We start from the raw sequence: 910,631 nt of genomic DNA on the forward strand, positions 1-910,631 counted from the left end.
GCTCATCCTCGGTGTGGACGGGAGCGTCGTGGATGGTGAAGCTGGTCATCGGTGGCCTTCCGGGAGATGGTGTGGAGGGGGTCAGATCGTGCCGCCACCGGCGACGTCGATGCTCGCGCCGCTGATGTAGCTCGCCCGGTCGCTTGCCAGGAAGGCGACGATGCCGGAGACCTCGTCCGGCTCGCCGAAGCGCCCGAGCGGGATCGCGGCGGACTGGTCGGCGAAGAACTGCTCCGCCGACTTCTCGGGCGAGCGCAGCGCATGGATGTTGGCCCACTGCGGCGTCCGGACGCTGCCGATGTTGACGATGTTGACCAGGATCGAATACTGCGCCAGCTCCTGGGCGAGGGTCCTTGTCAGGTTGAGACCGGCCGCGCGGTTCACGCTCGTCGACAGGAAGCGGTAGTCGGGCGAGCCTGCGAACACCGAGCCGATGTTGATCACGCGCGGCGCATCGGAGCGCTTCAGCCAGGGGAGAGCGTCCTTGACCGCGCGGAACCAGCTCAGCACCTTGATGTTGAAGTCGGCGAGAAGCGCGTCCTCGCTCAGCGTCTCGAAGGTGCCCGGGTGCGCGCCGCCGGCGTTGTTGACGAGGATGTCGATGCCGCCCATGTCCTCGCCCGCCCACTCGATGAACGAGGCGAGCTGGTCGGCCTCGCGCACGTCGACGGCGCGACCGCCCGCGAGCTCACCGAGCTCTGCGACGGCGGAGTCAACCTCCTCGGCGCTGCGGGCGCAGATCCGCACCTGCGCGCCCTCCCGCACCAGCTCGTGGGCGATGGCGAGCCCGAGGCCCTTGGAGGCTCCCGTGACAATGGCCCTGCGGCCCTGCAGTGTCAGTTCCATGTCTCTCCTCAGAGGAAGGCCTCGTCGACCGGGACCTGGAGCCCGATCGCGAGGCGGTTGGTCTTGTTGGCGGCCGCGACGACGGCGTGCAGCTCGGCCAGCTGCTCGTCGGTGGCACCCTTCGCCCGCGCCGCAGCGGTGTGCGAGCGCACGCAGTAGGTGCAGTTGTTGACGGTGGACACGGCGACGTAGATCAGCTCCTTGACCAGAGGGTCGAGGGAGGTGTCGGCTGCCATGACCTCCTTCAGTTCGGCCCAGGTGCGCTCGAGGTTCGCCGGATCGTTGGCGAGCACCCGCCAGAAGTTGTTCACGAAGTCGGTCCTGCGGGTCTGCCTGATGTCGGCGAACACCGCCGCGGCCCGCGGATCGAGCTCCTCGTCGGTGAGGGCGGGAAGGATCGGGCTCATCTGGTCCATCGGTCGTGGCTCCTTCGTTTCGGCCACCAGAAACTCTAGTGCCGCGCATCGACACTATCGCCGGGCGCTCGCGACCGTCGGCCGGTCCAGCCAACGGGTGCCTGCGCCGACGGCGGACAGGGACCGTCCGGGGCGTCTCACGGACGGACCCGGGTTTGGAGGCGGGGCGACGGCGCGTTAGGGTTGCCTCATCTTCAAATACTGCAAGGCGAGCGTTGTGTAAATCGTGGCGCTGGTCGGGACGGGGATACGACGGTGACGATGTCGTTCGAAGCGCCTCAGGTCGGGCTCTCGGCGCGGGCACACGCCCTCGCTCTTCGCATGCTCTCGGGCGCGGGCGCCGCGTCGGTGGACGCCTACCGACTCGGCGAGTGTCTCGAGTTCGTCGCGCACGGCATGACCTCGGCGGGTGAGTTGGTGCTGGCCGCCTCCCCGGTTGGCGAGCTCTCCCGCCTCGCGGATGCTCAGCCGGCCGAGGTGAGGCTCGACATCGTCAAGCACACGCCCGACCCGAGCGTCTCGCTCGTCGCCGCCTCGCTGCACGTGCTCGGCTCCATGACGTGGGTCGAGTCGGTCGAGGGTGAGTTGCCCGAACGCGTCGCCTCGCTGGCGGCGATCCCAGGCGTCCGGCTCGCGGTGTTCGAGGTCGAGCGCGCCGTGCTGCACGACATGGCCGGGGCGAGCGTCATCGACGCCGGAGCCCCACCTGCCGTCGTCCCCGCCCTGGACGAGCAGGATGCGTTCCGCGCCGTCGCACGCCAGGATCAGTCGGCGCTCAAGGACCTGTGCTGGGCGGTGCTGGTCGACGCGGTGCCCGGAGAGGTGGCGAGCAAGGCCGCCCTGCCGAACCTGTGCGCGCACACCGTCGACCGTGTCTACTGCGTCGACGTCGACGCGCTCGGGATCACCCTCATGCTGGTCGGGCGCCACGAGACGCTGATCGCGCACGCGGCCTTCGCCACCCCCGCGATCAGTCAGGCCGCCCTGGAGCGGCGCGTCGACGAACTCGTCCAGGGCGCGAGGATCTGAGCCTGACGCACGAGCGCGCGCGAGCCACCGGCTCGCGCGCGCTCGTGCATGGTCAGGTTCAGCGTGCCTCGTAGGTCAGGCAGGTCGCGGTGTCGGAGACCTCGATGCCCTCAGCACTGCACATCAGGTCCTTGTTGTGTACACACTCGAGGCGCTGGCAGGCGCCGACCTGGCTATCGGCCGTCGGAAGCCCGCCGCGAGCATCCAGGGTGATGAACGTGGTGCAGGAGGCCTGGGCCGAGCCGCCGATCGTGACGGCGAAGGCGGTGCAGCCGGAATCGTTGTATGCGCACGAGGTGGTGGCGCAGGACGTGACAGCGGTGACGGTGCTCATGGGGTACCTCCAGATGTTGTCTATTTAGGAAACATCGTAAGCTCCGCGCCGGGCATCCGCAAGGAAGGTAGACCTTCTTTCACAAGGTATTTCACGCTCAATCGCCTCGATTTCGAGTACCATCCCATTGGCCATTTCGGTGTTGCGTAAATCCCCCCGCTCAGCCGCGCGAGACGAACGCGAAGACGCGGGTGGGGAAACCGGTGCCACCGACGATGCGGGGGACGCCGACCGCGATCACCGAACCCGTTGCGGGCAGCTGGTCCACGTTGATCAGGTTCTCCAGGTGCCACAGCCCGGCTGGGTGTGAGACGTCGCGGTGGACGGGGAAGTCGGGCTTGTCGCCCGGATCGATGCCGAGCGTGTCGACGCCGAGGCCGACGACGCCGCGGGAGACGAGCAGTCGGGTCGCCTCGACCCCGAACCCCGGGAACCTGAGGTCCGTCGTCGACTCGGTGCCCGCGTAGCTGAGGGCGCTGTCCTTGCGGTGGGCCCAGCCGGAGTTCAGCAGGACGGCGCTGCCCGCCTCGATGGTGCCGTGCGCAGCCTCGAACGCCTCGATGTCCGACACCTCGACCACGGCGTTGGCATCGGCCGCCGCCTTCTCGGTGAGGTCGATGACGACGGCGGGGACGACAAGGTCGTCGATGCCGATGCTCGCGGTGTCCGCTCCGCCGGGGACGAAGTGCTCCGGAGCGTCGAAGTGGGTCCCCGCGTGCTCGAACGTGGTGAAGATGCGGGCGTGGTAGCCGCCGCTGTCGTGGGAGACGGCGTCGACGATCTCCAACGCGGGTGCGCCCGGCCACAGCACGGTGTCGGGCCCGAGGGCATCGGTGAGGTCGACGAGTCGGAAGCCGCCGGTGAAGGCGGCGAACGCGGCGTCCCGCGCGGCGATCGTCGTCGCGGTGGTGGAGGCGTCCCGCGGGTTGGCTTCGAGGCTCATGGGTGGATCCCTTCGTCGGTGGTCGTCGGGGTCAATCTAGAAAGCCGAACCCGGCAGACGGCGGCGGTTCCGCAACATTGCGGCCCGCCTACGCTCAGAGCGCAACCGGGAATAGTGAGGGCCCATGATCACGCGTTGGGCGGCCACGAGCGCCGGAGATAGACTGACATCGCGATCCATCCCTGAGTGAGAGGTGTCCAGTGCAAGACGAGCTGACCGGAGCCGGGGTGCCTGCCCCCTTTGCCACGCTTGGACTGACGTTCGACGACGTCCTGCTCCAGCCGAACCAGTCGGACATCATCCCCTCCCAGGTCGACACGGCGACGCAGCTCACCAAGCGGATCCGCCTGAACATCCCGCTCGCCTCGGCCGCGATGGACACCGTCACCGAGTCGCGGATGGCCATCTCGATGGCGCGCGAGGGTGGCATCGGCATCCTGCACCGCAACCTCAGCATCGAGGACCAGGCGCACATGGTCGACCAGGTGAAGCGCTCGGAGGCAGGCATGGTCACCGAGCCGATCACGGTCAGCCCTGACGCGACCCTCGGCGAGGTGGACGAGCTCTGCGCCACCTACCGCATCTCCGGCGCCCCGGTCGTGGACGACGAGGGGACCCTCGTCGGCATCATCACCAACCGCGACATGCGCTTCGAGGACAACGCGTTGCGCCCCGTCCACGAGGTGATGACGAAGTCGCCGCTGATCACCGCCCCGGTGGGCCTCTCCAACGAGGACGCGCTCGGCCTGATGGCGCAGCACAAGATCGAGAAGCTGCCCATCGTCGACGGCGAGGGCAAGCTGCGCGGTCTGATCACGCTGAAGGACTTCGTCAAGGCCGACAAGTACCCCAACGCCGCCAAGGACGACCAGGGTCGGCTCCGCGTCGGCGCCGCCGTCGGGTTCTTCGGCGACTCGTGGGAGCGCGCCATGGCGCTCGTGGAGGAGGGGGTCGACGCGATCATCGTCGACACCGCCCACGGACACAGCCGCGGCGTCGTCGACATGATCAAGCGACTCAAGGCCGACCCGGCCGCCGCAGCCGTCGACATCATCGGCGGCAACGTGGCGACCTACGCCGGCGCGAAGGCGCTGGTCGAGGCAGGCGCCGACGCGGTGAAGGTCGGCGTCGGCCCGGGCTCCATCTGCACCACCCGCATCGTCGCAGGAGTCGGTGTCCCGCAGGTCACCGCCATCTACGACGCCGCCCGCGCCGCCAAGCCCGCAGGCGTCCCGGTGATCGGGGACGGTGGTCTCCAGTACTCCGGCGACATCGCCAAGGCCATCGTCGCAGGCGCCTCCACCGTCATGCTGGGCTCCCTGCTCGCCGGCTGTGAGGAGAGCCCGGGCGAGCTCGTCTTCATCAACGGCAAGCAGTTCAAGAGCTACCGCGGCATGGGCTCGCTCGGCGCGATGGCGGCCCGCGGTCGCAAGGCGTCCTACTCGAAGGACCGCTACTTCCAGGGCGACGTCACCTCCGACGACAAGCTCGTCCCGGAGGGCATCGAGGGCCAGGTCGCCTACCGCGGGCCGCTCGCCGCCGTGGCCTACCAGCTCGTAGGTGGACTGCGCCAGTCCATGTTCTACTCGGGAGCCGGTACGATGGCCGAGCTTCAGGAACGGGGCCGTTTCGTGCGCATCACCAGCGCTGGGCTCCGCGAGTCGCACCCGCATGACATCCAGCTGACCGCAGAAGCGCCCAACTACTGGTCGCGGTAAGGAACCCACTTTCGATGTACGAGCTCGGACGCAGCAAGCGCGCTTCTCATGCCTACAGTTTCGACGATGTGGCGATCGCCCCCACCCGCCGCACGCGCGGCGAGGACGAGGTCGACCTCCGCTGGAAGATCGACGCGGTCACCTTCGACATCCCGATCGTCGCCGCCCCCATGGACTCGGTCATGTCGCCCGCGACGGCGGTGCGGATGGGAGAGCTCGGCGGCCTCGGCGTGCTCAACCTCGAGGGCCTGTGGACCCGCTACGAGGATCCGCAGCCCCAGTATGAGCTGCTCACGCAGGACTGTGACCAGGTCACCGCGACGAAGCGGCTCCAGGAGATCTACTCCGAGCCGGTCAAGGCGGAGCTGATCCGCGACCGGCTCGCCGAACTGCGCCAGGCCGACGTGCCTGTCGCAGGCTCGCTCTCGCCCGCTCGCACCCAGGAGTTCGCGCCCGTCCTCGAGAAGGCAGGCATGGACTTCTTCGTAGTGCGCGGCACGACCGTCTCCGCCGAGCACGTCGGCGGTGACGACACCTTGAACCTCAAGGAGTTCATCTACCGCTTCGACACCCCGGTGCTCGTCGGCGGCGTCGCCACCTACCGCGCGGCGCTGCACCTGATGCGCGCGGGGGCCGCGGGCGTGCTCGTCGGCTTCGGTGGGGGAGCCACCCACACCACGGCCGACGTGCGCGGCATCGAGGTGCCGATGGCCTCCGCCGTCGCGGACGTCGCTGAGGCCCGACGCGACTACCTCGAGGAGTCGGGCGGGCGTTACGTGCACATCATCGCCGACGGGGCCGTCGGCAGGTCGGGCGCCATCGCCAAGGCGATCGCCTGCGGCGCCGACGCGGTCATGGTCGGCTCGCCGCTCGCCCGCGCCACCGAGGCGCCGGGCCGCGGCTGGCACTGGGGCGCCGCCGCGTGGCACGCCCAGCTGCCCCGCGGTGAGCGTTCGTTCTTCCAGCAGGTCGGCACCCTCGAGGAGGTCGTGCTGGGCCCGTCGCGCGTCCCGGACGGCACGATGAACCTGGCGGGCGGCCTGCGCAAGGCGATGGCCCTGACCGGCTACACCGACGTCAAGTCGTTCCAGCGCATCGACCTGATCCTGCACTGATGTCGCTCACACCCGACGAGGCACGCCAGGAGCTGCGGCGCCTGCGCGGCAGCATCGACAACATGGACTCGGCGCTGGTGCACCTCCTCGCCGAGCGGTTCAAGGTGACGCAGCGGGTGGGGGAGCTGAAGGCGACCGCGGGTCTTCCCGCGGCCGACCCGGAGCGTGAGGCGGCGCAGATCGCGCGTCTGCGCGCCCTCGCCGTCGAGGCGGACCTCGATCCTGAGTTCGCGGAGAAGTTCCTGACGTTCATCGTCCGCGAGGTCGTCCGCCACCACGAGCAGATCGCCGCGAAGCAGGTCGACTAGCGGGTCAGAGGGTCTCGCGCAGCCGGGAAAGGGCCTCGAACTCGTCGTGCCTGGTCAGGGTGCCGATCTCGGTTCCCTCGGCGTTCAGGACCGTCATCGTGTCGCCTTCGATGCGCGCCGTCGCCAGCTTCGAGAGCCAGTCGTCGACGCCTTTGCACAGCATCATGGTGGTCGCGACCTCGTTGAACGACACGCCGCCCTCCCACTCGGACCAGCTGCCGAGGAGCCGGTTGCAGCCGTCGGTGCCGGTGAGCCTGCCGTCGTCAGTCAGCGTGAGGCTCGCGACGTTTCGTTCTCCCTCGCCGTTCCAGGTGCCAGCGGCGCTCATGTTCGACTCCCATCGACGGTGCTCCCGGCACCTCCTGTGGTGCCGGACCCAGCCTATCGGGGGTGCGGGGGGGAGCGTGCGTGCAGAGGGGAAGGGAACCTGTGTTCAGGCGCCTTCCGGGGCGTTGACCAGGAAGTCGGCCGCCCGGGTGAGGTATTCGCGCATCTCGGCGTCCTCGGCGGGCTCGAGGTCGAGGGTGTCGACGGCGTTGAGCATGTGGTGCAGCCAGCGGTCGCGCTGAGCCGGCGTGACCGCGTAGTGCATGTGCCGCATCCGGAGACGGGGGTGGCCTCGCTGCTCCTGGTAGGTCTTCGGGCCGCCCCAGTACTGCTCCATGAACATCCGCAGCCTTTCCTCGGCCGGGCCGAGGTCCTCCTCCGGATAGAGGTCGCGCAGTGGTGGATCGGTGGCGACGCCCTTGTAGAACTCGGAGATCAGCTTGCGGAAGGTGGGTTCGCCGCCGACGCGCTCGTAGTACGTCTTGTCGATCACGCGCCTCTCACCTCGTCGCGCCACGAGTGCTTCGGGGCGAACCCGAGCGCCCGCTTCGCAGCGGCGTTGCTCAGCAGCGTGCCGAACTCCGCGACGTCGTCGTCAACGGTGAGGTCCGGGTGGATCGCTGCGAGTGCCTCGCGGCTCGGCAGGTCGAGGATGGTGTCGTCTGCCGCGATGATGAAGGCGTGTGCACCGGTGAGGTGCGCCTCGATGGCGTCCTCGCACGCCTGCGCCACGTCGCGGGCGTCGATGTAGCCGAACAGGTTCCAGCGCCTCGCCTCGGGGTTCTTCGCGAACCCCGGCTGGGCGGCGTAGTCGTCGACGGTGAAGATGTTGGACAGCCGGAGGCCGATGAAGGGGATGTGGGCCCAGCGCGACACCTGATCGGCCATGGCCTCGGTCATCACCTTGCTCAGCGAGTAGGTGGAGTTGGGATAGGGGTAGTGGGCCTCGTCGACGGGGACGTAGTTCACCTCGTCGAACGGGAGCCCGAGCGTCGTCTCGCTCGATGCGTAGACCACCCGCTGCAGGCCGAGCTTCCAGGCCGCGAGGAACACGTTGTTGTTCATCAGCGTGTTGGCGTTGAGCGTGTGCGAGTCGGTGTGGATCCGGTCGGCCGGGATGTTGGCGAGGTGGATCACGGCATCGGCGCCGTGCAACACGTCGACGGCCTCGCCGTAGCGCGTCAGATCCGCCAGGTAGAACTCGCCGTCGAACCAGGCGGGGCGAGGGGCGACATCGGTGGCGACCACCTCGTGTGAGGTCTCCTCGACGAAGTGGCGGAGCGTCGCCTGCCCCGCCTTGCCGCTTGCCCCGGTGATGACGATACGCATGACCTGATCCTAGTCTCCCCTCGCGCTTATACGGTCGTATACTTCCTGATACGCTCGTATCATGGATGACGATCGGACGGCGAAGGCCAGGCTGAGGGACGCTGCGGTCGAACTCGTGGCCGAAGGGGGCACGAAGGCGCTGTCCGCCAGGGCGGTCGCCGACCGGGCGGGGCTTTCGCAGGGCCTGATCCGCCACCATTTCGGTTCCATGGCGGCGCTCCTGCGCGAGTGCGACGCCCACGTCGCCGAACAGATCCGGGAGGGCAAGGAACAGGTGATCAGCCCGGGGCCGGGCTTCGACCCCCTCTCGGCGCTCAACGTCGACGGACGCGAACGCGTCGTCGGCTACCTCGCCGCCCGGCTGACCGAGGACAGCGAACACCTCGACGGGCTCGTCGACACCCTGATCGATGACGCGACAGGGTACATCACCAAGGCTGTCGAGGCCGGCCTGATGCGGGGGGCCCGCGACGAACGCCAGCGCGCCGCGATCCTGACGGTCTTCTCGCTCGGCTCGATCGTCATGCACCGACACGTGGCCCGGCACCTCGGGGTCGACCTCAGTTCCGCCGACTTCGCAAGCCAGCCCGGTTATCTCACCTACGTGCGGCTGCAGTTGGAGGCGTTCGCCGCGCTGTTCCAGCCTGAGGTCGTCGAGCAGTCCCTTGGCTACATCGACTCCATGGAGGAGGACACATGAATCCCATCGAGACCGCGGGACTCACGAAGCACTACGGGGAATTTCCTGCGCTGCGTGACCTCGACCTCGAGGTCAGGCCGGGGGAGGTGTTCGGCTTCCTCGGCCCCAACGGCGCGGGCAAGTCGACCACGATCCGCCTGCTGCTCGGGGAACTGCGCCCCACCAACGGGTCGGCGTCGGTGCTCGGCGCGACCCCGCGCGACGTGGCGATCCGCGCCAGGCTCGGTTACGTGCCTGCCGACCTGTCGCTCTGGCCGGCCATGACGGGGCGGCAGACGCTCGCCTTCTTCGCGAAGCTGCGAGGGGGAGTCGAGGCGACGCGGATTTCGGGGCTCGCCGAGCGGCTCGGCGCCGACCTCGACAAGCGGGTCGGGGAACTGTCGACCGGCAACAGGCAGAAGATCGGCCTGATCGCCGCCTTCATGCACCGGCCGGACCTGCTCGTCCTCGATGAGCCGAACGCCGGGCTCGACCCGCTCGTCCAGCACGAGTTCTGGGCCATGATGCGGGAGGCCGCGGACGAGGGACGCACCGTCTTCCTCTCCAGCCACACGCTCTCCGAGGTCGAACGCGTCGCCGACCGGGTCGGCATCATCCGCTCCGGCGAGCTGATCGCTGTTGAACAGGTCTCCGAGCTGCGCAGGCGCCGGATGCGACACGTCGAGCTCGAGATCGACGGTGACCTCCCGGCCGCCGAGCTCGCCGCGGTCGACGGGGTGCACGACCCGACGGTCCTGCCCGGCCGCGTCGAGTTCACCTTCGACGGCGACATGGCGCAGCTCCTCGCACACGTCACGGCACGCGTGGCACTGCGCGACATCCACACGACCGAGGCCGATCTCGAGGACATCTTCCTCACCTACTACCAGGACGCGAGATGAGCGCCGCCGTCGTGGCCCGGGGCCTCTCCGAGCAGTGGAAGGGGTTGACGGTCACCGCCGTCTCGGTCGGCGCGATGCTGCTGCTCGGGCTGTGGGTGTACCAGGACCTCGACCTGTCGATCTACGACGCGCTGCCCGAGGCGGCGAGGGCGCTGATGGGCATTCCCGCCGGCGCCGACCCCTCGCTGATGGCCTACAACGAGATGCTCGCTGCGGTCGGTGCGCTCGCCTTCACCGGCGTCTCCGTCTCCCTCGGCTCCCGGGCCGTCGCGGCCGACGAGGCGGCGGGGCGGGCCTCCCTCGTGCTTGCCACGCCGACGTCAAGGGCCGCCTTCGCCCTCGGCAAGGCTGGCGCGACGGTCGTCGCGATCCTGGCCGGAGGGGCCTTGCTGTGGGGCATCGCGGAGGCGGCACCGAGGCTGCTCGGAGTCAGCCTCGGCGGCTCGCACGTCTCCGCCCTGATGGCCCACCTCGTCGCGAACGGCCTGTTCCACGCCGGCCTCGCGTTCGCGATCGCGACCGGCCTCGGCAGCCGCTCCCTCGGAGGCGGTGTCGCCGCGACGGTGATGGTCGGCGGCTGGCTTGCCTCCTCGCTGCTGCCGATGTGGCGCGAGGGGGCGGCCGACTGGATTCCCTGGACCTGGTTCAACGGCTCGAAGCCCCTCGTCAACGGCATCGACGGGGGACACCTCGCGCTGCTGCTCGGCGGGGCCGCCCTCCTGATCGCGGGTGGCGTGGTCGGCCTCTCGGTGCGCGAGCTGCGCACCGCTGCCGCGCGGCCCGGCCTCGTCCAGCGGCTCCGGGCGCTGCCCGGGGTGGGCAGGCTGCTGCAACCGACCGGCAGGGGCGCCTCGCTGTTGTCGATCCGGCTGGCCGGTCACCGGGTGCTCGTCGCTTACGTCTCGCTCCTGCTTGCCGGTGTGATGGGGCCCGCCATGCCAGCGATGTACATGGGGCTGCGCGACTCGCTCGATGGTTTCGCCGCCTCGTTCCCGCAGTCGATGGCCGACCTGTTCGGGGGAGGGGACCTGTCGACGGCTGCGGGCTTCCTCCATCTCGAGACGTTCGGGATGGTCGCCCCGCTGTGCGTCATCCTCGTCGTCACGGCGGTCGCGAACGCGGGTATCGCGGGCGAGGAGGCCGCCGGGCGGATGTCGGTGCTGCTCGCCCAGCCCCTCGGCCGAGGACGCGTCTACGTGGCGACGGCGGCGACGGTGGTCGTGTACAGCGTGCTGGTCTCGGGCCTGCTGTTCCTGGGCTGTTGGGCGGGGCTCGCCCTCGCCGATGTGGAGCTTCCCCTTGGCAACCTGGCTTGGGCCTGCCTGCTGCTGATGCTGCTCGGCTGGGCGTTCGGGGCGTTCGCGCTGCTGTTGTCGGCAGGCACCGGCCGGACCTCGGTGACGGTCTGGGGGACGACGGCGGTGGCGGTCGTCAGCTACTTCGGGTACACGCTGCTCAGCGCGGCAGGTCGTCGCGGCCTTGGGTGGTGGTCGCCGTTCTCGGCCTACCTGGAGGGCCCGCCGTTGGCGGAGGGTGCCGCGTGGTGGCAGCCGGTGTGGCTAGCGGTCGCCGCCCTCGTGTGCGGAGTTCTCGGCCTCGTCCTGTGGCTGCGCCGCGACGTCCGGGCCGGCCGCGCCTGACCTCCGCTCGAGTTCCTCGAGCACGTCGCCCACCGGGTCGGCCATCGCGTTGGCGAAGAAGTGTCGCGCCTTGCGGTCCTTGTGCCGGAGCACGACGATCTGCTGGCGCGCGATCATGTTCAGCTCGGCGGTGGTCCCCTCGAGGGGCCACGTCTCCTTCGGCGCGTCGAGGGACTGGGGGAAGTGCACCGACGTGTCGCTGATCGACAGCGGGTACTCGCCCTGCGGCGAGACCGTCGAGCCGGAGGCGGCCAGCGCCAGGCTGCGTCGGTGGGTGTCGGCCTTGCGGAACATCAGCACTGCGGCCCCGCCGAGCACGACGACGCCCGCGATCAGCTGCAGTTGCAGCGGCTGCATCCGCAGGATGACCACGAGGCTGATCACGCACAGCAACGCGAGCACCCCGGTCATCACGTAGCCCATGATCATCAGCCGACGCACTTCCTCGGCCGGCCGCACCGGCGTCTGCTTCACCCAGTCGCGGTACTCGAACACCCGTGTTCCCATGCCGCAAGGGTAGGCCGTCGTGGCGCCGGTGCGCACGCCGCCCCGGGCATGAACGACGGCGGCCCCGGAGGAGAGTTCCCCGGGGCCGCCGTCACCTGGCTCAGTTGTCGAGCAGGCCCTCGAACAGGACGGTCGACAGGTAGCGCTCGCCGAAGTCGGGGACGATGACCACGATCGTCTTGCCCACGTTCTCGGGGCGGTTGGCGACCTCGACGGCTGCCGAGATGGCCGCGCCCGCGGAGAGGCCGACGAGGAGGCCCTCGTCGGTAGCGGCCTTGCGGGCGTACTCGACGGCCTGGTCGATGTTGCGGGGGAGGACCTCGTCGATGACGGAGCGGTCGAGGATCTCGGGCACGAAGTTGGCGCCGATGCCCTGGATCTTGTGCGGGCCGGGCTGGCCGCCGCTCAGGATGGGCGATTCGGCGGGCTCGACGGCGACGATCTTGACCTCGGGCTTGCGCTCCTTGAGGATCTGGCCGACGCCGGAGACGGTGCCGCCGGTGCCGATGCCCGCCACGACGATGTCGACCTGGCCGTCGGTGTCGTTCCAGATCTCCTCGGCGGTGGTGCGGCGGTGGATCTCGACGTTGGCCGCGTTGGCGAACTGGCGGGCCAGGACGCCGCCGCGCTCGGCTGCGATCTCCTGGGCCTTCTCGACGGCGCCGCGCATGCCCGCCGGGCCGGGGGTGAGCACGAGCTCGGCACCGAAGGCGCGCAGCAGGGCGCGACGCTCGAGCGACATGGTCTCAGGCATGGTCAGCACAACCTTGTAGCCGCGTGCGGCGCCGACCATCGCCAGCGCGATGCCCGTGTTGCCGGAGGTGCCCTCCACGATGGTGCCGCCCGGCTTCAGCTCGCCGGAGGCCTCGGCGGCGTCGACGATGGCGACGCCCAGGCGGTCCTTGACGGAGTTGGCGGGGTTGTAGAACTCCAGCTTCGCGGCGACGGTCGCGTTGTCTCCTGCGATGCGGTTCAGCTTGACGAGGGGGGTGCGGCCGATGAGTGCCGTCACGTCGGGGTAAATGCTCATGTCACCGGAAACCGTGTTCGCCCAGAGGATATTCCCGACCGGGCCAAGAATTTTCCGTGTCGATCCGGGTGGTGCGGGGTCGCTGCGCGGACGGCACAGGCGGCGTTGTGGTCTTTGGAGGCTTCTTCAATAGAATCACCCGCATGACTGCCCATCAGACGGTTCTCGTCGTCGATTTCGGTGCCCAGTACGCGCAGCTGATCGCTCGCCGCGTCCGCGAGGCGTCGGTGTACTCGGAGATCGTCAGCTCCAAGATGCCCATCGAGGAGATGCTCGCGAAGAAGCCCGCCGCGATCATCCTCTCCGGCGGACCCTCGTCCGTCTACGCGGAAGGGGCCCCGCAGCTCAACCCGGCCCTCTTCGAGGCCGACATCCCCGTGCTCGGCATCTGCTACGGCTTCCAGGCCATGGCCCAGTCGCTGGGCGGCACCGTCGCCCGCACCGGCCAGCGCGAGTACGGCCGCACGTCGCTGTCCATCGGTGACGGCGGCACCCTGCTCGCCTCGATGCCTAACACGCTCAACGTGTGGATGAGCCACGGCGACGCCGTCTGCAAGGCGCCGAAGGGATTCAGCGTGCTCGGTCGCACCGCCGGCGCCCCCGTTGCGGCCTTCGAGGACGTCAACCGCCGGCTCGCGGGGGTCCAGTGGCACCCTGAGGTGCTGCACACCCAGTGGGGCCAGCAGGTGCTCGAGCAGTTCCTCTACGAGATCGCCGACCTCACGCCCAGCTGGACCCCCGAGAACATGGTCACCGAGGCCATCGAGGAGATCCGCGCGAAGGTGGGCGACCGTCGCGTCCTCTGCGCCCTCTCCGGCGGCGTCGACTCGGCCGTCGCGGCCGCGCTGGTGCAGCAGGCGATCGGCTCCCAGCTCACCTGCGTTTTCGTCGACCACGGCCTGCTGCGCAAGGGCGAGGCCGAGCAGGTCAAGAACGACTTCGTGAAGGTCACCGGCGTCGACCTGGTCGTCGCAGACGAGGCCGACCGGTTCATCGGCGCCCTCGCGGGCGTCACCGATCCGGAGCAGAAGCGCAAGATCATCGGGCGCGAGTTCATCCGCACCTTCGAGGCCACCGCCCGTGACCTCGACGGCGAGCGCGGCATCGACTTCCTCGTCCAGGGCACCCTCTACCCGGACGTCGTCGAATCGGGCGGCGGCGAGGGCGCGGCCAACATCAAGAGCCACCACAACGTCGGCGGCCTCCCGGACGATCTGCAGTTCACCCTGATCGAGCCGCTTCGCCACATGTTCAAGGACGAGGTCCGCGCGGTGGGCCAGCAGCTCGGCCTTCCCGAGGAGATGGTCTGGCGCCATCCCTTCCCCGGCCCCGGTCTCGCGATCCGCATCGTCGGCGAGGTGACGCCCGAGCGTCTCGAGACCCTGCGTCAGGCCGACGCCATCGCCCGCGAGGAGCTGACGGCCGCCCGCCTCGACCGCGACATCTGGCAGTTCCCCGTCGTGCTGCTCGCCGACGTCCGCTCGGTGGGCGTCCAGGGCGACGGCCGCACCTACGGCCACCCGATCGTGCTTCGCCCGGTCACCTCGGACGACGCCATGACCGCGGACTGGGCGCGCCTGCCCTATGAGGTGCTCGAGAAGATCTCCAGCCGGATCACCAACGAGTGCGCCGACATCAACCGGGTCACCGTCGACATCACGAGCAAGCCCCCGGGCACCATCGAGTGGGAGTGACGTGAAGCGGCCCCGTGTGGATCAGATCCACACGGGGCCGGTCAGTTCTCAGCGGGTCGCTCAGTACGAGCCGCCGCCGTTGTTGGTGTTCTTGCGGTTGTCGTACCAGTCGCGGGCCTTGTGCAGGCCGTCCTCGGCGAGCGTCTCGTTAGCGCCCTCCTTGGGGATGACCGCCCACAGGATCAGGTACAGGAGCACGCCACCGCCCGCGAACAGTGAGACGAGCACGAACGCGATCCGGATCAGCGTCGGGTCCACGTTGAGGGACTTGGCGATACCGGCGGCGACGCCGCCGATCATGCCGTTGCTGCTTCGAGTGAGCTTCATGACAGTTCCTTTCGATTCTTTCTCTGTCGACGGCCACGGCTGAGTAGTAGTCCGATCGTCCCTGCCGCGGCCAGGATCAGGGCCAGGATCGGCTGGATTGCGGGTTCCGAGATGAGGTTGGCGAGGAACACGACGACGGCGAAACCAATGGCGGCAAGGCCGAGCGAGATCGTCGCCACATCGAGGGGAGCTCTATTCACGTGTTGCCTCCACGATATTGACCTTGGAGGCCATCGCGTCGACATTGACCGATACGTCGGGCCAGTCGAGCGACGCGTCGCCGGTGATGACAACCTCGCTGAAGGCCTGGTCCACGTCGATTCCGTCGACGGGGGTGCCGGGGAGGATGACGTCGACCTCGGAGCCGACGGCGATGATCTCGACGTGCTCGATCCCGGTCAGGTCCACCTCGCGGAGGTCGACGGAGCCGGACTCGGCGAAGTACTTCACGACGTGGGTTGCCGGATCGCCGTCCACAGTCGTGGAGGCCGCGGTGGCCAGCCAGCCGCACGCGACGATCGGCACCAGCATGAGGCCGAGGAAGGAGCGCGGGAGCCGGCGGTCGCGGGCGACCAGTGCGAACAGGACGGCCGCGAGGCCGAGCACCCCCGAACCGATCGCTATGCCGATCACGGGGCTGAGCCCGAGCAGCAGCACGGAGAGGAGACCGGCTGCCCAAGCCGCGAGGGTGATGAATAGGCCGGAGAGCCAGGCCGATTTCGCCGGTGGGCGGACAGGCTCCGGCAGCGGGTCGGGGGAGTAGAGGTCGACCACGGGCAGGGGTGAGGGGAGCGGGGCGGACGTGTGCGTCGCGGCACCCATGACCCGTCGCCACTGCTCGATCAGCGCCTCGTCGTCCAGGTTCTCCGCGACCCCGACCTCGCCCTCCTGGGCGAGGGTGCCGCGGTTGCGCATCAACCACCAGCCGAGCAGGCCGACGGCGAGGATCGCCAGACCCCACGGGAGCGAGGTGAGCGCCCCGACGGTCGCGACGAACATCGCGGTCGAGATGCCAACCACCGCCATCTGCGTCCCGTTGGACCAGGACCGCATCGAGGGGAGGATCGAGTCGACCGGGCGCTGTCCCTGGGGGCCGGGCGTGAGCACGGTGCCCCACGCGTAGAGGGCGACCCCGAGCCCGGAGCAGAAGGCCATGACAACGAAGGCGACTCGCACGATGACGACGTCGACGTCGAGCCGGGAGGCGATCGCTCGGCTCAGGCCGGAACCGAAGCCGGAGGTGTCACGACGCCACAGCGAGTCGAGGCTCTGCGTGAGCCAGCTCTCGTCGAGGTCGTGTGCCATGCCATCCAGTGTGGCGCGCCGACCGGGCCCGGGGTATCGGGAGAGTCCCTGATGGTTCCCTGGTGTTGGCCCCCGCGGCTGGTCTCGGGGGTGTGCGCGTGTCAGGCTGGAGCCATGAGCGACCTGCCCGTCCCCCAGGAGAGGCCTGCGCGCACGCCCCTGCGCAGGAGCCAGGACGGGCGGATGATCGCGGGCGTGGCCTCTGCGCTCGCGCGCCACTTGAATCTCAGCGTCGGGCTCATCCGGATGGCCTTCGTGATCGCCGCCCTCTTCTCGGGGGTCGGCGTGCTGGCCTACGGCGCGCTGTGGGTGCTGGTCCCCCGCGACCGCGGTGCGGTCGCGGAGGCGCCGGGGCTGGAGACGGCGAGCAGGCGTGGCATGAGGCCGACCCGCGTGGCCTTCCCCAAGCCTGACGACGGCATCCTCGTCTCCGGCGGCCTGATCGTGATCGGCCTGCTCTGGTTGTTCGTCTCGGGCGGCACCGTTCCCGCGGGCATCTTCTGGCCGGCCGTGATCGGCGGCGCCGGTGTCATCGTGATCTGGCTCCAGGTCGACGAGCGCTCCGAGACGGCCACCCCGCGCGGGAGCATCTGGCAGCGGCTGACCCGTGGCGGCGGAGCGATGAGCATCGTGCGCCTCGTCGGCGGCCTCGTCCTCGTCGTCGCAGGCATCAGCATGATCCTCGCCACCCAGGTCGGCATCGCCCAGCTGCCAGGTGTGCTCGGCGCCTCGGCCGTGCTGATCGCTGGTCTGCTCGTGGTCGCCGCGCCCTGGCTGTATCAGCAGCGCGCGCGGGTCAGGCGGGCAGAGGCCGACCGGCTGCGCGCCGAGGCGCGGGCCGACATGGCGGCCCATCTGCACGACTCGGTGCTGCAGACCCTCGCGCTGATCCAGCGCCAGGCAGACGATCCGGGCACAGTCGCGACGTTGGCACGCAGGCAGGAACGCGAACTGCGCACCTGGCTCTACGGGGAGACGACCCGCGCGGCCTCGCTGCGCTCCGCGCTCAGTGAGCTCAGCCAGGACGTCGAAGGACGCTTCGAGATCGACGTCGAGGTCGTGTGCGTGGGCGACGCCCAGGTCGACGACCGGCTCCAGGCGCTCATCCAGGCGACGGGGGAGGCCATCACCAACGCCGCGAAACATTCCGGCGCGTCGCGCGTCGATGTCTACGCGGAGGTCGAGGGCGAGCGGGTCGAGGTGTTCGTGAGGGACCGCGGGAAGGGCTTCGACCCGGAGGAGGTTCCTGCGGGGCGCATGGGCGTGAGAGAATCGATCACGGCTCGCATGGAGCGGCACGGGGGCAAGGCCTCCGTCCGCTCGGAGCCTGGCAGTGGCACAGAGGTGAGGTTGGAGATCGGGCAATGAGTGAGCAGAGCCTCGAACTGGCGCAGTTGCGCGTCGTCATCGTCGACGATCACGCGATGTTCAGGGCGGGGGTGCGCCACGAGATCGGCCAGCATTGCGAGGTCGTCGGTGAGGGCGAGGACGTCGCAACCGCCGTCGCCGTGATCGTCGAGACCGAACCCGACGTCGTCCTCCTCGACGTGCACCTTCCCGGGGGCGGTGGCGCCGAGGTGATCAAGCAGGTGCTGCCCGTCAAGCCGGAGGTCAAGTTCCTCGCGCTGTCCGTCTCCGACGCCGCCCAGGACGTGATCGGCGTGATCCGGGCGGGCGCCCGTGGCTACGTGACCAAGTCGATCAGCTCTGAGGAACTCGTCGAAGGCATGGCCCGCGTCGCAGGCGGGGACGCCGTGTTCTCGCCGCGCCTCGCAGGCTTCGTGCTCGACGCGTTCTCCGGCTCGGTCGATGTGGCGTCGATCGACGAGGACCTCGACAAGCTCAGCGCCCGCGAGCGCGAGGTGCTGAAGCTGATCGCGCGTGGCTACTCCTACAAGGAGGTGGCCAAGGAGCTGTTCATCTCCATCAAGACGGTCGAGACGCACGTCTCCAGCGTGCTGCGCAAGCTGCAGCTGTCGAACCGTCACCAGTTGACGAAGTGGGCGACGGACCGCCACCTCGTGTGAGCCGGCCCCGCCACCGGCGGGCTGAGGAGTCAGCGAAGCGGCGCCGATCGGATGATCGGCGCCGCTTTACTTGGTTGTTGTGGAAGGTCAGGCCTTGCGCTTGGTGACCAGTCCGTAGATGAACAGGACGAGGAGGGCGCCGACGACAGAGAAGATCAGTCCCCTGAAGGAGAAGATCTCGTTGTAGCTGACACCCAGGAGCGCACCACCCAGGAAGCCGCCGAGGACTGCCCCGACGATGCCGAGGAGGATCGTGGCGACCCAGCCGCCACCCTGCTCACCGGGCATGATGGCCTTAGCGATGGCCCCGCCGAGGAGGCCGATGACGATGTATCCAATGATGGTTCCCATGTGTTCCACAATGCCGTGAAATAGATGAGTTGTAAACAACATCCGGCCCTGAACACCCCTGATTTCACTGGCGTGTCTGGTCAGGGCATACCCCTAATGGGTATCGTGGGGTCATGGATATCCTGTTCAACATCCTGCTCTTTCTGCATCTGGTAGGGTTCGCCGCCCTCTTCGGCGGAGCCTTCGTTCAGATGAAGGGTCCGAACCGCGTCATCAACCCGGCGATCTTCCACGGAGCCCTCACCCAGCTCGTGACCGGCATCCTGCTCGTCGGGGTCAAGGAGATGGGCGACATCGGTAATCCCGTCAACAACATCAAGATCGGCGCCAAGCTGCTGGTGCTGATCGCCATCTTCGTGATGGTGTTCATCAACCGGAAGAAGGACAACGTCCCCGCCGGTCAGTTCTGGGCGATCTTCGCCCTCACGCTGATCAACGCCGGGATCGCCGTCTTCTGGTGACCTGAAAAACGGCAAGAGGGGGCGGCGCCACGCGGCGCCGCCCCCTCTTTCTGGCTCAGCCGGTCAGAAGAAGGGCCGCCAGGGGGAGAGGAAGGCCTCGGTTGCCTTCGCGATCCAGGATCGTGCCCGCCAGCGCTCCTCGTTCAGCTCGATGCAGTTGGACAGGTCGGTGCGGTAGATCTGCTCCATCTGCGCGGCCAGGTCCTCGTCTATGACCTCCAGGTTGATCTCGTAGTTGCCCCTCAGCGAGAGCCGGTCGAGGTTGGCCGTGCCGATCGTCGTCCAGTGGCCGTCGATGGTGCCGGTCTTGGCGTGCACCATCGCGCCCTGGTAGAGGAACAGGCGGATCCCCGAACTTAGCAGCTGGTCGTAGAAGCCGCGCGACAGCCAGTCGGCCACGATGTGGTTCGAACGCTGCGGGATGATGATGCGCACGTCGACCCCACGGTGCGCCGCCTCGCGCAGGGCCGCCACGAAGTCGTCGTCGGGCAGCAGGTACGCATGCGTGAGCCAGATCCGCTCCTGCGCCCGGTCGATCGCCTCCAGGTACATGTTGCGGATCGGATAGACCTGGATCCTCGGCGTGTTGCGGTGCAGGAGCAGGTAGTAGGCCCAGGTACGGGCGGGATTGTCGGTGATGGCCTTGCGCTGCCGCCCGAGGTTCTGGTTCCAGAAGTCGATGAAGGCGTTGTCGAACTCCGCCGCCTCCGGACCGACGATGCGGGCGTGGGTGTCGCGCCAGCCGGTCGCGTAGAGGTCACCGATGTTGTAGCCGCCGATGAAGCCGATCTCGCCGTCCACGCACAGCAGCTTGCGGTGGTCGCGTCCCCACGTCTTCGGGCGCCATGGCACCGGGAAGACGGGGTAGGAGAGGGTGTGCACCTTCTTCGAGATCCCTCGGTAGAACTTCGGGGAGACGACCAGGTTGCCGAAGCCGTCCCACACCGCGTAGACGTCGACGCCTCTGTCCGCCGCGCGGTTGAGGGCGTCGACGAACTTCTGACCCATCTCGTCCGACTTCCAGATGTAGGACTCGAAGTAGACGTGGTGCTGAGCGCCCTCGATCGCCTCCAGCATCGCCTCGTAGAGGTACTCGCCGTAGGTGTAGACCGTCACCTCGTCACGCTGCACCGGCACCGGGTCGTTGCGGGTGACCGGGAACTTGCGCAGCTTGCGCTTCTTTCTGCGCAGCGACTCGACCAGCGTCATCGTGGCCATCGCCAGGAGTTGCAGGATCAGCACCGAGGCCATGATCCGATTGAGTACCCGGCCGACCTTCGCGAGGGAGGAGCGCATGCCCGCAGCTTACCGATGCAGCCCGCCGCATGTGGGGAGGGCCGGCGCGGGAAGGTAGTCTTGGGCCTCGACATGAGCGACTCCCTTTTCCCTGACCTCTTCTCAGCATTCCAGCCGGACGAGGCCGCCCCGCCGCGCCGCGATCCGGTCACGGCGGTGCCGGAGGGCTCCGCGAAGAAGGTCACCGAGGAGGAGCTGCTCGAAGGCCTCAACCCCCCGCAGCGGCAGGCCGTCCTGCACTCCGGCGGACCGGTGCTGGTCGTCGCTGGTGCAGGGTCGGGCAAGACGCGAGTGCTCACCCGGCGCATCGCCTACCTGGTCGCCGAGCGCTCCGTGCATCCTGGCTCGATCCTCGCGATCACCTTCACCAACAAGGCCGCGGCCGAGATGCGTCAGCGCGTGATCGACCTGGTCGGCAACCGGGCGAAGCTGATGTGGGTCTCCACCTTCCACTCGGCCTGCGTGCGGATCCTGCGCAGCGACATCGACCGGTTCGGGATCAGCAAGAACTTCTCCATTTACGACGACGCCGACTCCAAGCGCCTGATGTCGCTCGTGCTGCGCGACCAGGAGGTCGATCCCAAGCGCTTCCCGGTGCGCGCGGTGATGAACGCGGTCAGCAACTACAAGAACGAGTTGATCGACCACGAGACCGCCTCCAGCGAGGCGACCTCGCCGCAGCAGGAGGTGCACGCGCAGGCCTACGCCGAGTACCAGCGACGCCTCGCCGCGGCCAACGCGCTCGACTTCGACGACCTCATCATGACGACGGTGTTCCTGTTCCGCGCTTTCGCCGACGTCCGGGAGAAGTACCGCCGGCGCTTCCGCCAGGTGCTCGTCGACGAGTACCAGGACACCAACCACGCCCAGTACGCGCTGATCCGCGAGCTGTGCGCGGAGGAGACCACCGGCGTCGTCGAGGGATCCCCGACGGTTGAGCCGGCCGAGCTGATGGTGGTCGGCGACTCCGACCAGTCCATCTACGCCTTCCGCGGCGCCACCATCCGCAACATCCTCGACTTCGAGCAGGACTTCCCCGGCGCCGAGACCATCGTGCTCGACCAGAACTACCGCTCGACCCAGAACGTGCTGACCGCGGCGAACTCGGTCATCTCCCGCAACCAGGGACGCCGCGAGAAGCGGCTCTGGTCCGATCTGGGCGAGGGCGACCTGATCGTCGGCTGGGTGGCGGACACCGAGCACGACGAGGCCCAGTTCGTCGCCGAGACGATCGACAAGCTCTCCGACGAGGGGGTCAGCCAGTACGGCGACACCGCCGTCTTCTACCGCACCAACGCGCAGTCGCGCGCCTTCGAGGAGGTGTTCATCCGGGTCGGCATGCCCTACAAGGTCGTCGGCGGGGTGCGCTTCTACGAGCGCAGGGAGATCCGCGACGCCATCGCCTACCTGCGCGCGATCGTGAACCCGGCCGACGACGTGTCGGTGCGACGGATCCTCAACGTCCCCAAGCGGGGCATCGGTGACCGAGCCGAGGCGGCCATCTCTTCGCTGGCCGCCGCCGAGCGGATCACCTTCTTCGACGCCCTGCAGCGCGCCGTCGAAGCCCCAGGCCTTGCCACGAGATCCCTGAAGATGATCCAGGGCTTCGTCGACGTGATGAACCTGCACCGCGGCATGGTCGCCGTCGGAAAGCCGGCCGACGAGGTGCTGACGTCGATCCTGAAGGAGTCGGGCTACCTGCCGGAGCTCGAGGCGTCGACCGACCCGCAGGACCTGACCAGGATCGAGAACCTCGTCGAGCTCGTCTCGGTCGCCGCCGAGTTCGTGGCAAGCGCCAACACCATCGACCTCGACGAGGAGCAGGCGAGCGGGCTGGCCGCCGGGATGCCCGAGCCGGACGACTCGCTCGCGGCCTTCCTGGAGCGGATCGCGCTCGTCGCGGACTCCGACCAGGTGCCGGAACACGAGGAGGGCAAGGGCGTCGTCACGCTGATGACCCTGCACACGGCCAAGGGCCTCGAGTTCGACACCGTCTTCCTGACCGGCATGGAGGAGGGCATGTTCCCGCACATGCGGGCGCTGACCGATCCGTCGGAGCTGGAGGAGGAGCGCCGTCTCGCCTACGTCGGGATCACCCGGGCGAGGAAGCGGCTGCACCTGTCGCGTTCGCAGGTGCGCGTCACGTTCGGCCAGCCGACCTACAACCCAGCCTCGCGCTTCCTCGACGAGATCCCGCACCACGTCCTCGACTGGCGCCGCACCGCGGCCGCCACCACCAGCTGGGCGGCGTCGACCGCGACGAGGAACCGACAGACCAGCGCCTCGCTGCACTCGTTCGGCAAGGGCTCGGCCCCCGCGAAGACGGTCACCGCCGTCGAGATCGGCGACCGGGTGCTGCACGCCAGCTTCGGCATGGGAACTGTGCTCGCCGTCCACGGCGTCGGCGACGCGACTAAGGCCGACGTCGACTTCGGGTCGGCGGGGACGAAGCGGCTGAGCCTCAAGCACGCCCCCATGGAAAAGCTCTAGGCCCCCTTGCCGGGAACACGAAAGAGCGGCGACCAGACGGTCGCCGCTCTTCGCGTTGTTCAGGGGGCTCAGCCGACGCCGAGCGACCTCAGGAAGGCCATCGGATCGGAGGCCTTGTACACGTCGCCTGGGGTGACACCCGGCTTGTAGTACTCCATGTGCAGGTGCGCGCCGAAGCTGCGGCCCGAGACGCCGACGTAGCCGATCAGCTGGCCCGCCTTGACGGTGGTGCCGGGCGAGACGACCTTGCGGCTCATGTGGGCGTACAGGGTGGCGCCGCCGTTGGCGTGCCGGATCACGACGTTGGTGCCCGCCCAGCCACCGGCGGTGGGGGAGGAGACGACGCCGGAGGCGGCAGCGTAGATCGGGGTGCCGATGGGGGCGGGGAAGTCCTGGCCGGTGTGCCAGCGCGACCACGAGCCGCGCTTACCGAAGTAGGCGCCGATCCGGTAGTTGCTCTTCAGCGGCATCGAGCCGCCGGTGGAGGTGAGGTTCTGCAGGTCCTCTTCGCTGATCTGGACGTCGGTGGTCTCGCCTGCCTTGGCTGCTGCGGCGGCCTTCTTGGCCTCCTCCAGACGGCGGGCGGCCTCCTCGGCCTCCTTCTTCAGCTTGTCGCTCTGCGCCTTGACGAGCTTGAGATCCTCGTCCATGAGGCGATCGCGCTCTTCGGTGCTCATGTCGAGGTAGGCCTTGACCGCAGCGTCGTTGGAGGCGCCCATGACCGCTGCGCGGTCCTTGGAGTTGGCCTCGGCTGCTGCCTGGCTCAGGTTCGTGCGGACCTTGTTGCGGCTGACCTCCTCGCTGCGGTCGGCGAAGCCCTCCTGCACGGCGGCTGCCGCTGCGGCGGGAACGGCGACGTTGGCGTCGGATGCCTCGTCAGAGTTCAGATCGGACCCGCGGCTGGTGAAGGCGAACGCGAACAGCGCTGCGGCCGACATGGCTCCTGCGACGCTGAGTGCGACCAGCTTCTTGCTGAATCCAAAGGCAAGGGCTCCACGGCGTGCGCGGCTCGGGGCGGTGGCTGCTCCGATCTCGGCAACGTCGTCAAAGTCGACCTCGGCTGCGCGCTTGGCGCTGCGCGATGGGGTGTCGTTCACCAGACTCCTGACGTAACGGTTATATCCGTGTGGGATCTTCCGTTCGGAACCTTAACAGTTCTCAGGATTCTCTCAAAATCGGGTCCGGTCAACGGGAGAACCGCGTTCAGCAAGCCGTTCCGGTGCCCCTGAACGGCGGGTAGTGTTGCAGCCGATCGTCACCAACTTACGCAAAGGAACACTGTGGATCTCCTGGAGTACCAAGCGCGTGACCTGTTCGAGCAGTACGGCGTGCCCGTGCTGCCCGGCAAGACCGCAACAACGCCCGACGAAGCTGTCGAGGCCTACAAGGAGCTCGGAACCGACCTGGCCGTCATCAAGGCCCAGGTGCGCACCGGCGGCCGCGGCAAGGCAGGCGGAGTGAAGCTCGCCCGGGGTGAGGAGGCGGTCGCCAAGACCGCGGCCGAGATCCTCGATCTCGACATCAAGGGGCACCCGGTCGACATCGTGATGCTGAGCCCCGGGGCCGACATCGCGGAGGAGTTCTACTTCTCCATCCTGCTCGACCGTGCGGCGGGTGGCTTCCTGGCCATGTGCAGCATCGAGGGCGGCGTCGACATCGAGACCCTCGCCGTCGAGCGGCCCGAGGCCCTCGTCAAGATCCCGCTCGACGCGGTGGAGGGGATCACCCCGGCCGTCGCCCAGAGGATCGTGGCCGAGGCAGGCTTCCTTCCCGAGGACCACGAGGCCGTCGGCGCCGTCCTGCAGAAGCTCTGGACGGTTTTCAACGAGGGCGACGCGACGCTGGTCGAGGTCAACCCGCTCGTCAAGACCGGCGACGGGCAGATCATCGCCCTCGACGGGAAGGTGACCCTCGACGAGAACGCCGAGTTCCGTCACGAGGACTGGAGCGCCTACGACGAGACCACCGGGGCCGTCGACCTGGAGAAGCAGGCCCGCGAGCTCGACCTCAACTACGTCAAGCTCGACGGCACCGTCGGAGTGATCGGAAACGGGGCCGGGCTCGTGATGAGCACCCTCGACGTCGTCGCCGCGGCAGGCGAGGACGTGGCAGGCTCCCCGAAGCCTGCGAACTTCCTCGACATCGGAGGCGGCGCGTCGGCCCAGGTCATGGCGAACGGTCTACGGATCATCATGAGCGACCCGCAGGTGAAGTCGGTCTTCGTCAACGTGTTCGGCGGCATCACCGCGTGCAGCGACGTGGCCAACGGCATCGTCAACGCCCTCGAGATGCTGGGCGACGAGGCCCGGCTCCCGATCGTCGTGCGGCTCGACGGCAACTCCGTCGACGTCGGAAAGGCGATCCTCGCCGAGGCCAACCATCCGCTGATCACCGTCAAGAACACCATGGACGAGGCGGCCCGTGCCGCCGCCCGTCTCGCGGCCGAAGGGAACTGAGCCACCGATGTCGATCTTCATCAACGCTTCCTCGCGGGTGCTCGTCCAGGGCATGACGGGCAAGGAGGGGCGCAAGCACACCCAGCGCATGATCATGTCCGGCACCCGCATCGTCGGCGGCGTCACGCCAGGTAAGTCGGGCGAGTCGGTGCTGTTCGAGGAGGACCCGGTACCCGTGTTCGGGTCGATGGTCGAGGCCGTCGCCGCGACCAACGCCGACGTCTCCGTCGTGTTCGTGCCCCCGAAGTTCGCCAAGGCCGCGGTCCTCGAGGCCGTCGAGGCCGAGATCGAACTGTGCGTCGTGATCACCGAGGGCATCCCCGTGCACGACTCGATCGAGTTCCTCGCCGCGGCGCAGGAGTCGGGCACGAGGGTGATCGGCCCGAACTGCCCCGGCCTGATCTCGCCCGGGAAGTCGAACGTGGGCATCATCCCCGCCCACATCTCCGGCCCAGGCAGGATCGGCCTCGTGTCGAAGTCAGGCACGCTGACCTACCAGATGATGTACGAGCTGCGTGACCACGGCTTCTCCACCGCCGTCGGCATCGGCGGCGACCCGGTGGTCGGCACCCGTCACATCGACGTGCTGCAGGCCTTCGAGGAGGATCCCGAAACCGACATCATCGTGATGATCGGCGAGATCGGCGGCGACGCCGAGGAACGGGCAGCCGAGTACATCCAGGCCAACATCACCAAGCCGGTGGTCGGCTACGTGGCAGGCTTCACGGCGCCTCCCGGCAAGACGATGGGCCACGCCGGCGCCATCATCACCGGCTCGGCCGGGACGGCCCAGGCCAAGAAGGAGGCCCTCGAGGCCGCCGGTGTGCTGGTGGGGGAGACCCCGTCGCTCACCGCCCAGTTGGCGCGCGACGCGATCGCCCGCCTGCGCGGAAGCCGCTGAGCCTGCACGACGAGCGAGCGCCCCTGATTCCGAAGAATCAGGGGCGCTCGCCCGTTTGGTACGGGTTGGCCTCAGGCCTGGCTTGCGCGCACGGCGATCCGGTTGGCGAGCTCGGTGAGCTGTTCGTCGGTGAACCTGTAGTCGCCCTCCGTGGTGATCACGGTGTAGGAGACCTTCGTGTCGACGACGCTGAGCAGCACCTGGAAGCTCGACGACGCCTTGCCTCCCTGGGACTGGGTGACCAGGAAGCCGACGGAGGAGCCCTGCGCCTCGACCGCGGTCGGGGTGGTCACCGCGACTGTCTTTTCGACCTTCGCCGTGTTGACCCGCTTGGCGCAGTCGGTGAGGTTCTTGCCGAGCCGGCTGCTGAACTGCGCCGCCGCCTGAGGCGTGTCGAACGTGTACAGGACCTGGTCGATGCCGAAGATCGCCGGGACCTGGTCGTCCTGGGTGAGCGAGAACTTCGTCTCCTCGCCCTTCGTGGGGCCCGTGGGGCTGGCCAGCGTCAGGTCCTCGCAGCCGGTGCCCGTGATGCTGACGGCCTGGGCGGGACGCGCCTGCCAGCGGCCCTGCCCCGGTCGGATCCGGGGGAGGTCCGAGGTGATCAGCCAGCCCTTCGGCTCAGCGGGGGGAACCACCGTCTCCGCCGCGGTGGGGGCGAGGGCGTCCTCGACGCCCTGGGCCTCGTTGAGCGCCGTCTGGGGGCGGACCAGCGCCGTTGCCACCGCGTCGGCGGCCACCGGCTCGTTCAGCCGCTTGGCGTCCACGAGCTGCAGCGCCGAACCTTCCTGGGTCAGCAGCACGGTGTGGTAGGTGTTGACGTCCTTGCCCTCGTGGAAGCCCTGCTCGAGCACGGTGAGCTGGAAGGTGCGCTCGGCGAGGCCGGAGATCTCGGCCGCGCGGACGATCAGGACCGGAACGTCGGAGCAGGCGGACAGCGCGGCGATCCGCGCGTCCATCACGGTCGTGGCAGACTCGGGGTTGGCGTACACGTCGATCCGGTGCAGGGCGGCGAGCTTGTCGTCAGTGGTGGTGCCGAGGGAGCGCTGGAGGCTGTGGGTCGGGTTGACCTGCTCGCCGACCTCCCCGGTGATGCAGATCGGGAAGCCTTCGTGCTCCGAGACCGACTCGGTGGTCGAGACCTCGGCCCATTCGGAGGCGGGGGCGAGCGCTGCGAGGTCCTCACCGGTCAGTAGGTCCGCGACCTGGGCGGGTGCCGCCGAGGGGGAAGCGCTGGGGGACGCCGTCGCGCTCGGCGAACCCGAGGGGTCGGCCGGCTGCGGGTTGAGGCCGCGCGAGATGAAGTAGCCACCGAGGCCGAGCACGAGCGCGATCACGAGGCCCGCCGCGGCGAAGCCGAACAGGCGGCCCCGGTGTGCGTCGAACCAGTGTTGCTGAGCCTGCGGCTCAGGTACCTCGTCCGGGGAGGTCGTCGACAGGGCAGAGCGACGCGGGGCCGGGCCCTGGAAGGTGGAGCGGGGGAGCACGGGAGCCGGAATGGGGGTGACCGCCGGTTCCTCACCCGAGGGAGCGGCTCCGCTGGTGGGGGCCGGTGCCTGGGCCGCGTCGCTGCCCGGGCGGGCGAACGGATTCGCCGACGCGCCGGTGTCCGGCTCGACGACCGACGTCGGATCGTCGTCGACGGGACCTCCCGCGACGTCGTCGGCCGCCGCCGGCTCGTCCCCGAGCCCGGCGTCTGTCGGATCCTGATCCGGCTCCGGATCAGCCGAGCCGCGTCGCGCCCGGTAGACGTCCTGGACTGGGGTATCGTCAATTTCGGACTCGTCGGGTCCCCAGGCGCGCCGGGCGCGTCCAGACTCTCCATCAACCATGTCGACACCTCCAATCGACCGCTTCATTCACCGGTGTCGTTTGTCAACACTACCGGTGGACCAAAACAACATGCGAAAACCTCAAGGGAAGATTCCAGGTGGCACGGAGCTCAACTAAGCCTCGAACCGTCGCGATCGACGTCGACGCGGTCGGCGAACCGCAGCCGCGTCAATGGCCGTGGCCGTGGTACGTCGCGGCTGTTGTCGGACCGGTCGCGGTGCTGCTAGCGGGCTGGATCGTGCTCAGCGGGCTCGCCGCCGTCGGCTGGCTCACCTCGCCTGACACCCAGCTGTCGTCAGCCCTGTCGCTCTCGACGCGGCTGCTCCTCCTCGCGCACGGCACCCCGGTCGACATCGGCGGCCTTCCCGTCTCGATCATCCCCCTCGGCCTGACCCTGCTGCTGGTCTTCCTCGCCATCCCCGTCGCCTCACTCGCTGCCCGCCAGGCGGCGGGCGCGAACGCCGACGCCGACGACACCGGAAAGCTGTGGGTCGACGGTGAGACGATCGTCGTGCGGGTCGCCGGGATCTTCGCAGGCGTGTACGCCGTCTGCGTGGTGCTCCTCGCGGCGCTGATGGGCTCCCTCGGCCTCCAGGCGGTCGTCGGCGGCATCGCCGTCGGGGCCGTCGCGGGGCTGTGGGGCGCGGCGCGCGGCGTCGGATTCGACCCGACCGAGCGCTGGCCCCAGTGGCTGCGCAGCGTCCCGCGCGCCATCGGTGCCGCCCTGCTCGTGGTCGTTGCCGGTGGCTCGGCGCTGCTGACCATCGCGTTGATCGCCGGACGCGAGCGCGTGATCGCCATCGGCGACCAGCTAGACGGCGGCGCCGTCGGGGTCGTCCTGCTGACCGCGCTGCACCTCATCTATCTGCCCAACTTCTTGCTCGCCTGCGCCTCGTGGGTTCTGGGGGCAGGCGTCACGGTCGGCGACGGATCCCTGCTGACGATCGCCTCCTCCGACGTGGGGCTGCTCCCGGCGCTGCCCATCTTCGGGATCGTCCCCGAGAACGGGGCCGGATCCGGGGCGAACTACTGGTGGCTCGCCGTCGGTGCGCTTGCCGGGGCCGTCGCCGCGCTCGTCGTCACGCTCAGCAGGCCGCGCGCCCGGTTCGACGAGACGGCCCTGGTCGGCGCCCTCCCGGGAGTCGTCGCGGGCGGTTTCGTCGTGCTCGCCTGCGCGCTCGGGTCGGGTGGGCTCGGCGTCGAGCGGTTGACCCACCTCGGCGCCCGGATCCCCGAGCTCGCGATCTTCGCCCCCACGATCCTCGGACTCTCGGGGATGCTCGTCGGCCTCGTGCTCGGCCTGCTGCGCAGGCCGGAGGCGCACGACGAGGCGCAGGAGGACGCGAACGCGTAGGGTTGGCCCGGTGAGAACCCACGTCGTCGTCCTCCTCTCGGGTTCGGGCACCCTGTGCCAGGCCCTCCTCGACGCCATCGACGCCGGTGAGGTCGACGCCCGGGTCGTGGCCGTCGTCTCCGACCAGGCGGATGCCAAAGGCCTCGACCGGGCCCGCGCGCACGGCATCCCCGCGGTGGCGCACCCCTTCACCCGCGGCGGCGACCGCGCCGCCTGGGACGCCGAGCTCGCCGAGATCGTCGCCCGGTTCGAGCCCGACCTCGTCGCCTCCGCGGGCTTCATGAAGCTGCTCGGCCCGGCCTTCCTCGAGCGCTTCGGTGGTCGCACCATCAACACCCATCCCGCGCTGCTGCCGAGTTTCCCCGGCATGCACGGCCCACGCGACGCGCTGCGCGCCGGAGTCAAGGTCTCGGGTGCGACGGTCTTCGTCGTCGACGCCGGGATCGACACCGGTAGGATCCTGCTGCAGGGCGCGGTCGACGTGCTGCCGGATGACGACGTCGACGCGCTCCACGAACGCATCAAGGTGGTCGAACGCCGCCTCCTCATCCAGGCTGTCTCCGAATGGAAGAAGGAAACCCAGTGACCGATCAGATCCCGCTGCGCAGGGCGCTCGTCTCCGTCTACGACAAGACGGGGCTGCTCGACCTCGGCCGCGACCTCGCAGCTGCAGGGGTGGAGATCGTCTCCACCGGATCGACAGCGGCGAAGCTGGCCGATGCAGGCATCCCCGTCACCCCCGTCGAGTCGGTCACCGGTTTCCCCGAGTGCCTTGACGGCCGCGTGAAGACGCTGCACCCGATGGTGCACGCGGGCATCCTCGCCGACCGCAGGCTGGAGAGCCACCGGTCGCAGCTCGAGGTGCTCGGCGTCGCGCCCTTCGACCTGGTGATCACCAACCTGTACCCGTTCGAGGCGACCGTCGCCTCGGGCGCCTCCCAGGACGAGTGCGTCGAGCAGATCGACATCGGCGGCCCGACGATGGTGCGCGCCGCCGCGAAGAACCATCCGTCGGTCGCCGTGATCACCTCCGCCGAGCAGTACCCGGCGCTGCGGGCCGCGCTCGCCGAGGGCGGCTTCACGCTCGACCAGCGCAAGCGCCTCGCCGCGGCAGCCTTCGTGCACACCGCCAACTACGACGTCGCCGTCGCGAGCTGGATGGGCAACGTGCTGACCGACTCCTCCGAGGGCTCCGGCTTCCCTGCCTGGGTCGGGGGGACCTGGCGAAAGGTCGCCGACCTGCGCTACGGCGAGAACTCCCACCAGAAGGCGGCCCTCTACCGCAACGGTGACGGCCACTCCGGGCTCGCGGAAGCCACGCAGCTGCACGGCAAGGAGATGAGCTACAACAACTACGTCGACGCAGACGCAGCCCGACGCGCCGCCTACGATTTCGACGAGCCCGCCGTCGCCATCATCAAGCACGCCAACCCGTGCGGCATCGCTGTCGGCTCCGACATCGCAGAGGCCCACCGCAAGGCCCACGAGTGCGACCCCGTCTCCGCCTTCGGTGGCGTGATCGCCGCCAACCGCCCCGTCTCGGTTGAGATGGCCCGCCAGGTCGCCGAGATCTTCACCGAGGTGATCGTCGCCCCCGCCTACGAGGAGGGCGCCGTCGAGGTACTGCAGGGCAAGAAGAACATCCGCATCCTGATCGCCGAGGGGGCCACCAACGCGGGCACCTCGCTGCGCGAGATCGACGGCGGCATGCTGCTGCAGCAGAGCGACGCGATCGACGCCGCGGGAGACGATCCGGCCACCTGGACGCTCGCCGCGGGCGAGGCCGTCGACGAGGCCACCCTCGCCGACCTCGCGTTCGCGTGGCGGGCCGTGCGGGCCGTCAAGTCCAACGCCATCCTGCTCGCCCACGACGGCGGCTCGGTCGGCGTCGGCATGGGCCAGGTCAACCGCGTCGACTCCTGCCACCTCGCCGTCGATCGCGCGGGGGAGCGTGCCGCCGGTTCCGTTGCCGCCTCCGACGCCTTCTTCCCCTTCGCGGACGGGCCGCAGGTCCTGATCGACGCCGGCGTGCGCGCCATCGTCCAGCCGGGCGGTTCGGTGCGCGACCAGGAGGTCATCGACGCCGCGACCACCGCGGGGATCACGATGTACTTCACCGGCACCCGCCACTTCTTCCACTGAGGAGCCGACCGTGACCGCCCAGAAGCTTGACGGCAAGGCCACCGCCGCCGCGATCAAGGCCGAATTGACCACCCGCGTCGCGGCCCTGCGCGAGCACGGCGTCGTCCCGGGACTCGCCACCGTGCTCGTCGGCAGTGATCCCGCGAGCCAGAACTACGTCCGGATGAAGCATCGCGACTGTGAAGAGGTCGGCATCGCATCGATCCAGGTCGAGCTCCCCGAGGACACCACCGCCGACCAGCTCCGCGAAGCCATCGAGGGGCTGAACGCCGATCCGGCGTGCACCGGCTACATCGTGCAGCTGCCCATCCCGCGCCACCTCGACGAGAACTGGGCGCTCAGCCTGATCGACCCGGACAAGGATGCGGACGGCCTGCACCCGATCAACCTCGGGCGGCTCGTGCTGAACGAGCCCGCGACGCTCCCGTGCACCCCGCGCGGCATCGTCGAGCTGCTGCGGCGTCACGACGTCGAGCTCAACGGGGCCGAGGTCGTCGTGGTGGGCCGCGGGATCACCGTCGGTCGCCCGCTCGGGCTGATCCTGACCCGTCGCAGCGAGAACTCCACCGTGACGCTCTGTCACACCGGAACCCGCGACCTCGCCGAGCACACCCGGAAGGCCGACGTCGTCGTGGCTGCCGCGGGCGTGCCGCACATGATCACGGCCGACATGATCCGCGAGGGGGCGGCGCTCGTCGACGTCGGCGTGAGCCGGGTCGACGGGAAGACCACCGGTGACCTCGCCCCCGACGTGTGGGACAAGGCAGGCTGGGTCACGCCAAACCCGGGAGGCGTCGGCCCCATGACGCGCGCGATGCTGCTCAGCAACGTCGTCGACCGCGCGGAAGGCCTCAATGCCCGATAAGCCGGACAGGCCGGCGGACTCGTACCCGTCGAACCCGTGGCCACTGATCATCGTGGTGGCCGTGGTGCTCGCTGCGGTCGTGTTCGCCGCGCTCGGCTTCTGGCGCCGCTCCGCCCTGCTTTTCGCGGCCGCGCTCGGCCTCGGCGCTGTGCTGCGGCTCGTGCTTCCCCGCCGGATCGCGGGCCTGCTCGTCGTGCGTCGGCGCTGGATCGACGTCACGGTGATGGCCGTCATGGCGATCGCGACGGCGGCGATCGCCTTCATCGTCCCCGGAAGCTGAGCCTCCGACCATGGGCGACGAGGCGCTGGACGGGCTCCGCGAGCGGCATCGTCGACTTGACGCTGCCCTCACCGCTGCGGCCGAGCGCTTTGACGAGTTCTCCCAAGCGGCGCGGGGTAGCGGGCTGACGGTCGACGTGATCGCCGCAGAGTTCGGCCTCTCGCGCGGGTTCGTGGCGGCGCTGGTGTCCGGTGCCGGGTTCGAGGAGGCGCTGCGCGCCCTGGTCGCGGAGCCGGCTCACGAGCGGGTCGATCAGGTCGTCACCAGGGACGGGGTGGTCTCCTATCTGACCACCGACGCCGACCTCGTCCCCGACGGCGCGGACTGGGCCGTCGGCTGGATCGAGACCGACCGGGACTGAGCGGGCAGGGCCGGGCCCCGGCGCCGCTGCGCCGGGGCCCGGAATCAGGGTGTGGTCAGGCCGACTTCGGCATGAACAGCACCAGGTTGTTGAAGACCCACTGGTTCTCCTGGCTGAACGTGTACCCACCCCCAGCCTTCGGGGTCGCCTTGTACACCGTCGCATTGACGTAGGAGCGGCAGCCGTCACGGCCGGTCGCGGGGGTGTCGCACTCAGTGCGCCACTTCCTGCCGTCCGAGGCGGTCCACGAGCCGGTCACGCCGAGCGGGTTGCCCGCCCACTGTTCCCGCTTCATGTACGGGAGGTAGGTCAGGTTGTTGAACGCCCAGTCCTGTTTCACGACGAAGGAGTCGCCGCTGCGCTGGACCGTCGTGGCCCAGATGCTCGTGCGGCAGCGCTGCGTCTGCGAGTAGGCCTCACACTCGGTGAACCAACGCCGCCCGTTGAGGTCGTGGTAGCCGGGAAGGGTGTAGGGAGCCGATGGCTCGAACTTCCACGGCTTGGACGGCGTGGGCATCGGGGACGGCGTCGGCTTGGCGGTCGGCGTCGGCTTCGGCGTGGGGGTCGGCTTCGGGGTCGAGGTGTCCTTGACCACCGGATACTGCCAGGCCTGGACCTTCCCGTCCTTGTCCTGGAACGAGACGAGCAGGGTGCCCTCGTCGGCGAGCGCCGCGAACGCCTCCTTCCCGAGCTTCAGCCTCACCTTGCTCGAGCCGACCTTCACCTCGGCCGTCGTGCTAGCGAGCACCCGTCCACCCATGTCGTCGCCCCAGGGGGCGGCGGTGATGTCGTCGGGTGAACAGGTCGAGAAGCCGAGCTCGTCGCCCTCGCAGCTGGTGATCCACACGGGCACCATCCCGAGGTCGCCGTGCCACGCGAATGCCCGCAAGGTTCCCGCGGCCGTGCTGGTCACGTCGAACGTGGCCTGGGCCTGGTTGAGCGACACGGAGTCGATCTTCAGGGCATGCGATGCGTCCAGACCGGAGATCGTCACACCACGGGTGGCCGACTGGTGGATCGTCTGCGGAGACTCGACCCCCATCAAGGCCGTGTCCGGGATGATCGGGTCGGACGGCGTGGTCGGCCGGTCGGCGGGCGCCGTGTAGCCGTCGAGGTAGGCGTGACCCCAGCGGTACGGCTCGGACTGCTGGCTGCCGAAAGGCGACCAGGCGGTACGGGTCTTGCCGATGTAGGTCGTCACGTCGGAGTCGTAGGGGGTCACGTTGAGGCCCAGGTACTTCGGGTCAACCTCGTTGTCCGCCTGGGCCCCGGTCGGAGCCTTGCCCGTCACGACCGCCGCGGGCAGGTTCGCCAGCGGGATCTTGGTCTCGACGGTGTAGCTGCCACCCTCGTAGGTGCCGTCGGAGGTGCGCGTGACCTTGACGCCGACCGTCTGGCCGGGCGAGTTCGGGGCGTCCTCGATGGTGTCGGCGAGCGGACCTGACGAGAAGCCCTGGTGGTTGTCGGCGTCGCGGCTCCAGCACGGGCCGTCCGGACCGTTGCCCGCGGCGCCGGACGCGTCGTCGGTGTAGGGCAGGATGCCCGACTTGAACGTCGTCGACGTGTCGCGCGAGCCGCCCATCGGATCGAGCAGCACCTCGACGGAGTCGACGAGCCAGTGCCCGAAGCAGCGCTCCGGCGGGGCGGCGGCGCTCACCTTGTCGTCGACGACGGTGGCCACGACGTAGAGGTCGTCCCCGTTCCACGACATGCGAAGCGTGCTTCCCTTTCCGCAGTCGGTCCCGTCCGGCGCGCAGTCGGCACCCTCCCACTTGCGGCCGATGTCGAGCGCCGGCCCGTAGGAGTCGTCGGCGACGCCGTCGACGGTTGGCGCGGTTCCGGCCTCCGGGATGACGGTGGTGGGAACGACGTAGAGCTTCAGCACCTCGGAGCTCGTCGAGCCGGGTGCCGTCGTGGTGATGGTGATGTTGGCGTTCACTCCGGCGGCTGCGGTCGGGTCGGTGTGGGTGACGACGAAGTCGACGGTGGTCCCGGCCCCGGCGGCGAGGTTGCTGTAGGGCTTGCTCGTCGCGTCGGCGGTCATCCCGGCGGGAAGGCTCAGCGACACCTCGCCCGACTGGGCGGCGTTGGTGCGGTTGCTGACCACGACGGGAACGGTGATCGACTCCCCGGCGCCGATCTGACGCTCGGCGTTGGAGCGGCCGCCGACGTTGGTGAACTCTTCGGCCCACTGGTCGTACTCCGCGTAGTTGCCCCAGCGCTGGAAGCGGCCCTCGACGCCGGCGACCAGCTCGATCCGGGTGTCGGTGTAGGCGGTGACCGATCCGTTGCTGAACGTCGCCGAGATCGGGTAACGCTTCAGGGCGCTGTCCGCGGCAGGGGTGACGGTCAGGGTGACCGACGAGGAGTCGGCCTCCGTGATCGGGCCGAGCTTGACGTCGCCGGAGACCTGCCAGCCTTCCGGCAGTTTGAGGGTGACGTCGCCTGCGGCGATGGTGCCCTTGCCCGAGCGGGCGGTGACGGTGACCTCGAAGGGGACCCCTGGCGCCTGGAAGTAGTCGTCCGTGGTCAGGGAGTAGGTCGACCCGAGCGGCATGCCTCCGGGGTCGGGCAGGACGGAGCCGTAGAGAAGTGCGTCGTCCTTGGCGTTGCCTGCCGAGCCGTTGGGCTGGAAGGGCACGACGGACTGGGCGATGCCGTAGCGCAGGCACTGGGGATCGTAGACGCCGGTGAACTTGGGTCGCGCCTGGGTGGCGTGGACCATGAAGCCCTCGCGGCCCGTCTGCGCCCACGTCATGGCCGACCCTGCGGGCTTGCCCTGGACGTTGCCCTCGAACCAGGTGTAGGGGGAGTCGTAGCCGCTCCAGGTGCCCACCACCGTGAACGGGTTCTCCGCCGCGGGCGTGTAGCCGGCGTTGCAGTCGGGGGCCATGGTGCCACCGGTTCCGGTGGTCACGCCGCCGGAGGTGATCGTCTTGACCTGCCAGGTGTCGACGGCGTCGGGCCCGGTCAGCTGCTCCGGGAACCTGGTCGGATCGGCCGCCATGGCCGCCGCCTCCCAGATCACGCGACCGGCGTACTGGTGGTTGCCGTGGCCGACGGCCATCGACGGCGAGAAGCCGACCAGCACGTCCGGCTGGGTCTGGCGGATCACGTGCACGACCTGGCGCTGGATGCGCTCGGAGCCCCAGACCTCCTCGGTGAGGGCGGCGCTGGTGTTGTAGAAGAAGTCGACCGCGTCGATGTTGTAGATGTCGAGGGTGCCCGACCGGTAGTGGGAGGCGCGGTCCTCGTTCTCGCGACGCAGGCCGAGATCCGGACCGGCCTCGTCGCCGACGGAGTTGGAGCCGCCCTCGCCGCGGGTGAGCATGATGATGCCGCACTGGACGTCGTACTTGTCGTGCCAGACGCCGCATGGTGTGATGAACGACGCGTCGTCGTCGGGATGGGCCCACAGGCCCATGACGTCGATCTTGCTCGGGTTCACCTCGGTCGTGACCGACGGTTCACCGACCTTGAGTCTCTGGTCGTCCGCCGACGCCGGTGTCGCCATCGAGAATCCGATGACGAGAGCGCCGGCGAGGGCGATCAGCCGTCTGCCGAGTGATGGGGCCTTCATGGGTGGTCAACCTCCGAACGCGGACCACTGTGTCCGCTGCGTTGCTTCCTGAGACATGCGTCAGCTTAAGCAGATCTGACGGGGTCAGCAACGCTTTGATCGGATTTGACGCAAACCTATCGGAGCGCTGCGGTGCCAGCAGCGGACGCGGGTCGTCTGCAGAGCCTGTGGCCGGCCATGGAAATGAGCATTTTTCCGGGCTCGTTGCCGATGGCAGCGTTCACATCGCCGCCAGGGCGTGATGAACTCAAACAGACACTCACTCAGCGGAGGCGGGGGCGGTCAGTCCCTCCGTGCGTCCGGGGCGGTAGCCGAGGTGCGAGGCGAGCGCGAACGTGCCCTCGGCGCGGCGGACTCCGTGCACCTCGTGGGTCGGGATCAGGTCGCCGAGGAAGGCGTAGTCGCGGGCAACGTAGGCGGCGCGCAGGTCCCCTTCCGCGGCCTGGCGCGAGACGGTGCGCCACCAGTCGGCGATGTCGCCCCAGCCGGGCGCCGCAAGCGATCCGCCGAAGCGACGCACGGCCATCGAGGAGCTGAGCGAGGCGAAGCGCAACCGGGTCTCCAGCGGCCAGCCGGCAAGGGTGCCGAGCACGATCGAGGCCGCGAAGACGTCGCCGGCGCCGGTCGGGTCGATCGCCTCGACCGGGACGGCGGGGCAGTACGCCTCCTCGCCGGTGCTGCCGTCGATGGCGTAGCTTCCTCCGACGCCGTCGGTGACGACGGCGAGGGGCACCAGGTCGGCCAGCTTCCGCACCGCCTCGGTCGGACGGTCGGTGCGGGTGTAGCGCATCGCCTCGACGGCGTTGGGGGTGAACGCATGGCAGAACTCGAGCGGCGCGAGCGTCGCCTGGTCCCAGCGGCCCGTCTCGTCGAAGCCGATGTCGGCGAACAGGAGCGTCCCGCGCTCGCGCAGCGCGCGCCAGTACTGCCCGGCCGAGCCCAGATCGATGGCGGCCGCGCGGGCGGAGGGTGCCTCGAGCAGGGCCGCGTCGAGCGACTCGGGGAGCTCGTGGGCGTGGGTGACCATGCCCCGGTCGCCGCTGAAGGCCATCGACACGGTGATCGCCGAGTGGAAGTTCGGGAACCGGCGGGAGGCGGACAGGTCGATGCGCTCGTCGTTGGAGAGCACGTCCCACATCCAGTCGGCGTAGGCGTCGTCGCCGAAGCCGGTGACAAGACCGGTGCGCAGGCCCAGCCGTGCCGCCGCCGTCGCAAGGTTGGCGATGCCGCCCGGGCACGATCCCATCCCGCTGGAGTACAGCTCCTCACCCGGCTCGGGGAGGCGGGGGAGCCCGGCGAAGATCAGGTCGAAGAACAGCGGCCCGGTGGTGAGCACGTCCAGCGGCGGACCGTCGCCCGTGCGGGTGGCGGCCAGCGGGTCCCAGCTCCAGCACTGGTCGCACTTGGTCTCGTCGTGCACGTGATCGGTCATTCCTTCGCAGCCCCCTCGAGCATGCCGTTGATGAAGTAGCGCTGCAGGAACAGGAACGCCACGATGATGGGTGCCGCGATGATGACGCCCGCGGCGGAGAGCAGCGCGTGGTCTGCGGTGTACTGGCCCTTGAAGATCGACAGGCCGAGCGGGGCTGTGCGCCACACCCCGGACGGGCTCATCACGAGCGGGATCAGGAACTCGTTCCAGGTCCACATGAACATCAGGACGGCGACCGTCGCGATCGAGGGCAGTGCAGGCGGGATCATGATCCGCCGCAGCGTCGTCCAGCCGCTGGAGCCGTCGATGGCGGCGGCCTCGATCAGGTTCGGCGGCATCGCCCGGAACTGGCTGCGCATCCAGAAGGTGCCGAACGCGACCGACTGGGCGATCTGGGGCGCCGCGACGGCCCAGATCGTGTCGGTGAGCCCCAGCGTGCGCAGATCGAAGAACAGCGGGATCACGATGGCCTCGGCCGGCACCATCATGCCGAGCAGGAAGAGGTAGAACAGCAGCGTCGAACCGGGAAACCGCATGGTCCCGAAGGCGTAGCCGGCCAGGATCGACAGGACGAGCGCGACGCTGACCACCAGCAGCGCGACAAGCACCGAGTTGGTCAGGGCAGAGCCGAACTGGCCGAGCTGCCACGCCTCGACGAAGTTCTCGAAGTGGAGGCCTTCGACGGTGACCCCGATCTTCGGGCCGAGCGCGGTGATGGCGATGGTGATGATCGGGAAGATCGCGTACAGCGCGAAGATGGAAAGGATGACGTAGTTGAGTGTGCGCTCAGCGGCGGAGACCTTCATCGCTTCTCCTCCCCGATGCGCGAGACGACGACGTTGATCAGGAAGACGAGCACCGTCAGGACGACGGCGACCGCGGAGGCCGAGCCGACCTCCTTCAGGTTGAACGCCCGGTTGTAGACCTCATAGCTCGGCACGGTCGTCGCCGTCCCCGGTCCGCCTCCTGTGGTGACGTAGACGAGGTCGAAGGTCTTGAGCGCGGCGATGATGGTCAGCACGAGCGCGGTGGTGATCTCGGCCTTGACGCTCGGCAGCGTGATGGCGAAGAACTCCGAGACGGGCCCGGCCCCGTCCAGTCGCGCCGCCTCGTAGAGGTCGTTGGGGATCCGGCCCATGCCTGCCAGCAGCAGCAGCATGACGAGGCCGGTCTGCAGCCAGAACCCGACCATGCCGACGGCGGGGAGCGCGAAGTTCGGATCGCCGAGCCAGCCCCTTGTCAGTTCGTCGAGCCCGATCGCGGAGAGGGCCCTGTTCAGGAACCCGTTCGGCGCGTAGATCTGGTACCAGGCAACGGCCACAACAACCAGCGCGATGACCTGGGGCATGAAGATGACGACCCGGAAGAAAGCGAGGCCGCGGACCTTCCCCCTGCGCAGGATCGCCGCGAGGACGAGGCCGACGACAAGCGGCAGGATCGAGTAGAAGATGATCAGGATCAAGGCATGTGAGATCGCGGCGAGGAAGCGGCGGTCGCTCAACAGGTCGACGTAGTTGCCGAGCCCGACGAACGTCGACGGGCCGAAGCCCGGCCAGTCGTACAGCGAGAACTGCGCGGCCCGCATCAGCGGGTAGAGCAGAAACGCGGCGTAGACGAGGAAGGCCGGGAGCAGGTAGAGGTAGGGCGTGAAGCGCCCGCGGACCACTGCCGAGGGCGCTTCCCGCCGCTTCCGCGCCGTGAAACTCACTGTCCCGTGAACTCCTTGTAGTCGGCCTCGAAGTCGCCGAGGACGTCCTCAGGCGAGCGCTGGCCGCCGAGGACCTCCTGCAGCCCCTGGCCCGCGGTGTCGGAGAACGACGGGGTCGCGTAGTCGAGGTACGGCAGCAGGGTGCCCTCCTGGGAGACCTTGTCGAACGCCTCGAAGATCTCCTTCTGGACGCCCTTCTCGGGTGCGAGCGCGGCGGTGTCGAGGACGGGGAAGCCGCCGTTCTCGGCGATCAGCTTCATCGCGTCGGAGGTGGTGATGAAGTCGATGTAGGCGGCGGCCGCGTCGACGTTCTTGGCCTTTGCCGGGATGGAGAACGGGATGCCCGTTCCGCCGGTGGTGGCGAGCTTGCCGTCCACCGCGGGCGGGGGAGCGATGAAGTGGAGGTCCTCGCCCATCACGGCCTCCATGTCGGTGCCGAGCCAGGAGCCGCCGGGAAGGAACACGCCGGTGCCCTTCGTGAAGTCGTTCCAGGCCGCGTCGTAGTCGGTGCCGTTGGGGGAGGATCCGAAGTACTTCTTGGCTCCCCAGTCCGCGAACTGGGTCATCGCCTGCTTGTTCGCGTCGTCCGTCCACGAGGCGCCCGCGTTGCCCATGCCGAGCTTGACGATCTCCTCGGGGGTGACGTACTTGGCCTGCAGCGGCCCGAAGACGTGCAGGGCGGGCCACTTGTCGACGTTGCCGAGCACCATGGGCTGCTCACCCTTGGCGAGCGCGGCGTCGAGCTGCTCGAAGTACTCGTCCCACGTGGTGGGCACCTTCAGGCCGAGCGAGTCGAGCTTCTTCTGCGAGTAGAAGATGCCGACGATCTCGCCCGTCTGGGGGAGGCCGTAGAGGTTGCCTTCGCCGAACGTCGTGGCGTCGGCGCTGTAGCGCACCTTCGACAGAACCGAGGTGGGGAAGCGGTCCTCCCAGCCGTAGGTGGTCGCGTAGGGGCTGAGGTCGGTTAGCTGACCGGCCTTGACGAACTGGCCCATGTCCGCGCGGGCGTTGTTGACCTGCACGACGTCGGGCACGTCGTTGCCGCTCAGGGCGAGCGAGACCTGGGCCTTCAGGTCGTCGAACGACTGGCTCTTTCGCTCGATCTTGATGTTGGGGTACTTGTCCTGGAACGCCTTGTTAAGCGCCTCCAGGGCGTCGTTCTGGCTGCCGCGGACCTCCTGGTCCCAGACGACGAGCGTGATGTCACCGAGCTGGCTCGGGTCCTTGGATTCGACGGCGCTGGGGCTACCAGCGGGTGCGTCGGTCGGTGCTTCCTCTCCTGGAGCACAGGCCGACAACACGCCCAGCCCGGTGACGCCTGCGGCACCGAGAACGAAACTGCGGCGTGAAAAGGGTCGAAGCGACATGGGTCCTCCTTGACTTACTGCGTGAGGGAGATTCTGCCATGTTTTGCGCGCGAATGCTCACATTTTTTCTTTCATGCTCAGAAATCGCTGTAGTGTCTGACGCATGCTGACGGATGTGCGCCAGCGCCGGACTACCGAACTGATCCTCCGCCAGGGATCGGCCTCGGTGCCGGAACTGGCAAAGACGCTGGGTGTCTCGGAGGCCACGGTGCGCCGCGACCTCGACCTTCTTGCGGACAGCGGGCTCGTGGAACGGGTCCGCGGCGGCGCGTGCCGCCCACGCGGGGTGCGCGCCGAGGTGGACGCCTCCGCGTTCGACGTGGTCGCGAGCCAAGAGCCGAGCGAGAAGCGCTCCATCGCCCGCGCCGCCGCGAAGCTGGTCAAGGACGGAGACGTCGTGGCCATGGACATCGGCACCACCGTATTCTCCATGTGTTCCTACCTGCGCAACCGGGAGATCACGGTCGTGACCGCCTCCCTGGCCGTCGTCCGCGAACTGGCCGACGCGCCCGGGGTCGACCTGATCGTGATGGGAGGGGTGCTGCGCCCCAGCTACCACTCGATGGTCGGGGTGCTGACCGAATCGTGCCTGCGGCAGGTGCGCGTCGACGTCGCCTTCCTCGGCTCGGCCGGGGTGCGCGCCGACGGCGCCGTACTGGACTCCACCCCGAGCGAGGTCCCCGTCAAGCGCGCCATGATCGACATCGCCACCCGGTCGTGGCTGCTTGTCGACCACAACAAGTTCCCCGGGACGGGTTTCCTCGAGATCGCCCCCGTTTCCCGGTTCGCCGGCCTGATCACCGATCGGCCGTTGACAACCGGACAGCTGCAACTGCCCGACGACTCGCCTGTGGAGGTAGTGGTTTCATGAAGCTCGTGATTCTCGGAGGCGGTGGCTTCCGGGTCCCCCTCGTCTACGACGCGGTGGCGGGCAACGCGCTCGCCGTCGACGGCGCCCCCGCCGTCAACATCGACGAGGTCGTGCTCTACGACAACTCCGAGCACCGGCTCGGCGCGATCGAACGCGTCGTCGGTGAACACGCGGCCGGCTTCGACAATCCGCCCGCCGTCGGCTTCACCACGGACCTGCGCCAGGCCCTCGAGGGGGCCGACTTCATCTTCTCGGCCATCCGTGTCGGCGGCACCGCGGGGCGCATCGCCGACGAGCGGGTCGCGCTCGAACTCGGCCTGCTCGGCCAGGAGACCATCGGCCCCGGCGGCCTCGCCTACGCGCTGCGCACCATCCCCGTGATGCGCGAGATCGCCAGGACCATCGCGGAGGTCGCGCCCGGTGCCTGGACGATCAACTTCACCAACCCGGCAGGCATCGTCACCCAGGCCATGCGCGAGTTCCTCGGCAACCGCGTCGTGGGCATCTGCGACACCCCGATCGGCCTGGTGCGCCGCGTCTCCCGCGTGCTCGGCGTCTCGCTTGAACACGAGCAGGAGCGCGTCTCTTACGACTACATCGGGCTCAACCACCTCGGCTGGCTTCGCTCGGTCACCATCGACGGCGTCGACCGCCTCCCCGACGTGCTCGACGACGAGGCGCTGCTCGATCAGATCGAAGAGGCGCGCGTGATCGGGAAGGACTTCGTCCGCGCCATCGGCGCCCTTCCCAACGAGTACCTGTACTACTACTGGCGCACCGACGAGGCCGTCGAGCACATCCTCGAGGCCGACGAGACGCGCGGGCAGTACCTCGCGCGCCAGCAGGAGGAGTTCTACCGCCGGGTCGCCGAATCGGACGGGCCGGGGGAGACCTGGAGCACGGCACTGCACGAACGCGAGGCCACCTACATGGCAGAGGCCCGTGAGTCCGACGAGGAGCGCCGCGAGGAGGACGTCGCGGGCGGCGGGTACCAGGAGGTGGCGCTCAGGCTGATGAACGCGCTCGCCACCGGACGACCGGAGCGGATGATCCTCGACGTCGCCAACGGAGGAGCGCACGGCCGGATCGTGCCTGAACTGCCCGACGACGTGGTGATCGAGGTCGGCTGCGTGGTCGATGCGGAGGGCGTGCATCCGCTGCCGGTCGCGCCGCTCGAGCTGAGCCAGCTCGGCATCATGGCAAGGCTCCGTGGATCGGAGCAGGCCATCGCCACCGCGGCCGCGACAGGCGACGCGCGGCAGGCCTGGATCGGGTTCTCCATGCACCCGCTCGTCGACTCGCCCCGGCTGGGGCGCGCCCTGCTCGACGGGTACGTCGCCGCGCATCCCTCGATCGCGGAACTGTTCGGGGGTCAGCCCGGGTAGGGCATCGTTCCCCAGTTGTCGCCCGGACGGGGCGTCATCGGCTGCCAGGGCCCGCCCTGGCCGAGCAGCTGGGCGGCCTGCGTGCGTCGCACCACCACAAGGTCGACCAGCTGCTTATGGGTCTGCAGCAGTTCGCTCGGCGGGCGAGCTGACTGGTCGGCGTCGAGCCTCTCCCGCACGAGGGCCAGCTCGGTCGTGTTCTGGATGAACTCGCTGAGCGCCCTGCGCTCATCCCCGTTCGTGCGGGAGAGCACCGCCTTGCGGGAGGAGAGATCGGCCAGCCAGCCCGCCTCGCTCGCCGTGATCCAGCCGAAGTGCACCAGCACCGGCAGTTGCCGCTGGACGGCGGCCTGCTCGCCCTTCCTCGAGAGCACCCCGATCACGATCAGGCCGGTGACCACGAGGATCTCGATGCCCGCGGTGACGAGGGAACCGGTGTCGCCGAAGAGCTGGTACGAGCTGTTGTGCACCCAGTGCAGGAACACCGCCAGGCACCATCCGGCCACGGGCCAGACGAGGCGCATGACGCCCGGTGCGCGGAAGCCGAACCAGATGCCGATCGAGGCGATGATGGTGAGGATCGGGTGCAGGAAGGCCACAAGCAGCAACCGGACGACCAGGACCTGCAGGCTCTCGGAGGCGGTCTCCGGGCCGAGGGCGTAGCTGATGTTCTCGATCCACGAGAAGCCGAGCCCCACCATGCCGCCGTAGACGATGGCGTCGGTGAGCGAGTTGAACTCGGCCCGGGCCCGCTTGGAGCTCAGCAGCAGCACGACCAGGAACAGGGCCTTCGTCGACTCCTCGATCAGGGGCGCGGAGATGCGCGTGGTCGCCTCGAACGAACCGGTCGAGCCGAGCACGACGGTGTTGACGATGCCGCTGACGAAGGCCGAGACGCCTGCGCCCCAGAGGAAGGCCCCCATCAGGAACATCGGCGGCTCGGGCTCCCATCGGTCGAGCCAGCGCAGGAACCAGAAGCCCAACGCGGCGACAACGGAGAAGACGAGCACCGCGATCATGGAGATCAGGACGGGTCGGAACAGGACGATCACCATGCCGAGGAGGGTGCCGAGGCCGCCGAGGATCACCACGATCAGCGGAACGACGAAGGCCTGCTCCTTTCGCCGGTGCCACGGCTTCGGCGCGGGCGCCGGGAACTGCACGGGTGAGCGCCCGTACGGAGCCTGCCCGGACGGATTGGCCCCGCCCGGAGGTGGGAACTGCTGCTGCGGGTATGTCACCGGACAAGCCTAGGGCGCATCCGTTCCAGTCAGCCCACGTTGGGCGCTTGGGGGTGGGTGTTTAGGATTGCGCCATGCAGACTGAAGCGCCAGGTGAGACCGCCGAGGGCGACGCCGCGGCCGTCGACCCACGCCCCATGCCCTCGGACCGCACGAGGTACATCCTGTTCGGCGAGATGCTGCTGTTCGCGGTGATCAGCCTCGTGGCCTCCTTCGTGCTCAGCTATGACGCGATCAAGCTCGCGGAGAACCCGGACCAGTCGCTGGCCTGCGATGTCGCCGTGTGGCTGAGCTGCTCGAAGGTGGGACTCTCCTGGCAGGCGCAGGTCTTCGGGTTTCCCAACGCCTTCCTGGGGATGATCTCGGAGCCCGTGGTGATGACGATCGCCGTCGCCTCGCTGTGCAAGGTGCGCTTCCCGAAGTGGTTCATGTTCACGGCCAACGTGGTCTACCTGCTCGGAGTGATCTTCGCCTACTGGCTGCTGTTCCAGTCGACGTTCGTGATCGGAGCGCTGTGCCCCTGGTGCCTCACCGTGACCGTCTCCACCACCTTCGTCTTCTGGTCCATGACCCACTGGAACATCCTCGAGGGCAACCTTTACGTCTCCGAAGGGGTGCTGGAGAAGCTGCGCAAGTTCGTCCGCGACGGCTGGATGACGATCACGCTGATTGCCTGGCTGGCCGTCGTGGTCGCGATCGAGGTCATGAAGATGGTGCTCAAGGTCATCTGAGCCGCTGCTCAATCCGGGGTGAGCGGTGAGCGACCCTCGAAGTGCCGCGCCGGGTGACGGGGGGTAGAGTCAGCCTCACGGATCCCTATGAGAGGAAATCAAGTGAGCACTGAGGCTCCCGTCAAGATCGCCGTCACCGGCGCCGCTGGCCAGATCTGCTACAGCCTGCTGTTCCGCATCGCGAGCGGCTCGCTGCTTGGCGATCGCCCCATCGAACTGCGCCTGCTGGAGATCACGCCCGCGCTCAAGGCGCTCGAGGGCGTCGTCATGGAGCTCGACGACTGCGCGTTCGGCAACGTCGTCAACATCGAGATCGGCGACGACCCGAAGAAGGTCTTCGACGGGGTGAACCTGGCCATGCTGGTCGGCGCCATGCCGCGCAAGGCAGGCATGGAGCGCGGCGACCTGCTCTCTGCCAATGGCGCGATCTTCACTGCCCAGGGAAAGGCCCTCAACGAGGTGGCCGCCGATGACGTCAAGGTGCTCGTGACCGGCAACCCGGCCAACACGAACGCCCTGATCGCCTCGAAGAACGCGCCCGACATCCCGGTCGAGCAGTTCAACGCGCTGACCCGCCTCGACCACAACCGCGCGCTGACGCAGCTCGCGCAGAAGCTCGGCGTATCGGTCAACGCGATCTCGCACATGACCATCTGGGGCAACCACTCGGCCACCCAGTACCCCGACCTGTTCAACGCGCTGGTCGACGGCAAGAACGCCGCCGAGCTGGTCGACGACCAGGCCTGGATCGAGTCGACCTTCATCCCGACCGTCGCCAAGCGCGGAGCGGCCATCATCGAGGCCCGCGGCCTTTCGTCTGCGGCCTCCGCAGCCAACGCCACCGTCGAGCACATGCGCGACTGGGTGCTAGGCACTCCCGAGGGCGACTGGGTCTCGATGGCCGTGCCGTCCGACGGCTCCTACGGCGTCCCCGAGGGCCTCATCTCGTCGTTCCCCTGCACCGTCAAGGACGGGAAGTACGAGATCGTCCAGGGCCTCGAGCTCAACGATTTCTCCCGCTCGAAGATCGACGCCTCGGTCGCCGAGCTGGTCGACGAACGCAACGCCGTCACCGAGCTCGGACTCATCTGAGCCGACACGCACCGTGAAAAGCGGCCCGCCCTGATCCGGGGCGGGCCGCTTCCACGTCTGGCTCAGTGGTCGAGCGCGGCCTCCGCGCCTCCACCGGTCATCGAGCGGACCTCCATCTCGGGGGCCTGGTCGGCGAACTTGCCGCCATCGGGCTTGAGGACGGAGCCGAGCCAGCCGAGGAAGAACCCGACGGGCACTGACACGATGGCCGGGGTGTCGACCGGGAACAGGGCGAAGTCCACGTTCGGGAACATCGCGGTGGGCACGCCGGAGACGGCGGGGGAGAAGATGATCAGCACCACGGCGGTGATCAGGCCGCCGAAGATCGACCACACGGCGCCCGCGGTGGAGAACCGCTTCCAGTACAGCGAGTACAGGATCGACGGCAGGTTCGCCGTGGCGGCGACCCGGTGGAAGTCCTGTGAATCGATGCTTGGCCTGGGGTTTTCCACTAGTGGATCGGACATGCGGGTGGTGCTTTCTGAGTGCGCAACGCTGCGCACCCGGTGCACGATAGCGCCTCGCGACCGCAGAACCGGCCGATTCCGTCGAAGCTCACCCTCCTTCGGTGATGCAGGGTGCCCGTGGAGGGTGGCGCTAGCATTGCGCCCATGCCGCAGCTCGTAGTGACCCTCGACTGCCCCGACCGACCGGGGATCGTCCACGCCATCACCGGGGCGATCGTCGCCGTCGGCGGCAACATCACCGAACTGCAGCAGTTCTCCTCTCCCGATTCGGGCAGGTTCTTCACGCGCATCGCCGTCGAGGGCGCAGAGGCCGAGGGTCTTGAACGTGCCGTGCGCGAGGCGACAGACGGCTTCGGGGCGCGGCTGAGGGTCGATGACGCCGAGCGTCCCGTGCGGACGCTGCTGCTCGCCTCCAAGGCGGGCCACGCCCTCAACGACCTGCTGTTCCGCTGGCAGGGAGGCGAACTCCCGATCGACGTGGCCAGGATCATGGCCAACCACGACGTCCTCTCGCCGATGGCCGCGTTCTACGGGGTGCCGTTCGAGAGCCACGCCGTCACCCCGGAGACGAAGGCCGACTTCGAGGCGCAGGTGCGTCGCGTCGTCGAGGAGGAGGGCATCGAACTGGTCGTGCTCGCGCGTTACATGCAGATCCTCAGCCCCGGGCTGTGCGAGTTCCTCGCCTGGCGGGCGATCAACATCCACCACTCGTTCCTGCCGGGCTTCAAGGGCGCCAACCCCTACCGCCAGGCCCACACCCGCGGCGTGAAGCTGATCGGCGCAACGGCCCACTTCGTCACGAGCGACCTTGACGAGGGCCCGATCATCGAGCAGAACGTGGTCCGCGTCGACCACACGATGAGCGTTTCGAAGCTCATGCGCAAGGGCCAGGCCCAGGAGTCGCAGACCCTCGCCGAGGCCGTGCGCCTGTTCGCCGAACACCGGGTGCTTGCCGACGACGACCGCACCGTCATCTTCCGGTAAGGGGCACTGACACCCGTGTGGGGCGACATAGCTCTCATCTTCGTCTTCATCCTGATCGGCGGCACCTTCGCCGCCGCGGAGATGGCGATGGTGACGCTGCGCGAGAGCCAGGTCAAGCAGCTCGCAACCAAGGGCAAGCGCGGACGGGCCATCGAGCGGCTGACCAGCAACCCGAACCTCTTCCTGTCAGCCGTGCAGATCGGCGTGACCGTCTCTGGCATGCTCTCCGCTGCATTCGGCGGTGCCACGATCGCGGAGGCCATCGCGCCGGTGCTCATCGGGTGGGGAGTGCCGGAGTCCGTGGCAGCGCCCGGCGCCCTCGTGCTGGTCACGGTGATCATCTCCTACTTCTCGATCGTCATCGGTGAGCTGACCGCGAAGCGGCTCGCCATGCAGCGTGCTGAGGCCTTCGCGCTCGGACTCGCCCCGCTCGTCTCCGGCATCGCCACCCTCGCCCGGCCGCTGATCTGGTTCCTCGACATCTCGACCAACTTCCTCGTCCGGCTCCTCGGCGGCGACCCGTCGCAGGCTAAGGACCAGGTCAGCGACGAGGAGCTGCGTGCCATGGTCTCGAGCTCCTCAACGCTTGGCCTCGAGGAACGCTCGATCGTGGATGAGGTCTTCGACGCGGGGGAGCGGTCGCTGCGCGAGGTGATGGTCCCCCGCACCGAGGTGGACTTCCTGCCCGCCGACATGCCGATCGGCACGGCCTACCGCGAGGTACGAGGTGCCCCGCACTCGCGTTACCCGGTGACCGACGGGTCGAACGACCGGATCCTCGGTTTCATCCACGTGCGCGACCTGATGGACGTCGAGGGCGCTGCCCGCGACGGGGACGTGCGCTCGCTCGTGCGCGAGGTGCTCTTCCTCCCGGAGACGGTCAAGATTCTGCGTGCCCTCTCCTCGATGCGCAGCGCCCGTGCCCACATGGCGATCGTGCGCGACGAGTACGGCGGCACGGCGGGCATCGTCACCATCGAGGACCTCGTCGAGGAGCTCGTCGGCGACATCACAGATGAGTACGACAAGGACGACGACGCCGCCCGTCGTGAGGTCGACGAGGTCGACGGGCTGACCACCATCGAGGAGTTCGCCGAACTCACGGGCTACGTCATGCCCGAGGGACCCTACGACACGGTCGCCGGCTTCTTCATGGCCGAGTCCGGTCAGGTGCCTGCCCTCGGCTCGACGACGACCTTCAGCCTCCAGCCCGAGGAGAACCCCGAGGGGCCGCACGCGCGCTTCACCCTCGAGGTCAGCGCGGTCGACGGGCGCCGGGCCTCCTGGTTCGCGCTGCGCCGCGAGCCGATCCTGGAAGGCGAGGACGATGCCTGACGACGGCGCCCGGCTCCTGACCGGGCCGCGGGTCGAGCCGCTGCTGCGCGCCGCTGTCGACCACCAGGGCGGTCAGCTGCTCAGCTGGTCGCTCGACCACGTCGACGCCGCCCCCGAGCAGTCGACGACCGCCACCTATGTGGCGCAGATCCTGTGGCCGCACGGCGAGCGTACCGAACTGCTCGGGGTCAGCGCCCGGATCGGCGAGCTCGTGCCGAGCGATGAGCGGGCGGAGATCTTCGAGGACGGCCACCGCCGCGTCGCCGTGTGGCTGTACCCGAACGACCCCGACCTGCTCGGACTGCCCCGTGCCGCCTTCCCGGACCGGATGGCCGAGACGCTGAACGCCGGCTCGGTGCTGGCGCGCCCGGTCACCGCGGAGCAGCTCTCGCTGTCGATGATCGCGTATCGTCCCCGCCGCCGCGCGGTCGTCAAGGTGGTGGTCAACGACCCTCACGAGGTGTTCTACGTCAAGGTGCTGCGCGAGCGGCTGTTCGAGGACGTCCTGAACAAGCACACGCTGCTGCGCGACGCCGGGCTGCCCGCCCCGGAGGTCGCGCTGACCACCCCGGACCACCTGATGGTCACCCGTGAACTGCCGGGCATGGCGATGGCGCGCGCGCTCTTCGAGCCGGGCGACCCGTGCCGCCCGGAGGACCTGATCTCCCTGCTCGACGCCATGCCGCCCGCGGTGGCAGGCCTCGAGCGCCGACCGCCCTGGTCGGACGCGGTGGGCCACTACGCCCGGATGGTCTCGGCGACGCTGCCTGAGCTGGCGGATGAGCTCAACTGGCTCACCAACCAGATCACCAGCGGCCTGGCCCAGTATCCGCTGGGCAACGAGCCGACCCACGGGGACTTCCATGAGGGCCAGCTGCGCGTGGCGGGTGGGCGTGTCGTGGGCATGCTCGACGTCGACACCATCGGCCCCGGGCGCAGGGCCGACGACCTCGCCTGCCTGATCGGTCACCTGTCCACCATCCAGCGGATGAACCGGGAGCAGGAGACCAAGGTGCGCGACATCCTCGCCCGCTGGGTGCCCGTCTTCGACCAACGCGTGGACCCGGTCGAGCTGCGGCTGCGTGCGGCGGCCGTGGTGATCTCGCTCGCGACCGGGCCCTACCGGGGCCAGGAGATCGACTGGCGACAGCAGACGATGGGGATGATCCGCTCGGCGGGAGCCCTCGTGCGTCAGGTTGTCTGAGAAGGCCCTTCGCGGGTCGGAGGCTGCCGCCTCGGGGAGCGCATTGTTGCGGATCTGTAACGATCAAGGGGCCGAGTCCACGTTCCGGACAACTGGGCGGTATGGTCATCGTTGCCCAAAGCCATTTCCAAGGAGGATCCTTCGTGAAGAAGTCCCTGCTGAGCATGCTGGCGCTGACCAGCGCCTCTGCCCTCGCGCTGGCCGGCTGTGCCGAGCCGCCGAGCACCACCACCACGTCGCCCGACGCGACGGCCGAAACCTCGGCGGCGACCGATCCGTCTGCCGCTGCCAGCGAGACCGCGGGAACCGGCGGCGAAGCTTCCGACTTCCTCGCCTGCATGGTCTCCGACTTCGGCGGCTTCGACGACAACTCGTTCAACGAGACGGCCCACGCCGGCATGATCAAGGCCCAGGACGAGCTCGGTATCCAGACCAAGCAGATCGAGTCCAACGCCGAGGCCGAGTACGCCCAGAACGTCCGGTCGATGGTCGACGCCAAGTGCAACGCCATCATCACCGTCGGATTCGCCCTCGCGAGCGCCACCGAAGCCGCCGCGAAGCAGAACCCCGACGTCGACTTCATCATCGTCGACCACGACTCCTTCGAGGGCGTCGACAACGCGAAGGGCCTCATCTTCAACACCGCCCAGCCCGCCTTCATGGCCGGTTACGCGGCCGCGGCGATGAGCACCAGCGGCACCGTCGGAACCTTCGGTGGCGCCAAGTACCCCACAGTGACCATCTTCATGGACGGTTTCGCTGAGGGCGTGGCCTACTACAACGAGGCCAAGGGCAAGGACGTCAAGGTCATCGGTTGGGACACCGCAGCGCAGGACGGCCAGTTCGTCGGCGGCAACAACCCCTTCGGCGACATCCCCGGCGGCAAGAACACCGCCTCGACGCTGATCGCCCAGGGCGCCGACATCATCATGCCCGTCGCCGGCCCCGCCGGTGAGGGCGCGCTGCAGGCCGCCAAGGAGTCCGGTGGCAAGGTCAACGCCATCTGGGTCGACACCGACGGCTACGTCTCCCTCCCGCAGTACGGCCCGCAGATCGTCACCTCGGTCGTGAAGGCCATGGACGTCGCGGTGTTCGAGGCCATCAAGGCCGCCATGGACGGCGAGTTCAGCTCCGATCCCTACGTCGGCACGCTGGAGAACGGTGGAGCGCGGCTCGCCCCGTTCCACGACTTCGAGTCGAAGATGCCGGAGGGCCTCCAGGCCGAACTCGATCAGATCAAGGCCGACATCATCAGCGGCAAGATCACGATCAAGTCGCCGGCACAGCCCGCCTGATAACCGGTAACACCGAGCGGAGGAGGGGCGCTGAAATCAGCGCCCCTCCTCCCATCTATCTGCCCGGCGCGGGCCGTGCGAAACCGCTACGCTGACCCCACGCCGCCGAAGGAGGGCATTCCCTGTGACCACCACCACAGAACCTGAGGTGAAAACTGGCTCAGAGGTGCTGTCGCTCAACGGCATCACCAAGCGATTCGGCTCGCTCACCGCGAACGACTCCATCTCCCTCGACATCGTGCCGGGCCGCATCCACTGCCTCCTCGGCGAGAACGGGGCGGGCAAGTCGACCCTGATGAACATCCTGTTCGGACTGCTCGAGCCCGACGAGGGCGAGATCAAGTTGGGCGATCGCACGCTCACCCTGACCAACCCGAAGCAGGCCATGGCGGCGGGCATCGGCATGGTCCACCAGCACTTCATGCTGATCCCCGTGTTCACCGTCTTCGAGAACATGGTGCTCGGCCACGAGCCGAGCAGGGCAGGCGTGCTCGACCTCAATAGCGCACGAAGGAAGGTCCGCGAGCTGAGCGAACGCTACAAGCTCGACGTCGACCCCGACGCCCTCGTGGAGGACCTCCCCGTCGGCATCCAGCAGCGCGTCGAGATCCTCAAGGCCCTCGCCAACGACGCCACCTACCTGATCTTCGACGAGCCCACCGCAGTGCTCACCCCGCAGGAGATCGACGAGCTGATGCTCGTCATGAAGTCCCTGCGCGATGAGGGAAGGGCAATCGTCTTCATCACCCACAAGCTCCGCGAGGTCCGCGAGGTCGCAGACGACATCACGGTCATCCGCCGCGGAAAGGTCGTCGGTGAGGCCGAGCCCGGCACCTCGGAGGGCGAGCTCGCCGCCATGATGGTCGGCCGTTCGGTCTTACTCCAGGTGGACAAGGAGGAGGCGAAACCCGGGGCGGAGCGCCTCGTGATCGACGGGCTGACCGTCGCCAACGCGTCCGGCGCCGTCGCCGTCGACGACCTCAGCCTCACCGTGCGCGGCGGCGAGATCGTCTGCATCGCCGGCGTCCAGGGAAACGGCCAGACCGAGCTGTCCGAGGCCATCCTCGGCACGACGATGCCGGTCTCGGGCACGGTCACCCTCGACGGGGTCGACATCACGACGGCAAAGCCTGCGCGCACCATCAAGGCCGGTCTCGGCTACGTTCCCGAGGACCGTCACCGCGACGGGTTCGTTGGCGAGTTCTCGATCGCCGAGAACCTCGTGCTCGACAACCTCGACGCCTACTCCCGTTTCGGCTCGCTCGACCTCCGCGCGATTGCGGAGAACGCAAAGGCCAGGATCGAGGAGTTCGACATCCGTTCCAGCTCCTACACCCAGCCGGTGAAGTCACTGTCGGGCGGCAACCAGCAGAAGGTCGTCCTTGCGCGTGAGCTCTCCCGCCCCCTGACGCTGCTGCTGGCCTCCCAGCCGACCCGTGGCGTCGACGTCGGGGCGATCGAGTTCCTGCACAAGCGCATCGTCGCCGAGCGCGACCGGGGCACCGCCGTGCTGATCGTCTCGACCGAGCTCGAGGAGGTCGAGTCGTTGGCTGACCGGATCGCCGTGATGTACCGCGGCCGGATCGTCGGGATCGTCGACCCGGACACACCCCGCGACGTGCTCGGCCTCATGATGGCGGGCGTCAGCTACGACGACGCCGTCGCAACCGTCCAGGAAGGCAGCACCAATGAGTGACAAGCGCATCCAGCCGCGTCCGGCATGGGTGACCTCGACCATCATCACCATCGCCTCCCTGCTTCTGGCCTTCGTCGTCAGCGCGGTGATCATGGTGATCGCCGACGCCGAGGTGTCATCCAAGTGGGCCTACTTCTTCTCGCGCCCGGGCGATGCGCTCGCCGCGTCCTGGGACAAGATCGCGCGCACCTTCCACGCGATGTGGGTCGGGTCGGTGGGCTCGGTCTCCGCCATCACCAACACCACCCGTGAGGCCGCACCCCTGATCTGCGCCGGCCTCGCGGTTGCGGTCGCCTTCCGCGCCGGGCTGTTCAACATCGGTGCCCAGGGCCAGGCGATGATGGGCGCGCTCTGCGCAGCCTACGTCGGCTTCACGGTCAAGGGGCTTCCGCTGTTCCTGCACCTGCCGCTCGTGATCATCGTCGGCATGCTCGCGGGCGCCGTCTGGGGCGGCATCGTCGGCATCCTCAAGGCCCGCTCCGGTGCCCACGAGGTGATCCTGACCATCATGATGAACTACGTGGCGACCAGCCTGCTCGCCTACGCCATGCTGCAGCCGGCCTTCCAGGCTTCGGGCCGCAACGACCCGATCTCGCCCGTGCTCGAGTGGAGCGCCACCATGCCGCGGGTCGCCGGGACGAGCCTGCACCTCGGCTTCCTGATCTCGATCATCGCGGCCGCCGTCGTCTGGTGGATCCTCGAGCGCACCAAGTTCGGCATCAACCTCCAGGCCATCGGCCTCAACCCCAACGCGGCCGCGGTCGCCGGTGCGAGCGTGCCCAACATCACCGTGATCACGATGGCGATGGCAGGCTCCTTCGCCGGACTCGGCGGCGTCATGATGGTGACCGCGCCCGACGTGCTGACCGGTAGCCCGCCGCAGATGACGGGCGCGATCATCGGAACCCTCGGCTTCGACGCGATCACCGTCGCGCTGCTCGGCCGCTCGCACCCCGTCGGCGTGATCCTCGCCGGACTCCTGTTCGGCGCCCTCAAGGCCTCCCGCCGCACCATGGTGACGATGGCTGAGACGCCCGACAAACTCACCGACCTCATCCAGGCGCTCGTGGTGCTCTTCGTCGCCGCGCCCGCCTTCGTGGCTTCGGTGATGCCCTTCCTGAAGGAACGCAAGGTGAAGAACCAGTCAGTCCCCGTTGCGAAGGTGGCCGAGGCATGAGCAGCGAAACCGTCCTGATCACCCCCGAGATCGCGGCCCCCGAGGTCGTCGAGTCTCCCCAGGCCCGCTCGCAGCGCATCGCGACCGGCAGCCTCGTCACCATCGTCGGCCTCGTGCTGTTCTGGATGGCGTTCACGGTGCACAAGGAGGGCGTGATCGCCCTGTCCGACGCGTTCGCCGAGGTCAAGCTGCCCGAGATCCATCTCCCAGGCACCGCGACGGTGCTGGTGTGCGCGATCCTGGTCATCGCCTCCGGGGTCGCGATCCTCTCCGGCAAGCTGCCGAAGTGGGCCCGCACCCTCGCCGGTCTCGTGGCGGGCGTCGCCCTTCTCGTCGGCTTCCTCGCCTGGGTAGCGGCAAGCTCCGAGCTTCCGTTCACCCTGACCAGCCAGCTGAACCTCACCCTCGAGTACGCCACGCCGCTGTTCTTCGGCGTGCTCGGCGGCGTGCTCGCTGAGCGCGCGGGCGTGGTCAACATCGCGATCGAGGGCATGTTCCTCACGGCGGCCTTCGCCGCCTCGCTGACCTTCTCGATGACGCAGTCGTTCATCGCCGGGCTCGTGGCGGCGGCGCTCGCCGGGCTCCTGATGGCCGGTGTGCTCGCCGTGTTCACGCTTCGCTACCTCGTCGAACACGTCATCATCGGCGTGGTGATCAACGTGCTTGCGAGCGGCCTGACCGGGTTCGTCTACCAGCAGCTCGTCGCAAAGGACATGGCGGCCTACGCCAACGTCCAGCCGATGCTGCCTGTCGCGATCCCGCTGCTCGACCAGATCCCGTTCTTCGGCCCGATCCTGTTCAACCTGCGCCCCCTGACCTACATGGCGTTCCTGTCGATCCCGCTCGTGTGGTTCCTGCTCTACAAGACCAGGTGGGGCCTGCGGGTCCGCTCGGTCGGTGAGCACCCCATCGCGGCCGACACCGTCGGCATCAACGTGATCCGGACGAAGGCCTCCGCCGTGCTGCTCGGCGGTGTGTTCGCGGGCCTCGGCGGCGCCTACTTCACCATCGGTTCGGTCGGCCCGTTCCAGGACAACAACCCGACGGCGGGCAACGGCTTCATCGCGCTCGCGGCCGTCATCATGGGTCGCTGGAACCCGATCCTCGGCGCGCTGACCGCGCTGTTCTTCGGCTTCCTGCGCGCTCTGGCCCAGACCACCAAGCCGATGCAGCTGCCCATCCCGAGCGACTTCATCGAGATGCTTCCCTACATCGCAACCATCGTGGCCGTCGCGGGTCTCGTCGGACGCGTGCGCGCACCCGCTGCCGACGGCATGCACTTCGTGAAGACGCACTGATGAACATCGACTGGGACCGGCTCAAGGCGGAGGCCGACCGCGTCCAGGTGCTGGCGTACGCGCCCTACTCGGGCTACCGGGTGGGCGCGGCCGCTCTGGTCGACGACGGCCGGATCGTCACCGGCTGCAATGTGGAGAACGCCGGCTACGGCGTCACGCTGTGCGCCGAGTGCGGGCTGGTCTCCGACCTGGTCGCCACGGGCGGCGGGCGGCTCGTGGCGTTCACCTGTGTCAACGGTGACCGGGAGCTGATCACCCCGTGCGGGCGGTGCCGCCAACTGCTGTACGAGCACGGCGGCGACGAGCTCGTGGTGCAGACCCCCGAGGGTCTGCGTACGATGGCCGAGATGCTGCCGCAGGCCTTCGGCCCCTCGAACCTGAACCCCTGACCCTGGAAGTGACCCGCATGCTCAGTGCCGACGTGATCCGATCTCTGCCGAAGGTCGCGCTGCACGACCACCTCGACGGAGGACTGCGCCCTGCAACGGTACTCGAGCACTGCGCCGAGGCCGGTCACCCCCTCCCGGCGGAGACGCCCGAGGAGTTGGCGACGTGGTTCTACGAGGCCGCCGATTCCGGATCGCTCGTTCGTTACCTGGAGACGTTCGATCACACCATCGCCGCCATGCAGACGGCAGAGCACCTCCGGCGCGTCGCCCGCGAGTTCGTCGTCGACCAGGCCGCCGACGGCGTGGTATACGCCGAGGCGCGGTGGGCGCCCGAACAGCACCTGAGGAATGGACTCACGCTCGACGAGGCGGTCGAGGCCGTGCGCGACGGCCTCGCCGAGGGCATGCGGGAGGCCGCAGGCAGGGGCAACAAGATCGTCGCCCGGCAGATCGTCACCTCGATGCGGCACGCCGAGCCGACCCTCGAGATCGCCGAACTCGCCCTGCGCTACCGCGACGACTCGGTGTGCGGGTTCGACATCGCCGGCGCCGAGGACGGTTTCCCGCCCTCGCGGTTCGCACCCGCCTTCGACTTCCTCAAGCGCAACAACATGTTCTTCACCATCCACGCGGGGGAGGCGTTCGGCCTCCCTTCGATCTGGGAGGCGGTGCAGGTCTGCGGGGCCGACCGGCTCGGCCACGGCGTGCGGATCGTCGAGGACATCGAGATCGTGGACGGGTCGGCCCGGCTCGGCCGGTTGGCCGCCTATGTGCGCGACGCGCGGATCCCGCTGGAGGTGGCCCCCTCGTCGAACCTGCAGACGGGCATCGCGGACGAGCTGGCCGACCATCCGGTCGAACTGCTCAAGGATCTCGGCTTCAACGTCACCGTCAACTGCGACAACCGGCTGATGAGCGCCACCACCATGACCCGCGAGTACGAGCGGCTGGTGGAGACGTTCAACTGGGACCTGGACGATCTCGAGCTGACCACGATCAACGCGATGCGCGCCGCATTCCTGCCGCACGATCAGCGCGAGTCGATCGTGCGTGAGGTGATCCGGCCCGCCTACGCCGCCGCCCGCGCCTGAGATGGCCGAGCCCCGGTTCCTTCCCGCCCCCGATGCCGAGACGCAGCGGATCAGCCTCCGGCGTCGTCGCGACGGTGGCGCCCTGAGTGACGTGGTCGGACACCTGATCGCGGCAAACGACGAGTGGATGGTCGTGCTCCCCGAGGACCGTGCCGAGGTGTGGATCCCGCGCGGAGAGGTCGAGAGCGTCCGCAAGGTGCCGGAGCGGGTCGTGCTGCCTGCCTCGGATGCCGACGGCCTCGAGCGGGTCTTCGACCGGACCTGGCCGGGGCTGCGCCGTGCGCGGTTGGGCGGCTGGATCCTGCGGGCCGGGCGCGGAGTGACGGGTCGGGCGAACTCCGCGCTCGCCGTCGGCGATCCCGAGCTTCCGTTCGAGGAGGCGGCGGCGGCCGTCGAGCGCTGGTCGAAGGCCCCCGCGAAGCTGCAGGCGGTCGTCGGGGGTCGACCGTTCGAGGAGGCGCTCGCCGCCGGGTTCGTCGCGGCAAAGGAGACGGTCGTGATGATCCGCGACGCAACCCAGCCCGGGAGCGTGGGCTACGCGAGCGGCGAGGCGCCTGACGAGGCGTGGATCCGTCTGTCCGGCATGGGGGAGGACCAACTCGCCGAGGTGACCGCCGCGCCCGCGTCCTACCTGCGCATCTCGGACGTGGCGATCGGCCGCGTCTGCGTCGCCGACCGGTGGGCGGTGCTCAGCTGCATCGAGGTCGCGGAGTCGGCGCGCGGGCTCGGCCACGGCAGGGCGATGCTGCACGCGCTGATCGTCGAGGCGTCCCGGCTCGGCGCGCGGCACCTCGGCCTCCAGGTCGAGGCGTCCAACACGATCGCGCGAACTTTGTACGACGCCGAGGGGTTCACCGAGCACCACCGCTACGCCTACCTGAGCCGCCCGTGAGCGGCGCCGCCTACGACGGCAGGGCCGCCGGCTACGACGCGCTCATCGGGTCGCGCTGGTACAACGCCCTCGCCTGGGGAACCGACCCTGCCGACTACACGGCCTTCGCCCGTGAGGCCGTCGGTTAGGCGGAGGGCCACTGTTGAGCGCGCAGCGGGAACGGTCGTCGCCACGGCGGCCCTCTACCGCGACAGCCGCCGTCCGATCACGGTGACGGCTCACCCCTTGAGGTAGGCCGCCAGGTGCTCGCCTGTCATCGTGCCCGAGCCGGCCAGCTCGGCCGGGGTGCCCTCGAAGACGACGAGCCCGCCGTCGTGCCCGGCACCCGGCCCCATGTCGATGATCCAGTCGGCGTGGGTCATCACGGCGAGCGAGTGCTCGATCACGATCACCGAGTTGCCCTGCTCAACGAGCCGGTCGAGCATGGTGAGCATCGCGTCGATGTCGGCCATGTGCAGCCCGGTCGTCGGTTCGTCGAGGACATAGATCCCCGCCCCCTCGCCCATCCGGATCGCCAGCTTGATCCGCTGGCGTTCGCCTCCGGAGAGAGTGGAGAGCGGCTGGCCGAGCTTGAGGTAGCCGAGGCCGACGTCCATCAGCCTCCCAAGGATCTTGCCCACGTTGCCGGAGGTGAAGACCTTCGCCGCCTCGGCGATCGGCAGGTTCAGCACGTCGGCGATGTTCAGGCCGAGCAGCGTGTACCGGAGCACGTCGTCGGTGTAGCGGCGGCCCTCGCAGACCTCGCAGGTGTTGGCGACGCCTGCCATCATGCCGAGGTCGGTGTAGACCACGCCCAGGCCCTTGCAGTTGGGGCAGGCGCCCTCGGAGTTGGCGCTGAAGAGCGCAGGCTTGACCCCGTTGGCCTTTGCGAAGGCGGTGCGGAGCGGGTCGAGCACGCCGGTGTAGGTGGCGGGGTTGGAGCGGATCGAGCCGCGGATGGCCGTCTGGTCGACCACGCGCAGGTCGCCCGCGCGGGCCATCGAGCCGTCCGCGATGGACCCGTGGATGAGGCTCGACTTGCCAGAGCCCGCGACGCCGGTGATCACGGTGAGGACGCCGAGCGGGACGTCGACGTCCACGTCGCGCAGGTTGTGCGTCGAGGCGCCCCGGATCTCGAGGTGATCCTTCGGCTTGCGGGGGTTCTCCCTGAGGATGGGGGTGACCTCGAGGTGCTCCCCGGTCAGCGAACCCGAGGCCCGCAGGCCGTCGACGTCGCCGGTGTAGATGATCCGGCCTCCGTGCGTGCCCGCACCCGGGCCGATGTCGACGATGTGATCTGCCCGCTTGATCACCTGCGGCTTGTGCTCCACCACGAGCACGGTGTTGCCCTTGTCGCGGAGGCGCTGCAGCAGGCTGGTCATCCGGTCGATGTCGTGCGGGTGGAGGCCGACGGTCGGCTCGTCGAAGACGTAGGTGATGTCGGTGAGCGCCGAGCCGAGGTGGCGGACCATCTTGACGCGCTGCGCTTCGCCCCCGGAGAGGGTGCCCGACTCGCGGTCGAGCGACAGATAGCCGAGGCCGACCTCGACGAGCGAGCCGAGCAGGTCGGCCAACGCGACAAGCACCGGCCGTGCGCGCTCCGCCTGACCGGAGTCGCGCAGGCGCTCCACCCAGACGAGCAGGTCGGAGATCTGCCAGCCGAGCGCCTCGGGCAGTGTCGCTTCCTCAACGGTCGCCGTCCTGGCTGCCTCGTTGAGCCGGGTGCCTCCACAGTCTGGGCAGGGCTGAAAGGTGCCGATCCGCTCCGCGAACTCGCGGGCGTGCTTCTGGCCGGGTGCCTTCTCCGGGTTGAGGAACATCCGCTTGACCCGGGGGATCACCCCCTCGTAGGTCATGTTCATGCCCTGGGCCTTCACCTTCGTGGGCTCCTGGTACATGAGGTAGTTGAAGCTTTCCTCGGGGAGGTCCTGCAGCGGCACGGTGGGGTCCAGGTTGGGGTTCTCGGCGTAGCCCTTCCAGTACCAGGTGCCGACTCCCATGCCGGGAACGGTGATGGCTCCGTCGTTCAGGGAGAGGGTGCGCTCGACGATCAGCGACTCGTCGACGGCCGAGACCTTCCCGTTGCCCTCACAGGCGGGGCACATGCCCTGGGGCGTGTTGAAGGAGAAGAAGAAGCTCGGCCCGACCTCCGGGGTGCCGAGACGCGACCAGACCAGGCGCATCAGGTTGTTCACGTCGGTGGCGGTGCCGACGGTGGAGCGGGAGTTGGCTCCCATCCGCTCCTGGTCGACCACGATGGCGGCGGACAGGTTCTCGAGCGCGTCGACGTCGGGGCGCGACGGCGAGGCCATGAAGGACTGCACGAAGGCCGGGTAGGTCTCGTTGATCAGGCGCTGCGATTCGGCGGCGATGGTGCCGAAGACGAGCGAGGACTTGCCTGAACCGGACACTCCGGTGAAGACGGTGAGCTGACGCTTCGGGATGTCGACGTCCACGTCGCGGAGGTTGTTGACGCGCGCTCCGCGCACGCGGATCTGATCGCGGGAGGTCATGCGCAGAAGTATGACACCCGCCACCCACCGAAGCGTGCCTCAGGCATCTGGGTCAGGGGCGCTGAGGTGGGTGTGGATGCGCGCCCCGTCGTCGTTGAAGATGCTGATCACCTGCGCGGGTCGAGGCCCGTCCGCCGAGATGGCGTGCGGGGTTCCCGTGTCGAACTCGGCGGCCTCGCCATGGGCGCGGGAAACCTCGCAGGCGCTGCGGCGAACGGGGCTCTGGTGGAGGAGGACGTGGCCGCTGCCCGCGGGTGAACCGTCCCGGCACACTATTGTCTACCTGTGATCGTTGCCGCCGCTGATGGTTCCTCCCTCTCCAATCCCGGCCCCGCGGGCTGGGCGTGGTACATCTCCGACGACGCCTGGGCGGCAGGCGGCTGGGAGCACGGCACCAACAACATGGGCGAACTCATGGCCGTGCTCGACCTGCTGCGCTCCACCTCGCACGTCGACGAGCCCCTGAAGGTCCTGTGCGATTCCCAGTACGTGATCAACTCACTCACCAAGTGGCTGCCCGGCTGGAAGCGCAAGGGGTGGAGGAAGGGTGACGGGAAGCCGGTCCTCAACGTCGAACTGATGAAGGAGCTCGACGCCGAACTGGCCGGGCGCGACGTGAGCTTCGAGTGGGTGAAGGGACACGCAGGCCACGCCATGAACGAGGCGGCAGATCTGCGGGCCAGGGCGGCCGCCACCGCCTACCAGGCGGGCAGGAAGCCCGACGAGGGGCCTGGCTTCCCGGACGTCGCCCGCCCGACGGCGCGCACCGACTTCTCCGTCGGCCAGGTCGACGAGCAGCCCGACCTCTTCTCCGGCGACTTCTCCGCTCCGGCACCGCAGGCCGTGGCAGGCAGCGCGGCACCCCGCGCGAAGGCGGCCGTGGTGAGGGCGGTCAAGGCGCTCTCCGGTGGGCAGGACGCCGTGCGCAGCCACCCGGAACTGGTGGTGCTCGCCGGAGGCTCGGAGGGCCGCTCACTTCCGTGGGAACCCGGCACCGAGCTCGCGCTGGTCAGCGTTGACGCCGTCGGCGAGGAGGCCTGCCTCGCGCGGGTCGTGGTCGACGGGAGCCCGGCCGCGCTGCTCTGGCAGCAGGTGCCCGGCGCCTGGGCGTTGCGCTTCGCCGCCGTCGGCTGAGCGCCGCATCTTCCCTGCCGGGTGGTTGCCGCGCAGGGGGTGGCGCGCGGCGGTGGCGCGCTGGTGCAGGTGGTCAATGGAACGCAACGACGAAGGGATCGCCTACTTCTGCGAGCGGGTGGAAAGGTGCCGCGACGACGTCGACCTCCTCCTGCTCTACGGCTCCTACCTGACGGGGGACGCGGGGCCCCGCTCCGACGTCGACCTGTGCTTCGTCCCCGCCACTGAGCGGGGCTGGCAGGTCGCCGAGACCTTCATACCAGCGGGTCGGCTACGACCTGTTCGGCAGGCATGGACTGGTCGCGCGTCGAGCGGATCACCCAGCTCACCGAGTCGTTGACGCCCGACTCGCGCATCCTCTACGCCCGCACGCCCGGGGCGGAGGAGCGGCTGCTTGATCTGCGGGCCCGCCTCGTGGACCGCCTCGGGCACCCGGCTGTCTCACACGCCCGCGCCGTCGACCGGCTCAACCTGGCGGCGGTCGAGCGCGACCTCGCGGCTGGCTCGCTCACCATGGCGAGGGCGCGGGAACACGCGGCGTTCGCCCTCGTCGCGCTCAGCGAGGCGGTGGCGCTGTCCCAGGGCCGCTACTTCATGCGGGGACTGAAGCGTCTGCACGCCGACCTGGCCTCCCTGCCGTGGCTGCCTGCCGGGATGCTGCAACGCTTCGACGATGTCATCCGCGCCGAGGACCACGCACGGTTGGAGGGTGGCCTGTGCGCCATTCTCGAGGCGGTCGCGTCGTTCCTTTCGGTGCGTGCGCCGTGGCCGCACGCAGATGGGAGGAGGATCGACGCCTCCGCCCGCTGCTCGACGGGGTGCTCGCCCACTGGTACGAGGAGGTCTCTTCTACCTTCCTGAAGCTGCGCACCTGCGCCGAGAGCGGCGACTGGCGGCTGGCGTTCCTCACGGCTGCGAACCTCCAGCGCTCGCTGCGGGTCGATGCGGGCGTCCCGTTGGAGGTCGAACTGCCGGGCAGCTACGTCGCCGACGACCTCTGGTCGATGGTGGACGCGTCCGCCGACCTCGCGCTGGCGATCGAGGTCATGCTGGAGCGGGCGGGGAGGCCGCCGCGTCGCTTCGAGTCGGCCGACCAGTTGCGCGCCGCCGGTTGACGGTGCAGGCGGGCGTCTGCCCTTTCGAGACGGCCGACGCCGACCATCAGAGACGCTCAGCGCCGTCGGTAGAGCTGGCGTGCAGGCGTCGCATGGCGGAGGCCCGGCCCAGCGGCGGTAGTCTGACCATGCCCCACCCGTGAAGGAGAGCCGATGATCGAGATCCTCAGCCCGGCGAAGGTGGCCCGTGCCAGGGTCACCGGCGCGCTTGTCGCAGAGATCCTGCAGACCATGAAGAGCCGTGCCGTCGTCGGCACGAACCTGTTGGAGATCGACGGCTGGGTCCGGGAGATGATCGAGGCTGCGGGCGCCGAGTCCTGTTACGTCGACTACGCCCCGTCGTTCGGCAACGGCCCCTTCGGGCACTACATCTGCACGGGGGTCAACGACGCCGTCCTGCACGGTCTCCCGCACGACTACGCGCTCGCCGACGGGGACCTCCTCTCGCTCGACCTCGCCGTGCTCAAGGACGGCGTGGCCGCAGACGCCGCGATCAGCTTCATCGTGGGGGAGTCGCGCCCGGCCGAGAGCGTCGCGATGATCGAGGCGACCGAACGTGCCCTTGCCGCGGGCATCGCCGCCGCCGGTCCCGGGAAGGCGATCGGCGACATCTCGCACGCGATCGGCAGGTCGCTGCGCGACTCGGGCTACGAGATCAACACCGACTTCGGCGGCCACGGCATCGGCTCGACGATGCACCAGGACCCGCACATTCCCAACGCTGGCCGGGCAGGACGCGGCTACCGGATGCGCCCCGGCCTGATGCTTGCCATCGAGCCGTGGGTGATGCAGGACACGGACGAGCTGGTCATGGATCCCGACGGCTGGACGCTGCGCAGCGCCACCGGCGCCCGCACCGCGCACACGGAGCACACGATCGCGATCACTGGCAAGGGCGCGGAGATCCTGACCCTTCCGCCTCAGTAGGTGCCGTCGTAGTAGTACCAGCGACCGTCGTCGAAGAAGAAGCGGCTGACCTCGCGTAACTCGCCCCGTCCGTCGGGTGAGGTGAAGGATGCGGTGAAGGTGACCGTCCCCTCCGTGTCCCACGCCTTCCCGTCGCTTGTCGCGTCGATCCGCAGCCCGGTCCACTCCGTGTCGGGGTCCAGGTCGAGCGTTTCGGGCCGGGTGTCGGGATGCCAGGTGTCGAGGAGGTAGTCGCCGAACTCCAACGCGAATGCCGTGTAGCGCGAACGCATCAGGGCAAGCGCCGTCGGGGCGGGGCGCCCCGAGTGCCACCTGCCGCAGCAGTCGTCGTAGAGCTTGCCGGTGTTACAGAGGCAGGTCGTCGTCATGGTGAGAGCAGTCTAGGCCCGGTGGTAGGGGATCGGCTCGCTTCGGGGGTCACGCTGGAAGAGGCGCGCCTGGTTACGGCCTGGGCGGTCACTGCCAGCGGGTTGAACCGGCCCCGCGCATCGTGGTCAACCCGGCGACACCAAGACTGGCAAGTGCAAGCCACCAGTGCTGTGGCCGGACCTGCAAGGCCCTTCCCGTGATGTCGGCAAAGCCCAGGGCAGTCGCCAGAGTGTCGCCAGCCAGGAGCCAGAGCACCGAGATCAGCGACGCTGTCAGCACACCCGACGCCTGCCACAGTGAGACTGCAAGGACGGAGCAGGTGAGCAGCACGCCGACGATGAAGGCCTCATACAGGCCCTTGACCAGCGGCTGATCCGACAGGAACCACGCCATGGCCATCGGCGCTAGGACCCCGAAGGCCATCGCCATCCGCAACCCGAGGTACACGGGGCGAGCCCTCGGAAGCGTGGCTGTGATCTCCGGAGTGGGATCGATGAGCAGCACCCCACCCAGGACAGGCAACCACGCGACGACGAACTGGCGAGCGTAACGGCGACCATCCGCGCCCGGCAGATACATCGAGTCATTCCTGAAGGCGAGCAGGCACGCGACCGCCACCAACATGATCACGATGAAGACGGGCCACCGCCATAGTCGTGCCGATGCGGTGATGCTCATCCGAGTGGCTCATAGGTGTCCATGGCATCCGCCAGAACGAAAGGCAGGTAGATCGCAAAAGCCGCGCCGATTCCTGCGATGCACACGAGCAGTGCCCACCAGGGGCGATGCCTTCCACGATGAGTCACGAAGATCAGCCCGGACCAGATCGCCACCGCTGTGACGATGTTGAGCCAGGTGGTGGCGGCGAGGAATCTGGGGATCGGCCTACCGCCCGTGACCATCCACGTGGCCATCTCGGTGGTGAACAGTTCCGGCCAGCCATGCCAGAAGAAGATCCTGTGAGCCAGGAACAACGCGAACAAGGTTCCCGGGATGCTCCAGAAGGTCGGGAGGAGCAGGGCGACGGCTGATCCTACGGCGATCCCCGCGAGCAGAGCGAACGGTGCTGTCAACAGTTGCCACGGCAACGTGACGCCGCGTGGGTCGGCCTGACATAGCCAACACACCAGAGCGCAGATGCCAAGTGCGACCAGCTGAACTGCGAACCCTTGGACAGCCACCGCTGCCGAGATGTGCGCCACCGGCCTCCATCTCTGTACGTGGGCAGGTAGGCCCTGTTGGACCTCGCCGTTGACATTGATCAACACCAACGCCACGACACCCGCAGCGGCCACGGGCGACATCAGCAGTGTCGCGCCGCTCCAGACCGACAGCATCCACGACCAGTCGACCCGCCACCCGAACGGGACCCCGTCAACAGGCTGCACATTGTACAGCACCATCAACTGCGCAACTGCGAGAATCGGCAGGATCACCTTCCAGGACGCCTTGATCCACATGAAGACAGCGCTCATTCCTCGGGGTCTCCGATCAGGGAGAGCAGCCAGGATTCGTTGACCTCCGATGTGAGAGGCCCCTGATGCACGACCCGCCCTTCACGCAACACGACCACCGAGGTGGCAAGAGACAACACGTCTTCGATGATGTGGCTTGACAGCAGAACCGTGCCCTTTGCTCGCCCCCGGATGAGCTCTACCATCGTGGCCCGTTGTCTGGGGTCGAGGCCCGTGCTCGGTTCATCCAGCAGCAGCGTGCCGGCTTGCGCCGCCAACGCCTGCGCGAACCAGACCCTTCGCACCATGCCGCCAGAGAGCTTCTTCAGTTTGTCTTCGGCCCGGCCGGCCAGCCCGACAGCGTCAAGCGCCTGCATGGCCTGGGACCTGGCTTCACTTCGGCCCTTGCCGCGCATCCAGGTGAGATACGCAACGAAGTCCAGTGCGGTGAGGTCCCTCGGCACTGCCGCTGTCTGTGGCATGAAGGCGATCCTGTTGAGCGCGCTCTTGCGCTCTCTCCTGGCATAGGGATTCAGATCGTCGATCGTCACGCGACCTGATGTGGGGCTCAGCGCTCCCGACACGGCTCTCAGCAGTGTCGTCTTTCCGGCGCCGTTTGCCCCAAGCAGCGCGGTGACTCCCTCGGTCAACTGAAGGAAAACCTCAGAGACCGAGGGAGTCGCTGTCCTCGGATACCGGACGGTGAGGGCGTTGACCTTGATCAACTAGATCCGGCCCTGCGACTGGGATCCGCATGGATCGATCGCCCACGCGACGTCAACGCACACCAGTTGGCGCACCGTAGGACACCTTATTGGCGACGCTCTTGTAGGAGGTGCTCGTGGTGTTAAGGCTCCGCACCCCCACGACCTGGGAATAGTTCCAGGCAGAGGCTTGGACGTAGATACCCCTCCCGTTGTAGACACCCGCCTTCGCTGTGGCATTGTTTCGGACGTACAGGATGTCCATTGCGGGCTCTTCGTACTTGCGGTGGGGTCGGGGGCGACACGCCGGGTGAGCGGGGTGGGCTGAGGTAGGGGTCGGGGCCCTCAGGATCAGGAGTTACCAAGCTTCTTATCCACCGAGGACCCCGACTGTGTCTGAGCCTACGACGTGTGCTGCGCGCTGCCCCCATGACGACGCCTACTGCGACAACTGTGACCGTCTGGTCGGCTTGCCCGGCGTGCACGTCATCGGAGTGGACCGGCGACCTGCCGGGCTGGTGGTCGAGGTCGAGTCCCCACCAGCGATGATGGGCTGCCCGACCTGCGGGGTGGTAGCCCGCAGCCATGGCCGACGGACGGTCACCTTGGTCGACATCCCCTGCTTCGGAGCCCCGACACGCGTGCGTTGGCGCAAACGCACGTGGACGTGTCCCGAGCCGTCCTGTCCCGTAGGGGTGTTCACCGAGCAGGACGAACAGATCGCCAAGCCACGCGCGATGCTCACCACCCGGGCGTGTCGCTGGGCGACCGAGCAGGTCCGACGCGAGCACGCCAGCATCGCCGGGCTGGCTCGGCAGTTGGCCACCACGTGGCGGACTGTGTGGACCAGCATCGAGCCGATCCTGCAGCGTGCCGCCGCTGATGAGTCCCGGTTCGCCGGCGTGACCACGCTTGGGGTGGATGAGCACCTGTGGCACCACGTGAGCCCCCGCAAGCGTGGCCCCAAGGAGCTCACCGGCATGGTCGACCTCACTCGTGACAAGGACGGACGCGTCCATGCCCGGCTGCTCGATCTGGTGCCGGGACGTTCGGGCACCGTGTACAAGACGTGGCTCGACCAGCGCGGGAAGGGGTTCAAGGCCGGGGTCGAGGTCGCCACCCTGGACCCGTTCCGCGGCTACAAGAACGCCATCGACGACAAGCTCGCCGACGCCACCGCCGTCCTTGATGCGTTTCATGTGGTCGCTCTGGCCAGCCGGGCCGTAGATGAGGTCCGCCGCCGCGTGCAGCAGGAGATCCACGGCCACCGGGGTCGTTCCGGCGACCCGCTCTACGGGATCCGTAACATCCTGCGTTGCGCGGCCGAACGGCTCACAGACAAGCAACACGCCCGCCTCGCCGCGGCGATCGCCGCCGATGACCGCCACGACGCCGTCCACGTCGCCTGGCAGTGCGCCCAGAAGGTTCGAGCCGCCTACGCCCACCCCGACCCAGCCAAGGGCCGCCAGATTGCCGAGCAAGTCGTCGACGGGTTCCCCTCCTGCCCGATCCCCGAGATCGCCCGACTCGGCCGCACCCTCAGACAGTGGAAAGACGCCTTCCTGGCCTACTTCGACACCGGCCGCGCATCCAATGGCGGCACCGAGAGCATCAACGGGCTCATCGAGCTCCACCGACGCATCGCCAGAGGCTTCCGCAACCGCGAGAACTACCGACTACGCATGCTCCTCATCGGCGGCGGACTCAACCTCGACCCACCGCAGGTATGAAGAGCCCCATTGCGACATTCCCATATGCCGTGCCCGCCGTTTTACCCGACTGCACCACGGTCTTGCCTGAGTAGCTGTATGCAGCATCTGCGGTTGGAGCGAGTACGCCGTAGGCGAGACACCCGACGACTGCCGCTCCGATGAGGTTCTTCTTGAGGGACATTCTTAGTTCATTCCGTTGGGTGGTCAGAAACTACTGCATATGGAGCCGACTAGGGTCGAAATCGGCTGAAGTACTGACATTCGGCCTGGATTGGTCAATTAGCGCGCGTCAAGTGCTCGCATCGCTTCGGCCCTGGAAATACCCACGCCCTGCGGGGTGCAGGTCGCACGGATGTGGGTGGAGCCTTGGATACACGCCGGCCGAGGTCGGCCTTGATGGCGAGTGACCCAAGACCCGATCAGGAGCTCGACCCCCAGTCGAGGCTGAGGGGGTGGTCGCGCTCGGCCGCGTACTCACCGCCCAACAGGAGGCAGTCCTGGGTGAGGTCCAGCTCGGAGCCGGCGACGTCGATCAGGAGCCGCTCGACCCCGCGTTCGCAGCGACCGTTGTTCGCCCAGCTGATCAGCAGGCCCGCCCCGTCGCCGGGCTCGAGGGTGGGCGCCGTGCCGAGCGTGTCGTAGCTGAGGCCGTGGACCGTCGCGTCCGGGTCGACTCCTGTGAACACCGCGCCGCTCAGATCGACCGCGGCCTCGGAACAGTTGATGAACCACACGCTCATGAACTGGGTCCCCGTCGCCGCGTCCCTGCCAGTGACGACGGCGTCGAGGCCCTCGCGCCCGGTGCAGTCGGTCGGCGGTTCGGGAAACGGATCCTCCTCGACCGGATGCGCCGACGTGGTGGCGCTCAGAGTCGGGGTCGGCGTCGGTGCGGGCTCGTAGGGGACCGACGCCACCTGGGTCGTCGTGCAGCCGCCCGCGAACGCCGCCAGCAGGATGGCGGCCGCGATCTTCCTCATGGGCCGAACCTAGCGCTGGGCCTGCGTCGCCGCATCACCCCGCGGTGGGTCGCCGGAGGGCCTCTGGTCGCATGCCACCAAGAGCCACTTTTCCGGACTCGTTGAGGCCGAGTCGACGTTGTCTGCAGTCGATGCGTTTCTCTCATGAACGAACCCGGAAAAGTGGCTCTTGTTACCGATGTGTGGGTCGGGGGTGAGGGACACGCCGCTTCTGGCTAGGTTCTTGTTTGTCTAGGAACAGGACCTGAAAGCGAGAAGCGGCGTGCTTGGTTCCAGGGTATGTGCCCGGCTGGTTGGTGTCGAGAACACGGTCGTCGAAGCGATGGACTTCGATGAGGTATCGGGAGATCTGGTGGTGCGGGTCAGGCCGTTCAAGCGGTGCATGAACCGGTGCGGGATATGCGGGAGCCGGAGCCCTCGGTTCGACAGGGGCCGGGGACGTCGTCGGTGGCGCAGCCTGGACGCGGGAACTACTCGGGTGTTCCTTGAGGCCGACGCTCCGCGGGTGTCGTGTCCTGCCCACGGGGTGGTCGTCGCGCAGGTTCCGTGGGCTCGTCATGGAGCCGGTCACACCTGCGAGTTCGACGCGCAGGTCGCCTGGCTGGTCACGCAGTGCTCGAAACGTGGTGTCAGTGAGTTGATGCGGATTGCCTGGCACTCGGTTGGAGCGATCATTGAGAGGGTCTGGGAAGACACCGCGTCAACGTTTGACCGGTTCGCTGACCTGACCAGGATCGGTGTCGATGAGATCAGCTACAAACGCGGACACAAGTACCTCACCGTGGTGGTCAACCACGACACCGGGCGCCTGGTCTGGGCCGCTCCTGGACGTGACAAAGCGACGCTGAACCAGTTCTTCGACGAGCTCGCCGCGTCCGGAGACGCTGCTGGCCAGGACCGGGTCGCGATGATCAGCCACGTGAGCGCTGACGGGGCGAACTGGAGCAAATCAGTGATCCGGAACCGCTGCCCCAGGGCGGTGCTGTGTGCTGACCCGTTCCATGTCGTGAAATGGGTCACCGAGGCCCTCGACACGGTCCGCAGACAGGCCTGGAGCGCAGCGACCGGACGCCGCCGTCACGACCCTGAAACAGGGCAGCAGCCCCGCTCTGTCGGGCAGGCTCAACGCCTTCAGCATTCCCGGTTCTCGATCTGGAAGAACCCGGAGAACCTCACTGCTAACCAGCAGGTCCAACTCGACTGGATACGAACGTCTCACCCCACCCTGTTTCGGGCCTACCTGCTGAAAGAAGCCATGCGCACCTTGTTCAAACTCTCCCCCCAGGAAGCCCCGGCAGCGTTCGATCACTGGATCAGTTGGGCCCGCCGCTCACGCATCCCCGCGTTCGTCGACCTACAACGCCGGATCATGAAACACCGCGACGAGATCCTCGCCTCGATCACCCACGGTCTATCCAACGGACTGATCGAATCAGTCAACACCAAGATCCGACTGATCACCCGAATCGCGTTCGGGGCTCTTCACAGAAGTGAGTGGATCAGGGGTCTGAACCCGCCAGCGTCGAGTAGGCATCTGGCGACGTAGTTGACGATGCTGCGGAAGCCTCGGGCTGTGCCGCGGAGGTGTTCGAGCAATCCGTTGATCGCTTCGGTGGGGCCGTTCGAGGTGCCGGGGTGGTCGAAGAACGCGAGGATGTCATCGCGGCGCCGTTTCATCGTCTGCCCGAGCGAGCGGAGCTCGTCGAGGCCGGCGGGAACCCCGGCCTTGATGGCGTCGATCACCCGAGTCATGATCTTCTTCCCCTCGGCTGGGTCGGGGGCCTGGTAGGCGTCGATCACGTCCTGGTAGATGCTCCAGGTGACCTCGAACGCGACATGCCGCTCGTCGGCGAGGACCTTCGCGAGCCGGTGCTGCTGCTTCTCTGTGAGCAGCGAAGCGCGGGTGCGGGCGACGCGTCGGATGCCGTAGAGCGGGTCACCGGAGCGGCCCCGATGCCCCAGTGTCTCTTGCTGGATGCGTTGCCTGCAGCGGTCGAGTTTGTCACCGACCAGGGCCACGACATGATACGGATCCATTACGGTGGTGACGGTGTCGATGGCTTCGACGGCGGCGCTCTTGTAGCCGGTGAATCCGTCCATCGCGACGATCTCCACTCGGTTCCGAAACGAGTCGGTCTGGGCTTCGAGCCAGGTCTTGAACGCCTGCTTCGAGCGGCCCTCGACCACGGCCAGCAGGCGTGAGGGACCGGTTCTGGTCCTTGTCGGGGTCAGGTCGATGATGACGGTGACGTACTTGTCGCCGTGTCGTGTGTGTCGCCACGCGTGCTCATCGACGCCGACAATGGTGACCCCATCAAGCCGGTCTGGGGTGTCGATGAGCAGTTCGGTGCCGGCGGCCAGGATCGCGTCCGAGGCGGTGTTCCAGGCGACGCCGAGGTTGGCCGCGACCCGGGCGATCGACATCCGGTCGACCACGACCTGCTTGACCGCCAACATGATCGCGTCACGCGACAGCTTCCCCTTCGACGGCGCCGCCGCCGTGATGCTGTGACGCCAGATCCGTCGACACGGTACGCACCGGTAGCGAGGGACGACCACCTCCAGGATCGTGGGCTTCCACCCGAACGGCACATGCGCCAACCTGCGCAGCACCGCATCGTGCCGGACGCCCGGCCCGGCGCAGCCCGGACACGGCGATGGCGGTGTGGTGGGGCGGCAGCGCAGCACTGTGTGGTCGGGTTCGACGCGCTGGGCGGTCACGGACAGCCCGAGACGGTCCAGCCGGCAGAACGTATCGAGGCAGGGTGGGGTAGCGTTTCGCACAAGGGCCCTTGGGTTTTCAGATGTGGCTTAGACACCTTCATCCTGCCAACCCGAGGGCCCCCACTACCAGCCCGACCCTCCGGAGCGCCTCCGAGCCGGGTCGCTCAGATGCCGCCCTTGGCTCCACTGCCTTCTGTGAAGAGCCGCGTTCGGCTTCCACGGACCCGAACCCCTCATCGCCCTCGCGATGCTGAACCTCGCAGGCCCCAAACCCAGCCTCCCAGGCCGCCCACGACCCACACATCCATGAATAGAGCCGGAAAAGTGCTCAAGTTCGCCGCCCGCGGCCTGCCTGCTGATCGCCCTCGGGTGGATCGCCTTCCGCAGGCAGAGCGTGTGGAGGGTCGGCCGTCGGGTCAGGGACGACGGCGCAGCGGCGATAGGATGACGCCCATGAGTCGTATTCTTGCCGCGGTCGCCTGGCCGTACGCCAACGGTCCTCGTCACATCGGTCACGTTTCCGGTTTCGGGGTTCCTTCCGACGTGTTCGCGCGCTACATGCGCATGGCAGGCCACGACGTCCTCATGGTCTCCGGCTCCGACGAGCACGGCACCGCCATCCAGGTGAAGGCCGACTCCGAGGGACTCACCGCCCGCGAGACCGCGGACAAGTACCACGGCCAGATCGTCTCCGACCTCCAGGGACTCGGCCTCAGCTACGACCTCTACACGCGCACCACTACGCCCAACCACTGCCACGTGGTCCAGGAGATGTTCACGGCGCTCTACGAGAACGGCTACGTCTTCGCGAAGACGCAGATGGGCGCCATCTCCCCGTCGACAGGGCGCACGCTTCCCGACCGCTTCATCGAGGGCACCTGCCCGATCTGCGGCTACGACAACGCCCGCGGCGACCAGTGCGACAACTGCGGCAACCAGCTCGACCCCGCCGACCTGATCAACCCGAAGTCGAAGATCAACGGAGAGACGCCCGAGTTCGTCGAGACGGAACACTTCTTCCTCGACCTGCCGAAGGTCGCCCCCCAGCTCGCCGCGTGGCTCGACAGCCGCGAGGACTGGCGGCCGAACGTGCTGAAGTTCTCGCACAACCTGCTCAAGGAGATCCGCGAGCGCGCCATCACCCGCGACCTCGACTGGGGCGTTCCGATCCCGCTCGACGGGTGGCGCGACGCCCAGATGAAGCGGATCTACGTGTGGTTCGACGCCGTCATCGGCTACCTGTCTGCCGCCGTCGAATGGGCCAAGCGCAGCGGAGATCCCGACGCGTGGCGCGCGTTCTGGAACGACCCCGCCGCGAAGTCCTACTACTTCATGGGCAAGGACAACATCGTCTTCCACTCCGTCATCTGGCCGGGCATCCTGCTCGGAGCCAACGGCCAGGGCGAGGTCGGCGGCACCGTCCGCCCCGAGCTCGGCGAGCTCCAGCTCCCGACCGAGGTGGTCAGCTCCGAGTTCATGACGATGAAGGGCTCGAAGGTCTCGTCCTCGCGCGGCGCCTCGATCTTCGTCGGCGACTTCCTCGCGGAATTCGGCCCCGACGCCCTTCGCTACTACATCGCGGTTGCCGGCCCCGAGAACCAGGACACGGACTTCACCTGGGAGGAGTTCGTGCGCCGCACCAACTTCGAGCTCGCCAACGAGTGGGGCAACCTGGTCAACCGCTCCGTCTCGATGGCGCACAAGAACAACGGCGGCATCCCGCTTCCCGGCGAGTTCACCGACGAGGACAGGGCCCTGCTCGAGGCCTCCGCCGCGGCGTTCGACGTGGTGGGTGAGCACATCGCCGCGCGCCGCTTCAAGGCGGGCATCACCGAGGCGATGCGGATCGTCAGCCTGGCGAACAAGTACCTCTCCGACATGGAGCCCTGGAAGCTGAAGGACGATCCGGCCCGCCGCGACACCGTCCTGCACGTCGCGCTCCAGGTCGTCTCCGACGCCAACACGCTGCTCACCCCCTATCTGCCGCACTCCGCACAGAAGGTGTTCGAGCTGCTCGGCGGGGAGGGCGTCTGGGCGGCCCAGCCGCAGATCGTCGAGGTCACCGACGGCGACCTCACCTACCCGACGCTGCAGGGCGACTACGCGGCGCAGCAGGCCACCTGGGCCTCGCGGCCCATCGAGCCGGGCACCCCGCTGTACAAGCCGACCCCGCTGTTCGCGAAGCTGGACGAGAAGCTCGGACAGACCGGCCCTGACTGGGCGCCCATCGCCGAGAAGTGAGGTTGGACCCCCCGACCACCAGGGTTCCCGGGTGATTATCTGGCGTGGTTGGGGGATCGTCACGGTCGCGTTCATCGCGGCTGCGGGCATCCTCGGCATCGGAGTTCCCTTCAGCTTGTGGGGCGAGTCGGCCAAGTGGGTCCTGATCCCGGTCGCCCTCCTCGCTCGACGAGGCACGCGGGCAGGCGACGAGCTACCTCGCCTTCCTGGAGGCGGGCGCTAGGGTCCAGACGAACAGGCACACGCTGTTCTTCATCCCCGTCCAGTACTGGGGCATCCTGATCGCCGTGCTTGGCACGGCGCTGCCCTTCCTGCTGCGGTAGCGGCTCAGCCGGCAAGCGTCGCCAGCGCGGCGCGCATCGAGGTGGGGCGGAACCCCTGCCGCATCGCCTCGCGGCGCAGCGCCGGCTCTGCCCGGTACAGGGCCGCGCCGCGGCGCAGCAGCACCGGGGGAGTCTTGCGCTTCTCGCGCAGGTCTCGCGCGAGGCGGCGGGAGAAGTTGGCTGCGCGACGGCGGTCAAGCCACCAGCCCTCGGCCTCGATGCCCGCGTCGATCGCCGGCTGCAGCGCGTCGATCGCGAAGATTCCCTCGGCGACGACGATCCTCGCGTCACCGAGTTCGACGACCTTGGAGCCGACGCGCCGCGAGAGCGAGATGTCGTACTCCGGGACCTCGCAGCGTCCAGTGCTCAGCAGCGTCGAGATGGCAAGCAGTGCCGCCTCGAGGTCCCACGTCTCCACGCGGTCCCAGTCCGGGATGCCCATGGGGGTCATCGGGAGGTCGGGGTGGTCGGCGTCGTGGTAGAAGTCGTCGAGGCTCAGCGGGAGCGCGGAGGCGGCCTCGGCGGCGAGCCGGGTCAGCCGCGACTTGCCACTGCCTGAGGGACCGGCGATCAACAGCAGGCTCCGACTCATGCGGGACAGGATAGTACGAACCGGCCGAGCCTCTCGACGGGTTACCAGCTGCTGCCGCCGCTGCCGCCCATCCCCCCACCGCCGCTGCTGCCTGACCCTCCGGAGGAGCCGCTCGTGCCGCCGCCGACTCCGCTGCTGACGGCCGATCTGGTCACCGAACTCAAGGACGTCGACAGTGATGACATGGAGCCGGCGAAGCCGCTCGCCCGGGATATGTCGCTGCCGTGGTACCACGAGGTGTCTGCCCGGTAGACGCCCTCGCGGGCAAGGGACTCGAACAGTCCTGCCCACCGGTCGGCGACCCCGAAGACCATCGCGTAGGGAAGGTATCTGGAGAAGATCTCCACGCCCTCCTCGAAGCGCAGCGTGTCGCGCTCCGCGGTGGAGAGGTAGAGCTTGAACGCTTCGGCCTGGGCCCGGACGGCCGAGCCCTTTGCCTTGTAGGAGGCCCGCTTGAAGGAGAGGGCGAACAGCCCGACCCCGAGCAGCAGGATCGGCAGGCCGGCCAACGCGAAGCCGAAGGCCGCGACGAAGGCCGTGAACATGAGGCCCAGCCAGGTGATCATGACACCAGCGCCACGGAGGCCGACGCTGCCCGTGCGCCCGTGCCTGATCATCCAGCCCTTTGCCCGGACGGCCTCGTCGAGCAGCTTGACGAAGCGCTGGCCGGCCTTCCGGTTCTTGTTCAGCTCCGCCGAGGTGACGACGGTTCCCGAGCCGAACATGGTGGCAAGCAACGAGCTCTCGTAGTTCTTGAGCCGGGTGCCAGGAGGCTGCTGGAGCAGGGTGAACCGGAACCCGGACCCGGTCGACTCGATGGCGATCAGCCTGCGGGCGGCGAGATCGACGAGGGTGCTGGAGAGTTCGACGGCGTCGACGCGTCCATCCATGAGCACGCCGATCTCGGCCGGTGAGGCATCGGGAGGGGTGAAGGCGACCGCCACCACGGGTCGCTTCCTCGGCGCGGGTCCGATCCGTCCGGACGTTCCTCCCGCCGGGAGCATCCCCGGTGGCAGGTCCACGAAGACCTCGTCACGCTGCCCGCGGCGCACCGCGTAGAGCACGACAAGCGCCACCGCCGGCAACGCGCCGCCAAGGCCGAGCGAGGCCGGGGTGGGGCGGAACCACGTGCGCGGCCCTGGACGATCAACCAGATTCACATCCACGCCGGGGAAGGTGCCGCTGGGATAGCTCGCCGTCACCTGGAACGCCTCGTGGGGTGCGAGGTCGGGGGACGAGAAGGTCGCGCCCGTTCCGGAAGGCGTCGCTTCGCACGGGTCGTCGAGCGTGCGGCCGTGATGGCAGTAGGCGGCCTCGATCGGGGCGGGGCCGTGCACCTCGGCCGACACGTTCGAGATCGGCAGATCCCACCCGGTGCCGATCGCGTCCCAGTTGAACTCGTCGAGCCCACTCTCGGCGTTGTCCGTGTCGATCAGTCCCCTGACGGTGTAGGTGAGGGTGTAGTCCTCGGGCGTGTCATACCAGGTGTTCTCCTCGCCGACGCGCATCGCGATCGTCCTCGCTTCGTCCTCCCGGTGCACCGTGACGTCTGCACCTGTCGGGGAGGTCCAGAGGAAGCCGACATAGTCGAAGAGCAGGTCATTCGACCGTCGCATGGAACCGGGTGATGGGCGTCTTGTCGTCGGCCCGCGCCGCCACCGGCGTCAAGAGTCCCACCACCACGGCGAGCATCATGGCTAGAAGAAGGCGTATGGCTCTGGACATTGGTTCAGGCTAGCCGTCGGGGGGACCAGTCAACGCGGGTGCGGGCGGCGGGCAGAGACCGGCCCGGGTGCCGATGCGGGCACCCGGGCCGATGGGATCGTGACCTACCAGGAGCCGCCGCCACCGCCGCCGAAGCCGCCGCCGCCGCTGAAGCCCGAGCCGCCGGAGGAGCCGGCGGTCGAGGCCGCGACACCGGCCGCCTGCGCGGCCTGCATCGCGCTGGACATCGACTCGGTGAGGTTGTTCATGGCATTGGCGAAGGCGAAGCCGTGCATCAGGTCGGCACCGACGTACCAGGAGGTGTCGGCGCGGTAGACGCCCTCCGCGCCAAGCTGGGCGAACAGGTTGGACCAGCGGTCGGCGATCCCGAAGATCATCGCGTACGGCAGGTACTTCGAGAAGATGTCCTCGTTCTCCTCGAACCGCAGGGTGTCCTTCTCCGCCGTCGCGAGATACAACTCGAAGCCCTTCGCCTGGGCGAGATAGGCCGAACCCAGCGCCGTGCGCTTGCGGAACTTGCCGGAGATGACCATCAGGCCCGCGCCGAAGATGATCAGCGGGACGGCGATCAGGCTCCAGCCGCTCCGGGCGAGGAGGAAGGCGGTGCCGAGGCCGGCGAGGATCACGATGAAGCCGAGCACCATGGGTCCGGCCTGTGCGGAGATGGGGTTCGACTTGAACCAGCCCTTCTGCACGACGGCGTTGTACAGAGCGGAGCGGGCGTTCGCGAGCACCGACTGGCGCGAGACCCCCCGCAGCTCGGCCGCGGTCACCCGCGAGGAGCCCTGGAACAGATCCTGGAGCAGCTTCGACTCGTAGTCGGCCAGCTTCTCACCTTGCGGGGGAGGGGTGGCGTGCAGGGTGAACTGCTTACCGCCGTCGGACTCGATCTTGAGGAAGCCGCGCACCGCGAGGTCCACGATGGTGGCCGAGACGTCGACGTCGTCGGCCGTCGTGTCGAGCAGCGTTCCGATCTCGCCCGGCAGGGCGCCCTTCGGGGGATGGAACTGGACGGTGACGGGGGCCTTGCCCGAAGCCTGACCGATGTTGCCCTTCTCGCCTGGGGCGGGGGTGAGGCCGGGCGTCAGGCCGAGGTAGACGTCGTCGCGGCCGTGCCTGCGGCGGATCGCGACGAGGCCCGCGATCGCGGCGAGCGCGCCGCCGCCCGCGACGGCTCCGGTCGCGGGATTGATGTCGAACGCGTTGCCGAGCGTCAGGCGCTTCTGCTTGATCTGCTCGACGCCGCCGAAGGTTCCCGCCGGGAAGCCGGCGACGACCTGCATCGGCTCCCTGCGGCCCAGGCTGTCGAGCGTGTAGGCGGCCGTGTTACCGGAGATGCTCGCCTGGCACTTGTTCTGGTACTGGCGGCCATAGAAGCACGCGACATCGGAAACGGCGGTCGGGCCAGTCACCCTGACCGAGATGTTCTGGAAGGTGGACTCCCAGGCCGGGCCGATCACGTCCCAGTTGAACTCGTCCAGGCCGGACTCCGGGTGGTCGGAGACGATCAAGCCCTCGACATCGTAGGTGACGGTGTAGTCCTGGGGCGTGGAGTAGACGCGGTCCTCGTCGCCGATGCGCAGCAGGGTCACGTCGCCCTTCGACTCGCGGTGAACCCGGGTCGAGGCGCCGGTAGGGGAGTCGACGTCGATGTTGGAGTAGCGGAACACGTACTCCTCCTCGGGGTTCGCCCCGTCCTTCTGCGTGGTCGGCAGCACGAAGTAGGGCCCCCGCCCTCGCACCTGCGCGAAGTCCATGGTGAAGTCGATCTGCACCTCGGCCACGCCCTCGGGCGTGAGGTTGACCTTGACGTCATAGTTCGTGATCGGGGCGCTGTCGTCGGCCTGGGCGGGCAGCACGAGCAGCCACGTCGACAGGAGGGCGAGCAACAGTGCGGACAGTCCGGCGCGCAGCTTCGTCATGCACTCCAGAGTAACGCCGCAGGGGGCTACCAGGTGCTGCCTCTCCACGATGAGGAGTGCTGGAACCGGGGCGCGGACATCAGCGAGGAGGAGAGGGTCGAAGGGTGAAGATGATGCCGTGCCCGTCGTCGCTGGCGAAGTCGACTCTCAGGTCGATGGTGACCTCCGCCACCCCCTCGGGGGTGAGGGTGACCGCGACGTCGTAGTTGGTGATCGGGCCGCGTTGTCCGCGGCCGCGGGCAGCGTGACCAGCCAGGTCGTCACGAGCTCGGTGAGGGCCGACGCGAGGCGTGCCCATGTCATGCGGGAAAGAGCAGACGCCGGAGGGTCACGTGACCCTCCGGCGTCTGACAGGCAGGTTCAGGCGTCGACCCCCAGGGCGGCCGCCATCTCGGCGCGGAGCTGACCGAGCAGCTCCGCTCCCCGCCGCTGCGCGGCCTCGAGGTCCTGGGACTCCTCGACGGGAAGGCGCACCTCCAGGTAGCACTTGAGCTTCGGCTCCGTGCCCGAGGGACGCGCCACGACGTGCAGGCTCGGCCCGGTCAGCTCGACGGCGTCGGTCGGGGGCAACGCCTCCGAGCCGGCGGACAGGTCGGTCACCGTCACGGGCTCGCCGAGCAGCGTCGACGGCGGGTTGGCGCGCAGCCGGGCCATGGCGTCGGCGATCAGCGACAGGTCGGCCACGCGAACCGAGAGCTGCGACGTCGCGGTCAGCCCGTTGGCACGGAAGATGTCGCCCAACCGGTCGGCGAGGGCGCGGCCTTCGGCCTTCAGCTCGGCCGCGATCCGCAGCACGGTCACCGCGGCGGTGATCCCGTCCTTGTCGCGGACCGCGGAGGAGTCGACGCAGTAGCCGATCGCCTCCTCGTAGCCGAAGGCAAGATCGGGGACCCGGCCGATCCACTTGAAGCCGGTGAGGGTGGTCCTGTGCTCGCGCCCGGCGGCCTTGGCCATCCGTCCGAGCAGGGTCGACGACACGACGGAGTTGGCGAACACGCCGGGCACGCCGCGCCGGATCGCGTCGTCGCCGAGCAGCGAGCCCAGTTCGTCTCCGGTGAGCATCCGCCATGTGCCGTCGACGACGGCAGCGACGGCGCAGCGGTCCGCGTCAGGGTCGTTGGCGATCACGACGTCGGCACCCTTCTCCTCTGCGAGCGCGAGTGCCAGGTCGATCGCGCCCTTCTCCTCGGGGTTCGGGAAGGCGACGGTGGGGAAGTCCGGGTTCGGCTCCGCCTGCTCGGCCACCTCGTTGGCCGCGGGCAGGCCGATCGCTTCTGCGACCGCGCGGACGGTCTCGGCGCCGACTCCGTGCATCGCGGTGTGCACCCACACGAGATCGCGTGGGGCCTCGGCGGGGTAGAGCGAGGCGGCGCGCGCGATGTAGGCCCGGAGCAGGTCTGCGGTCACGTCGGTGCGGGCCTCGGAGCGGGGCAGGCCCGCCCAGTCGCCTTCCGCTACGCCCGCGATGTGGGCCGCGATCTGGGCGTCGGTCGGCGGCACGATCTGCGAACCGTCGCCCAGATAGACCTTGTACCCGTTGTCCTGCGGCGGGTTGTGCGAGGCCGTGACCACGACGCCAGCGACGCAGCCGAAGTGCCGGATGCCGAAGGCGACGACCGGGGTGGGGATCGGGACGTCGGTCCAGAGCACCTCGAAGCCGGCGCCTGCCATGATCTCTGCGGTGTCCTGGGCGAACTCGTCGGACTTGTAGCGGGCGTCGTGGCCGACGATCACCTTTCCGCCACCGAGTCCCTGTTCCTTCAGCCAGGCGGCGAAGCCGGCCGCGGCCTGAGTCACGACCACGCGGTTCATCCGGGACGGACCCGGACCGATCTTGCCGCGCAGCCCGGCGGTGCCGAACTCGAGGGGCCCGGCGAAGGCTGAGGTCAGTTCCGCAAGGGCCTCCGAGCGGAGATCGTCGTTGTTGGCCTGGGCCTGGACGATCAGGTGGTCGAGTTCCTCGCGCGTGTCCGGGTCGATGTCCGCGTCGCGCCAGGCGGTGGCGAGGGCGATCAGGTCGCGCATCACAGCTCCCCGACGATCCCGGCGAGCAGGGCCGCGAGCCGGGGCCCGGCGTCCTTGCCCGCCTGCAGGACCTCGGTGTGGTCGAGGTTGGTCTCGCTGAGCCCGGCGGCGGCGTTGGTCACGAGCGAGAGCCCCAGCACCTCGAGGTCCGCCTCGCGCGCGGCGATCGTCTCGAGGGTGGTCGACATGCCGACGAGGTCGCCGCCGAGCACCCCGGCCATGCGTACCTCGGCGGGCGTCTCGTACTGGGGGCCGCGGAACTGGACGTAGACGCCCTCCGGGAGCGAGGCGTCGACGCCGTGGGCGAGGTCGCGCAGCCGCTTGGAGTAGGCCTCGGAGAGGTCGATGAACGTCGCTCCGCGCAGCGGGGTGTCGCCCGTCAGGTTGATGTGGTCGCTGAGCAGCACGACCGTGCCCGGCGCCCAGGCGGGGTCGAGGCCGCCGCATCCGTTGGTCAGGACCAGCGTCTGCGCGCCCCAGGCGGCCGCGGTGCGCACGCCGTGCACGACCGGCTCGACGCCCCGGCCCTCGTAGTAGTGGGTGCGGCCCGTGAAGATGGCAGCGATCTTCCCACCCGCCGTGCGCACCAGCTTCAGGGCGCCGCCGTGGCCGCTGACGACCGGCTTGGAGAATCCCGGCACCTCGCCGAGCTCGATCTCGCCGAGCGGCTCACCCAGCTGATCTGCGCCGGAGGACCAGCCCGAACCCAGCACCAGCGCCAGGTCGATGCGGTCACATCCGAAGTGGGAACGGAGGAAATCTGCGGCCTCGGCCGCGAGGTCAAATGGTGTCTGGTTCACGACCTCAGCTTACTGAGCCCCGCCTGCCCGTGTGGGTCTGTGGGAGGATGGGGCCCGTGACCAAGGTTGTGATCATCGGTGGTGGACCAGGCGGATACGAGGCGGCCCTCGTCGGCAGTCAGTTGGGGGGAGACGTCACCCTGATCGAACGCGACGGCCTGGGCGGCGCGGCGGTGCTCAGCGACTGCGTCCCGTCGAAGACGCTGATCGCGACCGCGGAGGTCATGGTCCGCATCGAGAATGCCCGTCACCTCGGCCTGCACATCGAGGGCGAGGAACTCGCCGACGTCGTCCGCGTCGATCTGGGCGAGGTCAACGAGCGCGTGCTCGCCCTCGCGAAGGCGCAGTCTGGCGACATCCGGCAGCGGCTCCTCCAGGAGGGCGTGCACCTGGTCGACGGCCAGGCCCGCCTCGACGGGCCGCACCGCGTCATCGCCACCACCGAGACCGGCGAGCAGGCCTTCGACGCCGACATCGTGCTGATCGCCACCGGAACCACCCCGCGCGAGCTGCCCGACGCGCCGACCGATGGTGAGCGGATCCTCAACTGGAAGCAGGTCTACAACCTGACGGAGGTGCCGGAGCGGCTGATCGTCGTGGGGTCCGGCGTCACCGGAGCCGAGTTCGCCTCCGCCTACGACGCGCTCGGCTGCGACGTCGTCCTCGTCTCCTCGCGCGCGCAGGTGCTGCCCGGTGAGGACCAGGACGCCGCTGCGGTGCTGCAGAAGACCTTCGAGGGCCGCGGCATGCACATCATGAGCCAGTGCCGCGCCGTCGCCGCCCGCAGGGAGGGTGACGGCGTCGTCGTCACGCTGGAGGACGGGCGCACCATCGAGGGTTCGCACTGCCTGATGGCGGTCGGCGCGATCCCCAACTCCGCGGGGCTCGGCCTCGAGGACGCAGGCGTGACGCTCACCCCGTCCGGTCACGTTCAGGTCGACCGCGTCTCGCGCACCAGCGTGCGCAACATCTACGCCGCTGGCGACGTGACGGGCGTCTACCCGCTCGCCTCGGTCGCCGCCATGCAGGGCCGGGTTGCCATGTGGCACTCGCTCGGCGACGCCGTCACCCCGCTCGACCTGCGGCTCGTCTCCTCGAACGTGTTCACCACACCCGAGGTCGCGACCGTCGGCGTCTCCCAGAAGGACGTCGATGCCGGCGAGGTGCGGGTGACCTCGGTCCTGCTCCCGCTCGCGCCCAACGCGCGGGCGAAGATGCAGGGCTTCCGCGAGGGCTTCGTGAAGCTGTTCTGCCTGCCCACGACCGGCATCATCATCGGTGGTGTCGTGGTCGCCCCCCGCGCCTCCGAACTCATCCACGCGATCTCGGTCGCGGTCTCGCAGAAGGTGACGGTCGACGACTTCAGCCACGCCTTCACGGTGTACCCGTCCATGTCCGGCTCGCTCGCCGAGGCGGCCCGCCGCCTGCACAAGCGCGACGTGGACGTGCTGACCAACTAGCCCCGGCTAGCCGCGCAGCTCGGGGAAGCTCTCGTAGCGGAAGTCCTCGACCTCGACCGCGGGATCGTGTTCGCGCGCCCGCAGCACGACGCGGCGGACCTTCCCGCTGACCGTCTTCGGCAGCTCCGCGAACTCGATCCTGCGCACCCGCAGGTACGGGGCGAGGTTTGCCTTCGCGTGGCGCAGGATCGACAGCGCGGTCTCGGCCGTCGGCTCGAACCCGTCCGCGAGCGCGACGTAGGCCTTCGGCACAGCGAGCCGCAGCGGGTCGGGAGCTGGGACGATGGCCGCCTCCATGACGGCGGGATGCTCGATCAGCACCGACTCGAGTTCGAAAGGGGAGACCTTGTAGTCGGAGGCCTTGAACACGTCGTCCGTGCGGCCAACATAGGTGAGGTAGCCGTCCTCGCTGATGGTGACCAGGTCGCCGGAGTGGTAACGACCGTCGGCCTGGGCGGTGGGGGAGCCGCCGAGATAGCCGGGGGTGAGGTTGAACGGCCACGGGTCGAGCGGAAGGGTGATCTCGCCCTGGTTCGACAGTTCTCCGGTGTCCGGGTCGACGATCTCGATCCGCACGCCGGGCATGATCCGCCCCATCGACCCTGGTCGCACGTCCTCGCCGGGAGCGTTGCCGATCGTGCAGGTCGTCTCCGTCTGGCCGTAGCCGTCGCGGATGGTCAGGCCCCATGCGCGCTGCACCGACGAGATCACCTCCGGGTTCAGCGGTTCGCCGGCGCCGACCGCCTCGCGCAGCGCCGAGGGCTTCTCGCCGAGGTTGGCCTTGATCATCATCCGCCACACGGTGGGCGGGGCGCACAGCGTCGTCACCTTGCATTCCTCGAGCTCGCGCAGCAGCGTCGCTGCGTCGAAGCGCTCGTAGCGGTAGCTGAAGACAGTCGCGCCGACCAGCCACGGCGAGAAGAAGCTCGACCAGGCGTGCTTGCCCCAGCCGGGGGAGGAGATGTTCAGGTGCACATCGCCGGGTCGCACGCCGATGAAGTACATCGTGCTCAGATGCCCGACCGGGTAGCTGAGCTGGGTGTGGACGACGAGCTTCGGCTCCTTCGTGGTCCCGGAGGTGAAGTAGTACAGGCAGGGGTCGTCGGCGTCGGTGACCACCTCGCGCGGCGTCGCGGGGAGGTTCTCCGCCTCCCGCATCGAACGCCAGCGACCGTGTGGCTCACCCGTGGTGAGCGTCACGATCTGGTCGATGCCGTCGAACTTGGCCTCGTCCTCCGGGTTGGCGATGACGGCCTTCACCCCGGCCCGCGGCACGCGCAGCTCCAGGTCGAAGTCCTGCAGCGCCTGGGCCGTCGGCAGGACGACGGCGCCCAGCTTCATCACCGCGAGGACGGCGTCCCACAGCTCGACCTGGTTGCCGAGCATCAACATGACCGGATCGCCCTTAGAGACGCCCTCGGCCTCCATCCAGGCGGCGAGGCGGTCGGAGCGCTCGACCATGTCGTTGAAGGTGTAGCGCTCCTCGGAGCCGTCCTCGTCCCGCAGCCAGAGGGCCAGCTCGTCCGAGCCGCGACCTGTCTCGTCGAACCAGTCGATCGCCCAGTTGAAGGGCCCCGTGATCTCGGGCCAGGCGAAGCCGGCGCACGCCTCGTCGCCCTGACCACGCAGGGCGAGCAGGCCGTCTCGGGCGGATCGGATCGCGTCGGTCGCAGTGCTCATCAGTCTCCCAGGTCGAAACCTACGCAACCGTAGGTTCGTTTCCACGCTACTCCCGTCAGCAGTCAATGCCCTCGCGCGTGCGTGACAAGATCGGCCGTCGGGATTGTGGGAACCCCACATGCGCCGCAGCCGGAACGGAACTTCGCGGTGCCAGATCCGCGACCTGACAACAGGCGATGTCCGCCGGGCGACCGCAGGCGGCGCCCGCACCGGTGGCCGCGTCGTCGCGATCGTCCTGCTCAGCGTGGCCGCCGTGGTGCTCGTTGCCGCGCCCACCTGCGCCCTCGTGCTGCGGGCGATGCTGGCCCGGTCGACCCCTCTCCCGGCGAGGGGCGCGCAACGGATCATCCGATCCTGGCGCCCGGGGAGCGCTTCCCCCGGGGCCCGAACCCGCCCGCGAATCTTGGCGACTTCAAGCCGGTGCTCGCGACGATCCCGCCGACCTTCCTCGGCATGGAGGCGAGGTCCGGGACCTGGAACGCGGAGGAGGGATATCACGACCCCTCCGGACGCGGAGGCTGCGCGATCGCTCGCCGCGGAGTCGCTCCCGTCCGAGGTGGGCAGTGGACCAGTTCGGGTTCGAGCTCGGGGACGACGGAGAGCTCCGGGCCGACTACGAGTCGGCGGGCGATCGGGTCAGCGTCACGGTCTCACCGGAGATGTCGCGCTACCTCGGCAATCTCCTCGGCCAGTGGGAGGTGCGGCCCACACAGGTCGGGCGCGCCGGCTGCGGGGTCACCAACATGGAGACCGTCTGCGTGTCGATCGGCAGGGTCGAGATGATGCTCGTCGGCTCGGACAGCCTCGATCCGGCGGCACTCGGCGCGGTCGCAAACGAGATGTACGAGAGCGTCTGAGTCAGTCGTCGAGCAGGCCCATCAGCAGCGAGAAGCCGCCGATCATCAGCGCGCCGTGCGTGATCGAGCGCAGCGCGGGATCGGCTCCGTAGCGGCCGTAGTACCCCTGTGCCCATGCGGCGTGCTGCTGGTCCTCCCAGTAGGGGACCTGGCGCTGGCCCGCGTTGACCATGCGGATCGACGGGTCGTTTCCGGTTCGCACCCGCTGCGCGTCGGCCGCGCAGGCGGGAACCTCACGGGGCGCGCCGCCGGGCGGTGCCCAGGAGACGTTGGCGACGGAGACGCCGTGCGAGGGATCGAAGAAGCAGGGGGCGCGGTGCTCGGGCACCGGCTCGCCCTTGACCCGGGCCTTGACGCAGGCCACCGCATAGCGGCCCTCCTCCATGATCTGGGCGATGCGCTTGACGTCGGCGTTCGAGCTCGCCGTCGAGAGCTGCTGCTTCGCGCCGTCGTAGGAGTCGAGCGCCTTGGTGTAGTCGGCCTGGGCGGCGTCGTCGAGGGGCATGCCGACCACCTCGAGATCGAGGTCACGCAGCTCCTCACCGAAGCTCGTGATGTCACGGTCGATCGCCTGGCGCGAGCCCTGCGACATGGGCTGATGGGCCGAAGGGTCGAACGGCTGGGCGCCGAAGCTGGCCGGCTGTCCGTAGGGGGTCGGAGGCTGCGCGTAGCCTCCCCACTGGGTGATCTGGGGGCGCTGCTGGTACGGGTTGATCGGCGGCCTCGGGGGGATCCCACCGTCGCCGAGCCGTGGCCTGCCCGCGCGCGTGACGCTCAGCACCACCGAGATCATCACGAAGATGAACATCAGGGTGAACAATCCGCCGAACATCACATCACCTCACAGTTACCGCAGTACTCCAAGGATATTCGGCCGCACAAGCGTGCGGAACGTTACCACCGGCCATCGACGCGCAGGCGTGTCGTGGCACAGGGTCAGTCCGGATCGACGATCTCGCACAGCACCTGGCCTGCTGTCACGGCGTCCCCGGCCGCAACGGCGAGCGACGCGATGACGCCGCCGCGGTGGGCGTTGAGCGGCTGCTCCATCTTCATCGCCTCGATCACCGCGACGGGGGCTCCCTCCTCGATGCTCTGCCCCTCCTTGACGGTGACCTTGACGATGGTGCCCTGCATCGGGGTGGTGAGTGAGTTCCCGCTCGGCGCCGAGACCTTGCTGCCGCCGCGGTCGCGCCGGGTCGGGCGCTTCGCGGTCGTCTGGGACTTCGTCCTGGCTCCCAGTCCGCCCGGCAGCTTCACCTCGACCCGCTTGCCGTTGACCTCGACCGTGATGATCTCCGGATCGGGCAGGTCCTCGTCCTCCCCGAGCGCTCCGGAGTAGGGGGCGATGTCGCCTGAGAACTCGGTCTCGATCCAGCGGGTGTGGACGTCGAAGCTCCCGTTCTCGGCGGTGTAGGCCGGGTCGCGCAGCACGGCCACGTGGAAAGGCACGACCGTCGGCATCCCCTCGATGCGCAGCTCGTCGAGGGCGCGTCGCGAACGCTCGATGGCCTGCTCGCGCGTCGCGCCGGTGACGATCACCTTCGCGACGAGGGAGTCGAAGGCTCCTGGCACCGTCATGCCGGAGTGGTACCCCTCGTCGACACGGACGCCAGGACCGCTCGGGGCGTGCCACTTCGTCAGGGTGCCGGGGGCGGGCATGAAGTTGCGGCCGGGATCCTCGGCGTTCAACCGGAACTCGATCGAGTGGCCGCGGACCACCGGATCTTCGTACCCCAGCTCCTCACCCTGCGCGATGCGGAACATCTCGCGGACCAGGTCGAGGCCGGTGACCTCCTCAGAGACGGGATGCTCGACCTGGAGCCGGGTGTTGACCTCCAGAAAGGAGATGGTGCCGTCGAGCCCGACCAGGAACTCGCAGGTTCCCGCGCCCACGTAGCCTGCCTCCTTCAGGATCGCCTTGCTCGACTCGTAGAGCCGCTGCCGCTGGTCGTCGCTCAGGAACGGGGCTGGGGCCTCCTCGACCAGCTTCTGGTGTCGCCGCTGGAGGGAGCAGTCGCGGGTGGAGACCACCACGACGTTGCCGTGCTGGTCGGCGAGGCACTGCGTCTCCACGTGTCGCGGCTTGTCGAGGTAGCGCTCCACGAAGCACTCCCCGCGACCGAAGGCCGTCACGGCCTCACGGGTGGCCGACTCGAACATCTCGGCCACCTCGTCGATCGAGCGCGCGACCTTCAGCCCCCGGCCACCGCCGCCGAACGCGGCCTTGATCGCGATGGGCAGACCGTGCTCCTCAGCGAACTCGACGACCTCTGCCGCGTTGGCGACCGGGTCGGCGGTTCCCGGCACCAGCGGTGCCCCGACCTTCTGCGCGATGTGGCGGGCGCGGACCTTGTCCCCGAGCGCCTCGATGGCTGCGGGAGGGGGTCCGATCCAGATCAGCCCGGCGTCGATCACTGCGCGGGCGAAGTCGGCGTTCTCGGCGAGGAAGCCGTAGCCGGGATGGACGGCGTCCGCCCCTGCCCGCTCGGCGACGGCGAGCAGCTTGTCGATGTTGAGGTAGGTGTCTGCGGGCGTGGCGCCATTGAGGGCGAACGCCTCGTCGGCCAGCCTGACGAACAGCGACTCGGCATCGGAGTCGGCGTAGACGGCGACGGATCCGATGCCTGCGTCCCTCGCCGCGCGAATAACGCGCACCGCGATCTCTCCACGGTTGGCGATCAGAACCTTCGAGATGGCCTCGTTGCCCACTGTTCCTCCTGGCTTCGCACTGGTCGCGAGTCTATCGGCCACCCCGCCGGGTCACGCCGGTTGGTCCAAAAGGCTGTGCCACAGTTGGGTGCATGCCGACCCCTCCGTTCATCCTCCAGCTCCGGCGCCACGTCGGCAACGATCCCCTGTGGCTGATGGGAGCAAACGCCGTAGTGGTCCGCGACGACCATGTGCTGCTGGTGCGGCGCTCCGACACGGGGGAATGGGCGCCGATCAGCGGCATCGTCGACCCTGGTGAACACCCGGCCCAGACGGCCGTGCGCGAGGCGCTGGAGGAGGCAGGCGTCGAGATCGAGATCGAACGCCTGCTGTGGACCGCGGTGATGGACGAGATCGTCTACGACAACGGGGACCGTTGCCGCTTCCTCGACCACGGCTTCCGCGCCCGCTGGGTCTCAGGTGAGCCCTACGCCGCCGACGAGGAGTCGACCGAGGCCGCCTGGTTCCCCATCGACGACCTGCCGTCGCCGCGCCAGGCGAGGCTCGACGCGATGCTGCGGATCGTACGGGAGGATCCCCGCGACGTCGTCTTCGACCTGGCCTGAGGCTCAGTCCTCGATCTTTGGCAGCACCCGGGTCTCGGTCAGCCGCTCGGTCCTCCGCTGGCTCGACGCGCGCTCGTCCTCACGGGGCGGATCGTCTGCGTCGATCTTCGGCTGTTCGTCGGTGCGCAGCCGGCGTTCCGCCGACTTCTCGCGCTCAGCCATGTCCGCCGCACTGGGGCCCGACATCTGACGGTTGCGTTCCTCGGCCTCGGGCGAGCCGGAGAACAGGCGCGCCTCGGGGGAGGTCGACGAGAGCGTCGTCTCGGCGGGGGACTCCTCCTTCGGCAGCGCCGCGGGCTCGGGGGACTCCCCCTTCTTGCGCTGGACGAGCCACGACTGCAGCCACTTCGGCAGCGCCCCCTCGTCCTCGTCTGGGACGGTCGGCACGGGCTTGTCCATGAGCTGGGTCTCCTCGACCGCCTGCTCGTCCTCCCATTGACTGACCACGCGCTCGACGAAGTCCTGACGCTCCTCGACCGACGGGGCTGTCGTCGTCTCCGGCTCGAGCCTCGTGCGGGGAAGCGCGTAGACGGCGTTGCGTTGCAGCCAGTTGATCATCTCCTCGCGCACATAGCAGCGCAGGTCCCAGAGTTCGCCGGAGGTCGCGGCGGAAACGACGGCGCGCAGTCGCACCACCCCGCCGGTCGAATCGGTCACCTGGAGGTTCGCGGAGCGGCCGTCCCACAGTTCGCTCGCCCGCACGAGCCGGACCAACTCGACGCGCATCGCCTCGACGGGCGCCAGCCAGTCGAGGTCGAACTCGACGGTGCCGAGCAGCCGCGGCTCGCGGCGCGTCCAGTTCTCGAAGGCCTCCGAGGTGAAGTGGCTGCTCGGGACGATCCAGCGCCGGTCGTCCCAGGTGCGCACCACGACATAGGTCAGCGTGATCTCCTCGACCGAGCCCATCTGCTCGTTGAACACGACGAGGTCGCCGACCCGCAGCGCGTCGGAGAAGGCGATCTGCATGCCCGCGAAGATGTTCGACAGCGACGACTGCGCGGCGAGGCCCGCGACGATCGACAGCAGGCCTGCGGAGGCGATCAGTGAGGTGCCGACGGCGCGGAACGCAGGGAAGGTGAGCAGCGCCCCCGCGAGCGCACAGATCCACACCACGGCGATCAGCACGCGGGCGATGACCTGCATCTGGGTGCGGACCCGGCGGTAGTGGGGGGTCTCCTCCGCGTCCTCGGCGTCGGCCTCGGCGCGGTGCAGGATGTGGTCCTCGATGGCCCGGATCAGGCCGGTGAGCAGGAAGGCGCTCGCGAAGACCATCACGATGATGAAGACCTGGACGTAGATCTCGCGCCACGCGGGGGCAGGCCCGTAGACGCTCGGCGCGGACGCGATCAGGACCGCGAGCCCGGCGCCGAGCAGCAGCAGGAACACCCGCTGCGGGGTACGCATGCGGCGCGTCAGGAGTCGCATCCGGTCGCGCTTGCGCACGATCAGGCGCGCGGTCAGCGACACGAGGATGGACACCACAGTGCCGATCACGAGGCCGAGCGCGCCCCATGCGATGACGGTCAGGGTGTCGAGTGCGACGTCTTCCGGCATGGACCGAGCCTACTTGCAGGGTTCACCTGTCGGTGCGAAGCGTGACCGCCGAGAAGCCGCTGCTGACGGTGAAGGCGCCGTCGTAGCCGCCGCCCTCGAACAGGAGCGAGTTGCGCTCGTCCGCGGTGATCCGGAAGCCGAGCTCGGGCAGCACGCGCCGGTAGTACGCGGCGACGGTCAACCCGTCGGGGGAGGTCATCACGACCGTGATGTTGTTCGGCGAGTCGATCTGGTCGGTGATCGCGGCGTCGCGCGGGACGGAGAACCCGTCGGGCCCGTTGACGAAACCGAGGTCCCTCAGCGAACGGCCGTCCTCGGGCACCGCGCTCGACGTGAGCTGAGGGGCAGCGCTCGGCTCCGGAGCGGAGGCGGCGCCCGCGCAACCGGTGAGGGCGAGGACGGCGACGAGGCCGCTCAGGAGGCGATGCACGGGGCCAACTCTAGCCGTGGAACCCGCGGCCCCGATCCGGACATTCAGGGGTGAGGAGAGAGCAGGAGGACGAGGATGCACGCTCACGCCCAACCAGCCCCGCCGGACGAGATGATGGGGCGCATGGACGACGACGCGCTCTGGCAGGCGCTGCGGGCCGCTGACGAGCAGGCCTTCCGGATGCTATTCCAGCGACACAGCAGGGCGGTGTACAACCACGCCTTCCGGCACGCCTCATCCTGGGCGACGGCCGAAGAGGCGACGCAGGCCTGCTTCAGCGGCATCTGGCGCCGAGCGGCCGCGGGCACGCTGCCGGAGGTGGCGCACGGGGTGGTGCGGGCGTGGCTGTGCGCGGTGGGGCGCAACGAGGCGAGGAACCTCGTGCGCTCTGACGGACGGCGCCTCCGCCTCGTCGGCCGGGTCGCGCAGCAGCCCCGCGAGGACCGGCACGACAACGTCGAGGACTGGGTCGCGCACGAGGAGTCGATGCGCAGGATCAACCAGGTGCTCGCCCGGATCCCGGACGGCCAGCGCATCGTCGTGGAACTGGTCGCCTGGGGCGGCCTGACCATGGACGAGGTCGCGGCCGCGCTCGATCTGCCAACCGGCACCGTGAAGTCCCGGCTCTCGCGCGCCAGGAAAGCCCTCGCGACCTCTGAGGTCGCCCACCTGCTCGGCAAGGAGAACCCGACATGATGACGCTTCCCCCCGAACGCGACCTGCCGGGAGGCGACCGGATGGCAGACGAGATCCTCGCGGGCGTGGAGCCCGCTCGCCCGGCGCCCGGGAGGAACAGGGCACTGCTCGCGGTGCTCGTCGCGGCTGCCGCGGTGGTGGTCGTTGCCCTCGTGCTCGTCCAGCTGCTCTGGCTTGGACGCGAGACGGCGCCGGCCGAGCCGTCTCCCAGCCCCGTCGTGTCGGCCGAACCAGGAACCGTCGCAGACCTGGATGGAGGCAACGCCGCGACGGTGAGCTCTGCGATGGTGCTCGAGTCGTACCCGGTGCAGATCGCCTACGTGGGTGAGGTCTGTGGTCCGCAGGCCTCGGACGCGGTCTGGGAGCACCGGGTCGACGACGGGCAATGGACGTCGGAAGCCGCGACCACGCCCGCCCAGCCGCAGGAGGCAACGCTGAGGGGCTGTGAGCCGCTCGAGCTGACCCCGCTCGGCACCTTCACCGACGGCACCGTCGTCGAATTCCGGGTGAGCCTCGGCGAGGTTGAGGCGACCTGGGGTCCCGCGCCCACGCAGCTCGTCGACCCCGCCCCGACGCCCGCGCCCGATCCGAGCCCCGAGGCGTCTGAGCTGGCCTCGCCGGCCACGGCGCCGTCGCCGCCCGCGACGCCGCAGGTCGTGTCCCCGCCGCCGGCTACGCGCAGCGCGGAACCGACGTCCAGCGGTGCGCAACGGCCGAGCGGCCCCGTGGAGCTGACCGCAGAGGTCGGACAGACGGTCTCGACCCGCTACTTCGACGTCACGGTGACCGAGCTCGCCACCGACGACTCCGGACTCGCCTGGGGGGCGAAGGTGCAGGTCTGCTACGCGGCCCCGCATCCCGAGCAGAACGCTGACGCGACGACCCGCACGAGCCTCGACCCGTGGTCCTTCTCCGTCCAGGACGGCGAGGGGCCGGGTACCGGGCCCCAGTGGATCAAGGCCCGAGACCTGCCGCCGTCGACGCGCTGGTCGCCGGGGTACGCCACGAAGCTGCTGAAGCTGGGGGAGTGCAACCGGGGCTGGGTCCAGGTCGAGCCGGGGAACCCCGACCTCTTCCTGCCCACCCTTCGCTACGCGCCCGCCGACTTCGACGACGACGTGCGGTGGGAGTTCAACGGCTGACCGGGAAACGAGAGCGCCCACACCTTTCTGAGGTGCGGGCGCCGGGGTTTCTCGGACGGCCAGGCGTCGACCCGCTCGGGGGACACGGGGGTCGTGCGACGCGAGCCGATCAGCCGGTCGACGGACCAGGCGCCTGCGTCGGTCAGGGCGAGGGCGGCGCCGATCCCGGCGAGCACGAGCACGAACTCGTAGCCGTCTCCGACGAAGAAGCCGGCGGGGAGGTGGACGATGGCGGCGGCGCCGAGCATGACGAGCGTGTAGATCGCACCGACGATGCGGGTGCCTGCGCCGAGGATGATCAAGGCGCCGCCCACGAGTTCGATGATCGTGGTCGCGGGTCCGGCGACGGCGGGGCCGGGAACACCCATCGACTCGAAGGCGGCCTGGGTTCCCGCGAGCCCATCTGGGCCTTCTGGACGCCGTGCATCACCATCGTGACGCGAGCACGAGGCGCAGGATCAGCCGGGGGAGGTCGGTCTTGCTGGTCGTTTCGTCAGTGGCCATGTCGTCAGGCTACGAAGCATTACTTGTCGATTCACGTGATTAGACAACTAAAGTCGATGCTCACGCCTGTCCGTTCGCCCAGAGCGAATGCCAGGCCACCCCCAGGTCGATGGTCATCTGCCTGACGAGGGGGAGCGACAGGCCGATCACGTTGTACGGGTCTCCGGTGATGGAGGTCACGAAGGCGCCGCCGCGGCCGTCGATGCTGAAGCCGCCCGCGACCTGCTGCGGTTCGCCGGTGGCGGCGTAGGCGGCGATCTCCTCGTCCGAGATGTCGGCGAAACGCACCGTCGTCGACCCGATGGCCGTCTGGCTGCGCAGGTGCCCGCCCGTGCGGACGGCCACGAAGTGGCCGGAGTGGAGCAGCCCCTCGCGCCCGCGCATCCTCTGCCACCGCCGGATGGCGGCGGCCTCGGAACCCGGCTTGCCGTGCGCCCGCCCCTCGAACTCCAGCACCGAGTCGCAGGCGATCAGGAGGAAGTCGCCCTCAAGTTGGTCGATCACCGTCTCGCCCTTCTTCTCGGCGAGGCGCGCGGCGAGCGAGGTCGGGACCGGGTCCTGGACGAGGTGCTCGTCGAAGCCCGAGACGATGACCTCGGGGTCGAGGCCTGCCTGCCGCAGGACGGTCAGCCGGGCGGGTGACTTGGAGGCGAGGACGACGCGCACGTCAGAGCCGGTGGTAGGTGCGCCAGGCGTCCCGGCCGCCGATCAGCGGGGAGCGCAGCGTCCTGTAGTACGACTTCCACCCGCCTGCGAGCGGGCGGTCGTCGGCGGAGCGGAGCTTCTCCTCGCGCAGCGTGATGGCGAGCGCCGCGGTGACGGCGGCGATCTCCTCCTCGCTGAGGTCGGCGCGCGCGAAGGACAGGCGCGGTTCGTCGGCCGTCACAGCGGGATGTTCCCGTGCTTCTTGGGCGGGAGGGCGCCTCGTTTCGTGCGGAGCAGCCTCAGCGCCCGGATCACCTGGGCGCGGGTCTCGTGGGGGTAGATGACCTGATCCACGTAGCCGCGGTCCGCCGCGACGTAGGGGTTGGTCAGCTCGTCGTCGTACTCCTGGACCAGCCGTGCGCGCTCCGCCTCCGGATCCTCCGCCTCGCTCAGCTGCTTGCGGTACAGGATGTTGACCGCGCCCTGGGCGCCCATGACGGCGATCTGCGCGGTCGGCCAGGCGAGGTTGATGTCTGCTCCGAGCGACTTGGACCCCATCACGAGGTAGGCGCCCCCGTACGCCTTGCGGGTGACCACCGTCAGCAGCGGGACGGTCGCCTCCGAGTAGGCGTAGATCAGCTTCGCGCCACGCCGGATGATGCCGTTGTGCTCCTGCCCGACGCCGGGGAGGAAGCCTGGGACGTCGACGAAGGTGAGCACCGGGATGTTGAACGCGTCGCAGGTGCGCACGAAGCGGGCGGCCTTCTCGGCGGAGTCGATGTCGAGGCAGCCGGCCAGCACCGTCGGCTGGTTGGCGACGATGCCGATCGAGCGGCCCTCGATCCGGCCGAAGCCCACGATGATCGACCCGGCGAAGAGGGGCATCACCTCGAGGAACTCATCGTCGTCGAGCACGTTGCGGATGACGTCTCGCATGTCGTATGGCTGGTTGGCCGCGTCCGGGATCAACTCGTCGAGTCTGCGGTCGTGGTCGGTGATGGTGAGGTCGACCTCGGCGTCGTCGTAGACCGGGGGATCCTCGAGGTTGTTCTGTGGAAGGTAGCTGAGCAGTTCGCGCACGTACTCGATGGCGTCTGCCTCGTCGGCGGCGAGGTAGTGCGCGTTACCCGACTTGGTGTTGTGCGTGCGGCCACCGCCCAGTTCCTCCATGGAGACGTCCTCGCCGGTGACCGTCTTGATCACCTCGGGGCCGGTGATGAACATCTGGGAGGTCTTGTCGACCATCACCACGAAGTCGGTGAGCGCCGGTCCGTAGACGTGGCCGCCGGCGGCCGCGCCCATGATCAGCGAGATCTGGGGGATGACGCCCGAAGCGAGCGTGTTGCGGCGGAAGATCTCGCCGTAGAGGGCGAGCGAGACGACGCCCTCCTGGATCCGGGCGCCGCCGCCCTCGTTGATCCCGATCAGGGGCACGCCCGTCTTCAGCGCGAAGTCCTGGATCTTGACGATCTTCTCCCCGTAGACCTGGCCGAGGGCGCCGCCGAAGATGGTCACGTCCTGGCTGAAGATGCACACGGGACGGCCGTGGATCGAACCGGTGCCGGTGATCACGCCGTCGCCGAACGGACGCTTGGCCTCCATGCCGAAGGCGTGCGAGCGGTGCCGCGAGAACTGGTCGAACTCGGCGAAGCTCCCCTCGTCGAGCAGCGCCATCACGCGTTCGCGCGCCGTCATCTTGCCGTTGGCATGCTGTTTCTCGACAGCGGCGGCAGATCCGGCGTGGATGGCCTCGTCGATTCGCACCCCGAGATTGGCGATCCGACCGGCGGTGGTGTGGATGTCGATCTCCATGCGGCTCACCCTAGCGCCGCGAGGTCGCGCCCAACCCGATGCTTGTCAAATGGCCGTCACTAGACTGTCGCCCGTGAACCACCCCCTTCCAAGCGCCGGCGCCATCCACGGCCGGCTCGCCGCGGACACCATGTTCGGCCGGATCGTCGTGGACCGAAGCACCGGATCGACCAACGCGGACGTCGCGGCGATCGCCCGCGGCGGAGGCCGGGAGGGCCTTGTCCACATCGCCATGGAGCAGACGGCGGGCAGGGGACGGCTCGACCGCAGTTGGGTCAGCCCGCCCGGAGCCTCGATCTCCATGTCCCTGCTGCTCAGGCCGAGGCCCGAGTTCCCTCAATGGGGGTGGCTGTCGATCCTCGCGGGCATGGCGGTCTCGTCGGCGCTGATGGAGTTCGCGCCCGCGCCGGGGCTGGTCACCCTCAAGTGGCCCAACGACGTCCTGATCGACGGGAAGAAGGTGTGCGGCATCCTCTCGGAGCGGGTCGAGCAGCCCGACGGTGCCCGTGCGGTCGTCGGGATGGGCATCAACGTCGCGCTGACCCGTGAACAGCTGCCGGTGCCGAACGCGACGTCGCTTGCGCTCGAGGGTTTCCCGCTCGACGTCGAGGCCATCATCGCGGCGGTGCTGCGCCACTTCGAGCAGCATTACCGCAGCTGGTCGCTGCGCGGCAGCCTGCGCGAGGAGTACGAGGCCCGCTGCGCCTCGATCGGCGCACCCCTGACGATCACCCTCGACGGCTCGCACCGCGTCTCCGGTACGGGCCGCGGCGTCGACGCGTACGGCAGGCTCCAGGTCGAGACGGCGACCGGGCTGCAGACGTTCGCCGTCGGCGATGTCGTCCACGCCCGGCTCGGCCACCACGCATGACACACTGTCTCCATGGCGATCAGTAAGGACCAGCTCGGGTCGGACGAGACCATTGTCACCTCAGTGCGCACCCACGCGAAGGCGCTCATCGCGCCAGCGATCATCCTCATCGTGCTCGGTGGCGTCGTCGGCCTCGGGATCGCGTTCTTCCCGCTCGACTGGCAGCCTTGGGCCAACTACGTGCTGATCGCGCTCGCCCTGATCGTGTTCATCTGGCTCGTGCTGATCCCGTTCCTGCGCTGGATGACCTCGACCTACACGATCACCGACCGCAGGATCATCACGCGCAAGGGGATCATCAACAAGGTGGGCCACGACCTGCCGCTGCGCCGGATCAACAACGTCAACTACGAGCGCTCGCTCACCGACCGGATGCTCGGCTGCGGCACCCTCATCCTCGAGACCGCCGCGGGTCAGCCCCTCACCCTCCCGGACGTGCCGCGGGTGGAGCAGGTGCACGTCACCATCACCGAGCTGCTGTTCGCCGTCCACGAGGGCGACGAGGACTGAGCGCTCGCGCGGCCACCCGGCGTGCGCTTGGTACGCTGCACCGGTGACGCGCCGCTACTCAGTTGCCATTGCCGGAGGTGGGCAGCTCGCCCGCATGATGCAGCAGGCCGCGATCCCGCTGGGGATCGACGTGCGGCTGCTGGCCGAGGGCCCTGACGTCTCCGCGGCCCAGGTCGTTCCGGACACCACGGTCGGCGACTACCGCGACCTCGCCACCCTCACCGACTTCGTCGACGGTGCAGATGCGCTCACCTTCGACCACGAACACGTCCCCACCAGGCACCTCGACGCGGTCGGCGCCTCCGTGGCCGTCCGGCCCGGGCCTTCCGCGCTCGTCTACGCGCAGGACAAGGCCCTGATGCGCGAGAAGATGAACGAGCTCGGCATCGCCTGCCCCGACTACGCCATCTGCGACGGCGAGGACGAGCTCGTGGCCTTCGCAGAGGCGCAGGGCTGGCCGGTGATCGCCAAGACGTCTCGCGGCGGCTACGACGGAAAGGGCGTCTGGAAGCTCGACGGCCCCGACGAGGCGGGCCTCCCGTTCGAGAACCTCGCCGAGACCTCGGCGGGGGAGCGGGTGCGGATCGTCGCGGAGGAGTTCATCGACTTCTCGCGCGAACTGTCAGCGATCGTCGTGCGCTCGCCCTCCAACCAGGTCGTGGCCTATCCGATCAGCGAGACCCGCCAGGCCGACGGGATCTGCGTCGAGACCATCACGCCCGCCCCCGGACTGCCGGAGGCGGAGGCGACCGCGCTGCAGGAGATGGCGATCCGGATCGCCACGGAACTCGGCGTGGTCGGCGTGCTCGCCGTCGAGTTGATGCAGGCGCGCGACGGTCGCATCGTCGTCAACGAGCTGGCCATGCGCCCACACAACACGGGCCACTGGAGCATCGACGGGGCCCGCACCAGCCAGTTCGAAAACCACCTCCGCGCCGTGCTCGACCTCCCGCTCGGCTCCCCGGAGCTGCGCGACGATGTGGTGGTCATGGCCAACGTCCTCGGCGGCGCCGAGGAGGACCTCACCGGCGCCCTGCTGCACGTGTTCGCCCGCGACCGCGCGGCCCGCGTCCACCTGTACGGCAAGGGGGTCAAGCCGGGCAGGAAGGTCGGGCACGTGACCTGCGGCGGGACCGACCTCGAGGACGTCAGGCGCCGCGCCTGGCATGCAGCCAACTACCTGATGGGGGATCCAGATGCCTGAGCCACTCGTGTCGATCGTGATGGGGTCGGACTCCGACTGGTCCACCATGGAGGCGGCCGCCGACGCCCTCGCCGAGTTCGGCGTCGCATATGAGGCCGACGTGGTCTCTGCCCACCGCATGCCAGAAGACATGGTCCGCTTCGGCCGCGAGGCCCACGAGCGCGGCGTCAAGGTGATCATCGCAGGAGCCGGGGGAGCTGCCCACCTGCCCGGCATGCTGGCCGCGCTCACCCCGCTGCCCGTCATCGGCGTGCCCGTCGCGCTCAAGTACCTCGACGGCATGGACTCGCTGCTCTCGATCGTGCAGATGCCCGCGGGGGTTCCCGTCGCGACCGTCGCGATCGGCAACGCCCGCAACGCAGGCCTGCTCGCCGTGCGGATCCTGGCCGCCGCTGACGACTCGCTGCTTGAGCGGATGCTGGACTTCCAGGAGTCGCTGCGCGACGCGGCCCACGCGAAGGGCCAGATCGTGCGCGACGCAGCGGCGCGGTAGCCGTCCCGAAACGCAGAAGTGCCCGGTGGCCGAAGCCACCGGGCACTTCCTCAGTTCGAACTCAGTCGAACGTGACGTGGATGAACGCCTCGGTGTAGTGGTCGTCGACCGCGTTGGCGGTCATGCCGATCGCGTTGATCGGGTCGAGCACCTCGGAGACGGTCGTGTCACCGCTCTGGATCATGTCCTGGAAGAACGAGCGCTCCTTCAGTCCTGCGACGTTGACGAACAGGATGCTCTGCGCCTTGCCGTCGACGACCTGCTTGAAGCCGTCGAGGTCGCCGAGCTTCGATCCCGGGTTCAGCACATCGGAGGCGCTCTGCCCAAAGGCGACGATGCCGGTGTTGCCGTCCTGGGTGATCTCGAGGCCCTCCATGCCGGAGCCCTGGGCGAGCATCTCGTTGAACTTGTCGAGGATCTGCTTCTGCTTCTCGGCGTTCTCGGTCTCGAAGGTCGCGCCGATGACGGGCATCTGCGAGTCCTCGTCCCAGTCGAGGGACATGGTCATCTGCTTGCCGAGGAGGGCCTTCAGGTCGTCCGGGGTCTCGATGCCGAACTGCTTGAGCGACTCGACCATGTCGGGCTGCGACTCGAGCATGTCCCAGGCCTGGTTGATGTCGCCGCCGACGCCGCTGGAGAAGGCGACAAGCGAGTCACCGGAGATGTTCTTGGCGACGCCGGAGGTGTCGGCCGCGTCCTTCAGGTCGGGGGCGTTGGGGGTCTGGACCTGGATCTCGACCGAGAGCTTGTTGTCCTTGACCTTCACGCCGGCCGCGCCGTGCATGCCCTGCATGGTGGAGGTGTCCACGGTGCCGGTGTCGAAGCCCTGCTCCTCGATCTGCTGGAGGCTGGCGTCGATCATGCCCGAGCAGAACCAGACGGAGGCGAGGCTGTCATCGCCGAGCTTGGCCATGTCGGCCTTGTACTGCTCGGAGTCGGCGAGCGAGGCTTCCTTGATGCTGTCGGCCGAGAGCGAGGAGGCCTCGTCGGTGACGATCATCAGGTTGTCGATGAACTGCACCTTCGCGCCGTCCATCTCCTTCTTCGCGAACTCCTCGGCCTTGCCCTTGTCGGTGGTCTCGATGGCCATGATCATGTTGGTGTTGTCGGAGAGTTCCTCCTCGGTCGTGCCGGTCGAACCGACCGCGATCGAGTCACCGAGCCACGGCTTGATCTCCGTGTCGTAGTCGGGAGCGTCCTCGTCGTTCTGCGTGAGGGTGCTGTAGAGCGCCTTCTTGTAGTCGTTGCCGAAGTCCTCGTCGGCCTTCAGCGACGGGTACTTGTCGAGGATGTTCTTCAGCGCGAGCTTGTCCGCGTTTGCCGGCGCGAGGTTCAGCTCGGCGGCGAACGACACGTCAGCCGGGAGTCCCTTCGCGGCGGCCGGGGTGGCGCCGCGGAAGAAGAACATGGCGAGACCGATGCCCGCGGCGATGATGGCGACGCCGAGGACGGCTGCCACGATCACCTTCGTCTTCGACTTCGGCTTCGCAGGGGCGTCGCCTGCGAAGTTCTGCGGCCCGTTCGGTCCGTAGTTCTGGCCCTGGTTGAACTGGCCCTGCGGCCCGTTCTGGTTGTACTGGCCCTGCGGGCCGCTCTGGCCGAAGTTCTGGCTCTGCTGGCCGAAGTTCTGGCCCTGCTGGCCGAAGTTCTGACCCTGCTGGCCGAAGTTCTGGCCCTGCTGGCCTGGGCCGCCCTGGGGCTGCTGGCCGAAATTGTTGCCCTGGGGGCCGGAGTTCTGCGGACGGCCGAAGCCCTGGCCCGGCCCTCCCTGCGGCTGGTGACCCGGCTGGCCCTGGGGCTGGCCGGCGTTCCACTGCTGGCCGGGGCCCTGAGGGCCGCCCTGCCAACCTGAGTTCGGTGGGGTCTGGCTCACGTCGATGCCTCCTTAGAAACGCGATGTCTTTGCCCCACGAGCTTACGGGCTGCCCGGCTCACACCACTGCCGCTGAAGCCGTGATCAGGTCACACTTTGGTATCGGATCCGGGTCACTTCCGGTACTTCTCCAGTGCACCCGTGTCGCCCGCCGCGATCGCGGCGAAGACCTCACCCGAGGCCTCCTCGTCCCAGAGCATCGACGAGCCGACCTCGGTGCGCGCGTTCGGGTCGGAGACGGGGACGGTGATGCTGAGCCCCTTGCCCGTCATGACGCTGAGGAAGCCGGTGGCCACCTGGGTCAGCTGCCCGATCCCCGTCCCCTCGCCGCGGGCAAGGGACTTGGAGGCGGCCATGTTGAGCTGCCAGTAGCGCACCGGGTTGAGCACGCTCATGGGGCTGGCCACCCTGTCGACGATGGCCCCGATCACCTCGCGTTGGCGTTCCATGCGGCCGAGATCGCCGCGCGGGTCGGCCTTGCGCATCCGGACGTAGCCGAGTGCCGTGACGCCGTCGACCTCCTGGCAGCCCTTCGACAGCTTGAGGTGCGAGTCGCGGTCGTCGATGTCGAAGGTGGGACACACCTCGATGCCGCCGACCGCGTCGACGACGTCCACGACGCCGAGGAAGCCGATCTCCAGGTAGCCGTCGACGCGGATGCCTGTGTTGTGTTCGATCGTCTCGACCAGCAGCGGCGCCCCGCCGAAGGCGTAGGCAGCGTTGAGCTTGTTCTTACCCCGGCCGGGGATCTCGACATAGGAGTCGCGCGGGAGTGAGAGGAGGACGGGCTCACCGCTGGTTGGGGTGTGCAGCAGCATCATCGTGTCGGTGCGACGACCCTCGGTGCTTCCGGTGCCGAGCCTTGAGCGGTCCTCGGCGGAAAGGTCCTCGCGGGCGTCCGAGCCGACCAGCAGCACCGTCGTGCCGGGCTGCTCGGGTGGACGCTCACCGGAGGGGAAGGCGTCCACCTTCGTGCCGGTGAACCAGGCGTAGATCGGCGTGCCGATCAGGAACAGCACCCACGCAAGCACCAGGATGCCGATCGTGCGCAGGACCGGACGGCCCTTGCGGCGCCGCTTCGTCTTCGTGGCTGCCGGTGGTGGGGGAGGTGGCCCGGCAGGTGCGCCAGGCGCAGGTTCGGGCCCGCGCTGCGCGCGGCCGGACGGGGTCTCAGCTGCGTACGGGGCAACGGCCGGGTAGCCGGACTGCCCGGGCTGCTGCGCACGCCGCGAGTCGGTGTGCCGGATCCGCTCCACCTCGTCCGGGCGCAGCACCGCCGTCGGCTCTGCCTGCTCCGGCTCGTCGCGGTACAGCCAGTCCATGTCCTCTTCGCGTGGCGCCATGATCGCCTCCTTACGCGGCCAGATTACCCAGAGCGGTGCGGTCCGGCCGACCAGACGGCGCCAGTTCGGGGTGTGGGCGAGACCGGGGACCGACGACATCGCTACCTGGGACCCACCCGACAAGGGGTGGCCGGATGGCCCGACGATCCGCCCGCTTCGGCGTGGCGCTCCCCGTATCCGGTGCTGCCATCGGAAAAACTGAGGGGAGCCTTCCCCCAAGGAGCCGACACGTGTCAACCACACAGCCGACCGAGGCGCAGCGCGTCCACCTGCGACGCGCCGTGGGTTTCGTCCTGATGTCCGCGATCCTTCCGGGCTCGGTCCAGAGTTTCGCCGGGAACCGCCGCATCGGACGCCTGGCCATGCGCGTCTACGGCGCGGCGCTCGTGCTCATCCTGATCACCGGCTTCGGCCTGCTCGTCGCCCGCGGGTTCACCGCGGGAGTCCTGCTGGAACCGTGGGTGACCATGGTGCTGCGCGTGGTCCTGTGGATCCTGTTCATCGGGTGGGCACTGCTCCTGCTCGACTCCTGGCGGCTCACCCGGCCGCTCGGGCTGCGGCAAAAGGGGCGGCTGGGGCTCAGCATCACCGCGCTGCTGCTGATCGCGGGCATCGGGGGCGTCACCGGCCTCGCCGCCAGCGCGCTGACCGGCGTGTCCAACGTCGGCGAGGTGTTCCAGGGTGGCGGCGACACCGAGAGGAAGGCCGGTCGCTACAACATCCTGCTGCTCGGCGCGGACGCGGCCGCCTCGCGTGAGGGGCTGCGACCCGACTCCATCAACGTGGCCTCCATCGACGCTGAGACGGGTCGCACCGTGCTGTTCGGCCTTCCCCGCAACATGCAGCGCGTCCGGTTCCCCGAGTCCTCCCCGCTGCGGAACCTCTATCCCGACGGCTACGTCTGCGATGAGGGCGCCTGCATGCTCAACGGCCTGTGGACGCTCGGTGAGGAGCACGCGGACCTGTACCCCGAAGACAGCGAGCCCGGTCTCGAGGCGATGAAGGAGGGGGTCAGCGAGACCCTCGGCATCGAACTCAACTACTACGCCATGGTCGACATGGGCGGCTTCAAGAGCCTGATCGACGCGATGGGCGGGATCCGGCTCGACATCTCCAAGCCCATCCCGATCGGCGGCGGCAGCACGAAGATCTCCGGGTACATCGAACCGGGTGAGGGCGTGCTGCTCGACGGCTACCACGCACTGTGGTTCGCCCGCTCGCGCGCCGAGAGTAACGACTACGAGCGCATGGTTCGTCAGAAGTGCGTGATGTCGGCGATGGCGAAGCAGCTCGACCCGATGACCGCCGCGACCAAGTTCGTCGACCTCTCCCAGGCAAGCAAGGACATCCTGAGCACCGACGTGCCCCGCGCCGAGGTCGCCACCCTCGCCGAGCTGGCGCTCAAGGTGAAGGACCAGAAGATCGCCTCGGTGAACTTCACCCCGCCGATGGTCAAGTCCGCCGACCCGGACTTCGACCTGATCCGCACGACAGTCAGGGCAAACCTCGACGAGGCAGAGGGCCTCGACGAGGCCGCCCCCAGCCCGGCGCCCACCAGCGCCGCGCCGAGCAGTGCGGCACCCGAGCCCGAGGCGCCCGCGACGTCGGCAGCGGCCAAGCCGTCCGAGACGAAGCCGAGCGGAGAAGCCACCCCGGCGGCCCAGAAGCAGGCAACGCCCAAGCCCGAGCAGACGAAGGGGGCGGAGGACGACGCCCCGTACACCCAGACCGAGGACCTCGAGGCGGTCTGCTCCGTCAGCGCCTGAGCCGATACAGTTGCGGTCGCGACACGTACCGCCCCCGAGGAGGAACCGAGTGCATCCGAGCGTCAGCGTCGTCATGCCGATCCGCAACGAGGAACGCCACCTGAGGGCCGCCGTCGACCGGGTGCTCGACCAGGGCTATCCGGGCGAGTTGGAGATCCTGCTCGCGGTGGGCCCGAGCGAGGACCGCACCCGCGAGATCGCAGACGACATCGCCGCCGCCGAGCCGCGCGTGGTGGTGCTGGACAACCCGACGGGGTTCACCCCCGCAGGCCTCAACCTCGGCATCGAAGCCGCACGCCACGACATCATCGTCCGTGTCGACGGGCACGGCGAACTCAGCAGGGACTACATCGCAACGGCCGTGCGCCTGCTCGGCGAAACCGGAGCCGCCAACGTCGGCGGCCTGATGGACGCCCAGGGCACCAGCCCGCTGTCCGAGGCCGTGGCGGCCGCCTACAACTCGAAGCTCGGCCTCGGGGGAGGGGGCTTCCACCTCGCCGAGACACCGGCCGGCCCCGCGGACACGGTCTTCCTCGGCGTGTTCCGGCGCGAGTCGCTGCGCTCGATCGGGGGCTTCGACGAGTCGCTGCACCGCGCCCAGGACTGGGAGCTCAACTACCGGCTCCGCAAGGCCGGGCACCTGGTCTGGTTCACCCCCGAGCTGCGCGTCGTCTACCGCCCACGCGACAGCTTCCGGGCCCTCGCGCGCCAGTTCTACACCACGGGTCAGTGGCGTCGCCTCGTCATCGAGCGTCACCCCGACACCCTCTCGCTTCGCTACCTCGCGCCGCCGACTGCGGTGGCGGGCATGGCGGCGGGCCTCGTCGGGGGAGCCCTGGGTCTGCTGCTGCGCAGCCGTCTGCTCACCGCCATGTTCCTGCTCCCGATGCTCTACCTCGGCTTCCTCACGGCCGCCACGACCACCATCAAGGGGCTCAGCCCGGCGGCCCGGCTCCGGCTCCCGATCGTGCTCGCAGTGATGCACATCGCGTGGGGCGCCGGCTTCCTGAACGGCCTCCGCGCCGACCGCTGAGCACGTGAACGGTCACCCGTCAGGTGAGGCTTTCCCGACGGGGGACTGGCCGGTGCGCCTGTCCGGGGTTCGTGCCAAGATGGGGGCATGGAACCCCAACTGCCGCCGGTGAACGGAGCGACCGGTGGGGCTTCTGCGGCCACGGACATCCTCTTCCAGGCCCAGCGCCTCGCCGACCGCCTACGTGACGAGGCAGAGGCCGACGCGGCACGCATCCGCGAGACGGCCACGGCGGCAGAGCGCCAACGCGACGACGCCCTCGCCGAGTTGGAGTTCGCGCAGAACCGTCTCGACGAGGCGCGCGCCGACGTGTCGAGGATGCTGTCGGAGGCCGCGGACCACGCGGGCATGATCACCGAGTCCGCCGAACGCAACGCCGACGAGCTGGTCGCGGATGCGCGGCTCGAGGCGGAGGCGGCGATGCTGCGCGCCACAGCGGACGGCGACCGGATCCGGCAGGAGGCAGGCGAGGAGGCGGAGCGCCTGCTCGCGGAGGCCCGCGAGGCGGCCGCGCGTCAGTCGGCCGAGCTCACGGCCGAACGCGCCCTCCACGACGACGAGATCGCGCGCGAGACGAGCGCGCACGAGCAGAGGATCGAGGCGCAGCGGCGCGAGACGTCCACGGAGACCGAACGGCTCATGGCTGAGGCGGAGGAACACGCCGCGCGGACCCGGGCCGACTCCCATGCCGAGCGCCTGGCCGTCGAGGCCGAGCTCGCCGACCTCAGGGCAGCGGCCGCCGAGGAGGTGGCCCGCCTCGAGTCCGCGGCGAAGGCCGAGGCGGAGACCCGGCTAGCCGAGGCGGCCGAGCAGTTGGAGTGGGCCCAGGCGACGGTCAGCAGGCTGCTCGACGGGGCGAAGGCCGATGTCGCCCGCACCACCCGCGACGCCCACCTGGCCAGCGCCACACGGGCCAGCTCGCTGAGGGCAAAGCTCGGCGCCACCATCGAACGCTGCGTCGATCTCGCCCGCACCCGGTTGCGGGCGGCGGAGGTCGAGGCCGCCGATGTCCGCGCCCGTGCCGACGCGGAGCTCACCGCGGCCACCGAGCATGCGGCAAGGACCCGTGCGACGGCCGAGGAGCAGGCCGCAAGCGTCGTCACCCGGGCCGAGCGTGAGGCTGAGGCGATCACCCGCCGGGCGCAGGAGCGCATCCGCGATGCGGAGGCCAACGCCGCCCTCGTGCGGGAACGCCTCGCCACCGACCTTGAACGCTCGCAGCGGGCCTCCTTCGAACGCACGAAGGCGACCCGCGAGGAGGCGATGTCGCTGCTCGCCGAGGCGAGGACCGAGTCCGATCTCCTGCGCAGCCAGGCCCGGCAACTCCTGGACGAGGCGAGGGCAGAGGTTGCGGGCCTCGCCCAGCGCCGCGACGACATCACCTCGCAACTGAACAATCTCTCCGGCGTGATCGAAGCTCTCGCCGTGCCCGGAACAAACACACCGAATGAGGAAACATGATGGCCCCCACTTTCCGCACCGTCCTGCGTGGCTACGAACCCGCCCAGGTCGACGCCGAACTCGGCACCCTCCAGCAGGCGCTCTACGCAGCCCGCGCCGAACTGGGGGAGCTCACCGTCCAACTGAAGGAGTCCCGCCAGGGACAGCTCGAAGCTGAGGCCCGCCTCACCGAGGCCCAGGCGCGGGCCGAGGAGGCCGCGCGCGCCCGGACGATGGCGTCGCGCCCCACCTACGAGGACCTCGGGGAGCGCGTCGGTCAGATCCTCAGCCTCGCCGAGGAGGAGGCGACGGAGCTGGTGCGTACCGCCCAGGAGGATGCCGCCCGCCTGATCGACGAGGCGTCCCGCAAGGCCCAGTCGGCGGCCAGCGAGGCCGACCGCTACGCCGTCGACACCCGCGCGGCCGCAGACGCCGACGCCGAGGCAAAGCTGGTCGGAGCCCAGCGTCGTGCAGACGAGCTGATCGACCACGCCGACCGTGAGGCGGCGGCCCGCCGTGAGGAGGCCGAGGCCGTCTACGAGTCGCAGCAGGCCCGTGCCGCCCAGGCCGCGGCCGACTTCGAGCGCACCCTTGCCGAGCGGCGTGAGGCGGCCGCCGCCGACTTCGCCGTGGCGATGAGCCAGCGCGAGGACCAGCTCAACGCCGCAGAGGAGAACCTGCGCTTCGCGGAGAACGAGGCGCAGCGCGTCATCTCCGACGCGACCAGCCAGGCGGAGTCGCTCAAGGCGAAGGCCACCCGCGAGGCGGAGGAACTGGTGGGCGACGCCCGCACGAAGGCAGAGCGTCTCCGCCGCGACTCCGAGCGCGAGCTCGCCGCCGTCTCCCAGCGCCGCGACTCCATCACCGCGCAGCTGTCCAACGTCCGCCAGATGCTCGCCACCCTCGGCGGCGGGGCCGCCATGGTCGGCGCCGACCTCGATCCGGTCATGGCAGCCGAGCCCGCGGCGGAGCCGGTCTCCGAGCCGGACACCGCCACGGAGCTCGAGCAGGAGTCCGAGGAACTGCTCGTCGACGACGTGCCCGAGACGGGCGAAGAGGCCGAGGCCGAGCAGGCCGACGACGTGGACGCGAGGGCCTGAGCCTCGGCGCGATCCCGGTCAGCTGACCAGGATCGCGTGCTCCGCCGTCGCGACCGAGATCAGCTGGTCAGGGGTGCAGCCCACCGTCACGACGCTCGAGCCGGTGCCGAGCACCGGGGTGACGAGTATCTCGAGCAGCGGCTCGACGCCCCTGTGCGGATCCGGAAGCAGGATCCGCGTGTCGCGGCCCTGCACGTTCGGCAGCGGCTCACCGTCGAAGATGTCGTGCCCAGCGAAGACCGACGCGTCGTGGATGTCCGGCTGGGCGAAGACCTCGACGTAGTCGACGGCGTCGGTGGGAGGAGTTGCGAACCCGCGACCAAGCGGATGCAGCGAGCAGGCCACCGTCTGCTCCGCCCTTCGTTCGTCCTCTGGGCCCACCACGAGCAGATCGGCCCCGGTGACGCGGGAGTTGACCGGGCAGCCGCGCTGCCAGGCGGCGGCGATCCAGACGAGGGTGACCCAGTGGCCGGGATGGGTGGAGGCCAGCAGCACGTCGATCGGCTCGCCGTCCTCGTGCCCGAGGTCGGCGATCAGGTTGGCCGTCTTGTCCACCCAGTTGGAGAACGTCGCCCCGCTCAGCTCCGTCCGTGTGTCCGCGGCCCCGTCGTAGTAGGTGAGCAGCGGCTGCGCGCCGTTGGTGGCGGTCCTCGTTCTGAGAGCTGAGATGAACATCCCACGATGCTAGCCGCGCCGATCGTCGTGGGCGCCCCGAACGACCGACGCTGCGGCGGGGCCACCCGCACCTGGGCTCCGGCTCAGTCTGACAGGCGGTAGCGTGCTCCCATGCGCTACGTGGTGATCATGGCCGGCGGTTCCGGCACCCGACTCTGGCCCCTCTCACGACAGGGTCGCCCGAAGCAGCTGCTCGAGATCTTCGACGGGCATTCGCTGCTGCGGCTCGCCTACGAGCGACTCGACGGGGTGGTGCCTCCCGAGAACATCCTCGTGTGCACCGGCCGCGCCTACGCCGAGGATGTGGCACGGCAGCTTCCCGAGCTGCTGCCCGGCAACATCTTGGGCGAGCCCGAGGGCCGCGACTCGCTCAACGCCGTCGCCTGGTCCGCAGCGGTCGTGGCCGACCGCGACCCCGACGGCGTCGTCGCCATGGTGACCGCCGATCAGGTGATCACTCCCGTTGACGAGTTCCAGGCCTCCCTGTGGACGGCCTTCGAGGTGGCGGAGTCGGTGCCGAACGCGCTTGTCACCCTCGGCGTCGTCCCCACCTCGCCCCACGTCGGTTACGGCTACCTGCACCGGGCAGAGGAGCTCGACGGCTTCCCCGGGGTGCACAGGGTGGTCGAGTTCAAGGAGAAGCCGACGCGCGAGGTCGCGGAGGGGTACCTCGCCTCGGGCGAGTACTGGTGGAACGCAGGCATGTTCGTGTGGCGGGCCGCGACGCTGCTCGACCAGCTCGACCAACTGCTCCCCGAGACGGCGGCCGCCGTGCGCGAGATCGTCGCGCACCCCGAGCGGCTGGACGAACTCTTCCTGACCCTCGAGAAGATCTCGGTCGACTACGCCGTGATGGAGCCCGCCTCCGTCGGCAGGACAGACGGCCAGGTGGTCAGCGTCGGGCTGCACATCGACTGGAAGGACGTGGGCGGCTACCTCTCGCTCGCCGACCTGCTCAGCCGCGACGACGCGGGCAACGCGGTAGACGGCCGGACGGTGACCCTCGACTCGTCCGGCTGCGTCCTCGTCAACGGTCTCGGCCCCGACCACGTGATCGCCACCATCGGGATCACCGACTCGCTCGTCGTCGCGACCCCGTCGGCCACCCTCGTGGCGAGACTCGCCGACTCCGAGCGGGTCAAGGAACTCGTCGCGCTGGTGCGAACCCACGTTGGGGCAGAATTCGCCTGAACGACATCTGCCACCACCGAAAGGAGCTGCGGATGGGTGCGGCCCGAACACACGGTGCCCTCGTCACGATCCTCACCGGGATCCTGCTGCTGGGGGGCGCCCTCGAGACCACGGGCGCGATCCTCGACGTGTCCGCCAACGGCGTCGGAGCCGGCGCGGCACACAGCGGACCCGGCGCACTGCTGCCGTTCACCGCCGCCGCCCTGCTCGGTTCGGTCGGCGGCAGGAGCGCCAGGATCGTTGGCTTCTTCGGCGCGATCGTCGCGCTGGTGGCGCGGCTCGTGCTCGTCGCCCTGCTGCTCGTGCCGGGATGGACCCTTGTCACGCATCAGCTGTTCACCGCGGCCGCTGGCATCGTGACGGGGATCGCCGTCGCCGGCTTCGCGCTCTACCTCGTGCTGCGACACCGCGACCTCTCCAACGCGCCTGCCGCGGCTGAGGTTCCTTCCGCGCAGCAGACGACGCAGCGGCAGCAGGCGCAGCCGAGGCAGCAGCCCCGTCCGGCGCCGGTCCCTGCACAGGCCTCAAGCCCCGCAAGGAGGGGGCCGGAATCGCCCGCGACCCCGGTCGACGAGGGGCTGCGTGCCCGCACGGGCAACCCCGGGGCCTGGGCGACCGCCAGGACGCCATGGCCGCGGGCGAACGAAGAGGACCCGAACGGAACCCTCATCCGCCCGCCCCGCCGCTGACCTCCGCGAAATCGCTGCGAAACCGCCTGTTAGCACCCGCATGGTATGGGCAGGGCGATTTGGAGGACGGGTTTCCCGTTTCCACTTGACCGATCAAAATCACTCGTGTGTAATTCTGGCCAGGAAGGAGGGCGCATGGACGACAACATCTGGGATCTGCTCGACGACGACTCGTCATTCGCATGGCAGGCTGAAGCACTGTGTGCCCAGACCGATCCTGAGGCTTTCTTCCCTGAGAAGGGTGGGTCGACGCGGGAGGCCAAGCGCGTGTGTCAGAGTTGCACGGTGCGCACCGAGTGCCTCGAGTACGCCCTCGCCCATGACGAACGTTTCGGAATCTGGGGCGGACTGTCCGAGCGCGAGCGCCGGAAGCTGAAGCGCGCTGCCGGCTGATCCGCTGGTAGCGTCGGTGCCTCACCATCGGCAGCTGGAGGACTCGTGACCGACGGACCGCAGCACGGGCAGGAGATCAACGACCTCTGGGCCTGGATCGACCAGGACGACGAGTCTCCAAACGTCGATGAGATCCCCGCCTCGGACGTGGTGGCCGTCATGGTCGTCCACGACGCAGAGGAATGGCTTCCTCGGCAACTGCTCTCACTCGCCCGGCTTGACCCCCGCCCCGGCCGGATCATCGCCGTCGACACCGGTTCCGAGGACGGTTCCGCCCAACTGCTGGACAGCGCGCACGCCGAGGGCGTCGTCCACGAGGTGCTCAGGCTCGACCGCGAGACCTCCTTCGGCGCGGCGGTCGCCGCGGCCCTCGGCGACAGTGAGCCGGCCTGGATCTGGCTGCTGCACGATGACTCCGCCCCGCACCGCGACGCCCTCGGCCACCTGCTCGAGGGCGCAAGACACAGCGACGTCGTGGTCCCGAAGCTGCTCGAGCCGAAGCGCCGCAACTATCCCGAGACCCTCTCCGAGATCGGCCAGGCGATCACCCCGGGCGGACTGCGCGTGCCGTTGGTCGAGACGGGTGACATCGACCAGCACCAGAGCGAGTCGCGCGATGTGCTCGGCGCCTCGACGGCCGGCCTGCTGATCCGCGGTGAGACGTGGCGCGAGGTGGGAGGCATCGCCCCCGAGGTCGAACGGCACCGCGACGGGGTCGACTTCGGCTGGCGGGCCAACGCCATCGGTTACCGCGTGCTGACGTGGCCCGAGGCCGCCCTCAACCACCACCGGGCAGGCTCGACGGGGCTGCGGCCCTCGAGCGAGCACCCCCATGTCTCCGACCAGCTCGCCGCGCTGCGCGTCGCAGGCGCGCGGGGCGCCAGCGGTCTCGGCCTCGGCGCCGCCTCTCTGGCGAGGGCGCTCGGCTTCCTGCTCGCCAAGTCGCCTTCCACCGCCGCCGCGGAGTTGAAGGCGCTCGGCCGGTACCGCAGCTCGCGCGAGGCGACGCGCTCGCTCGCCACCCGCCTCCCCGACGAGGACATGACCCCGGACGACCTGCTGCCGAACCGGTTCTGGCCGGTGCGCCATGCCGTCGACCGGCTCGGTGCCGGGCTCAGCGAGCGCTACCGCTCGCTGACCGACACCTCCCCGGACACCTCCATCGACGAGCTGACCAGCGACGAGTTCTCCGGCCGGGAGAACCGCGGCCGGGTCTTCTCGCCCGTCACCCTGCTCGTCGTCCTTCTGATCCTCGCCTCCGCCGTCTCGGCGCGCTCCCTGCTGGGTGGCGACGTCTCCGGTGGGGGGCTGCTGGCCGCCCCGGCCTCGCTCGGATCGGCCTGGGAGGCCTATCTCAGCGGCAGGTCGCCGTGGCTGGGCTTCGCTGCGGTCACGTCCGTGGTCGGTTTCGCAAGCCCCAACGGCTTCGCCATCCTCGCGCTGGTCCTGACGCCGCTGCTTGCGGCACTGTCCGCGCTCGCCCTGCTGCGCAGGCTCGGCGTCGAGCTGCCGATCGCAGCGGCCGCCAGCGCCGCCTGGGCAGGCGGAACCATCCTGCTCGGGCTCGTCACAGCAGGCGACGTCACCGGCATGGTGCTCGCGGTCACGGCGCCGCTGCTCGCGCGGTCGATCCACTCGGTCGTGGTCAACGCCGCCACCGGTGCCGAACGGCTGAGGGCCCCCGCCGGCGCCGCCTTCTGGCTGGTCGTGGTCGCGTCCGTGTGGCCGGCCGCTCTCCTCGCGCTCACCCTCGCCGGTGTGGTGTGGGCGGCGCGCAACCGCGACCGCATCGTCGAGGTGGCCGTCGTCACCGTGCCCGCCTGGCTGTTCCTGATCCCTGCGCTGCCCACCCTCGCGCGGTACCCGGGACGGCTGCTGACCGGGGTCGACCCGCTCGCCTGGCCCGACTATCCTCCTGCCTCCTATGCGCTCGTCGTCGGACGCATCCTCCCCTCGGGGCTGCCGCTCTGGACGAACCTCGTGTTCTTCGGTGTGCTCGGCCTCGCGGCCGTGGTGTCCATCGCGAAGCTGCGTCGCCGCGCCTGGGTCTGGTCGGTGCTCGCGCTCGCGACGCCCCTGATCATCGGAACCCTGCTCTCCCGGCTCACGGTCGCCGTCGACGGGGGAGTGGCGCGCCCGCTCCTGTCGCCCTGGGCACTGCTCGTGCTCGCCGCGTTGCTCGCCCCGGTCGTGTGGCGCGAACGCGATAGCGAGACCCTGCGCCGCATCGCCGCCGTCGCAGTCGGAGCCGTTGCCCTGCTCGCCGTCGTGGTCTGGGCCGTCGTCGGGTTCGCGGGCCCCGTCCAGGCGAGGGAGAGCGTCCTTCCTGGCTTCGTCCGCGACGTGCTCGCCTCGCAGCGTGACCCGCGCGCGCTGGCCCTCTCGGTCTCGAGCGAGAGCCGCGTCACCTGGAACGTCATCGACCGACGGCAACCGCAGTGGGGAACGGGCGAGCGCAATCCGGTCGGCTCGTTCGACCGGCAGTTGACCGCGCTTGCCTACTCCGTGGCCGCGGGAGACCCTCCCGCAGACCTGGCGGAGCGGCTCCAGCAGATGGGTGTGTCGCACCTGTACCTCGGCGACTTCGAGGCCAACCAGCGCGCAGCCCTTGACAACCTCGAGGGCCTCGTCGGCAACCCCGCAAGCGAACGATCCGCAGTCTGGACGGTCAGCGGACTCGTCTCGCGCGCCTCGCTCGGTGACGAGTTCCTTCCGACCGACGAGCTTCCCGCAGGCGAGCAGGGTCGTCGGCTCACCGTCGCAGAGTCGGCCTCCGCGGACTGGACGGCCACCGTCGACGGCGAGCGCCTGCCGCGCGGAGCCGACAGCGAGCGGCCACTCATCGAGGACTCCGTGATCACCTTCGACCAGGTGCCCGCAGAGGGCGGCACGCTGGAGTTGGCACCGACGAGACACTGGTGGCAACTCTGGCTCCATCTGGTCGTGATGGCGGCGCTCGCGCTGCTCGCGGCCCCGACCCTCGGCGGATCCACCGTCGCACGAAGGGGGCAGTGATGCTCCGCAAGCTCGCCGCGACGCTGGCCGCCGTCGCCGTGACGGTCGGCCTTGCCGTAACGCTCTCCCTGATCAGCCCCCTGCGCACGCCTCCGGCCGAGACGGTGGAACTCGTGCGCGCCACGAAGCTCGCCTGCGCCACCGCGGGTCGCGTGCTCGGCCTCGGCGAGGGCGAGATCGTCTCCGCCCCGCTCGACGGTGGAGACGCGACAAGCGGCACCGGACAGGTCGACGCCGCCACCCAGGGGCCCAGCACCCTGAGCGCCGCGGCGCCGCTCGTCGGTGGGGTGCTTGCCGAACAGCCGACCAGGTCGTGGACGCGCTGCGAGACCCCGAGCCCGGAGGGGATGGTCCTTGTCTCCGATCCGGGCAGCACCGAACTGGTCGTCGTCAACTCCGACGCGAACGAGGCGGTCATCGACCTCGCCCTGCTCGGTGCCGACGGCGAGATCGCGGCCGTCGGGGCCCGCGGGATCGCGGTCGCGCCGGGTGTGAGCCGCACCGTCGCGCTCTCCGTGCTCGCCCCGGACGGACCGGTGGGCGTCGTCTACACCGCCAGCCAGGGAAGGGTCGCCGTCGTGGCCAGACCGGTCGAGGGACGAACCGGGGCGACCGTCGGGTCGGCCGCCGCGCAGACCAGCCAGACCGTCGCCGGGATCCCCGCCGGCGCCACCAGCACCACCCTGCTGCTGTCGAACCCCTCCGAGGACCGCGTCGAGGTCGGCGTCGAGGCCCTCGGCGCCTCGTCCGCCTACGAGCCCGCCCCCGCGGCAGGCATCTCGCTCGCGCCCAGGTCGACCCAACGGATCGACCTCGGCGCCTCGCTCGGAGGCGAGGCGAGCGCCCTGCGGGTCACCTCCAGCGTCGCCATCGGGGCGGCCGTCCAGGTGAGCGGGGCCGATGCGGTGGCCTCGAGCCTCGTGGCCGGTGTACCGGGCGAGCGCCTCGGCGCGTTGGTGCCACAGGCGGAGGCGGTGCAGGTCACCAACCCCGGCACCGCGCCAGCGAAGGTCGAGCTCACCGTCGCAGAGGCGCCCGTGGAGGTTGAGGTCGCCGCAGGCACCACCACCGCCGTCAACGTCACGGCGGCGGGGCTCACGGCGCTGCGCGTCGAGGCCGACGTGCCGGTGCTGGCCAGCGCCCTCTCCGGTGGCACGGTGATCCCGCTGGACATCGTCGTGGAGGACGAGTCCTCTGCGGGTGTCGTGGTGCTCGACCCGAGCCTCAGGTAGCCCGGCCGGCTAGTCGTCCCAGTCCTCGAGGCCGCCGAGTTCGTCGATGCTGCGACCCGTCAGTGCGCTCAACTGCTCGACGATGGTCTGGTGCACCAGCGCCCGCAGCTGGCTCCGCGAGACGGCGCGATGCTCGAGCGGGCGCTCGAAGATGACGATCTGTGCCTTCCGCCCCCGGGTCGGCTCGAGGGCCGCCGATAGCGGCACCCTGTCGCCGGACCACGCGACGTTGAGATGGGGCACGTCCTCGACCCCGACGATGACGTCCTGCAGAGCATCGGGCGCGACCGCTGCGATGTCCGACATGGCCGCGGTGACGCAGTCGTTGAAGAACGCGACGCGGGAGGGGCGGGCCAGCGGGACCGGACGCCCGGTGAGCGGGTTCGGGGACGCCAGGGGGCCGCGGATCCCGCGGCCGTGACGGTCTCGTCTGCGTGGCATGCGGCCAGGATAATGCCCCGTGAGCTAGTGTCGCGTGTCGGAGGTTGGTTGATGTCTGGCGGTGTAACCAGTGGAGTGCCCTCGAGGTCGGCGCGCGATGACGCACGCGGCTGCCCGATGACGGCGTCAGGCGCGAGCCTCGTCGGCCTGCGGCCATAGGCCCCCTCGTGCGCACCTGTTCCCGAACCGCCTGCACGGCCACGGCCGTGGCGACGATGACCTATGTCTACGCCGACTCCACGGCCGTGCTCGGCCCCCTCTCCATCCAGCCGGAGCCGGGTGCCTACGACCTCTGCACCCGCCACGTCGAGCGCACCAGCGCCCCGAAGGGCTGGGAGGTCATCCGGCTCCCGCTCGACGGCGTCACCCCCGAACCCGAGGCCCCGTCCGACGACCTGATGGCGCTCGCCGACGCGGTGCGGGCGATCGGGATGCGGGAGGACGATCCAGAGCCCGGACCCGTGCAGCGGCTCGTCGAACCCGAGCCGGCCGGCCGCGGCGGCCATCTACGCCTCGTTCCCACCGCCGAGTAGCCGACGGGGGCGATAGGGTTACCCCGTGCTCGACCCAGTGATCTTCAAGGCCAACGACATCCGCGGCGTGGTCAGCGGTGACCACCCCGAATGGGATCTCGACGGTGCCAGAAACCTCGGCGCCGCCTACGTCGACCTGCTCGGCGTCACGGAGTTCGTCCTCGGTCGCGACATGCGACAGTTGGGCCGCGAACTCTCCCTCGCCTTCGCCGAGGGCGCCCGCCGCGCCGGGGCCTCCGTCATCGACATCGGTCTGAGCTCCACCGACGAGCTGTGGTTCGCCTCAGGCTGGCTCCGGCTGCCTGGCGTGCAGTTCACCGCGAGCCACAACCCCTGGAACTACAACGGCATCAAGTTCTGCCTCGCCGACGCCAGGCCCGTGCCCGCCGACTTCATGACCCGGCTGCGTGACCGCGCGGCCGAGGTCGAACACGGCTCCGAGATCCTCGGCGGTTACCGCGAGGTCGACGCCCTCGACTCCTACGCCGACCGGCTCGACGAGCTCGTCCCGCAGCGCGGGCAACGGGGGCTCAAGGTCGTCGTCGACGCGGGCAACGGCATGGCCGGACACACCGCGATCCCCGTGCTCGGCGGACGGGGCCTCGACATCGTCGGTCTGTTCCTCGACCTCGACGGGACCTTCCCGAACCACCCGGCCAACCCCCTCGAACCGGAGAATCTCGTCGACGCCCAGCGCGCCGTCCGCGAACACGGGGCCGACCTGGCGCTGGTCTTCGACGGAGACGCCGACCGTTGCTTCATCATCGACGAGCGGGGGGAGGTCGTCGACCCCTCAGTCGTCACGGCCATGATCGCCGTCGCGGAGCTCGCCAAGCATCCGGGCTCCACCATCGTGACCAACACCATCACCTCGCGCTGCGTGGCCGAGGCGGTCGAGGCCAACGGCGGCACCATCGCGGTGTCGAAGGTCGGCCACACCTACGTCAAGGCGTTGATGGCGGCCACCGGAGCCGTCTTCGGAGGGGAGCACTCCGCGCACTACTACTTCCGCGACTTCTGGTCGGCCGACACGGGCATGCTCGCCGCGCTGCACGTCCTCGAGCTGCTGCGCGAGGGCGACCGGCCCCTCTCGGAGCTCGCAGCGGTCTACGACGGCTACTCCCGATCCGGCGAGATCAACTCGACGGTCGAGGACGCGCAGGCGTGCATCGACGCCGTCGCACAGGCCTTCTCAGGACGCGGGGAGATCGACCTCGGGGACGGGCTGAGCGTCACCAACGCCGACGAACGCTGGTGGGTCAACCTGCGCCCGAGCAACACGGAGCCGCTGCTGCGGCTCAACGTCGAGGCGGCTCACGACACGCAGATGGCTTCGCTGCGCGACGAGGTGCTCGCGCTGGTGCGCCGCTGATGGCTGCTAAGGTTTCGCGCCGGCCACTCTTTGGCCAGGCGATAGGCTCGACCCATCCGTACCTCAGGAGGACACATGGCTGAAGATCAGATGGCTCTCTCACCGGAATTCCTGGCGATCGCCGCCTGCCCGTCCTGCCACGCGAAGTTCGCCGTCGACTACGACGCGCAGGAGCTGGTGTGCACGAATCAGGCCTGTGGGCTCGCGTACCCGGTGCGCGACCAGATCCCCGTGCTGCTGATCGATCAGGCCCGAAGCACGCTGTGAACGGTCCCCAGTTCGACGACTCGCTGCTCGAAGACGCCAGCCTCGAGGGCAACGAGGAGTTGCGCTGGCTCGCGCTCGCCGGGTCGCGGATCCGCAAGGCGGCGCTGACCAAGCCGCAGGGCCACCTCGAACACGGCGAGCGGCCCCGAGGCATCCTCGCCCTCGGCTCCGAGGCGCGCCTCGTGCGGGCCGTCCTCGAGCCCGCCTGTCCCGTGCCGTTCATGGCCTGGCCGGGCCCAGGGCTTCCTGCCTGGGTCGGCCCGCTCGACCTGGCCGTCGTCCTCGGCGGCTACGACTCGCCCGAATGGGTGCTGCAGTGCGCCGCGGAGGCCGCCCGCAGGGGCGCCTCCCTGATCGTGGCCGCCCCCGCCGACTCCGAGCTCGCGGCCGCCTCGTCTGCGAACACGACCAGCCTGATCCCCACCTTCGAGGACGACCCGATGGCTGCCGCCGTCGCGGTGCTCGCGCACCTTGGCGAGCTTGGACTCGGCCCGCTCGTCCATCCCGAGCACGTCGCGGACGCGGCCGACCTCGTCGCCGAGGCCTGCTCGCCGCGGCTCGACCTGTCCAACAACCCGGGCAAGGAGCTGGCACTCGAGCTTGCCGACGGCCTCCCGCTGATCTGGGGAGGCACCGTGCTCGCCGCGCGTGCCTCGAGGCGTATCGCCGAGTCCCTGCGCAGGGCCTGCGGCCGTCCGGCACTCGCCGCCGACGCATCCGAGCTGGACACGCTGCTGTCGGCCGTACCTGCGCGCGACCCCTTCGCCGATCCGTTCGACGACGTCAACGACGTCCGCCCAGTGGTTGTCCTGCTCGACGACGACAAGCTCCATGACCGCCTCTCCGGCACCGCGATCGGACTCCAGGCGAAGGCGGAGGCCGTCGGCGTGCGCGTGTCACGGATCTCCTCAGGCGACGCCGAGCTGCGGGCAAGCGACGTCGAGCGCTACGTCACCCTGCTGCAGAAGGGGCTCTACGGCGCCGCGTACCTCGAGATCGGTCTGGGCGCGGGCGCCTGAGCGCTGGCACACTGATCACCATGAGCAAGGTCCTCGTCCTCAACGGAGCAAACCTCGGGCGTCTCGGCAGCCGCCAGCCGGAGGTCTATGGCGGCACGACCTACGCCGAACTCGCCGAGCACCTCGTCGAGACCGGCCGCAGGCTCGGGCTCGACGTCGAGGTCCGCCAGACGGAGTTCGAGGGCGAACTGATCCAGTGGCTGCACCAGGCGGCGGACGCCGGCGCGGACGTGGTGCTCAACGCAGGTGCCTGGACGCACTACTCCTACGCCATCGCCGACGCCGCCGCGCTCGTCGGGCGCTACGTCGAGGTGCACATCTCCAACGTGCACGCCCGCGAGGGCTTCCGCGCGCACAGCGTCCTTTCAGCGAAGGCCGCCGGCATCATCGTCGGCTGCGGCGTCGGCGGCTACGATCTGGCGCTTGCCCACCTCGCCTCCCTTCCCCACTGACCTGGCGAGGACCGATGCGGTCCGCAAGGGCTGGCGCGGGTAGCATGGCGCCGTGGATTTTCGCGTAGCTGACCTGTCCCTCGCCGACTTCGGGCGCAAGGAGATCACCCTCGCCGAGCACGAGATGCCCGGCCTCATGGCCATGCGGGAGCGCTACGGCGACTCCAAGCCGCTCAAGGGCGCCCGGATCGCCGGTTCGCTGCACATGACCGTGCAGACGGCCGTCCTGATCGAGACGCTCGTCGCGCTCGGCGCCGAGGTGCGCTGGGCCTCCTGCAACATCTTCTCCACCCAGGACCACGCAGCAGCTGCCATCGCGGTCGCCGGGATCCCGGTGTTCGCCTGGAAGGGCGAGACCCTCGAGGAGTACTGGTGGTGCACCCGCCAGATCCTCGAGTGGCCCGATGGTGGGCAGCCCAACATGATCCTCGACGACGGCGGAGACGCCACCCTGCTCGTCCACCAGGGCGTCGCGGCCCAGGCGGCCGGCGAGGTTCCCGCCGATGAGGACGGCGACTCGCACGAGTTCCGCGTGGTCAAGGCCACGCTGCGCGACGCGCACGGCACCGTCGACTGGAAGGCGCTCGCGGAGTCCGTCCGCGGCGTCACCGAGGAGACCACCACCGGTGTGCACCGCCTCTACGAGATGGCCCGCGACGGCTCCCTGCTGTTCCCGGCCATCAACGTCAACGACTCGGTCACCAAGTCCAAGTTCGACAACAAGTACGGCTGCCGCCACTCCCTGATCGACGGCATCAACCGGGCCACCGATGTGCTGATCGGCGGAAAGGTCGCCGTCGTGTGCGGCTACGGCGACGTGGGCAAGGGCTGCGCCGAGTCGCTTCGCGGCCAGGGTGCCCGGGTCATCGTGACCGAGATCGACCCCATCTGCGCGCTGCAGGCGGCCATGGACGGCTATCAGGTCGCCACCCTGGACAGCGTCGTGGAGACGGCAGACATCTTCGTCACCACCACCGGCTGCTGCGACGTCATCTCCAACGAGCAGATGGCGAGGATGAAGCACCAGGCGATTGTCGGCAACATCGGCCACTTCGACAACGAGATCGACATGGCCGGTCTCGAGGCCCGCGGCGACGTGACGAAGGTCGAGGTCAAGCCGCAGGTGCACGAGTGGCGCTTCGACGACGGTCACTCCATCATCGTGCTGTCGGAGGGTCGCCTCCTGAACCTCGGCAACGCGACCGGCCATCCGTCCTTCGTGATGAGCAACTCGTTCACCAACCAGGTGCTCGCCCAGATTGAGCTGTTCACCAAGCAGGACGAGTTCCCCGTCGGCGTGTACGTTCTGCCGAAGCACCTCGACGAGGAGGTCGCGCGGCTCCACCTCGCCGCGCTGGGAGTCGAGCTGTCGACGCTCTCGCAGAAGCAGGCCGACTACCTCGGGGTCGACGTCGCCGGTCCCTTCAAGGCAGACAGCTACCGCTACTGACCACAGCCGCGGCGCCCGGGTGTTCCCCGGGCGCCGTCGTCGTCTCCGGGTGTCGGTGGACGCCCGGTTCAGCCGGTCGGCCTCACTGGCCGGCGTTCATCGATTCCCAGATCTCCTTGCACTCCGGGCACACCGGGAACTTGTCCGGGTTCTTCGTCGGGACCCAGACCTTTCCGCACAGCGCCACGACGGGCGTGCCGTTGACCATGGCGGCCATCAGCTTGTCCTTCGGCACGTAGTGCGAGAAGCGGTCCTGGTCGCCGTCTTCGAACAGTTCGGTGCGTTCATCGATGACTGTCTGGGATCCGGGGGCCAATTCGCTCATGGGACGATTCTACGCGTGCGGACCGTCACCGGGTCGGGCACGATGGGTTGGTTGGGGTTGGAGGAGACATGGACGGGTCGCGGCGCGGGGCGCTGATCGTCGGCATCATGCTGTCGGTGTTCACCGTCGCCTTCCAGTCGATCGGCCTGGCGACGGCGTTGCCGACGATGATGAACCACTTCGATGCGGCGCACCTGTATCCATGGGCGTTCACGACGATGGTCTCCGGCATGCTGCTCGCCACCATCCTGACCGGCAGGATCGCCGACCTGCGTGGCCCGGCGCCGCCGATGTACCTCGGGTTCGCGCTGTTCGCAGTCGGCCTCGTGCTCGGCTGGCAGGCGCCGTCGGTGTGGGTCGTGCTCCTTGCACGGCTGGTCCAGGGGCTGGGAGCAGGGGCGCTGAACCTGACGCTCTCGGTGGTCGTCGCGCATGGCTTCCCGCCGCGGGACAGGCCGAGGGCGATGGCGCTGGTGTCGTTCTGCTGGCTGCTTCCCGCCTTCGTCGGCCCGCCCTTCGCGGCCTGGCTGACCCACTACTCGTGGCGGCTGGTGTTCGCGAGCATGATCCCGCTGGTGGTGGTGGCACTGCTGATCACCCTCCCCGGCGTCCGGCACGTTCAGACGCGGTTCGAGCAGGGCGAGGACGAGGTGCCTCCCGTCGCCGTGTGGCCGACGGCGGCGGTCACCCTCGCGCCCTCCCTGATCCTGCTTGCGGGGCAGGGCCTCGGGGTGTGGAGCGTCGTCTGCGCGGTCGCGGGCGTGCTCGTCCTCGGCTGGGGGCTTCTCCGGATCCTCGCGCCCGCCGCCCGTGGCTTCGGGCCCGGCGTGCCGAGCGTCGTGCTTTCGCGGGCCATCCAGGCAGGCTCGTTCTTCGCGGCCGAGACGATCCTGCTCGTCACCCTGCAGGACCTGCGCGGCTACACCACCTTCCAGGTCGGCTGGGCGCTCACCGTCGGCAGCATCGGCTGGACCATCGGGTCGTGGCTGCAGTCGCAGAGCTGGATGCGGATCGACCGGGACACCTACGTCACCCTCGGTGCGGCCTTCTCGACGACGGGCATAGCGGGGCTGGCCGCCTTCGCCTGGATCGACCAGTTGCCGATCTACTTCGCGCTCGGCGCCTGGATCTTCGCGGGCATCGGGATGGGGTTGACCATGCCGAGCAGTTCGGTCGCGGTGATGAGCCTGTCCTCTCGCTACGAACAGGGCCGCAACCAGTCGTCGATGCAGGTGGCGGAGTCGGTGGGCAACTCGGTGGTCACCGCCCTCGCGGGAGGCATCTACACCGCGCTGCTCGCCGTGCCCCCACAGCGGCTCAGCTACGCGGCTGCCCTCACTGCGACGCTTGTGGTGGCGGCGTGCGCGATCGTGATCTCGCGCCGGATCGGGCGCATCCCCAACGAGTTGCTCGAGCCGGCGCAGGGCTGATCGCCCTCACCGGCCGAGGGTGGACCGCTCAGTTGGTCAGGACGTAGATGGTCAGGAAGATCGTCGCGCAGAGCAGCAGGACGGCCGACGCCGTCACCCAGGCGTAGAACCAGGGGGAGTGCGACTCCTTGGCCTTCTTCGGCTGGTACCTGCCGCGGCCGATGTAGTTGTCCAGCATGGAGACGGGCGTCTCGCTGTGCGGGGTCAGGCTCGAGTTCTGCCTTCCGCCGCTGATCAGGGATCCCATCGGCGGGGGAGCAACGGGAAGCGAACTCAGCGACGTCGCCGTCGCCGAGGAGGAGATGGGGCGCGGCTGGTACGACTCTCCCCCGGGGAGGGTGTCCGCGAGCCGGTCGAGCACCTCCGCGAACTGGGCGGCGGTCTGGGGGCGGCGGTTCGGGTCGGGCGACAGCGCGGAGGCCATCACCTGGTCGAGGAGTTCCGGGGCCCCGATCTGGGCCGCGATCGCTGCCGGACCGATGGAGTGGTTGCGGCTCAGCAGCTCGGCAAGGGTCTTCACCGGGAACGGGGGGCGCCCGGTAAGCAGCGCGTAGGTCACGCACGCGAGCGAGTAGATGTCGGAGCGCTGGTCCAGTTGGGTCGAGTTCGCCTGCTCGAGGGCCATGTAGGCGGGGGTTCCCGCCGTCATGGTGTCGCGGTACTCGTCGAGCAGCGACTTGGCGACCCCCAGGTCGGCCAGCATGACCCGAACGCCGGTGGGGGTGTTGGTCAGCAGGATGTTGCCGGGGGTGACGTCGCGGTGCACGAGCTGGTTGCGGTGCAGCACCTCGAGCGCTCGGGCGGCCTCTGCGGCGAGCCTGAGCGCAAGGCCGGGAGGGGCCATGCGTTTGCGCAGCTGCTCCAGCGATCCGCCGTTGGCAAGGTCCATCACGAAGTAGGGCTGGCCACGGTCGGTGGTGCCGATGTCGTAGACGCGCACCACGCGCTCGTCGGAGAGGCGGCGCAGGAGACGGGCCTCGGCGAGGAACCTGGCGCGCACGTCGTCGTTGGTCGCCCAGTTGTCCGCGAGCACCTTGACTGCGACGGGCACGTCGAGGGTGTCGTCCTGCCCCTGGTACACCGTCGCGAAGGAACCCGAACCGATACGGCCGGTGATCCTGTAGCGCCCAATCATCTCCATTTGTGGCCAATTGTCGCCCAAAAGTGTCCGATCCGTGAATCCGGCCCATCTCTGGCATCCTTGACCCCATGACCAGTGCGCCCCAACAGCCCCCTGCAGGTTGGTATCCGGATCCCGCCGGATCCGGAGGTGAACGGTACTGGGACGGCATCGCGTGGTCGCAGGCCACCCGCGACTGGCCGACCCCCACCGCCACCGATCACAACCCCATCGGCGGGCCCCAGACCTACGGTTCGCCCCAGGGCGGCTACGCCCGACCCATCGGCGCTCAGGCGACGCAGGGCCAGCCAGCGGGATTCTGGTGGCGTCTCCTCGGCTACGTGATCGACACGATCCTTGTCTCCATCGTCGGCTCGATCCTCTCGTCGGCGACCGGCCTCAGCACGCAGGTCCAAGGGGAGCTGGACCGCTGGGCGCGCGAGCTTCTGCTGTGGTCGGAGGCCCCGACCGGCGACATGCCGATGCCGGCCGACGCCTTCTGGAGCGCGATGCTCTATTCGACGCTGATCAGCATCATCGTCTACGCCGCCTACCGCACCATCCTGCTCGGAACGCTCAGCGCGACGCTCGGCCAGCAGGCCGTCGGGCTGCGCACCGTCAAGGTGGGAGAGCCGGCCGACTCCAAGCTAGGCTGGGGCACCGCCGCCGTCCGCGGCATCGTCGGTGCCCTCCTCTACGAGTCCATCGGCTTCATCAACGGGATCTTCGCTGCGTTCACGCCGCGCAAGCAGACGCTCTCGGACATGATCTCCAAGACCCAAGTTCTCAAGATTCGCTGAGGTTCCCGTAGTGACTGACGTGTTCCCTGGACTCGCCCTCCTCGCCGACCGGTTCGGCATCGCCCAGGAGTTCTGGGACTGGAAGGGCAGGCACGTGGCCATCCCCGCCGAGACGATCATCGAGGTGTTGCGCGCCTTCGACATCGAGGCGGCGACCCCCGAGGCGGCCGATGCCGCCCTGACCAGGCTCGAGGACGACCGCTGGCAGCGCACCCTGCCCGCGTGCACGGTGGTGGAGGAGGGGCAGGGAGTCCACGTCGACGTCCACCTTCCCGCAGGCACGCAGGTGCGCGTCCACGTGTGCCTGGAGTCGGGCGAGACCCGGCCGGCCTGGCAGTCGCACAACGACACCCCGGACCGTCACGTCGACGGCCGCGCCATCGGCGAGGCAACCTTCTGGCTCGGCGCCGACCTTCCGACCGGCTACCACCGGATCGTGGCGCGCACCGTCGAAGGCGAGTCGACCGCCTCGCTGATCGTCACGCCAGGCTTCGTCGGTTTCCCGGCCTCCATGCGGGACCAGCGGATCTGGGGCTACGCCACCCAGCTCTACTCCGTGACCTCTGACGAATCGTGGGGGATCGGCGACCTCACCGACCTCGCCGACCTGATCACCTGGTCGGGCACCCGGCAGTTCGCGGGCTACGTGCTGATCAACCCGCTGCACGCCGCAGAGCCGGTGCCCCCGCTGGAGCCCTCGCCGTATCTGCCGGCCAGCCGCAGGTTCATCAACCCGATCTACATCCGCCCCGAGGCGATCGACGAGTACGCGACCCTCGGCAATTCCGAGCGCAACGACATCCACGCGCTGCGGGCGCGTGCCCTCGTCGCGGCCGAATCGGGAAGCGTCGACCGCGACGCGGTGTGGCCGCTCAAGCTCGAGGCGCTGCGGATCATCCACCGTGCGGGGATGCGCGCCGCCCGCCGGATCGCCTACGACGACTTCCGACGCCGCGAGGGCGTCGGGCTGCGCAACTTCGGTGTCTGGTCGGCCCTGTGCGTGATCCACGGCCAGCGCTGGTCCGAGTGGCCCGAGGAACTGCGACGGCCCAGCTCGCCCGCGGTGGCGGCCTTCGCCGAGGAGCACGCCGAGGACGTCGACTTCTTTGAGTGGCTGCAGTGGATCGCGCAGACGCAGGTCTCGGCGGCACAGTCCACCGCCGGGCAGGTCGGGATGCCGGTGGGCATCATCTCCGACCTGGCCGTCGGCGTGCACCGGCAGGGAGCCGAGACGTGGATGATGCCCGACGTGTTTGCCGCAGGCATGAGCGTCGGTGCGCCCCCGGACCAGTACAACCAGGCCGGACAGGACTGGGGACAGCCCCCGTGGCGTCCGGACAAGCTGGAGCAGCTGTCTTACGCACCCTTCCGGGCTATGGTCTCCGCGGCACTGCGTGGCGTCGGCGGCGTCCGGGTCGACCACATCATCGGGCTCTTCCGCCTGTGGTGGGTGCCTCAGGGCGGCGGCCCGACCGTCGGGACCTACGTGCGCAACAACCATGAGGCCATGGTCGGCATCCTCGCGCTCGAGGCGCAACGCGCCCAGGCCCTGGTCGTCGGCGAGGACCTCGGCACCGTCGAGCCCTGGGTGCGCGACTACCTGTCGCGCCGCGGAATCCTCGGCACCTCCGTGCTGTGGTTCGAGGCCGACGAACACGGGCAGCCGCTGCCCGCGCACCGGTGGCGCGAGTACTGCATGGCCTCGGTCACCACCCACGACCTGCCGCCGACCCTCGGCTATCTCGCGGGCGACCACGTCCGGCTGCGCGAGAGCCTCGGCCTGCTGACCGAGCCGCTCGAGGCCGAACTGGAGCACGCCAAGCGCGAACAGGCCGAATGGATCGCGACGCTCGTGCGCTACGGTCTCCTCGCCGAGGACCGCACCGGCGACCCGATCGAGGTCATGCTCGCCCTGCACCGCTACCTCCTGCACACGCCGTCGAAGGTGCTGCTCGCCAACCTCACCGACGCCGTCGGTGAGCGCCGAGCGCAGAACCAGCCGGGCACCGTCGACGAGTACCCCAACTGGCGCATCCCGCTCGCGGACCGCGACGGCGCCCGGATCCAGCTCGAGGACATCTTCGAGGCCGAACTGCCGAAGCGTCTCGCCGCGGTGATGAACGGATACGACGAGCAGCCCGTCTCCCGCTGGGACTGACCGTGGACTCAGCACAGGTCTACTCCGCGGAACTGGACACTCTTCTGCTGGAGGGTGAGCGTCTCGCCTCCGCGGTGATGGTCACCTACGTGTCGGGCCAGGAGCTCGGCACGCCGCTTCCCGGCATTTCCAGGTCGGCGTCCACGTCGTCGAGTCGCTCCGAGATCGACGAGAGCTTCGCCAACCGCTAGGAGATCAGGCCCTGCTGCACCAGCGACTCGCGGTACTTCGGGTCCTCGTCCTCGAAGATCTCGTCGCCCTCGAGCATGTAGGCGCTGAGCAGCGCGTCCGTCGCCTGCTTCGCATTGCCGAGTTCGAAGGCAGACTGGCCGAGCCGCAGCCACACGAACGGGTTGCCCGTTCCGCCGATCTTCAGCGCCTCCTGCTCTGAGGCATAGGCGGCCGAGTAGTCACCGAGCTGGAACTGGGCGTCACCGATGCTGGCGTGCAGCCAGAAGGCGAGGTCCTCGTCGGCGGGGTCGGCGGCGGCCAGTGCCTGCTGCCAGAGGGTCACCGCCTTCGCGAAGTTGCCCGCATCGCAGGCCTCCTCGCCCTGTTCGGCGAGTTCCTGGGCCGACGAGCCACCGGCTGCCGGTGAGGCGGCACCGTCGAAGAAGGCCTTGTACTTCGGGTCCTCCTCGTCGAAGGCCTTCGGACCGGTGACGGCCACCGCCTTGTCGAAGAAGGCGCGGGCCTCGGGCAGCCTTCCCTCTTCGAAGGCGATGGTGCCCGCCACGAAGTCGCACTGCGCCTGCCCGCCGGTGCTCCCGGCGTAGGCCTCGCGAGCGCGTTCGAGCCATCGGGTCGCGTCGCCGGTCGAGACGGGCACGGCGCGGCGCGCGATGATCAGCGACAGCTGGGCGGCGAGCCGCTCCCCGTCCGTCTGCGGTGGCTGCGGGACCCGGTCCCAGAACTCCTCGCCTGCGCTACGCGCGGCCTCCACATCGCCCTCCCGGTAGAGGGCCATCGCCTTCTCCGCCAGGGGGGTGAGCTGGTCGAGTGTTTCCATTCCAGTCAGCATCAACGTCAGCCCTTCTACGGCGTCGGGACTTGGTACTGGACGCCGAGTTTAGCGCCCTCTGAACGGTTGTACCAGGATGGTTGGAGCTCGTAGTTGTCCGGGTCGAGCATCCACTTGCGGACCGCCTCGGACTTGGGTCCGTGCTTGATCCCCTCGGTGTTCCAGTAGGTCACGGCGTCGACTGGGTAGTGCCCCATGTCGGTGTCCTTGAGGGGGTAGAACTCGGTCTCTCCGGTGCGCGGGTTCTTCCAGATCAACTGGTCCTCGCCGTCGATCCTGCGGATCTTGCCTTCCTTGCGCATCCGCTCGATCACCTCGCGCCCGGTGCGCGTCGTCTTGCCCGGCGTGCTGCCCAGATACTTGCGCCGCTTCGAGACGCGCTTGACCTTCTGCACGATCTCGTCGCTGGACTTCTTCAACTGGCTGGAGGCGCCCTTTGCGAAGTCTCCGGCGTTGAGCTTGTCACCGACCAGCTTTCCGATCCGGCCCGCGGCGGGGCCCATCAGGTGCTTCTTCTTGCCCATCAGCCCATCAGCTCCTGCACCGCGATCTCGAGCGCCGCGTTGATCGCCCGCCTGGCCGCCTCGCGTGCCGCGACGGCCGCGCCGGAGGCGAGGCCGAACGAGGCGACGGCCGCCGCGATGGCACCGGCGAGGATGACGAGCTGCCCGATCACGGCGATCTTGAAGGTCACCACCAGGCCCGACGCGATGTCGAAGCCGCCGGCGATGATGCCCGCCGCGTCCGTGAAGTCGTGCAGGGAGGAGAGGTTCGACTCGTCGCCACGCATGTAGCCGAGGAAGGCCTCGGAAGCCTCGCCTGCGTTGTTGGACTGGATGTGGCTGAGCGCCGCCTCGATGTCTGCGATGATGCTGTCTGCCTCGCGGCCTGCATCCCGGAACGCCTCGGCGTTCGCGTGGAGGATGTCCTCGTTGCTTGTCGGCCAGTTGTAGCCGAGGTACTGCAGGGCCTCGGTGAGCCAGCCTGGGAGCATCATCGCCATCAGATCTCGCCCTCCATGAAGCCGCCGAGCTCGGTGGCCGCCTCTTCGACGGCGGCGTACGCGTTGCCCGTCTCGATCAGGGCGTCACCCTCCAGGCCGAGCCCCGTCGACATGTCGGCCAGCGCGCCGTCGACCGCCTCCATCACGGCAGGCACGATTCCCGCGACCAGCTCGTCGAGCAGGGTCAGGCCTCCCTCGCCCGTCAGCTGCACCGAGCCGAGCCTGCTGCGGATCCGTGACGCGACGTCGCCCCCGGCGTCCTCGACCGCTCCGCCTGCCTTGCGCCAGGAGTCGGGCGTGAAGATCTTCGAGCTCACGGCCGCAGCCTCTCGATGTCGTTGCGGTAGGCGGCATGGATGTCGGCCTGGAGCCCCCCGAGCTGGCGCATCACCTGACCGAAGTCGGAGTTGACCTTCTCGAGCTGGGCGAGGTTTGCCCGCTCGAACTCACTCAGCGCGCCGTTGACGGCGTCCCGCAGATCCGTGATCATGTCGGCGCCGCGTGCGTCGCCGAGGGCCGGATCGATCGAGATGGACTGGACGCGTCCGTCGTCGACGGTGACGGTGATGCCGCCCGAGACGTGCTCGACGACGATCCCCCTCGGAGGTTCCGGGGTGTGCTCGGTGCGGTCGACGAGGTTCTGCACGCCGCCCATGGAGGCGACGATGCGGTCGAAGACCTGTGGCAGTGATTCTCCGGCTGGAGTCTGTGTCATCGGCTGACCTTTCCTGTGTCGGACGGTTTCAGCCTAGGAGCGCGGGTGGGTCATCTTGCCTGGTATCGGATGCTCAGATATTGGTCACGACCGGGGCGGCCTGGTACGGGTTGGTCGTCACGTCGCCGCCCTCGTCGAGGATGATCGTCTCAAGGGCGGGGTCGCCCTTCGAGATGCGTCGCGCCGACAGGGGGAGCTCGGCAAGCGAGTCGGCGTGCCGCGTCCGCGCGTCCTCGAGGCTCGCCTCGTACACGCGCCTGCCGTCGGTGATGATCGGCACCAGGAGATCGCGGTCGTTCCCGTCGTTGACGGGTGCCGCGCCGAGGCCGATCACCTCGGACTCGGCGCGGCCGTCCTCGCCGAGGCGACGCATGGCGAACTTGCGACCGCCGAGTGTGTTCTTACCCTTCGACTTCTTGCCCACAGAGATCCATTCGGCGTCCGGCTCGTCGGAGGCGGCGCGGGCGACGAGCTTGTAGACGAAGCCGCAGGTCGGGTGACCCGAGCCCGTGACCAGCGAGGTGCCGACGCCGTAGCCGTCCACCGGGGCGCCCTGGAGAAGGGCGATCTGCCACTCGTCCAGGTCGGAGGTGACCATGATCTTCGTGTCGGTGGCGCCGAGGTCGTCGAGCAGGTCACGGGCCTGGCGGGCCATGATCGCGAGGTCGCCGGAGTCGAGCCGGATGGAGCCGAGCCTTCCCTCCGTCAGCTCGACCCCCTTACGGATCGCGGCCTCCACGTCATAGGTGTCGACAAGCAGGGTGGTGTCCTCGCCGAGGGCGGCGAGCTGGGCCTTGAAGGCGTCCTCCTCGGTGTCGTGGAGGAGGGTGAACGAGTGGGCCGCGGTACCGATCGTCGGGATCGAGTAGGTGCGGCCGGCCTCCAGGTTGGAGGTGGAGGCGAAGCCCGCGATGTAGGCGGCCCGGGCGGCGGCGACGGCGGCCCATTCGCTGGTGCGGCGCGAGCCCATCTCAGCGCAGCGGCGCTCTCCTGCCATGGCGGTCATCCGCGAGCCTGCCGCCGCGATCGCGGAGTCGTGGTTGTAGATGGAGAGCAGCACCGTCTCGAGGATGCAGGCCTCGGCGAACGTACCCTCGACCGAGAGCACCGGGGAACCAGGGAAGTAGATCTCGCCCTCGGCGTAACCCCAGATGTCGCCGTTGAACCGGTAGTCGGCCAACCAAGCGGCGAGGTTCTCGCGGATCACGCCCCGCTCGAGCAGGAAGCACAGCTCTTCCTCGCCGAAGCGGAAGTTGTCGATGGCCTCAAGTGCCCGGCCCAGCCCGGCCACGACGCCGTAGCGCCGTCCCTCGGGCAGCCGCCTGGTGAACAGGTCGAACAGGCTGCGACGGTTCGCCGTTCCGGCGTCCATCGCCGCCTGGACCATGGTCAGCTCGTAGTGGTCGGTCAACAAGGCTGCTGTCATGCGACAGACTCTAGTGGCGCAGTGCCGCGCAGCGTCGGCATGGCCGCCACGCTGGCACAGTTTGGCCCGACGGGGCAGAGTAGGGCCCATGAGCACAGCACCGGCAGGAGGCGCCCAGACGATCGAGGCGCCAGTGGAGACCCCGGCTGCCGTTCAGCAGTGGGTCACCATCGTGTGGGACGACCCCGTCAACCTGATGAGCTACGTCACCTACGTCTTCCAGGAGTACTTCCGCTATCCCAAGGCCAAGGCGGAGGAACTGATGTTGCGGGTGCACAACGACGGCAAGGCCGTCGTGTCGACCGGCGGCCGCGAGGAGATGGAGCGCGACGTGCTTGCGATGCAGGGCTACAACCTGTGGTCGACGATGGAGCAGGCATGAGCCTCGAACCGGAAGACATCGTCTGGGCATTCGACGGGCGTGACGGCCGCGACGGCGGCCTGCGCGCCATGATCGGCTTCTACGTCAACCACCTGCGGACCCTGCTGCCTGCCGACGACGGCGCCGACGACCCGTTCGACCAGATCGTCGCGGAACTGCAGGACGACCCGACCAACCGGATGCTGTCAAACCCCCGGCTCGCCCGGCTCTTCCCGCCCGCCTTCGGCGAGGAGCAGGAGGCCGACGAATTCTGGCGCGACTCCATCCACAATCAGTCGCGGGAGCGGATCAGGGCAGCCGACGTCGTGGTCGCCGACCTCGACGGCTACCTGGGGTTCGTCCCCGTCCGCCTCGACGCGGTCGACGACTGGGCCAAGACGCTCGGCGCGTTGCGGCTCTTCTGGTACGCGGAGGTGGCGGGAACCGAGCGGCTGGCCGAGCCGGTACAGGCGATCATCGACTCCAACCCCGGCCTCGTCGACCTGATCGAGTGGCTCGGCTACCTGCTGGAGGACCTGATGGAGTCGCGGGCGGCCTGCCTCGGTGTCAGCGAGAGCCTCGATCCGGACCAGTTCACGCCGGTCAGGTAGCGCGTCGGCAGTAGAGTGGCCGGTTGTGACTGACCTGATCGACCGCCCCATCGGAGTGTTCGACTCCGGGTTCGGCGGACTGACCGTGCTGCGATCGCTCGTCGAGCAGCTTCCCAACGAGGACTTCGTCTATCTCGGTGACACCGCGAGGGCGCCCTACGGGCCGCGTTCCATCGCCGAGGTGCGCCGCTTCGCGTTGCAGGGGCTCGACCATCTCGTCGAACGCGGGGTGAAGGCGCTTGTGATCGCCTGCAACTCTGCCTCGTCCGCCGTGCTGCGCGACGCCCGCGAACGCTACGACGTGCCCATCACCGAGGTGATCCTTCCCGCGGCCAGCCGGGCCGTCTCGGCGACCCGCAACGGCCGGGTGGGGGTGGTGGCGACCGAGTCCACCGTCAACTCCCGCTCCTACGACGACGCCTTCGCGATCGCCCCGAGCATCACGCTGACCGCCCAGGCGTGTCCCCGCTTCGTCGAGTTCGTCGAGGCGGGCATCACCGGAGGCGAGGAGCTGCTCGAGGTCGCGGAGGAGTACCTCGCACCGATCAAGAAGGCCCAGTCCGACACCCTGATCCTCGGCTGCACCCACTACCCGCTGCTCGCAGGCGTGATCGGCTACGTGCTCGGCAACGGGGTGACGCTCGTCTCGTCTGCCGAGGCCTGCGCGCAGTCCACCTACTCGCAGCTGACCCAGGCCGGTCTGCTGCGCCACCACCCGCGCGAGGCGAGGCGCGAGTTCCTCACCACGGGAGACGCGAGGAACTTCCAGGGAATCGGACGTAGATTGTTGGGTGAGTTCGTCACCAACGCGACGACAGTGGAGATCGACCGAGAGGAGTCTGGCCATGTGCCGGAAAGTGACCTGTGACACGTGCGGTAAGCCGACCTGGGCCGGGTGTGGAGAACACATCGAGGAGGCGCTTGTCGACATCGCGCCCGCGGAGCGTTGCACCTGCCCGCGCTGACCGGGTGAGACGCGGTCGGTGGGCGCTGGTGGGGTAGGTTTGGCACCATGACTTCGCCCCGCATCGACGGCCGCCGACCGGACCAGCTTCGAGAGGTGCGGATCACCCGCAACTGGCTCGACCACGCCGAGGGATCGGTCCTCGTCGAGTTCGGTCGCACCCGCGTGCTCGTCGCCGCCTCCGTCACCACCGGGGTGCCGCGCTGGCGCACCGGATCGGGTCTCGGCTGGGTCACCGCCGAGTATTCGATGCTCCCGCGCGCCACCCACACCCGCTCCGACCGCGAGTCGATCAAGGGCCGGGTGGGTGGCCGCACCCACGAGATCTCCCGCCTGATCGGCCGGTCGCTGCGCGCCGTCGTCGACTACAGGGCGCTCGGCGAGAACACGATCGTGCTCGACTGCGACGTGCTCCAGGCCGACGGCGGCACCAGGACGGCGGCCATCACCGGCGCTTACGTCGCGCTCGCCGACGCGGTTGAGTACCTGCGCGGACTCGGTGCACTCGCAGGCGAGCCGCTCAAGGATTGCGTCGCGGCGGTGTCGGTCGGCTTCAACGCCGAGGGCACGGCCCTGCTCGACCTGCAATACGAGGAGGACTCGGCGGCCGAGACCGACATGAACGTCGTGATGACCGGATCCGGCACCTTCATCGAGGTGCAGGGGACTGCGGAGGGAACCCCCTTCAGCCGCGACGAGCTCGGTCAGCTGCTCGACCTCGGATCGCTCGGCTGCGCGGAGCTGACCCGTATCCAGCGGGAGGCGCTGGCGTGAACCTGCCGGAGCGCGTCGTGCTCGCCACGAACAACCCGAAGAAGCTCTCCGAGCTGCGCCGCATCGTCGAGGCGGCCGGGCTGAGCGTCGAGGTGCTCGGCCTTGGCGATTTCCCGCGCTACCCGGAGCCGGAGGAGACCGAGCGCACCTTCGAGGGCAACGCGTTCCTCAAGGCCGCGGCCGCGGCCCGCGAGACGGGTCAGGTCGCAGTCGCCGACGACTCAGGTCTCGAGGTGGACGAGCTCAACGGGATGCCAGGGGTGCGCTCAGCGCGCTGGTCGGGGCCCGCCTGCGACGACGACGAGAACAACGCGCTGCTGCTCGCCCAACTCGACGGCGTCCCGACCGAACGGCGGGGTGCCAGGTTCGTCTGCGCGCTGGCGATGGTCAGCCCCGACGGCGAGCGTCGCGTCTGGCACGGCTACATGCCCGGTCGGATCACGGAGTCCCCGGCCGGGGAGAACGGGTTCGGCTACGACCCGCTGTTCGTGCCTGCCGGGCTCGACGTGACGTCGTCCGAGCTCAGCCCCGACGAGAAGGACTCCATCTCGCACCGCGGCAACGCCGTGCGTGCCTTCGTCGACCATCTCCGGAGCCTCGCATGAGGCAGTACCACGATCTCCTGCGCCACATCATGGACAACGGCGTGGACAAGTCCGACCGCACAGGGACGGGCACCAGGTCCGTGTTCGGGCACCAGATGCGCTTCGACCTGCGCGAGGGCTTCCCGCTGATCACCACGAAGAAGGTGCACACCCGCTCGGTCTTCGGTGAGTTGCTGTGGTTCCTGCGCGGCGACACCAACATCGGATGGCTGCACGAGAACCGGATCACCATCTGGGACGAGTGGGCAGACGAGAACGGCGACCTCGGCCCCGTCTACGGCTACCAGTGGCGCACCTGGCCGACGCCGGACGGCCGCCACGTCGACCAGATCGCGAAGGTGATCGAGTCGCTGAAGGCCAACCCGGACTCCCGCCGCCACATCGTCTCGGCCTGGAACGTCGCCGACGTCGACGACATGGCGCTGCCGCCCTGCCACACAATGTTCCAGTTCTACGTGGCGCCTGCCGACGATGGTGGACCGGGCATCCTGAGCTGCCAGCTGTACCAGCGATCGGCAGACGTCTTCCTCGGCGTCCCGTTCAACATCGCGTCCTACGCGTTGCTTGTCCATCTGATCGCCCAGGTGACCGGGCTGCGGGTCGGGGAGTTCGTGCACACCTTCGGCGACGCACACGTCTACTCCAACCACTTCGACCAGGTCGCCGAACAGCTGTCCCGCGAGCCACGCCCGCTCCCGAAGCTCAGCCTCAACTCCGACGTCACCGGGATCGACGCGTTCGAGCTGGCCGACATCGAGGTCGTGGGCTACGACCCGTACCCCGCGATCAAGGCGCCGATCGCCGTCTAGGGCCGACCCGTCACTGCCTGATCGCCATGGGTGGTGACTTCCCTCGCAAGCCCCACACCAGGTCCGAACGTGACGAGTATCTGGACTGGCTCAAGGTCTCCTATGCCGATGGCCGCATCGACGACGCCGAGTTCCAGGCCCGCAGCAGGGGAGTGCTGGCCGCGGTGACGCACCGCGACGCGCTCGCCCAGTTCGAGGGGCTGCCGAGGCCCCACGTCTTGTCCCTGCCGCCGCCGACGCCAAGGCCGACGCCCAACGCCCTGACTCGGCAAGCAGAGCCGTCGCGGGCCGAGTCGGAGATCAACCGACGAAACGCCCTGATCGGCCTCGGCGTTCTCGCCGGGTTCGCCGCGGCCGTCATAGGAGTCGCGCAGTCGACGACGCCCAGCTGGGTGGAAGTCTCGGAGGCGCCGCTCCCGATGCTCGAAGGGGCCGACCTGGTGGTGGCGCGGGCGGAGCTGGAGGACCGTGGCCTTCGGAGAACTGCAGGTCCGCGACACCACGCAGAGCGCTGAGTCGAGCAGGTCGTGACGAGCGTCGAGATTGCCGCCGCCAACGCGGTCGGCCACGTCAGCGGAGACATCGAGCGCGCGAGGATGCTGTTCCTGCCGGACGGGAGGCTCGCCGTCGAGGTGATCGTCAACGAAAGAGCAAGGCGAAGGAGCTAGTCTTCCTCGAAGACGGGAACGCTCGAATCCATGGAGGACGCATGAGGGTGGTCGCGATCGCGGCCGTCGCCGACAACTCGGTGATCGGCTCAGGCGATGACATGCTCTGGCACATCCCCGAGGACTTCAAGCGGTTCAAGCGGGTCACCACAGGCAACACCGTCATCTTCGGCCGCCGCACCCAGGAACAGATCGGGCTCCTCCCGGACCGGCGCGTCATCGTCGTGACCCGCGACACCGACTGGAGCGCCGAAGGGGTCGAGGTGGCCCACTCGATCACCGAGGCGCTCGACCTCGCGGCCCAGACCCCTGAGAAGGTGTGCTTCGTCGGTGGCGGGGGAGAGATCTACCGAGAGGCCTGGCCCTACCTGACCGAGCTCGACATCACCATCGTGCACGAGTCACCCGAGGGCGCGGCCACCTTCCCGATGATCACGGCCGACGAGTGGACCGAGGTCTCCCGCGAACCCCACGGCCGGTTCGACTTCGTCCAGTACCGGCCCACCCCGACCGCCTGAGGCGGACACCCGGCTCGAGCCGGACTTCGGCCGCCTCGACGTGCTGATCAACAACTTCGGTTGACCAGCGCCGAACGCTTCGACGAGCGCGACGTCGCGACGATCAGGCTCGAACTCGAGGTCAACCTCATCTCGCCGCCTATCTGCGCCGGCTCGAAGCCGAGGGACACGTCCGTCGTGGACCCGACGGGTGGGAACTGGCCGAGGGCCGATGACGGCAGGGTCCCCGGCCTCGGCGGGCGGCTAGGCTCTACGCCGTGACCCGGCGAATCCTGCACCTAGACCTCGACGCGTTCTTCGCGGCGGTCGAGCAGCGCGACAAGCCGTCGCTGCGCGGGAAGGCCGTCGTCGTTGGCGGGTCTGGCCCGCGGGGAGTGGTCGCGACCGCCTCCTACGAGGCCCGGCGCTTCGGGGTCCGCTCCGCCATGTCCGGCACCGAGGCGAAGCGACACGCACCCAACGCGGCCTTTCTCGGGGGCCGGTTCGACGCCTACCGCGAGTCGTCGCGGATCGTGATGGGACTGCTCCGGGAGATCTCACCGGTCGTCGAGCCGCTCAGCCTCGACGAGGCCTTCGTCGACCTCGGTTCGAGCGGGTGGGCCGACGGCGACCTGGCCGAACGCGTCGGCTGGCTGCGGGACGAGCTCACCCGCAGGACCGAGGGGCTGACCGCCTCGGTCGGGGTCGGCTCCGCGAAGTTCCTGGCGAAGCTCGCGAGCGAGGCAGCCAAGCCGGACGGCGCCCGGATCCTTGACCCGGCGGAGGAGCTCGACTTCATCGCCCCGATGGCCGTCCGCTCGATCCCCGGGGTCGGGCCCGCCACCGAGCAGCGGCTGATCACCATCGGGCTCTACACCGTCGAGGACATCCGAGGGGCAGACAAGGCAGAACTGATCCGCGAGCTCGGGCCCTCCTCGGGCGAGTCCCTCGCGGCCCTCGCCTGGGCCCGCGACGAGCGCCCTGTCGAGGCGTCGCGCGAGGCGAAGTCGATCTCCACCGAGGACACCTTCGCGGTCGACCTGACCGACCGGACCCAGTTGCAGGCCATCCTGCGCAGAGACGCCGCCCAGGTCGTGGCCCGACTGAACAAGGCGGGCCTCTTCGCGCGGACGGTGACCCTGAAGGTCCGCTTCGCCGACTTCACCACCCGCACCATCGCCCGGAGCCTCGGTGGCGCCACCGGCAGCCGCGATGACGTCACGGCCGCAGGGCTCGCCCTCCTCGAAGAGGTCGACGTGCGCGAGGGGGTCCGGCTGCTCGGCATCGGCGTGTCCGGGTTCGCCACCTCCGCCCAGGAGAAGCTCTTCGGCGACGAGCAGCCCGAGACCCATACCCAGACCGACGAACCCGACGATGCCGTCGAGCTGAGTGGGGTGCGCGGCCGCGGCGGGTACTACCCGGGTGCAGACGTCCAGCACGACGAACTGGGGAGGGGCTGGGTGTGGGGGGCAGGTCTCGGCCGGGTCACCGTCCGTTTCGAGACGAGGAACTCCGGGCCGGGGCCGATCAGGACCTTCCCCGCCGACGACCCGCAGCTCAGGCAGGTCGGGATCGACCCGTTGCCGCTCGCGGTGCGCGACGAGGACGACTAGACCGAACCCCGCTCGACGAGCCGGGCCTGCAGGACAGTCAACGGCTCCGCCGTCCGGTCCTCGATCAGGCGGATCAGCTGGCGCGCCATCTCGGCACCGAGTTCGATCATCGGTTGGCTCATCGTGGTCAGGGGCGGCTCCGAGGTCTCGCTGAACGGCGAATCGTCGAATCCCATCACCGCGATGTCGTCAGGGATCCGCAGGCCTGCCTCCCGCAGCACAGGGTAGCCGCCGAGCGCCATCTGGTCGTTCGCGGCGAAGACCGCGTCGAACGCCTCGCCGGAGGCGAGCAGTTCCCGAGCGGCGCGCGCACCAGACAGCGTCGTGAAGTCGCCGTAGGCGACCGGGCCGGGCGTGAGGCCCGCCTCCTCGATCACGGCGCGCCACCCCTCGAGCCGGTCGATCCCAGGCCGCATGGTCTGCGGGCCCGCGATCGTCGCGATCCTGCTGCGCCCGTGGTCGATCAGGTAGCTCACGGCCGCCCGGGCCGCCGCGAGGTTGTCGACGTCCACGCAGGTCGCCCCAGTCGGGCCCTCGACCGGCCGACCACCGAAGACGAGCGGCACCTTCTCGCTGAGCTCGCCGTAGGAATGGTCGCCGGTGTGATGGGAAACGATCAGCGCGCCGTCGACGTTGCCGTCGGTGAGGTAGCGCCTCGTCTTGTCCGCAGTCGACTCTGACTCGATGATCATGGTCAGCGTGAAGTCGGTGTCCTCCATGACCGAGGCGATGCCCTGCACGACAGACCCGAAGAACGGGTCCGTGAAGACCTTGGACGCCGACTCGGGCACGACCAGCGCGATCGCCCCCGAACGGTTGGACGCGAGCGAACGGGCAGCCCGGTTGGGCACATAGTTCAGCTCGTCGATCGAGCGCTTCACGCGCGAGGCGATCGTCGGCTCGACCGTAGGGGTTCCGTTGACCACCCTCGACACCGTCGCCCGCGACACGCCCGCGTGCGCCGCGACCATCTCAAGCGTCGGCTTCTTCATCTCTCGTGGCCCCATTTCCCGGTTCCTGCCGATCCGCACCGTCGCGCAGTGCGGCGATCAGGGCAGCATAGTTCCTGGCGCTCATTTTAGGTGTCCTCGCTGGCTTGACGGAAACATAGGCCCCGGCCTCCGAGAGAGTCAAGAGAGCGCTCTCTCATCGTTACCCAAACGAGATCGATGCCGATATCTTCTGCAGATGACGCCTTCAGGGGGGTCGGAACAGCGGTCCCCCGGGCGTGCCGATACTCTCGCGGGCGCGAGGCCCGCGGCGCCTCGTCGCCCGGAGTTGACCTAGGCGCGCTTGGTGACGTTGATGCCCCAGGTGACGCCGAACCGGTCGGTCACGTCGCGGTATCAGTCGCCCCAGATCTGCTCGGCGAAGTCCATGTTGACCTGTGCCCCCTCCGCGAGCGCGGCGAACCAGGCGCGACCCGTGTCGACGTCGTCTCCCCAGAGACAGATCGTCACGTTGCCCGGGCCGCGAGGGCTCGTCCTTTCGGGATTGTCGGAGGCCATCAGGACAAAGCTCGAGGTGGTGGGCTGGCCGTGCATGATCTCCTGCTCGGACCCGGCGGGGCCGCCGAACTCGGAGAACGTGGTGGTGTGCAGGTCGCCGCCGAAGACGGACTGGTAGAAGGTGAGTGCCTCACGTGCCTCGCCGTTGAACACGATGTAGGGGCTCATGGACAGCATGGGTTGGCCTTTCGTCTGACTCCCTGGACGGGGAGCGGTTACCATGCTGGTTCGCAGGGAGGACAGTTCTGGGCGGATACGCTGGATCCATGGGTTCACGGATGTTCACCGCCGTCCTTCCGAGCGCCGCCCTCGTCGCCGATCTCGACGAGTTGCTCGAGTCGCGTCGAGACGTGGAACCCGCGCTTCGCTGGTCGCGGCCGGAGGCGTGGCATCTCACCACGTCGTTCATGGCCGACGTGCAGCGCGACAGCCTCGACGACCTGGTCGCCAACCTCGCCGACGTGGCTGGCAGGAGCGCGCCCTTCCCGCTGCGCGTCGAGGGCGGCCTGGCGTTTCCGAACCCCTCCCGCGCAAAGGTGCTCGCCCTCGGGGTCAGCGACGGAAATGCGGAACTGGGCGCGCTGTCCGCCGGGGCGCGGCGCGCGGCCTCGCGGGCAGGCGTCGAGGCGGACGGGACGCGGTTCGTCGGGCACCTCACCGTCGCCCGCAGCCGAGCAGGGGTCCAGGCGTCGAAGTGGATCGGTCTGCTCGACTCGTTCCCCGGCTGGTCCTGGCAGGCGGAGGAACTGTGCCTGGTCGAGTCGCACCGGCTAGGAAGGCACTACGAGGTGCTCGAGCGGTTCGCGCTGGGGGCTTCGGCCTAGGACGGTGCTGAATAACCCGCGCGTCGCGGGGTGCTGATCGGGGTGGGCTTGCGATCCTTGTTTCATGCAGGGTGAGGCTGATCGGCAGCGGGAGCTGTTGGACGTGGAGGCGTTGGCGGGACATCTGTTGGTGCCGGGGAGCGTGTTCGCGTTCCTGGCCGAGCACCGGTTGCGGTTGTTCCCGCCGGAGCTGTTCGCCGACCTGTTTCCCTCGGGGCGGGGTCGGCCCTCGATCCCGCCAGAGGTCATCGCCTCGGTGCTGGTGCTGCAGTCCTTGTACGGGCACTCTGACAGGGAAGCGGTCGAGGCGCTCACGTTCGACCTGCGCTGGAAGGCCGCGTGCGGGTACGCGGTCGACGGGGCCGGGTTCCACCCTTCGACGTTGACGTACTGGCGTAAGCGGCTGGCCGCCAGCGAACGTCCGGACCGGATCTTCGAGGCGGTCCGCGAGGTCGTCATGGCTACCGGTGTCCTGTCGGGCAAGACGCGGCGGGCGTTGGACTCCACGGTGCTCGACGACGCGGTCGCCCGGCAGGACACGGTCACCCAGCTGATCGCCTCGATCCGCCGGGTCGGCCGCGACGTGCCGGGCGCGCACGCACTGGTGGTCCAGGAGTGCACCCGGTTGGCCGAGGTCACCGGCGGTGACTACACGGTCGCTGGCAAGCCGCGGATCGCCTGGGAGGACGAGGCCGCCCGGACCGAGCTGGTGAGCGCACTGGTGGGCGACGCCCTGGCCCTGCTGGCAGCTCTCGACGCCGCCCACCACGACGAGCACGGCGACCCGGACGGCCTGGCGCTGCTGTCCGAGGCGGGTGGGAAACCGGCCGAGGCCCTCGCGCTGCTGGCGTTGGTCGCCGGGCAGGACGTCGAGCCGGCGGAGGGTTCCGACGGCACCGACGGGCGGTGGCGCATCGCCCGCAAGACCGCGCCGGACCGGATGATCTCCACCGTCGACCCCGATGCCCGGCACGCGCACAAGACCCGCGAACGGCGTCAGGACGGGTTCAAGGCCCATGTCGTCGTCGAGCCGGACACCGGGCTGATGACGATGGTGAAGCTGACGAAGACCAACGGGGCCGAGCACTCCGACGCCGCGGTGGGTGCCGACCTGGTCACCACCGACTCCACCCTCACCGCCACCCCTGACGCGCCGGTGCAGGTGCTCGGCGACTCCGCCTACGCCTCCGGTGACATGCTGGCCACGCTCGATGCCCGCAAGTGGGAACCGGTCCTCAAACCCTGGCCGCTGCGGCCGGCTGTCGAGGGCGGGTTCACCCTGGACGACTTCATCCACGACCCGGTCGCCGGGACGTTGACCTGCCCGGCCGGGCTCACCCGCGGCGTCAGTGCCAAGGGCAAGGTGACCTTCGGCGCCGCGTGCGCCGGCTGTCCGCTGCGGCAGCGGTGCACCACCGCCGAACGTGGCCGCAAGGTCACCCTGGGTGAGCACCACCAGCTCCAACGACAGCACCGCGAACGAGCCACCGACCCGGACTTCCAGGCCGTCTACCGACGGCACCGGCCGATGGTCGAACGCTCCATCGCCTGGCTCACGCGCGGAGCACGCCGCGTGCCCTACCGGGGCGTGGCCAAGAACGACGCCTGGCTGCACCACCGCGCCGCCGGTCTCAACCTGCGACGCCTCCTCAACCTCGGGCTCACCGTCCAGGACGGGACCTGGGCCATCGCCTGAGGGTGGGACCGGGGGCCGCTGGGCCCTTGCCACGCCGCCCCGATCGAGCGCAGGATGGCCTCAGGCGGGCGGAACGACCCCGACTGTCGCACCCCAGGGTGCTGACCTCACTGCCGCAAAGACGGCCTTGGCGGCGCTCCGCCCGCCCCCCTCACGCCATACCCGCCTCAGATCACACCTTGTTCAGCGCCCTCCTAGCCGGTGCCGCCCTGCAGGAAGCCGAGCTCCTCAAGTGCATCGAGGGTCGAACCGACGCCGTCCTCCGCCCTGCACTGCCTGCCGATCTCCGCCGCCCGGTCGTCGTAGACCCCGCTGGTCAGGTCGTCGAGCAGGCCCGCGAGCCGGCGCGCGGTCAGGCGGGACATGCGCACGGATGCAGGCCCGACGCCGAGGCTGTGGATCCTGGCTGCGTGGTAGGGCTGGTCGACGCCGAAGGGCGCGGCGACGGACGGGACTCCCGAGCGGAGCGCGGCGAACGTGGTCCCGGCGCCGCCGTGGTGCACGATGCCCGACATCCTGGGCAAAAGCGACGAGTGGGGGACCGGTCCGGTGGCGAAGGTCAGCTCGTCGATTCGGCCCGGCGCCCAGCCTCCGAGCGCGGGCGTGACGATTCTTGTCCCACTGCGCATGGCGGCCTCGCGGATCAGGTCGAGGTCTCGCGCCTCGAGGCCGTGGCCCATGCTGCCGAACCCGACGTAGACGGCGTCTCCGTCGGCCAAGAACTCCTCCAGGTCGTCGGGCAGGGGGGCGGTCTCGTCGTCGACGATGGTGCCGCTCTGTCTGGCGGAGGCCGGCCAGTCGGGTGCCGGGGGGACGAGGATCGGGCTGGCCGCGATGATCGCGGGCAGGTCGAGCGCGTTTCGCGGGCTGAGCCTGTGTCCTGCCTGGCCGGCGAGGGAAGGGCCGAGGATGGCGGTGACGGGCCGGCTGAGCCGTTCGATGGTCTCCCAGCTCAGGTCGATGCCCGGTCGGTTGAGCCAGTCCCACGGGCTGTAAAAGTGCCCGAAGTAGTGGCTCTCGCGGTGTGCGGTCGGGAGTTGGCCGGAGAACAGGAGGGTGCCGACGCGCCGTCCGGTCGCCTCGATGGCCGGGCCGAGGGATACGGTCAGCGACGACGTCAGCACTGAGTCGTGGTCCTCGAGCGCGCGCAGCGTGGCGTCTGCGATGGCGGGGGCGAGGCGCTTCATCCACCGCTGCAGCATCCACCCCTGGGTGACGAGCAGGTGGGCGAGCGGCCGGGTGAGGCGGTTCTTCGCCAGGCCGAGCGAGTCATCGATCCGCCCCTCGATGCCGATGAACCCTGCTCCGTGGCTCCGGACGAGGGGGCCGTACTCCTCGACGGCCAGCACGCTCGACGGGGTGCCTGCCCGGGTCGCGGCGCCGGCGAGGACGGCGGCGGGCTGGACGTCGCCGCGCGACCCGATGGCGATGATGAGCATGGGGGTGAGCCTACCGATCGCGAGTCGTGAGTGGAGTTGAGGGCGTTGTCATGACGCTAACTCAGAAGACGCTCGGCGACGTGCTCAAGATCGGCCTGACGGCTGAGGCTTTGGGGCTGGCCACGGAGCGACCTAGCGTGGGCAGGCCGAGACGTTGCAGCGCATCCTCGATCGCGTCTTCGTTTGACCTTGGGTTGACCGAGGAGCAGAAGGCACGCTTCCCGAGGGCGCTCACGGATGCGCTGACGGCAGAGGGTCTGATCGAGCGAGAAGGAAGCGGGGCCGCATCGCCCACCTGTTTGAGGTGGGGGCTTACCCCGCTTCCCTAGACACGTTACCCGGTAACGCACAGATAGAACAGGACGGTCTTGGGATGGATCCGCAGTAGGCGAGCGGCCTCGGCGGTGCTCATCTCGTTGGTGGTGTCGGACATCGTTCTTGGGCGCCTTCCCAACCGAGCTTGTCGCACGTGTGTTGCATGACTCGCAGACGGTTTCGCTGTCGGGAGGCGTTACGTTAAGTCAGATCATCTTTGACCCGGTGCCGAAGAAGGGACTTGAACCCTCACGCCCGAAGGCACAGGAACCTAAATCCTGCGTGTCTGCCAATTCCACCACTTCGGCCCGCCCCGATGGGGCCTCGCCATTCTAGGGCCACGACCGTGCGACCCGGCCAACCAGCCGACGCGCGTCCGCCGAAACTTAATCAACCAGATGGTTGACAAGAGCCCGTGGAGGGCGCAGGCTTGTATTCAACCAATCGGTTGAGAAGGAAGTCATGGCGGACGAACTGTCGAAGGTCTTCGCGGCGCTGGCAGACCCGACCCGGCGCGACATCGTCGCCCGGCTCGCAGCGGGCGACGCGACCGTCGGCGAGCTCGCCGAGCCTTACGACGTCACCGTCCAGGCCGTCTCGAAGCATCTCAAGGTGCTCGAGGGGGCAGGGCTCGTCACGCGGGGCAGGGACGCGCAACGCCGTCCCGTCCACCTCGAGGCCAACGTGTTCGACCTCATGACGAAGTGGATCGAGCGCTACCGACGCGAGGCCGAGGCCCGCTACAGCCGTCTCGCCGACGTCCTCGCCGAACTCAACGATGCCCCCGGTGAGGCCGGGGGACTCCAGGAAGGAGCGGTGTCATGAGCACCACCACGCGCTATCCCCAGGCATCGAATGGGACGCCCGCGACGGCGGAAGCTGGCGCTACATCCACAGGCGCGGCGACGAGGAGTACGGCTTCCGTGGCTGCTTCCACACCGTCCGCGAGGACCGCATCGTCCAGACCTTCACCTGGGAGGGCATGCCCGACGCCGTCTCGCTGGAGACGCTGCGCTTCGAGGACCTCGGTGACGGCACCACGCGGCTGATCGGCGAGTCGCTGTGCGACAGCTTCGAGGCCCGCGACGGCTGGCTCGCCTCCGGGATGGAGACCGGCGTGCAGGAGGGCTACGACAAGCTCGAGGCGCTGCTCGCCGAGGATCAGGGCTGAGCCGGGGTCAGCTGCGGACCAGCTTGTAGTGCAGGCGCACCACCGTGCGGCGCCAGAGCCTCAGCACGTGGTTGGTCCGCAGCACCCCCTCGCCGTCGAGATAGAGGTGGAACGACTCGTGCAGCGGCACCCGCGCCGCGAAGTGACGCCCGCCGAAACGCACGAGGACGTAGGCGCCGTCCTCACCGAAGCCGCCAGGGGGCGAGTCCAGCAAAGGAGACGCGAGACGAGTTCTCCTGCGGGCCAGAACAGCGGGCTCCATTCGGCCCACACATCCAGGTGCCACCGCGAGGTGTGCTCGTAGAAGTCCTGCACCGGCGCCAGCAACCGCGAGACGTCGAGGCCCGGCCCGTCGAGCGCCTCCATGGCCGGAATCAGGCCGGCGTCAGACCCACCGAGCACCGCCGTCCCGCCGATCCGCTCGGCCCATTCGGCGATCCATGCCTGGTCGTCGACGTGGCTGGTGCGGCTCGTGGGGCGTCGAGCCAGGCGTGTTCCCCGTCCAGGTCGACGGGTCGTCCGACGATCCGCCACCACCGGCGGGTCAGGGGATCCAGGGACAACCTCACGCGGAGACCCGTCCGACGTCGGTCCACCGCTGGTCGACCGGGACGGCGGAGAGGCTGCCCGCGGAGAGGCCGGCGAGCGCGGTGTCGAGTTCGCCGACCGAGTTGGAGGGGACGGCGACCCGGATGTGGGCGCGATCCGACCACTCCACACCGTCCACGACGAGGGCGGTCCCTGACAGGAGCACGAGGCCGCGCAGCTGGTCCTCGATCGCCCCGGCCGACGCGAAGTCGACGTCGATGCGCAGGATCGTGTTGAGCCGGACCTCGCGGAGGCCTGTGGCGTCCATCGCCTGGGCGACGGCGTCGGTGTAGGCGCGCACGAGGCCGCCCGCCCCGAGCTTGACGCCCCCGAAGTAGCGGGTGACGACGGCGACGACATCGGTGAGGCCGCCTCGTTGCAGCGCCGTCAGCATGGGGATCCCTGCGGTTCCGGCCGGCTCCCCGTCGTCGGAGCTTCGGGCTGTGCGGCCGTCGGGCCCGAGGATGAAGGCGGAACAGTGGTGGCGCGCGTCGAACAGGGTGGAGCGCCGCTCCTCGATGACGGCGCGGGCCTCGTCCTCGCTCCTGACGCGTCGGATGCGGGTCAGGAAGCGCGAGCGGCGGATCTCCAGCTCGACGTCCGCCCCGGCTCCAGGGGCGGCGTCAATGGTGAGGAACCGGTCAGACACCGAGCTCGCGGCGGAGCTTCGCCACGTGGCCGGTCGCCTTGACGTTGTACTGGGCCACGCGGACGGTTCCGACGCCCTCGGCGTCGACGTCGATCACGAAGGTGGAGCGGAGCACGCCCTCGATCTCCTTGCCGTAGAGCTTGCGGGGACCGTATGCGCCGTAGGCGTTCAGGACGTCCTTGTCAGGATCGGCGAGCAGGGTGAAGCCGATGCTGGAGTGCTCGGTGAACTTCGCCAGCTTCTCCACGGGGTCGGGGGAGCAGCCGAGCACCTGGAAGCCGGCCTCCTGGAACGCGGGCAGCGCCTCTGAGAAGTCGACGGCCTGGGTGGTGCAGCCCGGCGTCATCGCGGCCGGGTAGAAGTAGAGGATGACGGTGCGGCCTGCGAAGTCCGCGAGCGAGACATCCTTGCCGTCCTGATCGGGCAGCGTGAAGGCGGGCGCGGTGGAACCGGTCGTCAGTCGTGCAGTCATGGGGGCAAGTGTATCGGTGGTGGAACCGCTGGTAGTGCGGGGTTGCTGGCGTGAACTGGCGGGGGTGAATAGGCTGGGGGCACGAGAGTTCGAAGGAGATTGCCATGGGCAACCGATCCGTGGAGCAGATCCGCGCCGACCTTGCGGCCAACCGGGCGAAGCTGTCCGAAGCCACCGCAGACCTGGTCGAATCCATGAAGCCTGCCAACCTCGCCCGGGAGGGCGTCGAGCAGGTCAAGCAGTTCGTGAAGACCGAGTTCGAGTCTGTCACAGCGCCGCTGCGCGACGAGGACGGCGGGTGGGATCTCAACAAGCTCCTCATCGTCGGCGGAGCGGTGCTCGGCGTGATCGCCTTCGCAGTGACGCTCAACTCCGTCGCCAACCGGCGCGTACTGACGACGGCCCAGCGCCGGGCCCTCGAGAAGTGAGTGACGCTGGCCTGCCCATCCGGATGCTGCACGACCGCGTCCTGGTCGACGTGGACGCCGCCGCGGGCGAGCGCAGGTCCTCGAGCGGCATCCTGATCCCGGCGACCGTCCAGATGGGACGACGTCTCACCTGGGCGAAGGTGGTCGCGATCGGCCCGAATGTGCGGGCCGTCGAGGCCGACGACCGGGTCCTCTTCGACCCGGAGGAGCGCGCAGAGGTCGAGCTCCAGGCGAAGACCTACGTGCTGCTTCGGGAGCGCGACATCCATGCCGTGGCGTCTGACAACGTGGCAGACACCGGAACCGGCCTGTACCTGTAGGAGGAACCAGAAGTGGGCGACGTCGTCGTAGTCGGATCCCTGAACGTCGATCTGCACCTGTTGCTGCAGCGTCACATCCTTCCCGGAGAGACGCTGCTCGCCGGCGGCGGAACCTTCTCTCCGGGCGGCAAGGGCGCGAACCAGGCCTGCGCCGCCGCGCTCGCCGGTGCGGACACCGTCATGGCTGGAGCCATCGGTGACGACGCCGCCAGCTCGGTCGCGACGACCCGGCTCGAGGACGCCGGGGTCGACCTCTCGCACGTGCAGCAGGTGGCGGGCCCGACCGGCCTGGCCGTCGTGAGCGTGGATGCGGAGGGGGAGAACACCGTCGTCGTTGTCCCGGGCGCCAACGCTGAGGTGACGCCAACCATGGTGGAGGGCTGGGCCGACGTCATCGCAGCCGCGTCGGTGGTCGTGCTCCAGGGCGAGATCTCCGCCGAGAGCAACCTCGCAGCCGCACGCCTGGCCACGGGCCGGCTCGTGGTGAACCTCGCCCCGGTGATCGAGGTCGATCCGTCCGTGCTGCTGGGCGCTGACCCGCTCGTCGTCAACGAGCACGAGGGCGCGGCCGCGCTCGTCCAACTGGGCGGCGCCGAGCTGACCGAGCCGCGGGAGATCGTGGCCGGGCTGAGGGCCGCAGGTGTGGCGACGGTCGTCATGACGGTCGGCTCGGCCGGATCGCTTGTCGCCGAGGGGGAGTCGGTCACCGAGGTGCCGTCCCCGAAGGTCAGGGCGGTCGACACCGTCGGCGCAGGCGACGCGTTCTGCGGCGCCCTTTCCGCGCGTCTGGCGGCCGGGGACGCGCTTCTCGACGCCGCGGCCTACGCCAGCCGGTTCGCGGCCTACACGGTCCAGTACGAGGGCGCCCAGGCCTCCTACCCGGCGGTCGGTACCGAGCTGCCCCAGGTGTGACCGCGTGACCCGGCGATGCCGGGAATGGCACAGGCCCCGACGTGGTCGTCGGGGCCTTGCTTCGTACACCACCAGGGACTCGAACCCTGAACCCGCTGATTAAGAGTCAGCTGCTCTGCCAGTTGAGCTAGTGGTGCGCGCGAGAGATAACTTTAGAGTGCTCTCGTGCCGCTTGTCCAATCGTCGAGTTGACTCACGCTAGATGCCCGCGTAGGTCGATTCGTTGACTCATCTCAACATGCCCGCGTAGCGGCACGCTACGAGGATGGAGTTGACGATGGCCCAGCGCAAAGCGATCACCACGGCCCAGGCGAAGGCATGGACGAAGGCGACCAAGGCGGAGAAGGCCGCGATTCTGGACGCGGTGGTCCAGGTCACCGGCTGGCATCGCGATCATGCCCGCAAGATGCTGCGCCGCGCCGCGACCGGTCAGATGCCCGGGCCCCGCAAACCCCGAGAGGCGATCAGGCGCTACGACACACACGTCACCGAAGCATTGGTGCGGTGCTGGGCCATGCTCGACGGGATCGCCTCGAAACGTCTCGCAGCCGCCTTGCCACGGTTGCTGGCCGCGCTGGAACGCCTCGACCGACTCGACATGAGCGTCGAGGTCCGTGACCAGCTCCTGGCCATGTCACCGGCCACCATGGACCGGCACCTGCAGCCCTACCGCACCGGACTGATCGCTGCCAAAGGCATCGCCCACACCAAACCCGGCTCGTTGTTGAAGTCCTCGATTCCGCTCAAGACCTGGGCCGAGTGGAACGACACCGAACCCGGGTTCATCGAGATCGACCTGGTCGGCCACGAAGGCGGCGACAACAACGGCACCTTCCACTACAGCCTCAACGCCACCGACATCGCCACCGGCTGGACCGAAACCTGCACCGTGCGCTCCAAAGGCGAACGCATCGTCGCCGCTGGCCTCGACCAACTCATCGGCCGGTTCCCGTTCCTGATCCTGGGAATCCACTCCGACAACGGATCCGAGTTCATCAACCACCACCTCTCCCGCTACTGCAACCTGCGCCAGATCACCTTCACCCGCGGCCGGCCCTCCCACTCCAACGACCAAGCCCACATCGAGCAAAAGAACTGGTCGATCGTGCGCCGCGCCGTCGGCTACTGGCGCTACGACACCGCCCGCGAACTTGACCTCCTCAACCACCTCTGGCCCGCCTGGAACACCCGAAACAACCTGCTGATGCCCAGCCAGAAACTGATCTCGAAAACCCGCACCGGCGCGAAAGTCACCAAACGCCACGACACCGCCACCACACCAGCCGACCGGCTCCTTCGCGACCACCCCGACACGCTCACCCCAGCCGAGCACGCTGCCCTCCACGACCGCCTCGACACCGTCGACCCCATCGAACTCGGCGACCAGATCGCTGTGATCCAAGGCAACCTGCTCGACCTCGCCAAACGCCGCGGAGCCGTCCAGCGACGCGCGAAACGCAACCACGTCTACCTCTCCCGCACCAAAATCACGCGGGCATCTTCAGATGAGGCAACGACTCAAACCAAGCGGGCATCTTGACATGAGGCAACGGGATCGTCGACGACACTCATACATAGTCCCCGCGAACGAAGGGGCCGTACCTCACATACTTTTCCCCGGGAAACAGTGACCGGCCACGATGGGGTGTGGAGGTTGGAGAGAAGCTGTCGATGGCAGCCCGAGTCGAGATCACGAAGAAGTACGCCAAGGCCTATGCCGCGGCCCCGAAGAAGGGCAAGTCCCAGATCCTCGACCACGTGGTCGAGATCACCGGCTGGAACCGTGACCATGCCCGCCAGCAGTTGGTGGCCCGGTTGAAACAGGCCCCGGGACGGGCCACCGCGACGGTCGCGGTGATCGATCGGCGCAAGACCAAGGCGTGTAAGTACTCCTACGACGCCAGGCTGATCCTGCAGCGGGTATGGGCGGCCTCGGGGGGCAGCTGCGGGCAGTACCTCGCCGCATCCATGAGCGATCTGATCGATGCGATGGAAGCCGAAGGCGAACTGGTGCCTAGCCAGGACCGTTACAGCGCCGAGGTCAGGGCCGAGCTGGAATCGATGTCGGCGGCCACGATCGACCGGTACCTCGCACCGGCGCGGGCGAAGGACCCGATCCGAGGAAAGACCGCCACCAAGCCCGGCAGCCTGCTACGAAACTCGATCACCGTGCGTAAAGCCGGTGACGAGGTCGAAGCCGAACCCGGGTTCTTCGAAGTCGACACCGTGGCCCACTGCGGCCCCACGCTGAAGGGCGAGTTCGCCCGCAGCGTGAACTTCACCGACATGCACACCGGCTGGAGCTTCACCTACTCCATCCGCAACAACGCCCACCTCCACATCCGGACCGCGTTCGACCACTTCATCGCCCAGGTCCCGTTCGCGGTCACCGGGATCGATTGTGACAACGGCTCGGAGTTCATCAACCACGACCTGATCGGCTGGGCCGGCCAACGAGAGGTGTTCTTCACCCGGTCGCGGCCTTACAAGAAAAACGATCAAGCCACCATCGAATCGAAGAACAACCACCTCGTGCGCCGCTACGGCTTCTACCACCGCTACGACACCGCCACCGAACTCGCGTTACTCAACCAGCTATGGCCGCTGGTCAACGACCGGCTCAACTTCTTCACCCCCACGAAGAAACCCGAAGGCTGGGCCACCGACACCGTAGGGCGCCGCAAACGCCTCTACGACAAGCCACGCTCCCCCTACCAGAGGCTCCTGGCCGCCGGGGTCCTCAACCCCGCCCAGGAAACAGAACTAGCCGCCTACAAGGCCACCCTCAAACCCGTCGCAATGCAACGACGCATCACCGAGATCCAACAGGAGCTCACCCGACTCGCAGGCCGAAAGACAGCCCGTCTCGAACAACACATCGCATGGAAGGCACCCGACCCCGCCGGCCTCAAAACCCGGGCCAGCTAACCCTTGTTTTCACGGGGAAAAATATCTGAGGTAAGGCCTACCATTTCGCGGGGACTTGACAGTGAGGTACCACGATCGTCACTCTGTGGCCTTGCGGAGGCGCTCGATGATGAGGGCCTCCTCCGTCTCGGTGAGCTCGAGCAGGGCGTAGTGGGTGGGCCACATGTTGCCCTCGTCGAGCCTCGCGGCCTCCTCGAATCCGACCGTGGAGTAGCGGTAGTCGAACTTGGACGCGGGCTGCAGGAAGATCACGTTCTTCCCGTGGGCGTTGGCCCAGGCGGGCATCCCGTAGTAGGTCTTGCCGACCAGCTGCGGGGCGACCTGCTTGACCAGTTCATGCAGGCGAAGCGCGATCGCGCGGTCGTGCTCGGGCAGTTCGTCGATCTTGGCGAACATGGCCTTCTCCGAGGCGTCGGCCTTCTTCGACGCGCGCAGCTCGGCCGCGCGTTCCTTCATCGCCTTCTTCTCCTCCTCGGAGAAGCCGGGGTTTGTCTTTGCCATGGTGCTCCTCAGATCGTGGGAGGTCGATCATCCCACGAGGGGATCGTCCGGAGAAGGAGAACCGCCCCCGGATGGCCGGGGGCGGTTCGTCGGTCAGTCAGCTCAGCGTCCGGTGGACGGCAGTCCGGGCTTGACCGGGGGACGGCTCGGCGACGGGGTCGGCGAGGGGCTCGGCGACGGCGTGGGCACGTCGTTGATGGTGTTGGTCACGACGACGTCGGTGGTGTCGCCTGCGGCGACGGTGAAGTTGACGTTGTCGATGACGATGTCGCCCCAGACGGTGCCGGTAATGGCGACCGGGGTCTTCTCGCTGATCGACACGACAGCGCCCGCGGGAAGCTCGGGGCTGGTCGCCTTCTCGCCGGCCTTGACCTCGAGCGAGCCGGAGCCCGCCTCGAAGCCGTCACCGGCGGGGAAGGAGTAGTCGATCGTGAAGGTGGTGTCCGCGGGAACCTTTGACGCGGCGTCACCGGCGAGCAGCTTGCTGACCTCGAACTGGCCCGTCTTCAGGGCGAGCGGGTTGGTCAGGGTGATCTCGGAGAGGGTGCCGCCCTTGAGCGTGAACTCCGACTCGGAGAACACCGGGGTGCCCCACGAGGCGTTCGGCAGCGCCGACGGCGTGGCCTCAGACAGCTTGACGGTCGAGTTGCGGGGGAAGTCCTCGCTCGTCCAGGTCTGGCCGGCCTTGAAGGTGAACGTGTCGGTGACAGGCTCGCCTTCGCCCTCGGGCGGGGTGACGGTGTAGGTGACTGAGAAGTCGACGTCGTCGACGTTCACGTCCGGACCGTCGACGGTCTTGGTGACGGCGAAGCGGCCGACGTTCTCGCCGATGCCGGTGGCGGAGCCGCCGACGTTGCGCTGCTGGGCGGTGACCGTCTTCTCCTCCTCGGTGCCGACCGTCGCTTCGTTCTCGTAGGTCTCAAGCGTCAGGTCGGTGGGCTGGGTCACGAACTTGATCTCGTAGAAGTAGCCCTTTTCGGCGACGATCGTGACCTGGTCACGGGCGGCGTTGATGGTGTACTCCGACTCCGGCTTGACCTGCCAGTTGGTCGGGCGCCAGTAGCCTGCGCTGTTCGGGCGGACCTCGTTGGTCTCGAAGACGACGGCGGAGCGCGCGGGGATCAGGTCCTGCCCGGCTCCCGGGGTGTCCTTGACGATGATCGTCTCGCCGCCCTCTGCGCCGTTCGGGCCTGCCTCGACGGCAACCGTCCAGACGATGGCGTTGGTCTCGTAGTCCCAACCGCCCCACTTGCCGTTGCCCCGGCCCGTGAACTCGCAGTTCTCGGGGCAGGTGCCTCCGGTCTTGGGCGGAACGACGGTCAGCGTCGCCTCGACGTCGTCGAACGTGTAGGTCACCTGGGTGTCGGTCGTGGTCTCGGTGGTGACCTGGACCCAGAACTTGAACGTGCCCCGCAGGTTCAGCGGGTTCTCGGCGATGTAGTCGTCGTCGATGTCGCAGAACAGCCTGGTGTCCTCGACGTAGCACGTGCCCATCTGGACCGAGGGCGTGGTGCCCTTCGCGTCAGACATCATCGGGAACGACGTCTTCACGCCCCGCAGACCCTCCGGGAGTTCGACCTCCAGGCCGGCGGTGGGCGCCGGGTTGTCGGGGAGCGACCAGGTGCCGACGAGCTCTGCCCGTGACCACGTGGTGGCGCTCTCCTGTGTGAACTTCATCGAGGTGATCGTCGCCTCCGTGGTGTAGGGCGGCGCGCGTTGGCTGCGGACAGCCCGAGCAGCGCGAGCAGCCCCACCAGGGTGGTACCGATCACGGTGAGCACGCTGATCCGGCGCGTGCCCTTTCCTGAAAACATGTTTTCTCCCCCTATGTGGACGTCTCGGGGACGTCAGCGCCCCGAGGGGCTCAGCAGGCGCGTCAGAGCGACAGGCCCGTCTTGCCAGATGGATAGTTTACCCGAGGGGGGCATTTTCAGCAGTTCGGGAACATCTTCTACTACGAATGGTCGGAGGCCGGTCGGCTCCCCGCGTGGAAAGGTTGTTTCTAGCAGAAAACGGACAGTTACGCGTCTGTGGATAACGTCGCCGCTGGCAAGATCGCTTCCGTGTGACCGTCCGGCGACGGTGCTCGATCCGTGAAATCTGGACCCGAGGTGTCGGGGTCTACCTGTCCCGTGAAGCAGTTCCCTGGGAACCTCGTGCCAGCGCAGGCGCGGCGCTGTGGGTGAACCCGACACCAGGAGCCCGGAGCAGGCGCAGGCCAGTACAGAACTGGCAATCCTGCGCGGAACCCCGCCACGGCCTCCTGGGTGACGACGGCTGTCTCAATGGCTGTCACAGGTGTGGGCTGGGCAACCGTCAACCCGCTCCCGCAAGGCGCCCCAGGCAGGACTCGAACCTGCAACCGACGGATTAGAAGGCCGTTGCGCTATCCATTGCGCCACTGGGGCTGGGCCCCAACAGTGTAGCCCGCTGGCACGGGTGGCTCCGCGACGCCTAGATTGGTCGCCATGACAGAGAATCTGGTGTGGATCGACTGCGAGATGACCGGGCTTGACCTAGTCAACGACGCGCTCATCGAGGTTGCGGTGCTCGTCACCGACGGTGACCTCAACGTGCTGGGTGACGGAGTCGACGTCCTCATCAAGCCGAGCGACGAGCAGCTCGCCAACATGGGCGACTTCGTCCGCGAGATGCACACCAACTCCGGCCTCCTCGACGAGCTGTCCGAGGGGGTCACCATGGAGGAGGCCACAAGGGCCGCCCTCGACTACATCCGCGAGTTCGTCCCCGTCGCGCGCAAGGCGCCGCTGGCAGGCAACACGATTGGCACCGACCGTGCCTTCCTCGCGCGCGACATGCCCGAGCTGGAGGAGTGGGTCCACTACCGCAACGTCGACGTCTCCTCGCTGAAGGAGCTCGCGAAGCGCTGGTTCCCCAAGATCCAATACCAGGCGCCAGCCAAGACGGGCAACCACCGGGCGCTCGCCGACATCCAGGAGTCGATCGAGGAGCTGCGCTACTACCGCGAGGCGATGTTCGTGGCGCCCCCCGGCCCGACGACCCCGGAGTTGCGGGCCATCGCCGCCAAGCACCGCGGCGCCCTGACCGGCAACACGGGAGAGGCCCCGGCCCAGGCCTGAGCGCACCCCGCGGGGCCCGGAAACCTCGATTTTCCACCCCCGGCAACCGTGCGCTATTCTTCTCAGGTCATCGACTCAGGTCGACGACGATGGTGGGTATAGCTCAGCTGGTAGAGCACCTGGTTGTGGTCCAGGATGTCGCGGGTTCAAGTCCCGTTACTCACCCCAAACGGGTCAGGTGTGAACTTGCGACCAAGGGTCCTCCGCGGCCCAGCTCAGTGCGTCGGCATGGAGGCCAGACAGTTGAGGATCGCGACGGCCTCGGACGCGGCGCTGGGGTCGAGGGTCCACCTGAACAGCTCGGCCGGTGGACGACCGTCGAGCGCGGCGGCGTGCAGCAGGCTTTGGAGTGCGGTGCGGGTCTTGCCTTCCCAGAACCCGCCGGACTCGACTCCTCCGGCGCTGAGACCGGTGGCGGCGGCGAGTCCGTTGGCGCGGATCATCGCGGTCAACGGATCGTCGCAGCCGCGGATGGGTGACCAGCGCAGCCCTGCCGGGATGCCTTCGGCGAGGTGTTGGGGGTCGAACACGGCGACCGGCCCGCCTTTGCGGCGTCGGGCGCGAAGGGTCGCGGTGAGTGCCGAGTGCGGTCGCTCCGTTCTGCCGATCAGCGTGGGACACGCGCCTTGAGCCAGGCGGTCACTCCGTTCTGCCACCGGTCGGGGTCGGTGTTCCAACAGAGGGTGTGGGCGTCATCAACGCGATCCTCGACGCACCCGGCGCGGTCGTGACCACCAGCACCAGGCCCGACAACACCATATCGTCCGGCCACGCCCAGAGAGACCCGACTCAAGCCGTACGTCCGCCGGTATCATCGGGAGTGTTGGCCTGCCTGGGCCATAGAGCGAGGGAGGAGCATCGTGGCTGAGCCGTGGCTGTCCGCAGACGACATCGCCGCCCACCTCGGGGTCACCAAAGACACCGTCTACACCTGGATCGCCGAGAAGGCCATGCCCGCCCACAAGGTCGGACGCCTCTGGAAGTTCCAAGCCAGCGAGATCGACGACTGGGTGCGACGAGGTGGCGCTGCCGCCGACTCCGAACCCTCCCCGCCCGGGTGAGCGCATCGCTTGCTTCGCGCCGCCGTCGACACTTTGTCAGTGGCACCCCATATCCTGATTCACTGCCCAAAATCGGAAGGAGGCACCTCGTGACAGAAGCGACGACCGACGCAACGTTGACGCTCGCGACGCTTCGCGCGGGCCAGCGCCTCCGGGGCTTGGTGCCGGGGCAGACGGTCACCCTGATCGCCATCGACCCTATCGACGCCGAGCTGTTCGAGGTCTTCTACCGCGACGACTCCGGTCGCAGCGGAGCACGCGCGATCACCGATGCCGACGCGGCACGGTTCGAGGTCGCGGGCGACTTTGACTCCGCCCCCGCCTACGATGCCGATCCGGACGAGTTCCGGCTCGCAGCCGAGGCGCTCCGGATCAAGTACGCGGCGCTGTATGACCCGATGGTCGCGGTCAACAGCTCGGACGTGGACCCGCTGCCGCACCAGATTCGCGCGGTCTACGAGGAACTGCTGCCGCGCATCCCGCTGCGGTTCCTGCTGGCCGACGACCCCGGCGCGGGCAAGACGATCATGGCCGGGCTGTACCTGAAGGAGTTGATCCTGCGCTCGGACTGCGAGCGCGCGATCATCGTCGCCCCGGGTGGGCTCGTGGAGCAGTGGCGCGAGGAGCTCAGCCAGAAGTTCGACCTGCGCTTCGAAATCTTCAGCCGCCAGATGGTCGATGACGCCCAGGGCCGCAACGTCTTCGCTGAGCACCCGTTCCTGATCGCCCGCATGGACCAGCTCTCCCGTAGCGAAGACCTGACCGAGCAACTCGGCGAGGTCACCTGGGATGTCGCCGTCGTTGACGAGGCCCATCGCATGTCTGCCCACTACTCCTCGTGGGCGGGCGAGGTCGATGAAACCAAGCGCTTCAAACTCGGCCGCCTGCTGTCAGAGACGGCACACAACTTTCTGTTGATGACCGCGACCCCGCACGCGGGCAAGGAAGAGGACTTCCAACTGTTCATGTCGCTGCTGGACCGCGACCGCTTCGAGGGCCAGTACCGGCAAGGCGTGCACCGTACCGACACCCACGGCCTGATGCGCCGCATGGTGAAAGAAGACCTGCTCACCTTCGAGGGCAAGCCACTGTTCCCCGAACGCAAGGCCTACACCGTCGAGTACGAGCTGAGCCCCGCCGAGCGAGACCTCTACGAACAGGTCACCAACTACGTCCGCACCGAGATGGGGCGTGCTGAGCGGATCGCCCAGGCCGGGGACAAGAAGCGCGGCAACAACGTCGGGTTCGCGCTCACCGTGCTGCAACGCCGCCTCGCCTCCAGCCCCGAAGCGATCCTGCGATCCCTGGAACGACGCCAGCAGCGCCTCGACACGAAACTGCGCGACATGCAGCGCATCACCGACGATGCCCGCTTCCGCACCTCTATCGCCTCACACATCGACGAATGGACCACGGGCAAGACCACGCTCGATTTCGGAAGCGACGCACTACCCGCGTTTTCGGTCGACGACTTCGAGGACTTCGAAGAGGAAACGACCGACGAGGAACGCGCCCAGTTCGAGGAACAGGCAGACCAGGGCTCTTCACAGAAGTGAGTGGATCAGGGGTCTGAACCCGCCAGCGTCGAGTAGGCATCTGGCGACGTAGTTGACGATGCTGCGGAAGCCTCGGGCTGTGCCGCGGAGGTGTTCGAGCAATCCGTTGATCGCTTCGGTGGGGCCGTTCGAGGTGCCGGGGTGGTCGAAGAACGCGAGGATGTCATCGCGGCGCCGTTTCATCGTCTGCCCGAGCGAGCGGAGCTCGTCGAGGCCGGCGGGAACCCCGGCCTTGATGGCGTCGATCACCCGGGTCATGATCTTCTTCCCCTCGGCTGGGTCGGGGGCCTGGTAGGCGTCGATCACGTCCTGGTAGATGCTCCAGGTGACCTCGAACGCGACATGCCGCTCGTCGGCGAGGACCTTCGCGAGCCGGTGCTGCTGCTTCTCTGTGAGCAGCGAAGCGCGGGTGCGGGCGACGCGTCGGATGCCGTAGAGCGGGTCACCGGAGCGGCCCCGATGCCCCAGTGTCTCTTGCTGGATGCGTTGCCTGCAGCGGTCGAGCTTGTCACCGACCAGGGCCACGACATGATACGGATCCATTACGGTGGTGACGGTGTCGATGGCTTCGACGGCGGCGCTCTTGTAGCCGGTGAATCCGTCCATCGCGACGATCTCCACTCGGTTCCGAAACGAGTCGGTCTGGGCTTCGAGCCAGGTCTTGAACGCCTGCTTCGAGCGGCCCTCGACCACGGCCAGCAGGCGTGAGGGACCGGTTCTGGTCCTTGTCGGGGTCAGGTCGATGATGACGGTGACGTACTTGTCGCCGTGTCGTGTGTGTCGCCACGCGTGCTCATCGACGCCGACAATGGTGACCCCATCAAGCCGGTCTGGGGTGTCGATGAGCAGTTCGGTGCCGGCGGCCAGGATCGCGTCCGAGGCGGTGTTCCAGGCGACGCCGAGGTTGGCCGCGACCCGGGCGATCGACATCCGGTCGACCACGACCTGCTTGACCGCCAACATGATCGCGTCACGCGACAGCTTCCCCTTCGACGGCGCCGCCGCCGTGATGCTGTGACGCCAGATCCGTCGACACGGTACGCACCGGTAGCGAGGGACGACCACCTCCAGGATCGTGGGCTTCCACCCGAACGGCACATGCGCCAACCTGCGCAGCACCGCATCGTGCCGGACGCCCGGCCCGGCGCAGCCCGGACACGGCGATGGCGGTGTGGTGGGGCGGCAGCGCAGCACTGTGTGGTCGGGTTCGACGCGCTGGGCGGTCACGGACAGCCCGAGACGGTCCAGCCGGCAGAACGTATCGAGGCAGGGTGGGGTAGCGTTTCGCACAAGGGCCCTTGGGTTTTCAGATGTGGCTTAGACACCTTCATCCTGCCAACCCGAGGGCCCCCACTACCAGCCCGACCCTCCGGAGCGCCACCGAGCCGGGTCGCTCAGATGCCGCCCTTGGCTCCACTGCCTTCTGTGAAGAGCCAGTGATCTGAGCCGGTAGTTGACGAGGTTGCGGAAGCCGAGCGCGATGCCGCGGAGGTGTTCGAGCCGGCCGTTGATGGCTTCGGTGGGTCCGTTGCTGGAGCCGGGGTGGTCGAACCACGCCAGGATGTCGTCGCGTCGCTTTTCGAGTGTCCTGCCGAGTTGGGCGAGCTCTTCCAGCCCGGCCGGGACAGCGGTCTTGATCCGGTCGATCACCGAGGTGAGCAGCTTCTTCCCGACGTCGGCGTCGGGGTGTCGGTAGGCGTCGATGATGTCTTGGTAGGTCAGCCAGGTGACCTCGAGGGGGACTGCTTCATCGATGGCCCACAGTGCTGACAGGCGGGCCTTCTGCTTGTCGGTGAGTAGCGCCCGGCCGGTGCGCAGGGTACGTCGGGCCTTGTAGAGCGGATCATCGGCTCGGCCGCGGCCGCCGGTGAGTTCACGTTGGACGCGTTGTCGGGTGGCGTTCAGCTTGTCGCCCGCCAACGCGACCACGTGGAAGGGGTCCATCACGGCGGTGGCGTCGGGGACGGCTTCGGCGGCGGCGGTCTTGAAGCCGGTGATGCCGTCCATCGCCACGATGGCGACCCGGGCCCGGAACTGGTCGGTCTGAGCCTCCAGCCAGGTCTTGAACGCCTTCTTCGAGCGACCCTCGACCAGGTCCAGCAGCCGGGCGGGGCCGGTGTCGTCCCGGATCGGGGTGAGGTCGATGATCACGGTCACGTACTTGTCGCCCTTGCGGGTGTGTCGCCAAGCGTGCTCGTCGACGCCGACGACCTCGACGCCGTCGAGCCGTCCCGGGTGGTCGATGAGGAGCTGGGTCCCGACGTCGGTCACGGCCATGTGGGCGGTGTCCCAGCTGATGCCCAGCACGGCGGCGACACCGCTGATCGGGGTGTGATCGAGCACGACTTGGCACAGGGCCCACCAGTCCGCGGCCCTGGTCAGCTTCGACCGCGGTCGGGCCACCGTCTTCAGCGAATGCCGCCACACCCGCCCACACCCATCGCAGCGGAACCGGGGCACCCGGACCGACAGCCACGTCGGCCGTCGGCCCACGGGCAGGTGGGTGAACCGGCGTAGCACCTGGTCGTGCACCCGGCCCCCAGCGCCGCAGCGGGGACATCGGTCATCGACGGTGACGAGCGAGCAGAACAGGATCGCCTTGTCCGGCCAGATCTGCTGGGCGTCGACCCGCAGCCCGAGGGCGTCAACCCGAGCGAAGGTGGTCAGATCCGGGCTGGTGACCGGCGGGCAGGCGGGCGTCGTTGAGGTAGCGTCAGACATGGGCCTTGTTGTTGCTGGATGGGATTCGACACCCACATCCTCGCGGCGACAAGGCTCCTCAACGCTCAGCCCGCGCCGTCACCCACCCACCCTCGATTGGGAAGAGCCGTGTTACTCTTTGGGCATGGTGGTACGCCGTTTGGAAAGCCTTGGTCTGATTATCGGACCCTTGCTGTTCGCCCTGTCACCGCTCTTCTGGATCGACGGACACTATGGAGTGACCGGCGGGCTTCTCATTGCCATAGCCGCCGTGCCCTGGGTGTACGGACTCATTGGGGAATACAACGCCCTCCGCCCCCGGTTTCCCCTTCTGTCGGGGCTATGGATGCTTCTGGTGCTGATCGGCATGTTCGGCACCGTCGCGTTCGGGCTGCAAGGCGTGTTTGAGAGTGTGTTCGGTATCACCGAGTTTCGCTCGCTAGCTACTTTCGACATCTACCCACTCCCGGTGGCTATTGTGCTGATTCTGGCCGGACCGCTCTTTCCGGTCGCGCTTTTGTCCTTGGGCGCAATGCATTGGTGGACCGGGCTCACGCCCCGCTGGAGCGCTGTGTCGTTGGTATTTGCGGCGGCTGCGTTCCCGGTTGCGCGGATATCTCGATCTGTCCCAGTTGCGTTCATCGCTGACCTCGTCATGCTCGCAGCCTTCTGTGTGGTCGCCTGGTTTGCCTGGCATCGAAGGGACGAGGAATCCATATAACTTGCGGCTTGCGCTCAATGATGCAGAACTCTGACCCTGATTTCCAGAACATCGCAAGAAAGGTGCGCTCCCATGACCACCCACTTCTATACTGCTTCAAGCCTCGACTGGTTCATCGCCACCCCCGAGCATTCCCTTGAGTGGCTGTTCAAGCAGGACTTCGATTTCGAAGGCCCCATGGCATACCCAGAGTTCGTGAAAGGAATTGGCGCTCTCTTCATGGGTGCTTCCTAGTATGAGTGGCTACTGAGCAACCAAGATGAGTGGGGCTACGAGCAGCCGGTCTGGGTATTCACTCATCGCGACCTGCCCGTTCCAGAAGGCGCAGATATCCGCTTTGTTCAGGGTTCAGTGACGCAGGCTCACGCAGAGGCCGTCCTAGCTGCGCAGGGAAAAGATATTTGGGTGGTGGGCGGTGGCGACCTTGCTGGCCAGTTCGCAGATGCTGAGCTACTCGACGAAGTCTGGGTACAGTTCGCGCCGGTAACACTTGGTTCCGGCCAGCCTCTCCTTCCGCGAAATCTGCAACTCGAAATCATTGACCACGCTCGCAATCGCGATTTCATTTGCATTCGATACCGGGTACTCCGAGAGACGCCTCACCCGTAGATCTTGAAATCCGCCGCAGACTCGCGCGCAGGCAGGAAGTGATCCACAGAATCGATCACTTGACAGACTGGAAAGTGATAGCTTAATCGGCTCTTCACAGAAGTGAGTGGATCAGGGGTCTGAACCCGCCAGCGTCGAGTAGGCATCTGGCGACGGTATGTCGACCTCGGGGTTATGTTGACCGACGTCGTGGGGTGCCTGTTCCAGTGCGGGTTGGGGCCTGATCCGGTCAACATAACGATGAATGCTCGGGTCGGGGTTCGCTTGATCTGACCGGGCGATCGTTGGGATCGCCTGGCTTCGGGTCAGGAGGACCAAGATGGTGATTCATCGTGATCAGTGCCGCGCTGACGCGCGGGACGTGCTGGACGAGTTCGAAGCGTGGCTGCTGCGGGAACGGTCCACGCAAGAGGGCACCGCTGCTGCCTACGCCGACACGTTCCGGCTCCTGCTGACCTACGCCCAGCAGGCCACCGGGATCGCCCCGTCGGCGTTGACCCTGGCCGATCTGGACGCGGACCTGATCGGCGGATTCCTCCAGCATCTGGAAACCGAGCGCGGCAACTCCGCCGCGACCCGCAACGCCCGCCGGGCCGCGCTGCGGTCGTTCTTCAGCTACGCCAGCTACCGGGCACCCGACGCGATCGCAACGATCAGCCAAGTCCTCGCGATCCCCGCGAAACGCACCAAGACCACCCTCGTGTCGTTCCTGACCGCTGCCGAAGCCGAAGCCCTCATCGCAGCCCCGGACACCGGCACCTGGCTCGGGCGCCGAGACCGGCTCCTGCTGCACCTGGGCATCCAAACCGGACTCCGCGTCAGCGAGCTGACCAGCCTGCACATCGACAGCATCCAGATCGGCCCGCACAGCCAGCTCGAATGCATCGGCAAGGGCCGCAAGCAACGCGTGATCCCACTCCAGAAGAACACCGTCCAACTCCTCAACGCCTGGTTCGGCGAGCTTCCACCCGTACCGGACGGGCCACTGTTCCCGACCCACGCCGGGACGCCACTGACCAGGGCTGCGGTCGGCAAGCTCATCGCCCGTCATACCGCTGCCGCGGTCGGACGGTGTTCTTCCTTGGCCGAGAAGAACGTCACGCCCCACACGCTGCGGCACACTTGCGCAATGAGCCTGCTGCACGCCGGGATCGACACCGCGAGCATCGCGCTCTGGCTCGGGCACTCGAACATCCAGACCACGCAGATCTACCTCCACGCCGACCTCGAACTCAAACGACGAACCCTGGAACGCGTCCCCGCCGTCGATGAGCGGCCACCGGCCCGCTACCAAGCCTCGGACGCTCTCATCGCGTTCCTCAAGAACCGCTGAACCCCGCACGGTTATGTTGATCGGCTCAGGCCCCAACCCGCACTGGAACAGGCACCCCACGACGTCGGTCAACATAACCCCGAGGTCGACATACCATAGCTTATGCGGAATTCCGCATAAGCGACGTAGTTGACGATGCTGCGGAAGCCTCGGGCTGTGCCGCGGAGGTGTTCGAGCAATCCGTTGATCGCTTCGGTGGGGCCGTTCGAGGTGCCGGGGTGGTCGAAGAACGCGAGGATGTCATCGCGGCGCCGTTTCATCGTCTGCCCGAGCGAGCGGAGCTCGTCGAGGCCGGCGGGAACCCCGGCCTTGATGGCGTCGATCACCCGGGTCATGATCTTCTTCCCCTCGGCTGGGTCGGGGGCCTGGTAGGCGTCGATCACGTCCTGGTAGATGCTCCAGGTGACCTCGAACGCGACATGCCGCTCGTCGGCGAGGACCTTCGCGAGCCGGTGCTGCTGCTTCTCTGTGAGCAGCGAAGCGCGGGTGCGGGCGACGCGTCGGATGCCGTAGAGCGGGTCACCGGAGCGGCCCCGATGCCCCAGTGTCTCTTGCTGGATGCGTTGCCTGCAGCGGTCGAGCTTGTCACCGACCAGGGCCACGACATGATACGGATCCATTACGGGCTCTTCGTACTTGCGGTGGGTCGGGGGCGACACGCCGGGTGAGCGGGGTGGGCTGAGGTAGGGGTCGGGGCCCTCAGGATCAGGAGTTACCAAGCTTCTTATCCACCGAGGACCCCGACTGTGTCTGAGCCTACGACGTGTGCTGCGCGCTGCCCCCATGACGACGCCTACTGCGACAACTGTGACCGTCTGGTCGGCTTGCCCGGCGTGCACGTCATCGGAGTGGACCGGCGACCTGCCGGGCTGGTGGTCGAGGTCGAGTCCCCACCAGCGATGATGGGCTGCCCGACCTGCGGGGTGGTAGCCCGCAGCCATGGCCGACGGACGCTCACCTTGGTCGACATCCCCTGCTTCGGAGCCCCGACACGCGTGCGTTGGCGCAAACGCACGTGGACGTGTCCCGAGCCGTCCTGTCCCGTAGGGGTGTTCACCGAGCAGGACGAACAGATCGCCAAGCCACGCGCGATGCTCACCACCCGGGCGTGTCGCTGGGCGACCGAGCAGGTCCGACGCGAGCACGCCAGCATCGCCGGGCTGGCTCGGCAGTTGGCCACCACGTGGCGGACTGTGTGGACCAGCATCGAGCCGATCCTGCAGCGTGCCGCCGCTGATGAGTCCCGGTTCGCCGGCGTGACCACGCTTGGGGTGGATGAGCACCTGTGGCACCACGTGAGCCCCCGCAAGCGTGGCCCCAAGGAGCTCACCGGCATGGTCGACCTCACTCGTGACAAGGACGGACGCGTCCATGCCCGGCTGCTCGATCTGGTGCCGGGACGTTCGGGCACCGTGTACAAGACGTGGCTCGACCAGCGCGGGAAGGGGTTCAAGGCCGGGGTCGAGGTCGCCACCCTGGACCCGTTCCGCGGCTACAAGAACGCCATCGACGACAAGCCCGCCGACGCCACCGCCGTCCTTGATGCGTTTCATGTGGTCGCTCTGGCCAGCCGGGCCGTAGATGAGGTCCGCCGCCGCGTGCAGCAGGAGATCCACGGCCACCGGGGTCGTTCCGGCGACCCGCTCTACGGGATCCGTAACATCCTGCGTTGCGCGGCCGAACGGCTCACAGACAAGCAACACGCCCGCCTCGCCGCGGCGATCGCCGCCGATGACCGCCACGACGCCGTCCACGTCGCCTGGCAGTGCGCCCAGAAGGTTCGAGCCGCCTACGCCCACCCCGACCCAGCCAAGGGCCGCCAGATTGCCGAGCAAGTCGTCGACGGGTTCCCCTCCTGCCCGATCCCCGAGATCGCCCGACTCGGCCGCACCCTCAGACAGTGGAAAGACGCCTTCCTGGCCTACTTCGACACCGGCCGCGCATCCAATGGCGGCACCGAGAGCATCAACGGGCTCATCGAGCTCCACCGACGCATCGCCAGAGGCTTCCGCAACCGCGAGAACTACCGACTACGCATGCTCCTCATCGGCGGCGGACTCAACCTCGACCCACCGCAGGTATGAAGAGCCACATTACGGTGGTGACGGTGTCGATGGCTTCGACGGCGGCGCTCTTGTAGCCGGTGAATCCGTCCATCGCGACGATCTCCACTCGGTTCCGAAACGAGTCGGTCTGGGCTTCGAGCCAGGTCTTGAACGCCTGCTTCGAGCGGCCCTCGACCACGGCCAGCAGGCGTGAGGGACCGGTTCTGGTCCTTGTCGGGGTCAGGTCGATGATGACGGTGACGTACTTGTCGCCGTGTCGTGTGTGTCGCCACGCGTGCTCATCGACGCCGACAATGGTGACCCCATCAAGCCGGTCTGGGGTGTCGATGAGCAGTTCGGTGCCGGCGGCCAGGATCGCGTCCGAGGCGGTGTTCCAGGCGACGCCGAGGTTGGCCGCGACCCGGGCGATCGACATCCGGTCGACCACGACCTGCTTGACCGCCAACATGATCGCGTCACGCGACAGCTTCCCCTTCGACGGCGCCGCCGCCGTGATGCTGTGACGCCAGATCCGTCGACACGGTACGCACCGGTAGCGAGGGACGACGATCTCCAGGATGGTGGGCTTCCAGCCGAACGGCACGTGCGCGAGCCGGCGCAGCACCGCATCATGCCGGGCGCCGTCCCGGCCGCACCCGCGGCATGGCTCGGCGGTGGTGGTGGGGCGGCATCGCAGGACGGTGTGATCTGGTTCGACGCGTTGCGCGGTGACGGTCAGGCCGAGACGATCCAGTCGGCAGAACGTATCGAGGCAGGGTGGGGTAGCGTTTCGCACAAGGGCCCTTGGGTTTTCAGATGTGGCTTAGACACCTTCATCCTGCCAACCCGAGGGCCCCCACCTGCCCCCGACCCCGCCGAGTCCAGCGGGTCGGGCCGGTCACCCGCACCCCTTCACTCCACCGCCATCTGTGAAGAGCCGCATTATCGCGATCACCGGTATCTCGGGCCTCATCTCTGGCGCGATCTCAATGGCGCTTGGCGAATACACCTCCGTGCGGACGCAGAACGAGCAGCTTCAAGTTGAGATCGACACCGAGCGCGACGCCCTCACTCGCAATCCAGAAGGCGAGGAGGCCGAACTCTCGATCATGTTCGAGTCGCTCGGCATGCACCCTAGTAGTACAGCTCGCGATGCCGCTTCACAGGTGCACGCGAACACCGAACAGGCGCTCAGAGTGCACCTCGCGCACGAACTTGGCTTGAGCCCCGACGAAAAGCAATCGCCGAGGGTGGCGGCAATCGCATCTCTTGTCTCCTTTAGTAGCGTGGGTGCGATTATCCCGGTCCTTCCGTTCCTGATCGGCTTCGGAACCCTCGGGTGGGGGCTCCTCTTCGGCGGAGTGGGTCTTCTCGCTGCGGGCTTCGCTGCCGCAAAGTTCACTGACCGCAACCCCTTCGCGAGCGCGGGCCGCCAGCTGCTCTTCGGCGGCATCGCCGTCGCGGCCACCTATGGCATTGGTACGCTCCTCGGGGTCTCACAACTCGGTTAATCGGCGAAGATCGAGCCCACACTCTTCAGCAGCGCCCAATTGGCTTGGTGATCCTCAAAATCACGCGATCCTCGCAATTCGAATCTCTGCTGTGGCCGTAGGCTTAATAACGCATGCCAAGCCCGGAGTTCGTCGACGCAGTGCTCGACGTCATCAGGCGCATCCCGCCAGGGCGCGTCATGACATACGGTGACATTGCGCACGCACTTGGGTCCAACGCTCCGCGGGCAGTCGGTCGAGTGCTCGCCTACTACGGCCACGCCGTCACCTGGTGGCGAGTCGTGCCGGCGAGTGGACTGCCACCGCAGGGACACAGTCGTCTCGCCCTTCCCCGCTACCTTGAAGAGGGCACACCGCTCAGGTGCCAGGTATCGGAGGACGACTACCGCATCGCTCTGTCATCGGCCCGACTCAGCTACGATCATGAAATTTACTCGGAGGTTGCCCCTTGAACCGTAATGCCCCACGACGAGGCGCATCAAAAGGCAGCCCTCTGAGGTCGATCAAGCGACCGCAGTCAGCTGGCAAGAAGGCCGGGGCCGCCTCGAAAAAGCAGGCCGCTGCCAAGGCAACGCCCAAACCGGAACGGGTGGAGCTGCCGACGCTGCAGCTCGGCTTCGTGCGCGGCGTGGCCCCAAGCAAGTGGGCCGAGCGTTGGGCGCGAGCAGTGCGAGAACAACCGTTGGAACTCGTGCCTGTGGACCTGCACGAGGTTGAGAACGCCCGCACAGAGTTCGATGTATTGCTAGAACGAGTTGCACCCGGAGCTATTCCCGCGGGAAGCGAGGCGGCAGCGCGCACCCGGCACGCGATGCACCTCTACAACGAGACCATCGCTCTTGTGGTTCCGGCAGATCACGAGCTCGCGAAGCTGGGAGAGATTGATCTCGAGGATCTCTCCTTATTGACGCTCCTCGCACACCCGGATCACTTCGCCGAGTGGCCCGAACCCCAGGAGTGGAAAGACCCTTCTTGGACGCCACGAAACGCCAAGGCAACACTCGAGCTCGTAGCGACTGGGCTCGGCGGCGCGCTCATGGCGCAGCCCCTGGCCAGGCACCTCTCTAACAAGCGTGTGCACGCCGTGATTCCCTGAGTTCCGCAGCTGAGTGACTGCTTGGGGGCGCGGTTGTGGGGGTTGACCTGCGGAAACGCGTGTTTGGCCGGTGACACGGCGTGTCACTAGCCCTGTCCCGGCGGGAGGATCAGCCCGCGGTGGCGAGGTCCAGGATCCGGGGCGGGGCGGTGATGTCGAGCTGGGCGAGGATCTTGGCCTGCTCGCTGGTGAGGTCGGTGCTCTGCTGGTAGGTGCCGGCCGGGCCGGTGAAGGTGCCCACGTACAGCCGCTGGAGTTCGGCGCGCAGGTTGTTCCAGGTGTCGCCGGTGGTGGTCTCGATGATCCGGATCAGCAGCAGCGCGAGCCAGCACAAGACGACGTGGGCGCGGATGCGGTCCTCGAGTCGGTGGTGGACCGGGCGTAGGTCCAGGATCTGTTTCATGTCGCGCCAGCCGCGTTCGACCTCCAGCAGCTGCTTGTAGCCCAGCGCGATGTCTTGCGCGGAGAGGTGGGGGTCGCTGGAGCGCAGCAGGTACTTGCCGTCCAGCTTGGCCTCCTCGGCGATCGCGTCCGCGTCGATGCGGAGTAGCCCGCTGGGGGTGACGCGCAGGTAGCGGTTCAGCCCGGGCTTGGTGGAGATCACCCCACGCAGCTCGGCCCGCTTGGTCTTGGTGAGCTTGTCGGAGTTCTTGATCATCTCGGTGAGCCGTGCGAGCAGTGCCGTCCGCACCAGGGCGTCGCGGTCGGCGGCCTCGGGGTTGTGACAGATGACGAACCGTTCGCTCTCGCTGATCCGTACTTCCTTGACGCGCAGGTTGTCGGCGACGTCTTGGTAGCGGCCGGCCCGCCCCAACGCGGCAGTGGCTTCGGCCGAGCCGGAACGGAGCTTCTCGCCCAGGATGTAACCGCCGCCGGCGCGTTGGAGGTAGCGGCGGTTCTCCGCTGAGGTGAACCCGCGGTCGGCGACCCACACCACCCGGGCCAGGTTCCAGTCGCGCATGTCGTCCTTGACCTGGCGGATCAGCGCCGAGTCGGAGGTGTTGCCCGGCCAGCACCACACCCGTACCGGGATCCCCTCGCGGGTCACGGCCATCCCGACGACGACCTGCGGCAGGTCCTCGCGGTGGTCCTTGGACTTGCCGTAGGTGCGGAACCCGGCCTGCTTGACCGCACCGCTCGGCAGCTCGCCGCCGTCGTCGTCGCCGTCGCCGTCAGCGGTGGTGTCGATGGTGGTGGCCACGGGGTTGCCCTTGACGTCGCGCCAGAGGGGTTCGTCGCCGGTCTCGGTTTCGAAGTAGGTGGAGGTGGTCTCGAAGAACAGCAGGTCGACCTGCAGGTTGAGCAGGTCCGCGGTCGAGGCGTACACGTCCTTGGCCAGGGCTGGTTCGACGGCCAGGAGCCAGTCCATCGCCCGGTAGCAGGCGTCGTCGCTGACCTCGGACAGGCCAGGAACGTGCACGTCACGGTTGACCCAGCCCGCGGCGGCCAGCTTCGAGGACGGTGCCAGTGCACGGTTGGCGACCAACGCGAACAGCACCCGCTCAACGGTGGCGTCGCGGCGGGTCCCGCTCAGCAGGGTGCGCATCGTCTTGGCGATCCCGAGCCGGGTCCACAACGCGTCCAGCACCCAGGCCCCGCCCAGCGGCCGGGACTCGATGAAGCCCAACCCGGGCAGCCCACCGGCCTGATCCTCGACCTGGCTGCCTCTCGAGGTCTCGCCGAGCAGCCGGGACAGCGACCCGATCAACCGCTGCACCGCGGCCCGGTCCAGCTCCTCGGCCCGGCCGAAGTTGTACAGCACCTTCATCCGCGCGCTCTTCGCAGCCGGATCCCACTCGTTGTGCGCCAGCTGCAGCAGGGCCCAGTGCCCAGCGATGAGGTCCGGTGCCTGCCGAGTCGGCAGCATCTGGGCGAAGATCATCCGCGAGTACCCCGAGACCATCACCAGCACCGGCGGGTGACCGGTGTGACCGAAGCCGAGCGGGACCGATGCCGGCGGGAACCACAGATCGCACTGGACCCGCTGCCCGGGGTCATAGGCGGTGCGCGTGGCCGGGTCCGGCGGCAGGTAGTACGGGCGCAGCTCCCGCACCCGGTCCTTCAAGACCGTCAACGACCGCTCCCACCCGACCCGCTCGGCGATCACCGTCGCCGGCATCCGCGGATGCTCCCGCAGCAACTCCCGGATCGCTGGCTCCACCGCGTCCACGATCGAGCCCTTCGGCGCCCGGACATACTTCGGCGGAGCATCGCGCGCCAACGCCCGCCGCACCGCGTTTCTCGACACACCCAGCCTGCGAGCGATCGCCTTGATCGCCACCCCTTCGACCCGATGCAGTCTGCGGATCTCAGCCCAGTCCTCCACGGTCATCACCCTCCCCAGCGTGGCCGAGGGGGTCCGTTTTCGGCCGTCGATACAGGGTCATTTTTCAGGCGACGCTGACAAATGCTAGTCATCTGGCAGGGCGTCGGCGCCCGCGGGGAGCATGCAGACTCGTCCATCACTCCGGCGCCGGGGGCCTCAGGTCCGGGGCGCGACCGCCGAACTTGGTCAGATCGGCGTCGCGGATCGATCGGCACGATGGGCAATGCGCTGGACAACACCTCCTCCACTCCTCAATCGAGCAGCACCTGCACCCATTGAGTTCGACCTCGGTCAGTGGCAGGCTAGGACTGTGACCCCGCCTCGGGGGCCGCATAATCAACCAACTCTCCGAGAGATCCAGGACAGTTCAATGAGGCGCTCCCATCCGTCGCGCGCTACCGCCTGGGTAGCCGGCTACCTGGTGTTCGTCCTGGCGCCTCTCTTCGCTCTGCTCATAGGGACCGTCGGGCCGGCCCGGGACTTCTGGACCGAGTTCTCCGCCGCAATCGGCTATGCCGGGCTCGCGATGATGGGACTGCAGTTCGGTCTCACTGCCCGGTTCCGGCGAGTGACCGAGCCGTGGGGCGAAGACGTCCTCTATCACCTGCACCGCCAGCTCTCGTTGGTCGCCGTCGCCCTGGTTATCGCCCATCCGGTCATCCTGTTCATCGTCCGGCCAAACCTGATCGGACTCCTCACCTTCGTCGACGCGCCCTGGCGCGCGCGCTTCGCCGTGCTGTCCGTGGTGTCACTCCTAGTGCTCGTGATGACGTCGCTGTGGCGGGCGCGTCTGCGGATGCGCTACGAGACGTGGCACCATCTGCATGTCGTCCTGGCCGTCGCCGCGGTGGTCACCGGCCTGGCGCACATGGTGAGCTGGGGCTTCTACCTAGCCGATCCGTGGAAGAGGGCGCTGTGGATCTCTCTGACGGTGTTCTGGATCGGACTGCTCGCCTATGTGCGCATCGTCAGGCCGCTGTTCATGCTCCGCAGGCCCTACACGGTCACACAGGTGCGTGCTGAACGCGGCGACACCACGACGCTCGTGATGGAGCCCGACGGGCACGACGGCTTCCACTTCGAGCCCGGTCAGTTCGGCTGGCTCACCGTCTGGGGCGGTCCCTTCCGCATCACGGGTCACCCGTTCTCCTTCTCCGGCAGCGCTGAGGCCGGCGAGGGATCGGTCGAGATGTCGATCCGCAGGCTAGGGGACTTCACCGCTACGGTTGGGACGATTCCGGTCGGCAAGCGAGTCTACGTGGACGGACCCTATGGGGCGTTCACGATCGGAAACCCGGCCGACATGCACATCCTCATCGCTGGCGGTGTCGGCATCACACCGATGATGAGTATCATCCGGACCCTGGCCGACCGACACGACAACCGGCCTGTCATCCTGCTGTACGGGGCTACAGACTGGGAGTCGATCACGTTCCGCGAGGAACTCGACAAGATCGCCGGCCGGCTGGCGCTGACCACCGTCTACGTGCTCACCGATCCGCCCGCCGACTGGACCGGCGAGCGAGGCTTCATCACCGCTGACATCCTGCGGCGCCACGTCCCGCCGCCATACGACGAGCACGAGTACTTCATCTGCGGACCACCCCCGATGATGGACTCGATGGAGACCACCCTCAGCACACTGGGCGTACCGATGTCCAAGTACCACTCCGAGCGATACAACTTCGCCTGAAGGAGGCCTGAATGCGCCGTACACTCGCCGATCGGCTCGCTATCGCCACCGGCATCCTCATCGTTCTGATGTCCGCCATGTTCGCCCTCGCGCGCGTGGCAGCCTGACGCTCAACCAACGGAGGTAGTGGTTCGGTCCGGCACAGCGTCGTCTGGCGGGTGTTGCTGGACGTTGGTGATGTCCCGATCGGTAAGCCCTGGACCATGTCGCTGACCGCGACCCGGGACCGCTGCACGGATAAGTGACATCTGATCTGTGGCGCTGAGGGTGCCGCTGGAAGGATGTGCACTGTGCCGAAGCGGGGAGACCCTCGGAGTCGTGCGCGATGAGCTCGTGGTGACCGGCGCAGGGCGTGAGTCGCGGCTGCGTGACGCGCTGGCGACGGTGGCGGACCGGTATGACCTGGTGCTCATCGACTGCCCGCCCTCGCTGGACCAGCTGACGATCAACGCGTTGGTGGCCGCCGATGCCGTTCTCATCGTTACCCAGAGCAAGCAGGCCAGTATCAACGGACCACCTATGTAGACGCGTAGACGTCGAAGCTACCTTTGGTGACGCTCTGTACGTACGACGCTGCGCCAGCGATCAGCCTGAGCTGTTCGTCTGAGGATGCCTTGATGCTGAGGCCTGGTTGGGCGATGACGGTCGAAATGCGGGGGAACAGTTGGGGGGCTTGCTGCCGGATGCGGAACAGCGCTTCTCGATCGCCGATCTCAAAAGGGCTGAGACCAGTGCGCATGGTGTACGCCTTGGCGCGGCGGTCAAGATGCTCCAGCAACGGAAGGGCTCCGTTATCGCGCCATCGCGCACCTCGCATCGCTTGCCCACATACCTCGTACAGGTCGCTGAGGCGTGAGCCGGCTGTGGGCTTCGATGAGTACTTGCAGTGCACCAGCGTGACAAGAAGATCGCCCTTGTCGACGCGGATACCAACAAGGTCGGCGGCTTCGCCAGCGCGGTCGTCGTCGATGAGGATATCGAAAGTCTGGTCGAGGAATGATCAAATCCTGTGGATGGTCCCCGGGGGCTGGGGTGCGAGGGACGCACCTTCTCGGGGATGATCTTTCAGTAACAGAGATTCTGATCATGGGCCGACGTTGGAAGCGTTGGTCCGGGAAGGTGCGTCCATGTCCAATGTAGTTCCCGAGGGCTGGGAGGCCAACCAGGGGCAGCCGACCGAGGCTCGAGAGGGAGACGGGCCGGTGCTTGATGAGATCGTGACGGTGCTCAGCGAATTTCCCCAGAGTTGCTCGTCGAAGTTCCTCAGGTCGCGGGGTTAGGTTAGCGCAGGTTGGTGCCGGTTGTGGCGCGGCGTAGTTCGTCGGCTGCGGCGTGGTGGTTGCGGAGTCGGTAGGAGGGGCCGTCGAGGGTGATGACGACGGAGCGGTGGAGGAGCCGGTCGAGCATGGCGGCGGCGACGGTGGTGTCGCCGAGGATCTCGCCCCAGGCTCCGACCGGCCGGTTCGTGGTGATCACGATCGAGGTCTTCAGGTAGCGCTGGTTGATGACCTGGAACAAGGCTGAGGCGGCCTCGCCGGGCAGCGGGAGGTAGCCAAGCTCGTCGATGATGAGCAGGGTCGGACCGGCGAAGAAACGCATCATGGTGGACCACTTGCCTTCGATCGCGGCGCGGTGGCAGCGGGCGGCGAGGTCGGCGGCGGAGGTGAAGTAGACGCGGTAGCCGGCGGTGACGGCGGCGTGCCCGAGGCCGGTGGCGATGTGGGTCTTCCCGACGCCGGGTGAGCCGATGAGGAGGATGTTGGTGGCGGTGTCGAGGTAGCGGCAGGTGCCGAGTTCGGTGAGCAGGTTTCGGTCGATGCCGGAGGCGTGGTCGAGGTCGAAGTCGTCGAGGGTGGCGCCGGTGGGGAGGTTCGCGAAACGGAACCGGCCGGCGAGGCGTCGGGCTTCGGTGGCGGTGACCTCGATGCGCAGTAGGTGCTCGAGGGTGTGGGTGAGGCTCCAGCCCTCGGTTTGGGCTTGGTCGAGCACCTTCGGGAGGGCGTCGGCGGCGTCGGCGAGTTTCAGGTCGGTGAGGTGGTTGCGCAGCTGTTGGTAGACGCTGGCGGCGGTGTTCGTGGTGGTGGTCATGGGAGGGTGTTCCTGTTCTTCGCGGCCTGCTCGTAGGCGGCCAGGCTGATCACGGTCGAGAGCGGTTCCGCGGCGCCGGTGAGCACGGCGGCGGCGCGCAGGGCGGTGGCGCCGGGTGGGATGCGTTCCTTGCGGCGGTGGGAGCGTCCCGGCGGTGCCGAGGCGAGGGCGATCGTTTCGAGGGCGGTGACGTGTCCGGTGTCGCGGATCGTGACCCCCAGGCCCGGTTCGGCGACTCGGTGTCGGGCGAGGACCGCGCCGGAGAGGGTGGCGATGTCGATGGTGTCGCTGCCGTGGCGGTGATGGACGACGACCTTCCCGGCAGCGAGTTCGGGTGGGACGGAATACCGGTTGCCGCGCCAGTCGATCAGCGCCTGCCGGGTGGCGGTGCGTTCCTCGGTGAGGATCACCGGGAACACCGTCGGTGGCAACGCTCGGAGCCGTTCGGCGGCGAACATCGCCTTCGCGGTGCTCCACCCGGACACGTCTTCCCGGCGTCGCTGGTCTTGTCGGCGGGCGAACGCCTCGACACCGGCCTGGGCCTGCTCGAGGGTGAGTTCGTCGGGCAGAGTCCGCCACCAGCGTTGCGCGGCGGTGTGGTTATTCTTCTCGACCACGCCCTTGCGGTTGCCGGAGCGGGGCCGGCAGGCGACCACCTGGACGCCGTGGTGCTTCGCGAACCCGGCGAACATCGCCGTCAGATCCCCCGTGACCGGGTCCAGCACGGTGCGCATCCGATCGAAGCGCCACACGCGAGTGAGCCCACCCAGCAGACGCAGCAAGGTGCTCATCGCGGCCAACAGGTGCGGCAGATCCATCGACGGGGCGAGCACCGCCCGCCAAACCCCCGAGTGGGCCAGCGAGCCGACCAGCAGGAACGCCTTCTTCGTCGGGAACCCCCAGTGCGTGGGCGCATCGGGCAGCTCGAGCCAGTCGAACTGGGTCTCCTCACCCGGCGGATGCTCGATGACCGCGTTCGGACGCTTCGTGACGTGCGCGCAGGCGGCGCAGGCCGGCCGCAGCCCGCGGTCACGGATCTGTCGGGTCAACGTCGGATACGACCCCGCGTAGCCCAGCGGGCGCAGCTCGTCGAGCAACGTCGCCGCCCACAAATGCGGGTCCTCCGATAGGCGCGCGCTAACGTAGTCGACGAACGCCTCGAACGAGTCCGGCACGGCGCGTTGCCGCCGCCCCGGGACCCGGTCCCCGTTCAAGTACGCGCGGATCGTCTTGCGGTCATGGTTGGTGCGGCGGGCGATCTCGCTGATCGTCATCCCCTGCCGTTTCAGAGCGTGGATATCCACGCTGCTGCTTTCTGAGAGCATAAGAACAAGGGCCTTCCTCGAGGTGGTGTGTGGTCAGAGACCACCAGTCTCGGGGAGGGCCCGCCTCATGCGGCGGAGCGACCCAGGGTGAGGAATTTCGATGAGCAGAACTGGGGAATTTCAGTGAGCGCCGTCAATCGTGCGTGATGGTGCCCGGCGGATGCTGGCTGCGGCGTTGCAGGCCGAGGTCGACGCTTACATCGAGCAGTTCCAGGCGGAGGTGGACGAGCAGGGCCGCCGGCTGGTGGTGCGCAACGGCTACCACGCCCAGCGGCTGGTGACCACCGCCGCTGGCGCGGTCGAGGTCCGCCAGCCCAGGGTCAACGATAAGCGCGTCGATGAGGCCACCGGTAAGCGGGCAAGGTTCGCTTCGGCGATCCTGCCCAGGTGGGCGCGCAAATCGGCCCAGGTCGCCGAGGTGCTGCCGCTGTTGTATCTGCACGGCCTGTCGAGCAATGACTTCGCCCCCGCGTTGGAGCAGTTCCTGGGCACCGGCAAGGGCCTCTCGCCGGCGGTGATCACCCGGTTGACCAGGCAGTGGCAAGACGAGGCCCGGGCCTTCAACGAACGGTCCCTGGCGGGGTCGGACTACGTCTACATGTGGGTCGATGGGATCCACCTGAAGGTCCGTCTGGACCAGGACAAGGTCTGCCTGCTCGTCATGATCGGCGTCCGCTCTGATGGCCGCAAGGAGCTGATCGCCCTGGCCGACGGGTTCCGGGAATCCTCGGAGTCGTGGGCGGACCTGCTGCGGGACTGCAAACGCCGCGGCATGACCGCCCCCACCCTGGCCATCGGTGACGGGGCGCTCGGGTTCTGGAAGGCCGTCAGGGACGTGTTCCCGGCCACGAAGGAGCAACGGTGCTGGTGGCACAAGACCGGCAACGTGCTGGCCGCGCTGCCGAAGTCTGCCCAGCCGGGTGCGTTGGCCGCGATCCGGGAGATATGGCAGGCCGAAGACAAGCCCCACGCCAAGGCCGCTGTGAAGGCGTTCGCCGCCGCTTACGGCACCAAGTGGCCCAAGGCGGCTGCCAAGATCGTCGACGACACCGACGTGCTGCTGGCGTTCTTCGACTACCCCGCCGAGCACTGGGTCCATCTACGTACCACGAACCCGATCGAGTCGACATTCGCGACCGTCAGGCTCCGTCAGCGGGTCACGAAAGGCCCAGGCAGCCGGGCCGCTGGGATCGCGATGGCGTTCAAGCTGATGCAATCCGCGCAGAACAGGTGGCGAGCGATCCGGGCACCCCACCTCGTAGCCAAAGTCCGAGCAGGCGCCACCTTCAAAGACGGCAAACTCGTCGAACCAGACCCCTCCGACCAAGCCATCCAGCAGGCTGCCTGAGAAGGCTCATCCACAGGATTTGACAATACCTCAGCTCGGGAGCGATGCGTGAGTAGAGCTCATGAACTTCATCCGCCCTCGCCTTCGACCCCACCCGTGCCAGAAGCAGATGCTCGTGGCCGGCGACCAAGTCATCTCGAAGCCGCGAGACTGCGGCGAGTGCCAATGCCTCATCGTCATCATCCAGATCGAGTACCGCAGTGAAGTCGATGGTGCTGAAGTATCCCTCCTTCTGAGCTTCCCGTAGCGGGAAGCGGAAGATGACGCGGCCGGGCAGTGTCAATCCGTCGCGACGGAACGGTGTCGCCGTGAACAGAAGCGTTGGCCGGTTCGCGAATACACGGATGATCTCTGTCCATGTTCGAGCCGGCGCATGGTGCGCCTCGTCGACGAGCAGGTGTGTGAAGCTCTCGAAGAAGGCTGCGCGCACGTCAGGCTCGTTGGCGTGGATCGCGTTGGGTGTTGCAACGACGACGTTCGCTGCCTCGACGAAAGCCCTCGCTTCGGCACCATCGGTGAACCGGCCCTCTACCCGGCCGACTCTGGGGCGCAACGCGCGGTGGTCGACGATGCCTTCGACCTGAAGGATGCCCAGGGTCTCGAACTTGCTCGCTATCTGATCGCGAAGTGCAGTGGAGGGAACGACCACCAGCACACGTTCGGGCCGTTGTGCCACGAGCCACGCCAGCATCGTCTCTGTCTTGCCTGTGCCTGTCGGCATGACCACGATCCCGGGCTCAGACAGGCCGGACGACTGGTAACCGACGATGGAGTGAAGCGCTGCGATCTGCGGTCGTCTCAGGCTGCGGGGTAGGTCATGCGCAGTAAACCCAATGGCACCTTCGAAGGATTGGATGACCTCGCTCGCCTGAGCCGCCTCTCGACTACCGCCCCATTCGATCTGGGCGTTCGGGGAGTGATCTCCAGGGAGCCTCGCCGCGAGCAGCCCATCAGTCGGAAGATCAGCAGTGCACGTTGTAGGCCACTGTCCGAAGGGTGTCTTCACCACTTCGATGCCTGGCTCGGTCTCAAACACCTCAATGTCGTCGCACGTCGGGACCAGCAGTTGACGGACTACGTTCTTGCCCGCGACGTGCGGCGTCGCCCAGACATCCTCGGTGCGGTACTCCACGTCGAGCCTCTCTCTTCTTCGCCTATCCAAGGAACGCGACTGCCAACAAGTGCGCCGCGATCACCCCTTGGATGACCTCGGGCGTTCCCAGGTGCGATCGTGTCTTGCGCGCGGATCGTCCCCTTGAGCGAACGGACCTGCAACTCGCCCCCTCCGTCGTTGCCGAGGATCGTACGGGCGCGTTGAATGCCTTCGACCTGTGTGGAGGTTACGGCGCTGGCACGATCAGCTCTTGGCTTCCGTACGTCCCAGTCGCCGTCGCTTCGGCGCTGGACTACTCGCTTGTTGGGTTCTGTCATGATCTTTCCTCTTTCTCGGATGGGACTGCTGCCCACTACTTCCTGTTGTCTGGGTGGTCTTTCACCAGCGTCAGCTTGGGCTGGGGATCGTCGATGCCAGCTAGCCGTCGTATGTGACGAGGCGTCATCTGGAGGTCCTCCGCGACCTGAGTCAGTGGCACACCTGCCTGGTCAAGCAGCTCAAGCGCGGACTTCAGGAGTTCGGGTCGCTCGCCGGGATAGTCGTGAACCGGCATAGGTCGCCGAGCGATCCCATTCAGCGTGATGTACGCGCGACGGGCTGTGGACTCCGAGATAAGATCAAGCTCCCGGGACCGGAAGATCAGAGAGTTGATGGAGACCCCCCAAAGCTGGCTAAGTTCCTCGTACCGGTTGAAGTTGATGCGCCGAGGCAACTGGTCACGGATCGCATCGCGAGGAGTGAGGAACTCGGCCGCGAACATGTCTGCCTGCCGCTCAAGTTGGCTATCTGTTCCTTGCCGGCCGTGATGAAGGACGATGTGTCCAAGTTCGTGCGCGGCCGAGAACCGATGCCGCATAACATCGTTGGCCTTGTCTGGGGTCAGCACGATCATGGGACGTGGCAGTGCGGTGGTCGAGAAGGCGTCGATCCGGCTCTTCTCGTCAAGTGCGAGGTCTTCCTTCATGGAGAAGAAGACTGTCAGGATGCCATGCTGTTCAAGCTCGTACACGAGGTGATTGATTGGCACGGTCCCGAGCATCCAGTGTTGACGCATGGCTCGCGCTGCTGTCACGGGGTCGGGCACATCCGATGAGTCGACCTGCGCCCAGGTAGGGAGGTCTAGATCAGGGAACTCCACGCTCTCTTCGAGGTAGCAGCTGAGTTCCCAGGCTTGTTCGACATACGCAGTCGCTTGCTGCTGTTGCGTGACAGTCGTTGAACGGAGTCGACGGAACGACGCTTCAGCGATGTCCACCTGGACGCGTGGACGCCCGAGCGCGAAGAAGCCCGGCGGAACACCGAGCGCCGTGGCTAGGGCAGCGACCGTCTCTGCGCGGGGACGCACCTCTCCACGCTCGTACTGCCCGATCGCGGCGGCCGATACGCCAACCTTGCGATGAAGGTCAGCCTTGGACATCTTGCTGATCCGACGAGCCTGAGCTAGCCGCGCTGGGTCAAACATCCTGGCAACCGCCGCTAGGTCAGCGTCGCCTACGTACTCAGTCGGCATGGGTCAGTTGCCTTCCTGCTCGGACCGCCGCTGGCGCAGCTTCACCGAGGTACGCGGACGCTCGCTGCCGTTGAACCCGGCGACAGGCTTCAACATGGTGTGCGGAGCATCGACCGAAGAAGGCGTGCGCTCATAGGTGAGCCGCTCGGGGTCTGCAAACTCCAGGTACCGGCCGTTCAGTCGCGCAGGTGCGAAGTAGACCGTTCCCACACCCTGCGGCGTACTGCTGTAGTAGGGAACGAAGAGCGTAGTGCGAGGCACAGCCAGTTCGACGTGGCTGAGCGCATCCTCAAGCGATGCAGGCTGATCTCCTTCGAGAACGTCACTGATGTCGAAGAGCCCGGGGTCCGAGTACTTGACGTTGCTCGTCTTCGAGAGGAGTTCACGGCGCGAGTCAGGCAAGTAGCTGAGCCGAACACGGCGAACGTTGCGCGGCATCTGCTTGCCCACCCGTTGCGCGAAGATGAGTGTGTTGCCGACGAAGGTCAGCATCCGTCGGGTCGTCGGGACCTTTGCCTCCCGATAGGTAGGTAGGTCGGACAGAAGTGTGCGGAGCTCCTTCTGCACACCACGGGCCATGCCAGCCCCGTACACGTCCTGGTCCCCATCGGGATCGTCATATGCTGCCTGAGCGCGGGCCGAGCGATCCTGGCTGCGCTGGATCGCGGTCGGGATTCGTTCGCGGAGTGCCGCGAGCTCTGCTGGCTGGAACTCGCTGCGCCAGTCGTCGCTGTCGTGTTGCTGAGCCACCGGGGCCTCCTTCGTCGTCACGAAGGACTCTAGCACACAACTTTAGTATCACGCGGCAATCCGTCAGAGTTAGCACCAACAGGATGGCTGCCGAGGTCACTCTTCACTCGGCTCAACACCCTCAGTCTGTCAGATCGGACCCGGCGAGTCGGTCAAGACGCGAATCGTCGGTGTCATCCACGATGAGTCCAGCCTCGACCAGCGCTGCACGTACTGCCTTGCGGTCCACACCCATCCGTCGACCGATCGCTCGCATCGAGACGCCCGCTCGGGTGAGCCGCACGGCCTCCGCCTTCTCGTCGAGGCCCAGCCCCGGGCGGCGGCTCGGCACGTTGCGGCGACGCAGGTGGGAGAACACCGTTGCGCGGTGGATGCCGTACCTCTCAGCGAGCGCCTTGACGCTCATCCCGGCCAGGTAGTCGCCGACGAGGGCGTCCGCCTCGGAGGCGGTGAGAAAAGTTTGAGCCGTCTCGACAGTCCTCACAACAGGGCCACGATCGTCCTTCGGAGCGGCATCCTGGGGACGTCGAGAGACCTCGTAGACCCCACGATTCATGCGGTTGACTAGGGTCTTTGTCTTCGGGGAGGAGTTGCCGAACGTGCTACCCAGGCACCCCGAACCGAAGCGGTTCTGGCCCGTGGGATCTCCCGCAGACCAGGGCCGCTTCTCTCGTTTCAGGGCGATGGCTCAACCCAGTTCCTCGGCGAGGCCGATCAGGAGCGAACCGGGGCCGCGGAGGTAACAGAGGCGGTAGGCGTCCTCGAAGCGGACGACGTCGCCGACGAGGACCCCGCCGACCGCGGAGAGCCGGGCGAGCGTCGAGTCGAGGTCATCCACGGCGAACATCACCCGCAGGTAGCCCAGCGCATTGACCTGGGCCCCGCGATGGTCGGAGACGACGGCGGGGGAGAGGAAGCGCGACAACTCGAGCTTTCCGTGGCCGTCGGGTGTGCGCAGCATCGCGATCTCGACCTGCTGGTCGCCGAGTCCGGTCACGCGGCCGGCCCACTCGCCCTCGACCATCCCGCGGCCCTCGAGTTCCATCCCGAGGATCTCGAAGAACGCAACGGCCTCATCCAGGTCGTCGACGACGATGCCCATGTTGTCCATCCTGAGTGCCATGGGGCCAGCCTACGAGCCTGGCTGGACGCCTCCTGTGCTCAGTGGAAGGGCGCCAGAATGCCCGGCGCGTCGACAACTTTCGACCATTGCGCTCACCCGCAACGCGTGCAAGTGGAGCGAAACGATCGCTCCTTGTGATCGCTTTGCTGAGCACCCGATCCCTTGTCGCCGCTTCGACGGGGCGGGCCGCCGTGCGCATCGGGGAGGCGGTGCCGCGCCCGCGCGGGCGATCCTTGCCCGCTGCAACTGCAAACGCGGGCCCCCAGCCCGATCAAAGCCTGTGCGCGATCACAGCTGGTGTTCGTGAAGGGCGGTGAAAGGTCCTAGGAGGTGCCCGTCGAATCATGAAAGTTCGCGACACGTCGTCTAGAACCGATTACAGTGAGCTCAGGGATGGCTGAGTAGCGCTCATGCAGCCCTGGGGAGCGCCGGCAGAGTGGCTGTCGCACAGGGTGGGCGACTCCTGATCGATGTCATGGACAAGGTTCGACTCTGACCGCTCAACCCTGGCATCCTGACTCACATTGAGCCTCACGCCTGGGCCCGAAAGGACAACGATGCCGACACAGACAGGCCAGCCGGACCGCACGAAACGCTCGGACCGCCGCCCGACGATCGATGACGTCGCGCGTGCAGCCGGTGTCTCCCGCGGAACGGTATCGCGAGTCCTCAACGGTGGCCACTGGGTGAGCCCCGACTCCCTCGCCGCAGTCAACGCGGCCATCCGCAAGACCGGGTACCGGATCAACCCGCACGCCCGCAGCCTCGCCACGGCTCGCGCCGGGTCCGTCGCCTTCCTCCTGACTGAGTCCCAGGACCGGCTCTTCGAGGACCCCAACTTCGCGGTCCTGATGCGCGGGGCATCGAACGCGCTCGCAGAACAGGACATCTCGCTTGTCATGCTGCTCGCGGGCAACGACGCTGAGCGGCGCCGCGCAACCAACTTCATCACGGGCGGCCACGTGGACGGAGTGCTGATGATCTCCTCGCACGCCAGCCACAAGCGGCTGATCAGCGACCTGGTGCACGCGAAGGTGCCCGCCATCTCCATCGGCGTCCCGCTCGGGTTGGAGCGCAAGATCGGCCACATCGCCGTCGAGGACAGGGCAGGGGCCGCGGACGCCGTCGCCTACCTGCAGAGCATCGGCCGGACGAGGATCGCCACCATCGCGGGCTCCCAGGACACCGGCGGCGGCATGGCCCGCCTCGCGGGATATAAGGAGCAGGTCGGCAAGGTCGACCCGGCGCTGATCGCCGAGGGCGACTACACCAAGGAGAGCGGCGCAGCGGCCACCCGCATGCTGCTGCAACGCGCCCCCGATCTCGACGCCATCTTCGCGGCCAACGACCTGATGGCCGCCGGAGCGCTGCAGGTGCTTGCGGAGCAGGGCAGGTCGGTTCCCGGTGACGTCGCCGTCGTCGGGTTCGACGACTCGAGCGTCGCGATGACGACGACGCCGAAGCTGACCACCATGCGTCAGCCGTTCGACCGCGTCAGCCGCGAGGTCGTGCGCCTCCTGCTCGAGGTGATCGACGGCCAGGCACCCGCCTCGATGTCGCTCCCACTGGAGCTGGTGATCCGCGAGAGCGCCTGAGCGGCCGACAACGAAGACGCGGCCATCGGTCGCCGTCGGGCCGGAGGCTTCGCGCCTTGGCGCAGTGCCCGGCGAGTGCGGCTTCGGCTCAAGACGTGCGTCCTGCTGCTGCATGGGCGACGCCTGGGCGAGGCGCGACCGGCTCTAGCCGCGGAGCTCCCAGTTCGCCAGTTCGGTCCAGTCGAAGGTGCCGATCTCAGGCCGGACGGTGACCGAGACGAGGTGCACCTGACGGATCGGCACCTGCCCGACGGCGGGGGCGTCGGCAAGCCTCTCCCGGACCTCCCGGTCGTCGACCTCGCCGGTGGCGTAGGCGAGGGTCACGTGTGGACCGTACGGATCCGGATGCAGCGGGTCTCCTGCGAAGCTCGTCGCGGCCGAGCGCACCGCGCCGACCAGCGCGTCCCACGGCTGTGACGGCTCTGCGTCGCAGTTGACGGTGGTCTCGTGGGCCGTAGGCGCTCCCATGGTCAGCTCGAAGGGAGCAAGGCCCGAGAGCGCAAGGCCAAGCTCATCGCACAGCCGGGTCAGCTCGGCCTGCCCCAGGTCGTCGAACTGGGTCAGCTGCCGGACGGTGAGATGCAGCCACGTGCGCGGCATCCGCGGCAGTCCGGTGACACCGTCGAGTCGGGTGGACAACTCCTCGAGCCGGTCCGCGACGGCGTCGTCGGGCAGCGCATAGACGTGCAGGGCACCGTCGTTGCGTGGCCACGGCGTCATGGATTCGAAGAAGCTGCGCATGAGCGCAGCGTATCGTCCACCTGCCGAGCGGCGCTCGCCCAGACCGGTACGCTGGGGCGCATCATGACTGAAGCCCGCATCCTGAACCGTCAGCGCTGGCTCGACGGCGTCGCGATGACGCCTACGAACCGTGCGTGGTACGCCGACTGGCGCGTCTGGGCGTCGTTCGCGACGCCGCTCGTGATGGCCGTGTGGGCTCTGTTCTTCGCCCAGTGGAGGCACTGGATCCAGGCGACCCCGCTGGTGTGGGTGCCGATCGCGCTCGTGGCGCTCGGCGCGGGCTTCTTCCTCAACTTCACCCGCCCGGGCCGATGGCTCCGCAGGCAACCGGCGTTCTGGATGACCATCGTGCTCGTCCCCCTGTACTTCGCCGGCCTCTACAACCAGTACTGGATGCTGCACCCCGACCAGACGTTCGAGGACGGCAGCGTCGCGCTGGGCATCACGGATGAGGCGTTCCGCAAGGGCGCGTTCTACGCCATGTGGACGGCGCTGGCCTACTTCACGCTGTTCGTCTGGCTCGACCGGTTCCGCTCGGCGCGCCCCGTCATCTGGCTGCTCGTGTTCGGCTGGGGAGCCTGCGCCTCGACCTGGTTCTCGATCCACGTGAACACCTGGGTCGGCATGGCGATGTCCACCCGCGAGGCCAACGCCGACTCGGGCTCGCGGGCCGCCATCTTCGCGGCCCCCTTCGTCGAGGAGTTCGCCAAGGCGACCATCCTGATCTTCCTGGTCGTGATGTGGCGCAACAAGATCGTCTCGCGCCTCTCGATGGTGACCCTCGCCGGCCTGTCGGCCATCGGCTTCGCCTTCGTCGAGAACATCCTCTACTACTCGCGCGTGTGGATGCAGGCAACCAACGACATCACCATCGCCAACCCTGAGGAGACCATGCTGGAGCTGGTGAAGCTCCGCGGCATCTACACCTCGTTCGGGCACCCGCTGTTCACCATGATGACCGCGGGTGGACTGGTGATCGGCCTGGCCGCGCGGAGCAAGATCGTGCGCGTCATGGCTCCGGTGGGCGGCTTCATGCTCGCCTGCGCCGGCCACATGCTGTTCAACGGTCTGGCCTCCACCAACTCCACCGAAGACCTGATGGTGCCCTGGTACATGGCGCTCGGCCTCGTCGGCGTCATCATCGTCTCGCTGATCGTCAGCGTGATCGGCAACGGGCAGCTCCTGAAGGCCCGGCTGACCGACTACCACCGCGCCGGCTGGATCAGCAAGCGCGACGTCGAGGTCTTCGGTGGCCCGCTGCGTCGGATGTGGCTGCTGTTCGTCTCCATGTTCCGTGGCCCCCGTGTCTGGTGGCGCACCAGGAAGCTGATGCGTCACTTCACCGAGCTGGCCTATCTGCGTAACCAGATGGTGCGCGGCACGGTCGGCATGGCAGGTGATGAGCGGGCGAAGGACCTGATCCACGAGATCGAGGTGCTGCGGCAGGGGACGGCGCTCAGCGACTACGCGGGCCTTCCGCTGATCCCGCCGTCGAAGAAGAAGTCGCTGCCCAAGCCGCCCCCCGGCCAGGACCCGGGCACGACCACCCCCACCTACCCTCCGCCCACCTCACCCGGCCCGGCCGGTGTCGGCGGCAACTGGCCGACACCTCGATGAGCGGCGCACAGCGGCTGGTCGACGCCTTCCGCACCCTCGACTCGACCATCCAGGTCGCCCAGTTCCCCCTTCCCCTCGACGGCGCCGCGTCGCTGCGCTCGCTCTCCGAGTCGATCACGCACCAGGTGCGCGACTATCTGCTCCCTCGGGCCACACGGCTCGACGCCCCGCTGCTCGCCGTCGTCGGCGGCTCCACCGGTGCGGGCAAGTCGACGCTTGTCAACTCCCTGCTGCGGGCCCAGGTCACGCGCCCGGGCGTGCTGCGCCCGACGACGAAGTCGCCCGTGCTCGTGTGCCATCCCGACGACGAGGCGTGGTTCCGCTCCGAGAACGTGCTGCCCGATCTCGTGCGCACCGACTCGCAGCTGCACGACTCCCGCGCCCTGCAGATCGTGGCCTTCCCGGATCTGCCCCCGGGGCTCGCGCTGCTCGACGCACCCGACATCGACTCCATCGACGACGCCAACCGCTCGCTCGCGCAGCAGCTCCTGCTCGCGGCCGACCTCTGGATCTTCGTCACCTCGGCCGCCCGCTACGCCGACGCGGTGCCGTGGAACTACCTGTCGACGGCCGCCGAGCGCAATGTCGTGATCAGCGTCATCGTCAACCGCTGCCCGCCCGGGGCGATCACCGAGGTCGGCACCCACCTCGCCCAGATGCTCGCCGAGCGCGGCCTCGGCTCGGCGAAGCTGTTCGCCGTCCCGGAGCGCGCGCTCACCTCAGACGGGATGCTGCCGCGCGGTGACGTCTCCGGCGTGCGGCAGTGGCTCGGCCAGCTCGCAGCCGAGTCCGAGATGCGCGCCCAGGTCGCCGTGCAGACCCTCGCCGGGGCCGTGCGCTCCCTCGACCCGCAGTTGAAGGAACTGATCGACGGTGTCGCGCTGCAGGAGGAGGCGGTCGCCGACCTCCGCGTGCAGGCGGAGGTCAGCTACAAGGCCGCCTCGGACGAGGTCGCCGCGGCCGCGAGCGACGGGACGATGCTGCGCGGAGAGATCCTCGGCAGGTGGCAGGACCTCGTCGGCACCGGCGAGTTCATGCGCGGCATCGAGGAGCGCATCGGCATGATCCGTGACCGCATCAGCGGCTGGTTCAGGGGCGAACCGAAGGTCGAGGCGATGCAGGTGGCGATCTCCGACAGCCTTGCCGCTGTGCTGCAGGAGGCGGGGGACAGGGCCGCCGAGACGACGGCCGTCGCATGGTCGCGCACCCGCTGGGGGCGCGAGATCATCGCAGCTCAGCCCGACCTCGCCCGAGCCTCGGAAGGCTTCGGTGAGGCGGCGGCCGAGGCCATCCGCTCCTGGCAGTCCGACATCCTGCGGCTCGTGGAGGAGGAGGGACGGGGCAAGCGCATGAAGGCACGCTTCCTCGCCATCGGGACAAATGTCGCGGGAGCGGCCCTGATCATCGTCGTGTTCGCCGCGACGGGTGGCCTCACCACGGCCGAGGTCGGCATCGCAGGTGGCACCTCGCTGCTCGCGCAGCGCCTCCTCGAGGCCGTCTTCGGTGAGGAGGAGGTACGTCGGCTCGCGGTCGAGGCGCAGCGCCTCCTCCGCGAACGGGTCGACGGCGTCCTCAGCGACGAGAAGGCCCGCTTCGACGACATCCTCGACGCGCTCGCCGTCGACCCGGACGCGGCGGCGCGGCTCACCTCGGCGGCGGAGCAGCTGCGCGGTGCCGCCCGCTCGGCGTTCGACGACCTGACCGCACCGGAGCTGAGATGACGAGCGTCGTGGACAAACTTGGGGTCCTCGGCGAGGTCGTCGACCTCGTCGACGGGCGGGTGCCCGAGGAGATCGGACACGCGGCGCGCACCGTCCTCGCGCACGCCACGCGCCGACTCGCGGCCGGTCCGCAGACCACCGTCGCCTTCGCAGGAGCCACCGGCTCCGGCAAGTCAAGCCTCTTCAACGCCATCAGCGGTACCCGGCTCGCCGAGCAGGGGGCCAGGCGACCCACCACCTCCAAGACGCTGGCCGCCAGTTTCTCGGCGTCCAACCCGGCCCTGCTCGACCTGCTGGGGATCGAGCGGCGCTACGAGGCCGAGCCGCCGAGCCCGGATCTTGCCGACCTCGTCCTGCTCGACCTGCCCGATCACGACTCGACCGCGACCGCCCACCGCGACGAGGTGGACCGGATGGTCGCCCTCGTCGACCAGTTCATCTGGGTGCTCGACCCGCAGAAGTACGCAGACGAGGCCATCCACCGCCGCTATCTCCGGCCCCTCGCGAAACACCGCGACGTGATCACGGTCGTGCTGAACCAGGCCGACCTGCTCACCCCCGACCAACTGCGTCAGTGCCTCGACCACATCCGTCGGCTCCTCGAGCAGGACGGCCTCGGCGGTGTCGCGTTGATCGCCACCTCGGCCGTGACCGGCATGGGCATCCCCGAGATCCGCAGCAGGCTTGCGGAGCTCAGCACGAGCAAGCGGGCAGCGGCGCTGCGTCTCGCCGCGGACGTCGACGTCGCGGCCGGCCGGCTTGACGAGGCGATGGGACGCGGCACGACGACGGCGAAGGCGAGTCGGGAGACCGTCGCCCGGCTCAACGCCCAGCTCGGCGCCGCCGCGGGTATCGACATCGTGGCCGACGCCGTGCGCGACTCGGTGCGCCACCGCGGCCAGCTGGCCACCGGCTGGCCGATGGTCAAGTGGATCGGACGGCTGAAGCCCGACCCGCTGAAGCGGCTCCGCCTCGGCGGGGCGAAGAAGCAGGACAAGGAGGAGACGCCCGCGATCACACGCAGCTCGCTCCCCGCCCGCTCGGCCGCCTCTGGCGCGCACCTGGCAACCGGCCTGCGCGGTCTCACCCAGGAGCTGAGCGAGGGCATGCCGCCGCTGTGGCGCGATGCCGTCGGCGCCGCCGTGCACGAGTCGGAGCGCAGGCTTCCCGACGACCTGGACCGCGCGGTCGTCGGCGCCGACCTGAAGGTCGCGCGCAACCCGGTGTGGTGGAACCTGATCCGGGCGCTCCAGTGGCTGCTCATCGTCGCCGTCGTGGTCGGCGTCGGCTGGCTGACGCTCAACGTGGTGCTCGGTTATCTCGGGCTGCCCGCCGTCGGCACCGTACCGATCGGCCAGGAGAGTGGACTGCAGGTTCCGCTGCCGACCGTCCTGCTGATCGGCGGACTGCTCGCCGGCATCGTGGTCTCGGCCATCTCCCAGCTGATCATCAACGCGACCGCCCGCGGGGCGGCACGCCGGGCCCGCCGGTCGCTGGAGAAGGCGGTTGCCGAGGTGGCCCGCGATCGTGTGCTCGCCCCTGCCGAGGCTGAGGTCGAGCGTTACGTCACCGCGCGCAAGGCGCTCGACCGGCTCACCACCTGACCTGCAGGCACGGCGCCACCCCACGACTGAGGGGGATCCCGGGTTAACTGGCATACTGGCATGCGGTCAACGCGAAAGGGATCTGCTCACTGTGGCCGAGTTCATCTACACCATGTACAACGTCCGCAAGACGGTCGGAGACAAGGTCATCCTCGACAACGTCACGTTGTCGTTCTTCCCCGGCGCCAAGATCGGCGTCGTCGGGCCGAACGGCGCAGGCAAGTCGACGATGCTCAAGCTCATGGCCGGTCTCGACCGGCCGAACAACGGCGAGGCGAACCTCCAGAAGGGCGCGAGCGTCGGCATCCTCCTGCAGGAGCCTCCGCTCGACGAGGACAAGACCGTCATCGAGAACGTCGAGCTGGCCGTCGCCGAGACGAAGGCGATGCTCAAGCGCTACGACGAGATCGGCATGGCGATGGCCGAGCCCGACGCCGACTTCGACGCACTGATGGACGAGATGGGCAAGCTCCAGACCGAGCTCGAACACCGCAACGCGTGGGAGATCGACTCGATGCTCGAGCAGGCGATGGACGCCCTCCAGTGCCCGCCGCCGGACACGCCGGTCAACGTCCTCTCCGGTGGTGAGCGCCGCCGCGTCGCGCTGTGCAAGCTGCTGCTCGAGGCGCCCGACCTGCTGCTCCTCGATGAGCCGACCAACCACCTCGACGCTGAGTCCGTCGACTGGCTGGAGAAGCACCTCAAGAACTACCCGGGCGCCGTCCTCGCCGTCACGCACGACCGCTACTTCCTCGACAACGTCGCGGAGTGGATCTGCGAGATCGACCGCGGACGCCTGCACCCGTACGAGGGCAACTACTCCACCTACCTGGAGACCAAGCGCCAGCGCCTGCAGATCGAGGGCAAGAAGGACGCCAAGCGCGCCAAGATCCTTGAGAAGGAACTGGAGTGGGTGCGCTCCAACCCGAAGGCCCGCCAGGCCAAGAGCAAGGCCCGCCTCGCCCGCTATGAGGAGATGGCCGCCGAGGCCGAGCGCAACCGTGCCGTCGACCTGTCCGAGATCAACATCCCGCCGGGCCCGCGCCTCGGTTCGATCGTGCTCGAGGCCAGGAACCTCAAGAAGGGCTTCGGCGACCGCGTCCTGATCGACAACCTGACCTTCACGCTTCCCCGCGCAGGGATCGTCGGCATCATCGGCCCCAACGGCGTCGGCAAGACCACGCTGTTCAAGACGATCACCGGCATCGAGCAGCCCGACTCGGGCGAGCTCAAGGTGGGCGACACCGTCTCGTTCAGCTACGTCGACCAGAACCGTTCGGGCATCGACCCCAAGAAGAACGTGTGGGAGGTCGTCTCCGACGGGCTCGACTACATCAAGGTCGCCAACTTCGAGATGCCCTCGCGCGCCTACGTCGCCTCGTTCGGCTTCAAGGGCCCCGACCAGCAGAAGCTCGCCGGCGTCCTCTCGGGCGGTGAGCGCAACCGCCTGAACCTTGCGCTCACCCTCAAGCAGGGCGGCAACGTCCTTCTCCTCGATGAGCCGACCAACGACCTGGACGTCGAGACGCTGCAGTCGCTCGAGGACGCGCTGCTCGAGTTCCCCGGCTGTGCCGTCGTGATCTCCCACGACCGCTGGTTCCTCGACCGCGTCGCCACCCACATCCTCGCCTGGGAGGGCACCGATGAGGACCCGGCGAACTGGTTCTGGTTCGAGGGCAACTTCGCCGACTACGAGGAGAACAAGATCGCGCGCCTCGGCCCTGAGGCGTCGCGGCCCAAGTCGTCGTCGCACCGACGACTGACCCGCTGATCCCGGGCAGGCGGCCCCTCACCTTCGACGGTGAGGGGCCGTTGTCGTTGCCGGACGGGCGGTTGGGTAGGGTCGGGGCATGTCCACTAACTCCCCGGTGCCTCGCGATCGCCTGGGAGAGGTGGCCTACCAGGGGCTCTGGTGGGCGATCGTGGCACTGCCCGCGCTCGTGGTGGCGCTCCGCGTAGCCACGACCGAGCCCGCCGGGACGTTCTTCCTCTACGTCGTGATCGGACTGCCCGCGACGGTCGCCCTGCAGGTCATCGCAGGCCTGCTCGCCTGGACCTACCGACGCCGCCAGTGGCGGCACTTCCTCGGCCGGGTCGCCTCCGTCTTGTCGTTCGTCTACTACGGCCTCTGGGCGCTGCTCGCGCTCGCCGTGCCCGAGACGGCGCCCGGCAGGAAACTCGACTCCCTCGCCGGGCGCCTCTTCGGCGCCGGCTTCGCCGACGGCCTGAGCGCGACGCTCTTCGTCCTCGTCCCGCTCACCTATCTCGCCATGCTCGGGGCCATCTGGTTCGAGGGCAACCGGGCCGTCCGCTACTGGGACGCCACCGTCACCGGTTGAGGGCCTCTCCCATCTCGTCCATCCCGGCGATCACCCGGCAGGGGCCGGCGACGTCGTCGTTCACGTCGGTCGAGCAGTTGTAGTCCTGCCCGAGGAAGCTCTGGAAGACCATCAGGACGCGCTCGTCCTGCCGGATCAGCGTCGTCTCCACGAAGCGGCCGTCCACGCTCGTCTCGTCGGCCGGTGCGGCCATCCCCAGGATGTAGGCATGCCCGGCGTCGGTGACGTCCCCGGGAGGGGTGAAGGACACCTGGTCGGTGTAGTCGTAGAGCTTCGGGTCGGTGAAGCCGAGGTCGACGAGCGCGTCGTCGCAGTTCACGGCATCCTCGCGCAGCTGGTCGAACGCCGCTGCGGCCTGGTCAGAGTCGGCATAGCCGAACACCACCGCCGAGTACAGCGACGGGTCGCCCTCCTCGAAGCCCATCACGCGGGTCAGGATCCTGCTCGGAGCTCCCGGCAGGTCGGTCATGCAGAAGCTCTGCGGCGCCTGGCCCTTGCCCTCGTACTCGTCGCTGACGATCAGCGGGATGTCGCCCTCGAGGGCGAGCATCTCCGGGGTCGCGACGTTGTCCCACGTGGGTGGGATCGCGGCCGGGACCCCTGTGGGGCTCGGCTGGGTCGTCGGCGTGGGCGCAGGCGTGGACGGGGTGGGGGACGGCTGCGTCGGGGTCGGGGTGGGCGACGGAGCTGTCGTGGCCGACGGGGAGGGCGACGCCGTCGGCGTGGGCGACTGCTCCGCGACGTCAGGGGTGTCGGGGGCGAGGGCCTGGAAGGCGCCGAAGCCCGCCACGAGCAGGAGCGCGCAGGCACCCGTCCCCCCGACGACCCCACGGGTCGTGCGGCGGCGGTCGCCGCGGCGCCGGATCTCGGATGCGGTGGGCACGGGAACCTCCTTGGCAGCGGAAGCGAGACGGTCCAGTTCGGGGATGCGCTCAGGCATGACGGACCTCCAGATCGGGATTGAGCAGGGCGGCGAGAGAGGCGCGACCCCGGGAGAGACGGGCCTTGACGGTTCCGGTGGGGGAGCCCACCTCATCGGCCACCTCGGCGACGCTCATGTCGCACAGGTGGTAGAGCACGATGGCCCTGCGCTGATCCTCGGGCAGCTGCGCGAGGGCCGTGGCGATCGCCACCCGGTCGGGCGACGGCTCCAGGTCACGTTCGGGTTCGAGGGCGCGGTCCGGCTGTCGCCAGGCACGACGCGCCCTGCGCCAGCGGCTCACGGCCAGCCGGTACGCGGTCGTGCGCACCCAGGCCTCGGGATGGCCGGACAGGTCGAGCTTCCTGCGGTGGTCCCACGCGCGGATGAAGGCCTCCTGCACGCAGTCCTGAGCCTCGCTCAGATTTCCGCACATCGCATAGATCTGGCCGACGAGTTTCGAGTACGAGCCGGTGTAGAACCGGTCGAACTGTTCCTCGTCCATGGGGTCCTTCCTCTCGTGATCGGTTTTCACGGTGGATACGCCCGGGCTCCACACCAGGTTGCATTCCGGCGCGGACTTTGTCAGGAGACGGCGTCAGTGGGTCGCGAGAAGCTCGGCAAGCGACATGGAGGGCCGGTCGGCGAGCGAGGTCAGCTGGGTCTGACAGGAGAAGCCGTCGGCGAGCACGATCGCATCGGGGTGCGCCTCGATCGCGGGGCCGAGGTCGTGCTCGAAGACCTTCACACTGACCTCGTGGTGGCCCCGCTCGACCCCGAAGTTGCCCGCCAGGCCGCAGCAGCCGCCCACGACGACGAGCTCGGCCCCGGTCGACTCGAGGATCGCCCTGTCCCGCCCCCAGCCGAGCACCGACGCGTGATGGCAGTGCGGCTGGGCGACGATCGTGTGGCCGGAGAGGTCGGGGACGACGAAGTCGTCGTCGCGCTCGAGGAACTCGGCGAGCGTGAGCACCTTCCCGTTCAGCGCAGCCACGTTCGGATCATCGGGCAGCAGTTCGGGGGCGTCGCTTCGCCACACGGCGGTACACGACGGCTCAACGCCGACGATGGGCACCCCCTCGGCGACGTAGCCGGCGAGCACCGCGGCCGACGTGCGCAGCTGCCTGCGCGCGCCGTCGAGCTGGCCGGTGGAGATCCAGGTCAGGCCGCAGCACGCCGTCTTGTCGAGCACCTCGGGCTCGTAGCCGAGCCGGACGAGCAGCTGTGCCATGGCGGCGAAGGAGGTCGACTCGAAGCAGTCGGAGAAGGAGTCGACCCAGATCAGCACGCGGCCCTTCGTGCCCGCCGGGGACTTCTCCATGCGTGAGCGCGCGGTCCTTGAGGCGAACTGCGGGATGTCGCGGCGACGGTCGACGCCGGCGCCCCAGCGCAGCGCTCGACCGAGCCCGGGCGTGCGCCCCACCGCGTTGACCAGCCTGCCGAGGCCCGGGACGGTCGTGATCAGACGGCCCCAGCGCGGCAGCCAGCCGAGCGCGTAGTGGTTGCGTGGACGCAGTCGCCCCTTGTACGTCTCGTGCGTGACCCGGGCCTTGTAGGCCGCCATGTCGATGCCGGTGGGGCAGTCGCGGGCGCAGCCCTTGCACGACAGGCACAGGTCGAGGGCGGCGTGTACCTCGGGGGAGCGCCAGCCCCTGCTGATCAGCGATCCGTTGACCATCTCCTGCAACGCCCGCGCCCGGCCACGGGTCGAGTCCTTCTCGTCGCGGGTGGCCTGGAAGCTGGGACACATCACACCGCCGGCCGCGGTCGAGTTGGCAAGGCACTTCCCGACACCCGAGCACTGGTGGACCGCCTCGACGAACTCGGCGTCGGTCGACGCGAGCGGGGAGCGGCTCACCGCCACCATCCGCAGGTCCTGTTCGACGGGCACGGGGTCGACGAGGACACCCGGGTTCAGCAGCCCGCGCGGGTCGAAGAGCTGCTTCACCTCCCCGAACAGCTTGAGCGCGGCGGGGGAGTACATGTGAGGCAGGAGGGCCGAGCGGGCCCGGCCGTCGCCGTGCTCGCCCGACATCGAGCCGCCGAAGCGGGCAACGAGGCGAGCCGCCTCTTCGACGAATGCCTTGTAGCGCTCGGCGCCGTCGGGGGCGGTCAGCGGAAAGTCGATGCGGCAGTGGACACACCCGTCGCCGAAGTGGCCGTAGGGCAGGCCGTGCAGCCCGTGGCGTTCGAGCAGGGCGTCGAACTCGCGCAGGTAGGCGCCGAGGTTCTGCGGCGGGACGGCCGCGTCCTCCCACCCTCCGTAGGCGGGCTCGTCGAGGCTGACCCCGGCGAGGCCCGCGCCGTCTGAGCGGATCTTCCACAGCTGCGCCGCGCGGACCGGATCGTCGACGACCCAGCCCTCCTTCGCGGCTGAGGCGTCCACGATCGCCTCTGCCCGCGCGCGGACCTCCGCGGGGTCGTTGCCGACCACCTCGAGGAACATCCAGCCGTCGCCGGCCGGCAGGTCGCCGACGCTCGCCTGCCCGAACTTGTCGATCACGACGTCGACGATGCGTCGGTCGAGTCCCTCGCAGGCCGTCGGGTTGAACCGCAGCAGGTTCGAGATGTCGTCGCCTGCGTCGGGCATCGTCTCGTAGCCGAGCGCGACCATGAGCGAGACAGGGGCGTCGGCGACGAGCCGCACGGTGGCGCGCACGATGATGCCGAGGGTGCCCTCGGTCCCCGCGAAGAACTGGGCGACGTTGAACCGACGCTCGGGGAGGAGATGTTCGAGCGAGTAGCCGGACACCTGGCGGATGAAGGTGCCGAACTCGGTGCGGATCGTGCCGAGGTTGGCCGCGACGAGCGAACGCAGCTCGGGCAGGTCGTCGCTGCCGAGGGTCAGCAGCTCGCCCTCCCCGGTGATGATGTCGAGGCTGACCACGTTGTCGGCCATCCGGCCGTAGCCGAGCGCGCGCGGGCCGCAGGCGTTGTTGCCGATCATCCCGCCGACGGTGCAGCGGTTCGAGGTGGACGGGTCGGGCCCGAGCCGCAGCCCGTGCGGCCTGGCCGCCTTCTGCAGCTGGTCCTGCACCACGCCCGGATCGATCACGGCCGTGCGTGTCTCGGGGTCGATCGAGTGGATGGTGGTGAGGTGGCGTCCGACGTCGATGACGAGTCCCGGGCCGACCGCGTTGCCCGCGCAGGAGGTGCCCGCGCCGCGCGCCGTGATGGGGACTCCGGCGTCCAGGGCGGCGCGCACGAGCGTGATCAGCTCCTCGGGGGAGCGGGGGTGGGCCACGAGATCGGGCTGCACCCGGTACAGCGACGCGTCGCTCGAGTAGAGCGCCCGCGTCAGGGCTGAGGTGTCGATGATCTCCGCGAGGTCGCCGAGCCGGTCAAGCAGTTGGGCGTGGGGCGAGGTGGCGGCGATAGTCACCGTCCTAGTCTGCCACCGCCAACGTCGCCTGCAGCGCGCGCCCAAGCGCGGCGTAGTCGTCGGGGTCGATCGCATCGACGAAGACCCGGCGGACCGAGTCGACGTGGGCCGGAGAGGCCTGCTTCAACAGCTCGAAGCCCTTCTCGGTCATGTGGGCCTGGACGCCACGGCCGTCGGCCGCGCAGGAGGTGCGGGTCACGTACCCGGCCTGTTCCATGCGCTTGATCGTATGCGTCAGGCGGGAGCGGGAGTGCCCGACGGAGGCGGCGAGCTCGCCCATCCGGACGGTGTGGTCGGGCGATTCGCTGAGCCTGACCAGCAGTTCGTACTCGCTCAGGCTCAGGTTGAACTCGCGCAACTTCGTGTCGAGGTACTCATCGATGTGCGTCTTGGCCAGGAGCCAGCTCCGCCAGACGCGTTGCTGGCTCTCGGACAGCCAGCCGCCAACTGGTTCAGACATGTCTTTCAGTCTATCACAATGCTTTAGCATTCAAGCATCTGAGGTCTCCCCAGATGGGTGCCGAGCGCGTTAGTCTTGCGTGAACCTCGGGAAGGATGGGTCGCCGTGTCGATTCGCGAAGAGCTGCTTGCAGATGCACCCAGCAGTGTTGGAGACATGCTACGTCGTCGTGTGGAGGCCACTCCAGGCAGGGCGGCCTTCATGTACCCGGACGGCGCGGACGGCCCGAACACCTGGACGACGCTGACCTGGAAGGAGTCGGGCGACATCGTCGACCAGCTCGCAGGCGGACTCCTCGCCCGTGGCCTTGGGCACGAGGACCGAGTCGCGATCTGCTCCAACACCCGCGTCGAGTGGATCTTCCTCGACCTGGCCATTGCCGTCGCAGCCGGCGCGACGACCACCGTCTACCCCAACACGGGCGCCGATGACGTTCACTACATCCTCGCCGACTCCGGCTCGAAGATCCTCGTGGTGGAGGACTCCAAGCAGCTCGCAAAGGTCATCGACGACCCGCAGCTCACCGAGCAGATCCACACCATCGTCGTGCTCGACAGCACGGGCGTGACGCTCAGCGACCGGGTGCTGGCCTACCAGCAGTTGCTCGACCTCGGCGCGGAGTACAACGCCGAGCACCCCGAGGCGCTCACCGGGGCGATCGCCTCCACCGGCCCGGACACCCTCTCGACGCTGATCTACACCTCCGGCACCACTGGCCGCCCGAAGGGCGTGCGCCTCAACCACATCTCCTGGATCTACGAGGGCGTTGCCACCCGCTGGCTCGACCTGATCGAGGAGGACGCGCTGCAGTACCTGTGGCTGCCGCTGAGTCACGTGTTCGGCAAGGCGCTGATCGCCTGCCAGCTCTCCTACGGTTTTGCCTCGGCCGTCGACGGCCGGATCGACCACATCGTCCAGGGCCTCGGCGAGGTCCATCCGTCGTTCATGTGTGGCGCTCCCCGCATCTTCGAGAAGGTGCGCGGCGCAGTACTGACCGGCAACACGGGCCTGAAGGCGAAGATCGCCCGCTGGGCGTTCTCCGTCGGCTACGACACCATCGACGACCGGCTCGCCGGCCGCGAGGTCAAGGGGCTGTTGGCCGCGAAGTACAAGATCGCGGACAAGCTCGTCTTCTCCAAGCTCAAGGAGAAGCTGGGCGGCCAGATGCGTTTCATGATCTCGGGCTCCGCGAAGCTCAGCCCGCAGGTGCAGAAGTGGTTCTATGCCGCGGGCATCCTGATCGTCGAGGGCTACGGCTCCACCGAGACCAGCGCCATCGCGGGCGTCGACCTGCCCGCCGACCCGCACCTCGGCACGGTCGGCAAGCCGCTGCCAGGCGTCGAGGCCAGGATCGCCGACGACGGCGAGCTGCTGCTGCGCGGCCCGATCGTCTCTCCCGGCTACCACAACCTCCCCGAGCAGACCGCCGAGGCGTTCGTCGACGGCTGGTACCACACCGGTGACATCGCTGAGATCCTGCCGACCGGACAGATCCGCATCACCGACCGCAAGAGGGACCTCTTCAAGACCTCGGGCGGCAAGTACGTCGCTCCGCAGAAGGTCGAGGGCGCGATCCAGGCCAACATCCCTTACATCGCACAGTCGATCGCTGTCGGGGACGGCCGTAAGTACGTCTCCGCGCTGGTGGTACTCGACCCGGCCCTCCTGCAGAAGTGGGCGGACAAGCGTGGCATCGAGGGCTCCTACGCCGAGCTGTCCCAGCGGCCGGAGATCCGCGAGTCGATCCAGAAGTGGATGGACAGGGCCAACTCGAAGCTGGAGCGCTGGGAGACGGTGAAGAAGTTCACGATCCTCGACCACGAGCTCACCGTCGAGAACGCCGGCGTCACGGCCAACATGAAGATCCGCCGCAGCATCGTCGCCGAGAAGTACGACGACCTGGTCGAGGCGATGTACCCGCAGGAAGACTGAGTGTTCGTCTACGGCTGCCCCCTGCGTTGGTCGGATCTGGACGCGCAGGGGCACGTCAACAACGCCATCGTCGTCGACTATCTCCAGGAGGCCCGAGTCGCCTTCCTCAGGGAGGGTCCGGCATCGGCGCTCCTCGACAGCGGTGTCGTCGTGGTCGGACACCAGGTCGAGTACAAGCGCCCGATCGACTACTCCGACGAGCCGGTGACGGTCACGCTCGGGGTGAGCCGCGTGGGCGCGTCGCGGATCGAGATCGCCTACACCCTCACGCAGGACGGCGAGACCGCGGTCGTCGCGCGCACCGTCCTGTGCGCGTTCGACTTCACTCAGAACCGCCCCGTGCGGCTGCTTCCGGAGCACCGCCGGTTCTTCGAGGAGCATCTCCTCGACGTCGAGCCGCTGCGCCCGATCGACGCACCGCCACTTGAGGGACGTGGGACGGCCTCACCGCTTGTCGTGCGCTGGAGCGACCTCGACGCCTACGGCCACGTCAACAACGCCCTCGTCTACGACTACGTGCAGCAGGCGAGGATCACGGCGACCACGTCGTGGGATCCGACGATGGCGCGCGCAGGCACCGCAGGATCCGACCGGTTGTGGCTCGTGGTGCGTCAGGACGTCGACTACATCGCCCAGCTTCCGCACCGGATCGAGCCCTACGAGATGCGGGTCGCTCCCGTGAAGCTCGGCGGCAGCTCGATCACGCTGAGCACCGAGTTCGTCGACCCGGAGAGCGGGGTGCTCTTCGCGCGGGCGAGGACGGTCCTTGTGAGCGCCGACCTGTCAGGAAGGCCGGTCGACCTCGGCGAACGGACGAGGGCCCTCCTGCAGGAGCGGCTCGTCGACTGAGGCGTCAGTCGGCGATCAGCACCGCGTCGATGCTCGGCAGCGACTCCGGCGGCCACTCGCCGCGCGAGACGGAGCGCAGGTGTTCCACATCGACCTCGCCGACCTCCCATTCGGCCTTCAGCGCATGATCGCTGAACACGAGGATCCGGTCGCTCAGCAGCTTCAGCTCCGCCTCGTCCGAGGTTGCGAGCAGCACCGCAGCCCCGCGGGCCGTCACGTCGTCGAGCAGGGCAAGGAAGTGTTCCCGCGCTTCGAGGTCGAGCGCCTGGGTCGGCTCGATCAGGACGAGGAGGCGGGCATGCTCCGCTGCCACCTCGCGCAACTGCTGCCAGCGCCGCTGACCGACCGACTGTGGGGGCCGGTTGAACAGCCTGCTGGCCGCCGTCTCGGCCTCCCTCAGGGCGAACAGGATCTTCGTCGTCTCCTCGTATTCGGCGTCGAAGGCGTCTTCGGAGGCGTGCCCGTGGTTGAGCATCATGAGGTTGCGGGCGAAGTACGACTCGGCCGATTCGTCGATGCCCCCGGACACCACCGCGATCCGCAGCCGGCTGGCGTCGCGGTGCGATCGGATCTTGACCTCGGTGCCCTCAAGCCGCACCGATTCCACCTCGAGCGGCGCCTCGCCGGTCAGGGAGGCGAGCAGTTCGGTGATTCCCGCGCCCCTGGCCCCGCTCAGCCCCAGCACCTCGCCGCTGAGCACGTCGAACGACACCGGGTCCGAGCCCAGTTGCAGGCCGCGGACGCTGAGCGCCACGCGGCCGGTGCTGTGTGCGCGGTGCGGCTGGAGTTCGACCACCCGGTCGAAGACGGCCTCGCTGAGGCTCTCCTCCGTGGCGGTGAGCGTGCTGACCACCTGCGAGACCCGGCCGTCGCGCAGCACGGCGATCCGGTTGCACAGGTCGATCGCCTCACCGTGCCGGTGGGTGATGTAGACGATGGTGGTGCCTGCCTCGTTTGCGCGCCGGATCAGGTACCGCAAATCCTCGACCTCGCGCGCGTTGAACGTGGTGCTGACCTCGTCGATGAGCACGAAGTCGCGCGGGTCGGCGAGCAGACGGACCAGCTCGACCATCCGCTGCTCGGCGTCGGAGAGGTCGCTGAGCCTGTCATCCGGGTCGACGGCGATGCCCGCCTCGATCAGCACGCGCCGTGCCGCCTCACGGCGCTCCTCGACGGGGGAGTCGTCGGGGGCGTTGCGGAAGAGGGCGTCGACGACGCGCTGCTCCTGGTCGAGATCGAGCTGCTGTTCGATGATGCCGACGCGCGCCGGATCCCAGGGCCGGCCGAAGAGCAGCATCTCGCCGCCGTCGGCCTGCTGCCTGCCAGCGAGCACCGCCGCGAGCGTCGACTTGCCGACGCCGTTCTGGCCGATCAGCCCCAGCACCTCGCCGGGACGGATGCTCAGGTCGATGCCCTTGAGCACCCGGTTGTCGGCGAACGCCTTTTTCACGCCGTGCACCTCGACCGCTGCCGAGGGCTCCTGCCACACATCCTCGTGATTCATGATGCCCGCCCTTCATGCTCAGCAAGCCGCCTGTCGCGTTCCTGCAGCGCCCTGCGGAGCGCCTCCGCCTCGCCGAGCTGGCCGTCGAGCCGGTCGCTCATGGCGGCGAGCTCCCGCTGCAGCTGGGTGTTGTGATCGGCCAGCTCGTCGATCCTGTGCTCCAGGTTCGGCACGGTCGTGTCCCATGCCGTCACCGCGCCGGTCTCGAGCCTCGAGATCTCCATGTCCCGTGCGGCCAGATTGTGTTCCAGCTCCGCGACGCGGGCGTTCCTGCTGCGCAGCTCCTCACGCAGCGATGCCACGGCCGGATCCTCGGTGGCCTGTGCCTCCGTCGTGCGGCGAAGCGCCTCGAGCTCCTCCCTGCTGCTCGCCAGCTCCGCGTTGCGCTCGTCCAGCTGCTCCCGCAGCGTCTCCGCCCGCCGCTCCGCCGCCACCGCCTGGGCGGCTGCCGCGACGTGGTCGGACTCTGCGGCGACGCGGTCGGTGTCCGCCGCAAAGGTGTCGGCCTCCAGCCGTGCGTTGAGCCGGTCGATCTCCAGGTCCCGTTCGCGCAGGTCGGCCTCTTGCCGCGCCAGGTCGGTCTCGGTCATGGCGTCCTCGGCGCGGGGTGAGCGCTTCGCCGTCAGCCGGCTGATCAGGAATCCGAGCAGGACCCCTGCGATCACGGCCACGAGCAGGATCAGCAGCACCTGCATCCTGACCAGGCTCAGTGCATCCAGCATCAGTCGACCTCCTCAATGACGATCTCCACGCGGCGGTTTGCGGCCCGTCCGACAGCCGTCGAGTTGTCGCCGACCGGCCTCCGGTCGGCCTGCGACTCCACCCTGATCCGGTCCGCGGTGACGCCGCGCTGCTGCAGAGCAGCGGAGGCCGCCTCGGCGCGGGACAACCCGAGCGCGAGTCGTTGCGGCGGGGTCAGCCCGTTGTCCGTGTGCCCGCTGAGGCTCACCCTCAGCGTCGGGTGCGCAAGCAACAGCGCCGCCGCCCGGTCGAGCGAGCTCCCCGCGTCGGCGGGAAGGGCCGTGCTGGCTCCGTCGAAGAGGATCGGGGGCACCGACAGGTCCGCAGGGACGGGCGCCGGTGAGGAAGGCGGCGAGACGGTCGGGGAGCCAGGGGCGGTGGGGGTCAGGGTCGCGGAGGCGGCGCTCGGTGTGGGTGAGGGGCTTGCCAACGCTGAAGCGGGACTTGAGGGTTGGTTTACCGGTGTGGCCTGGGGCGTAGCCGATGTCTGCGGCTGAGCAGGGTCGGCCTTGACGGTGCGCGCGCCTGGCAGGTCGCCGAGCAGGGACAGGGCCTCCTCGACGGCCGCGGCGTCGTCGGCGCGCACCAGGAGGTCCCGCCCCGATGCCTCGACGGTCGCATCGATCGACCGGCTTGTCAGACGCGATTTCGCCTCGCGCTCGAGCCCGTCCTCGATCTGCCCGGACAGCCACAACGTGCCGGGTCCGAGGGTCGCCACGAGCGCCACCGCCGACGCGATCGCCAGGCCGATGGTCCCTCGTGTTGTCGAACTGCCCACAGGTGCCTCCCCAGCGCGACATGCTAGCCAAAGGAGCGCTCACTGTGGCTGCGCGGAGGAAGTCGTAGCGGGATTTTGTCTTCTGCTGACAACATCTGCTCGCGCTGGCCCCCCGCCGCTGGCATGATCAGGTCACAAACGGGGGGAGTCTGATCGTCCCGCCGTTCCTGGGAGAGAAACGAACGAAAGGCCGATCACCATGTCCATGGGCCAGCACCAGTCAAGCAAGTCCGCCGATCTTGCGCAGATCATCACCTCGATGCACCGCGCCATCCCCGAACTGCACGGCGTGATGATCGCGTCGGTCGACGGCCTCGCCGTCGCCCACGACTTCCCCGAGGCTGACGCCGAGCGCATGGCGGCCATGGCGGCCACCGCCCTCGGCCTCGGCACCCGAATCACCGAGCGCACCCGTCTGGGCACACTCGCCGAGGCGGTCATCCGCGGCGAACAGGGCTACCTGGTGGTCTACTCGGCAGGAACCGACGCCGTCCTCGTGCTGTCCGGGCCGATCGACTCGAACCTCGGCCTCATGCGCATCGAGGCCCGCGTCGCCGCCGTCGAGATCAAGCAGATCCTCGGGCAGGCCTGAGCATGGAGACGATGCATGAGATCGCGCGGGAGGCGATCAACCAGGTTCCCCCGGAGTGCCGGGTGCTTCCGGAACACACCGAGGTCATCGCCCGCAACGCGGACGCCCTGCTGAGCCTCACGCCCGAGGTGATCAACGGCTTCTACGAGACGGTCTACGGACACGCCCCGACGGCCGCGATCTTCCATGAGGGGGAGCGCCCGATGCGCGAGGAGTCGCTCACCAACTGGTGGGAGCGCACCGTCCGTGGACCGATCGACGAGAACTACTGGGCCTGGATGTCGATGGTCGGCCTGATCCACGTCATCCGGCGCGTGACCAATCCGATGATGCTGTCGATGACCGACTTCGTCGCCGGCTACGTCAGCAACAACGCCCACCGCCTGAATCTCGACCCCGACGAGCAGCGCCGCCTCGTCGACGCGCTGCGCCGCCTGGCGGGCATGACCGGCTCGGTCATCACCTGGGGATACGACCACGCCGTCAGCGCCGCGCTCTTCGAGGTCGCGGGCATGCCGGAGGCTCTGCTCGCGCGTCTCCGTGACGCCGAGATCAAGACCGCGCTCGTCGACGCGCGCGAAGAGGTCGGCAACGGCTGAGTCTCACCCACCGTCGGCCTGGCAGCGGGGGCACCACCAGATGATGCGCTCCTGCCCGGCCTGCGGGTCGGCGACGCTCGTCGCGCCGCCCAGCGCGGCCTTGACGATCCGCGTCCCGCAGCGCAGACATGGCCGGTTGGCCCGCCCGAACACGAAGGTGGTGTTCCCGCGGCGCTGATCGCCGGTGAAGGTGCGCACCGGACTCTCGAGGTTCGCGCGCATCAGCTTGGCCGACAGGTCGACCACCGCCTCGACGTCGACCTCCCTGACCGGCTTCGCAGGATGGATGCCGCGCAGGAAGCAGACCTCTGCCCGGTACTCGTTGCCGATGCCCGCGAGATTGCGCTGGTCGAGGAGGGCCTCACCGATGCTCCGGGTGTCAGCGCCGACCCGCCGCACCGCCTCGTCGCGGCCGGTCGGCTGCCACCGCCCGGCCGTGAGCCAGTCGTCCGCAAGGAGATCTGGACCCAGCCACGCCGTGCGGTTCTCGTACTCGGCCGCCGGCCAGAGTTCGATCAGCCCGAGGTCGTGCCCGACCAGTTCGACCCCGCCCGAGACCCGGATCACGATCCGGGCCGTGTGCGCGGGAAGCGACCACCTCGAGCCGACCGCGTGGATCCGCCACGTGCCTTCCATCCGCAGGTGCGTGTGCAGCACCAGGTCACCCACCTGCCAGAAGAGATGCTTGCCGTGCGGCCAGACGCGCCGGATCTGTCGGCCGCTCAGGTCGGCGGTCGCGAGTTGAGGGACCCTGAACTGGGAGTGCTCGACGGTGCGGCCCACGAGGGGCTGGAGGCGCTGCGAGAGCCGCCACACGGAGTCGCCCTCAGGCATGGGAACCCTCGATCGAGACGCCCTTCGGGGTGATCCGGGCTCCCGCCGCGAGGAGGGTCTGCTCGAGCCCGCTCGCCCCCACGCGTTGACCGTCGATCTCCTCGATCCGCACCCGCTGCATCCGGGACTCGGCCACGGCGCGACGCACCGCTGCGACCACGAGCGAGGCATTTGTCTCGCGGTCCTCCCCGAAGAGGGTCAGCACGCGGCCGCCGCGCGTGAGGTGGGCGATCAGCACGCCGTCGGCGATCACGACCATGGCCCCCGCGGCCCGCGACGGGCGCGCCGTCGGATGTTCGGGCCAGGGAAGGACGCTGCCGTAGGGGTTCGCGGGGTCGAGCGCGGCGAGCAGCACGGGCACCGGGTGTTCCGCGCCGGAGGGCCAGCGCCCCTGGTCCGGCGAGTCGGCGAACCTGCGCACCTCGCCGATCACCTCCTGGGTGCTGAACTGGGCGCCGCCGAGGCCCTCGACGAGGTAGCCGCGCAGCACCTTTCCTGCCGCCTCCAGTTCGGCGAGCAGCCGGTAGGCCGCCGCGAACCCGCCGGGGGTGCCGTCGGCCGTCACACCCCCCCTGGTGATGACGCCGAAGCGCGACAACCATGACGAGGCCAGCCCCAGCGCGCGTTCGGCCGCGGTGAGTTGCGGGTCGCGCACCCGGTACCAGCGGCCCGAGACAGAGGGTGAGCTCGACCCTCCCGCAAGGGGGCGACCGAGCCTCGGAATCCGCGCCCTCCTGCGGGGCGAGGGCCGCGCCACCTTGTGGGCCGCCCTGCTCGGACCGCCGATCCGCGCCCGGACCGGTGCCATGGCCACGGGCGCGATCAGCCCGGCCTCCGCGGCGGCCCACCAGTCCTCGACCGAGAGCTCGGGGAGCTGGCCTACGAGGGTGGCGAACATGCCGTCGCTGTCGGCAAGCGCCTCGGCCACGGCGACGGGCGACTCATCCGCAGGCGGTTCGGGTTCCTGGAGCAGGTCCACGTCGTCGGAAGGGACGAGCGCGACGAGGGGGTCGTTCGGGCCCGCCGACCCGCGCAGCCTGACCACCACCTCCCCCTCGGCGATCAGCGCGTCCAGATGCGCGGGGGAGTACCCGGCAAGGCGCGCGGGCAGCACGTGGGTCTCCCAGGAGGAGGCGGGGAGGGCGGCACCTGCGAGCCGTTGCAGCGCGAGCAGCACCTCGTCCGGACCCGACTGCGGACGGTCGGTCAACTGGTGCGTGGAGGCGAGGAACCGTGCGTAGCCGGTCTGTGAGACGGGCTGCAGCTCGGAGCGCGCCCGGGCGAGCGAGCGCGAGCGCATCCGCCGCAGCACCTCGGGGTCGACGTACTCGAGCTCGCCCGCGGTGAAGCGGCCGACCACGAGGCGCCTCGCCGCGGTCTCGCGTTCGAGGACGAGCGAGACGGTCGCGGGGCCGAGTCCGAAGGCGGCGGCCACCGCGCCCGGGGCGAAGGGCCCGTTGGTGCGCGCGTACCTGGCCACGAGCTGGGTGAGCGGGTCGCGGCCCTCCGGCTCGGCGGGGGCCGAGAAGCCCGCAGGCACGGGGACGCCGAGGGCGTCACGCAGGAGGCCAAGGTCGGAGGCCGCGACCAGGTGCGGCCTTCCCGCCAGCTGGACGACCGCGACCCGTGAGCCGATGGCTTCGATCGCCCCGTCCAGATCGAGCCCGGAGATGTGTGCAGGCAGTTCGTCCAGCGGAAGCGGCCCCAGCAGTTGCGGGAGGTCCGCGAGCTGCTCGGACGTCGTCGCCCTGCGCTCCGGTGCGGTGTGGCGCAGCTCGGCGACCACCTCGGCCACGATGTCTGGGTCGAGCACCTCGCGCAGGTCGAGTGTTCCCAGCGCCGCTGCCAGGAGGTCTGGATCCATCGAAAGGAGCGCGGCCCGGCGTTCGGCGATCGGGGCGTCGCCGTCGTAGATGAAGGCCCCCGGATAGCGGAAGAGCAGGCTCGCCGCGAAGGGGCTGGGGCGCTCGGTCACCACCTCGACGAGACGGACCGAACCCGACCTCAGCCCGCGAAGCAGATCGATCAGCGCGGGCACGTCGTACACGTCCTGGGTGACCTCCCGCATCGTCTCGAGGATGATCGGGAAGCGCGGGTGGTGCCGGGCGATCTCCAGCAGGTGGGCCGCGCGCTGGCGCTGCTGCCACAGCGGCGCCCTCCGCTGAGGGTTGGGTCTGGGAAGCAGCAGGGCGCGGGCCGCCGCCTCGCGGAACCGGCTGGCGAACAGCGCGGTTCCGCCGACCTGCGAGGTCACGATCTCGGCGACGTCTTCGGGGTCGACGAGCAGGACATCGGCGAGACGGTCGACGAGGTCCGAATCGGGAAGGCGCAGCACGATCCCGTCGTCGCCGGCCACGGGGGAGACGTCCAGGCCGGTCTCCTGGGAGAGGGCAGCCGCGATCGCCGTCCCCCACGCCCCCAGCACGCGCCTGCCGAGCGGCGAGTGGATCACGACGCGCCAGTCGCCCAGCTCGTCGCGGAAGCGTTCGAGCACGACCGTGCGCTCGTCTGGGACGGTGCCGGTGGCGGCCCGCTGTTCGGCCAGATAGTCGTTGAGGTTCGTCTGCGTGTTGGCGTCCAGGTAGGTGCGCGCCAACCGCTGCGGGTCGCGGGAGGCCTCCCGCACCAGCTGCCCGATGTGTCGGCCGAGTTCGGTCGGCCTTCCCTCGTCCTCGCCGCGCCAGAAGGGCAGCCGTCCGGTGTTGCCAGGGGCGGGGGAGACCCGCACCTGGTCGCGCGTGATCTCCTCGATCCGCCACGACGAGGCGCCGAGGGTGAACACGTCACCCACCCGCGACTCGTGCACCATCTCCTCGTCCAGCTCCCCGACGCGGCGCGCACCCTGCTCGTCTCCGACCAGGAAGACGCCGTAGAGACCACGGTCGGGGATCGTGCCACCGGAGGTCGCGGCCAGGCGGAGCGCTCCGGGGCGTGGGTACAGCCGGTTGTCGTCGCCCACCACGACGCGTGCCCGCAGGCTGGCGAAGTCGGCGGACGGGTAGGCGCCGCTGAGCAGTTCGATCACGGAGTCGAGCAGCGAGCGCTCCATCCCGGCATACGGCTGCGACCTGGTGACGGTGGCGAACCACTCGTCGAGCTCGAGCCCGTCCTCCCCGGCGGCCGCGGTCGCGGCGACGCTCTGCTGGGCGAGCACGTCGAGTGGGTGGCGGGGGATCTTCAGTTCCTCGATCTCGCCGCTCAGCATGCGTTCGGTCGTGACGACCGCAGCAGCGAGGTCGCCCTTGAAGAGCGGGTACACGTCGCCCGCCGACACCGCGCCGACAACGTGGCCTGCCCGCCCGACCCGCTGCAGCGCGCTGGCGACCGACGGTGGCGCCGAGACCTGGATCACCCGGTCCACGGCGCCCATGTCGATGCCGAGCTCGAGCGAGCTGGTGGCCACGACGCAGCGCAGTTCACCCGACTTCAGGGCGGACTCGATCTCTGCGCGCTGCTCCTTGCTCACCGAGCCGTGGTGGGCACGGGCGATCACGAGCGGCGCGCCACGGACCGTGTCGACGGGCGCCATCACCTGAGCGGGCGGCCGCGCGGGGACCGGGGGAAGCGTCTCGGGTGCGTGCTCGGCGGCCCACATCTCGTTGAGCCGGCCGGTCAGCCGCTCCGCCGTCCGCCTGCCGTTGGTGAACACCAGCGTCGAGCGCCCCCTGGTGACGGTGTCGTAGATCCGCTGCTCGACGTGGGGCCATAGCGATGCGCCACCGGGAGAGTCGACCGTGACGGTGTCGGTGCCCGGCCCGGCAAGCAGCGGGTCGCTGACCTGCTCACTGCCGGGGGCGGGTCCCGGATCGGACAGGTCGGGGACGGGAACCCGCACCTGCACGTCCCACAGCTTCTCGGCCGGGGGCGCGACGATGCTGACGGGACGGTCCCCGCCCAAGAAGGCCGCGACCCGGTCGATGGGGCGCACCGTTGCCGACAGCGCGACCCGTTGCACGTCGTGGCCGACGAGCGCGTCGAGGCGTTCGAGGCTCAGGGCGAGGTGACTGCCGCGCTTCGTCCCGGCGACGGCGTGGATCTCGTCGATGATCACCGTGCGCACGTTCTCCAGCGTGTGCCGGGCTGAGCTGGTCAGCATCAGATAGAGCGACTCGGGCGTGGTGATCAGGATCTCGGGCGGATGGCGAAGCAGCGCGGCCCGCTCGCGCTGCGGGGTGTCACCGCTGCGCACGCCGACGCTGATCTGCCGCATGGGTCGTCCGAGACGCTCCGAGGCGAGCCGGATTCCGGTCAGTGGTGCCCGCAGATTGCGCTCCACGTCAACCCCCAACGCCTTGAGCGGAGAGACGTACAGGATACGGGTGCCCGGCTGTGGCTCACTTTCGTCGGCGAGGGCGTCGATCGCCCACAGGAAGGCCGCCAGCGTCTTGCCCGAGCCGGTCGGCGCCACCACGAGGGAGTGCCTGCCCTCCGCGATGGATCGCCATGCCTCCTCCTGAACCGCCGTCGGAGCGGGGAAGACGCTGGAGAACCACTCCCGGGTGGGAGCGGTAAACGGCGCCAGTGGACCTGTCATGCGGCAATCCTGCCACCGGCCACTGACGCCGTCTCGCGCGGTTGGGAGGAACTCAGGCGGTCTGCTCCTCCGAGCCGTCCGTGCTCCAGTTGACGTGGAAGGAGCCGTCCCGGTCGACGCGGCGGTAGGTGTGCGCGCCGAAGTAGTCGCGCAGGCCCTGGGTCAGTGCGGCGTTCAGGCGTGGTGCCCGCACCTGGTCGTAGTGCGCGAGGGCCGCCGAGAACCCGGGGACCGGAACGCCCGACTTCACCGCGGCCGCGACGACCTCGCGCCAGCCGTCCTGGGCGGAGGCAAGGCCCTCGGCGATCGACGGCGCCTCGAGCAGGGTGACCAGGTTGTTGGCCGCGTACTCGGAGCGGATCCGCTCAAGCAGGCGGGCCCGGATGATGCACCCGTCGCGCCAGATCTTTGCGACATCGCCGACGTTGATGTCCCAGCCGTACTGCTCGCCGCCCATCCGGATTTCGTCGAGGCCCTGCGCGTAGGCGACGACCTTGCTCGCCCAGAGGGCCTCGCGGATCTGGTCGATGAAGGCGTCGCGGTCGGGCACGACGATGGTGCCGTCGGGCCCGGACAGCGCGCGCTGGCAGGCGGCGCGCAGGTCGGGGGAGGAGGAGATCGCACGGGCGAAGACGGCCTCCGCGATCGCGTTGACCGGCGTGCCGAGATTGAGCGCCGACTGCACGGTCCAGGTTCCGGTGCCCTTCATGCCAGCCGCGTCGACGATCACCTCGACGAGTGGCTTGCCGGTGTCGGCGTCGACCTTGCGCAGGACCTCGGAGGTGATCTCGATCAGGTACGAGTCGAGGTCGCCGGTGTTCCAGGCCGCGAAGACGTCGGCCATCTCCTCGTAGGTGAGGCCCAGGCCCTTGAGCAGTTCGAAGGCCTCGCCGATGAACTGCATGTCTGCGTACTCGATGCCGTTGTGGATCATCTTGACGAAGTGGCCGGAGCCGTCGGTGCCGATGTAGGTGCAGCAGGGCTCCCCGTCGACCTTCGCCGAGATCGACTCGAGGATGGGGCCGAGCGCCTCGTACGACTCCGGCGAACCGCCGGGCATGATCGAGGGACCCTCGAGCGCGCCCACCTCGCCGCCGGAGATGCCCGCCCCGACGAAGTGGAGGCCGAGTTCGCGGAGCTTCGCCTCGCGGCGGCGGGTGTCCTCGAAGAAGGCGTTGCCGCCGTCGACGACGATGTCGCCCTCCTCGAGCAGCGGGACGAGGGCGTCGATGGTGGCGTCGGTGCCTGCCCCGGCCTGGACCATGATGATCACGCGACGGGGACGCTCGAGGGATGCGACGAAGTCGGCCAGCTCGTGTGAAGGGCGGAAGTCGCCCTCGGAGCCATGCTCCTGCATCACCGCATCGGTTTTCGAGCCGGTGCGGTTGTAGATGGCCACGCGATGCCCGTTGCGGGCGAGGTTGCGCGCCAGGTTGGAGCCCATCACGGCCATCCCCACCACGCCTACGTTGGCCAGATCTGTCATTAGCGTCCTCCGATCAGGTTCTTTGCCTCGAGACTACCGGGGGGAACGGGCCGTCCTTGCCCCGCCCGGGACGTGGTCGAAACCCCGCGGAGGCACGTCTCGGCGGCGTTGGTCACGAAACGATGAAGAAACGCTCAAAACGAGCGAGCACTTAGGCAAAAATTACGAGCGGTTCCAGTCCTGGAGGAGTGTCAAAATGCAGGGGTGACTTCAGAGCACAAGGCCAGACAGCAGATCACGCGATAGGAACGCGCACTTTGATCAGCGGCGGTAGGTCTCCCGGCCGCGCAGATAGGTCGCCTCGACCGGGTCGGGGAGGGTGCGCCCGTGGTACGGGTTGTTTCTGCTGAGGGACGCCGAGGCCGCGCGGTCGACGGTCGCGGTGCGGGTGGGATCGACGAGCACGAGGTTCGCCGGCTCGCCAACGGCGAGCGGTCGGCCCTGACCTGCGAGCGAGGCGACGCGGGCCGGGGCGTGGCTCATCCGGTCGGCCACTCCCGACCAGTCGAGTCGACCGGGGTTCAGCATCGTCTCCATCACGACTGCCAGCGCCTGCTCGAGGCCGAGCATGCCGGGGCGCGCGTCGACGAAGGCGTGGTCCTTGTCCTGGGTGGCGTGCGGGGCGTGGTCGGTGCCGACGACGTCGATCGTCTTGTCCGCGAGGGCCTCACGCACGGCCTCGATGTGCTCGTCGGGACGCAGGGGCGGGTTGACCTTGAAGGTCGTGTCGTAGCCGACGAGTTCCTGGGTGCTGAGCAGCAGGTGGTGAGGGGTCACCTCGGCGGTGACGTTGATGCCGCGGGCCTTCGCCCAGCGGATGACGTCGACGCCCTCGGCGGTGGAGACGTGGCACACGTGGAGCCGCGAACCGGTCGCCTCGGCCAGCTGCACGTCGCGGGCGATGATGCTCGACTCGGCGACACTCGGCCACCCGCCCAGACCGAGCCGGCCGGAGAGTTCGCCCTCGTGGCAGCAGGCTCCGGGCCCGGCGAGCGACGAGTCCTGCGCGTGCTGCGCGATCACCCCTCCGAAAGGCTTGACCCATTCGAGTGCGCGGCGCATGAGCTGCGGGTCCATCAGGCAGTGGCCGTCGTCGGAGAACATCGTGACCCTCGCCTCGGAAGAGTTCATCAGCCCGAGCTCCGCGAGCTGCTCACCGGCGAGACCCTTGGAGATGGCCCCGATCACGACCACGTCGACCAGGCCCGCGCGCAGCCCGAGGTCGCGGATGTGTTCGGCCTTCTCGGCGGTGTCCGTGACGGGGGTGGTGTTGGCCATGGCACACACGGCCGTGAAACCGCCGCGGGCGGCGGCCTGCGAGCCGGTGAGCACCGTCTCGGTGTCCTCGCGCCCCGGCTCGCGCAGGTGGGTGTGCACGTCGACGAGGCCGGGCAGCGCGATCAGCCCGTCGCAGTCGACGACCTGCGCGTCGGCGCCGGCGTCGTCCACGAAGACGCCTTCAGAGATGGTGAGGTCGGTGCGGGTGCCGTCAGGCAGCGTCACGGAGCGCAGCACGGTGGCCATGGTCAGTCCCTTCGCTCGTCGCCGGCGTCGCCCGCCAGCAGGTGGTACAGCACACTCATCCTGACGGCGACCCCGGCCGAGACCTGGTCGAGGATGATCGACTGTGAGGCGTCGGCGGCCGCCGACGAGATCTCGAGGCCGCGGTTCATCGGGCCGGGGTGCGCGATGCAGGCGCCCGGCTTCAGCTTGGCGAGTCGCTGCGCGGTCAGGCCGTACCCGGCGATGTACTCGCGCTCAGACGGGAAGAACCCGCCGCTCATCCGTTCGCGCTGCACCCGCAGCATCATGGCGACGTCGACGTCCGGGAGGACGGAGTCGAAGTCGTGGCTGACCTCGGCGTCCCAGTTCTCCACCCCTGGGGGCAGCAGCGTCGGCGGTGCGACGAGAACGACGGAGGCGCCGACCAAGTTGAGCAGCAGCACATTGGAGCGCACCACGCGCGAGTGCAGGAGGTCACCGGTGATCGCAACCCGCTTGCCTTCCAGATCGCCGAGCTCGTTGGCGCGGAGGTGGCGACGGATGGCATGCGCGTCGAGCAGGGCCTGCGTCGGATGCTCGTGCATGCCGTCGCCTGCGTTGATCATGGAGGCGCGCACCCAGCCCGCCGCCTGTCGCACCGAACCCGAGCCGGCGTGACGCATGACGATGGCGTCGACGCCCATCGCGTCAAGGGTCATCAGGGTGTCGCGCATCGACTCGCCCTTGCTGACCGAGCTTCCCTTCGCCGACACGTTGATCGCGTCCGCAGACAGCCACTTGGCCGCCAACTCGAAGGACGAGCGGGTGCGGGTGGAGTCCTCGAAGAAGAGATTGACGACGGTGCGGCCGCGCAGGGCGGGCAGCTTCTTGATCGGACGCGACTGGACGTCGTGCATCTCCTCGGCCGTGGCCAGGAGCATCTCGATCTCGTCGCGGCTGAGCTCCTCGATGCCGAGCAGGTGCTTCACAGTGCGCTCCGTTCGATGGTGACGAGGTCCTCGCCGTCGGTCTCCTGCAGCCGGACGCGGACGCTCTCATCCGCCGCGGTGGGGATCGACTTGCCGACGATGTCGGCCTGGATCGGCAGCTCGCGGTGTCCGCGGTCGATCAGGGTGACGAGTTGGATCGCGTGGGGGCGGCCGAGGTCGGCGAGCGCGTGCAGTGCGGCCTGGACGGTGCGTCCGGAGAAGAGGACGTCGTCGACCAGCACTACGGTGCGCTCGTCGATCGGCGCGGGGAGGATGGTGCGGCCCACCCGGCGGGTCGGGTTGGAGCGCAGGTCGTCGCGGTACATCGTGATGTCGAGCTGGCCGACCGGGAGCGGTTGGTTCTCCCGCTCCGCGATCGCCGCGAGGCGTTTGGCCAGGGGCGCTCCGCGGGTGAGGATGCCGAGCAGGATGACTCCCTCCGAGCCGTGGTTACGCTCGAGGATCTCGTGGGTCATCCGGGTCATCGCCCAGGACATGTCGTCGGCGGAAAACATGGCTCGTGGCTCGTGGTGCATTCGCATACCTCCCGAAGTCGATGGCGAATCTATCACCGCCGCACCGCGCGCCGCTCTTCCGCTAGAGTGCCCCCATGAACCTGCTGCCCCTCGAAGCCCTGCCAGGCTGGCCGGAGCCGACTCACTACTCGGACCTGTACATGTGGCTGCTGATGGTGATCGGCCCGCTGGCCTTCGGCGCCATCGTCACCCTGCTGGCGTTCGCGCCGCAACTGGCCCGCGGCTCCCGCAGGGAGAGCGACGAGGAATCGAAGGAACTGACCACCCTGGGCCAGTGACCCACCGACACCTGTGAGACGGGGCGTGCCGAGGGCGGCGCGCCCCGTTCGTGCGCGTTACAGGATCGTCTCAATCGACAAGTAGATTGCGTCGTGCTCAGCGTCGAGCGTTGGAGATCGACCCTGGGGGACCTCGCATGACCGAACTGAGCCCGAAGCGGCGCCGCGCGGCGCTGCTGTCGCTCGCACTTGGTGGCTTCGGCATCGGAGCGACGGAGTTCGTCGCGATGGGCCTGCTGCCGCAGACCGTCTCCTCGCTGCTCCCAGAACTCTGGGCCACCGATCAGGATCAGGCCCTCGCCCGGGGCGGCCTGATCATCTCCGCCTACGCACTCGGAGTGGTCGTCGGCGCCTTCACCCTCGCCATCGCCACCGTCCGGCTACCACGCAAGGTCGCCGTCACGGGGTTCTGCGTCGCCTTCACCGTCGGCTCGCTGCTTGCCTTCGCCGCCCCCGGCTTCTGGTGGCTCGTCGCAGCCCGGTTCCTGGCCGCGCTCGCGCACGGGGCCTACTTCGGTTTCGCCTCGCTGATCGCCGCCGAGATCATGGGCCCGGGCAGCCGGGGCAAGGGGATCGCCTTCGTGTTGTCCGGACTGACGGTCGCCAACGTGATCGGCGTGCCGCTGATCACCGTGCTTGGCCAGCATGCGGGCTGGCGCGCCGCCTACCTCGCGGTCGCCGCGATCTTCGCGCTCGCCACGGTCGCGATCTGGCTGTTCGTGCCGAGGCAGCCCGGCAACCCGAACGCGAGCATGCGCGGCGAGCTGCGGGTGTTCAAGCGGCCCCAGGTGTGGCTGACGCTCGCCATCGGGTCGATCGGGTTCGGAGGCTTCTTCGCCGTCTACTCCTACGTCTCGCCGATGGTGACCGACCTTGCGGGCCTGCCGCAGTCCTGGGTTCCGGTCACGCTCGTCGTGATCGGCATCGGCATGACCGTCGGTACCCTCGTCGGCGGGCGGGCTGCCGACCGTGGCGCGCTGCAGACGCTGGTCAAGGTCTATCCGTGGTTCATCGGCGCGCTCGCGGTGCTCGGCATGTTCGCGGCGACGCCCGCCGTGCTGCTGATCTTCCTGCTGGCGATGGCAACGCTCTCGTCTGTGATGATGCCTGCCATCCAGACCCGCCTGCTCGACGTCTCTGGAGACGCACAGACCCTCGCCTCGGCCCTGAACCGCGCCTCGCTGAACATCGGCAACTCGATCGGCGCCGCGCTGGGCGGTCTCGTGATCTCGATGGGTCTCGGCCTCACCGCACCGGCCTGGCTCGGAGCGGCGCTTGCCACCATCGGGCTCGGGCTGGCGCTCCTCTCCGGCCTGCTGCAACGACGCGGAGTCCGCTGAGTGGCGGAGGTTCTCCCGGAAACGCGAAGGGACCCGGCCATCTCGGCCGGGTCCCATTGCGTGACCTGATCAGGCCTGGCGGCTGCGTTCCTGGGCGCGCAGCGCGCGGCGGGCCTCGTCCAGCCGTTCGGTGACGGAGCGACGCACCTGCTCGCTCGGCTCGTTGTCCTCGAGCCACGCCTGGTAGGTGCCGACAAGCGAGTCCGACACGAGCGGGGTCGGGAACAGCCACCGCAGGGCGGTGCCGATCGCCGCGTAGCCGCGGCTCTCCCACACGCCCTCGCGGCGCGAGATCCGGCCGAGCAGGTCGAGGTAGGCGGCCGGGTAGGGCTCGAGCACCTCGTCCTGGCCATAGCGCCAGAACCCCATGCAGATCGCGCGATGCGTCTCGTTGGGCACCTCCGCGTCCCCGGTGGCGAGCGTCCAGGCCTGGGCCTTTGACTCCTCGTCGGGAAGGGCGGCAGCCGCACCCGCGGCCGACTCGGCGCCTGCAGAGGTGTTGTCGCGGTCGAGCTCGGCGCTGATCTCGTCATGGCCGATCGCGCCCAGCTTCGCGAGGGCGGCCGTGATCGACCAGCGCATGCCGGTGTCGATGGCCAGGCCCTCGGGGACCTCCTCGCCGTCGAGCCAGCCCTTGAGCAGGTCGACGCCCTCGGCCGAACGCACCGAAGCGATCAGCGCCTTCGCCGCGAGCACCTGCTTGTCCGAACCGGGCTCGGACTCCTTGAGCAGGCGGGCGAGGCCGGCGACCAGCTTGACGTTGAGGTCGTCGCGAAGCTCCGGTGCGGTGAACGCGAGCGCCGCGTTGCCCGCCTGGGCAAGCAGCGTCGATACGGCGGCCATGTCGGTCTCGCTCGGCAGCCCGGCGAGCACGAGGGCGACGTAGTCCTGTGCGGGCAGCTCCGCATCGCGGGTCGCCTCCCAGAACGAGGTCCACGCGACGGCGCGGGCGAGCGGATCGGTCAGGTCGTCGAAGTGCTCGATCAGCGTGCGGGTGGAGTCGTCGTCGAGGCGGATCTTCGCGTAGGTGAGGTCGCCGTCGTTGAGCAGGACGAGGTCGCCGCGCTCCGTGCCGATCAGCTGCTCGACGGAGGTGCGTTCGCCGGTCACGTCCAGCTCGACGAACTCGCGGCGCTCAAGGGCACCCTCCCCGGTCAGGGCGTAGATGCCGATGCCGAGCCGGTGGGTGCGCAGCGTCGGCCACTGCTCCGGTGCGCTCTGCACCACCTCGAAGCGGGTGAAGCGGCCCTCGCCGTCGACGTCGAAGTCGGCCGTGAGGGTGTTGACCCCCGCCGTCTCCAGCCATTCGGAGCTGAACCAGGACAGGTCGCGTCCGGAGGTTGCCTCCAGCTCGACCAGGAGGTCGCTGAGCTCGGTGTTGCCGTAGGCGTGCTTCTCGAAGTAGGCCTTCACGCCCTGCAGGAAGGCGTCGCGGCCGACGATCGAGACGAGCAGCTTCAACACCGAGGCGCCCTTGGCGTAGGTGATGCCGTCGAAGTTCTGCTCGACCTTCTCGAGGTCGGACATGTCGGCGGCGATGGGGTGCGTCGTCGACAGCTGGTCCTGCAGGTAGGCCCAGGCCTTGCGCTCGTTGCTGAACGAGGCCCACGGGTTCGCCCCGGTGCCGTGGGTGCGGGCGATCTCGTCGTTGGCGAAGTGGGAGGCCCACTCGGCGAACGACTCGTTGAGCCACAGGTCGTCCCACCAGCGCATCGTGACGAGGTCGCCGAACCACATGTGGGCCAGCTCGTGGAGGATCGTGTTGTCGCGCGCGTCCATCTCGCGGGAGGTCACGCGGGAGCGGAAGAGGTACTCGTCGCGGAAGGTGACGCAGCCCGCGTTCTCCATCGCTCCGGCGTTGAACTCGGGCACGAAGATCTGGTCGTAGGTGCCGAACGCGTAGGGCACCCCGAAGGCGTCCTCGAAGACGTCGAAGCCGTACTGGGTCGTGGTGAGGATCCGGTCAGCGTCCAGGTACTGGGCCAGCGACTGGCGGCAGGCAACCGATGCAGGCACCTCACCGGCGGCGGAGTTGATCGTGCCGCGCACCACATGGAAGTTGCCGGCCACGAGCGCCGTGATGTAGGTCGACATGGTTTTGGTGGTCTCGTGCTCGAAACGGCCGAAGCCGTCACCGATGTCGACCGGGTCGACGCTCGGCGCGTTGGTGAACACGACCCAGTCGGACGGCGCGAGCACCGTCAGCTGGAAGGTGGCCTTCTGGTCGGGCTGCTCGGCGTTGGCGTACATGCGCCGTGCGTCTGCCGTCTCGAACTGCGTGTACAGGTAGGTGAGGCCGTCGACCGGGTCGACGAAGCGGTGCAGGCCCTCGCCCGAGTTCGAGTAACGGCACACCGCGACGACGCGGATCTCGTGCTCGCCCTCGGAGAGTGAGGGAAGGGGGAGGCGGTAGCCGTCGAAGGCCGTGACGTCGAAGGGTGCGCCGTCGAGGGTGGCTTCGCGAACCTCGTCGGCGATGAGATCGAGGTGGGTGTCGCCTCCGGTCGAGGTGAGGCGCAGCACCGTGGTGGACAGGAACTGGCGTTCCTTGTCCCCGACCTCGCGTCCGGTCAGGTCGACTGCGACCTCGTAGGCCTTGGTCGAGATGACCTGCGAGCGGGCGGCTGCCTCGTCACGTGTGATGTTGGCCGTGGCCATGGGCGTCCTTTACTACATGTTCAGCGCTCACACTTTTGTGCGGGCAATGACCCATTCTTCTACGGTTACCGGCCCCACAGTGGGATTTCGGGAGGCCTATCTGCGGGTGGATTGTGGAACGATGGCCACATGACCGAGCAGACCGATGCCGAGAAAGGCGTCACCTCACCTGAGCTCCGCCGACGCTGGACCGAGCTCAACACGCTGCTGACGGAGGCCCAGGAGGCCTACTACGGTGTCGATTCGCCGACGCTTTCCGATGCCGACTACGACTTGGCGATGCGCGAACTCGAGGCGCTCGAGGCAGACCACCCCTCGCTGGTCAACCCCGATTCCGTCACCCAGAAGGTCGGCGCGGCCCGGATCACGGAGTTCACTCCGGTCACCCACCGGCGACGGATGCTCAGCCTCGACAACGTCTTCAGCGAGGAGGAGCTCTCCGGCTGGCTGGCCAGGACCCCGACCAGCCGCTACCTGTGCGAGCTGAAGATCGACGGGCTCGCGGTCGATCTCGTGTACCTGAACGGACGACTGAGCGTCGCGGCAACCCGCGGTGACGGCCGGGTCGGCGAGGACGTCACGCCCAACGTGTCGACGATCAGGACCATCCCGCACCGGCTCACCGGGGACGTGCCCGAGGTGTTGGAGGTCCGCGGCGAGGTCTTCTTCCCGGTCGCCGAGTTCGAGGAACTCAACGCCTCGCTCGTGGAGGCGGGGAAGGCGCCATTCGCGAACCCGCGCAACGCGGCGGCCGGATCGCTGCGCCAGAAGAACCCCTCGGTGACGGCGTCGCGCCCGCTGCGGATGCTCGTGCACGGCATCGGCGAGATCGACGGGGTGAGCTTCGAGTCCCAGTCCGAGGCGTACGAGATGTTGAAGGGCTGGGGGCTTCCCACGCCCGACACGTTCCGGGTCGTGGAGACCCCGCAGGAGGTGCTCGCCTTCGTGGAACACCACGGCGAGCGCCGCCACGACCTGAGCCACGAGATCGACGGCATCGTGATCAAGGTCGACAACCTGGCCGAGCAGGACCGGCTCGGGTCCACCTCCCGTGCTCCGCGCTGGGCCATCGCCTACAAGTACCCGCCCGAGGAGGTCAACACCGTCCTGCGCGACATCCAGGTCAACGTCGGACGCACCGGGCGGGTCACCCCGTTCGGCGTGATGGAGCCCGTCTTCGTCAGCGGCTCCACCGTCGAGATGGCGACGCTGCACAACGGCTACGAGGTCAAGCGCAAGGGCGTGCTGATCGGCGACACCGTCGTGCTGCGGAAGGCCGGAGACGTGATCCCCGAGATCGTCGCCCCGGTGGTCGCCCTGCGTGACGGCACCGAACGCGAGTTCGTGATGCCGACCCACTGCCCCTCCTGCGGGACGGAGCTTCGACCGGAGAAGGAGGGGGACAAGGACATCCGCTGCCCCAACTCGCGGACCTGTCCCAGCCAGTTGCGCGAGCGGCTGTTCGGGCTCGCCTCCCGGGGAGCCCTCGACATCGAGGCCCTCGGCTGGGAGGGCGCGGCAGCCCTGCTTGAGTCGGGGCGCCTGGCGGACGAGGGCGACCTGTTCTCGCTTACCGCCGACGACCTGCTGCAGACCGACTTCTACACCCGCACCGCCAAGCCGGCCGAACTGGCCGGGGCCAGCGTCCCGATCCGGGACGGGCGCGTGCTGTCCACGGTCGGCCAGAAGCTGCTGTCGAACCTGGAGAGCGTCAAGAGCCAGCCCCTGTGGCGCGTGCTGGTCGCCCTGTCGATCCGCCATGTCGGCCCGACGGCTGCCCGCTCGCTCGCCACCCACTTCGGGTCGCTGGACGCCATCCGGGCCGCCTCGCCCGAGGAGCTTGCCGCCGTCGACGGCGTCGGCTCGGTGATCGCGGAGGCGGTGCTGAACTGGTTCACGGTCGACTGGCACCGCGACATCGTCGAGAAGTGGGCGGCATCAGGGGTGCGGATGGCCGACGAGATCGACACCTCGATCGAGCGCACCCTCGAGGGGTTGACCGTCGTGGTCACCGGCTCCCTCGACGGGTTCAGTCGCGACGGCGCGAAGGAGGCCATCATCTCGCGCGGGGGGAAGGCGTCCGGCTCGGTGTCGAAGAACACCGACTACGTGGTGATCGGCGCCAACGCCGGTTCCAAGGCGAAGAAGGCGGAGAGCCTGGGACTCACCGTCCTTGACGAGGCCGGATTCGTCACGCTCTTGTCCGAGGGGCCGGCAGGGCTGGAATAGTGGGGGCATGCGAGTCCACATTGCCACCGACCACGCCGCGTTCGAGCTCAAGGAATACCTCGTCAGCAGGCTGAAGGAGGACGGCTTCGAGGTCGTCGACCACGGAGCCCACGCCTACGACCCCGAGGACGACTACCCGCCGTTCATCATCGCCTGCGCCGAGGCTGTCGTCGCTGACGAGGGCGCGCTCGGCGTCGTGCTCGGCGGTTCCGGCAACGGCGAGCAGATCGCCGCGAACAAGGTGCGCGGCGTGCGCGCCGCGCTGGCCTGCAACGTCGACCTCGCCCGGCTGGCGCGTGAGCACAACAACGCAAACATCGTCGCTCTCGGGGGACGGATGCAGAGCCTCGAGGAGGGCTACGACATCGTGCGGACCTTCCTCGACACGGACTTTCCCGGCGAGGCGCGCCATCAGCGCCGCATCGACCTCATCTCGGAGTACGAGAACCGCTAGGTCAGGGCTGGACCCGCCTGTGCCGGGCGCTGGACGTCGATCAGCCGTGGCAGGACCAGGTTGGCGGCGCAACGCTCGTTCAGTCGCCGGCTGTACCGCCTCAGGTTGCTCATCGAAAACTGCGCCATGGGCCTGAGCCTAAACCCTGATCAGGACGCAAACGCGCATTTTCGCTGACCGCTTCACCCGACGCGGGGTCGTCGGCGCGGCACCGGGTGTAGGGGTCTGCTCAGCGAAACCGGGGGATTGTTCGCGGTCCGGGGGCCGCGCTCGGATAGTGTTTCCATCACACTCACAAGGAGGCGTCGATGTCGTCCTCGCTGCCGGTTCCCCAGCCGTCCGAGCCCGCGTGGGAGCGGTTCACAGCCGACCCAAGGACGCCACGCAACGCAGACGTCAGGGTCGGCCACAGCGACCGCGACCTCGTCGCGGACCTGCTGGGCGACGCCTACGCGCTCGGCAAGCTCGACAACGACGAGTACAACGAACGCCTCGACAAGGCCATGCAGATCAAGACGGTGGGGGAGATCTCCCCGCTCGTCGGTGACCTGGTGACGGGAAGCGCCCCTGCGCGGCGGGACGGGTCGCGCGGCCGGATCATCGCCTCCCGCATCCTGCTGCTGATCGCGGGCACCGTCGTGGGGATCAACGTGCTGATCTGGCTGCTCGCCAGCCTTTCGGCAGGCGCACTGCTCTACTTCTGGCCCATGTGGGTCGCCGTCGGCATGGTGATTCCGGTCGTGATCGCGTTCGCGTTGGGTCGCTCCGACGACTGATCCTCGCGGCGCCGAGGCAGGAGGCGCGCCCGGATCGCCCGGTCTTTGTCGACAAGGCCGGAGACTCCGTCACGACCGAACTGGTTTGGCTCCGACATGGGGCCAAGCCTAGTGTCCGGGCGACGCGCTAGATTGGCGGGATGCCCGAGGGACACGTCATCCACCGCCTGGCCTCCGCACTCACGGACAGCTTCGGCTCACGCCAGGTCAGCGTCACCTCCCCACAGGGACGCTTCGACGCCGGACGGCTCGACGGGGCCGTACTCGAGCGGGGGGAGGCCGTCGGCAAGCACCTCTTCATCGACTTCGCCACGGGTGACGTCGTGCACATCCACCTCGGCCTGATCGGCAAGTTCCAGTTCACCGACTTCGATGCGCCGTGGGGCCAGGTGCGGCTCAGGATCACCGACGGCGTCACAGCGGCCGACCTCCGCGGGCCCCAGTGGTGCCGGATTATCACGCAGGACGAGAAGGAGGCCGTGCTCGCCACCAGCGGGCCCGACCCGCTGCGCGCCGACGCCGATCCGCAGCGCGGATTCGAGCGGATCCGGCGCTCCGGCAAGCCTATCGCCGCCCTGCTCATGGACCAGCGGGTCGCCGCGGGCGTGGGCAACATCTTCCGGGCCGAGGTCCTCTTCCGACACCGGCTCAACCCGCTCACCCCTGGCCGCGACATCGACCGTCGCACCTGGCAGGTGATCTGGGACGACCTGGTCGAACTGATGGCCTACGCCGTCGAGCACGGCCGCATCGACACCGTTCGCGAGGAGCACTCGCCCGAGGCCCAGGGCAGGCCCGCCCGGGTCGACAGACACGGGGGCGAGGTCTACGTGTACCGCAGGGCCGACCTGCCGTGCCACGTGTGCGGCACCCCGGTGCGCACCACGACGTTGGAGGGCCGCAACCTGTACTGGTGTCCGCGCTGCCAGCGCCGTTCCAAGGCGGCTCGTGGCTGAGACGCGGCCAGTAGGCTCTTGTGCCATGAAGTGGAGCCGCTACGCAGCGATCCTGTTCGACCTCGACGGCGTGATCACGCCGACCGCCGAGGTCCACATGCGCGCATGGAGTGAGACGTTCAACTCGTTCCTCACCGGTCGTCCCGGGCAGCCGCCCTACACCGATGACGACTATTTCGCCCACGTCGACGGCAAGCCCCGCTTCGACGGGGTACGCGACTTCCTCGCCTCCCGCGGCATCCGGCTCCCCGAGGGCACGCACGACGACCCGCCCGAGCAGGACACGGTCGGTGGGCTGGGCAACCGGAAGAACCAGATGTTCAACCGGATCATCACCCGCGAAGGCATCGCCGCCTATCCGGGCTCGGTGCGCCTGCTGCGCAGGCTGGCCGAGGAGGGGATGAAGTTCGCAGTCGTGTCCTCCTCGCGCAACGCGAAGGCGGTCCTGCACGCCGCGGGCCTGGAGGACTGGTTTCCCGTCGTCGTCGACGGCGCGCTCGCGGCCAGGGAGCACATTGCGGGCAAGCCTGCCCCCGACACGTTCCAGCACGCAGCCGCGCTGCTCGGCGAGCCCGATGCCAGGTGCGTCGTGGTCGAGGACGCCATCTCAGGGGTCCAGGCGGGCGCGGCCGGAGGGTTCGGCCTTGTGATCGGGGTCGACCGTGGCGCCGGTGGCGCCGAACTGCGCGCCGCGGGCGCGGACATCGTCGTGAAGGACCTCGCAGAACTGGTGGACGCATGATCAGAGACATCGCAGGCGACCCGATGAACCGCTCCAGGTTCCCCGTGGACGAGTGGCGGCTGACCGAGGTCGAACCGGCCAACGGTGACGTCGGGGTGACCGAGACGCTTTTCGCGATCGGCAACGGCTACCTGGGCATGCGCGGCAACCCCGAGGAGGGGCGCGACAGCTACGCCCATGGCACCTTCATCAACGGCTTCCACGAGACCTGGCCGATCAAGCACGCCGAGGAGGCGTTCGGGTTCGCCCACACGGGCCAGACCATCGTCAACGCCCCCGATGCGAAGCTGCTGAAGATCTACATCGACGACGAGCCACTCACGCTCTCGGTCGCCGACCTTGACCGCTACGAGCGGAGCCTCGACTTCCGCACCGGGCAACTCCACCGCACCGTCATCTGGCGCACCCCGGCGGGCAAGCGGGTGCGGATCCGAAGCTCACGGATGGTCTCGTTCACCGACCGCCACCTCGCCCTGTTCGAGATCGAGGTCACGATGCTCGACGGCGACGCGCCGATCGTGATCAGCTCCCAGATCGTCAACCGCCAGGACGGCTACACCGACTACCGCAAGGCTGAGAAGGAGCAGGAGGGCTTCGACCCGCGTCGCGCGGCCAACCGGGGGGAGCGCGTGCTCCAGCCCGTGCTCGACTGGCACACCGACTCGCGGATGATGCTCGGCTTCCAGACGACGCGCTCCGGGATGACCATCGGTGTCGCCGCCGATCATGAGATCGAGACGGCCAACGCCGTCGAGGTCAGCACGTCGACCCAGCCAGACCTCGCCGAGCAGGTCTTCACGGTCGAGGCGAAGCAGGGCATCCCCGTCACCCTGCACAAGGCGGTCGCCTACCACACGTCCCGCGGGGTGCCCGTCGGTGAGCTGTCCGACCGGTGTCGCCGCACCCTCGACCGGGTCAAGGAGCACGGCTTCGACTACTACTACGCGAAGCAGCGCGAGTGGCTCGATGTGTTCTGGCGCAACGCCGACGTCGAGATCGAGGGCCAGCCCGCGATCCAGCAGGCGGTTCGCTGGTGCCTGTTCCAGCTTGCCCAGGCCACTGCCCGCAGCGACCAGCTCGGCATCGCGGCGAAGGGCGTCACCGGCTCGGGCTACGAGGGCCACTACTTCTGGGACACCGAGATCTATCTCGTCCCGTTCCTGATCTACACCTCGCCGCACATCGCCCGCAACGCCCTGCGCTACCGCGTGAACCTGCTCCCGCAGGCCCGTGAACGCGCAACGGTGTTGTCCCAGCGGGGCGCCCTCTTCCCCTGGCGCACCATCAACGGCGAAGAGGCCTCGGCCTACTACGCCGCGGGCACCGCGCAGTACCACATCGACGCTGACATCGCGTTCGCCTTCGACAAGTACCGCGACCTCACGGGCGACCAGGAGTTCATGTACCGCGACGGGGCCGCCGTGCTGATCGAGACGGCCCGGATGTGGGCCGACCTGGGGTTCTGGCGGGTCGCGGCGGACGGGGAGAAGAGCTTCCGCATCCACGGTGTCACCGGCCCGGACGAGTACACGGCCGTGGTGAACAACAACTTCTACACCAACGTGATGGCAAGGGCGAACCTGCGCACCGCCGCCGACCTGGTGCGCGAGATGCGCACCGTCGACGAGGCCGCCTACGAGCGTGTCGCCACGCTGCTCAACCTCGACCCGGCCGAGATCGAGGAGTGGGAGGAGTGCGCCGACAACATGCACATCCTCTTCGACGAGACCTTCGGCATCCATCCCCAGGACGAGGCGTTCCTCACCTCGGAGCTGTGGGACCTGGAGAACACTCCGGACAGCGCGCGCCCGCTCCTGCTGCACTTCCATCCCCTCGTGATCTACCGGTTCCAGGTGCTCAAGCAGGCCGACGTCGTGCTTGCGCTCTTCCTGCAGGGCCACGAGTTCACCGCACAGGAGAAGAAGGCCGACTTCGAGTACTACGACCCGATCACCACGGGCGACTCGACCCTGAGCGGCGTCGTCCAGTCGGTGATCGCCGCCGAGGTGGGCTACCAGGACATGGCGATGCAGTACTTCCTGAGCAGCCTCTACGTCGATCTGGCCGACCTGCACAGCAACGCCCGCGACGGCGTCCACATCGCGTCGACCGGAGGGGTGTGGAACTCGCTCGTCTACGGCTTCGCCGGCCTGCGCGACCACGACGGCCACATCACCTTCGACCCGCGGCTGCCCGCGAACTGGTCGGGGATGACCTTCCCGCTGCGCGTGCGCGGTTCGCGGCTGCGGGTCCATCTGCACAGGGACTCCATCGCGTTCGAGGTGGAGGAGGGCGAGCCAGTCGAGCTGAGCGTCCGGGGACAGCACGTCTCCGTCCACCACGGCGAGCCGGTCACCGTTGAACTCGACGGCCAGGGCCCCAGGCTCGAGTCGCTTCGCGGGTCGCACCCCATCGTCGGCGTGCATCGTGAGGACGGCTCGGTCGTGCGCGCGGTGCTTCCGGAGGCGCACAACCAGGAAGGCGTGGAGGGGGCCTGATGAGCCTGGAACTGGCAGGCCCGGTCGTCGAACACTTCGAGTCGAGGCTGTTGCCCGAGGGGATCGAGCTGACGGGCACCGGTCGGCTCCGTCGGCTCAGCATCGAGTTCCCCGGGTGGCTGACCCCGCGCCAGGTCGAGGACGCCGTCGGCATGGACATCGAGCACGAACTGGGCGTCACCGCCCGCGTGCGGCTGCGCTCGGGCCAACGGATCCGGATCGAGATCGCCCTCGAGTCGGACTCGTCCGACCTGGTCACCGTGCCGGGGCCCGTGCTGCGGGTCGAGGGCCCGCACCGGCCGGTCTCGTGGCTGGCGGGCGCGTCGGCGGAGATCGTGCTGCCCTCGAACGAGGGGCCTGGCCTGCTCACGCAGCGTCGCGGCCTCTCCACTCCCGGTGGGGAACCCGGCGTGTGCCATCCGCTCGAGGCTGAGGTGACCCTGCGGGCCCGCCACCTGACCAGCTCCGCCTGGACCTACGAGGCGCAGGAGGGTGACCTGCTCGACGTGCCGTCCGAGCCGACCTGGCTGCCATGGGTGCGCTACGTCGAGCGTGGCCGCGCGGTCGAGATCATCGTCCCCGACGGCGTCGTGACCGTGGACGAACGCACGAGCGTCGACGAGGTCGACGACGAGTTCGAGGTCTATCCACCTGAGGGCCTGAGCACGGTCGGGATCTGGGGTGCGGGCGGCCAGACGCTCGTCGAGGTGGGCGCGCACCGCGGGTTGCCCGGCCTGCGCAGCCTGGTGGCCCACGAGCAGCCGCACGACGACGCGTGGTGTTACGTGGCCCTGCGTCACCTGCTCGAGAGCCAGGCCGACGACGAACTGCTCGACCGGATCGACTGGGTCCTCGGCGACCTCGAGGACAGCCCAACGGCCTGGTCGGCCTGCGCGAGCAAGCTCGCGACGCAACTGGGCCTCCCGCTCGCGGAACAGGCCGACCGCGCCGCGACCACCGTCCTGGCCCGTGGCCGCGCCGACGACGTGCTCCTGCTGGCGATGCATCAGCTGGTGCCGGTGGACGTCGCCTCGGGAGGTTGGCCGGTCGGCGACTTCGACCGGGTCGGGGTCGAGGCGATCGCGGCGCTCAGCTACGGAAGGATCAACACCGACGACGTGCCCGAGCGCGGGCGCGATGTCGCCGTCGCGAAGCTGTACGCGGCGGGGCTGGGGGAGTCGGAGCGGGGGCTGCACGCCGCCGCCTGCGCCCAGGTCGCCGAGGGCCGGCTGCTGTCCAGCCTCTCGGTGCGGCCCAACCCGACCGACGTGGCCTGGCTGTCGATCCAGTAGCTCAGAAGACGAGTCGTTCGAAGGCGATCGAGCGGCGCTGCCAGGACCAGGTGAGCCACACCTCGTCACCGACCACGACCATCGCAGGGTAGGAGAACTCGCCGACGCCGTCGGTGACGACGCCGGTCGCGGCAGCCGTCACGGGAGTGCCGTCTCCCTCCGCGACGCCGTCCTCGAGCACCGTGACCCGCTGCCAGGTGAGCCCGTCATCGGAGGTGCTGGAGATCACCAGGCGCGAGCGTGAGGCCCAGTCGCCCGATGCCTCGTTGTGCGCGCACCAGATCCGCCCGTCGGGAAGCGCGACGGCCGCGATGCCCGAGTTGTTGTTGGGCAGCGTCGTCGGGGTCAGCGGGGGCCAGTCGGTCGGATCGTCGGTCGCGCCGCGGAAGACGCGACCCTCGGTGCTGCGGGTGAGCATGACCAGCCGGGCGCCGGTTCCGGGCACCAGGGCGGGCTGGATGCATCCGGCGCCGCGCAGCGTCGCATGGTCGAGGGGGACAGGGGTCCGCCGCCAGGTGACTCCACCGTCGGTGGAGGCATCGATGAAGCAGTCCCAGGTCGGCGGGTCCCACAGCTCGACAGATCCGGGCGCGAGCCAGGCGTCGTCGATTCGGAGCGGGGACTGACGGACGGGACCGCGGCCGCCCGAGGTGTCACCCGGGACCAGTTCGGCCAGCTCGCTCCAGGTGCGGCCGCAGTCCTCGGACCGGCCGACCCAGGTGGTCCAGGCGTCGATCGTGTGGCCCCGCTTGAAGAAGAGCCAGATTTCCGCCGTCGGGCGCGTGCGAGAGGACCGGGTTCCAGTGCGGCACCGGCTCATCGGGCGCCAATGACAGCTGCGGGCCGTCGTCGCGCTGGACGACGATGCCGGTGTGGGGCGATCGCCGCCCGCGCGGCGGCCGAAGTCCTGCTCGGGGGCGGGGCGTGAGCTGAGGCGGGCAAGGCCAAACCGCCACGCCGTGGTGTCTGCCGCCATAGGGTGAATCATGATCGATCACCTTGGCATCATCGTGACGGACCTGGAACGCTCCGCCCTCTTCTACGACGAGGTCCTTGCGGTGCTCGGTCACCGCAGGCTCATGGACTTCGGCGAGGCGATCGGCTACGGCACCGACGAACCCGACTTCTGGATCTCGGCGGGCGCGAAGGCCGAGCGTGAGGACCACATCGCGTTCTCAGCCCCTGACGCGGACGCCGTCCGGGCGTTGCACGCGACCGCCGTCTCGCTCGGCGCCGAGGAACTGCATGCGCCGCGGCTGTGGCTCGAGTACCACGAGGGCTACTACGCCGGTTTCGTCCGCGATCCCGACGGCAACAACGTCGAGGCGGTCTGCCACTCGGTCGCCCCTGACCAGGCGTGACGCGGGACGATACGGCGCCTGAGGCGCCAGCGGGCCGGTCCGCGTGCTCCGTTGACCGCGGGCGTGCCCAGCCGGTGGGACCGCCTGACAGGGCTGGGTGGGGGGCTCTGTGCCCAATGACTGAGTGTCTCCCACGCTTGGCGACCTGGGGACCTAGCCTTGGGGTGTGGGACGTGCGTCGAAGTAGATCGGGCATAGGCGGCATCGCCCTGCTCATCCTCGTCCTCGCGTCCGGATGCTCGACCCCGCACGACGAGGCCAGGCCCGAGGTGTCGGCGCGGCCGGTCGCGGGGTGTCCGGTCAGTGAAATCGAGGCTGTGCAGGCCGGGCGGGGCGACCTGGGGCAGACCGACCTCGGCGCTGGAGGCTCGGCGGTGCTGGAGTGGTGTCGCTACGAGTCGGACCAGGACGGCCGCGTCACGGTCGAGACCCGCAGGATCGACACCGACGCCCGGTTCTGGGAGGCCGCCGGGCGCATCAGGGACCAGGGGCTGGGGGCAGGAAAGGCCTGCGACCTCGTGGCGAGGCTGCCTGAACTGTTCCTCGTGGCGGAGTCGGAGGACGGGCCGCGGATGGCCGCGCGGGTGCCCGCCGACGGTTGCGGATCGCCTCGGGACGAGTGGATCCGCCTTCTGGAGGAGAGCGGATACGAGGTCACCGGCAGCCAACCGGTGGGGGAGTGATCTCCGAGGCAGCAGGAAAGCGTCCCGTCAAGGCTCGTGCCTCGGTCCCGCACCGAACTCACGGGACGTGAGCACCGACTCCGAGGCCGTCGTGCAGGCGATCGATGCGGTGTGCTGGTGATGCGTGGCGCAGACCAGCGGGATTGACGGGGGTGCCACCTGTGCCGCGTCACCCCGGGGCCGTCAGGTTATCCCCGCGAGTTCCAGGGGTCGGGTACTTCGCCGGGGTTCGAAGTCGATGCTCCCGGTGTCGAGTCTCCATCCACGGATCGGTTGCTCCGCGGGCGGAGGGTGGGTCGGCGGCGGGATCGTCTGCGGGACGTGCCTCCCGATGGGGCCGAACCGGTCGCGGAAGATGAGCCCGCCGGGGGTGCTCGGGTTTCCCGAGATCGTGAAGTGCCCCTGGTGGAGCTCGCGATGGTGCCGGGGGCATAGGGACGCGAGGTTTTCGACGTCGGTGGCGCCGCCCTCGGACCAGGGAAGCAGGTGGTGGTTCTCCAGGAAGCCTGTGGTGACGCAGCCGGGGAAGCGGCAGCCGCCGTCGCGGTCTTCGATCAGCTTGCGGGTGCGTGGTGGGACGATCCGCATCGATCGACCGACCGACACCGGGGAGGCGTTCTCGATCCAGATCGGGCGCACCGTCCCGTCGCAGGTGAGCTTCCGCAGCAGATGCGTCGGCAGAGTGCCGCGCCTGTTCATCCAGCCGTGGCCGTCGACATCCAGGTGGACGAGCACCTTGTAGTGCTCTCGACGGGAGATCGACTCGACCGTGGACAGCGAGCGCGACGCGACCGACAGCAGTCCCTCGGCGAGGGTCGCGTCTGCGTCACCGGCCGTGAAGAGCGCGTCCTTCGCCTCACGGATCGCCTGCTCCACCAGTGCGCCGTCGAGGGGGTCGGCCTCGAAATGCAGCCGGAACCTGCCGTCGTAGGTGCTCATGGTCAGGGTGGGCTCATCGTGGATCGGCGGGTCGACATGGACGACCTCGGGCAACGGTTCGTACCCGGCCGGATGCGGCACGGGTGCCTTGTCGGGGAACGGGTACTTCGGCAGCACCCTGCGCAACTGCGGCACGGTAGCCGCCTCGACGAATGACGACACGGTGGCGGCGTGGGTGCTGGGGACGTGGCGGGCGACCACGGCGAGCTGATCGAGGCTGACCGCCCCCTCGGCCATGCGCGCCTCCAGTTCGGGGAAGTCGCCGCGGCGCCTGGCCACGTCGACGATCTCCTTCGCACGCGCCGGAGACAGTGCGCAGCGCAGCATCAGCCAGTGCTCGGGTGAGGCGATCCCGCCGCCAGACCACGCGTTCGTCGCGAGCACCTGGGCCATCAGGTCGACTAGCTCCGAGTGGAGCTGCGCGAGCTGACCGGCGATGAGTTCGGCCGCCTTCGACGCGACCTCCCACCGCTCGATGCCCGGGTGCTCCAACAAGTCCATAATTAATCGTACACCTGTTCTAATCATGCCGCAAGGGTTTCCCGCCAGATTTCAGCGGCGGGTCTCGTCCGGTGTGGGTGATGCCGACTGGGCCTGAGCACGCATCGCGTGAGCGGCCGGGGGGGTGACCCGAGTCACTCCAGGTTTGCGCGATACCGAGGCGGCCGCGGACGGTCGTCGCGCAGGTGCCTGCCCCGCTGGTCGGTGTTGGCGACGGTGTCGGAGCGGGTCGGCGCTCGAGGTGGGGAAGCGTCGGAAGCTGGCGGCTGGGCCGCCGTCTGGAGAGAGCGGCAGTGCTGTGGATCACGGCGCGCGCGGATCGCTCGACGCGTGGACCCTCGCCGCGAGAAGCTCTCCGTCTCTGTGGGGGCGCGTGAGGCATCGCCTTGTCTCGCGGCCTCAGGGCGGGACGGCCGACCGCCGGCGATCGAGCAGCGGCCAGTGCGGCGCGTCCCGGCGAGCTGCGAGGGCATATGCTGCGGGCTCTCTCTACTGTGAGGTTGCCTTGCCAAGGCGGTGCCATCCACTCCTCAGGCATGCGGCGACGGCTGCTTGAGGCCTACTTCCAATCGAGGCTGTCGATGGCAGTGACGACCTCGGTTCGGGGATCCAGGCAGGTCAGTTCCCGTGGAATCCAGGCGTGTACTGCTTGTCCGCTCTCGTTGACCGCCAGTAGGTAGGGATGAGTCACAAACTGGGCGTTCCAGGAAGCGTCTGTCTTCGCGGGTACATCTGGAAGAGCCAAGGCCTCGACAAGCTGGTCGGCCGGACCTTGGGTTGAGCGCCTGGCAACTTCGCCCCGGCCGTCGGGAGTGCAGCGAACCCAATGTGAGACGGTGAACCCTGCTGGAAGCTGGGCTCCGGGCGGGTTCTGCGCGATGACCGCATCGCCAGGACATTCAGCGGCTTCAAGGACTACCGCCTCGCCAGGGGTAGGTGGTGAGACAACAGCGGTCGGCGTGGGCTCGGCCGACACGTCAGGACCGGGGGAGCAAGCGGCCAGCAAGACCGCTGCGGCCAGTAGGAACCCTCCGACGCCCCGGGGAGTCCACGTCCCGTTGTCGACCAGGCGCTCCTCGCGGCTCAGCCGGTGTGGTGAGGCTGGTAGCGCTAGCCGGGGAGCCGACTGGATGCCGCCGAATGCTCGCTTCGACATGGCTGAATCCTCTCACCCGGCGTGCGCTGAGCGTGCGTTTCGGGAGCGGCTCTGCGGGGTTCTCCCGCGGATCTCTGCGAGGTGGGCGTTCTTGGTGCCTTGCTCCGACTACGCATCCAGCCTTGTCCGGGCCAGGTTAACTGGTCGGGGCGACAGGACTCGAACCTGCGGTCTCCTGCTCCCAAAGCAGGCGCGCTAGCCACTACGCTACGCCCCGTGGTGCGTCGGCGGCCTTGTCGAATCGTGATCTGACAAGGCCGCCGGCACCTCGAGCGGATGACGGGAATCGAACCCGCGTAGCTAGTTTGGAAGACTAGGGCTCTACCATTGAGCTACATCCGCAGAACCGCGGATCAGTGTATCAGCGATCCGCCGTATGATCATTTTCGCCGACGCGACCCGCTCCTGACAAGCTGCTCGGCCCGGTCAGAGGCCGAGGAAGTCCCTGATCTGCGGCAGTTGGCGCCGGGTCTGGGATCTCGCCGCCTCGAACACCGCCCGCAACTTCGTCAGGTCGCGCTCCGAGTTACGGATCGGCATCCGGTCGGGGAAGATCAGGAACGCGCGACCCTCGCTCTCCAACTGCAGCAGCTCGTCGAGGGTGCGGTTGTAGTTGGCGGGTCGCTCGAGGATGCCGTCAGCGATGGCCGGGTATCTGCGAAACAGCGACCGGTAGGCCCGCGGCAGCTTCGGGGCGCTCTTGCGATAGCCGCGCTCACGCGTCATCACCACCAGGAAGCGGTCGTAACCGTCCGCCATCGCGGCGTCGACGGCGAAGCCGCCGGTGGGGCCGAGGGCACCGTCGCAGTAGTCGACCCCGTCGATGCGGGTCAGCGGCATCAGCAGCGGCATGGTCGACGAGGCCCGGACCCGTTTCATCAGCGCGGGCAGGTTGTCGACGTCGTCGCGGTCCCAGTAGACCATCTCGCCGTCGCTGCAGCGGTAACCGCCGATCCGCACCGTCGCGGGGTTGGCGCTGAACGCGTCGAAGTCGAACGGCATCACCTGGTGGGGGAGCGCGGTCTGCTCGTAGATCCACTCCGCGTTGAACACGCCCTTTCCCCTCAGCCAGGTGCGCCAGTCGCCGAACTCCGGCTCGGCCGCGAAGTCCACGAACGAGCGCTCGGCGCGCTCCGGGTCGCGCGAGACATAGTTGGCGAGGCAGCTGGTACCCGCGGAGATGCCGCCGACCCAGTCGGCATGAATGCCTGCCTCGAGCAGGGCCACCAGCGCCCCCGAGGAGAATGACCCGCGCATGCCGCCGCCTTCGAAGATGAGCGCGGTGTCGGTGACGTTGTTGGTGAGGGTCTCGGTCACGCCTGCCATCGTAGGACGGGCACGACGACGGCCGCGATTCACCGCCGCGAAGCGCGTCGCGGGGCCAAGTCCGGCCCAATTGGTGGCAGCGGGGCTGACCGTTAGACTGATGGGCGAACCTTTTTCAACTTCAGGAGTCCATTCGTGCCTAGCACCGTTGAGAAGCTGAGCCCGACGCGGGTCAAGCTCACCGTCGAGATCCCGTTCGCCGACCTTCAGCCCTACCTTGACAAGGCTTACAAGGAGATCGCCGAGCAGGTCAACATCCCCGGTTTCCGCAAGGGCAAGGTGCCCGCGACGGTCATCGACCAGCGCTTCGGCCGCGGCGTCGTGCTGCAGGAGGCCATCAACGAGGCCATCCCCAACGCCTACAACGTCGCGATCGACGAGGCAAAGGTGTGGCCGATGGCTCAGCCCGAGATCGACGTGACCAAGCTCGAGGACAAGGAACTCGTCGAGTTCACCGCCGAGGTTGACGTGCGCCCCGAGGTCAAGCTCCCCGACTTCTCCAAGATCAAGGTCACCGTCGACGCCCCCGAGTCGGCCGATTCGCTGACCGACGAGCGCCTCGAGCTGCTCCGCGAGCGCTTCGCGACCACCAACGAGGTCGACCGCGCCGCGCAGGACGGCGACGTCCTCACCATCGACCTCGTCGCCACCCAGGACGGCCAGGAGCTCCCCGACGCGACCGCCGAGGGCATCGCCTACAAGGTCGGCCAGGAGCGCAACATGCTCGAGGGTCTCGACGCCGCCGTCACCGGTCTGAAGGCCGGCGAGTCGAAGAAGTTCACCTCCACGCTGGTCGGCGGCCAGTTCCGCGGCCAGGAGGCCGACATCGAGGTCACCGTCAAGACGGTCTCGGAGCAGGAACTGCCCGCCATCGACGACGAGTTCGCCCAGATGATCTCCGAGTTCGACACCGTCGAGGAGATGAAGGAGGACCTGCAGAAGGCCGCCGAGCAGCAGGTCAAGGCCGAGCAGCTCGCCGACGCCCGCGACAAGGTTCTCGAGGCCGTCATCGAGAAGACCGACTTCGAGCTCCCCGAAGGCGTCCTCGCCCGCGAGAAGGAGGCGCGCCGCGCCGACATCCAGCGTCAGCTCGCCCAGGGCGGCCTGACCGTCGAGGCCTACCTCGAGCAGGCCGAGGACGAGGAGGCCGAGACGCCCGAGGAGTTCTGGGAGACCATCGACGAGCGCTCCACGCAGGCCCTCAAGGCCCAGGTCGTGCTCGACGTATACGCCGACGAGAACAAGCTCGACGTCTCGCAGCAGGAGCTCACCGAGCTGATCTTCCGCAAGGCCCAGCAGAACGGGACCTCGCCCCAGGACGAGATCAACCACATGATGGAGCACAACCACATGCCCGAGTGGATGCAGGAGATCCGCCGTGGCAAGTCGCTGGCCGCCATCTGCGCCGAGGCCACCGTCACCGATGCCGACGGCAACAAGATCGACACGGCACTGCCGGTCGAGGACGCCGCCGACGAGGTTGAGGCCGAGGAGGCCGCTGAGGAAGCGGTCGAAGAGAAGGCCTGAGCCAACCAACTGATCTGAAGGTCGCCGTCGGTCCACTCGGACCGGCGGCGATCTTCTTCGTTGTCACGGGGCTAGACTCGTCCCGCCATCGACTGCCGCGAGGAGATCACATGAGCAACCCCGAGGACAAGGTGCCCGATCCGGAGATCGACCAGCCGGAGGTGCCCGCACGGGCGGCGGCCCCTGACGCGACGACCACCGTCGAGGAGGCTGCGGCACCGCACCGGCACGACGAGACCCCGCCCCAGGACGTCGGAGCGACCGGGGTGACAAGACGCGGGCTCCCGAGGCTCGGGATGGTCGCGATCATCATCGGCGCGGTCGCGCTGTCGCTCGGGCTCATGCAGAACCTGTCGAGCACCATCGCCCCGCTGTTCCTCGGCCTGAACCTGATGATCGCCGCGTACCCCGTCTACACGGGGCTGAAGAAGATCAAGGCGCCGAGCCTGCTCGCGGCGGTCGTCACCATGCTGACCGTGTTCGTCGTGTTGATCCTCGGCATCGGCGCGGTCGCGTGGTCGGTCACCCAGGTCGTCGCGGTGCTGACCCAGTACAGCGACCAGTTCGTCAACCTCTACAACCAGGCCATCGGCCTGCTCGCCCAGCTCGGTTTCGACCAGGAGGAGATGCTCAAGTCGCTGAAGTCGATCTCGCCATCGAGCATCCTCGACTTCGCGGGCGGCATCCTGTCGAGTACCTCCGCAGCCAGCGGCCTGATCGCCGTCATGATCGTCGGAATCGTGTTCATGACGATGGACCTCCCGTCGGTACAGGAGCGGCTCGCGATCGTGCACCGCCAGCACCCCGGTCTCACCGACTCCATCTCCGCCGTGGCAAGTGGCATCCGTCGCTACTGGGTCGTGACCACCGTCTTCGGCTTCATCGTCGCCCTGATCAACGGCGGCGTGATCCTCGTGCTCGGCGTGTCGCTCCCGCTGGTGTGGGTGGTGCTCACGTTCATCACAAACTACATCCCCAACATCGGTTTCGTGATCGGCCTCGTGCCCCCGGCGCTGCTGGCGCTCGTGGAGAAGGGGCCGGTGACCGCGCTGATCGTGGTGATCGCCTTCTCGGTGATCAACTTCATCCTGCAGTCCCTGATCCAGCCCAAGTTCACCGGCGACGCCGTCGGCATCACCCCGGCCGTGTCGTTCGTCTCGCTGCTGCTGTGGGCATGGGTGTTCGGTGCGCTCGGCGCCCTGATCGCGCTGCCCGCGACGCTCACCGTCAAGGCGCTGCTGATCGACCCGGACCCGAAGCTTCGCTGGCTCAACGCCTTCATCTCCAACGACCCGAAGACCGCGGAGGCCTGACCTCAGGCGGTCGCCCCGGTCAGCACCGAGGCGATCGGCGCGCGCAGAAAGCATCGCCATGGTGTCCCTTTGTGACGGTGTCTCTCCCGGCCCCGTTCCGATCGGAACCGGCATCCGCACAGCCGGAGTCCAGAGTCCCATCCCGAGGTCGGGCGTGTCGGGTCCGGCTACTGGTCATTCACGCCTGCGGCGAACTTTGACCACGCCGCTTGGGTGTGCACGAAATCCCGGTAGTTTAGGGGAGTGACTCAGACTCCGATTGACGCAATCCGCATGGCTGGGCCGGGTGCCTCCGGCCTCGGCATGACCGACAACGTCTACGCGTCCCTGTTGGCCAACCGGATCATCTTCCTCGGCTCCGAGGTGAAGGACGAGAACGCCAACGCCATTTGCGCGCAGATGCTTCTGCTGAACGCAGAGGATCCAGACAAGGACATCTACCTCTACATCAACTCGCCCGGCGGCTCCGTCGACTCCGGCATGGCGATCTTCGACACCATGCAGTGGATCAGCAATGACGTGGCGACCGTCGCGATGGGCCTTGCCGCCTCGATGGGGCAGTTCCTGCTCTCGGCCGGAACGCCGGGCAAGCGTTTCGCGCTTCCGCACAGCCGGATCATGATGCACCAGCCCTCGGGCGGCCTCGGTGGCACGGCCTCCGACATCCGCATCCAGGCCGAGCAGTCCCTGCACATCAAGAAGACCATGGCCCAGCTCATCGCCAAGCACACGGGCCAGACGGTCGAGCAGATCGAGGCCGACTCCGACCGCGACCGGTGGTTCACCGCCGAGCAGGCGCTCGAGTACGGCTTCATCGACCACGTCTTCGAGCGCGCATCCCAGATCAAGTCGGAGGCTCCGAACCAGTGATGTTGAACACCAACCCCCTCCCGCAGGGCATCGCGCCCGCAGGCGTCGACATGAACTACTACATCCCCCAGTGGGAAGAGCGCACCAGCTACGGTGTGCGTCGCGTCGACCCCTACACGAAGCTGTTCGAGGACCGCATCATCTTCCTCGGCACCCCCATCAACGACGAGGTCGCCAACGCCGTCATGGCGCAGCTGCTGTGCCTCCAGTCGATGGACCCTGAGCGTCAGATCTCGATGTACATCAACTCGCCCGGTGGCTCCTTCACGGCGCTGACGGCGATCTACGACACGATGCGCTACATCAAGCCCGACATCCAGACCGTGTGCCTCGGCCAGGCCGCCTCGGCCGCGGCCGTGATCCTCGCGGCAGGCACGAAGGGCAAGCGGCTCGCCCTGCCCAACTCGCGGATCCTGATCCATCAGCCCGCGACCGAGGGCGGCTACGGCCAGTCGTCTGACCTGGAGATCCAGGCGAAGGAGATCCTGCGCATCCGCTCTCTCATGGAGGAGATGCTCGCCAACAACACCGGCCAGGAGGTCGCGAAGGTCAGCAAGGACATCGAGCGTGACAAGTTCCTCACGGCTCAGGAGGCCGTCGAGTACGGCATCGTCGACGACATCCTCCCCTCGCTGAAGGAAGTCGGCTGAGCTAGCCGCCGGAAGGCAACCTTCCGACGCATGACAGCAGGCGACGGCGCCGCCCCCGCACCGTTCGGGAGCGGCGCCTTCCCTGTCCGCGACACGTGATCCGGCCCGCCGGAACGCCCTCGGGAGTGTCGCATTCCGCCTGACCCGGCGACGGGTAGGGTTGGCGGGAAGACGCAAAGACAACCGTGGTTCTGAGGAGGTGGACGGCGTGGCGCACATCGGCGAATCCAGCGACCTGTTCAAATGCAACTTCTGCGGAAAGAGCCAGAAGCAGGTCAAGAAGCTCATCGCCGGCCCAGGCGTCTACATCTGTGACGAGTGCATCGGACTCTGCAACGAGATCATCGAGGAAGAGTTCCCCGTCCAGACCGAGTCCGCGGTCGCGGCAGAGCTGCCGAAGCCCCGCGACATCCGCGACTTCCTCGACACCTACGTCATCGGCCAGGACACCGCAAAGAAGGCGCTGTCCGTTGCCGTCTACAACCACTACAAGCGCATCCAGTCGCAGCAGAGCCCGCACGGCCGCCGCGCCGAGAGCGACGACGTGGAGGTCGGCAAGTCGAACATCCTGCTGATCGGCCCCACCGGCTGCGGCAAGACCTACCTCGCCCAGACCCTCGCACGGATGCTCAACGTCCCGTTCGCCATGGCAGACGCCACCGCGCTGACCGAGGCGGGCTACGTCGGCGAGGACGTCGAGAACATCCTGCTCAAGCTGATCCAGGCCGCCGACTTCGACATCGCAAAGGCCGAGACCGGCATCATCTACATCGACGAGATCGACAAGGTGGCCCGCAAGTCGGAGAACCCGTCGATCACGCGCGACGTCTCCGGAGAGGGCGTGCAGCAGGCACTGCTGAAGATCCTTGAGGGCACGGTCGCCAGCGTCCCGCCGCAGGGCGGCCGCAAGCATCCGCACCAGGATTTCCTGCAGATCGACACCACGAAGGTGCTGTTCATCGTCGGCGGCGCGTTCGCAGGCCTCGAAGACATCATCAACTCGCGCGTCGGCAAGCGTCCCCTCGGCTTCAACACCGGGGCCTCCGATGCCAAGGACGAGGTCAAGGCTGATCCGTACTCGCTCGTGCGTCCGGAGGATCTGCACAAGTTCGGCCTGATCCCCGAGTTCATCGGCCGCCTGCCCATGATGACGACGGTGACGCCGCTCGACCGCGAGGCGCTCGTGCGGATCCTCGTCGAGCCGAAGAATGCGCTCACCCGTCAGTTCCAGAAACTGTTCGATCTCGACGGCGTCGAGCTCGAGTTCACCGACGACGCTGTCGAGGCGATCGCCGACCTCGCCCTCGCGCGTGGGACGGGTGCGCGAGGACTTCGCGCCATCCTCGAGGAACTGCTGCTCGACGTCATGTTCGAGGTTCCCTCCGAGGAGGACGTCGCCCAGGTGCTGATCACGCGCGAGGCTGTCGACGGCACGGCCAAGCCGACCCTCGTGCCGCGGGCGAAGCTCGCCCGACGCCGCGATCTGTCCGCCTGACCTGACGCTCTGATCGGGATCGATGGCGAGCGAAAACGACAAGGTCGCGCCCGCGCACACCGAACCGTGCAGCCCACTGTGGCTCAAGATCGCGCTCGTGGTCGGCAGCAGGAAGAACCGGCGTCGCGTTCCGGGCGACCGCTAGCGCCCGGCCATCTGTCCACCGTGGCGGAGGGGGGCGCCGACGGCGGTAGGCTCGCTCCCATGGCCTATCTGCGGTACCCACATCTTCATGGCTCAAGCGTCGTCTTCGTCGCCGACGACGACCTCTGGCTCGGCTCGCTGGACGGTGGACGCGCCTCCCGGCTGACCCTCGGAGAGGTCTCAGCGAGGAGCCCCAGGTTGTCTCCCGACGGCTCCCGCGTCGCCTTCGTCTCGGCCTCCGGCGGCGGCAACGATGTGCATGTCGTCGATCTTGACGGCACGACCCGCAGGCTCACCTGGTTGAGCGCCCGCCGGTTGCAGGTTTCTGGCTGGCTCGATGACAGCCACGTGCTCGTCGCTTCCGATCATGAGGGCATCCACCGCATCGACGCCTCGATGTATTCCCTCTCGCTTGAGGGCGAGCTGAAGCGGCTCCCGTACGGCGTCGCCACCTCAGCGGCGGTCGACCGCAAGGGGAGGGTGGCCGTCGCGACGGCGAACTTCCGGGACCCGTCGGGCTGGAAGCGCTACCGCGGTGGCATGGCCGCCCGGCTCTACGTCTCGGACGCGAAGAACTCGTGGACGCGCATCCTGCCCTCGGAGACGGCGAGCCTCTTCGGCCCCACCTGGGTCGGCGACCGGATCGTGTTCACCTCCGACCTCGGTGACGGGTCGGCCGTCCAGGCGCAGGTTTGGTCGGTCAATGCCTCCGGCAAGGACCTCCGCCAGCACACCTCCCACACCGCCGCCGAGGGCTACGTCCGCGACGCCTCCAGCGACGGCAGGGGGGTCGTCTACCACGCCCGGGGCCAGCTCTACTACCTCGCGAGTCTCAAGGCCGAGCCCCAGCGCCTCGACATCCAGGTCCCGATCGGTGAGCCGCGCCCCGTGCGCGTGGCGCCGGGAGACCGGCTCGAGCAGGTGGCGCCCGACCACGGCGCCGACGGCTCGCTGCTCGAGTGGCGCGGAGCCGCCTACTTCCTCACCCACCGTGGCGGCCCCGCGCGGGCACTCGCCGACAAGCCGGGCGTGCGGATCCGCGAGCCCCGCTTCCTCGGTAGGACGGGCAAGGCCATCTGGGTCAGCGACGTCGAGGGCGATGACTGCCTCGAGATCCGTCAGCTCGACGGAGACAAGGCGCCGCGCAGGATCGCCGTCGGCAAGCTGGGGCGCGTGCTCGCCCTGGAACCGAACCAGGGGGGTACGAAGGTCGCCGTGGGAAGCCACGACGGGAACGTGCTCGTCGTCGACGTCGCGCGCGGCTCGGTCAAGAAGGTCGGCCGCTCCGAGGGCGGCGAGCCCTCCGGCTTCGCCTGGTCGCCGGACGGCAGGTACCTCGTCTGGCGGGCCGCCGTCGCCAACGAGGGGAGCGTCGGAAAGCTCGTCGGCTACGACCTCACCCAGGACAAGGCCTTCGCCCTGACCCGCGGCCAGTTCAACGACTTCTCGCCGACGTTCACACCCGACGGCAAGTACCTGTGTTTCCTGTCGAGCCGCACCATCGACCCCAGCTACGACGAGCTCGGCTTCGACCTGACCTTCACCAACACCGTCCGGCCGTGGCTGGTCCCGCTGAGCGCGACCGAGCCGGCCCCCTTCGGTCCCACCGCCGACGGGTGGCCGCTGAGCGATCCGGGCGACAAGGACGGGGCGAAGGACTCTGACGATGCTGACGACGGGTCGAAGGACGCCGAGCAGGCCAAGGAGGAGGACGCGTCGATCGAGTTCGACATCGACGGGTTCGAGGACCGCATGGTCTCCTTCCCCGTCCCGTCGGGCCGCTACGCCGCGCTCCAGGCGTCGAAGGACGGCCTCGTGTGGCAGTCGCTGAAGTCGGTCGGTGAGCTGGGTGCCCTGCGCGCCGGCGTCGAGGGCGAGGTCAAGGACCAGATCGAGCACTTCTCGTTCAAGAACCGCAAGGTCAACGTCGTCGTCGACGCCGTCGACTCGGCCGCCGTCTCCGGTGACGGGGAGCGGCTCGTGGTGCGTAACGGCGAGGACATCTGGGTGCAGGCGGCCGACCAGGCGCCGGGTGATGACGACGACTCGAAGATCCACGTCGACCTCTCGCGCCTGCGCCGCGAGCTCGCGCCGCGCGCCGAATGGCGGCAGATGTTCGAGGAGAACGCCCGGATCATGCGCGACCACTACTGGCGCGAGGACTTCGACGGCACCGACTGGGACGGCGCGCTCGCCCTCTACCGGCCGCTGCTGGAGCAGATCTCCACCTATGACGACCTGGTCGATGTGCTGTGGGAGACGGTCGGTGAACTGAACACCTCGCACGCCTACGTCATGGCCCCTGCCTCACACGACGATGCCCCCCGCGTCGGCTTCCTCGGAGCCGAGTACCGGCGCAACGCGAAGGGCGAGATCGTGATCACGCGCATCCTTCCCGGGGAGACCTCCGACCCCGGGGCACGTTCGCCGCTGCGCGCGGCGGGCGTCGCCGCAGAGGCGGGCGACGTGATCGTCTCGGTCGACGGCAAGCCGACAGCAGATGTGCCCGACCTCGGCGAGCTGCTGCTCGGCGCCGCGGACAAGGTCGTCGAGCTGACCCTTGCCCGTGGCAGGCAGAAGCGCCGCGTCGCCGTCGTGCCGACCTCGACCGAGACCCCGCTGCGGTACCACGAGTGGGTCGCCGGCCGGGTCGACTATGTCGAGAAGGCCTCCGACGGGCGCCTCGGCTACGTGCACGTACCGGACATGGTCGCCAGCGGCTGGGCGGAGTTCCAGCGCCTCGTGGATGCGGCCATGCGCCACGAGGGCGTGATCATCGACGTCCGCTTCAACGGCGGCGGGCACACCTCGGAGCTCATCCTCGAGCGGATCGCGCGCAAGGCGATTGGCTGGTCCGGGGCGCGCCACATGGGCGTGCTGGGCACTTACCCGTCGCAGGCGCGTCGCGGCCCCGTGGTCTTCGTCACCAACCCGTACGCGGGCTCCGACGGCGACATCGTCACCGCCGCGGCCCAGAACATGGGCCTCGGCACGGTCGTGGGGGAGCGCAGCTGGGGCGGCGTCGTCGGCATCGACGGCCGGTTCAGCCTCGTCGACGGCACCGAGGTGACGCAGCCGCGGTACTGGATCGCCTTCGACAAGCAGGGCTTCGGCGTCGAGAACCACGGCGTCGACCCGGACGTCGTCGTCGAGGTGGGCCCCGGCGACTGGGAGTCCGATAAGGACATCCAGCTGGACAAGGCGATCGAGATCGCCCTGGAAGGTCTCGCCGAGACCCCCGCGTCCGTCGCTCCGGGCTTCGACTCTCCGCGCTTCTGACCCATGCCAGAGGCCCCGGCATCCGGATCTCCGGGTGCCGGGGCCTCTGAGTCTCAGGTCAGGCCTGGACGGGTTCGGCCAGCTCGACGGCGACCGCGAGCGGAGCGTCCGACTCGGACCACGACACGTCGCCGGTGATCCGGCCGACCGCGCGCAGGTCGGGCTCGATCTCGCGTAGGCGCGCCACGACGGCGGCGGGGCCGGAGAAGTCGGCCTTCGTCACCTCGGTCTTCATCGAGACCTTCGCGTTCGACTTGGCGCCGCGGATCGCGATCAGCGCCTGGGCCACGTCGGCGAGCAGGGTCGGATCGCCCTCGACCTCGAGTTCCCCGACCGTCGGCCAGGCCGCGCGGTGGACGGAGGAGTCGTTGGTCCAGCGCCACACCTCCTCGGTGACGAACGGCAGGAACGGGGCGAAGAGGCGCAGCTGGACGCCGAGCGCGATCGCCAGCGCCGCCTGGGCCGATGCCTTCTCGGCGTCGGCTCCCGTGTAGGCGCGTTCCTTGACCAGCTCGAGGTAGTCGTCGCAGAAGGCCCAGAAGAACGTCTCGGCCTTCTCCAGCGCCGTCGTGTAGTCGAAATCGTCGAACGCCTGGGTCGCCTCGGTGACCACGCCCGCCAGCGCGGCGAGCATGGCGCGGTCGACCGGGTTGGTCACCTGGTCGAGCGACCCGGGCTGCTCGGCGAGCGACAGCACGAACTTGCCGGCGTTGAGGATCTTCATCGCGAGGCGGCGACCCACCTTCATCTGGGTCTCGTCGAACGGCGAGTCCATGCCGGGGCGTGCCATCGCGGCGCGCCAGCGGACCGCGTCGGAACCGAAGCGGTCGAGGATGTCGGTCGGGACGACCACGTTGCCCTTCGACTTGCTCATCTTCTTGCGGTCAGGATCCATCACGAAGCCCGAAATGGTCGCCCGCTTCCACGGCAGCGAGCCGTTCTCGAAGTGGGCCCGCACGATGCGGCTGAACAGCCAGGTGCGGATGATGTCGTGCGCCTGGGGGGCGATGTCCATCGGGAAGGTGAGGTTGAACAGCTCCTCGTCGCGCTCCCATCCCGTAGCGATCTGGGGGGTGAGTGACGACGTCGCCCACGTGTCCATCACATCGGGGTCGGGCATGAAGCCACCCGGCTGGTTGCGCTGCTCCTCGGAGTAACCGGGGGCCGGGTCCGTCATCGGGTCGACCGGCAGGCTCGCCTCGTCGGCGACGATCGGGTTGTCGTAGTCGGGCTCGCCGTCGGCGTCGAGCGCGTACCAGATCGGGAACGGCACGCCGAAGAAGCGCTGGCGCGAGACGAGCCAGTCACCGTTGAGGCCGCCGACCCAGTTCTCGTAGCGGTGGCGCATGTGCTCCGGCGTCCATGCGAGTTCCTTGCCCCGCTCCATGAGCTGGGCCTTGAGGGCCTCGTCGCGGCCGCCGTTGCGGATGTACCACTGGCGGGTGGCGACGATCTCGAGCGGCTTGTCGCCCTTCTCGTAGAAGTTGGCCATGCGGGTGGTGGCCTTCGGCTCGCCTTCCAGGTCTCCGCTGTCGCGCAGCGCCGCAACGGTGGCCTCACGAGCGGAGAACGCCGTCTTGCCCGCGAGCGGCTCGTAGGCCTCGGTGTTGACGACCCACTCGGGCGTCTCCGACTGGAACCGGCCGTCACGGCCGATCACCGTGCGGGTGGGCAGGTTCAGCTCGCGCCACCACGTGACGTCGGTGAGATCGCCGAAGGTACAGCACATGGCGATGCCTGCGCCCTTGTCCGGCTCGGCGGCAGGATGGGCGAGAACGGGGATCTCGACGCCGAACAGCGGCGAGGTGACGGTCGTCCCGAACAGGTCGGTGTATCGCTCATCATCGGGATGCGCGATCAGGGCGCACACCGACACCAGCAGCTCCGGACGCGTCGTCTCGATGTAGACCGGCTCGCCACCGTCGCGGTGGAACGCGACCCGGTGATAGGCGCCCGGGTACTCGCGGGCCTCGAGCTCGGCCTGGGCGACCGCAGTCTGGAAGGTCACATCCCAGAGGGTCGGCGCGTAGCTGAGATAGGCCTCGCTGCGTGCGAAGTTGCGCAGGAACGCCTTCTGGGCGATCGCCTGCGTCGACTCCGAGATCGTGCTGTACAGGTGGGACCAGTCGACCGACAGGCCGACCTGACGCCACAGGTCCTCGAACGCCTTCTCGTCGACCTGCGTCAGCTCGAGGCACAGCTCGATGAAGTTGCGCCGGCTGATCGGCACCTGACGCTTCGGGTCGGGCTTCGCCGGGGGCTGGAAGTCGGGGTCGTAGGGGATCGACGGGTCGCAGCGGACGCCGTAGTAGTTCTGGACCCGACGTTCGGTCGGCAGGCCGTTGTCGTCCCAGCCGAGCGGGTAGAACACCTGCTTGCCCAGCATCCGCTGGTAGCGGGCGAGGGTATCGGTGTGGGTGTAGCTGAACACGTGCCCGACGTGCAGCGATCCCGACACCGTCGGAGGGGGAGTGTCGATCGAGAAGACCTGCTCCCGGCTCTCCGGGCGGACGAACGCGTAGACGTCCTCGTCCTGCCATACCTGACCCCACTTGGCTTCGAGGCCTTCGAGGACGGGCTTGTCAGGGAGGGCGCGCTGATGCGCGTTGGTTGCAGTCATGCGCCCGATCTTAGTTGGGGGCCACCCGCGTGAGAAACCGGTGAGCCGACGCGCTCGCGCGGTGTCTCAGCCGTGCGACGAGGGGCACTCCCGGCTCACCCGTCGACCTGCTTGCCGCCAGTCTCCCAGGCGGCAAGCACGGCATCCAGGACCCCCTGCGGGTCCGGGGACATGGCGCCCGCGCCGTCGATGATCAGGTCCTGACCGCTGACCCGGTACGTCGGGACCTGTTGCACCTGTTCGAGCGCCTTCTCGGCCGCGACCGAGACGAAGCCGTCGACCTGGCCTGCGGCGTAGAGGATCTGGAACTTCGCAAGGTCGTCGGCTGTCATGCCGGCCGACTGTGCGGCCTGTTCGAGGAGGATCTCGTCTGTGTAGGCACCTGCGACGGGCATCGCTCCCAGCAGCGCCTCGTGGTAGTCGTCGAAGTAGCCGAGCATGTCGGCCGAGGCGGCCGCACGGGCCGCATTCGTCGACCAGTTGCCCGGGTGTTTGGGGTCGAGGAAGGTGGCCGCCCGCACCTCGGCCGTGATCTTGTCCTCGAGCACGAGGGTCTGGATCGCGGCGAGATACGTCTTCGACGAGGTCGCGCACGGTGGGCACATGTAGTCGACGTAGATCACCAGGTGCGGCGTGCCCTCCTTCGGCTGCTTGCCCTGGAGAGCGATGCCGAAGAACTCGGTGGCGTTCGGGGGCATCTTGACATCGGGATCGACCTCCTCCGAGGGCGACGCCTCTGTCGGCGCAGGCGAGGTCGACTCGGGCGCGCCGGACGGCGATGACTCGGCGGGCGAGGTTGCCGCTGTCGGGGTGGGATCGGCGTCGCGCTGGCCCGCTGTGACCGCCAGGTACGTACCGAAGGCGATGACGCCTAGGCCGACGATGATGGCCGCCACGATGAGCACGACCTTCAGCGGGCCACCGCTCTTGCCTGGGCCGGGGCCCGGCCCCTGCCGGGGCTGCCAGTTCGGCTGCCCCTGCCAACCCGGCTGCCCGCCGGGGCCGTAGTGCTGGCCCTGACCGCCCTGGTGGTTGTGCGCACCTGACCCCTGCTGCTGGGGCCCATGAGGCTGCTGTTGCCAGCCCGGCCCCTGCTGGGGATTGGGTCCCTGCTGGGGGTTCTGCCCGGGAAAGGGGCGACCCCCGGCAGGGCCGCCCTGAGGCGGAGGGCCCTGCCAGGGGCCGTTGCTGTTGGGTGGCTGGCTCATGCGTGGAGCCTAACCTCCGGTCGGATCAGCCGTCGATCTTCTTGCCGCCCTCTTCCCAGGCCTTGGTGGCTGCCTCGAGGAAGCTCTCGGCCGTCGGCATGATCAGGACGTTGTTGCTCTCATCGGCGAACTGCAGCTTCACGCCGCTGACCAGGTAGGTGGGGGTGCTGCCGATCTGCTCGGAGTTGAACTTGTCGCCTGCGGCCTTGGTGAAGTCGGCCGTGGCCCTCTCGTCGAACATCTTCTGGAACGTCGCGAGGTCGTCTCCCTCGATGCCCGCCTGCTTGGCGAAGTCGTCGCGCAGCTGGGTGTTCGGGTAGCCGACGCCCTCGGTGGGCTGGTTGGCGTAGACGACGTCGTGGTACTCGCGGTACTTTCCCACCTCGTCAGCCGCCGCGGCTGCGATCGCCGCCATGCGGGAGGGGCCGAAGTTGGCCGCGCCGTCGAGGAAGTAGGCGGTGCGGATCTCCGCAGTCAGCTTGCCCTCGTCGACGAGCTGCTCGACGACCGGACCGTAGCTCTCCTCGAACGCCTTACACGCGGGGCACTGGTAGTCCTCGTACAGCACCAGGTGCGGCTTCGACTCCTCGGGCTGCTTGCCGCCCAGGAGGATGCCGTACCCGCTCGTCGCGTTGGGTGGGGTCACCTGGTCTTCCGTGATGCCTCGGCCCTTCATGATGGCCTGACCGATCACGATCGCCAGCACGACGACCACGACAACGGCGACCACGCCGATGCCTGCGAAAAGAACGCGCTTGTTGCGCTTGCTGCGCTCGTCCATCTCCTGCTGCTGGCGCAGCGCCGCGCGCTTGCTCAACGACGAGTTGTTGGCCATGGGTCGGGTACTCCTTGTGATGCTGGCGTGGGGTGCCCAGACCGGCTGGACGTGCCCATCCTAACCGTCGGACCAAAGAGATCCCACATTCAACTATCTCGCCGGGCGGTGAAGGTGCGCGCCGCCGCCCTGTCAGGTCCAGTCCCGTCAGGCAGCGTCCCTGACCGCGGCCAGGAACTCCTCCGGCGTGGCGCCGATGGTGGCGAGGTCGAGCTTGGTCTCTCCGACCAGGTAGGTCGGAGTGCTGGAGACCCCCGCCGCCTCGAGCGACCCGTCTGCCTCGTCCGTGAAGTCGTTGAAGGCCACCTCGTCGAACAGCGCCTGGAACCGGGTCAGCTCCTCGCCCTCCATGCCGATCTGGGCAGGGAGCGTCTCGCGCAGGAACTCGTCGGTGAACCCCGTCTGTTGTGAAGCGAACAGGCCGGCGTGATACGCGTCGAAGCGGCCGACACTGTCGGCGGCGGCTGCCGCGACGGCGGCCTTCTTGGACGGACCCATGGTCGCGGCGCCGTCCTTGAAGTGGGCCTGTCGCACCTCAGCGGTCATGCTGCCGTCCGACACCAGGGTGAGGATGGTCGAGCCGAAGACCGACTCGGCATCTGCGCAGGCAGGGCAGAGGTAGTCGCCGTACATGACGAGGTGGGGCACGCCGTCGCTCGGCTGCTTCCCGCCGACCAGGATGCCGTGCCCGGCCGTCGCGTTGGGCGGCCGCTGCTGATCCTCGGAGATCTTCGCTCCGGAGAGTGCCTGGATAAGCACCACCGCAACGATCACGACCACGACGACCGCGACGGTGACCACCGAGGCGATCGTGATGCGCTTCGTGCGGCGCGCCCGCTCCTCGGCCTCCTGTAGCCTGCGTAGCGCCTCGCGTCGGCTGCCGCTCGATGCCATCGGGTCTCCTGTGACTGTCGGCCTTGGCTTGCCGTTCAGCGTAGTTGGGCGCCCGAGGCGCGGAGCAGGCACCCGCGGTTAAGCCGTCGCTTGTACGCTGAGGGCACCATGAGTCATTCCACACACGCCGAACTGACGGCAGCCCTGACGTCCCGGTGGCCCGAGCACCGGATCGCGCCGAGCTTGACGCGGATCGCCGCGCTGATGGATCTGCTCGGCGATCCGCAGAATGCGGTGCCGGTCATCCAGATCGCAGGCACCAACGGCAAGGGCAGCACCGCGATCATGATCGACACGGTTCTCCGGGCCGCGGGGCTGCGGGTCGGCAGGTTCGCCAGCCCGCACCTCAGCGACGTGCGCGAGCGCATCGTCATCGACGGGGAGCCGATCAGCGAGGAGCGCTTCGACGAGGTCTGGGCCGACATCGAGCCCTACGTCGCCATGGTCGACGAGCAGAAGCTCGACGGCGTCGACATGACCTTCTTCGAGGTGCTCACCGGCATGGCCTACGCCGCCTTCGCCGACGCGCCGGTCGACGTCATCGTGATGGAGGTCGGGCTCGGCGGACGGTGGGACGCGACAAGCGTCGCCGACGCGACGGTCGCCGTCGTGACACCCATCGGGCTGGACCACACCCACATCCTCGGCAAGACCGTCGCCGAGATCGCCGCGGAGAAGGCGGGGATCATCAAGCAGGGCTCGACCGCGGTGCTCGCAGGTCAGGATCCGGCCGCCGCCCGCATCCTGCTCGAGCGCGCGGTTGAGGTCGGTGCCCCGGTCAAGGCCGAGGGCCCCGACTTCGGCGTCATCGACCGCCAGCTGGCCGTAGGCGGCCAGCTGCTGCGCCTCGAGACGGCGGGCGGACCGGTCGGCGACGTGTTCCTGCCGTTGTTCGGTGAGCACATGGCCCGTAACGCCGCCCTCGCCGTGGCCGCCGTCGAGGCGTTCCTCGGCTCGCAGCCGCTCAACCCGGAGATCATCGTGGAGGGACTCGGTGCAGTCGAGGCCCCCGCACGGATGGAGCTGGTGCGCACCTCGCCGCCCATCGTGGTCGACACCGCCCACAACCCGCAGGCCGCACGGGCCACGATCGACACGCTCACCGAGAGCTACGACTTCGACCCCGTCATCGGCGTGGTCGCGATGATGCAGGACAAGGACGCCGAGCAGGTGCTCGAGATCTTCTCCGAGAAGATGGACCAGATCGTCATCACGAAGGTCTCCTCGACCCCGCGCGCCCGTCCCGTCGACGAGCTGGCGACGCTGGCCGAGACGATCTGGTCCTCACACCAGGTCCATCGCGCCGCCACGATGGCCGAGGCGCTCGACCTGGCCGTCATGCTCGCCGACACCTCCAGCACCCAGGCGGGCGTGCTCGTGGCCGGATCCGTCATCGCTGCGGGCGAGGCACGCGACCTGCTCAAGAAGGAGAACGACGAGTGAGCCTCGACCCGTCGAACCCGATGCGTTCGGCCGCCATGGCGACGCTCGTGATGCAGGTCATCGTGATCTGGCTCGGCTACATCGGCATGGTCCAGGTGGAGGCCTGGAACCTCCCGACGGCGGCGGCCGTGTGCGCAGTCGCGAGCGTGCTCTGCCTGGTCGGCGCCGCGGGTCTGCGCCACCGGTGGGGTTACTACGTGGGCTGGCTGGCGCAGGTCGCGACCATTGCGCTGGGGCTGTTCACGCCATGGATGTATGCCATGGGTATCATCTTCGCGTTGATCTGGGTGACCTGCGTCGTGCTAGGCCGGCGCATCGAAGCCCACCGCCGAGAGGGAAGCGCTCAATGACCGCGCGCACATTCGTCATCATCAAGCCGGACGCCGTCGCCGCCGGGCACGTGGGGGACATCCTCACCCGCTACGAGCAGGCCGGTCTGCGCATCGTCACCATGGACATGCGAACCATCACACCGGAGTTCGCCGAACGCCACTACGCAGAACACGTCGGGCGCGACTACTACCCGGCGCTCAGCGAGTTCATGACGTCTGGACCGCTGGTCGCCGTGGTGCTCGAGGGCGAGGACGTCATCGCGCGCGTCCGTGCGCTGCACGGGGCGACCGACCCGACGAAGGCCGACCCGGGCACCATCCGGGCCGACTACGCCGAGTCCACACGCCACAACGCCGTACACGCGTCCGACTCGCCCGAGTCGGCCGCCTCCGAGATCGCCCTCTGGTACCCGGACCTGTGACCGACGACTCAGACCCGGGCCGCTTGCTCCCCGGCCCGGACGTGGACGAGGTTGGCCCGCCCGTCGAGCCACGCCGCGCGACGCCCGAGCCACTGTCCGAGTGGGAGCGCGAGCGATCCGCCTGGCCACCTCCACCCGTGCCGCCGCATCAGTCACCGGCTCAGTGGGGGCCGCCGAGCCCCCCGCAGTGGACGCCTCCCACCCAGGCGAGCTGGGGGCCACCGCCGGGGCCGGGCGCCGCTCAGAGCTGGCCGGCGCCGGGACCCGGTCGCGTGCAGGAGCCTGTCCTGCCCGTCCAGCAGACCAGGTATCCGCAGTTCTGGCGGGCCCCTGGACTGCTGCCGTGGATGTCCATCGTCGCCACACTGCTGCTCGGGGGAGCGTTCATCGCGCTCTCCACCGTCACGGTGTTGGTCGCCCTGTCCCTCGACGGGTTCCCGACGATGGAGGAGCTCGAGGCGCTCACCCAGGGATCACTCACGCCCGAGGTCGTGTTCGCCAACAGCCTGGGAATCGCGCTCGTCCTGCCCTGCGCCTTCCTCATCGTGCGGCTGTGCCGCCAACGACCCGGGTTCCTGTCATCGGTGGTCGGCCGGTTCCGCTGGGGCTTCTTCTGGAAGGCGGTGGGGGTCACCGCCGCAGTGTTCGCCGTGCACACCACCGTCTCCATCCTGATCGACGGCCCAGAGTCGCTCGGCCTCGCGGTGCGTGACTACACGTGGTGGCTGCTAGTGGGCCTGATGCTGGTCACGCCGTTCCAGGCAGCGGCAGAGGAGTACATGCTACGCGGCCTCGTGTTCCGCACGGTCGGCTCATGGTTCGCCGCGCCGATGGTCGCGGCGCTGGTCGGCGGGCTGGTCAACACGCTCATCTTCATGGGTCTGCACGCGTCGACGGACGTGTGGCTCAACGTCGTCTACTTCTCCATGGGCGCCATCGCAAGTTGGCTCGTGTGGCGCACCGGCGGGCTCGAGGGCGCCGTCGCGATCCACGTGGTCAACAACATGATCGGCATGGCGCTGCTCCCGTTCCAGGACATGGAGGCCCAGTTCGACCGGTCATCGGGCGTCGGCGGCCCGGAGCTCCTGCTCCAGGTGCTCACGATGCTGCTGGCCGGCCTGCTGATCGCCTGGCTCGCGAAACGGTCCGGGCTTGCCGCGACGGGTCCCGTCGGCGCGGCGGAACGCGACGACGCGTCGCGAACCTAGGGATTCGGGGCGGCGACCGTTATTCTGGGCGGCGCTATGACTACCACGCCAGCGCTCCCAGCACACTCCGTCTTCGACCGGCTCGAGCCGCTGCTCGCCCAGGTGAGCAAGCCGATCCAGTACGTCGGCGGAGAGCACAACTCCGTCGTCAAGGACTGGGACTCGGTCCCGGTGCGCTGGTGCCTGTCCTACCCGGACGCCTACGAGGTCGGCCAGCCCAACCAGGGCGTCGCCATCCTCTACGAGGTGCTCAACGAGCGCGACTGGATCCTCGCCGAGCGCACCTACTCGGTGTGGCCCGACATGGAGGAGCAGATGCGCTCCCACCAGATCCCGCAGTTCACGCTCGACGCGCACCGCCCCGTCGGCCTGTTCGACGTGCTCGGGGTGTCCTTCTCCACCGAGCTCGGCTACACCAACCTGCTCAACCTGATCGACCTGTCGCAGCTCACGCTGCACGCCGCCGACCGTGGTGAGGACGAGCCGATCGTCGTCGCGGGAGGGCATGCCGCGTTCAACCCCGAGCCGATCGCCGACTTCATCGACGTCGCGGTGCTCGGCGACGGTGAGGAGGCCTCGCTGCTGATCTCGGACATCATCCGGGAGTGGAAGGAGGACGGCCGCGAGGGCGGACGCGACGGGCTGCTGATGCGCCTGGCGCTGACCGGCTCGTTCTACGTCCCCAGGTTCTACGACGTCGACTACCTCGATGACGGCCGCATCCAGCGCATCGCGCCGAACCGGCCGGGCGTCCCGCACCAGGTGCGCAAGCACACCCTGATGGACCTCGACCAGTGGCCCTACCCGAAGCAGCCCATCGTCCCGATGGCCGAGACGGTGCACGAGCGCTACTCCGTTGAGATCTTCCGCGGCTGCACCCGCGGCTGTCGCTTCTGCCAGGCGGGCATGATCACCCGTCCGGTGCGCGAGCGCAACATCGAGACGATCGGCGCGATGGTCCAGGGCGGGCTGAAGGCCACCGGCCTCGAGGAGATCGGCCTGCTCTCGCTGAGCTCGGCAGACCACTCCGAGATCGCGGAGGTCACCAAGCAGCTCGCCGACCGCTACGAGGGCACCAACGTCTCGCTCTCGCTGCCGTCGACCCGCGTCGATGCCTTCAACATCGACCTGGCGAACGAACTCAGCCGCAACGGACGCCGCTCCGGCCTCACCTTCGCCCCCGAGGGCGGATCCGAGCGGATGCGCAAGGTGATCAACAAGATGGTCTCCGAGGACGACCTGATCAACACGGTGGCCGCGGCGTTCTCGTCGGGCTGGCGGCAGGTCAAGCTGTATTTCATGTGCGGGCTCCCCACGGAGACCGACGAGGACGTGCTCGCGATCGCGAAGCTCGCCACCCGGGTGATCGAGACCGGACGCCGGGCCTCGGGCACCCGCGACATCCGGTGCACCGTGTCCATCGGTGGCTTCGTGCCGAAGCCGCACACCCCGTTCCAATGGGCCGGGCAGGCAAGCGCCGAGACCATCGACCACCGCCTGATGCTGCTCAAGGAGACCATCAAGCAGGACCGCAACTACGGCAAGGCCATCGGCATGCGGTACCACGACGGCAAGCCGGGCATCATCGAGGGTCTGCTCTCGCGCGGCGACCGCCGTGTCGGCCGCGTCATCGAGCGCGTGTGGCGCGAGGGCGGCAAGTTCGACGGTTGGAGCGAGCACTTCAGCTACGAGCGCTGGACCACCGCAGCCAACGAGGAGCTCGCCAACTTCGGCGTCGACCTCGACTGGTTCACCACCCGCGAGCGTGGCTACGAGGAGGTTCTTCCCTGGGACCACCTCGACGCAGGACTCGACCGTGACTGGCTCTGGGAGGACTGGCAGGACGCCATCGACGAGCGCGAGGTCGAGGACTGCCGCTGGACGCCGTGCTACGACTGTGGCGTGTGCCCCCAGATGGACACCGAGATCCAGATCGGCCCTACCGGCCGCACCCTCCTGCCGTTGACGGTGGTCAAGCCGGATCTCGTCTGACCCGGTCAGCGCGAGGCGAACCTGCCGTCGGCCTGCTCGAGCAGCATCAGCGGCATGATCGGCGGCACGCCGTCGGCGAGCGTCAGGGTGACGACGGCGACTCCGTCGCCGACCTCGGCCCCGTCGACGCTGGCGAACATGTCGATCGGCTGCCCGCTCGTGCTCAGCTGGCCCGTCTTCCAGATCGTCTCGAAGGCCGCCGCGTCCGCCTCGCTGTCGACGCGGTAGGCAACGAGCACCTTCTCGCCTGTCCAGGCGAGGGCCACCGCATCGAACGGGACCTCGGCCGTCGTGTCGGGGCTGTGGCCCGCCGAGGGGTTGAAGGCGACGGGTCCGCTGATCACCACTGAGACGGCTCCGCGCTCGTCGAGGGCGCCGGCCAGCGAGGCCAGGCCCGTGTCATCGGCGAGCGTGTCTCCGCTGTCGAGCCAGGCCTTGACCGCCTCAGTTGAGGCCGACAGCGCGATGGCGCCGTCCTTGGCCGCCAGCCTGGTCGGCGCGCCGGTCCAGTCCAGGGCGTCGGGGTTTCCTGGCTGACTGATCTGGCGGTCCTCGCCCTCGATGTCACTTCGGATGGGTCCGTCGACCTCCACGAGTGAGTCGGCGAGGCTGTCCTCGCCCAGGTCGCCGGTGACAACAGTGAAGGTGTCGGGCTTGCGGCCCACAGTGACGAAGCCGTCCGCCTGCCCGAGGTCGAACCCTGTGATCCGCCTTGTCGTCGCCTGGTCGACCGCGAGCAGTTCCGGGAACCCGACGTGGATGTGGGAGTCGCCGGGTGGGTTGCCGCTGAGCTGCCTGATCCACTCGGGGTTGGGGTCATCGGCGGAGCCGCGCTGCAACCCCGATGCCTCGAGGGCCGCGTCGAGGTCGGCGCCGCTCAGCCAGAGCGGATCGCCCCCCGCCGAGGCTGGTACCTGTCCGAGTGCCTGCTCGACGCTCCAACCGGCAGCGGCCTCGTCGCTCGTGGACGCAGACGGCGGCGACGTGGGATCGTCGCCGGCCGTGTCCGGGACGCACGAGGCAAACGCCAGGACGGCGATGCCTGTGACGCTGATGGTGCGCATGGGCTTCCTCTCGTTCATCTGCTGCTCATCAGTGGTTCTCCGCCCAGCCAGGGGGCAAGTTGTGGGGCCCTGATCCCCGAGTCGACGCTCAGACGCACGACGCCGATCTGACCCTCTGCCTTCACGTCCCCGAGCGTGTACCCCTCCAGCACCGGCTCGCGGCGGGCAGTGATCCCGTTCTTCCAGTTGGCGCGCAGCGCCTCGGCATCGGCCTCCCCGTTGAAGTGGTAGACGACCACCGCGGCGTCGGCCGCCCAGCCGACGGCGATGAGATCGAAGGGCGCGGCCGGGGCGGTGGCCTCGAAGTGAGCCTCCAGGAGGCTCGCCTCCTCCTCCGAGTCGTCCGAGCCGATGAACCGCGTCGGGTCGAATGGAGCAGGACTGGTGATGAACGTCGAGACGACGTCTCCGGAAAGGGAACGTACATCTTCGACGCGTCCTCGCCCACGCCCGTCACCGCGGGCAGCCAGTCGCGGGGATCGGTGTCTTCGCCTCGCTCGATGCCGGCCGCCTCAAGGCTCCCTTGTTCTCGGCAGTCTGCAGGATGAGCTGGTCTCCGACTGCCGAGGCTGGCAGCTCCGCGAGCGCGGACGTGACGGACCAGCCGCCTCCCACTCCCGTCGGTGAGCAGCCGCTCAGGGCGAAGCCGCCCAGGACAACGAGCGTGCGGCCGGTTCGTAGCGGGTGACGCATCTCTGCCTTCCGATCGGAGACGGCCATGCTAACAACGGGGCCGGTCAGGGCAGGATCACCGGAGGCTCAGCGGCCCTCGATCTTGTCGTCCGGGATCTCCGTCTCGGTGAGCACCTCGTCGGGCACGTCCCCGTCCGGGGTCCAGCCGTCGGCGTAGGTGCCGGTCGCGTAGTCGTAGTCGACCGGGGCGCCGTGTTCGTCGGTGCGCTGGTACCACTCGGTGACGGAGGCATCGTGCGAGTCGAAGTTGGCTCCGGCTCCCTGGCCCTCCGGGGCGCGCTGCACGGAGAGGCTGAAGTCGTCGCCGTACTTGTCGACGCCTCGCCGGACGGCGTTGCGCAGGGCAGAGGCGGCGTACTGGCGCCGGATGACGAGCGGGTCGGAGCGCAGGTCCTTTGCGAAGGAGATCATCATGGCGGCGATGATCGCCGCGAACGGGATCGCCGAGACGATGATCATGTTCTGCAGGCCGTCGAGCGCGTCCCCGCCGCCGACCAGGAGCATGACCACCGCGATGCCCATCATGGCGAGGCCCCAGAAGATGGTCACGCCCTTCGTCGGCTCGGAGTTCCCGCGCTGGGACAGCGTTCCCATCACGATGGAGGCCGAGTCGGCGGAGGTGATGAAGAAGATCGCGATGATCACCATGCCGAGGATGGGGGTGAACTGGGAGAGCGGAAGCGTGTCGAGCACGTGGAAGAACAACTGCTCGGGGGCGTCCCCGGAGGAGATCGAATCGCCCTGCTGGCGTAGCCAGATGCTGGTGCCGCCGAGGATGCCGAAGGTGAACACGCACACCATGGTGGGCATGGTGATCACGTAGAGCACGAACTCGCGCAGCGTGCGCCCGCGGGAGATCTTGGCGAGGAAGATGCCGACGAAGGGGGACCAGGAGATCCACCATGCCCAGTAGAAGACGGTCCAGGTTCCGGTGAACTCGGCCGCCTCCGGGCCGTAGGAGGGGCCGAGGCCCAGCATGTGGAAGAAGCTCTGGGCGTACTCCATGAGCGCCGCGGGCCACATGTTCAGGATGAACAGGGTCGGGCCCGCGATGAAGATGAACAGCGAGAGCGCAAGCGCCAGGGCCATGTTGATGTTCGACAGCCAGCGGATGCCGCGTCCGACGCCGGAGACCGCCGAGGCGATGAAACCGGCGGTCAGGACGGCGACGATCGCGATCAGGGCGGCGTTGGGCAGCGCTCCGATGCCGCTGACGATCTCCACGCCCTTGCCGATCTGCATCGCGCCGATGCCGAGCGAGGCTGCGGTGCCGAAGAGGGTCGCGACGATGGCGAATATGTCGACCATCCGTCCTGCCACCCCGTCGACCCGCTTCTGGCCGAGCAGCGCCACGAGGATGGAGCTCATGAGCGGGACCCGGCCGCGTCGGAAGGCCCCGTAGGCGACGGCGGCGCCGACCAGCCCGTAGATCGCCCAGGGACCGATTCCCCAGTGGAAGAAGGTCTGCGCAAGCGCCTTGACCGCGGCCTCCGGCGTCTCCGGCCCGGCCGCGCCGGGGGCGGGGGACTGGTAGTAGGTGAGTGGCTCGAGCGGACCGAAGAAGATGATGCCGATGCCGATGCCAGCGGAGAACATCATGGCGATCCAGGAGAACTTGCGGTACTCCGGCTTCTCGTCGTCCTTGCCGAGCGGGATGTTGCCGTAGCGGCTGAGCGCGATGAAGATCATGAAGAGCAGGATGACCGCGACAAGACCGGTGAACAGCCAGCCCACGTTCTCGAGCGTCCAGTTGAGGGCCGCCGCCGAGACCGCGGAAAGGCTCTCGGTCGAGATGATGCCCCAGGCGATGAACGCGACGATCAGGATCGCCGTCACCCCGAAGACCACCTTGTCCGTGCCGTAGCGGTTGCGCTGCTCCTCGACGCTGATGCCGGGCACGAGGGCTGGATGGATGCCGTGGGGGTAGGTCTCTTCGACCTTCTTCAGCAGGCGTCGGGCCTTCGGCCCGATTCCCTCCTTCGGCGACCGGTTCTGTTCGTCGGACTGCACGCAGATCTCCTCCGCTGGGGTAAGGGACGGTGCGTTACCCTACCCGCAACGCGGTCAGGAGGCGTGTTTTCAGCTGAGAACGCGGGTGAGGAAGGCGTCGACGGCGGCGAAGAACTCCTCTGGCCGGTCACGTCTGACGCAGTGACCCGCGCCCTCGACGTCGACCCGCTCCACCAGGGGATTGGCCGCCTTGCGCACGTCGGGGGCCATCTCGCCACCCGCAGGCACGACCACCAGGGTCGCGACGCTCAACTCGCTGAAGAGGCCCACCTCCCACGGCCCCTCGGCAAGGGCGAGGCCTTCGGCGAGGTAGGACCTGTCCACCCTCGCCTTGGAGTCGGCCCACGCCTCGATCTCGGCCCGGCTCCAGGGAGTCTCGAGCTCCATCCGCTGGATCTCGTCTTCGCGATGTGCGGTGACGAGGTCGACGAACGCCAGTTGTTCGGAGCGGAAGAGCGACTGGTCGAAGGTGGTCTCCTCACCGTCCTGCGGGGGCTTCGCGGGATCCTCGAGCACCGCCCCTCTGATCAGGTGGGGCGTCTCGAGCGCGATCCGGGCGGCCAGGTAGCCGCCGAGCGAGTGCCCGACAATCACCGGCGGGGAGGGGAGCGAGGCGAGAAGGGCCTCGAGGTCGTCCTGCATGACCCGCGATGTCGAGCCCATCTGGGAGGCCGTGAAGCGCGGTGAGGTGCCGTGGCCTCTCAGGTCGACGGTGAGCAGGTCGAACCGGTCACCCCAGTGCTCGACGGCGTCGGGCCAAGTGGTTGCGTCCTCGGTCAGGCCGTGCACGAGCACCAGAGTGGGGCCCCCCGGCTTGCCGTAGCGGTGCAGCGTCAGTTCCGTCATGTCGGGATCATAGATCCGGTGCGGATGGGGGATTCCAGGGGTGGCACGATACGATCGACACCCGTGACGCGCAACGTTGGATTTGACCGGGAACGCTACCTCGCACTGCAGTCGGAGCACATCAACGAGCGCCGCGAGCGCTTCGGGGGCAAGCTCTATCTCGAGTTCGGCGGGAAGCTGTTCGACGACCACCACGCCTCGCGCGTCCTTCCCGGGTTCACGCCCGACAACAAGATCCAGATGCTCGAGACCATCAAGGACGAGGTCGAGGTCGTCATCGCCGTCTCCGCGCATGACCTGGCGCGCAACAAGGTCCGGGCCGATCTGGGGATCCCCTACGAGTCCGACGTGCTGCGACTGATCGACGAGTTCCGCTCCTATGGGCTGTTCGTCGGCAGCGTCGTGATCACGCAGATGACAGACGAGCATCGTCAGGCCCGCGCCTTCAAGCGCAAGCTCGAACGGCTGGGCCTGAAGGTCTACCGGCACTACCCGATCAAGGGCTACCCCAACGACGTCTCGCTGATCGTCAGCGAGGCGGGCTACGGCCGCAACGAGTACATCGAGACCGAGCGCGATGTCGTGGTCGTGACGGCGCCGGGTCCCGGCAGCGGAAAGATGGCGACCTGCCTTTCGCAGCTCTACCACGATCATCAGCGCGGGATCTCGTCCGGCTACGCCAAGTACGAGACGTTCCCGATCTGGAACCTCCCGCTCGACCACCCGGTCAACCTGGCCTACGAGGCGGCGACGGCCGACCTCGACGACGTCAACATGATCGACCCGTACCATCTGGCCGCCTACGGGGAGCAGTGCGTCAACTACAACCGTGATGTGGAGATCTTCCCGGTGCTCAAGCTTCTGCTCGAGCGACTGACGGGGAGCTCGCCGTACGAGTCGCCCACCGACATGGGCGTCAACATGGCGGGAGTGTGCATCTCCGACGACGAGGTGTGCCGTGACGCCGCCAAGCAGGAGATCATCCGCCGCTACTTCAAGGCGCTCGTCGCCGAGCGTCGCGACGAGTTGGAGCCGACCATCTCGGACCGGATCGCGCTCACCATGAGCCAGGTCGGGATCGTGCGCGAGGACCGGCCCGTCGTCGGTCCCGCCCTCGAGGTGGAGCGCAGGTCGAAGGGGCCGTCAGCCGCCATCGAACTGCCCGACGGTCGCATCGTGACGGGCAAGACCTCCGCGCTGCTCGGCGCCTGCTCGGCCATGCTGCTCGACTCCCTCAAGGCGCTGGCTGGCATCGACGACTCGGTGCGTCTGCTCGCGCCCGAGACCATCGAGCCCATCCAGACGTTGAAGACCGAGCACCTCGGAAGCTCCAACCCTCGCCTGCACACCGACGAGGTGCTGATCGCGCTGTCGGTGAGCGCGACCTATGACCCCAACGCTGAGGCGGCCCTCGACCATCTCCGGGAGCTGCGCGGCTGCGACATGCACAGCAGCGTGATTCTCGGCTCCGTCGACGAGGGGATCCTGCGCAACCTCGGGGTCAACGTCACCAGCGAGCCCGTCTACCAGTCGAAGAAGCTGTACAAGAAGCGCTAGTCCTTGAGCTGGTCCTCCACCAGAAGGGGACGGCACGCGTACAGCCCGGCGATCAGCATCGGCACCACGAGGACGAGCTGCAGCACGATCGAAGGCGTCCAGCTGTCGGTGCGGGCATGGAGGATGCCAAACGAGAGCGGGCCAAGGGTGGCGATCACGTACCCGACCGACTGCGCGAACCCGCTCAGCGCCGCGGTGGCGACCGGCGTGCGCGCCCGCGTGCCGAACAGCGCCAACAGCAGCGGGAACGAGGCCGTGCCGAGCGCGAGGAACACCGCCCAGAGCCATGGGGCCGACGTCGGGGCGAGCATCAGGCCGAGATAGCCGGCCACGAGGAACACCATCAGGCTCACGAACAGCACGCTCGGGTTCTTGGTCCGGGCAACGTAGGCGGGGATCAGGAAGGCGGGGAGGATGCCGACCCCGGTGGCGATCCCGAGCATGAGGCCGGCCTGCACCTCGTCCAGCCCGGCGGAGCGGTAGACGCTCGGCAGCCAGCCGAAGATCGAGTAGGCCTGCGAGGACTGGATCCCGAAGAAGACGGCGAGCGCCCAGCCGAGCCGGGTGCGCGCGATCTGGCCGAGGGTGACCCGGGCGAGTTCGTGGGAGCGGATGGGTTCCCGCTGGCCGAGCAGCGGCAGCCAGCAGAGCAGCGCCGCGACCGCGGCGACCACCCACGCGACGAAGGCCGCACGCCAGCCGCCAAGCGCGTTGGCAAGCGGCACCGTCGTGGCGCTCGCGAGCGTCACCCCGATCGTCATCGTCAGCGAGTACAGGGCGGTGGCCATCCCGATCCTGCCCGGATAGTGGCGCCTGACAAGCGACGGCATCAACACGTTGGCGAGCGCCATGCCCGACAGCGCGACCATCGACAGCAGCAGGAACGAGGCTGAGCCGTCGACCATGAGCCTGCCGACCTGGCCGACGATCAGCAGCACGAGCGCGATGCCGATGGCCAGGTGGTCGCCGAATCGGCGCGCGACGGCGGGCGCGAGCGCACCGAACACGGCGAAGCAGATCGTCGGCAGCGACGTCAGTAGTCCGGCGAGGGAACCGCTCAACCCGATGTCGCCCGCGATCTCGGCGAGGACCGGCCCCACCGACACCGCAACCGGACGCAGGTTGAACGCGAGTGCGAGCAGAGCGACAAGCGGCCACCAGCGGCGCAGGGCATCGGTCACGTCAGGGCCTTTCTCGTCAGCCCGATCACGATACCCAAAGCGGGCGGCCAAGGGCGGTGATCATGCGGGGGCCCCCCTGCACGGCCACCGCGGCCCGCACCGGCTGCCCGCGCCGCTCACGGGCTGACCCGGCGGCGGGTGCCGTTACACTTCCAGCCGTGGGAAACCGTCAACCTCCAGTCCAGCAGGCACCTCCGGCGCAGAAGCTGCGCCTGCGCTACGCGAAGCGTGGCCCCGGCCGCTTCACCTCGCACCGCGACTTCGGCCGCGCGCTCGAGCGGGCGTTGCGGCGCGCGGAGATCCCGATGGCCTACTCGTCGGGCTTCAATCCCCACCCGCGCATCTCCTACGCGAACGCGGCGCCGACATCGGCGGCCAGCGAGGCCGAGTACGTCGAGCTGGGACTGAAGGAGGTCTGCGATCCGGCAAAGATCACCGAGGCGCTCAACGCGGTGATGCCCACCGGTTTCGTGGTCCTCGACGCGGCCGACGCTGTGAAGGAGTCGCTGGGCGACCTGCTCCAGGCCTCGGACTGGATCATGAAGACGGCAGGGGCGCAACCGGGCGTGCTTGCCCCTGCGGTCGAGGCGCTGATGGCCAACGACGAGTTCACCGTCGAGCGGATGACCAAGAACGGGATGCGCACCTTCGACGTGCGCTCGGCACTTGTCACCCTCACGGTGGTCGACGACGAGACGCTCGCCCTCCGCTCCATCCATCAGACGCCGCTCGTGCGTCCAGACGATGTGCTCACCGCTCTGCGGATGCTCGACGAGCGGGTACCCGCCCAGGCGTTGCTGACCAGGCTGGCCCAGGGCCCGCTGCGCGACGGCGAGATTGGCGACCCGCTCCGCTGACAGTGGAAATACGCCGGAATTTGGGAACCTGTGCGAGAATAACAATCAGGTCACGGCACCGCCGGTGCCACCCGGGAGCAGCGAGCTGCACCGCGGCAGTTCTGCCGCGACTGCTCGTAGCCTCGGCCGACCTTCTGTCTTGGTGCACAGCTTGCCTGTGCCTGTCCGCGCTATGCGCGTTAAGGAGCCGCCATGCTCGACATTGAAAACTCCAACGAGTCGACCGAGCCCCAGGAATCCTCCGCCCCCGCCCCGCGTCGCCGCCGCGCCGCGAGCCGCACCGCTGGCTCGCCGAAGGCCGACGTCGCCGCGGAGCCCACGCCGGAGTCCGAGGCACCCGCCTCCGCTGTGAAGAGCGATCTGACCCCCAAGCGCCGCAAGGCCAACACCAAGCCGGAGGGCGCCGCACCCACGCGCCGCCGCCGCGTCGCCACCGTCGAGCCGACCGAGCCGGAGGCCGCCGCACGGGCTGCTGCCGAGCCGGTCACCGACGAGACGAAGCCGACCCGCCGCCGCGCCACCCGCAAGACGGCCGCTCCCGCTGAGGCCGCGGTCGAGCAGGCCACGCCCGAGCAGCCCGACGCTGCCTCAGAGGCGCCCAGGACCCGCCGCCGCGCGACCCGCCCTGCCGCTGCGGCCCAGCACGTCGAGGCCCCCGCCCAGGTGGCCGAGACCAGCATCGCCACGCCCGCTGAGGCGCCGCCCGCGCAGGCTGAGGAGGCTCCGGTCGAGGAGCAGAAGCCCGCCCGTCGCCGTCGCGCGACCCGCCCTGCCGCTGCCGCTGAGCACGTCGAGGCCCCCGCCCATGTCGTCGAGACCAGCATCGCGACGCCTGCCGAGGCGGAGGCCGCGCAGGCTGAGGAGGCCCCGGTCGAGGAGCAGAAGCCCGCCCGTCGCCGTCGCGCCACCCGCGCCGCGGCAGCGCCTGTCCACGTGGAGGCGCCCGCCTCCGCTCCGGTCGAGGAGACCGAGGCCGTCGCCGTCGTGGAGGATGCCCCCGTCGAGGAGACCCCCGTCGTCGAGCCTCCTGCGCCGACGCGACGCCGTCGTGCGAGCCGCCCTGCGGCCGCTCCCGAGGTCGTCGAGGCCCCCGCTGCGGAGGCAGTCGAGGCAGCCTCCGATGAGCTGGAGGTCGAGTCGGTCGCTGCCGTCGAGGCAGAGGCGGAGCCAGACCGCGAGGAGGCCCCGGCCCGCAACCGCCGTCGTCGCGCGAGCCGCTCCGCCGCGGCACCCGAGACCAAGCAGGCCGACGAGGACGACGATCCGATCGGCGCCGCGCTGAAGGCCGCCGAGGACCTCGCAGAGGCCCGCCGCTCGGTGCTTGCCGACCCGTTCATGACCCCAGAGGCCCGTGCGGCCGAGCTCGCGGCGCTTGCCGGGGCCATCGCCGCCGACTCCGACGAGGACGACGACGAGGACGAGGAGTCCGAGCAGGACGAGTCGGCCACCGAGGAGACTTCGGACGAGGACGACGAGTCGACCGACGAGGATTCCTCCGACGACGATCGCCCGGCCCGCCGTCGTCGCCGCAGGGGAGGCCGTCGCCGTCGCCGCAACGGTTCCCGTGACGACGACGACACCAACGGATCCGATGACGACTCGTCCGACGACTCCGACGGGACCTCCGAGGGCGACGAGTCGAGCGAGGACAGCGACAACGGTGAGTCCTCCGACCAGTCCGAGGAAGGCGGCTCGACCACGCGCCGCCGCCGCCGTCGCCGCCGTCGTGGGGACTCCGACAAGGAAGGCTCCATCGACGACGAGGTGACCGGCATCGAGGGCTCTACCCGGATGGAGGCCAAGCGCCAGCGTCGCAAGGAGTCCCGCGCAGCGGGTCGCCGTCGCGCTCCGATCCTCAGCGAGGCCGAGTTCCTCGCCCGCAGGGAGTCGGTCGACCGTAAGCTCGTGATCCGCCAGTCCGAGAACTACACGCAGCTCGCCGTGATCGAGGACGACATCCTCGTCGAGCACTACGTCGACAAGGCTTCGGCGGCCTCGCTGATCGGCAACATCTACGTCGGCAGGGTGCAGAACGTGCTGCCGAGCATGGAGGCCGCCTTCATCGACATCGGCCGCGGCCGCAACGCCGTGCTGTACGCGGGCGAGGTCGACTGGGCTGCGTTCGGCGTGACCGGTGAGAACCGCAAGGTCGAAAACGTCCTCAAGTCCGGCCAGAGCGTGCTCGTCCAGGTGACGAAGGACCCGGTCGGCGCGAAGGGCGCCCGCCTGACCTCGCACATCTCGCTTCCCGGCCGCTACATCGTCTACTCGCCGGGTGGCCACCTCAGCGGCATCTCCCGCAAGCTGCCCGACAGCGAGCGCCAGCGTCTGCGCAAGGTGCTCGGCAACCTGATCTCCGACGAGGAGTCGGTGATCGTGCGCACCGCCGCAGAGGGCGTCAGCGAGGAGGAACTGGTCCGCGACGTCAACCGACTCAAGGCCCAGTGGGAGATCATCGAGAAGAAGTCGAAGACCGGCGGCGCACCGCAGGCCCTCTACGCGGAGCCCGACCTGACCCTGCGCATCGTCCGTGACCTCTTCACCGAGGACTTCGGACGCCTCATCGTCCAGGGCAACGGCGAGCAGGACGACTCCTACGACGCCATCTCCGCCTACGTCGGCCACGTCGCCCCGCACCTCCTCGAGCGGGTCGAGCGGTTCCAGCCCGGTGACGACGGCAGGGACGTGTTCGCGAAGTTCCGCATCGACGAGCAGATCGCCAAGGCGCTCGACCGCAAGGTCTACCTGCCCTCCGGTGGATCGCTCGTGATCGACCGGACCGAGGCCATGACCGTCATCGACGTCAACACCGGCCGGTTCACCGGCTCGGCTGGCAACCTCGAGGCCACCGTCACCAGCAACAACCTGGAGGCGGCCGAGGAGATCGTGCGCCAGCTGCGGCTCCGCGACCTCGGCGGCATCATCGTGATCGACTTCATCGACATGGTGCTTCCCTCGAACCGCGACCTGCTGCTGCGCCGTCTCGTCGAGTGCCTCGGCCGCGACCGGACCCGCCACCAGGTTGCCGAGGTCACCAGCCTCGGCCTCGTCCAGCTGACCCGCAAGCGGATCGGCACGGGGCTGCTGGAGGCCTTCACCGAGCAGTGCGACCACTGCCACGGTGCCGGTTACCTGCGATTCGACGAGCCCGTCGAATCGCAGGCCCCCGCAGACGGTGGGGAGCGCAAGTCGGGCTCCCGTCGTCGACGCAAGTGATCGGTTTGATCTCAGCGCCCCCGCGGGTTAACATTGTGCGGTTGCCTTCTCTTGAGGGCACCCCTCGAACAGAAACTCCAGGCCTCGGCCTGGGCTCGAACTACAAGGAGATTCCAGTGGCTGCGAAGTGTGATGTCTGCGCCAAGGTACCTGGGTTCGGTCACAACGTGCCGTGGTCGAAGAAGAAGACCAACCGTCGCTGGAACCCGAACATTCAGCGCGTCCGCGCCACCATCAACGGTGCTGCGCAGCGCGTCAACGTGTGCACGTCCTGCCTGAAGGCAGGGAAGGTCTCGCGCTGATCTAGGCGCCCGAAACCGGCGGTCCGCTTCTGCGGGCCGCCGGTTTCCTTTTGTCCCTGGTCCCTCTGCTGCGCAGGGTTGGCTGCCGGTTGCCCGGGCCGGGCGCCCGTGCGGCGTGGCGGCCCGCTGGGGAGGTCGGACCGGCCCTGGTGGGTGGTCGGGTCTGCACAACTGCACAGAGGGGCGACGGGGGGCTTCTGGGCGACTTTGTTGCGGCCGTCTGTTGCGCTGTTGGCGTGGCCGGGTTCTCTGCGGCGGTACCGATTTCATCGCCGGGGTGCCGTCGGCCCGGCCCGGTCGTCCGTCCCGGCCCTCCCTTGGTGTCGCGGTGAGGCGGTGTGGGGGTTGTGGGCGCGAGAGTGGGAGGTCCCGGCCCAGCGCCCACTGGTATCGCCCTGCTGGGGAGGGTTCGTCTCGGGCGGGCCGGCCCTGGTGGGTGTTGCGGCCGTCTGTTGCGCTGCCGGCCCTCCTGACGCGCGCCTGCCCCTACGTCGCGTGCGGCCGAGACGCTTCGTCCACAGGTCGCCGCCGGCCGCGAGCGACTGTCGGCTCCGATCGGTAAGGTTGCCCCCATGGCGACCTGGCGCACCCCCATCTACCGCGAGCTGTCGCGCCGACTGGCGGACGTCGTCGGTGGGAAGACCGCGGGAGAGTTCGCCAAGCTGGGGATCAACACCGTCGACGACCTCGTCCGGCACGTGCCGCGCCGCTACATCGCGGGCACCGAGATGACCTCCTTCGCGCAACTCCAGGTGGGCGAGGACGTCGCCGTCATCGCGCAGGTCGTGCGCTCAGAGATCAAGCACAGCCGAGGCACGGGGCGTGTCCAGGCGACTCTCACCGACGGGAGCGACTACCTCTCGCTGTCGTTCTTCTCCAAACGCAACCACGTGCTCGAATACTGGGCCAAGCAGCTCGCGCCGGGCTCCCGCGGCATCTTCGTGGGCAAGGTCGGCGTCTTCAACGGCCAGCTGCAGCTCACCCATCCCGACTATGTGATCCTCGACGGTGCCCGCGTGACCGGCGGGAAGAACGCGTCGGCGCGCGAGGCGATGGAGCGGCAGGTGCAGCGCGCCACCCTCGTCGGGCTCTACCCGGCCTCCTCGAAGCTGCCCACCTGGGTGATCGCCGAGTCCATCGAGATGGTGCTGCCGACCCTGCGCGGCGACACGCTGCCGGACTGGATCGTCGAGCGGGCGGGCGTGCTGCCCTTCGAGCCCGCGCTCACGGCCGTCCACGAGCCCACCTCGGTCGACCAGGCAAGGATCGGCGTCGACCGGCTCCGCTTCGACGAGGCCTTCGGCATCCAGCTCGCCATGGCCACCCGGCGCAGGGAACTTGCCAGCCAGAAGGCGACCCCCAGGCCGCGCCGATCCGGTGGCATCCTCGAGGCCTTCGACGAGCGGCTCCCGTTCACCCTGACCGCAGGACAGCAGGAGGTGGGGGAGACCATCTTCGCCGAACTCGCCGGCTCCTCGCCCATGAACCGGCTGCTGCAGGGAGAGGTGGGCTCCGGCAAGACCATCGTGGCGCTGCGCGCGATGCTCGATGTCGTCGACGCCGGTGGCCAGGCGGTGCTCCTCGCGCCCACCGAGGTGCTTGCCAAGCAGCACTACAACACCATCACCCGGATGCTCGGCGACCTCGGCGAGGGACGACAGCTCGGCGCCCACCCCGACGCGACCGGCGTCGTCCTGTTGACCGGGAGCCGCGCCACGGCCGCCAAGCGCGAAGCCCTCAACGACATCGTCACGGGTGACGCGGGGATCGTGATCGGCACCCACGCACTGCTCAGCGACCCCGTCACCTTCTTCGACCTCGGCCTGGTCGTGATCGACGAGCAGCATCGCTTCGGCGTCGAACAGCGTGCGGCGCTCTCCGCGAAGGCCGAGAACAAGCCCCACACGCTCGTAATGACGGCCACCCCCATCCCGCGCTCGATCGCCATGACCGTCTTCGGCGATCTTGAGGTCAGCGAGCTCAGGGAACGCCCGGCTGGTCGTCAGGCGGTGCAGACGGTCTTCGTCAACACCGTCGCGCACCCCACGTGGGTCGACCGGGCCTGGCAGCGCATCCGCGAGGAGGTCGCCGACGGGAGGCAGGCCTTCGTCGTGTGCCCCGCGATCTCAGCCTCCCAGGTCGAGGCAGGCATCGAGACCGACGGCGAACGCCAACTCGCTGCCGTCGAGGACCTCGCGCCGCAGCTGGCCTCCGGTGCGCTGAAGGGGCTGCGGATCGGCATCGTCCACGGCAAGCAGAACGTCGCCGAACGCGACGAGACCATGGCCGCCTTCGCGGCTGGGAAGCTGGACGTGCTGGTCGCGACGACCGTGATCGAGGTCGGCGTCGACGTGCCCAACGCCTCCGTCATGGTGGTGATGGACGCCGACCGCTTCGGCCTCAGCCAGCTGCACCAGCTGCGCGGACGCATCGGCCGCGGCGGCCACGCGGGGTTGTGCCTGCTGCTCGCCCCGGTGACCGAGAACCTCGACGCCGAGACCCGGCTGAGCGCCATGGCCTCCACCGACGACGGCTTCGAACTGGCAGAGCTCGACCTCACCATCCGCAGGGAGGGCGACGTGCTCGGTGCGAACCAGTCAGGGCGCGGCACCCTCAAGCTGCTGCGCGCCCTCACCGACGCAGACGTGATCAGGCAGGCGAAGGTGCTGGCCGACGAGGTGCTCGACGACGCCCGCGCCGCCGACGATCCGCTGCTCGCCGACCTGATGACGAAGGCCGAGGATCTCGCCGCGGGCGAATGGATGGAGAAGTCGTGAGCCGGATCATCGCCGGGCGTGCGAAGGGCCGCAGGTTAGGCACTCCGAAGGGGGCCAACACCCGGCCGACGACCGACCGCACGCGCGAGGCTCTGTTCTCGGCGCTGGTCAGCTGGTTCAACACCGTCGACGCCGAGGCCGCGGAGCAACTCGCGGGGGTCTCGGTGCTCGACCTCTACGCAGGGTCCGGAGCCGTGGGTCTCGAGGCCGCGAGCAGGGGAGCCGGGCCGGTCGTCCTCGTCGAGGCCGATCGGCCGACCGCACGGCTCATCGAGTCAAACGCCCGCGAACTCGGCCTCCAGGCAGACGTCAGGTCCGCGAAGGCCGAGACCTTCGCCGCCGCCCCGGGCCGACGCTTCGACCTGGTCTTCCTCGACCCGCCCTACGACGTGCCGACGGACACCGTCGAGTCCCTGCTCGCTGGCATCGCCGAGCACGCGGTGGCGGACCGGGGACTGGTCGTCGTGGAGCGTTCGGCGCGGTACCGGGCACCCGCGTGGCCGTCGTCCTTCACCGACACCTGGGAGAAGAACTACGGGGAGACGACGCTGTACTACGGCTCGGTCGACTGAGCTCACACCCGCGTGGGGGTCAGGTGACCAGACCCCGGTGCTCTGCCCAGAGTTGGGCGGCCCGGTCGGCCGAACGCGCCACCAGTTCACGCAGTTCGGGGCGCTCCGGCACAGGGAAGGACACGTAGCCTCCCCGGCCGCCTGCGACGGGACGGCCGTAGGCCTTCGCGGCCAGGGTGCCGTCCGGAAGCAGCCGGACGGTGATCGACTGCAGTTCGTACTCGACCTCGCGTCGGGTGTCCCTCCAGCGCAGGGCCTCCGGGACGGCCACGTTGATCGCGAGGGCACTCACCTCGGAACCGGACAGCTTCGTCATGTGCCCATGCTGCCATGCGGCCAACAGGCAGGGCAGTGCCGCTGCGGCGTGACGGCCGGGGACGGTACTGTCGCTCCAACACCCTCCAAGGAGCAACAGTGAAGGTCCTCTGCCCCGGATCGTTCGACCCGATCACCGTCGGACACCTCGATGTCGTGCGGCGTGCCCACGCCCTGTTCGGCGAGGTGGTGGTCGCGATCGGCAACAACTCCACCAAGAGCTACCTGTTCGACTTCGACGAGCGCGTCGAGCTGGTCAAGGGGGCCACGTCCGATCTGGACGGGATCACCGTCGAGGCGATGGACGGACTGCTCGTCGACTTCTGCAGGCAGCGCGGAATCCCCGCCGTGGTCAAGGGGCTGCGCTTCGGGGCCGACTTCGACTTCGAACTGCAGATGGCGCACATGAACCAGGAGATGGGCGACATCGAGACCGTCCTGCTCCCAGCGGCCCGCGAGCACGTGACGCTGTCCTCGACGATCATCCGGCAGGTCGTCCGGCTCGGCGGGGACGTGTCGCGCTACGTCCCGCCGAACGTGCAGGAGGCCCTCGCGGCCAGATTCCCGAGGGGGTGAGCGTGTCCTTCGTCCTGATTCTCGGGGTGTGCCTCCTGCTGGTGTGGCTGTCGCTCGCCGTCAGGCAGTCGAGACGCGAGATCGACCACTATCAGCACTTCGAGCAGGTGGACTTCCCGGAGGTCGACGGCGAACTGCCCGACGATCCGGGCTTCCCGCTCCATCAGCAGGTCACGCAGCGGCACACTGCGCAGAGATACCTGCCCCCACGACAGCCCGCCCCGCTGTACCCGTCGAAGCAGCGCTCCGCAGAGAGGGTGGAGGCGGTCAAGCAGCGGCTCGGCGACCTTCGAACCGACCTCGTCTGGGTGATCGAGCACCCGTCCCTCTTCGACGGGAACACCGCCGAGTCCGGGCTCTTCTTCGAGAAACTCGGCACCTGGGACGACGAGCACCGCTACCTCTCCGACCGCGAGGCACACGACCTCGCGGGCTCTGTGGAGGACGCCTTCACCCAGGCGCGCAGGGCGGCCGAACGGGTCGGTCTCGACTTCTACGACGAGCCCGGGCGTGAAGAGGCCGAGGTCGCGGTCAAGCTCGTGACGAAGGCCCGCTCCACCACCGGCGAGGAGGCGAGGCTGCTGATGGACAAGGTCGCCGAGATCCTCGCCCGGCTGCTGCCCTTCGACGTCCCCGAGGCGATCTCCGCGGCGACCGGCAGCACACAGCCTCCCTCTCAGGCCCCGTAGCCGCCAGGCACTCGGTGCTCGGCGTCGATCTCACGCGGGGCGCGACCGGGCAGCAGCGCGATCTTCTGCCAGATCTCGCGTCCCATGCCCGTGGTCAGGTCCTCGATGCTGTCGACCGTCTGCAGCACCGTGTTGTCCTGGGTGTGCTCCGCGAACAGCGCGGCGGTCTTGCTGACGAGCGACAACAGTTCGGAGCAGTAGTCGAGGTAGTTGCTCAGCTCGGCTGCGGTCATGCCGAGCTCGACCGTCTGGGGTGTCTTGCGGAAGTCCGCCCTCAGTCGGTCCGGGTCCTTTGTCAGCTGATGCATGTCGATGACGTGGGCGAGCGAGCGGAGCCGGTGCAGCGAGGCCAGGTCGTGCGACCGCTCCCATCGCAGGGGGAGCTGCCACAGGAAGAACACCGCGATGCTGACGAAGACGATGTCGTTGATCACCGACTCGACGATCTGCACCCACTCCCACACGCTCTCGGGCTGGCGGTCGTCGGCGGCCTGCCCGATCAGCACGGCGAGCGCGATGAAGAGCACCGCAATCAACAGGAACACCACGACCCGCGACGCGATCCGCGCCCAGCCGTACCAGCGCGCCTGGGGACGTAGCAGCAGCTCGTCGATAGCCCCGGAAAGCGAGGCGGAGACCTCGCCGAGGTTCCGCTCCGGAAAGCGCGCCCTGATCCGGCCGGTCAGTCGGTCGACGGTGGCCTTGACGGCCCGGGCATCCAGACGCTGGTAGTCGGACGGTTGCGAGGACATGGCGGCAACCCTATCCGCCGTCTCGCGCAACGGCTCGGAGGACGTGGTACCTCACTGTCAAGTCCCCGCGAAATGGTAGGCCTTACCTCAGATATTTTTCCCCGCGAAAACAAGGGTTAGCTGGCCCGGGTTTTGAGGCCGGCGGGGTCGGGTGCCTTCCATGCGATGTGTTGTTCGAGACGGGCTGTCTTTCGGCCTGCGAGTCGGGTGAGCTCCTGTTGGATCTCGGTGATGCGTCGTTGCATTGCGACGGGTTTGAGGGTGGCCTTGTAGGCGGCTAGTTCTGTTTCCTGGGCGGGGTTGAGGACCCCGGCGGCCAGGAGCCTCTGGTAGGGGGAGCGTGGCTTGTCGTAGAGGCGTTTGCGGCGCCCTACGGTGTCGGTGGCCCAGCCTTCGGGTTTCTTCGTGGGGGTGAAGAAGTTGAGCCGGTCGTTGACCAGCGGCCATAGCTGGTTGAGTAACGCGAGTTCGGTGGCGGTGTCGTAGCGGTGGTAGAAGCCGTAGCGGCGCACGAGGTGGTTGTTCTTCGATTCGATGGTGGCTTGATCGTTTTTCTTGTAAGGCCGCGACCGGGTGAAGAACACCTCTCGTTGGCCGGCCCAGCCGATCAGGTCGTGGTTGATGAACTCCGAGCCGTTGTCACAATCGATCCCGGTGACCGCGAACGGGACCTGGGCGATGAAGTGGTCGAACGCGGTCCGGATGTGGAGGTGGGCGTTGTTGCGGATGGAGTAGGTGAAGCTCCAGCCGGTGTGCATGTCGGTGAAGTTCACGCTGCGGGCGAACTCGCCCTTCAGCGTGGGGCCGCAGTGGGCCACGGTGTCGACTTCGAAGAACCCGGGTTCGGCTTCGACCTCGTCACCGGCTTTACGCACGGTGATCGAGTTTCGTAGCAGGCTGCCGGGCTTGGTGGCGGTCTTTCCTCGGATCGGGTCCTTCGCCCGCGCCGGTGCGAGGTACCGGTCGATCGTGGCCGCCGACATCGATTCCAGCTCGGCCCTGACCTCGGCGCTGTAACGGTCCTGGCTAGGCACCAGTTCGCCTTCGGCTTCCATCGCATCGATCAGATCGCTCATGGATGCGGCGAGGTACTGCCCGCAGCTGCCCCCCGAGGCCGCCCATACCCGCTGCAGGATCAGCCTGGCGTCGTAGGAGTACTTACACGCCTTGGTCTTGCGCCGATCGATCACCGCGACCGTCGCGGTGGCCCGTCCCGGGGCCTGTTTCAACCGGGCCACCAACTGCTGGCGGGCATGGTCACGGTTCCAGCCGGTGATCTCGACCACGTGGTCGAGGATCTGGGACTTGCCCTTCTTCGGGGCCGCGGCATAGGCCTTGGCGTACTTCTTCGTGATCTCGACTCGGGCTGCCATCGACAGCTTCTCTCCAACCTCCACACCCCATCGTGGCCGGTCACTGTTTCCCGGGGAAAAGTATGTGAGGTACGGCCCCTTCGTTCGCGGGGACTATGTATGAGTGTCGTCGAGGATTTGGACCGGCGCGTACAGCGCGGTAAAGTTGGCGGTCGGTCATGACGAGATTCATGGACGGTCTACGAAGGAGATCCGACGTGTCACCCGTGCATCCCCACCCAGATCGCCGCTCGCCCCTCGTTCTCGAGGTGCACGAGCTCGGTCGCAGGGCTGGTGCGATGAAGCGGATCGAGACGACGGTACCTGCACCGGCCGACCTTGGCATCGAAGTGATCGGAGTACCGCAGGATTCCGACGTGGAGTTTGATCTCACGCTCCAGTCAGTCTCCGAAGGTGTCCTGGTCTCGGGAACGGCAACCGTGGAACTGCACGGCCAGTGTGCCCGATGCCTGACAGACATCGAAGACGAACAGAGCTTCGATGTGCAGGAACTCTTCTTCTATCCCGGTAGGGAGATGGAGGAGGACGAGAGCCTCGTCGTCGACGAGACGATCGACCTCGAGGAGACTCTGCGCGACGCCGTGGTGCTCGAGTTGCCGTTCACGCCTCTGTGCAGGGAAGATTGTCTGGGTCTGTGCCCCGACTGTGGTTTCAACCGGAACCTCGACCCTGACCATGGGCACGGTGAGAAGATCGACCCTCGCTGGGAGAAGCTCACCGAACTGACCGGGGACAACCCCAACTGACTTTGAGTCGCAAGACATAAGGAGAAGATCGTGGCCGTTCCGAAGCGGAAGATGTCGCGCAGCAACACCCGTTCGCGTCGTTCGCAGTGGAAGACGTCCGTCGTCCCCACCGTGACCTGCGCCAACCCCGCCTGCCGTGAGCAGCACCTCTCGCACACCGCGTGCCCGAGCTGCGGCCAGTACGGCCCCCGCGGTGAGCGCCGTCAGGTCCTCGAGGCCTGAGCCTCAAGCCATTACCCCGCGGGAGACGCGGGTGAGCAGGCTCCAAGACCGGCTTCAGGAGCTGGGCGTCGTGGTCGACGCCCAGCTCTTTGAGTTGTCCTTCACCCACCGCAGCTACGCCTACGAGCACGGTGGTATCCAGTCGAACGAACGCCTGGAGTTCCTCGGTGACGCGGTCCTCCAGATCGTCGTCACCGAACACATCTACCGCAGCTACCCCCTCCTCAGCGAGGGGCAGTTGGCGAAGCTTCGCGCCAGCGTGGTCAGTGCGGTCGCCCTCGCCGAAGTCGCGCGCAGCCTCGATCTCGCCGAACATCTCCTGCTAGGCAAGGGCGAGATCTCGACCCGCGGAACCGAGAAGACCTCCATCCTGGCCGACACGATGGAGGCGGTCATCGGGGCGATCCACCTCTCCGCTGGGCCGGAGGCGTCCGCCCTCTTCGTGCACCGCACCTTCGACGAGCTGATCGCCGCCTCGGAGGCGACGGGCGACTACGCCGACCACAAGACCGTCCTGCAGGAGGTCTGCGCCCAACGAGGCTGGGGCCTCCCGCGCTACGAGGTGAGCGGAACCGGGCCCGACCACCAGCGGGTCTTCACCGCGACGGTCCTGGTCAACGGCGAGCCGATGGGGGAGGGAACCGCCCCGAGCAAGAAGCGGGCCGAACAGATCGCCGCCCGATTGGCGGTGCAGGAGCTGGCCCGTGCCTGAGCTCCCTGAGGTCGAAGTGGTCCGACGCGGGCTCGCCAGCCATGCCGCGGGCCGCAGCATCGACAAGGTCACCGTCCTGCACCCACGGCCCGTGCGCACCCATCCCATCGGGCCCGAGGCGTTCGCGGTCGAACTCACCGGTCGTCGCATAGATGACATCCGCCGGCGCGGCAAGTTCACGTGGCTCGCCCTGGGCGATGACGCCCTCGTGGTGCATCTTGGCATGAGCGGGCAGTTCCGGATCAACCGTCCGGGCGACGAGTTGCCGCGCAACACCCGCGTGCTCTTCGACCTCGACGACGGCTTCCAGCTCCGCTTCGTCGACCAACGCATGTTCGGCGGGCTCGATCTGCGCGCGGGAGCCGCCGACGACCCCGTCCCGCACATCGCGCTCGACCCCTTCGACCCCGCGTTCGACGTGCGTGCGGTCGCCGCGCGGCTCCGCACCCGACGCACAGGGGTCAAGCGCGCGCTGCTGGACCAGTCGCTGATCAGCGGCATCGGCAACATCTATGCCGACGAGGCGCTCTGGCGCGCCCGCATCCACTACGACCTTCCGGCCACCGACCTCGGCCCTCGCAAGGCCGTCGAACTCCTCGACGCCTCCCGGACGGTGATGGACGAGGCGCTCCGGCAGGGCGGAACGTCCTTCGACTCCCTGTATGTGAACGTCAACGGTGAGTCGGGCTACTTCTCAAGGGGTCTCGAGGCCTATGGTCGCGAGGGAGAACCCTGCAGAAGATGTGGAACTGCCATCGTCAGACGCAGTTTCATGAACCGCAGCTCATACTTGTGCCCGAGGTGTCAACGGGCCCCGAAGGGACGCCCGTGATCAAGGACCTCACCGCGAAGTACGCAAACAGCTTCCGACAGCTGATCAAGTTCGGCCTGGTCGGAGGCTCCGGCGTCCTGGTCAACATGGCCGTCGCGGTCGTGATGAACAAGCTCAACGGCGGCACCGTCAACAGCCGCGACGTGATCTTCCCCCTCCTCGGAGCCTGGAACTTCCGGTTCACCCACCTCGTGTGGATCGTCGGCTTCATCGTCGCGTGCGTGTGGAACTTCCAGCTGAACCGGTGGTGGACCTTCAAGTCCCACAAGCACGCCGGGTGGTTCAAGGAGTTCTGGCCGTTCCTGGCCGTCGGTTCCGTGGCGGCGCTCGTCGGCCTGGTGCTCAAGATGGCGATGACCAACCCCACCAGCCCGTTCTTCCTGCCGGAACCGTACTTCCACGAGGACCGGGGACTGCAGTCCCGGGAATACTGGTCGCAGCTGATCGCCATCATCATCACCATGCCGATCAACTTCATCGTGAACAAGCTCTGGACCTTCCGGGCGGTCCGGGCAGGCAATCTCGCGCACCACGATGCGCCAGAGGTCGAGGCCGCCGAATAGGCCATGTACCTCAAGAAGCTCACCCTGCGCGGGTTCAAGTCCTTCGCGTCAGCGACGACGCTGCTGTTTGAACCCGGGATCACGTGTGTGGTCGGCCCCAACGGGTCCGGCAAGTCCAACGTGGTCGACGCCCTGAGTTGGGTGATGGGTGAGCAGGGAGCGAAGACGCTGCGCGGCGGCAAGATGGAAGACGTCATCTTCGCCGGCACCACCAAGCGGGCCCCGCTCGGCCGGGCAGAGGTCGAGCTCACCATCGACAACTCCGACGGTGCGCTGCCCATCGAGTACTCCGAGGTGACGATCACCAGGACGATGTTCCGCAGCGGCGGCTCCGAGTACGCCATCAACGGCGCCTCTGCCCGCCTGCTCGACGTGCAGGAACTGCTCAGCGACTCCGGCATCGGCCGTGAGATGCACGTGATCGTCGGGCAGGGCCAGCTCGACGCCATCCTCCAGGCCACGCCCGAGTCGCGCCGCGGCTTCATCGAGGAGGCGGCCGGCGTCCTGAAGCACCGCAAGCGCAAGGAGAAGGCGCTGCGCAAGCTCGAGGCGACGAAGGCGAATCTCGAGCGCCTCCAGGATCTGGTCGGGGAGCTGCAGCGCCAACTCAAGCCCCTGGGAAGGCAGGCCCAGGCGGCGAGGAAGGCCGCCGTCATCCAGGCGGAGCTGCGCGACTCCAAGGCGAGGCTGCTCGCCGACGAGCTCTCAACCGAACAGGCGAAACTCGCGGCCGAACTCGCGGACGAGGCCGCAGCAGAGCAGGCCAAGGCGCGGGCCGAACAGGCGGTCACCGAGGCGCAGGAGGCCGAGGAGGCGGCCGAGCGGCGGCTGAAGTCGGCCGCTGCAGACTTCGACGCCGCCCAGGAACAGTGGTACCACCTCGCCAGCCTCAGGGAGCGGGTCACCACCACGGTCTCCATCTCCGCCGAGCGGATGCGCGCCGGGGAGAACCAGCCGAGCCTCGACGTCGGCGGCCGCGACCCAGAGGCGCTCGAGCGGGAGGCGGCGGACGTGCGTGCCCGCGAACAGGCCCTGCGAGCCGACGCCGACGAGGCGAGTGCCGCCCTCACCGACGCTACGCTGCGGCGCAACGCGGCCGAGCAGGAGCACGCCGCCGCCGAGCAGGCCTATGGCGCCGCCCTGCGCGCCATCGCCGACCGCCGGGAGGGGGTGGCGAGGCTCGGCGGGCGGGTCAACTCCATCCGGTCGCGCCTCGAGGCCTCCGACGAGGAGATCGCACGGCTCAACGCACGCAGGCAGGAGGCGCTCGCGCGGGCCGAGGAGGCCGCCGGGAGGTACCACGCCACCGAGTCCTCTCTTGCAGGACTCGGCGACTCCGAGTCCGACCTCGACGCCACCTACGAGCGTGCCGCACAGGCCGTCGCCGCCGCAGAGGAGAGGGCGGCCGACCTCGCGACGAGGGAGACGGAGACCGCGAGGTCGCGGGCCGCGCTGGAGGCCCGCGTCGAGGCGCTGCACCTGCTCACCCAGCGACGCGACGGCTCCGCCGATCTGCTCGAGGCAGGGCGCGACGATGTCGTCGGCCGCCTCAGCGAGCTGATCACCGCCCGGCCAGGTCACGAGGCCGCGGTGTCGGCGGCGCTGCGTGGGATGGCGGAGGCCGTCGTCGTCACCGGCCTCGACGGCGCCCTCGCGGCCTCCCGGTTCCTTGACGAGGAAGACCTGGGGCGCGCACCCCTGATCCTGACCGGCGCGGCCAGGACGGGCGAACGTCCAGGCGTCGGAACCCCGGTGCGCGACCTGGTCAGCGGGCCGGAGAGCCTCGACGGTGCACTCGACCGACTGCTCGCGGACGTGGTCCGGGTCGCCGACGCGGACGAGGCCGCCGCCCTCGTCGCCGCGCATCCGGACCTGGTCGCCGTCACCGCCGGAGGCGACCTCTACTCCAGTTGGCTGATCGAGTCCGGCTCCGCTGCGGGCCCCTCGCTGCTCGAGGTCCAGGCCCAACTCGCCGATGCGAGGGACGCGCTCACCCAGGTGCTCCACACGAGCGAACAGCTGCGCTTCGAGGCCCAGGGCGTCGCGGCCGAACTCGAGAAGGCGCGGCGCGACGAGGCGGAGGCACTCGCCCTCCTGCACGACTCCGACGCCCAACTCGCAGCAGTCGCCGACCAGCTCAACTCGTTCCGGCAGGGTCAGGCCAGCGCCTCCCGCGAGGCGGAGCGGCTCGCCGAGGCGGTCGACGCAGCGCAGGCCGCGCGCAGCCGCGACGAGGAGCAACTCGCCGAGCTCACCCAGCGACTCGAGGCCGCCTCCGCCGAGGACGACCTGGCCGAGCCCGACCCGCAGGAGCGCGATGCGCTCGCAGCGGAGGCACGCAGGGCGCGGCAGGCCGAGATGGATGCACGGCTGGCCCTGCGCAGCGTCGAGGAACAGCTCAAGGCCATCGGGGGACGCGCCGACTCGCTACAGCGGGCCGCCCAGCATGAGCGCCAGTCGCGCGAGAAGGCCAGGCAACGTGCCGAGCAGCTGCGTCGCGAGGCCGAGGTGGCCCGGGTCGTCCACGAGGCGGCCCTCCTGCTCGCCGACCGGGTCGAGACCACGAGGCAGCGCGCCGCCGCGCAGCGCGACGCGGCTGAACAGGCCAGGCGGCAGGCCGAGTCGGGCACCACGCAGGCCAGGCATGCGTCGAAGGCGGCAAGCTCACGGTTGGACGAGATCGTCCGAGGCGCCCACAAGGACGAGATGGTGCGGATCGAGCACCGGATGCGGATCGAACAGCTGGTCGACCGATCTCTCAGCGAGCTCGGCCTCGAACCCGACCGGTTGATCGCCGAGTACGGTCCAGACCAGCCAGTGCCTGTCATCACCCGACCGGACGGGACGGCGCTCACCGATGAGGACGAGCAGCCCGAGCCGGTCCCGTTCGACCGCGACAAGCAGACGGCCCGCCTGCGTGCCGCGGAACGCAATCTCGCGGTGCTTGGGCGGGTCAACCCGCTCGCGCTCGAGGAGTTCGACGCCATGACGGCGCGGCACCAGTTCCTGGCCGAACAGCTCGAGGACCTGCGCCAGACCCGCACCGATCTGCTCGGCATCGTCGATGAGATCGACAAGCGCGTGCAGGAGGTGTTCGAGGCGGCCTACCTGGACGTCGAGAAGAGCTTCGAATCCGTGTTCACCCGGCTGTTTCCAGGAGGTGAGGGCAAGCTGATCCTCACCGAACCGGGCAACTGGCTCACCACCGGCGTCGACGTCGAGGCCCGCCCCGCAGGCAAGCAGGTCAAGCGGCTCTCGCTGCTCTCCGGCGGGGAGCGTTCGCTGGTGGCTGTCGCGTTCCTCGTCTCGCTCTTCATCGCCCGCCCGAGCCCGTTCTACATCCTCGACGAGGTGGAGGCGGCCCTCGACGACGCCAACCTCGGCCGACTGCTCGGCATCTACGAGGAACTGCGCGCGAACTCGCAGCTGCTGATCATCACGCACCAGAAGCGGACGATGGAGATCGCCGACTCGCTCTACGGCGTCACCATGCGCGGAGACGGCATCTCGACGGTCGTGTCCCAACGCCTCGCCGAGGCCTGACGCGCCGGGCGACGCTCACCGGGGGAGCCAGTTGCCGGTGGCACACTGGAATCACTTACCCCGGAAAGGACCCGAGATGCCGCTCGCCGCAGCCACGCTGATCGCCCTGTTCGTCGTCCTGGCCCTCGCGGCCGGTGTCTTCCTCATCGTTGCCGTCTCCTCCGGTCACCTCTCCGTGCGTCACCGCAGGATCGAGCGGATCGCCCGGCAGGCCGATCTGCACCTCAACGCGAAGGGACAGGTGCCGCAGTTCCTGCGCCGCCTCGACGAGCGCTGAGCAGCCGCCCTGCGCCGGGCGGTGGCAGGGCCAGGGGCACTGTCAACGGCCCTCGCCGCTAGGATGTCGGCGTGTGGATTTTCTGGACAGTAATCGCGATCGTCGGCATCGCCATCGTCGTGGCCGGCGCCATCGTCTACCTCGACGGCCGCAAGCAGCGTGAGCTCGAGCAGGCCGAGAAGGCGGAACTCGAGTCGAAGGTCGGCGGCGACGAGGTCGTCGTGGCGCCGAGTCCGACCGAGACCGTCGAACCAGAGGTCGTCGAGGTCCTCGAACCGCAGGAGCCCGGCTCCACGGTCCTCGTCGAGCCGGTCGTCGAGCCGGAGCCTGCCGTCGTCGAGCCCGAGGTCGAGCGCCCCGAGGCGCCGCTCAGCCGTTGGGCCCGGCTGCGTCGCCGCCTGTCCACCAGCAACAACGCCCTCGCCCGCGCGCTGGCCGACCTGCTGTCGGTCGACAAGATCGACGCCGACGTCTGGGACGACTTCGAGACCACGCTGATCACCTCTGACCTCGGCGTCGGACCGGCCACCGAGCTGACCGAGGCGCTGCGCAAGCGGCTCGCCGTCGACGGCGTCGCCGACCCGGTCAAGGCCAAGGAGATCCTCACCGAGGAACTGCTCAGGCTCGTCGACCCGAGCCTCGACCGGTCGCTCAACCTGACTCCCGCGAACGACGGTGATCCTGCCGTGGTGCTGGTCGTCGGCGTCAACGGCACCGGAAAGACCACCACCGTCGGCAAGCTCGCCCGCGTGCTCGTGGCCGAGGACAAGTCGGTCGTGCTCGGCGCGGCCGACACCTTCCGTGCCGCCGCAGCAGAACAGCTCGCGACGTGGGGCGAACGGGTCGGGGTCGAGACCGTCCGCTCCGACGTCGACGGGGCAGACCCCGCCTCGGTCGCCTTCGACGCCGTCGCCAAGGGCGTCGAGGACGGCGTCGACGTGGTCATCGTCGACACCGCGGGTCGCCTCCACACCAAGACCGGGCTGATGGACGAGCTCGGAAAGGTCAAGCGCGTCATTGAGAAGAAGGCGCCCGTCAACGAGGTCCTCCTCGTGCTCGACGCGACCACCGGCCAGAACGGCATGACCCAGGCCCGCATCTTCGCAGAGGTCGTCGACGTGACCGGCATCGTCCTGACAAAGCTCGACGGCTCCGCGAAGGGTGGCATCGTCGTCCAGGTCCAGCGCGAGCTCGGCGTCCCCGTGAAGCTCGTCGGCCTCGGTGAGGGCGTCGACGACCTCGCCCCGTTCGACCCGGAGGGCTTCGTTCAGGGCATCCTCGGAGACTGACGCCCGACACAGAGTTCAGACGCAGAGTTCAGGGGAGGCAGAGACCGTGGGACTCGATGTCAGACCATCAATGGTGCACGCGGAGGCGGACCATGTCGCCGCCGCGGGCGTCGCGCTCGCCCGACTCGCGGGCGATCTCGGCGCGCTGACGGGCGAGGGCGAGTTCGAGACCGACGCCATGCTCGGGCGGGTCACCGCACATCTGGCCGAACAGTGGCGGACCCTCTCCAGCAACGCGTCGACGCTCGCTGAGGCGATGCACGACTCGGCGACCTCCGTCGAGAAGCCCGAGGCGACCAACACCGAACTGGCGCGTGAGTTCTTCCGCCGCGCGGGCGGTGAGTGACGCGTGGGCATCAGCGTCCCCGGGCTGCTCAACTTCAGGGGAGACCGTTGGCAGGTGGCCGCCGACCTGTTGCGCTCATCGGCGCGCGGATCGACGGCGCAGGCGGACTCCCTCCGTGCGGCCGCGGACGCGATGTCGAAGGCATGGAGCGACGAGATCGGTGCCATGATCGCCGAGCGCTGCCGTCAGCAGGCCGACGTCGTCGAGCAGCAGGCAACGACCCTCCCACCCCTGGCAGACGCCCTCGACGCCGGGGCCGCGCAGATGCAGGACCTCTCGACCGAGATGCTGAAACTGGTCGAGCGCGCGGCCGCCGCAGACGTCGTGGTGACCGACGACGGCGGAGCGCGGCCCGCCTTCGACCTCGGCCTGCTTGACCCGCGCGAGGCGGCCAGGCGGATCGCCATCGCCAACGCCGTGCGCGCCGTGGCCACCTCGATCCTGCACCGCGCCGACCTCGTCGACCGCCGCCTCGCCACCGTGCTTGCACTGGCCCTCGGCCTGATGGCGCCGCCGTTCGACATGGGCCCCCTCGACCTCTCCGACGAGGCCCTGGCCCGGGCCGCCGATCTGACCACCCAGGGCTCGACCGGCTACTGCGCCTGGGTCTCGCCCCTGATGTCGCTCGCCCGCTCGAACCCCGACTTCATCCGCAGGCGCATGGTGTGGGACGAGGACTCGCAGACCTACACCGTCACTCTCTATGACAGGGACACCGGAGCCCCGATCCAGGTGAGCGTCGATCCGAGGCAGCTGCCCGAGTTCCCGTCAAACGGCATGACGCAGGAGCCCGACTTCGTCAGCATCTACACCCAGGCGATGCGGCAGACCTACCCCGACATCGACAGCAGCAACTTCCAGCTGACAGGCAAGATCGTGCTCGGCAAGACCTACGACGAGCAGACCTCGCGCGAGGTGCCCTTCGACGAGATCCGCGACACCCTCGACACCGAGCCTCCGGGCTCCGCGATGGTCGCGACGACGGGGGCGCCCGAGCAGCAGCCCGACGACGTGCCCGCGCACAAGAAGCTGTACGGCGGCCACGCCTACTCCGTCGTCGGGTTCACCCCCGACGGGCAGATCATTCTGCGCAACCCCCATGGCCCCGGCTCCGACTCACACACCGTGACGTTGACCGAGGACGAGTACCGACGCTGGATCAACGGCGTCATGACCTGGCCGGCGCAGTGAGGGGGGTGTGTGAGATGAACGACGAACTGCTCCGGCGCCACTCCGCGCACTATGGCCCGATGCTCGACGCGATCCAGGAGATCCTCGAGACGGCCACCGGACCGCTCGTGTGGCGCGACCGGGACGACGCACGCCTCCTCGACGATCGCTCCCTGATGCAGGTGCTCGACCCCGTCGTGAGGGTCGGCCCCGTCTTCGGCTGCGGCGTCGCCACGGCGGCGATCGACCAGGTGGGGCTGGTCGAGGCCCTTGACCGGCTGGTCACCGGGCACGGCTTCCGCCCGCTCGGAGCCCTCGCGGCCGAGCCGTGGGGTCTGCTCCACTGCAACGCGAACGACGGCTACGAATCGACCCTGCACGTCGAACTGTTCGGCTACGCGAAGGCCTGGGTGGACGTCAAGGTCCGCTGAGGCTCAGGCAACGGAGGCGAGTGCGAGCGGAAGCACCGACGGCGCCCCTGCCAGGCGAAGCAGACGCCCGGCGACGGTCATCGTCCAGCGCGAGTCGATCAGGTCGTCGACCAGCAGCACCGGGCCGCCAAGCGAACGCAGCCTGCCCGCCATCTCCGGCGGCACGGAGAACCGACGCCACAGGTCACGCACCCTGAAGGCGCTGTTGGCCGCAGGAACCGACCGTTCGTCTTCGAGCCTCAGCGGTCCGAGCGCCACCAGGCCACCGGCGCGGGCGATCCCTGAGCCGAGTGACTCGACCAACCTCGGCCGACGAACGCTCGGCAGCCAGGCGACGGCCACCGGACGCTCCGACCAGTCCCACTCCTTCAGGACCCTGAGGCAGGCCGAGGCGAGGGCGGGCGGCAGCTCACGGTCCACAGGGGCACCCTCCCGGTCGGGTGCGAACAGCTCGCGAAGGCTCGTCCCGTAGCCCAGATCGGTGAGCCGGGCGATCACCCGTCCCTCCTCGACCTGCTGCTCGGCAGGCAGCTTTCCCTTGACGGGGGAGCCGTCGTCGGTGACCCCCAGCGTGTCGAGTCCCTGCGGCCACATCGCCCTCGGCGCGATCTCCACACCGACCTTCCCCAGGCTGGCGCGGGCCCCGCGCTCCGAGTCGATCGAGACCTCCGTCGGGAACCAGGCACCCGCGCACACGTCGCAGCGTCCGCAGGGGGCGCTTGCGGGATCGTCGAGCGAGCGGGTCAGGTACTCCATCCGGCATCCGGTCGTGGACTGGTACTCGAGCATCGAGTGCTGTTCCGCGACCCGCGCCTCCGCGATCCGGTCGTAGCGCCCCTTGTCGAACTCCCAGGCGCGGCCGGTGGCCGTCCAGCCGCCCTGGCCGTACTCGACCACCCCGTCGACCGCCAGCACCTTCAGCAGCAGCTCCAGCTGACCGCGGCGCAGGTCGACCCGAGACTCGAGCGCACCGACCGACAGCGGCCGCCCTTCCTGGCGCAACGCCTCAAGGACGCCGTCGGCGCGCCTCCTCGTCGGCATCGCGTTGGTGGCGAAGTAGTGCCAGATGTCGCGGTCCTCGAGGCCCGGCAGCAGCAGCACGTCGGCGTTGTCCGTGGCACGCCCGGCGCGTCCGACCTGCTGGTAGTACGCCACGGGGGAGCTGGGGGAGCCGAGGTGGACCACGAAGCCGAGGTCAGGTTTGTCGAAGCCCATGCCGAGCGCTGAGGTGGCGATCAGCGCCTTCACCCGGTTTGCCTTGAGCGCCTCCTCGGCGGCCAGCCGCTCCGCCTGATCGGTGCGGCCGGTGTAGGCGAGCACCTCGTGACCCGCCTTTCTGAGCATCGCAGCCGTCTCCTCCGCCGACGAGACGGTCAGGCAGTAGACGATGCCGCTGCCGGGAAGCTCCTCGAGATGCTGTGTGAGCCAGGCAAGCCTGCGCCAGGACGTGCCGAGTTCCAGCACCCCCAGCCGCAGCGACTGCCGCGCGAGCGGGCCGCGCAGCGTGAACACCTCGTGCCCGCCTGCCGCCATCTGCTCGGCCACGTCGTGCACCACGCGCTCGTTGGCGGTCGCGGTCGTGGCGAGCACCGGCACGTCCGAGGGGAGCTCGGCGATCAGGGTGCGGATGCGACGGTAGTCGGGCCGGAAGTCGTGGCCCCAGTCGCTGATGCAGTGCGCCTCGTCGATCACCAGCAGCCCCGCAGTGCCGATCAGGCGAGGCAACTGCTCGGCCCGGAAGCGGGGATTGACCAGCCGCTCGGGCGAGACGAGCAGCACGTCGAGCGCGCCCTCGTCCAGCAGGCGTTCGATCTCGTTCCACTCGGTGACGTTGGCCGAGTTGATGGCCGCGGCGCGGACCCCCGCCCGCTCGGCGGCCGCCACCTGGTCGCGCATCAGGGCGAGCAGCGGAGAGACGATCAGCGCGGGTCCGGCTCCCGCGCGCCGCTGGAGGAGGGCGGCGATGAAGTACACGGCCGACTTGCCCCAGCCGGTGCGCTGCACCACGAGGGCTCGCCGGTGGTGCGCCACGAGAGCCTCGATAGCCTCGAACTGACCCTCGTGGAACTGCGCATCCGGGCGTCCGGTGAGCGCGCGCAGGATGGTGAGCGCCTCCTCCCGGAGGCCCTCGGCGCCCCGGCGGACCTCGTCACGCTCCGGTACCGCTACCGGCTCCGGTCGTCGGGGTGGCGCGGCGACGGCGTCGGCGAGGTCGGCGGGCGGCTCGCTCCAGGGGTCGGGAGGCAGCTCATCGAACTCGGGCGGCGGTTCCTGGTCCCACTGGTCGCTCATGGGTATCAGCTTTCCACGTCGGGCTGACAACGTCGCGTGGGCCGCGGCTGCCCGCGTTGAGTATCCTTGTGACGATCACGCAATCTGCGAAGGGTAAAGCCAAAGTGTTCGACACGCTGCAGGACCGGCTCTCGACGGTTTTCAAGGGGCTGCGCTCCAAGGGACGCCTCTCCGAGGCCGACATCGACGCCACGATGCGCGAGATCCGCATCGCGCTGCTCGAGGCCGACGTCAACCTGGCCGTCGTCAAGGAGTTCGTCGCCGCCGTCAAGACGCGCGCGCTCGACGCCGAACTGTCGAAGGCGCTCAACCCATCGCAGCAGATCATCAAGATCGTCAACGAGGAGCTCATCTCCATCCTCGGTGGTGAGGACCGCACCATCCGCTTCGCGAAGCGGCCACCGACGGTGATCATGCTTGCCGGTCTCCAGGGCGCAGGAAAGACGACGCTCGCGGGCAAGCTCGCCAAGTGGCTCAAGGACTCCAAGCACGCGCCGCTGCTCGTCGCGGCCGACCTGCAGCGCCCCAACGCGGTCAACCAGCTCCAGATCGTCGGCGAGCGCGCCGGCGTGCACGTCTTCGCGCCCGAGCCTGGCAACGGCATCGGCGACCCGGTCGACGTGGCGCGCCGCGCCATCGAGCACGCCGAGGCGAAGCTCTACGACGTGGTCATCGTCGACACCGCAGGCCGGCTCGGCGTCGACCAGGAACTCATGCAGCAGGCCGCCGACATCAAGGCGGCGGTCGGCCCCGATGAGACGCTGTTCGTCGTAGACGCCATGATCGGCCAGGACGCCGTCAACACCGCGAAGGCATTCGACGAGGGCGTCGGGGTCGATGGTGTCGTGCTGACCAAGCTCGACGGCGACGCCCGCGGTGGCGCGGCGCTGTCGATCGCCCGTGTGCTCGGCAAGCCGATCATGTTCGCCTCCAACGGCGAGGGCCTCTCCGACTTCGACATGTTCCATCCCGACCGGATGGCCTCGCGCATCCTCGGCATGGGCGACATGCTCACCCTGATCGAGCAGGCCGAGAAGACCTTCGACGCGGAGCAGTCCCGCGCCGCGGCCGAGAAGCTGATGGGGAAGAACCAGTTCGGCCTGCAGGACTTCCTCTCGCAGATGCAGCAGTTGCGCCAGATGGGCCCCATGTCGAAGATCCTCGGCATGCTGCCGGGAGCAGGCCAGTTCAAGCAGGCGATCAACGAGATCGACGAGCGCGAGATCGACCGGATCGAGGCCATCATCTACTCGATGACCCCGGCCGAGCGCGACGACGTGGCCATCCTGAACGGCTCGCGCCGCGCCAGGATCGCCAAGGGCGCAGGCGTCCAGGTCTCCGAGGTCAACAAGCTCGTCAACCGCTTCGTCGACGCGCGCAAGATGATGGAGTCGATGGCGGGCGGCGGCTTCCCGGGCATGCCCGGCATGGGAGGCATGGGCGGAGGCCGGCGCGCCGGAAGCAAGAAGCAGCAGGGCAAGAAGGGGCGAAAGGGCGCAGCCCGCCCCGCGAACCGTCCCCAGGTTCCGCAGCAGCCCCAGGCCCCGCAGATCCCACAGTCGATGGACGACTTCCAGCTCCCGCCCGAGCTGGCGAAGATGTTCGATCAGAACAAGCCGAAGTTCTAGGAGTCGAGATGGGTGGACCCTGGCATCTTCCCGACGCGCGGATCCTCCCGGACGGTGACGTCCGGGACCTGTGGATCGCCGACGGCATCGTGGTCGACGGCCCGGTTGCCGGGGCACAGAGGCTCGCCTCGGGCGCCTGGGTGCTGCCGGGACTGGTCGACGCGCACTGCCACATCGGGCTCGGACCCGATGGCGCGGTCAGTGCGGAGATGGCACGCGCGCAGGCGCTGACCGACCTTGGCGCAGGCGTGATGCTGATCCGCGACGCGGGCTCACCGTCCGACACGCGCTGGATCCATGACGAGGCCACCCTTCCGCGCCTCGTCCGCGCGGGCAGGCACGTGGCGAGGCCGAAGCGCTACCTGCGTGGCCTTGGCGCCGAGGTCGAGCCCGAGCAGCTCGTCGAGCAGGTCCGTCACGAGGCACGCTCCGGCGACGGCTGGGTCAAGCTCGTGGGTGACTGGATCGACCGCTCGGTCGGCGACCTCGCGCCGTTGTGGCCGGCGGAGGCCGCGTCGGCCGCGATCGAGGCGGCCCACGAGGAGGGCGCTCGAGTGACGGCGCACTGCTTCGGTGAACAGTCGGTCGCCGAACTCGTGGCGGCGGGCATCGACTGCATCGAGCACGGCACAGGCCTGACTGACGAGGTGATCGCCCAGATGGTCTCCCGCGGAACCGCGCTCGTGCCGACGATGATCAACCTCGCCCGCTTCCCGATGTACGCGGCCCCTGCAAAGGACAAGTACCCCACCTACTTCGCCCACATGACCGATCTCTACGCCCGCCGCAAGGAAACCATCGGCAAGGCCATCGACGCCGGCGTCGCGGTCTACACGGGCACGGACGCAGGCACCGTCGTCCCGCACGGCGGCATCGGCGAGGAGATCGAGGAACTCGCGGCCATCGCCGGAGCGGAGTACGCGCTCGGCGCGGCCAGCTGGCGCGCCCGGCCGTGGCTCGGCGCCCCGAACGTCGAGGTGGGAGAGAGTGCCGACCTGATCGTGCTCCCAGCCGACCCGCGCGAGGAACTCGGCGTCATCTTCGAGCCGACGGCGAAGCTGCTGCGCGGCGCGCTTGTGGTCGCCTGAGCAGCGAGACGACAGAGCCCTCGACCACCGTTAGAATCCGCCAAGTGGCCGGCGGCCCTGTGCTTGACGGAATCCAGGGGAACATCACGATGTTGTTGAACGGGAAGATGCGCTGCTCCCGGAACCCGCCTCCCGTCGGCGAACCAGTTGAAGCTCTGCGCCGGAGCCCCCTTGAGTTCGGCGAGCTTTGCGTCGAGGAACTTCTGCCAACGGGGCAGGTAGAAGCTCTTCACTAGGCCCTGGATCTCCCGACCCGCGTAGTCGCCGAGGGCCGCGTTGTAGCCGGCCGGGGTGCCCCAGATGGTCAGGATCGTGCGCTGCGACTTCTCGAACGCGGCCTTCTCGGCGGCTGTAGTTCCCGCCGACTCGGCCTCGTCGAGCAGGCGGCCGAGCAGCGAGATGGACTCCGTGCCCGCGAGGTCGTCGATCAGGGGAGCGGGTTTCTCATCAGATCCTGCGTTGGTATCTGTCGTTCCAAGGCAGCAAAGCACCTTGAGCCGAAGCTGAAAACGCTCCCAGCCGATTCGCTCATAGTCGTTGTCCGGGCCCCGCGAGGCATTGGCGGCGTCACGACCAACTTTCGGGCACACATCTCATCCGCAGGGATGAGTCGAACCACCCGATCCCAGACCTTCGGGGCAGGCGTCAGAGGGTTGTGGAAACCTAGGCTCGAAGTACGACAGGAGGAGATCAGAGATGACTCACGGAACCCCCGAAGTTCCAGAACCAGCAAAGACAGACACCGACTTCCCACCCCCGCAGACCGCCGAGCGGTCGCCGGATCCGCAGCCGTCCCCGGCCCGGCCGGCGACGGCCGTCGAACCGCGACCCCGCGAGGGAGGGTTCAAACGCGGCTTCGGCCTCGGCGCCGGCCTCGCGCTCGGCCTCGGGGCGGTGAGCGTCGTCGCGTCGATCGTGACGGGGGTGATGCTGCTGATCAGCGCGCTGGTGTTCTCGATGGGCTCTGAGGACGCAACCAGCACCACGACGGAGACCATCTGGGGCTCCGGGGAGCAGCGGTTGCGCGCCATCCGCCTCGAGGGCGCCATCATGGCCGACAGCAGCGACGGCGGCCTGCTCAGCGCGGGCACCTATGGCTACGAGATCGCCGAACAACTCGACGAATTGAAGAAGGAGGATGCCGGCGGCGTCGTCCTGCTCGTCAACACCCCGGGTGGGAGCATCAGCGGATCGAAGGCCATCTCGGACGCGGTTCAGCGGTACCAGGAGCGCACCGGCCAGAAGGTCCTCGTGCACGTGAGCAGCATGTCGGCCTCAGGCGGCGTCTACTCGACGGCGACCGCGGACGAGATCCTCGCCGACTACGGAACCCTCGTCGGATCCATCGGGGTCGTGATGGGCCCATTCACCCACTACAACGGCGTCACCGCGACCGGGAGCACGCTCCTCGAGGCCGGAGTGACGACCACGGGAGGGGTGACGAGCGAGTACATCACAGCAGGAAAGGGCAAGGACTTCGGTAACCCGTTCCGCGAGATGACCGACGAGGAGCGCAAGCATTACCAGGCGGTCATCGACGCTGAGTACGAGGCGTTCGTCGACCACGTCTCCCAGAACCGTGACATCCCCCGCGAGACGATCATCAACGAGTTCGGGGCGTTCATCTTCGACGCGCAGGCCGCGAAGGCCAACGGTCTGGTCGACGAGGTGATGGGCCGCGACGAGTTCTTCCGCCACGCGGCAGAGGCCGCCGGCCTGGATCCGGAGCAGACCCGCGTCGAGGCATCCGTCGCAGACAGCGGGTTCCTCGGCTCGCTGATCGGGATGGAGCTCAAGCGCCCGCTGGGGTTCGCCCCCGCCGTCGAGCAGGGCGCCGGCGTCACCCCGTCGCTCAGCAGCGCCATCTGCTCGGGCACCCAGCCGCTGGTCTACGCGGGCGACTTCAGGGGCGTGTGCGCCTGACATTCGTGCAAGGGGTCGGGTCCTCCGGGGCCCGGCCATTCGCCATGTTCGGCTCAGCCCCAGCCGAGTTCGTGGAGAGCCTCCTCCTCGATGCCGTGGTAGTGGCCGAGCTCGTGCACGAGCGTGATCCAGATCTCGTCGTAGAGTTCGTCCTCGTCCTCACACATCCGGGTGAGCGGCCCCTGGAACAGGACCACCCGGTCGGGGAGTTGGCCGTAGCCGTACCCGTCGCGCTCGGTCAGCGCCGTCCCCTCGTAGACACCGAGGGTGTCGGAGCCGTCCTCGGGTTCGTCCTCGATCACGAAGATGAGGTTGTCAAGGCCTTCGAGGAGTTGCTCGGGCAGCGCCTCGAGGGCTTCCTCGACAAGGGCCTCGAAGGCGTCGGCTGTCACGTCCACGCCACAACCCTAACCGGCGGAGGAAGTGGAGTTTTTGGGCGGGGAGGGGCCCTTCTGGCACAATGGCACCTGCACCTTCTTCGTCTGTGCCCTCTCACGCGGGCGAAGGGGATCCTAGGTTTGCGCCGAGCGTGCCCCACACGCGAGGTCGCGTCCATCCAACTCGTCTGCCGGGCAGACACCTTGAAACAGGAGTACCCACCCAAGTGGCAACCAAGATCCGCCTGAAGCGTCTCGGCAAGATTCGCTCGCCCCACTACCGCATCATCGTCATCGACTCGCGCGCCAAGCGCGACGGTCAGGCCATCGAGGAGATCGGCCTGTACCACCCGAAGAACGATCCCAGCGTGATCCGCGTCGACTCCGAGCGCGCGCAGTACTGGCTGTCCGTCGGCGCCCAGCCGACCGAGGCCGTCGTCGCCATCCTCAAGCGCTCCGGCGACTGGCAGAAGTTCACCGGCGACAAGACGCCTGCAGGCATCGATCCGCAGCCCGAGCGTCGCGACCGCGAGGCCGCCTTCGCCGCTGCCCTTGCCGAGGACTCGAACGCCACCTCGCCCGCCATCTCCAAGGCCAAGAAGAAGGCCGACGAGGATGCCGCGAAGAAGGCTGCTGAGGCCACCGCCGAAGCTGAGGCTCCGGCTGAAGAGGCCGAGGCTCCTGCCGAAGAGGCCTGACGGTGCTCGCCGACGCCCTTGAGCACCTCGTCGCGGGTATTGTCTCGAACCCCGACGACGTGACCGTCAAGGACAAGGATCTGCGTCGTGGCCGGCTGCTCGAGGTGCGCGTGCACCCCGACGACGTCGGCAAGGTGATCGGTCGCCAGGGCCGCACCGCGCAGGCCCTCCGCACCGTCATCGGCGCCCTCGCGGGCAACGAGAGCGTCCGCGTGGACTTCGTCGACGTGGACCGTCCCCGCCGCCGCTGAAGCGACACTGATCGCCGGTTGAGAGCTTCCCAGCCCTCAACCGGCGATTTTCATTCACGCACGAACTGCAGCACATCCATGAGGAGTCGAGGACATGACCGGACTGATCGAGGTGAGGGTCGGCAAGGTGGGGAGGGCCCACGGCATCAAAGGCGATGTCGCGATCGACCTGCGCACCGATGAGCCCGCGCGCAGGTTCACACCCGGTGCCAGGCTGCGGCTGGGCGACACCGGCCGCTCGGTGGAGATCGGCACGGTCCGCTGGCACAAGGGCCGCGTGGTCGTCTCCTTCGTCGGATACCCGGACCGCAGCGCGGTGGAGGCCCTCACGGGTGAGTGGTTGAGCGTCGACGTCCCCGCAGACGAGCGCCCGAGCGAGCCCGAGGAGTACTTCGATCGCCAGCTCGTCGGGCTGCGGGTCCTCGACCATGCGGGCGACGCGGCAGGAACCGTGGCCGAGGTGCTGCACATGCCCGCACAGGACCTGCTGCGGATCGACGTCGACGGTGAGGACCGGCTCGTCCCGTTCGTCATCGCTCTCGTCCCCGTCGTCGACCTCGAGGCCGGGCACGTGCAGCTCGCCGACGTCGGAGGGCTCTTGGAGGGCGACGAATGAGACTCGACGTCGTCAGCATCTTCCCCGACTACTTCGCCCCGCTCGGGCTGAGCCTCGTCGGAAAGGCCATCGCGGCCGGGACGGTCGACCTCGCCGTCCACGATCTGCGGACCTGGACCCACGACCGGCACCACACCACCGACGACACCCCCTACGGAGGGGGAGCAGGCATGGTGATGAAGCCCGAGCCGTGGGGCGAGGCGCTCGACGCCCTCGAAGCGGCCTCACCGCTGCCGATGACGATCGTCGTGCCGACCCCTGCCGGGCGTCCGTTCACGCAGGCCATGGCCTACGAGTTGGCGGCCCGCGAGCGGCTCGTCTTCGCCTGCGGCAGGTACGAGGGCATCGACCAGCGCGTGATCGACCACTGCCGCGAGCGCTACGACGTCGTGGAGGTCAGCCTCGGCGACTACGTGCTCAACGGCGGAGAGGTGGCCTCGCTCGCCGTCATCGAGGCGGTCGTGCGGCTGCTCCCCGGAGTGATCGGCAACCCCGACTCGCTGCTCGAGGAATCACACTCGACGGGTAATGAGCAGTTGCTGGAATACCCCAACTACACCAAGCCCCCCGTGTGGCGCGACCGCGCGGTCCCCGAGGTGCTGCTCAGCGGCAACCATGCGCTGATCGCCAAGTGGCGCCGCGAAAGGGCCATGGAGCGCACCCGTGAGCGGCGTCCCGACCTCCTCGGAGAAGACTTTTCGTAACGTCTGCGGCGCGAAAATTGCCTAGCAGACTCGCGTTTCGGCTAATCTCCCCCCTCGGCAAAATGGGGGCGACCTCCGGCTAGAGTGTGGCCGTGGCAACAACTCTCACCATTCATCAGCGAGCGGTGCGGTCGACTGTCGTCAAGAAGGTCATCATGGCGGTGTCCGGCTTGATCATGATCGCATTCCTGCTCATGCACATGTACGGCAACCTCAAGATGTTCATGGGTGCCGAGGCATTCGACCATTACGCGCACTGGCTCAAGGGGCAGACCGACGACGGTGGCATCCTGTACCCGATCCTGCCCGCGGGCTGGTTCATCTGGATCTTCCGCTTCGCCCTCGTGCTGGCCGTCATCCTGCACATCTGGTCGGCGTACACGCTTTCGCGTGCGACGCTTGCCAACCGCGGCGACAGGTACGTGAACAAGAAGACGCGCGTGCAGACCTACTCGGCCCGCACCATGCGTTGGGGTGGCGTCATCATCCTGGCGTTCCTGATCTTCCACCTGATCCAGTTCACGATCGTGCCCGGATCCATGGGTGGCACCGCCGACGAGCCGCACACCATGGTGCTCGCAGGCTTCAAGCTCTGGTGGATGGTGGCGATCTACGCCGTCTGCATGGTGCTGGTCTGCATGCACGTCCGGCACGGGTTCTGGAGCGCCTTCGCCACGCTGGGCGCCAACACGTCCGCCAACGCGCGCAAGTGGCTCAACATCCTCGCGATCATCGTGGCGGTCGCACTGTTCGTGGGCTTCATGAGCATGCCCGTGGCCGTCCTGTTTGGAGCAATCTCGTGACCGACACCATCACCACCAACCAGTTCTGGGCCGTCGGCGAGGAGATCGAAGACACCAAGGCACCCAAGGGCGTCGACATCGACAAGGTGTGGAAGACCCGGCAGTTCCAGGCGCGTCTCGTCAACCCCGCCAACCGCCGCAAGCTCAGCGTCATCATCGTCGGCACCGGCCTCGCCGGTGGCGCTGCCGCCGCGACGCTCGGTGAGGCCGGCTACAACGTCCTCAACTTCTGTTACCAGGACAGCCCGCGTCGCGCCCACTCGATCGCCGCCCAGGGCGGCATCAACGCCGCCAAGAACTACAGAAACGACAACGACTCGACGTTCCGGCTGTTCTACGACACCGTCAAGGGCGGTGACTACCGTGCCCGCGAGACGAACGTCTACCGCCTCGCGGAGGTTTCGGCCAAAATCATCGACCACTGCGTCGCGCAGGGTGTCCCCTTCGCGCGCGAGTACGGCGGCCTGCTCGACACCCGTTCCTTCGGTGGCGTGCAGGTGCAGCGCACCTTCTACGCGCGCGGCCAGACGGGTCAGCAGTTGCTGATCGGCGCGTACCAGCAGCTGGAGCGCCAGGTCGCGGCGGGCACCGTCAAGATGTACACCCGCCACGAGATGGTCGAGCTGATCGTCGTCGACGGCAAGGCCCGCGGCATCGTGACCCGCAACATGATCAACGGCAAGGTCGAGACCTGGACGGCTGACGCCGTCGTGCTCGCCACCGGCGGCTACGGCAACGTCTTCTTCCTGTCGACCAACGCCATGGGCTGCAACGTCACCGCGACGTGGCGCGCCCACCGCAAGGGTGCCTACTTCGGCAACCCCTGCTTCACGCAGATCCACCCCACCTGCATCCCGGTGCACGGCGAGACCCAGTCGAAGCTGACCCTGATGTCGGAGTCGCTGCGTAACGACGGTCGCATCTGGGTGCCGAAGAAGGCCGAGGACTGCGGAAAGGATCCGCGCCAGATCCCCGAGGAGGATCGCGACTACTACCTGGAGCGCATCTACCCGGCGTTCGGCAACCTGGTCCCGCATGACATCGCGTCGCGTCAGGCGAAGAAAGTGTGCGACGAGGGCCGCGGTGTCGGCCCGGCCGTCGTGGAGGTCGATGAGGACGGCACCGAGCGCCTCGTGCGTCGTGGCGTCTACCTCGACTTCTCCGACGCGATCAACCGGCTCGGGCAGAAGGCCGTCGAGAACAAGTACGGCAACCTGTTCGACATGTACGCGCAGATCACCGGTGAGAACCCGTACGAGGTGCCGATGCGCATCTACCCTGCGGTCCACTACACGATGGGTGGCCTCTGGGTCGACTACGACCTGCAGTCCTCCATCCCCGGCCTGTACGTGACCGGTGAGGCGAACTTCTCGGATCACGGCGCGAACCGCCTCGGTGCCTCGGCGCTGATGCAGGGCCTCGCGGACGGCTACTTCGTGCTGTCGAACACCATCAACGACTACCTCGCTGATGCGCCGTTCGACAAGCTGCCGGAGGACCACCCGGCCGTCGCGGAGGCCCGCGACTCGGCACAGGCCCGTATCGACAAACTGCTGTCCATCCAGGGCACCCGCTCGGTCGACTCCTACCACAAGGAACTCGGCCACATCATGTGGGAGTACTGCGGCATGGAGCGCACCGAGGAGGGCCTGAAGAAGGCCATCGGTCTGATCCAGAACCTCCGCGAGGACTACTGGAGCAACGTGCGCGTCACCGGCAAGAACGAGGACTTCAACCAGGCCCTCGAGCGCGCAGGCCGCGTCGCCGACTTTATGGAGCTCGGCGAGCTCATGTGCGTCGACGCCCTGCACCGTCGCGAGAGCTGTGGCGGTCACTTCCGCGCCGAGTCGCAGACCCCTGAGGGTGAGGCCCTTCGCCACGACGACGAGTTTCTCTACGTCGCGGCATGGGAATGGAACGGCGAGGGTAACGTGCCGGTCCTGCATCGCGAACCCCTCAACTACAAGGCAATCGAACTCAAGCAACGGAGTTACAAGTGAAGCTCAAGCTACGTATCTGGCGTCAGGCCGGCCCTGAAGCAGCCGGCCGGATGGTCGAGTACGACCTGGACGGCGTGTCGGAGGACATGTCCTTCCTCGAGATGCTTGACCTCCTCAACGAGAACCTCACCGAGCGCAACGAGGAACCGGTCGCGTTCGATCACGACTGCCGCGAGGGCATCTGCGGCATGTGCGGCGTCGTCATCAACGGCATCGCGCACGGTGGTTCGGCCACGACCACCTGCCAGCTGCACATGCGCTCGTTCTCGGACGGCGCGACGATCGACATCGAGCCATGGCGCGCGGGTGCATTCCCGGTGATCAAGGACCTCGCGGTCGACCGCAACGCCTTCGACCGGATCATCGCCGCAGGCGGTTTCATCTCGTCGAACACCGGCTCCGCCCCGGAGGCCCACTCGACCCCCGTGCCCAAGCGCGAGGCAGACAGGGCGTTCGACAACGCCACCTGCATCGGCTGTGGCGCCTGCGTCGCGGCCTGCCCGAACAGCTCCGCCATGCTGTTCACGGCGGCGAAGATCACGCACCTGGCCATGCTCCCGCAGGGCCAGCCGGAGCGCTACCGTCGCGTGAAGTCGATGGTCGCCCAGCACGACGAGGAAGGCTTCGGCAACTGCACCAACATCGGTGAGTGCGCCGCGGTCTGCCCCAAGGGCATCCCGCTCGAGTCCATCGCCCAGCTGAACCGTGACCTGATCGCGTCGCTGTTCAAGGCCGACGGCAAGCAGTAGGACCTGCACCGACGAGGGGCGACGCTTCAGCGTCGCCCCTCTCGTCACGTCTGGGGGAGGGCTCGAGCTTGAGCACTTTTCCGGGTTCGTCCGCCGTCTGAAGCGATGGCAACGCTGCCAGTGGCAACGAGTCCGGGAAAGTGCTCATGGGCACGGCCCGGACCGGAGGGCCACCCTGACGTGGTACCTCACTGTCAAGTCCCCGCGAAATGGTAGGCCTTACCTCAGATATTTTTCCCCGCGAAAACAAGGGTTAGCTGGCCCGGGTTTTGAGGCCGGCGGGGTCGGGTGCCTTCCATGCGATGTGTTGTTCGAGACGGGCTGTCTTTCGGCCTGCGAGTCGGGTGAGCTCCTGTTGGATCTCGGTGATGCGTCGTTGCATTGCGACGGGTTTGAGGGTGGCCTTGTAGGCGGCTAGTTCTGTTTCCTGGGCGGGGTTGAGGACCCCGGCGGCCAGGAGCCTCTGGTAGGGGGAGCGTGGCTTGTCGTAGAGGCGTTTGCGGCGCCCTACGGTGTCGGTGGCCCAGCCTTCGGGTTTCTTCGTGGGGGTGAAGAAGTTGAGCCGGTCGTTGACCAGCGGCCATAGCTGGTTGAGTAACGCGAGTTCGGTGGCGGTGTCGTAGCGGTGGTAGAAGCCGTAGCGGCGCACGAGGTGGTTGTTCTTCGATTCGATGGTGGCTTGATCGTTTTTCTTGTAAGGCCGCGACCGGGTGAAGAACACCTCTCGTTGGCCGGCCCAGCCGATCAGGTCGTGGTTGATGAACTCCGAGCCGTTGTCACAATCGATCCCGGTGACCGCGAACGGGACCTGGGCGATGAAGTGGTCGAACGCGGTCCGGATGTGGAGGTGGGCGTTGTTGCGGATGGAGTAGGTGAAGCTCCAGCCGGTGTGCATGTCGGTGAAGTTCACGCTGCGGGCGAACTCGCCCTTCAGCGTGGGGCCGCAGTGGGCCACGGTGTCGACTTCGAAGAACCCGGGTTCGGCTTCGACCTCGTCACCGGCTTTACGCACGGTGATCGAGTTTCGTAGCAGGCTGCCGGGCTTGGTGGCGGTCTTTCCTCGGATCGGGTCCTTCGCCCGCGCCGGTGCGAGGTACCGGTCGATCGTGGCCGCCGACATCGATTCCAGCTCGGCCCTGACCTCGGCGCTGTAACGGTCCTGGCTAGGCACCAGTTCGCCTTCGGCTTCCATCGCATCGATCAGATCGCTCATGGATGCGGCGAGGTACTGCCCGCAGCTGCCCCCCGAGGCCGCCCATACCCGCTGCAGGATCAGCCTGGCGTCGTAGGAGTACTTACACGCCTTGGTCTTGCGCCGATCGATCACCGCGACCGTCGCGGTGGCCCGTCCCGGGGCCTGTTTCAACCGGGCCACCAACTGCTGGCGGGCATGGTCACGGTTCCAGCTGAGTATTCGAGCCTGACGGGACCACTGGATATTGCCTCTGGGAGCCATCGATATTGACGTTGGGGGCCACCGGTGGCGCTGGTGGGGGCCGGGGGCCGTCCACCAGCGCCGGGCTGGTCACTTCGTGGCGGTGTGTTCTCTCATGTTGTGGGTGCCGGTGTCGATCCAGATGGTGTTGTGGACGATGCGGTCCATGATGGCGTCGGCGTGGACTCCTCCGCCGAGGCGCTGGTGCCAGTCCTTCTTCGCGTATTGGGTGCAGAAGACGGTGGAGGTGGTGTCGTAGCGGCGCTCGAGGAGCTCCAGGAGCATGCTGCGCATGCTTTCGTCGGGTGGGTCGAGGAGCCATTCATCGATCACGAGCAGGGTGAAGGCCGCGTACTTGCGGAGGAACTTCATCTGCCCCTGTGGCTTGTCCTTGGCGAGATGCCAGGCTTCGGCGAGGTCGGGCATTCGGATGTAGTGGGCCCGGATCCGGTGGAGGCAGGCTTGTTTCGCCAGGGCGCAGCCGAGGTAGGATTTCCCGGAGCCGGTGAAGCCTTGGAACACGACGTTGTGGGAGCGTTCGATGAACGAACAGGTCGCCAGCTGCGAGATCACGCCCCTGTCCAGACCGCGTTCCTCGACGAGGTCGATCCTGCGCAGGTCCGCTGTGGGATAGCGCAGCCCAGCGCGGCGGATGAGGCCGTCGACTTTGGAGTGGGTGAAGGCTGAGTGTGCCTCGTCCACGATGATCCGGATCCGTTCCTCGAACCCGAGACCGAGCACCAAGGCCTCGTCCTGGGTCTGGATGGCCTCCAGCAGCGGGGTGGCGCCCATCTCGCGGAGTTTGCGTTTGGTCTCGACGTCCAAGCTGCTCATCGGCTGCTCCGCTCTGCGTAGTAGTCGGCGCCGCGGACGTAGCCACCGGCATCAACGGGCTCTGGGATGGGCTGCTTGTCTTGCCCGGTGTCCAGGATCGGTCTGAGGTGGACGTAGCGAGGCGACCTGACCCCTGCGGCCAGAGCCAGCTGGCAGGCGTCCTCCACCCGGTCGGCGGAGAACCGACGCGACAGCCGCAACACCGCCAACGCCGGGTCCAGGCCCTGCTCATCAATCGCCACGGATTCGAAGATCCGGTCGATGACCGTCTGCGCTGCCGGCCCGACCCTGGCCGCCCATTCCCGGACCCGGGCGGCGTCCCAGGGCTGATACTTCTCACCGGTGGGAAGGTCGGCCTCGGCTGTGCGCCAGCCCCCGGCGGATCCCTCCGGCAGCAGCAGGTGGCTGCTCAACCGCTGAGACCCGGCGAAGACTTCCAAGACCCGGTCAGTGATCCGCAGGTCGACCTTAGATCCAATGTGGAGATAAGGCACCGAGTAGTGGTTCTTCTCCCAGACCACGTGCCCGCTGCGTCCGACGCGGCGCCCATAGGCCCAGCGGCTGATCTCGTAGGCGACCTGGGGCAACGGTCGCAGCAGCGGCTGCTCCTCAATCGTGAACACACTCGCCCGTGAGCCGGGACGCTTCTGGAACGGCTCAGCGTTGTAAGCCTCGACCCGGCCCTCGATCGCGGCGGCCAGTTCGGGCAGCGACGTGAACACCTCGTCCCTGAGGGCAGCGATCACCCAGGTCGCAACATGAGCCACGGTGTTCTCGACCGAGGCCTTGTCCTTGGGTTTCCTCACCCGTCCGGGCAGCACCGCCGCCGAGTAGTGCGCAGCCATCTCCCGATACGAGTCGTTCAACACGACCTCACCCTCCCGGGGATGCTTCACCACCCCGGTCTTCAAGTTGTCCGGCACGATCCTGGGCACCGACCCGCTGAAGGCGGTGAACATGGCCACGTGTGCCCGCAGCCACGTGTCCTGCTTCATGTCCAAGGCGGGATAGACGAACGCGAACCGGCTGAACGGCAAACACGCCACGAACAGATAGACCTTCGAAACCTCCCCGGTGGCCGGGTTCGTCAGTTCCATCGTCGGCCCGGACCAGTCGACCTCGACGCTCTGCCCGGCCTTGTGACCCACCCTCGAAGCCGCACCGGTGACCAGGACGTGGCGCTGGTAGGTCTTGCAGAACCGGTCATAGCCCATCGCCGGCACCCGCTCCGCGGCGCACGAGTCGGCGTATTCGCCGTGGAGCAGTTTCAGCGTGACCCCGACCCTGGCCATCTCCCTGTGGACCTGGTCCCAGTCCGGGGAAGCGAACACCGTCTCATGCTCACCCCGCCCCGGGAACAACAGGCGATAGACCTCGTCGTTGCTGCGCTGGGAGACGTCGTCCCACGACACCCCCGCGGTGTCGGCGGCCTCGAACACCGCCATCACGGACTTGCGCGACATCTGCTGCGACGCGGCAATCGCCCGCCCCGACAAGCCCTCGGCGCGAAGCCGCAACACCAGCTTCGCCCTGATCTTTCGTACCATCGAAGAATCTCCTTCCGCCGCGTGCCCTATACACACGGCGGAAGGAGCCTAGAATCCAGCGGCCCCCAACCACACCACTGCCGGCCCCCAACGAGACGATCACCACCGCCAGCCAGTGGCCCCCAAACACACGATCAACGGCCCCCAGCAGCGCTGATATTCATCCAGCCGGTGATCTCGACCACGTGGTCGAGGATCTGGGACTTGCCCTTCTTCGGGGCCGCGGCATAGGCCTTGGCGTACTTCTTCGTGATCTCGACTCGGGCTGCCATCGACAGCTTCTCTCCAACCTCCACACCCCATCGTGGCCGGTCACTGTTTCCCGGGGAAAAGTATGTGAGGTACGGCCCCTTCGTTCGCGGGGACTATGTATGAGTGTCGTCGCCTGATTTCCCCGGCCCGCGCGGAGATGCAATAATTGTCAGTCGTTGCCCACTCCGGGCGACCCCATCACGCACGGCTCCTGCCACGGGGGGAAAGTCTGTGTGTGTCCGGGCCAGAACAACCCGCGGTGACCTGTGGCACTGACGGAAGGCACATCATGACCAACAAGCTGATCCTGGACATCGACCAGGCGTCGCTGCGCGACGACATCCCCGAGTTCCGCGCCGGCGACAACGTTCGCGTGCACGTGCGCGTCATCGAGGGCAACCGCTCCCGTGTCCAGGTGTTCGCAGGCGTCGTCATCGCCCGCAACGCCGGTGGCATCCAGGAGGCGTTCACCGTCCGCAAGGTGAGCTTCGGCGTCGGCGTCGAGCGCACCTTCCCGCTGCACTCTCCGATCATCGAGAAGATCGAGGTCGAGCGCCGCGGTGACGTCCGTCGCGCCAAGCTGTACTACCTCCGCGGCCTCCGCGGCAAGGCAGCCAGGATCAAGGAGAAGCGCGTCTGATCCGCGTCAGCTTCGCAGAACCGCCGGTCGACTTCGGTCGACCGGCGGTTCTGCATTTCAGCGGCGCTGGGAGCCGCCGCTATATCCTCAAGGCGCAGGATCCCCACCAGAGGGAGCGAGCTGGTGGCTCACAGCGGGCACGACGCTCACGCTCCAGCCGACGCGCCGAGGCCGGGAGCCGGACACCGCGCGCTGCGGTGGCTGATCGAGGCAGCGGTGATCCTTGTCGGGGCGGTCGTGATCGCGACTCTGCTGCGTACCTTCGTCGCGCAGAATGTTCGTCATCCCCTCGACGTCCATGGAGAACACGCTGCAGGTACACGACCGGATCCTCGTGGCGAAGTTCGGGGGCTTCCAGCGCGGTGACGTCGTCGTCTTCGAGGACCCGGGCACTGGCTGGGTGCAGCCGAACCCAACACCGACGGCCTCGCGAGGGCGCTCGAGTTCGTCGGCGTGCTTCCCGACTCGGGCACAGGACACCTCGTCAAGCGCGCAGTCGGCATGCCAGGCGACCACGTCCGGCTCAACGAGCAGGCACTGATCGAGGTCAACGGGGCCGCGCTGGACGAGGCCGACTACCTCTACGCGCGCGACGGCGTCCAGGTGGCACCCGCGACGGTGCCGTTCGACATCGTCGTGCCACAGGGCCACATCTTCGTGATGGGGACCACCGCAACAACTCCGAGGACTCGCTGCCGTCTCGCCAACGGGGACGGCAGCATCGCCCTCGTCCCCGTCGACAAGGTGGTCGGCGCCGCGGTCGCCATCGTCTCCCCGCTGGAGAGGCTCTCCACGTTCAGCGTGCCCGACTCGTTCGACGACGTGCCCGACGCCGACGCGCCGCCGCCGGAGAGGGCGGAACTGATCCACGTCGAGCCGGGCTGCTGACCCCTGCGGCGCGGGCTCCGACGGCGACCGCCTGCCGCACGGCGGTTCGGCGAGGCTGACCCGAACGCGGCGGCGGTATGCTCGCTATGCACCCAGCCACTCGCGAAGGACATTCTGTGGAAGCCACTACTCACGACGAAGCGGACGCCCCCACCGAGGAGCCGAAGCCGAGCGCAGGCCGTCGCGCCCTCGGATGGCTCACAGAGGGGGTCCTCATCCTCGTCGGGGCGATCATCATCGCGACGCTGCTTCGCACCTTCGTCGGCCAGATGTTCGTCATCCCCTCGACGTCCATGGAGAACACCCTCCAGGTCAACGACCGCGTGCTGGTGGCGAAGTTCGGTGGCTTCCAGCGCGGCGACGTGGTGGTGTTCGAGGACCCGGGCAACTGGCTGGCTCCGAGCCCGCCGGTGACCAACAAGTTCCAGATCGCGCTCGAGTTCATCGGCGTGCTGCCGAACTCCGGGACGGAGCACCTGATCAAGCGCGTCATCGGCATGCCGGGCGACCACGTCCGGCTCGATGACGAGGGGCGGATCGAGGTCAACGGTGTTCAGCTCGAGGAGAGCGCCTACCTCTTCGCCGAGGACGGCATCCAGGTCGCTCCCGCGACCGTGCCGTTCGACATCGTCGTCCCGAAGGACCGGATCTTCGTGATGGGAGATCACCGCAACGCCTCGAACGACTCGCGCTGCCGGCTCGGCAACGTGGGCCGCAACCCGGGCGAGGACGCCTTCGTCCCGGTCGACAAGGTGGTAGGTGCCGCAGTGGCGATCGTCTCGCCGCTCGACCGACTCTCCACCTTCACCGTCCCCCCGACGTTCAAGGACGTCCCGGAGCCGACCGAGCCCGCCCCCGACAAGCCCGACCTGATCCATGTGGAGTCCGGCTGCTGATGATCCGTCTTGGCCGCGGCGCCTACAGTTACGAACGGGCGCTCTTCCGAGCCGGTCTCGGCCCCGTAGCGGGGGCCGATGAGGCCGGTCGCGGGGCCTGCGCAGGCCCGCTCGTCGCCGCGGCCGCGATCCTCGACCCGAACCGACCCATCCCCGGTCTCGACGACTCGAAGGCCCTCACGCCTGCGGCGCGGGAACGCATGTACGAGGTGATCCAGAAGCGGGCCGTCGCCGTCGCCGTGGCGATCGTCGACCCTGAGGAGTGCGACGAACTTGGCATGCACCAGGCCGACCTGCACGGGCTGCGCAGGGCGGTGGGTCGGCTCGACGTGCCTGCCAACTTCGTGATCACAGACGGTTTCCCCGTCGACGGGCTCGGCGTGCCCGGGGTGGCGATGTGGAAGGGCGACAAGGTCAGCGCCTGCGTGAGCGCGGCGTCGATCGTGGCGAAGGTGACAAGGGACCAGATCATGACCGGGTATCACGACACCTACCCCGACTACCGCTTCGACATTCACAAGGGGTACTGCACGTCGGTGCACCAGGCCGCGCTCGACGCCGTCGGCCCGTCACCGATCCACCGCTGGTGCTTCGACAATGTCGCCCGCCTCGCCCCGGCAGGCCGTTCGTCACTGGGATAGAGTTGGCTCACCATGAGCGCCGATGACCTTGAACAGTACGAGAGCAAGCTCGAACTCGACCTGTACCGCGAGTACAAGGACGTGGTCGGGATCTTCACCTACGCGGTGGAGACGGAGCGACGCTTCTACCTCTGCAACGCGGTGGACCTCAAGGTGCGCACCGAGGGAGGCGACGTCTACTACGAGGTCTCGATGGGCGACGCCTGGGTGTGGGACATGTACCGACCGGCCCGCTTCGTGAAGTCGGCGAAGGTGCTGACCTTCCGTGACGTCTCCATCGAGGAGATCGTGCACTCCGACCTCGAGGTCCCCGAGGGCGACGCCCGCGCCTGATGCTCTCCAGCATCGGCCGGAAACTCGGCCTGTGGATAGTGCAAAACCGGTGACGCTCCGCCTGATCGTGAGGGTGGAGGTGGTCACCCATGACCGATCGACGCCACGATTTCGGGCGAAGGGGAGAACAGCGCGCGGAGGAATATCTCCGCTCGCTCGGCTGGCAGATACTCGAGCGCAACTGGCGCTGCCGGGAGGGCGAGGTCGACATCGTCGCCCGCGATCCCCAGGCAGACGCCCTCGTCGTGGTGGAGGTCAAGTCGCGCTCCGGCACCGGGTACGGCACCCCGCTCGAGGCCATCACCTACCGGAAGGTGATGCGGCTGCGCCAACTCGCGGCCATCTATGCCCGCGGCAGCCGGGTGCGCACCAGGCGGCTCCGGGTCGACGCGATAGGCCTCGTGTGGCCCCGTGGCGGTGACTGCGAACTGATCCACGCCCGCGGGATCGAGGAACTGTGAGAGGCTCGGCCTGGTCGGTCGCGCTCACCGGCATCGAGGGGGCGGTGATCGAGGTGGAGGCCGCCAAGGGCGGTGGCCTTCCGCGCACCCAGCTGGTCGGCCTGCCCGACACCGCGCTCCGGGAGGCGAAGGAGCGGGTCAAGGCGGCCGTGACCGCCTTCGAACTGCCGTGGCCGCCGCAGCTGATCACCATCAATCTCTCTCCGGCGAGCCTGCCGAAGACCGGTTCGCACTTCGACGTGGCGATCGCCGTCGCGGCGATCCTCGCCGAGAGCCGATGGTCGATGCCGCTGGTGGCCAGCACCATCTTGTTCGGTGAGCTGAGCCTCGATGGCCGGATCAGGAACGTGCGCGGCGTGCTCCCCGCCATGCTGGCCGCGGCGAAGGCGGGCTTCGAGCACGCGATCGTGCCGAGTGCGCAGGTCGAGGAGGCAGCCCTCGTGCCCGGCTTGACGGTATGGGGAGCCGGGCGGCTGACGGAGGTGGTCCAGATCCTGCGGGGCCGGCCTGTCGACTCGCCGAGCGAGTCGGCCCCCAGCGCGTCGCTCCCGCCGGTCGAGGCGTCGGCCATCCCACCCGACCTCGCCGATGTCGTCGGCCACGAGGACGGCAAGTTCGCGCTCGAGGTTGCCGCGGCCGGGCGGCATCATCTGTACCTGCACGGAGCGCCGGGGGTTGGAAAGACGATGCTGGCCTCGCGCCTCACCTCGCTGCTGCCCGATCTCACCCAGGACGAGTCGCTGGAGGTCTCCGCCATCCACTCCCTTGCCGGGCATCAGCTCACCGGGCTGCTGTCGCGGCCGCCGTACGCCGATCCGCACCACTCGGTGACACCGGCCGCGCTGCTCGGCGGTGGGTCAGGCGAACTCAAACCAGGCGCCATCTCCATCGCGCACAGGGGCGTGCTCTTCCTCGACGAGTGCCCCGACTTCGGCCCGAAGCTCGACGCGCTGCGCACCCCGCTGGAGAACGGCAGCATCATCATCTCAAGGGCCCGCGCGACGGCCCTGTTCCCGGCCAGGTTCCAGCTCATCCTCGCAGCCAACCCGTGTCCCTGCGGCAACCATGGAGTGGCCGGGCTGGAGTGCACCTGCGACAGCGTGAAGGTGCGCAGGTACCAGGAACGGATCAGCGGGCCGATCCTCGATCGGATCGACATCCGGCACCAGATGGTCAGCACGAAGCGGGTCCTGCTCGATGTGGCTGCCTCGCCTCCTGAACCCAGCTCCGTCGTTGCGGAGAGGGTGGCCGAGGCGCGTCAGCGGCAGGCGCGGAGGTTGGCGGACACGCCCTGGTCGACCAACGGCGAAGTGGCAGGCCCTTACCTGCGCAAGGAACTACCTCTGCCCGAGGATCTCGGCTCGCTGAACTCGGCGCTCGATCGTGGGGCGCTCAGCCTGCGTGGCGTCGACAAGGTACTCAGGGTGTCGTGGACGCTGGCAGACCTGGCCGGTCATGACCGGATCGGTCCGCGCGAACTGCGCGCAGCCCTGCGCCTGCGTCAGGGCGAGCAGTTGAGGGCCGTCTCGTGATCGACGAGCGGAGAGCACGGATGGCGCTCTGTGCCCTCGAACCGTTGGGTACCCCCGCGTTCGCCCGGGCGTTGGCCAGGTTCGGCGCGGCGGAGTTGTGGGAGGGGTTCCGTGCCAGGGCTGATGAGTCAGCGTGGGGGAGGAGGGCGCAGGCGATCGACGTGGCCGAACTCGAGCGATCCACCGAGGCCTGCGGTGCCAGGTTCATCATTCCGGGCGACGACGAGTGGCCGCTCCAGCTCGAGGACCTGGGCCAGGTGAGCGTTGCAGGGCAGGCGGGCGAGCCGGTCGGCCTCTGGGTCCGGGGGTTGCCGCTCAGCGGGCTGGCTGGTGGCGTCGCCATCGTCGGTGCGCGGGCCGCCAGCGCCTACGGGGAGAACGTGACGCTCGAGGTGGCGGCCGACCTCGCATCCGGTGGCCGGGTGGTGATCAGTGGGCTGGCCTTCGGCGTCGACGCCGCTGCGCACAGGGGAGCGCTGGGGGTGCGTGGCCTCACCGTCGGGGTCGTGGCCAGCGGCGTCGACGACCCGTATCCGGCCGCCAACCGGATCCTGGCCGAGTCGATGACCCGCTCAGGCGCCGTGGTCTCCGAACTGCCACCTGGGGCGCGTCCCACGCGCTACGCGTTCCTTGCCCGCAACCGGATCATCGCGGCGCTGTCAGAGGCCGTCGTGGTCACTGAGGCGGCCGCGAGATCCGGGGCCAAGAACACGGCCTCCTGGGCGAGCGCGCTCGGGCGTGCGCTGCTCGCCGTGCCAGGCCCGGTGACATCGTCGATCTCAGTCACGCCGCACAGGCTCATCCGCGACGGGGCGGCGATCCTGTGCACGTGTGCCGCGGATGTGGAGGAGGTGCTCGGGCCGCTCGGGTCGGCTGACCAGGGGGATGGTCGGGGAGCGGAGCGACCCCTGGACAGGCTGGCCCCAGATCTGCTGGCCATCCGTGAGGCGGTCCAGCCGAGAGAGGAGGTGACGGCGGCCCAGCTCGTGGCGCGCACCGGTCAGCGGATGTTCGACGTGCTGGCCAACGCGGGCGAGCTGGTGGAGCAGGGGTGGCTCGACGAGGTCGACGGAGGGTTCACCCTGCCAGGAAGGAGGTGAGGATGAGGGCGGGCTCGCGGTCCGAGGCCGGTCAGCTGACGCGATCTCCGGTCGCCAGGTCGAAGGCGAGAGGTTCGCCGTCGACGACGCACTGAAGGAGCAGTTGGCCGGTCTCCGGCGAGCACCGCCGTGAGCGCCTCCGCAGTCACCGCGCCAGGGGAGAACGGAGCACGGGACTCGTAGTCCACGAGGGGAGGAACGCACTGCACAAGGCTGCGCGACTGGCCCGGGACCAGTGCTTGCAGCACGGCCCCGTCGCAGGGCTCATCGCCCAAGAAGGCCTTCGCGTCTCCCGCGATCTGGACGTTGCGGGCGTCGTCCCCCGCCGCAACCATGACCGAGTACTAGGCGCCGCCGATGGCGGCCTCAGCCGTCTGAAGCCACGCATTCCAGGACGCCTCGTCTGCGAGCGCCGCGTCCCCGGACACGGGGGCGGGCGCCTGCTGAACGTCGCCGAGGTAGACGGCAAGGTCGGGGGCGGTGGTGTCGAGGGAGCAACGGTAGGTAACCAGGGGCTGCCCGGTCGGGGTCGCCTGCACGGTGATCCCGACCCGCTCGCGCTCGCACGCCCCGGCGTCCGGAGTCCGCGCCAGGATCCCCTCGGCGTCCAGCCGATCGAGCGGCAGGGGAACGGAACCTTCGTCGGCGCCGCGTCCGGGTCGGTGGTGTCGCGAAGCTCGTCGCCCCAGAGATCATGCTGGTACTCGAGAGTGCGGGTCTCGCTGTCGGTGACGACGGTGACGTTGAGGATTCCGGGCGCGTGATAGAAGATGGCGATCTCGCCGCCGTCCACCTGCGCGGTCGCGCGCTCAAGCAGCTTCGGGAGGTCGTCTGGTCGGTCGGCGGACTGCCACCAGAGCACGACCCCGCCCACGGCGAGCAGCGCGAGGACGAGCACAGCGACGATGTGGGCCGGGCGGCGCCTGATGGCGCCGGCCGGCCCGGATGTTTCAGCTGTCATGGCCCCTCCGACCGGTCTGCTCAGGTGAGGGTAACCGGCGGAAGGGCCAGGCTCGCTCAGCCGGTGAAGCGCACGATGTTGTTGAACACCATGCCCTTCGTCCACGCGTACCTGGCGGGCTGACCCGGCTTCGCGACGTTGCTGATGTAGCTGGTCTCGGTGTAGCTGCGGCAGCCGTTGCGTCCGGTCTTGGCGTTGTCGCACTCGGTGAACCACTTACGGCCGTTGACCACGTGCGTGCCGGGCGTGGCGAGCGGGTTGCCCTTCCAGATCGCGCGGGCTGAGGGCTGGTAGGTCAGGTTGTTGAACGTCCACCCGTTGCTCGCGTAGAAGGATCCGTTGGCCGCCTGCTTGATGACGGTCGCCTGGATGTCGGTGCGGCAGCGGGTCGTCGCCGAGTACTTCTCGCAGCTGGTGCGCCACTGGCGACCGTTGAGCGTGTGCTGCCCCGGCGTGGAATAGACGTCGAAGCCGCCGCGCTTGAGCCGGTAGAAGTCGACGGGTGCGTAGGAGAAGAGGCCCTGGGTCGTGGCACGCACCCACGTGCCGCGGTTCAGGTTGGTGATGCCCTTCGCCTTGTCGGCGGCGCTGTAGGCGATGGCGCCGGAGTCGGCGCCGCTGGTGATGGTCATCGACCCCATCCAGGTCCTCGTCCTCGCGACCGTTCCCGAGTCGAGATCGGACAGCGCGGCTGCGACGAGGCCCGTCGTGTTGGCGTTCTCGACCTCCGTGTAGACGGGGGCACCCCAGTACGAGCCGTTGCCGCGCTGCAGCTTCTTCAGGTAGCCGACGGCCTTCGTCAGCGGCGCGTCGGCGGCCTTGATGCCCTTCGCCTTCGCGGCACGCAGGCCCATCACGAGGAGCGCGGTGCCGTCCGGGTCGGACTGGGCGGTGCAGCCCTTGCCCGCGGTGAAGTTCATCGGGAATCCGCCGTCGGCGCACTGCTTGCCCGCGACGAAGGAGACGGTGGAGGCGGGGAGGGTGCCGGTGCGGGCGAGGCCGATCATGGCGTAGCCCTGGCCGAAGGCGTTGGTGCCCTTCGACCATCCGGCCTCACCCGAGCCGTTGAACGAGGCAGCGGTGAGGGCGCGCGGGTTGATCCCGTCGTAGGAGGTAGTGCTGCGTCCCGAGGCCGACAGCGCGACCAGCGCCTTGGCGATCATGCCGTTGTCCTGCTGGGTCCCGTAGTTGGCGTTTGCCATGACCCGCTCCTTGAACGGGCCCTCGGCGGCCTTGAGCCAGCCGTCGGTCGTGGCCTGGGGCGCGCCCGCGGCGAGGCCGGCGAGGACGGCGTCGAGGGTGAGGCCGGGGTCCGCGGTTCCGGCGACCGATTCGAGCATCTTGTGTTTGGCCGAGGTCTGCTTGGCCATCCAGGCGACCGCCGCGACGGCCCTGTCGGCGTCGTGGCTCTCGGCGTTGGCGGGCAGGGAGGGGGCGATCGCAACTCCGGCGACCAGTGCGGCTGTCAGCAGCCGTGCGCGTGCACGCATGTGGATCCTTTCGCGTCATTCCGCTGGCCATCTGCCGCGGACGATCCGTGTGTGCCGAGCCCAGGTCCGACTTGCCCCGACGAGGGGGTCACGGTTGCGCGTCAGTCCCGGATTCGCACCGGATTCCACGCTCGGCCTGCTGAGCGTAACACGCTGTCACCCGGGACTGTGCGGGCGGCTTCGAGGAAGCGTCCTTCGGCTCAGCCGGTCTTGGCGGGGGCGGCGATCCGGGCCATCCCGGACGCGCGCCGCAGCACCGTCAGGACGGGTCGTCCGAGGATCAGGATGGCGAGGCTCGTGGTGATCGCCCTGCCGGTGTCCCAGCCGCCGGTCGAGGTGATCAGCGTGAACCAGCCGAACCGGGTGAGGTTCTCTCCGATCGGTGCCCCGGGGATGTAGTCCAGGCTCCCCGGGACGCCGTTGGCGTCGATGTCGGAGATGAAGGGCCAGAACCAGAGGTTCATCAGCGCGCCGTAGACGTAGGCCGAGACGATGCCGAAGACGATCAGCATGACGATCTCCCAGCGGCCCTTTACCCGTCTTGGCAGCAGCCCGGCGGCCAGCCCCACCCAGCCAGCGCACAGCATCTGGAACGGAAGCCACGGGCCGATGCCCGCGGTGAGCAGGGCCGAGGCGAACAGCGACGTGAACCCCAGCAGATAGCCGAACCCTGGCCCGAAGGCGCGCCCCGCGAGCACGAGCAGGAAGAAGACCGACTCGATGCCCGCCGTTCCCGCCCCGAGTGCCGGTCGGATCGCGGCGTTGATGGCGGAAAGGACGCCCAGCACCGCGAGCGCCTTCGAGTCGAGTCCGCCCTCGGCGACCTGGGCGATCACCAGGAGCAGGATGATCGGCAGCAGCGCCGCGAAGACGAACGGCGCGTCCTCGGCGTGCTGAGGGGAGACGTCGACGGCCGGGATGATCAGCGGCCACCCCAACGCGAACAGCCCGAGCAGCGTCGACAGCGCGATGACCAGCCAGGTCCGCCAGCCGAGGGCGACGCCGATCACCGGGTCCGGGATCTCCAGGGACTCAGCGCGAGGCATCGACGAACTCCCTGACGGTGAGCACAGGGGTGGGGTTTGCCACCTTCGCGACCTGCGTGGCGAGGAGCGCCGACCCGGCGAGCACCGGGCGGGTCGGCCCGTCGGAGACGATCTCGCCCTCGGCCATCACGACGACCCGCTCGCACGTCTCGGCGACCATCTCGACGTCGTGGGTGGCGATCAGCACCGACCGGCCCGCCGCGGCGAGGTCGGCGATGATGCGGCTCAGTTCGGCCTTCGCGGCGTAGTCGAGGCCGCGGGTGGGCTCGTCGAGCAGCACGACGGGCGGGTCCCCGGCGAGCTCGACGGCGAGCACCACGGCGAGCTTCTGCCCCTCCGACAGGTCGCGCGGATGGGCCGACGGGTCGATGGTCGGGACGAGCCGCCGCAGCAGGGCCAGCGTCGTGCCGGCCTCGAGTTCGGCGTTGCGGTCGCTCATCGAGCACTCCGCCTCGACGGAGGTGAGGTAGAGCAGGTCGGCGGGGGTCTGCGGGACCAGCGCGATCCGGTCTGCGAGCTCGACGGTGCCGCCGTCGCGTCGACCCGCACCCTGGATGGCCCACATCAGGCTCGACTTGCCGCAGCCGTTGCGCCCCATCAGCGCCGTCACCTCGCCCTTGTGCAGGGTCAGGTCGACGCCGGACACGGCGAGTTTCTCGGGGTAACGCACGATGATGCCCTGCGCGCGCAGCGCGATGTCCGTGTGCGGCAGGGGAGCAGGCAGTGCCGGCGGCTGGTCGCGCCAGCGCTGGCGTTCGGCCGACGCGGCCCTGCGCCCCTCCCGGATCGTCAGCGGCAGCGGCGACCAGCCGAGCTCCACCCCCAACTCCACCAGCGGTGGCTTGATCGGAGAGGTGCGCAGCATGGCGCGGGTCTCTCCGACGCTGACCTCGTCACCGACGAGCAGCACGCTGTCCGCGAACTCGATCACGCGCTCCATCCGGTGCTCGGCGATGACGACGGTGGTGCCGAGGTCGCGGACGAGTCGGCTGATCGTGGCGAGCACCTCCTCGGCGGCGATCGGGTCGAGCGCGGAGGTGGGCTCGTCGAGGACGAGCACCTGCGGCGAACTGGCGATCACCGAACCGATCGCGACGCGCTGCTGTTGCCCGCCCGACAGAGTGCGCAGCGGCCGCGCGCGCAGGTCGGCAATGCCGAGCAGGTCGAGCGTCTCCTCGACGCGGCGGCGCATCTCCGCGGGCGGGAACCCCAGTTGCTCCATCGAGTAGGCCAGTTCCTCTTCGACGACATCGGTCACGAAGCCGGCGAGCGGATCCTGGCCCACGTAGCCGACGGTGGTCGCGAGTTCCCGGGGCTGCAGCATCGTGGTGTCCCTGCCGTCGATGACGATGCGGCCGGTGCGCACGCCCCCCGTGAAGCGGGGGACCAGGTTGTTGATGCAGCCGAGCAGGGTCGACTTTCCGCTGCCGGTCGGCCCGACGACGAGGCACAACTCGCCCTCCTCCAGCTCGAAGCTGGCGTGGCTGAGCCGGAGCACCTCGTTGTTGGCGTAGCGGAGGCTGACGTCGTCGAAGGTGATCATGCAGACCTCCGGATCTCGGGAGCGGGCGTGATGAAGGCGGGAAGGGCGGCGACGATCAGGACCAGCAGGAGCGGCAGGTCGAGGGCGGGCCACTGGAATGGTGAGACCGAGGGGAACAGGATCCAGGCGTCTGCGTAGTTCGCCCTGAGGTAGATGGTGACGGCCGGGATGACGCCGCAGGCGACGGCGAGCGTCTCCGCGAGCCCCCAACGGATCGGGCGGTACTGGGTGCGCTGTACGTCGCGCCCGGAGATGCGCAGGGCGGCCACCGCCGCGCCGACCCCGACCGCGAGCAGGACGGTGGAGATCACCGGGATGTCAAGCAGGCGGAGATCGGGCACGCCGCCCAGGAACCGGAACGCCCAGACAGCGAGCCCGCCCATGGAGACCAGAGCGAGGCCGAGGGACAGCGCCCGGTCCCGAGGGGTCTGCGTACCGGTGCGGCCGTAGCCGCGCACATCCATCGATGCCGCAAGCGAGAGTGAGCGCTCCAGCGCGTCCGACAGCACGGGAACGATGATCGTCTCGACGACCCGTAGCCGCTCCCGGCGCGTGCGCGTCGCCGGGGCCCGCCGCAGCTTCCGCGCCCGGGCCACCCGCTGCAGGGACTCTCCGAGCTGGGGGAGGGCCGAGACGGCCACGATCATCACGGTGCCCAGCTCGTAGAGGGCCCCGGGAAGGCTGGCCAGCAGCTTCTTCGGGTTGGCGAGCGAGTTGGCCGCGCCGAAGCAGACCACGATCATGGCGAGCCGGGCGCCGTCGTAGAAGCCGCTCAGCACCGACTCGAGCGAGACGGGGCCGAGCAGCCTGATCCCGCGCACCCAGCTCGGCAGGGGGATCTCGGGGAGGGTGAACAGGATCGTCGGCCCGTCCGCCCCGCCGAACAGCACCCGGAATCCGATCCGCACGACGATGATGAACGCGGCCAGGTACAGGTACATGCGAAAGGATCGCGCCCAGGGGTTCGAGCCGCGCCGCGACACCGTCACCAGGCAGATCACGGCGATGAACCCGAGCAGCAGCAGGGGGTTCGTCGTGGTCGACCCGGCGACGGCGATGGCGAGGGCGTAGCCCCACCAGGCGAACGGGTGCAGTTGGCGGGGCAGCAGGTAGCGCTGAATCACAGTCCGCGTCGTCGCCACCAGACGATGCCGCCTCCGGCTCCGATCGCCGCGACGACCCCGACCCCGACGAAGGTGCCGAGCGGAACCCCTGCTGGCTCGGCAGGCACGGTTGGCGCCGCTGTCGAGGACGGGCTCGGCGTGGGCGTCGGTGTCGGCGAAGGGCTCGGGGTGGGGGTCGGCGTCGGCGACTGGATCGGGGAACGGGACGGGCTCGGCGTGGGGGTCGGGCTGGGCGTCGGCGTCGGCGCGGCCGAGCGCGACGGTGTGGGCCTCGCTGACGGTGTCGCCGACGCAGTGGTGGGGCGTTTCGTCGGCTCGGCGCTCGGCACCTCCGCGCTGGAGGCGGGAGCCTCCGGCGTCGGCTCGGGCGCCTGTCCGGTCTCCGCGGCCGTAGGCTCGGCCGGCTCGGGCGCCGCCGTCGTCGGCTCGGCGACGGGGTGTGTGGGCTTCACCCTGGGGGCCGGGTTGGTGTCCTTCGCCTTGTTCAGCGAGAACGACCACCCTTCGTAGCCACCGAGGATCGCCTCGTGCGCCGCTCCTCCTGTCTGGGAAAAGGTCCACCTGCCGCCGTTGTCTGCGTGCCAGTACGACCAGAAGGCCCCGTCCGGCGGGGTCTGCCCGCAGCGCTCCCGGTAGGTCGGGTCCCCCGTGAGTGGAAGGGTCTCGTTGACGCCGGGCCTGCCGCCGATCCGACACACGAAGCTCGGCCCGTCGTGCAGGGTGCCCTCGGGATTCAGCCCGGCCAACTGCAGGATCTGCAGCCCCGAGGTGCCCGGCTCGACCCCGGAGATGCAGGTGACGATCGTCTCGCCTCCGAGGTCCTGGTAGTCGACCACGAGCGTGACGCCTGCGTCATCGGTGCACGCGCCGGCGGTGACGTCCGCCGCCGCGGGGGTGCTGTCGATCCAGGCCGAGCCGAGGACGAGCAGACCCGCCGCGGTGGCGGCGGTGGTGCGTCGCATCAGGGATCAGACTCCCGAGTCGGGCAGGCCCGGCTTGACGGTGGGAGCGACGGTCGGCTTCGCGGGCGTCGGCGTGGCTGCGCTCGGGGTGGCAGCGGGGGTCGACGGCACGAGACTCGGCGTGGCTGCGGGGGTGGACGGCTCCGGAGTGGGCGTGGCGTCGAGGGTGACGCCCTCGACCGGGTCGGCGGTCGGGGCGACGGCATCGACCTCCCAGTCAGGCTGCAGCACGAGCGCGAGGACGTCGCTCGCGGACAGTTCGAGCTGCCCGAGGCCGACCTGCGCGAACTCCCACTCCGCCGGGTAGGCGCCATCTGCGGGGCTCTTCGAGTAGACCGACCACCACTCCCTGTCCTTGGCGGTGCGGCCGTCGATCTCGGTGACGTAGGCGTCGGTCTGCGTGGTCAGGCCTGTGTCGAGCAGGGCCTCCTGGGCGGTGCGGAACTTCTCGGCGCACGCGCCGGTGGTCGTCTCGTCGTACTGCACGTGCACCCAGACAAGGCCTGCCTGGACGCATTCGGCGGCGGTGGCCGGCGCGGCATTCGCGGTGACCGCCGGGACGGCGAGGCCTGCGGTGAGGATGGCTGCCGCGGTCAGCGCGGCGGGCTTTGAGTGGCGGAACATGTGGCCCTCGAATCGTTTGGTCCGTCGGCCACGGGGCTTGTCCGCTTGTGCGACGGAGGATCAACCTGACGCCAGACGGCGGTCCGACTCCCCGCGAGGCTCGCGGGATCACGGTTGCGCGACAGCTCCGGGATCTCACCGGATTCATCCGCCTGACGGGCGTCACCTTACCCCAGCGCTAGGGTGGAGACCGTACCGGCCCAGGAAGGACCCCCATGCCCGACGCGATCATCTTCGACCTCGACGGAACGCTCGCCGACACCGAGACCGTCTGGGACGGCGTGCGCCAAGGGATGGCCGCCGACGCGGGCATCGAATGGCCCGAGGGTGCGACCCAGGCGATGATGGGGATGAGCACCGGTGAATGGAGCCGGTTCCTGGCCGAGGAGGTCGGCCTTCCCTACCCGCCAGAAGAGGTCGCGCGGCTGACCATCGAGCAGATGGCCGAGCACTACCGTGAGGGCATCACGCTGCTGCCGGGCGCCATCGAGTCGGTCAGGAGGATGGCCGCCCGCTACCCGCTCGCCATCGCCAGCTCGTCGCCGCGCGTGCTGATCGACACCTTCATCGAGGTGTTCGGCATCGACGACGTGATCGAGGTCTGCGTCTCCACGGAGGAGGTCGACCGCGGAAAGCCCGCCCCGGACGGCTTCATCAAGGCCTGTGCGCTGCTCGGGGTCGATCCCCGCAGAACCATCGCAATCGAGGACTCGACCAACGGCATCGCCTCGGCGCTCGCCGCCGGGATGACGGTGGTCGCCGTGCCGCCGCACTTCCACCCGCCGTCGGCCGAGCTGCTCGAGAAGACGACCGTCCTGCAGACCCTCGACGAGCTGACCGTCGATCTCGTGGAGGAACTGATTCCATCGCCTCCCGCGCCCGTCGGCGACACCGGAGGCAAGGGCTCGCCCGGGGACATCGCGGAACTCTGAGGGGACCGAGGCCCGAACGTCGTGGAAACCGGCCCGCGGCCGCGGGCGGCGTGACAGGATCGGAAGGATCGACCCGCCTGACCTGTCAGGCGCGGTCCACGCCACCGGAGGCGGTGCCCGCGGTGGTGCGGCGACGCTTCCGAGGAGACGCCGTGCCGACGATCTGCAACGACCAAGCAGAGTGCACCGACGAGGCCATCGAGGGGTTCGTGGACCTCTACCCGCGCTACGTGCGGCGCGTGATGGGAGGCGTGGTCCGCGCCCATCGCCCTGCGCGGCCGAAGGTGGCCGTCCTGGAAGGGCTCATCGAGATGTGCACGAGCTGGTGAGCCGTGGCACATGACGGTGCCGAGGGGAGCTTTCCCGTTTCAGGCTCCCGGGTAGGAGTCGAGGTTCCACCAGTGGCCATCGAAGTCAGCGACACATGCGTTGCGCCCTCCGTGGGGGGCGTCGTTGGGTTCGGTGACGGTGGTTGCGCCGTGTGCCAGGGCCGTGGTGAAGAGGCTGTCGACGTCCCCATCGCTGGCGACCACCAGGTTGCAGATCCCCGGTCCGTAATGCGGGTCATCGTCCCGAGCGGAGCCGAGCATGATGCCACCGTTGTCGCGCCAGGCAAGTTGCGCATGGGCCACCAAGGTCGAGTCATCAGGATCCCGCACGATCATGGCAGTGGTGAAGCCGATGGCTTGGAGGAAGTCGATGCCTCGATCGGCATCGGTGTAGCGCAGGCAGTGGAAGAGCTGTGGTGTAGTCATGGCTCCAGCCTCACCCTGGAAGCGTGTCGGTGTCTTGAAGCAATGGGAAATCGGCCTTCGACTGGCGCAGCGTCCACCCGGTCATCGACTTCCATTCGCGCGACAGGTGCGCTTGGTCGCTGTAGCCGGCCATGGCAGCGACGTCGGAGAGCTGGGCACCACTCTGGACGAGGTCTTTGGCGTGGTTGAAGCGAGCGATGCGCGCCACCTGTTTGGGCGAAAGACCTGTCTCCAGAGCGAACGGGCTAGAGAGACGCCGTCTGGACAGGCCAACATACTGAGCCAGGTCGGAGATGGGGATCACACCCCCGGCTCGATGAATCCGCGAGAGTGCCTCGACCATGTCTGCCCGCGGTGTGTGGGAATGCTGGTCGAGCCTCTTGGCGAGGAATGCCGCCAAGAGGTGGAACCGTCGCGGCCACGTTGACTGCCGCAGCTGGTCGAGCAGGTGCCTGGGCCACGGGAGATCCTTCACATCAACCATCGAGCCGGCCAGCTCTCCGGCCGGCGTCCAAGAAGCCGACGGGCCGAGAGCGGGTGGATCGACAACTCGAGGCCCTGCTGGCGCCCCCTCGACTGGATCAGGGCCGCAGTGGTGTGGAGGCCGGAGACCAGTACGTCCAGGCGATGCCGCTCGCCGCCATGCAGCCAGCCACAGTTGATCGGCTCCGCGAACGAGAGCACCACCGTGACACCCAACGAGGGAACCCCGTGGTGGTCAGTGTCGCTACTGGTGAAGTCATACCCTGCCCAGGAAAGGAGATGAGGGCGCAACCCCTGCGGGATCGCTGGCTGCCAGACGGGCATGCACCCACCCTAGGCAAACCCTGGCCCAGAAGCAGAGACTTGACTGACGACCATTGTGGTGTCGCTACACGCCCGCCAGTCACGACCGCCACGCCCGTAGCGACTCGATCAACGTGTCCGGTCAGTACAGCTAGACCAACTCCCACCGCGACGGCGGAAGCCCGGTGGATACGCTCACGCGCTGGAGTGCTTCATACTGGCCATCGAGATCATCGGCACCCTCGCCACGGCCGCGGCGGCGATCTTTGCCGGCTGGGCGGCTGTCACCGCCAAAGGGATGGTCGACCTGGAACGATAGCGCGATCGGACCTCAGCCAAGGAACAGCAACTACGGCAAGCCCGCCTCGTCGTCGTCGACGTCGTGACCTCGCCGCTCCGCTCCATCACAGACGAAACGATCGAGGCTATGAGGACCGACACTTCGGCAGTGCCTCTGGAAGAGGACACCCCCATCGCGGGAGTCGATGTGATGGCGACCGTGCTCAACGCCGGCCGAGAACCCATCCGAGACCTGATGGTCAAGGTGGTGATGGGACCTTCTACCTTCGGACCAATAGGGCTCGGCCCGATGCATCCCGATGCAAAGTTCTGGGTTGCCGCACGGATGTTCTCGGGCAGTGACACCGCCCGAGTGGACCTCTACTGCCGGTTCAGGGACGCGCAAGGCCAGGTGTGGCAAGTCCACAACCACGGCGACGGCCCCGAACTCCTTGAGCCTGTCGATCTCGAGCAATGGCGACGAGCTGCCGGCACGTTTGATGCTGAGGCGATGAGCCGCGCCGAGCGAGGCCTGGTATCCGACGGTCGCAGTTTCGACGGGATCGACCGCCTCAGACAGGGAAATGCCCTGCCTGTTGAGGGATGGGTTCATTCAGCCCTGGTCCCCAAGCCGGGAGAGCACATACCCGTCGACGACAGCCGGTGGCCCTGGTGGATGGATCAGGCCGGTTGGGCTGATCAGGCCACGTAATCTGCCGTGCTACTACTCGGCGTGTGAGGCGGGTTGCCGTAGCGCGCGGGAGACCGAGCTGGCGCCGACGTCGAGGACCTTGGCGATGTAGCTGATACTCGCCCCTTCCTTGCGCATCCGTCTGGCCTGCTCGACGCGCTCCGGCGTCATCACAGTGGGGCGACCACCGACCCTTCCCTGGGCCCTGGCGTACTCCAGTCCTCGCTTCGTGTTCGCGCGGATCTGGTCGACCCGGAACTGAGCGAACACGGCCATGATCCCCACGAACGCCTGCCCGGCCGGCGTCGACGTGTCCACATCCAAGGCCGGTTCCGTCAAGCTCTTCACACTGACCCCGCGACGGCCCAGGTCGTGCAGGATCTCGATCGCCATCACTTCAGTGCCGGCGATCCGGTCCAACGCCCGGATCACTAACTGATCCCCCGCGCGGAGGTAGTCCAGGCACGCCAGCCATTGCGGCCGATCTGAGCGTCTGCTCGACTCGCCGTGGTCGACGAACACCCGCTCAGCCCCGGCAGCGCGGAGCTCGGCCTCCTGCGCTTGCGGGTTCTGCTCCCGGGTACTGACCCGGGCGTAGCCGATCTTCGTCACAACTCCCGCCCCAACTCTTCGCGGGAGCGGGCCTCCGGCTCGGGTGCTCGGTGGCGCTCGTGCCTGCCGGCTTCCTCAGCGGCGGCGACCCGCTGCAGGGTTGCCCTGATCTGCCCAATCGAAGCCCTCGGTGCATCGCTGGGGACCTGCGGTGCGGGCAGGACGGCCTTGTCCAGGACCGCGGCCAGTCGATCATTTCGTCCGGTGTCCTGGCCGTGGAACCGCGCCTGGACGAACTCGTCTCGCAACGCAGCGCCAGGCGCGAACTGATCGGTTGCCAGTTCGTAGCCGGCCTGGCGGGACAGCTGCGAGTAGAACACGAACTGCGCTCGCGTGTTGCCCTCCCGGAAGCTGTGCACCACGTTGACCTCCCGCCAGCTCTCCGCAAGCTCGGAGACGAAGACGGACTTCTCAAGCCCACGCAGCAGGCTCTTCCGAGCCAACTTCGCGTACTCCGCCTCCGCGGCCGCCGTCAACGACGGCCCCGCCCCGTAGTAGGCGTGACCGTCCTTGGTCATGAACTGCCCCACCGGCGCGACCCGCTCCTGACCTGCCCACTCGTACACGTCCTGGAAGACATGCGCGTGGATCGCCTTCATGTGGTCGTAGTCGAACGCCCCGGTGATCTGATTGCCTAGCTCGATGATCCGCACGGCCGTCGCGATCTCCTCGAGGACCTTCAGCTTTGCCGGATCGGGTTCGCCGTACGGGTGCCCGGGACTCGTGAACTTGTTCCGCAACACAGACGTACCTGGGATGAAGTAGTCATCCCAGGTACGGAAAGAGCCTGAGCGCGCCATCACCCTTGGACGTGACGGCGCGCGTCGGCAACAGCCTGCTCCGCAGTGATCTCTTCCCGAGCAACCCGTTCGAGCAGGTCCTTCAGCACGGGATCGGTGACCTCATGACCGGCGACGCCCAAGGCTGCGCGAGCAAAGCTCAGCCTCGTGTCGGCCTCGGCCTGGCTGGGGGCGGTGCGGGTGGTGGCAGCCATGGTCTGCTCCGTTCTATGGGCACTTCTATTCTACCAGCCCAGCCGAAAACGTTCCATAGGCGGTTTCGGTTGGTTTGGGTTTCGGTGGGGGTTTTCGGCACGCCATCTGCCGCTCAACTCCATGTCGCAGATCTCGTCGTCGTCGATGAGCCGAAAACGACCGTTACTGGTTCACCATCGTTCACGTCCCAGCAACGTCGAGCCGGGCCTCGTTGTCCCCCTGCAGCGGTACAACGCGGAAGAGCCAGAGGCTACAGCGTTCGTGGAGTCTGTCTCGAAGTTGGACCAGGGCTCTATTGAAATCAAACTGGACGCAGTCGACTACACCACGCAGGACCTTGAAGAGACCACCATTCAACTCTTCGAAGACCATGCCCTCGCGGAAGAAGTCTTCGGCTCCGTGCCGCAGGAAATCGGCTATACCGATCAGGGACTAGATGTGACCTTGGCCGAAGGTGCACCTCTGCCACGAAGGTCCTCTGAATCCCTTTTGGGAGTGCCGACCACGGTGCGGGTGGCAACTGAAGAGCCGCCCACCTCAGATGGATGGCAGACTAGCGGCGCAGATCAATCACCCTGGACAGGCGGATCTGCCATCAACAGCGGGACGGGTCTCTGTACTTCCGGGTTTACCTGGGACAAGTGGACGACGCGAGAGAAGATGGGGTCCACAGCGGAACATTGCTATCAGCTCGCCAGCCCACAGCCAGCCACTCAGACATGGAAGACCCCTCCCGGAACAACCGTGGGTAACCGATACTTCTTCAACATCGCGGCCGATACACAACTCATACGCGCCGCATCCGGAACGAGCTTCCGCCCAAGAGTTTGGGTCGGGTACAACGATCCTCGGACGGTGAAGGAATATAAGTCGAGTGTCCCGGCGACCCAGGTGGTTGCTCTATACGGGCGCACGAGCGGATACCATTCCACCACCGTTCTTGGGCATTTCCCTCGGACAATGCTTGATGGATCAACGACTGTCCTCGCTCGGACCAACTCTAACGTCTGCCAGCCTGGGGATTCTGGCGGGCCATGGTTCTACGCTCGCGGCGACGGAAACATCGTGGCCGTGGGGCAGCACGTCGGCGAATGGAGCAGGTGTGAGTTCGTCCAGATCGGGACAATCAGCGCATCCCTTAGCGCTTCTGTCTATCTTGGCTAATAGAACGGTTGCGTTTATCTGCGTGGTGGGGCTCTCCCTCGTGGCGAGCCCCACCACCTTGTCTATGACGTGTAGTCGGTGAACATCGCCTTGACGATCACGTTGACGTCACCGGCAGCGGATTCGATCTGAGACCGGAGTTCAGGGTCGAGGCGCACAACCTCCACGAGCAGGGCCGGGTCGTGGAAGTCGCCGGCGTCTGCTGAGCCTGATAGGTACTGGTCCCCCGGCAGCGCCGCCGCGACCCGTTCCAGCGCAGTCTCCCGCTCGCTCAGCGTGGACTTGTCAGAGTCACCCACACACAGGGGGCCTCCCCACACTGAGCGCAATGCCTTGTAGGCGCTGTCGCTGTCGCCTCGGACCAGCACGTTCACCAGGCTCCCACCGTCGGAAGTCCAGAGCGACACCACGGGCAGGGTCGCTGCGACTTCTGTGAGCTCGTTCCAGTTCTGCGCTGACCCCGTCGCGGGGTCCGCATTTCGCGTCGGATCCGAACAGATCGCAGCCATGTCGCGCTCGTCGCTGGGTGCAGGCGCTGCAGCCTCGGGCGGTTCTACGATGGTCAGTGTGCCTTCGGCGCTAACGGGATCTAGTCGCCCAATAAGGCGGTACGCCTTGTCGGTGTACCGAATCCCGTTTGCCTCCTGATGGTCGACCATGTCCCAGGAGAACTCTCCTTTGACAGTCACGCCTTTGCAGGATGGGGGAAGCATTTGATAGACCAGCCCAACGCAGAAGGTGACGTCTCCGTTGGGCTGCTCGATCAATTGGGACTCGCCGACGACGAGGTCATCTGCAGGTGATGAGTTGCTGGGAACGGACGTTGGGGCTGGGCTTGCGACGAGTTGTTGTGGCGCTGGGTTGATCTGGCTGATGACTCCGACCCCGGCCGAAATCGCGACGAGGGCGATCGCTATGCCCGCGAGCCTGGACCGCCTGGCGCGGCGCTGGGCACCGCTGGCCCACTGGTCGGGTGTCGGGGGTTCGGGCACGCCCCTCTCGAGCAGCGCGCGGACCCTGTCTTCCTCGTTCATACTTCCTCCTCGATGAGATACCTCGACGCTCGCAGCGCTAGCAGCGCTTTGTGGGAGTAGGCCTTGACTGTTCCTTCGGCCAGGCCAAGGGTTTCGGAGACTTCATGGATGGTCCGGTCCTCGTAGTAGCGGAGCACGAGCACTGCCCGGTGGTTTCTGGGCAGTTCGGCCAGAGCGCGCGCGAGGTCAAGGGACACCTCAACCGATTCGTCGACGCTCGCGATCTCGTGGTGTTCCGACGAGGGAATCTCGCCACGCCACTTCCGTTGCCACCAACTACAGAAAGTTCGATACATCGTGGTTCGGACGTAAGACTCGAACGTCTTCTCGTTGCCCTTGTAGTGCCGGTAGGACTTGGCGAGAGCCGTTTGGAGCAGATCCTCTGCCTTGTGAACATCGCCAGTCAGCAACCATGCAGCTCGCCACAGGTCGCGCCCTCGAGCGCGAACGAAGTCTTCGAACCCGGCAGATGTCATCTGAGCCTCCTTGCCAGTTAAGACTCATTGGGAAGCCCGGAAGGTTACCTATGCGACAGGAGGGCATCCCGTAGGTGTTCCAGCCGGTCGATCAGATCGGAGGGGTCTGTCGGAATTTCTGTGTAAGTGGTCATGGCTAGTTGATGCCTAGGCGGTCGCCGTAGGTCATGGCCAGGATGTTGAGGATGTTCTTCCATCCGGCGATCTGGCCGGTTGGGTTGGGCCGGTTGGGTTCCCGGTGCCGGATGGTCAGGTATAGAACCTTCAACGCGGCCGCTTCGTCGGGGAAGTGTCCACGACGTCTGGTCGCGGCCCGGAACCGAGCGTTCAGGGATTCGATCGCGTTGGTGGTGTAGACCAGTTTGCGGATCTCCGGCGGGAACGCCAGGAACGGCACGAACTCGGCCCACGAGTTGCGCCACAGCGCGATCATCGCCGGATACTTCGCCTGCCAGGCCTCGGCGAACTCCTCGAACCGGTACTCGGCATCGTCGATCGTCGCCGCGGTGTAGATCCCGCGCAGCTGGGCGGTGATCTTCTGCCAATGCTGCCTCGACGAGTAGTGAAGCGAGTTCCGCACCAGATGCACCACACAGGTTTGCACCACCGCCAAGGGCCAGATCGCTGAGATCGCCTCGGGCAGCCCTTTCAGCCCGTCGCAGCACACAATGCATGCGTCCATGATGCCGCGGTTCCTGAGGTCTGTCAGCATCGTCATCCACTGTTTCGCGCCCTCCCCTCCCGAGGGCCCGACCCAGATCCCCAGCACGTCACGCAACCCTTCCAGGTTCAGACCCATCGCTACATAGACGGGCCTGTTAGCTACGTTTCCCTCGCGGATCTTCAGAATGATCGCGTCGATGATGATCACCGGATACACGCGATCCAGCGGGCGGGACTGCCACACCTTCAGCTCCTCTGCGACCTTCCCGGTCACGGTCGAGACGGTGTCGCGGGAGATGTCGGTGTCGTAGATCTCGGCCAGGTGCGCAGCGATGTCGCCGGTGGTCATGCCCTTCGCGTACAGGCTGATCACCTGCTCATCGAAACCTGACAAGCGGCGCTGATGCTTCGCCACGATCTGGGGTTCGAAGGTTCCCTCCCTGTCGCGGGGGACCTGAACGGTGACCTTGCCCACCTCGGTGGTCACGGTCTTGGGTGTCGACCCGTTACGCGAGTTGCCACGGTTCCTGCCGATCGGGTCGTGTCTGTCGTAGCCCAGATGCACGCTCATCTCGGCCTCGAGCGCGGACTGCAGGACCTGCTTCGTCAGCGCCGTCAGCAGCCCGCCCTCGCCCGTGAGCGCGATCCCGCGTTCGCCGGCGGTCGCGACCAGATGCTCAGCCAGCTCTGCCATGTCAGGACCCCGAACCGCCGGCACCGCCGGCTCGAGCTCAGGGTGCTCATTCTGCTCGTTCATGAAGTGATGCTCCGTTCCCCACGAGCCCTGCCCGGGGAGCCACGCCACCACCACTTACACATAGTTCCCGACAGACCCGGCCCAGGTGGGAACGAACGTCAGATCGGTGACCCAGAGCCGGTTCGGAGCCGTTGCGGTGAACTCCCGCTTCACCAGATCCGGATGCCGTCCCGCGGCGAGATCCGGGCGGGTGGTCCTGACTCGCTTCGAGCGCGTCGCGCCCTCAATCCCGGCAGCGCGCTCAGCCGGCCCGTCTGGTCGCGACCGATATCCATCCCGGCGCGGCGGGCAGCCCTCCAGAGCTTGCGGACCCCGACGCCATCTCGGCTCCTGACGACGACGCCCCGGCCCGACCGGGCCGGGGCGTCGACTGGGCGTCAGATCGTCCAGGTCACCTGGCGTCCGATCGTCCCGCGCAGGTGATCGACGGCCTCGGGGCCGGAGGCCGCGTCCAGCCGGGCTTGCATCGTGTCGATCCGCGCCCGGATGCCGAGCCGCTCGGCCGCGTCGGCGTTGGTCGGCTCGTCGATGAAGCGCGACATCGCCACCAGTGCCTGCCTGGCGTGGGCCGCGTCCACGGCAGCCTGCGCCTCCAGGCGCTCGCGGTACCAGTCGGAGGCGAGGATCTCCTGTCGCTCGAACATCGCCCGGAACGCCTCGTCGTGCAGGCCGAGCCCCTCGGACGACGAGCCGGTCGCCATGATCTCCAGCAGCGCCCTGATCGGCGGGACCGCAAGCGCGATGGTGCCGTCGTCGAGGTAGGACTGCGCGACCCGCTGGTGCGTGGTCACGATCGTGCGGACCGACTCGGCGTAGGCCTCGGTGTCCTGCAGTTCGGGCTTGAGCATGTTCTCGGAGAACACGACGTGGGGATGCATGAAGATGCGGCCGAAGTACTTCGACTGGAACTTCGCGGTGATCCGGTAGCCGAGGCGGCTCGCCTCGATCGTCTCACCGTCGAGCTCGAAGTCCTCGACGCGCTCGAGGGCGCCCTCGGTGACCAGATGCGAGGCAGTCCGCTCCTCGGGGGCCATCCGCGAGAAGAGCTCCGGGACGAGCAGCGAGATGTCGTGGTCGACGCGGACGTTGGGGCCGATCACGCCCGCGCTGGAGAGCCAGCCATCGTAGCCGGTGAGCGCGAAGTCGAGGAAGACCGCGTTCAGGTCGATCACCGACGGCAGGGCGTTGAACGGCCCCTTCGTCATGGCGCCCTCTGAACCGGCACCAGTCGTGGAGGGGCTCTTGCCCGTCATCGACGAGATGAACTCCATGAACAGCTCGGGCAGTTCCATGTAGTGCAGCGGCGAGTAGCAGCACAGCGGCGGCACACCCTGCTCGGCCGCGTTGTTGCGCCGCCCTGCCGCCACCACGTCGACGGGAAGTCGCAGCGGGGCCTGCATCGGGAGCCGACGGTGCAGCCGCGAGACGAGCTCTGCCGTCGCGGTCTCCTCGGGGCGCGAGATGTCGGGCCGCACCTGGAGGTAGCGCGGGTTCTTCGAGCGCTCCCCGTTGATCAGGCGTGGGTTCGCCGAGCACACGAAGTACCCGGCGCCGGCGTCGTCGCCATCGGCCATGCCACGGATCAGGTCCTGCATCGGCTTGGTGAAGCGTGAGAAGTTCACCGCGTCGTCGACCATGGCCTGGGCGTCCTGGCGCGTCAACGGCTCGAAGTTGCTGAGGAAGGCGCCCTTCGAGACGTCCGCCTCGGTCTGCTTGTCGTAGCCGCGGTGGATCGCGTCGTCGGGACGCTGGAAGAGCAGCTGCTCACAGTTGGTGACGTACTTGCGCGACAGGCCGTCTGTGCGCCCCGCGACCGCGCCCGGGACGACGATGCTCGCCGTGATGTCGTCCTCGGTCTGCACCTTCGTCGCCGGGTGGAAGTCGTGGCGAAGGCCGAACAGTCGCCACGACCCGTCGACGGCGAAGCCCACCCGCAGCATGTTGACGGTGATCTTGTCGCCGTCGAGGCGAAGCGCGTGCCCGGCCCGGCCGTTGATCCGGCCCACCGAGAAATGCGCGGGCCAGTCGTCGCCCCACTCGGGTCGGTAGAAGCGCTTGACGACGAAGACCAGTTCCTTGATGTGGTGGGGGATGTCGTCGACCCACGCGTTGTACTCGTCGGTGAAGTCGTGGCTCGGGGTGAGCAGCTTGATCACGGAGCCGACGCTGCGGTCGTCGTCGAGCAGTGGCCGGTCGTCGACCTGGACCGAGTCGCGGAACCGGGTGGAGTAGTCGCGGTCGATGATCGCGGCCACCTGTTCCATGTCGTCGACGAAGTCGTTGACGTAGGCGTTGCCGATCACGAAGGCGTCGGTGATCGACTTGGAGATCTCCGACTTGCCCCCGCCGGAGACGGTCGCGGGCTTGTGCGCGGAGGTGGCCTCGGGCGAGGTGCCCAGCAGCGTCCACTGGTCGCCGTCAGCCTCGAGGTGGGTCAGCTCGACGATGTAGCCATCTGGACCGACGTAGCGGGTCCGCGCCCGAAGGGGGATGCTCTGCGTCACGCCGTCGCGGGTCCAGGTGACCGTGCAGTCACGCAGCGAGAAGGACGACTCCTCCGGCACCAGGATGAGGTGGGGCTGTTCGAGGTCGAGCGCGTGCCCCTCGGGTTGGCGCTGGAAACGCTCCGGGTTGCGCGCGATCACGTCGTCGATGGTGTAGCCGGGGTCGGCGTAGGTGCTGGTGAAGGCCTGGCCGAGGTTGTAGCGCGGGAACGCGATGGCGCCGCCCGCGTGCTCCTCCTCGACCATGCCGAGCAGGTTCGCGGCGTAGCTGATCTGCGCCTTGACCTCCTTCTTGCAGTAGCCGAAGTAGTTGTCCGCGATCACGGTGACGATGACGCCGCGCTCGTCGCGGGCGCAGGCCTTGAAGGCGGACCCGCCGTTGTAGCGCTCGTCCTCGTCCCGCCAGCACATGCCGTCGCGGCGCTGGCGTTCGGTGGCGTCGTCCCAGTGGGGGAGGCCGAGTTCCTTCTTGGTGAGCTTTGTCAGGTGCGGCGCGAGCACCACCATGCCGGTGTGTCCGGTCCAGAACTGGGGGTCGAGGGAGGCGTCGTTCTCGGGAAGGTACGGATCGCCGCCGTTGCCGAAGATGCCCTCAACGAAGTCCAGGTTCGCGATCAGGGTGCCGGGGGCGAAGAACCGCGTCTCCATCCGGCGCTCGGCGGTGTATCCGGGCACCTCCGGCACGACGATCGGCCTCAGCAGCAGCGAGACCCAGCACTGCGGCGGATCGTCCTGGCCGGAGGTGTAGGGCAGGACCTTCGCCGCGGCGGGCGGATCGAAGGCGTGTTCGAGGAGGCGGCCGAAGACGGCGCGTGGAACCTCGAGCTTGTCGTCCTGCACCGGGAGGCCGCCGTCTGCGATGTGGAAGACACCCTTTGTCGTGCGCCGGTCGTTTGCGGGGTTATGCAGGATGCCGTTGACCAGCCGGTAGCTGGTCAGCTGCTCGGAGACGAAGGTGTCGGCGCCGACCGGCAGCGACATCTCCCGGGCGAGGCCCGCCTGGTCGAGCGCGAGCGTCTGGCGCGGAAGCCTCGGCTCCGCGCCGGTGCCCTCGAGGTAGGCGTCGAGGAAGTTCTGGATCCGGGTGTCGACGGCCGGGAGCCGGTGCTGGAGTCGTCGGTTGAGTTCACGCTGTCGGGCGAGGACCGGCCGCACAAGGTCGCCGGCGCTGCCCTCTGGGAGTGGGATCCCGAGAAGGCCCAGCCGGAGGTTGATAGCTGCAGTTTCCGCGAAAGTCGCCATGCTCCACTATCGACCCACCCTCCACACCTGTAAATGAGGGGTGCCGGTAGTGCGCATCGACCGTGCCACTACGATGCGAGCACCTCACTGGGCCCGGATCGCCGCGAGCGGCGACAGCCGCGACGCACGGAACGCCGGGGCGAGACCTGCGAGGGTGCCGATCAACGTCGCAAAGGCAACAGCGCTGACCATCAGCCACACCGGGATCACGGAGATGCTGGTGGGCCCACCCGTCATGTCGCCCATCATGGAACCGGCAAGCGAGTTGAGGATCGACGATCCGAGCAGGCTGAGCAGGAGACCGATCACCCCGCCGAAGAAGCCGATCGAGGCCGACTCGAAGAGGAACATCCTGCGGATGTCGCCCAGGCCTGCGCCGAGCACCTTCATCACCCCGATCTCACGGGTGCGCTCGTACACGCTCATCATCATCGTGTTGGCGATGCCGATCGCGGCGACCAGGAGGGAGACGAAGCCGATCCCGCCGAACACGGCCTGGACCACGACCGCCTGCGACTGCGCCTCCCGGATCCACTCGATGGACGCATCTGCGCTGTACCCCTCGTTGCGCAGGGCGGTCAGCACGGCCTCGGCCGCTTCGGGATCGGCCGTCTGCAACTGGACCATGGAGTAGACGAACCCTGGTTTCGGCTTGCCGTCCGAGGTCGCCGGCTGGTTGGGCAACGCCTTGCCAGGCATCGCCTTCTTGAGCACCTCGAGCATCGAGTCGAGCTCGGAGTAGACCACCATCGAGTTGAGGCTCCACTCGACGTTCGGGTCGCCCTGCACCACGCCGGTGACGGGCATGATCACCCGCTTGGGCCTCGTCTGCGGCTGGGCTCCGTCACCCTCGTCGCCGCCCTGGTCCTGCAACGGCATCGGGCCGCCCATGGATGACGTGTCGAAGTCGAGGAAGAGGGTCTGCCTCTGGAAGTCGACCGGCAGCAATTCACCTGTGGCCTCGTTGAAGAACTGGGCGGGGATCATGTCGCCGAGCACCACGCCGGGCGCCGAACCGTCAGGCATCGAGCCCCAGGCGAGCGGCAGGTCGAGCTGGTCGATCATCGACTGGGGGACAGCCTGGATCTGGAACCACTGCGACGCGCCGTCGACCTGCCCGATCGCGTCCACGTTGTAGATCGGCCAGGCGTTGTCCACCCCCGGATACTGGGCCAGCTGCGCGACCAGCTGCTCGTTGAGCTCGGTCGGGAGCCCGCGCTCGGCGGCGTCTGGGGGCACACCGTAGACCGACACCTGTCTGAGGGTCGCGTTGGAGGCCATCGAGTCCATCGTCGACTGCGTGACGCCGATGCCGAGCGAGACCATGACCACGACCGAGGTGGTGCCGATGACGACGCCCAGCACCGTCATCAGGGTCCGGAACGGCCGCTGTCTGAGGCTCGCCGTGCTGGTGGCGAGGAGGTCGGTGAACCGCATGGGTCACTGCCAGTCGTCGCCGATGAGCGGGTCGCCCGCCATCGCCGCGAGCGACGCCTCGTCCTCGCGCCTGGCCCTCCTGCGCTTCGCGGCACGCACGATCAGGATCAACGTGATCAGGGCGATGAGGGCGACCGCGCCGATGACCACCGGGACGACGGGGAACGACGCCGGCTCCGGCTCGACCTCCATCCCCGGATCCTCCATCCCCATGTCGACCGGCGCAGCGGCCTCTGCCACCTCGACCGGCACCTCCTTGTCGAGGGTGAAACTCTTGCCCGTCACGTCCTCGTAGCTGATTGTCACCTTGACGGGCGCGGAGGCGGCCTCGACAGCGGTGACCGTCATGTCGACCGAGCCGCTCGTCCCGGCGTCGATGGTTCCGACGAAGGCCTCGGTGGGGGCGATCGCCTGCCCCTCCGCGATGCTCGCCTTCGCGTTGAACAGCTTCGCCTTGCCCTGATTCTGGATGGTGAAGGTCATCGAGCCCTGCTGTCCGATGGTGAGGGCGGCGGGGGTGAGCTGGGGCACGGACGCGTCAGCGCGCAACTCCTGGTTGACCTCGATCGCGAGCGTCTCGCTCGACTGGTAGGCGTTCGCCTTCGTGTCCTCGTACTCGATCGCGATCGTCAGCGGATACGGCTTCGCCTCGAGGGAGGGCAGCGCCCGGAAGGTCATCGTCTGGCCGGAGACCCGTTCGGCCCGGATCCGGGAGATGTAGAGCGAGGACGAGCCTCCCTGCGGCAGGAACGCCGAGTCCGGTGACGACACGGTCACCTTGATGTTCTGCACCTGGGTCAGCTTCGAGGTGTTACGCAGCGAGAAGTTCACCGTGAACTCCTGGCCGGCGAAGATCGTCTGCGGCTCGATCACGAACCCCTCGACCATGACGCGGGGCACCGACACGCCGGGAGGCCCCTGGGTGGTTCCTCCGTCAGAGCCGTTGCCGCCTGTGTCGCCCGATCCGGTGTCTCCGCTCCCCGTGTCCCCGGTGCCGTCGCCGTTGCCGCTCCCGGTGTCGCTCGTCGAGGTGTCACCTGTGTCTGCCGGATCGCCTGCGGCACCCGAGACGGGAACCAGGCACAGCCCGAACACGAGCAGGAGGAGGGAGATCACGCGCGCAGTGTGCTTCATGGCTGGTCCGATTCGTCGTGGGTGTTGTGGCTGATGCCGGTGATCCGCCCGTCGCCGATGGACACGACCGTGTCGGCGAACGAGGCGATGTGCTGATCGTGGGTGACCATGATCCAGGTCTGGTTGAACCGTGCGATCACCGTGCGGAAGAGGCGAAGAGTGCGCTCGGCGGTCCTCGAGTCGAGGTTGCCCGTCGGCTCGTCCGCGAAGACGATCGCCGGTTGGACGGCCAGCGCCCGGGCGATGCCGACGCGTTGCTGCTGGCCGCCCGAGAGCTGGGACGGCCGGTGGTGGAGGTGCTGCGCGAGCCCGAGCTGGGTGAGCACCGCCCTTGCCCGCGCCTGGCGCCTCGCCTTCGCCATGCCCTGGAAGGTGAGGGGGAGCGCGACGTTGTCGAGGGCCGTCAGCGAAGGCATCAGGTTGAACGACTGGAAGATGAAGCCGACCTGTTCACGCCGGTAGGCGACGAGCTGGGCCTCGCTGAAGCGGTGCAGCGGCTGGCCCGCGACGTGGATCTCGCCCGCGGTCGGCCGCTCGAGCCCGGCGAGCATGTTGAGCAGGGTCGACTTGCCTGATCCCGAGGTGCCGACGATCGCCGTGAACGATCCGCGGGGGACTGTGAGGTTGACGTGGTTGAGCGCTGCGATGCGGGAGGACCCCACGCGGAACAGCTTGCTCAGATCGCGCGTGACGAGCAGCGGCTCACCCACGTCGGGGAGCGTCGTCGACTGGCGCGTGATGGTCACCTGCTGGCCTCTCGGTCACGTCGGCCAACACTGGCCGACTGGCTGTGACCCTAGTGCAGCGCCGCTGGTCGTCCGGGGATCATCGAGCGAATCGCACCCAAAGGTCCACCCTTAGTTGGCCGCCAGGTGTACAGCCTCGATCTCGGCTACGACCACGGTATTGAGGGAGGCCAGATGAGCGAAGTCCTTGGGGGGTTGTCCGCGGTACAGCGGACGCACCGTCGTGAGCACCTCGAAGAGCTCGTCCTTGCTGAACTCGGCCCTGCGGGTCAGCAGGCGCAGATCGCCCCTCGCGTTGCGCAGATCCTTGAGCCTTCCGCGCCACCCGGGGTTGGACATGCGTGCGGCGTCGTCGTCCATGGCGTCGGCGAGTTGGCCGAGCGCGTCGATCAACGCGTTCAGATGCGGGCGAACCGCCTCGCGGTCGAACTCGACGACAGTCATGACCGTCTCCTCGCGGGAGAACAGTCTTGCGAAGATCCCCATCTATGCCTCCTCGTGGTGTCTGCCCAACGCTACCGCTGCCCCGGGTGAGGCGCTGGAACCGGGCTCGCCAGAATGGTGCGGTCGGCTGGCGAGCGCGGTTGAAACGTTACCGGCTGTTGCTGGCCCCTGGCCCCGTCGCGTCTGCGAGGCCGGCCCGGAGCCCGCGCTCTCGCGTGATCAGACTGTTACCCAAGCCCGATTGACACGTTTCAATTCGGTTGCGTAAGGTCTCTCACATCACGGCTCACCGCTGAGCCTGAGGACCCGACGAGGAGGTTGGGAATGGCCGATGCGCCGAGGTTGAAGCTCACAGGCGTCAGCAAGAGATTCGGTTCCGTCGTCGCGCTGCGCGACGGCAACCTGGAGTTGTATCCCGGATCCATCCACGCCCTGGTGGGAGAGAACGGCGCAGGCAAGTCGACCCTGGTCAAGATCATCGCCGGCCTCTACTCCCGCGACACCGGCGCGTTCGAACTCGAGGGCGAAGAGGTCGCCTTCCGCACGACCGCCGAGTCCAAGGCCGCAGGCATCGCCGTGATCTACCGTTCGTCGTGCTCGGCCAGGCGGTGGTGATCATCACGCGCAGCGTCGATCTGTCGGTCGGCTCGATCCTGGGCCTCACGGCCTATCTGATCGGAACCGTCTTCGTCGCGGCCCCGAACCTGCCCATCCCGCTGATCTTCCTGATCGGCTGCGTCTTCGGCGGCCTGCTCGGCTTCATCAACGGCGCCCTCGTCGCCTTCGGCAAGGTCCCGGCGATGGTGATCACCCTCGGCACGCTCTACGCCTTCCGCGGTATCAACGTGTGGTGGACGGGCTCGAACCGGATCAACGCCTCTGACCTGCCGAGCGGGTTCCTCCGGCTCGGCACCCAGCAGATCCTCGGGATCCCGGTGCTGACGATCATCGCGCTCGTCGCGCTGATCTGCGTCGCCTGGTATCTGCACAACACCCGAGGAGGCCGCGAGTTCTACGCGATCGGCTCCGACCGGAGGCGGCCGAACTCTACGGCCTGAACAAGACCACCCGTCGGCTGATCACACCCACCACCAACAAGGGAAAGTCCAATGAAGCTCACGTCCCTCACCGGCAAACTCATCGCGGCAGCAGCCGCCGTCAGCCTGGGCCTCACCGCCTGTGGTGGAAGCGGCGACGCGGACCCGACCGACGCCCCGACCACCGACGGCGGAGGCGCCGCGGCAAGTGGTGACCTGTCGATCACGTTCCTGCCGAAGAACCTCGGCAATCCGTACTTCGACACCTCGAGCAAGGGCGGAAAGGTGGCCGTCGAGTCGTTCTCCGCCACCTTCGCTGAGGTTGGCCCGTCCGCCGCGACGCCCGACGCCCAGGTCACCTACATCAACACGCTGACCCAGCAGCAGGTCGGCGCCATCGTGGTGTCCGCCAACGACCCCGCAGCGATCTGCGACGCCCTGAACGAGGCGCGCGACGGCGGCGTAAAGGTCGTCACGTTCGACTCGGACACCAACCCCGAGTGTCGTGACCTGTTCATCAACCAGGCCGACGCCGCGGGCATCGCAAAGGTGCAGGTCGAGATGGCTGCCGACCAGATCGGTGACGCAGGGCAGATCGCCATCCTTTCTGCTTCCGCCAACGCCACCAACCAGAACGCCTGGATCGACATGATGAAGCAGGAGCTCTAGGCCGGCGGCCGGACGAACCCGCTGCGGTAGGCCAAAGCCACGGCGGCGGCCCGATCGCGGGACCCGGTCTTCATCAGCACCCGGGCCACGTGGGTCTTCACCGTCGCCTCGCTCAGGAACAGCCGGTCGCAGAGCTCGGCGTTCGACAAGCCCTCGGCCACCAACGTGAGCACTTCCCTTTCGCGAGGCGTCAGCACCGCGGCCACCGCCGCCCCGTCGGGCCCGGGCGGCAGCCGCAGCGCCCGGATCACCCGGCCCACCACCGCCGGGTCGAGCCACGACTCGCCCTCGGCCACCCGCCGGATCGCCGTCGCCAGCACGTCCGCCGAGGCGTGTTTCAGCAGGAACCCACTCGCCCCCGCCCGAAGCGCCGCGTAGACGTCGGCGTCCTCGTTGAAGGTGGTCAGCACCAGCACACGCGTGAGGGCGTCCGGGGTGTGTTCCTGCTCGGCGACGATGCGCCGGGTGGCCTCGGCTCCGTCCGTGCCTGGCATCCGCAGGTCCATGACGATGACGTCGGGACGCAGTCGCTCGACGGCCGCGATCGCCTCGTGCCCGTCGGACGCCTCGCCGACCACCTGAATCGCCGGGTCGACGCTCAACAACATGCGGACGCCGGCGCGCACCATGGGCTGGTCGTCGGCCAGGACGACGGTGACGGTCATCGGGTGCCTCCTGCGGGGTCGAGGGGGAGCCGGGCGCGGGTGCGGAACCCGTCGGCGGTGGGTCCGGCAGCGAGAGTGCCACCGACGGTGCTGACGCGCTCGGCCAGGCCGCTCAGCCCGTGTCCGCCGGGCAGTGCGTGCGGGCGGACGGGGCCGGTGCGGGTGCTCACCTCGATGGTCAGGGCCGGCGCCGACCACGCGACGTCGACCGCGGCGCTTCCGCCGTGCCCGGCGTGCTTCATCGCGTTCGTCAGGCACTCCTGGACGACGCGGAATGCGGTGTGCTCGACGCTGGGATCGAGCGTGCGTCGGGCTCCCGTTTCGACGAAGGTGACGCGGACGCCGGCGTCCTGGGCCAGCGCGACCAACGCGGGTACCTCGGTCCAGCGACGCAGTCCGGGATCGGCGTCGTCGCCCGGTCCCGTGATGAGTCCCAGCAGGCGGTGCAGTTCGCGCATGCCCTGGGAGGCTGCGTCCTCGATGCTGGTCAGGGTGCCGGCGAGGGGGTCGGTGGGTCGTTGCGCGGCGAGCACGGTGCGAGCGCCGGCGGCCTGCAGGGCGATGCCCGACAGGGAGTGCGCGACGGTGTCGTGCAGTTCCCGTGCGATGCGGGTCCGCTCGCGGGCGCGCGCCTGCTCCTCGGATGCCGCGAGCTCGGCTGACAGCCGGTCGACCTGATCGGCGCCCCGGCGCAGCCGCAGCGCCAGGGCGACGACCAACGCGTAGACGACCACCCACACGCCGAAGATGAAAGCGACGGCCCCCGGGTCGCCGCCGGGGCGGCCTGTGACGAACGCGGCGGTGCTGACCGACGAGACCGTGACGGGGACGAGAGCGGCAGCAGCCGCGACGGCGGTGGCGGCGCGGCTCTGGTTACGCGCCACCCGGAACAGCCCCAGCAGCAGGCCGGCGTTGGGATCGTAGGTCGGTACGAGCAGGCACCAGCACCCCACCACCCACACCCCGAGGAAGCCGATGCGGGGGCGTTCCGGAAGGGCGGCCAAGGGGAGGAACCCGACGACCGTCACGGCCACGACCGCCTCCCACGGCAGGGTGTCACCCCAGCGGGTCAGCGGCGCGCCTCCCCACGCCGCCAGTTGCGCCGCGCAGGCGAGGGTGGCCACGACGGTGGGCGTCACCCGACGGGGCCGGCCGGTCGTCGGGGGTGCGGTCGCCAAGCCGGCAGTCACGGCGTCAGCAGTAGGGGAGCCGGGGCAGCAGGAAGCACCACAGAGGCTTGTGGGCCGGTCCCGGCCGGACGACGTCGCCCTCGTCGGCGTCCCAGAAGGGTCCCGGGTCGGGGTCCGGTACGTCCGCGCTGCCCGGGGGCAGCAGGAGCGCCGTGATCAGGGGCGGGTGCACCGAGTGCTGGACGTCGATCACGTCGAACCGGCAGCCGTCCTCGAACCGCACCGTGAGGGGCGCGGTGAGGCGCTCCGTCCCGGTGTGGATGATGGTGTCCGGCAGCTCGAGGCGTCCGGTGGCGACGACCATGTCGTCCTGCTCGATGGTGACCACGGGCCGTTGGGTCATGGCGGGTCCTCTCGTGGGGGTGGTGCAGATACCCCTCACCCTGCCCGGGCCGGGCCCCGGGGGCATCCTCCCCCGAGGGTAGCGCCGTGACCCCTCGTCGGGTAGGGCTGCGTACCGCACCGGGATGATGCCGCAGGGGCCCCCGGCAGGCCGAGCGGATACCGGGGTGCTCCGACGCGGCCGGTGCCCCCGGCGCGACAGGATCGGAGCACGTGTCGCACCGGCACGCCTGACACCCTCAGGAGGACTCATGCCCACCCCCACCCGAAGCCAGGCCGTGGCCCTGTTGGTCGCCGCCCTCGTCGTCCCGACGTTGGGAACCTCGGCCGCCATGGCCACCGAGATCGGCCGCCGGCCCCCACCCATCTTCGGCTGCATCCCCCAGCGGATGATCGACGACTCGTGCCCGCCCGAACCGCCGCCGCCGCCCGATCCGGATCCGACACCGACGCCCGTCCCCCCACCTCCTCCGCCGGCCCCTCCTCCGCCGCCCCCGCCTCCGCCGGCCCCGTTGCCGCCCGACCCGACCCAGGCCGCGCCCGCGGGTGCCACCGCCAAGCTCGAGCGCTGGGCGCTGCTCAGCAAGCAGCCCAAGCCCGACAAGCGGACGCTGAACGGAACGCCTCCGCACCACAACGGCCAGCTCAGCTGGCGCATGGAGAAGGACCTCGGAAGGGCCTACCCGACCCAGGTGCCCGGCAGCGCCCCGCTCTACCGATGCTTCCTCTACGGCTGGAACGAGATGAGCTCCCGGGACCCCGGCTGTGAAGGTGCCGGCGTCAACCTCGGCGTCCTGGGCCACGTCCTGACCGGCCCGACCACCGATTCCGTGCCGCTGTACCGTTGCCGGCTGGCGTCACGCCCGGACGGCTTCGAGGCGGGCGACCACTTCGACAGCCTGCAGGCCGACTGCGAGGGGAACCCGTCCGACGGCATCGTGGGGTGGATTCTTCCCGCCCCGGCCACGACGCCCCCGCCTCCTCCGCCTCCGCCTCCGGCGCCGACGCCGGCGTACAAGTCAGCCGTCCTTGGGCACACGTGCGACGCGTGGCGTGGGCTGCTGCTGCAGATCAAGGCGCCGAACGGGCCGGTGCCCGCTGGAACGACGTGGAAGGTGAGCAAGTCCGACATCCAGCCGATCGCGCTCACGACGATCCCGGACCATCCCGATATCAGCGTCGAGGTGATCGACTACCGCAACCTGAAGGTGATCGCGAAGCGGGACCTGCCACGGAACACCATCGTGAACCTGCACACCTACAACTTCTCGATCCCCAACACCTTCTACGGCCCACGGACGGCCGTATCCATCGAGGGAACCAGCCTCTACGGCGGCTCCCGGCACGTCACCTGGTGGTCCACCGACAGCAGTCCGTGCTGACAGGAGACTGAACCCATCCCCCAACAGCAGCGGTTCCCGTCCAACGCTCTGGACGGGAACCGCTCGCTGATCAGCCCAGCAGTTGGGCGGCGAGCTCTTTCGCGTCGGCGGCCGGGGCGGTGGCCGACATCTCTGACGGGGCGACCATCGCCGTCGGCGGCTTCGGGCTCACGGGCATCCCGTGGTTCCTGATCGACGCGCTGCTGGAGCACGGGGCGTCCGACCTGGAGGTCGTCAGTAACAACCTCGGCGTGGACGGCCAGGGCCTGGGCAAACTGCTCGAGGCGCACCGGATCCGCCGGGCGGTCTCCAGCTACATAGGCGAGAACAAGGAGTTCATGCGCCAGTACCTCGCCGGTGAGCTCGAGGTCGAGCTGACCCCGCAGGGGACCCTCGCCGACCGGCACGGCAACCTGCGCTTCCACGCCGCGGCCCAGAACTTCAACCCGCCCGCCGCGATGTCGGGCCGACTGACCATCGTCGAGGCCGAGAAGGTCGGCGAGCCCGGCGAGCTGGACCCCGCCGACGTGCACGTCGCCGGTGTCTTCGTCGACCGGGTTGTGGCGCTCACGCCCGAGGGGCCGAGTTCAAGATGATCGAGAAGCGGACGACGACCCCTCGCCCTTCGACAGGCTCAGGGGTCCGGAACGGACAGGAGGCCTGACATGGCATGGACGCGTGAGGAGATGGCCGCCCGGGCCGCCCAGGAGCTGTCGGACGGCCACCAGAACAAGCACGGCGAGTCGAAGGTCCTGTCGTCCTGCTCGTTGCCGCTGACCGGCGAGGCGGTGGTGAAGCGCGCCATCACCAACCTCGGCGTCCTCGACCGCGCGGGAACTCACTACGTGCTGCGCGAGCTCGCCCCGGGGTCACGCTCCAGCAGATCCTGGACGCCACCGACGCGTTGGTCGACACCAGCGAGCTCGCGGCGTCCAGGACGCCGGATCAGTAGGCGCCGCTCGACCCGAGGACGGCCTTGGCGGTGCGCGCGAGGATCATGAGGTCCTGCATCACGCTTCAGTTGTCCACGTAGTACAGGTCGAGTCGCACCGTGTCGTCCCACGACAGGTTCGACCGCCCCGACACCTGCCACAGGCCGGTGAGCCCGGGCCGCACCTGGAGGCGGCGCGCCGCGTCGGGGTCGTACTGGGCCACTTCCCGCGGCAGGGCGGGTCGGGGGCCGACCAGGCTCATGTCGCCGCGCAGCACGTTCCAGAACTGCGGGATCTCATCGATCGAGAAGCGCCGGATCAACTGGCCGACCCGCGTGATGCGGGGGTCGCGCGTCATCTTTGAACAGGACGCCTGCGCCCTCGTTGCGTGAGGCAAGCTCCGCGAGCCGCTCCTCGGCGTTCACGCACATCGAGCGGATCTTGAGGCAGGTGAACTCGTTCCCGAACCGCCCGACCCGCACCTGGCGGAAGAAGACCGGGCCGCGGTCCTCGATCTTCACGGCCAGGGCGGTGATCGCCACGATGGGCGCGGCGAGCAGGAGCAGGATCGACGAGCCGACGATGTCGAACAGGCGCTTGACCCAGCGGCCGGCCTGTTGGGCCTGGGGGCGCTCCACGAACACGAGGGGAAGGCCCGCCACGGGCCGCGGGGTGATCCGCTCGGCGCTGATGTCGGTCAGCGCGGGCACGACGATCATCTCGATGCTGTGCTGCTCGAGTTCCCACGCCATCCGGCGGAAGTCCGCGCTGCTGGGGAAGGCGCCCTCGGTGAAGACCACGGCGTAGAGGTCCAGGTCCTGGACGAGGTCGGCGGTGTCGCGCACCCGGCCGAGGACCGGGATGCCCCGGGGTGTCTCCACGATGTCCTCAGGGGTGAGGGCACCGATGACCGAGTACCCGAGCCACCGCTCCCTCCGCAGGACGGCTGCGATGTCGTCGACGTGGCGCGTGGAGCCGGCCAGGATCACCTGGCTCGGCATGATGCCCCGGGCGCGCAACCGGTTCAGCACCTGACGCCGGATGAAACGCCCGACCAGCAACGCCGGGAGGCCGAAGCTGAAGACCAGGACGAAGTAGGTCCGCGACAACTCGATGTCGGCGAGGTAGCAGGTGATGCTCAGCGCGCCGGCTGTCAATGCGGTGGCAGCGCTCACCCGCTGGTACTGGCTGGCCCCTGTCTGGAGGTGTGCCAAGGAGTAGCTCCCGCACGCGGCGAGGAGGATGATCCAGAGCGCGATGACGGCGCTCCACGCCTGTGGCTCGAGGGTGCTCGGATCGAGCGGGGGTACAGCATCGAGCAGGTGGAACGTCAGGAACAGGGCGAGGATCAGGATCAGGTCGATCACTGCGACGAGCAGCTGACGGAGCAGGTGTGTGTGCCAGAGCCGCTGGGCCCCGACGCGCATCCGACCCCGGACGGCGGTGGTGGGCGACAAGGGGAGCATCGATTGGGGTCCTTCGTGCCGAGCAGGGTCGTTGAACCCCACTGCGACGGTTGGTGCGTTCGAGTTGAACTCCGGGGGCTGCGAGTGTGAAGTTCCCGAGGTCTGGGCAGGACTATAACGCTGTTCGCCCACTGTGAAATGGCCCTCCGTCACCCTGACCGGTTCGGCGGAGTGCTCTCGGTCGAGGGCTCACCTGCGTCGAGGAGCCAGGTCGTTGTGAAGTACTTGCCGTGGGCCTGGATCTCCGGATCGGTGTTGTTGGCCTCGGTGAAGGCCTCGGCCCACTCGGCCGGGGCGCGAGTGGCAGTGGGCGCCGTCGTCATGGGGACTGTTCCTCTCTCTGAGTGCTGTGAGCCAGTGGTGAGCTCCTGCATCGCCGACCGGTGTGGTGGGCGTCACCAGAGAAACCCTGGTGGGGAACGTGTGTCCAATGCCTAGGACGGTGCTGAATAACCCGCGCGTCGCGGGGTGCTGATCGGGGTGGGCTTGCGATCCTTGTTTCATGCAGGGTGAGGCTGATCGGCAGCGGGAGCTGTTGGACGTGGAGGCGTTGGCGGGACATCTGTTGGTGCCGGGGAGCGTGTTCGCGTTCCTGGCCGAGCACCGGTTGCGGTTGTTCCCGCCGGAGCTGTTCGCCGACCTGTTTCCCTCGGGGCGGGGTCGGCCCTCGATCCCGCCAGAGGTCATCGCCTCGGTGCTGGTGCTGCAGTCCTTGTACGGGCACTCTGACAGGGAAGCGGTCGAGGCGCTCACGTTCGACCTGCGCTGGAAGGCCGCGTGCGGGTACGCGGTCGACGGGGCCGGGTTCCACCCTTCGACGTTGACGTACTGGCGTAAGCGGCTGGCCGCCAGCGAACGTCCGGACCGGATCTTCGAGGCGGTCCGCGAGGTCGTCATGGCTACCGGTGTCCTGTCGGGCAAGACGCGGCGGGCGTTGGACTCCACGGTGCTCGACGACGCGGTCGCCCGGCAGGACACGGTCACCCAGCTGATCGCCTCGATCCGCCGGGTCGGCCGCGACGTGCCGGGCGCGCACGCACTGGTGGTCCAGGAGTGCACCCGGTTGGCCGAGGTCACCGGCGGTGACTACACGGTCGCTGGCAAGCCGCGGATCGCCTGGGAGGACGAGGCCGCCCGGACCGAGCTGGTGAGCGCACTGGTGGGCGACGCCCTGGCCCTGCTGGCCGCTCTGGACGCCGCCCACCACGACGAGCACGGCGACCCGGACGGCCTGGCGCTGCTGTCCGAGGCGGGTGGGAAACCGGCCGAGGCCCTCGCGCTGCTGGCGTTGGTCGCCGGGCAGGACGTCGAGCCGGCGGAGGGTTCCGACGGCACCGACGGGCGGTGGCGCATCGCCCGCAAGACCGCGCCGGACCGGATGATCTCCACCGTCGACCCCGATGCCCGGCACGCGCACAAGACCCGCGAACGGCGTCAGGACGGGTTCAAGGCCCATGTCGTCGTCGAGCCGGACACCGGGCTGATGACGATGGTGAAGCTGACGAAGACCAACGGGGCCGAGCACTCCGACGCCGCGGTGGGTGCCGACCTGGTCACCACCGACTCCACCCTCACCGCCACCCCTGACGCGCCGGTGCAGGTGCTCGGCGACTCCGCCTACGCCTCCGGTGACATGCTGGCCACGCTCGATGCCCGCAAGTGGGAACCGGTCCTCAAACCCTGGCCGCTGCGGCCGGCTGTCGAGGGCGGGTTCACCCTGGACGACTTCATCCACGACCCGGTCGCCGGGACGTTGACCTGCCCGGCCGGGCTCACCCGGGGCGTCAGTGCCAAGGGCAAGGTGACCTTCGGCGCCGCGTGCGCCGGCTGTCCGCTGCGGCAGCGGTGCACCACCGCCGAACGTGGCCGCAAGGTCACCCTGGGTGAGCACCACCAGCTCCAACGACAGCACCGCGAACGAGCCACCGACCCGGACTTCCAGGCCGTCTACCGACGGCACCGGCCGATGGTCGAACGCTCCATCGCCTGGCTCACGCGCGGAGCACGCCGCGTGCCCTACCGGGGCGTGGCCAAGAACGACGCCTGGCTGCACCACCGCGCCGCCGGTCTCAACCTGCGACGCCTCCTCAACCTCGGGCTCACCGTCCAGGACGGGACCTGGGCCATCGCCTGAGGGTGGGACCGGGGGCCGCTGGGCCCTTGCCACGCCGCCCCGATCGAGCGCAGGATGGCCTCAGGCGGGCGGAACGACCCCGACTGTCGCACCCCAGGGTGCTGACCTCACTGCCGCAAAGACGGCCTTGGCGGCGCTCCGCCCGCCCCCCTCACGCCATACCCGCCTCAGATCACACCTTGTTCAGCGCCCTCCTAGGGCCGGACGCTTGCCGATGTTACGAATCGAGAGGTCGAACAGCCGTCTACTCGCAGCAGAGGGTTCAGCAGTGACGAGGACGTAAGGACGGTTGGCCTCGGCCTGCGCCTTGCGCGCGTCCTTCACAGCATCGCGGCTCGCCCTCCACTGGCCCCAGGCGATTCCCGCTGCCACCCAGGCGGTGAGGAGAAGCAGGGCGGTGAGGACGGTGTAGAGGGCTGTCCAGGCGGTGCCTGACAGGCCCCAGAACGTGTCCATGTCGCTCCTCAGTCCGGAAAGTTCGGTTCGTCACCCCACGTGGCGGAGCCAACGCGGTTCGCTGTGGCGATTCCTGCCCTGTTGCCTGACGTGGTGGCACTGCCCATCGAGGCGCTGTCGGTGCTTCTGTAGACCACCCGATCACCGTCGATGGTTCCCGCATAGCGGCCCCTTGGGTCATAGACCTTGCCGTTCGAGATGGCGCCGAGGTAGGTGCCCGAGCGCGAGTACAGAGAGTCACCGCTGACCTGAAGCGGGCGTCCATTCTTGGTATAAAGGTTCATGCCTCCAGTCTGCACCCCGGCTCGGACAACCTTGCGAGGGCAGCCGTGTCACAAACCCCTCGGGGAGCCGCTCCACCGTCCGCGAAGCCGGGGAACGTCCGGATGTCCCGCTTGGGCTCGGGAAGGCCGTCACGTCGGCGCTGAGCCTCGGCACGGCGGTCTTCTCGGTCCTCGGCCTCGAAGACCTCAGCCAGCGCCTCCAGGTCGGCCTGGAGGGTGTCCTTGGGGTTGTGCTGGGTCATGACGGTCCCTCCTGAGGTGGACTTGGACGACTGGGTGCTACTGAGCGTAGACGCACAGGTGTTCGAGAGCCTGGGCCTCCCCTTCTGGCTTAGTCGCACTCTTCGTGCACCGTCATCCCCTTGGACGCCTCAGTCGTGGGAAGTACCAAGAAGCATCTGCGGCAATAGACCGCCTTGCTGGCAGTGCACTGACAGCCTCGACAATCGCTACACTTCCAGTCTCCACAGGTCGTGCACTGGCCGCTGGAAGCGCTGGCCGCGAACTCGGCACCGCATGCTTCACACACCTCGTGCCAGCCAGTGGAGGCGCTACCGCGCAGAGAGGGGCGCGTTGATGTTGCGACGGCAATGACCAATCCGTCGTGCAGCAGAACGTCCAAACAGACATCCGTGTCCGCCCAACCTTTGGAGTACCGGATGCCTTCGCCGCCCATCAAGCGGTACTTCCCAGACTCACGCGCCCGCTCGATAGCGGAAATGAGGGCGGGTTGAGCCACCCGCCTACCGGGGTTGTAGGGGGTGCCGTTGGAGTCTGCGTACCAGATTTTGCCGTCCTCGGATGCGAGGATCACGAGCCTTTGGCCCGGCTGGTTGAGAGCGCGGATGCAGCAAGTGGTGGCCGATGCCTGGGTGCCTTGGATGAGCGCTTGGATGCCTTCCGGGCTCACTCCTTCACCAAGATGAAGCGCCACCGCATCCTCAGGCACCAAGATGCTTGCGGCGAAGTCATTGACGATCTTCTCTTCAATCAGCCGCGCCTTGTCACCGAGTTCCGGGAGAACCTGGAACTGCCACGCCTCGTCGTTCCAGAAGATGTGATGACCGACCTCATGAAGGGCGGTGAAAAGGTTGCGCTTGTAGTTGCGGGACTCCCGGATGGTGATTCGTGCCGGTTCGACATCGCCGTCGTACACACCGCCTAGTTCGCAACTTCCTCTGGGCGGTGTGCTGGCCCACTCCACAACAACGTCAGGGATCAAGGCCAATGCCTGAATGGCGTCGGCGCTCGCTATTTCAGCAGCATCGGGATACAGACGCGCGAACTCTTCACGGAGGTGGCGACTGGCCAGAGCCACCAGTCCTTGCCCAGTCCACTCCGCGACGCTGCGTCCCACCGGGAGTGTCATATCCCTCCCATGAGTTCTTCGAGTGCGTAGTCCACCCTCGCGCGAGCGGCCTCCATCGGTGCTGTATGGGCAACTTGACGGGCTGCACGGGAACACGCCTGCTCCCACACCATGGTCCGGGCGCGGCGCTCCGGGACGCTACGCTCGGCGGACAACAGTCGCACTCTTGACTTGTATTCGGGCAGGCTGAGGACGACGGCATCTGCACCGTCAACCGGCTCCAGAATGTCTTCGGCAACGGTCCCTGCGGGGAACAACGACAGGATCGTCGCAATCTCCTCCGGCGTAGGGACCTTGACTCCTCGGGCTAGTGCGGAGGCGCGCCCCGGTTTCACGCCGAGCGCTTGCGCCAACTGCGCGATTTCCACCCCGGCATCGGAGAGCGCGTCCTGTGACAGCGCTGCTTCGCCAATCGTGTTGTCGGGCCAAGCCCAGTCCCCCAGTGCCCATGCCTGTGAGCAGACGACCTCAAAAGCGGCTACCGCCTCAGGGGTATCGACAGCGGGGCAGGTGGACACGCTGTCCACCGGCTCGTCCTCGGCGACGGCCCAGCGGATCGTGCGGATCGTCCTGTCATCGAGTACGTGGGCCAACCTGCGATCCAATGCGGCCAAGGTCAAACCGAACTCCGCATCCGGCCACGCAACGAAGTCGCCCATGTCAGGCACCGTGATGAGGAAAGAGGGGGCGGCGGCGGCGCTGGTGGGCTGAGTCACCGGCCATGCCAGCACATGAAGGTCGTGCACCGCGCTAATCATCACCACACCGCGATCCTGCGCGTCAGCGCTGACGACCCAAAGGTCGCCAACGGCTGGCTGCCCCACCTCCCCCTCAGTTTGCAGCGTCAGGGGTGCACCGAGCGCATCTCGTAGCATCACAGATTCGTCCGTCCTAGCATCTTGGACATCTGCCAGAACTCCGCCAACTTGGTCGACTCTGGCTCGGGCAGCCTTCCAAGATACTCGACCCGATCAGGGTCTGCCAACCAGGAGCGGGCCAGAGGCCGTTGGTTGACGTCTGTCCACCAAGCAGCCTTAGTGAGCCCCATCTGCTTGTTCTCCGCAGACTCCAGTTTCCTCGCATGTTTCTCAGGATGTGTCGTCCGCGTGAGCGTGAGCACAGACCTGCGGGTGAGTTCGACAACGCCACAGATTCTCTTGTTGTCCCCATGCACATCGCCGGACACAGATGTGTCCGGGCTGGTGCGATAAACATCGCCTTTAACGGGGTCGGTGTTCGTCTTCGGGGGCATGGTCCTCATTACATCAGTGAGAAGTGACAATCCTGGTTGAGTCCGCGTCTGCGCCTCAATAGTTCTCGCGGATGTAGGCGTAGGCTCGGCCGAACAGGTCGCCCGTGAGGGGCAGACGGTACTTCTTCAGCACCTGCCGCAGTTCCTTGCGAACTGTGCGGTCGCCGCCTTGATCCTGGGTCCAGCCGGAGTAAGAGACCTGCTTGACGATGGTGTCGATGTCGCGCACCACGTCATCCACGATGACCGGGGTGTCTGCGGGCTTGTACTCGTCGTTCTTCGCCCCCAACGTGTTGTGTGCCGCCACGGACGGCAAGGAGTTCCACTACGGCACCGCCCATTATTCGGGCGATCCCGAGGTGGTCGACCCCACCGTCCTGGTGGTCCTTGATCGACTCGATCCCCTAGCGCTCGCGTTCTTCGTAGACGCGGTGAACACCCGCCTGATCATCAACATGCCCACGGAGTTCTTCGAGCGCTGGACGGGATCGGCTGACCCCTACCTGCCCGACCCCGAGGACCCAGCCTGGACCGATCCCGACCACGAGCCGCCTGCGACGCCGGCGGGCCCTGAGGGTCGCGCCGTCACCACTTCGCCAGCCACGCTGGAGTCGATCATCTCGTAGCACCTCGCTCTACGAGCCCCTGCCCGGAAACAGGTCCGGACGGGGGCTTTTCGCTGTCGCGGCGCTGCCGAGCGCCGGTTCGCCACGCTTTACGTGCTCGATGTGGCACCCAAGGGCGTGACTAGGGCCCTCCAATGCAGAACTCCCGGCCCTGGTGACCCGGGACCGGGAGTTCTACTGAACATAATCGGCTTACTACTGAATAGCCGTGGTGTCCGAGAGAGGACTTGAACCTCCATGCCCTATGCGGGCACTAGCACCTCAAGCTAGCGCGTCTACCTATTCCGCCACCCGGACGAGTGGGCTCCCTTGCGGGGGCTGCGACACGCAACTTTAGCAGGCACATGGGTGGGTAGCGCAAATCGGCGGTTCCGGTAGTGGAGCCCGGTGGACCCGCACCTGGATGCGCCCATTTCCTCATCGCTGCGGCAAGGGGCGACATAGGCTGGTGGCAACCCCACCAAGGAGACCCCATGAGCATCCGCGGCACGTTCGAGATCGAGATCACCCCGGGAGACGCGCTGCTTTCCGGCACAGGGCGCTTCGACTTCACCAAGGTGTGGGAGGGCGACATCTTGGGCGCGAGCAAGGGGGTCATGATCTCGGCGGGGGACCCCGCCTCGGGCACCGCAGGCTACGTCTGCATGGAGGCGTTCGAGGGCGAGATCGGCGGGAAGAAGGGGACGCTGGCCTTCCAGCAGCTCGGCACCATGGACCACGGCAACCAGGGCCTTCGCTACATCGTGGTGCCCGGCTCCGGAACGGGAGACCTCGAGGGCACGATCGGCGTGCTCAACCTGACTGTCGACGAGGACGCGGGGACCCACAGCGTCGTGCTGGAGCTCTCCTCGAACCGGTGACCTCAGGCGCCGACGAGTTCGTCCTGCGCCCAGGCCGCGAACGTCGTTTCCGTCGTGCTCGCGACGGTGCGTGGCCGCTCAGGCGTGAAACCCTCCCTCAGCCCGGTCGACATGGCTAGCACCGCCTCGGCGAGGCCACGTGGCATGCCAGCCTGCAGGTAGCCGGCCAGCAGTTCGTCGTCGCCGATCCGCTCGGCCCGGATCTCGCGTCGCAGCACCGAGCTCAGGATCTCGGCGACCCTCGACCATGAGAGGTCGACCGGTCCGTGGACGGCCCTGACCGTGCGCCCCGACCAGTCGCGGTTGAGCAGCAGCCCGGCCGCCACTTCGGCGATGTCGCGTGGCGCGACCCATGGCATCTCGGCGTTCCACCCCGACGCTGCTCTGCCGCACGACCCGCCCGATGCCGTTGTCTGTGACCGCTGAGGTGAGCGCGATCCGGACAAGCCCCTGGAGCTCTCTTGGCACCTTCTCCGGGTCTCGCACGAGGAGGAGGGGCTCGACCCCTGCCCGGATCAGCGTCCTCACCAGGTGGGATCCGACGTTGCAGTTGGGCGTCGTGACTGCGATGTTCATGGCTGCTCCCTTCGGTGGGACCCCCGTTACGCAGCGGGACAGACAGATGTGTCCGGCGCCGACACCCGTCCGGTCGGCGGGTCAGGCCGGGGTGCGCAGCGCGTTCGGCCCGCCCGAGATGTCATCGAGCGCCGAGACGATGGGAGCGACCAGCTCCTTGCCCTCGGTGTCGATCAGCTCCACGAGCTGCTCGACGGTGCGGGGCCCGACGAGCGCCGAGGCCACCTGGGGCGCGTCTCGCACCCACAGGAGGGCGACCTGTGACGGCGTGAGCCCGAGCCCCTGGGCGGCGTGTGCGACGGCGTCGACGATGGCGGCGGAGCGGGGCTGAAGGTAGGGCTCGAGGAACCAGCTGAAGTGGTCGGACGCGGCGCGCGAGTCGCGCGGCAGCCTGCCGCCGCGGTACTTGCCGGTCAGGGCGCCTCGGCCAAGGCTCGACCAGGCGAGCAGGCCGAGCCGGTGGTACGCCGCGGCGCCGACGACCTCGACCTCGGCGCGCCGGGCCAGCAGCGAGTACTCCACCTGGATGCTGGACAGGGGTGTGCGTGCCCGGTCGGCCTCCTGCCACGTGGCCGCGGTGGCCGTCTGCCAGCCCACGAAGTTGGACACCCCGACGTAGCGGGCCATGCCGCGCGCCACTGCCGTGTCGAGCGCGGAGAGGGTCTCCTCGATCGGCGCAGACCCCCAGGCGTGCACCTGCCAGAGGTCCACGTGGTCGGTCTTCAGCCGCCTGAGCGACTGCTCCAGATCGTCAAGCAGTGCGCCGCGGGAGGTGTCGATGACGCGACGGGAGTCGCGCACCACGAAGCCGGCCTTCGTCGCGATTACGAGCGACTCGCGAGGCAGCCCGGCGGCCAGCGCCTTGCCGACCATCTTCTCGGCCACCCCAGCCCCGTAGGCGGGGGAGACGTCGACCAGGTTGCCCCCTGCGCCGACGAACTCGTGTAGCAGGTCCCGCGCGGCGGGCCACTCGACGTCGCGGCCCCAGGAGATGGTGCCGAGGCCGAGGCGCGAGACCTGCAGCCCGGAGGCGCCGAGTGGTCGAAGAAGCATGGAGGGGGGTCCTAGGTCTCGTGTGCGGCTCAGGCGGCAAGCACGCCGGTCAGGATCAGGGCGGTCACAACGGCGGCGATCACCAGACGGTAGATCACGAAGATCCGGAAGTTGTGCGTCGAGATGTAGCGCAGCAGCCAGGCGATGACGGCGTAGCCGATGATGAAGGCGAGCACCGTCGCGACGATGGTCGGTCCCCACGAGACCGAGGCGTCGGTTCCGATGTCCTTGAGCTTGTAGAGACCCGAGCCGAAGACGGCGGGCACCGCGAGCAGGAAGGCGTAGCGGGTGGCCGCCTCACGGGTGTAGCCGAGGAAGAGGCCGCCGGAGATCGTCGCACCGGAGCGGGAGACGCCCGGGATCAGGGCGGCCGCCTGGAACAGGCCGAAGAGGATGCCGTCGCGCCAGGAGAGGTCCTTCAGCTCCCGGGTGTTGTTCTCGCCCACCTTGTCTGCAACGGCGAGCACGATGGCGACGCCGGCCAGCATCGCGACGGTGATCCACAGGTTGCGCAGCGTCGAGTCGATGGCGTCCTGGAACAGCAGGCCGAGCAGCACGATCGGGATCGAACCGATGATCACGAGCCAGCCCATGCGGGCGTCGGGATCACCCTTCTCCACCTTCCCGGTGAAGCTGCCGAACCAGTGCGTGATGATGCGCCAGATGTCCTTGCGGAAGTAGACGAGCACTGCCGTCTCGGTACCGAGCTGCGTCACCGCGGTGAACGCCGCGCCCGGATCCTTCCCTCCGAAGAACAGCTGCCCGACGATTGAGACGTGGGCGCTGGACGAGATGGGCAGGAACTCCGTCAGCCCCTGCACGATGCCCAGCACGATCGCCTGCAACCAGTCCACTGAATCTCCCTCTCGTCCGGCAAATCAGCGCAACTCTACTCCGAGCCGTGCCGGGGGCCGATTAGGCTTGCCGACATGACGAAGGTGGTCCTCATCCGGCACGGACGCTCGACGGCGAACGCTCAGGGCATCCTCGCCGGGCGCGCACCCGGCATCTCCCTCGACGACGTCGGGAGGCGGCAGGCCGGCCGGCTCGGCGAGCTCTTCGCCGAGGTCCAGATCGCCGCCGCCTACACCTCCCCGATCCAGCGCTGCCGCGAGACCGCCGAGCTGGCAGGCTTCCCCGATGCCGAGCCCGTCGACGACATCACCGAGTGCGACTACGGGACGTGGACGGGCGCGAAGCTCGAGTCGCTGCACACCGAGGAGGTCTGGGGCGACATCCAGGCCGCCCCGTCGCGGGTCTCCTTCCCGGAGGGCGAGTCGATGATGGAGATGTTCCAGCGCACAACGGCGATGGTGCGCGAGCTGGCCGCGAGGCACGCCGAGACGGAGACGGTGCTGGTCTTCTCCCACGGCGACCCGATCAAGGCGGTCCTGGCAGACGCCTTCGGCATGCGCCTGGATGACTTCCAGCGGATCCACGTCAGCCCCGCCGGGATCAGCATCATCGACTACCGGGGCGACCGGCCGTTCGTGATGTGCGTCAACGCGGGCGACGACCCGACCTCGATGCTCGCCAGCTTGACGGGTCCGGCGGTCGGCGGCGGCGACGTCTCGAAACCCGCGTAGGCTTCAGACATGATGCTGGAGTTTGACCGCCCCGACCGCTGCGTCGTCGGAACCGTCGGCCAGCCGGGCAACCGCCTCTTCCTGATCCAGGTCGCACAGGGCGGTCAGCTGGCCGCCGTCGCGCTGGAGAAGCAGCAGGCGCAGCTCCTCGGGGTGCGCGTCGCGGAGGTGCTCGATCAGCTCGCCGACCTCGGCCACGACGTGCCGCCGGAGCAGGCGCCCGCCGACATGGGCCCCCTCGACGCCCCGGTCAACGTGGACTTCCGGGCCGCTGCGATCGGCCTGGCCTGGGACTCGGACTCCCAGCGCCTCGTGCTCGAACTGTTCTCCGTCGAGGCCGACGAGTACTCGGGCGAGAACTCCCTCCTCCAGGTGCGGCTGACCCCGGCCATGGCCAGGGAGTTCTCCGGCCGCGCCGCCGTCATCGTCGCCTCCGGCCGCCCCGCCTGCCCCGCGTGCGGCCAGCCGCTCGACCCGGGCGGCCACATCTGTCCGCGCGCCAACGGCTACCGGGGCGACCTGTTCTCATGACGTCGCCCACCGGCGAGCTGACCCTCATCGGGCGCCTGGTCGACGCCTCCAACGGCACATTTCTCGCCGCGGACGAGGCGCAGCGTTCCTGGGTCTACAAGCCGGTCGCGGGGGAGGCGCCCCTCTGGGACTTCCCGGCGGGCACCCTCAGCAGGAGAGAGGTGGCCGCCTACGAGCTCTCGAAGACGCTCGGCCTCGACGTCGTGCCGCCGACCGTGTGGATCGACGGGCCCCTCGGCGAGGGCTCGGCTCAGGCGTGGATCGAGGGCGAACCGACGGAGCTGATCGACCTGCTCCAGCCTGAGGAACTCACCGAAGGCTGGCTGCCGATACTTGCCGCGAGGACCGAGGACGACAAGCCGGTGATCCTCGCACACAGGGACGACCCGAGGCTGCGGCGGGTCGCCCTGTTCGACGCTCTCCTGAACAACTCCGACCGCAAGGCCAGCCACCTGATCGCTGATGGCGAACGCATCGCCGGGGTCGACCATGGCGTGAGCCTGCACATCGACGACAAGCTCCGCACCGTCCTGTGGGGCTGGGCCGGGGACCCCATCACGCCTGACGAGCAGTCACTCGTCGCGCTGGTGGCCTCCCTCGGCGGCCCCCTCGCGCCCGGCCTCGGTGACGAGGAATGGGAGGCGCTGACGGCGCGGGCGGAGGCGATTCTCGCCGAGGGAGAGCTGCCACGGCCGTCTGGCAGGTGGCCTGGCATCCCGTGGCCCCCGTTGTAGGCGCTAAATTGGGCGGCATGTATGCGTGGGCCCCTGTCGCCGTTCCCGACCTGTCGACCTCGACCCCGGAGGTGGCGCAGCGACTGCGCGTCCACGACACCGCATCGGAGGAGCTCGTCGAGGTGCACCCGGCCGAAGGCGATGCGGCGCGGATGTACGTGTGCGGCATCACCCCCTACGACGCGACCCACCTCGGACACGCCAACACCTACCTCACCTTCGACCTGGTCAACCGGGTCTTGCGCGACCTCGGGCTCCAGGTCAACTACACCCAGAACGTGACCGACGTCGACGACCCGCTGCTCGAGCGGGCGGCGCAGACGGGTCAGGAGTGGGAGGAGCTCGCCGAGGACCAGATCGAGCTGTTCCGCAGCGACATGCAGGGCCTGCGCGTCATCCCGCCCGCCCACTACGTCGGCGCCGTCGAGTCGATCGCCATGGTCGTCGAACTGATCGAGGAGCTGCTGCCGACCGGACTCATCTACCAGCTCGACGATCCCGAACACCCCGACTGGTACTTCAACACCGTCGCCGCGCCGGGCTTCGGCAGCATCAGCCACCTCGACGAGGCGCAGATGATCGAACGCTTCCGCGACAACGGCGGCGATCCCGAGCGGGCGGGCAAGCGGCATCCGCTCGACTGCCTGGTGTGGCGCTTCCAGCGCCCGGACGAGCCGAGCTGGACCTCGTCGCTCGGGGCGGGACGACCGGGCTGGCACATCGAGTGCACCGCGATCGCGCTGCGCTTCCTCGGCCGCGACTTCGACATCCAGGGCGGCGGATCGGATCTGATCTTCCCGCACCACGAGATGTGTGCGGCCGAGGCCATCGCCGCCACCGGCGTGCCCTTGGCGAAGGCGTACGTGCACTCGGGAATGGTCGCGCTCGACGGCGAGAAGATGAGCAAGTCAAAGGGCAACCTGGAACTGGTCAGCCGGCTGAGGCACGGGGGAGCGGACCCCATGGCGATCCGGCTCGCGCTGATCAACCACCACTACCGCGAGAACTGGGAGTGGACGCCCGACCAGCTCGAGGCGGCGACCGAACGTCTGCGCACCTGGCGCTCCGTGCTCAACAACGGTGGCGCCGTGCCCGCGGCCGAGACGATCGCCGCGATCCGCACGGCGCTGCGCGACGACCTCGACACCCCTGCCGCGCTCGCCGCCGTCGACACCTGGGTCGCCGCGTCTCTTGCCATGGACGCCGACGATCACGCGGCCGTCGGCGAGATGACCACGGCCATCGACGCGCTGCTGGGCATCGCGCTGTAGGCGGTAGGGTGGCGCCGTGAAAACGTTCGAGCAGCTCTTCGAGGAACTCACCGAGACCAAGCGCACCCGCCCCGAGGGATCCGGCACCGTGGCCCGCCTGGATGCCGGCGTCCATTCCATCGGCAAGAAGGTCGTCGAGGAGGCCGCCGAGGTGTGGATGGCCGCCGAGTACGAGTCGAAGGAGCAGGCCGCCGAGGAGATCAGCCAACTGCTCTACCATGCCCAGGTCATGATGCTCGCGCTCGACCTCGAGCTCAAAGACGTTTACCGCTACCTCTGACCCAGAAGAAGGCCATCACCCATGACCTCTGAACGCCTCCTCCGGATCGCCGTGCCCAACAAGGGCGCCCTCGCCGAGCCGGCCGCGGCCATGCTGCGCGCCGCAGGCTACCGGCAGCGCACCGACTCAAAGGACCTGACGCTGATCGACACCGATCACGACGTCGAGTTCTACTACCTGCGTCCCCGCGACATCGCCGTCTACATCGGTCGCGGCGACCTTGACCTCGGCATCACCGGGCTAGACATGCTCCTGGACTCCGGCGCGGATGCGAGCGAGATCATGCAACTCGGCTTCGCGGAGTCGAGGTTCAGGTTCGCCGCCCGCGGTGGCGAGTCGATGAGCGTCGCCGACCTGAACGGCAAGCGCATCGCCACCTCGTACCCCGGACTGCTGCAGGCCTACCTCGACCGTGAGTCCGTCACCGCAGAGCTGGTCAAGCTCGACGGGGCCGTCGAGTCGGCCATCCGGCTCGGGGTCGCCGACGTGATCGCCGACGTCGTCGACACCGGGACCACGCTGCGTCGTGCTGGGCTCGAACTGTTCGGCGAGCCGATCTGCACCTCCGAGGCGGTGCTCATCCAGCGTAACGGCGGAGGCGAACTGCCCCCGCAGGCGGACGCGCTGCGCACCCGGCTCACGTCGGTGCTCGTCGCGCAGAACTACCTGATGATGGACTACAACGTCGAACTGTCGAAGCTCGAGGCCACCAAGCAGCTCGCTCCGGGCGTCGAGGGCCCGACCGTGTCGAACCTCGCGAAGGAGGGATGGTGCGCCGTTCGCGTGCTCGTCCCGCGCAAGGGGGCCCATCTGCTGATGGACAAGCTCTACCAGGCAGGCGCACGGGGCATCCTGATGACCGAGTTGGCGGCGTGCAGGCTGTGAGCGGGGAGTCAGGCGTGCAGCACGACGACCGGGAGCCGCAGGAGGTTCCCGAGCGGCTGTCCTACACGAGCCCTCCCGCGTTGATGACGGCCGTCGTGCTTTCCATCGTCCTGCTGTCGTTCTCCATGTTCGGCTGGTACGCCCTCGGCAAGGAGATCCGTGAGCAGGTGACCTGGATCCAGGCCGGAACGCTGCTCTTCTTCATCTTCGTGATGATCGGCGTGATGCTCTCGGTCGGGTACTCCCGGCTCTGGGCCAACGAGGAGGGCATCACCGTGCGCAACGGGCCGATCCTGCGCCGCTACCCGATCGACCAGATCGCAGGCGTGCGGCTCCGCAAGGGCGACGCATGGTCGTCCCTGCTCCTGAAGGGCGAGGAGGAGCTCAAGCGCAAGCCTGTGCTCGCGATCCAGTCGCTCGAGGGTGAGGGCGCCCAGCGCAAGCTGATCGAGCTGCGCCGCTGGCTCGTGGCGCACGGGGCCACGTCGCGCGACGTCGACGTGCGGCCCGAGGATCAGCCGCCCGCGGACGAGGACTGAGTCCCCGACCTCACATGATCCCGCGCTTCTTCAGCAGGGCCTCGATCTCGGCATCCTCCGGGTCGAGGCCCTTCTGCTGCGCGGGCTTGGCCTGAGGCTGGGCGGCGGGCCTGCCTGCGGCCGGGGTCGTCTGCTGCTCTGCTTGCTTCCCGGCGAGCGAGGGCTGGGCCTTCTTCTGGGCGAGGCGATCCGAGCCGGCGGTCGGGGCGACCTGCTCCTGGGGCGCGGCGGCGCGGCCCTTCCCCTTCGGCAGGAGGATGCCGATCACGAACAGCACGATGCCGCCGATGGCGAGGCCAAGGCCCCAGGCGACCGCGGTGGTGAAGGCGGTGCGCTGGAACCAGTCCACGAGGCTACGAATGCCGTTGACCGTCAGGTCCGTCACACCCGTCAGGTACAGGCCGACGGGAATCGCCGCGAGCCCGAGACCGATCACCAACGCCCGGATGCTCCGGTTGCGGGCCATCAGACCCGCGGCGATCGCGAGGATGACAATGGCGAGGCCGACGGTGATGATCAGTGACACTGGCATGGCTCCAGTCTGTCACACGCGTCCGCCGACGGACCGCCGACCGTGGTCGCTCCCGCAACCGGATCCGGTCAGGGTCTGGGCCCGTCGGGCGCTAGTTGTACTGACCACGGAGATTGAGTACGCGCGGCGGGTCTGCTGGACATAGGGGAAGACCTCTGAGTGAAGTGTGGGACTTACGACAGAACCCATTTCACGAAACAGAGGTCTTCCATGCCCCACCGTAACGCCATACTCACCGAAACCGGACGTCTGCACCTGGCCCAGCTCGTCGTTGACCAGGGCTGGACCCTGCGGCGAGCCGCGGAACGTTTCGGTGTCGCGGTCAACACCGCCCGCCGCTGGGCGCAGCGTTACCGCGAACAGGGCCTGGCCGGGATGGTCGACAAGTCCTCTCGCCCGAAGCATTGCCCGCATCAACTCTCGCAGCGCACCGAGCGTCGCATCGTCGGGTTGCGTGTAACCAAGCGCTGGGGCCCGGCCCGGATCGCCTACCACCTTCACCTGAACCCCTCGACGGTCCACAAGGTCATCAGGCGCTACGGCTGCCCACCCCTGCGATGGACCGATCCTGCTACCGGAGCCAGGATCAAAACCTCACGCGCCGAGAAACGCCGCTACGAGCACGCCGCCCCCGGCGACCTGGTCCACGTCGACATCAAGAAACTCGGCCGGATCCCCGACGGCGGCGGCCACAAAGTGCTGGGCCGTGCCGCGGGTACCCGGAACAAGACCAGAACCGCCACGAACCGCCGGCCCGGGTATGCCTACATCCACAACGCCGTCGACGACCACTCCCGCTTGGCCTACAGCGAAATCCTGACCGACGAGAAGAAGGAAACCGCCGCCGCGTTCTGGCAACGCGCCAACGCCTTCTTCAACGCCGCCGGGATCACCGTGACACGAGTCTTGACTGACAACGGCGCCTGCTACCGCTCCAACGCCTTCAAAAAGGCTCTCGGCGACGACATCACACACAAACGCACCCGCCCCTACCGACCCCAAACCAACGGCAAAGTCGAACGGTTCAACCGCATCATGCTCGAGGAATGGGCCTATGCCCAGCCCTACACCTCCGAAACCCAGCGAGTCGCCGCCTTCGACCAATGGCTGCACCATTACAATCACCACCGAGGCCACACCGCGCTCAAGGGACATCCCCCAGCCGCGCGCGTACCCAACCTATCCGGGGTGAACAGCTAGTCTCGGCACCATGGCAGACCTGCGATCCCTCGCCCAGCCCAACGCCCGATTCGCCGGAGACGACGGCGCCCCCGACCCGTTGACCAGAGCCGCCATCGCGCGGGTCCGCGACCACACGAGCTACATCCGGGCCATCGTCGCGCTCTGCACCAGCAGGCTGCTGATGCCCATCGTCGCGACCGGTGACGACTCGATGGACGGCCCCGACCCGGACCGGCACGCCGAGATGGCAGCAGTCACGCTGCAGGACGAGACCGGCTCCTACCTGCTCGCCTTCACCGGCGTCGACTCGATGAAGGAGTGGGACGGCTCCGCGCGCCCCGTGCCCTGCCTGCTCGACGAGCTGTGTGCGACGGTGAAGGCCGCTGGCGCGGAACAGCTGCTGATCGACGTCGCGGGCCCCGTGGCGTTCGTCATCGCGGGCGAGGCGCTCGATCTGCTCGCCGACGGCAACGCGCTCGTCGAGTTCGAGGGGGAGGACTTCGCCTGGGTCAAGTACGCCGACTCCACCGACGCCGAGCAGCCCGGGTCCGACGCCCGGGACGCCTCCCCGTCCGAGAGCGACGGCCAGGCACCCGAACGACGATGAGCACTTTCGGGGGTTCGTTGCGCGACACGCCGACGGTTCCCGGCGTGTCGCTCAACGAGTCCGGAAAAGGAAAAGTGCTCAGGGCGACGCACGACCCCGGTGTCCCGCCCGGTTTGGAGTTCGCGGGGCGGGCACCTAGACTTGTCCCAGTTCAACGGCAGCTTCGGCTGCCCTCGTAAGTGGAGTCTCTCCCACCCGAGCAGCCCCTGGCAGCCGGGTCACCGACATGACGGTCGCCGAGCGCGCCGTCCATGGTGTCTGAGGCCTCTGCATGCGCGGGGGCCTTTCTGCTGCATACCGGAATTTATCTCTCACTGGAGGACCCATCAGCACTGAACCGCGGATCAATGATCGCATCAAGGTTTCCGAAGTCCGGCTCGTCGGCCCCAACGGCGAGCAGGTCGGCATCGTGCGCGTCGAGGACGCCCTGCGTCTGGCGGCGGAGAACGATCTGGATCTTGTCGAAGTAGCGCCGATGGCCCGTCCGCCGGTCGCGAAGCTGATGGACTACGGCAAGTTCAAGTTTGAGGCGGCGCAGAAGGAGCGCGACGCCCGACGCAACCAGTCGAACGTCAGCACCAAGGAGATGAAGCTCCGTCTCAAGATCGACAAGCACGACTACGAGACGAAGAAGGGCCACGTCGTGCGCTTCCTCAGCGCGGGCGACAAGGTGAAGATCACCATCATGTTCCGCGGTCGCGAGCAGTCCCGCCCCGAACTGGGCATGGACCTGCTGCGCCGCCTGGCCGACGACATCAAGGAGTACGGCTTCGTGGAGTCGGCGCCCAAGCAGGACGGCCGAAACATGATCATGGTGCTCGGTCCCACCAAGAAGAAGACCGAGGCACGTGCCGACCAGGCCGCCGACCGCGACCGCCGCATGGCGGAGCGCAAGTCGAACGCCGATCTCGACAGGGCCGCAGAGGCCGAGATGCGGGCCGCGGCACAGACCTCCACACCCAAGAAGAAGCGCGGTCCTGCAGACAACATGGACCCAGACGTCGATCTCTGACGAGATCGGTTGATACACAAGAAAGCGAGCCAACCATGCCGAAGATGAAGTCGCACTCCGGCGCGAAGAAGCGGTTCAAGACCACCGGAACGGGCAAGCTCCTGCGCCGCAAGGCGAACCTGGGCCACCTCAACGAGCACAAGTCGTCGCGTCGCATCCGCAGCCTGCAGGGTGACGCGCCTGTCGCCAAGGCCGACGCCAAGAAGATCTTCAAGCTTCTCGGCAAGCACAAGGGCCGCTGAGCCTCACCCCCTGTTCCACCCGATCACCGTCGGAGATCCGACAATCCCCCTAGGAGTACCCCATGGCACGCGTGAAGCGTTCTGTGAATGCGAAGAAGAAGCGTCGCGAAGTTCTCGAGCTGGCCTCCGGCTACCGCGGCCAGCGCTCCCGCCTGTACCGCAAGGCGAAGGAGCAGATGCTCCACTCCGCCACGTACAGCTACCGCGACCGTCGCGCCAAGAAGGGCGACTTCCGCGCCCTCTGGATCCAGCGCATCAACGCCGCGGCCCGCGCCGAAGGCATGACCTACAACCGTTTCATCAACGGTCTGAAGAACGCCGGCGTCGAGGTTGACCGCAAGATCCTGGCCGAGCTGGCCGTCTCCGACACCGCCGCGTTCAACGCTCTCGTCGCTGTCGCCAAGGACAACCAGCCTGCCGCTGCCGCCTGAGGGGCGAGTCAGTGACATCCGAACCGAACGCCGCCCCTGGCCTCCCGGCCTCGGTGCTGCGTTCGGTTCGTCGTCTCACGCAGCGCCGGGGTAGGGACCTCACCCGCAAGTTCCTCGCCGAGGGTCGACAGGCCGTGCGCGAAGCGCTCGCGGCCGACGACCTTGTCGAGGAGGTCATCGTCCACGACGCGGACAAGCACGCCGACCTCCTCGAGGGCATCGACGTGCCCGTCTGGCAGGCCAGCGAGCACCAGATGCGACAACTCAGCGACACGGTCACCCCGCAGGGGATCATCGCGATCTGCCGTCAGCTGAGCTTCGACTGGAACGACCTCGACGATGCCCGGCTGGTCGTGATCTGCGCGCAGGTCCGCGACCCAGGCAACGCGGGAACCGTCATCCGCTGCGCCGACGCGTTTGGCGCCGATGCTGTGGTGCTCACCTCGGGCAGCGTGGAGATCTACAACCCCAAGACGGTGCGCTCCACCGTCGGCAGCCTGTTCCACATGCCCATCCTCACCGGGGTCCCGCTCACCGAGGCGGTCGACCGGGTGAAGTCCATGGGCATGACGGTGCTCGCAGCCGACGGCGTCGGCGCCCCGCTCGACCTGCTTGCCGCCGACGGCGGGCTCAGCGGCCCCGTCGCCTGGATCACGGGCAACGAGGCCTGGGGGCTTCCCGAAGAGGACGCCAGGCTGGCAGACAAGATCGTGGCCGTGCCCATGTGGGGCAAGGCCGAGAGCCTCAACCTTTCGAGCGCCGCCGCGGTGTGCCTCTACGCCACCGCCTCGGCGCAACGACGACACCGGTGAAGAAGGAGGGTCCCATGTCAGGACCTAACGACAACTTCGACCCTAAGCAGGTCGCCGCACTCGACCCGGCAGCAGTCGACGGTTTCGTCGCTGACGCGCTCGCCGCCATCGAGGGCGCAACGACAACCGCGGAACTGAAGCAGGCCCGACACGACCACGCGGGCGACGTCTCGCCGCTCGCTCTGGCCAACCGCGAGATCGGCGCGCTGCCCCCGCAGGCGCGCAAGGAGGCAGGCCAGCGCGTCGGACAGGCCCGCGGCCGCGTCAACCAGGCCGTCGCCGCGCGCCAGGCGGCGCTCGCCGAGGGCGAACTCAACGCGGCGCTCGCCGCTGAGCGGGTCGACATGACGCTTCCCGTCTACGTGGGTCCCCAGGGCGCCCTGCACCCGGTGACCACCTTGATCGACGAGATGATCGACGTGTTCGTCGCCATGGGTTGGGAGGTCGCGGACGGGCCGCAGCTCGAGTCCGAGTGGTACAACTTCGACGCCCTCAACCTCGCCCCCGACCACCCGGCCCGCGCCATGCAGGACACGCTGTGGATCGACCCGCCGACCGCAGGAAAGCTGCTGCGCACCCAGACCTCCCCGGTGCAGGTGCGTGCCATGCTCGAGCGAGGCGTCCCGCTCTACATCGTCAGCCCAGGCAAGGTGTTCCGGGCAGACGAGTACGACGCCACCCACCTGCCGGTTTTCCACCAGTTGGAGGGCCTCGTCGTGGACAAGGGCATCTCGATGGCCGACCTGCGCGGCACGCTCGACCACCTGGCAAAGACCATGTTCGGCGATGTGCGCACCCGCATGCGTCCCCACTACTTCCCGTTCACCGAACCCTCTGCAGAGGTCGACCTCGAGTGCTTCGTCTGCCACGGCGAGTCGGTCGGCAACCCGGACCGGCCCTGTCGCACCTGCCGCTCCGAGGGTTGGATCGAGTGGGGCGGCTGCGGCATCGTCAATCCGCGCGTCCTCACCGCCTGCGGCATCGACCCAGAGGTGTACTCCGGCTTCGCCTTCGGCATGGGGGTCGACCGCACCGTCATGTTCCGCACCGGGGCGCCCGACCTTCGCGACTTCGTCGAGGGTGACATCCGCTTCAGCCGTTCGATCCTTGGAGGTGCCCGATGAAGGCTCCCGTCTCGTGGCTGCGTGACCTGGTCGCGCTGCCTGCCGACGCCGACACGGCGAAGCTCGCCGACCAGTTCACGAAGGTGGGCCTGACGGTCGAGCACATCGAGCAGACCGGCTCGCCCGTGACCGGTCCCCTCGTCGTCGGACGCGTGCTCAGCCTCCTCGAGGAGCCGCAGAAGAACGGCAAGGTGATCCGCTACTGCCGCGTCGACGTGGGCGAACTCAACGACGAGGCCACCGAGGAGTTCCCGGCCAGTCGTGGCATCGTCTGCGGCGCGGACAACTTCGTCGAGGGCGACCTTGTCGTCGTCGCGCTCCCCGGCGCGGTCCTGCCCGGCGACTTCGCCATCTCGGCCCGCAAGACCTACGGCCACATCTCCGACGGCATGATCTGCGCCGAGGACGAGATCGGCCTCGGCGACGACCACGCGGGCATCATGGTGCTCGAGCCCGGCTCCGCCGAGCCCGGTCAGGACGCCGTCGAACTGCTGTGGAGCGCCGATGAGGTGCTCGACATCGACGTCACCCCGGACCTCAGCTACTGCCTGTCGCTGCGCGGCCTCGCCCGCGAGGCGGCCATCGCCAACGGCGTCTCCTACGAGGACCGCTACCGGGCAAAGCTCCCAGAGCCGGTCGAAGGCGGCCATCCGGTCGTGCTCGAGTCCGACCGCTGCCCGGCGTTCGTGGCGCTCACGATCGAGGGCATCGATCCGACCGCGGCGTCCCCGGCCTGGATGGTCGACCGGCTGCGCGCCTCGGGCGTGCGTTCCATCTCGCTTCCGGTGGACGTGACGAACTATGTCATGCTCGAGTCGGGCCAGCCGCTGCACGCCTACGACGCGGCAAAGCTCCGGGGCCCGATCCGGGTCCGGCTCGCCAACGAGGGTGAGACGCTGCGCACGCTCGACGGGCAGGACCGCGTCCTCGACGTCGACGACCTGCTGATCACCGACGACTCGGGGCCCATCGGGCTGGCAGGCGTCATGGGCGGTGAGAGCACGCAGGTCTCCGACACCACGACGTCGATCGTGCTCGAGGCCGCGGCCTTCGTGCCGGCCTCCGTGTCGCGCACCTTCCGCAGGCACGGCCTCCCGTCGGAGGCGTCCAAGCGCTTCGAGCGCGGCGTCGACCCCCAGCTCGGTTACGCGGCTGCCAAGCGGGCGGCCAAGCTGCTCACCGCGAGCGGCGGGGGAGAGGTGACTGCGGAGACGGTCGTCGGCTCTGTTCCCGCAGGGGCGCGCATCACGCTGCGCGCCGGGCTCGTCTCGTCCGTGCTCGGCATGAAGGTCGAGCAGGAGGAGATCACCCGGCTGCTCAGCGCCGCCGCCATCCCGGTGACCATGCTCGGCGACTCGTTGACTGTCGATGCTCCCAGCTGGCGCGGGGACCTGGTCGATCCCTACGACGTGGTCGAGGAGATCGGCCGCCACGTCGGTTACGACCGGATCGGGCTGTCGCTCCCTGTGCCTGCTGAGACGCACGGGCTCGACCCGAGGATCCGCGACCGGCGCGCCGCGCTGCGGGCCGTCGCGGCGCTCGGGTTCACCGAGGTACTCACCCTCCCGTTCTCCTCCCCGGCCGAGCTCGACCAGCTCGGGATCCAGGAGGGCGATCCGCGGCGGGCCCAGGTGTCGCTCGCGAACCCGCTGTCCGAGACCCAGGGCAAGCTGCGCACCACGCTGCTGCCCGGCCTCTTCGCCGCCGTCTCGCGCAACACCTCGCGCAGCCTCGGCGACCTCGCCATCTTCGAGCAGGGACGCGTCTTCTTCGATGAGGGCCCGAGCGTCGCGCCTCGTCCGAGCGTCACGCAGCGGCCGAGCGACGAGGAACTGGCCCAGATCGACGCCGCGCTGCCTGCCCAGCCCGAAAACATCGCGGCCGTGGTCACCGGCAACTGGCGGCCGGCCGGCTGGTGGGGTCCCGCCGTTCCGGCCGACTGGACCCACGTCGTCGCGTTCGCCGAACGGGCCGCGGCAGCGGTCGGGGTGCGCTTCGAGCGACGCAATGCCGAGCAGGCGCCCTGGCATCCCGGCCGCTGCGCCGAACTGTCGGTCGATGGGATCGTGCTCGGCCACGCGGGCGAGCTGCACCCGAACGTCGTCAAGGCCTTCCGGCTGCCGGGGCGCTCGTGCGCCGTCGAGCTCAACCTCGACCTGCTGTTGGCCAAGGCACGCCAGGGCGGCGAGATCGGTCCGCTGTCTGCCTTCCCGCTCGTGAAGGAGGACGTGGCCCTGATCGTCGACGACGCCGTGGCCGTCTCCGATGTGCAGCAGGCCCTCGCCGACGGCGCAGGCGACGTGCTGGAGTCGATCGCGCTGTTCGACGTGTACACCGGCGACCAGGTCGGCCAGGGCCGCAAGTCGCTCGCCTTCGCCTTGCGCTTCCGCTCCGACAAGACCATGACCGATGCCGAGGCCGCGGAGGCGAGGCAGAACGCCGTCGAGGTGGCCGTCGAACGCTTCGGTGCGGTCCAGCGCGCCTGAGCCTCATCACGAACGCTCCACCCGATCATGGGTGGGGCGTTCGTCATGGATGCTGGGTCAGCGGCGGCGCTGACGCAGCTTCTCCAGCTCCGCGCGCTCCGAGCGGGTCAGGGAGTGGATCCCTTCGGCGTTGATCTTGTCCAGGAGCTGGTCGATCCGTTCCTCGTCGGTGGCCTTGCGCTGGGCCTGTCGCTGTTGCCCGCGGCTCGGCTGCTTCGCCCGCGTGGAGGACGACTGTTTCCTCGCCTTGGACTTCCTACGGCCGGGGATCCACCCGTAGTCGGAGAGCAGGCCGGCGCCCCTGGCCGCCATCGCCACGAACACGAGGGAGAACACGAAGCCGAGCAGCTGGCCCCAGGCGCCCGTGGCGAGCATCGGCAGAATCTGCAGCGCGAGGAAGACGATGCCGATCACCCAGGCCGGGATGTTGAAGAAGAAGCGGCGGGTCGGCCATTCGGCGATCCACAGCAGGAGCAGGCAGAACTCGATCATCCGCATGCCTGCGATACCGCCGCCGACGAACAGGCCGACGACGGTGGTGGTCAACGTGAGGGAGGCCCAGATGGCGACGAACAGCAGGGCCATCTGTCGCTTGCCGATCTGCGACTCGAGGTCGCGGCCGAACAGCCACAGCAGCGCCAGGTTGATGATGGTCCACAGCGAGAAGCCGTCGACCAGTGGCCAGGTGACGAGGCGCCACACCTCCCCGGAGAACATGTGCGCGGGAATCAGCGCGAGCGTCTCGTACAGACCCGATACGAACAGCGTCGCCAGCATGCCGACGGCACCGATAAGCACGACGAGCACGGTCGTCGTGACCTGGAGCCGGCCGATCTTGAACCAGGGGTCTTCGGTTCCATGGAAGAAAGCACTCACACAACAAGGGTGCCAGATCGGCGCAGAGTGTGATCGCACTGAGGAGTGGGTGCCGTGCCGGACGCACTAGGCTTCGGCCATGTCACGCGTGATCCACACCGGCCAGGCCCTGGTCGACGCGACGGCCCAGGTCCGCGCACTCCCGGCGAGGGGACAAAACTCCATGGCGGACGGCTGGAGCCAGGAGGCCGGCGGAGCGGTCAACATCCTGGTCGCGGCGGCGCGCTCGGGCGCCGAGTGCGTCCACGCGGGCACCATCGGTACCGGGCCGAACGGCGACATCGTGCGCGAGGCGCTCCAGGCCGAGGGGGTCGCCTGGTCGGCTACCGCCGTGGAGGATGAGGACACCGCGCTGTGCGTCGTGCTGGTGGAGCCGAGCGCCGAGCGGACCTTCGTCACCATGCAGGGCGCGGAGCGCAGGCTCACCGTCGAGGCCCTCGCGAGCTCCCGGCCCCGGCCCCGTGACCTCGTCTGCGTCACCGGCTACACCCTCGCCGTCGACTCGACGAGGGTCCCGCTCGAGGCCTGGCTCGAGACCCTTCCGGAGGGGGTCGAGGTCGTGCTTGACCCGGGCGCCGCCTTCGCCGACCTGCCTGAGGACGTGCGTTCGAGGATGCTGGCCCGGACGAGCGTGTGGACCTCGAACCAGGAGGAGGCGGAGGCTATGACGGGGGAGGCCCACATGGCTCGCTCGGCCGCGGCGGTGGCGTCTCTCCTTCCCGAAGGCACCGTCTCCATCGTGCGCGACGGCCCCGAGGGCTGTGCCGTGCACGTCGCTGGCACCACGACGGTGGTGCCCGGCTTCCCGCAGAAGCCGGTGGACACCAACGGTGCAGGCGACGCCCACACGGGGGTGCTCGTGGCGGAGCTCGCCCTGGGCACCGACTGGGTCGAGGCCTGCCGCCGCGCCAACATCGCAGGCGCCATCAAGGTCACCCGCCGCGGACCGGCGACCGCCCCCACCCGCTCGGAGATCGACGCGTTCGCGGCGCGGCTCTGAGCGACCTGCCACACTGAGCCCCATGAGTGACGTTGAACCCTGGCTGATCGTCATCGACGCGCAGCGCATCTTCGCCGATCCGCAGAGCGACTGGGGCTCCCCGATGTGGAACGCAGCCGAGGCGAACATCGGCCGTCTGCTCGAACGTTTCGAGGGCCGCACCATCCTGACCAGGTGGATCCCGCCGACGGCCGATGGGCGTGCCGGATCGTGGGCCGACTACATGGCGGCATGGCCCTTCGCCGACCGGCCACAGGACGACCCGTACTTCGAACTCGTTCCTGCGCTGGCAGGGGTGCCGGCACCTGTGGTCGATGCGCCGACCTTCGGGAAGTGGGACGCGGTGCGCGCGCTCGTGGGGGAGACCCCATCGCTGGTGGTAACGGGAGTCTCGACTGACTGCTGCGTGATCTCCACGGTGCTGCCCGCGGCCGATGCCGGGGCGAGAATCACGGTGGCCACCGACGCCTGCGCCGGATCGACGCAGGAGAACCAGGCGGCGGCTCTGACGGTGATGGGACTCTACCCGCCCCAGGTCCGACTGCTCAGCACCGACGAGGTGCTCGACAGTTAGGAGAGGTTGGAGGCCGGACCGCAGAACGCCTCTCGGCGCGAGGCCGCTCGGAGCGGCAAATAGTGGAGCCCGGGGTTACCGCGGCCCGACCAATGACGAGTCTATCGGGTCCGCCCAACAATCAAAGACCGCAGGCGACGGCTCGTCAGTGCAGTTCCCCCGAGCGCCACAGCGCCGCAGCGGTGGTCAGCTCGGCCGAGACGGAGTCATAGCCCTCGAGGCGGCGCCACTCGTCTGCGACCCGCTGCGGGTCCCCGTTGCCGGAGATCAATTCGCGCGATCCGCCTGCCATGACCCGTGCGAAGGCCGCCGCGCGCTCGAGGGCGACGGCGAAGTCGCCGGTGAACGCGCCACGCAGGATCTCCGTGGCGAGGTCGACCACCTCCTCTGGCGAGGGGGCGCTACCGGAGCCGGCGATCGCCTGCCCGACCGTGTCGACCTCGACCCCCCGCTTGAACCGGTAGCCGGCCGCGGACGGGGCCTCGCGCACCGCGTGCCGCAGCAGGTAGAGCCGCCACATCGCGCCCGGAAGAGAGGATGCGGGGGAGTCGGCCCACAGCTCCGCGAGGTCCTCGAGCCCCTCACCGTCGGCGAACGCGATGACGCGGTCGACGACCTGCTGGTCGGGCGCCTTGCGGACCCGGTTCAGGAGCGCGGCGGCCGTGTCGTGGGCGAGGCCGCTGAGTTCGGCCGGATCGCCCGAGCTCGCCATCATCTCGATGACATCGCCCGGACGCTTGACTGGCTTGTGGAAGTCGCTCACCAGTCGATCCTACGTGCCGCTCCGGCTGCGACGGCCCCGGCAGCGTGACGCCGTCGGGTGGTGCGACCCCGTTAGGCTGAGTCCGTGGAGATCACACGCGAGGCACCCGCCGCGGCTCCGGGTGCGCCCGGATACGACCTGTACGAACTCGATGCCGAGTTGTGGGACGGCGTCCTGCTCGACCTCTTCGGCAACGACGACCTCGGACAGTCGCCGCTTCGGCGGTGGGCGGAGAGCACCGCGCCGCGGGTCACGCGACATCAACTGGTGGTCGCCCGCGAGAACGGGGTCGTCCTCGGCGTGGCGCTGCTCGAGCTGCCGCAGTTGGACAACCGACACATCGCGTTCCTCTCCGTTGCCGTGCGCCCCGAGCACCGACGACGCGGCGTAGGGGGAGCGCTCTTCGATGAGGCGGCCGCCCTCGCCGCCGAAGAAGGACGCCACGACCTCCAGGCCTGGACCTGGGACAGGCTCGTGGAGCCGGGGGCTGGCACCATCTCGGCCGCCCAGGGCGACGGGGCGATCGACCCCACCTCCGACGGAGCCGCCTTCCTGCTCTCCCGCGGCTTCACCCTCGCCCAGGTCGACCTGATGTCCGGGCTGACGCTCCAGGCCCAGGCCGAGCTGGAGCAGCTCGCGGCCGAGACGCGCTCGGCGGTAACCGCCAGATACTCCCTGGTGCAGTGGCGCGGCGACACCCCGGAGCGGTGGATCGAGGACGCGGCCGCGCTCCAGGTGGCCATGAGCACCGACATCCCCACCGGGACGGCCGATCTTCGGCCCGAGCTGGTCGACCCCGACCGGGTGCGCTCCGAGGACCGCCGCCGACGCGAAGGAGGGCTCGATGAACTGGTCACCGCCGTCGAGCACGACGGCCGACTTGTCGCCTTCACCCGCGTCATCCACGACCCGTCCCGCCCCGAGATCGCCGACCAGTGGGACACCCTCGTCCTCGGCGCACACCGCGGCAACGGGCTCGGCCTGCTGATCAAGACGGCGAGCCACGCCACGCTGCGCGCCACGTGGCCGCGGATCCGGCGGCTGATCACCGGGAACGCGTCGGAGAACTCCTGGATGCTGGCGATCAACCGACGGCTCGGCTACCGGCCGGTCGCAGCGTCGGGCTGGTTCACCCGCAAGGATCCGGGCCATGGCACTGAGTAGGCAGGCCATCGTCGACGCAGGGCTCGGCATCCTCGACGCCTACGGGCTCGGCGACCTCAGCATGCGCAGGGTCGCCGACGTCCTCGGCGTCCAGGCGGGCGCGTTGTACTATCACGTCCCCAACAAGCAGTCGCTGCTGGCCGCGCTCAGCGAAGAGGTCCTCGGCACCGTCCTCGATCCACTCGACGACACCGATCCCTCCACTTGGTTGACCGGCTGGGCGATGTCGCTGAGGCGGTCCCTGCTCGCGCGCCGCGACGCGGCCGAACTCGTGGCGTCCTCCCTCGCGCTCGGGCTGGTCGGGCCCGACCCGACGGAGGCAGGAAGGGCTCTCCTCGAGCGTGAAGGGTTCCACAAGCCCGAGGCGACCATGGCAACCCTCCTGCACTTCGTCCTCGGCCACGTCGTCGAGGAACAGACCCGCGCCCAGATGCACGCGCTCGGGGTCGTCGCGGAGTTCGACGTCGCCGCCTCGGGCGCCCGCTTCGAGTGGGGAGTGCGTCTGATCGTCGCCGGAGCCGGACGGCTCATACACGACGAGGCGCAACGGCGTTAGGCTTACCGCATGCATCGGCAAGGACGTCGGTTGGTGGCCATGGTCATGGCAGGGTTGAGCCTCGCCCTCCTGGGGTGCGGGACGACGCGGGTCTCACCGTCGACCTACGCGGGTTCGCCGGAGTCTCCCGACATCGTCCTGATGGTCGAGGCCGGAGCCGCCGACGAGATCGCCGAGGCGAAGGTGACCGGGCAGGACGATGAGCAGGTCGTCGTGGAGGTGCGGCTCACGCGGGGAGAACCCGCCGAGAACGCTGCGGGCCACACGCTCGAGGCCACTGTCCGGCTCGACGGGCCGCTCGGCGGAAGGCAGGTCGTCGATCAGGAGGGAAGGGCGATCCCGCAGGCGTGAGGTGAGGAGAGCGGTGGCACAGCATCGGGCGAACGGCGAGGCCGGCGCAAGGCAGGTCCTCCGCTCGCTGATCGGCCCCGTCTACGCGCCGACCCTCTTCCAGGCCGTCGGCATGACGGCGATCCTCCCGGTGATCCCGCTGATCGCGCTCTCGCTCGGCTTTCCCGTACCCGCGGCCGCAGCGATCACCATGATCACCGGCATCGTCGGCGTCCTCGGGCCGATTCCGCTCGCCTCGGTGATGACGGTGGTGGGCGAGCGGAGAGCGATGATCGCCACCGGAATCCTCGTCGCCCTCACCCAGATCGGCTCGCTGCTGCTGATCAACCATGCGCTCACCACGACGCCGACATCGTGGCATCGGGTCGGGTTCATCGCAGCGCTCGTGGTGTCTTCTCTGTGCCGCGAGGTGTGGGTGATCGGCAGGCAGGCCTACCTTGGCACGGCCCTGCCACCGCAGTTCCGGGCGCGGGGGATGACCACCTTCGGCGGCATGATGCGGATCGGCCAGGTGATCGGCCCCCTGCTCGGCGCAGGCGTGATCGCGCTCGGCAACGAGGCGTGGGTGATCGGGCTCGACGCACTGGCGATGCTCGTCGCCACGCTGCTCGTCGCGGTCTGCATGCTGCCGTCCGACTCGTCGCCCCGCGGACGGGTCACCGTCCGGCAGGCGTCCGGGAGGCTGCCGGTCGAGCCGACCCCGCACGACCCGCGGCGCACTGCGGGGATCACCATGCTCCAGGCGGGCATCGGCATCGTTCCGCTCACCATGGCGAGGATCGCCCGTCCGCTCGTCGTGCCACTGCTCGGGGCGTTGCTCGGGCTCAGCGCCCAGGAGATCTCCCTGATCTTCGCCATCTCGGCACTGGTGGAGATCGCGATGTTCATCCCGGCCGGCTCCCTGATGGACTCATTCGGTCGCACCGCCGTGGTGGTGCCGTGCCTCTTCTTCTCCGGCGCCGGCTATCTGCTCCTGGTCGCGCTGGCAGGCACCGTCGGTCACTCTTCGCGCGCCGTCGCGTTCTGGGCGCTCGTCGCCTCGGCCGCGCTCATCGCCTTCGGCAACGGCTTCGGGTCGGGGTCCGTGCAGACCCTCGGGCTCGACCTGTCTCCAGAGCACAACCGGACGAGGCACCTGGCCCGCTGGTCGACCATCACCGGCTCCGGGCGGTTGCTCGCGCCCGGGCTCGTCGCCGCCGTGACGCTTGTGTGGCCGATCACCGCAGCCGGAGCGGTGATCGGCGGGCTGTGCTGGTTCGGGGCGCTGTGGTCGCTGCGGCTGTTGCCCCAGGTGACGCCGCGGCCACCGCGCGGCCGATGGGCCGACCGGTCGGTACACCTAGACCCGCCGCTCGCGCGTGTCCGTCATGGCTGCCACGGCCAGGCCGACGACTCCGAGCGCTGCGGCACCCGCGAAGAGCCACGGCAGCAGCGCCGTCCACTCGAGCAGTGAGGCTGCGAGGCCCTCCGCCACCGACCCGGTGACCGCCGTGCGGATCGATGACGACGATGCCACGTCCACCATGCCGAGACCGACCCTCGCTGCCACCACGGCGACGAGGCCGAACATGGACGCCAGGATCCAGGCGATCCACCTGCCCTTCCTCGATCCGACGACAAGGCCGAGCAGGGCGAGCACGCCCGCGGCCACATAGAACCAGACCCAGACGCGCGCCAACCCGAGAGCCTCGGAGGCGAGCTGCGCCTGCCCTGCGCTTGGCGTGCCGAGCGGGACGCGCGTGTCCGCGGCCCACTCAAGGTTCTCGAGGTAGGGGCGCAGGCGTGGTCCCGCCTCCTCCGTGAGCTTCGCCTTCCCGAGGTCGACGAACGGCTCGAGGTCGAGCCATACGGTGGGGGTGACGCTCTTGTCCTCGCGGTAGCGGTCGAGGTCGGCGACAAGGGTGGTGCGGGTCGTGTCGAAGGAGTCACGCCACGCCTGATCGACGCCGGGGTCCGCAAGGGCGCGGCTCGCGGCGGTACCGAGCAGCTTCTCGATCTGGGGCCGCAACTCGGGAAGGGAGTCCACCGAACTCGGCAGCTGCTGTCGGGCGAGGTTGACCATCTCATCGGCGACGGCCTCGATCACGACCGGATCCTTCGCCACCGGCTCGACGATGGCCTGTGCCGGTTCAGGGGTGCGAGCGAGGCGGTCGAGCCACTGCGCCGTCACGCCGAGCAGGACGGTGATCGCCGCGAGTGTGAGCAGCACGAGCGAGATCAGCGAACGGACAGCGCTCATCCGGGCCTCCTAAGGTCGTGGCCAAGAGTAACCCCACGGGAGAGGGCCCCGTCGCCCTCCGCCCGCGAGCCTCGCCCGGCGCGAGGCGGGGGGCCGACATCGGGTGCCGACCCGGCGACGACTCAGTGCCCTGTCACCTGGATCACGGTCGGCCGCGGGCCGGAGAAGTCGCCCCGCCTTCCGCGTTCACCCGGCATCACGTAGTCGGGGAAGTACGAAAGTGGCTCTGCCCAGGCGCCGTTCTCCCCTGGGGGCTGGACCGTTACGAAGACGGAGCCGTCCTTGTCGTGGATGACCGGGCCGCAGGTCGCGGCGCCGACGGGCACCGAGAGGAACTTCTCGACCTTTCCGCGCTCGCGCCCGGAGAGGGTGACCCGGTGCAGGGCGTCGTTGTAGCCGATCGATCCGGCTTGGCTGTCCGTGGAGACCCACAGCGTGCCGGTCGAGTCGAAGACCCCGTTGTCGGGGCAGGCGATGGGGGAGACGGGTCCCGTGTACCCGCCGAAGTAGGTGCTCGCCGTCGCGGGATCACCGCAGATGAGCAGCAGGTTCCAGTCGAAGCTGCGCGCCGTGTGGTCGCCGCGCGACAGTCGTAGCCGAACTGACCCGCCTGGGCGGACCCCGTCTGCGCCGATCCGTCGAACTCGGGCGCCGCGCAGGACCGGGTCGCCCCAGCGGATGATCGGCTGCCACGCGTAGCCGCGGGTCACCGTCACGTCGTCGAGCGTCCCTGTGACGGGGGTGATCGGCTCGAACCGCAGCCCGGCACCCCTGCCCCTGTCGGCGGAGGCGAGCGGGTCGGCACCGAGAACCGACGGGAGGCCGGCGGCCAGGCCGACGGCGGACGCGCCTCCGAAGAGCGCCCGCCGGGAAGGCGCCTTGGAGGCGATGTCGCGGAAGTGTCGGTTTTCTGAGGTGTCGGGTACGGGCTTTGCGCACGCGTCGCCGCAGCATAGGCGGCAGGTGACGGGGCTGCGGTTGCCGTGCGTGAGCCCGAGCATCGGAGGCTCTCGATCTCTGGTGCTTGTCATGGGTCACTCCTTCTCGGGGATCCTCATCCACCCTGGGGCCTGGTCGCGTGGTTGGCATCCGGAAGACCGGTGGGCAAGGGGTGTCGCAGCCGGTGAGCCTCGCCCCGCGCTGCCGCCGTGGAAGGCAGAGCGGGCATCGACCGCGCACGGATTGAATATCTATTGCGTCTGTGGAATAATTTCGACCATGACGTACAAGGTGGCTGTTGCCGGATGCACGGGCTACGCGGGTGGGGAGCTGCTGCGGATCCTGCTGCAGCATCCCGAGGTCGAGATCGGTGTCCTGACCGGGAACTCCAGCGTGGGGGAGCGACTGGGTGACCACCAGCCCCACCTCGCCCCGCTCGCCGACCGGATCGTCGCGCCGACGACGGCGGAGGAACTCGCCGGACACGACGTCGTCTTCCTCGCGCTCCCGCACGGGACCTCGGCGGCCATCGCCGAGCAGCTCGGCGACGACGTGCTGATCGTCGACGCCGGAGCTGATTTCCGGCTCAACGATGCCGCCGCCTGGGAACAGTTCTACGGTTCCCCTTACGCCGGCACCTGGCCCTACGGCCTCCCCGAACTGCCCGGAGCGAGGGACGCGCTCGAAGGGTCGAAACGGATCGCCGTTCCCGGCTGCTACCCCACCGCGTCCACGCTTGCACTGCTCCCGGCCGTCGCCGGAGGACTCGTGGACCCGACCCAGATCTCCATCGTCGCGGCAAGCGGCACCTCCGGTGCAGGGAAGGCGGCCAAGCCGCACCTGATCGGCTCTGAGGTGATGGGCAGCATGAGCCCCTACGGCGTCGGTGGCGGCCATCGGCACACCCCGGAGATCACGCAGAACCTGTTGAGCGTGACCGAATCGGAGGTCAGCGTCAGCTTCACCCCGCTGCTCGCGCCGATGCCGCGCGGCATCCTCGCCACCTGCTCAGCGCCCATCGTCGGAGACGTGAGCACGGCCATCGCGCGCGCCACCTACGAGGCGTTCTACGCCGACGAACCCTTCGTCGACCTGCTCCCGGAGGGCAGCTGGCCCCAGACGGCCGCCGTCGTCGGGTCCAACCGCGCGACGGTGCAGGTCGTGGCCGACCTCGCCGCCCGCCGCCTGATCGCCATCTCCGCGATCGACAACCTGACAAAGGGCACCGCCGGAGGTGCCGTCCAGTCCATGAACATCGCGCTCGGCCTCGACGAGTCGACCGGGCTCAGCACCACAGGAGTTGCACCGTGAGCGTCACCACACCGAAGGGCTTCGTCGCCTCGGGCGTCACCGCAGGGCTCAAGCCGAGCGGAAAGCCGGACGTCGCAGTCGTCGTCAACCAGGGGCCGAGCAGCGCCTCGGCCGCAGTGTTCACCACCAACCGGGTCTTCGCCGCGCCGGTGAAGTGGTCGCGGGAGGCGGTCGCGGACGGCCAGCTGCAGGCGGTCGTGCTCAACTCCGGAGGCGCCAACGCCTGCACGGGGGCTGACGGCTACGCCGACTCGGCGGCAACCGCCTCGCGGGTTGCGCAGAGGCTCGGGCTGATCATCGACAACGTCGCCGTGTGCTCCACCGGCCTGATCGGCATCCGGCTCCCCATGGACAAGCTGCTCCCCGGAGTCGACGCCGCCTGCGCCGAGCTGTCCGCAGACGGAGGGTCGGCGGCCGCGACGGCGATCATGACAACAGACACCGTCTCGAAGCAGGCCCACGTCACCGTCGACGGCTGGAGCATCGGCGGTATGGCGAAGGGTGCGGGCATGCTCGCGCCCGGCCTGGCCACGATGCTCGTGGTGCTGACCACCGATGCGGAGGTCGCCTCGCATGATCTCGACGTCGCGCTGCGCGAGGCGTCGCGGGTCAGCTTCGACCGCGCCGACTCCGACGGCTGCATGTCGACCAACGACACCGTCGTCCTGATGGCCTCTGGAGCGAGCGGGGTCATGCCCGACGCGGCGACCTTCCAGGAGGCGCTCACCGGCATCTGCGTCGATCTCGCGGCCCAGTTGATCGCCGACGCGGAGGGCGCCGCCCACGACATCGCCGTCGAGGTCGTCGGTGCCGCCTCCGAGGCCGACGCCGTCACAGTGGGCCGCGAGATCGCGCGCTCCAACCTGTTCAAGTGCGCCGTCTTCGGCAACGACCCCAACTGGGGTCGGGTGCTCTCGGCGATCGGCGTCACCGACGCCGAGTTCCGGCCAGACGAGATCGACGTGTCGTTCAACGGCGTCATGGTGTGCCGCGGCGGCCAGATCGGCGAGGACCGCACGCTCGTGGACCTCTCGCCGCGCAAGGTCCGCGTCACGGTCGACCTCCATGCAGGGGCGCACAGCGCGACCATCCTCACCAACGACCTCACGTACGACTACGTGAAGGAGAACGCGGAGTACTCCACATGAGTCCGAGGACCATCACGCAGCGCCACCCAGAGCTGCTGGCGAAGGCCAACACCCTGATCGAGGCGCTGCCCTGGCTTGCCGAGTACGCCGGCGAGACCGTCGTGATCAAGTACGGCGGCAACGCCATGACCGACGACTCGCTGAAGCGGGCGTTCGCGGAGGACGTCGTGTTCCTGCGGCGCGTTGGGCTGAAGCCCGTCGTCGTCCACGGCGGCGGCCCGCAGATCTCGTCGATGCTCGACAAGCTGCAGATCGCCTCGGAGTTCCGTGGCGGGCTGAGGGTCACCACGCCCGAGGCGATGGACGTGGTCCGCATGGTGCTCGTCGGCCAGGTCGGCCGTGAACTGGTCAACCTGATCAACCAGCACGGTCCGTTCGCGGTCGGCATGTCGGGGGAGGACGGCGGGCTCTTCACAGCGCGGAAGCGGGGCCTCGTCGTCGACGACGAGGAGGTCGACCTGGGGCTGGTCGGCGATGTGAAGTCGGTCGACCCGAGCTCCCTGAACGACCTGATCGATGCGGGACGGATCCCCGTCGTGGCCACCGTTGCGCCCGACACGTCGGGCCAGGTGCACAACGTCAACGGCGACACGGCCGCCGCGGCGCTCGCCGTGGCGCTCAAGGCGAGACGCCTCGTGATGCTGACCAATGTCGCGGGCGTCTACGCCAATTATCCCGACGAGGACTCGATCATCACGCAGATCAACACGACCGAGGTGCGCGAGCTTCTGCCCTCGCTCGACTCGGGGATGATTCCCAAGATGGAGGCCTGTCTGAGCGCCGTCGAGGGCGGTGTGGCGTCGGCCACCGTGATCGACGGGCGGGTGCCGCACTGTCTCCTGCTTGAGATCTTCACCGATGAGGGCGTCGGAACCATGGTCACCAACGAGGAGTTCGCATGACCCAGCAGGAACTGCAGGCCCGCTACGAGGCGGTCATGATGAACGCGTTCGGCGCGCCGAAGCGGGTCTTCGAGCGCGGCGAGGGCATCCACCTCTGGGACGCCGACGGCAGGCGCTACCTCGACCTGCTCTCGGGCCTGGCGGTGACGGGACTCGGGCATGCGCATCCCGGCGTGACCGCCGCGATCACCGCCCAGCTCGGGTCGCTCGGGCACGTGTCCAACTTCTTCGCAAGTCAACCGCAGGTGCGGCTGGCCGAGCGGCTCGCCGCACTGACCGGGCATCCCGACGCGAGGGTGTTCTTCACCAACTCGGGCACCGAGGCGAACGAGGCCGCGTTCAAGCTGACCCGGCTGACCGGCCGCACGAAGGTGATCGCCATGGAGGGCGCCTTCCACGGCCGCACCATGGGAGCCCTCGCGCTCACCGCGAACCCGAAGTACCGCGAGCCGTTCGAGCCGCTGCCCGGCGAGGTCGTGTTCGTCCCGTTCGGGGACGAAGCGGCGCTGCGGGCCGCCGCTGACGAGCGGACGGCCGCCATCCTGATCGAGACCGTGCAGGGGGAAAACGGCGTCGTCCCTGTCCCTGATGGGTTCCTCGCGGCCTCGAGGAGGATCGCCGACGAGGTCGGCGCCCTGCTCTGGATCGACGAGGTCCAGACCGGGCTCGGCCGCTGCGGTGAGTACCTCGCCCACCAGGCCGACGGCGTCTCGGCCGACCTGATCACGCTCGCGAAGGGGCTCGGCAACGGTTTCCCCGTCGGCGCCTGCATCGCGACCGGCCGTGCGGCCTCCCTGCTCCAGCCCGGACAGCACGGCACCACCTTCGGAGGCAACCCGGTCGCGGCCGCGGCAGGCAACGCGGTCCTCGACGCCCTCGAGGGTGGGGTGCTCGAGAACGCCCGCGCTACGGGGGCATGGCTCGCCTGGGCGATCGAGGCGCTCGGGCATCCGCGGATCGAGGGCGTCCGGGGACGCGGCATGCTGCTCGGCGTCGTCCTCACCCGCGACGTGGCCGCCCAGGTCGCAGACGCCGCGCTCAAGGCAGGCTACGTGATCAACGCCCCGCGCCCCGGGGTGCTGCGGCTGGCTCCGCCACTGATCGCGACCCCGGAGGACCTCGCCGGTTTCGTCGAGGCGCTGCCCGGCCTCCTGGACGCCCATGGCTAGCCCGACCCGTGCCGGCCGGCTCGCCACCCTGCGTCAACTGCTCGCCGAGGCCCGCTACACCTCGCAGGGCGAGCTGATCGACGCCCTGGCGGAGGAGGGCATCGTGGTCAGCCAGCCGACCCTCTCGAAGGATCTCCTCGAACTGGGCGCCGTACGCCAGCGGGCCGTCGGGGGAGCGCTCGTCTATGCGGAGGCCCTCGAGGCGGGGGAATCGGCGGCGCTGGAGAAGCTGGCCCGGCTGTGCGCGGAACTGCTCCAGTCGATCCGCCACGCGGGCACCCAGATCCTGGTCAGGACGCCGCCCGGGGCGGCACAGTACTTCGCGTCCTACCTCGACCTCGCCGGGCTCCCCGGCGTTCTCGGTACGATCGCGGGCGACGACACCGTCCTGGTGATCGCCACAGACAATGAGGCAGCCAACCGCACCGTCGGCTGCATCTCAGAAATGACGAAGAGCGGCAGGCCGGCAGTGAGGGAAGACTCGTGAGCACAGGACGACTCTGGGGCGGACGCTTCGAAGGTGGGCCGAGCGACGCGATGTTCGCTCTGTCGAAGTCGACGCAGTTCGACTGGCGGCTCGCCCTGCACGACATCGCGGGTTCGAGGGCGCACGCCAAGGCGCTGACCGCAGCCGGGCTCCTCGACGCCGATCAGGCCGCGGCGATGGACCAAGGGCTGGCCGAGCTGGCCCGCCGGGTCGAGTCGGGCGAGTTCGTGGCCGCCGAGAGCGACGAGGACGTGCACGGTGCCCTCGAGCGCGGGCTGAAGGAGATCGTGGGCGACGACCTCGGCGGGCGCATCCGCGCCGGACGCTCCCGCAACGACCAGATCGCCACCCTCATCCGCAGCTACCTGCGCGAGGAGATCCGGCTGATCGCGCAGGACGTCGACGCCGTCATCGAGGCGCTCGCCGGGCAGGCCGAGGCAAACCTCGGTGCGGTGATGCCCGGACGCACGCACCTCCAGTCGGCGCAGCCGATCCTGCTCAGCCACCACCTGCTCGCGCATGCCTGGCCGTTGGTACGCGACATCGAGCGACTGCGCGACCTCGACCGGCGGCTCTCGGTCAGCCCGTACGGCTCCGCGGCACTCGCGGGCACGTCGCTCGGCCTCAGCCCCGAGCTCGTCGCGGGCGAACTCGGATTCGCGTCGTCGGTACCGAACTCGCTGGACGGCACAGCGGCGCGCGACCTGATCGCGGAGGCCGCCTATGTGCTTGCCCAGATCGGCGTCGACCTGTCACGACTCAGCGAGGATGTCATTCTCTGGTGCACCGCCGAGTTCGGCTTCGCGACGCTTTCCGACGCCTGGTCGACGGGCAGTTCGATCATGCCGCAGAAGAAGAACCCGGATGTGGCGGAGCTCGCCCGTGGAAAGGCGGGCCGCCTGATCGGCAACCTGACCGGTCTCCTCGCGACCCTGAAGGGTCTGCCGCTCGCGTACAACCGCGACCTGCAGGAGGACAAGGAGCCCATCTTCGACGGGATCGACCAGCTGCACGTCCTGCTGCCTGCCGTCGCCGGCATGGTCGCGACGCTCACGTTCCACCACGACCGGATGGCCGAGGTGGCACCCCGTGGCTTCTCGCTTGCCACCGACATCGCCGACCACCTCGTCCGCGAGGGGGTCCCCTTCGCCGTGGCACACGAGGTGGCGGGGGAGTCGGTCCGCTACTGCGAGGAGAGGGACATCACCCTGCAGGACCTCACGGCCGAGGATCTGCCGCGGATCTCCGAGCACCTCGACCCTGGCGTGCTCGACGTGCTCACGGTGGACGGATCGGTCGCCTCGCGCGACGGGCGTGGCGGAACGGCCCCGGTCCGGGTCGCGGAACAGGCCGTCGAGCTGCGCGCCGTCCAGGCCCGGCTCCGGGAGTGGGCCGCGCTCGGGTGAGTCCTTCGCCCGCACACCTGCCGGCGTCGGAATGGCGAAGCGCTCCGGCCTCAGTATGCTGAGGCGCGTGAATGCACTGCTTGAGGACCTGAAATGGCGTGGGCTGATCGCCCACTCGACCGACCTGGACGCGCTCGGCGCGCACCTGGACGAGGGGTCCGTCAAGTTCTATGTGGGCTTCGACCCCACTGCCAAGAGTGTGCACACCGGCAATCTCGTCCAGATCCTCCTTGCGAAGCGCCTGCAGGAGGCAGGCCACCAGCCGTTCATGCTTGTCGGTGGTGCCACCGGGCTGATCGGCGATCCGAAGGAGTCGGGCGAGCGCGTCATGAACTCCAAGGAACTCGTCCACGAGTGGGTGGAACAGATCCGTGGCCAGGTGAGCCGGTTCCTCTCGTTCGAGGGCTCGAACGCCGCGACGATGGTGAACAACTACGACTGGACCGCGCAGATGTCGGTGCTCGACTTCCTGCGCGACGTGGGCAAGCACTTCCCGGTGAACCGGATGCTCGCCCGTGACGTGGTCGCGCGTCGCCTCGAGGCCGGGATCTCGTACACGGAGTTCTCCTACGTGCTGCTTCAGTCGATGGACTACCGCGAGCTGAACCGCCGTCACGGGATCACCCTCCAGACCGGCGGCTCGGACCAGTGGGGCAACATCGCCGCAGGCGTAGAACTGATCCGGCGCAGTGACCAGAAGCGCGTGCACGCCATGGCGACACCCCTCCTGACGAAGGCCGACGGCACCAAGTTCGGCAAGACGGAGTCGGGGACCGTGTGGCTCGACCCGGAGCTCACCTCGCCGTACGCGATGTACCAGTTCTTCCTGAACGCGGAGGACGCAAAGGTGATCGACTACCTGAAGGTCTTCTCCTTCCGGGGACGCGAGGAGATCGAGGCACTCCAGCAGGCGACCATCGAGGCGCCGTTCAGGCGTGAGGCACAGCGGGCCCTCGCAGACGATGTGACCGACCTGGTGCACGGAAAGGGGGAGCGCGAGGCCGTCGTGGCCGCCTCGGCCGCCCTGTTCGGGCGAGGTGAGCTGCAGTCCCTGAGCGACCAGACGCTCTCGTCGGTGGCCCGAGAGGTCGGCGGGGGCACGTTCGAGGGTGACGCGACCGTCGTCGACGCGCTGGTCGCTGCCGGCGTCGTCGACTCGAAGGGGGCGGCCCGTCGCGCGATCGGCGAGGGTGGGGCGTACCTGAACAACGAGCGCATCGAGGACCCGGAGCTGGTGCTCACCCCGGAACAGCTGCTCCACGGACGGTTCGCGGTGCTGCGCCGCGGACGCAAGACCGTCGGCATCGCCGAGCGCGTCTGAGCCAGAACAACCTGGCGGCGGCCCCTGCACCTGCGGGGCCGCCGCTTTCGTGTCCTCCCCGCGGATCCAGGGGACGTTGGGCCGGCGTTTCGCCCTCAGCGATCCGGGTCGTGGTACCTCACTGTCAAGTCCCCGCGAAATGGTAGGCCTTACCTCAGATATTTTTCCCCGCGAAAACAAGGGTTAGCTGGCCCGGGTTTTGAGGCCGGCGGGGTCGGGTGCCTTCCATGCGATGTGTTGTTCGAGACGGGCTGTCTTTCGGCCTGCGAGTCGGGTGAGCTCCTGTTGGATCTCGGTGATGCGTCGTTGCATTGCGACGGGTTTGAGGGTGGCCTTGTAGGCGGCTAGTTCTGTTTCCTGGGCGGGGTTGAGGACCCCGGCGGCCAGGAGCCTCTGGTAGGGGGAGCGTGGCTTGTCGTAGAGGCGTTTGCGGCGCCCTACGGTGTCGGTGGCCCAGCCTTCGGGTTTCTTCGTGGGGGTGAAGAAGTTGAGCCGGTCGTTGACCAGCGGCCATAGCTGGTTGAGTAACGCGAGTTCGGTGGCGGTGTCGTAGCGGTGGTAGAAGCCGTAGCGGCGCACGAGGTGGTTGTTCTTCGATTCGATGGTGGCTTGATCGTTTTTCTTGTAAGGCCGCGACCGGGTGAAGAACACCTCTCGTTGGCCGGCCCAGCCGATCAGGTCGTGGTTGATGAACTCCGAGCCGTTGTCACAATCGATCCCGGTGACCGCGAACGGGACCTGGGCGATGAAGTGGTCGAACGCGGTCCGGATGTGGAGGTGGGCGTTGTTGCGGATGGAGTAGGTGAAGCTCCAGCCGGTGTGCATGTCGGTGAAGTTCACGCTGCGGGCGAACTCGCCCTTCAGCGTGGGGCCGCAGTGGGCCACGGTGTCGACTTCGAAGAACCCGGGTTCGGCTTCGACCTCGTCACCGGCTTTACGCACGGTGATCGAGTTTCGTAGCAGGCTGCCGGGCTTGGTGGCGGTCTTTCCTCGGATCGGGTCCTTCGCCCGCGCCGGTGCGAGGTACCGGTCGATCGTGGCCGCCGACATCGATTCCAGCTCGGCCCTGACCTCGGCGCTGTAACGGTCCTGGCTAGGCACCAGTTCGCCTTCGGCTTCCATCGCATCGATCAGATCGCTCATGGATGCGGCGAGGTACTGCCCGCAGCTGCCCCCCGAGGCCGCCCATACCCGCTGCAGGATCAGCCTGGCGTCGTAGGAGTACTTACACGCCTTGGTCTTGCGCCGATCGATCACCGCGACCGTCGCGGTGGCCCGTCCCGGGGCCTGTTTCAACCGGGCCACCAACTGCTGGCGGGCATGGTCACGGTTCCAGCCGGTGATCTCGACCACGTGGTCGAGGATCTGGGACTTGCCCTTCTTCGGGGCCGCGGCATAGGCCTTGGCGTACTTCTTCGTGATCTCGACTCGGGCTGCCATCGACAGCTTCTCTCCAACCTCCACACCCCATCGTGGCCGGTCACTGTTTCCCGGGGAAAAGTATGTGAGGTACGGCCCCTTCGTTCGCGGGGACTATGTATGAGTGTCGTCGCGGGCCCGTTGCCTCATGTCAAGATGCCCGCTTGGTTTGAGTCGTTGCCTCATCTGAAGATGCCCGCGTGATTTTGGTGCGGGAGAGGTAGACGTGGTTGCGTTTCGCGCGTCGCTGGACGGCTCCGCGGCGTTTGGCGAGGTCGAGCAGGTTGCCTTGGATCACAGCGATCTGGTCGCCGAGTTCGATGGGGTCGACGGTGTCGAGGCGGTCGTGGAGGGCAGCGTGCTCGGCTGGGGTGAGCGTGTCGGGGTGGTCGCGAAGGAGCCGGTCGGCTGGTGTGGTGGCGGTGTCGTGGCGTTTGGTGACTTTCGCGCCGGTGCGGGTTTTCGAGATCAGTTTCTGGCTGGGCATCAGCAGGTTGTTTCGGGTGTTCCAGGCGGGCCAGAGGTGGTTGAGGAGGTCAAGTTCGCGGGCGGTGTCGTAGCGCCAGTAGCCGACGGCGCGGCGCACGATCGACCAGTTCTTTTGCTCGATGTGGGCTTGGTCGTTGGAGTGGGAGGGCCGGCCGCGGGTGAAGGTGATCTGGCGCAGGTTGCAGTAGCGGGAGAGGTGGTGGTTGATGAACTCGGATCCGTTGTCGGAGTGGATTCCCAGGATCAGGAACGGGAACCGGCCGATGAGTTGGTCGAGGCCAGCGGCGACGATGCGTTCGCCTTTGGAGCGCACGGTGCAGGTTTCGGTCCAGCCGGTGGCGATGTCGGTGGCGTTGAGGCTGTAGTGGAAGGTGCCGTTGTTGTCGCCGCCTTCGTGGCCGACCAGGTCGATCTCGATGAACCCGGGTTCGGTGTCGTTCCACTCGGCCCAGGTCTTGAGCGGAATCGAGGACTTCAACAACGAGCCGGGTTTGGTGTGGGCGATGCCTTTGGCAGCGATCAGTCCGGTGCGGTAGGGCTGCAGGTGCCGGTCCATGGTGGCCGGTGACATGGCCAGGAGCTGGTCACGGACCTCGACGCTCATGTCGAGTCGGTCGAGGCGTTCCAGCGCGGCCAGCAACCGTGGCAAGGCGGCTGCGAGACGTTTCGAGGCGATCCCGTCGAGCATGGCCCAGCACCGCACCAATGCTTCGGTGACGTGTGTGTCGTAGCGCCTGATCGCCTCTCGGGGTTTGCGGGGCCCGGGCATCTGACCGGTCGCGGCGCGGCGCAGCATCTTGCGGGCATGATCGCGATGCCAGCCGGTGACCTGGACCACCGCGTCCAGAATCGCGGCCTTCTCCGCCTTGGTCGCCTTCGTCCATGCCTTCGCCTGGGCCGTGGTGATCGCTTTGCGCTGGGCCATCGTCAACTCCATCCTCGTAGCGTGCCGCTACGCGGGCATGTTGAGATGAGTCAACGAATCGACCTACGCGGGCATCTAGCGTGAGTCAACTCGGCGGGTTTGCGCGACGTCGTGGGGCCGTGTATAGTTCATCAAGCTCCCAAGGAGACCCGCACGGAAACGGGCGGTCCTGAGGAGCCACACCCCATCTCAGCGTCGCGGGCGAGCGTGCGTTCAACATGAACCAGCTCAAGGTCCGGGCAACGAGCATGAGCCCTGAAGGCCGATTTGATCGGGCGGACGGAAGCAGGTAGTGTAGGTCGGGCTGCTTCGGCAGTCAACAACAACTCAACAGCTGGTTGGCCCCAAACCTCCGGGTTTGACAGGCCGAGACGGACCAAGTAAAGTTGGACGAGCCGCCAAAGCGGCAAGCCAACAGAGAAACGCCTAGTCAGCTAGGGTTTCGGGCCGGCTCAGCCAAGTCGAAGAAATTTGACAGGCCGAACGCCAGCTAGTAGAGTTGGTCGAGTTGCCCCAAACGGAACTTGAGCCTGGATGGCTTGGGGGATGTGCGGGACGCACCCGAAACTTGAGAACTCAACAGCGTGCTTAAAGTCAATGCCAAATATAATGCACAGTGCAATTGACAGATCTTTGTGGTTTGTTGGTTGCGTGCGAACCCGTCTCCAGGGCTTCGGTTCTGGGATGGATTCCTTTGAAAATATTGATTGAAGTCCAGTTTTGGACTTTGTCAGTATCAAACTAGTTGACAGTTATTGGCTGCCCTTCTTTTTGGGGTGGTTTTGCTGATATTTTTTCAACGGAGAGTTTGATCCTGGCTCAGGACGAACGCTGGCGGCGTGCTTAACACATGCAAGTCGAACGGTAAGGCCCCTTCGGGGGTACACGAGTGGCGAACGGGTGAGTAACACGTGAGTAACCTGCCCTTGACTCTGGGATAACATCTGGAAACAGGTGCTAATACCGGATATTCAGCTTCCTCTGCATGGGGGTTGTTGGAAAGCTCCGGCGGTCAAGGATGGACTCGCGGCCTATCAGCTTGTTGGTGAGGTAATGGCTCACCAAGGCTCCGACGGGTAGCCGGCCTGAGAGGGCGACCGGCCACATTGGGACTGAGATACGGCCCAAACTCCTACGGGAGGCAGCAGTGGGGAATATTGCACAATGGGCGCAAGCCTGATGCAGCAACGCCGCGTGCGGGATGACGGCCTTCGGGTTGTAAACCGCTTTCATCCATGACGAAGCGAGAGTGACGGTAGTGGAAGAAGAAGCACCGGCTAACTACGTGCCAGCAGCCGCGGTGATACGTAGGGTGCGAGCGTTGTCCGGATTTATTGGGCGTAAAGAGCTTGTAGGCGGTTTGTCGCGTCGGGAGTGAAAACTCAGGGCTTAACCCTGAGCCTGCTTCCGATACGGGCAGACTTGAGGAAGGTAGGGGAGATTGGAATTCCTGGTGAAGCGGTGGAATGCGTAGATATCAGGAGGAACACCAGTGGCGAAGGCGGATCTCTGGACCTTTCCTGACGCTGAGAAGCGAAAGCGTGGGGAGCAAACAGGATTAGATACCCTGGTAGTCCACGCCGTAAACGGTGGGTACTAGGTGTGGGGGACATTCCACGTTCTCCGTGCCGCAGCTAACGCATTAAGTACCCCGCCTGGGGAGTACGGCCGCAAGGCTAAAACTCAAAGGAATTGACGGGGCCCCGCACAAGCGGCGGAGCATGCGGATTAATTCGATGCAACGCGAAGAACCTTACCTGGGTTTGACATATGCCGGAAACATCTAGAGATAGGTGCCCCTTTATGGTCGGTATACAGGTGGTGCATGGCTGTCGTCAGCTCGTGTCGTGAGATGTTGGGTTAAGTCCCGCAACGAGCGCAACCCTCGTCCTATGTTGCCAGCGGGTAATGCCGGGGACTCATAGGAGACCGCCGGGGTCAACTCGGAGGAAGGTGGGGATGACGTCAAGTCATCATGCCCCTTATGTCCAGGGCTTCACGCATGCTACAATGGCCGGTACAAAGAGCTGCGAGCCTGTAAGGGTGAGCGAATCTCAGAAAGCCGGTCTCAGTTCGGATTGGGGTCTGCAACTCGACCCCATGAAGTCGGAGTCGCTAGTAATCGCAGATCAGCAACGCTGCGGTGAATACGTTCCCGGGGCTTGTACACACCGCCCGTCAAGTCATGAAAGTCGGTAACACCCGAAGCCGGTGGCCTAACCCTTGTGGGGGGGAGCCGTCGAAGGTGGGACCGGTAATTAGGACTAAGTCGTAACAAGGTAGCCGTACCGGAAGGTGCGGCTGGATCACCTCCTTTCTAAGGAGCTTTTGGCAGTCCCGCTTTTTTGTGGGGTTGTCCATTGCCTGGTTCCGAAGCGAACGTTTTCGGTCAGGCGAGCTACCGGAATGTGGAACATTGACCTGCGGCCATTGTGATGCTTGTTCAGTGAGTACAGCCTGCCTTTTTGGGTGGGAGTGGAAAGTTGGTGGGTGGATCGTGGTCTGAGCACGCTGTTGGGTCCTGAGGGGTCGGTTGTTTTTGCAACGCTCTCTTGCGGACCAGTGACTGATGATGCCCGGTTGGGTGTTGGATGTTCTGGGCTCGCCCGTATCTTGAGAACTTCACAGTGGACGCGAGCATCTTTGTAGATTTAACAAGCTACTAAGTGCGATCGGTGGATGCCTTGGCACCAAGAGCCGATGAAGGACGTTGTAACCTGCGATAAGCCATGGGGAGCTGGTAAACGAGCTTTGATCCGTGGATTTCCGAATAGGGAAACCTTGAAATACCGGAGTCATGTCCGGCAACCTCTGCCTGAATATATAGGGCAGTTGGAGGGAACGTGGGGAAGTGAAACATCTCAGTACCCACAGGAAGAGAAAACAATAGTGATTCCGTGAGTAGTGGCGAGCGAAAGCGGAAGAGGCCAAACCTCATTTGTGTGATAGCTGACAGGCGTTGCAGATGGGGTGTTGTGGGGCCGTTCGGACTGCGCTGTCGAGCAGTCAGAGAGTAAGAAATGATCAGTGAAGTCGAAGTTTCTGTGAAAGTTACAGCATAGAAGGTAATACTCCTGTAGATGTAACCTGGTCACTCTCGAGCGTTACCCCAAGTAACACGGAACCCCTGAAATTCCGTGTGAATCTGGCGGGACCATCCGCTAAGCCTAAATACTCCTTGGTGACCGATAGCGGACAAGTACCGTGAGGGAAAGGTGAAAAGTACCCCGGGAGGGGAGTGAAATAGTACCTGAAACCGATCGCATACAATCCGTCGGAGCCTGCCTTTGGGTGGGTGACGGCGTGCCTTTTGAAGAATGAGCCTGCGAGTTAGTGGTACGTGGCGAGGTTAACCCGTGTGGGGAAGCCGTAGCGAAAGCAAGTCCTAATAGGGCGTTTTAGTCGCGTGCTCTAGACCCGAAGCGGAGTGATCTATCCATGGCCAGGTTGAAGCGACGGTAAGACGTCGTGGAGGACCGAACTCACTTGGGTTGAAAACCGAGGAGATGAGCTGTGGATAGGGGTGAAAGGCCAATCAAACTCCGTGATAGCTGGTTCTCCCCGAAATGCATTTAGGTGCAGCGTCGCGTGTTTCTTACCGGAGGTAGAGCACTGGATGGTCTAGGGGGCCCACAAGCTTACCGAAATCAGCCAAACTCCGAATGCCGGTAAGTGAGAGCGCGGCAGTGAGACAGTGGGGGATAAGCTTCATTGTCGAGAGGGAAACAGCCCAGATCATCAGCTAAGGCCCCTAAGCGTTAACTAAGTGGAAAAGGATGTGGAGTTGCGGAGACAACCAGGAGGTTGGCTTGGAAGCAGCCACCCTTGAAAGAGTGCGTAATAGCTCACTGGTCAAGTGATTCTGCGCCGACAATTTAGCGGGGCTCAAGTTAACCGCCGAAGCTATGGCATTCACACATGTGACGGTAACGTCGTGTGGATGGGTAGGGGAGCGTCGTGTGCGCGTTGAAGCGGCGGGGTGACCCAGTCGTGGAGAGCACACGAGTGAGAATGCAGGCATGAGTAGCGAAAGACGGGTGAGAAACCCGTCCGCCGAATATCCAAGGGTTCCAGGGTCAAGCTAATCTGCCCTGGGTAAGTCGGGACCTAAGGCGAGGCCGACAGGCGTAGTCGATGGACAACGGGTTGATATTCCCGTACCGGCGAAGTATCGCCCCTGCTGAGGCGAGTGATGCTAAGCATGCAAGGTCTGGTGATGTCTTCGGACGGATCCAGGCTGAGTCTGTGACCCGAACTCGTATTAGGCAAGCTGCGGAGGGACGCAGGAAGGTAGCTCTTCCCGGTCATGGTTGTACCGGGTCAAGTGTGTAGGGCGAAACGTAGGCAAATCCGCGTTTCATTGAGCCTGAGACATGATGTGTCATCAGATTTTCCTGATGTGAGAGTGATCCTATGCTGCCTAGAAAAGCTTCGTGAGCGAGATACTAGCCGCCCGTACCCCAAACCGACACAGGTGGATAGGTAGAGAATACCAAGGCGATCGAGAGAATCGTGGTGAAGGAACTCGGCAAAATACCCCCGTAACTTCGGAATAAGGGGGACCTGATACGTATAGCATTTACTGTGAAAGCGTTGAGGGTCGCAGAGACCAGGCCCAAGCGACTGTTTACTAAAAACACAGGTCCGTGCCAAGTCGAAAGACGATGTATACGGACTGACTCCTGCCCGGTGCTGGAAGGTTAAGGGGAAGGGTTAGCCTTTGGGCGAAGCCTTGAACTTAAGCCCCAGTAAACGGCGGTGGTAACTATAACCATCCTAAGGTAGCGAAATTCCTTGTCGGGTAAGTTCCGACCTGCACGAATGGAGTAACGATTTGGGCGCTGTCTCCACCACGAACTCGGCGAAATTGCACTACGAGTAAAGATGCTCGTTACGCGCAGCAGGACGGAAAGACCCCGGGACCTTTACTATAGTTTGGTATTGGTGATCGGTGTGACTTGTGTAGGATAGGTGGGAGACTTTGAAGCTTGGACGCCAGTTCAGGTGGAGTCGCCGTTGAAATACCACTCTGGTCACTCTGGTTATCTAACCTAGGTCCATTATCTGGATCAGGGACAGTGCCTGATGGGTAGTTTGACTGGGGCGGTCGCCTCCTAAAAGGTAACGGAGGCGCCCAAAGGTTCCCTCAGCCTGGTTGGCAATCAGGTTTTGAGTGTAAGTGCACAAGGGAGCTTGACTGCGAGAGAGACATCTCGAGCAGGGACGAAAGTCGGGACTAGTGATCTTCTGGTGGCACATGGAAGCGCCAGGACTCAACGGATAAAAGGTACCCCGGGGATAACAGGCTGATCTTGCCCGAGCGTCCATAGCGACGGCATGGTTTGGCACCTCGATGTCGGCTCGTCGCATCCTGGGGCTGGAGTCGGTCCCAAGGGTTGGGCTGTTCGCCCATTAAAGCGGCACGCGAGCTGGGTTTAGAACGTCGTGAGACAGTTCGGTCCCTATCCGCTGCGCGCGTAGGAGTCTTGAGAAGAGCTGTCCTTAGTACGAGAGGACCGGGACGGACTAACCTCTGGTGTGCCAGTTGTTTACCAAAAGCACGGCTGGTTGGCTACGTTGGGAAGTGATAACCGCTGAAAGCATCTAAGCGGGAAGCACGCTTCAAGATGAGGGCTCCCACAGATTAATCTGGTAAGGCCCCCTGTAGACCACAGGGTTGATAGGTCGGATGTGGAAGTGCAGTAATGCATGGAGCTGACCGATACTAATAGGCCGAGGGCTTGTTTCTACAAAGATGCTACGCGTCCACTGTGAGGTTCCCGAGATACGGTCGGGAACACGCAAATTCGAAGAACTCAATACTGTTCATCGTTCGTGTTATCGACACTATTTCCATAGTGTTTCGGTGGCCATAGCGAGAGGGAAACACCCGGTCCCATCCCGAACCCGGAAGTTAAGCCTCTCAGCGCCGATGGTACTGCGGCGGGGACGCTGTGGGAGACTAGGACGCCGCCGGACTTCTTTTAAAGGACCCCCAACCCAAGTGGTTGGGGGTCCTTTGCATTTCCCCACCGTTTCGTGGACCACGAGCGCACGTGCTGGGTCGTGGTCGACCGACGGCCACCGTCACCGGCGCCGGCCACCGATCTGTGTCAGAGCCAACTCGTGGCGGCGGGCTCGGGATCGGGTTTCCAGGCGAACCTGCCGTGGTTGGGTGCGTTGGATTGGTTGTGTGTCTCGCCCGTTGATATGCGGCGGGCCAGGTCAGCTCTCCAGGCGGGGATGGACTCCCTCACCGGGTTAGGTGAATGTGGGACCAGCCTGGGAGAATGGTGGGTATGGCTAATGAAGATCGGTCGTCAGGCTCCCACGAGGGCGAGCAGCGCCGAAGGCGCGATGGAGGCGGCTACGGTCGCCGCGACGACCGGCAGGGAAGCGGAGGTCGCTCAGGAGGCCGTCGCGACGATGACCGTCGTGGCGGGGACCGTCGCGGTGGGTACCAGGGTGGAGACCGTAAGCCCTACCGTCGCGACGACGAGCGTGGCGGCGACCGCCGTTCATTCTCCCGTGACGATGATCGCCGTGGTGGTTACCAGGGCGGGGACCGTAAGCCGTACCGTCGCGACGACGAGCGTGGCGGCGACCGCCGTTCGTTCTCCCGTGATGATGACCGCCGTGGTGGTTACCAGGGCGGGGACCGTATGCCGTACCGTCGCGACGACGAGCGTGGCGGCGACCGCCGTTCGTTCTCCCGTGATGATGACCGCCGTGGTGGTTACCAGGGCGGGGACCGCAAGCCCTACCGCCGCGACGACGAGCGCGGCGGCGACCGCCGTTCGTTCTCCCGTGATGATGACCGCCGTGGTGGGTACCAGGGCGGGGACCGTAAGCCGTACCGCCGTGATGACGAGCGCGGCGGTGGGTACCAGGGTGGAAACCGTAGGCCCTACCGTCGCGACGACGAGCGTGGCGGCGAGCGCCGTTCGTTCTCCCGTGACGATGACCGTCGCGGTGGTTACCAGGGCGGGGACCGTAAGCCGTACCGTCGCGATGACGAGCGTGGCGGCGAGCGCCGTTCGTTCTCCCGTGACGATGACCGTCGCGGTGGTTACCAGGGCGGGGACCGCAAGCCCTACCGCCGCGATGACGAGCGTGGCGGCGAGCGCCGTTCGTTCTCCCGTGATGATGACCGCCGTGGTGGTTACCAGGGCGGGGACCGTAAGCCCTACCGTCGCGATGACGAGCGTGGCGGCGAGCGCCGTTCGTTCTCCCGTGATGATGATCGCCGTGGTGGTTACCAGGGCGGGGACCGTAAGCCCTACCGTCGCGATGACGAGCGTGGCGGAGACCGCCGTTCGTTCTCCCGTGACGATGACCGCCGTGGTGGCTACCAGGGCGGGGATCGTCGCTCGTTCTCCCGCGGTGATGACCGCCGCGGCCCGCGTCGTGACGATGACCGTCGCGGGTTCGACCGTGACCAGGGCGAGGAACGCGAGCGTCACCTGCACCCCGGCACGCTTCCCCGTGCAGACGAGCCCGACACCCCTCGCGACTTCGTGGAGAGCGAACTGCCCATGGGAGTGCGGGCCGAACTGAAGGGGCTGCCCAAGGATCTCGCCGACACGGTCGGCGCCCACATCTGGGCCGCCGGCCAGCTCGTCGACGAGGATCCCGAGCTCGCCTTCCGGCACGCCGAGGCGGCCCGGCGAAGGGCCGGACGCCTTCCGATCGTGCGCGAAGCCGCGGCCGAGACCGCCTACGCGGCGGGGGAGTACGCCATCGCGCTGCGGGAGTTCCGCGCCATTCGCCGGATGAACGGCGGGGACGATCTCCTGCCCGTGATCGCGGACTGTGAGCGAGCCCTCGGGCGTCACCGTGAGGCCCTCGCGGTGCTGGCCGAGCTCGACCCGAACACCCGCAACGTCGACCTGCGCATCGAGTGCCTCCTCGTCGAGGCAGGCATCCGTGACGATCTCGGCCAGCGCGCCGAGGCGCTGCGCCTGCTGACCGCCGCGATCGGCCGCAAGATCGGTTCACACTCGGCGCAGGCGAGGCTCCGCTACGCCTACGCCGACCTCCTCGAGCAGGAGGGCAACGTCGACGCGGCCCGCGAATGGTTCACCTCGGCGGCCTCGTACGACCGCGACAGCGCCCTCGACATCTCGGACCGGCTCGCCGCCATCGACGGCGTCGTGCTCCCCGACTTCACACCAGAAGATGAGGAAGACGACGACGAGTTCGGCGACGAGGACGACTCAGAAGACGAGGGGGACTTCGATGACGAGGAGGACTCCGACGACGAGGACGACTCAGAAGACGAGGGCGACTTCGACGACGAGGACGACGAGGAAGAGCTCGAGGACGAGGAGGGCGAAACCGACCCGATCGGCGACCCCGAGCCCGCCCGCGACGCAGACCAGGTCGACGGGTCGGCGGAGGCCACCCCGGTCGACAACGCGGAGGCGGCCGACGATAGCCTGAAGTCCGAAGACGACACTGAGGAGGACTCCGACCGATGAAGGCCCTGGGAGAGCACTACGACGCCGCACTGTTCGATCTGGACGGCGTGATCTACCTCGGGCCTTACGCCATCGACGGAGTTCCCGACGCGCTCGCCGAGCTCCGCTCCCGTGGCGTGCATCTGGGCTACGTGACCAACAACGCCGCGCGGACGCCGGCAACCGTTGCGGAGCACCTCGTCGAGCTCGGCATCGACGCGGCCGAGGCCGATGTCGTCAACTCCACCATGGCGACGCTGCGCATGCTGGGCGACGACCTGCCGACCGGCACCCGGATCCTGGCGGTCGGTACCGACGCGCTGCGTGAGCAGCTCACCGGGGCGGGATTCACGCTCGTCGACTCGCTCGATGCGGAGCCCGCGGCGGTCGTCCAGGGATACCACCCCGACATCGCCTGGCCGAAGCTCGAGGAGGCGGCGCTCGCCGTTCAGCGGGGTGCGGCCTGGTACGCGACCAACCCGGACCTGACCCGCCCGTCCGACCGGGGGATCGTGCCCGGCCTCGGAACCCAGATCGCCGTCGTGCGCGCCTGCGTCTCAGTGGACCCGCAGATCGCGGGCAAGCCCTTCAGGCCGCTGCTCGACGAGACCGTGCTGCGGATCGGCGCGGAGCACCCCATCTTCGTGGGCGACCGCACCGACACCGACATCCTCGGCGCCAACAACGTGGGCATGGACTCGCTGTTCGTCTTCACAGGCGCGCACGGCAAGCACGACCTCGCCGCAGCGGCCCCCGAGTACCGCCCGACCTACATCGGCTACGACGCCGCCGCTCTCCTCGAGCCGCCACGCGAGGCCGAGTTCCATGGCCAGCGCTACGTGTGCGGGTACCAGGAGGTCGACCTGGCGGAGGGCGCCGCCTACCTGTCGACCCGTCCCGACACCCGCGACGAGCAGCTCGACGCGCTCTGGGCCGCGCTGCAGGCCGCGTGGCGATTCGAGATCGACATCAGCGCCGTGCTCAATTCCCTGGACACGCTTCGGTGAACATCCCCACCCCTCGCAGCGCCTTCGCCGCCGACGAGAACCGCAGGGCGCTCGTCGGCGAGACGATGGACGCCCTCGAGGGACTGGACGAGTTGCCGCTCGAGGAGCAGACGCGACGGTTGACCCGGGCGCAGGCGATCCTCGCGGGTGTGCTCAGCAACGACCCCGATGTGACCCGTCCGGGGCTTCCCGGCGTCGAAGGGTGAGGCTCGACCTCGCGCTCGTCGAGCGGGGCATCGCCCGCTCACGCAACCATGCCGCCCAGCTGATCGCCGACGGACGGGTCACCATCAACACCAGGCCTGCAGCCAAGCCGTCCCAGCCCGTCGCGCCAACCGACGAGATCTCTGCCGAGGTCGAGCGCTGGGTCTCGCGTGCCGCGCACAAACTGCTCGGCGCGCTCGACGACACCGGCCTCCAGATCCCCGCCCGCGTGCTCGACGCAGGTGCCTCGACGGGGGGCTTCACCCAGGTGCTCCTCGAGCGAGGGGCGCGATGCGTCCATGCCGTCGACGTGGGACACGACCAGCTCGTCGCCGAGCTTCGCCGGGACCCGCGGGTGGTGGTCCATGAGGGGCTCAACTTGCGCGACCTCACGCTCGACCATCTGGGGGGTGAGCCCGTCGACCTTGTCGTCGGCGACGTGTCATTCATCTCGCTTCGCCTGCTGCTGCCACGACTGCTCGGCGTGCTGAACCAGGACGGCGAGGCGCTGCTGCTGGTCAAGCCGCAGTTCGAGGTCGGGCGCGAGAGGCTCGGCTCCGGGGGCGTTGTCCGGGATGCCGCGCTGCGCCGCGAGGCGGTCGACGCCGTCTGCGCTGACGCCGCCGAGCTCGGCTGGCTCGAGCGTTGGCGAGGGGAGTCGCGTCTTCCCGGATCGGCGGGCAACGTGGAGTTCTTTGTCCGGCTCACTCGGTAGGCTGGGCTCGTGAAGCAGCGAACCGTGGCCGTGCTCGTCCACCCCGAGCGGGAGGAGGCGACCGACAAGGCCGTCCAGTTCATGGAGTCGCTCGATGCCATGGGGTTCGAGTTCCTCGTCTTCGACGGCGACCTCGAGCGACTCAGCGCGCTCGTCCCCGACGCGGAGCTGCGCGCCCTCGACCACCATCCAGCCGAAATCGCCGTCGTCTTCGGCGGCGACGGCACCATCCTGCGCGCGGCGGAATGGGCGCTCCCGCTCGGCGTCCCGCTGCTCGGAGTCAACCTCGGCCACGTCGGATTCCTCGCCGAGATGGAACCCTCTGACCTCGAGGAGTTGCCATCGGTCGTCGCCGAGCGGCGCTACGACGTCGAGGAGCGCACCACCCTCAAGGTCGAGGTCCGCAATCCCGAGGGCGAGCTCACCTGGAGCTCGCCGGCCGTCAACGAGGTGTCCCTGGAGAAGCTCGCCCGTGAACGGATGCTGACCGTCCTGGTCAGCGTCGACGGGCGCCCACTCTCACGGTGGGGCTGCGACGGCGTGCTCGTGTCCACCCCGACCGGCTCGACGGCCTACGGCTTTTCTGCCGGGGGCCCGGTCGTGTGGCCGGACGTCCAGGCCATCCTGATGGTGCCGCTCGCCGCGCACGCGCTGTTCAACCGCCCGATGGTGCTCAGCCCCTCGTCGGCGGTGACGCTCGACATTCCCGAGGATGCGGGAACCGGCGGCATCCTCTGGTGCGACGGCCGGCGCAGCCACGAGCTCGAGTTCGGGGAACGCGTCACCATCACCTCGAACTCGCAGCGCGTCCGGATCGCCCGGCTCGGGGAACAGCCGTTCACCACCCGCCTGGTCAAGAAGTTCGCCCTCCCCGTCGAGGGCTGGCGGAAGCGCAGCGAGGCCTGATGCTCACCTCGCTGCGGCTCGACGCCTTCGGCGTGGTCGATGCGTCCGAACTCGAGCTCGGCCCCGGCCTCACCGCCCTGACTGGTGAGACCGGCGCAGGCAAGACCATGATCGTCTCCGGCCTCGGGCACCTGCTCGGCGCCCGGGCCGACGCGGGCATCGTCCGCCGCGGTGCCGACAGGGCGGTCGTTGAGGGACGCTGGGAGGTTCCGGAGGGGTTCGCGGACCGGGTCGCGGAAGCGGGGGGTGACGTCGAGGACGGTGAGCTGATCACCCTGCGTCAGGTCAACGCCAACGGCCGCTCCCGCGCCGTCGTCGGAGGAGCGGCCGTGCCTGTCTCGACGCTCGGCGAGCTGCTGAGCGAGATCGCCACCATCCACGGCCAGTCTGGCCAGATGCGGCTCTCCACACCCGAGCGCCAGCGTGAACTTCTCGACGCCCGGGCCCGACCCGAGGAACTGCCCCGCTACCAGGCGAACTTCGCCGAGCGCCGCTCGGCGGCCGCGGAGCTCGAGCGCCTCGAGGCGGAGGCGATGGCGCGCGCACGGGAGGCCGACATGCTGCGCTTCGGGCTCGACGAGATCGACACCGTCACGCCCCAGCCCGGCGAGGACGATGCGCTCGCCTCCGAGCAGGCGAAGCTGATGGACCTGGACGAGCTGCGCCGCCTCGCGGGCGAGAGCCATGAGGCCCTCTCCGGAAGCGAGACGGACTACGACGCACCGAGCGTCGTGTCGCTGACGGGGACGGCCCGCAAGCAACTCGCTGATCTCGCCGATCGCGATCCCGCCGCCGCCCAGCTCTCCGCCCGCGCCACCGAGCTCGGCATGCTCGCCACCGACCTGGCCGCGGAGGTCGCCGGCTATCTCGACGACCTCGTCGCCGATCCCGCCCGGCTCGAAGCGGTGGGAGAGCGCAGACAGCAGCTCGCAGGGCTCACCCGCAAGTACGGTGCGACCATCGACGAGGTCATTGCCTGGGCCGCATCGTCGGCTGCGCGGCTGGCAGACCTCGACGGCAGCGACGACCGGATCGTCGCTCTCCGCGCCCGCATCGCGGAACTCGACGCCCTGCTCGCCTCGGACGCCGCCGCCATCTCCAAGGCACGACATGCGGCCGCAGGCGAACTTGCCGACGCCGTGAAGCTGGAGCTGGCCGCCCTCGCCATGCCGCACGCGGAGCTGCGCTTCGACATCAGCGACGCGCAGCTCGGCCCGCACGGGGCAGACCGGATCGAGCTGCTCTTCTCGGCCAACCCGGGCTCCGCGCCTGCGCCGCTCGGAAAGGTTGCCTCCGGGGGCGAGCTGTCGCGCGTGCGCCTCGCGCTGGAGGTCGTGCTCGCCGAGGCCGAACAGGGCCACACCTTCGTGTTCGACGAGGTCGACGCGGGCGTCGGCGGCGCGGTCGGGCTCGAGATCGGCCGAAGGCTGCAAAGGCTCGCCTCGACCAGCCAGGTCATCGTCGTGACCCACCTCGCGCAGGTCGCCGCCTTCGCCGACGCGCACTTCGTCGTGGCAAAGGCCTCCGACGGTCAGGTCACGACCTCGGGTGTGCGGCGCCTCGGCGATGAGGAGCGCAGGCTCGAGCTCGCCCGGATGATGGGCGGCAGCACCGACTCCCAGGCAGGTATCGAGCATGCCGCCGAGCTCCTGGACTCCGCCCGGCGCGCCTGAGCGCCGCCCGGCACGGTCCGCGTGCGTGGGCTGATCCCTCCTGAGCGCCGTCCTGCACGCTCCACCTGACGCGCTCATGCTGAGATGGCGCACCATCGAGGACACTAATCCGGTTTAGAAACAGCGTCGCCTTCCTGCGCGACCCGTCCCGCCTCGGGGCGGCGGCCGCGCAACTGCTGGTCGACGATCCGAGCGAACCGGAGACCCGCACCATCGCCCTTCCGAGCCCGCAACTCGCGGTCCGGGCCTCATCTGCACAATCGGTGCACGTGTCGTAACACAACGGAAATTTCCGGCACGTAGGCTGGAGGTCCGTGGATAACTCGAAGGTCACCAAGCACATCTTCGTCACGGGGGGCGTCGTCTCCTCGCTCGGCAAGGGCCTCACGGCATCTTCGCTGGGGAGCCTGCTCGTCGCACGCGGACTCCGCGTCACGATGCAGAAGCTCGACCCCTATCTCAACGTCGATCCCGGCACCATGAACCCGTTCCAGCACGGTGAGGTGTTCGTCACGGAGGACGGCGCAGAGACCGACCTGGACATCGGTCACTACGAACGCTTCCTCGACGTCGACCTGGGCCGCGACGCCAACGTCACGACGGGGCAGGTCTACTCGAGGGTCATCGCAAAGGAACGCCGCGGCGACTTCCTCGGCGACACCGTCCAGGTGATCCCGCACATCACCGGCGAGATCCGCGACCGGATGCTCGCCATGGCCTCCGACGACGTCGACATCGTGATCCACGAGATCGGCGGCACCGTCGGCGACATCGAGTCGCTTCCCTTCCTCGAGGCCGCGCGCCAGGTGCGCCACGAGATCGGCCGCGGCAACGTGTTCTTCCTGCACGTCTCCCTCGTGCCCTACATCAAGCCGTCCGGGGAGATGAAGACCAAGCCGACCCAGCACTCGGTCGCCGCGCTGCGCCAGGTCGGCATCCAGCCCGACGCCATCGTCTGCCGCGCCGAACGCGAGGTCAGCGCCTCGCTGAAGCGCAAGATCGCGCTCATGTGCGACGTGGACACGGAGGCGGTGGTCTCGTGCGCCGACGCGCCGAGCATCTACGCCATCCCGAAGGTGCTGCACGCAGAAGGCCTCGACGCCTACGTCGTGCGCCGCCTCCAGGTCCCGTTCCGCGACGTCAACTGGACCAGCTGGGACGACCTTCTCGAGCGGGTCGACTACCCCCGCAACCAGGTCAGCGTCGCGCTGGTCGGCAAGTACGTCGATCTGCCTGACGCGTACCTCTCCGTCTCCGAGGCGCTGCGCGCGGGCGGATTCGCGAACCATGCCCGGGTCAACCTGAAGTGGGTGCGCTCCGACGACTGCGACACCCCCGAGGGAGCCGAGCGTGAGCTGGGCGACGTCGACGCCGTCTGCGTGCCGGGAGGATTCGGCATCCGAGGCGTCGAGGGGAAGCTCGGTGCCCTCCGCTACGCCCGCGAGCACCGGATCCCGACGCTCGGCCTGTGCCTCGGCCTGCAGTGCATGGTGATCGAGGCGGCGAGGAACCTGGCGGGCATCGACGCCGCGGCCTCCAGCGAGTTCGACCCCGACAGCCCCGACCCGGTGATCGCGACCATGGCGGAGCAGGTCGACATCGTCGACGGCGGGGGAGACCTCGGCGGCTCCATGCGGCTGGGTTCCTACCCGGCGGTGCTGCGGGAGGGCTCGATCGCCGCCTCCGCCTACGGCACCACCGAGGTCACGGAACGGCACCGCCACCGCTACGAGGTCAACAACGCCTACCGTGACCGGCTCGAGGAGGCGGGGCTCGTCGTCTCCGGCACCTCGCCCGACGGTGGACTCGTGGAGTTCGTCGAACTTCCGGCCGACGTGCACCCCTACTACGTGGCGACCCAGGCCCATCCCGAGCTGAAGTCGCGGCCCACCCGCCCGCACCCTCTATTCTCGAAGCTGATCGAGGCCGCCCTCGCGAGGGCAGGGAGAGAGAGCTGAACAGATGCGCGGTGACCAGCCGATGAACTGGAGCGTCCGCTCCAGGGAGGTGCTCGGAGAGGGGCACGTGTCCTCCTTCGTCAACGAGGAGATCGAGACCCCGTCCGGCGAGGTGATCCGGCGTCAGTTCCTGACCCACCCCGGGGCCGTCGCCGTGGTCGCCTGGCGCGAGGACACCGACGACATCGCGGTGCTGCGCCAGTACCGGCACCCGGTCAGGAGTGAGCTCGTCGAGATCCCCGCCGGGCTGCTGGACCTGGACGGGGAGCCCTATGTCGTCGCCGCCCAGCGCGAGCTGGCGGAGGAGGTCGCGCTAGCGGCCGAGCGATGGGACGTCCTGGTCGACATCTGCTCGACGCCAGGGGCGTGCGAGGAGACGCTGCGCATCTTCCTCGCCCGCGACCTCTCGCCGACCGAGCGCCCCGACGGCTTCGTCCTGGAGGGCGAGGAGGCGCACATGACCTGGGACTGGCAGCCCCGCGAGGAGCTCGTGGCTGCTGTGCTGACCGGGGCAGTCGAGTCGCCCTCCCTGGTCAGCGGCATCCTCGCGCTCGAGACTGCGCGCCTGCGCGGAACGCTCGACGACCTCCGCCCGGGCGATGCCCCGTGGCCGATCCGGGAGCGATGAGCCTCGCCCTGACCGAGGCCCTCGCGGACTACCTCAACCACGTCCGGGCCGAACGGGGGCTCTCGGCCAACACCGTCGCGGCCTACCGGCGCGACCTGAACCGTTACGTCGGGTTCCTGGCCGGGCGCGGCGTGACGCAGGTCGGGGAGGTCACCACCGTCGACATCACCGAGTTCGTCAGGCACCTGTCTGAGGCCCAGGCGCCCGCCTCGGTCGCCCGCCACGTGGTCAGCGTCCGCGGCCTGCACGCCTTTCTCGTCGACGAGTCGCTGACCCGCGACGACCCGGCCGCCGAGGTCTCCCCGCCGAAGCTGACCCAACGGCTGCCGAAGGCGCTCAGCGTCGACGACGTCACCCGCATCCTCGACGCGCCCGACCGCACGAGCGTCGTCGGGCTCCGCGACGCCGCCCTGCTCGAACTCCTCTACGGGACGGGGGCCCGCGTCTCCGAGATCTGCAGCCTCGACGTCGACGAGGTCAGCGCGGCGCTCGCCGATCCCGATGCGGGGCTGCGGCTGCTCGGAAAGGGAGGCAAGGAGCGGGTCGTCCCGATCGGCAGCTATGCGGCAGGCGCCGTCAGCGACTACCTGGTGCGCGCCCGGCCGAGCCTCGCGCAGGCCTCAGCGCGACACGATCCGGCGCTGCTGCTCAACCAGCGCGGGCGCAGGCTGAGCAGGCAGTCGGCCTGGGCGGTGATGCAGCGGGCCGCTGAGGGGGCAGCCATCCGGGCCGAGGTGTCCCCACACTCGTTGCGCCACTCGTTCGCCACCCACCTGCTCGACGGGGGAGCCGACCTGCGGGTCGTGCAAGAACTGCTCGGCCATTCATCCGTCGCGACGACGCAGATCTACACGCTGGTCACGATCGAACACCTGCGCGAGGTGCACGCGGCCGCCCACCCACGCGCCCGCTGAATCGGGGTCAGAAGGCGGCCAGGTTCTCCGTCGACTCGTCCCAGCGCAGCAGCCGTCCGAGCCTGCGCACCGCCTCCGGGCTGCCTTCGACGAGCCCTGCCGCCGCGGCCTGCGAGGCCGTGCGGTCGCCGTGCCACAGCGTCGCGAGCACATCGGCCGCGAGGGTGACCTCGGCCTCCTCGTCGCTGCGCTCGACACGTCCGACACCGTCCTCGGCGCTGAGCCGCCACACCCCGTCGAGGTAGCCCATCGCGTCGGTGACGCGCAGCACAACCTCGCCGTCGGCGTCGAACGCCCTCCCCTCGACTGCGGCAGGCAGGTCGAGCAGGCGCAGCCACACGCCGTCGCCCACCTCGGCCACCTTCGCGGCGCGGGAGTCGGCAAGAGACAAGATGAGGTGGTCCGGCAGCGTCGACGGCGTCGCGAGCAGCGTCTCGATCAGATCCATCTCCGCGAGCGCCTTCCAGAGGGCCCGCGCCACGTCCGGATCGGCGGCGCACACCTTGAACACCTCGGCCTTGGACGACTCCTCCCATCCCTTGAACCGGAACAGCGCGAACCCGTCCGGCGTGCCTTCCTCGTCGAAGTGGACGGCGGCGCGCAGCGACTTCGACGGGCCTGCGGCCTCGGAGTCCCACGCGCCGGTGTCGAGCAGGAGGTGCACGTGCTGGTGCCCGACCGCTCCGCGGTGGGCGGCCTGGTGGGCGGAGGTGAGGTCCTTCCAGTGGTCGTTCAGGAACGACGGGTCGACGAACTCGACGCTTCCGCCGGCCACCGTGACGCCGTCGCGGTATCCGAAGCGTCGGGTGTCGATCTTCAGCTCGCAGCCCCGGCCGACGGGGCCGAAACCGAAACGACCGTAGATGGTCGCCTCGCTGGCGGTGAGCACCGCGAACGGCACCCCGTCGTCGCGTGCGGCGTCGAGCTGTCGGCGCATCATCTCCTTCAGCAGGCCGCGACGACGATGGCTCGGCAGCACCCCGATCGTGTTGACGATCAGGACCGGCTGCAGGCCGCGCCCGTGATTGATCGTGTTCCTCGCCACGTTGAACGCGGCCACCGGCTGGCGACCACCGAGGCCCGGCCCCTCGGTGGTGACCATGCCGAGCACCGCGCCGTCCTCGCGGCGGTGGGCGCGAAACGTCGCGACGCCCTCGTCGGCAGCGCGCGAGTCGAGGAAGACGGTGCGGAAGATGTTGACGTAGGACGCCCAGATCGGATCGTCGTCGGGAGTGTCGAGGGGCAGCACGGCATAGCTGTACGGGGCACGCATGGGGGCAAAGCTACCGGCAGCGCCCACCCCCGCACGGGTCGAGGCCGTGCCCCGGCGGGTCGATCATCGGTCGGGGGCTCATGGCCTGCCGCCGTCCCGGCATACTAGGGTGGTTGCACACCGCAGAAGGAAGGAAGCGACGTGGCTGAAGAAGGGCTGTTCGAGGGTCCTCAGTTCGCTGTTCCCGACGCGCCGGGTTCGTCGACGCTCGTCGACACCGGAGCCGTCGGGCCTACGGGGCGACCCCTTCCCGACTTCCCGGAGCCACGCAAACCTGCCGACGGCCCGAAGCACGCGACCATCATCTCGATGTGCAACCAGAAGGGTGGAGTCGGCAAGACGACCACCACCATCAACCTCGGCGCCGCACTCGCCGAGATCGGCTTCAAGGTGCTGCTCGTCGATTTCGATCCGCAGGGTTCGCTCTCGGTCGGCCTCGGCGTCAACCCGCACACGCTTGACACGTCGATCTACAACCTGCTCCTCTCGCGCGACCACACCGCAGACGAGGTGATCCGCGAGTCGAGCGTCGACGGCCTCGACATCCTCCCGAGCAACATCGACCTCTCGGCCGCCGAGGTGCAGCTCGTCAGCGAGGTCGCCCGAGAGCAGACCCTGACCCGCGTGCTGCGGCCGCTGCGCAAGGACTACGACTTCATCCTGATCGACTGCGCGCCGAGCCTCGGCCTGCTCACGATCAACGCGCTCACCGCCAGCGACTATGTGATCATGCCCCTGGAGTGCGAGTTCTTCGCCCTGCGCGGCATCGCGCTGCTCACCGACACAATCTCGAAGGTCCAGGACCGGCTCAACCCCGACCTCGGAGTGCTCGGCATCCTCGGCACCATGTACGACGCCCGCACCCTGCACAGCCGCGAGGTGCTCGAACGCGTCGTCCAGGCGTTCGGCGACGACGTGTTCCACACCGTCATCCGGCGCACCATCAAGTTCCCGGAGACGACGGTCGCCGGAGAGCCGATCACCACCTACGCCTCCGCCTCGCCGGGCGCCGACGCCTACCGCCAGCTGGCGCGCGAGGTACTCCAGAGGTGCGAAGAAGAGTGAGCAGGCGAGCATCGCTGCCCGGCGCCTCCGAGCTCTTCAGGCCGACGCGGTCGGTCCCTGAGCCCGAGCCGACACCCGCGCCGGAGCCGACACCGGAGAAGAAGCAGAAGGCCTCCAAGGAGACCGAGCCGCAGGAGGGCAAGCCCGCGGCGAGCGGCCGCGTGCGCCACGACCACAAGATCACCGTCTACTTCAGCGAGGAGGAGCTCCTCGCCCTCGAGGACGCCAACCTCGACCTGCGGCGCAGCCACGGCATCCGCGTCGACCGCGGACGCATCGTCCGGGTCGCGGTGGCACGGGCGCTCGCCGACCTCGCCGAACAGGGCGCGGACTCCTACCTGGTCGACGAACTGGGATCGTGAGCCGGGCAAAGGCGGCCGGGGGCCAGCCTCGCGACTCCGTCGCCGGGTTCGAGGTGCACCTCACCAACTTCGAGGGCCCCTTCGACCTGCTGCTCAACCTGATCTCGCGGCGCGAACTCGACGTCACCGAGGTGGCGCTCAGCCAGGTGACCGACGAGTTCATCGCCTATGTGCGCGTCGGCGGGGAGGTGTGGGATCTGGACAAGACCTCATCGTTCCTGCTGGTCGCCTCCACCCTGCTCGACCTCAAGGCCGCCCGCCTGCTTCCCGGGGGCGAGGTCACCGATCCCGAGGACATCGCCGCGCTCGAGGCGCGCGACCTGCTGTTCGCCCGGCTCCTGCAGTACCGCGCGTTCAAGAAGCTCGCCGAGTGGATCGCCGCCACGATGACCGCGGCCGAGACGACCTACTGGCGCCCGGGCGGGCTGGAGGAACAGTTCCGCGACGTGCTTCCCGAGGTCGAGCTGAAGCTCACCGCTGACGACGTGGCCAGGCTGGCCGCCCAGGCGATGACACCGCGACCCGAGCCCATCGTCGAACTTTCACATCTGCACGCAAGCACCGTGAGCCTCTCCGAGCAGGTGGCAAAGGTCGCTCAGATGCTGCGCGACGGGGGAGCGGCGACCTTCCGTTCGCTCATCGCCGGCTGCGACAGGCTCACCACCGTCGTGCGCTTCCTCGCCGTGCTTGAGCTGTTCCGCGCCAGCCAGGTCGCGCTCGAGCAGCTCTCGCCACTTGGCGAGCTGACCATCCGCTGGACGGGGGGCGACGAGGAAGCGGTCGAGGTCACAGACGAATACGGTCCCACCGAACAAGAGGAGCAGACATGAGCCTCGCATCGGCCCTCGAGGCCATGCTGCTGATGGCAACCGAGCCGACCACTGTCGACGAGTTGGCCGCGGCGCTCGATGCACCGGCCGACGCCGTCGAGGCCGAGCTGCGCGCCGTCGCCGACTTCTACGACCGGCACGAGCGCGGGATCCGGCTGCGGGCGGTGGCGGGCGGCTGGCGGTTCGCGACCGATCCACAGGTCGCCGGGGAGATCGAGGCCTGGCTCGTCTCCGAACAGCGGTCGCGGCTCAGCCAGGCCGCCTTGGAGACGCTGTCGGTGATCGCCTACCTGCAGCCCGTCTCCCGCGGACGGGTCGCCTCGGTGCGCGGCGTCAACGTCGACGGGGTGGTCAAGACGCTGCTCGTGCGCGGCCTGATCCGGGAGGACGGAGGCGACGCCGTCACCGGGGCCATGACGTTCGTCACGACCCCGCTCTTCCTGCAGAAGCTGGGCCTCAACTCGCTCGCCGAACTGCCCGACTTGGCGCCGTTGCTGCCTGACGCCGTAGCCTTGGAGGCTGAACTGGGGCAACTGGCCGGCGCGGAGCCCGGCCCGGACCCGGCGGAGGAGGACACCGATGAGTGAAGACACCGAGGGCATCCGGTTGCAGAAGGTGCTGGCGGCTGCCGGGATCGCCTCGCGCCGGGCAAGCGAGATCCTGATCGACGAGGGCCGCGTGGAGGTCAACGGCAAGGTCGTGACCGAGCAGGGGATGCGGGTCAACCCGGAGACCGATCACATCCGCGTCGACGGCTCGCGGATCCCGCCGCCGCGGCGCCACATGTACCTGGTGCTGAACAAGCCGCGCGGCGTCGTGTCGACCATGGACGACCCCGAGGGGCGCCCGACGCTCAGCGACTACCTGCCGAGGACGAAGGAGCGGCTGTTCCACGTCGGACGGCTCGACACCGAGACCGAGGGCCTGATCATCCTCACCAACGACGGGGAGTTCGCCCACCGGCTCGCGCACCCCAGCTACGAGGTGCCGAAGACCTACCACGTCCAGGCGGCGGGGGTGATGGACAACCGCACCCTCAAGCGGCTCGAGAAGGGGGTCACCCTCGAGGACGGGCCAGTCAAGCCCGACAAGGTCAAGCTGATCTCGCGCAGCCAGTCGAAGACGCTGCTCGAGATCACGCTGCACGAGGGGCGCAACCGCGTCGTTCGCCGCATGATGGACACGGTCGGACACCCCGTCGACCGCCTCGGACGCACCCGGATCGGTCCCGTCCGGCTCGGCACCCTTCCGGTCGGGGAGACGCGGGAACTCTCCCGCGAGGAGCTCGGGGCCCTGCTCGATCTGATCAAGATGTGAGTGTGTTGGCACCCTCAGCTACCATTTCCGGCGTGACTTCAACCTCGAAAAACCTCCGACGCGTCCTCCTCGGGACCGCCGCGGCGGCGCTGATCACGCTCAGCGCCTGCGGTGGCGAGGACCCCGGCGCCACCGAGACGTCGATCGCACCGACCCCGAGCGCGGCCCAGTCTGTGAGCCCCGCCGCGACGCCGACCCCGACGGCCTCGGTCTCGCCTGCGGCCGACCTGAGCGCGGTGAAGGTCAGTGACGAGGACACCCCGGTCGTGACCGTCGAGACGCCTTGGGCGATCGCCAAGACGCAGTCGAAGGTGCTCAAGCCGGGCACCAGCGCGCAGAAGGTCGGTGAGACGGCGACCGTCTCGATCAACTACGTCGGCGTCAACGGCCGCACGGGCGAGATCTTCGACAGCTCCTACGAGCGCGGCGCCCCGGCGTCGTTCCCGCTGGATGGTCTCCGCCCCGGCTTCAAGCTCGGCCTCCAGGGCCAGCAGGTCGGTTCCCGCGTCGTGATCGGCGTGACCCCGGAGGACGGGTACCCGCAGGGCACCCAGGACGGCCGCATCGCGCCCGGCGACTCCCTGATCTTCGTCGTCGACATCCTCTCGGCCAGCTTCGACGAGGCGACGGGTGAGCCGGTCGCCCCTGCAGCAGGGCTCCCCGCCGTCACGCTGAAGGACGGCAAGCCGGAGATCGCCATCCCCGCGGGAGCGAAGGCTCCGACCGAGCTGCAGATCCAGCCGCTGATCAAGGGCACGGGCGCTCCCGTCGCCGCCGACTCCACCGTCTCCGTGAAGTACCGCAGCTGGAACTTCGCTGACGGAGCCCTGCTCGAGGACGCCTGGCAGGCCCAGGCCGGCCCGCTTCCCAAGCTGATCCAGGGCTGGCAGAAGGGACTCGTCGGCCAGCCCGCCGGGTCGCGCGTGCTGCTTGTCGTCCCGCCCGCGCAGGCCTACCCCGACGGTCGGCCGAGCGCCACGCCGTCGCTCGCGCCGGACCAGACGCTTGTCTACGTGATCGACATCCTCGACGTTCAGGCCGCGGCTTCCTGAGCCAACGCCCCGTCGACCCAGGTCGCACCCTGAAAGAAGCGCTGATCGCCAGGCATGGCGGCCAGCGCTTCTTCGGTCGTGCGGCACTCGCCGAGACCGAGCGAGGAGCTGAGCAGCGCCAGCACCTCCGACGGGTCGGCGGCGAGGTCCCGCAGCGAGACGGCGCCGTCGCGCTTGGCGAGTCGCTGGCCTTCGGCGTTGAGCACCAGCCCGATGTGGGCGTAGGTCGCGGGTGAGCCGCCGAGCTGGGCAGTCAGCCACGCCTGTCGTGGCGCCGAGCTCAGCAGGTCGACCCCGCGCGTGATGTGGTTGACGCCCATCGCGACGTCGTCGACCACGACCGCGAGGTTGTAGGCGTACTGGCCATCCCCGCGGACGAGGACGAAGTCGTCCACCTCGCCCGTGACCGGACCGGCGTGCACGTCGTCGACGGTGAAGCTGGCGCCGCGCGCGTCCACCCGGATCGCGGGGGAGCGGACTGCCCGCAGTTGCGCACGGCGCGCCGCGGTGAGCTCGCGGCAGGTGCCCGGGTAGGCGCGGTACCCGTCGTGCGGCGCCGAGGCCGCCTCGGCGATCTCGCGCCTCGTGCAGAAGCACTCGTAGGTGGGAAGCGAGGCGACCGCGTCCCGGTACAGCTCGAGGCGCTCCGACTGGCGCACCACGTCGCCGTCCCAGCCAAGTCCGAGGGAGGCGAGATCGGCGAGCTGGCGGGCCTCGACGCCGGCGGCCGCCCGCACCCGGGCGGTATCGAGGTCCTCGACCCGCATCAGCCACCTTCCGCCTGCGCTGCGCGCGAGCAGCCATCCGGCCAGCGCGGTGCGCAGGTTGCCCAGGTGGAGGTCCGAGGTCGGACTCGGCGCGTAGCGGTCGACGATCATGGGTCAATCTTGCCCGGTCATGCTGGGTGCCGCCTTGAGCACTTTCCCGGACTCGTCGAGTCTGCGAGCGAACACATCGCGCCCGAAGCGCAACGAACCCGGAAAAGTGCTCATCTGAGACCCTTGCATCGAGCGTGGTGGCGCCGTGGTCACGCGCGGAGCATCGAGTAGCCTGACTGGCATGTCAGCCAGGAAGTCCGAGCGGTTGGTCAACCTGCTCATCGCCCTGCTCAGCACGCGTCGCTTCCTCACCAAGCGGGAGCTGCGCGAGATCGTGGAGGCGTACCGAGGCTCGAGCGACTCGGCGTTCGAGCGCCAGTTCGAGCGCGACAAGGAGGAACTCCGGGCGATCGGCGTCAGCATCGAGACGGGAAGCAACGACGTCCTCTTCGAAGACGAGGAGGGCTACCGGATCAACCGGGCCGACTTCGAACTGCCGGAGATCGCCTTCACCGCGGCGGAGCTGTCCGCCCTGGCCCTGGCCGGCCAGGTGTGGCAGGACAGCGTCGCGGCGGATCACACGGCCCAGGCCTTCGAGGCGCTCAGCGCCGGAGGGGCTGCGCCCGACCCGTCGCTCGTCCCGACGGTGCGCCCGCAGGTCAGCATCGCCGAGCCCGACTTCGACATCGTCTACGACGCCGTCGTGCGGCGGGTCGAGGTCTCCTTCGGCTACGCGGGACGACCCCGCCGGCTCCAGCCCTGGCGGATGCTGCAGCGCCGCGGACGCTGGTACGCCTTCGGCTACGATCCCGAGCGAGGGGCCGACCGGTTCTTCAAACTCTCCCGCTTCACCGCCCCCGCGGCCCAGGTCGGAAGACCCGGCGCGTTCGAGGTCCCAGCCGAGGCGCTCGAGTGGTCGAACCGGCTCGAGCCGAGCAACGACGCCACCGCCGTCGTTGCCCTGCGCGACGGCATCTCCCACAACTTCGGCGACGTGGAGCCCGTCGACTGGCCCGCACCGGTCCCCGACGGATACACCGCCGTACGGGTCGCACTGGTCACCCGTGACGCGATCGTCGGCGAGGTCGCGGCCGCCGGCCCCGACGCCGTCCTGCTCGACCCGCCGGAGCTGCGTGCCCAGCTGATCCAACATCTGAGGGAGGTCTCGGCATGAGATCCGGGGAACAGCTCACGCGACTTCTGCGTCTCGTGCCCTACCTGAGCTCACGGCCCGGCGTCCAGGTCTCGGCCGTCGCCGAGGCCTTCGGCGTCCCCCCGAGGCAGATCATCCGCGACCTCGAGGTGCTGCAGTTCTGCGGGCTCCCGGGAGGCTACATCGACGACCTCTTCGACGTGGACATCGAGGCCGTCCGGGACGAGGGACGCATCGACTTCCGCAACGCGGAGGTCCTCAACCGACCGCTGCGCCTGCGCCCCGCGGAGGCGGCGAGCCTGCTCGCTGCGCTCAGGCTCGTCGTCGACGTCGCGGGGGAGTCGGACGCGGCCGCCACCGCCCTGCGCAAGCTCGAGGCGGCCGTCGGCAGCGAGGACGACCGGGTGAGCGTCGCCGTCACCCCGACCGATCCCGGCCGACGCGCCGCGCTCAGCACCGCCATCGCCGAACGCCGCGTCGTGACGCTCACCTACCGGCGCCCCGGAACGCCGGACGGGTCCGTCGCCGAGGTCGAGCCCGCCCGGCTGAGGCTCGTGGACGGCTACTCGTACCTCGACGCCTGGAGCCGCCCACGCGGGGCCTGGCGCAGCTACCGGCTCGACCGGATCCAGGCGGTCCAACTCTCGGACGAGCGCTTCGAGCCGCGCGGCGAGCCGCCGACGGGATGGTTCGACGACGTCCCGGAGCGGCTGAGCCTGACGGTGCGCGACGACGCGCGGTGGATCGCCGAGTACTTTCCGACCACCTCCGTCGTCGAGACGGGTGACGGCCTGTGCGTCACCTTCCCCGTCGCCTCACGCGACTGGGCCATCGGGCTCATTCTCAGGCTGGGTGTCTCGGTGGTCGACGTCTCCGATGCCGACCTTCACGCCGAGGCGAAGTCCCGTGCCAGGGAGGCGCTCGCGCATTATCCGCACGACGTGGAGTAGCATTCCCGCGTGACCTGGATCGTGATCATCGGCATCCTGGCGGCGGCGGGACTCATCGCGCTCGTCGTCTACGCGGTGCTGCTCGTCCAGAAGGTGGGCGACGTCCGCCACGAGATCGCGGTCGTCGAAGACCGGGTCACCCAGGTCACCGCCCTGCTGGGACAGCTTGAGCTTCCCCCGGGCAGGCGCGACTAGACTGTCTGGTGAACGCAGCGGCGCGTAGTCGCTGCCAAGGAAGGGAAAAACCATGCCACCTGGTGGATGGGAACTGGCCATCGTGCTCGTCGTGGCCCTGCTGCTGTTCGGCGGCTCGCGCCTCGCCGGAGTCGGCAAGGGCATGGGTCGCTCGATCCGTGAGTTCAAGGACGAGGTCAAGGGCGTCGAGGAGAAGCCCCAGAACCCCGAGGTCGTGGACGCCGAGATCGTCCAGCCCGAGATCGACCGCAACCGGGTCGAGAACAACCACAAGACCGAGAACTGATCCATGACGGCCGCATCTGCTGCATCGACGGAGGAGAAGCCCCGTCGGTTCGGTTGGCTGCGGCCCCCGCAGGGCGGTCCCGGTGGGACGATGTCGCTGTACGACCATTTGCGGGAGCTGCGCTACCGCGTCACGGTCGCCGCCGCAGGCATCATCGTCGGGGCCCTGATCTGCATCTTCTTCTACACCTGGCTGATCGACTTCTTCCTCGCCCCCTGGGAGCGCGCGAAGCGGACCCTCGAGGCGTCCGGGGCAAGTCTGGAGATCGTCAACACCGGCGTCACCCAGCCGTTCACGCTCGCGGTGATCGTCTGCGTCCTCGGCGGTGTCGCGATCGCAGCGCCGATCTGGCTGTGGCAGGTCTGGGCCTTCGTTGCGCCGGGCCTCGTGGCCAAGGAGAAGCGCTACGCGCTGACCTTCGTGGGCGTCTCGCTCCCGCTGTTCTTCGCCGGCTGTGCGCTCGGTTACATCGTCTGGCCGAAGGGCATCGAGATGCTCCTCGGCTTCACCCCCGACAACAAGGGGATCACCAACCTGCTTGACCTCCAGAACTTCCTGGGCATGGAGATCAAGGTGATGATCGTCTTCGGGCTGAGCTTCCTGCTCCCCGTCGTCGTGGTCGGGCTGAACATGGCAGGCGTCGTGCGCGGCTACCAGCTGAAGAAGGCCCGTAAGGGCGTCATCTTCGGCAGCGTCGTGCTCGCCGCGGTCGCCACTCCGACGACCGACCCCTTCTCCATGCTCGCCCTCGCGGTCCCCGTCACCGGCATGTTCTTCATCGCAGAGGTCATCTGCCGGGCATGGGACAAGAAGCGCGGCATCTCGGAGGAACAGGCGGAGGAGTTCGCCATCGATCTGGCCGACGGCAAGTGAGCGTCGAACTCGCGAAGCGACGCCTCGTCAGCGTCGTGTGCAACGCCCGCTCCGGCGGTGGAAAGGCGGGCCGCGCGCTGCCGAAGGTCGCAGCGCGACTCCGCGAGGGGTTGCCCGACGCCGAACTCCACGTCGTCACCTCCACCTCCTTCGAACAGGCCCGCGACCTGACCCGATCGGTCGCGCTCACCGCGCAGCCGGGAGACATCGTCGCCGTCATGGGAGGCGACGGCATGGCCCATCTCGGCCTCAACGCGTGCGCAGGCACCGACGCGACCCTCGCCGTCATCCCCGCCGGGACCGGCAACGACCTCGCCCGAGGGGCCGGCGTGCCGGGCAGCGTCAAGGAGGCGGTCGAGGCGCTGATCAGGGGCAAGGCCAGCCGGTTCGACCTCTCGCTGCTGACGAACGCGAGCGGCTCGCGCTACGTCGGGGCGGTCGTCTCCAGCGGCTACGACGCGCGCGTCAACCGGGCGACCAACGACATCAGGCTCCGCTTCGGCGCGCTCAGCTACGGCTACATCGCCCTGCGGGAGCTGGCCTCCTTCGATCCGCTGCGCTACCGGCTCACCATCGACGGCGTGCAGCACGAGGTGAGCGCCATGATGGTCGCCATCGCCAACACCGGCATCTTCGGCGGCGGCATGCGGATCGCCCCCGACGCCGACCCGACCGACGGCCTGCTCGACGTCACGATCATCCACGAGGCCTCGCGCACGAAGCTGCTCCGACTGCTCCCGTCGGTCTACAGCGGCAAGTTCGTCACGAACCCCGTCGTCGAGCGACTCCGCGCAAAGGTCGTCGAGTTCGACGGGGACGACCTCTTCGTGACGGGCGACGGCGAGGAGATGGGCGAGGTGCCCGCGCGGGTCGAGGCCGTGCCCGGGATCCTGAACCTCATCGTCGGCTGACCTGCGCCGCTGCGGACGGCGGGAACAGCCACCGAGTAGGTTGGGTGGGTGAACCAGAGCCCTGAGGTGAGCGACTTCGCCAAGCTGTACCCGTACCAACTCGACGACTACCAGTTGAGCGCCTGCGAGGAACTCGCTGCCGGAGCAGGCGTCCTCGTGGCCGCCCCGACGGGTGCAGGCAAGACCGTCGTCGGTGAGTTCGCCGTGCACATGGCCATCGCGACCTCGCGCAAGTGCTTCTACACCACGCCCATCAAGGCCCTGTCGAACCAGAAGTACCACGACCTGGTCGAGCGCTACGGCCCGGAACGGGTCGGCCTGCTCACCGGCGACTCGTCGATCAACTCCGAGGCGCAGATCGTGGTGATGACCACCGAGGTGCTGCGCAACATGATCTACGCCTCGTCCCCGACGCTGAAGAACCTGGGCTTCGTCGTGATGGACGAGGTGCACTACCTCGCTGACAAGTTCCGCGGCGCCGTCTGGGAGGAGGTCATCCTCGCCCTTCCCGAGTCCGTGCAGATCGTCGCCCTGTCGGCGACCGTGAGCAACGTCGAGGACTTCGGAGAGTGGCTGCGCACCGTCCGCGGCCATTTCGCGGTCGTCGTCTCCGAGCGTCGCCCCGTCCCGCTCTTCCAGCACGTGCTCGTCGGGCGGCGGCTGCTCGACCTGTTCGAGGGAACCGCGCCCACCGCGCGCGAGCTCCCCTCCGAGCGCGCGGTGAAGGTCAACCGCGAACTGCTCGCCGTCAGCAAGGGCGAGGGCGGCCGGGTGCGCGACGACTCGCGGCGCCCGCGCGGCCGCTCCGGGCGCGGGAAGAACGACCGGTCGCGAGGGTCGGGCCAGTACGGCGGCTCCACCCACCCCCGCTTCGCGGGAAGGCCGACCAGCCGCGCCGAGGTGGCGATCGTGCTCGACCGGGCGAACCTGCTGCCCGCCATCTACTTCATCTTCAGCCGGATCGGCTGCGACTCCGCGGTGCGTCAGGTGGCCGACGCGGGGATCACGCTCACCAACCGGGCGGAGGCCAGCCTGCTCGGCGAGATCGCCGACCGGCACGTGGCAAACCTCAGCCGGGCCGATCTGGACGCCCTCGACTACGAGCGCTTCCGCGACGCCCTGATGGCGGGCGTCGCCGCACACCATGCTGGCCAGTTGCCTGCATTCAAGGCCATCGTGGAGGAGGGCTTCGCGTCCGGAGCGCTCAAGCTCGTCTTCGCGACCGAGACCCTCGCGCTCGGCATCAACATGCCAGCGCGCACCGTCGTGATCGAGAAGCTCGTCAAGTACAACGGCGAGGCACACGTCGACATCACGCCGGGGGAGTACACCCAGCTCACCGGCCGCGCGGGGCGCCGTGGGATCGACGTCGAGGGCCACGCCGTCGTGCTCTGGCAGGCGGGGATGGACCCTAGGGCCGTAGCGGGCCTCGCATCCCGGCGCACCTATCCGCTGCGCTCCAGCTTCGCGCCGACCTACAACATGGCGGTCAACCTCATCTCGACCATGGGGCCGGAGCGCTCGCGCGAGCTGCTGGAGCAGTCCTTCGCCCAGTTCCAGACGGACAAGACGGTCGTGAAGGCTGCACGGGTCGAGCGCTCGCTGCAGGCCGATCTCGAGGCCGCACGCGAGGCCGTGTACTGCGAGCAGGGCGACGCCATGGAGTACGCGAGGCTGCGCGACGAGATCAGCGCACTCGAGGCGTCGTCGTCCAAGGCGCGCCGCGCAGAGGCGGCCGACCAGGTCTCGGAGTCGATGACCCAGTTGATGCCCGGCGACATCGTGCACGTGCCGCGCCAGGGCTGGTCGGTCGTGTTGCGGGTGGGTCAGAAGGTCAAGCGCGACGGTGAGCCGTGGGTGCAGACCATCTCGGGCGACCACACCGTCCTCAAGCTTCAGCCGCACGACCTGCGCGGCCCGCTGGTGCCGGTCGGGCGCGCCAGGGTGCCGCGCGACTTCTCGCTGCGGGACCGGCGCTCGCGCCGTGCCCTGTTGAGCGCCATGTCGGCGAAGATCGAGGAGCTCGACCCGGAGATCCCCGACACGGCGATCCCGACCGATGACGCGGTCGCCGCGCAGATCGCCACGCTGCGCGCCGAGCTCCGTGCCCATCCGGTGCACGCGTGCCCGGACCGCGAACTGCACGCCGTCGAGGCGGCGCGGGTGATCCGGATCGAGCGCGAGGCGAGGAGGGTCGAGGAGCAGACCACCGGGAGGGCGAACTCGCTGGCCGTCCAGTTCGACAGGGTGTGCGCCGTCCTCGACGAGCTCGGCTACCTCGACGACGACCGGCTCACCGACGCGGGCCGGATGTTGCGCCGCATCTACAACGAGCTCGATCTCGTCGCTGCCGAATGCATCAGGCGCGACGTCTTCGAAGGCCTCGACCCCGCCCAACTCGCCGCCGTCCTCTCCACGCTCGTCTTCGAGTCGAGGCCGAGCCGCGACGCCGCCCATCCGCGGATGCCCGACGCCGCCTCCGAACGCGCGCAGTCGCAGCTCAGGATGGTGTGGCGCGAGGTCGGCCAGCTCGAACGCAAACACAAGCGCGACCGGGGCCGTGAGCCAGACATCGGCTTCGCGGAGGCGGCGTGGCGCTGGTCCAGCGGACAGGACCTGTCCAAGGTGCTCGCCAACACCGGCATGGCAGCGGGCGACTTCGTGCGTTGGGTGCGCCAGGTGATCGACCTGGCAGGCCAGTTGGCGGCGGCCGTCGGCCCGGGCGACCTGCGCCGGACCTGCCACGCCGTCGCCGACTCGATGCGCAGGGGCGTGGTGGCGGCCGACATGAACGAGGACTGAGCAGGCAGGCACGGGGGAGCGGACACGGCTGAGGGCATGTAGCCTGACGCCTGTGTCTGTAGCGCTGCGTGTGATCCCCTGTCTCGACGTCCACGACGGGCGTGTCGTGAAGGGGGTGAACTTCACGAAGCTCCGCGACGCGGGCGACCCCGTGGAACTCGCCGCCCGGTACTCGGCCGAGGGGGCCGACGAGCTGACCTTCCTCGACATCTCCGCCTCCTCCGACGGCAGGGAGACCACCCGTGGCATGGTCGCGCGCTGCGCGGAGACCGTCTTCATCCCGCTCACCGTCGGGGGAGGGGTGCGAAGCGTCACCGACGTCGACCTGCTGCTGCGCTCCGGGGCGGACAAGGTGGGGATCAACACCGGGGCGCTCGCCCGCCCCGACGCCATCGGCGAGATCGCCGCGACCTTCGGCAACCAGGTGCTGGTGCTGTCGCTCGACGCGCGCCGCGAGGCGGGCATGGAGTCTGGCTACGGAGTCACCACCCACGGTGGCCGACGCTCGGCGGGCGTGGACGCCATCGCGTGGGCGAAGGAGGCCTGCGACCGTGGCGTCGGCGAGATCCTGCTCAACTCGATGGACGCCGACGGCACCACGGACGGCTTCGATCTCGAGATGATCCGCGCCGTCCGCGAGGTGGTCGACGTGCCCCTGATCGCCTCAGGCGGGGCGGGCACCGTCGAGCACTTCGTCGAGGCGGCCCGGGCGGGGGCCGATGCCGTCCTCGCCGCGAGCGTCTTCCACTACGGCACCCTCACAGTCAACCAGGTGAAGGACGGCCTGCGCGAGGCGGGCTTCGAGGTCCGCTGAACACCCCAACCCGAAGGAGACCGACATGACCGACTGCCTGTTCTGCCGCATCGTCGCGGGCGAGATCCCGGCGAAGAAGATCTACGAGGACGACGACGCCCTCGCCTTCCTCGACATCGCCCCCTGGCAGGTGGGCCACACCCTCGTCATTCCGAAGCGTCACGTCGAGAACGTGATCGCGGACGACCAGGTGCTCGCCGAACTCGGCCCGGTGGTCGCGATGGTCGCCCGCACCCTGCAGGACCGGCTCGGCGCCGACGCCTGCAACATCGTCTCAAACGCCGGCGCGGTGGCGGGCCAGGAGGTGTTCCACGCCCACGTCCACGTCCTGCCGAGGTACGCGTCCTCTCCCGGCATCGCGAACCTCAAGACCCCCGTCACGGAGGAGGCAGAGACCACCTGGAATCGGGTAAACTACAAGGCGTAGCAGAGGGGTTCCGGGGGCTTAAGTAGGCCCCCTTGGTTAGGCCCTCAATACGTTTAGGGACATCACAAGGCGTGGACGCGCCCTACAAATGAGAAGGGACCTCAATGAAGGCCACCAAGATCGTCGGCATCGTGTCGATCATTGCCGGGATTGTCATGATCGTCGCGGGTGCACTCACCTGGGGCATGGTCACCTCGCAGCTTCGGGCCGAGAAGATCACCGTTCCCGGTGACTCGGCCCTCATGGGCGGCGCCTTCGCGGGCAAGCCCGTCGGCGGTCCCCTCACCGCTTACGCCCAGGCCGACGCCATCAACATGCACGCCGTGAAGGCCTCCGATGGCCTGACCTACGCCGAGCTCGGCGCAAAGGCCACCGAGGCCAAGGAAGCCGGTGACGAGGCCCTCGCCGAGGAGTACCAGACCAAGCGCAACACGGTCATGAACGGCTCCTTCCTCCGCGCCTCGCTGTTCAGCTCGGTCATCGCCTACGGCGTCGCAGCCCTCGTGGTGGGCCTCGGCCTGATCATCGGGTTCATCGGCTGGGCGCTGACCAGCCTGAAGCCGGCCGGAGGCACCACGGTCGTCGAGGATCGCCAGCTCGGCGACGCCTGAGCGACACGCTGACACCACGCTGACCGGACGGGTCGGGACCTCGGGTCCCGGCCCGTCCGTCTTATATTCCGGAACGACGTGGTCGAAGGGTTGACAGCGACCGCGGCAGCGACAAAGGTGTACCCATGCCCACCAGCTGGCTCGTACTTATCAAATAGCGCTTCGCGGCGAATCCGCTCCGAAGCGCTCCCTCGTGTGCCCACCCGGGCCCGGGGGTTTTTTCTTGGGTACACCCCGCCGGCCGACAAGAAGGGAGAGGCTATGGCGATCACCGACGGTCAGACCTTGACGGGGGCGCAGGCCCTCGTCGAGTCCCTCGAACGAATGGGTGTCGATGTAGCCTTCGGCATTCCAGGCGGTGCCATCCTCCCGGCCTACGATCCTCTCTACGACTCGAAGATCCGTCACATCCTCGTGCGGCACGAGCAGGGCGCGGGGCACGCAGCCGAGGGATACGCCATGAGCTCGGGCAGGGTCGGCGTCTGCATCGCCACCTCGGGACCCGGCGCAACCAACCTGGTCACGGCGATCGCCAACGCCTACATGGACTCGACCCCGATGGTGGCCATCACCGGCCAGGTCAACAGCACCGCGATCGGCACCGACGCCTTCCAGGAGGCCGACATCCGCGGCATCACGATGCCGATCACCAAGCACTCGTTCCTGATAAAGGACGTCGCGGACATCCCCCTCGCGATCAAGGAGGCCTTCCACATCGCCTCCACCGGTCGCCCGGGGCCGGTGCTCGTCGACATCGCAAAGGACGCGCTCGTCGCGAAGGCCCCCTTCGAGTGGCCCGAGGAACTCGACCTGCCCGGCTACAAGCCGACGATCAAGCCGCACGCCCGTCAGATCCGTGCGGCGGCGAAGATGATCTCGGAGTCAAAGCGACCCGTCCTCTACGTCGGCGGCGGAGTGACGCTGGCCCGCGCCCATGAGGAACTGGCAGCCTTCGTCGAGAAGACCCACATCCCCGTGGTCACGACCCTGATGGCGCGGGGCGTGTTCCCGGACACCCACGAGCTGAACATGGGCATGCCCGGCATGCACGGCACCGTCGCGGCCGTCGGCGCGCTGCAGAAGGCCGACCTGCTGATCGCGCTCGGCACCCGCTTCGACGACCGGGTCACCGGGAAGCTGGACAGCTTCGCGCCCGAGGCCAAGATCATCCATGCCGACATCGATCCCGCCGAGATCGGCAAGAACAAGGCGGTCGACATCCCGATCGTCGGCGACGTCAAGCAGACGTTGACCCAGCTCAACGAGGCGATCGAGGCCTACGAGAAGCCCGAGGCGGACGCATGGCGTCGCCTGCTCGCCTCCATGAAGGCCCGTTACCAGCCCCGCTGGGAGGAGGCGCCCGACGGTCGGCTCTCCCCGCAGGAGGTCATCCAGCGGATCGGTCAGCTCAGCCCGCCCGACTCCATCTACGTCGCGGGAGTCGGGCAGCACCAGATGTGGTCCGCGCACTTCCTGCCTCACGAGAAGCCGGCGCACTGGATCAACTCCGGCGGTGCAGGCACCATGGGCTTCTGCGTGCCAGCCGCCATGGGTGCCAAGGTCGCGAATCCGGACGCCACGGTCTGGGGCATCGACGGCGACGGCTGCTTCCAGATGACCAACCAGGAGCTCGTCACCTGCGCGGTCAACAACATCCCGATCAAGATCGCCGTGATCAACAACAACGTGCTCGGCATGGTGCGGCAGTGGCAGTCGCTATTCTACGACGGCCGCTACTCGAACACCGACCTGAACACCGAGTCGGTGCCGAACTTCCCCATGCTCGCCGAGGCGATGGGCTGCGTCGGCCTGCGCGCCACGAACGAGGTCGAGATGGAGGCCGCGATCCAGCAGGCCCTCGAGATCAACGACCGTCCGGTCGTGGTGGAGTTCGTCGTCAACAAGGACGCCATGGTCTGGCCGATGGTCCCCGCCGGAACCAGCAATGATGAGATCAAGGTCGCCCGCGACATGGCCCCCGATTGGGAAGAGGAAGTGCTGTGAAGAACCACACCCTGTCGATCCTGGTCTCCAACCGGCCGGGCGTCCTCGCCCGCATCGCCTCGCTGTTCTCGAGGCGGGGCTTCAACATCCAGTCCCTCGCCGTCGGCCCGACCGAGCGCGAGGAGGTCTCGCGCATGACGGTGGTCGCCCAGGTCCACGACGACGCGACGCTCGAGCAGATCGTCAAGCAGCTCAACAAGCTCGTCGAGGTGCGTAAGGTGCTCGAACTGGGGGAGAACTCGGTGCGCCGCGAGATGGTGCTGGTCAAGGTGCGCGCCGACGTGCACACCCGCAGCCAGGTCATCGACGTCGTGTCGCTCTTCCGCGGCAAGGCCGTCGACGTGTCGTCCGAGACCATCACCGTCGAGGCGACAGGAAGCGACGAGAAGCTCGCCGCCCTGCTGGAGATGCTCCAGCCGCACGGCATCATCGAGATCGTCCAGTCGGGTCAGGTCGCGCTCGGGCGCGGCACGAAGATCCTCGCCGAAAAAGCTAAGTAGAAACCAAACAAGGAGAACCCACCCATGGCAGACATGTTCTACGACACCGACGCCGACCTGTCGCTCATCCAGGGCCGTCATGTCGCCGTCATCGGTTACGGCTCGCAGGGCCACGCCCACGCGCTGAACCTGCGTGACTCCGGCGTCGACGTCCGGATCGGTCTTCGCCCCGGCTCGAAGTCGGCCGCCAAGGCCGAGGCCGAGGGGCTGCGCGTGCTTCCCGTCCAGGAGGCAGTCGAGGAGGCCGACCTGATCATGGTGCTGGCGCCCGACCAGGTGCAGCGCAAGCTGTACAAGGAGGAGATCGAGCCCTACCTCACCGAGGGCGACGCGCTCTTCTTCGCGCACGGCTTCAACATCCGCTACGGCTACATCCAGGCCCCCGAGGGCGTCGACGTGTGCATGGTCGCCCCCAAGGGCCCGGGCCACCTGGTGCGCCGCGAGTACGTCGACGGCCGTGGCGTTCCCGCCATCATCGCCGTCGAGGTCGACGCGACCGGCAACGCCTGGCCGCTCGCCCTCTCCTACGCGCGCGCCATCGGCGCCCTGCGTGCGGGTGGCATCAAGACCACCTTCACCGAGGAGACCGAGACCGATCTCTTCGGCGAGCAGGCCGTGCTCTGCGGCGGTGCCTCCGCGCTGATCCAGGCCGGATTCGAGACTCTCGTCGAGGCCGGCTACCAGCCTGAGGTCGCCTACTTCGAGTGCCTCCACGAGCTGAAGCTCATCGTCGACCTGATGTACGAGGGCGGCATCGCCAAGCAGCGCTGGTCGATCTCCGACACGGCCGAGTTCGGCGACTACGTCTCCGGCCCGCGCGTCATCGACGCCCGCGTCAAGGAGAACATGAAGGCCATCCTCGCCGATATCCAGGACGGCACCTTCGCCAAGCGCTTCATCGACGACCAGGACGCGGGAGCCCCCGAGTTCAAGGAACTGCGCGCCAAGGGTGAGGCCCACCCGATCGAGGCGACCGGTCGCGAGCTGCGCGGCCTGATGAGCTGGGTCAAGAGCAACGACGACTACACCGAGGGCACCGCCGCTCGCTGATCGTCACAGCACCGCGTCGAGGGCCGGCACCCACCCGGGTGCCGGCCCTCGCGTCGTCGGCGAAGGTCGCGGCATGGGAGAGAAGCCGGAACGGGAGCCTCGATCCGACAAAACCACATAACCAGACATGGGAATTGTTGGGTTTGCCTTGACATGGCCTGTGTTTCCGATCAACAAGAATCTCGAATGCTCCGGCGTCCGGGCCAGGATCCAGCGATTCGGCGGCAAGCTCGCCGCCATGATCATGCCGAACATCGGCGCGTTCATCGCGTGGGGCCTGATCACAGCGCTGTTCATCGAGAAGGGCGGGCTCCCGAATGCGACCCTCGCCGGTCTCGTCGGCCCGATGCTGTACTTCCTGCTCCCGATCCTGATCGGCTACACGGGTGGCCGCATGGTCCACCAGCAGCGAGGTGCCGTGATCGGTGCGATCGCGACGGCCGGCGTGATCATGGGCGGTATCGAGGACTTCTCGACCCTGACCGGCACGCCGATGTTCCTCGGCGCCATGATCATGGGCCCGCTCGCCGCCTGGATCCTGAAGCAGTTCGACAAGCTGATCGACGGTCGGTCCGCCCAGGCTTCGAGATGGTCGTAGACAAGTTCTCGCTCGGCATCATCGGCATGCTGCTCGCCATCCTCGGCACGCTCGGGGTCGGCCCGATCTTCTCGGTGCTGATCGGCGTCCTCGCCGGTGGCGTCCAGTGGCTCGTCGCCGCGAACCTGCTGCCGCTCGCCTCGATCTTCGTCGAGCCTGCGAAGGTGCTGTTCCTCAATAACGCCATCAACCCACGGCTTCTTCACGCCGCTGGCGGCGATGGACGTCCAGGAGACCGGCCGCTCGATTCTCTACATGGTCGAGTCCAACCCCGGTGCGGGCTTCGGTCTGCTCCTTGCCTTCATGTTCTTCGGCCCCAAGTCGCTGCGCGGCTCCACCTCCGGCGCCATCGTGATCCACCTTTTCGGCGGCATCCACGAGATCTACTTCCCCTACGTGCTGATGCGCCCCGTCATGCTGCTCGCCACCATCGGCGGCTCGATGTCCGGCCTGCTGGTCGCGTCCCTGACCGGCGCAGGGCTCTCCGCCCCGCCGTCGCCCGGTTCTATCCTCGCCTACTTCGCGGTGACCCCTCCCGGCGGGCACGTCTCGATGCTGCTCACCGTCGCCACGGCGACCGCGGTCTCGTTCATCATCGCCGCAGCCCTGCTGAAGTTCGGCAAGGGCTCCGACGACAGCGCAGAGGTGGCGGCCGCAGCCGCCGCGACCGGCACCGCCGCCCCGGGCGGTGACGTCTCCGCCGTCGCCGGTGGCGACATCCGCAAGGTCGTCGTCGCGTGCGACGCGGGCATGGGTTCCTCCGTCATGGTCGCAGGGCAGCTGAAGAAGAAGCTCAGCCCCTACGGCGTCGAGGTGATCCACACGCCCGTCGACGAGATCCCGATCGACACCACGGTCGTCCTGACCCAGGAGGGCCTCGCCGCCCGAGCGGCCAAGCGCGTTCCCGGCAGCCTCATCGTCGCGTTCAAGACCTACATGGGCGACCCCGCCTTCGACCGGGTCGAGCAGGCGATCCGCGAGGGCCGCGACCTGACCGCCAACGGACTCGGTGAGGCAAGCGGCGCTGCGCCGGCCGAGGCGGCCGCCCCGGCATCCGTGGCCGCCCCCGCCAGGAAGGCCAAGTCCAACTCCGAGCGACTGCGTACCGCGACAAGCGTCGACGAGGTCCTCGAGCTTCTGACCCCCCAGGAAGAGGAGATCCATTCATGAAGGCACTTCGCTACCACGCCCCAGGAGACGTGAGGATCGAGGACGTCCCGGAGCCGGTGTGCGGCCCGGACCAGATCAAGATCCGCGTACGCAACTGCTCGACCTGCGGCACGGACGTCAAGATCCGCGCCAACGGCCACGTCAACATCACCCGGGTCACCATCATGGGACACGAGATCGCGGGCGAGGTGGTCGAGGTCGGGGCGGAGGCCCCACGCGACTTCACGGTGGGCGAGCGCGTACAGGTCATCGCCGCCGTCCCGTGTGGCGACTGCTACGAGTGTGACAAGGGCTGGATGGAGGTCTGCCAGAACCAGACCTCGATGGGCTACCAGTACGACGGCGGGTTCGCCGAGTACATGATCGTCCCGAAGGCCGTGCTCGCGGTCGACGGTGTCAACCGCATCCCCGACGGCGTCGGCTTCGACGAGGCCTCCGCGGCGGAGCCCCTCGCCTGTGCCATCAACGCCCAGGAGCAGCTCGGCATCGAGAAGGGCGACTTCACGGTCGTCTTCGGCGCCGGCCCGATCGGCTGCATGCACATCCGCGTCGCCCGCGGCCTGTACGAGGTCGGCACCGTCGTCCTCGTCGACATCAACGCGGAGCGACTCGCGCTGTCGGCCGCCGCGGTGCAGCCCGACATCGTGATCGACTCCTCGAAGGTGGATGTGGTCCAGGAGATCATGCGGCTCACCGAGGGCCGCGGGGCGGACGTCATCATCACGGCCACCCCGGCCAACGTCACGCAGGAGCAGGCGGTCGCCATGGCTGCCCGCAACGGCCGGATCTCGTTCTTCGGTGGCCTGCCGAAGACGAACCCGACCATCACGCTCGACAGCAACCTGGTGCACTACCGCCAGCTGCACATCCACGGCGCAAACGGCTCCTCGCCGGCGCAGCACCGTCAGGCGCTGAGCTACATCGCGGACGGCCGGATCCCGGTCGCCGACCTGATCACCGAGCACCTGCCGCTCGAGAAGGCCGCAGAGGCCCTCGACATCGTCGCGGCTGGCAAGGCGATCAAGGTGACGATCGAACCGTGAGCCTCCCCAGGGCGTGTCGGCCGGGCTCCTTCGGGAGCCCGGCCGTTTCGTCGTCGGGGCGGGCGGCCGAATCTCAGGTGAGGCGTCTCCCAGGGTCGTTGTCGGCTCCCGCGTGTCCGCCTGGGCGCCGTCGCAAGGCCCCGGGGGAGCGGCCCTCGTCACTCAACGCCGCGGCCTCCGCCCTCGGATCGGCGGCGCCTGGCGCTGTTGAGGGATGCGGCCTCGGGCCGGCGGCCGGGCACGACAGACGACCGGGCCCCGTCAGGGACCCGGCCGTCGACTTTCAGGAGGTCTGCGTCACAGCAGCATCGAGACGGCCAACTCCTTGGCGTCGCGCGAGTTGCGGGCGTCGACCACGGCGGTCGCCAGCTCGCGGCAGCGCTCCATCGTGACCTTCCCGAGCTGCACGCCGACGCTCGGGATCGCCGTCATGGCCATGGAGAGCGACGAGACGCCCAACCCGATCAGCACGCAGGCAAGCAGCGGATCCGCCGCGGCCTCGCCGCAGACCCCGACCGGCTTGCCCGCGCGCTCGCCCGCCTGGCAGGCCAGCTGCACGAGACGAAGCACCGCAGGCTGCCAGGGGTCGGTCAGCGTCGCGAGGTGTGACGACATCCGGTCGGCCGCCATCGTGTACTGCGTGAGGTCGTTGGTGCCGATCGAGAAGAAGTCCACCTCGGCGAGGAAGGCGTCGGCAAGCAGGGCGGCGGCCGGAACCTCGACCATGATCCCCGGCTTCAGGTCACGGGCCCTGCACTTCTGTGCGAACTCGTACGCCTCGTCGACGGTGGCCACCATCGGCGCCATCACCCACGGGGCGCTGACGTTGTTGTCCTCAGCCGCCTGCGCGATGGCGTCAAGCTGCCGGTCGACGAGGCCCTGGTTGGTCCAGCCGAGCCTGATGCCGCGCACGCCAAGCGCCGGGTTCTCCTCATGCTCGTGGTTGGCGAACGGGACGGGCTTGTCCGACCCTGCGTCGAGGGTGCGCACGACGACCTTCTGGTCGGGGAAGGCCGCGAACACCTCGCCGTAGATGCGCGCCTGTTCGGCGACGGACGGCTCCGTCTGCGCTGTGAGGAAGCTCAGCTCGGTGCGGTACAGGCCGATTCCCTCCGCGTGGGTCCCAGCAGCCTTGCGCGCGGCCGCCCCGTCCTGCACGTTGGCAAGGAGCTGGACGGCGACGCCGTCTGCGGTCTGCGCCGGCCCCTCCCAGGTGCGGATCTCCGCCTGCAGGGCCGCGCTCTGCCCGACGAGACGCTTCGCCTCGCTCGGATCGGACGAGCGGGTCAGCACGCCGCTCGTGCCGTCGACGAGCAGCAGTTCGCCCTCCTCGACGTCGGCGAGTCCACCGGCGGCAACGACGCACGGGATGCCGAGCTGGCGGGCGATGATGGCGGTGTGGCTGGTCGGGCCGCCGAGTCGCGTCACGAGCGCCTTGATCAGGGTCGCGTCGAGTCCTGCGGTGTCCGCGGGTGCCAGGTCGTCGGCGCAGAGGATCACCTCACGGGTCGGCTTCGGCACGCCGGGCTCCGGGAGCCCCATCAGTTCAGCGATCACGCGGTTGCGGATGTCGCGCAGATCGGTGGTGCGCTCGGCCATGATCCCGCCGAGCTTCTCGAACTGGATGACGAACTGCTCGATCGCCTGGGCAGTGGCGGTCTCAGCGGTCGCCCCGGAACTTATCAGCTTGGTCGCGGCGCGGAGCCAACCCCGGTCGCGGGCGAGGGCGGCCGTCGCGCCGAGCACCTCTGTCGCGACACCGGTCGCCGCGCTGGCGCGCTCGGTGAAGCGCTGGGCGATAGTCTCGGCCGCCGCCTTGAAGCGGGCGACCTCGTCGGGGCGGGCCTCCTCGGCGACCGTTCCCGAGACCTGCGGGGGAACGGGCGCCTGCCTGGTCCAGGCGGCAGGGGCGTAGGCGATCCCGGCGACGACGCCGGTCCCACGCAAGGTGCGTGAATCCATGGAAACCTCCACAATGAGTAGTCTCCCTATCGTTGCCAGGGGGCGGCCACGAAGTCAACATGTAGAGGGTTGGTTTTTGTGGGATCATGTCCGTAACGGCAGGATTCCCGGGATCCGTGCAGATTGGAGCCAGTGATGTACGCGGAAGAGCGTCAGCACGAGATCGTCACCCTCGCGCGAAATCTCGGTCGCGTGTCTGTGACGGAGTTGGCCGCGCGCTACGACGTCACCCCCGAGACCATCCGGCGTGACCTCGACGCGCTCTCCGGTCGAGGCCTCCTCAGCCGCGTCCACGGGGGAGCCGTTCCTGCAGACAAGCTGCGGCTCACCGAGGCCTCCGTGCGCGATCGCGACGTCACCTCGCCCGCCCAGAAGCTGGCCATCGCGGAGCACGCCATCAGCCTGCTCCCGGAGCGCGACCAGCTCACCGTCCTGCTCGACGCGGGCACCACGACAGCGCGCCTGTGCGCGGGAATGCCCGGCTGGGTCTCGATGGTGGTGACCAACTCGGTGCCGATCGCAGGCGAACTGGCCGAGCGCGGCGACCTGAACGTGCTGCTGCTCGGGGGCCAGGTGCGAGGCGTCACGCAGGCCACCGTTGGCACCGAGGCCTACTCGACCCTTGAGCGACTCCAGGTCGACGTCGCCTTCATCGGGGCGAACGGTTTCTCCGTCGGGCACGGCTTCTCGACCCCCGACCCTACGGAGGCGGCGATCAAGCAGGCCATGGTCCGCGCCGCCCGCCACGTCTACGTCCTGGCGGACGCCTCGAAGTTCGGGGCCGACTACCTCGTCCGGTTCGCAGGTGCAGAGGACATCGACGCACTGATCACCGACAGGCGGCTCGAGAAGGAGTCGCTCGAGGCGCTGCGTGCCTCGGGGTTGCGCGTCGACGCGGTCTGAATGTGGCTTTGTGTTGGGTTATTCGTGATTCCCTTGAGTTTTGGGGTGAATCTCAGGTATAAACAGTCGTAACACGTCCCCGGGAGGCAGACATGGCTGACGAAGTGGTCACCCTCACAGCGAACCCGAGCCTCGATCGCACGCTCGGGCTCGACGGCCCGCTCACGGTCGGACAGATGCAGCGCACCTCCGGAGTCACCGAGCAGGCCGGCGGAAAGGGCCTCAACGTGGCCCGGGTCGTGATCTCGGCCGGGCACAGCGGGGGCAATGCGGGCGCCCAGGCCGCGACGGCCTCGGTGCGTGCGCTGGCGGTGGGTGAGCTGCGCTTCTCAGACCTGCCGCGGGTCCTGTGGCGGGAGTTGCGGGTCGGGTTCCTGCTCGGCCTGACGCTCGCCGTGCTCGGGCCTGATCGTCGGCTCCCTGTTCGTGGGCTGGTCGATCGCCTCGGTCTTGGCCTGCAGCCTGATCCTGGTCTGCGCCTGGGCGGCGACCATCGGCGGGGCGATGCCGCTGATCGCCAGGAAGATCGGGATCGACCCGGCCGTCGTGTCCGCGCCGCTCGTGACGACGCTCGTGGACGCCACCGGGCTCGTCATCTACTTCATGATGGCGAAGGCCATCCTCGGCGTCTGAGCTCAGCGCCGCTGCGCCGTCTCCACCGGGGGGAAGGTGCACACGTCGTGGTTCGACGTCGGCACCCCCTCCAGATAGGCGGGGCGCTCGTCGACGATGTGGAGCAGGACGAGCAGGTCCCGGGTGCCGCCGTAGAGGACGTGTGCCGGGCGCCCTGCCAACGACACACCGTCGGGACCGGAGAGCTCGACCGACGGGCAGGTCCCGCATGGGCAGGGGCGCGTCACGAGGGCGTCGTCCAACCGGTCGAGCCAGGCGAAGCGTTCGGTCACTCCGGGGGCCTGTTCAAGGGTGTCCCCGTGACTGATCAGGAAGCGTGCCCAGCCTACTTCTTCTGGGGTGAGAGGCCGTGCCATTCAGGCAGGCTACCGCCCGCGCAGGGTGCCGATGAGCGTGGGGTCGGGTAGGCCGCTCGCGGCCCTCTGCGCCTGGAGGAGCACCCGCCGCGGGTGACACCATCAGGCCATAGGGTGCCTGTATGACGCTGCGACCCGACCTTCCCGCCGCCGCGAGACTGATGGAGGCGGCCCGTTCGCTCCGCCTCGAGGCGAGGGGGCTCCGCATGCTCTCCCCGTCCCGCACGGCGATGAGCCAGTCGGCCGAGGTCACGGCAGGCCCAGACGGACGGCTGCTGTCGATGGTCCTGCTCGATCCGCCGATGCTTCCCGCGTCCCAGTGGGGCGCCCACCTCGCGGCCCTCTACCGCGCCGCGACCGGGGCTGAGGTCGACGGCGTGATCGTGGCCGACATCGACGAGTCGTCGCTTCCCCCGATGGCCAAGGGCCTCGGCCCCGGACGGTTCAGTTTTCCTCCTGGCATCGACGGCGATGCCCCGCCCGAGGTCGTGCTCGCCCAGGTCAACCAGAGGTTGCGCTCCAGATTCGCCGCTGCCGAGTCGGCTTCGGCGAGGATCGCCGAACTGCAGGCGTCCGGCACGGGCGGAGACGAGCGCGAGGTGAGTCTTCGCATCGGATCCCTCGGCAACCTGATCGACCTCCAGGTGAGCAGCCGACTGGCGACGGTGCCGGTCGAGGCCGCCAACGCGGCGCTCGCATCGGCCATCGAGGCCGCCGCGGCAGACCTCCGTGGACAGATCGACGAACTCCTCGACAAGGAAGGGCTCTGACATGGCAGATCCGACCGGCTGGAATCCGACGCAGATCAGCTCGATGGCCTCTGCGGTCAGCACCGAGGCGGACACCGTCAACGGGCTCGCCGGCTCCGCACCTCCGCCGCACCAGGAGTCCTTCGGAAAGCTGCTCGCCCCACCGGCGTCCAACGCCTTTCCCTACACCACCGACGGGATCGACTCGTTCCTGACGGGGGCGGGCGCCGCGGTCGGGCGGATGGGAGACGGCCTCGACCATTCGGCCACGAGCTACCAGAGCGCCGAGGACCAGGCCGTCGCGTTCGCAAGCCAGATCGCGGGGGGCGGGGGAGCGGGTGCGCCTGCACCGGCCACCGGCTCGGTCACCATCACTCCGCGCACGCACTGGGTCAGGGCGAAGGGAGTGCTCGGCGGAGGGGCCGCGACGGGCGGTGACGGGTTCTCCGGGGGCAACATCGGATCGGTCCTGATGCCGACGGCGCTCGACTGGCTCAACGCCCCTGTCGCCGTCTACGAGATGGTGGCCAACGGTCTCGGCTTCCTCGCGGGCACCCTGCTCAGCTACTTCCCGCCCTTCGACGACGCCATCGAGAAGCTCACCGGCGACCCCGACGCCATCCGCCAGTTCAAGTCCAGCCTCGAGAACCTCGCCCGCGCCCTCGACACGCACGTCGGCAGCATGGACGCCTCGACGCGGATGGCCCCGGAATGGTTCGGTGAGGCGGCGGACAACTACCAGGAGTACGCCGTCATCCAGCAGGGCTGCATGCAGGCGGCCAAGGCCCTCGTCGATGTGATCGGTCCGAGCGTGGAGGGCGTCGCGGCCAACACGGCACACACCCGCAAGGCCGTGGTGGCGATCCTGGTCAACATGATCGAGGAGATCGTCCGGCAGGCCGTTCCCAACCTGTTCTGGCTGAAGGTCTCGCTCGGCTTCGCCGTCGTCCCCGGCGGGATCATCGTCAGCGGCGCCATGATCGCAGGAATCCTCAGCCGCTTCGTGGCCTGGGTGGTGGAGTTCCTCGCCACCGAGATGCAGGTCATCGCCCAGCTGCTGCGCGACGTCGCACAGCAGGGCAACGGCTACCTCGGACAGATCCGTCAGCTGGGCAACACCATGGAGCGTGCGGGGGAGACGCTGCGCACCGGGGTCGACCCGGGGCCGGGTAACACCGTCTCGGACGGCTCGCTCGCCGACTCCATGATGGGCACCGAACCCGACCCGCGCGACGGCGTCCTGATCGACATGCTGGCTGGCCAGGTGCCCGACAACATGCAGCAGGCGACGCCGGAGCAGCTCGAGGAACTGGGGCTCACGCCAGACATGCTTGTCGACGATGCGAACGGCTTCAAGGCGCACGTCTACGTAGGCGACGACGGAAGCGTCGTGATCCTCTTCGAGGGAACCGACTTCGGTGACTCGCAGCAGCGTGACCTGCTCCAGGAGAACGTCCCCGGAGGCACCGGGATGGGTCCGCAGTCCGAGATGGCGATCGCGATCGCCCAGGCGGTCGGTCAGAGCCCGCAGCACGACAACGTGCTCTACGCGGGGCACTCGCTCGGGGGCAGGCTTGCCGCGACCGCGTCGCTCGTCTCAGGCAACCCGGCCGTCACGGCCAACGCGGCAGGCGTCAGCCCGGCCCAGTTGGAATACATCGCCCAGTCGAACGGCACGACGGTCGAGCAGTTGCAGAGCCAGCTCGACTCCGGTCAGGTTCGCGTCTACCAGACCGACGACGACATCCTCACCGGCCTGCAGGAGGACTACCCGATCACACCGGGACTCATGCCCGACGCCGTCGGCGTCCCGATCGACCTGCCCGGCCACCTCAACCCCGTCGACGGGCACGGCAGCGGCAACGTCCGCGACAACTACAACGACGTCTACGGCACGGACCGTCCGGAGGACCTCACCCCGGTGCCGTGACCGGGCCGGTGGCGCCTGCGCCCACCGACCCTCGTCGGTCAGGCCAGGCGCGCCGCGATGCGGTCGCCGGTCTCCGAGGTGGAGGTCTTCGAGGTCCCGCGCTCGGCGATGTCGGCGGAGACGGCCTCGTCGATCCTGGCCGCCAGCTCGGGCCTGCCGAGGTGGTCGAGCAGCAGACCCATCGATGAGATGGCCGCGGTGGGGTCGGCGATGCCCTTGCCTGCGATGTCGGGTGCGGAGCCGTGCACCGGCTCGAACATCGACGGGTACTCGCCGGTCGGGTTGATGTTGGCCGAAGCCGCGAGCCCGATGCCTCCGGTCACGGCGGCCGCCAGGTCGGTCACGATGTCGCCGAACAGGTTGTCGGTGACGATGACGTCGAACTGGCTGGGGTCCACCACCAGGGCGATCATGGCCGCGTCGATGTGCAGGTACTTCCGCTCGACGTCGGGGAACTCCTCGCCGACCTCGGTGAAGATGCGGTTCCACAGCGAGCCGGCGTTGACCAGCACGTTGTGCTTGTGCAGCAGCGTGAGGTGGCCGCGGCGCGACTGTGCGCGCCGGTAGGCGTCGCGCACGACGCGTTCCACGCCGTAGGCCGTGTTGACGGAGACCTCGGTGGCCAACTCCTGCGGGGTGCCGACGCGCACCGCGCCACCGTTGCCGCAGTAGAGGCCCTCGGTGCCCTCGCGCACCACGACGAAGTCGACGTTCTTGCCGTCGACAACGGAGGGGGCCAGCGGGGTGGGAACGCCTGGGTACAGCTTGGACGGGCGCAGGTTGATGGCGTGGTCGAAGGCGAAGCGCAGCTTCAGCAGCAGGCCGCGCTCGAGGAGCCCGCTCGGGATCGCCTTCGAGCCGGGGGCGGCGCCGACCGCGCCGAGCACGATGGCGTCGACGGCCTTGAGCTCGTCGAGGACGGAGTCGGGCAGCACCTCGCCGGTGCGCTGCCAGCGCTCGGCGCCGAGGTCGTAGTGCACGAAGTCGAACGCGTCGGCTCCCGCGACGGCGGTGAGCGCCTTGAGCGCCTCCGCGGTCACCTCGGGGCCGATTCCGTCGCCGCCGATGACGGCAATCTTGGCTGAAGTCATGGCGGAAACCCTACGGGAGCGCCGCGTGGAGGCGCCTCCCGTCTCAGGTGTCCGTCCACTGAATGAGACGTCGCAGCCCCTGCTCGGCAGCGTATTGTGCCCAGAGTTTCCCGTATCGATCTGGAGTGACAATGCCGACGCTGCCCGTGCAACCAGCCGAGTTCCATGTGTTCGACACCTCCCTGCGCGACGGCGCGCAGCAGGAGGGCCTTCACCTGTCCGTGCCGGACAAGCTCAAGATCGCCGGCTACCTCGACGAGCTCGGGGTCACGTTCATCGAGGGCGGCTGGCCGGGCGCGAACCCGGCCGACACCGAGTTCTTCCAGCTCGCCAAGGACCTGGGGCTGAAGCGCTCGAAGCTCGTCGCGTTCGGCGCGACCCGCAAGGCAGGGGCGAAGGCCTCCGAGGACGCCCTGACGAAGGCCCTCGTCGACGCGGACACCGAGTACATCTGCATCGTGGCGAAGTCGCACGAGGACCACGTCCGCCGCGCGCTGCGCACCACGCTCGAGGAGAACCTCGAGATGATCACCGACACGGTCACGTTCCTGCGGTCGCAGGGCAAGCGGGTCTTCGTCGACTGCGAGCACTTCTTCGACGGCTACCGCGCCTACCCCGAGTACGCGATCAAGGTGGTGCAGACGGCCCACGACGCAGGCGCCGAGGTCGTCGTGCTGTGCGACACCAACGGCGGCATGCTGCCGAGCTGGATCGGCGACATCGTGCGCGCCGCGGCCGAGACCGGAGCCAACCTCGGCGTGCACGTGCACAACGACACCGCCTGCGCGGTCGCCAACACCGTCGCCGCCGTCGAGGCCGGAGTCATGCACGTCCAGGGCACCTTCAACGGCTACGGGGAGCGCACCGGCAACGCCGACCTGTCGGCCGTGATCCCCAACCTGCAGCTCAAGTTCGGTTGGGAGATCCTCCCGGCCGACCAGCTCGCCGACCTCACCCGCGTCGCGCACGCGATCGCGCTCGTCGCGCACCAGCCGCTGCTCGGTAGGCAGCCCTACGTCGGCCAGTCGAGCTTCGCGCACAAGGCGGGCCTGCACGCCTCGGCGATCAAGGTGGACGAGAACCTCTACCAGCACATCGATCCGGCGCTGGTCGGCAACGACATGCGGATGCTGATCTCCGACATGGCGGGTCGCGCCAACATCCAGATCAAGGGCGAGCAGCTCGGCTTCGACCTGGATGACCGCGAGCTCGCCGCGAAGATCACCGAGGTGGTCAAGGAGCGCGAGGCGGAGGGCTATTCGTACGAGTCGGCCGACGCCAGCTTCGAGATGCTGCTGCGTGACCAGCTCGGTGTCCTCGACCTGCCCATCGAGGTGCACTCGTGGCGCGTGTTCACGGAGGAGCGCGACGGGATCAACATCTCGGAGGCCACCGTCAAGCTGACGGCGAAGGGTGCAAGGCAGATGGTCGTCGGCGAGGGCAACGGCCCCGTCAACGCCCTCGACGACGCGCTGCGCGCCGCGCTGATCCCCGCCTACCCGCAGGTCGCGGACTTCGAGCTGACGGACTACCGGGTCCGCATCCTCGACGAGGGGTACGGCACGGACGCGACGGTGCGCACCCTGATCGACACCTCCTACGGGGGCGAGACCTGGACGACCGTCGGCGTCGGCACCAACGTGATCGAGGCCTCGTGGGAGGCGCTGCTCGATGCGCTCTCCTACGGGATCATGACGCACCTGGAGGCGTGAGCCCGACCTTCCGGGTAAGTGTGGCGGACCGGTTCCGCAGGGCGGTCGTGGCTCCACGCCGCTGGTTGCGGCGCGAGTCACTGAACTAGGCTGTCTGGCATGCGTATCGCCCGTTTCGCCCTTGCAGGCAAGGATCCCCAGTACGGGATCATCGAACTCGCCGTCGACGGCGGGGACCACCCCGACTCCATCGCGACCCTGACCTCCGACCCGCTCGCCGGAGTCGCGGTCAACTACACGGGGGAGCGCCACGACCTCGACGAGGTCCGCCTGCTCTCGCCTGTGATCCCCCGCTCGAAGGTGGTGGCCGTCGGGAAGAACTACGCCGATCACGCACGGGAGATGGGCGGTGAGGTGCCCGAGGCGCCGCTGCTGTTCTTCAAGCCCAACACCTCGGTCATCGGCCCCGGAGAGACGATCATCCGGCCAGCAGGGGTCGAGGACCTGCAGTACGAGGGCGAGCTCGCGGTGATCATCGGCCGCATCTGCAAGCAGGTGCCCGTCGAGCGCGCCCAGGAGGTCATCTTCGGCTACACCATCGCCAACGACGTCACGGCCCGCGACTGGCAGCGCAGCGACGGCCAGTGGGCGCGCGCGAAGGGCTCCGACACCTTCCTGCCGCTCGGTCCCTGGATCAACACCCACCTGACCCTCGAGGAGGTCGGAAAGCTCGACATCGAGACCCGACTCAACGACGAGGTGCGCCAGGACGGCTCGACCTCGCAGATGGTGCGTGGCGTCGCCGAACTGATCTCCTACATCACCGCCTCGATGACCCTTCTGCCCGGGGACGTCATCCTCACCGGCACGCCCGCGGGTGTCGGAGCCATGCAGCCGGGCGACGAGGTGAAGGTCTCCATCACCGGGCTCGGCACCCTCGCCAACCCCGTCGCGGACGAGTGAGCGAAACCCCCCGGCTGGTCGCCTTCGGCGATCCGGTCGATCCGCCGTCGGGCGTGAGCTACCCGCTCGCGCTGCGGCACCCGGGAGCGAGCCCCTTCCAGGCGGTCTTCGGCATCCTCGTGGGGTTCAGTGCCTTCGCACTGCTCGTTCCGCTGTTCGCGCGGCTGGTGCTGATCGTCTCGCACCTCTTCCGGGGTGGCGACTGGGCGCAGTACCAGCAGGCCGCTTCGGCCTACGAGCTTCCGGAGGGTCCGGCTTCGGGTCAGTTGGCGCTTGCGCTGCTGATCCCGGTGTCGATCCTGATCGTGCGTTTCGTGCACGGCGTGCGGCCGCGTTGGCTGGCGTCGGTCCAACCCGGTGTGCGGTGGCGCTACCTGCTGATCGCGCTCGTGGTGGCCCTCGTGGTGCTCAACGGCGTGCTGTGGCTGTCGTTCGCCGCGAAGGGCGTCCCGCAGTTCCATTCGGGGCAGGACGGGTGGGTCAGCTTCGCGCTTGTGCTGCTGCTGACCTCGCCGCTGCAGGCTGCCGCCGAGGAGGTCTTCTTCCGGGGGTACCTGCTGCAGGCCATCGGCTCCGCGACGGGAAACCGCTGGGTAGGCGTCGTCGGATCCGCAGTCATCTTCGCCCTGCTGCACGGGGTGCAGAACCCCGCGCTGTTCTCCCACCGGCTGGCCTTCGGGCTCGTGGCGGGCGCCCTTGTCGTCGTGACCGGGGGCCTCGAGGCGGGGATCGCCGCGCACATCGTCAACAACCTCGCCGCCTACGGGTATGCGATGTTCTCGTCGTCGATCGCGGAACTGAAGACGGTCACGGCCATCACGTGGGGTGACGCGGCCTGGGACATCGCAGGTTTCGCGGCCTTCGCTGCGGTCGCCTGGTGGGTCGGAAAGCGCATGGGACTTGCCACCCGATCGCCCTGATCGCGCCCGGAACCCTCAGTTTGCGGGGTGCGAAACCCATGGTGTAGTGTTCTTCTTCGTGCCCGGTTCAACGGCCGGGGCACAGGGGTATGGGGTAATTGGCAGCCCGACGGTTTCTGGTTCCGTTAGTTCAGGTTCGAGTCCTGGTACCCCTGCGGAAAGTGCTAAGCTTTCCAGGCGCTAGGGCCCCGTTGTGTAGCGGCCTAGCACGCCGCCCTCTCAAGGCGGTAGCGCGGGTTCGAATCCCGTCGGGGCTACGAAGACCCGGTCAGAAATGGCCGGGTCTTTTTCGTGTCCGTCGACGCCGGCGCGGCCTCCGTGGGCCGGTCCCGCGGCCGCCGCCCAGGCCGATCCGGCAGCAGCAGTGCATGATGTCCCCTGCCGGGACAGTCCCCGCGGCCGGGGATTAAGTGATGACAACCTTGCCTAATCTACAGTGTTCCCGTCGTCAAACGGGGAGGACCCAGCATGGCTTTCAGCGATGCCCGCCAGGAGCGCGGCCTCTACCTGGCCGAGGTGTTGCGGAACGAGCGGGTCAGCCTGCACATGGTGCGCCTCACGCTCGGTGGCGAGGATCTGGCCCGGCTCCCGCAGCATGGTTTCGACCACTGGGTCCGCCTCTTCTTTCCGCATCCTGAGCACGGGACTCCCGACTTCTCCCACCTTCCCGAGACGTCGGCCTGACCCCGACGCACAGGAGGTCGTCGGCCCTGATGGGGTCGAGGTGCGGTGGATCGTGCGCGAGGATCGGCATGCGCGTCCGGGGGAGGCCGCGCTCGCCGAACTTCGCGGTTTCACGCCCGTGCGTCCCGAGACGATCTTGGCGTTCCTGGTCGGGGAGCAACGGCTCGCGGCCGAGGGGCGCCGACATCTGGTCGCCTGTGGCGTGGCGAAGGCGCGGATCGAGTTCAGCGGCTTCTGGAGGGTGGGCCGCGCCGCCGACTGATCCTCGGCCGACAGACGTTGCGGCTGATTCCTTCTCGTAGCCGCGACCGCAGGAAAAATCAGTGGCCCGGTCCTGGACAGACCGGGCCACTGGTACGTTCGGCTGCGGCGCTGTGCCGCGTCGGTGACTACTCCGGGGCGCCGCTGCGACGGAGCACCTCGCTCAGCCTTTCGGCGGCCGCGAGTACCGCAGGCGCGTGCAGGCGGCCGGGGGAGCGGGTGAGTCGCTCGATCGGTCCGGAGACGGACACGGCGGCGATGAGCTTGCCGGACGGGGCGAGCACGGGCGCGGAGACCGATGCGACGCCTGCCTCGCGTTCGGCGACGGACTGGGCCCAGCCGCGACGACGCACCGACTGCAGCGTCGAGAGGGTGAATGAGGCGGTGTCGAGCAGCTTCTCGAGCTTCTCCGGTTCCTCCCAGGCCAGCAGTACCTGCGCCGCGGAGCCCGCGGACATCGAGAGCTGCGCTCCGACGGGGACGGTGTCGCGCAGGCCGTGCGGGCGTTCCACTGAGGCGACGCAGATGCGGATGTCGCCCTGGCGGCGGAACAATTGCACCGACTCGCCCGTGATGTCGCGCAGGCGCGTGAGGATCGGGCCGGCGGTGGCGAGCAGGGGATCCTCGCCCGCCGATTCCGCCAGTTCGATCAGGCGGGGGCCGAGCACGAAGCGGCCCTGCAGGTCGCGGCCGACGAAGCGGTGGTGCTCGAGTGCGACGGCGAGCCGGTGTGCGGTGGGACGGGCCAGTCCGGTGGCCGTCACCAGACCCGCGAGGGTCAGCGGATTGCGCTCCAGTGCGGCCAGGACCGCGGCCGCCTTGTCGAGCACTCCAACGCCAGAAGATTCGTCCATATTGTGAGATTATCAATCCGAATAGTGGACACGCAAGGGGCGGACGCGCTCAGCTTGTTCATACTGAACCGCAGTTCACATCGGTATGAAGCGAGGAGCCATGGGTAAGACCCTGAGCGAAAAGGTATGGGACGCGCACGTCGTCCGGTCGGCAGAAGGCGAGCCTGACCTGCTCTACATCGACCTGCACCTGGTCCATGAGGTGACCAGCCCGCAGGCGTTCGAGGGGCTCCGACTCGCCGGCCGTCCCGTGCGTCGCCCCGACCTGACGCTGGCGACCGAGGACCACAACACCCCGACGCTGAACATCCTCGCGCCGATCGCCGACCCCGTCTCGAAGAAGCAGGTCGACACGCTCCGCCAGAACGCCAAGGACTTCGGCGTGCGCATCCATTCGCTGGGTGACAAGGACCAGGGCGTCGTCCACATCATCGGCCCCCAGCTGGGCGTGACCCAGCCAGGCATGACGATCGTGTGCGGCGACTCGCACACCTCGACCCACGGCGCGTTCGGCGCGCTGGCCTACGGCATCGGCACCTCCGAGGTCGAGCACGTGCTCGCCACGCAGACGCTGCCGCAGGCCAGGCCGAAGACCATGGCCGTCAACATCAACGGCGAACTGCCCGACGGCGTAACGGCCAAGGACATCGTGCTGACGCTGATCGCGAAGGTCGGCACCGGCGGCGGCCAGGGCTACATCGTCGAGTATCGCGGCGACACCATCGAGAACCTGTCGATGGAGGGTCGCATGACGATCTGCAACATGTCGATCGAGTGGGGCGCGAAGGCAGGCATGATGGCACCCGACGAGACCACCTTCGCCTACCTGAAGGGCCGCCCGCACGCACCCGAGGGTGAGGACTGGGACGCGGCCGTCGAGTACTGGAAGACCCTGCGCTCCGACGACGACGCCACCTTCGACGTCGAGGTCGACATCGACGCCACCAAGCTGACCCCGTTCGTGACGTGGGGAACCAACCCCGGCCACGGCGTCCCGCTGGGCGGCTCCGTGCCCGCCCCCGAGGACTTCGACTCCGAGGTCGAGCAGGCGACCGCCAAGCGCGCCCTCGAGTACATGGACCTGACCCCCGGCACGCCGATGCGCGACATCGCGGTCGACACCGTCTTCCTCGGCTCCTGCACCAACGGCCGGATCGAGGACCTGCGCCTCGCCGCGTCTGTGCTCCAGGGCCGCAAGAAGGCCGACTCGGTGCGCATGCTCGTCGTGCCCGGCTCGGCTCGCGTGCGACTTCAGGCCGAATCGGAGGGCCTCGACAAGGTCTTCCTCGACTTCGGCGCCGAGTGGCGCGCCGCCGGCTGCTCCATGTGCCTCGGCATGAACCCCGACCAGCTGGCCCCCGGCGAGCGCTCCGCGTCGACCTCGAACCGCAACTTCGAGGGTCGCCAGGGCAAGGGCGGCCGCACGCACCTCGTCTCGCCCGCCGTCGCAGCAGCCACCGCGATCACCGGTCGCCTGTCCGCCCCGGCAGATCTCTGAGTTAGGACCGATCAACGATGGAACCCTTCGTCAACCACACCGGCATCGCCGTCCCGCTGCAGCGCAGCAACGTCGACACCGACCAGATCATCCCTGCCGTCTACCTGAAGCGGATCACCCGCACCGGCTTCGAGGACGGGCTCTTCGCCGCATGGCGCAACGATCCCGAGTTCGTGCTCAACCGTGAGCCGTTCAGCACCGGGACGATCCTGATCCCCGGGCCCGACTTCGGCACCGGGTCGTCGCGTGAGCACGCCGTCTGGGCGCTGCAGAACTACGGCTTCAAGGTCATCATCGGCACCCGCTTCGGCGACATCTTCCGCTCCAACTCCGGAAAGGCAGGCCTCGTGGTCGCGCTCGTCTCCGAGGCCGACCGCGACGCGCTCTGGGCGGCCATCGAGGCCGACCCGAACGTCGACACAACGGTCGACCTGCCGAGCCAGACGATCACCCGCGGCGACCTGACGGTGACCTTCGAGATCGACGAGTACACGAAGCACCGCCTGCTCAACGGCCTCGACGACATCTCGATGACGCTGCAGCACGCCGACGACATCTCGGCCTACGAGGCGACCCGCCCGTCGTTCAAGCCGAAGACGCTTCCGGCGAAGACCGCCGGCTGATCCCGTCGCCCGCAACGGCCCGTCTCCGATGGAGGCGGGCCGTTCGTCGTGCCTGCTGATCCCGCCCGACCGTAGGGTTGTCGACCATGCATCCGGGTGATCAAGTCCGCCCTCGACGTCCGCGTCTACGAGAGCGGCTACAACCTCGTGGTGCGCTGCTTCGACGACGGCGAGCTGGTGTTCAAGGACCAGTTCGGGGGCTTCGTTCCCGTCACGCCGGGGCGCCATACGATTCGCTGCGAGACCCCAGGGCCGGGGCGGCTACGGAGAGGCGTCGCTGGTCGTCGACGTCGCGCCGGGGATGACGCTGCCCGTGTTCTACGCACCGCCGCTCGGCTATGTGTCGAAGGGTGCGCTGGCGCTCATGCCAGCTAGTCGGAGGTTGACCCGCGGTTCTCGATGATGCCCGCGACCACCGACACCGCAGTGGTGGAGCCACCGATCTGCGTGTCGTACGAGTAGGAACCGAGCACCGTGACGTACATCGTGACGATGTCGTCGGTCACCACATCAGCCACCAGGGCCGGGTCGGCATGACCACCGTGTTGATGTCGTAGTCGTTTCAGTCGCCCTCGGCACCTCCCGTGTTGGCCCGGAAGCCCTCGGTGCCGGTCGCAGCGTCGGCCTGGGTGACGTAGCCGTGGATGACGTACTTCTCACCGATGTGGCTGTCGGGATCCTTCTCGATCAGTTGCCAGTCGCGCCTGCTGATCTCCGAGTAGGCCGAAGGGTCGGTGAGTGCCGCCTTCGCCGCGGCCGATGCCTCAGCTTCTGCCTTTGCGGATGCCTCGGCCTCGGCCTTTGCGGACGCTTCCGCTTCCGCCTTCTCTGATGCCTCAGCTTCGGCCTTTGCCGAAGCCTCATCCTTTGCCGAAGCCTCAGCCTTTGCCGATGCCTCGGCGGCGTCCGCCTCTGACCCGGCATCGTCCGAAGGCGAGCCGGATGCCGTGGGGGTGACCGCGGTGGGCGACGGGTCTTTGGGGGCGTTCACGAGGGAGTTGATTCCGCCAAGCAGCACGAGGGCGGCGATCACCCAGACCCACCAACGCCGGTACCAGGCCTTCTTGGTGGGCGCGGGCGGCGGCGGGGCAGGGGGCTGGAACCCTGCTGGGCAGGGGGAGCAGTGAAACCCGGACCGTGGTCGGGGTGGTGAGCGGGGAAGCTCTGATTGGTTGCCATACATGGAAGGTAGGGATCGGCTCTGACAGTTCTGCAACGCCTCGGCTCGTCCCCTCTCGCGCGGTCCCAGTTCTGATTCTCCTGGGTCGTCCGGGAAGTGTGATCGGAGCGTGGCGGTGCTTGTCAGGGGACGATCGAGGGCCGACCCGTCCTGATGACTTTGTTATCAGATCGTTATTCGAGGTCTGGGATGCGGAGCTCAAGGCGGCGGCGTGCAGTCGCTCTAGCCTGCTCCGGGCGACGCTGGGAAGGCACAGACGGGCACGCTCGTCGCCTCCACGCCTCGCCGACGATGAGTCAGTCGGTGGGCGAGGCTGCCGCTCGCGTCGGCTCCGCTGTCGACTGCCCCACAGGCACACACGTCCAGCGAACTGGGCATGCACGCTCAGGTGAGTCTCCTCCAGGTTGCTCCAGACGGCTAGCGTTGGCCCAGACACACCATCAGGAGGATCCGTGAACGACCCCCATCTCTGGCTCGAAGCCGTCGAGGACGAGGCGGCGCTCGCATGGGTGAGGCAGCGTAACGCCGAGGCCGAGGCCGAACTGGCCGCCGGTGACGGATTCGCGGACCTCGAGGCCGGGCTGCTCGCCATCCACGACTCAGACCAGCAGATCCCGATGCCCACCAGGCACGGCGCCTGGTACTACAACTTCTGGCGCGACGCCGAGCATCCGCGCGGCATCTGGCGCCGGACCCGGCCCGACGAGTACCGCAGGGAGGAGCCCGTATGGCACACCGTCGTCGATCTCGATGCGCTCAACGAGGAAGAGGACGAGAACTGGGTCTGGCACGGCGTCGAGTTCCTCCGGCCCGACCATCCCCGCGTCCTGATCGCGCTGTCACGCGGCGGTGCTGACGCCGACGTCACCCGCGAGTTCGATCTCGAGACCGGCTCCTTCGTCACGGACGGATTCCTGCGGCCCGAGTCGAAGGGACGGCTCACCTGGCGCGACGAGAACTCCGTCTATCTCGTCGCCGACCTCGGCCCGGGCACCGTCAACCGCGCCGGCTACGCCCGCACCGCCCGGATCTGGCACCGCGGGACCACGATGAGCGAGGCCGAGACGGTGTTCGAGGGACCGGAGGACAACGCGGGCTACGGCATCTACGCCGGACGCGACCGCACCCCGGGCCACGAGCGTGACCACCTGCTCCAGTACCTCGACAGCCGCGACGCGCGCCTGCATCTCGCGGACGGGCAGGGCCGGTTCGTCCCGCTCGACGCGCCCGACTCGGCGATCAAACACCTCCACCGTGAATGGCTCCTGCTCGAACTGCGGGACGACTGGACGGTGGGGGAGACGACACACCCGGCCGGTTCGCTTCTCGTGACGCGGCTCGACGACTTCCAGGCCGGAGACCGCCACCTGACCACGCTCTTCACGCCCACCGACACGGCTGCGCTGTCCGACGTCACATTCACCCGCAACCACATCCTGCTCACCGTGCTAACGGATGTGGCCAGCGCCCTGACGATCGCGACGCCCGTCGATGGGGGCTGGCGGCTGCGGCCCCACGACGGCGTGCCAGCGCTCGGCACCATCCACGCTGCCGCCGTCGACGACGAGACCTCGGACGAGGTCTGGCTGGTGGTCACCGACTTCGTGACCCCCACCTCGCTGCTGCTCGCCGACCTGGGCTCCGACGCAGCGCCCGAACCACTGAAGGCCGAGCCGTCCTTCTTCGAGCACGAGGGGCTGAGCGTCAGCCAGCGCTTCGCCACCTCCGCCGACGGCACCCGCGTGCCCTATTTCCTCGTCGGTCAGCGTGACCTGGAACTCGACGGCTCGAATCCGACCCTGCTCTACGGCTACGGCGGCTTCGAGATCTCGCTCACCCCTGCCTACGCGCCGTCGGTCGGAAAGGGGTGGCTCGAGCGGGGTGGCGTCTATGTGGTCGCCAACATCCGCGGCGGCGGCGAGTACGGCCCGCGGTGGCACCAGGCCGCCCTCCGCGAGAACAGGCACCGCGCCTACGAGGACTTCGCAGCTGTCGCACGTGACCTCATCTCCACCGGCGTCACCACCGCGGCCAGGCTCGGCGTGCGGGGTGGAAGCAACGGCGGGCTGCTCACCGGGAACATGCTGACGCAGTACCCCGAGCTCTTCGGTGCCGTCGTGATCCAGGTGCCGCTGCTCGACATGCGCCGCTACAGCCAACTGCTCGCGGGCGCGTCCTGGATGGGAGAGTACGGAGATCCGGAGGTCGAGGACGACTGGGCCTTCATCCAGACGTTCTCGCCCTACCATCTCGTCGACGACCAGCGCGCCTATCCGCCCGCGCTGCTGCTCACGTCGACGCGCGACGACCGCGTACATCCCGGGCACGCCCGCAAGATGATGGCCCGGCTGCAGGAAGCAGGAAAGGACGTCTTGTACTTCGAGAACATCGAGGGCGGCCACGGCGGTGCGGCCGACAACAGGCAGCGCGCCCACATGGAGGCGCTCTACCTGCAGTTCCTCTGGGACCGCCTCGGGTGAGCTCAGCGCGTCGGCGCGGCGCAACGGCGAACCGTCCGTGGAGTAGCGGCGATCCCTGCGGCAGACCTACAGCGTCGCGCCGTCCGGTGGGAAGCACACGCCGCTGATCGCGCCGCCGTGATACTCATGGCGCGCTCGAACTGGACCGCAATGCCCCTGCGACCAGGGCGAGACGGCCACCGGGTTCGTCGACACGATGGAGGGCACCGCCTCGCTCGCCCCCGATCTGCTCAGAGCAGAGCGCGCCGACCGCGCGCGCCGCCGCGATCTAGCATGGATCCATGGCAGAGCCCCAGCAGCCCACCCGGCAGGTCGAACCCCTCTGGAGGGAGGTCGTCGGCGACGTGCTGCGACGCGAGCGCCGGGAGTCCGAGCTCCGGCTGGTCGACGTCGCCAGGCGCGCCGGGGTCTCGCCGCAGTACCTCTCCGAGGTGGAGCGGGGGCGCAAGGACGCGTCCTCCGAACTGCTGTCGGCCATCGCGGGGGCCCTCGACCTGACCGTTGTCGAGGTGGCCTCGCGAGCCGCCTCCGGCGCCCGCATCCCCGTCAGTGGCGGACGCGACGCCTTCTGCCTCGCCGCCTGAACCTCACGCCGCCCGTGCGGCGAGCACCGAGTCGACGATGCCGTACTCGACAGCGCGTTCGGGGGTGAGCACCAGGTCGCGCTCCGTGTCCTCGCGTACCTGCTCCGCGGAGCGTCCGGTGTGCGCGGCCAACAACTCCTCCAGCAGGCTCCGCGTGCGCTCCACCTCCTCGGCCTCCAGGATCAGGTCCGGGATCGCGCCTCGCCCCTCCGCGGCCGGCTGGTGCAGCACGACGCGCCCGTGGGGGAGGATCTGTCGGTGCCCGGGTGCGCCCCCTGCCAGCAGCACGGCGGCGGTGGCGACCGCTTGGCCGACGCAGGTCGTCTCCACGCGCGGACGGACGAACTGCATCGCGTCGTAGATGGCGAGCATCGAGGTGATGGAACCGCCAGGAGAGTTGAGGTAGACACCGATCGGGGCGTCCGGGTTGTCCGACTCGAGATGGATCAGCTGGGCGATCACGGCGTTGGCGACGCCGTCGTCGATCGGGGTGCCCAGGTAGAGGATCCGGTCGGCGAGCAGCCGTGAGTAGATGTCGGTGGTCTTCTCGCCCCGGTCGGTGCGGGTGGAGACGTAGGGGATCGTGTAGCCGCTCATGCCGCAGCCCCCAGCCCGATCGCCTGCCGGGGTCGCGGCCGGACCTCGTCGAGGGAGGTGACGACGTGGTCGACGAACCCGTAGGCGAGCGCCTCCTCGGCGTCGAACCACCGGTCGCGACGCGAGTCGCGCTCGACCTGCGCGACGTCCTGGCCGGTGTCCTCGGCGATGAGCCCGAGCACGGTGTCGCGGGTGCTGCGCAGCCCGTCCGCCTGGATCGCGATGTCCCCGGCGCTGCCGCCGAAGCCGGCGGAGCCCTGGTGGAGCAGCACCCGGGAGTGCCGCAGCGCGAAGCGGGCGCCCCGCGAGCCGGAGCTGAGCAGGAACTGTCCCGCGCTGTAGGCCATCCCGAGGTTGACGGTCCGGACGGTGTTGGGGATCAGCCGCATCGTGTCACGGATGGCGAGCATGCTCGGCACGGAGCCGCCTGGGGAGTTGATCCAGAGATAGATGTCTGCGGTCGGGTCCTCGGTGGCGAGCAGGATCAGCGCGGCACACAGCCGGTTGCCTACCGTCTCGTCGAGCGGGGTGCCCAGCAGGAGCGTGCGTTGCTCGAGCAGTCGCGAGGCGAGGTGGTCGTCGAGTGCGGTGAGTGGGTTCTCTTCCATGACTTCACCCTCGTCGCATGGGTGGGGGAAGCGAAGGGGACGCTGCCGTGAGCGGATCCGCCGTCGGCAGCGCGGTGCCGTGAACACCCACCCGCCTCGCCTGGTGCCTGCCCGTTGGGCTGCGGGGCGGTTGAGCGGTGGGCGGAAGGCGGCCGCTACCCTTGCCGTCATGAAACACAAGTGGCTCGCTCTCGCGCTGATCGTCCTCGCCGCGCTGGGCGCCTTCGGGGTCGCGTTCACCAGCGGCCACGACCCGCTCGTCTACGCGACGGGAGCCGTGATCGCCGCCACCTTGATCTTCGTGAAGCGGGACTGGTGGGCATGGGCCGCTATCGCGGCGGCGGCCCTCACCCTCGTCGTCGCCGTCGCCACCTCCGGCGGCAGCGGCTGGTATCTCGTGCCCTCGGCCTTCCTCACCGCCGTCGCCGGGATGCTCGACCTCGCCGCGCCCAGGAAGGTGGCCGCCTGATGGCATGGCGCAGGCCCCACTTCGACCTGACCAACACTGAGCCCGCCTCCCGGGTCTACCGCGCGATCGCGCACCTGGCGCGCAACCTCGTGCCCGTCTTGGCGAAGACGACGTGGACCGGTGGGGACAACGTTCCGCAGAGCGGGCCGGTCATCGTCATCGCCAACCACATCGGCAACTTCGACCCCATCGTGCTCGGCCAGTTCCTGATCTGGAACGGCCGCTGGCCCCGCTTCCTCGGCAAGTCCGACATCTGGAAGGTGCCGGTGCTCGGTTGGGTAGCGCGGCAGTGCGAACAGATCCCCGTCTACCGCAACACGGACCGGGCGGGCGAGTCGCTGGCCAACGCGGAGCGGGCCCTCGCCGAGGGAAAGATGGTGGCGATCTACCCCGAGGGGACGATCACGGCCGACCCGGACGGGTGGCCGATGAGCGGAAGGCGAGGCGCAGCCAGCCTCGCCCTGAAGACCGGGGCGCCCGTGCTCCCCGTCGCCCAGACCGGCGCAGAGAAGGTGCTCGGCGGCCGCCGCATCTCGCTGAAGTCACTGTTCGGGCGCCGCAAGGACGTCCAGGTGATGGCGGGTCCGCTGCTGGACCTCAGCCGGTGGGAGGGCAGGGAGCCGACCAAGGAGGTTCTCGACGAGGTCACCACCTATTTCCTCGACACGCTGCGCGACATGCGCGCCGAGCTGACCGGCCTCGAGCCGCCGAAGGGGCGCTTCGACCTGCGGCAGGGGCGCCGCGTGGAGATCGAGGCCGATCGCGGCGAGTAGAGTGACGCTCGCCATCCATCTGAGGAGGAATCCCTGTGAGTGACCGCAAGCGCGTCGCGCTGATCTTCGGCGGCCAGTCGTCCGAGCACGGCATCTCGTGCCTGACCGCGTCATCGGTGCTGAAGGCGATCGACAAGGACCGGTTCGAGGTCGTCGGCGTCGGCATCACGAAGAACGGCACCTGGGAGCAGGTCCCGCTTGAGGTCATCGAGAACTACGCCATCGTCGACGGGGTCGCGCCCGAGGTCGAGGAGGCCCCACACGAGGCCGTATGGATGGTCGGCGAGAACGGCTGCGAGGTGGCGACCCGCGAGGGGGAGACGCTGGTCGACATCCACGGCGTCGACGTCGCCTTCGCGCTGCTGCACGGGCCCTACGGTGAGGACGGCACCATCCAGGGACTCTTCGAGATGATGGGCATCCGCTACGTCGGCAGTGGAGTCACCGCGTCCGCGATCGGCATGGACAAGCACTTCATGAAGGTCGCCTTCGAGGCCGCCGGGCTTCCCGTCTACCCGTACGTCGCCGCGAGCGCGCTGCGCCTCGAACAGGACCGCGACGCCGTCCTCGCCGAAATCAACAAGCTCACCTACCCGCTGTTCGTGAAGCCGGCCCGCGGCGGCTCGTCGATCGGCATCTCGCGGGTCAGCGACCCCTCCGAACTGGAGGCGGCCATCGCGGAGGCCCAGAAGTTCGACCCCAAGATCGTCGTCGAGCAGGGCCTCGTCGGCGCCCGCGAACTCGAGTGCGCCGTCCTCGGCAACCCCGAGTCCCCGCTGGGCTGCGACGCCTCGGTGATCGGTGAGATCCGCGTCCTCGCGGCCGACGGCTTCTACGACTACGAGTCCAAGTACTTCGACGAGGACGGCGCGGCCCTCGACGCCCCGGCAGACATCTCGCCAGAACTCTCCGAGCGGCTCCGTGAACTCGCGAAGCGCTCCTTCGTCGCGGTCGACGCCGAGGGACTCGTCCGCTCCGACTTCTTCGTCTCCGGCGACGAGATCTACATCAACGAGGTCAACACCATGCCGGGCTTCACCCAGATCTCCATGTTCCCGACCCTCTGGCAGGAGGGTGGAATGAGCTACGCCGACCTCGTCGGACGGCTCATCGACCTCGCCCTCGAGCGCCCGGTGGGGCTGCGCTGACGTGGCGGGCGAGTTCGAACTGATCGAGTCCATCACCAGCGACCTCACCGTCGGTGACGACGTGATGCTCTCGGTGGGAGACGACGCCGCGGTGCTGCGCTTCAGCGGAGACACGGTCGTCACCACCGACATGCTGATCGAGAACGTCCACTTCAAGCGGCAGTGGTCCTCGGCCAGCGCCGTCGGACGCAAGGCCGTCGCGGTCAACGTCTCCGATGTCGAGGCGATGGGGGCGCGGCCGAGCGCCGTCGTGGTCGCCCTTGCCTTCCCGAAGGACCTCGACCAGGCGTGGGTCGCGGAGTTCGAGGACGGCGTCAAGGAGGAGTGCGCGACCGCCGGGGTGAGCCTCGTCGGCGGCGACCTGAGCTCGGCGTCGGTGATCTCCATCTGCGTCACAGCCATCGGCGACCTCGAGGGACGCCCTCCCGTGACGCGCTTCGGTGCGAAGGTCGGCGAGGTCGTCGCGGTCACCGGCCGGCTCGGGTGGTCGGCCGCCGGCCTGACCGTCCTGCAGCGCGGCTTCGGCTCGCCGAAGGACATGGTCGCCGAACATCTCACCCCGAGCGTCCCGTACGGCCAGGGCATCGTCGCGAACGACGGGGGTGCGACGGCGATGCTCGACGTCTCCGACGGACTGCTCGCCGATCTCGGCCACCTTGCCGAACGCTCCCGGGTCGGGATCGACGTCGACCCGTCGTCCGTCGAGATCCCCGACGGCGTCGCCCGCGTGTCCGCCGCCACCGGCCGTGATCCGCTCGGCTTCGTGCTCGCCGGCGGTGAGGACCACGCGCTCGTGGCGACGTTCCGCAACGAGGCCGTCGTGCCCAAGGGATGGCGCGTGATCGGCAGGGTCACCGACTCCGGCTCGGTCACCGTCGACGGCGAACCCTGGGAGGGCTCGGCAGGCTGGGACCACTTCGCCTGATCAGAAGCCGGGGTAGGTCTGCTCCGGCAGGCCGAGCACCAGCTTGAGCGGGGCAGGCAGCCCCGCGTCGACGTCCGTCAGGTCGAGCTCGAGCCGGATCACGCCGTCCTCGACGCTGCGCCCCGTGATCTCGACGCCTTCGGCGTTGGGCTGCACGGCGTCGGCGTCCGCCTGGGTCGCCCCCTCCTTGACCAGGCAGGCCCAGCCTCGCCCCTCGCCGTCATCGACGGACGCTCCGATTCCGATGCCCTGGAACGAGAGGCTGGCGTACTCGGCCCCTGCCAGGCACGGCATGAGGGCGGAGATCGCGGGATGCTCCGAGACGGGGGCGTCATCGCTCAGCAGCGGCGCGCCCCGCTCGTGGTCGACGCTGAGGATCGTGTCGTCGACGATGGCGACATCGGGCGGTCCGAGCGGACTCCCGGAGGCGGGTGCGACGTAGCGGTCTCCCTTGCGGGCGTAACCGGCCTCGTCGAGCCTCTGGCGCGAGGACTCGAGCAGGGACCCGCCCGCCCCGCCGACGATGGTGAAGGAACGTACCCCTGCCGCCGTCGCCTGGACGCTCCAGTCGAAGTCGAGATCCGTCACCAGCACCGGAGAGTCGGGGACAGGAGGATTCGCGAAGCTCCCGGTCTGCAGCACCCAGTCGCGACCCTCGCCCTCGTAGGGCCTCGTGGTCGTCGTGCGGTCCAGATCCCAGTCACGGGCCACGGCCTCCGCGTCCATGAAGAGCAGCGTGCCGACCTCCGCGGAGTTGATCCCCGAACTGACCCGAGAGCTTCAGCCTAACTGCCCGAGTCAGCGCGCGGGACGTCGAGTGGATCGACGCCACCATCGTCGCTCTGACAGGCGGTGAGGGAGAGGATGAGCAGTGCTGCTGGGACACTCGCTCGGCGCATACCCCGACCATGGGCGCGACCAGGTTCACCCCACGCCCACCGGCATTTCGGATGCAGCGACGGCGTGGGGGATAGGTCTGCGGGGGCCGCGTGAGTTAGCGTTACGCCCATGGCGTCCCGCGGAACTTCCTCCTCAGCGCGGAACACCAGCACTACGACGCGCTCAAAGAGCTCGTCAGGCGCTGCACGTTCCACCACCAAGAAACCGGCCCCGAAGCCGGCGACCAAGTCGTCGGCGGCCGCGTCGCGCTCGCGCGCGTCCACCACACGCACGACGAGGGTCCAGCCCAAGCAGGGACCGGGTGTTGGCATGGCGATCCTGAAGGGGATCGGGGCCATCTTCTCCGGCCTTGCCGGCGGTGTCGGCTGGGTGGCCCGCAGTTTCGGTGGCGCCGCGAAGGACGTCGACCCGAAGCTGCGTCGCGACGGGTGGGGGCTCCTGCTGCTCTCGCTCGGCATCGTCGTCGCCGCCCGGTTCTGGTTCGCGCTCCCCGGCCCGGTCGGTGAGGCGCTCGGGACGGGCATCTCGACGGTGTTCGGGAGCCTCTCGCCGGTCGTGCCCGCCGTCCTGCTGTACGGCGCATGGCGGGTGCTGCGGCACCCGCGCGAGGTGGACGTCGCACCACGGACCGGCCTTGGTTGGATGCTGATCACGCTCGGCGGGCTCGGCCTCGTGCACATCGCCCGTGGTCTCCCCAAGCCGACCGACATGGACGCCGTCCGCGAGGCAGGCGGCGTGCTGGGCTACGTCAGCTCGAGCATCCTGACCGACCTGCTCACCGTCTATGTGAGCGTCCCGATCCTCGCGATCGTCACCCTCTTCGGCGTGCTGATCGTGATCGGCCGCCCCCTCAACGAGATCGTCCGCGGCATCGGGGTGGCCTTCGGCTCGCTCGTGGAGCGCGACGATGACGCCTCCCCGAACGAGAAGCTCAAGCTCGGCGTCGACGTGCCCTACGACACCCCGCTCGTCGAGGACGAGGTCGACTACGACTACGCCGACGAGGTCTACGACCTCGCCAACGAGCCGAGCGACGATTTCGTGCTTCCCGCTGCCGCCGCCGCCGAGCCCGAACCGGAGCCCGAGCCCGCTCCGCGTCAGCGCTCGAAGGCCGGGCTGCCGAAGGACGAGCCGCGCGACCTGGAGCCTCCGGAGCACACCAGCCCGCCCCCGCGTGCGGAGCAGCTCCAGCTCAGCGGCGACATCGCCTACCTGCTCCCGGAAGAACAGCTGCTCAAGCCAGGGTCGAAGCCGAAGAGCCGCACCGACGCCTCAGACAAGGTGGTGCGCCAGCTCGCCGCGGTGCTGAGCGAGTTCGAGATCGACGCCCGGGTCACCGGTTACACGCGCGGCCCGACGGTCACCCGTTACGAGGTCGAGCTCGGCTCGGCGATCAAGGTCAGCAAGGTCACCGGCCTCGCCGACAACATCGCCTACGCCGTCGGATCGAACGAGATCCGGATCCTGACCCCCATCCCGGGCAAGTCCGCCATCGGCATCGAGATCCCGAACCTGGACAAGGAGGTCGTCTCGCTCGGCGACGTGCTGCGCTCGCAGAAGGCCCGCAACGACCACCACCCGATGACGGTCGGCCTAGGCAAGGACGTCGAGGGTGGGTTCGTGCTGGCCAACATGGCCAAGATGCCCCACCTGCTGGTGGCAGGCGCCACCGGCTCCGGCAAGTCGAGCTTCATCAACTCGCTGATCACCTCGATCATGATGCGCGCGACCCCGGACGAGGTCCGCCTGCTGCTCGTCGACCCGAAGCGTGTCGAACTCAACCAGTACGAAGGCATCCCGCACCTCGTCACGCCCATCATCACGAACCCGAAGAAGGCGGCAGAGGCCCTCGCGTGGGTGGTGCGCGAGATGGACATGCGCTACGACGATCTCGCCGCCTTCGGCTTCCGTCACGTCGACGACTTCAACAAGGCCGTCAAGGCCGGCCAGGTGAAGGTCCCCGAAGGGTCAGAGCGGGTGCTGCACCCGTACCCCTACCTGCTCGTGGTCGTCGACGAGCTCGCCGACCTGATGATGGTCGCCCCGCGCGACGTCGAGGAGTCTGTGGTGCGCATCACGCAGCTCGCCCGAGCCGCGGGCATCCACCTCGTCCTCGCCACGCAGCGACCCTCCACCGACGTCGTGACGGGCCTGATCAAGGCGAACGTCCCCTCACGGCTCGCCTTCGCCACCTCATCGATGACCGACTCCCGCGTCATCCTCGACCAGCCGGGCGCCGAGAAGCTCGTCGGAAAGGGCGACGGCCTGTTCCTGCCGATGGGTGCAGGCAAGCCGATCCGCGTCCAGGGCGCCTGGGTCAACGAGTCCGAGATCCGCGACATCGTCGCGTTCGTCTCCGAACAGCTCCAGCCCAACTACCGCGAGGACGTCACCGCGGCGGCCGGGGCGGAGAAGAAGGTCGTCGACGACATCGGCGACGACCTCGAACTGGTGCTTGATGCGTGCCGTCTCATCGTCGAGCTCCAGCTCGGCTCGACCTCGATGCTCCAGCGCAAGCTGCGGGTCGGGTTCGCCAAGGCAGGCCGCCTGATGGACATCCTGGAGAGCAGGGGAGTGGTCGGTCCGTCCGAAGGGTCGAAGGCCCGTGAGGTGCTCGTGAAGCCGGACGACCTGGATGAAGTGTTGGCCAATCTCGCCAACGGATGACGATAATGGGTCAGATGACTACCTCCCAGCGCTCGGTGCACATCGCCTCCCTCGGCTGCGCACGCAATGACGTCGACTCAGAGGAGCTGGCGGCGAGGCTCGAGGTCGGCGGGTTCACCCTCGTCGACAATCCCGAGGACGCCGAGACCGTGGTGGTCAACACGTGCGGCTTCGTCGACCAGGCGAAGAAGGACTCCATCGACACCCTGCTCGCGGCCGCGGATCTCAAGGGTGACGGCACGGTGAAGTCGGTGGTGGCCGTCGGCTGCATGGCTGAGCGCTACGGCGTCGAGCTGGCCTCCGAACTGCCTGAGGCCGACGCCGTGCTCGGCTTCGACGACTACGCCGACATCTCCGACCGGCTCCGCTCGATCCTCGACGGCGAGAAGCTCATCTCGCATGTTCCGCGGGACCGGCGCAAGCTGCTCCCGCTGAGCCCGTCGGCCAGGCGCGAGGCCGCGGCGGGTCTCGCCGTCCCCGGCCACGCACCGCTTCCCGAGGGCCTCGCCCCGGCAAGCGGCCCGAAGGCCTTCCGTCGCCGCCTCGGCGACGGGCCAGCTGCCTCTCTGAAGATCGCCTCCGGCTGCGACCGGCGCTGCGCCTTCTGCGCCATCCCAGCCTTCCGTGGCAGCTATCTGTCGCGCCCCATGGACGAGCTCGAGGACGAGGCGCGCTGGCTCGTCGACAGCGGCGTGAAGGAGCTGTTCCTCGTCTCAGAGAACACCTCCTCCTACGGCAAGGACCTCGGCTCGGAGCACCGCCTTGAGAGGTTGTTGCAGCGGCTCTCCGGCATCGACGGCCTCGAGTGGATCCGTGTGTCGTACCTGCAACCGGCGGAGATCCGGCCAGGGCTGATCGACGCCATGCTCGGCACGGAAAAGGTCGTCCCCTACTTCGATCTCAGCTTCCAGCACGCCTCGCGTGACGTGCTGCGCTCCATGCGCCGCTTCGGCGAGGCGGAGGCCTTTCTGTCGCTGATCGGGCGCATCCGGGCCTCGGCCCCCGAGGCGGGCATCCGCAGCAACGTGATCGCCGGTTTCCCGGGCGAGACGCAGGCCGATGTCGAGATCCTGCGGCAGTTCATCATTGACGCGAACCTCGACGTGCTCGGCGTCTTCGGCTACTCCGACGAGGAGGGCACCGAGGGGGTCGGACTGCCTGGCCACCTCTCCGACGAGGAGATCGAGGAGCGTCGCGCCATGCTTGCCGATGTGGCCATCGAGGTCTGCGAGGCGCGCGCCGCCGACCGGATCGGGGAGGACGTCATCGTCCTCGTCGAGGACGCGGAAGGCACGGGCCGGGCCATGCACCAGGCGCCGGAGACCGACGGCATCGTCACCCTGGACGGCCCCGCCGTCGTGGGTGACCTGATCACAGCCCGGGTGACCGACTCGGACGGCATCGACCTGATCGCGGAGGCGAAGTGAGCGAGAATCCGGCGGAAGCCAAACCGAGCAACTGGAATGTGCCAAACATCCTGACGGTCGTGCGCATCATCCTGGTCCCCATCTACGTCGTCCTGATGTTCCTCGGGCCCGAGGCGTTCTCGTGGCGGCTCGCCGCGACCATTGTCTTCACGGCCGCGATGCTCACCGACCTGGCCGACGGTCACATCGCCCGCAAGTACAACCTGATCACGGACTTCGGCAAGCTCTGGGACCCGATCGCGGACAAGGCGCTCACGGGTGCGGCGTTCATCACGCTCAGTATCCTGGGCGACCTGCCCTGGGTGTTCACAGTGATCATCCTGGTGCGCGAATGGGGCATCACCTGGGTGCGCGAAGTGCTCAAGAAGTACGGGACGGTCATGGCCGCCAACAAGGGTGGCAAGGCCAAGACCGTCACCCAGACGCTCGCCCTCATCCTGTTCAACCTCAATCTCGACTTCCTGCCCGGCCCGCTCCAGGTCCTCGCCTGGGTGCTGATGTGGGCAGCGCTGATCCTCACCGTCATCACCGGGATCGACTACCTGCGGCACGCCTGGAGGATCCGCCGCGACGCGCTCGCGAAGCGGGATGGGTCGGTAGCCTGAAAGTCCCCCCACGATTGTCTGTAGGAGGAACCATGTCGCTGGCTGAGGACGTCATCAAGAAGATGGCCGGACGCACCGTCACCCTTTCCACCTGCGAGTCGCTCACCGGCGGCGGGATCGGCGCGGCCCTGACGTCGGTCCCCGGCGCCTCCGCGGTCTTCCGTGGCGCCCTCGTCACCTATGCCCGTGAATTGAAGGCCTCGCTCGCAGGCGTGGACGAGGAACTGATCGCCAACGAGGGAGTGGTCAACGAGTTGACCGCCCTCCAGATGGCGCTGGGGGCCCAGGCCGCCTGCGGTTCCGACTGGGCCGTCTCCACCACGGGCGTCGCCGGCCCGACCGAGACCGACGGCGCGAAGGTGGGCACGGTCTGGTTCGCCGTAGTCGGCCCGCGGGTGGGCATGTCGGACTGGCCCGAGTACACCGAACTCAAGCAGTTCGAGGGAGACCGTGAGCAGATCCGCTCGGCCGCCATCGAGCACGCGCTTTCAATGCTGTTGCGCGTTTTGTAACCGGTTCGCGGTCAGGGAACAAATCACATCCTCTGGTGGTTGTACCCCATGTAGGCGGGCATCCGGTCCGCCAGCAAGGTAGGTAAGCCGTGAAGACGATTCTGATTCGTAAGGTGATGGGTGAGACGCTCCGGGAGCTCCGGATGGCCGCCGGCATGACCCTGCGAGAGGTCTCCATGGCCAGCATGGTCTCACTTGGATATCTGTCCGAGATCGAGCGGGGTCACAAGGAGGCATCGAGCGAGGTGCTGTTCTCCATTGCGTCCGCCCTTGACGTGTCCCTTTCCGAACTGATGATCTCCATCAGCGGGAAGCTAGCTGCCCTCGAAGCCGAGCGCCTGCCGCGCGTCGCGGCGGCCGCGTAGGGCGGTAGTCTCGCCGGGGCGACCCGCCTCGACGACATGAACTTCGATGCCGGCGTCACGGAACGCGTCCAGCTCATCCTCGGGAGCCTCCGAGTCGGTGACGAGGACATGGAAGTCCGTGACGTCGGCCATTTTTGCGAGCGTGCGGTTTCCCAGCTTGCTCGAGTCCACCGCCACGATCACCCGCTGTGCGCGTTCGATCATCGCGTAGTTGGTCCTCGCCTCTATCTCGTCGTGCGTCGTGAGCCCACCGGTGGCGCTCACGCCGTCCGCGCCGATCACAGCAGTGCCCACGTTGACCAGCTTCATGGTCGACTCCGCGAGCGAACCAACCAGTTCGAGCGAGCTGGAGCGCAGGACGCCGCCGGCGATGAGCACCCGCGCCTGCCCCATCTCCGCCGCCTCGAGCCCGATGCTCAGCGAGTTGGTGATGATCGTCAGGTCGTCGCGGTTGCGCAGCGCACGCAGCACCTCGGCCGTGGTCGTGCCGCCGGTCAGCCCTATGGCGTGCTTGCCGTGCGGAATCAGGCCCGCAACGGTGCGCGCGATGCGCCGCTTGGACTCCTGGTTGCGGCCGTCGCGCAGGCGCACGGGGAGCTCCCGGTTGCCCTTGACCGGCCGGGCGCCTCCGTGGGTGCGCTCGAGCAGACCCTGAGCGGCGAGCAGCGCCACATCACGGCGGATCGTCGCCGCTGAGGCGTCGAGCGTCTCCGCCAGGTAGGAGAGCGGCAGTTGGCCCTGTTCTGTCAGGAGCGCCAGGAGAGCGACCATCCGATCGGATCGCTTGTGTGACGGCGTACCGGGCGCGTTCATGCAGGGGACTCCTTCGCACCAACATCTCTGTTGCCAAGTGAGCGATTAGCTCACAATTACTGAGCGCGAGTTTAATCACAACAACAGACCTTATCGCGCAGAGTTGCCCGTTCACGCGCGCAGAAAAAATGCCCACTTCGGCTGTGGCGCCCCCGACTGTACGGTTGGCAGGTGCGCGAGGTTGAGTTGTGGCAGCGGATGGACGCCGTCCTGCCCGGGGGGTATGCGGCGTCGTGGGCCGACCAGGTCGTCCTTGAGGACCTCGGAAGCCGCACGGTGCGCGAGGCGCTGAGCGCAGGGCTCCCGTGCAAGCGGATCTGGCGCGCCGTCTGGGCGCAGCTCGAGCTTCCCGACACGCTGCGCTGAGGCGCCACCCGAGCGCCCCGATCACCGACGGGGCGGTGCTTTTTCAGCCGCGTGTCGCTGGCGCATTCGAACGGGTGTTCGGTAGAGTGCGGAGCGTTGTTCTCCACAGGGGACATGCGGATGAAAAACTGTCGCACCGTCTTCCTACAGTGACTATCGACGACACATCTGGTTCACCCCGAGCCAGTTCCAGGAAGGAAAACCGATGGCCGTTGCGGACCGTAAAAAGGCGCTCGAGGCAGCGCTCGCCCAGATCGAGAAGGCCCATGGCAAGGGATCGGTGATGCGGCTCGGCGAGGATTCCCGCCAACCCATCGACATCATCCCCACCGGCTCCGTCGCGCTCGATGTCGCGCTCGGTATCGGAGGTCTCCCGCGCGGCCGCGTGGTCGAGATCTACGGCCCCGAGTCCAGCGGTAAGACCACCGTCGCGCTCCATGCGATCGCCAATGCCCAGCGTGGCGGCGGCATCTGTGCCTTCATCGACGCGGAGCACGCCCTCGATCCCGACTACGCGCAGAAGCTCGGCGTCAACACCGATGAACTGCTCGTCTCCCAGCCAGACAACGGTGAGCAGGCCCTCGAGATCGCCGACACGCTCGTGCGCTCCGGCGCGCTCTCGCTCATCGTCATCGACTCGGTGGCCGCCCTGACGCCCCGCGCCGAGATCGAGGGCGAGATGGGCGACTCCCACGTCGGCCTGCAGGCCCGCCTGATGAGCCAGGCGCTGCGCAAGATGACCGGCGCCCTGAAGTCGTCCAACACCACCGCGATCTTCATCAACCAGCTTCGCGAGAAGATCGGCGTGATGTTCGGCAGCCCCGAGACCACCACCGGTGGGCGTGCACTGAAGTTCTACTCTTCGGTCCGCCTCGACGTGCGCCGCATCGAGACGCTGAAGGACGGCACCGACATGGTCGGCAACCGCACCCGCGTGAAGGTGGTCAAGAACAAGGTGGCGCCGCCCTTCAAGCAGGCCGAGTTCGACATCATCTACGGCGAGGGCATCTCCCGCGAGGGCAGCCTCATCGACATGGGTGTCGACGCAGGCATCATCCGCAAGGCCGGAGCCTGGTTCACCTACGAGTCCGACCAGCTCGGCCAGGGCAAGGAGAACGCGCGTAACTTCCTGAAGAACAACGCCGACGTGGCAGATGAAATCGAACGCCGCATCCGTCTCCACCTCGGAGTGGACAAGAACCAGGACGAGGTGCCCGAGGGCATCAACCCCGAGACGGGCGAAGTTGACTTCTGATCAGGCCGATGAGCGGGCCACCCAACTCGAGGTGGCCCGCAAGATTGCGCTCGATCAACTCGCTGTGCGGCAACGATCCGAGCAGGAGTTGCGGAGCGTGTTCAAGCGGCGCAACGTCCCTGCCGACGTGGCTGACGAGGTCATCGAGCGGTTCACCGACGTCGGCCTGATCGACGACGCGTCCTTCGCCCAGGCGTTGGCCGAGTCGCGGTCTAAACACAGCCTCCGGGGGCGCACCCGGATCAGGCAGGAGTTGCAGGCGAAGGGGGTCGAACGCGAGATCGCCGATGAGGTGCTCGCCGAGCTCGACCCCGAGCAGGAACGCGAGGCCGCGCTCCAGTTGGCGCAGCGCAGGTTGCGCAGCATGGCCCGGCTCGAGACGCAGGTCGCCCGCCGTCGGCTGGCCGGGGTGCTGGCGCGTCGGGGCTTCTCAGGCAGCATCGTCTCCTCGGTCCTCGCCGAGGTTTTCAGTGCTGACCCGGTTGAGTTTTCCACAGGCGACCAATAGGCTCTTGCGCAAGGTCACAGGACCCCGCATGAACCATGGGCCGTCTTCGACGGCCACCTTGAAACGACATCCCCGCGGCGCGACAGGCGCCGATTGACTGACGACGCGATGCTTTGCGTCCATGAAGTGGCAGCCGGAGACCGGCTGCGTTGCCGTCTCCTCCTGCGGTGCCCTGTGCCGCTACGAAGGGAGACGCCATGGGTGAGCTTGGATGGTTGCTGGCCGGTATCTCGCTCGTCGTCATCGTGGTCCTCGCGCTCCTCCTGTGGCGCGTGATCGTCCAGACTCGACGCGAACGGGAGCGGGGCGAAGAGCGCCTTTCCCGAGAGGCGGCCGCGCTCAAGGAGACGGCGAAGGCCAGCGCTGACGCCATGCGCGTCGACGCCGAGCGTGCGGTCGCGCAGGCCACCGAACGCGCCGAGCAGATCCTCTCCGACGCCGACCGGCGCAGGCAGGACATTGACGAGACCCTCACCACCCAGCGTTCCGAGCTGCGCGAGGAACGCGCCGCCCAGGAGCGCCGCGAGGCCCGGCTGCACGAACGCGAGGACCGCATCGTCAGCGACACGCAGGCGCTCGCCTCCCGATCCGAACACCTGGAGGATCTCAGGTCACAGCTGCGCAGCGCCCGCACCGAGGTGGAGGCCCAGCGCGAGGGCATCGCCACGGAACTCGAGCGCGTCGCCGGGCTGAGCGTCGAGGAGGCACGCAACGAGGTGCTCGCCGAGGCGGAACGACAGGCCAAACTCTCCGCCACGTCCATCGCCCGCGACATCGAGACCACCGCGCGCCGCGAGGCAGACAAGATGGCCCGCTCCATCATCGTCACTGCCATCCAGCGCGTCGCCTCCGAGCAGACGAATGAGTCGGTGGTCAGCACGGTCGACCTTCCGAGCGATGAGATGAAGGGCCGGATCATCGGGCGTGAGGGTCGCAACATCCGTGCCTTCGAGCAGATCACCGGCGTGAACCTGCTGATCGACGACACCCCGGAGTCGGTGCTGCTCAGCAGCTTCGACCCCGTCCGACGCGAGACGGCGCGCCTCACGCTGGTTGATCTCGTCGCCGACGGGCGCATCCATCCGGCGCGCATCGAAGAGGTGTACGAGCGCAGCCAGCGCCGAATGGGGGAGCGGGTCGAGCGTGCCGCGGAGGACGCTTTGGCCGAGGTCGGCATCGTCGACCTGCATCCCGACCTGATCCCGATCCTCGGAGCGCTGGCCTTCCGCACGTCGTACGGGCAGAACGTGCTGCGCCACCTCACCGAGAGCGCCCATCTCGCCGGAGTGATGGCGGCCGAGCTGGGGCTCAACGTCGCGACGGTGAAGCGCGCCGCCTTCCTGCACGACATCGGCAAGGCGCTGACCCACGAGGTCGAGGGGCCACACGCCATCATCGGGGCGGAACTGCTGCGCAGGTACGGCGAGGACGAGGACGTCGTGCACGCCGTCGAGGCGCATCACAATGAGGTCGAGCCCCGCACGGTGGAGGCCGTCCTCACCCAGGCGGCAGATGCGATCTCCGGCTCCCGTCCCGGCGCCCGCCGCGAGTCGCTCGAGGCGTACGTGGAGCGCATGGAGAACCTCGAGCACCTGGCCACCGCCCACGAGGGCGTCATGCGTGCCTACGCCATGCAGGCCGGTCGCGAGATGCGGGTCATGGTCGCCCCCGAGGTCGTCGACGATGCTGGCGCCCACGCGCTGGCCCGCGACATCGCCAACGAGGTGGAGAAGAACCTGAGCTACCCCGGCCAGATCCGGATCACCGTCGTGCGTGAGTCCCGCGCGACCGAGACTGCCCACTGAGATCGCGCTGAAAGCAGTGACGCCCGGGGAGCCGACAGCTCCCCGGGCGTCAACGCGTGATCAGGAGACCCGGATGCCCCACACGGAGCGCGTGCTGTCCCCGGGCTCCAGCACGGTCATCGAGTCGTGCGTCGGCCCCTCGTTGAACGCGTCCGGGCCGCAGGTCATCGGCTCGATGGCCATGGCGTCGCGCGTGGGTGTCGTGTAGACCTGCGCCCACGCCTGGGTGTGGTCGGCCCAGAACACGACGCGCCGCTCTGGCGTCTCGAGGGTGATCTCCCAGTCGCCGATCGGCTCGACGAAGGCCGAATCGAAGAAGGTGTCCCCGACGAGGCGGGGTGAGACGAAGTCATGCTCGGGGGAGAGCGGGCCGATCTCGATCGGGAGCAGGCGTTCGGGATCGACCGCGAGCTCTTTGGCGAATGGAAGCGTCAGGCGCGAGTTCGCGAGGTCTGCGGCGACGTAGGGGTGCGCACCGTAGCCGTAGGGGGCGCTGGTCGAGCCGATGTTGCGCGCCTCGACCGTGACCCGCAGGCCGTCCTCATCGACGCTGTGGGTGATCTCGACGTCGAGCACGGCGTCCCACCCGGCCTGCGGGTAGATCGTGGCGGCCATCGCGACCGAGTCGTCGGTGTGGGAGACGAGCCGCCAGGCCATCCCGTCACCGAGCCCGTGCAGCGCGGTGTTGCGCGGCACCTCGGTGATCGGCAACTGCCGTTCGACTCCGTTGAACGTGTAGCGGCCGTCACGGATCCGGTTCGGCCACGGAACGAGCTGGCGGCCCATTGAGCCGCGCGGAGCCTCGTCCTCGGCGAAGGTCCACAGCACCTCGGACCCGTCGAAGGTCAGGCTGCGGAGGGTGGCGCCGACCTCCGTGACGACCGCTGCGTGGCGGCCGGACGAGATCGTGAACTGTCGCCCAGTGGGGAGTGTCGTCATGGTGCAGAGCCTAGTGCGCTGTGGATGGCGCAGGAGGGGCGCCCCAGGCTCTGGACCAAGGTGGTACCGCTCACCGAAGGGCAGTGGTGAGGGCCGCGTCCCAGAGCGGCTCATTGGCGCGGACGTAGCTGCGCACTGCGTCCCAATGGGCACCGTGGCCGTTGGTGAACATGGCGGCCCAGGGCTGACGACCGATCCGGTGAGCGTCGCTCAGGAGCGCGTACATCGCCTCGGCCCGCCTGACCACCGCCTCTGCCAGCGTGCGGCGGATCGACGGCTCGGGCGCGTAGCCCTCGACCAGCGCGGAGAGATCGCCTGCCGCGTCCACTGCGGCCCGCGAGGGCTCGGAGAGGGCGAAGGTCATGGCCGCATAGGCCAGATCCCACAGCCGTGTGCTCGGGCCCGCGGCATCCCAGTCGATGAAGACGGGGTGGCCGCCCTCTTCCGCCGGCAGCAGGAGGTTCCAGGGCGCCAGGTCGTTGTGGCAGATCAGCTCCGAGCCCGGCGCAGGGATCGCCGACTCCCACACATCCTCACCGGTCGGCGTGAAGCCAAGGCTCGCGTCATGGATGTCGCGTATCACCGCTCCGATGCTGCGCAGTTGTTCCCTCGACAGCGGCGCGAGCTTAGATGCGAGCCTGCCTGGAATCCACTGCAGAACTTGTCGTCCGTGCTCGTCACGGCCGAGCGGTGCGGGCGCCTCCACCCCTGCGGCGCGAACGGCCGTGATGAACCGCGTGACGCTCGGCGTGGCCGGCGTCCACCGTTTGCGCACGGTCTCCCCGACGCGCACGACGGTGCCACTCGCGTTGCCGCCTCCGAGTCTCTCCTCTGTGGGCATTGGCCAAGCCTAAGCCGCCTGAGCCTGTCCGAGCGGGACGCAGGGACTGCCCTTTGGGCGCAAACCCGTCGGTGACGATTACCATGGTCGGGCTATGACTACTGAGCGCACCTACCACGTCATCACCTACGGGTGCCAGATGAACGTCCACGACTCCGAGCGGATCAGTGGCCTCCTGGAAGAGGCGGGCCTGTCCAGGGCCGACGCCGTGGCCGATCCGACGCTCGGCGCCGGGGCCGACGTCGTGGTGTTCAACACGTGTGCGGTGCGCGAGAACGCAGACAACCGCCTCTACGGCAACCTCGGACACATGGCCAGCGTCAAAGCTGCCCATCCGGGTCTGCAGATCGCGGTCGGTGGCTGCATGGCGCAGAAGGACCGCGAGGTCATCCTCAAGAAGGCCCCATGGGTGGACGTGGTCTTCGGCACCCACAATGTCGGCGCCCTGCCGCGGCTCCTCGAGCGGGCCCGCGTCGAGCGGGAGGCGCAGATCGAGATCAAGGAGGCACTCGAGACGTTCCCGAGCAACCTCCCCAGCCGCAGGGAGTCTCCCTACTCGGCATGGGTGTCGGTCAGCGTCGGCTGCAACAACACCTGCACCTTCTGCATCGTGCCTGCGCTGCGAGGAAAGGAGTCGGACCGGCGACCCGGCGACATTCTCGCCGAGATCGAGATGCTTGTCGCCCAGGGCGTGCAGGAGATCACGCTGCTCGGCCAGAACGTCAACGCCTACGGCGTCGAGTTCGGGGACCGCCAGGCCTTCGCCAAGCTGCTGCGCGCCTGCGGCTCCATCGAGGGTCTCGAGCGGGTCCGGTTCACCTCCCCGCACCCGAAGGACTTCACCGACGACGTCATCGAGGCGATGGCCGAGACCCACAACGTGATGCCGCAGCTGCACATGCCGCTGCAGTCCGGCTCCGATCAGATCCTCAAGACGATGCGGCGCTCGTACCGCTCCAAGAAGTTCCTCGGCATCCTCGAGCGCGTGCGCGAGGCGATGCCGCTGGCCGCCATCACCACCGACATCATCGTCGGCTTCCCCGGGGAGACCGAGGAGGACTTCCAGGCGACGATGGACGTCGTCCGCGAGGCCCGCTTCTCGGCAGCATTCACCTTCCAGTACTCCATCCGCCCGGGCACCCCCGCGGCGACGATGGACGCCCAGGTGCCGAAGGCGGTCGTCCAGGAGCGCTACGACCGGCTCATCGAACTCGTCAACGAGTTGGCCTGGGAGGAGAACAAGCGCTTCGTGGGTCAGGACGTCGAGGTGATGTTCGCCACAGGTGAGGGGCGCAAGGACGCCGAGACCCAGCGGCTCAGCGGCCGCGCCCGGGACAACCGCCTCGTCCACGTCGCCGCGCCTGCCGACCCGGCCGACCGACCCCGACCCGGCGACATCGCAACCGTCCGGATCACGCACGCCGCCCCGCATCACCTCAACTCCGACGTGCCCTTCACCGGACTGCGTCGCACGCGTGGAGGCGACGCCTGGGAGGCCGCGACGACGACACCCCAGCCGGTCGGAGTGGGCCTCGGCATGCCCGCCGTCGGCAAGCCCGCGGAGGTGTCGTCCGCGCAATGAGGCTGAGCCGTTAAAGATCAGACCTCTGATCTCCGGGGGTGTCCGGCCGATACTCCTGCTGTGAACACACTCCTGCAAAAGTCCGCGACAACGATAGTCGCGCTCGCCCTGATCCTGGGGGCATGGGTGGCAACGGCGCAGAGCAGCGCCGAGGCCGCCGTCCGTCAGACCCTCGGCTGGGGGTACGCCGCCGGCGCTGCCACCGCCGAGTTCGACGGCACCAGGCACCACGGGCTCTACAACTCCACGCACGCCGACGTCACGGGCTCGGCGGCGCTCAGCGAGGGGACCATCCAGGTCTCCTTCACCCCGAAGCGCTCGACCGGCGTGCAGACCCTCGCGCACTTCTTCAACTCGGCCGCGCCCGACGCCGGGGCAGTCCTCGCGACCGACGGCCGCTCCCTGGTGTGGAAGGTCGGTGCGAGCCAGGTGACGGTGCCGGTCGAGCTGGCCCTCAACCAACCACACCAGGTCCACGTCACCGTCACCGAGGGCAGGCTGCGCATCTTCCTCGACGCCAGCCCCGTCCACTTCGGCGACTCCATCGGCTTCCTCTCCTCGGTCACGGGGATGAACTCCTTCGACATCGGTGGGCGCAACACGTCCGGCCAGAACGGCTACGCCGACTTCTACACCGGAACCCTGCAGCGCCTCTCGGTCCTGACCGGCCCCCTGACGACGACCCAGATGCGCACCGTCGACCAGGCACTCAACCGGTTCCCGGTCGGGCTGGGCGACTTCACCACCCTCGGTGCCGAGCTGGCGCCCGCACGTACCGGGAACCGCACATGGGTCTTCACGGGCGACTCGATCACCCACGGGAACGTGCACACCTACGGCGTGCGGACGTGGAGCGAGCAGTTCGCCCAGCGGCTCGTCGAGCTCGGCCACGCCTCCGACACCGTCGTCAACACCGGCATCTCGGGCGACACCTCCGTGGGCACATCGAGCACGCTCGGCGTCAACACGCGCTTCGCCGACGCGTCGGTGCCTACGAGCCGGATGTCGTCGTCGTCATGCTCGGGATGAACGACGCCGCCTCGCAGATGGGGATCTCCCAGGAGACCTATGTCGCCAACATGGCAGAGATCGTCGACAAGATCCGTGCTGCTGGGGCCACCCCGATCCTGGCGGCCTCGAACCCGATCCGTTCCGCGGGGGAGGTCGGCACGCGAGGCCAGTACACGTCCTACGTGCAGGGCCTGCGCGCGATGGCCGCCTCCGAGCAGGTGGTCTTCGTCGACCATTTCGCCGACTGGATGACCCAGCCGGGGGCAGCGATGCCGACGGCGTGGTTCGGCGACGCCATCCATCCCAACGGGCTCGGCCACTGGCACTTCGCCCGCACCCTGCTCCAGACGCTCGGCGCCTGGGACCCGTCCACCGGATCGGTGCCGAGTCGGACACCCCGGCGAACGGGCTCATCTCCAACTCGTCGCTCGAACTCAGCCGGGGCTCCGGCCTGACCCAGAGCTACGGGTACGCGTTCACCGGGACCTTCGACGGCACCCGCATGGAGGAGCGCAGCGCCGACCTCGCGGGGTTGCCGCTGCACCGCCAGGTCGAGGGAACCTACGCCGTGCGCTTCGCCACGACCAGCGCGGCTGGCGGCGTCCTGCTCTCCATGAGCGCCTCGAGCGACCCGGGCAGCGCGCTGACCCTGCGCAGCGTCGGAGGCGGCGTGCGGGCTCTCGTCACCCGCAACGGCGCCACACTGCTGGACCTCGCGTCGGGGGACCTCGGTCTCGGCGACGGACGGGAGCACACGGTCGCGCTCGCCGCGGGCAACACCACCACGAGGCTGACCGTCGACGGCGTGGCCGTCGGGTTCGTGCCGCGTCAGGTCTTCGGGGCGGACGTGGTCGGCGCCGACACACTCACCGTCGGTGCAACCAAGACGCAGACCGGGCAGGCAGATGGCTTCGTCGGCAGCATCGGCCGTGTGTTCGCGCTCCATGAGCCGACCGAGCCGGTCCAGCAGATCACGCTTGCGGGCAACAACACGGTCACCCGCTCCGCCGAGCTGACCAGGATGCTCACCACGTTCAGCCAGTCCGGGGCGTGGCAGTCGATGGAGTCACGCCCGATCGCTATCCTGGGCGAGGGGCTCTCAGCACCCGAGGACGGGTGGCGTCGGTGGAGCGACACGCTGCAGGAGCGGCACCGTGGGGAACGCAACTACCGACTACGTCACCACTCTGAGCCCGGGGGCGGACGACCTCCCGGCGAGGGTCGCCTGGCTGCTCGCGCAGGAGCGGCTCGCGGGGTCGCGAACCGTCATCATGACCGCGGTTGAGGGTGACCTCCAGGCCGCCGGCGGATCGGCTGCCTATCAGGCACAGGCCGAGGCGGCCGTCGCTGCGCTGCGCACCTCGACCCGGATCCCGCTGCTGATGACCTCGGCCACGGCCGGCAGGGGGACGAACGACGCCCTGCGCTCGGTCGCGACCGCCAGCGGCGCGATCCTGATCGACGCCGAGGCGCAGGCCCTCCAGGTCGGCTCAGTAGCCGTGCCTCCGTCCTGGCGCTCGAGTGCGGGACTGAGTGGTCTCGGGCATGAGCGCACCGCGTTCCGGGTGCTGAAGGACCTCGCCGTGTGGGGGTCGGGCAACGTCGCGAACTCGCATCCGGTGGCGCCGACCCGCGGCACGCTCGCCGTCGGTCCGGCCATGCAGGCGACCCCTGGCGAGAGCGTCGAGATCCCCCTGAGCCTCGCGGTCGAAGGGACGGCGCACGACGTCGCCTTCCAGGCGCAGACCGCGGGCGACGTGGCTCCCGTCGTGGTGCAGGCGGGCGCATCCTCGACGGGGGCGACCGGATCGGTGCTGCTCGAGGGCGTCCACACGGGGACGGTGACTGGGACCGCCGAGTTGACGGTGCCCACCACGGCCCGGGCGGGCGAGGTGATCCGCCCACATCGTCACCGTCACGGTCACCGACGCGGCGGGCAACGCGGGGAAGGCGAGCTTCACCCTCGAGGTGAAGCCCTCGCCGTCGCCGTCTCCGACACCCTCGCCGTCGCCGACACCGACGCCGACGCCGACGCCGACGCAGACACCGACACCGTCACCGTCGCCGACTCCGTCTCCGTCGCAGGCACCGTCTCCGACGCCCACTCCCACGCCGAGCCGCACTCCCTCGGCAAGTGCGACGCCCAGCGTTCCGGCTCCTTCGCCGACCCTGAGCCCCCACGGCGAAGCCGAGCGGTTCCGCGAGGCCAAGCCCCACCCCGACGCCCGGCCCGACGCCGAGCGCGAGCTGGAAGCCAAGCGCTCCCTACACGCTGCCCGGTCTGCACAACGTCAACGGGCGCATGTGGAACACGACGTGCGAGGCCTACTCCCAGACCACGAGGTGCCGCACCGAGATCTGGGCGAGTGTCGTCGTGCGCGAGCAGGGGCGGTTCGTCGTCCGGCAGGGGTGGGCCTTCAACAACCTCACCCACCTGCCACACATGACGAGGGCTCAGTGGAAGGGGAACCCCTTGGGAGAGAACGGAACGTGGATCGCGGACGACGGGCGTCGGTGGCGCACGGAGTGTGACACGGCGGCGACAGGGCGTGGCGTGCCGCTCCTACGCCTGGGCCACTGTCGATGTTGCGACCGGGAGCGGGTTCGCCCAGCGCAGCGACTGGATGTTCAACAACATCGTGATGTTCGCCAGCCGCTGACCACCCATTAACACGGAAAAGGGCCGCCCGGTACTGTACCGGGCGGCCCTCCTGTTCAGGGGCATCGGGCGCCAGTCAGACGATCCAGGTTGATGCGTCGGACAGGCGCCTAGCGCTCACTGCTGCTGCGGAGGCTGCTGATCGGCTCCGGTCAGCTTGTCGAGCTGCTCGTTGGCGAAGTTCTGCGCCTGATCGACCTGACCCGCGTACTTGCCGCCGGTCTTGTCGTCGATCGTGTTGCCGACCTGCTCGATGCCCTGTTCGATCCTGTCTTCGTGCTGCTTGGCCAGATCGCCAAGATTGTCCATGATGCCCATAGGGTGTCTCCTTCCGTGGAGGTGTAGGTGCGAGGCATATCCTGCCGCCAAAGGGTGCCCGCTGGGAAGCACCGGTTACGGGGTGGCACACTGATCCGCGTGTCATCTCCACTGATCGTTCTCGTCGGCCCGACAGCCACCGGCAAGTCGGGCCTCGCCGTCGAGTTGGCGCTGCTGCTCGGAGGCAACGGTCGAGGAGCCGAGATCGTCAACGCGGACTCGATGCTCGTGTACCGCGGGATGGACATCGGGACCGCGAAACCGACGCTCGAGGAGCGCGGCGGCGTCGCACACCATCTGATCGACATCGCCGACGTCACCCAGAAGGCGTCCGTGGCGCACTTCCAGACCTTGGCACGTGCCGCGATCGCCGACATCAGGGCGAGGGGAGCCGTGCCGATCCTCGTCGGTGGATCGGCGCTCTACACGCGTGCCATCACCGATGTGTTCGAGTTTCCCGCCTCGGACGAGGTGGTGCGGGCCCGTTGGGAGGCGGAACTCGAGGCGGTAGGCCCCTTCGAACTGCATCGAAGGCTCGCCGAGCTGGCGCCGGCATCGGCCGCACAGATCGAACCGGGAAATGGGCGGCGCACCGTGCGTGCCCTTGAGGTGCTCGAGCTGACCGGCGGCCACCGCCCCGTGATCCCGGAATGGACCTACGAACTCGAGGATGTGCACCAGTTCGGCCTCAACCTCGACCGGGCGGAGCTTGACCGCCGCATCGACAATCGGGTCGATCAGATGTGGGAACAGGGGTTGGTCGACGAGGTACGTGGCCTGCTCGACGCCGGGCTCCGCGACGGCGTGACCGCCTGGCGCGCCATCGGCTACCGGCAGGTGATCGAGTTCCTCGACGGAGCGGCGACGCAGGACGAGGCGAGGGCGGCGGTCAAGAAGGCCACCCGTCGGTTCTTCCGCAAACAGCTCGGGTGGTACCGCCGCGACCCGCGCATCACCTGGCTAGAGGCGAACCGCGCCGACAACGCCTCCCGGATCGCGGCGCGGCTAGACTTGCTGGACTCAGGGAGGTCATGATGCGCAGGTACAGCTTTCACAAGGGCCATGGCACCCGCAACGACTTCATCATTCTCGATGACTCGTACGGCATGCACGACATGCAGCCAGACTTCATCAAGGTGCTCAGCGACCGGCACGCCGGCATCGGCGCCGACGGGGTGATCCGCGTGGTCAGGGCCGGGTCGGTGGGCGAGTGGGACGGAGATCCCCAGCTCTGGTTCATGGACTACCACAACGCCGACGGCAGCGTCGCGGAGATGTGCGGCAACGGGCTGCGGGTCTTCGCCCGCCATCTCGTCAACGAGCAGCTCGTCACCACCGGCTCCTTCGACGTCGCGACGAGAGCGGGGGTCAAACACGTCGAGATCACCAGCCACGGGCTGATCAGCACCGACATCGGCCGGGCAGAGGTCTCGGACGAAGCGGTGAGCGTCACGCTCGACGGACGCGAGTGGAGCGCCACGAAGGTCGACGTCGGCAATCCCCACGCGGTGGCCTTCGTCGACGAAGGGGTGCTTGCCGAGCTCGACCTGCACCGTGCACCGACCTGGGAGCCTGCCACAGCCTTCCCCGAAGGCGTCAACGTCGAGTTCGTCCACGTCGACGGGCCGGGGAAGCTCTCCATGCGCGTCTTCGAGCGGGGAGTGGGCGAGACCATGAGTTGCGGCACGGGGGTCGTCGCCTCCGCCGCCGCCTACCGGGAGGCCTCCGGGCATGAATGCGCCGTCGAGGTCACGGTGCCTGGAGGAGAGCTCTCGGTCGACTTCGTGGGCGGGCAGGCCCGGCTCACCGGCCCGGCCGTGATCATCGGCCGCGGCGAGTTCTGGATCTGACCCGCCGGGCATCAACGTTTTCCACAAGCGGAGCGTGGCCGCTTGGTCTGGTCAGTGCCGACTGGGACAATGGATCCCAAGATGACTCATTTGCCCCATGAAGACACCGACCGCGCGCTCGACATCGACATCGACACCGATGCCGGAATCGACGACGCCGAGGTCGAGATCGATTACGACGGAGACCAGGCCGACCTCGAGGCCCGTCATTCGCTGCGCCGCGTAGCGGGCATGCGCACCGAGCTCGAGGACGTCACGGAGGTCGAGTACCGGCAGCTGCGCCTCGAGCGCGTCGTGCTGGTCAGCGTGTGGACCACCGGCTCCCAGACCGACATCGACAACGCGCTCGCCGAGCTGAAGCTGCTCGCGGAGACGGCAGGGTCCGAGGTGCTCGACGCCCTCGTCCAGAAGCGCTCGCACCCCGACCCCGCCACCTACATCGGTAGCGGAAAGGTCGCCGAGGTGGCAGAGGTCGTGCACGCCACAGGGGCAGACACCGTGATCTGCGACGGCGAACTCGAACCGGCACAGCTGCGCAACCTCGAGGACCGGCTCAAGGTCAAGGTCGTCGACCGCACCGCACTGATCCTCGACATCTTCGCCCAGCACGCCAAGAGCGCCGAGGGCAAGGCCCAGGTCGAGCTGGCCCAGCTGCAGTACCTGAAGCAGCGGCTCCGCGGCTGGGGCGGCAACCTGTCGCGTCAGGCCGGTGGCCGCGCCGCGGGAGGCGCGGGCATCGGTGGCCGCGGGCCGGGCGAGACCAAGATCGAGACCGACCGACGCAGGATCAACACCCGCGTGGCACAGCTGCGTCGCAAGCTGCGCGAGATGGACGCCACGCGCGAAGGCAAGCGCGCCGAACGTCGCCGCAATCAGGTGCCATCGGTCGCCATCGTCGGCTACACCAACGCAGGCAAGTCGTCGCTGCTGAACCGGCTCACCGGGGCAGGCGTGCTCGTCGAGGACGCGTTGTTCGCGACCCTCGACCCGACCACCCGCCGCACGGAGACGAGCGACTCGCGGGTCTACACCCTCACCGACACCGTCGGTTTCGTCCGGCACCTTCCGCACGATCTGGTCGAGGCGTTCCGCTCCACGCTCGAGGAGTCGGCGCTGGCAGACCTCCTGCTGCATGTGGTCGACGCCTCCGACGCCGATCCCGAGGGTCAGATCCAGGCCGTCCGCACCGTCCTCAACGAGATCGGCGCCTCACAGGTGCCGGAACTGCTGGTGCTGAACAAGGCGGATCTCGCGGAGGAGGCGACGATCCTCGCGCTCCGCGCGAACCACCCCGACGCCGTGGTCGTCTCGGCCCGGACCGGCAAGGGCATCGACGAGTTGCGTGAGGTGCTGGAGGACAGGCTGCCGCGGCCCGAGGTGGAGGTGACAGCGCTCGTCCCGTACACGCGCGGCGATCTGGTCGACCGGATCCACAAGACGGGCGTCATCGACACCCTCGAACACACCGGGGACGGGACGCTCGTCACGGCGAGGGTGCGGCCCGATCTCGCGGACGAGTTGGCCGAGTTCGTCCGTGGCTGACCATGCGAAGATCCTCGCCGCGGCCGTCGGAGAGATCCACGGCCAGGCGCGCCCGGGGCAGCAGGCCATGGCCGAGGCCGTCTCGGACGCGTTCGACGGGGGCGTACACCTGCTCGTCCAGGCGGGCACCGGAACCGGCAAGTCGCTCGGCTACCTCACGCCTGCGCTGGCGCGCTGCGTCGAGACCGACGAGCGGGTCGTCGTCGCGACGGCGACGCTCGCCTTGCAGGCACAGCTCGCCACCAAGGACATCCCCACCGCGCTCGACGCGGTCGAGGAGGTCACGGGTCAGCGGCCGAAGGCGGCCATCCTCAAGGGGCGCACGAACTACGCCTGCCTCTACCGCGCCAGGCAGGGGGGCCCGCTCGACCAGGACTCGCTGATCGGAAGCGACGCCCTCGCCGACGCCGCCGCCACCTCGAAGGGCGACGACACAAGCAAGCTCGGAGCCGAGGTCCTCGCGCTGCGCGAATGGGTCGAGGAGGAGGCCGAACGTGGTGGCCTCGCCGACCGCGACGACGCGCCATCCCATACCGCGAAGGGATGGGCCCAGGTCTCCATCCCGACCCGCGAATGCCTCGGCGTCGCCAACTGCCCCTTCGGGGCCGAGTGCTTCGTGGAGGCCTCCCGCGAAGAGGCCCGAGACGCCCAGCTCGTCGTCACCAACCATGCGCTGCTGGCGATCAACGCGATGCACGGTGGCACCGCGCTGCCGGAGCACTCCGCCCTCATCGTCGACGAGGCACACGAGCTGGTCAGCCGGATCACCACGGCCGCCACAGATGAGTTGAGCCCTTCGCTGGTCGACCGGGTGGCGCGGCGGGCCCTCACGTGGCTCGACGACGACCTCGCCACCGATTTTCTCGAACAGTCCGATGCGCTGCGCGAGGCCCTCGACGAGTCGGAGCTGACCCGCATCACGGAGGCCTCCGCGCCGCTGCCCTACGCAGCAGCGGCCCTGCGCGACATCAGCCGCAAGGTGGTCAGCGTGCTAGGCAAGGTCACCGATGACCCCGAGCGGCAGCAGGCGACCTCGGCGGTCAAGGAGATCTTCGAGGTCGCAGGCCGGATCGCCTCCCTCGCCGACGCCGACGTCGTCTGGGTCACCCATTCCGAGATCATGGGGCGGGCCGCCTACGTGGCGCCGCTCAACGTCGCAGGCCTTCTGCGCAACCAGGTCTTCGGCGAGACCACCACCGTGCTGACCTCCGCCACGCTGTCGCTTGGCGGCTCCTTCGAGCCGGCGGCGGCCTCCGTCGGCCTGCGTGCCGTGGACAGGATCGAGCCCGAGGGAGAGCCCTCGGACGAGTTCGCCTGGCGGGGCATCGACGTCGGGTCGCCGTTCAACTACGCAAAGCAGGGCATCCTCTACGTCGCGAAGCGACTGCCTCCGCCCGGCCGGGACGGCATGAACGAGGAGACCCTCGCGGAGATCGCCCAGTTGATCTGGGCCGCCGGTGGGCGAACGCTCGGGCTCTTCGCATCACGCCGGGCGGCGGAGCAGGCCGCGGAGTACTGTCGCCGCGAGCTGCCCAAGCAGACGATCCTCGCCCAGGGGGATGCGCAACTCTCCGAGCTGACCCGCCGGTTCACGGCCGAGCCGGAGACCTCACTGTTCGGGACCATGTCGCTGTGGCAGGGGGTCGACGTCCCCGGCGAGACGTGCCAACTGGTGATCATCGACAAGATCCCGTTCCCGCGTCCGGACGATCCGCTTATGCAGGCGAGGAAGAAGTCGGTCGACGACGCCGGAGGCAACGGCTTCATGTCGGTGGCCGCGACCCATGCCGCGCTGCTGCTCGCGCAGGGTGCAGGACGGCTGATCCGCAGGTCGGAGGACAGGGGAGTGGTCGCCATGCTCGATCCGCGCCTGGTCACGGCGCGCTACGGATCGTTCCTGAAGGCGTCGCTTCCCGACTTCTGGATGACCACCGACGGCGACATCGCCGTGCGCGCGTTGCGCCGGCTACGGGGCGAGGAGTAGCGCTCAGAGCTTGCGCATCACCGCGACGACTTTGCCCATGATCTGGGCGTGGGTGCCGTCGATGGGGGAGTACAGCTCGTTGTGTGGGAGCAGCCACACCTGGCCGTCCTTCCGGCGGAACGTCTTGACCGTCGCCTCGTCATCGAGCAGAGCCGCGACGATGTCGCCGTTGACGGCGTCGTTCTGCCGCTTGACGACGACCCAGTCGCCGTCGCAGATGGCCGCCTCGATCATGGAGTCGCCCTTGACCTCCAGCATGAAGACCTCACCCTCACCCACGAGCTGCTTCGGCAGGGCGAAGACGTCGTCGATCTGCTGCTCGGCGAGGATCGGCCCTCCCGCCGCGATGCGGCCGAGGAGGGGAGCACTGACCGACCTGGGCGTCGAGTCGAAGTGCTGCGCCGGGTCCAGTTGCTCCTCGCCGGGGAACTGCACCACCACGGCGCGCGGACGGTTGGGGTCGCGCCGCAGGAAGCCCTTCTCCTCCAGCACCTTGAGTTGGTAGGCGACCGAGGAGGTGGAGGCGAGGCCTGCCCGGGTGGCGACCTCGCGGATGCTGGGCGGGTAGCCGTTCTCGTCGATGGACTCGCGGATCACCTGCAGGATCGCGATCTGCCTGGCGGTGAGCCCGTGCAGGTCCTCCGGCCCGTCGGGCAACGAGGTGACGTTGCCGAGTTCGGCTTCGAGCGAGGCATTGCTTGGGCGTCCGCGGCGTGGGGTCTTCTCGGCCATGCACACATGCTAGCGCCGATGGCGAACGTGTGTTCGAAATCCGGCCCGGCGTGTTCCCCGGTCAGAAATTGTCAGACCCGTCGTGTGGAGTGTGGTCAACAGCGCACGACACGCCGATCGAACGGGTGTTCCAATTTGGGCTGAGAGGCGCTAGAGTCATATTCGAACAGTTGTTCTAGGACGAGAGGAGTGGTCCCCATGACCGCCGCAGTTCGCTTCCAGGTTGTCGACGCCGGTGCGCGTCGTGTCGTCGCCGCGTCCCCGGCGGCTCGTCCAGAGCTCCGCCTTCCCCAGGCCCACCCCGTCCGCCCGCTGGCTGCGGGTCGGGTGGCGAAGGTCGCGTCGTGCGCCGCCGCACGGCGCGCGGTCAAGCCCTCGCCGCTGCTGGTGCTCAAGGTCGCGGTGGTCGGCCTGCTCGCCCTGGGTGGCGCGGTGGTCTCGGTGGGTCAGCTCGCGGCCGATTCCACTCCTGATCCGGCCCGCGAGTACGTCGCGGGTGACCCTGCCTGGGCGCACGTGCAGCCGTAGGCGGCCGCGGTTTCCGCTGCTGAAATTACCGGGCGTGTCGGTGTTGTCTCCCGACACGGGTCGACCTAGGATTCCTATATCTAGTGGTTGTGCCACTGTCGCCACACAATAACTTGTGGTTTTGATGGCGACGTGGCACCTTAGTAGCTCCACTGGGAATCACGAAGGTTGGTCGAGGAACAATGCACTGCCCGTTCTGCCGGCACGGCGACACCAAGGTGTCGGATTCGCGTGCCACCGAGGATGGCTCAGCCATCCGGCGCAGGCGTGCGTGCCCGATGTGTGAGCGCAAGTTCACCACCGTCGAACAGATCGTCCTGACCGTCGTGAAGCGCTCGGGCGTCGTCGAGGCGTTCAGCCGCGACAAGGTCATCCGTGGTGTCTCGAAGGCATGCAAGGGTCGTCCCGTGACGCCCGCGCAGCTCGCCTCCCTGGCGCAGCGGGTGGAGGAGTCGCTCCGGGCATCCGGTTTCGCCGAGATTCCGTCAGAGAAGATCGGTGTGGCCATCCTCGGCCCGCTCGAGGAACTGGACGCCGTCGCGTATCTCAGATTCGCGAGCGTCTACAAGAACTACGACTCGGTCGACGACTTCCAGCGGGAGATCGATGCGCTGCGGCTCGGCGCGACCGAGGCTGTGGCACCTAAGGGGCGAGAGGTCCTCGTAGGTGCCGCCAACCAGGAGCCACTGATCAGTTGACGGGTACGCCCGCCACCGGATTCACATCACCACACCGCAGAGGGGAAAGCATGACCGCCACAGCAGCGCGCAGCACGCGCCAGAAGAAGACAGAGGCAGGCAAGGGCCTCAAGATCGAGCGCGTCTTCACCACGAAGGGGGTGCACCCCTACGACGAGGTGGAGTGGGACCGCCGCGACGTGGTGCAGACCAACTGGAAGACGGGCGAGACCGTCTTCGAGCAGAAGGGCGTCGAGTTCCCCACGTCCTGGAGCGTAAACGCCTCCACGATCGTCACCACCAAGTACTTCCGTGGCGCCCTCGGCTCGGAGCAGCGCGAGGCGAGCCTCAAGACGCTGATCGACCGCGTGGTCAAGACCTACTCGAAGGCCGGTCGTGAGTTCGGATACTTCTCCACCGATGAGGACGCGGAGATCTTCGAGCACGAGATCACCTGGATGCTGCTCAATCAGTACTTCTCCTTCAACTCGCCTGTCTGGTTCAACGTCGGCACCCCCTCGCCGCAGCAGGTCAGCGCGTGTTTCATCCTCTCCGTCGACGACTCGATGGACTCGATCCTCAACTGGTACAAGGAGGAGGGGTTCATCTTCAAGGGCGGTTCCGGTGCCGGCCTGAACCTTTCGCGGATCCGTTCGTCGAAGGAACTGCTGTCCTCTGGCGGAACCGCCTCCGGCCCGGTTTCCTTCATGCGTGGTGCCGACGCCTCCGCGGGAACCATCAAGTCGGGTGGCGCGACGCGTCGCGCGGCCAAGATGGTCGTGCTCGACGTCGACCACCCCGACATCGAGGAGTTCGTCGAGACGAAGGCGCGCGAGGAGGACAAGATCCGCGCCCTGCGTGACGCAGGCTTCGACATGGACCTCGGCGGCAAGGACATCACTTCGGTCCAGTACCAGAACGCCAACAACTCGGTGCGGGTCAGCGATGAGTTCATGGAGGCGGTCGAGGGCGGAACGCAGTTCGGTCTGCGCGCCCGCGGTGACGGGCACGTCATCGAGGAGATCGACGCCAAGAACCTCTTCCACAAGATCGCGAAGGCCGCGTGGGAGTGCGCCGATCCCGGCATCCAGTACCACGACACCATCAACGCCTGGCACACCAACCCGGAGACCGGCCCGATCACGGCGTCGAACCCCTGCTCCGAGTACATGAGCCTGGACAACTCGTCGTGCAACCTCGCCTCGCTGAACCTGCTCAAGTTCCTGGGCCAGGACGGCGCCTTCGACGCCGAGCTGTTCGTCAAGGCCGTCGAGCTGATCATCACCGCGATGGACATCTCGATCTGCTTCGCCGACTTCCCGACCGAGTCCATCGGTGAGACCACCCGCAACTTCCGTCAGCTCGGCATCGGCTACGCCAACCTCGGCGCCCTGCTCATGGCCATGGGCAAGGGCTACGACACCGAGGGTGGCCGCTCCACCGCCGCCGCGATCACGTCGATCATGACCGGCGCCTCGTACCGTCGCAGCGCCGAGCTCGCGGCCGTCGTCGGCCCGTACAACGGCTACGCCGTCAACGCCGATGCTCACCAGCGCGTCATGCGCAAGCACCAGGCCGCCAACGACGACCTGCGCGTTCTGCCCGACGACCGTGCGCTGCACGCCGTCGCGACCCGCGAGTGGGACGGCGTCGTGACCACGGGTGCCCGCAACGGCTTCCGCAACGCGCAGGCGTCGGTGCTCGCCCCCACCGGCACCATCGGCTTCATGATGGACTGCGACACCACCGGCGTGGAGCCCGACTTCTCGCTGGTCAAGTTCAAGAAGCTGGTCGGCGGCGGCTCGATGCAGATCGTCAACCAGACCATCCCGCGTGCGCTGAGGCGTCTCGGCTACAACGCCGAGGAGATCGAGGCGATCCTCGAGTTCATCAGCAGCAACGGCCACGTCGTCGGTGCGCCCGGCCTCGCGGCCGAGCACTACGAGGTGTTCGACACCGCCATGGGCACCCGCGCCATCAAGCCGATGGGTCACGTGCGCATGATGGCCGCCGTCCAGCCGTTCCTGTCCGGCGCCATCTCCAAGACGGTGAACCTGCCCGAGACGGCGACCATCGAGGAGATCGAGGACGTCTACCTGCAGGGCTGGAAGCTCGGCCTGAAGGCGCTGGCGGTCTACCGCGACAACTGCAAGGTCGGTCAGCCCCTCTCCGACGCCAAGAAGGAGACCAAGGAGGAGAAGAAGGCCGAGCCAGAGGTCCGGATCGAGTACCGCCCCAAGCGTCAGCGTCTGCCGAAGTCGCGCGCCTCCCGCACGACCAGCTTCTCGGTCAGCGGCGCTGAGGGCTACATGACCTCCGGTGCCTACGAGGACGGCCGCCTCGGCGAGGTGTTCCTCAAGCTCGGCAAGCAGGGCTCGACCCTCGCCGGCGTGATGGACGCCTTCTCGATCGCCGTGTCGATCGGCCTGCAGTACGGCGTGCCGCTGGAGAGCTTCGTGCAGAAGTTCACCAACCTGAAGTTCGAGCCTGCCGGCATGACCGACGACCCGGACATCCGGATCGCCCAGTCCTTCATGGACTACATCTTCCGTCGCCTCGCGCTGGACTACCTCACCTTCGACGACCGTTCGGACCTGGGCATCTACACGGCTTCGGAGCGTGCGCGCTACGTCGAGACCGGGTCCTACCTCTCCGAGGAGGACGAGGCCGAGATGATCGAGTCCGAGACCCTGCGCAACGACGCGGGCGACGACTTCAACGTCGACGGCGCCCGGCAGCCCTCGCTGCTCGACGCCCACACGACGGCCGAGCTGATGGAGGCTCTCGGTGTGGCCGAGGTCGACGCCCCGCTCTGCATGACCTGCGGCACCAAGATGCGTCCGTCCGGTTCCTGCTACGTCTGCGAGGGCTGCGGCTCGACCAGCGGCTGCAGCTGATATCGAATCTCAGCATTTCGTCACCGCAGTCGCAGCATTTTGTCACCGCGTTCGCAGGAAAGTGTCACCAGTGAATCGCAGCAAAATGTCACCGCTCTGGCACTGCTGAGAGGCACCTGAAAGGGCCGGTCACCCCAGACGGGGTGACCGGCCCTTTCATCTTGCTGTGTCAGAGGTCGGGGAGCGACAGACGCAGTGCTTCGGTCGGTTCGTAGATGGCGTTGTCGTTGAGGGCGATGCAGCCCATGTTCTTGAGCGCCCCCACAGAGGGGGTCTGTCGGGAACTTTGTGGGCTCTTCACAGAAGGCAGTGGAGCCAAGGGCGGCATCTGAGCGACCCGGCTCGGTGGCGCTCCGGAGGGTCGGGCTGGTAGTGGGGGCCCTCGGGTTGGCAGGATGAAGGTGTCTAAGCCACATCTGAAAACCCAAGGGCCCTTGTGCGAAACGCTACCCCACCCTGCCTCGATACGTTCTGCCGGCTGGACCGTCTCGGGCTGTCCGTGACCGCCCAGCGCGTCGAACCCGACCACACAGTGCTGCGCTGCCGCCCCACCACACCGCCATCGCCGTGTCCGGGCTGCGCCGGGCCGGGCGTCCGGCACGATGCGGTGCTGCGCAGGTTGGCGCATGTGCCGTTCGGGTGGAAGCCCACGATCCTGGAGGTGGTCGTCCCTCGCTACCGGTGCGTACCGTGTCGACGGATCTGGCGTCACAGCATCACGGCGGCGGCGCCGTCGAAGGGGAAGCTGTCGCGTGACGCGATCATGTTGGCGGTCAAGTCGATCGTGGTCGACCGGATGTCGATCGCCCGGGTCGCGGCCAACCTCGGCGTCGCCTGGAACACCGCCTCGGACGCGATCCTGGCCGCCGGCACCGAACTGCTCATCGACACCCCAGACCGGCTTGATGGGGTCACCATTGTCGGCGTCGATGAGCACGCGTGGCGACACACACGACACGGCGACAAGTACGTCACCGTCATCATCGACCTGACCCCGACAAGGACCAGAACCGGTCCCTCACGCCTGCTGGCCGTGGTCGAGGGCCGCTCGAAGCAGGCGTTCAAGACCTGGCTCGAAGCCCAGACCGACTCGTTTCGGAACCGAGTGGAGATCGTCGCGATGGACGGATTCACCGGCTACAAGAGCGCCGCCGTCGAAGCCATCGACACCGTCACCACCGTAATGGATCCGTATCATGTCGTGGCCCTGGTCGGTGACAAGCTCGACCGCTGCAGGCAACGCATCCAGCAAGAGACACTGGGGCATCGGGGCCGCTCCGGTGACCCGCTCTACGGCATCCGACGCGTCGCCCGCACCCGCGCTTCGCTGCTCACAGAGAAGCAGCAGCACCGGCTCGCGAAGGTCCTCGCCGACGAGCGGCATGTCGCGTTCGAGGTCACCTGGAGCATCTACCAGGACGTGATCGACGCCTACCAGGCCCCCGACCCAGCCGAGGGGAAGAAGATCATGACTCGGGTGATCGACGCCATCAAGGCCGGGGTTCCCGCCGGCCTCGACGAGCTCCGCTTGCTCGGGCAGACGATGAAACGGCGCCGCGATGACATCCTCGCGTTCTTCGACCACCCCGGCACCTCGAACGGCCCCACCGAAGCGATCAACGGATTGCTCGAACACCTCCGCGGCACAGCCCGAGGCTTCCGCAGCATCGTCAACTACGTCGCTTATGCGGAATTCCGCATAAGCGGTGGTATGTCGACCTCGGGGTTATGTTGACCGACGTCGTGGGGTGCCTGTTCCAGTGCGGGTTGGGGCCTGATCCGGTCAACATAACGATGAATGCTCGGGTCGGGGTTCGCTTGATCTGACCGGGCGATCGTTGGGATCGCCTGGCTTCGGGTCAGGAGGACCAAGATGGTGATTCATCGTGATCAGTGCCGCGCTGACGCGCGGGACGTGCTGGACGAGTTCGAAGCGTGGCTGCTGCGGGAACGGTCCACGCAAGAGGGCACCGCTGCTGCCTACACCGCCCGCGTCGCGGGGTTCGTGGAGTGGCTTCCCGCGCCGGTCGATCAGTCGCTGAAGACGCTGACTGCGGCGATGCTGACGCAGTGGGTGAACCTGGAAGCGGCACGCGGGCTGAAGGCATCGACCCTGAGCAAGCAGCTGGTGATGCTGCGCTCGTTCCTGCAGTTCTGCCACCGGTCAGGGCGGACCGGGCAGGACTTCTCCGGGGTCGTGCCTCACGCGGCGGCATGGCGGCTCTCGTCGATCCCTGACCCGGTCCCGTCCGGGACGATCGAGGCGTTGTTCGGCACTCTCGATCTGCGGTCGGCGAAGGGGATGCGCGACCGGGCGATCCTGATGTTGTTGACCGGTCTGGGCCTGCGGGCCTGCGAGATCGCCGGCCTGCGGCTGGGCGACATCGGTTGGCGCACCGGAACCCTGCGCATCCGTGGGAAGGGCGACAGGGTTGACGAGTTGCCGCTGCCCGAGGATGTCGGGCAGGCGTTGGAGGACTACGTGCTCCACGGCCGCGGAGGCCGGACTGCTGGCGAGGAAGTGTTCTGGACTGTGATCGACCCGGTCCAGCCGCTGACCGCGAACGGTGTCTGCGGGACAGTCCGGCAGATCTGCGTCAAGGCCGGGGTGGAGAAGTTCGGCCCGCACCGGCTGCGGCACACGTTCGCGACCGGGATGCTCGCCTCCGGGGCGACCCTGCAAGAGGTTCAAGGGCTGCTACGCCACGCTCACCTGCGCACGACCGCGATCTACACCAAGGTCGACAAGAACCGGCTGAGCGCACTGGTCACCGAGTGGCCGGCAACGGCATCGGGCAGGTGGTCACGATGAACGGCCTACGCGACCTCCTGGACGACTACCTGGCGACCCGGCGGGCACTCGGGTTCAAGCTGACCGCGCCGGGCAAGGCGCTGGACGGGTTCGTGGGCTGGATGGAAGAGGCTGGCGAGCCCACGATCCGTCGCGACCTGGTGATCGCCTGGGCGGCGCAGTTCTCTCGCGGCACGGTGCTGGAGCGGTTGAACTACGTCCGCCAGTTCGCCGAGCACGTCGCCTGGTTCGACCCCGCGACCGAGGTCCCGATCCTCGACGGGCGCCCCTATGGCGCTCATCGCCCTCGCCCGCTGATCTTCACCAGCGACCAGATCGACACGCTGCTCGCCGCGGCGGGGAGGCTGACCCCGCAGGTCCGGGCCGCGTCCTGGCAAACACTGCTCGGGCTGCTGACGGTGACCGGGATGCGGATCAGCGAGGCCCGGAACCTCAACGACGACGACATCACCACCGACGAGGACGCCGGTGATGGCAGCGGCTGGGCCAAGGTGACCGACACGAAGTTCGGCAAGTCCAGGCTCGTCCCGCTACACAAGTCCACGATGGACGCGATCCGCCGATACCAGCGGCTCCGGGATCGGACGTTCCCTACCCGGGCCACGACAGCGGTGTTCGTCGCCAGGCGGGGCACCCGGATCGCCCGCTCGACCGCGGGGAACACGTTCCGTGAGATCCGCGAGGCAGCCGGGCTGGCCGGCGGTCCGACCGGACCGGCGGCGAGGTTGCACGACTTCCGGCACACGTTCGCCACGACCACTCTGATCGAGCACATCCGTGTTGGTGGTGATGTCGATCAGATGATGCCGGTCCTGTCGGCGTTCCTCGGACACGTCGGCCCGGAAGCGACCTACTGGTATCTGTCGAACACCCCGGAACTGGCAGCGGCCCTCGTCGAGCGCATCCAAGCGAACGGGGCCGGCGATGAGTGACCTCGCGCCGCTGCTGCAACGGTTCTTCACCGACAAGCTCGACCGGCACCTGAACGCCAGCCCGCACACGAAAGCCGCCTACGCCGACACGTTCCGGCTCCTGCTGACCTACGCCCAGCAGGCCACCGGGATCGCCCCGTCGGCGTTGACCCTGGCCGATCTGGACGCGGACCTGATCGGCGGATTCCTCCAGCATCTGGAAACCGAGCGCGGGAACTCCGCCGCGACCCGCAACGCCCGCCGGGCCGCGCTGCGGTCGTTCTTCAGCTACGCCAGCTACCGGGCACCCGACGCGATCGCGACGATCAGCCAAGTCCTCGCGATCCCCGCGAAACGCACCAAGACCACGCTCGTGTCGTTCCTGACCGCTGCCGAGGCCGAAGCCCTCATCGCAGCCCCGGACACCGGCACCTGGTTGGGGCGCCGTGACCGGCTCCTGCTGCACCTGGGCATCCAAACCGGACTCCGCGTCAGCGAGCTGACCAGCCTGCGCGTCGACAGCATCCAGATCGGCCCGCACAGCCAGCTCGAATGCATCGGCAAGGGCCGCAAGCAACGCGTGATCCCACTCCAGAAGAACACCGTCCAACTCCTCAACGCCTGGTTCGGCGAGCTTCCACCCGTACCGGACGGGCCACTGTTCCCGACCCACGCCGGGACACCCCTGACCAGGGCCGCCGTTGGGAAGCTCGTTACCCGCCACGCCGCGACCGCGGCCGAGAGGTGTCCTTCGTTGACAGACAAGAACGTCACGCCGCACACGCTGCGGCACACTTGCGCAATGAGCCTGCTGCACGCCGGGATCGACACCGCGAGCATCGCGCTCTGGCTCGGGCACGCGAACATCCAGACCACGCAGATCTACCTCCACGCCGACCTCGAACTCAAACGACGAACCCTCGAACGCGTCCCCGCGCTCGACGAGCGGCCACCAGCCCGATACAAGGCATCCGACGCTCTCATCGCGTTCCTCAAGAACCGCTGACACTGCGATGGTTATGTTGACCGGCTCAGCCGTTCACGCCCGCCTGGCCACGGCGCTCACCGAGCCGGTCAACATAACCCACAGGCCGACATACCGTCGCCAGATGCCTACTCGACGCTGGCGGGTTCAGACCCCTGATCCACTCACTTCTGTGAAGAGCCACTTTGTGTAAGTGGTGGTGGCGTGGCTCCGCGGGCAGGGCTCGTGGGGAACGGAGCATCACTTCATGAACGAGCAGAATGAGCACCCTGAGCTCGAGCCGGCGGTGCCGGCGGTTCGGGGTCCTGACATGGCAGAGCTGGCTGAGCATCTGGTCGCGACCGCCGGCGAGCGAGGGATCGCGCTCACGGGCGAGGGCGGGCTGCTGGCGGCGTTGACGAAGCAGGTCCTGCAGTCCGCGCTCGAGGCCGAGATGAGCGTGCATCTGGGCTACGACAGACACGACCCGGTGGGCCGGAACCGGGGCAACTCCCGTAACGGATCGACACCCAAGACGGTCACCACCGAGGTCGGGAAGGTGACCGTCCAGGTCCCCCGAGACAGGGAGGGATCGTTCGAGCCGCGGATCATCGCGAAACGCCAACGCCGCCTGTTGGGCTTCGATGAGCAGGTGATCAGCCTCTATGCGAAGGGCATGACCACCGGCGATATCGCCGCGCATCTGGCCGAGGTCTACGACACCGACATCTCCCGCGACACCGTCTCGACCGTGACCGCGAAAGTCGCCGAGGACCTGAAGGCGTGGCAGGCCCGTCCGCTGGACCGGATCTACCCAGTGATCATCATCGACGCGATCATCTTGAAGATCCGGGAAGGAAACGTCGCTAATAGGCCCGTTTACGTGGCGATGGGGCTCAATCTCGACGGGATCCGTGACGTGCTCGGGATCTGGGTCGGTCCCTCCGGTGGGGAGGGCGCGAAACAGTGGATGACGATGCTGACAGACCTCAGGAATCGCGGCATCATGGACGCATACATCGTGTGCTGCGACGGCCTCAAAGGGTTGCCCGAGGCGATCGGGTCGATCTGGCCGTTGGCTGTGGTGCAGACCTGCGTGGTGCATCTGGTGCGCAACTCGCTGCGCTACTCGTCGCGGCAGCATTGGCAGAAGATCACCAGCCAGCTGCGCACGATCTACACCGCCTCGACGATCGACGAAGCCGAGTACCTGTTCGAGGAGTTCACCGAGGTCTGGCAGGCGAAGTATCCCGCGATGATCAACCTGTGGCGCAGCTCGTGGGCCGAGTTCGTCCCGTTCCTGGCGTTCCCTGCCGAGATCCGCAAACTGGTCTACACGACCAACGCGATCGAGTCACTCAACGCCAGGTTCCGGGCCGCGACCAGACGGCGGGGGCACTTCCCCGACGAGGCAGCCGCCTTGAAAGTGCTCTACCTGAGCATCCGGCACCGGGAACCGAACCGGCCCAACCCGACCGGCCAGATCGCCGGCTGGAAGAACATCCTCAACGTCTTGGCCATGACCTACGGCGACCGCCTAGGCATCAACTAGCCATGACCACTTACACAAAGAAACTGACAGACCCCTGTCCGACGGTGAAGCACTGTGCGGGGCCGAGCCGCCTGCAACAACGGCTCGGGCCACGTGGTCGACCCGGCTCGCCTTCGACAATGCTCCGGGCCATTCTGGTTGGGCCGAAGAGCCTGTCAATTCCCCTCGCGTCCATCCGCCGGTGTCCCGGTCCGCCCGTTGACCGCGCATCGGGAGCACCCGCTGGTCGACAGTATTGATCGCCGAGCCGGTCGAGCGGAAGAGCAACAACGCCGCACCTGCCTTCCTCGACGCATACTGAAGGCATGGGTAACCGCGAGCGCCGCAGCGACTGGGAGGCGATGAACGCCGCCGAGGCGGTGCGCGCCTTCCGAGACCAGGACCAGGCGCTCGCCCAAGCGAAGTGGGCTCGGGTGGCCGCCCAAATGGGGGAACCGGCCATGCTCAGCAGCCTGTTCATCCCCGAGCCCGAGCAATGGGGCCTGCGCGGCGACCCTCACGCCTGGGCCGCACTCAAGGAGCATCTCTCCACCACCGCAATCCCCTCGGACGCGGCCGAGACCAACCGCCTCCTCAGGGCCGCATTCAAGGCCGTAGTCGGCGCAGACCTCGACGACCCAGAGACCCCGGAGACCGTCTTCCGCGACGAGTTCGCCCACGGCGGCACGACCAGCGGGCACGTCCACCTGCCCACCTGGCGCACCCGCCTCATCCCACTCCTGCTCACGCGCGCACGAGACCACGCCCGCGACCAAGCCCGCACCAAGATGGCGGACCTGGCTGCGCTGCAGAACGAACTGGGGCTCACCGAATAGCAGCCTGAGTGTCGTGACGCCAAGCCGTCAGCCGAGCAGCCGCATGAGCCGCACGCGCAGCCGCCCGTAGGCGGCGCGACCATCCCGGTCGGGCGCGGGCACCCGGATGACCGGAGGGTGACCCATCGCGGGAACAACGAGGTCTCGCAGCGCGTCGTGGTAGGCACGCTGCCGCTGGCGACCGCCCTCACCGAACCCGACCGCCGCCTTGCTTGCGCGGTACCTGTCCGACTGCAGCGACCAGGCGGCGCATAAGGCCCGATACTCCCCGATGTCGAACCCCAGCGGCCAGCCGCTCGGATAGAAGTCCAACGTCACCAGCCGATGAGTGGTGAAATGCTGGGACTCGTCCACTTCGATGAACGTGCCCGTCGGCTCATGAACGAAATCCCCGGGCAGCGCCGTCAACCGCTTCGCCGCCTGAGTCTCGGGTTCCCCGCGCAGCGCGCTGAAGATGTCGGCCAGGACCCGACGCGCCGAGTCGGCCTGCTCGGGCAGCCCGAGGTGGCCGCGCTGGTTCAGCCACGGCACCCGAGCACGCCCAAGTGCAATCCCGTCGGCTTCCGCAGCCGCCGCGAACTCCCTCTCGCAATCTCCGACCGGCATGCACGCAGCAAACCACACACGGCAGTCAGTAGGTTGCGACTCGGGAACACTGCAATCCCGGTCTCCGCGCCCGGACCCTCGGGCATCAAGCGACTGTCGGTGATGACCGATAGAACCCACGCAGGAGGTGGAGTCGAGATGCCACTGTCAGGACTGGTCGACGGGGACCGCGTGGTCAGCAGCCTTCTCACCGAGGAGGAGTGGGCTGCCCTCAAGGAAGACGTACGGGCCAAGCGCCGCGCCATCACGATGCCGTGCGGCTGGCCGGGCCTGGCGAAGACAAGCAAACTCGGCACCGCCTACTTCGCGCATAAGCCCGGCGGCGACGGATGCAGCGCGGGGGAGACCGCCCAGCACCTCCTCGCCAAGGCGATCATTGTCAACGCCATCATCGCTGCCGGGTGGGAAGCCGAACCCGAAGCACGCGGCGACGGATGGATCGCGGACGTCATGGCCACCCGCGATGGGGTCCCCGTCGCCTTCGAAGTTCAGTGGAGCAACCAGACCCTCGACAAGTACCGCCACCGCCAACAGCGCTACCGCGACGCAGGCATCGCCTCCATCGCCTGGTTCGCCCGCCACGCGGACCACCTACCGGTCACTGACAAGAACCTCCCGGTCTTCCCGCTCACCATCAGCGACGAAGGCGAAGCCACCCTCCGCATCAGCGGAACCGAACTCCCCTTGTCCGAGGCCGTGGAGCGGCTCCTGACCCGCCGCCGGCAGCACCGCGACTACTACGCCACCGGACAGCCTGCCGAGGCACTCGTCGAAGGTGCTGCGATGGACTGCTACCGGTGCAAGAAGGACTTCGGTGTCTGGTACGTCAACGAGATCAGAGTTCGCGGTCGCTGTGGTGGCGAAGCCTCTCGGGGTCGAGGCGTCGGCACGTTCCCAGAGAAACGGCCCGAGACGGAGCCGGACGTACGTGCGGCGGGGGAGCGGCTCGCCAAGTCGATGGGCGTGACCCCAGCCCGCCTCGGCCGCCGGTACACCAAGACCAGCGAGACCCACTACATGGCCTTCATCTGCCCCCACTGCAACGCCACCTGCGGCGAGATGTTCGTCGCCAACGAGTTCCGCTACGGCTCCGACCACGAGACCAAGGCGACGCTGCCTCCCACGGCAGTGCGCCAGCCACACTGGTGCCTCGCCGGAGACGAGGGGCTCTGCCCGGTCCCACCCGCTTCGGTCATCGACGAACTCACACGAGCAGACGCCGTGGCTACGGGCTGGGCAGGGGCCACGGCCACGGTCACCCCGGTCGGCGTCCCCGGCGGCATCAGCGTCCACCAGGCGGTCAGCCGCATGTTCGGCGGCTTCTGAACTTGCCAGCACGTATACGGCGTGTCGCGCAGGCTGAGCGCAGGGGAGCGGCCACCATTGAAGGTGGCGACGCGTCCGCGCCGTCTAACGTCCGGCGCTTCTTCCCCACGCCAACGGCCTTGGGGAGCCTGTATGCCCGGAACACCCGGAGACCGCCTCACCGGCGGTGCACTGCACGTTAGCGACGGCTCTCGCCGGTCATGTGGAGACACGCCGTACGACCACGCGGTGAGCCTGCCGATGACGACTGGCAAGAGCAACCGGATTGTCGGCGGCTCCCCTTACCTTCCCCCAGTTGAGTTCGACAGGAGCAGGCAATGAGCAACGACAACCGCCGCCACGTGACCCAGAACGACGACGGGTCCTGGAGGGTCGCCAAGCCCGACGCCCAGCGCGCCAGCGGCAACTTCGACACGCAGAAGGACGCCATCGCGGCCTCCGACCGCATCGTCCGCAACGCCGGAGGTGGAGAGACGGTCATCCACGGACGCGACGGCAAAATCCGCGACTCCAAGACCATCGCCCCCGGCAACGACCCGTTCCCGCCTCGCGACAAGAAGTGAGCCAGCCGTGACCTTCAAGATGAACCCCGGAGCCGAGAAGGCCATCGCCGACATGGCGGTCAAGGCCATGTCCGCTCGATTCCAGCCCATCCTCGACGGCATCCACGCCGAGTACGCAGGCCAGCCGGTCGACATCATCAAGCCCGTACTCACACAGCGATGGGCAGCGGGCAACGCCGGAGCCAGCATCACCGACCCCGACCTCACCAACGTCGCGCAGGCCATCAGCGAGGGCAAGCGGGTCGTGATGGTCGACGGCCGACTCACCACCGACTGACCCAACAACCACGCCAAACAGGGGGACACTACCCATGAGGATCGAGTCCGCGCGAGTGCGCAACTACCGCTCTGTCATCGACAGCGGCACCTTCGAGGTCGAGCCAGACAAGACGATCCTCGTCGGCATCAACGAAGCCGGAAAGACCGCCATCCTGCGCGGCATCCAGCAGGCCAGCCGCGCCAAGGACGCCACCAAGATTGACTGGCTCTACGACGCACCCGCAGGACTGGTCGACGACATCCGACGTGGCAACCTCAAGCAGGCAGACCTGCCGGTCGCCATCGTCACCATGCGCCCCGAAGATAAGGATCTCGCCGGACTTGCCCTCCCCGATGGTGCTGACAACATCCGACTGGAGATGACCTCCTACCTCGACAGCCGGCGCACCTACCGCACCATCGGGCTCCCCAAGGCCCCCACCGTCGGCGACACAGAGAAGACCATCCTGCGACTGGCTGCCGCCATGAGGAAGCAGACCGACGACGACGCCAAGAAGGTCGGAGCCAAGTTCGAGGACTGGCGGGACAACTACAGCGACTCGGTACCGCTGGAAGGAGAAGCAGCCTCGGGGCTCAAGGCGCTGCTCGACGAAGCGTTCCCACTCTTCGCTGAGGGGTCGGCTGCCGAGGGCCACTGGGACACCCTCAACGCCCTGTACAAGCAGGGCGCGGCACTGGAGAAGGTGGGCCAGCACCTCCTCAACAAGATGCCGCCCTTCGTCTACTTCTCCTCCTACTTCGCAGTCCGCCCTCGCATCCACCTCGACCGGCTCGCAGAACGAGAAGCGTCCGGCGAACTCGACCTGGCCTACGACTTCGGCAACCTCCAGTTGCTCAAGTTCCTCGGATTCACGGCCCGAGAACTGTCCGACATGGCCTCCGAAGCCCCGGAGAAGGGCCACAACTACGACAACGACGTGAACGCCCAGCAGAAGTACAAGACCGAACTCGAAGCCCACGAGCGTCGCGTCGCAGAGCGCAAGAAGGCGCTGTACGCCGCCGGAGCCCGACTGACCCAGGAAATCCGGCGAGTCTGGAACGACGAGACCATCACCCTGCGCCTCGAAGTCGACGGCCAGTACCTCCAGACCCTCGTCGAAGACGAACTCGGGCACCCCGTAGAACTCGACCAGCGCAGCGAAGGATTCCGCTGGCTGGTGTCCTTCTTCGTCGTCTTCCACGCACAGGCCGGAGACAGCCTCAAGGACGCCGTCCTGCTCCTCGACGAACCCGGACTCAGCCTCCACGCCCTCAAGCAGCAGGAGTTCCGCAAGACGGTCTCGCGCCTCGCCGAGGGCAACCAGATCATCTACACGACGCACTCACCGTTCATGGTCGGAGCAGACGAACTCGACCTCGTCCGCATCGTCGAGATGAAGGAACGTCACGACGGCACCAAGGTCCACACCCGACTCGCCGTGGACGACCCGAAGTCCATCTACCCGCTTCAGGCCGCGCTCGGGTACGACCTCGCCCAAAGCATGTTCACCCACCAGCGCAACCTCGTCGTCGAAGGCGTTACCGACCTGCTCTACATCGAAGCCCTCGACGCAGCGTTCGGCGCAAACGGCGAGGCAGCGCTCACCGAAGGGACCGCTATCGTGCCCGCCGGAAGCGCGAGCAAGGTCGTCTACTACAGCACCATCCTGACCAGCCAAGACCTCAAGGTCGCAGCACTCCTCGACTCCGACGCCGCCGGAGACCGAGCCGCCGAGCAGGAAGCCCTCTGGCAACTCCTGTCCGACAAGCGCATCCTGCGCACGGGCGACCACGTCGACGGCGTCCAGCGCTCCGAGATCGAAGACCTGCTGCGCACAAGCCTCGCCACGGTGGCGCGCGACGAACTCGGCTGGGACAGCGTTCAGACCATCGCCGACCAGCCCACCCGCCCCATCATGGAGATCCTGACCGCCGAACACACCGGTGTCTCCAAGTGGAAGTTGGCCCGCAAGTTCACCCGCTGGCTCGCCGACAACGGCACCGAAGCACTGACCGACGACGAGCGCGCCGCTTGGGCCTCCCTCGTTGCCGCAGCCAACAAGGCCCTCGACTAAGGAGTCCTCATGCGCACCGAGAACGGCAAGATTGAAAACCGCACCACGCTGACCGAATACCTTCAACTCCACGGCATGTGGGTAGGGGACTGCACGGTCACCCACGGAGCGCACCTGCAACTCCACGGCACCATCACCGGCGACCTCACAGTCGGCAAGGGCTCGACCGCGACCGTCCATGGCATGGTCTCTGGCCACCTGACAGCCATCGGACGAGTCGAAGTGGCAGGGATGGTGGTGGGACGTGCGACCGGCGGCGGCCTGACGGTCGCCCGGGGTGCCCACGTGGGCCGGTAGCGCGTCATCGTGAGATTCGGAGTGACATTCGGATGAGATTCGACAGCTGATCGCCTGACGCCAGACTGCCCGCCCCGATCGGGACGGGCCGTTTCGCGTTCTCCCGTTTCGATGGGGAGCCGGCTCCGGGGGCGGCACCGCTCGGCAGAACGGGGCCGGAGACAAACCAAGGGCCCGCTGGGAGGCGGGCCCTTGGCCTTGGAGTTCCACGATTCGTGTTCGGCGAGTCGTTGGGACTTTGATCGACTCGATTTCCCACCGGGTCGTGGACCCGATGTGGTGAGGGACACCAGTGGTCAGGCTATCCCCTCAGGGGGTCAGTCCCGAAGGATGAAACCATAAATTCGGGTGAATTTCCTTGTGTGGTGCCGACAGCGTCCGGGAACGTGCCGGCTCCGGCGTCCATCGAGGCCAGTCTTCTTCGCTCCGGGACCGACGCCGAGCGCTTCACGGGACTCATCGCGCGACGCGCCCGACACGTGGAGAACAGGGCTCCTGCGCGTGGGGGTTCGCCTGTGGTGAGCTGGGGGGCGTGGCCTAGGCTTGCGTCATGATCCCTCCAGTTGTCGACCAGGCCTGGCTCGAGGCGCATCCCGAGGCGGTGATCGCGGACGTGCGGCACTACCTCGACGAGAGGCGCGGCGTCGACGCCTACCGGACGGGGCATCTCCCGGGGGCGCGGTTCATCGCCATGGACGTTGTGCTCGCCGATCCTGCCAGCCCCGAACTCGGACGCCATCCGCTGCCCGACCCGACCCGCTTCGCCGCAGGAATGGCGGCCAGCGGAATCGGCGACGACTCCGTGGTCGTCGCCTACGACGATGCCGGGGGAGCGATGGCGGGACGCCTCGTCTGGCTCCTGCGCCTGCTCGGCCACGACGCCGCGCTGCTCGACGGCGGCCTCAAGACATGGGAGGGAGACCTCGTCGAGGAATTGGATGTGCCGGAGATCGCCCAATTCACCCCTCGCCCCTGGCCCGCCGACGCGCTGGCCACCATGGACGAGACCGCTCACGGGCGGATCGTCATTGACGCAAGGGCCTCGGAGCGGTTCCGAGGGGAATCGGAGCCGATCGACCCCAAGGCCGGACACATCCCGGGGGCCAGGAGCCTGCCGCTCGGTGGCAACCTGGCCGAGGACGGCCGGTTCCGCACGCCTGAGGAACTCAGGGACCGGTTCTCCGGCATCGAGGCAGCCGAGGACGTCATCTCCTACTGCGGATCGGGTGTCACCGCATGTCACAACCTGATCGCCATGGAGTATGCCGGGTTGGGCCGCGGTCGGCTGTTTCCCGGGTCGTGGTCGGCGTGGAGCGCGAGCGGGCGTCCCGTCGCCACGGGTGACGAATCAGTCTGAGCGATTGAGCAGTCTTTTCGGGCATTGTGCGAAACTCGGTGGTTCATTGGGAGCGGTCACGGGTAGGCTCGTGACGAATTCCTCGACACGCGCGACTTTCTCCTAAGGAGTACTCAATGGCGACCACAGGCCGCGTCACCTTGCCCATCGAACAGGGCATGGGCGACCAGCTTCCAGGCCTCCTCTCCCGGCTCGGCGCCGACGCCGTGCGGAACTCGGACGGAACCTGGCTTCCTGAGATCACCCCGCAGCTCGGGGTGAAGGTCTACGAGACCTACTTCCCGGCACGTGGCAACCAGGAGTTCGCCCTCGCGCACCTCGACGCCCGTCCCCGCTTCTACCTGATGTCGGAGCGGGTCACTGCCCCGTCAGCCGAGCCGCTGGCGATCGACATCATGAAGGGCTACTACACCCTCCAGGTCGAGCCCGACCAGGGCGACTACCAGCGCTGGTGGGAGGTCATCGACCGCACGACCGGCGAGGTCGTCCCCGTCGAGGGATGGAGCGTGACGGGGGAGGGAAGTGACGTCACCGTCACCATCGCCGAGCCTGTCGCGTTCCACGTCTACACCGTCAGCTTCCTGTCGTGGCAGGTCTGGGACTCGACCCAGATGTACAACTACACGACCAACAACTGGGAAAACGATCCGACGCGCGTGCGTGAGATCGGCTACGACGTGCGCCACCCCGAGGCGTGGGAGTTCATGATGAGCTCGCTGCGCACCTGGTGCGAGGAGCGCCCCGAGGTCAACGTCGTGCGGTTCACGACGTTCTTCTACCACTTCACCCTCGTGTTCAACGACCTCGGCAAGGAGAAGTACGTCGACTGGTTCGGCTACTCGGCCTCCGTCTCGCCGCTGGCGATGGACGCCTTCGAGGCCGAGTACGGGTACAAGCTTCGCGCCGAGGACTTCATCGACGAGGGCTACTACAACAACTCGTTCCGGGTCCCGACGAAGGTCTTCCGCGACTGGATCGACTTCCAGAGCCGCTTCGTGTGCGCCCGGGTCAAGGAACTCGTCGACATCGTCCACGAGTTCGACAAGGAAGCCCTGATGTTCCTCGGTGACACCTGGATGGGCACCGAACCCTACGGGAAGTACTTCGCCGAGACCGGCATGGACGGCGTCGTCGGGTCGGTCGGATCGGCCGCCACCTGCCGCATGATCTCCGACATCCCCGGCGTGAAGTACACCGAGGGCCGCTTCCTCCCGTACTTCTTCCCCGACGTGTTCAAGCCCGGCGGCGATCCGCTCGGTGAGGCGAACGAGTCCTGGCTGCAGGCCCGCCGCGCGATCTCCCGCAAGCCGCTCGACCGGATCGGCTACGGCGGCTACCTCTCGCTCGCCGTCCAGTTCCCGGACTTCATGGCCCGCATCGAGCAGATCGCCAACGAGTTCCGCTCGATCCACGAGGTGGGCCACGGCCACCTGGCCGAGCGCTCCACGATCCGCGTCGGCGTGCTCAACGCCTGGGGTGAGCTGCGCAAGTGGCAGACGCACATGGTCGCCCACGCCCTCTGGTACAAGCAGATCTACTCCTACCTCGGCGTCCTCGAGTCCCTCGCCGGCCTCCCGTTCGACCTTCAGTTCGTCTCCTTCGAGGATGCGATCAACGGTCGCCTCGACGACCTCGACGTCGTGCTCAACGTCGGCGCCGCAGGCACCGCGTTCTCCGGCGGCGACACCTGGCTGGACCCCGAGCTCCAGGGCGTCCTGCGCCGCTTCGTCGGCAACGGGGGCGGCCTGATCGGCATCGGCGAGCCCACCGCCGTGCTCAAGGGCGGCGCCTACTTCCAGCTGTCCGACGTCCTCGGCGTAGACAAGGAGCTCGGCTTCTCCCAGTCGAGCGACCGCTACCCGGTCGAAACCCCCGAGCACTTCATCACCGCAGACCTCAAGGGCGCCCTCGACGTGGGCGAGGGAGCAGGCGACATCTTCGCCACCACCCGTGACACGGCGATCCTGCGCCTGCAGAACCGTTCGGTCGAGCTGGCAGCAAACCAGGCGGGCGAGGGCCGCGGCGTCTACATCGCCGGCCTTCCCTACAGCCACGACAACGCACGCCTGCTGCACCGCGCGATCTACTGGGCCGCGGACCGCGAGGCCGACTTCGACCACCAGTGGATCCCGTCCAACCCGGGCGTGGAGGTGGCCGTCTTCGAGCAGGCGGGCAAGGCGCTCGTGATGAACAACCTGACCGGGGCCGCGAGCACGACCCTCACCGGGCGCACCAGCGGGCTGGAGGGCGACGGCGAGCTCCGCGAGCTCCAGCTCGACCTCGAGCCGATGGAATCGCGCTGGATCGACCTGGCCTGAGTCCAGACAGCAACGCCCCCGACCGATCGGTCGGGGGCGTTCGTCGTCGATGGCGGCGCGGCTAATCGGCCCCGTCGTCGACGCGAAGGCTCAGCGACGAGCCCATCGGGATGGCCTGCACCATCCGCAACTTCGCGAGGGCGGGGTGGTCCTCCAGGATCTTCGCCCCGTTGGCGAGGGTGCGCAGTGCTGCCGTCTCGGCTCGCGCCGCCTCCAGTTGCGCCTGCCCCTGCGCCTTCGCCGTGATCAGCGCCATGGTCGCCGCCCGGAGCTCGGCCGGGATCAGTACGTCCTTGACCGCCACCGAGGCGACCTCGTAGCCGACCCTCGCTCCTGCCGCGACGGCTGCGTCGAGCACCCGCTGGGTCAGCGCCGGATCGTGACGCGCGGCCTTCGCCACCTCCGCGACCTCCAGGTCGGCGAACGCGTCACGCATGGCCAGCTGCACGGCAAGGTAGATCACCTGCTCGGGCTGCTCGAAACTCAGCGCGAGCACCGGGTCGACGACGGTGACCTCCGCCACCGCGGTGGCCTTCACCTGGGCGCCGTCGGCCGTCGGGATCTCCTGCGGGGCCAGCTGGATCAGCCGCCGGGCCGTCGAGACGGGTACGTAGCTGCCCCGGCGGTCGCGACGGTGCCTCCCTCGCGGAAGGACCTGCACCCGCCCACCGTCGTCGCTGGCCACGACGACCTCGAACGGATCGACCGTGACGTGGAACATGCTGAGCCGCATGTGGTCCTCCTCGAAGAGTTACGGGGGCTCCGTGGACCGGTCGGCGGGGCGCGGACCCTCGGTCGGGTGCATGGCGCCTCCGCGTGGTGCCGGGCCACGGAGCCCGGAGTGAGAACTGTCCTGTGCAGGGACGTCCCCGCGCCAATGTGGGAACGGGTCACGCCACAGCGCCTCCGCCCAGACACGGGCACGGGGTTCAGGTTACCGATCGGGTGCGTCACGCGGGGCCCAGACCCGCCGGGCTGCGTCCCGAGGGCCGAGGCAGGAGCCGTCCGCGCAGCGTGAACGCGGATCGGGTTTTCCTCACACGCGGGTAACCTTGTGCAGACAAGCCAACCTCTGGAGGTTTCACCATGCCGGCGCTTCGGTCCCGCACCACAACCCATGGCCGCAACATGGCGGGCGCGCGCGCCCTCTGGCGCGCCACGGGCGTCACGGACTCGGACTGGGGCAAGCCGATCGTGGCCGTCGCCAACTCGTTCACCCAGTTCGTGCCGGGTCACGTGCACCTGCGCGACATGGGAAAGCTCGTCTCCGAGTCGATTGCAGAGGCCGGCGGCATCGGCCGTGAGTTCAACACGATCGCCGTCGATGACGGCATCGCGATGGGCCACGGAGGCATGCTCTACTCGCTGCCGAGCCGCGAGCTGATCGCCGACTCGGTCGAGTACATGGTCAACGCGCACTGCGCCGACGCCCTCGTGTGTATCTCCAACTGCGACAAGATCACCCCCGGCATGTTCCTCGCCGCGCTGCGGCTCAACATCCCGACGGTGTTCGTCTCCGGCGGCCCGATGGAGGCGGGAAAGGCAGTGGTCAAGGAGGGCGGAACGGTCGAGAGCTCCCTCGACCTCGTCGACGCCATGGTCTCCGCCGTCGACCCCAACGTCAGCGACGCCGAGCTCGGCCGGATCGAGGCCAACGCCTGCCCGACCTGCGGGTCCTGTTCGGGCATGTTCACGGCCAACTCGATGAACTGTCTGCTCGAGGCGATCGGCCTCGCGCTGCCTGGCAACGGCTCGACCCTCGCCACCGCCGCCGCCCGCAAGGGCCTCTTCCAGGAGGCCGGGCGCCTCATCGTGGAGCTCTGCAAGGCGTACTACGACCAGGACGACGAGTCGGTGCTTCCCCTCTCCATCGCGACGAAGGCCGCTTTCGAGAACGCCATGAAGCTCGACGTCGCCATGGGCGGATCGACCAACACGGTGCTCCACCTGCTCGCCGCCGCCCAGGAGGCCGGCGTCGACTTCGACCTCGACGACATCGACGCCATCTCCCGCGTCACGCCCTGCCTGGCGAAGGTCGCGCCCAACTCCCCGAAGTACTACATGGAGGACGTCCACCGCGCCGGCGGCATCCCCGCGCTGCTCGGTGAGCTGAAGCGCGGCGGGAAACTCGACGAGTCCGTCCGCGCCGTCCACTCGCCGAGCCTCAGCGCCTGGCTGGGGGAGTGGGACATCCGCGGCGGGTCCGCGAGCGAGGCGGCCATCGAACTGTTCCACGCGGCCCCGGGCGGCGTGCGCACGACCGAGGCCTTTTCCTCGACCAACCGGTGGGAGAGCCTCGACACCGACTCGGAGGGCGGCTGCATCCGCTCCACCGAGCACCCGTACACCGCAGACGGTGGACTCGCCGTCCTCAAGGGCAACCTCGCGGTCGACGGGGCCATCGTCAAGACGGCGGGCGTCCCCGAGGATCAGTGGACCTTCACCGGCAAGGCCATCGTCACCGAGTCCCAGGACGAGGCCGTCGAGGCGATCCTCGGTAAGCGGGTCCAGCCGGGCGACGTGGTCATCGTCCGCTACGAGGGCCCCAAGGGCGGCCCGGGGATGCAGGAGATGCTGTACCCGACGTCCTACCTGAAGGGGCTCGGCCTCGGGCCCAAGTGTGCGCTGGTCACCGACGGACGCTTCTCGGGCGGCTCGTCCGGGCTGTCCATCGGACACGTCTCCCCGGAGGCGGCCTCCGGAGGCACGATCGGCCTGGTGGAGGACGGTGACCAGATCACGATCTCCATCCCCGATCGGCTGATCCGGCTCGACGTGGACGACGACACCCTCGCCGCCCGCCGCGCCCGACGTGACGCCGAGGGGTGGGCGCCGAAGGACCGCGAGCGTGAAGTGTCGACCGCGCTGAAGATCTTCGGCATGCTCGCCCAGTCGGCAGACAAGGGCGCGGCCCGCAAGCTCGACTGACCGCTGACGAGCCCGGCGATCCACGGATCGCCGGGCTCTCTGCATGCGTGGCGCCGTGCTCCTCCCGGGTGCCCGATACGATCGGGCGGAGCGGACCAGGAGGGCACATGACGCTTCCACAGTGGCTCACCACGATCTTCGTGATCGTCGAGTACGTGATGAAGATCATCGCCATCGGGGTGGTTCCCGAGAACCGCCGCCCGTCATCGTCATCGGCCTGGCTGCTGCTGATCCTCTTCCTGCCCGTCATCGGCTTCCCGCTCTACTGGCTCATCGGGAGCCCCTGGGTGCGGGGACGCCGTCAGAAGATCCAGGAACAGAGCGACGAGGTCATCAAGCGCCACACCGAGGGACTTCCGCTCGTCCCCGAGGGGGCCCACGCGAGCCCAGCGCTCGAACGCATCCTGCACATGAACCGGGCTCTGACCAGCATGCCCTGCATGACCGGCGAGGTGCTCGGCATGCACGGCGAGGCGGCCGAGACCTGATGTGAGGCACGGGAAGTGCCGCAGCGGGCCCTCGAGCCAGGCACCGAGACGGTGACACGCTTCCCCCAGTTGGCTCTTCCGCTCCGGGGTGAGGCGATCAGAGCCAGTTGCGCCACTTGAAGACGAAGTACATCGCGACTCCCGTGACCAGCATGAGGCCGAGCGCCCAGGCGTAGCCGAAGGGCCATTCCAGCTCTGGCATGTTGGTGAAGTTCATGCCGTAGGTCCCTGCGACGAGGCTCGGCACGAACAGCACGCCTGCCCAGGCCGCGATCCGGCGCGAGTCCTCGGCCTGGCGCAGGCTCGCCGCGGTCATGTTGGTGACCTCCTCGTTCTGGCGCTGGGTCTGCAGCGAGAGGTTGAGGTCGAGGGTTCCCTTGAGGGCCTCGCGCAGGGTCTCCACCCGCTCGTCGGCGATGATGGCGTGGTCCTCGATGTCGCGGAGCTCCTGCAGCACCCGTTCCGGTGCGTCGGACAGGAGCTGGTCGGCGCGCAGGTCGGCCATGATGTCGCGCAGCGGCCGGACGGCGCGCTGGAAGTCGATCACCTCACGCGAGAGCTGGTAGATCCGCTTCGAGACGTTCGTGCTGCCACCGAAGACCTCGGTCTCGATCTCGTCGACGTCGTTCTCGATGCCGAGCACGACGGGGCGGTACTCGTCTACGACGAGGTCGACCAGATGCAGCAGCACGGTGCGTGGACCCATGGCGAGCAGGTGCGGGTGCGCCTCCAGTTGGTCGCGGAGCTGGGAGAGGTCTGGTGTCGCCGCGTGTCGCAGCGTGATCACCAGCCGGTCACCGACGATCGTGTGGAGCTCGCCGAAGGCGACCGACTCGCTCCGGTCGATGTAGTCGGCCGCGCGCAGCACGAGGAAGGCGGTGTCGCCGTAGCGCTCGAACTTGGGTCGCTGATGGGCGGTGACTGCGTCCTCCACCAACAGCGGGCTGAGGGAGAACTGCTTCGACAGCAGCGACATCTCCTCATGCGTCGGGCGTAGCAGGCCCGCCCAGGCGAAGCCGTCGGGATGGGCGTCGAGCCCTTCGAACAGTTCGGCGAAGGTGGTGGGACTCGCCACCCGGTGACCGTCGACGTAGATGCCGGCGTCGACGATCGACGAGCCGGCCGCTGCCTCAGCGTGTTCGTACATCCCGCCTCCTGCCTGGAACGGGCTCAGACTACCGCCGGGCGACCTACTCGGCCGCGACCTTCGGGGTCGCGTCGCGTCGGGCCATGGCCCAGACGATGCCGCCGACAGCGACCACCAGCACGGCAACCAGCGCGGCGGGGGAGTACTGCCACAGCTTGACCACGGCCGCCCATCCGATGAAGCCCACCGTCGCGTAGAGAAACGCCCAGGCGACGCAGCCGACCGTGACGGCGGGAAGGTAGCGCCGAAGCGGCATCCGCGCGACCCCGGCGGCGAGGTTGATCACGGTCTGGATGCCGATCGTGAGGAAGCTCAGCGAGATCGCCGGTGCTCCCCACCGGTTCAGCCAGCGGGTCGCGTTGGCATAGTGCCGGGTGGTGATCATTCGCGCCAGCCGGGTGCGCTCCGCGCCCGCCGCCATGCCGCGGCCGAGCCAGTAGGTTCCGTTGGCCCGGAGCATCACAATGACGAAGAGAGCTACCACCACCACGAGGTAGGGGGCATCCCACGTCATCGGATTGAACACGGCTCTCCTCGCGTGACGAGACAGGTGGTGGGCAGAGTCTCCAGTCTATCCGGGATTCTGGGAGACTCCGTGTCGCGAAATCGCTCCATGTCGTCGGCCATCGCATTCGGGCTCTGGGCCCCGCCCGGCGTGAGTGGCGCTGACAGCGTCGTGCGCATGTGGCTGGTGTTTCCCCGATGACGGGCCTGTTGATCGCCGGCTACGTCATCAACAAGTTCCGCGGCGACCGTTCGATCCTCGAGCCCGGCCTCGACGACCTGAGCAGAAGGACCGGGCTGCGCAACTTCGGCGTCCTGCCCTACCTGCACGGGATGTGGATCGACGGCGAGGACGCGCTGGAGGTTGCCCGGTGGCACCGGGACGCCACCCCGACGTGAGGGGCGGTGGCGGGGCGAGGCCGTCTCGGGCTACGAGATCCACCACGGACGCGCCGCGTGCGGGCCCGGAGACGAGGAGTTCCTCGACGGCGTACGGGTCGGGTCGGTGTGGGCAACGATGTGGCACGGCTCGCTCGAGTCCGACGGGTTCCGGCGCGCCTGGCTCCGCGAAGTGGCGAGGCAGGCAGGCCGCGTCTGGTCTCCGTCGGACGACGGGGTCGGGTTCGCCGCGGCGCGCGAGGCCATGATCGAGACCATCGCCGACGCCATCGAGCGTCACGTCGAGGTGGACGAGCTCCTGTCGCTTGCCAGGTGACGGATCAGGGCACGCGGTGCCCGGCCGCGCGGAACAGTTCGTACCACTCGGGCCGGGTCAGTGGGACGTCCGACCCGAGCGCCGCGCCCGCGACGCGTTCGGGCGTCGTGGTGCCGAGCACGACCTGCATCCCCGCAGGGTGCCGCGTGATCCAGGCGGTGGCGATCGCGATCGCGGGAACGTCGTACCTGGCGGCGAGCCGGTCGATCACGGCGTTGAGCTCCGGGTACTCGTCCGAGCCGAGGAAGACGCCGGTGAAGAAGCCTCCCTGGAAGGGCGACCAGGCCTGGATCGTGATCCCGTTGATCCGGCAGTACTCGACGAGGCCGCCACCGTCGAGCACGACGGACTGGTCAAGGTCGGACATGTTCGCGGCGATCCCCTGCGCGATCAGCGGGGAGTGCGTGATCGAGAGCTGGAGCTGGTTCGCGACGAGCGGCTGGCGCACCGCCGTCCGCAGCAGATCGATCTGACGCGGCGTGTGGTTCGAGACGCCGAAGGCGCGGACCTTCCCGGCGGCCTCCAGTTCGTCGAACGCGCGGGCCACCTCGTCGGGCTCGACGAGTGCGTCCGGGCGGTGCAGCAGCAGGACGTCGATGTAGTCGGTGCGCAGAGCGCGCAGCGACCCCTCGACCTGCCGCATGATGTGCTCATACGAGAAGTCGAAGTAGGGCCCGTCCGTGACGATCCCGCACTTCGTCTGGATCGTGATCTCGGAGCGCTCGGCAGGAGAGAGGCGCATGGCCTCGGCGAACCGCTCCTCGCAGGCATGGTCCCGCCCGCCGTAGATGTCGGCGTGGTCGAAGAAGTCGATCCCCGAGTCCCGGGCCGTGCTGACAAGGGTGCGGATCTCCTCGTCGCTCTTGTCGACGATCCGCATCAGCCCCAGCACGACATTTGGCACCTGAGGTCCGTCGTGACCGAGGGGAACTGTCCTCATGCTGCTCATTTGTTGTGCCCTTCTCGAGACGCTCGTTCTTCGCTGAGACGATATCCCGCCTGGGGGGTACCTAGTGGAGAAGGGTGCTCGCCGCGAGGATCACCGGCACACACAAGAGCGTCGACCACAGCGTCGTGGCCTGCACGAGCGAGGTCGAGGTCCGGTAGCGCATGGCGTGGACGAACACGATCTGGGCGGTGGGCAGCGCCGCAAGCACGACGGCGGCCTTCAACGGGGCACCGGAGAGCCCGAGGAGAAGACCGACGCCCAGGGCGACGGCAGGTACGACGAGCACCTTGACCAGGATCGCCGCGACGGTCATCGGGGTGAGCCTGCGCAGAGACGGCAACGGGCTCCAGTGGAACGACATCCCGAACGCGAGCAGCATGGTCGGGATGCCGAGGTCGGCGAGCAGGCCCATCGGACTCCAGATCAGCGACGGCGGCTCCCATCCGCTGAGGTTGACCGCGAGCCCGATCGCGCCACCCAGCACGAGAGGATGGGTCAGGAAGCTGCGCAGCACGGAGTGGCCCCGCCCGGTGGGCGTCGTCTCGAGCATGGCGACCGCCGTCGGTTGGAGGACGAGCACCTGCAGCAGCATCGCGGGCGCGGCCCAGGCCGCGTCGCCGAGCACGTAGGCGGCGATCGGAATGCCGAGATTGCCTGCGTTGACGTAGCTGGTGGTCAGGTAGCCGATCGTGGCCTCCGCGCGGGTCGCGCCGAGGAACCTCCTGGCCGCGAGGGCGAAGGCGAGGCCGGTGCCGACGCACGCGATGCCGAAGGCGATCACGTGTGCGCCGAGCAGTCGGTCGAGGTCGGCCTCGGCGACCGCCACCAGCACCAGCGCGGGCTGGCCGACGAAGTACGCGACGTCACCGAGGGTGCGCCCCGCTGTGCGGCCGACGGCGCGCGTCCGGGCGAGCAGGTAGCCGACGCCCACGACGATGGCGATCGTGCTGAACCCCTCGAGCGCCGACCACATGGGCTCAGCCTAGTGCCGCCGGGCGCGGCGATCCGTGGCCGGCCGCCGTGCGTCAGATGGCCAGGCGGGCGTCCAGCCAGCGGCCGATGGCCTCGCGGATGAGGGGCGCATCCGCCTTCAGGGAATGGTCACCCTTCACGACGACGATCTCGCCCGAGGCCGGCGGCTCAGGCATGCCGAAGGGATCCGACTCGCCCTGGACGACCAACACCGGCACGGTGACCGCGCTCAACTCGTCCTGGCGTGACGGCCTGCCCTTCGGCGGCTGGAGCGGGAAGGCGAGGCAGACGACACCGTCGCTCCCGGTCACCTCGGAGGTCCGGCAGGCGACCCGCCCGCCATAGGAGCGGCCGCCTGTGATCAGCGGGCCGTCCGGAAGGCGCGACCTCAGGCCGGCCGTCACGGCGGTGAACGCCTCGTCGGTCTGCGTTCCGCGCGGAGGCACCCGCCGTCCGGCCACCGCGTAGGGAGGCTGCACGAGGGCGGCAGCCATACCGCGCCCGAGTGCCACGCGGCAGGCGAGTTCCAGGTCGCCCGACCCGATGAAACCGCTTGCTCCCGGCCCCAGAACGAGCAGTCCACGCGCCGTCGTCTCGGGGTCGCTGAGCAGGACCTTCGCCGGGCCGTTGGCGGTTTCGACGGTGAGCTCTTCCATGCCGCTGATCCTAGGCGTCGAGGGCCAGCCGCACGGGCAGAGCGTCGTCGTCGTCCCGAGCCGCCGGGGGAACGGGTACCCGGCGACCGGCGTCCGGCCTCAGTCGGCCTGGGCTGTCTGCATCGCCACCCAGGCCTCCGGCTGGTGCGCGCAGGTCGGGTCGCTCGCGAGCGGGTCGCCGAGCATGGCGTGGGCGCGGGCGCGGGAACCGCCGCAGATCCAGTTGAACTCGCACACGCCGCACTTGCCCGAGTAGCTCGACGGGTCGCGAAGGGCCTGCATCATCGGCGCCTCGGCGTAGATCTCGCGGAAGCTCTGCTCCTTGACCGAACCACAGCGGTAGGGGAGGAAGCCGGAGGGGTAGACGTCGCCGATGTGATCCACGAAGGCGAACCCGCGCCCGGAGTTGACGCCGATCGGCGGCCTTGGCGGGCGGCGATCGGTGACGGGCCCGAGCAGTCGCTCGGTCTCTTCGGTCAACCAGGCGTGCAGGGCCCCCGTCTCCGGCATGGGGAGACCCGCGCTCCGTGCGTCGTCGCGCTGCAGGGCGACGCGGCGGTAGTTCGGCGCCTCGGTCACCTTCACGGCGATCCGGTCGGAGACGTCGTGCAGCCAGTGCAGCACGTCTTCCATCTCCTGCGGATCCAGCGCCTCGAGGTTCGAGCCGCGGCCCATAGGCACCAGGAACAGCAGGTACCACATGCCGGCCCCCATGGACTTCACCGTCTGCAGGATCTGCGGAAGTTCGCGCAGGTTGTTGCGGCAGATCGTGGTGTTGACCTGGAACCGGAAACCGTGGCGCACCACGAGCTCGGCCGCGGCGAGCGAGTCGTCGAAGGTTCCGTCGATCCCGCGGAACGAGTCGTGGGTGGCCGCGGTCGCGCCGTCGAGCGAGATCGAGAAGGCCTTGACGCCTGCCTCACGCACCGAGGCGAGCCGCTCGTCGGTGAGTAGCGGGGTGACCGACGGGGAGAGCGCGATCGGCAGGCCGATCGAGGTGCCGTAGCTGATCAGCTCCTCCAGGTCGTCGCGTTCAAAGGCGTCGCCACCGGAGAGGATCACGATCGGGCGGGGCGTGCCGTATGCCGCGAAGTCGTCCAGCAGGGCCTTGCCCTGTTCGGTGGTCAGCTGCCGCGGATCGGCCCGCGTGAAGGCGTCGGCACGACAGTGGCGACAGGCGAGCTGACAGGCGCGGGTGACCTCCCACACGAGCACATGGGGACGCTCCTCGGCGGCGTGGTGCAGGGTCCGCACCACTCCCTTGCGCGCGCTGTGTGGGTGGACGTGGGAAGGGTGTTCGTTCACCCCAGCGATACTACGAAACGTCGTATTGACTGCTGTCTTCAGGGTCGATTTGTGACGGCACCACGGTCGTACTCGCGACCGCTCGTCGTGTACTAGGTTGGGATTCGGAGGTACATGCGTGAGCGACTACAAGGACTTCGATTTCGACAGCACCCAGAAGGAGGCGTGGGAGGAGTTCTCCCGACGCCTCGACGAGGTGCTGTCGGTGATGGATGCCACCGCCGACCTGACGATCTCGGTCGCGTCGGCCTCTGATGACGCCCCGCGCCCGGGCATCCGCTTCTCGATCACCGCGCCGCAGCAGATCTCCGCCTACGTGACAGGTTCGGCGGCCGGCCGGGCGACCGATCGCGAGGGTGAGCTGCTCGCAGGCCTCGGCTGGAACGAGCCGACCGACGCCGAGCCGTTGTTCCACACCGCCGTCGACCAGGAGTCCTCGGCCGAGCTCGCGCTGCTTTCCACCGACACTCTCGCCGACGTCTTCGGCGTGCTGCACCCGATCTTCCTCGAACCGGACCAGCTCGCCGAGATCCTGCAGGTGCAGGGGGAGTGGACGCCGCTCGCACCGAGGCCGCTCAGCCGGGAGGAGATGTCGCTCCGCACGGGCAGCCGGATCGAGCTCGACCACCTGGTCGACGCCGTGCTGCGTCGCGAGTTCGGCCATCCTCCGCTGCGCAACGAGCAGGGCGACGTGGCGATCCGGGTCGGCTCGACCATGGTGTTCCTCCGCTCGACGCCCGACGCGGCCGAGCTCGTGCTCTTCTCTCCGCTGGTGCACGACGTCAGTGGGCGCTCCCGGGCATGCGAGGTGCTCAACGACCTCAACGTCGAATCCCGGTTCGGGCGCTTCTCGCTGCATCGCGATCGCGTCTTCGTGCAGCTCTCCGTCGCGGCTCAGCCCTTCGTCCCCGCCCATCTGCATCAGGCGCTGCGCGCCCTCAGCCAGATCGCCGACGGGATCGACGACGAGCTGGCCAGTCGGCTCGGTGGCAGGACGACCTTCCAATCATCCTGACCCGGTCAGGCCGGCGGGGGAGCCTGCCCCGCCGGCCCTCAGCCGGTTCCGCGGTCAGCGGTTGGCCCTGCCCGCAGGAGTCGGCAGGGCGAAGCTGCACGGCCGCAGCTCCGGTTTCTTGTCACACGCCTTCGGCAGGCGCGGCGTGACGGCGTCCTCGAGGGTGTCGACCATCGCGTGGAAGGCCGGCTTGAGCTGGCCGTCGGCGGTCATCAGCGTCGCCCAGCCCTCGCGCGCGAAGGTCTGCGGCACCCAAGAGTAGGCGTCGTTGAAGCCCCACACGGTGAAGCTGGTGCACGCCTCGTTGTCGAGGCAGGCCTTGAGCAGCTTCACGTGGCGATTCGTGTGCTCGGCGACCTCTTCATCGGTCGGCTCGCGGCCCTCCACCTCGGGGATCCGGACGTCGGCCTCGGTGATGGCCACCTTCAGGCCCAGGTCGGCGAAGCGCTCGAGGTTGGCCTCGAGGCCGTTGTCGTAGTCGTACTGCAGGCTGAGGTGGGCCTGGGCGCCGAAGCCGTGCAGTGGCACGCCGTCGGCGAGCAGGCGCTTGGCGAGGCCGTAGTAGGCGTCGGTCTTCTCGTTGATTCCCTCCGCGTTGTAGTCGTTGAGGAACAGCCGGGCCTTCGGGTCGGCCTTGTGTGCCCACCGGAACGCGTCACCGATCAGGGCCTCGGGGTCGTCCGCGCACGCCTTCAGGAACGGATTGGAGTTGGTGCGCAGCCTGACGCCGCCGACGTCCCAGGTGTCCTGGTAGATCTCGTTGGCCACGTCCCACTCGTAGATCTTGTTCTTGTAGCGGCCCACGACGGTGGTGATGTGGTCCTTGAGGACGGCGCGCGCCTCGTCGCAGGTCCAGGTGGCGCTCGCCTCGGTGACCCATGCCGGGTTCTGGCTGTGCCACAGCAGCGTGTGGCCGCGAACCTGCTGACCGTTGCGCTTGGCGAACTCCATCACGGCATCGGCGCCGCTGAAGTCGTAGACCCCCTCTTCCGGGTGGATCTCGGCCCACTTCATGTCGTTCTCGGGCGTGATCGAGTCGAACTGGGCGCCGATCAGCTGCTGGTAGGTCGTCGGGTTCTTGCGGTCGTAGTCGATCAGGTCGCGCTGGCCCCACGCGGCGGTGCCGATGAGGGGGCGGTCCGGGCCTGCGTCTCGCAGCGTCGCCTGATCCGCCCCTGCTGTCGGGGCGGAGAGGAGCAGCGTCGCGGAGGCGGCGAGCGTGAGGCCGCCGAGCAGTGGACCTCTGATGGTTCGCATCTGGGGAACTCCTTTGTCTCGATGCGCCCTGTCTTTTGGTGTGTGACAGAACTAAACGGAGAATAGGCCGGGCGCGGGTCGTCCTGCATGCGTTTCGGAAATGTTTCGGAATCAAATTTCCTGCCGGGTTCAGCGCCTACCCGGAACGGGTCATGACCCTTGACGTGCTGACGCGGAGAAAGGCCCGGGCGCGATAGGGTTGGCGCATGACGAGTGAACCCGGCCAGGGCGTGACCTACTTCTCGAGGCTCGATGCCGACGAGTGTTGGGCCCTGCTGGCCGAAGCGGAGGTCGGACGGGTCGCATGGGCGCATGCCGGCGGCATCCTCGTGATCCCGGCCAACTACCGCATCCACGACCGGACCATCGAGTTCCAGACGACCGAAGGGGGAGCTCTCTCCCGCCTCGTCGAGCCGACCGTCGTCGCCTTCGAGGTGGACGAGATCGACGCGGAGACCGCGATGGGTTGGTCGGTCCTCATCCAGGGGCAGTCCGGTCCCGCCGCCGTCGACTCCGACGAGCGGGTCAGCTGGCTCGACGGTGAGCGGCCGGTGTGGGTCGCCATCACGCCCGGCCAGATCAGCGGCAGGGTCGTTTCCGGAACCAAGCGCGGAGGTAAGTGATGACCGAGAACAACATCCCGATGGATGAGCAGACGCCTGCGCCGCAGGAGATCCACGACGACGCGTACACAGCGCCCCAGGCAGACGGACAGGCCGCCGAGGCGAAGGCCCCGGACGCGGCGCAGGAACAGCGGCACGTGCCGCTGGTGGTCGTCGGCGTCGACGGCAGCGACGACGGCTTGCGCGCCGTGCGGTTCGGTGCCAACACCGTCATCCGCCATGGCGGCGAGCTCATGCTGATCAACGCGGTCGACGACACCCTGATGGCCGGTGCCTGGGGCGTCGTCTACGACCCGGAGGTCCTTCAGGCCGCCGGCGTGACCGCGAACGAGCAGGCCAAGGCCCTCGCGCTCGAACTCGGACTGGCGCCCGACCGGCTCAAGACCGAGGTCGTGATGGGCTCGCCCGGTGGGGTGATGGCCCGCCTGAGTGAGGTCGCAGACCTCGTCGTAGTCGGTCGCCGGGCCGCCTCGGGCCTCGAGCGCATGTTCGTCGGCTCCACCTCGGTCGCCGTCGTGGCCAACGCCTCCTGCCCGGTGGTCGTCATCTCCGCCGCAGCCCACCCGACCCCGGTCGGCACGAAGGGTGTCGTCGGCGTCGGCCTGCAGACCTCGCCGGGTGGCGAGGCGACGCTCAAGGCGGCCTTCGAACAGGCGAAGCGGCTCGGGGCACACCTCGAGATCGTGCACGCCGTCCAGCCGCCGGTCGGTATCTTCTCGCGCAAGCTCAGCCCTGCCCAGCTCGACGAACAGCTCCGCTTCGCGCAGGGCGGCATCGAGGCCCTCGCCGAAGGGCTCGCGAAGAGCTTCCCCGAGGTCGAGTACGAGGTGCTCGTGGCCGCAGACAGCCCGATCAACGAGCTGGTCAGCCGAAGCGCCTCCTACGATCTGCTCGTGCTGGGCGTCGGCGAATCGTCGATCCCCGGGTTCGGGCTCGGCGGGCTCCTGCGTGGCCTCATGGCCCACGCCGAGTGCCCGCTGTACATCACGCGCGGATGACCTCCAGCTCCCGACCGACAGTAGAGATCGAGCCGTCGCTTCCCATAGCGGCGGAGGCTGAACGCATCGCCGAACTCATCCGCGACAACCAGGTGGTCATCGTCGCGGGTGAGACCGGCTCCGGCAAGACGACCCAGCTGCCGAAGATCTGCCTCCTGGCAGGGCGGGAGCGCATCGCACACACGCAGCCGCGCCGGATCGCCGCGCGGACGGTAGCGCAGCGGATCGCTGTCGAGTGCGGGGTGGAGATCGGCGACTTCGTCGGCTACCAGGTCCGCTTCACCAGGAAGGTGTCGGCGCAGACCCGGATCAAGGTGATGACCGACGGCATCCTCCTCTCGGAGCTCACCCACGACCGGATGCTGAGCCGCTACGACACGATCATCATCGACGAGGCCCACGAGCGAAGCCTCAACATCGACTTCCTGCTCGGCTACCTCAAGCAGCTCCTGCCGAAGCGCCCCGAGCTGCGGGTCATCGTCACCTCGGCCACGATCGACACCCAACGGTTCTCCGAGCACTTCGGCGGGGCCCCCATCGTGGAGGTCTCGGGCCGCACCTATCCGGTCGAGCTGCGCTACCGCGACCCCGTCGAAGGCGAGGACGAGATCGACGCCATCGTCGGTGCGGTCGAGGAGATCGTCACGGAGTCGAGCACGGGTGACATCCTGGTGTTCCTCAGCGGTGAGCGCGAGATTCGCGACACGGCGGACGCGATCGAGGCCCTCGGCACCGGACTCGAGGTGCTGCCGCTCTTCGCACGACTGTCCTCAGCCGACCAGCAGCGGGTCTTCGCGCCGAAGGCGCGGCGAAGGATAGTGCTCGCCACCAACGTCGCGGAGACCTCGATCACGGTGCCGCGGATCCGCTACGTCGTCGACACCGGCACCGCGCGCATCTCGCGCTACTCGTCGCGGACAAAGGTGCAGCGCCTGCCGATCGAGCCCATCTCCCAGGCATCGGCCAATCAGCGCGCCGGACGGTGTGGGCGCGTCGGTCCCGGCGTGGCCATCCGCCTGTTCTCGGAGGAGGACTTCGACTCCCGACCTGAGTTCTCCGACCCTGAGATCCTGCGCACCAACCTCGCCACCGTCATCCTGCTGATGGCGCAGGCCGGCCTCGGCGACGTGGAGTCCTTCCCCTTCGTCGAGGCCCCTGTCGTCTCGCACATCAACGACGGCATCCGGGTGCTCAGCGAGCTCGGCGCGATTCATCCTCGCAAGCGCCACGACCGGCTCCGACTGACCAGGACCGGCCGGATGCTGGCCAGGATGCCGGTCGACCCGAAGCTCGGGCGGATGCTGATCGAGGGCGCGCGTCGCAACAGCCTCGCGACGGTGCTCGTCCTCGTGGCCGGCCTCACCGTCCCGGATGTGCGGGAACGCCCCGCAGAGTTCCAGGCCCAGGCTGACCAGCTGCACCGCAGATTCTGGGGCGGGGTGCCGGGGGATGAGCCGGAGCTTGCCGACGCGTCGGGCGAGCCGAAGCGACACACAGCCCACACCGGAACGCGGCACCAGAGCGAGCAGAAGGTCTCCCTCCAGGGCGGCGACTTCGAGGTGCTGCTCAACATCTGGACCTACCTGCGGACGAAGCGTCGCGAACTCAGCGGAAGCGCGTTCCGCCGCATGTGCCGGGCCGAGTACCTCAACTTCGTGCGCTTCCGCGAATGGGAGGATCTGGTCTCCCAGCTGAAGGAGGCCACGCGCGAGCTGGACCTCGACACCTCCGGCCGCGGCACGATGCCCGAGATCCTCACCTGCCTGCTGACCGGCCTGCTCTCCAACGTCGGCCTCGCCGAGCAGGAGCGGGCGCAGCGGCAGCCCGGAAAACGGCGCCCGCTGACCGAGTACCAAGGGGCGCGGGGCGCCAGGTTCGCGATTCAGCCCGGGTCATCGATGGCGAAGTCGACCCCGCCGTTGGTGATGGCCTTCGAGCTCGTGGAGACCTCCCGGCTCTGGGCGCGCACCGTCGCCCCGATCACGGCGGAGATGGTGGAGCAGGTCGGCGGACACGTCATCACGCGGACGGTCTCCGAGCCCCACTGGTCGTCGCGTTCCGCCTCGGTCCAGGCGAACGAGCGGATCACGCTGTTCGGCGTGCCGATCGTCGCGGGACGCCGCACGAACTACGCCGCCGACCACCCCGTGGAGGCGCGCGAGATCTTCATCCGCAGCGCACTCGTCGAGGGGGAGTGGGAGACCCGCAACAAGCTCGTCACCGCGAACCGGGCCGTCATCGCGGATGCGGTCAAACTCACCGACCGGATGCGCAGGCCGGACCTGTTGGCCTCCGACGACGCGCTCTACGCCTGGTACGACGCGCGGATACCTGCCGAGGTCGTCTCCGGTTCGACGTTCGACAAGTGGCTGCGCCGCACCCCCGCCGACCAGTGGCCGCGGCTGACCCGCGACGACGTGCTGGTCGATCCGACCGCGCTGCGGCCCTCCGACTTCCCGGACCGGTGGAAGGTGGGGGAGCACAGGCTGCCCGTCAGCTACGTCTACGACCCTGGCGCGGGCTCCGACGGCGTCACCGTCACGGTCCGCCTCGAGCTGCTGAACCAGCTCGACGACGCCGCCTTCAGCTGGCAGGTACCCGGGCTGCGCCGCGAACTAGCCACCGAACTGATCCGTTCGCTGCCGAAACAGTTGCGGACCAACTTCGTGCCCGCCCCCGACTACTCGGCGCGGGCCCTCGGCTGGCTGAGCGAGAACCCGCAGGCCGGCTCGTTCACCGACGCGCTCGCCCGTGCGCTCACCGCGCTGACCGGGACCGTCGTGCAAGGCTCCGACTTCCAGCCTGAGCAGCTCGGTTCCCACCTCAGGCCGACCTTCGTGGTCATCGACAACGGGCGCGAGATCGCGCGGTGCACAAGCCTCGATCACCTGTCGGAGAAACTGTCGCCGAAGGTCGCGGAGAAGCTGACCCGCTCCGCTGGCGGCCTCGCGGCCACCGGGCAGAAGGCGTGGACGTTCGGCGACATCCCCGCCGAGATCTCCGTCGCGAAGGGTGTCGTGGGATTCCCCGCGCTCGTCGACGAGGGCGCGAGCGTCGGGCTGTCGGTGCTCGACGAACGCGCCAAGGCCGACCGGTCCCACGTGCACGGGCTGCGGCGGCTCCTGACGCTGACCAATCCGGACCCGGTCAAGTGGGTGGTCTCGCGCCTGGGGCGGATGGAGAAGCTCTCGCTCGCCGACTCCGCCTACCCGACGGTGCCGGACCTGCTCGCCGACGCGTGGCTGAAGGCCTCCGAGCAGCTCGCCTCCGAGGCGGGGCCGATCGTCTCGGTCCGCAGCGCGGCGGCGTACGAGGCGACCGCGCTCGCGGTCCGGCAGGCGTGCCCTGGCCGGACCCTCCAGGTCGTCAACACCGCCGCCCATGCGCTGGCCGCCGTCACGGAGGCCCGGGTGCTGATCGGCTCGGCCACCACGCCGACGGCGAAGGACGTGAAGGGACAGCTCGACAACCTGTTCTTCAACCGCTTCATCTCCGCGACGCAGGACCCCTGGTTCTCCCACCTGCCCCGCTACGCGAAGGGGGCCGTGGCGCGACTGAGCGCCGCGCTGACCAATCCTGAGCGCGACCAGCGGCTGCAGGCCGAGGTCGACGAGATGGAGGACCTCTACGGCGAGCTGATCGACCGTCAGCCGCAGGGGCCGCTGAGCCCGAGGGTCGAGGAGATCGCGTTCCTGATCGAGGAGTTCCGGGTCAGCCTCTTCGCGCAGCAGTTGCGCACGGCCGTGCCCGTCTCGGCGAAACGGATCAGGCAGGCGATCCGCCAGGCTGGCTAGGGGCCCTTCCCGAGTGGTTGGATGGGCCCGTGCCGAAAGACGTGACCGAGCTGCTCTCCCTGTTCGACCTCGAGCAGACGGGCGAGCTGACCTTCCGCGGACCGCAGCCGCAGACCCGCATGCAGCGGCTCTTCGGCGGGCAGGTGCTCGCGCAGACGCTGATCGCGGCGGCGCGCACCGTCGACCCCCTGCGGATCCCGCACTCGCTCAACGCGTACTTCCTGCGGCCAGGGGCCCCCGATCAGCCGCTCGACTTCGACATCGAGGTTATGCGCGACGGGAAGACCTTCAGCAACCGCCGGGTCATCGCGCGGCAGGGGGAGCGGGTCATCTTCGAGATGACGACGTCGTTCCAGTTCCCCGAGCCTGGGCTCGACCACTCGGCGAGCACCCCGACGGAGGTCTCGCCTCCCGATGCGTCGCCCGAACTCGCCGACGTCCTGGGGCGTAGGTTCGGCGCGGGCGTCGCGCTGATCTCGGAGTGGGACGCGTTGGAGGTGAGGCTCGCCGCGCGGCCTGCGCCCACCTCCAACGGTGGACGGATGCTCGCGTGGGTGCGGACCAAGGAGGAGATGCCCGACGATGCGCTGCTCAACACGGCGGTGCTCGCCTATCTGAGCGACATGACCCTGCTCAGCGTGACGACGGTCCCGCACGAGGTGGAGTTCCTGTCTCCGAAGCTGCAGGCCGCCTCGATCGACCACGCCATGTGGTTCCACCGCCCGGTCCACGTCGACCGCTGGCTGCTCTACGACATGATCTCGCCGTCTGCCTCGAACGCGCGCGGCTTCGCGATGGGACGCCTCTTCCAGGACGACGCCGCCGTCGCCTCGTGCGCCCAGGAGGGCCTGATCCGCGTTCTCGACTGAGCCGCAACGCCGAGCGGCCCGTGTCTCCGGTGAGGAGACACGGGCCGCTCGGGTGTTTTCAGGTACGGCCCGCCACCCAGGGGGAGAGTTCGGGCGAACCGTACCCGGCTTGGTTCAGGCCGCCACGCCCTGAGCTGCGCGCAGCTGGGCGAGGGCCTGACGTTCGATCTGGCGCACCCGCTCGGCGGTGATGCCCCAGTGGGTGCCGATGTCGGCCAGCTTGGCCTGGCGGCCGTCGAGGAGGCCGTAGCGGCGACGCACGACGTCCTGGGAACGCTCGTCCAGGTCGGAGAGCATCTCCTCGAGGCGGGCGCGCTCCTCGGCGTCGAGCACCATCTCGTCGGGACCCGGTGCCGTCTCGCGGGCGATCAGGTCGCCGAGCGCGGTGTCACCGTCGGCCTCGACCGGAGCGTCGAGCGAGACATGGTCGCGGGAGTAGCGCAGCAGGTCGACGACCTTCGACTCCTCGAGGCCCAGTTCCTCGGCGATCTCGGCCAGTTCCGGCTCGCGGCCGAGCTGGCGCTCCAGGTTGCGGCGCACGGCGGAGACCTGGTTGACCTGTTCCGCGACGTGCACGGGGAGCCGCACGATGCGACCCTGCTGGGCGATGCCGCGCGAGATGGCCTGGCGGACCCACCAGGTCGCGTAGGTGGAGAACTTGAAGCCCTTGGCGTAGTCGAACTTCTCGACCGCGCGGATCAGGCCGGTGTTGCCCTCCTGGACCAGGTCGAGCAGAGGCATCTGGGAACGGCCGTACTTCCGTGCGACGGAGACCACGAGCCGCAGGTTCGCCTGGACGAACTGCTGCATGGCGCGCTCGCCCTCGGCCGCGATCTCCGCGAGCTCGTCGTCGGTGGCTTGGATGGACGAGGTAACCTCGCCATCGAGGATCTTCTGCGCAAAGAGCCCGGCTTCGATGGCACGAGCCAGTTCGACCTCGCCCACAGCTGTGAGCAGGGGCGTCTTGGCGATCGCGTCGAGGTAGAGCCCCACCGCGTCCTTGCCGTCGATTCCGTCGGTGCTTCGCATGCGAGCAGGAGTAAACATGTTCAAATCAGACCTTTCGCCCGTTCGTCATCTAGTACAACGCGCGAAGGTCCCCACAGGTTCCATGTTTTTCTCGCTCAAAGCGAAATGGGCCCAGGGTCTGACCCGTCAGGGCGGCCGCCCTGACCGTGGTCGGGGGATACCCTGACGGCTGCGTTTGAGTGACGGCAGTACGCGTGCCAGAATGGACGCCGTGTCACCCTTGACGAAGACGGGGCGGCGCACGCGCAAAAGTCAGTCGTCTGGCTTGAGAGGACAACCGTGACCCAGAACGCTGAAGACACCGGCAAGACAACCCGTACCCGCCGGAGCGCTGCGACCCCTGTTGAGGACGCACCAAAGCGAACCACGCGCACGAAGGCGGCCGCTGACGGCGCCACCAAGACTGCGCCGCGCACGCGGGCGAAGAAGACCGACGAGGCGGCTCCCGCCAAGAAGGCCCCCGCCTCGCGTTCACGCAAGGCCGCTGAGCCGACCATCGCCCAGGCATCCACCGGCGAGGTCGAAGTGAAGTTCGAGCGGGACGGTGACGATGTGGTGCTGACCGTCGGTGGGAAGAAGCGCTCGCTCGACGAGGTCGACGACTCGCAGTTCGTGGAGGCGAAGGAGGCTCCGCTCGAGAAGGAGCTCACCTCCGAGGAGGAGGGCTTCGCGCTCTCCGATTCCGATGACGCGGACGAGCCGGAGCAGCAGGTCGTCTCAGCCGGCGCGACGGCAGACCCGGTCAAGGACTACCTGAAGCAGATCGGAAAGGTCGCGCTGCTCAACGCGGTGCAGGAGGTCGAGCTCGCCAAGCGCATCGAGGCGGGCCTGTTCGCTGAGGAGCGGCTCGGGGCCGACGACGCAGTCAACGACGCCGATCTGGAGGACTTCCAGTGGATCGCCGAGGACGGACATCGCGCCAAGAACCACCTCCTCGAGGCCAACCTGCGACTCGTCGTGTCGCTCGCGAAGCGCTACACCGGCCGCGGCATGCTCTTCCTCGACCTGATCCAGGAGGGCAACCTCGGCCTGATCCGTGCGGTTGAGAAGTTCGACTACACCAAGGGCTACAAGTTCTCCACCTACGCGACGTGGTGGATCAAGCAGGCGATCACGCGCGCCATGGCCGACCAGGCCCGCACCATCCGCATCCCGGTGCACATGGTCGAGGTCATCAACAAGCTGGCCCGCGTGCAGCGTCAGATGCTGCAGGATCTCGGCCGCGAGCCAACGCCGGAGGAACTGGCTGTCGAGCTGGACATGACCCCTGAGAAGGTCGTCGAGGTCCAGAAGTACGGCCGTGAGCCCATCTCGCTGCACACCCCGCTCGGCGAGGACGGCGACTCCGAGTTCGGCGACCTGATCGAGGACTCCGAGGCGGTCGTCCCGGCCGACGCCGTGAACTTCACGCTGCTGCAGGAGCAGCTCAACGATGTGCTCGACACGCTCTCCGAGCGCGAGGCAGGCGTCGTGAGCATGCGCTTCGGCCTGACCGACGGCCAGCCGAAGACCCTTGACGAAATCGGAAAGGTCTACGGCGTGACGCGCGAACGCATCCGCCAGATCGAGTCCAAGACCATGTCGAAGCTGAGGCACCCGTCGCGTTCGCAGGTCCTGCGCGACTACCTCGACTGAGTCCGGCAGCAAGTCAGAAAGAGGCGCCCCCACCGAATCGGTGGGGGCGCCTTTCTGTGTGCCGACGTGGTCAGGCGAAGCGGACCATGTTGTTGAGGATCTCCTTGGTGACCCACTGGTACGTGCCGCCGCGGTACTCGATCACCTTTGCGGTGGCGTAGCTGCGGCAGCCGTTGCGGCCGGTGACGGCGGAGTCGCAGTCGGTGCGCCACTTGCGACCGTCAGCCGCGGTCCAGGTGCCCTTGTTGGCGAGCGGGTTCTTGCCCCAGGTGGAGCGGGGGATCGGGGCGTAGGTCAGGTTGTTGAACACCCAGCCGGTCGACTGGACGAAGCGGCCTGACTTATAGGAAACGGTGGTCGCCTGGATCTCGGTGCGGCAGCGCCTGGTCGTCGAGTACGGCTCGCACAACGTGCGCCAGGTTCGCCCGTTGACGTGATGGGTGCCGGGAGTCAGGTAGATGTCGACGGTGGTGCCGCCGCCGGTGCCCGTGAAGCCACGGCACTGGTCTTCGGCGCTGCCGCGCACGACGTTGCGGCTGCCGGTCGGGGCGGGCCGGTTCTCCTTGCACTGGAGATTGCCGTTGACGGTGTTCGAGTTCACCGACTTGGCCCCGGCTGGGTTCTTGAAGAGCTGGATGTCGCCGTCGACGGTGTTGCTGCTCAGCGCGATGGCTGCGCGGCCCTCCTCGAGCTGGATGTTGCCGCCGACGCGGGTGCCGCTGACGGAGACCGAGGTGGAGGTGTACTTGGCCTGGAGGTCGCCGTCGATGCGCGAGTTGGTGACGGCGACAGCGCGGGCCGACTCGGCCTGGACGTTGCCCTCGACGGAGGCCCCCCGGAGCGTGACGCTCGCGCCGCTCGAGACCTTGACATCGCCGTCGACGGTTGTGGTGATGGTGCAGGTCGCGCCGGAGGGGACGACGACGGTGTCACCGACGGGAGAGGAGAGGGTGCCTCGGCAGGTGACATCTGCTGCTGCCGTCGGGGCCGTGATGACTGCGCCGCTGAGCACGATGGCCGTCGCTGCGGCGACGGTGAGGCTTCGCAACATGGTGATCCTTTCGGGAGGGTGTCAGCGGCACTCGTTGCCGCTGACACGCTCATTCAAGGGATCACTGATGAGTCTTCCAGGGGAGTTTCGATGAGAGACCTCTCACGAAGGCGTGCGATGCTCACGAAGTTGGTCAGCAGCCGGTGTACCTCCGGCGCGAGGACCGCGCCCCGCGCGAAGACCACGAGCTCCTCGGTCGCCTCGGGCGGGAAGTAGCCTGCGGTGCTGTAGATCCGGATCCGCGTCGCCATGCCCTCCTGGTCGAGCTCCGGGTGGAACTGGGTCGCGTACACGTTGCGTCCGACCCTGAAGGCCTGGACAGGGCAGAGGTCGCCCGAGGCGAGCAGCACCGCGTCTGGGGCCAAGTCCCGCGACGCCTCCTTGTGCCCGACGAACGCCGTGAGCTGGTCGGGAACCCCGTCGAAGAGGGGGTCGGCGCGACCCTCGTCGGTGAGTCGCACCACGGCGACCCTGACCTCCTCCCCGTAGGTGCGGTCCACGCGGCCGCCCAACCTGCTGGAGAGGGCGCCGATGCCGTAGCAGAGTCCGAGGAACGGCAGGTCGCGTTCGACCACCTCGTCGATGACGGTGCCGAGGTCGCGCTCCACGCGCAGTTGCAGGTCCGTCTTCGGGTCGTCACTCGCGTTGAACGGGCCCCCGCCCAGGAAGACGCCGGCGAACTTGTCCAGGTCGACGCGTGGCAGCGGTGCCTCCTCGACGCGCATCTGGACCACGTCCTCGTCCGTCAGACCCGACAGCCTGACGACGGCCTCGCGCTCGCCCTCCGCCGCGGCATCCTCGGGTCGCGTGCTCAGCAACAGGAAGGGCTTCACCTGTTCTCCTTGAACGTCGGCGTACCCGCTCGCAGTTCGTCGACAAGCAGGCGGGTGGCGGCGACGGCGCCGCCGTCACCCGCGGCCCGTCGCTGTCGAAGATAGCTCGGTCCGCCGCGCACCAGGCGCCGGACGTCCTCCAGGTTCTCGGAGCAGCCGAGCTGTTCGGCGATCGGGGTGAGCTCGTCGACCCAGCGGATGATGCCGTCGCGCACATGGATGAGGTACTCCTCCTTGCGCGGGGTGATCACATCGGCGGCCAGCCCGTATCGTGCCGCCCGCCACTTGTTCTCCCGCATGAACCAGTAGGGGAGCCGCTCGATCGGCTCGCCGACGGCGATCGCGCGCGACATCCGCTCGACGAGGCACTGGCTGAATGCGGTGAGTGCTCCGATCTCCATCAGCGTCGGCACCGAGTCCATGATCCGGTTCTCGACGGTGCCCCACCCGGACGGCCTGACGTCCCACCGGATCTCGGAGGGGTTCTGGATCAGGCCGACCCCCTCGAGTTGGGAGGCGAACTTCTCCAGTTCGGCCCAGTTCTCCATGTGGTACGGAAGGCCGTTCGTGGGCAACTGCTGGAACATCATCGTGCGCTGCGAGGCGAACTGCGTGTCCTCACCCATCCAGAAGGGCGATGCCGCGGACATCGCGATGAAGTACGGCGTGAAGCGCGCAATGCCGTCGACGATGGGAAGGGCCTTGTCACGGTGGTCGATGCCGGTGTGGATGTGCAGGCCGTTGATCGCCATCCGCCGACCCCACCATGCGTTGCGCTCGCTGACGCGCCGGTACTGCGGCTTGTCTCCGGGCTTCTGCAGGGTCGGGTCTCCGAACGGATGGGCACCCGCGCCCATCAGCGTGAGCCCCCTCGGCTCCAGCACGGAAAGCGACCGCTCCAGCAGCGCGCGCATCTCGTCCATCGCGGTGGGCACCGACTGGTGAACGCCCGTGACGAGTTCGATCATCGAGGTGAGGTACTCGCGCCGGATCGGCCCGTCGGTCGCGTCCTCGACGGTCTCCAGGAGGACCTCTGCCCCCGGGACCTGCTCGAGCGTGGCCGCGTCGACGACCGCCAGTTCCCACTCGATGCCGATGCTCGACTGGCGTGACTCACCGAAAGCGATCTTCACATGACCTCCCCTGCGGTAGGAGCAAACCCTAACAAGGGCCTTCGTCCAGCAGGGGCCTGCCCAGCAAACGGCGTCGTGAACGGCACGAAGCGTTCGGGGCCTCGAGCACTAAGCTTTGCCACGAAAGAGAGGACACTCACCCATGTCGCTGTTCGATCGCGCCGAACTCGCCCCCGCAGACCCCATCCTCGGACTCACCGAGGCCTACAACGCCGACACCCGCCCGGAAAAGGTCAACCTCGGTGTCGGGGTCTACCTCGGCGAGGACGGCAAGCTGCCTCTGATGGAGGCCGTCCGCGCGGCCGAGGAGCGGATCACGCAGCAGCGAAGGGCGAAGGCCTACCTCGGGATCGACGGCATGCCCGCCTACCGCGACGCCGTGCGCGAACTGATCTTCGGCGCCGACTCCTCGGCCCTTGCCGACGCACGTGTGGCGACGGTGCAGAGCCTCGGCGGCACCGGAGCCCTGAAGATCGGCGCCGACCTGCTGCGCCAGCTCAGCCCGGAGGCCACCGTGCTGATCTCGAACCCCAGCTGGGAGAACCACCGGGCGCTGTTCACCCGCGCGGGCTTCGACGTCGAGACCTACCGCTACTACGACGCCGGGATCAAGGGCATCGACTTCGACGGCATGCTCGAGGATCTCCGTGCGGCCGAGCCGGGCACCGTCGTGGTGCTGCACGCCTGCTGCCACAACCCCACCGGTTACGACCTCGGCTCCGAGCAGTGGGACGCGGTGATCGAGGTGCTCGCCGAGCGTCAGCTGATCCCCTTCCTCGACATGGCCTACCAGGGCTTCGGCTTCGGGATCGAGGAGGACGGCGCCGTCGTGGCCAAGTTCGTCGACTCCGGGCTCAACTTCCTGCTCTCCACCTCGTATTCCAAGTCGTTCAGCCTGTACGGCGAGCGGATCGGATCGCTTTCGGTCGTGCTCGACTCGGCCGAGTCGGCCAAGAAGGTGCTCTCGCAACTGAAGATCGTGATCCGCACCAACTACTCCAACCCGCCCACCGAGGGCGCGGCCCTTGTCACCACCGTGCTCACCGACCCCGACCTGCGGCAGAGCTGGGAGGACGAGCTCGGCGCCATGCGCGAACGGATCAAGGACCTGCGCAAGGGCCTCGTCGACGGCCTGGCCTCCCGCGGCATCACCGACATGGGCTTCATCGCCGAACAGCTCGGCATGTTCAGCTACTCGGGTCTGACGAAGGAGCAGATGGTCGCGCTGCGCACCGAGCACGGCGTCTACGGCCTCGACTCCGGGCGCATGTGCGTGGCCGCTCTGAACACCGGAAACCTGGACTACGTGGCTGACGCCATCGCTGCGGTGCGCGCCTCCGCCTGAGGATCAACTGAGGTGCGGGTGAGGATGCCAGATTCGCATCGTCACCCGCATTTTGTTGGGTAGCCGTCGACGGCACCACACCACGCGGGTCGGGGGAGAGTAGGCACCGGTCAGCCCGGTTCAGGGCCGGCGAGGCCGCTTGCCCGGCGGGCAGGCGTGCCGACCGCCTCGGCCAGCGCCTCCCAGGTGCCGTAGAGGCGGACGCCCTCACGCGCCCTCGTCACCGCCGTGTACAGCAGTTCGCGGGTCAGTAGCGGGGAACCCTGCGGCGGAAGCACGACGGAGACGCGGTCGAACTGGCTGCCCTGGCTCTTGTGGATCGTCATGGCGTGCAGATCCGTCGCGTCGTCGAGCAGCGAGGGCGCGACCCACAAGGCGCCCTCCGGGCGGTCGACGACAGCGACGAGCTCGTCGTCTGCCCTCCGCACCACGACTGCGGTGTCGCCGTTGCTGAACAGGTCGCTGTTGCGCTGGATGAGAAGAGGCTGGCCCGCGTAGTGCCGGGCGTCGAAGCCGTAGTCGTCGAGTTCGGTGCTCAGCCAGGCCCGCAGCGACCGCGCCCAGTGCGTGACGCCGAAGGGGCCCTCGCGGTGCCCACACAGGACACGGTGCCTGTTGAGCGCTTTGTTGGCCGCGTCGCCCTCGCCATCGATGGCGTGCCCCCGCACCGACGTGGCCGTGGCGAGAGAGTCGTGGCGAAGCGTCGGGAGGGTGGAGGGGTCCACCTCTGCGCTGAACACGACCAGTTCGATGGTCTCGGCCGACTCGACCGCAGCGCGGGCGGCCTCGGCGTCGCCCTCGAGGATGGCGTCGGCGAGGTAGTTGATCTCGGGGTTCGACCGGTAGTTGTTCTGCAGCCTGGCAAGGCTTCCTCCCGGCTCCATCACGAGGTCGTCGGCGCTCTCGATGTCGGCGAGCACCGCACCGGCCTCGACCGAGCGGAGCTGGTGCGGGTCGCCGAGCAGGATCAGGCGGGAGCGTTCGGAGAGGGCGGAGACAAGGGCGGTCATCAGTTCGAGCGAGACCATCGACGTCTCGTCGACGACGACCACGTCGTAGGGGAGCGGATTGTCGGGACCGAACTCGCTCCCGCTGGAGCGGGGACGCAGGCCGAGCAGCTTGTGCAGGGTGCCTCCCCAGGTGTGGCCCGTCGCCCCACCCACCTCCTGCAGCAGCCGGGCGGCGGCCTTGCCCGTCGGCGCGCAGAGAGCCACCCTCGGAGCGGTCGGTGCGAGAGCCTCGAGGATGCGCGCGACAATCGTCGTCTTGCCCGTGCCTGGGCCGCCGGTGATCACCGTCGTCAGGTGGGAAAGGGCGGCGGTGACGGCCGCGCGCTGGTGCTCATCGAGGCGTTCATCTGTGGCGAATTCCACCTGGACCGGGTCGCTCCCGATGCCGCTGCGGGCCCGCAGCAGCTCCGCGAGGGCCCGCTCCTGCCGCCAGTACCGGTCGAGGTAGAGCAGCGACCCGTCCAGACGGAAGGGGGCCTCCACCTCTGGCGTGGTGGCGACGGTCGCGGACTCTGCGACCCGGCGCAGCCACGACTGCGCATCTGGCCACGGCAGTTCGAGCCAGGCGGCCTCGGTCGTACCGTCGTCCAGATCGGCCTCAGGCTGGAGCCGCTCGGCCGCGCTCGCGAGGTCGACGCAGACGGACCCGAGCCGGAGCTCCCGCACGGCCAACGCGCAGGCGAGGATCACTTCAGGGTCGGCCTCGCCGGTCAACTGGGCCAGCCTCCGAGCGAGGTGGAAGTCGATCAGGCGCAGCATGCCCGCCTCGCAGAACGTTCGCAGCGTCCCGGTGGCGGCGATGGGCAGTTCAGCCACGATGACCTCCCAGCAGTTCGGAGGCGGCAAGCACGAAGGCCGCAGGCGGGTACCAGCCGAACACCCCGCAGGTGGTGCCGTCTATGACGGGGGTGTCCGGCCCGGCCATGCCCCTGACGAAGAGGTACCCGACCCCGCCCAGGTGGGTCTCCGGGTCGTATCCGGGAAGGCGGAGGCTGAGGTGGCGGTGCAGCGCGACGCAGTAGAGGCTGGCCTGCAGCGGATAGTGGGCCTGCATCATCGCCTCGGCCATCGAGGGTGCGGTGTAGTGAGCCAAGGTGAGTGGATCGGAAGGTGAGGGACTGAGCCGGTTCGTCTTGTAGTCGACCACGACGAAGCGACCGTCTGCCAGGCGCAGCACGGCGTCGATCGACCCCGTCAGGAAACCGTTGAGCACGGCTGGCGCGGCCTCGGAGGAGGCGAGGCGTCGCGGATAGTCGGCGAGCGGGTCCTCCGGGGTCAGATGCTCGTCCATGAGCGCGGCAAGGTCGGCGAGGCTGGCCGGTGCGCCGGAGTCGGCCAGCGGGAGATCGAAGTCGAGCTCCGGCAGACGCGAGGAGGTGGGTAGATCGGACAGCGACTCGGTGGTCAGGGGGAGCAGTGGCGTCAGGCACACCTGTTCGAGGGCCGAGGCGAGCTGAGCCGACTGTGCGGCGTCCAGCCCGTTGGCAGGGCCGAGCTCCGAGAGGAGCCTGGTGGCGCTCGCGGACAGGCGGGTCGGTGCCCAGTCAAGCTTCTCGAGCGCTTCGTGCACGAGGGTGCCGAAGCCGGCCCCAGCGGGTAGATCGGCCATCGGCGAGAGAGCCTGTAGCTCGGGTGGCACGTCGGTCACAGGGGTGAGGTCCAGATCTGCCGCCTCGTCGACGACGACCCGGAGGGCCGTCTCGTGGAGGCCCTGGGTGAGGCTGGAGTACGAGGTGCGGCGCCACGAGTGGTCGATGATCCTCGGCAATGTGGCGAGGGTGAGCGGGGCACCAGCATCCGGTACGACTGCGTCGACCTGGCCGGGGGGCGAGTCGTCGAGCAGCGAGTCGAAGACCGAGGCCAGCCGGATCAACCGGGTCTCGCCGTCCTTGCGGTGGCGCCATCCGTGCCGGGAGAGCAGTTGGCTGAGCGGGCCGTCGGAGCTGGCTCGTCGTGCGTCGCTGACGTGCCAGGCGACGGTGAGGTGGCAGGCGCGGGTCATCGCGACGTAGAGCAGGCGCAGCTCCTCCTCGATGTTCTGCCGGCTCACGTCCTTGGCCAGCTCGTCGCGCCAGTCGGGCCGCTCGCCGACGTAGAGGTGGCGGCGGTTGCCCTCGATGACTGAGAACGGCTGGTGGGTGCGGACCTGGCTGCCTCCCGTCTCGGGCAGCAGGACGACCGGGAACTCGAGCCCCTTCGCGGCATGCATGGTCATCACCCGGATGGCCTCGTCGTCGGACTCGATGCGGATGGAATCTGACTCGTCCTCGTCGGACCCGCGCTCGGCGAGGACGGCGAGAAGGCCGGGCACCGTGTGGGCATCGCTCGCGTCGAGCAGTTCTGCGACGTGGAGCAGATCGGTGAGCCGGCGGGCGCCGTCGGCCTCGGCGAGGACGCGCGCGTCGAGGCCCGCGCCGCAACGCAGCACCGTGACGACGGCACCGATGCCGCCGGAGTCGAAGGCAAGGCTGAGCTCACGCACGAGCGTGCTCACCCGGGCCGGCTCCGGGCTGGAGTCGCCCAGAAGCTCTGCGAGCTGCGAGCCGATCAACGGGGTGAGCGCCGCGAGCCGGATGTGTGACTGGGTGGGGTCGGCCATCGCGCGCAGCAGCCGCTGCCAGTCGTCTGCGGCCTCCTGCTGCCAGACGGACTGGCTTCCGGTCAGCACCGCGGGCAGACCGGCGGCGGTGAGCACCGAGCGGATCTCCCTGGCCCGCGCGGTGGTGCGGGTCAGGACCGCGATGTCGCCGGGGCGAAGCGGAGCTCCGCCGTCGACGAAACGGGCGTGGCGCAGCAGCAGCCTGGCCTGGCGGACGAGATCGTGCTCGATCGCGGAGTCGGCGTCGACGCCGTCGCCCAGCTCATCGACCCCGCACCGGCGCAGCCACAGGCGCGATTCTCCAGGTACCGCCAGCCGCGTTGCGTGACTCGCGTCGACAGGGGTGACCTTCACCTCCGATGAGCCGAGCTCGGCATCGCCGAACAGCTCGATCACGCCCTGCACCAGCGGCCGGTCGGTGCGGTAGTTGGTGGCCAGCGTCTGCACGTCGGCGCGTTCCCTTGCCCTCAGGTAGCTGCCCAGGTCGGCGCCCCGGAATCCGTAGATCGACTGCTTGGGATCGCCGATCAGGATCGTCGGACGCTCGGCGGCGACGAATGCGCGCTCGATGATGTCCCACTGCTGCGGATCGGTGTCCTGGAACTCGTCGACGAGCACGACCGGGAACCGGGTGGCCAGCCTCTCGCGCACCAGGTCGCCGGTGCGGGGGTCGGTGAGGGCCGCCCGCAGCCGCTCGATCACATCGTCGAAGGTGCAGATGCCCTCGGTGACCTTCCTGGCGGCGTAGAGCTCGCGGACGGCCGCCGCGAAGTCGTGCCGGGGGCCGTCCTCCGGCAGCAGCGGCAGCGGCGTCTCGCAGGCCGCGATGCCGATGGTCATGGCGTCCTTCGCCGTGAAAGGCGGATCGGGCTCGTCGCGGTGGAAGCGGAGGTAGGTGTCGCTGGCGCACTGGCGGGCGAGCTCGCGGTCGTCTGGCCCGACGACCTCCGCCGGGTCCCAGTCGCCGAGCACGCCCAGCTCGCGCAGCATCGACTCGCAGAACGCGTGGGTGGTCAGGATCGTCGCCTCGTTGTAGCGCTCGAGGGCGGCCGCGATCCGGTCGCGATGCGTCTTCGCGTCTTTCGACATGAGAAGCCTGTCGACCGCATCCGCCTCCGTGGGGGTCGTTCCCGCGAGGTGCTGTTCCAGCTGCTGCAGCGTGTGGTGCAGCCGCTTGAAAACACGGCTGCGCAGCTCACCCGCGGCGTGGTTGCCGAAGGTGATCATCAGCAGCTGCGTGACATCGAGATCGGGCCGTTCGGCGAGGAACCTGGTGGCGAGGGCGGCGATCGCATAGGTCTTGCCCGTGCCCGCGCTGGCCTCAAGCAGCGTCGTGGTCGTGGGGAGCGGGCCGGTGAGATCGAAGGCGTGCATCATGACCTACCTCCGAGGATTCCGGTGTAGAGGGCGACGGACCAGGCGCCGAACGCGCTGGACTGGCCGTTGGACGGGTCGCCGGCCGCAGGCGGGTCGACGAAGAGTTCGGACACCTCATCGTCGTAGAACATGGCCCACGCAGGACCAACCGAACTCCACTTGTCGTGCCGGAAACCGGGCCGGCCCCGCCACTGACGTGGATCGAACCGGCCGCGAGCCACATCCTCGGCGTACGCGATGCCTGCCGTGGCAGGCACCGGCACCAGGCGATGCTGGCCGAGGGCGTAGGCGCGCAGCACCGTCGCGAGCCTCTCCCGAGCGGCCACCTGCTCGGGAACACCGAGGGAGCGGTCGTCGACCATCAACGACTTCCAGTCGCCCGGCACCTGGACCAGCCGGAAGAACCGGGCCAGCGTCGGCGACCCGGCGGCAGTCAGGGCCAGCGACTCGAGCCATGGCGCGATCAGCTTGTCCGCCCCCTTGCTCGCGGTGACCGACACGGGTGAACCACCGCGGAGTCGGATCTCGTCCACGAGCCGGATCGAGCCGACCCCCGGGAGATCGAAGTCGAGGTCCACCGGCACGTCGGTGACGTCCTGCTGGTAGAGCGGACCGGCCTGACTCCAGAGCAACTCGGCCTGCGACTTGGCGCGCGAGAACTCGACGCGGCCGATCTCGTCGGGAGGGAGTTCCTCGTTGCTGCGCAGCGTGCGGATAACCGTCTCGAGTGGCGTGCCGCTCTTGAGCGCGTCGAGCAGGGTCGTGGTCACCTGCCAGTGGGCGAGCCCGTTCAGCTCAAGGGGCATCTCGTCGCTCAGCGCCGGTTCCGAGTAGAGGGGAAGGCTTGCGGCGGAGCGCAGGAACGCCTTGGCCGGGTCGGCGAGGAATCGTGCCAACTGGTCGAGCGAGACCTGCTGCGGCAGCTGGCCGACGGGGCGTGTGCGCGCCTGTTCCCGCCGCCGTGCCCGTGGCGTGCCCTCCGGCGCGGCGCTGCGCCGGGCGAGCGCTCCAGCATGGGCGGCGGCATCGAAGCTCGCTGGATCGTGGAAGTTGGCCTCCGACGTCGCCGTCGGCGGATGCCGGACGGGTTCGGGGGTCGCGCCAAGTTCCTCGAGCAGCCAACTGACTGCCGCGGGCGGTGCCATCTCGTCGTTGGTGCGCTGGGAGTAGGCCTGGCGCACGATCAGCAGACGCTCGGCGGAGCGGGCGTGGCCAAGGAGATGGGCGAGCCGGCGCCTGCGGAGATCGGGCGCCAGATCGCCGAGGTCGAGGGCGTCGGGGGCCTGCCCGGAGGGGCCAGGGACGACGTCGTCGGTGACACCGAGCAGGGCGACGAGACGAAACTCCACATGGCGCAGTTCCCCGAGCGGCGCCACGAGCAGCGACCCGTTGCCCGCGGCGACCCGTGCGCGGGGCGCGCGCTCGGTCGAGGCAAGCAGATGCGCGAACTCGCCCCTGGTGAGCAGAGTGGTCCCGCCGACATGGTCGGCCTCGAGCCGGGCGAGGACCGAGTGCGCGTGCAGCAGTTGCCATTCATCGTCGCGCGGCAGTCCGAGAAGTTCGGTGATGATGCTGCGGGTGCGGACGACCCACTGCGTGATCGGCGCCGGGGTGGAGGTCTCGGCGATGAGCCGGCGCAGCCGCGAGACGATCTCACAGAGGGCGCCCACTGTCTCAAGATCGGACGACTCGACGGCCTCGGTGCCCGCGAGCTGGACTCCGCCTTCATGCCCGTCGGCCACGGCGAGGCCGACCAGTAGCCGGTCCAGCCCGCGCATCCAGGTGTTCTGGGCGAGGCCCTCCAGGTGGAAGGCCGACCGGTGCTGGGCGTCCATGCCCCAGCGGACGCCCGCACCGCCGACGAGTTCGACGATGGCCTGCCGGTCGGACAGGCGCCACCGGTGGGCGATGGGCGAGCTGAGCAGCAGCTCGACCAACTGGGTGGCCGACGCCCGGAGCTCCCCGAGCCGCAGCAGCGTGGTGAGGACGCCGAGAACGGGGTTGTGCGCCTGGCCCGCCACCGCCTGGACACGCAGACCGCGGCCAGGGTGTCCACCGTCGACGGCCACCGTGAAGGCGGCGTCGAGCAGCGTGGCATAGCGCTCGGGCCTCGGACAGATGATGGCCACGTCTCGCGGTTCGAGAGTCGGGTCGGCCGCGAAGGCGCGGGTGAGTTCGTCGCGCAGCACCTCCACCTGTCGGGCCGGGCCGTGGGAGTCGTGCAACTGCACCGCGGGAACCGCGGCGGGCGGATCCGGCAGGTCGACGATCTCATCGGCCGCCTCCCAGGCGGCGCCGGGTGACTCGGCGGCCGCGAGCACGGTGAGTGACCCGAGCGCCTCGAGCACCGCCCGTTGTGGAACCGTCAGCTCGTCAACCGCGAACAGCACCGTCGGCGTGGTGTCCAGGCGCGCCGACTCGACGAGGGACTCGAGGATCTCGACCGGATCCACCTCGAGCGAGGTGACCGCCGCACGCAGCAACGCAGGCTGCCAGGCCCACTGCGGTGGCAGTTCGGCGCCGTCGGGGCCGAGGTCGTCGCCCTCGAGCCACGACGCGAGGAGGTCAGGGGTCACGTCGACATACCAGCGCAGCAGGCGCGCGAGCCTTGCAGAGGTCGCCCGCCTGCCTCCGACGCGTCGCGGGTCGACGGCGCGGGCCAGCACGGGGTACTCGCCGCTCAACTCGTCGATCGCCTCCCACACGGCAAGTTCGAGCGGCGTCCCGAGCCATCGGGAACGGTCGCGCGCAACGCCTGCCCGCTCGGCCAGCTGGCTCATGAGCTGAGCCGGGGTCACGTAGTCGATCCCGGCCGAGATGCCGAGCCGTGCCGCCACCTCCTGCCCGACGATCCGGCCGGTGGCCGCCGACGACACCACGACGCGGGAGAACGCGAACGGATCGGTGTTGGAGGTGCGCAACTGGTCGGCGAGCCGGTCGAGCAGCCCCGCCCACCGGTGGCCGCGCACGAGGCTCACACCCATCGTCGACCCTGCCCTTCCTCGGCCCACCGGGCCACTCGAGAATCCTGAATCATCACCCTACTGGGAGGCTCGGACGGTTTCCGGTTGGCATTGTGTCAGTGGGCGCAACGACAATGAAACGTGTGAGCGACCAGATACTCGATGCCCTCGACCCGGAACAGCGACGCGTGGCCACGATGCTTGAGCACCCGGTCGTGGTCCTTGCCGGGGCAGGGACGGGCAAGACGCGGGCGATCACGCACCGGATCGCCTACGCGGTGCGTGAGGGTCGCTACGACGCGGCAGGCACGCTCGCCGTCACCTTCACCACGCGCGCCGCTGGCGAAATGCGCTCCCGGCTCGCCTCGCTCGGCGTGCGCGCCGCGCAGGCCCGCACCATCCACTCGGCCGCGCTCAGGCAGTGCCAGTTCTTCTGGCCGCAGGCCTACGGGGTCGACTTCCCGCGCGTCGCGGAGAACACCTTCGGTCTCGTTGCCCGGGCCGCGCACCAGGTCCTCGGGTCGTCCGATACGGCGTTGGTGCGCGACCTCGACTCCGAGATCTCCTGGGCGAAGACGAGCAACGTCAGCGCCGCCCGGTACCCAGACGTGGCGGGGGTGCGGTCGGTCAACGGGGCGACCCCGGCGCAGGTCTCCGCGGTGATGGCCCATTACGAGAAGCAGAAGCTGACCGAGGGATCAGTCGACTTCAACGACATCCTGATGTGCAATGCCGTCCTGCTCAGCGAGCATCCGGAGATCGGCGAGCGGATCCGCGGCACCTACCGGCACTTCGTCGTCGACGAGTACCAGGACGTCTCAGCGCTGCAGCACCGGCTGATCTCACTGTGGGTCGACGGCCGCGACGACGTGTGCGTCGTCGGTGACCCCAACCAGGCCATCCACTCGTTCGCCGGGGCGGACGCCGCCTACCTGCTCGGCTTCGCCTCGGACCATCCGGGGGCGCAGACCGTGCGGCTCGTCCGCAACTACCGGTCCTCCCCGGAGGTGATCTCCTCGGCGAACAAGGTGATGCGGATCCGTGAGGGTGGCCCCTCCGCGCTGCGCGCGACCAGGCACTCCGGGCCGCGGCCGAGCTTCCACGGGGAGCCTGATGAGCGCACCGAGGCCGCAGGCATCGCGGCCTGGATGAAGGCCGCCCACGCCGAGGGCACGCCATGGTCCGAACTGGCGGTGCTCTACCGGATCAACGCGCAGTCGCCGGCCCTTGAGGCGGCGCTGACCGAGGCTGGCGTTCCCTACACCGTCCGCGGCACGGAGCGCTTCTACGACCGGGCCGAGGTGCGCCAGGCGGTGCTCGAGTTCGGTCGGGTGGCGTCGCGACAGCCGCAGTTGAGCCCAGGCGAGGTCATGGGCCAGGTGCTGGGCGGGCTCGGTTGGAGGCCGGACGCGCCGTCGGGGCAGGGGCGCCAGCGGGAACGCTGGGAGTCGCTCGACGCGGTGCGCACCATGGTGGGCGAGGAGGACGAAGCCCGCGACGGGTGGACAGGTGAGCAGGCCGCGGCCTGGCTCCAGGAGAGGGCAAGCTGGCAGGCGAGCCCGGTGGCATCTGCGGTCACCCTCTCGACGCTGCACGCCGCGAAAGGCCTCGAGTGGGACGCCGTCGCGATCATCGGAGTGCGCGAGGGGCTGATCCCCTTCGTGCTCAGCCAGGAGGAGCCTGCGCTGTCCGAGGAGCGCCGACTGCTCTACGTCGGCTTCACCCGTGCCCGCAGAGAACTCAGGGTCAGTTGGGCCGCGTCGCGCGGCAACGCCACGCGTTCACGCTTCATCGCCGACCAGGTCACCGGCCCCGCCACCGTCAGCAGACAGACGAAGCGCGGATCATCCTCGTCGAAGTCTCGCGCGTGTCGTGTCTGCGGCAACCTCCTGCACACCGCGGCCGAGCGCAAGCTGAGCAGGCACGAGGACTGCGAGGTCACCTACGATGAGGCCCTCTTCGAGGCGTTGCGCGCCTGGCGGAAAGCCGAGGCCGACGGTGCGAGCGTTCCAGCGTTCGTCGTGTTCACCGACGCGACGCTGCTCGCGATCGCTGAGGCGGTGCCCACGTCCGAGCAGGATCTGCTGCGGCTCCCGGGGATCGGGCAGTCGAAGGTGAAGAAGTACGGCGGAGGGGTCCTCGGCGTCATCGAGGGGCATCGAGCCTGAGCCCACCGCCGGTGATGGGCTCGGTGCGGGGCGTGGTGCAGCCGGAGACCGGGCAGTCGCCCTGCCGCGGCCAGAGTGCCAGTTCGAGCCCTGGGTGGGACAGATGCCAGCGCCAGCTCACGCCAATAAGTTCGCTGTGCATGGAGGCCCCCATCGACAGGCACTGCAGCGCGGTCCACGCCCCCACCCAGGCGCCGAGCAGCGGCGCATCGCCACCCGTGGCCTGCGTCGTCGATCCGGCCAGGCAGCGGGGGCACGGACCCGATCCGGCGCCGAGGACGGGACCGATCTCGCCTCGTCGCGAGTCCCACCTGGCATAGAGCCCGGCCCCGGCGAAGGCCTCGGCCTCGAGGACCGGCTGGGTTCCCGGCTCGAAGGCGAGCACCGTGACGTCAGCGCCGATGCCGGCGCCGGGGGAGCGGAGCGCCTGCGCGGGAGTCAGGTGCCGCACGATCAGCGGCGAGCGTAACGCCCGGACGAGCACCCGGGCTGGCGAGGGTTCTGCGACGAGGTGGACACGGATGCCTGGCATGACGCAAAGCTCACCCCGGCTCCCGGTCGGGTAGGCGACCGGTCAGGCCTCGGACAACACCGTCCCCCGAGACGACAACGACGGGTGTGGCGGATCGTTCCGCCACCCCCGTCGGAGTGCAGGGTCGGGCTGGCTCAGGCCTTGCCGAGAATGCGGTTCAGGTTGGTGCCGCACACGGGGCACTTGCCCTTGGCCATCTTGGTGCCCTTGTCGTTGACGACAACCTCTCCCTTGGCGTCGCGCTTCTCCTTGCACTTGACGCAGTAGAAAGAACCTTCCCAGGTCTCCGTAGCCATATTTCCTCCTTGTGGGTGGCCGCCGAGGTTCAGCGGCCTTGTCAACTGTAACTGGGTGCCGAGCCACGCGTGCGTGACACTCCCAGACACGGCGGAGTCCCGGGTGCTCGATCCGCCTTCCCCTGCGAATTGAGCCTCCGGGACTCACGGGTACAAAGTCTTGCGTGCCGATGCGGGCACGTCAAGCGACTTTGCGGTAATCAGCCCGATTTCTCACTCTCCGAGCAGCTTGCGCAGCTCGGTGTCCAACTCGTCCTCGGCCGTGTCGGGGGCATCCTGGCCCGTCGCGAAGGACAGCGGGTCGGCGAGATGCGACTTCGTCGGTAGCAGGTCGGGGTGCCCCCAGACGGCGTCGCGGCCGGCCTGGCCTCGCTCATGCTCGACGGCGGCCCACAGGTTCCTCGCATCGCGCACGAGCCGCGGACGCAGATCGAGGCCGACCAGCTCCGAGAACACGCTGGTCACCGGGGTGGCGGAGGCGCGGCGCCGGTTCAGTACCTCACCGAGCTGGGCCGCGTGAGGCATCCACGGGGCCGTCGCCTTCGCCACGACATGGTCGACCCAGCCCTCGACGAGGGCGAGCAGAACCTCGAGTCGCTCGAGAATCTCCAGCTGGGTGGGGGTGCTTGCCGGCTGGAAGAAGGAGCCGCGCACCGACTCACCGACGGCCACGACGTCCTCGAGCGAGAGACCCTCGAAGTTCTCAGGCTGGAACTGGCCTGCGATGGACTCGAAGTCGATGGTGATTTCGCGGGCGAAGTGCGCAAGCAGCGCACTGAGCTGAGGGGACAGCCAGCCGACGGAGTGGAAGAGGCGCTGCCGGGCGGCCTCACGCAGCAACAGGTACAGCACGAGGTCGGAGTCGTTCGCGTCGAGATCGCGGGTGAACTGGGCGACGTTGGTCGGCAGGAGCACGACATCGCTCGGGCCGAGCAGGTTGAACCCCAGCTCGGTCCCGGTCAGGATGTCTCCGGCCACATTGGCCAGTTCGCGCTTGAGCCGGTCACGGTAGATCAGCGAGGCGGAGCTCTTCATCATGGGAGCGAGCATCTGCTGCATTCCCTGCATGGCCTCGTCCTCGACGGCGCCTCCGCGCTGGAGCGCATCGGCGAGCCCGTCGATGATCGGCTCGATCACCGCGCGCCAGCCGTCACTTGTGGCGTCGAGCCACTCGCCCCGCGTCATGGCGCGGGCGGCACGGCCGGTCTCGGCGAACTCGGTCACGGGGGTCAGCCAGGACTGGGCGAGCCGCTCGGCGTCACGCACGGCGGAGATCTCGTCCTCCCGCAGCGACGGATCGCCGCCTGACTCGGCCGCCAACTGCTTCGCGGCGGTCAGGGTCGTGCGCCACGCCGCGTCTGGGTCGCGGTCGGCGTTGGTCATGCCGAACATGAACGGGCTGCCGGGCGCCTGCAGCTTGTTCACCTGCGCGATCAGTTCCTCAAGATCGAGATCCTCTGCGTCACCGAATCCGAGCTGCTCAAGCATCCTGCGCAGCTGTTCGAAGTCGAAGGGGTTGTTGCTGGACATCGGCTTACCTCCTCGCACCCATTCTTCCGCATCAGGCAAGGGCCGCGCGAGGCGCCATCTTGGCGGCGCTTGCTAGGGTGAGCGCATCATGTGCGCAGGAGGTGGCGGCTGTGTCGCGTAACGCGATGGCTATCGTTTCTTCGCTGCTGTTCGCCATCCTCGCGGCGCTGCTCGTCCTGATCCCAGTGCCCTATGTGGCGCGCAGGCCAGGCCAGACGATCGATGTGCTTGGCAGCAGCGACAAGGGCCCGGTGATCGACGTCAGCGAGGTGCCGACGTTCGACACGTCCGGACGTCTGCTGATGACCACCGTCTCGACCACCCGCGTCGACTCCACCCTCAGCCTTCCAGAGGCGATCTTCGTGTACCTGGGCTCCGATTCCGAGGCCATGCCGCGCGACGTGATCTACCCGCCGGGCAAGACAAATGAGCAGGTGGAGACGGAGTCTGCGCGCTCGATGGTCGATTCGAGGACACGCGCCACCGTCGCCGCGCTCCGAGCGGCCACCATCCAGGTCGAGGACAAGCCGATGGTGACCGCCGTGTCCATCTCGGGGCCCAGCGCCGACGTCCTGCAACCCGGTGACCTGATCCTCCAGGTCAACGGCCAACCTGTCAGCGACCGCGAGGAGGTCCGCCAGGTGATCGGCCAGAGTGACGTGGGACAGGTCGTCACGCTGCAGATCTCCCGCGGCGGTGAGGAGTTGACGGTCGAGATCACACTCGCGGCCAGCACGACCGAGGCCGACCGCCCCGTGATGGGCGTCGACATCGGTCCCGGGTACCGGTACACGCCGCGGGTCACCTTCGGGGTCGATCCGTCGGTGACCGGGCCGAGTGCCGGGCTGGTGTTCGCGCTCGGCATCTACGACCGGATCACCGAGGGGGACCTGATCCAGGATGAGGTCGTCGCGGGGACGGGCACGATCGACGCCGAGGGGAGCGTCGGCAACATCGGCGGGGCCCGCGAGAAGATCAAGGGAGCAGAGCGCGACGGGGCGAGCATCTTCCTCCTTCCCGAAGGCAACTGCCCCGACGTCGAGGGCATCAAGACATCGCTGACCTTGGTAAAGGTCGCGACGCTCAGGGACGCCATCTCGGCCCTGCAGCTCATCAACGAAGGAAACACCGCGGAGGTGCCTACCTGTGGCTGACACGTCACGCCTGATCGCCTGCCTGATGGACGTGGAACGTCACGTCTCGTCCGCAGGCTGGGACCAGCCGACCCGACTGTTCGCGCTCGTCACGACGAGCACGCTGCTGGAGGTCGAACCCCAGCTGCGGGGGCGGGTCCCAGAGACCGCCCCGGACGCGCTGACCGCGATCGAGCAGGACGAGTTCACCGCGACCGACAACCTGTTCGAGCGCCTGAACTCGATCTTCTGGCCCGAGACGGTCGAGGGCTGCGCCATCGCGCTGGAGCGCGCCTTCCTTCCGCCGCAGTTCGAGGCGGATCTCCCCGAGGACCCGGACGAGGCGGCAGACTTCGTCGCGAAGCACCCGAACAAGACCGACGTGCGGGTCGTCGTCGGCGTCCTGCGCGACGGCACGAAGCACGGCCTCGCCCGCCTCGTGAGTGATCCAGACGACCTGCTCGGGGCCGAGGACCTCGTCCCCGGGCTCGCCGAAGGACTGTTCGACACCTTCCGGAGCGACGAATCATGAGCGCTGAGACCGCCGACCTCGACGAGCCGACCCGCAGGAGCCCGTTGCTCTGGACCGTGCTGATCATCGGTGTGCTGGTGATCGGCACCGTGATCGCCTCCCGTGTTGGCACCGACTACCTGTGGTTCCGCAGCGTCGACTTCCAGGGCGTGTTCACCACCCGGCTCGCCGCCCAGGTGGGGCTGCTTGTCGGGTTCGGCCTGCTGATGTTCCTGGTCGTGTTCTTCTCGATGGTGATCGCCTACCGGCTGCGCCCCAAGGTGCGCAGGGCCAACCTCGACTCCGAGTTCCTGGTGCAGATGCGCGACGTGCTCGACCAGCGTTCACGACTGTTGATGGCCGTGCCCGCCGGAGTGATCGCCCTGCTCGCCGGGCTGACGGCGTTGGGTCAGGCCGACACGTTCCTGGCCTGGTGGCACTCGACTGAGTTCGGTGAGAAGGACGCCTACTTCGGCGTCGACGCCAGCTTCTACGTGTTCGCGCTTCCGTGGCTGCAGTTCGTGGTCGGTTTCGTGTTGTTCGCCGTCACCGCGGGCGGCATAGCCGCGCTCTGCGTGCACTTCCTCACCGGGTCGCTGAACGCTTCCGCGCTTCGCGGCCGCGGCAACACCTCGGCGAGCGTTCCCGCGCAGCGCCAGCTGTCGATCACGCTGGGGATCGGCATCCTGCTCTTCGGCGTCAACATCGTCCTCGACCGGTTCGCGCTGAACGTCACCCAGTCGACCCTGTTCACGGGCATGGGCTACACCGACTTCACCACCCGCGTTCCGGTCACCACGATCATCGCCGCCATCTGCGCCATCTGCGCGATCGCCTGCTTCGTCAACGCGTGGAAGGTGCGCTGGTCGGTGCCCGGCGCATCGATCGCGCTGCTGATCGTTTCGATGCTGCTCCTGTCGAGCCTGTACCCGTGGCTGATCCAGAACTTCCGGGTCACCCCGCAGGAACAGGACATGGAGGTGCCCTACATCGCCAACAACATCGCGGCGACCAGGTACGCCTACGACATCGACGACGTCGAGATCGAGGATTACGAGGCGACCACCACGGCCTCGGCCGGCCAGCTGCGCGCCGACGCCGACGCGCTGCCCGCGATCCGCCTGATCGACCCCGCGGTCGTTCCCCGCACGTTCGAGCAGCTCCAGCAGGTGCGCGGCTACTACACGTTCCCCGAGACGCTGGACGTCGACCGGTACGTGATCGACGGAAAGGCCACTGACGCGGTGGTCGCCGTCCGCGAGCTCGACCTCGCGTCGGTGGACTCCGGGGACAATTGGAACAACCGACGAACCGTCTACACGCACGGCTACGGACTGGTCGCCGCCTACGGGAACCAGCGCGAGGCCAACGGCGAGCCGGTGTTCTTCTCCGGCGGGATCCCTACCACCGGCAGCCTCGAGGAGCACGAGCCGCGCATCTACTTCGGTGAGAAGAGCGACTACTACGTCGTCGTCGGCGCGCCAGAGGGGTCTGAGCCGGTCGAGCTCGACACGCCGTCCGGCGGTGAGGGGCGCTCCGAGTCGCTGTACACCTACACCGGCAAGGGCGGGGTCCCGGTCGGCAACTTCCTGGCGAAGGCGGCGTTCGCGATCCGCTTCGGCGACATCAACCTGATGCTCTCGGACCGCGTGAACTCCGAGTCGCGCCTGATGCACGACCGTGTCCCGACGCAGCGCGTGCAGGAGGTCGCCCCCTGGCTGACGGTCGACTCCGATCCGTATCCGAGCGTCGTGGACGGCCGGATCGTGTGGATCGTCGACGCGTACACCACGTCCGACTCCTTCCCGAATGCGAACCGTGTCGACTGGACCCAGTCGATCTCCGACTCTCGCACCTCTGCCGACCGCACCCTGCTCGGGCAGCAGGTCAACTACGTGCGCAACTCCGTCAAGGCCGTCGTCGACGCCTATGACGGGTCGGTGAAACTGTACGAGTGGGACGAAAACGATCCGATCCTCAAGACCTGGTCGAAGGTCTTCCCCGGCGCCGTCACCCCGAAGAGCGAGATTTCCGATGAGTTGCGCGAACACCTGCGCTATCCGCAGGACCTGTTCAAGGTGCAGCGCGAGGTGCTCGGCCGCTACCACACCGAGAACGCCAACACGTGGTTCCACCAGACCGACATCTGGCAGGTCCCGAACGACCCGGTCAGCGGGGAGAACAAGAAGGAGCCACCGTACTTCCTGACGATCCGGTGGCCGAAGGACGAGACTCCGCACTTCGCCAACACGACCGTCTTCGTGCCGAAGGACCGCGAGAACCTCAGCGCGTACATGGCGATCAACTCCGACGCCACGAGTCCGGACTACGGCAAGAAACGGGTGTTGAAGCTCTCTGACGCCAAACAGATCGCGGGCCCGGGGCAGACGTACAACTTCATCTCGACCAACCCGCTCGTCGCGGAGAAGCTCCTGCCGTTCAACCGTGACGGCTCCAGCGCTTCGGCCATCTACGGCAACCTGCTGACCCTCCCGCTCGGAGGCGGCCTGCTGTACGTGCAGCCCATCTACACGCAGACCAAGACCACGGGTTCCTACCCGGCGCTGCGCTTCATTGTGGTGCGCTTCGGCGAGCAGATCGGCATCGGCGACACGCTGCAGTCGGCGCTCGACCAGGTGTTCCAGGGCGACGCTGGTGCGCAGACAGGCGAGGGCGACAACCCCAGCACGATCCCCGATCTGAACACGGAGGAGCCGGGCACTCCGTCGGACCAGACGGGAGTCGAGCGCGCCAGGGGACTGCTGGACGAGGCCGAGGCGCTGTTCAAGGGCGCGGACGAGGCGCTGAAGACCGGCGATCTCGCCGACTACCAGGCGAAGATGAAGTCCGCCGAGGACAAGATCGCCGAGGCCGCGAAGGCGCTCGACGAGGGCTGACGCAGACGGCGCCGGCCCCGTGTGGTCGGCGCCTCAGGCCCTCAGATCGATCCGTTCCGGAGCCAGGCCGATGGCCTCCAACTGGGGGACGAGCACCTCGGCGTCTCCGGTGACGGAGACGCTGCACAGCTCGGGGCTGATGGCGGAGCGGTAGGCGGTGGTGGCCGCGTCCGCGCCCACCGTCGCCAGCGCCTCGAAGTGCCTTCCCATGTCCCCCGGGTCGAGCCCGGCGGCGGCGAGGGAGGACGACTGCGCGACGATGTCGGCCGAGGTCTCGTTGGCGAGCGGGGCGACCCCGATCAGGTACCGGCGCGCGTCGTCGACCTCGGCGTCGGTCAGCGGTTCGGCGAGTGCGAGCCCCTCGATGAGGCGGGCGACGGCATCGCCTGCCACCTCGTTGCGGACGCTACCGCCCACCGCGAACTGCCCCTCGGTGACGCCGGGGGAGAAGCCCCCGTTGATGCCGTAGGTGTAGCCGAGCCGCTCGCGCAGTTCCAGATTGAGCCGGCTGGCGAAGGCCCCGGCGAGGGCGTGCCCGGCGATCCGGAGCGCCGCCCAGCGCGGATCGTCGCGCGTGACGGTTCGGCTGCCGATGGTGAGCGTCGCCTGGACAGCCCCCGGCTGGTCGACCACCACGACGCGGGGAGGCAGGGCCGGGGCGCTGGAGGCCGGTGCAGGCGTCGGGGCTCCAGGTCGCCAGTCGGCGAAGTGGGCGATGACGTCGTCCGCGTCGACCGCGCCGGCGATCAGCAGCGTCGTGTGGTCGGGAACGAAGTGCGCGGCGTGCCAGGCGCGGACGCGGTCGGCGTCGATCGGGCTGAGCGTGGCAGGCGTTCCGGCCGCCGGACGGCCGTCGCGGTGCTGTTCGCCGAAGAGGGCACGGCGGAAGGCGAGGCCGTTGCTGCCCCCGGGTGAGGCGAGCGTCGAGTCGAAGCCCGCGATCTGGGCCTCGATGTGGTGCACGATGTCGCGTTCCGCATAGGCGGGCTCGGTGAGCACCTCCGTGAAGAGGTCGAGGACCGCTCCGAGGCGTCGCGACGGGGCCTGCCCGCCGAAGGTCGTGTGCCGGTACCGGGCGATGCCGTGCAGGGTGGCCCCGTTGCCCTCGAGGAGTTCGCCGATCCGTCCGTCCGGGTGGGTCAGCGTTCCTTCATCGATGGCGTGCAGCGCCACGGTCGCCACGCCCTCGACGTCGCGTGGCTCGCTGCTCAGCGCAGCGGGGAACACGGCCTCGAAGGTGGCGATGTGCTGGCCGGGCAGATGGAAGTGCCACACCGTCAGGCCGTTGGGCAGCCTGGTGATCGTCGGCGTCGGAAAGTGCCAGGGGGTGGCTAGCGTGACGTCAGGTCGGGTCATCGGGCATTCTCCGCGAGGTAGTGGAGCTGGTGTGCGGCCGTGGGGGACAGCCAGGTTCGGGCAGCGCCTCGCACATCGTCTGGGGTCACGGACAGCACCTCCGCGAGGTGGGTGTTGATCCTGGCCGGGTCGCCGTGGACGAGCCAGGCGTCGTTGATCGCGTCGGCGCGACCGCTCGTCGTGGCGAGGTCCCAGAGCCAGTCGCGTTCGTACTGGGCGGCCGCGCGGGCGACCTCCTCCTCGGTTGGGCCCTCGTCGATGAAGCGGGCCAGCTCGTCGAGGATTCGTCCGCTCAGCGCATCGGTCCCCACGCCGTCCGACGGACGTCCGAGGATGGTGGCCACCGAGGTGGAGGAGCGGTGGGGCAGCAGCGCGCTGTGCACCTCGTTGGCGATGTCGCCGTTGCGCACGAGCGCGCGGTGCAGCCGGGAGGAGTTGCCGTCGGCGAGGACCGACAGCGCCAGGTGGAGAGCTGGCTGGACGGGGTCTGCCGCGTCGGGCACCCCCCACGACAGGTAGGTCAGCGAGTGCGGGACGGCCCGGGTGACGGTCTCGATCAGCTCCGGCCTGGCCAGCGGTGCCTCGAAGCTTGCCCGCTGAGGCTTGGGGACGGCGGGAAGCGAGCCGAAGTAGGTCTCGGTGAGCGAGATGCCCTCGTCGGCGGTGACCGGCCCGCAGAGCACGAGGCGCAGGTTGCTCGCCGGGTACCAGGCCTCGAAGAACGAGGCCACGTCCTCCAGCGACGCGTCGTCCAGGTCCCTCATGGACCCGATGGTCAGGTGACCGTACGGATGCTCGGGCTGGAAGTGCTGCGCGATCAGCAGTTCGAGCAGGTCGCCGTAGGGCTGGTTGTCGTAGCGCTGACGCTTCTCCTCCTTCACGACCTGACGCTGGGTCTCGAAGTTCTCCCCGGTGATGGCGAGGCTCGCGAAGCGGTCCGCCTCGAGCCACATCGCCAGGTCGAGGGCGCCCCGGGGCACCGTCTCGAAGTAGTTGGTGCGGTCGCTGGAGGTGGTGGCGTTGACGGTTCCGCCGAGGGTCTCGACGGTCGCCATGTGCTCGCCGGAGGCCACCTGCCCGGAGCCCTGGAACATGAGGTGCTCGAACAGGTGGGCGAAGCCGGTCTTGCCCGGACGCTCATCCGCGGAGCCGACCTCGACCCAGAGGTTCACTGCGACGCCGGGAGCATCCGGATCGGGGGCCACGACCACCTCGAGTCCGTTGTCCAGGCGGTGCTTGGCCAGCTCGTAGTGCAGGTGGGCCTCGGTCATGTGCAGAGACACTAGCGCCTGCCCGGTGCGTCGCGTCAGTGCAGCGACGAGTCGGACGCGGTGAGGAACCACTCGTGGAATGTGACCACGAGGCCTGCCCTCGTGGGCGCCGCGGCGAGCGGGCCCGCGGCGGCCTCGGCCTCAGCCGGGAACGGGGCCACGCGCACGAGGGCCAGTTCGTCGCCGTCGAGGCCGGCGCGGACCGTCAGCGCGTCGCCCGACCGGGAGACCCGCACCCGGACCCTCCGTCCCGCCCACGCATCCATCCTGGCCACGGACCAGTCGGAGTTCGGGTTGGTCACGACCGCGCCCAGCTGCGGGTGCCCGTCTGCGAACTCGACGCCCGCCTTCATCCAGCAGGTCTGGTCGGCGACCACGAAGATGCCTGCCTGGTCGAACTGCTGGTCGTAGTCGGTGGTGAAGGTGACCTCCATCGCGCAGTCCTGCGGCAGCGGCCGCACGAGCCCGTGCTCGGACTCGTGGACGAAACCATACGAGGTGGTGCGCCACGCATCCGAGCCTTCGGCGCAGGTGACGATCAGGTCGCCGTCGCGCTCGACGGCGTCGACGGGCGGGTGGGTCCAGATCCCTTCTGACCAGGCGATGCGGGTGGTCTCCATGGCGTAACGCTAGCCGAGTAATGTCGTGCCCATGCAGTACCGCTATCTCGGAAATTCCGGACTCAAGATCACCGAAATCACCTACGGCAACTGGCTGACCCACGGGTCGCAGGTCGAAAACGACGCCGCAAAGGCCTGCGTCCGCGCGGCCCTCGATGCGGGCATCACCACCTTCGACACCGCAGACGTCTACGCCAACACCGTCGCAGAGGAGGTGCTCGCGGATGCGCTGAAGGGGGAGCGTCGCGAGTCGCTCGAGATCTTCACGAAGGTCTACTTCCCAGTCGGCCCGAAGGGCGCCAACGATGTCGGCCTGTCCCGCAAGCACATCATGGAGGGCATCAACGGGTCGCTGCGCCGCCTGCAGACCGACTACGTCGACCTCTATCAGGCGCACCGCTTCGACGTGGAGACCCCGCTCGAGGAGACCATGATCGCCTTCGCCGACGTGGTGCGGCAGGGCAAGGCGCTCTACATCGGCGTGTCCGAGTGGACCGCCGACCAGATCCGCGAGGGCGCGAAGCTGGCCAAGGAACTCAACATCCAGCTGATCTCCAACCAGCCGCAGTACTCGATGCTGTGGCGCGTGATCGAGGACCAGGTCGTGCCAGCCTCGGAGGAGGCAGGCATCTCGCAGATCGTGTGGTCTCCCGTCGCCCAGGGTGTCCTGACCGGCAAGTACCAGCCGGGTCAGGCCGCGCCCGAGGGTTCGCGGGCCACCGACACCAAGGGCGGCCAGAACATGATCAGCCGCTTCATGAACGACGACGTGCTGACCCGCGTGCAGAAGCTGCGCCCGATCGCAGACGAGCTCGGCCTGACCATGGCTCAGCTCGCCGTCGCCTGGGTGCTGCAGAACCAGAACGTCGCAGCGGCCATCATCGGCGCCTCGCGCCCAGAGCAGATCAGCGAGAACGTCAAGGCCAGTGGGGTGGAGATTCCGGCCGAGCTGATGGCGAAGATCGACGAGGCGCTCGGCGACATCGTCGAGCGCGACCCGTCCCACACCCGAGCACCTGAGTCGCGCCCGTAACGAGAGGGCGACGGCTTCGATTTGTGCGTTCCAAAGAACCCCGCTAAAGTTGGTTTCACCGACGCGGGGTGGAGCAGCTCGGTAGCTCGCTGGGCTCATAACCCAGAGGTCACAGGTTCAAATCCTGTCCCCGCTACGAGAAACAGCCCCTGATCAGGTGAAAACCAGGTCAGGGGCTGTTGGCTTCTCGGTGAAAAGTCCCGAACTACGCTCAAGCGATTCTGTCGGGAGCCCAGAGGCGATCTCCGTGGCCGTGAGGCAGTCGTGGATGGAGGCGGCCTCGGCCTCGGCCTCGGTGGCCGTGACCGCCCCAGTCGTCACCGTCACAGCGGCGGCGATGAGCGATGCGGCGAGCCTTCTGGCGCGCTTGCGTGTTGCGTGTGTGTTCATCAACTCTCCCCGTGATGAGCGTCAACATTGGCGATGTCTTTCACCCTAAGCAGGATCTGATCGCTGTGGTTAGTGATGAGAAAGCTTCGCCATTGGCGAGATGGGAGAGCGTGATCCCGGCGGGTTGGGCCGCCGTGTCGGTGCCCCTGGAGCCGCGACCCTGGTGGCGATGGCGTTGGTCAGCGGCCCTCGACCCAGGCGGAGAACTCGTCGGCCGTGGCGTAAGAGCTCTGGGTCCCGCGGCCGGTCACGGAGTGAGCCGCGTAGGCATTGGCCCGTACGAGCGCGTCGCGCAGGGGCGTTGCGTGCGTGATCTCGTGCGCGAAGCAGCCGATGAAGGCGTCGCCGGCCCCGGTCGTGTCGACCGCCTCGACCGCGGTCGTCTGGGCGATCAGCTCCTCACCCTCGGCATCGACGAGGAGGACGCCCTTCGACCCGAGGGTGACGATGCCGTTGCGGCAGCCGCGCTCGACGAGGCTGCGGGCCGCGATGCTGACCTCCTCGAGCGTCGAGGTAGGCAGGCCGGTGAGGATGGCAAGCTCGGTCTCGTTCGGCACGAAGTACTCACACAAGGCGACGCGCTCGTAGTCGAGTCCCTCGGTGGCCGGGGCGGGGTTGAGCAGCACCGGCACGCCCGCCCTGCTGCCCAGCTCGATCGCCGCGTTGACCGTCGCAAGCGGGATCTCCAGTTGGAGCACGATCAGGCTGCAGCGGGCGATCTCGGCGGCAGCCGCCTCGACATCGTCGGGGGAGAGCGCCCCGTTGGCGCCCTTGACGATGATGATCGAGTTGCGCGACTGCTCGTCGACGAAGATGGGGGCGACTCCGGACGTGCCGGGGGTCGGCAGCACGAAGGTGGTGTCGATCCCGTTGAGCTCGAAGTTGCGCACCGTGTTGGCCGCGAAGAGGTCGTCGCCGACGCGCGTGACCATCAGCACCTCGGAGCCGAGTCGGGACGCGGCGACGGCCTGGTTCGCGCCCTTGCCCCCGCAGCCGAGCGCGAAGTCAGGCGCCTCGATCGTCTCGCCCTCCTCGGGCATCCGGGTGATGTAGCTGATCAGGTCGACCATGTTCGAGCCGATGACCGCGATGTCCATCCGTGCCTCCTCGCCGCGCTGCCGGTGGTGGTACCGATCCTAGGGGGCTGGATCGGTGATCCTGGTCTCATCGAAACAAACCGCAGCGCGCTACGAACGCGGCCGACCCGGCGAACTTGTCCACATGGACGTGAAGAAACTTGGCAAGATCCCGCCGGGAGGCGGCTGGCGCGCCTTCGGCCGTGGCGCCGGTAACCGGGACCGCAAAACCAAGATCGGCTACGACTATGTCCACTCGTTGGTCGATGACCACACCAGAATGGCCTACAGCGAGATCCCGCCCGATGAAAAGGGTCCGACCTGCGCCGCCTTCTTGGAGCGCGCAGCCGCGTACTTCGCCGGCAAAGGCATCAGCCGCATCGAGAGGGTCCTGACCGACAACGCGTTTGCGTACCGCTACTCCACCGACCTGAAGAATGTCTGCGCATCGCCGGGCGCTGTTCGGAAGTTCATTCGTCCTCACTGCCCGTGGCAAAACGGAAAGGTCGAACGACTCAACCGCACCCTCGCCACCGAATGGGCCTACCGTCAGGTCTTCACCAGCAACGAGCAGCGCGCAGCTGCACTTGCACCGTGGATCGAGTACTACAACACTGAACGTCACCACAGCGCTTCATCACCATCATGCTGCGCTACCACGACTCCCTCCAAACAGTCGGCAGCCACCTCGTCCTGACCGGCCTGAGCGAACGCGTCCACGCGCAACTGCACAGGACCGGTGCCTTGGAACGCCTAGGACGCGGCAACATCTTCGCCGCCACACCCAGAATCGGCGAATCCCTCAAGGCCGGGCCACAGCGAGCACAGACCCTCCTCGGCCAGTGACATCGCGGCCCTGGGCATTCTCCGCGACGGCACTGCAGGACACGCGCAGGTCCACCACCACTTCGCGCTGGCCCGGGCCTGCCCAAGAGAGTCCCGCGACCTCACCGAGAGTCGCCTGTCGTTCTCCCGCCGCTTGGAGCGCTCGCGTTCAGGCTGCCGGCAGTACGACGTAGGGAAGGATTCAGAGCTGGGGGCACTCGGGCACTTCAATGAGGGAGGCAGGGCGGGGCAGCCGCGCCCGGTCGACCGGTCGCCTGACCAGCGCCACGAACTCGCCCAGGCTGACCCCCGCTTCGAGCGTGTGCCGCAGGTGAGCGTGGTGGGCGATTGGTAGCGGTTGCGCCGGCCTTCCTTGTCCTTGGTGACGTAGCCTTGGTTGACGAGTTCTCGGACGATCTGCTGCACCGCCCGCTCCGTGATTCCGACCATGTCAGCGATGTCGCGCATGCGCGCGTCCGGGTTCATGGGCAGTGCGACGAGCACGTGTCCTTAGTTGGACAGAAAGGTCTAGCCGCCGTCGTTCATACGAAGTAGGATACGCGAGTTACCCTTCTAATTCAGGAGGGTGACCGCCTCCACAGCCGCTGCAAGGGCAGAACTGGTCACAAGCATAACCAGTCGGCCGACTCCCGCAAGGCGGTTCTGCCCGTCGGCAACCCCTGATCGCCGCGCGGGCGCAGGTCGGTAGATTCTCCAGCGACCTCGGCCTTCTCGACCAGCTGGCGAGACTCCCGCCGGAGAGTCAGTTCCCGAAAATCTTCCCCCAGCCCGGGATCTCCAGCTGGGCGAGCTGCTCTCCCACGCTACTGACGTCTTGGCTCAATCCGGCAATCTGGTCCGCTGCTCCGGCGGCGGCCTCAGTCGCCCCGCCAGCCAGGTCTGCGGCCCCCGTGGTCAGATCCTCGACACCGCTGGTGAAGCCTGCCAGATCGATTGAGCCCGCCAAGGCATCGAAATCGACGCCGGCGGCGAGGGCTTCACCGAGGAGCGGGGCGGCAACCGCTCTGAGTGCCGCGCCGCCGGCCACGGCGATCAGCAGCCCGCCGCCTGCACCCGCGGCGGCCGCTCCGAGCCCCTGCCCGGTCATGGCCGCGCCGGGGAGAGGGGTGCGCGCAAGAATCCCAGCTAGGATACCGGGCCGGGCGGCCTCGGCGCGGGTGGCGGTGCGGGCAAGATCCGCCGGCTGCGACGTGCGTGGGTGCTCTTCGGGGGGTAGTTCGGTGCGGAGTCGCGTGTGGAGCTGGTCGCGCTGTTCCGGGGTGAGCCGGGCGAACGCTTCCGCATGGATCCGCTCCAGCTGGGCGGGCTCCGCTGTCCGCAGCAGGTAGTCGTAGCGGGCCACTGCCGCACTGGCGGCCGGGTCGTCCTCCGACGCGGGGGTCGGTCCCACCGGTCGCGAGGCTGCTGCCGGGGGCGCGGCGGACGGGCGTGGGAGCCCCTCGACCGTGCCCCGCAGGGCGCTCGTCCAATCCGGAGTCTGGCCGCCAGCGGTCTTCGCCGGGGCGGCGGTCTTGTTGTTGAGGGCCTTGTAGGCCAGGCCGCTGAGGCGGTCGAACAGGTTCATGAGCGTTCCCTTCGGGGTGTGCGGTGGTACTGATCAGAGCGTGCCGGGTCCGCCGGGTGTGCGCTCCAGGCTCAGTCCGGAGGGCGGCGGACGGTCGTCGAAAGGCCTTCCGACCCGTTCTCGCCCCGGCGGACCACAGCGTCGGAACGGCCGACGGACGGGTTGTCCGTCGCCGTTGGGGTGGCTCCTCTATCGCGGTCGGCAGGTGTACCTGTCAGCCGCCGGAGCGACCGTTCCCCGTCCCCGCGGGCACAGGTGAGCGACGGCCGAAGACGGGCTCGACCGCAGCGAGCTCCTCGTCGGTGGCGATCCGGAAGGCCCCTGCCGACTCGGCCTGTACTTCGCGTCGACCTTGACCGCGGGTGGCGCGGAGACTGGCGACGATGGACACGGTGATGATGCTGGCGACGACGGCGAGGCTGATCGTGGTCGGGATGTAGAGCACGTCCAGCAGCAGCATCTTGATGCCCACCCAGATCAGGACGAACGAGAGCCCGACCTTGAGGTAGACGAACCGGTGGATCAGGTCAGCGAGGAGGAAGTACATGGCTCGCAGGCCGAGGATCGCGAACGCGTTGGCGGTGAAGACGAGGAACGGTTCGCTCGTCACGGCGAAGATCGCCGGGATCGAGTCGACGGCGAAGATGATGTCAGTGATCTCCACCAGCACCAGCACCGCTAGTAGCGGCGTCGCCACCACAAGCCCCGCCTTGCGGACCAGGAACTTCTGCCCGTGGTACGCGTCTGTCATCGGCACGAACCTGCGGAACACCTTGAGGATGCGGGACTTCTCAGGATGGACGTGCTCGTTGCGTGAGCGGAACATCCGCCAGCCGGTGTAGATCAGGAACGCCGCGAAGACATAAAGGACCCACGAGAAGTTCTCGATCAGCGCGGCGCCGGCGGCGATGAAGATCCCGCGGAAGACCAGCGCACCGAGGACGCCGAGGAACAGCACCCGGTGTTGAAGCTCGCGGGGGACCGCGAAGGCGGCGAAGATGATCGCCCAGATGAACACGTTGTCGACGGCGAGGGATTTCTCGATCAGATAACCGGCGAAGTACTGCTGCCCGAATTCCGCGCCCCACAGCGTCCACACCAGCACACCGAACGCGACACCGATCGTCACCCACACGATCGACCAGGCGGCGGCTTCCCGAACCCCGATCACGTGGGCCGTGCGGTGGGCGATGAGGTCGACGACGAGCATCACCAGGATCACACCCAGGACGGCGAACCAGGCCCAGAGAGGAACAGTCATGACAAAAACCTCCACGAATATCGTGAAGGTCTCATCGGCCCTCAGGGCCCTGCGCACCGGGTCCCGCAGCGGGACCGTATTGACGATGCGTAGCGAGGATTACTCCCCTTCGGATCCAATGAGACAGGAATAGTGCCTCCACGTCAAGTCAGCCAGGTCGGGGCCGCTGAGAAGACCTGTCACAGGACACCCGCAGCGTCGACGCCCTCGTCGGCCAGTGCGTTGCCGGTTTGCCCCGGACGTTCGGGAAGCCTCAGCCGGTGTTCTGCAGGCCGGCTGCAGCCCCCTTCACCGTGAGTAGCAGAACCTTCGCCCACTGCTGCCGGGTTTGGGGGTCCGAGGTGTCGTCGGTCTCGGTGCCTTTGTTGCGCAGCAGTCGTTGGCTCCAGTCCCGCACCCATTCGGGAAGACGGACCCTTTCGGGGACAGGCCCGGTGAGCTGCTGCAACTCCTCGACGGTGACGCTGCCGCCGGAGCGCTTGAGGAAGCGCGCCCGGACGACAGCATGGGCGTGGATGCGGCCTCCCGCACGGAAGGTCTGCTCGACGTAGGCGGCCTTGTCGTCGAAGCCGAGGACGCGGGTGACCAGGTCGAACCTCTGGAGCGGGTTCAGCGAGCGACGGTAGGTGATCGTCTGCGCGACCACCACGGGGAACCAGCCCCTCCTGTTGAGTTCGGCCCACAGGCCCGCCCTGACCATCAGGTCGACGCGACCCTGGTCCATGAGCGAGAGGTACCTGCCGTTGTTCATGTGCCACAGCAGGTCGAGGTCGTTGGGCAGCACCCGCATCGGTGTCACCGCCTGGTCCCAGATCGAGATCGGCCCCCGTCGGCGGTGGCTCAGCAGCAGCCACACCAGTCGCACCAGCAGATTCACGCGGGCCTCCTCGCCTTGTCCCAGCGCCCGAGCCTAGCCGAATCCGGACGCGCGCCCGCCTCCCGCTGCGCACTGCTAGCCGTCTCGTGAGATGAACGAAGTCCCGACCGAGCCGGCGCCTGACAAGCGCATGAAGTTGCGCTACGCGGGGTCCTGTCGGCTGTGCGGCACAGAGCTTCCGGCACGGATCGAAGCCGTGTATGAGCGCGCCACCAAGACGGTGCGTTGCGTGGAGTGCCCGGCCGGCGACGCGGCTCCCGTCGAGGCAGTCAATGACACGGAGCCACGCAACTCTCCCGTGCCGACATCGAATCCCGATGGCGATGGCACCCTCAAGAGCGTCGCGGGCGCCTCAGCGCGTCGGGAGTACGAGAGGCGCCGGCTGAAGGATGAGCAGGGCGTCCGCGAGAGGTGGGGGCGCCTCGCCCCCGTCGCACTCTTTCTCCGGGACGAGAAGCAGACCACAGCTGCCTGGGATCGGGGTGCAGTCGGTGAGGAGGCGCTCGGCGCATCGCTCGACAAGTTGGAAAGCGAGTCGTGGCGCACACTTCACGACCGACTGATGCCGCAGAGCAGAGCGAACATCGACCATCTGGTCATCACACCCTCCGGGGTCTGGGTGATTGACGCCAAGCGCTACAAGGGCAGACCCGAACTCAAGATCGAGGGCGGAATCCTGCGGCCCGTCACGAAACGACTCGTGATCGCGCGACGAGATGGAACCCGTCTGGTGGACGGCGTGAAGCGTCAGGTCGCTGCCGTCCGTGGCGTGGTGGGCGAGAGCGTTCCCGTTGTCGGAGTGCTGTGCTTCATCGACGCGGACTGGCCCCTGATCGGCGGCGCGATTCAGATTGACGGTGTCCACGCCCTGTGGCCGAAGGCGACGAGGGCGATGATGCTCAAGGCGTCGTCGTGCGATGTGGATGTCGCAGAGGTCCACCGACTTCTCGCGCACGCGTTCCCGCGGGCCTGACACGAGACACGCGACGAGCAACGTGTCGGATCGATAACAATCGACCAGGAAACGCGGCGCGGTCGTTGACACCGGGGAAGTGGCCGGATTAGGTGGGCGCAGCGCTTTGACCGATCAATGGGGGTGCGATGAACCAGCCGACACTGGCCAGTCTGGCAGCTGAACTCCAGGTGTCGAGACAGACCGTGTCCAACGTTCTGAACTTCCCCGACCGCGTCCGCCCCGAGACCCGTGCCCGCGTGATGGAGGCCATCGAGCGCTCCGGTTACCGACCTTCCGCCGCAGCACGGGCGCTGCGCAACCAGAAGTCGATGGCGCTCGGTCTGAGGCTGAGCCAGCACCGCAACGGCATCTCCGGGACCATCGTCGACGGCTTCATGCATGCGCTGGTCAAGCGGGCCGACCAGCGTGGGTACCGGATCGTCCTCTTCCCCGCCTCCACCAATGACGAGGAGGTCGACAAGCTCGTCGGGCTGCGCCGCAGCCTCGCCATCGACGCCTGCATCCTCACCGACACCTGGTACGGCGATTCACGCCCGGCCGACCTGCAGAGGGAGGGAGTCGCCTTCGCGTCCTTCGGACGGCCCTGGGACGGCGACGACCACGGCCGTTGGGTCGACGTCGACGGTCGTTTCGGCGCGATGGAGGCCGCGGGATACCTGCGTGGCCTCGGCCACGACCGGATCGGGTTCATCGGCTGGGACGACGGATCGCCCGTCGGCAGGGACCGTCGCGAGGGCTGGGCGGAGGCTCTGGACCTGAGCGATGCCGATGCGGACCTCCTCACGGTGGAGGGCGAGGACTCGGTCCTCGGGGGTGCAGAGGCGATGGCGGCGCTGCTCGAGCGCGGGGCAGACGCGGCGGTCTGCGCGAGCGACTCGTTGTCGCTCGGCGCGTTCACCGAGGCGCGCAGACACAATCGCAGGGGAGTCAGCCTGGTCGGCTTCGACGACACCCCGATCTCGCGCACCCTCGGCCTGACCTCGGTGCGGCAGCCGGTCGACGAGGCGGCGCGCGTCGTGCTCGACATGGTGCTGGCCCAACTCGCCGAACCCGAGACGCAGTTCTCGGGCGTGCTGGTCCAGCCGGACCTCGTCACCCACGAGCCGCCCGACTTCCTGACCGACTGAGCCGGAGGAGTCTGCTCCGCGGCCGGCTCAGTCCATGTCGGGGACGCTGTCGCGGGCGTCGGTGTACTCCTCACCGCACAGCTCCATCAGGTCGACCAGCATCGAACGCACCTGAGCGAGCAGCACCATCGACGACAGGCTGGCCTCCATGCCGACGCTCGAGGTCCGCGCGGCCAGTTCATGCAGCCGCGGCAGTTGCGAGTCGGGCCGGCGGCGGGCGAACAGCTCGCTCGAGCAGTCGTCGATGGCCTGGGCCAGTTCGCCCAGCAGTCCGAGCAACGGCTCGGGGACCGTTTCGTGCCGGTAGGTCGCGATCGTGGCCCGGCGGGCCAGCACCCGCAGGTTGCGGATGAAGCGGTCGAGCGGAACCACGAAGTCGGAGACCTCCAGGACCGACTCGCGGTGGCGGCGCAGGAAGGGGGACGTGCGCACGACGGCCATTCCCTCGTTCGATGCCGTGAGCAGCCGCGACAGCTCGGACTCGGTGGCGCGGGCCCGCTCGAGGATCTGCTCGGTCTCGTCGAGGTCCTGTGCCCTGACCGCCGCGACGATCGCCCTGACGGTGCCCGCAGCCTCCTGCAGGACCTTGGCAGCGAGCATCCTCGGCCGGTTGATCGGCGAGGTCGGCGCGACGGTCGCGAAGAGCAGGGCGACGGTGCACCCGACAAGGGCGTCCTGCCAGCGGGAGATGCCCTGGTCGACACCGGGGAAGACCGTGAGCACTGTCGCGGCCTGGACGGCGGACTGCGTGACCATGAGGGTCCTCGCGCCGAGCCAGGTGGTCACCGACATGGCGATGCCGATCACCAGCATGATCTGCCACACCCCGGTGCCGAAGAAGTGCACGAAGACATCGCCGATGAACACGCCGACCGTGACCCCGACGGCGACCTCGACCACCCGCCACAGGCGTTGCCCGAACGAGAAGCCAAGGCAGATGATGGCGGCCACCGTCGCGAGGAAGGGTGAAGGGTGCTTCAGCACGTAGTGGGCGAAGCCCCAGGAAACGCCTGCGGCGATGGAGATCTGGACGATCATGAACAGGCGGGAACGCCACCTGCTGACCCGCAGCCGCTGGGAACGCCAGCCCGCCCGTGCGGTGCGTTCCGACAGGTCGAAGGCACGGAGCGAGGCCCGGTGCAGCGAACGCCTCGTGGCCGACCACGAGATGCGACGGTTCCCATCAGTCATGATGCCATCCTGCCGCCCGATTGCGCCGTGCGCGAAGTGTGCCGGTTCGCCGGTCGCGCCCCCGGACCGGCGAGGGGCAATCCGGTTACACTGTCCACGCTGTCGTCTCCCCGAAGGGACTAACCGAATATGCGCCGAACCCGATCCTGGGTGGGCATCGTCCTGGCCCTCGTGACCACTCTGACGCTTGCCGCCTGCACCCGGCCGACGCCACCCGACGTGGACGCCGGGCGAGAGCTCAACGTCGGCGCCACGGCGGAGCCCGACGGCCTGGATCCGATCACCGTCTCGGGAGCCGGCACGTCGTTCGTGCTGCTGTACAACGTGTACGAGACGCTCGTGAAGATCGACAGCGAAGGCGCCATCCGCCCACTGCTCGCGACTGACTGGACCATCTCGGACGACCGCCTGACCTACACCTTCACGCTTGAGTCGCGCGCCCGCTTCGCCTCCGGAGCCCCGGTCAACGCCGACGCCGTGGTCAAGAGCTTCGACCGGGCCCGCGGCGAGGGCGCCACCGATCAGATCAGGGCCCAGTGGGCCGCGGTCGAGAGCGTCGAGGCGACGGGGGACCACACCGTCGAGGTGAAGCTGAGCACCCCGTCGAACATGTGGCTCTACAACATCACCGGGCCCGCGGGGCTGATCAGCGATCCCACCGCTACCGGCGATCTCAACGCGACCCCGGCCGGGTCCGGGCCGTACAAGTTCAAGCGGTGGGACCAGGGCTCGCTGGTGCAGCTCGAGGCGAACTCCGGGTACTGGGGCACCCCCGCCAGGTTCAGCCCTGTGAACTTCCGCTTCTACACGGACCCCAACACGATGACCACGGCGATGCTCTCGGGGCAGCTCGACATCATCTCGAACCTGACCACCCCGCAGGCCATCGACCAGTTCAGCGACACCTCTAAGTACACCATCCACGAGGGAACCACACAGGGCGAGGTCGTGCTCGGCTTCAACCACGCGACCCCGGCGCTGGCCGACCTGTTGGTGCGCCAGGCCATCAACCACGCCATCGACCGCGAGGCCCTCGTGAAGTCGGCCTGGGGTGGAAAGGGCCAACTGATCGGCTCCATGGTCCCGCCTACCGATCCCTGGTACGAGGACCTGTCCCAGGCGTATCCGTTCGACCAGGCGAAGGCCAAGCAGCTGCTGTCCGAGGCGGGCAAGGCGAGCGGGCTGAACCTACGGCTGCGCGTCCCCAACCTTCCCTACGCGACGGCGTCCGCCCGGGTCATCGCGGCCCAGCTCGCGGAGGTCGGGATCACCGCGAAGGTCGAGGAACTGGAGTTCCCCACCTGGCTCGACCAGGTCTACGCGAAGCACGACTATGACATGACGATCGTCGCCCACGTGGAGCCGCGCGACATCGTCGCGTTCGGCGTGGAGGGCAACTACTGGGGCTTCAACAACCCTGAGTTCAACGCGCTGCTCGCCTCTGCGGACGAGGGCACACAAGAGGAGCAGGTGAGCGACCTGAAGGCCGCGGCGAGGCTGCTGTCCGACCAGGCAGCCGCCGACTGGCTCTTCCTGCTGCCCAACATCATCGTGACCACCCCGGAGATCTCCGGGGTGCAGGAGAACGCGACCAGCCTGTCGTTCGATCTGACCACCCTGGCCGCCAGGAGCTGACCCGGCCATGACCGTCCTGCGTCGGGTCGGCGTGCGCGTGGCATGGCTGCTCTGCAGCCTGCTGCTCGCGTCCTTCCTGATCTTCCTGATCACGAACCGGTTGCCCGGCGACATCGCGCAGTACCTGCTCGGCACCAACGCCCGCCCCGGCGAGGTCGACGCGCTTCGCGAACAGCTCGGGCTGAACCGCCGGTTCCTGGTGCGCTACGGCGAGTGGCTCGGGGGAGTTGTCCGCCTCGACTTCGGCAACTCCTACATCACGCAGCAGCCGATCGCGCCGCTGATCGCCCACCGGTTCGAGGTCACCGCGTCGCTCGTCCTGATGGGCATGGCGCTCGCGGTGCTGATCGCGATCCCGGTCGGCTCCTACGCCGCGGTCAGGCGGCGGCACGCCGACGGGGTCGTCGTCTCGGCGCTGTCGCAGGTCGCGCTCGCCGTCCCCTCCTTCTGGGCGGGTATCTGGCTCGTGATCATCTTCGCGGTCAAGCTCCGCTGGCTGCCCGCCGGGGGATACGTGTCCTACTGGGACTCCTTCGGCGGCTGGCTACTGCACCTGATCCTGCCCGTCCTCTCGCTCGCGGTGGTCCAGGCCTCAGTGATCTCGCGGTACGTGCGCAGCGCCGTCATCGACGTGCTCAGCGAGGACTACTTCCGCACGGCCCGCGCCGTCGGCTGGTCCCGGATCGGGGCGCTGTGGCGCCACGGCCTGCGCAACATCGGCATCTCGCTGCTCACCGTCATCGGTCTCCAGCTCGCGACCCTGCTCGTCGGCGCCATCATCATCGAGCAGGTCTTCACGCTCAACGGTCTCGGCTCCACGCTGCTGTGGGCCGTCTCCCGGCGTGACCTCGGCACCGTCCAGGCCATCGTGCTCGTGCTCGTCTGGTCGGTGCTGCTGATCAACTTCCTCGTCGACGTCGCCTACCAGATCGTCGACCCGAGGCTGCGGCGACGGGCGGAGTCGGCATGAAGCGCGGCACCCTGGTGCTCAGCCTCCTCATGATCGGCCTCGTCGTCTCGATGGCGCTCATCGGGCTGGTCTGGACGCCCTTCGACCCCGGTCGGATCTCGGGAGTCCCACTGGAGGGCCCCGGGTGGCCTCATCTGCTTGGCACCGACTCCGCGGGCATGGACGTGCTCAGCCGCCTCATGGTCGGGGCGCGCGTCTGCCTGCTCGTGGGCATCGTCTCGGTGGCGGGCGCCGCCCTGATCGGCGTGCCCGTCGGCATCTTCTCCGGCATGACGCGGGGTTGGGTGAGCGACCTGCCTGCCCGGCTCTCCGACATCCTGTACGGCTTCCCTGCGCTGCTGCTCGCCATCCTGATCGCCGCCGCCCGCGGCGGATCGGTCTGGACGGCGATGACGGCGATCGCTATCGCCTCCATCCCGGCCTTCGTCCGGATCGCGCGGGCCGCCACCTACCAGGTGATGAGTCTCGGCTACATCGAGGCGGCGCGGGTCTCGGGCACATCGACCTTCGAGATCGCCCGCCGCCACGTGCTGCCGAACATCGCCCCGGCTATCGGGGTGCAGGCCTCGGTGAGCTTCGGCATCGCGATCCTCGCGGAGGCCGGCCTGAGCTACCTCGGCCTTGGTGCCGACCAGTCGATGCCCACCTGGGGACGCATGCTGCGCGAGGCACAGAGCGAGATCTTCAGCGAACCGATCCTCGCGCTGTGGCCGGGACTCGCGATCGCGATCGCGACCATGGGGTTCAACCTGCTTGGCGACGGCCTGCGCGACCTGCTCGACCCTAGACTGAGGGAGGTCACATGAGCCTGCTCGAGGTGAGTGACCTCACCGTCCGGTTCGGCCGAAGCGGCACCCTCGCCGTCGACTCGATCAGTTTCAGCGTCGATTCCGAGGAGCGTCTCGGCATCATCGGCCAGTCGGGCTCCGGCAAGTCCGTCACGGCGCTTGCCATCATGGGCCTGCTGCCCGAGCATGCGCAGGTCACCGGGTCGATCCGGTTCAACGGTCGCGAACTGGTCGGCCTGCCGGAGCGCGACTACCGCAGGCTCCGCGGGGACGAGATCTCCATGATCTTCCAGGAACCGATGACCGCCCTCGACCCCACCATGCGCGTCGGCAGGCAGCTGGGCGAGGTCGTCGCCCTGCACCACGAGGAGCACCGCGGATCCATCCGTGGCGAGGTGCTCGACTGGCTCGGAAAGGTCGGCATCGCAGAGCCCGAGCGGATCGCGGACTCCTATCCGCACGAGCTCTCCGGCGGGCAGCGCCAGCGCGCGTTGATCGCCATGGCGTTGGCCAACCACCCCGAGCTCGTCCTGTGCGACGAGCCGACGACGGCCCTCGACGTGCTCGTACAGCGCCAGATCCTAAACCTCCTCGCCGACCAGTTGCGCGACAGGGCGACGGTGTTCGTCTCACACGACCTCGCCGTCGTGCGCGAGGTGTGCCCCAGGGTCGCCGTCATGCTGGACGGGCGGATCGTGGAGGAGGGCGACATCGAGCAGATCATCGCCGACCCCAGGCATCCCTACACCCAGGGACTGATCGCCTCCGCCCGGATCGACCGGGTCGCACCGGGCGAACCGCTGCCAAGCGTCGCGGACTACTACCGGGAGGACGGATGAGCCTGGTCTCCATGAGCGGAGCCACCGCCTCCTACCGCAGGTCGGGGCAGGAGTTCGTCGCGCTGCGCGACGTGGACCTCGAGATCGAGCCGGGGGAGCGGATCGGCATCGTCGGCGGCTCGGGTTCCGGGAAGACGACCCTCGCCCGGCTGATGCTCGGCCTGTTGCGACCCTCCGCGGGCACCGTGAGGTTCCAGGACCGCTCCATCGTCGGCCTCCCCGAGCGGAGGCTCGGCTGGCTGCGCGCGTCCGCGTCGATGGTCTTCCAGGACCCGAACTCCAGCCTCAACCCCCGGATGACGCTGCGCGAGATCATCGCGGAACCGCTCCGGGCGCGGGTGCTGCGCAACCGGGAGGGCATCCCGGCGCCGACGCCGGAGGTCCTTGCGGACGCGATGCGGGGCGTCGGCCTCGACCCCGACCTGCTGGACAGATACCCGCACCAACTCTCGGGAGGCCAGCGGCAGCGAACGGCCATCGCCCGCGCCCTGATCAACGACCCGGCCCTTCTCGTGGCCGACGAGCCCGTCTCGGCCCTCGACGTCTCCGTCCGGGCCCAGGTGCTCAACCTGCTCACCGCCGAGGCGCGGGAGCGCAACCTCGCCCTCGTACTCGTCTCGCACGACCTCGCGGTCGTCCGGCACCTGTGCCAGCGGGTCGTGGTGATCGAGAAGGGTGTGATCGTCGAGCGCGGCCCGGTCGACGAGGTGCTCAACGCCCCGCAGCACCCCTACACCCGGGCCCTCGTCGACGCGACCCTCAGCCTCTGATCCTGCGCGGGCGGTCCCTGGCGGCGCTGAGGGTGTGCATCCGTAGGGGAGTAGCAAGTGGTTGCATCCTGCTCGGCTGTCTTCTGAGGTTCCCCGTCTACTCCCATCCGTGGACGACGACCTTGCCGACCGTGCGCCCGCTCTCGACCAACCCGTGGGCCTCGCGCAGTGTGGCCGAGGAGATCGGCGCAAGCGTCGTCGTGACCGTCGCAGTGATGCGGCCCTCATCCACCAGATCGGCGACGACGTTGAGGAGCCGGTGCTGCTCGATCATGTCGGGGGTCTTGTGGAGTGGGCGGGTGAACATGAATTCCCAGTGCCAGGCGATGCTCTTGCCCTTGAGCGGGGACACGTCGCGGGGGCCGTCGTCGATGGCGACGATGTGTCCGAAAGGGCGCACGATCCGCGCATAGGTCTCGACCTGCCCCTCTGAATGCGCCGTGAACAGCCAGTCCAAGCCGTCCGGGGCGATGGCGGGCACCTGTGCGGTCAGGTCCTCGTGATGATTCACGACGTACTCCGCTCCGAGGCTCCGCACCCAGGCGGTGCGTTCATCGTCGGAGGCTGTGGCGATCACGGTGACGTTCGGCAGCAGTGCTTCGGCCAGTTGCACCATGATCGACCCGACGCCGCCGGTCGCGCCGACCACCAACAGCGTTCCGGTGGAGTCCTCGGTGAGGGCGAGTCGGTCGAACAGGGTTTCCCAGGCGGTGATCGCGGTCAGCGGCAGCGCGGCGGCGTCTGCGAACGACAGCGCCTGCGGCTTGCGCCCGGTGATCCGTTCGTCCACGACATGCAGGCGTTGATTCGTGCCTGGGCGGTCGATGCTCCCGGCGTAGAACACCTCGTCACCTGGAGCGAACAGTGTCACCGCCGAGCCGACCTCGCGCACCGTGCCTGCGGCGTCGAAGCCGAGCACCCTGAATCCGTCAGCAGGAGCGCTTGCCCGCAGCTTCACATCGACGGGGTTGACCGATACCGCTTCGACCTCGACCAACAGGTCATGCGGCGCGAGTTCGGGTAGCTCGACCTCGCGGGCGGTCAACGCCCCGGTGTCGGTGGCGGGGAGGTTCTTCTCGTATCCGATGGCAGTCGTAGTCGTCATGTCACCATGGTTGCCCAACCGTACTGGTTACCGTCAAGGCCCCCTGGACCTATCGGATACCGTGACGGCGTGAGTGAAGTCAGTGACGAGTGCGGCCGCAACGACGTGTACGCAGCCATGTGCCCGTGCCGCGACATGCTCGACCTGCCCGCGAACAAGTGGAGCGCCCTGGCCATCGGCGCACTGGAAGCCGGGTCGCAACGCGACGGGCAGCTCAAACGACGCCTGGACGGGATCAGCCCCAAGGTGTTATCCACAGACGCTCATACGTCTCGAAGCCCACGGGCTGATCACCCGCAGCGTCTATCCAGAGTTTCCTGCCCGCGTGGAGTACGAAACTCACCGATCTCGGGCAGAGCGCCGCCGCACCGTTGAAACAGCTGCGTGACTGGGTCGAGCACAACGTCGGAGCCGACGGGTCACGAGGCGCCTTCCTCGCGGCCAGCGGCGCGTCCTTCCGGCACGGCATGACGACGCCCCTGGCCCTCAGGCCAGGGGGCGTCGACGACTCATCAGAGGACGCGGACCCGGATCGTCTCGTCGAGATCCTGCAGCTGGGCGAGCAGGCCCTCGTACCCGTCGCCGCTCACATCGGTGATCGCATATCCCTGATGCCCCTTCGTGGCGAGCGTCTGGGAGCCGATGTTCATGTTGTGCTCGGCGAGCACCGAGTTCAGCCGTGCCATCACGCCGGGGACGTTCTGGTGCAGGTGGACGATGCGCGCGTCTGCGACCTTCGGACCGGCCGCGACCTCAGGCAGGTTCACCGCCATGGAGGTCGAGCCGAGATCCTCGTAGTCGGCCAGCTTGCCTGCCACGTAGCGGCCGATGTCGACCTGGGCCTCGAGGGTCGACCCACCGACGTGCGGGGTCAGGATGACGTTTGGCACGTTCTGCAGCTTGGAGACGAAGGGCTCGTCCTTCGACTTCGGCTCAGTGGGGTAGACGTCGATCGCTGCTCCGGCGATGTGACCGCTGACGAGGTTCTCATACAGGGCGTCGAGGTCGACGACCGGGCCTCGGCACAGATTCAGGAACAGCGCGCGGGGGCGCATCTTGGCGAACTCGGCCGCACCGAACAGGTTCTTGTTCTCTGCGCGTCCGTCGACGTGCAGGGAGATCGTCTCGGCCTGCTCGAGGAGCTCATCGAGGCTGTCCACGCGTCGGGCGTTGCCGAGCGCGAGCCGGTCGACCACGTCGTAGAAGATGACCCGCATGCCGAGCGACTCGGCGACGACGGAGAGCTGCGAACCAATGTTGCCGTAGCCGACGATGCCGAGCGTGCGGCCGCGCACCTCGTGCGAGCCGATGGCCGACTTGTCCCAGCGACCCTCGTGCATGTCGCGGTTGCGGTCGGTGAGGCGTCGGGCCATCGAGATGATCTCGGCGATCGCGAGCTCGACGACCGAGCGGGTGTTGGAGTACGGGGCGTTGAACACGGCCACGCCTGCCTCGGTGGCGGCGTCGAGATCGATCTGGTTCGTTCCGATGCAAAAGGCCCCGATAGCCTGCAGGTGCGGCGCGGACTCGACGACCTTGCGGGTGACGAAGGTGCGCGATCGGATGCCGAGATAGTCGACCCCTTCGAGGGCCGCGATCAGGTCGTCCTCATTGAGGGCGCCGGGGCGGGTCTCGACCTCGAAGCCGCGGTTACGCAGGGCCTTCTCGGCGTCGGCGTGGATGTTCTCGAGTAGCAGTGCCTTCACGGGGGCCGAGTCTACTTCGATCCAGACCGTCGTCCGCGCACGTTCCATCCCGCTGTGAGCGAACCGCCCGCAGGCGATCAGTTGAGGTAGCCGAGCACCGCGTCGTGGAGCCTGCCGTTGGTCGCGAGGGCGCCGGGGCCCTTCACGCCGTCCTCGCCGGAGAGGTTGGTGAAGCGCCCACCTGCCTCGCGGACGATGACGTCGAGGGCTGCCATGTCGTAGAGCTCGAGTTCTGGCTCGCAGGCGATGTCGACCGATCCCTCGGCGACGAGCATGTAGCTCCAGAAGTCGCCGTAGGCGCGGCTGCGCCACGACTCCCGCATCAGGTCGATGAATCCCTGGCCCCGGCCCGACTCGACCCATTCGGCGATCTCCGAGTAGGACAGGGACGCGTCCTCGATCTGTTCGACGTTGCTGACCCGCAGTTCGGTGGCGTTGAGGATGGAGCGGCCTGTGTAGGCGCCGCCACCCTCGCTGGCCCACCAGCGCCGGCCGAGCGCGGGCGCGGAGACGACGGAGGCCACGATCCGGCCCTCGACCTCGAGCGCGATCAGGGTCGCCCAGACGGGAACCCCGCGGAGATAGTTCTTGGTGCCGTCGATCGGGTCGATGATCCAGCGCCGAGGGGACTCACCGGTGTCGCTGAATTCCTCGCCGTGGACGGCGTCGCGCGGCCGCGTCCGGGCAAGGGTCCTGCGGATCGACTCCTCGACGGCGGTGTCGGCCTCGGTGACCGGCGTGTTGTCAGGCTTGGACGTGAACTGCAGATCCATGGCCTTGAACCGGTTCATCGAGAGCGAGTCGGCATCGTCTGCCATCAGGTGCGCGAGGCGCACGTCGTCGGTGAGGTCCTTGGATCGAGACATGGCTTCAATCTAGCGAAGTGTGCCCGGCGACGCCCGCGTGACCCGCTGGACGAAAGTGAGTGCGGCGCGCTGCGGTCGGGACGGACGGGGGAATTATGATGCAGGCGTGCTGACCCGCCCGCCGCGTTCGCTACTCGGCGCCTACCTCGGATTCCTCACCGCCAAGCTCGGTTTTCTGCTGCTGCTCGTGGTCGAGACCGGTCCGCGTTGGTTGTGGCACCTCGGCCGGTTCGACGCCGGCTGGTATCTGACGATCATCCAGGACGGGTATCAGGCCACCGAACCGGGCACCCGCTCCAATCTGGCCTTCTTCCCGCTGTTGCCGACGCTGGCCGGGATGGTCAGCTCCGTCGGGATCCCGCCGCCGGTCGCTCTGCTTGTCGTGGCCTGGTGCGGTTCCCTCGCCGCGGTCGCGGGGATCTGGGCGCTCGGACGGGAGGTCGCCGACGGCAGGGTCGGCATGTGGATGGTGCTCCTGTGGGCGGTGGCGCCAAGGGCCCACGTGCAGGTGATGGGGTACTCGGAGGGACCGTTCACCGCGCTCGTGGCGTTCTGCCTGCTCGGGGTGATCCAGCGGCGGTGGGTGCTTGCCGGGGTCACCGGCGTGCTCGCCGCGTTGACGCGTCCGTCCGTCGCTCCGCTGATCCTGACCATGGGCGTCGTGTGGCTCGTGGGCGTCGTGCGTGCCCGAAGGCGGGGCGAGGGATGGAGGGAGAGCCTCGTCACCCCGCCACTTGTGGTCACCCTGCTCTCGGGATTCGCCATGGTCTCGGTGATGGCCTTCGTCGCCATCCACACCGGCTCACCTGCCGGGTACTTCGCCGTCCAGGCAGAGTGGAACCAGCACCTGGGTACACCCCTGCAGACGCTGAGCTTCTTCCTCACGGAGGTTGTGCCAAACCCCCGCGCCTGGCCCTACTTCGGGATCGTCGGGCTCTTCACGGCCGGCTACCTGGTGCTGTTCTGGTGGATGGTGATCCGCAGGGAGCGGTGGGAACTGCTCGTGTTCACCGGGCTCAGCCTGCTGCTGGTGCTCTGCCAGCAGAACTACTACGCCAGTTACGCGCGGTTCCTGCTGCCGCTCTTCCCGCTCTGGCTGCCTGTGGCGAGGATCGTCGCACGGCGGCCCCTGCTCCCGATGCTCCTGGTGTGGTCCGTCATCATGGTCGCGGGCGCCCTCGCCGGAACGTGGGGGATCCAGCTGCGCCACTCGCCCTGAGCGCGGTCAGGAGAAGGCGCGCTCCATTCGGCGGAACGACGCCAGGCGTTCCTCGCTCAGGCGTCCGTCGGCGACGGCCTCGTCGAGCGCACAGTCCACGGCGCCCGTCTGGTGTCTGCAGCCGCGCGGGCAGTCCTCGGCGTACTCGGCGAGGTCGGGGAACGCACCGAGGATCGACTCCGGGCGCACGTGGCTGATCCCGAAGGACCGCACACCCGGGGTGTCGATGATCCAGCCGCCGTCGGGTAGCTCCATGGCGAGCGCGGAGGTGGACGTGTGCCGTCCCTTGCCCGTCAGCTCGCTCACCTCGGCCGTCGCGCGGTTCGCGTCCGGTACGAGCCGGTTGACCAGCGTCGACTTGCCGACCCCGGAGTGGCCGACGAAGACCGTGACGTGGTCGGTGAGGATGTCGACGACGTCGGCCAGGTCGGACCCGGGCTCGGTGACGAGGATCGGCACGCCGAGCGGCTCGTAGGCCGCGCGCAGTTCGTCCGGGCTCGCGAGGTCGGCCTTCGTCAGGCAGAGCATCGGCTCGATGCCCGCGTCATAGGCGGCAACCAGGATGCGGTCGATCATGCCGACGCGTGGGGGAGGGTCGGCGAGCGCGGTCACGATGAACAACTGGTCTGCGTTGGCGACGATGGGTCGCTCGAAGGTGTCGGCATCGTCCGCGCTGCGGCGCAGCATGGTGGAGCGGTCGAGGACCTCGACCACGCGGGCGAGCGTCCCCTCCTCGGCGCTGGTGTCACCGTCGAGCCGCACGCGGTCGCCGACGATGATCCCCTTGCGGGCGATCAGCCGTCCGCGGACCGCCGTGACGATTCTGCCGTCGAGCAGGCAGCGGTAGCGCCCCCTGTCGATAGAGACGACGCGCGCCTCAGGCTTGCTCGAGTAGTCGGGGCGGTCCTTCGTCCGAGGACGGCTGCGCTTCCGCGGACGGTCGAACCCTGTGTGGTCGTCCTCGTGGATGCTCATCCGATGAGACCGGCCCAGTCCTGCGGGAACCGCGGCATGGTCTTGGACGTGCAGGCGATGTCGTCGATCCCGACCCCACGCACGCGCAGGGCAAGCAGTGCGGCGAAGTGCGCCATCCTGTGATCGGCATAAGCGTGCAGGATCGCTGGGCGGAGGTCGGCCGATCCGGTGATGCGCAGGCCGTCGTCGGTCTCCTCGGCCGCACAGCCGACGCGGTGCAGTTCGGTGCGCAACGCGGCGAGCCGGTCGGTCTCATGCCCCCGGATGTGGGCGACGCCCGAGATGGTGGTCGTCCCCTCGGCGAGCGCGCCGAGAGCCGCGACGACCGGCGTCAGTTCGGACGCCTTCGTGAGGTCGACGTCGACTCCGCGCAGGGAACCGTCCCCGCTGACCTTCACCGATCCGCGTCCATGTGTCACGGTCGCGCCCATCCGCTCGACCACGTCGAGGAACATCGCCCCCGGCTGGAGGCTGCGTGCCGGCCACCCCGGGACGGTGACCGACCCGCCGGTGATCGCCGCGGCCGCGAGGAACACCGACGCGTTGGTCAGGTCGGGCTCGATCCTGGTGTCCGCGGCGCCGATCGGCCCGTGCGAGACGCGCCAGGTGCGATCGTCCGGCTCGGCGACCTGCACGCCGCGTTCGCGCAGCATAGAGGTCGTCATCTCGATGTGTGGGCGGGAGGGGAGCCGCTTACCCGTGTGGCGCAGGGTCAGGCCCTCGGGGAGGCGGGCGCCGATCAGCAGAAGGCCCGAGATGAACTGGCTCGAGCCCGAGGCGTCGATCGAAACGCTCGCCCGGTAGTCGGCCGGGGGAGAGATCCGGAACGGGAGCCGGTCGCCCGTGACGACGGCGCCGAGCTGACGCAACCCGTCGAGCAGCGGGCCCATCGGGCGCTCGCTCGCATGGGGGTCACCGACGAAACCGGTCGCGCCGTCGGCCAGCATGGCGATCGGCGGAACGAACCGCATCACGGTGCCCGCGAGGCCGCAGTCGATGGAGTGGGCCCCGGTGTAGCGCACCGGGGGATTGACGCGCACCGATGCCCCGTTGCGCTCGATCGAGACGCCAAGGGCGTGCAGCGCGTCCATCATCAAGGTGGTGTCGCGCGACTCGAGGGTCCCCTCGAGGACGCTCGGCCCGTCCGCGAGTGCGGCGAGCACGAGTGCCCGGTTCGTCTCGGACTTGGAGCCCGGGACGTTGACCTCCCCGACGACCGGGGCCTTTGCGTAGGGAAGCGGCGTCGGCGTCACGACGTGGCGGAATCGATCTTCTTGCCGATGGTCTTGGCCTGCTTGCGAGCCTTCTTCGCGAGCTTCTTCGCCTTCTTCTGGGTGCGCTTCGCTGCGGAACGAGCCGACTTCGACACGTCCTCGCCGAGGGCGGCCGCCTTCTTCTCGGTCGCCTTCGCCGCGTGGTCTGCGCGCCAGGCAAGGCTCGGCTTGCCCTGGGTGTCCTGGACGGCGAGCAGGGAGGCGCCGAGCAGCGCGACCCCACGCAGGACGTCCGGACGTGCGGCCTCCTTGGCCGCCTTCGGGGCGTCCTTGCCCGGCAGCGCGATCGCGATGTTCAGGATGGAGGCCTTCGTCAGCAGGAGCGCACCGAGCCGGCGGCCGATGCCGGTGGCGAACATGGCTCCGCCGGCGATCTGGGCGACGCCGACGACCCGGACCCACGTCTCTGCCTTCTCCGGCACATAGGACGAGAGGTCGGCAGGAACCGCGCGCTGGATGAGCGGCGTCACCTTGCTGGTGAAGGCCTCGGCATCCGGGGCGATGTCGGCGGGCTTCGTGACCGCCTTGACACCCTCCCCGACGAAGTAGCTGGCGAAAAGGCTGCGGGCTAGAAATCGCATGAGACTCATGCAGTCACCCTACTAGTCTTGCGGCATGTGCGGACGCTACGCGGCAACGGCGAATCCCGACGAGCTGGTCGAGGAGTTCGAGATCTCCTTCGTCGACGAGGAGATGGCCGAGGTATGCCGCCCCCGGTTCAACATCGCGCCCACCGACACCGTGGCCGCCGTCGTCGAACGGCTCAAGGACGACGAGACGACCCGCAAGCTCGTCCCTCTGCGCTGGGGGCTCGTGCCCAGTTGGGCCAAGGCGCCGACCGCGACCATGATCAACGCCCGCGTCGAGACCGTCACGCAGAAGCCTGCCTTCCGCAAGGCGGCCTCCGCCCGTCGCTGCCTGCTTCCCGCGATCGGCTACTACGAGTGGCGCAAGGAAGAGGTGGAGGGATCGGCGAAGCCGATCAAGCAGCCGTACTTCCTGAGCCCGGAGGGTGGGCCGCTCGTGATGGCCGGCCTCTACGAGTTCTGGAAGGGCCCCGGCGGGTGGGTCTCGTCGACCACCATCATCACCACAGAGGCGAGCGACGAACTCGGCTGGGTGCACGACCGGATGCCGATGACGGTGCCGCCCGACTCGTGGGACGACTGGCTCGATCCGCGGCTCACGGACGCCAAGGTCGCCGTCTCCATGCTGCAGGCGCCGGTGGCCATGGCGCCGCGCAAGGTCTCGCGCGCCGTCAGCCACGTGGGCACCGACGGCCCGGAACTGATCGAGCCGCTCGGGGAATAACGCCACGCCCGGGCGCGTTTACCTGGCATGACGCTCACCCAGGACACTGCAGTCGTGACCCGTGCAGAGTCCATCGTGCGGACGGCGCTATTGTCGTACCTGATGGAAGAACAGGATCTGGCAGAAGCGGCGGCCGACGCCACTCTCGACGACGCGGAAGCCGCGGCGTTCGAGGAGGAGGCGCTGAGCCATCTTGACCGGCTCTACGCGGCTGCGCTGCGAATGACGCGCAACCCGGCAGACGCCGAGGACGTGGTGCAGGACACCTACGCGAAGGCGTTCGCGTCGCGCCACACCTTCACGCCTGGGACCAACCTCAGGGCGTGGCTGTACCGCATCCTCACCAACACCTACATCAACTCGTACCGGAAGGCCCAGCGCACGCCGCAGACCAGCGGAGACGAGAACGTCACCGACTGGCAGCTCGCGAAGGCCGCCTCGCACGATTCGGCCGGGCTGCGCAGCGCCGAGATGGAGGCGCTCGACCAGACGCCGGACGCCGCCGTCGCCCATGCCATCGCCCAGCTGCCCGAGAACTTCCGCACCGCCGTCCTGCTGAGTGACGTCGACGGGTTCTCCTACAAGGAGATCGCCGAGATCATGGGCACACCGATCGGCACCGTGATGAGTCGGCTCAACCGAGGTCGGGCCCAGCTACGAGAACTCCTGGCCGACTACGCGGAGGAACAGGGAATCGGACGCAGGGACCGCACGGAGGGAGGACGCTGATGAGCGCCATGTCGCACGAACACGATGAGATGGACGAGTGCGTCCAGGCACTTGCGAGGGTGCACGCCTTCCTGCACAACGAGCTGGTCGAGGCCGACGCGGACGTCATCCGCATCCACCTGCACGCCTGCGAGCGATGTATGGAGAACTTCGAGATCGAGTCGACGATCACGGAGATGATCACCCGCAGCCAGCCTGTCCACCACGCACCCACCACGTTGGCTGCCCGGATCCAGACGATGCGCATCGCGCGCCGCTGATCCACGGCAACGACAAAGCCCCCGCAGAAATTGCGGGGGCTCATCTGTGTCCAGCCTCGGCTCAGGCGTTGGGACGCTTGCCGTGGTTGGCCTTGTTCTTGCGACGTGCGCGGCGCTTGCGGCCGGTCTTACCCATGGGGTACTCCTCGAGAGTGGAACTGTGGACACCACATTGTGCCAGATGCCCGTGCGGCATGAGAAAGCCTGACATGGCAGTCTTGTCCCGTGGCACGTGTTGTGGATCAGATGACCGACGACGAATGGCTCGACGCCTTCGTCTCCCAATGGCACCTTCTCGCGGACCTGAGCTTCTCGGATCTAGTCCTCTGGAAGGCGCTCGGCGAGGAGGGCGACGTCTTCGAGTGCACCGCTCAGATCCGCCCCGTCACCGGCCCGACGGCCCTCGAGGACGACATCGTGGGGGAGCGGATCGAGTACGACCCTGAGCACCAGGTCACCGTCGCCTACATGACTCATGAGATCGCGGAGACGAGCAACAACGCGCTCAGCGCGGGCATCCCCGTCGACGTGTGGGCCATCCCTGTGCTGCGTAACGACCGGCCGATCGCCGTGATCGAACGGCACACGAACCAGATGGGGATGCGCGCCACCGGCGCCCTCGAGGAGAACTTTCTCGAGGCCGCGGAGATCCTGACCCAGATGCTGATGCGCGGTGAGTTCCCGCTCGTGCCCCCGTCGGACAAGGCGCTTGCGCCCCGCCCAGCCGACGGTGTGCTGCGGATCCAGCCTGACGGGGTGATCTCCTACGCGAGTCCGAACGCGATCACCGGGTACCGCAGGCTCGGTGCCTCCGGCGACATCGAGGGCGAACACTTCCGGGAACTCACCCGACAGTTGCGCGAGGGTGTCGAGGCCGTCGGCCAGACCGTCAACGCCGACATCGACGGCCGCCTGACGCTCGAGTTCGACGTTGAGACGCGCGGCGCGTCGATGCGCTTCGTGGTGCTTCCGCTGTGGTTCGAGACCACCTCGGCAGGGATGCTGGTGCTCTGCCGCGACACCACGGATCTGCGTCGCCGCGACCGGATGCTGGTCACCAAGGACGCCACCATCCGCGAGATCCACCACAGGGTCAAGAACAACCTGCAGACGGTCGCCGCCCTGTTGCGCATGCAGTCGCGCCGGCTCGAGTCCCCGGAGGGCAAGGAGGCGCTGCGCGACGCGATGCGCCGCGTCTCCTCGATCGCGATGGTGCACGAGACGCTGTCCTACAGCCTCGTCGAGGCGGTCGCCTTCGACGAGGTGTGCGACAAGATCCTCGACATGGTGGGGGATCTCGCCGCCTCGCACGGCACAGTGCGCGCGGTGCGCCGGGGCAGTTTCGGGGTGATCCCCGCCGACATGGCGACCTCGCTGTCGATGGTCGTCACCGAGCTGTGTCAGAACGCCATCGAGCACGGGCTGGACAGTTCGTCGGGGGAGGTGGAGGTTGTCCCGACCCGGACTCCCGACCAGTTGATGATCGAGATCCTCGACGCGGGCCGTGGCCTGCCGGAGGACTTCAAGCTCGCCAACCAGAAGTCGCTCGGGCTCTCCATCATCTCGACGCTGATCCACGACCTGCACGGCTCACTGTCGATCGAGAACCGTCAGGACGGACCGGGGACTGTCGCCACCATCGTGATCCCCGTCCCCAAGGTCTGACCGACCCTAGGGGGTCGCGCGGCGCGTCGCTGTGTCCTTCGGGGCACGAGGGCGCTGCCCGGAGTGTTACACCGTAACAAACGCGTTCACGGCGCCGGACGCACGGAGTCGACCCGCTCAGGCAGCAGCCCCGCGGCGCACAGGTCGCAGCGGGGCTGCTTGCGCACACGGGGTGCGCTGTAGATCAGGAGTTGCGCAGCCGGGAACGGGCGGCGCGGCGCTTGATCGCGCGGCGCTCATCCTCGCTCAGCCCGCCCCAGACGCCGTGGTCCTGGCCTGCCTCGAGGGCCCAGGCGAGGCACTGCTCGCGGACGACACAGCGCGCGCAGATCTTCTTGGCTTCTTCGATCTGTTGTAGGGCAGGGCCAGTGTTGCCAACTGGAAAGAACAACTCCGGATCCTCAGTGAGGCAGGCAGCCTTGTGGCGCCAATCCATAGTTGAACTCCTTCTGTTACAGCAATACGGGCCGCGGAACATCCGCAAGCCTATGCAGGTTACCCCTGAGTTCAACGATAGGCAATAGCTGCCCGCCTCGGGAGATAACGCGTGAGAAAAAGTGTCAGCTCCGCGGTGTCGCCGCACGCAATGAGCGCCAGTGTGTCTCACGGGGACGAGGTCGACTTGATGAACGTCGCCAGCCTTGGCAGGCTCTACGCGTGACGTCCCGAGTGCTCCGCCGACCTCTGCTCGCCGTGTGCGTGATCCTCACCGCCCTCACGGGGCTGGTCATGATCGGCATCGGCGTCGGCGCCGTGGCCGCCAACTCGCAGCGCTTCGGCTGGGGGGTCGCCACCTGGCTGTTCATCTACGGCGCGGCGCAGCTGGCCATCGCCTGGTTCGTCACCCGGGGCAGCTCACTCGCGCTCGGGCTGATCGTCGCGTCCTCGCTGCTGCATGCGTGCGCCGTCGGCAGCTTCCTGACCACTCCCGACAGGTCGCAGTTCGTGGGCATGCTGATCGTCGCGCCCTTCGTGCTGGCGACGGTCGTCACCTCGGTGCTCGCCGTCGGACGGCGCGAGCTCGACAAGGTCAAGCAGCCCTCCGACGCCTCGGCCTAGGCGAGGCGGCCCGCTCCGGCGGCGGGGAGCACGCTGAACCACTCTGGGGCCCCGTGGCCCGCCTCGGCGAAGGCCGCGGCGATCTCCTGACCGATCCGGTCACCTTCCCCAGCGGGGATGAGCGCGATGATGCAGCCACCGAAGCCGCCGCCGGTCATCCTCGCGCCAAGTGCACCCGAGCGTCGTGCCTGCGCGACGGCGAGGTCGACCGTTGGCACGGTGATCTCGTAGTCGTCGCGCATCGACTCGTGGGACGCGTCGAGCAGCGGTGCGAGGGAGCGCAGTTCGCCCGCCTTCGCGACCTCGAGCGCCTCGAGCACCCGCTCGTTCTCTGTGACGACGTGCCGAACCCTCCGGCGCATCGTCTCGTCCGGGAGCTGGGCCAGGGCCGCGTCGAGGTCGGTGACGTCACGCAGCGCGGGGACGCCGAGGATGGCCGCAGCCTCCTCGCAGCTCCTGCGGCGGTCGCCGTACTCGCCGTCGACGTGGCTGTGCGGGGTCTTCGTGTCCAGCACGAGAATCTCCAGCCCCTGCTCCGCGAGGGGCAGCGGCACCTGCCGGGTCTCGAGGCTGCGGCAGTCGAGGAACAGCCCCGCCTCCGCCTCACAGAGCGTGCTCGCCGCCTGGTCGAGCAGGCCGGTCGGGGCGCCGACGTAGGCGTTCTCGGCCACCTGCGCCAGCTTCGCGCGGTCCATGGGTGGGATCTCAAGATCGTAGAGCCCCATCAGGGCCGAAACCGTCGCGCACTCGATGGCCGCCGAGCTGGAGAGCCCGGCCCCGAGCGGAACGTCAGAGCTCATCACGAGGTTCGCGCCTCCGATCTGGTGGCCCGCCTCGCGCAGCGCCCATGCGACACCCGCGAGGTATGCAGACCAGCCCTCCTGGCCGGGGGCCAGGGCGTCGAGCGACAGGCGAACCTCGTCGTCCAGTTCGAGCGAGACGAGAACGAGATCGTCGTCGTCGCGACGACCTGCGGCGATGCCCGCCTTGCGCTCGAGCGCGAACGGCAGCACGAAGCCGTCGTTGTAGTCGGTGTGCTCGCCGATCAGGTTGACCCGCCCGGGCGCGAACCAGAGGCCCTCCGGCTCACTTCCCGTCACCTGCAGGTAACGCTGCCGAAGGGCGTCGAGATCGAGCATTCAGTCCTCCTCGTCGTCGAGGCGTGCGAGCCAGGAGGCCAGCCGCTCGATCGGGGTTTCAAACTCCGGGTTGAGATCCACGAAAGTACGCAGCTGATCGGCGAGCCACTCGAAGGAGACCTCCTCGTGGCCGCGCCGATCGACGAGCTCTTCGAGCCCGCGGTCGGTGAAGTACATCGCCTTACCCTAGCGCCGCGGTGAGGAGCTCTTGCTCCTGGGTCTTGTGGACCTTGAGCGAGCCGACCGACGGCGCAGAGGACCACTCACGCGAGATGAGCTGCATCTTCAGGTCGTAGTCGGGCAGATACCGCTTGACCTCGCCCGGGAGCGCGGCCGACAGGAACGGCCACGCGCCCTGGTTCTCGGGCTCGTCCTGGACGAACCGGATGTCGGTGACATGGCCGTAGCGCTGCAGCACCTTTGCGAGCTCCTCGCCCGGCAGCGGGTAGAGCCGCTCCAGCGCGACGATCGCGATGCTTCCGTCGTGGCCGTTCTTCTCGCGCTGCGCCACGAGGTCCCAGCGGACCTTCCCGGAGCAGAGCAGCACGCGGGTGACCTTGCTGGGATCCTCGATGGTCGGGTCGTCGAGCGCCGGACGCCATTGGCCGGAGGTGAAGTCGGAAGGCATCGACGTGGCCAGCTTGTTGCGCAGCATGGACTTCGGCGTGGCGATGACCACCGGACGGTGGTAGTTCACGTAGGCGTGCTGGCGCAGCAGGTGGAAGTAGCTGGCCGGGGTCGACGGCTGGCACACGGCGAGAGCGTTCTCGGCGCACAGCTGCAGCCACCGCTCCAGGCGGGCCGAGCTGTGGTCCGGGCCCTGACCCTCGTAGCCGTGTGGCAACAGCAGGACGACACCGGACTTCTGGCCCCACTTGGCGTTGCCGGAGGAGACGAACTCGTCGATGATCGTCTGGGCACCGTTGACAAAGTCGCCGAACTGCGCCTCCCACAGGACGAGCGCGTCGGGCCGTGCGACGGAGTAGCCGTACTCGAAGCCGACGGCGGCGTACTCGCTGAGCAGCGAGTCGAACACGTCGAAGGAGGCCTGGTCCTCGGTGAGGTGCTTCAGCGGCACCCACGCCTCATTGGAGACGCGGTCGACGATGGCGGCGAAGCGCTGCGAGAACGTGCCGCGCCTCGAGTCCTGGCCCGCGAGGCGCACGGGGCGGCGCTCCATCAGCAGCGAGCCGAAGGCGATAATCTCGGCGGTGGCCCAGTCGATGGGACCCTCGAGGATCGCGTGGGCGCGGCGTTCGAGCTGCGGCTTGACCTTCGGATGCACGGTGAAGCCCTCAGGGAACTGCGTGTGCACCGCGGCGATGGCCTGCATCATCTCGGGCGTGATCTCGGTGAGCCGCTCGTCGGGCTTCGTGGGGTAGTAGGGCACACGGCGGTAGTCGTCGTCCTTACCGGAGCTCGTGTCGCGCACCTCGCGGAACACGTTCTCGAGCCGGCTGCGGAACCGGTTCATGACGTCCTCGGCGTCGGCCATCGAGATGTCGCCACGGCCGATCAGCGACTCGGTGTAGAGGCGCCTCGTGGAGCGCTTCTGCTCGATCAGGTCGTACATGTTCGGCTGGGTGAAGCTCGGGTCGTCGCCCTCGTTGTGGCCGCGGCGGCGGTAGCAGACGAGGTCGATCACGACGTCGCGGTGGAACTGCTGCCTGTAGTCGAAGGCGATTCTTGCCGCCCGGATGCACGAGTCGGGGTCGTCCCCGTTGACGTGCAGCACCGGGGCGGAAATTGCCTTCGCCACGTCGGTGGAGTAGGTCGAGCTGCGCGACTCGGTGGGAGCGGTGGTGAAGCCGACCTGGTTGTTGACGACCACGTGGATCGTGCCGCCGGTCTTGTACGCGCGCAGCTGGCTCATCTGGAGAGTCTCGAACACGACGCCCTGGCCCGCGAACGAGGCATCGCCGTGCAGCGTGATGGCCATCACCGGGTAGTCGTCGGACTTGAGCGTGTCCTGCTTGGCCCGCGTAATGCCCTGGAGCACAGGGTTGACGGCCTCGAGGTGTGAGGGGTTCGCGGCGACCGACGCCTTGATCGTCGCGCCGTTGGCCGCCACGAAGGTGCCCTCGGCGCCCAGGTGGTACTTCACGTCGCCGGTGCCCGCGGTGTCGAGCACGCCGTCGAACTCCTGGAAGATCTGTCCGTACTGCTTGCCGACGATGTTGGCGAGCACGTTCAGGCGGCCGCGGTGCGGCATGCCGATGCAGACCTCGTCGAGCGAATCGTTGGCCGCGAGGCCGACGACCTCGTCGAGCAGCACGATCAGCGACTCGCCGCCTTCGAGCGAGAAGCGCTTCTGGCCGACGAACTTGGTCTGCAGGAAGGTCTCGAAGACCTCTGCCTCGTTCAGCTTGTCGAGCGCGTGCATGTGCTCTTGATGCGTCAGCGGCGTGTGCGGGCGCTCCATGCGCTGCTGGAACCACTCGCGCTGGCGCGGGTCGGCGATGTGCATGTACTCGACGCCGACGGTGCGGGTGTAGGAGTCCTGCAGGATCGAGATGATCTCGCGCAGCGGCAGATACATCCGCTCTTTCGCGCGGAGCGTCCCGACGGCGAACTCGCGGTCGAGGTCCCAGATGCTGAGGCCGTGGCTATCGAGGCGGAGATCCTCCTGCGAGCGCTGTCGGTACTCGAGCGGGTCGGTGTCGGCGACCAGGTGGCCGAACGTGCGGTACGCGTTGACCAGTTCGAGCACACGGGCCGTCTTCGACACCTGCTGATCGCGGTGGGCCGAGATGTCGGGGGACCAGCGCAGCGGCTCGTAGGGGATGCGCAGCGCCTCGAAGATCTGGTCGTAGAAGCCGTCCTCCCCCAGCAGCAGGCCGTGCAGCTTCTTCAGAAACTCACCCGAGGTCGCGCCCTGGATGACGCGGTGGTCGTAGGTGCTGGTCAGCGTGGTGACCTTCGACACCGCGAGGTCGGTCAGGCGCGAGGGGGACATGCCGTGGAACTCGGCGGGGTAGTCGATGTTGCCGACGCCGAGGATCATGCCCTGGCCGGTCATCAGCCTCGGCACCGAATGGTTCGTGCCGATGCCGCCCGGGTTCGTGAGGGACGCCGTCGTGCCTGCGAAGTCGCTGACCTGGAGCTCTCCGTTTCGAGCCTTCGCCACGACCTGCTCGTAGGCGGACCAGAACTGGAAGAAGTTGAGGTTCTCACAGCCCTTGATGTTGGGCACGAGAAGCTGACGGGTGTCGCCCTTCTTCAGGTCGATGGCGATGCCGAGGTTGATGGCCGGATTCTCGACCAGGTTGGGCTTGCCGTCGACGACCGTGTAGGCGTTGTTCATGTCCGGCAGGGCCTTCAGAGCCTGCACCATCGCGTAGCCGATGATGTGGGTGAACGAGACCTTGCCGCCCTTGGAGGTGCGCAGGAAGTTGTTGATCACGGTGCGCTGGTCGATGACCAGCTTCATGGGCACCGAACGCACCGAGGTCGCGGTCGGCACAGTCAGGGAGGCGTCCATGTTCTTGGCGGTGCGCATCGGCGCGCCGCGCATGACCGTGTACTTCGGTTCGGCCGCGGACGGCTCGGGACGCAGCGCCGGGTTCGGAGCGTTCGCCGAGAGACCAGCTCCGCTGCCGGGGTTGGCGGGCGCCCCCGCCCCCTTGCGGACGGGCTCGACCTGCGGCTTGTTCGCGGCCGGGCGGGCCGACTCCTCTGTCGGAGAGCTCGCCTTAGGGGCGGCCTTGGCCTCCTCCTTCGGGGCTTCCTGCTTCGGCTGTGGCTTTGCTGCCTCGGCCTTCGGCTCAGGCTTGGGGGCCTCGGCCTGCTTCGGCTCGGCGGGCTTTGGCTCTGCCGCTGCGGCGGCCTCTGCCGGATGCTCTGCCGGCTCGGCCTGGAAGAACTCCCGCCAACTCGGATCCACGGACTGCGGATCGGCCTCGTAGGCCTCCCGCATCTCGTCGATCAGCCATGAGTTGGCACCGAATGCGTCGATGGAGTCAGATGCTGACATACCTAGTGGCGGTGGCCACGATCCCCTCTGTGTGGACGTCCGGCCGCAGACTACTGCGGCTGCTGCTAGTGAAGCTTACCCAATCAGGAAGACACCATGTCGCGCTGACGACGGCTGGACCTGAGGGTGAGCCAGAGTGAGTATCCGGTGAGGAGCACGAGCGCGAGATTGCGCAGGATCAGCACCGACGTCTCGGGTCCGGCACCCAACGGGATCGCCATGATCCCGAAGGCACCCCACGGGTAGGTGAACTGGGTCATGCCGCCGACCAGGATCAGCACGACAGACAACACGTTGAGGTGTCTGCGCAGCCACTCGCTCCTGCGCAGCAGAAGCAGCGCGGCGACAGGGCCGCCGAGCCACAGGACGTACTGCGGGGAGAGGGTCTTGTTCGCGATGATCGTGGCGAGCACGACGGTGAGCACCGCGAGCACGATCGACTCGGCAAGGCGCGGGTCGCCGACCTTGAGGTTCCGGATCAGCCGGTAGCTCAGGAAGACGGTGAGCAGGATGCTCAATGCGGTCAGCACCGTCGAGACCTTGAGCATCAGGGCGACACCCGGCTGGCCGGCGAGGATCTCCAGCGCGTTGTACTGGCTGAGGTCGATCTGCCAGGAGTCGTTGTCTGTGAAGGTGCGCAGGAACATCAGCGGGGTCGCCGGGATCGACTCGATCTGGAGCCCCCGGTCGCGCTGCCAGGTGATGGGGGAGGCGGATCTGGTCCAGCCGGTGGTGATCAGCGAGGCGGCCGCGAGTCCGAAGCCGACCACGACGAAGCCGAGCAGCCGGTTGCGGGCCAGCTTGTCGCGGATCGGGTTCGGGGCGAGCATGGGGCCGATCAGCAGCGCGGGCCACAGCTTGATCGCGGCGCCGAGGCCGATCATCCCTCCCGCGATCTTCGGGTGCGTCATCAGGAGCATGCAGGCCCAGGCAACGAGTGCGGCGGGGATCAGGTCGAAGCGGGACCAGACGACCGCACCCTGGACCCCGGTGAAGAGGATCCAGAACAGCGAGCCCCACGGGTTGCCGCGTCGATAGAGGGAGATCGCCACCGCGGCGTCGAGCAGGATGAAAGCGACCATGTAGTAGGGCGTCCAGGTCTCCCAGCCGCCGCCGATCTTGTACAAGGCCTGCAGGATCCACACCGCCGGGACGGGGTACTCGCCCATGACGTCGCGGTTGCCCTGCTCCACGAGTTGGAACAGGTAGGCGCCGTAATAGGAGATGTCATTGAGCACGAAGCTCACGGACTCGAGCTTCAGCGTGACGACGGTGAAAAGGCGCGTGATCAGGAAGACCAGAATCAGGCCGGCGATGGTCGTGGCCTGCTGGAGGCCGGCGCCCCGTGGCTGCGTCGCGTGCGACAAACCCCGGCCTCCTCATCAGTGGTCGTACTGGCCTGGCACTGCTGGGGCGCCCCCGCGAGGATTCGAACCTCGGCTCCCGCCTCCGGAGGGCGGTGCTCTATCCCCTGAGCTACGGGGGCCGACGCGTCGAAACGCGACCTCCGAAAGGGTAGCATCACCCGGCCCCCGCTGTCGCACCGCGGCGCCGCGTGTCCGGCCAGCTCCTCGGGCCACCCTCCACGAAGTCGCGACGATCCTCGCTCAGCGCCCGGTCGAGGGTCTGACCCGACCCGAGCGGTGACTGAGGGGTGGACAGCGGTGAGCGAGGATGGCGTCGGGTCCGCACGCTCTGGCAGGCTTGCCCGCATGACGCACATGCACATCGCAGGGTCGATCCACGCGGACGCGGCGCAGGGAGGCCCCACCTGGCTGCAGGTGCCCGAGGACCTCAACGAGCTCGACCTCAAGCTCTGGCCGCGTGGCGCCCGCCGCGACGAGCAGGGGCGCATCGTCGTGGCGGGCGCCACGCTGCCCGAGGTCGCCGAGGAGCACGGCACGCCCGTCTACGTCATCGACGAGGGCGACTTCCGCTCGCGTGCGCGCGAGTTCAAGGAGTCTTTCCCGGGCTGGGAGATCTACTACGCCGGCAAGGCCCTGCTCACCCGCACCGTCGCCCGCTGGGCCGCGGAGGAGGGGCTCAACCTCGACGTCACCACGATGGGGGAGATGCGGATCGCGCTCGCGGGTGGCATGCCAGCCGCTCGGCTCGGCTTCCACGGCAACAACAAGTCGGAGGAGGAGATCGCCTTCGCGCTCGAGCAGGGCGTCGGGCGCATCATCGTCGACTCCTTCGACGAGATCGCCCGCCTCGAACGGGCGTGCGCGGACGGCGGTCACCGGGCCAACGTGCTTGTCCGCGTGACCACCGGGGTCGAGGCCCACACACACGAGTACATCGCCACCGCGCACGAGGACCAGAAGTTCGGCCTCAGCATCATGGGCGGCCAGGCGCTGACGGCGCTCGTGCGCTGCCACTCGTCGCAGTACCTCGACCTGCGCGGCATCCACAGCCACATCGGCTCGCAGATCTTCGAGACCCTTGGCTTCGAGGTGGCGATCCGTCGCACCATGAAGCTCGCCAGCCAGTTCCGCACGGCAACCGGCGTCGAGCTGCCGGAGCTGGATCTGGGCGGTGGCTTCGGCATCGCCTACACCGGCGTCGACACGCCGCAGCCGACCTCCACCCTCGCCGCGGCCTTCGAGGAGATGGTCGACCACGAGTGCCGCGCCTTCGGGCTGGCCCGGCCACACCTGAGCATCGAGCCCGGCCGCGCCATCTGCGGCCCGTCGGGCGTCGCTGTCTACCGCGTCGGCACAGTCAAGACCGTTGAGCTGGAGGGCGGCAGGTCCCGCGTCTACATCTCCGTCGACGGCGGGATGAGCGACAACATCCGGCCCGCGCTGTACGCCGCGGAGTACTCGGCGGCCCTCGCCAACCGCACCTCGGACGCCGAGCCGGTGCTCAGCCGCGTCGTCGGAAAGCACTGCGAGGGCGGCGACATCCTCATCCGCGACGTCTTCCTGCCTGCCGACGTGACGATCGGGGATCTGATCGCCGTCCCGGGTTCTGGCGCCTACGCCAGAAGCATGGCCAGTAACTACAATCAGATCCCGAAGCCTCCGGTCGTCAGCGCACGCGACGGCGTCACCTCGGTGATGCTGCGCCGCGAGACCCTCGACGACCTGATGAGATTGGACGTGGGACAGTGACAAAGCCCCTGAAGGTTGCCCTGCTCGGAGCCGGCGTGGTCGGTTCGCAGGTGGCCCGGATCATCGTGGACCAGGGAGGCACCCTCGAGTCGCGGATCGGTCGACGCCTCGAACTCGTCGGCGTCGGCGTGCGCAACCTCGACGTGCCGCGGCCCGGGATCGACCCCGAACTGCTGACCGACGACCTCGACGGCCTGGTCAGCCGAGGCGACCTCGACGTGGTGATCGAGCTGATCGGCGGCATCGAGCCCGCGCGCGGCCTCGTGCTCAAGGCGATCGGGCACGGCGCCTCGATCGTGACGGCCAACAAGGCGATGCTCGCCGACGACCTCGGCGCCCTGTCTGCCGCTGCGAGGGACAACGGGGTCGACCTCTACTACGAGGCGGCGGTCGCCGGCGCCATCCCGATCATCCGCCCCCTGCGCGAGTCCCTCGTCGGGGACGAGATCACCGAGGTGATGGGCATCGTCAACGGCACCACGAACTTCATCCTCGACAAGATGGTCACCGACGGCGTCAGCTTCGCCGACGCGTTGGCCGAGGCGCAGGAGCTCGGCTACGCGGAGGCCGATCCCACCGCCGACGTCGAGGGCCACGACGCGGCGGCGAAGGCCGCCATCCTCGCCGGGCTCGCGTTCCACACCGAGGTCCGCGGCTCCGAGGTCTTCTCCGAGGGCATCACCGAGGTGACGCCTGGCGACATCGCCGCCGCGGAGCAGATGGGCTGCACCATCAAGCTGGTCGCGATCGCGAAGCTCACCGACGACGACCGGATCATCGTGAAGGTGCACCCGGCCATGGTCGCCAACAAGCACCCGCTGGCAAGCGTCTCCGGGGCCTACAACGCCATCTTCGTCAACTCCCGCGAGGCAGGGGAGCTGATGTTCCTCGGCGCAGGCGCCGGCGGCAACCCGACCGCCTCCGCCGTGATGGGCGATGTGGTGACCGTCGCACGCAACCGTGCGCGCGGAACGGCCGGCCACTTCAGCCCCGCCTACACGCGGCGCCAGGTCGCGCCCATCGGGGAGTCGTCTGCACAGTTCTACGTGTCCTTCGACGTCGTCGATCGTCCCGGCATCCTCGCCAAGTGCGCGGCCGTGTTCGGCAAGCACAACGTCTCGCTCCGGGTCGTCCAGCAGAGCTACCTCGACGACACGCGCGCAGACGGCTTCCCGGCCCGGCTCGGGATCATGACGCACCAGACGCTCGAGTCCCAGCTCGCCCAGGTGATCGACGAGCTCGAGGACGCCGACTTCGTCGGCTCCGGTGTGCGTGTGATGCGCGTCGAGGGCTTCTGAGGTGGGGCGACGGCTGAGCGTCCGCGTCCCGGCGACGACGGCGAACGTCGGCTCGGGGTTCGACTGCCTCGGCATCGCCTTCGCCCTCCACGACGAACTCGAACTCGAGCTCACAGAGGATCCCACCGAGCTCTCGATCACGGTCGACGGTGAGGGGGAGGGCAACGTGCCCCTCGACGAGCGGCACCTCGTGATCCAGTCGCTGCTCACCGGACTCGAGGCCTGGGGCGGCAGGCGCCCCGGCCTGCGGCTCACCTGTCACAACCGCATCCCCCATTCGCGCGGGCTCGGCTCCTCCGCCGCGGCGATCGTGGCCGGGCTGGCCTTCGCGTGGGGCATCTCCCGGGGCGAGGAACCGCTCGACCTCCCCGAGCTCACCCGGATCTCGAGCCGGATCGAGGGCCACCCGGACAACGCGGGCGCGGCCGTCTGGGGCGGTGCCATCCTCGCCTGGTTCGCCGACGACGACGTGCGGTTGGTCAACCTCGATCTGCACGATTCGCTCGGTGTGCGCGTGTGGGTGCCCGACTTCGAGGTCGGCACCGCCGGTGCCCGCTCCGTGCTCCCGGCGTCGGTGCCGCGAGCCGACGCCGTCACCCAGGCCATCGCCGCGGCGGCGCTTCCACTCGCGCTCGAGCGTCGCCCCGACCTGATCTTCGCGGCAACCGAGGACAGGCTCCACCAGCAGTACCGCGCCGAACTGATGCCGCAGTCGTGGGACCTGCTCCGCTCGCTGCGCGCGGTCGGGGTGCCCGCCGCGATCTCGGGCGCCGGGCCGGCGATCTTCGCCGTCGGCTCGGTGGAGGAACTGGCAGCGGCCGACGCATGCCGGGCGGATGGATTCCGACGCCTTGAACCGGCCGTCGGGACCGGCGTGGAGCTGCGCGTCGAGGGGTGAGGAAGTGCCTTGTCAGGGCCCCTCGGAACCCCAGGGCGGGCGATGAGCTTGGGAACGGCCGCGCGCAGTGCTAGCCTGATACACGTTCACTGATCGATGGCGCCCAGCTGCGACCGACATCCACGCCTGTGCAGCGCCGAAGTGAATCTCATTTCTGTCAGCCGAGAGGCCCTGTGTCCTTTGCCTTTCGGTGTTTTGTGGAAGGAAATCCGTGACTGAAAACGGAACCCACCTGGCTGGCCTGAAGCTGGCCGAACTGAAAACGGTCGCATCAGGCCTGGGGATCAAAGGGATCTCGGCCATGCGCAAGGGCGACCTCATCTCGGCCATCGAGTCGGCAGGCAACAGCTCTGGCGGACAGCGGCGCCGCGCCACCCGTCCGGCGGGGGAGCCTGCGCCCGAGGCTGCTCAGCAGGAGGCGCGCACCGAGAAGACCCAGCCTGCGCTGGTGCAGAACGATGCCCGCCAGCAGGAGCGCGGCGATCGCCAGGAGCGGGCCAAGGTTGAGCGCGAGGAGCGCAACGACAGGCAGGACCGCGACAAGGGCGGCGACCGCCAGCGCGACGACAGCAAGGACCGCAACCAGGGCGAGGACCGCGGCGACAACGCACAGTCGAACCAGTCCAACCGGGGCGAGCAGGCCAACGAAGGCGACTCGGGCTCGCGCAACAGCCGCCGGCGTCGCTCGCGTGAGCGGGACCGTGAGCGCACCCCAGGTCAGGCAGACACCAACACCATCGCCGAGGTCGGCGAGCTGCTCGACGCCGCCATGGGCGGAGGTTCGGCCTCGGCTCCCCAGCAGCAGCAGTCGAAGTCGGTCGTCATAGATCCGGGTGGCTATGACGACGATTCCGGCAACTCCCGCCGCAGCCGCCGTCGCCGCAACCGCGAGCGCACCAGCAACAACCGGCGTCAGGGCGGCCGTGGCCAGGGCATGGACCGGATGGAGGCCGAGCCCACCGTCAGTGAGGACGACGTCCTCGCCAACATCTCCGGCATCGTCGACATCCTCGACAACTACGCCTTCGTCCGCACCACCGGGTATCTGCCCGGCCCCGCAGACGCGTACCTCTCCATGTCGACGGTGCGCCGCTACGGCCTGCGCCGTGGCGACGTGATCACCGGCGCCATCCGCACCCCGCGCGAGGGGGAGCGCAAGGAGAAGTTCAACCCCCTCGTGCGCCTCGACACGATCAACGGTGACGACCCGGAGAAGGCAAAGGGCCGTCCCGAGTTCGCGAAGCTGACCCCGCTCTACCCGCAGGAGCGGCTGCGCCTCGAGACCGTGCAGACCAACCTCACGGGCCGCATCATCGACCTCGTCTCGCCGATCGGCAAGGGCCAGCGTGGCCTGATCGTCTCCCCGCCGAAGGCAGGAAAGACGATGATCATGCAGGGCATCGCCAACTCGATCGCCGCGAACCACCCCGAGGTCCACCTCATGGTGGTGCTCGTCGACGAGCGTCCCGAGGAGGTCACCGACTTCCAGCGCACCGTCTCCGGTGAGGTCATCGCCTCGACGTTCGACCGCCCGGCCGAGGACCACACGATGGTCTCCGAGCTGGCCATCGAGCGCGCGAAGCGCCTCGTCGAACTCGGTCACGACGTCGTCGTGCTGCTCGACGGCATCACGCGCCTGGGTCGCGCCTACAACCTCGCGGCACCCGCCTCCGGCCGCATTCTCTCCGGTGGCGTCGACTCCGCGGCGCTGTACCCGCCGAAGAAGTTCTTCGGCGCCGCCCGCAACATCGAAAACGGCGGCTCGCTCACCATCCTGGCGACGGCGCTGATCGAGACCGGATCCAAGATGGACGAGGTCATCTTCGAGGAGTTCAAGGGCACCGGAAACATGGAGCTGCGGCTCCGCCGCGAGCTCGCGGACAAGCGCATCTACCCGGCCATCGACGTCGACGCGTCGAGCACCCGCCGCGAGGACCTGCTGCTCGGCCGCGACGAGCTCAACATCATCTGGAAGCTTCGCCGCGCCCTCTCCGGGCTCGACGACCAGGCAGCGCTCGAGACGCTCAAGTCGCGCATGACGAAGACAGCGAACAACCACGACTTCCTGCTGAGCATGCTCAAGACCACGCCCGCGGCCGAGGGCTGATCCGCCGACTTGGAAATCCGGCCTCGCCGAGGCAGAATTGTCCGTTGAGCCGGTTCACGCACCTGTCTGACCCCGACTCGGGGCAGAGCGACCCGGCCACTCTGAGAAGGAGAACCCCATGAAGCAGGGCATCCACCCTGACTACGTTGAGACCACGGTGACCTGCACCTGTGGAAACACGTTCACCACGCACAGCACCATCGCCAAGGGCACCATGAACGCTGACGTGTGCGCCGAGTGCCACCCGTTCTACACCGGCAAGCAGAAGATTCTCGACACCGGCGGCCGCGTCGCCCGCTTCGAGAAGCGCTACGCCAAGAAGTAGCAACCCTGGACGAACGCCTCGTCGGATCGAAGGATCCGGCAGGCGTTCGTTTCTTTTTGCCCGATCGCCAGCAGGGAAGCACCATGTTCGACAACGCGCAGCCGCTCATCGACGAGTACCACGACCTCGAGAACCAGCTCTCCGACCCGGCACTCCACGCCGACGTCAGCCGGTCCCGCAAGGTCGGTCGACGCTACGCCTCGCTGCGGCCCATCGTCGAGGGGATCGAGGCGTTCCGACGGCTGTCCGACGACCGTGAGGCCGCGGCCGAGCTCGCCGCAGACGACTCCTCCTTCGCCGACGAGGTGGCCGACCTCGACGCCCAGCTCGAAGCGGCCACGGAGAAGCTCACCCGGCTGCTCGCGCCGCGCGACCCCAACGACGACGCCGACGCGCTGCTTGAGATCAAGTCCGGCGAGGGCGGAGACGAGTCGGCGCTCTTCGCGGGCGACCTGCTGAAGATGTACACCCGCTACGCAGAGCAGGTCGGCTGGAAGGTCGAGGTGATCGACTCACAGGAGACCGACCTCGGCGGCTACAAGTCCGTCACCATCGCGGTCAAGGCGACCAGCCACCAGGAGTTCGGTCCCTACGGGCGGCTCAAGTTCGAGGGTGGCGTGCATCGCGTGCAGAGGGTTCCCGTCACCGAGTCGCAGGGCCGCATCCACACGTCGGCCGCCGGCGTGCTGGTGATGCCGGATGTCGAGGCCGACGAGGTCGAGATCAACGACGACGACCTGCGCATAGACGTCTACCGTTCGTCCGGCCCGGGCGGCCAGGGCGTCAACACCACCGACTCCGCCGTGCGAATCACCCATCTGCCGACCGGCGTCGTGGTCAGCTGCCAGAACGAACGCTCCCAGCTGCAGAACCGCGAGTCTGCCATGCGCATGCTCCGTGCCCGGCTGACCCAGCTCGCCGAGGCACAGGCCGCGGCCGCGGCATCGGATGCACGCAAGTCCCAGGTGCGCACCGTCGACCGCTCGGAGCGCATCCGCACCTACAACTTCCCCGAGAACCGGATCACGGACCATCGGATCGGCTACAAGGCGCACAACCTCGACCAGGTTCTCGAGGGTGCCATCAACCCGGTGCTCGACGCGCTCGCCGAGCAGGACCTCGCCGAGCGCCTCGCCGAGGTCGGCGGGTGAGCGAGGCGGCTTTCGAACTCGCCGGTCGACTGACCAGGTCGGGTTCGCCGAGCCCTGGCCCGGAGGCGCGCATCATCGTCGCCCATGTGCTCGGCGTCGAGGTGCCGCGCCTGATCGCCGTCGACGACGTCACCGCCGAGCAGCAGCGGTTCATCGACGAGCTCGCCGAGCGGCGGATGGCGGGTGAGCCACTGCAGCACCTGACCGGGGTGGCCTACTTCCGGCATGAGGAGCTCGTGGTCGGCCCCGGGGTGTTCATCCCGCGGCCGGAAACCGAGGTCATGGTCGGGTGGGCCCTGCAACGCCTCGCCGAGCGTGACACCCGGCGCGTCGTCGAGCTGTGTGCCGGATCCGGTGCCATCAGCGCCGCCCTTGCGACCGAGCTGGGTGGCCTTGAGCTGCACGCCGTCGAAGTGGATCCGGAGGCCTTCGCCTACCTGGAACGCAACCTCGAAGGCCGCGGCGTCGACCTTGTCCGCGGGGACATGGCAACCGCCCTTCCTGAACTCGACGGCACCGTCGACCTCGTCATCGTGAACCCGCCCTACGTGCCCGAGGGGCTACGCCCCTTCCTGCCGAGCGATGTCGTCGAGCACGATCCTGCGCTCGCGCTGTTCTCCGGCGAGGACGGGCTCGACGCGATCAAGGTCGTCGCCGCCGTCGCCATGCGCCTGCTCGCCCCAGGTGGAATCCTGGCGACCGAACACGACGACTCCCATCAGCCCGGCGTGGTCGAGACCCTGCGCGCCGCCGGCCTCGACCAGGTGGAGCCGCACGCCGACCTGACCGGGCGGCCGCGCTTCGTGACAGCGGTGCGCCCGTGACGCGACGAGCCGCGGCCATCGACCTGGCACCACTCCACGACACTAGGATGGCAACGTGACTGACACCGCCCGAGTCCTCAACCTGAGCCTCGACGAGGAGGCCGCCCTGAGCGAGGCCGCCGAGGCGGTCCGCGACGGCAGGTGCATCGTGCTGCCGACCGACACCGTATACGGGATCGGAGCCAACGCCTTCGACGCCGCCGCCGTGCAGGGACTCCTCGACGCCAAGGAACGCGGACGTGACATGCCGCCGCCCGTCCTGATCGCGGAACCGTCCATGCTGCGCGCCATCGCCGACGAGGTGCCCGAGGCCGCGACCGCGATGGCGAAGGCGCTGTGGCCGGGAGCCCTGACGCTCGTGCTCAAGGCCCAGCCGCGAGGCGGGATGGACCTCGGCGAGACGAACGGAACGGTCGCCGTCCGCGTCCCGGACCACGAGGGCGCCCGCGCTCTGCTCCGGCGCACCGGGCCGCTCGCCGTCAGCTCGGCCAATGTCTCCGGCCAGCCCGCCGGGCTGACCTGCGAGGAGACCGTTGAACAGCTGGGCGAGCGCGTGGCCGTCTATCTCGACGGTGGACCCGTCAGCGGGGGAGTGGCCTCCACGATCGTCGACTTCGCCGCTACCGACCAGGGTCGGGTGCTGCGTCAAGGCGCCATCGCGCTCGAGACGCTGCGCGAATACGCGCCCGACGTCGTCGCCTTCGAGGAGCCGTCCGCGTCCGAGCCCGAGGCCCAGGAGCAGGCGGCGCCGACCGACCAGGTCGCAGGCGATGCCGCACTGACGCCTTCTGACGAGGCTGGAGCCGCTGTCGAGGCGACTGCCGGGGACGGGGCCGAACCCGGGAGCGACGCAGGCGAGCCGGCCGAGGCCGCCGAACCGGCAGCGGCCGACGAGACCCGCAAGGCCGAAGGGGAGTAGTGCGCGAATACCTGCTGGTGCTGCTCGTCGCGGCGGGCACGACCTACCTCCTCTCGGGGTTGTGTCGCAGCCTCGCCGTGCGCACCGGCGTGCTCGCGAAGGTCCGCAACCGCGACGTACACACCCACCCGATCCCGTACTTCGGCGGCATCGCCATGCTGGGCGGGCTGGCGTTCGCGTTCCTGTTGGCCCTGCAGATGCCCTTCCTCGGCCGCTACGCGACGGTCGCCCACGACGCCTCCGCGGTGCTGTGGTCGAGTCTCATCATCACCGTGGTCGGCGTGCTCGACGACAAGTACGACCTGAATCCGCTGGTCAAGCTCAGCGGCCAGATCCTCGCCGCGGGCGTCGCTGTGCTCAACGGCGTGCGCCTCTTCTGGATCCCGCTGCCCGACCGGATCATCCTGCTCGACGACGCGACCAGCATTCTGCTGACCGTGATCGTGATCGCGGTGTGCGTCAACGCGGTCAACTTCGTCGACGGGCTCGACGGCCTCGCCTCGGGCGTCGTGGCCATCGGATCGGGCGCGTTCTTCAGCTACACCTACGTGCTCGCCTACCAGCAGGGCCTGGAGCGCGCCACCACCGCGAGCCTGATCACCGTCGCCACCTGCGGCATCGCGATCGGCTTCCTGTTCCACAACTGGCACCCGGCCAAGATGTTCATGGGTGACTCCGGCGCGATGCTGCTCGGCCTCCTGATGGCGATGAGCGCGATCTCCTACACCGGGCAACTCGACTCGAGCACGCTGGTCCAGGGCAGCGACGTCGTGCCGGCTCTGCTCCCGATCCTGCTGCCCGTCGCCGCGCTGGCGCTGCCGCTCGTCGACCTGATCATGGCCTGGATCCGGCGCTCCTGGAACGGCCAGCACCCCTTCGCGGCAGACAAACAACACCTCCACCACCGCCTGCTCGCCAGGGGTCATTCACACTGGGGCGCCGTCCTGCTGATGTACGGCTGGGCGGCCGTGGTGTCCGTCGGCCTCGTCGCGATCGCGCTCACCCCGGCCGTCAACGCCATCTGGATGGTCGTGGCGGCGCTCGCATTCCTGGTCATCCTCACCGTGTGGCCGGTCCGCACCGCCCCGGCGAAGCTGGGCGGAGCAGAGGCAGATGTCGTAGACAAGGTCGGCCCAGATGAGTGAACGCAAGGTGACAGCGGCCACGCGCCGCGCGAAACAGATGATGATGGGCGGCCTCGTCTTCGGCCAGGTCGTCGGGATCACCGTGATCGGCCTCGGCCTTGCCATCGGCGGGGGAGACGCGGCCCTCACCGCCGCGCTCGGCTTCGCCTCGGTGCTGATCTTCTACAGCATCGGACAGGCGCTCGAGGTGGTCGCCTCGGAGCTCGAGCCCATGCAGGGGCTCGGCCTGGTCCTCGTCAGCTACGCAGTCCGCGTGATCGGCATCGCGGCTGGCCTGTGGGCGATCCTCAGCCATCCGTCGGTCGCGCCGCACATCCGTGACGGGTGGCTCGTGCTGAGCGTCGCGGGAACGGTCATCGCCTGGGTCACGGGCGTCGTGTTCGTGGCCTCGCGACAGCGGGTTCCCGTCTACGACACCGAATACGAGCCCCCCGCCGACAGCTAGGAAGCGCCCGTGGTATGGACGGCGCAGGCCCAAGATGAAACGAGGGCCAGTTTCCGCTAGGCTCAACTCCGACATGGGCACCACACCTACGCCACCCGAGGACAACGAGCAAAAGGGTCCTTCGGGCACCGAAGACGGCATGGTTGTGCTCAGCTACATCCTCGCGGGACTGATCTTCTACGGGGGCCTGGGCTGGGTTGGTGACTATTTCTTCAAGACCTCATGGCTGTTGCCGGTAGGCCTGATCCTCGGCCTCGTTTTCAGCCTTTACCTGATCATCAAGCGATACGGGAGCGGTACGTGACACTAGGGCTACTTCCGATGGAGACCGGCGGCGGATACCAGCCGCCGGGCGTCAAGGACTTCTACTGGTACTCCGTCTGGCCGGGCGTACTGCCCGACTGGATGAACAAGCCGTTCTTCCAGGCGGTCATCGGTGCGGCCCTTGTCATCGTGCTCTGGTGGATCGCCTCGCGGAAGCTGAAGATCCAGCCGTCGAAGGGCCAGTTCGCTGCGGAGTACATCTACGAGTTCGTGCGCAACGGCATCGCGCGCGACATCCTCCACGCAGACTTCCGCAAGTACCTGCCGTACCTGCTCGGACTCTTCTCCTTCCTCCTGATCAACAACTGGTTCGGCGAGTTCTTCTTCTTCATGTACCCCACGTTCTCCAACGTGGGCTACGCCTACGGCCTCGCGATCCTCTCGTGGCTGATCTACATCGGCGCCGGCTTCCAGAAGTGGGGCTTCGGCGGCTTCCTGAAGAAGGCACTCATCCCCGAGGGAGTCCCCGGCTACCTGCTGCCGGTCGTCATCCCGCTCGAGTTCCTCGCCACCTTCATCACGCGCCCCATCACGCTGGCGCTGCGACTCTTCGCCAACCTGTTCGCCGGCCACCTCGTGGTCATGGTGTTCGTGGTCGGCGGTGGCTACCTGCTGACCGTTGAGAACAACACGTTCTACAACATCTCCGGCGGCGTCTCGATCGCGTTCAGCCTGATCATCCTGCTGCTGGAGCTGTTCATCGGCGCCCTGCAGGCCTACATCTTCACGGTTCTCACCGCCCAGTACGTGTCGACCTCCATCGCAGAGGCGCACTAAACCCCACCCCGACTTCTCGACTGCACAAGAGTCGAGCAAGCCATCCGAAAGGAAAACAATGTCCCTCCTCGAAATCACCGGCAGCATCAACATGATCGGCTACGCCATCGCGACGATCGCGCCGGCGCTGGGCGTTGCCTGGATCTTCGCCTCCGTCATCAACGGCACCGCCCGTCAGCCCGAGGCTCGTGGCGCCATGATGAGCACCGCCTTCATCGGCTTCGCCGTGGTTGAGGCCCTCGCCATCATCGCCATCGCCCTCGCCTTCGTTCTCTGAGCCGCGGCATGATCCCCAGCTTCGGGGTTCTGCTCGAGACCGAGCCCGGACCCCTCGGGCCGCTGGCCCCCCACTACTGGTCGGAGATCATCGTCGGCATCATCTTGATGCTGATCATCTTCGTCATCATGTGGAAGGTCGTCGTCCCGGCATTCGAGAAGATGTACGCGGAGCGTTCGGACAAGATCGAAGGCGGCATGCAGCGCGCTGCCGCGGCCGAGGCGAAGGCCCAAGCCGCCCTTGCGTACTACAACGATCAGCTCGACGCTGCGCGTGAGGAGGCCGCCAGGATCCGTGAGGACGCGAAGAACCAGTCCGCGACGATCCTGGCCGAGGCACGCGACAAGGCGCAGAAGGACGCAGCCCGGATCCTCGAATCCGGTCGTGTCCAGCTGGAGGCCGAGCGCACCAAACTCGTCCACGAACTGCGTGGGCAGGTCGGCGGCATGGCCATCGAACTGGCTGGCAAGATCGTCGGCGAATCGCTGAGAGACGACGCCCGCGCCAAGCGCACCGTTGACCGGTTCCTGGCAGACCTCGAGTCGGCAGGTCAGGCACGATGACGGCCCGCGACGCTGCAACCGCTGCGCTCGACCTCACCGTCGGCGGCATCACGACCGATGCCACCACGGCAGCCGAGCTGTTCGCCGTCGTCGATCTGCTCGACGGTCAGCCGATGCTGCGTCGATCGCTTTCCGATCCGTCCTCGACGGATGCTGCCCGCGCCGGGCTGGCCGAGCGTCTGCTCGCAGGTAAGGTCTCGCCCACCACGGTCTCCGTCGTGGCGGCCGTCGTCAAGGCCCCGTGGTCCAGCGGTAACGCGCTGGTCGCAGGGCTGGAGCGACAGGGTGTCCGGATCGCGCTGGAGGCCTCGCGCGCCAGCGGCCGGCTCGACACGGTCGAGCGGGAGCTGTTCGCTGTCGCCCGCACCGTCGACGAGAACCCGGACCTGTCGGCGGCCCTGCGCAGCCTCGCCTACCCGCTCGACGGGAAGCGCGCCCTCGTGGCACGCCTCATCGCAGGAAAGGTCGACCAGGTCACCGAGCAGCTCGCCTCGCGCGCTGTCCGGGCACGGCGTCGCACCTTCTCCCTGACGGTGGAGTCGTACCTCGAGATGGCAGCCGACCTCGGAGGTCAGAAGATCGCCCGGGGCACCGTCGCCCAGCCCCTTGACGAAGACCAGGCGACCCGACTCAAGGCAGCGCTGCAGGCCCAGGTGGGTGGCGCCGTCACCCTTCTGGTCCACGTCGACCCGAAGGTGATCGGTGGCATCAGGGTGTCCATCGATGACGACGTGTACGAATCAACCGTTGCTGCCCGGCTCGAAGACGCCCGCAGGCAACTCATCAACTTGTGAGAATCAGAAAGTAGGACGCAATGGTTGAACTCACCATCAGTCCAGACGAGATCCGCAGCGCCCTGGACGAATTCGTCCGGGCCTACGAGCCCCAGGGCGCCGAGCGCACCGAGGTCGGCACCGTCGTCAGCTCCGGCGACGGCATCGCCCGTGTCGAGGGACTTCCCTCGGCCATGGCCAACGAGCTGCTGCGCTTTGAGAACGGCACCCAGGGCATCGCCCTCAACCTGGACGAGCGTGAGATCGGTGTCGTCGTCCTCGGTGGGTCCGAAGGCATCAACGAGGGCTCCACCGTGCACGGCACAGGCGACGTCCTCTCCGTCCCGGTCGGCGAGGGCTACCTCGGCCGCGTGGTCGACGCCATGGGCAACCCGATCGACGGCCTCGGCGAGATCAGCGGCATCGAGGGACGCCGTGCGCTCGAGCTGCAGGCCGCAGGCGTCATGGACCGCCAGGAGGTCCGCGAGCCGCTGCAGACCGGACTCAAGGCAATCGACGCCATGATCCCGATCGGTCGCGGCCAGCGCCAGCTCATCATCGGCGACCGCAAGACGGGTAAGACCGCCATCGCGATCGACACGATCATCAACCAGAAGGCCAACTGGGCCTCGGGCGACCCCAAGAAGCAGGTCCGCTGCATCTACGTCGCCGTCGGCCAGAAGGGCTCGACCATCGCCGAGGTGCGAAGCACCCTCGAGGACGCAGGCGCGCTGGAGTACACGACCATCGTGCACGCCCCCGCCTCCGATCCCGCGGGCTTCAAGTACATCGCCCCCTACTCGGGCTCGGCGATCGGTCAGCACTGGATGTACCAGGGCAAGCACGTCCTGATCGTGTTCGACGACCTGACCAAGCAGGCCGAGGCGTACCGCGCCATGTCGCTGCTGCTGCGCCGTCCCCCGGGCCGTGAGGCCTACCCCGGCGACGTCTTCTACCTCCACTCCCGTCTCCTGGAGCGCTGCGCGAAGCTCTCCGATGAGCTCGGCGGTGGCTCGATGACCGGCCTGCCGATCATCGAGACGAAGGCCAACGACGTGTCGGCCTACATCCCGACCAACGTGATCTCCATCACCGACGGCCAGATCTTCCTGCGGTCCGACCTCTTCAACGCCAACCAGCGTCCCGCTGTGGACGTCGGCGTGTCGGTGTCGCGAGTCGGCGGCGCCGCCCAGGTCAAGGCCATGAAGGAGGTCTCGGGGTCGCTGAAGCTGAGCCTCGCCCAGTACCGCGACATGCAGGCCTTCGCCATGTTCGCCTCCGACCTCGACGCCGCAAGTCGGCGTCAGCTCGAGCGCGGCGCGCGTCTGACCGAACTCCTGCGCCAGGGCCAGTACGCGCCCTACCCGATCGAGGATCAGATCGTCAGCGTGTGGTCCGGCATCGAGGGCCACTTCGACGACGTCCCCGTCGACGACGTGCTCCGCTTCGAGCAGGAGTTCCTCGACTACCTGCGTCACAACTCCGACGTGCTCCAGGGCATCGCCGGTGACTTCCTCTTCGGTGACGACCGCAAGTCCGCCACCGTGTCCGCTATGGGCGAGTTCAAGAAGATCTTCCGCACCTCTGAGGGCAAGCTCCTCGTCGGCCGCGAAGAGCACGAGCCGCTTGAGGACGAGGAGATCGGCCAGGAGACGATCGTGCGCCAGAAGCGGGGTTAAGCCACATGGCAAGCAGTCTGCGCGAGCTTCGGCAGCGTCGTAACTCCGTTTCGACGACCAAGAAGACCACCCGCGCCATGGAGCTGGTGGCGGCGTCGCGGATCCTGAAGGCCCAGCAGGCCGTCCGGGCCGCGACCCCGTACACCCGTGAGCTGACCAAGGCCGTCTCGGCCCTGGCCAGCGTGCACGACCTCGAGCACCCGCTGCTCACGGACGTGGAGAACCCGAAGCGTTCGGCGATCCTCCTGATCACGTCCGACCGTGGCCTCGCGGGCGCCTACTCGACCAACGTCATCAAGGCGGGGGAGCAGCTCCACGCGAAGCTCGCCGCCGAAGGTCAGGAGGTCGTCCAGTACGTGACCGGCCAGAAGGGCGTCGCCTACTTCGACTTCCGCAAGCGCCCGATCCAGGAGTCCTGGACCGGGTTCTCGGACCGCCCCCAGTACGGCCATGCGCGCGAGATCGCCGATGTGCTGCTGGAGAAGTTCCTCCTCCCGACGGAGGAGGGCGGCGTCGATCAGCTGCACATCGTCAGCACCCGCTTCGTGTCCATGCTGACCCAGACGGCCACCGCTGTGCGCCTGCTCCCGCTGGTCGTGGAGGACGCGCCGTCGAACGGCCGAAACGGCAACGGGCACGGCAACGGCACCGAGCCCCTTCCGTACTACGACTTCGAACCGGACGCGGCGACGGTGCTCGACGAGCTCCTGCCGATGTTCGTCGCGAACCGCATCCACACCGCGCTGCTCCAGTCCTCGGCCTCCGAGCTGGCCAGCCGTCAGCGAGCGATGAAGTCCGCGACCGACAATGCAGAGTCCCTGATCGAGGACCTGACCCGCGAGGCCAACCAGGCCCGCCAAGCCGAGATCACCCAAGAAATCACTGAAATCGTCGGTGGCGCCTCGGCGCTGGCCGAATCTGCCGGAAACGAATGAGGTAACAAATGACTGCCACTCTGAGCGAGACGCAGCCGGCCACCACCGGTGGTGTCGGTCGCGTTGCCCGCGTCATCGGCTCCGTCGTGGACGTCGAGTTCGCGGCCGACCAGCTGCCCGAGATCGGTAACGCCCTGACCGTCGAGACCGAGATCATGGGCGAGAAGAAGACCATGACCCTCGAGGTCGCGCTGCAGGTCGGCGACAACATCGTGCGTTCCATCGCGCTGAAGCCGACCGACGGCATGCGCCGCGGCTCCGAGGTGCGCGACACCGGCGCCCCGATCACGGTGCCGGTCGGCAACGTGACGAAGGGCCACGTGTGGAACGTGACCGGCGACGTGCTCAACGTCGACCCGTCGACGATCGAGATCACGGAGCGCTGGCCGATCCACCGTCCCGCCCCGAAGTTCGACGCCCTCGAGCCCCGCACAGAGATGCTGGAGACCGGCATCAAGGTGCTCGACCTGCTGACCCCGTACGTGAAGGGCGGCAAGATCGGCCTCTTCGGTGGTGCAGGCGTCGGCAAGACGGTGCTCATCCAGGAGATGATCTACCGCATCGCCCACAACTTCGGTGGCACCTCGGTGTTCGCCGGCGTTGGTGAGCGCACCCGTGAGGGCAACGACCTGATCAACGAGATGGAGGAGGCGGGCGTCCTCAAGGACACCGCGCTCGTCTTCGGCCAGATGGACGAGCCCCCGGGCACCCGTCTGCGCGTCGCCCTCTCGGCCCTGACGATGGCGGAGTACTTCCGTGACGTCGAGAACCAGGACGTGCTGCTGTTCATCGACAACATCTTCCGGTTCACCCAGGCCGGCTCCGAGGTCTCGACCCTGCTGGGTCGCATGCCCTCCGCCGTGGGCTACCAGCCCAACCTGGCTGAGGAGATGGGCCAGCTGCAGGAGCGGATCACCTCGACGAAGGGTCACGCGATCACCTCGCTGCAGGCGATCTACGTGCCCGCCGACGATTACACCGACCCGGCTCCCGCGACCACCTTCGCGCACCTCGACGCGACCACCGAACTGTCGCGTGAGATCGCCTCGCGTGGCCTCTACCCGGCGGTGGATCCGCTGACGTCGTCCAGCCGCATCCTCGACCCGCAGTACGTCGGTCAGGACCACTACGATGTCGCGGTGCGCGTCAAGCAGATCCTGCAGCGCTACAAGGAACTCCAGGACATCATCGCCATCCTCGGCATCGACGAGCTTCCCGAAGAGGACAAGATCATCGTCAACCGGGCCCGTCGCATCCAGCAGTTCCTGTCGCAGAACACCTACACCGCGGAGAAGTTCACCAACGTCCCCGGCTCGACGGTGCCGCTTGCCGACACCATCGAGGGCTTCAAGATGATCACCCGTGGCGATGTCGACCACATCGCGGAGCAGGCGTTCTTCAACGTCGGCGGCATGGAAGACGTCATGAAGGCCTGGGACAAGATCCAGAAGGAAAACTGACCCATGGATCGTGCTCCGCTCGAAGTTGAGGTCGTCTCAGCTGACCGGGTCGTCTGGTCCGGCGACGCCATCAACGTCATCGCGCGCACCGTCGAGGGCGACATCGGCATCCTGCCGGGCCACGAGCCGCTGCTCGCGCTGCTGGTGCCAGGCGTGGTCGAGGTCGTCACGGCCGACGGTCGCAGCGAGTCGATCGCGATCGACGGTGGCTTCATCTCGGTGGCTCACGGACACGTCTCCGTGCTCAGCCAGATGGCCCAGCCGGGCCAGGAGGTGAGCCTAGACCAGGCCCGCAAGGAGGCCTCGACCCTCGAGGACAAGGCCCTCAAGGGTCAGGCCGACGACGACGAGCTGCACCATCTGCGCATCGTTCAGGCGCAGATCCGGGCCGGCGAAAAGGCATCCGCCAACTAAAACTGACAACGCTCAGGGCGGTCCCTTCGGGGGGCTGCCCTGAGCGCATCATATGTAAGGGAGGCGGAACAGGTGCCCTGGGACATCGTCATCGTGACGGTCATCGTCATCGCAGTCGCGATGCTGCCCTTCGTGCTGCTCTACCTCCGCCGCCGCTGGCTCACTGGCCAGGGCGGTCTTTTTGATTGTGCCTATCAGGTCGACAGCGACCAGGGCGCCGCCTGGGTGCTGGGGGTCGCGCGGTACCGGCGCGAGCAGCTCGAGTGGTTCCGTGCCTTCTCGCTCAGCCTCCGCCCGAAGGTGGTGTTCCAGCGGGTCACCACGATGTACGTGCACCAGCGGGTCCCGCAGGGGCTCGAGGCCATCGCCCTGTTCGAGGGCTCCGTCATCGTGACACTCCGCGACCGGGTGACGGGCACGACGTGCGCGCTCTCGATGGCGAGCGACGAGGCGCTCGCCCTGATGAGCTGGCTCGAGTCGGCCCCTCCGGGAAGCCACTACCTCCCGAGCTCCGCCGACTCCCCGTAGGCTCGGCCCTCACACTTGAGCACTTTCCGGGGTTCGTTCGTCTCCAGGTGCCTTGTGACCGGTCTCCTCGGCAACGAGTCCGGAAGAGTGCTCAAGTTCCTGCCGCCACGATCTCGCGCTCGGCGGGAAGCCACGGGTCGGCCTCGGGCCGTCGAAAGGCGATCGGGAGGCCCCTGCACGTCGTCCAGTCCACCGAATCGGTGGCCTGGACGTGGACGTGCGGCTCGGTGCTGTTGCCCGAGTTGCCGCATTCGCCGACGTGATCGCCTGAGCGCAGCGTCTGGTCCACCTCGACGGCGACGGAGCCCCGCCTCAGGTGGGCAAGCAGCACGTAGGCAGCGCCGGAGCGGATCACGACGTGGTTGCCTGCGATGGCCGGGACGCCGCCGTCGCGCAGCCTTCTCGCCTGGGTCATCGCGTAGGCCGCCCGGGCGCGGAGGGAGCGGTGCGCGTCGTGGTCGGGTTCACCGTCGTGCACCGCGACCACCTCGCCGGTCAGCGGCGCGAGGATCGGTGTCCCGAAGCCGATGAAGCGCTCGGGCGGTTCCGTCGCGAGGAGTGCGCGCAGGCTCAACGGGGCAGAGCGGCCGCGCTCGTCGACGGGGACGAAGTCGATCGCGTAGGTGGTGCCGAACAGATCGCTGCCGTGGCTGGGCACCCGGCGCGCGGGGCTGTTTTCGACCCGCCACGAGCCGGTGAACGGGAGGTCGAGGACGAGCGGGTCAGCCATGGAATCCATGGTCCACCATCGCGACCATGCGTGCAGCGGTGCAGCGCGAACGGCGGGGCGGTCCGGGCGGTGCGCCCTGTGGGTGTTTGGATGAGGACGTGGAAAGCAACCCGATCGTCGTGGCAAGCGCCATCAAGCTGACCGAGCCGATGCGGGCGCGGATCAGTGAGGTGCTTGGCGAGGGATTCGTCGTGCTCGACATCCGCAAGGCCCCGTCTACGGCGAACGTGGTGATCGCGCCACGGGTCAGCGACATGGGGCTGTGGGGTCTGCGGCGTGAGTTCCCTGACGCACGGATTCTCGTCTCGGAGATCTTCGACCCAGCCTGGGGACTCGACCACCGCGGCCCGATCCACGAGGCGCTCGGTGCCGATGTCGACGGCTACCTGCTCGCGAACTCGCTCGAGGCGCTCGGGGGAGAGGTGGCGAACCAGGCGAACCTCCAACTCACGGGCTAGAGGTCGAGGACGCCGCTGCAGCTTCCCGGCGCCGAGGCCACCGATCCTCCCGAGCCCTCACCCAGGGAGGAGGCCGAGGCGTCGCGTCCCCGCACGATCTGGTGGATCAACGGGCCGTTCGGGGTGGGCAAGACGACCCTCGTGGAACGGCTGCTCGAGCGCGACCGTTCGCTCTGGAGCTTCGACCCCGAGCGGGTCGGAGACTTCCTGCGCGGCGTGATCCACGAGCGGGTGCGTGACTACCAGTCCTGGCGCGCGTGGCGGGCGCTGACGGTCGAGACGGTCATCCAGCTGATGGAGTTGCACGACGGCGACCTCGTCTGCCCCATGAGCCTGCTGCACGAGGCGTGGACGCGCGAGATCCTGGTCGGCGTCTCGCTCGCCGACCTGCGCCAGCGTCACCTGGTGCTGCACGCCGACCGTCCGGAGCTTGAGCGCAGGATCCGCGCTGACGTCGTCGAGACCGATGCGGCGCGATGGCGGCTCGCGTCGGTCGAGAGGTACGAGGCGGCGCGGTCGTGGCTGGAGACGATCGCCGAGGTGCTCGACACCACCGCCTTGAGCCCGGACGAGGTGGCAGACAGGGTCTCGACCCACATGCGGGCCGACCGCGAACGGGGCGCGCGGTAGCTGCGGCCCCTCTGCTCAGCGGGGGCGGCGCACATCGACGCCGGCGAGATGGGACGGCGTGAGAGCAGGCAGTGAACAGCTGGACCGCAGGTGGGTGCGCTCAGGCCCCGCGACCAGAACCGGGCGGCACAGGGCGATTTCTCGGTGCGGCCACCTGAGCCGACGGGTCGTTGATCAGTGGGGGATCAGGCCCCGGCCGGCTTCTCCCGGTCGGTGCCGGGCACCCACAGCGTCTCGCCTTCGGTGCCGTTGGCGACGCGGCTCATGATGAACAGCAGGTCGGAGAGGCGGTTGAGGTACTTCACGGCGAGCGGGTTGATCCCGCCCTCGACGTCCGAGCCGAACTCCTCGCTGCACCGCCACGCGGCCCGCTCGGCGCGCCTGGTGATGGTCCGTGCGACATGCAGCTGGGCGCCGGAGGGGGTGCCTCCGGAGAGGATGAAGCTGCGCAGGACCGGCAGACCCTCCTGCAGCTCGTCGCAGTAGGCCTCGAGCCGGTCGATCGAATGCTTCTCGATGCGCAGCGGCGGCCACTTGGGATCGGGATTGAGCGGGTTGGACAGGTCGGCACCGACGTCGAACAGCTCGTTGCGGATGAGGGCGAGCATCTCACCGACGCGATCGGGCAGTCCGCCGAAGGCCACCGCGAGACCGATCGCGGCGTTCGCCTCGTCGACGTGGCCGTATGCCTCGACGCGGAGGTCGGTCTTCGCGACCTCGGAGTTGTCGGAGAGGCGGGTGCTTCCACCATCGCCGGTGCGGGTGTAGATCTTGGAGAGCGTGACCATGTGCCCCAATCTACGCGAATCAGATCCACTGCCGCCCGGCGGGCTGCGTAGGTGCGCAGATCATGTTGTGTCAAAGTTGGGGCGTGCAGAAACGAGTGCTTCCCCTGTTGCTGGCCGCCACCGTCGCCGCCGCGCTGAGCGCGTGCGGAGACGCGAACCAGTCGGCAGGCCCGGACGTCCAGCAGGTCAACGGCGTCGAGTGCGCCTACCCGCCGGAGGGTGAGCCCGCCCGTACCGTCGACCCGCCGGACTCGGAGAACGTCGCGGACAAGGGAACCGTGACGGCGACGCTCAACATGACCGCGGGCGACGTGACGATCACGATGGACCGCGCGAAGGCTCCCTGCACCGTCAACTCGTTCGTCTCGCTCGTCGAGCAGGGCTACTTCGACGACACCGACTGCCACCGCCTCACCGACTACGGGATCTTCGTGCTCCAGTGTGGCGACCCGACGGCAACCGGTACCGGTGGCCCCGGCTACACGATCCCCGACGAGGTCGACAAGTCCCTCACCTATCCCGCGGGCACCGTGGCGATGGCCAACCGTGGCACGAAGGACACCGGCGGATCCCAGTTCTTCCTGGTGTGGGCCGACACGGAGCTGCCGCCCACCTACACGGTGTTCGGCACGATCGACCAGGCGGGGCTCGACGTCGTGGGCGGGATCGCCGCCCAGGGTGTCGACGCCGGCGACCAGACGTCTCCGATCGCGGAGGCGAAGATCACCGGCGTGACGCTGGGCTGAGTCAGCCCTGCCTCCGTAGCGCCCAACGCGCCCCGAGGACCGAAGCGAGCACCCAGACGACGAGCACGATCAGCGCCGTGAGGACCAGGGGTATGCCGTCGTGACGGCGGGAGGAGATCCCGCACCCTACAACCGGATCCTTGCGAGGCTGCTGGGCTGAGCTCAGGCCTCCAGTTGGAGAAAGCGTCGGCACACGACGAGGAACGACTCCGGGTCGTCCGCGTGCACCCAGTGTCCGGCCCGCTTCAGGCTCACCTGCAGCATTCGCGGGAAGAGCCGACGCATGATGTCGACGTGGTCCGGCTGCACGTACTGGGAGCGGCCGCCCGTCACCCAGAAGACGGGACCGTCATAGACGGCGTCGATCTCGCTCCATCCACCCACGAAGTGGAGGGAGTCGGCCAGGAGATCGAGGTTGGCCATCCAGGACCAGTGCTGCCCGTGGTGGCTCAGGTTCTGCAGCAGGAAGCGACGCACCACCACGTCGGGGATCTCCGCGGTGAGCTCCTGATCGGCCTGCGTGCGGCTCGTGATGTGGTCGATGTCGAGTCGACGAAGCGCCGCAACGAGAGCGTCGAATGACAATGCCGCCTCGTTGCGGGCGGGGGAGATGTCGACGACCATGAGCCGCTCGATCAGCTCCGGCCGACGAAGGGCGATCCGCATCGCGATCTTGCCGCCGAGCGAGTGCCCGATCAGGGCGATGGGCGCCTGGAAGGTCTCGGCGATCCAGTCGGCGACGTGGTCGGCCTGCCCGTCGAGGTCGAAGTTCTCGGTCCAGGGGGAGCGGCCGTGGTTGGGCAGGTCGACGAGATGGCTCGTGGCGAGATCCGACAGCGCCGAGGCGATGGAGCTGAAGTTCTTGCCCTGCCCGAACAGGCCGTGCAGGAACACGACCTGGCTGGGGCCGGAGCCGATGGTCAGATCGGCAAGTTTCATGACGCCACGCTCCAACAGTGGGTGTGCCAGTGTCGACGCACCTCGAGACCGGATTCGTTGCCGAGCGGCGGTGTCGCCGGCCACACCACGACGTGCGCCGTCCCAGGGGCCACCCGCTGGGAGCACCCGGGGCAGCGGTACTCCTTCTCGGAGCGCTGGGCAGGCACGTTGCGCACGATGTAGTCGACGCCGCGCCTCTGCACCCTGCTCTGCGACCCGCCCGCGAGCAGCGGCCGGGGAGCGCGGAGATGCTTGGACTGTCGACGCCGGTTCACCATCAGCGCTCGCCTAGAAGAGCCGCTCGTCGGCGTTGTCCATGCCGCGCAGCGCGTCGTAGTCGATGAGGCGCCACTCGATGCCGCGGTCCGAGGCGAGGGTGCGGGCCTGCGGCTTGATCTGCTGCCCCGCGAAGATGCCGCGCACCGGCGAAAGGGCCGGATCGCGGTTCATCAGGTCGAGATAGCGGGTCAACTGCTCGACGCCGTCGATCTCACCGCGACGCTTCACCTCGACGGCGACGTAGTCGCCTGCGGCGTCGCGCAGGAGGAGGTCGACCGGTCCGATCGGCGTCAGGTACTCGCGCTGCACAAGGGCAAGCCCGTCACCAAGGGTCGCGGGATGCTCCGCCAGCAGCGCCTGCAGGTGTGCCTCGACGCCGTCCTTCTGGAGGCCGGGATCGATGCCGAGCTCGTGGGCCGTGTCGTGCAGCACCTCGGCGAGCGAGATCTGCAGCGTGTCTCCGTCCTTCGAGCGCACCTGCCACACCTCGGTCACGCCGAGTGCTTCGGCGGCCTCGACGTCGGGTTCGCTGACGCTCATGGTGCAGGGAGGGCTCATCCAGTTGAGCGGCTTGTACGCCCTGTCGTCGGCATGGACGGAAACCGATCCGTCGGCCTTGACCAGAATCAGACGGGTCGCCATCGGAAGATGGGCCGTCAGCCTGCCGACATAGTCGACCTGGCACCGAGCAATCACCAAACGCACCCCAACAACCTACCTTCGCCGCTACGAAGCGTCCAAAGCGGGACGCACCATCTCCCGGTACAACAGGAGCACCGCCGCGGTGGTGGGGATGGCGATCACGGCGCCGATGACGCCGAACAGCATGCCGCCGATGATCGCCGACAGCACCACGAGGGCCCCCGGCACCTTCACGGTGCGCTTCATGACGTTGGGGTACAGCACATAGGCGTCGAACTGCTGGTAGATCAGGAAGTAGATGATGGTGGCGATGCCGATCGTCGGCTCGACGGCGAAGCCGACAAGGGCGACCGACACCATCGCCAACGACGAGCCGACCAGCGGGATGAAGCAGAAGAGGGCGACGACGAAGGCGAGGGCCAAGGAGTAGGAGCCGAGGCCCGCGAAGTTCATGAAGATGAAGGCACACACCGAGGCGACCGAGACGATCACGAACATGCCGGTGATGTAGCCGGAGACCCCGCGGAAGATCTCGTCTGCCAGATACCTGGCCCGGGGGCGCCTGCTCGCGGGCGCCAGCGCGTAGATGGTGTCCTTGATCGCCGGAAGCGAGGCGAGGAAGTAGATCGTGAGCACGAGCGTCACGATCAGGGAGAAGACCATGTTCGCCACGATCTTCCCCGCACCGAGGAGCCCGCCGAACAGGTTGTTGATCAGGTCACCCGAGCCGAGGAAGCCCTCGATCTTCTCGACAATCTTGTAGCGCTCCTCGAACTCGCGGAGCTGGGGGTGTTGGGCCAGGTTCTGCAGCAGACCAGGCAGGTTTCTCGAGAGGCGCGTGGCCTGCTCCGTCATCACGGGCACCAGGGCGGTCAGCCCGAGGGCGATCACCGCGAGCGCGAGCAGGGTCACGATCGTGACGGCGAAGCCGCGCGGGACCCGACGTCTCGTGAAGAACTCGACGGCGGGGTTCAGGCCCAGTGCCAGGAACATGGCGAGGACGACGAGGATCAGGACGCTCTGCACGGTCAGGATGGCCTGCGCCAGCGCGAGAGCCACCAGCACGCCTGCCGCGCCGAGGAAACCGACGACGAAGGGGGAGCGCTGCTTCTGCTCGGCAGGAAGCGGCTCGGCGGGGGGGACGGGTATGAGCACCTCGCGGGGTGTCGGCTGCAGGAAGGCGCCAGCCCGCTTCGCTGCGGACCCGAGTGCGCTGGCGGCCCCACGGATGCGGGGCCGCTGCTTCGGCTTCCTGGTGGGAGTTTCCTCCTCGGGGAGGGAGGGTTCTTCTGAGTCGGTCACTGCCCCTCGTTGCGGGTGATCACGGTGGTGGGTTCGTCTGCGAACTGCTGGTCGGACTCCTCTGCAAGCGCACGCAGGTTGTTGAGCTGGCCGATGGCGTTGACCCGGCGGACCTCGAGCGAGGCGATCTCGCGTTCGAGCTGCTCCTTGCGCCAGGCGATGCGCTCCTCGAGGTCGGCCTCCTGCTGGCTCGCCCGCTTGCGCATGATCGAAAGGGTGTCCTCGCTCTCGCGGGTGGCGGCGAGCCGGGTCTCCTCGGCCTGCCTGACCGCCTCTGCCCTGATCGTGTCGGCCTCCTTGCGTGCCTCGAGTGCGCGCTGTGCCGCCTCCTCGGCGTCCTTGTCGGCCTGGGCGAGGCGTGCGGTGATCGAGTCCTCCGCGGCCTTCGCGGTAGCGACGCTCTTGGCGAGGGAGTCTTCGGCCGTCTTCTGGGCAGTGGCTAGCACCTCCGACGCCTTGCGCTCGGCCTCCTGGACCCTCCGCTGTGCCTCGACGCGGGCCGTCTCGAGCAGGGCGTCGGCCTTGGTGTTTGCCGCCTCCACGATCGAGTTGGCACGCTGCTTCGCGTCTGCCACCGTCATCTCGGCGTCACGGCGGGCCTTCTCGAGCGCCGAGGCTCCCGCATCGGCCTGCTCCTGACGAAGCTGGCGCAGGCCTGCGAGCCCGGTCAGCCTGACGTCGTCGGCCTCCTGCCGCGCCGATTCACGAAGCGTTGCCGCGGAGCGCCTGGCCTCTGTCTTGATCCGCTCGGCCTCGTGCTCCGCGCGGTCGACGATGTCGCCGGCCTGCGCCTCAGCCGCCTTGAGCAGGCCCGTGGCATGGGCGCCGAGACGGGTGAAGTCGGTCGTCCCCACTTCCGAGCGGACGTACTGGATCTCGCGGCTGGAGTCGCGTAGCTGCAGCTTCAGCTGGCTGACCTTTGCCTCGACCTCGCGGACGTAGCTGTCCACCGAGTGCTTGTCGTAGCCCAGCATGGCGTGGGGAAAGCTCCCGGCTGCGGAGGCGCTGTCGTCGAAGAGATTGAGTCCGGTCTCTTCCGTTTCCAGGTCGCGTGTCGAGTCAGTCACCATGCGGTCCTTTCGGGTGTCCTTGGCCCCGAGCCTAGTCGCTTCCGGCGCCAGTGCGGGGGTGGAAACACGGCAGAGGGTGGGACGGCGCAAGCCATCCCACCCTCATGCGTGGTCGTGCGGGCCGATCAGTGCTCGGCCGCGTCCTTCGGCAGCTCCACTAGCTCGAGGAGCACGCCGCGGGCGTCCTTGGGATGCACGAAGTTGATCCGCGAACCAGCCGTGCCGCGCTTGGCCTCGGGGTACAGCAGACGCAGGCCGCGCTCGCGCAGCACCTCGGAGACGTGGTCAAGGTCGGCCACCCGGTAGGCCAGCTGCTGGATGCCGGGGCCGTTCTTGTCGATGAACTTCGCGATCGTCGAGTTCTCGTTCAGCGGGGCCAGCAGCTGGATCTTCGCGTTCTCCACTCCCTGCTCGCCGGTGCCGATCATGGCCTCTGCGACGCCCTGCTCTTCGTTGACCTCGCGGTGGAGCTCGCGCCACCCGAAGACCTCGCTGTGGAACTTGACGGCCTCGTCCAGGTCAGGGACGGCGAGACCGACGTGATCGATGCAGATGAACAGATCAGAATTCTCCATGGCTCCAGCTTCCCACACGGGTTTCTGCCGCACAGGGCGGGGGTCGGATCAGGTGCGTGCAGGATCGGCCGTGCGGTTTCCGGCGCGTCGCGCGCGGGAGGGGGCCACGGGTCGTGCAGACTTGGGGTCGAACTACGCGAGGAGGACAGTCGTGGGTAATTGGATCAAGAAGATCCTGCTGGTGCTCGTCGTCGCGTTCGTGTTGTTCTATCTGTTCACACGACCGGAGGCGGCGGCTGAGGCCGTGCGCACCTTCCTCGGTGCCTTCGAGTCGATCGGACGCTTCTTCACCTCGCTCGCGGGGTAACCCGTCGTGAGCCTCCTGGGCCGATTCCTCGAGCCCGATGTCGAGGCGCACCTGCTGGCCGTCGAGGGCGAGGTCGTCATCGACGAGGTCCGCAAGCACTGGGCCGCGACCATCTGGTGGTACTGCCTGATCGCGCTGTGCATTCCGCTCTTCCTCGCCATGATCTGGGCGAAGGGGCTCTTCTGGGTTCCGATGCTCCTCGGCCTGGCCGCTCTGTTCATCGGGGTGTGGAAGGTGCACCTTGCCTACATGGACCGGTTCGTGATCACCAACATGCGGGTGTTCCGCGTGCACGGGGTCTTCACCACGCACCTGGCGACCATGCCCATGACCCGGATCCTCGACATCTCCATGACGCGACCCTTCCTCGGCATGGTCTTCGGGTACGGCCACTTCGTGTTCGAGTCGGCCGCCCAGGACCAGGGGCTCCGCGACATCCGCTTCGTCGGAGACCCCGAGCGTCGCGACCTGACCATCCAGCGGGTCATCCAGCTGTCCGGCCTGCGTCAGACCATGAAGGTCGAGCGCTGGTCGAACGACGACGACGACGAGGACGGCACCTGAGGGGGTCCTTGCGCGCGTAGGCTAGAGAATGTCGAGCTCCGGCTGATCTGGCGAGGTAGTGGGCGTTCTCCACGCTGCCTTGTTGCCATGCTTTTCGGGAACGCGTTCGAGCTTCCTCAAGTTCCGAAGGTGGTAGAACACCTCTTTCATTGTGTTCTCTGACTGGATTCCCGTGAGCCCGCGGGCGATCGCATTGGTGATCTCATCATGCGTTTCCAGGTATTCGAGGACGATTTCCTCCGGACGTGCTAAGCGCTCGTGAGGAAGAGTGGCTGTGAAGTAGTTGCCCGACACGTCAAATCGGGGCTCTTTCAGTTTGGCCTCCAGCATCTTGGCTCGTGCAGTCTTTAGGCCCTCGCCGACATCCTGGTTGAGTGGGTCAGGGTATCTATTCAAGAGTCGAAGGATCTTCGGGTTGCGCGAAGCGCGCTCAGAGAAGAGCAAGTCGAGAGTCATGTGACCTGGCAGGCCCCCCGGGCTCCTGACTTCAACTCGATTGTCGAATATGAAGATATGGACGTCATCAGACATGTTGTAGTCCCTGTGAATAACGGCGTTGACGACGATTTCCTTAAGGGCCTCGGGCGGGTAATGGATAGCGCGGGGTGAGCCGTCGGGCCCGAGGTAGTGGACAGACTCGATAATCCTGGTTGTCTCCTCTAGGGACCGTTCTATGGCAAGCCTGGCAGGGCCTTCGATCGTGAGCGGGGGGAAGGCGAGATGATCGCGGTGCGCCTCGCGTGATGTGTTATAGCGCGCAACCTTGATTGCACAGCGGCGCGGTGAGACGGCAGACGGAGAGTCCGCAAACAGAATGGCGGCGGCGACACGGCAGCAGCCAGAATCCCGGGCTACGAGGCGTTCTCGGCGGGCGAACTCAGTGGGGTTCATTTGCGGTGAGTACGAGTCCAGAAAATGCTGAAGTTCGGGCTCGCGCGCAAGGTCCTCGACCGAGTATTCTGAAAGGAGTTGATCTTCGAAACTCTTTGCTCCTTTTGAAAGTTGCAAGTCTGCGATCTGTTGGCCGAGGATTAGGTTGGAGCTGGCGCCTCGGCGGACGAAAGCCTGACTCGTTGCGGTAAAGTGAACGTCCGACGACTTCTCGATCTTGACCAAGACCGCGATCCCGCGCGATTCCTCGCCAGCAATCTCGAGGTGTTCCACTTCGTAAGGAAGGGGAGGGGATGCGTCACGTGCGAGGGCTTGGTGGACGACGTTTGCGGCCTCGATGCAGGAGAATCCTTGCCATCGATCGAGCCCGTGGCCGCGACGGACGTCTTCAATTCCTACAATGAACTCGCCACCATCTGTGTTGGCAAGTGCCACGCCAATCTTCTGAATGGCCGCGCCGCGATCGGAAGCCGATTTCTGTTCCCAGAGTTGGGACTCTTGGCGGTCAATGAGTTGGAGGGCATCCTGTGGTTCTATCGTTCTGTCAGGCATGCGTTATCACGCTCGGTTACCAGGGGTGAGCGCCGCGTCGACCAGCGTCTTGGCCGCCGACTGCACCTGAGCGAGGTGTTCCGCGCTCTTGAGTGACTCGGCGTAGATCTTGTACTTGTCCTCGGTCCCGGACGGACGGGCCGCGAACCACGCGTTCTCTGTGGTCACCTTGATGCCGCCGATGGCGGCCCCGTTGCCGGGGGCGTGGGACAGGACGGCGGTGATCGGCTCGCCTGCCAGCTCGTCGACCGTGACGTCGTCGGAGCTCAGCTGGGCGAGGCGGGCCTTCTGCTCGCGGTCGGCATCTGCATCCACGCGGGCGTAGTACGACTTCCCGAACTCGGCCTCGAGCTCCGCGTAGTGCTGGCTCGGGGTCTTGCCGGTGACCGCGAGAATCTCGGAGGCGAGCAGGGCGAGCAGGATGCCGTCCTTGTCCGTCGTCCAGGTGGTGCCCGCCATGGTCAGGAAGGAGGCGCCGGCGGACTCCTCGCCGCCGAAGCCGATGGAGCCGTCGGTCAGGCCGGGGACGAACCACTTGAAGCCGACCGGCACCTCGACGAGGCGGCGGCCGAGCTTCGCGGCGACCTTGTCGATCAGCGACGACGACACGAGCGTCTTGCCGACGCCGGCCTCGGGGGCCCAGCCTGGCCGGTTGGCGAACAGGTAGTTGATCGCCACCGCAAGGTAGGCGTTCGGATTCATCAGCCCGGCGTCGGGGGTCACGATCCCGTGCCGGTCGGAGTCGGCGTCGTTGCCGGTGGCGAGGGAGTAGGCCCCGCGCTGCTGGACGAGGGAGGCCATGGCGTTGGGCGAGGAGCAGTCCATCCGGATCTTGCCGTCGGTGTCGAGCGTCATGAACCGCCAGGTGGGGTCGACGACGGGGTTGACGACCTCGATCGGGAGGCCCTGTTCGGCGAGGAACTGCCAGTACTGGACCGACGCGCCGCCCATCGGGTCGGCGCCGTGGCGCAGCCCCGAGTTGCGGATGGCATCGAGGTTGAGCACCTGGGTGAGCTCGTTGCAGTAGGGGGTCTTGTAGTCGTAGCGGGTGATCTCGCCTGCGATCTGCTCGTACGGGGAGCGCCTGATCGAGTGGTAGTCGCCGAGCAGTTCATTTGCGCGTGCGGCGATCACCCGGGTGGCGTCGGTGTCGGCGGGTCCGCCGTTCGGTGGGTTGTACTTGAACCCTCCGTCGCGCGGCGGGTTGTGAGAGGGAGTGACGACGATGCCGTCCGCCGGGACGTCGTGGTCGCGGTTGTAGCGGATGATCGCGCGGGAGACGGCCGGGGTGGGCGTGTACTCGTCCTCACGCTCGGCGAGCACCTCGACGCCGTTGGCGTGCAGGACCTCGATCGCCGTCTTCCAGGCGGGGGAGGACAGGGCGTGGGTGTCCTTGCCGATGAACAGCGGGCCGTTGGTGCCCTGGGCTGCGCGGTACTCCACGATCGCCTGCGTGGTCGCGGCGATGTGGGCCTGGTTGAACGCGGTGTCGAGGCTGGAGCCGCGGTGGCCCGAGGTGCCGAACACGACCTTCTGGTCCGGGTTGGTCGGGTCTGGAACGAGGTCGTAGTAGGCCGAGATGACCTTGTCGACGTTGATCAGATCGGATTCTTGTGCCGGCTGGCCGGCGCGCTCGTGTGCCATGGGGTCCATCCTATTGCCGTTGGTTGAAGGGGCGGCCCGGGGCGGCCAAGATAGATCCCATGACCGATGCCAACTTCAGCCGTCCCGGCGCAGTAGACCTCTCCGCGCTCGCCAATGCCAGCGCCCCCACCGCGAGTGGGGGGTTCGTCACGAGCGTCAGCGAGGCCGACTTCGAGTCGGTGGCCAACCTCTCGCTGCAGCACCCAGTGATCCTGGAATTCCACTCGCCGCGCGACCCCGCGGGCCAGAACGTCTCCGCGGCGCTCGCCGATCTCGTCAACGCCGCAGGTGGCCGCTACCTCCTGGCCCGGGTCGACGTCGACGCCGAGCCCCGGCTCGCCCAGGCGCTCGGTGTCCAGGCCGTTCCCACCGTCGTCGCCCTCATCGGCGGCCAGATGGCGCCGCTGTTCCAGGGGACCAGGTCGGAAGAGGAGATCGGGGCACTGCTCGACCAGGTCGCCCAGCTCGCCATCGCCAACGGGATGACGGGGCGCGCCCAGCCCGTCTCGGGCGCCGCGCTCTCCGACGATCCCGCGGCGGCCCCCGTCAACCCGCGCTTCGAGAAGGCCGACGCTGCTCTCGAAGCCGGTGACTTCGCGAAAGCGGTCGAGGAGTTCGACGTCCTGCTCAAGGAGACCCCGAGCGATCCGGAGGTGATCGCGGGTCGTGCCCAGGCCGCCCTCCTGCAGCGCAGCATGAGCTTCGACCCCGAGGCCATCGTCGCGGCCGCCGCCGAGAGGCCCGACGACGTCCAGGCCCAGTTCGACGCGGCCGACCTCGAGGTGATCAACGGCCGCTACGAGGAGGCCTTCGACCGCCTCCTCGGACTGGTCGCGGAGGTCGCGCCCGAGGACCGGGACCCCATCCGGCTGCGCCTCCTCGAGCTGTTCGAGATCGCCGGTCGCACCGAGCCCGTCGTGCTCAAGGCGCGTCGCCGCCTGGCCAGCGTCCTGTTCTGATCCGACGGCGCGTCCTTCCGCCCGGCCGCCCCGGGTGGGTCGCGTCGTCAGTGGCAGATGAGCACTTTCCGGGGTTCGTTGTGTCAGGGAACGGATGTGATCGTTGCCATCGCGAACGAACCCGGGAAAGTACTCAAGTAATCAGCCGGTCGGCAGCAGGAGCACCGCGGCACCGGCGCCGGGAAGCGTCAGCACGCCGTCCTCCAGCTGAACCGGATCCCAGGCGGCGACGACCTCCGTGCCATGGCCCACCCGCACCCTCGAGCCGGCGCGCGTCGCCGCGACCAGGTACGGCCCACGACGCATCGTGACGGTGTCGGGATCGACGATCTCCACCTCGACGTCGCCGAGGCGCGGATCGCGCAGCTCGCGATGGGCTCGGCGCAGCCCGATCAGCGTGCTGTACCAGGCGAGCATCCTCGCGTGCTCGCCCTCGCCGCGCTCCTGCCAGAGCAGCTTCGCCGAGTCGAATGTCTCCCGGGCCTGCGGATCGGGGGGCGCCTCGACCCAGCCCATCGCCGCGAACTCGCGGGCGCGGCCCGTCGTCACGTGGGGGCCGAGCTCCGGCCCGAGCTCGCTGAAGAACGGGAAGGGCGAACTCGCCGCCCATTCCTCACCCATGAACAGCATCGGGGTGTTTGCCGCCAGCAGATAGAGCGCGGCCGCCGCGGCCTGGTCGCCCGGGCCGGCGTGCTGGGCGAACCGGTCGCCAACCGCCCGGTTGCCGACCTGGTCGTGGTCCTGCAGGAAAGCCACGAAGGAGTGTCCGTCGTAGTAGGGGCTGTCCGGGTCGACCGGGGCGCCCCAGTCGGTGCCGCGGAAACTGGAGAATCCGCCGTCGTGCACGAACACCCTTGTCAGGGCCTTCGCCAACTCCCGCGCGTCGCCGAAGTCCGAGTAGTAGCCGGTCGTCTCGCGCCCGAAGAAGGCGTGCAGCGCGTGGTGGATGTCGTCAGCCCACTGGGCATCCATCCCACAGGCCTCCGGCTCCGTGCCGACGGGCATCACCATCGCGGGCTGGTTGAGATCGGACTCGGCGATGAGCGTCAGCGGGCGGCCGGCCTCGACCGACCAGGCGCGGGTCGCCGTCGAGAGTTCCCGCAGGAAGTGGGTCTCGGAGGCGTCGACGAGGGCGTGCACGGCGTCGAGCCGCAGGCCGTCAAGGCCGACGTCGACCAGGAAGTGGCGGGCCGAGCCGATCAGGTAGTCGCGGACCTCCGCGGAGCCTGTGTCGTCGAGGTTGATCCCGTCTCCCCACGGCGTCTGGTGCCTTGCCGTGAAGTACGGGCCGAACTTCGACACGTACGCGCCCTCCGGACCGAGGTGGTTGTGCACCACGTCCAGGACAACCGCCAGCCCCCGGGCGTGGGCGGCGTCGACGAACCGGACGAGTGCCTCCGGGCCGCCGTAGACCTGGTGCACCGACCAGGGCGCGACACCGTCGTATCCCCCATCCGCGCATGCCTGCGAAGGCGCTGACGGGCATCAGCTCCACCGTGTCGATGCCGAGCGCGACGAGGTCGTCGAGCCGGTCGACCGCCGCGTCGAGGGTCCCCTCGTGCGTGAACGTGCCGACGTGCAGCTCGTAGATGACCGTGCCCCGCACCGGGCGGCCGCCCCAGTCGACCTCGCGGGTGAACACGGCAGGGTCGACGACCCGGCTCAACCCGTGCACCCCGTCGGGGAGGCTGAGCGAGCGTGGATCCGGGAACGGGCCCTCGCCGTCGACGATGAAGCCGTAGCGCTCACCCGGCTCCAGGTCCCGCTCGGGGCTCCACCTGCCGTCGTCGCCCCTGCGCATGGCGAGCCGCGACCCGTCGCCGAGCCGGATCGCCAGCTCGGCGGCATCGGGCGCCCAGACCTCGCCCGGCCTCACGACGCGGCCCGCAGGAGGGCGACGGGCAGGTCGGCAAGCATCTCGGCAAGTTCGACGGCGCCGCCTCGGAACTCGCGTCCGGACAACACGTCGACCCAGGTCCCTTCCGGGAGGATGATCTGGTGCTCGCCCCAGCCGCCTCGCTCGGCCAACTGCGAGCCGAGGCGGGTCGCGACGGTGATCGCGACCGGGGAGTCGGCCTCAGCGGTGCCGCGCGCGAACGCGACCGCCTGACCGGTTGTGGTCGCGACGGGGGAGTAGGTCGCGGCCTCGCCACGGAACGCGTAGGGATGCTCCGCGCGCAGACGCAGCGCCCGGGAGACCACGAGCAGCTTCTGCGCGTCCAGCGAGGCGGGGGCTGCGTCCGCGCTTCTGAGCAGGTCGGCGCGATGCGCGTAGTCGACCGGCCGCCGGTTGTCGGGATCGACGAGCGACAGGTCGATCAGCTCGGTGCCCTGGTAGACGTCGGGCACGCCCGGCATGGTGAGCTGGATCAGCTTCGAGCCGAGCACCCCGGCCCGGAGCGACTCGTAGGTGAGCTCGACGAACGAGTCGAGCGCGGCGGCGACCCGCTCGTCGGCAAGTGCCGCGTCCGCCAGCGCGATCACCGCCTCCTCGTAGGCGGCGTCGGGTGCGGTCCACGTGGTGTGGTTCTTGGCCTCCCGCATCGCCTTTGTCAGATAGCCCGCGAGCCGCTCGTGCGAGATGGGCTCGGCCCCGGCGAGGGTTCCGGGCAGCCGCCACGTCGCCAGCAGGGTCTGCCAGAGCAGCAGCTCGGTGGCGCCGTCGACCAGCGGGGAGCGGGCCTCCTCGGTTGCGGCACGCAGTTCGCCCAGGCACGACTCCCAGTCGCGGGCGTGTTCGAGCATCGCAGACAGGCGGGCCCGCACGTCCTCCGAACGCTTGGTGTCGTGCGTCGAGAGGGTGGTCATGGTGGAGGGCCAGGTCGCCGAGATCTGCCTGCAGAAGTCGTGGAACGCGTCCTGGGAGATGCCGACGATGGTCGGCTCGCTCCCGACCTCGTTGACGGCGACGAACCGGTTCCACCGGTAGAACGCGGTGTCCTCCTTCGACTTGGCCATCACGGGGCCGCAGGTCTGGGCGAACCGGATCATGAACTCGGCGCGCAGCGCCGCCTCGTCCATGACGGTGTCGGGAAGCTCGGTCGTCACCGGGTGCCTCGTCACGCTGGGGAGGGTCTCGGCGCCGCCGCCGCCTCCCGTGGGCGAATCGCCGAGGGCGAGCCGGACGATCAGCGCGAGGGTCGAGGACTCGTCCTCGTCCAGCTCTGGGCGCACCCGGTCCGCCGCGTCGAGGATCACCTGACGCTCGGCGTCCGGGGTGGCGATGCCCGGCTCGACGTAGGCGCGGTAGCGGTCCATCTGGACGAGCAACGCGGCGATGGTGCGGCCAAGCTCGCGGCGCGTGTGGTCGAAGAGCCGGATGTCGGCGGCGCAGATCGCCACCGCGATCGAGGTGAGCCGGTTCACCTCGGTGAACAGCATGGAGCGCACCACCTCTTCCTTCGCGGCGTGCAGCACCTGTCCGAACCAGCCCTCGTCGGCGATCCGGTCCCAGATCTCGTTGAGGGTGGGGAGCTGGTTCGGGTCGTGGAAGAGGCCCTCGACCCGGAGCAGGGCATCGTAGCCGGTCGTTCCGGCGCACCGAGAGCCGTCGGGCAGCTGCTCGTGGGGTTCGAGGATCTTCTCGACGACGACCCAGGCGCCGCCGGTGGCGCGCTGGAGGCGCTGCAGATACCCGCGAGGGGTGGCAAGGCCGTCGGGGTGGTCGATCCTGAAGCCGTCGATCAGCCCCTCGTCGAAGAGCTGGATCAGCAGCTTGTGGGTGGCGTCGAAGACCTCGTCGTCCTCGACCCGGACCGCTGCGAGGGTGTCGACGTCGAAGAAGCGGCGGTAGTTGAGTTCCTCGTTGGCGACCTTCCAGTAGGCCAGCCGGTACCACTGGCGCTCGAGCAGTTGGTCGAGCGGGAGATCCTCGGTGCCGGGGCGGATCGGGAACACGTGGTCGAAGTAGGTGACGACACGCTCCGTGCGCCCGTCGATGTCACGCTCCTCGACCCGGATGTTTCCAGCTGCCAGTTCGTCGCCGATCCGGCTGCCGAGCACCGGCATCAGGACGGCACGGGTCGAGGTGAGGTCCATGTCGAACCAGTTCGCGTAACGCGACTCCGCGCCGTCGCGCAGCGCCTCCCACAGCGCGTGGTTGCGCCACAGGGGAGTGGGGACGGCCATGTGGTTCGGCACGACGTCGACGATGATCCCCAGCCCGTGGGCGTGAGCGACCTCGGCCAGCCTCCGAAAGCCCTCCTCGCCGCCGCACTCCTCGGAGATGCGGGTGTGGTCGACGACGTCGTAGCCGTGCATCGAGCCCGGTGCGGCCTGCAGGATCGGCGAGCAGAAGATGTGGCTGACGCCGAGCTCTGCGAGGTAGGGCACCTGGGCAACGGCGTCGTCGAAGGTGAAACCCTCGTTCAGCTGCAGTCGGTAGGTGGAGGCGGGCAGGGCGAGATCGGATCGTTGCTGCACGCCGTCCACTCTAGTGAAACTGGTGGCCGGTGCCGATTCCCGCGTCCGGGCGGTGCCGCGATGGCCCTCCCTGGTGCCCGATCCCCTTGGACGATGAGACGCTACTTGCGCCGAGACGGTCAGCCTAGGTGGCCGGCCTCGGTGTGGCCTCGGCCGCCGTCGAGCATCAGGGCGATCCGGCGGGCGGAGAGTTCGGTGACGTGCTGCTCGACCGCGGACGGCTCGACCCAGTGCACCGCCGCAATCTCCTTGTCGGTCGGCGCGAGCGTGGCGGCCGTGACCGCGTCGAGGACGCCGCCGTCGAAGATGAACTCGATCGCGTCGGACCAGCCGAGGTAGGGAGGCATCCAGTCGGTGATCAGCGGCTGGCCCAGCTCCACGCCGAGGCCGACCTCCTCACGCACCTCGCGCTCGGCGGCCGCCCGCGGGGCCTCGCCCTCCTCGGCGACGCCACCTGGCAGCTCCCAGTCGGGCTTGTAGGTGGTCTCCAACAGGAGCACCCGTCCGGTCTCGTCTCGGAACAGCACGTGGGCGATCACACGCTTGGAGGGGAGGATCGAGTTCAGCACGCCCGACATCGCGTGGGTGCCGTAGACCGTGTCCGTCGCCAGCCGGGAGTAGACGAGGACGTCGTGGTATTCGCCGGGGTTGGGCTCGATGGCCGAACGAAGCCGACCCTCGAGCCTGAAGCCCGCCCGGTGCAGCGCCGTGCGGGCGGCGCTGTCCCAGTCGGGCAGTTCGACCTGAAGGCGCCGGAGGCCACGGGCGATCAGGACGTCGTCTGCAGCGAGCGAGACGGCGCGCTGCAGCGTCTCGATGTCGACCCGCTGTTCAGCCCAACGGAGCGTCCCGACGCTGCCCTTGACGTCGACGTGTACCTGGAAGTCAGTCACGAGCCAAGGTTACGTCGCAGCCAGATCGAGCCGAGCGGCGGTACGGCCACGCGGGCGCGTGCCGGGAAATGGCCCCACGGCTCGGCGACGGCGTTGACCTCGCCGAGGTTGCCGAACTCGCCGGACCCGTCGTAGATGGGGGCGTCGGTGTTCAGGATCTCCTCCCACGCACCCGCCTCGGGAAGGCCGATCTCGTAGTCCACGAGCGGCTCCGGAGAGAAGTTCGTGACGCAGGCGATGTGGTTGCCGTGCGTGTCGTGACGCACCCAGCTGAGGGTGTCGTGGGCGGCGTCGTCGGCGTTGATCCAGGTGAACCCCGACGGGTCGTTGTCCAGCTCGTACAGCGGGGCGTTGTCGCGGTAGATGTGGTTCAGGTCGCGGAACAGCCGCTGCAGGCCGCCGTGGCCCCACAGCTCGGAGACCCACCACTCGAGGCTCGCGGCCTCGTTGAACTCCGGCCGCTGACCGAACTCGCAGCCCATGAAGACCAGCTGCTTGCCGGGGAAGCTCCACATGTAGGAGTAGAAGGCGCGCAGCGTGGCGAACTTGCGCCAGTCGTCCTGCGGCACCTTGTTGATCATCGAGCCCTTGCCGTGCACGACCTCGTCGTGGCTGATCGGGAGCACGAAGTTCTCGGAGTACTGGTAGACCATCGCGAAGGTGAGCAGGTTGTGCTCGTACTGCCGGTAGATCGGATCGAGCTGCAGGTAGCGCAGCGAGTCGTTCATCCACCCCATGTTCCACTTGAAGCCGAAGCCGAGGCCGCCCTCGTGGACGGGCTTGGTGACGCCCGGGAAGCTGGTGGACTCCTCGGCGATCATCACGACGCCGGGCTCACGCTCGTACAGGTGACGGTTGACGTAGCGCAGGAAGTCGATCGCCTCAAGGTTCTCGCGGCCGCCGAACTCGTTGGGCACCCACTGCCCCTCCTCGCGCGAGTAGTCGAGGTACAGCATCGAGGCGACGGCGTCGACGCGCAGGCCGTCGATGTGGAACTCCTGGATCCAGTACAGCGCGTTGCTGACCAGGAAGCTCTTCACCTCGTTGCGGCCGTAGTTGAAGATGTAGGTTCCCCAGTCCATGTGCTCGCCCTGGCGTGGGTCGGCGTGCTCGTAGAGCGCCGTCCCGTCGAACCGGCCGAGGGCCCACTCGTCCTTCGGGAAATGGCCGGGGACCCAGTCCATGATCACGCCGATGCCCGCCTGGTGCAGCCGGTCGATCAGGTAGCGCAGGTCGTCGGGCTTGCCGAAACGCGACGTGGGGGAGAAGTAGCCGGTGACCTGGTAGCCCCAGCTCGGGGCGAACGGGTGCTCGGCCAGCGGCATGAACTCGACGTGCGTGTAGCCCTGCCACTTGACGTAGCTGACCAGCTCCTCCGCGAGGTCGAGGTAGCTCTTGCCCTGGCGCCAGCCGCCCAGGTGGACCTCGTAGACGCTCATCGGCTCGGCGTGCGCGCGGCCGTTGCGGCGGTGCTCCATCCAGTCGTCATCCGACCAGATGTACTTCGACTCGTAGACGATCGACGCGTTGGCCGGGGCCTGCTCGCTGAAGCGGGCCATCGGGTCGACCTTCTCGATCCAGTGCCCCTCCTGGGTCTCGATCCGGTACTTGTAGAGCGTCCCCTCGCCGAGGCCGGGGATGAAGCCCGCCCACACGCCGCTGCCGGGCACCAGCTGCAGTTGATCGCCCGTCCACCAGTTGAAGTCGCCGATCACCTGGACCGACTTGGCGTTGGGGGCCCAGACGGCGAAGCGGACGCCCGCGACCTTCCCCTCGTCACCGGGCTCATCGCCCTGTTCGGTGATGACGTGGGAGCCGAGTCGTTTCCAGAGCTCGGTGTCACCTCCGTTGTGGAACCCTTCCAGGTCCCAGCCGGTGAGTTCGCCGAACTGGTCGTGCGCCATGGGTCATGCTCCTTCAGGAAGTGTTGAGAGAAAATCTAGCGGTACGCGGATGAGGTGGGGGCGGTAGCGCGCCTCGTAGGCGACCTCGTAGCCGGCCTTGTCCGTCTCGTACCCCGCAAGGAGGGGTTCGGTCCGGTCGGGGTCGAGACCGTACCCGGTCAGGAACGCCCGACGGCAGGCAGTCAGCCAGTCGTCGTCGGCATCGCCCGCGGCCCGCGCGTACCCGAACGAGCGCAGCATGCCCGCCACGTCACGCAGCGGCGAATCCGGGCGCCTGCGCTCCTCGAGCGACTTCAGCGGCTCCCCTTCGAAATCGACGTAGATCCAGTGCCCGCCGGTGAGCAGCACCTGCCCGAGATGGCAGTCACCGTGGACGCGCTGGACCTCCACCTGAGCGTCGGCCACCTCGTCGAAGACGCGCTCGGCCGCAGGGACGAAGGGGCGAAGCTCCGCGAACTCCGAAGCGACCGTCTCGAGGCGCGACCGGAACCCCGCGGCGATGTCGGCGCCGGGGACGCTGCCGGTGCCAAGCTTCTCGGCGAGGATCCGGTGCACCGTGCCCAGCGCCGACCCCAGTGCGGTCGCGTGCTCGCTGAAGTCGCGGCCCTCGGAGGCGAAGCGGCAGGCGAGGTCGTAGCCGTCGGTGGGCTCGTGCAGAGCCTCGAGGAACACGGCGAGGTCGGTGCCGTCGACGTTCCAGGACCCGTACAGCTCGGCGACCACTGCGCTGCCGCGCAGCTCGCGGTGCAGTTCGACGTCGATGTTGCTCCCGGGCTCGATCCGCCGGAACACCTTGGCGAGCAGGGCTTCGCCGTAGAAGATCGACGTGTTGGACTGCTCACCGGTGAAGCGGCGCGCGGGAAGGTCGTCGGGAATCTCGGCGAGCCGTTCGAAGCCCGGGGCGTCGGCGCGCAACAGGTCGAGCAGGATCCCCGCGTCGTCGGTGGCGTCGGAGGGGTCACCGTCCAGCGGCCACAGCAGCGGGATCAGATAGGTCTCCTCGTGCCCGTCGTCGAAGCCGACCACCAGGAAGCCCGGCCTCAGGCCGGGGGTGGACGGCGTCGGCTCGGCGGCCCAGTCACCCAGGTCGACGCGCAGCGGACGACCCGAGCGGCCCGAGAACCAGCGCTGCGAGATGGCGAGATCCCACAGCGTCTGCGTGAGGTCGCCGCCACTCATGAGACCGTCACATGCATGATGTGGGCCGGCTTGCCCGGGTAGAGCCGGACGAAGGCCTCGCGACCCCACAGGTACTCCTCGCCGGTCAGCTCGTCGTGCACCGACACCTTGTCCGCGGCCGGGAAACCGAGGGCGTCGAAGTCGAGGTTGAGCTGGCTCTCGACGGTTCCTTCCGGGTCGAGCGAGCACACGACGAGGACGGTGTCGTCCCCGTCGCGCTTCGAGAAGACGATGACCGAGTCGTGCGGGGCGTGGTGGAAGTGGATGTCGCGCAGCTGCTGCAGCGACTGGTGCCCCGCACGGATCTCGTTGAGCCGTCCGAGCAGCACGTTCAGGTTCGGCTGGGCGTTGTAGTCGCGCGGCCGGTACTCGAACTTCTCGGAGTTGAGGTACTCCTCCTTGCCCGGGGCGAGCGGCTCGTGCTCGAACAGCTCGTAGCCGGAGTAGACACCCCACGACGGCGACATCGTCGCGGCGAGGATCGCGCGGATCGCGAAGGCCGCCGGGTTGCCCGACTGCAGGAAGAACGGGTTGATGTCGGGGGTGTTGACGAAGAAGTTGGGCCGGTAGTAGTTGGCCATGTCCGTCGACAGCTCGGTGAGGTACTCGGTCAGCTCCCACTTCACGTTGCGCCACGTGAAGTAGGTGTAGGACTGCTGGAATCCGATCTTGCCGAGCGCGGCCATCATCTGCGGCTTCGTGAAGGCCTCCGCGAGGAAGATCACCTCGGGGTGCCGCTCGTTGACGCGGCCGATCAGCCAGTCCCAGAACTCCACCGGCTTGGTGTGCGGGTTGTCGACGCGGAAGATCGTGACGCCGTGCGAAATCCAGTACTCCACGATCCGCAGCACCTCGTGGTAGATGCCGACCGGGTCGTTGTCGAAGTTGATCGGGTAGATGTCCTGGTACTTCTTCGGCGGGTTCTCCGCGTAGGCGATCGTCCCGTCGAGGCGGGTGGTGAACCATTCGGGGTGTTCGGTGACCCACGGGTGATCGGGCGAGGCCTGCAGCGCGAGGTCCATGGCGATCTCGACGTCGAGCGAGCGGGCCTTCGCGACGAACGCGTCGAAGTCGTCGATGGTGCCGAGATCCGGGTGGATGGCGTCGTGTCCGCCGTCGGCCGATCCGATCGCCCATGGCGAGCCCGGATCCTCAGGCCCCGGGGTGAGCGTGTTGTTCGGGCCCTTGCGGAAGGACTGTCCGATCGGGTGGATCGGCGGAAGGTAGACGACGTTGAAGCCCATGCCTGCCGCGGCCTCGAGGCGCTCCACGGAGGAGGCGAAGGTCCCGGAGTGCCAGTGACCCTGATCGTCCTTCCATGCGCCCTGGGAGCGGGGGAAGAACTCGTACCAGGACGAGTACAGAGCGCGCCTGCGCTCGACGCGCACGGGGTAGTCGGGGGTGGGGGAGACGAGCTCGCGCGGACCGAAGCGGGCCATGGCGCGGGCGATCGGGGCCGAGGTCACGGTCTCGAGGATCTCGTCGACCTCGGTGTCGCCGACGAGCAGTTCTGCCGCCCCGCGGAGCATGCTCGCCGCACCTGGTGCGCGCATCGCCTCGGCCTGGCGGGCAGCCCTGCTGAGCAGCTCGCGGCCCTCCATGTGGACGAGTTCGACGTCGACGCCGACCGGCAGCTTCTTCTCGGCGTGGTGGATCCAGGTGCCCCACGGGTCGGACCAGCCCTCGACGCGGAAGGTCCAGTCGCCAGGCTCGGCCATGCGGATGTGGGCCTGCCAGATGTCGAGCCCGACCGGCTCGACCTGGGTCATGTCGATGCGGCGCTGGGTGCCGCTCGGTGAGGTCAGGATCACGGACGCGTTGACGGCGTCGTGGCCCTCGCGGAAGACGTTGGCCTGGACGAGGAGGCGTTCATGCGTCACCGCCTTGACGGGGTAGGCGCCGCCTTCCAGCACCGGCTGGACGCCGGTGACAGGGATACGGCCGAGGCCACCCTCGGTTCGGACGATGCGCTTGCTGGCTCGGGCTGGGAACTGCTCGGTCACATGGTCAGCCTAGCCGGGACCGACCGCATCCGCGCAGGCCGAGCGCCAGTGCTCGGGAGGATGTGCGCCGCGATCAGTCGCCGCTGGGCACCGGCGCAGCCGCGGCCTCCTCCTGGACGCGCAGCAGTTCCTCGGAGCTCTGCGGCACCGGCGCAGCCGCGGCCTCACCCTGGAGGCGCAGCAGTTCCTCGGAGCTCTGCGGCACCAGCACGCGCATCACCACGACGCTGCGGCCCGGGATGGTCAACGGCGCCCTCGCCGGGAGCGTCTTCTGTATGGGCAGTTCGTCGTCGTCTGCGCTGTGCCACACGATCTCGAAGCCGTGGCCCCATGGCAGCCCCGGTAGGGTCGCCGGGGCAGGCTCGGAGGCCGAGTTGAACCAGGTGAGGAAGGCCTCCTTCTCATCGGAGACGTACATGCCGAGCAGTCGGCGCGACCCGTCGTGCCAGGCATCCTCGCCCATCTGCCCCGAGGCGCCGTCCATCCAGGTGAGGTCGACCCGCTGCAGGTTCTCCCCACCCTCGCCGAGCACCTCGGTGTGGTGGGCGAACTCGTCGAGGCGCAGCACCTCATGGTCGCGGCGCAGCGCGATCAACGCGGCCACCCGGTCACGGACGTCGCGCCACTGGTCGGGGATCGTCCAGTCGACCCACGAGAGGGGCGAATCCTGGCAGTAGGCGTTGTTGTTGCCCTTCTGCGTCCGGCCGAACTCGTCGCCCGCCGTCAGCATGGGCGTGCCCGCCGCGAGGATCTGGGTCGCCATCAGGTTGAGCACCTGCCTGCGGCGGATCGCGGTGATCAGCGGGTCAGACGTGTCGCCCTCCCAGCCGTGGTTCCACGAGTGGTTGTTGTCTGTGCCGTCGCGGTTCGCCTCGCCGTTGGCCAGGTTGTGCTTGACGTCGTAGCTGACCAGGTCGCGCATGGTGAAACCGTCGTGCGCGGTCACGAAGTTGACGCTGGCCTGCGGGGTGCGACCGGGGCGGTCGAAGAGGTCGGGCGAGCCGGCCAGGCGCGTGGCGAGCTCCTGCACGCCGTGCACCGAACCGCGCCAGTAGTCACGCACGTGATCGCGGAAGCGGTCGTTCCATTCGCTCCAGCCCGGACCCCAGGCGCCGACCTGGTAGCCGTAGGGGCCGATGTCCCAGGGCTCGGCGATGATCTTGACGTCCCTGAACACCGGATCGTCTGCGATGGCCTGCTTGAACGGATGGTTCTGGTCGACGTGGTGGTGCCAGTCCCGGATCAGGGTCGTGGCCAGATCGAAGCGGAACCCGTCGACGCCCATCTCGGTGACCCAGTAGCGCAGCGAGTCGAGCACCAGTTGCAGCACCATCGGGTGGGCGGTGTTGACCGAGTTGCCGCACCCCGTCACGTCGTAGTCGTCGCGCCGGTCGTTGGTCAGCCGGTAGTAGGCGTCGTGGTCGATGCCGCGCATCGACAGCGTCGGACCCTCATGGCCGCCCTCGCCGGTGTGGTTGTAGACGACGTCGAGGAGCACCTCGATGCCCGCCTCGTGCAGCGCGGAGACCATCGTCTTGAAGTCGGCGACCTGATTGCCGACGGTGCCGCGCGGGGCGTAGGCGGCGTGCGGTGCGAAGAAGCCGAGCGTGTTGTAGCCCCAGTAGTTCCGAAGGCCCTTGTTCGCGATGAACGGCTCGCTGACGAAGTGCTGCAGCGGGAGGAACTCGACGGCGGTGACGCCGAGATCGACGAGATAGGCGATCACGGCCGGATCGGCCATGCCGAGGTAGGAACCCCGCAGATGCTCTGGGACCTCGGGGTGCAGCTTGGTGAACCCCCGCAGATGGGTCTCGTAGATCACCGTCTCCGACATCGGCCTGCGCTTGGCGACCGGCGTCGGTGGGGCAGTGTCGGCCACGACGACCGAGACGGGCACCGCGCCGAAGGAGTCCTCGGTGGAGATCGTGAACGGGTCGCCCGTCACGTGGTCGAGGATCGGGCCCCGGAAGTCGATGCCTCCGACGATCGCCCTTGCGTAGGGGTCGAGCAGCAGCCGTGCCGGGTTGAAGCGCGAGCCGTCGGACGGGTCCCAGGGGCCGTGCACGCGGAAGCCGTACTGCTGACCCGCGCCGATGCCGTCGACCTCGACACTCCAGATGCCGTCGTCGCCGCGCTGCATGTCGTGGTTGTGCTGCTCGTTGCGGGCGCCGATGAGGGCCAGTTCCACCTTGGTCGCGCGGGGTGCCCAGAGGCCGAACGCGACTCCGCGGTCGGTGACGTGGGCGCCGAGGGTACTGGTGTCTGGGATCTGCATGACGGCTTTCTGGGGTCGGACGGGCGCCGCAATTGTGCCATTGATCGGCAAATCGCCGCGACGGCTCGCTGTGCGTGTGTTGGAGACGTTTCCGGAGCCACCCTTGTCTGTCCCGCAAGCAGCGCCCCCCACGGGCCCGACTCGACGGTGTCGGACGCCCGTTCGCCGGCCGCCTCTAGATCGTGACGGCACGGGGAGCCCCTGCCCGGAGCCCGCAATAGAGTTGGGGGCATGTCCGTCTACCTCGACCACGCAGCCACGACCCCGATGCGTTCGGAGGCTGTCGAAGCCTTCGTCGAGCAGGCGACGATCGTCGGCAACCCGGCCTCGCTGCACCGGCCGGGGCAGCGGGCGCGCTCCGCCCTCGAGGAGGCGCGAGAGGAACTCGCCGCCGCGGTCGGCGCACACCCGAGCGAGGTGATCTTCACCTCGGGCGGTTCTGAGGCCGATTCCATCGCCATCCTCGGCGGCTGGTCGGCCCGCCGCGCAGATCGGGGCCGGGTCGTGATCTCAGCCGTCGAGCATCCTGCGGTCGCGGGCGCCGTCGAGCGTGGGGCCGAGGTCATCCCCGTCACGGCGACCGGAGTGGTCGACGTCGAGGCGGCCGCGGAACTCATCGACGAGCGGGTCGGCGTCGTCTCGGTGATGGCGGTCAACAATGAGACGGGCGTCGTCCAGCCGGTCGAGGCGGTCCGCAAGCTCGCCGTCAGGGCCGGAGCCTGGATGCACAGCGACGCCGTCCAGGCGCTCGGCCACCTCCCGGTCGATTTCCGGCAGAGCGGGCTGGATCTGATGAGCCTCTCTGCGCACAAGGTCGGTGGTCCGGTCGGCATCGGGGCGCTGCTCGCCCGACGGTCGGTGGCTCCTGCCGCGATCGGTCTCGGCGGGGGACAGGAGCGCGGCGTGCGTTCGGGCACCAACGCCGTCGCGCTCGCCGCCTCCTTCGCCCGGGCCGCCAGGCTGGCCGTCGAGGAGTTGGAGGCCGAAGCCGCGCGTCTGCGCGCCCTGAAGCCACGGGTCGAGGCAGCTTCGACGGCCGCCGGTGGTCGACTCAACTCGGCGGTGGACGGCGCGCCGCACATCGTCAACGCCACCTTCGACGGGATCAAGGCGGACGCCCTGCTCTTCCTGCTCGACCAGCGCGGCGTGCACGCCTCGGTCGGGTCGGCCTGCCGGGCGGGGGTACACCAGCCGAGCGAGGTGCTGCTCGCCATGGGTCGTACGGCCGACGAGGCGGCGCAGTCGCTGCGGTTCTCGCTCGGCCGCACGACGACAGCCGCCGACATCGAGCGGTTTGAAGAAGTCCTTTCGCTCGCGGTGGAGCAGGCGCGCAACGTCTAGTCGGTGAGTCCGCGAACCGGGGGTTGACCCTCCACCTGCTGGAGCCCTCACCGTTGAGGTCAAGGACGACCCGCGTCCCACTTCGAGAGGATGATTTCCATGATGAGCATCAGCGTGTTCGCCGGCTCGACCGGCCTCAGCGTCAAGGCCCTGCGCTTCTACGACGAACGTGGCCTGCTCCGACCCGCAGCGGTGGATCCGGTCACCGGGTACCGCAGCTACAGCGCGTCCCAGCTGCGCGATGCGCGCACCATCCGCGTGTTGAGGGCCGCCGGAATGCCGCTCGAGGCGATCGGGAGGGCGCTCGCCGAGCCGGACACGATCGGTGAGTTGCTGCGCTCCCATCGCGCCCGGCTCGATGAGGAGCGTCGACTGCAGGACCGTGCGTTGGCGCTCGCCCTTTCGGCGGAGCAGCCGCCGCGCGAACCCGAGATCCTGACCCGGAAGGTCGGTGCGACGCACTTCGCGGCCGTCGTGCATGAGGTGGAGACCGAGCTGGCCGACGAGGACGTCGAGGCGTCCAACGACGAGGCCAGCGCGCTGCTCGGTCGCCTCTACCGGGCGCTCGAGGAGTCGGGCAACCTTCCCGTCGGTGGCTTCTGGACGGGCATGCCGCTCACCGGGTCCGCTGGCCCCTTCCGACTCCGACTCGCCTGGCCCGTCGCGACCCCCGCGAGCGTGAGCGTCGACGGGCTGGAGGTGGTCTGCGGAACGCTGCCGGCCCGCACCGAGGCGTTCCTCCAGGGGGCGCCGGACGGGACTGACCAGCTCGAGGGACTGAGCGGTGGCCCGCTGCCCGACCCGAGGTGGATCGCGCTCGCCGAGCTCTGCGAGGCCTCAGGCGTCGAACCGGACGAGCTGCGTCAGTCCTCCACCGGCACGGACGAGAACGACTGGCGTGTCGAGTACGCGGTGACGATCGGGTGACCTTCTGCGGTGCGGGGGCGGGGTAGCGGGGCTGCGAGGTAGCGGCGACGCGACATAGACTGGCACGGCCAAAAGCCGAGGAGGAAGCAGTGCGGGTACTTGTCGCGATGTCGGGCGGGGTTGACTCCGCCGTCGCAGCGGCGCGCCTCGTCGCCGAGGGGCACGACGTGACCGGGGTGCATCTCGCCCTGTCGAAGAATCCCGCCTCCTACCGCTCCGGGGCCCGCGGCTGCTGCTCGCTCGAGGACTCCCACGACGCCCGGCGCGTGGCGGACAAGCTCGACATCCCGTTCTACGTCTGGGACTTCGCCGAGGAGTTCCACGAGGCCGTCGTCGAGGACTTCATCTCGGAGTACCGGGCCGGCCGCACGCCGAACCCCTGCCTGCGCTGCAACGAGAAGATCAAGTTCGCAGCCGTGCTCGACCGGGGCATCGCTCTCGGCTTCGACGCCGTCGCCACCGGCCACTACGCCGACCTCCGCCGCCACGGAGACGGGACCGTCTCCCTGCACCGCGCGGCCGACGACGCGAAGGACCAGTCCTACGTGCTCGGCATGCTGAACCAGGCGCAGCTGTCGCGCTGTCTCTTCCCCCTGTTCGACGTCGAGAAGCCGGTCGTGCGCGAGGAGGCACGCGCGCTCGGGTTCGGTGTGGCGAAGAAGCCCGACTCGCACGACATCTGTTTCATCGCGGACGGAGACACCCAGGGCTTCCTCGCCCGCCACCTCGACGACGCCCCGGGCGAGATCGTCGACTCGGTCGGTGCTGTGCTCGGCACGCACCGCGGGACCCACCGCTACACCGTCGGACAGCGCAAGGGACTCGACCTGCGCGTCCCGGCCCCCACTGGAGAGCCGCGCTACGTGCTGAGCATCGAGCCGGTCTCGCGCACCGTTGTCGTCGGTTCGCGAGAGGACCTCGCCGTGCGCAGCTTCAGTGGCATCCGCACCACCTGGACCCAGGAGCCGGTCGAGGGCCCGTGGCGTGGCAAGGCGCAGTACCGGGCGCACGGGCTCGCGCAGGACGCGACGATCGAGGTCACCGACGGCGGCCTCACCGTCTCGCTCGACGAGCCCGCCTCCGGCGTCGCGCCTGGCCAGACGGTCGTGGTCTACGACGGCGACCGCGTCGTCGGCAGCGCCGTGATCGCCGAGGCCGCCTGATGCGCGTCACCGCGGCAGGCTCCCTGCCGGGAGACGACTTCCGCGGCGCCCTGTCGGCCATGGCAGAGGCGCTCCCCGAGCTCCTGCCCCTTCCGGAGCTGCCCGCGCGGGGACTCGCCTCACAGATGACGGGCCGAGCGCTCGGCCTCATCTCCGGCCTCGGCTTCGACGTGCAGCCGGCGGGGTGGCGGCTCACCTCCCACTCGACGGCGGAACACCGTAAGGCCCAGGCCCAGTGGCGCAGTGACCTCGACGACACCGAGGAACTGCTGCAGGGCTTCGACCAGACCCTCAAGATCGGCGTCTGTGGCCCGTGGACGCTCGCCGCGACGGTCGAGCGGCCGACCGGTGACCGGCTCCTGGCCGACCACGGCGCGCGTCGCGAGCTGGCGCAGGCCCTCGACGAGGGCGTCCGGGAACTGCGCGCCGATCTCACGAAGCGACTCCCCGAGGCCACCATCGCGATCCAGGTCGACGAACCGGCCCTGCTCGCCGTCGCGGACGGCACCATCCCCACCGCGTCGGGATTCTCCAGGCATCGTCGCGTCGACCGGCCCGAACTGGTCGCGGCGCTGACCCCCTTCGCGGCGGCCTCCTGGCTGCACTGCTGCGCCCCGGGGCGCTGGCTGGACGTCGCGCGAAAGGCCGGTTTCGAGGGCGTCTCCGTCGACTCACGGCTGATCGACCTCGACGACCTCGCCCAGTGGTGCGACGAGGCCCGCACCGTCGACCTGGGGGTCGTGCGCACCGACGACGCCGCGCCGCAGGGCGTGGACGAGGTGATCCGCGAGTCGCTGCGGGTGCTGCGCTCCATCCAGGTCGACCTCTACCCAGGCATCGTGCTCGGCACCGCCTGCGGCATGGCGGGTTGGCGGCAGCGCGACGTGATGGCCCAGTTGGAGACGCTCACCCGGGCCGCCTCGCTCGTCGAGGAGTCGATGGCCCGCGGCTGAGCGCCCGGTGCCTGTGGAGCGTTGAGCACCTTCCCGGGCTCGTTCGTCCGAGGGCCTGGTTTCGCCGGCGTGTCGCGCAACGAGTCCCGGAAAGTGCTCATCTCACCCGCTGCGGAAGGGGCGCAGGGTCCGGTCATGGTGCCCCTCGCGGGGAGGCTGATGTTCGGGGCGTGACCTACACTTGCCGCCATGCGCGTGTTCTCCGATCTGAACCTCAACGGCCAGGCACCCACCCGCGCGCAGGCCGGGCGGGGGAGCTGGGGGCCGAAGGGTGTGCCGAGCACGCGGTGGAAGAAGATCCAGCGGATCATCGTGCCGATCATCGTCGTGGCCATCGCCGTCGGCCTGTTCTTCCTCGGGCGCATGTTCTACCTGATGCTCACCGGGGCCTGACGCGACCGCGCCTCACAGCCTCCCCGGCGACGAACCGCCGGGTCAGTCGTGCGGGAACCGAGCCGTCGGACAGGCGGCGGCGACGGGACGGGAACAGCCGACCAGGCACAGGGCCCTAAGATGGTCGTCGCCGCCACCGCGGCGCGAACCAACCAAGGAGCACGAAGTGGGTCTCACCGCCGACGACGTGGCTCGCCTGGCCGCTCTGGCCCGCATCCAGCTCACCGAGCAGGAGTGCACGGAGCTTGCCCCCGAGCTGGACGTCATCCTCGAATCCGTCGCAAGCGTCTCTGAGGTCGCCGGGCCCGATGTGCCCCTCGCGACCCATGCGATGCCGGTGGTCAACGTGTTCCGGGCCGACGTCGTCACCCCCTCGCTCACCCAGGAGCAGGCCCTCTCGGGTGCTCCAGCGAAAGAGGAGGGCCGCTTCCGCGTCCCCCGGATCCTGAGCGAGGACTGATGAGCATCCTGAAGCGTTCCGCGGCCGACCTCGGCCGTGCCATGGCCGCAGGCGAACTCACCTCGGAGGAGATCACCCGCGCCTTCCTCGAGCAGATCGAGGCCCTCAACCCGACGCTCAACGTCTTCCTCGCGGTCGACGCGGAGTCCGCGCTGGCCCAGGCCCGCGCCATCGACGCCCGACGCGCAGCGGGCGAGGATCTCGGCCCCCTCGCCGGGGTGCCGATCGGCGTCAAGGACAACTTCTGCACCACAGACTTCCCGACCACCTGCGGGTCGAAGATGCTCGACGGCTGGATCCCGCCCTATGACTCCACCGTCGTCACGCGGCTGCGTGAGGCAGGCCTGATCATCGTCGGCAAGACCAACATGGACGAGTTCGCCATGGGCTCCTCCACGGAGACCTCCTACTTCGGTGCCACCCGCAACCCCTGGGACACCGACCGGATCCCCGGCGGCTCCGGCGGGGGCTCGTCGGCCGCGGTGTCGTCCTACATGGTGCCCATCGCCGTCGGCTCCGACACGGGCGGCTCGATCCGCCAGCCCGGGTCGGTCACCGGCACCATCGGCGTCAAGCCCACCTACGGCGGAGTCTCGCGCTACGGGCTGGTCGCCATGGCCTCCAGCCTCGACCAGCCCGGGCCCGTTGCCCGCACCACCGAGGACGCGGCCCTCCTGCAGCAGATCATCGGCGGCTACGACCCGCACGACTCCGCCTCGATCAACCAGCCGGTGCCCGATCTGCTCACCGCCTCGCAGGCCGATGACCTCGCAGGCGTGCGGATCGGCATTGTCACCGAGTTCCAGGGCGAGGGCTACGAGCCGGGCGTCCTCGAGCGGTTCCGCGAGGCCGTCGAGGTACTCCGCGCGGCAGGCGCCGAGATCGTCGAGGTCTCCTGCCCGGCCTTCGCCTACGCGCTGCCCGCCTATTACCTGATCCAGCCGGCGGAGCTCAGCTCGAACCTCGCCCGCTTCGACGGTATGCGCTACGGCCTGCGCGCCGGGGACGACGGTTCCACCTCGGCCGAGCAGGTGATGAACCTGAGCCGCGAGGAGGGCTTCGGGCGCGAGGCGAAGCGCCGCATCATCATCGGCACCTACGCGCTGTCAGCCGGTTACTACGACGCCTACTACGGCTCGGCGCAGAAGGTGCGCAGCCTGATCCAGCAGGACTTCGACAACGCCTTCGGCCAGGTCGACGTGCTGATCTCGCCGACCACCCCCACCGTCGCGTTCAAGATCGGCGAGCGCACGGCCGACCCGATGAGCATGTACCTGGCCGACCTCTGCACCATCCCGAGCAACATGGCGGGCAACGCCTCGGCCTCCTTCCCGGCCGGTCTTTCCGAGGGGCTCCCAGTCGGGCTCCAGGTGATGGCACCACCGATGGAGGACGCGCGGCTCTACCGCGTCGGCGGGGTGCTCGAACGCGCCCTCGAGGCGCAGTGGGGCGGCCCGCTGCTTGACCAGATGAACCAGATCGATGGATCGAAGGCGGTGTCCGCATGAGCGCGACGGTCGACTACGACGAGCTGCTGACTCGCTACGAGCCCGCCCTGGGCCTTGAGGTGCACGTCGAGCTCAACACGAACACCAAGATGTTCTGCGGCTGCGCGAACGAGTTCGGCGGCGAGCCCAACACGCACGTGTGCCCCGTCTGCCTCGGCCTGCCCGGCTCGCTTCCGGTGATCAACGGCAAGGCCGTCGAGTCCGCGATCCGGATCGGCCTCGCGCTGAACTGTGAGATCGCGCAGTGGTGCCGGATGGCCAGGAAGAACTACTTCTACCCGGACATGACGAAGAACTTCCAGACCTCGCAGTACGACGAGCCGATCGCGTTCGAGGGCTGGGTCGATCTGGAGGTCGAGGGAAAGACCTACCGGGTCGAGATCGAGCGCGCCCACATGGAGGAGGACGCGGGCAAGGCGACCCACGTCGGCGGCTCCGGCCGCATCCAGGGCGCCGACTACTCGCTGATCGACTACAACCGGGCGGGCGTGCCCCTGATCGAGATCGTCACCAAGCCGATCCGCGGGGCAGGCGAGAAGGCGCCGGAGGTCGCGAAGGCCTATGTCGCTCACCTGCGCGAACTGATGAAGGCGCTCGGCGTCTCGGACGTGCGGATGGAGCAGGGCTCGCTGCGCTGCGACGCGAACGTCTCGCTCGCGCCGATCGGCTCGGAGACCCTCGGCACCCGCACCGAGACGAAGAACGTCAACTCGCTGCGCTCCGTCGAGCGGGCCATCCGCTACGAGATGACCCGCCAGGCGGCGATCCTCGACGACGGCGGGAAGGTCAGGCAGGAGACCCGACACTTCCACGAGAGCGACGGGACCACCTCGTCGGGCCGCTCGAAGGAGGAGGCGGAGGACTACCGCTACTTCGCCGAGCCGGACCTGATGCCGATCGCCCCGAGCCGCGACTGGGTCGAGGAACTGCGCGCCACCCTCCCCGAGCCGCCTGCCGAGCGCCGGGCCCGGCTGCAGGGCGAGTGGGGCTTCAGCGACATCGACTTCGCGGCCGTCGTCAACTCCGGTGCCCTCGGCATGGTCGAGGACACCGTCGCCGCGGGAGCGAGCCCGGCCTCCGCGCGGAAGTGGTGGGTCACCGAGCTCGCGCGCCGCGCGAACGAGGCGGGCGTCGAGCTCGACGAGTTGGCCATCACCCCTGCCCAGGTCGCAGGCGTGCAGGCGCTGGTCGACGAGGGAAAGGTCAACGACAAGCTGGCCCGCCAGGTCATCGACGGGGTGCTGGCGGGGGAGGGCGAGCCCTCCGAGGTGGTCGAGAAGCGCGGCCTGGTCGTGGTTTCCGACGAGGGCGCCCTGAGCGCTGCCGTCGACGAGGTGATCGCGGCCAACCCCGACGTCGCGGACAAGATCCGTTCCGGAAAGGTCCAGGCGGCAGGTGCCCTGATCGGTCAGGTCATGAAGGCCATGAGGGGTCAGGCCGACGCTGGGAAGGTCCGCGAACTCGTCTTGTCGAAGCTGTCCTGAGTCGCAGACGGAAGGGGGCGCGGTCCGAGGACCGCGCCCCCTTCCGTATCTCCGAGCCAGCCCGTCAGGACCCCCGGCGCGTGGAGCTTCCGGACGGGCACATCGGGCGCTGATCTCGGGGCCGGAGGCGGGCTCGGCATCGTCTGCTGGTGGAACCGGCCTACGGTGTCACAAGGCAGTTACAGTGGCCAGATGGGTCGCATAACGACGAGATGGCCGGTCACGAGGCTCACCATCGCAGGCACGCCGGACAGGCGGGCCGACACCCTCGTGATCGAGGAGCCCCTCGAGTTGCGCCTCGCCGGCGCGCCCCTGACCGTGACGATGCGAACGCCGGGCCACGACGTCGAGCTGGCGGCCGGCTTCCTCGTGTCGGAGGGAGTGATCTCGAAGGGCGAGCAGTTCCGCTCCGCGATCCACTGCGGAGGACCGGGCACCGGCGGCGAGGAGAACACCTACAACATCCTCGACATCGCGCTCGCCGACGGTGTGCGGCCGCCCGTCACCGACATCACGCGGTCGTTCTACACGACCAGTTCCTGCGGGCTGTGCGGGAAGGCGAGCATCGAGGCGGTCGAGACCAGTTCCAGCTTCGACGTGGCCTCCGACCGGTGCGCGGTCACCGGGAGACGCTCGTCTCGCTTCCGGACAAGCTGCGCTCCGAGCAGGCCGGCTTCAACAAGACAGGGGGCCTCCACGCTGCCGCCCTGTTCGACTCGGCGACGGGGGAGCTCCTCGTGGCGCGGGAGGACGTCGGGCGGCACAACGCCGTGGACAAGGTGGGCACCGCGGCGGGAACCGGCAGGCCAACGCCGCGCTGTATCGCGTGGTCATCGTGCGCATGTGCTGGCATCAGCCGACGATCGACTACGTGGCCCGTCGCACCGCCGAGGGCATGTCGAAGCGGGAGATCATCATGTGCCTGAAGCGGTACCTCGCTCGCGAGCTCTTCCGCCTGCTGCCGGCCCCGGACGCCATCGCCAAGCCCGTTAATGGAGAGCTCGAAATCGCGGCCTGATCGACTTGACGATCTGTAGGAGCATCAACGCCCTCGCTGAGACCGTGAACGGCTACTACAAGACCGAACTCGTCCGCGGCCCCGCCCGTCCCGGACCGTGGCGGACGGTCGAGGACCTCGAGCTCGCGACCCTCGGATGGGTGCACTGGCACGACACCCAGCGCCTACACGGCTACCCCAGACTCAGGGCGCTTCACTTCACGCCTTTTCAGTCTCGGGGGTTGGCGGTCTGGTCCGCGAGGAGACGAGCGGCCTCCGCAGCGTATGGTGCTTCCACTTGGACCTCGTAGTGGCCCGCCTCAAGGGTCTTCAGTGAGTCGAAGTCCCGTTGGCCGCCCGTAGCCAGGTATCCAAGGAAGTAAAGCAAAGCGCCCCAAACTGCGCCAGAGGCGACCGAGATGATCATGATGGCCAGCCAACCGAATCCGGGGGCGAACAGCCCGAACAGCAGGCCTAGCAGAACACCGAACCATGCTCCAGCGGCTGCGCCCTTTAGCGCAGCTTTTCCTCCTGTCAAGCGACCGAGTACGTGCTCGACAACACGAACGTCGAGCCCCACGATCGTCACTCTTTCCACGGGAAAGCCGGCGTCGGAAAGACGGTCAACCGCTGCCTGCGCGCTGGTGTAGTCAGGGAACTGCGCGATCGTTTGCTTCCAGCGGGGGTCATTGGTGTGCGAGGACTCATTAGCCTCCTGCTCCGGAGGGTTGTTGCGAGGGGTCTCGGGGCTGGTCATGGGCGTACTCCTTCGGTGAAAACTGGATGAACCACCGTGCTAAGACCAGAAGGCTGGGTGCATGCCCGTCTTCCGGTCTTGCATGGACAGGTGTTGCGCCGTTCGGCATCAGGGAAAGGTCGCCCCTTGTTTGCTTTCGGCGCGTGCCGCGAACGAGAAGCATGGAGTTGGGTTGTTCCGTGCCCTTCATCCGTGGCATGTTCTATGTCGGTGTGGGGCTTGTCGTCTTGCTGACTTTGGCTCGTCGATGGGTCTCCGGCCGGGCGTTGCTCCTGAGTCGAGTGCTGACTCAGGACATGAATCTTGCGGGGTTTTGCCTTTTCGCTGACTGGGATGACCAGGCTGAGCACGCCGTTGTCGTGGGAGGCGGAGACGTTGGCTGAGTCGACACCCTCACCGATGCTGAACTGGCGGAGGTAGGTGCCCGCGGGTCGCTCCTGAACGAGCCACTTGGCTCCCTCGGTGCGGGGTGCAGTGCGCTGGGCGCGGATGGTCAGCAACTGACCGCCGACGTCGATGTCTACCGACTCCGGTTCGACCCCGGGCAGGTCGGCGGTGAGAATGTAACGGTCAGCTTCCCGGTACAAGTCGACCAGCATCAGCCGCTGTCCTGGACGAGCCTGCAGAAGGCTCGATGCGAGGCGGTCAAGTTCGCCGAAAGGATCGGAGGACGTTGTCATCGTCAATCGATTCCTTCCCGATAGGGTGGCGTCGGACGTATCAGACTATGTCCATGTTAGTGTGGTCACTCCGTGGGGGCAACTACTACCTCTTTGTTTTTCGGGCTCTTCACAGATGAGGGTGTAGCTGTGGTGCGACCTGGGGCGGCGCGTCGGTGTAAGGGTGAGGGTCGAGGTCTTCCGATGATGGGAGTTCTCACACAACCCGTCCGGAAGGCCTCGACGTGCCTGACGCTACCTTTCACGCGCCCTGACCTGACTACCTTCACCCGCCTCGACGGCCTCGGTCTGGAGGTCACCGGCCAACTGCTCGAGCCTGACCGGTCCGTGCTGGCGGGCCGGGTCGTGGAGCCGGACGACCGGTGCAGGCGGTGCGGCTGCCAGGGCGTGCCCCGTGACACGGTGAGCAGGGAGTTGGCGCACGAGCCGTTCGGGTGGCGCCCTACCACGCTGGTGCTCACCGTGCGCCGCTACCGCTGCAAGGAGTGCTCGCACGTGTGGCGTCAGAACACCACCGCTGCGGCGCCGCCGCGGGCCAAGATCTCCCGCGCCGGCCTGCGGTGGGGTCTGGTCGGGATCGTCGTCGGCCACCTGTCGATGGCCCGAGTTGCCGAAGGACTGGGCGTGGCGTGGAACACCGCCAACGACGCGGTCCTGGCTGAGGGCCGGCGTCTGCTCATCGAGGACCCGACCCGCCTGGACGGTGTCAAGGTCGTCGGGGTCGATGAGCACGTGGTGCGCCACGAGGCGCTGTTGTATCGGATGGAGGTGGGAGACCTGCATTGGTTGGCCGTCGTAGCGGCCAGGTGAAGCTGACGGCAGCCTGTCCTGGGGGAACGCCTGGGGTGGGTGGGAGCAGCCGTGACAAAGTCAGGACGGTCCAGTACTACCGGATGGGCCGTGTCTGGTGAGCAAGACGGGAAGGTGTACGAGAGGAACCGGTGTCGTAAAGCCTCTTGATCGTCGCCCAGCTCTAACCCGGTGGATCGGGGCTGGTTTGCGGTGCGTAACCGCTTGTCGGGGCCGTCGTTGATGGTCGTGGCGGGTGGGGAACTGTCGGAACGGTGGTATGTGTCGGGTCCGGCAGGTCGTGGTGAAGGTCTACGGCGTAGCCACGACGATGCCGCAGGGGTAAAGCCGGACGCCTCGCCCGTCAACCGAACAGCAGTGAACGTGGGAACCATCCGCATTCCGCTCCCCGCATTGGTGGGGGATAGGTGCGTTGCCTGCCGAAGGGTGTGGGTGGGGCGGAGCCGTCGTAGTACTCCGAGGCCGGGAAAGCCGGTCACATGGGGAAGGGCGGCAGTGAGAGAAAGCAGAAGAAGGTGAATGTAATGTCCGAAGACGCGCCGGTGAATGTCGGCGCCTCCGGGTGGCCCGGCGATGCTCGGGCCTATCTGGGGGTACGGAGGATGCAGACCAAGCTGCATGGTTGGGCGGCCACCGATGGTGGTCGCCGGTTCGATGACCTGTGGAACCTTGTGTGTGATCCGGCGTTCTTGACGATGGCGTGGGAACGCGTCGCTGGGAACAAGGGGTCCAAGACTCCCGGGGTGGACCGTGTCTCCGTGGCACGGATCAGTTCCGGGGTCGGGGTGGAGGAGTTCCTGCGGAACCTCCGCGCTCAGTTGAGGGCTGGAGAGTTCAGGCCGGTGCCGGTGCGGCAGGTGATGATCCCCAAGGCCAGCGGCAAGCTGCGCAAGTTGGGCATCCCGACCGTGACCGACCGGGTGGTGCAGGCAGCTTTGAAGCTGGTGCTGGAACCCATCTTCGAGGCCGACTTCAAGTCGTGCTCCTATGGGTTCAGACCTAACCGGCGCGCGCAGGACGCGGTCGCCGAGATCCACCACTTCGCGAGCAAATCGTATGAGTGGGTGCTGGAGGCCGACATTGAGGCGTGTTTCGACATGATCGACCACACCGCCTTGATGGACCGGCTCCGGTGCAGGATCGGTGACAAGCGGGTGCTCGCGCTGGTCAAGGCGTTCCTGAAAGCGGGAGTGCTCACCACGGTGGGCACGACCGAGGGGATGATCACCGGCACCCCACAGGGCGGGATCTTGTCCCCGCTGCTGGCCAACATTGCCCTATCAGTCCTCGATGACGAGTTCGCTCGCCGCTGGGACCATGAGATGGGCACGGCCGGAAAGCGGGCCTGGCGCCGTGACCACGGCAAGGCGTCCTACCGGCTGATCCGTTACGCCGATGACTTCGTCATCGTGGTGAAGGGCAGCCAAGAACACGCCGAGCAGTTGCGTCACGAGGTGGCAGAAGTACTCGCCCCGATGGGGTTACGGCTGTCACCGGAGAAGACCCGCGTGGTCCACATCGACCACGGGTTCGACTTCCTCGGTTTCCACATCCGACGGATGCGGAAACGAGGCAGCAACAAGTGGTACGTCTACACCCTGCCCGCGAAGAAGGCGATCGCCTCGATCAGACAGCGGGTGAAGACCATGACCTACAGGAACACCCTGCACCAGGACCCGGGATACCTCATGGACTATCTCGGGCGGGTGCTGCGGGGATGGGCGAACTACTTCCGGTATGCGGTGGCCAAAGCAACCTTCGCCGCGATCGACTCCTACACGTGGGAGCGGATCACGGCATGGCTACGCAAGAAGCACCGCCGACTCGGATGGCCGGAACTCCGCCGCAGGTACTGCCTGCCCGGAACCTGGCGCCTCGCTCACAACGGGAAACGGTTCACCGGCGCCGCGAGCGTCCCGGTGACCAGGTACCGCTACCGCGGCTACCACATTCCTACCCCCTGGGACCGGCCAGCTGTCACCACCAGCTGAACCAGCCCTCTCTCATGGAGAGCCGGATGCGGTGAAAGTCGCACGTCCGGTTCGGCGGGCGGCCTGGGGAAACGGACCGGGAGCAATCCCGACACCGCGCCCCAGGCCGACCCAACTGGCGACATACCCGCCTCGGTGACAAGTACGTCACCGTGATCATCGACCTCACCCCGGTCCGGGACGGCACCGGGCCCTCACGCCTGCTGGACGTGGTCGAAGGTCGGTCGAAGAAGGCGTTCAAGGACTGGCTGGCCGAGCGGGACCAGGCTTGGCGCGATGGGATCGAGGTCGTGGCCATGGATGGGTTCGCGGGCTTCAAGACCGCCACCACCGAGGAGCTGCCGGACGCCGTCACGGTTATGGATCCCTTCCACGTCATCCGGTTGGCCGGGGACGCTCTCGATGAGTGCCGCCGCCGAGTCCAACAGGAACTGCACGGACACCGCGGACGCAAGGGCGAGCCGCTCTACACCGCGCGGCGGACCCTGCACACCGGGGCTGACCTGCTCACCGACCGCCAGCACGAGCGCCTTGACAAGCTCTTCGCTGGGGACCGGCACGTGCAAGTCGAGTGCACCTGGGGGATCTACCAGCGCATGATCTCCGCCTACCGTCACCCCGACCGGGCAGCCGGCCGCGTCGAGATGAGCTCCGTGATCGACGCCCTCGCCGACAGTGTGCCTGAGGCGTTGGTAGAACTACGCAAGCTCGGGCCGCACCCTGACCAGACGCGCCTGCGACGTCCTGGCCTACTTCGACCGGCCGCGCACGGGCAACGGACCTACCGAAGCCGTGAACGGTCGCCTCGAGCACCTGCGTGGCCTGGCCCTCGGCTTCCGCAACCTCACCAACTACATAGCTTATGCGGAATTCCGCATAAGCTATGGTATGTCGACCTCGGGGTTATGTTGACCGACGTCGTGGGGTGCCTGTTCCAGTGCGGGTTGGGGCCTGATCCGGTCAACATAACGATGAATGCTCGGGTCGGGGTTCGCTTGATCTGACCGGGCGATCGTTGGGATCGCCTGGCTTCGGGTCAGGAGGACCAAGATGGTGATTCATCGTGATCAGTGCCGCGCTGACGCGCGGGACGTGCTGGACGAGTTCGAAGCGTGGCTGCTGCGGGAACGGTCCACGCAAGAGGGCACCGCTGCTGCCTACGCCGACACGTTCCGGCTCCTGCTGACCTACGCCCAGCAGGCCACCGGGATCGCCCCGTCGGCGTTGACCCTGGCCGATCTGGACGCGGACCTGATCGGCGGATTCCTCCAGCATCTGGAAACCGAGCGCGGCAACTCCGCCGCGACCCGCAACGCCCGCCGGGCCGCGCTGCGGTCGTTCTTCAGCTACGCCAGCTACCGGGCACCCGACGCGATCGCAACGATCAGCCAAGTCCTCGCGATCCCCGCGAAACGCACCAAGACCACCCTCGTGTCGTTCCTGACCGCTGCCGAAGCCGAAGCCCTCATCGCAGCCCCGGACACCGGCACCTGGCTCGGGCGCCGAGACCGGCTCCTGCTGCACCTGGGCATCCAAACCGGACTCCGCGTCAGCGAGCTGACCAGCCTGCACATCGACAGCATCCAGATCGGCCCGCACAGCCAGCTCGAATGCATCGGCAAGGGCCGCAAGCAACGCGTGATCCCACTCCAGAAGAACACCGTCCAACTCCTCAACGCCTGGTTCGGCGAGCTTCCACCCGTACCGGACGGGCCACTGTTCCCGACCCACGCCGGGACGCCACTGACCAGGGCTGCGGTCGGCAAGCTCATCGCCCGTCATACCGCTGCCGCGGTCGGACGGTGTTCTTCCTTGGCCGAGAAGAACGTCACGCCCCACACGCTGCGGCACACTTGCGCAATGAGCCTGCTGCACGCCGGGATCGACACCGCGAGCATCGCGCTCTGGCTCGGGCACTCGAACATCCAGACCACGCAGATCTACCTCCACGCCGACCTCGAACTCAAACGACGAACCCTGGAACGCGTCCCCGCCGTCGATGAGCGGCCACCGGCCCGCTACCAAGCCTCGGACGCTCTCATCGCGTTCCTCAAGAACCGCTGAACCCCGCACGGTTATGTTGATCGGCTCAGGCCCCAACCCGCACTGGAACAGGCACCCCACGACGTCGGTCAACATAACCCCGAGGTCGACATACCATCGCCCGCGCACTCCTCGAAGCCGGCGGATTCAGACCACACCTACACCCCGAATTGTGAAGAGCCGGAAAAGGCTTCCAGCGGCTGATCTCGCGGTGGCCCGAGCGTGCGAACGGGGTGTCGGACACCGTCTGACACCCCGCTCGCCGCGAGCCAGCTCACCCCATGCCGAGGCGTTCGGCCACGAAGTCGATGTCCTTGTCGCCGCGGCCCGACAGGTTCACGATGATCACGTCGTCCGCCGTGAGGGTCGGCGCGAGCTTCATGGCGTAGGCCAGCGCGTGGCTCGACTCGATGGCGGGGATGATGCCCTCGGCACGGCAGAGCACCTGGAAGGCCTCGAGGGTCTCGTCGTCGGTGGCGGTGACGTAGTTGACGCGGCCCAGGTCGCGCAGGTGGGCGTGCTGCGGCCCGACGCCGGGGTAGTCGAGTCCCGATGCGATCGAGTGCACCGGCCACGGCTCGCCCGCCTCGTCCTGCAGCACGAGGGTCTTCATGCCGTGGAGCACCCCCGGCGTGCCGAGCGCCATGGTCGCGGCGTGCTCACCAGGGGCGTCGAGGCTCCTGCCCGCGGGCTCGACACCGTAGATGGCGACGTCCGCGTCCTCGAGGAAGGCGCTGAACAGGCCCATCGCGTTGGAGCCGCCGCCAACGGCTGCCACGAGCGCGGTGGGGAGGCGTCCCTCCTTCTCCTGGACCTGGCGGCGTGCCTCGCGCCCGACGATCGACTGGAAGTCGCGCACCATCGAGGGGAAGGGGTCGGGGCCCACCACCGAGCCGATGGCGAACATCGTCTCGCCGAAGTCGGCCGCCCACACGCCGAAGGCGGAGTCGACGGCGTCCTTGAGGCAGCGTCCTCCGCTCTCGACGGAGACGACCTTCGCGCCGAGGAGGCGCATCCGCACCACATTGGGGTGCTGCTTCTCGATGTCGATCGCGCCCATGTGGATCTCGCACTCGAGCCCGAGCAGCGCGGCGGCGGTGGCGAGGGCGACGCCGTGCTGGCCTGCGCCGGTTTCGGCGATGACCTTCTTCTTGCCCATCCGCTTGGCAAGCAGGACCTCGCCGAGGGTGTGGTTGATCTTGTGCGCGCCGGTGTGGTTCAGGTCCTCGCGCTTCAGGTAGATCTTGGCCCCGCCCAGTTCGGCGCTCAGCCGTGCCGCGAGGAAGAGGGGTGAAGGCCGGCCGACGTAGTCGGCGAGCAGGGCCTCGTACTCGGCCTGGAAGGCGGGGTCATCCTTTGCCTCGGCATAGGCAGCCGCCACCTCGGCGATCGGCGCCTCGAGATGCGGGGGGAGGAAGCGGCCGCCATGGGCGCCGAAGAAGCCGGCCTCGTCGGCCTGGGTGAGCGAAGTCATGCGCGGATGCTACTGGCTCGACCCTGCGGATCGGAAGCGGTTCGCAGACTGGATCGTCATCCCCGCTCACTTGACCAGGAGTGCGCCGCTTCCGTAGGGGATTGCCCGATCGAGGAGGATGGCGAGCCGACCCCCGAGTTCCTCCACGGGCCAGCCGAGCGTCACAGGGACAGCAGCGACCTCAGCCAGTTGTCAAGGACGGGCGGGTCGGCGACCAGCTCGACATCGGAGTCGCGCCCGGTGAGGTGCAGCAGCAGCTCAGAGGGCAGCCCGCTGAGGTGGATGGTCCGCTCGCCGGTACCGATCTGCTTCTCCTCGCCCTTGTCGGTGCGCGTGAGCCGCAGCTGGTCGCCCGCCTTCGCCTGGACCCGACGTGCCATCACCTGCACCAGTGGCCACAGCTCCTGCTGCTCCTTGGCGGTGAGCGTCTGCGAGCGGCCGTTGGCGCGCAGCACGTCCTCGTGGTGGATGAAGAACTCGCTCGTGTTGACCAGCCCGTCGAGCGGGCGCATGATCCAGCCGGGCGTGCGGATCTCCTCGACCAGGGTCGGATAGTCCATGGAATGGAGGGCGCGGTTCTGGATCTGTTGGGTCTTCTCCGCGAAACGTTCGAGCCCGATCCCGGGCAGCGCCCCGAGCTTGTGCTCGCGCACGTACAGGTGCGCGGCGAGATCCTGCGTCTGCCAACCCTCGCACTGCGTCGGGGCGAACGGGCCCAGCTCGTCGAGCAGGTCAGTCAGGGCGGCGCGCTGGCGCTTGGCGAAACTCATGACCCCAGCGTAGACGGACGGCGCCCTCCGGGGGCGGGTGGCTAGGGTGGCGGTGTGCAACAGATTCTCGGGCAGGTCGCAGGAGTCCGCGTCGGGCGGGTCGTCACCCAGCCGTGGGGCGGCACCGGCGTGCCGAGCGCAGCGATCAAACAGGAGGTCGCGGGTCGGGTCCCGCTCGGGCCGCTCGGCCTCCCGGGCGATGAGCACGGCGACACCGTCAACCATGGCGGCCCCGAGAAGGCCGTGCTCGTCTTCCCGCGGCACCGCTACGACGACTGGCGCTCCATCGGGTTGGACCTCCCCGAGGGCGGCTTCTTCGAGAACCTCACCCTCGACATCCCGGGCACCGACGAGACGGTCGTTGTGCTCGGCGAGACCTGGCGCATCGGCGCCGCGGTCGTCCAGGTGAGCCAGCCGCGCAACCCCTGCTTCAAGCTGGCGCGACGCTGGGGGATCGACGACCTCGTGGTCCGCGTCCAGGACACCGGATGGGCCGGCTGGTACCTGCGCGTCCTGGAACCGGGGGAGATCGGCGTCGGCGACACCGTCGGGCTGCTCGAGCGTCCGGAAGGAGCCCCGACTGTCGGCGAGGTGGCCAGGGTCCTGAACCGGGACAAGCGCGACCTCGAGGGGGCGCGTCGGCTGGTGGACGCGCCGGGGATGCCCGAGCGATGGGTGGCAAAGCTTCGGCGGCGGCTCGGCGGTACCGTCGACGACGAGTCGGCGAGGACGCAAGGGCCGACGGACGCCTGAGCGACGGATGTGGCCTTGTTGGCACAATGGGGCCATGCGCAACGTCAGGTACAACTCAGACGGCCTCGTGCCCGCCATCTCCCAGGACGAGGACACCCGTGAGGTGCTGATGCTCGCCTGGATGGACGAGGAGGCGCTGCGCCGGACCCTGACCACCGGGAAGGCGACCTACTGGTCGCGCTCAAGGCAGGAGTACTGGGTCAAGGGTGAGACGTCGGGCAACCATCAGGCAGTCGTCGACGTCGCCCTCGACTGCGACGGCGACACCATCCTGGTGACCGTCCGTCAGACCGGGGCCGCCTGTCACACCGGCAACCGCACCTGCTTCTTCAGCCCGCTCACCGCTGAGGACGCGCAGTGATCGTCCAGCCGAGCCTCGAGGAGTTCTCCGAACTCGCCAAGCAGCGGCGGGTGATCAGCGTCTACGCGAAGCTGCTCGCCGACGACGTCACCCCCGTGAGCGTGTACCAGAGCCTCTGCGGCGCCCGCGAGCAGACCTTTCTGCTCGAGTCGGCCGATGCGGGGGTCTGGTCGCGCTGGTCGTTCATCGGCGTGCGAACCGCCTCGACGCTGACCGAGACCGGCGGACGCGCGCAGTGGCTCGGCCGCGAACTGGTGGGCATCCCCGATGACGGGGACCCGTTGCAGGTGCTCGGCAAGACCCTGCAGGAACTGGCCACCCAGCCGATCGACGGCCTGCCCCCCTTCCATTCCGGCATGGTGGGCTACCTCGGCTACGACGTGGTGCGTCGCCTCGAGCGGCTGCCCGACAGCACCGTCGACGACCTGGAGCTGCCCGAGCTGGTGATGATGCTGACCAGCGAGCTCGCCGTGGTCGACCACCACAAGGGTGAGCTGTGGCTGATCGCCAACGCGATCAACTTCGACGGAACCGACGAGGGCGTCGAACGCGCCTACTACGGGGCGGTCGCCGCAGTCGAGGCCATGGCGGAGCAGCTGCGCCAGCCGCGGGTCAGCCTGGCCTGCCAGGAGGGTCCCAGGCACCTGCCCACCATCCAGCGCCAACGTACCTCCGAGGAGTACCGGGCGCTCGTCGAGGAGGCGAAGGAGGAGATCCGCGCGGGGGAGGCGTTCCAGATCGTTCTCTCCCAGCGCTTCGACATCCCCACCGACGCCGACGCGCTCGAGGTGTACCGGGCGCTGCGGCTGACCAACCCCAGCCCCTATCTCTATCTGCTGCGGCTGCCCGGCTTCGACGTCGTCGGGTCGAGCCCCGAGGCGCTGGTGACCGTCGACGACGGGGTCGCGACGACGCGTCCGATCGCGGGGTCCCGGCCACGGGGCGCCACCCCGGAGGAGGACCGCAGGCTCGCGGAGGAACTGGTCAGCGACCCGAAGGAGAAGGCCGAGCACCTCATGCTGGTCGATCTCGGACGCAACGACCTCGGCAGGATCAGCGAGCCGGGCAGCGTCACGGTCCACGAGTTCGCGAAGGTGCACCGCTACTCGCACATCATGCACCTGGAGGCGGAGGTGTCCGGGCGCATCGACCCCGGACACTCCGCGCTCGACGCTGTGCTTTCCTGCTTCCCCGCCGGGACGCTTTCCGGGGCTCCGAAGGTCAGCGCCATGGAGATCATCGATCGCCTGGAGGTCAGCAGGCGCGGCCTCTACGGCGGCGTCGTCGGCTACTTTGACTTCGCAGGCAAGGCCGACGTCGCGATCGCCATCCGCACGGCCCTGATCAAGGACGGTGTCGCCCATGTGCAGGCGGGCGCCGGCATCGTCGCCGACTCGGATCCCGCGCTGGAGGACGCCGAGTGTCAGCACAAGGCGCGCGCGGTGGTCACCGCCATCGGCCGCGCGGAAGCGATGGCCCGCACATGACCGGTCGCTGGGCGGTCACCCTGCTCACCGCGGCCGGGGCCCTGGTCGCGGGGCTCGCCGCGCAGAGCGCTGGGGCGCCGCTCGCCTCGCTCGCCTGGGCCCTGCTCGCGGGCATCGGGCTCAGCCTCATGCTGCGCGGCTTCGGGTTGCGCATCGTCGGGATGCTGCTCGTCGCCCTCGCCGTCGGGGGAGTGGTGTGGGGGGTGCAGAGTGCCCAGTGGGTGCCTGTGGCGGGCTTCGCGGTCGCAGGGGTGGCGGCGCTCGGCTTCATCGCATGGGGACCGGGGTGGAGGCTGCGCCAGCGCAGGGAGCGTGAGGTACAGGTCGACTACTGGAAGGCCATGGACGAGGGCGACGATCCGACCGATGAACAGGGTTCACACCCCGGTGACAAGTCAGGGTAGGCTCATCCGCACATCCGATCGCTCCTGGAAGGCTGGTCTCATGGCGCAAACCCCGAAGTACTACCACCACGGGAGAAGCCCTGCCGCCTGGACGGGCTCGGTCATCGCGGCCATCGGCTTCGTCGTGGCCGCAATCGGCTCGCTCACCGGCCCCAACTGGGTCATCACGATCGTCGGCGGCGCGATCATTCTGCTCGCGCTGCTCGCCACCATGGTCATGAAGGCCATGGGCTACGGCCAGCCGTGAGCGTCCTCGACGACATCATCGACGGAGTTCGCCTCGATCTCGAGCGGCGGCAGGCTGAGATCACCCTCGATCAGCTGATCGAGGCGGCCCAGACCGCACCGCCTGCGCTGGACCCCATGCCGCGGTTCCGGGCACCGGAACTGGCAGTGATCTCCGAGGTGAAGCGCAGTTCACCCTCCAAGGGCCATCTCGCAGACATCGCCGACCCGGCAGAGCTCGCCTCGTCCTACGCAGACGGCGGCGCCGCTGCCATCTCCGTCCTCACGGAGCAGCGCCGCTTCAACGGCAGCCTCGCCGACCTCGACGCGGTGCGCGCTGCGGTCGACGTGCCGGTGCTCCGCAAGGACTTCATGGTCGACGCCTACCAGTTCTACGAGGCGCGCGCCCACGGCGCCGACCTTGTGCTGCTGATCGTCGCGGCGCTCGACGACGACGACCTCAGCCGGTTCCTCGCGCTCACCCGCCAACTCAGCATGACGGCGCTCGTCGAGACGCACACCGAGGACGAGGTCGACCGCGCCCTCGACGTCGGAGCGGAACTGATCGGCGTCAACAACCGCAATCTCAAGACCCTGGACGTCGACCTCGCCACCTTCTCCGGCCTCGCCGAGCGCATCGGCGACCGCGCCGTGAAGGTTGCCGAGTCCGGCATCGGGGGCACCGAAGACGTGGCCAGGCTGGCCGCGGAAGGGGCCGACGTGATCCTGGTCGGGGAGGCGCTCGTCAAGCATGGCGACCCGCGCTCCGCCATCGGGGACTTCATGGCGGCCGGAAAGGGCTGAGGCATGAGCCAGCCAGACAGTGTCGGCCACTTCGGACGTTTCGGGGGCCGCTTCGTCCCCGAGGCGCTGCAGGCGGCCCTCGACGAACTGACCGTCGCCTTCGACGAGGCGATGGCCGATCCCACGTTCCATGCGGACCTGGAGAAGCTGCAGAAGGACTACGCGGGTCGACCCACCCCGATCACCGAGGCGGCGAACTTCTCCCGACAGTGCGGCAACGCGCGGATCCTGCTCAAGCGTGAGGACCTGAACCACACCGGCGCGCACAAGATCAACAACGTGCTCGGCCAGGCCCTGCTCACCAAGCGGATGGGCAAGACCCGCGTCATCGCCGAGACCGGAGCCGGCCAGCACGGCGTCGCCACGGCGACGGCCGCCGCCCTGCTCGGCCTCGAGTGCCGGGTCTACATGGGCGAGGTCGACACGAAGCGGCAGGCCCTGAACGTGGCCCGCATGCAGCTGCTCGGCGCCGAGGTTTACGCGGTCGCCGCGGGCTCGCGCACGCTCAAGGACGCCATGAACGAGGCGATGCGCGACTGGGTGACCACCGTCGACTCGACCCACTACCTGATCGGCACCGTCGGCGGTCCGCACCCGTTCCCGTACCTCGTGCGCGAACTGCAGCGCGTGATCTCGACCGAGGCCCGCCAGCAGATGCTGGACGCCTACGGCGCGCTGCCCGACTACGTCGCGGCCTGCGTCGGCGGAGGGTCGAACGCGATCGGCATGTTCGCCGACTTCATCCCGGACGAGGACGTCAAGCTCTACGGTTTCGAGGCCGAGGGCGACGGCATCTCCACGGGGCGCCACGCGGCGACGATCACCGCGGGCACTCCCGGCGTGCTGCACGGCGCAAGGACCTACGTGCTCCAGGATGAGGACGGCCAGACCATCGAGTCGCACTCGATCTCTGCCGGGCTCGACTACCCGGGGGTAGGCCCCGAGCACGCGTGGCTCGCCGACACCGGCCGCGCCGTCTATGAGCCGGTCACCGATGCCGACGCCATGGACGCGTTCCAGCAGCTCACCCGCACCGAGGGCATCATCCCGGCCATCGAGTCGGCCCACGCCGTCGCGGGGGCCAAGCGGCTCGGGCTGCGGCTCGCCGAGTCCGACCCGCAGGCCAGGCCGACGATCCTCGTGTGCCTCTCCGGTCGCGGCGACAAGGACGTGGCCACCGCCTTCGAGTGGTTCGGCCTCGCAGGAGAGCCGGACAAGACCGTCGGAGGCATGGAATGAGCCAGTTCACCGATGCGCAGCGGCTGGGCGTCTCCGGGCAGGTCGTCGCCCGCTGCCTGGACGAGGGCCGCCCGGCGCTCGTCGGCTACCTTCCCGTCGGCTACCCGAGCGTCGCCTCGTCCATCGAGGCCGTGCGCGCCATCACCGAGGGGACCGAGGGGCGCGGCGTCGACCTCGTCGAGATCGGCATTCCGTACTCCGACCCGCTGATGGACGGCCTCGTCATCCAGCACGCCACCACAAAGGCGCGGGCGAGGGGAGTGCGTACCCGTGACGCCTTCGCCGCCGTCGAGGCGGTCGCGGCGACCAACGCGACCCCGATGGTGATGACCTACTGGAACCTGATCGAGGCCTACGGCGTCGACCGGTTCGCCCGCGACCTGGCGTCTGCGGGCGGTGCGGGCGCGATCACCCCCGACCTGCCGCCGGACGACTGCCCCGAGTGGTTCGAGGCGAGCGACGCCAATGGGCTCGACCGCGTGTTCCTGATCGCTCCGTCCTCGACCGAGGAGCGGATCCGACTCACAATGGGGTCGTGCCGCGGCTGGGTCTACGCCTCGAGCGTGATGGGCGTGACGGGCACCCGCTCTGCCACCTCCGACGCGGCCCCGGTCATCGTCGAGCGCGCCCGCGCCGTCGACCCAGGCCTGCCGGTCGGCATCGGGCTCGGCGTCAGCAACGCCGACCAGGCGGCCGAGATCGGCGCCTTCGCCGACCTCGTCATCGTCGGCTCCGCGCTGCTGAAGTGCCTCGACTCCGACGGCGTCGACCTCGACGGCGACCTCAACCGGCTCCGCACCCTCGCAGGCGAACTCGCCCGTGGAGTGGAGCGCTCGCGCCGCTGACGGCGAGCGCTCGGAGAGGTGACACCCGCGCCGCGCCAGGTTCACGCCGTCGCGTCGACCAGCGCACGCCGGTCGACGATCCGGTTCACCACCTCGGACATGACGAGCATGAGCAGCACGAGCGCGCCGACGTAGGCGGGCAGGAGCCACAGGCCGAGCCAGCCGGAGAGCGCGCCGAAGAGCATCGGCATCAGCGTCACGCCGAGGTAGGCGCTCGCCATCTGGATGCCGATCACCGACTGCGAGTTCTCGCGACCGAAGTTCGTCGGGGTTGAATGGATGATGGCCGGGTACACGGGGGCGCTGCCGAAGCCGGCGATCACCAGCCCGGCCAGCGCGACGGCGTTCGTCGGGAGGGGGAGCACGATCAGGACGACGCCGAGCGCGACGAGCAGGCCGCCGTAGCGGATCATGCCGCGATCCCCGATCCGGTCCGCGATGAAGCCGCTGAGGAACCGTCCGGCCGTGATGCCGAGCAGGTAGAACGACGCGAACGCCGCTGCCGTCGCGGGAGCGACGCCACGGTCCACGACGAGATAGGTGGCCGACCAGAGGATCAGCGTCGACTCGAGCGCGCAGTAGGCGAAGAAGGCGATCAGGATCTGCGGCGCCCCAGGCAGCCTCAGCGTCGCGGCGAGGCTGAGGGGTTTCGACATCGGCGGGGCGTCTTCGTGGTGCTCCAGCAGCGGGGGATGGACCTTCCTCCACACCGGAAGCGACACGATCAGCAGGACAGTCAGGACCACCTGGATGATGCCGACGATCCGGTACCCACCCGTCCAGTGACCGCCCCCGGAGAGGGCGTAGCTCATGATGAACGGGCTGATCGACGCGCCGACCCCCCAGAAGGAGTGCAGCCAGTTCATGTGCCGTGACGAGTAGTGCAGCGCGACGTAGTTGTTGAGCGCGGCGTCCACGGCCCCTGCCCCCAGGCCGTAGGGCACCGCCCACAGGCACAGCGCCCAGAACGTCGATGAGTTGGAGAAGCCGAGCAGGGCGGTGGCCGTCAGCGCGACGCTGACCGTGGTCACCATCGCGGCTCCGAAGCGGCGGGTCAGGCGGTCAGACAGCAGGCTTGAGACGATGGTGCCGACCGCGATCACCGTGGTCAGGATGCCCGCGAAGGAGACCGGGACGCCGAGGTCGCCGTGCATCACGGGCCAGCCGGCCCCTGCGAGCGAGTCGGGGAGGCCGAGGCTGATGAACGCGACGTAGATGATCGCAAGGAGCAGTGCGTACACGCGGGATGCGCCCTCTCTCGGTAGGCAGAACCGTCAGCCTAGCCTCTGGCGCAGGACGGCCTGTCATCGCCCGTCCCCGGGCCGAGCCCAAGGATCGCCGACGAGCTGACGCGCACCACGTCGTCGAGCCAGTCCGGCACCACCCGCGAGCTACCGAGGTGGCGGCGCACCAGCGCGTAGGGGCTCTCCTGGCAGGCGATCGCCAGGAGCTCGACAGAGCGCGGGTCCGAGCCCCCGGAGAGAAGGCCGCGGGATGATCGCGGCGCTCGCCCGGAGCACCTGATCCGGTCCGGGCTAGCCTTCCCCGCTGAGCCAGCCTCCCAAGGACCGACCGGAGTTCCTTCCGCCGGGGCCGTCACCCCACCCGCAGCGGGCCCGCGGGAGAGGCCGGCCGATGGGTGGCAGCCAGCGGCCCAGGGGCCGGTTGAAGGCGGCGCGACGCCACCGCCGGACGCGTGGAGGCAGCCGGTGCCGCCGCGGCATCCGCCCTTCACGTGGCAGGTGCTCGTCATCGTGGGCGTCCTTCTCGCCGGTCTGGTGGCCTTCCTGCTGTGGCCGAGGACCGGGCCGCAGGGCCAGACACCCGTGCCGACCACCCGGGAACCGCGAGCCCGGCCGCGCAATGGAGCGACCTGACCGGCATCAACCCGGGCTACCGGCCGGACGACCCGCAGAACAGCAACCCCTTCGCCACCGAGCCGAGAGAGTCGCGGCCTCCGGTGGCGCGACCCGACGCGACGCCCGAACAGGCGTGGCCGAGCGCCGAGCCGACCCCGAGCGAGCTCGACGGCTGGGTCGAGGTCGACGGGCTCTCGCGTGGGCGCTACCGGATCCCGGCTGGGTGGACCTACAAGGACGGCCTCATCATGGGCTACGAGACGATGCACCAACTCGTGGTCGGCGGCGAGGTCTCGTTCGACCGCGACGGCCAGTGCCAGGGCGACTACTGGAGCGCCGTCCTGCTGCAGAAGGTCGCCGACACCCCTGCGGATCCGGCGGACGTCACGCTCCAGGCGGCCCGCAACTGGGCCCAACTGCGCAACACCGAGTGGGAGGGTGACTACTACGAGGTGCCCGAACCGACTCTGGAGCCCTTCACCTTCGACGACGGCGTGGAGGGGAGCCTCGCGACGGTCTCCTTCGTGCCCATGTATTCGGACGAATACTCCTGCAACACCCCCGCCATCCGGTGCAGCGTCGCCTCCCGGGTAGACGGAGCCGGCTTCTACTCCATGGTGGCGATCTCGCACATCGGCGATCCCGAGTCGCTCCCGCAGGCCTCCGAGCGACAGATCCTCGCCACCCTCGCGACGCCGAGGTGAGCGGCGGTCTTTACGTGACGTCGAGCGCATCGAAACGCCTCGTCGCCGGCCCATGTTTCGACCGCGTAACAATTATGCGAAGAGAATTCGCACGGACCTGAACTGGGTTGGTCGCGCCAAAACCGGGGCCTTACTGTTTCCCCGCTGGCGCTCGGGCGTCAGCGTGCCCGCCCGATCAGAGGAGGTCCCGACGATGACCAAGAGCGTCTTTCCGCATCGCGAGAAGGTGGGTCTCTACGACCCCGCCTACGAGCACGACGCCTGCGGTGTCGCATTCGTCGCCCAGCTCGACGGGGTGGCCCGCCACGACATCGTCGCGAAGGGCCTCGAGGCACTGCGCAACCTCGACCACCGCGGTGCCACCGGCGCCGACGAGGCGGCAGGTGACGGCGCAGGCATCCTGATCCAGGTCCCCGACGCGTTCCTGCGCGCCGTCGTCGACGCGAAGCTGCCGGATGCGGGCGAGTACGCCGTCGGGATGGCCTTCCTCCCCACCGACGACGCCGAGCGCGCACGCGTGAAGGAGCAGATCGCCGAGCTGGCGGAGGAGGCCGAACTCGACGTCCTCGCCTGGCGCGAGGTTCCGGTCGAGACCGGCACCCTCTCACCCATCTCGCTCGGCGCGATGCCCCGCTTCGAGCACCTCATCGTCGCCGGCCGAAACGGCCAGTCGGGCATCGACCTCGACCGCTTCGCCTTCGTGCTACGCCGCCGCGCCCAACACGAGGCAGGCGTGTACTTCTCGTCGCTGTCGTCGCGCACCCTCGTCTACAAGGGCATGCTGACCACCGATCAGCTCGAGGAGGTATTCCCCGAACTGCACGACGAGCGGGTCGCCTCCGCGCTCGCGCTGGTGCACTCCCGCTTCTCGACCAACACCTTCCCGGCGTGGGAGCTGGCCCACCCGTACCGGATGATCGCGCACAACGGCGAGATCAACACAGTCCGCGGAAACCGGAACTGGATGCGGGCCCGCGAGGCGCTGCTGACCTCGGACAAGTTCCCCGGCTCGCTGGAGAAGCTGTTCCCGATCTGCAGCCCGGACGGCTCCGACTCGGCCTCCTTCGACGAGGTGCTCGAACTGCTCCACCTCGGCGGCCGTTCCCTCCCGCACGCCGTGCTGATGATGATCCCCGAGGCGTGGGAGGGCCACGCCGAGATGGATCCGCGGCGCCGCGCCTTCTACGAGTTCCACTCCATGATCATGGAGCCGTGGGACGGCCCCGCCTGCATGACCTTCACAGACGGCTCGATCATCGGCGCCTGCCTCGACCGCAACGGGCTGCGCCCCGGCCGCTACTGGGAGACCCGCGACGGGCTCGTCGTGTTCGCCTCCGAGGCGGGCGTGCTGCCCATCCCCGCCGACCAGATCGTGCGCAAGGGACGCCTCCAGCCCGGGCGCATGCTGCTGCTCGACCTCGAACAGCACCGCATCCTCTCCGACGAGGACGTCAAGGGCGCGCTCGCCGCTGAGCGCCCGTACGAACAGTGGGTCTCCGAGCACAAGATCGAGCTCGACGAGCTGCCGAGCCGGGCGCACATCGTCCACTCCCACAGCTCGGTCACCCGTCGCCAGCAGACCTTCGGCTACACCCACGAGGAGCTGCGCCTGCTCGTGGCGCCCATGGCCAACAGCGGGGCTGAGGCGATCGGCTCGATGGGCACCGACACCCCGATCGCGATCCTCTCGTCCCGGCCGCGGATGATCTTCGACTACTTCAAGCAGCTCTTCGCCCAGGTGACCAACCCGCCGCTCGACGCGATCCGCGAGCAGCTCGTCACCAGCCTCACCGCGAAGATCGGCCCCGAGCGCAACCTGTTCGAGCCGAGCCCCGAGGCCGCCCGCATGATCACCATGAGCGGCCCCATCCTCGACTCCGAGCAGCTGGCCAAGATCGTGCGGCTCAGCGAGGGAAACGTCCCCGGCTTCAGCACCCACGTGGTCAAGGGCCTCTACAAGGTCGCAGGCGGTGGCCGCGCCCTCGCCGCGAAGATCGAGGAACTCTGCCAGGAGGTCTCCGCGGCCATCCGTGGGGGAGCCCGCGCGATCGTGCTGTCGGACCGGCACTCGACCGCGGTGCTCGCGCCCATCCCGTCGCTGCTGCTGACCGCCGCCATCCACCACCATCTGGTGCGCGAGAAGACCCGCACCCAGGTCGGCCTCGTGGTGGAGGCGGGAGATGTGCGCGAGGTGCACCACGTCGCGCTGCTGCTCGGCTACGGCGCGGCCGCGGTCAACCCGTACCTCGTCTTCGAGTCGGCCGAGGATCTCGCCCGCCGTGAGATGTACGTCGACGTCACCGCGGAGAAGGCCATCGCCAACGTCGCGAAGGCGTTCAACAAGGGCGTGCTGAAGGTCATGAGCAAGATGGGTGTCTCGACCGTCGCCTCCTACACCGGCGCCCAGATCTTCGAATGCGTCGGCCTCAGCCAGGACGTCGTCGATGCCTACTTCACCGGCACCTCGAGCCGGCTCGGCGGGCTCAGCCTCGACCAGCTCGCCGACGAGATCAAGGCGCGCCACTTCAACGCCTACCCGGCCGACGGCATCCCCCTCGCCCACCGCGACCTCCTCGTCGGCGGCGAGTACCAGTGGCGCCGCGAGGGCGAACCCCACCTGTTCGACCCGGAGACGGTGTTCCGCCTCCAGCACTCGACCCAGACCGGCGACTACGCGGCGTTCAAGAAGTACACGGCCCTCGTCGATGACAACTCGCGCCGGATCATGACGCTGCGCTCGCTGATGAAGTTCACCGACCGCGAGCCGATCAGCATCGATGAGGTGGAGCCAGCGAGCGAGATCGTCAAGCGCTTCTCCACGGGCGCCATGAGCTACGGCTCCATCTCGATGGAGGCGCACCAGACGCTCGCCGTCGCCATGAACCGGATCGGCGGCAAGTCGAACACCGGTGAGGGCGGCGAGGACCCTGAGCGCCTGCACGATCCCGAACGGCGCTCCGCGATCAAGCAGGTCGCCTCCGGCCGCTTCGGTGTCACTTCGGAGTACCTCACCTACGCCGACGACATCCAGATCAAGATGGCCCAGGGCGCCAAGCCCGGCGAGGGCGGCCAGCTGCCCGGCCCAAAGGTCTACCCGTGGGTGGCGCGGACCCGACACTCGACGCCCGGCGTCGGGCTGATCTCTCCGCCCCCGCACCACGACATCTACTCGATCGAGGATCTCAAGCAGCTGATCCACGACCTGAAGTGCGCCAACACCTCTGCGCGGGTGCACGTCAAGCTGGTCTCCGAGATCGGCGTCGGCACCGTCGCGGCTGGCGTCAGCAAGGCGAAGGCGGACGTCGTCCTGATCTCCGGGCATGACGGCGGAACGGGCGCAGCGCCGCTGACCTCCGTCAAGCACGCGGGGGCGCCGTGGGAGCTCGGGCTGGCCGAGACCCAGCAGACGCTGCTGCTCAACGGCCTGCGCGACCGCATCGTCGTCCAGTGCGACGGCCAGCTCAAGACCGGACGCGACGTCATGATCGCGGCGCTGCTGGGGGCCGAGGAGTTCGGTTTCGCCACGGCACCGTTGGTGGTGTCGGGCTGCGTCATGATGCGCGTGTGTCACAAGGACACCTGCCCGGTCGGCGTCGCCACCCAGAACCCGGAGCTCCGCGGGAAGTTCCACGGCGACCCGGACCACGTCGTGAACTTCTTCATGTTCATCGCCGAGGAGGTGCGCGAGTGGCTGGCGAAGCTCGGCTTCCGCACCCTCGAGGAGGCGATCGGTCACGTCGAGCTGCTTGACGTGAGCGAGGCGGTCGGCCACTGGAAGACCCAGGGCCTCGACCTGGAGCCTGTGCTCACCCGGATCGACGTGCCTGAGGGCACTGCGCTGTTCCACACCACGAGCCAGGACCACGGCCTCGACAAGAAGCTCGACGTCGAACTCCTGCGCCTCGCCGAGCCCGCCCTCGCCCGTGGGGAACAGGTGCGACACACGCTCGGCGTGCGCAACGTCGACCGCACCGTCGGGACGATGCTCGGCCACGAGGTCACGAAGGCGACCGACGGCAAGGGGCTGGAGCCCGGAACGATCGAGTTCACGCTCACCGGCACCGGAGGGCAGAGCTTCGGCGCGTTCCTGCCGCGCGGCGTCACGCTGCGTCTGGTCGGCGACTCGAACGACTACGTCGGAAAGGGCCTCTCGGGTGGACGGATCGTCGTCACGCCGAGCAACGACGCCGAGTTCGACCCGGCCACCCAGATCGTGGCGGGCAACGTGATCGGCTACGGAGCCACCTCCGGCCAATTGTTCCTGCGCGGGCAGGTCGGCGAGCGTTTCTGCGTGCGCAACTCGGGTGCGACCGCCGTCGTCGAGGGGGTCGGCGACCACGGCTGCGAGTACATGACCGGCGGTGAGGTGCTCGTCCTCGGCCCGACGGGCCGCAACTTCGCCGCCGGCATGTCCGGGGGCGTCGCCTGGGTCCTCGACCTGAACCCGCTGCGCCTCAACAACGAGCTCGCCGACCCGGTCGAGCTGCAGGCCGGCGACTACTCGCGGATCCGTGAGCTGCTGACCGAACACCGCGACGAGACCGGCTCGCTGATCGCCGAGACTCTTCTGCAGTTGGGCGACGAGGAGCTCGGCCGCCGCTTCACGAAGGTCCTGCCACGCGACTACGCCCGCGTGATGGCCGTCAAGGAGATGTCCATCGCCGACGGCCTGGACGAGAACGAAACCACCAAGCTGATGATGGAGGCCGCTCATGGCTGATCCGAAGGGATTCATGACGACGCCGCGCGAGGTCGCGGCCCGCCGCCCGGTCGAGGAGCGCGTCCACGACTGGCAGGAGGTCTACCCGGGTACCCCCGGGCGTGCCCTGCTGCCGATCATCTCGAAGCAGGCGGGCCGCTGCATGGACTGTGGCATCCCGTTCTGTCACAACGGCTGCCCCCTCGGCAACCTGATCCCGGAGTGGAACGACCTCGTCTGGCGGGGGGAGTGGCAGCCGGCGTTGGAGCGCCTCCACGCGACCAACAACTTCCCCGAGTTCACCGGCCGCCTGTGCCCGGCCCCGTGCGAGACGGCCTGCGTGGTCGGCATCAACGGCGACGCCGTCACCATCAAGAACGTCGAGGTCGCCATCATCGACAAGGCATGGGACGACTCTCGCGTCACGCCGCAGCAGCCGGCCTGGCACACGGCGAAGACCGTCGCCGTCGTCGGGTCCGGTCCCGCAGGTCTCGCCGTCGCCCAGCAGCTCACCCGGGCGGGGCACACGGTCGTGGTCTACGAACGCGCCGACGCCATCGGCGGCCTGATGCGCTACGGCATCCCCGAGTTCAAGATGGAAAAGGCCGTCCTCAACCGGCGACTGAAGCAGATGGTGCTCGAGGGGACGCAGTTCAAGACCGGCGTCAGCATCGGCGAGGACATCACCGGCGAGGAGTTGCGCGAACAGTACGAGGCCGTCGTGCTCGCCATCGGTGCGACCCTCCCGCGCGACCTGCCCGTTCCCGGACGGGAGCTCGGCGGCATCCATCAGGCGATGGAGTTCCTGCCGCAGGCCAACCGGGTCGCGGTCGGCCAGAGCGTCGAGGACCAGATCACCGCAGAGGGCAAGGACGTCGTGATCATCGGCGGCGGCGACACCGGCGCCGACTGCCTCGGCACCTCGATCCGCCAGGGCGCCCGCTCGATCACCCAGCTCGAGATCATGCCCATGCCCCCCGAGGTCCGCCCGGGCAATCAGCCCTGGCCGACCTACCCGATGACGTTCAAGGTCTCCTCCGCGCACGAGGAGGGTGGAGACCGCGTCTACGCCGTGTCGACGAACCGGTTCGTCGGCGACGACGAGGGCAACGTCGCTGGGCTCGACATCGTGGAGGTGAAGTTCGACGCCGGCCGCTTCGTCCCGGTCGAAGGCAGCGAGCGCCACATCCCCGCGCAGCTCGTGCTGCTCGCCATGGGCTTCACCGGCCCGCAGCAGAAGGGCGTCGTCGAGGAGCTCGGACTCGAGCTCGATCCTCGCGGCAACATCGTGCGCGATGACGACTACGCGACCAACGTGCCTGGCGTGTTCGCCTGCGGCGACGCGGGCCGCGGACAGTCGCTGATCGTGTGGGCGATCGCGGAGGGACGCTCCTGCGCCCAGGGCGTCGACGCGTTCCTCAGCGGCACCTCCAAGCTGCCGCGACCGATCGGGCCAGAGGTGCGCCAGCTTCTCGCCTGAGGTCCGGCCGTGCCGCCCGCCCGTCCGCGTGACGGGCGGGCGGTTTCGTCCCGTACGGGGCGGCGTCACGACGGCGACCGGCACCGGTATCGTTGCCGCCGCCAGTCATCCGACGAAGGGACCAAACCGTGCGCATCGCCATTGCCTCCGACCACGCAGCCATCGAGTTCCGCCGCGAGCTCGCAGAGGCCGTCCGCGGACTCGGGCACGAGGTGATCGACTTCGGCACCGACGATCCGACGAAGGCCGACTACCCCTACTTCGGGAAGCTGGTCGCCGAGCGCGTCGCGGCGGGGGAGTTCGACCGCGGCATCGCGCTGTGCGGCTCCGGCATCGGGATCTCCATCGCCGCGAACAAGGTCGAGGGGATCCGCTGCGTCGTGTGCTCGGAGCCTTACTCGGCCGTCCTGTCACGCCAACACAATGACTCCAACGTGCTCGCCATGGGGGCGCGGGTGATCGGGGTCGAAATGGGAAAGATGATCGCCCGCATGTGGCTCGAGGCCGAGTTTGAGGGCGGAAGGCACCAGCGCCGCGTCAACCAGCTCGACGCCATCGCCCGCGGCATCGAGATCGAGGACCAGGTCGACCCGGGCAGCACCTGCTGAGTCAGGCCGCGCCGAGGCGAAGCCGCCGCTGCAGGTCCCTGATCCGCCCGGTCAGCGACGGTTCGTGGCGGTCCAGGTGATCGCGGCGGTGATGTGAGCAGCTCTGGCCGAGGTCTCAGCCTCGTCGGCTGGCGGCGTGTCACGCCGGTATGCGGCCGGGCCGCCGGAGTGCCATCCTTGGAACGTCGGTCCGGCTGGGTAAGCTAGGCCGGCGTCGCCGGTCGTAGGAGGAACAAGTTGTCCGCATCGTTCGTGCACCTGCACACCCACACCGAGTTCTCGATGTTGGACGGTGCCGCGCGAATCAAGGACCTGTTCCAGGGCGCCGAGAAGATGGGGATGCCCGCGCTGGCCGTCACCGACCACGGCAACCTCTACGGCGCCTACGAGTTCTACAAGGCGAGCAAGAGCTTCGACGTCAAGCCCATCATCGGGCTCGAGGCGTACCTCACACCGCGCACCCACCGCTCGGAGCGCAAGCGCGTCCAGTTCGGCGACGGCACCGGCGACGACGTCGCGTCCAAGGGCGCCTACACCCACATGACGATGTGGGCTGCGAACCCGGCGGGCATGCACAATCTCTTCCGGCTGAGCACCAGGTCCTCGCTCGAGGGCTTCTTCTACAAGCCGCGAGCCGACAGGGAACTGCTCAACGAGTACGGCAAGGGCATCATCGCCACCACCGGCTGTCCCTCCGGCGAGGTGCAGACCTTCCTGCGGCTCGGGCAGTACGACAACGCCATCGCCGCCGCAGCCGAGTTCCGCGACATCTTCGGCGAGGGCAACTTCTTCGTCGAGCTGATGGACCACGGCCTCGACATCGAGACGCGCGTGCGCAAGGACCTGCTGAAGCTGGCGAATGACCTGAGCCTGCCGCTCGTGGCGACCAACGACCTGCACTACGTGCACGCAGACGACGCCGACGCGCATGACACGCTGCTGTGCGTCTCGTCCGGGTCCCGCAAGGCGCAGACCGACCGGTTCAAGTTCGACGGCAACGGCTACTACCTGAAGTCGCCCGAGGAGATGCGTTCCCTCTTCCGGGAGCTGCCCGAGGCCTGCGACAACACGCTGGCCATCGCGGAGCGGATCGAGACGGTCTTCGACGAGGGCATCGGCACCTACATGCCACGCTTCGACGTCCCGGACGGCGAGACGGAGGACTCCTGGTTCCGCAAGGAGGTCGAGCGCGGGCTCGACTTCCGCTACCCCGACGGGTACGGCCAGGAGGTGCGTGACCGCGCCGAGTTCGAGATGGGCATCATCATCCAGATGGGCTTCTCGGGCTACTTCCTCGTCGTGTCCGACTTCATCAACTGGGCGAAGCAGAACGGCGTGAAGGTCGGGCCGGGTCGAGGCTCCGGCGCGGGCTCGATGTGCGCCTACGCGATGCGCATCACCGACCTCGATCCGATCGAACACGGCCTGATCTTCGAGCGCTTCCTCAACCCCGAGCGCGTCTCCATGCCCGACTTCGACATCGACTTCGACGACCGCCGCCGCGGCGAGGTGATCCAGTACGTCACCGAGAAGTACGGCTCCGAGTACGTGGCCCAGATCATCACCTACGGCTCCATCAAGGCGAAGGCAGCCGTCAAGGACTCCGCCCGCGTGCTCGACATGCCGTTCGCGATCGGCGAGCAGATCTCCAAGGCCATGCCGCCAGACGTGATGGGCAAGGGCGTGCCCCTCGGTGACCTGTTCAACGAGGAACACAAGCGCTATGCGGAGGGTGCGGAGTTCCGCGAGCTCTACCAGTCATCGCCCGATGTGCGCACCGTCGTCGACACCGCGCGCGGTATCGAAGGCCTCAAGCGACAGTGGGGCGTCCACGCGGCAGGCGTGATCATGAGCCGCGCCCCCCTGATCGACATCGTGCCGCTGATGAAGCGCGAGGCGGACGGCGCCATCATCACCCAGTTCGACTACCCGGGCTGCGAGAGCCTCGGGCTGATCAAGATGGACTTCCTCGGCCTCCGAAACCTGACGGTCATCGCCGATGCGCTGAACAACATCTCGCTCAACCAGAACGTCGACGTCGACCTCGAGACCCTCACCCTGGACGACCCGAAGACCTTCGACCTGCTGCAGCGTGGAGACACCCTCGGCGTGTTCCAGCTCGACGGCGGGCCCATGCGTTCGCTGCTTCGCTCCATGCAGCCAGACTGCTTCGACGACATCTCGGCCGTCGGCGCGCTCTACCGGCCTGGCCCGATGGGCGCCGACTCGCACAACAAGTACGCCCGCCGCAAGACGGGCCGCGAGCCGGTCGAGCCGATCCATCCCGAGCTCGCGGAGGCACTGGAGCCCATCCTCGGCGAGACCTACGGCCTGATCGTGTACCAGGAGCAGGTCATGGCCATCGCCCAGCACCTGGCCGGCTACACGCTCGGTGGCGCCGACATGCTGCGCCGCGCCATGGGCAAGAAGAAGAAGGCCGAGCTGGACGCCCAGTACGAGATCTTCTCCGGCGGCATGATCGAGCGCGGCTATTCCAAGGCCGCGATCAAGACGCTCTGGGACATCCTGCTCCCGTTCTCCGACTACGCGTTCAACAAGGCCCACTCGGCCGCCTACGGTGTCATCTCCTACTGGACGGCGTGGCTCAAGGCCAACTATCCGGTCGAGTACATGGCGGCCCTCCTGCAGTCGGTGCGCGACGACAAGGACAAGTCCGCGCTCTACCTCGCCGAGTGCCGCCACATGGGCATCGAGGTGCTGCCCCCGGACGTGAACTCCTCGGAGGTCATGTTCACCCCGGTCGGCGACCACATCCGCTTCGGCCTCGGTGCGGTGCGCAACGTGGGCGACAAGGTCGTCACGGCCTGGATCGAGGAGCGCAACAAGGTCGGCCCCGCGACCGACTTCTACGACTTCCTCGACAAGGCGCCGCTGCTGATGTGCAACAAGCGCGTCGTCGAGTCGCTGATCAAGTCGGGCGCCTTCGACGAGCTGAACCACACCCGCCGCTCCCTGATGGGGATCTTCGAGAACGCCGTCGACTCCATCATCGACCTCAAGCGCAACGCGGAGAACGGCCAGGACGGCTTCGACTTCGGCTTCGACATGGGAGACGAGGAGGAGTCGGCCTCGTCCATGCACGGCACCGTCCCCGAGGTGGACGAGTGGGACAGGCGCACGAAGCTCGCCTTCGAGCGCGAGATGCTCGGCCTCTACGTCTCCGACCATCCGCTCAACGGTCTCGAGCACGTGCTCCAGTCCAACGGAGACCGGTCCATCGCCTCGGCGGTGGCCGAGGACGGCTACCGCGGCCCCGCCAAGCTGTGCGGCCTGATCACCGCCGTGAACCGTCGTGTGAACAAGGCCGGAAACATCTGGGCGCAGGTCGTGCTCGAGGACCTGACCAACTCCATCGAGGTGACGGTGTTCCCGCGGGTCTACGACCAGGTCGCCCAGCACCTCGCGCCGGACACGATCGTCTCGGTCGACGGCATCGTCGAGTCCGGTGAGGACCGCGGCCGGGTCAGGGCACAGGGGATCACGGTCCCGCACACCAGCGCGGAGGGCAGCATCGGCCCGCTGGCCCTCACGCTGCCTGCGGTGCGCTGCACGCCGGGTGTGGTCGGGGAGCTCAAGCGGATCCTTGCGCAGTATCCCGGGGCAGCCGAGGTGCACCTGAACCTCCGAACGGGCGACCAGGTCAAGACCTTCCGGCTCGGTGACGGCTTCCGGGTCGAACTCACCTCTGCCCTCTTCGCCGACCTCAAGGCCGTGCTCGGCCCCTCGTCGGTCGGCCTGGAACGGGAACCGGCATGAGTGGGCCGGCGCTCGCTCCGGCGCCGCACGGCCAGCTCGCCGAGCTGTGGGGCCGCACCCTGTGGCGCGTGGTCGTCTTCACCGCCGCGTGCATCCTCACCGGAGCGATCGGCGCGCTGATCTGGGCCGAGGTCACCCCGCTTTCGGAGTACACCGTCGAGAAGGACCTCTCGGCCTCGATGACGGAACGGGCGCTCGCAGGCATCGTCGCTCCCGACGCCACCTTCGCGCTGATCACCGGCGTGATCGGACTGCTGGTCGGGATAGCCGGCTGGTTCGTGCTGTACAGGCGAGGCTGGGTCGTCACGGTCGTGCCCATCATCGCGGCACTCTTCGCCTCCCTGATGGCCTGGCGGCTCGGCACCATCGTGGGCGTCACAGGCTTCGCGGACCGGATCGCAGCAGCCTCGCCCGGTGACGTGGTCCAGGTGGACCTCGAGCTGCGCTCCCTCTCGGCGCTGCTGATCGGTCCCTTCGCCGCGATCACCCCGATCATGCTGCTGGCGGCCTTCTGGCCCGAGCCGCGCGAGGAGGGCATCGAGTTGGAGAGCATTGCGGCCGTCTAGCACCACCATCTGGGACGGCGGATGACCGACGGGCCTTCGCAGGCCCGTCCACACTAGAATCTGGTCCGTGCTCCGATCTCTCGACTTCACCGATGCCAACGGCTCGTACCGCTTCCGCCTTCCGCGGGGCCAGTTCGACGTGGATGCGGCCCTTGACGTGGTCCGCCCCATCGTCGCCGACGTCGCCCATCGCGGTGAGGTCGCGATCAAGGAGTACTCCGAGCGCTTCGACGGCGTGATCCCCGAGGCGGTCCGGGTGCCGGCCACCGAACTGAAGAAGGCAGCCGACGAGCTGGCCCCGGAACTGGCGGAGGCGTTCGCCGAGTCGATCCGCCGCCGCCGCGAGGTCGCGACCGAACTCGAGGTGGACACCAATCCCGCGCCTGCCCTGCTGGCCGACGGCGCCCGCGTCGGCCTGCGCAACGTCCCGGTCGCCCGCGTCGGGCTGTACGTCCCCGGCGGTCTCGCCCCTCTGGCCTCCAGCGTGATCATGAACGTGGTCCCCGCCCAGGTCGCCGGGGTGCCTTCGATCGCCATCGCCTCGCCTCCCCAGCGTGAGTTCGGCGGGTTGCCGCACCCAAGCATCCTGGCGCTGTGCCACCTGCTCGGCGTGGACGAGGTCTACGCCGTCGGCGGCGCCCAGGCGATCGCCATGTTCGCCTACGGTGTCGAGGGGCTCTGCGAGACTGTCTCGCTGATCACCGGCCCGGGCAACATCTACGTCGTCGCGGCGAAGCGCCTTGTACGCGGCGTGGTCGGCATCGACTCGGAGGCGGGCCCGACGGAGATCGCCATCGTCGCCGATGACACCGCGAACCCGGCGTTCGTCGCAGCCGACCTGATCTCCCAGGCGGAGCACGACCCGATGGCCGCCTCCGTGCTGATCACAGCGTCGTCCGCCCTCGCCGATGCCGTGCGCGCCGAGCTCGAACGACAGGTCGCCGACGCACCGCACGCTGAGCGGATCCGCACGGCGCTCGGCGGCGAGCAGTCGGCCGTCGTGCTGGTGCGCGACCTCGACCAGGCCATCGACGTCGCCGACGCCTACGCCGCCGAGCACCTGGAGATCCAGACCGCCGACGCCGAGCAGGTGGCCGCGCGCATCCGCAACGCCGGAGCGATCTTCGTCGGCGCCTACTCGCCCGTCTCGCTCGGCGACTACTCCGCCGGCTCAACCCACGTGCTCCCCACCGCGGGTGCCGGGGCCCACTCGTCCGGCCTGACGGTGCGCTCCTTCGTGCGCACCGTGCACGTGATCAACTACGACGAGGCGGCCCTGATGCAGATCGCCGACGGCGTGGAGCGCTTCGCCCTCGCCGAGGACCTGCCGGGCCACGCCGCCGCCGTCACGGTGCGGAGGCGCTCGTGATCAGCCTCAGCGACCTGCCGCTGCGGGCGGACCTCGTCGGGCAGGAGCCCTACGGCGCGCCGCAGCTCGAGGTGCCGGTGGTGCTCAACGTCAACGAGAACCCGTACCCACCGTCGCCCGCGATCCGGCACGAGATGGCCGCCGCCATCGTCTCGGCCGCCGGTAGCCTCAACCGTTACCCGGACCGCGAGGCGCTCGGCCTGCGGGGAGATCTCGCCGCCTACCTCGGTCACGGTCTCGCGGCCGAGAACATCTGGGCGGCCAACGGCTCCAACGAGGTGATGGCGCACCTGCTGACCGCCTTCGGGGGCCCAGGGCGCACCGTGCTCACCTTCACACCCACCTACTCGATGTACCCGGAGTACGCCCGCAACACGTGCACCGGTTACGTCACGGTGCCGCGCAACGACGACTACACGCTCGACGCGAAGCTCGTGCTCGACGCGATCACCAAGCACCAACCGACGGTCGTGCTGATCACCACGCCGAACAACCCGACGGGAACCACGGTCGACCTCGACACCATCGAGGCGATTCTGGAGGGAAGTGACGTTCTGCTCGTCGTCGACGAGGCGTACCAGGAGTTCTCCAGCGGACCGAGCGCGCTGGAACTGCTCGAACGGCACCCGCGGCTGATCGTCTCGCGCACCATGTCGAAGGCGTTCGCGCTGGCCGGCGGGCGCGTGGGCTACTTCGCGGCGGCACCCGCCATCGTCGACGCCTGCCGGATCGTGCGGTTGCCCTACCATCTCAGCGCCCAGACCCAGGTCATCGCCCGCGTGGCGCTCGCGCACTCCGACGAGATGCTCGCCCAGGTGCGTTCGCTCGCCGCCGAGGCGCGCTCCTTCGAGGACTGGGCCCGTGGCCGCGGCTACGAGGTGATCGACTCCCAGGCGAACTTCTCGCTGATCGGCAGGTTCCCTGACCGGCACCGCGTCTGGCAGGATCTGTTGGACCGCGGCATCCTCATCCGCGAGACCGGCCCCGCCGGATTCCTCCGCGTCTCCGCCGGGACCCCCGAGGAGATGGCGCTCCTACGCTCCGCGCTGGACGAGATCGACCCCACCCTGGAAGGACGCGCGTCATGAGCCGCACCGCCACCATCAGCCGCTCGACGAGCGAGTCCACCATCACGGTGACCCTTGACCTCGACGGCACCGGCGCCTCCGACATCTCCACCGGCGTCGGCTTCTACGACCACATGCTGACCGCCCTTTCCAAGCACTCCCTGATCGACCTCACCGTCAAGGCGGAGGGTGATCTGCACATCGACGGCCACCACACCGTCGAGGATGTGGCCATCTGCATCGGGCAGGCGCTGAAGGAGGCGCTCGGCGACAAGGCGGGGATCCGTCGCTACGGTCACGCCGTGATCCCGCTCGACGAGGCCGTCGCGGACGTGGTGGTGGACGTCGCGGGCCGCCCGTACGTGACCTGCCAGGGTGAGCCGGACGGTCAGCCCTATGCACTGATCGGCGGCAGCGGCGTGCCGTACGCCGGTTCCATGACCTACCACGTCTTCGAGGCGCTCGCGCTCAACGCCGGCCTCTGCCTGCACCTGCGCCTCCTCTCCGGCCGCGATCCGCACCACATCGTGGAGGCCGAGTTCAAGGCGCTCGCGCGTGCACTGCGCGAGGCCGTCGAGACCGACCCCCGTCAGCCGGGGATCCCGAGCACAAAGGGCGCGCTCTGAGCCGCCGGATCGGGCTGTTCGACTACGGGTCGGGCAACCTCCACTCCGCCCAGCGGGCCTTCGCAGGGGCGGGTGCGGACGTGGTCGTCACCTCCGACCTCGACGAGCTGCGCAGGCAGGACGCGCTCGTTGTCCCGGGGGTGGGCGCCTACGCCACGTGCATGGCGGGGCTGAGCGCAGCCGGGGGAGTCGAACTGATCCGCGACTGGGTCGCCGCCGACCGACCGTTGATCGGCATCTGTGTCGGGCATCAGATCCTCTTCGACGGCGGCACCGAACACGGCGTCTCGACGCCGGGGCTCGGCCTGCTCGACGGGGAGGTGGTGTCCCTCGAGGCGCGCCGCCTCCCACACATGGGCTGGAACACCGTCGACGCACCGGAGGGGTCGCGACTCTTCGACTCCCTCGCGGGGGAGAGGTTCTACTTCGTGCACAGCTACGCCGCCATGCGCCCGCCGACCGGCGCGCTCGTGGCGACCTCGGAGCATGAGGGGAGCCAGTTCGTCGCAGCCGTCGAGCGCGGCAACCTGGCCTCCACCCAGTTCCACCCCGAGAAGTCGGGGGCCGCCGGTGCGCGACTCATCGCGAACTGGCTTCGCATTCTCGGTTGAGCCAGTTCAGATAGGGTTGGGCGTCGTGGAGAAATTGCAGTTGTTGCCTGCCGTCGATGTGCAGGGCGGCCAGGCCGTCCAGCTCGTCCAGGGCGTCGCGGACACCCAGAAGGAATTCGGCGATCCCCTGAAGGCAGCGCTGCGCTGGCAGGACGGCGGCGCCGAGTGGCTCCACCTCGTCGACCTCGATGCCGCCTTCGGGCGCGGCTCCAACGCAGACCTGCTGCGCGAGATCGTCGGAAAGCTCGACCTGTCCGTCGAGCTCTCGGGTGGCATCCGCGACGACGCCTCGCTCGAGCGGGCGCTGGGCACGGGCGCCCGCAGGGTCAACATCGGCACGGCCGCGCTCGAGAACCCCGAGTGGTGTGACCGCATCGTCGCCGAGCATGGCGACCGGGTGGCCATCGGCCTCGATGTGCGCGGCGAGAACCTGGCCGCCCGCGGCTGGACCACCGAGGGCGGCCCCTGGATGGAGACGCTGGATCGGCTCGTGGCCGCAGGTTGCGAACGCTTCGTCGTCACCGACGTCAACTCCGACGGCATGCTCACCGGCCCCAACACGGAGCTGCTGAAGCAGGTCGCCGAGCGCAGCGGACGCAAGGTCATCGCCTCCGGCGGCATCGCGACGCTCGAGAACCTGCGCGACCTGCGTGAACTCGTGCCGCTCGGCATCGAGGGCGCCATCATCGGCACGGCCCTCTACGTCGGACGCTTCACCATCGAGGAGGCCCTCGAGGTCGCTGAGGGACAGCTGTGATGGCGCGGCCACCTGCCAGTGCCTTCGGGGTCAGCAACCCCGACACCATGCACGTGCCGCCCCTGCTCGACGGGCGGATCTCCGAGCTGCTCGCGGGCAAGAAGATCGCCATGACCGGCGTCACCGGGTTCATCGGCGAACAGCTGCTGTGGAAGGTGCTCACCGAGTGCCCCGACACCACAACCGCGGTGCTGGTCCGGCGGAAGGGCTCTGTCACCGCGGAACAGCGCGTCGAGAGCCTGCTGAAGAAGAAGATCTTCGCCGAAATCGTCGCCGCCTCCGGAGGGGTGGAGAAGCTGATGGCCGAGCGCGTCCAGGTGATCGAGGGCGACCTGCCCGCGGTGCCGGACCTCCCGCGCGACCTCGACGTCCTGCTGCACTGCGCAGGTGACGTGTCCTTCGACCCGCCCATCGACCAGGCGTTCATGACCAACGTCGTCGGCACGAAGGCGCTCCTCACCAAGCTGCGCGAGGCCTGCTCCGACGAGGAAGGCAACCTGGTGCGGATCCCGCACTACGTGCACGTCTCCACCGCCTACACAGCGGGTCGACGCCGAGGTGCCATCCCGGAGGCCGCCCACGTCCACGACATCGACTACGAGGAGGAGACGCGCGCCGCCCTCGCGATGAAGGAGCACGTGGAGGCCCGCTCGCGCAGCTCCGAGCAGCTCACCAAGCTGCGCGAGGAGGCGGAGGCCCTCCACCGCCAGGCCGGATACCTCACCACCTCCGAGGACACGGAGCGCCGTCGCCTCGAATGGGTGAAGAAGGAACTGGTCGCCGCCGGAACCGAGCGGGCCCGTTCGCTCGGCTGGACCGATGTCTACACCTTCGCGAAGGCCCTCGCCGAGCGCGTCGTGGCCGACCTCGCCCCCGACTTCCGCGTCTCGATCGCCCGTCCGGCCATCGTCGAGTCCTCCCTGAACTTCCCGCACGCCGGGTGGATCGAAGGCTTCAAGATGGCCGACCCGATCATCCTGGCCTACGGTCGCGGACAACTGCCTGAGTTCCCGGCCTCGCCCGACGCCGTGATCGACATCATCCCGTGCGACCTCGTCGTCAACGCGATCATCGCGGTCACCGCGACCGAGCCGAATCTCGGCGAGGTGGAGTACTACCACCTGAGCTCCGGGGCGCGGAACCCGCTGACGTTCCGCGGCGTCTACGAGCACGTGCGCAACTACTTCAGCCAGCATCCCTACACCTCAGGGCAGGGCTCGACCCCGCTCGCCACCTGGAACTTCCCCGGCGCCGAGCCCATCGAGCTTGTGCTCAAGCTCGCGGACAAGGGCGTCAAGATCGGCAACAAGCTGCTCAGCTTCGCCCCGCGCGGCAAGCAGACCCGCAAGCTGGCCACCTCCCTGGACAAGACGCGCAAGCAGTTGGACTTCCTCGGCAAGTACCTGACGCTGTACGGCGAGTACCTGCAGTCCGAGCTCCACTTCGTCGACGACTGCACCCTCGCGCTGCACAACTCGCTCCACCCCGACGACGCCGTCACGTTCGGTTTCGACTCGGCCAGCTACGACTGGAAGCACTACATGGAGGAGGTGCACATCCCGGCGATCACCAACCCGGTGCGGCGCCTCGAGGCCGCGCGCAAGCGCCGCAACGCCCGCTCCAGCACCTTCCGCGAGCTGCGTCCCGCCGAGCCGGGCACAGTGCTCGCGGCCTTCGACCTGGACGGAACGGTCATGGCGACCAACGTCGTCGAGACCTACATGTGGGCCCGGCTTCCCGAGCTGTCGCCGCTGCGTCGCGTCGGCGAGGTGGCGAGCCTTGCGCTGCAGCTGCCGATGTATCTCGGCGCCGAGCGGCGCGACCGCGGCGTCTTCCTCCGCTCGATCTACCGCCGCTACGCAGGCGCCGATCTCGCAAAGCTCGAGGACTACGTCGACGAGAAGCTGGCCCCGATGATCCTGGACCGGATGTCGCCCGACGCGATCCGCAGGATCCGTGAGCACCGCGACGCCGGGCACACCACCATCTTGATCACCGGCGTGATCCGGCCGCTGACCCGTCCGTTCGAGGGCCTGTTCGACACCATCGTCGCGGCCGACCTCGCAACCGATGCCGACGGCGTGTGCACCGGCTTCCTGAGCGGTCCGCCGATGGTGGGGGAGTCGCGGTCGGCCTGGCTGCGTCACTACGCACAGCTGCACGGCATCGATCTCAACAACTCGTTCGCCTACGCGGACAGCCATGTCGACCTGCCGATGCTCGGCGCCGTAGGCAACCCGGTGGCGGTCAGCCCCGACATCGGGTTGATGCGCGCGGCGAAGTCAAAGGGCTGGTCAATCGTCGAGTGGCCGGAGATGTCTCCGCTGCCGCGTTGGAAGATGTCGTGAACGGAAAGGACCGCTGATGTCTCGTCCCGGGTTCGTGCTTGAGGTCGATGAGAAGACCCCGCACCTCATGACGATGTCGGGCGCCCAGCTGCGGCTGGAGCGCTTCGGGATCGGCACCCAGGTGGTCTACACCGCCGACGCCGAGGAGTCGAGCGACCCCGTGGGTCTCATCGACTCGGCCGTCAGCGCACCCTCGGGCAGCGCTCCGCTTGCCGACCTGCTGCGCCAGGACACCACCTTGACGCTCGTCATCGTGGACGCCGACGCCCCGCTCCCGCGCCCTCACTTCGACCCCCGCCGCACGCTCGCCGAGCGGGTGCTGGAGACGGCGGCCAGGGCAGGGGTCGACGACGTCGAGATCGTCGTGGCCAACGGCCTGAAGCAGCGGTGGTCCAGCCCGCAGATCACCCGGGTGCTCGGCGACCGCGTCGCCACCTCGTTCCTCCCCGACGGTCTGATCACCAGTCACGACGTCACAAGCGACGATCTGGTCCGGATCGGCGATGTCGACGGCACGCCCGTGCGGCTCAACCGTCGCGTCGCCGAGTCCGATCTCGTCGTGGTGATCGGCCTGCGCGGCGACGCCTCGCGCACCAACCCGCTCACCGTCGGGTTGACCGATCTCGCCACGATCAACCGGATCGTGGGCGTCGAGCCCGATCAGGGGTTCGCCGATGGGGTGCAGGCGCTCCTCCAGGCGAAGATCCCCACCTTCGGCCTGTCCGCCGTCCTCGGCCAGCCGCTGCTCACCCGCGGCCTTCGCTTCCTCTCCAAGTGCGAGTGGGAATGGAACCTCGCCGATCAGCTCGCCTTCGCCGGATCGCGCCAGATCATCGCGGCGCTGCCCCGCCAGGGGGCCCAGCTGGTCAACGGGAACCCGCGCGCCGACTATGCCGTGATCGACGTCGTCGGCGGGGACTACCTCTCCGTGCTCGACGAGTCGCGCCTCGTGTGGCAGGCGGCCAACGCCGTCGAACTGACCGGCTCGGCAGACGTGCTCGTCACCTCGGTGTGGGGCCCGTCGATCGACCCGGTCGACTCCATCGGCTCCCCGCTGAACGCAGCGCACCACGCCCTCGTCACGCGCGCGGGCAGCCATCTTGAGGCCCCGCTGGCGAAGGAGGGCGGCGTCCTGATCGCCTTCCATCCGCTGCGCAACCGGTTCTCCAACCGTCGCCAGTCCTCGGCCGCCGACTTCTTCGCCAAGGTGCTGCCCGCCACGACCGACCCGGCCGAGATCGCCGCCGAGTTCGAGCCGAAGGCCGTGCAGGACGAGTGGTACCTGGACCTGTACCGGAAGAACTTCGCGAGCCATCCGCTGCGCTCGTTCCAGCAGTGGTACGAACTGTCGCGGGCAAACCGTCACTTCGCCGAGGTGATCTGGGTGGGAGGCGACCGCAAGTGCGCGGCCCTGCTCGGCCATCGGGCAGCGACGACCTATGCCGATGCGCTCGAGATCGCCTCGGGCACCGTCGGGCTCCACCCGACGATCACGATGCTGCGCGGACCCGGGCTCGCGCTGGGCGACGTGCGATGAGCCGCGACCTTCCGTCCTGGGCGCAGGGACGCAAGCAGAGCAGGCGGCCGAAGCTGACCCTTCCCCGTGACCTCCTCGCGGCCGCGAAGGCGGTGTTCCGGCGCCAACGCCCCGCAGGTGCGCCGCCGAAGCCGATCGCCACGCACGAGCCCGGACTGCGCGCCGAGCGACCGGGCCGACACCTCACGCTCCGGCTGCTGAGCCTTCGCTTCGACATCGAACTGGTCGGTGACGACTCGCTCACCGGTCTTCGCCAGCCGTTCGTGATGGCCGCCAACGAGCAGGGCGCGCTCGACTACCAGCTGCTGCGGCTGTCGCTTCCCTCGCGACTCCGCCCGACCATGATCGCCCCCTCGCGGGCGCTGGCGCGGGGCAACAACGTGGTGATCTTCACCGACGACCCCTCCGCCGGACGCCAGGTCGGCGAGTTCTCCGACGCTGCGGCAGGCATCGCGGGCCAGCACAACGTGGCCGTCGTCCCGGTCGGGCTCGTCGGCACCTTCAAGCTCAAGGACATCCTCAAGCTGCCGCTGACCACCAAGCCGAAGGTCTCGATCCGGTTCGGCGCCCCGCTGTACCCGCGTGGGCGCGGGCTGGAGGAGTCGACCTCCGAGCTGCAGCACCGCGTCGAGCAGTTGGTGCACGAGGGCGACCTGAGCTGGTGGACGGTCGAACGACGCCGCGTGGAGGGGCCGTCTGCGCCCTCGCCTGACCAGACGCCCCGCTGGCGTCGCCTGTGGGACCAGGCCGCCCCGGCAAAGGATCCCCGGCCCCGCATCTGGCGGTAAGCTGAGCGGCATGGAAGCCTACGTGGAGCCCCATCTCCGGTGGAGGCTCTTGGGCCAGGAGGACGTGGCGGAGGTGGAGAACTTCCGCAGCCAGTTGGAGGCACTGGACAACTCGGTCCTGTCCGGCATGGCGTCAGCCATCATGGACACCGATCTCCTCCCTGCCGATGGCATGGCGGTCGGTGGCTGGGACGCCTATGACTCCCTCTCGGCCTTCGGTGTGTCCTTCATCGCGAGCACCGATCCGCTGCGGATCTACGTGATGGGGGGCGTGCATCCGGTGCACCGGCACATGCTGGTCGGCACCTCCCTGCTGCGCTGGCAGGTCGAGCGGGCCAGGCACTGGCGCGATGCGAACCATCCCGACCAGCCGATGTGGCTCGGCTGTTACGCGGAGATCGGACGCCCCGGCCTCGAGCGGGTCGCTCTGAAGCTCGGCTTCACGGCGGAGCGCTACTACTACGACCTGCACCGCGATCTCAGCCGGCCCCTCGCCGTGCCGCGCTCGCCGGGCATCGACGTCGCAGGCTTTCGCGCCGAGGACAGCGAGGCGGTGCGGGTGCTGCACAACCTCTGCTTCCAGGCCATCGGCGGCTCGGAGGTCCTGCGCGAGGTCTGGGACGCACGCCTCGCAGACCCCGCCTTCCGGCCCGACTGGTCCTTCATCGCGCGTGACGGAGACCGCATCATCGGGTACGCGATGAGCGCGGTGGACGGCGAGGAGAACGGCGGCTGGACCGAGCGGTTCGGCGTGCACCCCGACTACCGTCGCCGCGGCATCTTGCTCGCGCTGCTCGGTCACTGCCTGCACGCGATGCGGGCCTCCGGCTGCACCGAGGCGGGCATCGGCATAGACACCCCGGACGGCCTGGGCCTCTCCCGCCTTGCCGGTGAACTCGACTACACCACCCGCGACGCCGTGGCGCTCCTCAGCCGCGTGGTCTGATCCCGGAGCCGGGTCCGGCCGCGCCCACGGCGTCGGTATGCGGTCGGCTGGGCGGAGCACGATAAGCTTCGCCAGAGACCAGATGAATACTGAGCGACGAGAAGGTGGGACCGGATGAGCGGGCATTCCAAGTGGGCGACGACGAAGCACAAGAAGGCGGTCATCGACGCCAAGCGCGGCAAGCTGTTCGCGAAGCTGATCAAGAACGTCGAGGTCGCGGCGCGACTCGGCGGCGGCGACCCCTCGGGCAACCCGACGCTGTACGACGCGATCCAGAAGGCGAAGAAGTCGTCGGTCCCCAACGACAACATCGACCGCGCCGTCAAGCGCGGCTCCGGCGCGGAGTCCGGCGGCGCCGACTACGAGACCATCATGTACGAGGCCTACGGCCCCGCGGGCGTCGCGATCCTGATCGAGTGCCTGACCGACAACCGGAACCGCTCCGCCTCCGACGTCCGCGTCGCCGTCACCCGCAACGGCGGCACCATGGCCGACGTCGGCTCCGTGCAGCGCCTGTTCTCCCGCAAGGGAGTCGTCGTGGTGCCCAAGAAGCAGAACTCCGGCGAGCTTTCCGAGGACGCCCTGCTGGAGGCCGCGCTCGAGGCGGGCCTCGAGGAGGTCTCCGACGACGGTGACGAGTTCGAGGCCTACACCGACCCGAACGACCTGGTCGAGGTGCGCAAGGCGATCGAGGCCGCCGGCCTCGACTACGACTCCTCCGAGGTCCAGTTCGTGGCCTCCTTCGACCAGGCCGTCGACTCGGTCGACGTGGCGCAGAAGGTGTTCAGGATCATCGACGCGCTCGACGACTCCGACGACGTGCAGAACGTCTACACCAACGTCGACCTCACGCCAGAGGTCGCCGAGGCGCTCGAAGATGAGGACTGATCCGGACAGGGGACTGAGGCTGTGCGAGTCATCGGGATCGATCCCGGCCTGACCCGCTGCGGGATCGGGATCGTCGAGGGAACGGTCGGCCGACCACCGCGGCTGGTCGCGGTCGGCGTCGTGCGCACCACCGTCGGAGACGATCTCGCCTCGCGTCTGCTCGCGCTCGAGGCCGGGCTCACCGAGTGGTTCGACGAGTACCGACCAGAGGCCGCAGGGATCGAGCGGGTCTTCGCGCAGCACAACCTCAGCTCCGTGATGGACACGTCGCAGGCCTCGGGCGTCGCGGCGCTCACCGCGGCGCGCAGGGGCCTTCCCGTCACCTTCCACACACCCAGCGAGGTCAAGGCGGCGGTCACCGGGTCCGGCAATGCAGACAAGGCGCAGGTCGCCGCGATGGTCGTCCGGATCCTGAAGCTCACGGCAGCGCCGAAGCCGGCCGACGCCGCCGACGCCCTCGCCATCGCCGTCACCCAGGTGTGGCGTGGGGCGGTCACCAACAGATACGCCGCGGCAGTCGCGGCAGCCAAGGGGAAGCGATGATCGCACAACTGACAGGCACCGTGCTCAAGGCCGGGGCCACCTCCTGCGTGCTCGACGTCGGCGGGGTCGGCTTCCTCGCCCACGTGACCCCGTCAACGGCGGCCGCGCTGCGTCCGGGGGAGGCCGCGACGCTGCACACGTCGATGGTGGTGCGCGAGGACTCCCTGACGCTTTTCGGGTTCGCCGAGGAGGGGGAGCGCGAGGCGTTCGAACTCGCCCAGACGGCGACCGGGGTCGGGCCGAAACTGGCGCTGGCGATCGTCTCGGTGCTCACCCCTTCCGACCTGCGCCGCGCGGTGCAGGCCGAAGACCTCGCCCGCCTCTGCTCGGTCCCGGGAATCGGCCGCAAGGGTGCACAGAAGCTCGTGATCGAGCTCAAGGACAAGGTGCTGGCCCTCGCCGCGGAAGGCGAGGACACGGTGACCACCGCGTCTCCCGAGCGGCCGGAGGTGTGGCGCGCACAGGTCTCCGAGGGTCTGCAGGGACTCGGCTGGTCGGCCCGCGACGCGGAGACCGCCTGTGACAACGTGGCACACCTCGTCGAGGAGAATCCCGACCTCGGCATGGGCCAGCTGCTGCGCGCAGCGCTCAACTCGCTTGCGAGGAAGTAGTGGAACACTCAGAGGTCGACCCCAACGCGTTCGTGGAGGAACGCGACTACGAGGCGGCGCTGCGCCCGAAGACCCTCTCCGAGTTCGACGGACAGCCCCGCGTGCGTGAGCAGCTCGGACTCGTGCTCGAGGCGGCCATGCACCGGGGGACCGCCCCCGACCACGTGCTCCTGTCCGGACCACCCGGGCTGGGCAAGACGACGCTCGCCATGATCATCGCCGCCGAGCTCGGGTCGGGGCTGCGGATCTCGTCCGGGCCGGCCATCCAGCACGCGGGCGACCTCGCCGCGATCCTCTCGGGCCTCGACGAGGGCGACGTGCTGTTCCTCGACGAGATCCATCGGCTCTCGCGGCCGGCGGAGGAGATGCTCTACCTCGCCATGGAGGACTTCCGGGTCGACGTGATCGTCGGTAAGGGCCCCGGCGCGACCGCGATCCCGATCAATCTGCCTCCGTTCACCCTCGTCGGCGCGACGACCCGGGCTGGGATGCTGCCAGGGCCGCTGCGCGACCGGTTCGGGTTCACCGGCCAGCTCGACTTCTACGACCCGGCCGACCTCGCGGGCATCGTCGAGGCCTCCGCGGCAAAGCTCGGCATCAGCATCGACGAGCAGGCCCGCGGTGAGATCGCGCGCCGCTCGCGCGGCACCCCCCGCATCGCCAACCGGCTGCTGCGCCGCGTGCGCGACTTCGCCCAGGTGAAGGGCCACGCCACCGCCCACCGAGACGTCGCCCGCTCCGCGCTGGAGCTCTACGAGGTCGACGAACGCGGCCTCGACCGGCTCGACCGCGGCGTGCTCGACGCCCTGTGCAGGCTCTTCGACGGCGGCCCGGTGGGGCTGTCCACCCTCGCGCTCAGCGTCGGTGAGGAGATCGAGACGGTCTCCGAGGTCGCCGAACCCTTCCTGATCCGGGAGGGCCTGCTCGTGCGCACCCCGAGGGGCCGGCTGGCCACGAGAGCGGCCTACCGCCACCTCGGCATCCGACCCCCCGCCGCCATGCCCGCGCTGTTCGACGACGACGAATGACTGTCGTGCGGCTTATTGACACGCCTCCGCTATTCTGAGCGGTGGCCCAGCCTCAACCGGAGTAATAACCATGGAAATGATCCTGCTACTGGTCGCAATGTTCGCGATCATGTACTTCCTGATGATCCGTCCGCAGCAGAAGAAGATGCGCGAAGACCAGGAGATGCGCAACCAGCTCGCCGAGGGCGACCGCGTGCTCCTGACCTCCGGCATCTTCGCCACGATCGCCCACGTCGGTGAGCGTCAGATGATCGTCGAGCTGGCCCCCGGCCTCGAGGTCACCATCCTCAAGGGCAACGTCGCTCGCAAGGTGACGCCCGAGGACGAGGAGTTCGAGTTCACCGACGAGGTGGCCCCCGCGGTCGCCGACGAGTACGACGGCGTGGCCGACGCGCTCCAGCCCTCCGACTTCCTCACCGAGGAGAGCCGCACCACCGAGGCCACCGACCCGGTGACGGGGGAGCAGGTCGTCGAGGAGAGCGTCGTCGAGGACGACACGTCGACCTACAAGCCCTGGGACCGCACCGCCGGCCCGTCGTTCGAGGCCCCCGATGAGACGCCGCGCACGGAGGACAACAAGTAACCGTGGCGACAACCGCTAAGCGGCGCCGACCAGGCGTCGTCCTGACAGTCTTCCTGCTCATCATCATCGGCATGTACGTGATAATGGCTGCCACGAAGACCTGGACCCCCAAGCTCGGCCTCGACCTCCGGGGCGGCCAGACGATCACCCTGACGGCGACCAACAGGTCGGTCCCGATGGAATCGCTCGAACTGGCCCGCGACATCATCCAGCAGCGCGTCGACGGCCTCGGCGTCGGTGAGGCGTCAGTCGCCGTCCAGGGTGACCGCAACATCGTCGTCTCGGCCCCGAACGTCGAGCGCGACGACCTGGCCGAGCTCGTCGGCACCACCGCTCAGCTCGCCTTCCGCCCCGTCCTCCAGGTGGGCGCGGGAACCGGTCCCTCGGGTGGCGAGAGCCCCGACCCGTCGGCCGACCCTTCCGCGACGCCGAGCGAGACCCCGCTTCCCGGTCTCCCCACCGCTCCTGCGAGCCCCACCCCGACGCCGACGGCCACGCCGAGCGGCGAGACCGGTGACGGCGCCGACTCGGAGGCACTCCTCCCGATGAGCGAGGTGCTGGCCTACCAGCCGACCGAGGCCGATCTGGCCGACTTCGAGTCCTTCACCTGCGGCGACGACACCCACGACGATCCGTCGCGCGCGCTGGTGGCCTGCGACGAGAGTGGGACGAGCAAGTACCTGCTCGGCCCGATCGCGATCCGTGGTCAGGACCTCAACACTGCCTCGTTCGGCGTGCCCCAGGGCGAGCTGGCCTACGCAGTGACGCTCGACTTCAACAGCGAGGGGACCACGCGGCTCGGCGAGCTCACCGGCGCCCTCGTCGCGCAGGCCGAGCCGCGCAACATGTTCGCCATCGTGCTCGACGGTAACGTCGAGTCGGCTGCCACCGCCCAGGACAGGATCGCCAACGGCGAGGCCATCATCCGTGGCGGATTCACCGCCGAGAGCTCCGCTGCGCTTGCCAACGTGCTGAAGTTCGGCTCCCTTCCGCTCAGCTTCGAGGCGAGCCAGGTGGAGACCGTTTCTCCGACGCTCGGTGGTGAGCAGTTGCGCGTCGGCATCATCGCGGGCCTGCTCGGCCTCGCCGTCGTCGCGCTGTACTCGTTCCTGTACTATCGCGCGATGGGCATCGTGGTCGTCCTCTCGCTTGCCGTGGCCGCAGCGGCGACCTATTCGATGATGGTGCTGCTCGGATCGGTGTTCGGGTTTGCGCTCAACCTGCCTGGCATTGCGGGCGCGATCGTCGGTATCGCCGTGACGGCGGACTCGTTCATCATCTACTTCGAACGGATCCGAGACGAGATCCGCGAGGGGCGCTCCCTGAAGTCCGCCCTTGTGTCCGGCTGGGAGAAGGCTCGCGGCACGATCCTCATCTCCGACGCGGTGTCGCTGCTTTCGGCCGTTGTCCTGTTCATCCTCGCCGTCGGTTCGGTGAAGGGGTTCGCGTTCACGCTCGGCCTGACCACCCTGCTCGACCTCGCCGTGGTGTTCTTCTTCACCAGGCCGCTGGTCGAACTGCTCGGCCGCACGAAGTTCTTCGGTGAGGGTCGCAAGGGCTCCGGGCTGGATGCAGCAAAGATGGGCGTGACCCAGGACTCCCTGCTCGGCCGGCGCCTGCGCCGCAGGACGACCCCCTCGACGACCACCCCGCAGGAGGCCTGAGATGGCTGAGCAGACCCAGAAGAAGCTCGGCATCGCCGAGCGGCTCTACACGGGCCAGTTGTCCTACGACTTCATGAAGGCCAGGAAGTTCTGGTTCACGTTCTCCGCGGTGCTCGTGGCGCTCACGCTGCTCGTGCTGCTGGTGCGCCCCCTCAACCTCGGCATCGAGTTCAAGGGCGGCACCGACTTCCAGGCCCCGATGAAGATCGGGGCGACCACCGTCGACGATGTGCGTTCACATCTCAACGACCTCTCGGTGGCAGACCTCGAGGCGCAGGTGTTCTCGCTCGGCGACAGCCAGATCCGGATCCAGACCAGGTCGCTCTCACCGGAGGAGACCGCCACCACCCGCGCCGAGATCGCGGCGCTGGCCGGCGTCGAACCAGGAGACGTGACCTACAACGCGATCGGCGCCTCGTGGGGTCAGCAGATCACGAAACAGGGCATCATCGCGCTGCTGGTCTTCATGGGACTTGTGATGCTGCTGATCGCCGCCTACTTCCGCGACTGGAAGATGTCGGTGGCCGCCATCGTGGCCGTGCTGCACGACCTGGTGGTCACGGTAGGCGTCTACGCCGCGGTCGGGTTCACCGTGACCCCGTCCACGGTGATCGGCGTGCTGACCATCCTCGGATACTCGCTCTACGACACCGTCGTGGTCTTCGACAAGATCCGCGAGAACACCAAGGACCTCGAGCAGACCAACCACACCTACTCGTACCAGGCCAACCTGGCGATCAACCAGGTGCTGGTGCGTTCGCTGAACACCACGATCATCGGCGTGTTGCCCGTGCTGGCGCTGTTCGTGGCCGGTGCGACGCTGCAGAGCGGACCGCTCGCAGACCTCGGCCTCGCCCTGCTCGTCGGCATGATCGCCGGCGCCTACTCGTCGCTGTTCATCGCGGCCCCGCTCCTTGCGTGGCTGCGGGAGCGCGAGCCGGGCATGGTCGCGCACCGCGAGCAGATCGAGCGGCGCAAGAAGCGTCACGAGGCGAAGGCCGAGGTCAAGGCCTCGCACCACCGCGAAGCGGTCGCCGCGACGGCGACGACGAGCCCGACGGGCACGACGCCGTCCGATGCCCAGGCGAGACAACAGAGGCGCACGGCGAGCAGCCGTGCGGACCGGAAGAAGCACAAGTGAGCACAGATCCGAGGGGTGAACTGATCGGCGGCCTGATCGTCGACGTTCCCGACTTCCCCAAGCCGGGAGTGGTGTTCAAGGACATCACCCCGCTCCTGGCCTCGCCCGAGGGGTTCCAGGCCACCGTCGACGCCCTCGTCGAGTCCGCCCCGGAAGGGGTGGACGTCGTGGTGGGGATGGAGGCCCGCGGGTTCATCTTCGCCGCGCCCGTCGCGCTGGCGCTCGGGGCGGGCTTCGTGCCCGTCCGCAAGCCGGGAAAGCTGCCTGGGGAGACGCTCAGCCACTCGTTCGAGCTCGAGTACGGCTCGGAGACGCTCACCATCCACCGCAACGCCATCACCCCCGGCGCGCGCGTGCTGGTGGTCGACGACGTGCTCGCCACCGGCGGCACGATCGGTGCGACGGCCGAGCTGCTCAAGGCCATGGGCGCCGAACTGGTGCACGTCAGCGTCGTCATGGAACTCAGCTTCCTGCACGGCCGTGAGCGTCTGGCAGGCCTCGGCATCGACAAGTGCACCGCTCTGGTGACAGTCTGAGCCCATGGAGAAGATCCAGGCGGGAGCCTCCAAGGGGGGGCATCCTCTCGATGGTCAGCCTCCCGCGGATCGCGAGCAGCCCCTTCAAGGAGCTGGCGCGCCGCGGGTTGCTGGCCCTCGGCCTGCTGTTTCTGACCACGATGCTGGTGTGGCTCGACCGCGGCGCCTACATCGACAACACCGGCCAGGACGGCGTCTCCTTCATCGACGCCCTCTACTACGCGACGGTCACCGTCACCACGACGGGCTACGGCGACATCACGCCCATCGCCCCGCACGCGAGGCTGATCAACGCCCTCGTGATCACGCCCCTGCGCATCTCGTTCCTCGTCGTGCTGGTCGGCACGACCATCGAGGTGCTGGCGAACCAGGGCAGTCGCGCCATCAAGGACTCGATCTGGAGGAAGAAGATGCGCAACCACATCGTCGTGATCGGGTACGGCACCAAGGGACGCAGCGCGGTCAACACCCTGCGGCGCCAAGGCGAGAAGCCGGACAAGATCGTCGTGATCGACGCCTCCACCGCCGCCGTGAACGAGGCCAACTTCGACGGCTACGCCGCCTTCCAGGGTGACGCGACCCGCCGGTCGCTGCTGCGCCGCGCCGAGGTGAGCAAGGCCAGGCAGGTGATCATCTCGCTCGACCGGGACGACGCCGCCATCCTCACCACGCTGACGGTGCGCCAGCTCAACCCGACCGCGGGCGTGATCGTCTCGGTCCGGGAGCACGAGAACGTTCCGCTGGTCAGACAGTCCGGCGCCTCAGCCGTCGTGACCAGCTCCGAGACGGTCGGCCGGCTGCTCGGCCTCTCGGCGATCGGCCCGGAGATGGGCACGATCATGCAGGACATGCTCACCGGCGCCGAGGGCCTCGAGGTGCATCAGCGCCTCGCCACCGCCGACGAGGTCGGCCAGCCGCCCTCCGCCGTCCTGGGGGAGCGCGTGATCGGCATCATCCGCAACGGAACGCTTCGCCGGTTCTACGACAAGTCGGCAACCAGGATCGAGGTCGGTGACGAGCTGATCGTCGTGCGGAGGGCCCAACCACCCTCCCCGAAGGACAAGGACATCCTGCGCTCCTTCGACGACTAGCCCAGGCAGGCACATCGGCGCAGACCCGTCGAGGTGAACACCCCTGGTGAGACCCCGCACCCGGTTGCGCGTCGGCACTAGACTCTGCCCATGGCAGATGAGGCGTTGACGGGGGCTTCCCGGCTGGTGACCGGTCCCGAACAGCCGCGCCTGCGGATGCGGCACAGGCTGGCGCGTCTCGGCGCGGTGCAGTCGAAGTCTGCCGTCCTCGACCCACTGTTCCGGATCATCCGCGCGAGCCATCCGAAGGCCGACCTCGCGGTGATCGAGCGGGCCTACCGCACCGCGGAGCACCACCACCAGGGCCAGACCCGCAAGTCGGGCGATCCGTACATCACGCATCCGCTCGCCGTCGCCACCATCCTCGCCGAGCTCGGCATGACCGAGCCCGTCCTCGTCGCGGCCCTGCTGCACGACACCGTCGAGGACACCCCGTACAGCCTGGACCAGCTGCGCAGCGACTTCGGCGAAGAGGTCGCGCGGATGGTCGACGGCGTGACAAAGCTGGACAAGCTGGAGTACGGCGAGACGGCAAAGGCCGAGACCATCCGCAAGATGATCATGGCCACCAGCGAAGAGGTCCGCGTGCTGGTGATCAAGCTCGCCGACCGCCTGCACAACATGCGCACCCTCGGCTACCTCCGCCCGGACAAGCGGGTCAGGATCGCGACCGAGACGCTCAACATCTTCGCGCCGCTCGCGCACCGCCTCGGCATGAACACGATCAAGTGGGAGCTCGAGGACCTGTCGTTCGCCACGATCGAACCGAAGGTCTACGCCGAGATCGTCGACATGGTCGCCCAGTCGGCCCCCGGCCGCGAACGCTACCTGCGCGAGCTGATCGCCGAGTTCCAGGCGAAGCTGGCCGAGTCGAAGATCCAGGCCACCGTATACGGCCGCCCGAAGCACTACTACTCGATCTACCAGAAGATGATGGTCCGCGGCCGCGACTTCCGCGACATCTACGACCTGATCGGGCTGCGCGTGCTGGTCAACGACATCAAGGACTGTTACGCGGTCCTCGGCGTGGCTCACGCGGGCTGGAAGCCCATTCCCGGTCGCTTCAAGGACTACATCGCGGGTCCGAAGTTCAACATGTACCAGTCGCTTCACACGACGGTGCTGGGCGCGAACAACGAGCCGATCGAGTTCCAGATCCGCACCCACGAGATGCACCGCCGCGCCGAGTACGGCGTGGCGGCCCACTGGAAGTACAAGCAGGACCTGCGCGAAGGTGTGACGCCAGAGGAGGCGGGCCTCAGGGCCATGCACCAGCTCGGCGTCATGAGCAAGGAGACCGAGGACCCGAGCGAGTTCCTCGACTCGGTGCTGTTCGAGATCAACTCCGACGAGATCTACGTCTTCACCCCGAAGGGCGAGGTGATGGCGCTCCCCGTCGGCGCGACCCCGGTGGACTTCGCCTTCGCCGTCCACACGGAGGTCGGCTACCGCACGATCGGGGCCCGGGTCAACGGGCGGCTCGTCGCGCTCAGCACCCCTCTGCAGCAGGGCGACAAGGTCGAGGTGCTCACCTCGAAGGCTGAGGGCGCGGGCCCAAGCCGTGACTGGCTCGGCTTCGTCGTGTCCTCGCGGGCGAGGCAGAAGATCCGCCAGCACTTCTCCCGCGAACGCCGCGACGAGGCGATGGAGCAGGGCAAGGAGACCCTTGCCCGCGACCTGCGCCGGGCGGGTGTGCCGATGCAGCGCCTCCTCACGCTGGAGAACCTGACGGCCGTCGCCAACGAGCTCGGCTACAAGGACGTGCCCAACCTGTACGTCGCGATCGGCGAGGCCCACCTGGGCGCGCAGAGCGTCGTGGAGAAGCTGGTCCAGCTGCACGGGGGCGAGGAGGAGACGGTCGACACCGTCACCGAGGACGTCGTCGTCAGGCAGCGCCGCCGGCCGGTCAGTGACGGCGCGCAGATCCTCGTCGACGGCGACGACTCGGTCGTGGCCAAGTTCGCCAAGTGCTGCTACCCGCTGCCCGGCGACGAGATCATCGGGTTCGTCACCAAGACCGACGGCGTCTCCGTGCATCGCGCCGACTGCTCCAACGTGCCCGCCCTGAAGAAGGAGCCCGAGCGGATCGTCCCGGTCAGCTGGGCCGACGGCGAGGCCAGCGCCACGTTCGTGGTCACCATCCAGATCGAGGGCCTCGATCGGGCGCGCCTGCTCTCCGACGTCTCCTCGGCGCTGTCGGAACAGCACCTCGACATCCTCTCGGTCAACATCTCCACGAACAAGCACCGCCAGTTCACGGGCAAGTTCACCTTCGAGTCGGCCGACCCGACGCACCTGCAGCACGTGATGAACCAGGTGCGAAGGGTTCCTGGCGTCTACGACGTCTTCCGCATCTCCGGCTGAGCCCCGGAGACGCACAGAGGCGGCGGCCCCCTTCGGGGAGCCGCCGCCTCAGCGTCTCATCTGGTTACCGGGTGAACTCGCTCAGCGTCTCGCGCGCCTGGTCGAGCCAGCTCGTGTAGGTCTCGATCGACTTCGTCGCGTCCTTGACGCCCCGGGAGTCGCCCTTCGCCTCGGCCTTGTCGAGGTCGGCCTGCAGCTTCGCGATCTGGTCCTCGAACATCTTGACCGTGTCCTCGGCACGCTTGCGGGCCTCGGGATCGGTCCTGCGCCACTCCTCGGCCTCCAGCGCTGCGACCTTGTCGCCGATGGAGCGCACCTTCGAGTCGATCTCGCGCATCGCGCCGCGCGGGACGTAGCCGAGCCCGTTGAACTTCTCGAGGAACTCGCGGTGGATGCCCTTAGCCTGGTCGACGTCGGTGACGCCCTCCAGATCGGCGGTCACCTGCTGCACGAGGGCCTGCTTCGCGGCGAGGTTCTTGGCCTGCTCCCCGTCGACCGCGCTCTGGGCCGCGGTGCGGGCATCGAAGAACTGGTCCTGGATCGCGCGGAACCGGCCCCACAGGGCGTCGTCATCGGCGCGGCGCGCACTGCCCGCGGCCTTCCAGCGCTGCATGAGATCGCGGAATGCGGCCGACGTCGGGCCCCATTCGGTGGACGAGGCCAGCGGCTCAGCCTCCGCGATGATGGCCTCCTTCTCCGCCTTCGCGGAGTCGCGAAGCGTGTTCAGATCGCTGAAGTGCGCCTTACGGCGCCGCGTGTACTGCGTGCGGGCCGACGAGAAGCGGTGCCACAGTTCGTTGTCCGTTGTGCGGTCGACGCGGGGGAGTGCCTTCCACTCCTCGAGCAGGACGCGGAAGCGGTCGACGCCGCCCCGCCAGTCGTCGCCCTGCGAGAGCGTCTCGGCCTCTTCGACCATCGCCTCCTTCGAGGCGATGGTGGCGGCGTTCTGCTCCGCGCGCTGGGCCTTGCGGGCCTCGACCTGGGCGGGCAGCAGTTCGGTGAGGGCGTCGAGGCGCTTGGCGAGGGAGTCAAGGTCGCCGACGGCGTTGGCGTCGGTCACGTTGGTCTTCGCCGATGCGATCGCGTGCTTGGCCTCCTCAGGCGACATCGCCTGGGCCGCGACGCGGGACTCGAGAAGAGTCACCTCGGCAGCGAGGTTCTCGAAGCGGCGGACGTAGAACGCCATGGCCTCTTCAGGGGTGGAGTCGGGGATCTGCCCGACACTTCGTTCAGTGCCACCCGAAATGACGTAGACCGTTCCGTCGGGATCGACTCGGCCGAAATCAGCGGGCGCTTGCGGTTCGCTCATGGTCCCAATCTAGCCGGATAGGGTGGCCTTGTGCTTGTTCAGCCCATCACCGTATCGCCATGGCAATCGAATTGTTATCTCGTCCGCGTCTCCGAGGAGGCGAGCGAGGTACTGATCGTCGATCCGGGGATCACCGCCGCCGGGCCCGTGGCGGCCGCGATCGAGGAGCTGGGGCTTGAACCCGTCGCCCTGCTCGGCACCCATGGTCACGTCGACCATGTCGGCGATGCACACCTGCTCGCCGCCCGTTTCGGCATCCCGCTCTACCTGGCCGATGCCGACCAGGCCTGGCTCACCCGACCCGGCGAGGGGCTCGGGCCGCGCGGCAACGAGATGATGGCCCAGATGACGGGAAGCGATCAGCTGCCGGCCGTCGAGGACGTGCGCGACCTCGGTGAGCCGTTCGAGGCGGCGGGGCTCACCGTCACGGCTTTCGCGGCGCCCGGACACACCCCCGGCTCCACCCTGTTGACCGTCTCGGAGCCGGGCGTCGAGGTGGTGTTCACCGGTGACGTGCTGTTCAACGGGACGATCGGGCGCACCGATCTGCCCGGCGGTAGCATGGAGCAGATGCGCGAGAGCCTCGCCCGGATCGCGGCGTCGTTCCCAACGGAGGTGCCCCTGCTTCCCGGCCACGGTGAACCGACGACCCTTGCCGCGGAGCTCTCCGCGAACCCCTATCTGCAGAACCTGTGAGGACCACCACGTGTCACGCCCCAAGCCACTGAGTGGCTTCCCCGAGTTCCTGCCGAGCGGTCGCATCGCGGAGCTCGCCGTCCTCGACATCGTCCGCTCGACCTTCGAGCTGCACGGCTTCGCACCCATCGAGACCCGCGCCGTCGAGCCCCTCGACCAGCTCTCCCGCAAGGGCGAGATCGACAAGGAGATCTACGTCGCCCGGCGCCTGCACGCCGACGCGGGTGATGCGGACGAGCTCGGCCTGCACTTCGACCTGACGGTCCCGTTCGCGCGCTACGTGCTGGAGAACGCGGGGCATCTCGCCTTCCCGTTGCGCCGCTACCAGATCCAGAAGGTGTGGCGCGGGGAGCGGCCTCAGGAGGGCCGCTACCGCGAGTTCACCCAGGCCGACATCGACATCGTCGGCCAGGCAGCCCTCGCCGCCCACCACGACGTGGAGATCCCGCTGGTGGCCATCGACGTGTTCGAGAAGCTGCACCGCGACCTCGGCCTGCCGCCCGTCACGCTGCACGTGAACAACCGCAAGCTCTCCGAGGGGTTCTACCGCGGGCTCGGCATCGAGGACACCGCCGCGGTGCTGCAGCGCGTCGACAAGCTCGACAAGATCGGCGCGGACGCGGTGCGCGCCCTGCTGACCGACGAGGTGGGCCTGAGCGCCGCCCAGGCGGCGGCCTGCGTCGACCTCGCGGGCATCTCCGCGGCAGACGAGTCCTTCGTCGAACGGGTCCGCGCGCTCGGCGTGCAGCACGAACTCCTCGACACCGGCCTCGAGGAGCTGGCCGCGCTGATCCGCGTCGCGAGGCGTTCGGTTCCCGACCGCGTCGTCGTCGACCTCAAGATCGCGCGCGGCCTGGACTACTACACCGGCACCGTCTACGAGACGTTCCTGCAGGGCTCCGAGAAGCTCGGCTCCGTCGCCTCTGGCGGCCGCTACGACTCGCTGGCAAGCGACGGGAAGACGACGTTCCCCGGCGTCGGCTACTCGTTCGGCATCACCCGGATCCTCGCCCCGCTGATCGGCAAGGGAAAGCTGACCGCCTCGCGCAGCGTGCCGAGCGCGGTCCTGGTCGCCGTCGACAACGAGGAAGCCCGCGAGCAGGCCATCGCGGTCGCCTCTCAGCTGCGTGGCCGCGGCATCCCCGTCGAGGTGGCGCCGAAGGCAGACAAGTTCGGCAAGCAGATCCGCTACGCCGAGCGACGTGGTATCCCGTACGTCTGGTTCGGCGCGGGCTATGACGACTCCGTCAAGGACATCCGCACCGGCGAGCAGCAGCCCGCCTCGCCCGCCGACTGGGCACCTCCGGCGCAGGACCTGAAGCCGACCGTGGCGGGCGCGTGAGCCAGCGGCTCGGCATCATCGGCGCCGGAAAGCTCGGCACCGCCATCGGGCGGCTCGCGCTGGACGCCGGTTACGAGGTGCGGATCTCCGGCTCCGACCGGCAGCCCATGCTGCGGCTGGTCATTGACACCGTCCTGCCCGGGGCGAGGCTGCTCCCGGAGGCCGACGTCGTCGCCGACTCCGACCTCGTGGTGATTGCGATCCCGTTCGGGAAGGCCGACACGATCGACTACTCCGCGCTCGAGGGCAAGGTGGTCGTCGACGCCATGAACGCGTGGGACGCGGCCGGTGGCCACCCCGATCCCGACTGGGACGGCACCACGAGCTCCTTCGTCGCTTCCCGCAACCCGGCCATGCGCCTGGTCAAGTCGCTCAACCATCTCGGCTACTCCGATCTGGTCGCCGACGCGCACGAGGCTGGCCATCCGCTGCGCCGCGCGATCGCCGTCATCTCTGACGACGAGGGTGCGCGCGAACGTGTGGCCGACCTCGTGGACCGGCTTGGTTTCGACCCGGTCGAGGCGCCCCGCTCCGCGTCGCGCTGCGTCGAACCGGATTCGCCGATCTTCGGTCACCCGATGGGCGCCGCCGAACTTCGGGCCGCGCTGCAGGGCGCGGTAGACTGAGCCGCTGCTGAGCTGCACCGTCTATGCAGCCAGAACTGAAAGGAATACCGTGATCCGCTCCCACGAAGCCGGCACGCTGCGCGCGTCCGACGTCGGCCAGGAAGTCACTCTCGCCGGATGGGTCGCCAAGCGCCGCGACCACGGCGGCGTCGCCTTCATCGACCTGCGCGATGCGTCCGGCATCTGCCAGATCGTCGTGCGCGACGAGTACCTCGAGTCCGCAGGCATCCACGATCTGCGCAACGAGTTCTGCATCAAGGTGACCGGCGTCGTCGATGCCCGCACCTCCGAAAACGTGAACCCCAACATCCCCACGGGTGAGGTGGAGGTCGCGATCCACGAGCTGGAGGTCCTGAACACGGCCGCGCCGCTGCCGTTCCAGATCGACGAGCGCACCACCGTCGGCGAAGAGGCCCGCCTGAAGTACCGCTACCTCGACCTGCGCCGCCCGCGCCAGCACGAGGCACTCGTGCTGCGCTCGAAGGTCACGAAGGTGATCCGCGACGTGCTCGACGGGCACGACTTCTACGACATCGAGACCCCGACGCTGACCCGCTCGACGCCGGAGGGTGCCCGCGACTTCATCGTCCCCGCCCGCCTGCACCCCGGTAAGTGGTACGCCCTCCCGCAGAGCCCGCAGCTGTTCAAGCAGCTGCTCATGGTCGGCGGCATGGAGCGCTACTACCAGATCGCGCGCTGCTACCGCGACGAGGACTTCCGCGCCGACCGCCAGCCCGAGTTCACCCAGCTCGACATCGAGATGAGCTTCGTGGACCAGGACGACGTGATCGCGCTCGCCGAAGAGGTCATGGCCGCCTGCTGGAAGCTGATCGGCGTCGAGATCGACCGCCCGATCCCGCGGATGACCTGGCAGGATGCCATGGACAACTACGGCTCCGACAAGCCCGATCTGCGCTTCGACCTCAAGATCCGTGAGCTCACCGACTACTTCAAGGACACGCCCTTCCGAGTGTTCCAGTCGCCCTACGTCGGAGGCGTCGTCATGCCTGGCGGCGCATCGCTGCCGCGTCGCCAGTTCGACGCGTGGCAGGAGTGGGCGAAGCAGCGCGGCGCGAAGGGTCTCGCCTACATCACCGTCCAGGACGACGGCACCCTCGGCGGCCCGGTCGCCAAGAACCTCACGGAGACCGAGCGCGACTCGATCGCGGCCGCCATGGACGCCAAGCCCGGCGACGCGATCTTCTTCGCCGCGGGAGCCCGCGAGTCGTCCCAGGAACTGCTCGGCGCCGCCCGCCTCGAGATCGGTCGGCGTACCGGCCTGATCGACGAGAGCGCGTGGAGCTTCCTGTGGGTCGTCGATGCGCCGATGTTCAAGTCGACCGCCGAGGCCGAGGCCTCCGGCGATGTCGCCCTCGGACACAGCACGTGGACCGCCGTGCACCACGCGTTCACCTCGCCCAAGCCCGAGTCGATGGACACCTTCGACACGGACCCAGGCTCGGCGCTCAGCTACGGCTACGACTTCGTCTGCAACGGCAACGAGGTCGGCGGCGGCTCGATCCGTATCCACCGCCGCGACGTGCAGGAGCGCGTGCTGAAGGTGATGGGAATCTCCGAGGAGGAGGCGCAGGAGCAGTTCGGCTTCCTGATCGACGCCTTGCAGTTCGGCGCCCCGCCGCACGGCGGCATCGCGTTCGGTCTCGACCGCCTCGTGATGCTGCTCGGCGGCTTCGACACCATCCGCGACGTGATCGCCTTTCCGAAGAGCGGCGGCGGTTTCGATCCACTGACCCAGGCTCCTACCGAGATCTCCGCGCAGCAGCGCAAGGAGGCCGGTGTGGACTTCAAGCCGGAGCCGAAGAAGGATGAGGCTGCCGCGGAGGCGGCCCAGAAGGCCTGATCAGCCAGCGGTAGGGGCGGGGCGGACGCGGTTGCGTCCGACCCGCCCCCTTTGCATCCGCCTTTGGTCGTCTCATCTGCGACGGGGGAGGCAGGTCGGCACATCGCGTCGTAGAGTGGCCGGATCGGTCGGAAAGCCGCAGTCACAGGGGTGTAGGCGCCCGGCCTCGTCCCGGCCGGCGTGGGTCGGGGCACGTCGCGAAGGGCAACGCCATGACGACCACCACAACCGCAGAGGTCGAGAAGGAGAAGCGCGGCCTGCACGTGCCGGGATCCGCCCAACTGCAGCGGCTTGGCAAGTCGCTGATGCTGCCGATCGCGCTGCTCCCCGCCGCCGGGATCCTGCTGCGGGCTCGGCCAGGACGACCTGCTCGCGAAGATCGACGCGCCGGTGATCGGCCCGTTCTTCGACGCCAAGACCGAGGCGGGAGCCGAGGTACTCGCCCGCATCGGCCTCGACACCGTCAAGCTGAAGGGGGAGGGCTTCACCCAGCTCCTGAACCAGGGCGACCCCGTCGAGGCGGGGGACCCGGTGATCCGGGTGGACCTTGCGACGGTGGCGCCGCTCGTCCCGTCGACGGCCACCCCGGTGCTGGTCACCGACGGCCGCAAGTTCGACGTGTCAGCGCTCGACGCCTCGGCAACCGGAGGCGAGCCGGTGGTCACCGTCACCAGGAAGCCGAAGCCATAGCTCGGGCGCGCAGGCTAGACGAGTCGGCCGCGGGGCAGTGAGCGCGGGCGCAGCACGACCCACAGCGCCACGGTGGCGAGGCTCGCGCAGATCAGCATCGCGGTGCCCATCGGCACGGCGCTGGTCATCGGCACCAGCCCGATGAGAGGACCGACCAGCGAGCCTACGACCTGTGTCGTCGCCCCCATCAGGGAGGAGGCGGTGCCGGAGCGCTCGCGATGATTCTGCAGCACCAGCAGCTGGGTGCAGGGCGCAGACGACCCGAAGCCGAAGGTGAACAGGAACAGCGCCGGAACCAGCGGAACGTAGCCGACGTCCGCGGCGTTGACGACGAGCACGGCGAGCGACGCCGTCACCATGAGCGCGGTCGAGACGACAAGCACCCACTGCGGACCGAAGCGCTGCGCCATCCGGCTCCCCAGTTGCACGCCGATGAAGACGCCGCACGAACAGATCGCGAACACGGTGCCGAAGCCCCGCGGGCTCAGGCCGTAGACGCTCTGCAGCAGGACAGACGAGCTCGACACGTAGGAGAACAGGCCGCCGAAGGAGAACGCAGCGATCAGCATGCCGCCGAGCGAGATCCTGTCACGCAGGACGACGGAGAACCCCTTCGCCAGGGTGCCGAGCCCTCCCCGGGTCCGCTGCGCGGGCGGTCGGGTCTCCACCGTCATCACGATCACCAGCGCGACCACGAGCGCCCCGTAGCAGGCCAGGCCCCAGAAGATGCCGCGCCACGGCATGAAGCTGACCATCCAGGAGCCGACGATCGGGGCGATGATGGGGGCGAGGCCGGAGATCAGGGCCAGCCGCGACAGCATCACCACGAGCGGGCGCCCGCTGAAGAGGTCGCGTGCCATGGCCATCGCGACCACCGACCCGCCCGAGGCGCCTATGCCTTGGAACACGCGCATCAGGGTGAGGAACTCCACGCTCGGCGCGATCGCCACCAGCACGGACGAGATCACGTGCAGGGAGGAACACACCACCAGCGGCCAGCGCCGGCCGAGCCGATCGCTGAGCGGACCCACGATCAGCTGCCCGAGCGCGAAGCCGAGCGTGGTGGCAGAGAGGGTGATCTGCACCTGCGCGTCGGTGAGCGACCATTCGTGCTTGATGGTGGGAAACGCAGGAAGGTACAGGTCAATGGTGAAGGGGCCGAGCCCGGTCAGCAAGCCGAGCGTGACGATGATGGCGAGGCGACGGCGGCGCGAGAACCGGCGGCCCAGGTCGGATTCCATGCGGCAGGATCCTTGGAGCTAGTGCGGGGGAGTGGCGATGGCCCGCCGTGGCCCACCCGGTGTCTGCTCCGGTGGTGTTGCGCGGGAACCCAAATGCTCATGATAGGTGCGCGGAACAACCGCAGCCAAAACTGGAAGGGCCCACCGCCTGTCGGTGCGAGGGGCGGTCACGGGTTCGTGAGCCGGTCCTCGTCGAGAATGGATCGCGCGCGCAGACCCACCCTCGCCCTGCTTTCCGCCCTCACCCTCGCCGCCTGCGCGGCCGAGCCGGCCGAACAGATCGAGCTTCCGGAGCCCGCACGCTTCACCGCGGACCATCTGCGCTGGCTCGAGGCGAAGGCCGAGAACACCCCGATCGGCTGCGTCACCGAACTTGGCCACAGCTCGCCGAACTGGCGCTACCTGCCGCTCGAGTGCGACGGCGTCGAACAGAAGGGCGACGGTGAGGGTCAGAAGATCCCCGCACTCCGCTTCGACGACCTCTCGGCGCTCGCCTACGAGGAGACGCGGCCGGGCGTCGAACTCGCCTTCGACGAGGGCGACACCTACGTCTGCACGAACGAGTGCGACAACTACACCTCCCGGATCGCCGCCTTCCGGGTCAGCGGCGACGACTTCGACGGGTACCTCGCGGCAGACGTCGACGCACGGCGCGTCGACGAGGAGGCGTGGCGGTCCTGGATCGAGGGCACCAGCTTCGACCTCGGCGAGTGAGCCTGGCCACCGCGGGTAGAGTGGCCGGGTGTCTGTCGACCTGTTCGGAAACCTCGATCCCGAGCCCTCACAGCGGGGCGGCTCGCTGAGTGACGCCAGCAACCCGCAGGCCCCACTTGCGGTGCGGCTGAGGCCCCGCAACCTCGACGAGATCGTCGGGCAGCAACACCTGCTCGCTCCGGGCTCGCCGTTGCGCCGACTCGCGGACGGGCAACCCATGTCGGTGTTCCTCTGGGGGCCGCCAGGGGTGGGAAAGACGACCATCGCCTCGGTCGTCTCGCAGGCCACCCAGCGTCGTTTCGTCGAGCTGTCCGCCGTCACCGCCGGGGTCAAGGAGGTCCGCGCCGAGATCGAGGAGGCCCGCCGCCAGCTCGCCCGGGGTCGGGCGACCGTCCTCTTCGTCGACGAGGTGCACCGCTTCTCCAAGGCGCAGCAGGACGTGCTGCTCCCCGCGGTCGAGAACCGGCTCGTCACGCTGATCGCGGCCACAACCGAGAACCCGTCGTTCTCGGTGATCTCGCCGCTGCTGTCGCGCTCGCTCCTACTGCGGCTCCAACCACTGACCACCGACGACCTCATCGCGCTCCTCGAGCGCGCCCTGAGCGACGAGCGTGGCCTGAGCACCACCGCGGGCGAGCGACTCACCCTCGCCGCCGACGCCCGCGACATGATCATCCGACTGGCCGGCGGCGACGCCCGCCGCGCGCTGACCTACCTCGAGGAGTCGGCCGCTGCCACCGATGCGCTCGGCCGCACCGAGATCGACCAGGCCGCCGTCGAGTCGTCGGCCGACCGCGCGGCCGTGCGCTACGACAAGGACGGCGACCAGCACTATGACGTGATCTCCGCCTTCATCAAGTCGATCAGGGGATCCGACGTCGACGCAGCCCTGCACTATCTCGCTCGGATGCTCGAGGCGGGCGAGGACGCGCGCTTCATCGCCCGCCGGCTCATGATCTCCGCGTCGGAGGACATCGGCATGGCGGCCAGCGGTGTGCTGCAGACCTGCGTCGCGGCGGCCCAGGCGGTGCAACTGCTCGGCATGCCCGAGGCGCGGATCACCCTCGCCCACGCCACTGTCGCGGCGGCAACCGCCCCGAAGTCGAACGCGTCCTACATGGCGCTCAACAAGGCGATCGCCGATGTGCGGGAGGGCAGGGGGACCGGTGTTCCCGCGCACCTGCGCGACGCGCACTACTCGGGAGCCAAGAAGCTCGGCCACGGGGAGGGCTACCGGTATCCGCACGACTTCGAGCACGGGGTCGTTGCCCAGACCTACCTGCCCGAGGACCTCGAGTCGGCCCGCTACTACGAGCCAACCGGCAACGGTCAGGAGGCCATGATCGCCGATCGCGTCGAACTGCTCCGCGGCCTGCTCGGCCGTTGAGGTGGTTGGGCCAACGCCGTCCGCTCAACCCGTGAGGGTCGGCTAAAGTAACGGGCATGTCTGTTGGTGAAATTGCGGGTCTGATCGCTGCCGTCGCGCTCTGCGTGTTCGTGGCGCTGGCCGCCGTGCCCCTGCTCAAGCTCGGCCGCACCCTCGACGAGGTGCGGCTCGCCGTGCGTGACGTCGGGAACAACTCGGTGCCCATCCTGCAGGAGCTCAAGGGCACCGTCGTGGCTACCAACGACGAGCTGGCGAAGCTGAGCGTCGTGACCGAGGACGCAAGCCGCGTCGCGGGCCACGCCACTGTCGTGACGGAGAACGCCGCCCAGCTGTCGACGCTGTTCGCCGCGACCCTCGGCGGGCCCCTCGTCAAGACCGCCGCCTTCACCTACGGCGTGCGTCAGGCCTTCCAGGGCAGGAAGCGGGTCAAGAAGTGAGGCGTCTCTTCTGGATCCTGATCGGCGCAGTCATCGCCGTGTTCATCGTCCTGCGCGGGCGTGAACTGCTGGAGAGGCTGACCCCACGCGGGGTCTCCAGGCAGGTGGAGAAGAAGGGCCACGAGGCCGCAGCGAGCTTCGGCGACTTCATGGGCACCTTCCGCGCCGCGATGGCCCAGCGGGAGGCCGAGCTCCGTCATGAGCTGAACATCCCCGCCAAGAACGACTGATCGTCTTAGGAAATAGCCCTGATATGTTGACCTCCGAGATCCGGAGCCGGTTCATCGACTTCTTCGCCAAGCGCGAGCATGTCGACGTGCCGAGCGCCTCGCTGCTCTACAACGACCCCACCCTGCTGTTCGTCAACGCAGGTATGGTCCCGTTCAAGCCCTACTTCATCGGCGACGAGCCGGCCCCGTACGCGCGCGCCGTCTCCGCCCAGAAGTGCGTGCGCACCCTCGACATCGACGAGGTCGGCAAGACCACCCGCCACGGCACCTTCTTCCAGATGCTCGGCAACTTCTCCTTCGGCGACTACTTCAAGGAAGGCGCCATCCGGTTCGCGTGGGACCTCGTCACCTCAAGCGAGGAGGACGGCGGCCTCGGCTTCGACCCGGAGAAGGTGTGGGTCACCGCACTCTTCGGCGACCAGGAGACCATCGACCTGTGGCTGAAGGTCGGCATCCCGCGCGAACGGATCCAGGAGCGCGGCCTCAAGGACAACTACTGGCACATGGGCGTACCCGGTCCGGGCGGACCCTGCTCCGAGATCTACATCGACCGCGGCCCGGAGTTCGGAGCCGACGGTGGCCCGGAGGCCGACGAGGACCGCTTCCTCGAGATCTGGAACCTGGTCTTCCAGCAGGAGGAGCTCTCCGCCGTCCGCGCGAAGGACGACTTCGACGTGCTGCGCCCCCTCCCGCACAAGAACATCGACACCGGTGCCGGTCTCGAGCGCATCGCGTTGCTCAAGCAGGGCGTCGCGAACATGTACGAGATCGACGAGGTGTACCCCGTCATCGCGAAGGCCGCCGAGCTCTCCGGTAAGACCTACGGCGACAACGCCGAAGACGACGTCCGCTTCCGCGTCGTGGCCGATCACGTCCGCTCCAGCCTGATGCTGATGACCGACGGCGTCACCCCCGGCAACGAGGCGCGCGGCTACGTGCTGCGTCGACTGCTGCGCCGCGTCATCCGCGCGATGCGCCTGCTCGGGGTCAACGAGCCGGTGCTGCTCGAACTGCTGCCCGTCTCGCGCGATCTGATGCGGGTCTCCTACCCGGACATCGACGCGAACTGGCCCCGCGTGGCCGAGGCCGCCGAGGCCGAGGAGAAGGCGTTCCGCCGCACCCTGCAGGCGGGCACCGTGATGTTCGACTCCGCCGTCGAGGAGGCCGGAGCCGCGAAGTCGACGGCGCTGCCCGGCGAGAAGGCCTTCCAGCTGCACGACACCTACGGCTTCCCGATCGACCTGACCATGGAGATGGCGGCCGAGCAGGGGCTCAGCGTCGACCGCGCCAAGTTCGACGAGCTGATGCGCGAGCAGAAGGAACGCGCGCGTGCCGATGCCAAGGCGAAGAAGGGCGGCGCGGCGAGCCTCGAGGCCTACCGCGAGCTGCGCGAGGGCGGCGAGGTGCCGTTCCTCGGCTACACCGACCTCGACGTCTCGACGAAGGTGCGCGGCATCATCTCCGACGGACGCTCGGTCGATCGCGCCCTCGACGGCACCACCGTCGAGATCGTGCTGCAGGAGACCCCGTTCTACGCCGAGTCCGGCGGTCAGGACGCCGACCGCGGCGTCATCGTCGGCGACGGGTTCAACCTGAACGTGATCGACGTGCAGCGCCCCGTCCCCGGGCTGGTGGTGCACCGCGTCGAGGTGCTCGGCGAGCTGGCGCTGGGTGCCGACGTCGACGCGAAGGTCGACGCCGTCGCGCGGCACGGCTCCTGCCAGGCGCACACCGCCACCCACATCGTGCACGCCGCGCTGCGGGAACTGGTCGGCGAGACCGCGACCCAGGCCGGCTCCTACAACAAGCCCGGCTACATGCGCTTCGACTTCTCCTCGACGCATGGGCTCAGCGAGCAGCTCAAGGCCGAGCTCGAGGGCCGCGCCAACGAGGCCATCGCCGACAACTTCGCCGTCACGGCCAACGAGATGCCGCTCGAGGAGGCAAAGGCGCTCGGCGCGATGGCCATGTTCGGTGAGAAGTACCCGCCGATCGTCCGGATGGTCGAGCTTGCCGGGCCGTGGTCGCGCGAGCTGTGCGGCGGCACCCACGTGGCAACGACGTCCGAGATCGGCATGCTCAACCTGCTGTCCGAGTCGTCGATCGGCTCGGGCGTGCGGCGGGTCGAGGCCCTCGTGGCCGCCGACGCCTTCAACAAGTTCGCGGCCGAGCGCGCGCTCGTGTCCGCGTTGACCGACACGCTGCGGGTCCAGCCCGACCAGCTCGTCGGCCGCGTCGAGAAGCTGATCAGCCAGCTCAAGGACGCCGAGAAGCAGATCGCGAAGCTCAACTCCGAGAAGCTGCTCGCCTCCTCGGCACAGCTGGTCGACCGTGCGGTCGACGTCAACGGGGTCCGCTACCTGGGCGTGCACACGCCAGGCGTGGTCGGGGGAGAGTTGCGCACGCTCGTGCTGGACCTCCGCGAGCGCCTTGGCTCGGGCCCGGCGGTCGTCGCGATCGTAGGCGGCGCCGAAAAGCCGACCGCCGTCGTCGCGACCAACGAGGCGGCCCGGGGTCTCGGGCTCCGCGCCGGCCAGTTGATCTCAGTCGCGAGCGCCGCCCTCGGCGGCAAGGGTGGCGGAAAGGACGACCTGGCGCAGGGCGGCGGGACCGACGCGTCCGCCGCTCCGGCGGCGCTGGCCGCCGTCAGCGCCGCGCTGGAGACGCGTGGCTGACGCCGTCCGCCTCGGCATCGACTGGGGTAAGGCGAGGATCGGGGTGTCCGCGGCCAACGCGGGCACCTCCTTCGCCTATCCGGTAGAGACCGTCAAGGCCGGCGCCGATGAACTGCGCCGACTGGTGGCACTCGTCACCGAGTACGAGCCGGGCGTCATCTACGTCGGGCTGCCCCTCACGCTGGCGGGTGAGCGCAGCTTCGCCGCCCAGTTCGTGCAGGAGAAGGCGGAGGCGTTGGCCTCGGCGGTGTCCCCGATCGAGGTGAGGCTGGTCGACGAGAGGATGAGTACCGCCTCGGCATCGCGTAGCCTAGGCAGTGCGGGCCGACGCTCGAAGCAGCAGCGCACGGTCATCGACCAGGCCGCTGCGGTGGAGATTCTGCAGCGGGCGTTGGACGGCGAGGAGCGCGAGGGCGCACCCGTAGGTCAGCCCGTGGTGAAGGAGGAGCGGTGAGCCCAGCGTTCATTGACAACGACGGACGCCTGAACTGGCGCAAGATCGGCTACCACGCGCGCAGCGCCTTCGCGGTGCTGCTCGCCGCGGCCGTGCTCGGCGGTGGCGGCTGGTACGTCTATGCCAAGGCCAACGAGGCCTACGTCGAGTGGCGCACCGAAGAGGACTACATCGGCGAGGGCAAGGAGAAGGTCGAGGTCCTGATCCCGCGCGGAGCAGGTTCCACCCAGATCGGTGACCTGCTCACCGAGGCAGGCGTGATCAAGTCGACGAAGGCCTTCCGCTCGGCCGTCGAGGACGCAGGCGCCCGCGACAAGCTCCAGTACGGCAGGTTCGCGCTGAAGAAGGAACTGCCCGCCGCCACGGCACTCGAGATGCTGCTCGATCCGAAGAACGTGGTCAACGAGAAGGTGACCTTCCCCGAAGGCACGACGTTCGCGGAGCAGCAGGCGATCATGGCTGAGAAGTTCGGCGTCTCCGCGGAGGAGCTGAAGACCGCCGCCTCGATCTCCTACGACGCGCTTCCCGCCTACGCGGGAGGCAGACTCGAGGGCTACACCTTCCCGTCCACCTACCAGGTGGTCGAACCCGTCGTCCCGTCATCGGTGGTCGGCACCCAGTTGCGCCAGTTCGGCAGGATCGCGGAGAAGCTGGAGCTGGAGTCGAAGGCCCAGGCGTTGGGCACCACCCCCCATGCGGTCGTGACCACGGCCTCGATCATCGCGAGCGAGGTCACCAATCCCGACGACCAGCCGATGGTCGCGGCGGTGATCTACAACCGGCTCAACAAGGGCATGATGCTCCAGATGGACTCGACAGTCCACTACGCGGTCGGCAAGGCAGGCAAGGTCACCACGACGGCCGAGGACCGCAAGGATCCCTCCCCCTACAACACCTACATGCACAAGGGCCTGCCACCCGGCCCGATCAGCAACCCGGGCGAGACCGCGCTGTCCGCCGCGCTCAACCCGGCGGCCACCGACGCGCTCTTCTTCGTCACGGTCAACCTCGACACTGGCGAGACCCGGTTCGCCGCGACGGCAGAGGAACACGAGGCGAACGTCAAGCTCTTCCAGCAGTGGTGCAGCGCGAACAAGGACCGCGGGCTCTGCTGATGCGCTGCGGCGTGATCGGTGACCCGGCGGGTCACTCGCTCTCGCCCGCCATCCACCGGGCGGGCTACGCGCTCAACCGGCTCGACTGGAGCTACGACGCGTACACGGTCCACCCGGAGGACCTCGCGGAGTTCGTCACGCAACGGGCGGCAGATCCCCAGTGGGCAGGGCTCAGCGTCACCGCCCCCCACAAGGAGGCGATCCTCGCCTTCGGCGAGCCCGACGAGCCGACCCTGCTGGTCGGAGGTGGCAACACGATCGTCTTCGGCGAGCAGGCGCGGATCCACAACACCGACGTCCCGGGCTTCGTCGGCGCCTGGCGCGCCCACTCGCTCGCGACGCCGCGCAGCGCTGCGGTCCTCGGCAACGGCGCGACGGCCCGCTCGATCGTGTTGGCCCTCGCCGGGCTCGGTGCGCGCGAGCTGACGGTGCTCGCCCGACGGCCCGAGCGCGCGGCCCCGCTGCTCGACCTGGCGGGAATGCTCGGACTGGCCGCCGAGGTGCGGCTCCTGGGTGACTCCCTGGAGCGGGTCGACCTCGTCGCGAGCACCATCCCGGCCGACGCCGCCGCCCCGCACGCGGAGGCCCTCTCCGCCGCGGCAGGCACCGTCTTCGACGTCGTCTACGATCCCTGGCCGACCCCCTTGACCGCGGCCGCGCAACGCGAAGGCCTCGCTGTCCTGAACGGGCTCGACCTGCTCGCAGGTCAGGCGGTCGACCAGTTCTTCCTGCTGACCGGACATCGGGTCACCTTCGAACAGTGCCGTTCGGCAGCCGGTCGCGAACTCAAGGCACGCGCCGCACTCTGACACAATGGCGCCTATGCTGCGCTACCTGACCGCCGGTGAATCTCACGGCCAAGCCCTGATCGCGACCATGGAGGGCATTCCTGCCCACGTCCGCGTCGGGGTCGAGGAGATCGCCGAGAACCTGCGGCGTCGCCGGCTCGGCGTCGGGCGCGGTGCCCGGATGAAGTTCGAGGCCGACGAGGTCACCCTCCTGGGCGGGTTCCGTCACGGCGAGACCCTCGGCTCTCCGATCGCGATCCAGGTCGGCAACACCGAGTGGCCGAAGTGGCAGCAGGTCATGGCGCCTGGAGAGGTGGATGAGGAGACCCTCGCCCAGCTCGCCCGTAACGCCCCGCTCACCAGGCCCCGACCCGGCCACGCCGACCTCGCGGGCATGCAGAAGTACGACTGGGACGAGGCCCGGCCCATCCTGGAGCGCGCCTCGGCCCGCGAGACGGCGGCGAGGGTCGCGCTCGGCACCATCGCCCAGGCGTTCCTGCGCCAGGCGTTCGGGATCACCCTGCTCAGCCACGTCGTCGAGTTCGGCAGCATCAAGGCGTCCCGCGCCGACCTGCCGACCATCGACGATCTCGAGGCGATCGACGCCGACCCCGCGCGCTGCTTCGACCCGGAGGCGTCGCTCAAGATGCAGGCGGAGGTCGAGGCGTGTCACCGCGACGGCGACACCCTCGGCGGTGTCGTCGAGGTGGTCGCGTGGGGCCTGCCGCCGGGCCTCGGCTCGCATTCGCAGGGTGACCGTCGCCTCGACGCGCGCCTCGCGGGCGCACTGATGGGCATCCAGGCGATCAAGGGGGTCGAGGTCGGAGACGGATTCGAGCTCGCCCGCACCCGCGGTTCCCTCGCGCATGACGAGATCGTCCCTGCCGAGGGTGGGGGAGTCTCGCGCGCCTCGCACCGCTCCGGTGGGACGGAGGGGGGCATGTCGACAGGTGAGGTGCTGCGCGTGCGAGCCGCCATGAAGCCGATCGCCACCGTCCCACGCGCCCTCCGGACGATCGACACCATCACCGGTGAGGAGGCGAAGGCCCACCACCAGCGCTCCGATGTCACCGCCGTCCCGGCCGCAGGCGTCGTCGCGGAGGCCATGGTCGCCCTCGTCATCGCGGAGGCTGCGCTCGAGAAGTTCGGCGGCGACTCCGTCGGCGAGGCCAGGCGCAACTACGAGTCGTACCTTGCCGACGTGAAGGCCCGCGGGTTGGAGATCGGCCGATGAGTATCGTCCTGATCGGAGCCCCGGGGGCAGGCAAGTCCACCGTCGGAAAGCGCCTCGCAAAGCGGCTGGGGAAGAGCTTCGTCGACGTCGACCACCGGATCGAGCAGGTCGTCGGCAAGCCGATCGCCGAGATCTTCGCCGACGAAGGCGAGGCGCACTTCCGCGCCCTCGAACAGGAGGCGACCCTCGAACTGCTGGAGAGCCACGATGTGCTCGCCCTCGGTGGCGGCGCCGTGATGAACGAGGCCATCCGCGAGGCGCTGGAGGGCCACGAGGTGATCTGGCTCAAGGTCTCCGTCGGCCAGGCGAGCCGACGGGTCGGGCTCAACACCGTCCGGCCGCTGCTGCTCGGCAACGTCCGCGGTCGGCTGATCGAGCTGCTGCGCGAACGGACCCCGGTCTACGAGGCGGTCGCGAGCCAGGTCGTCGAGACAGACGGCCGAGGCTCCTCCGAGGTGGCAGACCAGCTGGCCCGCGAGCGGGGCTGGGAGCAGTGAGCGGCACCGTCCGGGTCGAGTCGCAGCTCGGGCCCTACGACGTCGTCGTCGAGCGCGGCGCCCTCGACCGGCTCCCCGAGCTGGTCGGAGACGCGAGTCGGGTCGCGGTGATCCATCCGGCTCCGCTGTCCGCGCTGGCCGAGCGGGTCGCCGCTCTGGTCGGGGTGCCGACCACCCTTGTCCCCGTGCCCGATGCCGAGGCCGCGAAGACGCCGCAGGTGCTCGCCGACTGCTGGGACGCCCTCGCCGAGGCCGGCCTGACCCGCAACGACCTGGTGATCGGCGTCGGCGGAGGAACGACGACGGACCTCGCGGGCTTCGTGGCCGCGTCCTGGCTGCGTGGGGTCGCCTACATCAGCGTCCCCACCTCGGTGCTGGCGATGGTCGACGCCGCCGTGGGCGGCAAGACGGGGATCAACCTCCCCGCGGGAAAGAACCTCGTCGGTGCCTTCTACGAGCCCCGCGCCGTCCTGTGCGATCTCTCCCTGCTGAGCTCGCTCGAGGCCGCGGAGGTCGCCTCCGGGCTGGCCGAGGTGATCAAGTGCGGCTTCATCGCCGACCCCGAGATCCTCGCCCTCGCCACCGCCGATCTGACCGACAGCCGCGACGTCACCTCCGACCGGTTCGCCGAGCTGGTGCTGCGCGCGATCTCGGTCAAGGCGGACGTCGTCGCCGCGGACTTCACCGAGGCAACCTCGGTCGGCGACCGGGTGGGGCGTGAGGCACTCAACTACGGCCACACCCTCGGCCACGCCATCGAGAAGCATGCCGGCTTCACCTGGCGGCACGGTCAGGCGATCAGCGTCGGCATGGCCTGGATGGCGCGCGTCTCCCGGGACCTGCTCGGCCTCGACGGCGACACCGTCGACCTGCACGACGAACTGCTCGGCGGCCTCGGCCTTCCCCTCAGCTATCCCGCGCCCTTCGCGGACCTGAGGCCCGCGATGAGCCTCGACAAGAAGGCGCGAGGCGCCGAGCTGCGGCTGATCGGGCTGCGCTCCGTCGGACAGGTCACCGTGCTCGCCGGGCCGGATGAGTCGGTCCTCGCAGGCGCGTACGACTCGCTTCCGCGATGAGCGGCGCCCCCGCGAGGCGCCCCGGCTGGAGCCTGCAGAAGCAGGCCGGACGCACCTTCCTCATCACCGGGGCCACGAGCGGCATCGGCCGTGAGGCAGCGTTCGCGCTGGCCTCGGCCGGGGCGAGGGTCGTGCTCGCTGGCCGCTCACCGGAGAAGTTGGCGGCCACTGCCGCGGCCATCGGCCAGTCCCATCCGGGGGCGGAGCTGGAGCGGCTCGTGATCGACCTCGCCTCGCTCGACTCCGTGCGCGCGGCAGGGGCCGATGCTCAGCGACTCGGTCAGATCGACGTGCTGGTGAACAACGCCGGGCTCATGGGCGGCACGGGACGAAGCGTCGACGGGCTGGATCTGATGGCTCAGACGAACCACTTCGCCCCGTTCCTGTTCACGGGCCTGCTGCTGCCGCAGCTGCTGCAGGGCGAGCGGCCCCGTGTGGTCAATGTCGCCTCGCTCGCGCACCTGCTCGTGCGCCGCGCGCACGTCGGCGATCCGTATCGGCGCAGGCGTGAGCCGCAGTTGCGCTCCTACGGCCGGACGAAGCTGGCGAACCTGCTCACGACCCTCGAACTGCAGCGCCGCTCGGACCGTGCCGGCCTCGGCGTCCTCGCCACGGCCGCCCATCCAGGGGTGGCGGCCACCAACCTCCTCCACAACGGGCGCGAGATCGCAGACGGCTCACGGGCGGCGCGGCTTCTCGACGCGGCGCTGGCGGGCACGACCCAGAGCGCGGCCGCGGGAGCCGCTCCGACGCTGGTGGCCGCCACGGCGGACCTGCCCGGGGGAAGCTATGTCGGCCCCGACGGCTTCCTCGCCCTGCGTGGGCGCCCGGTCGTCCAGCGGCCGTCCAGGGCGGCGCGGAACGAGGCGTCGGCTGCTGCGTTGTGGGACTTGAGCGAGCGGGTCGTGGGGCTCAGCTGGCCGTGAGCTGCGCGACTAGGCTGAGCCTGTGACGTTCGAACCAACCGCCGTGATCCGCGCCGAGTCGAAGCGGATCGCCGACGTCCTGATCGACCTCGACCGCGGCACCCCGGTGCCGACCTGTCCCGGCTGGAGCGCCTCGCACCTGCTGTGGCACGTCACGGCGACGCAGCTGTTCTGGGGTTCGGTGATCGCCTCAGGGTCCACCACCGAGGAACAGGTGCAGGAGATCGAGTCCCACCTGCCCGTCCAGCCGACCGCCCGGGCCGAGATCCTGCTGCGCAGGGAACGGGCGACCGAGGACCTGCTCGCGGCCCTGCTCACCGGCCCGCTGGACGCGCCGTCGTGGACCTGGTTCGGTCCCGACCAGAGCGTCGGGTTCAGCCAGCGGATGCAGACCCACGAGACCACCATCCACCGGGTCGACGCCGAGCTGACGGCCGGTCTTCCCGTCTCTCAGATCCAGCCCGACGTGGCGGCCGCCGGGATCGACCACGTGATCGACGTGATGTGGAACTGGATCCCCGACGAGGCAGACCGGACGCCGCTCGGCATCGTGGAGCTGCGCCCGAGCGATGCCGCGCCGCGCCTCATCGAGCTGGTCCGCTGGACGGGCCGGCGTTGGGGGAGGGGGTTCACCGATCAGATCGGCGCTGTGCGCGCCCCGGCGGACGCCCAACCGACCGCCGTGGTCGAGGCCTCGGCGCACGAGCTCGACCTGCTGGTCTGGTCGCGCCCGGCCCGCGTGGCGAAGTCGGGCGAGATCCAGCTCCTCGCCGCCTTCGACGAGTTGATCGAGTTCGGCATCCAGTAGGTGGGTCTGCGGTCCGGGATCCCGTCCGCACAGACGCCCCGCCGACTCGCGTCGACGGGGCGCCAGGGGAGTCGAGGCTCAGTCCCACCGCCGCAGCAGACCAGGCACCCATCCGGGCGCGCTGTCGTCTCCAAGGAGAATCCAGACGTGTTTCGCCGGCCCGCCCTCGCGAGCCGAGGAGGGTGAGGGTGACGCACTCATCCGCGCGACCCGTTCCCACAGCGGGCGGGCGGTTGGCGTCCCACTTTCCCCATGCCCCAATCGAACCCGAGTTCCACACCTGCCCCGGAATTCGAGGCCCGCTGGCCGTCGAAGCCCTTGTCAACTCCCTATTGATGGCTGCGATCGGGGCACTAACGAGAGGTTCAAAATCGTCAGCAGCGTCGGCCAAGTTCGCCTCGAAAGGAACGATGAGATCTGGCCGGCGGCACTGGCGAGCGTCGCTTTGCGGACGGTGCACCGGCGCGGGATGGCCCGAACGACGTCGGGATAGCCCGAGCGACGTTGTGGCGACCGAAGATCGGCCATGCGACCTCGCCCTGGACGCAGTTGGCCTGCGGACCGTCAGCATCGGGCCACACATTCCGCTGGGATCCGGATGCAGCCGCCATTCTGACGCGAATCCGGGAGGCTGCGCTGGGCACTAACGGTGTGGAACTCAGGTCGAACTCCCGTCCGTTAGCAACGGTCAAGGCGGTGCGATAGGGACCGGCGGAACGGGGATGTCAACTGGCCGCCCACTGAGCTGAGCTCAGACCCCGACCTCTTGAGGGAGGCCAGGTGGTCGGACAGCCAGTCGGTGCACTCGGGCAGTGAAGGATGTGGTCGATGTCGCCGTTCCAGGTCGCAGCCGCCACGTGGTCCCCCGTGCTGATGGCGAACACCTTGGGGCGGGAGGGTAGTTCGTCCGAACTGAGCAGTTCACCCACCTGCTGTACGGCTTCGCCGGCTACGAGGACCAGGGCTGCCCGCTGCCAGTCCGTCGCGCTGACCTCCGCTATCTCGCCCCACTTCACATCAAGCGGCGCCGGTTCCACTCGTGCGCGATCGCGAGGATCTCGCGGCGGCGGGTGCGACGCCAAGACTACGGAGCATCGGAGTGGCCGGGCATCCTCACTGCAGCCGCCAACGCCGTCTGGGCCAGCAGCGTCTGCGGCACGGAGGTCTCCCAGGCGTGCGAGCCGCGACATGCCTGGATGGCGGCGTGGCAGGCCTTCAACACCTCCGCCGGCACCAAGGGTCCCTCCACAGCGCTGAACACGTACGGGTCGACGTCGTGGAGTGCCCCGGTCTGCGGCCGGTTCTGCTCGATGATGAGGGAACCGTCGAGCGACGCCAAGGCACCGGGCATCGACAACGCAACCGCAGCTCGCGGCACCGTGGTGTGCTGTTGGTCTTGGTCGTGCGTGCATCGTCTCGCGTGGACCGACTACTTCGGGGACTCCCTCGCCGGTGCCATGGCCGCTCGATTCTGGTGGGCGGTTCGGAAGGCGACGGTCATCCACCCGAAGGTGAGGCCCAGCAGGGTGTAGGTGACCTGGGTTGTGGCGATGGCTGCGAAGGTGGCCCCTGGGACATACAGCATGCAGGCGAAGAAGGTGCCCGCCCCGACGAAGACCGCCGGCACCAGAGTGACCAAGTCCGGTCCTAGCTCGAGGTACATGACGAGGGGAATGAGCAGCAAAATCGCCATTGGGGAGGCCAGGAACCCGAACGCCCCCAGCCAGTCGCCCAGAACGAGCACCCCGATGGAGTATAGGATTCCGATCACGACGCCGATGAGGGCTTTCGCTCCACCGCGCACCGTGGAGCCCGCCAAGAAGTATGTAGCCCACGCGAGGAAGGCGACCCAGGTGAAGCCGAGGTTGTCCGCTGGGGGGACGGCGTGGCGCAGTATCTGGTCAATGCCCTGAAGGACGGAGCTCTGGAGGGCGACGAAGATCGCGATGGGCACAAACCGACGGGGGGTCATCCTTGTGCGTCTCCCCCGGGAAGCTGGTCGATGCTGGTCGGGTACGAGGGCTGGGCCCCCTGGCCTGTACACGCGTATGCCCCCACCCTTACCGCGAGTTTCGCGGCGTCAACGAGGGTGTCGCCGTTGGCGAGCGCGCTGGCGAGGGCGCCCACGAAGGCATCACCGGCCCCCGTGGTGTCGACCACGTCCACCGTCGGAGATGCCACGGGTGTGATCCCGGACGCGTCGGCCACGAGCGCGCCGCGGGATCCGCGCGTCATTACGAGGGAGCGGATGCCATGATCGACCAAGGCAGCCACGACAGCCTCGTCCTCCATGCCCGATGCGGCGCCCTGACTCAAGCGGGCCAGCACGATGCGGCCCTCGGTCTCGTTCACGACCAACGTATCCACCGCCAGCAGGCGGTGGAGAGCCAGTTCGATGGCAGGTGCCAGGTTGAGCAGGACCGGACTGCGGGCCAGCTCGATCGCCTTCTCGATTGCGGCGGGCGGGATTTCACCTTGGAGGACCACCAAGTCGGCCTGCTCCAGGGTAGAGCGGAGTGTCTCGATCCGGGCTGCTGTCACGTGGGCATTGGCCCCCGGGGTGACGACAATCACGTTCTCACCGTGGTCGTCGACCGTGATGAAGGCCATGCCACAGGGCCCGTCCGTGACCAGCAGGTGAGTGAGGTCGACTCCGGCGGCCCTGAGTTCCCGGGTGGCGACCTCGGCGTAAGCGTCGCGGCCCACCGCGCCGACCATGGCCACGGTGGCGCCAAGCCTCGCTGCGGCGACGGCTTGGTTGGCTCCCTTGCCGCCGGGGTTGATCTCCGGCCCTGACCCGGTCACGGTCTCGCCGGGGGCGGGTATCCGCTGGGTGCGGACGGTCTGATCGACGTTGATGGACCCTACAACAAGCACCCGCGACCCGGGCCGAGGATAGGCATTCATGGTGACGACTCCCTTGTGTCGATCGGTGCGGTTGAGAAGGGTCGGGTGCGGCCGGCTTGACGGCCGCACCCGACCTTACGGGTGCGTCAGCGTGATTCCACTGAGGCAATGGCGTTGACGACCAGGTCCCAGAACCGCTGGTGGTCCAGCTGGACCGCGACCTGGGTGGTGCAGCCTTCGGGCGCCGGGGCGCGGAAGTCGGCCACGGTCATCCCGACGGTGAACTCGCCGCGGAGTTCAACGTCCAGGGGAGCCTTGCGGGTGCTGACCACGGACGGGTCGATCAGGTAGGCAACAGCGCAGGGGTCGTGGACCGGCGGGTTCTCGAACCCCTGCTGCTCCTGGTAGGCTTTCCGGAAGAAGCCGAACAGGCCCAGGACGAACTCGCTGCACTCCGAGCCGATCGCCCCGATCTGGTCCTCCACCGCGGGGGTGGCCAGTGCCTGGTGTGTCAGGTCGAGTCCCACCATCGTCAGCGGCCACGGCTCGTTGAAGACGATGTTGGCGGCCTCCGGGTCGACGATGATGTTGAACTCGGCGACGGCGCTCCAGTTGCCCGTGTGGTAACCCCCACCCATCAGGACGACTTCCTGGACCCGCTCAGCGATGGCGGGCTCCTTGCGGACGGCCATGCCGATGTTCGTCAGCGGGCCGGTGGGCACCAGGGTGATCGTGTTGGGCGCGTTGTTCATGATCGTGTCGATGATGAAGTCAACGGCGTGCCGGGAGCCGACCTCGGTCACCGGCTCGGGGAGGTCGACCCCATCCAGTCCGCTGTCCCCGTGGATGGCCTCGGCGACCTCCACCTTCCGGACCAAGGGCCTCGCGCAGCCGGCGTAGACGGGGACTTCGGTGAGGCGGGCGACACGGAGAACGCTCAACGCGTTCCGTGTCACCTTGGGCAGGGTCTGGTTGCCCCCCACCGTGGTGATGCCGACCAGGTCGATAGCCGGATCACCTCCGGCGAGGATGATCGCGACCGCGTCGTCGTGCCCGGGATCGCAGTCCAGGATGATCTTGCGTGCCATGTCAGTTGCCTCCCTTGTCGGATGCATGGACCTCGGCGGGCTTGGGGATCAGGAGCGACGCCAGGAGCGCGAGGACCACGATGACCGCGCCGGTGGCGATCCCGCCCATATAGCCGGCCCGGGGGCCCGCCTTGTCGGTCACGATGGTCGACGCGGCGAACAGGACCGCGAAGCTCAGCCCGGCGCCGAGGTTGAACGCCCCGGAGTTCATACCGGGCAGGTAGCCGGGGTTGTCCTGCGGGCTGAGGACAATGCCCAAGCCGTTCAGCATGATGTTCGTCATGCCCGCGTAGGTGATGCCCACGAAGATCGAGATGAACAGCAGTAGGAACAGGTTGGGGGTGGCGGCCGTGAGGATCGCGACACCGAGACCGATCACGGTTCCGATGAGGCCGATCTGCAGCACACGGTTGTAGCCGAGGCGTCCGGCCAGCTTCCCGGATACAGGACCCATCAGCAGGCCAGCGAAGGCGTACGGGGTGAGGGTCACCCACGACACGGTGTCGGCTGGCAGTCCGGCTCCGATGTTCGTGTCTTGGCCGAGGTTGGGGATGAGGCCGTTCATGACCGCGAATACGCCTGTCATGGTGAGGGTCGTCGTGAGCAGGAGGGCCCACGTGCGCCGCTGCTTCATGTAGGTGGTGGAGACCAGCGGGTGCGCCACCTTCTTCTCGATGTTCCAGAAGACCACGAATCCGACGGCACCGACGACGAGCAGGATGGCGACCATGGTCCAGTTCGCGGCACCGAGCTTGCCCGCCTCGTTGAGCGCGATCAGCGTAGCGCCCAGGGCGAACACGAGGGGCACGACGCCCTTCCAGTCCATGGGTGGGGTCTCGACCGCCTTCGACTCACGGATGAAGAACGCGACGGCCGCGACCGCAATCAGGCACACCGCGGACATCACCCAGAAGATCGAGCGGAACCCGAAGTTGGCGGCCAACCAGCCGCCGGCCAGCGCATCGATGCCGGCGATGCCGCCGTTGATGGAGGCCAGCACGGCCATCAGCAGGGCGTACTGCTTCCCGTTCGGGACCTCCACCCGGAGCATGATGAGGCTCATCGGGACGATGGGACCGGCCACGCCCTGGATCACGCGACCGATGAAGAGCACCAGCACAGACGGCGCCAGGGCGGAGATCGCGCATCCAATCGCGGTGACGGCGAGCATGCCGATCATGACCTTGCGGCGTCCGATCAGGTCACCCCATCGGGGCATGAACAGGGAGAACAGGGCGGCAGCGGTGAAGAAGGCCGTCTGGGTGAGCCCGATCTCGGCGGTGGTCGCCTGCAGTTCCCGTTCCATGGTGGCCAAGGCCGGCGACAGCATCGAGGCGTTGAGCTGGAAGGCGAAGATGGCCGCCAGCAGGGACAGGACGACGGGGAGTACTTGTCCGGTCGACAGCCGGTCTTTCTCGCTCTGGATGCTCGTCATGCCATGACCTCCTTGCCTGTCTCGGGAGAAGCGGATGGAGTGAGCGGGGGTTCGGTGGCGCCCGGGCAGCGCAGAACGCGCGCCGACAGGGCGTGGGCAGCCAGACAGCTGGCCACTGGGTCTCCCCCGTTGGTGAGATAGGCCGAGAGGAAGCCCGCGTTGAACGCGTCGCCGGCGCCGGTCAAGTCCCGTACGTCGTCGACCGGCTTGACGGGCACGCTGGCGAGGAGCTTTCCGGCCTGGAAGACGTTCGTCGAATCCTTGCCCTGCCGCGCCAGCAGGATCGCGTCACCAAACCGGTTGAGATTGGGACCTGGGGTGTCGCCATCGGCCAGACTGAGGTAAGCGCTCTCATCCTTGTTGGCAGAGATGAAGTCCGGCCCGAGCTCGGCCATCAGGCCGAGGAACGCCGGGATGCCGAAGTGGTCGATCATGCCGGTCGAGGAGACGTCCATCGACACCTTCCCGCCCCGCCGCTTAACCTCCTGGACAGCCTCACGGACCGCTTCGGCGGTGGACCCTCCCTCGAACGAGTAGGCCGTGATGTGCAGGATCTCGATGTCGTCCAGCCATGACGGGTCGAGCGACTCGAGCCGGTTGCTCGCACCACGGCTGGGGAACATGAGGCGTTCACCGTCCTGGTCGATCAGGACCACGATCATCCCCGTTGAATCACGGACCTGCATGCGCACATCCACACCGCGCTGCTGAAGTTCGGTGGTGAGGACCATCCCGCCGAGGTCGTCCCCCACACAGCCAATGAAGCGCGTGGGATACCGCGGGGCGGCGAAGGCCGCGACGTTGGCGGCGGACCCGCCGCGCTGCATGCGCACCTCAGACTTCGTGTCGGTGGCATGGCGCACGTCCTCGAGCTGCCACACGACGACGTCTTGGACGACGTCACCAATCACGCCGATCATCGGTCACCGACCACCATCGCTGTGGCGATCGCGAGCGCGACGCGGACGTTGTTGTAGTACAGGGCCACGTTGGCGTCGAGGCTGCGACCCTCGGTGGCCTGACGGATGAAGTCAAGCAGGAACGGGGTCGAAGCCTGGCCATGAACGCCCTGCTCCTCGGCGGCAGCCCAAGCCCGCTTCAGCACGGCCTCCAGCTCGGCGGGGTCGAGCTGCTCGTCGGCCGGGACGGGGTTGGCGACCAGCACCGCACTGTCGATACCCAGACTCCGCTGGACCTCGACCATCGTGGCCACCTGCGACGGCTCATCCACGCGAGCGGTCAGGTCGTAGCCGGAGTCCACCACGTAGAAACCGGGGTACCGGTTCGTGCGGTAGCCCACCACCGGGATGCTCAGGGACTCGAACCGCTCAAGCGTGGCGGCGATGTCCAGGATGGCCTTGGCGCCCGAACTCACCATGACGATGGGCGTCTGCGCCAGCGAGTAGATGTCCGCGGACTCGTCAAACGTCTGCGCCGCACCGTGGTGGACCCCACCCAGGCCTCCAGTCGCGAACACATCGATGCCCGCGGCGCGGGCCAGGTGGGAAGTCGAAGCGATCGTCGTGCCAGCGTTCTTCTTGGAGACGGCGGTGTACGCGAGGTCGCGCACGGACGCCTTGGTCACGTCGTCGTCGTACGCCAACTCGTTGATCTCCTCCGGCGACAGGCCGACGACGGGCTGGCCGTGAACCACGCCGATCGTGGCGGGCACCCCGCCACCCTGACGCACGATCTCCTCCCCACGCATCGCAACCTCAACGTTGCGGGGCCGGGGCAGACCGTGGGTGAAGATGGTGGACTCGAGCGCCACGACCGGCTGGCGGCTGGCGATGGCGTCACGGACCTCGTCGGAAACGCGGAGGGCGTCGATCTTCATTGAACTGTTCCTTCTCTGTTGGAGTCGCCCCTTCTTGGGACACCTCCAAGCTACGAGATGAGTTCATGTCCGTGAAGAATCATTAAGGCATAGCATGATAGCTTTCATCTATGAAGGTCACGCTGGTGCAACTATCCGCATTCGCCACGCTCTGCGACACACTTCACTTCACTCGCGCGGCCGAACGGCTAGGCCTCAGCCAGCCGACAGTGAGCAAAGAGATGCGCACGCTGGAGCGTGTGCTAGGGCTACAACTGCTGGCTCGCTCTGCCGGCGGGACGCGGCTAACACCCGCCGGTCAGGCGCTCGAATCTCACGCGCGATCAGTCCTGGAACAGATCGACGGGCTCATGGCCGCAGCAGCCCTTGAGCGGCGACGCACGCAGCGCCAGGTCACGATTGCAGCATCGCCCAGCATCGTGAACCACCTCCTGCCCGAGACTCTTCGCCGAATCGATGACGTCCAACTGGGGATCCGCGCGTCAGCTCTTGAAGTTGAGACCGGCGGTGTCATCGAGGCCGTCGAGAGCGGTCATGCTGACATCGGCATCGGCCACTATCTCGCGAAGACGCCCAAGGTGATAAGGCGACGACTTGGCGCCGACGAACTCCTGGTCTTGATCCACAGCTCGCTCCTTCAGCCGACGAGAACGAGTGTCGCCCTGAGCGAACTGCCACAATTGCCCCTGCTCATGTGGCCCCGCGAACGAAGCCCCGACTACTACGACGCCATGGTTGACGCCTGTCGCGCACGCAGTCTTGAGCCGCTCATTTTGACCGGCACCACACGCCTCTCCGGCTCATGGTCGTACTTCCTGTCCGACGCTCGCGCCTTCGCCCTCGCCACCCGCGACTACGCAGAGAAGGCGGCCCACGGAGACCTAATAGCACTCCCTCTTGAGCCGCCAGCCTTCGTACCCCTCGATGCGGTCTGGAAGGCCAAGCCGACCGGGGAAACCAAGCAGGTCCTGGAGATCCTGTTCGAGGTCACAGAAAGCCGCCGCCGCATTTGAATCGCGCGGGTGATCCGCCGACGGACATCCGGGCTGTCCAGTCTGGTGGCACGAGAGCGGGACCGCCGGGGTTGAAGGAGCAGATCTGATCGACATCATCGCCCAAGCGCCAGTTATCCCGATCGAGCACACCTACGACGTCTTCAACCTGTGCTCAGTAGGGCTAAACTAAACGGGGAGCCAGGGTTTGATGAGATGCGGGCCGGGCTGGACGCCGTCATGTCGGCTCGGGAGGGCGACAGTGCAGTCGCAGCTCGATGCCGTGACCGGGGCATGCTGCTCTACAAACAGGACCGATACGTGGAGGCGCTGACCGAGTTCCACGACGCCAAGCGGCGGTGGCTGAACGGCGACAGCATCGAGGGAGCGATCCTCGCGATGCAGATGATCGCCCGCTGCTACGGGCTGCTCGGCCTACACCTTGCCGCCAAGCAGTACTGGATGGCGGCGGCCAGCCTGTCCGACATGGATGGCGCGCAGGCTCGCTACGTCGCCCGCGCCTTCGAGCAAGTCGCCATAGGCGCCTACCAGATGGGAATGTGGCTCGACTCTGCGGCCTTCACCCACGCTGCGCTCCTCGCGAACCGCGCACTTGTAGCCAACGCCAACGGTGGCGGCCCGGAGGCCCTGCCGAGCCTCGATGCGCACGCGATCTACACGACACTCGCCGCCAACCGTTACTGGCCCCAGGTCACCGACACGCTCAAAGCCGCGTTCGGGGGCACCGCCTGGGCCACTGACCTACCCGAGGTCGCGCAGTCCGCGGGCGAAGAAGTCGACTGGTCGGAGGCGGAGTTCTCCCAGCTCGTCGCTGATCAGCTCCACGCGCAGCCGTTCGCTGACGCGGGCCCCATCCGCACCTATCAGTTCGGGATCCTCGGCGGAACATGGCGGATCAAGTGCAGCAACGCCAAGGCGGACGTGCTGGCCGCTGAGCGCCTCGGCGCCGCCCTCCAGGTTGTGCTCTGCGACCTCGCAGGCACACTCCCATACGTCCTGTGCGGCGACACGACAGTCACCGTCAGTACGGAACCACCCGACGACCCATACCGGCCCATAATCCAGGACGTCGGCGGCCGATCGCTTGAGGTCACCGCCCATGTAGACGCGTTTCAGGGCAGGGACAGCTACGACGAGACGATGCTCCTCACGATGGTCACCGAACTCGTGTTTCTCATCTCCGCCGAGGACCAGAGAACAACGCTGGCGCACATCACGGGTCGAGGCGACGCTCTACTCCGCAAGGTCTTCGTCGCCGGCCCCTACGATGAGATCGTGTCGCTGCTGCGTGACCAGCACTACGAAGCGTGTGCAGCGCTCGAATCCGTCTGCCCGTCCGCGACCGCGATGCCTGAGTCACACCCCCAGCTCGGACCGCTCTCCAGTCCCGCGCCTGACTACAACCCAGATGAGGCCATCGAACGCATCACCAACTCCTACAAGAACCTCACCGACCACCTGCAAGCCACCCTCCCCGTGCTCAAGGAAGATCCGGCGTATCAAGACCTTGTACGGCGGCTCCACGAGGAGGGGTGGCTCGACTGGCAGATCCTGCAGGGCACCGCAAACGCCGCCTTCACCCATCGCGCCACACTGACGACAGGCATGGGCCAGATGACCGCAAACGCCCGTGAACGAGCGGCGCTTCGCGCGGAAAAGGAAGGCGCGCCGGCGCTCCCCGCTGCTGTCTTCACCGAAGGTGCAGTGCGGTCCGGTCTCGACACCGCCGTCCTGATCGTGGCCATCAAATCAGTCGCCCTTCACGTTGACCAGCTGGTGCAGCGTGTGGCGGATCTCCACGAGATCGGCCGCGTCCTCCATCACCTGGTCGATCGGCTTGTAGGCCGCGGGAATCTCGTCGATGAACGCGTCGGTGTCGCGGTACTCGATCCCGACCATCGCCTCGCGCAGCTGCTCCCGCGAGAACGTCTGCCTCGCCTTGGAGCGCGAGAACGCGCGTCCAGCGCCGTGCGGGGCGGAGTTCAGCGACACCGGCTGCCCCTTCCCCTCGACGACGTAGCTGGCGGTGCCCATCGATCCGGGGATCAGGCCGGGCAGCCCTTTGTCGGCCTTGATGGCTCCCTTGCGGGACACCCAGACGTCCTTGCCGAAGTGGGACTCGCGTTCGGTGAAGTTGTGGTGGCAGTTGACGCGCTCGAGTTCGACCACGTCCTCACCCATCGCCTTCGCGAGTTCGGCGACGGTGCGCTCCATCATCTCCTCACGGTTCAGCAGGGCGAAGTGCTGCGCCCACTTCAGTTCCGAGATGTAGCGGCCGAACTCGCGCGTGCCCTCGACGAGGTAGGCGAGGTCGGGGTCGGGCAGGTCGATCCACCACTGCTTCGCCAGCCGCTGCGCGACCTTGATGTGGTGCCCGGCGATCCTGTTGCCGACGCCACGCGAACCCGAGTGGAGGAAGAGCCAGACTGCGCCCGTCTCGTCGGCCGTGACCTCGATGAAGTGGTTCCCCGAGCCGAGCGAGCCGAGCTGCAGCCTCCAGTTGCCCGCGTAGTCGGCAGGGTCGAACTCGGCCTTCGCCGCGCGTTCCTCGAGGTCCGCGATCCGGGGTTCGGCCGTCTCGGTGATCCGGGAGTTGTAGTGACCTGCCGACAGGGGGATCGCGCGCTCGATGCCGACCCTGAGTGCAGACAGGTCACGCGCCGCGACCTGGTCCTTGGTGAACTGGGTGCGCAGCGCGATCATGCCGCAGCCGATGTCGACGCCGACGGCCGCCGGGATGATCGCACCGAGCGTTGGGATGACCGAACCGACGGTCGCGCCCTTGCCGAGGTGGGCGTCGGGCATCAGCGCCAGATGCGGGTAGACGAAGGGCAGCGACGCGGTGGCGCGGGCCTGGTCGAGGGCCTTCTCGTCCAGGATGCTCGCCCACGAGATGAGCCGCTTGCTGAGGTGTTCCATGATTCCTTCCAGAGTGGTGTCAAAGAGTCTTCAGACCCGGAACACCCATGTGCGGATCGGCCGCGGATACACATGAGGCCCCGAACCTGAACGGTTACGGGGCCGAAAAAGATCAGTCGTTGATCAGCCGCGTTCCGCAGGGGACGACGAGGTACGGAAGTTGCCACGCGGGCAATCCGTCACAAAACGCTGGCTTTGCAGCATCGTCACTCCTGGGACTCACACGCGCCGGTCGACGCGTGGGACGAAACGGTAGCCTGCGAAACGGTGCAGGGTCAAGGGGGAGCGGTGCCCTAAGGTTGATCACATGGGCGAGGTCTGGCGGACCCTTGCGGCCGCCCTCAGGCTTGATCCCGCGTTGTTCACGCGGGTCGACCACGCCGCGCTCACCCTCCTGTGGCCCGGGCTCGGCGTCGCCCTGCTCGCCGCCGCCTCCACGATGCTGGGGCACATCGCGATCCTGCTGCTGAACAAGATCCGAGGCTGGCGGCTGCTCACGAGCCTCCTGCTCAGCGCGCTCGCGCTTGCCGTGCTGCACGTCGTGCAGGCCGCCATCACCTGGGCTGTCGCCTCGCTCGTGCTCGGCCCGATGCCGCTGATGCCGCTGATCATCGTCGGGCTGATCTCCACGGCGCCGTTGACGCTGAACTTCGCGACGGCCCTTCCCCACCTCGGACTCCTGCTCGGCCGCGTGCTCGAGGGGTGGAGCTTCCTCATTCTCGTCTTCGGTGTGGCGAGTGCCTTCGAGACCCGGTTCCTCTGGGCGCTCGGGTTCACGCTGGCTGGCTGGCTCGTCATGCAGCTGCTCTCCCGACTGGCGCAGCGGCCCCTGACCTGGATGGCGTCGCGGCTGTGGAGCCTCGCGACCGGACGCCCGACGATGGTCACCGCCCGCGACATCCTGGCGGGCACGCCGATCACGCCCGTCTCGCGGCCGGAGGAGGTCGCGCCATGATCGTCTGGGCCCTCGGCGTCGCCGTCGTGATCCTCTTCGCCTTCGTGCTGCTCTCGCCGCTCGAATCGTTGCGATGGTGGGCAGACAAGGGCGAGGTCGAGGTGCGGCGCAGCTTCGAACTGCTGCCGAGCGAACACCGTCAGGAGACGACATCGCACCGCTTCGTCGTGTACCTCTCCGGGGTGGGCGTCCTGGGCGGTGACGGGTTGTCGCGCCGTGAGGAGGCCTGGCTCGAGTCGCTGCGGGAGGCGCTGCCCGACGCGGTGATCGTCGACGACGTCTTCCCCTACGCCGTCGACAACCGGGGCCTGCTGCAGCGGGCGACGGAGTGGCTGTGGAGGCGGCTCGACTCGATGCGGCGCCAGTGGCGAAGCAACCCGCTCGCCATGCTGATCAACGTGCGCAACATCGCCAAGGTCCTCGTCTCCGCCGACCCCAGATACGGCCCGACGCAGAGCATCGGACTCGCCCAGGAAATCTGGCGCTCGCTGCAGCGGCACGGCTACCGCCCGGGAAGCGGCGACCGGGTGACGCTGATCGGCTTCTCCGGCGGGGCGCAGATGGCGCTGGGCGCCGGCTGGTTCCTCGCGGGCCTCGGCGTCCCGACGTCGCTGATCACCATCGGCGGCATCTTCGGCGACGATCCCGGCCTCGACCGGATGGGCCACATCTGGAACCTGACCGGCACCTCCGACCGTCTGCGCCACCTCGGCACGGTCGCCTTCCCTGGGCGCTGGGTCACGGCCCCGCTGTCGGCCTGGGGTCGAGCCAAGCGCGAGGGTCGCGTCTCGTTCGAGAGCATCGGCCCCATGCGCCACGACGGCGGAGGCGCCTACTTCGGCCGCAGCCGCACCCTGCCCGACGGCCGCAGCTACGCCGACGCCACCCGCGACGCGGTCGTCGACATCCTGACCGACCCGCTCCGGGCCTGACGCGGTGGACGGCTCACCGGGCTCATGACGTGCACAGATCTACGGTGAGCGCGTTTGGTGCCATTGGTGGCGCGAGTCGCGCTCCTTGTAGATCTGTGCACACCACGTCAGCGAAGTCGAGCCGTGCTCGCCCCCGTCAGCGAAGTCGATCTGGGCTCGCTCCGCCATCCCGGAACTGCGAGCCCGCCCGGCGGCTTCGGCGCTCAGGCAGGGTTGAGGTCCTTGCTTCACCGAGCGACGGAATCGACAGTCAGCCACGGCACCCCGACCCCGGCTGCCGAAGCGCCCATCGCTGTTCACGATCCGGACGGTCGGGCCCCTCGGCTTGGGCATTTTTCGGGTCGGTGGGGTAGAGTGCAACGCTGGCCGCTGTGTGCCGCAAGTCTGCGACGAGGAGTCCCCAAGATGGCGTCAACCAATGATCTGAAGAACGGCATGGTTCTTGATCTCGAAGGACAGCTCTGGCAGGTCCAGTGGTTCCAGCACCACAAGCCGGGCAAGGGCAACACCGTCGTGCGCACCAAGCTCAAGCACGTGCTGAGCGGCAAGATCATTGACAAGACCTTCAACTCCGACACCAAGGTCGACACCGCCACCGTCGACCGTCGCGAGATGCAGTACCTCTACATGGACGGCGACGACTACGTCTTCATGGACAACACCACCTTCGACCAGTTCATGATCTCCGCCGACACCGTCGGTGACGCCAAGGACTTCATGCTGGAGAACCAGAACGCGATCGTCGCCACGCACGAGGGCAACCCGCTGTTCATCGAGCTCCCGGCCTCGGTCGAGCTCGAGGTCACCTACACCGAGCCGGGCCTGCAGGGCGACCGCTCCACGGGCGGCACCAAGCCCGCCACGCTGGAGACCGGCAAGGAGATCCAGGTGCCCCTCTTCATCACCACCGGCGAGCGGATCAAGGTCGACACCCGCGACGGCGGCTCCTACCTGGGACGCGTCAGCAGCTAAATGGCCGAGCAGGGACCCCACTACAGCTCGCAGACCAAGGCCCGCAAGGCCGCCCTTGACATCTTGTTCATGGCGGAGCAGCGCGAGGCCTCGGTCAGCGAAACCTTCGCCGAGCAGCGCACGCTGGCCGGCACGACGGTGCGCCCACTGACCACCGACATCGTGCTCGGCGTCGCCGAGCACCAGCAGGAGATCGACCAGCGCATCGCCGAGTCGACCTCCATGAACTGGCCGCTCGAGCGCATGCCCTCGGTCGACCGCAACCTCGCCCGGCTCGCCATCTACGAGCTGGACTACACAGACACGCCACCGGCCGCCGTCATCTCGGAGGCGGTCCGACTGGCAGGTGACCTTTCCACCGACGACTCCCCGGCATTCCTGAACGGACTGCTGTCAAAGGCCTTGGCGGCCAAGCCGACGACGAACTAGACCTAGAGAGGTACGCATGAGTTCCCTTCCTGCATTGTTGGTTTTGGAGGATGGGCGCGTATTTCGTGGCCGATCCTTCGGGGCAGAGGGAGAGACTTTCGGCGAGTTGGTGTTCTCCACCGGCATGTCCGGTTACCAGGAGACCCTGACCGACCCCAGCTACCACCGACAGATCGTGCTGGCCACGGCGCCGCACATCGGCAACACCGGCTGGAACGACGAGGACAACGAGTCCTCGAAGATCTGGGTCGGCGGCTACATCGTGCGCGACCCGTCGCCGCGACCGTCGAACTGGCGCAGCAGGCGCAGCCTCGACGCCGAGCTCGACCGCCAGGGGATCGTCGGGATCAGCGACATCGACACGAGGGCCCTCACCCGGCACATCCGCGACACCGGAGCCATGCGCGTCGGGATCTCCACCACGGAGACCAACCCGGAGGCGCTGCTCGAACGGGTCCGCAAGTCGCCCCAGATGAAGGGCTCCGACCTCTCCGCCGACGTGACCACCGCCGAGACATACGTCGTCCCGGCCGTGGGGGAGAAGCGCTTCACCGTGGCCGCCATCGACCTCGGCATCAAGGCCATGACGCCTACCCAACTCGCCTCCCGCGGCATCGAGACCCACGTCCTGCCCGCGACGGCGACCCTCGACGACATCCGCGCGGCCGGCGCCGACGGCGTCTTCTTCTCCAACGGCCCCGGCGACCCCGCCACGGCAGACCAGCCCGTCGCGCTGCTGCAGCAGGTCCTCGACGCGGGACTGCCGTACTTCGGCATCTGCTTCGGCAACCAGCTCTTCGGTCGCGCCCTCGGGTTCGGCACGTACAAGCTGAAGTTCGGCCACCGCGGCATCAACCAGCCGGTCATCGACCGCACCACCGGCAAGGTCGAGATCACCGCGCACAACCACGGCTTCGCCGTCGATGCGCCCCTCGACCGTGCGACCCAGACCCCCTACGGTGAGGCCACCGTCAGCCACGTCTGCCTCAACGACGATGTCGTCGAGGGCCTCGAACTCAAGCGCGACGGAAGGCTCGTCGGCTTCTCCGTCCAGTACCACCCGGAGGCCGCGGCAGGCCCCCACGACGCCAACTACCTCTTCGACCGCTTCGTCGACGTCATGTCGGCCGGGAAGGACGCCTGATGCCCCGTCGCACAGACATCTCGTCGATCCTCGTCATCGGGTCCGGCCCGATCGTCATCGGCCAGGCGTGCGAGTTCGACTACTCCGGCACGCAGGCCTGCCGCGTGCTGCGCGAGGAGGGGTTCCGGGTCATCCTGGTCAACTCCAACCCGGCCACCATCATGACCGACCCCGACTTCGCCGACGCCACCTACGTCGAGCCGATCACCCCGGAGTTCGTCGAGGCCGTCATCGCCAAGGAACGCCCCGACGCGGTGCTAGCCACCCTCGGCGGCCAGACGGCGCTGAACACGGCCGTGTCGCTGCACGAGAACGGCGTGCTCGAGAAGTACGGCGTCGAGTTGATCGGCGCCTCGATCGACGCGATCCAGCGCGGCGAGGACCGCGAGCAGTTCAAGGAGATCGTGCTCGGCCTCACCGACATCCCCGGCGGCGCCCCCGAGGTCGCCCGCTCCGAGATCTGCAACACCATGGACGAGGTGCTCGCCGCTGCCGGGAAGCTCGGCTACCCGGTCGTCGTGCGGCCTTCGTTCACCATGGGCGGCGTCGGCTCCGGCTTCGCCCACGACGAGGCCGAGTTGCGCAACATCGCGGGCGCCGGCCTCGCCGCCTCGCCCGTCACGGAGGTCCTGATCGAGGAGTCGATCCTCGGCTGGAAGGAGTACGAGCTGGAGGTGATGCGCGACAAGGCCGACAACGTCGTGATCGTGTGCTCCATCGAGAACTTCGACCCCATGGGCGTCCACACCGGCGACTCGATCACCGTGGCGCCCGCGATGACGCTGACCGACCGCGAATACCAGTACATGCGCGACGTCGGTATCGGCGTGATCCGCGCCGTCGGCGTCGACACCGGCGGCTGCAACATCCAGTTCGCGATCAACCCGGTCGACGGCCGCATGATCGTGATCGAGATGAACCCGCGCGTCTCCAGGTCGTCGGCACTCGCCTCGAAGGCGACGGGCTTCCCGATCGCCAAGATCGCCGCCAAGGTGGCCGTCGGTTACACCCTCGACGAGATCCCCAACGACATCACCCGCGAGACCCCGGCCAGCTTCGAGCCGAGCCTCGACTACGTGATCGTCAAGATCCCGCGCTTCGCGTTCGAGAAGTTCCCGGCCGCCGATCCGTTCCTGACGACCCACATGAAGTCGGTCGGCGAGGCGATGGGCATCGGCCGCAACTTCACCGAGGCGCTGGGCAAGGCGCTGCGCTCCCTGGAGAACCCGGCGGCGCCGTTCGAGTTCGGCACCGAGCTCGAACCCCTCGACGAGATCCTCGAGTCGGCCTCCCGGCCGCACGACGGCCGCATCCAGGACGTCATGAAGGCGCTGCGGGCAGGCGCGAGCGTCGAGCAGGTCTTCGAAGCCACCCGGATCGACCCCTGGTTCCTCGACCAGCTCGTGATCATCCTCGACGTCGCGAAGGAGGTCGAGGAGGCCGACGAGCTCACCCCCGACCTGCTGCGCCGCGCCAAGCGCCACGGCCTGTCCGACGAGCAGATTGCCCGCCTGCGCAACCTCTCCACCGACGTCGTGCGCGGCGTGCGCTGGGCGCTCGGCATCCGCCCCGTCTACAAGTCGGTCGACACCTGCGCAGGTGAGTTCGCGGCCAGCACGCCGTACCTCTACTCGTCCTACGACGAGGAGAACGAGGTGCCCTCCCGCACCAAGGAGGCCGTGCTGATCCTCGGCTCCGGCCCCAACCGCATCGGCCAGGGCATCGAGTTCGACTACTCGTGCGTCCACGCCACCATGGCGCTGCGCGAGGCCGGCTACGAGACCGTCATGATCAACTGCAACCCCGAGACCGTCTCCACCGACTACGACACCTCGGACCGGCTCTACTTCGAGCCGCTCACCGCCGAGGACGTGCTGGAGATCTACCACGCCGAACTCAAGGCCGGCCCCGTCGCGGGCGTCATCTGCCAGCTCGGCGGTCAGACCCCGCTGAAGCTCGCCCAGACGCTCAAGGACGCGGGCGTGCCCATCGTCGGCACCTCTCCCGAGGCGATCAACCTCGCCGAGGAGCGCGGCGCCTTCGGGCGGGTGCTCGCCAACGCGGGCCTGACCGCCCCGAAGCACGGCATGGCGGCCTCCGCCGACGAGGCCAAGGCCATCGCGAAGGAGATCGGCTACCCGGTCCTCGTGCGGCCGAGCTACGTGCTCGGTGGACGCGGCATGCAGATCGTCTACAACGACGACGCCCTCGAGACCTACGTCGCGAAGGCGACGGAGGTCAGCCAGGACCAGCCCGTCCTGGTCGACCGGTTCCTCGACGACGCGGTGGAGATCGACGTCGACGCGCTCTTCGACGGCACCGACCTCTACATCGGCGGCGTGATGGAGCACATCGAGGAGGCGGGCATCCACTCCGGTGACTCGGCCTGCTCGCTTCCGCCGATCACGCTCGGGGACGCCGTGATCGAGCAGATCCGCAACGACACCCTCGCCATCGCGGAGGGAGTCGGGGTGAGGGGGCTGCTGAACATCCAGTACGCGCTGCACGCCGACACCCTGTACGTGCTCGAGGCCAACCCGCGCGCCTCCCGCACCGTCCCCTTCGTCTCGAAGGCCACCAACACCTCACTTGCGAAGGCGGCGGCCCTCGTCATGCTCGGCAGCACCATCGCCGAGCTGCGCGCCTCCGGTGTGCTGAGGGCCGACGGCGACGGGTCGACCCCGCTGCCCGGTGCCCCGGTCGCGGTGAAGGAGGCCGTGATGCCGTTCAACCGGTTCCGCACCTCCACCGGTGCCTTCGTCGACACGCTGCTCGGCCCCGAGATGCGCTCCACGGGAGAGGTGATGGGCCTCAGCGACAACTTCGGCACCGCCTACGCCAAGTCCCAGGCCGCAGGCGGCGGTCCGCTGCCGACGGGTGGGACGATCTTCGTCTCGATCGCCGACCGCGACAAGCGCCACGCCATCTGGCCGATCAAGCGGCTCGTTGACCTCGGCTTCACGGTGCTCGCCACCCGCGGCACCGCCTCCGTGCTGCGCCGCAACGGGATCGACGCAAGGGAGGTCCTGAAGCTCTCCGAGATGAATGACGGCGAGCAGGGGCCCAGCATCGTGGAGCTGATCAACTCCGGTCAGATCGATCTGATCTTCAACACCCCGGAGGGCTCCTCGTCGGGTGAGAGCACCCGCGAGGACGGCTACCTGATCCGCACCGCAGCCGTGCTGGCCGACGTGCCGCTCGTGACGACCGTCCCCGGCCTCGGCGCGGCGACCCAGGGCATCGAGTCGCTGCAACGCGGCGAGATCGAGGTCCGCTCGCTCCAGGACTGGGCGAAGCAGTGAGCGCCCTCGGCACCCGCTCGCTGCGCTCGGGGTACCACCTCCTGCGCGCCGGCCTCTTCCGCTACGGCGGGGGAGACGCCGAGCGGGTGCACGAGGCGATGCTGCACTGGCTTGAGCGGGTGCCCGGGGGCGCCCGCGCCAAGCTGGTCGACCCCGTCACCGTCGCGGGCATCGAGTTCCCGAACCGGGTAGGCCTCGCCGCGGGCCTGGACAAGGACGGGGTCGCCGCGCAGGCATGGGCCAGGTTCGGGTTCGGGTTCGCCGAGCTCGGCACCGTCACCGCCCACGCCCAGCCGGGCAACCCCAAGCCCCGCGTCTTCCGGGCCATCGCCAGCGAGGGCATCGTCAACCGGATGGGCTTCAACAACCACGGCGCGGCGGAGCTGGCGGCTACCCTGCGGGCCAAGGGCGTCGCCCGCGGCAACCGGGCGGTCGGCATCCCGCTCGGCATCTCCATCGGCAAGACGAAGTCGACCCCGCTCGGCGACGCCACCGACGACTACCTGACGTCGCTGCGGCTGCTGGCCCCGCTCGCCGACTACATCGCAGTCAACGTCTCCAGCCCCAACACTCCGGGCCTGCGCAGCCTGCAGGCCGCAGGCGAGCTGGCCCGCCTGATCGGCGCCCTGACCGACGAGGCCAGCGAGCTGTCGAAGGATCGCGTCCCGGTCATGGTCAAGCTCGCCCCCGACCTGACGGGCAGCGACCTCACCGAGACCCTCGCCGTCCTGAACGACTCGGCGGCGAGCGGAGTCATCGCCACCAACACGACGCTCGGCCGCGAGCACCTCGTCGGTCCGGACGCGCGGCTCGAGAAGGAGGCGGGCGGGCTCAGCGGACGGCCGCTCACCGCCAAGGCCCTCGCCTTCGTCGGGCGGCTCGCCGACGCGACGCGGCTGCCGGTGATCGGGGTCGGCGGCATCATGAGCCCGGCCGACGGTGCCCGCATGTTTGACGCCGGAGCCGAGCTCGTCCAGCTCTACACCGGCTTCATCTTCGAAGGGCCGGCCCTCGTGGCCGGGATCAACGACCTCAGGAGGAACACGTGAGCTACGCATCACGACTCGCCGCCGCCGTCGCAGACAGGGGACGCCTGTGCGTCGGCATCGACCCCATGCCGAGCGTCCTCGACGCCTGGCGGCTCCCACACGACGTGCAGGGCCTCGAGCGGTGCTCCCGCGCCATCGTCGAGCTGCTCGGTGACCGGATCGCGGTCTTCAAACCACAGTCGGCGTTCTTCGAGGCCTACGGCTCGCGCGGCATCGCGGTCCTCGAACAGGTGCTCACCGACATCCGTGAGGCGGGCGCCCTCTCCCTGCTCGACGTCAAGCGCGGCGACATCGGGTCCTCGATGGCCGGGTATGCCGACGCGTACCTCGGTGAGGACGCCCCGGTGCGCGCCGACGCCATCACGCTGAGCCCCTACCTGGGCGTCGGCTCTCTCCGGCCGGCCATCGACGCTGCGGTGGCCGGGGGACAGGGCGTCTACGTGCTCGCCCGCACCTCCAACCCCGACGGCGCAGGGATCCAGCTCGCCGCGACCGACCGGGGGAGCGTCGCCCAGCTCGTCGTCGAGGAGGCCCGTGAGCTGAACGTTCGCTCAGAAAACGCCATCGGACTCGTCGTCGGTGCGACGCACGCCGAGGCCGGCTGCAGGCTCGACGACTTCAACGGATCCATCCTCGTCCCGGGCATCGGCGCGCAGGGCGGGACCGTTGAGGGCCTGACAAGCATCTTCGGCGCGGCGATCGGTCGGGTTCTGCCTACGGCCAGCCGCGAGGTGATCGGTCACGGGCCCCTCGAGGTCCGGAACCGGGCGCAGATTCTAACTGCTGAGGTGCACAAACTTCCATTAAGTGACCCCAACTACTGACTTTCGTTGTCTTCACCCTGTAGATTCTTCTCGACACGACCCCGTGTCGAGAACGAATAGTCATTTGGTGAAGGGACTTTCCATGACGATTCCTCAATTGAGCAGCGAACAGTTGGGAGCGGCCAGGGAAGCCGCCACCCAGGCGCGCCGCGCTCGCGCAGAGCTCAAGGATCAGGTCAAGAACGGCGACCTGACGTTCAACCAGGCGCTTGACAAGGCGGTCGACGACGACACGTTGTCGCGCATCAAGGTCATCGACCTGCTGCGCGCGATGCCGCGGGTGGGGGTGACACGGGCGACGGAGATCATGGAGAACCTTCAGATTGCTCCGAACCGCCGCATCCGTGGACTCGGCCGCCATCAGGTGATGCGACTCAACGAGTTGTTCAACTGACAGCTGTTTGACCTAAGCTCGGCCCGGTGACCACCTCGCATGTGTGGGTGATCTCCGGGCCGAGTGCTGTCGGTAAGGGAACCGTCTGCGCCCGGCTCAAGGAGCTCCACCCCGAACTCTTCTACTCCGTGTCCATGACCACGCGCGAACCCCGGCCGGGGGAGATCGACGGCGTCAGCTACCGGTTCGTCGGCGTCGAGGAGTTCAAGTCGCTCATCGAGGAGGGCGAGTTCCTCGAGTGGGCCGTCGTCCACGGCACCGACTTCTACGGCACGCCCCGCCGCCCCGTGCTCGAGGCGCTGGAGGCGGGCAAGCAGGTCATCCTGGAGATCGACCTCCAGGGGGCGCGTCAGGTCAAGCAGAACCTGCCAGAGGCGAAGCTGGTGTTCCTGACCCCGCCATCGTGGGACGAGCTCGTGCACCGCCTGCAGGGCCGCGGAACCGAGGACCCGGCAGCCCAGGAGCGCCGCCTCGCCACCGCAAAGGTCGAGCTCGACGCGATCGCCGAGGCCGACCACATCATCGAGAATCGCGACCTCGAGGTTACCGTGGCAACTCTGGTAAGCTTGCTGGGCTTGTGATCGAAAATCCCTGTGAACGAAGGATCACCTTGAACACTCAGCCTGAAGGCATCACCAACCCGCCGATCGACAACCTGCTTCAGGACATCGACTCGAAGTACCGACTCGTGCTGATCGCTGCCAAGCGTGCGCGCCAGATCAACGCCTACTACTCGCAGCTCGGCGAAGGGCTGCTTGAGAACGTCGGTCCGATGGTGCCCGCGGCCCCCGAGGAGAAGCCCCTTTCGATCGCTCTGCGTGAGATGAACGAGGGCCTCCTGCAGTTCACCGAGATCGACCCCGCCGCAGAGGAGGCCGCGCGCGCCTCCGAGGCCGCCGATCCTGCGTTCTCCTTCGTCGACCCGTTCGCGGAGACCGACCCCGCGTCCTGATCGACGCCTCACGGGCAGGGGTCTGCACCATGGAGTGCGACCGCACCGCCGCGAACGCGGGCGGGCGGTCCACCAGGGGTGCATCCGATGGTGCTACGGCTACCATCGACGAAACCTCTGACCGGGTGCACCACCAGCGGGGGGCGGCGTGTTGCCGCCACAACAACCCCTCACCGACGCGGCTTGTCGCCGCACTAAGGAGCTCAGCATGAGCCGTCTGTTCACGTCGGAATCCGTGACCGAAGGTCACCCGGACAAGATCGCCGACTCCATCTCCGACGCCGTCCTCGACGCACTGCTCGCGCAGGACCCGTTCGCCCGCGTGGCCGTCGAGACCCTGATCACCACCGGCCTGGTCGTGGTGGCAGGTGAGGTCTCCACCACGGGCTACGTCGACGTCGCGAGCACCGCCCGCGAGCGCATCCTCGAGATCGGCTACGACTCGTCGCGCAAGGGCTTCGACGGCGCATCGTGCGGCGTCTCCGTCGCCATCGGCAACCAGTCGCCCGACATCGCGCAGGGCGTCAGCGACGCCTACGAGCACCGCGTTGACGCCGAGACCGACGCCGTCTCCGCCCAGGGGGCAGGCGACCAGGGACTCATGTTCGGCTACGCCTGCAACGAGACCCCGACCCTCATGCCGCTCCCGATCGATCTTGCCCACCGCCTCGCGGAACGGCTGACCGAGGTCCGCAAGAACGCAACCCTCGATTACCTGCGCCCCGACGGCAAGACCCAGGTCACCGTCGAGTACGGCGACGACGGTCGACCGGTCGGGATCGACACGGTGGTGGTGTCGTCCCAGCACGCCGAGGAGATCGGCCAGGACCAGATCGCCACCGACCTGCGCAGCGAGGTGATCGCACCCGTGCTCGACCGCTACGGCTTCGCGGTGCCCGAGCGCGTCCTCGTCAACCCGACAGGCAAGTTCGTCATCGGCGGCCCCATGGGCGACGCCGGCCTCACCGGGCGCAAGATCATCGTCGACACCTACGGCGGCATGGCCCGCCACGGCGGAGGCGCCTTCTCCGGCAAGGACCCGTCGAAGGTCGACCGCTCCGCCTCCTACGCGATGCGCTGGGTCGCCAAGAACGTGGTCGCCGCGGGTCTCGCGGACCGCTGCGAGGTCCAGGTCGCCTACGCGATCGGCAAGGCTCATCCCGTCGGCTTCTACCTCGACACCTTCGGCACGGCGGCGGTCCCCGAGGACCAGATCCGTGACGCCGTCCTCGCCACGTTCGACCTGCGGCCGGGCGCGATCATCCGCGACCTCGACCTGCTGCGTCCGATCTACAGCGATGTCACCGTCTACGGCCACTTCGGCCGCGAGATCGACTCCGCCACCTGGGAGCGCACCGACCGGGCCCAGGCGCTGGCGGCTGCCGTCAAGGGCTGATCGTGCCCACCCCACGGGTGGCGCGGGTCGCCGTGGACGTGCCGCTGGCCCACCTGGACCGGCTGTTCGACTACGAGATCCCTGACGCCCTCGTGGAGGACGCCGTCGTCGGCGCCCGCGTGAAGGTGCCCTTCTCCGGGCAGATCCGCGACGGCTGGCTGCTGGAGCTGGCCGAGTCGAGCGAGGTGGCCAACCTCGCCCGACTGCGCAAGGTGGTCTCGCCAGAACCGCTCGCCACCCCACGCGTGGCAGGGCTGATCCGTGCCGTCGCCGATCACTATGCAGGCAGTTGGTCGGACGTGGCCCGGCTTGCCATCCCGCCGCGCCACGCCGCCACCGAGAAGGCCCCGCAGCGCGAGTGGCCCGAGCCGAAGCCCCTCGACGCGGCGAGCGTGCTGCCCGCCTATCCGGAGGGCAGCTCGCTGCTCGAGGCGCTGGCCGAGGGTCGTTCCCCGAAGGTCCTGTGGCAGGCGGCCGCCGTCCACGGGGGACCAGGCGACCTGATCGGGGGAGTGATCGAGGCGGTCGACGCGACCCTTCGCTCCGGCCGGTCTGCGGTCGTGATCCTGCCGACCGCACGCGACCTCACCGCGGCCCTCGCCCGGTTCCGTGCGGTGTTCGGGCACGGCGCCGTCGGTTCGCTCGCCTCGGAGAACGGACGCTCCGCCCGCTACCGCGCCTATCTCGCCGCGTCGAGGGGCGAGGCGCGGATCATCCTCGGCACCCGCAGCGCCGTCTTCGCTCCCGTGCCCGACCTCGGGCTGATCGTGATCGTCGATGACGGCAACGACCAGCACGAGGAGCTGCGCGCGCCGCACCCGCACGCCAGGTCGGTGGCCATCCTGCGCGCCTCCCGGGAGGACGCAGGCTTGCTGATCGCCGGGCACGGGCGCAGCACCGACGCGCAGGCGCTCGTCGAACGCGGCTGGCTCCGCGAACTGGCGCTCAGCCCTGGCGACGCCCGACGCGTCTCGACCCCTGTGCGCGCGGTGGTCGAGCAGGACAGGCAACGTGATCCCACCGCAGCCCGGCTGCGCATCCCGTCGGTGGCCTTCCGTTTCCTGCGTGACCATCTCGCCCGCGGGCCCGTGCTGGTCCACGTCCCGATGGTCGGCTACTCCGGGTCGCTGTCGTGCGCCCGGTGTGGCAACCAGGCCCGCTGCTCCCGGTGTGCCGGTCCGATGCGTGAGCGGACCAAGGGCGCACCGGAGTGTGCGCTGTGCGGGCACCGTCCGGCACGGTGGAGCTGCGCCCATTGCCACACCTCTCAGCTGCGGACCCCGCTCCCCGGCGCCGCCCGCACCGCGGAGGAGCTGGCCCGGGCCTTTCCCGGGGTGCTCGCCGTCAACTCCTCCGCCGACCGGATCCGTGACGAGGTGCCGGACGAGTCGGCCATCGTCGTGGCGACTCCGGGCGCCGAGCCCGAGGCGGCGGGAGGCTATGCAGGGGTGCTGATCCTCGACGCGGAGGTGGCGCTCGGCCGCGCCGACCTGCGGGCCGCGGAGGAGGCGGTTCGACGCTGGTCGAACGCGGCAGCGCTCGCGCGGAACCCGCACGACGGCGGGTCGGTGCTGATCGTCGGGCCGTCGGCTCATCCCGCCGTTCAGGCGATGGTCCGTGCCGACCTCGCAGGCTTCGCCGCGCGCGAGCTGGCCGACCGAGCCGACGCGGGGCTCGCCCCGGCCGTCAAGCTCGCCCGCATCGTCGGTGAGGGGGACGCGGTGCGCGACTTCCTCGACAACGACGACTGGGAGGGCATCGAGATCCTCGGTCCCACGGAGGTCGGATCCGACCGCTGGGCGGCGCTGCTGCGCACCCCGGTCGACCGCGCGAAAGACCTGACCCGGCGCGTGAAGAGTGCCGCCGCCATCCGGTCGGCCCGCAAGGAACGCGGGCTGCTCAGCATCACCGTCGACCCCGAATCACTGGAGGACAGATGAGGCTCGTGTTCGCAGGCACCCCCGAGGCCGCGGTCCCCGCGCTGGACGCCCTCGTGGCGTCGAGCCACGAGGTGCTCGCCGTCATCACCCGGCCAGACGCCCCTGCGGGGCGCGGTCGCCGACTCACGCCGTCACCGGTCGCCCAGCGGGCCGAGGAGCTCGGGCTCGAGGTCCTGAAACCCGAGCACCCCAGGGATCCCGACTTCCAGGCGAGACTGCGAGCCCTTGAGCCCGACCTGTGCCCGGTGGTCGCCTACGGAGCCCTGCTGCCCCAGTCGGCACTCGACATTCCGACCAACGGCTGGATCAACCTGCACTTCTCCCTGCTGCCGCGGTGGCGAGGGGCGGCCCCGGTGCAGCGGGCGATCATCGCGGGCGACGAGGAGATCGGCACCGCGTGTTTCCAGATCGTCAAGGCGCTCGACGCCGGCGACGTCTACCGCATGGAGTCGATGCCGATGCCCGACGCCACTGCGGGTGAACTGCTTGCCGCGCTGGCCGAATCGGGTGCCGCCCAGCTGGTCGAGGCCGTCGACGCGGTCGCGGCAGGCGAGCGGCCGACGCCGCAGCCGGACGAGGGTGTCACCGTCGCCCCGAAGATCACCGTCGAGGAGGCGCGGCTCGACTTCTCCGCCGCCGCGACGACGCTGCGCAACCTGGTCATGGGCTGCTCGCCCGATCCGGGGGCCTGGTGCGAGCTGGACGAGCAGCGGTTCAAGATCTACCGAGCCGCCGTCGCCGAGCCTCGTGACCTCGCCCCAGGCGCCCTCGAGGCGACCAAGCGGCAGGTCTTCGTCGGCACAGGGGAGGGGACGCTCGAACTGCTCGAGGTGCAGGCGCCGGGCAAGCGGCGGATGCCCGCGATCGACTGGGCCCGCTCCGGGGTCGCAGGAAGGGTGCTGTCGTGAGCGCGCCTCGCGGCGGCGGTCGTCGCGGGCAACGCCCCCAGAGGCCTCGCGGCCCTCGCCCCGAGGAGGGCCAGGGCAGTGGGGCGCGCAGGGTCGCCTTCGACGTGCTGCGTCAGGTGACGGGCGAGGACGCCTACGCGAACCTCGCCCTCGCCAAGCGACTCGCCACCGCCGGCCTCTCGACCCGGGACGCGGGTCTCGTCACCGAACTCGTCGCCGGGACGTGTCGACTGATGGGCACCTATGACCTGATCATCGAGGCGGCCGCCGGACGCAGGCTCTCCACTCTCCAGCCCGCCGTGGTCGACCTGCTGCGGCTCGGGGCCCATCAGGGGCTGGGGATGGGGCTGAAGCGCTACGCCGCCGTCGGGACGACGGTCGACCTCGCACGGGCGAGCGTCGGGCAGCGGGTCACCGGCCTGGTCAACGCGGTGATGCGCAAGATCACCGCCCAGGATCTTGAGGCGTGGCTCGACGAGCTGGCCTCCGGCACCGACGAGCTGAGCGCCGTCGCCCTGCGCGGCCACCATCCACGCTGGATCGTCGAGGCCTACGCCGACCTGCTGCCCCGCGAGGAGCTGCCCGCGGCGCTTGAGGCCAACAATGCCGCCCCGCAGCCGACGCTCGTCGTCCGCCCCGGTCTCGCCACCGTCGAGGACCTCACGGACGCCGCGCCCACGCGCTTCTCGCCCTTCGGGGCGACCGCCGACGGCGTACCCGCCGACCAGGCAGCGGTGCGCGACGGGCGCGCGGGCGTCCAGGACGAGGGCTCCCAACTCGTCGCCTGGGCGTTGTCGCGGGTCGAGGCGCCGTCTGGGCCCTGGCTCGACATGTGCGCCGGCCCGGGAGGAAAGGCCGCGCTGCTTGCAGGCCTCGCCCGTGACGAGGGCACCTGGCTGCTGGCCAGCGAGGCGCAGGAGCACCGGGCCCGCCTGGTCGCCGAGGCGCTGTCGGCCTACCCGGACGGTCACGCCGTGATCACGGCTGACGCCACGATGCCCGCCTGGGGGAGGAGCTTCGCGAAGGTGATGGTCGACGTGCCGTGTTCCGGGCTAGGGGCGCTTCGTCGCCGCCCGGACTCGCGCTGGCGGCGCGACCCGTCGGATGTGACGGCGCTCGGCGACCTGCAGCGTGCCCTGCTGCGCTCCGCGATCGCCTCGACGGTGCCCGGCGGCGTCGTCGCCTACGTCACCTGCTCCCCTCACCGGTCGGAGACGACCGACGTCGTCGACGCCGTGCTCGCCGAGACTGACGGTGTCGAGCGTCTCGTCGCGGCCAGCTACCTTCCGGGCGTGCCCGACTCCGCCCTCGGCGACGACGTCCAGCTGTGGCCGCAGCGTCACGGAACCGACGCCATGTACCTGGCCCTCCTGCGCGTCGGCTGAGCTCAACCTTGAGCACTATTGCGGGTTCGTTCGCTCTCCGGGCGATAGAGAGCGCTCTCCGCGCAGCGAACCCGGATAAGTGCTCAAGGCGACACGCGATCCCGGGCCAAGCGCAGCGCGGGAAACTGGTGAAATCCGCTTGTTTTAATACCCCTAGGGGGTATAGAGTCCGAGTCAGAGGGATACCCTGAGGGGGTATCTGGACGGGAGGAGACGCGGATGGCCACGAACGAGTACCAGGTGAGCGGGATGAGCTGCGGGCACTGCGAGGCTTCGATGCGCGAGGAACTGTCAAAGGTCGGCCTGACCGACGTCCGGATCGACCTCCAGAGTGGACGGGTCGCCGTCACGTCTCCCACGCCCATCGACGACGCGGCGGTCATCGACGCGGTCGAGGAGGCCGGCTACACGGCGGTGCGCGCATGAACGCACTCACCCGCCTCGCGCTCTACGCGGTCGGACTGGTCGTCGCCTTCGGCGCGGCGTTCGGCATCGCGGGCGCGGCAGTGCCCCAGAGCGTGGTCGACAACTGGAACAAGGAGTCAGACATGCAGAACCACGAGAACCACACCCCCGAAACCAGCGGTTCACAGGCCGCGAGCCTCAAGGGCCTCTCGCTTGCCATCGACGGCTACGTCCTCGCCGGGCTCGACGCGCCGGAGACGACCGGCGCCGAGGGCGAGCTCACCTTCCAGATCCAGGGGCCGGACGGCGCCCCGGTCACCGACTTCGACGTCGAGCACGAGCGCGACCTGCACCTGATCGTGGTGCGCTCCGACGGCGCCAACTTCTTCCACGGCCACCCGAGCCTCGACGCCACGACCGGCACCTGGTCGATCCCGTGGTCCTGGGACGAGGCGGGCACGTACCGCGTCTACGCCGACTTCAACCCTGCGGGAGAGACCGGCGCCATCACGCTCGCCAGTTCCCTGCAGGTCGGCGGCCAGTTCGACCCCGTGCACCTCGAGCCGACCCGCACCGTCGAGGTCGACGGCTTCACCGTCACCCTCGACGGCGACCTGACGGCCGGCGATTCGAGCGAGCTGACCGTCGAGGTCACCCGCGACGGGGAGGCCGTCACGACGCTCGAGCCCTACCTCGGAGCCTTCGGACACCTCGTCGCCCTGCGCCAGGGCGACCTCGCCTACCTGCACGTGCACGCAGAGGGCGATGAGCCGAGGGACGGCGACACCGCAGGGCCCGACGTGAGGTTCGCTGCGCAGGCCCCCACGGCCGGCAGGTACCTGTTGTACCTCGACTTCCAGGTCGACGGCGTGGTCCACACCGCCGAGTTCGTGCTCGACGCCGGACACGGTTCGGCGCACGACGGATCGGCAACCCAGACGCCGGAGGGCGGGCATGACGAACACTGACCTCGGCACGCCGCTCACCCCGCTCAAGGGCATCGAACTCGAGATCGGGGGCATGACGTGCGCGTCGTGCGCGAACCGGATCGAGAAGAAGCTCAACAAACTCGACGGCGTCACCGCGACCGTCAACTACGCCACCGAGAAGGCAAAGGTCACCGTCCCCGAGGACTACGACCCGAGCCTGCTCGTGCAGGAGGTCGAGAAGACCGGTTACACCGCGCAACTGCCGAAACCGAAGACGACCGCGCCCGCCGGCGACACCGGTGAAGCGGAGGAGCCGAGGGAGGATCACGAGCTCCGCACGCTCAGGCAGCGACTGATCGGCTCGGTCGTGCTGAGCGTCCCGGTGATCGCGATGGCGATGATCCCCGCCCTGCAGTTCACCTACTGGCAGTGGGCCTCGCTTGCTCTGGCCGCCCCGGTGGTCGTCTGGGGCGCGTGGCCGTTCCACAAGGCGGCGTGGACGAACCTGCGCCACGGCACCGCGACCATGGACACCCTGATCTCGATGGGAACCGGCGCCGCCTTCCTGTGGTCGCTGTACGCGCTGTTCCTCGGGACGGCGGGCACACCTGGGATGACGCATCCCTTCGAGTTCACGCTCGCCCCCTCCGACGGAGCGTCGAACATCTACCTCGAGGTCGCGGCGGGCGTGACGATGTTCATCCTCGCGGGCCGCTACTTCGAGAAGCGCTCGAAGCGGCAGGCGGGGGCCGCGCTGCGCGCGCTGCTTGAACTGGGCGCAAAGGAGGTCGCCGTCCTGCGTGACGGCGTCGAGACAAGGATCCCGGTCGACGACCTGAGCGTCGGCGACGAGTTCATCGTCCGTCCCGGCGAGAAGATCGCCACCGACGGGATCGTCGCGTCCGGCACGTCCGCCGTCGACGCCTCGATGCTGACCGGCGAGTCCGTCCCCGTCGAGGTGGGGGAGGGCGACGCCGTCACCGGCGCCACCGTCAACGCCGGGGGCAGGCTGGTCGTGCGGGCGACCCGGATCGGCAGCGACACCCAGCTCGCCCAGATGGCCCGGCTCGTCGAGGAGGCGCAGACCGGCAAGGCCGAGGTGCAGCGCCTCGCCGACCGGATCTCCGGGGTCTTCGTGCCCATCGTCATCGTGATCGCCGTGATCGCGCTCGGCGCCTGGCTCGGGGCGGGGTTCCCCGCGGCCGCCGCCTTCACCGCCGCAGTGGCCGTGCTGGTGATCGCCTGCCCCTGCGCGCTCGGCCTCGCCACCCCGACGGCGCTGCTGGTCGGCACGGGACGCGGCGCCCAGATGGGGATCCTGATCAAGGGCCCCGAGGTGCTCGAATCGACCCGGAAGGTCGACACCGTCGTGCTCGACAAGACCGGCACCGTGACCACCGGCCGGATGACGCTGGTCGACGTCGTCACCGCCCCCGGCGTCGAGCGCGCCGACCTGCTCAGGCTCGCTGGCGCCGTCGAGGACGCGTCCGAACATCCGATCGCCCAGGCGATCGCCAAGGGGGCCACCGAGGAGGTCGGCACCCTCGCCACGCCCGAGGGGTTCACCAACCTCGAGGGCCGCGGGGTCAGCGGCACCGTCGACGGGCATGCCGTGCTCGTCGGGCGCGACTCGCTGCTCGGCGAGCGCAGCCTCGACGACACCCTCCGCGAGGCAAAGGCATCTGCCGAGGCCGAGGGCCGGACCGTCGTCGTGGCGGCCTGGGACGGTGAGCCGCGCGGCCTGCTCATCGTGGCCGACACGGTCAAGCCGACCAGCGCCGAGGCGGTCGAGGGACTGAAGCGGCTCGGCCTCACCCCGGTGCTGCTGACCGGAGACAACGAGGCGGTCGCCCGCCAGATCGCCGCCGAGGTGGGCATCGACGAGGTGATCGCAGAGGTGCTGCCTGCGGAGAAGGTCGACGTGGTGAAGCGTCTCCAGGGCGAGGGGCGAGTCGTGGCGATGGTCGGCGACGGCGTCAACGACGCCCCGGCCCTGGCGCAGGCCGACCTCGGCCTCGCGATGGGCACCGGCACCGATGTCGCGATCGAGGCCTCAGACATCACCCTGGTGCGCGGCGACCTGCGCAGCGCCGTCGACGCCATCCGCCTGTCGCGCAAGACGCTCGGCACGATCAAGACGAACCTCTTCTGGGCGTTCGCTTACAACGTGGCGGCCATCCCCGTCGCCGCGCTCGGGATGCTCAACCCGATGCTCGCCGGGGCCGCGATGGCCTTCTCAAGCGTGTTCGTCGTCGGCAACAGCCTGCGGCTTCGCGGGTTCCGTTCGGTCGCGCCGAGCTGATTCAGCGGCGCAGATAGCGGGCGAGGACCGCCGCGTTGTTCTCCACGTCATGGGCGGCGTAGAGCAGCGTCAGCACGTCCTCGCCCGCTGCCTTCTCCATGAGGGCCTGCGCCGCCCCGGACGCATCGAGCTCGGCCTCGTAGCGGGTGACGAACTGGTCGTAGGTGTCCGGGTCGTGGTTCCACCACTCGCGAAGCCCGGTCGACGGCGCGACCTCCTTGTCCCACAGATCCAGCGCAGCGCGCTCCTTGCTGACACCTCGCGGCCAGAGCCGGTCGACGAGCACCCGGAACCCGTCCTGGCCCGATGCCGGGTCGTAGATGCGTTTGGTCCTGATCTCCATCTGACTCACCCCGACCTCAGGGTACCCCCGCTCTGACCTGGTCGTGTTCCGAGGCGGGCCGCTCCCGCGGGACCCGTTCGGGCGCCGACTCGCCCACCCCGGACGACCGGGAAAGGGCGCCTTGGGTAGGGTTCGGTCCATGCGTATCACCCCGAGCATCCTCAACGCCGACTTCGCTCACCTCGCCGACGAGGTGGGCCGGATCAACGACGCCGACGCCGTGCACGTCGACGTGATGGACAACCACTTCGTCCCGAACCTGTCGATCGGCCTTCCCGTCGTGGAGTCGCTGCGCAAGGCGACGGACAAGATGCTCGACATCCACCTGATGATCCAGGATCCCGACCGCTGGGCTCCCGCCTATGCCGAGGCGGGCGCGGAGTCGGTGACCTTCCACGTCGAGGCGGCCGCCGCCCCGATCCGCCTTGCCCGCGAGCTGCGCGCCAAGGGAGCGCGCGCGTCGATGGCGCTCAAGCCCGCCACCCCGATCGACCCGTATGCGGACATGCTGGACGAGCTGGACATGGTGCTGCTGATGACCGTCGAGCCGGGCTTCGGGGGGCAGAAGTTCCTCGACCTGGTGCTGCCCAAGATCCGTCGCACCCGCGAACTCCTCGGCGATCGCCCGATCTGGCTGCAGGTCGACGGCGGTATCAGCGCCGAGACGATCGGGCGCTGCGCTGAGGCCGGTGCCGACACCTTCGTCGCAGGCTCGGCGGTCTACAGTGCCGAGGATCCCGACGCCATGGTCACCCGCCTGCGCGAGATCGCCGTCGCGGCCTGCAGACACTGAGCCGACGCCGTCAGCCTGCGGTGGGGGAGTCTCCGTCGTCGCCCTGACGGCGCAGGAACTTCTCCAGCTCCGCCGCGATCGTGTCGCCGGTGGCCCCCTCGACCTCCTCGGCGTCGCGGGCCTCCTCCAACTGGCCGATGTACTCGGCGATGTCTGGGTCCTGCTGGCTGAGCTGGTCGACGGCCATGCTCCACTTCTCGGCCTCGTCTGGGATCTCCGCGTGGTCGAGCGAGACCCGCAGCACCGACTCGAGCTCGGTGAGCAGCGCCTCCTGTGCCTTCGGGTTCGGGGGAGTGGAGACGTAGTGCGGCACCGATACCCACAGCGACGCGCTGGGTATCCGCTCATGGAGCAGCAACTGGCTGGCCACGCCGATCATGCCCGTCGGCCCCGTGTAGTCGTTTGCCTCCATGGAGAACTTGCGGCCGACCTCGGGATCGGTCGAGTAGACGCCGACCGGAAGCGGGCGCGAGTGTGGGGCGTCGCTGAGCATCGCGCCGAGGAACAGCACGATCTCGGGGTCGATCTGGTGGATGGCCTTGACCAGTTCCTGCGAGAACGTGCGCCACAGCAGGTTCGGCTCGGGGCCGAGCACCGCGACGATGTCGCGCTCGGGATGGTGCACCACGCGCACCCGGATGACCGGCCACTCTATCCAGGGGCCGTCCGCCGCGCGGTGCAGCATGGGACGCGTCTGCTGGAAGTCCCAGTAGCGCTCGTCGTCGATCACCCCGAGATCCGTGCCGGGGTAAGACTCGATCAGATGGCGCAGTAGGTCACTCGCGGCGTTGCCCGCGTCATTCCATCCGGAAAACGCGATGGCGACGGCCGGGTTGCGGAGGTCTTCCATGGTCGCGAACTGCATTAGTCCAGCCTACCTCCTGCAGGTAACCTAGCCTCGGTGCCCTTCTGCCTGACAAGACGGCAGACTCCCGCTCGAGCGGGGCACGCGCGGTCGGCGTCACGCCGCCCCATCCCAACTGTCCACTGGCGCCCGACAGCGCCATGCCATACGGAGGCGACGAGACTCACATGCAGGCTAAGCCGAAGGCGATCCTGTGGGACTTCGACGGAACCCTTGTCGACACTGAGCCCATCTGGGCCGAACTCGAGGCCGAGATGCTCGCGGAGCACGGCGTCGTCTGGGATGACGAGATGATGCGCTCGGTCATCGGTCAGAACGCGGAGATGACCACCCGCCAGATGGCGCTGTCCATCGGCCAGCCCGACCGCCACCAGGACATCCACCGCGAACTGCACGACCGCATCGTCGGACGCCTGCTGCGCGACGGGCTGCCCTTCCTGCCCGGCACCCTCGACCTGATCGAGGCGGCGGAGGCCGACGGCGTGTCAGCCGCGGTCGTCACCGCCTCGAACGGGTTCATCATGAACGCCACCCGCGAATTGCTGCCTCCGTCGATCCAGTTCGTGATCTCCGCAGACGACGTGGTCAACACCAAGCCCCACCCGGAGGCCTACCTGACGGCGATGGCCCGGCTCGGGGTCGCACCCGAGGAGACCATCGTGCTCGAGGACTCGGTGCCAGGCGCGACCTCCGCGCTGGCCGCGGGTGCCTTCGTCTACGCTGTTCCTGCGCTCGCGCAGCTCGACCCGCATCCGCGGATGGTGGTCTCGGAGACGGCTCTTCGCGAAACGACCTGGCCAGAGCTGCTCCAGATCTGGCACGACAACTCCAAGGTGGGAATCTGATGGATCTCTCGGGCGTCAGCACCGGTCCGCTGCAGGCAGGCGAGCGCGTCACGCTCACCGACAGCAAGGGCCGACGCAAGTCGGTCGTGCTGAAGGACGGCGCCATCTGGCACACCACGAAGGGCGCGGTGGCACACGACGATCTGATCGGCGGCCCCGAGGGCGTCACCGTGAAGTCCGTCGGCGGCATGGAGTACCTGGCCTTCCGCCCGCTGCTCAGCGAGTACATGGTCTCGATGCCCCGCGACGCCGCGGTCATCTACCCCAAGGACGCCGCACAGATCCTGATGTGGACCGACATCTTCCCGGGCGCCCGGGTGCTTGAGGCCGGCGTGGGCTCCGGCGCGCTGAGCCTCGCCCTGCTGCGCGCCATCGGGCCCGAGGGAAGGCTGCACTCCTACGAGCGACGTCAGCAGTTCGCCGACGTGGCTTCGAAGAACGTGGAGAACTTCCTTGGCGGCCCCCACCCGGCGTGGACGCTGACTGTCGGCGACCTCGTCGAGGCCATCGAGGACGAGCCGATCGACCGCGCGATCCTCGACATGCTCGCCCCCTGGGAGTGCATCGACGCGGTGGGTGATCGCCTTGTCCCCGGCGGGGTTCTGACCTGTTACGTGGCCACCGCGACCCAGCTCGGACGGGTGATGGACACCCTGCGTGCCCATGGGGGATTCACCGAGCCGAGCGCCACCGAGACGACGGTGCGCGACTGGCACGCCGAGGGGCTCGCCATCCGGCCCGGCCACGGCACCTCCGCGCACACAGGCTTCCTGGTGATCTCGCGCCGCCTCGCGCCGGGTGTCAGCGCCCCCATGCGCAAGCGCCGCCCAGCGCCCGGCGCCTACGGGCCCGACTACCGCGGACCCCGCCCGGCCAACATCCCCGCCGAGCTCGGAGGCGCCGTCCAGGAGCCGGACGCGGCGTCGGAGGCCGCCGTCGCGGGTGAGGCCACGCCCACGGACTAGACTCGTGTGCCGCGGGAGCACCGCTGCTCCCGCGCACCGGAAGGCGGACCGCATGAAAGACACGAGCCCAGCGCGCCCAGGGGCCCCGGGGGCCCAGCGCGCACGGCACTTCGCGATCGCCGAGCTCGTCCTCCAGCACGGTTCGGTGAGCATCGACGAGCTCGTGGAGCAGACCGGCGTGTCCCTCATGACGGTCTACCGTGACATCGCCACCCTCGAGGAGGCGGGCCTGCTGCAGCGGCACAGGGGAAAGGTCACCGCGCTGGCGACCGGCCTGCACGAGGCGAGCGCCATGTTCCGCATGGAACAGCAGCAGGGCACCAAGCGTGCGATGGCCGAGGTCGTCGCCCGCCACATCACGCCCCGCAGCTCACTGCTGATCGACGACTCGACGAGCGGCGTCTTCGTGATCCGCGCCCTGCGCGACCGCACACCCGTGACCGTCGTGACCAACTCGTTGCTCGCCGCCCAGGAGACGGCCGGCGACCCGGATCTCAACCTCTTCGTGCTCGGCGGCTCGTACCAGGGATGGGCCAACTCGATGCTCGGCCCCACGACGCTGTCCAACCTCGCCGACATCGACGGTGATTTCTGCGTGATCTCCGCCTCCGGCCTGGCGCACGGACGCTGCTACCACCCGTACGAGGACGTCGTCGCGGTGAAGCGGGCCATGCTGGACGCCGCGCGCACCAAGTTCCTCATGCTCGACCACACCAAGATGACCCGCCGCGCGCTGCACGCGTTCGCCACGCTCGAGGAGTTCGACCTGGTTGTCGTCGACCTCCAGACCAGCGCCGAGGCCGTCGAACAGCTGCAGGAGTGGGGAGCGACGGTGGAGGTCGCAGCTCCCTGAGTTCCCACGCATGATGTGAAATCTGTTCGCCTGCGTGAGTGAAGTCTGCACGGTTGTGTCAGCGCCGCGCGAAATTGACGATCGGGCCACCCGCTGAGGGGTGGTTCCGCGCGTCGCGTCAGAAGAATCCGCCAATCCGGCGTGTTGCAGAACCCCGTTTGGCAAGCTCGTGGACAGAGAATGGCGCCGCGACACGCGGGTCGCCGACGATTCACCACGGCCTATGGTGAAATCCACATCTTGCGTGTTAGGCTCTTCCCGTAACGACCCAGGCAAAGCAGCCCGAAGGGATTGAAGACATGGGATTTCGCGTGGTCCTCGCCGCAGACAATGCGGGAGTTCAGTACAAGGACGCGATCAAGGAGATGCTCTCGGGAGACGAGCGCATCGACGAGGTGATCGACGTGGGCGTCGGCTCCGCCGATGACGCCGAGGCCTATCCGCACCTCGCGGTGGCCGCTGCCCGAAAGATCGCAGCAGGCGAGGCCGACCGCGGCGTCTTCGTCTGCGGCACCGGCATGGGGGTCGCGATCTCCGCCAACAAGGTGCCCGGCGTGCGCGCGAGCACCGCCCACGACTCGTTCTCGGTCGAGCGCCTCGTGCTGTCCAACAACGCCCAGGTGCTCTGCCTCGGCGAGCGCGTGATCGGCAAGCAGCTCGCGCTGCGACTGGCGAGCGAGTTCTTCGACTACACGTTCGACCCGTCGTCCGCCTCGGCCGAGAAGGTCGACGCGATCTGCTCCTACGAGCCAACCAACTGACACAACCGGTCCCGCCGCACGGCTGCGGCGGGACCACCCGGGCAGCCTGCTCCTACGAGCCAACGAACTGACACAACCGGTCCCGCCGCACGGCTGCGGCGGGACCACCCGGGCAGCCCCGGCAAACCCCCTCAAGCTCTGCGCCGCTGCGGCGCTCCCCTCACGAAGGACAATGATGTTCACAGCCTCACTCGGCATCTTCCTCTTCGGGCTGACTGCCGCCCTCGCGGGCGGCTACGTCGGCGCGGCGATCGGTGCCAACTACGCCTTCGCCCTCACCGGCTTCGCGGTCCTCGCGTCCTGGGGCATCTTCATCGCGACCGACTCGACGGCCGCGTTCGACTACCTCGCCTTCGGGCCGTTCATGGGTCCGCACATCGCCTTCGCCGGCGGCGTCGCGGCCGCGGCCTACGCGGCGAAGAAGAAGTATCTGCCGAGCGGCATGGACGTCTCCTCGCCGCTCGCCGGCCTCGGCCGGCCAAGCGTCATGATGGTCGGCGCCCTCTTCGGTGCAGGCGGCTACCTCGTGCAGATCGGCATCAGCCAGATTCCCTGGTTCGGCACGCACACCGACTCCGTCGCCCTCACCGTCTTCATCTCCGCAGTCGTCGCCCGACTCATGTTCGGCGGCAGCCTGCTCGGCCGTGACAAGTTCAACGAGTCCCCGTCGTTCCTCGGCCGCATCGCAGGCAGCGAGAGCGCCGTGTGGCTGAAGTACCAGGCCAAGCCGAGCCAGTACCTCCCGATGGGCGTCTTCTTCGGCATCCTCGCGGGCGGCGCCTCGATCGCGCTCGCCACCTTCTTCCCGGGCGCGGCCAGCCAGGCGCAGACCTTCACCTTCGGCATCTCCGCCGTGATCGTGCTGTTCCTGATCCTCGGCCACGACATGCCCGTGCAGCACCACATCACGATCAGCGCCGGCCTCGCAGCCGTCGTCTACATGCCGATCCTCGCGGGCCAGGGCTTCGCGTGGGGTGACTGGGACTCCTCGACCTGGCTGGTCGCCGTCGGTGCCCTCCTCATCGCGGCGGTCGCGGGCATGCTCGCCGCCTTCCTCGGCGAGTTCCAGGCCAAGCTTTTCTACATCCGCGGCAACACCCACATCGATCCGCCGGCCATGGCCATCTGGATCAGCAACACCATCATCGTCAGCTCGGCCGCACTCTTCTCCTGACCCGAGACAAGGATTCCTGATGACCCAGCCTGAACGCCTCTTCGGTGCCTACGTCTTCGACCTCGACGGCACCATCTACCTCGGCGACCACCTGCTTCCGGGCGCGAAGCGGATGATCGAGGAGCTGCGGCGCCGCGACATCCCGGTGCGCTTCCTCTCGAACAACCCGACGAAGGACCCGCACCAGTACGCGGAGAAGCTTGAGAAGCTCGGGCTGCCCACCCCGATCACCGACATCGCCAACACCGTCGTCACGACGGTGCGCTGGCTGCAGGAGAACCGGCCCGACGCGGTCCTCTTCCCGGTAGCCGAGGAGCCGCTCAAGGCCGCCCTCCGCGACGCCGGGTTCACCCTGAGCGAGGACCCGGCGGAGATCGACATCGTCATCGCCTCATACGACCGCACGTTCGACTACCGCAAGCTCCAGATCGCCTTCGACGCGCTGTGGTTCCACAAGCGCGCCGAACTCATCCAGACCAACCCCGACCGCTTCTGTCCCTTCCCAGGTGGTCGGGGGGAACCTGACTGTGCGGCGATCACGGCTGCCATCGAGGCCTGCACCGGCGTTTCCTGCTCGGTCAGCCTCGGCAAGCCGTCGCCCGTGATGCTGCAGGAGGCCATGCGTGGCCTCGACGTGCGGGTCGAGGAGGCCGTCATGGTCGGCGACCGGCTGCACACCGACATCCAGATGGCCGTCGACACCGGCATGCGCTCCGCCATGGTGCTCACCGGCGAGTCGACCCAGGCCGAGGTCGATGCGCTCGAGCCAAGCCAGCGTCCTGGCTGGGTGCTCGACCGGGTCGACCGCCTGATCCCCGCCTCCATCTGGAACGAACTCGGCTGGACCGAGAACGACGACTGAGCCGGCACCGCCGTCGGCAACCCTCCACATAGATCCGGGCACTGGAGCCCTGAGAGGACCACACACATCATGATCAAGACCACCGGCCCGTACCTGCTTGGCATCGACTTCGGCACCGAAAGCTGCCGCGTCGCCATCTTCGACCTGACCGGCCGACCCGTCACGTTCGCCGCCACCGGCTACAAGACGACGCACCCGCGTCCCGGCTGGGCAGAGCAGAACCCCAAGGACTGGTGGGAGGCGCTGCAGGCGTCCTGCCACAAGGCGATGGCCAACGCGGGCATCTCCGCCTCCGACATCGCGGGCATCTCCTACGACGCGACCACCATGACGGTCGTCGCCATGGACGACAAGGGCAACGATCTGCGCCCCGCCATCATGTGGATGGATGTGCGCGCCACCGAGTACTCGAAGCGCGCCGAGGAGTCCGACTCGTGGGCCCGTCTGGTCAACGGAGGCGGAACTGCCCCGGCGACCGCCGAGTGGTACCCCTTCAAGGCCGCGTGGCTGCGCGACCACGAGCGTGACACCTATGGCAAGGCCCACCGCCTCGTCGACGCCCCCGACTGGGTCACCTACAAGCTGACGGGGGAGTGGACCACCAACATCAACTCCGCCGCCGAGCGCATGTACTACAACCGCGACCGCGGCGGCTGGCCGGTCGACTTCTACGAGACCATCGGCTGCGGCGACGTCTTCGACAAGATCCCCGAGAACGTCGTCGACCTCGGCACCCAGGTCGGCGAGCTGTCCGTGATCGCGGCCCAGCTGCTGGGCCTCACGCCCGGCATCCCCGTTGCGCAGGGCCCGGCCGACGCCTGGGCCGGCCAGATCGGCCTCGGCGTGGTCACCCCGGGGAAGATGGCGCTGATCACCGGCTCGTCGCACGTGCTCACCGGCCAGAGCGACAAGCAGATCCACGGCGAGGGCTTCTTCGGAGGCTTCACCGACTCCGTGGTCAAGGGCCAGTACACCGTCGAGGGCGGCCAGGTCTCCACCGGCTCCGTGCTGAAGTGGTTCAAGGACAACTTCGCAAAGGACATCGTCGCGGCCGCCGAGCAGACGGGTCTCAGCCCCTACGACCTGCTCGGCCAGAAGGCGAAGAACGTGCCGATCGGCTCCGACGGCCTCATCATCAACGAGTACTTCCAGGGCAACCGCACGCCCTACACCGACTCGAAGGCCCGCGGCATAATCTGGGGCCTCACGCTCGCCCACGGCCCGGAGCACTTCTACCACGCCATCCAGGAGTCGGTCGCCTACGGCACCGCACACAACCTGGAGGTCATGAAGGCGCAGGGCTTCGAGGTCAAGGAGATGGTCGCCGCCGGCGGTGCCACCCAGAGCCGGGAGTGGATGCAGATGCACGCCGACGTCAGCGGGGTGCCCATCTCGCTCACCCAGGTCGGCGACGCCGTCGCACTCGGCTCCTCGATGCTCGCGGCGGTCGGCGCCGGCCTGTACCCGGACATCCAGACCGCCGCGGAGAACATGGTCCACGAAATTGACCGCCTCGAGCCCAACCAGGAGCGGCACGAGGAGTACCAGTTCTACCTGAAGCAGTACATGGCCGGATACCCGCAGATGCAGGAACTCATCCACGCCACCGTCGACCACGAGTCCCAGGCCTGAGGAGGCTGACCATGTCGGAACTGATCACCCGCGCCCTCGCCGACGCGACAGACACCAAGGCCATCGCCTTCGAGCCGGGGGCGGTCGCCAAGACCGGCGCCGTGTTCGCAGAGCTGTTCCCAGGCCGGGCGGCCATCGTCGTCGCCGACGAGCGCACCATGGCGATCGCGGGCAAGGCCGTCGAGGCCGCGCTGCGCGAGGCGGGCGTCGAGGTGCGCGACGCGTACATCTTCCCCGGCGAGCCGGAACTGTATGCGGAGTACGAGAACGTCGAGATCGTGCGGGACTTCCTCGCGACGGTCGACGCCGTTCCGGTCGCGGTGGGCGCCGGCACCCTCAATGACATCGTCAAGCGCGCATCGGGCGAGCTGGAGCGGCCGTATCTGGTCGTCGGTACAGCGGCTTCGATGGACGGCTACACCGCCTTCGGCTCCTCGATCGCGCTTGACGGTCTGAAGCAGACCCTGTCCTGCCCGGCCCCCACCGGCTGCGTGGCCGACACCGAGATCATGGCGGCCGCACCCCAGGTGATGACCGCCTCGGGCTACGGCGACCTGCTCGGGAAGGTGCCGGCGGGCGCCGACTGGATCCTCGCCGACGCCCTCGGGGTCGAGGCCGTGGACCCGAACGTATGGCGGCAGGTGCAGGGGCCGCTGCGTCACTCGCTCAGCCGGCCGGCCGAGCTCGCCCAGGGGGACCTGGACGCGGTCGCCGACCTCGCCGAGGGGCTGCTGATGAGCGGCCTCGCCATGCAGGCCTACCAGTCGTCTCGCCCCGCCTCCGGGGCCGAGCACCAGTTCAGCCACCTGTGGGAGATGGAGGGCCACGGCGTCGACGTGACGCCCCGACGCCTCTCGCACGGGTTCAAGGTCGGCATCGGCTCGGTCGCCGTCGCCGCCCTGTACGAGCTGATCCTGCAGCGCGACCTCAGCACGCTCGACGTCGACGCGGCGGTCGCCGCCTGGCCCGACAAGGAGACGCTGCGGCAGCGGGTGCTCGATGTGCACACCGACCCCCAGCTCCAGGAACAGTTCGTGGAGCTCACGCTCGCGAAGTGGGTCACCCCCGAGCAGCTCCGCGAGCGGCTCGAGCTGCTCAAGCGGGTCTGGCCCGAGCTCGTCGTCAAGCTGCGCGAACAGCTCGTGCCCGCGGCCACGCTGCAGGAGCAGCTGCGCGCCGTCGGTGCCCCGGCGCACCCGTCCGACATCGACCTCGACTGGGACCGTTTCCGCCAGACGTACGAGCGCTGCCAGATGATCCGCAGCCGCTACACCGTGCTCGACCTCGCGCTCGAGACTGGACTGCTGGCGCAACTGGTCGACGAACTCTTCGCCCCGGACGGGTTCTGGGGCAGACAGCAGCACTGAGCACAAGGAATCAGGGAGTTTCATGATGAGCAACGACGCTTACCTGGTCGGTCTCGACTTCGGCACGCTCTCGTGCCGGGCGGCAGTCGTCCGGGCCTCGGACGGTGAGGTCCTCGCGACCGCCGACGCCGAGTACCCGCACGCGGTGATGGACCGCAAGCTCAGCGCAGGCGACGGGCAGGAACTGCCGTCGGAGTTCGCGCTGCAGGTCGCAGGCGACTACCTGGAGGCCCTCGCCTCGGCCGTCCCGGAGGCGGTGCAGGCCGCCGGCATCGACGCGGCAGAGGTGATCGGCCTCGGCATCGACTTCACGGCGTCCACCGTCGTCGCCGCGAAGGCCGACGGCACGCCGCTGAACGAGGTCGAGGGGTTCGCCGACCGGCCCCACGCCTACGTCAAGCTCTGGAAACACCACGGCGCCCACGAGCAGGCAAAGCGCATGGTCGAGGTCGCCGAACGGCGCGGCGAGACGTGGCTGGGCCGCTACGGCGGTGTCATCTCGTCCGAGCTCCTCGTGCCGAAGGTGCTCGAGACCCTCGAGGAGGACCGCGAGGTCTATGACGCCGCCGACGTCTACATCGACGCGGGGGACTGGACCGTGTGGCAGCTCACTGGCGAGAAGACCTACGCCGCTGGACTTGCCGGCTACAAGCGGCTGTACCAGGACGGTGCGAACCTGTCCGAGGAGTACCTCGCCGAGCTGAATCCCGACTTCGCCCGCGTCTTCGACAAGATGGAGGGTCCGGTCATCCCGCTCGGGGCGAAGGCGGGCGAGCTCAACGCCAAGGGTGCCGAGCTGACCGGCCTTCCCGAGGGCATCGCCGTCGCCGCCGCGAACATCGACGCACACGTCAATGCGCCGTCGGCGAAGGGTGTCGAGCCCGGACAGCTGGTGGCGGCGATGGGCACCTCGACCGCGATGGTGCTCAGCCATCCGGAACTCAAGGACGTGCCTGGAGCCTTCGGCGTCGTCGAGGGCGGTGTCGTCGACGGGCAGTGGGGCTACGAGGTCGGCCAGACGGCCGTGGGTGACCTGTTCGCCTGGTTCGTGGACAACTGCGTCCCCGTCGAGTACTCCAAGGAGGCAGCCGACCGCGGGGTCTCCGTGCACGAGGTGCTCGCGGAGAAGGCGGCGAAGCAGGCCGTGGGGGAGCACGGCCTCGTCGCGCTCGACTGGCACAACGGCAACCGCTCGGTGCTGATGGACCCCAACCTCAGCGGCCTGATCGTCGGCCTCACGCTGCACACGCCGCCGGAGAGCATCTACCGCGCCCTGATCGAGGCGACCGCCTTCGGGGTGCGGCGGATCGTGGAGGCCTTCACCTCCAACGGCATCGACGTGACTGAGTTCATCGCGGCGGGCGGGCTGATCAAGAACGCCTTCCTGATGCAGATCTACGCCGACGTCCTCGGCATGGACATCTGCATCGCGACGAACAAGGAGAACGGCGCGCTCGGCTCCGCCATCTTCGCGGCAACCGCCGCCGGCCACTACGACTCCGTCGCCGAGGCCGCGGAGAAGATGGGCGACAAGCAGACTGCCGCCTACACGCCGGACGCGGACGCGTCGGCCCGATATGACCTGCTGTACGAGCAGTACCTGGCGCTCCACGACCACTTCGGTCGTGGGGGTAGCGACGTCATGCACGTGCTCCGCAAGCTGCAGCGGGAGGCAAGGGGCAACTGAAGCTCCGCCCCGGTAGGGCCGCCGCAACTGTTGACGACGGCGGCGGCCCTACGCCTGCCTCCTCCTGCGCACCAGCGAGGCGACGAGCCGCCAGCCGAACAGGGTGGCGGCAAGGAACAGTGTCGCGACGATGATGAACGGCACCTCCGCCGTGTCGCTGCTCGCCAGCCGCAGCGCCATCCCGCCAAGCAGGGTGACGAGCCACACAATCACCGCTGCGCGCCGGCCGAGACCGTCGTCGCCGAGCAGCACCAGCACGAGCCACGCGGCCGCGCAGCCGACCAGGAACGGCCACGCCGTGATGAAGGTGCCGAGCACGGACTCGCCGTGCGACGCCCGCCCGACGGCGGCGAACACCACCACGAAGACGAGATCGATCAGGAACCAGCCGAGACGCACCATGTCGGCCAGTCTAGGGATGCGCCGAGCCCCGTATCGCGCGGGACCTGCCGACATGAGGTCCGCGGCGTTCGACACTAGGATGGTCCGGTGACTTCGGCCAACCCCTCCTTCGTGGATTACGTGAGATCCGTGTCGCCGGAAGCCCTTCCCGCGGCCCCGGCTGACGCCTTTCCCGCCGTGCACGGCACGACGATCGTCGCGGCACGCTATCGCGACGGCGTCGTCATGGCAGGCGACCGCCGCGCCACGATGGGCTCAGCCATCGCGATGCGCGACATCGAGAAGGTGTTTTCCGCCGACGACCAGTCGATCATCGGCGTGGCGGGTGTCGCGGGCATCGCCATCGAGCTCGTGCGGCTGTTCCAGGTCGAACTGGAGCACTTCGAGAAGGTCGAGGGCGTCGGGCTCAGCTTCGACGGCAAGGCCAACCGGCTCGGCTCCCTGATCCGCGGCAACCTGGCGCAGGCCATGCAGGGCATGGCGGTGCTTCCGCTGTTCATCGGCTGGGACGAGCGCGCGGTGCGCGGCCGGATGTTCTCCTACGACGCCACCGGCGGCCGCTACGAGGAGCACGAGTTCTGCTCCGTCGGCTCCGGATCGGCGTTCGCCCGCGGCGCGCTGAAGAAGCTGTACGACCCCGAGGCCGACGAGCAGTCCGCCGTCGCCGCCCTGCTGCAGTCGCTCTACGACGCGGCCGACGACGACTCGGCCACCTCCGGGCTCGACCTGACCCGTGGCATCTTCCCGCTCGTCATGCGGGCCAACGCAGACGGCGTCGCCCGTTGGTCCGAGCAGGGCGTGCGGGAGCTCGCCGAGCAGATCATCACCGCCCGCACCGGTCGCCCCGACGGTCCGAGGGGGTACGCGCTGTGAGCATGAACTTCTACGTCTCGCCCGAGCAGCAGATGCTCGACCGTGCCGAGTTCGCCCGCAAGGGCATCGCGCGCGGCCGGGCGGTCGCCGTCGTGCGCTACCGAGATGGGATCGCGTTGGTGGCCGACAACCACTCCACGACGCTGAACAAGGTCGCCGAGATCTACGACCGGATCGGCTTCGCGGCGGTCGGCAGGTACAACGAGTTCGAGGCGCTGCGGATCGCGGGCATCCGGCATGCCGACCTGCGCGGCTACTCCTACGACCGGCGCGACGTCACCGGTCGCAGCCTCGCCGGCGCCTACTCGCAGCAGCTCGGTGGGGCGTTCGCCTCCGCAGTCGACAAGCCGTTCGAGGTGGAGCTGATCGTCGCCGAACTGGGGGAGAGCCCCGAGGGCGACCTGATCTACCGGATCAGCTACGACGGCGTGATCAGCGACGAGGACGACCTGGCGGTGATCGGCGGCGACGCGGAGCACACGGCCGCGCGCCTGCGCGACGGGTTCGACCCACAGGCCGAGCTCGCCACCGTCGTGGAACGCGTCGGAAAGGCGCTGTCGTCACAGCAGCTCGAGGTCGCCGTCCTCGAACGCGGAACCGGCAGGAGGCGCACCTTCAGGCGCGTGCCTCGTCACGAGGTGACCCGTGGCTGACTCCGTCCTCGTCCTGGGAGCCGGCCTCGTCGGATCCTCACTCGGCCTCGCCCTCACCCGCGCAGGCTACGACGTGATGCTCTGGGACATCGCCAGCTCGCACGCGCTGGTCGCCGCCAGCCTCGGCGCGGGCCGCGTCTCCGACGAGGAGACCGACGATCCCGACATCGTCGTGGTCGCCACCCCGCCGGATGTGATCCCCGGGCTGGTCGCCGAGGTGCTCGGCAAGTTTCCGGGGGCCGTGATCACCGACGTCGGCTCCGTCAAGGCACCCATCCTCGAAGCCATCGACCGGCTGGCCCCTGAGCACCGCCGCTACGTCGGCTCACACCCGATGGCCGGTTCGCAGTTCACCGGGCCGTTGACCGCTTCCGGGGACCTGTTCCGCGACCGCACCTGGGTGGTCACGCCGGAGCCGGGCAACTCTCCGGAGGACATCGCCGTCATCGAACGGCTCGCCCGCGACGTCGGGGCGCGCGTGGTCACCATGCCGGCGTCAGAACACGACGAGGCCGTCGCCCAGGTCAGCCACCTGCCGCACCTGATGAGTATCCTGACCGCCTCGCATCTGCGTGACGTGCCCCAGGGCAACCTGCGTCTCGCCGGGCAGGGCATCCGCGACGTGACCCGCATCGCAGGCTCCGACCCCGGACTCTGGCGCCAGATCCTCACCTCGAATGTGGCGGCGGTGCGGCACGAGCTGCTCGCCGTCGCCCAGGACCTCGCCCAGCTCATCGACTCGCTCGAGGACCCCGAGGCGCTTGAGAAGTTCCTCGGCATGGGCCAGGCAGGCGCCCTGTCGCTGGTCGGCAAGCACGGCCAGGAGCCGCTCGACATGCTCGACGTCACCGTCGAGATCCCCGACGAGCCGCGCGCCCTTTCGCGGCTGTTCGCAGACATCGGCGACGCGGGCTTCAACGTCGAGGACTTCGAACTCACCCACGACCCGGTCCGGGAGGTCGGCTACCTGTCGATCGCCGTCGAGCGGGACGTCGCGGAGAAGTTGCGCGCCAGCATCGTCGAGGGCGGCTGGCACGCCTGGGCAGCACACCGAGGAAGTAGGAAGTGACCATGTCGCAGTTGTTCGCCATCGACGGGCCGAGCGGGTCGGGGAAGTCGACCACTGCGAAGCTCCTGGCCAGGCGGCTCGGGCTCGGCTACCTCGACACCGGCGCCATGTACCGCGCGGCCACCATCGAGTACCTGCGGCAGTATCCCGACGGCGCCTCGCAGGAGGTCGTCGCCCAGCTCGTCGGCGACGCGGAGCTCACGTGTGAGACCTCGCCCAACGGGCCCCGCTTCGCCATCAACGGTCGGGACGTGACAGACGAGATCCGCGAGCCGCGCATCTCGGCCGCCGTCTCCGAGGTTGCGACCAACCGGGAGGTGCGCCGTCTACTCACGGTGCGGATGCGTGTGATCATCGCCGAACACGACCGCAGAATCGTCGTCGAGGGGCGCGACATCACCACCGTCGTCGCGCCGGACGCCGACGTGCGGGTGCTGCTGATCGCCGACCCCGAGGCGCGGGTGGCGAGGCGCGCCGCCGAGGTCGAGGGAAAGGCGACCGCCGAGGAGGTCACCGACCAGGTGCTGCGGCGCGACCGTGACGACTCGACGGTTTCGAACTTCACCGTCGCGGCCGAGGGCGTCGTCGTGATCGACTCCACGTTCCTCAGCCCCGACCAGGTCGTCGACCGGATCGTCGAACTGGCCCGCTGATCCGGCGGGTCGCGGTCAGCCGAACGCGATGTAGGCGGAGTTGCCGCCCTCCCATTCGGCGAGCAGCGCAGGCGCCTCCGGGTTGACCGGCACGCCCTCCTCGAGCCGTCGGATCAGGGTCAGGTCGTCGGGGGCGACGGGCCCGCGTCGCTCGGCCTTCACCACGACGGTCGGCTCGCGCACCTCTACCAGCTGCTCTGCGGCATCGTAGACGTTGAGCGTGGCCTGGTCCTGTTCGCCTGCGAGGGCGCGCAGGTAGCAGCCGATCGCGACCGGGTCGTGGGTCGCGTCGTAGACCCAACGCTTCCCGAGCACGGAGTGCTCCATCGTCGTGATCAGGTAGGGCTCCGCATCCTTCAGGGGCTCGCCGCGGTAGGTGAAGGGCAGGTGGAACGTGTCGGAGCCGCGGGTGGCGAGGATGCCCTCGACGCCGACCTCACCCTCGGGGTCGTCGTAGCGGTAGCTGCCGACCTGCTGCACCGGGCCGGCGCCCCAGCCAAGCATGTCGAGGTAGTCGGTGACGATGGTGAGCTTGGTGGGCGAGAGGGTCGCCTGGTGCAGGATTGCCATGCGCCGATCCTAGGGTCGGGTGGGCCGCTTCGTGCGGTGTCGGGGCAGAGCGCGTGTGAGGGGCGCCGCCCTTGGCCGGGCCGATAGGATGAGTTGTCCGTCCTAGTACAAGGAGCCTCGCATGACTGAGACAGTCAAGCCGATCGTCGCCGTCGTCGGCCGACCCAACGTCGGAAAGTCGACGCTGGTGAACCGCATCCTCGGCCGTCGCGAGGCCGTCGTGCAGGACACGCCCGGCGTGACCCGCGACCGCGTCAGCTACGACGCCAACTGGAACGGGCGCGAGTTCGTCGTCGTCGACACCGGAGGCTGGGTCTCGGACGCGAAGGGCATGGCCGCGCAGATCGCCGAACAGGCCGAGCTCGCCATCGCGACCGCAGACGCCGTCCTGTTCGTGGTCGACGCCACCGTCGGCACCCTCGACGAGGACGAGGCCGTCGTGCGGGTGCTGCGCAAGTCGAAGAAGCCGGTCGTGCTCGCCGCGAACAAGGTCGACGACCAGCGCCACGAGGCGATGGCCGCCACGATGTGGAACCTCGGGCTCGGCGAGCCCTATCCGGTCTCCGCCATGCACGGCCGCGGATCGGGCGATCTGCTCGACGCGATCCTGGATGCGCTTCCCGAGGCGCCGCGCGAGGCCGAGGTCGAGGAGGCCGGGCCGCGGCGCGTGGCGATCGTCGGCAAGCCGAATGTCGGCAAGTCGTCCCTGCTGAACAAGCTGGCCGCCCAGCAGCGCGTCGTCGTCTCCGACATCTCCGGCACCACCGTCGATCCGGTCGACGAGATCGTCGAGGTCGGTGGGCAGGTGTACCGCCTGATCGACACCGCTGGCATCCGCCGCCGGGTCAAGGAGGCAAGCGGCCACGAGTACTACGCCAGCCTGCGCACCCAGGCCGCCATCGAGCGCGCCGAGGTCTGCGTCATGGTGATCGACGCGTCCGAGCCGATCACCGACCAGGACCTGCGCATCCTGAACATGATCGAGGAGGCAGGCCGGGCGCTGGTCATCGCCTTCAACAAGTGGGACCTCACCGACGAGGAGCGTCGCCGCTACCTCGACCGCGAGATCGAGCGCGACCTGATCGCCTGGAAGTGGGCGCCCACCGTCAACATCTCGGCCCTCACGGGTCGCAACGTCGACAAGCTGAGCAAGGCCATCGAGGAGGCCGCGGCCGGTTGGGAGACGCGCATCTCCACCGGGAAGCTCAACGCGTTCCTCGGCCGGCTCGCCGCGTCGCATCCGCACCCTGTGCGCGGCGGTAAGCAGCCGCGCATCCTGTTCGGCACGCAGGCGCACAGCTGCCCTCCCACCTTCGCGCTGTTCACCAGCGGCCAGATGGACGACACCTACAAGCGCTTCATCGAGCGCAGGCTGCGTGAGGACTTCGGCTTCGTCGGCTCGCCGGTGCACGTCGAGATCCGCGCCCGCGCCAAGCGCGCCGACCGGAAGTAGGGCCCGGCGGAGATGACTCTGGGTCTGTTCGTACCCGGGTTGCTCCTGCTCGCCGTTTTCGGGATCGGGGTCTGGCGCGAGTCGCGCCGGTTCGGGCTCGGACTGATCCTCTGCCTCGCCGTCGTCGAGTTGGCCGGGGCACTGACGATCACCATCGTCGACGCGATCTCGCGCAGCATCTCAGAGGAGGTCGGGGCCTCCGGGCTGCTGCTCGCCCTGATCCTGTTGGTGCTCGGCATCGCGGTGCTCGGGGTGTTCCTCATCGTCAACGCGTTCACGATGCGCCGCAAGGAGGGACTCGGGCTCTCGGTGCTGCTCTCCGCCGCGTTCGGAGTCTCGATCGTCGGCTACGTCGTCGGCGGGATCGTCGCGGCCTTCGGCAACAACACCGATGTCGTCTACTTCCTGATCCTGCTCGGCCTTCCTGCCGGGTATGTGGCGTTCCTGTTCGTCTCCTACCTGCTCTACTCGCAGCTGTACCAGTGGGGGACGCGACGGTTCGGTGGACCGGTGGACGCGGTCGTCGTCCTCGGGTCGGGCCTCGGCGGGGGAGAGCGGGTCACCCCTCTCCTCGCGGGCCGGCTGGAGAGCGGCCGGGCCGTCTTCGAGAAGTCGGTGGAGGCGGGCCGCTCGCCGATCCTGATCGTCTCCGGCGGGCAGGGCGCCGACGAGAAGGTTTCCGAGGCTGCGGCGATGTCGCGCTACCTCGTCGAGCAGAAGTTCCCCGCCGACTGCCTGGTCCGCGAGGACCGCTCCACCGACACCGAGGAGAACCTTGCGAACTCGGCGGAGCTGATGCAGCGCTGGGGAGCCGAGGGCGAGGTCGCGGTGGCGACGAGCAACTACCACGCGTTCCGCTCCGCGGTGATCATGCGCAAGGCGGGCATCCCCGGCTACACGGTCGGCTGCCGCACGGCCAGGTACTACTGGCCGAGCGCGACGATCCGCGAGTTCGCCGCGATCCTGCTCGAGCACTCACGGATCAACCTGGTGCTGATTGTCCTGCTGTGCATCCCGTTGGGCATCAGCATCGTGGGCAGGCTGGCTGGGGCGTTCTGATCCCTGCCGCCCAGCCGTGTTTCGTTCGTGGGCGGCTCAGGTTCCCGGCGGGCCGTCCAGCACCGTCGGTCGGTACTCGAGCAGCTGCAGTCGGCCGTCGAGGGTCTGGAGCAACTCCAGCATCACGTCGGGGGAGCCGCGGTAGATGTTGTCGCGGCCCGTTGCGCCGGTGATCACGGGGAAGACGACGACGTCGAAGCGGTCGGCCGGTCCCGCGACGAGCAGCGAGCGGCACAGGCTGAGGCTGCCCATCGTCCGCAGGGTGGCGCCCGACTCCTTGAGCCGGGCGACCGACTGGTGCAGGTCGCCGTCGATGATCGTGGTGTTGGGCCAGCCGAGCGGGTCGGTGAGGGTCGAGGAGACGATGTACTTCTGGGCCGCGTTCAGCGACTCGGTTCCCGGTTCTCCCTGAGCGGCGAACTCGGCCATGATCCGGTAGGTGGTGGCGCCCATCGGGATGGGCCAGTCGCGCTTGGGGGTGCCCGTCGAGCCAGGCGAGGTATTCGGGGCCCTCGAGACCCCACCAGCCCGGCCAGCACTCCGCAGCGCCGTAGCCGTCAAGGGAGGTGATGGCGTCGACGAGCAGTTCTCCAGCGATGCCTCGACGCTACGCCCGCAGGTCGGGTCGATCCAGAGGGTGATCCGGATCCGCGGTGTCGGCGTGGCGATAGGTTTGGGTGGAGATCCCGAGCCGAGGAGTTGCAGTGTCTGGTCACCGTCATGACGATCCGCAGCAGGACCCGAAGGAGTTCTGGGAGGCCCGCTACGGCGAGCGCGACCAGATCTGGTCGGGGAAGGTCAACGCCGTGCTCAAGGACGTCGCCTCGTCGCTGCGCCCGGGCTCCGCCCTTGACCTGGGCTGCGGCGAGGGTGGTGACGCGATCTGGTTGGCCGAGCACGGCTGGCGCGCGCTGGGCGTCGACATCTCCGAGGCCGCCGTGGAGCGGGCGCGTCGGGCGGCGAAGGAGCGTGGCCTCGGCTCGGACGTGATCGCCTTCGAGGTGGCCGACCTGTCCGAGTTGGAGCTTCCCGCCCACTTCGACCTGGTGACGGCGAGCTTCCTCCAGTCGCCCGTCGAGCTTGCGCGGGCGTCGATCCTGCGTCGGGCGGCCGCGCACGTCCGCCGGGACGGCCACCTCCTGATCACTGCGCACGGAGCCCCGCCGCCGTGGGCCGCCCCCGAGCACAAGGCCGCCTTCCACAACTTCAGCCCCGACCAGGAGATCGCCGACCTCGAGCTGGCGGCTGGGGAGTGGGAGACCGTGATCGCGGAGACCCGCCACCGCTCCGCGATCGGCCCCGACGGCAACCCGGCCGAACTCGACGACTCGGTCGTCCTCCTCCGCCGCCTCGCCGGTTGAGGGGAGCGGCCGGCCTCAGCGGCCACCCGAAGGCAAGCGTGTAACTCGACGATGCGGCCCGCCTTCAGAGCCGCCGCGCTGAGCGGGTCGGGCCATCGGTGGAGAACCGGCCACCGTGTGCCGTCGCGCCGCGGACCCTCAGTTGGACCTGGACGCCCAAAGTCCGCTAAAGTTCCCTAGCGGATCGCAAACGATCCGGGCGGGCTGTAGCGCAGCTTGGTAGCGCACTTGACTGGGGGTCAAGGGGTCGCAGGTTCAAATCCTGTCAGCCCGACCAGGTCTTTGACCTTGTCGGTACCGCATTGATCGGCCCACCGAGGGCCCTCGTGCCAGATTCATCGGAGCGCAGGTACCTCATCACGCACACGATGCCGGGGCGTTGACTGCTTGGTGCTGACTCTCGTCAGCCCCAGTGTGGTGTTCTCTCGGTGCCCACGGCTTCGGCCGTCTTCGGGTGGCGGTCGTGATCATGTCGCAGCTTTGGCCTGCGGTCTCAACGCTGGCTTGGCTCCAGGGCCGACGCTCAGGCTGAGGCTGCCGGTGGGTCGGTGGGCGCGCCTTCGAGAGGTTTGAGTGTCTCGATCAGGTCCGGCTGTGAGCCCCGTCTCGCGCTGGACTGTTGGTTTCATGGATAGTGTTCGCACGGTAAGGGCCCCGGCGCGACCGCGATCACGATCGATCTGCCTCCGTTCACCCTCGTCGGCGCGACGATCCGGGCAGGGATGCTGCCAGGGCCCCGGCGCGACCGGTTCGGGTTCACCGGCCAGCTGGAGTTGCCTGGAATCCGGGATCGTCCAATCGACTGACGTCTCCGGGTGGGTAGGCGAAGATCGGTGTGTGGCAGATACGATCTGGGGCCGGCTCGAGGAGTGCGTGCAGCACCTCTCGGAGCCGTTTCGCGCCTCCGAGATCGTGGGTTGGTTCCGTCGCCACTACCCGGACGTGGATGAGCGCTCGCTTCGCACTCACATCCAGGGCGCCACGTCGAACGTCTCCGCGGAGTCTCGAGGCGGGTTCGCGCGACGCCGACCTCTCATCACCAGGATCGACCGCGGTCTCTACACCCGCTACGACCGGGAGAACGGTCCCGTGGCGACCGAGGTGCAACCGCCCCGGGAGCGTAAAGGACGGCGACAGTCGTCGCGCCATGTGGACATCGAGGGCGCCGTCACCGCGTGCCTCGCCCGCCGCACCCCCGATGCCCGGTACACCTCCTTCGACTACTGCTTCAACCACTTTCAGCAGAACCGGAGGAGGATGGCAGTCTGGTACCAATCCACTGGGATGGAGGCCAGCTGCTTCCATCTCGCCTTCTACCTGGCCAGCTGGGGCATGCTCCGTGGATCCTCCGGCCTGTTCCAACGCAGTGCCCGCCACCTGATGCCACTCATCGAGACCATCGCCAGCGCCCCCGACGAGGTATGGAACTTGGACCTCGACGGCTACGACACCCAAGGCATTGACCTGATCCTGCAGACCGCCAAGGACGTTCGCCGAGCCCTGCGACCTGTCGAGGCGTCGGACATCCTCGTCAGTAAGGTGATGCTGGGCGTGTTCGGCTGCGTCCCGGCGTTCGACACCTACTTCAAGAAGGGCTTCGGCGTCTCCACGTTCGGACGCGGAGCTCTGGACCAGATCGGCGAGTTCTACCGCGCCAACAGCCGGCTCATCGAGAGCCTGCGGGCACCCACGCTTGATTTCACCACGGGCAAGCCGACGACCCTGCTCTACACGAGGGCGAAGGTCGTCGACATGGCCTTCTTCCTCGAGGGCGGGTATCCGGGGTAGCTGCGACGGCCGGGTCGGGTGACTCTCGCGTGCCCTGGTCACACCTGGCGCTGGTGGGCGATAGGCTCCTTGCCACGATGAGTAGTACGAACACCTTCGCGCCCGGCAACGTCGTCGTGGTGCGCGACGAGGAATGGCTGGTCACGTCAGTCGACGAGTCCTCCGACGGGGCGGTCCTCAACGCCCAGGGGCTCTCGGACCTGGTGCGCGGCCACGACGCCGTCTTCTACCCCTCGCTGGACCGCATCACCCTCAACGACCCCCGCGAGCTCGGGGCTCAGGTCGGCGAGGTTGCCCGCGTGGTTGCTGCTGCGGCTTTGAGGACCGGTCGGACTGCTCGCCACAGGTCTTCCAGGCGCAGCCGAGCTGCCGAGCCAGACCGGCTTTAGATTTCTGTCGGCACCCTTCGCTAGGGTGTTTCATAGCCAGATCAAACGTACTTGCCGATTGCTCTGGCCTCCAAGTACGAGGAAGGTGCGAGGTGTGACAGAGACCCAGCCGTCGGTCGACGCCCTCATGGCGCCCGACGACATATTCTCGGGCAACCTGTACGTGGAACTTCCCGGCGACCGACCTTGGGAGCGGGATGACCGCAAAAAGTTGATGGCGTCCTGCGCGGACTTGACACGTAGATACCCTGCTATTCGCGAAGGTGCTCAGAACGCGAATGTGACGGTCGAGCAGTACCTGTTGAACACGATGTTTGCGGATTTGCTGCCTGCGCAGTTGTCCCTTGCCAAGTTGACGTTCCCCAGGGGGGCTCGTCATATCGACATCGACGTCACCATGCGACTGGCCGGAGAAGCTCGCCCCGGCTGGCCTCTGCCAAAGGGCGTGTCGTTGGTCGCGAAAGCTCGTTGGAATCTCAAGGGTGTTGATCGACAGACGGAGGACGTCTACCCCAACAACAACCCGGCTCTGCGCGTCTGGAGTTTCCATGACGGCCCACCGGGGGGCGCCCGCATCTTTGAAGTCAGCCTCGACGTCGTATGCCGTCAAACTGCGCGCCTTGAGCCCGGCACGCGCAAACAGCGGAACGTTCTCACTCAGCGGCTCGCCGAGGCCCTACCCGCCATTTCGGAACTGACGGGAGAACGGCTAAGAGATTGGAGCGACTTCCTTGAGTGGAAACGCCGTTTGATCCAGGCAAACAGAGAGGCCCTTCGCTACACGTCACGAACACTTGGCGCCGATCAGCGCTCTGTGAGCTTCACGATTGTCGGAGCCAACGCGGGAGCTCTCCAACAGGCCATCGGGAGGCTGGCTCGGAGCGATGTCCTGGCCGCTTTCGACACTTCCGTGAGCGAAGATGAATGGGTCTTCCAATTGCCCGAGGGCGAGCGCGAGCCGCGTGGCAGCGACATCGGCAGAAAGACGAGAGTACGAACCCAGGTTAGACCTGCCGCCGATCCATCCGGCATGCCATGGGATAGCCCTGCGACGGCTGAAGCGGCATTCTCACTCTCGGATGATGCGCTCGCGGCGATCGAAACGAGCGGGGACCCAAGCAATGCCCTCGGACGTGCGTTGAAGCTAATCCCCGAGTCGGGGTTTATCGTTCAGACCGCAGTTCAGGACCTGTCACAGGTCAATCGGCAGGCCCGGGCACTCGCTAATCTCAGCGACCAAGGCGGCTACTCGCCCTATCTTGCGCGATACATATTCGACGCTGCGGAGGCGCGAACTCCGAGCTTTCAGACTCCTATCGATCGATGGTTCAACACTCATCTCAACGCCGAGCAGCGTTCAGCGGTCCAGAAGGTACTTTCGGCGCCCGACTTGTGCCTCATTCAAGGTCCTCCAGGCACGGGCAAGACGACCGTCATCGCTGAGGCGATCACCCAGGTCGCGCAGCGAAACGAATCCGTGCTGCTGGCGTCGCAGACGCACACGGCTGTCGACAATGCACTGAGTCGGCTCCCGTTTCACCCGGGTGTTCGTGCCGTCCGGCTGACACGGAACGAGAGTCGGGTGAGTGATGAGGGGCAAGAATTTCTCAACGAGCGCGCGCTCGGTCGCTACTACAGATCGCTCGCGAATGCTGTTGGTGAGGCACGCCGGGCTGCTGCTGCGGAATCGGAGTTTGCTACACGCTTAGCGCGGTTCACCCAAGGAGCGGAACGACAGGTGGTCGAACTGAGAGCCGCCGAGGAACGTGTCCGCGACGTGACCAGCCGATACCAGTCAGCAGGCGATCAGTACCTTTCGCTCCTGCAGGGGCTGAAGGGCAGGGGTGTTGCCGTCCCCAAGTCCGCGACAGATTGGTCGTCGTCAGACTCGTCCGCAGATTTGCTGGACACCTGGTTATCCGACTTTGAAGAGGCCGTCCCCGTCTTGAATTACCCGCTGCGGATCCTTCTGGGAGATCGCCAGCCCGGACCAGGATCGCACGGCGGCCGCCAACGTTTTGAACTCGAGGCCCAGCTAACTACGGTCGTGGAGAAGATGAAGACTGATGCCTCGCTCATCGAGAAGTGGCAGCGTCTACAAGCCGAGCTGGACGGGCTCCCCGAGGACGATGAGAATAGCGCCCTCCCTGCTGAGAAGCTTGTCGCGTACTTCCCCGAAGCCGCGGACCTGATGGCGGAGCTCCAGAGCAAGTCGCTTCCTCCCCTCAAGCGGTTGAAGTACCGAAAGTTGGCTCGCGACCTCATCCGACGCATCGATGAAGCGGCCGGTCTGCTCCCCGAAGCAAACGAGCAAGGAGACTTACGAGACGATCTGCGCACGGAGCTGCATTCGGCCGAGCGCCTAGTCGATCAGGCACAGAGGAACGCTGCCGACTACTTCTCTTCTCACCGACAGTTCGACTTCTCGCTGCCTGCCCAACCAGATCGGCTCGTTGCTGCCGATCTTGACGCACAGCTTCAGTCGCTGCTGAGCGAGAACAGCCTCCGGCTCGCTGAGGCAAGCCGCCAGCAGCAGGAAGGCGATGCTTGGAGCGACATCCAGGATGACTGGATTGCTGATCTCGGCTGCGACGGAGTCGCGGAGCGGGACTGGGAAACGATCGGCGACGACTGGTTGGCGGAGTGCAATGTCGTGGGTGTTACCTGCAACGAGAACCCGAGGACTCTCGACGATCCCGGTCTTACCAACTTCGACCTGACGATCATCGACGAGGTCAGCAAAGCAACTCCCCTGGAAATGCTCATGCCGCTGATGCGCGCCCGTCGCTCAGCCCTGGTCGGTGACCACCGGCAGTTGCCGCCGATGTTCCGCGAAGGGCAGGACGCCGAAGGACTGACCGAGGAGTCGGACGACGCAGTCCCCGAAGAGCTCGCACTGACACCCGAGAATCTGAAAAAGTACGAGAAGTTCGTTACGGCCTCACTCTTCCGAACGCACTTTGAGCGTGCCGACGACTCAATCAGGGAACGCCTGACGGTTCAGCACCGCATGCACCCAGACATCATGGACTCGGTCAACCGGTTCTACGAGGGGCAGTTGACTTGCGGCATCAACCACCCTAACGACGAGCGTGCCCACGGGCTCACCATCAAGGGGCGTGGCGACCTGCCAGTCATCTCGCCCGACAAGCACATGGTGTGGATTGACACCACCCACGACGATCAGGGCCGCGCTTGGACCGAGCCGGCGCCCAACTCTGACAAGGCTCGGACGAACGATCTCGAGGCCCGGTTGATCGTGAGGATGCTTCGCGACATCGACGACTCCTGGGCGAGCGACCCGGCCAATGGAGGAAAGCTCAAAGAGATCGGGATCGTGTCGATGTACCAAGCTCAGGTTCGGCGCATCAGGCAGGAGATCAACGAGGAGCTTAGGAACAAGCCCTTCAAAGCGATTAAGTACGAGTTGAATACTGTCGTCAAGTACCAAGGCAAGGAGAAGCCCATCATCTTGGTGAGCATGGTCCGCAACTTCGGCCCCAAGGCGTCGAACCGCAGGCGCAGCTCCCGGGCAAACGTGGCGAGGTTCGAGTACATTAACGTGGCGTTCTCCAGAGCCCAGGAACTGCTCGTCGTGTTCGGCGCCAGGGACACCTTCGCTCCGTACGAAGTGGAGCTTCCGCCGATGGATGCGACTGGAAGCCCGACGATCGCGAACGTCTACAGAGAGATCTGTGACGTCACGGAGCGCAACGGTGCCTTGAAGCAAGCTAGTGCTCTTGGTGAGCTCCCTCCGACACATGCGGGGGCGACACGGCGATGAGGCTTACCACTGTCAGTGTTGGCATCCCGGTTTTCACGCTCAAGGCGTCGGTCCATCACAGCCTCGTGCGGAAGCCCACCGTCTTCGAGCGAATGGTGCTCCGGCTCACTCGGCGCGGCCACGAGAACCCGGTGGTCGGAGGTTCTAGTCTCCGACAGGCATTCGAGGAACGTCTCGGCGTCCAGGGGGTCCCGCAACTCCTGGAGAGTACTGTCTCAGGGCTGGTCCGATTGGGCGTGTTGAGCGCTCCAGGCGCCCTAGGAAAGTCGCTTCTGGACGAACCGATAGAGACTCTCCGGCTCACCCCCGAAGGCGAGGAGTTCTACAACCGGAACACGCTTCCAAGCAGGCCGACCGCAGACGCCGTGGACTACTCGTACACACCGTGGTCGAATTCGTTGTCCACGGCACGCCCAGGCAAGTTGGCGGAGGTTGCCCCTGGGCTCGCGTTCGACGATGCCATCCTGCGGCCTCGCGACCCCTCGTCGCTAGTCCGCCGCGAACTCGAGGTGAACCGTCCCCGATTTCTCAAGAAGGAGTCGCGGATCATCGACGTAGACGCGGTAACCTCTCAGTCTGTCGCTTGGCTGACCGTTGACATCGAGATTCACGCTTCACCCGAGGGCTACCTCGACCTGAAGACGCAAGGCAAGGCATACGAGAACTGGCTGCACAAACTGGAACCGGCAGTGGTCCAGGCGACCTTCCTAGATGCGGTCATTGGCAAGGCCAGTGCGCCATATCTCGAACTCAATCGAGAGGTTCTCGAACAAGCTAAGCGCCTCGCGCTGGCGAGTGGGCATTCGACGCCCAGTGCACCAACCGTCACCCTGCCGGCTGCCGCGGAAGGCGGACTCACCATCACCCTCAGTCCCGTGGACGACGCCCCAAAGCTCACGCACGGCTCATCCGGCCACGCCGTGATCTCCTGTCCCGCTCCGACCACGGTTCCTCCGCAAGTCGTCAGGGTGACCGTGGACGGAGGGCAGGCAACTGATTGCGTGCTGGAGGGCTCGGTGGCCCTGACGTGGGCCGGCGGACTTCGTGACGTCCACGTCCAAGCGGATCTCGACGGAGAGGACGCCGCTCGATACTGGAAGCCATTCAGCGACGACTTGGCTGCATCACTCGCCGCTTCGACTGATTCCAAGGTCTCCGTCGTGCCGCTCCTCTGGGGCTCGGACCGACCGATTGACTCATTGAGCCAGCAACTGGTGAGCCTTCCAATTTCCCCGGCACTGGAGAAGATTGGAGAGTTCTTGACGGCCGCCGGTGAAGCCGGGGCGACGTTCAGTACGGCTCAATCAGACAGGCTGGCTTGCCTACTTGCGGACAGCATCGAAAGCACTGCCGATGCACCAATTCTCAACATGTCACTCGTCAACGAGTGGCTGGGTTTCATCGCTAGCTCACTAGGGACCGGCACCTCACCAGAGGCTCTCCGGACGGCGCTCCTGTCCAAGGCAGCTCCGCCCTCATCGGCGTTGGAGGTCCGGCAACTCCTTGCTTTGGAAGGCAATCTTCATAAGATCCCATCCCGATTGCTCGGACCAGGCGTGATGGCGGCCGTTCTGGAGGAACTCTGGAACGACCCACAACATGAACTGGTCACAGGTGACGTCGACAGCCTCCAGGGCCTTGAGGCATACCGCTCGGCACAGGCGTCCTTGGACGCGCTTCTCGGCCGGCATAACGCAGACTTGGGAGCCACTGGTCGGCGCGTGGTCGCAAAGAAGTCGGTCGGTGAAGCACTGCAGGCTGCCGAGAAGTGGCTTGCGGCTGTCGATGACCCCAAGCTTGCGCAGGCGACGGGCTCGTCATTCCCGACCGGTCTCCTACAGTTCCGCGAAAAGGTCCGCGCTTGGCGAGACGCAGCAAACGCGAACCTCGCCCCGGCGATTGGCCCTGACCAGATCGCGCTGGTGTTTGACTCGAACACGCTGCTTGACCATCCTGACGCGCTTCCGGGTCTCACCAGTTCACAGATCGGTGTTATCCCAAACCGGGTCATCCAAGAGCTCGACGGGCTGAAGCGCAGTAGCGACGAGAGCCGAGCCCGAAAGGCTCGTGCCGCCAATCGGACGATCGACGGCCTCCGCGAACGCAACTCGCTTCGCTTAGAGAAGGCCAGAACTGAGCTGATTCCGTCGGACTTCGGCTCAACGGACGATCCCGACAACCAGATCCTCTCGGTCGCTGTCGCCTTCAGCGGGAGCAAAGTCACCCTCGTGACCGCCGACAAGAACCTTCGCGCAAAGGCGGAAGCCAGCAACATCAGGGCCAGGGACTGGCTGAGTCTCAAGAAGGCCGGAGGTAGAGACAGATGAGCCGAAGAGCCTCTTACAACTATGCGGTTGACAATGCAGCGCATCTGGCCGCGCGGGCCTTGCGCCAAGCCGAGTACCAGAGGCGTCAGGCCGAACGAGAGCGCCGCCGAGTCGAGTGGGTACAGCGCACGTCGGAGACCACCTCCGGTCACCTCGCCCGCTATCAGGCCATCCTGGATGACATCCGCGAGCAGGACTTGGTTGAGTTCGTGTCCACGGAGTTCCACGAGATCTCCCGCCTAGTTGCACAGGCACGCTCCCTCACGGTTTCCGACCCTGCTGCCGCACGCGACATCAGTCGCCAGATCGGTCCTCGACTCGGCCCGCTGCCCAGAACCGCGAGGCAACTGCGAGGGCAACGCCGCGCTGGCGAGACTCCAGCCCACCGACGAGTGGGCACCGAGTATGGGCGCGAAGCGGCAGCAACCGCGCAAGCCACGCCCGCCACCGACCAGCCCGCGACTCCGGTTGAGAATCCAGCCGAAGTGGCATGGCGTGAATCGCTCGCTGGCTGGACCGACTTCCTTGCGCGCGACCTCGCCTTTGGTGACCTGACCGCGCTTCGCCAGCGGATCGCCAACCCTGAGAGCGCCTTTGATGCAGCCGAAGTCAAGGCTCAAGTGAAGGCACTCAAGGACAAGTGGGTCGGGGAAGCCGAGAAACAGCGACGGGAAGAAGCCGAACTTGCCGGTCTCCAAGAACAGCTTGCCGAGGAGCCGCCCGAAGTTGAGGACCTGGCGCCGCTCGAAGATGAAGCGGAGGACCCTGAATCAGTACGTCGTGAGGCCGTGAAGGCGGTGAGGGGTGCACTTGAAGAGGCCGGGTTCCAAGTCGCGAACCCGCGGCTTGTCAACGGCGAGGTGGTCGTGGTGGGTACACGACCAAGTGGAGCGAGTGCAACGTTCAACCTGACCCTCGATGGCTCACTCGAATACGATTTCTCGGGATATCGGGGGGCGAGTTGCGACGTGGACATCGACGCTGTCGTACCGGCACTTCAAGAGGTTTACGGGATCCAGCTGACAGACGAGGTCGTTGCCTGGCGGAACCCAGACGACGAGGACGCCACGGCCCGCCCACAGCCCGGAAGGACTAGGAACGCATGAGCACCCAAGCAGCCCAGTGGCATACGACGTTCGACCGAGAGATCCGGGTGCGTCGCGGTGTCGTACTGTTCGGAAACGTCCGAGACATCACCAGCGACCCGCAAGGTAGAAGAGGCCAGATGCCGGTCATCGAGGCCGCGATCGACTTGTTGAAGACGGCCGGCTACCGGCAGGTGCTCCGATGGGACCGCGTGAACGGCGTCCAAGGCGTCACGCCCGCCCAGTGGCGAGACATTGTCGCGGCATCGACTCCGACCCAACAGTCACAGCTCGAGGGTGAGGAATACGACGCGGGTCCGCGTGCGCCTAGGTCACCGAACGCTCGCATCGCCACCGACGCAGTCGAGTTCCTCAACGTCGTGGCGAGCGCCGTCCAATCAGACACAAACGAACCGCCCGCCATCGTCCTCGACTGGACCGAGTACCTCTTCGGCGAGCCGAACAGTCTCCCTGTAGCCGAACGTGACTGGCTCACGTTGCTCGGCAAGGCGACCCGCGATGTCCCCCTGCAAGCCACCGTCTCTGGCAGCAGGACACCGATTGTCGTGCTCGTGTGCAACGGGCTCGCTGTGCTTCCCCCGGCGCTCTACGTCAACAACCCTGACTGGGCGACCGTGTCCGTCCCTCTCCCCACCCGTGAGCAGCGGGAGGAAGCCATCCTGTCGCTCGGATCAAGCCTGCGAGTGTCCACGCCCATCACGCCAAACACTCGGGGCCTCACCGATCTCGTCGACGCGTTGGACGGGCTCACCATCAAGGACATCCGCAACATCGCTGCTCTTTCCAGCCTCGACGGCAGCCTCAGCGCCGAGTCGCTGGTGAGCCTCTACAAGTTTGGCGAACACAGAAGCCCGTGGGAGCAACTCAACCGCGAGAAGTTGAAGACCACCACCCGGACACTCGCGGAACGAGTTAAGGGTCAGGACCGTGCCATCGAGGCCGTGAACAAGGTTCTCATCCGCGCGTACACGGGTCTTTCAGGGCTTCAGCACTCACGGAAACAGCGCACTCCGAAAGGCGTGCTCTTCTTCGTGGGGCCGACAGGCGTCGGCAAGACTGAACTCGCGAAATCTCTCGCACAGTTCCTCTTCGGAGACGAGGAAGCGTGCATCCGCTTCGACATGTCCGAGTACAACCACGAGCACGCTGATCAGAGACTTGTCGGCGCACCCCCAGGCTACGTTGGCTTCGAGGAGGGCGGCCAGCTCACCAACGCCGTCAAGAAGCGTCCCTTCGCTGTCCTCTTGTTCGACGAGATTGAGAAGGCCCATGGCCGGATCTTGGACAAGTTCCTACAGATCCTTGAAGACGGGCGCCTCACCGACGGCCGAGGCGAGACGGTCCAGTTTGCTGACACTTTCATTGTGTTCACCTCCAACATCGGTGCCGGCGAGGTCGACCGGCACTCACCCAATGTCCGTGAGGAGTTCGTCGACCGCGTCCGCGACCACTTCGTTGAGAGTCTGCATCGCCCGGAGCTTCTCGGGCGCATCGGCGAGGCCAACATCATCCCGTTCGACTTCATCGACAACGACGACTTCCTGGTCGAGATTGCGCGCTCAAAGCTCAGCCCGCTGCGCCTTCGCCTTCAGGAGAAGTGGGGTATCCGTGACCTGCGGTTCGATGACGAGATCAGAGCTCTGACTGCAGTCGTCCGGGCAATGGACCGCACGGCAGGAGGCCGAGGGGTCCTGGCGGCGCTGTCGGAGAATCTCATCGACCCGCTGGCGAACTTCCTGTTCGAGAACCTCGCTACCCCGGCCGACTCCGACGGACGGATACTCCGTGTGACCCAAGATGGCGACGGGGCGACCTTCAACTTCAAGTTGGTTGCGTGAGCTGGATCAACCTCGCGTCGTGGCTCTCATCGACTGAGGCTGAAGGCCCCGGTCGCCGGGCAGCGCTCTGGGTGCAAGGCTGTCAGTTCCTCTGCCCAGGATGCTGCAACCCCAGCTTTCTTCGCATCGCCCCCCGTGACCTCGTGACTGCGGAATCACTGGTCGAACGCCTCTCCGCTGCCAAGGCCGAACACAACATCGAGGGACTGACAATGCTCGGCGGAGAACCGTTGCTACAGGCCAAGGGGCTCTCGGAGCTTGCGGCAGGCGCCCAAGGGCTCGGCCTGTCCGTCATGGTCTTCACTGGCTACACGCTTGAGGAGTTGCGTAGCGATCCTCTTCCCGGCAGCGAGCGACTGCTAGACCACACCGATGTGCTAGTCGATGGGCGATTCGTGGCGGAACTCCCCGAGCAACACCGCGCATGGGCTGGCTCGAGCAACCAGAGGTTCCACTACCTGACCGACCGCTACGAGAGCACGATCGAGCAAACGGACGGCGCTAGCCAGCGCGTTGAGATTCGCTTTAGCGAGTCTGGGCGAGTGGAAGTCAACGGCTGGCCGGCCGACTTCAAGGCCAAAGGTAACGCCTGAACTCCAGCGCGACGTAGGCATCGTCTCCTCGGTCCCGACGCCAGCACATCTTGTTCTCGACAGATTATCGAAGACGCTGGGATGCGCAGGTGGGAGAACCCGCCGGCGGCTGACGCCGACGAAGTGCGGACCGCGCTATGCGCTCTTACGAAGCGATCTGGTCTAGCGACGACCCGCGCTTGTCTACTCCGTGCTTGGGTCGCTCACCTCAGCCTATGCGTTGCTGAGTCAGTGGCTGCATCAGCGCGCGCTTCGTGGGATTCCCCGGTCGAATTCGAGATCATCATGAACACGCCAGCGAACTGGCGGTGACTAGCGGGATGCCGTTCAGCGCAGCCCCACGCCGGGACTGCTGCACGAGTAGGTGACATCTGATCTGGCTTGCCCGAGGGATGGGCCTGGAAGGATGTTGCTGTGCCCAAGCCTTACCCGTGCGAGTTCCGTGACGATCGCGAGGAACCGCGAGCCCGGAGTCACGATCGAGCCGACGAGGTGGCCGTTGAGGGGAAACTTGCGGCCCGGGTGCATGGCCTCAAGTTCGTTCGCGACGACGAAGAGCTGTTCGATCAGCTCCGCGGTGCGAGCGGTTCGGCATCACGGTCCTGCACGTGCTTGCCTCCTTCAATGTGGTGGTGTCCAGCCTGCACCTGTCTCAGGCAAGCGTGGTGTGGATACCCGTGACTGTGTTCCTGGATCGGTGTCGACCAGCGGCGCCGAAAGAGGAAGTTGTCACTTGGGCGGGGAAGTGATCGGGGGTCGGTGGAGTGTGATAGCTGTGAACGTAGAGATTGGGAGGTGACGCAGGGTGACGTTGACGTTTGCTGCTGTCATGGCCGATGCGGGTATCGAAGCGCGGGAGGCCCTGGTGATCCGTCATGCGTATGTGCGTGAGCATGAGGATGGGTCCGCCGGTATCCATGGTGACTCGTCGGATGATGAGATCTTGGCCTACACCCGCGTGCAATCGGCTGATCCCCGGATGTTCCCGAAGGTTGCACCCGGGTATTGGATCGTGTGCCTTCCTGAGGGTGGGGATCGCGCGCGGCTGTGGTCGGTGGTGGTCAATCATGGCGAGGTCGCCAAAGACGGCGGGCTGCGCACGTTCGATCTGGAACGCAGTGACGCGATGGGCGACTTGCGGAATCGGCTTGTGACCGGCTGGCGGTCCCCGCGGACGTGGCGGATCAACGCGACGACGGCGGCGACGTATCCGGTGCTGGAGATCGCCGATGCTCAGCCGGTGCCGTTCCCGGGCTTTGATGCGCTGATCTTGGACTATCCGCAGTTGTAGGCCGTGATGCGTGAGCATCGCTATGCGGCGTGGCGGACGGCTCTGGCTTCGGTGGTGGGGATCTATCTGATCACCGATACCCGGGACGGACGTCACTATGTGGGGAAGGCGGACGGTGCGGAGAATCTGCTACAGCGGTGGGCTGCGTACTCGGTGAACGGGTATGGCGGGAACGTGGAACTACGTGGCCTGGATCCGTCCAGCTTCCGATTATCGGTGTTGAGGGTGTTCGATCCTGCCACCCCGACTGGTCAGATCAACGCTGCCGAGGGCCACTACAAGCACGCGCTGGACTCGCGTCGGCACGGGCTGAACCGCAACTGACCAGCTCAAGGTGCTGAGCCTTCCACGTCACAGGCTCTCCTTCGTCCTCCTGACGCGGGGTGGGCGGCGTCCCGGGGAGTGCGATGCGACTCCAGACATCCAGATGCTTGACCTGGCTGGACGGGCTTCGGTGGTTCCGATCAGGTTTGCAGGCCAGCGCGGTGAAGCGTGGTGTTGAGCTTGTCTGGAGGGCTTCGAGGCTGCGGCCGTCGTTGCCTCGGAGGTGCCCTACGGCCGTGAGGGCGGTGATCGCGACGTCGAGGAGTTCGTCTTGGACGTCGGACAGTTGATGGGTGATGCCTTTGCGGGGTCCTGTCCGGCCGCGCCGATGTAGGCGGACACGACTTCTCCGGCTTCCTCGGTGATCTTCGCGAGCCGGCCCACATGGCGGCCTCGGGGTGTCTGCCGTTGTTGCCTTGGTCGATCCACCGGCTCAGTTCGGCCAGGCCGTCAGAGATCTGCGGCCTCGGGGGGAGAGCTTCTCCTGCGGTCGGCGACCCCGGCTATGCGTGCTCGTTGGGGGGCTGGTCGGGTTCTGCGCCAGGGTAGCCTTTGAGGTATCTGCGGTACATGACGCGTCCGCCGAAGACGTCGCGGACCTGGGTGCCGATGACGTGGGCGAGTTCGGGGGCGCCGTGGCCGGTGAAGCCCCACCGGTTCTGGCCCTGGTCAGTCGGGACCTCGGAGGGCAAGCAGGTGTCGATGCGGTAGGCGCCGCGGACGATGCCGAGGGCGACTCCGAGGCAGTAGTGGGCGCGGTCTCGGACCCAGCCTGAGATCTTCCAGTGACCGCGGGTCTGGTCGTAGATCTGATCCGGGTTGGAGTCGGGAGTCGGGGCGCCAGCCTTTCTGGATCTTGACCATGATGAGCGGCTGGTTGATGGGCGGGCATGGGTCGGCGCGGTGGCGGGCGATGATGGCGGGCAGTGCGGCGAGTCCACGGGCGCCGGAGTCGTGGCCGCGGACCAGGTTGGTCAGGGGCTGTCCGTCGGCATGGAAGGCGTCGATGACGGCCTGTTCGACGATGAAGGCGGTGGTCTCGTCTTCGATGTCGGTGCGGAGGAACAGGAGTTCGACGGGGTGTCCGGTGGCTTCGATGTCGAGGATGGTGCGGAGTTTGGCGCGTTCGGATTCGGGGTCTTTGCCTGCGTCGCGGGTGTGTGCGTTGATCCGGTCCCCGATGCCTTTGCCGATGTAGAAGACGCGGCCGTTGCGGGGGTCCCTGAGTGCGTACACGTAGTAGCGCAGCACGACCGCGACCTCTCCGGGGATGCGCAGGTCGTCGGTCAGGATCCCGAGCATAGGCCTCCCGCGACCGTCATCCTGCGCATGAGTCGATCAGCCGCAGGAGCGCGAACCTCGGGCGATCACGACAGCGCGGGGCCACCTGGCGGTAGGTCGTGGATGAGGGCTGCGAGTTCCCGGTCGGGGCTGACGTGGCGTTTGAAGAGCGGCCCGCAGGGGACCCGGGAGAGCTTCAGCGACAGGCCGAGCAGATCGAGCGGCTCTGCTCTGTCGCGGTGGTGTTCGGCAAGGAACGCGAACTCGTTGAGTGATCCGACGAGGCTGCGGTTGGCGGTGGTGGCCAGGTTCGTGTGGCGGGCGGCGGCGACCTCTGCCGCGTTCACGTGTGGGGGTGTGTGGTGGGCATTGAGGAGCTCAGCGAGGTGGTCGGGGAACCGCTGGAGGAGGGTGCGGGCGGGGGCGAGGGGCATCAGCAGCGGGAGCAGGGTGCGTTCGTTGATCAGTAGCGCGATCTGGCGGGGGCGCCAGGGGAGGTAGGTGGCGTACCAGTCCCCGAGCAGGCTCGTCGAGGCTGGCGGGTCCGGGGTGGTCGGGCCGAGGCGTTGCAGCAGTTTCCGGGTTGCCCGCACAGTCGTCACCCGGCTCATTCTGCCTGACAGGTGGCAGTTGATCCAGCGTCCCTTGGGGCGCATCGGAGCCGTGCGGCACGCGCCGACGAACCGGTCGAGACCTAGATGTACTGACCACGGAGATTGAGTACGCGCGGCGGGTCTGCTGGACATAGGGGAAGACCTCTGAGTGAAGTGTGGGACTTACGACAGAACCCATTTCACGAAACAGAGGTCTTCCATGCCCCACCGTAACGCCATACTCACCGAAACCGGACGTCTGCACCTGGCCCAGCTCGTCGTTGACCAGGGCTGGACCCTGCGGCGAGCCGCGGAACGTTTCGGTGTCGCGGTCAACACCGCCCGCCGCTGGGCGCAGCGTTACCGCGAACAGGGCCTGGCCGGGATGGTCGACAAGTCCTCTCGCCCGAAGCATTGCCCGCATCAACTCTCGCAGCGCACCGAGCGTCGCATCGTCGGGTTGCGTGTAACCAAGCGCTGGGGCCCGGCCCGGATCGCCTACCACCTTCACCTGAACCCCTCGACGGTCCACAAGGTCATCAGGCGCTACGGCTGCCCACCCCTGCGATGGACCGATCCTGCTACCGGAGCCAGGATCAAAACCTCACGCGCCGAGAAACGCCGCTACGAGCACGCCGCCCCCGGCGACCTGGTCCACGTCGACATCAAGAAACTCGGCCGGATCCCCGACGGCGGCGGCCACAAAGTGCTGGGCCGTGCCGCGGGTACCCGGAACAAGACCAGAACCGCCACGAACCGCCGGCCCGGGTATGCCTACATCCACAACGCCGTCGACGACCACTCCCGCTTGGCCTACAGCGAAATCCTGACCGACGAGAAGAAGGAAACCGCCGCCGCGTTCTGGCAACGCGCCAACGCCTTCTTCAACGCCGCCGGGATCACCGTGACACGAGTCTTGACTGACAACGGCGCCTGCTACCGCTCCAACGCCTTCAAAAAGGCTCTCGGCGACGACATCACACACAAACGCACCCGCCCCTACCGACCCCAAACCAACGGCAAAGTCGAACGGTTCAACCGCATCATGCTCGAGGAATGGGCCTATGCCCAGCCCTACACCTCCGAAACCCAGCGAGTCGCCGCCTTCGACCAATGGCTGCACCATTACAATCACCACCGAGGCCACACCGCGCTCAAGGGACATCCCCCAGCCGCGCGCGTACCCAACCTATCCGGGGTGAACACCTAGACTTCGGCGGCATGAGGATCACAGGACGAGGCCTGACTGCCGCCACAGTGCTCAGCGCGTTGATTCTTGCGGGCTGCGGTGGGCCCAGCGACGAGGTGGGGGAGCAGACCCCGGCGGCGACCGCGGAGGCCACGCCCAGCCAGGTGAGTGCCGATCCCTCATCGCCGAGTGCCCCCGCCGAACCTGCGGCGTCACCTTCGGCATCGGAGTCGCAGGCCGGGCCGGTCGAGCAGGATCCCGAACTCGCGTCTCTCCTTGCGGGCCTGATCATCGGCGACGTTCCGCCCGTCTCGCTCAAGGCCACCGCGAACGTCGGTGCCGTCTGTGGGTTCGACGGTGGCGGCTGCTACCTGCCCGACGAGAAGACCATCTACCTCTCCGACGAGACCACGCAGTTCCAACGCCCCGAGCTCTTGGCGCACGAGTACCTCCACTACCGGTGGGAAACCGAGGGGCTCGACGACGATGCCGAACTCGCGGCCGCGCTCGAGAAGGCGTTCAGCGACAAGGAGGGCCTCGGATCGCTCGTGCCGTCGTGGCAGGAGGAGTACCTCCAACCCGACGGATCGGTTCTTCCTACCGAGCTCTTCTCCTACTCGTGCACGGGTCAGCGACCCGACCAGCAGGAGGCGATCATCGCCGAGCGGTGCGCCGAGTACCTCAAGGTCGAGGCCCTCCCCGTCAACCAGAAGCTCACCACGACTGCGCTGACCGACGAGATCGCCCGCCAGCGCGAGGAGGCCGGGCTGCCGGAGCTCGAACTCAACCCGCAGGCGGCCGCCGCATCAGAGGCCCGCGCCGAGCTGTTCACCCCACAGTCCCAGGTTCCGCTCAGCGAGTACCCCGAAAGCGTCACCGAACACCTCGAGGCAGGCTGCGCCCCCGCGACCTACTCGGCCCAGCTCCTCCGCCCCTACGACCTGGACGACATGGTGACGCACGCGGACGAGCTGCTCAAGGGAGCGCTGCTCTCCGACGGGGCGAAGGGCGTGGGTGTCGCCATCAAGGAGTTCGACTACATCGACGCCAGGAAGCTCTTCGGCGAGCGCACCATCACAGTGAACGCCACGCTCGTCGTGACCACCGTCTGCACGTAGCAGCGGCCGACCGGCGGAGCTGCGCGTCAACCGCCCGGGCATCCCCGGTCACACCCGGACTTTTCACGGCGGCGACGGGGTCTGAAGGGACGTCCCCGAGCTGAAGCCAGCAGGACCCGTTGCGCTGCCGCGCCCTGGCGCTCCGGTAGGGACGCGCTGGGCAGCCATGCCCCCGGGCAAGGGGGTCGAAGTCAGGCGACCTGAAGGCGCGGAGGGGCGATCGAGTCGCGGACCACGACCGGCATCTCCAGCAGTTCCCGGTCGCGCGGGCGCAGGCCAAGGATCATCTCGACGGCGCGGCGACCCATCTCCTCGTAGGGCAGGTGGGCCGTCGTGAGTCCCGGACGGTGGTAGGCGGCGAGCACCTCGTCGTCGAACGAGGCGACCGACACGTCGTCGGGCACCCGCAGGCCCAGCTCGGACAGCGCCTGGTACATGCCGAAAGCCACCTCGTCGTTGCCTGCGATCAGCGCCGTCAGGTCGGGGTGGGCTGTCATGATCTCGATCGTCGAGTCGTAGCCGACCGTCGAGTCCCAGGCGGTCACCGGCTCGAAGACGGCGTCGACGTCGCCCTCGGCGAAGGCCTTCTCGATCCCCTCGAAGCGGTGCTCGATCGTCGCCGAGTAGCTGAGGTCGCCGTACGCGGGGAGCAGCCGTCCGACCATGCCGATGCGACGGTGCCCGGCGTCGACCAGCAGCCTCGCCATCGCGTAGCCGCCCTCGAACTCGTCGGGGAGCAGCCCGTCGTGCCCCTGGGGCGTGACGCCGTTGGCCAGGATGAACGCGACGTTGCCGGGAACCGTTGGCACCTCCAGTTGGCGGGCGCGCATGAGCCCGAGCACGATCCCGTCGACCCGGCGATCGAGCATCAGGTCCACGGCGTCGCGCAGCTCGCCGTCGTTCCCGCTTCCCTCAGCGATCAGCATTGTGAGGCCGTGCTCCTTGGCGGCGTCGAGGGCGCCGCGGATCATGCCCGAGGCGTGGCGGGTCAGGATCACGTCGTCGGAGATGAAGCCGATGGTGCTCGTCTTCCCCAGACGCAGGCTCTGCGCGGCCGGATTCGGCCGGTAGCCGAGCTCCTCGGCGGCGGAACGGACCCGCTCGGCCGCCTCGGCCGACAGCCTGGAGCCAGGCCGGTCGTTGAGGATCATGCTCACCGCACTCTTGGACATCCCCGAGCGCGCCGCGACGTCGGCCAGCGTGACTCGGCGGTTGGAATCCTTGCCCATGGGGGCAACCCTAGTGGACCGTTCAGTGTCGCGGCTGAATTGATTCAGCAGAAAGCTAGCGTGTCGTCGGATGGGTTGATACGTTGTGCGTGCTGAATCCATTTAGCAGGGGTCGATGCGACTCGATCCCGCTGAGGAAGAAGGAACAACAACGTGGTTGATCTATCCCGTAGAGCAGTCGTCGCCCTCCTGGGCGCCGGTCTCGCAGGCACCGCCATCTCGTGGCCCCGGCTCACCGGGCGCGACATCCCGGGCAGGGGAGACGATGCGCTGACCGTCGCCCTGTTCGGCACCCAGCAGGACGCGGTCGCGCGCCAGGCCCTCGTCGACGGCTTCCAGCGCAAGCACCCCGACGTCGCCGTGCGGATCGTCCCGATCCAGGGCCAGGACTGGGGCGAGTACTTCGCCAAGATCCTGACCATGATCGCGGCGGGCACCCCGCCGGACGTGGTGACGGTCGCGACCGAGGGCACCCAGCTCTTCGCCTCCAGGCTCGCGCATCCGATCGACGAGTACGTCCAGCGCGACGCCGCCGAGATGCAGGAGTACTTCGACGACGTGCACCCGGCACTCATCGAGTCGTTCATGTACAAGGGCAGCCTCTTCCAGATGCCCGACAACTTCAACGCCGCCAACGTGTTCTACAACACCGGTGCGCTCGAGCGCTCCGGCATGGAACGGCCACGCGACGACTGGTCGGTCGACGACTTCTTCGCGCTGTCCAGGGCGATGAAGTCGGGCTCTGAGGGCCGCTTCCTTCCGTACTTCTGGACCAACCGCCTCTGGGGAGGCGTCGTCCCGTGGCTCTACATCAACAACACGAGCTTCCTCACTGAGGAGAAGGCAAGCGGCGGTGACTGGTTCTGGAGCCGGTTCTACCCCGATCAGGAGCCCCGCGGCGGGGGCTTCCTCTGGGAGCACGCCGACGCGCTCAACGACCGGACCGTCGAGAGCTTCGCGGTGCTGCAGCGGATGGTCGCCGAGGGCCTCGCGGCCAACCCCGCCCAGGGCGGAGGCAACGAACTCGTCGCGCTCTTCTCCTCCGGCCAGGTCGGCATGACGCCGGCAGGCGGGTTCTGGGTGCAGGGCCTGAGCGAGGCGGGCGTGGCCAACGACGACTACGACGTCATCTTCTTCCCGAAGATGGCGAGCCAGCGCCACCAGTTCGGCGCAGGCGGCTACGCGATCATGGAGACCTCCAAGCGCAAGGACGAGGCCTGGGAATGGCTGAAGTACTGCGTCTCGTACGAGGGCATGTCCATCGCCCACACGAAGCCAGACTCGTCGATCCCGCGCCGCTCGCTCAACACCGAGCTGTACGGCGCCGGGCTCGGCCCCGCGCACTGGGAGGTGTTCTACGACACGCTCGACAAGTTCCCGGACACCGCCCCGATGCCCGCGCCGCCGCAGCAGGCGGCCGTCGAGTCCGCGCTGACCAAGAACGTGGTCGGCGCCATCACCAACGGCCCCGGCGGAGTCCGCCGAGGCCTCGAGATCATGCAACGTGACCTCGAGATCGCCCTGGGAGGACGCTGATGTCCACGACACCGACCGCCTCGCCCAAGCTGGCCGAGCCCAACCCCGAGACCGACGTGCGGCCCGGACGGCGCAAGCCCCGGCTGCTGATCACCCTGTTCCTCGCGCCGACCCTGATCGGGCTCGGGCTGTTCACCCTCGTGCCGATCATCGCCTCGGTGGTGCTCGCGTTCTTCCGCTGGGACATCATCACCGCACCCGAATTCGTCGGCCTCGACAACTTCGCAAGGCTGGCCTCCAGTCCGACGGTGCGGGTCTCGTTCCTCAACACCATCGGCTTCGTCGCGACCGCCGTCATCGTGCAGCTCGCCGTCGCCCTGCTGCTCGCGATCCTCGTCCAGTCGCGGATGCCCACCTGGCTGCGCACCTTCTTCAGGTCGACGCTGTTCTTCCCGCTGATCCTCTCGGCCGCGTCCGTCTCGCTGATCATGGCCTACCTGTTCAATCAGGAGTTCGGCCTCGTCAATGAGGTCCTCGGTTGGCTCGGCATCGCGAAGGTCGGCTGGCTGACCACCGGCTTCGGCGCGAAGATCGTGGTGCTGCTCGTCTACGTGTGGCAGAACTTCGGCTTCACCTTCCTGCTGTTCATCGGCGGCATCGCCGCGATCCCCAAGGAGGTCTACGAGGCCGCCTCCATCGACGGCGCCACCGGCTGGAAGCAGTTCTGGCAGCTGACCCTCCCGCTGATCAGCCCCACCATGTTGGTCGCCTCCGTGATGGCGATCATCAACGCGCTGCAGATTTTCGACCAGCCGTGGGTGCTCACCCGCGGCGGGCCCGGAGACGAGACCCGCACCGCAGTCATGGTGATCTACGAGTCGGCCTTCCGGCAGCTCGACTTCGGTGGGGCCTCGGCCGTCGGCGTGGTGCTGACGCTGCTGATCATGCTCGTCACCGCCATCCAGTTCCAGCTCAGCAAGCGATTCGTCTTCTACGGGTGAGGTGAGAGATGTCCACACAAGCAGTTGAAACCCGCCGACCCCTCCAGGGGATCGGAACCGTCGCCAAGTACGTCATCCTGGCGTTGGCAACCTTCGTGACGCTCGGCCCGGTCGTCTGGACCCTGATCACCGCGCTCACCCCGACCGATCCGGTCACCAATGTCACCAGCGTCGGCGGCTCCGCCTTCGCCGACGTCTTCGCCAAGATCCCCGTGTGGCTCTATGTCTGGAACAGCGCACTCGTCACGCTGCTCGTCGCTCTCGGCCAGATGCTCAGCGCCGCGATGGCCGGCTACGTGTTCGCCCGGTTCGACTTCCGCGGCAAGAAGCTCCTCTTCGGCACGATTCTCGCCACGATGATGGTGCCGATGCAGGTCACCATCGTCCCGGTTTTCATGCTGATCCGCGGCATGGGCCTTGCCGACACGCTGCTCGCGCTGATCGTCCCTGCCCTCCCGACGGCGTTCGGCACCTTCCTGATGCGCCAGTTCTTCATGGGGCTTCCCGCCGAGCTCGGCGAGGCGGCGGAGATCGACGGTGCGGGCCCCTGGCGCGTGTTCTTCAGCGTCTACCTGCCCTTGGCGACGCCCGGTCTGGCGATCGTCGGGATCCTCGCATTCAACTACCACTGGAACGAGTTCTTCCGTCCCCTGATCATGACGATCAGCGAGCAGAACTTCACCCTCCCGCTCGGCCTCGTCACGCTGCAGGGCAACCTCGGAACGGGCAGCATCTCGACGGTGCTCGCCGGCGTGATCATCTCGATGATCCCCGCCCTGCTCGTCTTCGTGTTCGGCCAGAAGCCGCTGCGCGAGGGCCTCACCGCCGGCGCAGGCAAGTAGCCACCGCGCCCTCACCGACCCGCCCCGAGAAAGAGCCATGGACCTGCTGCACTACGCCCCGCCGGCCAACTGGATGAACGACCCCAACGGGCTCGTCTTCCACAACGGGAGATACCACCTGTTCTTCCAGTACAACCCGGAGGGCGCCGACCACGCGAACATGAGCTGGGGGCACGCCTCCAGCCCCGACCTGGTGCGCTGGGAGGACCATCCCGTCGCCATCGCCTTCGATGCCGACGAGGACATCTTCTCCGGCTCCGTCGTCGCAGACGAGGAGGGCACCGCCGGGTTCGGAAAGGGGGCGCTGCTCGCGTTCTACACGTCGCATTCGAAGCGGGCGGCCCACCAGGCCCAGTCGATCGCGTACAGCGTCGACGACGGCGAGACCTGGGCCAAGTACGAGGGCAACCCGGTGCTCGACCGGGGCAGCTCGGACTTCCGCGACCCGAAGGTCGTGCGCTACACCGGGCCGGGCGGGCCCTACTGGGTGCTCGTCGCTGTCGAGGCGATCGACCAGCAGGTGCTCTTCTACCGCTCCGACGACCTGCTGACGTGGACGTTCCTCTCGGCCTTCGGCCCCGAGGCGGCCGCAGGCGGGATCTGGGAGTGCCCAGACCTGTTCCCGCTGAGGGTGGGCGACGGCGACGACGTCGCCTGGGTGCTGCTGGTCAGCACCCACCCCGGTGGGCCGGCGGGCGGGTCAGCCACGCAGTACTTCGTCGGTGACTTCGACGGCGTGACGTTCACCCCGCACGTGCACCGTCCGCCGATCGGCGCCGACGACGAGGGCATGCGCTCGTTGCCGTGGCTCGACCACGGGCACGACTGCTATGCGGGAGTCACCTTCTCGGGGCTGGGCATCGACGACCGGATCCTGATCGCCTGGATGAGCAACTGGCTCTACGCAGCGGAGCTTCCGGTCGATCCCGCCGCACCCCAGCGCGGCGCGATGACCATGGCACGCAGGCTGAGCCTCGTCGACGACGAGGGGACGCTGCGGCTCGTGCAGGTCGGGATCGTGCCGGACGTGGCCGAGACCGCGACGATCACGGCGGAGCGGATCGAGGGCCTGGTCGAGCTGCCGTTGACCGTTCCTCCCGTGGCCCGGATCGACCTCCTGGTGGACCTCGGCGGGGCCGACGGCTTCGCCCTTGCCCTGGGGCGCGACCGGCAGACGTGCGTCGAGCTGCGCTACGAGCGGGCAACGGGCCGCCTGCTCGTCGACCGGAGCCGGGGAGCCGAGGCGCTGCCCGGGGCCTACTCCACCCAGGCGGAGGTGACCCTCGGCCAGCGCGAGCGCGTCGGCCTGACTATCTGGCTCGACGCGAAGGGCATCGAAGTCTTCGCAGACGGCGGCCGCTCCGTCATCACCGACCTCACCCCGTCCCCGCCCTTCCCGCACGCCTGGCTCAAGGGCGTCGGCGGCGCGGTGATCGTCGAGAAGCTCACGGTCAGCGGCTGAGTCAGATCAGCCCTGCCTCGCCCGCGACGTGGACGGCCCGTGACCGGCTGTCCACGTCGAGCTTGGTGAAGATGTGGGCGAGGTGGCTCTTCACCGTCGCCTCGGTCACGTACAGCGTCCGGGCGATCTCCCGGTTCGAGGCGCCTTCAGCCAGGAGCCTCAGCACCTCGAGTTCGCGCCCGGTCAGCCGCGGCCGGGGATTGCGCATGCCGCGCAGCACCCGCTTCTCGAGCCCCTCGGCCAGATACACACCTCCGGCTGCCGCCCTTGCGATGGCCGCGCGGATCACCTGTGGATCGGCGTCCTTGAGCAGGTAGCCCGCGGCCCCGGCCTCGATCGCGGCGAGGATCTCGGCGTCACGGTCGAACGTGGTCAGGATCAGCACGGCAGGGGCGGGGGTGAGGTCGAGCAGACGCCGTGTGGTCTCGATCCCGTCGATCCCCGCGCCGAGCCGCAGGTCGCAGAGCACGACCTCTGGAGCCAGCTCCGAGGTGAGCAGCAGCGCCTCCTCGCCGGAGGCGGCCTCTCCCACGACCTCGACGCCGTCGGCACCGAGCACCGCCCGCAGCCCGCTGCGCACGATGGGATGGTCGTCGACGATGAGCACGCTCGTCACCGGCGAGCCCCCGATCCGTCGCGGATGGGCAGGTGGCCGCTTATCGCCGTGCTCTCGCCGGGGACCGACTCGATGTCGAGTCCTCCGCCCAGTTCCCGCAGCCGGTCACGCATGTAGCGCAGCCCGAAACCCGAGGGTGAGGCCGTCTTGCGCTGGTCGAGGGTCGCGGGGTCGAACCCGACGCCGTCGTCCATGACGTCGAGCCGCACGGAGTCGTCCGCGTCGATCAGGCTGACCACGACGCGCCCGGCCCCGGCATGCTGGCGCACGTTGGCCAGCGCCGACTGCGCGGTGCGCAGCAGCGCCACCTCCGTCTCGGTCGCCAGCTGGGGGAGCGACTCGTCGATCCGGACCTCCGCCTCGATCCCGGTCTCCTCGTGCAGCCGAGCCGTCATCCGCTGCAGGGCGCCTGCCAGCGCGCTGTCGTCGAGCTCGGACGGCGCCAGCGCCGCGACGATCCTGCGCACGTCGGCCAACCCCTCGCCCGACAGGGTCGCGATCTGCCCGAAGGCCCGTGCCGACTCGGTCTCGCCCACCTCCGAACGGGCGTGGGCCAGCAGCCGGATCGAGGAAAGCGACTGGGCGACGGTGTCGTGGATGTCGCGGGAGAGCCGGGTCCGCTCCGCGACCGCCCCCGAGCGGCGCTGCGCCGTCGCGAGCTCGTCCTGCAGATCGGCCATCTCGGCCTGGGCTGCGGTGAGCGAGACGACCAGCCGCTCGCGTTCCTCGGCGTCGCGCAGCAGTTGGAGGTAGCCGCGCGAGATGCCGTAGGCGAAGATGCCGCCGATCAGGGGGCCGAACACGACGCCGTAGCTCGGTTCGCCGTGGTGGAGCAGGGGAGCGGCCACCACCACGGCGAACACCAGCGCAGACAGCGCCACACCCCACACCACCGGAAGCAGGTGACCCGCGAGCAGCCACAACAGGAAAGCGAGCCAGACGAACTCCGCGGACACGACGGTTGCGGCGATCCACACGACCACGAGACCGAGCAGCCACACGACGGCGACCCGGGTCGAGTTCGAGCGGGCCGACCACAGCGCCCCGACCAGATGCCAGGCGAGGAAGGCCCCACCGGCGGCAACGGCCGCCGCGACCGGTGCATCGGCGAGCACCGCGCGCACCACTCCGATCACCGTGAGCATCACGGCCATGACGTGCTGGCCGACCCCCATCGCCCGGACGTAACCGGCCAGCGTGGTCGCTGCCGGGTCAGGACCCGACAGGGGCACTGTCACGAGGCTCATGTAGCCATTGTCCGTCAGAGCCACGCGAAGGCCTACCCGGCCACCAGATCCGGTCGCCGACCAGGGTGAAGATCGCAGGCACGATCACCGTCCGCACGACGAGCGTGTCGACGAGCACCCCGACGCCGACGATCAGGCCCAACTGGCCAAGCGTGACGAGCGGAAGCACCCCGAGGGCGGCGAAGACGGCTGCGAGGACGAGGCCGGCGCTGGTGATCACGCTGCCGGTGTGCGCGACCGCCTCCACCATCGCCTCCCGCGTGCCGAGGGCCCCGGCCTCGCTGCGGGCCCGGTGCACGAGGAAGATCGTGTAGTCGATGCCGAGCGCTACGAGGAACAGGAACGCGAGCAGAGGCACCTGGAGGTCGAGCGCTGGCTGGTCTAGCAGCACCCGGCTCAGCCACGACCCTGCGCCGATGGCCGCGACGGCGCTGCCCAGGTTCACCAGGAGCAGCAGGGTCGGCGCGACGAGCGAGCGCAGCAGCACGACGAGCACGACGAAGCACACGGCCAGCACCAGCGGCGCGATCAGCCACAGATCGGCCGCGTTGCCTGCACGGGCATCGACATCGGTGGCGACGGCCCCTCCGACCAGCGCGTCCGCACCCTCGACCGCGTGTGCGGCAGCGCGCAGCTCGCCGATCTGGTCGAGGCTCTCCGTGGTGCTCGGCGAGTACTGGCTGACCACCATCACCTTCGTCAGTTCGCCGTCCGCGGTCGTCCCGACGGGATGGGCCCTGACCACGCCCTCCAGCCCCGCGACCGCGTCGACCACGTCCTGGGCCCCCTCCGTCTTCGCGACGATGAACGTCGGCTGGGCCCTCCCCGCGGGGAAGTGTTCGGCCAGGACGCTCAGCCCCGTCGCCGACTCCGACTGGACCCGGAACTTCCCGAGCTGGTCGAGCCCGACCGAGGTGCCGAGCAGGCCGAGGGCCATCACGCCGAGCAGCGTGAGTCCGGCGGCAAGAGAGACGCCTGGGCGGCGGGTCACGCCCTCCGCGATCCTGCGCCAGCCACCGCCGAGCCGCCGATCGGATCCGGGGCGCGGGACAAAGGGCCAGAACAGCCTGCGGCCGAAGACCGCGAGCACCGGGGGCAGCGCGAGCGCGACGGCGGCGAGCGCGATGACCAGCCCGATCGCCGTGGTCACGCCGAGCCCGTGGGTGCCAGGGATGACGGCCAGCGTCAGGGTCGCCAAGGCTAGGACCACCGTCACGTTCGAGGCGAGGATGGCAGGCATCGTGTGTTGCCAGGCACTGCTCAGAGCCGCCCGGTCATCGTCGGTGGTCAGCAGTTCCTCGCGGTAGCGCGAGATCAGCAACAGGGCGTAGTTGGTACCCGCCCCGAAGACGAGGACGCTGATGATGCCCGCGTCGAACTGCAGGTCCCAGGCGGAACCGGCGGCCGCGGTGACGCGCCCGGCGAGGCCGTCGGCCAACGCGATCACGATCAGGGGCACGAGCCACAGCACGGGGGAGCGGTAGGTGACGATCAGCAGGACCGCGACGATGACGATCGTCACGAGGAGCAGGGTGAAGTCCGCGCCGTCGAAGGAGGAGGTGACGTCGGCTCCGAACGCGGGGCCGCCGGTGACCAGCATCGACAGGCCGTCGGGTCGCTCCCGCTCGATCTCGGAACGCAGCGACCCGATGACATCCGCCGTCTCGCTGTTGTCGGCGCCCACCGTGATCGGGACCATCAGGACCGCTGCCTTGTCGTCCTCACTGACCAGTGGGCCGGAGGCTGGGTCCGCACCGTCACCGAGGCGGGGAAGCAGACCCTCAAGCGCGGCGAGGTCGTCGGCGTCGAGCGCGTTCCCGTCGTCGCGCGTGACGACGATCTGCACCGACTGGCGCTCCGCACCCGGGAAGGTGGCGAGGAGCTCCGAGACCCGTGAGGACTCCGAGCCGTCGGGCGCCTGCGCGTTGCGTGACGGGGCCTCGGCCCCGGCGAAGAGTCCGAAGAGGGCGACGAACGCGGCGAGGACGAGGCCGAGCGCGATCCACGCTCCGCGCCGTGAGGTGAGGCGGTCGGCGAAGGACCGTCCGGCTGGGTTTTCTGGCATGGTCCCAAGCCCACCAGCGCAGCCCCCTCCCGGGCATCGTGCATCGGGTCGACGCGGACATCAGCCTTTTGGCCGATGCGCCGAATCGTTCTCAAGGGGCAGGGAGGAACCGCCGTGCTCAGGGGCTTGTGCCCCGGCGAGACCCCCGCGGCGAGCAGGCCGATCAGGATGCCGAGGACGGCGCCGACCGGCAGGGCGAGGGCCAGGTTGTCGAGCAGGAGGCCAAGCAGCAGCCCCAACGACAGGCCGATGGTGAAGTACGCGGCGAACGCCGATCCTTCCCATGGTCACCTCCTCGAGAAGCCCGGCCGCACGCCGGTCGGCTGGGCAGTGCCGCGGAACCGGCCCGACTCGTCGATGCCCGCTTCGTAGTAACCCTCGTGGTGGCGGCGCTGCTGCTCGGCCTGCTGCAGATCTGGTTCACCGTCGACGCGCTCGCCGGTTGATGGGAAGCCGAGCGGTGCAAGGGGGTGGCTGAGCCGCGCACAGCTTCGACACAGACTCGCCCGTTAGGCTGGACGACGGCGCCCCGCCTGGCGGGCCGCGCCTCTCTGACCCCGACGCGGCCACGACCGGCCGCAGGAGCCGTTCTCGTGAAACTCAAGCCCCTGGCCATCGCGGCCATCGCCCTCCTCCTTCCCCTGTCGGCCTGCGGCACAGGCGGCGACACCGAACCTGCGGAGTCGAGCGTCTCCAGCCCGGCCGCGCCTGCCGATGATCAGCCGACGGGCGTGCCCCAGGTCGACCGGGACCCGCAGGGCGACCTGCCCACCATCGCCTTTGACGACAAGTCGATCCCCACCATGGAGCCGATCGACGGGGAGGCGCCCACCCAGATCACCGTCAAGACCTTGAAGCAGGGCGACGGCGAGACCGTCGGGGAGGGCGCGTTCGTCACCGTCAACTACGCAGGTTTCCTCTGGAGCGACGGCACCCAGTTCGATTCCTCCTACGAGCGTGGAACCCCGTCGAGCTTCTCGCTCGACCAGGTGGTCGACGGCTGGAAGTACGGCCTCGCGGGCACCAAGGTCGGCGACCAGGTCCAGATCGTGGTGCCGCCGGCGTTCGGTTACGGCGACCAGGAGAGCGAGACGATCCCCGCGAACTCGACCCTCGTCTTCGTGGTCGATGTACTCGACGCCACCACGGTCGATGCGGAACTGCTCACGCAGGCGACCCCGACCGATGAGAAGCTGCCCGCGGGCCTCACCATCACCGGTGACCTGGGCGCGCAGCCCGGCATCGAGTTCGCGGCAGACGCCGAGGCGCCGGCCGAGCCCCAGATCATCGTCCTCGCCGAGGGGACCGGCGAGCCGATCACGGAGACCGACACCGTCGCCTACCACGTCACTGGCGGTGAGTGGGGCGGCGAGACCATGACCACCTGGACCGACACCTTCCAGCAGGTGCCCAACGGTGGCGGGACCGAGCTCATCGGCAAGAAGGCCGGCTCCCGCGTCCTGCTCACCTACCCGGCCGACACCGAGGCGGGCACCAACGCCCAGGTCCTCGTGATCGACGTCATGGCGGCCATCCCGGCCGGCTGATCCCTCCGGACATCGAAGACGGCGGCGGCACCCTTGAGGTGCCGCCGCCGTCGTGTCGTCGTCAGGCCAGCGTGAAGCGCAAACCGGCCACCGCAGGCGTGATCCGGTGCTCGAGGAGATGTCCTCTGGGCGCACGACGTAGACCTCGCCCCCGGTGTCGAGCAGGCGGCCCCACAGAGACGAGTCGTCGTAGGCGGCCCAACGCCGCCGGAGTTCCTGCTCTGGGGGACCTTCCGTTGACGGCCCTCCACGCCAGGTCCCCGCCTGCTTTGGGAAAGCGCCCATGGTGGCTGGCTCAGGCCCGCTCGAGGAGGCCCTCCCACACCGCCTCGCCGTCCTCGAAGGCGCCCGTCGGACGCAGCCCGAGACCGGTCGCGATCCGGTTGGAGGCGTGATGGTCCGGATGGATGTGGGCCCGCAACAGCCTGACCCTCCCGACGAACTCATGCAGCATCAGCCGAGCGGCGCGTGTGGCGAGGCCGCGACCCTGCCATGGTGCTCCGATCACCCATGCGAGCTCCGCCACCTCGTCCTCGACAGTGGCCTGGACGTAGCCGACGGCCTCACCATCGACCCGGACGATCCAGTTGAACCAGCGCTGGCTTCCGTCGGGCGAGGCACCCGTGACCTGATGCGCGTAGAGCCTTCGAAGCGATGCCAGGTCGGGAGGTTCTCCTCCGGTGAACGCGTACAGCGCGGGATCGGCGAGCACCGACACCATGGCCTCCGCGTCGTCGACGCGCAACAAGGTGAGCGTGAGCTGGTCCTGCATGGGGCAAGTGAACCCGATAGGCGTGCGGCGTGGCAAGGGCATTCACGTCTGGTCGGCGACGTCGAGGTCGCGCATCCTGCGCACAGGTGAGGCGATCGGCTTCTGGCGTGAGGCGCTCCGACCGGACGCCGCCTGGCGCCCACCCGTGCCCATCCTCGCGGTGCTCGGCGCCGAAGACGGCACGGGCAACATCGCGCCCGCCGCGCGGGCTCTTGCCGACCGGGATCCGGCCGTCAGGCTCGAGGCGCTCGCAGACGCCTGACACAACGCGAACATGGACCGACCCGACGCCTTCAACGCCCTCGTCCGTGAGTTCCTTGCCGGGCTCGCCACGGGTGGTTGACCCCGGGTCGCGCAGATTTGCCGCGGCAGCCTCGACGCGTAACTAGGCTGACTCCCACCCGGTCGGAAGGCGGCGGAGATGGGACTTGTCACCTGCGATGTCACGGTGTCGGTTGACGGCTTCGTCGCCGGACCGGATCAGACCCTGGAACAGCCGCTCGCACGCGGGGGAGAGACGCTGCACCGGTGGCAGTTCGAACAGTCGGACGTCAATGCCTCCGAACTGGCGGGCATCCTCGATGCGGGCGCCTACATCATGGGGCGCAACATGTTCGGCCCCGTGCGGGGCGGCTGGCCCGAGGACCGGCGCGGCTGGTGGGGGCCGAATCCCCCCTACCATGCTCCCGTGTTCGTCCTCACGCATCACGCGCGTGGCCCCGTGGAGATGGACGGCGGCACCACGTTCAGCTTTATCGAGGCGGGCATCGGGGAGGCTCTGGCACGAGCGAGGTCAGCGGCCGGGGCGCGCAACGTCGCCGTCGCAGGCGGCGCCTCGACCATCAACCAGTACCTGGCCGCAGGGTTGATCGATGAGCTGCGGCTCCACATCGCCCCGGTCCTGCTCGGATCGGGCGAACGGCTCTTCGGCGACGTGGAGCCGCCGCTGTGGCTGATGCCGATCGCGGCGCGCGCCACGGACTCGTCACACACGTTACCTACCGGCTAGGCAGGCAGCCCGCCGCCGACCCCCGCCTCTCCGAGGTCGCCTGAGAATCGATGCGGCCGCATCACTGGAGCCTGGCTACGCGGTCGCGACGGCGGCCTCCGCGGGGGCATCTTCAGCCGACGCCAACGCGTCCCGGAAGAAGTTCATGGCGTGGCTGCGCACCACCGCGGCCGCCAGCTCGGGGTCGCGATCCCTGAGGGCCTCGAGGATCTGCCTGTGCTCGCTGCGCACGGAGATGCTGGCGTCGCGCCAGTCCTCGAGCTGGTCATACGCCTCGATCATCTGCTGCTCGACCGCGCTGCGCAGCCCCCCGCTGAGATCCTGGATGATCGCATTGCCAGAAGCGGTCGCGATCAGCGCGTGGAAACGTGCGTCCAGCGCGTTGAACTCGCGCACGTGGATGCCGGGGTCGTCCATCCGGGTCAGGATCGAGGCCAACTCCTCGAGGTGTTTATCCGACCTGGTCTCGGCCGCCCTGCGGGCCGACCACATCTCGACGGCGACCACCCACACTGCAGACCCTCCTACACCGTCACCCTTGACCGCGACTTGGTCGATGCTGCTCCGACAATGCTCGTGCTGCTGAGCCGGATGGGCTGAGCCCCCCGCCCCTGCTATCAACGCGGCATGAGGGTGCTTCCTGCGACGCGGTAACCCCGCGAGCCGGTCAGGCGACGGCCTGGAAGGACAGCTTCAGGCCCAGCGCTCCGCTGACCTTCAGCACGGTCGACCACGTGGGATTGCCCTGGTCGGACAGGGCCTTGTAGAGCCCATCCCGGCTCATGCCGACACGGCGGGCGAGTTCGCTCATGTTCCCCGAGCGGGCGATCACCCCGAGAGCGCGCGGAACGGCAGTTGGGTCGTCGCCGGACTCCTCGAGGGCGATCTGCAGGTAGCCGGCGACGTCGTCGAGGTCGTCGAGGTAGTTCGCGGCGTCAAAGCGCTGATGGTTCTCACTCATCGTTGTCCTCCTTCTCGTTCCACTCGGCCGCCAGCTGACGAGCCCTGATGATGTCGTCAGACTGACTGGACTTGTCCCCACCGCACAGCAACAGCACCAGCTGGTGGCCACGCCGCGTGAGGTAGACGCGGTAGCCGGGACCGAACGCCAGACGAAGCTCCAGGACCCCACCACCCACGGGTTTCATGTCTCCGAGGTTCCCTGCTGCAAGGCGGTCGAGTCTCGACAAGATCCGCAAGCGGCCCTGGCGATCCTTGAGCCGACGCAGCCAGTGATCGAACTCCTGGGTCGTGAGAACCTCGATCACATGTCGATTCTAGTCGACAGTTGGCCGTTCCAAAAGGGCTAGGACGGTGCTGAATAACCCGCGCGTCGCGGGGTGCTGATCGGGGTGGGCTTGCGATCCTTGTTTCATGCAGGGTGAGGCTGATCGGCAGCGGGAGCTGTTGGACGTGGAGGCGTTGGCGGGACATCTGTTGGTGCCGGGGAGCGTGTTCGCGTTCCTGGCCGAGCACCGGTTGCGGTTGTTCCCGCCGGAGCTGTTCGCCGACCTGTTTCCCTCGGGGCGGGGTCGGCCCTCGATCCCGCCAGAGGTCATCGCCTCGGTGCTGGTGCTGCAGTCCTTGTACGGGCACTCTGACAGGGAAGCGGTCGAGGCGCTCACGTTCGACCTGCGCTGGAAGGCCGCGTGCGGGTACGCGGTCGACGGGGCCGGGTTCCACCCTTCGACGTTGACGTACTGGCGTAAGCGGCTGGCCGCCAGCCAACGTCCGGACCGGATCTTCGAGGCGGTCCGCGAGGTCGTCATGGCTACCGGTGTCCTGTCGGGCAAGACGCGGCGGGCGTTGGACTCCACGGTGCTCGACGACGCGGTCGCCCGGCAGGACACGGTCACCCAGCTGATCGCCTCGATCCGCCGGGTCGGCCGCGACGTGCCGGGCGCGCACGCACTGGTGGTCCAGGAGTGCACCCGGTTGGCCGAGGTCACCGGCGGTGACTACACGGTCGCTGGCAAGCCGCGGATCGCCTGGGAGGACGAGGCCGCCCGGACCGAGCTGGTGAGCGCACTGGTGGGCGACGCCCTGGCCCTGCTGGCCGCTCTCGACGCCGCCCACCACGACGAGCACGGCGACCCGGACGGCCTGGCGCTGCTGTCCGAGGCGGGTGGGAAACCGGCCGAGGCCCTCGCGCTGCTGGCGTTGGTCGCCGGGCAGGACGTCGAGCCGGCGGAGGGTTCCGACGGCACCGACGGGCGGTGGCGCATCGCCCGCAAGACCGCGCCGGACCGGATGATCTCCACCGTCGACCCCGATGCCCGGCACGCGCACAAGACCCGCGAACGGCGTCAGGACGGGTTCAAGGCCCATGTCGTCGTCGAGCCGGACACCGGGCTGATGACGATGGTGAAGCTGACGAAGACCAACGGGGCCGAGCACTCCGACGCCGCGGTGGGTGCCGACCTGGTCACCACCGACTCCACCCTCACCGCCACCCCTGACGCGCCGGTGCAGGTGCTCGGCGACTCCGCCTACGCCTCCGGTGACATGCTGGCCACGCTCGATGCCCGCAAGTGGGAACCGGTCCTCAAACCCTGGCCGCTGCGGCCGGCTGTCGAGGGCGGGTTCACCCTGGACGACTTCATCCACGACCCGGTCGCCGGGACGTTGACCTGCCCGGCCGGGCTCACCCGCGGCGTCAGTGCCAAGGGCAAGGTGACCTTCGGCGCCGCGTGCGCCGGCTGTCCGCTGCGGCAGCGGTGCACCACCGCCGAACGTGGCCGCAAGGTCACCCTGGGTGAGCACCACCAGCTCCAACGACAGCACCGCGAACGAGCCACCGACCCGGACTTCCAGGCCGTCTACCGACGGCACCGGCCGATGGTCGAACGCTCCATCGCCTGGCTCACGCGCGGAGCACGCCGCGTGCCCTACCGGGGCGTGGCCAAGAACGACGCCTGGCTGCACCACCGCGCCGCCGGTCTCAACCTGCGACGCCTCCTCAACCTCGGGCTCACCGTCCAGGACGGGACCTGGGCCATCGCCTGAGGGTGGGACCGGGGGCCGCTGGGCCCTTGCCACGCCGCCCCGATCGAGCGCAGGATGGCCTCAGGCGGGCGGAACGACCCCGACTGTCGCACCCCAGGGTGCTGACCTCACTGCCGCAAAGACGGCCTTGGCGGCGCTCCGCCCGCCCCCCTCACGCCATACCCGCCTCAGATCACACCTTGTTCAGCGCCCTCCTAGCAGGAACGCGCGCTTCTCGGCGCGACAGCTTGCTCATGCAGCCGCGTCCACAGCGGCAGAGGCGGACGTTCAGCGTGGCGGGTGTTCCATCCGTTTGGAATTCGCCACGCTCCTCGTGCGAGCCGGGGCGTCAGCCAGCCAAGAAGTCGTCAATGGTCGTGACGACATCGGGGTGTAGCCCCTTGACGAGCGTGTTGCGGTCGTCGAGGGGTAGGACATGGCGCCGTTCCAGTCGGATGCGACGAGGTGGCCGTCCTGTTCCCAGAAGGTGTTCGCAAGCGTGCTGCCTCGGTGCAGCTCGATGCGGGTCGCTTCGACCGTGCCTGTGGGGGTCTCGACGCTCTCCTTGCCCAGGCGGATGAGGCGGGCGTCGTAGACCGTGAGGTCGCCCTCGAGGAACTCGCGGTAGGTGGTCTCCCTCTGTTTCCCGGCCAGGAAGTCAAGGAGAATGCGGACGGCGGCGTAGCTGGGCACGGCCCGCTCAAGCGCTGGCATCGCCTTCCCCGAAACGGTGACGATGCCGTCGGCTGAGCAAGACGCGCTCGTCGTCTCGTTGTGGCCGATGTAGGTGAAGGACCGCCACTCAGGGCCGGTCGGGCCAGCAAACTCCGTGTGCTGCACCAGTCGGAGCAAGTGGTCGCCAAAGCGGACGGTCATGATGGAGTCGAGGTCCTGGCCCACGAACTTGCGGATGAGGACGCCCGCCTTCGCCCCGTCGTCGTGGAACTCCTCGAGCAGCACTGTGCCAGTCATGTCGACCTCCATGAGTCATCGGTTGCGGTGGTTTTGGAGAGCACCCCGTTGCCGGTACGTGTTGCGCATGGCCAAGTTTGACAGCGAGCAAGGCCGACCGTCCTGTAATCGGCAGATGATCGATGTCACGCGCCTGTGGCGGGCGTCTGGTACCGGGCTCGGGTGTGGGCGAGGCGGTAGGAGCGTCAACTGCAGTTCGAGGACGCTTCCGTAGGCGCTGCGCGGCGTGGCGCGGACGGTCGAGCGGCCCCCCGCACGGCTGTCGATGATGCCCTAGGACGGTGCTGAATAACCCGCGCGTCGCGGGGTGCTGATCGGGGTGGGCTTGCGATCCTTGTTTCATGCAGGGTGAGGCTGATCGGCAGCGGGAGCTGTTGGACGTGGAGGCGTTGGCGGGACATCTGTTGGTGCCGGGGAGCGTGTTCGCGTTCCTGGCCGAGCACCGGTTGCGGTTGTTCCCGCCGGAGCTGTTCGCCGACCTGTTTCCCTCGGGGCGGGGTCGGCCCTCGATCCCGCCAGAGGTCATCGCCTCGGTGCTGGTGCTGCAGTCCTTGTACGGGCACTCTGACAGGGAAGCGGTCGAGGCGCTCACGTTCGACCTGCGCTGGAAGGCCGCGTGCGGGTACGCGGTCGACGGGGCCGGGTTCCACCCTTCGACGTTGACGTACTGGCGTAAGCGGCTGGCCGCCAGCCAACGTCCGGACCGGATCTTCGAGGCGGTCCGCGAGGTCGTCATGGCTACCGGTGTCCTGTCGGGCAAGACGCGGCGGGCGTTGGACTCCACGGTGCTCGACGACGCGGTCGCCCGGCAGGACACGGTCACCCAGCTGATCGCCTCGATCCGCCGGGTCGGCCGCGACGTGCCGGGCGCGCACGCACTGGTGGTCCAGGAGTGCACCCGGTTGGCCGAGGTCACCGGCGGTGACTACACGGTCGCTGGCAAGCCGCGGATCGCCTGGGAGGACGAGGCCGCCCGGACCGAGCTGGTGAGCGCACTGGTGGGCGACGCCCTGGCCCTGCTGGCCGCTCTCGACGCCGCCCACCACGACGAGCACGGCGACCCGGACGGCCTGGCGCTGCTGTCCGAGGCGGGTGGGAAACCGGCCGAGGCCCTCGCGCTGCTGGCGTTGGTCGCCGGGCAGGACGTCGAGCCGGCGGAGGGTTCCGACGGCACCGACGGGCGGTGGCGCATCGCCCGCAAGACCGCGCCGGACCGGATGATCTCCACCGTCGACCCCGATGCCCGGCACGCGCACAAGACCCGCGAACGGCGTCAGGACGGGTTCAAGGCCCATGTCGTCGTCGAGCCGGACACCGGGCTGATGACGATGGTGAAGCTGACGAAGACCAACGGGGCCGAGCACTCCGACGCCGCGGTGGGTGCCGACCTGGTCACCACCGACTCCACCCTCACCGCCACCCCTGACGCGCCGGTGCAGGTGCTCGGCGACTCCGCCTACGCCTCCGGTGACATGCTGGCCACGCTCGATGCCCGCAAGTGGGAACCGGTCCTCAAACCCTGGCCGCTGCGGCCGGCTGTCGAGGGCGGGTTCACCCTGGACGACTTCATCCACGACCCGGTCGCCGGGACGTTGACCTGCCCGGCCGGGCTCACCCGCGGCGTCAGTGCCAAGGGCAAGGTGACCTTCGGCGCCGCGTGCGCCGGCTGTCCGCTGCGGCAGCGGTGCACCACCGCCGAACGTGGCCGCAAGGTCACCCTGGGTGAGCACCACCAGCTCCAACGACAGCACCGCGAACGAGCCACCGACCCGGACTTCCAGGCCGTCTACCGACGGCACCGGCCGATGGTCGAACGCTCCATCGCCTGGCTCACGCGCGGAGCACGCCGCGTGCCCTACCGGGGCGTGGCCAAGAACGACGCCTGGCTGCACCACCGCGCCGCCGGTCTCAACCTGCGACGCCTCCTCAACCTCGGGCTCACCGTCCAGGACGGGACCTGGGCCATCGCCTGAGGGTGGGACCGGGGGCCGCTGGGCCCTTGCCACGCCGCCCCGATCGAGCGCAGGATGGCCTCAGGCGGGCGGAACGACCCCGACTGTCGCACCCCAGGGTGCTGACCTCACTGCCGCAAAGACGGCCTTGGCGGCGCTCCGCCCGCCCCCCTCACGCCATACCCGCCTCAGATCACACCTTGTTCAGCGCCCTCCTAGGCCTCCAGCACGCTCAGTGCCTCCCGCAGTGAGGCGCGCGAACAGTCGAGCTCTCCGGCCAGGTCCCGCTCGCCCGGAAGCGCGTCGCCCGCCCTCCAGCGACCCTGCAGGATCATCTCGCGCAGCTTCGACAACACCGGCGTGGGCGTCACCGTCGGTGAGCCCGGACTCTCGTGCAACACGTCGCCTCCCTTACGTTCGTAGTTGCGGTGTATCGGCGGGGGGCCGACACCCTCCCGGGGCTCGGAGGAGGCCGGGAGGATGCGACCTGAGCGGCTCCGGAGCAGAGATCTGGGCCGCGTGCGCCTGAAGTCCACGGTCCACCTGTTAGCCTGAGACCGCTTCGTAGAGAAAGGCACGAACGTGTTGATGCACAACAGGCAGGGTGACGTCCTGTACCTGGCATGCCTCGGCGCGCTCGAGTCGCATGTCCGACGCGCGGGCGAAGCAGCCCTCGCCGATGAGATGTTCAAGGCGGATCCGACCTTCGGTATCTCGTCCCCCTCCGTGGAGCCACCGCAGACTCTGCGTCCGTAGCACCGAGCTATGCGCAGCGACGGCCCCGAGGGAACCTTCCCCAGGGGTCGTTTTTCTTTCCCCACACATGTCAGCAGGCCTTGAAAGGAGGCGACCCATGACGGTACGGCTCAGACAACGACCGCACCGCGACATCGCTCCCGCAGCGATCGATCAGCACCGCACCACCAGCTTCGTGATCGGACTCGATTACGACGTGAAGGGTGAGGTGAACTGGACGAGCGCGGTGACGGGCATCCTCGACGGGATCTACAGCCCGTTCAAGGTGCACCAGAGCCACCGCGTACGTTCGGCGGGCGGCGGCGTCGACATGGCGTGGCCGCTGATCGTGCGGCTGAACTACTGGGTCGACATCCCCTTCCGACGCGTTCCCGACCTGCACAGCAGGGCGTCGCGCTTCGACATCCTGCGCCGCGACGGTTGGACGTGCGCCTACTGCGGCGGGTACGCGAACACGGTCGACCACCTGTTCCCCGCGTGCCGCGGAGGCGGATGGACGTGGGGCAACCTCGTCGCCGCGTGCGCCGCCTGCAACCAGCTCAAGGCCGACCGCACCCCGGACGAGGCCGAGATGCGGCTCCTGTTCGACCCCCGCGTGGACCAGCGGGAGTACGCAGGGGTACAGGCCGAGGTGTGGCGGATCCTCCAGGACGGACTCATCTGAGTCGAGTGCCCGGCGCATGGTCGGGGCCTCGTGCATCCTTCGCTAGAGGGGACGAGGCCTCGACCATGAGTCCAGCTTCGGGCCTCGCGGCAGGCGTGAGGGTGCCCGAGAGTGACTCGACGATCTACGAGGCGATGGCAAGGCCCAGTCCAGGCCCGTTGTGGCCATCGCGCGTGCGGCCGACGCCACGTTGGAAGGGCTCGACCAGCACGTCCAGCAGGGTGGGATCGATCCGATGCCCGGTGTTGACGACCCTGAGCACCGCGCGCCCGTCTAGCGTCGCGGTCGAGATCCTTGCCCGCCCGTGTTCGGGCAGGTTGTGCACGATCGCGTTCTGGGCGAGGTTCGGCCGGTCAGCAGGGCGGCGACGTGCGGGTCGGGATCGGCCTGTGCTACCTCGATCAACGCTCCTGACACGGCGAGGGGAGTGCGCAGTTCATGGGAGGCGTTCGCGACGAAACGCCGCTGACGCTCGACGTCACCCTCGACGCGGGCCACCATCGAGTCGAAGGCGTCGGCCAGCTCCCGCAGGTCGTCGCGGCGACCCCGCATGCCGATCCTGTGGCTAAGGTGGCCCCAGTTGTCGTCGAGTTCTCCATGCGGGCACGCCACCTAACTGAGAAGCGGTCGGGCAGGCTCCGCTAGCATCCAGCCATGGACGCCGACGACGAACAGCAGACGGTGCCGCGCGCATTCAACGACCCGTGGCGGGCCCAGTGGAGTTCGCTCCTTGCCACCCTGCTCGTCGTTCCCGCGCTGCTGATCGTCAACCGCGACCGGCTGCACGCGGAGTCGCTCAGGGAGTGGGTTGCCGGCTCGACCGACCTGCTCCTGCTGCTCGGATCGCTGACCTGGATCGTGTTCGGCCTCCTCTATCTCGGCTGGACGCAGCTGATCTTCGGAAGGCTCGACGCCGCGCGTCTTTCCGCGATCACCGCACGGCAGGCACGCGAACGGCACACGCTCTCCGATGAACTCTCCGGGTTCGGCGGACCAGTCTCGTGGTCGGTGAGCACCGCGATCATCGCAGTGCTCGTCTCGGTCTTCGTCATGCTCAACGCAGACAGGTGGCCGCCGCTCGTGGCACCCGTCCTGGCGATCGCCGTCGCCATGACGTCGTGGGTCTCGATGACCTACGCCTATGCGCTGCGCTACGCACGCCTGGCTGCCTCCGGGGCCACCTTCCGGTTCTCCATCGCCGAGGAGCCACGCTTCGTCGACTTCCTCTCGCTGTCCTTCCTCACCTCCACGCTGCACGGCAGCGAGATCCATCCGACGACCCGGGCCGGGTTGAAGGCGGTTCGGGGGCATGCGCTGACCGCCTTCATGTTCAACGCCGTGGTCGTTGCGCTGACCGTCTCACTGGTGGTCACCTCAGTCAGCCGGTGACGGTGGATAGGTGACGAGCGAGTCGTCGCCGACGACGGCACCGGCGCTGAGTTCCGCCTTCACCGTGCGTCCGGAACCCATCAAGTGGTCGACGGCGACCCCGCGCGCGAGCACATGGTCGGCGATGATCCTGCGGTGGCAGCGCCACCAGAGGGCCTCGGCGCACATCACCGCGCAGGTGACCTCTGACGAGGAGGCGACCAGGGCGTCCAGGGCGCGGCGGAAGTCGTCGCCCAGTGCGTGGTCGGCGTAGTTGTGGAAGCTGCGGTTGGTCCACCACGCGTTGACCTCGAAGGGCACCACCCGGCTGACGGGACGTCGACCGGTCAGCGCGGGGCTCGGCTCGAGCGCGATCCCTGCCTCGGCCAGCGAGTCTCCGAGCGCCGCGGCGTCGAACTGCGGATAGCGGGCCGAGCCGCGCAGCTTGCGCACATCGACCACCAGCTCGATGCCCACCGAGCGCACCACGTCGACGAACTCAACCGAGCTGAGGTTCGAATGGCCGACAGTGAAGATGCCAGGCACATGGACTCCCTTCCGGTGAACCAGTCTGCCGCCCGACAGCGGCGAACGCAGCCGCCGGGCGGCAGGGCGGGCTCAGTGCCCGGTGTTGGCGAGGTAGGCCCGGGCGGAGACGCCGCGCAGCATGAGGCCTGCGAAGACCGGGACTCTGAGCAGGATCAGCGCCGCGACCCCACCAGTCCAGGCGAGCGCCGTGGTGAAGGACCCGGTCGCCGCGGTGGCGAGGGCTGCCCCGATGGTGGCCGGGAGTTCCTGCGCGTACAGCAGCGCCGAGGCGAGCGTTTTCGCCGCATCGAGCACGCCTACCGGCACCCCTGACGGCGCAGCCCGGTCGAGGAACATGTTGCGGATCAGCGAGAGGGCGCGGGCATGATCGCCGCGCCCGGGACGCCGAGCAGGGCCAGGACGAGGACGGGAGGGCCGACCCAGGTGCGGCTCGTCGCCTTCCGCTGGACTTCGGTCATCAGGGTCGCCAATCAGTTACTTGACCAAACAGTGAACATCACTGTTAGGTATACCAAAATCGTCGACAGGAGGTAGGCATGGCACGACCGAAGCTGATCGAGGCCACACTCACGGCGGTGGAGGAGCGTGGCGTCACCGCGCTGACGCTGGACGCCGTCGCCGAGCAGGCGGGAGTCACCAAGCACGGACTGATCTGTCACTTCCCGTCGAAGCACGCGCTGATCGCAGGCATCCACGAGGAGCTGACGGCAGGGTTCGAACTCGCTCTGATCGAGGCCGCAGGCGGGCCGCCGGAGCGGGCGAGCCTCGTCGAGCGCACCCGCGGCTACGTCCGCGCCGCCCTCAGCGCCTCGATGAACGTCGAGATGCAGCTGATCATGGAGGCGGCCAACGAGCCCGAGTGGATGGCGCCGTGGGAGCGCGTCTACCGTCGATGGTTCCCGGAGATCGGGCAGCCGGTCCGGGGGTTGGACGAGATCTCGCTCCGGTGCCTGGTGGCGCGGATGGCGGCCGACGGGCCCTGGGGGTACGGGGCCGTTCTACCCACTGGCCTGAGCGACGGCGACCGCGAGCGACTCGTCCGCACGATCCTCGCCGATCTGGACGGCGCGTGAACCACGACAGGATGCGGCGGCGTCGCGGGGCGGCCCGCGCCCCGCTGGTTGCAGGGGCGGCCGCGGTCCTGCTCCTCGCCGGCTGCGTCGCCGGCGCCGAGGGCGTCGCAGAGTCCCCGGTGGGCGAGTTTCCTGGGGGAGAGCGGCCCGACTATCAGCTCGGCGGCCCCTATCCACCCGCAGAGGACGTGGGCATCGTCGTGCGCGACCACCGTGAAGCGCCCGAGCAGGGGCGCTACAACGTCTGCTACCTCAACGCCTTCCAGGTCGACGACGACGGCGAAGGGCACTGGGCCGATGCCCTGCTCCTCCTTGCCGATGGCGCGCCGGTCATCGATCCGGACTGGAACGAGCCGCTGCTTGACACTTCCGACGCGGGGACGCGCGAGAAGATCGCCGACGTGGTCGGCGCCTGGATCGACGGCTGCGCTGAGGCGGGCTTCGACGCTGTCGAGTTCGACAACCTCGACTCCTACCTGCGCTCAGGCGGTGCACTGACCGCCGAGGACAACCTCGCGCTCGCCGGGGACCTCGTCGCGCGGGCGCATGGGCGCGGCCTCGCCGCCGGGCAGAAGAACTCCGCGGAACTGACGAAGCGGGCGCGCTCGCTCGGCTTCGACTTCGCCGTGACGGAGGAGTGCCAGCATTACGACGAATGCGGAGCGTTCACCGACGCCTACGGCGCCTCGGTGATCGAGATCGAGTACGCCGACCAGCCGCAGGCCAACCTGGCCGAGGCGTGCTCCGAGCGGGGAGACACGATCTCGATCGTTCGTCGCGACCGCGAGTTGCTCCCAGCAGGAGCCGAGGGGCACGTGGCACAGTGGTGCTGAGCCCAAACGCGCAATCTCGGTGAGCGTTTCGGGTGTTTTCCATGGTGCTCGCTCTGACAAGGAGTTTCGCTGGGTGGCCTTCGTGGTCGACGGGGACCGCGCATTGGGCCGCCCCTCGGATCAGCGATAGCCTGCCCGCACTCCGGGCCACGTCGGATGGAAACAAGGAGGTTCCGCTGTGGCGACGCCGGCAGATCATGCTGCACCCATGCCAATGGGCAATGTCGGTCGGCCACGCGATCTCACCCGCAACGCGACGGCGCACCGCCGCACGCTGATGGCCGTGAGCAAGGCCTTCTACGAGCGGCCGCTGACCGAGGCCGACCCGCACCGCGTCGGCCCCGGCAAGGTCGACGGCAAGTACTTCGCCTTCACGGGCAACACCCACTACGGCGTCCAGAACCTGGAGTACGACCCCTATCTTGAGCGCTGGTGGATGGGCGTGTACCAGGGCACCAAGCCCCAGTACCCCAACTACCTGATGTTTGCGGTCGACGCCAAGGACGGGCCCAGGTACCAGAGCCTCACCGGCCTCGACGGCGAGAAGGGCCTCCTCCTTCCGCTCGCCCAGGACGGCCTTCTCGACGAGGCGACTGGCATCCGCGGCTGGAACCGCGACGCGTCGGTCGGCATCCAGAGCCTCGACAACGGGCTCTACTACCTCGCCGAGCAGACAAAGATCGACGGCCAGCAGGCCTCGGAGATCACCCTCGAGACCTGCACGGGAGACGCGGAGAACCCGTTCGTCCCAGTCACCGAGGACTTCGAGTATTCATGGCAGCCGGGCGCCGTCTACACGGAGGGTGACGAGACCCGGTTCGCCGGTTCCGCCTGGCGCGCAGCCTGGTGGACGCAGAACCAGCGCCCCGGTGACGAGAATGGTCCGTGGCAGGAGATCATCAGCACTGACGACGGAACCGCGGTGTGGACCCCGACCAGGATCTTCACTGCAGGCGAGGTCGTCGAACACGACGGCACCACCTGGACGGCCAAGTGGTGGACGCGCAACCAGGAACCGGGCGATCCGCCCGGGGCAGGCTCCACAACGGAAGGCATGAGATGGTCCCCATCGCCCCCACCGGGTTCCACGACGCATACCTGTTCGACCTGGACGGGACGATCTACCTCGGAGATGACCTCCTCCCGGGGGCGCGGCGCCTGATCGAGGAACTGCGCCGCCGTGGAATCCCGGTGCGCTTCCTGTCCAACAACCCGACGAAGGCCCCCGCACAGTATGCGGAGAAGTTGGAACGCCTCGGGCTTGCGACTCCCGTAGGCGACATCGCCAACACCGTCGCCACCATGACCAACTGGCTCGTCTCCAACCACCCCGGGGCAACCGTCTTCCCGATCGCGGAACGCCCGCTGATCGATGCGCTCACCCAGGCAGGGATCCGGATCAGTGAAGACCCCGCAGAGATCGACATCGTCATCGCCTCGTACGACCGTGGGTTCACCTACGAGAAGCTGCAGATCGCGTTCGACGCCATCTGGTTCCACCGGCGCGCCATCCTCGTGGCGACCAACCCCGACCGGTACTGCCCCTTCCCCGGCGGGAGGGGAGAGCCCGACTGCGCGGCCATCGTGGCCGCGATCGAGGCGTGCACCGGTGCCACGTGTCAGCAGATCGTCGGCAAGCCCGACCCGAGCATGGTCACCCAGGCGCTCGCCGGTCTCGAGGTCGACCCGCGCCGGTGCGTCATGGTCGGAGACCGGCTGGGCACCGACATCGAGTTGGCGGTCAGGGCGGGGATGAGCTCTGCCCTTGTGCTCACCGGGGACTCGACCCTCGACGACGTCCTGGCCACCCCGGAGGCTCACCGCCCCACCTACATCCTCGAGCGCATCGACCGGCTCATCCCCTCCTGGGACGAGCTCGGATGGACCGCCGACGAGGAGACCAGATGACAGCAATGAGCCCAAAGCGGGCGGAAGGACACCTATGACACAGCTTGATCGAGCCTTGAAGACGGCCGATGAGACCCGCGCGATCGAGTTCGGGCCAGGAGTTCTGGAGCGCACCGGTGAGATGTTCGCGCGCCTGTTTCCCGGCCGGAGGGTGCTCGTCGTTGCCGACGGCAACACGTGGGGGCGCCACCGCTGCCCCGAGACGCTCGGCCTCTGAGCCGACCCCGGACCGCCGCGACCCTCCTGCTCGCGGCAGAGGCGACGCCCCGACGGAGATGACCTCCGTCGGGGCATCGTCGCTTCGGACCTGGCCCTGCGATCCTCTGGCAAAGGCGGCCCCCGATGATTTAAGTTGGAGGGCATGAAGCTCACCGGAAAACTCATGGAAGCCATCAACGACCAGGTGACCCTCGAGATGGAGGCAGCGGTCGTCTACCGCCAGCTGGCCATCGAGATGGAGGTCATCGACCTGCCTGGCATCGCGGGCTGGTTCCGCGCCCAGTCGGACGAGGAGATCGTCCACTGTGAGAAGTTCATCGCCCACATGGTCGACCGCGACGCGCACCCCGCCTTCAAGGCGATGCCCGCAGTCACGGTCGAGGTCGACAGCGTGCTCGACGCGTTCACGGCGGCCCTGAAGCACGAGCAGAAGGTCTCCGAGGCCATTCGTGAGCTGTACCGCATCGCGCAGGCCGAGGGGGACATCGACGCGATCCCGCTGCTGAACTGGTTCGTCGACGAGCAGCTCGAGGAGGAGGCGACCGTCTCGGAGATCGTCGGCCGGGTGAGCCTGATCGGTGACGACGGGCCCGGCCTCCTGCGCCTCGACAGCGAACTCGGCGACCGCACCTCCGCGGGCACCGAGCCCGCCTGATCACCACGGTCGACCCGCGACGGGGGAGTCGGTCTTTGATCGATCAACCTCCGTCGCGGGGGACGGCGGGCCTTGACATCGCGCCTTGTCACAGCCGAATCTGACTGTCGAGCTGGCTTGGTGGATGGTCCTGTCCATGTGATCGTTACACAACTGTGACTGAAAAAGCCCCGACAACGGCGTCGGACTCCGCAATAGTCATCTATGTCACCTAGGGAGGAGGCCCCATCGGAGGGGCCCGACCGGAAGGAGGCGAGCTGTGGCTCGTCGAGTATTGAAGTCCATCGCCGTGGCATCCAGCCTCTCGCTCGCAGTGCTGCTGAGCGCTTGCGCAGATGTCGGCACCGGGGGCGACACGGCGTCGCCCGGATCCACCGCCGCGACCACCGGGGGCGGCGACCAGGCGGGCGGCACGCTCGACTGTGAGGCGTACAAGAAGTTCGGTGACCTCGAGGGCACGACGGTCACCGTCTACACCTCGATCATCGCCCCTGAGGACCAGCCGCACATCGACTCGTGGGTGCCCTTCGAGGAGTGCACCGGCGTCGACGTCGAGTACGAAGGCTCCAAGGAGTTCGAGGCCCAGCTCCTCGTTCGCGTGAAGGGTGGAAATGCCCCGGACATCGCCTACGTCCCGCAGCCGGGTCTGCTCGCCACCCTCGTGCGCGAGACGGGTAAGGTCGTCGAGGCCCCGGCCGAGACCTCGGCCAACGTCGACGAGTTCTTCGACCCCGCGTGGAAGGGCTACGGCTCCGTCGACGGCAAGTTCTACGCAGCCCCGCTCGGCGCAAACGTGAAGTCCTATGTCTGGTACTCGCCGAAGACGTTCACCGAGAAGGGCTACGAGGTCCCCGAGACGTGGGACGACCTGATGACGCTGACCGAGAAGATCGCGGCAGACAACCCTGACGCGAAGCCGTGGTGCGCAGGCTTCGGTTCCGGCGACGCCACCGGCTGGCCGGGCACCGACTGGCTCGAGGACGTGCTGATGCGCACGGCCGGCCCCGATGTCTACGACCAGTGGGTCGCCCATGAGATCCCGTTCAACGACGCGAAGGTCGTCGAGGCGCTTGACACCGCGGGCAAGATCCTGAAGGACCCGAAGTACGTCAACGGCGGCTTCGGCGACGTCAACTCCATCGCGACGACCACCTTCCAGGACGGCGGCCAGCCGATCCTGCAGGGGAAGTGCTTCATGCACCGTCAGGCCTCCTTCTACGCGGCCAACTGGCCCGAGGGCACCAAGGTCGCCGAGGACGGCGACGCGTGGGCCTTCTACCTCCCGGCCGTCGACCCCGAGGCAGGCAAGCCGGTCCTCGGTGGTGGCGAGTTCGTCGCCGCGTTCGCTGACCGTCCCGAGGTCAAGGCCTTCCAGACCTACCTCTCCAGCGCCGACTGGGCCAACGAGAAGGCGAAGGCCACCCCCAACGGTGGTTGGGTCTCCGCGAACAAGGGCCTCGAGATCGACAACCTCGCATCGCCGATCGACCGCCTGTCTGCCGAGACGCTGCAGGACGAGAAGGCGGTGTTCCGCTTCGACGGTTCCGACATGATGCCGTCGGTGGTCGGTGCGGGCACCTTCTGGAAGGGCATGACCGACTGGATCACCGGTCAGTCGACGCAGGAGTCGCTCGACTTCATCGAGCGTTCCTGGCCGCAGTAAGGGTTCCAGCTGAGTGTCGATGGGGCAGGGACAGCGCGGTCCCGGCCCCTTCGGCTTTGCGCACCAACAAGGAGGTTGCTGCATGAAAATCATGGACAAGTTCGGCGACATGCTGATGGCGATCGTGGTGTTCGCGCTCGTCGTCGTGCTCATCGTCGCCCTCGCGTGGCTCGTCGGCCAGATCCGGACGAGGGCGTCTGGAAAGGTGCAGGGCTTCATCTACATCCTGCCGGTGCTGATCATGTTGCTCGGCGGCCTCGTCTACCCTGCGATCCTGACCATCAGGCAGGCGTTCGGCGGGCCGACCGGCGACGAGGGCTTCGGCGTCGAGAATTTCGTCGCCGTCTTCACCAGGCCGGAGCTGCTGCGTCCGCTGATCAACACCGCGATCTGGGTCGTGTGCGTCCCGGTCTTCGCGACCATCGTCGGCCTCGCCTACGCCGTGCTGGTCGACCGCTCGCGGTTCGAGGCGTTCGCGAAGGCGCTGATCTTCCTGCCCATGGCCATCTCGATGGTCGGCGCCTCGATCATCTGGAAGTTCATGTACGACTTCCGGGCGGCGGGGGAGACTCAGGTCGGCCTGTTCAACGCGATCCTCACCGGCATCGGATTCCAACCGGTCGACTTCATGCAGATCAGATGGTGGAACACGTTCTTCCTCATCGTCGTCATGGTGTGGATCCAGGCCGGTTTCGCCATGACCGTCCTGTCGGCCGCGATCAAGGGCATCCCGGACGAGATCATCGAGGCGGCGAAGATCGACGGCACGACCGGATGGAAGCTGTTCCGCTTCATCACGCTGCCGAGCATCCGTGGCTCGCTCGTGGTGGTGCTCACCACGGTCGGCATCGCGACGCTGAAGGTCTTCGACGTGGTGCGTACGATGACCGGCGGTCAGTTCGACACCTCCGTGCTTGCGCTGGAGTTCTACAACTACTCGTTCCGCTACTCGCAGTACGGGACGGGCGCCGCGCTCGCGGTCGTCCTGTTCATCCTGGTGTTGCCGATCGTGATCTACAACGTCGTCCAGATGCGAAAGGACGCCTGACATGAGCAGTAACGTCCCCGACGCCGTCGGCCACGAGAACATCGTTCCCGACCCGGACGGCCACGAGAACACCCAGCTCGACACCACGGGCCCTGAGAGCACCGTCCACGAGGCGAAGCTGAAGCGTCGCGGTCACTCGGCTGCGGGTAACGCGGCGCGCGCCATCTCGTCGCCGTGGGCGTCGGTCGCCGCCGTCATCCTCGCGATCATGTGGACGACGCCGACCCTCGGCCTGTTCATCACCTCGTTCCGCACCCAGGAGGACATCCAGAACAGTGGATGGTGGACCGCGATCCTCAGGCCCTGGTTCACGGTGAAGAACTACGAGGCGGCGCTGTTCGGCGGCTCGACCAGCCTGATCGACTACTTCGTCAACTCGTTGGTGATCACCATCCCGGCGGTCATCATCCCGCTGATGCTGGCAGCCCTGGCCGCCTATGCGATCGCCTGGACCAAGTTCCCCGGCCGCAACTGGATCTTCGTGGGCATCTTCGCCCTGCAGATCGTCCCCCTGCAGGTCGCGCTGATCCCGCTGCAGCAGATCTACAACGCGCTGCAGCTGCCGTCCTTCTGGCAGGTGTGGCTGTCGCACTCGATCTTCGCCCTCCCGCTGGCGGTGTTCCTGCTGCACAACTTCATGAAGGACCTTCCGGCCGAGCTGATGGAGGCGGCCCGCGTCGACGGCGCCGGCCACAACGCCATCTTCTTCCGGGTGATCCTCCCGCTGATGAAGCCGGCGCTTGCGTCGTTCGGCATCTTCCAGTTCCTGTGGGTCTGGAACGACCTGCTCGTCGCGCTGATCTTCGCCCCGGCCCGCGCCAACGCACCGCTGACGGTGCGCGTGGCGGAGATGTCGGGAACGATGGGCGGCCAGTGGTACATGCTCTCGGCGGGTGCGTTCATCTCGATGATCGTGCCGGTCGCGGTGTTCCTGTTCCTGCAGAAGTACTTCGTCCGTGGCCTGCTCAGCGGCGGGCTGAAGGGCTGATCCCCACCGGAACTGACCGATCTCGCTGAGACGTTTGTGTGGGTTCACCGCCCGGGGCGGGTCACCTGGTCGTTCAGCGGAACTGGACGATGTTGTTGAACACCCACTGGCTCTGCTGGGTGAACCGGTAGCCCCCGCCTGCCTTCGGCAGCGCAGCGTAGACGGTGGCCTTCGTGTACGAGCGGCACCCGTTGCCGCCGGTGGCTGCGGTGTCGCACTCGGTGCGCCAGTCGCGGCCGTCGGCGGCGGTCCAGGTGCCGGTCCTGGCCAGCGGGTTGCCTGCCCACTGGGCGCGGGTCATCATCGGCAGGTAGGTGAGGTTGTTGAACGCCCATCCCTGCCTGACCTCGAACCCGGTGGCGGTCTTGACCACGACGGTTGCCCAGATGTCGGTGCGGCAGCGTTCGGTCTGCGAGTAGGCCTCGCACGTGGTGAACCAGGTGCGTCCGTTGATCATGTGCGATCCGGGGATCGTGTACGGCGCGCTGCGGGGCACCTCCGGCTTGACAGTCGGCTTCCCGGTCGGCTTCGCGGTCGGGAACTTCGTCGGCTTCCCGGTCGGGGACTTGGTCGGGGTGGGCTGCGGCGACGGCGAGACCGACGGGGACGGTGAGGCCTTCGGGGTCACGGTGATCGTGAACGAGGTGGTGGCCTGATTGCCCTTGGCATCGGTCACGGTGACCTCGACGCTCGAGACACCAGCCGCGGTCGGGGTGCCCGAGATCACACCGGTGGCCTCGTCGATCGACACTGCAGGAAGACCCGACGCCGCAAAGGCCAGCGGCGAGGCGTCAGCGGCCTTGACCGGGACGCTGATCGCGGTCCCTACGTCGGTGGTGACGTCGGCGACCTTCTCCACCACGGGGCGGAGCGTGTCCTCGCCGGTCATGTCGACCGAGAACTCACCGAGGGTGGTGTAGTTCTGCGTCGCGACCTGCGCCGTCTTCGACACCAGCAGGAGGTACTGCGTCGTGATCGGAGCCTTCAGCGGGACCCACTGCACGGACTGGCCTGCGGGGAGGGTGGCGCTGAGCACCGGCTCGCCCCATGCCGCGAGGTTGGTGCCTGCGGCGACCGTGCGATCGGTGGTGGCGTAGAGGTCGAAGTCCTTGATCTGGCCGTTCGCCGCACCGGAGCTGACGCCCTGACGCGGGGTGAGGCTGATCGCGCAGATCTCCGCCTCCTGGGCGAGGCCCACCACCAGCTGATGGGGGTGCTTGGTCTCGCTCGGGCTCCACTGCGTGTGCCAGAACGTGTTCGGGTTGCCGTCGAGCACGTTGGTGGCGAGCGCGACCTCGTTCGAGTCGTTCTGCTCGCTCGACACGCGCACGACCTCCTTCGGGGAGGTCACCGTCGTGCTGCACGAGAAGACGGCGGGGATGGACGTGCTCGCGGAGACGCCGTCGCCGATGAACTTGAACGCGGTGGCCGTGTTGTGGTTCGGGTCCTGCTGGGCGACGGCGGATCCGTCGACCACCAGGGGCAGCTGGGTGATGGCGTTGATCAGCGAGTACCCGCCGTCGACCTTCTTCACCCACCACTTCTGCAGGTTCGAGGAGGCGCCGCTGCTGGCGCAGGTCTCGACGCTCGGCTTCTCACCGAACTTCTGCGGCGAGTTCAGGGTTGGCCGGCTTGACAAGCGTGTATGTCACGCCCTGCGCTCATGATAAGAGCGAGGGTCAGGGCTGCGCAGGACATTTTTTCTGGAACTGCTTCCGCCCGAGCAGCACACCGCAGCTGGGATTCCTCCGGGGCGCATGGCCAGCGGCGTTTGACCTCGATACTTCATGGCGGTCGTGATCGGGCTGGTCGGCGCTGGTGGGCCAGTGTCGCGGGGATGGTGTAGAGCAGGTAGCGGAGTCGTTTGGGTTCCCAGCGGAGCCGTGGTCGGGGCCGTGATCACCGCCCAGTGACCAGACCCTGGCGCGTGACTGCTGCCTGGCTACACCGATCGCCTTGTCCGGTTTCGGGGCCAGGGTCGTGATCAGGCGGACACCGGTCGGGTCCGAGGCCACACGGCCGTAGACGGCTGGCTCGGCACGCGTGTCGATGTCGCTGAGGCTCTGGCACCCAGGACCAGACTGAGCGCCAGATCCATGATGGACTTGCTTGGGTCATGCACCGCTGAGGTCAAGGGGCACTTTCGCCATCTCAGGATGCTACGGCCCACCCGTAATGAAAGCGCGAGGTTAAGACGAGGAGGTAGAATGGCGGGCATGTTGAAGGGTATCGCTCGTGGCGGCGGAATCGCCCTCTGGGGACTGCTGATGTGGGTCCCCGCGACCGGCTTCACGGCCGGATTCACCTGGTCGACGTTGGCAATGCTGCTGTTCACCTCCTGCTGGGGCATCTACTACGCCCTCCGGCCCATCACCTGGCGAACAGCTGGACTCCAACTGGTCTCGGTATGGGTATTCACAGCTCTGCTGTCCCTTCTCAGCCATCAGGCGGCCTCGCTGGAGGAGGCGCTTGTAGTGAGCATCTTGTATCGCACCGGATACTTAGTCACCTGGATGGCTCCGGTTGCCCTGATGGCGTACATGCTCGTCGATTGGCGCGCCCGCAAGGCGACGTTCGCGGCCCGGTCGGTATCGCCGCAGGCCTAGCTAGCCTCGATGTTTCATGGCGCTCGCCACGAACTTGAGGAACCTGGAGCACCGCCCACCGGCCGCGTCAGCCGGCCACCAGCACGCCCACCGGCAGCACGAACTCACCGATCAATACCAACGTCAGCAACCAGACCAGGCCACCCCATGAAGAGGCTAGGTTCCGGACGACCCAGCGACCGCGGTTACAAGTTCGGAGGGCCAAGCATCCGCTCCAGGCCTGCAACTGGGAGTGTTGTAGACATCTCACAACTCTTCAGATTCGGCCGTTTTCGGGACACGGCTTGCTGGACCCCCAGCGGGCCCGTTGAGCCGGCCCGAAACCTAGTGCCGAAACCTAGACTGGCCCAAAAGCAGCATTGACCGTTTTCGGGACAGGGCCGAAACTGGAACTAGCTAGGACGAAGGGAGAAGGAACCATGAACGACTACGACACCCCGGCGGACTTAGCCAAGGCGATGCGTGACCAGCTCGGCCGGCCGCCGTCGGAGCTAGCCCAGCACCTCACCTCGACCGCCAGGCTCAATGTGATCGAGCTGTGGCCCGAGCTGTTCGTCGAAGTGAGCGACGTCGACGCGCAGGCGATCCAAGATGCTTGCGTGGCGAGCTGGCACGAAGGTTGGGAGCCCAACCGTGCCGACGTCGAGGACATGGCCGCCAAGGCCCGCGGCGAGATAGACCACGATGAGCTGCTGCGCCGCGCTCGCCAACGTGCGCGTTGTGAACTCGGTGTACTGGAAGCTGCCGGTTCCGGCGGTCCAGCTGGCGAGCGCCGGTACCGTGGCCGGCGCCCCGCTGCTGGTGGTCTGGATCGGGGGAGCGGCGGCGGCTGCCTGCTGCGGCGCGGCCCCGGCGACCGCTATGGACGCGATGAGCGCTGCGCCGGCAAATATTCCCACGGCGCGTGTACGTTTCGCCATTGAACGTCTCCTGGTGGGTTGGCTGTTAGCGGTTCCAGTCAACTGATGTCTGCTGTCTCGCGCAATGCAGGGCGGCAACATGCGCACCGTGTGCGAGCGTTCACGCAGACCGGAGGGCGTCCGCTACCGGCGAAATGGTCACCCTTCCTACGGAGGTCCGCGGGCACTAGATTCCGGCGCAACGACGACTGCCCAGGAGATGGAAATGACGTACAAGCCCGAGACCCTCGCCGTGCACGCCGGCCAGGAGGAGCCCGACTCCGCCACGAACGCCCGCGCGGTGCCGATCTACCAGACCACGAGCTACGTCTTCGACGACGCCCAGCACGCCGCCGATCTCTTCGCGCTGCGCACCCCGGGCAACATCTACAACCGGATCATGAACCCGACCCAGTCGGTGCTCGAGACCCGAGTCAACGCACTCGAGGGTGGGGCCGGCGCACTCGCGACCGCCTCCGGTGCCTCAGCCATCACCTACGCGGTGCTGAACCTCACCTACGCGGGCGACAACATCGTCGCGCTCTCCACGCTGTACGGCGGAACCTACGCGCTGTTCGCCCACACGCTCGCCCAGTTCGGGATCGAGGCCCGGTTCGTGGACCCAGCAAAGCCGGAGGACCTGAAGAACCACGTCGACGACAAGACAAAGCTCGTCTTCGGCGAGACGGTCGGCAACCCCGCACTCAACGTCGTCGACCTCGACGCGTGGACGGAAGCCAGCCACGAACTCGGCCTGCCGTTCATCGTCGACAACACCGTGCCCACCCCGTATCTGACCAAGGCGTTCGACCACGGCGTTGACGTCGTCGTGCATTCGGCCACCAAGTACCTGGGCGGCCACGGCAACTCGCTCGGCGGCATCATCGTCGACTCCGGCAAGTTCGACTGGGCGGCGCACGCCGACCGGTTCCCCGGCCTCACCGCACCGGACGAGGCGTACCACGGCGTCGTGTGGACGGAGGCGGCAGGTCCGGCGGCGTTCATCATCCGAGCGCGCACCGTCCTGCTGCGCAACACGGGTGCGGCGATCGCGCCGATGAACTCGTTCCTGCTGCTGCAGGGGATCGAGACCCTGCACCTGCGCATGGAGCGCCACTCCACCAATGCGCTCGCGGTGGCCGAGCACCTCCAGGCCCACCCCAAGGTGGCCTGGGTCAACTACCCGGGGCTCGAGTCGAGCGACACGCACGAGATCGCCAAGCGCATCCTGAAGGGCGGCTTCGGCGGGCTCGTCTCCTTCGGGGTCGCCTCAGGCAGGGAGGGCGGCACGAAGTTCGTCGAGGCGCTGCAGCTGTTCAGCCACCTGGCCAACATCGGTGATGCCAAGTCGCTCGCGATCCACAACGCCTCGACGACCCACTCGCAGCTCGGCGAGGAGGAACTCGTCGCCGCCGGTGTCCCGGCGGAGATGGTGCGCCTGTCGATCGGCATCGAGAACGTCGACGACATCATCGCCGACATCGACCAGGCGCTGGAGCAGATCTAGCCCTGGTGCGGCTGCTGTTCCTGATGGGCCCGGTCGGCCTCGATCTGGTCCTCGGGGACGGCGCCGTCGTGGCCGTGCGCCACCTCCTCGTCGGTCCTCTCCTGGGTGCCGGCATCGGGGGTGGGGTCGGCCTCTTCCGGCGGGCCGGGGACATGCGATTCGGACATGGATGATCCCTTCTACAGACTGCACTCAGGCTAGCCTCCCCTTGCTTGTCGCGGGCGTGAACCAGTTGTCCCGATCGCTCTGAGAGAAACTGCTGCCTGCGGGCCAGGGGCCCATGACGGTGCTGCCGACGAGCGGAAATCGCTGCGACCAGCGGTTTTGTTGAATCCGGTCGTTTCTGCACGGCGAGACTGCCGCAAATGGGGGCTGGTCAGGCTAGCCTCTCCTGCCTGGACGGGGGAGTGGGGCAGTGCTCGAATTGAGCCATGACAACGCTCGAAGAGACCACGAAGGACCATTCGGCCGACCTGTCGGATCGGCTCAACTGGTTGCGCGCGGGGGTGCTCGGCGCCAATGACGGCATCGTCTCCGTCGCGGCGGTCGTCGTCGGTGTCGCCGCCGCCGTCCAGGACATCACGCCCATCCTGCTCGCAGGCGTCGCGGCCCTCGTCGGTGGTGCCATCTCCATGGCTCTCGGCGAGTACGTCTCTGTCTCGAGCGCTGCCGACTCGCAGCGCTCCCTGATCGGTCGGGTCAACGCGCTGCTGCGCTCGGACCGCGGCGAGGCGAACGAGCAGCTGGTCGACACCTACCGGGCGCAGGGCCTCAGCCAGGCGACGGCCGAACTGGTCGCCTCCGAGCTCACGGACAAGAACCGCGCCGAGGTGCTCCTGTCGCAGCGCTACCACCTCGCCGAGGACGAGATCCTCAACCCATGGCACGCCGCCCTCGCCTCAGCCGTCTCCTTCGTCGCGGGAGCGATCCTGCCGTTCCTGACCATCCTGCTCGTCCCGCTTCCCTGGCGGATCCCGGTGACCGTCCTCGCGGTGCTGCTCGCCCTGGCACTGACCGGCGGACTCGGCGCGAAGCTCGGCGACTCCCCGGTGGCGCCCGCGATCTGGCGGGTCGTCATCGGCGGCGTGCTCGCCCTCGGCGCGACCTACGGGATCGGCGCCCTGCTCGGCGTCGCCGTCGGCTGAGCGGAGATCAGCCTGGGATCGCTCGCCACCTGGCCACAAGCGCAGGGTCATGTCGACCCCAGTCCTTGTCGATCCACAGGCTGTGAACGAAGAGGTCGGCCGATGGGGCTCGGACCTGACTCGACGTCAAGGCGAACACCCGGTTCAGATCGTGGAGCGACCAGTCGCTCTCGATACCCCCGAAGAGGCCCCCGTAGGTGATGGAGATCAGAGCATCGATCCCCTCAACCACCGCGGGGTAGCGCAGGTGACAAGCCGTGACCGCTTCCCGGAGCCGGGACTGGAGCGAATCAGGCCAGCGCCTCGTGAAGGGGTCGCGTTCAAACCAGGAGCGGAAGGTCTCGGACGTCACCGTCAGGTACTCCCAGAGGTGATCTTCGAGCGAGTCCAGTTCCTCCATCTGAAGCCCGACCGCGCTCCGCCATCGACGGAAGGTCACAAGGGCCAGCGCCTGCCTCGCAGCGACAGAGAGATCGCTGTGCTGGGTCGGAGGCGCAAACACCAGTTGATCGCGGTACGCACTGTGCCTGATGTAGCAGTCCGCCTCGTCCTTGACTGGTAGATCCACCTCGTTGATCCGGTTCCACGCCGAGTCGAAGCGTTGGGCAACCGGAGTGCACAAGAGGCCCACCACATCCGGGCGCGTGCGTTCCGGGACTTCCTCGTCCACGGACATGACCATGTGTGCTGGTACGCGGATTTGGCGAGTCCGTCCATCCACGTCAAGGAGACGCAGGAGGCGCGTCAGCTCTCCCGGCCCGGCGGTGGACAGAGACTGGGCGATCAGGAGGATCATCGCAGACCCGTCCTTTCAGCCCTCAGACGATGCAGAACTCGTTGCCCTCTGGATCGGCCATGACGATCCAGTAACCCATGCTCGGATGGTCGAAGATCTGCTGCTGCGTGGCGCCTGCCGCGACGAGTTCGTCGGCCTTCGTCCGCATGGCCAACCGGTCCTTGTCCTGGGGAGAGACCGAGACGCGCACGTCGAGGTGGATCCGGTTCTTCACCGTCTTCGCCTCGGGCACCTTCTGGATGAAGATCCGCGGTCCGAGGCCGTCGGGGTCCACGATGGCGTTGGCGTCGTTCCACCGCTCCTCGGGGAGGTCCCAGGCGGTCAGCGCCTCCTCCCACGTCTCGTGCGGCGCGGGAGGCGCCTCGCGGACGTAGCCGAGCGCCAGCGCCCAGAACTCGCCCTGGGCGCACGGATCCGAGGCGTCCATCGTCACGCTGAACTTCGGTGTGTGTGTCATGGGTCAATGATCCAGCAGTAGTGGTCGCTTGTGGGCTGCCGCCACCGGTTGCGCAAGAATGGGGGAGTGAGCGTTTCCAGCCTCGGGATCGTCGAGACCCAGACCGCGACCGTCTTCGACCCGGCACACCCACTTCGAATGCGCAGCGGCGCGACGCTGGAGAACGTCGAGGTCGCCTACGAGACGTACGGGACGCTCAACGAGGCGCGCAACAACGCGATCTACATTTGCCACGCGTTGACCGGGGACGCGCACGCCGCCGGCCATCACGAGGGCGAGGACCGTCCCGGCTGGTGGGACAACATGATCGGCCCGGGCAAGCCCATCGACACGAACCGCTGGTTCGTCGTCGCCTCGAACATCCTCGGCGGCTGTCGCGGCACCACGGGGCCGTCCTCGACCAACCCCGCGACGGGGGAGCCGTACGCGCTGGACTTCCCGCTGCTGGACATGGCCGACTTCGTCAGCGTGCACCGAGGCCTCGCCCGGCACCTGGGCATCGAGCAGTTCGCCGCCGTCGTCGGAGGCTCGCTCGGCGGCATGCAGGTGCTCCAGTGGGCGCTGAGCCACCCGGCCGACATGGGAAGGGCGCTGATCTTCGCCGCCTCGTCGCGACTGACGGCCCAGAACATCGCGTTCAGCGCCGTCGGTCGGCAGGCGATCATGCGCGACTCGGGCTTCAACGACGGCCAGTTCCTGACCCGTGGCACCAAGCCGTCGAAGGGGCTGTCGGTCGCCAGGATGATGGCCCACATCACCTACCTGTCCGAGGAGGCCTTCCAGGAGAAGTTCGGTCGCTCGGCCCAGCAGGGCGAGTTGTCGCCGAACTTCGGGATCGACTTCGCCGTCGAGAGCTATCTGGAGCATCAGGGCGAGCGGTTCCTCAGCCGCTTCGACCCGCTGAGCTACCTGTACCTGACGCGGGTGATGGACTACTTCGACCCGTTCGCCGACGAGAAGGCCCTTGACGCGCTGATCGCCGACCCGGTGCGGTTCCTGGTGGTGAGCTTCGACACCGACTGGCGCTTCTCGACCGAGCACTCGCGACGGATCGTGCGGCATCTCGAGGGCGCCGGGCTGCCCACCTCGTTCCGGGAGATCCATTCCCCGTGGGGGCACGACTCGTTCCTGCTCGAGGTGGAGCAGTACCACGAGACCGTGCGCGCCTTCCTCGACCGGGCTGGTGAGGAGATCGCATGACCGAGCGTTTCAGGGCCGACCTGGCAGTCATCGCCGACCTCATCCCCGAGGGCTCCCGCGTGCTCGACCTCGGCTGCGGCAACGGCGACCTGCTGCAACTGTTGATGGAGAAGGGGTGCACGGGCACAGGGGTCGACCTCGACCCCGGGAACGTGCTCGAGTGTCTGCGGCGAGGCGTCAACGTGATCGAGCTCGACCTCGACACCCAGCTTGCCGAGTTCGGAGACGACTCCTACGACTTCGTCGTCCTCTCGCGCACGCTGCAGACGGTCTACAAGCCGCGCGGGGTGCTCGCCGAGATGGGGCGCATCGCCGTCCATTCGCTGGTGTCGATGCCCAACTTCGCGTACTGGCGCAACCGGCTGCGGCTGCTCGGCGGCCGGATGCCGATGTCGAAGGACCTGCCTTTCGACTGGTACGACACGCCCAACCTGCACCACTCGTCGATCCCCGACCTCGAGCCGCTGTTCACCAGCCTCGACATGGTGATCGACCGTAGGATCGCCCTCGACGGCGACGGCCACCCCCATCGGGCTGGGCGGTTCGCGCCGAATCTGCTCGCCAGCTCGTCGCTGTACGTGCTGCACGCCAGGCGCTGACGGCCGCCGGTCGGGTGCTCAAGGCGCCACCCGGGCACGCGCCTGCGATGCCAGGTGGCGGTCAGCGGGAGAGGACTCCAGCGAGGCGCGTCATCGAGCCGCCGAGGCCGAGTTCCTCGGTCAGCTCGGCGACTAGGTCCTCCCGGACCGGCCCGCGTGTGAGGGCGGGCAGGCGGAGGGTGTCGACGGCGGTGACGACCTCGCGGGCCCTCGCGAGGTAGTCGACGTCTGCCAGCAGCTTCGTGCGCATCGACGGCGACATCTTCGTGCCGGAGTCGACGGCGGCCTCGACCATCGCCTCGAGGCTCGGGTAGGTGCTGACAAGGCTCGCCGCCGACTTCTCGCCGATGCCCTTCACCCCGGGAAGGCCGTCGCTCGGGTCCCCGCGCAGGACCGCGAAGTCCACGTAGCGGGCCGGGTCGAGGTTGTACTTGGCGGAGAGCACGTCGGGGGTGACGAGTTCGTGCTTCGCCACCCCTCGCGCGACGTAGACGATCGAGGTGTCGTCGTCGACCAGCTGGAACAGGTCGCGGTCGCCGGTCACGATCAGGCTGGTGCCGTCGTGCTGCCGGGCCAGGGAGGCGAGGACGTCGTCGGCCTCATGCTCGGCCGCACCGATGATCTGGATGCCGAGGGCGTCGAAGCACTCGCGGATCAGAGGCACCTGGACGGCCAGCGCGTCCTCCACCAGCTCGGCCTCAGCCCCAGCGACCTCGACGACCCGGTGCGTCTTGTAGCTGGGCACGAGATCGACGCGCCACTGCGGGCGCCAGTCGTCGTCCCAGGCGCAGACGAACGCATCGGGGGAGTACTGGTCGAGCAGCCGTGAGATGAAGTCGAGCGTCCCGCGCACCGCGTTGACCGAGCGACCGTCCTTCGCATGGAACGAGTCGGGAACCCCGAAGAACGCACGGAAGTACAGGTACGAGGTGTCAAAGGCCATCAACGTGCTCACCCGGACATCGTGGCACACGACGGCCTACGGGTAGGCTTCGTGCGTGCTGACCCGCCCAACGTTCCCGCCGCTGATCACCGCGCTGCTGGCCGTCGCGACCGGACTGCTGCTCGGAGCGGGCCACGCCCCCATGGGTGTGTGGCCGGCCACGATCGCTGGCGTCGCGCTGTTCACCTGGCTCATGGCCGAGTTGAGGGGGAGGGCCGCCTTCGGCTGGGGCTACCTCGTCGGGCTCGCGCTGAACACCCTGACCGTCGCCTGGGTCTCAGTGCTCGGCGTGTGGGTGGCGGTCGCCCTGATCGCGTTCATGTCGCTGTGGTGGGGCCTCCTCGGCCTGGTCGTCTCGCGACTCGTGAGGCTGCGCGCCTGGCCGTTCCTCGTCCCGGCGGCAGTGGTGGCCGTCGAGTACGGATCGGGGAAGATCCCTTTTGGCGGGTTTCCCTGGACCCGGCTGGCCTTCACCACGATCGACCAGCCCATGAACGGCTACCTCTCCTGGGTCGGGATGACCGGCGTCAGCTACCTCGTCGCGCTCGTCGCCTGCCTCCTGCTGTGGGCCGTGGTCTCCAAGGAAGTCCGCCTGCGCAGCGTCATCGCCGTCGTCGCGGTGTTGGTCGTCGGAGGACTGCTCAACCTCGTGCCGCTCGCCGCGCCGGAGCACACCGTCACCGTCGCCCTTGTTCAGCCCAACGTGAACCGGGCAGAGAAGGGCACCTCCAGCTACGCACGCTCCGTCACGAACAACGCGCTGAGCGAGACGATCTTCGCCGCGGCCGAGGCACGGACCGCCGGCCACGACCTCGATTTCGTGGTGTGGCCCGAGAACGCCACCGACATCGATCCCGTCCTCGACGCCGAGACCCGCCGCCTCGTCGAGGTGTCGACGGCGATCGCCGGAGTGCCGATCTTCGTCGGAGCCGTCACCGACGGCGACCTGCCAGACACGCGCCAGACCTCGAGCATCTGGTGGGACCCTGAGGCCGGGCCGGGTGCCAAGTACCACAAGCGCAACCTCGTGCCGTTCGGCGAGTACATCCCCTTCCGCCAGCAACTGCTCCCCGTGCTGCCGATCCTGCAGCAGGTCGGCCGCGACTCCATCCCTGGCGAGGGGATCGGCGTGGTCGAGGTATCCAGCCCCGACCAGCCGTATCTGAAGGTCGGCACCATGATCTGCTTCGAGCTGGCCTACGACGACACCGCCTACGACCTGATCCGCGGGGGAGCGCAGGTGATCCTCTCGCAGTCCAACACCAACACCTATGCGGGCACGCTCGAGCCGCACCAGCAGCTCGTGATGAACCGGGTGCGGGCCATGGAGACCGGCCGTGAGGTGCTCGCCGCGACCCTCAACTCGTACTCCGCGGTGATCGACGCGCGGGGCCGGATCGTCGAGCAGACCCAGGAGCTGGAGGCGGACACCCTCTTCGCGACGGTGCCGCTGCGCTACAACGTGAACCTGTCCGTGCGGCTCAGCCCCTGGTTGTCCTGGCTGGCCGTCGGTACAACCTTGGTCGCTCTTGGCCTCACGTACCGCCGGAAGCCTTCGCCCGACCGGTAGCATTGATTCGAAGTCCTCGAACACCAAGGAAGCACATGACCTCGCAGGAAGCCCTCGGACGGGTGCTCGTGATCATCCCGACCTACAACGAGTCCCAGAACATCGAGAGCATCACGAATCGTCTCCGCCGCTCGGTTCCCGAAGCCGACATCCTGATCGCAGACGACAACTCTCCCGACGGCACCGGCGACATCGCCGATCGACTCGCCGCCGAGGACGATCACATCAAGGTCATGCACCGCAAGGGCAAGGAGGGCCTAGGTGCCGCCTACCTCGCAGGCTTCCACTGGGGCCTCGACAACGGCTACGGCGTGCTCGTCCAGCACGACGCCGACGGCTCCCACCAGCCCGAGGAACTGCCACGGCTGCTCCAGGCGCTTGCCGACGGTGCCGACATGGCGAAGGGCTCGCGCTGGGTCAAGGGCGGATCGGTCGTCAACTGGCCGAAGAGCCGCGAGTTCATCTCCAAGGGTGGCTCGCTGTGGACCCGCCTCTGGCTCGGCATCCCCGTCAAGGACGCCACCGGCGGCTTCAACGCCTACAAGGCCGACACCCTGCGCGGGATCAGCCTTGACGAGGTGGCCTCGGCCGGCTACTGCTTCCAGATCGACCTGGTCTGGCGCACGCTGAAGAACGGCTTCAAGGTCGTCGAGGTGCCGATCGAGTTCGTCGAGCGCGAGTTCGGCGACTCCAAGATGAGCAGGAACATCGTCATCGAGGCGCTGATCCGCACCACCCTCTGGGGCATCGAGCACCGGATCAACCAGGCAACCGGCGCCATGCGCAGGGCGATCGGCCGCGGAAAGAGCTGAATGCCATGGCACAGCGCCGCGGAAACCTCTGGCTTGCTCTGACCGGCCTCGGCCTCCTGCTCTACGTGGTCGCCGAGGTGGCCGCGCTGATCTGGGTCGCCGGGGAAATCGGGTGGTGGACGCTCCTGATTCTGCTCGGTTCCAGCCTCATCGGCATCTTCCTGCTTCAGCGCGAGTGGAAGAAGGCGTGGGGCGCTCTTTCCGAGTCGCTCGGGACGGGGCAGCTCCCGTCGGGTCAGTTGGCCGACGCAACGCTGATCCTGATCGGCGGCACCCTGCTCGTGCTCCCCGGCCTGCTCTCCGACATCGCCGGTGCTCTTCTCCTGTTGCCGTTCACGCGGCCGTTCGTCCGTTCCGCCGTCTCCTGGTGGGCCACACGGACGCTGCAGCGCAACGGCATGGCTCCGGTGGTGATCAAGGGAGAGACGGTTCAGCAGCCCGACACCATCATCCCTGGGATCAGCCCGGCGAAGACCGACGACGAGACGACCGTCGTCGAGGGGACCATCATCGAGCCAGGCGACCCGCGCACCTGAGCCACGACACGACAAACGCCCGCCCGGCCGATGGCCGTGGCGGGCGTTGACGTTGAATCAGTAGATCCGGTCGGACTCGCGCAGCTTCGTCAACTGTTCCGCGAGGATGTCCTCCAGTTCGGGGATCGAGCGCCGCTCGCGCAGCATGTCCCAATGGGTGCGCACGGGCTTCTCGACCTTCTCTTCTCCGACCACTCCATCAGAGCGCGTGGCCATCGAGCCACACTTCTTGCACTCCCACTTGGTGGGGAGTTCCGCTTCGACGGAGAAGGTCACGGTGAAGTGGTGCCCCTTGGGGCAGTCAAACGCAAGGCTCTGGCGCTCTGCGAACTCGACGCCCTGCTCGTCCTCAAACGTCTTCGAGCCGAGGCCGACTCCACGTAGTGCACGATCTGCCATCATCCCTCCTTCGTACTCCGATGTGTACAACGATTCGGAGGGCCGAATCGTTCCCTACTGAGTAGACCACATCCCTCTGGCGCGCAGCACTTCTTTGAGAGAATCGGGGCGGTCTGTGATGATGCCGTCCACACCCCAGTCGATCAGGCGATGCATCGTGGTCGGGTCGTCGATCGTCCAGACGTGGATCTTGCGGCCTGCGGCATGGGCGCGGGCGATGTTCTGCGGCGTGACGATGTCGACGCTGACCGGTCCGACGCTGTGCCTGAGCGGCACCTGGTAGATCTGGCCGCCCTTGGAGATGCGTCCGAGCGTCAGGGCAGCGGTTCCGGCCGATGAGACGGAGGTCGGCACGCGGGGCAGCAGAGTGCGGAAGCGCTTGATCCGGGGCCTGGAGAACGAGCCGACGCACACGCGCCGCTCCGCCCCGTGGCGCCGGATGGCCTCAGCGAGCGGAGCGACGGCCGGGTCATGCTTGAGGTCGATGTTGAAGTTGGCCTCAGGGAACGTTTCCAACAGCTCATCCAGCGACGGGATGGGCTCGCGTCCGCCCACCCTGATCTCCTCGATCTCGGTGCTGCCCAGCTGATGCAGTGATCCTTCGAAGCCGGTGACCCGCTCGAGCTTGTCGTCGTGGAAGGCGAAGAGACGACCGTCCGCGGACGCGTGGACGTCGGTCTCCAGGTAGCGGTAGCCGAGTCTGACGGCGTTGCTGAACGCGCGGGTCGTGTTCTCGATGCCCAGGTTCGCGGTGAGCAGCGAACCCCCACGGTGGGCCATCGCAGTGAACTGCGGGGACGTGTAGTCCGAATACACCTCGGCCATGGGTTCGGAGTCTATTGCTGCGAACGGGGTTTTCGCCAGCGTGTGCCTTCAGTGCCCATATCCGACGGTGGGGGATTGCGGCCAGACCCGGCCAGGGTCAAGATTGCGCAGTGACCTCAGTCGTGTCCATCCAGTCAGCCGTCGCCTACGGCCACGCGGGCAACTCGTCTGCGGTCTTCGCCCTGCAGCGCACCGGTGTCGAGGTCTGGCCCGTGCACACCGTCAACTTCTCCAACCACACCGGCTACGGCTCCTGGCGCGGCAAGGCGATCCCGGCGGAGGAGGTGTGGGACGTCGTCCTCGGCATCGACGAGCGCGGTGCCTTGGAGAACACCGACGCCCTGCTGTGCGGCTACCTCGGGACGCCTGAGGTCGGGCGGGTCATCCTCGACGCCGCCGAGCTGATCCGCGGCAGGAACCCACAGGCGGTGTTCTGCGCCGACCCGGTCATGGGCGACGTCGACACCGGCTTCTACGCGGCTCCGGGGATCCCGGAGTTCTGGCGCGACCACGTCGTGCAGGCCGCCGACATCATGACGCCGAACCTGTTCGAGCTGCAGTTCCTCACGGGTCGCACCACCACGACGCTCGACGAGGTCGTGGCGGCGGCGCAGGACCTTCGAAGGCGGGGGCCCGACGTGGTGCTCGTCACGTCGGTCGTCGGTGCCGACATGGGCCCGGACGCCATGCGCCTGCTCGCGGTGGGGCCAGGAGGCGTGTGGCTCGTCGAGACGCCGGTGCTGGAGCGCAAGTTCACCGGCTCGGGGGACGTCACGACTGCGCTGTTCCTCGCCCGGTGGCTGCGCTCAGGCGACCTCGCCGACGCGCTTGAGGCGACGGCATCGGCCACCTACTCGCTGTTGGAGGCCACATCCGCGGCCGACCAGGCCGAACTCAGGCTGGTGGCGGCGCAGAACGACCTGGTCGACCCGCGCTTCACCTTCCGGGCCGTGCGGCTGGACGAGACTCAGTCCTCGGGCACGTAGCCGAGGTTGGGGGAGAGCCACCGCTCAGCCTCGGCCTGCGTCCAGCCCTTGCGGCGGGCGTAGTCGGCCACCTGGTCGCGCTGCAGCCGTCCGACGACGAAATACTGCGACTCCGGATGGGAGAAGTACCAGCCCGACACCGCAGCTCCCGGCCACATGGCCATCGAGTCGGTCAGCTCGATCCCGGTGGTCGCCGTGACGTCGAGCAGGTCCCAGATGGTGCGCTTCTCCGTGTGCTCGGGGCAGGCCGGATAGCCGGGCGCGGGGCGGATGCCGCGGTAGCGCTCCGCGATCAGAGCCTCGTTGTCGAGCGTCTCGTCGGCCGCGTAGCCCCAGAACTCGGTGCGCACGCGCTGATGCAGTCGCTCGGCGAAGGCCTCGGCGAGGCGGTCGGCGAGCGACTCGAGCAGGATGGCCGAGTAGTCGTCCAGGTCGGCCTTGAAGGCCGCGATCCGCTCACCCGTGCCGTGTCCGGCGGTGACGGCGAAGGCGCCGACATGATCGGCAAGGCCCGTCGACTTCGGAGCGACGAAGTCACCGAGCGAGCGGTTCGGGACGCCGTCGCGGTGCTTTCCCTGCTGGCGCAGGTTGACCAGGCGGGCGCGGACCTCGGTTCGCGTGTCGTCGGTGTAGACCTCGATGTCGTCGCCCACGGAGTTTGCCGGGAAGAGGCCGAACACCGCGTCGGCCTTCAGCCACTTCTCGGCCACGATCCTGTCCAGCATCGCCTGGGCGTCGTCGTACAGCTTGCGGGCCGCCTCGCCGGAGGCAGGGTTGTGCAGGATGTCGGGGAAGGACCCCTTCATCTCCCACGCGTTGAAGAACGGCTGCCAGTCGATGAAGTCGCGCAACTCGCCGAGGTCGTAGTCGGTGAGCACATGCACGCCGGGGTCGCGGGGGAGCGGGGGGACGTAGCCCTCCCACTCGATGGGCGTGCGGTTGGCGCGCGCCTGCTCGAGGGTGACAAGCGGCCGCTCCTGCTTGGTGGCGTGGCGCTGCCGCAGCGAGTCGTAGTCGGCCTTCAGGTCCTCGAGCAGCTTGGGCCGCAGCGACTCGTTCAGCAGGGACGCCGCGACGGGGACGGACCGTGAGGCGTCCTTCACCCAGACCACTGCGCCGTCGTAGCGGCCGTCCACCTTCACGGCCGTGTGCGCGCGTGACGTGGTCGCGCCGCCGATCAGCAGCGGGATCGTGAAGCCCTGCCGCTGCATCTCGGAGGCCACGTTGACCATCTCGTCCAGGGACGGGGTGATCAGGCCGCTGAGGCCGATGATGTCCGCGTCGACCTCGCGTGCGGTGTCGAGGATCTTCTGGGCGGGCACCATGACGCCGAGGTCGATCACCTCGTAGTTGTTGCACTGCAGCACGACGCCGACGATGTTCTTGCCGATGTCGTGCACGTCGCCCTTCACGGTGGCCATCACGATGGTGCCGTTGGTCTCCTTCGCGCCGGCCAGCGACGGGTCCTCGGCCTTCTCCTGTTCGATGAACGGGATCAGGTAGGCCACGGCCTTCTTCATCACGCGAGCGCTCTTGACCACCTGCGGCAGGAACATCTTTCCTGCGCCGAACAGGTCGCCGACGACGTTCATGCCGTCCATCAGCGGTCCCTCGATGACCTCGATGGGGCGTCCACCGCGGGCCTTGATCTCCCGACGAAGCTCCTCGGTGTCGGCCTCCGCGTAGGCGTCGATGCCCTTAACGAGGGCGTGGGTGATCCGCTCGGCCACCGGAAGGGAGCGCCATTGCTCCGCGCGCTCCTCGGTCTCGCCGGCCTTCCCACGGAACCGTTCGGCCAGGGCGAGCAGGTTCTCGGTGGCGTCACCACCGTCGGCAGGCGTGCGGTTGAGCACGACGTCCTCGATCGCCTCGCGCAACGCCGGGTCGACCTGGTCGTAGACGACGAGCGCTCCGGCGTTGACGATGCCCATCGACAGCCCTGCCCGGATCGCGTGGTACAGGAAGACCGCATGGATCGCCTCCCGGACGGCGTTATTGCCGCGGAAGGAGAACGAGACGTTGGAGATGCCGCCGGAGATCAGGGCGCCTGGCAGGTTCTGGTGGATCCAGCGCGTCGCCTCGATGAAGTCGAGTCCGTAGTTGGCGTGCTCCTCGATGCCGGTCGCGACGGCGAAGACGTTCGGGTCGAAGATGATGTCCTCGGCAGGGAAGCCCTCCTCCTCGACGAGGATCGTGTAGGCGCGCCGGCAGATCTGCTTGCGGCGCTCCAGGCTGTCGGCCTGGCCGTCCTCGTCGAAGGCCATCACGACGACGGCGGCTCCGTACTTGCGGCAGAGGCGGGCCTGCTCGCGGAACTCCTGCTCACCGGACTTCATGGAGATGGAGTTGACGATCGGCTTGCCCTGGATGCATTTGAGCCCTGCCTCGATGACCTCCCACTTCGAGGAGTCCACCATGATCGGCACCCGGCTGATGTCGGGCTCGCCCGCGACCAGCTTGAGGAAGCGGTCCATGGCTGCGACGCCGTCGATCATGCCCTCATCCATGTTGACGTCGATGATCTGGGCGCCGTTGTCGACCTGCTGTTTCGCGACCGACAGCGCCGTGTCGAAGTCGCCGTCCTTGATCAGGTTGCGGAAGCGGGCCGAGCCGGTGATGTTGGTGCGCTCGCCGACGTTGACGAACAGCGAGTCGTCAGTGATCGTGACCGGCTCGAGACCGGCCAGCCGCATGGCGGGTGCGATCGTGCCGGGTGTGCGTGGGGCAAGCCCTTCGACGGCGTCCGCGATGGTGGCGATGTGCGCAGGCGTGGTGCCGCAGCAGCCGCCGAGCAGGTTGACCAGCCCTGACTCGGCGAACTCGCGCACGACCTCAGCCATGTGGTCGGGGGTCTCGTCGTATTCGCCGAACGCGTTGGGAAGGCCTGCGTTCGGGTAGCACGAGACGTAGCAGTCGGCCACGCGGCTGAGCTCCGCGACGTACTGGCGCATCTCGGCCGCCCCGAGGGCGCAGTTCAGGCCGACGGCGAGGGGGCGCACATGGCGGATCGAGTTCCAGAACGCCTCGGTCGTCTGTCCTGAGAGCGTGCGCCCGGAGGCGTCGGTGATGGTGCCGGAGATGATGACGGGCCATCGGCGGCCGCGTTCCTCGAAGAGCGTCTCGACGGCGAAGATGGCGGCCTTCGCGTTGAGGGTGTCGAAGATCGTCTCGATCATCAGCAGGTCGGCGCCTCCGTCGACGAGCCCGCGGGCCGCCTCGAGGTAGGCCTCGACGAGCTGGTCGTAGCTGATGTTGCGGGCACCCGGGTCGTTGACGTCGGGGGAGATCGACGCCGTCCTCGTCGTCGGCCCGATGGCACCTGCCACGTAGCGGGGCCGCTCGGAGGTTGAGTGCGCGTCGGCTGCCTGCCTGGCCAACCGGGCCGACTCGTAGTTGAGCTCGTAGGCCAGTTCCTCCATGCCGTAGTCGGACAGCGAGATGGCGTTCGCGTTGAACGTGTTGGTCTCGATCAGGTCCGCGCCTGCGGCGAGGTACTCCTCGTGGATGCCGCGGATGATGGTGGGCTGGGTGAGGGTCAGCAGGTCGTTGTTGCCCTGGACGTCGCAGGCCCACGCGGCGAACCGCTCGCCCCGGTAGCCGGCCTCGTCCGGACGGTCGCGCTGGATCGCGGTGCCCATGGCTCCGTCGATCACGAGGATCCGCCTGCGGAGCGCCTCGGTCAGTTCACCGGTCGCGTCGGGGCGGATCTGCGGCTCGAGCGTGGTCTGGACAGGCATGAAAGAAAACCCTTCCCTCGGAAGGCGTCCTTGGATTTCGCCGAGCGTGGCGGGCCCTGCCCGCTGCAACGCCTCTCGGTGGCACACAGTCTAGGGCGAAGCCGCGGCCCCAGTCACGGCCGTTCGCTGTGCGAGGACGAGACGATCCCCGGGAGCCACGGCTTCGCGGCTACCCGGGGAATCGGACGTGCTGAGTCGGGAGAGGCTCAGTCGTCGGTGGTGACGTCGCCCCAGAACACGTTGATGTTGGCGCCCAGTTTGTTCAGCCGCTGCGGCAGGTCCTCGTAGCCACGGTTGATCACGTAGACGTCCATCAGGTTCGTCGTGCCGCGGGCCGCGAGCGCGGCGAGCAGGACGCAGACCGCTGGGCGCAGGGCGGGAGGCGAGTCGATCTGCCTGCCGCGCCAGTTCGTGGGGCCGATGATCAGGAGGCGGTGCGCGTCCATCAGTTGGATGTTGGCGCCGAGCTCGGTGAGCTTCGACAGGTGGATCGCCCGGTTGTCGTAGACCCAGTCGTAGATGATCGACTGGCCGGTCGCCGTAGCGCAGATCACCGCGAAGAACGGCAGGTTGTCGATGTTGAGGCCCGGGAACGGCATCGGGTGGATCTTGTCCAGGGGCGCGTGCAGCTCGGACGGCTTGACCGTTACGTCGATCAGGCGGGTCTTGCCGTTGTGGCTGGTGTACTCCTCGGAGAGCTCGAAGACCTGGCCCATCTCGTCCAGGACGGCGAACTCGACCTCGAGGAACTCGATGGGGCAGCGGCGCACGGTGATCTCGGACCTGGTCACGATGCCCGCCGTCAGCAGGCTCATCGCCTCGATCGGGTCCTCGGAGATGTAGTACTCCACGTCGGTGTCGATGTTCTCGACGCCGTAGATGGTCAGCGTGGTGGTGCCGATGCCGTCGATGCGGACGCCGAGGCGCTCGAGGAAGAAGCAGAGGTCCTGCACCATGTAGTTGCCGGACGCGTTGCGCAGCGTCGTGACGCCCGGCGTGCGGGCGGCGGCCATGATCGCGTTCTCGGTGACGGTGTCGCCGCGCTCGATCAGCGTGACGGAGCGTTCGTCCTCCTTGTCGCGGTTGACCACTGCCTGGTAGTTGCCCTCCGTCGCGGTGACGCGAAGGCCCATCTTGTGCAGCGCCGCCATGTGGGGATGGACGGTGCGCGCGCCGAGGTCACAGCCGCCGGCGTAGGGGAGCTTGAAGTCGTCGAACTCGTGCAGGAGGGGGCCGAGGAACATCAGGATCGAGCGGGTGCGACGGGCTGCGCGCTCGTCGATCGTCTCCGGAGTGAGGCGCGCGGGGCGCACGATCTCCAGGTCGTTGCCATCGCCGATCCAGGTCAGCTTCACCCCTATCGAGGTGAGCACCTCGCTGATCCGGTCGACCTCCTCAATGCGCGCGATGCCGCGAAGCACGGTGCGGCCGTGGTTCAGCAGGCTGGCGCACAGCACCGCCATGGCGGCATTCTTCGAGGTTCGCACGTCGATTTCGCCGGAGAGGGTCGTGGGGCCCTGGATCTCGAAGTTGACCGCTCCCTGGGTCGCCGTCTGGATCAGCGGCATCTCCAACGCCTCGGCGAGGCGGTTGATCATGCTCAGGGAGAGGTTCTGCTGACCGGTCTCGATGCGGTGCACGGCACTCTGGACGGTGCCGAGTTCCTCGGCCAGCTTCTTCTGCGACCAGCCACGGGCTGTGCGGGCGTCGCGGATCATGCGGCCGATTGACTCACTCGTTGCGCTCATCAGGCCAGACTATCTCATCTGTGAGATAAGGTGCGGCTTGTCAGGGCAATTGTGTGTCGGCGGGCACGAGATCTGGGCACTACAGTAGGCCACATGAGCTCAGAATTTGACGTCGTTGTTCTCGGCGCCGGTCCTGGCGGCTACGTCGCTGCCATCCGCGCCGCCCAGCTCGGCCTGAAGGTCGGGATCATCGAGAAGCGTTACTGGGGCGGTGTCTGCCTCAACGTCGGGTGCATCCCGACCAAGTCGCTGCTGCGCAACGCGGAGCTGGCGCACATCTTCAACCACGAGGCCGACACCTTCGGCATCGAGGGGGAGGTGACCTTCTCGTACCCGAAGGCCTTCAAGCGCAGCCGCGCCGTGTCGGACAGGATGACAAAGGGCGTCCACTTCCTGATGAAGAAGAACAAGATCACCGAGATCGACGGTTGGGGCACGTTCGTCGACGCCAACACCATCGAGGTCGAGTCCGACTCCGGTGAGAAGCAGCGCGTCACGTTCAAGAACGCGATCATCGCCACCGGCGCAACCACGAGGATGCTGCCGGGAACCGAGCGTTCCGCCAACGTCGTCACCTACGAGGAGCAGATCCTCGCCGACGACGTCCCCGGGTCGATCATCATCGGCGGCTCCGGCGCGATCGGCACCGAGTTCGCCTACGTGCTCAGCCAGTATGGCGTGAAGGTCACCATCGTCGAGTTCCTCGACCGCATGGTGCCGACCGAGGACGCCGAGGTCTCGGCAGAGCTCGCCAAGGCATACAAGAAGCTGGGCGTGAGCGTCCTCACCTCGACGAAGGTGGAGGGTATCGAGGACACCGGCTCCGGCGTCCGCGTCACCGTCAGCCCTGCGCAGGGCGGCGAGCAGCAGGTGCTCGAGGCCGACCGCTTCCTGTCCGCCGTCGGCTTCGCGCCGCGCATCGACGGCTACGGCCTCGAGAACACCGGCGTCGAGCTCACCGAGCGCAAGGCCATCGCCATCGACGACCAGATGCGCACCAACGTCGCCAACATCTTCGCGATCGGCGACTGCACCGGAAAGCTGATGCTCGCCCACACCGCCGAGGCCCAGGGCGTCCTCGCCGCCGAGGCCATCGCGGGGGAGGAGACGCACCCGATCAACTACGACATGATCCCGCGCGCCACCTACTGCCAGCCGCAGGTCGCGTCGTTCGGCTACACCGAACAGCAGGCCAAGGACAAGGGCTACGAGGTCAAGGTCTCGAAGTTCCCGTTCGCCGCCAACGGCAAGGCGTGGGGTCTCGGCGACGGCTCCGGCTTCATCAAGATCGTCGCTGACGCCCGCTACAACGAGCTGCTCGGCGCCCACATGATCGGCCCCGACGTCACGGAGCTGCTGCCCGAGCTGACCCTCGCCCAGGCCTACGACCTGACCGCGGACGAGGTCGGCCACAACATCCACGCGCACCCGACGCTCTCCGAGGCCATCAAGGAGGCCGCAGAGGGCATCGCGGGCAAGATGATCAACTTCTGATCCCACACCCGACGGCGGCGCGACCTACCAGGGCGCGCCGCCGTTTCGCGTTCCCGTCCACGCGCACCGAACCACGGGTTAGCGTGAGGCATGAGCACGGCACATGACTTCTTCTCCGAATACACGAAGGCCCTCCTCGCGCGTGACGCGGACCGGATAGCCGATCTGTACGCGGTGCCCGCGCTGATCCTCTTCCCTGGAAGCTCGACACCGGTCAGCGACCGGGCGCAGACGCGCGACTTCTTCTCCTCGGCGATGGGTCAGTACGACGGTGTGGAGGTCGCGCGACCCGAGATCGACGTGGTCGCGGCCACAGACAACTCCATCTGGGCCGACGTCACGTGGCACTACCACCCAGGGGCGGCACCCGAGCGGAACATGTACCAGCTGATCCTCGACGGCGAGAAGTGGCGGATCGCCGTGCTCACCCCGCTGCTGCTCTGACCTGGTGTCCGACCGGCGGTTGGCGGCATCGACTACCGTCGAGGGCAACATCCGCGGTTGGAAGGAGGGCTCCTGATGGCTCCCGCACGCACTGCCCGTCTCGTCGTCGCGCTGCTCGGTCTCATTGCTGGCGTCCTGCTCACCGCCTGCGATCCTCCGGTCGGTTCGACGCCGTCGCCACAGCCGAGCGCGCCCGCCAGCCCGTCGCCGTCGGACGCACCAGTTCCGAGCACGCCCCAGACAACGCGCACACCCAACATCGTCACTGATCCGGTCCCGATCCCCAGCGTGGCTCCCGAACAGTCCTGAGCGGTCAGCCTGGTGAGGACTCCCAGGCGTGCCGCACGAGCTCGCGCAGCACGGCTCCGTCGATGTGGTCGAGGTTCGTGACGTACAGGCAGCTGACGCCCCGCCGGTGCGGGCCGAGCCGGGCTACGGGACCAGGTCGTGCTGTCGACGAAGTTCGGGTTCCAGGACGTCAACGTCCCGGATCGCGAGGCGTGGGAGCCCAAGGGTGCGGCCCGCTACATCCGCGGCGCCGTCGAGGACTCGCTGCGTCGGCTGCAGACCGACCGACCGGATCGACCTGCTGCAGATGCACTCGCCCGATCCGGAGACCCCGATCGAGGACACCCTCGCTGCGCTGACCGAACTCGTCGGAGAGGGGAAGGTGCGCTACATCGGCCACTCCAACTTCACGCCCGAACAGGCGGTCGAGGCCGCCGAGGTGGCCACGCGCGACGGCTACGAGTCGTTCATTTCGACGCAGAACGAGTACTCGCTCGTCTCGCGGGAGTTCGAGGTCACCATGCAACCGGTCGCCATCGAGTACGGGCTGGGGGTCTTCCCGTACTTCCCGCTCGCCAACGGCCTGCTGACCGGCAAGTACACCCGCGAGGGCGGGGGAGAGGGGCGGCTCCGCACGCTGAAGCCCGCCCTGCTGGCCGACACCGACTGGGACCAGCTCGAGGCGTATCAGCGCATCTGCGACGAGGCGGGCCACTCCATGCTCGACGTCACGTTCCAGTGGCTGCTCGCGCAGCCGAACATCTCGTCGGTGATCGCCGGTGCGACCCGTCCGGAGCAGGTGGCACGGAACGCGCAGGCAGGGTCGGCCGAGGTGCCGCGCGATGTGCTCGTCGCGGTCGACGATCTCTTCGCCAGGTGAGCGCGATACCTACTACCTCACGATCTGGGGCAGTGGAGAACGCCATGCACATCCAGGATCTGTTCCCGCCGGCTCCGCGGCCGTCGCTCGCGCTGAAGCTGGCCCGCGCAACGGCCGAGGCGCTGCTCGGTGAGCCGCCGCCTGCCCAGTGGCCCGATGTAGAAGCTGTGCTGATCGCGACCGGACGCGTTCGCGTCCCGGAAGACGCGCCAGGCCTCGCGGATCGGCTTGCGGCGTTCGGCTAACCTCAGATCGTCCGGAACAGCGGCTCTCCGGCCCTGACATAACCGCCGATCACGTCCGAGGATGTCGTGTCGGGCGCCTGATCCATCAGCACCACGAGCACCGTGCGCTCCATGCCGTCGGCAGTGATCGCTGCGGGATCCCATTCGACGATCGGCGTGCCTGCGGTCACGGTCGAGCCCTGCTCGGCGAGCACCTCGAAGCCCTCACCCTTGAGCTGCACGGTGTTGATCCCGACGTGCACCAGCACGCCGACGGCGCCGTCGACGAGCAGAATGAAGGCGTGTGGATCGAGCTTGAGCAACATGCCGTCGGCCGGCGCGACTACCAGTTGCATGCCGTCAGGCGGCTCGATGCCGACGCCGGGGCCGACCAGCTGGTCGGCGAACGTGGGGTCCTTGACATCCTTCAGCGCGAGGACCTCGCCGTCGCACGGTGCGGATACCTGCACAGTTGCTCCCAACATCGTAGTTGTGCCACGACATTATCGTCTGCAGGCTTGTTCCGGCACCCGGGAGCCGGATAACCGAGCCGGAGGAACTCGCCCGGGCGCGTGTCCGATAAGCCACATTATGTCATTACGGGGCCCTGGTCCTCGTGCCCGACCACGGCGCTATGTCTGATCCCACCAAACCAGGCCACTCTCCCACCAAAGATGGGCTACTATAGTTGTGTCCACGATTCCCGTGTTTCCTGGCCACTGAGGAGACTGCATGGCAGGACGGACGCAGCCGACGTACTTCAACGCCGCTGACCACACCGTCATCTCGTACCGAGACGCCGACGCATCCGTTGAGCGACCGATCAGCGCTGACTTGGCGACGATCCCGTTCGAGGATGCGCCGCCCGCACGCTCGGTGCCGTCGTGGAAGGGCAAAAACGTCTACGAGGGCGACTATTGGGCCGCGACCACCAGAGGGTTCGTTCACCACGAATCCTTTCTAGAGCGCGAGTACCTCATGGCCGCTGACTTCGATCCGTCGATCCTCGCCTTCTGCTGGCAGCCGTTCGTCCTGAAGTGGCCCAAGGGCACCAAGGGGCATCGCGGCCATGTCCCCGACTACTTCTGCCGCATCGACAACGGCGACGGCCTCGTGGTTGACGTGAAGCGCCCGGACAAGGTTGAGGCCAATGCTCAGCAGTTCGCCATGACGCGGGAGGTGTGTGAGCAGGTGGGTTGGAAGTACGAGGTCTTCACCGGACTGCCCGAGCCTCGCCTGAGCAACATCACCTTCCTGTGCGGGTTCCGTCAGGACCGCTACTCCCCTGGTGCCGAGAACGTGGCCGCGCTCATAGATGCGTTCACCCCCGGGACCTCGCTGGAGGCAGGTGTCCGTCGCGCTGTGCGCGCTACCGGACGGCCTCGGCCTGTTGTCCACGGCAACGTCCTTCACCTGCTCTGGCACGGCGTCTTGGCGGTCGATCTGGACGCACCGCTCGATCTTTCCTCCTTCGTGGCTGTGGCGACGGCGGTGGCCGCATGAAGTCAGTCCGCCTGTTCGACTACATCGCCTACGACGGCGACTCCTACCAAGTCATCGCTCAGGACGGTGCCCGGCTGGCGCTGAAGTCCCTCACGACCAACCGGGTCCGTCATGTCGGCGTGGCTGACCTCCTTGCCGATGACTCCTATGAACCGGACAGCCCGGACCGGCTCCCGGTCTTGGACGACGTGGCCGTGCTGGAGACGCTGGACGGCCAGACGCGCGAGGACACGCTCTGGCTGTACGGCCACGTCCACGAGATCGTCAACGGCACCCCTCCCCTGGCTCTGTTGAACGGCGAGGAGATCACGCCCAGGGCGCAGTATGCCCCCGAAGCCCCGTTGCTGGAGAAGATCACTGCCAAGGCCGAGGAGTTGTCCTCCACGGATCGTCCGTTGTCGGCCCGGGCGCTGCGACGCCACGTGAGCGCCTATCGCAAGCGTGGGGTCGTGGCGCTCGTTGATGGCCGCAAGGTCAGAAGGGCCGCTCCGGGACGTGACCAAGACCCGCGACTGGTGGAGATGATCCGGGAGGAACTTTCGGCGCAGCAGGACATCAGCACAGGGAGGAAGACCCGGGTGATCACCCGGGTCCTGACACGGGCCGAGGCGTTCAACGCGGCCCAGAAGGAGGCAGAAGCGAACGGCCTCGCCCGCGACCAGGAACCCATCGAGTTGCCGTCGCGGACCACTATGTACCGGCTCGTGGATGCCCAAGTAGGGACCCGCCACTCGTTCGGGGACGCCACTCTCCGCCGCACGCAGGCCAACCGCCCCGACCGCACCTACGGTCGAAGGACACCACTGCGCCCGGGAGAACTGGTGGAGATCGACTCGACCAAGTTGGACCTGATGGTGGTCTTCCCGGACGGGACCACGGGCCGACCCGAACTCACGACGATGATCGACGTGGCGACAGCAACCCCCACCGCCGCGATTCTCTTCCCTGAATCCACCAAGGGCATCGACGTGGCCGCGCTCGTCTTGGCCCGTTCGCTGACGCCCTTGCCCATGCAGCCGGGTTGGAACGAGGAACTTGCCCTCTCGCGTTCAGTGCTGCCCGCCGACATGATCGAGCCGGACGAGACGCTGCGAGCCGCCATCGCTGCCCGGCCCCTCATCTACCCCGAGACCATCACCATCGACCGGGGCAAGGTCTACACGGGCTCGGTCTTCCAACTGGCGTGCGAGCGGCTCCAGATCAGCGTTATCCCCGCACCCCCGGGCACCCCCACGGCCAAGCCGCACGTGGAGAGGCAGTTCGGCGCGGTGCACGATGGCTTGATCCAGTACCTGCGTGGGTACGTGGGCCGCAGCGTGAACCGCCGTGGTGAGGACCCGAGCGCCGAGGCGTACTGGACTCTCTCCCAGTTGCAGAGCATCCTCGACTCCTGGCTGGTGCAGCACTGGCAGACCACCCCTCGGAAGGGGCTGACGGTCCCCGCCATGCCGAAGAAGGCGCTGTCTCCGAACGAGGCGTACGCGGCGCTCTCAGGCATCGCCCCGACGCCTGCGGTCGCCCTCACCCGGGACGACTACATCAGCCTCCTGCCCATCGACTTCCGCTCCATCCAGCCCTACGGCATCAACCACTCCGGGCTCATCTACGACGCCCCCGAACTGCACCCGCTGCGCGGCCAGAAGTCGGGTCTGGGGGGACGGGCCAAGGACGGCTGGGAGGTCCGTTACGACCCTGCACGGATGAATATGATCTTCCTCCGGGACCATCGGGCGGGGCGCTGGATCGAAGCGCACTGGCTCTTGGACGACAAGGCCCTCGCGCCGTTCTCCAGCGCAGTCCTGGAGGCCGCACGCAAGGCTGTGGCGCGCAGGGACGAGACCACGCCGCAGCACAAGGTCCTGGAGGAGATCATCCGTATCCAGAGTGGTCTGGATGTGACCGGGAAGGAGCGCTCAGCGGCTCGACGCAGATCAACCCCCACGGTGCCGGACCTTGCTGTCCCTGAAGAGACCGAGCCGGTTGAGGTACCGACACCGAAGCCTTCGCGCATGCCTGAGAAGAGAGCACGCGCACTACCCGATCTACCCGACCGACTGCTGTGAGGAACCCCATGACGACCCAGACCGCCTGGACCCCTGATTCCCTCAGCACGTGGCGCACCTTCGTCGCCTATCGCGCCGAGCGACCTGACCCGCTCAGCGTCAAGGAGCGGGACTCCCTGACGCCGTTGCTGCGAGAGCGATACGACGACGCCCGCATCGAGTTCGTCAACGCCCCCATCGTCCTTCCGACTCCGGACTTGGAGCGCCTGATCCGGGAGTCCAAGATCGTCACAGGTCTGAACCGGGGCGCTCAGTTCACTGCCCGCCAAGCGCTGGCCGTCTCAGGTAGTCAGACACTCGGCAAGTCCACCGCCGCGATGTATCTCGGACGCACCCATGAGGACCACGAGCGCGCCAAGCACTCCCGTGAGGACGACCAAGCATTCGCCCCAGTCCTCTACGTGAGCGCACCTCCCCAGACTTCCCCCAAGGGCCTGATGATGCGCTTCGCCTCCACCTTGGGCCTCCCCCTGCGGGCTCGTTCCACGACCGACCAGGTGATGGACCAAGTTGTCGACACCCTCCGTGAACTCGGAACGACCATGGTCATCCTCGATGAGGTGCAGCACCTGAAGACCCGGGCACAGGCGGGCATGGAGGCTGCGTCAGCCTTGAAGTCCTTCTCCGAGCGCGTCCCGGCAACTTTCCTGTACGTCGGGGTCGATCTCCCACAGAGCGACTTCCTCGGCGGAGCGATGGGTGCCCAGATGCAGGGTCGGACGACGATGATCCAGATGCAGCCCTATTCCATCGGATCGGCGGCGCATCGGAAGGAGTGGGAGAAGGTCATCGCGCTCTTCGAGCGTGAGTTCCCGCTGGCTGAGCACGAGGTCGGCGCGCTCATGGATGAGGCCGCCTGGCTCCATGCCGTGACCGGAGGGGTGATCGGGTCGCTGCGCACACTTCTGCGCAAGGCTCAGATAGCCGCAATCATCGACGGTCGCGAACACTTGGACCGTGCCGCTCTGGAGCCGATCCTCCCGGACTACCGCGCTGATCTTGCCCGGGAACGCAAGGAGCGTGCGAAGGCCGAACGGCCCCGCAAGGAGGCGTCCGCGTAGGTGAGGATCGAGCCCCTACCGATTCCCACCCGGCTTCTCGGCGGCGAGGTGGTGAACTCCTACGCCGGTCGCCACGCTCGCAACAACGGACTGCGAACCGACGAGATCGAGCAGGCCCTCCGAGAGACCGACCAGTTCCCACGGTCGAAAGGAAAGCGGCACCCCGAGCGCCTCGCTGCGTGGCGCGCGCTTGGTGGGCTGCATGAGCGAGCCTTCACCGAACCCCAAGCCGTCCATGGGAACTGGGTCATCGAACGCCCCCTGTGTTCTCGTTGCGTGCCACGCCCGGAAGAAGGCACTGGACGCCTCCCGTGGGTCGGCTGGGTCTGCCTGAAGCACAAGCGATGGACGCGGGGCGACCAGCAGGTTGACCTCGCTGGGTTTGGGGCTGCCCTCGTAGCCGAGCGTCATTGGCGAGGTACGCTGAGAGGGCGCGGGATCGTCGTGGACTCCCCGCTCCTGCTTCTCGCAGAAGAATGCGCAACGGTTGGTCTCTCGAAGGCCACACTGGAGGAGCGGGCTGAGCGCGTCCGACACCCCTCCCCTGGCCTGCTGGTCTACCCCGAAACCGTGAAGATCACGCGACTGCTGACGCGCACGTCCTTCCTCGACAGCGTGCTGAGCGAGGCTCCGTCGCGGTGGAAGCGGGCGATGGTCGAGCGCGAGGTCAGCGCGATCCTGCCTGATTCCCCGGACGCCGAGTCGTGGCGCGCGCTGGCGCGCATCTGGGACATGGTGCTCGACCTCCAGGACGTGCTTAGGGACGCGCGCTGGCTCGGACATGAGCCCAGCGACCGTTGGAACGTATTGCGCTACTCACGCCTTGCGCAGGCGCAGGACGGCAGGGTCTCCAGCATCGACCAGATGATGTAGGTAGCGGCGGCGGAGAGCACCCTCAGTCTCGCCATCATCGGCCCTCACGACGCGCCAGCGCAGGCGCTCCTCGTCCACGGGCTCGATGCGCTCGATCATCCACGCACCCAGGACGAAGTTCGAGGGCAGAACGCCTCGCTCCGTCCGGCCCTCGGCCACGAGGAAGAGCGGCAACGGTCCACCGTCCGCGAGTCGGTTGGACACCTCCCGGGGCGAGTTCCGCCCCTCCACGAACTCGACCTGCTGCTCGAACAGATCGTCGGGGTCAAGCAGCGGGAGCGTCGCCACGGGCACACTCCCCTGGTGTCGGCGGATGATGACCCCGCCCTCTGGAACGGGCACCTCGCGGGCATTCTCAACCGCCTGGGCAAGGCTCCCCGGCCAGCGGATGCCTGAGTGCCGGACGTTGAGCGGGGCCGGATGGAGCGTGGCGCAAAGTGTCCCCACGACCCGTGGGAGTCCGGGTGGATTGGAGGTCTCCCGCCACTGCTCGGGGATTACTTCCGTGATGACGCGGACGCCTTCGGCATTCAGGCTCTCCAGTCGTTCTCTCGCCGCTACCTCCTCCTCCGGTAGCGCCTGCGGCTGGGTCGCCTCCCGAAGGTCGACCGGCTCGGGGAGTTCGCTTCGGAGGCCCACGTAGAAGATCGTCCCGAGCGCATGGTTGGTCGGCCCGCTAGTGGGGTCGATGAGCAAATAGATGCGCCACGGGACTGCTTTGGGCGAGGGCATGAGTTGGGTGGCCGGCCTTCCGGTCTGGTGTCGGTCTCTCTGCTCCGCAGTCTAGGGCTGGCGACCACTCCCCTGGGCCGGTCCTACGACTCTGCGACACGCCGGAGCCGTAAACGAATCCCAAGACGCACCTTCTTCGCTCCTCACCACGCTTTCAGCCATGCCAACTGCTGAATAGCAGGGTCTTGACTTCGAGGGAAATGCCCCGCGACCAGCGGAAACACTCTAATGAGCGATGCAGACTGCTGCTCATCACGACTGACTGTTCGAGGAGGCAGTGATGGCAAGAACCCGCTCCGCATTCGTGGACAAGGTGAAGCGCACCGTGGCCATGGAGACCGACATCTACGAGCGCTTGGCCAAGATGGCCGGTGCCCAGCGCCGCTCGATCTCTTCGCAGATGGAGACCTTGATCGAAGACGGTGTTCTGCGCTGGGAGAAGGAGAAGCGCAGGGAAGAGGCGAAGGCCCGGTAACACAGAGCGAAGCGCCCCCTGATTGCTTGGCGGCGTCGGGGGCGCTTCATGAGGCTGAAAGGCTCACGGATGACAGTATCACCTGGTTCTGACCAGGCAAGGGACACGCCCGGAAGCCCGCGTCCACGGGAACTCACCATGATTGAGGCGCTGCGTGCTCAGCGGCTCCTGAACAAGCGAGCACGCCAGCGTGTAGACGGACCGGCGTTCATCGTCTGGAGTGTGCTCCTGGACTCCACGTTGGGGTTTCAGAGCACCCGTGCTACGCACTTCCATGCCCATCTGGCGGCTGAGTCCAACGTCACGACGAAGACCGTCAGCCGCGCCATCAAGACACTGGTGTCAGCCGGGCTGATCGAGTACCAGCCCGGCTACGCCTCCGAGGGGCTGGGCAAGAACCTCCCGAGTCAGTTCACGGTGCTCGACGTGAGAGAAGTGCTCTTGGAGTGGTCGAAGAATCAGGGTGAGAAGGGATCGACAGGGGTACCCCCTCAGAAGGGGGTACCCCCCAGTCAGTCCGTACCCGTCCCCCCTGACCAGGGGCCACCGTCCTCCCCAGCGAGGGGGGACGGTCCCGACGCGCCAGACCCCACCGTCCCCCCTGACGAGTCCACCTATCGGGGGGAGAACGTAACGGGAAGGAACTTGACGGGAGAGAAAAACGGGGTGGGGGCACAGGTCATTCGTTCAGCGCCAGCCTCACCCCCTGCCCCGAACTCCGACGACGCCCGTTCGGTCCTGGACGCCTACTGCGCCGCCCAATCCGAACGCGGGGCACCTGTGATCAACTCCGTGCCGCTCCTCGCTCCCATTCGCGAGGCCATCACCGCTGGGTACAGCGCCCCGATGGTGCTCATTGGCCTTGGTATGTGGGACGCCGAAGGCTACAAGAGCACCAAGCAGATCGGGGAGTGGGTCGAGAAGGCCGCGAGGAAGGGGGTGCTGCCCATGGGCCAGCACAGCGCCGCTGAACTGCTGGAGGAGGGCCGGAACCGCTACGCGCGCTACCTCGCCCGCAAGACACTTGATCAGCCCTCCAAGGCTGATCAGCGCCGTCTGCGCTCGATGGCTGCCATCCAGCAGTTCTCGAACGAAGGGTGAGCGCCCGCCCCTGCTTCGGCCCCGCCTGGCCGGTTCTGTCGGCCTGGCCACCTACGATCAGAGAGACGCCCTGAGGGGCTACGACACGCAGCAAGGCAGGTACATGAAGCGCAGCCCCAAGGGACGGCTCGAACTCACATGGATGGGCAAGGACTCTGCCCTCATCCCGGTCGAGGACGGCAAGTACGACTACGCCTGGGTGGACCCAAGCGACCCCCGTGCCTTGGAGGTCAAGTCCATCGAGGTCGTGGAGCAGGTCGGTGAGGTGGACGGCCCGACCGGGGCGAACGAGAACCTACTCATCGTCGGAGACTCGGGCGACGCTCTCCGTTCCTTGGGGACGATCCCGGAGTACGCCAACAAGTACCTGGGCCAGGTCAAGTTGGTCTACATCGACCCACCCTTCAACACTGAGCAGACGTTCGAGCACTACGCGGACCAGTTGGAGCACTCAATCTGGCTGACGATGATGCGAGACCGGATAAAGGACATCAAACCGCTCTTGGCGGAAGATGCCTCGGTGTGGGTTCACCTAGATGATGCCGAGGTTCACCGCATGCGAGTCCTGATGGATGAGGAGTTCGGACCCGAGTGCTTTGTGGCGTCCGTTGCATGGCGCTCAGCGGATACTGGGAACTACGACGATGCGCGCTTCTCGAACGACCACAACACGATCCTTGTCTATAGCCTCAACTCTGGCTGGGTGGCGAACGGACTTCAGCGTAACGCGAGGCAGTCGAGGCACTACCGGAATCCTGATGGAGACCCCAGAGGGCCCTGGTTCGACGGAAACCCGCTTGGTTCCCCCAACCCGCGCGACAACCTGATGTACAACGTGGTCTCACCCCAAGGCAACGTCATCACCCACCCGCCCCACGGGTGGCGTTGGCAGCAATCGACGATGAACAAGATGATGGCGGATGGGTCTATTCGATTCAATGTCGATGGAACCCGTATCGTTTATCGCACTTATCTGCGTGAGCAAGGAACTCTCCCCCCTTCAGACTTGTGGGATCAAGTAGAGGAGACTGGCAGTAATCGCAAGGCAAAGAATGAACTGAAGGCGCTGTTCGGACTGCCAGCGAAGCAAGTCTTCGATACACCGAAACCAGAAGCCCTGCTCAGTAGGATCATTAATATCGCATCCGACCCCGGAGAGTTGGTCCTCGATTTTTTCGGTGGGTCGGGTACTACAGCCGCCGTGGCGCACAAGATGGGGCGACGCTGGCTGACTGTGGAGTTGCAGGCGGGCACCGTGAATCGGTTCCTACTCCCTCGGCTGCGGCGGGTGGTGGAGGGTGACGATCCGGGAGGAGTGACGGCGGTGACTGAGCGGCAGCCCGTAGAGCACTCCCTGCCTGCTGCCCTGACACCGGACGAAGCGAGCGAGTTTGCCAGTCGGCTCAGAAAGGTGGCAGCCGACGTCCCTGGCCTTGATGACGCCACCATCAAGACACTCCTGAAGAGTCTTCGAACAAGGAACGTCACCACAGTCAACTGGGAAGGTGGCGGCGGATTCACCGTCTCGAAGATGGGTCCTTCGATGTACGAGGTGGACGACGAGGACGGTCAGGTCTTCCTGTCTTCAGAGGCGACCAACGGGGCATGGTCCAAGGCCATCGCAGGTCAGTTGAAGTTCACCATCACGCCCGACGATCCCGTGTTCTGCGGTGTGCGGAAGCGTCAGCGACTCGCGGTGATCGACGGGGTGGCCGACCAGAACGTCGTGCGAACGGTGGTGGAGCACTTGGGCGAGAAGGAGAAGGCCGTGATCGTCGCCAAGGGAGTGCTACCCGAAGCGGCCCAACTCCTCCAGGAGTTGTCGCCGGGGTCCCGGGTGAAGAAGGCTCCCGAGGACATGTTCCCGAAAGGGACGGTGAACTGAGATGGCGTTGGAGATCACCTACGACGAGGCGCTGATCGAGGAAATCGCTGCTCGGTTCGACCTACGCGATCCGAACAAGAACGCACTGTCGGCTGTGGTGCAGAAGATCGCAAACGGCGGCTCGGGGCTTCAGGAGATGGTCGCGGACCTGGCCACGGGCGTCGGGAAGACGTTCTTGATGTCGTCGCTGATCGAGTATCTGGCGCAGCAGGGCGTTCGGCACGTCTTGGTGGTTACGCCGGGCTCCACGATCCAACGCAAGACGTTGGCGAACTTCGATGCCGCCTCGCACAAGTACGTCGCGGGGGCAGACATCGCGCCCTTCATCGTCACCCCGGACAACTTCCAGGCAGCCAACGTCGGCTCCGTGCTGCGCAACCCGCAGCGGCTGAAGGTGTTCGTCTTCAACGTGCAGCAGTTGATCCGCCCCACCGACAAGGTGAGCCGGAAGGTGCGCTCCGAGGACGAAAACCTCGGGGACGCCCTCTACTCGCACTTGGAGAACGCTGACGACCTGTTCGTGATCGCGGACGAGCACCACGTCTACCGGGAGAAGGCCAAGGCGTTCTCGGCAGCCATCCGCGACCTGGGCCCGGTCGCCCTGGTCGGGCTCACAGCCACCCCGGACAAGGCTGACTACGCCAAGGTGGTCTTCCAGTACACGCTAGGTGAGGCCATCGCTGACGGGCATGTGAAGGTCCCGGTCATCGTCTACCGCAAGGACGGGACGAAGGACGAGCGGACGCAGTTGCAGGACGCCTGCCAGTTGCTCGGGCACAAGGAGAGGTCCTACGAGGTCTATCGCCAGACCAACCCCGACGCTCCTGCGGTCAAGCCCGTGCTGTTCGTGGTGTGCCAGACCATCGAGCACGCCGCCGAGGTCGGTCAGTTGCTCGCCCAGCCCGGGATGATCGGTGACGGCTCGCAGGTGCTGGAGATCACCTCGCAGTCCTCCGACGAGGCCCTGGAGGCGCTGTCGAAGGTCGAGGACCCTGACTCTCCGATCCGCGCCATCGTCAGCGTGAACATGCTCCGCGAGGGCTGGGACGTGAAGAACATCGCGGTCATCGTGGCCTTACGGAGGCTGGCCTCCCAGACCCTGACGGAGCAGATTCTTGGCCGTGGCCTGCGGCTGCCCTTCGGGCAACGCACCGGCATCGCGGATGTCGACCAGGTCGACCTTGTGGCACACGACTCCTACCAGCAGTTGCTCTCCCAGAAGGACGTGCTCCGACAGCGCATCCAACTCCCCTCGACGGCAGTGGAGGTGGACGACCAGGGCTTCGCCACCAGCGCCGAGGTCGACCCGAACCAGCCCCTCCCCGTGGACCCCGGTACGAGTTCACCCGAGCCCGGGCAGGTCGGTGGTGCCGGAGGCAGCAGCAGCCTGACTCCCGCCCCGGGCCAGTGGGCCCTCTTCGACATGGAGGAGGACGAGTCCGCTCAGGACGAGGACTACCAGCCGAATCCTGGTCTGATCTTCGAGGAGGCCGAGCAGCGGGTGGAGACCAAGGTCCCCGAACCGCAGTACCGCGTCGAAGGCGCTCCGCAGATCATCTTCCCCGACGCGAGTCTCGACTGGTGCACTCGCCCTTCTCACTGTCCGACATCCCGGACGGTGACGCCGAGAAGGCAGGGGTGGCCTTCATCAAGGAGGTGCCCACTTTCATCTTCCGTGACGCGCTGGAGGCCAAGCGGAAGGGCGATCAGGTGCAGATCATCAGCACCCCGCAGGGAACGGCGGAGGCCCAACAGACCTTGGCCGGCCTGGACGTGGTGCACGAGGAACTGACTGCCGCGATCATGCAGCAGCCGGAAGTTCCGGCGGAGAAGGCGTCCAAGAACGCCGCGAAGCGCCTGGTAAAGGCGTTCCTGAAGGGCGCAGGCGTCACCAGTGACGACGAGACCGCTGAGTGGGGCACCAAGCGCCGCCAGCAGGCCGTGGAGGGCATGCGGTCGATGATCCGGGACAAGATCACCAACCGGCCCCGGCAGGAGTCGTTCGAGTTCGTCGGGATCACGCTGCCACTGGAGCCCGTCACGGTGGAGCCGGACGCCCCCATGGCCCACAACGTGACCAAGTTCAAGAAGGGCCTCCAGTACGTCGGCTGGAAGAAGAACGTCATGCCGATGGCCACCTTCGACGCCGGGACCACGGAGTGGCAGTTGGCCCTGCTCATGGACCGTGACCCGAACATCCAGTGGTGGGTGCGCATCTACACCAACGGTCAGGCGTTCATCCGTACAACGGACGGCTACTACTTCCCCGACTTCATCGCACTCGACAAGGAGGGGACCTGCTGGCTGATCGAGGGCAAGGCCGACGATCACGCCAAGGACGACTCGGTTCTGCGCAAGAAGAAGGCTGCCGAGGACTGGGCACGGGCTGTGCGGGACGAAGATGACTTCGGCACGTGGCGGTACATGTTCGCCACCGAGTCCGACATCAAGCAGGCGGGAGGCTCCTGGAACGCCCTGCTGACGAGCACGAAGCCGGAGTAGCGCAATGGGCGGGCAGAGGAGCGCTCCAGCACGAACGAGTCGCCGCAAGGGCGACCCCCAGCCCCTGTCGACTCAACCGGGACACTCGTGGAAGTACCTCTACGAGCGTCTGACCGAGAAGCGCTTCCAGCAGTTGTGCGGCGCGCTCCTCCGTCACGAAGACCCAACCATCAGGCTGTACCCGGTCGGGATGAGCGACGGGGGAAGAGACGCTACGGGCCGAGGAGCAGACGGCGCTACAGGCGGCCTGATCTACCAAGTCAAGTGGACCAAAGACCGGATACAGAACCCGGTCGCTTGGCTCAAGAAGGCGGTGGAGGGCGAAGCAGAGAACATCGAGCGTCTCGTCACCAAGGGTGCGACTCGCTACGTCTTGATGACCTGCGTGGCTGGAACATCGACTCCTGACAAGGGGACGATGGACCGGCTCGATAGTGAGTTCGCCACCCTCTCTGAGCGGTTCGGCATCAACATGCAGCCCCTGTGGCAGGCGGACATTGACGGCATGGTTGACGCCGCACCAGATGCCATCAAGTGGTCCTACCAAGAGATGCTCGCTGGACACGATCTCATCCGCTTCCTGATCCATGGGTCGGGAGTTGAAGGTCGCGCTGCTGAGATGCGCACGACCCTATTGAAGGTGATGAAGAACCAGGGTGCCGAAGACGCAAAGGTGAAGTTCAGCCAGGCCGACTTGGACCAGACACCCCTGGCCGACGTGTTTGTCGACGTGCAAGCCGAAGTTGTGGCTGGACCTCGGGCCGCGCCGGACCTCTTGGGATTGTCGGCGTACCAGGACAGAACATCCGGCGCACTTGCCTACCTCCTTACAACCTCCATGCCCTACACCGTGGTCCGTGGCGAACCGGGTCAGGGGAAGTCCACCCTCGGCCAATACCTGTGTCAGGTTCATCGGGCGGAGATACTCCCCGCAGACGACGTTTCAGAGATTTCCTCAGGGGGTTACAACCCGGGCGAGCCCAAGTTGCCATTTCGGATCGACTTGCGCCACTACGCATCGTGGCTTGAAGGTGTCGACCCCTTCGATGATGACCCGCTTGGCGAGCGCAGACCGAAGCGGCGACGTGGCGCGGAGCGAGGACTGGAGCACTTCCTTGCGCACTACTGCCACTTCTACAGCGGTGGGCGCACGGTCACTGTTGAACAGATTCAAGACCTTCTCGACCGTTACCCCACCTTGTTGCTCCTTGATGGTCTGGACGAGGTGGGCGATCAGGGACTTCGGTCCCACGTGGTCAGCGAGGTGGACCGTCTGATCAGGCGACTCGGGGCAGTGCACCGAAGGCGGACGCAGGTTGTGGTGACCACACGGCCCAACTCGTCGTCCCAGCCAGAGCCCAGTCAAGACGTCTTCGAGTACGTACGTCTACGTCCGATGAGCCCAACCATGCAGAAGGAGTACCTCCGCAAGTGGGCTGCGGTGAATGGGCTTCCTCCCGCTCGACGGCGAAAACTCACGAAGGTGTTCCTGGGTCGCACCGCTGAGGAGCACATCGCTCAACTGAGTGCCAATCCCATGCACCTCACGATCCTGCTCTACCTCATCAACAAGCGGGGCGAGGCAGTCCCTACCGCCAGGACCGCCATCTACAGCGCGTACATGGATGCGCTCATGGATCGCGAGATCGAGCGCGACCAGATCGACAAGGACGACGTTGATCGCGTGCATGAGACGACCTCTTGGCTTGGCTGGCGAATGCAGTCCGGGGTCGAGACCGATGCGTCCTTGGGGAAACTGCCGCTGAAGCGAATCCGCACTGAACTGTTCGCGTACCTCCAGGAGGTCGAAGGACCGGAACAACTGCTCGACAAGTTGTTCAAAGCCTCGGCGGACAGGTTCTGGGCGCTCACCAGTAAAGAGGGCGAAACGTACGAGTTTGCGGTCCAGCCAGTGAGGGAGTATTTCGCTGCCCGCTACTTGGCCAAGTACGCAGGGATGCTGTCTGAGCCCGTCTTGAAGGGGGACCTTCTCGCCCACCTGGTCCAGCGGTCCTACTGGCTCAACACGACGTTGTTCTTCGCAGGCTTCGCTGACCCGAACGAGATCGGCGGTCTCGTGATGGGCCTGGAGGATGCGCTGGAGGAAGGGCGGCACCCGCTTCAGGTTCGGGTGGCGCTTTGGGCTCTACTGCGAGACGGCATCTTCGCTCCGGTGAGCAGGACGCAACGAAAGGCAGTCGGGCTGCTGACTGATGATCTCAGTCTCTGCCTCGTGAGTCCCGCCGATCATCCCGACCAGTTCGCGATGTTGCCCGAGGGGCTCGGTGCGTCTGAGTTCTCCACCGCTCTCTGTGACGTGATCGAGAAGAACCGCGGAGTCTCGCGTGATCGCACTCTTGCTGCTGCCCGCTTGCTTGGCGAGATCGGTCCTCACCACGACGACTTGAACGCTTGGTTCGAATCTGCCCTCTTGACCGCCGATGGCAGCGAGGAAGAGGTTCTCCTCAGCCTAGGTGCCGTGCACCGACGCCTCCGCGTCTCAGATCAGCGAGCAGATGCCTTGCATCTCACCTCCGCCCCATCCCGCAGGGCAGCGCTCGCCATAGGTGCGATTCCTGCTTCCGGCACGATCCAAGAGGCGAAACTTCTGGAAGCCGTCATCTCGGGTGAGGCGTCCGACATCTCTACCACCAGCGTCACTCCAGGCGGGTGTCTCCTGCGTGCTGTGCGTCCGCACAGGTTCATAGACCTTGCGAAGCCGGACGGAGAGCCCAGTTTCGTCGTTGCCACCGCTCACCTGGAGAACATCCAGTCGGACCAGCGCGCTCGCCAACAGGTCTTCAAGCGCCTCATCAGTGCGGACTCTCGGTACGAGCGAGTGAAGCACTCATCGCTGTTCAGGCGGGGTCAGCAAGGTTCGACAGCACCTTGGCAGGACACTGCTCGTGAGATCGCCGCCATCCACGGCCCCTGCTGGCTGGCCACTGAGATCGCCCTTATTGGGGTCGTGAACGGGTTCGTCAGAACTGGTGGCTCGTTCGACCCGGCGAAGCCCGCACTGGGGCCTGGCATGGACTACGGAGTATTCGTCCAAACCCTACGGAAGGGACAGGACGAGAGTTGGTGGCGGGATCAGAGCACCGCGATGGATGATGCTCACTCAAAGTTGGCATGGGTGGCTGGACTCCTTGTCAGCGCCGGAGCCGAGACGATCACCGCCCTCCTTCCCGTACTGGAAACGTTCATCGACTCCTTCACTGCTGATGAGCATTGGAATCTCCTTCAAGGACTGAGCCGCATCAGCGCCAGCGGGTTGAGCCCCCACACGAGGCCAGGCAGTCTTCGAACAGCAGCAGCCCTGCCCTCAGGGCTGCTCCTCCAGACCGCAAACACCCGCCTTCGTGCTGCCTTGGCCTTGTTCGTGGTCGAGTTAGGGACAGAGGACCGCATCGAGACGCTCGACATCGCCGCATTGGTCCAACTCACGCAGTTCGGTGCCGCGTCTTGGCCCGCTCATCGAGCATTGACGGCGCGTCTGGTCCACGACCAGACCTACGAGAGCCTCCAAGCAGTTCGAGATTGCGGGCGAGATGCTGTGGTCGTGCTTCCCGACAAAAAGCCAACGGGCTTCCCAGCGCAGCATATGGAGACGATCCTTGCCGAGCCGCTCGCCTATCCATCAGCCTTGGTTGAGGCCGCCGAGCGATGGCACTCACGTGGGCATGTGGAGACGCCGCTCACCCAAGTTGGAGTGTCAGAAGGGTGGCTGCCTAACGTTTGAGGCCGCGCCACTCGCCCCTTCTGGACCTCAACGTTCGATTGGGTTGGCCGTGATGATGCCTGTCTTGCTCTCCCAGTGGATGGCCAGGTCGCCCTCCATGACGCCGATGGGCGACGCAGCACCCTCCGGAAGTTCGTGGGTCTGCGGTTCTTGGCCGGGCGTGGCGTCGACCAGCAATGGGTCCACTCCTCCCTCGGCTGCGGCCCCGAAGGCACGCCCCTGATCCGTGACGGCACTGAAGGTCACGCTCTTCTCGCCATCCCCACCGCCCACGCAGTCGACCTTGTTCCCCGGTCCAATCCGCAGCGGTCCGGCGACCTTCCACTCGCGATCCGGACTGACAACGAACTGGCTCTCAACCGCAGGCCCGCACTCCGGCTTGGCGAGGACGTTGCCAGAAGCGGCGTCGAGCACCTGGAAGACGACCTCCCCTGCCTTGCCCTGTCCGGTCGTTGGCTCATTCCATCGACCCAAGAGCAACAGGTCCATGTCGCTGCCGTAGACTAGGGAGTTGACGGTGGCAGCGCTCGGTGCAGAGTCGCTGGAACTCCAGCCGGTACCACCGAACGATGACAACGCGCTCACGGAGCCGGTCTCCCACAGTCCGATGGGGTGCTCGCCCACGGAGACGGCCCCGACCAAGCGCGCATCGGAGGAAGCCGGAGGTGCCTCCACAACCTCACCGCCTGGGAGCACCACGACTGCGGTGCGATCTGGGAGGGCGAACCCGAGGCCAATGGCGCCCAGTTTCGGGGTGTCGGAGGCGCTTCCATCAACCGTCACTTCCTTGATCAGTGCCCCATCCCCGATGTTGATGAGGGTCACCATCGCGGAGTAGGTCGAGGTGGACAGGCCCTCCCCTTCGACCTTGCCGGTGTCGATGACGGCAATGACCTCTGGCGAGACCTGGCGCAGCACCGGAGGCTGCCCAGTGGCGCGTTCCTCCTCGGCCAGCGGCTTCCAATCGGTGGCCCACACCTCCACGCCCTGCGAGTCGTAGGCACGCACGGTGGCTTCGTCCAGGGCGATCACTCGCTGGGCAGTGACGACGGGCGTCATCTGCTCCCATGACGGGGGAATCTGCATGCTCCAGGCCGGCTCTCCGAAGACCGACGCCACCGGAAGGGTGTGCCCTACGGGCTGAGTGCTTGCCTGCCCCGATGCGGTCTGGCCTGAGCCCGTGGCCCGCGCCGAGGGACTGGTGGCGGGGGCTGGGTTGGCATCGGGGTCCGAACTGCAAGCGCTCACGGCCAAGGCCAGGATGGCCAGTGTTGCCAAGGCTTTTCGGGGCATGGGGCTCCTCCTTCAGGATGACGGTCCCCCTTCGGGATTCGCCCCTGGACACTCTGCCATGGACACTCCTATAGTACAAGTCCTTGTGCTGACATCGGCCTCGTGGGCCGCTGGGATGGGTCGGTGCATGTCCTCCCGCCTCAGCCAGACCTCAGCCGTCTGGCAGATGCCTTCAAGGCTGCGCGGGCCGAGTCAGGCATGACCTTCGATGAACTGGCCGCAGCCAGCGGACTGGCGAGACAGACTCTGCTCAACCTGAGCGCGGGCCGCTACCACGGCGAGGTGCAGACCTGGGCGATTTTGGCTCGGACTTGGGGCATGTCGCTGGACGACCTGATCGCTCCCATCTGGGACGAGCCAGAAGCCCAATAGCGTCGGCCCCACCGGACCCGCGTCACGCACTGCCGCACTGACGCCATCATCGCGATGCCCACGCTCACGGACGCCCCGCGCTCGTCCGGCGTGTCTACCGTTGTCCACAGACTGAACTACACGCTTGTCATTAGCACCAACTAGACTTCTCCCCAAGAGCACCGAAGCCCCGAACCTCCGGGGTGGAGCGCTCAGGGCCTGGTGTCTAGTTGGCGAACTAGGACTCCGACTCTAGTCGCTCCACGCGCAGTGCTCGCAAGTGGGCCACGGCCCAGAACGGAGGCGAGCCTCATGGCACGCACCGCGAGTAGGAGCGCCCGTACGGGGCGCTTTGTGAAGGCTTCGACCGCGCGTCGGAGTCCCCGGACCACCTCGAACGAGCGGATCGGTCGGGGCACGTCCAACAAGACGACCGTCCACCGCTCCACCATCACCGGGCGGTTCGTCAAGGAGTCCACGGCCCAGCGCCACCCCGGCACGACGATCAGTCAGCGGGTGTGACCATGGGCAACTTCAAGATGAGTCCCGGCTGGGAGAAGGAACTGGAGAAGGCCATCCGGCCCGCCATGAAGGACATCGCCTTTGACTACCAGAAGATGTTCGACTACCTCTCCCGCCGCTACAAGGGTCGGCCCGTCTCCGAGATCAAGCCCGTGCTGAAGCGCGAGTGGTCTCGGGTCGGCGGGTCGATCTCCGATCCGGAGTTGACCGACTACGCGACACTCATCAGCGAGGGCACTCGCATCCAGATGCGCGTCAAGTAGCAAGAACGGTCGGGGTGCAGCGGCGAGGGGAAGCGTCCGCTGCACCCCGGCTGGTCCTGGGGCTCCAGGACTGTCGGAGCCTCCTGCTAGAGATGTTCGTGAGCCCGGAGAGGCCGGGGACCGCATGAAAGGAGCCACCATGGCCAAGTCAGTCTTCTACTCGTTCCACTACGACAACGACTGGTGGCGGGTGAACACCATCAAGTCGATGGGCGTCATCGAGGGACAGCCGGTTCTGGATTCGCAGGACTGGGAGAGCGTCAAGCGTCAGGGTGAGGACGCGATCTGGGCATGGATCAAGCGACAGATGGCGGGGAAGGACGCCGTGGTGGTGCTCGTCGGATCAGGAACCGCCAGTCGTCCATGGGTCAGGCGAGAGATCGCATACGCATGGGACAACTACATCCCTCTGTGCGGTGTTCGAATCCATGGCCTGAAGAACCAGAACGGACAGACCGACTACTCAGGGACCGATCCGTTCTCTCAGGTCTCACTGAAAGGTGGGGGCACCATCGCTGATTACGTCCAGCCCTACAACTCGAATGGACGGGACAGCCAAGCGGTCTACGCCGACATCAAGAACACGCTGCCATCGCTGGTGGCCAATGCCTATGTCCGCTCCTGACTGCCCCTTCTGCGAGATCGTCCAACGCGACGATCCAGACGCACGCGAGGTCTACAGGGACGAGCACGTCGTAGCCTTTTTCCCGACCGAGCCTGCCGTCCTGGGCCACACGATGGTAGTGCCACGTGAGCACGTCCCAGACGTGTGGTCGCTCTCAGAGGAGACCGCTACATACCTCGCCCGGGCGACGCTTCGCCTTGCCGGGGCCGTCAGAGAGGCAGTCGAGCCGGAGGGGCTGAACATCATCCAGTCCAACGGCGAGGCTGCCACCCAGACCGTCTTCCACCTCCACGTGCACCTCGTGCCCCGCTGGGATGGCGATGCGATGGGACCCATCTGGCCGGAGGGGACCGACTACAGCGAAACCGACAAGGACCGTATGCAGGGGCGACTGCGGGACGCCTGTCGAAGGATCAGCCGCCCATGAGCGACGTAGATGCGACCCCTCCACCGCCCGACCCGGAGGACAGGCGCAAGCACCTCGACTTCATCCAATCCGTGGTCACCCGCATGTCCGCTGCGTCCTCCAACGCTAAGGCGTGGCTCCTGCCAGTAGTGACCGCCGCGTACGGCTACGCCCTCACTCAGAAGGCGGACTCCGTGGCTCTCCTTGGCCTTGGAGCCACGCTGCTCTTCGCGTACCTCGACGCCAACTACCTGCGTCAGGAGAAGCGGTTCCGGAGCCTCTACAAGGCTGTTGCCTCTGGGCGGTACAACATCGCGACCTTCTCGCTCCAGCCAGACGACCTGCCATCCGAGGTACCGACGAAGGAGAAGGGGGATTGGCCCGCTGCCACGCCGCGATGGATCAACCGACTGCTGCCCGGGCCGAACGTGTGGCTCTCATGGTCGGTCGGCGTGTTCTACGTCCCCGTCGCGCTCTTGGGTGTCGTGATCGCCTGCATCGTCCGGTAGAACATCTGTGTGCGTACCCTCGGCAGCACCAAGTCATCCAAGGTCGATCCGAGAGGGACCGTCATGACCCAGCACCACACCCCCGACGACGCCCTCCAGGCCGACCTGGAGGCCCTCGGAGAGCAGTTTGAAGCCGAGGAGCGCGAGGACCGTCGCGTCGACGCCGAGCGCCGTCGCAAGGGCCTCCCGGGGCCTGAGCGGGACATCAAGACTTACCCCGGTTTCGCGGACGGCGGAGCGACTCCCCGGAACTAGCGACCCACGACCCAAGCCTCTTCGAGAAGCAGAGTCGCCAGCGCGTACTCACACCGATCTCGGTCGATGTCGGGCACGAGGTGGGTGAGCCGGTCGAGGGCGGCATTGCTCGCCTCGAAGACAGCGGTGATGAGGGTCTGCTGACTGGTGTCTCTCTTCATGCGCCTGGACTGTAGCCAGGAGGAAGGACAATCCCAGCCGCTTCAAGGATTCCGGGATTGAGGCAGTCCCCTACGGCTGCTGGCCTAACCGTGAGGTCGGCGCGTCGAGCCCGAGCAGACCACCATCCTCCGGGGACAATGGATCATGCGGTTCACAGAGCAACACGAGGTCGAGCGGCCAGGAGACGCCGACTGGTTCGATCTCAACGTCGAGATGGACAGCCCGCTCTACGTGGACCCCTTCCTCCTCTTCGATGACCCCGACCCCTTCTGGAGCGCCGGGCACGACGAGATCATCGACTTCTTCGACGCTGCCCTGGACCTGCTGAAGAAGGCTGACGGCCAGCGCGAGTCGATGCACTGGAAGAAGGCGGAGCGCTTCCTTCAGTTCCCCGAGCCCAAGGAGTTCGCTCTCGGACTATCCATGGGCCACCCAGTGGGAGCGGGCATCGGCCCGGACCTCGCTCGCGAGATGTGCGAGGAACTGGAGTTCTTCAGGGAGCGTGGTCGAGGCTCGGACGACCGGCTCCTCGGGATGATGGCCGTGATCGTGAACGGCCTCGGGGTGGACCGCATCAGCGACATGGTGTGCAACATCCTGAAGCAGCGCTTCCTCACCTACACCCAGCAGGTCTGCGAATCCCTCGGCATTCCCATGCAATCGCTGAGCCTCCCGAACGCCTCCTGGACCCGGCAGGGATGCCGCTGGCAGTCCTCCACGGTTGACCTTCCGGTGAGCCCCGTCTTCAGGGGCGGAGTGCTGCTGACGCCTCAGAGGTTCCTGAAGGAGATTCCTCGCGTCACTCCTGATGGCTTCTGGTCGTGGGCCGAGAAGAACGAGAACGAGACCCTCAGGTTCGACCTCAACTACGACCTGGCCGACTCGCTGGACCGGCGCGAGAAGGCTCGAAGGGGTCGCGAGTTGGCCCACCGCGCCCTCCACCTGCTGGAGGACTACGTGGACGAATCCACTAGCGAGATCGCGCCCTATGACGTGGATGGTGACCCCAAGGGACTCGTCCGCTGGGAAGAGGCGGGCAAGGAGATCGCCCAGGCGAGCACGCCTCCCGTCGCGCCCGAGACCCAGGAGGAGTTCGAGCCATGGCTCCGAGGGCTCGCGGAGACCTTCAAGGGGGCCGTCGAAGACAACGGCCTTTGGCGGGCGCTGTGGGACGACGGCATCACCAAGCACCGGCCCGAGAACATCGCCCAGGTCATCGCCCGCTCCACGTGGATCGAGCACTGCCGTGCCCGTGACATCGACATCTCCCGGGAGGCAGACTGCGGGCGTGGCCCCGTCGACTTCAAGTTCGCACGCGGTTGGCAGATGCGAGGGCTGATCGAGGTCAAGCACATCTCCAGCACTCAGTTCGCCCATGGGGCCGAGACCCAACTACCGATCTACCTGAAGGGCGAGCAGGCACCCTTTGGCATCTACCTCTGCATCGGCTACCGGGACCGGGACTTCGAGGAAGAGCGGATCGGTCTGGTCACGAGCACCTGCAAGGCCATCACAGAGCAAGGCAACACGCGGATCGTGCCGGTGTTCGTGGACGCACGCCCCAAGAAGTCTGCGTCGAAGGCTTAAGAGCATGGCGTTGCCGAACGACACGCAGTCTAGCGCTTACGGGCCGCTTGGGCGGTAGCGTCGTGGCAGTGAAGCAATGGCCATGGGAAGGAGCCGTCCAAGAGGTTTTCGCGGACGTGCTTCTGCATCACGGGTGGCAGATCGAGTCCCTTGCCAACACGGCAACCAAGGCCCCTGGGATCGACGTTCTGGCGCACAAACAGGATCGCTCCCTTGGGGCCGAGGTCAAGGGATACCCCTCCACCGCCTACGAAGACCCTGCGCGAGCGGGCGAGACCAAGCGCAGCAGCCCCGGCGGGCAAGCCCGGAACTGGTACGCCAAGGGCGTGCTCGCTGCGCTGATGCTCCGCGAGGCCCAGCCCCGTCGGGAGTCACTCCTCGTCCTTCCCGACGAACCGCGCTATCGCGCTCTCTTCGCCGCAACACGGACGCCGCTAGCGGGTGCTGAGGTCCACGTCCTCCTGCTCAGCAACAACGGGGACATCGACTGTGAGAGTTGGCATCCGTGACTGTTACGGACTGGCCAGATTTCACGTGATCTCAGAGCGCTAGTTCGTGCTGCAAAATATGGCCACTTCCCTAGATGCGACGCCCAGTTTTGATGGGATCAGACACGCTAGCTAAACTCCCGACCATGCGCGACCTTGCCTGGGACGGTTACCTGAACGCCCGCGACCTCGGTGGGCTACCGACACCGGCGTCGACGACCGGCGCGACGATCTTTGGTCGGGTCGCACGCGGACCTCGTCGCGAACTGTTGACCGAGGCCGGATGGCAGGACGCCCGGCGTTGGGGCCTCGCCACGGTCGTCGACCTGCGCTGCGCATACGAGATCGGCCCCCGAGAGGGAGATCCTGTCGTCGGGACCATCACACCCAGTGCCGTGTCCATCGTGAACGCCCCGACCGAGGACCAGGACAATGCGGAGTTCCGCAAGACGTGCTTCCCGATCCTGGACTCGCCGGAGTACTGGCGGCACAACTGGCGGATCCTGCCCGACCTCGTCCTCGGAGCGTTGAGCGCGATCGCCGCTGCCCCGACGGGAGTCCTGATCCACTGCAGCGCCGGACGCGATCGCACCGGAATGATCAGCACGCTTCTTCTGAGCAATGCGGGCGTCGACCCGTCGGATGTCGCCGACGACTACGCCGCGTCGGTCAGGGCCATGGCCGGCGCCCAGACATACTCCCCGACCGCAGACCGGCAGGCCGCATGGGGGCCGGATGAGGTGACGAACTGGCTCGCGAGGACGGTCCCGATCGTCGAGGAGATCGCGGCCGAACCGGATGCCTCCTTCGACGCGATCGGCGCTGGCCCTGACCTGCGAATGAGGCTTCGGGCGCTCCTTACCCAGTGGGTGCGTCCCGCAGCCACCTGACCAGGGATTATGCGGAGCATCTTCACTCCCCCTCCAAGGGTGTAGTGGCGCCGCCGGGTGGTCGGCTCAGCCGACGTGGGACGTCAATTGCCCAATCTCCCTCTCTGGGGCGTCGGCGGGCGCTAGCGTTGTCCCGTGCGTCGACTCGCTAGTGATTTCGTGAAGGAGTTCACATCCATGTCTGAGATTCAGGACATCCTCAACCAGCTGCCCATCGACCAGCTCGCGCAGCAGGTCGGCGCGAGCCCTGACGAGGTCGAGAGTGCCGTGCGTCAGGCCGTCCCGGCGCTGCTCATGGGCATGGACGCCAACGCCCAGGATCCCGCCGGAGCCAACTCGCTGCTCGGCGCTCTGGGGCAGCACTCCCCTGGCCTCATCGCCGACGGCGTTGACGTCTCGCAGATCGACCAGGCCGACGGCGAGAAGATCACCGCCAACATCTTCGGCTCCAACGAGGACGCCGTCATCAGCCAGCTCGGCTCCGCCGGTGGTGCCGACGGTGACCTGATCAAGAAGCTGCTGCCCATCCTCGCCCCGATCGTCATGGCCTGGCTCGCAGGCAAGCTCATGAAGGTCGACCAGGGCCAGGGCCAGCCCACCCGGACCCCGAGCTCCAGCGGTGGCGGCATCCTCGGCCAGATCCTCGGCGAGGTCCTCGATGGCGGTGGCGCAGTCGCTGAGCCGCAGACCACCCAGACGCAGTCCACCCAGCCCCAGTTCAAGGAGGGGACCGCACCGCAGGCCGACTCCGGCACACCCCAGATGAAGTTCCCCGACCAGGCCGAGCAGACCCAGCCGACCACGCAGTCGAACGACGGCGGACTCGGCGGCGGACTCGGCGGCGCGCTCGGTGGCGGCGGAGGCATCCTCGGCCAGATCCTCGGCGGCCTGCTGGGCGGCGGAAAGCGCTGACCGCTTGAGTGACCCTGATCGCGGTGCTCGGCTCCTGCCGGGCACCGCGATTGTCTTGCCCCGGGCCTGGTGGCGCGCCCGTCGTCGGTTGCACCGCTTGGCCGGACAGGAGGCGCAGTAGCCTTGTGGCTCCCCCGCAACGCAGGAGATTGCCTTGGCGCGAACCCCCGGTGAGACCCAGCTCGTCGAGCAGGAGCAGTGGCTGCGCAGCAACGGACTCCCCCTTGTCGTGCCTCCCACCCGGAGGCTCAGGGGCTTGGTGCCGCGGACCGCGGCGCCCGCGAACTCGCCGTCACAGGGACGAGGTTCGCGCCCTCGGCAAAGACAACGCAGATCGGGCCACGATCACTTCGACAACGAATGTCATCACGGAGCGTCGAGGTCCAGCGACCAAAGGTGACTGTTACTAGTAGTCGCGGTCGCCATCATCGACCATGATTGTGGAAGACCAAACGGCTCTTCGCAGATGAGGGTGTAGAGGTCGTCCGCGCGTCGTTCGCTCGATGAGGGTCGAGGTCTTCCGAGGATGAAGGTTCCTACACGCCTCATCCGGAAGACCTCGACGTGCCTGACGCTACCTTCACGCGCCCCGACCTGACCACTTTCACCGGCTTGGACGAGCTCGACCTGGAAGTCACCGGCCAGCTGCTCAAGTCCGACCGGGCCGTGCTCGCGTGCCGGGTCCTGGAGCCGGACGACTGGTGCATCGGTGCGGCTGCCAGGGCGTGCCGCGGGACACCGTGACCAGGGAACTGGCGCACGAGCCGTTCGGGTGGCGCCCCACAACCCTGCTGGTCACGATCCGCCGCTTCCGGTGCGCGCAGTGCTCGCACGTGTGGCGCCAGGACGCCGCACCTGGAACACCACCTGCGAGGACTACTCGCAGACCACCCGCTGCCGCACTGACCTCTGGGCCAGCATCGTGATCAGGCAGGGCGATGACTACGTCGTCAAAGCAGGGATGGGCCTTCAACTACCTGCCGTACATGTCGCGCGAGCAGTGGAAGTCCAACCCGCTCGGTTACACCAACCGGTGGACGGCGCACTCGGCCGTCAGTGGATGACCGAGTGCGACACCGCCGCCACGGGCCGTGGCGCCTGCCGGAGCTGCACCTGGCCCTCAGTCGTCTCCGCCAAGGCCGACGGCAAGGGCGGCCACACCTCCACCGAATCGAAGAAGTGGGTGTTCAACATCCTGGTGCTGTTCAAGAACTGACTGCACAGATCGTGGCCCCCGGCATTTCGCCGGGGGCCACGATCTCTTGTGCTTCAGCTTTCGAACGGGGCCGGATCGCCGGCCCCAACCCTGTCAACCACGGGCGTGTCTCCGCTCAGGTCGACGACGGTGGTCAGCTCGGTGCCCGCGTCGCCGGAGTCGAGCACGGCGTCGACCTGGTGGTCGAGCTCCTCCTTGATGGTCCAGCCGTCGGTCATCGCCTCCGACAAGCCAGGAAGGATCAGCGTCGAACTCATCAGCGGGGTACCGACGGCGTCGAGGAGGGCGAGCGTGGTCCGGTGATCCGGGATGCGAACGCCCACCGTGCGCTTCTTCGGGTGCTGCATCACCTTCGGGACCTCGCGGGTCGCCTTGAGGATGAACGTGTACGGACCAGGGGTGGCCGCCTTCACCGCGCGGAAGATCCAGTTGTCCATCTCGACGAACTGGCCGAGCTTGCCGAACTCGTCCACGACGAGCGTGAAGTGGTGTTTGTCATTGAGCTGGCGGATCTTTCTGATCCGCTCGAGTCCCTCACCGTTGCCGAGGGCGCAACCGAGGGCGAACCCGGAGTCGGTGGGATAGGCGATCAGGCCACCGCCCTCCAGAATGCGCACCACCTGGTTCAGGGAGCGCAGCTGCGGGTTCTGCGGGTGGACATCAAAGTACTGAGCCATCCACCAAGCCTAGTCACCATCAGCGGGTAAGGAGGACAAACGGCGCCCGATCGGTGACCGGGCGCCGTCCTCGGCGGTTCAGAGCAGCGAGGCAGAAAGCGCCTCGATCTCCTCGGCCGTGAGTTGCAGCGTCATCGCCTGGGCCGAGTCGAGGATGGACTGGGGACGGGAGGCGCCCGGAATCGGGATCACGTGCTCGCCGAGCGCGAGCTCCCAGGCGAGGGTGACCTGCTGCGGGCTGACGTCGTGGGCCTTCGCGACCTCTGCGATGGCGGGGTACTGCTCGCCCAGCTTCTTCGCGTCACCGCCCGTGCCACCAAGCGGCGACCAGGGAAGGAAGGCAGCCCCGACCTTCGCGCACAGCCGCAGCTCATCGATCGACGTGTGGTTGAACTTGGGCGAGAACTCGTTCTGCACCGCCGCGAGGCCGGACTCGCCGAGGACGTCGATGGCGATCCGGATCTCCTCCACGTTCGCGTTGGACACGCCGATCTCCGCGATGAGTCCTTCCTGCTTGAGGGCGGCGAGGTTCTCGATCACCTCGACGTAGAGCATGGCCCGGTCAGGGCGGTGCAGGTACAGCAGGTCGAGCTTGTCCACGCCGAGGTTCTTCAGGGAGGCCTCGACACGTCCACGCAGGTAGTCGCGGGAGCCGTCGCGGCCCCAGGTCTCTCCCTCCGCACGGGTTATCCCCGCCTTCGTCGCGACGACGATCCGGCTCCGGTCACCGGTCCAGGACCCCAGGGCCTCCGCGACGTAGAGTTCGTTGTGTCCCATCGAATCCCAGGAGGGCGCGTAGATGTCGGCGGTGTCGATCAGGGTGATGCCTGCGTCGAGCGCCGAGTGGACGGTCTGGATGCCCTGGTCACGCGGGGGAACAGTCCCGTTGCTCATCGAGATCGGCATCGCTCCGTAACCGATGGCGGAGACCGTGAACTGGCCCAGGCGTCGTTGTGGAATCGTCATGCGTCAACCGTAGTCGGGGCAGGAGGCCGAGTGGGGTCAGCGGCCGCGCAACGGGTCCACCGGCGAGGACCGCTCCGCCGTGACGCTCACGCTCCCGGGAATGAAGGGAAGCGAGATGTCGGCGAGCGAGACCCGGCAGCCGACCAGGACCGTGACGTTGCCCCTCTCCCCCAGCGGTCGCGACACGGCTGCGGCGTCGACCCGCAGCGAGGTCTCGAGACACGTGACGTTGTGCTCGGAGAGGTTCTGCCCTACGGCCGCGTTCGCGGCCTCGCGGGCGCCGGCAGTTGACCGCTCGAGCGACGCTGCACGCGCGCCTGCCGCGGCAGCTGAGCCGACGTCCTGTTCGGCCAGCGCGTAGCGGGCCAGGCTGAGCAGCAGGGCGATGAACAGCACGAGGGCCGGCAGCACGACGGCCGCCTCGACCGAGACCGCCAGCCCCCGCTCATCGCGCCTCATGACCCGGTCAGCCGTTCCCGCGGCACCATCACGGTGCTCTCGACGCGTCGCGGCCACAGCACCGTCACGGCCCGGCCGGACACGACGGTGACCACCTCGGTCGAGGTCTGCGAGACGGTGACCTTCACGTCGGTCAGTGATCCGTTGTCGGCCACCGCCCCGGCGGCCGCCTCCGCATCGGCCACCCTCGCCTCCACCGGTGCGCCGACGGCGGCCCCCTGTTGGGCGGCGGCGAGCACCGTCGCGTCCGCCCATCCGACGAGGGACCACTGGAGCAGAAGCAGAAACAGGCCGAGCGCGACGGGCAGCACGATGACCGTCTGCACCGATCCGCTGATCCCCCGCTGGTCCATCGGATCATCCTTGCAAGGACAAGGCCTCGACACGCCCGGAACGGGTGAAGCTGTGGACAACTGGCCGCAGGCCGACCCAGACTCCGCCGTCAGGTCAACGTGCAATAGGCTGGAGACGACGCGCGTCTGCGTTACGAAGTTTCACGAAAGGACACTCATGGTTAAGAAGGTAGCCATCCTCACGGCCGGCGGCTTCGCCCCCTGCCTTTCCGCCGCGATCGGTGGGCTCATTGAGCGCTACACCGCTGTCGCCCCGGAAGTCGAGATCATTGCCTACCGCCACGGGTACCAGGGCCTGCTGAAGGGCGACTTCCTCGTCGTCGACGACACCGTGCGCGCCAACGCCGCGCTCCTCGACACGTTCGGCGGCTCGCCCATCGGTAACTCGCGCGTCAAGCTGACCAACGCAAAGGACCTCGTCAAGCGCGGCCTGGTGGCCGAGGGCGACAACCCGCTCAAGGTCGCGGCCGACCGCCTCGTCGAGGACGGCGTCGACGTCCTGCACACCATCGGTGGCGACGACACCAACACGACCGCCGCTGACCTGGCCGCCTACCTCGCCGAGCACGACTACGGGCTGACCGTCGTCGGCCTTCCCAAGACGATCGACAACGACGTGGTCCCGATCCGTCAGTCGCTCGGCGCCTGGACCGCGGCCGAGCAGGGCGCGATCTTCGCCGAGAACATCGTGGCGGAGCACAACTCGGGTTCGCGCATGCTGATCGTGCACGAGGTCATGGGCCGCCACTGCGGATGGCTGACCGCCGCCACGGCGCAGAAGTACCGCGAGTGGGTCGAGGACCAGCAGTGGCTGCCGGAGATCGGCCTCTCGAAGGAAGCCTGGGACATCCACGGCGTCTACGTTCCCGAGGGCGTCATCGACATCGCGAAGGAGGCCGAGCGCCTCAACAAGATCATGGACGAGGTCGGCAACGTGACCATCTTCCTCTCGGAGGGCGCCGGTCTCGACGCCATCGTCGCCGAGATGGAGGCAAACGGTGAAGAGGTCCCCCGCGACCCCTTCGGCCACGTGCGTCTCGATCAGGTCAACCCGGGCGCCTGGTTCGGCTCGCAGTTCGCCGAAAAGCTCAAGGCCGAGAAGGTCATGATCCAGAAGTCCGGCTACTTCTCCCGCTCGGCGGCGGCGAACGACGCCGACCTCGCGCTGATCAAGCAGTGCACCGACCTCGCTGTCGACTGTGCGCTGCGCGGTGAGCCGGGCGTGATCGGCCAGGACGAGGAGAACGGTGACGTGCTCAGCGCGATCGCGTTCGACCGGATCAAGGGCGGCAAGCCCTTCGACATCAACCAGGACTGGTACAAGGAGATGCTCGAGGCGATCGGCCAGGAGTTCCCTGCCGCTGCTGAGGCCCACTGAGCCAGCGCAAGAGACGGCCGGCCGCTCCCCTCGGGGCGGCCGGCCGTTGCCGTGTGGTCACTTCCGCGAGAAGAGCTTACTCGCCGCGGCGACGATCAGGGCACCGATGCCGATGCCCGTTGCGGCTCCGACGCCGTAGCCGATGCCGAGGTTCACCTTCATCCCCCGTGCCGCGACCTTCTGGCTGACCTTCGTCTGCGAGTCGAGCTCGGGAAGCGTCTGGTCGGCCCCGCGCAGGTCGTCGAGCGACTTGGTGGCCGCCCAGCGTCTGCTCGCCGCCTCGGCCGCCGCGTCGTGGATCTTCTCGGGCGCCTCGCCCTGCGCGGGGAGGGCCCGCTCGGCCTCCTCCTGATCGGCCTTGTCCTGCTTCTTCTTTTCAAGGGCCGGGCGCCATTCGTCGGCCGACCCGACCCACGCGGCAGACATCAGGATGGTGGTGGCGATGATGTTGAACAGCAGCATGATCACGATCACCGGTCCGAAGAACGAGGCGGACATGTTGCCCCCGAAGGCACCCATGATGCGGCCGGCGAATTGGACGAGGAGGGTCAGTACCACAGCACCAATGAGGGTGCCGACGAGCCAGGACTTGGGTCGTGCCGGCTGGTTGGGCAGGACCATGAACAGGAAGGCCATCAGGATCCAGCTGGCTACGAAGTTCAGGGCGATGGTCAAGACAGCGAAGAGGATGCCGATGCCAGGCACATGATCCCAGCCGAGCCATTCAACGACCGACCGCGAGAAGGTTCCTCCCACCGTCGCGACGCCGACGCTGAACACGACACAGATCAGGAGGCCGAGGAAGATCAGCAGGTTGAAGAGCAGCTCCAGGAAGAAGTTCTTCTTCTCGGCGGCGTCCTCGAACTCCTTCGACCACATCACGCGCACTGCGCGTTTGAGGTTGCCTGCCCAGTTGGAGCCGGAGTAGGCCGCGGTGAGCGCGGCAACGACGCCGACGGAGGGCCATTGCTCGAAAGCCTGCGTGACCACACCTCCGATGGTCTTCGAAAGGTTGGGATCGCTGAACGCCGACTTGATCATGTCCTGGACGGTGTCCATCAGGTCGGGCCGGATGACCGTGAGGGTCAGCCCGAGAGCCGCGAAAGAGAACATCAGGATCGGCACCATCGACAGTACCGAGAAGTAGGTGATGCCCGCCGCGAACTGCGGCCCCAGCCGCGAGTTGTAGCGTTCGTTCGCCGCCAAGGCGTGAGCCACGGTCGGCTTGTTCATGACCCTGTCAATCCACTGCTTCACCCCCATGACCCTACCGGGTCATGGCGATCAGGGGATCAGACGGCGCGGGCGCGGCGGCGGGCGGCCAGCTCGTCACCGGGGTGGGCCTCTGCGGCCTCCTCGGCGGTGCGTTCGCCCGGAAGGGTGGAGAGGGTGCCCTCGAGCTCACGCCAGACGCTGCTGACCGAGATCATGAACATGCCCTGACCGCCGCGGGTGAGGTCGAAGAGTTCGTTGGCCGAGGTGACCTCGTAGACGCTGAAGCCGTCGCTGACGAGCGTCAGTTCGGTGAGATCGTCGATCCCACGCTCGCGCAGATGCTCGATCGCGACCCGGATCTGCTGCAGCGAGATGCCGACGTCGAGGAAGCGCTTCACCACGCGCAGCAGGAGGATGTCTCGGAACGAGTAGAGCCGCTGCGTGCCCGAGCCCTCCGCATTGCGGATCGACGGCACGACGAGCCCGGTGCGGGCCCAGTAGTCCAGCTGGCGGTAGGTGATGCCTGCGACGCGGTGGGCGATCGGACCCCGGTAGCCGGTGTCACTGGGCACGGGCGCGAAGTCACCGTCGAAGAGCACTTCCTGCAGCGCTGGTGTCTTGGACACGTTGCCTCACTTCGTCCACGTCGCCGACAGGTCGCCGGCACCCCCTGAAACTAACCGGCCCCGAGCGTCGAGGTCAACGACACGCCCAAGCCGACCCCGAATCCGTTGGCCGCATTTCCGCCTGGCGCGGCGTCACGTCCACGCACCATCCCCGCCAAAGCCCGTTGACTAGGGGTTATCACTGTCGAAGTCGTCAGCATTGACGCTGTCGAGGAACGCTCGGAAAGCCTCAACCTCGTCGGTGGAGGCCGCCTCAACCTCAACCCCGACTTGATCCATGAGCTCCCGTGGGCACTGGATCGGCCAGTCGAGGCGCAGCGCCAGCGCGACGCAGTCGCTGGGTCGCGCGTCGATGGCGTGTCCACCGGCATGCAGTTCGGCCGAGTACACGCCGTCCTCCATGTCGACGATGATGACGGTTCCCATGTCCGGCTCGAGCAGCGTCATGACCGCGGCGAGCAGGTCGTGGGTGAGGGGACGCTCCGGCACCTCGTCCTCCAGGGCGGAGGCGATGGCGGCAGCCTCCTGGTTGCCGATCCAGATGGGGAGGCATCGTGTCCCGTCCTCCTCGCGCAGGAGCAGCACGGGTGGATCCTCCGGGGTCAGCAGCCGGATGCCGACGACTTCAAGGCCGATCATGTCTCAACCGTACAACCCCGGTCCAGGGTGGCGTCGGCTCAGGAATCAGCTGATGTGCCCGTGCAGCAGGGCCGCGTGGGCCTGCATGACGACCTTGTACAGGTCGTAGACCACCTCGGGCGGCGGCCCAGAGCGGCGCCGGTACTGGTCGAAGGCCTGCTCGACGAGAGCGGCCTCCATGGTCGCCGCCTGCTGCAGCACGCGCATCTGACGCAGATCAACCCCGTAGCCGACGAGCTTCTTGGCTGAGACGGCCAGCGCGACGGCCTCCCGGCCGTAGAGCTGCGACCCGCGCCGAGGCTGGATCACCCGGAGACGTTCGAGCTGGATCAGCGCCGCCTCACCCAGGCCGGACTCCTGGAGCACCTGCCGTCGGGTCATCAGGCCGGGGCCGCTGGTGCGCGGAGCCTGTTTCGGTTCGGGAGCCGGCTCCTCCTCGGGCGCGGTCAGGCTCGCAGGCTGCTCTCCCCTGTCGAGCGCCTCCAGTTCCTCACGGATGACCTTCAGCGGAAGGTAACGGTCGCGCTGCGCCCGCAGCACGTAAAGAAGGCGGTCCACGTCTTCCTGATTGAAACGGCGGTATCCGGAGGGTTGCTGGCGGTCGGGCGCGATCAGCCCTTCTGCTTCCAGATACCTCAGCTTCGACACCGAGATGTCCGGAAACTCCGGGCGGATCATCTCCAGTACGCGGCCGATCGTGCGAGCCGCTGGGGGCATCAGTTGCTTCCGGGCTCGCTCAGCGAGATCGTTGCGCGGTACTTGCCGATCTGGATCTCGTCACCCTCACGCAGCACGGTACGGCCGTCGAGCAGGGTGCGGTTGACATAGGTGCCGTTGAGGCTGCCCAGGTCCTCCAGGTAGAGCTTGCCGCCGCTGCGGACGAACTTCGCGTGGTGCCTGGAGACGGTGATGTCGTCCAGGAAGATGTCCGACTCCGGGTGGCGGCCGACGTTGGTGATGTCGGAGTCGATCAGGAAGCGGTTGGTGTCGCCGGGGCCGCGATTGACGATCAGGAGCGCGTTGCCGGGGGCGAGCTCCTTGACGGCTGCGAGCTCCTGGTCGGTGAGCTCGTGCTCGTCGCGCTCATCGCTGGTGACGGCGATCATCGTGGTGGTGTCGCCGGTGTGCTCCGTCAGCGAGGCACCACACACACTGCAGAAGCGCGCCTCGGCCGGGCTCTCGGATCCACATTTGGGGCACTTCATAGTCAGACACTTCCTGGTCGGCATCGGCTGGGAAATCGCGATGTTCCGCGTGCGTACAACGCTACCTGAGAAAACCTATCACCCGCCATCAACCGGGTCAGCGCGGGCGGGCGAACTGGTTGGGTTGAGGCTCGACGGTCGAGTCGATGCGCAGGTCCTGAACCTGCTGGATCGTGACGCTGCCCGCCACCCGGTCGCCCTCGACCTCACTGACGAGGCCTCCCCGGAAGCGGGCCCCCGCCTCAAGCGTCGCGGGATCGCCGATGGCCTCGATGCTCAGCGGGCGCTCGAGCACGGTTCCGTCGGCGACGATGCGGCCCTGCTCGTCCGTGGTGAAGTGGGAGCGCATCACCAGCCGCACGGAGTCGTTGAGCTCGATCACCTCCGCCCCGGCGTCGCGCAGCTCCTCGACGGCGTCGAGCAGGAGCTCGGCTGTGACCCTTGACTCAGGATCGGAGATCTCGATCCGCACGCCCGGGCCGGTGGCAGGCACGGTCCCGGCGATGATCTGCGCCTGGACGAGGCGTCGGTTCGCCTCCTCGCGGGCGGCCTGGTCGCGGTCGGCTCCGCTCATCAACTCGGTGCGCGCCTGTTCGAGGTCGTTGACCTCGTCCTCGAGGCGCCTGGTCTCGGCGGACACGTTGTCGAGCAGTTGGATCAGGTCGGCCTGGCGCACGTTCGAGAACTCGGGCTGGTTCGCCTGCGCCCGAAGCGTCATGACGACGATGAGGGCGGTCAGGAACAACGCGATGCCCACCACGAACTGGCCGCGGCTCGGCCGGAAGAACTCGCGCAGCAGCCCGCCCTGGCGTGCCGGACCTTCGGGTGCGGTCTCGGCGGCCCTGCGCGGCGAGGCTACCTCCGGCGCGACCGGGGTCTCGTCGACGGGCTGTGGCGTCTCCTCGACGAACTTCTCGTGTGCCTGCGGCTCAGGCATGCAGCAGGGCCCTTCGGATCGCGGCCGCGTTGGTGAAGATGCGGATACCGAGCACGACGACCACGCCCGTCGAGAGCTGGGAGCCGACGCCGATCTGGTCTCCGACGAAGACGATCAGGCCCGCGATGATCACGTTGGAGAGGAAGGAGACGAGGAACACGCGGTCGGAGAAGACACCGTCCAGATAGGAGCGGGTCGCCCCGAGGATGGCGTCGAAGGCGGCGACGATGGCGATCGGCAGGTAGGGGGCGAGCACTGGCGGCAGCGTCGGCTGCAGCACCACCCCGACGACGATGCCGAGGATGAGTCCGAGTACGGCGAACACAGCTTCCTCCTATCCCTGCTCGGCGTGGCGCAGGTTCATGCCCGGATCTGCCGGGACGCTCAGATCGTTCTCGGCCTGCGTGATGTTCATGCTCACACCGTAGTTCTGGGTGAGAAAGTGCCACCACGCGGCACCCGAGGTTTCGTTGAATCGTGCCTGAAGGCTGCCGGGGTCGCCAATCACCTCCAGCCGGTAGGGCGGCGAGAGCGAGACATAGTCGACGGTGATCGCGGCACCGGCGGAGCGGATGGGGGTCAGCGTCGTGAGTCGGCGCCCGTTGATGCTGATCGCCTCTGCCCCCGCGACGAAGAGCCCGTTGACCAGGCGGGTGACGTCCCCCGCAAGCACGAGTCCTGCCGTCCCGTCCGCATCCTCGGCGTCATCGACGACGACGACGATGCCAGGTCCGGACACGGCCACCGCGCCGGTCGACTCCTCGAGCAGGGCGAGCTGCTCGCGTTGGGCCGGATCCCCGAGGCCCTCCTGGCCGAGCCGTCGCACCTCGGCGTCGAGCTCTGCCGCCTGATCCGACAGCGCCGTCTGTCTCTCCCGCGCCGCCGCGATCCGGTCGAGCAGGTCCTGGCGCTGTTCGGCGGCCGTGCCTGCGCCGCGGGTCGTCTGCAACACCGCGAGGGTGAGCAGGACCGTGAGCAGGAGGACCGTGACGAGCAGCACCGGCCCGCCACGGCGTCGGTGCCGCGTGGTGAGGTACTCGGGTTCGAGCGCGCCCTCCTGAAGATCGGTGAGCAGGCTCATGCTGGCATCAGGTCGGGTCGCCACGCCCCAACCTCACAGCCTCGCGGACGTACAGAAGCCCGGCGGCCCAGTAGCAGACGGCGCCGAGGGTTCCGAGGATCCACCCGGACCAGTGCGCCCATGCCCAGCCGAGAGAGTCGGGGGCGCCGAGCAGGATGAGCGGGAGGGAGAACAGCAGCAGGAAGGTGCCGGCCTTTCCGACCCAGTTCACCGGGAAGGCCACCATCCCGTGCTTACGCAGCCTCGGGAGCAGCAGGGCCAGCATCACGTCGCGTGCCAGCAGGATGACGACGAACCAGATGGGCACGATCTCGCGCACCAGTAGGCTCACGACCGCTGCGATGATGTACAGCCGGTCGGCGATGGGGTCGAGCTTCGCGCCGAGCGCGGTGCGCTGCTTCAGACGCCGGGCAAGGAAACCGTCCACCCAGTCGGTGGCACCGAACGCGGCCAGGAGCACGACCGCTGCGACATCGTGGCGAAGGATGATCAGGACGCAGAAGGCCGGGATGGCCAGCAGGCGGACGAAGGACACGACATTGGGGATCGTCAGTACAGCGTCGGTGTCATACTCTTGCTGGGGTACGAGCTGCGCGTGCACATCACCAGACTAGGACATCGGGCAACCGGTTCCGTGGTTCAACCCGCGCGACGGTACGCCTCAAGCACCTGTGGGCCGACGATGTCCCAGCCGTAGCGCTCAGCGACCTGCCTCGCCTTGTCACGATCGTGCGGAGCTGAGAGCCGCGCCCGCAGTGTCTCAGCAGCCGCCATGGCATCGCCTGCGGGAAAGAACGTCGCCACGGCCGGATCGTCGACCACGTCACGGAAGGCAGCCAGGTCGCTCGCGACGACCGCCGCGCCGTGGGCCAGGCCCTCGATCAACACAATGCCGAACGACTCGCCGTACAGGTTCGGCGCCATCAGCACCCGCGCCCCGTCGAGCACCCGCCCGAGTGCCGCGCCGTCGAGCAGCCCGAGCTCTTCCACTCCCCCGGCGCCCCTGCCTCCCTGCCCCACCGCGACGAATCTGGCCTCAGGCACGAGGCGGGCGACATCCGCGAATACCTCGTAGCCCTTGCGCGGTTCCCTGATCCGCCCGACGAACACGACCATCGGCGGCCCGGTCTGCGGCGCGTCGGACCGCTCGGGAAGCTCGATCGCGTTGGGGACGAGGTGGGGGGCGTCGCCAGTGACGTCGCCGACGAGTCGGGCCGCCGCCTGCGAGACCGCGAGCGTTACCCGATCCGGGAGCCGCGCGGCGCGGGCACGCAGCAACCGCAGGAGCGCCCGACCGGGCTCGAACGAGGCGTGGTGGGTCACCACCAGTCGATCGGCCGACCGCGCGCAGGCATAGGCCAGTCCAGGGGTGAGGGGCTCGTGCACATGGACCAGGTCGTATCCGGCGGAGATCTCCCTCGCTTTGGCGGCCTGCGCCGGGCTCAGCCCGAGGTGGGCGACCGAGCCGTTGAACGGCAGCGGCACGGAGCGTCCGAGCAGTCTCAGCGGGACGTCGGTGTGCACCGTGCCGGTGCCTGGTGCGAGTACCTCGGCTTCTGCCCCGTTGCTGCGGAGCCAGCGGGCGAGGCCGAGCACATGGGTGGCGACTCCGCCCGGATGGTCGAGCGAGTAGGGGCAGACCAGGCACACCCTCACAGGAAGGCCCTGCGCAGCATGAGCCAGTTCTCCGGCGAGGCGCGGACGGCGTCGGCGAAGTGTCCGACGACGCCGGTCATCAGCTCCGCCGGTGAGGCGCCTTCGATGACGTCACTGACGTCGAGCCGGAGCCGGTCGCCGTCGAAACGGGTGGTGGCGACGCGGAGATCGGCGCCGGTGCGGCGCGCGAGCAGCGCGGGTCCTGCGGGCACGGGCAGCACGAGCGGGGTGCCCGGCCAGTCGATCCGCACTCCCCTGCTCGACAGGTCCCTGTCGCTGAGCAGGCACACCATCCGCCCGGCCCTCACATCCTCGGCGAGGCGGCGCATGAGGTCTGGTTCGTCGACAGCGTAGATGTCCATGCCCATCCCGGCCCGGGCTTCGCGGAAGAGTTCGAACAGATCGTCGGGGAGGCGTTCGGCGACCGAGACGACCTTGACTCCGATCCTGGCGCACCAGGCGCCCGCGAAGTCCCAGGAGCCCATGTGGGGCAGCGCAAGCACGAGCCCGGGGCCGGCAAGGGAGGTCCGGAGCTTCGCCACGTCGGCCTCGTCGATCTCGACGGTGCGCAGGACCTCGCGGTCGCTCCAATGCGCGAGGCTGAGCGGCCACAGGGTGTTGCGGATCCAGTTCTCGACCAGCAGCCTCCGCTGTCGACGCGTCGGTGCCGTACCCGTGGCCTGCTCGACGCTCTCGGCCCACCCCTTCAGGTTCGGGATCGGCAAGAGGGACACCACGGGCGCGAAGCATCGCGCCAGAGCGTCGCCGAGCCGGCGCGGGATGCGTCCCCCGACAGCCCAGGCGAGCCGGGTTGCCCCCATGTCAGTCCTGCCACGCTGCTGCAAGCAGGTCGCGGGCGTCGCCGAGCAGCTGCGGCACGGCGCGGGTCTGCCCGATCACCGGCATGAAGTTCATGTCCCCGGCCCAGCGCGGCACGACGTGCTGGTGCAGATGCATCGAGATTCCGGCCCCAGCGACCGCCCCCTGGTTCATGCCGAGGTTGAATCCATCGGGACCGGACACGCGGCGCACCACCCGCATCGCCTGCTGGGTGAGCTCGGCGACCTCACGCGTCTCCTCGGGTGTCAGGTCCGTGTAGTCGGCGACGTGACGGTACGGACAGACGAGAAGATGGCCGGGCGAGTACGGGAACAGGTTCATCACGACATAGGCGTGCTCGCCGCGGGCGACGATCAGGCCGTCCTCGTCCGAGCGCTCCGGTGCCGCGCAGAACGGGCACTCCCCCTCGTGCTTCGGCTTGCCCTCCCCGTGGATGTAGACCATCCGGTGGGGCGTCCACAGACGCTGGAACGCGTCCGGGACGCCCGCGAGGGTGTCGCTGGCCTCGGGCTCAGGCATCGGCTGCGGGCGATTCGTTCGAGCGGGAGGCGATGAACGCGACGATCTCCTCGACCGCCTGGTCGACCGGGACGCCGTTGCGCTGGGAACCGTCGCGGTAACGGAACGACACCGAGCCCGCGTCGCGGTCGTCTCCGCCTGCGATCAGCACGAAGGGCGACTTGTGCTTCGACGCGTTGCGGATCTTCTTCGCGAACCGGTCGTCGGACTCGTCGAACTCGACCCGCACGCCTTTGGCCCGAAGCTTGTCCACCACGCCACCGAGGTATTCGTCGAACTCGGCCGCGACGGGGACGGCCGTCACCTGGACCGGCGACAGCCAGGCGGGGAACGCACCTGCGTAGTGCTCGATCAGCACACCCATGAACCGTTCGATGGAACCGAACTTCGCGGAGTGGATCATGACGGGCTGCTGGCGCGAGCCGTCGGGGGCGGTGTACTCCAGAGCGAAGCGCTCGGGCTGGTTGAAGTCGTACTGGATGGTCGACATCTGCCAGGTGCGGCCGATCGCGTCCTGGGCCTGGATCGAGATCTTCGGACCGTAGTAGGCGGCGCCACCCGGATCGGCGACCACAGGGAGGCCGGACATGTCCGCGATCTGCTGCAGGATCGCGGTCGCCTCCTCCCACTGCTCGTCAGAGCCGATGAACTTGTCCTTCTTCTTGCCGTCCTCGTCGCGGGTCGAGACCTCGAGCGCGACGTCGGTCATGCCGAAGTCGGTCAGGAGCGACAGCACGAACTTCAACAGGTGGCGGACCTCGTCGGGGGCCTGCTCCTTCATCACATAGCTGTGCGAGTCGTCCTGGGTGATGGACCGCACGCGGGTGAGCCCCTGCACGACGCCGGACTTCTCGTCGCGGTAGACGGTGCCGAACTCGAAGAACCGCAGCGGGAGCTCGCGGTAGGACCGGCCCCGGGAGGAGAAGATCAGGTTGTGCATCGGGCAGTTCATCGCCTTGAGCCGGTACGCCTGGCCGCCCTTGGTGATGTTGCCCTGCTCATCGCGTTCGACGTCCTCGAGCAGCGCCGGGAACATGCCGTCCGCATAGTAGGGAAGATGACCCGAGGTGTAGAACAGCTCCTCCTTCGCGATGTGCGGGGTGCCGACGTAGTCGAAGCCCTCCTCGATGTGGCGGGCGCGGACGTAGTCCTCCATCTCGCGCTTGATCACACCGCCCTTGGGATGGAACAGCGGCAGGCCGGAGCCGACCAGCTCGTTGAACGAGAACAGGTCGAGCTCCGTGCCGAGCTTGCGGTGGTCGCGCTTGGCGGCCTCCTCGAGCCGGGTCTTGTAGGCCTGGAGCTCGTCCTTGGTCGGCCATGCCGTGCCGTAGACGCGCTGGAGGTCGGCCTTCGACTGGTCGCCCCGCCAGTACGCGGCCGACGTACGGGTCAAGGCCCAGCCGTTGCCGAGGTAGCCGGTGTTGGGCACGTGAGGTCCGCGGCACAGGTCCTTCCAGGCGACGCTTCCATCGCGCCGGACGTTGTCGTAGATGGTCAGGTCGCCGGCGCCGACCTCGACGGAGGATCCGTCGTCTGCCGAGGCGCTGCCCTTGTCGGAGATCAGCTCGAGCTTGAACGGCTCGTCCTCGAGCTCGGCGCGGGCCTCGTCGTCGGTGACGACCCGACGCACGAAGCGCTGCTTCTCCTTGACGATCTGGCCCATCCGCTTCTCGATGGACTTCATGTCCTCAGGGGTCAGCGGGCTGGTCTGGAAGTCGTAGTAGAAGCCGTCAGTGATCGGCGGGCCGATCCCGAGCTTCGCGTCGGCGAAGAGGTTCTGCAGCGCCTGCGCGGTGACGTGTGCCGCGGAATGGCGCACGATGCTGAGGCCCTCGGGCTGGTCGATCAGGATCGGCTCGACGGTGTCACCGTCGCTCAGTTCGCGCTGCAGGTCGCGTGGCTCGCCGTTGACGCGCATTGCCACGACGCTGCGGTCCTCGCCGAACAGGTCGAGACCGGTGGTCGTGGTAGTCAGCTCCACCTGTTCCGCGTCGTCGTTGCGGCGGACGGTGATGACTCCACTCATCGGTGCTCCTTGTGTTCAGGCTGGCTGGATTGCCGGGGTCCATTGTGCCGCTTCCGGCTGCGGGGAGCCAGCGGCGAGCGTCGCCGTCTCCCCTGGCAGCTCGCCGGGGCCACTAGGGTGGGTCGCACCATCAGTTCAAGGGAGAACGCATGACCGACGATCCGACCGTCCGCCTCGAGACCTCCGACGCAGTGGCCCGCATCATCCTCAACCGCCCGGACCGGCTCAACGCCTTCGATGCGACCATGGCCCGGGAGTGGACCGTCGCGACGCGAGCGGCGGTCAACGACCCCGCGGTCCGCGTCATCGTGATCCGGGCCGAGGGGCGTGCCTTCTGCGCAGGGGGCGATGTGCGGGCGATGGCCGCAGGCGGGGACGCCGTCGAGGGCGGAGTCGAGCGGCTCGCCGGGGTCATCAACGAGGGCATCTCGGTGCTCGTCGGCTCCTCCGTCCCGGTCATCGCCGCGGCCCACGGCACGACCGCCGGTGGGGGGCTCGGGATCCTGCTCGCCTCCGATTACGCCGTCGTCGGATCCGACTCCCGCATCGGGAGCCTCTACGCCGACATGGGACTCACCCCTGACCTCTCCGTCACGGCACAGCTCGCCCGTGCCGTCGGAGAGAGGCGGGCGCTGCAGCTCGTCCTCAGCCCCCGCCTCCTCTCCGCAGTCGAGGCATACGCCTGGGGGCTGGTCGCCGAGGTCGTGGACCCGGCCGACGTCGGCTCTCGCGCAGAGGCCGTCGCACGGGTGGTGGCCGACGGCGCGTCCTCGGCCTACGGACAGGCCAAGCGCCTCATCCGGTCGCAGCCCACCCGAACCTTCGAGGAGCAGCTGGCTGAGGAGGCACGCACGATCGGCGCGGCGCTCACCACCGGTGAGGCCCAGGCCCGCATCGCGGCGTTCGCGGCAAAGGCGGCACGGGCATGAGCGGGCTCGAGGGACGCACGATCCTGATGTCGGGCGGCAGCAGGGGCATCGGGCTCGCGATCGCGCTGCGCGCGGCCGCTGACGGCGCCAACATCGCCCTGCTGGCCAAGACCGACACGCCGCACCCCAGGATGGAGGGAACGGTGCACACCGCCGCGGAACGCATCCGGGAGGCGGGAGGCAACGCGCTTCCCATCGTCGGGGATGTCCGCAACGACGACGACATCGCCGCCGCGGTAGCTCAGACGCTCGAGGCCTTCGGAGGCATCGACGTGGTGCTCAACAACGCGAGCGTGATCGACCTGGCGGGCTCGCTCGGCCTCGCAGCGAAGAAGTACGACCTGATGCAGGACGTCAACGTGCGGGGCACCTTCATGCTCTCCCGCGCGGCCGTCCCCGCCCTGCAGGAGTCGACAAATCCGCACATCCTGTCGCTCTCACCGCCGCTGAACCTCTCTCCGAAATGGCTGGGCGCGCACACCGGCTACACGCTGGCCAAGTACGGCATGACGATGACGACGCTCGGCCTGGCCGCCGAGTTCGGCGAGGCCGGGATCGCGGCGAACACGCTGTGGCCGCGCACGACCATCGCGACCGCCGCCGTCCAGAACCTGCTCGGCGGGGACCGGATCATGGCCGTGTCGAGGACACCGCAGATCTACGCGGACGCCGCCTATGCGGTGCTGACCACGCCGTCGCGTCAACTGACCGGCCAGACGCTCATCGTCGAGGATGTGCTGGAGGCTGCAGGTGTGACGGACCTGTCGGGTTACGCGGCCGTTCCCGGCACCCCTGACGAGGCGCTGTTTCCCGACATCTTCCTCGACTGAAGCTCAGGCCCTCACATCGGCGAAGTCCGGATGTTCATCGATGAAGCTCGCGATGAACGGGCACGTGGGGATCACCGTGTGGCCCGAGTCCCTGGCATCGGTGAGCGCGAACTCGACGAGCCGCGTGCCGAGGCCCCGCCCACCGAACTGCTTTTCCACGCCGGTGTGGTACATATCGAGCACCCCGTCACGGTCGCGGTAGTCGATGACCCCCGCCAACTCGTCGCCGACGTGGATCTCGTAGCGGCTCTCAGATGCGTTGTGTGCGGTGGTGATGTCGTCTGCCATGCCCCGATGCTAGTGGCGCAGGGTCACCGGCGGGCGGCGATCGGTGCGGTGGCCGCCCCGGTCAGCTCGATCAGCGCCGAGGGCGCAAGCTCGACGTCGAGGCCGCGCCTTCCGCCCGAGACGAGGATCGTCTCGTGGTCCAGCGCAGAGGAATCGACCACCGTCGGAAGGGGCCGCTTCTGTCCGATGGGGCTGATCCCTCCGACGATCATGCCCGTGGTTCGCTCCGCGAGCGTCGGGGCGGCCATCGTCAGCTTCTTCCTCCCGAGGGCGGTGGCGAGGGCCTTCAGGTCGAGGTTGACGTCCACGGGCACGATCCCGACGGCCAGGTACCTCTCGTCTGCGGCGATGAGGGTCTTGAACACCCGCTCCGCTGGATACCCGAGGGCGTTGGCGGCCTCCAACCCGAAGCTCGCGACCCGCGGATCATGCTCGTACTCGTGGACGTTGTGCGCCACCCCCGCCCGCAGCAGGGCCTGCAGGGCTGGCGTGCCCGCCTTGCGCGAAGCCATCTCCGCCTCCTCCCTCATCGGTGACAGCCCCATGGTGTCGCGCCGTCGCCCGTTGGCGACGTGACGCGCCGAAACCGGTGAGCATGATCGGCAGGACATAGGCGAGGATGCCGGCACCGATGACGAGGGCCCACCAGGGGAAACCAGGGATGTCTGGCCTCTCCGCACGCATGCCCAGAGGCCCATGACAGGGTTCCCGGCTCTCCCTCGGAACCCCTGTCATGCGGGCGGGCGAGGATCCGTCTCAACTGCCGGCTGGCCAAGGGGGCGTCGCCGATGGGCAGTCAGGATCGCCCCGACCGAGGCGATGATGACACAGGCCATGGCTGACCACTCGACCGCGCCGAGGAGTTCGCCGAGCACGATCCAGGCGAAGATGGCCGCCGCAGCCGGCTCGAGGCTCATCAGGATCCCGAACGTCGGGGCCTTGATCGTGCGTCTCGCCTGCAACTCGAGGCCGTAGGGAATGACGGTGCTGAGCAGCGCGACCAGCGCCATGACCGCCCACACCTTCGGCTGGCCGAAGGCGCCGTCGGAAAGGACGAGCGCGGGCCCGGCCAACGCGAGGCATCCGATCAGGCTGCCCATCGTCAGCCCGGACATTCCGTCCCACCGGCGGCCGACCGGCCCAGCCAGGGCGATGTAGGAGGCCCACATGGCGCCGGCGAGCAGTGCGAGAAGCGCGCCCACGAGGTCGATGTCGCTCGGCAGGGCGCCGAGCAGGACGACTCCGGTCGCCGCCAGCGCGACCCAGATCAGGTCGACGAGCCGCCTCGAGCCGATGACGGCCAGGGCGAGTGGCCCGATGAACTCGAGCGTCACGGCGACCCCGATGGGGATCCGCGCGAAGCTGAAGTAGATCGCCGCGTTCATGCCGGTGAGGCAGAGGCCGTAGGCGGTGACGACGAGCCAGTCGCGCGCGGAACGCCCGGTCATCCGCGGCCTGGCGATGAGCAGGAAGATGGCGGTCGCGATGAGCACCCTCAGGAAGGCGAGCGTCAGGGGCGAGGCCTGCTCGAAGATGCCCTTGGCCAGTGCGGCCCCGAACTGCACCGATGCGATCGCGATCAGCACGAGCACCACGGGGTTGATGCGGATGCCGCCGGGGGCTCGATCACCGACCGATCGGCTGTTCATCACGTGCCAAAGCTACCAACGCGCGGACGGCGGGAGCCTCGGTGTTCAGGGCAGCAGCCGCGACGTCCGCAGTCGCAGGTACCGCAGACTCTGCCTGAACCCCTCTGCAGCCTTCACCCCGCACTGGTTGCCCCGGTACAGATCCGAGATCCGCGTGTTGCCGAGGGTGTCGGTACCGTCGTGCTCCAAAAGCCATCCGACCTGACTCTCGTGGCACCCGAGCGCATCGAGCTTCGTCTGGTGCACGTCGGAGATGTCGACGTACTCCGTCGGGACGAATCCCACGCCTCCGAGGGTGTCCATGAAGTACAGGGGAGCGACGGCCGCGGTGGGCGCCGAGTCCGTCTCGTACAAGGGCACCGTTGCAAAGAAGATCGCGGCCTCCACCAGGTTGGAGACCTCGTTGTGGTCGGGCATGTAGTCCTGGTTGTAGTGCGTGATCACCACGTCCGGGTCCACGCTGCGGATCAGTTCGGTGACGGCGAGGCGCTGGGTCTCATCGGCCGCGTTGAGCTCGGTGTCCCCCACGCCGAGCGTGACGTACCGCGCGCCGAGCAGCTCGGCCGACGCCGCCGCCTCGCGGGCCCTGATCGCTGCGATCTCCTCCCGGCTGTGCATGAACGAGCCGCGGTTGCCGTTGGCCACGGAGCACATGGTCACCTCCGCCCCTTCCCGCGCATAGCGGGCCAGAGTTCCCCCGCACAGGATCTCGAGGTCGTCCGGATGTGCACCGATGGCCAGAACCTTCATGGTGGCCCCCTTCAAGTCGTGGCGGCCGTTCCTCAGCCACCTTCCTGGAACAGTATTATCCAAATGTTGGAAATACCACTCCACCAACCTGAAATAGCTGTGTAGTGTTCCTGCCAGGCCAGCAAGGGTGCGGCCCGAAGGAGTCATCACATGAAGAACCCCCTCTGCCTCAACAGCAACACCTACCACGGCTACTCGCTCGAAGAAGCCGTCGCGGGCGCAAGGGCCGCCGGCATCGGGAACATCGAGATCGCCGCCGTGCGTGGCTACACCGAACACGCGCGCCACGAGATGTCCGATGCCGAGATCGACGAGTTGACGTCGCTCTTGGCCGAGCACGGAGTCGTCGCCATCGGCATGTGCGGCCACACCAACATCCTCACCGACGAGGGACGCGCGGACTTCGTCCGCAATCTCGACCTCGCCGCACGCCTGGGCGTCCGGTACGTCGTCACCAGCACTGGCGAGACCCACGATGACGCCACCGTGATCGAGGACGACGCGGAACTCGTCGGCATTCTCCGGGAGCTGGCGGAAGCGGCGCACGATCGCGGCCTGACGCTCACCATCGAGACCCACGGCAACAACTACGGCAGCGGAGCGCTCGTGGCCCAGCTGCTCGACAAGGTCGACCACCCGGCGATCGCCATGACCTACGACACCGCCAACGTGATCTTCTACGGCGGAGTGGGTCCCTACGAGGACCTGCGCGAGAACGCGGGCCACGTCGCGTCCCTGCACCTCAAGGACAAGGCAGGCGAGCAGACGGAGTGGAACTTCCCCGCCGTCGGTACCGGTGACATCGACTTCGACGCCACCTTCGCGGCCCTTGCCGACACCGGATGCGAGGCGCCGCTGAGCATCGAGATCGAGTTCACCCCCGCTGGCCCGGAGAGCGTGGAGGCCGTGCACTCGGCCCTGGCTCTCTCCGCCGAGAACGCCCGCCAGCTGTTGGCGCGGCACTGAACATCACCGAATCTTCACCCGAAGGAACAGACATGCGACTCAGGAAACTACTTCGTGGCGTGGTCGCCGGCACCGCGCTGGCCCTCGCCCTCGCGGCCTGCACGACCGAACCCGACACCGCCCCTCAGGAGGGCGCCGACGGCCCGAAGAACGGCGACACCTACGTGTTCGGGAACATTGCCTACACATGAAGGACGTCTGGAACAAGTACAGCGCCGACGCCTTCGAGTTCGCCGCCACCAAGGTCGACACACCCGTCGAGGTGATCAACCTTGACGCCGAGAACAGCCTCGAGAAGTCGGTCTCGCTGATGCAGGAACTCATCGCAAAGGACGTCGACGGCATCTCGATCTTTCCCATCTCACCCGAGCAGGCGGCGACGCTCGGCAAGATGGCGAAGGACGCGGGCATCCCCGTCACCTTCGAAAACACCGTGCCCGATCTGGCGGAGGACCAGTACATCTCGGTGATCGCCGCCGAGTACGACCTGATCGGCGAGACCGCGATGGACTACATCGCCGAGACCTACCCGGACGCGAAGGTCCTCTACGTCGCAGGCGCCAAGGGCGGCGGCGTGTACGAGACGTATCAGAAGGGGATCGACCGCGCGATGGAGAAGCTCGGAGACAAGATCACGATCGTCGACACGGTGCACGGCGACTGGGAGACCGAACTCGCCATGAACGTCACCGCGGACGCGATCAACGCAGGAACCGATTTCGACGTCGTCTTCGCCAACAACGAGCAGATGGGCAAGGGCGTCAAGAACGCTCTTGACGAGGCGGGCAAGTCCGACATCCCGATCGTCGCAACGGGCGGAGGCCCCGACGGGCTCAAGATGATCGAGGACGGCGACATCACCGCCACGATCTCCGCGCCCGTCTCACTCCAGGGCCTGACCACGTTCAAGAATCTCTATCAGAGCGTCGTGAAGGGCCAGACCCCGGAGAAGTTCACCCCGCTTCCGCTGATCGCCGTGGACAAGAGCAACATCGCCGACGCCGTCAGCTGGGAGCGAGCGACGCCGCGGTCGAGTTCATCGGCGGGATCGAATAGCCGAACACGAGGGGCGCGCCTCGCGCGCGCCCCTTTCCTGTAGGACGGAATCAGAGATGAGCGATCAGCCCCGACTGGCGATCCGCGGGATCAGCAAACACTTCGACGGCGTCCACGCCCTACGCGACGTCACCTTCGACGTGTACCCCGGCGAGGTCCTGAGCGTCTGCGGCGAGAACGGGGCCGGAAAGTCGACCCTCATGAAGATCCTCTCCGGGGGCTACCAGCCTGACGCGGGGAGCATCATCGTCGAGGGCGAGGAACACCGCGGACTCGACCCTGTGCACGCGCAGTCGGCCGGGATCAACATCATCCATCAGGAGAACCTCCTGGTACCGACCATGAGTGTGCTGGAGAACATGTTCGTCGGTCGCGAGCCGGTCAGAGCGGGCATGTTCGTCGACTACAAGCAGATACAGCGCAGGCTCGTCGAGGAGTCGCGTTTCCTCGGCATCGAGCTCGACCCGAGGGAACTCGTCGAGCGCTTGTCCGTGTCCGAGCAGCAGTTCGTGAAGATCCTCAAGGCGCTCGTGCTCAAGCCACGGGTGCTGATCATGGACGAACCGACCTCGATGTTCAACGTAGAAGATGCCGAGCGGGTTCTGCGGATGGTGCGGCGGATCGCCGAGGCAGGCATCAGCGTCATCTACATCTCGCACTTCCTCGGGGAGGTGCAGCGCATCGCAGACCGCATCGTCGTCCTGCGCGACGGCACGGTGATCAGCGTGAGGGACAACGCCGATCGGGACGTGGATCTTGGCGACGTCACCCGCGACATGGTCGGCCGTCCGGTCGACATGTTCTACAAGAAGGCCGCGCACCCCGTCGGAGAGGTGGTGCTGGAGGTGGACGCACTGTGCGTCACGCCGGACTCCCCTCCCGTGAGCCTCGACGTGCGCCGCGGAGAGATCCTGGGCGTGGCGGGCATGGTCGGCTCGGGACGCACGGAGATCGTGAGGGCCATCGCAGGCGCGGACCGACCGGCGAGCGGCACCATCCGCATGCACGGGGAGACGATCAGAGTCCGCTCTCCGAGGGACGCCATCGGCGCGGGCATCGCCCACATCACGGAAGACCGGCAGCGGCTCGGGCTGGCACTCGGATTGAGTGTGCTCGAGAACTCGACGGCGGTCGGCCTCGAGAAGGTGACATCCGGGTGGTTCATGCGGATCGGTGCGACGGCGTCACGGGTGCGACCGCTCCTCGAGAAGTTGCGCACGAAGATGGCGAGCCTCCATCAGGAGGTGCGCTTCCTCAGCGGCGGGAACCAGCAGAAGGTGGTCCTCGCCAAATGGCTCCTCGTCGACTCGTCGGTGTTCATCTTCGACGAACCGACACGGGGTATCGACGTCAACGCGAAGGCCGAGTTCTACGGCGCAATGACCGACCTGTGCCAGCAGGGTAAGTCGATCATCATGGTGAGTTCTGACATGCCCGAACTCGTCTCCATGAGTGACCGCGTTCTGGTGATCCGCGGCGGAGCCGTCGCGGCGGTACTCAACAAGGATGAGGTCTCCGAGGAGGCCATCATCACCCACGCCCTGGAGGGACGATGACCACGACAACGACACCGACGCAGCCTGTCAGCGACAGGGCGCGCAGCCTGCTTCGGTCTCAGAACCTCAAACTGATCGGGGTGCTCGCCCTCATCGCCATCGTGATCACGATCGTGAACCCGAAGTTCATGAAGATCACCAACATCGTGTCGATCTTCCAGCAGGTCTCCGTGCTCGGCATCCTCACCATGGCGATGGCCCTCGCGCTGATCTCAGGAGGCATCGATCTGTCCATCGGCATGATCATGGCGCTGGCGGGCGTGATCATCTCGACCGTGATCGAGGCAGGCGCACCGGTGTGGCTCGCCGTGCTGATCGGGGTGGGCGTTGCGACGCTGTGCGGGCTCGTCAACGGGCTGATCATCAGCCTCACCCGCACCATGCCACTGATCATCACACTCGGCATGTCGGGCGTGTACTTCGGGCTGGCCCTCGTCATCTCCGGCGGCCAGTTCATGGGCTTCAACGGGGCGTTCGACCTCATCGGACGTACCCGCATCGCAGGCATCTTCCCCGCGACCCTGATCTTCCTCTTCGTCGTCGTCATCCTCATGTACGTCCTCCTGAACCACACACGGTTCGGGCGACGTGTCGTGGCGATCGGCGGCAACGAGGAGAACGCCTATCTCTCCGGAATCCGGGTGACCAGGTACAAGACCCTCGTCTACACCATCGGCGGGTTGCTTGCGGGTGTGGCCTCGATCGTGCTCGTCTCGCGTCTCGATTCCATCGTGGCGACGGTCGGGACGGGCTACGAACTGTCCGCGCTCACGGCGGCGGTGATCGGCGGCGTCACCTTCGAGGGAGGCCGAGGGTCCGTCGGAGGGGCCTTCATCGGCGTGATCCTGATGGGTGTGATCTCCAATGCCATGACCGTGCTCTCGGTGAACTCCTACCTGCAGACGGCCATCACCGGCGCCATCATCGTGGTCGCCGTCGTGCTCAGCAATCTCGGGAAGATGAGGCGCACATGAACGGGCCGCGCAAGGGGATCAACTACTGGTCATTCCGCGAGGGGACCTCGGCGGACGAGGCGGTCCGGCTCGCAGCCCAGGCAGGCTACGAAGGCCTCGAGTTCTGCCTCGCAGAGGAGGGCGCGGTCTCACTGACCAGCACCGGGCGGGAGCTCACACGAATCCGCGACCTGGCCCGGGACGCGGGCATCGGGCTTCCCTCGCTCGCCTCGTGGCTCGTGTGGGAGAACAACCTGGTCAGCGATGACGCGCGGACGCGCGGCCGTGCGATGGAGATCATCCGCAGGCAGATCGATGTGGCCAATGCCCTCGGAGCACAGACGGTCCTTGTCGTCCCCGGTTACGTGGGTGTCGATTTCGTCTCGCCGTCGGAGGTGGTCGCTTATGACGCGGCCTACGGCCGTGCCCTGGAGTCCATCGCCTCCCTCGCGGATCACGCGGCCGACGCCGGTGTGCAGATCGGCGTCGACAACGTATGGAACAAGTTCCTGCTCTCCCCGCTGGAGATGCGCTCCTTCCTGGACGAGATCGGGCACCCGCACGTCGGGGCCTACTTCGACATCGGCAATGCGCTCCTGACCGGCTATCCGGAACAGTGGATCCGCATCCTCGGTAACAGGATCCGTGCCGTCCACGTGAAGGACTACCGGCGATCCCCCGGGGGCTTCGATAGCTTCGTCGACCTCCTCTCCGGCGACGTCGACTTCCCGGCCGTCAACCGGGCCCTCAGCGAGATCGGCTACGACGGGTACATCAGCGCAGAGATGATGCCGCCCTACCGTTTCCACTCCGACCAGCTCATCTACAACACCTCAGCGGCCATGGACCGCATCTTCGGATGGTCGTCGGCGACCAGGACTCAGGAGAGACTCACATGACAGGCATCGCGATCATCGGACAGGGCTACATGGGGCAGACCCACGCGGCCGCCTACACCGCTGCGGGCAGGGGCGCGGACATCCGTTACGTGTACACCCCTCGCCCTGCTCCCCCGTTCCAGGCGGCCCCGGATGCCGAGCTGGTCACCGATCTCGGCGTCATCCTCGACGATCCTTCGGTGTCGGTGGTGTCGGTGTGCACACCCACCACGACGCACCGCGAGATCGCGGTCCCGCTCCTCGAGGCAGGAAAGAACGTCCTGCTCGAGAAGCCGATCGCGCTGTCGCTCGAGGACGCGCTCGCCATCAAGGAGGCGGCCGACGCCGCACCGGGCGTCCTCATGGTGGCGCAGGTCGTCCGGTTCTTCGAAGGGCATCGCGTCCTGCGCTCGGACGTGGCCTCCGGACGTCTGGGCAGGATCCTTTCTGCTCGGGCCCGGCGGCTGATCAACCGTCCCGACTGGGCGAAGTGGTGGCACGACGAGTCCCAGTCGGGTGGCGCGATCGTCGACCTGGCGGTCCATGACTTCGACCAGATGAACCTCTATCTTGGCCGGCCGGTCGCCGTCACCTCGACCGCCGTGACCTCCTACGGGCCGTTCGAGACGACCATCGAGTACGCCGATGGCGGGATCGGCCAGGTGCTCAGCCACGCCGACCTTCCTCCAGGCGCCCCCTTCATTGCGGGGATCAGCCTCATCGGCGAGGCCGGGATCGCCGACTACGAGCTGTCGGCGGCGTCCCCCACGGACCAGGGCGAGGGCGCCTACCCGGGGTTGGACGGATACCGGCTCGCGGGCGCTGACGGTGGGTACTCCGTCGACGTCACTGGAGACGATCCGTACGCACGCCAGGCGGCCTACTTCCTCAGCTGTGCCGAGTCGGGCACGCAGGCGTCCGAGAGTAGTATTGGGGCGGCTGTGCGCGCGCTCGAGGTCGCACTCGCCGCGCGTGATTCGCTCCGCGGCGGCGGGCGGATCGAGATTGACAGCCTGGTGACGGATGCCGAGGCAGCCGGAGCCGATCGCTAGACATCCGACGGAAGAATCGAGCCTCCCCTGTTCACCGATGATGGCGGCACCGCGAATCTGACCCGTTCGCTCGCTTGGACACCGGGTGAGATCTTCCAACTCGTCCGCGAGAACCCGGCGATCTCCCGCTCCGAGCTCGCCCGCCAGACCGGCATGTCACCCACGACGGTGGCATCGAGGATCGACCACCTCCTCGAGCGCGGATACCTGAGTGAGACGGGCACCGCGAAGGCCGGGCGTCGCCCGCGGGCCCTGACGGTGAACGCCGAGTGGGGCATCGTGATCGCCGCGCACCTCGGATCTCGCCACACCCGCGTCTGCATCGTCGACATGGAGGGCCGGGTCCTGACCGTCGAGGAGTACGAGGTGGCGGCCTCGGACGACATCGACGCCACCCTCGACTGGCTGCATGAGCGTTTCGAGGACTCCCTCAAGGCCCTTCCCGGAAGTCGGCCGCCCCTGAAGGGCATCGGGCTCTCGATTCCGGCCCCCGTCGACTCGCGCACCGGCAAGCTGGTCGGCCCGACGCTGCTGCATTCCTGGAATCAGGTGGCTATGGCCCCGCTCCTCGAGAGCTGGTACGGCGTTCCCGTCATCATCGACAACGACGGCACGCTGATGGCCCTCGGCGAGCATCGCACGGCGCGCTCGTCGAGTCGCAGCCTCCTGTACCTGAAGCTCGGAGCCGCGTTCGGGTGCGGCATCGTCACGAACGGCGAGGTCCACCGAGGCCACACCGGCGGTGCGGGAGAGATCGGCCACATGCCGGTCGTGACCAGTTTCACGCGAACCTGCCTCTGCGGCCGCGACGACTGCCTCGAAGCATGTCTCGGCGGCACAGCGATCATCGAGCACCTGCGCGAACGGGGGCACACCGTGGCGACGACCGCAGGCCTCGTCGAGCTCGTGGCGGGCGCCGATCCGGATGCCCTCGAGCTCTGTCGGGCGGCAGGCACGGCCATCGGCGCCTCGGTCGCCGTGCTCGTGGACTTCCTCAACCCCGAGACGGTCGTCCTCGGCGGACGCCTGTCACTGATCGAACCGCTGACACAGAACCTGAGGGCCGCGCTCTATGCACGAGCTCTGCCGCTGAGCATCAGCGAGCTGGCCATCGACACGACGATCACCGCTGAGAACGCATCGTGCCTCGGGGCGGCCTGGACCATCATCGACCATCTCTTCTCCGTCGGATCCGTGAACGCGGACGTACTCGGCTGAGCAATATCCAATTCTTGGAAATTTGCTTCCAATCCAAGGAAACAGACTAGGCTTGTGACACCTGCAAGGGAGCAGGCATCCACCCGCCGGCACGGCGCTCTCACGAGGGATTTCCATGAGCTTTGATTACTCGCTTTCGTCATTTCTCCCGTTCCGGGACGCGGATGCCTGCCGCGCAGCCCGCGAGATCCCGAGGTCGCAGATCACGGAACATGCAAACCCCGACTTCCGGATCCGCGTCGAGGACGATCGTGGCGCGCTGTACCGGGCCTTCGCGGAGGACCTGGTCGGTCGGATCAGGGAGGCGCGCGACGCGGGGAGACGGTTCACGGCCATCCTCCCCGTGGGGCCGGTGCCCCAGTACGACATCGCGGCCGCGATGATCAATGAGGAAGGGCTCAGCCTCGAGCACGTGACGACGTTCAACATGGATGAGTACGCCGACGAGGAGGGAAGGACCGCCCCGGAGTCGTGGGAGGGATCCTTCCGCGCGGCCATGTGGAAGAACTTCTTCGGGCTCATCGACGAACGCCTGCGGCCGGCGGAGGAGAACATCAACTTCCCCGACAGCGCCAACATCGCAAGCTACTCGGCGATGATCGAGGACGCCGGCGGCGCGGACGTCTGTTACGGGGGTATCGGCTGGAGCGGCCACATCGCGTTCTGGGAACCACACCTCGGCGCCGAGTTCGACGGCGATCTCGACGCCTACCGCGATGCCCCGGGGCGCATCGTCGAACTGCACCCCATGACGATCATGCAAAACGCCCTGCACACCTTCGGCGCCGACTGGTCCTGGGTCCCGCCAAAGGCCGCGACGGTCGGCCCCAGGGACATCCTCGGAGCCCGACACAGGTCCTTCTGGCTCGACGGCGACCTGGGCGGAGGCGTGTCGTGGCAGCGGTTCATCGCCCGCCTCGTGGCGCACGGCCCCGTCAACGAGTTCGTGCTGGGTTCGCTCCTGCAGGAGACGCGATGCGACTACACCATCCTCGGCGGGGTGGCTGACGATGTGCAGCTCACGATGTCGTGAACGCGCCGGTCGGGACGTAAACCGCTCACCGTCCTTGTCCAGGTTGGACCGGGTTGGTGTCTTTCCTGGGCGGCAAGGCTCGATTCTGTCGTGAAGCGCACTCATTCGGAGCATGCGAATGCCACCGGCGCTCGCCGCCACCGTCGGCGGTCTCAGCCTCGCAGCCCTTCTTGTCGGCGCAATCCAGATCGCCCGGCCGGAGTCGGGCCACGTCAGCGACGCATGCAGTATCGAGCTGCATGCGCGCGAGACCTGCGCCGCAGCTCCACCTGAGTCGCAGCAGGTCACCACCGATGAGGGGGTCGTCGAGTACCGGCGCGGGACCATGCTGCACCGGATCGACGGACCCGCCCGCACCTGGCCGAACGGCAGACAGGAGTGGCACCAGAACGGTCGTCTGCACAGGCTGGACGGACCGGCAATGGTGCTCCCCAACGGCATGCAGCGGTGGTACGTCGACGGCCGCCTGCACCGCACAGACGGACCCGCCGTCGAGATGAAGAGCGGACGCTCCTGGTATTACCTCAACGGGCGGATGGTCTCGGAGAGCGTGCTCGGCCTGTAACAGCGCTGGGACCTACGCCCGCCGCGTAGACGAGACCGCTCAGAGTTCCTCGATCTCGGGGCCGAAGTCGAGCTTCGGGTCGTCGTCTCGTCCGGTGACGTCACAGGTGACGACCCAGTCCTTGCCGCCACCCGCGGCGTCGAGTTCCAGTTGCCACATCTCACCTGCGCCGTCAAGGCTGCCCGTCAGCCAGCCGCTGTCGGCGTCCACCCTGAGGTTCGGATACTCACTGTCCTGCTGACGTGTCAGCTCGCGGGTCGCGGAGTCGAGGGTCCGACCTTGGCTGGTCACCTCCTCGTCGTAGGCCTCCAGGCTCCCCACACCGAGGAATCCCCACAGCGGCACGGCGAAGAAGATGATCACCAGTAGCAGCAGACACTGGAATGCCAGGAGTCCGATGACAACGAAAGTGCCGACGCTGGTATTCGACCGCAGAGCAGGAGCGAAGCTCCAGGTCGGAGGCGCCCAGCTACCGTAGGACGGTGCACCCTGCGACGTCGCAGCAGGCTCATCTTCCGGGGCGCCCTCCGGTGGACGGGCGGAGTGGCCACGAGTTCCGGGTTCCGGACAGACATCCCGGGTCGCCGAGCTGCCGAGGTCAGGCTGGGAGTTCAGGCCCAACGCCCTGATCGGCGTCGAACTGACTGGAGTGGGCGACCGGACCACGACGTGGGCCCTCGGCGATCACGACCCGACCGCCGGTCGGCGACGCCGCCGCGATGAGAACCTGACAGTGGACGGTCGAGAAGACCTGCTCCCCGCCGGCGGAGTACTGGTCCCCTGACCCCTTGCGGGTCTTCCCGCAACGGGCCCACGCGGAGCATTTGCGGGTCATGAAGCCGCCCGGCGAGGCTCGCCGACTCTACCTTTGGCCATGTCTGGGACCCGACGGGCAGACATTGACCCTTCCGGGCGATAGCTTGCCTGGCAGGCGCATCGCAGGCTGTCAGCGGGCATTTGCCGGCTCGATGGTGCGGTGGCGTTGCTGACAGGTAGCGAGCGGAAGGTGAGGTGGTCACGGTGGACCCCATCAGCGCGGCGGTGGACTTGGCCAAGCAGATCGTGGCGAAGATCCACAAGGCCATGGAGACCGCAGCCAAGGCGGCGGCACAGGGCGGTGGCGGCGGCGCGGCCCCGCAGTTCCAGGCCGTCTCGAGCCACGACACGCTCCGGGCCGCTGTGATCGCGGCCCACGAGAAGGACAGCCAACATCTCGACAACGCGACGAAGGTGCTGACCACCATCTCACCTGCGCTGCGCGTCGCAATTGCCGCCGCACAGTTCGCCGGGAAGGTCCTGCAGGACAAGAACCTCGAACTGCTCGATGAGCAGCGGGCCCGCCTGGTTGAGGCTGAGGCGGTCGCCGGCCCGGCTGTGGCCGATCTGCGCACCAAGGAGCAGGTCTGGGAGGCGCAGCAGGCAGCGCTGCGAGAAGTGGCCCAGCTGACAGCCAAGTTGCAGAGCATCCCAGGCTGGGAGGGCATGGCCTCCAGCGGCTACGGCGGCGCAGCCACTGGCCAGATCACCGCAGTCACGCAACTGGTCGCAGGCAGTCTCCGGATGCCCAGCAGCATCCGCGAGGTGGCGAACCTGAACGAAGCGATCATGACGGCCATCAGCACGGTGATCGGCCACCGGACGCACCAGATCAGCAAGGCACCCACAGGGGTGCCGGGCTCGTTCAGCTGTACTCATGTGGCGACCGCCGCCCTGACGGGGCTGACCCTGAAGATGGACGCTGAACTCGGCGGGGAGACGACCCAAGCCAAGCTCGATGAAGTCCAGGGTCTGGTTGACGCGTCGCGCTCAATGATCCCTAATCCCTGGCCGGGTTCCTGAGCTTAGGGGTACTGTGCTGCGATCGCGTCTGCGATGGCCTGGACCTCTTTGAGCGTAATTCCGTCTTGTGGGCCAACGTTCACGTCGATGAGTGTGAACGTCGAGGTCTCAACGAAGCACGCGATCCTGCCGCCGATATCCTTGCTCACGCAGATCACCCGGCCGCCGGAGGAGGCAACAGGTTCGGCAGCTCCATCGGCTGCTTCCTCGGGGGTCAGGTCCACGTCGGAACCGACCACGTGGATCTGCGCGTCGCCGCCGTTGGGATCTTCTCGTCCTTCGGTGATGTAGTAGCCGCCCGTTGACGCGCCGGGCTGGACGTGCCAGCCGTTGACCTCCGGGGGAAGGTCCTCCAGCATGATCGGACGCTTCTCGACCGTCGGGGTGGGTGTCGGATCGGCGGCCTTGCTCGTAGCAGGTGTCGAGGGATCAGCTGTCGGGGGCTGGTCGCCAGGTCTGGTCAGGAACCAGGCACCCACACCGATCAGAGCGACCGCGACCAGGACGGCTGCGATGATCAGGGGTAGCCGGTTCGGCTTGCGCGGCGGTGCATCGTAGGGCTGCTGGGGCGGTGGGCCCTGCCACCCCTGCTGCGGGTTGCTCTGCCACCCGGGCGTCCCCTGGCGTGGTGGGCCTGGAGGGCCGTGCTGGGGGCCGTGCCACTGCTGATTCGACATAGGTGTCCTTCACGTCGTCGGCTGCCGCCCAGACTAGGACATGTCTCAGCCAACGCCCCTGACAGCGATCAACACAGTGGCCGGAAGTTCAATAGCGCTCACCCTCGCAGGTCTCGGCAGTCACGCTCAACCGCTGAATCTCACAGCTCTCCACACCCAACTCCTCAGCACGGGAGCCAAGACATGCCCACACATCCTCCGGGGACCCACTCCCCTGGACCACTCACCATCGTCCTTGCACAAGTCCCCCACCCTGTACGTGACCTGCGAGCCTTGCCCCGAATGCCGCAAGCTGATCGCCGGAGCACAGCTCCTCCAGGTGATCTGGCCCGACGGCTCCTGGTCAGTGTGACTCCCGCGCACCCTCGACACGTCGATCGCTGCTAGCGGCAGGCCAACTGCTCATCGCCGCAATCAGTTCGATTGGCCTGGTCCCCACGGCTGCCGCCGTGGCGCCGGCGAACCGCTGACCGAGGCTCGCCGACCTCGACCTTTGGCCATGTCTGGGACCCGACGGGCAGACATTGACCCTTCCGGGCGATAGCTTGCCTGGCAGGCGCATCGCAGGCTGTCAGCGGGCATTTGCCGGCTCGATGGTGCGGTGGCGTTGCTGACAGGTAGCGAGCGGAAGGTGAGGTGGTCACGGTGGACCCCATCAGCGCGGCGGTGGACTTGGCCAAGCAGATCGTGGCGAAGATCCACAAGGCCATGGAGACCGCAGCCAAGGCGGCGGCACAGGGCGGTGGCGGCGGCGCGGCCCCGCAGTTCCAGGCCGTCTCGAGCCACGACACGCTCCGGGCCGCTGTGATCGCGGCCCACGAGAAGGACAGCCAACATCTCGACAACGCGACGAAGGTGCTGACCACCATCTCACCTGCGCTGCGCGTCGCAATTGCCGCCGCACAGTTCGCCGGGAAGGTCCTGCAGGACAAGAACCTCGAACTGCTCGATGAGCAGCGGGCCCGCCTGGTTGAGGCTGAGGCGGTCGCCGGCCCGGCTGTGGCCGATCTGCGCACCAAGGAGCAGGTCTGGGAGGCGCAGCAGGCAGCGCTGCGAGAAGTGGCCCAGCTGACAGCCAAGTTGCAGAGCATCCCAGGCTGGGAGGGCATGGCCTCCAGCGGCTACGGCGGCGCAGCCACTGGCCAGATCACCGCAGTCACGCAACTGGTCGCAGGCAGTCTCCGGATGCCCAGCAGCATCCGCGAGGTGGCGAACCTGAACGAAGCGATCATGAGTAACATCAGTCGAGCCATCGGTCGACAACAGCGCCAGATCACCAAGGTGAACCCGGGAGTTCCAGGCTCGTTCGCCTGCACACATGCGGCGACCACCGCCCTGACGGGGCTGACCCTCCGGTTGGACGCTGAACTCGGCGGGGAGACGACCCAAGCCAAGCTCGATGAAGTCCAGGGTCTGGTTGACGCGTCGCGCTCAATGATCCCCGATCCCTGGCCAGGCTCTTGAACTCAGGGGTACTTCGCCGCGATCGCATCCGCGACGGTCTGGACTTCCTCCAATGTGATGCCGTCTTGTTGGGCTGCGGTCACGTCGATGAGAGTGAAGGTCGAGGTGTCGACGAAACACGCAATGTCGCCCATATAGTCCTCGGGGACGCAGATCACCCGGCCGCCGGAGGACTCGACTGGATCGTCAGCACCCTCCACGGCTAGCTCCAGGGAGTAGGAGTCGTCGTCTGCACCAGTCACGTTGATCTGGGCGTCGGCACCGTTGGGGTCTTGTCGTCCGTCGGTGATGTAGTAGCCGCTCGTCCCCGCAGGCTTCACGCGCCAGCCGTTGACCTCAGGGGGAAGGTCTTCGAACGTGACCCGGCGCTTCTCGACCGTCGGGGTCGGTGTCGGGTCGGCGGCCTGGCTCGTGCCAGGTGTCGAGGGATCAGCTGTCGGGGGCGGGTCGCCAGGTCTGATCAGGAACCAGACACCCACACCGATCAGAGCGACCGCGACCAGGACGGCTGCGATGATCAGGGGTAGCCGGTTCGGCTTGCGCGGCGGTGCATCGTAGGGCTGCTGGGGCGGTGGGCCCTGCCACCCCTGCTGCGGGTTGCCCTGCCACCCGGGCGTCCCCTGGCGTGGTGGGCCTGGAGGGCCGTGCTGGGGGCCGTGCCACTGCTGATTCGACATAGGTGTCCTTCACGTCGTCGGCTGCCGCCCAGACTAGGACATGTCTCAGCCAACGCCCCTGACAGCGGTCAACACAGTGGCCGGAAGTTCAATAGCGCTCACCCTCGCAGGTCTCGGCAGTCACGCTCAACCGCTGAATCTCACAGCTCTCCACACCCAACTCCTGAGCACGGGAGTCCAGACATGCCCACACGTCGTCCAGGGTCACACTCCCCCGGAGCCCCTCACCATCGTCCCTGCACCAGTCCTGGGCCACCTGAGGCAGCACGACGCCCGTCGTGTAGTGGTTGTCCTTCATGTCGGGAGCGGCCCACAGCACCGAGCCGAACCCGCTCGGGCACGCGCTCGACCTCATGTCCAGGGAGAACAGTCCACCGAGGGCATTGGGTGCCACGTTGAACCCGAGCACCTCAATCGTGCCGGTCATGGCCCGCGATTGGGACCAGATCCGTTCCAGTTCGTCGGGCTCATGCCAGCGCCGCTTGTCGGCCAGCGGCTCGCCCTCGAGTCGGGCCTCCACCATGTCCTCGCACCGGTACTCCTCGATCAGCTTTCCGCTCAGCGACAGCTGCACCATCACCGCGGCCGTGTCGGAGTCAAACGACTCGACCCGTTCGACCATCGCCGCCACATCAAGCGACTCCACGTCCAACGACGGACGCTCCGCAGATGAGCCCGGATCGCTGTCCTCCTCCAGGAGCGCCACCGGCCCCGTGCGCAGGTCCCTCACCTCGACCCGCTCAGCACCATGCCCGGTGTACCAGGCCAGGGTCCACTCACGCTTGCTTGCCCAGCGCTCCACCACGAACGCATCCGCCGATGACGTGCCAGCCTCCCGCACCCCGGCCGCGATCATGGCATCGACATCCGGACCAGCCGCGCAGCCGACGAAAGCACCCAGCAGCGAAGTCAGACAGGCCAGTCGTTTCACCCGGCCAGTGTGCCCCACGCCAGGTTCGCCGGGGCCCTGATCGCTAGTCGCAACACGGTGCCTCTTGGTGGATGCGTCGCGCAGCATGATCCCCGATCCCTGGCCCGGCTCCTGAACTCAGGGATACTTCGCTGCGATCGCGTCAGCGATCGCCTGGACCTCTTCCAGCGAGATGCCGTCCGCCGGGGTGGCGCTGGCGATGATGATGGTGAATGTCGAGGTATCGATGAAGCAGGACGTGTCGCCGACCGTGTCCTCAGGGACACACACGACATGACCATCCGAGGACTCCACCAGGCCAGCCATCCCAGATGCGGCAGCCTCCGCCGTGAGGCCGGTGTTCACCCCAGTCACGGTGATCAGGGCGTCGCCACCATGGGGGGCTTCTCGTCCCTCCGTGATGTAATACGCTCCCGTACCCGCAGGCTTGGCGCGCCAGCCGTTGACCTCCTGTGGTAGGTCGTCGAACGTGAGGTCGCGCTTCGCGACCGTCGGGGTGGGCCTCGGCTCGAGGGGCTGGCTGGCGCTCGGGGTCGAAGGATCAACCGTCGGTGGTGTGGCCGCGGGTCTGGTCAGGAACCAGGCGCCCACACCGATCAGTGCGACCGCGACCAGCACTGCGGCGACGATCAGCGGCAGACGGTTCGACTTGCGCGACGGTGCACCGTAGGGCTGCTGAGGGGGTGGGCCCTGCCACCCCCGCTGCGGGTTGGCCTGCCACCCGGACGCCCCCTGCTGCGGAGGGCCTTGCTGGTGGCCCTGCCACTGCTGATTCGGCATGGATGTCCTTCACGTCTGGATGGACCCAGCCTAGAGCAGACACCCGTCACGGTTTCCCAACAGCGAGCCCCATCGCAAGGCTGCAAATCAGGGGCAGAGGACGGTTGCGACGTCGCCTGGCTTGACGGCACCTGCCCAGTCAGGCGACAGCCGTATCAGGCTACCCGCGTCGAGCCACCAGCTGTGCCGCACAGAGCCTTCGCCGGTGATGGTCTCGGCGACGAGCTGAGGACCGTGTGTGTCCTCTGGAAGGCGTCTGGCAAGTCTGGTGACCCAGTCGCGGTTCTCTGCGTCGGAGGCCCACGCCGAAGGCGCTGGGCCGGTGAGGGGGTCGAGGCGTGTGGGCCCTGCAGGGGCGGGCGATCGGAACCGGGTGTCAGGTGGCATGACGCGACGCAACAACGGCCATGCCTGGCTGCGCGGGGCGAGTGCGACCTCGAGGCTGCTCTCCAAGGCGGTGACGGTGTCGGTGGTGTCGTCGAGGAGGACACGGCTGGTCACTGTGAGCAGGTCGCCGACGCTTCGATCCACGATGCTCAGGAAGCCGACCTGACCGTTCCTGGCCATCAACACGGTGCGGGAGGTGGCCCTGGTGCTGAGCTCAAGCGCCCGGTGCCAGATGCCTTGTGGGCAACCGTCTTGGTCGAGAGTTCCGGCGGCCCGGCAAGCGAGGCGTTGGAGCTCGCTCAACTGCGACCAGTTGCCGGTTCGCCAAGCGTGAAGAGCAGCACCCCACGCGGTCTTACTGACCCGCGAGACGCTGATCTGGGACTCATCCGCGAGGCTCATCGGGGACGCTCCAATCCGAACTGTTCGGCCATCTGGATCAGATCGGTCTCCCTGTTGCACACGCCATGGGCGCGCTCCTCGTGGTTGATTATCAGCCACACGGTCCCGTTCTCGTCAGGCATCGCAACGGCGGTGGGGGCGATCGTCTCCAGATAGGTGTCGATCAGCGCAAGGCAGGCCGCCTCGTCGGTTGGGGCCTCAGGATTCGTCACCGTGATCTCCAGGCTCAGTATGCTGTTGAGGCCGCCGACGTTGGGGTCGGTCGAGGTGGTGACGTGGGTCACACCCTGAAGTGCGCCTAGTTGCTCCTCAATGCTGCTGCGCAGCGTGCCGCGTTGGGAGGGGTCGCTGGTGGGGCCGGTCGGGCCGGAGTTGAGGATCTCCCACACGGCGCAGCCACTCAACAACGCCGTGGCGACCAGCGCGACGACAGCGAGCACGCCACGTCCCTGTCGCGTCGTCATGGTCTGCGTCCGAAGCTGACCAGGATCGTCTCCGAGTCCGTCTTGCCAGCCCCGAGCAGGCTGGCCTCGAACCCGCGCAGCGCCTCAGCATCGGCCTTTGTCGCGGTGAGGAGCCGGTCCCGGTACGTCGTCGGCTCATGGGAGTGCGTCGTCAGATCGCCTCCTGGTTCGGTCTGCGACTGTGGGTAGTGACTGTCGGTGAAGGTGACTTCTGTGATGTTGAGGCCGCGGCTTGTTCCGACGTCGATCCTGGAGACCACGTCATGCTCATTGACGATGCTGAGCACCCTCGTGTCCTTCCCGACGTTGATGCTGCCGATCGGTGACCCGACCGTCACCACGGCGTTGACGTCGTATCGGCTGGCGAAGAACCGCTCCGAGGCGACGTTGGCCGCGAGAATCCCTCCCTGGGAATGGCCAGCAAGGTTCACCACCGGCCTGCCCTGGATGGGGCCGTGGCGTGTCTCATAGTCTCTGACTGCCAGGTCGATGGCTGCCATGACCGACTCCTTCGCCGACGAGCTGCCCGATCCGACCAGGTTCACGTTGGCCGGCCAGTCGGTCCCCTCGGGATCGCCACCCCACCCGTTGGGATCTTCCAACGCCAGCGTCGTGCCAGGGATCACCGCAGTGAACACGGGCGGATCGCCCGTGATGCGGACACGCACCACGTTGGTGTCGTCAGGATTCATGTCCGAGGTGTACTTGTAGCTGGTCACCATGTCGTCGAGGATGGTATCCAACGGTGACCCCGCGGCCTGCGGACCATCGATGGCCCGACCGGAGTCGAGGATCTTCGGGGCCAGCGGTGTGCCGTCTGTGGCAAAGCGGGCGTCATCGAGATCAAACCCGTACTGCTTCTCAAGCAACTCCTTCACTCCTCGGCTCACCACCCCGTCGGAAGCCATCGCTATATACGCCCTCAGAGCCGCATGTTCGACGGCTGGCCCCCACCTGCCCGTGCTGAGGAAATCCGTCAGCAGGGCGGGTGCCTGACGATTGGTCTCCAGCAGGAACGCGAGTTCCTCGCGGGTCATACCGAACGGATCGTTCTCAGGCAGAAGTTCGAGGACCTCATCGAGGTTCGGGTCGAAGTGCCAGTCGAGGCCGTCCAACGCCCCCTCGAGGAACGTCAACTGGTAGGAGTTGACGGTGTCAAGCGCCTCGAGCCGCTCCTGATTCCGCTGATAGGAGGACGCCACCGAGTCCAGCGCCGCGGCGGCACCTCGGTCGAGCTGCTCGGCGCGCCGGGCGATGTCAGCGACCATGCCCGCCTCAATTGCCCCGGTTGAACTGGTCGGACTCAGCCGGGACAGCACCCCGAAGGCGTTCATCAACCACCCCAACGCGTTCAGCTCGCTGACGATGGCTGCCCGATCAGCTTGGATCGCTGCCAGCTCGGACGCCGTGTCGCGGGCAAGCCGACCGTAGCCCTCCAGAACCTGAGTAGTCCGATCCATTCGGGCTGTCATCGCCTCACGATCGGCGCGCTCAGTCTGTGCTGCCCTCCCGGTCCACACCGGCGGACGCAATGCGCCGATGCTCTGCGCCCCCGTCCGGATTGCCGCTGCGCGGGCCAGATGGGCCTCAGCAGTGGATCTCAGAGTTGATGCCATCCACTGCCCGGCCATGGCCCAGTAGTAGCTCACCGCTGAGTCCTCTCAAAGAACCCCGTGATCGCTGTTTGAGCGTCCTCCTCCTGCTTGAGGTACGCATCAGCTATCGAAACGACCGTGTCGGGATGCGCTGCCAAATGCTCAATCAATACCTGACTGCCCGACAGCCAAGCAGCAGCAGCCGCTGGCGACGCCTGGGCCGCAACCCCACCGGCCATGGCCTCGGCGAACCCGTCCAATGCCGGCGGCGAAATGTCACCGTCCAGACCCGCCGCGATCCCGCGCATCTGCACACCGAAGTCCCGCAACTGATGCAGGTCCACGTCATAGTCGCTCACTCACGCCTCCTTAGTGGCGACGCTAGCGCCCCGACAGTGCACAACGTCCCCCATTCGCGCATTTACTACGGCATTTGGCTGGAAACCGACCCCCGTTACCTTCTAGGTATCCCCGATGGTCGGGGTTCTGGTCGCCAGGCCCGGCATGACTTACTGCCCCTGTCGTTGATGATCCGGGGGGTGTTGTCACCGGGTCCTGGTGGCGTGGGTTGATCGCTGATAGGGACACGGCCCGCTGCATGACAGCGTGGCCTCTCGTAACGTGGGTGCCGACGATCTTCGCCTGACTTGCGGCCAGAATGGAACCCTCTGAGGAGGACCGCTATGGACCAACACCGCTTCGACGTGTTCGTCGGCCTCGACGTCGGCAAAGAACACCACCACGCCACCGCCCTCAACGCTGGCGGGAAACGACTGCATGACAAGGCCCTGCCCCAGGATGAGACTGCTCTACGTGAGGTGTTCGCCAAGCTCACCGCCCATGGGTTGGTGTTGGTGATCGTGGACCAGCCCGCCACGATCGGCGCCCTGCCGGTCACGGTGGCTCGCGCGATGGGTATCGAGGTCGCCTACCTACCGGGACTGGCGATGCGCAGCATCGCCGATCTCCACCCGGGCAACGCGAAGACCGACGCCCGCGACGCCTACATCATCGCCGAGGCCGGCCGCACCATGCCCCACGCGCTGCGCCGAGTCGGCGGCGACGACGACCTGATCGCCGACCTCGCCGTGATCGTCGGGTTCGACGACGACCTCGCAGGCGAAGTCAACCGCGTCTCCAACCGGATCCGCGGCCTCCTGACCCAGATCCACCCCGCGCTCGAACGCGCCATCGGCGGCAACATCAGCCACCCCGCAGTGCTGGCCCTACTGGCCAAGTACTGCGGCCCCACCGGACTCGCCGACGCCGGTAGGCGCCGTCTCACCACCACCGCCAAAGCGCTGGCGCCACGCATGCACGAGCGCCTTGTCGAGGCCATCGTGAAGGCCCTGACAGAGCAAACCGTGACCGTCCCCGGCACCCGGGCAGCCGAGCTGGTCTTGCCCCAGCTCGCAGCCCAACTCCAGGGCCTGCTCACGCAGCGCGCTGAGGCCGCCAAACAAGTCGAGGAGGCCCTCGACGCGCACCCTCTTTCCCAGCTCCTGATGTCAATGCCTGGAGTCGGCATCAGGACCGCAGCCAGACTCCTCCTCGACGTCGGTGACGGCTCCGCGTTCCCCACCGCAGGCCATCTCGCGGCCTACGCTGGCTTGGCCCCGGTCACCCGGCGATCCGGATCCAGCATCCGCGGAGAGCATCCCTCACGCGGCGGGAACAAACACCTCAAACGAGCACTGTTCCTCTCGGCCTTCGCAGCCCTCCACGATCCTGATTCACGCGCCTACTACGACCGCAAACGCGCCGCTGGGAAGAAACACAACGCCGCCCTCGTCTGCCTCGCCCGACGACGCGTCGACGTCCTTCACGCCATGCTCCGCAACGGCACCTACTACCAACCAAGAACACCAGCCGCCGCTTGACAGGAACCATAGGGACACCCCCCCGGCGCTTCGGATATTGCGAATGTCAGTGACTGCAGGACGTACGATCAAGTCATCGCCGTGTCGACGGCCAGCCCGTTGCCCGAGGCGGGAGACGCGTGTGGCCTACTGCGGCACCGGCCACTTCAAGGCTGCTCCGAGCAACGTGAAGGTGTACTCGTGTAGCTGTCAGTTGAGTCCCTCATAGTGGGTCAAGTCCCGTGGAGTGGTGTAGCGGGGGTTCCTTCGTTTAGGTGGTGAGGGCGACGGGTTCGGTTACCTCCTCGGTGTTGGTGCCGGGGAGGGTTGTGAGGCGGCAGCGGGTGAGGATGTCGAGTCCGAGGTAGCGGCGACCTTCGGCCCATTCGTCGGTCTGTTCGGCCAGGACGGCCCCGACGAGCCGGATGATGGCTTCCCGATTGGGGAAGATGCCAACGGAGTCGGTGCGGCGCCTAATCTCCCTGTTGAGGCGTTCGGCGGGATTGTTCGACCAGATCTGGGTCCAGACATCGCGTGGGAAGGCGGTGAAGGCGAGCACGTCGGCCCGGGCCTGGTCGAGGTGCTCGGCGACGGCGGGAAGCTTCTCGGCGGTGTAGTCCAGCAGCCAGTCGAACTGGGCCTCGACGGAGGATGCGTCGGGTTGGTCGTAGACCGAATGCAGCATCGCCTTGACCGCCGGCCACATCGTCTTGGGTGTCACGGACATCAGGTTGGCGGCGTAGTGGGTTCTGCAACGCTGCCAGACCGCTCCGGGCAGGTTCGCGCTAACGGCTTCGACCAGCCCGGCGTGGGCGTCGGAGGTGACCAGACGGACGCCGGCCAGGCCGCGGGCGACCAGATCGGCGAAGAACGTGTTCCAGGCGCTGCGGGTCTCGGAGGTGGCGACCTGCAGCCCCAGCACTTCGCGGTGTCCATCGCCGTTGACGCCAGTGGCCACGAGCACGACGGCGTTGATCACCCGGCCGCCCTCTCGGACCTTCATCGTCAACGCGTCAGCTGCGACGAACGTGAACGGGCCTGCCTCGGACAGGGGACGGTGGCGGAACTGGTTGACGTGTTCGTCGAGGTCGGCGGCCATGCGGGAGACCTGGGACTTCGACAACCCGTCGATTCCCAACGTCTTGACGAGCTTGTCCATCCGGCGGGTCGACACCCCGGCGAGGTAGCAGTCCGCGATCACCGTGATCAAAGCGGCTTCGGCGCGTTTGCGGCGCTCAAGCAGCCACTCCGGGAAGTAGGTCCCCGAACGCAGCTTGGGGACGGCGACATCGACGGTGCCGACGCGGGTGTCCAAGGGCCGGTGGCGGTAGCCGTTGCGCTGAACCAGCCGCCCCGGCGAGGCCTGTCCCCATTCGGCGCCGCACACCAGATCGGCGTCAGCCGAGAGGAGGGCGTTGATCATGTTCTGCAGGAGCTGGCGCATCATGTCCGGGGATGCTTCGGTCAGCAGGTTGCCCAGCACGCGGGCGGGGATGCTCCTATAGATGTCAAGCGGCTGACGATAGTGGTTTGTGGGCGTGCACCGAGAGGGCTGCAGGCTTGGTGAGGAGATGGAACATCTCACGGGCAACGGCGCGCTTGAGGCAGCGGATGATGTCCTTCTTCGAGAGACCTTCAGCGGTGCGGCGTGCGACATAGGCGCGAGTCGGCTGGTGGAAGCGCATACGGACCAGCGCGACGGTGTAGAGCGCGTTGTTCGCGGCGCGGTCACCGCCGCGGTTGAGTCGGTGTCGGTGCTGTCGCTTTCCGGAGGAGGCGGGGACTGGTGCGACGCCGGCCAAGTGGGCGAACGCTGCCTCGGAGACGAGGCGGTTGGGGTTATCTCCAGCGGTGATCAGCAACTGCGCCGCGACTTGGACGCCGACACCGGGTCGTTCGAGTAGTTCCGGCGCGGCTTGGCGGGTGAGATCGGTGAGTCCGCGGTGGAGTTCCTTCACTTCCCTGTCAAGGTCGCCATGGCGGCGCGCCAGTGATCGCAGAGCACGTCTGCAGGCGACACCCGGATCGGCCAGGTCGGTTCCAGGCCGAAGGTTGGCCAGGGTTCTGATCATCCTCGCGGTGGTCAGCGGTCTCATGAGTTCTCGAAGGTCGGTGGGTCCGTTGACCAAGAGCGCGCGAATCTGGTTGATGCACTGGGTCCGCGCCTTGATGGCAGAGCGCTGGACCAGACGTAGACACCGGATGGATTCCACAATTCCGTCTCGCGACTTCGGCGTTCCGGCAGCGCGCCCTGATGCCGCTGCGCGGGCAGCTGCATACGCATCCAGCGGATCGGACTTGCCATCCGCACGTCGAGCACTACGGTCCGGACGGTCGACCTCGACGACGGTGATGCCAGTGCCGGCGAGCACACGCATCAGTCCGGCGCCGTAGGATCCTGTGCCTTCGACTCCCACCATCACCAACTGGCCGTATCCGACCAGCCATGTCCGCAGCGCTTCGTAGCCGGAGGGTGTGGCCGGGAACTCGCGATCTGCCAGCTCGCGGCCGAGTGGGTCGACCACCGCGGCATGGTGGGTGTTTGAATGAGTGTCCACTCCGCCGAAGACTTCTCGTGGCTTGGAGCCGTCGTTGTTCATGTTTCCGCCTTTGGTGCTAGATGCCTGGGACGGCACGTGACCGGGCGAGCGGGCGGACAAGACAGTGATGGGGGCGCTGCTCAAGCTCCTATGAGGTCACGCTGCTCGTCCGGTCACATGCACGGCATCCCCGGGCAGCGAGGCCGACAAATCCCACGCAAAGGCAATCCAAGACGCCTGTCGACAATCGAGTCAGACCCCAGCCCGGGGTTGCCAGACTCCATTCTCACTGTCGACAATGTGAGGAGCGGTCATCGTGGTTGATTTCCTTTGAGAGAGCTTTGCAAGGGTGAACTCGAAGGATCCCACGGTGACCGCCCTGCCGTCATCGACGGCCACGGCCACTGTGGGGGCTACACCACTCTAGGGGGCTCTACTTCATGTGGTGTCGCCCACAGTGGACGTGGTCCGTCCGGAGACGGTAGCGCGGTCACCGTGGTCCTCAGAAGACCAGCGCGAGAAAGCGCTGGAAACGTGGAACCTCCACTACAACTACCACCGGCCCACAGTGTGCATGATGGGAAGTCGCCCGCATCCGGGACACCATCACGCGTCAACAACGTCCTCGGCTCGTACAGCTAGACGGCTGGTTCGGGGCCTTCATCATGGTGAGTCGGGGCGAACGAACCCCGGGTGCTCGCTGGAGTTGTCTTCGCATGCGGTTGACGCGCGCCTCTGGCGGCCGGTTTGGGTCGCTCTGATCGGACGCCCCCGGCGTGCGGCGCCAAGACTTCATCGCGGATGGCGTCGAGCGCGACAGCCATCTCAGCGGTTTCTCGCTCGTTGATCCCGTTTCCGGCGGCCACCTGTCGCCAGGTGCGGAGCACATCGGCGAGCTCATCGTGGATGGTCGCCTGTCGCCGAGGAGTCACCGCGCAGGCCCGTGCCAAGGTATCCAGGGCATCGTGAATGCCGACGTGTGTCGTGCGTCCCGCGATGGCGGTGTGCCGAGGCCTCCCGAGCTCGGGTTCCGGGTTGACGTCGAACATCGGTGCCAGTTGCCACCCGCCCCCGTCGCGGAGCAGCCCCAGATTTCTGAGGTGGTCGTCGGTGTTATTGAGCAGCACCCCGAAGACGACCCTCCGGTAAAGGTCTTCGAGGCCAGCGTCGGTGTAGCGGCGCAGGACCGACGCGATGCGCGCATAGTCGGGAGGCCTGCGCCCGTCGTCGGGGTTGTCCATCAGGGTGCGGAAGCTCATGTAGGGGATGCGACCGTCGTCGCTGCGGTCGAAGCGTTCCAGCAGCAGGACGCTGCGGTGTCCCATCTCCACCAGGTGGCTGACGGGTCGGTCGATGCCTGCCTGCCCGGCCAGATCAAGCGCGGTCTGCTCCCAGGCGGGCACATTTCGGCGGTCCTCGCGCATCGGGAACTTCGCCATCTGCAGTGTCCTGTCGGCCACGATGGACGCCTTCGGGCGGGCCCCGCCGAGTGCCGAGGTGTTGGTGCTGAGCAGCTTCGCATACGGGCCGAAGGACTCGACGTCGTCGGAAACCTGGTCGGCTGCTTCCAGAAGCTCCTGAAGGGTCAGAGAGGCCGGAACGTCTTGCCCTCCCAGCACCTCGCCGGTGGACGGGTCAATGAGGCGTAGGGCACCTTGGCGGGCATGATCGCTGGCGCCGGAGATGTAGTCCAGGTCATCAAGGTGGGCGTGGGGGTCACGGGCCTGCGCCGCACGAAACAGCAGGCGCCTGCCCCAACGATCCGGGCCAGCATCTTCCAGGAACAGCGGAAGCCCCGGGAACCTGAATTCGCCCGTGTCGCCGTGGGGCACGCGCGGCGCGAGGTCGAAACCGTAGCCCTCGTACATGAACGCCGGATCGTAGGTGAACAGGCTGTTCGCGCTGTCGCCGAATCCACGAACAGACAAGGTCCCCACAGGCCTGTCCACCGGGCCGTCAACGAGCCGGATGCCGACGTGTCTGGTTGTCGCTCGGGTCGGGCCCGCGGTCATCGTCGCACCCTCTGCACCAGGGTCCGCTCGACGAGTTCTCGTCCGAAACGGGTCTCGAACGGGTCGGTGGCCTCGGCTACAGCATCATCGAGGCGCAGCACTCCCAGCACGCGCATCAGAGCGCCGATCCCGACACCCTCCTCGCCACGCTCGAGCCGGGTAACCACGGGTCGCGACACCCCTGCCCGGCGGGCGAGTTCGACCTGCGTCAACGTGTGGAGCTTGCGCCAGGCCGCGATGTTCCTGCCGAGGCGCGCAAGGGCGTCCTCGGCCATCGGGTCCGGAACCGCATATCTGTCCATGCGTCTAGAATAACAGACCTGGTATAGACGACAAGGCGGTATAAGCGTATGTGCAGATACGTCTAGAGCGGTGCAGTGGTCGATGTCGCCCATATGGTGTTCCCCTTCACGGCCGGGACGCCGCTGCGTTGCCTCGGCTGGCCCAGTAACTCGCAGTGCAGCCATGGTGCGTTCGACAGGTCTCGGGTGGGGCGCGGCACACCGTCAGGGTTCAGGCATCATCGCCCCGGGAGTGGGGCCAGGTCGTCCCCGCGGTACTCAAGTTCATCATCGCCCAAGGGGATCGAGGGCAAGACGCTCGTCGCCTTCGAGACCATCGTGCCGGGCAGGACGGTCGTGGGGTCCGACCCACGATCTCGAACTTCAACAAGGCCGTGCGCAGTTCCTCGGCGTTGACCGCCGATCAGCGCAAGTGCTGGGCCCGCAAGTCCAGCAGTATCCGCGAAGTGGCCAACCTGAACCAGAGCATCATGGGGAGCGTCAGGGGCACGTCACACTGCGCACCAAGGAGGCTAGCCGGCTGCCTGTCGGCGGTGTGCCTGGTTCGTTCGCCTGCACCCGAGGTGCGACCCACGCGCTGATGGAGTTGAACTCGAGGATGGACGACGAGCTCGGAGGCAGACGACCCAGGCCAGACTCGACGAGGTCCAAGGTCTGGTGGATGCGTCGCGCGCCATGATCCCCGATCCCTGGCCGGGCTCCTGACCTCAGGGATACTTCGCTGCGATCGCGTCAGCGATCGCCTGCACCTCTTCCAGCGAGATGCCGTCCTCCTGAGTGGCGCTGGCGACGATGAGCGTGAACGTCGAGGTCTGGATGAAGCAGGAGACGTTGCCGACGATGTCTTCGGGAACACACACCACCCGTCTGCCTGGAGACTCGATCGGCCCTGCCAGGCCCGTCGTCGCGGTGTCCACCGTGATGTCGTCGTCTGCCCCGGTCACGTTGATCTGGGCGTCGGCACCGTAGGGATCTTCTCGTCCGTCGGTGATGTAATACGCTCCCGTGCCCGCAGGCTTCACGCGCCAGCCGTCGACCTCCGGCGGCAGATCATCGAACGCGACCCGGCGCTTCTCGACCGTCGGGGTGGCTGTCGGGTCGGCGGCCTTGCTCGTGCTCGGCGTGGAAGGGTCAGCTGTCGGTGGCGGGTCGCCTGGCCTGGTCAGGAACCAGGCACCCACACCGATCAGAGCGACCGCGACCAGCACGGCGGCGATGATCAGCGGTAGCCGGTTCGACTTGCGCGACGGTGCACCGTAGGGCTGCTGGGGCGGTGGGCCCTGCCACCCGGCCGCCCCCTGCTGCGGAAGACCTTGCTGCGGGCCTTGCCACTGCTGATTCGACATAGATGTCCTTCACGTCGGCTGCCGACCAGACTAGGACATGTCACAGCCAACGCCCCTGACAGCGATCAACACAATGGCCGGAAGTTCAATAGAGCACCGCCTCGCAGGTCTCGGCAGTCACGCTCAACCGCTGAATCCCACGGCTCTCCACCCCAACTCCTCAGCTCGCGGCGCACGCGCGAGCATTCAGGAGAGGCCCGCTGTCATGGCGCTCGAGACACCCCCGGAAAACAGAAAACGCCCTCTCACGAGGGCGTTTCTCGGTGGGCGATGCCAGGTTTGAACTGGCGACCTCTTCCGTGTCAAGGAAGCGCGCTACCACTGCGCCAACCGCCCGAGGTGGAGACGGGATTTGAACCCGTGTACACGGATTTGCAGTCCGTTGCCTCGCCTCTCGGCCACTCCACCGGATGGAGGTTTGACCCTCCCCAAATGGGTTGGAGAGACTTTTCTCCGAGCGGACGACGAGATTCGAACTCGCGACCCTCACCTTGGCAAGGTGATGCTCTACCAACTGAGCCACGTCCGCATTGCGCTTCCCGTTCCGGGCTTCCCCGGTTCGTTCGGTGCGTTGAGAACTCTAGCGCAGGATTTCGGCGCATGCCAAATCCGGGGTTCCGCAGGGCCGTTCTGAGCGTGAAATCGGCTGTTTCCGGGCATCGGCAGCAGGGCAGATCAGGCCTGGCGGACCACACCGATGTGATTCGACCCCAGCCGGCTCGGCACCAACCCCCTTAGCAGACTGGCCGACCGTTTCGATCGGGGCGGGGTCGGCCCGGACGCCCGGGACACGACATTGAGCACCCCGGTCGTGGTACCTCACTGTCAAGTCCCCGCGAAATGGTAGGCCTTACCTCAGATATTTTTCCCCGCGAAAACAAGGGTTAGCTGGCCCGGGTTTTGAGGCCGGCGGGGTCGGGTGCCTTCCATGCGATGTGTTGTTCGAGACGGGCTGTCTTTCGGCCTGCGAGTCGGGTGAGCTCCTGTTGGATCTCGGTGATGCGTCGTTGCATTGCGACGGGTTTGAGGGTGGCCTTGTAGGCGGCTAGTTCTGTTTCCTGGGCGGGGTTGAGGACCCCGGCGGCCAGGAGCCTCTGGTAGGGGGAGCGTGGCTTGTCGTAGAGGCGTTTGCGGCGCCCTACGGTGTCGGTGGCCCAGCCTTCGGGTTTCTTCGTGGGGGTGAAGAAGTTGAGCCGGTCGTTGACCAGCGGCCATAGCTGGTTGAGTAACGCGAGTTCGGTGGCGGTGTCGTAGCGGTGGTAGAAGCCGTAGCGGCGCACGAGGTGGTTGTTCTTCGATTCGATGGTGGCTTGATCGTTTTTCTTGTAAGGCCGCGACCGGGTGAAGAACACCTCTCGTTGGCCGGCCCAGCCGATCAGGTCGTGGTTGATGAACTCCGAGCCGTTGTCACAATCGATCCCGGTGACCGCGAACGGGACCTGGGCGATGAAGTGGTCGAACGCGGTCCGGATGTGGAGGTGGGCGTTGTTGCGGATGGAGTAGGTGAAGCTCCAGCCGGTGTGCATGTCGGTGAAGTTCACGCTGCGGGCGAACTCGCCCTTCAGCGTGGGGCCGCAGTGGGCCACGGTGTCGACTTCGAAGAACCCGGGTTCGGCTTCGACCTCGTCACCGGCTTTACGCACGGTGATCGAGTTTCGTAGCAGGCTGCCGGGCTTGGTGGCGGTCTTTCCTCGGATCGGGTCCTTCGCCCGCGCCGGTGCGAGGTACCGGTCGATCGTGGCCGCCGACATCGATTCCAGCTCGGCCCTGACCTCGGCGCTGTAACGGTCCTGGCTAGGCACCAGTTCGCCTTCGGCTTCCATCGCATCGATCAGATCGCTCATGGATGCGGCGAGGTACTGCCCGCAGCTGCCCCCCGAGGCCGCCCATACCCGCTGCAGGATCAGCCTGGCGTCGTAGGAGTACTTACACGCCTTGGTCTTGCGCCGATCGATCACCGCGACCGTCGCGGTGGCCCGTCCCGGGGCCTGTTTCAACCGGGCCACCAACTGCTGGCGGGCATGGTCACGGTTCCAGCCGGTGATCTCGACCACGTGGTCGAGGATCTGGGACTTGCCCTTCTTCGGGGCCGCGGCATAGGCCTTGGCGTACTTCTTCGTGATCTCGACTCGGGCTGCCATCGACAGCTTCTCTCCAACCTCCACACCCCATCGTGGCCGGTCACTGTTTCCCGGGGAAAAGTATGTGAGGTACGGCCCCTTCGTTCGCGGGGACTATGTATGAGTGTCGTCGCCGGTTCGCAATCTCATCCAAGTTCCACTAAACTCCTACTTCGCCGGGGCGATTGGCGCAGTGGTAGCGCGCTTCGTTCACACCGAAGAGGTCGGCGGTTCGAAACCGCCATCGCCCACAAGGAAACCCCTGATATCCCTGCGGGGAGAGTCCTCCCGAACCGTCGCAGGAGCGACGTTGAGCGGAAGGATGGACGATGACAGCACCGGCGATCGTCCTCGTGGCCGACGGCCCAGACGATTCCGCTGTCAACGACTCTCTCGCAGGCATCACCCGGTCGCTGCAGGCCTTCCGCCCCGATCTTCGCATCCATCTCGCCCGACTCGGCGGCGTTTCACCTTCCCTTCCTTCTGTCATCGACAGGCTCGTCTCCGACGACGTCGGCGAGGTCGTCCTGGTTCCCCTTGACCTGGTCTCCGCCGCGGAACACGTCTCCGAGTACGACGACTTCCCCCACTCCCCCGACATCCACGTTGTGGTGAGCCGGCCTGTCGGTCCCGCGAGTGAAGTGCTCAACATCCTCGACGAACGGGTCCGTGAGGCACTGCACCGCGGAGGCGCACTCGAGATCGACGGGCTCGTGCTCGCGGCCCCCGCAGGCGCGGACGTCCGCGGCACCTCGCTGCTCGCCCGCCGAGCGCGCCAGTGGTCGACGCATCACCGACTGCCGGTCCAACTCGCGGTCGACGAGGGGGACGGTCGATCCACGGCCACGGCCGTCGCCTCACTGCGCGCTCAGGGCCGCAGGCACATCGCCGTCGGTAGCCTCTATCTGACCCCCACCCCCGCCTACCAGGCGCACCTTCAGGGCGCCATGCGCGCGGGTGCGATCGCCGTCACCGCACCGATCGGCGACACCGCCCACCTGCGGTTGCTGATCCTCGCCCGCTACGCGTTCGGAGCGATGGAACTGCTCGACGGCACGCCCACCCAGCTGCCCGTCGAGGATCTCGACGACGACGCCTGAGTTTGCGTCACGCCCTACGCTTGGGGCATGACCGATCAGTACACGCCGAAGCTCACCAAGCCCGATTCCGAGTGGCGCTCCCAGCTCAACGATCTGGAGTATCGCGTGCTGCGTCAGAGCGGCACCGAAGCCCCCTTCACCGGCGAGTACACCGACACCGAGACCGAGGGCGTCTACGAGTGCCGCGCGTGCGGGGCCGAGCTGTTCCGCAGCGGCGAGAAGTTCCACTCCAACTGCGGCTGGCCCAGCTTCTTCGCCCCACTCGCCGAGGATCGCGTCCGCTACATCGAGGACCGCTCGCTGCCAGGCAGGCCTCGCGTCGAGGTGCGCTGCGCCACCTGCGACTCCCACCTCGGACACGTGTTCGAGGGCGAGGGCTACGACACGCCGACCGATCTGCGCTACTGCATCAACTCCGTCTCGATGAAGCTGCGCCCCACCAGCTGAACCGCCCCCGGCGAGTCAACCGGGCTCGGGGGCGTGGCCGACTTAGGCTGTCCGTGTGCCAGCCAATGTGACGAGCTTCACTCCCGAGCCTTTCGCGCGCGCCCTGCGTGAACTCGAGGCCATGCCGTGGAGAAGCGGCCTGACCACGCAGGAGATCGGCTCTCCGCAGCGGATCGCGCCCCACGCCGTCGCCATCTCCGCTGAGTTGGAGAGCGGAGAGGACTCCCTCGCCACCGGCCGCCTGATCCTCCTGCACGACCCCGCGGGCAACACCGCTTGGGACGGGACGTTCCGGGTCGTCAGCTACGTGCGCGCCGAGGTGGACCTCGACATGGTCACCGATCCGCTGCTGCCCGAGGTCGCCTGGTCATGGCTCACCGACACCCTCGCCACCCACGACTGCTCCGCCGCCGAACTGGCAGGCACGGTGACCGCGTCCTACAGCAAGGGATTCGGTGAGATGACCGACGCCGACCGCGCTGACGTCGAGGTCCGCTGCTCCTGGACGCCCACCCTCGACGAGGCACACCCCCTGACCCCACACCTGGCCGCCTGGCAGGACCTCATGGGTCTTGTCGCCGGTCAGCCGCAGCTCCCGCCCGGCATGGCCACCCTGCCGACGGGCCGCGGCGTATGAACTACGTCGAGACGAGCCGTGAACCCCTGCGACCCGTCGTAGACACCGTCGAGGCCCTCAACGAAGCGCTGGGTGCCCTCTCCGCCGCCACCGGACCGGTCGCCTTCGACACTGAGCGCGCACACGGGCACCGGTACTGGCCCAAGGCCTATCTGCTGCAGATCCGTCGCGAGGGTGCAGGCACCTGGCTGATCGACCCCGTCGCCTTCGAGGGCACTCAGGCGCGCCTGTCCTCCCTGGTGGAGGCGACGGGCGACGCCACGTGGATCATCCACGCCGCGAGCCAGGACCTGCCCTGCATGCAGGAGATCGGCATCATCCCCCCGCACATCTTCGACACCGAGATGGCGGCCCGGCTCCTCGGCAAGCCCGCCGCGAGCCTCGGCGCACTGCTGGAGGCCGAGGTCGGGATCAAGCTCCGCAAGGCCCATTCGGCGGACAACTGGTCGAAGCGCCCGCTCCCCGAGAGCTGGCTCACCTATGCCGCCCTCGACGTCGACTACCTGCTCGAACTCGCCTCCGCGCTCGGCGCACAGCTCGAGGCCACCGGTCGCGCCGAATGGGTCGAACAGGAGGACGCCGAGACGCTCAAGAGATTCTCCGCGCCGCCCTCCCCCAAGGTCGACCCCTGGCGCCGGGTCAAGGAGGTCACGACCCTCAGGACGCCCCTGCAGTATGCCGTGGCACGGGAGCTGTGGCGCGAACGAGACCAGATCGCGCAGAAGCGCGACAAGCCCCCGACCTGGATGCTGCCAGACGCTGCGATCCTCGAGGTGGCTCGGCTCGCCCGCGACGCCGTGCCCACCCGCGACCAGCTGCGTCAGGTCCGCGGCCTCAACGCCAAGGGTGCGGTTCGCTACCTCAACAACTGGCTCGCCGCGCTCGACCGCGTCAGGGACCTGCCCACGTCCCAGTACCCGCCGCGGCGGGCGCCGCACGTCGGCCTCCCCCAGCCGCGCAACTGGGACCGGATCAACCCGGAGGCCGCGCAGCGCTGGAACCGCATCCGCCCAGTCCTCGACGTCCTCGCCTGCGACCTGGGCGGCATCCAGCCCAGCCTCGTCGCGCCACCGCAGCCGCTGCAGGAGGCCATCTACCACCATGCGGAGATCGACCGCGACGTTCTCCTTAGCGCCGGCGTGCGTCCGTGGCAGGCCGACTTCCTCGCTCCCGCGATCGCGGAAGCGCTGTCGGCGAACGGTGCCGCGGACGATTAATACTGCGCCCGCAGGACGTGGCAGGATCACCCCTATGCGCGTGCTTTCCATCCAGTCCTGCGTCAGCTACGGCCACGTGGGCAACTCCGCGGCGGTCTTCCCCCTGCAACGTCTCGGGCACGAGGTCATGCCGGTCCACACCGTCGTCTTCTCGAACCACACCGGCTACGGCGCCTGGGGCGGTCAGCTGATCAGTGGCGACGTCGTGCGCGACATCGTCAAGGGCATCGACGAGCGCGGAGGCCTCGACGACGTCGAACTCGTGCTCAGCGGCTACCAGGGCGGCAACGACATCGGGGACGCGATCCTCGAGGCCGTCGCCCTCGTCAAGGATCGCAACCCGCAGGCCATCTACGCCTGCGATCCCGTGCTCGGCAGCGCCAAGTCCGGCTGCTTCGTCGCCCCCGAGGTGCAGACCCTCATCCGCGACAGGGTCGTCCCGCAGGCCGACCTGATCACGCCGAACCAGTTCGAGCTCGGCTTCATCACAGGCACCGACCCGCACACCCTCGAGGAGACCCTCACCTCGGTCGACCTCGTCCGCGCCGAGGGCCCGTCGACGGTGCTCGTCACCAGCGTCTTCCGCCCGGACCGACCCGAGGACACCATCGAGATGCTCGCCGTCACCGACGACGGGGCGTGGATCGTCCAGACGCCGCAGCTCCCGTTCAAGCGAAACGGCTCGGGCGACGTGGCCGCGGCGCTGTTCTCGTCCCACTTCCGCAGCTCCGGCGATCCCGCGAAGGCGCTCGGACGCACCGCGGCCAGCGTCTACGAACTGCTGAGGAACACGTTCGAGGCCGACTCGCGTGAGCTCCTGCTCATCGAGTCCCAGGAGGCCTACGTCGCTCCGCAGACCACCTTCGAGGTGCGTCAGGTCCGCTGATCCTCACGACAACGAGACGCCCCCGCAGATTCCTGTGGGGGCGTCTCGTTGTCTGTCAGCTCAGCGGGTGCTTTCGGTGTGCTGCTCGGCCTCGGCGTCGTTGAGCACCACTCCGAGCGCCTGAAGCGACACCTGCGCGGCGGTCAGCCCGATCTCCTCGAGCACCTCATCGCGCGAGCCTGGGGCCAGGAAGGCCTGCGGGATGCCGAAGGTCAGCACCTTTGCCGCGGCACCCTCGTCCGCGAGTCGTGCGCGGAGCCGCTGCCCGACGCCACCCTCGACGAGGTTGTCCTCGAGCGTCAGCACCACATCGAAGTCGCTCGCCATGGAGGTGAGCTCGGCGCTGACCGGGAGAGCCCAGAGCGGGTCGACGACGGTGGCCGCGACACCCTGGTCGTTGAGTCGCTCCGCCACCGACAGCGCAGTGCCGACGAACTGGCCGAAACCGACGACAAGGACGCGTGCGCCTTCCGCGCGGCGCAGGACGTCTACCCGCCCCAGCCCCTCGCCGACGTGTGCCACCTCGTTGATCTCATCGGGGAGGCGTTCCTTCGAGTAACGGATCACCGTGACCGCGTCGTCGACGTCGACAGCGCGGTCGAGCGCCTCGACGAGCCTGGTCTGGTCCCGCGGGGCCGCCAACTGGACGCCGGGGACGATCCCCATCAGGGACATGTCCCACATGCCGTTGTGGCTCGGGCCGTCGCTGCCGGTGATGCCCGCCCGGTCGAGCAGGATCGTGATGCCCGCCTTGTGCAGGGCCGCGTCCATCAGGACCTGGTCGAAGGCCCGGTTCAGGAACGTCGCGTAGAGGGCGACCACGGGATGCAGGCCGGCCTTCGCCATGCCAGCCGCGGAGACGATGGCGTGCTGCTCCGCGATGCCGACGTCGAAGATCCGGTCTGGGAAGGCCGCGGCGAACCGGCCGAACCCGACCGGGTTCAGCATCGCCGCCGTGATCGCCACGACGTCCTGCCTGCGCTGGCCGAGCTGGACCATGGCCTCGGCCACCGCGTCGGTCCACGTCGCCTGCACCGAGGCCGAGAGAGGCTCGCCGGTGAACTCGTTGATCTTGCCGATCGCGTGGAAGCGATCCTCCTCGTTCTCCTCGGCGGCCTGGAAGCCGCGCCCCTTGCGGGTCACGCAGTGCACGATGACGGGTCCGCCGTACTGACGCGCCTGCTCCAGATGGTTCGTCAGGGCGGTGATGTCGTGCCCATCGATCGGGCCGGTGTACTTGATGCCGAGATCGGAGAACATCGACTGCGGGGCGAGCACGTCCTTGACCCCGGTCTTGAATCCATGCAGCAGGTCGTAGGCGGGCCTGCCGATCAGGGGCAATCTGGTGACGGTGCGCTTGATCAGGCTGAGCGTCTTCTCGTAGCGATGGTCCGTGCGCAGGCCGGCGAGGTGATTGGCAAGGCCGCCGACGGTTGGCGTGTACGAGCGGCCGTTGTCGTTGACGATGACCACAAGGCGCAGGTCGTCGTTGTCGGCGATGTTGTTCAGGGCCTCCCAGGCCATGCCGCCGGTCAGGGCGCCGTCTCCGATGACGGCCACAACAGTGCGGTCCTCGCCACGCAGCCGGATGCCCTTTGCGAGCCCCTCGGCCCACGAGAGGGAGGTGGAGGCATGCGAATTGGCCACCCAGTCGTGCTCAGACTCGGCGGGCTCTGGGTAGCCGGAGAGGCCGCCCTTCTGCCGGAGGCTGTCGAAGCCGCCTGCCCGTCCGGTGATGATTTTGTGCACGTAGCTCTGGTGGCCCGTGTCGAAGATGACCGGGTCCGTCGGCGAGTTGAACACCTTGTGGATTGCGAGCGTCAACTCGACGACGCCGAGATTGGGGCCGAGATGGCCGCCCGTGCGCGAGACCTTTGTGATCAGGAAGGAACGGATCTCGTCCGCGAGTTGCTCCAGCTGCCTACGCGAGAGCGCGCGAAGATCGCGCGGGCTGCTGATCGACTCCAACAAAGACATGATGGCCATTCTATGTCGGATCACCCAGACGCCAGGGAGGTTCGGCGGCCCGCCGCCGCTTCCAGAGCCGATCTCCAGGTCGGCGACGGGCCCCGCGCACACCCGGTCAGAGCTTCGGGGTGAACCTCGCGTCGCGCAGCGCCTGGTCGATCAGGTCGACCCCGCGGGCCACGCGCGTCAGCCTGGCCTCCTCTTGCTGCAGGACGCTCGCGGCCTGGTCGACGGTGCCTGCGTCGACGAAACCAGCCAGCGACGTGCGCACCCCCGAGAGTCCCGCACGGGTGGCGACCAGTTGGGACGCGACGAACTCGCGAGCCAGCTTCGCCAGCACGACGGGGTGGCGTCGCAGCACCTGGTAGCCGCGGTACTCGGACGGGCACACGTCGAGCAGGTAGGCCTCCGCCGACTTGAGCCATCCGGCCGAGCCGGGCGGCCGCACCGAGCCGGGCCAACCTGGCGGAACGTAGACCCGGATCACTTCATCTTCATCGAACATGTGTTCTATTAGAGATCACGGGTCGGACAATTGCAACCGCCTCTGTCAGACGGTGCGCCGACACGCCACCCGTCGCGGCTCATTCCCCCCGCGCACGCATCCTGGCTGGTCGCTTCCGCTCGGCGCCCGCACATGTCGTTAGCATGACGCCCATGACTGCGCCCGCCGGCACACCGGAGACCCGATCCGCCCGCCTCGACAGACTCCCGTTCAACCGACGCCACCTCAAGGTCCTGACTGGATCGGGCCTCGGCTGGGCCCTCGACGCGATGGATGTGGGCCTCATCTCGTTCATCATCGCCGTGCTCGGACAGCAGTGGGGTCTCAGCGCGACGGAGAAGTCGTGGATCGCCTCGATCGGCTTCGTCGGCATGGCACTTGGCGCCAGCTTCGGTGGCCTGCTGGCTGACCGGTTCGGACGCCGTCACATCTTCGCCATCACGCTGCTGATCTACGGGATCGCCACCGGCGCGAGCGCCCTGGTCGGCGGGCTCGCCCTGCTGCTGGTGCTGAGGTTCTTCGTCGGGCTCGGGCTCGGAGCCGAGCTTCCCGTCGCCTCGACCTATGTCAGCGAGTTCGCTCCGGCCCGGATCCGCGGCCGGCTGATCGTCATCCTCGAGGCCTTCTGGGCCGTCGGCTGGACCGCCTCCGCCGTGATCGGCTACTTCGTCATCCCCGCCTCCGACGCTGGCTGGCGCTGGGCCTTCGCCATCGGCGCCGTGCCTGCGCTCTACGCACTGTTCGTCCGCTGGGGCCTCCCGGAGTCGCCGCGCTGGCTCGAGCGACAGGGGCGCCACGCGGAGGCCGAGCAGATCGTCAGCGACTTCGAGCGCGCCTCCGGCATCACCGACGCACCGGCCTCCCCCGCCGACGACGCCCCGACGGCGCCGGCCGCCGAGGTCGCCGATACGGGCAAGGAGCGGCTCGGGGCCCTGTTCTCGCGCGAGTTCCGCGGCCGCACGCTCAGCCTCTGGGCGGTGTGGTTCTGCGTCAACTTCGCCTACTACGGGGCCTTCATCTGGATTCCGACCATCCTCGTCGGCAAGGGCTACGACCTGGTTGCTTCCTTCGGTTTCACGCTGATCATCACCCTCGCCCAGCTCCCCGGCTACGCGGTGGCCGCCTGGCTGATCGAGGTCTGGGGGCGACGGGCGACCCTCTCCACGTTCCTGGTCGGCTCGGCCGCCTCCGCCATCGCCTTCGGGTTCGCCGACGGCGAGGCCGCGATCATCGCGACCGGCATGGCGCTGTCCTTCTTCAACCTCGGTGCCTGGGGTGCCCTCTACGCCGTCTCGCCGGAGATGTACCCGACGTCGATGCGGGGGACCGGCTCCGGTTGGGCCGCGGGCGTCGGCCGGATCGCCTCGATCATCGCCCCGCTGCTCGTCCCGATCCTGCTCGGCTACGGCGTCGGCGTGATGTTCGTGGTGCTCGCGGCCGCCTTCCTGATCGCCGCGGTGGCGACCTGGGGGCTCGTCGACCGGGCGGGACGCTCGCTCGACGACCGCTGACCCGCACACGCACGAAGGCCGCGCCCCGAAACGGGACGCGGCCTTCGCTCTGCTGTTGATCAGGCCTTTGCCAGGTTCCTCAGCACGTACTGCATGATGCCGCCGTTGACGTAGTAGCCACGCTCTCCGGGGGTGTCGATGCGGACCACGGCGTCGAAGACGGTCTCGGTGCCGTCGGGGGCGACCGCGGTGACCTTCATCGTCTTGGGCGTCGTGCCGTTGTTGAGCTCGGTGACGCCCTCGACGGAGAACGTCTCCTCGCCCGTGAGGCCGAGGGTCTCGGCCGACTGGCCCTCTGGGAACTGCAGCGGAAGCACACCCATGCCGATCAGGTTCGAGCGGTGGATGCGCTCGTAGCTCTCTGCGATGACGACGCGAACGCCGAGCAGCGCGGTGCCCTTCGCGGCCCAGTCGCGCGACGATCCGGAGCCGTACTCCTTGCCCGCGAGGACGACGAGCGGGATGCCGGCGTCGGCGTAGTTCACGGACGCGTCGTAGACGGTGGTCACGGGGGCGTCGGGCTTGGTGAAGTCACGCGTGAAGCCGCCCTCGGTCCCGGGGGCGATCTGGTTACGCAGCCGGATGTTGGCGAAGGTGCCGCGGATCATGACCTCGTGGTTGCCACGGCGCGAGCCGTAGGAGTTGAAGTCGCGACGCTCGACGCCGTGCTCTGCCAGGTACAGGCCGGCCGGGGAGTCGGGCTTGATGTTGCCAGCGGGCGAGATGTGGTCGGTGGTGACCGAGTCGCCGAGCTTGAGCAGGACGCGCGCACCGGAGATGTCCTCGACCGGAGCCGGTTCGGCGGGCATGCCGTCGAAGTAGGGGGCCTTGCGGACGTAGGTGGAGGCGTCGTCCCACTCGAAGGTGTTGCCCTCGGGGGTCGGAAGCGAACGCCAGCGCTCGTCGCCGGTGAAGACGTCCGCGTAGCGCTCGGAGAACATCTCGGACGAGATGGATGAGCCGACGACCTCTTCGATCTCGGCCTGTGACGGCCAGATGTCCTTGAGGTAGACGTCCTCGCCGGCCTCGTTCTGCGCGATCGGGTCGTTGAGCAGGTCGATGTTCATCGTTCCCGCGAGTGCGTAGGCGATGACCAGCATCGGCGAGGCGAGGTAGTTCATCTTCACATCGGGGCTGATCCGGCCCTCGAAGTTGCGGTTGCCCGAGAGGACGGCCGTCACTGCGAGGTCCTCGTCGTTGATCGCCTTGGATATCTCGGGGATCAGCGGGCCGGTGTTGCCGATGCAGGTGACACAGCCGTAGCCGACGAGGTTGAAGCCGATCTTGTCCAGGTACTCGGTGAGCCCGGCCTTATTGTAGTAGTCGGTCACGACCTGCGAGCCGGGGGCGAGCGAGGTCTTGACCCAGGGCTTGCGGTCGAGGCCCTTTTCGACGGCCTTCTTCGCGAGGAGCGCCGCACCGATCATGACGCTCGGGTTCGACGTGTTGGTGCACGACGTGATCGAGGCGACAGTGACCGCGCCGTTTGCGAGGTCGAACGAGGCTCCGTCGGTCAGGGTGACGGGAACGACCTTCGCCGGGTCGGGCGTGTAGGAGCCCACGTTGGTCTCGAAGTTCGACTTGGCGTCGATGAGCTTGATCCGGTCCTGCGGGCGTTTCGGGCCGGCGATCGACGGGACGACGCTCGACAGGTCGAGCTCGATGTACTCGGAGTAGACCGGCTCGTGCGCAGCGTCGTGCCAGAGGCCCTGGGCCTTCGCGTAGGCCTCGACGAGGGCGATCTGCTGCTCGTCGCGACCGGTGAGGCGCAGGTAGTCGGTGGTCTTGTCGTCGATCGGGAAGATCGCGATGGTCGAGCCGTACTCGGGCGACATGTTGCCGATGGTGGCGCGGTTGGCCAGCGGCACCTCGGCGACGCCCTCGCCGTAGAACTCGACGAACTTGCCGACGACCTTGTGCTCGCGCAGCATCTCGGTGATGGTCAGGACGAGGTCGGTGGCGGTGGTGCCCTCGCTCAACTTGCCCTTCAGCTTGAAGCCGACGACGCGCGGGATGAGCATCGAGACGGGCTGGCCGAGCATGGCCGCCTCGGCCTCGATGCCGCCGACGCCCCAGCCGACCACGCCGAGGCCGTTGACCATCGTGGTGTGGGAGTCGGTGCCGACGCAGGTGTCGGGGTAGGCCTGGAGGACGCCGTCGACGGTGCGCGGGAAGATGACCCGGGCCAGGTGCTCGATGTTGACCTGGTGGACGATGCCGGTGCCCGGGGGAACGACCTTGAAGTTGTCGAACGCGGTCTGGCCCCACCGCAGGAACTGGTAGCGCTCGCGGTTGCGCTGGTACTCGATGTCGGTGTTCTGCTGGAAGGCCAGGGGGGTGCCGAACACCTCGGCGATGACGGAGTGGTCGATGACCATCTCGGCCGGCGACAGCGGGTTGACCTTGTCCGGGTCGCCACCCAGGCTGACCACGGCCTCGCGCATCGTTGCGAGGTCGACGACGCAGGGAACGCCGGTGAAGTCCTGCATGATCACACGGGCAGGGGTGAACTGGATCTCGTGGTCCGGCTCGGCCGTCGGATCCCAGTTGCCAAGGAACTCGATGTCCTCCTTGGTGATGTTCGCGCCGTCCTCGGTGCGCAGGAGGTTCTCCAGCAGGATCTTCAGGCTGAAGGGCAACTTCTCCGAACCCGGCACGGCATCGAGACGGAAGATCTCATACCCGGTGCCGTTGACGTCGAGGCTGGACTTGGCCCCGAAACTATTGACGCTCATCATTCTCCTTCTCGTTGACGACCCGCCAACTCTCTTGACATCAAGATACCACGTTGGGGCGCGAGGGGCGGCATCGCCGGACGCCGTCCATCCTAGTGCTCAGCGCTGCGCGTGTGCGTGGAGTTGACACCCACACCGTCAAGGGCTGGAATGCGGCGCCGACCAGCGGCGTCATGGCTCAGCCGACTGGGGCGGTGAGGATCGCGACGGCCTCGATGTGATGGGTCATCGGGAAGAGGTCGAAGCCGCGGATCGACTCGACGCCGTACCCCTCGTCGAGGAACGTGGCGAGGTCGCGGGCCAGCGCCGCAGGGTCGCAGGCGACGTAGGCGATCCGCCGCGGACCGGTGGCAGCGACGGCGCGCACGACCTTCTCCCCTGCCCCCTTGCGGGGCGGGTCGAGGACGACGAGGTCGACCTTCGAGGGCAGGTCCCGCAGGGCCCGCTCGAGCGGGGCGGCGATGAAGCGGGCCTCCGGCACGTTGCGCCGGGCGTGCACGATGGCTGGGCGGCTGAGCTCGATGCCGAGCACGCTGCAGCCTGCGTCCACGAGCGCTCCTGCGAAGAGGCCGACGCCGCAGTAGAGGTCGAGGGCGCGTTCGCCCTGCTCGGGGCGCAGGCCGTCGAGCACGGCCCGGGTCAGCACCTCAGGCGCCTCGCGGTGGACCTGCCAGAAGCCGGTGGCCGACACCTCGTACCAGCGCTCCCCCACGCGCTGCCGGACGGGATCAGGCCCGATCGCCATCCGAGGGCCGACGCTGGTCGCGTCCTCGGTCGCGACCGCGACGCTCACCTCCTCACCCGGGACGGCGACCTTGGCCGCCTCGCCATAGGGCGGATCGTCGGCGATCAGGCAGCCGCTGTCGGGAAGCGCGACCACGGCGTGGGACCGGCGGGCCCGGAAGCCGAGGCGACCCTTCTCGTCGGCGGCGAACCGGAGCCGCGTGCGCCACCGCGTCAGCCCACCGTCGACCGGCTCGATCCTGCCCTCCCAGGCGACGCCCGCGAGCCGCTGCAACTGCTCGGCGAGCACAGCGGTCTTCAGGTCGAGCTGGGTGGCCGCGTCGGCGTGCTGCCAGTCGCATCCCCCGCACTCCCCCGCGATCGGGCAGGGCGGCTCGACGCGTCCGGGGGCGGGGTCGAGCACCTCGACGACGCGGCCCCGGTCGAAGCGCTTTCCGCGCTCCGTGACCTCGACGACGACGCGTTCGCCGGGTAGTCCTCCCGTGGTGAAGATGACCTTTCCCTCCGCGCGGGCGACCACGAAGCCGCCGTGTGCGACGGCGCCGAGGGTGACCTCGATCATCGAGGAGGCCTCGGCGCGGAGGCCTTACGGGCACGCTGCTTGCGCGCATCGGAACTGGCGAGCTGGTAGGGAACGGAGGTGACCATCACTCCCTGCATGAAGTGCAGCCGGGTGCGGATCAACAGCGCCGTCTGGTTGTGCAACAACTGCTCCCACCAGTGCCCGACGACGAACTCGGGGATGTAGACGCTCACGACGTCGCGCGGGTTCTCGGTGCGCAGCTTCGCCACGTACTTGATGAAGGGGCCGGTGATCTCGCGGTACGGCGAGGCGATCACCTTCAGCGGGATGCCGAAGTCCTCGGCCTCCCACTGGTCGAGGATCTCCTCGACCGCGTCGTCGTCGATGGCGACGGTGACCGCGGTCAGCGTGGTCGGCCTGGTGGCGCGCGCGAAGGCGATCGCCTTCACGGTCGGCAGATTGACCTGCTGGACGAGCACGACGCCGCGCACCCGGCTCGGAAGGGCGCGGTCGGAGTCGGGGGTCAGTGCGACCTCCTCCTCGACGGCCCTGTAGTGGTTCGAGATGGCGAGCATGAGCAGGAAGAAGACACCCATGGCCACGACGGCGAGGTACGCGCCGTGGGTGAACTTGGAGATCAGCACGATGACAAGCACGATGCCGGTGAGGGTGGCGCCGACGATGTTGATCATGCGGGAGCGGCGCATCTTCTTGCGCTTCTCCGGCTCAGACTCGACCTTCAGCTCGCGGGTCCAGTGCTTGACCATGCCGATCTGGCCGAGCGTGAACGAGATGAACACCCCGACGACGTACAGCTGGATCAGCGCGGTGACCGAGGCGTTGAAGATCAGGACGAGCGCGATGGCGGCCAGCGAGAGCGCGACGATGCCGTTGGAGTAGGCAAGCCGGTCACCACGGGTGTGCAGCTGGCGGGGAAGGTAGCCGTCCTTCGCCAGGATCGAGGCGAGCGAGGGGAACCCGTTGAACGCGGTGTTTGCCGCGAGGAACAGGATCAGCATCGTCGCGGTGACCACGATGTAGAAGCCCGGCTGGAACCAGTCCATGAACACGACCCGCGCGAGCTGGCCGGTCACCGTGGTGGCCGCCGAGTGGATCGTGTTGCCAAGCGCATCGATGTAGTGCGTCCCGGTCAGCTCGTCGATCAGGTGGACCTTCGTGAGGTTCGCAAGCGCGATGATGCCGAGCAGCATCGTGATGGCGAGCAGCCCGAGCATGGCGAGCACCCGTGAGGCGTTGCGGCTCTTCGGAGGCTTGAAGGCGGGCACCCCGTTGCTGATCGCCTCGACGCCGGTGAGCGCGGCGCAGCCCGAGGAGAAGGCGCGGGCGAGGATGGCGACGAGCGCCCATCCCATGACGTCCTCCGCGCCGTCCTCACGCACGACGATCAGGTCGGCCGTCTCGCTCATCAACTCCTGCCCGAGCACGAAGATGCGGAACAGCCCGATGCCGATCATGGCGAGCATGGAACCCATGAACACGTAGGTGGGGATGGCGAACGCGCCGCCCGACTCGCGCACGCCGCGCAGGTTGACGATGGTCAGGAAGACGATCACGGCGACGGCCGTCCAGGCCTCATGCCCCTCAAGGAAGGGCAGCATGGCCTTCGCGTTGATCACCCCGGCGGAGACCGAGACGGCGACGGTGAGCATGTAGTCGACCAGCAGTGACGACGCGACCGTCAGCCCCGCGTAGCGACCGAGGTTGACCTTCGCCACCTCGTAGTCGCCTCCACCGCTCGGGTAGGCGTGGACGGTCTGCCGGTACGACATGACGACGACGGCTACGACGACGCCGACCGCGAGGCCGATCTCCCACGAGAACATGAACCCCGCCATGCCGGCGAGAGACAAGGTGATCAGGATCTCGTCCGGCGCGTAGGCCACGGAGCTGAGCGCGTCGGAGGCGAAGACGGGCAGCGCGATGCGCTTAGGCAGCAGTGTCTCGCCCATCTGCGCATTCGCGAGACGCCTGCCGAACAGCAGGCGTTTGATACCCGAGAAGACCTTCACGCGCACAAACGTAGACCTAGTTGCCTCAAATGTCATGATCGCTGACTCGGTGCTATGTTCGGCACACACCCGAAGGAGGAACCCGGTGCACATTGTCATCATGGGTTGTGGCCGCGTCGGAGCCATGCTGGCGACAGGCCTGGAGAAGCGGGGCCACAGCGTCGCCGTGATCGACGTCAACCCGGAGGCGTTCCGCCGACTGGGGCCGGACTTCAACGGCACGACGGTCAAGGGCGTCGGCTTCGACCGTGAGGTCCTCGAGGAGTCGGGCATCCGTCGCGCCGACGCCTTCGCAGCCGTCTCCTCGGGAGACAACTCCAACATTCTGGCCGCGCGAGTCGTGCGCGAGATCTACCACGTGGAGAACGTGGTGGCGCGCATCTACGACCAGGGCCGCGCGGCCGTCTACGAGCGGCTGGGCATCCCCACCGTGGCGACGGTGCGTTGGACGGTGACGCAGGTGCTGCGTCGGCTGCTCCCCTCCGGAAGCGAACCCGTCTGGCGTGATCCGACCGGTGACGCCCGCCTGCTCCAGGTGCACGTCCACAACGGTTGGCTCGGCAGGAAGATCCGCGATCTGTCCCACGAGGCCGACGCCCCCATCCCGTTCGTGCTGCGTGTCGGACGGGGTCTCGTCCCTGACCGGGAGACCATCTACCAGGACGGCGATCTGATCTACGTCGCGTGCATGACCGACCGCACCGATGAGATCGAGACGCTCTTCGCGAGCCCGCCCGAGAAACACTGACGCAACCCACCCACGACACGAGGACTACACAATGCGGGTTTCCATCGCTGGAGCCGGGAACGTCGGGCGCTCGATCGCTCGCGAGCTGATCGCCAACGGGCACCAGGTGCTGCTGATCGAGAAGGACCGTTCGGCCATCAAGCCCGATTCGGTTCCGGGCGCCGAGTGGATAGAGGCCGACGCCTGTGAGCTGCAGACGCTCGAGGAGGCAGAGCTGGACCGCTGCGACGTCTCCATCGCCTCGACCGGTGACGACAAGGCCAACCTCGTCTACTCGCTGCTCGCCAAGACGGAGTTCGGCGTGCCGCGCACCGTCGCCCGCGTCAACCATCCCGGAAACGAGTGGATGTTCGACGCGCAGTGGGGCGTCGACGTTTCCGTTTCCACGCCGCGCCTGATGTCGGCGCTCGTGGAGGAGGCTGTCTCGACCGGCGACCTCGTCCGGCTGCTCACCTTCAAGAAGTCGACGGCCCACCTTTCCGAGGTGACGCTCCCCGAGGACGGAAGGCTCGTCGGCATGCGGGTGCGCGACATCGACTTCCCCGTCGACGCGGTGCTGGTGGCGATCATCCGTGACGGCATCCCGCTGACCCCTGAGCGGGACCGCGCGTTCGAGGCCTCCGACGAGCTGCTGTTCGTCGCGACCCAGGAGTCCGAGCCCGAACTCGCCGCCCTCCTCACGGACGACGACGAGGACGAGCTCGACCTCTGAGTTCGGCTCAGCCGAAGCGGACCAGGTTGTTGAACACCCAACCCGGCGTCACCGCGTAACTCCACCTGCCGTCGGGCCCCTTCGTGGCCGCGACCCGGTTGGGCTGCCAGATGAAGCTTCGGCACCCTCCACGTCCGGTCAGCGCCGTGTCACACTCGGTGTGCCACCGACGCCCCGCCGAGGTGAACTCGCCGGTGCGTGCGAGGGGGTTGCCCGCCCACTGCGCCCGTGTCATCCGTGGCTGGTAGGTGAGGTTGTTGAACGCCCACCCGGTGGTCTGGACGTAGCGTCCGTCGGTGAGCGAGACCTGGGTCGCCCACACCTCGGTGCGGCAGCGGACGGTGCGCGAGTACGGTTCGCAGGTCGTCAGCCAGCGGCGTCCGTTGACCTGGTGGTAGCCAGGGGTGCTGTACACGTCCACGGAGGGTCCCGCCGTCGGGCTGGCCGTGGGGGTCGGGCTCGCGGTCGGCCGCGGGGTGCGTGTCGGCACCGGGGATCCGGTCGGGCTTGGCGTGACGGTGGGCTTCGGGGTGGCGGGGAAGCTCGGCCGCCAGGTGGGTGGATCGGCCAGCGCTCCGCCGGCGTAGCTGACGAACCGCCATCCCTCGACGCTGCCTGGCTCCGGGGTCGACTGCGAGGCGCCGAGCTGCGAGTAGGTCCACCTGCCGACGGTGCTGCTGGAGGGGCGGTTCGCCTGCCAGTAGGACCAGTACATCTCGCCGGCGTCTCCCGTCGGGTGGCCACCGATGGTGCGGATGAAGCCGTCGCCGGTGGTCGCGAAGCCTGCGCTGTGCAGCGCTTCGAGGCCCGTGGAGAAGCGCGTCGCGCATCCCCCGCTCTGCAGCCCGGTGTCGCGCTCCACCACGACCCAGACGTTGCGTGCGGCCAGGCATGCGGCGGCGCCCGCGTGCGGATCGGCCACCTGACGGTCACGGGTCACCTTCTGCGTCACCTTTCCGCTGAACGAGGGGTGGGAGAAGCTCCAGGTGTAGCTGCCCGCCGTCGGGTAGGTGACGACGCCGGCCTTCACGCTGACGCCCGCGGGCGCGGCGGTGGTCAGTGGGGCCCCGTCTGCGCCGACCACCGTGACGGGTGTGGGCTTGCCGTCTCCTGTGATCTCGGGGAGAGTCGAGGTCTGGGCCAGGGCGCTGAAGGCCGTCGCCGCCGAGGCGAGACCGGTCAGGTCACGCAGGTGGTTGCCGTCGAGGACGACGCGGTCGAGCCCGCGCAGCGAGGCGACCTGGCCGATGCGGGCGAGGCCGGTCCGCGAGAGGTCGAGCGTGCGGAGGGCCGGGAGCTGACCGAGTTCTCCGAGGTCGCCGAGCGGGTTGTCGGAGAGGTCGAGCGAGGCGAGCGACACCGCGTCTGCGAGCCCGTCGAGATCTGTGATTCCGCGGTCGGCGCAGCGGAGCGTGGAAAGGCCCGCGACGTCGGCGCGCGTCGGCACACCGTCGCTGCCTGCCGCCTCAGCGATGCAGGACCGGAGCCCCGCGTCGGGGATCACCGCCGGGTCGAGGACCTTCTCGGTCACCGGCTGCACGATCGTTCCGCCGAACTCGGACGCGCCGTCGGCGAACGTCCAGGAGTAGCTCCCGGGCGACGGGTACGTGACGCGTCCACCGTCGACGGTGATTCCCGTGGGTGGGGTGAGGGTGACGGCCGGGCCGCCGGTGCGCGGTCGTGGTGACGGGACGGAGGTGACGAGCTCTGCCGGGACGGCGTCGAGGGTGACGCTCTGCCACCTGGCCTTCAGGCCCATGAAACCGAGCTGGTCCAGGCTCCCGAGCGGCGACAGGTCGGCGATGCGGTTGGTGCCGAGGTCGAGCGAGGTCAGCTTGGACATGCCCGCCAGCGGCGCGACGGAGGTGATCTGGTTGCTCGAGAGGCCGAGGCTGGTCAGCCCGGTCAGGTCGGTGAGCGGGGTGAGGTCGCTGATCTGGTTTCCGAGCAGGTGGAGGCTCTGGAGCTTCGTCAGGCCCGCCAGGGGTCCGAGATCGGAGATGCGCGAGTTGTTGGCGACGAGCCTGCTGAGGCCGGTCATGTGCTGGACGCCGTCGAGGCTGTCGATGCCCGGGTGGGGCGACTTTGAGCGCTGGGTGACGGACAGGTCGGTCAGGCCGGTCAGCGGTGCTAGCGCCGTAAGGCTCGTCACGGCGGAGCTGTCCAGGCTGAGCACGCGCAGCGAGGTGAGCGTGGCGAGCGGCGCGGGGTCAGAAACCGGGTTGCCGGGCAGCAGGAGCCGGTTCAGGCCCGTGAGCCCGGACAACGGGGTGAGGTCGGTGATCTGGTTGGTCGAGAGGATCAGCTCGGTGAGGCCCGTCAGGTGCTTAATCCCCTCGAGGGAGGCGACCGACCGGTTGACGCAGCTCAGGTCGGTGACCGTCGCGAGCTGGTCTGCCGTCGGTCGGACCCGACGGGCAGCTTGAGTCGCTCGGTCACGCAGGCGCGCAGCCCGTCGTCCGGGATGAGTGGCGCGGCGCTCGCGAGCGGTGCAGCGGGGGCGGTGGTCAGGATGAGGGCTGCGACGGCGGTCCCGACCGCCCAGCCCCTTGTCAGTGTCGACACTGGGTGTTGCCTTTCCGGCCTGTGCGAGGTCGGAGGGGCCGCGGGCGTAGCCGTCGGTCATGTCCCGATACCTCGCGGAACAATGCACTCGTCACGCATTGGTCCGGCTCCTGCGAGGCAGTTACGGTTGCGGGTCAGCCTGGGGTTCGCACCCAGTTCTCCACGTGACGCTGGGAGTCTAGCAGTGCCTCTGAGGTTGGCGCCCGGCCCGCGAAGGCTCGACGATGAGCACTACGGAAGGGCTCAGAGGAGCTCGAAGTCCGGGTTGTAGATCACGGGCACGCCGTCCTCCAGGGCGAGGCGACCCTCGACCTGGACGTGGCGCCCCGGGATGAGGCACTGCATGTGGCTGCGGCCCATCCACACGAGGCGGACGGTGCCGGTTCCGTCGTTGACCTCGGCCTCCAGCCAGCCGTTCTTGGCGTCGGAGGTCAGGGAGACGATGGTGCCGCGGAGCTGGACCCGCGAGCGAGGCTCGGCCGAGGCGACCGTCTGGACTCCCGCCACCTCAGACTGCTCACGCAGTTCCTCGTTCTCGAGTTCCTCGTGGGATAGGAACAACTTCCGCATCCGCTCACCGAGCGAAGGCATCGCTCAGCCCTCTGCCTGAGGGACCTGCATCGGCAAAAGGCTGCCTGGTGCCGCGGGGGCGGTGCCACGCCGCACGACTATGTTGCTGAAGAACTCGAACAGCGCGACCTGCGCCGCCTCGTTCTGCGGCTCGAAGGTGGCCTTGCCCAGCAGGACGCCGCGCAGCAGCCATCCGGGCCCGGCGACAAGCCAGGTGCGCGACACGTGGGTCGCCGGGTTCCCGTTGGGGTCGGTGACGGGAAGCGCGCGACGCAGCTCGGTGCCGAACGGTCCCTCGACCAGGGCGATCTGGCCCTTCTGCTGCTGGGTGCCCTTGATGATCTCCTCGCGGATCTCCGGCGCCATCGACGACTTGCTCGGGCCCGCGAAGGCCGCGATCTCGAGGCCGGACTCGCCGTCGCCGACCAGGATCGACTGGACCTTGTTGCTCTCGCGGTTGACCTGCAGCTGCATGGTCATCCCCTCGAAGGGGGTGATGATGATGCTGCCGAGGTCGAGCCGCTTGACGTCGTCCTCATCTGCCTCGAGGTCCACCTCGGAGATGTCGAATGGACCCTCCTCGCGGTCGAAGGCGTCGTCCCACTCTCGGGCCTTCGCCTCGGCCTTGCTGAGCTCGGTCTCGGGCTCGGCCGGCGCTTCTTCTGCCTGTCCGGTGGCCTCCTCGGCGGTCTCGTCCACGACGACGTCGTCGACGATCTCCTCGGTGTTGCGCTTCTTGCGTCCGAAAATCACTGCGTTTCCTCCACGTGTAGGCGGGTGAAACCGCCGGTAGAACCATAGCCACCCACACCGCGCACCGTTGCATCGAGCGCCTCCACGGGCACAAACGATGCGTGGACGAACGGCATGATGACCAGTTGGGCGATCCTGTCGCCCGCCGCGAGTTCGATGGGGACCGCCGGGTCGAGGTTGATCAGGCAGACCCGGATCTCGCCGCGGTAGCCGGAGTCGATGACACCCGGCGAGTTGACGATGCTGAGACCTGCCCGGGCGGCCAGACCGGACCTGGGGGTGACGAGCCCGACATGTCCCTCGGGGATGGCGAGGCTGACGCCGGTTCCGACGAGACGCCGCTCCCCCGGTGCGAGGACGACGTCCTCGGTGGATCGGAGGTCGGCTCCCGCGTCGCCCGGTTGGGCATAGCTGGGGAGTGGCCCGCTCGTCGTGAGAGTGTCGATGTTCATGCCACCCTGCTCACCTTCTCGATCGCCGAAGCGAGTTCTCCCGGATGCCTCGTGCTGACCAGCCAGTACGGATGGGGGTCGTGGGCGTCGGCGAGGTCGACGCGGACGAGGGAGGACAGGAAAGGCCTGGTGAACAGGAAGGCGCGGTGGTCGGCTTCGGGGCCGAGTGCGTTCCGCGCGGCCTCGCCCTCCAGCGCAGTGGCGCCTGCGATGTACTCGGGCTCGACGCGGTACCGGCCGGCGGCCAGTCCCCTCGCGTCCACCGACACGAGCGTGCGGCTGTAGGCGAAGAGGGCAAGCACGAGCCCGATGATCAGCAGCACGCTGAAGGCGATCCCGACGCTCGGCTTCACGTAGGCGGTCACGGCGACCGCCATGCTGGCGGCGAAGGCGACGGCGACCAGCAGCCACCACCAGGGGATGTGAAGGCGTTCCGAATAGGTCACGAAATCACTCTATCGGGTTGGGCATAATGGATGACGATGCGCCTTCAGCGAAAGGAACCCGGATGGCAGTGACCGAGAAACTCATGTGGAAGGTCTACGCCGGCGTCGTCGGCGCCGTGACCACGATCGTCTCCCAGAAACTGGTGACCAAGATCTGGGAGGCCTCGACGGGCGAGACCCCTCCGGACCCCAACGATCCAGACGTTCCCCTCACCAAGGCCCTGATCTGGGCCACCGCGAGCGGCCTCGGCGTCGGCATGACCCAGCTGATCATGAACCGGATGGTGGCGAACCGGTGGGATCGCAACTTCGACCACAAGTCGCCAGGCAAGTTGCGCAACAAGCTCGACTTGTGAGCCGATCGGCACTTGGAGCCGAAGAAACCGGCGGGATCTCTCCCGCCGGTTTCATCGTCGTACCCCGTATCAGACGCAGTCGACGCAGTACTTGTCGTTACCGCGCGTCTCCGCCAGCTGGCTCGTCGACTTCACGAGGAAGCACGAGGCGCAGGTGAACTCGTTGGCCTGCCGAGGCAGCACGCGAACCGTCAGTTCCTCGTGCGACAGGTCCGCCCCGGGCAGTTCGAAAGATTCGGCCGCTTCGACCTCGTCCTCGTCGACCTTCCCCGAGTTCTTGTCGTTCCGGCGCGACTTGAGTTCTTCGAGCGAGTCCTCGCTCATCTCCTCTTCGGTCTTGCGGGGTGCATCGTAATCAGTTGCCATCCTGAACTGTCCTTTCTTCGCCGCGACCGCACATGTGTACCACATCGCGAGCCTGCCGCGCGCACCGGCCCACCACTTGTCACGCCCCATTGTGCAACCCCACCCAAGCGCCTGCAGCATGTCGATGTGGGGCGCTGGTAAGTTGTGCCCAATCACTACCGCACATGGACGAGGAATCATGGACAACGCTCTGACCCCCCGGGAGATCCAGGCTCGGATCCGATCGGGCGCATCAGTCGACGATGTCGCAAGCGAATCGGGCATGGAAGTCGAGCACATCGAGGCCTTCGCGGGTCCGGTGCTTGCCGAACGCGAACACATCGCCGGCGCGGCGCAGACGGCGACGGTCCGCCGCCGCGGTGAGGCGGGCAGCCACCGCCGCCTCGGCGACCTGATCACCCAGCGGCTCCGCTCCCGCGGCATCGACGCTGAGGGCGTCGAGTGGGACGCGTGGCGCCAGTCCGACCTCAAGTGGCGCGTGAGCGCGCACCTCAAGGGCGACGAGGAAGCGCGCGAGGCGGAGTTCATCTTCGACCCGAAGGCACGCTTCTCCATCGCCCACAACGCCGACGCCCGGTGGATGATCGGTGAGGAACTCCCAGGGGCGCGCCCCGAGGAGGAGAACACCGTCGACTTCGACGATGAACTCGCGCTGGTGCGCGCCGTCAGCCAGCCCGGACCGGAGACCCCCGGCGACGACGTGCCCGCCTCGGAGCTGATGCATGAGGGCAACGAGGACACCTCTCAGCTCGACCGCCTCTACGACATGCTGAGCGGCATCAGCGAGGACTCGGTGCGCATCTACACCGGCATCCTCGACCCGGTGCTCTACGACGCCACCGGCACGCAGCCCGGGGCGGAACACGAGGACTGGGGCGACGAGGCGGACGAGCCCACCCGCAAGGTCTTCCTGGAGGACGAGGAGCCCGAGGAGGACCGCGAGCCGGAGCCCGAGGCCTCCCCCGAGCCGGCCTCGGCCGAGCCGGAACCCGCGCAGCCGGAACCCGAGCCGACCGAGCCGCAGCAGGACGCCCTCGTCGAGACCGATGAGGAGCCGAAGAAGGCCCCGAAGTCGCGCAAGCGCAGGGCAAAGGTCCCCTCCTGGGACGAGATCATGTTCGGCGGCCCGACGGGCAAATGACCCGACGGATGGCCATCCGGTACGTCCAGCGACCGTCGACCACCTCGTTGCCTGAGGCGCTCACGACGCCCCCGCTCGCGGGGAGGGCGAGATTGACGCCATCGGCGGCAGAGCTGACCACCGGCGTCACGGCGGTCAGCAGCCCGCCGAGCCCGACGGCGCCGGCTGCCGTCACAGCCACCACACGGCGGCTTCTTCGTTGCAGATGCATGGGGACCCGCTGTCAGGGGGCGCCGCCCCTTCACGGCACCGTGGCCCCGATGCTGGCGGTTCACACGCTCTTTGACAACGTCTTCGCCCCGGATGACCAAGTCGACTGCGCGGTTGTCAGGCGGCGTGGCTCAGAAATTGTCGGGATCGAAGGGAAGCGGATCCGGCGAGAGGGTCGCCTTCGCCCGCGTCGCCGTCATCCGGCGACGGTGATGCGCCCGGCACAGCACCTCATAACGCACTTCGCCTCCGGTGACCGTGTCGCCGACGACCACCTGCGTCCCCTCGGTGACCATGATTCCGTCGAGCGTGCGCGCGTTGTGGGTTCCACGCGCCCCACACCAGCACAGCGGTCCGAGCGGCAGCGACTCGATCCTGTCTGCCAGCTCGATCAGCCTCTGCGATCCGGGAAAGAGATGGGTCCGGAAGTCGGAGAGGATGCCGAACGCGTAGACGTCCAACTGCAGCTCGTCTGCGATGCGGGCCAACTGGTCGACCTGCTCGGGTGAGTAGAACTGCGCCTCGTCGCACACGATGTAGTCGACCCGCTTGCCGGTGGTCAGCTCGCCGATGATGAAGCGCCAGAAGTCGAACTCCGGGTCGATCTCGATCGCCTCGGCGCTCAGGCCCAGCCGCGACGTGATCCTGCCCTCCCCCGCACGGTCAAGGGAGGTGAAGATGCGCCCCTTCCGGCCATGGGTGGACTGGGTGTAGTCGAGCTGCAGGGCCAGCGTCGACTTTCCACAGTCCATCGGTCCGGTGTGGAAGACGAGTTCAGCCACGCGTCGCCTTTCGTTCGATGAGGTCGTTGTAGGCGGCCACGTACCGCTCCGCGGTGCGTTCGGGGCTCAGATCGGGCAGCAGTTTGGCAGAAGCCGACGACATCGCGCGACGTCGCTGCGGATCCATCAGGGTCCGGAACCCGTTGGCCATCGAGGAGACGTCTGGCCCGGTCAGCAGTGACGCGTCGGCAGACGTGCCGACCGTCAGGCGGGCGTCGCAGTACATCACGGGCAGGCCTGCCGCGACGGCCTCCGAGATCACGAGGGCCTGCGAGTCGAAACGGTAGGAGCTGAGCACTAGGGCATCCGCGTTGACCAGCTCGTAGGCGATGGCCTGCAGCGACGAGAGATGCCATCGGAAGTCGATGTTGTCGGCTCCCTCGGCGAGCCGCTTGAGGACATCGCGCTGGTCGCCGTCACCGACGATCACCAGTTCGGCGTCGGGCAGGTCGGCCGACCGGAACGCCTTGATCAGCACGTCGAGGCGCTTCTCCTTCGCGAGCCGGCCGATGGACAGGAATCTCACCTTCTCGTCGCCGCGCTCCCTCGGCGCCGCATCGATCGCGTCCTTCATGCCGCGGTTGTAGCCGGTTGGCACGACGTAGCTGGGCAGCGGATCGCCTGCCGCCTCGTCGATCAGGTCACGCATGAACGGCGACGGCACGGTGTACGCGTCGACCCGCTGCGCGATCTGCGCGAACGACTTCCAGTCGAAGCGCGCCGCGAGTCCCCCGGTCTCACGGCGGGCGGAGGGCAGCCGGGTGGCGGCGGTGTCGATCTGTTTCGCCGCCCGCAGCGCCGGGAGCACGAGCAGGAGGTAGCTCAGGGTGCCGAAGATGGAGCCGCGCACCGTCTGGTGGGTGCCTGCGATGTTGGCGTGGAAGGTGTGCAGGTGTGGGATGTTCTGCAGCTGGGCCAGCCTGGACCCGAGGACGAGCGCGCCGCGTTCGGTCTGGCTGTGCACGATGTCGAAGCGCCCTGCTGCGGAGATCAGGCGCGCCCTCCGGTCGGAACAGTGCAGCACGCTCAGATGGGCGGGCAGCCCTTCGAGATAGATCGTCGGGCACTCGATGATCCTGCCGAGCCGTGGCTTCTGCAGGTGCCGGTCCGGAGCGATCAGGGTGACCTCGTGGCCAAGGGCCGTGAGCTCCTCGAGCTGGGTCTGGACCGATCGTCCGATTCCTCCCGAGGCGGGGAAGAAGTCGTCGATGATGACGGCGACGCGTAGGCTCACCGCACGCCACCGAAGACGAGAAGCGGGACCTCCATCTCGGCAGCCGTCAACGATCCGTGCATCCCGACGAGGGAGAACTCCCCAGGCGTGCCGACGCTCATCGCCGCGTGGTCGGCGGTCATGGCCGCCACCACGTCGCCGATGCGGGCCTCGCTCATGGACGTCACCTGCGGGCCGAACCATCCCGCCTCGATAGCCTCCTCGCGGCGCAGCACCGCGGCGCGTTCGCCGAGCACCGAGCCCCAGGCCCAGGCCGTTGCGCCGGGGTCGTCGCTGTAGATGTGCCTGAAGCGTGGTTCGCCACCAAGCGCCGTATACCCCGCAAGGCGCGGCTCCTCCTCGACGACGAGACGGCTCTCCTGCGGGACGTTGACCATGCCGTGATCGCCCGTGACAAGCAGGCACACGCCCTCTGGGAGCAGGTCGACCAGGCGAGCCACCATGTCGTCGACCGAGGCGAGCCGGTCGAGCCACTGCCAGGAGCCGACCCCGTAGCCGTGTCCGTCATGGTCGAGCATCCGCTCGTAGCAGTAGACGACGTCGGAGGCAAGGAGCGCATCGGTGACGAGCGAGGCGAAGTGGTCCGGGTCGCCCTCTGCCGAGACCGGGAAGTGCGTGGTGCCGGCGAAGGCGATCCTGGTCAGGGCGCTGCCCGCGAACCGGTCGAGGGTGACGGCGGCGCTCGGCCGCCCGATGCTGGCCAGCCGTTGGAAGATCGTGGGGGTCTGGGCGAAGCTCGCGATGTCGCTCGGGCCGCCGTCCCAGGTGAGGGCGTTGATGACCCTCCCGACGCTTGGTTCGAGGAACGTGTAGCCGGCCACCCCGTGCTCCCCGGTCGGCACACCCGTGCCGAGCGAGGTCAGCGACGTCGCCGTCGTGGACGGGACGGAGCACGTCAGCCGGGCGGCACCCACCATGGCCGGGGCCATCGTCTCGGCATGGTCGCCATGCTCGAGCAGCTGGTGCCAGCCGAGACCGTCGACGAGAAGGACCACGTACTGGCGTGCCCTTGGCAGGTCGATCACCGGCTCCTCGTCGGTGAGCCGGGACACCACGCTCGGGATCACGTTGATGAGCGCGAGGTCCTGGTAGCGCGGCTCGACGAACTGCATCAGCCGACCGCGCCCTGCAGCCGCAGCCCGAAGGCGACGAGGCGACGCGTGTTGTCGCCGTCGACCTGGCTGCTCATACGCACGGTGATGTCGTCCGGCTGGACCACCCCCGTGTAGCCGTGGTCGGCCTCGCAGGTCGGGTCCTCGCAGGCGGCCGGACCGAGATCGAGCCTGCGGGCGGCACCCCAGACGATCGAGACCCAGGCCTCGCTGAGCGAGTCGAGCTTCTCCGGGTCACTCAGGGCCCGGGTGACGACGACCGAGTCGACAGAGCGCAGGGCGACGGCCTCGACGGTCGACAGCGCCTCGGGCCTGCCTCCCTCTCCTTCGTCCACATGGCAGATGACAAGCAGCCGGGAGGTCCGCACCAGGACGGTGATGTGACGGTGCAGCTCGCGACCTGCGAAGGTCGCCTCATGCTGGACGAGGTAGTCGAGCACCTCCCGCCCACCGAGCCCCATCTCGACGGTCTCCGCCACGAGTGAGGGGTAGAACCCGCAGGTCTGGATCTCCTGGACAAGCTCGGCCGGAAGGGTCGAGTTGAAGTTGGCGGACTGACTCACCCGTCCATAATGTCATGGCTGCGTTAGGTTTAGAGCCATGCCCTCGCGCCTCTTCATCGCATCCCGCATCGAAGACCGACTCAACCGTCTCGCCAACCGGTTCCTCGGCAGACGTGGCTGGCAGGAGTCGATCGTCGCCTTCACCGGATACGGAACCACGGAGCAGCTGCGCGTCCTCGCCCGCGTCGTGCTGCGTCCCTCCGAGGATCTCGGCATCGTGCAGGCCGCCCAGGCCCTGATGTACCGCCGCGGCTGGCGCAACTTCATGAACGCCGCGAAGCCGGGAGCACAGGTCACCGTCGTGATCGGCGAGACCCGCATCCCGGTCGAGGCGGACCGCGGCGGCTACATCGACGTCCGGGTCAGGAACCCTGGGCTTCCCGCGGGCTGGCACACGGTCACGCTGGAGGGCGCGGGAGGATCGTCGACACTTGTCAACATCCAGGTGATCGGAGACGACGTCACCTTCGGCATCGTGAGCGACATCGACGACACCATTTTGTCCACGCTGCTTCCCCGTCCCTTCATGGCGGCGTGGAACTCGTTCATCCTCACCGAACAGGCAAGGCAGGCCGTCCCGGGGATGGCACGGCTCTACCAGCAGCTGCTCGGGGCCCACCCCGGCTCCCCCATCATCTTCATCTCCACCGGGGCCTGGAACACCTATCCGATGATCCAGCGCTTCGCCGCACGGCACGGCATCCCGCAGGGCGCGATGCTGCTGACGGACTGGGGCCCGACCCAGACGGGCTGGTTCCGCAGCGGCACCGACCACAAGCGGCGGTCCCTGCGCGAACTGGCCAGGGATCTGCCCAACATCCGCTGGCTGCTGGTCGGCGACGACGGGCAGCACGATCCCGATCTCTACGCGGAGTT

At 68.1% G+C, this 910,631-nt stretch carries 887 protein-coding genes, 16 tRNA genes, 3 rRNA genes and 16 pseudogenes (2 of these 922 cut by a window edge); 569 read left to right on the forward strand and 353 right to left on the reverse strand.

Annotated features, from left to right (window positions below; genetic code table 11):
• The 3 genes in view from BW733_RS12880 to BW733_RS12890 are tightly spaced (at most 32 nt apart) and all read right to left on the reverse strand, a layout consistent with a single transcriptional unit that may run on beyond the window.
• A protein-coding gene (locus tag BW733_RS12880; RefSeq protein WP_077351054.1) for a branched-chain amino acid aminotransferase crosses the window boundary here: on the reverse strand, positions 1–49 show its beginning. The gene continues 1,034 nt to the left of window position 1, outside the view; only the first 49 of its 1,083 coding nucleotides appear in the window; its start codon is at positions 47–49; its stop codon lies off the left edge, out of view.
• A gap of 32 nt (positions 50–81) precedes the next feature.
• On the reverse strand, positions 82–846 hold the full coding sequence (locus BW733_RS12885) for an SDR family NAD(P)-dependent oxidoreductase (protein ID WP_077351056.1): 765 nt from the start codon (positions 844–846) through the stop codon (positions 82–84).
• Positions 847–854: 8 nt separating this feature from the next.
• Entirely contained in the window at positions 855–1,262 is a 408-nt protein-coding gene (locus BW733_RS12890) for a carboxymuconolactone decarboxylase family protein (protein ID WP_077351058.1), read from the reverse strand.
• A 261-nt stretch (positions 1,263–1,523) separates the two neighbouring features.
• Between BW733_RS12890 and BW733_RS12895 the strand changes: the two genes are divergently transcribed.
• The gene (locus BW733_RS12895; protein WP_077351060.1) at positions 1,524–2,291 is read left to right on the forward strand and encodes a hypothetical protein; all 768 of its coding nucleotides are present in this window, start codon (positions 1,524–1,526) and stop codon (positions 2,289–2,291) included.
• A gap of 58 nt (positions 2,292–2,349) precedes the next feature.
• On the opposite strand, the gene BW733_RS12900 is transcribed toward BW733_RS12895, so the two are convergent.
• Positions 2,350–2,625 carry a DUF1540 domain-containing protein gene (locus tag BW733_RS12900; RefSeq protein WP_077351062.1) on the reverse strand — a complete coding sequence of 92 codons (276 nt, stop codon included), beginning with the start codon at positions 2,623–2,625 and terminating at the stop codon, positions 2,350–2,352.
• A 160-nt stretch (positions 2,626–2,785) separates the two neighbouring features.
• The gene (locus BW733_RS12905) at positions 2,786–3,568 is read right to left on the reverse strand and encodes a cyclase family protein (RefSeq protein WP_077351064.1); all 783 of its coding nucleotides are present in this window, start codon (positions 3,566–3,568) and stop codon (positions 2,786–2,788) included.
• A 212-nt stretch (positions 3,569–3,780) separates the two neighbouring features.
• Here BW733_RS12905 and guaB point away from each other — a divergent pair, with 212 nt between their 5' ends.
• From guaB to BW733_RS12920, 3 genes are read left to right on the forward strand one after another with little or no spacing between them, the layout of a single operon-like run.
• On the forward strand, positions 3,781–5,286 hold the full coding sequence (gene guaB / locus BW733_RS12910) for an IMP dehydrogenase (RefSeq protein WP_077352991.1): 1,506 nt from the start codon (positions 3,781–3,783) through the stop codon (positions 5,284–5,286).
• A gap of 14 nt (positions 5,287–5,300) precedes the next feature.
• Positions 5,301–6,401 (forward strand): GuaB3 family IMP dehydrogenase-related protein, encoded by a 1,101-nt coding sequence (locus BW733_RS12915; protein WP_077351066.1) that lies wholly within the window; start codon positions 5,301–5,303, stop codon positions 6,399–6,401.
• Positions 6,401–6,709, forward strand: coding sequence for a chorismate mutase (locus BW733_RS12920; RefSeq protein WP_077351068.1), 309 nt, complete (start codon positions 6,401–6,403; stop codon positions 6,707–6,709). Before BW733_RS12915 ends, BW733_RS12920 begins: the two co-directional genes overlap by 1 nt.
• A 4-nt stretch (positions 6,710–6,713) precedes the next feature.
• Here the strand turns inward: BW733_RS12920 and BW733_RS12925 are convergent, their stop codons facing one another.
• The 3 genes from BW733_RS12925 to BW733_RS12935 all read right to left on the reverse strand — a co-directional run bounded on the left by BW733_RS12925 (position 6,714) and on the right by BW733_RS12935 (position 8,365).
• The gene (locus BW733_RS12925; RefSeq protein WP_077351070.1) at positions 6,714–7,037 is read right to left on the reverse strand and encodes an META domain-containing protein; all 324 of its coding nucleotides are present in this window, start codon (positions 7,035–7,037) and stop codon (positions 6,714–6,716) included.
• 105 nt (positions 7,038–7,142) lie between these two features.
• A complete protein-coding gene (locus BW733_RS12930; protein ID WP_077351072.1) occupies positions 7,143–7,529 on the reverse strand; it encodes a globin in 387 nt (128 codons plus the stop codon).
• Positions 7,526–8,365 carry an NAD-dependent epimerase/dehydratase family protein gene (locus BW733_RS12935; RefSeq protein ID WP_077351074.1) on the reverse strand — a complete coding sequence of 280 codons (840 nt, stop codon included), beginning with the start codon at positions 8,363–8,365 and terminating at the stop codon, positions 7,526–7,528. The genes BW733_RS12930 and BW733_RS12935 overlap by 4 nt, the downstream gene beginning before the upstream one ends.
• Before the next feature lie 61 nt (positions 8,366–8,426).
• On the opposite strand from BW733_RS12935, the gene BW733_RS12940 reads away from it, so the two are divergent.
• The 3 genes from BW733_RS12940 to BW733_RS12950 are packed head-to-tail and all read left to right on the forward strand — an operon-like array spanning position 8,427 to position 11,586.
• Positions 8,427–9,065, forward strand: coding sequence for a TetR/AcrR family transcriptional regulator (locus BW733_RS12940; RefSeq protein WP_077351076.1), 639 nt, complete (start codon positions 8,427–8,429; stop codon positions 9,063–9,065).
• Positions 9,062–9,946: an ABC transporter ATP-binding protein gene (locus BW733_RS12945; RefSeq protein ID WP_077351078.1), complete on the forward strand. Its 885-nt coding sequence runs from the start codon at positions 9,062–9,064 to the stop codon at positions 9,944–9,946. Before BW733_RS12940 ends, BW733_RS12945 begins: the two co-directional genes overlap by 4 nt.
• Positions 9,943–11,586: an efflux permease Rv1217c-related protein gene (locus tag BW733_RS12950; protein WP_077351080.1), complete on the forward strand. Its 1,644-nt coding sequence runs from the start codon at positions 9,943–9,945 to the stop codon at positions 11,584–11,586. The genes BW733_RS12945 and BW733_RS12950 overlap by 4 nt, the downstream gene beginning before the upstream one ends.
• Here BW733_RS12950 and BW733_RS12955 read toward each other — a convergent pair.
• Together BW733_RS12955 and cysK are read right to left on the reverse strand one after the other, a co-directional pair.
• Positions 11,506–12,093: a hypothetical protein gene (locus tag BW733_RS12955; RefSeq protein WP_152024708.1), complete on the reverse strand. Its 588-nt coding sequence runs from the start codon at positions 12,091–12,093 to the stop codon at positions 11,506–11,508. The genes BW733_RS12950 and BW733_RS12955 overlap by 81 nt on opposite strands.
• A 100-nt stretch (positions 12,094–12,193) precedes the next feature.
• Positions 12,194–13,123, reverse strand: coding sequence for a cysteine synthase A (gene cysK, locus BW733_RS12960; protein ID WP_077351084.1), 930 nt, complete (start codon positions 13,121–13,123; stop codon positions 12,194–12,196).
• A 143-nt stretch (positions 13,124–13,266) separates the two neighbouring features.
• Here cysK and guaA point away from each other — a divergent pair, with 143 nt between their 5' ends.
• Positions 13,267–14,817 carry a glutamine-hydrolyzing GMP synthase gene (gene guaA / locus BW733_RS12965; RefSeq protein WP_077351086.1) on the forward strand — a complete coding sequence of 517 codons (1,551 nt, stop codon included), beginning with the start codon at positions 13,267–13,269 and terminating at the stop codon, positions 14,815–14,817.
• A gap of 60 nt (positions 14,818–14,877) precedes the next feature.
• Here guaA and BW733_RS12970 read toward each other — a convergent pair whose 3' ends face one another.
• From BW733_RS12970 to BW733_RS12980, 3 genes are read right to left on the reverse strand one after another with little or no spacing between them, the layout of a single operon-like run.
• Positions 14,878–15,144 carry a PspC domain-containing protein gene (locus BW733_RS12970; RefSeq protein WP_077351088.1) on the reverse strand — a complete coding sequence of 89 codons (267 nt, stop codon included), beginning with the start codon at positions 15,142–15,144 and terminating at the stop codon, positions 14,878–14,880.
• On the reverse strand, positions 15,141–15,344 hold the full coding sequence (locus tag BW733_RS12975) for a hypothetical protein (RefSeq protein ID WP_152024709.1): 204 nt from the start codon (positions 15,342–15,344) through the stop codon (positions 15,141–15,143). Before BW733_RS12975 ends, BW733_RS12970 begins: the two co-directional genes overlap by 4 nt.
• Complete coding sequence (locus tag BW733_RS12980) at positions 15,337–16,449, reverse strand: PspC domain-containing protein (RefSeq protein WP_077351092.1); 1,113 nt, start codon at positions 16,447–16,449, stop codon at positions 15,337–15,339. The genes BW733_RS12975 and BW733_RS12980 overlap by 8 nt, the downstream gene beginning before the upstream one ends.
• 114 nt (positions 16,450–16,563) lie before the next feature.
• Here BW733_RS12980 and BW733_RS12985 point away from each other — a divergent pair, with 114 nt between their 5' ends.
• Together BW733_RS12985 and BW733_RS12990 are read left to right on the forward strand one after the other, a co-directional pair.
• Positions 16,564–17,817: an ATP-binding protein gene (locus tag BW733_RS12985; protein WP_161490235.1), complete on the forward strand. Its 1,254-nt coding sequence runs from the start codon at positions 16,564–16,566 to the stop codon at positions 17,815–17,817.
• The gene (locus BW733_RS12990; protein ID WP_077351096.1) at positions 17,814–18,476 is read left to right on the forward strand and encodes a response regulator; all 663 of its coding nucleotides are present in this window, start codon (positions 17,814–17,816) and stop codon (positions 18,474–18,476) included. The genes BW733_RS12985 and BW733_RS12990 overlap by 4 nt, the downstream gene beginning before the upstream one ends.
• Positions 18,477–18,563: 87 nt before the next feature.
• Here BW733_RS12990 and BW733_RS12995 read toward each other — a convergent pair whose 3' ends face one another.
• Entirely contained in the window at positions 18,564–18,827 is a 264-nt protein-coding gene (locus BW733_RS12995; protein WP_077351097.1) for a GlsB/YeaQ/YmgE family stress response membrane protein, read from the reverse strand.
• 113 nt (positions 18,828–18,940) lie between these two features.
• On the opposite strand from BW733_RS12995, the gene BW733_RS13000 reads away from it, so the two are divergent.
• On the forward strand, positions 18,941–19,288 hold the full coding sequence (locus tag BW733_RS13000) for a hypothetical protein (RefSeq protein WP_077351099.1): 348 nt from the start codon (positions 18,941–18,943) through the stop codon (positions 19,286–19,288).
• 63 nt (positions 19,289–19,351) lie between these two features.
• Here the strand turns inward: BW733_RS13000 and BW733_RS13005 are convergent, their stop codons facing one another.
• Positions 19,352–20,584, reverse strand: a complete 1,233-nt coding sequence (locus tag BW733_RS13005) for a phospholipase D-like domain-containing protein (RefSeq protein WP_237268195.1) — start codon at positions 20,582–20,584, stop codon at positions 19,352–19,354.
• Between the two features lie 72 nt (positions 20,585–20,656).
• Here BW733_RS13005 and pcrA point away from each other — a divergent pair, with 72 nt between their 5' ends.
• Complete coding sequence (gene pcrA, locus BW733_RS13010; protein ID WP_077352995.1) at positions 20,657–23,074, forward strand: DNA helicase PcrA; 2,418 nt, start codon at positions 20,657–20,659, stop codon at positions 23,072–23,074.
• Positions 23,075–23,142: 68 nt separating this feature from the next.
• Here the strand turns inward: pcrA and BW733_RS13015 are convergent, their stop codons facing one another.
• A complete protein-coding gene (locus BW733_RS13015) occupies positions 23,143–24,171 on the reverse strand; it encodes a M23 family metallopeptidase (protein WP_077351101.1) in 1,029 nt (342 codons plus the stop codon).
• 183 nt (positions 24,172–24,354) lie between these two features.
• On the opposite strand from BW733_RS13015, the gene sucC reads away from it, so the two are divergent.
• A complete protein-coding gene (gene sucC / locus BW733_RS13020) occupies positions 24,355–25,530 on the forward strand; it encodes an ADP-forming succinate--CoA ligase subunit beta (RefSeq protein ID WP_077351103.1) in 1,176 nt (391 codons plus the stop codon).
• Between the two features lie 7 nt (positions 25,531–25,537).
• Positions 25,538–26,431: a succinate--CoA ligase subunit alpha gene (gene sucD / locus BW733_RS13025; RefSeq protein ID WP_077352997.1), complete on the forward strand. Its 894-nt coding sequence runs from the start codon at positions 25,538–25,540 to the stop codon at positions 26,429–26,431.
• 71 nt (positions 26,432–26,502) lie between these two features.
• Here sucD and BW733_RS13030 read toward each other — a convergent pair whose 3' ends face one another.
• A complete protein-coding gene (locus BW733_RS13030; protein ID WP_077351105.1) occupies positions 26,503–28,263 on the reverse strand; it encodes a hypothetical protein in 1,761 nt (586 codons plus the stop codon).
• Between the two features lie 98 nt (positions 28,264–28,361).
• Between BW733_RS13030 and BW733_RS13035 the strand changes: the two genes are divergently transcribed.
• From BW733_RS13035 to BW733_RS13060, 6 genes are read left to right on the forward strand one after another with little or no spacing between them, the layout of a single operon-like run.
• The gene (locus tag BW733_RS13035; RefSeq protein WP_077351107.1) at positions 28,362–29,618 is read left to right on the forward strand and encodes a cell division protein PerM; all 1,257 of its coding nucleotides are present in this window, start codon (positions 28,362–28,364) and stop codon (positions 29,616–29,618) included.
• A 10-nt stretch (positions 29,619–29,628) separates the two neighbouring features.
• Entirely contained in the window at positions 29,629–30,204 is a 576-nt protein-coding gene (gene purN / locus BW733_RS13040) for a phosphoribosylglycinamide formyltransferase (RefSeq protein ID WP_077351109.1), read from the forward strand.
• Positions 30,183–31,760, forward strand: a complete 1,578-nt coding sequence (gene purH, locus BW733_RS13045) for a bifunctional phosphoribosylaminoimidazolecarboxamide formyltransferase/IMP cyclohydrolase (protein ID WP_077351111.1) — start codon at positions 30,183–30,185, stop codon at positions 31,758–31,760. Before purN ends, purH begins: the two co-directional genes overlap by 22 nt.
• Before the next feature lie 10 nt (positions 31,761–31,770).
• Positions 31,771–32,625 carry a bifunctional methylenetetrahydrofolate dehydrogenase/methenyltetrahydrofolate cyclohydrolase gene (locus tag BW733_RS13050; protein ID WP_077351113.1) on the forward strand — a complete coding sequence of 285 codons (855 nt, stop codon included), beginning with the start codon at positions 31,771–31,773 and terminating at the stop codon, positions 32,623–32,625.
• Entirely contained in the window at positions 32,615–32,905 is a 291-nt protein-coding gene (locus BW733_RS13055) for a DUF3017 domain-containing protein (protein ID WP_077351115.1), read from the forward strand. Before BW733_RS13050 ends, BW733_RS13055 begins: the two co-directional genes overlap by 11 nt.
• 10 nt (positions 32,906–32,915) lie before the next feature.
• Entirely contained in the window at positions 32,916–33,266 is a 351-nt protein-coding gene (locus tag BW733_RS13060; RefSeq protein ID WP_077351117.1) for a hypothetical protein, read from the forward strand.
• A gap of 55 nt (positions 33,267–33,321) precedes the next feature.
• Here the strand turns inward: BW733_RS13060 and BW733_RS19815 are convergent, their stop codons facing one another.
• The 5 genes from BW733_RS19815 to BW733_RS13085 form a co-directional block, all read right to left on the reverse strand.
• Positions 33,322–36,846 (reverse strand): PIG-L family deacetylase, encoded by a 3,525-nt coding sequence (locus tag BW733_RS19815; RefSeq protein WP_077351119.1) that lies wholly within the window; start codon positions 36,844–36,846, stop codon positions 33,322–33,324.
• 259 nt (positions 36,847–37,105) lie between these two features.
• The gene (locus tag BW733_RS13070) at positions 37,106–38,278 is read right to left on the reverse strand and encodes a carbohydrate kinase family protein (protein ID WP_077351121.1); all 1,173 of its coding nucleotides are present in this window, start codon (positions 38,276–38,278) and stop codon (positions 37,106–37,108) included.
• The gene (locus BW733_RS13075) at positions 38,275–39,084 is read right to left on the reverse strand and encodes a carbohydrate ABC transporter permease (RefSeq protein ID WP_077351123.1); all 810 of its coding nucleotides are present in this window, start codon (positions 39,082–39,084) and stop codon (positions 38,275–38,277) included. Before BW733_RS13075 ends, BW733_RS13070 begins: the two co-directional genes overlap by 4 nt.
• The gene (locus BW733_RS13080) at positions 39,081–39,986 is read right to left on the reverse strand and encodes a carbohydrate ABC transporter permease (protein ID WP_237268196.1); all 906 of its coding nucleotides are present in this window, start codon (positions 39,984–39,986) and stop codon (positions 39,081–39,083) included. Before BW733_RS13080 ends, BW733_RS13075 begins: the two co-directional genes overlap by 4 nt.
• On the reverse strand, positions 39,983–41,353 hold the full coding sequence (locus tag BW733_RS13085) for an ABC transporter substrate-binding protein (RefSeq protein WP_077351125.1): 1,371 nt from the start codon (positions 41,351–41,353) through the stop codon (positions 39,983–39,985). Before BW733_RS13085 ends, BW733_RS13080 begins: the two co-directional genes overlap by 4 nt.
• 103 nt (positions 41,354–41,456) lie before the next feature.
• Here BW733_RS13085 and BW733_RS13090 point away from each other — a divergent pair, with 103 nt between their 5' ends.
• A complete protein-coding gene (locus BW733_RS13090) occupies positions 41,457–42,224 on the forward strand; it encodes a DeoR/GlpR family DNA-binding transcription regulator (protein ID WP_077351127.1) in 768 nt (255 codons plus the stop codon).
• Positions 42,221–43,609, forward strand: a complete 1,389-nt coding sequence (locus tag BW733_RS13095) for a 6-phospho-beta-glucosidase (RefSeq protein ID WP_077351129.1) — start codon at positions 42,221–42,223, stop codon at positions 43,607–43,609. Before BW733_RS13090 ends, BW733_RS13095 begins: the two co-directional genes overlap by 4 nt.
• Here BW733_RS13095 and BW733_RS13100 read toward each other — a convergent pair.
• Positions 43,597–44,850, reverse strand: coding sequence for a PrsW family intramembrane metalloprotease (locus BW733_RS13100; protein ID WP_152024710.1), 1,254 nt, complete (start codon positions 44,848–44,850; stop codon positions 43,597–43,599). The genes BW733_RS13095 and BW733_RS13100 overlap by 13 nt on opposite strands.
• A gap of 74 nt (positions 44,851–44,924) precedes the next feature.
• Between BW733_RS13100 and BW733_RS13105 the strand changes: the two genes are divergently transcribed.
• On the forward strand, positions 44,925–45,581 hold the full coding sequence (locus BW733_RS13105) for a vitamin K epoxide reductase family protein (protein WP_237268197.1): 657 nt from the start codon (positions 44,925–44,927) through the stop codon (positions 45,579–45,581).
• 102 nt (positions 45,582–45,683) lie between these two features.
• On the forward strand, positions 45,684–46,673 hold the full coding sequence (locus tag BW733_RS13110; RefSeq protein ID WP_237268198.1) for a malate dehydrogenase: 990 nt from the start codon (positions 45,684–45,686) through the stop codon (positions 46,671–46,673).
• 62 nt (positions 46,674–46,735) lie between these two features.
• On the opposite strand, the gene BW733_RS13115 is transcribed toward BW733_RS13110, so the two are convergent.
• On the reverse strand, positions 46,736–47,140 hold the full coding sequence (locus tag BW733_RS13115) for a hypothetical protein (protein WP_152024711.1): 405 nt from the start codon (positions 47,138–47,140) through the stop codon (positions 46,736–46,738).
• Positions 47,141–47,275: 135 nt separating this feature from the next.
• Between BW733_RS13115 and purU the strand changes: the two genes are divergently transcribed.
• The 11 genes from purU to BW733_RS19795 all read left to right on the forward strand — a co-directional run bounded on the left by purU (position 47,276) and on the right by BW733_RS19795 (position 58,629).
• On the forward strand, positions 47,276–48,124 hold the full coding sequence (gene purU, locus BW733_RS13120) for a formyltetrahydrofolate deformylase (protein ID WP_202970374.1): 849 nt from the start codon (positions 47,276–47,278) through the stop codon (positions 48,122–48,124).
• Positions 48,125–48,130: 6 nt separating this feature from the next.
• On the forward strand, positions 48,131–49,459 hold the full coding sequence (locus tag BW733_RS13125) for a hemolysin family protein (protein WP_077351139.1): 1,329 nt from the start codon (positions 48,131–48,133) through the stop codon (positions 49,457–49,459).
• Positions 49,452–50,663, forward strand: a complete 1,212-nt coding sequence (locus BW733_RS13130; RefSeq protein WP_077351141.1) for a phosphotransferase — start codon at positions 49,452–49,454, stop codon at positions 50,661–50,663. Before BW733_RS13125 ends, BW733_RS13130 begins: the two co-directional genes overlap by 8 nt.
• 143 nt (positions 50,664–50,806) lie before the next feature.
• Complete coding sequence (locus BW733_RS13135; RefSeq protein WP_179947117.1) at positions 50,807–51,958, forward strand: BMP family lipoprotein; 1,152 nt, start codon at positions 50,807–50,809, stop codon at positions 51,956–51,958.
• Between the two features lie 148 nt (positions 51,959–52,106).
• Positions 52,107–53,654, forward strand: a complete 1,548-nt coding sequence (locus BW733_RS13140) for an ABC transporter ATP-binding protein (RefSeq protein WP_237268199.1) — start codon at positions 52,107–52,109, stop codon at positions 53,652–53,654.
• Entirely contained in the window at positions 53,647–54,831 is a 1,185-nt protein-coding gene (locus tag BW733_RS13145) for an ABC transporter permease (RefSeq protein ID WP_077351145.1), read from the forward strand. Before BW733_RS13140 ends, BW733_RS13145 begins: the two co-directional genes overlap by 8 nt.
• Positions 54,828–56,129 (forward strand): ABC transporter permease, encoded by a 1,302-nt coding sequence (locus BW733_RS13150; RefSeq protein ID WP_077351147.1) that lies wholly within the window; start codon positions 54,828–54,830, stop codon positions 56,127–56,129. The genes BW733_RS13145 and BW733_RS13150 overlap by 4 nt, the downstream gene beginning before the upstream one ends.
• Positions 56,129–56,518, forward strand: coding sequence for a cytidine deaminase (locus BW733_RS13155; protein ID WP_077351149.1), 390 nt, complete (start codon positions 56,129–56,131; stop codon positions 56,516–56,518). The genes BW733_RS13150 and BW733_RS13155 overlap by 1 nt, the downstream gene beginning before the upstream one ends.
• Positions 56,519–56,535: 17 nt before the next feature.
• Complete coding sequence (locus BW733_RS13160) at positions 56,536–57,609, forward strand: adenosine deaminase (RefSeq protein ID WP_077351151.1); 1,074 nt, start codon at positions 56,536–56,538, stop codon at positions 57,607–57,609.
• 1 nt (position 57,610) lies between these two features.
• On the forward strand, positions 57,611–58,501 hold the full coding sequence (locus BW733_RS13165) for a GNAT family N-acetyltransferase (protein WP_077351153.1): 891 nt from the start codon (positions 57,611–57,613) through the stop codon (positions 58,499–58,501).
• The gene (locus tag BW733_RS19795; protein WP_257787448.1) at positions 58,498–58,629 is read left to right on the forward strand and encodes a hypothetical protein; all 132 of its coding nucleotides are present in this window, start codon (positions 58,498–58,500) and stop codon (positions 58,627–58,629) included. The genes BW733_RS13165 and BW733_RS19795 overlap by 4 nt, the downstream gene beginning before the upstream one ends.
• A gap of 90 nt (positions 58,630–58,719) precedes the next feature.
• Here BW733_RS19795 and BW733_RS13170 read toward each other — a convergent pair whose 3' ends face one another.
• Positions 58,720–60,993 carry an ATP-binding cassette domain-containing protein gene (locus BW733_RS13170; RefSeq protein WP_077351155.1) on the reverse strand — a complete coding sequence of 758 codons (2,274 nt, stop codon included), beginning with the start codon at positions 60,991–60,993 and terminating at the stop codon, positions 58,720–58,722.
• A gap of 285 nt (positions 60,994–61,278) precedes the next feature.
• Between BW733_RS13170 and BW733_RS19895 the strand changes: the two genes are divergently transcribed.
• The 5 genes from BW733_RS19895 to map all read left to right on the forward strand — a co-directional run bounded on the left by BW733_RS19895 (position 61,279) and on the right by map (position 64,169).
• Positions 61,279–62,127 (forward strand): ribonuclease H family protein, encoded by an 849-nt coding sequence (locus tag BW733_RS19895; RefSeq protein ID WP_077351159.1) that lies wholly within the window; start codon positions 61,279–61,281, stop codon positions 62,125–62,127.
• Positions 62,128–62,203: 76 nt separating this feature from the next.
• Complete coding sequence (locus BW733_RS20155) at positions 62,204–62,467, forward strand: nucleotidyltransferase domain-containing protein (RefSeq protein ID WP_152024712.1); 264 nt, start codon at positions 62,204–62,206, stop codon at positions 62,465–62,467.
• Positions 62,419–62,988, forward strand: coding sequence for a hypothetical protein (locus BW733_RS13185; protein WP_077351161.1), 570 nt, complete (start codon positions 62,419–62,421; stop codon positions 62,986–62,988). Before BW733_RS20155 ends, BW733_RS13185 begins: the two co-directional genes overlap by 49 nt.
• On the forward strand, positions 62,946–63,242 hold the full coding sequence (locus BW733_RS13190; protein ID WP_077351163.1) for a hypothetical protein: 297 nt from the start codon (positions 62,946–62,948) through the stop codon (positions 63,240–63,242). Before BW733_RS13185 ends, BW733_RS13190 begins: the two co-directional genes overlap by 43 nt.
• A 153-nt stretch (positions 63,243–63,395) precedes the next feature.
• Positions 63,396–64,169, forward strand: coding sequence for a type I methionyl aminopeptidase (gene map / locus BW733_RS13195; RefSeq protein WP_077351165.1), 774 nt, complete (start codon positions 63,396–63,398; stop codon positions 64,167–64,169).
• Here map and BW733_RS13200 read toward each other — a convergent pair.
• The 4 genes from BW733_RS13200 to BW733_RS13215 all read right to left on the reverse strand — a co-directional run bounded on the left by BW733_RS13200 (position 64,163) and on the right by BW733_RS13215 (position 66,717).
• Positions 64,163–64,537: a YchJ family protein gene (locus BW733_RS13200; RefSeq protein WP_077351167.1), complete on the reverse strand. Its 375-nt coding sequence runs from the start codon at positions 64,535–64,537 to the stop codon at positions 64,163–64,165. The genes map and BW733_RS13200 overlap by 7 nt on opposite strands.
• A gap of 88 nt (positions 64,538–64,625) precedes the next feature.
• Entirely contained in the window at positions 64,626–65,216 is a 591-nt protein-coding gene (locus BW733_RS13205) for a hypothetical protein (RefSeq protein ID WP_077351169.1), read from the reverse strand.
• Entirely contained in the window at positions 65,213–66,013 is an 801-nt protein-coding gene (locus BW733_RS13210; protein ID WP_077351171.1) for a hypothetical protein, read from the reverse strand. The genes BW733_RS13205 and BW733_RS13210 overlap by 4 nt, the downstream gene beginning before the upstream one ends.
• Complete coding sequence (locus BW733_RS13215; RefSeq protein WP_077351173.1) at positions 66,010–66,717, reverse strand: ABC transporter ATP-binding protein; 708 nt, start codon at positions 66,715–66,717, stop codon at positions 66,010–66,012. Before BW733_RS13215 ends, BW733_RS13210 begins: the two co-directional genes overlap by 4 nt.
• Before the next feature lie 371 nt (positions 66,718–67,088).
• Here BW733_RS13215 and BW733_RS13220 point away from each other — a divergent pair, with 371 nt between their 5' ends.
• The gene (locus tag BW733_RS13220; protein ID WP_202970205.1) at positions 67,089–68,426 is read left to right on the forward strand and encodes an ISL3 family transposase; all 1,338 of its coding nucleotides are present in this window, start codon (positions 67,089–67,091) and stop codon (positions 68,424–68,426) included.
• 401 nt (positions 68,427–68,827) lie between these two features.
• On the opposite strand, the gene BW733_RS13225 is transcribed toward BW733_RS13220, so the two are convergent.
• On the reverse strand, positions 68,828–69,385 hold the full coding sequence (locus tag BW733_RS13225; RefSeq protein WP_077351175.1) for a hypothetical protein: 558 nt from the start codon (positions 69,383–69,385) through the stop codon (positions 68,828–68,830).
• 262 nt (positions 69,386–69,647) lie between these two features.
• On the opposite strand from BW733_RS13225, the pseudogene BW733_RS13230 reads away from it, so the two are divergent.
• A pseudogene (locus BW733_RS13230) lies at positions 69,648–70,862 on the forward strand (ISL3 family transposase); the annotation flags it as partial.
• A gap of 5 nt (positions 70,863–70,867) precedes the next feature.
• Here the strand turns inward: BW733_RS13230 and BW733_RS13235 are convergent.
• Positions 70,868–72,169, reverse strand: coding sequence for an ISL3 family transposase (locus tag BW733_RS13235; RefSeq protein WP_077351179.1), 1,302 nt, complete (start codon positions 72,167–72,169; stop codon positions 70,868–70,870).
• Positions 72,170–72,562: 393 nt separating this feature from the next.
• Between BW733_RS13235 and metG the strand changes: the two genes are divergently transcribed.
• Both metG and BW733_RS17960 read left to right on the forward strand, forming a co-directional pair.
• The gene (gene metG / locus BW733_RS13240) at positions 72,563–74,350 is read left to right on the forward strand and encodes a methionine--tRNA ligase (protein WP_077351181.1); all 1,788 of its coding nucleotides are present in this window, start codon (positions 72,563–72,565) and stop codon (positions 74,348–74,350) included.
• Positions 74,351–74,381: 31 nt separating this feature from the next.
• Entirely contained in the window at positions 74,382–74,573 is a 192-nt protein-coding gene (locus tag BW733_RS17960; RefSeq protein ID WP_152024714.1) for a hypothetical protein, read from the forward strand.
• 104 nt (positions 74,574–74,677) lie between these two features.
• On the opposite strand, the gene BW733_RS13245 is transcribed toward BW733_RS17960, so the two are convergent.
• From BW733_RS13245 to BW733_RS13270, 7 genes are all read right to left on the reverse strand, one after another.
• Positions 74,678–75,265: a uridine kinase family protein gene (locus BW733_RS13245; protein ID WP_077351183.1), complete on the reverse strand. Its 588-nt coding sequence runs from the start codon at positions 75,263–75,265 to the stop codon at positions 74,678–74,680.
• Positions 75,266–75,306: 41 nt separating this feature from the next.
• Positions 75,307–76,881: a DUF2207 domain-containing protein gene (locus BW733_RS13250; RefSeq protein ID WP_077351185.1), complete on the reverse strand. Its 1,575-nt coding sequence runs from the start codon at positions 76,879–76,881 to the stop codon at positions 75,307–75,309.
• On the reverse strand, positions 76,865–76,990 hold the full coding sequence (locus BW733_RS19800; protein ID WP_257787449.1) for a hypothetical protein: 126 nt from the start codon (positions 76,988–76,990) through the stop codon (positions 76,865–76,867). Before BW733_RS19800 ends, BW733_RS13250 begins: the two co-directional genes overlap by 17 nt.
• Positions 76,991–77,094: 104 nt before the next feature.
• Positions 77,095–78,912, reverse strand: a complete 1,818-nt coding sequence (locus tag BW733_RS13255; RefSeq protein ID WP_077351187.1) for a DUF2207 domain-containing protein — start codon at positions 78,910–78,912, stop codon at positions 77,095–77,097.
• Positions 78,913–78,991: 79 nt separating this feature from the next.
• Positions 78,992–79,210, reverse strand: coding sequence for a DUF2207 domain-containing protein (locus BW733_RS13260; RefSeq protein ID WP_077351189.1), 219 nt, complete (start codon positions 79,208–79,210; stop codon positions 78,992–78,994).
• A gap of 62 nt (positions 79,211–79,272) precedes the next feature.
• On the reverse strand, positions 79,273–80,937 hold the full coding sequence (locus BW733_RS13265) for a phospho-sugar mutase (RefSeq protein ID WP_077351191.1): 1,665 nt from the start codon (positions 80,935–80,937) through the stop codon (positions 79,273–79,275).
• Entirely contained in the window at positions 80,937–81,737 is an 801-nt protein-coding gene (locus BW733_RS13270; RefSeq protein ID WP_077351193.1) for a purine-nucleoside phosphorylase, read from the reverse strand. The genes BW733_RS13265 and BW733_RS13270 overlap by 1 nt, the downstream gene beginning before the upstream one ends.
• A 56-nt stretch (positions 81,738–81,793) precedes the next feature.
• Between BW733_RS13270 and BW733_RS13275 the strand changes: the two genes are divergently transcribed.
• The gene (locus BW733_RS13275; protein WP_202970206.1) at positions 81,794–83,197 is read left to right on the forward strand and encodes an NAD(P)H-quinone dehydrogenase; all 1,404 of its coding nucleotides are present in this window, start codon (positions 81,794–81,796) and stop codon (positions 83,195–83,197) included.
• Positions 83,198–83,203: 6 nt separating this feature from the next.
• On the opposite strand, the gene BW733_RS13280 is transcribed toward BW733_RS13275, so the two are convergent.
• Positions 83,204–84,877, reverse strand: coding sequence for an AMP-binding protein (locus BW733_RS13280; protein WP_077351197.1), 1,674 nt, complete (start codon positions 84,875–84,877; stop codon positions 83,204–83,206).
• Between the two features lie 563 nt (positions 84,878–85,440).
• On the opposite strand from BW733_RS13280, the gene BW733_RS13285 reads away from it, so the two are divergent.
• On the forward strand, positions 85,441–85,734 hold the full coding sequence (locus BW733_RS13285; RefSeq protein WP_077351199.1) for a hypothetical protein: 294 nt from the start codon (positions 85,441–85,443) through the stop codon (positions 85,732–85,734).
• 1 nt (position 85,735) lies between these two features.
• On the opposite strand, the gene BW733_RS13290 is transcribed toward BW733_RS13285, so the two are convergent.
• Together BW733_RS13290 and BW733_RS13295 are read right to left on the reverse strand one after the other, a co-directional pair.
• The gene (locus BW733_RS13290; protein WP_077351201.1) at positions 85,736–86,566 is read right to left on the reverse strand and encodes a hypothetical protein; all 831 of its coding nucleotides are present in this window, start codon (positions 86,564–86,566) and stop codon (positions 85,736–85,738) included.
• 104 nt (positions 86,567–86,670) lie between these two features.
• Positions 86,671–88,446 carry an acetyl/propionyl/methylcrotonyl-CoA carboxylase subunit alpha gene (locus tag BW733_RS13295; protein ID WP_202970207.1) on the reverse strand — a complete coding sequence of 592 codons (1,776 nt, stop codon included), beginning with the start codon at positions 88,444–88,446 and terminating at the stop codon, positions 86,671–86,673.
• A 92-nt stretch (positions 88,447–88,538) separates the two neighbouring features.
• On the opposite strand from BW733_RS13295, the gene BW733_RS13300 reads away from it, so the two are divergent.
• Positions 88,539–89,012, forward strand: a complete 474-nt coding sequence (locus BW733_RS13300) for an NUDIX hydrolase (RefSeq protein WP_077351203.1) — start codon at positions 88,539–88,541, stop codon at positions 89,010–89,012.
• A 3-nt stretch (positions 89,013–89,015) separates the two neighbouring features.
• Here BW733_RS13300 and BW733_RS13305 read toward each other — a convergent pair whose 3' ends face one another.
• Both BW733_RS13305 and BW733_RS13310 read right to left on the reverse strand, forming a co-directional pair.
• Positions 89,016–90,566, reverse strand: coding sequence for a mechanosensitive ion channel family protein (locus BW733_RS13305; protein ID WP_077351205.1), 1,551 nt, complete (start codon positions 90,564–90,566; stop codon positions 89,016–89,018).
• 22 nt (positions 90,567–90,588) lie between these two features.
• Positions 90,589–90,996, reverse strand: coding sequence for a hypothetical protein (locus tag BW733_RS13310; RefSeq protein ID WP_077351207.1), 408 nt, complete (start codon positions 90,994–90,996; stop codon positions 90,589–90,591).
• A gap of 75 nt (positions 90,997–91,071) precedes the next feature.
• On the opposite strand from BW733_RS13310, the gene BW733_RS13315 reads away from it, so the two are divergent.
• Entirely contained in the window at positions 91,072–91,692 is a 621-nt protein-coding gene (locus BW733_RS13315) for an RNA polymerase sigma factor (protein ID WP_077351209.1), read from the forward strand.
• Positions 91,689–92,834 carry a hypothetical protein gene (locus tag BW733_RS13320; protein WP_077351211.1) on the forward strand — a complete coding sequence of 382 codons (1,146 nt, stop codon included), beginning with the start codon at positions 91,689–91,691 and terminating at the stop codon, positions 92,832–92,834. The genes BW733_RS13315 and BW733_RS13320 overlap by 4 nt, the downstream gene beginning before the upstream one ends.
• Here BW733_RS13320 and BW733_RS13325 read toward each other — a convergent pair.
• The 4 genes from BW733_RS13325 to BW733_RS13340 form a co-directional block, all read right to left on the reverse strand.
• Positions 92,783–93,202 carry a DoxX family protein gene (locus tag BW733_RS13325; protein WP_152024715.1) on the reverse strand — a complete coding sequence of 140 codons (420 nt, stop codon included), beginning with the start codon at positions 93,200–93,202 and terminating at the stop codon, positions 92,783–92,785. The genes BW733_RS13320 and BW733_RS13325 overlap by 52 nt on opposite strands.
• Before the next feature lie 196 nt (positions 93,203–93,398).
• Positions 93,399–94,004 (reverse strand): Maf family protein, encoded by a 606-nt coding sequence (locus BW733_RS13330; protein ID WP_077351213.1) that lies wholly within the window; start codon positions 94,002–94,004, stop codon positions 93,399–93,401.
• 1 nt (position 94,005) lies between these two features.
• Positions 94,006–94,224: an acyl-CoA carboxylase subunit epsilon gene (locus BW733_RS13335; RefSeq protein ID WP_077351215.1), complete on the reverse strand. Its 219-nt coding sequence runs from the start codon at positions 94,222–94,224 to the stop codon at positions 94,006–94,008.
• Positions 94,221–95,795 carry an acyl-CoA carboxylase subunit beta gene (locus BW733_RS13340; RefSeq protein WP_077351217.1) on the reverse strand — a complete coding sequence of 525 codons (1,575 nt, stop codon included), beginning with the start codon at positions 95,793–95,795 and terminating at the stop codon, positions 94,221–94,223. The genes BW733_RS13335 and BW733_RS13340 overlap by 4 nt, the downstream gene beginning before the upstream one ends.
• Before the next feature lie 73 nt (positions 95,796–95,868).
• Between BW733_RS13340 and BW733_RS13345 the strand changes: the two genes are divergently transcribed.
• The 4 genes from BW733_RS13345 to purE all read left to right on the forward strand — a co-directional run bounded on the left by BW733_RS13345 (position 95,869) and on the right by purE (position 98,873).
• Complete coding sequence (locus BW733_RS13345) at positions 95,869–96,666, forward strand: biotin--[acetyl-CoA-carboxylase] ligase (protein WP_161490236.1); 798 nt, start codon at positions 95,869–95,871, stop codon at positions 96,664–96,666.
• A gap of 12 nt (positions 96,667–96,678) precedes the next feature.
• Entirely contained in the window at positions 96,679–97,176 is a 498-nt protein-coding gene (locus BW733_RS13350) for a PH domain-containing protein (RefSeq protein WP_077351221.1), read from the forward strand.
• A 94-nt stretch (positions 97,177–97,270) separates the two neighbouring features.
• Positions 97,271–98,380, forward strand: a complete 1,110-nt coding sequence (locus tag BW733_RS13355; protein ID WP_237268412.1) for a 5-(carboxyamino)imidazole ribonucleotide synthase — start codon at positions 97,271–97,273, stop codon at positions 98,378–98,380.
• The gene (gene purE / locus BW733_RS13360; protein ID WP_077351225.1) at positions 98,373–98,873 is read left to right on the forward strand and encodes a 5-(carboxyamino)imidazole ribonucleotide mutase; all 501 of its coding nucleotides are present in this window, start codon (positions 98,373–98,375) and stop codon (positions 98,871–98,873) included. The genes BW733_RS13355 and purE overlap by 8 nt, the downstream gene beginning before the upstream one ends.
• Positions 98,874–98,934: 61 nt before the next feature.
• Here the strand turns inward: purE and BW733_RS13365 are convergent, their stop codons facing one another.
• A complete protein-coding gene (locus tag BW733_RS13365) occupies positions 98,935–100,746 on the reverse strand; it encodes a DUF3352 domain-containing protein (protein ID WP_077351227.1) in 1,812 nt (603 codons plus the stop codon).
• Positions 100,747–100,859: 113 nt separating this feature from the next.
• Positions 100,860–102,089 (reverse strand): LCP family protein, encoded by a 1,230-nt coding sequence (locus BW733_RS13370; RefSeq protein ID WP_237268200.1) that lies wholly within the window; start codon positions 102,087–102,089, stop codon positions 100,860–100,862.
• A 230-nt stretch (positions 102,090–102,319) separates the two neighbouring features.
• Here BW733_RS13370 and BW733_RS13375 point away from each other — a divergent pair, with 230 nt between their 5' ends.
• The 4 genes from BW733_RS13375 to BW733_RS13390 all read left to right on the forward strand — a co-directional run bounded on the left by BW733_RS13375 (position 102,320) and on the right by BW733_RS13390 (position 107,428).
• Positions 102,320–103,855 (forward strand): LCP family glycopolymer transferase, encoded by a 1,536-nt coding sequence (locus tag BW733_RS13375; RefSeq protein ID WP_161490237.1) that lies wholly within the window; start codon positions 102,320–102,322, stop codon positions 103,853–103,855.
• Positions 103,856–103,928: 73 nt separating this feature from the next.
• Positions 103,929–104,888: a glycosyltransferase family 2 protein gene (locus tag BW733_RS13380; RefSeq protein WP_077353009.1), complete on the forward strand. Its 960-nt coding sequence runs from the start codon at positions 103,929–103,931 to the stop codon at positions 104,886–104,888.
• A gap of 87 nt (positions 104,889–104,975) precedes the next feature.
• Positions 104,976–106,349 (forward strand): coiled-coil domain-containing protein, encoded by a 1,374-nt coding sequence (locus tag BW733_RS13385; RefSeq protein WP_077351231.1) that lies wholly within the window; start codon positions 104,976–104,978, stop codon positions 106,347–106,349.
• Complete coding sequence (locus tag BW733_RS13390) at positions 106,346–107,428, forward strand: coiled-coil domain-containing protein (RefSeq protein ID WP_152024716.1); 1,083 nt, start codon at positions 106,346–106,348, stop codon at positions 107,426–107,428. Before BW733_RS13385 ends, BW733_RS13390 begins: the two co-directional genes overlap by 4 nt.
• Positions 107,429–107,446: 18 nt before the next feature.
• Here BW733_RS13390 and BW733_RS13395 read toward each other — a convergent pair whose 3' ends face one another.
• Positions 107,447–108,103 carry a TIGR03089 family protein gene (locus tag BW733_RS13395; RefSeq protein WP_077351235.1) on the reverse strand — a complete coding sequence of 219 codons (657 nt, stop codon included), beginning with the start codon at positions 108,101–108,103 and terminating at the stop codon, positions 107,447–107,449.
• Positions 108,104–108,214: 111 nt separating this feature from the next.
• On the opposite strand from BW733_RS13395, the gene BW733_RS13400 reads away from it, so the two are divergent.
• The 5 genes from BW733_RS13400 to BW733_RS13420 all read left to right on the forward strand — a co-directional run bounded on the left by BW733_RS13400 (position 108,215) and on the right by BW733_RS13420 (position 114,623).
• Positions 108,215–109,294, forward strand: a complete 1,080-nt coding sequence (locus BW733_RS13400; protein WP_077351237.1) for a mannose-1-phosphate guanylyltransferase — start codon at positions 108,215–108,217, stop codon at positions 109,292–109,294.
• A gap of 32 nt (positions 109,295–109,326) precedes the next feature.
• On the forward strand, positions 109,327–109,983 hold the full coding sequence (locus BW733_RS13405) for a hypothetical protein (protein ID WP_077351239.1): 657 nt from the start codon (positions 109,327–109,329) through the stop codon (positions 109,981–109,983).
• 135 nt (positions 109,984–110,118) lie between these two features.
• Positions 110,119–110,376 carry a WhiB family transcriptional regulator gene (locus BW733_RS13410; protein WP_077351241.1) on the forward strand — a complete coding sequence of 86 codons (258 nt, stop codon included), beginning with the start codon at positions 110,119–110,121 and terminating at the stop codon, positions 110,374–110,376.
• A 45-nt stretch (positions 110,377–110,421) separates the two neighbouring features.
• Positions 110,422–113,391 (forward strand): glycosyltransferase family 2 protein, encoded by a 2,970-nt coding sequence (locus BW733_RS13415; protein ID WP_077351243.1) that lies wholly within the window; start codon positions 110,422–110,424, stop codon positions 113,389–113,391.
• Positions 113,391–114,623, forward strand: coding sequence for a DUF5719 family protein (locus tag BW733_RS13420; protein ID WP_152024717.1), 1,233 nt, complete (start codon positions 113,391–113,393; stop codon positions 114,621–114,623). The genes BW733_RS13415 and BW733_RS13420 overlap by 1 nt, the downstream gene beginning before the upstream one ends.
• A 9-nt stretch (positions 114,624–114,632) precedes the next feature.
• Here BW733_RS13420 and BW733_RS13425 read toward each other — a convergent pair whose 3' ends face one another.
• Entirely contained in the window at positions 114,633–115,064 is a 432-nt protein-coding gene (locus BW733_RS13425; RefSeq protein WP_077351247.1) for a metallopeptidase family protein, read from the reverse strand.
• A 215-nt stretch (positions 115,065–115,279) separates the two neighbouring features.
• Here BW733_RS13425 and BW733_RS13430 point away from each other — a divergent pair, with 215 nt between their 5' ends.
• The 6 genes from BW733_RS13430 (at position 115,280) to ahcY (ending at position 120,157) form a co-directional block, all read left to right on the forward strand.
• A complete protein-coding gene (locus tag BW733_RS13430; protein ID WP_237268413.1) occupies positions 115,280–115,597 on the forward strand; it encodes a DUF3499 domain-containing protein in 318 nt (105 codons plus the stop codon).
• 25 nt (positions 115,598–115,622) lie between these two features.
• The gene (locus tag BW733_RS13435) at positions 115,623–116,969 is read left to right on the forward strand and encodes a phosphohexomutase domain-containing protein (protein ID WP_077351251.1); all 1,347 of its coding nucleotides are present in this window, start codon (positions 115,623–115,625) and stop codon (positions 116,967–116,969) included.
• A 75-nt stretch (positions 116,970–117,044) separates the two neighbouring features.
• Positions 117,045–117,236 (forward strand): Trm112 family protein, encoded by a 192-nt coding sequence (locus BW733_RS13440; RefSeq protein WP_077351253.1) that lies wholly within the window; start codon positions 117,045–117,047, stop codon positions 117,234–117,236.
• Positions 117,233–118,255, forward strand: coding sequence for a phosphoheptose isomerase family protein (locus BW733_RS13445; RefSeq protein WP_077351255.1), 1,023 nt, complete (start codon positions 117,233–117,235; stop codon positions 118,253–118,255). The genes BW733_RS13440 and BW733_RS13445 overlap by 4 nt, the downstream gene beginning before the upstream one ends.
• 20 nt (positions 118,256–118,275) lie before the next feature.
• Entirely contained in the window at positions 118,276–118,707 is a 432-nt protein-coding gene (locus tag BW733_RS13450) for a type II 3-dehydroquinate dehydratase (protein WP_077351257.1), read from the forward strand.
• 52 nt (positions 118,708–118,759) lie between these two features.
• Complete coding sequence (ahcY, locus tag BW733_RS13455; protein WP_077351259.1) at positions 118,760–120,157, forward strand: adenosylhomocysteinase; 1,398 nt, start codon at positions 118,760–118,762, stop codon at positions 120,155–120,157.
• A gap of 82 nt (positions 120,158–120,239) precedes the next feature.
• Here the strand turns inward: ahcY and BW733_RS13460 are convergent, their stop codons facing one another.
• Complete coding sequence (locus tag BW733_RS13460) at positions 120,240–120,482, reverse strand: DUF3039 domain-containing protein (RefSeq protein ID WP_077351261.1); 243 nt, start codon at positions 120,480–120,482, stop codon at positions 120,240–120,242.
• A gap of 68 nt (positions 120,483–120,550) precedes the next feature.
• On the opposite strand from BW733_RS13460, the gene BW733_RS13465 reads away from it, so the two are divergent.
• Positions 120,551–121,912, forward strand: coding sequence for an MFS transporter (locus BW733_RS13465; RefSeq protein WP_077351263.1), 1,362 nt, complete (start codon positions 120,551–120,553; stop codon positions 121,910–121,912).
• A gap of 28 nt (positions 121,913–121,940) precedes the next feature.
• On the opposite strand, the gene BW733_RS13470 is transcribed toward BW733_RS13465, so the two are convergent.
• Positions 121,941–123,053: a serine/threonine-protein kinase gene (locus BW733_RS13470; protein ID WP_077351265.1), complete on the reverse strand. Its 1,113-nt coding sequence runs from the start codon at positions 123,051–123,053 to the stop codon at positions 121,941–121,943.
• 68 nt (positions 123,054–123,121) lie between these two features.
• On the opposite strand from BW733_RS13470, the gene BW733_RS13475 reads away from it, so the two are divergent.
• Genes BW733_RS13475 through BW733_RS13485 form a run of 3 tightly spaced genes read left to right on the forward strand, consistent with a single transcriptional unit; the run spans position 123,122 to position 126,181 of the window.
• Positions 123,122–123,832 (forward strand): RDD family protein, encoded by a 711-nt coding sequence (locus tag BW733_RS13475; RefSeq protein ID WP_077351267.1) that lies wholly within the window; start codon positions 123,122–123,124, stop codon positions 123,830–123,832.
• A gap of 10 nt (positions 123,833–123,842) precedes the next feature.
• Entirely contained in the window at positions 123,843–125,990 is a 2,148-nt protein-coding gene (gene malQ / locus BW733_RS13480) for a 4-alpha-glucanotransferase (protein ID WP_077351269.1), read from the forward strand.
• A 2-nt stretch (positions 125,991–125,992) separates the two neighbouring features.
• Positions 125,993–126,181, forward strand: coding sequence for a hypothetical protein (locus tag BW733_RS13485; RefSeq protein ID WP_077351271.1), 189 nt, complete (start codon positions 125,993–125,995; stop codon positions 126,179–126,181).
• Here the strand turns inward: BW733_RS13485 and BW733_RS13490 are convergent.
• The 6 genes from BW733_RS13490 to BW733_RS13515 form a co-directional block, all read right to left on the reverse strand.
• Positions 126,178–126,999: a tetratricopeptide repeat protein gene (locus BW733_RS13490; RefSeq protein ID WP_152024718.1), complete on the reverse strand. Its 822-nt coding sequence runs from the start codon at positions 126,997–126,999 to the stop codon at positions 126,178–126,180. The genes BW733_RS13485 and BW733_RS13490 overlap by 4 nt on opposite strands.
• Before the next feature lie 26 nt (positions 127,000–127,025).
• Positions 127,026–127,535, reverse strand: a complete 510-nt coding sequence (locus BW733_RS13495; protein WP_077351275.1) for a GH-E family nuclease — start codon at positions 127,533–127,535, stop codon at positions 127,026–127,028.
• Positions 127,535–128,014, reverse strand: coding sequence for a WXG100-like domain-containing protein (locus BW733_RS13500; protein WP_077351277.1), 480 nt, complete (start codon positions 128,012–128,014; stop codon positions 127,535–127,537). Before BW733_RS13500 ends, BW733_RS13495 begins: the two co-directional genes overlap by 1 nt.
• Positions 128,014–128,331 carry a hypothetical protein gene (locus BW733_RS13505; RefSeq protein WP_077351279.1) on the reverse strand — a complete coding sequence of 106 codons (318 nt, stop codon included), beginning with the start codon at positions 128,329–128,331 and terminating at the stop codon, positions 128,014–128,016. Before BW733_RS13505 ends, BW733_RS13500 begins: the two co-directional genes overlap by 1 nt.
• Positions 128,328–128,729: a YbaB/EbfC family nucleoid-associated protein gene (locus tag BW733_RS13510; RefSeq protein WP_077351281.1), complete on the reverse strand. Its 402-nt coding sequence runs from the start codon at positions 128,727–128,729 to the stop codon at positions 128,328–128,330. Before BW733_RS13510 ends, BW733_RS13505 begins: the two co-directional genes overlap by 4 nt.
• A 73-nt stretch (positions 128,730–128,802) precedes the next feature.
• Positions 128,803–130,155, reverse strand: coding sequence for a nicotinate phosphoribosyltransferase (locus tag BW733_RS13515; RefSeq protein ID WP_237268201.1), 1,353 nt, complete (start codon positions 130,153–130,155; stop codon positions 128,803–128,805).
• 88 nt (positions 130,156–130,243) lie between these two features.
• Between BW733_RS13515 and clpS the strand changes: the two genes are divergently transcribed.
• From clpS to BW733_RS13565, 12 genes are read left to right on the forward strand one after another with little or no spacing between them, the layout of a single operon-like run.
• A complete protein-coding gene (gene clpS, locus BW733_RS13520) occupies positions 130,244–130,537 on the forward strand; it encodes an ATP-dependent Clp protease adapter ClpS (RefSeq protein WP_077351285.1) in 294 nt (97 codons plus the stop codon).
• Positions 130,534–131,127, forward strand: coding sequence for a DUF2017 family protein (locus tag BW733_RS13525; RefSeq protein WP_077351287.1), 594 nt, complete (start codon positions 130,534–130,536; stop codon positions 131,125–131,127). Before clpS ends, BW733_RS13525 begins: the two co-directional genes overlap by 4 nt.
• A 25-nt stretch (positions 131,128–131,152) precedes the next feature.
• Positions 131,153–131,995, forward strand: a complete 843-nt coding sequence (gene murI / locus BW733_RS13530) for a glutamate racemase (protein ID WP_077351289.1) — start codon at positions 131,153–131,155, stop codon at positions 131,993–131,995.
• On the forward strand, positions 131,973–132,092 hold the full coding sequence (locus tag BW733_RS20245; RefSeq protein ID WP_503487614.1) for a DUF8730 family Cys-rich protein: 120 nt from the start codon (positions 131,973–131,975) through the stop codon (positions 132,090–132,092). The genes murI and BW733_RS20245 overlap by 23 nt, the downstream gene beginning before the upstream one ends.
• Positions 132,093–132,139: 47 nt before the next feature.
• Positions 132,140–132,865: a ribonuclease PH gene (gene rph, locus BW733_RS13535; protein WP_077351291.1), complete on the forward strand. Its 726-nt coding sequence runs from the start codon at positions 132,140–132,142 to the stop codon at positions 132,863–132,865.
• A 2-nt stretch (positions 132,866–132,867) separates the two neighbouring features.
• The gene (rdgB, locus tag BW733_RS13540) at positions 132,868–133,470 is read left to right on the forward strand and encodes an RdgB/HAM1 family non-canonical purine NTP pyrophosphatase (protein WP_077353011.1); all 603 of its coding nucleotides are present in this window, start codon (positions 132,868–132,870) and stop codon (positions 133,468–133,470) included.
• Complete coding sequence (locus BW733_RS13545; protein WP_077351293.1) at positions 133,467–134,279, forward strand: thymidylate synthase; 813 nt, start codon at positions 133,467–133,469, stop codon at positions 134,277–134,279. The genes rdgB and BW733_RS13545 overlap by 4 nt, the downstream gene beginning before the upstream one ends.
• Before the next feature lie 26 nt (positions 134,280–134,305).
• Positions 134,306–134,794 (forward strand): DUF1707 SHOCT-like domain-containing protein, encoded by a 489-nt coding sequence (locus tag BW733_RS13550; protein ID WP_077351295.1) that lies wholly within the window; start codon positions 134,306–134,308, stop codon positions 134,792–134,794.
• A 12-nt stretch (positions 134,795–134,806) separates the two neighbouring features.
• Positions 134,807–134,947 (forward strand): hypothetical protein, encoded by a 141-nt coding sequence (locus BW733_RS18325; protein WP_161490238.1) that lies wholly within the window; start codon positions 134,807–134,809, stop codon positions 134,945–134,947.
• Positions 134,948–134,988: 41 nt separating this feature from the next.
• Positions 134,989–135,465: a dihydrofolate reductase gene (locus tag BW733_RS13555; RefSeq protein ID WP_077351297.1), complete on the forward strand. Its 477-nt coding sequence runs from the start codon at positions 134,989–134,991 to the stop codon at positions 135,463–135,465.
• A 60-nt stretch (positions 135,466–135,525) separates the two neighbouring features.
• Positions 135,526–135,726: a hypothetical protein gene (locus BW733_RS13560; RefSeq protein ID WP_077351299.1), complete on the forward strand. Its 201-nt coding sequence runs from the start codon at positions 135,526–135,528 to the stop codon at positions 135,724–135,726.
• A complete protein-coding gene (locus tag BW733_RS13565) occupies positions 135,723–137,057 on the forward strand; it encodes a DNA polymerase IV (RefSeq protein WP_077351300.1) in 1,335 nt (444 codons plus the stop codon). Before BW733_RS13560 ends, BW733_RS13565 begins: the two co-directional genes overlap by 4 nt.
• On the opposite strand, the gene BW733_RS13570 is transcribed toward BW733_RS13565, so the two are convergent.
• Entirely contained in the window at positions 137,054–138,064 is a 1,011-nt protein-coding gene (locus BW733_RS13570) for a LacI family DNA-binding transcriptional regulator (protein ID WP_077351302.1), read from the reverse strand. The two genes, BW733_RS13565 and BW733_RS13570, sit on opposite strands and share 4 nt — an antisense overlap.
• Positions 138,065–138,403: 339 nt before the next feature.
• Positions 138,404–138,742, reverse strand: a complete 339-nt coding sequence (locus BW733_RS13575; RefSeq protein WP_077351304.1) for a VOC family protein — start codon at positions 138,740–138,742, stop codon at positions 138,404–138,406.
• An 89-nt stretch (positions 138,743–138,831) separates the two neighbouring features.
• On the opposite strand from BW733_RS13575, the gene thpR reads away from it, so the two are divergent.
• Together thpR and BW733_RS13585 are read left to right on the forward strand one after the other, a co-directional pair.
• Positions 138,832–139,389: an RNA 2',3'-cyclic phosphodiesterase gene (gene thpR / locus BW733_RS13580; protein ID WP_077351305.1), complete on the forward strand. Its 558-nt coding sequence runs from the start codon at positions 138,832–138,834 to the stop codon at positions 139,387–139,389.
• 64 nt (positions 139,390–139,453) lie between these two features.
• Complete coding sequence (locus BW733_RS13585) at positions 139,454–141,085, forward strand: IS1182 family transposase (protein ID WP_077348636.1); 1,632 nt, start codon at positions 139,454–139,456, stop codon at positions 141,083–141,085.
• A gap of 194 nt (positions 141,086–141,279) precedes the next feature.
• Here the strand turns inward: BW733_RS13585 and BW733_RS13590 are convergent, their stop codons facing one another.
• Both BW733_RS13590 and BW733_RS13600 read right to left on the reverse strand, forming a co-directional pair.
• Positions 141,280–142,524 (reverse strand): nucleotide disphospho-sugar-binding domain-containing protein, encoded by a 1,245-nt coding sequence (locus tag BW733_RS13590; protein ID WP_077351307.1) that lies wholly within the window; start codon positions 142,522–142,524, stop codon positions 141,280–141,282.
• A gap of 541 nt (positions 142,525–143,065) precedes the next feature.
• Positions 143,066–143,147, reverse strand: a tRNA-Leu gene (locus BW733_RS13600).
• 154 nt (positions 143,148–143,301) lie between these two features.
• Here BW733_RS13600 and BW733_RS13605 point away from each other — a divergent pair.
• Complete coding sequence (locus BW733_RS13605; RefSeq protein WP_077351311.1) at positions 143,302–143,664, forward strand: ArsR/SmtB family transcription factor; 363 nt, start codon at positions 143,302–143,304, stop codon at positions 143,662–143,664.
• Complete coding sequence (locus tag BW733_RS13610; RefSeq protein WP_237268202.1) at positions 143,627–144,010, forward strand: SRPBCC domain-containing protein; 384 nt, start codon at positions 143,627–143,629, stop codon at positions 144,008–144,010. Before BW733_RS13605 ends, BW733_RS13610 begins: the two co-directional genes overlap by 38 nt.
• A 7-nt stretch (positions 144,011–144,017) precedes the next feature.
• On the opposite strand, the gene BW733_RS19070 is transcribed toward BW733_RS13610, so the two are convergent.
• From BW733_RS19070 to bcp, 3 genes are all read right to left on the reverse strand, one after another.
• Positions 144,018–144,224, reverse strand: a complete 207-nt coding sequence (locus tag BW733_RS19070; protein ID WP_202970208.1) for a hypothetical protein — start codon at positions 144,222–144,224, stop codon at positions 144,018–144,020.
• A gap of 351 nt (positions 144,225–144,575) precedes the next feature.
• Positions 144,576–145,247, reverse strand: coding sequence for an IMPACT family protein (locus BW733_RS13620; RefSeq protein WP_077351313.1), 672 nt, complete (start codon positions 145,245–145,247; stop codon positions 144,576–144,578).
• A complete protein-coding gene (bcp, locus tag BW733_RS13625; RefSeq protein ID WP_077351315.1) occupies positions 145,240–145,719 on the reverse strand; it encodes a thioredoxin-dependent thiol peroxidase in 480 nt (159 codons plus the stop codon). Before bcp ends, BW733_RS13620 begins: the two co-directional genes overlap by 8 nt.
• A gap of 104 nt (positions 145,720–145,823) precedes the next feature.
• Between bcp and BW733_RS13630 the strand changes: the two genes are divergently transcribed.
• The 3 genes from BW733_RS13630 to BW733_RS13640 are packed head-to-tail and all read left to right on the forward strand — an operon-like array spanning position 145,824 to position 147,379.
• On the forward strand, positions 145,824–146,147 hold the full coding sequence (locus BW733_RS13630) for a DUF3618 domain-containing protein (RefSeq protein ID WP_077351317.1): 324 nt from the start codon (positions 145,824–145,826) through the stop codon (positions 146,145–146,147).
• 23 nt (positions 146,148–146,170) lie between these two features.
• A complete protein-coding gene (locus BW733_RS13635; protein ID WP_077351319.1) occupies positions 146,171–146,467 on the forward strand; it encodes a GroES family chaperonin in 297 nt (98 codons plus the stop codon).
• A 12-nt stretch (positions 146,468–146,479) separates the two neighbouring features.
• Positions 146,480–147,379, forward strand: a complete 900-nt coding sequence (locus BW733_RS13640; RefSeq protein WP_077351321.1) for a ribokinase — start codon at positions 146,480–146,482, stop codon at positions 147,377–147,379.
• Between the two features lie 64 nt (positions 147,380–147,443).
• Here the strand turns inward: BW733_RS13640 and BW733_RS13645 are convergent.
• Positions 147,444–147,516: transfer RNA gene (locus BW733_RS13645), tRNA-Lys, on the reverse strand.
• Positions 147,517–147,644: 128 nt separating this feature from the next.
• Between BW733_RS13645 and BW733_RS13650 the strand changes: the two genes are divergently transcribed.
• The gene (locus BW733_RS13650) at positions 147,645–148,919 is read left to right on the forward strand and encodes an integrase catalytic domain-containing protein (RefSeq protein ID WP_202970180.1); all 1,275 of its coding nucleotides are present in this window, start codon (positions 147,645–147,647) and stop codon (positions 148,917–148,919) included.
• A 131-nt stretch (positions 148,920–149,050) separates the two neighbouring features.
• Positions 149,051–150,307: an integrase catalytic domain-containing protein gene (locus tag BW733_RS13660; RefSeq protein ID WP_152024495.1), complete on the forward strand. Its 1,257-nt coding sequence runs from the start codon at positions 149,051–149,053 to the stop codon at positions 150,305–150,307.
• Between the two features lie 78 nt (positions 150,308–150,385).
• Here the strand turns inward: BW733_RS13660 and BW733_RS13665 are convergent, their stop codons facing one another.
• The 3 genes from BW733_RS13665 to BW733_RS13675 all read right to left on the reverse strand — a co-directional run bounded on the left by BW733_RS13665 (position 150,386) and on the right by BW733_RS13675 (position 153,216).
• A complete protein-coding gene (locus BW733_RS13665) occupies positions 150,386–150,808 on the reverse strand; it encodes a hypothetical protein (RefSeq protein WP_077351323.1) in 423 nt (140 codons plus the stop codon).
• A gap of 102 nt (positions 150,809–150,910) precedes the next feature.
• On the reverse strand, positions 150,911–152,485 hold the full coding sequence (locus BW733_RS13670; RefSeq protein ID WP_077351325.1) for a DUF5979 domain-containing protein: 1,575 nt from the start codon (positions 152,483–152,485) through the stop codon (positions 150,911–150,913).
• A gap of 658 nt (positions 152,486–153,143) precedes the next feature.
• Positions 153,144–153,216 (reverse strand) — tRNA-Arg (locus BW733_RS13675).
• Positions 153,217–153,276: 60 nt separating this feature from the next.
• Here BW733_RS13675 and orn point away from each other — a divergent pair.
• Both orn and BW733_RS13685 read left to right on the forward strand, forming a co-directional pair.
• Positions 153,277–153,909 carry an oligoribonuclease gene (gene orn / locus BW733_RS13680; RefSeq protein WP_077351327.1) on the forward strand — a complete coding sequence of 211 codons (633 nt, stop codon included), beginning with the start codon at positions 153,277–153,279 and terminating at the stop codon, positions 153,907–153,909.
• Positions 153,910–154,001: 92 nt separating this feature from the next.
• Positions 154,002–154,077 (forward strand) — tRNA-His (locus tag BW733_RS13685).
• 47 nt (positions 154,078–154,124) lie between these two features.
• On the opposite strand, the gene BW733_RS13690 is transcribed toward BW733_RS13685, so the two are convergent.
• Positions 154,125–154,439, reverse strand: a complete 315-nt coding sequence (locus BW733_RS13690) for a hypothetical protein (RefSeq protein ID WP_237268203.1) — start codon at positions 154,437–154,439, stop codon at positions 154,125–154,127.
• A gap of 330 nt (positions 154,440–154,769) precedes the next feature.
• Here BW733_RS13690 and BW733_RS13695 point away from each other — a divergent pair, with 330 nt between their 5' ends.
• Entirely contained in the window at positions 154,770–154,970 is a 201-nt protein-coding gene (locus tag BW733_RS13695) for a helix-turn-helix domain-containing protein (RefSeq protein WP_047688041.1), read from the forward strand.
• 89 nt (positions 154,971–155,059) lie between these two features.
• Positions 155,060–156,526 (forward strand): DEAD/DEAH box helicase, encoded by a 1,467-nt coding sequence (locus BW733_RS13700; RefSeq protein WP_237268204.1) that lies wholly within the window; start codon positions 155,060–155,062, stop codon positions 156,524–156,526.
• On the opposite strand, the gene BW733_RS13705 is transcribed toward BW733_RS13700, so the two are convergent.
• Together BW733_RS13705 and BW733_RS13710 are read right to left on the reverse strand one after the other, a co-directional pair.
• Entirely contained in the window at positions 156,515–157,816 is a 1,302-nt protein-coding gene (locus BW733_RS13705; protein WP_077351179.1) for an ISL3 family transposase, read from the reverse strand. The two genes, BW733_RS13700 and BW733_RS13705, sit on opposite strands and share 12 nt — an antisense overlap.
• Before the next feature lie 63 nt (positions 157,817–157,879).
• Positions 157,880–159,247 carry an ISL3 family transposase gene (locus BW733_RS13710; protein ID WP_237268205.1) on the reverse strand — a complete coding sequence of 456 codons (1,368 nt, stop codon included), beginning with the start codon at positions 159,245–159,247 and terminating at the stop codon, positions 157,880–157,882.
• Positions 159,248–159,371: 124 nt separating this feature from the next.
• On the opposite strand from BW733_RS13710, the gene BW733_RS13715 reads away from it, so the two are divergent.
• The 4 genes from BW733_RS13715 (at position 159,372) to BW733_RS13725 (ending at position 161,889) form a co-directional block, all read left to right on the forward strand.
• Positions 159,372–159,947, forward strand: coding sequence for a hypothetical protein (locus BW733_RS13715; protein ID WP_047253612.1), 576 nt, complete (start codon positions 159,372–159,374; stop codon positions 159,945–159,947).
• 72 nt (positions 159,948–160,019) lie between these two features.
• Entirely contained in the window at positions 160,020–160,181 is a 162-nt protein-coding gene (locus BW733_RS19550; RefSeq protein ID WP_237268206.1) for a dihydrofolate reductase family protein, read from the forward strand.
• A 96-nt stretch (positions 160,182–160,277) separates the two neighbouring features.
• Complete coding sequence (locus tag BW733_RS19555) at positions 160,278–160,556, forward strand: dihydrofolate reductase family protein (protein ID WP_237268414.1); 279 nt, start codon at positions 160,278–160,280, stop codon at positions 160,554–160,556.
• Positions 160,557–160,875: 319 nt separating this feature from the next.
• Complete coding sequence (locus BW733_RS13725) at positions 160,876–161,889, forward strand: tyrosine-type recombinase/integrase (RefSeq protein WP_077350747.1); 1,014 nt, start codon at positions 160,876–160,878, stop codon at positions 161,887–161,889.
• Positions 161,890–161,957: 68 nt separating this feature from the next.
• Here the strand turns inward: BW733_RS13725 and BW733_RS13730 are convergent.
• Positions 161,958–162,512, reverse strand: a pseudogene (locus tag BW733_RS13730) (ISL3 family transposase); the annotation flags it as partial.
• Between the two features lie 123 nt (positions 162,513–162,635).
• Between BW733_RS13730 and BW733_RS13735 the strand changes: the two are divergent.
• Positions 162,636–163,973, forward strand: a complete 1,338-nt coding sequence (locus BW733_RS13735; protein ID WP_202970209.1) for an ISL3 family transposase — start codon at positions 162,636–162,638, stop codon at positions 163,971–163,973.
• Here the strand turns inward: BW733_RS13735 and BW733_RS13740 are convergent.
• Positions 163,948–164,559, reverse strand: a complete 612-nt coding sequence (locus tag BW733_RS13740; RefSeq protein WP_237268207.1) for a transposase — start codon at positions 164,557–164,559, stop codon at positions 163,948–163,950. The genes BW733_RS13735 and BW733_RS13740 overlap by 26 nt on opposite strands.
• A 304-nt stretch (positions 164,560–164,863) precedes the next feature.
• On the opposite strand from BW733_RS13740, the gene BW733_RS13745 reads away from it, so the two are divergent.
• From BW733_RS13745 to BW733_RS13755, 3 genes are all read left to right on the forward strand, one after another.
• Positions 164,864–165,445, forward strand: coding sequence for a VIT1/CCC1 transporter family protein (locus BW733_RS13745; protein ID WP_202970210.1), 582 nt, complete (start codon positions 164,864–164,866; stop codon positions 165,443–165,445).
• Between the two features lie 179 nt (positions 165,446–165,624).
• Positions 165,625–165,897: an MGMT family protein gene (locus tag BW733_RS13750; protein ID WP_237268415.1), complete on the forward strand. Its 273-nt coding sequence runs from the start codon at positions 165,625–165,627 to the stop codon at positions 165,895–165,897.
• A complete protein-coding gene (locus tag BW733_RS13755) occupies positions 165,894–166,541 on the forward strand; it encodes a LysR substrate-binding domain-containing protein (RefSeq protein WP_077351337.1) in 648 nt (215 codons plus the stop codon). The genes BW733_RS13750 and BW733_RS13755 overlap by 4 nt, the downstream gene beginning before the upstream one ends.
• A gap of 109 nt (positions 166,542–166,650) precedes the next feature.
• Here BW733_RS13755 and BW733_RS19560 read toward each other — a convergent pair whose 3' ends face one another.
• Complete coding sequence (locus BW733_RS19560; RefSeq protein WP_443081363.1) at positions 166,651–168,378, reverse strand: IS1634 family transposase; 1,728 nt, start codon at positions 168,376–168,378, stop codon at positions 166,651–166,653.
• A pseudogene (locus BW733_RS19565) lies at positions 168,352–168,876 on the reverse strand (transposase); the annotation flags it as partial. The gene BW733_RS19560 and the pseudogene BW733_RS19565, both read right to left, overlap by 27 nt.
• A 301-nt stretch (positions 168,877–169,177) precedes the next feature.
• Between BW733_RS19565 and BW733_RS13765 the strand changes: the two are divergent.
• Together BW733_RS13765 and BW733_RS19570 are read left to right on the forward strand one after the other, a co-directional pair.
• Entirely contained in the window at positions 169,178–170,560 is a 1,383-nt protein-coding gene (locus BW733_RS13765; RefSeq protein WP_202970212.1) for a ferredoxin reductase family protein, read from the forward strand.
• Between the two features lie 318 nt (positions 170,561–170,878).
• Positions 170,879–171,085: a ParA family protein gene (locus tag BW733_RS19570; RefSeq protein WP_418361322.1), complete on the forward strand. Its 207-nt coding sequence runs from the start codon at positions 170,879–170,881 to the stop codon at positions 171,083–171,085.
• On the opposite strand, the gene BW733_RS13775 is transcribed toward BW733_RS19570, so the two are convergent.
• The gene (locus BW733_RS13775; protein WP_077351343.1) at positions 171,078–171,299 is read right to left on the reverse strand and encodes a hypothetical protein; all 222 of its coding nucleotides are present in this window, start codon (positions 171,297–171,299) and stop codon (positions 171,078–171,080) included. The two genes, BW733_RS19570 and BW733_RS13775, sit on opposite strands and share 8 nt — an antisense overlap.
• A 388-nt stretch (positions 171,300–171,687) precedes the next feature.
• Here BW733_RS13775 and BW733_RS18335 point away from each other — a divergent pair, with 388 nt between their 5' ends.
• Positions 171,688–171,840 carry a hypothetical protein gene (locus tag BW733_RS18335; protein WP_161490241.1) on the forward strand — a complete coding sequence of 51 codons (153 nt, stop codon included), beginning with the start codon at positions 171,688–171,690 and terminating at the stop codon, positions 171,838–171,840.
• Position 171,841: 1 nt separating this feature from the next.
• Here BW733_RS18335 and istB read toward each other — a convergent pair whose 3' ends face one another.
• Together istB and istA (BW733_RS13785) are read right to left on the reverse strand one after the other, a co-directional pair.
• Positions 171,842–172,648: an IS21-like element helper ATPase IstB gene (gene istB, locus BW733_RS13780; RefSeq protein ID WP_077348793.1), complete on the reverse strand. Its 807-nt coding sequence runs from the start codon at positions 172,646–172,648 to the stop codon at positions 171,842–171,844.
• Complete coding sequence (gene istA / locus BW733_RS13785; protein WP_202970152.1) at positions 172,645–173,952, reverse strand: IS21 family transposase; 1,308 nt, start codon at positions 173,950–173,952, stop codon at positions 172,645–172,647. Before istA (BW733_RS13785) ends, istB begins: the two co-directional genes overlap by 4 nt.
• A gap of 157 nt (positions 173,953–174,109) precedes the next feature.
• On the opposite strand from istA (BW733_RS13785), the pseudogene BW733_RS13790 reads away from it, so the two are divergent.
• A pseudogene (locus tag BW733_RS13790) lies at positions 174,110–175,321 on the forward strand (IS256 family transposase); the annotation flags it as partial.
• Here BW733_RS13790 and BW733_RS13795 read toward each other — a convergent pair.
• The 6 genes from BW733_RS13795 to BW733_RS13820 form a co-directional block, all read right to left on the reverse strand.
• Complete coding sequence (locus BW733_RS13795) at positions 175,260–176,453, reverse strand: DEAD/DEAH box helicase family protein (RefSeq protein ID WP_161490242.1); 1,194 nt, start codon at positions 176,451–176,453, stop codon at positions 175,260–175,262. The pseudogene BW733_RS13790 and the gene BW733_RS13795 sit on opposite strands and share 62 nt — an antisense overlap.
• Positions 176,396–176,752 (reverse strand): DUF2188 domain-containing protein, encoded by a 357-nt coding sequence (locus tag BW733_RS13800; protein ID WP_077351349.1) that lies wholly within the window; start codon positions 176,750–176,752, stop codon positions 176,396–176,398. The genes BW733_RS13795 and BW733_RS13800 overlap by 58 nt, the downstream gene beginning before the upstream one ends.
• A gap of 35 nt (positions 176,753–176,787) precedes the next feature.
• On the reverse strand, positions 176,788–177,852 hold the full coding sequence (locus BW733_RS13805) for a helix-turn-helix domain-containing protein (protein ID WP_161490243.1): 1,065 nt from the start codon (positions 177,850–177,852) through the stop codon (positions 176,788–176,790).
• A 96-nt stretch (positions 177,853–177,948) separates the two neighbouring features.
• Positions 177,949–178,716, reverse strand: coding sequence for a hypothetical protein (locus tag BW733_RS13810; RefSeq protein WP_152024721.1), 768 nt, complete (start codon positions 178,714–178,716; stop codon positions 177,949–177,951).
• Positions 178,717–178,816: 100 nt separating this feature from the next.
• Positions 178,817–179,179, reverse strand: a complete 363-nt coding sequence (locus BW733_RS13815; RefSeq protein WP_202970213.1) for a hypothetical protein — start codon at positions 179,177–179,179, stop codon at positions 178,817–178,819.
• Positions 179,180–179,383: 204 nt separating this feature from the next.
• Positions 179,384–179,818 (reverse strand): VOC family protein, encoded by a 435-nt coding sequence (locus BW733_RS13820; protein ID WP_077351355.1) that lies wholly within the window; start codon positions 179,816–179,818, stop codon positions 179,384–179,386.
• A 557-nt stretch (positions 179,819–180,375) separates the two neighbouring features.
• On the opposite strand from BW733_RS13820, the gene BW733_RS13825 reads away from it, so the two are divergent.
• Positions 180,376–181,413, forward strand: coding sequence for a LacI family DNA-binding transcriptional regulator (locus BW733_RS13825; protein ID WP_077351357.1), 1,038 nt, complete (start codon positions 180,376–180,378; stop codon positions 181,411–181,413).
• Positions 181,414–181,557: 144 nt separating this feature from the next.
• On the opposite strand, the gene BW733_RS13830 is transcribed toward BW733_RS13825, so the two are convergent.
• Positions 181,558–182,154 (reverse strand): 2'-5' RNA ligase family protein, encoded by a 597-nt coding sequence (locus BW733_RS13830; RefSeq protein ID WP_077351359.1) that lies wholly within the window; start codon positions 182,152–182,154, stop codon positions 181,558–181,560.
• 63 nt (positions 182,155–182,217) lie between these two features.
• Here BW733_RS13830 and BW733_RS13835 point away from each other — a divergent pair, with 63 nt between their 5' ends.
• The 5 genes from BW733_RS13835 to BW733_RS13855 all read left to right on the forward strand — a co-directional run bounded on the left by BW733_RS13835 (position 182,218) and on the right by BW733_RS13855 (position 189,435).
• Positions 182,218–183,771 carry a PrsW family intramembrane metalloprotease gene (locus tag BW733_RS13835; protein WP_161490244.1) on the forward strand — a complete coding sequence of 518 codons (1,554 nt, stop codon included), beginning with the start codon at positions 182,218–182,220 and terminating at the stop codon, positions 183,769–183,771.
• Positions 183,768–185,492, forward strand: coding sequence for a GTPase family protein (locus tag BW733_RS13840; RefSeq protein WP_077351363.1), 1,725 nt, complete (start codon positions 183,768–183,770; stop codon positions 185,490–185,492). The genes BW733_RS13835 and BW733_RS13840 overlap by 4 nt, the downstream gene beginning before the upstream one ends.
• The gene (locus BW733_RS13845; protein WP_077351365.1) at positions 185,489–187,096 is read left to right on the forward strand and encodes a GTPase; all 1,608 of its coding nucleotides are present in this window, start codon (positions 185,489–185,491) and stop codon (positions 187,094–187,096) included. Before BW733_RS13840 ends, BW733_RS13845 begins: the two co-directional genes overlap by 4 nt.
• A 91-nt stretch (positions 187,097–187,187) precedes the next feature.
• Entirely contained in the window at positions 187,188–188,867 is a 1,680-nt protein-coding gene (gene ettA, locus BW733_RS13850; RefSeq protein WP_077351367.1) for an energy-dependent translational throttle protein EttA, read from the forward strand.
• Between the two features lie 79 nt (positions 188,868–188,946).
• A complete protein-coding gene (locus BW733_RS13855; protein ID WP_077351369.1) occupies positions 188,947–189,435 on the forward strand; it encodes a hypothetical protein in 489 nt (162 codons plus the stop codon).
• On the opposite strand, the gene BW733_RS18650 is transcribed toward BW733_RS13855, so the two are convergent.
• The 4 genes from BW733_RS18650 to BW733_RS13875 all read right to left on the reverse strand — a co-directional run bounded on the left by BW733_RS18650 (position 189,425) and on the right by BW733_RS13875 (position 194,196).
• Positions 189,425–190,375 (reverse strand): hypothetical protein, encoded by a 951-nt coding sequence (locus BW733_RS18650; protein WP_077351371.1) that lies wholly within the window; start codon positions 190,373–190,375, stop codon positions 189,425–189,427. The genes BW733_RS13855 and BW733_RS18650 overlap by 11 nt on opposite strands.
• Positions 190,368–190,859, reverse strand: a complete 492-nt coding sequence (locus BW733_RS13865; protein WP_077351373.1) for an RNA polymerase sigma factor — start codon at positions 190,857–190,859, stop codon at positions 190,368–190,370. The genes BW733_RS18650 and BW733_RS13865 overlap by 8 nt, the downstream gene beginning before the upstream one ends.
• A gap of 93 nt (positions 190,860–190,952) precedes the next feature.
• A complete protein-coding gene (locus BW733_RS13870) occupies positions 190,953–193,730 on the reverse strand; it encodes an FAD-binding and (Fe-S)-binding domain-containing protein (RefSeq protein ID WP_237268417.1) in 2,778 nt (925 codons plus the stop codon).
• A gap of 10 nt (positions 193,731–193,740) precedes the next feature.
• Positions 193,741–194,196: a MarR family winged helix-turn-helix transcriptional regulator gene (locus BW733_RS13875; protein WP_077351377.1), complete on the reverse strand. Its 456-nt coding sequence runs from the start codon at positions 194,194–194,196 to the stop codon at positions 193,741–193,743.
• A 156-nt stretch (positions 194,197–194,352) separates the two neighbouring features.
• Between BW733_RS13875 and BW733_RS13880 the strand changes: the two genes are divergently transcribed.
• Positions 194,353–196,128: an AMP-dependent synthetase/ligase gene (locus tag BW733_RS13880; protein WP_077351379.1), complete on the forward strand. Its 1,776-nt coding sequence runs from the start codon at positions 194,353–194,355 to the stop codon at positions 196,126–196,128.
• The gene (locus tag BW733_RS13885) at positions 196,129–196,977 is read left to right on the forward strand and encodes an acyl-CoA thioesterase (RefSeq protein WP_077351381.1); all 849 of its coding nucleotides are present in this window, start codon (positions 196,129–196,131) and stop codon (positions 196,975–196,977) included.
• A gap of 4 nt (positions 196,978–196,981) precedes the next feature.
• On the opposite strand, the gene BW733_RS13890 is transcribed toward BW733_RS13885, so the two are convergent.
• Genes BW733_RS13890 through BW733_RS13900 form a run of 3 tightly spaced genes read right to left on the reverse strand, consistent with a single transcriptional unit; the run spans position 196,982 to position 200,000 of the window.
• Positions 196,982–198,481, reverse strand: coding sequence for an ATP-binding cassette domain-containing protein (locus BW733_RS13890; protein ID WP_077351383.1), 1,500 nt, complete (start codon positions 198,479–198,481; stop codon positions 196,982–196,984).
• Positions 198,478–199,203, reverse strand: a complete 726-nt coding sequence (locus BW733_RS13895; RefSeq protein ID WP_077351386.1) for a hypothetical protein — start codon at positions 199,201–199,203, stop codon at positions 198,478–198,480. The genes BW733_RS13890 and BW733_RS13895 overlap by 4 nt, the downstream gene beginning before the upstream one ends.
• Complete coding sequence (locus BW733_RS13900; protein WP_077351388.1) at positions 199,203–200,000, reverse strand: OmpA family protein; 798 nt, start codon at positions 199,998–200,000, stop codon at positions 199,203–199,205. The genes BW733_RS13895 and BW733_RS13900 overlap by 1 nt, the downstream gene beginning before the upstream one ends.
• 205 nt (positions 200,001–200,205) lie before the next feature.
• Between BW733_RS13900 and BW733_RS13905 the strand changes: the two genes are divergently transcribed.
• On the forward strand, positions 200,206–200,592 hold the full coding sequence (locus BW733_RS13905) for a roadblock/LC7 domain-containing protein (RefSeq protein ID WP_237268208.1): 387 nt from the start codon (positions 200,206–200,208) through the stop codon (positions 200,590–200,592).
• 11 nt (positions 200,593–200,603) lie between these two features.
• A complete protein-coding gene (locus BW733_RS13910; RefSeq protein WP_202970214.1) occupies positions 200,604–201,191 on the forward strand; it encodes a protoglobin domain-containing protein in 588 nt (195 codons plus the stop codon).
• Between the two features lie 3 nt (positions 201,192–201,194).
• On the opposite strand, the gene BW733_RS13915 is transcribed toward BW733_RS13910, so the two are convergent.
• From BW733_RS13915 to pyrR, 6 genes are all read right to left on the reverse strand, one after another.
• Complete coding sequence (locus BW733_RS13915) at positions 201,195–202,025, reverse strand: DNA-formamidopyrimidine glycosylase family protein (RefSeq protein WP_077351394.1); 831 nt, start codon at positions 202,023–202,025, stop codon at positions 201,195–201,197.
• Entirely contained in the window at positions 202,018–206,559 is a 4,542-nt protein-coding gene (locus BW733_RS13920; RefSeq protein ID WP_077351396.1) for a DEAD/DEAH box helicase, read from the reverse strand. The genes BW733_RS13915 and BW733_RS13920 overlap by 8 nt, the downstream gene beginning before the upstream one ends.
• Positions 206,560–206,611: 52 nt before the next feature.
• Positions 206,612–208,045 (reverse strand): NADP-dependent phosphogluconate dehydrogenase, encoded by a 1,434-nt coding sequence (gene gnd, locus BW733_RS13925; RefSeq protein WP_077351398.1) that lies wholly within the window; start codon positions 208,043–208,045, stop codon positions 206,612–206,614.
• 261 nt (positions 208,046–208,306) lie between these two features.
• Complete coding sequence (locus BW733_RS13930; protein WP_077351400.1) at positions 208,307–209,569, reverse strand: dihydroorotase; 1,263 nt, start codon at positions 209,567–209,569, stop codon at positions 208,307–208,309.
• A 2-nt stretch (positions 209,570–209,571) separates the two neighbouring features.
• Entirely contained in the window at positions 209,572–210,516 is a 945-nt protein-coding gene (locus tag BW733_RS13935) for an aspartate carbamoyltransferase catalytic subunit (protein ID WP_077351402.1), read from the reverse strand.
• Complete coding sequence (gene pyrR / locus BW733_RS13940; RefSeq protein ID WP_077351404.1) at positions 210,513–211,058, reverse strand: bifunctional pyr operon transcriptional regulator/uracil phosphoribosyltransferase PyrR; 546 nt, start codon at positions 211,056–211,058, stop codon at positions 210,513–210,515. Before pyrR ends, BW733_RS13935 begins: the two co-directional genes overlap by 4 nt.
• A 68-nt stretch (positions 211,059–211,126) precedes the next feature.
• Between pyrR and BW733_RS13945 the strand changes: the two genes are divergently transcribed.
• Both BW733_RS13945 and BW733_RS13950 read left to right on the forward strand, forming a co-directional pair.
• Entirely contained in the window at positions 211,127–211,330 is a 204-nt protein-coding gene (locus BW733_RS13945; RefSeq protein ID WP_077351406.1) for a hypothetical protein, read from the forward strand.
• 137 nt (positions 211,331–211,467) lie between these two features.
• Entirely contained in the window at positions 211,468–212,670 is a 1,203-nt protein-coding gene (locus tag BW733_RS13950; RefSeq protein WP_077351407.1) for an MFS transporter, read from the forward strand.
• Between the two features lie 69 nt (positions 212,671–212,739).
• Here the strand turns inward: BW733_RS13950 and pepN are convergent, their stop codons facing one another.
• The gene (gene pepN / locus BW733_RS13955) at positions 212,740–215,328 is read right to left on the reverse strand and encodes an aminopeptidase N (RefSeq protein WP_077351409.1); all 2,589 of its coding nucleotides are present in this window, start codon (positions 215,326–215,328) and stop codon (positions 212,740–212,742) included.
• Between the two features lie 129 nt (positions 215,329–215,457).
• Here pepN and ligA point away from each other — a divergent pair, with 129 nt between their 5' ends.
• The 7 genes from ligA (at position 215,458) to BW733_RS13990 (ending at position 224,275) form a co-directional block, all read left to right on the forward strand.
• On the forward strand, positions 215,458–217,557 hold the full coding sequence (ligA, locus tag BW733_RS13960) for an NAD-dependent DNA ligase LigA (RefSeq protein WP_077351411.1): 2,100 nt from the start codon (positions 215,458–215,460) through the stop codon (positions 217,555–217,557).
• Positions 217,558–217,564: 7 nt separating this feature from the next.
• On the forward strand, positions 217,565–218,011 hold the full coding sequence (locus tag BW733_RS13965) for a ribose-5-phosphate isomerase (protein ID WP_077351413.1): 447 nt from the start codon (positions 217,565–217,567) through the stop codon (positions 218,009–218,011).
• Between the two features lie 308 nt (positions 218,012–218,319).
• Entirely contained in the window at positions 218,320–218,787 is a 468-nt protein-coding gene (locus BW733_RS13970; RefSeq protein ID WP_077351414.1) for a DUF1707 SHOCT-like domain-containing protein, read from the forward strand.
• A 140-nt stretch (positions 218,788–218,927) separates the two neighbouring features.
• Positions 218,928–219,743 carry an Fpg/Nei family DNA glycosylase gene (locus BW733_RS13975; RefSeq protein WP_077351415.1) on the forward strand — a complete coding sequence of 272 codons (816 nt, stop codon included), beginning with the start codon at positions 218,928–218,930 and terminating at the stop codon, positions 219,741–219,743.
• A gap of 25 nt (positions 219,744–219,768) precedes the next feature.
• A complete protein-coding gene (locus BW733_RS13980) occupies positions 219,769–220,485 on the forward strand; it encodes an HAD family hydrolase (RefSeq protein WP_077351417.1) in 717 nt (238 codons plus the stop codon).
• On the forward strand, positions 220,482–222,983 hold the full coding sequence (locus BW733_RS13985; protein ID WP_077351419.1) for a glycoside hydrolase family 65 protein: 2,502 nt from the start codon (positions 220,482–220,484) through the stop codon (positions 222,981–222,983). Before BW733_RS13980 ends, BW733_RS13985 begins: the two co-directional genes overlap by 4 nt.
• Positions 222,983–224,275, forward strand: coding sequence for a hypothetical protein (locus BW733_RS13990; RefSeq protein ID WP_077351421.1), 1,293 nt, complete (start codon positions 222,983–222,985; stop codon positions 224,273–224,275). The genes BW733_RS13985 and BW733_RS13990 overlap by 1 nt, the downstream gene beginning before the upstream one ends.
• A 1-nt stretch (position 224,276) precedes the next feature.
• Here BW733_RS13990 and BW733_RS13995 read toward each other — a convergent pair whose 3' ends face one another.
• The gene (locus BW733_RS13995) at positions 224,277–225,263 is read right to left on the reverse strand and encodes an exo-alpha-sialidase (protein ID WP_152024723.1); all 987 of its coding nucleotides are present in this window, start codon (positions 225,261–225,263) and stop codon (positions 224,277–224,279) included.
• Here BW733_RS13995 and BW733_RS14000 point away from each other — a divergent pair.
• Positions 225,262–225,636 (forward strand): VOC family protein, encoded by a 375-nt coding sequence (locus tag BW733_RS14000; protein ID WP_077351425.1) that lies wholly within the window; start codon positions 225,262–225,264, stop codon positions 225,634–225,636. The two genes, BW733_RS13995 and BW733_RS14000, sit on opposite strands and share 2 nt — an antisense overlap.
• Positions 225,637–225,809: 173 nt before the next feature.
• Positions 225,810–226,319: a hypothetical protein gene (locus BW733_RS14005; protein WP_152024724.1), complete on the forward strand. Its 510-nt coding sequence runs from the start codon at positions 225,810–225,812 to the stop codon at positions 226,317–226,319.
• A gap of 183 nt (positions 226,320–226,502) precedes the next feature.
• On the opposite strand, the gene BW733_RS14010 is transcribed toward BW733_RS14005, so the two are convergent.
• The 4 genes from BW733_RS14010 to BW733_RS14025 all read right to left on the reverse strand — a co-directional run bounded on the left by BW733_RS14010 (position 226,503) and on the right by BW733_RS14025 (position 230,232).
• On the reverse strand, positions 226,503–227,759 hold the full coding sequence (locus BW733_RS14010) for an HNH endonuclease signature motif containing protein (RefSeq protein WP_161490245.1): 1,257 nt from the start codon (positions 227,757–227,759) through the stop codon (positions 226,503–226,505).
• Between the two features lie 1,297 nt (positions 227,760–229,056).
• Positions 229,057–229,132: transfer RNA gene (locus BW733_RS14015), tRNA-Pro, on the reverse strand.
• 54 nt (positions 229,133–229,186) lie between these two features.
• A tRNA-Gly gene (locus BW733_RS14020) sits at positions 229,187–229,257 on the reverse strand.
• A gap of 84 nt (positions 229,258–229,341) precedes the next feature.
• A complete protein-coding gene (locus BW733_RS14025; RefSeq protein ID WP_077353018.1) occupies positions 229,342–230,232 on the reverse strand; it encodes a patatin-like phospholipase family protein in 891 nt (296 codons plus the stop codon).
• A gap of 144 nt (positions 230,233–230,376) precedes the next feature.
• Between BW733_RS14025 and tig the strand changes: the two genes are divergently transcribed.
• The 7 genes from tig (at position 230,377) to BW733_RS14055 (ending at position 239,519) form a co-directional block, all read left to right on the forward strand.
• Complete coding sequence (gene tig, locus BW733_RS14030; RefSeq protein ID WP_077351431.1) at positions 230,377–231,768, forward strand: trigger factor; 1,392 nt, start codon at positions 230,377–230,379, stop codon at positions 231,766–231,768.
• A 110-nt stretch (positions 231,769–231,878) separates the two neighbouring features.
• Positions 231,879–233,081, forward strand: coding sequence for an AI-2E family transporter (locus tag BW733_RS14035; protein WP_077351433.1), 1,203 nt, complete (start codon positions 231,879–231,881; stop codon positions 233,079–233,081).
• Positions 233,082–233,354: 273 nt separating this feature from the next.
• Positions 233,355–233,951, forward strand: coding sequence for an ATP-dependent Clp protease proteolytic subunit (locus BW733_RS14040; protein WP_077351435.1), 597 nt, complete (start codon positions 233,355–233,357; stop codon positions 233,949–233,951).
• Positions 233,951–234,601, forward strand: a complete 651-nt coding sequence (locus tag BW733_RS14045) for an ATP-dependent Clp protease proteolytic subunit (protein ID WP_202970216.1) — start codon at positions 233,951–233,953, stop codon at positions 234,599–234,601. Before BW733_RS14040 ends, BW733_RS14045 begins: the two co-directional genes overlap by 1 nt.
• Positions 234,602–234,809: 208 nt before the next feature.
• Positions 234,810–236,096 (forward strand): ATP-dependent Clp protease ATP-binding subunit ClpX, encoded by a 1,287-nt coding sequence (gene clpX, locus BW733_RS14050; RefSeq protein WP_077353022.1) that lies wholly within the window; start codon positions 234,810–234,812, stop codon positions 236,094–236,096.
• Between the two features lie 22 nt (positions 236,097–236,118).
• The gene (locus tag BW733_RS19805; RefSeq protein ID WP_257787450.1) at positions 236,119–236,241 is read left to right on the forward strand and encodes a hypothetical protein; all 123 of its coding nucleotides are present in this window, start codon (positions 236,119–236,121) and stop codon (positions 236,239–236,241) included.
• 59 nt (positions 236,242–236,300) lie between these two features.
• Positions 236,301–239,519 carry a S41 family peptidase gene (locus BW733_RS14055; protein ID WP_077351437.1) on the forward strand — a complete coding sequence of 1,073 codons (3,219 nt, stop codon included), beginning with the start codon at positions 236,301–236,303 and terminating at the stop codon, positions 239,517–239,519.
• Positions 239,520–239,577: 58 nt separating this feature from the next.
• Here the strand turns inward: BW733_RS14055 and valS are convergent, their stop codons facing one another.
• The 4 genes from valS to BW733_RS14075 all read right to left on the reverse strand — a co-directional run bounded on the left by valS (position 239,578) and on the right by BW733_RS14075 (position 245,076).
• Entirely contained in the window at positions 239,578–242,139 is a 2,562-nt protein-coding gene (valS, locus tag BW733_RS14060) for a valine--tRNA ligase (RefSeq protein ID WP_077351439.1), read from the reverse strand.
• Between the two features lie 95 nt (positions 242,140–242,234).
• A complete protein-coding gene (locus BW733_RS14065) occupies positions 242,235–243,347 on the reverse strand; it encodes a DsbA family protein (RefSeq protein WP_077351441.1) in 1,113 nt (370 codons plus the stop codon).
• 25 nt (positions 243,348–243,372) lie between these two features.
• Positions 243,373–244,182: a DsbA family protein gene (locus BW733_RS14070; RefSeq protein WP_077351443.1), complete on the reverse strand. Its 810-nt coding sequence runs from the start codon at positions 244,180–244,182 to the stop codon at positions 243,373–243,375.
• Positions 244,183–244,329: 147 nt separating this feature from the next.
• The gene (locus tag BW733_RS14075) at positions 244,330–245,076 is read right to left on the reverse strand and encodes a DsbA family protein (RefSeq protein WP_077351445.1); all 747 of its coding nucleotides are present in this window, start codon (positions 245,074–245,076) and stop codon (positions 244,330–244,332) included.
• 108 nt (positions 245,077–245,184) lie between these two features.
• On the opposite strand from BW733_RS14075, the gene BW733_RS14080 reads away from it, so the two are divergent.
• The 5 genes from BW733_RS14080 (at position 245,185) to BW733_RS14100 (ending at position 250,473) form a co-directional block, all read left to right on the forward strand.
• Entirely contained in the window at positions 245,185–246,519 is a 1,335-nt protein-coding gene (locus tag BW733_RS14080; RefSeq protein ID WP_077353024.1) for a bifunctional folylpolyglutamate synthase/dihydrofolate synthase, read from the forward strand.
• Positions 246,516–246,869, forward strand: coding sequence for a DUF4233 domain-containing protein (locus tag BW733_RS14085; RefSeq protein WP_077351447.1), 354 nt, complete (start codon positions 246,516–246,518; stop codon positions 246,867–246,869). The genes BW733_RS14080 and BW733_RS14085 overlap by 4 nt, the downstream gene beginning before the upstream one ends.
• Positions 246,866–247,273, forward strand: a complete 408-nt coding sequence (ndk, locus tag BW733_RS14090) for a nucleoside-diphosphate kinase (protein WP_077351449.1) — start codon at positions 246,866–246,868, stop codon at positions 247,271–247,273. The genes BW733_RS14085 and ndk overlap by 4 nt, the downstream gene beginning before the upstream one ends.
• Positions 247,274–247,545: 272 nt before the next feature.
• Complete coding sequence (locus BW733_RS14095) at positions 247,546–248,481, forward strand: CPBP family intramembrane glutamic endopeptidase (RefSeq protein WP_077351451.1); 936 nt, start codon at positions 247,546–247,548, stop codon at positions 248,479–248,481.
• Positions 248,482–248,517: 36 nt separating this feature from the next.
• Complete coding sequence (locus BW733_RS14100; protein WP_077351453.1) at positions 248,518–250,473, forward strand: TIGR03960 family B12-binding radical SAM protein; 1,956 nt, start codon at positions 248,518–248,520, stop codon at positions 250,471–250,473.
• A 5-nt stretch (positions 250,474–250,478) separates the two neighbouring features.
• Here BW733_RS14100 and BW733_RS14105 read toward each other — a convergent pair whose 3' ends face one another.
• The 4 genes from BW733_RS14105 to BW733_RS14125 form a co-directional block, all read right to left on the reverse strand.
• Positions 250,479–251,555 (reverse strand): hypothetical protein, encoded by a 1,077-nt coding sequence (locus BW733_RS14105; protein ID WP_152024725.1) that lies wholly within the window; start codon positions 251,553–251,555, stop codon positions 250,479–250,481.
• Positions 251,552–251,776: a hypothetical protein gene (locus tag BW733_RS14110; protein WP_077351457.1), complete on the reverse strand. Its 225-nt coding sequence runs from the start codon at positions 251,774–251,776 to the stop codon at positions 251,552–251,554. Before BW733_RS14110 ends, BW733_RS14105 begins: the two co-directional genes overlap by 4 nt.
• 520 nt (positions 251,777–252,296) lie before the next feature.
• Positions 252,297–254,240: a BCCT family transporter gene (locus BW733_RS14120; protein WP_202970217.1), complete on the reverse strand. Its 1,944-nt coding sequence runs from the start codon at positions 254,238–254,240 to the stop codon at positions 252,297–252,299.
• 69 nt (positions 254,241–254,309) lie between these two features.
• Positions 254,310–255,086, reverse strand: coding sequence for an alpha/beta fold hydrolase (locus BW733_RS14125; protein WP_077351462.1), 777 nt, complete (start codon positions 255,084–255,086; stop codon positions 254,310–254,312).
• Between the two features lie 63 nt (positions 255,087–255,149).
• Between BW733_RS14125 and BW733_RS14130 the strand changes: the two genes are divergently transcribed.
• Positions 255,150–256,643, forward strand: a complete 1,494-nt coding sequence (locus BW733_RS14130; RefSeq protein ID WP_237268210.1) for a DUF1846 domain-containing protein — start codon at positions 255,150–255,152, stop codon at positions 256,641–256,643.
• On the opposite strand, the gene BW733_RS14135 is transcribed toward BW733_RS14130, so the two are convergent.
• Positions 256,640–257,824, reverse strand: a complete 1,185-nt coding sequence (locus BW733_RS14135) for a CynX/NimT family MFS transporter (RefSeq protein ID WP_161490246.1) — start codon at positions 257,822–257,824, stop codon at positions 256,640–256,642. The two genes, BW733_RS14130 and BW733_RS14135, sit on opposite strands and share 4 nt — an antisense overlap.
• A gap of 158 nt (positions 257,825–257,982) precedes the next feature.
• Between BW733_RS14135 and BW733_RS14140 the strand changes: the two genes are divergently transcribed.
• The 5 genes from BW733_RS14140 (at position 257,983) to rsmD (ending at position 265,548) form a co-directional block, all read left to right on the forward strand.
• A complete protein-coding gene (locus BW733_RS14140) occupies positions 257,983–258,681 on the forward strand; it encodes a TIGR03936 family radical SAM-associated protein (RefSeq protein ID WP_237268211.1) in 699 nt (232 codons plus the stop codon).
• A gap of 822 nt (positions 258,682–259,503) precedes the next feature.
• On the forward strand, positions 259,504–261,897 hold the full coding sequence (locus tag BW733_RS14145) for an Rne/Rng family ribonuclease (RefSeq protein WP_237268418.1): 2,394 nt from the start codon (positions 259,504–259,506) through the stop codon (positions 261,895–261,897).
• Between the two features lie 116 nt (positions 261,898–262,013).
• The gene (gene rpmB / locus BW733_RS14150; protein WP_077351470.1) at positions 262,014–262,199 is read left to right on the forward strand and encodes a 50S ribosomal protein L28; all 186 of its coding nucleotides are present in this window, start codon (positions 262,014–262,016) and stop codon (positions 262,197–262,199) included.
• 572 nt (positions 262,200–262,771) lie between these two features.
• Positions 262,772–264,976 carry an ATP-dependent DNA helicase RecG gene (locus BW733_RS14155; protein WP_077351472.1) on the forward strand — a complete coding sequence of 735 codons (2,205 nt, stop codon included), beginning with the start codon at positions 262,772–262,774 and terminating at the stop codon, positions 264,974–264,976.
• Positions 264,973–265,548 carry a 16S rRNA (guanine(966)-N(2))-methyltransferase RsmD gene (gene rsmD, locus BW733_RS14160; protein ID WP_077351473.1) on the forward strand — a complete coding sequence of 192 codons (576 nt, stop codon included), beginning with the start codon at positions 264,973–264,975 and terminating at the stop codon, positions 265,546–265,548. The genes BW733_RS14155 and rsmD overlap by 4 nt, the downstream gene beginning before the upstream one ends.
• 19 nt (positions 265,549–265,567) lie before the next feature.
• On the opposite strand, the gene BW733_RS14165 is transcribed toward rsmD, so the two are convergent.
• Positions 265,568–265,864, reverse strand: coding sequence for a hypothetical protein (locus BW733_RS14165; protein ID WP_077351474.1), 297 nt, complete (start codon positions 265,862–265,864; stop codon positions 265,568–265,570).
• Positions 265,865–265,962: 98 nt separating this feature from the next.
• On the opposite strand from BW733_RS14165, the gene coaD reads away from it, so the two are divergent.
• Both coaD and BW733_RS14175 read left to right on the forward strand, forming a co-directional pair.
• On the forward strand, positions 265,963–266,439 hold the full coding sequence (gene coaD / locus BW733_RS14170; RefSeq protein ID WP_077351476.1) for a pantetheine-phosphate adenylyltransferase: 477 nt from the start codon (positions 265,963–265,965) through the stop codon (positions 266,437–266,439).
• A 2-nt stretch (positions 266,440–266,441) separates the two neighbouring features.
• Positions 266,442–267,128, forward strand: a complete 687-nt coding sequence (locus BW733_RS14175) for a hypothetical protein (protein WP_077351478.1) — start codon at positions 266,442–266,444, stop codon at positions 267,126–267,128.
• Here BW733_RS14175 and BW733_RS14180 read toward each other — a convergent pair.
• Entirely contained in the window at positions 267,116–267,880 is a 765-nt protein-coding gene (locus tag BW733_RS14180; RefSeq protein WP_077351480.1) for a hypothetical protein, read from the reverse strand. The two genes, BW733_RS14175 and BW733_RS14180, sit on opposite strands and share 13 nt — an antisense overlap.
• 116 nt (positions 267,881–267,996) lie before the next feature.
• Positions 267,997–269,253: an integrase catalytic domain-containing protein gene (locus BW733_RS14185; protein WP_152024495.1), complete on the reverse strand. Its 1,257-nt coding sequence runs from the start codon at positions 269,251–269,253 to the stop codon at positions 267,997–267,999.
• A gap of 197 nt (positions 269,254–269,450) precedes the next feature.
• On the opposite strand from BW733_RS14185, the gene BW733_RS14195 reads away from it, so the two are divergent.
• The 11 genes from BW733_RS14195 to BW733_RS14245 all read left to right on the forward strand — a co-directional run bounded on the left by BW733_RS14195 (position 269,451) and on the right by BW733_RS14245 (position 279,384).
• Positions 269,451–269,999 carry a YceD family protein gene (locus BW733_RS14195; protein WP_077351482.1) on the forward strand — a complete coding sequence of 183 codons (549 nt, stop codon included), beginning with the start codon at positions 269,451–269,453 and terminating at the stop codon, positions 269,997–269,999.
• Between the two features lie 30 nt (positions 270,000–270,029).
• The gene (gene rpmF, locus BW733_RS14200) at positions 270,030–270,221 is read left to right on the forward strand and encodes a 50S ribosomal protein L32 (RefSeq protein ID WP_077351484.1); all 192 of its coding nucleotides are present in this window, start codon (positions 270,030–270,032) and stop codon (positions 270,219–270,221) included.
• Positions 270,136–270,933 carry a ribonuclease III gene (gene rnc / locus BW733_RS14205; RefSeq protein ID WP_418361323.1) on the forward strand — a complete coding sequence of 266 codons (798 nt, stop codon included), beginning with the start codon at positions 270,136–270,138 and terminating at the stop codon, positions 270,931–270,933. The genes rpmF and rnc overlap by 86 nt, the downstream gene beginning before the upstream one ends.
• Positions 270,926–271,765, forward strand: a complete 840-nt coding sequence (mutM, locus tag BW733_RS14210) for a bifunctional DNA-formamidopyrimidine glycosylase/DNA-(apurinic or apyrimidinic site) lyase (RefSeq protein ID WP_077351488.1) — start codon at positions 270,926–270,928, stop codon at positions 271,763–271,765. The genes rnc and mutM overlap by 8 nt, the downstream gene beginning before the upstream one ends.
• 86 nt (positions 271,766–271,851) lie before the next feature.
• Entirely contained in the window at positions 271,852–272,328 is a 477-nt protein-coding gene (locus BW733_RS14215) for a GtrA family protein (RefSeq protein ID WP_335755101.1), read from the forward strand.
• A gap of 3 nt (positions 272,329–272,331) precedes the next feature.
• Positions 272,332–275,871, forward strand: a complete 3,540-nt coding sequence (gene smc, locus BW733_RS14220; protein WP_077351490.1) for a chromosome segregation protein SMC — start codon at positions 272,332–272,334, stop codon at positions 275,869–275,871.
• Between the two features lie 76 nt (positions 275,872–275,947).
• The gene (locus BW733_RS14225) at positions 275,948–276,148 is read left to right on the forward strand and encodes a hypothetical protein (RefSeq protein WP_077351492.1); all 201 of its coding nucleotides are present in this window, start codon (positions 275,948–275,950) and stop codon (positions 276,146–276,148) included.
• 71 nt (positions 276,149–276,219) lie between these two features.
• Positions 276,220–277,437, forward strand: a complete 1,218-nt coding sequence (ftsY, locus tag BW733_RS14230) for a signal recognition particle-docking protein FtsY (RefSeq protein ID WP_237268212.1) — start codon at positions 276,220–276,222, stop codon at positions 277,435–277,437.
• Positions 277,438–277,483: 46 nt separating this feature from the next.
• Positions 277,484–277,783, forward strand: coding sequence for a hypothetical protein (locus tag BW733_RS14235; protein WP_152024726.1), 300 nt, complete (start codon positions 277,484–277,486; stop codon positions 277,781–277,783).
• Positions 277,784–277,786: 3 nt separating this feature from the next.
• The gene (locus BW733_RS14240; protein ID WP_077351496.1) at positions 277,787–278,974 is read left to right on the forward strand and encodes a hypothetical protein; all 1,188 of its coding nucleotides are present in this window, start codon (positions 277,787–277,789) and stop codon (positions 278,972–278,974) included.
• Positions 278,975–278,988: 14 nt separating this feature from the next.
• Positions 278,989–279,384: a hypothetical protein gene (locus tag BW733_RS14245; protein ID WP_077351498.1), complete on the forward strand. Its 396-nt coding sequence runs from the start codon at positions 278,989–278,991 to the stop codon at positions 279,382–279,384.
• 3 nt (positions 279,385–279,387) lie between these two features.
• Here BW733_RS14245 and BW733_RS14250 read toward each other — a convergent pair whose 3' ends face one another.
• Positions 279,388–281,676, reverse strand: coding sequence for a RecQ family ATP-dependent DNA helicase (locus BW733_RS14250; protein WP_077351500.1), 2,289 nt, complete (start codon positions 281,674–281,676; stop codon positions 279,388–279,390).
• Between the two features lie 104 nt (positions 281,677–281,780).
• Here BW733_RS14250 and ffh point away from each other — a divergent pair, with 104 nt between their 5' ends.
• Both ffh and BW733_RS14260 read left to right on the forward strand, forming a co-directional pair.
• Positions 281,781–283,304 carry a signal recognition particle protein gene (gene ffh / locus BW733_RS14255; RefSeq protein WP_077351502.1) on the forward strand — a complete coding sequence of 508 codons (1,524 nt, stop codon included), beginning with the start codon at positions 281,781–281,783 and terminating at the stop codon, positions 283,302–283,304.
• An 8-nt stretch (positions 283,305–283,312) separates the two neighbouring features.
• The gene (locus tag BW733_RS14260; RefSeq protein WP_077351504.1) at positions 283,313–284,392 is read left to right on the forward strand and encodes an amidohydrolase family protein; all 1,080 of its coding nucleotides are present in this window, start codon (positions 283,313–283,315) and stop codon (positions 284,390–284,392) included.
• A gap of 227 nt (positions 284,393–284,619) precedes the next feature.
• Here BW733_RS14260 and BW733_RS20160 read toward each other — a convergent pair.
• Positions 284,620–284,982, reverse strand: a pseudogene (locus tag BW733_RS20160) (alpha-N-acetylglucosaminidase C-terminal domain-containing protein); the annotation flags it as partial.
• A gap of 106 nt (positions 284,983–285,088) precedes the next feature.
• Here BW733_RS20160 and BW733_RS14270 point away from each other — a divergent pair.
• Positions 285,089–286,315, forward strand: a complete 1,227-nt coding sequence (locus BW733_RS14270) for a S49 family peptidase (RefSeq protein WP_077351508.1) — start codon at positions 285,089–285,091, stop codon at positions 286,313–286,315.
• Positions 286,316–286,368: 53 nt separating this feature from the next.
• On the opposite strand, the gene BW733_RS14275 is transcribed toward BW733_RS14270, so the two are convergent.
• Positions 286,369–286,713 (reverse strand): metallopeptidase family protein, encoded by a 345-nt coding sequence (locus tag BW733_RS14275; protein WP_077351510.1) that lies wholly within the window; start codon positions 286,711–286,713, stop codon positions 286,369–286,371.
• Between the two features lie 206 nt (positions 286,714–286,919).
• On the opposite strand from BW733_RS14275, the gene rpsP reads away from it, so the two are divergent.
• From rpsP to BW733_RS14310, 7 genes are all read left to right on the forward strand, one after another.
• Positions 286,920–287,390: a 30S ribosomal protein S16 gene (rpsP, locus tag BW733_RS14280; RefSeq protein WP_077351512.1), complete on the forward strand. Its 471-nt coding sequence runs from the start codon at positions 286,920–286,922 to the stop codon at positions 287,388–287,390.
• Between the two features lie 2 nt (positions 287,391–287,392).
• On the forward strand, positions 287,393–287,641 hold the full coding sequence (locus BW733_RS14285; protein ID WP_077351514.1) for an RNA-binding protein: 249 nt from the start codon (positions 287,393–287,395) through the stop codon (positions 287,639–287,641).
• A gap of 94 nt (positions 287,642–287,735) precedes the next feature.
• Complete coding sequence (gene rimM, locus BW733_RS14290; protein WP_077351516.1) at positions 287,736–288,257, forward strand: ribosome maturation factor RimM; 522 nt, start codon at positions 287,736–287,738, stop codon at positions 288,255–288,257.
• The gene (gene trmD, locus BW733_RS14295) at positions 288,254–288,961 is read left to right on the forward strand and encodes a tRNA (guanosine(37)-N1)-methyltransferase TrmD (RefSeq protein ID WP_077351518.1); all 708 of its coding nucleotides are present in this window, start codon (positions 288,254–288,256) and stop codon (positions 288,959–288,961) included. Before rimM ends, trmD begins: the two co-directional genes overlap by 4 nt.
• A gap of 155 nt (positions 288,962–289,116) precedes the next feature.
• Positions 289,117–289,764 carry a succinate dehydrogenase cytochrome b subunit gene (locus BW733_RS14300; RefSeq protein ID WP_335755102.1) on the forward strand — a complete coding sequence of 216 codons (648 nt, stop codon included), beginning with the start codon at positions 289,117–289,119 and terminating at the stop codon, positions 289,762–289,764.
• On the forward strand, positions 289,761–291,764 hold the full coding sequence (locus tag BW733_RS14305) for a fumarate reductase/succinate dehydrogenase flavoprotein subunit (RefSeq protein WP_077351522.1): 2,004 nt from the start codon (positions 289,761–289,763) through the stop codon (positions 291,762–291,764). The genes BW733_RS14300 and BW733_RS14305 overlap by 4 nt, the downstream gene beginning before the upstream one ends.
• Positions 291,761–292,513, forward strand: a complete 753-nt coding sequence (locus BW733_RS14310; RefSeq protein ID WP_077351524.1) for a succinate dehydrogenase/fumarate reductase iron-sulfur subunit — start codon at positions 291,761–291,763, stop codon at positions 292,511–292,513. Before BW733_RS14305 ends, BW733_RS14310 begins: the two co-directional genes overlap by 4 nt.
• Positions 292,514–292,766: 253 nt before the next feature.
• Here the strand turns inward: BW733_RS14310 and BW733_RS14315 are convergent, their stop codons facing one another.
• The 4 genes from BW733_RS14315 to BW733_RS18340 all read right to left on the reverse strand — a co-directional run bounded on the left by BW733_RS14315 (position 292,767) and on the right by BW733_RS18340 (position 296,601).
• Positions 292,767–293,969, reverse strand: a complete 1,203-nt coding sequence (locus BW733_RS14315) for an integrase catalytic domain-containing protein (protein WP_152024727.1) — start codon at positions 293,967–293,969, stop codon at positions 292,767–292,769.
• A 69-nt stretch (positions 293,970–294,038) separates the two neighbouring features.
• Complete coding sequence (locus BW733_RS14320; protein WP_077347044.1) at positions 294,039–294,782, reverse strand: ATP-binding protein; 744 nt, start codon at positions 294,780–294,782, stop codon at positions 294,039–294,041.
• Complete coding sequence (gene istA / locus BW733_RS14325) at positions 294,779–296,329, reverse strand: IS21 family transposase (RefSeq protein WP_077347046.1); 1,551 nt, start codon at positions 296,327–296,329, stop codon at positions 294,779–294,781. Before istA (BW733_RS14325) ends, BW733_RS14320 begins: the two co-directional genes overlap by 4 nt.
• A gap of 134 nt (positions 296,330–296,463) precedes the next feature.
• On the reverse strand, positions 296,464–296,601 hold the full coding sequence (locus BW733_RS18340) for a hypothetical protein (protein ID WP_161490247.1): 138 nt from the start codon (positions 296,599–296,601) through the stop codon (positions 296,464–296,466).
• 269 nt (positions 296,602–296,870) lie between these two features.
• On the opposite strand from BW733_RS18340, the gene rplS reads away from it, so the two are divergent.
• The 9 genes from rplS to dprA all read left to right on the forward strand — a co-directional run bounded on the left by rplS (position 296,871) and on the right by dprA (position 303,072).
• On the forward strand, positions 296,871–297,221 hold the full coding sequence (rplS, locus tag BW733_RS14335) for a 50S ribosomal protein L19 (protein WP_077351526.1): 351 nt from the start codon (positions 296,871–296,873) through the stop codon (positions 297,219–297,221).
• Positions 297,222–297,519: 298 nt separating this feature from the next.
• On the forward strand, positions 297,520–297,762 hold the full coding sequence (locus BW733_RS20165) for a S26 family signal peptidase (protein WP_161490248.1): 243 nt from the start codon (positions 297,520–297,522) through the stop codon (positions 297,760–297,762).
• Positions 297,675–298,109 carry a S26 family signal peptidase gene (locus tag BW733_RS14345; protein WP_162494730.1) on the forward strand — a complete coding sequence of 145 codons (435 nt, stop codon included), beginning with the start codon at positions 297,675–297,677 and terminating at the stop codon, positions 298,107–298,109. The genes BW733_RS20165 and BW733_RS14345 overlap by 88 nt, the downstream gene beginning before the upstream one ends.
• A gap of 116 nt (positions 298,110–298,225) precedes the next feature.
• Positions 298,226–299,005, forward strand: a complete 780-nt coding sequence (lepB, locus tag BW733_RS14350) for a signal peptidase I (protein ID WP_237268214.1) — start codon at positions 298,226–298,228, stop codon at positions 299,003–299,005.
• The gene (locus BW733_RS14355; protein WP_077351533.1) at positions 299,005–299,646 is read left to right on the forward strand and encodes a ribonuclease HII; all 642 of its coding nucleotides are present in this window, start codon (positions 299,005–299,007) and stop codon (positions 299,644–299,646) included. The genes lepB and BW733_RS14355 overlap by 1 nt, the downstream gene beginning before the upstream one ends.
• Positions 299,647–299,658: 12 nt before the next feature.
• Positions 299,659–299,979 carry a DUF2469 domain-containing protein gene (locus BW733_RS14360; RefSeq protein WP_077351535.1) on the forward strand — a complete coding sequence of 107 codons (321 nt, stop codon included), beginning with the start codon at positions 299,659–299,661 and terminating at the stop codon, positions 299,977–299,979.
• Between the two features lie 89 nt (positions 299,980–300,068).
• Entirely contained in the window at positions 300,069–300,440 is a 372-nt protein-coding gene (locus BW733_RS14365; protein ID WP_077351537.1) for a YraN family protein, read from the forward strand.
• Entirely contained in the window at positions 300,437–301,972 is a 1,536-nt protein-coding gene (locus BW733_RS14370) for a YifB family Mg chelatase-like AAA ATPase (RefSeq protein WP_077351539.1), read from the forward strand. The genes BW733_RS14365 and BW733_RS14370 overlap by 4 nt, the downstream gene beginning before the upstream one ends.
• A gap of 161 nt (positions 301,973–302,133) precedes the next feature.
• On the forward strand, positions 302,134–303,072 hold the full coding sequence (dprA, locus tag BW733_RS14375; protein WP_161490249.1) for a DNA-processing protein DprA: 939 nt from the start codon (positions 302,134–302,136) through the stop codon (positions 303,070–303,072).
• 344 nt (positions 303,073–303,416) lie between these two features.
• On the opposite strand, the gene BW733_RS14380 is transcribed toward dprA, so the two are convergent.
• The 7 genes from BW733_RS14380 to BW733_RS19820 form a co-directional block, all read right to left on the reverse strand.
• Entirely contained in the window at positions 303,417–303,611 is a 195-nt protein-coding gene (locus BW733_RS14380) for a hypothetical protein (protein ID WP_077351540.1), read from the reverse strand.
• A 478-nt stretch (positions 303,612–304,089) separates the two neighbouring features.
• Entirely contained in the window at positions 304,090–305,523 is a 1,434-nt protein-coding gene (locus tag BW733_RS14385; protein WP_077351541.1) for a prenyltransferase/squalene oxidase repeat-containing protein, read from the reverse strand.
• 200 nt (positions 305,524–305,723) lie between these two features.
• Entirely contained in the window at positions 305,724–306,569 is an 846-nt protein-coding gene (locus BW733_RS14390; RefSeq protein WP_077351543.1) for an ECF transporter S component, read from the reverse strand.
• Positions 306,556–308,112 (reverse strand): ABC transporter ATP-binding protein, encoded by a 1,557-nt coding sequence (locus BW733_RS14395; RefSeq protein WP_077351545.1) that lies wholly within the window; start codon positions 308,110–308,112, stop codon positions 306,556–306,558. Before BW733_RS14395 ends, BW733_RS14390 begins: the two co-directional genes overlap by 14 nt.
• Positions 308,109–309,236, reverse strand: coding sequence for an energy-coupling factor transporter transmembrane component T (locus BW733_RS14400; protein ID WP_237268215.1), 1,128 nt, complete (start codon positions 309,234–309,236; stop codon positions 308,109–308,111). The genes BW733_RS14395 and BW733_RS14400 overlap by 4 nt, the downstream gene beginning before the upstream one ends.
• Positions 309,233–310,198, reverse strand: coding sequence for a hypothetical protein (locus BW733_RS18345; RefSeq protein WP_161490250.1), 966 nt, complete (start codon positions 310,196–310,198; stop codon positions 309,233–309,235). Before BW733_RS18345 ends, BW733_RS14400 begins: the two co-directional genes overlap by 4 nt.
• A 6-nt stretch (positions 310,199–310,204) precedes the next feature.
• Positions 310,205–310,822: a hypothetical protein gene (locus tag BW733_RS19820; RefSeq protein WP_077351548.1), complete on the reverse strand. Its 618-nt coding sequence runs from the start codon at positions 310,820–310,822 to the stop codon at positions 310,205–310,207.
• A 215-nt stretch (positions 310,823–311,037) separates the two neighbouring features.
• Between BW733_RS19820 and BW733_RS14410 the strand changes: the two genes are divergently transcribed.
• Both BW733_RS14410 and BW733_RS18350 read left to right on the forward strand, forming a co-directional pair.
• Entirely contained in the window at positions 311,038–311,754 is a 717-nt protein-coding gene (locus BW733_RS14410; RefSeq protein ID WP_077351550.1) for an HAD family hydrolase, read from the forward strand.
• A gap of 152 nt (positions 311,755–311,906) precedes the next feature.
• Complete coding sequence (locus BW733_RS18350; RefSeq protein ID WP_161490251.1) at positions 311,907–312,083, forward strand: hypothetical protein; 177 nt, start codon at positions 311,907–311,909, stop codon at positions 312,081–312,083.
• Between the two features lie 39 nt (positions 312,084–312,122).
• Here BW733_RS18350 and BW733_RS14415 read toward each other — a convergent pair whose 3' ends face one another.
• The gene (locus tag BW733_RS14415) at positions 312,123–312,509 is read right to left on the reverse strand and encodes a VOC family protein (protein WP_077351552.1); all 387 of its coding nucleotides are present in this window, start codon (positions 312,507–312,509) and stop codon (positions 312,123–312,125) included.
• A gap of 10 nt (positions 312,510–312,519) precedes the next feature.
• Positions 312,520–312,993, reverse strand: a complete 474-nt coding sequence (locus BW733_RS19075; RefSeq protein WP_202970218.1) for a helix-turn-helix domain-containing protein — start codon at positions 312,991–312,993, stop codon at positions 312,520–312,522.
• A gap of 750 nt (positions 312,994–313,743) precedes the next feature.
• On the opposite strand from BW733_RS19075, the gene BW733_RS14430 reads away from it, so the two are divergent.
• Positions 313,744–314,286: a hypothetical protein gene (locus BW733_RS14430; RefSeq protein ID WP_152024729.1), complete on the forward strand. Its 543-nt coding sequence runs from the start codon at positions 313,744–313,746 to the stop codon at positions 314,284–314,286.
• A gap of 12 nt (positions 314,287–314,298) precedes the next feature.
• Here the strand turns inward: BW733_RS14430 and BW733_RS14435 are convergent, their stop codons facing one another.
• From BW733_RS14435 to BW733_RS14445, 3 genes are read right to left on the reverse strand one after another with little or no spacing between them, the layout of a single operon-like run.
• Positions 314,299–314,877, reverse strand: a complete 579-nt coding sequence (locus BW733_RS14435; RefSeq protein ID WP_077351558.1) for a recombinase family protein — start codon at positions 314,875–314,877, stop codon at positions 314,299–314,301.
• Entirely contained in the window at positions 314,874–315,620 is a 747-nt protein-coding gene (locus tag BW733_RS14440; protein ID WP_202970219.1) for a Fic/DOC family protein, read from the reverse strand. Before BW733_RS14440 ends, BW733_RS14435 begins: the two co-directional genes overlap by 4 nt.
• 56 nt (positions 315,621–315,676) lie before the next feature.
• On the reverse strand, positions 315,677–315,871 hold the full coding sequence (locus BW733_RS14445; protein ID WP_077351562.1) for an antitoxin VbhA family protein: 195 nt from the start codon (positions 315,869–315,871) through the stop codon (positions 315,677–315,679).
• 121 nt (positions 315,872–315,992) lie between these two features.
• Between BW733_RS14445 and BW733_RS17980 the strand changes: the two genes are divergently transcribed.
• Entirely contained in the window at positions 315,993–317,036 is a 1,044-nt protein-coding gene (locus BW733_RS17980; RefSeq protein WP_152024730.1) for a chymotrypsin family serine protease, read from the forward strand.
• Between the two features lie 62 nt (positions 317,037–317,098).
• Here BW733_RS17980 and BW733_RS14455 read toward each other — a convergent pair whose 3' ends face one another.
• From BW733_RS14455 to BW733_RS14490, 9 genes and pseudogenes are all read right to left on the reverse strand, one after another.
• Positions 317,099–318,070, reverse strand: a complete 972-nt coding sequence (locus tag BW733_RS14455; protein ID WP_077351566.1) for an anti-sigma factor — start codon at positions 318,068–318,070, stop codon at positions 317,099–317,101.
• The gene (locus tag BW733_RS14460; protein WP_077351568.1) at positions 318,067–318,546 is read right to left on the reverse strand and encodes a SigE family RNA polymerase sigma factor; all 480 of its coding nucleotides are present in this window, start codon (positions 318,544–318,546) and stop codon (positions 318,067–318,069) included. The genes BW733_RS14455 and BW733_RS14460 overlap by 4 nt, the downstream gene beginning before the upstream one ends.
• Before the next feature lie 136 nt (positions 318,547–318,682).
• On the reverse strand, positions 318,683–319,903 hold the full coding sequence (locus BW733_RS14465) for an IS256 family transposase (protein WP_077353036.1): 1,221 nt from the start codon (positions 319,901–319,903) through the stop codon (positions 318,683–318,685).
• A 138-nt stretch (positions 319,904–320,041) separates the two neighbouring features.
• Positions 320,042–320,280, reverse strand: a pseudogene (locus BW733_RS17985) (IS3 family transposase); the annotation flags it as partial.
• 63 nt (positions 320,281–320,343) lie between these two features.
• Positions 320,344–323,712, reverse strand: coding sequence for a PPi-type phosphoenolpyruvate carboxykinase family protein (locus BW733_RS14470; RefSeq protein WP_077351570.1), 3,369 nt, complete (start codon positions 323,710–323,712; stop codon positions 320,344–320,346).
• Positions 323,713–323,796: 84 nt separating this feature from the next.
• Entirely contained in the window at positions 323,797–325,149 is a 1,353-nt protein-coding gene (locus BW733_RS14475) for an ABC transporter permease (protein WP_077351572.1), read from the reverse strand.
• 3 nt (positions 325,150–325,152) lie between these two features.
• A complete protein-coding gene (locus tag BW733_RS14480; protein WP_152024732.1) occupies positions 325,153–326,265 on the reverse strand; it encodes a COG1361 family protein in 1,113 nt (370 codons plus the stop codon).
• A 14-nt stretch (positions 326,266–326,279) separates the two neighbouring features.
• Positions 326,280–327,029 carry an ABC transporter ATP-binding protein gene (locus BW733_RS14485; protein ID WP_237268216.1) on the reverse strand — a complete coding sequence of 250 codons (750 nt, stop codon included), beginning with the start codon at positions 327,027–327,029 and terminating at the stop codon, positions 326,280–326,282.
• Between the two features lie 111 nt (positions 327,030–327,140).
• Complete coding sequence (locus BW733_RS14490) at positions 327,141–327,515, reverse strand: hypothetical protein (RefSeq protein WP_077351576.1); 375 nt, start codon at positions 327,513–327,515, stop codon at positions 327,141–327,143.
• Positions 327,516–327,797: 282 nt separating this feature from the next.
• Here BW733_RS14490 and BW733_RS14495 point away from each other — a divergent pair, with 282 nt between their 5' ends.
• The 3 genes from BW733_RS14495 to BW733_RS14505 are packed head-to-tail and all read left to right on the forward strand — an operon-like array spanning position 327,798 to position 329,179.
• On the forward strand, positions 327,798–328,088 hold the full coding sequence (locus BW733_RS14495) for an ATP-binding cassette domain-containing protein (RefSeq protein WP_077351578.1): 291 nt from the start codon (positions 327,798–327,800) through the stop codon (positions 328,086–328,088).
• Positions 328,067–328,531 (forward strand): ABC transporter permease, encoded by a 465-nt coding sequence (locus BW733_RS14500; RefSeq protein WP_202970220.1) that lies wholly within the window; start codon positions 328,067–328,069, stop codon positions 328,529–328,531. The genes BW733_RS14495 and BW733_RS14500 overlap by 22 nt, the downstream gene beginning before the upstream one ends.
• 51 nt (positions 328,532–328,582) lie before the next feature.
• Positions 328,583–329,179, forward strand: coding sequence for a substrate-binding domain-containing protein (locus BW733_RS14505; RefSeq protein WP_077351580.1), 597 nt, complete (start codon positions 328,583–328,585; stop codon positions 329,177–329,179).
• On the opposite strand, the gene BW733_RS14510 is transcribed toward BW733_RS14505, so the two are convergent.
• The 3 genes from BW733_RS14510 to BW733_RS18435 are packed head-to-tail and all read right to left on the reverse strand — an operon-like array spanning position 329,176 to position 331,377.
• On the reverse strand, positions 329,176–329,844 hold the full coding sequence (locus tag BW733_RS14510) for a response regulator (RefSeq protein WP_077351582.1): 669 nt from the start codon (positions 329,842–329,844) through the stop codon (positions 329,176–329,178). The two genes, BW733_RS14505 and BW733_RS14510, sit on opposite strands and share 4 nt — an antisense overlap.
• Positions 329,841–331,034, reverse strand: coding sequence for a sensor histidine kinase (locus BW733_RS14515; RefSeq protein WP_152024733.1), 1,194 nt, complete (start codon positions 331,032–331,034; stop codon positions 329,841–329,843). The genes BW733_RS14510 and BW733_RS14515 overlap by 4 nt, the downstream gene beginning before the upstream one ends.
• 4 nt (positions 331,035–331,038) lie before the next feature.
• Complete coding sequence (locus tag BW733_RS18435; RefSeq protein ID WP_162494734.1) at positions 331,039–331,377, reverse strand: hypothetical protein; 339 nt, start codon at positions 331,375–331,377, stop codon at positions 331,039–331,041.
• A gap of 250 nt (positions 331,378–331,627) precedes the next feature.
• Between BW733_RS18435 and BW733_RS18655 the strand changes: the two genes are divergently transcribed.
• The 3 genes from BW733_RS18655 (at position 331,628) to BW733_RS19080 (ending at position 333,759) form a co-directional block, all read left to right on the forward strand.
• Positions 331,628–332,758, forward strand: a complete 1,131-nt coding sequence (locus tag BW733_RS18655) for a hypothetical protein (protein ID WP_179947118.1) — start codon at positions 331,628–331,630, stop codon at positions 332,756–332,758.
• Between the two features lie 119 nt (positions 332,759–332,877).
• The gene (locus BW733_RS14530; protein WP_077351590.1) at positions 332,878–333,354 is read left to right on the forward strand and encodes a CoA transferase subunit A; all 477 of its coding nucleotides are present in this window, start codon (positions 332,878–332,880) and stop codon (positions 333,352–333,354) included.
• A gap of 69 nt (positions 333,355–333,423) precedes the next feature.
• Positions 333,424–333,759 (forward strand): hypothetical protein, encoded by a 336-nt coding sequence (locus BW733_RS19080; protein WP_077351592.1) that lies wholly within the window; start codon positions 333,424–333,426, stop codon positions 333,757–333,759.
• Between the two features lie 16 nt (positions 333,760–333,775).
• Here the strand turns inward: BW733_RS19080 and BW733_RS19580 are convergent, their stop codons facing one another.
• The 3 genes from BW733_RS19580 to BW733_RS18355 all read right to left on the reverse strand — a co-directional run bounded on the left by BW733_RS19580 (position 333,776) and on the right by BW733_RS18355 (position 335,479).
• Positions 333,776–334,048 (reverse strand): sugar transferase, encoded by a 273-nt coding sequence (locus BW733_RS19580; protein ID WP_237268217.1) that lies wholly within the window; start codon positions 334,046–334,048, stop codon positions 333,776–333,778.
• Complete coding sequence (locus BW733_RS14540) at positions 333,987–335,156, reverse strand: sugar transferase (RefSeq protein ID WP_237268218.1); 1,170 nt, start codon at positions 335,154–335,156, stop codon at positions 333,987–333,989. The genes BW733_RS19580 and BW733_RS14540 overlap by 62 nt, the downstream gene beginning before the upstream one ends.
• 149 nt (positions 335,157–335,305) lie before the next feature.
• On the reverse strand, positions 335,306–335,479 hold the full coding sequence (locus BW733_RS18355) for a hypothetical protein (protein WP_161490252.1): 174 nt from the start codon (positions 335,477–335,479) through the stop codon (positions 335,306–335,308).
• Between the two features lie 179 nt (positions 335,480–335,658).
• Between BW733_RS18355 and BW733_RS14545 the strand changes: the two genes are divergently transcribed.
• Positions 335,659–337,290: an IS1182 family transposase gene (locus tag BW733_RS14545; RefSeq protein WP_077348636.1), complete on the forward strand. Its 1,632-nt coding sequence runs from the start codon at positions 335,659–335,661 to the stop codon at positions 337,288–337,290.
• 183 nt (positions 337,291–337,473) lie between these two features.
• Here BW733_RS14545 and BW733_RS14550 read toward each other — a convergent pair whose 3' ends face one another.
• The 7 genes from BW733_RS14550 to BW733_RS17995 form a co-directional block, all read right to left on the reverse strand.
• Positions 337,474–337,746: a DUF8453 domain-containing protein gene (locus tag BW733_RS14550; protein WP_077351594.1), complete on the reverse strand. Its 273-nt coding sequence runs from the start codon at positions 337,744–337,746 to the stop codon at positions 337,474–337,476.
• Positions 337,747–337,754: 8 nt separating this feature from the next.
• On the reverse strand, positions 337,755–338,030 hold the full coding sequence (locus BW733_RS14555; protein WP_077351596.1) for a 4-fold beta flower protein: 276 nt from the start codon (positions 338,028–338,030) through the stop codon (positions 337,755–337,757).
• Positions 338,027–338,272, reverse strand: a complete 246-nt coding sequence (locus BW733_RS14560; protein WP_077351598.1) for a hypothetical protein — start codon at positions 338,270–338,272, stop codon at positions 338,027–338,029. The genes BW733_RS14555 and BW733_RS14560 overlap by 4 nt, the downstream gene beginning before the upstream one ends.
• 89 nt (positions 338,273–338,361) lie before the next feature.
• A complete protein-coding gene (locus BW733_RS14565) occupies positions 338,362–339,387 on the reverse strand; it encodes a hypothetical protein (RefSeq protein WP_152024736.1) in 1,026 nt (341 codons plus the stop codon).
• An 8-nt stretch (positions 339,388–339,395) separates the two neighbouring features.
• Positions 339,396–340,274, reverse strand: a complete 879-nt coding sequence (locus tag BW733_RS14570; protein WP_077351602.1) for a hypothetical protein — start codon at positions 340,272–340,274, stop codon at positions 339,396–339,398.
• A complete protein-coding gene (locus BW733_RS14575; RefSeq protein WP_152024737.1) occupies positions 340,274–340,651 on the reverse strand; it encodes a hypothetical protein in 378 nt (125 codons plus the stop codon). The genes BW733_RS14570 and BW733_RS14575 overlap by 1 nt, the downstream gene beginning before the upstream one ends.
• Positions 340,652–340,706: 55 nt before the next feature.
• A complete protein-coding gene (locus BW733_RS17995; RefSeq protein ID WP_152024738.1) occupies positions 340,707–340,892 on the reverse strand; it encodes a hypothetical protein in 186 nt (61 codons plus the stop codon).
• A gap of 10 nt (positions 340,893–340,902) precedes the next feature.
• Between BW733_RS17995 and BW733_RS14580 the strand changes: the two genes are divergently transcribed.
• Positions 340,903–341,277, forward strand: a complete 375-nt coding sequence (locus tag BW733_RS14580; protein ID WP_152024739.1) for a hypothetical protein — start codon at positions 340,903–340,905, stop codon at positions 341,275–341,277.
• 209 nt (positions 341,278–341,486) lie between these two features.
• Here the strand turns inward: BW733_RS14580 and BW733_RS14585 are convergent.
• A tRNA-Leu gene (locus BW733_RS14585) sits at positions 341,487–341,574 on the reverse strand.
• A gap of 176 nt (positions 341,575–341,750) precedes the next feature.
• On the opposite strand from BW733_RS14585, the gene BW733_RS14590 reads away from it, so the two are divergent.
• Positions 341,751–342,137, forward strand: a complete 387-nt coding sequence (locus BW733_RS14590; RefSeq protein ID WP_077351608.1) for a DUF3224 domain-containing protein — start codon at positions 341,751–341,753, stop codon at positions 342,135–342,137.
• A gap of 2 nt (positions 342,138–342,139) precedes the next feature.
• On the opposite strand, the gene BW733_RS19085 is transcribed toward BW733_RS14590, so the two are convergent.
• From BW733_RS19085 to BW733_RS14605, 3 genes are all read right to left on the reverse strand, one after another.
• Positions 342,140–342,496 (reverse strand): Rossmann-fold NAD(P)-binding domain-containing protein, encoded by a 357-nt coding sequence (locus BW733_RS19085; RefSeq protein WP_202970221.1) that lies wholly within the window; start codon positions 342,494–342,496, stop codon positions 342,140–342,142.
• Between the two features lie 298 nt (positions 342,497–342,794).
• Positions 342,795–343,766 (reverse strand): aldo/keto reductase, encoded by a 972-nt coding sequence (locus BW733_RS14600; RefSeq protein ID WP_077351610.1) that lies wholly within the window; start codon positions 343,764–343,766, stop codon positions 342,795–342,797.
• A 29-nt stretch (positions 343,767–343,795) separates the two neighbouring features.
• Positions 343,796–344,620, reverse strand: coding sequence for an undecaprenyl-diphosphate phosphatase (locus tag BW733_RS14605; RefSeq protein ID WP_077351612.1), 825 nt, complete (start codon positions 344,618–344,620; stop codon positions 343,796–343,798).
• A gap of 75 nt (positions 344,621–344,695) precedes the next feature.
• Between BW733_RS14605 and BW733_RS14610 the strand changes: the two genes are divergently transcribed.
• The 7 genes from BW733_RS14610 to BW733_RS14640 are packed head-to-tail and all read left to right on the forward strand — an operon-like array spanning position 344,696 to position 349,592.
• Complete coding sequence (locus BW733_RS14610; protein WP_077351614.1) at positions 344,696–345,352, forward strand: MSMEG_4193 family putative phosphomutase; 657 nt, start codon at positions 344,696–344,698, stop codon at positions 345,350–345,352.
• A gap of 9 nt (positions 345,353–345,361) precedes the next feature.
• Positions 345,362–345,883, forward strand: coding sequence for a DUF3090 domain-containing protein (locus BW733_RS14615; protein ID WP_077351616.1), 522 nt, complete (start codon positions 345,362–345,364; stop codon positions 345,881–345,883).
• Positions 345,880–346,617 (forward strand): SCO1664 family protein, encoded by a 738-nt coding sequence (locus BW733_RS14620; RefSeq protein ID WP_077351618.1) that lies wholly within the window; start codon positions 345,880–345,882, stop codon positions 346,615–346,617. The genes BW733_RS14615 and BW733_RS14620 overlap by 4 nt, the downstream gene beginning before the upstream one ends.
• A gap of 17 nt (positions 346,618–346,634) precedes the next feature.
• Positions 346,635–347,888 carry a cysteine--1-D-myo-inosityl 2-amino-2-deoxy-alpha-D-glucopyranoside ligase gene (gene mshC, locus BW733_RS14625; RefSeq protein ID WP_077351620.1) on the forward strand — a complete coding sequence of 418 codons (1,254 nt, stop codon included), beginning with the start codon at positions 346,635–346,637 and terminating at the stop codon, positions 347,886–347,888.
• A gap of 16 nt (positions 347,889–347,904) precedes the next feature.
• Positions 347,905–348,168, forward strand: a complete 264-nt coding sequence (locus BW733_RS14630) for a phosphoribosyl-ATP diphosphatase (RefSeq protein ID WP_077351622.1) — start codon at positions 347,905–347,907, stop codon at positions 348,166–348,168.
• A 21-nt stretch (positions 348,169–348,189) separates the two neighbouring features.
• Complete coding sequence (hisG, locus tag BW733_RS14635) at positions 348,190–349,053, forward strand: ATP phosphoribosyltransferase (protein WP_077351624.1); 864 nt, start codon at positions 348,190–348,192, stop codon at positions 349,051–349,053.
• A 14-nt stretch (positions 349,054–349,067) separates the two neighbouring features.
• Complete coding sequence (locus BW733_RS14640; protein ID WP_077351626.1) at positions 349,068–349,592, forward strand: PH domain-containing protein; 525 nt, start codon at positions 349,068–349,070, stop codon at positions 349,590–349,592.
• A 10-nt stretch (positions 349,593–349,602) separates the two neighbouring features.
• On the opposite strand, the gene BW733_RS14645 is transcribed toward BW733_RS14640, so the two are convergent.
• Positions 349,603–350,124, reverse strand: coding sequence for a hypothetical protein (locus BW733_RS14645; protein ID WP_152024741.1), 522 nt, complete (start codon positions 350,122–350,124; stop codon positions 349,603–349,605).
• 210 nt (positions 350,125–350,334) lie between these two features.
• On the opposite strand from BW733_RS14645, the gene BW733_RS14650 reads away from it, so the two are divergent.
• From BW733_RS14650 to pheT, 8 genes are all read left to right on the forward strand, one after another.
• The gene (locus BW733_RS14650) at positions 350,335–351,324 is read left to right on the forward strand and encodes an IS481 family transposase (protein WP_077347326.1); all 990 of its coding nucleotides are present in this window, start codon (positions 350,335–350,337) and stop codon (positions 351,322–351,324) included.
• 10 nt (positions 351,325–351,334) lie between these two features.
• Entirely contained in the window at positions 351,335–351,913 is a 579-nt protein-coding gene (locus BW733_RS14655) for an SseB family protein (protein ID WP_077351630.1), read from the forward strand.
• 271 nt (positions 351,914–352,184) lie between these two features.
• Positions 352,185–352,925 carry a translation initiation factor IF-3 gene (gene infC / locus BW733_RS14660; protein ID WP_077351632.1) on the forward strand — a complete coding sequence of 247 codons (741 nt, stop codon included), beginning with the start codon at positions 352,185–352,187 and terminating at the stop codon, positions 352,923–352,925.
• Between the two features lie 35 nt (positions 352,926–352,960).
• On the forward strand, positions 352,961–353,167 hold the full coding sequence (gene rpmI, locus BW733_RS14665; RefSeq protein ID WP_077351634.1) for a 50S ribosomal protein L35: 207 nt from the start codon (positions 352,961–352,963) through the stop codon (positions 353,165–353,167).
• 62 nt (positions 353,168–353,229) lie between these two features.
• On the forward strand, positions 353,230–353,598 hold the full coding sequence (gene rplT, locus BW733_RS14670; RefSeq protein WP_077351636.1) for a 50S ribosomal protein L20: 369 nt from the start codon (positions 353,230–353,232) through the stop codon (positions 353,596–353,598).
• A gap of 11 nt (positions 353,599–353,609) precedes the next feature.
• A complete protein-coding gene (locus BW733_RS14675; protein ID WP_077351637.1) occupies positions 353,610–354,410 on the forward strand; it encodes a TrmH family RNA methyltransferase in 801 nt (266 codons plus the stop codon).
• 14 nt (positions 354,411–354,424) lie between these two features.
• On the forward strand, positions 354,425–355,534 hold the full coding sequence (gene pheS, locus BW733_RS14680) for a phenylalanine--tRNA ligase subunit alpha (RefSeq protein WP_077351639.1): 1,110 nt from the start codon (positions 354,425–354,427) through the stop codon (positions 355,532–355,534).
• A complete protein-coding gene (gene pheT, locus BW733_RS14685) occupies positions 355,531–358,020 on the forward strand; it encodes a phenylalanine--tRNA ligase subunit beta (protein ID WP_077351641.1) in 2,490 nt (829 codons plus the stop codon). Before pheS ends, pheT begins: the two co-directional genes overlap by 4 nt.
• A 57-nt stretch (positions 358,021–358,077) precedes the next feature.
• On the opposite strand, the gene BW733_RS14690 is transcribed toward pheT, so the two are convergent.
• A complete protein-coding gene (locus tag BW733_RS14690; RefSeq protein WP_077351643.1) occupies positions 358,078–358,896 on the reverse strand; it encodes a rhomboid family intramembrane serine protease in 819 nt (272 codons plus the stop codon).
• A gap of 79 nt (positions 358,897–358,975) precedes the next feature.
• On the opposite strand from BW733_RS14690, the gene BW733_RS14695 reads away from it, so the two are divergent.
• Both BW733_RS14695 and BW733_RS14700 read left to right on the forward strand, forming a co-directional pair.
• Positions 358,976–359,896 (forward strand): PfkB family carbohydrate kinase, encoded by a 921-nt coding sequence (locus tag BW733_RS14695; RefSeq protein WP_077351645.1) that lies wholly within the window; start codon positions 358,976–358,978, stop codon positions 359,894–359,896.
• 22 nt (positions 359,897–359,918) lie between these two features.
• Positions 359,919–360,470, forward strand: a complete 552-nt coding sequence (locus BW733_RS14700; protein WP_077351647.1) for a cysteine hydrolase family protein — start codon at positions 359,919–359,921, stop codon at positions 360,468–360,470.
• A gap of 145 nt (positions 360,471–360,615) precedes the next feature.
• Here BW733_RS14700 and BW733_RS14705 read toward each other — a convergent pair whose 3' ends face one another.
• Complete coding sequence (locus BW733_RS14705; protein ID WP_077351649.1) at positions 360,616–361,233, reverse strand: hypothetical protein; 618 nt, start codon at positions 361,231–361,233, stop codon at positions 360,616–360,618.
• Between the two features lie 84 nt (positions 361,234–361,317).
• Between BW733_RS14705 and BW733_RS14710 the strand changes: the two genes are divergently transcribed.
• Genes BW733_RS14710 through BW733_RS14720 form a run of 4 tightly spaced genes read left to right on the forward strand, consistent with a single transcriptional unit; the run spans position 361,318 to position 364,757 of the window.
• Complete coding sequence (locus tag BW733_RS14710) at positions 361,318–362,397, forward strand: GNAT family N-acetyltransferase (RefSeq protein WP_077351651.1); 1,080 nt, start codon at positions 361,318–361,320, stop codon at positions 362,395–362,397.
• The gene (locus BW733_RS14715; RefSeq protein ID WP_077353040.1) at positions 362,384–362,953 is read left to right on the forward strand and encodes a TetR family transcriptional regulator; all 570 of its coding nucleotides are present in this window, start codon (positions 362,384–362,386) and stop codon (positions 362,951–362,953) included. Before BW733_RS14710 ends, BW733_RS14715 begins: the two co-directional genes overlap by 14 nt.
• Positions 362,954–362,962: 9 nt before the next feature.
• Complete coding sequence (locus tag BW733_RS18360; protein WP_161490253.1) at positions 362,963–363,304, forward strand: hypothetical protein; 342 nt, start codon at positions 362,963–362,965, stop codon at positions 363,302–363,304.
• Between the two features lie 13 nt (positions 363,305–363,317).
• The gene (locus BW733_RS14720; RefSeq protein ID WP_161490254.1) at positions 363,318–364,757 is read left to right on the forward strand and encodes an MFS transporter; all 1,440 of its coding nucleotides are present in this window, start codon (positions 363,318–363,320) and stop codon (positions 364,755–364,757) included.
• On the opposite strand, the gene BW733_RS18000 is transcribed toward BW733_RS14720, so the two are convergent.
• Together BW733_RS18000 and BW733_RS14725 are read right to left on the reverse strand one after the other, a co-directional pair.
• Complete coding sequence (locus BW733_RS18000; protein WP_152024742.1) at positions 364,644–365,543, reverse strand: hypothetical protein; 900 nt, start codon at positions 365,541–365,543, stop codon at positions 364,644–364,646. The genes BW733_RS14720 and BW733_RS18000 overlap by 114 nt on opposite strands.
• A gap of 122 nt (positions 365,544–365,665) precedes the next feature.
• A complete protein-coding gene (locus BW733_RS14725; RefSeq protein ID WP_077351655.1) occupies positions 365,666–366,574 on the reverse strand; it encodes an alkaline phosphatase PhoX in 909 nt (302 codons plus the stop codon).
• A gap of 187 nt (positions 366,575–366,761) precedes the next feature.
• Between BW733_RS14725 and argC the strand changes: the two genes are divergently transcribed.
• From argC to tyrS, 7 genes are all read left to right on the forward strand, one after another.
• On the forward strand, positions 366,762–367,793 hold the full coding sequence (argC, locus tag BW733_RS14730; protein WP_077351657.1) for an N-acetyl-gamma-glutamyl-phosphate reductase: 1,032 nt from the start codon (positions 366,762–366,764) through the stop codon (positions 367,791–367,793).
• Positions 367,790–368,941 carry a bifunctional glutamate N-acetyltransferase/amino-acid acetyltransferase ArgJ gene (argJ, locus tag BW733_RS14735; protein ID WP_077351659.1) on the forward strand — a complete coding sequence of 384 codons (1,152 nt, stop codon included), beginning with the start codon at positions 367,790–367,792 and terminating at the stop codon, positions 368,939–368,941. Before argC ends, argJ begins: the two co-directional genes overlap by 4 nt.
• Entirely contained in the window at positions 368,938–369,843 is a 906-nt protein-coding gene (gene argB / locus BW733_RS14740) for an acetylglutamate kinase (protein ID WP_077351661.1), read from the forward strand. Before argJ ends, argB begins: the two co-directional genes overlap by 4 nt.
• Positions 369,840–371,012, forward strand: coding sequence for an acetylornithine transaminase (locus BW733_RS14745; protein ID WP_077351663.1), 1,173 nt, complete (start codon positions 369,840–369,842; stop codon positions 371,010–371,012). Before argB ends, BW733_RS14745 begins: the two co-directional genes overlap by 4 nt.
• Positions 371,005–371,499 (forward strand): arginine repressor, encoded by a 495-nt coding sequence (locus BW733_RS14750; protein ID WP_077351665.1) that lies wholly within the window; start codon positions 371,005–371,007, stop codon positions 371,497–371,499. Before BW733_RS14745 ends, BW733_RS14750 begins: the two co-directional genes overlap by 8 nt.
• A gap of 50 nt (positions 371,500–371,549) precedes the next feature.
• On the forward strand, positions 371,550–372,905 hold the full coding sequence (gene argH / locus BW733_RS14755) for an argininosuccinate lyase (protein WP_237268420.1): 1,356 nt from the start codon (positions 371,550–371,552) through the stop codon (positions 372,903–372,905).
• A gap of 67 nt (positions 372,906–372,972) precedes the next feature.
• Positions 372,973–374,226 (forward strand): tyrosine--tRNA ligase, encoded by a 1,254-nt coding sequence (gene tyrS, locus BW733_RS14760; protein WP_077353042.1) that lies wholly within the window; start codon positions 372,973–372,975, stop codon positions 374,224–374,226.
• Positions 374,227–374,409: 183 nt separating this feature from the next.
• Here the strand turns inward: tyrS and BW733_RS14765 are convergent, their stop codons facing one another.
• Together BW733_RS14765 and BW733_RS14770 are read right to left on the reverse strand one after the other, a co-directional pair.
• Complete coding sequence (locus BW733_RS14765; protein ID WP_152024495.1) at positions 374,410–375,666, reverse strand: integrase catalytic domain-containing protein; 1,257 nt, start codon at positions 375,664–375,666, stop codon at positions 374,410–374,412.
• A 130-nt stretch (positions 375,667–375,796) separates the two neighbouring features.
• The gene (locus BW733_RS14770) at positions 375,797–377,071 is read right to left on the reverse strand and encodes an integrase catalytic domain-containing protein (protein ID WP_202970180.1); all 1,275 of its coding nucleotides are present in this window, start codon (positions 377,069–377,071) and stop codon (positions 375,797–375,799) included.
• A 784-nt stretch (positions 377,072–377,855) separates the two neighbouring features.
• Here BW733_RS14770 and BW733_RS14775 point away from each other — a divergent pair.
• The 3 genes from BW733_RS14775 to rrf all read left to right on the forward strand — a co-directional run bounded on the left by BW733_RS14775 (position 377,856) and on the right by rrf (position 383,038).
• Positions 377,856–379,376: ribosomal RNA gene (locus BW733_RS14775) — 16S ribosomal RNA — on the forward strand.
• 335 nt (positions 379,377–379,711) lie between these two features.
• A 23S ribosomal RNA gene (locus tag BW733_RS14780) occupies positions 379,712–382,808 on the forward strand.
• A 113-nt stretch (positions 382,809–382,921) separates the two neighbouring features.
• Positions 382,922–383,038 (forward strand): 5S ribosomal RNA (gene rrf / locus BW733_RS14785).
• Together the 16S, 23S and 5S rRNA genes form the textbook arrangement of a ribosomal RNA operon.
• A 539-nt stretch (positions 383,039–383,577) precedes the next feature.
• On the opposite strand, the gene BW733_RS18005 is transcribed toward rrf, so the two are convergent.
• Complete coding sequence (locus tag BW733_RS18005) at positions 383,578–384,528, reverse strand: hypothetical protein (protein ID WP_152024743.1); 951 nt, start codon at positions 384,526–384,528, stop codon at positions 383,578–383,580.
• A 48-nt stretch (positions 384,529–384,576) separates the two neighbouring features.
• On the opposite strand from BW733_RS18005, the gene BW733_RS18010 reads away from it, so the two are divergent.
• The 9 genes from BW733_RS18010 to xerD all read left to right on the forward strand — a co-directional run bounded on the left by BW733_RS18010 (position 384,577) and on the right by xerD (position 393,523).
• Positions 384,577–385,539 carry a hypothetical protein gene (locus BW733_RS18010; protein WP_152024744.1) on the forward strand — a complete coding sequence of 321 codons (963 nt, stop codon included), beginning with the start codon at positions 384,577–384,579 and terminating at the stop codon, positions 385,537–385,539.
• A complete protein-coding gene (locus BW733_RS14795) occupies positions 385,536–386,525 on the forward strand; it encodes an HAD-IIA family hydrolase (protein WP_077351669.1) in 990 nt (329 codons plus the stop codon). The genes BW733_RS18010 and BW733_RS14795 overlap by 4 nt, the downstream gene beginning before the upstream one ends.
• Positions 386,522–386,731, forward strand: a complete 210-nt coding sequence (locus BW733_RS14800; protein WP_077351671.1) for a hypothetical protein — start codon at positions 386,522–386,524, stop codon at positions 386,729–386,731. Before BW733_RS14795 ends, BW733_RS14800 begins: the two co-directional genes overlap by 4 nt.
• Positions 386,728–387,444, forward strand: coding sequence for a TlyA family RNA methyltransferase (locus BW733_RS14805; protein WP_077351673.1), 717 nt, complete (start codon positions 386,728–386,730; stop codon positions 387,442–387,444). The genes BW733_RS14800 and BW733_RS14805 overlap by 4 nt, the downstream gene beginning before the upstream one ends.
• A 9-nt stretch (positions 387,445–387,453) precedes the next feature.
• Entirely contained in the window at positions 387,454–388,350 is an 897-nt protein-coding gene (locus BW733_RS14810) for an NAD kinase (protein ID WP_077351675.1), read from the forward strand.
• Complete coding sequence (gene recN / locus BW733_RS14815; protein ID WP_077351677.1) at positions 388,350–390,023, forward strand: DNA repair protein RecN; 1,674 nt, start codon at positions 388,350–388,352, stop codon at positions 390,021–390,023. Before BW733_RS14810 ends, recN begins: the two co-directional genes overlap by 1 nt.
• A gap of 314 nt (positions 390,024–390,337) precedes the next feature.
• Positions 390,338–391,981, forward strand: a complete 1,644-nt coding sequence (gene pyrG / locus BW733_RS14820; RefSeq protein ID WP_077351679.1) for a CTP synthase — start codon at positions 390,338–390,340, stop codon at positions 391,979–391,981.
• Positions 391,982–391,985: 4 nt separating this feature from the next.
• Positions 391,986–392,609 (forward strand): NUDIX domain-containing protein, encoded by a 624-nt coding sequence (locus BW733_RS14825; protein ID WP_077351681.1) that lies wholly within the window; start codon positions 391,986–391,988, stop codon positions 392,607–392,609.
• Positions 392,606–393,523: a site-specific tyrosine recombinase XerD gene (xerD, locus tag BW733_RS14830; RefSeq protein WP_077353044.1), complete on the forward strand. Its 918-nt coding sequence runs from the start codon at positions 392,606–392,608 to the stop codon at positions 393,521–393,523. Before BW733_RS14825 ends, xerD begins: the two co-directional genes overlap by 4 nt.
• Positions 393,524–393,530: 7 nt before the next feature.
• Here xerD and BW733_RS14835 read toward each other — a convergent pair whose 3' ends face one another.
• Positions 393,531–394,796: a GNAT family N-acetyltransferase gene (locus tag BW733_RS14835; protein ID WP_077351683.1), complete on the reverse strand. Its 1,266-nt coding sequence runs from the start codon at positions 394,794–394,796 to the stop codon at positions 393,531–393,533.
• Positions 394,797–394,952: 156 nt separating this feature from the next.
• Here BW733_RS14835 and BW733_RS14840 point away from each other — a divergent pair, with 156 nt between their 5' ends.
• Genes BW733_RS14840 through BW733_RS14865 form a run of 6 tightly spaced genes read left to right on the forward strand, consistent with a single transcriptional unit; the run spans position 394,953 to position 399,422 of the window.
• Positions 394,953–395,861: a ParA family protein gene (locus tag BW733_RS14840; protein WP_077353046.1), complete on the forward strand. Its 909-nt coding sequence runs from the start codon at positions 394,953–394,955 to the stop codon at positions 395,859–395,861.
• On the forward strand, positions 395,858–396,223 hold the full coding sequence (locus tag BW733_RS14845; RefSeq protein ID WP_077351685.1) for a hypothetical protein: 366 nt from the start codon (positions 395,858–395,860) through the stop codon (positions 396,221–396,223). The genes BW733_RS14840 and BW733_RS14845 overlap by 4 nt, the downstream gene beginning before the upstream one ends.
• Entirely contained in the window at positions 396,220–397,053 is an 834-nt protein-coding gene (locus BW733_RS14850) for a segregation and condensation protein A (RefSeq protein ID WP_152024745.1), read from the forward strand. Before BW733_RS14845 ends, BW733_RS14850 begins: the two co-directional genes overlap by 4 nt.
• Positions 397,050–397,640 carry an SMC-Scp complex subunit ScpB gene (gene scpB, locus BW733_RS14855; protein ID WP_077351689.1) on the forward strand — a complete coding sequence of 197 codons (591 nt, stop codon included), beginning with the start codon at positions 397,050–397,052 and terminating at the stop codon, positions 397,638–397,640. The genes BW733_RS14850 and scpB overlap by 4 nt, the downstream gene beginning before the upstream one ends.
• A complete protein-coding gene (locus BW733_RS14860; RefSeq protein WP_077351691.1) occupies positions 397,633–398,370 on the forward strand; it encodes a pseudouridine synthase in 738 nt (245 codons plus the stop codon). Before scpB ends, BW733_RS14860 begins: the two co-directional genes overlap by 8 nt.
• 32 nt (positions 398,371–398,402) lie before the next feature.
• Positions 398,403–399,422, forward strand: coding sequence for an FKBP-type peptidyl-prolyl cis-trans isomerase (locus BW733_RS14865; RefSeq protein ID WP_161490255.1), 1,020 nt, complete (start codon positions 398,403–398,405; stop codon positions 399,420–399,422).
• On the opposite strand, the gene gluQRS is transcribed toward BW733_RS14865, so the two are convergent.
• Positions 399,404–400,300 (reverse strand): tRNA glutamyl-Q(34) synthetase GluQRS, encoded by an 897-nt coding sequence (gene gluQRS, locus BW733_RS14870; RefSeq protein WP_077351693.1) that lies wholly within the window; start codon positions 400,298–400,300, stop codon positions 399,404–399,406. The two genes, BW733_RS14865 and gluQRS, sit on opposite strands and share 19 nt — an antisense overlap.
• Before the next feature lie 181 nt (positions 400,301–400,481).
• Here gluQRS and BW733_RS14875 point away from each other — a divergent pair, with 181 nt between their 5' ends.
• From BW733_RS14875 to BW733_RS14945, 16 genes are all read left to right on the forward strand, one after another.
• On the forward strand, positions 400,482–401,414 hold the full coding sequence (locus tag BW733_RS14875; protein ID WP_077351695.1) for a helix-turn-helix transcriptional regulator: 933 nt from the start codon (positions 400,482–400,484) through the stop codon (positions 401,412–401,414).
• Positions 401,411–402,343, forward strand: a complete 933-nt coding sequence (locus BW733_RS14880; protein WP_077351697.1) for a helix-turn-helix transcriptional regulator — start codon at positions 401,411–401,413, stop codon at positions 402,341–402,343. Before BW733_RS14875 ends, BW733_RS14880 begins: the two co-directional genes overlap by 4 nt.
• Before the next feature lie 9 nt (positions 402,344–402,352).
• Complete coding sequence (locus BW733_RS14885; protein WP_077351699.1) at positions 402,353–402,538, forward strand: hypothetical protein; 186 nt, start codon at positions 402,353–402,355, stop codon at positions 402,536–402,538.
• A gap of 52 nt (positions 402,539–402,590) precedes the next feature.
• Positions 402,591–402,824: a twin-arginine translocase TatA/TatE family subunit gene (locus BW733_RS19900; RefSeq protein WP_077351701.1), complete on the forward strand. Its 234-nt coding sequence runs from the start codon at positions 402,591–402,593 to the stop codon at positions 402,822–402,824.
• Between the two features lie 3 nt (positions 402,825–402,827).
• On the forward strand, positions 402,828–403,697 hold the full coding sequence (gene tatC, locus BW733_RS14895; RefSeq protein ID WP_077351703.1) for a twin-arginine translocase subunit TatC: 870 nt from the start codon (positions 402,828–402,830) through the stop codon (positions 403,695–403,697).
• The gene (locus BW733_RS14900) at positions 403,694–404,608 is read left to right on the forward strand and encodes a diacylglycerol/lipid kinase family protein (protein WP_237268220.1); all 915 of its coding nucleotides are present in this window, start codon (positions 403,694–403,696) and stop codon (positions 404,606–404,608) included. The genes tatC and BW733_RS14900 overlap by 4 nt, the downstream gene beginning before the upstream one ends.
• A gap of 48 nt (positions 404,609–404,656) precedes the next feature.
• Complete coding sequence (locus BW733_RS14905) at positions 404,657–407,410, forward strand: DEAD/DEAH box helicase (protein ID WP_237268221.1); 2,754 nt, start codon at positions 404,657–404,659, stop codon at positions 407,408–407,410.
• A gap of 52 nt (positions 407,411–407,462) precedes the next feature.
• Positions 407,463–408,224, forward strand: a complete 762-nt coding sequence (gene hisF / locus BW733_RS14910; RefSeq protein WP_077351707.1) for an imidazole glycerol phosphate synthase subunit HisF — start codon at positions 407,463–407,465, stop codon at positions 408,222–408,224.
• A gap of 25 nt (positions 408,225–408,249) precedes the next feature.
• On the forward strand, positions 408,250–408,651 hold the full coding sequence (locus BW733_RS14915; protein ID WP_077351709.1) for an HIT family protein: 402 nt from the start codon (positions 408,250–408,252) through the stop codon (positions 408,649–408,651).
• Positions 408,652–408,755: 104 nt separating this feature from the next.
• Complete coding sequence (locus BW733_RS14920) at positions 408,756–409,262, forward strand: hypothetical protein (protein WP_077351711.1); 507 nt, start codon at positions 408,756–408,758, stop codon at positions 409,260–409,262.
• A 261-nt stretch (positions 409,263–409,523) separates the two neighbouring features.
• Positions 409,524–411,266 (forward strand): acetolactate synthase large subunit, encoded by a 1,743-nt coding sequence (locus tag BW733_RS14925; protein WP_077351713.1) that lies wholly within the window; start codon positions 409,524–409,526, stop codon positions 411,264–411,266.
• Positions 411,263–411,766 carry an acetolactate synthase small subunit gene (gene ilvN / locus BW733_RS14930; protein ID WP_077351715.1) on the forward strand — a complete coding sequence of 168 codons (504 nt, stop codon included), beginning with the start codon at positions 411,263–411,265 and terminating at the stop codon, positions 411,764–411,766. The genes BW733_RS14925 and ilvN overlap by 4 nt, the downstream gene beginning before the upstream one ends.
• A gap of 24 nt (positions 411,767–411,790) precedes the next feature.
• Positions 411,791–412,816 (forward strand): ketol-acid reductoisomerase, encoded by a 1,026-nt coding sequence (ilvC, locus tag BW733_RS14935; RefSeq protein WP_077351717.1) that lies wholly within the window; start codon positions 411,791–411,793, stop codon positions 412,814–412,816.
• A gap of 160 nt (positions 412,817–412,976) precedes the next feature.
• A complete protein-coding gene (locus tag BW733_RS20170) occupies positions 412,977–413,414 on the forward strand; it encodes a PTS transporter subunit EIIC (protein ID WP_237268222.1) in 438 nt (145 codons plus the stop codon).
• A 219-nt stretch (positions 413,415–413,633) separates the two neighbouring features.
• Complete coding sequence (locus BW733_RS20175) at positions 413,634–414,584, forward strand: PTS sugar transporter subunit IIBC family protein (protein ID WP_237268223.1); 951 nt, start codon at positions 413,634–413,636, stop codon at positions 414,582–414,584.
• On the forward strand, positions 414,581–415,627 hold the full coding sequence (locus tag BW733_RS14945; RefSeq protein WP_077351719.1) for a zinc-dependent dehydrogenase: 1,047 nt from the start codon (positions 414,581–414,583) through the stop codon (positions 415,625–415,627). Before BW733_RS20175 ends, BW733_RS14945 begins: the two co-directional genes overlap by 4 nt.
• A gap of 297 nt (positions 415,628–415,924) precedes the next feature.
• On the opposite strand, the gene ptsP is transcribed toward BW733_RS14945, so the two are convergent.
• Positions 415,925–417,589 (reverse strand): phosphoenolpyruvate--protein phosphotransferase, encoded by a 1,665-nt coding sequence (gene ptsP / locus BW733_RS14950; protein ID WP_077351721.1) that lies wholly within the window; start codon positions 417,587–417,589, stop codon positions 415,925–415,927.
• A 135-nt stretch (positions 417,590–417,724) separates the two neighbouring features.
• Between ptsP and BW733_RS14955 the strand changes: the two genes are divergently transcribed.
• The 3 genes and pseudogenes from BW733_RS14955 to BW733_RS20185 all read left to right on the forward strand — a co-directional run bounded on the left by BW733_RS14955 (position 417,725) and on the right by BW733_RS20185 (position 419,125).
• Positions 417,725–418,492 carry a DeoR/GlpR family DNA-binding transcription regulator gene (locus tag BW733_RS14955; RefSeq protein ID WP_077351723.1) on the forward strand — a complete coding sequence of 256 codons (768 nt, stop codon included), beginning with the start codon at positions 417,725–417,727 and terminating at the stop codon, positions 418,490–418,492.
• Between the two features lie 176 nt (positions 418,493–418,668).
• Positions 418,669–418,824: pseudogene (locus BW733_RS20180) on the forward strand (hypothetical protein); the annotation flags it as partial.
• Positions 418,825–418,918: 94 nt separating this feature from the next.
• Entirely contained in the window at positions 418,919–419,125 is a 207-nt protein-coding gene (locus tag BW733_RS20185) for a magnesium transporter (RefSeq protein WP_202970222.1), read from the forward strand.
• Positions 419,126–419,127: 2 nt separating this feature from the next.
• Here the strand turns inward: BW733_RS20185 and BW733_RS14965 are convergent, their stop codons facing one another.
• Positions 419,128–419,481, reverse strand: a complete 354-nt coding sequence (locus BW733_RS14965; RefSeq protein WP_152024747.1) for a hypothetical protein — start codon at positions 419,479–419,481, stop codon at positions 419,128–419,130.
• Between the two features lie 122 nt (positions 419,482–419,603).
• Between BW733_RS14965 and BW733_RS14970 the strand changes: the two genes are divergently transcribed.
• Positions 419,604–420,251 (forward strand): hypothetical protein, encoded by a 648-nt coding sequence (locus BW733_RS14970; RefSeq protein ID WP_077351727.1) that lies wholly within the window; start codon positions 419,604–419,606, stop codon positions 420,249–420,251.
• Position 420,252: 1 nt separating this feature from the next.
• Positions 420,253–422,160 (forward strand): Tle-like phospholipase domain-containing protein, encoded by a 1,908-nt coding sequence (locus BW733_RS14975; RefSeq protein WP_077351729.1) that lies wholly within the window; start codon positions 420,253–420,255, stop codon positions 422,158–422,160.
• A gap of 38 nt (positions 422,161–422,198) precedes the next feature.
• Here the strand turns inward: BW733_RS14975 and BW733_RS14980 are convergent, their stop codons facing one another.
• Positions 422,199–423,251, reverse strand: coding sequence for a 3-isopropylmalate dehydrogenase (locus BW733_RS14980; protein ID WP_077351731.1), 1,053 nt, complete (start codon positions 423,249–423,251; stop codon positions 422,199–422,201).
• 131 nt (positions 423,252–423,382) lie between these two features.
• Between BW733_RS14980 and cimA the strand changes: the two genes are divergently transcribed.
• The 7 genes from cimA (at position 423,383) to BW733_RS19105 (ending at position 427,732) form a co-directional block, all read left to right on the forward strand.
• On the forward strand, positions 423,383–424,963 hold the full coding sequence (gene cimA / locus BW733_RS14985; protein ID WP_077351733.1) for a citramalate synthase: 1,581 nt from the start codon (positions 423,383–423,385) through the stop codon (positions 424,961–424,963).
• Between the two features lie 99 nt (positions 424,964–425,062).
• A complete protein-coding gene (locus BW733_RS14990) occupies positions 425,063–425,866 on the forward strand; it encodes a fumarylacetoacetate hydrolase family protein (protein WP_077351735.1) in 804 nt (267 codons plus the stop codon).
• Positions 425,863–426,786 carry a CPBP family intramembrane glutamic endopeptidase gene (locus tag BW733_RS14995; protein ID WP_077351737.1) on the forward strand — a complete coding sequence of 308 codons (924 nt, stop codon included), beginning with the start codon at positions 425,863–425,865 and terminating at the stop codon, positions 426,784–426,786. The genes BW733_RS14990 and BW733_RS14995 overlap by 4 nt, the downstream gene beginning before the upstream one ends.
• 83 nt (positions 426,787–426,869) lie before the next feature.
• Positions 426,870–426,941 (forward strand) — tRNA-Gln (locus BW733_RS15000).
• A gap of 29 nt (positions 426,942–426,970) precedes the next feature.
• Positions 426,971–427,043, forward strand: a tRNA-Glu gene (locus BW733_RS15005).
• 211 nt (positions 427,044–427,254) lie between these two features.
• Positions 427,255–427,470: a siderophore-interacting protein gene (locus BW733_RS19100; RefSeq protein WP_202970223.1), complete on the forward strand. Its 216-nt coding sequence runs from the start codon at positions 427,255–427,257 to the stop codon at positions 427,468–427,470.
• Between the two features lie 52 nt (positions 427,471–427,522).
• Positions 427,523–427,732: an SIP domain-containing protein gene (locus BW733_RS19105; RefSeq protein ID WP_237268225.1), complete on the forward strand. Its 210-nt coding sequence runs from the start codon at positions 427,523–427,525 to the stop codon at positions 427,730–427,732.
• Between the two features lie 127 nt (positions 427,733–427,859).
• Here BW733_RS19105 and BW733_RS15015 read toward each other — a convergent pair whose 3' ends face one another.
• Complete coding sequence (locus BW733_RS15015) at positions 427,860–428,585, reverse strand: IclR family transcriptional regulator (RefSeq protein WP_077351739.1); 726 nt, start codon at positions 428,583–428,585, stop codon at positions 427,860–427,862.
• Between the two features lie 100 nt (positions 428,586–428,685).
• On the opposite strand from BW733_RS15015, the gene leuC reads away from it, so the two are divergent.
• Together leuC and leuD are read left to right on the forward strand one after the other, a co-directional pair.
• Complete coding sequence (leuC, locus tag BW733_RS15020; RefSeq protein WP_077351741.1) at positions 428,686–430,083, forward strand: 3-isopropylmalate dehydratase large subunit; 1,398 nt, start codon at positions 428,686–428,688, stop codon at positions 430,081–430,083.
• 17 nt (positions 430,084–430,100) lie between these two features.
• Positions 430,101–430,706: a 3-isopropylmalate dehydratase small subunit gene (gene leuD / locus BW733_RS15025; protein ID WP_077351743.1), complete on the forward strand. Its 606-nt coding sequence runs from the start codon at positions 430,101–430,103 to the stop codon at positions 430,704–430,706.
• Between the two features lie 371 nt (positions 430,707–431,077).
• Here leuD and BW733_RS18365 read toward each other — a convergent pair whose 3' ends face one another.
• Entirely contained in the window at positions 431,078–431,224 is a 147-nt protein-coding gene (locus tag BW733_RS18365) for a hypothetical protein (RefSeq protein ID WP_161490256.1), read from the reverse strand.
• 44 nt (positions 431,225–431,268) lie between these two features.
• Positions 431,269–431,739 (reverse strand): hypothetical protein, encoded by a 471-nt coding sequence (locus BW733_RS18660; protein WP_077351745.1) that lies wholly within the window; start codon positions 431,737–431,739, stop codon positions 431,269–431,271.
• A 599-nt stretch (positions 431,740–432,338) separates the two neighbouring features.
• Here BW733_RS18660 and BW733_RS15035 point away from each other — a divergent pair.
• Together BW733_RS15035 and BW733_RS15040 are read left to right on the forward strand one after the other, a co-directional pair.
• Positions 432,339–434,366, forward strand: a complete 2,028-nt coding sequence (locus BW733_RS15035; RefSeq protein WP_237268226.1) for a prolyl oligopeptidase family serine peptidase — start codon at positions 432,339–432,341, stop codon at positions 434,364–434,366.
• A gap of 281 nt (positions 434,367–434,647) precedes the next feature.
• Positions 434,648–434,950, forward strand: coding sequence for a helix-turn-helix domain-containing protein (locus BW733_RS15040; RefSeq protein ID WP_077351749.1), 303 nt, complete (start codon positions 434,648–434,650; stop codon positions 434,948–434,950).
• A 3-nt stretch (positions 434,951–434,953) separates the two neighbouring features.
• Here BW733_RS15040 and BW733_RS15045 read toward each other — a convergent pair whose 3' ends face one another.
• Both BW733_RS15045 and BW733_RS15050 read right to left on the reverse strand, forming a co-directional pair.
• Positions 434,954–435,547 carry a ClpP family protease gene (locus tag BW733_RS15045; protein WP_077351751.1) on the reverse strand — a complete coding sequence of 198 codons (594 nt, stop codon included), beginning with the start codon at positions 435,545–435,547 and terminating at the stop codon, positions 434,954–434,956.
• The gene (locus BW733_RS15050; RefSeq protein WP_077351753.1) at positions 435,544–436,155 is read right to left on the reverse strand and encodes a ClpP family protease; all 612 of its coding nucleotides are present in this window, start codon (positions 436,153–436,155) and stop codon (positions 435,544–435,546) included. The genes BW733_RS15045 and BW733_RS15050 overlap by 4 nt, the downstream gene beginning before the upstream one ends.
• Positions 436,156–436,324: 169 nt before the next feature.
• Between BW733_RS15050 and BW733_RS18370 the strand changes: the two genes are divergently transcribed.
• From BW733_RS18370 to BW733_RS15065, 4 genes are read left to right on the forward strand one after another with little or no spacing between them, the layout of a single operon-like run.
• The gene (locus BW733_RS18370; protein WP_161490257.1) at positions 436,325–436,624 is read left to right on the forward strand and encodes a hypothetical protein; all 300 of its coding nucleotides are present in this window, start codon (positions 436,325–436,327) and stop codon (positions 436,622–436,624) included.
• Positions 436,624–437,397, forward strand: a complete 774-nt coding sequence (locus BW733_RS15055; protein ID WP_161490258.1) for a lysophospholipid acyltransferase family protein — start codon at positions 436,624–436,626, stop codon at positions 437,395–437,397. Before BW733_RS18370 ends, BW733_RS15055 begins: the two co-directional genes overlap by 1 nt.
• Before the next feature lie 35 nt (positions 437,398–437,432).
• Entirely contained in the window at positions 437,433–438,545 is a 1,113-nt protein-coding gene (locus tag BW733_RS15060; RefSeq protein WP_077351757.1) for a D-alanine--D-alanine ligase family protein, read from the forward strand.
• A 1-nt stretch (position 438,546) separates the two neighbouring features.
• Positions 438,547–439,470 (forward strand): thiamine-phosphate kinase, encoded by a 924-nt coding sequence (locus tag BW733_RS15065; protein ID WP_077351759.1) that lies wholly within the window; start codon positions 438,547–438,549, stop codon positions 439,468–439,470.
• On the opposite strand, the gene BW733_RS15070 is transcribed toward BW733_RS15065, so the two are convergent.
• Positions 439,471–440,196 (reverse strand): hypothetical protein, encoded by a 726-nt coding sequence (locus BW733_RS15070; RefSeq protein WP_077351761.1) that lies wholly within the window; start codon positions 440,194–440,196, stop codon positions 439,471–439,473.
• Positions 440,197–440,478: 282 nt separating this feature from the next.
• On the opposite strand from BW733_RS15070, the gene BW733_RS15080 reads away from it, so the two are divergent.
• The 5 genes from BW733_RS15080 (at position 440,479) to BW733_RS15100 (ending at position 445,946) form a co-directional block, all read left to right on the forward strand.
• Complete coding sequence (locus BW733_RS15080; protein WP_152024748.1) at positions 440,479–443,037, forward strand: FtsK/SpoIIIE family DNA translocase; 2,559 nt, start codon at positions 440,479–440,481, stop codon at positions 443,035–443,037.
• A 14-nt stretch (positions 443,038–443,051) separates the two neighbouring features.
• On the forward strand, positions 443,052–444,464 hold the full coding sequence (gene rimO, locus BW733_RS15085; protein WP_077351765.1) for a 30S ribosomal protein S12 methylthiotransferase RimO: 1,413 nt from the start codon (positions 443,052–443,054) through the stop codon (positions 444,462–444,464).
• Positions 444,461–445,069, forward strand: a complete 609-nt coding sequence (gene pgsA / locus BW733_RS15090; RefSeq protein WP_077351769.1) for a CDP-diacylglycerol--glycerol-3-phosphate 3-phosphatidyltransferase — start codon at positions 444,461–444,463, stop codon at positions 445,067–445,069. Before rimO ends, pgsA begins: the two co-directional genes overlap by 4 nt.
• Before the next feature lie 32 nt (positions 445,070–445,101).
• Positions 445,102–445,581 carry a CinA family protein gene (locus tag BW733_RS15095; protein WP_077351770.1) on the forward strand — a complete coding sequence of 160 codons (480 nt, stop codon included), beginning with the start codon at positions 445,102–445,104 and terminating at the stop codon, positions 445,579–445,581.
• Between the two features lie 89 nt (positions 445,582–445,670).
• Positions 445,671–445,946 carry a helix-turn-helix domain-containing protein gene (locus BW733_RS15100; protein WP_077351771.1) on the forward strand — a complete coding sequence of 92 codons (276 nt, stop codon included), beginning with the start codon at positions 445,671–445,673 and terminating at the stop codon, positions 445,944–445,946.
• Here the strand turns inward: BW733_RS15100 and BW733_RS15105 are convergent.
• Entirely contained in the window at positions 445,896–446,717 is an 822-nt protein-coding gene (locus BW733_RS15105) for a DeoR/GlpR family DNA-binding transcription regulator (protein ID WP_077353054.1), read from the reverse strand. The genes BW733_RS15100 and BW733_RS15105 overlap by 51 nt on opposite strands.
• Before the next feature lie 213 nt (positions 446,718–446,930).
• Between BW733_RS15105 and BW733_RS15110 the strand changes: the two genes are divergently transcribed.
• The 4 genes from BW733_RS15110 (at position 446,931) to rny (ending at position 450,693) form a co-directional block, all read left to right on the forward strand.
• Positions 446,931–447,125 carry a DUF3046 domain-containing protein gene (locus tag BW733_RS15110; protein WP_077351772.1) on the forward strand — a complete coding sequence of 65 codons (195 nt, stop codon included), beginning with the start codon at positions 446,931–446,933 and terminating at the stop codon, positions 447,123–447,125.
• 205 nt (positions 447,126–447,330) lie between these two features.
• Complete coding sequence (gene recA / locus BW733_RS15115; protein WP_077351773.1) at positions 447,331–448,380, forward strand: recombinase RecA; 1,050 nt, start codon at positions 447,331–447,333, stop codon at positions 448,378–448,380.
• Positions 448,370–448,888, forward strand: coding sequence for a regulatory protein RecX (locus BW733_RS15120; protein ID WP_161490259.1), 519 nt, complete (start codon positions 448,370–448,372; stop codon positions 448,886–448,888). Before recA ends, BW733_RS15120 begins: the two co-directional genes overlap by 11 nt.
• A 197-nt stretch (positions 448,889–449,085) precedes the next feature.
• Entirely contained in the window at positions 449,086–450,693 is a 1,608-nt protein-coding gene (rny, locus tag BW733_RS15125) for a ribonuclease Y (RefSeq protein ID WP_077351775.1), read from the forward strand.
• A gap of 60 nt (positions 450,694–450,753) precedes the next feature.
• On the opposite strand, the gene BW733_RS15130 is transcribed toward rny, so the two are convergent.
• Positions 450,754–451,632: an aldose epimerase family protein gene (locus tag BW733_RS15130; protein WP_152024749.1), complete on the reverse strand. Its 879-nt coding sequence runs from the start codon at positions 451,630–451,632 to the stop codon at positions 450,754–450,756.
• A gap of 70 nt (positions 451,633–451,702) precedes the next feature.
• Positions 451,703–452,473 (reverse strand): phosphotransferase, encoded by a 771-nt coding sequence (locus BW733_RS15135; protein ID WP_077351778.1) that lies wholly within the window; start codon positions 452,471–452,473, stop codon positions 451,703–451,705.
• A gap of 94 nt (positions 452,474–452,567) precedes the next feature.
• Here BW733_RS15135 and miaB point away from each other — a divergent pair, with 94 nt between their 5' ends.
• The 4 genes from miaB to BW733_RS19910 are packed head-to-tail and all read left to right on the forward strand — an operon-like array spanning position 452,568 to position 456,351.
• Positions 452,568–454,055, forward strand: coding sequence for a tRNA (N6-isopentenyl adenosine(37)-C2)-methylthiotransferase MiaB (gene miaB, locus BW733_RS15140; RefSeq protein ID WP_077351780.1), 1,488 nt, complete (start codon positions 452,568–452,570; stop codon positions 454,053–454,055).
• Between the two features lie 60 nt (positions 454,056–454,115).
• A complete protein-coding gene (locus tag BW733_RS19605) occupies positions 454,116–455,084 on the forward strand; it encodes a hypothetical protein (RefSeq protein WP_237268227.1) in 969 nt (322 codons plus the stop codon).
• A complete protein-coding gene (locus BW733_RS15145; RefSeq protein ID WP_335755103.1) occupies positions 455,000–455,521 on the forward strand; it encodes an SGNH/GDSL hydrolase family protein in 522 nt (173 codons plus the stop codon). The genes BW733_RS19605 and BW733_RS15145 overlap by 85 nt, the downstream gene beginning before the upstream one ends.
• Positions 455,522–455,568: 47 nt before the next feature.
• Positions 455,569–456,351 (forward strand): LamG domain-containing protein, encoded by a 783-nt coding sequence (locus tag BW733_RS19910; protein WP_077351782.1) that lies wholly within the window; start codon positions 455,569–455,571, stop codon positions 456,349–456,351.
• A gap of 1,491 nt (positions 456,352–457,842) precedes the next feature.
• Here the strand turns inward: BW733_RS19910 and BW733_RS15160 are convergent.
• Positions 457,843–458,043 carry an antitoxin gene (locus tag BW733_RS15160; RefSeq protein ID WP_077351784.1) on the reverse strand — a complete coding sequence of 67 codons (201 nt, stop codon included), beginning with the start codon at positions 458,041–458,043 and terminating at the stop codon, positions 457,843–457,845.
• A gap of 99 nt (positions 458,044–458,142) precedes the next feature.
• Here BW733_RS15160 and miaA point away from each other — a divergent pair, with 99 nt between their 5' ends.
• From miaA to BW733_RS15180, 4 genes are all read left to right on the forward strand, one after another.
• Positions 458,143–459,078: a tRNA (adenosine(37)-N6)-dimethylallyltransferase MiaA gene (gene miaA, locus BW733_RS15165; RefSeq protein WP_237268229.1), complete on the forward strand. Its 936-nt coding sequence runs from the start codon at positions 458,143–458,145 to the stop codon at positions 459,076–459,078.
• Positions 459,078–459,893 carry a diaminopimelate epimerase gene (gene dapF, locus BW733_RS15170; RefSeq protein WP_077353058.1) on the forward strand — a complete coding sequence of 272 codons (816 nt, stop codon included), beginning with the start codon at positions 459,078–459,080 and terminating at the stop codon, positions 459,891–459,893. The genes miaA and dapF overlap by 1 nt, the downstream gene beginning before the upstream one ends.
• A gap of 81 nt (positions 459,894–459,974) precedes the next feature.
• Positions 459,975–461,435 (forward strand): GTPase HflX, encoded by a 1,461-nt coding sequence (hflX, locus tag BW733_RS15175; RefSeq protein WP_077351785.1) that lies wholly within the window; start codon positions 459,975–459,977, stop codon positions 461,433–461,435.
• Between the two features lie 67 nt (positions 461,436–461,502).
• Positions 461,503–463,419 (forward strand): ATP-dependent DNA helicase, encoded by a 1,917-nt coding sequence (locus tag BW733_RS15180; protein ID WP_077353060.1) that lies wholly within the window; start codon positions 461,503–461,505, stop codon positions 463,417–463,419.
• A gap of 3 nt (positions 463,420–463,422) precedes the next feature.
• Here the strand turns inward: BW733_RS15180 and lexA are convergent, their stop codons facing one another.
• The gene (gene lexA / locus BW733_RS15185) at positions 463,423–464,151 is read right to left on the reverse strand and encodes a transcriptional repressor LexA (RefSeq protein WP_077351786.1); all 729 of its coding nucleotides are present in this window, start codon (positions 464,149–464,151) and stop codon (positions 463,423–463,425) included.
• A 198-nt stretch (positions 464,152–464,349) separates the two neighbouring features.
• Here lexA and BW733_RS15190 point away from each other — a divergent pair, with 198 nt between their 5' ends.
• From BW733_RS15190 to BW733_RS15230, 9 genes are all read left to right on the forward strand, one after another.
• On the forward strand, positions 464,350–464,679 hold the full coding sequence (locus BW733_RS15190; RefSeq protein WP_077351787.1) for a hypothetical protein: 330 nt from the start codon (positions 464,350–464,352) through the stop codon (positions 464,677–464,679).
• A 182-nt stretch (positions 464,680–464,861) separates the two neighbouring features.
• Positions 464,862–465,377: a transcriptional regulator NrdR gene (nrdR, locus tag BW733_RS15195; protein WP_077351788.1), complete on the forward strand. Its 516-nt coding sequence runs from the start codon at positions 464,862–464,864 to the stop codon at positions 465,375–465,377.
• A 50-nt stretch (positions 465,378–465,427) separates the two neighbouring features.
• Positions 465,428–468,253, forward strand: coding sequence for a vitamin B12-dependent ribonucleotide reductase (locus tag BW733_RS15200; protein WP_077351789.1), 2,826 nt, complete (start codon positions 465,428–465,430; stop codon positions 468,251–468,253).
• A 436-nt stretch (positions 468,254–468,689) separates the two neighbouring features.
• Positions 468,690–469,988 (forward strand): ISL3 family transposase, encoded by a 1,299-nt coding sequence (locus BW733_RS15205; protein WP_077351791.1) that lies wholly within the window; start codon positions 468,690–468,692, stop codon positions 469,986–469,988.
• A 138-nt stretch (positions 469,989–470,126) separates the two neighbouring features.
• A complete protein-coding gene (locus BW733_RS15210; RefSeq protein WP_077347052.1) occupies positions 470,127–471,065 on the forward strand; it encodes a tyrosine-type recombinase/integrase in 939 nt (312 codons plus the stop codon).
• Positions 471,062–471,997 carry a tyrosine-type recombinase/integrase gene (locus BW733_RS15215; protein ID WP_152024508.1) on the forward strand — a complete coding sequence of 312 codons (936 nt, stop codon included), beginning with the start codon at positions 471,062–471,064 and terminating at the stop codon, positions 471,995–471,997. The genes BW733_RS15210 and BW733_RS15215 overlap by 4 nt, the downstream gene beginning before the upstream one ends.
• Positions 471,990–472,982 carry a tyrosine-type recombinase/integrase gene (locus BW733_RS15220; RefSeq protein ID WP_077348568.1) on the forward strand — a complete coding sequence of 331 codons (993 nt, stop codon included), beginning with the start codon at positions 471,990–471,992 and terminating at the stop codon, positions 472,980–472,982. Before BW733_RS15215 ends, BW733_RS15220 begins: the two co-directional genes overlap by 8 nt.
• A 289-nt stretch (positions 472,983–473,271) precedes the next feature.
• A complete protein-coding gene (locus tag BW733_RS15225) occupies positions 473,272–474,492 on the forward strand; it encodes an IS256 family transposase (RefSeq protein WP_077353062.1) in 1,221 nt (406 codons plus the stop codon).
• A gap of 305 nt (positions 474,493–474,797) precedes the next feature.
• The gene (locus BW733_RS15230) at positions 474,798–475,307 is read left to right on the forward strand and encodes a hypothetical protein (protein WP_077351792.1); all 510 of its coding nucleotides are present in this window, start codon (positions 474,798–474,800) and stop codon (positions 475,305–475,307) included.
• Between the two features lie 27 nt (positions 475,308–475,334).
• Here BW733_RS15230 and BW733_RS15235 read toward each other — a convergent pair whose 3' ends face one another.
• Positions 475,335–475,913, reverse strand: coding sequence for a DUF7255 family protein (locus BW733_RS15235; protein ID WP_077351793.1), 579 nt, complete (start codon positions 475,911–475,913; stop codon positions 475,335–475,337).
• 138 nt (positions 475,914–476,051) lie between these two features.
• Here BW733_RS15235 and BW733_RS15240 point away from each other — a divergent pair, with 138 nt between their 5' ends.
• From BW733_RS15240 to gnpA, 7 genes are all read left to right on the forward strand, one after another.
• Positions 476,052–477,239: a competence protein CoiA family protein gene (locus BW733_RS15240; protein WP_077351794.1), complete on the forward strand. Its 1,188-nt coding sequence runs from the start codon at positions 476,052–476,054 to the stop codon at positions 477,237–477,239.
• A 317-nt stretch (positions 477,240–477,556) separates the two neighbouring features.
• Positions 477,557–477,802: a DUF2188 domain-containing protein gene (locus BW733_RS15245; protein ID WP_077351795.1), complete on the forward strand. Its 246-nt coding sequence runs from the start codon at positions 477,557–477,559 to the stop codon at positions 477,800–477,802.
• Positions 477,803–477,809: 7 nt separating this feature from the next.
• Positions 477,810–478,079 (forward strand): hypothetical protein, encoded by a 270-nt coding sequence (locus BW733_RS15250; RefSeq protein WP_077351796.1) that lies wholly within the window; start codon positions 477,810–477,812, stop codon positions 478,077–478,079.
• 34 nt (positions 478,080–478,113) lie between these two features.
• Positions 478,114–480,135 carry an AAA family ATPase gene (locus tag BW733_RS15255; RefSeq protein WP_077351797.1) on the forward strand — a complete coding sequence of 674 codons (2,022 nt, stop codon included), beginning with the start codon at positions 478,114–478,116 and terminating at the stop codon, positions 480,133–480,135.
• A 9-nt stretch (positions 480,136–480,144) separates the two neighbouring features.
• On the forward strand, positions 480,145–480,432 hold the full coding sequence (locus BW733_RS15260; RefSeq protein WP_077351798.1) for a bactofilin family protein: 288 nt from the start codon (positions 480,145–480,147) through the stop codon (positions 480,430–480,432).
• Positions 480,433–480,982: 550 nt separating this feature from the next.
• Positions 480,983–481,789 (forward strand): sulfurtransferase, encoded by an 807-nt coding sequence (locus tag BW733_RS15265; RefSeq protein ID WP_077351800.1) that lies wholly within the window; start codon positions 480,983–480,985, stop codon positions 481,787–481,789.
• Between the two features lie 116 nt (positions 481,790–481,905).
• Complete coding sequence (gene gnpA / locus BW733_RS15270) at positions 481,906–484,107, forward strand: 1,3-beta-galactosyl-N-acetylhexosamine phosphorylase (protein ID WP_077351802.1); 2,202 nt, start codon at positions 481,906–481,908, stop codon at positions 484,105–484,107.
• 61 nt (positions 484,108–484,168) lie between these two features.
• Here gnpA and BW733_RS15275 read toward each other — a convergent pair whose 3' ends face one another.
• Complete coding sequence (locus BW733_RS15275) at positions 484,169–484,840, reverse strand: SPFH domain-containing protein (RefSeq protein ID WP_077351804.1); 672 nt, start codon at positions 484,838–484,840, stop codon at positions 484,169–484,171.
• 353 nt (positions 484,841–485,193) lie between these two features.
• Between BW733_RS15275 and ilvD the strand changes: the two genes are divergently transcribed.
• Entirely contained in the window at positions 485,194–487,035 is a 1,842-nt protein-coding gene (gene ilvD / locus BW733_RS15280) for a dihydroxy-acid dehydratase (protein ID WP_077351806.1), read from the forward strand.
• A 107-nt stretch (positions 487,036–487,142) separates the two neighbouring features.
• Positions 487,143–487,523, forward strand: coding sequence for a PLDc N-terminal domain-containing protein (locus tag BW733_RS15285; RefSeq protein ID WP_077351808.1), 381 nt, complete (start codon positions 487,143–487,145; stop codon positions 487,521–487,523).
• 97 nt (positions 487,524–487,620) lie between these two features.
• Here the strand turns inward: BW733_RS15285 and BW733_RS15290 are convergent, their stop codons facing one another.
• Together BW733_RS15290 and BW733_RS15295 are read right to left on the reverse strand one after the other, a co-directional pair.
• On the reverse strand, positions 487,621–488,670 hold the full coding sequence (locus BW733_RS15290; RefSeq protein WP_077351810.1) for a magnesium and cobalt transport protein CorA: 1,050 nt from the start codon (positions 488,668–488,670) through the stop codon (positions 487,621–487,623).
• Positions 488,671–488,713: 43 nt separating this feature from the next.
• Entirely contained in the window at positions 488,714–489,196 is a 483-nt protein-coding gene (locus tag BW733_RS15295; RefSeq protein WP_237268230.1) for a DedA family protein, read from the reverse strand.
• 176 nt (positions 489,197–489,372) lie between these two features.
• Between BW733_RS15295 and BW733_RS15300 the strand changes: the two genes are divergently transcribed.
• Complete coding sequence (locus BW733_RS15300; RefSeq protein ID WP_077351812.1) at positions 489,373–489,573, forward strand: hypothetical protein; 201 nt, start codon at positions 489,373–489,375, stop codon at positions 489,571–489,573.
• Positions 489,539–489,889 carry a cobyric acid synthase gene (locus tag BW733_RS15305; RefSeq protein ID WP_077351815.1) on the forward strand — a complete coding sequence of 117 codons (351 nt, stop codon included), beginning with the start codon at positions 489,539–489,541 and terminating at the stop codon, positions 489,887–489,889. Before BW733_RS15300 ends, BW733_RS15305 begins: the two co-directional genes overlap by 35 nt.
• A 4-nt stretch (positions 489,890–489,893) precedes the next feature.
• Here BW733_RS15305 and BW733_RS15310 read toward each other — a convergent pair whose 3' ends face one another.
• The 4 genes from BW733_RS15310 to BW733_RS15325 all read right to left on the reverse strand — a co-directional run bounded on the left by BW733_RS15310 (position 489,894) and on the right by BW733_RS15325 (position 493,771).
• Complete coding sequence (locus tag BW733_RS15310) at positions 489,894–490,793, reverse strand: aldo/keto reductase (RefSeq protein WP_202970225.1); 900 nt, start codon at positions 490,791–490,793, stop codon at positions 489,894–489,896.
• Positions 490,794–490,899: 106 nt separating this feature from the next.
• The gene (locus BW733_RS15315) at positions 490,900–491,811 is read right to left on the reverse strand and encodes an AEC family transporter (RefSeq protein WP_077351817.1); all 912 of its coding nucleotides are present in this window, start codon (positions 491,809–491,811) and stop codon (positions 490,900–490,902) included.
• A gap of 52 nt (positions 491,812–491,863) precedes the next feature.
• The gene (locus BW733_RS15320; RefSeq protein ID WP_077351819.1) at positions 491,864–492,466 is read right to left on the reverse strand and encodes an alpha/beta hydrolase family protein; all 603 of its coding nucleotides are present in this window, start codon (positions 492,464–492,466) and stop codon (positions 491,864–491,866) included.
• 99 nt (positions 492,467–492,565) lie between these two features.
• On the reverse strand, positions 492,566–493,771 hold the full coding sequence (locus tag BW733_RS15325; RefSeq protein ID WP_237268231.1) for a TIGR04053 family radical SAM/SPASM domain-containing protein: 1,206 nt from the start codon (positions 493,769–493,771) through the stop codon (positions 492,566–492,568).
• A gap of 118 nt (positions 493,772–493,889) precedes the next feature.
• Between BW733_RS15325 and BW733_RS15330 the strand changes: the two genes are divergently transcribed.
• Positions 493,890–494,786, forward strand: coding sequence for a T3SS (YopN, CesT) and YbjN peptide-binding chaperone 1 (locus BW733_RS15330; RefSeq protein WP_077351823.1), 897 nt, complete (start codon positions 493,890–493,892; stop codon positions 494,784–494,786).
• Between the two features lie 54 nt (positions 494,787–494,840).
• On the opposite strand, the gene BW733_RS15335 is transcribed toward BW733_RS15330, so the two are convergent.
• Positions 494,841–496,043 carry an endo-1,4-beta-xylanase gene (locus BW733_RS15335; protein ID WP_077351825.1) on the reverse strand — a complete coding sequence of 401 codons (1,203 nt, stop codon included), beginning with the start codon at positions 496,041–496,043 and terminating at the stop codon, positions 494,841–494,843.
• Between the two features lie 206 nt (positions 496,044–496,249).
• Here BW733_RS15335 and BW733_RS15340 point away from each other — a divergent pair, with 206 nt between their 5' ends.
• Genes BW733_RS15340 through BW733_RS15355 form a run of 4 tightly spaced genes read left to right on the forward strand, consistent with a single transcriptional unit; the run spans position 496,250 to position 502,327 of the window.
• Positions 496,250–496,666, forward strand: a complete 417-nt coding sequence (locus tag BW733_RS15340) for a pyridoxamine 5'-phosphate oxidase family protein (RefSeq protein WP_077351827.1) — start codon at positions 496,250–496,252, stop codon at positions 496,664–496,666.
• A complete protein-coding gene (locus BW733_RS15345) occupies positions 496,666–497,664 on the forward strand; it encodes a universal stress protein (RefSeq protein ID WP_077351829.1) in 999 nt (332 codons plus the stop codon). Before BW733_RS15340 ends, BW733_RS15345 begins: the two co-directional genes overlap by 1 nt.
• The gene (hrpA, locus tag BW733_RS15350) at positions 497,661–501,458 is read left to right on the forward strand and encodes an ATP-dependent RNA helicase HrpA (protein WP_077351831.1); all 3,798 of its coding nucleotides are present in this window, start codon (positions 497,661–497,663) and stop codon (positions 501,456–501,458) included. Before BW733_RS15345 ends, hrpA begins: the two co-directional genes overlap by 4 nt.
• 29 nt (positions 501,459–501,487) lie before the next feature.
• Positions 501,488–502,327 carry an acyl-CoA thioesterase gene (locus BW733_RS15355; RefSeq protein WP_077351833.1) on the forward strand — a complete coding sequence of 280 codons (840 nt, stop codon included), beginning with the start codon at positions 501,488–501,490 and terminating at the stop codon, positions 502,325–502,327.
• 114 nt (positions 502,328–502,441) lie between these two features.
• On the opposite strand, the gene BW733_RS15360 is transcribed toward BW733_RS15355, so the two are convergent.
• Complete coding sequence (locus BW733_RS15360; RefSeq protein WP_077351835.1) at positions 502,442–503,374, reverse strand: sigma-70 family RNA polymerase sigma factor; 933 nt, start codon at positions 503,372–503,374, stop codon at positions 502,442–502,444.
• Between the two features lie 261 nt (positions 503,375–503,635).
• Between BW733_RS15360 and BW733_RS15365 the strand changes: the two genes are divergently transcribed.
• The gene (locus BW733_RS15365) at positions 503,636–504,991 is read left to right on the forward strand and encodes an RNA polymerase sigma factor (protein ID WP_077351837.1); all 1,356 of its coding nucleotides are present in this window, start codon (positions 503,636–503,638) and stop codon (positions 504,989–504,991) included.
• 70 nt (positions 504,992–505,061) lie between these two features.
• Here the strand turns inward: BW733_RS15365 and BW733_RS18670 are convergent, their stop codons facing one another.
• From BW733_RS18670 to BW733_RS15380, 3 genes are read right to left on the reverse strand one after another with little or no spacing between them, the layout of a single operon-like run.
• Positions 505,062–506,042 carry a DUF4097 family beta strand repeat-containing protein gene (locus BW733_RS18670; protein WP_179947120.1) on the reverse strand — a complete coding sequence of 327 codons (981 nt, stop codon included), beginning with the start codon at positions 506,040–506,042 and terminating at the stop codon, positions 505,062–505,064.
• A gap of 53 nt (positions 506,043–506,095) precedes the next feature.
• Positions 506,096–506,875, reverse strand: coding sequence for a glutamine amidotransferase (locus BW733_RS15375; RefSeq protein WP_077351839.1), 780 nt, complete (start codon positions 506,873–506,875; stop codon positions 506,096–506,098).
• On the reverse strand, positions 506,872–508,008 hold the full coding sequence (locus BW733_RS15380) for a carboxylate-amine ligase (RefSeq protein WP_077351841.1): 1,137 nt from the start codon (positions 508,006–508,008) through the stop codon (positions 506,872–506,874). The genes BW733_RS15375 and BW733_RS15380 overlap by 4 nt, the downstream gene beginning before the upstream one ends.
• Before the next feature lie 142 nt (positions 508,009–508,150).
• Here BW733_RS15380 and BW733_RS15385 point away from each other — a divergent pair, with 142 nt between their 5' ends.
• Positions 508,151–509,353, forward strand: coding sequence for an amino acid aminotransferase (locus tag BW733_RS15385; RefSeq protein WP_077351843.1), 1,203 nt, complete (start codon positions 508,151–508,153; stop codon positions 509,351–509,353).
• A gap of 110 nt (positions 509,354–509,463) precedes the next feature.
• On the opposite strand, the gene recD is transcribed toward BW733_RS15385, so the two are convergent.
• Genes recD through BW733_RS15400 form a run of 3 tightly spaced genes read right to left on the reverse strand, consistent with a single transcriptional unit; the run spans position 509,464 to position 517,323 of the window.
• On the reverse strand, positions 509,464–511,179 hold the full coding sequence (gene recD / locus BW733_RS15390) for an exodeoxyribonuclease V subunit alpha (RefSeq protein ID WP_077351845.1): 1,716 nt from the start codon (positions 511,177–511,179) through the stop codon (positions 509,464–509,466).
• The gene (locus BW733_RS15395) at positions 511,172–514,336 is read right to left on the reverse strand and encodes a UvrD-helicase domain-containing protein (RefSeq protein WP_161490261.1); all 3,165 of its coding nucleotides are present in this window, start codon (positions 514,334–514,336) and stop codon (positions 511,172–511,174) included. The genes recD and BW733_RS15395 overlap by 8 nt, the downstream gene beginning before the upstream one ends.
• Positions 514,336–517,323, reverse strand: a complete 2,988-nt coding sequence (locus tag BW733_RS15400; protein ID WP_077351849.1) for an exodeoxyribonuclease V subunit gamma — start codon at positions 517,321–517,323, stop codon at positions 514,336–514,338. Before BW733_RS15400 ends, BW733_RS15395 begins: the two co-directional genes overlap by 1 nt.
• Before the next feature lie 92 nt (positions 517,324–517,415).
• On the opposite strand from BW733_RS15400, the gene BW733_RS15405 reads away from it, so the two are divergent.
• Entirely contained in the window at positions 517,416–519,470 is a 2,055-nt protein-coding gene (locus BW733_RS15405) for an ATP-dependent DNA helicase UvrD2 (protein WP_077351851.1), read from the forward strand.
• On the opposite strand, the gene BW733_RS15410 is transcribed toward BW733_RS15405, so the two are convergent.
• From BW733_RS15410 to BW733_RS15415, 3 genes are all read right to left on the reverse strand, one after another.
• Entirely contained in the window at positions 519,448–520,002 is a 555-nt protein-coding gene (locus tag BW733_RS15410) for a hypothetical protein (RefSeq protein WP_152024753.1), read from the reverse strand. The two genes, BW733_RS15405 and BW733_RS15410, sit on opposite strands and share 23 nt — an antisense overlap.
• Before the next feature lie 134 nt (positions 520,003–520,136).
• Positions 520,137–520,298: a DUF5679 domain-containing protein gene (locus BW733_RS18510; protein WP_169836079.1), complete on the reverse strand. Its 162-nt coding sequence runs from the start codon at positions 520,296–520,298 to the stop codon at positions 520,137–520,139.
• A gap of 213 nt (positions 520,299–520,511) precedes the next feature.
• Positions 520,512–521,828 (reverse strand): zinc-dependent metalloprotease, encoded by a 1,317-nt coding sequence (locus tag BW733_RS15415; RefSeq protein WP_077351855.1) that lies wholly within the window; start codon positions 521,826–521,828, stop codon positions 520,512–520,514.
• Positions 521,829–521,953: 125 nt separating this feature from the next.
• Between BW733_RS15415 and BW733_RS15420 the strand changes: the two genes are divergently transcribed.
• Genes BW733_RS15420 through BW733_RS15430 form a run of 3 tightly spaced genes read left to right on the forward strand, consistent with a single transcriptional unit; the run spans position 521,954 to position 526,369 of the window.
• The gene (locus BW733_RS15420) at positions 521,954–522,982 is read left to right on the forward strand and encodes a YlbL family protein (RefSeq protein ID WP_077351857.1); all 1,029 of its coding nucleotides are present in this window, start codon (positions 521,954–521,956) and stop codon (positions 522,980–522,982) included.
• Positions 522,975–523,493: a PPA1309 family protein gene (locus BW733_RS15425; RefSeq protein WP_152024754.1), complete on the forward strand. Its 519-nt coding sequence runs from the start codon at positions 522,975–522,977 to the stop codon at positions 523,491–523,493. The genes BW733_RS15420 and BW733_RS15425 overlap by 8 nt, the downstream gene beginning before the upstream one ends.
• Positions 523,490–526,369, forward strand: coding sequence for a UPF0182 family membrane protein (locus BW733_RS15430; RefSeq protein WP_077351859.1), 2,880 nt, complete (start codon positions 523,490–523,492; stop codon positions 526,367–526,369). Before BW733_RS15425 ends, BW733_RS15430 begins: the two co-directional genes overlap by 4 nt.
• A gap of 33 nt (positions 526,370–526,402) precedes the next feature.
• Here the strand turns inward: BW733_RS15430 and BW733_RS15435 are convergent, their stop codons facing one another.
• Genes BW733_RS15435 through BW733_RS15445 form a run of 3 tightly spaced genes read right to left on the reverse strand, consistent with a single transcriptional unit; the run spans position 526,403 to position 529,616 of the window.
• Complete coding sequence (locus BW733_RS15435; protein WP_077351861.1) at positions 526,403–527,725, reverse strand: M16 family metallopeptidase; 1,323 nt, start codon at positions 527,723–527,725, stop codon at positions 526,403–526,405.
• Positions 527,722–528,996 (reverse strand): M16 family metallopeptidase, encoded by a 1,275-nt coding sequence (locus tag BW733_RS15440; RefSeq protein ID WP_077351863.1) that lies wholly within the window; start codon positions 528,994–528,996, stop codon positions 527,722–527,724. Before BW733_RS15440 ends, BW733_RS15435 begins: the two co-directional genes overlap by 4 nt.
• 35 nt (positions 528,997–529,031) lie before the next feature.
• Positions 529,032–529,616, reverse strand: coding sequence for a DUF1349 domain-containing protein (locus BW733_RS15445; RefSeq protein ID WP_077351865.1), 585 nt, complete (start codon positions 529,614–529,616; stop codon positions 529,032–529,034).
• Between the two features lie 31 nt (positions 529,617–529,647).
• Here BW733_RS15445 and BW733_RS15450 point away from each other — a divergent pair, with 31 nt between their 5' ends.
• Positions 529,648–530,649, forward strand: a complete 1,002-nt coding sequence (locus BW733_RS15450; protein WP_077351867.1) for an aldo/keto reductase family protein — start codon at positions 529,648–529,650, stop codon at positions 530,647–530,649.
• A 62-nt stretch (positions 530,650–530,711) separates the two neighbouring features.
• Positions 530,712–530,785 (forward strand) — tRNA-Met (locus BW733_RS15455).
• A 17-nt stretch (positions 530,786–530,802) separates the two neighbouring features.
• Here BW733_RS15455 and BW733_RS18030 read toward each other — a convergent pair.
• Complete coding sequence (locus BW733_RS18030; protein ID WP_152024755.1) at positions 530,803–531,039, reverse strand: hypothetical protein; 237 nt, start codon at positions 531,037–531,039, stop codon at positions 530,803–530,805.
• Between the two features lie 179 nt (positions 531,040–531,218).
• Entirely contained in the window at positions 531,219–532,136 is a 918-nt protein-coding gene (gene rbsK, locus BW733_RS15460; RefSeq protein ID WP_077351869.1) for a ribokinase, read from the reverse strand.
• Between the two features lie 55 nt (positions 532,137–532,191).
• Between rbsK and BW733_RS15465 the strand changes: the two are divergent.
• Positions 532,192–532,812, forward strand: a pseudogene (locus tag BW733_RS15465) (integrase core domain-containing protein); the annotation flags it as partial.
• A gap of 56 nt (positions 532,813–532,868) precedes the next feature.
• Here BW733_RS15465 and BW733_RS20190 read toward each other — a convergent pair.
• The 4 genes from BW733_RS20190 to BW733_RS15485 form a co-directional block, all read right to left on the reverse strand.
• Positions 532,869–533,426 (reverse strand): winged helix-turn-helix transcriptional regulator, encoded by a 558-nt coding sequence (locus BW733_RS20190; RefSeq protein ID WP_418361346.1) that lies wholly within the window; start codon positions 533,424–533,426, stop codon positions 532,869–532,871.
• Between the two features lie 277 nt (positions 533,427–533,703).
• Positions 533,704–534,525 (reverse strand): hypothetical protein, encoded by an 822-nt coding sequence (locus BW733_RS15475; RefSeq protein ID WP_077351871.1) that lies wholly within the window; start codon positions 534,523–534,525, stop codon positions 533,704–533,706.
• A 214-nt stretch (positions 534,526–534,739) separates the two neighbouring features.
• Positions 534,740–535,786 (reverse strand): TerC family protein, encoded by a 1,047-nt coding sequence (locus tag BW733_RS15480; protein ID WP_077351873.1) that lies wholly within the window; start codon positions 535,784–535,786, stop codon positions 534,740–534,742.
• A 253-nt stretch (positions 535,787–536,039) separates the two neighbouring features.
• Complete coding sequence (locus tag BW733_RS15485; RefSeq protein ID WP_077351875.1) at positions 536,040–536,663, reverse strand: acyl-CoA thioesterase; 624 nt, start codon at positions 536,661–536,663, stop codon at positions 536,040–536,042.
• 91 nt (positions 536,664–536,754) lie between these two features.
• Here BW733_RS15485 and BW733_RS15490 point away from each other — a divergent pair, with 91 nt between their 5' ends.
• Positions 536,755–537,636 carry a nuclease-related domain-containing protein gene (locus BW733_RS15490; protein WP_202970227.1) on the forward strand — a complete coding sequence of 294 codons (882 nt, stop codon included), beginning with the start codon at positions 536,755–536,757 and terminating at the stop codon, positions 537,634–537,636.
• 185 nt (positions 537,637–537,821) lie between these two features.
• Positions 537,822–538,766, forward strand: coding sequence for a LacI family DNA-binding transcriptional regulator (locus BW733_RS15495; RefSeq protein WP_161490262.1), 945 nt, complete (start codon positions 537,822–537,824; stop codon positions 538,764–538,766).
• A gap of 27 nt (positions 538,767–538,793) precedes the next feature.
• On the opposite strand, the gene BW733_RS15500 is transcribed toward BW733_RS15495, so the two are convergent.
• Positions 538,794–539,957: an FUSC family protein gene (locus BW733_RS15500; protein ID WP_077351879.1), complete on the reverse strand. Its 1,164-nt coding sequence runs from the start codon at positions 539,955–539,957 to the stop codon at positions 538,794–538,796.
• A gap of 129 nt (positions 539,958–540,086) precedes the next feature.
• Here BW733_RS15500 and BW733_RS15505 point away from each other — a divergent pair, with 129 nt between their 5' ends.
• The 5 genes from BW733_RS15505 to BW733_RS15525 are packed head-to-tail and all read left to right on the forward strand — an operon-like array spanning position 540,087 to position 544,959.
• On the forward strand, positions 540,087–541,592 hold the full coding sequence (locus BW733_RS15505; RefSeq protein WP_077351881.1) for an ABC transporter substrate-binding protein: 1,506 nt from the start codon (positions 540,087–540,089) through the stop codon (positions 541,590–541,592).
• Between the two features lie 7 nt (positions 541,593–541,599).
• Positions 541,600–542,562, forward strand: coding sequence for an ABC transporter permease (locus BW733_RS15510; protein WP_077351883.1), 963 nt, complete (start codon positions 541,600–541,602; stop codon positions 542,560–542,562).
• The gene (locus BW733_RS15515; protein WP_077351885.1) at positions 542,559–543,368 is read left to right on the forward strand and encodes an ABC transporter permease; all 810 of its coding nucleotides are present in this window, start codon (positions 542,559–542,561) and stop codon (positions 543,366–543,368) included. The genes BW733_RS15510 and BW733_RS15515 overlap by 4 nt, the downstream gene beginning before the upstream one ends.
• Positions 543,365–544,189: an ABC transporter ATP-binding protein gene (locus BW733_RS15520; protein WP_077351887.1), complete on the forward strand. Its 825-nt coding sequence runs from the start codon at positions 543,365–543,367 to the stop codon at positions 544,187–544,189. Before BW733_RS15515 ends, BW733_RS15520 begins: the two co-directional genes overlap by 4 nt.
• A gap of 11 nt (positions 544,190–544,200) precedes the next feature.
• Positions 544,201–544,959: an ABC transporter ATP-binding protein gene (locus BW733_RS15525; RefSeq protein WP_202970228.1), complete on the forward strand. Its 759-nt coding sequence runs from the start codon at positions 544,201–544,203 to the stop codon at positions 544,957–544,959.
• 97 nt (positions 544,960–545,056) lie between these two features.
• Here the strand turns inward: BW733_RS15525 and BW733_RS15530 are convergent, their stop codons facing one another.
• The gene (locus BW733_RS15530) at positions 545,057–546,064 is read right to left on the reverse strand and encodes a zinc-binding alcohol dehydrogenase family protein (RefSeq protein WP_077351891.1); all 1,008 of its coding nucleotides are present in this window, start codon (positions 546,062–546,064) and stop codon (positions 545,057–545,059) included.
• A gap of 82 nt (positions 546,065–546,146) precedes the next feature.
• Here BW733_RS15530 and BW733_RS20195 point away from each other — a divergent pair, with 82 nt between their 5' ends.
• Entirely contained in the window at positions 546,147–546,452 is a 306-nt protein-coding gene (locus BW733_RS20195; protein WP_418361347.1) for a winged helix-turn-helix transcriptional regulator, read from the forward strand.
• A gap of 124 nt (positions 546,453–546,576) precedes the next feature.
• Here BW733_RS20195 and serA read toward each other — a convergent pair whose 3' ends face one another.
• Together serA and BW733_RS15545 are read right to left on the reverse strand one after the other, a co-directional pair.
• Positions 546,577–547,770, reverse strand: a complete 1,194-nt coding sequence (serA, locus tag BW733_RS15540) for a phosphoglycerate dehydrogenase (protein WP_077353072.1) — start codon at positions 547,768–547,770, stop codon at positions 546,577–546,579.
• Positions 547,771–547,847: 77 nt separating this feature from the next.
• A complete protein-coding gene (locus BW733_RS15545) occupies positions 547,848–548,636 on the reverse strand; it encodes an inositol monophosphatase family protein (RefSeq protein ID WP_077351893.1) in 789 nt (262 codons plus the stop codon).
• A gap of 106 nt (positions 548,637–548,742) precedes the next feature.
• Between BW733_RS15545 and BW733_RS15550 the strand changes: the two genes are divergently transcribed.
• A complete protein-coding gene (locus BW733_RS15550; RefSeq protein ID WP_077351895.1) occupies positions 548,743–549,855 on the forward strand; it encodes a hypothetical protein in 1,113 nt (370 codons plus the stop codon).
• A gap of 6 nt (positions 549,856–549,861) precedes the next feature.
• Here the strand turns inward: BW733_RS15550 and rsgA are convergent, their stop codons facing one another.
• From rsgA to BW733_RS15565, 3 genes are read right to left on the reverse strand one after another with little or no spacing between them, the layout of a single operon-like run.
• Positions 549,862–550,830, reverse strand: a complete 969-nt coding sequence (gene rsgA, locus BW733_RS15555; RefSeq protein ID WP_077351897.1) for a ribosome small subunit-dependent GTPase A — start codon at positions 550,828–550,830, stop codon at positions 549,862–549,864.
• Positions 550,827–552,083 carry a 3-phosphoshikimate 1-carboxyvinyltransferase gene (aroA, locus tag BW733_RS15560; protein WP_077351899.1) on the reverse strand — a complete coding sequence of 419 codons (1,257 nt, stop codon included), beginning with the start codon at positions 552,081–552,083 and terminating at the stop codon, positions 550,827–550,829. Before aroA ends, rsgA begins: the two co-directional genes overlap by 4 nt.
• A complete protein-coding gene (locus BW733_RS15565) occupies positions 552,080–552,694 on the reverse strand; it encodes a DoxX family membrane protein (RefSeq protein WP_077351901.1) in 615 nt (204 codons plus the stop codon). Before BW733_RS15565 ends, aroA begins: the two co-directional genes overlap by 4 nt.
• Before the next feature lie 25 nt (positions 552,695–552,719).
• On the opposite strand from BW733_RS15565, the gene BW733_RS15570 reads away from it, so the two are divergent.
• The 3 genes from BW733_RS15570 to BW733_RS15580 all read left to right on the forward strand — a co-directional run bounded on the left by BW733_RS15570 (position 552,720) and on the right by BW733_RS15580 (position 554,404).
• Positions 552,720–553,415: an SOS response-associated peptidase gene (locus tag BW733_RS15570; RefSeq protein WP_077351903.1), complete on the forward strand. Its 696-nt coding sequence runs from the start codon at positions 552,720–552,722 to the stop codon at positions 553,413–553,415.
• 102 nt (positions 553,416–553,517) lie between these two features.
• Complete coding sequence (locus tag BW733_RS15575) at positions 553,518–554,144, forward strand: sigma-70 family RNA polymerase sigma factor (RefSeq protein WP_152024840.1); 627 nt, start codon at positions 553,518–553,520, stop codon at positions 554,142–554,144.
• Entirely contained in the window at positions 554,144–554,404 is a 261-nt protein-coding gene (locus tag BW733_RS15580; protein WP_077351907.1) for a zf-HC2 domain-containing protein, read from the forward strand. Before BW733_RS15575 ends, BW733_RS15580 begins: the two co-directional genes overlap by 1 nt.
• A gap of 61 nt (positions 554,405–554,465) precedes the next feature.
• Here BW733_RS15580 and BW733_RS20200 read toward each other — a convergent pair whose 3' ends face one another.
• Positions 554,466–554,540 (reverse strand): 50S ribosomal protein bL37, encoded by a 75-nt coding sequence (locus tag BW733_RS20200; protein ID WP_390620223.1) that lies wholly within the window; start codon positions 554,538–554,540, stop codon positions 554,466–554,468.
• A gap of 110 nt (positions 554,541–554,650) precedes the next feature.
• Here BW733_RS20200 and BW733_RS15585 point away from each other — a divergent pair, with 110 nt between their 5' ends.
• Positions 554,651–556,069, forward strand: a complete 1,419-nt coding sequence (locus BW733_RS15585) for a sensor histidine kinase (protein WP_077351909.1) — start codon at positions 554,651–554,653, stop codon at positions 556,067–556,069.
• A 184-nt stretch (positions 556,070–556,253) separates the two neighbouring features.
• On the opposite strand, the gene BW733_RS15590 is transcribed toward BW733_RS15585, so the two are convergent.
• A complete protein-coding gene (locus BW733_RS15590; protein WP_077351911.1) occupies positions 556,254–556,505 on the reverse strand; it encodes a WhiB family transcriptional regulator in 252 nt (83 codons plus the stop codon).
• Between the two features lie 221 nt (positions 556,506–556,726).
• Here BW733_RS15590 and BW733_RS15595 point away from each other — a divergent pair, with 221 nt between their 5' ends.
• Positions 556,727–557,128: a hypothetical protein gene (locus tag BW733_RS15595; protein ID WP_077351913.1), complete on the forward strand. Its 402-nt coding sequence runs from the start codon at positions 556,727–556,729 to the stop codon at positions 557,126–557,128.
• On the opposite strand, the gene galK is transcribed toward BW733_RS15595, so the two are convergent.
• The 5 genes from galK to BW733_RS15615 all read right to left on the reverse strand — a co-directional run bounded on the left by galK (position 557,125) and on the right by BW733_RS15615 (position 563,726).
• Positions 557,125–558,267: a galactokinase gene (gene galK, locus BW733_RS15600; RefSeq protein WP_077351915.1), complete on the reverse strand. Its 1,143-nt coding sequence runs from the start codon at positions 558,265–558,267 to the stop codon at positions 557,125–557,127. The two genes, BW733_RS15595 and galK, sit on opposite strands and share 4 nt — an antisense overlap.
• On the reverse strand, positions 558,268–558,444 hold the full coding sequence (locus BW733_RS18515) for a DUF6104 family protein (RefSeq protein ID WP_169836080.1): 177 nt from the start codon (positions 558,442–558,444) through the stop codon (positions 558,268–558,270).
• Between the two features lie 4 nt (positions 558,445–558,448).
• Complete coding sequence (locus BW733_RS15605) at positions 558,449–562,240, reverse strand: multifunctional oxoglutarate decarboxylase/oxoglutarate dehydrogenase thiamine pyrophosphate-binding subunit/dihydrolipoyllysine-residue succinyltransferase subunit (RefSeq protein ID WP_077351917.1); 3,792 nt, start codon at positions 562,238–562,240, stop codon at positions 558,449–558,451.
• 83 nt (positions 562,241–562,323) lie between these two features.
• Positions 562,324–563,607 (reverse strand): glycosyltransferase 87 family protein, encoded by a 1,284-nt coding sequence (locus BW733_RS15610; protein WP_077351919.1) that lies wholly within the window; start codon positions 563,605–563,607, stop codon positions 562,324–562,326.
• Positions 563,608–563,654: 47 nt separating this feature from the next.
• Positions 563,655–563,726 (reverse strand) — tRNA-Arg (locus tag BW733_RS15615).
• A 226-nt stretch (positions 563,727–563,952) separates the two neighbouring features.
• Here BW733_RS15615 and lysA point away from each other — a divergent pair.
• From lysA to BW733_RS15710, 20 genes are all read left to right on the forward strand, one after another.
• Positions 563,953–565,356, forward strand: a complete 1,404-nt coding sequence (gene lysA / locus BW733_RS15620; protein WP_077351921.1) for a diaminopimelate decarboxylase — start codon at positions 563,953–563,955, stop codon at positions 565,354–565,356.
• Entirely contained in the window at positions 565,353–566,654 is a 1,302-nt protein-coding gene (locus BW733_RS15625) for a homoserine dehydrogenase (RefSeq protein ID WP_237268233.1), read from the forward strand. Before lysA ends, BW733_RS15625 begins: the two co-directional genes overlap by 4 nt.
• A 1-nt stretch (position 566,655) precedes the next feature.
• Positions 566,656–567,552: a homoserine kinase gene (gene thrB / locus BW733_RS15630; RefSeq protein WP_077351925.1), complete on the forward strand. Its 897-nt coding sequence runs from the start codon at positions 566,656–566,658 to the stop codon at positions 567,550–567,552.
• A gap of 211 nt (positions 567,553–567,763) precedes the next feature.
• Positions 567,764–569,659, forward strand: a complete 1,896-nt coding sequence (gene rho / locus BW733_RS15635) for a transcription termination factor Rho (RefSeq protein ID WP_077351927.1) — start codon at positions 567,764–567,766, stop codon at positions 569,657–569,659.
• A 118-nt stretch (positions 569,660–569,777) separates the two neighbouring features.
• A complete protein-coding gene (rpmE, locus tag BW733_RS15640; RefSeq protein WP_077351929.1) occupies positions 569,778–569,984 on the forward strand; it encodes a 50S ribosomal protein L31 in 207 nt (68 codons plus the stop codon).
• Between the two features lie 83 nt (positions 569,985–570,067).
• Positions 570,068–571,135, forward strand: a complete 1,068-nt coding sequence (prfA, locus tag BW733_RS15645) for a peptide chain release factor 1 (RefSeq protein ID WP_077353074.1) — start codon at positions 570,068–570,070, stop codon at positions 571,133–571,135.
• Positions 571,132–571,959, forward strand: a complete 828-nt coding sequence (gene prmC, locus BW733_RS15650) for a peptide chain release factor N(5)-glutamine methyltransferase (RefSeq protein ID WP_077351931.1) — start codon at positions 571,132–571,134, stop codon at positions 571,957–571,959. The genes prfA and prmC overlap by 4 nt, the downstream gene beginning before the upstream one ends.
• Positions 571,960–572,014: 55 nt before the next feature.
• Positions 572,015–572,878, forward strand: a complete 864-nt coding sequence (locus BW733_RS15655) for an L-threonylcarbamoyladenylate synthase (RefSeq protein WP_077351933.1) — start codon at positions 572,015–572,017, stop codon at positions 572,876–572,878.
• Positions 572,878–574,023 carry an MraY family glycosyltransferase gene (locus tag BW733_RS15660; protein ID WP_077351935.1) on the forward strand — a complete coding sequence of 382 codons (1,146 nt, stop codon included), beginning with the start codon at positions 572,878–572,880 and terminating at the stop codon, positions 574,021–574,023. The genes BW733_RS15655 and BW733_RS15660 overlap by 1 nt, the downstream gene beginning before the upstream one ends.
• Positions 574,016–574,468, forward strand: a complete 453-nt coding sequence (locus BW733_RS15665; RefSeq protein ID WP_077351937.1) for a hypothetical protein — start codon at positions 574,016–574,018, stop codon at positions 574,466–574,468. The genes BW733_RS15660 and BW733_RS15665 overlap by 8 nt, the downstream gene beginning before the upstream one ends.
• Before the next feature lie 73 nt (positions 574,469–574,541).
• Entirely contained in the window at positions 574,542–574,772 is a 231-nt protein-coding gene (locus tag BW733_RS18035; RefSeq protein ID WP_152024756.1) for an AtpZ/AtpI family protein, read from the forward strand.
• Between the two features lie 17 nt (positions 574,773–574,789).
• Positions 574,790–575,569, forward strand: a complete 780-nt coding sequence (gene atpB, locus BW733_RS15670) for a F0F1 ATP synthase subunit A (protein ID WP_237268234.1) — start codon at positions 574,790–574,792, stop codon at positions 575,567–575,569.
• Between the two features lie 58 nt (positions 575,570–575,627).
• A complete protein-coding gene (atpE, locus tag BW733_RS15675) occupies positions 575,628–575,846 on the forward strand; it encodes an ATP synthase F0 subunit C (RefSeq protein ID WP_077351941.1) in 219 nt (72 codons plus the stop codon).
• Between the two features lie 8 nt (positions 575,847–575,854).
• Complete coding sequence (locus BW733_RS15680) at positions 575,855–576,409, forward strand: F0F1 ATP synthase subunit B (RefSeq protein ID WP_077351944.1); 555 nt, start codon at positions 575,855–575,857, stop codon at positions 576,407–576,409.
• On the forward strand, positions 576,406–577,203 hold the full coding sequence (locus BW733_RS15685) for a F0F1 ATP synthase subunit delta (protein ID WP_077351946.1): 798 nt from the start codon (positions 576,406–576,408) through the stop codon (positions 577,201–577,203). The genes BW733_RS15680 and BW733_RS15685 overlap by 4 nt, the downstream gene beginning before the upstream one ends.
• A 20-nt stretch (positions 577,204–577,223) precedes the next feature.
• Positions 577,224–578,861, forward strand: a complete 1,638-nt coding sequence (gene atpA / locus BW733_RS15690; RefSeq protein WP_077351948.1) for a F0F1 ATP synthase subunit alpha — start codon at positions 577,224–577,226, stop codon at positions 578,859–578,861.
• Between the two features lie 5 nt (positions 578,862–578,866).
• The gene (locus BW733_RS15695; RefSeq protein ID WP_077351950.1) at positions 578,867–579,796 is read left to right on the forward strand and encodes a F0F1 ATP synthase subunit gamma; all 930 of its coding nucleotides are present in this window, start codon (positions 578,867–578,869) and stop codon (positions 579,794–579,796) included.
• A gap of 8 nt (positions 579,797–579,804) precedes the next feature.
• Positions 579,805–581,256: a F0F1 ATP synthase subunit beta gene (gene atpD, locus BW733_RS15700; protein WP_077351952.1), complete on the forward strand. Its 1,452-nt coding sequence runs from the start codon at positions 579,805–579,807 to the stop codon at positions 581,254–581,256.
• Between the two features lie 3 nt (positions 581,257–581,259).
• On the forward strand, positions 581,260–581,670 hold the full coding sequence (locus BW733_RS15705) for a F0F1 ATP synthase subunit epsilon (RefSeq protein WP_077351954.1): 411 nt from the start codon (positions 581,260–581,262) through the stop codon (positions 581,668–581,670).
• Between the two features lie 72 nt (positions 581,671–581,742).
• A complete protein-coding gene (locus tag BW733_RS15710; RefSeq protein ID WP_077351956.1) occupies positions 581,743–582,198 on the forward strand; it encodes a DUF2550 domain-containing protein in 456 nt (151 codons plus the stop codon).
• 91 nt (positions 582,199–582,289) lie between these two features.
• Here BW733_RS15710 and BW733_RS15715 read toward each other — a convergent pair whose 3' ends face one another.
• Positions 582,290–582,928, reverse strand: coding sequence for a M23 family metallopeptidase (locus BW733_RS15715; RefSeq protein WP_237268235.1), 639 nt, complete (start codon positions 582,926–582,928; stop codon positions 582,290–582,292).
• Positions 582,929–583,026: 98 nt separating this feature from the next.
• Here BW733_RS15715 and BW733_RS15720 point away from each other — a divergent pair, with 98 nt between their 5' ends.
• Positions 583,027–583,386: a hypothetical protein gene (locus tag BW733_RS15720; protein ID WP_077351960.1), complete on the forward strand. Its 360-nt coding sequence runs from the start codon at positions 583,027–583,029 to the stop codon at positions 583,384–583,386.
• A 123-nt stretch (positions 583,387–583,509) separates the two neighbouring features.
• Complete coding sequence (locus tag BW733_RS15725; RefSeq protein ID WP_077351962.1) at positions 583,510–584,016, forward strand: hypothetical protein; 507 nt, start codon at positions 583,510–583,512, stop codon at positions 584,014–584,016.
• 185 nt (positions 584,017–584,201) lie between these two features.
• Here BW733_RS15725 and BW733_RS15730 read toward each other — a convergent pair whose 3' ends face one another.
• Entirely contained in the window at positions 584,202–584,804 is a 603-nt protein-coding gene (locus BW733_RS15730; RefSeq protein WP_077351964.1) for a cob(I)yrinic acid a,c-diamide adenosyltransferase, read from the reverse strand.
• A gap of 83 nt (positions 584,805–584,887) precedes the next feature.
• On the opposite strand from BW733_RS15730, the gene BW733_RS15735 reads away from it, so the two are divergent.
• Positions 584,888–585,550 (forward strand): peptidylprolyl isomerase, encoded by a 663-nt coding sequence (locus tag BW733_RS15735; protein WP_237268236.1) that lies wholly within the window; start codon positions 584,888–584,890, stop codon positions 585,548–585,550.
• A gap of 162 nt (positions 585,551–585,712) precedes the next feature.
• On the opposite strand, the gene BW733_RS15740 is transcribed toward BW733_RS15735, so the two are convergent.
• The 6 genes from BW733_RS15740 to mce all read right to left on the reverse strand — a co-directional run bounded on the left by BW733_RS15740 (position 585,713) and on the right by mce (position 590,357).
• The gene (locus tag BW733_RS15740; protein ID WP_077351968.1) at positions 585,713–586,489 is read right to left on the reverse strand and encodes an alpha/beta fold hydrolase; all 777 of its coding nucleotides are present in this window, start codon (positions 586,487–586,489) and stop codon (positions 585,713–585,715) included.
• Complete coding sequence (locus tag BW733_RS19610) at positions 586,486–586,767, reverse strand: Rv1322 family protein (protein WP_152024758.1); 282 nt, start codon at positions 586,765–586,767, stop codon at positions 586,486–586,488. The genes BW733_RS15740 and BW733_RS19610 overlap by 4 nt, the downstream gene beginning before the upstream one ends.
• A gap of 10 nt (positions 586,768–586,777) precedes the next feature.
• Positions 586,778–587,473 (reverse strand): endonuclease NucS, encoded by a 696-nt coding sequence (gene nucS / locus BW733_RS15750; protein WP_077351970.1) that lies wholly within the window; start codon positions 587,471–587,473, stop codon positions 586,778–586,780.
• Positions 587,474–587,494: 21 nt separating this feature from the next.
• Positions 587,495–588,712 (reverse strand): AI-2E family transporter, encoded by a 1,218-nt coding sequence (locus BW733_RS15755; protein ID WP_077351972.1) that lies wholly within the window; start codon positions 588,710–588,712, stop codon positions 587,495–587,497.
• Positions 588,709–589,779 carry a DivIVA domain-containing protein gene (locus tag BW733_RS15760; RefSeq protein WP_161490264.1) on the reverse strand — a complete coding sequence of 357 codons (1,071 nt, stop codon included), beginning with the start codon at positions 589,777–589,779 and terminating at the stop codon, positions 588,709–588,711. The genes BW733_RS15755 and BW733_RS15760 overlap by 4 nt, the downstream gene beginning before the upstream one ends.
• A gap of 128 nt (positions 589,780–589,907) precedes the next feature.
• Entirely contained in the window at positions 589,908–590,357 is a 450-nt protein-coding gene (gene mce / locus BW733_RS15765; protein ID WP_077351976.1) for a methylmalonyl-CoA epimerase, read from the reverse strand.
• Between the two features lie 151 nt (positions 590,358–590,508).
• Here mce and BW733_RS18380 point away from each other — a divergent pair, with 151 nt between their 5' ends.
• Both BW733_RS18380 and BW733_RS15775 read left to right on the forward strand, forming a co-directional pair.
• Positions 590,509–590,664: a hypothetical protein gene (locus BW733_RS18380; protein WP_158522502.1), complete on the forward strand. Its 156-nt coding sequence runs from the start codon at positions 590,509–590,511 to the stop codon at positions 590,662–590,664.
• 6 nt (positions 590,665–590,670) lie between these two features.
• The gene (locus tag BW733_RS15775) at positions 590,671–591,228 is read left to right on the forward strand and encodes a PH domain-containing protein (RefSeq protein WP_077351978.1); all 558 of its coding nucleotides are present in this window, start codon (positions 590,671–590,673) and stop codon (positions 591,226–591,228) included.
• A gap of 21 nt (positions 591,229–591,249) precedes the next feature.
• Here BW733_RS15775 and BW733_RS15780 read toward each other — a convergent pair whose 3' ends face one another.
• A complete protein-coding gene (locus BW733_RS15780) occupies positions 591,250–592,671 on the reverse strand; it encodes an ATP-binding protein (protein WP_077351980.1) in 1,422 nt (473 codons plus the stop codon).
• A 6-nt stretch (positions 592,672–592,677) separates the two neighbouring features.
• Positions 592,678–594,315: a phosphoglucomutase (alpha-D-glucose-1,6-bisphosphate-dependent) gene (pgm, locus tag BW733_RS15785; protein ID WP_077351982.1), complete on the reverse strand. Its 1,638-nt coding sequence runs from the start codon at positions 594,313–594,315 to the stop codon at positions 592,678–592,680.
• Positions 594,316–594,374: 59 nt separating this feature from the next.
• Here pgm and BW733_RS15790 point away from each other — a divergent pair, with 59 nt between their 5' ends.
• The gene (locus tag BW733_RS15790) at positions 594,375–595,274 is read left to right on the forward strand and encodes a tetratricopeptide repeat protein (RefSeq protein ID WP_077351984.1); all 900 of its coding nucleotides are present in this window, start codon (positions 594,375–594,377) and stop codon (positions 595,272–595,274) included.
• Positions 595,275–595,415: 141 nt separating this feature from the next.
• Here BW733_RS15790 and BW733_RS15795 read toward each other — a convergent pair whose 3' ends face one another.
• The 7 genes from BW733_RS15795 to glgX form a co-directional block, all read right to left on the reverse strand.
• Positions 595,416–596,696, reverse strand: coding sequence for an alpha-amylase family glycosyl hydrolase (locus BW733_RS15795; RefSeq protein WP_237268237.1), 1,281 nt, complete (start codon positions 596,694–596,696; stop codon positions 595,416–595,418).
• A 450-nt stretch (positions 596,697–597,146) separates the two neighbouring features.
• Complete coding sequence (gene treY / locus BW733_RS15800) at positions 597,147–599,696, reverse strand: malto-oligosyltrehalose synthase (protein WP_237268238.1); 2,550 nt, start codon at positions 599,694–599,696, stop codon at positions 597,147–597,149.
• A 119-nt stretch (positions 599,697–599,815) separates the two neighbouring features.
• Complete coding sequence (locus BW733_RS15805; RefSeq protein ID WP_077351988.1) at positions 599,816–600,589, reverse strand: NUDIX hydrolase; 774 nt, start codon at positions 600,587–600,589, stop codon at positions 599,816–599,818.
• Positions 600,586–602,493, reverse strand: coding sequence for a 1,4-alpha-glucan branching protein GlgB (gene glgB / locus BW733_RS15810; protein WP_077351990.1), 1,908 nt, complete (start codon positions 602,491–602,493; stop codon positions 600,586–600,588). The genes BW733_RS15805 and glgB overlap by 4 nt, the downstream gene beginning before the upstream one ends.
• A gap of 3 nt (positions 602,494–602,496) precedes the next feature.
• Entirely contained in the window at positions 602,497–603,672 is a 1,176-nt protein-coding gene (locus BW733_RS15815; RefSeq protein ID WP_077351992.1) for a phosphotransferase, read from the reverse strand.
• Positions 603,669–605,675, reverse strand: a complete 2,007-nt coding sequence (locus BW733_RS15820; protein WP_077351994.1) for an alpha-1,4-glucan--maltose-1-phosphate maltosyltransferase — start codon at positions 605,673–605,675, stop codon at positions 603,669–603,671. The genes BW733_RS15815 and BW733_RS15820 overlap by 4 nt, the downstream gene beginning before the upstream one ends.
• Positions 605,676–605,748: 73 nt before the next feature.
• A complete protein-coding gene (glgX, locus tag BW733_RS15825) occupies positions 605,749–607,950 on the reverse strand; it encodes a glycogen debranching protein GlgX (protein ID WP_077351996.1) in 2,202 nt (733 codons plus the stop codon).
• Positions 607,951–608,181: 231 nt separating this feature from the next.
• Between glgX and BW733_RS15830 the strand changes: the two genes are divergently transcribed.
• The 12 genes and pseudogenes from BW733_RS15830 to BW733_RS18040 all read left to right on the forward strand — a co-directional run.
• On the forward strand, positions 608,182–609,291 hold the full coding sequence (locus BW733_RS15830) for a cysteine desulfurase family protein (protein ID WP_077351998.1): 1,110 nt from the start codon (positions 608,182–608,184) through the stop codon (positions 609,289–609,291).
• A gap of 99 nt (positions 609,292–609,390) precedes the next feature.
• Positions 609,391–610,218: a MerR family transcriptional regulator gene (locus tag BW733_RS15835; RefSeq protein WP_161490265.1), complete on the forward strand. Its 828-nt coding sequence runs from the start codon at positions 609,391–609,393 to the stop codon at positions 610,216–610,218.
• 89 nt (positions 610,219–610,307) lie between these two features.
• Positions 610,308–611,381: a tRNA 2-thiouridine(34) synthase MnmA gene (mnmA, locus tag BW733_RS15840; RefSeq protein WP_202970230.1), complete on the forward strand. Its 1,074-nt coding sequence runs from the start codon at positions 610,308–610,310 to the stop codon at positions 611,379–611,381.
• Positions 611,381–612,334, forward strand: coding sequence for a uroporphyrinogen decarboxylase/cobalamine-independent methonine synthase family protein (locus tag BW733_RS15845; protein ID WP_077352004.1), 954 nt, complete (start codon positions 611,381–611,383; stop codon positions 612,332–612,334). Before mnmA ends, BW733_RS15845 begins: the two co-directional genes overlap by 1 nt.
• Positions 612,335–612,523: 189 nt before the next feature.
• Positions 612,524–612,727 carry a hypothetical protein gene (locus BW733_RS15850; protein WP_077352006.1) on the forward strand — a complete coding sequence of 68 codons (204 nt, stop codon included), beginning with the start codon at positions 612,524–612,526 and terminating at the stop codon, positions 612,725–612,727.
• 166 nt (positions 612,728–612,893) lie between these two features.
• The gene (gatC, locus tag BW733_RS15855) at positions 612,894–613,187 is read left to right on the forward strand and encodes an Asp-tRNA(Asn)/Glu-tRNA(Gln) amidotransferase subunit GatC (protein ID WP_077352008.1); all 294 of its coding nucleotides are present in this window, start codon (positions 612,894–612,896) and stop codon (positions 613,185–613,187) included.
• On the forward strand, positions 613,184–614,695 hold the full coding sequence (gene gatA, locus BW733_RS15860; RefSeq protein WP_202970378.1) for an Asp-tRNA(Asn)/Glu-tRNA(Gln) amidotransferase subunit GatA: 1,512 nt from the start codon (positions 613,184–613,186) through the stop codon (positions 614,693–614,695). The genes gatC and gatA overlap by 4 nt, the downstream gene beginning before the upstream one ends.
• On the forward strand, positions 614,692–616,179 hold the full coding sequence (gene gatB / locus BW733_RS15865) for an Asp-tRNA(Asn)/Glu-tRNA(Gln) amidotransferase subunit GatB (RefSeq protein WP_077352012.1): 1,488 nt from the start codon (positions 614,692–614,694) through the stop codon (positions 616,177–616,179). Before gatA ends, gatB begins: the two co-directional genes overlap by 4 nt.
• A 324-nt stretch (positions 616,180–616,503) precedes the next feature.
• Positions 616,504–616,701: pseudogene (locus BW733_RS19915) on the forward strand (formate dehydrogenase accessory sulfurtransferase FdhD); the annotation flags it as partial.
• Between the two features lie 89 nt (positions 616,702–616,790).
• A pseudogene (locus BW733_RS19920) lies at positions 616,791–616,952 on the forward strand (formate dehydrogenase accessory sulfurtransferase FdhD); the annotation flags it as partial.
• 53 nt (positions 616,953–617,005) lie between these two features.
• The gene (locus BW733_RS19615; protein ID WP_237268239.1) at positions 617,006–617,197 is read left to right on the forward strand and encodes a hypothetical protein; all 192 of its coding nucleotides are present in this window, start codon (positions 617,006–617,008) and stop codon (positions 617,195–617,197) included.
• 26 nt (positions 617,198–617,223) lie between these two features.
• A pseudogene (locus BW733_RS18040) lies at positions 617,224–617,373 on the forward strand (IS3 family transposase); the annotation flags it as partial.
• A gap of 32 nt (positions 617,374–617,405) precedes the next feature.
• Here BW733_RS18040 and BW733_RS15875 read toward each other — a convergent pair.
• Together BW733_RS15875 and BW733_RS15880 are read right to left on the reverse strand one after the other, a co-directional pair.
• Positions 617,406–617,933, reverse strand: a complete 528-nt coding sequence (locus tag BW733_RS15875; RefSeq protein ID WP_077352014.1) for a general stress protein — start codon at positions 617,931–617,933, stop codon at positions 617,406–617,408.
• On the reverse strand, positions 617,930–618,613 hold the full coding sequence (locus tag BW733_RS15880; protein WP_077352016.1) for an Hsp20/alpha crystallin family protein: 684 nt from the start codon (positions 618,611–618,613) through the stop codon (positions 617,930–617,932). The genes BW733_RS15875 and BW733_RS15880 overlap by 4 nt, the downstream gene beginning before the upstream one ends.
• 224 nt (positions 618,614–618,837) lie before the next feature.
• Here BW733_RS15880 and BW733_RS15885 point away from each other — a divergent pair.
• The 4 genes and pseudogenes from BW733_RS15885 to BW733_RS15900 form a co-directional block, all read left to right on the forward strand.
• Positions 618,838–619,357: pseudogene (locus tag BW733_RS15885) on the forward strand (transposase); the annotation flags it as partial.
• A 590-nt stretch (positions 619,358–619,947) separates the two neighbouring features.
• Positions 619,948–621,414 carry a group II intron reverse transcriptase/maturase gene (ltrA, locus tag BW733_RS15890; RefSeq protein WP_077352018.1) on the forward strand — a complete coding sequence of 489 codons (1,467 nt, stop codon included), beginning with the start codon at positions 619,948–619,950 and terminating at the stop codon, positions 621,412–621,414.
• Between the two features lie 116 nt (positions 621,415–621,530).
• Positions 621,531–622,326 (forward strand): annotated as a pseudogene (locus tag BW733_RS15895) (ISL3 family transposase); the annotation flags it as partial.
• A gap of 138 nt (positions 622,327–622,464) precedes the next feature.
• Complete coding sequence (locus BW733_RS15900) at positions 622,465–623,478, forward strand: tyrosine-type recombinase/integrase (RefSeq protein ID WP_077350747.1); 1,014 nt, start codon at positions 622,465–622,467, stop codon at positions 623,476–623,478.
• A 253-nt stretch (positions 623,479–623,731) separates the two neighbouring features.
• Here the strand turns inward: BW733_RS15900 and trpB (BW733_RS15905) are convergent, their stop codons facing one another.
• Complete coding sequence (trpB, locus tag BW733_RS15905; RefSeq protein ID WP_077352020.1) at positions 623,732–624,931, reverse strand: tryptophan synthase subunit beta; 1,200 nt, start codon at positions 624,929–624,931, stop codon at positions 623,732–623,734.
• Between the two features lie 161 nt (positions 624,932–625,092).
• A complete protein-coding gene (locus BW733_RS15910) occupies positions 625,093–625,701 on the reverse strand; it encodes a TIGR03085 family metal-binding protein (protein WP_077352022.1) in 609 nt (202 codons plus the stop codon).
• A gap of 54 nt (positions 625,702–625,755) precedes the next feature.
• On the opposite strand from BW733_RS15910, the gene BW733_RS15915 reads away from it, so the two are divergent.
• The 8 genes from BW733_RS15915 to trpA are packed head-to-tail and all read left to right on the forward strand — an operon-like array spanning position 625,756 to position 631,819.
• The gene (locus BW733_RS15915) at positions 625,756–626,454 is read left to right on the forward strand and encodes an MOSC domain-containing protein (RefSeq protein ID WP_152024760.1); all 699 of its coding nucleotides are present in this window, start codon (positions 625,756–625,758) and stop codon (positions 626,452–626,454) included.
• A gap of 34 nt (positions 626,455–626,488) precedes the next feature.
• Positions 626,489–626,815 (forward strand): phosphoribosyl-AMP cyclohydrolase, encoded by a 327-nt coding sequence (gene hisI / locus BW733_RS15920; protein WP_335755082.1) that lies wholly within the window; start codon positions 626,489–626,491, stop codon positions 626,813–626,815.
• Positions 626,812–628,302 carry an anthranilate synthase component I gene (locus tag BW733_RS15925; RefSeq protein ID WP_237268240.1) on the forward strand — a complete coding sequence of 497 codons (1,491 nt, stop codon included), beginning with the start codon at positions 626,812–626,814 and terminating at the stop codon, positions 628,300–628,302. The genes hisI and BW733_RS15925 overlap by 4 nt, the downstream gene beginning before the upstream one ends.
• Positions 628,299–628,706, forward strand: a complete 408-nt coding sequence (locus BW733_RS15930) for a hypothetical protein (protein WP_077352026.1) — start codon at positions 628,299–628,301, stop codon at positions 628,704–628,706. The genes BW733_RS15925 and BW733_RS15930 overlap by 4 nt, the downstream gene beginning before the upstream one ends.
• Before the next feature lie 40 nt (positions 628,707–628,746).
• The gene (locus BW733_RS15935) at positions 628,747–628,953 is read left to right on the forward strand and encodes an HGxxPAAW family protein (RefSeq protein WP_077352028.1); all 207 of its coding nucleotides are present in this window, start codon (positions 628,747–628,749) and stop codon (positions 628,951–628,953) included.
• Positions 628,950–629,735, forward strand: a complete 786-nt coding sequence (gene trpC, locus BW733_RS15940; RefSeq protein ID WP_077352030.1) for an indole-3-glycerol phosphate synthase TrpC — start codon at positions 628,950–628,952, stop codon at positions 629,733–629,735. Before BW733_RS15935 ends, trpC begins: the two co-directional genes overlap by 4 nt.
• 3 nt (positions 629,736–629,738) lie before the next feature.
• Positions 629,739–630,974, forward strand: a complete 1,236-nt coding sequence (gene trpB, locus BW733_RS15945; RefSeq protein WP_077352032.1) for a tryptophan synthase subunit beta — start codon at positions 629,739–629,741, stop codon at positions 630,972–630,974.
• On the forward strand, positions 630,971–631,819 hold the full coding sequence (trpA, locus tag BW733_RS15950; protein WP_077352034.1) for a tryptophan synthase subunit alpha: 849 nt from the start codon (positions 630,971–630,973) through the stop codon (positions 631,817–631,819). The genes trpB (BW733_RS15945) and trpA overlap by 4 nt, the downstream gene beginning before the upstream one ends.
• A gap of 41 nt (positions 631,820–631,860) precedes the next feature.
• Here the strand turns inward: trpA and BW733_RS15955 are convergent, their stop codons facing one another.
• Positions 631,861–633,060, reverse strand: coding sequence for an MFS transporter (locus BW733_RS15955; protein WP_077352036.1), 1,200 nt, complete (start codon positions 633,058–633,060; stop codon positions 631,861–631,863).
• 551 nt (positions 633,061–633,611) lie between these two features.
• On the opposite strand from BW733_RS15955, the gene BW733_RS15960 reads away from it, so the two are divergent.
• From BW733_RS15960 to BW733_RS16080, 25 genes are all read left to right on the forward strand, one after another.
• Complete coding sequence (locus tag BW733_RS15960) at positions 633,612–634,382, forward strand: DUF8017 domain-containing protein (RefSeq protein WP_077352038.1); 771 nt, start codon at positions 633,612–633,614, stop codon at positions 634,380–634,382.
• 193 nt (positions 634,383–634,575) lie between these two features.
• Positions 634,576–639,102: a glutamate synthase large subunit gene (gltB, locus tag BW733_RS15965; RefSeq protein WP_077352040.1), complete on the forward strand. Its 4,527-nt coding sequence runs from the start codon at positions 634,576–634,578 to the stop codon at positions 639,100–639,102.
• The gene (locus BW733_RS15970) at positions 639,095–640,561 is read left to right on the forward strand and encodes a glutamate synthase subunit beta (protein ID WP_077352042.1); all 1,467 of its coding nucleotides are present in this window, start codon (positions 639,095–639,097) and stop codon (positions 640,559–640,561) included. Before gltB ends, BW733_RS15970 begins: the two co-directional genes overlap by 8 nt.
• A gap of 128 nt (positions 640,562–640,689) precedes the next feature.
• Positions 640,690–641,169 carry a ribose 5-phosphate isomerase B gene (gene rpiB / locus BW733_RS15975; RefSeq protein ID WP_077352044.1) on the forward strand — a complete coding sequence of 160 codons (480 nt, stop codon included), beginning with the start codon at positions 640,690–640,692 and terminating at the stop codon, positions 641,167–641,169.
• Positions 641,170–641,451: 282 nt separating this feature from the next.
• Positions 641,452–644,946, forward strand: a complete 3,495-nt coding sequence (gene dnaE / locus BW733_RS15980) for a DNA polymerase III subunit alpha (RefSeq protein WP_237268421.1) — start codon at positions 641,452–641,454, stop codon at positions 644,944–644,946.
• Positions 644,943–645,512: a hypothetical protein gene (locus tag BW733_RS15985; protein ID WP_077352048.1), complete on the forward strand. Its 570-nt coding sequence runs from the start codon at positions 644,943–644,945 to the stop codon at positions 645,510–645,512. Before dnaE ends, BW733_RS15985 begins: the two co-directional genes overlap by 4 nt.
• A gap of 67 nt (positions 645,513–645,579) precedes the next feature.
• Entirely contained in the window at positions 645,580–646,881 is a 1,302-nt protein-coding gene (hisD, locus tag BW733_RS15990) for a histidinol dehydrogenase (protein ID WP_077352050.1), read from the forward strand.
• Positions 646,878–647,969, forward strand: a complete 1,092-nt coding sequence (locus tag BW733_RS15995; RefSeq protein WP_077352052.1) for a histidinol-phosphate transaminase — start codon at positions 646,878–646,880, stop codon at positions 647,967–647,969. Before hisD ends, BW733_RS15995 begins: the two co-directional genes overlap by 4 nt.
• Positions 647,966–648,574, forward strand: a complete 609-nt coding sequence (gene hisB / locus BW733_RS16000) for an imidazoleglycerol-phosphate dehydratase HisB (RefSeq protein WP_077352054.1) — start codon at positions 647,966–647,968, stop codon at positions 648,572–648,574. The genes BW733_RS15995 and hisB overlap by 4 nt, the downstream gene beginning before the upstream one ends.
• The gene (gene hisH, locus BW733_RS16005; RefSeq protein ID WP_237268422.1) at positions 648,571–649,185 is read left to right on the forward strand and encodes an imidazole glycerol phosphate synthase subunit HisH; all 615 of its coding nucleotides are present in this window, start codon (positions 648,571–648,573) and stop codon (positions 649,183–649,185) included. The genes hisB and hisH overlap by 4 nt, the downstream gene beginning before the upstream one ends.
• Positions 649,186–649,210: 25 nt before the next feature.
• On the forward strand, positions 649,211–649,942 hold the full coding sequence (priA, locus tag BW733_RS16010) for a bifunctional 1-(5-phosphoribosyl)-5-((5-phosphoribosylamino)methylideneamino)imidazole-4-carboxamide isomerase/phosphoribosylanthranilate isomerase PriA (protein ID WP_077352058.1): 732 nt from the start codon (positions 649,211–649,213) through the stop codon (positions 649,940–649,942).
• Positions 649,942–652,290 carry an HAD-IB family hydrolase gene (locus BW733_RS16015; RefSeq protein ID WP_077352060.1) on the forward strand — a complete coding sequence of 783 codons (2,349 nt, stop codon included), beginning with the start codon at positions 649,942–649,944 and terminating at the stop codon, positions 652,288–652,290. Before priA ends, BW733_RS16015 begins: the two co-directional genes overlap by 1 nt.
• A gap of 16 nt (positions 652,291–652,306) precedes the next feature.
• Entirely contained in the window at positions 652,307–653,827 is a 1,521-nt protein-coding gene (locus BW733_RS16020) for a lactate racemase domain-containing protein (RefSeq protein ID WP_077352062.1), read from the forward strand.
• On the forward strand, positions 653,824–654,615 hold the full coding sequence (locus tag BW733_RS16025) for a lysophospholipid acyltransferase family protein (protein WP_077352064.1): 792 nt from the start codon (positions 653,824–653,826) through the stop codon (positions 654,613–654,615). Before BW733_RS16020 ends, BW733_RS16025 begins: the two co-directional genes overlap by 4 nt.
• Before the next feature lie 10 nt (positions 654,616–654,625).
• Entirely contained in the window at positions 654,626–655,561 is a 936-nt protein-coding gene (locus tag BW733_RS16030) for a GNAT family N-acetyltransferase (protein ID WP_077352066.1), read from the forward strand.
• Between the two features lie 114 nt (positions 655,562–655,675).
• On the forward strand, positions 655,676–656,449 hold the full coding sequence (locus tag BW733_RS16035) for a YebC/PmpR family DNA-binding transcriptional regulator (protein ID WP_077352068.1): 774 nt from the start codon (positions 655,676–655,678) through the stop codon (positions 656,447–656,449).
• 30 nt (positions 656,450–656,479) lie between these two features.
• A complete protein-coding gene (ruvC, locus tag BW733_RS16040) occupies positions 656,480–656,992 on the forward strand; it encodes a crossover junction endodeoxyribonuclease RuvC (RefSeq protein WP_202970381.1) in 513 nt (170 codons plus the stop codon).
• Positions 656,989–657,603, forward strand: coding sequence for a Holliday junction branch migration protein RuvA (gene ruvA, locus BW733_RS16045; RefSeq protein ID WP_077352072.1), 615 nt, complete (start codon positions 656,989–656,991; stop codon positions 657,601–657,603). The genes ruvC and ruvA overlap by 4 nt, the downstream gene beginning before the upstream one ends.
• Positions 657,603–658,631, forward strand: coding sequence for a Holliday junction branch migration DNA helicase RuvB (ruvB, locus tag BW733_RS16050; RefSeq protein WP_077352074.1), 1,029 nt, complete (start codon positions 657,603–657,605; stop codon positions 658,629–658,631). The genes ruvA and ruvB overlap by 1 nt, the downstream gene beginning before the upstream one ends.
• Before the next feature lie 76 nt (positions 658,632–658,707).
• Complete coding sequence (gene yajC / locus BW733_RS16055; protein ID WP_161490266.1) at positions 658,708–659,214, forward strand: preprotein translocase subunit YajC; 507 nt, start codon at positions 658,708–658,710, stop codon at positions 659,212–659,214.
• A gap of 2 nt (positions 659,215–659,216) precedes the next feature.
• Entirely contained in the window at positions 659,217–660,878 is a 1,662-nt protein-coding gene (gene secD / locus BW733_RS16060) for a protein translocase subunit SecD (protein WP_418361324.1), read from the forward strand.
• Between the two features lies 1 nt (position 660,879).
• The gene (secF, locus tag BW733_RS16065; protein WP_077352084.1) at positions 660,880–662,019 is read left to right on the forward strand and encodes a protein translocase subunit SecF; all 1,140 of its coding nucleotides are present in this window, start codon (positions 660,880–660,882) and stop codon (positions 662,017–662,019) included.
• On the forward strand, positions 662,016–662,555 hold the full coding sequence (locus tag BW733_RS16070; RefSeq protein ID WP_077352086.1) for an adenine phosphoribosyltransferase: 540 nt from the start codon (positions 662,016–662,018) through the stop codon (positions 662,553–662,555). Before secF ends, BW733_RS16070 begins: the two co-directional genes overlap by 4 nt.
• Positions 662,556–662,605: 50 nt before the next feature.
• Positions 662,606–663,646 carry a potassium channel family protein gene (locus BW733_RS16075; protein WP_077352088.1) on the forward strand — a complete coding sequence of 347 codons (1,041 nt, stop codon included), beginning with the start codon at positions 662,606–662,608 and terminating at the stop codon, positions 663,644–663,646.
• A 90-nt stretch (positions 663,647–663,736) separates the two neighbouring features.
• Positions 663,737–666,010, forward strand: coding sequence for a RelA/SpoT family protein (locus BW733_RS16080; protein ID WP_077352090.1), 2,274 nt, complete (start codon positions 663,737–663,739; stop codon positions 666,008–666,010).
• A gap of 64 nt (positions 666,011–666,074) precedes the next feature.
• On the opposite strand, the gene BW733_RS16085 is transcribed toward BW733_RS16080, so the two are convergent.
• The gene (locus BW733_RS16085; RefSeq protein WP_077352092.1) at positions 666,075–667,319 is read right to left on the reverse strand and encodes a DUF349 domain-containing protein; all 1,245 of its coding nucleotides are present in this window, start codon (positions 667,317–667,319) and stop codon (positions 666,075–666,077) included.
• Positions 667,320–667,349: 30 nt separating this feature from the next.
• On the opposite strand from BW733_RS16085, the gene BW733_RS16090 reads away from it, so the two are divergent.
• The 5 genes from BW733_RS16090 to BW733_RS18685 all read left to right on the forward strand — a co-directional run bounded on the left by BW733_RS16090 (position 667,350) and on the right by BW733_RS18685 (position 672,534).
• The gene (locus BW733_RS16090; RefSeq protein ID WP_077352094.1) at positions 667,350–668,015 is read left to right on the forward strand and encodes an MBL fold metallo-hydrolase; all 666 of its coding nucleotides are present in this window, start codon (positions 667,350–667,352) and stop codon (positions 668,013–668,015) included.
• A 10-nt stretch (positions 668,016–668,025) separates the two neighbouring features.
• On the forward strand, positions 668,026–669,357 hold the full coding sequence (gene hisS, locus BW733_RS16095) for a histidine--tRNA ligase (protein WP_077352096.1): 1,332 nt from the start codon (positions 668,026–668,028) through the stop codon (positions 669,355–669,357).
• Positions 669,354–669,983: an NADPH-dependent F420 reductase gene (locus BW733_RS16100; RefSeq protein WP_161490267.1), complete on the forward strand. Its 630-nt coding sequence runs from the start codon at positions 669,354–669,356 to the stop codon at positions 669,981–669,983. Before hisS ends, BW733_RS16100 begins: the two co-directional genes overlap by 4 nt.
• A 49-nt stretch (positions 669,984–670,032) precedes the next feature.
• Positions 670,033–671,844 carry an aspartate--tRNA ligase gene (gene aspS / locus BW733_RS16105; RefSeq protein ID WP_077352100.1) on the forward strand — a complete coding sequence of 604 codons (1,812 nt, stop codon included), beginning with the start codon at positions 670,033–670,035 and terminating at the stop codon, positions 671,842–671,844.
• Between the two features lie 390 nt (positions 671,845–672,234).
• The gene (locus BW733_RS18685; protein ID WP_193791654.1) at positions 672,235–672,534 is read left to right on the forward strand and encodes a PTS glucose transporter subunit IIA; all 300 of its coding nucleotides are present in this window, start codon (positions 672,235–672,237) and stop codon (positions 672,532–672,534) included.
• A gap of 14 nt (positions 672,535–672,548) precedes the next feature.
• Here BW733_RS18685 and BW733_RS16115 read toward each other — a convergent pair whose 3' ends face one another.
• The gene (locus tag BW733_RS16115; RefSeq protein WP_077352102.1) at positions 672,549–673,775 is read right to left on the reverse strand and encodes a multidrug effflux MFS transporter; all 1,227 of its coding nucleotides are present in this window, start codon (positions 673,773–673,775) and stop codon (positions 672,549–672,551) included.
• Between the two features lie 198 nt (positions 673,776–673,973).
• Here BW733_RS16115 and BW733_RS16120 point away from each other — a divergent pair, with 198 nt between their 5' ends.
• From BW733_RS16120 to BW733_RS16180, 13 genes are read left to right on the forward strand one after another with little or no spacing between them, the layout of a single operon-like run.
• Positions 673,974–674,489 carry a hypothetical protein gene (locus BW733_RS16120; RefSeq protein WP_077352104.1) on the forward strand — a complete coding sequence of 172 codons (516 nt, stop codon included), beginning with the start codon at positions 673,974–673,976 and terminating at the stop codon, positions 674,487–674,489.
• Between the two features lie 28 nt (positions 674,490–674,517).
• Complete coding sequence (locus BW733_RS16125) at positions 674,518–675,876, forward strand: replication-associated recombination protein A (protein WP_077352106.1); 1,359 nt, start codon at positions 674,518–674,520, stop codon at positions 675,874–675,876.
• A gap of 56 nt (positions 675,877–675,932) precedes the next feature.
• Positions 675,933–676,313, forward strand: coding sequence for a DUF948 domain-containing protein (locus BW733_RS16130; RefSeq protein WP_152024761.1), 381 nt, complete (start codon positions 675,933–675,935; stop codon positions 676,311–676,313).
• The gene (locus BW733_RS16135) at positions 676,310–676,543 is read left to right on the forward strand and encodes a hypothetical protein (protein WP_152024762.1); all 234 of its coding nucleotides are present in this window, start codon (positions 676,310–676,312) and stop codon (positions 676,541–676,543) included. Before BW733_RS16130 ends, BW733_RS16135 begins: the two co-directional genes overlap by 4 nt.
• Positions 676,544–676,566: 23 nt before the next feature.
• A complete protein-coding gene (gene alaS / locus BW733_RS16140) occupies positions 676,567–679,218 on the forward strand; it encodes an alanine--tRNA ligase (protein WP_077352111.1) in 2,652 nt (883 codons plus the stop codon).
• Positions 679,211–679,672, forward strand: coding sequence for a Holliday junction resolvase RuvX (ruvX, locus tag BW733_RS16145; protein WP_077352113.1), 462 nt, complete (start codon positions 679,211–679,213; stop codon positions 679,670–679,672). Before alaS ends, ruvX begins: the two co-directional genes overlap by 8 nt.
• Complete coding sequence (mltG, locus tag BW733_RS16150; RefSeq protein WP_077352115.1) at positions 679,669–680,787, forward strand: endolytic transglycosylase MltG; 1,119 nt, start codon at positions 679,669–679,671, stop codon at positions 680,785–680,787. Before ruvX ends, mltG begins: the two co-directional genes overlap by 4 nt.
• 11 nt (positions 680,788–680,798) lie before the next feature.
• Complete coding sequence (locus tag BW733_RS16155) at positions 680,799–681,596, forward strand: shikimate dehydrogenase family protein (protein WP_237268241.1); 798 nt, start codon at positions 680,799–680,801, stop codon at positions 681,594–681,596.
• Between the two features lie 13 nt (positions 681,597–681,609).
• On the forward strand, positions 681,610–682,809 hold the full coding sequence (gene aroC / locus BW733_RS16160) for a chorismate synthase (RefSeq protein ID WP_077352119.1): 1,200 nt from the start codon (positions 681,610–681,612) through the stop codon (positions 682,807–682,809).
• Entirely contained in the window at positions 682,806–683,306 is a 501-nt protein-coding gene (locus tag BW733_RS16165; protein ID WP_077352121.1) for a shikimate kinase, read from the forward strand. The genes aroC and BW733_RS16165 overlap by 4 nt, the downstream gene beginning before the upstream one ends.
• Positions 683,303–684,382 carry a 3-dehydroquinate synthase gene (aroB, locus tag BW733_RS16170; protein WP_077352123.1) on the forward strand — a complete coding sequence of 360 codons (1,080 nt, stop codon included), beginning with the start codon at positions 683,303–683,305 and terminating at the stop codon, positions 684,380–684,382. Before BW733_RS16165 ends, aroB begins: the two co-directional genes overlap by 4 nt.
• A complete protein-coding gene (locus BW733_RS16175) occupies positions 684,379–685,308 on the forward strand; it encodes an SDR family NAD(P)-dependent oxidoreductase (protein WP_077352125.1) in 930 nt (309 codons plus the stop codon). Before aroB ends, BW733_RS16175 begins: the two co-directional genes overlap by 4 nt.
• A gap of 22 nt (positions 685,309–685,330) precedes the next feature.
• Positions 685,331–686,116, forward strand: coding sequence for a maleylpyruvate isomerase family mycothiol-dependent enzyme (locus BW733_RS16180; RefSeq protein WP_077352127.1), 786 nt, complete (start codon positions 685,331–685,333; stop codon positions 686,114–686,116).
• Between the two features lie 1,084 nt (positions 686,117–687,200).
• Here the strand turns inward: BW733_RS16180 and BW733_RS16185 are convergent.
• The 7 genes from BW733_RS16185 to BW733_RS16215 form a co-directional block, all read right to left on the reverse strand.
• Positions 687,201–687,467 (reverse strand): hypothetical protein, encoded by a 267-nt coding sequence (locus BW733_RS16185; protein WP_152024763.1) that lies wholly within the window; start codon positions 687,465–687,467, stop codon positions 687,201–687,203.
• A 78-nt stretch (positions 687,468–687,545) separates the two neighbouring features.
• Complete coding sequence (locus BW733_RS16190) at positions 687,546–688,070, reverse strand: DUF1097 domain-containing protein (RefSeq protein WP_161490268.1); 525 nt, start codon at positions 688,068–688,070, stop codon at positions 687,546–687,548.
• Positions 688,071–688,084: 14 nt separating this feature from the next.
• Positions 688,085–689,023 carry a ribokinase gene (locus BW733_RS16195; protein WP_077352133.1) on the reverse strand — a complete coding sequence of 313 codons (939 nt, stop codon included), beginning with the start codon at positions 689,021–689,023 and terminating at the stop codon, positions 688,085–688,087.
• Between the two features lie 86 nt (positions 689,024–689,109).
• Positions 689,110–690,051, reverse strand: coding sequence for a uridine-preferring nucleoside hydrolase UriH (gene uriH, locus BW733_RS16200; RefSeq protein ID WP_077352135.1), 942 nt, complete (start codon positions 690,049–690,051; stop codon positions 689,110–689,112).
• Between the two features lies 1 nt (position 690,052).
• Positions 690,053–691,486, reverse strand: coding sequence for a uridine transporter UriT (gene uriT, locus BW733_RS16205; protein ID WP_077352137.1), 1,434 nt, complete (start codon positions 691,484–691,486; stop codon positions 690,053–690,055).
• The gene (locus BW733_RS16210) at positions 691,483–692,406 is read right to left on the reverse strand and encodes a carbohydrate kinase family protein (protein ID WP_077352139.1); all 924 of its coding nucleotides are present in this window, start codon (positions 692,404–692,406) and stop codon (positions 691,483–691,485) included. Before BW733_RS16210 ends, uriT begins: the two co-directional genes overlap by 4 nt.
• Positions 692,403–693,323: a pseudouridine-5'-phosphate glycosidase gene (locus BW733_RS16215; protein ID WP_077352141.1), complete on the reverse strand. Its 921-nt coding sequence runs from the start codon at positions 693,321–693,323 to the stop codon at positions 692,403–692,405. Before BW733_RS16215 ends, BW733_RS16210 begins: the two co-directional genes overlap by 4 nt.
• A 110-nt stretch (positions 693,324–693,433) precedes the next feature.
• On the opposite strand from BW733_RS16215, the gene BW733_RS16220 reads away from it, so the two are divergent.
• Positions 693,434–694,336 carry a LysR family transcriptional regulator gene (locus BW733_RS16220; RefSeq protein WP_077352143.1) on the forward strand — a complete coding sequence of 301 codons (903 nt, stop codon included), beginning with the start codon at positions 693,434–693,436 and terminating at the stop codon, positions 694,334–694,336.
• A 414-nt stretch (positions 694,337–694,750) separates the two neighbouring features.
• Here the strand turns inward: BW733_RS16220 and BW733_RS18045 are convergent, their stop codons facing one another.
• The 3 genes from BW733_RS18045 to BW733_RS16230 all read right to left on the reverse strand — a co-directional run bounded on the left by BW733_RS18045 (position 694,751) and on the right by BW733_RS16230 (position 697,255).
• Positions 694,751–694,984: a hypothetical protein gene (locus tag BW733_RS18045; RefSeq protein WP_152024764.1), complete on the reverse strand. Its 234-nt coding sequence runs from the start codon at positions 694,982–694,984 to the stop codon at positions 694,751–694,753.
• A gap of 93 nt (positions 694,985–695,077) precedes the next feature.
• The gene (locus BW733_RS16225; protein WP_152024765.1) at positions 695,078–695,548 is read right to left on the reverse strand and encodes a hypothetical protein; all 471 of its coding nucleotides are present in this window, start codon (positions 695,546–695,548) and stop codon (positions 695,078–695,080) included.
• A 537-nt stretch (positions 695,549–696,085) separates the two neighbouring features.
• Positions 696,086–697,255, reverse strand: a complete 1,170-nt coding sequence (locus tag BW733_RS16230) for an RtcB family protein (RefSeq protein WP_077352147.1) — start codon at positions 697,253–697,255, stop codon at positions 696,086–696,088.
• 307 nt (positions 697,256–697,562) lie between these two features.
• Here BW733_RS16230 and BW733_RS16235 point away from each other — a divergent pair, with 307 nt between their 5' ends.
• The 18 genes from BW733_RS16235 to BW733_RS16320 all read left to right on the forward strand — a co-directional run bounded on the left by BW733_RS16235 (position 697,563) and on the right by BW733_RS16320 (position 717,473).
• Entirely contained in the window at positions 697,563–698,210 is a 648-nt protein-coding gene (locus BW733_RS16235) for a hypothetical protein (protein ID WP_077352149.1), read from the forward strand.
• On the forward strand, positions 698,207–699,142 hold the full coding sequence (locus BW733_RS16240; RefSeq protein ID WP_077352151.1) for a type IV pilus biogenesis protein PilM: 936 nt from the start codon (positions 698,207–698,209) through the stop codon (positions 699,140–699,142). Before BW733_RS16235 ends, BW733_RS16240 begins: the two co-directional genes overlap by 4 nt.
• Before the next feature lie 405 nt (positions 699,143–699,547).
• On the forward strand, positions 699,548–700,114 hold the full coding sequence (efp, locus tag BW733_RS16245) for an elongation factor P (RefSeq protein ID WP_077352153.1): 567 nt from the start codon (positions 699,548–699,550) through the stop codon (positions 700,112–700,114).
• Positions 700,115–700,543 (forward strand): transcription antitermination factor NusB, encoded by a 429-nt coding sequence (gene nusB, locus BW733_RS16250; RefSeq protein ID WP_077352155.1) that lies wholly within the window; start codon positions 700,115–700,117, stop codon positions 700,541–700,543. It begins immediately after the preceding gene.
• A gap of 16 nt (positions 700,544–700,559) precedes the next feature.
• Positions 700,560–701,687: a glutamine-hydrolyzing carbamoyl-phosphate synthase small subunit gene (carA, locus tag BW733_RS16255; protein WP_077352157.1), complete on the forward strand. Its 1,128-nt coding sequence runs from the start codon at positions 700,560–700,562 to the stop codon at positions 701,685–701,687.
• The gene (gene carB, locus BW733_RS16260) at positions 701,687–704,989 is read left to right on the forward strand and encodes a carbamoyl-phosphate synthase large subunit (protein ID WP_077352159.1); all 3,303 of its coding nucleotides are present in this window, start codon (positions 701,687–701,689) and stop codon (positions 704,987–704,989) included. Before carA ends, carB begins: the two co-directional genes overlap by 1 nt.
• Positions 704,986–706,038: a quinone-dependent dihydroorotate dehydrogenase gene (locus BW733_RS16265; RefSeq protein ID WP_077352161.1), complete on the forward strand. Its 1,053-nt coding sequence runs from the start codon at positions 704,986–704,988 to the stop codon at positions 706,036–706,038. Before carB ends, BW733_RS16265 begins: the two co-directional genes overlap by 4 nt.
• On the forward strand, positions 706,035–706,862 hold the full coding sequence (gene pyrF, locus BW733_RS16270; RefSeq protein WP_077352163.1) for an orotidine-5'-phosphate decarboxylase: 828 nt from the start codon (positions 706,035–706,037) through the stop codon (positions 706,860–706,862). The genes BW733_RS16265 and pyrF overlap by 4 nt, the downstream gene beginning before the upstream one ends.
• Positions 706,863–706,944: 82 nt before the next feature.
• A complete protein-coding gene (mihF, locus tag BW733_RS16275; RefSeq protein WP_077352165.1) occupies positions 706,945–707,256 on the forward strand; it encodes an integration host factor, actinobacterial type in 312 nt (103 codons plus the stop codon).
• A 26-nt stretch (positions 707,257–707,282) separates the two neighbouring features.
• Entirely contained in the window at positions 707,283–707,837 is a 555-nt protein-coding gene (gmk, locus tag BW733_RS16280; RefSeq protein WP_077352167.1) for a guanylate kinase, read from the forward strand.
• Positions 707,838–707,866: 29 nt separating this feature from the next.
• Positions 707,867–708,208 (forward strand): DNA-directed RNA polymerase subunit omega, encoded by a 342-nt coding sequence (rpoZ, locus tag BW733_RS16285; protein ID WP_077352169.1) that lies wholly within the window; start codon positions 707,867–707,869, stop codon positions 708,206–708,208.
• A 208-nt stretch (positions 708,209–708,416) separates the two neighbouring features.
• A complete protein-coding gene (gene metK, locus BW733_RS16290) occupies positions 708,417–709,604 on the forward strand; it encodes a methionine adenosyltransferase (protein WP_077352171.1) in 1,188 nt (395 codons plus the stop codon).
• Positions 709,605–709,606: 2 nt separating this feature from the next.
• Entirely contained in the window at positions 709,607–711,544 is a 1,938-nt protein-coding gene (locus BW733_RS16295) for a primosomal protein N' family DNA-binding protein (RefSeq protein ID WP_152024766.1), read from the forward strand.
• Positions 711,541–712,452, forward strand: coding sequence for a methionyl-tRNA formyltransferase (gene fmt, locus BW733_RS16300; RefSeq protein WP_077352175.1), 912 nt, complete (start codon positions 711,541–711,543; stop codon positions 712,450–712,452). The genes BW733_RS16295 and fmt overlap by 4 nt, the downstream gene beginning before the upstream one ends.
• Positions 712,453–712,556: 104 nt before the next feature.
• Complete coding sequence (locus BW733_RS16305; RefSeq protein ID WP_237268423.1) at positions 712,557–713,837, forward strand: RsmB/NOP family class I SAM-dependent RNA methyltransferase; 1,281 nt, start codon at positions 712,557–712,559, stop codon at positions 713,835–713,837.
• Positions 713,838–714,056: 219 nt separating this feature from the next.
• Positions 714,057–714,263 carry a heavy-metal-associated domain-containing protein gene (locus BW733_RS16310; protein ID WP_077352179.1) on the forward strand — a complete coding sequence of 69 codons (207 nt, stop codon included), beginning with the start codon at positions 714,057–714,059 and terminating at the stop codon, positions 714,261–714,263.
• On the forward strand, positions 714,260–715,210 hold the full coding sequence (locus BW733_RS16315; RefSeq protein ID WP_077352181.1) for a DUF8832 domain-containing protein: 951 nt from the start codon (positions 714,260–714,262) through the stop codon (positions 715,208–715,210). Before BW733_RS16310 ends, BW733_RS16315 begins: the two co-directional genes overlap by 4 nt.
• Positions 715,197–717,473: a heavy metal translocating P-type ATPase gene (locus tag BW733_RS16320; protein WP_077352183.1), complete on the forward strand. Its 2,277-nt coding sequence runs from the start codon at positions 715,197–715,199 to the stop codon at positions 717,471–717,473. The genes BW733_RS16315 and BW733_RS16320 overlap by 14 nt, the downstream gene beginning before the upstream one ends.
• A 1-nt stretch (position 717,474) precedes the next feature.
• Here the strand turns inward: BW733_RS16320 and BW733_RS16325 are convergent, their stop codons facing one another.
• Entirely contained in the window at positions 717,475–717,816 is a 342-nt protein-coding gene (locus tag BW733_RS16325) for a DUF488 domain-containing protein (RefSeq protein WP_179947121.1), read from the reverse strand.
• Positions 717,817–717,955: 139 nt separating this feature from the next.
• Here BW733_RS16325 and rpe point away from each other — a divergent pair, with 139 nt between their 5' ends.
• Complete coding sequence (rpe, locus tag BW733_RS16330) at positions 717,956–718,609, forward strand: ribulose-phosphate 3-epimerase (protein ID WP_077352185.1); 654 nt, start codon at positions 717,956–717,958, stop codon at positions 718,607–718,609.
• 10 nt (positions 718,610–718,619) lie between these two features.
• On the opposite strand, the gene BW733_RS16335 is transcribed toward rpe, so the two are convergent.
• Complete coding sequence (locus BW733_RS16335) at positions 718,620–719,474, reverse strand: proteasome assembly chaperone family protein (protein WP_077352187.1); 855 nt, start codon at positions 719,472–719,474, stop codon at positions 718,620–718,622.
• 140 nt (positions 719,475–719,614) lie between these two features.
• On the opposite strand from BW733_RS16335, the pseudogene BW733_RS20205 reads away from it, so the two are divergent.
• The 8 genes and pseudogenes from BW733_RS20205 to BW733_RS16380 all read left to right on the forward strand — a co-directional run bounded on the left by BW733_RS20205 (position 719,615) and on the right by BW733_RS16380 (position 729,620).
• Positions 719,615–721,284 (forward strand): annotated as a pseudogene (locus BW733_RS20205) (HAD-IA family hydrolase).
• Between the two features lie 52 nt (positions 721,285–721,336).
• The gene (locus BW733_RS16350) at positions 721,337–722,137 is read left to right on the forward strand and encodes a DeoR/GlpR family DNA-binding transcription regulator (RefSeq protein ID WP_077352193.1); all 801 of its coding nucleotides are present in this window, start codon (positions 721,337–721,339) and stop codon (positions 722,135–722,137) included.
• A gap of 299 nt (positions 722,138–722,436) precedes the next feature.
• Entirely contained in the window at positions 722,437–722,898 is a 462-nt protein-coding gene (locus tag BW733_RS16355; protein WP_077352195.1) for a ribose-5-phosphate isomerase, read from the forward strand.
• 175 nt (positions 722,899–723,073) lie between these two features.
• Positions 723,074–724,072 (forward strand): DUF7973 family transport facilitator, encoded by a 999-nt coding sequence (locus BW733_RS16360; RefSeq protein WP_077353088.1) that lies wholly within the window; start codon positions 723,074–723,076, stop codon positions 724,070–724,072.
• A 19-nt stretch (positions 724,073–724,091) separates the two neighbouring features.
• On the forward strand, positions 724,092–724,934 hold the full coding sequence (locus BW733_RS16365) for an HAD-IIA family hydrolase (protein WP_077352197.1): 843 nt from the start codon (positions 724,092–724,094) through the stop codon (positions 724,932–724,934).
• Between the two features lie 72 nt (positions 724,935–725,006).
• Complete coding sequence (locus tag BW733_RS16370; protein WP_152024842.1) at positions 725,007–726,566, forward strand: FGGY-family carbohydrate kinase; 1,560 nt, start codon at positions 725,007–725,009, stop codon at positions 726,564–726,566.
• 11 nt (positions 726,567–726,577) lie between these two features.
• Positions 726,578–727,933, forward strand: a complete 1,356-nt coding sequence (locus BW733_RS16375; RefSeq protein ID WP_077352201.1) for a sn-glycerol-1-phosphate dehydrogenase — start codon at positions 726,578–726,580, stop codon at positions 727,931–727,933.
• A 25-nt stretch (positions 727,934–727,958) separates the two neighbouring features.
• Complete coding sequence (locus tag BW733_RS16380; RefSeq protein ID WP_077353090.1) at positions 727,959–729,620, forward strand: ribulokinase; 1,662 nt, start codon at positions 727,959–727,961, stop codon at positions 729,618–729,620.
• Between the two features lie 48 nt (positions 729,621–729,668).
• On the opposite strand, the gene BW733_RS16385 is transcribed toward BW733_RS16380, so the two are convergent.
• On the reverse strand, positions 729,669–730,022 hold the full coding sequence (locus BW733_RS16385; protein WP_077352203.1) for a DUF3054 domain-containing protein: 354 nt from the start codon (positions 730,020–730,022) through the stop codon (positions 729,669–729,671).
• Between the two features lie 87 nt (positions 730,023–730,109).
• Between BW733_RS16385 and prcB the strand changes: the two genes are divergently transcribed.
• Genes prcB through cmk form a run of 4 tightly spaced genes read left to right on the forward strand, consistent with a single transcriptional unit; the run spans position 730,110 to position 733,270 of the window.
• Positions 730,110–730,895, forward strand: coding sequence for a proteasome subunit beta (prcB, locus tag BW733_RS16390; protein ID WP_152024767.1), 786 nt, complete (start codon positions 730,110–730,112; stop codon positions 730,893–730,895).
• Between the two features lie 2 nt (positions 730,896–730,897).
• Entirely contained in the window at positions 730,898–731,548 is a 651-nt protein-coding gene (gene prcA, locus BW733_RS16395) for a proteasome subunit alpha (RefSeq protein ID WP_335755104.1), read from the forward strand.
• A complete protein-coding gene (locus BW733_RS16400) occupies positions 731,541–732,617 on the forward strand; it encodes a prephenate dehydrogenase (RefSeq protein WP_077352207.1) in 1,077 nt (358 codons plus the stop codon). The genes prcA and BW733_RS16400 overlap by 8 nt, the downstream gene beginning before the upstream one ends.
• A 2-nt stretch (positions 732,618–732,619) precedes the next feature.
• Positions 732,620–733,270: a (d)CMP kinase gene (gene cmk / locus BW733_RS16405; protein ID WP_077352209.1), complete on the forward strand. Its 651-nt coding sequence runs from the start codon at positions 732,620–732,622 to the stop codon at positions 733,268–733,270.
• Between the two features lie 15 nt (positions 733,271–733,285).
• Here cmk and BW733_RS16410 read toward each other — a convergent pair whose 3' ends face one another.
• Complete coding sequence (locus tag BW733_RS16410) at positions 733,286–733,840, reverse strand: maltokinase N-terminal cap-like domain-containing protein (RefSeq protein ID WP_077352211.1); 555 nt, start codon at positions 733,838–733,840, stop codon at positions 733,286–733,288.
• Positions 733,841–733,961: 121 nt separating this feature from the next.
• Here BW733_RS16410 and der point away from each other — a divergent pair, with 121 nt between their 5' ends.
• Positions 733,962–735,293 (forward strand): ribosome biogenesis GTPase Der, encoded by a 1,332-nt coding sequence (gene der, locus BW733_RS16415; RefSeq protein ID WP_077352213.1) that lies wholly within the window; start codon positions 733,962–733,964, stop codon positions 735,291–735,293.
• A 12-nt stretch (positions 735,294–735,305) separates the two neighbouring features.
• Positions 735,306–736,352 (forward strand): YdcF family protein, encoded by a 1,047-nt coding sequence (locus tag BW733_RS16420; RefSeq protein WP_077352215.1) that lies wholly within the window; start codon positions 735,306–735,308, stop codon positions 736,350–736,352.
• A 36-nt stretch (positions 736,353–736,388) separates the two neighbouring features.
• On the opposite strand, the gene BW733_RS16425 is transcribed toward BW733_RS16420, so the two are convergent.
• Positions 736,389–736,805, reverse strand: a complete 417-nt coding sequence (locus tag BW733_RS16425; RefSeq protein WP_202970231.1) for a dihydrofolate reductase family protein — start codon at positions 736,803–736,805, stop codon at positions 736,389–736,391.
• A 251-nt stretch (positions 736,806–737,056) separates the two neighbouring features.
• Here BW733_RS16425 and BW733_RS16430 point away from each other — a divergent pair, with 251 nt between their 5' ends.
• From BW733_RS16430 to BW733_RS19125, 12 genes and pseudogenes are all read left to right on the forward strand, one after another.
• A complete protein-coding gene (locus BW733_RS16430) occupies positions 737,057–737,713 on the forward strand; it encodes a class I SAM-dependent methyltransferase (RefSeq protein WP_077352217.1) in 657 nt (218 codons plus the stop codon).
• 200 nt (positions 737,714–737,913) lie between these two features.
• Positions 737,914–737,990: transfer RNA gene (locus tag BW733_RS16435), tRNA-Pro, on the forward strand.
• A gap of 367 nt (positions 737,991–738,357) precedes the next feature.
• Positions 738,358–738,504: pseudogene (locus tag BW733_RS16440) on the forward strand (Holliday junction branch migration DNA helicase RuvB); the annotation flags it as partial.
• A 46-nt stretch (positions 738,505–738,550) separates the two neighbouring features.
• Positions 738,551–739,501 carry a DUF7669 domain-containing protein gene (locus BW733_RS16445; RefSeq protein WP_077352219.1) on the forward strand — a complete coding sequence of 317 codons (951 nt, stop codon included), beginning with the start codon at positions 738,551–738,553 and terminating at the stop codon, positions 739,499–739,501.
• Positions 739,502–739,578: 77 nt separating this feature from the next.
• A complete protein-coding gene (locus tag BW733_RS16450) occupies positions 739,579–739,890 on the forward strand; it encodes a hypothetical protein (protein ID WP_152024768.1) in 312 nt (103 codons plus the stop codon).
• A gap of 94 nt (positions 739,891–739,984) precedes the next feature.
• On the forward strand, positions 739,985–743,674 hold the full coding sequence (locus tag BW733_RS16455; protein WP_077352223.1) for an AAA domain-containing protein: 3,690 nt from the start codon (positions 739,985–739,987) through the stop codon (positions 743,672–743,674).
• Positions 743,671–746,001, forward strand: coding sequence for a PIN domain-containing protein (locus tag BW733_RS16460; RefSeq protein ID WP_077352225.1), 2,331 nt, complete (start codon positions 743,671–743,673; stop codon positions 745,999–746,001). Before BW733_RS16455 ends, BW733_RS16460 begins: the two co-directional genes overlap by 4 nt.
• The gene (locus BW733_RS16465; protein WP_077352227.1) at positions 745,998–747,107 is read left to right on the forward strand and encodes a hypothetical protein; all 1,110 of its coding nucleotides are present in this window, start codon (positions 745,998–746,000) and stop codon (positions 747,105–747,107) included. The genes BW733_RS16460 and BW733_RS16465 overlap by 4 nt, the downstream gene beginning before the upstream one ends.
• Positions 747,104–748,945, forward strand: a complete 1,842-nt coding sequence (locus BW733_RS16470) for an AAA family ATPase (protein ID WP_077352229.1) — start codon at positions 747,104–747,106, stop codon at positions 748,943–748,945. The genes BW733_RS16465 and BW733_RS16470 overlap by 4 nt, the downstream gene beginning before the upstream one ends.
• A complete protein-coding gene (locus BW733_RS16475; protein WP_077352231.1) occupies positions 748,942–749,538 on the forward strand; it encodes a 4Fe-4S single cluster domain-containing protein in 597 nt (198 codons plus the stop codon). The genes BW733_RS16470 and BW733_RS16475 overlap by 4 nt, the downstream gene beginning before the upstream one ends.
• Before the next feature lie 805 nt (positions 749,539–750,343).
• On the forward strand, positions 750,344–750,829 hold the full coding sequence (locus BW733_RS19120; RefSeq protein WP_202970232.1) for a hypothetical protein: 486 nt from the start codon (positions 750,344–750,346) through the stop codon (positions 750,827–750,829).
• 6 nt (positions 750,830–750,835) lie between these two features.
• Positions 750,836–751,153: a GIY-YIG nuclease family protein gene (locus tag BW733_RS19125; protein ID WP_202970233.1), complete on the forward strand. Its 318-nt coding sequence runs from the start codon at positions 750,836–750,838 to the stop codon at positions 751,151–751,153.
• A 503-nt stretch (positions 751,154–751,656) separates the two neighbouring features.
• Here BW733_RS19125 and BW733_RS16485 read toward each other — a convergent pair.
• The 3 genes from BW733_RS16485 to BW733_RS16495 all read right to left on the reverse strand — a co-directional run bounded on the left by BW733_RS16485 (position 751,657) and on the right by BW733_RS16495 (position 753,036).
• On the reverse strand, positions 751,657–751,845 hold the full coding sequence (locus BW733_RS16485; RefSeq protein ID WP_077352233.1) for a hypothetical protein: 189 nt from the start codon (positions 751,843–751,845) through the stop codon (positions 751,657–751,659).
• Positions 751,823–752,455: a GIY-YIG nuclease family protein gene (locus BW733_RS16490; RefSeq protein WP_077352235.1), complete on the reverse strand. Its 633-nt coding sequence runs from the start codon at positions 752,453–752,455 to the stop codon at positions 751,823–751,825. The genes BW733_RS16485 and BW733_RS16490 overlap by 23 nt, the downstream gene beginning before the upstream one ends.
• Positions 752,456–752,520: 65 nt before the next feature.
• Positions 752,521–753,036: a DUF6933 domain-containing protein gene (locus BW733_RS16495; RefSeq protein WP_202970234.1), complete on the reverse strand. Its 516-nt coding sequence runs from the start codon at positions 753,034–753,036 to the stop codon at positions 752,521–752,523.
• Positions 753,037–753,247: 211 nt separating this feature from the next.
• On the opposite strand from BW733_RS16495, the gene BW733_RS16500 reads away from it, so the two are divergent.
• On the forward strand, positions 753,248–754,237 hold the full coding sequence (locus tag BW733_RS16500) for an IS481 family transposase (protein WP_077348209.1): 990 nt from the start codon (positions 753,248–753,250) through the stop codon (positions 754,235–754,237).
• A gap of 11 nt (positions 754,238–754,248) precedes the next feature.
• Positions 754,249–755,334 (forward strand): hypothetical protein, encoded by a 1,086-nt coding sequence (locus BW733_RS16505; RefSeq protein ID WP_152024769.1) that lies wholly within the window; start codon positions 754,249–754,251, stop codon positions 755,332–755,334.
• Between the two features lie 191 nt (positions 755,335–755,525).
• Here the strand turns inward: BW733_RS16505 and BW733_RS16510 are convergent, their stop codons facing one another.
• Positions 755,526–756,563, reverse strand: coding sequence for a LacI family DNA-binding transcriptional regulator (locus BW733_RS16510; protein ID WP_077352239.1), 1,038 nt, complete (start codon positions 756,561–756,563; stop codon positions 755,526–755,528).
• Positions 756,564–756,716: 153 nt separating this feature from the next.
• On the opposite strand from BW733_RS16510, the gene BW733_RS16515 reads away from it, so the two are divergent.
• Genes BW733_RS16515 through BW733_RS16530 form a run of 4 tightly spaced genes read left to right on the forward strand, consistent with a single transcriptional unit; the run spans position 756,717 to position 761,344 of the window.
• Entirely contained in the window at positions 756,717–758,099 is a 1,383-nt protein-coding gene (locus BW733_RS16515; protein ID WP_077352241.1) for an ABC transporter substrate-binding protein, read from the forward strand.
• Positions 758,099–759,040, forward strand: a complete 942-nt coding sequence (locus tag BW733_RS16520) for a carbohydrate ABC transporter permease (protein WP_077352243.1) — start codon at positions 758,099–758,101, stop codon at positions 759,038–759,040. The genes BW733_RS16515 and BW733_RS16520 overlap by 1 nt, the downstream gene beginning before the upstream one ends.
• An 8-nt stretch (positions 759,041–759,048) precedes the next feature.
• On the forward strand, positions 759,049–759,882 hold the full coding sequence (locus BW733_RS16525; protein ID WP_077352245.1) for a carbohydrate ABC transporter permease: 834 nt from the start codon (positions 759,049–759,051) through the stop codon (positions 759,880–759,882).
• Between the two features lie 37 nt (positions 759,883–759,919).
• Positions 759,920–761,344: a glycoside hydrolase family 32 protein gene (locus BW733_RS16530; RefSeq protein ID WP_077352247.1), complete on the forward strand. Its 1,425-nt coding sequence runs from the start codon at positions 759,920–759,922 to the stop codon at positions 761,342–761,344.
• 1 nt (position 761,345) lies between these two features.
• Here BW733_RS16530 and BW733_RS16535 read toward each other — a convergent pair whose 3' ends face one another.
• Genes BW733_RS16535 through BW733_RS16545 form a run of 3 tightly spaced genes read right to left on the reverse strand, consistent with a single transcriptional unit; the run spans position 761,346 to position 765,272 of the window.
• On the reverse strand, positions 761,346–761,960 hold the full coding sequence (locus BW733_RS16535) for a response regulator (RefSeq protein ID WP_077352249.1): 615 nt from the start codon (positions 761,958–761,960) through the stop codon (positions 761,346–761,348).
• On the reverse strand, positions 761,957–763,207 hold the full coding sequence (locus BW733_RS16540; RefSeq protein ID WP_077352251.1) for a sensor histidine kinase: 1,251 nt from the start codon (positions 763,205–763,207) through the stop codon (positions 761,957–761,959). The genes BW733_RS16535 and BW733_RS16540 overlap by 4 nt, the downstream gene beginning before the upstream one ends.
• Positions 763,173–765,272: an MMPL family transporter gene (locus BW733_RS16545; protein WP_077352253.1), complete on the reverse strand. Its 2,100-nt coding sequence runs from the start codon at positions 765,270–765,272 to the stop codon at positions 763,173–763,175. The genes BW733_RS16540 and BW733_RS16545 overlap by 35 nt, the downstream gene beginning before the upstream one ends.
• Before the next feature lie 128 nt (positions 765,273–765,400).
• On the opposite strand from BW733_RS16545, the gene BW733_RS16550 reads away from it, so the two are divergent.
• A complete protein-coding gene (locus tag BW733_RS16550; protein ID WP_077352255.1) occupies positions 765,401–765,718 on the forward strand; it encodes a hypothetical protein in 318 nt (105 codons plus the stop codon).
• Positions 765,719–765,865: 147 nt separating this feature from the next.
• Entirely contained in the window at positions 765,866–766,819 is a 954-nt protein-coding gene (locus BW733_RS16555) for an FKBP-type peptidyl-prolyl cis-trans isomerase (protein ID WP_077352257.1), read from the forward strand.
• A 295-nt stretch (positions 766,820–767,114) separates the two neighbouring features.
• On the opposite strand, the gene BW733_RS16560 is transcribed toward BW733_RS16555, so the two are convergent.
• Positions 767,115–767,591, reverse strand: a complete 477-nt coding sequence (locus BW733_RS16560) for a GNAT family N-acetyltransferase (protein WP_202970235.1) — start codon at positions 767,589–767,591, stop codon at positions 767,115–767,117.
• Positions 767,592–767,613: 22 nt separating this feature from the next.
• Between BW733_RS16560 and BW733_RS18055 the strand changes: the two genes are divergently transcribed.
• Both BW733_RS18055 and BW733_RS16565 read left to right on the forward strand, forming a co-directional pair.
• A complete protein-coding gene (locus BW733_RS18055) occupies positions 767,614–767,853 on the forward strand; it encodes a hypothetical protein (RefSeq protein WP_152024770.1) in 240 nt (79 codons plus the stop codon).
• A gap of 159 nt (positions 767,854–768,012) precedes the next feature.
• Positions 768,013–768,600, forward strand: a complete 588-nt coding sequence (locus BW733_RS16565) for a dihydrofolate reductase family protein (protein ID WP_202970236.1) — start codon at positions 768,013–768,015, stop codon at positions 768,598–768,600.
• 75 nt (positions 768,601–768,675) lie between these two features.
• Here the strand turns inward: BW733_RS16565 and BW733_RS16570 are convergent, their stop codons facing one another.
• The 3 genes from BW733_RS16570 to BW733_RS16580 all read right to left on the reverse strand — a co-directional run bounded on the left by BW733_RS16570 (position 768,676) and on the right by BW733_RS16580 (position 769,868).
• Positions 768,676–769,113 (reverse strand): FadR/GntR family transcriptional regulator, encoded by a 438-nt coding sequence (locus tag BW733_RS16570; RefSeq protein ID WP_077352261.1) that lies wholly within the window; start codon positions 769,111–769,113, stop codon positions 768,676–768,678.
• A gap of 154 nt (positions 769,114–769,267) precedes the next feature.
• Positions 769,268–769,561 (reverse strand): addiction module antidote protein, encoded by a 294-nt coding sequence (locus BW733_RS16575; protein ID WP_077352263.1) that lies wholly within the window; start codon positions 769,559–769,561, stop codon positions 769,268–769,270.
• Positions 769,554–769,868 (reverse strand): type II toxin-antitoxin system RelE/ParE family toxin, encoded by a 315-nt coding sequence (locus BW733_RS16580; RefSeq protein WP_077352264.1) that lies wholly within the window; start codon positions 769,866–769,868, stop codon positions 769,554–769,556. Before BW733_RS16580 ends, BW733_RS16575 begins: the two co-directional genes overlap by 8 nt.
• Positions 769,869–769,974: 106 nt before the next feature.
• On the opposite strand from BW733_RS16580, the gene BW733_RS16585 reads away from it, so the two are divergent.
• Positions 769,975–771,606 (forward strand): IS1182 family transposase, encoded by a 1,632-nt coding sequence (locus BW733_RS16585; protein ID WP_077346978.1) that lies wholly within the window; start codon positions 769,975–769,977, stop codon positions 771,604–771,606.
• Positions 771,607–771,873: 267 nt separating this feature from the next.
• Here BW733_RS16585 and BW733_RS16590 read toward each other — a convergent pair whose 3' ends face one another.
• Positions 771,874–772,557: a hypothetical protein gene (locus BW733_RS16590; RefSeq protein ID WP_152024771.1), complete on the reverse strand. Its 684-nt coding sequence runs from the start codon at positions 772,555–772,557 to the stop codon at positions 771,874–771,876.
• A gap of 341 nt (positions 772,558–772,898) precedes the next feature.
• Between BW733_RS16590 and BW733_RS16595 the strand changes: the two genes are divergently transcribed.
• Entirely contained in the window at positions 772,899–774,530 is a 1,632-nt protein-coding gene (locus BW733_RS16595) for an IS1182 family transposase (protein WP_077346978.1), read from the forward strand.
• 194 nt (positions 774,531–774,724) lie between these two features.
• On the opposite strand, the gene BW733_RS19620 is transcribed toward BW733_RS16595, so the two are convergent.
• A complete protein-coding gene (locus BW733_RS19620; protein WP_237268242.1) occupies positions 774,725–774,910 on the reverse strand; it encodes a FadR/GntR family transcriptional regulator in 186 nt (61 codons plus the stop codon).
• 181 nt (positions 774,911–775,091) lie between these two features.
• Here BW733_RS19620 and BW733_RS18385 point away from each other — a divergent pair, with 181 nt between their 5' ends.
• Both BW733_RS18385 and BW733_RS19625 read left to right on the forward strand, forming a co-directional pair.
• Positions 775,092–775,265, forward strand: a complete 174-nt coding sequence (locus BW733_RS18385) for a hypothetical protein (RefSeq protein ID WP_161490269.1) — start codon at positions 775,092–775,094, stop codon at positions 775,263–775,265.
• 97 nt (positions 775,266–775,362) lie between these two features.
• Positions 775,363–775,929: an HNH endonuclease gene (locus tag BW733_RS19625; protein WP_161490270.1), complete on the forward strand. Its 567-nt coding sequence runs from the start codon at positions 775,363–775,365 to the stop codon at positions 775,927–775,929.
• 124 nt (positions 775,930–776,053) lie between these two features.
• On the opposite strand, the gene BW733_RS16610 is transcribed toward BW733_RS19625, so the two are convergent.
• Positions 776,054–776,254 carry an ATP-binding protein gene (locus BW733_RS16610; RefSeq protein ID WP_161490271.1) on the reverse strand — a complete coding sequence of 67 codons (201 nt, stop codon included), beginning with the start codon at positions 776,252–776,254 and terminating at the stop codon, positions 776,054–776,056.
• Positions 776,203–776,430, reverse strand: a complete 228-nt coding sequence (locus BW733_RS20210; protein ID WP_418361348.1) for a histidine kinase dimerization/phospho-acceptor domain-containing protein — start codon at positions 776,428–776,430, stop codon at positions 776,203–776,205. The genes BW733_RS16610 and BW733_RS20210 overlap by 52 nt, the downstream gene beginning before the upstream one ends.
• Between BW733_RS20210 and BW733_RS19630 the strand changes: the two genes are divergently transcribed.
• Both BW733_RS19630 and BW733_RS16620 read left to right on the forward strand, forming a co-directional pair.
• Positions 776,368–776,574, forward strand: coding sequence for a hypothetical protein (locus tag BW733_RS19630; protein ID WP_077352271.1), 207 nt, complete (start codon positions 776,368–776,370; stop codon positions 776,572–776,574). The two genes, BW733_RS20210 and BW733_RS19630, sit on opposite strands and share 63 nt — an antisense overlap.
• A 9-nt stretch (positions 776,575–776,583) precedes the next feature.
• The gene (locus tag BW733_RS16620) at positions 776,584–777,318 is read left to right on the forward strand and encodes a DUF1345 domain-containing protein (RefSeq protein WP_077352273.1); all 735 of its coding nucleotides are present in this window, start codon (positions 776,584–776,586) and stop codon (positions 777,316–777,318) included.
• Here BW733_RS16620 and BW733_RS16625 read toward each other — a convergent pair.
• Both BW733_RS16625 and BW733_RS16630 read right to left on the reverse strand, forming a co-directional pair.
• The gene (locus BW733_RS16625) at positions 777,304–777,843 is read right to left on the reverse strand and encodes a DUF488 domain-containing protein (RefSeq protein ID WP_077352275.1); all 540 of its coding nucleotides are present in this window, start codon (positions 777,841–777,843) and stop codon (positions 777,304–777,306) included. The genes BW733_RS16620 and BW733_RS16625 overlap by 15 nt on opposite strands.
• A gap of 72 nt (positions 777,844–777,915) precedes the next feature.
• Positions 777,916–778,182, reverse strand: a complete 267-nt coding sequence (locus tag BW733_RS16630; protein WP_077352277.1) for a hypothetical protein — start codon at positions 778,180–778,182, stop codon at positions 777,916–777,918.
• A gap of 200 nt (positions 778,183–778,382) precedes the next feature.
• Here BW733_RS16630 and BW733_RS19850 point away from each other — a divergent pair, with 200 nt between their 5' ends.
• From BW733_RS19850 to BW733_RS16675, 9 genes are all read left to right on the forward strand, one after another.
• A complete protein-coding gene (locus BW733_RS19850) occupies positions 778,383–778,919 on the forward strand; it encodes a TetR/AcrR family transcriptional regulator (RefSeq protein WP_077352279.1) in 537 nt (178 codons plus the stop codon).
• Positions 778,916–779,752 carry an endo alpha-1,4 polygalactosaminidase gene (locus BW733_RS16640; RefSeq protein WP_237268243.1) on the forward strand — a complete coding sequence of 279 codons (837 nt, stop codon included), beginning with the start codon at positions 778,916–778,918 and terminating at the stop codon, positions 779,750–779,752. Before BW733_RS19850 ends, BW733_RS16640 begins: the two co-directional genes overlap by 4 nt.
• A 208-nt stretch (positions 779,753–779,960) precedes the next feature.
• Positions 779,961–780,914, forward strand: a complete 954-nt coding sequence (locus BW733_RS16645; RefSeq protein ID WP_077352281.1) for a carbohydrate-binding protein — start codon at positions 779,961–779,963, stop codon at positions 780,912–780,914.
• Positions 780,812–781,660: an HAD-IIA family hydrolase gene (locus BW733_RS16650; RefSeq protein ID WP_077352283.1), complete on the forward strand. Its 849-nt coding sequence runs from the start codon at positions 780,812–780,814 to the stop codon at positions 781,658–781,660. The genes BW733_RS16645 and BW733_RS16650 overlap by 103 nt, the downstream gene beginning before the upstream one ends.
• Positions 781,661–781,694: 34 nt before the next feature.
• A complete protein-coding gene (locus tag BW733_RS16655; protein WP_077352285.1) occupies positions 781,695–781,877 on the forward strand; it encodes a hypothetical protein in 183 nt (60 codons plus the stop codon).
• A 144-nt stretch (positions 781,878–782,021) separates the two neighbouring features.
• Positions 782,022–782,534, forward strand: coding sequence for a ferritin (locus tag BW733_RS16660; protein WP_077352287.1), 513 nt, complete (start codon positions 782,022–782,024; stop codon positions 782,532–782,534).
• Positions 782,535–782,793: 259 nt separating this feature from the next.
• Positions 782,794–784,197, forward strand: a complete 1,404-nt coding sequence (locus BW733_RS16665) for an ABC transporter substrate-binding protein (RefSeq protein WP_077352289.1) — start codon at positions 782,794–782,796, stop codon at positions 784,195–784,197.
• 82 nt (positions 784,198–784,279) lie between these two features.
• Positions 784,280–785,245 (forward strand): carbohydrate ABC transporter permease, encoded by a 966-nt coding sequence (locus BW733_RS16670; RefSeq protein ID WP_077352291.1) that lies wholly within the window; start codon positions 784,280–784,282, stop codon positions 785,243–785,245.
• Between the two features lies 1 nt (position 785,246).
• Positions 785,247–786,233 (forward strand): carbohydrate ABC transporter permease, encoded by a 987-nt coding sequence (locus BW733_RS16675; protein ID WP_077352293.1) that lies wholly within the window; start codon positions 785,247–785,249, stop codon positions 786,231–786,233.
• Between the two features lie 73 nt (positions 786,234–786,306).
• On the opposite strand, the gene BW733_RS16680 is transcribed toward BW733_RS16675, so the two are convergent.
• Positions 786,307–787,872, reverse strand: a complete 1,566-nt coding sequence (locus tag BW733_RS16680; RefSeq protein WP_077352295.1) for a putative Ig domain-containing protein — start codon at positions 787,870–787,872, stop codon at positions 786,307–786,309.
• Positions 787,873–788,449: 577 nt separating this feature from the next.
• Between BW733_RS16680 and BW733_RS16685 the strand changes: the two genes are divergently transcribed.
• The 3 genes from BW733_RS16685 (at position 788,450) to BW733_RS16695 (ending at position 791,245) form a co-directional block, all read left to right on the forward strand.
• Positions 788,450–788,839 (forward strand): hypothetical protein, encoded by a 390-nt coding sequence (locus tag BW733_RS16685; RefSeq protein WP_152024773.1) that lies wholly within the window; start codon positions 788,450–788,452, stop codon positions 788,837–788,839.
• 419 nt (positions 788,840–789,258) lie between these two features.
• The gene (locus tag BW733_RS18065) at positions 789,259–789,762 is read left to right on the forward strand and encodes an antitoxin VbhA family protein (protein WP_152024774.1); all 504 of its coding nucleotides are present in this window, start codon (positions 789,259–789,261) and stop codon (positions 789,760–789,762) included.
• 202 nt (positions 789,763–789,964) lie between these two features.
• Positions 789,965–791,245 (forward strand): O-acetylhomoserine aminocarboxypropyltransferase/cysteine synthase family protein, encoded by a 1,281-nt coding sequence (locus tag BW733_RS16695; RefSeq protein WP_179947122.1) that lies wholly within the window; start codon positions 789,965–789,967, stop codon positions 791,243–791,245.
• Here the strand turns inward: BW733_RS16695 and BW733_RS18390 are convergent.
• Positions 791,242–791,412, reverse strand: a complete 171-nt coding sequence (locus BW733_RS18390; protein ID WP_161490272.1) for a hypothetical protein — start codon at positions 791,410–791,412, stop codon at positions 791,242–791,244. The genes BW733_RS16695 and BW733_RS18390 overlap by 4 nt on opposite strands.
• Positions 791,413–791,676: 264 nt before the next feature.
• Here BW733_RS18390 and BW733_RS16700 point away from each other — a divergent pair, with 264 nt between their 5' ends.
• Positions 791,677–792,390, forward strand: a complete 714-nt coding sequence (locus BW733_RS16700; RefSeq protein WP_077352303.1) for a VIT1/CCC1 transporter family protein — start codon at positions 791,677–791,679, stop codon at positions 792,388–792,390.
• A 7-nt stretch (positions 792,391–792,397) separates the two neighbouring features.
• Here the strand turns inward: BW733_RS16700 and BW733_RS16705 are convergent, their stop codons facing one another.
• Together BW733_RS16705 and BW733_RS16710 are read right to left on the reverse strand one after the other, a co-directional pair.
• Positions 792,398–793,060, reverse strand: a complete 663-nt coding sequence (locus BW733_RS16705) for a hypothetical protein (RefSeq protein ID WP_161490273.1) — start codon at positions 793,058–793,060, stop codon at positions 792,398–792,400.
• Between the two features lie 148 nt (positions 793,061–793,208).
• Positions 793,209–793,643 (reverse strand): VOC family protein, encoded by a 435-nt coding sequence (locus BW733_RS16710; RefSeq protein WP_077352307.1) that lies wholly within the window; start codon positions 793,641–793,643, stop codon positions 793,209–793,211.
• 66 nt (positions 793,644–793,709) lie between these two features.
• On the opposite strand from BW733_RS16710, the gene metX reads away from it, so the two are divergent.
• A complete protein-coding gene (gene metX / locus BW733_RS16715; RefSeq protein WP_237268244.1) occupies positions 793,710–794,843 on the forward strand; it encodes a homoserine O-acetyltransferase MetX in 1,134 nt (377 codons plus the stop codon).
• Positions 794,840–795,442 carry a methionine biosynthesis protein MetW gene (gene metW, locus BW733_RS16720; protein ID WP_077352309.1) on the forward strand — a complete coding sequence of 201 codons (603 nt, stop codon included), beginning with the start codon at positions 794,840–794,842 and terminating at the stop codon, positions 795,440–795,442. Before metX ends, metW begins: the two co-directional genes overlap by 4 nt.
• Positions 795,443–795,503: 61 nt before the next feature.
• On the opposite strand, the gene BW733_RS16725 is transcribed toward metW, so the two are convergent.
• A complete protein-coding gene (locus BW733_RS16725) occupies positions 795,504–796,397 on the reverse strand; it encodes a 5'-3' exonuclease (RefSeq protein WP_237268245.1) in 894 nt (297 codons plus the stop codon).
• Positions 796,398–796,440: 43 nt separating this feature from the next.
• Between BW733_RS16725 and lnt the strand changes: the two genes are divergently transcribed.
• From lnt to BW733_RS16740, 3 genes are read left to right on the forward strand one after another with little or no spacing between them, the layout of a single operon-like run.
• Positions 796,441–797,955: an apolipoprotein N-acyltransferase gene (gene lnt / locus BW733_RS16730; protein WP_077352311.1), complete on the forward strand. Its 1,515-nt coding sequence runs from the start codon at positions 796,441–796,443 to the stop codon at positions 797,953–797,955.
• A gap of 35 nt (positions 797,956–797,990) precedes the next feature.
• Positions 797,991–798,767, forward strand: a complete 777-nt coding sequence (locus BW733_RS16735; RefSeq protein ID WP_077352313.1) for a polyprenol monophosphomannose synthase — start codon at positions 797,991–797,993, stop codon at positions 798,765–798,767.
• A 5-nt stretch (positions 798,768–798,772) separates the two neighbouring features.
• Entirely contained in the window at positions 798,773–799,303 is a 531-nt protein-coding gene (locus BW733_RS16740) for an FxsA family protein (RefSeq protein WP_077352315.1), read from the forward strand.
• Between the two features lie 57 nt (positions 799,304–799,360).
• Here BW733_RS16740 and BW733_RS16745 read toward each other — a convergent pair whose 3' ends face one another.
• Both BW733_RS16745 and BW733_RS16750 read right to left on the reverse strand, forming a co-directional pair.
• Positions 799,361–799,702 (reverse strand): RNA polymerase-binding protein RbpA, encoded by a 342-nt coding sequence (locus BW733_RS16745; protein WP_077352317.1) that lies wholly within the window; start codon positions 799,700–799,702, stop codon positions 799,361–799,363.
• A 54-nt stretch (positions 799,703–799,756) separates the two neighbouring features.
• Positions 799,757–800,527 carry a glycerophosphodiester phosphodiesterase family protein gene (locus tag BW733_RS16750; protein ID WP_077352319.1) on the reverse strand — a complete coding sequence of 257 codons (771 nt, stop codon included), beginning with the start codon at positions 800,525–800,527 and terminating at the stop codon, positions 799,757–799,759.
• 110 nt (positions 800,528–800,637) lie between these two features.
• Between BW733_RS16750 and pdxY (BW733_RS16755) the strand changes: the two genes are divergently transcribed.
• Entirely contained in the window at positions 800,638–801,513 is an 876-nt protein-coding gene (gene pdxY, locus BW733_RS16755) for a pyridoxal kinase PdxY (protein ID WP_077352321.1), read from the forward strand.
• Here pdxY (BW733_RS16755) and metH read toward each other — a convergent pair.
• Both metH and BW733_RS16765 read right to left on the reverse strand, forming a co-directional pair.
• A complete protein-coding gene (metH, locus tag BW733_RS16760) occupies positions 801,495–805,250 on the reverse strand; it encodes a methionine synthase (protein WP_077352323.1) in 3,756 nt (1,251 codons plus the stop codon). The two genes, pdxY (BW733_RS16755) and metH, sit on opposite strands and share 19 nt — an antisense overlap.
• A gap of 206 nt (positions 805,251–805,456) precedes the next feature.
• Positions 805,457–807,001 (reverse strand): helix-turn-helix domain-containing protein, encoded by a 1,545-nt coding sequence (locus BW733_RS16765; protein WP_418361349.1) that lies wholly within the window; start codon positions 806,999–807,001, stop codon positions 805,457–805,459.
• Between the two features lie 90 nt (positions 807,002–807,091).
• On the opposite strand from BW733_RS16765, the gene lpdA reads away from it, so the two are divergent.
• The 4 genes from lpdA (at position 807,092) to BW733_RS16785 (ending at position 810,349) form a co-directional block, all read left to right on the forward strand.
• Complete coding sequence (gene lpdA / locus BW733_RS16770; RefSeq protein ID WP_077352327.1) at positions 807,092–808,492, forward strand: dihydrolipoyl dehydrogenase; 1,401 nt, start codon at positions 807,092–807,094, stop codon at positions 808,490–808,492.
• Between the two features lie 90 nt (positions 808,493–808,582).
• Positions 808,583–808,936: a DUF6841 family protein gene (locus tag BW733_RS16775; RefSeq protein WP_077352329.1), complete on the forward strand. Its 354-nt coding sequence runs from the start codon at positions 808,583–808,585 to the stop codon at positions 808,934–808,936.
• Positions 808,937–809,450: 514 nt separating this feature from the next.
• Positions 809,451–810,104: an aldo/keto reductase gene (locus tag BW733_RS16780; protein ID WP_152024775.1), complete on the forward strand. Its 654-nt coding sequence runs from the start codon at positions 809,451–809,453 to the stop codon at positions 810,102–810,104.
• A gap of 32 nt (positions 810,105–810,136) precedes the next feature.
• The gene (locus BW733_RS16785) at positions 810,137–810,349 is read left to right on the forward strand and encodes a hypothetical protein (RefSeq protein WP_077352333.1); all 213 of its coding nucleotides are present in this window, start codon (positions 810,137–810,139) and stop codon (positions 810,347–810,349) included.
• A gap of 2 nt (positions 810,350–810,351) precedes the next feature.
• Here the strand turns inward: BW733_RS16785 and BW733_RS16790 are convergent, their stop codons facing one another.
• The gene (locus BW733_RS16790; RefSeq protein ID WP_202970237.1) at positions 810,352–810,798 is read right to left on the reverse strand and encodes a PTS sugar transporter subunit IIA; all 447 of its coding nucleotides are present in this window, start codon (positions 810,796–810,798) and stop codon (positions 810,352–810,354) included.
• A gap of 262 nt (positions 810,799–811,060) precedes the next feature.
• Between BW733_RS16790 and BW733_RS16795 the strand changes: the two genes are divergently transcribed.
• The 4 genes from BW733_RS16795 to BW733_RS18070 are packed head-to-tail and all read left to right on the forward strand — an operon-like array spanning position 811,061 to position 815,828.
• Positions 811,061–811,831 (forward strand): TnsA-like heteromeric transposase endonuclease subunit, encoded by a 771-nt coding sequence (locus BW733_RS16795; RefSeq protein ID WP_077352337.1) that lies wholly within the window; start codon positions 811,061–811,063, stop codon positions 811,829–811,831.
• Positions 811,828–813,894: a TnsB C-terminal domain-containing protein gene (locus BW733_RS16800; protein WP_077352339.1), complete on the forward strand. Its 2,067-nt coding sequence runs from the start codon at positions 811,828–811,830 to the stop codon at positions 813,892–813,894. Before BW733_RS16795 ends, BW733_RS16800 begins: the two co-directional genes overlap by 4 nt.
• An 8-nt stretch (positions 813,895–813,902) precedes the next feature.
• The gene (locus tag BW733_RS16805) at positions 813,903–814,955 is read left to right on the forward strand and encodes a TniB family NTP-binding protein (protein WP_077352341.1); all 1,053 of its coding nucleotides are present in this window, start codon (positions 813,903–813,905) and stop codon (positions 814,953–814,955) included.
• A complete protein-coding gene (locus tag BW733_RS18070) occupies positions 814,956–815,828 on the forward strand; it encodes a hypothetical protein (RefSeq protein ID WP_152024776.1) in 873 nt (290 codons plus the stop codon).
• Here BW733_RS18070 and BW733_RS16815 read toward each other — a convergent pair.
• Positions 815,772–816,524: a hypothetical protein gene (locus tag BW733_RS16815; RefSeq protein ID WP_152024777.1), complete on the reverse strand. Its 753-nt coding sequence runs from the start codon at positions 816,522–816,524 to the stop codon at positions 815,772–815,774. The genes BW733_RS18070 and BW733_RS16815 overlap by 57 nt on opposite strands.
• Positions 816,525–816,840: 316 nt before the next feature.
• Here BW733_RS16815 and BW733_RS16820 point away from each other — a divergent pair, with 316 nt between their 5' ends.
• From BW733_RS16820 to BW733_RS16845, 6 genes are all read left to right on the forward strand, one after another.
• The gene (locus BW733_RS16820) at positions 816,841–817,035 is read left to right on the forward strand and encodes a hypothetical protein (protein WP_077352347.1); all 195 of its coding nucleotides are present in this window, start codon (positions 816,841–816,843) and stop codon (positions 817,033–817,035) included.
• Between the two features lie 138 nt (positions 817,036–817,173).
• Positions 817,174–818,136 (forward strand): cyclic nucleotide-binding domain-containing protein, encoded by a 963-nt coding sequence (locus BW733_RS16825; RefSeq protein WP_077352349.1) that lies wholly within the window; start codon positions 817,174–817,176, stop codon positions 818,134–818,136.
• 103 nt (positions 818,137–818,239) lie between these two features.
• Positions 818,240–820,021 (forward strand): site-specific DNA-methyltransferase, encoded by a 1,782-nt coding sequence (locus BW733_RS16830; RefSeq protein ID WP_077352351.1) that lies wholly within the window; start codon positions 818,240–818,242, stop codon positions 820,019–820,021.
• Position 820,022: 1 nt separating this feature from the next.
• Complete coding sequence (locus tag BW733_RS16835; RefSeq protein WP_077352353.1) at positions 820,023–821,813, forward strand: DEAD/DEAH box helicase; 1,791 nt, start codon at positions 820,023–820,025, stop codon at positions 821,811–821,813.
• Entirely contained in the window at positions 821,732–822,523 is a 792-nt protein-coding gene (locus BW733_RS16840) for a hypothetical protein (protein WP_077352355.1), read from the forward strand. The genes BW733_RS16835 and BW733_RS16840 overlap by 82 nt, the downstream gene beginning before the upstream one ends.
• Positions 822,524–822,713: 190 nt before the next feature.
• On the forward strand, positions 822,714–826,265 hold the full coding sequence (locus BW733_RS16845) for an NACHT domain-containing protein (protein ID WP_161490274.1): 3,552 nt from the start codon (positions 822,714–822,716) through the stop codon (positions 826,263–826,265).
• 27 nt (positions 826,266–826,292) lie between these two features.
• Here the strand turns inward: BW733_RS16845 and BW733_RS16850 are convergent, their stop codons facing one another.
• Positions 826,293–827,558: a hypothetical protein gene (locus BW733_RS16850; RefSeq protein ID WP_152024778.1), complete on the reverse strand. Its 1,266-nt coding sequence runs from the start codon at positions 827,556–827,558 to the stop codon at positions 826,293–826,295.
• 198 nt (positions 827,559–827,756) lie between these two features.
• Between BW733_RS16850 and BW733_RS19135 the strand changes: the two genes are divergently transcribed.
• The 6 genes from BW733_RS19135 to BW733_RS16875 all read left to right on the forward strand — a co-directional run bounded on the left by BW733_RS19135 (position 827,757) and on the right by BW733_RS16875 (position 830,489).
• Entirely contained in the window at positions 827,757–827,930 is a 174-nt protein-coding gene (locus tag BW733_RS19135) for a hypothetical protein (protein WP_202970238.1), read from the forward strand.
• Positions 827,931–828,433: 503 nt separating this feature from the next.
• The gene (locus tag BW733_RS16855; RefSeq protein ID WP_077352361.1) at positions 828,434–828,694 is read left to right on the forward strand and encodes a hypothetical protein; all 261 of its coding nucleotides are present in this window, start codon (positions 828,434–828,436) and stop codon (positions 828,692–828,694) included.
• Positions 828,695–828,833: 139 nt separating this feature from the next.
• Positions 828,834–829,319, forward strand: coding sequence for a TIR domain-containing protein (locus BW733_RS16860; protein WP_077352363.1), 486 nt, complete (start codon positions 828,834–828,836; stop codon positions 829,317–829,319).
• Positions 829,306–829,746: an HIT family protein gene (locus tag BW733_RS16865; protein WP_077352365.1), complete on the forward strand. Its 441-nt coding sequence runs from the start codon at positions 829,306–829,308 to the stop codon at positions 829,744–829,746. Before BW733_RS16860 ends, BW733_RS16865 begins: the two co-directional genes overlap by 14 nt.
• Positions 829,743–830,234 carry a hypothetical protein gene (locus BW733_RS16870; protein WP_077352367.1) on the forward strand — a complete coding sequence of 164 codons (492 nt, stop codon included), beginning with the start codon at positions 829,743–829,745 and terminating at the stop codon, positions 830,232–830,234. Before BW733_RS16865 ends, BW733_RS16870 begins: the two co-directional genes overlap by 4 nt.
• 63 nt (positions 830,235–830,297) lie before the next feature.
• Entirely contained in the window at positions 830,298–830,489 is a 192-nt protein-coding gene (locus BW733_RS16875) for a hypothetical protein (RefSeq protein WP_152024781.1), read from the forward strand.
• Here BW733_RS16875 and BW733_RS18530 read toward each other — a convergent pair.
• Positions 830,486–830,650, reverse strand: a complete 165-nt coding sequence (locus BW733_RS18530) for a hypothetical protein (RefSeq protein ID WP_169836084.1) — start codon at positions 830,648–830,650, stop codon at positions 830,486–830,488. The two genes, BW733_RS16875 and BW733_RS18530, sit on opposite strands and share 4 nt — an antisense overlap.
• Positions 830,651–830,795: 145 nt before the next feature.
• Between BW733_RS18530 and BW733_RS16880 the strand changes: the two genes are divergently transcribed.
• From BW733_RS16880 to BW733_RS18395, 7 genes and pseudogenes are all read left to right on the forward strand, one after another.
• Positions 830,796–832,238, forward strand: a complete 1,443-nt coding sequence (locus tag BW733_RS16880; RefSeq protein WP_077352371.1) for a DUF8370 family protein — start codon at positions 830,796–830,798, stop codon at positions 832,236–832,238.
• Positions 832,239–832,306: 68 nt separating this feature from the next.
• Positions 832,307–832,747, forward strand: coding sequence for a hypothetical protein (locus tag BW733_RS16885; RefSeq protein WP_152024782.1), 441 nt, complete (start codon positions 832,307–832,309; stop codon positions 832,745–832,747).
• Positions 832,748–832,872: 125 nt separating this feature from the next.
• On the forward strand, positions 832,873–833,616 hold the full coding sequence (locus BW733_RS16890; RefSeq protein WP_077352375.1) for a tyrosine-protein phosphatase: 744 nt from the start codon (positions 832,873–832,875) through the stop codon (positions 833,614–833,616).
• Positions 833,617–833,793: 177 nt separating this feature from the next.
• A complete protein-coding gene (locus BW733_RS16895; RefSeq protein WP_077352377.1) occupies positions 833,794–834,528 on the forward strand; it encodes a DUF937 domain-containing protein in 735 nt (244 codons plus the stop codon).
• Between the two features lie 564 nt (positions 834,529–835,092).
• Positions 835,093–835,412: pseudogene (locus tag BW733_RS16900) on the forward strand (ISL3 family transposase); the annotation flags it as partial.
• Between the two features lie 54 nt (positions 835,413–835,466).
• A complete protein-coding gene (locus tag BW733_RS19810; protein WP_257787451.1) occupies positions 835,467–835,592 on the forward strand; it encodes a hypothetical protein in 126 nt (41 codons plus the stop codon).
• Entirely contained in the window at positions 835,562–835,744 is a 183-nt protein-coding gene (locus BW733_RS18395) for a hypothetical protein (RefSeq protein ID WP_077352379.1), read from the forward strand. The genes BW733_RS19810 and BW733_RS18395 overlap by 31 nt, the downstream gene beginning before the upstream one ends.
• A gap of 53 nt (positions 835,745–835,797) precedes the next feature.
• On the opposite strand, the gene BW733_RS16910 is transcribed toward BW733_RS18395, so the two are convergent.
• The 4 genes from BW733_RS16910 to BW733_RS18090 all read right to left on the reverse strand — a co-directional run bounded on the left by BW733_RS16910 (position 835,798) and on the right by BW733_RS18090 (position 838,199).
• Positions 835,798–836,421 carry an L-threonylcarbamoyladenylate synthase gene (locus BW733_RS16910; protein WP_077352381.1) on the reverse strand — a complete coding sequence of 208 codons (624 nt, stop codon included), beginning with the start codon at positions 836,419–836,421 and terminating at the stop codon, positions 835,798–835,800.
• Between the two features lie 78 nt (positions 836,422–836,499).
• Positions 836,500–837,387 (reverse strand): aldo/keto reductase, encoded by an 888-nt coding sequence (locus BW733_RS16915; protein WP_179947123.1) that lies wholly within the window; start codon positions 837,385–837,387, stop codon positions 836,500–836,502.
• A gap of 36 nt (positions 837,388–837,423) precedes the next feature.
• Positions 837,424–837,846, reverse strand: coding sequence for a TadE/TadG family type IV pilus assembly protein (locus BW733_RS18085; protein WP_152024783.1), 423 nt, complete (start codon positions 837,844–837,846; stop codon positions 837,424–837,426).
• Positions 837,843–838,199 (reverse strand): TadE/TadG family type IV pilus assembly protein, encoded by a 357-nt coding sequence (locus tag BW733_RS18090; RefSeq protein WP_152024784.1) that lies wholly within the window; start codon positions 838,197–838,199, stop codon positions 837,843–837,845. The genes BW733_RS18085 and BW733_RS18090 overlap by 4 nt, the downstream gene beginning before the upstream one ends.
• 157 nt (positions 838,200–838,356) lie before the next feature.
• Between BW733_RS18090 and BW733_RS16925 the strand changes: the two genes are divergently transcribed.
• On the forward strand, positions 838,357–839,577 hold the full coding sequence (locus BW733_RS16925; RefSeq protein ID WP_077352385.1) for a pyrophosphate--fructose-6-phosphate 1-phosphotransferase: 1,221 nt from the start codon (positions 838,357–838,359) through the stop codon (positions 839,575–839,577).
• Between the two features lie 57 nt (positions 839,578–839,634).
• Here the strand turns inward: BW733_RS16925 and BW733_RS16930 are convergent, their stop codons facing one another.
• The 13 genes from BW733_RS16930 to thrS form a co-directional block, all read right to left on the reverse strand.
• Positions 839,635–840,834 carry a YhjD/YihY/BrkB family envelope integrity protein gene (locus tag BW733_RS16930; protein ID WP_161490275.1) on the reverse strand — a complete coding sequence of 400 codons (1,200 nt, stop codon included), beginning with the start codon at positions 840,832–840,834 and terminating at the stop codon, positions 839,635–839,637.
• Positions 840,835–840,869: 35 nt separating this feature from the next.
• On the reverse strand, positions 840,870–841,418 hold the full coding sequence (locus BW733_RS16935; RefSeq protein WP_077352389.1) for a MerR family transcriptional regulator: 549 nt from the start codon (positions 841,416–841,418) through the stop codon (positions 840,870–840,872).
• Between the two features lie 168 nt (positions 841,419–841,586).
• A complete protein-coding gene (locus BW733_RS16940) occupies positions 841,587–842,057 on the reverse strand; it encodes a bifunctional nuclease family protein (RefSeq protein WP_077352391.1) in 471 nt (156 codons plus the stop codon).
• A gap of 45 nt (positions 842,058–842,102) precedes the next feature.
• Positions 842,103–842,774, reverse strand: a complete 672-nt coding sequence (gene ftsR / locus BW733_RS16945; RefSeq protein ID WP_077352393.1) for a transcriptional regulator FtsR — start codon at positions 842,772–842,774, stop codon at positions 842,103–842,105.
• On the reverse strand, positions 842,774–843,262 hold the full coding sequence (locus BW733_RS16950) for a double zinc ribbon and FHA domain-containing protein (RefSeq protein ID WP_152024785.1): 489 nt from the start codon (positions 843,260–843,262) through the stop codon (positions 842,774–842,776). The genes ftsR and BW733_RS16950 overlap by 1 nt, the downstream gene beginning before the upstream one ends.
• Positions 843,263–843,359: 97 nt before the next feature.
• The gene (locus BW733_RS16955; protein WP_077352397.1) at positions 843,360–844,199 is read right to left on the reverse strand and encodes a DUF881 domain-containing protein; all 840 of its coding nucleotides are present in this window, start codon (positions 844,197–844,199) and stop codon (positions 843,360–843,362) included.
• Positions 844,192–844,524: a small basic family protein gene (locus tag BW733_RS16960; RefSeq protein WP_077352399.1), complete on the reverse strand. Its 333-nt coding sequence runs from the start codon at positions 844,522–844,524 to the stop codon at positions 844,192–844,194. Before BW733_RS16960 ends, BW733_RS16955 begins: the two co-directional genes overlap by 8 nt.
• 9 nt (positions 844,525–844,533) lie before the next feature.
• Positions 844,534–845,304, reverse strand: a complete 771-nt coding sequence (locus BW733_RS16965) for a DUF881 domain-containing protein (protein ID WP_077352401.1) — start codon at positions 845,302–845,304, stop codon at positions 844,534–844,536.
• The gene (locus BW733_RS16970; RefSeq protein ID WP_077352403.1) at positions 845,288–845,881 is read right to left on the reverse strand and encodes a CDP-alcohol phosphatidyltransferase family protein; all 594 of its coding nucleotides are present in this window, start codon (positions 845,879–845,881) and stop codon (positions 845,288–845,290) included. Before BW733_RS16970 ends, BW733_RS16965 begins: the two co-directional genes overlap by 17 nt.
• 38 nt (positions 845,882–845,919) lie before the next feature.
• Entirely contained in the window at positions 845,920–846,936 is a 1,017-nt protein-coding gene (locus tag BW733_RS16975; RefSeq protein ID WP_077352405.1) for a glycosyltransferase family 4 protein, read from the reverse strand.
• Positions 846,933–847,757 (reverse strand): LpxL/LpxP family acyltransferase, encoded by an 825-nt coding sequence (locus BW733_RS16980; protein ID WP_077352406.1) that lies wholly within the window; start codon positions 847,755–847,757, stop codon positions 846,933–846,935. The genes BW733_RS16975 and BW733_RS16980 overlap by 4 nt, the downstream gene beginning before the upstream one ends.
• Position 847,758: 1 nt before the next feature.
• Positions 847,759–848,295: an HIT family protein gene (locus BW733_RS16985; RefSeq protein WP_077352408.1), complete on the reverse strand. Its 537-nt coding sequence runs from the start codon at positions 848,293–848,295 to the stop codon at positions 847,759–847,761.
• Positions 848,288–850,324, reverse strand: a complete 2,037-nt coding sequence (gene thrS, locus BW733_RS16990; RefSeq protein ID WP_077352410.1) for a threonine--tRNA ligase — start codon at positions 850,322–850,324, stop codon at positions 848,288–848,290. Before thrS ends, BW733_RS16985 begins: the two co-directional genes overlap by 8 nt.
• A 149-nt stretch (positions 850,325–850,473) precedes the next feature.
• On the opposite strand from thrS, the gene BW733_RS16995 reads away from it, so the two are divergent.
• Complete coding sequence (locus BW733_RS16995) at positions 850,474–851,253, forward strand: enoyl-CoA hydratase/isomerase family protein (RefSeq protein ID WP_077352412.1); 780 nt, start codon at positions 850,474–850,476, stop codon at positions 851,251–851,253.
• Entirely contained in the window at positions 851,250–852,083 is an 834-nt protein-coding gene (locus tag BW733_RS17000) for an SDR family oxidoreductase (RefSeq protein ID WP_077352414.1), read from the forward strand. The genes BW733_RS16995 and BW733_RS17000 overlap by 4 nt, the downstream gene beginning before the upstream one ends.
• Positions 852,084–852,086: 3 nt before the next feature.
• Here the strand turns inward: BW733_RS17000 and BW733_RS17005 are convergent, their stop codons facing one another.
• From BW733_RS17005 to BW733_RS17020, 4 genes are all read right to left on the reverse strand, one after another.
• Positions 852,087–852,371, reverse strand: coding sequence for a GNAT family N-acetyltransferase (locus BW733_RS17005; protein WP_077352416.1), 285 nt, complete (start codon positions 852,369–852,371; stop codon positions 852,087–852,089).
• A 23-nt stretch (positions 852,372–852,394) separates the two neighbouring features.
• Positions 852,395–852,883 carry a Cys-tRNA(Pro) deacylase gene (ybaK, locus tag BW733_RS17010; protein ID WP_077352418.1) on the reverse strand — a complete coding sequence of 163 codons (489 nt, stop codon included), beginning with the start codon at positions 852,881–852,883 and terminating at the stop codon, positions 852,395–852,397.
• Positions 852,884–853,102: 219 nt separating this feature from the next.
• Entirely contained in the window at positions 853,103–854,020 is a 918-nt protein-coding gene (locus BW733_RS17015) for an EamA family transporter (protein ID WP_077352420.1), read from the reverse strand.
• Between the two features lie 45 nt (positions 854,021–854,065).
• Positions 854,066–854,770, reverse strand: coding sequence for a PIG-L deacetylase family protein (locus BW733_RS17020; protein WP_161490276.1), 705 nt, complete (start codon positions 854,768–854,770; stop codon positions 854,066–854,068).
• Positions 854,771–854,920: 150 nt separating this feature from the next.
• Here BW733_RS17020 and BW733_RS17025 point away from each other — a divergent pair, with 150 nt between their 5' ends.
• From BW733_RS17025 to BW733_RS17065, 10 genes are all read left to right on the forward strand, one after another.
• Complete coding sequence (locus BW733_RS17025; protein ID WP_077352425.1) at positions 854,921–855,736, forward strand: sugar phosphate isomerase/epimerase family protein; 816 nt, start codon at positions 854,921–854,923, stop codon at positions 855,734–855,736.
• A 32-nt stretch (positions 855,737–855,768) separates the two neighbouring features.
• On the forward strand, positions 855,769–855,927 hold the full coding sequence (locus BW733_RS18400; protein ID WP_161490277.1) for a hypothetical protein: 159 nt from the start codon (positions 855,769–855,771) through the stop codon (positions 855,925–855,927).
• The gene (locus BW733_RS17030) at positions 855,924–856,835 is read left to right on the forward strand and encodes a sugar ABC transporter substrate-binding protein (RefSeq protein WP_152024787.1); all 912 of its coding nucleotides are present in this window, start codon (positions 855,924–855,926) and stop codon (positions 856,833–856,835) included. The genes BW733_RS18400 and BW733_RS17030 overlap by 4 nt, the downstream gene beginning before the upstream one ends.
• Before the next feature lie 13 nt (positions 856,836–856,848).
• On the forward strand, positions 856,849–858,348 hold the full coding sequence (locus BW733_RS17035) for a sugar ABC transporter ATP-binding protein (protein WP_077352427.1): 1,500 nt from the start codon (positions 856,849–856,851) through the stop codon (positions 858,346–858,348).
• Complete coding sequence (locus tag BW733_RS17040; RefSeq protein WP_077352429.1) at positions 858,345–859,322, forward strand: ABC transporter permease; 978 nt, start codon at positions 858,345–858,347, stop codon at positions 859,320–859,322. Before BW733_RS17035 ends, BW733_RS17040 begins: the two co-directional genes overlap by 4 nt.
• The gene (locus tag BW733_RS17045; RefSeq protein ID WP_077352431.1) at positions 859,319–860,200 is read left to right on the forward strand and encodes a sugar phosphate isomerase/epimerase family protein; all 882 of its coding nucleotides are present in this window, start codon (positions 859,319–859,321) and stop codon (positions 860,198–860,200) included. The genes BW733_RS17040 and BW733_RS17045 overlap by 4 nt, the downstream gene beginning before the upstream one ends.
• Positions 860,197–861,231 carry a Gfo/Idh/MocA family protein gene (locus BW733_RS17050; protein WP_161490278.1) on the forward strand — a complete coding sequence of 345 codons (1,035 nt, stop codon included), beginning with the start codon at positions 860,197–860,199 and terminating at the stop codon, positions 861,229–861,231. The genes BW733_RS17045 and BW733_RS17050 overlap by 4 nt, the downstream gene beginning before the upstream one ends.
• Positions 861,232–861,399: 168 nt before the next feature.
• Positions 861,400–862,449, forward strand: a complete 1,050-nt coding sequence (locus tag BW733_RS18690; protein ID WP_161490279.1) for an ROK family protein — start codon at positions 861,400–861,402, stop codon at positions 862,447–862,449.
• A gap of 115 nt (positions 862,450–862,564) precedes the next feature.
• Positions 862,565–863,482 (forward strand): sugar phosphate isomerase family, encoded by a 918-nt coding sequence (locus BW733_RS17060; RefSeq protein WP_077352435.1) that lies wholly within the window; start codon positions 862,565–862,567, stop codon positions 863,480–863,482.
• A gap of 112 nt (positions 863,483–863,594) precedes the next feature.
• Positions 863,595–864,047, forward strand: coding sequence for a hypothetical protein (locus BW733_RS17065; RefSeq protein ID WP_152024788.1), 453 nt, complete (start codon positions 863,595–863,597; stop codon positions 864,045–864,047).
• Positions 864,048–864,086: 39 nt separating this feature from the next.
• On the opposite strand, the gene BW733_RS17070 is transcribed toward BW733_RS17065, so the two are convergent.
• Positions 864,087–864,410, reverse strand: a complete 324-nt coding sequence (locus tag BW733_RS17070; protein WP_077352439.1) for a hypothetical protein — start codon at positions 864,408–864,410, stop codon at positions 864,087–864,089.
• A 657-nt stretch (positions 864,411–865,067) separates the two neighbouring features.
• Here BW733_RS17070 and BW733_RS17080 point away from each other — a divergent pair.
• A complete protein-coding gene (locus BW733_RS17080) occupies positions 865,068–865,886 on the forward strand; it encodes a hypothetical protein (protein WP_152024789.1) in 819 nt (272 codons plus the stop codon).
• A 2-nt stretch (positions 865,887–865,888) separates the two neighbouring features.
• On the opposite strand, the gene BW733_RS17085 is transcribed toward BW733_RS17080, so the two are convergent.
• Positions 865,889–866,563: a hypothetical protein gene (locus BW733_RS17085; RefSeq protein WP_077352445.1), complete on the reverse strand. Its 675-nt coding sequence runs from the start codon at positions 866,561–866,563 to the stop codon at positions 865,889–865,891.
• A gap of 645 nt (positions 866,564–867,208) precedes the next feature.
• On the opposite strand from BW733_RS17085, the gene BW733_RS17090 reads away from it, so the two are divergent.
• Positions 867,209–868,027 (forward strand): hypothetical protein, encoded by an 819-nt coding sequence (locus BW733_RS17090; protein ID WP_152024791.1) that lies wholly within the window; start codon positions 867,209–867,211, stop codon positions 868,025–868,027.
• Positions 868,028–868,029: 2 nt separating this feature from the next.
• On the opposite strand, the gene BW733_RS17095 is transcribed toward BW733_RS17090, so the two are convergent.
• The 7 genes from BW733_RS17095 to BW733_RS17125 form a co-directional block, all read right to left on the reverse strand.
• On the reverse strand, positions 868,030–868,704 hold the full coding sequence (locus BW733_RS17095) for a flagellar basal body-associated FliL family protein (protein WP_077352449.1): 675 nt from the start codon (positions 868,702–868,704) through the stop codon (positions 868,030–868,032).
• Positions 868,705–868,792: 88 nt separating this feature from the next.
• Positions 868,793–869,722 carry a hypothetical protein gene (locus tag BW733_RS17100; RefSeq protein ID WP_152024792.1) on the reverse strand — a complete coding sequence of 310 codons (930 nt, stop codon included), beginning with the start codon at positions 869,720–869,722 and terminating at the stop codon, positions 868,793–868,795.
• A 30-nt stretch (positions 869,723–869,752) separates the two neighbouring features.
• A complete protein-coding gene (locus BW733_RS17105) occupies positions 869,753–870,415 on the reverse strand; it encodes a hypothetical protein (protein WP_077352454.1) in 663 nt (220 codons plus the stop codon).
• Between the two features lie 87 nt (positions 870,416–870,502).
• Complete coding sequence (locus tag BW733_RS17110) at positions 870,503–871,204, reverse strand: hypothetical protein (RefSeq protein ID WP_077352456.1); 702 nt, start codon at positions 871,202–871,204, stop codon at positions 870,503–870,505.
• Positions 871,201–871,668, reverse strand: coding sequence for a hypothetical protein (locus tag BW733_RS17115; protein ID WP_077352458.1), 468 nt, complete (start codon positions 871,666–871,668; stop codon positions 871,201–871,203). Before BW733_RS17115 ends, BW733_RS17110 begins: the two co-directional genes overlap by 4 nt.
• A complete protein-coding gene (locus BW733_RS17120; RefSeq protein WP_077352460.1) occupies positions 871,665–873,128 on the reverse strand; it encodes a lipase family protein in 1,464 nt (487 codons plus the stop codon). Before BW733_RS17120 ends, BW733_RS17115 begins: the two co-directional genes overlap by 4 nt.
• A 185-nt stretch (positions 873,129–873,313) precedes the next feature.
• The gene (locus tag BW733_RS17125; RefSeq protein ID WP_077352462.1) at positions 873,314–873,622 is read right to left on the reverse strand and encodes a hypothetical protein; all 309 of its coding nucleotides are present in this window, start codon (positions 873,620–873,622) and stop codon (positions 873,314–873,316) included.
• 324 nt (positions 873,623–873,946) lie between these two features.
• On the opposite strand from BW733_RS17125, the gene BW733_RS17130 reads away from it, so the two are divergent.
• Entirely contained in the window at positions 873,947–875,143 is a 1,197-nt protein-coding gene (locus tag BW733_RS17130; protein WP_077352464.1) for an IS110 family RNA-guided transposase, read from the forward strand.
• Positions 875,144–875,393: 250 nt separating this feature from the next.
• Here BW733_RS17130 and BW733_RS17135 read toward each other — a convergent pair whose 3' ends face one another.
• From BW733_RS17135 to BW733_RS17175, 9 genes are all read right to left on the reverse strand, one after another.
• Positions 875,394–876,569 (reverse strand): IS256 family transposase, encoded by a 1,176-nt coding sequence (locus BW733_RS17135; protein ID WP_443081364.1) that lies wholly within the window; start codon positions 876,567–876,569, stop codon positions 875,394–875,396.
• 61 nt (positions 876,570–876,630) lie between these two features.
• Positions 876,631–877,722, reverse strand: a complete 1,092-nt coding sequence (locus BW733_RS17140) for an IS110 family RNA-guided transposase (RefSeq protein WP_077352466.1) — start codon at positions 877,720–877,722, stop codon at positions 876,631–876,633.
• 578 nt (positions 877,723–878,300) lie between these two features.
• The gene (locus BW733_RS17145; RefSeq protein WP_077352468.1) at positions 878,301–879,674 is read right to left on the reverse strand and encodes a type II toxin-antitoxin system HipA family toxin; all 1,374 of its coding nucleotides are present in this window, start codon (positions 879,672–879,674) and stop codon (positions 878,301–878,303) included.
• The gene (locus tag BW733_RS18410) at positions 879,671–879,976 is read right to left on the reverse strand and encodes a helix-turn-helix domain-containing protein (RefSeq protein WP_161490281.1); all 306 of its coding nucleotides are present in this window, start codon (positions 879,974–879,976) and stop codon (positions 879,671–879,673) included. Before BW733_RS18410 ends, BW733_RS17145 begins: the two co-directional genes overlap by 4 nt.
• Before the next feature lie 707 nt (positions 879,977–880,683).
• Positions 880,684–881,322, reverse strand: a complete 639-nt coding sequence (locus tag BW733_RS17155; RefSeq protein ID WP_077352472.1) for a flagellar basal body-associated FliL family protein — start codon at positions 881,320–881,322, stop codon at positions 880,684–880,686.
• 264 nt (positions 881,323–881,586) lie between these two features.
• A tRNA-Val gene (locus BW733_RS17160) sits at positions 881,587–881,658 on the reverse strand.
• Position 881,659: 1 nt separating this feature from the next.
• Positions 881,660–881,730 (reverse strand) — tRNA-Cys (locus BW733_RS17165).
• 48 nt (positions 881,731–881,778) lie between these two features.
• Positions 881,779–881,851, reverse strand: a tRNA-Gly gene (locus BW733_RS17170).
• Positions 881,852–882,206: 355 nt separating this feature from the next.
• Complete coding sequence (locus tag BW733_RS17175) at positions 882,207–883,463, reverse strand: integrase catalytic domain-containing protein (protein ID WP_152024495.1); 1,257 nt, start codon at positions 883,461–883,463, stop codon at positions 882,207–882,209.
• Between the two features lie 158 nt (positions 883,464–883,621).
• Here BW733_RS17175 and BW733_RS17185 point away from each other — a divergent pair.
• The 6 genes from BW733_RS17185 (at position 883,622) to pdxY (BW733_RS17210) (ending at position 887,729) form a co-directional block, all read left to right on the forward strand.
• Positions 883,622–883,693 (forward strand) — tRNA-Val (locus BW733_RS17185).
• 78 nt (positions 883,694–883,771) lie between these two features.
• Complete coding sequence (locus BW733_RS17190) at positions 883,772–884,542, forward strand: sirohydrochlorin chelatase (RefSeq protein WP_077352474.1); 771 nt, start codon at positions 883,772–883,774, stop codon at positions 884,540–884,542.
• A gap of 27 nt (positions 884,543–884,569) precedes the next feature.
• Entirely contained in the window at positions 884,570–884,989 is a 420-nt protein-coding gene (gene msrB / locus BW733_RS17195) for a peptide-methionine (R)-S-oxide reductase MsrB (protein WP_077352476.1), read from the forward strand.
• A gap of 55 nt (positions 884,990–885,044) precedes the next feature.
• Positions 885,045–885,626 (forward strand): DUF3000 domain-containing protein, encoded by a 582-nt coding sequence (locus tag BW733_RS17200; RefSeq protein ID WP_077352478.1) that lies wholly within the window; start codon positions 885,045–885,047, stop codon positions 885,624–885,626.
• The gene (locus BW733_RS17205; protein WP_077352480.1) at positions 885,623–886,843 is read left to right on the forward strand and encodes an HRDC domain-containing protein; all 1,221 of its coding nucleotides are present in this window, start codon (positions 885,623–885,625) and stop codon (positions 886,841–886,843) included. Before BW733_RS17200 ends, BW733_RS17205 begins: the two co-directional genes overlap by 4 nt.
• A gap of 34 nt (positions 886,844–886,877) precedes the next feature.
• Positions 886,878–887,729 (forward strand): pyridoxal kinase PdxY, encoded by an 852-nt coding sequence (gene pdxY / locus BW733_RS17210; protein ID WP_077352482.1) that lies wholly within the window; start codon positions 886,878–886,880, stop codon positions 887,727–887,729.
• A 60-nt stretch (positions 887,730–887,789) separates the two neighbouring features.
• Here pdxY (BW733_RS17210) and dxs read toward each other — a convergent pair whose 3' ends face one another.
• Both dxs and BW733_RS17220 read right to left on the reverse strand, forming a co-directional pair.
• Complete coding sequence (gene dxs, locus BW733_RS17215; RefSeq protein WP_077352484.1) at positions 887,790–889,715, reverse strand: 1-deoxy-D-xylulose-5-phosphate synthase; 1,926 nt, start codon at positions 889,713–889,715, stop codon at positions 887,790–887,792.
• 97 nt (positions 889,716–889,812) lie between these two features.
• Positions 889,813–890,202 carry a hypothetical protein gene (locus tag BW733_RS17220; protein WP_077352486.1) on the reverse strand — a complete coding sequence of 130 codons (390 nt, stop codon included), beginning with the start codon at positions 890,200–890,202 and terminating at the stop codon, positions 889,813–889,815.
• 152 nt (positions 890,203–890,354) lie between these two features.
• Here BW733_RS17220 and BW733_RS17225 point away from each other — a divergent pair, with 152 nt between their 5' ends.
• Entirely contained in the window at positions 890,355–891,713 is a 1,359-nt protein-coding gene (locus BW733_RS17225; protein WP_077352488.1) for an MFS transporter, read from the forward strand.
• A 59-nt stretch (positions 891,714–891,772) separates the two neighbouring features.
• Here BW733_RS17225 and acnA read toward each other — a convergent pair whose 3' ends face one another.
• The 3 genes from acnA to BW733_RS17240 form a co-directional block, all read right to left on the reverse strand.
• The gene (gene acnA / locus BW733_RS17230; protein WP_077353112.1) at positions 891,773–894,448 is read right to left on the reverse strand and encodes an aconitate hydratase AcnA; all 2,676 of its coding nucleotides are present in this window, start codon (positions 894,446–894,448) and stop codon (positions 891,773–891,775) included.
• Between the two features lie 178 nt (positions 894,449–894,626).
• Positions 894,627–895,754, reverse strand: a complete 1,128-nt coding sequence (locus BW733_RS17235; protein WP_077352490.1) for a class I SAM-dependent RNA methyltransferase — start codon at positions 895,752–895,754, stop codon at positions 894,627–894,629.
• Positions 895,751–897,745, reverse strand: coding sequence for an APC family permease (locus BW733_RS17240; protein WP_077352492.1), 1,995 nt, complete (start codon positions 897,743–897,745; stop codon positions 895,751–895,753). Before BW733_RS17240 ends, BW733_RS17235 begins: the two co-directional genes overlap by 4 nt.
• 34 nt (positions 897,746–897,779) lie before the next feature.
• Between BW733_RS17240 and BW733_RS17245 the strand changes: the two genes are divergently transcribed.
• Both BW733_RS17245 and BW733_RS17250 read left to right on the forward strand, forming a co-directional pair.
• A complete protein-coding gene (locus BW733_RS17245) occupies positions 897,780–898,493 on the forward strand; it encodes a potassium channel family protein (protein WP_179947125.1) in 714 nt (237 codons plus the stop codon).
• A 31-nt stretch (positions 898,494–898,524) separates the two neighbouring features.
• A complete protein-coding gene (locus tag BW733_RS17250; protein ID WP_077352496.1) occupies positions 898,525–899,205 on the forward strand; it encodes a potassium channel family protein in 681 nt (226 codons plus the stop codon).
• A 7-nt stretch (positions 899,206–899,212) separates the two neighbouring features.
• On the opposite strand, the gene BW733_RS17255 is transcribed toward BW733_RS17250, so the two are convergent.
• The 5 genes from BW733_RS17255 to BW733_RS17275 all read right to left on the reverse strand — a co-directional run bounded on the left by BW733_RS17255 (position 899,213) and on the right by BW733_RS17275 (position 903,991).
• Positions 899,213–901,831 (reverse strand): leucine-rich repeat domain-containing protein, encoded by a 2,619-nt coding sequence (locus BW733_RS17255; RefSeq protein WP_077352498.1) that lies wholly within the window; start codon positions 901,829–901,831, stop codon positions 899,213–899,215.
• Between the two features lie 182 nt (positions 901,832–902,013).
• Complete coding sequence (locus BW733_RS17260; RefSeq protein ID WP_237268246.1) at positions 902,014–902,340, reverse strand: OB-fold nucleic acid binding domain-containing protein; 327 nt, start codon at positions 902,338–902,340, stop codon at positions 902,014–902,016.
• A gap of 24 nt (positions 902,341–902,364) precedes the next feature.
• The gene (locus BW733_RS17265) at positions 902,365–903,093 is read right to left on the reverse strand and encodes a DUF3710 domain-containing protein (RefSeq protein WP_161490282.1); all 729 of its coding nucleotides are present in this window, start codon (positions 903,091–903,093) and stop codon (positions 902,365–902,367) included.
• Positions 903,090–903,545: a dUTP diphosphatase gene (gene dut / locus BW733_RS17270; protein ID WP_077352502.1), complete on the reverse strand. Its 456-nt coding sequence runs from the start codon at positions 903,543–903,545 to the stop codon at positions 903,090–903,092. The genes BW733_RS17265 and dut overlap by 4 nt, the downstream gene beginning before the upstream one ends.
• Positions 903,542–903,991, reverse strand: coding sequence for a DUF3093 domain-containing protein (locus BW733_RS17275; RefSeq protein ID WP_077352504.1), 450 nt, complete (start codon positions 903,989–903,991; stop codon positions 903,542–903,544). Before BW733_RS17275 ends, dut begins: the two co-directional genes overlap by 4 nt.
• Before the next feature lie 62 nt (positions 903,992–904,053).
• Between BW733_RS17275 and BW733_RS17280 the strand changes: the two genes are divergently transcribed.
• A complete protein-coding gene (locus tag BW733_RS17280; RefSeq protein WP_077352506.1) occupies positions 904,054–904,347 on the forward strand; it encodes a DUF4235 domain-containing protein in 294 nt (97 codons plus the stop codon).
• A gap of 69 nt (positions 904,348–904,416) precedes the next feature.
• Here the strand turns inward: BW733_RS17280 and BW733_RS17285 are convergent, their stop codons facing one another.
• Positions 904,417–904,713, reverse strand: a complete 297-nt coding sequence (locus BW733_RS17285; protein WP_077353116.1) for a DUF4193 domain-containing protein — start codon at positions 904,711–904,713, stop codon at positions 904,417–904,419.
• A 178-nt stretch (positions 904,714–904,891) separates the two neighbouring features.
• Between BW733_RS17285 and sepH the strand changes: the two genes are divergently transcribed.
• A complete protein-coding gene (gene sepH, locus BW733_RS17290; RefSeq protein WP_161490283.1) occupies positions 904,892–905,854 on the forward strand; it encodes a septation protein SepH in 963 nt (320 codons plus the stop codon).
• On the opposite strand, the gene BW733_RS17295 is transcribed toward sepH, so the two are convergent.
• From BW733_RS17295 to BW733_RS17315, 5 genes are all read right to left on the reverse strand, one after another.
• Complete coding sequence (locus BW733_RS17295; RefSeq protein ID WP_152024794.1) at positions 905,826–906,035, reverse strand: hypothetical protein; 210 nt, start codon at positions 906,033–906,035, stop codon at positions 905,826–905,828. The two genes, sepH and BW733_RS17295, sit on opposite strands and share 29 nt — an antisense overlap.
• Positions 906,036–906,195: 160 nt before the next feature.
• A complete protein-coding gene (locus BW733_RS17300; protein WP_237268426.1) occupies positions 906,196–906,816 on the reverse strand; it encodes a thymidine kinase in 621 nt (206 codons plus the stop codon).
• 22 nt (positions 906,817–906,838) lie between these two features.
• Positions 906,839–908,080 (reverse strand): glycosyltransferase, encoded by a 1,242-nt coding sequence (locus BW733_RS17305; RefSeq protein ID WP_161490284.1) that lies wholly within the window; start codon positions 908,078–908,080, stop codon positions 906,839–906,841.
• A complete protein-coding gene (locus tag BW733_RS17310; protein WP_077352516.1) occupies positions 908,077–909,192 on the reverse strand; it encodes an alkaline phosphatase family protein in 1,116 nt (371 codons plus the stop codon). The genes BW733_RS17305 and BW733_RS17310 overlap by 4 nt, the downstream gene beginning before the upstream one ends.
• Positions 909,192–909,755, reverse strand: a complete 564-nt coding sequence (locus BW733_RS17315) for a DUF5998 family protein (protein ID WP_077352518.1) — start codon at positions 909,753–909,755, stop codon at positions 909,192–909,194. Before BW733_RS17315 ends, BW733_RS17310 begins: the two co-directional genes overlap by 1 nt.
• Before the next feature lie 37 nt (positions 909,756–909,792).
• Here BW733_RS17315 and BW733_RS17320 point away from each other — a divergent pair, with 37 nt between their 5' ends.
• Positions 909,793–910,631, forward strand: partial view of an App1 family protein phosphatidate phosphatase gene (locus tag BW733_RS17320; RefSeq protein ID WP_077352520.1) — the 5' portion only. 214 nt of this gene lie beyond the right edge of the window; only the first 839 of its 1,053 coding nucleotides appear in the window; the start codon lies at positions 909,793–909,795; the stop codon falls past the right edge of the window.

The sequence above is a fragment of the Tessaracoccus flavescens genome (genome assembly GCF_001998865.1).
GTDB classification, from domain to species: domain Bacteria; phylum Actinomycetota; class Actinomycetes; order Propionibacteriales; family Propionibacteriaceae; genus Arachnia; species Arachnia flavescens.

Coding starts and splice junctions, on each gene's coding strand:
- BW733_RS12885 (WP_077351056.1), bottom strand. CDS start 846: ATGGAACTGACACTGCAGGGCCGCAGGGCCATTGTCACGGGAGCCTCC.
- BW733_RS12890 (WP_077351058.1), bottom strand. CDS start 1,262: ATGGACCAGATGAGCCCGATCCTTCCCGCCCTCACCGACGAGGAGCTC.
- BW733_RS12895 (WP_077351060.1), top strand. CDS start 1,524: ATGTCGTTCGAAGCGCCTCAGGTCGGGCTCTCGGCGCGGGCACACGCC.
- BW733_RS12900 (WP_077351062.1), bottom strand. CDS start 2,625: ATGAGCACCGTCACCGCTGTCACGTCCTGCGCCACCACCTCGTGCGCA.
- BW733_RS12905 (WP_077351064.1), bottom strand. CDS start 3,568: ATGAGCCTCGAAGCCAACCCGCGGGACGCCTCCACCACCGCGACGACG.
- BW733_RS12915 (WP_077351066.1), top strand. CDS start 5,301: ATGTACGAGCTCGGACGCAGCAAGCGCGCTTCTCATGCCTACAGTTTC.
- BW733_RS12920 (WP_077351068.1), top strand. CDS start 6,401: ATGTCGCTCACACCCGACGAGGCACGCCAGGAGCTGCGGCGCCTGCGC.
- BW733_RS12925 (WP_077351070.1), bottom strand. CDS start 7,037: ATGAGCGCCGCTGGCACCTGGAACGGCGAGGGAGAACGAAACGTCGCG.
- BW733_RS12935 (WP_077351074.1), bottom strand. CDS start 8,365: ATGCGTATCGTCATCACCGGGGCAAGCGGCAAGGCGGGGCAGGCGACG.
- BW733_RS12940 (WP_077351076.1), top strand. CDS start 8,427: ATGGATGACGATCGGACGGCGAAGGCCAGGCTGAGGGACGCTGCGGTC.
- BW733_RS12945 (WP_077351078.1), top strand. CDS start 9,062: ATGAATCCCATCGAGACCGCGGGACTCACGAAGCACTACGGGGAATTT.
- BW733_RS12950 (WP_077351080.1), top strand. CDS start 9,943: ATGAGCGCCGCCGTCGTGGCCCGGGGCCTCTCCGAGCAGTGGAAGGGG.
- BW733_RS12955 (WP_152024708.1), bottom strand. CDS start 12,093: ATGGGAACACGGGTGTTCGAGTACCGCGACTGGGTGAAGCAGACGCCG.
- cysK (WP_077351084.1), bottom strand. CDS start 13,123: ATGAGCATTTACCCCGACGTGACGGCACTCATCGGCCGCACCCCCCTC.
- guaA (WP_077351086.1), top strand. CDS start 13,267: ATGACTGCCCATCAGACGGTTCTCGTCGTCGATTTCGGTGCCCAGTAC.
- BW733_RS12970 (WP_077351088.1), bottom strand. CDS start 15,144: ATGAAGCTCACTCGAAGCAGCAACGGCATGATCGGCGGCGTCGCCGCC.
- BW733_RS12980 (WP_077351092.1), bottom strand. CDS start 16,449: ATGGCACACGACCTCGACGAGAGCTGGCTCACGCAGAGCCTCGACTCG.
- BW733_RS12985 (WP_161490235.1), top strand. CDS start 16,564: ATGAGCGACCTGCCCGTCCCCCAGGAGAGGCCTGCGCGCACGCCCCTG.
- BW733_RS12990 (WP_077351096.1), top strand. CDS start 17,814: ATGAGTGAGCAGAGCCTCGAACTGGCGCAGTTGCGCGTCGTCATCGTC.
- BW733_RS12995 (WP_077351097.1), bottom strand. CDS start 18,827: ATGGGAACCATCATTGGATACATCGTCATCGGCCTCCTCGGCGGGGCC.
- BW733_RS13000 (WP_077351099.1), top strand. CDS start 18,941: ATGGATATCCTGTTCAACATCCTGCTCTTTCTGCATCTGGTAGGGTTC.
- BW733_RS13005 (WP_237268195.1), bottom strand. CDS start 20,584: ATGCGCTCCTCCCTCGCGAAGGTCGGCCGGGTACTCAATCGGATCATG.
- pcrA (WP_077352995.1), top strand. CDS start 20,657: ATGAGCGACTCCCTTTTCCCTGACCTCTTCTCAGCATTCCAGCCGGAC.
- sucD (WP_077352997.1), top strand. CDS start 25,538: ATGTCGATCTTCATCAACGCTTCCTCGCGGGTGCTCGTCCAGGGCATG.
- BW733_RS13030 (WP_077351105.1), bottom strand. CDS start 28,263: ATGGTTGATGGAGAGTCTGGACGCGCCCGGCGCGCCTGGGGACCCGAC.
- purH (WP_077351111.1), top strand. CDS start 30,183: ATGGAAGAAGGAAACCCAGTGACCGATCAGATCCCGCTGCGCAGGGCG.
- BW733_RS13055 (WP_077351115.1), top strand. CDS start 32,615: ATGCCCGATAAGCCGGACAGGCCGGCGGACTCGTACCCGTCGAACCCG.
- BW733_RS13060 (WP_077351117.1), top strand. CDS start 32,916: ATGGGCGACGAGGCGCTGGACGGGCTCCGCGAGCGGCATCGTCGACTT.
- BW733_RS19815 (WP_077351119.1), bottom strand. CDS start 36,846: ATGAAGGCCCCATCACTCGGCAGACGGCTGATCGCCCTCGCCGGCGCT.
- BW733_RS13070 (WP_077351121.1), bottom strand. CDS start 38,278: ATGACCGATCACGTGCACGACGAGACCAAGTGCGACCAGTGCTGGAGC.
- BW733_RS13075 (WP_077351123.1), bottom strand. CDS start 39,084: ATGAAGGTCTCCGCCGCTGAGCGCACACTCAACTACGTCATCCTTTCC.
- BW733_RS13085 (WP_077351125.1), bottom strand. CDS start 41,353: ATGTCGCTTCGACCCTTTTCACGCCGCAGTTTCGTTCTCGGTGCCGCA.
- BW733_RS13090 (WP_077351127.1), top strand. CDS start 41,457: ATGCTGACGGATGTGCGCCAGCGCCGGACTACCGAACTGATCCTCCGC.
- BW733_RS13095 (WP_077351129.1), top strand. CDS start 42,221: ATGAAGCTCGTGATTCTCGGAGGCGGTGGCTTCCGGGTCCCCCTCGTC.
- BW733_RS13105 (WP_237268197.1), top strand. CDS start 44,925: ATGCAGACTGAAGCGCCAGGTGAGACCGCCGAGGGCGACGCCGCGGCC.
- BW733_RS13115 (WP_152024711.1), bottom strand. CDS start 47,140: ATGTCCGATCCACTAGTGGAAAACCCCAGGCCAAGCATCGATTCACAG.
- BW733_RS13130 (WP_077351141.1), top strand. CDS start 49,452: ATGCCTGACGACGGCGCCCGGCTCCTGACCGGGCCGCGGGTCGAGCCG.
- BW733_RS13145 (WP_077351145.1), top strand. CDS start 53,647: ATGAGTGACAAGCGCATCCAGCCGCGTCCGGCATGGGTGACCTCGACC.
- BW733_RS13150 (WP_077351147.1), top strand. CDS start 54,828: ATGAGCAGCGAAACCGTCCTGATCACCCCCGAGATCGCGGCCCCCGAG.
- BW733_RS13155 (WP_077351149.1), top strand. CDS start 56,129: ATGAACATCGACTGGGACCGGCTCAAGGCGGAGGCCGACCGCGTCCAG.
- BW733_RS13160 (WP_077351151.1), top strand. CDS start 56,536: ATGCTCAGTGCCGACGTGATCCGATCTCTGCCGAAGGTCGCGCTGCAC.
- BW733_RS13165 (WP_077351153.1), top strand. CDS start 57,611: ATGGCCGAGCCCCGGTTCCTTCCCGCCCCCGATGCCGAGACGCAGCGG.
- BW733_RS13170 (WP_077351155.1), bottom strand. CDS start 60,993: ATGACCTCCCGCGATCAGATCCGCGTGCGCGGAGCGCGCGTCAACAAC.
- BW733_RS20155 (WP_152024712.1), top strand. CDS start 62,204: ATGGAACGCAACGACGAAGGGATCGCCTACTTCTGCGAGCGGGTGGAA.
- BW733_RS13185 (WP_077351161.1), top strand. CDS start 62,419: ATGGACTGGTCGCGCGTCGAGCGGATCACCCAGCTCACCGAGTCGTTG.
- map (WP_077351165.1), top strand. CDS start 63,396: ATGATCGAGATCCTCAGCCCGGCGAAGGTGGCCCGTGCCAGGGTCACC.
- BW733_RS13200 (WP_077351167.1), bottom strand. CDS start 64,537: ATGACGACGACCTGCCTCTGTAACACCGGCAAGCTCTACGACGACTGC.
- BW733_RS13205 (WP_077351169.1), bottom strand. CDS start 65,216: ATGAGCATCACCGCATCGGCACGACTATGGCGGTGGCCCGTCTTCATC.
- BW733_RS13210 (WP_077351171.1), bottom strand. CDS start 66,013: ATGAGCGCTGTCTTCATGTGGATCAAGGCGTCCTGGAAGGTGATCCTG.
- BW733_RS13225 (WP_077351175.1), bottom strand. CDS start 69,385: ATGAGGAAGATCGCGGCCGCCATCCTGCTGGCGGCGTTCGCGGGCGGC.
- metG (WP_077351181.1), top strand. CDS start 72,563: ATGAGTCGTATTCTTGCCGCGGTCGCCTGGCCGTACGCCAACGGTCCT.
- BW733_RS13245 (WP_077351183.1), bottom strand. CDS start 75,265: ATGAGTCGGAGCCTGCTGTTGATCGCCGGTCCCTCAGGCAGTGGCAAG.
- BW733_RS13250 (WP_077351185.1), bottom strand. CDS start 76,881: ATGCGACGGTCGAATGACCTGCTCTTCGACTATGTCGGCTTCCTCTGG.
- BW733_RS19800 (WP_257787449.1), bottom strand. CDS start 76,990: ATGTCCAGAGCCATACGCCTTCTTCTAGCCATGATGCTCGCCGTGGTG.
- BW733_RS13255 (WP_077351187.1), bottom strand. CDS start 78,912: ATGACGAAGCTGCGCGCCGGACTGTCCGCACTGTTGCTCGCCCTCCTG.
- BW733_RS13260 (WP_077351189.1), bottom strand. CDS start 79,210: ATGGGCACGCCTCGCGTCGGCCCTCACCGAGCTCGTGACGACCTGGCT.
- BW733_RS13265 (WP_077351191.1), bottom strand. CDS start 80,937: ATGCGCGACCTGATCGCCCTCGCCACCGCCTGGCGCGACGCGGACATC.
- BW733_RS13280 (WP_077351197.1), bottom strand. CDS start 84,877: ATGAGCACTGCGACCGACGCGATCCGATCCGCCCGAGACGGCCTGCTC.
- BW733_RS13290 (WP_077351201.1), bottom strand. CDS start 86,566: ATGTTCGGCGGATTGTTCACCCTGATGTTCATCTTCGTGATGATCTCG.
- BW733_RS13300 (WP_077351203.1), top strand. CDS start 88,539: ATGCCGACCCCTCCGTTCATCCTCCAGCTCCGGCGCCACGTCGGCAAC.
- BW733_RS13305 (WP_077351205.1), bottom strand. CDS start 90,566: ATGCCGGAAGACGTCGCACTCGACACCCTGACCGTCATCGCATGGGGC.
- BW733_RS13315 (WP_077351209.1), top strand. CDS start 91,072: ATGCACGCTCACGCCCAACCAGCCCCGCCGGACGAGATGATGGGGCGC.
- BW733_RS13320 (WP_077351211.1), top strand. CDS start 91,689: ATGATGACGCTTCCCCCCGAACGCGACCTGCCGGGAGGCGACCGGATG.
- BW733_RS13325 (WP_152024715.1), bottom strand. CDS start 93,202: ATGGGTGTTCCCGGCCCCGCCGTCGCCGGACCCGCGACCACGATCATC.
- BW733_RS13340 (WP_077351217.1), bottom strand. CDS start 95,795: ATGGAGATCGACATCCACACCACCGCCGGTCGGATCGCCAATCTCGGG.
- BW733_RS13350 (WP_077351221.1), top strand. CDS start 96,679: ATGGCGATCAGTAAGGACCAGCTCGGGTCGGACGAGACCATTGTCACC.
- BW733_RS13355 (WP_237268412.1), top strand. CDS start 97,271: ATGATGCAGCAGGCCGCGATCCCGCTGGGGATCGACGTGCGGCTGCTG.
- purE (WP_077351225.1), top strand. CDS start 98,373: ATGCCTGAGCCACTCGTGTCGATCGTGATGGGGTCGGACTCCGACTGG.
- BW733_RS13370 (WP_237268200.1), bottom strand. CDS start 102,089: ATGGCGCCACGCGAAGAGGACATGGACTGGCTGTACCGCGACGAGCCG.
- BW733_RS13380 (WP_077353009.1), top strand. CDS start 103,929: ATGCCGATCCGCAACGAGGAACGCCACCTGAGGGCCGCCGTCGACCGG.
- BW733_RS13385 (WP_077351231.1), top strand. CDS start 104,976: ATGGAACCCCAACTGCCGCCGGTGAACGGAGCGACCGGTGGGGCTTCT.
- BW733_RS13390 (WP_152024716.1), top strand. CDS start 106,346: ATGATGGCCCCCACTTTCCGCACCGTCCTGCGTGGCTACGAACCCGCC.
- BW733_RS13395 (WP_077351235.1), bottom strand. CDS start 108,103: ATGTTCATCTCAGCTCTCAGAACGAGGACCGCCACCAACGGCGCGCAG.
- BW733_RS13400 (WP_077351237.1), top strand. CDS start 108,215: ATGCGCTACGTGGTGATCATGGCCGGCGGTTCCGGCACCCGACTCTGG.
- BW733_RS13405 (WP_077351239.1), top strand. CDS start 109,327: ATGGGTGCGGCCCGAACACACGGTGCCCTCGTCACGATCCTCACCGGG.
- BW733_RS13410 (WP_077351241.1), top strand. CDS start 110,119: ATGGACGACAACATCTGGGATCTGCTCGACGACGACTCGTCATTCGCA.
- BW733_RS13420 (WP_152024717.1), top strand. CDS start 113,391: ATGCTCCGCAAGCTCGCCGCGACGCTGGCCGCCGTCGCCGTGACGGTC.
- BW733_RS13425 (WP_077351247.1), bottom strand. CDS start 115,064: ATGCCACGCAGACGAGACCGTCACGGCCGCGGGATCCGCGGCCCCCTG.
- BW733_RS13430 (WP_237268413.1), top strand. CDS start 115,280: ATGACCTATGTCTACGCCGACTCCACGGCCGTGCTCGGCCCCCTCTCC.
- BW733_RS13440 (WP_077351253.1), top strand. CDS start 117,045: ATGGCTGAAGATCAGATGGCTCTCTCACCGGAATTCCTGGCGATCGCC.
- BW733_RS13450 (WP_077351257.1), top strand. CDS start 118,276: ATGAGCAAGGTCCTCGTCCTCAACGGAGCAAACCTCGGGCGTCTCGGC.
- BW733_RS13460 (WP_077351261.1), bottom strand. CDS start 120,482: ATGAGCGAATTGGCCCCCGGATCCCAGACAGTCATCGATGAACGCACC.
- BW733_RS13465 (WP_077351263.1), top strand. CDS start 120,551: ATGGACGGGTCGCGGCGCGGGGCGCTGATCGTCGGCATCATGCTGTCG.
- BW733_RS13470 (WP_077351265.1), bottom strand. CDS start 123,053: ATGGAGATGATTGGGCGCTACAGGATCACCGGCCGTATCGGTTCGGGT.
- BW733_RS13475 (WP_077351267.1), top strand. CDS start 123,122: ATGACCAGTGCGCCCCAACAGCCCCCTGCAGGTTGGTATCCGGATCCC.
- BW733_RS13490 (WP_152024718.1), bottom strand. CDS start 126,999: ATGGAAACACTCGACCAGCTCACCCCCCTGGCGGAGAAGGCGATGGCC.
- BW733_RS13495 (WP_077351275.1), bottom strand. CDS start 127,535: ATGGGCAAGAAGAAGCACCTGATGGGCCCCGCCGCGGGCCGGATCGGA.
- BW733_RS13500 (WP_077351277.1), bottom strand. CDS start 128,014: ATGGCGATGATGCTCCCAGGCTGGCTCACCGAGGCCCTGCAGTACCTC.
- BW733_RS13510 (WP_077351281.1), bottom strand. CDS start 128,729: ATGACACAGACTCCAGCCGGAGAATCACTGCCACAGGTCTTCGACCGC.
- BW733_RS13515 (WP_237268201.1), bottom strand. CDS start 130,155: ATGACAGCAGCCTTGTTGACCGACCACTACGAGCTGACCATGGTCCAG.
- clpS (WP_077351285.1), top strand. CDS start 130,244: ATGAGCACAGCACCGGCAGGAGGCGCCCAGACGATCGAGGCGCCAGTG.
- BW733_RS13525 (WP_077351287.1), top strand. CDS start 130,534: ATGAGCCTCGAACCGGAAGACATCGTCTGGGCATTCGACGGGCGTGAC.
- BW733_RS20245 (WP_503487614.1), top strand. CDS start 131,973: ATGTGCCGGAAAGTGACCTGTGACACGTGCGGTAAGCCGACCTGGGCC.
- rph (WP_077351291.1), top strand. CDS start 132,140: ATGACTTCGCCCCGCATCGACGGCCGCCGACCGGACCAGCTTCGAGAG.
- BW733_RS13545 (WP_077351293.1), top strand. CDS start 133,467: ATGAGGCAGTACCACGATCTCCTGCGCCACATCATGGACAACGGCGTG.
- BW733_RS13550 (WP_077351295.1), top strand. CDS start 134,306: ATGGGTGGTGACTTCCCTCGCAAGCCCCACACCAGGTCCGAACGTGAC.
- BW733_RS13555 (WP_077351297.1), top strand. CDS start 134,989: ATGAGGGTGGTCGCGATCGCGGCCGTCGCCGACAACTCGGTGATCGGC.
- BW733_RS13570 (WP_077351302.1), bottom strand. CDS start 138,064: ATGGGGCCACGAGAGATGAAGAAGCCGACGCTTGAGATGGTCGCGGCG.
- BW733_RS13575 (WP_077351304.1), bottom strand. CDS start 138,742: ATGCTGTCCATGAGCCCCTACATCGTGTTCAACGGCGAGGCACGTGAG.
- thpR (WP_077351305.1), top strand. CDS start 138,832: ATGGGTTCACGGATGTTCACCGCCGTCCTTCCGAGCGCCGCCCTCGTC.
- BW733_RS13585 (WP_077348636.1), top strand. CDS start 139,454: ATGCAGGGTGAGGCTGATCGGCAGCGGGAGCTGTTGGACGTGGAGGCG.
- BW733_RS13590 (WP_077351307.1), bottom strand. CDS start 142,524: ATGCTCATCATCGCCATCGGGTCGCGCGGCGACGTCCAGCCCGCCGCC.
- BW733_RS13605 (WP_077351311.1), top strand. CDS start 143,302: ATGGCGGACGAACTGTCGAAGGTCTTCGCGGCGCTGGCAGACCCGACC.
- bcp (WP_077351315.1), bottom strand. CDS start 145,719: ATGACTGCACGACTGACGACCGGTTCCACCGCGCCCGCCTTCACGCTG.
- BW733_RS13630 (WP_077351317.1), top strand. CDS start 145,824: ATGGGCAACCGATCCGTGGAGCAGATCCGCGCCGACCTTGCGGCCAAC.
- BW733_RS13635 (WP_077351319.1), top strand. CDS start 146,171: ATGCTGCACGACCGCGTCCTGGTCGACGTGGACGCCGCCGCGGGCGAG.
- BW733_RS13650 (WP_202970180.1), top strand. CDS start 147,645: ATGGAGTTGACGATGGCCCAGCGCAAAGCGATCACCACGGCCCAGGCG.
- BW733_RS13660 (WP_152024495.1), top strand. CDS start 149,051: ATGGCAGCCCGAGTCGAGATCACGAAGAAGTACGCCAAGGCCTATGCC.
- BW733_RS13665 (WP_077351323.1), bottom strand. CDS start 150,808: ATGGCAAAGACAAACCCCGGCTTCTCCGAGGAGGAGAAGAAGGCGATG.
- BW733_RS13670 (WP_077351325.1), bottom strand. CDS start 152,485: ATGAAGTTCACACAGGAGAGCGCCACCACGTGGTCACGGGCAGAGCTC.
- orn (WP_077351327.1), top strand. CDS start 153,277: ATGACAGAGAATCTGGTGTGGATCGACTGCGAGATGACCGGGCTTGAC.
- BW733_RS13710 (WP_237268205.1), bottom strand. CDS start 159,247: ATGTCTGACGCTACCTCAACGACGCCCGCCTGCCCGCCGGTCACCAGC.
- BW733_RS13715 (WP_047253612.1), top strand. CDS start 159,372: ATGGTGGTACGCCGTTTGGAAAGCCTTGGTCTGATTATCGGACCCTTG.
- BW733_RS19550 (WP_237268206.1), top strand. CDS start 160,020: ATGACCACCCACTTCTATACTGCTTCAAGCCTCGACTGGTTCATCGCC.
- BW733_RS13725 (WP_077350747.1), top strand. CDS start 160,876: ATGGTGATTCATCGTGATCAGTGCCGCGCTGACGCGCGGGACGTGCTG.
- BW733_RS13750 (WP_237268415.1), top strand. CDS start 165,625: ATGACATACGGTGACATTGCGCACGCACTTGGGTCCAACGCTCCGCGG.
- BW733_RS13775 (WP_077351343.1), bottom strand. CDS start 171,299: ATGCGCACTGGTCTCAGCCCTTTTGAGATCGGCGATCGAGAAGCGCTG.
- BW733_RS18335 (WP_161490241.1), top strand. CDS start 171,688: ATGTCCAATGTAGTTCCCGAGGGCTGGGAGGCCAACCAGGGGCAGCCG.
- istB (WP_077348793.1), bottom strand. CDS start 172,648: ATGACCACCACCACGAACACCGCCGCCAGCGTCTACCAACAGCTGCGC.
- BW733_RS13800 (WP_077351349.1), bottom strand. CDS start 176,752: ATGACAGAACCCAACAAGCGAGTAGTCCAGCGCCGAAGCGACGGCGAC.
- BW733_RS13805 (WP_161490243.1), bottom strand. CDS start 177,852: ATGTCCAAGGCTGACCTTCATCGCAAGGTTGGCGTATCGGCCGCCGCG.
- BW733_RS13820 (WP_077351355.1), bottom strand. CDS start 179,818: ATGGCACTCAGGATGGACAACATGGGCATCGTCGTCGACGACCTGGAT.
- BW733_RS13825 (WP_077351357.1), top strand. CDS start 180,376: ATGCCGACACAGACAGGCCAGCCGGACCGCACGAAACGCTCGGACCGC.
- BW733_RS13830 (WP_077351359.1), bottom strand. CDS start 182,154: ATGCGCAGCTTCTTCGAATCCATGACGCCGTGGCCACGCAACGACGGT.
- BW733_RS13835 (WP_161490244.1), top strand. CDS start 182,218: ATGACTGAAGCCCGCATCCTGAACCGTCAGCGCTGGCTCGACGGCGTC.
- BW733_RS13840 (WP_077351363.1), top strand. CDS start 183,768: ATGAGCGGCGCACAGCGGCTGGTCGACGCCTTCCGCACCCTCGACTCG.
- BW733_RS13845 (WP_077351365.1), top strand. CDS start 185,489: ATGACGAGCGTCGTGGACAAACTTGGGGTCCTCGGCGAGGTCGTCGAC.
- BW733_RS13855 (WP_077351369.1), top strand. CDS start 188,947: ATGTCCACTAACTCCCCGGTGCCTCGCGATCGCCTGGGAGAGGTGGCC.
- BW733_RS18650 (WP_077351371.1), bottom strand. CDS start 190,375: ATGCCTGAGCGCATCCCCGAACTGGACCGTCTCGCTTCCGCTGCCAAG.
- BW733_RS13865 (WP_077351373.1), bottom strand. CDS start 190,859: ATGGACGAGGAACAGTTCGACCGGTTCTACACCGGCTCGTACTCGAAA.
- BW733_RS13875 (WP_077351377.1), bottom strand. CDS start 194,196: ATGTCTGAACCAGTTGGCGGCTGGCTGTCCGAGAGCCAGCAACGCGTC.
- BW733_RS13880 (WP_077351379.1), top strand. CDS start 194,353: ATGCTACGTCGTCGTGTGGAGGCCACTCCAGGCAGGGCGGCCTTCATG.
- BW733_RS13890 (WP_077351383.1), bottom strand. CDS start 198,481: ATGAATCACGAGGATGTGTGGCAGGAGCCCTCGGCAGCGGTCGAGGTG.
- BW733_RS13895 (WP_077351386.1), bottom strand. CDS start 199,203: ATGCTGGATGCACTGAGCCTGGTCAGGATGCAGGTGCTGCTGATCCTG.
- BW733_RS13905 (WP_237268208.1), top strand. CDS start 200,206: ATGGGCCAGCACCAGTCAAGCAAGTCCGCCGATCTTGCGCAGATCATC.
- BW733_RS13910 (WP_202970214.1), top strand. CDS start 200,604: ATGCATGAGATCGCGCGGGAGGCGATCAACCAGGTTCCCCCGGAGTGC.
- BW733_RS13915 (WP_077351394.1), bottom strand. CDS start 202,025: ATGCCTGAGGGCGACTCCGTGTGGCGGCTCTCGCAGCGCCTCCAGCCC.
- BW733_RS13920 (WP_077351396.1), bottom strand. CDS start 206,559: ATGACAGGTCCACTGGCGCCGTTTACCGCTCCCACCCGGGAGTGGTTC.
- gnd (WP_077351398.1), bottom strand. CDS start 208,045: ATGACAGATCTGGCCAACGTAGGCGTGGTGGGGATGGCCGTGATGGGC.
- BW733_RS13930 (WP_077351400.1), bottom strand. CDS start 209,569: ATGGCCACCGTGCTGCGCTCCGTGACGCTGCCTGACGGCACCCGCACC.
- pyrR (WP_077351404.1), bottom strand. CDS start 211,058: ATGCGAATGCACCACGAGCCACGAGCCATGTTTTCCGCCGACGACATG.
- BW733_RS13945 (WP_077351406.1), top strand. CDS start 211,127: ATGAACCTGCTGCCCCTCGAAGCCCTGCCAGGCTGGCCGGAGCCGACT.
- BW733_RS13950 (WP_077351407.1), top strand. CDS start 211,468: ATGACCGAACTGAGCCCGAAGCGGCGCCGCGCGGCGCTGCTGTCGCTC.
- pepN (WP_077351409.1), bottom strand. CDS start 215,328: ATGGCCACGGCCAACATCACACGTGACGAGGCAGCCGCCCGCTCGCAG.
- ligA (WP_077351411.1), top strand. CDS start 215,458: ATGACCGAGCAGACCGATGCCGAGAAAGGCGTCACCTCACCTGAGCTC.
- BW733_RS13965 (WP_077351413.1), top strand. CDS start 217,565: ATGCGAGTCCACATTGCCACCGACCACGCCGCGTTCGAGCTCAAGGAA.
- BW733_RS13970 (WP_077351414.1), top strand. CDS start 218,320: ATGTCGTCCTCGCTGCCGGTTCCCCAGCCGTCCGAGCCCGCGTGGGAG.
- BW733_RS13975 (WP_077351415.1), top strand. CDS start 218,928: ATGCCCGAGGGACACGTCATCCACCGCCTGGCCTCCGCACTCACGGAC.
- BW733_RS13980 (WP_077351417.1), top strand. CDS start 219,769: ATGAAGTGGAGCCGCTACGCAGCGATCCTGTTCGACCTCGACGGCGTG.
- BW733_RS13985 (WP_077351419.1), top strand. CDS start 220,482: ATGATCAGAGACATCGCAGGCGACCCGATGAACCGCTCCAGGTTCCCC.
- BW733_RS13990 (WP_077351421.1), top strand. CDS start 222,983: ATGAGCCTGGAACTGGCAGGCCCGGTCGTCGAACACTTCGAGTCGAGG.
- BW733_RS14000 (WP_077351425.1), top strand. CDS start 225,262: ATGATCGATCACCTTGGCATCATCGTGACGGACCTGGAACGCTCCGCC.
- BW733_RS13995 (WP_152024723.1), bottom strand. CDS start 225,263: ATGATTCACCCTATGGCGGCAGACACCACGGCGTGGCGGTTTGGCCTT.
- BW733_RS14010 (WP_161490245.1), bottom strand. CDS start 227,759: ATGGACTTGTTGGAGCACCCGGGCATCGAGCGGTGGGAGGTCGCGTCG.
- BW733_RS14035 (WP_077351433.1), top strand. CDS start 231,879: ATGAGCAACCCCGAGGACAAGGTGCCCGATCCGGAGATCGACCAGCCG.
- BW733_RS14040 (WP_077351435.1), top strand. CDS start 233,355: ATGGCTGGGCCGGGTGCCTCCGGCCTCGGCATGACCGACAACGTCTAC.
- BW733_RS14045 (WP_202970216.1), top strand. CDS start 233,951: ATGTTGAACACCAACCCCCTCCCGCAGGGCATCGCGCCCGCAGGCGTC.
- BW733_RS19805 (WP_257787450.1), top strand. CDS start 236,119: ATGGCGAGCGAAAACGACAAGGTCGCGCCCGCGCACACCGAACCGTGC.
- BW733_RS14055 (WP_077351437.1), top strand. CDS start 236,301: ATGGCCTATCTGCGGTACCCACATCTTCATGGCTCAAGCGTCGTCTTC.
- valS (WP_077351439.1), bottom strand. CDS start 242,139: ATGACTGCAACCAACGCGCATCAGCGCGCCCTCCCTGACAAGCCCGTC.
- BW733_RS14065 (WP_077351441.1), bottom strand. CDS start 243,347: ATGAGCCAGCCACCCAACAGCAACGGCCCCTGGCAGGGCCCTCCGCCT.
- BW733_RS14070 (WP_077351443.1), bottom strand. CDS start 244,182: ATGGCCAACAACTCGTCGTTGAGCAAGCGCGCGGCGCTGCGCCAGCAG.
- BW733_RS14075 (WP_077351445.1), bottom strand. CDS start 245,076: ATGGCATCGAGCGGCAGCCGACGCGAGGCGCTACGCAGGCTACAGGAG.
- BW733_RS14080 (WP_077353024.1), top strand. CDS start 245,185: ATGAGTCATTCCACACACGCCGAACTGACGGCAGCCCTGACGTCCCGG.
- ndk (WP_077351449.1), top strand. CDS start 246,866: ATGACCGCGCGCACATTCGTCATCATCAAGCCGGACGCCGTCGCCGCC.
- BW733_RS14100 (WP_077351453.1), top strand. CDS start 248,518: ATGACTACCACGCCAGCGCTCCCAGCACACTCCGTCTTCGACCGGCTC.
- BW733_RS14105 (WP_152024725.1), bottom strand. CDS start 251,555: ATGAACGAGAGGAAGCCCATGCGCACCATCAGCGTCACAGGCATCGCC.
- BW733_RS14125 (WP_077351462.1), bottom strand. CDS start 255,086: ATGACGGAACTGACGCTGCACCGCTACGGCAAGCCGGGGGGCCCCACT.
- BW733_RS14155 (WP_077351472.1), top strand. CDS start 262,772: ATGGCGACCTGGCGCACCCCCATCTACCGCGAGCTGTCGCGCCGACTG.
- BW733_RS14165 (WP_077351474.1), bottom strand. CDS start 265,864: ATGACGAAGCTGTCCGGTTCCGAGGTGAGTGCCCTCGCGATCAACGTG.
- BW733_RS14180 (WP_077351480.1), bottom strand. CDS start 267,880: ATGTCCTCGCAACCGTCCGACTACCAGCGTCTGGATGCCCGGGCCGTC.
- BW733_RS14185 (WP_152024495.1), bottom strand. CDS start 269,253: ATGGCAGCCCGAGTCGAGATCACGAAGAAGTACGCCAAGGCCTATGCC.
- BW733_RS14215 (WP_335755101.1), top strand. CDS start 271,852: ATGGCCGTCGCGGTCGTGATGAACAAGCTCAACGGCGGCACCGTCAAC.
- smc (WP_077351490.1), top strand. CDS start 272,332: ATGTACCTCAAGAAGCTCACCCTGCGCGGGTTCAAGTCCTTCGCGTCA.
- BW733_RS14225 (WP_077351492.1), top strand. CDS start 275,948: ATGCCGCTCGCCGCAGCCACGCTGATCGCCCTGTTCGTCGTCCTGGCC.
- BW733_RS14245 (WP_077351498.1), top strand. CDS start 278,989: ATGAACGACGAACTGCTCCGGCGCCACTCCGCGCACTATGGCCCGATG.
- BW733_RS14250 (WP_077351500.1), bottom strand. CDS start 281,676: ATGAGCGACCAGTGGGACCAGGAACCGCCGCCCGAGTTCGATGAGCTG.
- BW733_RS14260 (WP_077351504.1), top strand. CDS start 283,313: ATGGGTGGACCCTGGCATCTTCCCGACGCGCGGATCCTCCCGGACGGT.
- BW733_RS14270 (WP_077351508.1), top strand. CDS start 285,089: ATGACTCACGGAACCCCCGAAGTTCCAGAACCAGCAAAGACAGACACC.
- rimM (WP_077351516.1), top strand. CDS start 287,736: ATGACCGGACTGATCGAGGTGAGGGTCGGCAAGGTGGGGAGGGCCCAC.
- trmD (WP_077351518.1), top strand. CDS start 288,254: ATGAGACTCGACGTCGTCAGCATCTTCCCCGACTACTTCGCCCCGCTC.
- BW733_RS14300 (WP_335755102.1), top strand. CDS start 289,117: ATGGCGGTGTCCGGCTTGATCATGATCGCATTCCTGCTCATGCACATG.
- BW733_RS14315 (WP_152024727.1), bottom strand. CDS start 293,969: ATGGCTCCCAGAGGCAATATCCAGTGGTCCCGTCAGGCTCGAATACTC.
- BW733_RS14320 (WP_077347044.1), bottom strand. CDS start 294,782: ATGAGCAGCTTGGACGTCGAGACCAAACGCAAACTCCGCGAGATGGGC.
- istA (WP_077347046.1), bottom strand. CDS start 296,329: ATGGTACGAAAGATCAGGGCGAAGCTGGTGTTGCGGCTTCGCGCCGAG.
- BW733_RS18340 (WP_161490247.1), bottom strand. CDS start 296,601: ATGGCAGCCCGAGTCGAGATCACGAAGAAGTACGCCAAGGCCTATGCC.
- rplS (WP_077351526.1), top strand. CDS start 296,871: ATGACCAACAAGCTGATCCTGGACATCGACCAGGCGTCGCTGCGCGAC.
- BW733_RS20165 (WP_161490248.1), top strand. CDS start 297,520: ATGGAGAACACGCTGCAGGTACACGACCGGATCCTCGTGGCGAAGTTC.
- BW733_RS14355 (WP_077351533.1), top strand. CDS start 299,005: ATGATCCGTCTTGGCCGCGGCGCCTACAGTTACGAACGGGCGCTCTTC.
- BW733_RS14360 (WP_077351535.1), top strand. CDS start 299,659: ATGAGCGCCGATGACCTTGAACAGTACGAGAGCAAGCTCGAACTCGAC.
- BW733_RS14365 (WP_077351537.1), top strand. CDS start 300,069: ATGACCGATCGACGCCACGATTTCGGGCGAAGGGGAGAACAGCGCGCG.
- BW733_RS14385 (WP_077351541.1), bottom strand. CDS start 305,523: ATGCGTGCACGCGCACGGCTGCTGACAGCCGCACTGGTCGCCGGAGTT.
- BW733_RS14390 (WP_077351543.1), bottom strand. CDS start 306,569: ATGCCTCGCGCTGAGTCCCTGGAGATCCCGGACCCGGTGATCGGCGTC.
- BW733_RS14395 (WP_077351545.1), bottom strand. CDS start 308,112: ATGATCACCTTCGACGACGTCAGCCTCCGCTACGCCAACAACGAGGTG.
- BW733_RS18345 (WP_161490250.1), bottom strand. CDS start 310,198: ATGCGACGCACCACCGCCGCCACCGCGGCGGGTCTGCTCGTCCTCGGC.
- BW733_RS19820 (WP_077351548.1), bottom strand. CDS start 310,822: ATGTTCCGCCACTCAAAGCCCGCCGCGCTGACCGCGGCAGCCATCCTC.
- BW733_RS14410 (WP_077351550.1), top strand. CDS start 311,038: ATGCCCGACGCGATCATCTTCGACCTCGACGGAACGCTCGCCGACACC.
- BW733_RS14415 (WP_077351552.1), bottom strand. CDS start 312,509: ATGACTACACCACAGCTCTTCCACTGCCTGCGCTACACCGATGCCGAT.
- BW733_RS19075 (WP_202970218.1), bottom strand. CDS start 312,993: ATGGTTGATGTGAAGGATCTCCCGTGGCCCAGGCACCTGCTCGACCAG.
- BW733_RS14445 (WP_077351562.1), bottom strand. CDS start 315,871: ATGGCTGCCACCACCCGCACCGCCCCCAGCCAGGCCGAGGCCGACACG.
- BW733_RS17980 (WP_152024730.1), top strand. CDS start 315,993: ATGTCGCAGATCTCGTCGTCGTCGATGAGCCGAAAACGACCGTTACTG.
- BW733_RS14455 (WP_077351566.1), bottom strand. CDS start 318,070: ATGAACGAGGAAGACAGGGTCCGCGCGCTGCTCGAGAGGGGCGTGCCC.
- BW733_RS14460 (WP_077351568.1), bottom strand. CDS start 318,546: ATGACATCTGCCGGGTTCGAAGACTTCGTTCGCGCTCGAGGGCGCGAC.
- BW733_RS14465 (WP_077353036.1), bottom strand. CDS start 319,903: ATGGCAGAGCTGGCTGAGCATCTGGTCGCGACCGCCGGCGAACGCGGG.
- BW733_RS14470 (WP_077351570.1), bottom strand. CDS start 323,712: ATGGCGACTTTCGCGGAAACTGCAGCTATCAACCTCCGGCTGGGCCTT.
- BW733_RS14475 (WP_077351572.1), bottom strand. CDS start 325,149: ATGCGGTTCACCGACCTCCTCGCCACCAGCACGGCGAGCCTCAGACAG.
- BW733_RS14490 (WP_077351576.1), bottom strand. CDS start 327,515: ATGGGGATCTTCGCAAGACTGTTCTCCCGCGAGGAGACGGTCATGACT.
- BW733_RS14495 (WP_077351578.1), top strand. CDS start 327,798: ATGGCCGATGCGCCGAGGTTGAAGCTCACAGGCGTCAGCAAGAGATTC.
- BW733_RS14505 (WP_077351580.1), top strand. CDS start 328,583: ATGAAGCTCACGTCCCTCACCGGCAAACTCATCGCGGCAGCAGCCGCC.
- BW733_RS14510 (WP_077351582.1), bottom strand. CDS start 329,844: ATGACCGTCACCGTCGTCCTGGCCGACGACCAGCCCATGGTGCGCGCC.
- BW733_RS18435 (WP_162494734.1), bottom strand. CDS start 331,377: ATGACCCAACGGCCCGTGGTCACCATCGAGCAGGACGACATGGTCGTC.
- BW733_RS18655 (WP_179947118.1), top strand. CDS start 331,628: ATGCCCACCCCCACCCGAAGCCAGGCCGTGGCCCTGTTGGTCGCCGCC.
- BW733_RS19080 (WP_077351592.1), top strand. CDS start 333,424: ATGGCATGGACGCGTGAGGAGATGGCCGCCCGGGCCGCCCAGGAGCTG.
- BW733_RS19580 (WP_237268217.1), bottom strand. CDS start 334,048: ATGACGCGCGACCCCCGCATCACGCGGGTCGGCCAGTTGATCCGGCGC.
- BW733_RS14540 (WP_237268218.1), bottom strand. CDS start 335,156: ATGCTCCCCTTGTCGCCCACCACCGCCGTCCGGGGTCGGATGCGCGTC.
- BW733_RS18355 (WP_161490252.1), bottom strand. CDS start 335,479: ATGACGACGGCGCCCACTGCCACTCGCGCCCCGGCCGAGTGGGCCGAG.
- BW733_RS14545 (WP_077348636.1), top strand. CDS start 335,659: ATGCAGGGTGAGGCTGATCGGCAGCGGGAGCTGTTGGACGTGGAGGCG.
- BW733_RS14550 (WP_077351594.1), bottom strand. CDS start 337,746: ATGGACACGTTCTGGGGCCTGTCAGGCACCGCCTGGACAGCCCTCTAC.
- BW733_RS14555 (WP_077351596.1), bottom strand. CDS start 338,030: ATGAACCTTTATACCAAGAATGGACGCCCGCTTCAGGTCAGCGGTGAC.
- BW733_RS14560 (WP_077351598.1), bottom strand. CDS start 338,272: ATGACCCAGCACAACCCCAAGGACACCCTCCAGGCCGACCTGGAGGCG.
- BW733_RS14570 (WP_077351602.1), bottom strand. CDS start 340,274: ATGCTACGAGATGCGCTCGGTGCACCCCTGACGCTGCAAACTGAGGGG.
- BW733_RS14575 (WP_152024737.1), bottom strand. CDS start 340,651: ATGCCCCCGAAGACGAACACCGACCCCGTTAAAGGCGATGTTTATCGC.
- BW733_RS14590 (WP_077351608.1), top strand. CDS start 341,751: ATGAGCATCCGCGGCACGTTCGAGATCGAGATCACCCCGGGAGACGCG.
- BW733_RS19085 (WP_202970221.1), bottom strand. CDS start 342,496: ATGCCATGGGTCGCGCCACGCGACATCGCCGAAGTGGCGGCCGGGCTG.
- BW733_RS14600 (WP_077351610.1), bottom strand. CDS start 343,766: ATGCTTCTTCGACCACTCGGCGCCTCCGGGCTGCAGGTCTCGCGCCTC.
- BW733_RS14610 (WP_077351614.1), top strand. CDS start 344,696: ATGACGAAGGTGGTCCTCATCCGGCACGGACGCTCGACGGCGAACGCT.
- BW733_RS14615 (WP_077351616.1), top strand. CDS start 345,362: ATGATGCTGGAGTTTGACCGCCCCGACCGCTGCGTCGTCGGAACCGTC.
- BW733_RS14620 (WP_077351618.1), top strand. CDS start 345,880: ATGACGTCGCCCACCGGCGAGCTGACCCTCATCGGGCGCCTGGTCGAC.
- mshC (WP_077351620.1), top strand. CDS start 346,635: ATGTATGCGTGGGCCCCTGTCGCCGTTCCCGACCTGTCGACCTCGACC.
- hisG (WP_077351624.1), top strand. CDS start 348,190: ATGACCTCTGAACGCCTCCTCCGGATCGCCGTGCCCAACAAGGGCGCC.
- BW733_RS14645 (WP_152024741.1), bottom strand. CDS start 350,124: ATGCCAGTGTCACTGATCATCACCGTCGGCCTCGCCATTGTCATCCTC.
- BW733_RS14650 (WP_077347326.1), top strand. CDS start 350,335: ATGCCCCACCGTAACGCCATACTCACCGAAACCGGACGTCTGCACCTG.
- BW733_RS14655 (WP_077351630.1), top strand. CDS start 351,335: ATGGCAGACCTGCGATCCCTCGCCCAGCCCAACGCCCGATTCGCCGGA.
- infC (WP_077351632.1), top strand. CDS start 352,185: ATGCGCGGGGGCCTTTCTGCTGCATACCGGAATTTATCTCTCACTGGA.
- rpmI (WP_077351634.1), top strand. CDS start 352,961: ATGCCGAAGATGAAGTCGCACTCCGGCGCGAAGAAGCGGTTCAAGACC.
- rplT (WP_077351636.1), top strand. CDS start 353,230: ATGGCACGCGTGAAGCGTTCTGTGAATGCGAAGAAGAAGCGTCGCGAA.
- pheS (WP_077351639.1), top strand. CDS start 354,425: ATGTCAGGACCTAACGACAACTTCGACCCTAAGCAGGTCGCCGCACTC.
- pheT (WP_077351641.1), top strand. CDS start 355,531: ATGAAGGCTCCCGTCTCGTGGCTGCGTGACCTGGTCGCGCTGCCTGCC.
- BW733_RS14695 (WP_077351645.1), top strand. CDS start 358,976: ATGTCACGCGTGATCCACACCGGCCAGGCCCTGGTCGACGCGACGGCC.
- BW733_RS14700 (WP_077351647.1), top strand. CDS start 359,919: ATGAGTGACGTTGAACCCTGGCTGATCGTCATCGACGCGCAGCGCATC.
- BW733_RS14715 (WP_077353040.1), top strand. CDS start 362,384: ATGGCACTGAGTAGGCAGGCCATCGTCGACGCAGGGCTCGGCATCCTC.
- BW733_RS18360 (WP_161490253.1), top strand. CDS start 362,963: ATGCATCGGCAAGGACGTCGGTTGGTGGCCATGGTCATGGCAGGGTTG.
- BW733_RS18000 (WP_152024742.1), bottom strand. CDS start 365,543: ATGAGCGCTGTCCGTTCGCTGATCTCGCTCGTGCTGCTCACACTCGCG.
- BW733_RS14725 (WP_077351655.1), bottom strand. CDS start 366,574: ATGACAAGCACCAGAGATCGAGAGCCTCCGATGCTCGGGCTCACGCAC.
- argC (WP_077351657.1), top strand. CDS start 366,762: ATGACGTACAAGGTGGCTGTTGCCGGATGCACGGGCTACGCGGGTGGG.
- argB (WP_077351661.1), top strand. CDS start 368,938: ATGAGTCCGAGGACCATCACGCAGCGCCACCCAGAGCTGCTGGCGAAG.
- BW733_RS14745 (WP_077351663.1), top strand. CDS start 369,840: ATGACCCAGCAGGAACTGCAGGCCCGCTACGAGGCGGTCATGATGAAC.
- BW733_RS14750 (WP_077351665.1), top strand. CDS start 371,005: ATGGCTAGCCCGACCCGTGCCGGCCGGCTCGCCACCCTGCGTCAACTG.
- argH (WP_237268420.1), top strand. CDS start 371,550: ATGTTCGCTCTGTCGAAGTCGACGCAGTTCGACTGGCGGCTCGCCCTG.
- BW733_RS14765 (WP_152024495.1), bottom strand. CDS start 375,666: ATGGCAGCCCGAGTCGAGATCACGAAGAAGTACGCCAAGGCCTATGCC.
- BW733_RS14770 (WP_202970180.1), bottom strand. CDS start 377,071: ATGGAGTTGACGATGGCCCAGCGCAAAGCGATCACCACGGCCCAGGCG.
- BW733_RS14795 (WP_077351669.1), top strand. CDS start 385,536: ATGAAGGCCCTGGGAGAGCACTACGACGCCGCACTGTTCGATCTGGAC.
- recN (WP_077351677.1), top strand. CDS start 388,350: ATGCTCACCTCGCTGCGGCTCGACGCCTTCGGCGTGGTCGATGCGTCC.
- BW733_RS14825 (WP_077351681.1), top strand. CDS start 391,986: ATGCGCGGTGACCAGCCGATGAACTGGAGCGTCCGCTCCAGGGAGGTG.
- xerD (WP_077353044.1), top strand. CDS start 392,606: ATGAGCCTCGCCCTGACCGAGGCCCTCGCGGACTACCTCAACCACGTC.
- BW733_RS14835 (WP_077351683.1), bottom strand. CDS start 394,796: ATGCGTGCCCCGTACAGCTATGCCGTGCTGCCCCTCGACACTCCCGAC.
- scpB (WP_077351689.1), top strand. CDS start 397,050: ATGAGCCTCGCATCGGCCCTCGAGGCCATGCTGCTGATGGCAACCGAG.
- BW733_RS14860 (WP_077351691.1), top strand. CDS start 397,633: ATGAGTGAAGACACCGAGGGCATCCGGTTGCAGAAGGTGCTGGCGGCT.
- gluQRS (WP_077351693.1), bottom strand. CDS start 400,300: ATGATCGTCGACCGCTACGCGCCGAGTCCGACCTCGGACCTCCACCTG.
- BW733_RS14875 (WP_077351695.1), top strand. CDS start 400,482: ATGTCAGCCAGGAAGTCCGAGCGGTTGGTCAACCTGCTCATCGCCCTG.
- BW733_RS14880 (WP_077351697.1), top strand. CDS start 401,411: ATGAGATCCGGGGAACAGCTCACGCGACTTCTGCGTCTCGTGCCCTAC.
- BW733_RS19900 (WP_077351701.1), top strand. CDS start 402,591: ATGCCACCTGGTGGATGGGAACTGGCCATCGTGCTCGTCGTGGCCCTG.
- tatC (WP_077351703.1), top strand. CDS start 402,828: ATGACGGCCGCATCTGCTGCATCGACGGAGGAGAAGCCCCGTCGGTTC.
- BW733_RS14915 (WP_077351709.1), top strand. CDS start 408,250: ATGACCGACTGCCTGTTCTGCCGCATCGTCGCGGGCGAGATCCCGGCG.
- BW733_RS14920 (WP_077351711.1), top strand. CDS start 408,756: ATGAAGGCCACCAAGATCGTCGGCATCGTGTCGATCATTGCCGGGATT.
- BW733_RS14925 (WP_077351713.1), top strand. CDS start 409,524: ATGGCGATCACCGACGGTCAGACCTTGACGGGGGCGCAGGCCCTCGTC.
- ilvC (WP_077351717.1), top strand. CDS start 411,791: ATGGCAGACATGTTCTACGACACCGACGCCGACCTGTCGCTCATCCAG.
- BW733_RS20175 (WP_237268223.1), top strand. CDS start 413,634: ATGGACGTCCAGGAGACCGGCCGCTCGATTCTCTACATGGTCGAGTCC.
- BW733_RS14945 (WP_077351719.1), top strand. CDS start 414,581: ATGAAGGCACTTCGCTACCACGCCCCAGGAGACGTGAGGATCGAGGAC.
- ptsP (WP_077351721.1), bottom strand. CDS start 417,589: ATGGATTCACGCACCTTGCGTGGGACCGGCGTCGTCGCCGGGATCGCC.
- BW733_RS14955 (WP_077351723.1), top strand. CDS start 417,725: ATGTACGCGGAAGAGCGTCAGCACGAGATCGTCACCCTCGCGCGAAAT.
- BW733_RS14965 (WP_152024747.1), bottom strand. CDS start 419,481: ATGGCACGGCCTCTCACCCCAGAAGAAGTAGGCTGGGCACGCTTCCTG.
- BW733_RS14970 (WP_077351727.1), top strand. CDS start 419,604: ATGACGCTGCGACCCGACCTTCCCGCCGCCGCGAGACTGATGGAGGCG.
- BW733_RS14975 (WP_077351729.1), top strand. CDS start 420,253: ATGGCAGATCCGACCGGCTGGAATCCGACGCAGATCAGCTCGATGGCC.
- BW733_RS14980 (WP_077351731.1), bottom strand. CDS start 423,251: ATGACTTCAGCCAAGATTGCCGTCATCGGCGGCGACGGAATCGGCCCC.
- cimA (WP_077351733.1), top strand. CDS start 423,383: ATGCCGACGCTGCCCGTGCAACCAGCCGAGTTCCATGTGTTCGACACC.
- BW733_RS14990 (WP_077351735.1), top strand. CDS start 425,063: ATGCGTATCGCCCGTTTCGCCCTTGCAGGCAAGGATCCCCAGTACGGG.
- BW733_RS19100 (WP_202970223.1), top strand. CDS start 427,255: ATGGCTTTCAGCGATGCCCGCCAGGAGCGCGGCCTCTACCTGGCCGAG.
- BW733_RS15015 (WP_077351739.1), bottom strand. CDS start 428,585: ATGGACGAATCTTCTGGCGTTGGAGTGCTCGACAAGGCGGCCGCGGTC.
- leuC (WP_077351741.1), top strand. CDS start 428,686: ATGGGTAAGACCCTGAGCGAAAAGGTATGGGACGCGCACGTCGTCCGG.
- leuD (WP_077351743.1), top strand. CDS start 430,101: ATGGAACCCTTCGTCAACCACACCGGCATCGCCGTCCCGCTGCAGCGC.
- BW733_RS15040 (WP_077351749.1), top strand. CDS start 434,648: ATGGCAGAGCCCCAGCAGCCCACCCGGCAGGTCGAACCCCTCTGGAGG.
- BW733_RS15045 (WP_077351751.1), bottom strand. CDS start 435,547: ATGAGCGGCTACACGATCCCCTACGTCTCCACCCGCACCGACCGGGGC.
- BW733_RS15050 (WP_077351753.1), bottom strand. CDS start 436,155: ATGGAAGAGAACCCACTCACCGCACTCGACGACCACCTCGCCTCGCGA.
- BW733_RS18370 (WP_161490257.1), top strand. CDS start 436,325: ATGAAACACAAGTGGCTCGCTCTCGCGCTGATCGTCCTCGCCGCGCTG.
- BW733_RS15055 (WP_161490258.1), top strand. CDS start 436,624: ATGGCATGGCGCAGGCCCCACTTCGACCTGACCAACACTGAGCCCGCC.
- BW733_RS15070 (WP_077351761.1), bottom strand. CDS start 440,196: ATGGACGCGGAGGCCGTGGCCCGTGACTGGGATCTGGACCGCACGACG.
- BW733_RS15080 (WP_152024748.1), top strand. CDS start 440,479: ATGGCGTCCCGCGGAACTTCCTCCTCAGCGCGGAACACCAGCACTACG.
- rimO (WP_077351765.1), top strand. CDS start 443,052: ATGACTACCTCCCAGCGCTCGGTGCACATCGCCTCCCTCGGCTGCGCA.
- BW733_RS15095 (WP_077351770.1), top strand. CDS start 445,102: ATGTCGCTGGCTGAGGACGTCATCAAGAAGATGGCCGGACGCACCGTC.
- BW733_RS15105 (WP_077353054.1), bottom strand. CDS start 446,717: ATGGTCGCTCTCCTGGCGCTCCTGACAGAACAGGGCCAACTGCCGCTC.
- recA (WP_077351773.1), top strand. CDS start 447,331: ATGGCCGTTGCGGACCGTAAAAAGGCGCTCGAGGCAGCGCTCGCCCAG.
- rny (WP_077351775.1), top strand. CDS start 449,086: ATGGGTGAGCTTGGATGGTTGCTGGCCGGTATCTCGCTCGTCGTCATC.
- BW733_RS15130 (WP_152024749.1), bottom strand. CDS start 451,632: ATGACGACACTCCCCACTGGGCGACAGTTCACGATCTCGTCCGGCCGC.
- BW733_RS15135 (WP_077351778.1), bottom strand. CDS start 452,473: ATGCCCACAGAGGAGAGACTCGGAGGCGGCAACGCGAGTGGCACCGTC.
- miaB (WP_077351780.1), top strand. CDS start 452,568: ATGACTACTGAGCGCACCTACCACGTCATCACCTACGGGTGCCAGATG.
- BW733_RS19910 (WP_077351782.1), top strand. CDS start 455,569: ATGGAGGAGCGCAGCGCCGACCTCGCGGGGTTGCCGCTGCACCGCCAG.
- BW733_RS15160 (WP_077351784.1), bottom strand. CDS start 458,043: ATGGGCATCATGGACAATCTTGGCGATCTGGCCAAGCAGCACGAAGAC.
- dapF (WP_077353058.1), top strand. CDS start 459,078: ATGCGCAGGTACAGCTTTCACAAGGGCCATGGCACCCGCAACGACTTC.
- hflX (WP_077351785.1), top strand. CDS start 459,975: ATGACTCATTTGCCCCATGAAGACACCGACCGCGCGCTCGACATCGAC.
- BW733_RS15180 (WP_077353060.1), top strand. CDS start 461,503: ATGGCCGAGGCCGTCTCGGACGCGTTCGACGGGGGCGTACACCTGCTC.
- lexA (WP_077351786.1), bottom strand. CDS start 464,151: ATGGCCGAGAAGACCCCACGCCGCGGACGCCCAAGCAATGCCTCGCTC.
- BW733_RS15190 (WP_077351787.1), top strand. CDS start 464,350: ATGACCGCCGCAGTTCGCTTCCAGGTTGTCGACGCCGGTGCGCGTCGT.
- nrdR (WP_077351788.1), top strand. CDS start 464,862: ATGCACTGCCCGTTCTGCCGGCACGGCGACACCAAGGTGTCGGATTCG.
- BW733_RS15200 (WP_077351789.1), top strand. CDS start 465,428: ATGACCGCCACAGCAGCGCGCAGCACGCGCCAGAAGAAGACAGAGGCA.
- BW733_RS15210 (WP_077347052.1), top strand. CDS start 470,127: ATGGTGATTCATCGTGATCAGTGCCGCGCTGACGCGCGGGACGTGCTG.
- BW733_RS15215 (WP_152024508.1), top strand. CDS start 471,062: ATGAACGGCCTACGCGACCTCCTGGACGACTACCTGGCGACCCGGCGG.
- BW733_RS15220 (WP_077348568.1), top strand. CDS start 471,990: ATGAGTGACCTCGCGCCGCTGCTGCAACGGTTCTTCACCGACAAGCTC.
- BW733_RS15225 (WP_077353062.1), top strand. CDS start 473,272: ATGGCAGAGCTGGCTGAGCATCTGGTCGCGACCGCCGGCGAGCGAGGG.
- BW733_RS15230 (WP_077351792.1), top strand. CDS start 474,798: ATGGGTAACCGCGAGCGCCGCAGCGACTGGGAGGCGATGAACGCCGCC.
- BW733_RS15235 (WP_077351793.1), bottom strand. CDS start 475,913: ATGCCGGTCGGAGATTGCGAGAGGGAGTTCGCGGCGGCTGCGGAAGCC.
- BW733_RS15240 (WP_077351794.1), top strand. CDS start 476,052: ATGCCACTGTCAGGACTGGTCGACGGGGACCGCGTGGTCAGCAGCCTT.
- BW733_RS15245 (WP_077351795.1), top strand. CDS start 477,557: ATGAGCAACGACAACCGCCGCCACGTGACCCAGAACGACGACGGGTCC.
- BW733_RS15255 (WP_077351797.1), top strand. CDS start 478,114: ATGAGGATCGAGTCCGCGCGAGTGCGCAACTACCGCTCTGTCATCGAC.
- BW733_RS15260 (WP_077351798.1), top strand. CDS start 480,145: ATGCGCACCGAGAACGGCAAGATTGAAAACCGCACCACGCTGACCGAA.
- BW733_RS15265 (WP_077351800.1), top strand. CDS start 480,983: ATGATCCCTCCAGTTGTCGACCAGGCCTGGCTCGAGGCGCATCCCGAG.
- gnpA (WP_077351802.1), top strand. CDS start 481,906: ATGGCGACCACAGGCCGCGTCACCTTGCCCATCGAACAGGGCATGGGC.
- BW733_RS15275 (WP_077351804.1), bottom strand. CDS start 484,840: ATGCGGCTCAGCATGTTCCACGTCACGGTCGATCCGTTCGAGGTCGTC.
- ilvD (WP_077351806.1), top strand. CDS start 485,194: ATGCCGGCGCTTCGGTCCCGCACCACAACCCATGGCCGCAACATGGCG.
- BW733_RS15285 (WP_077351808.1), top strand. CDS start 487,143: ATGACGCTTCCACAGTGGCTCACCACGATCTTCGTGATCGTCGAGTAC.
- BW733_RS15290 (WP_077351810.1), bottom strand. CDS start 488,670: ATGTACGAACACGCTGAGGCAGCGGCCGGCTCGTCGATCGTCGACGCC.
- BW733_RS15300 (WP_077351812.1), top strand. CDS start 489,373: ATGACGGGCCTGTTGATCGCCGGCTACGTCATCAACAAGTTCCGCGGC.
- BW733_RS15315 (WP_077351817.1), bottom strand. CDS start 491,811: ATGTGGTCGGCGCTCGAGGGGTTCAGCACGATCGCCATCGTCGTGGGC.
- BW733_RS15320 (WP_077351819.1), bottom strand. CDS start 492,466: ATGGAAGAGCTCACCGTCGAAACCGCCAACGGCCCGGCGAAGGTCCTG.
- BW733_RS15335 (WP_077351825.1), bottom strand. CDS start 496,043: ATGCGAACCATCAGAGGTCCACTGCTCGGCGGCCTCACGCTCGCCGCC.
- BW733_RS15340 (WP_077351827.1), top strand. CDS start 496,250: ATGACGAGTGAACCCGGCCAGGGCGTGACCTACTTCTCGAGGCTCGAT.
- BW733_RS15345 (WP_077351829.1), top strand. CDS start 496,666: ATGACCGAGAACAACATCCCGATGGATGAGCAGACGCCTGCGCCGCAG.
- hrpA (WP_077351831.1), top strand. CDS start 497,661: ATGACCTCCAGCTCCCGACCGACAGTAGAGATCGAGCCGTCGCTTCCC.
- BW733_RS15360 (WP_077351835.1), bottom strand. CDS start 503,374: ATGTTTACTCCTGCTCGCATGCGAAGCACCGACGGAATCGACGGCAAG.
- BW733_RS18670 (WP_179947120.1), bottom strand. CDS start 506,042: ATGTTGCGAAGCCTCACCGTCGCCGCAGCGACGGCCATCGTGCTCAGC.
- BW733_RS15385 (WP_077351843.1), top strand. CDS start 508,151: ATGTCGCTGTTCGATCGCGCCGAACTCGCCCCCGCAGACCCCATCCTC.
- BW733_RS15395 (WP_161490261.1), bottom strand. CDS start 514,336: ATGCACGCCTTCGATCTCACCGGCCCGCTCCCCACGACCACGACGCTG.
- BW733_RS15400 (WP_077351849.1), bottom strand. CDS start 517,323: ATGGGTGTGAGCCTCGTGCGCGGCCACCGGTGGGCGGGGCTGCTCGAC.
- BW733_RS15410 (WP_152024753.1), bottom strand. CDS start 520,002: ATGCCAGGCATCCGTGTCCACCTCGTCGCAGAACCCTCGCCAGCCCGG.
- BW733_RS18510 (WP_169836079.1), bottom strand. CDS start 520,298: ATGGCTACGGAGACCTGGGAAGGTTCTTTCTACTGCGTCAAGTGCAAG.
- BW733_RS15415 (WP_077351855.1), bottom strand. CDS start 521,828: ATGTCCAGCAACAACCCCTTCGACTTCGAACAGCTGCGCAGGATGCTT.
- BW733_RS15420 (WP_077351857.1), top strand. CDS start 521,954: ATGGCTATCGTTTCTTCGCTGCTGTTCGCCATCCTCGCGGCGCTGCTC.
- BW733_RS15430 (WP_077351859.1), top strand. CDS start 523,490: ATGAGCGCTGAGACCGCCGACCTCGACGAGCCGACCCGCAGGAGCCCG.
- BW733_RS15435 (WP_077351861.1), bottom strand. CDS start 527,725: ATGACCCGACCTGACGTCACGCTAGCCACCCCCTGGCACTTTCCGACG.
- BW733_RS15440 (WP_077351863.1), bottom strand. CDS start 528,996: ATGACCGAGGCCCACCTGCACTACGAGCTGGCCAAGCACCGCCTGGAC.
- BW733_RS15445 (WP_077351865.1), bottom strand. CDS start 529,616: ATGGAGACCACCCGCATCGCCTGGTCAGAAGGGATCTGGACCCACCCG.
- BW733_RS15450 (WP_077351867.1), top strand. CDS start 529,648: ATGCAGTACCGCTATCTCGGAAATTCCGGACTCAAGATCACCGAAATC.
- BW733_RS18030 (WP_152024755.1), bottom strand. CDS start 531,039: ATGAACACACACGCAACACGCAAGCGCGCCAGAAGGCTCGCCGCATCG.
- rbsK (WP_077351869.1), bottom strand. CDS start 532,136: ATGGACATCGCGGTCATCGGCTCGAACATGGTCGACCTGATCAGCTAC.
- BW733_RS20190 (WP_418361346.1), bottom strand. CDS start 533,426: ATGAACCCGGACGCGCGCATGCGCGACATCGCTGACATGGTCGGAATC.
- BW733_RS15475 (WP_077351871.1), bottom strand. CDS start 534,525: ATGAACCTGTTCGACCGCCTCAGCGGCCTGGCCTACAAGGCCCTCAAC.
- BW733_RS15480 (WP_077351873.1), bottom strand. CDS start 535,786: ATGACTGTTCCTCTCTGGGCCTGGTTCGCCGTCCTGGGTGTGATCCTG.
- BW733_RS15490 (WP_202970227.1), top strand. CDS start 536,755: ATGAACGAAGTCCCGACCGAGCCGGCGCCTGACAAGCGCATGAAGTTG.
- BW733_RS15500 (WP_077351879.1), bottom strand. CDS start 539,957: ATGACTGATGGGAACCGTCGCATCTCGTGGTCGGCCACGAGGCGTTCG.
- BW733_RS15505 (WP_077351881.1), top strand. CDS start 540,087: ATGCGCCGAACCCGATCCTGGGTGGGCATCGTCCTGGCCCTCGTGACC.
- BW733_RS15510 (WP_077351883.1), top strand. CDS start 541,600: ATGACCGTCCTGCGTCGGGTCGGCGTGCGCGTGGCATGGCTGCTCTGC.
- BW733_RS15515 (WP_077351885.1), top strand. CDS start 542,559: ATGAAGCGCGGCACCCTGGTGCTCAGCCTCCTCATGATCGGCCTCGTC.
- BW733_RS15520 (WP_077351887.1), top strand. CDS start 543,365: ATGAGCCTGCTCGAGGTGAGTGACCTCACCGTCCGGTTCGGCCGAAGC.
- BW733_RS15525 (WP_202970228.1), top strand. CDS start 544,201: ATGAGCGGAGCCACCGCCTCCTACCGCAGGTCGGGGCAGGAGTTCGTC.
- BW733_RS15530 (WP_077351891.1), bottom strand. CDS start 546,064: ATGACGACTACGACTGCCATCGGATACGAGAAGAACCTCCCCGCCACC.
- BW733_RS15545 (WP_077351893.1), bottom strand. CDS start 548,636: ATGTCTCGATCCAAGGACCTCACCGACGACGTGCGCCTCGCGCACCTG.
- rsgA (WP_077351897.1), bottom strand. CDS start 550,830: ATGAGCATCCACGAGGACGACCACACAGGGTTCGACCGTCCGCGGAAG.
- BW733_RS15565 (WP_077351901.1), bottom strand. CDS start 552,694: ATGAGTCTCATGCGATTTCTAGCCCGCAGCCTTTTCGCCAGCTACTTC.
- BW733_RS15570 (WP_077351903.1), top strand. CDS start 552,720: ATGTGCGGACGCTACGCGGCAACGGCGAATCCCGACGAGCTGGTCGAG.
- BW733_RS15575 (WP_152024840.1), top strand. CDS start 553,518: ATGGAAGAACAGGATCTGGCAGAAGCGGCGGCCGACGCCACTCTCGAC.
- BW733_RS15580 (WP_077351907.1), top strand. CDS start 554,144: ATGAGCGCCATGTCGCACGAACACGATGAGATGGACGAGTGCGTCCAG.
- BW733_RS15585 (WP_077351909.1), top strand. CDS start 554,651: ATGACCGACGACGAATGGCTCGACGCCTTCGTCTCCCAATGGCACCTT.
- BW733_RS15590 (WP_077351911.1), bottom strand. CDS start 556,505: ATGGATTGGCGCCACAAGGCTGCCTGCCTCACTGAGGATCCGGAGTTG.
- galK (WP_077351915.1), bottom strand. CDS start 558,267: ATGCTCGATCTCGACGCCCTTCGGCAGCGTTACCTGCAGGTGACGGGA.
- BW733_RS18515 (WP_169836080.1), bottom strand. CDS start 558,444: ATGTACTTCACCGACCGCGGGCTCGAAGAGCTCGTCGATCGGCGCGGC.
- BW733_RS15605 (WP_077351917.1), bottom strand. CDS start 562,240: ATGTCAGCATCTGACTCCATCGACGCATTCGGTGCCAACTCATGGCTG.
- lysA (WP_077351921.1), top strand. CDS start 563,953: ATGACGCACATGCACATCGCAGGGTCGATCCACGCGGACGCGGCGCAG.
- rpmE (WP_077351929.1), top strand. CDS start 569,778: ATGAAGCAGGGCATCCACCCTGACTACGTTGAGACCACGGTGACCTGC.
- prfA (WP_077353074.1), top strand. CDS start 570,068: ATGTTCGACAACGCGCAGCCGCTCATCGACGAGTACCACGACCTCGAG.
- BW733_RS15665 (WP_077351937.1), top strand. CDS start 574,016: ATGAGTGAACGCAAGGTGACAGCGGCCACGCGCCGCGCGAAACAGATG.
- BW733_RS18035 (WP_152024756.1), top strand. CDS start 574,542: ATGGGCACCACACCTACGCCACCCGAGGACAACGAGCAAAAGGGTCCT.
- atpB (WP_237268234.1), top strand. CDS start 574,790: ATGGAGACCGGCGGCGGATACCAGCCGCCGGGCGTCAAGGACTTCTAC.
- atpE (WP_077351941.1), top strand. CDS start 575,628: ATGTCCCTCCTCGAAATCACCGGCAGCATCAACATGATCGGCTACGCC.
- BW733_RS15680 (WP_077351944.1), top strand. CDS start 575,855: ATGATCCCCAGCTTCGGGGTTCTGCTCGAGACCGAGCCCGGACCCCTC.
- BW733_RS15685 (WP_077351946.1), top strand. CDS start 576,406: ATGACGGCCCGCGACGCTGCAACCGCTGCGCTCGACCTCACCGTCGGC.
- atpA (WP_077351948.1), top strand. CDS start 577,224: ATGGTTGAACTCACCATCAGTCCAGACGAGATCCGCAGCGCCCTGGAC.
- BW733_RS15695 (WP_077351950.1), top strand. CDS start 578,867: ATGGCAAGCAGTCTGCGCGAGCTTCGGCAGCGTCGTAACTCCGTTTCG.
- atpD (WP_077351952.1), top strand. CDS start 579,805: ATGACTGCCACTCTGAGCGAGACGCAGCCGGCCACCACCGGTGGTGTC.
- BW733_RS15705 (WP_077351954.1), top strand. CDS start 581,260: ATGGATCGTGCTCCGCTCGAAGTTGAGGTCGTCTCAGCTGACCGGGTC.
- BW733_RS15715 (WP_237268235.1), bottom strand. CDS start 582,928: ATGGCTGACCCGCTCGTCCTCGACCTCCCGTTCACCGGCTCGTGGCGG.
- BW733_RS15730 (WP_077351964.1), bottom strand. CDS start 584,804: ATGGTCACGCTCTCCAAGATCTACACCCGCACCGGCGATGGTGGAAGC.
- BW733_RS15740 (WP_077351968.1), bottom strand. CDS start 586,489: ATGAAACTTGCCGATCTGACCATCGGCTCCGGCCCCAGCCAGGTCGTG.
- BW733_RS19610 (WP_152024758.1), bottom strand. CDS start 586,767: ATGGTGAACCGGCGTCGACAGTCCAAGCATCTCCGCGCTCCCCGGCCG.
- mce (WP_077351976.1), bottom strand. CDS start 590,357: ATGGAGAATTCTGATCTGTTCATCTGCATCGATCACGTCGGTCTCGCC.
- BW733_RS15780 (WP_077351980.1), bottom strand. CDS start 592,671: ATGCCTGACAGAACGATAGAACCACAGGATGCCCTCCAACTCATTGAC.
- pgm (WP_077351982.1), bottom strand. CDS start 594,315: ATGGCACACGAGCGCGCCGGCCAGCCGGCACAAGAATCCGATCTGATC.
- BW733_RS15790 (WP_077351984.1), top strand. CDS start 594,375: ATGACCGATGCCAACTTCAGCCGTCCCGGCGCAGTAGACCTCTCCGCG.
- glgB (WP_077351990.1), bottom strand. CDS start 602,493: ATGGCGCACGACCAGTTCGGCGAACTCACCGGCTGGGACCTGGAAGGG.
- BW733_RS15815 (WP_077351992.1), bottom strand. CDS start 603,672: ATGAGTGGCGGCGACCTCACGCAGACGCTGTGGGATCTCGCCATCTCG.
- glgX (WP_077351996.1), bottom strand. CDS start 607,950: ATGCAGATCCCAGACACCAGTACCCTCGGCGCCCACGTCACCGACCGC.
- BW733_RS15830 (WP_077351998.1), top strand. CDS start 608,182: ATGTCCGTCTACCTCGACCACGCAGCCACGACCCCGATGCGTTCGGAG.
- BW733_RS15835 (WP_161490265.1), top strand. CDS start 609,391: ATGATGAGCATCAGCGTGTTCGCCGGCTCGACCGGCCTCAGCGTCAAG.
- BW733_RS15845 (WP_077352004.1), top strand. CDS start 611,381: ATGCGCGTCACCGCGGCAGGCTCCCTGCCGGGAGACGACTTCCGCGGC.
- BW733_RS15850 (WP_077352006.1), top strand. CDS start 612,524: ATGCGCGTGTTCTCCGATCTGAACCTCAACGGCCAGGCACCCACCCGC.
- gatB (WP_077352012.1), top strand. CDS start 614,692: ATGAGCGCGACGGTCGACTACGACGAGCTGCTGACTCGCTACGAGCCC.
- BW733_RS15875 (WP_077352014.1), bottom strand. CDS start 617,933: ATGACCAGCCCCGAGACCCCTCGCAACAACCCTCCGGAGCAGGAGGCT.
- BW733_RS15880 (WP_077352016.1), bottom strand. CDS start 618,613: ATGACAACGTCCTCCGATCCTTTCGGCGAACTTGACCGCCTCGCATCG.
- ltrA (WP_077352018.1), top strand. CDS start 619,948: ATGTCCGAAGACGCGCCGGTGAATGTCGGCGCCTCCGGGTGGCCCGGC.
- BW733_RS15900 (WP_077350747.1), top strand. CDS start 622,465: ATGGTGATTCATCGTGATCAGTGCCGCGCTGACGCGCGGGACGTGCTG.
- trpB (WP_077352020.1), bottom strand. CDS start 624,931: ATGACTTCGCTCACCCAGGCCGACGAGGCCGGCTTCTTCGGCGCCCAT.
- BW733_RS15910 (WP_077352022.1), bottom strand. CDS start 625,701: ATGAGTTTCGCCAAGCGCCAGCGCGCCGCCCTGACTGACCTGCTCGAC.
- hisI (WP_335755082.1), top strand. CDS start 626,489: ATGCGCAACGTCAGGTACAACTCAGACGGCCTCGTGCCCGCCATCTCC.
- BW733_RS15930 (WP_077352026.1), top strand. CDS start 628,299: ATGACCGGTCGCTGGGCGGTCACCCTGCTCACCGCGGCCGGGGCCCTG.
- BW733_RS15935 (WP_077352028.1), top strand. CDS start 628,747: ATGGCGCAAACCCCGAAGTACTACCACCACGGGAGAAGCCCTGCCGCC.
- trpB (WP_077352032.1), top strand. CDS start 629,739: ATGAGCCAGCCAGACAGTGTCGGCCACTTCGGACGTTTCGGGGGCCGC.
- trpA (WP_077352034.1), top strand. CDS start 630,971: ATGAGCCAGTTCACCGATGCGCAGCGGCTGGGCGTCTCCGGGCAGGTC.
- gltB (WP_077352040.1), top strand. CDS start 634,576: ATGACCAAGAGCGTCTTTCCGCATCGCGAGAAGGTGGGTCTCTACGAC.
- BW733_RS15970 (WP_077352042.1), top strand. CDS start 639,095: ATGGCTGATCCGAAGGGATTCATGACGACGCCGCGCGAGGTCGCGGCC.
- dnaE (WP_237268421.1), top strand. CDS start 641,452: ATGTTGGACGGTGCCGCGCGAATCAAGGACCTGTTCCAGGGCGCCGAG.
- BW733_RS15985 (WP_077352048.1), top strand. CDS start 644,943: ATGAGTGGGCCGGCGCTCGCTCCGGCGCCGCACGGCCAGCTCGCCGAG.
- hisB (WP_077352054.1), top strand. CDS start 647,966: ATGAGCCGCACCGCCACCATCAGCCGCTCGACGAGCGAGTCCACCATC.
- BW733_RS16015 (WP_077352060.1), top strand. CDS start 649,942: ATGGCGCGGCCACCTGCCAGTGCCTTCGGGGTCAGCAACCCCGACACC.
- BW733_RS16020 (WP_077352062.1), top strand. CDS start 652,307: ATGTCTCGTCCCGGGTTCGTGCTTGAGGTCGATGAGAAGACCCCGCAC.
- BW733_RS16025 (WP_077352064.1), top strand. CDS start 653,824: ATGAGCCGCGACCTTCCGTCCTGGGCGCAGGGACGCAAGCAGAGCAGG.
- BW733_RS16030 (WP_077352066.1), top strand. CDS start 654,626: ATGGAAGCCTACGTGGAGCCCCATCTCCGGTGGAGGCTCTTGGGCCAG.
- BW733_RS16035 (WP_077352068.1), top strand. CDS start 655,676: ATGAGCGGGCATTCCAAGTGGGCGACGACGAAGCACAAGAAGGCGGTC.
- ruvA (WP_077352072.1), top strand. CDS start 656,989: ATGATCGCACAACTGACAGGCACCGTGCTCAAGGCCGGGGCCACCTCC.
- yajC (WP_161490266.1), top strand. CDS start 658,708: ATGATCCTGCTACTGGTCGCAATGTTCGCGATCATGTACTTCCTGATG.
- secF (WP_077352084.1), top strand. CDS start 660,880: ATGGCTGAGCAGACCCAGAAGAAGCTCGGCATCGCCGAGCGGCTCTAC.
- BW733_RS16075 (WP_077352088.1), top strand. CDS start 662,606: ATGGTCAGCCTCCCGCGGATCGCGAGCAGCCCCTTCAAGGAGCTGGCG.
- BW733_RS16080 (WP_077352090.1), top strand. CDS start 663,737: ATGGCAGATGAGGCGTTGACGGGGGCTTCCCGGCTGGTGACCGGTCCC.
- BW733_RS16085 (WP_077352092.1), bottom strand. CDS start 667,319: ATGAGCGAACCGCAAGCGCCCGCTGATTTCGGCCGAGTCGATCCCGAC.
- BW733_RS16115 (WP_077352102.1), bottom strand. CDS start 673,775: ATGGAATCCGACCTGGGCCGCCGGTTCTCGCGCCGCCGTCGCCTCGCC.
- BW733_RS16120 (WP_077352104.1), top strand. CDS start 673,974: ATGGATCGCGCGCGCAGACCCACCCTCGCCCTGCTTTCCGCCCTCACC.
- BW733_RS16130 (WP_152024761.1), top strand. CDS start 675,933: ATGTCTGTTGGTGAAATTGCGGGTCTGATCGCTGCCGTCGCGCTCTGC.
- alaS (WP_077352111.1), top strand. CDS start 676,567: ATGTTGACCTCCGAGATCCGGAGCCGGTTCATCGACTTCTTCGCCAAG.
- aroC (WP_077352119.1), top strand. CDS start 681,610: ATGCTGCGCTACCTGACCGCCGGTGAATCTCACGGCCAAGCCCTGATC.
- BW733_RS16165 (WP_077352121.1), top strand. CDS start 682,806: ATGAGTATCGTCCTGATCGGAGCCCCGGGGGCAGGCAAGTCCACCGTC.
- BW733_RS16175 (WP_077352125.1), top strand. CDS start 684,379: ATGAGCGGCGCCCCCGCGAGGCGCCCCGGCTGGAGCCTGCAGAAGCAG.
- BW733_RS16185 (WP_152024763.1), bottom strand. CDS start 687,467: ATGCCCGGTGCCTTGGCGTCGCTCGACGGTTCCCTCATCATCGAGCAG.
- BW733_RS16195 (WP_077352133.1), bottom strand. CDS start 689,023: ATGAATGCCTATCCTCGGCCCGGGTCGCGGGTGCTTGTTGTAGGGTCC.
- uriH (WP_077352135.1), bottom strand. CDS start 690,051: ATGGCACGCAAGATCATCCTGGACTGCGATCCCGGGCACGACGACGCG.
- uriT (WP_077352137.1), bottom strand. CDS start 691,486: ATGACGAGCATCCAGAGCGAGAAAGACCGGCTGTCGACCGGACAAGTA.
- BW733_RS16210 (WP_077352139.1), bottom strand. CDS start 692,406: ATGATCGGCGTGATTGGTGACGTCGTCCAAGACGTCGTCGTGTGGCAG.
- BW733_RS16215 (WP_077352141.1), bottom strand. CDS start 693,323: ATGAAGATCGACGCCCTCCGCGTTTCCGACGAGGTCCGTGACGCCATC.
- BW733_RS16220 (WP_077352143.1), top strand. CDS start 693,434: ATGAAGGTCACGCTGGTGCAACTATCCGCATTCGCCACGCTCTGCGAC.
- BW733_RS16230 (WP_077352147.1), bottom strand. CDS start 697,255: ATGGAACACCTCAGCAAGCGGCTCATCTCGTGGGCGAGCATCCTGGAC.
- BW733_RS16235 (WP_077352149.1), top strand. CDS start 697,563: ATGGGCGAGGTCTGGCGGACCCTTGCGGCCGCCCTCAGGCTTGATCCC.
- BW733_RS16240 (WP_077352151.1), top strand. CDS start 698,207: ATGATCGTCTGGGCCCTCGGCGTCGCCGTCGTGATCCTCTTCGCCTTC.
- efp (WP_077352153.1), top strand. CDS start 699,548: ATGGCGTCAACCAATGATCTGAAGAACGGCATGGTTCTTGATCTCGAA.
- nusB (WP_077352155.1), top strand. CDS start 700,115: ATGGCCGAGCAGGGACCCCACTACAGCTCGCAGACCAAGGCCCGCAAG.
- carA (WP_077352157.1), top strand. CDS start 700,560: ATGAGTTCCCTTCCTGCATTGTTGGTTTTGGAGGATGGGCGCGTATTT.
- carB (WP_077352159.1), top strand. CDS start 701,687: ATGCCCCGTCGCACAGACATCTCGTCGATCCTCGTCATCGGGTCCGGC.
- mihF (WP_077352165.1), top strand. CDS start 706,945: ATGACGATTCCTCAATTGAGCAGCGAACAGTTGGGAGCGGCCAGGGAA.
- metK (WP_077352171.1), top strand. CDS start 708,417: ATGAGCCGTCTGTTCACGTCGGAATCCGTGACCGAAGGTCACCCGGAC.
- fmt (WP_077352175.1), top strand. CDS start 711,541: ATGAGGCTCGTGTTCGCAGGCACCCCCGAGGCCGCGGTCCCCGCGCTG.
- BW733_RS16310 (WP_077352179.1), top strand. CDS start 714,057: ATGGCCACGAACGAGTACCAGGTGAGCGGGATGAGCTGCGGGCACTGC.
- BW733_RS16315 (WP_077352181.1), top strand. CDS start 714,260: ATGAACGCACTCACCCGCCTCGCGCTCTACGCGGTCGGACTGGTCGTC.
- BW733_RS16320 (WP_077352183.1), top strand. CDS start 715,197: ATGACGAACACTGACCTCGGCACGCCGCTCACCCCGCTCAAGGGCATC.
- BW733_RS16325 (WP_179947121.1), bottom strand. CDS start 717,816: ATGGAGATCAGGACCAAACGCATCTACGACCCGGCATCGGGCCAGGAC.
- rpe (WP_077352185.1), top strand. CDS start 717,956: ATGCGTATCACCCCGAGCATCCTCAACGCCGACTTCGCTCACCTCGCC.
- BW733_RS16335 (WP_077352187.1), bottom strand. CDS start 719,474: ATGCAGTTCGCGACCATGGAAGACCTCCGCAACCCGGCCGTCGCCATC.
- BW733_RS16350 (WP_077352193.1), top strand. CDS start 721,337: ATGAAAGACACGAGCCCAGCGCGCCCAGGGGCCCCGGGGGCCCAGCGC.
- BW733_RS16355 (WP_077352195.1), top strand. CDS start 722,437: ATGGGATTTCGCGTGGTCCTCGCCGCAGACAATGCGGGAGTTCAGTAC.
- BW733_RS16360 (WP_077353088.1), top strand. CDS start 723,074: ATGTTCACAGCCTCACTCGGCATCTTCCTCTTCGGGCTGACTGCCGCC.
- BW733_RS16365 (WP_077352197.1), top strand. CDS start 724,092: ATGACCCAGCCTGAACGCCTCTTCGGTGCCTACGTCTTCGACCTCGAC.
- BW733_RS16375 (WP_077352201.1), top strand. CDS start 726,578: ATGTCGGAACTGATCACCCGCGCCCTCGCCGACGCGACAGACACCAAG.
- BW733_RS16380 (WP_077353090.1), top strand. CDS start 727,959: ATGAGCAACGACGCTTACCTGGTCGGTCTCGACTTCGGCACGCTCTCG.
- BW733_RS16385 (WP_077352203.1), bottom strand. CDS start 730,022: ATGGTGCGTCTCGGCTGGTTCCTGATCGATCTCGTCTTCGTGGTGGTG.
- prcA (WP_335755104.1), top strand. CDS start 730,898: ATGAACTTCTACGTCTCGCCCGAGCAGCAGATGCTCGACCGTGCCGAG.
- cmk (WP_077352209.1), top strand. CDS start 732,620: ATGTCGCAGTTGTTCGCCATCGACGGGCCGAGCGGGTCGGGGAAGTCG.
- BW733_RS16410 (WP_077352211.1), bottom strand. CDS start 733,840: ATGGCAATCCTGCACCAGGCGACCCTCTCGCCCACCAAGCTCACCATC.
- der (WP_077352213.1), top strand. CDS start 733,962: ATGACTGAGACAGTCAAGCCGATCGTCGCCGTCGTCGGCCGACCCAAC.
- BW733_RS16420 (WP_077352215.1), top strand. CDS start 735,306: ATGACTCTGGGTCTGTTCGTACCCGGGTTGCTCCTGCTCGCCGTTTTC.
- BW733_RS16425 (WP_202970231.1), bottom strand. CDS start 736,805: ATGGGCGCCACCACCTACCGGATCATGGCCGAGTTCGCCGCTCAGGGA.
- BW733_RS16450 (WP_152024768.1), top strand. CDS start 739,579: ATGAGTAGTACGAACACCTTCGCGCCCGGCAACGTCGTCGTGGTGCGC.
- BW733_RS16460 (WP_077352225.1), top strand. CDS start 743,671: ATGAGGCTTACCACTGTCAGTGTTGGCATCCCGGTTTTCACGCTCAAG.
- BW733_RS16465 (WP_077352227.1), top strand. CDS start 745,998: ATGAGCCGAAGAGCCTCTTACAACTATGCGGTTGACAATGCAGCGCAT.
- BW733_RS16470 (WP_077352229.1), top strand. CDS start 747,104: ATGAGCACCCAAGCAGCCCAGTGGCATACGACGTTCGACCGAGAGATC.
- BW733_RS19125 (WP_202970233.1), top strand. CDS start 750,836: ATGCGTGAGCATCGCTATGCGGCGTGGCGGACGGCTCTGGCTTCGGTG.
- BW733_RS16490 (WP_077352235.1), bottom strand. CDS start 752,455: ATGCTCGGGATCCTGACCGACGACCTGCGCATCCCCGGAGAGGTCGCG.
- BW733_RS16500 (WP_077348209.1), top strand. CDS start 753,248: ATGCCCCACCGTAACGCCATACTCACCGAAACCGGACGTCTGCACCTG.
- BW733_RS16505 (WP_152024769.1), top strand. CDS start 754,249: ATGAGGATCACAGGACGAGGCCTGACTGCCGCCACAGTGCTCAGCGCG.
- BW733_RS16510 (WP_077352239.1), bottom strand. CDS start 756,563: ATGGGCAAGGATTCCAACCGCCGAGTCACGCTGGCCGACGTCGCGGCG.
- BW733_RS16520 (WP_077352243.1), top strand. CDS start 758,099: ATGTCCACGACACCGACCGCCTCGCCCAAGCTGGCCGAGCCCAACCCC.
- BW733_RS16525 (WP_077352245.1), top strand. CDS start 759,049: ATGTCCACACAAGCAGTTGAAACCCGCCGACCCCTCCAGGGGATCGGA.
- BW733_RS16530 (WP_077352247.1), top strand. CDS start 759,920: ATGGACCTGCTGCACTACGCCCCGCCGGCCAACTGGATGAACGACCCC.
- BW733_RS16540 (WP_077352251.1), bottom strand. CDS start 763,207: ATGAGCCTCGTGACAGTGCCCCTGTCGGGTCCTGACCCGGCAGCGACC.
- BW733_RS16545 (WP_077352253.1), bottom strand. CDS start 765,272: ATGCCAGAAAACCCAGCCGGACGGTCCTTCGCCGACCGCCTCACCTCA.
- BW733_RS16560 (WP_202970235.1), bottom strand. CDS start 767,591: ATGCAGGACCAGCTCACGCTCACCTTGTTGCGCGTCGACGACGCGGAG.
- BW733_RS16565 (WP_202970236.1), top strand. CDS start 768,013: ATGGGACTTGTCACCTGCGATGTCACGGTGTCGGTTGACGGCTTCGTC.
- BW733_RS16575 (WP_077352263.1), bottom strand. CDS start 769,561: ATGAGTGAGAACCATCAGCGCTTTGACGCCGCGAACTACCTCGACGAC.
- BW733_RS16585 (WP_077346978.1), top strand. CDS start 769,975: ATGCAGGGTGAGGCTGATCGGCAGCGGGAGCTGTTGGACGTGGAGGCG.
- BW733_RS16590 (WP_152024771.1), bottom strand. CDS start 772,557: ATGACTGGCACAGTGCTGCTCGAGGAGTTCCACGACGACGGGGCGAAG.
- BW733_RS16595 (WP_077346978.1), top strand. CDS start 772,899: ATGCAGGGTGAGGCTGATCGGCAGCGGGAGCTGTTGGACGTGGAGGCG.
- BW733_RS19625 (WP_161490270.1), top strand. CDS start 775,363: ATGACGGTACGGCTCAGACAACGACCGCACCGCGACATCGCTCCCGCA.
- BW733_RS19630 (WP_077352271.1), top strand. CDS start 776,368: ATGGGAGGCGTTCGCGACGAAACGCCGCTGACGCTCGACGTCACCCTC.
- BW733_RS20210 (WP_418361348.1), bottom strand. CDS start 776,430: ATGGTGGCCCGCGTCGAGGGTGACGTCGAGCGTCAGCGGCGTTTCGTC.
- BW733_RS16620 (WP_077352273.1), top strand. CDS start 776,584: ATGGACGCCGACGACGAACAGCAGACGGTGCCGCGCGCATTCAACGAC.
- BW733_RS16630 (WP_077352277.1), bottom strand. CDS start 778,182: ATGTTCCTCGACCGGGCTGCGCCGTCAGGGGTGCCGGTAGGCGTGCTC.
- BW733_RS19850 (WP_077352279.1), top strand. CDS start 778,383: ATGGCACGACCGAAGCTGATCGAGGCCACACTCACGGCGGTGGAGGAG.
- BW733_RS16645 (WP_077352281.1), top strand. CDS start 779,961: ATGCCAATGGGCAATGTCGGTCGGCCACGCGATCTCACCCGCAACGCG.
- BW733_RS16650 (WP_077352283.1), top strand. CDS start 780,812: ATGGTCCCCATCGCCCCCACCGGGTTCCACGACGCATACCTGTTCGAC.
- BW733_RS16655 (WP_077352285.1), top strand. CDS start 781,695: ATGACACAGCTTGATCGAGCCTTGAAGACGGCCGATGAGACCCGCGCG.
- BW733_RS16660 (WP_077352287.1), top strand. CDS start 782,022: ATGAAGCTCACCGGAAAACTCATGGAAGCCATCAACGACCAGGTGACC.
- BW733_RS16670 (WP_077352291.1), top strand. CDS start 784,280: ATGAAAATCATGGACAAGTTCGGCGACATGCTGATGGCGATCGTGGTG.
- BW733_RS16675 (WP_077352293.1), top strand. CDS start 785,247: ATGAGCAGTAACGTCCCCGACGCCGTCGGCCACGAGAACATCGTTCCC.
- BW733_RS16685 (WP_152024773.1), top strand. CDS start 788,450: ATGTTGAAGGGTATCGCTCGTGGCGGCGGAATCGCCCTCTGGGGACTG.
- BW733_RS18065 (WP_152024774.1), top strand. CDS start 789,259: ATGAACGACTACGACACCCCGGCGGACTTAGCCAAGGCGATGCGTGAC.
- BW733_RS16695 (WP_179947122.1), top strand. CDS start 789,965: ATGACGTACAAGCCCGAGACCCTCGCCGTGCACGCCGGCCAGGAGGAG.
- BW733_RS18390 (WP_161490272.1), bottom strand. CDS start 791,412: ATGTCCGAATCGCATGTCCCCGGCCCGCCGGAAGAGGCCGACCCCACC.
- BW733_RS16700 (WP_077352303.1), top strand. CDS start 791,677: ATGACAACGCTCGAAGAGACCACGAAGGACCATTCGGCCGACCTGTCG.
- BW733_RS16710 (WP_077352307.1), bottom strand. CDS start 793,643: ATGACACACACACCGAAGTTCAGCGTGACGATGGACGCCTCGGATCCG.
- metW (WP_077352309.1), top strand. CDS start 794,840: ATGACCGAGCGTTTCAGGGCCGACCTGGCAGTCATCGCCGACCTCATC.
- BW733_RS16735 (WP_077352313.1), top strand. CDS start 797,991: ATGACCTCGCAGGAAGCCCTCGGACGGGTGCTCGTGATCATCCCGACC.
- BW733_RS16740 (WP_077352315.1), top strand. CDS start 798,773: ATGGCACAGCGCCGCGGAAACCTCTGGCTTGCTCTGACCGGCCTCGGC.
- BW733_RS16745 (WP_077352317.1), bottom strand. CDS start 799,702: ATGGCAGATCGTGCACTACGTGGAGTCGGCCTCGGCTCGAAGACGTTT.
- BW733_RS16750 (WP_077352319.1), bottom strand. CDS start 800,527: ATGGCCGAGGTGTATTCGGACTACACGTCCCCGCAGTTCACTGCGATG.
- metH (WP_077352323.1), bottom strand. CDS start 805,250: ATGCCTGTCCAGACCACGCTCGAGCCGCAGATCCGCCCCGACGCGACC.
- lpdA (WP_077352327.1), top strand. CDS start 807,092: ATGAGCTCAGAATTTGACGTCGTTGTTCTCGGCGCCGGTCCTGGCGGC.
- BW733_RS16775 (WP_077352329.1), top strand. CDS start 808,583: ATGAGCACGGCACATGACTTCTTCTCCGAATACACGAAGGCCCTCCTC.
- BW733_RS16795 (WP_077352337.1), top strand. CDS start 811,061: ATGGCAGGACGGACGCAGCCGACGTACTTCAACGCCGCTGACCACACC.
- BW733_RS16800 (WP_077352339.1), top strand. CDS start 811,828: ATGAAGTCAGTCCGCCTGTTCGACTACATCGCCTACGACGGCGACTCC.
- BW733_RS16805 (WP_077352341.1), top strand. CDS start 813,903: ATGACGACCCAGACCGCCTGGACCCCTGATTCCCTCAGCACGTGGCGC.
- BW733_RS16820 (WP_077352347.1), top strand. CDS start 816,841: ATGGCAAGAACCCGCTCCGCATTCGTGGACAAGGTGAAGCGCACCGTG.
- BW733_RS16825 (WP_077352349.1), top strand. CDS start 817,174: ATGATTGAGGCGCTGCGTGCTCAGCGGCTCCTGAACAAGCGAGCACGC.
- BW733_RS16830 (WP_077352351.1), top strand. CDS start 818,240: ATGAAGCGCAGCCCCAAGGGACGGCTCGAACTCACATGGATGGGCAAG.
- BW733_RS16835 (WP_077352353.1), top strand. CDS start 820,023: ATGGCGTTGGAGATCACCTACGACGAGGCGCTGATCGAGGAAATCGCT.
- BW733_RS16845 (WP_161490274.1), top strand. CDS start 822,714: ATGAGCGACGGGGGAAGAGACGCTACGGGCCGAGGAGCAGACGGCGCT.
- BW733_RS16850 (WP_152024778.1), bottom strand. CDS start 827,558: ATGCCCCGAAAAGCCTTGGCAACACTGGCCATCCTGGCCTTGGCCGTG.
- BW733_RS19135 (WP_202970238.1), top strand. CDS start 827,757: ATGACCTTCGATGAACTGGCCGCAGCCAGCGGACTGGCGAGACAGACT.
- BW733_RS16855 (WP_077352361.1), top strand. CDS start 828,434: ATGGGCAACTTCAAGATGAGTCCCGGCTGGGAGAAGGAACTGGAGAAG.
- BW733_RS16860 (WP_077352363.1), top strand. CDS start 828,834: ATGGCCAAGTCAGTCTTCTACTCGTTCCACTACGACAACGACTGGTGG.
- BW733_RS16865 (WP_077352365.1), top strand. CDS start 829,306: ATGTCCGCTCCTGACTGCCCCTTCTGCGAGATCGTCCAACGCGACGAT.
- BW733_RS16870 (WP_077352367.1), top strand. CDS start 829,743: ATGAGCGACGTAGATGCGACCCCTCCACCGCCCGACCCGGAGGACAGG.
- BW733_RS16875 (WP_152024781.1), top strand. CDS start 830,298: ATGACCCAGCACCACACCCCCGACGACGCCCTCCAGGCCGACCTGGAG.
- BW733_RS18530 (WP_169836084.1), bottom strand. CDS start 830,650: ATGAAGAGAGACACCAGTCAGCAGACCCTCATCACCGCTGTCTTCGAG.
- BW733_RS16880 (WP_077352371.1), top strand. CDS start 830,796: ATGCGGTTCACAGAGCAACACGAGGTCGAGCGGCCAGGAGACGCCGAC.
- BW733_RS16890 (WP_077352375.1), top strand. CDS start 832,873: ATGCGCGACCTTGCCTGGGACGGTTACCTGAACGCCCGCGACCTCGGT.
- BW733_RS16895 (WP_077352377.1), top strand. CDS start 833,794: ATGTCTGAGATTCAGGACATCCTCAACCAGCTGCCCATCGACCAGCTC.
- BW733_RS19810 (WP_257787451.1), top strand. CDS start 835,467: ATGACTACGTCGTCAAAGCAGGGATGGGCCTTCAACTACCTGCCGTAC.
- BW733_RS16910 (WP_077352381.1), bottom strand. CDS start 836,421: ATGGCTCAGTACTTTGATGTCCACCCGCAGAACCCGCAGCTGCGCTCC.
- BW733_RS16915 (WP_179947123.1), bottom strand. CDS start 837,387: ATGACGATTCCACAACGACGCCTGGGCCAGTTCACGGTCTCCGCCATC.
- BW733_RS18085 (WP_152024783.1), bottom strand. CDS start 837,846: ATGAGGCGCGATGAGCGGGGGCTGGCGGTCTCGGTCGAGGCGGCCGTC.
- BW733_RS18090 (WP_152024784.1), bottom strand. CDS start 838,199: ATGGACCAGCGGGGGATCAGCGGATCGGTGCAGACGGTCATCGTGCTG.
- BW733_RS16925 (WP_077352385.1), top strand. CDS start 838,357: ATGGTTAAGAAGGTAGCCATCCTCACGGCCGGCGGCTTCGCCCCCTGC.
- BW733_RS16940 (WP_077352391.1), bottom strand. CDS start 842,057: ATGATCGGCCTTGAAGTCGTCGGCATCCGGCTGCTGACCCCGGAGGAT.
- ftsR (WP_077352393.1), bottom strand. CDS start 842,774: ATGCCCCCAGCGGCTCGCACGATCGGCCGCGTACTGGAGATGATCCGC.
- BW733_RS16950 (WP_152024785.1), bottom strand. CDS start 843,262: ATGAAGTGCCCCAAATGTGGATCCGAGAGCCCGGCCGAGGCGCGCTTC.
- BW733_RS16955 (WP_077352397.1), bottom strand. CDS start 844,199: ATGCCTGAGCCGCAGGCACACGAGAAGTTCGTCGAGGAGACGCCACAG.
- BW733_RS16980 (WP_077352406.1), bottom strand. CDS start 847,757: ATGGGGGCAACCCGGCTCGCCTGGGCTGTCGGGGGACGCATCCCGCGC.
- BW733_RS16985 (WP_077352408.1), bottom strand. CDS start 848,295: ATGCCTGAGCCCGAGGCCAGCGACACCCTCGCGGGCGTCCCGGACGCG.
- thrS (WP_077352410.1), bottom strand. CDS start 850,324: ATGAGTGGAGTCATCACCGTCCGCCGCAACGACGACGCGGAACAGGTG.
- BW733_RS16995 (WP_077352412.1), top strand. CDS start 850,474: ATGACCGACGATCCGACCGTCCGCCTCGAGACCTCCGACGCAGTGGCC.
- BW733_RS17000 (WP_077352414.1), top strand. CDS start 851,250: ATGAGCGGGCTCGAGGGACGCACGATCCTGATGTCGGGCGGCAGCAGG.
- BW733_RS17005 (WP_077352416.1), bottom strand. CDS start 852,371: ATGGCAGACGACATCACCACCGCACACAACGCATCTGAGAGCCGCTAC.
- ybaK (WP_077352418.1), bottom strand. CDS start 852,883: ATGGCTTCGCGCAAGGCGGGCACGCCAGCCCTGCAGGCCCTGCTGCGG.
- BW733_RS17015 (WP_077352420.1), bottom strand. CDS start 854,020: ATGAACAGCCGATCGGTCGGTGATCGAGCCCCCGGCGGCATCCGCATC.
- BW733_RS17020 (WP_161490276.1), bottom strand. CDS start 854,770: ATGAAGGTTCTGGCCATCGGTGCACATCCGGACGACCTCGAGATCCTG.
- BW733_RS17025 (WP_077352425.1), top strand. CDS start 854,921: ATGAAGAACCCCCTCTGCCTCAACAGCAACACCTACCACGGCTACTCG.
- BW733_RS18400 (WP_161490277.1), top strand. CDS start 855,769: ATGCGACTCAGGAAACTACTTCGTGGCGTGGTCGCCGGCACCGCGCTG.
- BW733_RS17030 (WP_152024787.1), top strand. CDS start 855,924: ATGAAGGACGTCTGGAACAAGTACAGCGCCGACGCCTTCGAGTTCGCC.
- BW733_RS17035 (WP_077352427.1), top strand. CDS start 856,849: ATGAGCGATCAGCCCCGACTGGCGATCCGCGGGATCAGCAAACACTTC.
- BW733_RS17040 (WP_077352429.1), top strand. CDS start 858,345: ATGACCACGACAACGACACCGACGCAGCCTGTCAGCGACAGGGCGCGC.
- BW733_RS17045 (WP_077352431.1), top strand. CDS start 859,319: ATGAACGGGCCGCGCAAGGGGATCAACTACTGGTCATTCCGCGAGGGG.
- BW733_RS17050 (WP_161490278.1), top strand. CDS start 860,197: ATGACAGGCATCGCGATCATCGGACAGGGCTACATGGGGCAGACCCAC.
- BW733_RS17060 (WP_077352435.1), top strand. CDS start 862,565: ATGAGCTTTGATTACTCGCTTTCGTCATTTCTCCCGTTCCGGGACGCG.
- BW733_RS17065 (WP_152024788.1), top strand. CDS start 863,595: ATGCGAATGCCACCGGCGCTCGCCGCCACCGTCGGCGGTCTCAGCCTC.
- BW733_RS17085 (WP_077352445.1), bottom strand. CDS start 866,563: ATGTCGAATCAGCAGTGGCACGGCCCCCAGCACGGCCCTCCAGGCCCA.
- BW733_RS17095 (WP_077352449.1), bottom strand. CDS start 868,704: ATGTCGAATCAGCAGTGGCACGGCCCCCAGCACGGCCCTCCAGGCCCA.
- BW733_RS17100 (WP_152024792.1), bottom strand. CDS start 869,722: ATGCTGCGCGACGCATCCACCAAGAGGCACCGTGTTGCGACTAGCGAT.
- BW733_RS17105 (WP_077352454.1), bottom strand. CDS start 870,415: ATGCCGAATCAGCAGTGGCAGGGCCACCAGCAAGGCCCTCCGCAGCAG.
- BW733_RS17110 (WP_077352456.1), bottom strand. CDS start 871,204: ATGAGCCTCGCGGATGAGTCCCAGATCAGCGTCTCGCGGGTCAGTAAG.
- BW733_RS17115 (WP_077352458.1), bottom strand. CDS start 871,668: ATGACGACGCGACAGGGACGTGGCGTGCTCGCTGTCGTCGCGCTGGTC.
- BW733_RS17120 (WP_077352460.1), bottom strand. CDS start 873,128: ATGGATCGGACTACTCAGGTTCTGGAGGGCTACGGTCGGCTTGCCCGC.
- BW733_RS17130 (WP_077352464.1), top strand. CDS start 873,947: ATGGACCAACACCGCTTCGACGTGTTCGTCGGCCTCGACGTCGGCAAA.
- BW733_RS17135 (WP_443081364.1), bottom strand. CDS start 876,569: ATGATGCGCCAGCTCCTGCAGAACATGATCAACGCCCTCCTCTCGGCT.
- BW733_RS17140 (WP_077352466.1), bottom strand. CDS start 877,722: ATGAACAACGACGGCTCCAAGCCACGAGAAGTCTTCGGCGGAGTGGAC.
- BW733_RS17145 (WP_077352468.1), bottom strand. CDS start 879,674: ATGACCGCGGGCCCGACCCGAGCGACAACCAGACACGTCGGCATCCGG.
- BW733_RS18410 (WP_161490281.1), bottom strand. CDS start 879,976: ATGGACAGATATGCGGTTCCGGACCCGATGGCCGAGGACGCCCTTGCG.
- BW733_RS17155 (WP_077352472.1), bottom strand. CDS start 881,322: ATGTCGAATCAGCAGTGGCAAGGCCCGCAGCAAGGTCTTCCGCAGCAG.
- BW733_RS17175 (WP_152024495.1), bottom strand. CDS start 883,463: ATGGCAGCCCGAGTCGAGATCACGAAGAAGTACGCCAAGGCCTATGCC.
- BW733_RS17190 (WP_077352474.1), top strand. CDS start 883,772: ATGACAGCACCGGCGATCGTCCTCGTGGCCGACGGCCCAGACGATTCC.
- msrB (WP_077352476.1), top strand. CDS start 884,570: ATGACCGATCAGTACACGCCGAAGCTCACCAAGCCCGATTCCGAGTGG.
- BW733_RS17205 (WP_077352480.1), top strand. CDS start 885,623: ATGAACTACGTCGAGACGAGCCGTGAACCCCTGCGACCCGTCGTAGAC.
- pdxY (WP_077352482.1), top strand. CDS start 886,878: ATGCGCGTGCTTTCCATCCAGTCCTGCGTCAGCTACGGCCACGTGGGC.
- dxs (WP_077352484.1), bottom strand. CDS start 889,715: ATGGCCATCATGTCTTTGTTGGAGTCGATCAGCAGCCCGCGCGATCTT.
- BW733_RS17220 (WP_077352486.1), bottom strand. CDS start 890,202: ATGTTCGATGAAGATGAAGTGATCCGGGTCTACGTTCCGCCAGGTTGG.
- BW733_RS17225 (WP_077352488.1), top strand. CDS start 890,355: ATGACTGCGCCCGCCGGCACACCGGAGACCCGATCCGCCCGCCTCGAC.
- acnA (WP_077353112.1), bottom strand. CDS start 894,448: ATGAGCGTCAATAGTTTCGGGGCCAAGTCCAGCCTCGACGTCAACGGC.
- BW733_RS17235 (WP_077352490.1), bottom strand. CDS start 895,754: ATGATCGAGGTCACCCTCGGCGCCGTCGCACACGGCGGCTTCGTGGTC.
- BW733_RS17245 (WP_179947125.1), top strand. CDS start 897,780: ATGATCGCTGACTCGGTGCTATGTTCGGCACACACCCGAAGGAGGAAC.
- BW733_RS17250 (WP_077352496.1), top strand. CDS start 898,525: ATGCGGGTTTCCATCGCTGGAGCCGGGAACGTCGGGCGCTCGATCGCT.
- BW733_RS17255 (WP_077352498.1), bottom strand. CDS start 901,831: ATGACCGACGGCTACGCCCGCGGCCCCTCCGACCTCGCACAGGCCGGA.
- BW733_RS17260 (WP_237268246.1), bottom strand. CDS start 902,340: ATGCGGAAGTTGTTCCTATCCCACGAGGAACTCGAGAACGAGGAACTG.
- dut (WP_077352502.1), bottom strand. CDS start 903,545: ATGAACATCGACACTCTCACGACGAGCGGGCCACTCCCCAGCTATGCC.
- BW733_RS17280 (WP_077352506.1), top strand. CDS start 904,054: ATGGCAGTGACCGAGAAACTCATGTGGAAGGTCTACGCCGGCGTCGTC.
- BW733_RS17285 (WP_077353116.1), bottom strand. CDS start 904,713: ATGGCAACTGATTACGATGCACCCCGCAAGACCGAAGAGGAGATGAGC.
- sepH (WP_161490283.1), top strand. CDS start 904,892: ATGGACAACGCTCTGACCCCCCGGGAGATCCAGGCTCGGATCCGATCG.
- BW733_RS17300 (WP_237268426.1), bottom strand. CDS start 906,816: ATGGACTGTGGAAAGTCGACGCTGGCCCTGCAGCTCGACTACACCCAG.
- BW733_RS17310 (WP_077352516.1), bottom strand. CDS start 909,192: ATGCAGTTCGTCGAGCCGCGCTACCAGGACCTCGCGCTCATCAACGTG.